Source organism: Polaribacter filamentus (genome assembly GCF_002943715.1).
GTDB lineage: Bacteria > Bacteroidota > Bacteroidia > Flavobacteriales > Flavobacteriaceae > Polaribacter > Polaribacter filamentus.
In genome coordinates this window covers 653,358-1,576,103 of sequence record NZ_MQUA01000013.1, presented here as the reverse complement: position 1 = coordinate 1,576,103, position 922,746 = coordinate 653,358, and the positions used below count along the sequence as shown (strand labels likewise).

Sequence of the window (922,746 nt, the reverse complement as noted above, 5' to 3'; positions counted from 1 at the left end):
TGTGCTATAGATTTGCCGATTTGGAAGAATATTAAAGACATTGTAAATATTCCAAGCATATATATTCCCTTTGTTTTAAATTGAGAAAGCGTATCTATTGAATTGTTCATACTAATTGATTCTATAATTTCAAAAGGAGACAAAAAGTAACTATAGATTCCTGTTTTAAAGTTGGTAAAGTAAACGCTAATATATATTATAGAAAATACGTTCCATGCAAGTAAAGCTGAGATATTGCTAATAAATTTAGTAAAAGATATTTTATATTGATTGTAGATTTGAGAAACATACGTTGAATGAATTAGGTTGTTTTTGCAGAACAAGTCTTTGTTAATTAGATTTTTGCTTACTTTGAATTTAAAATAATTATCAAGAGCAAAATAAAATAGGACTACAGGTGTTGCTATTATAATAAAAATGGCTACCGAAATAAAAATTAATAAAAAGTCATTTCCATATATTCCATCATTAATTGGGATGGCAAATCTTCCTTTATTTGGATTGCGAAAATATAGGTTACTGCAGTCATGATATTTTTAATTTGGTTCTTCCTAATTAATTTGGTTAAATCAAATATAGTTAAATAAATGTTAAAATAAATGTTTTAATATTTATTTAATTGAAGATTAGCGTATTGTGATTTATTAAATTTTATTCCTTATTTTGCTAGGAAAGCAGGATGATTTTAAATCTAGTCAGTTGTATAGATAAAAAGATCATAGTTAATTATTTACCATATCTGGAGTATATCCTAAATAAGTATCTATTTTTCTAATTAAAGAACCAATATCAATCAAAGTTTTATTTACTAAATCGATGAAATTTTCTTGTAAAATAAGTTTGGCTTTAACTGCATTAATTAACTCCAGTTTAGATGCTGGTTCTTTTAGTTTGTTTTGTGTAAATAAAGCTAAAGCTTTGTCAATAGTTTCTAAAGACGCTTCATTCGAAGAACTGCTTTTTTCGTGCATAGTAACTTGAGAATATTTATTTAAAACGTGATATATTTCTTTGTAAAAAAGATCATTAAGATAATTATCATTTGCCTCATAAAATAAATAGTAATATATAATTTTAACATTTAAAAATTTATCACTAATTAAATTAAATTGACCAGAATAAACAAGCTCTCTATAGGTTTTATGAATTTTAGAGAAATGATACGAAATAGTTAAATAATTTAATTTATCATGTAAACTACTTATATCAGAGAAACTATAATTTAAAGAAAAGTCTTTTATTATTGATTTGTAAATAGAAATTGATTCCTTACAATAAACGATCATCTCTTTTAATATCGTTTTTTAATATTCTAGATTTTCAACAATATTGTTTAAATACCATTTTTCTTTTTTAGTGTTTTCTTTTTCTTGATTCCATGCGTTAAATTGTAATACTAGTAAAATGCCTATCACCACCAAAGCTATTTCAGTTATTGCTTAAAATAAGTGTTTTTTTAAACTACTATCAAGCAGCAGTTTCTGTCTGATGTTTGAAGATACTAAAAAATATTAAAGTTTTAAAGATGAAATTTATATTGATGATTTATTGCACTTATAAAGTTTCAATCAGGTAAAATCAATTGAAAAAATTATATTTGTAGTGTTAAAATAAAACGATGACATTAATAAAATCGATATCAGGAATTAGAGGTACAATTGGAGGTAAAACTGCCGATAATTTAACACCAATAGATGCTGTGAAATTTGCATCCGCGTACGGGGCTTTTATAAAAAACAGAAATCCGAATAAAGAAAAAATAACAGTAGTGGTGGGCAGAGATGCTCGTATTTCTGGTAAAATGATCTCTAGTTTGGTGGCAAATACTTTGGTAGGATTAGGTATTAATGTAGTTGATTTAGGTCTTTCTACAACACCAACTGTAGAGGTTGCTGTTCCTTTAGAAAAAGCAGATGGTGGTATTATTTTAACAGCTTCGCACAATCCAAAACAATGGAATGCATTAAAATTATTAAACGAAAAAGGAGAGTTTTTAAATGGAGCAGAAGGTGAACAAATTCTTGTTTTGGCAGAAAGTGAAGATTTTGAGTTTGCAGATGTGGATAATTTAGGAACTTATACAAAAGATAATTCGTATTTAGAAAAGCATATTCAAGAAGTTTTAAATTTAGAATTGGTCGATGTTGATGCGATCAAAAAAGCAAAATTTAAAGTTGTTGTTGATGGTGTAAATTCTACAGGTGGAATTTTTATCCCTGCGTTATTAGAAAAATTAGGTGTAGAATGCATCGAGTTATATTGTACGCCCAATGGGCAATTTCCTCACAATCCAGAGCCTTTAAAAGAGCACTTAACAGATATTTCTGAATTAGTCGTGAAAGAAAAAGCAGATTTAGGAATTGTAGTGGATCCAGATGTAGACAGATTGGCTTTGGTTTCTGAAGACGGTTCTATGTTTGGAGAAGAATATACATTGGTTGCCTGTGCAGATTATGTTTTAGGACGTTTAAAAGGAGGGAACACTGTTTCTAATTTATCTTCTTCGAGAGCGCTAAGAGATGTTACTCAAAAACATGGCGGAACGTATACTGCAAGTGCCGTTGGTGAAGTGAATGTGGTTATCAAAATGAAAGAAACGAATACGGTAATTGGTGGTGAAGGAAATGGAGGAATCATTTATCCTGCTTCTCATTACGGGCGTGATTCTTTAGTGGGCGTTGCTTTATTTTTATCGCATTTAGCACATCAAAAAGTATCTTGTAAAACTTTGAGAGATTCGTATCCAAGTTATTTTATGAGTAAAAATAAAATTCAATTAACACCAGAAATAGATGTTGATAAAATTTTAGAAACAATGGCATCAACCTATAAAAACGAAGATGTAAATACAATTGATGGTGTAAAAATCGATTTTGCTGATGAATGGATTCATTTAAGAAAGTCGAATACAGAACCAATAATTAGAATTTATACAGAAGCTAAATCGCAAGATGCGGCAGATGCTTTGGCAATTCGATTTATAAATGAAATTAAAGAAATAATAGCTTAAATGTTTAAGAAAAAACTCTTGGTTTTACTTTTAATGGTTGTGTCATTATCTAATAATGCGCAAGAAAATCAAAAGAAAAAGGTTACTAATAAAGGTAAATTCTTTGCGTATTGGGGTTGGAATTGGGCAAGTTATTCCGATTCAAACATCCGTTTTAAAGGCGAGAATTATGATTTTACGTTGCAAGATGTAAAAGCACAAGATACGCCATCAGCATTTACTTTTAAAAAGTATTTTGGAATTACAAATTTGACCAAACCACAAACAAATGCAAGAATAGGTTATTTCTTTAAAGAAAATTATACGATTTCACTTGGTGTAGATCATATGAAATATGTTGTAAATAATGACCAATTTGTAGGTATTGACGGAACTATAGATATTGGAAATACTACATATGATGGTGTTTATAATGGTGAACAAATTCAGTTAACAGAAGACTTTTTGCGCTTAGAACATACAGATGGTTTAAATTATGTTAACATACAATTGTATCGTTTTGATGACGTTAGCAGTTGGTTTGGTGTAGATTCAGAGAGTTTTCAAATAAATATTACAGAAGGTTTTGGTGCTGGTATTTTGTATCCAAAAACGGATACTTCGCTTTTAGGTCTTGATAGACATGATGATTACCATATTTCTGGTTACGGACTTTCTGCCGGATTTGGATTGAATGTTACATTTTTAAAACATTTTTTTATTCAGGCGGATTTAAAAGGGGCTATATAAACATGCCAGATGTTAAAATAAGTACGAATGCTGCGGATAGTGCTTCTCAAGATTTTTTCTTTCTACAGAATAATATTTTAATTGGAGGTAAATTTAGATTATAATGAAAAATTTAGAGCAATATTTCGATCAATTTAGAGCTAACATTATAGGTGTAAATCAAACATTTACATCTCCTTATGGAATAAAGAATATCATCTACGCAGATTGGACAGCAAGTGGAAGATTGTACAGACCTATTGAAGAAAAAATCAGCAATGAATTAGGACCTTTTGTGGCAAATACACACACAGAAACGTCTACAACAGGGGCATCAATGACACTTGCCTATCACGAAGCTAGAAATATTATAAAACGTCATGTAAATGCAAATTCAAATGATGTTTTAATTACCACGGGTTCTGGCATGACAGCTGCGGTGAATAAATTTCAACGCATTTTAGGATTAAAAGTTGCTGAAAATTTAAAAGACTACACAGCTATTCCGGATGATTTAAAACCGATTGTTTTTGTATCTCATATGGAACATCATTCAAATCAAACTTCTTGGTTGGAAACCATTGCAGATGTAGAGGTTGTTCCTTGTAATGATGAAGGTTTGGTGTGTTTAGAAAGTTTTGAAAAATGCATTCAAAAGCACGAACATAGAAAAATAAAAATTGCTTCAATAACTTCTTGTTCTAATGTTACAGGTATAAAAACAGAGTATCATAAAGTTGCAAAATTAATTCATCAATATAATGGCTTGTGCTTTGTCGATTTTGCTTGCTGTGCGCCTTATGTTGCTATCAATATGCATCCAGAAATAGAAGAGGAATATTTAGATGCAATTTTCTTTTCTCCACATAAATTTTTAGGAGGACCAGGAAGTGCCGGAGTCTTGATTTTTAACAAGAAATTATACAAAAATACAGTGCCAGATAATCCAGGAGGCGGAACCGTGAGTTATACAAATCCTTGGGGACAACATGATTATTTTGATGATGTAGAAACACGAGAAGACGGTGGAACGCCCGCTTTTTTACAAACCATAAAGATTGCTTTCGCAATTCAGTTGAAAAACAAAATGGGTGTAGAAAACATCAGAAAAAGAGAAGATGAAATTAATGAGATTGTATTTAACACGTTAGAGAATTTAGATAATATAAAAATATTAGCTCCGAATCATAAAAAACGTCTTAGTATTTTTTCTTTCTATTTTGAAAAGTTTCATTTTAATTTGGTGGTAAAATTATTAAACGATCGTTTCGGAATTCAGACTAGAGGAGGATGTTCTTGTGCAGGAACCTACGGTCATTTTTTACTAAATGTAGATCAAGAAACTTCAAATAGAATAAAAGATGAAATTTCACATGGTTGTAATACACAAAAACCAGGATGGATTCGGTTGTCTTTGCATCCAACGGTAACAAATAACGAATTAGACTTTATTTGTAAATCGTTAAAAGAATTATCAGAAAATATTGAGGATTGGGCTAAAGAGTATAAGTACGATTCTTTAAAGAATGATTACGTTCATAATACTATAGAATCAATTGAAAAAGAATTAGTTGCTTCTTGGTTTATGGTTTAAAAGCTTTCACTTTTTGCCATTCTTCAAAACTGTTTCTGTGCTTAAATCTTTTATGAGACCATAAATAAAGAGCTGGTTGTTGTTTGATATTATTCTCTGTTAAACGAGTGTATTTATCTGTAATTTGATAATCTTCAAACTCTTTTGGAGTATCAGTTATCAACTGAAATTCTGTTTCATAATACCCTCTTTTAACTTTTCTAGTTATATAATTGATTACCACTAAATCAAATCTTTTAGCAAGCATTTCTGCGCCTGTATGCATCGGTACTTGAACACCAAAAAACTCATTCCAATAAAATGTTTTATGCAGTTGAGGAGATTGATCACTCAGTAAAATATACAAACCTTGCGTTTTTTCGGCAAAATTCTTTTGCATTCCTTTTACCGTTTCACTTGTTTTATAGCCTATAATTCCATATTTTTCTCTAGAACTTCGTATAACTTTTTCAAAATACGGATTTCCTAATTTGGTGTACGCACCACTTACATTTCCGTCTAAAACCAAAGGCAAACTAATAGACCATTCCCAATTTGCTTGGTGTGCAGCAACTAATGCAATGCTTCTGCCTTGCTTTGTGAAATTATTTACCAACTCAGGATTTTTATATGTATACCTTTTTGACATTTCTTTTTCTGATATAGAGAAGGCTTTTACACTTTCCATAATTAAATCAGTAAGATGTCTAAAAAAATCTTTCGCTATTTTTTTTCTTTCTTCTTCGGATTTTTTAGGAAAAGCCAGTTTTAGGTTTTCTAGAACTACTTTTTTTCTATAGCCAATTAAATTGTACATCAAGAAGAAAAAGAAATCTGATAGTGCATATAATACACGCATTGGCAATCTAGAAAGTAGATAGATAAAAGGGTAGGTAATAGCAAAAGCTAGAAATTGCATTCGGTTTTAGTTTAGATACAAATATCTGTATTTTAAATTAAAAGAAAGGACAAAAAACAAAGAGATTTTGTTATGTTTGTAAGATGATGCAAGGTTCAATTCCCATAGTTTTAATTATTATTATAGCCAATGTTTTGTTCTCAATGAAAGGCTTTGATAGTTATTCTTTTTAGATAAATATAAATTTCAAGTTGGTAGAGTTTTAGGAAAAGAAAAAATTAGAATGTTAACTTCTGGTTTTTTACATGTAGATTGGATGCATCTTGGTTTTAATATGTATGCTTTATATATATTTGGTGATATTGTTGCGACTATTTTAGGAACTACTAGTTTTTTAATTATCTATTTTGGAAGTCTATTAGCAGGTAATTTATATACCTTACAGTATCATAAAAACGAACCTTATTACAGCGCTGTAGGTGCTTCTGGAGCCGTTTCTGGAATTGTATATTCTTCTATTTTGTTATTTCCCGATATGCAATTGTTATTATTTTTTGCAATTCCGATTCCTGGGTATGTTTTTGGGGTAGGTTATTTATTATATTCTATTTACGGAATGAAAAAACAGGTAGGAAATATTGGGCATGCAGCTCATTTAGGAGGCACAATTGGTGGTTTTGTATTTACACTTTTACTAAATCCTATTTTGTTTACAACCAATAGTACATTTGTAATTGTGTTAGCGGTTCCAATTATTTTATTATTGCTTTTTGGTTATAAATTAAAGAGTCTGTAAAATAGAAAAGACTTTACAGTTTAGTAAAGTCTTCATTTTTATAGAAATATGAATTTTATTTACTTGCTATTTTATATAATTTTTACATCATAATTTTTATTTTTCCGTAAGTTTAGAGCAAAAAAAAGACCTTATTATTTCTAATAAAGTCTTTTGAGCGAAAGACCGGGTTCGAACCGGCGACATTCAGCTTGGAAGGCTGACGCTCTACCAACTGAGCTACTTTCGCTTGGTAAAGGCTGCAAATATAGTATCATTTTTGAGTTGTACAATGTTTTTTTAATCAAAAGTTAATAAAATTGCTACTGCTCATCTACGATTGAGGAACGATAGCGTTCAGTAGCTTTTTTTAGACTTTCTGAAAGAGATTTTAACCAGCTCATGTGATTGGCGATCAAATAAGCTTCTTGTAAACCGTGAAGCGTTTCTGTATCTAATTCTGTGTTTCCTTTTTTGATGTTTTCATCTCGTAAATTTGATAATTGCTTATATTTATCGAGTAACTTATCTTTTGCATCTTCAACGGTTTCATTCGCAATTTTTTTCTTTATTTCTGCGTGCTCTATAATATCCCATGATGCTTGTAGGTTGTTGGAAATTTTATTGATTAAAACGTTAAAATCAGAAGAAGCAGGTGTCGTTTTATGATTGATGATAAAATTACCGATGGAGGCAATAGCAGAAATCATTGTTTGGTTAAGCGTTACAATTTCATAAATCAATTCAAACTCTTTTTGTTTCGATTTCGGATCTTGTGTTAATCGTTGAAAAGATGCATTTAAATTACTGATAGCTAAAAAAGCATCTTTCCTTACTAAATTATAGGAAAGTTTGTGCATTGCTGGATCTTGATACAATTCTTGGGTTACTAAAAGATATTTTTTATTCATTTTTAAAGCGTTCAGCAGTATCTTTTTTAAATTATTTGCTTCCCAACTTGGCAGAATTAAGTAGTTGGCAACAACCGCAATCAAAGCTCCTACAATGGTATCGATAACGCGATACTGAATCACTTCAAAAGCATTCGGATTCATTAATGAATACACAAAGATGATGCTAATGGTAATTAACGCGGCAGCGGACTTATAATTTTGCTGAATCAATGAAAATGCTAAGATTAACGAAACAAAGGCCAGTACAGCATACACCACTAAATTTTGAGTAATGAACACAATACCAACGGCAATAAATGCACCGATGAGTGTACCGATGACGCGGTCTTTAGAGCGTTCTTTGGTTAAACCATAACTTGGTCGCATAATAACGATAATAGTTAGTAAAATCCAATACGTATTTTGGATGTCAAAAAGAAGACCTAACAGATATCCAAATACGATTGCAATGGTAAGGCGCAATGAATGTCTAAAAATGGTGGAATCTAAACTAAGGTTTTGAGTAAGCACATTTAATCTGTATTCTTGCAATGTTAAAAACTGACTCGAATCTTGCCTTTTTAAGGATACTTTAGAGGCATCTCGAACATTTGCCATTACCCGTCTAATAGCTCTTATTTCTTGCAGCAGTTGTTCTTGGTAATCGTACAGGTTTTTTAACACTAAAGCACCTTCTCGCGCTTCCGGTAATTTTACAGTATCGATGTAATTTGTAATAGATTCGTTTGCTTTTGATAATGCCTTTAATAGAATTTCTTTGTTTGGTATTTTATCATTTTGGATAAGTAATTCGGATAAAAGGATGAGATGGTTTCCCATGATTTTGTTCAACCTTTTCGAAGCTTTTAAAAACTCTTTACGTCCGCCAAAAATTCCATCAATCATTTTATAATCTAAATATTTTGCTTCTATCAGTTCAAAAATTCTGATAGAGGAAACAAAGATTAATAGTTGCTTTTCTTCATAACGTGATCGTCCAGAGCGCTTACGTGCAGTAAGTAGTGCTTCTCGAAGTGTTTCGTGCTTCTCGTTAATCTTATTTTGAAGAACGAAGGTTTGTTTCAGGAGTTCGTCACGTTTTGTTTTTTTTGTTAATAATTTAGCGCGTAATTTTAGATATTCACCAATAAAGAGAAGCGTATCTGACAAAAGTTGATTCTGATCTTTTTTAGGGGCAAGTTTTTGAAAAATAAAAGAGACCAACAAGTACCAAAGACCACCAATTCCCATTAATGCAACATGAACTAAAATATCATGTGCTGTTTCTTTTTGAATGGCAAAAGCTATTACCATTGCTAATAAGCCAGAAAAAGAAACCAAAGAGGCTCTAAAACCATATACCGAAATTAGCGACACAACAAACGAAATCACTGTAAGGACCAATATTAAAAGAGGTAAAAAAGGTTTTGAAAATAGGAGTATAGCGGTAATAACCATCGTTAAACCAATACTGATTAAAATGGCATTGACCTTACGTTTGATACTTCCCGGAATATCGCCTGGAGTATTTAAAACGGCCCCGACAACAACGGCTGGCGCATATTCAAAAAAGCCTAAAAAATACAGTAAAGCAAAGGGCACAGCAATTGCGACTCCAAGTCTGATTCCTCGATCAAAATTGGAACTTTTTAGAAATAATTCTAGTTGTTTGAGTTTTTCTTTCAAGCGGCTTACAATTTGACTGCAAAGTTAGGGTAATTGTATGAAAGTCTTCTTGTAAGCTTGCTTTAGTTGGTTTTAATTGCTGTGCTTAAAGCAATCTTACATCAGAAATAATGATATAAAAACCTTCTGTAAGCATACTTATTTATTGCGTTAAGTTATTGAATGGAGATAACTGAAAATTCGTCTTTTAAACATCTTTTACTTGCTGTTTTTTATTTTAGCATGCCTCAATAAAAATTTTATTCTATAAATATTAATACAATACTTTTAGAAATAAATGAATGAGAAGTGATGTGTTAATTTTAGTTCTTCCTTTAATATCTTGGATCACCAGCAATACTCATTTTTTTAGATTTTATCACGTTCATACTACAAAACCCAAAACGATTTGTAATTTTTCCATAACAGGCATAAACTCCCATTCCGTTAATTGGGTATACGTGAACCACATCAGTAAAATGAACAGCATCAAAATAATTGCCATCAGCATCAATAAAAGTACTTAAACGCATTAATTTTCCTTGTGATGTTTTATTGTGTCTTGTGGTAACTAATTGACCGTATAATAAAACATTCTGATTCGAAAAAACCTCCATTTCTTTTGCTTTTATATGCGGATGAAATGCTTCTGTAACTAATGAAAAATAATCATGAATTGTAAAACCTAACAACTCCATTTCATCATATACATTTTCTAACCAATGTGAATTTAATTTCGGAATTTCATAATTTTTATGTTGTAATTGAAAGAGTTTTACTTGTTGCTGTTCTTGTTCTTTTTTTGTTCCTTTTAATTTAAAAATGGCCTGCCAAAGCAATGCTGTTTTAGATTTATTGGTAAAACGAAACGCATTAATACGAATCAAAATAGTGAGTTGTTCAATACTAATTGCAATGCGATCTATAAAATCATCCAAAGAAAGAAATTGACCATACAATTGGCGTTCTGTTAAAAACCGTTGGATTAATAAATGTTCTATATTCTTTAAATATCCAAAACCAAGATAAATTGTTTTTCCGGTTACACTATTTGCATGATCACTTTTATTGATGCAAGGCAATTCTATAAGTGCGCCACACATTTTAGCTTCATGAATGTAATGTTCTGTAGAATAAAAACCACCACCATTATTTAAAACAGCGGTCATAAACTCAATAGGATAGTAGCATTTTAAAAACAAACTTTGGTAACTTTCTACAGCGTAGGATGCAGAATGTCCTTTTGCAAAAGCATACCCCGCAAAACTTTTAATCTGATTCCAAACCTCAAAAATTAAGTCGTCTTTATGACCTTTTTTTCTACAATTAGAAATAAATTTATCTTCAACTGCTTTAAATTCCTCAACAGAACGGTATTTTCCACTCATTCCTCTTCGTAAAACATCTGCTTCACCCAAGGTTAAATCTGCAAACTGATTCGCAACTTTCATTACATCTTCTTGATAGACCATTACGCCGTAGGTTTCTGGCATAATTTCTAATAAAATAGGATGCGCTTCTTTACGTTTTTCAGGAAAACGATGTCTTTTTATAAATTCATCTTTCATGCCCGACCCCGAAACTCCTGGTCTAATAATAGAACTTGCAGCGACCAAACCTAAATAGTCTTGCGTTTGTAATTTTTGCATCAATCCACGCATGGCAGGCGATTCTACATAATACGCACCAACAGCACCGCCCGTTTTTAACAGGTTATTAATATTTTTATCCTTTTTAAAAGTTTCAACATCCGTAATGTCAATTTCAGGAGCATCAGGATTATTTTCTTTAATGATTTCTAATGCATCTTTAATTTTAGCCAAACCACGTTGCCCTAAAATATCAAATTTAAAAACACCAATATCATCCGCAATATTCATATCAAATTGAACCGTAGCAAACCCTTTTGGAGGTAAATTGGTTGCAGAAAAATAATGAATTGGTTTGTTTAAAATTAAAATTCCAGCAGAATGCACACTCACATAATTAGGGAAACCTTCAATGAGTTTTCCGTATTTTAAAACCAATTTAGAAATAGCATCCAATTGTTCTAAAGGAATTCCTTTGCTTAATTTATCAATTTCTTCTTTTGGCAATCCAAAAACTTTCCCTAATTCTCTAACAACTGCTTTGTATTTAAAAGTAACATAGGTTGCTAATAGCGCCACATTATCAAAACGATCAAAAATATATTGAGTAACGGTATTTCTATCCTTCCAAGAAAAATCAATATCAAAATCTGGAGGAGAAGCTCTAAATGGATTAATAAAACGTTCAAAATATAAATCTAATTCAATTGGGTCAACATCCGTAATACCAATAATATAGGCAACAATACTATTTGCGCCACTTCCTCTACCTACATGAAAAAAATTGTTTTCTTTAGCGTATTTAATAATATCATAATTGATTAAAAAGAAGGAAACAAATTTTAAATCGATGATTACTTTCAATTCCTTTTCAAGTCGGTCATGTACTTTTTGCGTAGGATGTTGATATCGTTTGTGAATTTTATCAGTACACAATTGCAATAACATTTGGCAATCCTCTTCAAAGGTAGTGCAATAGACTTGCAAATTTTGATTTTCACGTTCACTGTCAAATCCAAAGTTAATAGTGCACGTTTGTAATAATGCTTTTGTATTTGCAATAATAAAAGGAAACTCGCTAAAAGATTCTTCTATTTTTATTGCAGCATGCATGCAATCTGTAGGTAAACACTCTTCTGTTGTTGGTAATTTGCTTAACAGCATGTTATTGCCAATTGCCCGCAATAACCGATGTGCATTAAAATCATTTTTATTGCGAATGGTCACTTGTTGCTGTATCACCAATTTATCTTCATATTTTTTTAGATGGGAGAAACGAAGTTTGTTAATTTCGGCAATAGAAATTCCAATAAATTCATTTTCAGCAAAAGAAGTCAAATTCAGTTCCAATACTTTTTCAAAAGGATAAATGATACACACATCTTCTAAATATGTTGGCCTATCTGGAATTGTTTTTTTTGCTTCTAAAAAAAAAGATAAGTATCTATTTATATTTTCAAAGCCAGTATTGCTTTTTGCAAGAGCTACAAATTGTTGCGTATTGCCATTTCTAAAATCAACCCCAACAATAGGTTTTATTCCCCGTTTTTTAGCCTGTTGCACAAAATTTAAACAAGCAGACGTATTGTTAATGTCTGTAAGTGCAATACTAGCAATACCGTTTTCTTTAGCAAGTTGTAGCAGTTCAATTTCAGAAAACGTACCATAACGCAAAGAATAATACGAATGACAATTTAGATACATAGACTATTGTTTTCGATGTGCTAATATTAAAGGCGGTTCTCCGTTAAAAGGATTGCTAAATCGGCCAATAGATTTTGCGCCCATCGCAGCAGCTCTCATTACACTCAATTCGCCATATTTATTTCTGATGGTATCCATAGCGTTGTAGAGATTTAGCATTTGTACATTATCATCAAAAAGATTAATTTGATAATTTCCACTCACAATATCAGAAACTTTTACACCCACCAATCGTATTAATAATCGTCTTTGATATAATTTTTCAAACAATTCTAACACTGTAGGAATAATAATATGATCTGCACTTGTGTACGGAATTTTTATCTGCTTACTATAAGTGTTAAAATCAGAATATCTAATTTTTACACTAATAGTTCCTGTTAATTTATCACCTTTTCTAAGTTGATATGCTAAATTTTCTGCCATTGCAAAAATGGTTTCTTTTAGTTTTTTCATATCAATAGTGTCTTTGTTAAACGTTCTTTCTGTAGATAAGGATTTGCGTTCATGAAAGGCAATAATTGGTGGATTATCAATTCCGTTTGCGCGTTTCCATATCGTTTTCCCGTTAGCACCCAAAACACTAATCATCATTTCTAAAGGCATTTCTTGAATTACTTTTACTTTATCAACTCCAAGATTTCGTAAAATTTGATAGGTTTTATCTCCTACGGATGGAATTTTTCGAATTGATAAAGGTGCTAAAAACGATTTTTCGAAACCTTCATCTATTAACAATTGATTGTTAGGTTTTGCTTCTCCAGTAGCTACTTTGGAAACTATTTTATTCTTTGACATCCCAAAAGAAATAGGAAGTCCGGTTTCTTTGATGATTTTCTGACGCAATTCAGAGGCATATTTATAGCTTCCAAAAAAAGTATCCATACCAGAAAGATCTGCATAAAATTCATCAATACTTGCTTTCTCAAAAACGGGTACTTTTTCTTTGATAATTTCGGTTACTAAGTTTGAGTATTTAGAATATGTACCTGTATTTCCTCGGATAATAATTGCTTCAGGGCACAGTCTTTTTGCAATTTTCATAGACATCCCAGAATGGATACCAAATCGTCTAGTTTCATAACTACAAGCAGCCACAACACCTCTGTCACCAGTTCCGCCAACTAACAACGGTTTTTTTTGCAACCTGCTATCAATCAATCTTTCGCAGGAAACAAAAAAAGTATCTAAATCGAGATGTAAAATATTTTTTTTCACACTGTAAAATTAGCTACAAATTCATACATTTGTTGCTCAATATTGTAGCATTATGAATAATTTATCAAAAAACATCAAACACTTAAGAATCCTTAAAAAGTTAACACAAGAATCTTTGGCGGAAGAACTATTGGTAACAAGATCAAGAATAAGTTCTTATGAAGAAAGCAGATCGTCACCTACCATTGATTTTTTAATTGATTTTTCTACGTATTTTAAAATTCCAATTGATATTATTATTAAAAATGATTTGACAAAAGCAAAAGATGTTTCCTTTATTGAAGTTGGTAATAAAAGAGTATTGTTTCCAATAACGGTGGATAGTGATAATGAAAATTTGATAGAAGTTGTGCCGGCAAAAGCGTCTGCAGGTTATTTATTAGGCTATGATGATCCAGAATATATAGAACAATTAGAAAAAATTAAACTTCCTTTTTTGCCAAAAGGAAAACACAGAGCATTTCCTATTAAAGGTGATTCGATGCTGCCAATGAAAGATGGTTCTTATTTAGTGGCAGAATTTGTGGAGGATATAAAGAATGCAAAAAGTGGTCAATCATACATTGTTGTTACAAAAGATGATGGAATGACTTACAAAAGGTTGTACAATCAAGTGGAGGAGAAGCAATCTTTTTTGTTAAAACCGGATAACTCTTCTTATCAATCGTATGAAGTTCCTGTTACAGAAGTATTAGAATTATGGAAATTTACATGCAGCATCAACACCCAAGAATATGAAGAACACGAATTAAAATTAAGCAGTATTATAAATATGTTTACTGACTTAGGAGTGGAGTTAGAGGCTTTGAAAAAATCATTAGTTTAAAGGTTTCTAATAAAAGAGTACTTTATTTTTCGTAAAAAACGAAGTATAAATTATCGTGAACATTTTTGTTAAATTAAGAGATAAAAAGGTTTTTCACTTTAGTTTTTCTTAATGAATTTTAAAGTTTTTAATTTGCCAGATTCATGAAATATTGATAACAGATATATTCCATTTGTTTTTGGTAACTGAAGATTCGTTAATTCAAGAATGGAACTTTCAACACTAATTAAAACTTTTTTATTGTAAAGTGTTTTACTTAATAGAGCTCTTATTGACAACTTACTTTTCCCTATCATTTTAACTGGAAACTTCACATTCAAATTTTTATCTATTGGGTTTGGATACAATTCAATATTTGGAGAATCAAAAATAGATTCACTAGAACTTTTTTTACCATTCCTCGATTTGGCTGAATTTGATGCAATAGGATGCCCATAAATAAATATTTCGTTTACCGCTGCAAATACACTTTGATACATAGAAAAACGTAAATATCTCGTTGAAATAGCTGTTGTATTTTTACTCCATGTATTGAAGTTGTCACAAGGATCTACAAATAAAGTAGTCCAATTTGATGCATCACCATATGCTACCGTAAAATCTTTTGTATTGTGCATATCATGCAAATTTATTTCTGATATATAATAGTCTTGTCCTAAATCAATAACTGCATGATACGAAGTCTCATTCATTACATAATCTGGTTTCCAAGAGTTACTTGTAGCGTGCTCTGCAGTTTCGATATTTAAATTTTGTTCGTCAAATAAAAATAATGGTGAGTTTACGCTGCCTCCTTGAACTAAATCTGTAATCATTTCTGGTTTGATGCTGATTTTTTGAGGAACTGGATCAAAATATTCAGGTCCGCTAGGTGCGCCCATATTGTGATATTCTATAGGGTTTGCAGTTGTAAGCGAATAATCATTAGTAGCTGGGCCTGTAAATTCAATTTCAGCAATACTTGTTAACGTGTTATTTGCAGTAGTAAAGTTATTCGAGTTGCCAGATTGGTTTAGAAAAATGTAATATCCGTATTATAAAAATTATTTTGAACAGTTACATAATTAATTTCGTTATAATTTTTTATGATTTGATTTCCATTGATAGTACTAAAATAATTTTGGTTGATGTTCATTTGAGCTATGCTATCAGTTATAGAACGGTTATCTACAAAAACCCCCAAATTTGAAGCCAAATAATTATTTGTAAATGTGCAATCACCTTTTCCGTATACAGCAATACTTGTTAAAGGAGTTTCTATAAGAATATTATTGAACACATTTACAACTGAGTTGTCACCAATTTGAAGTATACTAGTTTGATAGTTAATGTTAGCTAAACCTGTATTTAAGAGTGTGTTGTTATAAACTTCTACATCTTCAGCCATATTGGCAATTTGTATCGATTCTCTTAATGTATTTCGAACAATATTATTGTAAATTTTAACGTGTTTAAACTCCATTAGAAGATGAAAAGGGAATTCCATTATCTAAGGAATTATTTAAAACGTCTCCATTATTTAATATAGGCTACCCGTTGTGCATTATAAATAGTTAAAAAAAATTATTCATTTGACTATTAAAAGGCGTATATTTAATTGACAACCAATCGATTAAATACAATGAATAACTTTAGAGCAAATTACAATAAAATTTTAGAAGTCTTAGCCACAATTACAGAAAAGGAACAATTTTTACGTCAAAACAGGAAACCAAAACTAAAAGACATTGAATTAATCGCTATGAATTTAACAGCAGAATATATGGGTATAGACAGTGAGTGTCAGTTGTTTCGGGATATTCCAGAATATTTGTTTGCTAAAATAGAGCGATCAGTTTACAATAAGCGGAAGCGAAAATTATTTTTTGCCATTGAATTTATAAGAACTCAACTCTCCAATAAGTTCACGGAGTTTGAAAACTATTATGTGGTAGATAGTATGCCTTTGGAGATTGTAAAACTCTCAAGAAGCGGGAGAAGTAAAGTTTGTAAGGAGTACTTTTATTCAGCCCCAAATAGAGGTTATTGTGCTAGTCAAAACATGCATTATTATGGCTATAAAATACATGCTGTTTGTTCTATTGATGGCGTGTTTAAAAGTTTTGATATTAGCAAAGCTTCTGTACATGATATTCATTATTTAAAAGACATTAAAAATCAGTTTAATAACTGTGTGGTTTTAGGGGACAAAGGATACCTAAGTGCTGACTATCAGTTAGATTTATTTGAGAGTAAACAAATTAAATTAGAAGTTCCAATGCGTAAAAATCAACAGAATTACAAAAAACAAACGTATATTTTTAGGAAGAAAAGAAAACGAATTGAGACCTTGTTTTCTCAACTTTGTGACCAGTTTAAAATACGGAATAATTATGCGAAAACTTTTGAAGGTTTTAAGACAAGAATTCTCTCAAAATTAACAGCACTAACTATCATTCAATACATTAACAAATTTGTCTTTAACAGGAATATAAACAATTTAAAAGTCAATATTGTTTAAATGCACAACGGGTATAGGCTCTATTATAGTAAGTATTATTGGTGCTACGTTGTATTGTTTGTTTTGGTAGTTATTAATTTAATTATTAAGAAAACTAATAAGCTTACATTCTTTAAAAAACAATATAGATTAGATTCTCCATAATTTTTTTATTCTGATTGAGTATGTTAACACCTTCAAATAAGTAATATCATAAATTATGAGTTTTATAATATTTGCGGGGATTTTGTGGGGATATTATTTAAATAAAAAACCCTAACTAATTGATTTAAAATTAATAGGGCTTTTGTTTTGCGGATAAAGAGAGATTCTAACTTACCTCTAATTTTGATTGTCGGGAAAATATTGGGAAAATATATAAAAAATAAAACTCAACTAAATGATTAACAAATAGTTGAGTTTTTTAAAAGTGGAGTCGGAGAGAACAATTAGAATTTCAGTTATCTAGTGTTTATAACCGTTCTATAGATGTTATTTTTAGTGGTCACCGAATAGGTCTCGATTTGATATACTTTAACTTTTTAATAACAAGATTAATATCATATAGGTTGCATATTGATAAAATTGTATTATATGATTTGACAATCAAAATGAAGTATATCTAAATACTAGGAGGTCACAGGTTCAAATTCAGTTCCTGCTACTTAGGAGAACCTTCCACTTTTTTGGTTGCGGGTTTTATGTTTTTAGAATTTAATGGAACCTGTGTTGAATCTCCTTAAATATTTTTAATACGTTGTTAAACAATGGGTTGATTAGGAGTGTTTTTTGATAGTTCTAACTGATTTACAGTTACGCACATAATATATCAGTTTTAGGGAAAATAATAACCTTTAAAGATCTCTTTTTTTTAAGTTAAAATCTGGTTTTTTTTAGATATCTGATACTCAGATGGGACAAATTCCCTTCATCTCATAACACAAAAATATTAGGCGAATAAAAGCTCCTTTTTTTGATTGGTTTTTAGCTACTCGAAACTGCTGTTATTAATACGGCATCTTTAGTATTATTGATTAGTTGTACTAAATGTTCCCTTGTTGGAACTTCTTCTAAATCGACTTGACATTTTGAAATGTTTCGTTGAATGAAGTGTTTAAATCTATTCTATTTATACCTGTAGTTGTAAGATTATTTTGAATAACTAATATGTACTATTTAGTATAGATTAATATGTATTTTTTAGTATATATTAAAAATAATGTTTACATTTGTATGGGAGCTTATTTTAATCACCACAAAACAAATCAAATATCAAAAATTTTAAAGAATGAAAATAACAGCACAAGACGAGTACGGCTTAAGAATACTGGTACGTATTGCAAAGTGTAAGGTTCAGACTGGCTTGAGTATCCCTCAGCTTAGTGAAATGGAAGGGCTGTCACGTCCCAATGTTTCAAAATTAACTCGAATACTTCGTGTCGAGGGATTGATAAACAGTACCAAAGGACATGTTGGAGGATATGTACTTGCTAGACCTGCCGCCGATATTACGATTAACGATGCTTTGAAAGCTTTAGGTGGACGTTTGTTCGATGAAGATTTTTGTGCGAATCATGTGGGAGTGCTAAAACTGTGTACTAATTCTATCGATTGTTCTATTCGTTCACTTTGGTCAATGGTGCAGTCTTCTATTGATACGCTACTAGATAAGGTGACGCTAGCAGATTTATCGAATAGCGAAAAGGAAGCTAAGTTTACTTTTCAAGGTTTCCTTGAAGAAAATGCCAATTAAAAAAAAATAAAAACACATTATCAATAATCTAATATCTAAACAAAATGATAACAGTTTCAGAAAATGCAAAACAACATGCCTTAAGTTTAATAACAAACGAAAATAGCCCCGAAGGAACATTTATTCGTGTAGGTGTTGATGGTGGTGGTTGTTCAGGTCTTACCTACAAACTCGTGTTCGATACTATTATTACAGAAAGCGATAAGATTTTTGAAGATAAAGGAATAAAGATTGCCGTTGACAAAAAAAGCTTTTTGTATTTAATAGGCACAGAGCTGGATTATGTGGGAGGATTAAACGGAAAAGGCTTTGTATTTGTCAATCCAAACGCGAGTAGAACTTGTGGTTGTGGAGAATCGTTCGGCGTTTAAAAGAGTTTAAAGTTGTAAGGTTAATATTGTTTTGAGAAAATCTGACAACCTGAAAGCCCTTATAACAGTTAACATTATAAAAATATAATAAATGGCAATTATAATTACAGATGAATGCATTAATTGTGGCGCTTGTGAACCAGAATGTCCTAATAATGCCATCTACGAAGGAGGGGATGAATGGCGTTTTTCTGACGGAACATCTATAAAAGGAACTTTCACCTCAAAAAGCGGATTAACTGCCAATGCAAATGAACCGCAAGAACCTGTATCAGACGATGTTTATTATATCGTAGCTGATAAATGTACCGAGTGTGTTGGTTTTCATGATGAACCTCAATGTGCTGCCGTTTGCCCAGTAGACTGTTGTGTGGATGATGATAACTGGCGCGAAAGTGAGGAGGAATTAGTGATCAAGAAAGACACACTACATTTAGTGTAATACCAATACAAGATGAAAATAGTGCTATGCATAACATTGGGTTTATAGAGATGTATTGGATTTGTATGGAATAAATAAGTAGGTATAATAAATTAATCCAGATGATTATTGGAGTTTAAATTTATTAATGAATAACACATAGTAAAACTTAAATAAATAGTAAAACTTAAATAATATGAATGAGGTTATAGAAGAAAAAATCAGCGCGGAATACAAATACGGTTTTGTTACCGATATTGACGCTGACAATGCACCGAAAGGATTGAATGAAGATATTATTCGTTTTATTTCTGCCAAAAAAAATGAACCAGAATGGATGTTAGTATATCGATTGGAGGCATTCCGTCATTGGTTAACAATGGAGGAGCCAAACTGGGCTCATGTTTCTTACCAGAAGCCAGACTTTCAGGAAATCATTTATTACTCAGCTCCAAAACCAAAAAAAGTATTAAAAAGTCTCGATGAAGTTGATCCTGAATTATTAAAAACATTTCAAAAACTTGGGATCTCAATCTTAGAACAAGAGCGCCTTTCAGGAGTAGAAAGTAGAGTTGCAATTGATGTTATTGTGGACAGCGTTTCTGTAAAAACAACATTCAAAGAGACCTTAGCTGAAAAAGGAATTATTTTTTGTTCGTTTGGAGAAGCCATTCAAGAACATCCAGAATTAGTACAAAAATACATGAGTTCTGTTGTTCCTTCTAGCGATAACTTTTTTGCAGCATTGAACTCGGCTGTTTTTACCGATGGTTCGTTTTGTTATATTCCAAAAGGCGTTCGTTGTCCAATGGAACTTTCAACGTATTTCAGAATAGAAGCGGCAGGTACCGGTCAATTTGAGCGTACCTTGATTATTGCAGAAGAAGGTTCGCAGGTGAGTTATCTGGAAGGTTGTACAGCACCAATGCGTGATGAAAATCAATTGCACGCAGCCGTTGTTGAACTTGTGGCTCATAAAAATGCACAAATAAAATACAGCACTGTGCAAAACTGGTATCCTGGAGATAAAGAGGGTAAGGGAGGTGTTTTTAATTTTGTTACTAAACGTGGTATTTGTTTGGAAGAAAATGCTAAAATATCTTGGACTCAAGTAGAAACAGGTTCTGCAATTACGTGGAAATATCCATCGGTTATTTTAAAAGGTGACAATTCGATAGGTGAATTCTATTCTGTTGCAGTTACAAATAACTATCAGCAAGCCGATACAGGAACAAAAATGATTCATATCGGGAAAAACACTAAAAGCACGATCATCTCAAAAGGGATTTCGGCAGGATTTAGTAACAACAGTTATAGAGGGTTAGTGCGTATTGCAAAAGGCGCAGAAAATGCTCGTAATTTTTCGCAATGTGATAGTTTATTAATGGGTGATCAATGCGGTGCACATACATTTCCATACATCGAAATAAAAAATAATACCGCCGTTGTAGAGCACGAAGCAACAACTTCAAAAATTGGTGAAGACCAGCTGTTTTATTGTAAACAACGAGGTATCGATAATGAAAAAGCTATTGGTTTAATTGTAAACGGCTATTGCAAAGACGTATTAAGTCAGTTGCCAATGGAATTTGCTGTTGAAGCACAAAAACTGTTGGAAGTTTCCTTGGAAGGTTCCGTAGGATAAAAGTAAACAATCAAAATTTAAAAAATGTTATCAATAAAAAATCTACATGCGTCAATTGACGGAAAAGAAATTCTGAAGGGAATTAATTTAGAAATAAAAGTGGGAGAAGTACACGCTATTATGGGCCCTAATGGTTCGGGAAAAAGCACATTGGCAGCTGTTCTTGCAGGACGCTCGGAATATGACGTTACAGAAGGCGAAATAATCTATAACGGTAAAAACTTATTAGAACTAGAGGCGGAAGACAGAGCTAGAGAAGGGGTTTTTCTTGCGTTTCAATATCCTGTTGAAATTCCAGGGGTGAGTAATATTAATTTTTTAAAAACAGCTATTGGCGAAATTCTTGCTTACAAAGGTTTAGAGCCTATAAAAGCAAAAGATTTTTTAATGATGCTGAAAGAAAAACAAGAGTTAGTTGAGATAGACCGAGCACTTGTTAGACGCTCTATAAACGAAGGTTTTAGCGGTGGTGAGAAAAAGCGAAATGAGATATTTCAGATGGCAATGCTAGAACCCAAACTTTCCATTCTAGATGAAACCGATAGTGGGCTTGATATTGATGCGTTGCGCATTGTTGCCAACGGAGTAAATAAATTAAAATCGGAAGAAAACGCAACGATTATTATCACACATTATCAACGGTTGTTGGATTATATTATACCCGATTTTGTTCACATATTATACAACGGAAAAATTGTAAAATCAGGATTAAAAGAATTGGCATTAGAGCTGGAAGAAAAAGGATACGATTTTATTAAAGAGGAAGTAGAAGCCTAATTTATTTAACAAACAAAATGGAAACAGTTATTAATACTAGAACGATAAAAGATAAATTAATTTTTGAATTTGAGAACTCTAAATTATTTTTATTTGGCAGTACACAACTTCGTGATAATGCTATGGAAAGCTTTTACAAACAGGGCATTCCAACACGAAATCATGAAGAGTATAAATATATCCGTATGGATTTGATGCTGAAAGGGGAATTTGATTTCTCTACAAATAAAAATTGCAGTGATGCGCAAATTGAGCCCCTGAAATTTTTAAAAGATGCTTATGTTGTAGTTATCGAGAACGGTGTTTTTGTTGAAGGATCATCAAACGTGCAGAACCTTCCAAAAGGCTTAACAATATGTAGTTTAGTTGATGCAGAAAAAAGCAATTCACCTGTTTTTGAAAAACATTATGCACAATACGCAGATGTAAAAACGGATCCATTCATTGCGTTAAATACAGCAATGACTAAAGACGGTGCATTTATTCATATTGCAAAAAACGTAATAATTGAAAAACCGATACATGTCATTCACATTTCAACAACCTCGGTAAACACCATTATTCATCCGCGAAATTTAATCGTTATAGATGAAAATGCGCAAGCAAAAATTATCGAATCCTTTGAAACGGTTTCTGCTACGGCAAAAACAGTTAGCAACGCGCTAACAGAAATTGTAGTAGATAAGGACGCTATTGTTGATCACTATAAAATTCAGGATGAAAAGGAGTTGGGGTATTTAGTGAATACTACACAGGTAATTCAACAAAGACAAAGTGTGTTTTCCACTCATACCTATACGTTGAGTGGTTCGTTGGTTCGTAATAATTTAACAGTAGTGTTAGATGATGAACATATTGAATCGCACTTAAACGGATTGTATTTAACGGCAGGGAATCAAGTTGTAGACAACCATACTGTGGTAGATCACCGAAAGCCAAATTGCAACAGTAACGAGCTTTATAAAGGTATTATTGAAGGGAAATCTACAGCAACCTTCAATGGAAAAATATTTGTAAGAAAAGATGCACAAAAAACAAATGCGTTTCAATCAAACAAAAATATTTTATTGAGTCTAGCAGGAACAATCAATACAAAACCGCAATTAGAAATTTATGCCGATGACGTAAAATGTTCACATGGATCAACAACAGGTAAGTTAGATGAAGCAAAAATATTTTATCTACGCGCACGCGGTGTAGGTTTGGTAAATGCTAAGAAATTATTAATGCATGCATTTGCTTCGGAAGTTGTTAATACAATAAAAATAAAAGCTCTACGCGAATATGTTGAAGAAAAAATTTCCAAAACATTTGAATAATAAAAATAGAAACAAGCACAAAATATAATATTCTCAATATTCAAAAACTCCGACGGGATTTACCTATACTTTCCAAAAAAGTCAATAGCAAATCCCTTGTGTATTTGGATAGTGGGGCAACAGCCTAAACAAGTAACTGATGCTTTACAATACGAAAGAAGAAATTGATGTGCTGGTCAATGGCATATAGAAAGCAATTAAAATGTTAAGATGAGAATAGCCGATATTGAAAATGAAATAATAGAAGAGTTTGAGTTATTCGGTGACGACTGGGAAGGCAAGTATGAGCATTTGATTGATTTGGGGAATCATTTACCATTGATTGACAAGCAACACAAAACCGATGACAGATTAATAAAGGGCTGTCAGAGCAGAGTGTGGTTACACTCAGAATTGTATGACGAAAAAGTTGTTTTTACAGCCGACAGCGATGCAATTATAACGAAAGGAATTGTAGCAATTCTAATTCGTGTATTTTCTGGTCAAACTCCAGAAGAAATCTTGCAAGCTGATTTGAAATTTATTGATGATATTGGCTTAAAAGAATACTTATCACCAACTAGAGCAAATGGTTTAGTGAGTATGATTAAACAAATTAAAATGTATGCGATTGCTTTAAATTTATCACAAAATTCTTAAAATCATGTCAGAACAAACTATGGATATTGAAAAACTAGGCGAAAAAATTGTGCGCGTTTTGAAAACAATTTATGATCCAGAAATACCTGTTGATATTTACGAACTTGGTTTGATTTACGATGTGTTTGTAAATGAAGATTACGAGGTTAAAATATTAATGACTCTAACGTCTCCTAATTGTCCCGTAGCCGAATCATTGCCTCAAGAAGTCAATGAAAAAGTAAAGTCACTTAATCAGGTTAAAGATTCAGAAATAGAGCTAACTTTTGATCCGCCTTGGTCGAAAGATTTAATGAGCGAAGAGGCACAACTCGAATTAGGACTTATGTAAGATGGAAAAAGAAATAATTAATAGAGTCGCAAAAAGTGGTATCATTACCATCAACCTTGAAGAGTTTTACCCTCAGGGAAACCGTGTATTGTTTGATATAAAAGAGCACTTATTTCAAGGTTTAATATTGAAAGAAAAAGATTTCCGTGAGTTTATAAAAAATGAAGATTGGAGTGCATACACAGATAAATACGTTGCACTTATTTGTTCTGAAGATGCTATTGTTCCTACCTGGGCGTATATGTTATTGGCAACAAACTTAGCCCCTTTTGTAAAAAAAGTGGTGTTTGGTGATTTAGAAACACTTGAAACAGTTTTGTATAATGAGATACTAAATAAACTAAATATCAATGCTTATAAAGATGTCCGTATCGTTATAAAAGGTTGTGGCGATTTGCCTGTGCCTAAAGCGGCTTATGTTGAAATTACCAGACTTTTACGCCCTGTTGCAAAAAGTATTATGTACGGCGAAGCATGTTCAATGGTTCCTTTATACAAGCAGCCCAAAAAAAATTAAGTTTAGCGAAAAGAATAGGAAAAATAGAATACGAGTATCATGTAAACAAAACAGATAATCATCGATAACCGCCTAATAATTAAAATAAAGTTGGATTACAAAGCAACAATAACTGTCAGAAATATGGCCGTTTATAAAGTATATAAATATAAATATAAATATCCCGAAGCTATAGTAGTTGAATAAATGGTTTGAATAAAAAAACCATAAAACGGAAAATACAAACGTTATTGCAACTGGACTTGCAAACCATCTAATATTGGTATAAGAACGTATTGAGATGTGGAAAGAAGAGGACAGTTTATAAACAAAAGATCAAAAATTTTCCCTCTACCGATGCGGACATTCACAGAATAAACCGTGTTGCGATGGTTAGCATGAAAGTAATAACCTGCTGAATTACACAAGTAAAAAAGTGTCGGCGTAAATTTTATAAGCAATGAAACTACAAAACGTAAGTCAAAAATTGATTAGTTCTCATCTTATTTCTGGTGAGATGAATCCCGGAAGTGAAATCGGATTGAAAATTGATCAGGTATTATTACAAGATGCCACAGGTACATTGGTCATGCTGGAATTGGAAGCATTTAATTTAAATAAAATAAAACCAGAGGTCGCGGTACAATATGTAGATCATAATCTGCTTCAAACGGATTATAAGAATATGGATGATCATCTATTTCTACAGTCGGCAGCTGCACGATTTGGATACTGGTTCAGCAGATCAGGAAACGGAATTAGCCATGTAGTGCACATGGAGCGGTTTGGTAGACCGGGTAAAACGCTATTGGGTTCAGACAGCCATACTCCTGCCGGAGGAGGTATTGGAATGCTTGCAATCGGCACAGGAGGATTGGATGTAGCGATGGCTTCAGCAGGTGAACCGTATTTTGTTAAAATGCCAAAAGTGATGGGTATCAAACTCATTGGGAAGTTGCCCGATTGGGTAAGTGCTAAAGATATAATTTTAGAAATGCTTCGCAGGTATGATGTGACAGGAGGGCGTGGATATATCTTAGAATATTATGGACCTGGTCTGAAATCTCTGAGCGCATGGGATCGTCATGTTATCGCTAATATGGGTACAGAAACAGGAGCTACAACTTCGGTATTTCCTTCAGATGAAATCACTCATGAATTTCTTAGACAAGAAGGAAGGGAAGACGAGTGGATAAAATTGGAAGCCGATGAGGGAGCAACGTATGATCTTACTATTGAAATAGACCTAGCTACACTAGAACCTTTAATTGCACTTCCTGGCAGTCCAGGAAATGTTGTTCCAGTAAGAGAAGTTAGCGGATTAAAAATACAACAAGTTGTTATTGGCTCTTCTGCAAATCCCGGATTACGTGATTTTTGGATTGCCTCTCAAATTGTCAAAGGTCAAGTTGTTTCTCCTGATGTTTCTTTAGATATCAATCCTTCCTCTCGCCAAGTCTTAGAAAATTTAACAGAAATGGGTGCACTTGGACCGTTGATTGCTGCTGGCGCGCGCCTTCATCAATCGGGTTGTATGGGGTGTATTGGTATGGGACAGGCTCCTGCTACCAATACGATTAGTATCCGAACGATGCCACGCAATTTTCCGGGACGTTCAGGGACACTTGATGACCAAGTATACCTATGCAGTCCAGAAACGGCTATAGCTGCTGCGATTACTGGGAAAATAACAGATCCACGAGACCTCGAGTCTGTAATGAATTTTAGGTATCCAAAATGGGCAGCCCCAACACAAATCAAGATAAATAAAAAGCTGTTGATTGCTCCAAGTGAAATATCTCCGGAATTGGTGAAGGGACCAAACATTAAAACCCTTCCTGATTTTGAAGAACTTCCAGATGAACTGGAAATCCCTATCCTACTAAAAATGGGAGATGACATCTCAACAGATGGCATACTAAAAGCAGGTGCTGATGTTCTGCCTTTACGTTCAAATATTCCAGAGCTTAGTAAATATGCATATTATGCCATTGACCAAAGTTTCTATGAGCGCGCCATTCAAAACCAAAAAACACATACAGGATTTTGCATTATAGCAGGCGAAAATTACGCACAAGGCTCAAGTAGAGAGCACGCTGCACTATCTCCTCGGTATCTTGGACAAAAGTTTGCCATTGCCAAATCTTATGCTCGTATCGGTTGGCAGAACTTGATCAATTTTGGTATAATTCCTTTCGAATTCAAAAATACAAGCGACTGGGACAAACTGGAACAAGATGATGTTTTACGGATAGAAGGTCTGAGGATAGCCGTTAAAAACAGAGATTCAGTAACAGCATTTGTAGTTGGAAAAAATATTAAAATTCCACTTACTTACAATATCAGTGAGAGACAAGTTGAACATATCTTAAAAGGTGGCGTTATTAATTTTGTAAAGCAAAAATAATTTTTCGGCACAGTATTGTTAAATGAGACTTCTAAACATTAGATCTTTTTAGGAGAACGATAAAATAAATGGAAACAATGAAAGAACCGAGTATTGATGTAAAACATATCGCAACACTTACCGGACATAGTGGTTGTGTATATGCAATGGACACAGGTTTCTCTGAGCAAACTATTTTTACAGGGGGCAGTGATCGATATATTGCATTGTGGAATTTAGAAACATTACAAGCTGAAAAATTTTCAGCAGCTTTGCCCGCACCTATTTATACCATTTGTCACATTCCTGAAAAAAATATTTTACTCGCGGGAACAACTACCGGTGCCATTCATATTCTTGATTTAAATAAAAAAGAAGAAATCAAAATACTACAGCATCACAGAGGACCTGTTTTTGATATAAAATATTCATTAAAAACCAATTGCTTTTATACAGCTGGTGGCGATGGTAACTTTGCAGTATGTGACCTTGATACTTTGTCATTGCTTAAAATGAAAAAACTATCACAAAATAAAGTCCGCAGTATTGATTTTAATGACGCAACTTCAGAGGTTGCTGTTGCTTTAGGTGATTCCAATATTCTCATATTTGACCTGCATACATTGGAATATAAAAAAGATTTTATTGCACATCAACTTACAGAAAAAGCTGTGGGAGCAAATATTGTGCGATACAGCCCCGATGGTAAATTGCTTTTAACAGGAGGAAGAGACGCGCATTTAAAGATTTGGAAAGTAGGAGATTATGAATTAGTAAAATCAATTCCTGCCCATAACTGGGCTATTTATGATATCGTATTTAATCCTGATGCAACTTTATTTGCAACTGCCAGCCGTGATAAAACCGTCAAAATTTGGGATGCAAAAACGCACCAAATTTTAAAACGCATCACAAAAGAAAATTTTGAAGCACATACGCATTCTGTAAACAAATTAATTTGGAGTACGTATCATAACTATTTAGTTTCCGTAGGGGATGATAAAATGGTAATGATTAGGGAAGTTAATAGAAAATAACATATAAAAAGATGCCGAAATGAATATAACGAAGGAACAAGTTTTAGAAGCTTTAAAGAATGTAGAAGACCCTGATTTGAAAAAAGATTTGGTAACATTGGGTATGATAAAGGACTTAGAAGTAATTGGTAAAAATGTAGATTTTACCGTAGTGCTTACAACGCCTGCCTGCCCAATGAAAGAAATGATTCACAAGGCTTGTGTAAATGCAGTCTTGCATTATATAGATGAGGAAGCTATTGTAAATGTGAAAATGTCTTCTAATGTAACGGCACGTAAAAATAGTGGACCAATGTTGCCAAACGTAAAAAACATTATTGGGGTAGCATCTGGCAAAGGCGGTGTAGGGAAATCAACAGTGGCTTCCAACTTAGCTTTAGCTTTGGTGAAGTTAGGTGCATCGGTTGGTTTGGTTGATGCCGATATTTATGGTCCCTCACAAACTATTATGTTTGATGTAATGGATGCAACGCCTATGAGTAAAGAGATTGACGGTGTAAGTAAAATGATGCCCATAGAAAGTTTTGGTGTCAAATTATTATCTATCGGATTTTTTGTTGATACTGCCCAAGCCCTTGTATGGCGTGGGCCAATGGCATCAAAAGCGGTTGTTCAATTGTTTCAGGAAGCACATTGGGGGGAATTAGATTATATGATTATTGATTTACCTCCCGGAACCGGCGACATTCATTTATCGTTAGTTGGTGCCGTTCCTTTGAATGGAGTTGTAATTGTAAGCACTCCTCAATTTGTGGCTTTGGCAGATGCAAAAAAAGGAGTTGGAATGTTTCAGTTACCGTCAATAAATGTACCTGTTTTAGGCATTGTAGAAAACATGTCTTATTTCAGTCCGCCAGACGAGCCTGAGAAGCGATATTACATTTTTGGTAAGGACGGAGCGAAAAAACTTGCAGAAGAATTAGAAGTTCCATTATTAGGTGAAATACCACTGGTACAAAGTATCTGCGAAGCTGGTGATTCGGGAAAACCAGCTGTATTGGATTACAATACACCGCAAGCTACTGCCTATATGGAAATGGCGCGTAAGGTAGCACAACAAGTGTCAATACAAAATGCAAAAGAACCAATAGTTAAGGTGGCAGATGTTAAATGGTAAAATATCAAAATGGCGCTTGTTATTTCGCAAAAATCCAATTAACGGACTTATAAAATATAACTTGTATTCCGTTTTTAATATCGGGTCGAGCGAATTACTTATAAATACGAGTAAAAATAAAAAATTATATAGAGTTTATTAGGGTTCTCTTTAAAACCTTGAATTTTATTTTAATTCTTAAATAATACACCATGTATCCAGAACAATTAGTAATGCCAATGAAGGAAGAACTTACCTCTGTTGGTTTTGAAGACCTACAAAAGGCAACGGAAGTAGATGCTGCCGTTAACTCAAAAGGCACCGTGTTAGTAGTTGTTAATTCAGTTTGCGGGTGTGCTGCTGGTGCAGCACGTCCAGGAGTAAAACTTTCATTGCACGCAACTAAGCGCCCTAACCGTATTACAACTGTTTTTGCTGGCTTTGATAGCGAAGCCACTGAACAGGCGCGTAAACATTTTCTGCCTTTTCCTCCGTCATCCCCTTGTATAGGCTTATTCAAAGATGGAAAATTAGTCCATTTTGTAGAACGCCATCATATTGAAGGAAGGTCAGGAGAGCTAATTGCCGAGAACCTAAAGGCCGCTTATGAGGCTTATTGTTAATACAAAAAGGCGATATAAATGATAACCTTTAAAGAGATGCCATTGCACTCACGGGTATGGGTGTACCAATCGATCCGTGAGTTTTCTAAAAATGAAATTACGCAACTCAGAAATAAAACAGAAGGTTTTCTTTCTGAGTGGACTTCGCACGGGAAAACGATGAATGCTTGTATTGAAATCTTTCACAATCGTTTTATTATAGTATGTGTAGATGAAAAAACGACTTCAGCCAGCGGATGCGGAATTGACAAGTCAGTTAAATTCATTCAGCAGTTGGAATCCGACTTCGGCGGAAACACTTCTCTCCTTGATAGAATGAATGTTGCTTACAGAAAGAATATCCACCTGAATAACGAAGTCGGGCAGGGAGAAATTATTTCATGTCCTATTTCTGAGCTCAAAAATGCACTCACATTTCCAGAAATACAAAAAGGGATAACTGTATTTAATAACCTCGTAAATACTAAAGCAGCGTTTGAGCAAAATTGGGAAGTGCCCTTGGAAAAAAGTTGGCAATATGAAAAATACATATAAACATTTAAAAAACAGAATTGCTGTTAGAGGTCGTTTTTCTGGTTTGTAATTCATTTAAAATAAGGATATAAATGATTTCAATGTATTGCTTTTAGATAGATTAAAGCAGTATTAATTTCAACTGTTATCTTATCAGGTTGCTATCGCTCAATTAGAGCCATTCAATATTTTATTCCATTTGGGAAAATAGTTCAGTAAAGAAACAAAATAATGAAAAGTAGGATTGAACAATTGCAAGAATTTTTAAATGAGGATAGCAACGACTCTTTTCTGAGATATGCGTTAGCACTTGAATATGTGAGGGTCGAGAAAAATGATACTGCGAGAGATTGCTTTTTGAAATTGATAAAGGATGATGAAAATTATATAGCGACTTACTATCAATTGGGAAAATTATATGAGTCGCTGAATGACACAGAAAAAGCAGGAGAAATTTATAAAAAGGGAATTAAGATTGCCCAAAAAAGTGAGAATAAAAAAACGCTGTTAGAATTACAGGAAGCTTATAATATGCTCACAGAAATTGATGAAGATGACTTTTAATTGCCACCTCTGTTTATTAAACAGATAAGTTTAGCGTTTTATTCACTCCCGAAAGGGACTAAAAATATAGGTAAATATGGATGATTATTCAACGGAAGGTTCTTCTGTTCTTAAGGGTTTCAAAAGTAATGGGTCGAGCTTTATGTATGGCAGCAGCCAATCAGATGTATATGACTGGATGTCAGATATTGTTATGCCTCCTGATTATAAAGTTTCCAAGATTATAGAGATTAAATTTAAAGGATCCCGCAAGGAATTCTATCTTAATCATCAAAACATATATTTTAAAAATGGAGAATTGGCTGTTGTTGAGGGTACTCTAGGAGGTTATGATGTTGGGCATGTTTCCTTAACAGGTGAGCTAGTTAATATGCAACTCAGGAAAAAAAATGTGCGTACAAAGGAAGTAGTTAAAAAAATCTATCGCAGAGCCACTCCTGGTGATATAACTAAATGGAAGCTTGGCAAAGAGATGGAATTGGATACTTTGTATAAAGCACGTGTTCTAACTAATGCACTTGGCTTATCTATGAAACTAACCGATGTAGATTATCAGGGCGATACATCTAAAGCCACATTTTATTATACCGCCAAAGGGCGTGTTGATTATCGGGAGTTAATTAAAGACTTGTCCAAAGCCTTTCATATACGCATTGAAATGCGTCAAATCGGAATACGTGAGGAAGCCTCTCGCATTGGCGATATTGGTCCTTGTGGAAGTTATATATGCTGTCATACTTGGTCTACTAATTTTAAAACTGATTCTCCTTTTGAGACCCGTTATCAAAACATTTCCAAGTCGGAAGGCCGCAAATTTCAGTGCTACATCAACGATGAGACATTGAATAAAGACGGTAGCATATTGGATGAATTGAAGGATAAAACTCGAAAAAATAGTAAATCTTTAGTAGCCAAGCCTCTTTTTTACACAAACGTTGTAGGCCAGGACAGCATAACTCGTTTTGATAATAAAGAAAAGAAAGGTAAAAAAAATAACAAGAAAAAAATAACCATAAACCTCAATAATAAATCTAACACATTAAAAAAATAATCATGTCACAACATAAAATTAATTTACTTTGGGAAAATGAGTCAGAAGATTTTTCTTATAAAAAGGTGTAATCGTGCGTAAAGTTCCTAATTATAAGGCGGTATTGTTATTAAGGAATCTGCTACTCCAAATATCTTGGTAAAAAGGAATTTATAAACCTTGAAGAGGCTTTTTTCGCTTCATTGGTAAGTTGCCAGATGCCCATCTTTTTTGCTTTTGCGGCAATGAAAAAATACATCATAGAAATTTATGAAGATAATGCGGTAGTTGTGCTAGAAAAAAATCAAGAATGACAATAACAAAACTTTTTTTGAGGCCAAAAATAACATTTATAGTAGATAGAATTATATATAAAACGATAATAAATGAAATGCATCACCGTGAACTTAAAGAATGTTTTATTGTAAACGCGGTTTTAACTGAGATAATTATTGAACGAGTATTTTGATTACATATATTGAGGTCAATATATAAATACGTATTTTAGAATCAATAAACAGGGTGTATAACGGAGATATGTAAAGGACATAATCTGCTTGAGTTTGCTGGCCAGTTTAAAATAGACGAAAAGAGTAAAGGGTCTCTAGCACAAATGTTGAGGCAAAAAGATTATAGAGCTGTAAATATTTTTCCAAAACGTATAACTTTAATTTTTTAACCCATCTTAAATTTTATTTTCATGCAGATGTTTTGTATAGATAATCAGAGTCTTGATCCTTATTTTAACCAAGCGGTAGAGGAGTACTTCCTCAAAAATTTTGATGATAACATTTTCATGCTGTGGCGGAATGACAACGCTATTATTGTAGGTAAACATCAAAATACGCTTGCCGAGATAAACGTAAACCATGTAAAACATCGTGGGATAAAGGTCGTAAGACGCCTTACAGGTGGTGGAGCTGTTTTTCACGATTTGGGAAACATTAACTATACCTTTATAATGGGTTATGGCGAGGAAGGGGCAAAAGTAGATTTTAAAAAATATAATCAGCCTATTATTGATGTTTTAGCGGGATTGGGAGTAAAGGCTCATTTTTCTGGAAGAAATGATATCCTGATTGATGACCAGAAGTTTTCTGGTAATGCTGAACACATCTATCATAAAAAACAAAGAGTATTGCACCATGGTACTTTACTTTATGCTTCTGAAATTCAGGATATATCGGATGCCTTGAATGTAAATCCTTTAAAGTTTGAAGGGAAAGCTCGAAAGTCGGTAAGGAGTAGGGTGACAAATATTTCTAGCCATTTAAAAGACGATATTGGCATAGACCAGTTTCGCCAAAAGGTGATGCGCCACATTACTGAAATGTACCCTGATGCTATTCCTTACCAATTAACGGTAAAGGATAAAGCCGCTATTCAAAAACTAGCGGATGAAAAGTACAGCACCTGGTCATGGAACTATGGCTACTCTCCCAAGTATAGTTTAAAGAAAGGAGTAAAAACCGATGGAGGTCATGTGGAGGTGCACCTAAATGTGTATAAAGGGGTAATTATTGAACTCGATATTTTTGGTGATTTCTTCGTGAACCGCGACATAGACGAAGTAAAACAAGCCTTGATAGGAGTGGAGCACCAAGAGGAGGCCGTATTAGAGAAATTAAAGGAAATTAAGAGCAGCGAGTACTTCGATAATATTTCTGAGGAGGAGTTGGTCGTGTTGTTTTTTTAACGGTGAGTGTTACTTAAAAATGTAAGGTTGCTGAGCAACCTTTTTTTGTATTCTACTCAATAATTAAGACCGTTGCAAAAAGCGAACTTAATTAATTTTACTTTTTAGGGTTCCCTTTTTTCAGCTAAAACATCGATTATGCTATTTTTTTTCTAATTTAATTGAATAAATGCCTTTTTTAGAGCTCATTTTCCCTTAATCTTTACAATTAGACACAAATATCCCAGGACTTCAATATGAATTGTAGCACATTGCCTCCATCAAATTTTGTGTATGCATTTTTTCATCCTTATATGCCAACAACAAACCTAATAAAATTTATTGAGTTATACGCTTAAGCAATTTTATAAAGTGCTTATTATTAGGTATTTATTTTTATTAGTTGCTGTTTCAAGGTGAATCTCTATAATAGTTTAGGTTTTTAAATACAAAACAATACCTCAATCAGCTGATTATCAGTAAAAAAACTAAGTGTATAACTCAAAAAATTTAATCATAATGTAAATAGTATTTTAGAGTTAGTCAGTTAGTTGCCGTTATTTTGTATTCTGTTTTCCAGATAATTAGAATCGACTTTTCTTTAAAAATAAATAAACAGATTAATTGAAGTCTGTAATTATGGATTAAAATTTATGTAAACACTTTTAAACCAAATGAAATATTAATTAAACTATATTGCCTAAGCGTATAACTCAGTAGTTTTTTATCAAAACCATTTAAGTAATCTTATTCTAACTTGCATGGAGACCAAAAAATAGACCAGCAACTGGTTTGAGTTGAAAATAAGATTTAGTTTACAATAATCATGTAATTTATTTATAAAATAATATAACATTTAAGCATATACTAACTAGTATTTTTGAATCCGAATATAAAATATAAATCATATCGTAGAAATAATGCAAATTTACCTGAACTTCTAATTTAGAAAATAGCTAGTTCAAATTATTTTTCGCCTTCTAAACGGCTAAAAAAATACTTTGAACGTTATAAATTAAACCTAAAAAAGGTCAACCTATATAAGTATAATACAGTTTTGTAATTGAAAAAAGAAGTGGGTATTTTGCAAAGACTTTTTGCATAATAAGTTGAATTCTTCAGTCTGTAAAAAAGTGATAAAATGTGAAGTAATCAAAAGAGAACTATTTGCATAGTTAAAACTAATAGCTTGGTTTTTTTCTTAACTTTATCATCTTCGAAAAAAAAACTATAATTGAGAAACATAAACAGTTGCACAATTAGTGCGTATATATAGAAGTTTAAATGATTAACGAACAATACTATGGAGATTAGTGGAAAAACTAAAAGAAAACTTCTAAGTGAGTTGCAGGAATTACGGAAAGAGAATAAGGCTTTAAAAGATGCAAGCGATGATAGGTATAAAAAACTTGAAGCATTCATTAATTCTGTAAAACAATCGTCTCAATATGCACGGAGCCTAATAGAGGTATCACTCGACCCACTTGTTACTATTTCGCCTGAAGGGAAAATTACCGATGTAAACCAAGCATCAACAAAAGTAACTGGAGTGTCTAGAAATAAATTAATTGGCACTGATTTTTCGGATTACTTTACCGAACCAGATAAAGCCCGAGAAGCATATAAGCAGGTCTTTGAAAAAGGATTTGTTGCCGATTATCCACTTACGGTTTGTCATAAAAACGGAAAATTAACCGACGTATCATACAACGCATCCATTTATAAAGATGATAAAGGGAATGTTTTAGGTGTGTTTGCCGCGGCAAGAGATGTTACCGCATTAAAACAATCGTCTCAATATGCACGGAGCCTAATAGAGGTATCACTCGACCCACTTGTTACTATTTCGCCTGAAGGGAAAATTACCGATGTAAACCAAGCATCAACAAAAGTAACTGGAGTGTCTAGAAATAAATTAATTGGCACTGATTTTTCGGATTACTTTACCGAACCAGATAAAGCCCGAGAAGCATATAAGCAGGTCTTTGAAAAAGGATTTGTTGCCGATTATCCACTTACGGTTTGTCATAAAAACGGAAAATTAACCGACGTATCATACAACGCATCCATTTATAAAGATGATAAAGGGAATGTTTTAGGTGTGTTTGCCGCGGCAAGAGATGTTACCGCATTAAAACAATCGTCTCAATATGCACGGAGCCTAATAGAGGTATCACTCGACCCACTTGTTACTATTTCGCCTGAAGGGAAAATTACCGATGTAAACCAAGCATCAACAAAAGTAACTGGAGTGTCTAGAAATAAATTAATTGGCACTGATTTTTCGGATTACTTTACCGAACCAGATAAAGCCCGAGAAGCATATAAGCAGGTCTTTGAAAAAGGATTTGTTGCCGATTATCCACTTACGGTTTGTCATAAAAACGGAAAATTAACCGACGTATCATACAACGCATCCATTTATAAAGATGATAAAGGGAATGTTTTAGGTGTGTTTGCCGCGGCAAGAGATGTTACCGCATTAAAACAATCGTCTCAATATGCACGGAGCCTAATAGAGGTATCACTCGACCCACTTGTTACTATTTCGCCTGAAGGGAAAATTACCGATGTAAACCAAGCATCAACAAAAGTAACTGGAGTGTCTAGAAATAAATTAATTGGCACTGATTTTTCGGATTACTTTACCGAACCAGATAAAGCCCGAGAAGCATATAAGCAGGTCTTTGAAAAAGGATTTGTTGCCGATTATCCACTTACGGTTTGTCATAAAAACGGAAAATTAACCGACGTATCATACAACGCATCCATTTATAAAGACGATAAAGGGAAGGTTTTAGGCGTGTTTGCCGCCGCAAGAGATATTACCTCGGAAAAAACCAAAAAGTTAATTATTGCTAACAAAGAGCTGCTCTTTCAATTCGAAGAAAAGAGAAAACATGCAGAAGAGTTGCTTATAGCCAAAGAACAAGCGGAAGAAAGTGACCGTTTAAAATCTGCCTTCTTGTCTAACATGTCACACGAGATTCGTACGCCTATGAATGGCATTCTTGGTTTTTCAGACTTACTTAAAACACCTAATCTTTCCGGGAAAGAGCAAAAGCAGTACATTAACATTATCGAGAAAAGTGGTAAACGAATGCTTAATATTTTGAATGACATAGTGAGTGTTTCGAAAATTGAATCTGGGCTTATGGAGGTGAATATTCAGGAGGCAAATATTAATAACCAAATGGATTTTGTTTTTTCCTTCTTTAAGCCAGAGGTTGAAGAAAAAGGATTGCATTTTTTAATAAAAAAACCCTTGGTAGAAAAAGAGGCTATTATTCAATCAGACCCTGAAAAAATATATGGTATTATGACCAATCTTGTTAAAAATGCTCTTAAATTCACAAAGGAAGGAACTATAGAATTGGGATACACATTAAGGAATGTAAGTGGTCTTTCAGAATTGCTATTTTACGTAAAAGATTCAGGAATAGGGATACCCAACGACAGACAATTACCAATCTTTGACCGTTTTATACAAGCTGATATTGCGAGTAAAATGGCTTATCAGGGAGCAGGTTTAGGCTTGTCTATTTCTAAAGCCTATGTAGAGCTTCTTGGTGGAAATATTTGGGTAGAAAGCGAAGAAGGAAAAGGTTCTGTATTCTATTTCACACTGCCGTACCTGACGAACCCTAAGGAAAAAGAACTTATAGAAAATGATTAAAAACCCTAAAGTCTCTGGTTTAAAAATATTAATTGCGGAAGATGATGAAGTGTCTGCAATGCTTTTAACAATCAACGTTAAAGAATTCCAAGAACAAGTATTTAGAGCAAAAACAGGTATTGAAGCCATAGATATTTGCTACAAGAATCCTGATATTGATTTAATCTTGATGGATATTCAGATGCCAGGCTTAAATGGAGATGAAGCAGCCCGAAAAATTCGAGAATTTAACAAAGACGTTATTATAATTGCACAGACAGGTATAGCATTACCTACTAACAAAGAAAAACTAATTGAAGCAGGCTGCAACAACTACTTGGCTAAACCAGTTAATAGATTAGAATTAGTCACTTTAATAGAAAGCTATTTCAAAAAGTAGCTATAAATTTATTATATCGTGTAGTTTAATGAAAGTCAGTAGGTTAATAAGCTTAATCCTATTCAGATTGTACAAATTTTCTACAATCTATTTTTATCTACCAATGTAATTTGTGAACAAAGTACAGTTGAAGAATCTTGGATTCAACGTTGTAACGCAACAAAACGTTATTACTTTTTGATGTTACTAAGCTACTAATTTTAGTTCAATATTGATCATTTCAAGAGGTGTTTTATACCCAATAATTTTTCGTGGTCTATTATTAAGTTTTTCCTGAATAATTTGGAGTTGATTTTCGCTAATTTCATTAAAGTTTGTTCCTTTAGGTAGATACCTTCTTATGAGTCCATTTGTGTTTTCATTAGTACCTCTTTCCCAAGAAGAATATGGATGAGCAAAGTAAATTTTCATACCGGTATTTTCAGTAATTTTTTCATGTCTTGCCATTTCAATTCCATTGTCGTAAGTCATAGATTTTTTAAGATTATTGTTTAATTGATTTAACTTTTTAGAAAATTCTTTAGCCACTTCATCTGCTTTTTTAGAGTTTAATTTTACTATTATAGTAAATCTTATTTTGCGTTCAACAATGGTTCCAATAGCACTTTTATGATCTTTTCCAATGACTAAATCACCTTCCCAATGTCCAGCTTCAAGTCTAAGTTCAATATGTCCAGGTCTATTGTCAATACTGACTTGATTGACTATTTTACTTCCTCCACCACGTCTTTTTTTAGAGTGGTTTCTTGTTGTTTTTTTACGAACGAGCAGCTTGATTAGTTTTTTATTTAAACTAGCTTGTGGTCTTGTATAAATGTGTCTATATATTGCTTCGTGAGAAATAGCCATTATAGGATCATTCGGATACAATTCTTTAAGTCTCCCAGAAATTTGTTCAGGAGTCCAATTGGATAAAAGTCCTTTATATACAAAAAATCTTAACAGAGAATATGTACTTATTTTATCTCTATTCCTTTTGTTAGCGTACTCATCTTTTGCATTCCAATGTGCTAGTTCAGCATCATAAATATCATTATTATCTAGCACCCATTTATTGATTTCTCTGGAGATTGTAGAAGGTGCTCTATCAAGAGTTTTAGCAATGTATGTTTTGGTCTTTTTTTCGTTTAAAAGTGTCTGAATTTGGACTCTTTCTTTAAGGGTAAGTCGTCTGTGTTTTTTTACTATCATTTTACAAATCTATAAATTTAGATTTGTTGCGTTAAGTTATTGAATGGAAGTATTTTTTGTCTTATCCTATTATACGTTGACCTTTTTTAAGGTTAATAATTGCTTTTCAAATTTATACTTTATTGCCGGAACATTGATAAGTTTTTTAAAAATTTCCCTTCGGGTTTTAAAAACTTATCAACATTCCTACGGCGCTAAAGTAGTAACTTTAACTCGTTTATAATTTTTGTTTTCATGTTGATTGTATTGTAAATGAACTTCTTGTGGTTTTTTTAAATCTAAACTCCAATGCATTCTTTGGTTGTTGTAAAGTGCTACAGCTTCTTTCACCATTTTTTGAGCGATTTCTACAGATTTAATAGTGTTTTTTAATGCAAATTCGTACTTCAAAATACCATTTATTCGTTCTGCAATTGCGTTTTCATAAGGGTCATACTGTTGGGTTGTGCTTAATATAAATCCTTTATTTTGTGCATATTGTGAGTAATCTGGACAGCAATATTGGATTCCTCTGTCGGAATGATGAATGATGTTTTTGTGATTAAAAATGCAGTTTTTATGAGCCATACTTAATGCTTCTTTTACCATCGAAACTTTCATATTGTCTTGCAAGTTCCAGCCCATAATTTTACGAGAATACGCATCGGTTACAAGGGCTAAATAGGCGTGACCCGAATCGGTTTTAATGTAAGTAATATCGCTTACAAAGACTTGTTCGCTATGAGTTATTTTCAAGTCAGTCAATAAATTAGGCGATTTATAAAAGAAGTGTTTGGAGTCTGTTGTAATAAAATAACGCTTGGTTTTTTTAATCAGCATTCCTCTTAAGCGTAGTAAATCGTTTATGGCATCTCGCCCCATTTTGATATTGATTTCCATTAGTTTTGGTTCTAAATATTCGTACAGCTTTCTTGTTCCAGTTTTGGGTAGTGTTTTTCGGTATTCAAGCACTAAATTCAGCACTTTTTCTCTTGCCAATTCTTTTACTTTTTCCCTTTCAACACCTTGATAATAGGCTTGTTTTGTAATCCCGAGCGATTCGTAAATCCATTTTATTTTGAAAGCTTTTTCTTCTTTCTTTGAATTTCGTTTGCCAATCCCTCGGGCAAGTACTTTTTTGAGAGTTCCTCCCCCGTAACTTTCTCAAATTCAACAATTAATTCTTGTTGAAATTCTTTGATTCCTTCTAGATCCTCGATTCTTTCCTTGAGTTTTTTAATCTCATCATCTTTTGAAATAAAGGTTTTTTGATTGGAATAGTTGCTTAATTTTTTCATCCAGTAGTGTATTGTTGTTCGTGAAATATTGTACTTCTTAGAAGCAAAGTTAGCGGATATTTGACCATTATTGATTTGGTCAATGACAAAAAGTTTGTACTCGAAAGTAACTTTTTGATAGCTGTCTTTTCGACAGGCCTGATTTGTTGGTGTTTCCATAGTGTACTAAAAGTGTTTAATTTTTAGTCAACCTATTTTAGGACGATACATTTTTTAGCATTAAAGCTAACGTGCTTGTATATGGTTTGTTGCGTGTTTAAGCACCTAATTTAGTTAATAAAAACTGAATAGAAAATCCGCGAGGGTTTTCGTAAGTAGGCTGGAACTAGCAATAAATTATATACGGTGTTGCCATTAGTACTTTCAGCGTTATTATTGTCAGTTTATGATTTTAATCCACAAACGTTTCTCGTATAATATCTTTGCATTTCTGTATTTCAGATTTTGATAGTCGGTCAAACTTTTTTAGTATTCTCGATTTGTCAATTGTCCGAATTTGGTCGATTGCAATCATTCCTTTTTTGTCGTTATGCTTGACTTCGATTCTGGTCGGATACTTTTTCAAATTTGTTGTCATTGGCGCAACAACAATTGTCTTCAGAAACTTATTTATTTCATTTGGCGATATAATCACGCAAGGACGAGTTTTTTTAATTTCACTACCAATTGTCGGGTCAAGATTTACAAGTACTATTGAGTATTGCTTTAATTCCATTCCTCAAAGTTTTCATCCTCGAATACATCATTGAAAAGTAATCTGTCGTCATTATTCTCACGCATTTTTTCAAAGGCTTTTTCCCAATTTTTTCTTGGGCTATCAATTGGTTTTAGGATAATTTGTCCCTTTTCCAAAATCATTTCAACTTTGTCTTTTATATTGTACTTTTCCAAAATAGTCTTACTTAAACGCAGACCTTTTGAATTTCCGATTTGTATAATTGCTGTTTCCATAACTTTATTTTGTAATTACAAAGTTACTACATTTTATTCAATCCGCAAAGTTTTTTTCGTATTAATGGCAACGTTGTTGTGTAGGAAAAGTTGCAAGTTTAAGCACTAAATTTAGTAAATAAAACACAAACCAAGAAAATCCCCGAGGATTTTCGTAAGTAGGCTTTTACCAGCAATTTACCATACACGGTGTTGGCAAATCGTTTTTTAATTTTGGTAAGAAGTCAATTTTCCGTTTTCAAAATATAGATATCTGTTTTCATAAACCCATTGTTCGTGAACTCCCCAAGAGCCAACAGTTCTATTGATGTCTTTAGGACTTCCCAATGAGATTGTAGCCATTTCTCTATTCATTCCAATCCAGTAATGTCCTTCTTTTAGTTTATTATAAGTTTTCTGTCCATATTTTTTAATATAATTTTTTTCTAATTTAGCATATTCTGCTTTTTTTAATTTAAGATTACTTTCGTATTCTAATCTTTTAAGTTCTTTTTGTTCTTGCTTTTTTACTTTTATAAATTCATATATTTTTTCGTTCTTTTCAATCCATAATTCGTTCATATATCCACAAATTGAATCAGTGCAAACACCAAAATAGCCATCAAAATAATCCAATAAAGTCACTTGTTTTTTTTCTGTCAACTTGGTGATTATTTTTCCCATTACGTTAGACGATTTTTTTATATAAGCTCCTTTTCTTGCTGTAGAAACTAAAGATGAATCCGAAACCATTTTTTTGATTTCTTTAGATTTCAAGACGGCTATTTGAATGTTAACTTTTTTTAAAGAATCATTTAGCTTATTTATTTCAGAAGTCAAGTTTTGTTTTAACTTTTCCAAGTCTGAAATTCCGATTTCTTGAGAAAAAGCATTTAAAGAAGCTAAAAGTATAATTAAAGTAATAATTTTCATAAATCTTCAATTTTTCTAAATGTTTGCCAACGGTTTGTATATGGTTTGTTGCGTGTTTAAGCATCTAATTTAGTTAATAAAAACTGAATAGAAAATCCGCGAGGGTTTTCGTAAGTAAGCTAGAACTAGCAATGAATTATACACGGTGTTGGCAACAGTTATTCATTAATACGGTAGCTATAATTACTTAAATTTATTTATTACAATGGGCTTATATTGAGTGCCCATAGGTATTTGAGTGTTACCAATATGTACATGCGTAGAGGTAACCGAATCTATTTTAGATAAATTAACGATATAGGATTTTTGAATTTGGATAAAATTTTCTGGCAAAGTATTTAAGGCTTCTCCAATACTTTGTCTAGCCATTATTTTTTTATCGTTCACAAAATAGTACATATAATTTCCGTCTTTTTGAAGGTGATTAATGTCTACAATTTGCAATTGATGTGTTTCTAATCCACTCTTTACAAAAAGAGTAGGGGATGCTTCAAGATTGTTTGGTATAGTACTATTTTGCTGCTCTTGCTTATCGATTAGCTTGGTAATAGTTTTTGAAAAACGCTCCAAACTAATGGGTTTTAATAAATAATCGGTGGTGTTTACATCATAACTTTCTAGGGCATGTTCAGAATAAGCGGTTGTAAATACAATAGCCGTTTTTGGTGCTATCATTTTGGACAAAGATAAACCGCTTAAATGTGGCATATTTATATCTAGAAAAACCACATCTACTGTATTGGTATTAAGAAACTCCAATGCTTTTAAACCATTTCTAAAAGTTGCTACCAAGTCAAAACTTGCGAAATGTTTTAAATAAGAAGCGATTAATTCTAACGCTTTTGGCTCATCATCTACTATGATTACTTTCATCGGTTTCAATTTTTAATTCCACCTTATATTCAGATGTCTTGCTAATTTCTAAGCTATGTTTATTGGGATATGCTAATTCTAATCGATTGGTATTGGATGCGATTCCAAAGCCACCTTTTTCATGATTAGGAGTAAAGGAGGGGATCGAATTTTTTATACTAAAGTTTAATTTATCCTTATTGCTTATGTCTATATGTATGCTAATAAACGATTTTTCTTCGGGTTGCACGCCGTGTTTAAAGGCGTTTTCAATATAACATAATAAGATTCCAGGTTCAATGACTTGTTGGTCGTATTCTCCTTTAATAGTAAAAGTATAATCGATTTCATCTTCTTCAAATCGCAATAAATGCAATTCAGCAAAATTTTGAAGGAAGAGAATTTCTTGTGTGATAGGTACTTTTTCATTTTTAGTATCGTAAACTACATAACGCAATAAACCAGATAGTTTATCAATGCTCTTTGCAAGCTTTGGATTGTTCTTCTGATCGACCATCGCCAATAAGTTATTCATGGTATTGAATAAAAAATGAGGCTGTAATTGGGATTTTAAAAGCTTTAGCTCGGTTTGATTTTTCACCAATTCCAATTGCCTTTTGTCTCGTTCTATAGTAAACCAAACCTTAACAAACCCGTATCCTACGGCGATTGTTGTATAGAAAATAAATATGCCATACCATAGTGAGGGAAACCAAATAACATGGATGTAGCTTTTGAAAAATAAAAAAACAATCGCATTAAAAAGCCCTAAAAATAATAATGCAAACAGGGTAGATTTTATGAATAATGGAAGAATATTCGATCTCTTTTTTAATCCTTGTATTAAATAGACTTGGGCATAAAAATAAATGGCGAAAAAAGGCTGACCAATCATAAAGAAGCTAATTAGTGAATAGCTGTGTTCTATATTCCCAGTAATCACTCCTTCTCGAACTTCTACAAGATGTCCAGTGATGGAAAATGAATACACTATTAGCCATGAGCTAAATATCCAGAACAGAATATTGATAATTATTTCAACCCATTTTTTATTCATAAGGCTAAGATATATCTTTAAATCAATTCATTTTAAGATTTGGTAGCTAAGGGCTAAAATATGTTATGAAAGTCTATAAAAACAAGATATCCCTTTTTTTAAGGGTTTAGTAACCAATACTGGGAAGTATATAACTTTATAAATTTTAAAAGACTAAATGCTTGTTTCTTTGATGAATAATTTAAAATATATAGTAAAATGAAAATTACAAAATTAACCATCCTGCTTGCTTATTTAACTACAGGCACATTTATGGTAACTGCTCAGCAAAATGAGGATAAGCAAGCTATTGATAGAATATCAGCCTATTTACAGGAAAGTGAAAAAAATGGACTAACTGGAGCTGTTCTAATAGCAAGGGGTGATAAGGTTCTTTATAATGAAGCTTTTGGAATGGCAGATAAAGAAAAGAATGTTAGAAATACTACCAAAACAGTTTTTGACATTGGCTCAGTTTCTAAGCAATTTACTGCAACGGCAATTTTAAAATTAGAGGAACAAGGAAAATTAAAAGAGGAAGATCCAATTAGTAAGTTTTTTAAAAATTTACCAGAAGACAAAAAAAATATCACAATTCATCAATTATTAATTCATTCAGCAGGCATTACTCAGGGTATTGGTAATAGTGACTTTGATCATATTTCTGTTAATGATTATTTTAAACAATTGTTTGCAACAAAATTATTACATCAACCAGGTCAAAAGCACGAATATTCTAATGCAGGCTATAGTATTTTAGCAAGAATTATTGAATTGGTTTCTCGGCAATCTTATGAGTCATTTTTAAATGAGTATTTATTTCTACCTGCTGAAATGTATCATACAGGGTATCTGTTGCCAAAATGGGAAAACTGTATTCTAGCTAAAGGCTATAATTATCAAGTTATAAATACAGGAAGTATGGTATCACGTTACCAACAGGATGGTAAAGTATCTCGGGTATTACTTGGAAATGGAGGAATTAACTCTACTCAAGAAGATATGTTTAAATGGTATCTAGCCTTAAGGTCAAATAAAGTGCTATCCAAATCTGCCACAAAGAAGTTAACCACTCCCTATATTCTCGAATTTGAGGGAGAAACAAGTTATTATGCATACGGATGGGTAATTTTTAAAACTCCACGAGGAACAAATATGGTCGCTCATGATGGTAGCAATGCAACTTTCTTTTACGATTTTAGATGGTTTCCTGAGGAAGATATAGTGATTTTATACGCGACCTCTTCATTAACAGATAGTGTGTCTAGAATTGGGTGGTGGGTTGATAAAATGTTTTTTGATCCAACATATACCCCAAAAAACATTGAAGTAAATTTTGTAAGTACACTTTTAGACTTTGCATATCACTATAAAGGAGCACCCAACGAACTAGCATCTAGCATCAAAATGAAATTTGGTGATAAAATAGACAAACCCTTTTATTTGAGTAGATTGGGCGGAATACTTTCGAGAAATAATAAGCTTGATAAAGCCATAATAATCGCTGAATTAAACATTGAATTATTTCCTAATAATAGTAACATATGGGATAGTTTAGGTCAGATATATTATTCTAGTGGTAATAAAAAAAAGGCATTAAAGGCATATAAAAAAGCATTTGCACTGGATTCAGAAAATAGTTATGCAAAAGATATGGTTACAAAACTGGAATCTAAAAATAGATAAGAAAGCACAAATTCTATAATAATTATAGCTCCGGTTTGATTTCTATTCAATTTACGTTCAGCATTAATTGTTGCCAACGGTTTGTATATGGTTTGTTGCGTGTTTAAGCACCTAATTTAGCAAATAAAAACTAACTAGAAAGTCCGCGAGGACTTTCGTAAGTAAGCGAGAACTAGCCATTAATTATACACGGTGTTAGCACCAGTTTTTTATTTCATTAGTTGAATTATAATTCCAAATATTCCAATTATCAAACATAGAGGCGAAAATAATTTTGTGTCCAATTTCCCGAAATCAGTTTTCTTTATACTTTTGAAAAATCCGACATATTTAAATTCCCCAATTGCTCGAAAAATAAATATTATTGGTATTATCCAGCTTCCGTATTTCATAATCCATACAGGTAAATTGTATTCAAAAAGTTCAGATTTAAGAACATAAAAAATTCCGAATGCTGTTAATCCTATTCCAACGATTGCGGTATCAATTTTTTTCGGATTCAATACTCTTTCTCCACTTTCCTTTGTCGGCAACGATGCCTCAATACCAAATTTCCCTCCGAGAACCCAATAGAAATGAATCACTCCAAGTCCAATAAGTATTATGCTTAGTAAAATTGATAAAATCATAGTTTTCAGTTTGTTGCTTTCATATTGGTGCTAACGTGTTTGTATAAGCTTTGTTGTGTTGGTTTAGTAGTAAAGTTACTAAATAATTAGCAACCAATAAAGTCCTCGAGGACTTTCGTAAGTGAGCAAAAAGCCAGCAATAAATTTTATACGGTGTGTGTGCCCAGTATGGGCATCTTTAACTTATCGCAAGATAAGTTATTCATCTAGAGGGTGCAAGTCCCTTATGCACAGGAGTAACGTCTTGAAGCATTAGTAAGTCGCAAGGGTGGTAACTGCGAAGTTACATCTGAAGAAAGCGAGACTACAAAACTCGGTACTGACGAACAGAAATCGTATACAGAGGCATATTTACTTGGGTAAGCAAGCACATCATTGTAACGCCCAAAAGAGTAACAAAAGGGTAAGTATGTAGATACGGCAGGAATTGAGTGAAAGAAGATGCCATTACCTGGGGAGGTCTCTAGAGCCACGAGTTGGCTGTATAGAGAAGTCAGCAGAAGTCATAGTACTTACAGGAAACGAGGAGGGAAAAACCCTCACGGTCTCACAAGTAAGGAAGGACTGAACATTAAATTACGTTGTAATTCGACTAGGAGGCATTGCTAGCCTAGTCTTAGCTCAACAGGAGTAAACAAATTATTTAAAACTATGATTGCCCAAGTATTAGAAGCTACGAATCTTTATAAAGCAGCACGTCAAGTTATGCGCAATAAAGGAGCAAGCGGAATAGACAGTATGTCGCATCAAAAACTCCCTGAATACATTAGGGAAAATAGGTCAGAACTACTGCTATCCATTTGTAATAATAGCTATGTACCACAAGCAATTTTAGGAGTAACGATCCCTAAAGGAAATGGTAAAACCCGACTTTTAGGAATACCAACGGTAGTAGACAGATGGTTACAACAGGGGGTAAACCAACAATTAATGACTAAGTTCGAATACGAATTTGAAACCTTTAGTTACGGATTTCGCCCACAGAAGAACATCCAAAAGGCAGTACTACAAGCCCAGCGATACATCAATGATGGCTATCAGGATATTGTAGATATTGACTTAAAAGGATTCTTCGATGAAGTAGACCATTGCATCCTACTGCAACTTATTTACAACAAAGTACAATGCCGAACCACCTTGCGTTTAATCCGAAAATGGCTTAGAGTTCCCATTTCAATAAATGGAAAACTTTATAAACGCCGAAAAGGAATTCCACAAGGCAGTCCAATAAGTCCATTACTATCTAATATTATATTAGACGTTCTGGATAAAGAAATGCAAAAACAAGGGGTACGATATGTGCGTTATGCAGACGATTTTAGTATGTATGCTAAAAGCAAAAGCGAGGCAAAACGAATAGGAAATAGCATGTATTTGTTTCTTAGAGACAAATTAAAGCTCCCTATAAATGGTGCTAAAAGTGGTATACGCAGACCTGTAAATTTTAAATTGCTAGGACACGGTTTTGTGCCAATCTATAAGAAAGGCATAAAAGGGCAGTATCAACTAGTTGTAAAACAGGAAAGTTGGGAAAAGTTTAAGCGCAATCTTAAAAGTTTAACCAAGAAAACCAAACCAATGTCTTTACTAGAAAGACTCGAGCGACTAAATCAAGTTTGCAGGGGCTGGATGAATAATTACCGATTAACAAACATTTATGCTAAACTTAAAAAGTTGGATGAATGGTTGCGAAATAGGTTACGATATTGCATTTGGCATGATTGGAAAAAACTAGAAAGAAAACGTAAAAGCCTAATTCGATTAGGAATAGAAAACGGACAAGCGTATGCTTGGAGTAGAACAAGAATGGGAGGCTGGGCAGTAGCCCAAAGCCCTATACTTAAAACTACAATTACCCTTTCTATACTTAAAAGAAAAGGTTACAAACCCATGGTAGATTACATAAATAAGAAGCAAACTTCAATTTGGTGAACCGCCGTATACGAGACCCGTACGTACGGTGGTGTGAGAGGCGCACTGGCTACTTTTTGGTAGTCAGCCGTCTACTCGATTGTGCTTAGTATTTTATTTCTATTGAATTTTTAGGGTTTTTTAATTCACATCGATTCTTTTAAAAATCCAATTAGAAATTTCTTTTAAAGCCGTTGGAGAAAATGTTTGCTCTATTTTTCTATATTCATCCATATTTCCTGTCTCACACTCTTGAAAAAAGTGATTTAAATTTTCTAATTCTATTATTTCATAATCTTTATTACCGCCTTTTATCAATGCTTTTCTTATGCCTTCTTGATTTATTTTTGCATTTACTTGAGTATCTTTAGAACCATTTAATGACAATACTGGCATTTGCAATTTTTCAATTTCATCTGCTGGATTATATTGTAAAAAATAGCGTGACCATGGTTTTAAACTTGTTTTTAACTGACTTTCTATAAATAAATTGATCTTCTCTTCTGGAACATTTAAAGACGTTAGAATTGGTTTTATAAAAGCATTATAATGCGTCGTTAATTCATTTTTAATTTCTAAATCACTCTTATTAGAAGTTACAATTGCAATTGCTTTTCTTGTGTTTTTTTCATAAGCTATTTCATCTTTAACAGGAAATTGCCTTAATGTTTTAGATTGCATAACAGACAATTCAGTTCCAGATATTCCTGTAGACGCTAGCAACACCATAAAAGCAACATCTTTTGAGTTATTTGCTACTAATGGAGCTATAATACCACCTTCGCTATGACCAATCAAGCCAATGTTTTTTATGTCTACATCGTTTCTAGTTTTTAAATATGTAATTGCGCTCAATACATCTTTAGAAAAATCTTCTGTTGTAGCGTTTCCAAAATCACCTGTAGATTCTCCATGACCACGATCATCAAAACGCAATACTCCAATGCCTTGTTTTGTTAAATGGTCTGCCAACACTAAAAAAGGTTTGTGTCCCATAAAACTTTCATCTCTATCTTGTGGACCACTTCCGCTAATTAAAATTACCACTGGAAATTTTTCGTTTTTATTTGGTAATGTTAAAGTACCTGCCAACGATACCTTTGCTTCTATATTTTTAAAAACTACGTCTTCTTCATAATATGGATAAGGCTTTACAGGTTCTTGAGGTCTTCTTAAATCTTCTATTTTTATAGCTCCTTTTTTTAAATTTAAGGTCATTTCTAGTCCACCTTCTTTATAAGTGCCTTCAAATTGTTGCGATTCCTTATTAAAAATGCCCTTATAGTTCATTCCAACATTAGAACCATCAATTATTAACTTCCCGTCTATAAAAGTTGTTGTTGAAGGTTTTATACCAGAAACTCTAAAAGTAGGTACACTCATTGTACTTGAATATTTAGAATTCTCCTTTTCTATTTTAAAAACGAAGGTGATTAATTTCTCTCCTCTTTTGGCTTCTCCATTCCAATCTCCTGATATATCTTGAGAGAATGCGCTTACTATTGACATTGTAACTACAATTGCAAATACTATTATTGTTTTCATTTTAGTCAGTTTTTATCTTACCGAAAATTATTCGGCATTTAAATTTTTTGAAAATTAATGTTATTATTAGTGTTTCCTTGAGTGTTGAAGTTTGCTAGTAACTATCCTTCCTTTTCAAATTTTAATTATCAATGTTTAAAAAAAATAGCGTTACTAATCTCTGTAAGGAAATATTTTGTTTAGATGCTAATTATAGCATGTTTCCAGCTGCTTTAACTTCAGCATCTTTGTTACGTCCAATAATTGCACCTACTACCATTCCTCCTATTAAACCCAGTGAAATACCTAAAGAACCAAGATTAGATAAAATAGCAACACCACACATTAAACCGAATGATAATCCTAAACCACCATACAATTGAGTGTAATAGCCTTTGTTAGTTAGATAGAAAGTCTCCTTTAAATAGTTCTCAAATTTATTAAGTGTTTTTTTGAAGAATTTTTTCTGTTTTCAGGATTTGATTCTAATTGTAAACTATCCAATTCTGTTTCTATAGATTGAATTTCACCTTTTAAAAATTCTCTATTTTCTAATTCTGCTAGTGTATAAATAAATTTCTCGTAAATCTTAAGTTCAGATTTTTTAGTTGTTTCAGTTTTTAAACCTTCAAAAAAGTTAAGTGCGTTTTTTAGTGTCATAATTTTTTATTGTTTTCTTGGTTAGTGGTCCATATCAAAAATTATTACATGCAAAACCCGTTTTTTTTTTAAAGCGCTATAATTAGGTGTTTTAAGAGGTGCTTAACTCCTTAGACTTTCTATATCTGTCATTAATTCTTTTAGTTTTTTGAATACTCTTCCATAAACAATATTTAAATCCCATTTATAAATTCGAGCTCCAAAAAGGGCTAGTAAACCAATTATTACTAATGCTATAACGATTCCTATTACTGGAACTCCGAATATGAGATACGTGTCTGGAAAACCAAAAAGAATTTCACTTACAAGCCTTTCACCTAAAGGAACACCTTCTGCATCTTTAAACCAAAAGCCCAAAAGCATTGAAATAAATATAATAGGATACAAAAATCTTGAAATTTTCTTATTGATATCGACTTGTTTTATTATCCATTGATTAAATGCCTTTAAGTATTGATAACTACTTACACCCATATCTATTTTATCCAAATCGATTAATAACCTCTTATTAATAATAACAAGCACAGAAAGTGTGACAAAAAATATGACACCAGTTATTGGTATTCCGACAAAAAATGAGACCACTAAGAAAACAAATGAGAATGCAACAATTGCAATCAAATTTATTTTAAACATTCTTTTAAATTTATCAATAATATGAATTGATTTTTGGTTGTAAAGGTTGTTTACTTTTGGAGCCACTAATGCGTCGCTTTCAAGAAAACCTTCTTTCCATATATTTTCAATTGATTTTTCCATCTAATATTTTTTTTAATCTAATTTTAATTCTTTTAACGCGTACACCAATATTATTGGGGTTAGTTCCAATAATTTCAGCAATTTCCTTTTGCGATTTTTCTTCTAAATAAAGCATAATAACTGCTCTATCTATTTCTGACAGTTTTCTAATAGCATCGTATAATAAATTTAGAGATTCGTCTGAAAACGAGAAGTTGTCTTCGGTTTCTTCATCAGTTATAGAATCAGATACAAAATGTTGAACATTATTTTTCTTTTTCTTAAGTAAGGTTAAACAAACGTTTAATGAAATCCGATACACCCAAGTGCTCCATTGAGATTCTTCACGAAAGTTGTCTTTACTCCTCCAAATTTGTAAGCACACTTCTTGATAATAATCTTCAAAATCTTCTTGCGAGTTAGTATAAGCTCGACATAATTTGATGATTATTCCTGCAAACGGTAAAATGGATGTTTTATAAAAATCGCTACTCAATAGTATTGTTTTTATTAGTTAGTGGCGTAAATTAGAAATTATTACAGGCAAATCATATAATTGTAAATAAGAATATGCTTTGGAGATATATTAAGCACAACGTTGTTTTGTATGGAAAGTTGCGGTTTTGTGAACGAGGAATTTCCAACGGAAATTCAGAAGTTTGCAAAAAAGCAACAAGTTTTAGTTTAAACCAAATATAGCAATTTTTTATACAAGGTGTTGGGTTTAGTGCTTTATTCAATTTCTATTAATTCATAGAATTCAATTATTCCAGAAAGTTTTTCTTCCCAAATTTTAATTTCCATTGGAAAGTTGTTAGGGAAATATTTAGACAAGTTTATTACTGAATGAATTGGTAATTCAATTTGTTCAGTTACATACATTTCATAAATTGTATTTTCTAAATCGCTTTCTTTGTCCTTCTTTATTAAAGTCAATTTGTAACAGTCAAAACCCTTTATCTTTTTTCTGTCTTTTCGGTTTTTAATTATTTTATATTCATAATTTTCAGCAAAAAGGTCATATTTTTTATAATTAACTGATTTGGATTTGTTGTAAAAGTTTAAAATTCCACTATTTTTTTCTATCATTAAATAATCTCCAATCATTTTATTTTTTTGTTCAGTATGACGCCAAATGTAATTATTCTGAATTTCAATATAAATTTGTGTTTCCGGTGTTTGAGTTAGAAATTCATTCATTTGTATTTCTTTAAGTTTTATATTTATCAAAGAATCATTTCCATTTGGTTTATAATTAGTATTAATTAAAGAGTCCGTTTTTGATTTCAAATTAGATATTCCATTTTCGGAAGAAACTATTGATTTTTTAAAAACAAACTTTTTCGGTTGGCTATTTTGTCCGTAAGTCACGGAAATAAATAAATTTAAAATAAGTATTTTCCAAAACTTCATTATTATTCTAAATTTTCGTTTTGTATTAAACCCAACGTTGTTGTGTATTGAATGTTGCGGTTTTGTGAACGAGGAATTTCCAACGGAAATTCAGGAGTTTGCAAAAAAGCAACAACTTTTAGTTAAGCTAAATATAGCAATTTTTAATACACGGTGTTGGGCATAGTTTTTTATTCTTCTAAAACAAACTTGAATGGAATTAGAATTTTTATTCTAACTTTTTTTCCGTTTGCAATTTCTGCTGGTTTCCAATTTGGAATTTTTGATATTACTTCATATGTAGCAAAATCATAATTTTTTTCCAATTTTTCGACAATTTTTATATCAACTACTTTTCCAAGTGTGTCAATAATAAAAGTTGATTTAACTTTTCCTGCAATTTCCTTATAATCTCCTTTTGGTAATTCAAAATTTTTCTGAATAAAAACAGTCAGCGAGTCAAATCCGCCTGGAAATTCAGCCATTTTTCTTAAACTCGAAAATTTTATTTGTTCATTATTTTCTCCCAAAAGCTGATATTCCAAGTTAAGAGAATTTTTAAATTCCACCTTTTTAAATTCCGCTTGAGTTAGTTCCTTTTTTGTTTCAGTATTTTTTTCGTTTCTTTTTTTTCCAAATTCTTGCAAGAATTCAGAAGTAAAAAAGTAAATATAATTCCTATTATTCTATTCAATTTCGGATTTTTCTTAAATTATGCCCAACGTTGTTGTATATGGTTTGTTGCGTGTTTCAAGCAACTAATTTAGTAAATAATTACCGACAAAGAAAGCCGCGAGGACTTTCGTAAGTAGGCTAGAACTAGCAATAAATTATATACGGTGTTGTGCATAGTTTTTTTACTCTTCTTTTAATTCCTTCAAATCAATTTCTCTAAAATATCTATTCTCTTTATAGTTTTTTAAACAATATTCTAAATTAGTTTTCCCTAATCTTTTTTGGGTATTGTTTTCAACAGAAGCCTTAGCTATGAAATAACTGAATTCAAGTTGATTGTCTTTAAATTTCTTTTGACCTTGTTGAAAAAAAGCAATTCCCATTTCGGTATTTTTAAGATCATTAATATAGAAATCATAATAAGATTCCAAATTTGCATTTAGAATTCTATTTTCTAAATCGTCTTTACTGTTCATTATTTTATTTGCAAGATAATTAGCTTTTTCAAAATCACCAATTTGCTTATTATAAAAAAATAGAGTGTGAGTTTGTGTTGGATATCCATTTACTTTTAAATCGTATTCAATAATTTGATTGAGTGCTTTTTTATTTTTGGTATTTATACTCATTTGTATTAAAGAATAAAAATCAACTTCTTTAATTTGAGTTTCAATTCCATAGAGCTTTTTATTCTTTGAATGATAAAGTTTAAGATATTCTCTTATGTCAAAATTTTCTTTATTCGATTCTATATAGAAATCTTCAATGTTTCTGTATTCATTAAAGAGGAATTTTATGCCTTGTATCAAAGATATTGCTGGCATTTCATTATGGTTAGCATTAAATTCACTAATTTTTAAATTGTTATTAAAAACTTTGCCTTTTAAGTCTTTTGCAAATTCATTAAAATCATAATCTTTCGTGCCATAGCCAATAAATATATTTGTCTTTTTATTTGTGGTTAAATAAGGCTCTATTTTTCTTTTAAAATTTTCGGATTCTCCGCTCAATGAAAGTGAGATAATCCCATTAAATGCATTGTTTTTTTGAAATGGTAAACATATTACAAAGTGAGCTGTATTTGAGTGTCCTATAATTGAATTATATCCTGAAGTATTGTATTTTGTGTTTATGTAAGGAACAACATCTTCGAACAAGAAGTTTTTTAGTTTTTCAGAACCCTCCAAATAAATAGTTTCATCTCCATCTGAGTATTTACTAAAATTAGGTGTTGTTTCCTTATTTCTATTATTATGATAAATTCCAACAACTATTGATTGAGGAATGACATCTGTCGCAACATCATAATCATTCTCTATGGTTAGTTTGCTTAATTGGTCAACATATTTTGCTGTTAAATCAAAAAGACTATATCCGTCCAAAGTATAGATAACTGGATATTTTTTTGTGATATCGTAATTTTTAGGCAAAAATATTTTTATAATTCTATTTTCATTTGGAAAATATTCTGATTTTAATTCGACTATATTATATTCTAAAGAACTTATTTCGATTTTACTTTTCGTTTGACCAAAAGCAAATGATGTAATTAGCAAAAAACTAAAAATATTAATTATCAATTTCATATATGTATTCTGTAAAATTATGCACAACGTGGTTGTGTATTGAATGTTGCGGCTTTGTGAACGAGGAATTTCCTACGGAAATTCAAAAGTTTGCAAAGAAGCAACAAGTTTTAGTTTAGCCAAATATAGCAATATTTAATACACGGTGTTACCACACGTTTTTTTTCTTTTCCATAATTATTCCGTTGAACATATATTTTCCAATTGGTAATCGACTTGTATAATTTTCAAATTGTTTTTTTAAGTCAATTTCTTCGTTTATAATTTCAAATATTTTTCTTGCTTCAAAAACTTCTTTTGGTATTTCTACTGAATTTGTTTTGTAGTAATAGTCCAATTCCAATTCCCAGTATGACGCACTTTTATTAATTCCGTTTTTCAGCATATTGAAAGTAATTGTAGTTCCATCCAGTCCAACAATACAATCTGTAATTTCGCTACAGTCTTTCAAGTTTTCATACCCTCTATTCCTCAATTCTACCATTAATTTTTTTACCATTTTTTCAGGTATTCTTATTTTTTGGGTAATTTTTTCTTTTGTTCTTCTTTTCTGTTTGTTTTCCAGACAGAATGGATTAAATCACCTTCAAATTCGCCATTCCTAAGTTCAATTAATTCTAATCTTTGATATTCAGCAACCTCAATTCGATATATTTCTATATGTATAAGATTATCGAATTTGGTCAATTCATATTGAATTTCGGTTTTATTTTGTCCGAATACAGTCGTTCCGATTAGAATTAATGATGCTATGACGATTATTTTTTTCAAATGTGTGGTAACGTTTATGTATAAGATTAGTTGCGTGTTTTAAGCACTAAAGTTAGCAAATAAATCACAGATAGAAAGTCCGCGAGGACTTTCGTAAACAGGCTAGAAACTAGCAATTAATTTTATACGGTGTTGTACAACGTACTTACTTTTCCGTATCCATTAACCAAGGATAAGTAAATTCCGTTGCTTTTGTTAATTCCTTTTTTAATTTTTCTCGGTCTAATTCCAATTCAGAATATTCCGCTCGTTCATAGAGTAGGTTATAGGCTGATTGATGAAGTCCGTATTTCTTTAATGTATAAAAATCTGATTTCGCTTTTTCCGAATTTAGATTGTCGTTGTCAAATTCCATTTTCAATAAGTCAACCAAAGTGTCATTTACAAACTGATTTTCATAATTCAGTTGTTTTTTTCCGATTTTACAGAGTTAAATTCTCGTATTATTTTATAAACGATTGAGTCATTTTTCTCCGCTTTTCTGCGATTCCAAAATTCAGCGTAATATTTGCTTTGAATTTTAGGTTTGTTGTAGGTCAACTCTAAACTGTCCACTACATTCTTAAAATTCCGCTTTATGTAAATTCCTTGAATTAAGAAATGGTCTTCACTTTTAGAAATCAGGTTTTCGAGTTTTCCATATCCGAATTTTTTAAATGATTCGTGAACCATTTTAAGATTTTTTGGTTTTCTAATCCACGAACTTTTTGTCCAATCCGAGTGATTTAATCCGAAAAATGAAGTTTGATTTTCCACATAAAATTCCACTTCTTTTTTTTCTTTACTAACGCAAGAAACGAGTAATAAAATCAGAATATTTAATGTTAGCAGTTTGTTCATTCGTATGTTGTACAACGTTGTTGTATATGGTTTGTTGCGTGGTTTAAGCACCTAATTTAGCAAATAAAAACCGAATAGAAAATCCGCGAGGATTTTCGTAAGTAGGCTAGAACTAGCAATAAATTATATACGGTGTTGTAGCCAGTTTTTCTATCCGATTATTTTTTTCATTACCCATTCTACTGGTCCATTTTTTCTCTTTTTCAGCCAGTAAGTTGCAAACAATACACATAATAAACTAAAAGCTAGAGCATATGCTACTGAAAATTCTATTGGATAATTTCCCATTTTTTCTGGGTTAATTGCTTCAATAATTCCCATTCCTAAAATTACGTGAGCTACATAAAACGTTAGAGCTAATTGTCCCGTTTTATTTAGAGCTAAAATTACTTTGTTCGTTGAAAATCTTTTTCCGATTATGATACAAGCTGATATTATTGATATGGAAATTGCAATTCCATTAAACATATAAATTGGTAATGGTGGCATTGGGTTTGTTCCAATAATTTCTGACAATTCACTTGCAGTTTGTTGGCTTCCTTCTGATAAAAATGAAATGGTCAAGTATGATAAAATTTGAATTACAACAAAAGCAATTGAACTAACCCAAAATGCTTTTTTGATAAATCGGTCGCTTTTCAAATCCTGTTTACCAAACCAAAAGCCAAAAAGCATAAAAGCAGTCCAAGGAATTACTGGGTGAAAACCATTTAAGAATAGGTTTCTGAAAAAGCCATTAAATGTCCAAAAATCGAGATAATCTAAAGTGTCAAAATTCCAACCTGTTTCGTAATTCAAAAAGCCAAAAATTAATGGGTAAAGTAGTATTAATGCAATTGTTGAAATTAAAATTATTTTCTCATTGCTTGATAGTAAAAGTAAAATAACAAGCATATAAATACCATAAAAATGTAAAATGTCTGCTGGCCATATTACTATATATGAAAGTCCGACAATGAAAAGGAACAAGGCTCTTTTTGCAATTCTTATTCGGGCGGTTTTTAATTTTTGACTATCATTATTTCTCAATGCGGAATTTGTCATTAAAGCAAGTCCAACTCCTGCTAAAACCACAAAAGTTGCTGCTGCCTTTCCATCAAAAGCACTTGCAAATGATTTAACCCAACTCAATCCATTTTCGCCAAGTACGACTTTAAAATTAACGATTATCATTCCGATAACCGCTAATGCTCTTGCAATATCAATTCCGATTATTCTTTCTTTCACGATTTTTGTCTTATCCTATTATACGTTGACCTTTTTTAAGGTTAATAATTGCTTTTCAAATTTATACTTTATTGCCGGAACATTGATAAGTTTTTTAAAAATTTCCCTTCGGGTTTTAAAAACTTATCAACATTCCTACGGCGCTAAAGTAGTAACTTTAACTCGTTTATAATTTTTGTTTTCATGTTGATTGTATTGTAAATGAACTTCTTGTGGTTTTTTTAAATCTAAACTCCAATGCATTCTTTGGTTGTTGTAAAGTGCTACTGCTTCTTTCACCATTTTTTGAGCGATTTCTACAGATTTAATAGTGTTTTTTAATGCAAATTCGTACTTCAAAATACCATTTATTCGTTCTGCAATTGCGTTTTCATAAGGGTCATACTGTTGGGTTGTGCTTAATATAAATCCTTTATTTTGTGCATATTGTGAGTAATCTGGACAGCAATATTGGATTCCTCTGTCGGAATGATGAATGATGTTTTTGTGATTAAAAATGCAGTTTTTATGAGCCATACTTAATGCTTCTTTTACCATCGAAACTTTCATATTGTCTTGCAAGTTCCAGCCCATAATTTTACGAGAATACGCATCGGTTACAAGGGCTAAATAGGCGTGACCCGAATCGGTTTTAATGTAAGTAATATCGCTTACAAAGACTTGTTCGCTATGAGTTATTTTCAAGTCAGTCAATAAATTAGGCGATTTATAAAAGAAGTGTTTGGAGTCTGTTGTAATAAAATAACGCTTGGTTTTTTTAATCAGCATTCCTCTTAAGCGTAGTAAATCGTTTATGGCATCTCGCCCCATTTTGATATTGATTTCCATTAGTTTTGGTTCTAAATATTCGTACAGCTTTCTTGTTCCAGTTTTGGGTAGTGTTTTTCGGTATTCAAGCACTAAATTCAGCACTTTTTCTCTTGCCAATTCTTTTACTTTTTCCCTTTCAACACCTTGATAATAGGCTTGTTTTGTAATCCCGAGCGATTCGTAAATCCATTTTATTTTGAAAGCTTTTTCTTCTTTCTTTGAATTTCGTTTGCCAATCCCTCGGGCAAGTACTTTTTTGAGAGTTCCTCCCCCGTAACTTTCTCAAATTCAACAATTAATTCTTGTTGAAATTCTTTGATTCCTTCTAGATCCTCGATTCTTTCCTTGAGTTTTTTAATCTCATCATCTTTTGAAATAAAGGTTTTTTGATTGGAATAGTTGCTTAATTTTTTCATCCAGTAGTGTATTGTTGTTCGTGAAATATTGTACTTCTTAGAAGCAAAGTTAGCGGATATTTGACCATTATTGATTTGGTCAATGACAAAAAGTTTGTACTCGAAAGTAACTTTTTGATAGCTGTCTTTTCGACAGGCCTGATTTGTTGGTGTTTCCATAGTGTGCTAAAAGTGTTTAATTTTTAGTCAACCTATTTTAGGACGATACATTTTCTTAAATTGGCTACAACGTTGTTGTATATGGTTTGTTGCGTGTTTCAAGCAACTAATTTAGTAAATAATTACCAACCAAGAAAGTCCGCGAGGACTTTCGCAAGTAAGCAAAAAGCTAGCAATAAATTATATACGGTGTTGGCAAATCGTTATTTTTCAGATGCTGATTGTTTTATTAATTCCATACATTCCATATAAGTTTTCTCAAACGGAATTCCATTTTCAGGTTTATATTCACTTAACTTGATGTAAATATCTTTTCTTACATCTTTACATTTATTTAGATAAAAACTGTGTCCATCATCTTTTCCGAATTGTCTATAGGACAATAATTCTTGTAAAGGGTAAACAATTAGATGGTCAATTTCATCTTTTATTTGCGTATCGTTACAATTTTTACATAGCGATTTGTATTGATTTAATTCGCCAATATATTTGTCTAATAATTTGTCTGTAAAAAGATGTGAGGTTTCGTGATATAAAGTTCCTCGTCTGTTATTATCTAATTCCAGAATTTCGTTTGTAGTTGTTATACTATCTTTCTTTTCGCAGATGTTTCCTAACAATGTTGCTCTTTTTTTTGGATTGTAGTTATCATAAAAAGAAATGGCTTTATTATTAGAAGAATTGGTTAGTTCAACAAAAACCTCCATTTCTAAACCTTGTTCTTTCGATTGAAAAAAGTTTAAAACATAATCAAAAAGTTTTTCATCATTAACCTGCTTTTCGATTTTTTCGATAGCATTTCCGTAATATTTTTTGTTTTCACTAAAGAAAGTTTTAAAATTAGATATTTTATAAAAGTCAACCAAAAGTGGTTTTAATGAGTCTATTTCGCCTTTTGTAATTCCAAAACTTGAAAGTTCTTTTGAATAAATATTTTCAAATTCAAACGATTCACAATTTTCGTACATTAAACCTATTGTTGCAAAATCGAAATGTATGTTTGGTAATTCGTCAATGTATTTAATAAGTTGATGATTTTTAAATTCCTTAAAGTGATTATTTACACGTTTTGAATAGTCCGTATCGCAAGGAAGCATTTTTGGGTCAATATAGTCTTGAACTGCCAAATTAAAAGCAATTCTTAAAACTTCTATTCGGTCATCAACTTTGAATATGACTTTATTTGGTTCTCTTTTTTCAGAAATTGTATTCTCCTTTCGGTTATTTTCTTTACAAGCAAAAAGTGTGATTATAAAAAGTAGGCTGATTAATAATGATGTTTTCTTCATTGTTTTTTGTTACAAAGACTAGTCTTTTTCTTGTTTGTTACAGTTTTTTTTAATGTTTGCCAACGTTTATGTATAAGAATAGTGCGGTTTTGTGTGAGAGGATTTTCCGCAGGAAAATCAGATGTAACAAAAGCGCACGGACTCTTGATTAAGCAATAAACTAAGCATTATTTTTATACGGTGTTGCCATACGTTTTTATTTTTTCACACGTTTCAAATTCCGTATCGCATAGAATTCAAATCCGTTTATTGGTTTTATTTTCCGTCTTTTTATTCGGTAACTTATGGTCGAATTAATTTCAGTCCATTTTTTGTCCGATTTACTTTCTTTCTCCAGTCTTATATTCAGAATTAGAGTGTCGTTTTCAATTTTCCATTCTCCTTTTAATTCCGAGTAAATTATTTCGTGATAGTGATAGAATTTAGTCCGATGAAAAGTTCCGTTTTCGTAAAGTACTAAACTGTCAGAATCGACATAATTCCATTTAATGCCACTTCCAATTTTTGATTTAGTTTTTTCTTTTTTGAATACATATTCAGAGTGGATTTCCTGTGAAACCACAAAGTTGGTCAGAAGACCAAAAATCAATATTAGAACTGTTTTTCTCAAATGGATGGCAACGTGGTTGTGTATTGAATGTTGCGATTTTGTGAACGAGGAATTTCCAGCGGAAATTCAGTAGTTTGCAAAAAAGCAACAAGTTTTAGTTTAGCCAAATATAGCAATATTTAATACACGGTGTTGGCAACTGGCTTTCTTTACTTCCTTCTTTTCCTTAAATTAATTATTTCATTTTTTAAATCTAATTGCGCTCTGAATTTTAAGTCAGAATCTCGTTTTTCCTGTTTATATTCCTTTTCATATGTTTTTAAAAATTCAGATGTTGCAGTTATATTACTTTCAGGATATTCAAAACTACGAGTTAGTCCACAAGTATTTATTTCAATTTTATTTTCGTACGAATTTGCGTAAATCAACCACTTTCCTTTTCCGTCAATTGTTGGTCCACATTGATTGTCGTAAATTCCACTATATATTTTTCCAATTTCATCTCCGTTAAAAGATTCCACAACTCTAATTTCAAAAGTGTTTTTTTCAGAATCAATTTTCAAAACTTCTCCTATAAAAATACATTCAGAATTTTCAAATTCGTAATCTTGAACAGCTTTCAAACTTTTCGGAATAGAACAATTACAAGCAATTGCTTTTGTAGAAATTAAAGTTATAATCAGAAGTAATATGTTTAATTTATATTTCATTTTTTGCTTGTTGCCAACGGATTGGTATATGAAAAGTGTGTCTTTTGTGGAGACGAATTTTTCAGATGTAATTGTTTTTTAAAAGTAGGGGAGAACTCAAAGATAGCAAAATTTGACACATTTTTTATATACATTGTTGTCCTGACGTAATTATTCATCCTGTAATTTTTTCAGAAAGTTGAATAGAAGCTAAGAAGCTCTCAGGTAAAATGTACGAATGGTAGATAATATCTTGAATTCGAGGTCTTTTTTTAGACACAAACGAAATCAGAAAGTTGAATAGAAGCTAAGAAGTTCTCAGGTAAGATGTACGAATGGTAGCTAAGATCTAGAATTATAGGTTTTTTTAGACGTAAACCAAATCAGAAAGTTGAATAGAAGCTAAGAAGCCCTCAGGTAAAATGTACGAATGGTAGCTAATATCTTGAATCCGAGTTTTTTTTTAGACGCACACCAAATCAGAAAGTTGAATTGTAGTTAAAAAGTTCTCAGGTAAAATGTACAAATGGTAGATAATATGTTGAATTAAAAGCTTTTTATTTTATTCCCCATACGTGCTTTAACAAAGTTGAATTGAAACTATAATTATCTTAGATAAAAACTAAACATTCTTTGTAAGGATTATGCAGGACAACGTGTTTGTATAAGATTTGTGGCGTCTGGCGCAGCGTGCGGCTTGAAGCGGCGAAACCTTTATTATTATTTTTTGTTCCAAAAGTTCCGAGCCGCGTGCGAATCAGAAGGGCAAGCGAGTTCGTATTTATCGGAAGTACAATTTACTATTATTTGTTCAAATTATTCAATTATTGAAAATGTAAGCCATAAATTCTTATACGTTGTTACCCAACGTTCTTGCGATACTTGTTTTCAAGAATTTTCTTTCTCACCATTTCTAATTCTGAATGGTATTTATCATAATTAGGTGTACTCAATCCATTCGATACCATCTCAAGATTAATTACATCAATTTCTTTTAGAATTTTATCAAGTCTTTTATCAATTGCGGTTTGTTGTTTTAAATTTGATATTTGCTCTCCCTGTTCCTTGAAAAATCTTCTAAAACATTTCATTAAACTTTCTCCGTAAAATACACTTAACTTTTCGAATTCTGGTTTCACGAGTAACGCAAGTTCATAATCATTGATGACCTTGTCATAATACGTAGACTTATATTCATCAACTGCAATCTGCAAGTCGGTAATATATCTTTTGTTGTATGAAGCTTTTATGAAAACATCATAAATTTTTTCAACAAACTCAAAACGTGATTTAATTGTATCACTGTTTTTTGTATTATCAATGATATTCAGGCTTTCCAGTAATTGTATTCCTTGCCGCTGAATTTGTATTGGTTCGTAATTAAAATTTTTGATTTCCTCCTTCCTTTGTTCTTGTTGTTGATTTATAAATGGAATAAGTTTTTCAGCGTTTAATTGAAATGTATGTTCCGATGTATTTTCATCTATTGACTTAGTGGAAGTTTTTAAAATTTGTTCAGTCGTTAATTCATTGTGATTTTTACTGTTTAAAATTTTTAACACTGTCTCAGAATCATACTTCGTTTTGGAGGTAATTCCAAATTTAATGTCAATTTTGGTTAAAGCTTTAAAACAATTTCTACACACTCGATTTCCATCACTTAATTTTCCTCCTCCAAAATTTGGTTTGGTGAAGAAATTAAGTTTAGTTCTACATCCAATACAATTATTATTCATTGCTAATTTTTCTAATGTTGGGTAACGGTTTGTGTATGGTTAGTTGCGGTAAATCCGTTAGGATTTTCCGACGTACTCAAAAGTAATTAATTTCGAGAGAATTCCTGCGAAGGAATTCCGTAGCAATTAATTATACACTGTGTTGTAGCCAGTTTTTATTAATTTATATTTCCATTTAGATTCTAAAAATAATAGATAATTAGCTTTCTCTCTATATGACTCAATATTGGTTTTATATAGATTAAATTCGTTTTCAGATATTTTTTCGGAAAATTCAGTTGTGTAATTCCGTTTTATTAAATCAGCTTGTCGTCGTATTTTTTTTAAATATTCATCTTTGGTGTATATGAAAATAGTAATGTCAACATAAGGTAAAAAAGATGAGTGCATTGAGTGCAATCCATCAAAGATTAAGATGTCCGCAGGATTCATTTTCATAGAATCAAACCCCTTTTCTCCATCTTTATGGTTGTAGGGTTTAAATTCAATTGATTTTCCATTTTTTAACTCTATCAGATTGTTCAGAGCTTCTTTTTTATTGTAAGCTTCAATATCATAACCACTCAATCCTTTTTTGTTCCGAGTTTTTCTATCCATAAGATAGGAGTCCAAAGTCAAATGATTCGTTTTTAAATTCCGTTTGCTTAGCGATTCGGCAATTTTTTTTGACAGATATGATTTTCCTAAATCGGCTGCTCCACAAATAGAGACTGTAGTTTGATTGTCAATTTTCGGATAGGATATTATTTCATCACAAAGTTTATCTTCAATTAACATTTGTGTCTTCTCCTGAAATAGGTTGTCAATTTTTGTTATGAATTTTATGATCAAAAATAGTGTTTAGTAATCGGAACATTGATAACTTTTTTAAAAAATTCCCTCCGGGTTTTAAAAAAGTTACCAACATTCCTTACGTATTTAAAATAGATTTTTTCATTTTTCTATAAGATTTGTATTTGTGTTGTTGGTTTTTGTGAGCAAACTCGGGTGTTTTCAACTCTACTGAGTAATGTCTTCTATGGTTGTTATAAATTTCAATAGCCTGTTTGACCATTTTTTGAGCTGTTTTAAAGTTTGGAATCGTTTTCCCTAATCCAAATTCTTGTTTTAGAATTCCATTAATCCTTTCAGCTACAGCATTTTCGTATGGGCTTGAGTTTTGAGTTGTACTTAAAGTCATGTTTTTTGCTTTGGCAAAATCTGCAAAATCAGGACAGCAATATTGTATCCCTCTATCAGAGTGATGAATTGTGTTTTGATGTTTGTAAATTCGATTATTGCCAGCCATTTCCAGAGCATCTTTTACTAGTTTTACTTTCATATTTGTATCTATTTTATAGCCCATTACTTTTTTAGAATAGGCATCCGTAACCAGCGCTAAATAGGCATGTTGTGATGCTAATTTAATGTAGGTTATATCGCTTACAAATACTTGTTCTGCGTTTATAATTTCAAGGTTTACAGTTAAATCTTCTGATTTGTAAAAGCCATGATTAGAGTCAGTTGTAATATGATATTTTTTAGTTTTCTTAATCAATAAGCCATAGTTTCTCATTAAGGCGTAGAACTTGTCACGCCCCATTTTAATGCCGTTTTTGATTAAATCACCCTTGATATCCAAATATACTTTTGCACAACCATAACGAGGCTGTAAAAGCCTAATGGGCTTTATTAGCTCAAAGATAATAAGTGCTTGTTTTTGTTCTAATTCTTGTTTTTTGATTCTTTTGTAATAAGCCTGTCTGCTTATACCGAAGCATTGGTGGATCCATTTCTCTTTGAAAGGTCTTTCATTTTTTTCTCCACTTCTTTGTACAGTGCTTCGGGCAATAACTTTTTTGCGAATCCAAGATTTGTACTATTCTCAAAATCAGCGATTATCATTTGTTGAAAGTCTTTAACGAACTCGAGTTCTTCGACACGTTCTTTGAGTTTTTTAAGTTCTTGATTTTTACTCATTGTTTTAGAATTTTGTTCAAAGGAACGCAATTTTTTCATCCAATAGGTAATAGATGATCGAGAAATTCCATGCAATTTAGCTGCATAATTTACAGAAATCTGACCGTTTGTAATTTGGTCAATGATGGAAAGTTTGAGATCAAAACCAATTTTTTGATACTTCTTTTTTGGACAGGGGTGTTTTTTTGTTAGTGTCATAAGTTGCTAAAAGTGTTTAATTTTTTGTCAACCTATTTCAGGAATTGTCATTTTCTCAAATTGGCTACAACGTTTTTGTATATGGTTTGTTGCTTGTTTCAGCAACTAATTTAGTAAATAATTACCGACCAAGAAAGTCCGCGAGGACTTTCGTAAATAGGCTAGAACTAGCAATAAATTATATATGGTGTTGGCATTAGTATTTATTCAAAATTTGCTATGGACTCGGTAATTTTTGTAACTAAAAATTCAAATGCAATTTTATCTAATTTTTTTGTTTTTGATTTTACTATTTCGAGTTCTAGTTTTTCTTTCAGTTGCTCTAAAAACTGTTTTTCAGGATTTAAATCTGGGTAAACAGACTTTGTATAGCGACTTTTTAAATCAAAACCAAATTCTATTAATTCTGTATTTTTTGCTTTCTTGAATATTGACCAAAATTTGATAAAATTAAATTTAGAAAATATTGGCGAGTATCTTAATTGAGTATTTGGCTCATTTACTTTTTCTAAGAATGCTTTAAAGTCACTTTTAAATAGTTCAAATAGCGACTCTAGTTCTTCTTTTTCAGATTGCGCCTTTATTTTTTTATTTACTTCTATACAGTATTCACCTATCTCTTTTACATCTTCGTAAAATTCAATGCTAGCACTTATTGATAAATGAAAATGTAAACTAGGCTTATATTGAAATGTTCCTTTTTTTATTCCTTTTTTAAATCGTTTTTTAAGATTTTCTAAATTGTAGTTTAGTACATTATTAAACCGAGTTGCATAATGAAATATTGTTGGGTATTGTTCCAGTTTAAACTCAGCACTGTCAACATATTTAAGCATTTCACTTGTTAGCTTTCTGTATTCTGACATCGGTAAGTCTATACATTGCCAGTAAGATAGTTTACCTAAAACTTTCTCTCTTGTTGGAACTTTGTTGTCTTCAATTATATAAATTGATTTTATCTCACTTACCAAGTTACCTATATCAAATGATGAACTACCAGTTATATAGTTGAATATTGATTCAAAAAAACTTTTCTGCTTTTGATTATTTTCGTCAAGATACTTTCGCTTGTAAACTTCTTGGTAAGTTTCGATTTTTTCTTCTTTGGATTTTATTTTAAGGGACGGTTCATCGCTTAAAAAAGCTGATATATTAAATAAGCCTCCAACATATAAGTCCTTTACATCTCCAAAGAATTCTGGTTTTAAATCACCCATTTTATATTCGATTGAAATAGGCAATGTGAAATTTAGTATCAATTCAAATATTTCTTTTTCTAAAGGTTTTAGGTTTTCATCATTTTTTAGATATTCATTTAGTGAATTGAATATTATCTTAAAATGTTCTAAAAAGAATATTAGGTTTCTTAAGTTATTATTGTTTTGTTCAATTCTAGCAATGATATTCTTACCATACTCATTCAAGAAATTGAAATAATCTGGTAACTGTTCCTTATATTTTACATTAATAATTTGCTCATAAATTACTGGAACATTAGTGTTGAATTTTATTGAAACGCCGATAACTTTTTCTCTTAATACAGAATAAGTATCTTTATCTTTTTTCTCTCCTTCTTTTCTTAACTCGTCCTCATTTGCAATAATTATTACTTTGGTATTTGAGTTTTCAACAAGATTATTAATAAACCCGAATAATTCCTTAATCTGCAAATCATCACTTTTTCGGTCAATATCATCAAAGCATAGTAGTAATTTATTATAATTTATGACATCAGAAGAAGAAGTGTCTGCATCAGTTATATATTGCTCAATATCTAATCCTGAGAATACTTTTATTAATGATTTACCAATATCAGAAGCAATTTTTACTCCTTTATTTTTTAATAGTGGGAATAACTCTAGGAATATTTGTTTTTGGATTTCTTCAACACTTTTAATTCCGAAAAGGGAAATTAGCATCGGACGATATTTCTCCTCATTTTCAGAATTTGGAACTGAAGTTTTTCGGACTATTGGGAATAATTTATTTTTAAAATAATAAGTTTTTCCAATTCCATAGTCACCACTAATTATTACTGCATAATTAGTATCAATTTCTAAAAATTGTGTTATTCTTTTAGTTAGGTCTTCTGTCATTTTATATTAATGCCAACGGTTTTGTGTATGGTTAGTGGCGTGTTTAAGCAACTAAGTTAGCAAATAAAAACCGAATAGAAAATCCGCTAGGATTTTCGTAAGTAGGCGAGGACTAGCCATTAATTATACACGGTGTTGCCATTTCGTTGTTTTTTCAGAGTTCAATTTATTCTGCTAAATTCCATTTTCAGATTTTCAGCGTTTGAGTAAATGCAGTCAGCGTTTTATTCCGCAATATTTTCAATTCCGTTTGAGTTAGCAATTCCGTAACTTTCTAAATTCCGCATTCAGTTCGTTTTTAATTTTAGTCGTTGTAATAATTTTGTCCATTTAAGACCATATTTAAATAATAAGAAAATAATGAAAAGATATGCTCCGTAAATTGCCAAAATAACAATGCTAAATGTTCCAAAATTACCACTTAAAAACTCTTTAATACCTAACCACAAATGATTCGGATTTGATAAAATTTTATAAAGACTATATGTTGTAAAATAAGATGCAATTAATAAAAATGCAATTCCTGTGATTTTTTTAATCATATATTATTTTTCGGTTTTGAGCGTTTTCGGCCAATGAATGGCAACGTTGTTGTGTATGATTAGTTGCGTGTTTTAAGGACTAAAGTTAGTAAATAAAACACAGATAGAAAGTCCGCGAGGACTTTCGTAAATTGGCTAAAACCAAGCAATTAATTATACACGGTGTTGGCAACTGGCTTTTGTTTAAATTTATCATATATTCTAAAAAATTCGTCTACTGCTTTTTCTTCATCATTTTCACATTCTTTCAAAATTATATCTTTCCAACCGGCAGATGTTTCTTTCCAGTTATAGTGTTTTATTGTCCATTCGTTTAATCCTAAAAATATATTTTCCTCTTTTATATTATATATATCAAATGAATAATAAATTCCATCAAAAAAACTTTTCAATGTAGATATTCTTTTTTCTCCTATAAACATTGCTGTTCTTATTCGAAAATTTTCAGATTCTAATAAGTGTTTTAATTTAAGTTTTTCATTCAAATTTTTTTCCGATTTTTGCATTCAGTTCAGTTTTTTGGATTATTAGATATGCTAAACATAAAGATGAAATTAGAAATGGAATACTTGTCCAGAAAGCAATTTCATAAACAGAATTATAATTCCAATTTCCAGAAGTTAGAAAATAGACAGAAATCCACAAAAGAAGAATTCCAACAATTTCCAGAATTCGTTCGCACAATTTAGTTTTGAGAAATAAACTAATAATTAATAATATTTTTCCAATTAATGATATAAGTCCGATTGTCATAATTTTATTACTAAATTCTCCATTCAAAGTAAAACCATAATTCTCAATCAAATTTGGAATACTTGCAATATCTATAATTCCCATTATTCCAATTCCGTGACCAACTCCAAGAATTATAAACGAATGTAAAATTATTGTCAGTATTATTGAATTCCTTTTATTTTTCTTCAAGTTTTTATTTTTCAGCGTTCAGATTTGTGCTTGTTGCCAACGTATATGTGTATTAAAAGTTGCGATTTTGTGAACGAGGAATTTCCAGCGGAAATTCAGAAGTTAGCAAAAAAGCAACAAGTTTTAGTTTATGCTAAATTTAGCAATTTTTTATACACGGTGTTGTGTGTAGTTTTATTTTATTAATTTTAAAATTTCACTTTCTATAACTTCATTGTCAGGATTATAATCTTTAAAAGATTTTACAATAATTCCTTTTTGGTTTATTAAAAAACTATTAGGTATAGAAGATATGTTATATTGTCTTGAAATTGGGTCATTAAAACCTTTCAAATTTGAAATATTTACCCAAGTAATATTATCTTTTTTAGAGGCTTCTTTCCATTTTTCTTTAGCATCTTTTTTGTCTAAAGAATAGCTAATTATAACAAGATTTTCATCTTTAAATTTTTCATAAATTTTAGAAAATTCTTTTTGATTCTGTTCATGACAAGGCATACACCAAGAAGCCCAAAAATCTAACAATATAATTTTTCCTTTAAATTTTGATATTGCTATTTCTTTATTATTTAAATCACGTGCAGTAAAATTCTGAATATAATCACCAACTTTTAATTTATCCAACTTTTTTTGTTCAAAAAGAATTTCTCCATTTTTAGATGACTTTAAATTACTATCAAGTAAGTTGTAATATAATTCTAAACTATCATTTGATATTTGACTAGACAATCTTATTATGTTTTCTAATGAAATTTCATTATTTGGTTTTAGGTAGATGAAGTTTATTTGGTCAATTTCAATTAATTTTACTAGCTTTTTAAAAAGTGAATCACCTTTTCCTTTATTTTCAGGTAAAGCTAATTTTCTCTCAAATTCATCACCGTGTTTTTGCATAATATTACTAAATCCAGCCTGAATTTCATTTAGTTTTCCTCCTTTTACTTTTATTGTATCGAAGTATGTATTCTCCTTATTTAATAAACCATCAATAAAAACATCTTCATTTTCAAACCAGATTGTGATATAAGAAATTGTTCTTTTTAAAGAATCGCTAATAACTTTAATTTGATACTTTTTTGTTTTTTTACTTCTAAGGTTCTTAAATTCAAACGAATTATTAATTACTCTTATAGAATCTATTTTGAAGCTTTTTCCATCAGAATCAATACTGTCAAGTGTAATTGAAAATTCACCATTCATTCCTGTAAAATTTCCACTAATTGATTTTTCAATATTTTCGGTTTTACAAGACGAAATTGAAATCAAAATTATAAATATTAATGCTTTCACGATTTTTTTTTAACTGTTGCACAACGTTGTTGTGTATGATTAGTTGCGTGTTTTAAGCACTAAAGTTAGTAAATAAAACACAGATAGAAAGTCCGCGAGGACTTTCGTAAATTGGCTAAAACCGAGCAATTAATTATACACGGTGTTGGCAATAGTTATTTTTTTTCTAAAGTAAATTCCATAATATTCGATTCCGAACAATTCATAGGCACTGCTTTTCCTATTATAATTATTTTTCCCTCATTTTTAATTTTCCCATACAAACTCCAGCCACAACTATAAGAATCATATCGTGCCATATTCTCTCCATTTTCCTTCGGTACTGTTTGATATTTTACAACAGATGGAATTAAATTTCCATTAAACCCATTTTCATCTCCGTTAATATTTACAATTCCTGTAATTAAATTCTCGTCTTTCTTTTTTATGCTTATAGTTCCTCCAGTTTGACCATTTCGCGATTGAAAAAGACTCAATTCAATTTCTCCTCCCTTATTTTTTATATCGGTAAAAGTTCCTATATATTCTCCTGAATAATCTATACTAATTTTGCTTTTACTCTCTTTGTTTTTTTCAACACACGATTGAGTAAATATTGAAATTAATAGAATAAATAATATTTTTTCATAGTATAGAATTTTAATTATTCATTTGTTTTAATGTTGAATTTATGTTCGTCATTTTAATTATTGCCAACGTGTTTGTACAAGATTAGTTGCTTTGGTTAAGTAATAAAGTTAATAAATAATTACTGACAAAGAAAATTCGCGAGGATTTTCGCAAGTAACCAAAAAGCAAGCAATTAATTTTGTACGGTGTTGTAAAACGTTATTTTGTTAATGGTTTTCTTTCTATTTTACTATTTATAGTTGTTTCAAAAATCTCACAATTCTCTTTTGTTAAATGATTATTTATTATTAAATTTTTGAGTTATACGCTTAGCGTCTGTTTTATTTGATTTTGATATATTGGTTTACTTTCTACCATTCTATTAATCGTTTTATGAAATATGCTGGTTTTAAATTGAGAGCGATTAATTCTAAAACAAAACTCATCAAAGTATGCTTGAATATGCCATTTACTTACATGAGTTGGTATTGCTCTCAACCATGACTTAACTTGCATAATCACAATGTGTAATTGTTTGAAATTAGCACCATTATTACTATATATTTGGTCAATGTCATACATCTGTTTTAAAGGTTGGTAACCTCTCCATTTATCAGTTACTATTTTAGCAGATGTGCTTATATGCTCTTCAAATATCGGGGTTAATGATTTTGCAGAATAGTCTTTGATGGATCTGATATAAACTCTTTTAACTTTATTGCCATCTGTTAATTCTACTGCGATAACAGCCTTTTTCTTTTTCGTATCATAACTTCTTCCTTGTTTGCCTTCTTCTTTCCCTCCAACAGTAAATTCATCAACATGGATTAATTTCTCTAAAGGATATTTTTGACTGCTTTTCATTGCTTTACGCACTTTTTGCATGAAATACCACGCTGTTCCTTGGCGAATGCTAAAACGTTTTCCCATTTGAATACTTGAAATACTTTTACTACTTGTACTCATTTCAAAAACCACACAAAAGGCTTTTTGCAATCCAAATTTAACTTTATGAAATAAGGTGTTTGCAGTGGCGCTTTCTACGTGTTGACAGTTATAACAATGGTATCTATAATCTACTTTTTCACAGCCTTTGGTATGACCACATTTCATACAAGTAAATCCATCTTGCCATTTTATTTTGGCTAAATATGCTTTACACGCAGCATCATTTGGTAATTCTTTTATAAAGTTTAGTATATCTTGACCTTCAAATTGTTCCATATCTCTTGTTTTAAAGGTTATAATATATGGAAATTAAATGACTAACTCAATTAAATTTTTTATGTCTGAATTGACTTGATTTCCAAAAACAATTTCCTTTATGGATAAATTCAATGATTGAAGTAGTCCGTCGTTATTAGAATTTTCTTTTATTCGAAGAGGATTCCATGGATATATTAATCTCCATTCCGCCTCATATGACCAAGATTCATCTTTTAACGAGAACGCATTGAGCAATCCCTGTTCTCCGCTTAAGAATTCCTTGTTAACTTTACTTTTATATATAACTGGGAAAAAGCAATCGATTAGATTTTTTGTTTCGAATCCAATGCAAATTCCATTTTGTCCACCAGAATAGTTCGCCCACATTGGCCCAATGTTCCAATATTCGGAGAAACAAGATATTCGACACTTATTAAAATTTTCCGCAACTTTTTTAGATAGAGGTTCAATAGAAAATGAAACTCTAGGGTCTGGAGGAGGAAAACTATTTGCTGCTACATTTACATAGGACATTTCACAAGGGTCGTTCAAGTATCGTTTAGTTGAAAACCATAAAGCTCCCTCAGTTATTGTGTCTAAAATTCTATTTGTAAAACCGTTTTCACCATCATTTCCGAGTTCGAAATATTTGTATAAAATTGGTGGTGTAGAAAGATTTCTTTCAGTTCCTAACAAAAAAACTTGTTTATTTAAAGATAAATTTCTTTTGGATTCAAATACTTTTGGTTTATCTACTCTTAAATAATAATCACTCAATTTTTTAATGTTTTACAACGGTTTTGTGTATGATTAGTGGCGTGTTTAAGCACCTAATTTAGCAAATAAAAACCGAATAGAAAATCCGCGAGGATTTTCGTAAGCAGGCGAGGACTAGCCATTAATTATACACGTTGTTGTGCAACGTTTTTAATTATTCAACTCTTGATTCAGTCGTGCGTTTTCTTGTTCCAAAGTCCGCACTTGGGTTTCAAGGTCGAATAAACTCAATGACATACGTGATATTGTTTCAGATTGTTTTGATTGTAGTTCAATTATTGTTGTTAGGTTATTCTGTTTGGTATTCGATTCATAATTAATCCAAATAGCACATCCAATTTGAAAAATCATTATGAATATGGTGGCGATAATTAAATTACGAGATGTTTTGAATTGTTTTTCAGCTGTTTCGCCTTGCGTTGTTAGAAACCCTAATATTTCTCTAGTAACTTCATCAGGGTCTCGTAAATCCATAAATATTTCAGGATTTATTTTTGGCATTTCGTGTTTTGGAAAATTAAACATTAATTAAAAATTTATGTGTAAAGAAATAAAAGTATTTGTAAAGGAAAGTGATGTTTTTACTTGTCAAGAACTTTATCGAGAAGGTCGTGATAGTCAGATTCGGCTAACTTCCAAACCTTTTTCTCTAAATCGTGAACCTTATCGTAAAAGTTATCGTCTAAATCCGATTCTACTTTTCCTTTTAGTAATTCTTTTATTTCTAATTGCGTTTGTAATATGGTTCTAACATATCTTTGGTTTCGGTTTGAAATTTCGAGAATCCTTAATAAAGCGTTTCCAACGTTTACGTTAAACCCTTTCTCGTTTTTGTCATTAATAAAATCATCTATGTCCATAATCGTATTTCAAATGTTGCACAACGTGTTTTTATAAGATTTGTGCGACTGGGAAATCGGAGATTTTTCGGACGTAGCAAATCGTTTGTTGAATGTTTGTCGGTTCGTTATTTAGTTTAAATGTAAGCATAAATTTTATGAGTTGTTGGCAGCTGGTTTTATCAGAATTCTAATCGATAGAAAAAATTGTCAATCATTTCCCATATTATATCTTCATTTCCATTCATTCCAATCTCTCCATATGGTGATTTACAAATCATCCTCATAATTATCTCTTTTTTCATTTCTGATGAATCTAAATCATAAGTTATACTCATTGTTATTTCTGATATTGCAGGAGTTTTATCCTCAATGTTAATAATTTTAAATTCCTTGAGTATTTTATTTTGAATTTCACTCCTAATTTCTCCAGCTTCTTTGCCAATATTTATTTCACTATCTCCAATTCGATGCAATTGAATCGCAATCTTTCCATAATTTTTATTTAGCCAGTTGTTAGCAATATCATATGCTTGTTTCTCGGGACTAAATTTTTTAAAAGTTAATGGATTAAGATTTAAATCTTCTTTTTTTCTTGGTTTCCAGTCTTCCAATTCTTGCATAATCTTATTATGCTTTATTTTCCACTCATTATGCTCTATAATTGTTTTTTTAATATCTCTAAGACTTTCTTTTAGGGAAAGTTGTTTTTCCGGAGTAGGAGGGTTTTCTTTTTCCTTTTTTAATGCTCTTGCCCAATCATTAATAGCAAACAATGTTGCCCAACATTTTCCTACAACAAGTATATTATCAAACTTCAAATCTCTTCCGTGTAGAATTCCATTTCTATATGGTAAAAAGATTTCTTCAGTATTTGTTTTTTTCCTTGAAGTATTAAAAATATCTCTTATAGCCGTTAATCCACTACTATGAGCAGCAACACTATCCCAAGCAGTTAAATCAGTGTTTTCGGTAAAAAAGCCTTTGCTTTTACTAATATCATTTACAACTCCATCAATTATTATTAATAGTAGCGGTACACACGAGTAAAATCTTCTTTCTAAAGTGTCTTGATATGCTTTTTGGATTATGTCAAATCTAACAGAAAATTCTGGTAAAACTCTAAATCTGTTTTGCAACCATTTTATTTCACTTGAAGTGAAATGCTCTGACAATATTTTCTCTGCTTTTTCGATTTCCCCATTTTCGGCTAGCTCAACAGCTTTCTCCATTAATGGAGAATTCATTGATTCGTGAGAAATCCAACCGCGAGTTGAAAAATGTGAATTGAATTTGTCAGGAATAGTAGAAATATGTTCAATTTGTTTTTTTAAATCAGGAATTTTTAAAAAAACCTCATTTAATTTCTTATTTTTAAATCCAAAGAATGAAATGAATTTTACAATTTTTCGAATTGAATCTGCAGCTTGAACATTATTTCTAATCTCTGAGTATTGTGGTAAATCTGCTATTTTTTCTTTTTCTTTCATTCATTTTTTTACTTGCTGCCAACGTGTTTGTGTATGATTAGTTGCGTGGTTTAAGCACTAAAGTTAGCAAATAAAACACAGATGGAAAGTCCGCGAGGACTTTCGTAAATTGGCTAAAACCAAGCAATTAATTATACACGTTGTTACCAAACGTATTTTTTTGATATTACCAGCTTCGAAATCATTCCTCTTGATTAATATATTTTAACCCTTCGTACAAAGCTACTAATGGTACAGAGCGATGGTTTTCTTTTTCAAAATATTCTATTTCGACATTTTGAGGTTTATCCGATTTCTTTGTTATTAAAGTATAGAGAGAGTCGTGTCTTTGTTTATTCCTTTCGTAATTAGTCTCTCCTTGATTGGCAGTAGCTATATAAAGCTTTTTATCTAATGATATTGAAGAAATAGAATCAACCTTGTTTTTCATCATCTCCTCATTCCACCAAATACTTGGGTCTATAGAAATGTAAGCATTGAATACGCTATTTTTATCCATATAGGAATTTAGTACAAGTAGTCCTCCTAAAGAGTGTCCAACGAGAGTTCTAAACGGTTCTGTCTTATACTTTTTATCAATATAAGGTACTAGTTCTTTCTCAATGAAATTCAAAAAATTCCTTCCACCTCCCATATTATTAGGTCGTTTGGTCTTAATTTTTGTAACGGTAAAATCTCGTTCACGGTCAATATTCTCTATGGCTATAATAATACTTTCAGGCATTAAATTGTTTCGATTCCTATTGGAACTCATAAAATGTACTATTCCAGATGCTGTTTTAAAATGAGTATATCCATCTAATAATATGATAATTGGATATTTTTTATCAACTTCAGATGAATGATTGTATGAATCAGGAAGACTTATTAAACAAGTTCTTTTTTCATCTAAAATATTAGATTTAATAACAAACTTACTTCCTATTATAATATCTGTTTCACTCTGTCCCAATGTGGTTTGTACTCCTGAAATAAAAATATATAAAATTACAAATGTCAAATTTTTCATAGTTTGTGTCTTCTCCTGAAATAGGTTGTCAATTTTTGTTATGAATTTTATGATCAAAAATAGTGTTTAGTAATCGGAACATTGATAACTTTTTTAAAAAATTCCCTCCGGGTTTTAAAAAAGTTACCAACATTCCTTACGTATTTAAAATAGATTTTTTCATTTTTCTATAAGATTTGTATTTGTGTTGTTGGTTTTTGTGAGCAAACTCGGGTGTTTTCAACTCTACTGAGTAATGTCTTCTATGGTTGTTATAAATTTCAATAGCCTGTTTGACCATTTTTTGAGCTGTTTTAAAGTTTGGAATCGTTTTCCCTAATCCAAATTCTTGTTTTAGAATTCCATTAATCCTTTCAGCTACAGCATTTTCGTATGGGCTTGAGTTTTGAGTTGTACTTAAAGTCATGTTTTTTGCTTTGGCAAAATCTGCAAAATCAGGACAGCAATATTGTATCCCTCTATCAGAGTGATGAATTGTGTTTTGATGTTTGTAAATTCGATTATTGCCAGCCATTTCCAGAGCATCTTTTACTAGTTTTACTTTCATATTTGTATCTATTTTATAGCCCATTACTTTTTTAGAATAGGCATCCGTAACCAGCGCTAAATAGGCATGTTGTGATGCTAATTTAATGTAGGTTATATCGCTTACAAATACTTGTTCTGCGTTTATAATTTCAAGGTTTACAGTTAAATCTTCTGATTTGTAAAAGCCATGATTAGAGTCAGTTGTAATATGATATTTTTTAGTTTTCTTAATCAATAAGCCATAGTTTCTCATTAAGGCGTAGAACTTGTCACGCCCCATTTTAATGCCGTTTTTGATTAAATCACCCTTGATATCCAAATATACTTTTGCACAACCATAACGAGGCTGTAAAAGCCTAATGGGCTTTATTAGCTCAAAGATAATAAGTGCTTGTTTTTGTTCTAATTCTTGTTTTTTGATTCTTTTGTAATAAGCCTGTCTGCTTATACCGAAGCATTGGTGGATCCATTTCTCTTTGAAAGGTCTTTCATTTTTTTCTCCACTTCTTTGTACAGTGCTTCGGGCAATAACTTTTTTGCGAATCCAAGATTTGTACTATTCTCAAAATCAGCGATTATCATTTGTTGAAAGTCTTTAACGAACTCGAGTTCTTCGACACGTTCTTTGAGTTTTTTAAGTTCTTGATTTTTACTCATTGTTTTAGAATTTTGTTCAAAGGAACGCAATTTTTTCATCCAATAGGTAATAGATGATCGAGAAATTCCATGCAATTTAGCTGCATAATTTACAGAAATCTGACCGTTTGTAATTTGGTCAATGATGGAAAGTTTGAGATCAAAACCAATTTTTTGATACTTCTTTTTTGGACAGGGGTGTTTTTTTGTTAGTGTCATAAGTTGCTAAAAGTGTTTAATTTTTTGTCAACCTATTTCAGGAATTGTCATTTTCTCAAATGACGCACAACGTTGTTGTATATGGTTTGTTGCGTGTTTTAAGCACCTAATTTAGTAAATAATTACGGACAAAGAAAGTCCGCGAGGACTTTCGTAAGTAGGCTAGAAGCCAGCAATAAATTATATACGGTGTTGCCAGTAGTTTTATTTGGAATATCTCTCCACTTTCAAATGAATTCCAACTCCTACATTATATTTTTGTCTTTTTTTATTCCATTCAAGGTTTGTGTTATTCCTCCATACAAAAGGACCACTGAAAACAGTTGAAGAAAAGAAAATAGTTTTGTTTTCAATTTCAATATTTTCATTGTTCTCAAAATCAATCCATTCTATAGACACTAAAAAATCATTTTCAAATGATAAATATTGATTTGATAGATCAAACTTAATCATTCCTTTCTTTCTTACTTTTACAATATTATCAATTCCATTTGTTTTCAATAAATCAATTTTATTATTTGAAATATTATAAAAATTGATTCTAAAAGTTGCAGATTTATACCCCAATTCATCAATATTAAATTGAACGTTTTTAAATCATAAACTTTATTTTTTCTTACTTTAATTATTTTTCCGACTTCTGTCCCTAAACTTTTTGAAGTAAAAGAAAGCACAACATTGCCACTTTTTGTTTTAGTCCCAACAGTTTTTTCTTTAAATCTTCTTTTTTTATTAGAAATAACAATTTCCTCCAAGTTCTCAACTTTAGATTCGAGTTGAATTTTGTTTATTTTTAAAGGAATTCCGATTGTTTTTTTTTCAAAATTCAAATGCGAAAAAATTAAAGAATCATTTTTTTTGACAGATAAACTTTCAAAAGAAAAATTTCCTTTCATATTGCTAACTGTTCCAATAGATTTTCCTTTAACAGATATATTCACATAAGAAATTCCTTTTCCAGATTCGTCTATACATTTTCCTTTTATTTGAGAATAAGAAGTAAGGGAAAAAAGTAAACAAGAAAAGAATAGTGATTTATAAAGTATTTTCATTTTTTCATATATTTAATATGAAGGCGATTAAAGTTCATTTTTGTTACAATTTTGAATTTGTCGGATTCGGTTTTTAATTACTGGCAACGTGTTTGTGTATGGAAAGTTGCGTGGTTTAAGCAATGAATTTAGTAAATAAAACACGAACCAAGAAAATCCACGAGGATTTTCGTAAGTAGGCTTTTACCAGCAATTTTTTTTACACGGTGTGTGTGCCCAGTATGGGCATCTTTAACTTATCGCAAGATAAGTTATTCAACTAGAGGGTGCAAGTCCCTTATGCACAGGAGTAACGTCTTGAAGCATTAGTAAGTCGCAAGGGTGGTAACTGCGAAGTTACATCTGAAGAAAGCGAGACTACAAAACTCGGTACTGACGAACAGAAATCGTATACAGAGGCATATTTACTTGGGTAAGCAAGCACATCATTGTAACGCCCAAAAGAGTAACAAAAGGGTAAGTATGTAGATACGGCAGGAATTGAGTGAAAGAAGATGCCATTACCTGGGGAGGTCTCTAGAGCCACGAGTTGGCTGTATAGAGAAGTCAGCAGAAGTCATAGTACTTACAGGAAACGAGGAGGGGAAAACCCTCACGGTCTCACAAGTAAGGAAGGACTGAACATTAAATTACGTTGTAATTCGACTAGGAGGCGTTGCTAGCCTAGTCTTAGCTCAACAGGAGTAAACAAATTATTTAAAACTATGATTGCCCAAGTATTAGAAGCTACGAATCTTTATAAAGCAGCACGTCAAGTTATGCGCAATAAAGGAGCAAGCGGAATAGACAGTATGTCGCATCAAAAACTCCCTGAATACATTAGGGAAAATAGGTCAGAACTACTGCTATCCATTTGTAATAATAGCTATGTACCACAAGCAATTTTAGGAGTAACGATCCCTAAAGGAAATGGTAAAACCCGACTTTTAGGAATACCAACGGTAGTAGACAGATGGTTACAACAGGGGGTAAACCAACAATTAATGACTAAGTTCGAATACGAATTTGAAACCTTTAGTTACGGATTTCGCCCACAGAAGAACATCCAAAAGGCAGTACTACAAGCCCAGCGATACATCAATGATGGCTATCAGGATATTGTAGATATTGACTTAAAAGGATTCTTCGATGAAGTAGACCATTGCATCCTACTGCAACTTATTTACAACAAAGTACAATGCCGAACCACCTTGCGTTTAATCCGAAAATGGCTTAGAGTTCCCATTTCAATAAATGGAAAACTTTATAAACGCCGAAAAGGAATTCCACAAGGCAGTCCAATAAGTCCATTACTATCTAATATTATATTAGACGTTCTGGATAAAGAAATGCAAAAACAAGGGGTACGATATGTGCGTTATGCAGACGATTTTAGTATGTATGCTAAAAGCAAAAGCGAGGCAAAACGAATAGGAAATAGCATGTATTTGTTTCTTAGAGACAAATTAAAGCTCCCTATAAATGGTGCTAAAAGTGGTATACGCAGACCTGTAAATTTTAAATTGCTAGGACACGGTTTTGTGCCAATCTATAAGAAAGGCATAAAAGGGCAGTATCAACTAGTTGTAAAACAGGAAAGTTGGGAAAAGTTTAAGCGCAATCTTAAAAGTTTAACCAAGAAAACCAAACCAATGTCTTTACTAGAAAGACTCGAGCGACTAAATCAAGTTTGCAGGGGCTGGATGAATAATTACCGATTAACAAACATTTATGCTAAACTTAAAAAGTTGGATGAATGGTTGCGAAATAGGTTACGATATTGCATTTGGCATGATTGGAAAAAACTAGAAAGAAAACGTAAAAGCCTAATTCGATTAGGAATAGAAAACGGACAAGCGTATGCTTGGAGTAGAACAAGAATGGGAGGCTGGGCAGTAGCCCAAAGCCCTATACTTAAAACTACAATTACCCTTTCTATACTTAAAAGAAAAGGTTACAAACCCATGGTAGATTACATAAATAAGAAGCAAACTTCAATTTGGTGAACCGCCGTATACGAGACCCGTACGTACGGTGGTGTGAGAGGCGCACTGGCTACTTTTTGGTAGTCAGCCGTCTACTCGATTAGGCATAGTTATTTTATTATAAATTCCTTTACTATATCAAACATTGGTGTCGTTGCAAAACTCAATCTTTCTAATGGTGCAGATTTCACATGATGTTTAATTATTAGACTGCTTTTCAATAATCTTAACAATCCAAATAATATGAATTCGTCTGTATAATCTTCTGATATTTTAGAGAAAGAACTTGCTCCGAATACCTTATCTGTATTTATAGTATCAGCATCTTCTAATTCTAAATATTCTGATATTAGTTTAATTAACTTTATATCATTTTCAGTCAATCCTTCAATTATATTTAGTACATCTTCCGCATTCAAATTGTGTTTAAAATCTGAAATTAATGAGGATGTCAAAATTCCTGCGTAAACTTTTATCTTTTCTTTTAAACGTGTCCTAACTGCCAAATTTGATGATTGAAGAAAAAGGTCATAAAACTCTTCTGATTCCAGATACTTGTAGTCCAATTTATTCTCCTCAATGCTTTTTATTTGTTCTTCCAACTCATTGAGAAAAACAAAAACCTTTCATGAGATTTTTTTTGAATACCCGAAGTTAAAAGGATGTCTAACGTTCCGCCAACATATGGTATAGCATTTACTCCAGCACGTAATGATGTATTGTCAGAGTATTTCTTTAATAAATTCCCAATTTTAGTTTTGTTGCTCATTTAATTATGCCTAACGTTGTTTTGTATGGAAAGTTGCGGTTTTGTGAACGAGGAATTTCCAGCGGAAATTCAGAAGTTTGCAAAAAAGCAACAAACTATAATAAAGCTAAATGCAGCAATTTTTTATACAAGGTGTTGGCATTTCGTTATTCTTTCAGTTTAAATTTATTTGTTATGTTTCTATTCTCACTTCCATAAAAAGTAACATCAATAGAAATATTCCATTCCGTTTCAGATATTTTTTCTCCACTTATATTTCCTGTAGGTAAAATATCTTTATCTGGGTCATATTCAAAAAAGCATTCACACGATTTCGATAAAACAATTTTTGAATTAGTAGTTAATTCTTCATTCACAAAATTGAATTTATTAATACTGTTATTAATTTCAAAACGTATAAATTCAGAATATTCATCATCTATAACATCAACGTCTCCTTGAGTTGAGAACTGATATTCAAAAACCAAGTTATTTCCTTCTTTAATTTCTCCGTATTTTATATAAGTATTATCATTTGATACGATATTTAAATTTTTATTCTTAAAAAAACGATAAGTATAAAAATCACTATTATCATCTGACTCTGAACATGAGATGAAAATTAAACTTATTAAAATTATTTTAAATATTTTCATATGTTTTCAATTTTTAATGAATGCCAACGTTGTTGTACAAGATTTAGTTGCGTAGGTTAAGCAATAAAGTTAATAAATAATTACTGACTAAGAAAATCCGTGAGGATTTTCGTAAGTAAGCAATAAGCAAGCAATTAATTTTGTACGGTGTTGCCATTAGTTTTTTTATAAATGTATGATGATTCTCCTAATTTTAATTCCATTATTTTCTTTTTCATTTTTATTATTTCATATTTAAGAGTAATACCTTGTATAATTTCTTTTCTGTCAGAATGTGCTTTTAATGTTACTTCAATTTCATAATTTTTATTCGGAATAATGCTAAAAGGGTAATTTTCAGTACCCATTGATGAAAGCTGAATAAAATAATTAGATTCGGAAAAAGGAATTTTAATTTCAGTATTTCCATTAATTGATTTAATTTGTCCATTTGAGTCTGAAACACCTAAATTTTCAGTTATATGTTTTAAATATGAATGCGGAAAAGGATTTTTGTATTCATCTAATACTTTTACATTTAAAGTTATATTATCTTTTTTATTAGGTGTAGTCTTAATGATTTTATGCGAACTTGAATAGTATTTAGAATTAAATTCAGCACTTTGGTTTTTAAACTTTAAGTAAAGTATTTTGTCTTTTATTTCATAATAACCTTTTCCATATGATTCACTTACACAACCTCCTGATAAATACTGAAAAGTAAAATCTTTTTGGAAAATAATAATTGTATAATCGTCCCCATTTCCGCTTGAATATTCTCCTTTAATTTGAGAATTTATATTAAAACTAAATATAAAAATTAATAGAATGATTTTTTTCATTTCGTAAATTAATGGCAACGTTGTTGTATATGGTTTGTTGCGTGTTTCAAGCAACTAATTTAGTAAATAATTACTGACCAAGAAAGTCCGCGAGGACTTTCGTAAGTAGACGAGAAGCCAGCAATAAATTATATACGGTGTTGTGCGTAGGCTTTTATTGTTTCGTCCATTTTCTCTTTCGGATATTTCCATTTTAGCATTTTATTCGGTGAGCTATTTAGTCTACCATTTAAATCTCTAAAATTCATATTATCATAATCACCAAATTCATATTTCCAATCTTCAAGAAATAACAGACAATTATTTAGAGAACCATTCGTACTTCGGTCATTATTTGTTTCATACAATTTAGTTTCTCCTATTATTTTTTCAACCAATTCATATTCAATTATAATTCCGTCGTAGATTAATTGCGCATAAAAAGTTTCTTTGAAAATAGAAGATAAATTTTTCAAATCAGTTTTTTTTACATTTGGTAAAATCAGAAGATATTTGGTCAGTTTGTTAATTAACAACCAACATTTTTTATGACTTACATAAAATAGAGTAGAAGTCCAATCGCCTAAATATTCGTTTTCAATTTTGTCATTTTCACATATAAATTCTTTCGTAACTTTTTCCAGTTTTCGAGTTGTAAATATTTTAGTTTGGCTCATTAATTTCAGTATTTTACGTTCTGTTTGTCTTATCCTATTATACGTTGACCTTTTTTAAGGTTAATAATTGCTTTTCAAATTTATACTTTATTGCCGGAACATTGATAAGTTTTTTAAAAATTTCCCTTCGGGTTTTAAAAACTTATCAACATTCCTACGGCGCTAAAGTAGTAACTTTAACTCGTTTATAATTTTTGTTTTCATGTTGATTGTATTGTAAATGAACTTCTTGTGGTTTTTTTAAATCTAAACTCCAATGCATTCTTTGGTTGTTGTAAAGTGCTACAGCTTCTTTCACCATTTTTTGAGCGATTTCTACAGATTTAATAGTGTTTTTTAATGCAAATTCGTACTTCAAAATACCATTTATTCGTTCTGCAATTGCGTTTTCATAAGGGTCATACTGTTGGGTTGTGCTTAATATAAATCCTTTATTTTGTGCATATTGTGAGTAATCTGGACAGCAATATTGGATTCCTCTGTCGGAATGATGAATGATGTTTTTGTGATTAAAAATGCAGTTTTTATGAGCCATACTTAATGCTTCTTTTACCATCGAAACTTTCATATTGTCTTGCAAGTTCCAGCCCATAATTTTACGAGAATACGCATCGGTTACAAGGGCTAAATAGGCGTGACCCGAATCGGTTTTAATGTAAGTAATATCGCTTACAAAGACTTGTTCGCTATGAGTTATTTTCAAGTCAGTCAATAAATTAGGCGATTTATAAAAGAAGTGTTTGGAGTCTGTTGTAATAAAATAACGCTTGGTTTTTTTAATCAGCATTCCTCTTAAGCGTAGTAAATCGTTTATGGCATCTCGCCCCATTTTGATATTGATTTCCATTAGTTTTGGTTCTAAATATTCGTACAGCTTTCTTGTTCCAGTTTTGGGTAGTGTTTTTCGGTATTCAAGCACTAAATTCAGCACTTTTTCTCTTGCCAATTCTTTTACTTTTTCCCTTTCAACACCTTGATAATAGGCTTGTTTTGTAATCCCGAGCGATTCGTAAATCCATTTTATTTTGAAAGCTTTTTCTTCTTTCTTTGAATTTCGTTTGCCAATCCCTCGGGCAAGTACTTTTTTGAGAGTTCCTCCCCCGTAACTTTCTCAAATTCAACAATTAATTCTTGTTGAAATTCTTTGATTCCTTCTAGATCCTCGATTCTTTCCTTGAGTTTTTTAATCTCATCATCTTTTGAAATAAAGGTTTTTTGATTGGAATAGTTGCTTAATTTTTTCATCCAGTAGTGTATTGTTGTTCGTGAAATATTGTACTTCTTAGAAGCAAAGTTAGCGGATATTTGACCATTATTGATTTGGTCAATGACAAAAAGTTTGTACTCGAAAGTAACTTTTTGATAGCTGTCTTTTCGACAGGCCTGATTTGTTGGTGTTTCCATAGTGTACTAAAAGTGTTTAATTTTTAGTCAACCTATTTTAGGACGATACAGTTTTTCAGCTTACGCACAACGTTGTTGTATATGGTTTGTTGCGTGTTTTAAGCAACTAATTTAGTAAATATTTACCGACCAAGAAAGGCCGCGAGGACTTTCGCAAGTAGGCAAGAAGCAAGCAATAAATTATATACGGTGTTGTGTGTAGTTTTTTATTTTTCAAAAGTCATATAAGTAGTCGGATTTACTCCAACACTTGGATAGAGGTTTTCAATTTCAAATTTCGAGTTATTCATAATTTCAATTTCAAACTCTTGAGTTGTAGTATTGTACCAAGTCGGTGTTAATTTAATCACGTTTCCGATTATTTCATAATTAAATTCATCTTCGTTTGAGTTATTAGGTTCCGATTTGACTACTGTATTTCCGTTTATAAAATTCAATTGAGATCGTCCGCTTACAGGTGAAGTTTCTGAATAGATTCCACTTAACGTTAGAGGGCTATTATCGTCGTCATTATTACAAGAAGAGTAAATTCCGACTAAAAAGAGTAATGCGATTATTTTCAAATTTTTCATAATTCTATTTTTTTACTAGATGTTCAAATTTCGATTTGGTTGCGTTAAATTACACACAACGTGGTTGTGTATTGAATGTTGCGGCTTTGTGAACGAGGAATTTCCAAAGGAAATTCAGTAGTTTGCAAAGAAGCAACAAGTTTTAGTTTAGCCAAATATAGCAATATTTAATACACGGTGTTGGGCACAGCTGTATTTTTTTTCCATTTTTACATTTTTTCATTTCCCATTTTATTTTTTTCCGTTTAGAAAGAGAAAATTCTGTAATTGCATTATTCAAGTTTTACAAAATTCCGCAAACTTTTTAAATTCAGCGTTTGAGTAAGAATTCCGCAAGAGTGAGAATTCCTTTTTTTGCTCAATTCCGCAATATTGGTTTTTCAGAATTTGAGTGATTTCAATTTTATTTATTACTAAAATTTTTCCAATTCTTGTAAAATTCCATTCGCGTGAGATTTTTCCGTAATTTTTGTTTTTTATTAAAGAATTCAGTTGCTAAATTATTCAGAAATTCTAAATTTTAATTTGTTTAAAAATGTTCTGAATTTTGCTAATTTCCGCAGTTTTGCCCAACGGTTAGTATATGAAAAGTAGGCGATTACGAAGAACTAAACTTTCGGTTAAGTACAAACTTTGATACGAGCCAAAGGCATTGAATTCATTACTAATTCGCCTATTTTTTATATACATTGTTGTGCCTTCGTGCTTTTTATATTATCTCAATACATTCGAAAAAATCTCTCAAAATTGAACCGTGGTCGCCATTTGAAGGATTTGAATCATTGTCATGTAGTTCTATGTTCAAGTCATTACATAATCGTAATAGCTTGTTATAATCTTCTGTCGGATATTTCTCTTCTAAAGAAGTCGTAAATGTTCTTACACTCTTTCTTGATTTAATATCGTCTTCAAGCAGAAAATAATATTTCCGTTTAAAAATGTTTTCTAAAATTACTCTACAATCACCATCGTACTTTTCATTATAGGATTGGTTGTCATGAATTTCCTTTACTCGTTTGATTTTGGCAATTATTTTATCATCTGGGAATTCTTCATCTATATTGCAATAGTCTATTCTACTTGTATTAATACCATCAATTACTTTGTCAAAGTCGATTTTTAAAGTTTGAGTTGAAGAGTCGCTAAAGGACTTAAGATAAACATCCCTATAGAAAGTTTTTTCATGTGTTAGGATAATCTTCTGCAATGGCTTTTTTTCAACCCCTAAATTTTCATATTTAACATCAGCAAGTAATTGAATAGTATCCCTTTTCCTTTCTTCATCAAATGAAGAAAAGGGGTCATCAAACACTAAAATCTTTTTATCTAATCTTTCATCGTGCTTTAAAAGAGAAAGGAAAAAGGCAAATGCCAAAACACGCTTATCACTTTCGCTTAATGAATTTTTGAAGTTTGGAATGTCGTTATTTTCAGAATTAAGACTTACAAGGTGCTTATCATAGAACTTTATAGTGAATAGTCTTTCATCAGAACCTTTGAGCTTCTTTATTGGTTGTAAGTCGTCAATCATAAAGTTTGCCCCATTCGTTTTAAATAGTAATTGATTGATATTTTATGTAAACCAAAGACTTCTAATGAGTAATCTTCTAATTCCTTTCTTTTATTTTCCCTTTTAGTTCTCTTGTTGTTAAATGAACTATTTATTTGTTCAAACTCTTGGCATATGTCTTTAAAAGCTTTGCTAATTCTCTGCTTTTGCAATTCTAATTCATTGATTTCTGAAATGATTTGTGATTGACTTATCGTTTTACCATCCGTAGGAAAATATTTTTCAAGAACTCTTTCAATTTCGTCAATCAGGGTTTTAAGTGGCTGTTCAAATAATATACTATAGTCATTTGTAGGAGTAAAATACAAGTCTCGAAATTTACTTTCAAAGTCCTTTTTCAACGAATCAAACGCTAAGATTATCTGTTCAAAGAACTCTTGGGTTAATTTAGATTCAAGAGAATATTTTTCAAAGTCAGCTTTCAAAAGATTTATAGTGTTTTCGAAATTAGCTGAATCCAATTTTCTTTTTGTTTGTTGGACTTGTCTTTGCAGGAATTGATATTCGCCTTTAAAGAACTGCTCATAGGTTTCTAATAAGCTCAACTCTTTTGCATTTAGGTTTTGACCACAAAACACACAAGACTCCTTTTCTTCTTTTGTTAGGTCAAGTCCCTGTCTTAAAAAATCTTTGCTCGCATCCTTGTTTTTCCAATGTGTCGAAATATGGTGGTTAATTTCTTCAGGGTTGAAATTTATTCTACTAGTTAATATCTTATTGATATCTAAGCCTGTGAGGGAATTGAAAAAAGACAAATGTTTACGAATAGTTGTGGTAATTACTTCCTTGTTTTTAAGGCGTTGTAATTCTTCTTTTTTTGCTTTAATTTGGTAATCAAGGTTGTCTGTTTCAGGTATGGCACAAAATTTTTCAATTGTGATATTTCCATAATCTGAACTAGGCAAAAGCTTGTTAAAGTTATTAGTAAGCTTCCGTTTGTTTTCGGTTAATTCATTCAACTCCTTTTGAAGCTCTTGTATGTCAGAGTTTAATTCGATTCCTTTTTCGCCAATAATAATTTGATTTAAACTCTTTTGGTTGTCGAAGGTAATTTCTTCTCCCTGAAAAACATTCTCAGTAATAAATTGAGTGTCGAAAATTTGAATATTTGGATTTCCTTCCGTCCATCGATTGCTATTAAAATCAAGAATTGTTCTATTGGAGCCATCCGTGAATCGGATTTTTATATCTGGGTCTCCTGTTACTCCGAATGATTTTTTCCCTTCAATTATTTTTTTGTCACCTGTTTGAATCGACCTGAAAATAGCAGTAAGAGTGCTTTTGCCTAAGGTGTTTCGTCCGTAAATTATTGTATTGTCTTGGAATTGCGAACCTGCAGCTTGACAATCAACAAATTTTCCAACTCTTTTAATGTTTTGAATCGCTTCAATCTTATTCATTGATTTCCTTTTTGTCTTCTCCTGAAATAGGTTGTCAATTTTTGTTATGAATTTTATGATCAAAAATAGTGTTTAGTAATCGGAACATTGATAACTTTTTTAAAAAATTCCCTCCGGGTTTTAAAAAAGTTACCAACATTCCTTACGTATTTAAAATAGATTTTTTCATTTTTCTATAAGATTTGTATTTGTGTTGTTGGTTTTTGTGAGCAAACTCGGGTGTTTTCAACTCTACTGAGTAATGTCTTCTATGGTTGTTATAAATTTCAATAGCCTGTTTGACCATTTTTTGAGCTGTTTTAAAGTTTGGAATCGTTTTCCCTAATCCAAATTCTTGTTTTAGAATTCCATTAATCCTTTCAGCTACAGCATTTTCGTATGGGCTTGAGTTTTGAGTTGTACTTAAAGTCATGTTTTTTGCTTTGGCAAAATCTGCAAAATCAGGACAGCAATATTGTATCCCTCTATCAGAGTGATGAATTGTGTTTTGATGTTTGTAAATTCGATTATTGCCAGCCATTTCCAGAGCATCTTTTACTAGTTTTACTTTCATATTTGTATCTATTTTATAGCCCATTACTTTTTTAGAATAGGCATCCGTAACCAGCGCTAAATAGGCATGTTGTGATGCTAATTTAATGTAGGTTATATCGCTTACAAATACTTGTTCTGCGTTTATAATTTCAAGGTTTACAGTTAAATCTTCTGATTTGTAAAAGCCATGATTAGAGTCAGTTGTAATATGATATTTTTTAGTTTTCTTAATCAATAAGCCATAGTTTCTCATTAAGGCGTAGAACTTGTCACGCCCCATTTTAATGCCGTTTTTGATTAAATCACCCTTGATATCCAAATATACTTTTGCACAACCATAACGAGGCTGTAAAAGCCTAATGGGCTTTATTAGCTCAAAGATAATAAGTGCTTGTTTTTGTTCTAATTCTTGTTTTTTGATTCTTTTGTAATAAGCCTGTCTGCTTATACCGAAGCATTGGTGGATCCATTTCTCTTTGAAAGGTCTTTCATTTTTTTCTCCACTTCTTTGTACAGTGCTTCGGGCAATAACTTTTTTGCGAATCCAAGATTTGTACTATTCTCAAAATCAGCGATTATCATTTGTTGAAAGTCTTTAACGAACTCGAGTTCTTCGACACGTTCTTTGAGTTTTTTAAGTTCTTGATTTTTACTCATTGTTTTAGAATTTTGTTCAAAGGAACGCAATTTTTTCATCCAATAGGTAATAGATGATCGAGAAATTCCATGCAATTTAGCTGCATAATTTACAGAAATCTGACCGTTTGTAATTTGGTCAATGATGGAAAGTTTGAGATCAAAACCAATTTTTTGATACTTCTTTTTTGGACAGGGGTGTTTTTTTGTTAGTGTCATAAGTTGCTAAAAGTGTTTAATTTTTTGTCAACCTATTTCAGGAATTGTCATTTTTCTGCATGAGGCACAACGTTGTTGTGTATTGAAAGTTGCGGTTTTGTGAACGAGGAATTTCCAGCGGAAATTCAGAAGTTTGCAAAAGAGCAACAAGTTTTAGTTTATGTTAAATATAGCAATTTACCATACACGGTGTTAGGCAAAGTATTTATTCATTTGTTTCGTTAAATTTCCCAAATATTCTTTGACCATAATTTGTCTTTTGTATTTGCTGAGATAAAGTGTTATAAATCTCTTTAAAATCTTTTTCAGTCAATGTGTTTTCAATAGTGCAAAATGATGGCAATAAGGCTCCGACAGTTGTGTTAGAATTATTAGCGACATACTTTTTAAGTAAGCCAACTCTTTCGATTTGTAAAATTTTATTCAATTTTTTTCCTGTTTTCTTTCGATTTATTGAATCGTTAGATTCTAGATATTTATCATATTCCTCTTTTAATAAATCCCATTTTGAGTTTAGAACTTCATCTTTTTCAAGATATTCTTTCAGTATTTTATCTGACTGTGAACCTGAAACTTTAATACTATCATATTCAATAGAATTTCCTTCTATATGTATTTCAGAGTTTTCAATCATAAATTCAGTGAGTTTGCCTTTAGTAGATTTTCCATCTTTTATTAAGAGTTGGATAAAATATGGCTCTTTTACTTTTCCAGAGTACTCAAATTTATTATTAACAACAGAGATAGAGTCTCCTTCAATTCCACCATTCACAAATTTCAATACTAAAAGTTTACTATTGTTTAAGTTTTTAACATTTCCTTTGATTATGAATCCATCTAACTTTTTCTCTTGAGTATTACACCCAAATAACAATGTTGTTAAAACTAATACTGTAATAATTTTCATATTTTTTTTCATATTTTGCCTAACGTTTTGTGTATGGTTAGTTGCGTGGTTAAGCACCTAATTTAGCAAATAAATCACAGATAGAATATTCCGCAGGAATGTGCGTAAGTCGGCAGTGACCAAGCAATTAATTATACACGGTGTTGGCATTTCGTTATTTGTTTTCAAATTCTTCTGTCCTTTTTATTTGCTCTTCGAGATTCCATTCAAAGTCAAATCGATTTTTCAGGAATTCCGCGATTGGCTCAAGTCCAATTTCAGCTCGTCTTTTATCGATATTTACAGGGTCATAAACTGGCCATATATTAAAACTTTTTGTTTCTGGATAGTATTTCATTTGTCCACCATAGATTTGTAATTCACCTTTATCAGTTGCAATTCTATCTTCAGCACGAACCAGAAACCTTGGCTCTAATTTTTTGTCCAACACAGCTTGTTTCATTAAAGGAATATAATGTTCCCTTGTTTCTTGATCAGCATGTTGAAGAACATTGCAAATAGTTCTATTGCCTTGTTCTCCTATTTGTGTCAATTCAGGCCAATCAGATTTGTCAAGGATTTTTTTGATTTTTTTAATATTAAGAGTGTGATTTTTTCTATATTCTTTTTGATATAGTTCGGCTTCTTTAGATTCTGCTCCATAAATATTTATCAAAGAATCTCTTAACCTTATTGGTGTTTGTTCTTTTTCCCAAATAGTGTCTAAAACTGCAATAAGATTTTCAGTTCTATCAATACTTGTTATGGTTTTTTTTGATTTGTTCTTGTTTGTACAAGATATTGTTATTAGTAAAAAGAGTATAAATATAAATCTCATCTTTAATTCTATATTAGTTCATGTTTCTTAATGAATGCCAACGTTTTTGTATATGGTTTGTTGCGTGTTTCAAGCAACTAATTGAGTAAATATTTACCGACTAAGAAAGACCACGAGGACTTTCGTAAGTAAGCTAAAACTAGCAATAAATTATATACGGTGTGTGTGCCCAGTATGGGCATCTTTAACTTATCGCAAGATAAGTTATTCAACTAGAGGGTGCAAGTCCCTTATGCACAGGAGTAACGTCTTGAAGCATTAGTAAGTCGCAAGGGTGGTAACTGCGAAGTTACATCTGAAGAAAGCGAGACTACAAAACTCGGTACTGACGAACAGAAATCGTATACAGAGGCATATTTACTTGGGTAAGCAAGCACATCATTGTAACGCCCAAAAGAGTAACAAAAGGGTAAGTATGTAGATACGGCAGGAATTGAGTGAAAGAAGATGCCATTACCTGGGGAGGTCTCTAGAGCCACGAGTTGGCTGTATAGAGAAGTCAGCAGAAGTCATAGTACTTACAGGAAACGAGGAGGGAAAAACCCTCACGGTCTCACAAGTAAGGAAGGACTGAACATTAAATTACGTTGTAATTCGACTAGGAGGCATTGCTAGCCTAGTCTTAGCTCAACAGGAGTAAACAAATTATTTAAAACTATGATTGCCCAAGTATTAGAAGCTACGAATCTTTATAAAGCAGCACGTCAAGTTATGCGCAATAAAGGAGCAAGCGGAATAGACAGTATGTCGCATCAAAAACTCCCTGAATACATTAGGGAAAATAGGTCAGAACTACTGCTATCCATTTGTAATAATAGCTATGTACCACAAGCAATTTTAGGAGTAACGATCCCTAAAGGAAATGGTAAAACCCGACTTTTAGGAATACCAACGGTAGTAGACAGATGGTTACAACAGGGGGTAAACCAACAATTAATGACTAAGTTCGAATACGAATTTGAAACCTTTAGTTACGGATTTCGCCCACAGAAGAACATCCAAAAGGCAGTACTACAAGCCCAGCGATACATCAATGATGGCTATCAGGATATTGTAGATATTGACTTAAAAGGATTCTTCGATGAAGTAGACCATTGCATCCTACTGCAACTTATTTACAACAAAGTACAATGCCGAACCACCTTGCGTTTAATCCGAAAATGGCTTAGAGTTCCCATTTCAATAAATGGAAAACTTTATAAACGCCGAAAAGGAATTCCACAAGGCAGTCCAATAAGTCCATTACTATCTAATATTATATTAGACGTTCTGGATAAAGAAATGCAAAAACAAGGGGTACGATATGTGCGTTATGCAGACGATTTTAGTATGTATGCTAAAAGCAAAAGCGAGGCAAAACGAATAGGAAATAGCATGTATTTGTTTCTTAGAGACAAATTAAAGCTCCCTATAAATGGTGCTAAAAGTGGTATACGCAGACCTGTAAATTTTAAATTGCTAGGACACGGTTTTGTGCCAATCTATAAGAAAGGCATAAAAGGGCAGTATCAACTAGTTGTAAAACAGGAAAGTTGGGAAAAGTTTAAGCGCAATCTTAAAAGTTTAACCAAGAAAACCAAACCAATGTCTTTACTAGAAAGACTCGAGCGACTAAATCAAGTTTGCAGGGGCTGGATGAATAATTACCGATTAACAAACATTTATGCTAAACTTAAAAAGTTGGATGAATGGTTGCGAAATAGGTTACGATATTGCATTTGGCATGATTGGAAAAAACTAGAAAGAAAACGTAAAAGCCTAATTCGATTAGGAATAGAAAACGGACAAGCGTATGCTTGGAGTAGAACAAGAATGGGAGGCTGGGCAGTAGCCCAAAGCCCTATACTTAAAACTACAATTACCCTTTCTATACTTAAAAGAAAAGGTTACAAACCCATGGTAGATTACATAAATAAGAAGCAAACTTCAATTTGGTGAACCGCCGTATACGAGACCCGTACGTACGGTGGTGTGAGAGGCGCACTGGCTACTTTTTGGTAGTCAGCCGTCTACTCGATTAGCTACAGGGCTTTCTTTTTCCGCCCATTGTATAACCCGTTTTTTGTCTTGGTCCAAATTCAATTCGGACTATTTTACAACAGTTTACCTCAATTACATATTGAAAATATTCTATACTACCTCCACGACTTCCATAACAATTTTCAAATTCAAATTCACCTGGTAATGCTTTTTGTAATTTAGATAAGTCGTCTCCAACTTTGAATTTCGGAATTGTATTTTTTAATATGTCGTGTCTCACATATTGTGGTACGAAATTGTATGCAATGGAAGGGAATAATTTTGGAAAAGCGAACAAATAAATGAAAAGGAATAAAATCGGTAAAGTGAGAATCGGAATCAAGTGCATTTGTTTTAATTTGTTCCGTTTTTTATTCCAAATCAGATGAAAAGTCAGTCCAAAAATTAGTCCGCAAACAAATGCGTCTAAAAAGACTTCATAGAAATGGTCAGCCATTAAAAAACCCCAACCAACAAGAATTGTAAATCCAATTAGAGCATAAATTCCTGAAAGAAATGTAAATAGAGTTAAATTCAGTTTTTCAGTTAGTTTTATAATTCTCTTTTGTGGTATTAAAATAAAAAGACCATAAAAGATTAAAAGGAAAAAAGAAGCCCAAAATAAAACTACTCCAGTATCTCCTCCTGAAGCATTCTCATATCTTAAATTCGACCAAATTATATGAGTTATAATTAGGCCAATCCAACCTAATGTCAAAGATAAAAATGATGTTTTTTTGAAGTTCTTCATTCGCCTTGTAGCTAACGTTTATGTATATGGTTTGTTGCGTGTTTTAAGCAAATAATTTAGTAAATAATTACCAACCAAGAAAGTCCGCGAGGACTTTCGTAAGTAAGCAAGAAGCCAGCAATTAATTTTATACGGTGTTGGCTTTTAGTGCTTTTTTCATTTCGTGATTTTTTCTTGTATTTTTTTTAGTTAGTTTATTAGTTCTTGTAATCCAAATAGGATTCCTAAAATAACAAAATGAAGAGCCATTGAATATATTAACCCAAGTCTAATTCTTACGTAGCCAAAGGTAACCCCATAAACTACAAAAGGTAAAAGAATTACTGGTGCAAATATTAGATTGTCTTTATTAAAATTAGTTGACATAAAGTGGAATAATGCAAAAAGTATTGCTGAAGAATAAAAGATTATTCCAATATTACTATTCCAAAATTTCTTTATTCCTATTAGTTGATTTCTGATTATCCATAATATTAATCCAATAACTCCACTAATCATAGTACTATAAAAGTATGTTGATATTGAAAATAATAAATATGACGCAGGTTTCCAGAATAGAAAATTTACAAAATAAAAAATCAAACAACCAAAAATTAATGATACTGAGATGATAAAATAATTTAGTTTAAATTTTGTAAGAAATAATCTAAAAGCTGTTTCTTCAAGTAATGGAACTAATAAAATTGATGTAAATATAAAATACGATTTATAATCACTTCTGCTTTCCCTCATTATGTCTAGAAAAACCCTAACTTTATTTGTGGTTTCACCTACAAAATTTAATTCTTTTAGAATTTGAAAAGGTAAACTAGCTATAATTATCCCAACGTATGTAAGAATCAAAATTTTAAAAAGAATAATTATTTTTGTTTTTATTGATGCATTTTGAAGTTTGTCAAAACTTGGTTTTTTAAGAAATCTAAACAAATCTTGTCTTGTCGATGTTTTTTTCATTTATGTGGTTTCTTTCGCATTAAAGCCAACGTTTTTGTGTAAGGAAAGTTGCGTTTTTTAAGCAATAAAGTTAGCAAATAAATCACAGATAGAAAGTCCGCTAGGACTTTCGTAAATTGGCTTTTACCAGCAATTTTTTTTACACGGTGTTGCCCACAGTTTTTATTACGTTCAAATAGTCTTTTATTTCGTCTTTAATTCCATAATTAAATTTTGAACTTGACGGATGAGGCATTACAATAATTGGTAAGTTATAACTAAACTTTAAGAAGTGAATTTTTTCATTTCCATTTATTAAACTTCCATAATTGTCTTTTGGGAAATTATTCCATAATCGGTGTCCCCAGAAAAATATCAAATTCGGTTTTATTTCTTCAACAACCTCTGTAAGCGCATCAAAACTCTGTTTAAATTCCTCTTCCGATGGTGAAATTCTCGGGCCTTTCGTAGGTGCTTGAACATAATTATAAAAACTACTAGATTGCCAAAATTCAACCGTTTCTTTTATAGAAGATTTTTTTCCATTTAGCACATTACTAAATTTAGTAAATGTGTTCATCCAATTTGCGTAAGATTTTCCTGTTTTTTTATAATTCAGATATCCATTCACAACATTATTCGTTATCAGTTCAACTTTTTTATTTCCATCTAAATAATCAATAAAATCCGAACCATTCAAATAATGACTTTCGCCTAATATTAATATTTTAAAATCTTGTTTTTGATATTCTGTTCCGACAAATGGTTTAAATCTAATTGGTAGCATAAATTATGAGTTTTTACTGTTTTCTTTAATTGTGGGCAACGGTTTGTGTATGAAACGTAGCGTGTAAAAAGACGCTAACTTTTCGGATTTAGCACGAGCCGAATTTTTTATTTTTATGTTTAATTTTCTTTTCTAAATATAACCAAATAAAAAATTTGGTGTACTTTGTAAGTATGCAAAAACCTCTCGGAAAGCCTATAATAGCTATGTTTTATACACGTTGTTAGCCACTGGCTTTATTCCGCAAACTTGCTAGCGTTGGCGTTTAAGCTCTTTTAAATTTGTGAGGCACGAGCAAACTTTAAATGTGCTTGAACTTGCGTTGGCTTATCTTATTTTATCTAAAATCATTTTGAGAACTAAATATGCTTCTTTATATACATTCTGTGCACCTTTATTCGGCACAAGTTCTCCGTGAAATAAAACATTTCTTAATTGATATAAAATTTCGATAAGACCTTTTACTACATAAATCGAATAACAACTATTTGTTGGTTCTCTCCGTAAAACATAAGAATCACATTGATAATAATTAATTGGTGATTCATTTTTATTTGTTTCGAGTAAACTTTCAATCCGTATTGGTTTAAGCTCTTGGAACATTATTCTGATTTGTTCCTTTTTTGTATGGCTTAAACTTTGATAATCAGGAAATGATTGTAAATGAGTTATGTCGTATTCAGTATGCGTATAAACAAAAGTATTAGAGTTGTCTGATTTCTTCTTTAAAATTATTCTTATTTCCGATACTTGACCAAGATATTGTCCATCAGTTCGTTTTAGATAATATTTGTCTCTACCAAACTCTCTGTTATCAATTAAATCAACATTATTTTTCTCCTTGAGTGCATCTTCAAACCATATTCTTCCATCACGACCATCAATTTGGTTTTGTTGTAATTGATAGTATAAAGCGGATAAATTACTTTTAAATTCTTGACCTAATTGTGAGTTGGATTCCATTAAAGAGTTAATGCCTCTTTTAACTGTGTTATTTTGTGATTTTATTGCAGATATTTTCTGTCTATCAGAGTTTAATGTTGAAAAAGTACCATTATACCAAGCATTAAAAGGAATCCAAGCTTTAATGAAATGACCTATGTAATCAATATCAGATTGTTCAATCCACATTCTTATATTTTCTGTACTAGCCATTTGTGTTTAATTGATTGTTAATATATTTAAATGCTATTTGTTCATTTTCCTCAATCACAATTTCAACTGCTGTTTTAGCAACCTCTAATAAATGTTCACTTTGTTTCTTTAAAGAAAAACTTTGTTCTATTAAGTTTGCAATTTGTTGTTGTTTTCCAAAATCTATAATTGGAACAACAACATTTTCAATTTCTCCAACTCTCCAGTGTAAAATAATTGAGCCTCCAGCATCTCTTTCTGCTTGCATTTGTACAACTTTAGAGTTTAAGGCAAGTGTTAAATATTCAGGGATAATTTTACTCTTATCTTTTACTTTTAAATGTAAAATTGCACTAGATGTAATTCCATTATAATTTTTTCTTAAATGATAAGCAATTCCAACACTACCATCTTTTGAAAATAAAATCGTTCCTTTTTTTGGTTTTAAATCATTGATTTTATCTTGATTTTCTTTTATAAAATATTTTGAAATATATTTTTGAGGTTCTGATAAACCGTTTTTTGATAAATCTGCAACCCTCATAAATGGTAAACCATTTTCTACATAATTTTTCGAACCTGGTTCAATAGATTTGTCTATTTCAACAAGGTTTTCTAAAGTATCATACGGTTTGGTTTTTACTTTATTTACAACCTGCTCATATTTAAGTTGATAATATTCCGCATCTAATCTACCACTTGTAACAAAGCTATTTTTGAAACTTTTAATATTTACAGGGTCTTTACTCAGTATGAAACTTTGTAAACCTATTTCATCTAGAAGTATGTTTTCAGCTTGGCCATATGTTTGTTTAGACTCTTCTATTGAGTGCTCAGACTTTATTATTAATTCTTCAATTTTTGAAATGAATCTATCTTTAAGAATTGGTATTTCGAATTTTTCTATTTGAGATAAAAAAACGTGTTGTTGAACACTTCCTCTTTGTTCTCTTTTTAAGTAGTTTTGACCATACTTTGTTAATAGAAAAACATACAAATAATAAGAGCTAATGTTTTTATTAGGATGAATTTTAGCAATATCTTGATTTGAGTTTATTGGATATTTCCAATTCTTAGATGCAATTGCAACATCTCCAATTGTTCCAGACATAGACAATAAAACTGTTGATGGTTTTACTTCAGACTTCCAAAGAAGGTCATTAGCCTGTTTGTCAATATATATTGTATTTGAGAAATCAATTCTACCATTTTTCATATTAATTCCTCTGATAAATGGTATTCCTTCCTCTAGGTATGTAACGTGATTGTTTAAAGAATAAGCTCCAAATGATAGTATTGAATTTTCTAACTCAATTAGTGTTTTATAATTTTTATTTCTAATTAAATTTTCATCATTTAAATATACCCTTTTGAAAAAAGTGCTGTCAAATCTAAAGATGTCGCTACTATCTTTTACATATTGAAACATTACCTCACTAATTTCCAGCCCTTTTATTAACTCGTTATATTGAGTTTCGTTAAAAGGGCTTACTACTTTCCCACAAAAGACAGTTTTTCTTTTTTAGCAAATTCTAGAAAAGCTTCTGCAATTCCATCTTCTGTAATATTGTCGTGGTTAAATAAATCGTGTTTTACAATTAAATGTCCGTGAGTGTCTAATAAATATTCGTCTAGATTTTCTGGTGTAGTATCGTAATGGTCTATTGGTTCTGCTACATTGTCATTATTTGCATCTTTAAGTATCGTTCTTGCATTTGGAAAATCCTTTTTCTTAACAAAAATCTTTTCTCCACTATTATCTTTACTTGGTTCTTGTTGTGTTGCAAAGAAAATTGGGTAATCTTCTTTTTTTGGACACAACTTATCGTCCCATTTTTGTATAAAAAGTACAGATGTTTTTGTTCCTGTGTGAGGTTTAAATACGTTTCCGTGTAGTCCTACAACTCCTAAAATTCTGCATTTTTCCGCAATATAATCACGTATATTTTTATCAGAACTATTGTTGAATCTTCCTTGTGGTAAGACAACAGCCATTCGTCCACCAGGTTTTAAAAAGTCTAAATTACGCTCAATAAATAAAATATCTCTACCAACTTTAGTTTGGTATTTACCGTTTGGTTTTTTGCCTAATTCATATTTTGCTAAAATCCTACTTTCTTTAATATCTCCAGCAAATGGTGGGTTTGCCATTAAAACGTCAAATTCAAAATCTCTATTACTGTCTTTCGTTGTTCTTAATTTTCTTAATTTTTTCCAACCTTCATAATAAGTATCTTGCCAATCTTCATCCTCTGTTTTTTCATCCCAACGCTCGTAATCTAATGTATTTAAGTGTAAAACATTTGTTTGTCCGTCTCCTGCGATAAGGTTTAATGTTCTTGCAACACGAACAGCTTTTTCGTCAAAATCAATTGCAAAAACTTTGTTTTGCACATAGTCTGTACATTCAGTTGGTTTTTCTTCTGCTGTAAATAAATGGCTTTTTGGTATCCCCTTTTCTTTAAGAATTTGTTCCCAAACGTGAAAAATTGAGTGAACAGGAAAACCACAACTACCAGAAGATGTATCAATTACAGTTTCTTCTACTTGTGGATTCATCATTTTTACACACATATCAATTACATATCTTGGTGTAAAATATTGCCCTTTTTCTCCTTTACTACTTTTACTAATCAAATATTCAAATGCTTCATCTACTACATCAAGGTTTGAGTTAAATAATTTTACATCTTGCAAAGAAGAAACACAAACAGATAGGTGAGAAGGTGTTAGCATTAATTTACTGTCTTCTGTAAAAACGCCTTCCCATTTGTTTCTTGCATTATCAAAAACCTCTTGTATTTTTTCTTTTAGTTCGGTTTCCGTATCTCCATAATTTCTGAAACGTAAATGGCGAGTTTTGTTTCTGCCACTTTCCATTTCGTCATAGAGTTTTGTAAAAATTAGTTTGAAAAGTTCCTCGAAAACATCTACACCAGCATTAGCCAAAACTTCATCTTCCATTTCCAAAATCAAATCTTTAAGAGATTTTTTTTCGGTAACTAATTTGTCTTTTTTTACTAAATCGTCAATTGTCCAACGTTCTGTTAAAATATCAGATAATTTTTCGGTTGCACTTGGAATTGCAGATAAATCTTCAAAATAATTTGGGTCTTTTCTGTGATAAAAAGAAATTGAATCGCCATTACTCCAGACTCCAATTGGTGCTCCAGTTGCATTACAGTAGGATTTTAGTTGCTCTTTTCCGTCTTTTAATTTAGGTTTTTTAAGTTCAACCATTATATAGATTGAACGTGTATCTTGTTTGTCAAAAATCACAATGTCTGCACGTTTTTTTTCACGCCCAAAACTAACAGCATATTCAATTTCCATTCTGTCAAATGAATAACCATATTGTTCATTAAGAACCATTAAGTAGAGTTGTCTAATAGCTTCTTCTGGTTTTAATTGAATATCTTTTCTTCTAACTAAACAGTTAATAAAAGGCACTTCATTCCCACGAACTTCTTTCAGAAATATTGTGCTTTCTAATTTTTCAATTTGCTCAAGTGAAAATTGCGTTAGTTTGTAGTTACTGTCTCTTAATATTTCGGTTAGTTTCATCTATTTGATATTGTCTTTATGTTCTACTAATAATTCTTTTGCTTCTATATTTAAGATTTTAGCAATCTTGTACAAGTCTTCTAAGCTAGGTTGTCTTTTATTTTGAGCGTATGAGTGAACCATATTGTAACTCTTTCCCAACTGTTCAGCCAGCCAGATTTGTTTTATTCCTTTCTTTTCTAAAACCTCTTTTATTCGGTTCATTTTGAATTTTTTTAATTCAGTTACTAAAGTAGATAACATTTTCAATATACTCACTAAATGAGTATAAAAATTATCATTCCGTATGAGTGAGTGGTGGGTAAAGGCAAGCTCTTTTTATTTTTTGAGGCACGAAAAAAATAAAATGTGCTTGACTGTGCGTTGGCTTTTTAGAGCTTGTGGCTAACGTGGTTGTGTATTGAATGTTGCGGCTTTGTGAACGAGGAATTTCCAAAGGAAATTCAGTAGTTTGCAAAGAAGCAACAAGTTTTAGTTTAGCCAAATATAGCAATATTTAATACACGGTGTTGGGCACAGCTGTATTTTTTTTCCATTTTTACATTTTTTCATTTCCCATTTTATTTTTTTCCGTTTAGAAAGAGAAAATTCTGTAATTGCATTATTCAAGTTTTACAAAATTCCGCAAACTTTTTAAATTCAGCGTTTGAGTAAGAATTCCGCAAGAGTGAGAATTCCTTTTTTTGCTCAATTCCGCAATATTGGTTTTTCAGAATTTGAGTGATTTCAATTTTATTTATTACTAAAATTTTTCCAATTCTTGTAAAATTCCATTCGCGTGAGATTTTTCCGTAATTTTTGTTTTTTATTAAAGAATTCAGTTGCTAAATTATTCAGAAATTCTAAATTTTAATTTGTTTAAAAATGTTCTGAATTTTGCTAATTTGTCTTCTCCTGAAATAGGTTGTCAATTTTTGTTATGAATTTTATGATCAAAAATAGTGTTTAGTAATCGGAACATTGATAACTTTTTTAAAAAATTCCCTCCGGGTTTTAAAAAAGTTACCAACATTCCTTACGTATTTAAAATAGATTTTTTCATTTTTCTATAAGATTTGTATTTGTGTTGTTGGTTTTTGTGAGCAAACTCGGGTGTTTTCAACTCTACTGAGTAATGTCTTCTATGGTTGTTATAAATTTCAATAGCCTGTTTGACCATTTTTTGAGCTGTTTTAAAGTTTGGAATCGTTTTCCCTAATCCAAATTCTTGTTTTAGAATTCCATTAATCCTTTCAGCTACAGCATTTTCGTATGGGCTTGAGTTTTGAGTTGTACTTAAAGTCATGTTTTTTGCTTTGGCAAAATCTGCAAAATCAGGACAGCAATATTGTATCCCTCTATCAGAGTGATGAATTGTGTTTTGATGTTTGTAAATTCGATTATTGCCAGCCATTTCCAGAGCATCTTTTACTAGTTTTACTTTCATATTTGTATCTATTTTATAGCCCATTACTTTTTTAGAATAGGCATCCGTAACCAGCGCTAAATAGGCATGTTGTGATGCTAATTTAATGTAGGTTATATCGCTTACAAATACTTGTTCTGCGTTTATAATTTCAAGGTTTACAGTTAAATCTTCTGATTTGTAAAAGCCATGATTAGAGTCAGTTGTAATATGATATTTTTTAGTTTTCTTAATCAATAAGCCATAGTTTCTCATTAAGGCGTAGAACTTGTCACGCCCCATTTTAATGCCGTTTTTGATTAAATCACCCTTGATATCCAAATATACTTTTGCACAACCATAACGAGGCTGTAAAAGCCTAATGGGCTTTATTAGCTCAAAGATAATAAGTGCTTGTTTTTGTTCTAATTCTTGTTTTTTGATTCTTTTGTAATAAGCCTGTCTGCTTATACCGAAGCATTGGTGGATCCATTTCTCTTTGAAAGGTCTTTCATTTTTTTCTCCACTTCTTTGTACAGTGCTTCGGGCAATAACTTTTTTGCGAATCCAAGATTTGTACTATTCTCAAAATCAGCGATTATCATTTGTTGAAAGTCTTTAACGAACTCGAGTTCTTCGACACGTTCTTTGAGTTTTTTAAGTTCTTGATTTTTACTCATTGTTTTAGAATTTTGTTCAAAGGAACGCAATTTTTTCATCCAATAGGTAATAGATGATCGAGAAATTCCATGCAATTTAGCTGCATAATTTACAGAAATCTGACCGTTTGTAATTTGGTCAATGATGGAAAGTTTGAGATCAAAACCAATTTTTTGATACTTCTTTTTTGGACAGGGGTGTTTTTTTGTTAGTGTCATAAGTTGCTAAAAGTGTTTAATTTTTTGTCAACCTATTTCAGGAATTGTCAATTTCCGCAGTTTTGCCCAACGGTCTTGTATATGAAACGTAGCGTGTAAAAAGACACTAACTTTTCGGATTATGCACGAGCCGAATTTTTTAATTTTCTTTTTATCTTTATTTTACTAAAAGCCAAATTTAAAAATTTGGCGTTATTTGCAAATACATACGAACCTCTCGAAAAGCCTGTAATAGCTATGTTTTATATACGTTGTTGTGCAAAGTTATTATTCATCCTCATCTGTCGGTTTGTCAAATGATTTCTCTATTTCCGTCATTTCATTTAAAACATCAGTTGTTGAATATGAAATTATTACTTTTTGTTGCTTGTCCAGGATTAGCAAACCAATTCCAGCTATTATTGAAACACAAAATATTACCCAAGTTGTCGGCAAAACCCATTTGTCAAGATTTTCAGCCGAATTAAATGCAATTAATGAGAAAATCGCAGAACCAAATATTCCAAACGATATAGACGCTAAAATTTGAAACAGATTTTTGTTAGGTATAATTCCGTTTATTAGTCTTTTTAATCTAGACCAATCAGTTTCTTTTATAGGATAAACTCCTTCCTTTTTTGCTTTGTAGACTACGTAGTCTTGACTAAATTTAAAATCACTCATCTTGTCCTCCTTCTTTAATTTCTCCATCAGGATTTTTTGGGTCAACTAGACCTAATTGAATGGCGTTCATAAATTTAGTATTTCCACAACCAGCACAAGTCAAAGTAATTAGTGGTTTAATTGCTCCACTTCCTAAAACTGTTTTTCCTCCGTGAAATTCTCGTATTTCAAAAAGAGTGTCGTCAATCATCCAGTTATTAGTGGAACAGACATCACAAATTTTGTTTTTCCAAACTTGATTGAGTTTAGAAATTAATTTTTCTTGTTGTTCTTTATTTAGTTTCATTTTCGTTTTTTTCTAATTTTGCACAACGTGTTCGTATATGGTTTGTTGCGTGTTTCAAGCAACTAATTTAGTAAATAATTACGGACAAAGAAAGTCCGCGAGGACTTTCACAAGTTAGCTAAAAGCAAGCAATAAATTATATACGGTGTTGTGTGTAGGCTTTTATTCAACTATATTTTTCCTTTTTTTCCGAACTTTTCAATTCGTTTGTTGTTTTGTAATTTCCATTTTTATCTGACGAATGTATTTTGTAAGATTCCCTTTCTTGATTTTGTTCTTTTCTAATTTCATAGAATAAATTTAAGTTTCCATTCAAAAAGGTAATTCCAAATTCAAGCAATTCATTATTAGTATTTTCTAAACTTGGATTAATTCCTTTTTCATTTGGAAAGCTATATTCAGAAGCTTTCAATTTTGGTTCAATTTTTTGTTTCAGTTTCCATAGAGCGATAGAATTCCAATCATATTCATAAAAATCTTCGCTGTCTCCTTCTCCGAATACAATATTGTAGCAATAAGGATAATCTCTTGGATAAGTTGTACTCGTTATTTTCAGATATTGTTTATTTTTCCGATAAATTATTGTAGAAGAATATTCTTCAATTTCAATTCTGTGCTTTTCAAATCCGAATTTTTCAAATGTAGGAATTAGGATTTCTATGCATTTTTCAGAGAATAGTTTTTGTTCAGGTGAAGGTTTTTCGGTTTTTTCCGATTTAGCTTTTTCTTTTCCTTTTATAAAATCAAATATTCCCATTTTTATTAATTTGATGGATTTTTTTTCAGCTTACACACAACGTGTTGTGTATGATTAGTGGCGTTTTTAAGCACCTAATTTAGTAAATAAAAACCAAATAGAAAATCCCCAAGGATTTTCGTAAGTAGGCGAGAACCAGCCATTAATTATACACGGTGTTAGCTGTAGTTTTTTTCGTCTATTTTCATTAATTCCTGAATATGTTTTTTTGAAGCAAATCTATTTATTATTGCTTGTTGGTTATTAATTAATAAAAATGGAACGGCAATATTTCTTAAGTCTAAAATTTTACATTTTTTAGGTATTCTGAATTCTGTTTTTGTGTATCTATTGGTGTTTCGGGTCTTTTCATTCAGTTCTTTGAATTTCTCGAAATTATCTATGTCAATTCCATTGAAAGGTGAAGTTAAATATTCCCATCCCTCCATTTCTCCAACATATTTAATAGTTTTTTGATTAATAAAACTTAAAAGATGGATACCTCCATTCAAATGTGAATTACCTAAAACTAATCCACCATTAGTACCGTCAAAAACTAAATTTTTATTTTTCAGAATATTAAACTCTTGATTTGTGAATTGAAAAAATGGTTTAGAAAGATAATTCCATTTTCCGATATTCAATTCTTTGCAAAGTTCAATAAATTTAGTTCCATATTCAATTGGAGGATTGGTTGTCTCTAAAGGTTTTTCTTTTAAAATTTTAAATTTATATAAGAGTTTTTTCAGTTTCTTCAGTTTTTTAGTTTTTTAAAAGAGTTTGTTATGAAAGGAATATCTTCATAATCAGTATATTTTCTCCAGACAGCTGTTCTTTTATCAGAATTTGGTTCGGCTGAAAAAAGTTGTTTGTCAATTGGTTCTTTAAATCGGTCTTCAAGTTCTTTTATTATTTCTTCTATTGACTCTCCTAAATTATCAAAAGAGATTGCTACTGATAGGTTTTTTTGTTCATTCCCTTTGTATTTTGGAAAATAGACTGCATTCTTTGTTTTCCTTACTTCAAGTATTAATGTCTGAGTATTCATACAATACCTTAAACTTGTCTCAAATGAATTATTTTGAGAGATGTCAATTAAAAGTTCTGATATAGATTGTTTAGAGTGGTTTTTAAAAGGTAGATAGGCTTGACTTCCAATTATAAATGGAATTGATAACCCTGATTTCCCCTTATCTCTTTGTTCTTTTAGTAAAATTTTCCAATATTTCATCGATTCTAAATTACAGCTAACGTTGTTGTATATGGTTTGTTGCGTGTTTCAAGCAACTAATTTAGTTAATAATTACCGACCAAGAAAGTGCGCAAGGACTTTCGCAAGTAAGCAAGAAGCCAGCAATAAATTATATACGGTGTTGGCTGCTGTTTTTATTTCTTATTTTTTGAATTCAGGACGTTTAATCCATATTTTTTTCTCTGTATGACTAATTGTACACCCCCTTTTTATATTGAAACTTACTAGTAGTCCTTCATTATTTTTAATCAAGTGTGCAACATTACCCCATTTCATAAAAATTATTTCTTCTGAAAGTTGGTTCGATAATTTTTTAATTCTAGTTCTTAATATTAAACCCGGTTCAATTATAACTTCATATTCAGATAATTCATGAGGGAATTTATTTTCAACAACATTACCATTTTGATCGAGTACGTAATAAGCGATTATTCCTGGAGTAGGTTCATGTTCTACATGTAAAAATGCACCTTGTAAGTAATATCTAACTTTTTGTCCGGAAAACTCTTTTTCGTAAAAACCATTTTCTTTGATTGACTCAAAGTCCTCCGAATTTGCAAACATTGAATCAGTTGCCATTTGTTTATTAAGCCTTTCACCAGCTGTTTTTTCAGCTTGATTCTTCCATTCGTTCAGTGATTTTGTTGAATATAATCCGACATCAGTATCTATCAATTTCGAACATGATTGACATAACCATATTCCATTATTTATCGACTTTCTTTGTTCTGACGTTAAAGACGATTCATATCTAGGTCCGCCTTTTGAAGCTGCAGTTATATGAGCCGCTACTCCAATACTAGTAGTTTTAGCAGAATTACTATTTGGCCCAATTGTGACAATATTGCACTTTGGGTTTGAACAAGTAAATGCGACTCGTTTAGCTAAATTATCTTTGGTTTTTTGTATGAAATCGTCTCTCATTCTTTTTCTTTATTCATTTTTTTTTAATTGCTGCCAACGGGTTTGAATATGGCAAGTGCGGGTTTGAAGTCGAACTTTTCATAGCTTGTTATTTTTGTTTAAAAGTACTAAAATTTTCCTATCTACAAGAATTAAGCAATTTGCTATATGCGGGGTTGTAATTTAGCGGCTTTTGTTCCAATTATTCTATTTTGTTCAAATTTCATCTGTTTCAATTAGTTTTTACGTGTCAATTCTCAAATCGGTTGTGATTATAAAAATCGAATATATTTTCAGTTTGTTCTAATTTCTCTGTTTTAGTTTTCCGTTCTGAAAATCAATCTGTTCGATTCATTTCTCAATTCGGACATTTTGCTCAAAATCTGACCGTTTTATTTCTCAAATCTGTGCGATTCAATTCTCATTTTTTTTACGTTTCAAAAATCAAATCCGTTCTTAAAATCATTTTTTACGTTTCAATACTTTTTTTCGGCTCGTGTGTTAGTCAATCTTACAATTCAAACTTATAATGCTCAATAAGGATTTCAGACCTGAAATCCGGCATTAATTGCAACGATTTGAATAAACGCCTGTTTTAATGACGTTTATTTTTTGTTATATGCTTATTTCTTGTTTGATGCTATTTTAAAAAGTTCAGCAAATACAGAACTCAAATTGTTTTTTTCATTTCCTGAAGAATTAATTAAAATAATAATCACCACATCGCTTGGCATGAGATGCAACATAGTGGCTTGAATTCCATCTGAACCTCCTGTTCCACCGAAAAAGGCAATGCCTTTGTCCTTGGAAGAGTTTAATAGAAAAAGAACTTTTTGTGTATCACTACTCAGTAGTTCATGATTTCTTATTGCAGAGAAGAATAATGCTAAGTCATTGAGATTGGATGAAATCCCTCCAGCCGCCCAAGCCCAACTGTTGTATTGCTCGTATTCTTGGCTTAAATTAATGAATTGAGATCCGTTTACTTTTTGTATATCCTTCTTTTTTACTGCTGATTTTAGAATGGAAGAATTTGCTACAGCATAGCTATCAACAGGTTTTCTGCCCTGGCTATCATAGCCTTCTAAAAAAGTATCGTTCATTTTTAGAGGTGTGAATATGCGATTTTGATACTCCATATTCAACGTATTGTTAGTAATTCTTTCAATAATCATTCCTAGCAAAATATAATTTGTATTGGAATAGAGTTTTTTAGAAAAGGGTTCTAATGGCTTACTAACGGGTTTTTTATTTTCGATATAACGAAGTATCTCATTTGGACGCCAGGTTCTTGACATGCCTCCGTTTAGGTAGCATTCTTTCCAAAACCTATTGTTTTCTGTGAAACTATATATACCACTACTATGGCTTAGTAGATGAAGAATAGTAATTGTATTTACATTTGGTATTTTGGTTTGTGTTTCTGCATCTAGGTATTTTGAAATACTGTCTGTAAGCTTTACTTTATTTTCATCCACCAATTGTAAAATAACAATTGATGTAAAAATTTTTGATATGCTGGCCAAACGAAAAGTTTGATTAATATCTATTGGGATTGCATTTTCAATATTTCCGACCCCAGATTTGCCCCTCCATTCTTTTTCACCAGGAGATTGAACTATTGTAGTAATGCTTGGCAAGCCACTATCATGAGCTTTTTCAAGAATTTCTTGATACTTATCACCTTTTGACTGTGAATAAAGTGCATTAACAGATAACAGAGATGCTAAAAATAACAGGCACCAAATTTTATTCATAGCTGGTTGAGTAAGATTAATTTTGTTGTTATCATTTTTTTACGTTTCAATACTTTTTTTCGACTTGTGTGCTAGTCAATCTTACAATTCAAACTTATAATGCTCAATAAGAATTTCAGACCTGAAATCCGCCGTTAATTACAACGTTGTTGTATATGGTTTGTTGCGTGTTTCAAGCAACTAATTTAGTAAATAATTACCGACCAAGAAAGTCCGCTAGGACTTTCACAAGTAGGCAATAAGCCAGCAATAAATTATATACGGTGTTACCTGTAGGCTTATTTCAACTTTCTACTTGTTATTTTTTCAATTATATATTTTGATATTTTTGCTAAAATTAAAACGAATGCTGAAAATCCTAAAAACCAAGCAGTATTATAAATTCCATATTTAAAATCCTTGATTGGAATAAGTCCAGAAAAATGATAACCAAAAAAGATAATTACTAAAAAAATTCGAATGAGTCTTTTATTTAAACTCGGTTTTGTCAGCATTTCAAAGATTCCGATTGATAAAACAAACAGAAAAAGTGTGTCATAATGAATAACTAAATTTATGAGTCCATCAAGTTCAGGATTAGCTTTTCTCCATTCTTGAAGTCCATAATAATCTTTTAATGATAAAATCAATTGAATGAGAATAATAATTATTGAAAAAACAGGTTTGTAAATTTTCATATTATTCCTTTTGCTCATTTTCGTTATTAAAGCTCAATTTGATTCCAATAATAACCATTTGAATAATTCCGATTATCCAATAGGTTGGAAACCTTAAAAAAGTATAAACAACTTCAAAACTGTCCATCCATTCTCCGACAATTTGAAGTTCAATTATCATAGAAATAAATGGAAGGAAAAAACCAAATAAAAGTCCTCCTAAAAGACAACCTTTATTTATCTTAAAATTCGTTTTCCAATATTTGATGTTTAGGTAAATTAAAACTCCAATGATTAAATAGTCAAAATATCCAATTAGCATTTTGTATTCTGATTTTTGTAAATATTCATAATTTTAATTCCTAAATTTTGAAGTTAGCAAAATGTTCGTTTTAGCTTACAGGTAACGTTGTTGTATATGGTTTGTTGCGTGTTTTAAGCAACTAATTTAGTAAATAATTACAAACCAAGAAAGTCCGCGAGGGCTTTCGTAAGTAGGCTAGAAACTAGCAATAAATTATATACGGTGTTGTAACACGTTTTAATTTTTATTTATTTCAATCGCTATTTTCAAATTTTTGTCGTTCAACATTTTTTTAATTTTATTTACTTGTTCAATTTTAGCATTTGGATGTAAATGTATTTTAGTAATTAGGTGCTCGAGGTTGAGATTTAATCTCGTGAATTTTGCGCCATACAAATTGGCTGCATAAATAGCGCAACGAAATTCTTGTTCGTATTCAAACTCTCTTCGCTTGAAAAGTGATGGGAACCAGTAAGTCTCTTGATTAAAAAACGGTTCATCAAAATATCGGATATATTCATATATTAAAGGTAAAGTAGTACTAGTGAAAGATTTTCTTAATTGTCCTGTCGTAGTTTCTATAGCCACAGAATCTGAATTATCTTTTCCATATTCCTGCCACATAGTAGGATTTAAACTTTTGTTCAAATGCCAGCAACATACAAATCCATTCTTTCGATTTATTGATGTTCTCTCATTAAATAATTCCAACTGTTGTTCCATTTCCTCATCGTCAAGTCGGCTTTCACTAAGAATCGAATTTTTGCAGCTTTCTGGAGAAATGCCTTCCAAATTATCCGTAAACATATCAATTCTAGACATATACAATGCGGAAGTTTGAACTAAATCTTCGAATTTATATAAGTCCATATATCGCCAGATTTTATCATCTGGCTCAAATTTTCTAGGAGGAATATAACCTGAATTGATATTCTTAATTGGAGTTTTCTCATACGATTTTATCTTTTTATCCACGACCTTGATAACATATAAAATAATATGGGTTTTAAGTTTTTCGTAAAATTCATCGTTAATTACGTAATAAGGATATTGAACCAACTCATTGTCCTTATTTATCAAGACCATTACATAATAAAAGTTTGGTAGTTGCATTTAGTGTTCTGCCTTATTATTTTCGTGTCTTCTCCTGAAATAGGTTGTCAATTTTTGTTATGAATTTTATGATCAAAAATAGTGTTTAGTAATCGGAACATTGATAACTTTTTTAAAAAATTCCCTCCGGGTTTTAAAAAAGTTACCAACATTCCTTACGTATTTAAAATAGATTTTTTCATTTTTCTATAAGATTTGTATTTGTGTTGTTGGTTTTTGTGAGCAAACTCGGGTGTTTTCAACTCTACTGAGTAATGTCTTCTATGGTTGTTATAAATTTCAATAGCCTGTTTGACCATTTTTTGAGCTGTTTTAAAGTTTGGAATCGTTTTCCCTAATCCAAATTCTTGTTTTAGAATTCCATTAATCCTTTCAGCTACAGCATTTTCGTATGGGCTTGAGTTTTGAGTTGTACTTAAAGTCATGTTTTTTGCTTTGGCAAAATCTGCAAAATCAGGACAGCAATATTGTATCCCTCTATCAGAGTGATGAATTGTGTTTTGATGTTTGTAAATTCGATTATTGCCAGCCATTTCCAGAGCATCTTTTACTAGTTTTACTTTCATATTTGTATCTATTTTATAGCCCATTACTTTTTTAGAATAGGCATCCGTAACCAGCGCTAAATAGGCATGTTGTGATGCTAATTTAATGTAGGTTATATCGCTTACAAATACTTGTTCTGCGTTTATAATTTCAAGGTTTACAGTTAAATCTTCTGATTTGTAAAAGCCATGATTAGAGTCAGTTGTAATATGATATTTTTTAGTTTTCTTAATCAATAAGCCATAGTTTCTCATTAAGGCGTAGAACTTGTCACGCCCCATTTTAATGCCGTTTTTGATTAAATCACCCTTGATATCCAAATATACTTTTGCACAACCATAACGAGGCTGTAAAAGCCTAATGGGCTTTATTAGCTCAAAGATAATAAGTGCTTGTTTTTGTTCTAATTCTTGTTTTTTGATTCTTTTGTAATAAGCCTGTCTGCTTATACCGAAGCATTGGTGGATCCATTTCTCTTTGAAAGGTCTTTCATTTTTTTCTCCACTTCTTTGTACAGTGCTTCGGGCAATAACTTTTTTGCGAATCCAAGATTTGTACTATTCTCAAAATCAGCGATTATCATTTGTTGAAAGTCTTTAACGAACTCGAGTTCTTCGACACGTTCTTTGAGTTTTTTAAGTTCTTGATTTTTACTCATTGTTTTAGAATTTTGTTCAAAGGAACGCAATTTTTTCATCCAATAGGTAATAGATGATCGAGAAATTCCATGCAATTTAGCTGCATAATTTACAGAAATCTGACCGTTTGTAATTTGGTCAATGATGGAAAGTTTGAGATCAAAACCAATTTTTTGATACTTCTTTTTTGGACAGGGGTGTTTTTTTGTTAGTGTCATAAGTTGCTAAAAGTGTTTAATTTTTTGTCAACCTATTTCAGGAATTGTCATCGTTAACAATGTGTTACAACGTTGTTGTATATGGTTTGTTGCGTGTTTTAAGCAACTAATTTAGTAAATAATTACTGACCAGGAAAGTCCGCGAGGACTTTCGTAAGTAGGCTAGAACTAGCAATAAATTATATACGGTGTTGCCATTTCGTTGTTTTTTCAATTTATAATTATACTTTCATTAATTCGAATTGTTTTATTAAGCATCACAAGGAAGTTCTTGAAAATTATCCTCAAATATTTGTTCTTGTTCATTCCATATTGGTATATTGACTTGTTTAGTGCAAATTTCTTCTTCTATGCAACTGCTAAAAGATACAATTATTATAAAAATAAAATTTCGGATTAAAGTAAACTTTCCCAATTTTAAATCTTGTTTTCTAAAACTCATATTTTTTATAAATTAATATTTAATACTGCGGAAAATCTTATTATTGGTTCATTTTCACTTGTAGTTGAATTCCAAGATGTAGAAATACCTGCTTCTAAAAAGTTAAAATTATATAGAAAATCAACTGCAACTTCAGGAGTAACAATTCCTAAATATAACTTGCTGTCTTTGTCGGATGCAGAATTATAGACTAAATTATTTTCATTCATTTTTTCATGATAAATTAGAGTTAAATCTGTCGTTTTTTCTTGAAAAAATGGAATATATAATCCAGCTCTAATTATAAAATTATTGTTATTTAGAATAGTATAAAATCCGCTAATCCTTACTTGTTGAATTCCTGTTTTAGATAAAAAATTCTTTCTTTCTAATCCAGCAAGACTTAAAGAAAGACTAATAGGATCTATTTCATTAAATGAATTAAAGCTATAATAATCTATTCCTAAAAATAAACGAGAGTTTACTCTTCTTTGGAAAGAGATATTGTAATCTGAAAAAGTATTATTAAATAAATTAGAGCTTGGTTTAGATTGATTAAAAATAAGACTATTGTTATCTTTCAGTAAAAGTGTGCTAAACATATTTTTCTTTATACTGATTATATTTTTATATTTTAAACCCGTTGTGCATTATAAATAGTTAAAAAAAGTTATTCATTTGACTATTAAAAGTCGTATATTTAATTGACAATCAATCGATTAAATACGATGAATAACTTTAGAGCAAATTACGATAAAATTTTAGAAGTCTTAGCCACAATTACAGAAAAGGAACAATTTTTACGTCAAAACAGGAAACCAAAACTAAAAGACATTGAATTAATCGCTATGAATTTAACAGCAGAATATATGGGTATAGACAGTGAATGTCAGTTGTTTCGGGATATTCCAGAATATTTGTTTGCTAAAATAGAGCGATCAGTTTACAATAAACGGAAGCGAAAATTATTTTTTGCCATTGAATTTATAAGAACTCAACTCTCCAATAAGTTCACGGAGTTTGAAAACTATTATGTAGTAGATAGTATGCCTTTGGAGATTGTAAAACTCTCAAGAAGCGGGAGAAGTAAAGTTTGTAAAGAGTACTTTTATTCAGCCCCAAATAGAGGTTATTGTGCTAGTCAAAACATGCATTATTATGGCTATAAAATACATGCTGTTTGTTCTATTGATGGCGTGTTTAAAAGTTTTGATATTAGCAAAGCTTCTGTACATGATATTCATTATTTAAAAGACATTAAAAATCAGTTTAATAACTGTGTGGTTTTAGGGGACAAAGGATACCTAAGTGCGGACTATCAGTTAGATTTATTTGAGAGTAAACAAATTAAATTAGAAGTTCCAATGCGTAAAAATCAACAGAATTACAAAAAACAAACGTATATTTTTAGGAAGAAAAGAAAACGAATTGAGACCTTGTTTTCTCAACTTTGTGACCAGTTTAAAATACGGAATAATTATGCGAAAACTTTTGAAGGTTTTAAGACAAGAATTCTCTCAAAATTAACAGCACTAACTATCATTCAATACATTAACAAATTTGTTTTTAATAGGAATATAAACAATTTAAAAGTCAATATTGTTTAAATGCACAACGGGTATTTTAAGTCTTTGGATTGAGAGTAAATATTGTTTTTTGAAAAAAATAACACTAAAATAATTGATGTTAAAATTATACACTTTAGTTTTTCTAATTCTTTTAATTTCATTTTCGTTTTTTTTATATTCATAATTTTTGAAGTTCGTTGGTCAATGAATGGCAACGTGATTGTGTATGATTAGTGGCGTGTTTTAAGCACTAAGGTTAGCAAATAAATCACAGATAGAAAGTCCGCGAGGACTTTCGTAAGTAAGCTAAAACCAGCCATTAATTATACACGGTGTTGCCATTTCGTTGTTTTTATTCAGTTCTTACTTCTCTTTTCCGCTTGTTTTTTTAGACTATTTCGCGTGATAAATCCCATACATATACCAAAAAATAAAGCATTGAATATAAATCTCCAGATTCTAAAATCTTGTCCGTCGGTATAGTCAAACCCAGCCATAATTCCAGCATAAACAACTCCGCCAACGATTCCTCCTTTTATTATTGATTTAGTTTCTGTTTTCATAATTAATCATAAAATATTGTAGTCTGCAAACATTTTCAATCCCGATTGAGTGAGTAATTCCACAACTTTTAAATTCTGCGCATAGTTCAGTTTGTATCAACTGGTTTCAGTTCTGATTTATTTTTTATGTCTTTCTTCTGGTTTTCTGGTTAGCACAAAATATAAAACATACAACCAACTAAAAATACCGTGAAAAAATGCTAAAAGAACTGATTTATTTCTTTCCCAAGAAACCACCACAGCCAAAACACTTCCTAATCCAATTCCACTACTAATTGCTGTATTTCTTATTCCGTTGTTTCCAGAGTCTTGGCTAAAACATTCTAAAGTGAATATTAGTAAAAAAATCAAAGTCAGTTTTATTTTATTCATATTTTAAGATTTTGAGTGCGTTTCGCCAATGAATGGCAACGTGTTTGTGTAAGATTAGTTGCGTGTTTTAAGCACTAAAGTTAGTAAATAAATCACAGATAGAAAGTCCGCAAGGACTTTCGTAAATTGGCTAAAACCAGCAATTAATTTTACACGGTGTTGGCAGTAGTTTTTTATTTTATTTCCGTTGCTATTGCTTCCAATTTTTCGGTTAATTCAACAACCTCAATAATTGTGTCTCTATTTTTTGCGCTAAAATTTTCCATATCAGTAACTCGAATTGCTGTTCCTGCCATACAAACCATTAACATATTTGTACTTCCTGTACCAATTTCATTAAAATCAATGTCAGTTGAAATAACTGCATTTCCTCCTTGTCTCACACATTGTACTCTTAAATCTGCTTTACACAAATTCGTCGCTCTTTCTATTTTTCTGTTCGTAGTTTGTGAGCCAGAACCAAAAAAGTCATTAAAGGACCTTGATAATTCAGTCGCGAATCCTGTTCCAGATGTTGTTTGAGCAGAAACCATTTCTAAAACTTCATAATCCCAATTAACAGGTGAAGGACTTGTCATAACAGGAATATAATGTATTATTTGTTGAAGTCGTCTTTCAATATCTGTTTTTTCCTTTCTAAATGTATCTGCTATTTTCTTTAACAAAGGTTTTGAGCAATTTGTACAATATGCTCCTTTATCTTGTTTCAAATGTTTATTAATGAATTTTACTTTAGACTCAAGAAGTAAATCTGCACTAAAAAACCCATTCAATGATTTATTGCAATTCGGACAATTTTCGTAATTCATGTTTTATTATTTTTGAGTCTGTTTTTATTTAGGTAAATATTCTGGAAAAGCCCACCCTTGTGTAAGTCCTTCTAGCGTAATTGAATCTAAAATTTGTTGATTAATTTTATATTCTTTGATAATTTCATTTTCTCGTACTAATTGCCATTTTTCAATTAATTTTCCTCCTATCACTAAATCCTCTTGAGTACTACCTGCTTTTATTGGATGTATTTTATGCGCCATTTCGGAACCATATCTTTCAGCTAATATTATTTTCTTCCATATTTCTCGCCTTTTTTTATTCGATAACCCCAATATAGATTCTTTTTTTTGGGCAATAGAATTAAGTTGTATTTTATTTATTTTGAATTCAGGAATAGAATTATCATTCATATTTGTTTTTGAAATCATTGCAACCCATTGACCCATTCCTGAATTTGCTTTTTCTTTAGTTAAATAAGCGTAAACTGCTATTGTATTTGGTGTTTCGTGATGAGTAAACCCTGTTCTGTTTTTACGCTCATCGTAAAGTGTTTTTAAAAGAATTTTTAATTTATTTTCGGTTATGCTCTCTTTTTTTTCTAATAATATATCTGTTAAAATTTCAGTTTTTAAGGGTGTATCTGAAATTTCATTCTTAAGTATTGTATAAGTTAATAACGTGTTTGGTGATTTCAATTGTTTTTCAACAAATTTTTGTGCTGTATCATTTGGGTTTTTTTATTAAAATAGTTGTTTTTCTCTTTTTTTGAGTTGAATAAGGTGTTCTATACTTATTTTCTATATGATTATTGTAAATTAAAACTCCTCCAATGAACAGTCCAATTATTCCGAGTACTATTATTATTTTTTTTATTTTATAGAATTTCATTCTTAATTCAATTTTATGTTGATTCGTAATTACTGCCAACTTGGTTTTGTATGGTTTGTTGCGTGGTTAAGCAATAAAGTTAATAAATAAAACACTAACCAAGAAAATCCTCGAGGATTTTCGTAAGTAAGCGATTTGACAGCAATAAATTATACAAGGTGTTGGCAACTGTCTATTTTTTCAGATTATGGTTTTTCATTCCGCCAATTTTAAAGTGAATGAGTTTAAATTCAAAATATTATGAATAATTCAGATTTTATTTCTTCTATGATTCGTTTCGGTTGTCAAGTTCAGGGTTCTCTTCGAGAAAATCAGTCGCCTGTTTCTCAATATCCTCAAAATCGTCTATTGTCTTTAGCATGTATTGAGCGTGCAAAGATTCAACGTTTTTCAAAACTTTTTCGAAATCTAAATTTTGTGATTTTGCTAATAATCTTAATTGTGTGTATTGCAACGCTTTTGTCATTGCAATTTCGTTAGATAATTTTGAGATCATTCCAATTATTATTCCAGATTCTAATTTATTCGCCATTTTTCAGATTTTGAGTGAGTAATAGTTGCCAACGGTTAGTATAAGAGTAGTAGCGGATTTCAAGACTTAAACCTTTTGGACTATAACTAAGCTTTATACAGAGATATAAACTTTGAATTTAGTACTAAAACCGCTATTATTTTTATACATTGTTGGCAACTGACTTTTATCTATATTAAAGGTAAGGTAAAATATGTTTTTCAAAAATTATTTCTGGTTGTTGTGTTTTTCCATTTCTGTAATTTCCAGATGTAATAACAACAACTGTTTGTAAACAAGGAATTACAAAAATATATTGTCCTCCATTTCCTCTTGCTTCAATAGATTTTATGTTCTTTTCGTTAGCGTTATAAGTATTATGCCACCATAAATATCCATAACCGTTTTTATCAGTCACATTCTCTAAATTACGATAGTTTTTAAATGAGTTTTGAACCCATTTTCTAGATATAATACGTTTTGATTTCCATTTTCCTTTATTCAGATAAAGTTCTCCAAATTTCAACATATCTTTTGGAGTGAGGTACATTCCACCTCCAAAATATGGTTTATCTCTTAAATCCGTTTGAATAATGTAATTTGAAATTTCCAATTTTTGAAATAAAAACTTATCAATAAAAAATTCCAAAGGTTCAGAAACAATTGAATCCATAGCAACACCTAGCAAAGAGGGGTTTGCTGAACCATAATTAGCCTTAGTATTTGGCTTATGAATCATTGGAGCTTTTAGAATTGCTTCAATCCAATCAGGTGTTCTTTGGTAATTATCTTCTGTTGCAGAAGATTTTGGATTTGCATTGATGCCATAATCTATAGCATCTATTCCAGAACTCATTGTTAAAAGACTCTGAATATCAATTTTCGTTTTTAGACTGTCATTATAAGTTTGATATTTTTCAGGTAGAAAATCAAAAATAGATTGGTCAACATTTTTAAATAGTGACTTATCTTTAGCTAGACCAACAATTGCGGATGAAATACTTTTTGAAGCAGATTTCATATCGTGTGGAATATTTGCATTGTAACCATCAAAATAATTTTCATATATAATTTCTCCTTTTTTTGAAATCACAACAGAATGTGTATTAGGAAATGAATCCTTTGAAATAAGGTTTTCCATTTCAGTAAGTTTTAGAATGGAAGTGTTCCTGTTGTCATTTTTGAAACCACCAATTTCCCAATCGGTTATAGATTTTTTTAGTTCTATTTCTGTAAGTAAATTGTCTCCTAAAAGTATGCTTAATTGAATTTCATTTTTTTCTAGCTTTCCTTTAAACTGTAATCCAGTTTTAAAATCAATAAACGAAATCAAATTATTTTCTTTTTGAAAATTGTCACACCAAGTTCCTGTAAATCGGTTATCTCCAAAAATTGGATAAGCTTCATACTTATTTCCTTCTCCATTTTCAACACTTAAATTAAAATTTAATGATTTTAACTCATCTATCATTAATATATTCCAAGTACCTAAAAAAGAGTTATTGTCTGATTGTGTAAGTTTTAAGTGATAAAGAAGTATTCCAGACTTTATGAATCCGTTAATTTCTTTGCCATTTTTAGATAACATACCTTTAAAAGAATAATTTTCTGCAAATGGAATTTCTAACTGTTTATTATTCTTTGCTATAATTGGGTAATCAATAATTTTTTTGTTGTTAGAAATTTTAAATTTTGCATTTTCCTTCCCTAAATTTTCTATTTCAACTTTTAGATTGAATACTTTCGGATTTTCTAAAATTCCTTCCCAGCCACTTGTGTATTCTGCCATATCTTGGGCATAGGCTGAAAATGAAAAAAGAGTAGTAATTATTAATATCAAGTTTTTAATTCTCATTTTTAATTGATTTTGATGAATTACAAAGTTGATATTATTCTATTTACCAAAATTGTATATAATTAACATTAGGAAATATTTTTTAAAAATTTTGTTGGTGTTAAATTATAGATATGTTTAAAATTTGAAATAAAATGGCTTTGGTCATAAAAACCACATTGATAACAAATTTCAGTCATCGAAAACTTTTTTGAGGCAAGTAAATGAAACGCTTTATTTAATTTAATCAATCGAATGTAATTGCCAAGACTTGTTCCAAAATACCTATTGAACTCTCTCGATAAATGTATTGGATGGATTTCTAACTTAGAACTTAAACTTTTTAAAGAATAGTCTATTTTTTCCTCAATCAATAAATCTTTTAGTTGGTTTACCCAAATTGGTTTTTTTGAATTCCCTTTCTTTGATTCTTTTATAGTGTTGAATATATCAATCAAATTACTTTCAATACTTAGATTTGAATATTGGTCATTAATTTTAGTCTCAACAAATATATGGTTCATCAAGTTCTTTATAATTGGGTTCTTTAAATTGATGCTTCCTTCAAAATCTGTTATCTGAATATCGAAATTTGAAAACCAATTCTCGTTCAATTCAATGTGAAATCCTCTTGTAAATTCAGGAGGTTTTACATTGTAGTGTGAGTCTTGCCAATTGTGGAATAATAGGTTCCCAGGCTCTAAATAGTAGGATTCTTTTTTGTTAGACTCAAATAATTTCCCTTGAAGTAAATAAGTGAAATATGGATTTTCGTGATAATGCCAATCCACTTTGCTGTGTGTGTATTCTGTATCGGTAATTATTAGATTTTCAAAAGCCGATTTTTGGTAATGCGTTCCGTAAAACTCTCCTGTTTTTAGTTTATTCATTATGTTTCTTCAGCTTGTTGCCAACGGTATTGTATATGAAAAGTAGCGGATTCTTAAGCACTGACTTTTCGGTTAATAACTGACCTTTATTTTATTATTTAACTTTCGTTTAAACACCAAAACCGCTATTTTTTATATACTATGTTGTACGCAGTATTTCTAATTTTTTTTCCACCGAGTAATTCATTTCGTCCTCAAGTTTAGTACGGACAAAGTAATATATAAAATCAGGGATTAATGGGCTTAAAACTCTATTGTGATAAATTCTATCTTGAATTTTTCTTAATAATTCTTCATCAATTTCTGAATTGATATTTACATCTTTCAATTTTGATTCAATTAGGTTTCTCAAATGATTGAGATTGTCAATTGATTCCGTGTTAGAATTGATTTCTTTATATGCAAACATAAAAACAGGTATTGAAGGTAAAATAACCTCAATTAAAAATGTTTGTAAACTCAAATCATTAAATAATGATAATAAAAAAAGCGTAACTACGGTAAGAATTGACAAAACTAGAACAGTACTTTTATATCGTTTTCTAACAGAGTAATCGTAAGTTATATTTGTCCTTTGACAAAGTAAACTTCCAATGTTTGTTTTTACATCTTTAAGATTTAAAGAATACCAACTAGTTACTTTTTGAACTAGAGATTTATTTTTTCTTGCTTTTTTTGAGTTTCTTCTTATGGTTTCCTTATCTATAAAAAGTGAATTTAATGTTTCATTTGTTGGAATATCGAGAACTTCACAATCAAATTGTTCTTGAATTGATGCTGCTATGTTTTTTAATCTTTCTACAATTTTTTCTACAATTTTTTCGCCAATTGCAGCAAAGACAAGATATAAAGCAAAAATATAGCTTGATTGGTCTATTAGTTTTGGGTCTAATTTCACTATAATAGAAATGATTATTGGAAGCGGTACAGTTATAAAGATCAATAAACCTTGATAATTTTTCGCAACAGAATAAACAGTTTTTTGGGCAAGTAAATCATCAATATGATTATCTTGGTTTTGTCGTTTTAATATTTTTTTCCTTTATTAGCCATAAGTTGGGAAATCTGGTCCGAAAATTTCTCGCCATTTATTTATTGATTTTTGTTGGTCTTTTTCGTTTGTTTCTGCATATACTGCTTCTTTAGCTTTTTCGTAAGCCCAATCAGCTTTTTTAGATATTGCTGTTTTTTCTGAAAATGTAAATGTATTTAGGTCTCCTTGATAACCCTTTGGGTCATTTACTGTATTTAATATTGCAGAAGATAGGTAATATAAAAAATCTTTTATATCAAAATCTATCCATTGGCTCAATTCTGTTTTAGAATTAGCAAAATTGATAACTATATTTTCGAATAAGTACGAACCGATTGTATAAGTCGAATTCCTTCTATTCCAATATTTTAATATTCTTATTAGTTGTAATGTTCTTCCATCCTTGGTCTGATTTGCATCTGTAACTCTTTTTTGGTCGATTCTTGGGTCAGTTGGTTTCCAATCTCCGTTTCCGTCAGGAATTAAATACAAATCTATATCTGTGAAAAAGCAAGGAACAATATCAAAGACCCATTCATATGAATTAAGACTTAATGTAGCAGCTTCACCGCGACCATGAAGTTCAGCCGATTTGTATTGACCAATTTGTGATAAAGAGTTTTTTACTTTATTAACTACTCTTCTCGAATTTAAAATATCCGAGTCAGATAAATTCTTCAATCTTTGCCCAGCGTTAGGTGTGTTTATTTTATAGTGATTGGTACTGTATTTTGTATATGTCGCACCATTTGCAGTAAAGCAAAACATTAAATCTACATCATCTAATTCTCTAATTTTTGTTTTTCTTTGAAAAGAACCAAAATTGACGTGTTTGGATTCGTTTTTTAATGGAAAATCTAAATCCTCTTTTGAATCTAATCCATTTAATTGTGTGAACAACCAATCTCGGCTTGTGCGAGCTTTGTCAGTTCTATCTTTCAAAAGATTTACTATGTCGTTATTAAATTCGTTAAAAGCTGAATTTACTGATGTTGCCATTTGGTTTTTTTATATTGCGTACAACTTTGTTGTATATGGTTTGTTGCGTGTTCAAAGTAACTAATTTAGTAAATAATTACCGACCAAGAAAGTCCGCGAGGTCTTTCGTAAGTAAGCTAGAACTAGCAATAAATTATATACGGTGTTGTACACAGTTATTTTTCAATCAGATTCAACCGATTATTCAAGTCATTAAATGTTTTTGTGTTTTCAGGTTTTATATCGATATAATGTTCTAAAACTGTGGAAGAGTTTCTCATTTCAGATGGAGGAAATTTATTTAGTAACATTAAAAACGCTGTCAACGTAAGTTCTCCATAATTATAAATATACAATCCGTTGTCGAATTTTCCATTTAGTTCGAAGTAACTTCCTTTACGAATATTGACAATTAGGTAATGACCATTAATTACTATAAAATCAAATTGTAAATCTCTTTTGAATTGATTTTTCTCATAGAAATCAACAATTTTTTCTAGTAAAAGTTTGTCATTTTTATAAGTTTCAATTGCGAATATAATTGATGGTATTTTTTTTGCATTTGCTAAAGTTTCAGGACTGTGTTGTTTTCCGAGAACTTTTAGATTTAATACGCTTGTTCTTTTTCTTGTTAATCTTTTTACACTTGCTATTTGGTTTAAAGACCTTTCGATTTCTTTGTCTGAATTTAGTTTTGGTTTTACTTCAATAGCAGCATCAACACCATCTGCTAAAATTACTGAAAAATTTATTTCGTCAGAGGTAGTGTAAGGGTGACTTGGATTTAATAAGACGCAGTCGATAGACATACTACTCAAACCGTAACTATCTCTAATATTTCCTTTTGCTATTCTGTATGGGAAAGGGAAAAACTTTTTAAGAAATTTCGTTAATGCAATTTCTCTTCTATCAGAAACTTCTTGAGGTGTACCTTGACCTTCAATACTTGCCTTTTCAAAGAAGTGATTAATTTCTTTTGACTCTGCTTTTAAAAGTCGAATTAAGTTATCCATTTGGTCTTGTTATTGTGTACAACGTTGTTGTATATAGTTTGTTGCGTGTTTCAAGCACCTAATTTAGTAAATAAAACACAAACCAAGAAAGTCCGCGAGGACTTTCGTAAGTAGGCAAAAAGCCAGCAATAAATTATATACGGTGTTGGCAACTGGCTTTATTTTTCCAATTTATTGTTTCATAATAACATAAATTAATTCCTCATAATTCTCTGTTGAAAATCTCTCTATTATTTTTTTTTCTTCTATAGTTTCAATTTCTACTATTTTATTTTCATTTATTTCCTCAAAATCCTTTTTCGATATGATATCTCCATTCAAAACATAGATAATTCTTTTTTCAGGATTGTATTCTTCAATTTGATATATTGTTGATATAACCACTGCTCCGTTCTTTCCACTTTCTCCAAATATTTTTAAGGCATTTTCTTTCTCTAAATATTTTACATTAATAATATTATCTATTGATAATAGGTCGTTTTTAGAAGTGATAAATTCATATTTTTTAAGGTAACCATCAATGAGAATTAGTGGATTCTCATTTAACGATATTTCCTTCTTAATTGACTCAACGTAATTTTCTAAATCCGTTTTGTTAGAATTTTTATTATTACAAGAAACACTTATAAAAATTAGAATTATTATTAAGTAATTATTTATTTTCATCATTTTTCAGAGTTCAGATTTGCGCTTGTTGCCAACGTTGTTTTGTATGGAAAGTTGCGATTTTGTGAACGAGGAATTTCCAGCGGAAATTCAGAAGTTTGCAAAAAAAGCAACAAGTTTTAAATTATGCTAAATATAGCAATTTTTTATACAAGGTGTTGGCAGTAGTAATTATTTTTTCGGATTTATTTTTGGAATTTCTATGTTTCCAACTTTTATTATTAGACTATTTTTATCTTTTTTCAATTCGCTGAAAAATTCTCCGATTTCACCTTCATATGCTCTTTCACTCACAGAAAAGAGCAATAAACCTTTCGTTTCTTCAGTTTCAATATTTGTATATCTGTAAATATTTCGTTCAACTACCAATAATTTTTTTCCGTCTTTTGAACTTACGCTCATTAAAAAGTCAATTATTGTTTCTCCATCTTTTTCTAAAACTGAATAATTAATTATTGGATTCGTTTTTTTCGCATTTTCAAGTTCTTGAATTTTTTGATTTACTAAATCTTTCACTTTAAATTCTCCATTCAGAAAGTCGATTGTGACCATAGATTTAAATCTCTCAAGAGTTTGTTCTTTCGTTAAATATTCTTGTTTATAATAAACTTCATTCGGATGAGTGCTCCAAACTAATTCATAATTCTTGTTGTCAAATTTAATGATCTTTTCAGTTTCAAGATAATTTTCAACATTTTGAGAATTAACTCCAATTGATAAAAATAGTAATAAAGTTGCAATAATTATTTTATTCATTTTTCAGTATTTTTCTTTTAATTTCTGATTTCGGTTTTTTATTACTGCCAACGTGGTTTTGTATTGAAAGTTGCGGTTTTGTGAACGAGGAATTTCCAGCGGAAATTCAGAAGTTTGCAAAAGAGCAATAAGTTTTAGTTTATGCTAAATATAGCAATTTACCATACACGGTGTTGTAAAATGCGGGTTTAAATTTCCTATTTATTTTTTCAGTCTGATTAATTTTCTTTTTTGTAATAATTTTTGTTTCCAATTTTTTGGTTTTCTAAATTGCTAATTTGAGTAAATATTCCACAAATAAAATAATTCCGAAAGTTGCTCAATTCCGTAATTTTGGTTCTTCAGAGTTTGAGTTATGGAGTTTGTTAATTATTCAATCTTTTACACCTTCTTTACAATCTTCAATCGTTAACTTTCCTTCTTTAGAGTAATGGTGCCATATTCCAACTCTGATGCCTTTTTTAAAGTTTCCCTTGTTCATTAATTTACCGGTTCCGTAATAATAAACCCACAAGCCTTCGTATAAATCATTTTCTATATTCCCTTTCATTAAAATTTGTCCACTTTCATAAAAACCAATAAATATTGTTGACTTGACATTTTTAAAGTAAGAAATTGTATTCAAGTTCCCGTTTGGGTAAAATTGGGTTTTTAAACCATACATTTTATCTGTTTTATTATATAGAATTTCTCTTATGTCTCCATTTTTATAATAACTGATTTTTTCTTTAATATTATTATCACTACAAGATGAAGAAAAAACATTAAAGATATTATTAATATTAAATTAATAATTTTTATTCCCCCCATATTTGCTTGATTTTTTTTTAGGTTTAATTTCCTCTTTTGGACTAATTCTCAATTTTTTCTAACTTTAAAAGCAAAAAGTTTATTTAAAGAACTTTCGTTTTAGATTAACTTTTTCGCTAGTTTTTTACAACTGGTTATATGTAAACAAATATATTGGTTTTTGGTTAAATATCGCCGGATAATAAAAGTTTTCCCTTGTCATTATCGCGATTGTTAATTTTCTGTAAAGCCACGTCTAACGGATTTTGAATATCCATTAAATCCTTTCTTTTTACATGTGTATATATCATAGTAGTTTCAGGTTTCGCGTGCCCTAACAACGATTGAATGTATCTAATATCAACACCGTTTTCTAATAAATGGGTTGCATAACTGTGGCGCAATGTATGCGGAGTAACATTTTTCTTAATCTTTGCTTTTAAACAACTCCTTCTTAAAAATTGTCGCACGCTTTCGGCACTATATTTTCCGCCATTTTGCCCCTCAACAAAATAGATTTTTGGTTTATAAGAATTATAGTAGTTAGACAAAAGTGGTAAAAAACTATCCGCTAAACTTACATACCGATCTTTTCTACCCTTTCCGTTTTTTACAATAAGCTGTTTTCTTTCAATATAAAAATCGGCCAACTTCATGTTAATCAATTCGCTAATTCTTAATCCGCAAGAATATAATAAAGCAATAATAGCTCTATGTTTTAAATTTTGAGTGTTTTGTATAATAGATAAAACTTCTTCTTGAGATAAAACACTCGGCAGTTGTCTAGATCTTTTTGGTCGCTCTAAAACCAAATCATTGATTTTTGTTTGCGGATAAAACACAATAAACAACTTTAAGGCACTTACAAATTGACGTTGTGAACTAATCGAATAGTTACGTTCTATAAAAACTTTCTCTATAAAAAGCTCTACATCTCTGTTGGTAAGTTCTTCTAAAGCTTTCTTTGTGTAAAAATTAATGAAATCAGCAACAAAAAAGGTATACGTCTGCAAGGTGCTCGTACTATATCTCTTCCCCTTTAAATAAAGATAAAAATCATTCAAAAGTATTTTTTCACTAGCAGTTAAATTCCGTTTAAACAACTCCTTTTTAGGGAGTTTGTCAAAATTAACAGGGGTAATATCCTTAAAAATTTCAGTAACTAGTTGTATGTTTTCTTGTGTAAAATTAAGATACCAACTTTGCATAGATCTACTCCATCGAGCATCCTTTAACTTTTTTGTTAAATTGATAAGAGTATCATTAAATTCAAACTTTAAAAGTAACTTCAGTTCTTTTTTATGACTCTTTTGTTCTAAAAATATAGTAGGATATGGCACTTCTTTATCATTTTATAGCTCTTTAAAAGTAAAGGTTTTTTTTGAATTATAGATGTTTTAAGAATATTTTTTTAAAAGTGGACGTATTATCAAACATAAAAGGAGCTACTATTAAAAAGTTAGGCAGGCCTTAATAGTAAAAGGGAGTAACAATTGTTAGATAAAGACTTTTTTTTATGCTGATAATCTTGATTAAGTCATAAAAGTGATAAAGTCAGTTGGCAATTGCATTTTGCCTACTTTAGAAAACGCTGAAACCAATTTAAATCAATGTAAAAATTACCAATGATTTTTAAATATTCTATAAACGTATCAACAAAAATAAAAACAAGTGGCTAAACAGGCATGATTTTAGAAATTAGATAAAGAGGCATCTTTTTATGTTTAAGTACGCAATCCTTTTCATTTTTAGAGGAGTTTTTTTTTACTTTATAAACAGTTAAAAATCAGAAAGTTTAGCTGGTTTAAAACACCCCCTTTTCATAGATTTAAACTTGCTTTTTTAGCCTCAAAACAATTTATAGACTAAGTGTCTGGTTAAAATATTTTAGTTGGATAAACATTGTTCATATAAAAAGTAGAATTTAAGAAAAACAAAGAAAGTCTAGATTGCCATCCAAATATTTAGAAACCCATATAATTTTTAGGAGAGGTAAAATGTTAACTATTCAAAGGATACTTCATAGTTAAGTGGTGATTCAGTCAGGAAAGGCATCGTTAGTCCATATCAAGACCACACCACGGCCTTATCAAGTCTATAGTTTGGTCATATCTAATTCTTGTTAAGTTGATGTAAATCTTACTAAAAAGTAATAAAAATAGAAGCAAAGAAATTACTACCCTATAAAATAAATAGACATCGTATTTTAGTTTAGCTTAACTAATTGAAAACTAAATAGATATAAGTCTTTTTAACAGTTGGGGATAATATACTCAAAAGTTGCAATAGCAATAGAACACAATAAAACTGTACTTTTGATAGCTTAGTATAAATAGATTCATAAAAGTTACAAAAAATGGCAAAAACATTATTTGACAAAGTATGGGATTCACACGTTGTTCGTCAAGTTAAAGACGGACCTGATGTGTTTTTTATAGACCGTCATTTTATCCACGAAGTTACAAGTCCTGTTGCGTTTTTAGGATTAGAGAGTAGAGGAAACAGTGTTGTATATCCTGCGCGTACATTCGCAACTGCAGATCATAACACACCAACTATAAATCAACATTTACCGGTAGCAGACCCTTTGTCTGCAAATCAGTTAAATGCCTTAGAAAACAATGCTAAAAAGCACGGAATTACGCATTGGGGTTTAGGAGATAAAAACAACGGAATTGTACATGTTGTTGGTCCAGAAAACGGAATTACCTTACCTGGTGCAACTATTGTTTGTGGAGATTCGCACACATCAACACATGGTGCTTTTGGTGCTATTGCTTTTGGTATTGGTACATCAGAAGTAGAAATGGTGTTGTCTACACAATGTATTATGCAACAAAAACCTAAAAAAATGCGTATCAACGTAAACGGAAAATTAGGTTTGGGTGTAACGCCCAAAGATGTTGCTTTGTATATTATTGCAAAACAAACAACTTCTGGTGCAACCGGTTATTTTGTTGAATATGCTGGAGGTGTGTTTGAAGAAATGTCTATGGAAGGCAGAATGACGGTGTGTAATTTATCTATTGAGATGGGTGCACGTGGAGGTATGATTGCTCCGGATGCAAAGACATACGAGTATATGAAAGGGCGCGCTCAAACTCCTACAGGAGCTGCTTGGGACAAAGCCATGAAATATTGGGATACTTTATATACTGATAAAGAGGCAGAATTTGATGTAGAATTTAATTATGAAGCAGCAGATATCGAACCAATGATTACCTACGGAACAAATCCAGGAATGGGAATGGGTGTAACAAAATCGATTCCAACTGCTGAAAGTTTAGAAGGTGGAGTAGAAACTTACAGAAAATCATTAGGATATATGGCTTTTAACGAAGGCGATTCGATGATTGGTAAGGAAATTGACTTTGTTTTCTTAGGATCTTGTACAAACGGAAGAATAGAAGACTTTAGAGGGTTCTGTTCTATCGTAAAAGGAAGACAAAAGGCACCGAATGTTACCGCTTGGTTAGTTCCGGGTTCACATAAAGTAGTAGATCAAATAAAAGCAGAAGGGTTAGATAAAGTAATCACAGATGCAGGTTTTGTTTTAAGAGAACCAGGTTGTTCAGCCTGTTTAGCAATGAATGATGATAAAGTGCCATCAGGAAAATTATCGGTTTCAACATCCAACAGAAACTTTGAAGGAAGGCAAGGCCCAGGTTCTAGAACATTATTAGCATCACCTTTAGTTGCGGCAGCATCTGCTGTGCAAGGAGTTGTTACAGATCCTAGAACGCTAATGACTAGTTAGCAGTTTACAGTCGCAGTTTTTAGTAAACTGTAAATGAAATAATAATAAGATAATAACTGCCAACTGAAACTGGCAACTGAATACTTAATAAATGGCTTACGATAAATTTGGAGTATTAACAAGTACAGCATATCCATTACCAATAGAGAATGTAGATACAGATCAAATAATTCCTGCTCGTTTCTTAAAAGCAACAGAGCGTGTTGATTTTGATGTAAACTTTTTCCGTGATTGGAGATACAATTCAGACGGAACACCAAAAGCAGATTTTCCTTTAAACAAAGAGATTTATGCAGGCTCTAAGATTTTAATAGGAGGTAGAAACTTTGGTTCTGGTTCTTCTAGAGAGCACGCAGCATGGTCTGTGTACGATTTTGGATTGCGTTGCGTAATTTCATCAGCATTTGCAGATATCTTTAAAAATAACTGTTTAAATGTGGGCGTTTTACCGGTTCAGGTATCTCCTAAATTTGCAGATACATTGTTTGCAGCAATTATGGCAGATCCTAAAACAGAAATTAACGTTGATTTACCAAATCAGAAAGTTACGTTACTTTCAACTGGTGAATCGGAAACTTTTGAAATAAATACGTACAAAAAAGACAATATGTTAAACGGTTTTGATGATATTGATTACTTAAAAAACATCGAAAACGAAATTACCGCTTTTGCCAAAACAACACCATTTTAAAAATAACTTTTAAGGTTGATGTATGGCACGTAGAAAGATTGAAATAATGGATACGACACTGCGCGATGGTGAACAAACATCGGGCGTGTCGTTTTCGGTTTCTGAGAAATTAACAATAGCAAAATTACTTTTAGAAGAATTAAAAGTAGATCGTTTAGAAATTGCATCTGCCAGAGTTTCTGAAGGCGAATTAGAAGCTGTAAAGAAAATTACTTCTTGGGCATCAGAAAATAATTGCTTAGATAAAATTGAGGTATTAACCTTTGTTGATGGAGGAAAATCTATAGATTGGATGCTAGAATCTGGCGCGAAAGTTCAGAATTTATTAACCAAAGGTTCTTTAAATCACTTAACGCATCAGCTTAAAAAAACACCAGCACAACATTTTGAAGAGATCAAAGCTACGATAGAATTAGCGGCGAAACATAATATTAAAACAAATGTATATTTAGAAGATTGGTCTAACGGAATGCGTAATTCTAAAGCTTACGTTTTTGAATACTTAGATTTCTTAACTACTCAAAAAATAGAACGCGTTTTATTACCAGATACGCTAGGGATTTTAACTCCGGATGAAACCTTTAATTTTATCACTGAAGTTCGCCAGAAATACCCAAATTCTCATATCGATTTTCACGGTCATAATGATTACGATTTAGGAGTTGCCAATGTGATGGAAGCCATAAAGGCAGGTGCAAACGGCTTGCATTTAACCATAAATGGGATGGGAGAACGTGCAGGGAATGCGCCAATGGCTAGTGTTATTGCAGTAATTAATGATTTTCTAAAGGAGGTAAAAATTACTGTAAATGAGAAAGCACTTAATAAAGTTAGTAAGCTTGTAGAAACATTTTCGGGCTTTAGAATTCCTGTTAATAAACCAGTAGTAGGTGCAAATGTTTTTACACAAACTGCAGGAATTCATGCAGACGGAGATTCTAAAAACAACCTCTATTTTAATGATTTAATGCCAGAGCGTTTTGGTAGAAAACGTAAATATGCATTAGGAAAAACATCAGGAAAAGCAAATATCCAAAAGAATTTACAAGACTTAGGAATCAGTTTAAATGATGAGGAACTTAAGAAAGTTACACAAAGAATCATTGAGTTGGGAGACAAAAAAGAAGTGGTTTCTCAAGATGATTTACCGTACATAATTTCTGATGTTTTAGACAGTGATAGAATTGAAAAACGTGTTATTGTAGAGAATTATGTATTAGGTCATGCAAAAGGAATGAAACCATCAACGACTTTGCAATTAAGAGTGGAAGGCGTTATGTATGAAGCGCATGCTCAAGGAGATGGACAATTTGATGCTTTTATGAATGCTTTAAAAAAGCTGTATAAAATACATAGTAAAAGAAAAATTCCTAAGTTGATAGATTATGCAGTTAGAATTCCACCAGGCAGTAACTCGGATGCCTTGTGTGAAACGATTATTACTTGGAGAAGAGAAAAACACGAATTTATTACACGAGGCTTGGATTCAGATCAAACAGTATCTGCAATTAAAGCTGCAGAAAAAATGTTGAATATAATTTAGTGTGCAGTTGCGGTTTTCAGTCTTGGATTCGACTGAAAACATGTTGTCAGTTCGAGTGATTTTCGATTTTTTTTAAAAATTGTATCGAGAACATTTTAGTGAAAATAAAAAAATATTAAATAAATTACTAGCTATTTATTTAGCAAATAGCCAAAAGCAAAAAAACAATGAAATTAAAAATCGCAGTATTAGCAGGAGACGGAATTGGGCCTGAAGTGATAGATCAAGCAGTAAAAGTATCTGACGCAATAGCTAAAAAATTTAACCACGAAATTACTTGGAGACCCGCTTTAACGGGTGCGGCAGCAATTGATGCAGTTGGTGAACCGTATCCAGATGAAACTCATGAAATTTGTGCGTCTTCAGATGCTGTTTTATTTGGTGCAATTGGTCATCCAAGATATGATAATGATCCATTGGCAAAAGTTCGGCCGGAGCAAGGGTTATTGAAAATGCGTAAAAAGTTAGGTCTGTTTGCAAATGTGAGACCAACGTTTACGTTTCCTTCTTTGTTAGATAAATCACCCTTAAAAAGAGAGCGTATTGAAGGAACTGACTTGGTTTTTTTACGCGAATTAACTGGAGGAATTTACTTTGGTGAAAAGGGTAGAAGAGATGGTGGAGAAACTGCTTTTGACAATTGTGTATACACCAGAGCTGAGGTTATTCGCTTGGCTAAAAAAGGTTTTGAATTGGCAATGACACGTTCTAAAAAATTGTGTTGTGTAGATAAAGCAAATGTTTTAGAAACTTCAAGATTATGGAGAGAAACAGTACAAGCAATGGAAAAGGAGTATCCAGAAGTTACCGTTTCTTATGAGTTTGTAGATGCGGTTGCGATGCGTTTGGTGCAATGGCCAAATAGTTATGATGTATTAATTACAGAAAACTTGTTTGGTGATATTTTAACGGATGAAGCTTCTGTTATTTCTGGTTCTATGGGATTAATGCCAAGTGCGTCTTTAGGTTCTAATATTGGTTTATTCGAACCAATTCATGGTTCTTATCCGCAAGCAACTGGCTTAAATATTGCAAATCCTATGGCTACAATTTTATCAGCAGCAATGATGTTCGAAAACTTTGGATTAATGGACGAAGGAAAAGCTATTAGAGATGCTGTAAACGATGCTTTAAACAAAGGAATTGTTACAGAAGATATAGCCGATGGAGCAAAAGCTTACGGAACAAAAGAAGTAGGAAATTGGATTGCAGAAAATATCTAATACATACTAATTGTATCTATTTAAAAAAGCGCTCGATTTTGGGCGCTTTTTTCTGTTCTACATTAATTTAAAGAGGATTGTTCTTTTTAGTATAATTTCAAGAACACTCCGAACTTATTCGGGGCTAAACTATAAAGAGCTTAACTGCTCGAGAGATTTTTAGATTGCATCCCGCAGTAAAGAGGTTTTTATGGGGCGTCAAATTTTGGACAAGTGGCTATTATATCAATACTGTCGTTCAATATGCAAATGAAGAAGTTATAAATAAATATGTTCAAGGTCAAGGAAAAGGTTAGCAGTATCAAAAGATACACAAGTCACAGCTTAAATTGTTTTGATACCTCGTGCCCTTGGGTCGAGGTCAATGTCATTAAGTTAACGATTTAAATAACTGATATTCAGATAATTAAATTAGTTATATTCAAATTAATTTCGTATATTTAACTGATAATCAATTAGATGTAAGATGAAAAAAAACACCTATTTTTATTTTTAAAAAGATCGGTAAAGAAATTTTTAGTAGTCAACTTAAAAGAAAGCTTTAGAGTTTCAGAAAAAGATTTTACAAGAACAAGAAAACAATCCTTTTCTAAAACCTTATTACTTATGATGAATTTTTTAACAAAAAGCCTTTCTATAGAAATAGAAAACTTTGTAAATCATTTAAGACGAGACTGCGGTCTATTAAGTTTAAAATCTTTTACAAAAAGTGCTTTCGTGCAATGTCGTAAAAAAATACAACCAGGAGTTTTTAAAAAATTAAGTGAGATGCTCATTGATGAATTTTATACCGATAATGAACTAGGAATAAAATTATGGAATGGATTTAGAGTTTTAGCAGTTGACGGTTCTTCCATTACGCTTCCCTTTACAGATGAGTTGAAAGGTATTTACGGTCTTGTAAAAAATCAAACAGATACAGGCGTCGTTCAAGCAAGGGTTTCTGTACTCTATGATGTTTTAAATAAGTATGTTTTAGATAGTCAATTATCACCAAAAAAAGAGGGAGAAAGGGCCTTAGGATTGCTACATTTGGTAAAAACTAAAGCACGCGACTTGATTATTTATGACAGAGGATATCCCTCTTATGATTTTATAAATACGCATTGCATAAAAAACATCGATTATTTGATGCGAATTAAAACAAGTTTTAGTGGCGTTACTAAAACTTTTATAGCCAGTAATAAAACAAGTCAAATTGTAGAAATTTTCCCAAGTAAAAACGCTGTTGTATCTGATAAACAATATGATAGAAATACCCCGATAAAAGTGAGATTACTTCGTGTGAAATTACCCAGCGGAGAAACAGAATTATTAATCACCTCTTTATTAGATAGCAAGAAGTATCCTAATAAAATATTCAAGGAACTATATTTTAAAAGATGGGGTGTAGAAATTTTTTACGATGAATTGAAAAACAAATTAAAAGTAGCGCATTTTTCAGGCTATTCCAACCAAAGTATTTTACAAGACTTCAATGCAGCTATATTCATTAGTAACGTACAGACACTAATCGTCAGCGATTTAGAAGATTAAATAATAGAGCAAACAAAAAACAGAAAGTTAACTTATAAAATAAACACCAATTTATCTTATGGCTTTTTGAAGAATAAAATAGTATCCTTATTTTTCTCTAATACAGATATGGAAGCTATTGTGGAGCAAATTAAAATACTGTTCAAACAAGAACTAGTCCCTATAAGACCCAATAGATCTTATCAAAGAAATATAAGGAAATATGTTAGAAGAGAGAAACCGAAAGTTACTAAAAATCAGAAAGATAGCATATGAAAATCTCTTAACTTAATGACATTGGGGTCGAGGTAGTTCATTAAATTAAATTTTTCGTGCTTTAGATAAAGGAAATAATAAACGCTAAATTAGTAAAAAACTGAATATTCTCTACAAACAATAAAAACTCTCAAATTTGGAGAGTTTTTATTGTTTTTAAAAATAAAATAATCATTTTATATTCATTAATTCTAAAACAAAATTTGCAGTTGTCTGAACTAATAAGTTGTTATTTAGAAATTTATTTTTTATTATTCTTAAATGATTTATTTGGATATTCAGGAACTCCCGGAACTTCTCTAGGATCATCTTTAATTAATTTTTTTAATAAATTAATTGCTTTCTCTAGTTGTGCGTCTTTGCCGTTAAAAGTTTCATGCGGTAGATTATCTATAACAATATCCGGTTCAAAACCATGCCCTTCTATTCGCCATTTACCATCACCATACACTCCAAACATTGGCGCTCTCGCAAGGCCATTATCACTTAAAGTATTGGCGCTGTTTAACCAAATTTCACCACCCCAAGTTCGGGTTCCAATGGCGGTACCTAAATTAAGCCTTTTAAATCCATCAGCAAAAGCTTCACCATCAGAGTACGTATTTTCATTAACAAGAATTACAATGTGACCTGTAAATGCGTAAGGCATATTCGCATATTGTTGTCCAGATCTTCCCTTCCAATACATCCATGCTTTACGAAGTAATTTCTCTAGAATAAAGCTATCAATATTTCCGCCCCAGTTGTATCGAACATCAATAATTAATCCTTGTCTGTTAAAAACAGGATAAAACTCTCTATAAAATTGATTAATATCATCTTCGCCCATTGCTCTAAGATGTAAATAACCAATAGCGTCATCAGATTCTTTTTCTACATGTAATCTATTTCCATATTCCCAGTCTCCGTATCTTAACTTGAAAGAATTGGCAATAGGAATTACAATGATATCTTTTGAAGTTTTTCCGCTCTTTATACTTAATCGAACTTGTTTCCCGACTTGGTTTCTAATTAATTCGCCAATATCTAAAGCAGATAAAGCATTTTTACCATTTACATGTGTAATGATATCGCCTTCTTTTACATCTAAATAAGGGTCATCTAAAGGTGATTTTTCGTCAGGATAATCTGGGTCAACCTTATAAATATACTCAATTTTAAATCCAGCATTAGCCTCATCACGCACTAAAACGGCGCCAAGATTTGCCACCGGAATATTTTTAGGATCACTTCTTAAATCACCACCTCCAACATTGGTATGTAAGGCCGATAATTCGCCCACAAAACTTCCTATTAAATCAGAAAGTTCGTCTCTTGTTGTAATTCGAGATATTAAAGGTAGATATTTAGCATGCATTGCATCCCAATCTACACCGTGCATATTTTTATCATAAAAATAATCACGTTCCATTCTCCACGCATCGGTAAAAATTTGTTGCCAGTCTTCTATCGGATTTATTGCAAATTTCCAGCCACTTAAATCAATGCTATTTTTATCGCTAACAGTGATTTTTTCTGTTGCTGCTTTTGCCATGTAAAAACCTTTTCCTTTTGAGATAAGAATTTTTTCACCATCAGTAGTTAATTTATAGTTTTTAACATCTTCAAGAATTGTAGTTATACTAATATCTTTATTGGCTATTTTAATTACAGATAAATGAGTTTTTGCATTCAAACCGGTTTCTGATGAAAGCACATATAAAGCTGTCTTGTTGAGCGTTAAGCTTCTGTAATTCCCTGGACTCACTGGCACTTCTATGATTCTTTCTTTAATGCCTTCCGCATCAATTAAAACAGTTACCTCTTTTTTATCACAGTCTTTACATTCTTCTTTGGTGTATAACTCATCATTTGGTCTAAACGGAGATCTTGTACCTTTTTGCAACGCAACATGATATATTTTTTCACTTGCATCAAAATAAGGTTCTGGTTGTCTTGTTCCCCAAGGTCCATCAACGATTGTAGTAAAACTCCTATCGGATATAAAATAAAGAAAGGTACCATCTATACTCCATGCAGGACTCGTGCTATTTGCTCTATCCGTAGTTAAATCGAAACTTTTTTTAGACTCTACATTGTAAATTTTAATTTGAGCCATGGTATTTTCTGCAACTTGCACAAAAGACAACCATTTACTATCTGGCGACCAAGAGTAATCTCTAATACCTTCTTGGTTTGTAGAAATTTTAGCACTTTTACCAGTAGCAATGTTTAAAATAAATAAATGTTCATTCAAATCGCTGTAGGCCATAAATTTACCATCTGGCGAAGGATTTCCTTCATATCTTAAAATTGTTCCGTCTTTAGTGATTGATTTAGAGTCTCCCATACCGTCAGCAGACATTGTAATAAATTCAAATTCACCGCTTTCATCAGAAAGGGTAATAATTTCTTTTCCATCCGAAGAGAAAGCTGCATCTCTATAGCGAACGTTTGATTTATCAGAAAAAGAAATAGTTCTTCCAGTTTCTACAGGAACTACAAATACCTTACCTCTTGCGGTGATTACAATTTTAGATCCGTCTTTATTTGTGTTTACATTGCTAATATATTCTGATGGATTTTCATCCCATTTTTCTCTAAGTTGTTCATGATCAGAAACTAATTTAATGTCGATTTTATTTCCTGTATTTGAAGCCAAATTATGCAGCCATAAATCTGCACCTAATTGATACACAATATTTCCGTTTGATATATTTGCATAGCGCACATCAAATTTATCATGTTTCGTTATTTGCGTTAATTCGCTGCCATCTTCGTTCATCGACCAAACATTCATCATTCCGTCTCTATCCGTAATAAAATATATTTTATTTTGATACCACATTGGGTGATGACTTTCGCCAACATACGCTGTAGTTAACTTTACAGCTTCTTTGTCACCTTCTGTAAATCGCCATATTTGTCTAGCTGTACCACCTTTATATCGTTTTGTTACATTTCCGTGAAAAGCAGGCCTTACAAAATAAACGGTTTTACCATCTTTATTAAAACTAGCTTCACTTGCTTGATCTAGCGGAATGAAACTTTTTACTTTTGATGCTGTATTTATTTTTACTAGTTGATCATCCGGTTTTTTGTTATACGCCCAAGTAGCATAAACAATATCACCATTTGGCGCCCAAGTTGTTGCAACGGATGCATCACTTTCATACGTCCAACGAGTCGTTAAACCACCGTTTATCGGGATTGTATAAATTTCCATTGGACCCTCATAATTTGCCGAAAATAAAACGGTTTTTCCATCCGGAGAAATAAAAGGAAAACGTTCTTCTTCTAAATGTGTGGTTAACCTTCTTGCCAATCCGCCAGAGATAGAAACCGTCCAAAGATCTCCTTCTGCAGAAAAAACGACGGTATTATTGTGTACATCTGGATATCTGTAATAACCTTCAAAGCCTTGAGAATAGGTTGTTGGGCTTAGTAAAAAGGTAAAAATAAATAAATAGAGGAGTTTTTGAATGCTGATGTTTGGTTTTGTGATCATTTGGTTTGGTTATTTTAAAAGTAATTTTCAACTTAATACTTACTGAAATAAAACAAATTAATTTTGGCTATGTATTTTTATATCAGAAGTATCTTTTTATTTAACAAGTAGTTGCGTTAAATTTACAAAATAAAATCTAATAGTCTTTTTAGTTTATTTAGAAAATATGATTACAAAAAAAACTCTCGAATTTCGAGAGTTTTTATATAAAAAAAAGGTAAAATAGTTATTTTACATTCATTAATTCAACATCAAAGATTAAGGTTGCATTTGGCGGAATTGCACCACCAGCACCAGATTCTCCATACGCTAAATGAGAAGGAATCACAAAACGGGCCTTATCACCAACTTTTAACAATTGAATTCCTTCATCCCAACCAGCAATTACTTGGCCAACTCCAATTGCAAAATCAATTGGTTCTTTTCTTTTGTAAGATGAATCAAAAACTGTTCCGTCTAATAATTGACCTTTGTAATGTACAGAAACATTAGCACCTTTTGTAGCTTGTTTACCAGTACCTTTTTGTAAAATTTGGTAACGTAAACCACTTTTAGTTTCTTCGTAACCAGCAGCAACAGAATCTAATAAAGATTTTTGTTTCGCTTTTACTTCAGCCTCTCTTTTTTCTCTTGAACCTTCAAAAGTTCTAAAAGCTTCAATAGCATTAAAAGCCTCTGCATCTGCACCAACTCTAATGATTTCTACTTTCATAGCATCACCTTGGGCAACTGCATCTACAATATCTTGGCTGTCTATAACAGTTCCAAAAACAGTGTGTTTACCGTCTAACCATGGGGTAGGAACGTGGGTAATGTAAAACTGACTACCATTTGTTGCGGGTCCAGAATTAGCCATTGCTAACTTTCCTGGAGCATCGTGTTTTAAATCTGGATGAAATTCATCATCAAATTTATAACCAGGATTTCCTGTTCCTGTTCCTTGAGGGCATCCTCCTTGAACCATAAACTCAGGTATTACTCTATGGAATTTTAACCCATCATAATATGGAGTTCCTTGACTTTTTGCAGAGTTTTCTAAGTTTCCTTCAGCTAAAGCTACAAAGTTACCAACAGTTCCTGGCGCTTTTACGTGTTCTAATTGTACTAAAATTTCACCTTTAGGAGTAGTGAATTTCGCGAATATTCCGTTATTCATTGTCTTAATTATTTTACTATTAGTGTTCTCGAGCGCAGTCGAGATATTTTGTTATTACTATTAGTTCTTGACTGCGCTCGAACTGACATTTACTATAATCTTATAAAAAAGTAAGATTTTTTTTTATTGATTTGATTCTGAAACAAGTTCAGAATACTTTATTTTTTTGAATTTAAAATTGATAAACCATAGCTTAAACCAATATTTATGTTTGATGAATTTACGTTTCCAAAAGGAGACCACATTCGTCCGCCAGCAATATTTAATGATACATCTTTATTTATATGATAATTGATTCCTGCAGTTGGTCTAATTAAAACACCTTCTCCAGAATCTACTCTTCCGCCACCAGCAACACCTCCTGAAGCTTCTGCAAATAAAGAGATTTTATTATTTGCAAATGTATTCGATTTTACACCTAATCCTAAAATACCATGCGCATAACCGCCGGATTCTCCTTCGTACGCAAAAGATGCTTCAGCAGCTATATAGAATCTTCTATTGATGTCGTAAATAATTTTTGTAGAAATTAATTGTAAATCACTATTCGGAATTCCGAATTTTGCAACATCAAAATAGGATTGATTTTGAACTCCTAATTGAATTCCTTGTGTTTTTATTTCTGATGATTTTTCGTCAGTAAAAGGATGTTTTGTACCACCACTTAATCCATAATATTTTAAACTGAAACCAGCGGTGTACGCCTCAAAAGTACCGCCAATTGATCTATGATATCCACCGTGAGTACTTATACCAAATTTGTCTGTAAGCTTTATATCAAATCCTGCACTTGGATAGAATGTTAATCCGTTTTCCGGAAAAATTCTACCACCTGCAGCACCAATTCCTACTTTAGCAAAAAAGTTAACATGTTTGGTTTCTATAACGTTTTTTCCTACTCCAAAAAAAAGATCCATAAATCCTGCAACCAAACCACTATACATTGCATCTACATGTGCGTAGATAAAAGTGTCATCCGTTAAATAACGTTGATATTCAAAACCAACAATAGAAAGCGTATTTGTTAGAGGTTGGTATTGTGGATCTGTACTTGCATCCGATCTAGAATCTCCTGAAGGAAAGAAGTAATCAAAAGTTATTTGTTGCACACTTTTTACGGCTGGTTTTGTCCAAAATTCATCTTTTGATGTGTTGTTTATTGTAAATTTTTTTTGCGCAGCTGCATAAGAACTTGTTCTTAGCAAACTCGGAATTTCAACAAAAAAAGAGACATTATCACTCTTCTGAATTCCTGTAAAGAAGTTTACATAACCATATTGAACCCCAAAAGAATAACCATCCTTTTTGTATTGTAAGCCCGCATTTGGATAGATAATTCCACCTCCATTTACAAGTGAACGATATCCACCGCCACCGCCAAAGTGAATATTTGCATCAAAATAGACGTTTTTATATATGGGCGTATTTACGCCAAAATTAATACCTAATGTAAATAAACCACCTTGATCGCCAGTAATTGCGGTATGAAAACCAGCACCTGTATACAACCAATCTGTTATAGGAATGTTATAATTTAGACCAATAAAACCCATTGTTGGTTGTAAATTGTAGCTAACTTGCTGATGAGGTTGATGCACCAAAATATAATTTAAACGGATGCTATTATGTAATTCTTTTCCTTCAAGTTCCGATAAATTATATGTTTGTGAATAATTTTGTAAACTGATAAAAGTAAAAAATAAAAGCACTAAATTTTTCATGATTCCTAACCTTTAAATTCGCTTGTAAAGTGCAGTTTTACTGATGGGTATTTGCTCTGTGTCATTTGAATAGTAAACTCAGAATCCGCTAAAAAAACTAACTGACCTTCTTTGTCTTTTGCTAAATAGCGTTGTTTAACACGCTTAAATTCTTTGAATTCATCGTTTTTAATATCTTTTGGTTCTACCCAACACGCTTTGTGCACACTTAAATTTTCATACGTACATTTTGCACCATATTCGTGTTCTAATCTATATTGAATTACTTCGTATTGCAAAGCACCAACGGTACCAACCACTTTACGACCATTCATATCTAACGTAAATAATTGAGCAACACCTTCATCCATTAATTGATCTAAACCTTTAGCTAATTGCTTAGATTTCATTGGGTCTGCGTTGTTTACGTATCTAAAATGTTCTGGAGAGAAACTCGGAATTCCTTTAAAGTTAAGTATTTCACCTTCGGTTAAAGTATCTCCAATTTTAAAGTTTCCAGTATCGTGTAAACCAACAATATCTCCTGGAAAAGACTCTTCTACTATTTCTTTTTTCTCTGCAAAAAAGGCATTCGGACTAGAGAATTTTACTTTTTTACCATTTCTAACATGCAAGTATGGCGAATTTCTTCGAAAAACTCCGGATACAATTTTAACAAACGCTAGTCTGTCTCTGTGTTTAGGGTCCATATTTGCGTGAATTTTAAATACAAAACCAGTTAGTTCTTTTTCTTTAGAATCAACTAAACGTTCTTCCGCTTTTTTTGGTTGAGGTGAAGGAGCAATCTCTATAAATGCATCCAATAATTCTTTAACACCAAAGTTATTTAAAGCAGAACCAAAAAATACAGGTTGTAGTGCGCCATTAAGGTATTCAGTTCTATCAAATTCTGGATACACTTCCGTAATTAATTCGATGTCTTCGCGTAAAGTTCCCGCTGCTTTTTCTCCTATAATTTTGTCTAATTTAGGATTTGCTAAATCATCAAAAACAACTCCTTTAGAAATATTTTGTTTATTATCACCAGAAAAAAGATTTAATTTCTTTTCCCAAATATTATAGATTCCTTTAAAATCATAACCCATTCCAATAGGGAAGCTCATCGGCGTAACTCGTAAACCTAATTTTTGTTCCACTTCATCCAATAAATCAAAAGCATCTTTACCTTCTCTATCCAATTTATTGATAAAAACCAACATTGGTATTTTACGCATTCTACAAACTTCAACTAATTTTTCGGTTTGTGGTTCCACACCTTTTGCAACATCAATTACAACAATAACGCTATCTACAGCGGTTAAAGTTCTAAAAGTATCTTCTGCAAAATCCTTGTGACCAGGCGTATCTAGGATGTTTATTTTTTTATTTTTGTAGATGAAAGCCAATACAGAAGTAGCTACAGATATTCCACGTTGACGCTCAATTTCCATAAAATCGGAAGTTGCGCCTTTTTTTATTTTGTTATTTTTTACAGCACCAGCTTCCTGAATTGCGCCACCAAATAATAATAACTTTTCTGTTAAAGTAGTTTTACCAGCATCTGGATGCGAAATAATACCAAATGTTCTTCTACGTTCTATTTCTTTTAAAAAACTCATCTACAAAATTTGAGGTGCAAAGATAGGTTTTATTCTATAATTTTTTTCGAATACAAATGGATATAATAGCGCACATTTAGGTTGATTTCTTTTTTTTGTTTAGATTTGAAACATGAGGAAAATATTGGTTTTTATTGCCGTAGCCTTCTTCTTTGGATGTAGAGATTCTAAGAAGTCAAATAATATAAGTAATAATTCAATTGAAAACATTTCTTATTTAGTGGATTTAGAAGGAAATTCTTATAATAAAACAAAACTTAAAGGAAAAAAAGTATTGCTCAATTTTTGGGCGACTTGGTGTGGTCCTTGTATAAAAGAAATGCCAGATTTACTAGATGCTCAAAAAATATTAATCAAAGATAATTATGTTTTTTTATTGGTTTCTGATGAATCTCAAGAACAGATTTTAGAATTTAAAAAGCAAGCAAATTACGATTTTACGTTTCTGAAAGCAACAAAAACAAACGCTTCACTTGGTGTTTATGCTTTACCAACAACATACATTTATAACGAGAAAGGACAAAAAGTAGATAAAATTATAGGGTTTGTAAAATGGGATTCAGAAGAAATAATTACCAAGCTAAAAAATATTTAATAACAGCTAAAATTTAATTTATGAAAAGAATAAGTATAGTAGTCTGTATTGGTTTAGCAATATTTAGTTGTTCAAAGAAAGCATTGGTAATTAATGAAATTCCTTTTGAATTTGGAATTAATAACGCTGAACCAAACTTAGTTGAACAAGACGGAAAGTTATCTCTTTCTTGGGTGAATTCTATTAGAGGAGAAAAAGCAACTTTACTATACAGTCAATTAGAAAACGATACTTGGAAGAAACCAATTACTATTACATCTGGTTCTGATTGGTTTGTAAATTGGGCAGATTTTCCGGCAAATGCAACTAATGGAGATGTTTTATTAACAAGTCATTTACAAAAGTCAGCTTCAGGAACATACACCTATGATGTCGTTCTTAATCTTCGAAAATTGAACGGAGAAATCATCAAAGAAAACTTTTTATTAAATACAGATGGAATGCAAGCAGAGCACGGTTTTGTAAGTGTAATTCCGAATGAGAAAGATGGTTTTTTAATCACATGGTTAGACGGTAGAAATACGGTGAAGGAAATGAAAGAGAGTCATCATAAAGCGATGACGATAAGAGTAGCAGAAGTTTCTAGTGACGGAACCATTTTTAATGAAACGCAATTAGACGGTAGAACTTGCGACTGTTGTCAAACGTCAATTAGTATGACTAAAAACGGACCAATTATTGTTTTTAGGGATCGAAGTAAAAATGAAATTAGAGATATTTATTTTTCTCGAAGAATCAATAATAAATGGACAAAGCCAGCTGCTGTTTATAACGATAATTGGGAAATTAATGGTTGTCCTGTAAACGGACCTAAGATTGTTTCTAACGCAATAAATACTGCTGTTTCTTGGTTTACTGCAGCAAATGAACAACCAACAGTAAAAGTTTCTTTTCTTTTAGATACGGGTTCTTTTTTAGAGCCGATTATTTTAAATGATGTAGAAGCTTCAGGTAGAGTAGATATCGCTTTTATAAGCTTTGATGAAGTTTTAGTTAGTTATATGGAGTCTGATGCTAATGGCACATATTTGCGTTGTAAAAAAGTAAATAAAAATGGCAAAATATCTAAAGCAGTTACGGTTTCTCAAATTAATTCTGGAAGAAGCACAGGTGTTCCTCAATTAGAAATTTTAAAAAATGATGCGTATTTGGTTTGGACGATTTCTATTGATGAAAAAAATCAGTTAAAATCAGTGAGGTTTAATTTAGATGGTATGTAGTCGTGGTAAAGTATAATATCTTCTGGGTATACAAGTTTACTTAGTGTCGTTTAAATCTTTCTTCTAGTAATTGTTTTTAAAACCTCATTAGCTACTAATTTATTTTACTCAATAATTTCTATGGTCATATTGATGTCATCAATAGGCCATTCATCCTTGCCAACTCTTACTTTTGATATTTTATCCATGGTATCAAAACCAGAAATGACTTCGCCGAAAACGGTATGTTCATTGTCTAAATGATGGGCGCCGTTTCTATCATGAACCATATAAAATTCAAACGGACTTGATAATTTGGTAGGATTATTTTTCAATTCCCGCGCAGCTGCCAATGCGCCATATGTGTGTTTTCTGTTATCTCTAAATTCAGGTTGCATTAAATAATTCCCGTATTTTCTACGCTGTTTTTGCGTGTACATATTATCAGAATTACCTCCTTGAATAACAAAATTTTTGGCTACCCTATAAATTACTGTGGTGTTAAAATATTTAATTTTTGTTAAAAAAATAAAATTTGCTCGGTGTATTGGTACATCTTCAAATAAACGGATTTTTATATTTCCAAACCTAGTTTTTATAAGGACGTTTGTTTCTGGGTTTTGTTTGCCATATTCAGTTAAAAAAACCGCGGTATTTTGACTGTTTAAACTGTCCCATGGTTTTATGATTTCTTTTTCAAGTCCAACTTTTTTCTTAGTTTTTTTCTTTTTAATTTTGACAGAGTTTTCCTTCTCTTTTTTATGTTGATTGCATTGATAAAAGGAAATAATAGTTAGTAAGAATACTATTTTAAAGAAGATTTTCAATTTGTAAGATTTTAATTTTGAATCATCAAATATAAATCATCAAAATAAAACAATAGAAAAAACTGATGATTTTATTATAATTTTAAGTTTTTAACCTATCCGATTGCGTTATATTTGCAGACATGGAAGAACTACTGATTTTAGTTGATAAAAACGACAATCAAATCGGCACAATGCCTAAAATGGAAGCGCATGAAAAAGGCGTTTTACACAGAGCTTTTTCTGTGTTTATTTTTAATAAAAAGGGTGAATTAATGCTGCAACAAAGAGCAGCTCACAAATACCATTCACCATTGTTATGGACTAATACTTGCTGTTCTCATCAAAGAGACGGTGAGAATAATATTCAGGCAGGAGAAAGAAGATTGCAAGAAGAAATGGGCTTTACTATAAATTTAAATGAAGTTTTTTCATTTATTTATAAAGCACCTTTTGATAATGGTTTAACAGAACATGAATTTGACCATGTACTTATAGGTTATTTTGATGAGGAACCAAACATCAATAAAGAAGAAGTGGAAGATTATAAATGGATGTTGCTCGAAGACGTAAAAGTCGATATTGAGAATAATTCATCAGAATATACAGCATGGTTTAAAATAATATTTAAAGAATCATACCAGAAAATCAAGAATTTCAAAATTTAAGTTTCAAAAAAAAAAATCTAAATATGCCTAAAGTAACCGTTCATAGAAAAGCCCATTTTAATTCAGCGCACAGATTATACAGAAAAGATTGGTCTGATGAAAAAAACTTTGAAGTTTTTAATAAATGCAGCAACCCTAATTTTCATGGACATAATTACGAATTGATTGTTTCATTAACAGGAGATATTGATAAAGAAACTGGTTACGTGTATGATTTAGGTGTTTTAAGCAACTTAATTAAATTACAGATAGAAAATAGTTTTGATCATAAAAATTTAAATATAGAAGTAGAAGAATTTAAAAATTTAAATCCTACTGCAGAAAATATATCGGTAGTTATTTACAACAAACTAATAGAACATCTTCCTGATCATTTAGAGTTAGAAATTACCTTGTACGAAACTCCTAGAAATTTTGTAACTTATTCTGGTTAATATTCTTTATCAAAATAAGTTTTTACTCTTGGGCGGTTATTATTTTTATAAGCCGTCCAGACTTTTCTTAAAATAACTGAAATTATAATGGGTAAAACCATCAAAATTTAGATCTGTAGAAGTTTCTATATTTTCTTAACCAAGGTCCCATAAAATTCATTTCCGCAGAAAATACAATAGATACTTGGATTTCTGATTTTATTTCAGAAAGCCATTTTAGTATATCTTGAGCGTATTGAAAGCTTGTATTAATCTTTTCTGCATAAGCATCAATTAATAAACGATCTGTATGATTACTTATTTTTAAAACTTCGCTCTCTTTAAATTTACCAATATAGGCTTCAATTTTTATTGAATGAGACTCTTCTTCTGTAAGTAATTTCATAGTGGTTAACGTGCCTAAGTAAAAGTTAAAGGAACCAACTCTGTTAAAAAGAATTTGACCATCTTTTAAATAGTTTTCGCAATAATACCAAACATTTAAAGAAGCTTTTTCATCCCAATATTCATATTCTAAATTGTAAACATCAAATTTTTCTATTGCCTTTTTTCTAGATTGATTATAAGGGTGAATCGCTTCAACAAAAAACTTTCCACTTTCTCCAGAAGCACTTATTTTTTTAATATTATAATTCAACTTTGCTCCAGAGATAAAACTTGCTAAAACATTTTTTTTAGCTGCGTTCCCTAAAGAGAACCTTTTGTGCACTTTATTAAATTCATAAAGAATTAATGTATGAATATTGTTTTTTTACAAAATTCTAGAAGTTCTTTTTCTTGATTATAGCTACCTAAAATGTTATTGAATTCATATACATATAGTTTTCTTTGAAAACCATAAGAATTTAGAGCCTAAAAGGTTAAAACGAAGGATAAGAAATGGTTTAATATATATGTTTAGTTTTTACTGTATAAATAGTAACTGACAGATTTTTCCAGAATAGAGTAGGAGTGATAACTGAAACTATCTAAATTTATTTTCTTTTTTAAGTTGCTGTATAAACTATTCATTTTCTCAAAAAAATTATTTTCTGCATTGTCTAAACTATCGAGCTTTAGCCAGTATCCTAGTTTATCCATATCTGTAGAAAAAACAATTGAAGCTTTTATTTTGCTATTTGTGTTATATAGTTTTTCTAAGTTTTTCTTAGCAGACGAAAAACATAATTCAGGGCTTTTACCGCGCGCTTATATACTTAATCGATTACAATATTTATTAATTTGTAGTATTTTATTTTGTGTATAATAGCTGATGTATACATCAACTTTTACTACATGTTTTACTACATGTTTTTGATTCTTTGCTAGTAGTTTTAGTGCTTTTAAATTATCTAAAAAGTAATTAAACGAGCCTTCTCTAGTGCAGGAAATTTTATTTTCTTCTAAGTAATTAATACGGTAATAACCATCAATACCGGAAGCATTTTTAGACCAATATTCATATTATAAATATCAAATTTTTCTACGGATTTATTTCGGGTCGTATTATAAAGATCGATTCTGCTTGTAAAAGTTAATAGATTTATCAGACCAGAAGCACCAATATGTTTTATTTTATACTTGGTTTTAGCTTTAGATATAAATTGCGCTAAAATATTGGTTTTTCTCGGGTCGGTTAAAGAATACTGTTTGTCAACTTTGTTTAATTGATATAAAATTAACGTGTTAAAATTATTATTTTCCACAAAGTCTAGAAGCTTGTTTTCATTGTCTGAACTCCCCAGAATGCTGTTAAAATTATCTACACATAAAGTTCTCTGAAAGCTAAAAGTTTTCGTAAAAAAAAAGAAAAAATAAGAGTAGGATTATTTTTTTTTCAATTTTTAAAATATGGCTCTTTAGGGCATTCAAAGATAAATAAAATAGGATAAACAAAACATAAATTTAATCTTCGTCTTTAGTTTTATTATAACCTATAACTAATCGTACTGCAAGTCTTGCAAATAAGATGATTGCAATAACCATAACTATGTTAAATCCGTCCATATAAGGAAGATAATTAATTTTATTGAAGAAAACATCAAAATGTATAAATATTTCTAAAGCTGCTTGTTTTAAATTAGTAAAAAGAGATCTCTAGATTGTTTTTCTATACTGATTTAGTAGCGTTATTCAATTTGGATTTTATATTTTAATTGCAATAATTACGATGCAAAGTAATTAAAATAGCGAAACTATGTATCAATGAGTTATCCTAGTTTTCCATTACCATCTATATCTTTTCCAAGATGTTTTTCTAATATTAAGAGCGTATTTCTTAAAAGTATTTTAGTATCGTTAAGTTCTTTTTCTAAAATTAGAACCTTTGCTTCAAGATCATTTCCTTTTTCACTTTGTTCTTGTATTTCGCTTTACTGAATTAAATCCCAAAAAATTCCCATATATTTATAGTCGAGTTAGTTATACTTTCAAAGTTAATTATTTTTTTATTTAGAATAATTGTTTAGAAGAAGTATTAAATTCGCAGTAAAAAAGAATTTGTATGAAAATAAATCAGCTTATAAAATTTGAACCTATTTTAAAAGATAAAATTTGGGGAGGAGAAAAGTTAGCCTCTTTGTTAAACAAACAATCAAAAAGAAAAGATATCGGCGAAAGCTGGGAAATTTCTGATGTTGAGGGTGATACCTCAATGGTTACAAACGGCCATTTAAAAGGTAAAAATTTAAAAGAATTAATTTCTGAATTTAAATCTGATTTAGTAGGCGAAAAGATTTACACACATTTTGGAGATAAATTCCCGCTTTTAATTAAATTTATTGACGCAAAAGAAGCATTAAGTATACAACTGCATCCAAATGACACATTGGCAAAAGAGCGCCACAATTCTTTTGGTAAAACAGAAATGTGGTATGTAATGCAAGCAGATAAAAATGCTAATTTAATTGTTGGTTTTCAAAAAGAAGTTTCATCAGAAGACTATATAAAGCATTTAGATACTAAATCTTTATTAGATGTTTTAAATGTTGATGAAGTACAAAAAGGTGATGTTTATTTTATTCCAACAGGAAGAGTTCATGCAATTGGTGCAGGTGTTTTGTTGGCGGAAATTCAACAAACATCAGATATTACCTATAGAATTTATGATTGGGACAGACCAAATCCAGACGGAACTTTTAGAGATTTACATACAGAAGAAGCAATTGATGCCATCGATTATTCGGCAAAAGATTCTTACAAGACAATGTATTATAAAAAAGAAAATGCATCCTCAGAAATTGTTTCTTGTCAGTATTTTACAACCAATGTGTTGCCAATAAAAGGCGAGGTTTCTATCAATCATCAAGAAAAAGATAGTTTTGTAATTTACATGTGTGTAGAAGGTAGTGTAATTTTTCAATATGAAAATCAAACCGAAAAATTAAAAACGGGCGAAACTATTTTAGTGCCTGCTTGTATTAAAAACATAAAAATAATTGCTGATCAAGCATCAGAATTATTAGAAGTGTATATCAAATAACAGTTACAGATTTCATAAGATAAATTCTGTGATTACTTAATTTTAGATAAATGAAAATAATTGCCATGATTCCTGCGCGTTATAGTGCAACCCGTTTTCCTGGGAAGTTAATGAAAGATTTAGGAGGGAAACCTGTTATTTTAAGGACCTATGAAGCTGCATTAAACTCTAATTTGTTTGATGATGTATATATTGTTACAGATTCTGATATCATTTTTAAAACTATTGAAAATGTAGGAGGAAAAGCAATTATGAGTAAAAAAGAATATGAATGTGGTTCTGATAGAATTGCGGAAGCTGTGGTAGATATAGATGCAGATATTGTAATTAATGTGCAAGGAGATGAACCTTTTATAGATGAAGTTTCTCTTTCTAAATTAATCGATGTTTTTAAAAAAGACCCCGAAAAAGAAATTGATTTGGCTTCTCTAAAAGTGCAAATTACCAACAAAGAAGATATAGAAAACCCTAATAATGTAAAGGTAATTACTGATATTAATAATTTAGCTATTTATTTTTCTAGAAGTGTAATTCCTTTTCATAGAGATCAAAATATTGATGTAAAATATTACAAACATAAAGGTGTTTATGCCTTTAGAAAACAGGCTTTAATTGATTTTTATCATACGCCAATTACGCCTTTAGAAGCATCAGAAAAAATAGAAGCGATTAGATATCAGGAAATTGGTAAAAAAATTAAAATGGTAGAAACAGATGTTGAAGCTGTTGGAATTGATACTCCAGAAGATTTAGAAAAAGCGATAAAATATTTAAACAAATATGAATTCTAAAATTAAAGTAATTGCATTTGATGCAGATGATACTTTATGGGTAAATGAAACCTATTTTAGAGAGGCAGAAAAAGAGTTTGCACAAATTTTATCTGGGTATGAAACCCAAAATAAAATAGATCAAGAGCTTTTTAAAACCGAAATTAAGAATTTAGCGATTTATGGCTACGGAATTAAAGGTTTTGTTTTGTCTATGGTTGAATGTGCTTTGGAACTTTCTAATTATCAATTAGCGCAAAAATCGTTAGAAAAGATTTTAAATATTGGTAAAGAAATGTTAGAAAAACCAATTGAATTATTAGACGGAATTGAAGAAGTTTTACAATCTTTACAAGGTAAATACAAGTTAGTTGTGGCTACAAAAGGCGATTTGTTAGATCAAGAACGTAAGCTAGAAAAGTCGAATTTACTCAAGTATTTTCATCATATAGAAGTAATGAGTGATAAAAAAGAAAAAGATTACCAGAAATTGATACGGCATTTAGATATTCATCCATCAGAATTTTTAATGATTGGTAATTCTTTAAAATCGGACGTATTACCTTTAGTAGTAATTGGTTCATCAGCAATTCATGTTCCTTTTCATACAACTTGGGCACATGAAAACGTGCCAAAAGGAAGGGAATCTAAAACAAGTTATGTTACTGTTCTAAATATTAAGCAAGTATTGGCTTATTTATAATAAATACACTACTTTTGCATCGTTAAAATAAAATAAAATATGTCAAGTATAAAAAACTTAAAAAAAGATATCAATTACGTTTTGGGTGATGTTATAGAATATGCAATCGATGTTGCAGCTCTAAAAAATCAACAAAAAGAAGGTAATATAATTATTGATGAAGCTATTGAAACATTTGATGCTTTAATTGTTAGTGTAAACACCAAAAAAATCCAAAACAAAAAGGCTCATTTTAAAGCTATAAATGCAGATTTAGAAGTTAAAGCTAAAGGATTAGTAGAAAAAATTAATAGTTTATAAATTTAACAGTTTCTAAACAAAATTTTAAGACCAACATTTGTAATAAATGATGGTTTTTTTATTAAATTTGGTGAAATACTAAAACGATTTAGTTAACGTTTTAATATAAAACAACTTAATTTTTTAAAAATGGCCAGAGCAATGTTTGAGTACACAATAACTGTACTAAAGAAAGTGAGCTTTAATTCAGATTTATTTTGCAAAGAATTAGGAAAAGCTTTAAAGATGTTGTTACCTTATGAAATAGAAGAGTTAACAATTTGGTTAAAACAATTTACAGCAAACAAACCAGAATTGTTTGTTTGTATGCGATTAATAGAATAAAAAAAGGAAGCAAATTTTGCTTCCTTTTTTTATGTTTTTAAGATATTTGTTTTAATCTTTTTTATGTCTGTATTTTGACATCAATTTTCGGCCAAACTCCATTTCTGCAACATGGAGCTGTATAATCTTTTTGAACGAAATTACCTGTTTTACTTTTTTAACAAAATCTTTTTGAGATTCGTGTAATTGTTTGTCAATAGATAATTTTAGCATTAGTAACTTTTCTGCATCACTTTCATTTAAGGCTTCAACTTCATCACTATTTTTAAGAGATTTTTTTAGGTCAGATCTTTGTTTGCTAATTAATGCACGCTGTTCTTGGTCATAAGCATTGTAAATTGGCCAAAACTTTTGTGCTTCTTCTGGAGTCAAGTTTAGTTTCTCTGTTAAGTAAGATATTTTAAGCGCTTTAATTTTCTCTCTAGCGGCTTCATTGTGCTGCGCAGAAATAGAAAGCATACAAAAGAAGCTGATAAATATAAAGGTTATTAAATTTTTCATCATCTAAGTTTTTAGTTTATTTCATTAAATAAAGCAATATTATCTATAGAATTGATATATTCTTCTATAGTTTCATCCTTTATAGTTGTAAAATAGAAGTCATTTTCTTCTAAAAGATCATCTTCAAAAATGATACTAATATCATTTGTGTTTAGTGCATTAGAATCTAGCCAATATTCAATATCAGTGTCAGAAAGAGAATCTAAAGTAAGTTCTTTATTGGTGTTAAAAACAAAAGAATTTAAACCAATAAATAAAACAATAGAAGCGGCTGTAGCATATGGAATCAATTTTAAAATTCTGTCTTTAAAAGAAATAATTTTTGTTTCTTTTAAAGATAACGAAATCTTCGCTAAAACACTATCTTCTAACTTCTTAAAATAAGTATCAGAAACCTTAAACCCATTTTCTTTTGGAAGGTGTTCTTCGTATAATTTTGCGCCAATAACTTCTTCTAAATTATTAAAATAATCTAGAGGAGCAGAAAAACCAGTTTTTTTGCTAGTTTTTTTACTGATGTAATTGATACTATTTTTAATTTCTTTACCCATTATTACTTAGACCTTTAGTTTATAAAAAGGTTTAATTTGTTTCTGTTTTTATATAATTTTCAATTTTTTTAACAGCATGAAAATAAGAAGCTTTTAAAGCGCCTACAGAAGTTTCTAAAATCTCTGACATTTCGTTATATTTTATTTCATCAAAATATTTCATATTAAAAACTAGCTGTTGTTTTTGAGGCAAAGTTGCAATGGCTTTTTGTAAAATAAGCTGAATTTCGTCACCCGAAAAGTGTACATCACTTTCTAAAGTAGATGCTAATTGTTCATGATAATCAGAAATGTCAACATTTCTTTCTTTCGCTCGTTTATTGATAAAAGTAATAGATTCATTTGTAGCAATTCTGTACATCCAAGAATAGAGTTTACTTTGTTCGTTAAACTTATCTATATTTTTAAAGATTTTTATGAAAGTATTTTGCAAAACATCATCTGCGTCGTCATGAGAAATGACAATTTTACGAATATGCCAATACAAGCGCTCTTTATATTTCGAAATTAATATACGAAACGCTTTTTCTTTGGTTTTACCGTTTTTAAGTTCTGCTATAAAAGTAATTTCGTCAGTCAAAAAACTTGTTTTTAATTAGACAGAAAGATAGTGTAAAGGTTTAATTATGGTTGTTTTAAATATTATCTTGTGCCTTTAGCAGCTCTTGTTTTAGAGTAACCAAATAAACGTTTTTGTTTAATAGTGCCAGCAATTCCTTCTGGCAACATTTCTTCCCAGCCTTTTTCGCCATCGATAATCATTTTTAAAACAGTTCTTGAAAAGATGTCTAAGATATTTTTGTCAAAATCTTTTATGTCTAAAAGTTTTCCATTATTTTTAAAGAATTTGTATAATTCTTTCATTCTTGGATGTACTTTTAAGTTTTCGCTATTTATATATTCACCAGATGCTTCATCTAGATAAGGATACATATATACTTTAAGGTCTCTATAAAATAATTTACCAAAAGCCTCTAATATTCCACCACTTAAATCTCTATAATATTTTTCATCAAAAATTTGAATCAGGTTGTAAACGCCCATTGCCAAAGCCATTCTTTCTTTGGTGAATTCACTAAAATATTCTACTAATTTAAAATATTGTTGAAAGCTTGTAATCATTACATTTTGCCCTAAAGAGCATAATAATTCGGCTCTATCCAGAAAATCTCGCTCATTAATTTTCCCTTCATTGGTTAAATTACTCAGGGTAATTTCAAATATAATTTGAGTATTTTTTTCTTCGACTTTGTTTTCTGCAAAAAACATTTTTTTAGACAACTCAAACATATCCATATTTACTTTCGTAACGGGTCTAAAACTACCTCGTAAAGCTAATATGTTCTTTTTGTAAAGTACTTGTGCAGGTAATAAATTATTTCCATCAGGACCAAACATTACGGCATTGGTCATACCATTTTTCAGTAATTGTAAACTCATTAATCGGTTATCTACATACATAAAACGGGGACCCGAGAAATTAACCATATCAATTTCTATTTGATGATTGCCTAAGTTGTCATAAAAAGATTTTACTAATTCTTTAGGACTATCATTTAAATAAAAAGCACCATAAATGAGGTTTACACCCAAAGCGCCAAGAGTTTCTTGTTGCAAACGAGCATCCGTTTCTTTAAAACGTAAGTGTAAAACAATTTCATTATAACCTTCTAAAGGATCTAATTGAAAACGAATTCCTACCCAACCATGCCCTTTAAATTGCCTAGCAAAATCTATTGTTGTTACTGTATTTGCATAACTAAAAAATAATTTATCTGGATGTTTCTGTCGGCTTAATCGATCTTCAATTAAATCAATTTCATGACGTAACATTGTTTGTAAACGCGGTTGTGTTACATAACGTTTATCCTCCTCCATACCATAAATCGCATCAGAGAAATCTTTATCATAAGCACTCATAGCTTTTGCAATTGTACCAGAAGCAGCACCAGATCTAAAAAAATTACGCGCAGTTTCTTGTCCTGCTCCAATTTCGGCAAATGTTCCGTAAATATCTCTGTTTAAATTTATTCTTAATGCTTTACTTTTAATAGTTGGTACACTACTAATTTCTTGATCTCCTCTTAAAGAAATGGCCATATGTGAATGTTTTATGTCACAACAAATATAAGGAATAAGAACACTATCAGTCAATTTTTATCTTACATTTGTCTCAATGAAAAATGATAAAAAACTGTTAAAGGTTACTTTTTTGGGCACAGGTACTTCGCAAGGAATACCAATGATAGCTAGTAATGATCCTGTTTGTTTGTCTACGGACCAAAAAGACAAACGTTTACGGTCTTCCATTTTAATTTCTTGGAATGAAGTTTCATATGTAATTGATTGTGGCCCAGATTTTAGACAACAAATGTTACGAGAAAATGTACAATTAGTTAATGGTGTTTTGTTTACGCACGAGCATTCAGATCATACTGCTGGTATCGATGATTTGCGTCCTTATTGTTACAAAATAGGCGAGATGCCTATTTATTTAAATGAGAAGACATTGCAAAGTTTAGAACAGCGTTTCGAGTACATTTTTAGTAAAGAAAACAGGTATCCAGGAGCGCCAACTGTGCAACCAACTATTGTAAATAATTTACCTTTTTTTATTGAGGATGTTCAAGTTATTCCTATAGAAGTAATGCATGGTAATTTGCCTGTTGTAGCTTATAGAATTCAAGATTTTGCTTATTTAACGGATGTAAAGTCAATTAATAAATTAGAAAAAGAGAAACTAAAAAATCTTGACGTTTTGGTCGTAAATGCATTACGACAAGAGGCACACCCTACACATTTTAATTTAGAAGACGCATTAGATTTTGTTAAAGAAATTAAACCAAAAAAAACCTATTTTACACATATCAGTCACAAATTAGGATTTCACTCTAAAGTCTCTGAAACTTTACCAAAAAATGTGTTTTTAGCTTATGATGGTTTAAAAATAAGTGTTTAGATTTCTATAAAATGTTTTTTAATGAATATTCGTTTATGAGGCTATTTTTTTTGTATCAAATAGTTTACAAATAAAAATCTACAGTAAAAAATACAGAACAAAATAACGAATAAAAAAATCGTATTTTATTGTATTTTAGGTCTTTCCTTTTGTTATTTTATAGTCATTAATCGTCAATACTTTGGCCTACTAAAATAGAGAACTTCCAACCAGTATCGTCCGATTTAATTTTTCGAGTTTGTTTTAATAATATTCCAATAGTTTGCTCTTTAGGATCTGCGAAATATTGAGTATTAAAATAACCACCCCAACTAAATGTTCCGCTACTGCCATTTCCACCAAATCCTTCACCTTTATCACTCTGAACCATAAAGGCTAAGCCATAGAATTCTTTTGGATCTTTTCCCCATAATTCACCAATTTGATTAGACATTATCATGTCTATTGTTGTTCTGCTTAGTAATCTTATGCCATTTAATTCACCATTGTTCAAATACATTTGTAAAAATTTAGCATAGTCTTCAGCCGTGCTTGAAAGGCCAGCTCCACCAGAAAAAAATGTTCTAGCACCTTTAAGTGGGTAATTTGGATCATAAAATGTGGTCGGATAGTTTATCCATTTACCGTCTTCTTTAGTTTGCACCGAAACTAATCTGTCTTCTTTAGATTTTGGTAAATAAAAAGCAGTATTATTCATTTTAAGCGGTTCAAAAATGTGTGTTTGTAAATAAGTATCAAAAGTTTCACCTGATATTATTTCTATAAAATAACCAAGCACATCATAGCTTTCGCTGTACGTAAATTCATCGCCTGGATTATGATGAAGTGGAAGGGAGGCCAATTTTTTAATATTATCGGCAATACTAATTTTTTCTGTCGTGAATAAATCTACGATTCCAGCGTCCTTATATATTTTTTTAAATCGATCATCGCTGTCAATTACACCATAACCAATGCCTGAAGTATGTGTAAGAAGATGTCTAATGCTAATTTCTTTGTCAGCTGGTTTAGTGGTAAAACTTCCATCGGCTAATACAGAATCTAGAACTTGCGGGTTTTTAAATTCTGGAATATATTTTGAAATTGGGTCATCTAATTTAAATTTCCCTGTTTCCCACAACATCATTACGGCTGTTGCTGTGATTGCTTTTGATTGCGAAGCTAAACGGAAAATAGCATCTTTTTTTAGCGCTCGTTGCGTTTTGGCATCTGCTGTTCCAAAAGCTTTATGGTATATAATTTTACCGTTTCTTGCTACCAAAGCAACAACTCCAGGCAAGTTACCGTCTTTAATTGCCTGTAAACACATGCTATCAATTCTAGCCAATCTTTCTTCTGATACACCAACTTCTGATGCATCTCCATAAGTTAAGGCATGAGGATTTTGAATTGATTTTGTTTGTGCTTGTGACAAAAAACAACTTAATACTAAAATTATAATGAATAAAATTCGATGTGTGTGTTTTAATTTCATAGTTGTAGTATAAACTTTGACGAACGTCAAATTTGGTTAATTTATATTTTTATTTAATTTATTGCCAACACAGTACTTCTATATTATCACTAAAAATATTGAAGTCAGAATGAGACACTAACAAAGATTGTTTCATTTATATACTGATTTAAATCTCATAATTCTGATGTAAAGTCAATTTGAACATGAATCTAGTTATGCATTAGTGACTTATATCAGCATTTAGCAAATTTATATTTTTTGAATGAAAAACTTAAGAAAAATATTTTTTTTCACAAACGTGCTTCAACCCAAGCTTTGAAACTATAAAAGTTTTGCGGTGCGACTCCGTGACCCACTGGATATTCAGAATAGATATTTTGGAAGCCTAAATTATCTAAAAAGGGCTTGCTTTTTCTCGCCCATTCAACTGGTAAAACTTGATCTACAGAACCATGAGAGCAATAATAACTGGTTTGTATTTCTTTGGAGATTTCTTTTGGAAGTAATTCAGTGTTTATATAACCACTCAAAGCAATTACATTTTGAACCTTATTTGGGTAAAAAAAGCTTAAAGAATAGCTTAAAATAGCGCCCTGACTAAAACCTAGTAAAAAAGTTTTATCAGGATCTGTTTTATATTTCTGTTTTATTTCATCAATAAAAACAGCAATGATATCAAGAGAAGTTTGGGCTTGTTTTAAATCAGAAAATTTACCTTTTACATCATCAAAATTAATTGCATACCAAGCATAACCGCCGTAACCCATCTCGTAAGGAGCTTGTACGCTTATAATTAATAATTCATCGGGTAATTCTTCAGCAAAAGAAAATAAATCTTCTTTATTGCTTCCGTAGCCATGCAATAATATTAGTAAAGGCGGATTTTGTGTTTTATTTTTTGGTTCTCTAACTATATACTCTAAGCTCATAAATAATTCTATATCAGTAAATTAAAAATTTTGAAACCAATTTTGAAATTGTTGGCCAACATAGGGTACTAATTTTTCTTCGCCTTTTATAGCTCCTATAAAACCAATTACCCATAAAACAACTATTAAAATAAAAGCAACAAATCCTGCAGTTGCTCCTAAAAAATCATACACAATACCCGTTGTGCATTTAAACAATATTGACTTTTAAATTGTTTATATTCCTATTAAAAACAAATTTGTTAATGTATTGAATGATAGTTAGTGCTGTTAATTTTGAGAGAATTCTTGTCTTAAAACCTTCAAAAGTTTTCGCATAATTATTCCGTATTTTAAACTGGTCACAAAGTTGAGAAAACAAGGTCTCAATTCGTTTTCTTTTCTTCCTAAAAATATACGTTTGTTTTTTGTAATTCTGTTGATTTTTACGCATTGGAACTTCTAATTTAATTTGTTTACTCTCAAATAAATCTAACTGATAGTCCGCACTTAGGTATCCTTTGTCCCCTAAAACCACACAGTTATTAAACTGATTTTTAATGTCTTTTAAATAATGAATATCATGTACAGAAGCTTTGCTAATATCAAAACTTTTAAACACGCCATCAATAGAACAAACAGCATGTATTTTATAGCCATAATAATGCATGTTTTGACTAGCACAATAACCTCTATTTGGGGCTGAATAAAAGTACTCTTTACAAACTTTACTTCTCCCGCTTCTTGAGAGTTTTACAATCTCCAAAGGCATACTATCTACTACATAATAGTTTTCAAACTCCGTGAACTTATTGGAGAGTTGAGTTCTTATAAATTCAATGGCAAAAAATAATTTTCGCTTCCGTTTATTGTAAACTGATCGCTCTATTTTAGCAAACAAATATTCTGGAATATCCCGAAACAACTGACATTCACTGTCTATACCCATATATTCTGCTGTTAAATTCATAGCGATTAATTCAATGTCTTTTAGTTTTGGTTTCCTGTTTTGACGTAAAAATTGTTCCTTTTCTGTAATTGTGGCTAAGACTTCTAAAATTTTATCGTAATTTGCTCTAAAGTTATTCATCGTATTTAATCGATTGATTGTCAATTAAATATACGACTTTTAATAGTCAAATGAATAACTTTTTTTAACTATTTATAATGCACAACGGGTACACAATATATTTGTTGATCATCGATAAAAGAAAAATACCAATCATTTGTCTAATATGAAAACTAGTAAAAGAATTCTTTTTACTATTATTCATAAAAAAGGCAATAATAGTTCCAAAAATAGTAATGTAACTAATTATTGCTGCTGTTTTTCCTTCGTTAACCGTATGGTTTTCCATTGGTATTTAATTTATAATTAGTTGATTGTTGGCAAAAACACCATATACTTTTCCTTTTAATTTTTTGTTGATAAAGGCACTATTCTTAGAAGTTGATAAAATGTCTTTACTAGTAAAAATAGTTTCAATCTCTGGATTGAAAAGTGTAATATCTGCCAAATTTCCTTCTTGAATCGAATGATTTTCAATTCCGAAAATTGCTTTTGGTTTAGTCGTAAAACAACCGATGAAATCTGCTAAATCTAACACGGAATTTACCGCTCCAAATGCAGATTCTAATCCTATTACACCCTCTTTTGCTTCGCTAAATTCCACTTTTTTATGTTCAATATCAATAGGATTGTGATCTGATGTTATAATGTCAATAACGCCAGTTTCAACGCCTTTTTTTAATGCTTTTACGTCGTCTTTAGTTCTTAAAGGCGGATTTGTTTTAAAATTGCTATCAAAAGCATGTAATTCATCATCCGTTAAAACCAAATGATGCGCCGCAACGCTACACGTAACTCTCAATCCTTTCTTTTTGGCTTCTTTAATTAGGTTTACAGATTTTGCTGTAGAAATTGTCGGAATGTGTAATTTTCCTCCTGTATACTCTAATAAAAATAAATCTCTTGAAATTTGAATATGTTCTGCTAACGCAGGATTTCCTTTTAGTCCTAATTTTGTGCTGTTAATGCCTTCATTTGCAATTCCTTCTCCAGCAATTGAGTTGTTTTTTGGAAAACTTAACACCAAACCATCAAAATTTTGTGCATATAACAGTGCAATTTTCATCAAGTTGTCATTTTCGATGGATTTGTTGTAATCTCCAAAAGCGATCGCTCCAGATTGTTGCATGTCATACATTTCTGAAATTTCCAGTCCGTCGCTATCTTTTGTTAAGGCGGCAATTGGGTACAATTTTGTAGCAAAATTAAAAGCTTTGCTGATTAAAAACTCAACATCAGATTTAGAGTCTATTACCGGATTTGTGTTTGAGTTAACCGCAATTGAAGTAAATCCGCTTTTAGCGGCAACTTGCAAACCATGCTTTATAGTTTCTCTTTCTTCAAAACCAGGCTCTCCAAGAGAAACACTTGTGTCAAACCAGCCGCAAGAAACATATAAATTTTCAAGCTCTATAACTGTATAATTATCTTTACTTGGAATAGAATTGGCTATTTTTTCGAGCTTTCCATCACTAATTAAAATATCTTTTTTTTGGTAGTGATAAGGACTAGTGGCATCTATAATAGTTGCGTTTTTAAGAAGTGTACTCATGGTTTATAGAATTTTAAAATCAAAATTTCTAAGAGCAAAGATACAATTGCCAAGGACAAAAACCATTTCCAAAGCCAATGAACTTCATTATTTTCGTTCAAATTTTCAAAAATAGCTGATATAGAGGTAAAAATGCTTATGTTAACGTTGTTTTCTCTCAGAGAATTTAAGTCCATAAAATTGAGTAAACTTTCCTCTTTTGGAGTGTTAAAAGCAAGTGTTTGAATCGTGTCTTTTTTTCTTAGGATGTAATAAAAACCAGTATTGTAGGGTTGCTCTTTAATACTAATTGTCACCTTGTTTTGAAATGTTTGTTGATTAGGAATAAAGGAAGCTTCAGAATTTGATATGTTCAAAATTTCATCCTTTTCTAAATTCGTTTCAACATCAATTTTATTTTTAGCATCCAAATAATAATATAATTTAGAATGTTCGAAGCTCATTTTTCCGAAATTATAGAACACAGGCACGATTAAAGGCGAATTAAGGAAGTTGCTATTGTTTTTGTTAATGGCACTTGAAAACAAATAAATAGCATTTTCAGAGGCTTTAATTTGACTTATAAACGGTAAATTATTCTCGAAAGAAACAATTTTACTACTATTTTTTGATGAGATAGAATATTGGCTTTGTGTGTTTGGATATTGAAAATTACTTACTTTATTCTGAAATACATTTTTAAATAAAGGATGTTCATAATTTATAGTTGTGATTTTTAAAGTGTCAGAAACTTTAGATTCCATTTTTGAGTTACCAATCTTTTCAAGAAAATTATTATAGGATTCTATCTCGGAATTCTCATTGGGAATGACAACAATATTCCCTCCTTTATTAGAGAAATCTAAAATACTTTTTGATAAAGTTTCTGGTATTTCATTCAACTCATTTAAGACAATTAATTGCTGTTTTTGAATAGAATTATAATTCACATTTTGCAGGGAAGATTGAGTGAAATTAAACTCATCTTCCGTGTAGATTTTTGACAAGAAATCAGCCTCATTTCCGATACTTAATACGTTTACTTTTTTAGTGGAATTTAAACTAAAATAAAAAGTATTGTCAAAAGAGAAAGTGTCGCTAAAAGTAATTTGTATTTTGCCTAAAAAATTAGCTTGATTCTGGATAATAAAAGGCACCGTTTCTAAAGTGTCTTTTTTAATAGAGTAGGACTGTTTACTAATTAATTTTGTGTCGTTAAAAATGGCAATCGGAATATTTTTTTTGGCTTCACCTTGATTCTTGACGACAACATTTATAGTAAAATTATTGGTATTTCTATTGCTGATAAAAACGCTGTCTATAGAAATATTGGTTTTTGTGCTTGGCGTTAGTTTTATAGCCGAAAAAGTAGGTGTTACATTTGTAAACTTATCGTTATAATTATACTGATAATCAGATATTAATATATTTTCACTTAAAGTGTTCGTTTTATTTTTCGTAAGGTTGTTTATTTTTAAGAAAACGCTATTGAATTCTAGTTTTTTAGCAGTATTTTTAACTTTTAGTAACTCGTCTTTTAATTCGGAATAGGAAATATCTTTATAGAAATCAGTATTGGTTTGTAAAGAATACACCTCTTTTTTAGAAGCATTTTTAATAATTTCTTGTGCTGCTATTTGCAATAAATTTCCTTTCTCACCTTCTGTTTTAGTGCTTAAAGAATTGTCTAAATAAATATAAGTATGCTGATTTTTAGTTGTGTTTTTATTGCTAAAATAAGGTTGTGAGAAGGCAAATAGTATCGCAGAAAACAATAACATTCTCGTGCACAGAATTAACCATTTTTTTATACGAGAGCTCTTACGAGTTTCTTGCACTAATTTCTGCAAAAAAGCAACATTTGTAAAAGGGACTTTTACAAACTTCTGTAATTGAAAAAGATGCACTAAAATCGGTATAATTAATAGTGCTAAAAAGTATAATACTTCTGGGTTCTTAAATTGCATTCAATAATAAAATTAGTATTTAGCAGGTCCAATATTTTCTGAACTTTTTTTGATAAAAACACGTAAATCTTCGTTCGATTTTTCTAAATCTTCTTTACGTAAATACATCATATGTCCGCTTCTATATCCTTTAAAAGTCATTCTATTTCTCATTTTTCCACTAGGATCAATTTTTCCCATAGTGTATTTTGCAACAGAATATGTTGTCGCTCCATCATAATATCCAGACTGCACCAAGACTTGTAAATACGGATTTTGCGCCATTGCTTGTCGAAGATTTTCGCGAGCATCTTCGTTTTCGAAATCCCAATTACCAACAGGGCCAAACATATTGTATTTTACATCCGTTTTAAAATTTAAAATATTTTGAGTATAATAATTCACCGCTGGTGTAAAAGAATGCAACCAAGAGGTTAATTCTGGGCTATAATCCGGACTTGTTCCTATTTCTTCTCTATCAATTCCTAGATATCTGCTATCTAAGCGGCCAATGGTTTTTCCGCTTGTATCACGTAAAAGTTCTTTCCAGAAAAAACTTGGCTTCATTTCTAAATTTTGCTGCAATAAAACGCTTCTTTTGATTCCCGTAAAACGCGCCATTTTATCAGCAACACGATTTCGTTCTTCCGAAGTGATATTTCCTCCTTTTGAGATGGCAGGAAGTAATTCATTATAAGAAAATAGCTCTGCTTCTGGTAAAATTTCTTCTAAATCTTTTTGTTGTAAATCCGCTGGCAACATTTTATGATACCACGCAGTAGCAGTAAAATAAGGTAAATTCATTGCCAAATCTTCCGAAGCACCAGATCTTATAATTTTATAATCTGCAGGCGAAACCATTATTACGCCGTTTAAATACATCCATTGTCTGCTTTGCAATTCGTTTGCTAATTGCATTACACGGGTTCCGCCATAACTTTCACCAATAATATATTTTGGAGATAACCAACGATTATTTCGAGTCATAAAGGTTGTTAACCAATCTGCTAAGTATTTTGCATCCGCATTAACACCAAAGAAATATTTTTCATCTACTTTTTCGCCTTTTTCTACAACAGGACGCGAATACCCTGTATTTACAGGATTTATAAAAACAATATCCGAGACATCTAACACAGAGTATGGATTGTCTTGTATTCCATAAGGCTGGATAGGGTTTCCTTCATCATCAATTTTTAAAATCTTTGGACCAGTATAGGCAATGTGCATCCAAACCGATGCAGAACCAGGACCTCCATTAAAAGACATGATTAACGGTCTTTTGGAGGTGTCTTTAACGTCAGTTCTTTTATAATAGGTATAGTATAAAGAGGCAACAATTTTACCATTGGTGTTCCAAACTGGTTGCATTCCCGTTGTGGCTTTATAAGGAATCGTTTTACCTTTAATTACAACCGAGTTTAAAGTAACAATAGTGGTGTCTATTGGAATTCTGTTGTCTTGCGCAATTGCAGAAAAGCCAAGTAAAACAATACTAAAAATCAGATATTTTTTCATTTTGAAATAATTTTTAAAGGAGCAATTTATTACAATTAAAGCAATATATAAACAGTTGTTAACTTCTAATTAAAACTTTTCAAAAACAATCAAACCAAAAAGTATAAAAATGTTTTTAATATTGGTTTATATGCGGTTAATTACATTTTATATAATTAATACCTTTTAAAAATTCACATAAGATTCTTGAAACTCTGATGCTCATAAATGCTATAAAATTCCCAAAATATTGTTCTGTGTTTGTTTTATTCACTAATTTTGATAATAACAATCAATGTAGTCAAATCGATACCGTATCTTTAGGCTATATTGGGAAAACTATCTTTTAATAATATGGAGTTTCATAAAAAAATTATTGTTGTCGGCGGAGGATTTGCTGGATTAGAACTTATAAAACGTTTAGGTAATTCAAAAAAATACGATATCATTTTAGTTGACAGCAACAACTATAATTTTTTTGCACCATTAATATATCAAGTTTCTAGTGGTTTCATGGAGCCGTCAGCAATTAGCTATCCTTTTCGTAAAATTCTTCGCAATTTTAAAAACGTGCGCTTTAGACTCGGTTCTCTTGAAAAAGTAGTGCCCGATGAGAACAAAATAATTTTAAACAATGGAGAGTTGGCATATGATCTTCTAATCATGGCAACAGGTACAGAAACAAATTATTTTGGTAATAAAAATATCGAGGAAAAATGTTTACCCATGAAAACAATAAGTGACGCCTTGTCACTGCGAAATACCATTTTAACACGTTTAGATTTAGCAACAAGAATTGAGAATGTAGCTGAAAGAAAAAAATATTTAACTTTTGTAATTGCAGGCGCAGGGCCTACAGGTGTAGAACTTTCTGGAATTATAGCAGAGTTGAGTGGTTCGGTTATTATGAAAGATTATCCAGAATTAAAAGAAGAAGAACTTGGAGAAATTTATTTAGTCGACGGTCAAAAAGCGGTGTTGTCATCCATGTCATTGCATGCTCAGAAATATGCTGCTAAAAAGTTGACCAATTATGGTGTGCATCTTTTAATGGATACTTTTGTTGAAGATTTTGATGGTGAAAGTGTAAAGTTATCTAATGGAAAGAACATTGATACTAAAAATTTAATTTGGGCTGCAGGAGTGCAAGCCAAAGTATTTGAAGGTTTTCATCCAGATAGTTTTGGACAGGGTAAAAGATTAAAAACAAATCAAGTTAATAGGGTTTATTTATCTGAAAATATTTATGCTTTAGGAGATTGTGCTTTAATAGATGGGGATAAAAATTATCCTAACGGGCATCCGCAGATGGCGCAACCTGCAATACAACAGGCAAAAAACCTGGCATACAATTTATTGAAAAATCAAGGAGTATGGAAAAATTTTTACTACAAAGACAAAGGTTCATTAGCTATTATTGGAAGAAACAAAGCCGTATTAGATTTTCCAAACCAAAAATATGCTATGAGTGGCTTTTTATCTTGGCTAATTTGGATTTTCGTTCATATTATGGGACTTGTCAATTTCAAGAATAAATTAAGAGCTCTATATAACTGGTTGGGTTATTATATCTATAAAGACCAGTCTTTTAGAATGATTATAAAACCGAATAGCGAAATAAAATAAGAAAAATAAAATATAAAATTAATTTAGATGGCAGCATTTCTTATACTAATTATTGGTAGAGTCAAGGTTGCCATTTTTTTATTTTGCTACTTTTCATGTAAGTTATCAGTGGCGATAATTTAAATAAAAAATTTCAAAGGGTTTTTACTAAACTGTCTGTCTGAAGTCTTAATGGTTCAGCAGACACAGAGGTTCTTGATTGTTTAAAACTTTTCGAAAACTCCGAGTCCAAATAAAGCAAAATCGTATTTTACTGGATCTTTTTCGTCTAATTTTCGTAAGTTTTTGTCTAATTCAGAAAGTGCTTTCCAGTCATTCTGTGTTCTTAAAAGCAGTTTTAATCTTCTTGCAACATTGCCAGAATGAACATCCAAAGGGCAAGACAAGTTTGCAGGATTGTGTGTTTTCCAGATGCCAAAATCAACGCCGGCATTATCGTTTCTAACCATCCATCTTAGAAACATGTTTATGCGCTTCGCCGCCGAATTTTTTAACGGATCAGAAATATGTTTTTGAGTTCTTTGTTGATGTTCCACCTCAAAAAAGATGGTTTTAAATTGATGGATTGCTGTTTGATAAGTTGTTGTTTTGTCCTTAATAGCAAGTACATTCTCCAAGCCATCATGGTTTTGGTAAATATGTTGCAGCGATTTAATAAACTGTTTAAAATCGATATAATTAAAGGTTCTATGTACAAAGTTTTGGAATGTTTCTAAATCCTTTTGCTTATGATTTATGATAAAATCATAGGGGGAATTGTCTAGCAATTCCATCATTTTATAAGAATTTTTAATAATCATCGTTCTATTTCCCCAAGAAATAGTGGCAGTTAAAAAAGCAGCAATTTCAATATCCTCTTTTTTAGAGAATTGATGCGGAATTTGTATAGGATCAGACTCAATAAATTTAGGATTGTTGTATAGAATTACTTTTTCGTCTAAAAATTCTTTGAGCGCTGCTTGTTTCATCAAAAGTTAAATAATTTTGCCGTCAATCATAGTTAATTTTCTATCTGTCATTTCTGCAAGTTCTTCGTTGTGCGTTACCAACACAAATGTTTGACCGAATTCATCCCGAAGTTTAAAAAATAATTCATGTAAGTTTTTAGCAGATTCACTGTCAAGATTCCCGCTAGGTTCATCCGCTAAAATAACCGATGGATTATTTATCAATGCTCTTGCAACAGCAACTCTTTGCTGTTCTCCACCAGAAAGTTCATTGGGTTTGTGATGAATTCTGTGCGATAATCCTAAAAAGTCTAAAAGTTTTTTTGCTCTCGTTTCCGTTTCTTTCTTAGATTTCTTTCCGATAAACGCAGGAATACAAACGTTTTCTAAGGCAGAAAATTCAGGCAAAAGTTGGTGAAATTGAAAGATAAAACCAATATGTTTGTTTCTAAAGTTAGATAATTCTTTATCAGAAAGATTTTTAAGAGAGATATTATTTATTGATAACTCAAAATTTTGCTCTTTTAAAGGCTTGTCTAAAGTACCTAATATTTGGAGCAGTGTTGTCTTTCCTGCTCCAGATGGACCAACAATAGCAACGATTTCACCTTTTTTGATATGTAAATCAAGGCCTTTTAAAACTTGAACATCCCCATAATATTTATGGATATTTTTTGTTGTAATCATATAAAGTTTATCTAAGCACGAAAGTATAAAAAAACGGATATACTTTGTGAAGTATATCGGTTTATATTACAATTGGTGAGTTTTAAAATATTTTTTTATGTTATTATAATCAATAAAATAAACAAACCTTACAGAAAAAGTATGACTTTGAGATTGATCAAATAAATTGTTTAAGTTGTCATAGAAATTCAAGTTAGAATTTCTATCAGAATTAAAAATTGAGTTTCTATAAAATGCAATTAACTGACTTCCAGGTGCAAATTGCCAAATATAGTTTAAGTCTAAATTCCAGCTATTAAAGTTAACGTTATTTCCCGTGTACGTATTATTTAGATCTAAACCACCGTTATTATTTAGGTTGAAATAATCGTTATATTTTACAGAACTCCAATAATGTCTAAAACTTAACGATAATGAGGAGTTTGTGCTAAAACTATAGCTTCCAGAAATGGTATTCGTGTAGTCTTTTCGATCTCTCATGCCAAAAATAATGTTTGTATCATTCTGATTTACAAATCCTTGATCGTTATTTGTTTTGTTGAAGTTTAAATTATATCTTAAAGAAAGCTGATTTGTAAATCGATATCTAGGAGCAAAACTAAATCCATAACCTAATTTAGGATTATTGTTATAGTTTGTGAAGTGCCCGTTTACATTCAGCTCAAATTTATTTTGAGAGTTTGTAGAAATATAAAAATTCACATTTTTATTTTCTGGTTGTAAAAAATAAACTCCGCTTGTAGAACCTTGTCTTGGCTCAAAAAAATCTTTTTCTTGTGTTCCGTAGTTTAAATTAGCTCCATAAGAAAATCTACTTTTTGTTTGTGCGTTGTAATTGAAACCAGCATTATAACCTGTGTAAACGCCAGAGTAATGCTGATAATTAAATTGTTGATAAAAATTAAAGTTAGAATAGTTTAATGTTTTTGTAGGTTGTAAAGTTCTCCAACCAATACTGCTATAGATAGTTTGTTGATTGTTGCTAAAAAGGATGCCAAAATCATTAGGATTAAAATCTTTATTTTCAAAATTATAGCCAATTTCCCAACTTAAGCGACCAGAATTATAGCCAAGACTATTATCAAAAGTATAACCCGTATTTGGGTTGTTTAGATCATCAGAAATATTGCTCATTCTTACAGAACCATCTGCATTGTATTTACTGTCTTTTGTTTCTAAATGCCAATCTAAAGCAGTTACATTAGCATCTCTAAACCTACCATCTCTAGTTACATTTGTGTTAATAAGAGATATTGTTGAGTTTTGATTAAATTGTTGGTCTAAAACCAGAATATTATAATTTGTAAAAGGATTAATCACTTCTTCTCTAGTTTCGCCGGTAGTATTGTTTTTGATGGTTGCATTTGTTTTTTCTGTAATTGCATTAAAAAAGCCAATTCCTAATCCGCCCTTTGTTCTACCAGAAATTTTAACAGCATTCAACATGGTTACTCTATTTGGGTAATCTGTAATTTCTTCATCTGAAGTTAAAGAGTCATAAACGTTAAATTGATCTATTGGAGCGCTACCAATTCTTCTAGAATAAAAAAGATTTCCTATAGTAAAAAGTTCTGTTCCTTCTGTAAAAAATTGTCTTTGTTCTGTAAATTGTTGTTCAAACGGACCTAAATTTAGTTCAATATCATCAAAACCAACTTGACTAAAATCAGGAATTAAAGTCGCATCTAGCGTAAAATTATCTGTTAAACCATATTTTATATCCATACCAACACTCCAATTAGAATCTGTTTTACCTTCAAAAGAAGTTGTAGTAGCAGATGCATATGGATAAAAATTTAATCTTGTTGGTGGTTCAATATCTTTAAACCCTTCGATTAAACCATCATATTGCGTCCATCTCCCAATAGAATTATCAATATGCGTCCAAGTATGTTGTGCGTTTAATTTTTCTAATCTTCGGTGAAAATTAAATCCCCAAGATTGAATTGGTCTATTTGCAAAACGCAAAGCACCATAAGGAATTTTCATTTCAACATTCCAACCCTTATCATCCGTAGAAACAGCACTTTCCCAAACAGCACTCCAATTAAAATCTTCATTTCCGTTAGAAACTTTTGCATCTGCTTGATTTCCGGTAACTTGAACTAAAAATTCAAAAGGGTTTTGACCATCGTCATTAGGGTTTATGGTTACTAATAAGAAATCTGCAATGCTAAAATTATCCCTTACCGCAAATTCTTTTGGAATTCCTTCAGGATCAGGATCATTCATCTGACCAGAAATATAAATTGCATCATCATTATAAATAACTTTTACGACTGTTTGATATTCAGCAGAAACTAGTTTACCATTATCTGGTCTTAAAACCACAAAATCAGTCATTATTTCAGCATTTTTCCAAGCATCATCTTCTAAAATTCCATCTATTTTAGGAGCTTTACGAGCTCTTGTAGCTTTAGTTTTTTTCCTAATTTGATTGTTCTGTGCTGATATTTTAGTTGAAAATACGGCAACAAAGATTAGTAATACTAGCTTTTTAATCATCTTTTTTTTGGTTGATTGTTATCATACATACAATTTCAAACTTTTATAATTTAGAGCGATAAATTAAAATTACATATCTACATTACTAAAGACATCTCAAAATTTAAAGTGTTACAGATTGAGAGTGTTAATTATTTCTTAACAATGTTTTTATAAAACTGATTTGTCATTTATCCAAAGAAATAAGAGAAATGATTCGCTATTTTAAAGATGAAATTATTTTATTAAATAATGTGTAAACTTTTGCCTTTGAATTTGTATTTTTGAACGTTTTTAAAAGAGATACTGATGAATTTACACGAATATCAAGGAAAAGAAATTTTAAACAGTTTTGGAGTTAGAATTCAAAGAGGAATTGTAGCAAGTAGCCACAAAGAAGCTGTAGATGCTGCAAAACAGTTAACGGCAGAAACTGGTACAAGTTGGTACGTAGTTAAAGCCCAAGTTCACGCAGGTGGTCGTGGAAAAGGAGGTGGAGTTAAGTTGGCAAAAAACTTAGCAGAAGTAGAAAGAATCTCTAACGAGATTATTGGTATGATGTTAATTACGCCTCAAACTTCTGCAGAAGGTAAAAAAGTAAATCAGGTTTTAATTTGTGAGGATGTTTATTATCCTGGAGCTTCTGAACCAGAAGAATATTATATGTCTGTGCTATTAAATAGAGCTACAGGTAAAAATATGATTATGTATTCTACAGAAGGTGGAATGGATATCGAAACGGTGGCAGAACAAACTCCGCATTTAATTTTTACAGAAGAAATTGATCCTTTATTAGGAATTATGCCTTTTCAAGCTCGTAAAATAGCTTTTAATTTAGGCCTATCAGGAATGGCTTTTAAAGAAATGACAAAGTTTGTTATAAATTTATACAAAGCATACATTGGTTCAGATTCTTCAATGTTTGAGATTAACCCTGTGTTAAAAACTTCGGATGATAAAATTATGGCAGTTGACGCTAAAGTTTCTTTGGATGAAAATGCATTATTCAGACATAGAGATTATGCAGCAATGCGTGATTTACGTGAAGAAAACCCAATTGAAGTTGAAGCGAAAGCGGCTGGTTTAAACTATGTAGATTTAGACGGAAATGTTGGTTGTATGGTTAACGGTGCTGGTTTAGCAATGGGAACGATGGATTTAATTAAAGAATCTGGAGGAGAACCTGCTAACTTTTTAGACGTTGGTGGTACTGCGGATGCACAAAGAGTTGAAACTGCTTTTGGAATTATTTTAAAAGACCCGAATGTAAAAGCAATTTTAGTTAATATTTTTGGAGGTATTGTGCGTTGTGACAGAGTTGCACAAGGTGTTGTAGATGCTTATAGAAGTATGGGAGACAGAATTAATGTGCCAATCATTTGCAGATTGCAAGGTACGAATGCAAAAGAAGCAAAAGAGTTAATTGATAATTCTGGAATGAAAATTATTTCAGCAACAGAGTTTCAAGAAGCTGCGGATAAAGTACAAGAAGTTTTAGAAGCGTCTTAGTTTTTAGTTTATTTATATATTTAAAGAACGTCTTACTTTTGAAAGACGTTTTTTAATAAGGTAGTTTTTCGTCTTCCGTGAGTAGCAACCTTGCGATGAAGTTATTCTGATACTTAAGAATGATAAAAAACTATTTTACTTATAGAAATTTTATATAATGAATAAGATAAACGATCACAACACTTATAGCAAAACCAAAGGATACAGGATACTTTACTCAAGTCTTTAAAAATTAGTTTGGAAGAGTTTTTAACATTTTTCTTATTCAGAAGATCGTTGATTGCCATTTCGCGACCTGCTAAAACGCCAATAAACGTCCAAGTTGTGCTCATTGGTATCGAGTTGTAATTCCCTTAAATGAAAAGAATAATACCGTAACACAAATCAATTAAAGTTGCCGAACGGATGTTACCAGCATTCACCTTTTTGTTTACAATTTCCTGAATTTTACCACCTTTGCTTTTGAATATATATGCCATCATAGACAGGATTAAAGCAAGCGCCAATAACAACTCAGTTAGAGATAATTTTCTTGGTAAGAACACAAAGATATTTGCAAAATATTGAATTAGCCATTGAGACCGTAAGAAAGCAGTATAAACCCATTGCGCAACAACCCAAAACTTTATGTTTTTACCTGCCTCTAGATTGGCTATCGATTTTTTAGATTTAAAACTCTTTGCGATGATTAAGTTTATAAGAAATGCACAAATAACAGCGATTCCTTAGCCATAAACAGACTTGATAATCATCTTTTCAATGATCTGTTGGCTAGAAAAAATGCTAAGGATCATGAAAGTAGTACTTACAGGTATTCCGAAATGCGTTATTATCAGCAAATTAAGCGGCGCAATTAAATGCCACCACATTATTTTTTCAGGCAAAGGAATGTTTCATAATCTTTGGTAAGAAACATCACCATTGTGAAAATACCATCCATAAATTAGCGTAGCCGATAATATAACAGACCCAAATGTCCATAAAATAGCCCAATGTGTTTTTTTATTTGAGGTTAGGAATGTTCCGATCGTTTGAATCACATCATTCCCGATAACAGAGTAGACTGCGAATAAAAATCCAACATACATTATTAATACTTCCATACGGGTAATCGAATAATTTTTGGGATTAAAAGTAACTACTTTTTAATACACTCAATATTATATAATTGTCATTATTTATGCGTGTAAATTTTCGTTTTAATGATTTAAAAAGTAGTACACTGCAAAGCCTGCTAAATATCCTACGATCGCCAACCAGGAAATCCTTTTTAAATACCAAACAAAATTAATCTTTAGAATCCCCATAATAGCAACACCGGCAGCCGAGCCAATAATTAAGGCACTTCCTCCTGTACCTGCACAATAGGCAAGCATTTCCCAGAAAACATAATCTGGGGGGTATATATCCAACGAATACATACCCATAGCGCCCGCTACTAAAGGAACATTGTCTACTATTGAGGACAAGAGGCCTATGAAAATATTTGTCATGTAGATATTTTGAAAAGTTTCATTTAAAGTAACCGCTAATTGCTCTAAATGACCTGCCGTTTGCAGACTTGCCACAGCCAATAATATCCCTAGAAAGAATAATACACTGGGTGTATCTACTTTGCGTATAATGGTAGAAACGGAAAGTTTGTTTTTGTGTACTTCCGATTTTTTTCTGTGTAAAATTTCTGTAAGTACCCAAAGAACACCCAAACTAAATAGCATTCCCATAAAAGGAGGTAAGTGCGTAATGCTTTTAAAAACAGGAACAAATAATAAGCCTAATACACCAGCAGCTAAAACTAAATTACTTTCTTTTGACGAAATTGTATGAGAATCATCCGTAGCACTTTCAATGATTGCTGGTCTGTTTATACTCTTTTTACCCATAAAAGAAGCGATGACTAGCGGAACTAAAAGACAGACTAAACTTGGTAAGAAAACTTTAGATATAATATTAACAGCGGTTATTTGACCACCAATCCACAACATTATTGTGGTAACATCGCCTATTGGAGACCAAGCACCACCAGCATTGGCTGCAATAACGACCATCCCCGCAAAAAACCATAAATCTTCTTTGTCACTAATTATTTTTCTTAGCAAAGTAGCCATTACGATCGCAGTAGTTAAATTGTCTAATACAGATGAAAAAAAGAACGTGGTGATACAGATGATCCATAAGAGTTTAACCCGGTTTATCGTTTTTATCTTAGAAGTTATAATATCAAAACCATTGTGTGCATCAATGAGCTCGACGATTGTCATGGCTCCTAAAAGGAAGAATAGAATCTCAGCAATTTCGCCAATGTGATGTAGAATTTCTGTATTAATTGAATTCATATCTACATCGGCAGGGAAAAGAACATCTTTACCAAATATGACTAAAACCCAACAGATTACACCTGTTAGAATGGCTGTTGCGGCTTTATCTATTTTTATAGTATGCTCTAATGCTATAAAAAGATAGCCAACAACGAACGTAAGCGCAATTAATATGTACATTTCTATATTTTGTTTTAAATCTTATATAAAGATATTATAAAAATGGTTTACTAAACTATTTTTTATTAGTGCTGGACAAAAATAAAATACATGTACTTTTTCTTTCTAAATAGCAGGTTCTGCTGACGTTTAGATTTTGGTTACTAATGATAAAGAAGTGTTTGGATAGCATGCAATACTGCTAGTTTTAGTTATGGATTCCTTTTTTTTATGAAAATGACGACCTTATTATTGCAATTTATTTTTTGATGTTTTCTAGAATGAGTTTTTCTATATCCTTTAGTATATCCAAAGGGATATTACTTGTAATTTTTGATCACCTTACTTCTATGTTGGCGGTTCTATAGTGTTTAATAGATGATTTTCATCCACAGAAAGGTTGTTGTTTGGATGTTATTCACAAACTAATTTGATTGTATCGTTAGTATCACATCCGAAGTTATTTTAATTAGGTATAGACAAATTTCCGTCTAAACTAAAATAGATGATGTCTACGTTCTTTTGAAGAAAATAAACATCCCCTACTACTTTGGTGCTTAAAAACCAACCCTTTTACAGGGGTTTCTATTTGTTTTTAAAAATTAGGTTCACACAAAACCATTGCAATAACTATTCTACTTATTGGTTGCTATTTTTTTTAATATTAAAGTAGCTCGATGGTGTAATTAGTCTTTACTAATGGCTAACGTCCTACTGTTAGCTATCTTTAAACTTTGATATCAGTAACTTTGTTTAGTTTCATGATATTTCTTGGAGAATTATCACCATAATAATTTTCCTTTTTTGCTGATATATTAAAACCTAACTTTTTATAGATATGAATTGCTCCAAAATTATCTGGATGAACCGTTAAAAGAACACAATCTACACGGAATTTATTTAGTAACGCTTCGCATAACTGTGTACCTATACCGTGTCCTCGATAGGCTATTTTTGTAGCCACCGAAAGAACCCAGCCTTCGTTATTATCTGTGTTGATACCTCCAATTATGTAGCCTAAAATATCCTTGGTTTCATTTTCAGCGATAAGAAATAAATCAGAAAATAAATCATAATATTGTTTCAGCACAAACAGTGGATAATTCATTGGTTCGAATTCTTTTTTATCTATTTCAAAGATTTCTTGAATTTCGGTGATTTCTACTTTTCTAATTTTCACTTTCATTGCATTCAGATTGATGTTTTACGATTTAAAATTATGATTATACTACTTATGTAGCCCGTTTTTTCACAGTATCTCTAAGAAATTAGATCGGTTGCGTTTTAATTTTTTGCAATCAAAGTAATTCATTTCGTAGAAAATAAATTTGTAGAAAAACCAAATTAGGTGATGCATATATCCTTTTTTTTAAGAAAATAGGCATCACCTAGTATTTTGGTGCCAATAAAACCGACCTTTTTACGGTGGTTTCTATTTGTTTTTAAGAATTAAGCACGCACTGTGCCATCACCATAAATATAATATTTATTGGTAACCAATTTTTTTAATCCTAAAGGACCTCTATGGTGCAATTTGTCTGTACTAATTGCCAATTCAGCGCCAACGCCCAGTTGACCGCCATCTGTAAACCTTGTGGATGCGTTTTTATAAACCGCCGCACAATCTACTTGTTGCATAAAGTTGTTGGCATTGTCATCGTTTTTTGTCATAATCACTGCGGAGTGCCCGCCAGAGTGTTCATTAATTATTTCGATTACTTCGTTTAGATTATTTACAGCACCAATACAACATTTTAAAGCTAAAAATTCCTCTTTCCAAACATTAGCTTCCGGAATTAATGCTTCGTCTGTTAATATTTTTTTCACATCCTCATCCACCAAAATAGTTACGTTTCGTTCTTTTAGAACCGTTTGTAGCTGTACCAATTTGGTGTCATAATTAGCAATGTTTTTACTGATCAAAATTTTATCCAGTGCATTACACGCAGAAATCTTGTCCGTTTTACCATTTATAATTACAGACAAAGTTTTGTTCCAATCTGCGCTATCATCAATATATAAGAAGTTATTTCCTCTTCCGCTTATTAAAACCGCACATTTTGCATGCTCTTTTACAAAGTTGATTAAACGTTCGCCACCTCTTGGTACAATTAAATCTAATTGCTCGGTTGGGTTTTTTAAGAATGCTTGCGTTTCATCTCTGTTCATTTGCATTAGTTTGATATAATCTGTACTTAGGTTATTTTCGGTTAATGCTTTGTGCCACAGATCAACCAAAACTTTATTACTAAAGATGGCCTCTTTACCTCCTTTTAGCAAAATTCTATTATTGGCCTTAAAGGCTAAAACAGCTGCTTCAATGGTTACATCTGGTCTTGATTCATAAATAATCATGATGGTACCAAATGGCGCTGTTTTATTGGTTACTTGTAATCCGTTTTCTAAATTTTTATCACTAATAATTTGGTTTACGGGATCTTCTTGCGCTTTTACTTCGTTGATGGCTTTTATCATTCCATCAATTTTTTTATCTGTTAAAATTAAACGATCAAACATCGCTTGATCTTCTTTATGAAAAGCGTCTAAATCTTTTTTGTTTGCGGTTAATATGAGCTCTCGATTTTCATCAAGAATTTTAGTCATACTTTCTAGAACGTTATTTTTTATGTTTGTTTCTAATAATTTCATGGTGTAAATTTTAAAGTGCCACTTTTGTGCCAACGGACTTTCCGTCGATAATATCAATAATGGTGTTGTCTCTTTTACCGTTTGCAATATAGGTAGGAATGTTATTTGCAGCAGCTTCTTGCGCGTATTCTAATTTAGACCCCATTCCGCCACGACCTTCGCCAGGTTTTTTATTACTGTCTTTAATATAACGATCTAAATCTTCGGTAGGATTCACGTTCGTTATTAAAGCGCTATTTTCGGCTTCTGGATGTCCTGAATACAACCCGTCGATATCTGTTAAAATGATTAGTTTATCAGCATTCATTAATTGAGCAATTAAACTCGCCAACTCATCATTATCTGAAAACATAGACATGGTTACTGAAACGGCATCATCTTCGTTTGCAATAGGAATAACGCCTTCTGCCAATAAACCTTCACAACAATTAATCATGTTCTGTCTGTGAATACCGGGACTAAAATCTCTTTTTGTAGGCAACACCTGGGCACATTTCATTCCAAAATCATTAAAAATATTGTAATAATGACGCATCATTCTTGGTTGCCCAATAGCGGAGTATACCTGTCTTCTTTGCGTTTCATTTTGAATATTTGACTCGCCTAAAACTTCTTTACCAGCAATTACAGATCCAGAGGAAACTAAAATACAAATAATACCTCGTTCATAAAGTTCTGCAACTTGTTGCACTAAACGTCTTAAAACAGGTCTAACAATTCTGTTATCTCTGTTTGTCATTACATTTGTACCTACTTTAATTACTATTCTTTCTTTATACATTTTAATGTTCTTTACCTAATTCTACCGCTCTATTAAAAGCAGCAAAAGCAGCGTCTTTAATTAATTCGTTTACATTATTTTCTTTCATAGAATCTAGTGCTGCGCGGGTTGTACCTCCTTTAGATGCCACCTTTTCCATCCAAGAAGTTGGTGATAAGTTCGATTGATTAAAGAGCTCTACAGCCCCTATAAAAGTCTGACTTACTAAAACCGTAGAGTCATTTTTTGAAAAGCCCATTTTTAATGCAGCTTCCATCATACTTTGCATAAAGTAGAATACATACGCGGGTCCGCTTCCAGAAATACCTGTTGAAGCATCAATCAATTTTTCTGTGCTAACTTCCATCGATTTACCTGTAGTATCTAACAAGCTTTCAACGGTTAGTTTTTCTATTCTAGACACTTCTTCGGATGTAACATAAGAGGTTAAACCTTTACCAATTTTAGCTGGTAGATTAGGCATTGCTCTTACAATTTTTGATAAACCAGAGTATTTTTTGATGGTATCAATATTTACACCAGCCATAATAGATACAATTACCTGACCCGGTTTTGTAAAGGGTTTTAATGCTTTAAATAAATTTTCTGCGTGGTATGGTTTTACGGCAATAAATATGATGTCTGCTTTTGGTACACAGTCTTCTAATTCTTCAAAAGCATCAAAATGAGACATTTCATTGAGTTCTTCTAATTTTTCGGCTGATTTGTCTAAAACCATGATGTTTCTTTTCTTTAACAATTTTGATTTAGACATTCCTTGAGCATACGTTAGCCCCATGTTTCCTGCGCCAATTACTAAAATTTTCATTCTATTTTTATTAATTATTATTAATGTACTTATTTAATTTTATGTAAAGTCATTTGAATTTTGTTGGATGTAAATCCTTTTTTTTCAAATAAGTTAATTGCATTGTTTTCTTTATTAGTATTTAGTGTGATATTGCCATTGCAATATGGAATTGCCTTATCAATTAGTTGTGTTGCTACTCCTTTGTTTCTATGCTCTTTATGCACTGCTAAATAGGCTAGGAGATTTTCTGATTGATAGCCGCTCATTCCCGTTTTATTGATTACTATAGCACCAATAATGATATGCTTTTCTTCCATAATAAAAACATAATCGCCTAAACTTGGAATTTCTTTAGCTGCATATAACAGCGATTTTCGAACCGCACTTGCAGAGTCATCGGAATCTTCTAAATGTTGATGTAGAAATTTTGTAATTCTATTAATGTTTAAAAATGACATTCTTGTAAAGGCATCGAAAGTTTTAATAATCATTATTTTTATTAATTTTATTTATCTGAATTTGATAAAATGAATAGCCCAACAGCTTAAAATATCTTTGGATAAAAGATAAATTATTCAGTCAAAAAAAGAGTTAATACCTTTAGTAAGTAATTAAAGTAGTGGGTGAGGAGGTATGAATTTTTTAGATTGAATTCTAAAAACTAAAAAATTAAAGTTGAATATTCTAAAGTTACGCAGTTTATGTATGCTTACTTTCATACTGCAAATGTACGAAAATCGTTAGCCAATGGCAAGTTATAGAGCTGTTATCATTTATTATTATCATAATACTAGAGAGTAGCGTGTTTTTTTAGGGCACTGATAATTTTAGGCTATAATTAGTGTAGATTACAAAATTGAATACCTTTTTTTAAGTCGTTGACGCTCTTTATTAACGATTGAGGGTGAAAAACTTCAAAAATTTGAGGTATTCGATTAAATCCAGCATTTGCGATGTTATTTTTCAAAGTTTATAAACAACTAAAACTAATTTATAAACGCTCTCTCAATACCGCAATTTCATCACGTAGTTTTGCAGCCATAATAAAATCTAAACCTTTGGCAGCAGCTTCCATGTGTTTGCGTTTTTCACGGATGCGTTTTTCGATTTCTTCTTTTGGTAAATACTGTAAATCTTGCTCTGCAGCAACTTGTTTCGCATTGTCATAATGGTAACTAGAAACAGCGCTTCTAGATAAGGTATCATCAATTTTTTTATTGATTTGAGTAGGAGTGATGTTGTGTTCCGTATTATATGCAATCTGTTTTTCGCGTCTTCGATCTGTTTCATCAATGGTTTTTTGCATGCTATTGGTCATTTTATCAGCATATAAAATTGCCAAACCATTTACGTTTCTTGCCGCTCTACCAATTGTTTGGGTGATGGACCGATGACTTCTTAAAAAACCTTCTTTATCAGCATCTAAAATTGCCACTAAAGAAACTTCAGGTAAATCTAAACCTTCTCTTAAAAGATTCACTCCTATTAAAACATCAAATAAACCTTTACGCAAATCTTGCATAATTTCTACGCGCTCTAAAGTATCTACATCAGAATGAATGTATCGACAGCGAATATCAACACGGGTTAGATATTTTGTAAGTTCTTCTGCCATTCTCTTCGTAAGTGTAGTGACTAAAGTACGTTCGTTTTTTTCAACGCGAATCTGAATCTCTTCAATTAAATCATCAATCTGATTTAAACTTGGTCTAATTTCTATAATTGGATCTAATAATCCTGTGGGTCTAATTACTTGCTCTACAAAAACGCCTTCTGTTTTTTGCAATTCATAATCTGCCGGAGTTGCAGAAACAAAAATAGTTTGATTCTGAATTGCTTCAAACTCTTCAAACTTTAAAGGCCGATTGTCCATGGCGGCGGGCAAACGAAAACCATATTCTACCAAGTTTTCTTTTCGGCTTCTATCACCACCATACATGGCATGGGTTTGCGGAACGGTTACGTGGCTTTCGTCAATAATCGTTAAATAATCATCAGGAAAATAATCTAACAGACAGAAAGGTCTTGTGCCAGGTTCACGGCCGTCTAAATACCTAGAATAGTTTTCAATTCCGGAGCAATAACCTAATTCTCGAATCATTTCTAAATCGAATTCAGTTCTTTCTTTTAAACGTTTTGCTTCTAAATGTTTGCCAATTTCTTTAAAATAATCGACCTGTTTCATCATATCTTCTTGAATTTGATGAATAGCATTTTGTAATACATCTGGCGAAGTAACAAACAAATTTGCAGGATAAATAGTGAGGTCTTGAAAGCTTTCTATAACGGTGTTATTTTCTAAATCGAACGATTCTATCTCTTCAATTTCATCACCAAAAAAGTGAACGCGATATCCATGATCACCATAACTGGGATAAATAGTTACCACATCACCTTTTACTTTAAAGGTTCCGCTTTTAATTTCAACTTCGGTTCTAGAGTACAAACTTTGAACCAATTGATGTAAAAATTTTGTTCTGGAAATTTGTTGATTTACCTGGATAGGAATTATGTTTTTCTTGAATTCTACGGGGTTTCCAATTCCATATAAACAAGAAACAGAAGCTACAATTAAAACATCGCGTCTTCCAGAAAGTAGGGAAGAAGTTGCTCTAATTCGCAAGCGTTCAATATCATCATTGATGGATAAATCCTTTTCTATATAGGTTCCTGTAACCGGAATGTAGGCTTCTGGTTGATAATAATCGTAATATGAAACAAAATATTCTACGGCATTTTGAGGAAAAAATTGCTTAAATTCTGAGTATAATTGTGCCGCTAACGTTTTATTATGAGCTAAAACTAAGGTGGGTTTTTGAACTTCCTTTACAACATTCGCAACCGTAAATGTTTTTCCAGAGCCTGTTACACCTAATAGTGTTTGAAACTTTTCGCCCGATAAAATCCCTTCTGTAAGTTGTCTTATTGCCTCTGGCTGATCTCCTGTTGGAGAGAAATCTGATACTAACTTAAATTCCATTTTGCAAAAATACGGATACTAAAAGATTTTTAATTTTTTATCAAAGATTTATTATTACCTAACTAAAGAAAAATGTCCATTTTTCTTTAAGATATTGCCATTAACATCAATTAGAATTGCATTATACCAATAATCGTTTGAAGGAAGTCTTTTTCCATTAAAATTACCATCCCATCCATTATTTATTTTTTGATCAATGTTTTTAAGGATTTTACCATATTTATCAAAAATTTGAAGCCTAACTTCTTTGTAAAAACTATTATCTACGCTTAATATTTTCCAAAAAAGAAGAACATCCTTCTAAAGTGTTTAATTTACTTCCAAATGCAGAGATTGGTTTCTCTGTATTGAAATCTAATGCTGTATTTCGTCCAAAACACCAAAAGTTAGCTTTTTTTTGAGAAAGTACAGTTAATGTAAATATTAGTAGTAAAAAGTATTACAAATCTCTCCTTTTTAACAGTGCATAAGCCATGTAAATAAAGGCAAAAGTCCAGAAAGAAACAATTAAAATAGTTGTGAATTCAACAGCATAGCTTTTTGTGAAAGTTTCCCCCATTGTATTGGCAGCAGATCTTACAGCGCCTAATCTAGAAAAAGGTTCTTTTATTAAATTTGTCATAGATTCTAGCGGTAGAAATTGCATTACTGAGTCTACTTTGTCTCCTGTATTTTCAGCACTATTAAAATACCAATATAAATAACCCTTGAACATATTTTCTATAATCAACCATACAAACATAGCACCAACTGCAAATGCAGAGCGTTTTACAAGAATTCCTAAAAACAATCCAAAAGAGAAAAAGCCAACTAATTTTATAAAAAATGCGAATAAATAATCTAAATCAGAAAAAATAATTGCGACCTCATTATAATCAGAATACACCAATCCTAAAACTAAAGAAACAACAAAAACGAAAAGCGTAGAAACCAATGCAAAAGCAATGACAGTATAGAATTTTGACAAGATAAATTCCTTTTTGCTCAACCCATCAATTAAGTTTTGTTTTAAGGTTTTATAGCTGTATTCGTTGGACATCATTGAGACAATTACCAACAATAAAAAGAATTTTAAAATGGCTGCAACGTAAGTGTTAAAGTGCCATATATATGGGAAATTGAAAATTCCGGCATCTGCTAAATGCAATTTAAAATTACCGAATTGAAACTTTATGGCAGCGATTAATGCAATTGAAGTTAGTAAACCAAAGTAAATGATTGACAATATTTTACTAGCTTTATTGTATTTTAATTTATGAAATTCTATAGTTAGTAGTCTTAACATGACTTAATATTTTTAGTTGATTAATTGTTGTTGGTTAAATCTAAAAATTGTTGCTCTAAACTTGGTTTACGCTTTACCAAATGTGATAAAACAATTCCGTTTTTAAACAAATAAGTATTTATTTCTGCGGATGAGATAGAGCAATTTAAAGTAGCAATGAGTGTTTCATGATCTTTGGTAATTTTACCAATTGCTTCATGGTTTTCTAATAATTTAATTAATTCATCTTCTTTTTCATCAACTTTAAGTTCTAACAAACCGTTAGACGCAGTCATTTGATCAACGCGACCACTATATAATTTTATACCCTTTCTAATAACCACCACATGAGAACATACTTTTTCAACTTCATCTAACAGATGTGACGCTAATAAAATGGTAGTACCGTTTGCCGCAATGGTTTTTATAATTTGTCTAATTTCATGAATTCCTTGGGGATCTAAACCGTTTGTAGGTTCGTCTAAAATTAAAATTTCAGGATCATTTAACAACGCAGAAGCAATTGCTAAACGTTGTTTCATTCCTAAAGAAAACGTGCTAAATTTGCTGTGTCTTCTTTCAAAAAGATTTACAGTGGTTAATTTTTCGTCGATTTTTTCTGTGGATATTCCTTTTATTTTACAAATCAGCGCTAGATTCTGAGTTGCAGTCATATAAGGATAAAAATTTGGTCGCTCTATAATTGCACCAACTTTTTTTAAGGCTTCGTGAGTTGTTAATTTCCCATTAAACCAAGAAAACTCGCCAGAAGTTCTGTTTACAACATTTAAAATAATACCTAAAGTGGTAGATTTTCCGCTTCCGTTTGGACCTAAAATACCATATACATTTCCTTTTTGAATATCAAAAGAAAGGTTGTTTACAGCGTGAACGGCTCCGTATTTTTTATCGAGGTTTTTGAGAGATAAGATTGTTTCCAAAAAAATTGTTTTAGTCGGTTATAGCATTTAGACGACTAATTTACAATTTTGTTACTTAAAAAATGTTTAATTATTTTTTTGTAAAAAGCGTTTATTTGTTTAAAAGTGTAATGGTTTAATCGTGAAATAAAAATAAACGTTTATACAAGTATATGCACAATTAACAGATTACACGTTTTTCATTTACTCTTTTTTGTTAATATTCATTAAAATCGTAATCATCAAAATGCCCATAATTTTCATCTAAATCATCAATATCTTCCTCATCAAACTCATCATTTAAGTTTTCGGAAATAAATTCTTTTTTAGGTTCTTTTTCTGGAATTTCTCCAAAAGATAAAATTGTTTCTGGTAGATTTTCTTTTATTTCTGATGAAATTTCTACTACATCCACATAAAATGTCCACATTTTTAAGAAATCGTAAACATAAATAAGTTTACTGTTTTCTTCTGGTAAAATTTCTTTCACGAAACAAGTTTGCATAGAAATTTCTTCACCAGCCTCTGCCATGTTAAATAATGGAATTTCTTCACCTTGATTCCATTCGTCATCCGTTCTGTAAAAAGAGGCCATTTGTTGCCCTTCAAAACCAAAAGATGCGATAATTGTTGCGTGTAAACTTTCTAAACTAACACTCTCATCAACCAAAATAGTTCTAATAACATCTTCTTTGGTATCTAAAATAATTCGTATTTTATACATAAAATTTAATCAAAATATTAATACAAAAATACAAAAAAAATAATGCGTATTTTTAACCCTTTAAATTTGTTGTTAATGGATAAAATAAAAACCTTAGAAATTTTAAACAATCTTAATAAAAACACCTTAATGGAAACGCTACAAATTGAGTTTGTAGATGTTGGTATTGATTATGTTACAGCAAAAATGCCTGTAAATTCTAAGGTACATCAACCGTATGGAATTTTACATGGTGGCGCAACTGCTGCTTTAGCAGAAACCGTTGGTAGTTGTGCATCTGCACTTTTTGTGGATGTAAAAACAAAGATTGTAAAAGGAATTGAGTTAAGTATTAACCATGTAAAAAGTAAAAAGGAAGGTGTTGTTTATGGTATTGCAAAACCAATTCATCAAGGAAAAACAACGCATCTATGGGAAATTAAAATCGTAGATGAAGAAGATAATTTAATTTCTATTTGTAAACTTACCAATATTATTTTAGACAAAAAATAGTTTGGAAATTTTTAAAAAATTACTACTTTTCTACAAGAAAATAGACCTTTTGTAGTTTATAGAAAACCAAATTCAGAGTATGTTTCTGGTTTCTTTATGAATGTGGAAAGGCTGTTTTATACCGATGATTTTTCTGAATCTGGTTTTGTGTTTGCACCTTTTGATAATCAGCAAAAATCAATTTTATTTCCTTTAGAAACATCGGACTTTATTACAGAAAATATTTCTTTGGATGCTTTTATTGACGAAGAAAAAACTTTTTTTGCGGATGAAGCTGCCAAAGAAACTCATATTAAACTGGTTGAAAAAACAATTGAAGAAATCAAAAAAAATGATTTAAAGAAAGTGGTTGTTTCAAGAACTGAACAAGTTAAAATTGATGATTTTAATTTAGTAGTGATTTATCAGAAATTATTGCAGAATTATAAAAATGCTTTTGTGTATGTTTGGTTTCATCCAAAAATTGGTTTGTGGCTTGGGGCAACTCCGGAAACGCTTTTGGAAATTAAGGATTCAGTTTTTACAACGATGTCTTTAGCAGGAACTCAATTGTATAAAGATACCGAAAATATTGTTTGGAAAAGTAAAGAATTAAATGAACAACAACTAGTTACCGACTTTATAGAAAGTCAATTATCAGGCATTTCATCAAATTTAAAAATTGATAAAACAGAAACTGTAAAAGCAGGTAGTTTGTTGCATTTAAAAACGAAAGTTACGGGTGTTTTAAACGAAAAATCAAGCTTAAAAACGTTGGTTAGCGCATTGCATCCAACTCCGGCAGTTTGTGGTATGCCAAGAGAAAAGTCAAAAAAGTTTATTTTAGAAAACGAAAATTATAAAAGAAGTTTTTATACAGGTTTTTTAGGAGAACTAAACCTTCAAAGTTCAACGTTTAAAACCCCAAGTTCCTCTTTGTTTGTGAATTTAAGATGTATGAGCATCAACAAAAACAACGCATCTATATTTATTGGTGGCGGAATTACAAAAGACAGTAATGCTGCAAAAGAGTGGGAGGAAACCGTTTCAAAAAGCAACGTTATGAAACGTGTTTTATAAAAAAAATCGCAAACAATTAAGGTTGCGATTTCTTAAATATAAAATAAACTAGAATTAAAAATTGTTTATTTAGCTTTGTTTTTTATCAAACTAAATCAAATAGAAAAGGTTTTAGCCCCTAAATATCATCAAAAGAAATGTCTGTAAAACTATCTGTAGAGGTAGTTTCTTCCGTTTCAGTTTCTTCTTTCTTAAAATCTTTTTGATGACGTTCGCTAATTACTTCATTCCCTTTTTCGTTAAGAATGTAGTCTGTAGCTTTACCTAGCATTTCATGAAAATCTGTAAAATCTTCTTTATACAGGTAAATTTTGTGTTTCTGATAATGGAAAGTACCATCGTCATGCGTGAATTTTTTACTTTCTGTAACCGTTAAATAATAGTCATCTGCTTTTGTTGCTCTAACGTCAAAAAAATAGGTTCTTCTTCCTGCTCTTAATACCTGTGAAAAAATTTCTTCCTGTTCAACTCTCTCTGCCATATATTCTTTTAAATAGTTGTTATAAATTGTTTGTTATGCTTACAAATCTAATAAAATATTTTACGCAGCAATGTTAAAGATTAATTTTCTTTTTCTAAAAGTTGCTGTTCGTATAAATCTTTATAGTATCCGCCTGCTGTTATTAATTGATTGTGAGTTCCTTGTTGTATAATTTCGCCAGCATCTAGGACAATAATTTTATCCGCATTTTTTGCGGACGAAATTCTGTGACTAATAATAAAGGTTGTTTTATTTTTCGAAACTTTTTCTAAATTTGATAGTATTTTTTCTTCAGTTTCTGTGTCAACGGCTGATAAACAGTCATCAAAAATTAAAATTTTAGGATTTTTAATAATCGCTCTGGCAATAGAAACACGCTGTTTTTGTCCGCCAGATAAAGTTACGCCACGCTCACCAAGAATGGTTTTATATCCGCTTGTAAAGTCCATAATATTATCATGCACAACGGCATTTTTAGCCGCTTTTATAATTTCTTGTTCCGTTGCATCTTCTTTTCCGAATTTGATATTATTTTCAATTGTATCAGAAAATAAAAAAGGATCTTGAGGTACAAAGCCAATTTGACTTCTAACATCATATAAATTGGCTTCCTTAATTGGTTTATCATCCAATAAAATAACACCATTTTTAGTGTCATATAGCCTTGATAGTAATTCAATAATGGTAGATTTACCGGAGCCCGTTTTACCTAAAATAGCTATTGTCTCTCCAGAATTTACAGTAAAATTAATGTTTTTTAATGCCGTAATATTTGTGTCGTCATAGGTAAAAGTAACGTCCTTAAAAGTTACTTTACCAAAAATTTCTGTAGATAATTCATTTTCGTTTGTAATTTCTGGAGCCTGATTTAAAAACTCATTTATTCTTGCTTGTGATGCATCAGCTTGCTGAATCATAGAAGTTACCCAACCCACGATTGCCACTGGCCAAGTAAGATAATTTACATATAATAAAAATTGAAGAATGGTTCCGGCCTGAATCTCACCATTTATATATTGCAATCCACCAACATAAATAACGATGATATTACTAATTCCGATTAATAAAATTATAGAGGGATAAAACAGTGCATTTACCTTTTCTAAATGGATGTTTTTATCTTTGTTATCATCAGAAATTTCATCAAAATCCATGGTCATAGATTTTTCTATTCCGTAAGATTTTACAACATCAATTCCTGAAAAAAGTTCTTGTGTAAATGTGGTTAATTTGGATAAGTTTTGTTGCACAACCGTACTTCTTTTATGTATAATTTTACTAAGAAAAAATACAGAAAGAGAAAGTAAAGGAAAAGGTAATAATGTATATAAAGTTAGTTTTAAATCTATTTTAATCATTTCTGCAAAACAGACAACAAAAAGCACAACCATATTGGTAGTATACATTACAGTAGGGCCAACATACATTCTAACTTTTGTAACGTCTTCACTAATTCTATTCATTAAATCGCCAGTTCTATTCTTTTTATAAAAATTAAGCGATAATTTTTGATATTGCTGATAGATTTCGTTCTTTAAATCGAACTCGATTAAACGAGAAGTTACAATAATGGTTTGTCTCATTAAAAAAGTTAAAAAACCACTAAAAAGCGCAACACCCATAATGAGGAGTATATTTATGAAAAGCTCATGTTTTACATCTTCGATATTTGTCGTAATTCCGTTTAAATAATCTTCTACAATATTTAAAGAATCACCAACAAGTTTAGGAACTTTTAAAGCGATTATTTTAGAAATAACTGTGATTAAGATTCCTATTAAAAATCGCCATTTGTATTTATAAAAATATTTATTTAAATATTGTAATGCTTTCAAAGAAAATTGGATTAAAAAATAATCTACGAATATACGTGATTCAAAGCGAATCTTTTTCTTAAAAAAGTATTAAAAAGAGGGCTTATAAAACTTAAATAGTACTACTTTTGCCCCGAAATAAAAACGCAATTTATTTAAGTTCTTTACAATGATTAACAGAAGACATATTCGAGTTAAAGTAATGCAATCTGTATACGCAATGCAGCAATCTAGTAATGACGACATTATTAGAGAAGATAAATTTTTAAAACATAGTATTTTAAAAATGTTCGATTTGTACATTTTAAACATTCAGCTTTTAGTTGAAGTTCAAAAATTAGCGGCAAAAAGAATTGCGCTTTCCAAAAAGAAAATTCTTGTTACAAAAGAAGAATTAAATCCTAATACTAAATTTTTAGACAATAAAGTAATCAACACAATTGCAGAGAGCATTAGTGTTGAGAGTTATATTGAGATGAATAATCTTAGAAACTGGGATTTAGATACGGAGTATGTGAAAATTATTTTAGATGAATTACTTAAAAGTGATGTATATCAAATATACATAGCTACAGAAGAAAGCTCTTTTAAAATTGATAAGGCTTTTGTAGTTGATTTCTTCAAAGAGATTATTGCCCCTAATGAAAAGTTAGCAGAGTATTATGAAGACAAAATGATTTCTTGGGTAGATGATATTCCTTTTGTAAATACATGGGTTGTAAAATCTTTGAGCAAGTTTAAAGAAGTTGGAATTTTTGTAGTTGGTAGTTTGTATAAAGACAAAGATGATGAAGACTTTGTATCCGCATTATTCAAGAAAACAGTCTTAAAGCAAAAAACCTACGAAGAGGATATTGCAGAGAAAACTCCAAACTGGGAAACGGATAGAATTGCAGATGTAGACATGATTTTGATAAAAATGGCCATTACTGAGTTTATTAATTTTCCATCAATACCAACAAGAGTTACTATTAATGAGTACATAGAAATTTCTAAAGATTATTCTACCGAAAAAAGTAGTTATTTTATAAACGGAGTTTTAGATAAAATTTCAAAGGAATTTATAAATAATAAAAGAATAGTTAAAATAGGAAGAGGCTTGCTATAAATTATTGTTTTAGAAAATTAATTTAGTATTTTTACAAAAATTTTAAATATCATGAGAAAAATAACAATTTTATTTGCTTTTATTTTGTCAACAAGTTTTTTTACTTCTTGTAAAAATGGAGGTGATGCTGCTAAAAAAATAAACCAAGAAAATATTGATAACGCAAAATCTAGAGATTTAGAAATTGAAAAAGGAACAGCATCTATTTCTTTTGATAAATCAGAATATGATTTTGGTACTGTTAATGAAGGGGATATTGTAGAAACTGTTTTTAAAGTTACAAACACTGGTAAAACAGATTTAGTAATTACAAATGCACAAGCAACTTGTGGTTGTACAATTCCTGTTTGGCCAAAAGCACCAATTAAACCGGGAGAAACAGGCGATATAGAAGTGAAATTTAATACAAACGGTAAGCCAAACAGACAGCAAAAATCTGTTACTTTAACGACTAATACAGAATCTGGAAGAGAGATTTTAACGATTAAAGGAATGGTTACACCAAAAGCAAATCAATAATATGTTTTTAACTATAGGATTACAAATAGGTATGGAAAATTTAGCATCAATGTTACCTTTTGTCGCAATGATTGGGGTTTTATATTTTTTTATGATAAGACCACAAATGAATCGTCAAAAGAAAGAAAAATCTTTTCAGGCAGAGATTAAAAAAGGGTCAAAAATCGTTACCTCTAGCGGTATACATGGTAAAATAGTAGAAATAAATTCTACAGAAAACACTGTAACTATAGAAACTGGAGCAGGAAAAATTATGTTTGAACGTTCTGCAATTTCTATGGAGTTAAGTAAAAAATACCTAACACCAGCTGTTAAATAATACTACTTTATTAAGGTAATTAAAGTGAGCTTTTTCTTTTTAGTGAAAGCTCACTTTTTTGTTTTATATCTTTTTACTAGATTGCACTAAAAACAAGATTTAAGGTGAAAACTTCCAGAAAAATACCAAAAACATTTATAGGTTTTTAATAGCTTCTTTTATTATTTGGTTGTTAATAACCTTTTCTAAAGAGTATTCTGCTGTTATTTCATATCCTGTAGCTTATAAAAATATTCAACAAGATAAGTTGCTGCAAGAAGCACCAATTAAACAAATTGATATTGCCATAAAGGCATCAGGATTTAAACTTCTAGGTTCTAAGTTTACGAATAAAACAATCTATTTGGAATCGTCCATTTTACAACGAAAAAGTAATTCGAAGTTTTATTTATTAGTTAAAAATCAATTTACAAAAATTCAAAAACAATTGCATTCGGGAATTGAATTACAAGAAATTCTTCAAGATACTATTTACTTAAATTTAGGATTATTAACCTCAAAAAAAGTGGCTTTAAAACCAAATTTAGATATTAAATATCAAATTGGTTATGATCTTTTGGGCGATATAAAAGTGGTTCCAGATTCCATCGTTATTTCTGGTCCAGAAGACCAAATAAAAAAATTAGTACATCTTAATTTACAAAGAATTAAATTAAATAATTTAAAAGAAAATTTTTCTCAAAATACAAATATTATTCAGCCATCAAAATATAAAAACCTTAAGTTTACTACTTTAAAAGCAATCGTTTCTGGAAAGGTAGAAAGATTTACAGAAGGTAATTTAACCATTCCTTTTAAAATAAATAATCTTCCTGAAGGTGTTAATTTAACAACACTTTCTAAAAAAGTGGAAGTCGTTTTTGTTGTTGCTTTATCTAATTTCGCAAAAGTTTCTAAAACATCTTTTACGGTGGAATGTGATTTTAAAATATCAGAAAAAAATAATCTTTCTTATTTAATACCTAAAGTAATTACACAACCAGATTTTATAAAAAGCGTTAAAATTGTTCCCTTAAAAATAGATTTCTTAATTCAAAAATAACTTATGATCATTGGTTTAACAGGCGGTATTGGAAGTGGTAAAACCACAGTTACTAAATTCTTTTCGGAGTTTGAAGGTGTTGCGTTTTATATTGCAGATGCTGAAGCCAAAAATTTGATGAATTCGTCAGAAACTATTAAAGAAAAGCTGATAATTGAATTTGGAGAGAGCGTTTTTATTGATCAAAAATTGAATAAAAAATATATTTCTGAAATTGTATTTAAAGATGCTGAAAAATTAGCATCTCTAAATGCAATTGTACATCCGGAAGTGAAAAATCATTTTAAAATTTTTGTTGAAAACAATTTAGATAAAGCTTATATTGTCTATGAAAATGCTATTCTTTTTGAAAGTAAAAGCAACTTAGTTTGCGATTTTATCATTAGTGTATATGCTGATATAAATACAAGGATTAAACGAGTAACAGCAAGAGATACATCAACAAAAGAGGACGTATTTAATAGAATCCAAAATCAATGGAATGATGATAAAAAGTTGTTACAATCTAACTACATCATCAGTAATGAAGATCTTGACGAAACTAAAAAGCAAGTACATACTATTCATAATATTTTAACAGAAAAGTTTAAATACGTTTAAATATTTTTAGTGAACTTGTTAAAAAATTCTTAAAATTGCAGTAAATTGGTTAAATTTATTAAAAAATTGAATTTCAATTTTAGAATAGCTTAATTTTGAATAATGGGCAAAAAAATGTTTGTTCTTATCGTATTTTTAATGAGTGTTTCCCTAATAGGGATTATTTCTGTGCAGCTTTATTGGATTAATAATGCTGTAGAAAGTAGGAAAGAACAATTTAAAAATGACGTTCAAAAATCTTTAGGTAGCGTTGCCGAAAGGATTAATGAAAAAGAAAGAAGTCTTTTCGATAAAAAGTTTGAAGGTATTCTAGAAAGTGCTGTTTTAGCAAATAAGGCTCAAATTAAAAGTCTTTTTTTTCAAGAAATAGATACAACCAATCATCAAAAAATATCTTTTGGATCTACAATATTAGAAGAAAATATTGAAATTCCTGCAGAATTTTTAGGTAGTGATTCTATTATATTTAAAAGGGTTACCGGGAAAAAAGATTTTTTTCAATCAAGATTAATTAAAGGTCCAGATAATTTATTTTCGGCAGTGGATGAAAAAAGATATTCAAATATAAAAAGACTAACAAATATAGAAAATAGTCAGTTTGCGGAATATTTTAAAGACTACAATGTTATAAAACCGATACATCAAAGAGTTAGCAACAGAGAGCTAAATGAAACGATAAGAGACGAGTTAAAGAAAAGAAATATTAGTTTAGATTTTAAATATGGCGTTTACAGTAAAGACGGTTTAGCCACAAAATTAAAATCGGGTTATTACACGATTAATAAAAACGATAGTTATGCGTTTCCTTTATTTTTTGACGCACAAGATGATCCTGAATATTTACTGTTTGTAACGTTTCCAGAGAAAAACGATCATATCTTATCTGGTATTTCAAATATATTATTGCTTTCTATATTTTTTATTTTTATAATTATTGTTGCTTTTTCAAGCTCATTATATCAATTAATTCAACAGAAAAAAATATCAGAAATTAAAACAGATTTTATTAATAATATGACGCATGAGTTTAAAACACCCATCGCTACCATCAATTTAGCGTTAGATTCTATTAAGAATCCTAAGATTATAAATGATAATGAAAAGGTTTTGAGATATGTACAAATGATTCGTGATGAAAATAAAAGAATGCATACACAAGTAGAAAATGTGTTGCGTATTTCTGGGTTAGAAAAAATCAATTAGATATTAGTAAAGAAATAGTTGATATTCACGACATAATAGAAGATGCTATTAGTCATGTTAGTTTATTAATTAACGATAAAAATGGAGTTGTAGAAACATATTTTGAGGCCATTACTGCAGAAATTTCTGGAAATGAATTTCATTTAACAAATGTTATCGTTAATATGTTGGAGAATGCGATTAAATATTCTTCAGAAAAAAGCCCTAAAATTGATGTGTACACAGAAAGTACAAATAAGTTTTTTATCTTTAAGATAAAAGACAACGGAATTGGAATGACAAAAAGTGTTCAGAAACTCGTTTTTGATAAGTTTTATAGAGAACAAAAAGGAAATATACATGATGTAAAAGGCCATGGTTTAGGTTTAGCATATGTAAAAGAAATTGTGGAAAGACATCACGGAACAGTTTTTGTTGAAAGTGAAAAAGGAGCAGGAAGTATATTTACAGTAAAATTACCTTTAATTTAAAAGTATATAAAATGGGAAGTAAAAAGATTCTATTAGTAGAAGACGATCCGAATTTCGGAACCGTTTTAAAAGATTATTTAGCATTAAATGATTATAATGTTACACACGCAAAGGACGGTATAGAGGGTTTAATTATGTTTAAAAATAGCGATTATGACCTATGTATTTTAGACGTAATGATGCCAAGAAAAGATGGTTTTTCTTTAGCACAAGATATTAGGGGAACTAATAAAGAAGTACCAATTATTTTTTTAACTGCAAAAACATTAAAAGAAGATGTTTTAAAAGGGTATTCTGTTGGCGCGGATGATTATTTAAATAAACCGTTTGATTCTGAAGTATTATTGCATAAAATTAAAGCAATTTTACTGAGAAAAGAAAGTGATCAATCTAAAGAGTCAGAAGAATTTGAATTTAATATTGGTTCTCTTTTCTTTAACTCTAAATTGCGTCATTTATCTGCAGGGAAAGAAGGTGAACCAGTAAAGTTATCGCCTAAAGAAAGTAAATTATTACGGATGTTGGCAATTCATAAAAATGATTTGATGCCAAGAGAGCTTGCACTTACTAAAATTTGGAGAGATGATAACTACTTTACTTCTAGAAGTATGGATGTTTACATTGCAAAACTTAGAAAGTACATAAAAATTGATGAGAATGTTGAAATTTTAAACATTCATGGTGAAGGGTTTAGGCTGGTAGACAAGACTTAAAAATTAGTAATTTCCCAAAATATAACTCAACTTGTGTCTTTCAGGTTGAGTTTTTTTGTATTTTTATACTATGGCAGAATTTATTAAATTATATAACGACAACCCAAATCAAAAACAAATAGATCAGGTTGTTAAAATTTTAAAAAATGGAGGATTAATTATTTATCCTACAGACACTGTTTATGGTTTAGGGTGCGATATTACAAACACAAAAGCCCTAGAAAAGATAGCAAAGATAAAAGGTATCAAATTAGACAAAGCCAATTTCTCTTTTGTTTGTAATGATTTAAGCCATTTGTCAGATTATGTAAAGCAATTAGATTCACCAACTTTTAAGCTTTTAAAACGTGCCTTACCTGGACCTTATACTTTTATTTTACCAGGAAGTAACAACCTTCCAAAAGCCTTTAAAAACAAAAAAACAGTAGGTATTCGTATTCCTGATAATAATATAGCGAGAGCTTTAGTGATAAGTTTAGGAAATCCCATTGTGTCTACCTCTATAAGAGATGATGATGATGTTTTAGAATACACAACAGACCCAGAATTGATTTTTGAAAAATGGAACCATTTAGTTGATGTTGTTATTGATGGTGGTTATGGGGATAATTATGCCTCAACAATTATCGATTTAACAGATGGTTATCCAGTTGTAATTAGAGAAGGAAAAGGAAGTCTAGATATCCTTTAGGTTAAATATCCAAAAGTTCAAAGCAATAACGTTAATTTTTTTATCAGTTTGAGTAATTTTTGAACCGTTAAAAAATTGTGTTGAGAACCAGTTTAAAGTATTTTTTTTATTTTAAATCTTTAAACTTTTTTCTACCCAAAATAAAATACTGCCAAACAATGCTTGTGTGTAAATTATAATGAGGTTTTTTCTGTAATACTTTTCGTTTTTTTAAGAACTTATAAAAGTTTGTATAAAAACTAAAATGTGCTTTTAAGATTGCTAACGAATGTATGGGTCTTAGTTCTAACATAAATTTTAATCCGGCAATTCCGTCTAAAAGTAAACGCGAAAAAACCACAAAAAGAAACCATTTTTTAGGCACATTTTTTACCACATTTAACAAACTATTTCTAAAATTTAAAAATGTTTTTTGCGGATCAGTTTCTTTTAACGTAGCACCACCAACATGAAAGACTGTTGAATTTCCTACATATTTTACTCGATAACCAATATTTTGAGTTCTCCAGCACAAATCAATTTCTTCTTGATGTGCAAAATAATCCTCATCAAAACCATTTAATTGATGATACACTTTAGAGCGAATAAAAAAACAAGCACCAGATGCCCAAAATATTTCTGAAATATCATTAAACTGATTTCTGTCTTTTTCTATATCATTAAAAACTCGACCTCTGCAATAAGGATAGCCATATAAATCTATAAAACCTCCAGCAGCTCCTGCATATTCGAAATTTGTTTTGTCTTTAAAAGATAAAATTTTTGGTTGAATAATTGCTGTATTTTCATCAGTATTAAAAACAGATAAAATAGGGTTGAGCCAGTTTTGTGTAACTTCAACATCAGAATTTATTAAACAATAAATGTCTGCATTAATTTTTTGCAAAGCATCATTATAGCCTTTTGCATAACCACCATTTTCTGTATTTTTAACAATCTTTACAGAAGGAAAATGATGTTGTATATAAGAGATAGAAGTGTCTTCTGAGGCGTTATCAGCCACATAAATTTCAGCTTCATCTGAGCTAAATTTTACGATAGAGGGTAAAAACTGTTCTAACAATTTTTTTCCATTCCAATTTAATATAACAATTGCTGTTTTCAAGGTTGCAAACTTACATTTTAAAAATTAGTTTACTTATAAATTTATCCTAATAAAAAGCTGGAAATTAATTTTTATCTTATCCTTTTTAGGATGATGGTAAACTGTTCTATTTAAAACAGTTTTGACACTGATATGCAGATAAACTGGGTTTTAACTTATTGTAATTATAGAATTTATTTATAATCAGGAATTTCTTTTAAAAAAATATAGGTTTCATTTTCAAAATCCATTTTGCAATAAAAATGGTCTAAACCATTAGTTACAATTAAGAAATTAGCTTTTAATTTTAAATTATAACGTGCAATTTGATCAAAAGTGTCTTGTGTAATTTTGATTGATGGCGCTTTACATTCCACAATAATTTCTGGAGTACCTTCAGTGTTAAAAACCAAAATATCGGTTCTTTTTTTGCGATTATTAATAGTTAATTGCTTTTCTAAAGCAATTAATGAAGTTGGATAGTTTTTTTTATCAATCAAAAAATGCACAAAATGCTGACGAACCCATTCTTCCGGAGTTAAAACCATATATTTTTTTCTCAATTTATCAAAAATAAGCGTCTTATTTTCTTTACTTTTGAGCTTAAAATTATAATTTGGCAGATTGAGTTTTATCATCAATCAAAAGTAAGAAAATGAACGAGATAAGAAACATTGTTTCAGATATTAAAAACGGTAACATAAAACCTATCTATTTTTTAATGGGTGACGAGCCTTATTATATAGATAAGATTTCTGATTATATTGAAAAAAATATTTTGGATGAAGCAGAGAAAGGCTTTAATCAGCAAGTAATGTATGGAAGAGATTCCACGATCGAGGATATTGTATCTGCGGCAAAACGCTATCCTATGATGGCCGAAAGACAGGTTCTAATTGTAAAAGAAGCACAAGATTTAAGTAAAAATATAGAAAAATTAGTTTCGTATGCAGAAAATCCGCAACCAACAACGGTTTTGGTTTTAAATTACAAATACAAAAAGCTAGATAAACGTAAAAAATTGCATAAAGCTATTGCAAAATTTGGTTTAATTTATGAAAGTAAAAAGTTGTATGAAAATCAGGTTTCTGATTGGATACGCAGGGTTTTAAGTGGAAAAAAATATCAGATTGAGCCAAAAGCTTCACAAATGTTGGTGGAGTTTTTAGGAACTGATTTAAGCAAAATATCGAACGAGTTAGATAAATTAATGATCATTCTACCAAAAGAAACGGTTATTAATGATAAACATATTGAAGATAATATTGGTATTTCTAAAGATTTTAATAATTTCGAATTGCGCAAAGCAGTGGGAGAGAAGAACATTTTAAAAGCGAATAGAATTATTAATTATTTTTCTGAAAATCCGAAGAATAATCCAACAGTGATGACCATTTCTTTATTGAATAATTTTTTTACACAGCTCTTGCTTTTTCATGGTTTACAAGATAAATCTAAAAGCTCAGTGGCGAGAGCTTTGGGCGTAAATCCTTATTTTGTAGATGAATACTTTTTAGCTGGCAGAAATTATCCAATGCGTAAAGTTGCACAAGTAATTGCTTTTTTACGAGATGCAGATGTAAAGAGTAAAGGTGTAGGAGCAAATCAAACCCAAGAAGATATTTTAAAAGAATTATTATTTAAAATCTTACATTAAAATATTTTTTTGTTGTTGCTAATTTTGGTAAAATTCATCAATCAAACTGTTAGTTACTTCGAAAAATTCCAAAATTGTACAGTGATGCTTTTAATCAGGATAATTGTTGCATCCATAAGGTATAAGTGCACTATGTTTAATTTTACCTCGCCCTATTTTACCATAATTAATAGTGCTCTAAATTTTAGCGAAGGATACAATCTACCAATAAATACCTATTTAAGAAAGCTCGAAATTTCATAAAAAGAATCGTTATCCGTTCTAAAAAATAGGGTAGTTTGATGAAGTGTTTATTTAATGCTTTTTAAATTTACATCAATAAGATTGAAAATATATTTAAAAGTAATTTTCATTTATTTAACAACAATTTGTTTTGCCATACTCTAAAATATGTTCATCGCGTTTATTTGTTTGTTTGTTTGTTTGTTTGTTTGTTTGTTTGTTGAAATGAAATCAATATTTTTAATAAATAGATTCACTTCGGCTTCAGTACTATTCAGTTCCTGAAAAGCCATACTTTAATTAGGAACCCATCTTTCTTTGATTTCTTCTTCCATAATGAGTGTAACATTAGAACTTAGCCTAATAAATTAGTTAGCTTCATTTATAAAAAGTCAAGTATATTTAATGAAAAAGCCATAGGTGATTCAATAATCATAATTAGTGGTTTTACAATTAATTGAAAATTTAAGAAGTCTTTGTGTTCTATTTTTAAAGAAAAAATTCAAAAAACTGGTAGTCAGGGTATTAATTTAACAAAAAATGATTAATATTTTTTATGTAAGTAAAATTAGTTTCGTTAGGTTTCAAAAGATATTTTCAGCTTTTGTTTGTTTATCTTTACTACTTAAAAGGAAGTCAATATTCTTTATAAATTGATTCCTGTTATCAAATTTATAAAATGACACACTCCATGGATGAAGCTTGTGTTCTTTTATCTCCTCTTCAAAGACTGCCGTAATATTAGAGTGTCTTTTTTTTTAATTTTGTTGTATAAATTGTAAACTTCTTCTTTACCTTCAAGCAATTGGAAAAAACCTTGTTATGAAAATACAAACACTCTGTAATATTTTTTGAAGTGTTGTATTTACGGTGCTGTTAAAAGAATATTTGATATAACCTCTTCTGATGGTTCTACTTCTGAAATAAAGTAATAAATAAATTCAATTATCTTTTTCATAGGGAATAATTGTAATACTGTTGAGAAATCAACCCTTTTGTATACCATCAAGTAGCAAGAATATTTTTTTTTATTGCGAGTTTAAAGAATTTAAATTTATTTTATCAAAAAAAACTCCCATAAGAGGGAGTTGAATTATAATTAAGTTATCTATAAATTTTATCATGTAGAGATTGATACATTTTTAGAATTACTTCACGTTTCATTTTCATTGTTGGGGTTAAATGCCCAGCATCTAATGTCCATTCATCGGGTGTTAACTCAAAACATTTTATTTGTTCCCATTTCCCGAAATTTGAATTACAAATATCTACGGCATCTTGTATTTTTTGAAGAACTTTCGGGTTTTTAATTAACTCATCATTAGAAGTAAAAGAGATACTATGTTCTTTAGCCCAGCCCTTTAAAAACTCGAAATTTGGCTGAATAATAGCTGCTGGCATTTTCTCATTTTCACCAATAACCATTACTTGCTCGATAAACAATGATTGTTTTAATTCACCTTCTAATAAAGGCGGAATTACATATTTACCTCCAGAAGTTTTGAACATTTCTTTAGTTCTACCTGTAATTTTTAAGAAACCATCTTTGTCAAACTCTCCTTTATCACCTGTATAAAAATATCCGTCTTTAATAGCTTCTGCTGTTTTTTCTGGATCTTTATAATATCCTAGCATTATATTTGGTCCTTTTACTAAAATTTCACCACTTGCTTCAATTTTTACTTCTACCTGTTCAATAACTTTACCAACTGTACCAACTCTAAAACCTCCATTGTTAACATCGTTTACAGTAATTACAGGGGAAGTTTCTGTTAAGCCATAGCCCTCCATAATTGGCATTCCCGCAGCGGCAAACACACGTGTTAATCTTGGTTGTAAAGCCGCACTTCCAGAAACCATTAATTTTAGCTCACCTCCTAAAGCAGCCTGCCATTTAGAAAAAATAAGTTTACGTGCAATACCCAATTGTTTTTCATACCACCATCCGTTTGCACCATAAGGTTCGTATTTTAGACCTAGATTTAAAGCCCAAAAAAATAATTTCTTTTTAATTCCTGTTAAATCTTCGCCTTTTAAAACAATTTTATCATAGATTTTTTCATACAATCTAGGAACGGCAGTCATCACTTCTGGTTTTATTTCTTGTGCGTTTTCTGTTAATTTTTCAAGGGATTCTGCATAATAAATATCTACACCACAATATTGATATAAATATAAAATCATACGTTCAAAAATATGACAAACGGGTAAAAAACTTAAAGATTTAGAATTCCCGTAATCTAAAGGAACTCGTTTTTTAGAAGATAAAACATTAGAAACAATATTGTTATGGCTAAGCATTACGCCCTTCGGTCTTCCAGTTGTACCAGAGGTATAAATTAATGTAGCTAAATCTTCAGGTTTTACAGCATCTTTTCTTGCTTCAACTTCATGCTGATTGCTTTTATCCTCTCCCAAAGCTAAAACGTCTTTCCAACTTTTTTCTTCTTTTATATCATCAAAAGTAAAAACACCTATTAACTTTGTGTTATCTTTAATTTGATTTAATTTATCTAGAATTAAAGTATCAGAAACAAAACAATACGTAGCTTCAGAATGATTTAAAACATACTCATAATCTTCTTTACATATAGTTGGATAAATAGGCACCGTTTGTGCGCCAGTTTGCAAAATACCAATATCACAAATATTCCATTCAGTTCTATTTGAAGTTGAAATAATTGCAATTTTATCATTAGGTTTGATGCCTAGTTTTAGTAACCCTCTACTAAGTTGATTCGATTTATCCACATATTCTTGTGAAGAAATAGATTCCCATTTTCCGTTATATTTTGTTGAAAATGCTTTTTTAAGATTGTAAGTTTCTAATTGATAATACGGAAAATCAAATAATCTAGTAATTTCTATTGACATAAGGTTTTTTCTAATTTGTAAATGCCAAAGTAATAAATTTACTTGTATTTTACAAATACTTATTAAAAGACTTTATATTTTAGGAATTATATATTTTTTGATATAAATTTTTGTATTTTTCTTTGATTACGTTTCTTTTCATTTTCATTGTAGGAGTTAAGTGCCCAGATTCTATTGACCATTCGTCAGGTGTAATTTCAAACTTTTTAATTTGTTCCCATTTTCCAAATTTTTGATTATGAAAATCGACTTCTTTTTGAACCCGATTAATTAGTTTTTCATCAGAAGTAATATCTGTAATTATATGTTGATGTCGTTCTGCCCATTCTTTAATAAACTCAAAATTTAGCTGAATAAAAGCTGCTGGCATTTTTTCACTTTCTCCAATAACCATTACTTGTTCTATAAAACGAGATTGTTTTAAGGCACTTTCTAAGGCAGTAGGAGCAATGTATTTGCCGCCGGAAGTTTTAAATATTTCTTTTTTTCTATCTGTAATTTTTAAGAAACCTTCTGGATCAATTTGGCCAATATCACCGGTGTGCAAATATCCATTGATGATGGTTTTATTGGTCATCTCTTTATTTTTATAATAACCTAGCATTATATTGTCTCCTTTCATTAAAATTTCTCCATCCTCAGCAATTTTAATTTCAATACCTTCTAAAGGTTTGCCAACGGTACCAATTTTTAAACCATTATTTCTAAGATCATTTACAGATCCTCCAGGTGACGATTCTGTCATTCCATAACCTTCAAACACAGCAATTCCTGCCGCTGTAAAAACTCTTATTAAACGCTGTTGAAGAGGCGCACTTCCAGAAATCATAAATTGTAAATTACCGCCCAAAGCTTCTTGCCATTTTATAAAAATGAGTTTTCTGGCAATATTTAATTTAAAGTTATAAAAAGATCCATTTTTATTGTAAGGCTCATATTTTTCACCAACCGACAATGCCCAAAAGAATAATAGTTTTTTTATGCCTCTTAAATTGCTGCCTTTTGTTACAATTTTATCAAACATCTTTTCTAATAATCTTGGTACAACTGCTAAATAATGAGGTTTTACTTCTTGTATAGTATCACCAAGTTTGTCAATACTTTCTGCAAAATAAATTTCGAAACCCATATATAGATAGTAATAAGAGGCGCTTCTCTCAAAAATATGACAAATAGGCAAATAACTAATAATTCTATTGGCACCGCTTTTTAAATCTATTTTTTGAGCTGTTTTAAATACGGTAAAAACAATGTTTTTATGAGATAGCATAACACCTTTCGGAATTCCTGTTGTGCCAGAAGTGTAAATTATAGTTGCTAAATCTTCGGGTTTTACAGCATTTTTTAAAGCTGTTATTTTTGATTGGCGGTCTTCATTCTCGCCAATTTTTAGAAATGAACTCCAGCTATAATCTGTATGAATTTCATCCAAAGAAAAAACATTTTGTAATTGTGTTTTACTTGCTACGGATTTTACTTTTTGATACAAATTATCATCAGAAACAAAACAATACTTTGCATCCGAATGATTTAAAATATACTCATTATCTTTTTCTGATAGTGTTGCATATAAAGGCACATTTTGCGCGCCAATTTGTAAAATACCAATATCTAAAATATGCCAATTTGGATTATTGCTATCCGTAATTACTGCAATTTTATCGTTTGGTTGAACACCTAAAGCCAATAGAGAATTACTTACTTTATTGGCTTCCGAAATAAATTTCTCTGTAGAAATACTTTGCCAGTTATTATTTTTCTTGAAGTTAAAACATTTTTCCTGTGGAAAATTTTCTAATTGATGATAAGCAAAGTCAAAAATACGAGAAATATTGTTAGACATAGGTTTGGTTTAATTTAGTACAAGTTACTAAATTATTTAATTATAAAAAAAGGTTGACAAATTTATCAACCTTTTTAGAAAAATAATTTTACTACTGTTATCTTTTCTCTAATAAATATTTATCGAAGCTTTTTCCATTAATTTTTGTGTATTTAAAATCTATTTCATACTCAACTTTCATATTTGTAATATTAAAATCACCAGAAACATTCATGTATTTAATATTTAAATCCTTTTTAAATTGGGTGTTTTTAAAGGAAACGCCGTTATTAAATTTTGTGTATTTAAATATTGCAGAATCTTTAAAATCGGAACCAGAGAAACTTACATTTCTACTAAATTTAGCATATTTAAAAGTTGCAATTTCATCAAATTTGGTGTTTATAAAATTAATATCACTTTCAAATTTCGCATATTTAAAAGTACTATCATCAGTAAAAGAAGTACCATAAAAATTTGAATTTCTTTCAAAACGAGAATATTTGAACATTGCTTTTCTTTCGAAAACACAATTTTTAAAAATTACCTCTTCTTCAAAGTTTGCGATAAAGGTGTAGCCAGAATCTTCATCTGGTATATAGGCCAATACATCCTCTTTAAAAGTGCAGTTTACAAAAGATATTTTTACTTCGATTATTTTTTTTATTTCGTTTGTAGAGTTTCCACCGCCCCACCAGCTGCTTTTCTTTTTATTTGGTATTTTTTTTAGTGCTTCATCCATATACGTTAAATCTAAAACCCCGACAATGGTTGCATTTTGATAAGAAATTGATTTGCCATTCTTTATATCTTTTAAGATCTCTGCAGCTTCCACTGTCTTTTGTGCAAAAGAAAAAGTTGTTGTTAAAAGAAAGCAAACTATAAAAGTGTTTTTAATTTTCATTTCGGATATTTTAAGTTATTTTATATAAGGACAAGAATGAAAAGAGTTTGTGACATTTTTAAACAAGAAAAGAGCAGATTTAGATAATAAGCTTTTTGGGTTTATTAGTTATCTGTTTCCCAAAAACTAAAGTAATAATTAATAATCCATAAAATTAAATAACATTATTATAATTTTTATCATTATTGTCCGATAAAAAATAATCGTATGATTTTATTGGTCACAAAAATAGTTACAACTATGCCCTTTAGTGCATTTCGTTTTAGCTTCTAAAAACTTTTATCTTTGTTGAATGGGAAATCAAAGAACTAAAGGTGATACCGTTTCAAGATTAACAGTTCATATTTTATGGATCAACAAGTATAGACATAAAGTTTTGGTTGGAGATATTTAACAGCGCTGTAGAAAGTTAACAGTTATGAATACAAATTTGTTATTCAGAAGATATAGTTATAATGAAAGAATTTGTCTCAAAAGATCATATTCATATGCACATTGAATATCGTCCATAACAAGATATCAGTAGTATTGTTAAGAAGTTAGAAGGAAGAATATCTCGAAAAATTCAACAAGAATTTAAATTGTTAAAGTAACAATATTGGGGCAGACATTTTTGGAAAACGGATTTGGATGCTGGATTGCAGGCAATATTGCGGATAAAATGGTAAATGAATATTTAGAACATCATCGTAAATCAGACAATGATACGATCGATTTTATCCTTGAGTAGGCAATCTAGATTCCATACACCTGACATCAGTCAGATTTAAAAACCTATGGACTTCAAGTCCATAGTGGTTTAGTTAATGATAATGATTTTTTTAAAGTTTAGAGTAAAAGTTACTATTATTATTATTATTATTATTATTTTCTTAACGTTGAATTATATCAGATTTATTTTTAAAACATGGCTTTAATAGCTAATAATTCTGACGAATAAAATGCTAGGTTTACAATCTTTCAATAAACACGTTGTTTTAATACTATATTTAAAGTATACATAAAGTTTTAAAAAATGTCACAAATTAAAAAATAGGTTGTCTTTCATGTAGTTAAACAATCTTTTAAAACTAAACAGTCCTCATAAAAACTAATTTTAAAATAGATATAATGAAAATTAAATTGATTACTCTCTTGACTTCTTTACTATTTTTGAATGGTAATTTAAACGCACAAGAAACAATTAAACTAGAAACCAGTTTTAACAAAATCATTGTAAGTCCGCATATAGAAGCGATTTTTAAAAAAGGAAATACGGCTAGCATTGAAATTGTCGATATTTCTGTACCTGTCGAAAAGTTTACGTACGAATTAAACAAAGGAACACTTCAAGTTTATTTGGAAGGTGCTAAAACGTATACTAAAAGTAAAAAGATAGTTGTTAGAGATTTTGAAACGAAAGTTCCTTTATACAATGGTAGAGTAGTTAAAGTAATTATTACTTATGTTGATGTAAATACTTTTTCTTTAAGAGGAGAAGAGAAAATTACATTTCAAACTCCTTTAATTCAAGACGATTGTAAATTGTTGATTTATGGAAAATCAGAAGTGACCATTAACACCATTGAAGTGGATAATTTATCGGTTTCTATTTATGGTGAGAGTTTTCTAAAAATGGATAACGGAAGCATTAATAAACAAAAAATAACAGCTTACGGTGCAAGTAAAGTAATGGCTTCGGATGTTATTACAGATGAAACGAAACTAACCGCTTATGGAGACGGAATTTTTAAATTGAATGTTTCTAAAAAATTTAAAGTAACTTCTTATGGCGAAGTAACGGTACTTTACAAAGGGGATGCCATATTAAAAAAAGGAATTGTTATTGGTGAATCTACTATAAGAAAAGTGCAATAATTTAATAATTATTTGGGCGTTTAAACGGGCTTTCCGCACTCGCTTTTAAAAAAAAATAAAAAGAGCTCAAACAAAGCTTCCATCCCTAACGCAAAAAAAAATAAGCTTTTAGAATTTTCTAAAAGCTGATTTTTTTAGTACTAAATTTTGTTATTATTTTTCTCAATCCAAATTCTAGTATTTACAAAAGCTTCTAACCAAGGCGAAACTACATCTTTTCTTCCTGCAGGGTAATCTACCCAATTCCATTGAAACGTAGAATATTCAATATCTGGCATGGCTACTAAATGACGATTTAATGGGCGTTTACATATTTCAATTCTAGATATAGTAAGCTAGATAGAAAGTGGTTTGCTATTTTGTGGTTTCGGTATTGATTGTTTTTTTTACTTGGGTAAACAACCAATCATATAAGGCATCTTCATGAAATAAACGTTCTACATTGCCATGATTACCGCCTTTAATAACGGTAAGCGTAACGTCGGCATTGGGTTCGCATTTTTTAACAGCATCGTATATTTTTTGCGATTCTTTAAGTGGCACAATATAATCAGCATCACCATGTTGAATCCAAAGTGGAACAGTAGCCAATCTACAACCATCTTTTTCGTTTCCTCCACCACAAATAGCTACAGCTGCTGTCAATTTATCAGGATATTTTCCAGCAAAATGTAAAGTGCCATATGCGCCTAAACTCATACCACACAAATAAATACGTTGCGAATCGATAGGGTAGTGTTGTTTTAGATAGTCAATCAATTCTAATACTTTATCAGGATTCCAACTACCACTTGCTAATTGCGGCGCTACAACTATAGCTGGTATCTTTCTGCCTTTTTCTATTGCTCCTAATACTCCATAACGCTTTACTTTGTTTAAATCATTTCCTGAGAGGCTTTTACCGTGCAAAAACAATAACAGAGGTTGTTTTTCATTTTCTTGTGCTTTTGATATTTGAATCCAAAATGGATAGGTAGTTTTATTTTGCACTGTTACTAATTGAGAGTGACCAATAAACGTACTGAAAAAGAATACGACTGCATTGATATATGATGTTGTTTTCATTGATAACATGGGTGTTTTTATAAATGTAAAAGTATCATAATTTTTGAGTTAGGATATAGGGCATATTTTAAAATGCTCTTAAAATAAATTGTTGTCGCTAGTCCTGATTTAACAATTGTTATAGCTAAAGTTGTCAAACCTTGGTGATTTTTGTTTTATAAGGAGTTTTAAATAAAAAAAGCCACCCAATACGGATAGCTTTTTTATGTTTATGTTTATGTTTTTGTTTTTGTTTTCTTTTTATGAATGCTTTTCAATCCAAAGTCTCGCATTTACAAAAGCTTCTAACCAAGGTGAAACTTCGTCTTTTCTTCCTTTTGGATAGTTTGCCCAATTCCATTGAAAAGTAGAACGCTCAATATGTGGCATCGTAACTAAATGTCTTCCTGTTTTATCACATAAGATTGCGGTGTTAAAATCAGAGCCATTTGGATTGTTAGGATAGCTTTCATAACCGTATTTTGCAACAATATGGTAGTTTTCTTCCACTTCTGGTAAATTGAATTTTCCTTCTCCGTGCGAAATCCAAACTCCTAATTCAGTGCCTGCTAAACTAGCTAACATTACAGAATTGTTTTCTTGAATTTTTACAGATGTAAAAGAACTCTCGTGTTTATGAGAATCGTTGTGAACTAATTTTCCGTGTACTTTATGGTCTGGATTTATCAAATCTAATTCCATCCATAACTGCGCTCCATTACAAATTCCAACGGACAATGTATCTTCTCTTTTAAAGAAGTTTTTTAAGGCTTTTTTAGCTTTTGCATTGTATAAAAATGCGCCAGCCCAACCTTTAGCCGAACCTAAAACATCCGAGTTAGAAAAACCACCAACTGCACCAATAAATTGAATGTCCTCTAAGGTTTCACGACCAGAAATTAAATCGGTCATGTGTACATCTTTCACGTCAAAACCCGCCAAATACATCGCATTGGCCATTTCACGCTCTGAGTTAGAACCTTTTTCTCTGATAATGGCAGCTTTTGGTTTATCTTTTCCAATTACAGGAAGTTTCCCTGTAAAACTTTCTGGAAATTTATAGTTTAACGGCTGATTTTTATAATTGTCAAATCGGTCTTGTGCCAAACCATTTGCAGTCTGTTTTTGATCTAGTAAAAAAGAAGTTTTATACCAAACATCTCTCATTTCAGCAACATCAAAAGAGAACGCATCTTCATTATTCTTGATGTTTACTTTTCCTGAATTGTTTGCTTTTCCAATATTAAAAATTCAATATTATTTTCTGATAAAATAGTTTCTACCGATGTATCCGCCTGAAAAACAATTCCTGAATTTTCTGCAAATAATACTTTTATTATATCTTCTTCATTTAAAGCAGAAATAGTAAAATCTGCCCCTAAATTCACTTCAGCGAAACACATTTCTAATAGCGTTGTAATTAATCCACCAGAAGCCACATCATGACCAGAAACAATTTTATCCGCTTTAATTAAATCCTGAATTGTGTTAAACGTGTTTTTTACAAAAGCACTATTTTTAACATCCGGAGCTTCATTTCCAATCGCATTTAAAACTTGATGGAAAGAACTTCCTCCTAATTTAAACTCATCCTGAGAAATATTAATATAGTAGATGCTACCACCATCAATTTGTAAAACAGGTTCAATCACTTTAGAAATTTCAGTACAATTTCCTGCTGCAGAAATAATAACAGTTCCAGGAGAAATTACTTCATCATCTGCATATTTTTGTTTCATTGATAAAGAATCTTTTCCTGTAGGAACATTGATTCCTAAATCAATTGCAAATTCTGAAACTGCTTTTACAGCTTTGTACAAACGAGCATCTTCGCCTTCATTTTTACAAGGCCACATCCAATTTGCAGACAGCGAAACACTTTTTAAATTGTCTTTTAAAGGCGCCCAAATTAAGTTTGTTAATGATTCTGTAATTGCATTTCTACTTCCAGCGGCTGGGTCAATTAAACCCGCAATAGGAGCGTGGCCAATTGAAGTTGCAACGCCTTCTTTTCCGTTATAATCTAGTGCCATCACACCAACATTATTTAACGGAATTTGCAAAGAACCAACACATTGTTGTTTGGCAACTTTACCACCAACACATCTGTCTACTTTATTCGTTAACCAATCTTTACAAGCAACCGCTTCTAACTGCAAAACTTGCTCTAAATAGATTTTTAAATTCTTCGTTTTATAACGCGGATTTTTATAATTTCTGATGACAGTTTTGTCCGTCATAATCGTTTTTGGCGAAGAACCAAACATATCCTCTAAAGCTAAATCCATAGGTTTTTCACCGGTAGATTTAGACTCAAAAGTAAAACGATTATTTCCTGTAACTTCACCAACGGTATACATTGGCGAACGCTCACGATCTGCAATTTTTTGTAAAGTATCTATGTGCTTTTCGGCAATTACCAATCCCATTCTTTCTTGAGATTCGTTACCAATAATTTCTTTTGCTGATAAAGTAGGGTCACCAATTGGCAATGTATCTAAGTTTATTTTACCACCAGTATCTTCTACCAATTCTGATAAACAATTTAAATGTCCGCCAGCTCCATGATCATGAATAGAAACAATAAAGTTTTCTTCACTTTCTACCATTCCGCGAATCGCGTTTGCAGCACGTTTTTGCATTTCTGGATTAGAACGTTGCACTGCGTTTAATTCAATTCCGGATGCAAATTCTCCGGTATCTGAAGATGAAACAGCAGCGCCACCCATTCCGATTCTGTAATTTTCACCACCCAAAATTACAATTTTATCACCTTCTTTTGGTGTATCTTTTATAGCTTGGTCTGCTTTTCCGTATCCAATTCCACCAGCTTGCATAATCACTTTATCATAACCTAGTTTTCTAGCTTTAGAAGCACTTACAGCTGAATTTTCTTCGTGTTCAAAAGTTAAAACAGAACCAGTAATTAAAGGTTGACCAAATTTATTTCCAAAATCGGACGCGCCATTTGATGCTTTTATTAAAATATCCATCGGAGTTTGGTACAACCAATCTCTAGCTTCAAATTTATTTTCCCAATATCTTGTATTTTTCACTGTATCTATAGAAGCTTCTAAACGAGAATACGAAGTCATATAAACTGCCGTTCCTGCTAAAGGTAAAGAACCTTTTCCTCCAGCCAAACGATCTCTAATCTCTCCTCCAGAACCTGTTGCTGCTCCGTTAAAAGGCTCAACAGTTGTAGGGAAATTATGCGTTTCTGCTTTTAATGAAATTACCGATTCAAAATATGATGTTTGATAAAAATCTGGTTTGTCTGCTGTTTTTGGCGCAAACTGCTCCACTTTTGGACCTTTTACAAAAGCAACATTGTCTTTGTATGCCGATACTATATCGTTTGGGAATTGTTTGGCCGTTTCTTTTATCAACTTGAATAATGAAGTTGGCATTTCTTCTTCATCAATCACAAAAGTTCCGTTAAATATTTTATGACGACAGTGTTCTGAATTTACTTGGCTAAAACCAAAAACTTCAGAATCTGTTAATTTCCTTCCAATCTTAGAAGCAACACTTTCTAAATAGGCTACTTCTTCATCACTTAAAGACAGTCCTTCTTCTGCATTATAAGCAGCAATGTCATCAATATTTAAAATTGCTTCTGGCCTACTATCAATTGTAAATGATTCTTGGTGTAAACCTTTAAATTTCTCAGAAATCATTGGATCAAAAGTAGAAAAATCTTCTGAAACAGCTGTAAACTCTTCAATTCTGATAATATCTTTAATACCCATATTCTGAGTAATTTCAACTGCATTTGTACTCCAAGGAGTAATCATCGCTGCTCTTGGGCCAACAAAAAAAGCATCTAATGATGCTTCTTCTATTTTAGGTTGATTGGCAAATAGCCAAGTCAATTTAGATATTGTTGTGACAGTTAATTTTTTTGTGGTTTGAACAGCGTATACTTTACTGTCTATATTTCCAAAGAAATGAATCATTATTGTGTTTATTTGGGTATTGTTTTAAAAATGCAAATTTACTTTTTTCAATTTAATTCTGATGAATTATTTATATAGAAATAAAGCAGTTAGGCATGATGTTTTAAATATAAAAAAAAGACCGCCCTTGATAGACAGTCTTTTATATATTTAGATGTTTTTAATAAATTAGTTTTTAATTAATTTTTTAGAAGCAGTTGCATTATTGATGTTCATTTTTACAATATAAATGCCTTTTGCTAAATTTGAAATATCAATTAGATTATTATCTGCAGTTATTGTTGCTTTTTTTACAACTTTGCCTAATAAATTATAAATAATAATAGCTGTTTTTTCTGTTGAAGAAATAGATAACGTATTCCCATTTACAGGGTTTGGATACATTTTAATATTTTTTAAATTTTCATTTTTAATATTTAATGTTGAATAACAAGACCAGTTTAAATCGTCTATAATTACACGGTCTGCACCAGAAGCAGATTTTGCTATTTTTACAGTTATATTTCCAGTAATATTTATATTGGAAATTGTTGTTGTTTGAATTGTTTCATTATAAGGTAAAGTACCAACGACATTACCATTTACTAAAATATCTACTGTACCTGTGCCACCACTAAATGCTCTTTGTGTGGAAGCCGTTAAACTACCCAAACCATTTGCAATCGTAGAGGATGTCATAGAGCCTTCATTTGTTCTAAAATCTATAGCAACGGCTCTTCCGTTTATTACTTGATCTGTTCTTGTTCTAGTAGCATTCCATACTATATTATTTACCCCAGTCCAAGTTCTATCGGAATATGAACCACTATTGTCTGGCATTGTTTCAAAAGTTTCAAAAACACAAGAATCTCCACTACCCGAAGATGCCTCTAATGTTGTTGCATTTATTGATGTACTTAACGAAGAGGTGTTATTTGCTAAATCTGCAGCTAAAACAGAGAAAGAGTATGTTGTTTCTGATGCTAAATTAGCAACAGTTATAGTAGTTGCTGATGAATTTGTAGAAATATAATAGTTACCATCTACATAAATATTATAAGCAGTAACTCCAATATTATCATTAGATGCTGTCCAATTTAAATCTACAGTTGTTGCAGTAATATTAGAGGCAATAATATTTGTAGGTACTGTTGGTGCTTCTGTATCTGCATCAGGATTACTACCCCATCTATTGTTTGCTTGTGAGCCTCCCCAAATAGCAGTTGCTAAATACGGATTATCTATAAAAGGATTTCTGTTTCCTTGTGCATACGTGTTACTAGTATTTCCATGATAATTATTTCTGTTGTCTTCTATAGTAGAAACAGGATCTTGAGCATTCCATTCTAATAATAAGTTAATCATGTTAGGGTCTATAGAATTTGTTGTGCCTACAGATGCAAAAGAAGGTAAACATTGATTACCATACCTAATATACATGTACATAATAATTCTAGCGGCATCTCCTTTCCATTCATCACCAGGATACCAGTTACCGGATACAACACTTGCATTACCAGAACCTGATGTAAACTTTAAATTACCTCTATTTCCGTTCATTATTACATCCGATGGTCTTAAATTATGTGCTTCTGAATAAGGTGGCGAATTTATTCCTGAAGTCTCAAGTTTTGGATTTGCTAAAGAATTAGGAAATGTATGTTCTCTGTTCCAATCTGAACCTTGAGTACCACCGTTTAAATTTTTACTTCTAGATCTGTCTGTAATATAATTTCCATCATTATCATCATATCCATAAATAAGTAAAACATTGTTCACGTTTAAAGGATCTTCGTCTGTTATTTTACTTACATCCCATATTTCTTGATAGCTTAAGTATTTGGTGTGTTTAGCAATAGTTTTAACCGCTAAATCATCAAATAAACTTGTACCCGTTTTATTAAAATCTACACCATTATAATAGGCTTGTAGGTTAGTAGGAACTGTTAATTGACCAAAAGAAATTAAAGAAATAAATAAAGTTAATAAAAGTAGCGTTTTTTTCATTTTTTTTTACAAATAAAAAAACGATTCAATATTATGAATCGTTTTTTGTTAAAATATGATTTTTAGTTTTTAATTAATTTTTTGGTAATAAACTGCTTACCAGAATTAATTTTTAAAAGATACATTCCGGTTGTAAATTTTGAGATATCAATACTATTTTTATTTTTTGTAACTTCTGCTGATTGTATCAATTTGCCTAATACAGTGTATATTTGAATAGTTGCAGCTTCTGTTACACTAAAATAAATCCTATCTCCATTTGTTGGATTTGGAAACATTTTAAAAGCTTGAAAATCAGTATTTTTTGTACTTAAAGTTGATGTATGGCTTCCAATACCTTCAAAAGTATTTTCATCTAAAATATCCCATTCACTTACAGTAAATGTAGTATTAGGAACAGAAATATTTCTGTTTCTTCTGTAAGTCACATTTTCAATATGTTTAGATCTACTAGAAATATCACCAATAACATCTATTAAAATACCATTTTTAAATAATCCTATAGGATCATCTCCATTAAAATTCATAGGAGAACCATATTGAAATGGAGGTGAAGAATTACTTGGAGGTCCAAATAAATCTTTTTCAGCTAAAAGATGCGAGTTACTTGTATTTATATTTACTATTACAAATACATCCCCTGGAACAATACTACCGTTTCCTAAGTCAAAATCATCTACCCATAACCAACCAGTTGATGAAAATTTTTGAATTGAATAATCGGCTAAACTTATTGTAGAGGCTGATAGATTTACAATTTCTATAGCTTTATTATTACCACCTCCAGGAGTACTAGGTTCTACATATTCAGAAATAAATAACTCTGTCACACCATTAGATGTGCCATCTGTCGTTGTTGCATTTACAGTTGTACTTTTAGCAGATATATTAGTATCTACATCTTTTGCTGAAATTTGTACAGCATAAGTTGTAGAAGAGCTAAGAGCTGTAACTGTGTAAAAAAGATCAGTTGTAGAAGCATTTAAACTTCCATCTACATAAACGTCATAACCTGCAACTGCATTATTATCAGTAGAAGCAGACCAACTTACTTTAAAAGAAGAATCTGAAGCATTGCTAATAACAATATCAGCAGGTACAGTTGGTACTTCTGTATCTTGCAATGTTGTGCCGTTTATAGGCGTGCTCGCAGTAGAAAGGTTATTTATAATATCTCTTGCTCTCACAGTAAAACTATAGGTTGTATTTGTGTTTAAGTTAGAGATTGTTGTATTTGTACTTGAGTTTGAAGTTTGTGCTGTTAAAACATCATTAACATATATATTATACCCAGACACGTCAACATTATCAGTAGAAGCAGTCCACGAAACAGCAATTGATGTTAAAGCAATATTACTTAATGTTACATTTGTTGGAGTCGTAGGAGCTTCAGTATCACTACTTGTATAAAATCCCCATCGATCTTCTGCAGAGTTTCCTCCCCAAATTCTTGTTGCCAAATATGGGTTGTCTATAAAAGGATTTCTACTTCCTTGTGCAGCATTGTTAGAAGTGTTTTCATGATAGTTGTTTCTCGCTATTTCAATAGCTGAAACAGGATCTTCTACATTCCATTCTAGAAATAAATCAATCATTTCATCAGGCGTAAATTCCTTACTTCCAACACCAACTGCAGTTGGTAAACAAACCTCCCCGTAATGCATATACATATACATAATCATTCTTGCAGCATCGCCTTTCCAATCATCTCCAGGATACCAAGCATTTGTATTTGCCCCACTTAAACCTGGAAAAGTATCTGTAGAAAAATCAGAATTCCCAGTACCTCTTCCGTATTTTCTGTTGTTTCTTGCAGAATTACGACTTCTGTCTGCTGCTCTTAAATGATGAGCATCTGTCGCTGGCCCAGGTTCATCTGTGTTTAATATTGGGTTTGCCAAAGATTTAGGAAAAACATGTTCTCTGTTCCAAACAAAATCTTCTCCACTTCCATTGTCTTGCAAGTTTTTGTCTCTGGAAAGATCATTTGTAATATCTCCATCATTTCCACTTTCCCAACCATAAAATAAAATAACTTCACTAGTATTAGTCGAGTTTTCATCAGTTGCTCTCGTAGCATCCCAAACATCTGGTGCACCACTTGTATATTCTAGGGCAGTATGAGTTGCTATTATTTTTGCAGCTAATGCATTTTTAAGTTGAATTCCGGTTAATGTTAAATCTACATCACTATAATATATTTCTTGCGAAAAAGAAACAGTGTAAACAGTCATTGCAATTAAAAAGAGTAGTTTTTTTATCATGTTTTTTATTTGTAATTAAAAAATAGGGTACTTCCTTTTTCTTCAATTTTTACACTATATCAGCAATAAATATAGGGTTTTATTTTCTTTCCAAAAGTGCCATGTAAAATCCGTCGAAACCAGAAACATGCGCTAAAACTTTTTTATCTGATACAAATGTAAAATCTTTTCCGGATTCTGATGTTAAGAAAGTCTTAACTTGTTCTTGATTTTCTGACGGTAAAATAGAACAGGTTGCGTAGACCATTTTTCCGCCTGGTTTTACCATTTTAGAATATTGTTGTAAAACTTCTTGTTGTACTTTTTTTATATTTTCTATAAACTCAGGTTGTAATTTCCATTTAGAATCTGGATTTCTACGGATAACGCCTAAACCAGAACAGGGAGCGTCAATTAAAACTCTGTCTGCTTTTTCATGTAATTTTTTAATTACTTTTGTAGAATCTATTACACGCAAGTCTATATTATGAGCACCATTTCTACGAGCTCTAATTTTAAGTTTTTTAAGTTTACTTTCGTAAATATCCATGGCAATTATTTGCCCTTTATTTTCCATTAAAGCAGATAAATGTAAAGTTTTTCCACCTGCGCCAGCACAAGTATCAATTACTTTCATGCCTGGTTTTACATCTAAATATGCCGCAACTAGTTGTGATGAAGCATCTTGCACTTCAAACAAACCATTATGAAAAGCTTCTGATTTAAATACATTTGCTCTTTCTGGTAATAGTAATGCATCTGGATGATTCGGAACAAATTCGGTACTAATATCTTCTGCCTTTAATTTCTTTTGAAGAATTTCTTTAGAAATGTTTAAGGTATTTGTTCTTAAAATTACTTTTGCTTGCTCGTTTAAAGCCGCAATTTCTTTTGTCCAAACTTCTTCGCCTAATTCAGAAACACAAAGCTCATCCATCCAATCAGGAATAGATTCTCTGTATTTTCTGGTTCTTGATAATTCAGCAAAACGTCCTTTAATTCTTCGTTCTGGCACATCACCAACTTGGTTCCAATCTGGTAAAGCAATTCCTCTTAAAATACACCAAACAGAAAATAACCTCCAAATATTATCTCGATCATAAGGGACTTTTACTTCGGCAATTTCTGCATATAACCTATTCCACCGAACAATATCGTAAATCGTTTCAGCGACAAATTTACGGTCTCTTGCGCCCCAACGTTTATCTCTTTTTAAGGCTTTTTCAACGGCTTTATCTGCGTAAACACCTTCGTTAAATATATCTCGAATACTGTCTATAACAGCAAAAGTTAAGTTTCTGTGTAATCTCATTTTTTTAATTATAATAGTCTGCAAAGGTACATTAAATAAAAGGTATTTTGTATTTTCGTTTTTTATATCTTTTCAAATTGAATTTAAGCTATCCAATTACATATATAAACGGAATTAGTGTACAAAGAGCAGCGCTTTTGTGCACAGAATTGGGCATTAAATCGTGTAATGATTTGCTCAATTTTTTCCCTTTTAGATATATTGATAAAACTGCTTTTTACACCATAAATGATTTGCAGCCAAACTCATCCGAAGTACAAATTGTTGGTAAAATAACCAGTATTAAATCAGTTGCACAAAAAAGAGGGAGTAGGTTAGTGGCAATTTTTCAGGATGCTACAGGAACTATGGAATTGGTTTGGTTTAAAGGCCATAAATGGATTAAAGATTCCCTGAAGCCAAATGAACTGTATGTGGTTTATGGAAAACTGAATCATTATAATGGTAATTTTAGCATTCCGCATCCAGAAATGGAATTGGTTACAGAATTCAAAAAAAAGTTGCAATCTAAAATGCAACCGGTTTACCCATCCACAGAAAAATTAACGAATTCTGGCGTTTCTAATAAATTGATACGAATGTATATTCAGAATTTATTAACACAGTTTTTCGACGGAATTCAAGAAAGTTTATCACAAGAAATTATTGATGATTTTAAGTTGATGCATAAAAGAGATGCTTTTTTAAATGTGCATTTTCCTAAAAGTCAAGAAAATTTAGCCAAAGCAGAATACCGTTTAAAATTTGAAGAATTATTTTTTATTCAGTTGCAATTATTGCGCAAAAAACTCATCAACAAAACTAAAATAAAAGGATTTGTTTTTGAAAATGTAAGCGATAATTTCAATGATTTTTATAACAATCACTTGCCTTTCGATTTAACAAATGCTCAAAAAAGAGTGCTTAAAGAAATAAGAAAAGATGTGGGCTCTGGTGCGCACATGAACCGACTTTTGCAAGGTGATGTTGGCTCAGGAAAAACCATTGTTGCATTATTAACTATGCTTTTAGGGATTGATAATGGCTTTCAAGCTACTATAATGGCACCTACAGAAATTTTAGCGTCACAACATTTTAAAGCAATTTCTGAGTATTTAAAAAACACGAATCTTAAAGTAGATTTATTAACCGGTTCTGTAAAAATAAAAAAACGAAGAGAAATTCATAAAAATTTAGAAAACGGAACATTACATATTTTAATTGGTACGCATGCCTTGCTAGAAGATAAAGTACAATTCCAAAATTTAGGCGTTGCAATTATTGACGAGCAACATCGCTTTGGAGTTGCACAAAGATCTAAATTATGGTCTAAGGGTGGAGGATCCGTTTTAACGATTGCTAAAGAAATGGGAATTGAAGTACGCAATCGTTATGAAACTGCGCATCCATTAGTATATAAATTGTTGAAAGAATTGCAAAAAGAAAGAAAAAATCAGTCTGTACAAGCAGAAAAAAATCTTTGGGAGCAATTAAAAACAAATAAATTAGAATTTAAATTTAGAAGACAGCATATTATTGATGAATTTACGGTTGATTTTGCGTGTATTTCAAAACCTTTACTAGTTGAAATTGATGCAGAAAACGACAGTACTACAGAACTGCAAGAAGCAGATGTAATAAGAAATAAAATTTTTGAAGAATTTGGGTACAAAGTTATCAGATTTACAAGCGAAGAAGTTCTTGAAAATATAGAAAATGTAATCGAAAAAATTTCTCAAGAATTAAAAAACCTTCCCTTTAAAAAGGTTGAAGTTACTTCGCCACCACACATTTTAGTAATGACGGCAACACCAATTCCTAGAACCTTGGCAATGTCTGTATATGGCGATTTAGATATTTCTGTAATCGATGAATTGCCTCCTGGAAGAAAAGAAGTAAAAACGGTGCATCGATTTGATAGCAATCGATTGTCTGTTTTTAAATTTATGAAGGATGAAATTGCAAAAGGTAGACAAGTATATATTGTATATCCGTTAATTCAGGAATCAGAAACGATGGATTATAAAGATTTAATGGATGGTTATGAAAGTGTTTCACGCGAATTTCCAAATCCAAAATATCAAATAAGTATTGTTCACGGACAAATGAAACCTGCGGATAAAGAATTTGAAATGCAACGTTTTGTAAAAGGCGAAACTCAAATTATGGTAGCCACTACGGTTATTGAAGTTGGAGTAAATGTCCCAAATGCAAGTGTAATGATTATTGAGAGTTCAGAGCGATTTGGTTTAAGTCAATTGCATCAATTAAGAGGCAGAGTTGGTAGGGGTGCAGATCAAAGTTATTGTATTTTATTATCGAGTTATAAATTATCCGAAGAAGGTAAAACACGTTTAAAAACCATGGTAGAAACTTCTGACGGATTTAAAATTGCTGAGGTTGATTTAAAATTACGTGGACCAGGAAACTTAATGGGAACGCAGCAAAGTGGTATTTTAAATCTAAAAATTGCTGATATTGTAAAGGACACTAAAATTTTAGTTCATGCTAGAAATACTGCAATTTCATTATTACAAGAAGATTCTAACTTATCAAAACCAGAAAATGCGAATATTAAACAAACCTATCTAGAGGTTTCTAAAACTTCTAAAATTTGGAGTGAGATTAGTTAAATTAGTTTTTGGTTCGTGGTTCAATTTTATCTTGTTTCTTATTTCTTACCTTTTGTTTTTTGTTTTTTTAGTTTTTGGTTCGTGTTTCATGTTTCAATTTTATCCTGTTTCTTGATTCAATTTTTATCTTGTTTCGTTCTTACGAAAATTTGATCATCAATTTAGAACGAAAACCATACAATGTTGCCAAGGTAAATTATCGATGTTTTTTTCGAGTTTAAATCCAGCGGCCTTCATTTCTTTTACAGCTTGTTTTTCGCTCATTTTGTGAATTGTTTTAATGGGTACAGCATCATCTTCCGTTCTATATTCTATCAAATAAATTTTTCCGTTTTTCTTTAGAGATTTTTTGATGGATAAAATCATTTCTCTCGGAAAATTAAATTCGTGATACACATCTACCATTAAAACTTTATCAAATTTATTTTCTGGTAAGTTTACTGAAGTTGAATCACCTTGAATTACTTCAATATTTTTAAGTTTCTCAAAATTAGAGTTTAGTACAATAGCTTGTAGCATTTCTAGCTGAATATCAACAGCATATACTTTGCCTTCGCTAGCAATTGGAGCCATTTTAAAAACATGATAACCAGAACCAGCACCAATGTCAGCAATAAAATCTGTAGGCTGAATATCCATATTTTTAATTAATTTAGAAGTGTTTTCTTCTTTTTCTCTTTCAGCACGTTCTAACCAATCAATTCCTTCATACCCCATAACATAGGCAATTTCTCTACCTAAATACCATTTTCCAATGCCATTATAATCACCTTTTTTAAAAGTGTAAATTTCTTTTGGTTGATTTTTTTCTTGAGATAAAACACAAGAAGTCGAAATAAAAATGAAGAGTAAAAAGAATATATTTTTCATGATATAAAAATACGAATCAATTGAATTTTAAAGTGATAAAGAAATTATAAAATTTAGTAATTTGTTTTGAAAAAAAATGTTTTAACATCCACAATATAGTGTAATGAAAGTTGTTTCTATTTTTTCTTCAATTTTAAAATAACAACCAGGAACAGCTTCTTTTGGCTCAAACTTCGAGTTATTTTCTTTCCAAACATTTTCATTATTAGCCATTTTTTCAATTTCATAGATTTTCTCAATCCATGTCATTAAATCTGAACGTTTTATTTTTGGTATTTCTAATTCTATGGAAGTTCCACTTGCTTCTTTACAATCAAAGGTAGAATAGATAATAGTGTTATTAAATTTTTGTTTAAAGGCACATTATTTTGATGTTTCCCATTCAAAAAATTGTTTTTCAAATTTTTCAGATGTAATACTATAATTATTTTTGAGATAATTAAAAATGGGTTCTGTATTTTTTACTTTAGATATTTCTTCTGATAATTCTAAAACATTTGGTTCAATAAAGTTGAAGTTTTGAGCTACAACAAAGCTTGAAAAAGAGAATAAAATAAAGGTTAATACGATTTTTTTCATAATAAATATGGATTGATTAAATTTAGGAAAACTACAACTCCAACAAACGTTTAGCAGCATTAAAAGGTGTTGTTTTTCCGTTTTCTAAATCTTTAATTTCTTTTGCTAAAGCATTTTTAACTTTTGGATTTTGATAAAATCGATTTTTTAATTGCTGATTGATCGTAGAAAGTAACCAATACTTATTTTGCTCATTTCTTTTGATGTCGAAATATTTATTTTCTTTCGTTAAAGAAATATAATCAGTAATCATGGTATCAATTTTTTGAATCCCTAAATTCTGCAAAGCACTTGCTGTAAGAACTTTTGGTTGCCAAGTACTTTCTTTTATTGGGTATAAATGCAAAGCTCTGTTAAATTCAACTTTAGCAATATTTGCATTTTTTTGATTATCGCCATCGGCTTTGTTAATGACAATTGCATCTGCCATTTCTATAATTCCGCGTTTAATTCCTTGTAATTCATCGCCCGCGCCCGCTAATTTTAATAATAAAAAAAAATCAACCATAGAATGCACAACCGTTTCCGATTGCCCAACGCCAACAGTTTCAATAATTATCGTATCAAAACCAGCAGCTTCGCAAAGAATAATACTTTCGCGCGTTTTTTGTGCAACGCCACCTAAAGAAGATCCGGAAGGGGATGGTCTAATAAATGCATTTTTATCAGTTACTAATTCTTCCATTCTCGTTTTATCACCTAAAATAGAACCTTTGTTTACAGAACTACTTGGGTCTACCGCTAAAACGGCCACTTTTTTTCCTTGAGCCGTTAAGTGTTTTCCAAAAGATTCAATAAAAGTACTTTTTCCGACGCCAGGAACACCCGTAATTCCTATTCTCACAGAATTATTTGCGTGTGGCAAACAATGATCTAAAATTTCATTTGCTTTTTGCTGATGTTTCTCATTTGTGCTTTCTACCAGTGTAATTGCTCTGCTTAAAAATGCAATATTTCCTGCCAAAATATTGGATACAAAATCATCAACAGAATTCTGTTTTGCTCTGCTGATTTTTATTTTTTCTGCACTTGATTTACTAGTTGTTCCTGGTTGAGAAACACCTTCATTTTCATGTATTGCAGATTGTTTTTTATCCATTGTAAATATTGAAATGTAAATTTAGAAATAAATAATGAGATTTTTTGGTTTATCAATCTAATAGATTTCTACAAGTTTAATCTCATAAAACGGTTTATTAATTGAAAAACGACCATAAAATACTTCTTTGTAAATCTCTATGAAAATTCTCTGCGATTCTCTGGTACTATTTTTCATCCATTTTGGAACTCATTTAAATAAACAGTAACAAAATTAGGGTATTTTAAAATCAAGTACTTATAGAAGCTTCATTCTTTGCTAAATTTCTAACAAATTCCATTTCGATATTCTTTTTAAAGTTCCTATCTTTATCCGCTGTAAATAGTAACTTTTTTAATGGAACTCTACAAAGAAAATAAACTTAAAGTATACAACTCTCTTAGCAAACAAAAAGAGGATTTTAAAACCTTAACAGACGGATATGTAGGTATGTACGTTTGCGGACCTACAGTATACAGCAATGCACATTTGGGTAATGTAAGAACCTTTATGTTCTTTGATGTGTTGTATAGATATTTGTTGCATTTGGGGTATAAAGTGCGTTATGTACGTAATATTACGGATGCTGGGCATTTAGAAAACGATGCGGATGAAGGTGAAGACCGAATTTCAAAAAAAGCACGTTTAGAGCAAATTGAGCCAATGGAAGTTGTTCAGCGTTACACTGTTGACTTTCATGATGTGTTAAAAAACTACAACTTTTTACCACCAAGTATCGAGCCAACGGCAACTGGTCATATTGTAGAACAGATTGAAATGATTAAAGAAATCATTGAAAAAGGGTTTGGGTATGAAGTAAATGGCTCTGTATATTTTGATGTTTTAGAATATAATAAAAATAGTCATTACGGGATTCTGTCGGGCAGAAAAGTAGAAGATTTAATTCATAATACACGTTCTTTAGACGGTCAATCGGATAAGAAAAACCCACAAGATTTTGCGCTTTGGAAAAAAGCGGATGAAAGACATATTATGCGTTGGCCTTCGCCTTGGAGCGATGGCTTTCCTGGTTGGCATTTAGAATGTTCTGTAATGAGTACCAAGTATTTAGGAGAACAGTTTGATATTCATGGAGGCGGAATAGATTTAAAATTCCCACATCACGAATGTGAAATTGCACAATCTCAAACTTGCAGTGGCAAAACGCCCGTAAGTTATTGGATGCACACAAATATGCTGTTGTTAAACAGTCAGAAAATGGCGAAATCTACAGGAAATTTTATTCTACCAAATGAAATTTTATCTGGGAAAAATCACATCTTACCAAAAGCCTTTTCTGCAAGTGTGGTTCGTTTTTTTAACATGCAAGCCAATTATAGAAGTATTTTAGACTTTTCTGGGGAAGCTTTAGAAGCATCAGAAAAAGGACATGGAAAGTTGATGGAGGCTGTTAATTTTGTTGATAAAATAGAAGCGAGTAAAATATCCACTTTTGATGTTTTAAAATGGAAAAAAGATTGTTATTCCGCAATGAACGATGATTTTAACACCCCTATTTTGATAGCACATTTATTTGAAGCTGTAAAAGTGATCAATCAAATTAAAGAACAAAAAGCAAGTTTAACATCAGAAGATTTAGAAGAATTTAAAACAACAATAAAAGCATTTGTTTTTGATGTTTTAGGATTGATGAATGAAAATTATCAAGACAATTCAGAAAAAATAAATGGAGTAGTAGAGCTGCTGATCAAATTAAGAAAAGAAGCAAGAGAAAATAAAGATTGGACATTATCAGACCAAATTAGAGACGAATTAATTGAATTAGGCATTCAGTTAAAAGATGGGAAAGAAGGCACAACGTTTTCAATTAATTAAGAGATAATTACGAATTGTAAATTATGAATTACGAGTCTTTCAATTCTAGTAATTTCAATTTTTCATAGAAATTGTATCGAGAACTTTTAGAAATAAATAAAGTTTAATTTTTGAAAAAAATACTTTTATATCCATTTATATTGCTAGTTCGGTTTTATCAAACGGCAATTTCACCATTTACACCAGCAACTTGTAGATATAGTCCAACTTGTTCACATTATACAATCGAGGCTTTGCAAAAATATGGTTTATTTTCTGGTGGATGGATGGCTTTGAAAAGAATATTTAGTTGTCATCCATGGGGAGGAAGTGGTTACGATCCTGTGCAAGAAAAGAAAGATTAAAAAATAATGTCATTCACAATGACAAAAAAAGAATAAAAAAGTATGAATTTTTTAGCAATAGAATGGAATCCATCATTAGGAATTGACCTAGGATTTTTTGTAATACGATGGTACAGTTTAATGTTTGTGGCAGCATTTCTATTAGGTCTACATCTGATGAAAAAAATATATATTAAAGACGAAATTCCTGAAGAAAAGCTGGATACGTTGTTTATGTATGTATTTATTTCTATGCTTGTTGGTATGCGTTTAGGAGATGTGTTTTTCTATAGTTGGTCTTATTATCAAAACCATTTATTAGAAATTATTATTCCGTTTAAGCAAATTAACGGAAGCTGGAAGTTTACAGGTTTTACAGGATTTGCAAGTCATGGAGCTGCAATTTCAATTATTATGACGATGTATTTTTATTCGAAAAAGCACTTAAATAAGCCTTGGTTGTTTATTTTGGATAGATTGGCAATTATGGTTGCATTAGCAGGATTTTTTATTAGAACAGGAAATTTTTTTAATTCAGAAATATACGGAAAAGAAACAGGTTCTAATTTTGGAGTTATTTTTAAAGCAAACGGAGAGGATTTTGCAAGACATCCAACGCAATTATATGAAGCATTTAGTTATTTAGCGCTGTTTTTTGTACTTTGGTTTTTATATTGGAAAACCGATAAGAAAAAGCAAGTAGGTTTCTTATTTGGTTTGTTTATGGTTGTTTTATGGTCTTTACGTTTTATTATAGAATTTTTAAAAGTAGAACAAGCAGAAGGCAGAGAAGATGGTTTCTTTAATCTATTAAATACAGGTCAAGTATTAAGTATTCCTTTAATTTTAATTGGTCTTTGGTTGATGTTTAAAAAAACTAAAAAAGCAGTATAATTTTGATAGAAAAATTAAAAAAACGTTGGAATATTGATAACAATTTGTCAATTTTAGCGATTATATTGGTTTTTTCGATTAATGGCTCTTTTGCCACTTGGGTTGCAAAACCGATTACGCTTTTCTTCGGATTGTCTTTAGAAACAGTTTCACCTTTTATTTTTTGGCCATTAAGAATATTGCTAATATTTCCTATTTATCAATTGACGTTGCCAATTGTGGGTTGGTTTTTTGGGCAGTTTAAATTCTTTTGGGCTTTCGAGAAAAAGTTTTTAAGCAGATTAGGCCTAGGTTTTTTGTTTAAAGAATCTACAAAACCTCAATAATAGTTTCATCTTTATTATCCTCTTTATTGATGACATAGGTGTAAATCCACATAATTGTAAAAGTTGGAATTACGTCTAAAAAAGGAATTATTTCTTCTAAAAAACTGATAACACCCGCAACTTTACCTTTGTATCCTTTGTATATTTTTGTCATTATGTAACCAGAAATTGGCGCCCAAATTATATCAAACGGAATTACGGTAAAAAAGCCAATTATATCCAAGACAATACTTAAAATTAATTTTTTATATTTTTTATCCATCATTTTATTTGCTAATCATAAATCAAAAATTCTTGCCAAAAAATATTGTTTTGTATCCTAAAACTATATGTTTGCTAAAAGTAACGAATCAGAATGAATTTTAAAGACTTCACCCAAAAAATTGAAGAGTTAAAGAAGAAGGAATTAGGCGGTTTAGAGGCTCAATTTAAAATGGCTCCTAAACTTCGGTTACAATACGATCAAGAAAAAATAGCCGCTAATAAACCCCGAAAAGCGGCAGTTTTAGTCCTATTTTATCCAAATAAAGAAAATGAAACTTGTTTTCTATTAACGCAAAGAGCCAGTTATAAGGGCATACATTCCGCTCAAATTAGTTTCCCTGGCGGAAAAACAGAGAAATCTGATAAAAATTTAGAACAAACAGCTTTAAGAGAAACTTTAGAAGAAGTTGGCGTTTTGCCTTCATCCGTAAAAATTATAAGAGAATTAACAGATGTGTATATTCCGCCTAGTAATTTTTTAGCAACTCCGTTTTTAGGTTTTGTTGATGTACGGCCTAACTTTGTTTTAAATCACGAAGTTTCCCAAGAAATTGAAGTTTTAGTCAGTGATTTGTTAGCTGATGCGACTATGACAACTGTTACCTTGGATACTTCTTACATGAAAAAAACAGAAGTTCCTTGTTTTAAAATTAACGACCATTTTGTTTGGGGTGCAACTGGAATGATGCTTTCTGAAATTAAAGAACTCTTAAAATAAGAAGTTATTGAATTGTTTTTGTAATTTTGTTAAGTCAACCAAGAAAAAATATACAAATGCCCCTATTTAAAAGGAATCCTTTTGGACATTATTTATTTATAAAAAAGTGGATTATTCGCTTTTTTGGCGTTATTTCTCATAGTAGATATCGCAAGTTTAATAGTCTTCAAATAGAAGGTTCTAAAATATTAAGAGATTTACCAGATAGCGGAGTTTTGTTTATTTCTAATCATCAAACCTATTTTGCTGATGTTGCGGCGATGTTTCATGTGTTTAATGCTGCTTTAAAAGGTAGAGATGATTCTATTAAAAATATTGGCTACATATGGCAACCTAAATTAAATTTTTATTTTGTTGCTGCCGGTGAAACGATGAGAGCTGGTTTGTTGCCAAAAATATTTGCCTATGCGGGTTCTATTTCTATAGACAGAACCTGGAGGAGTGAAGGTAAAGATATAAACAGGCAAGTAAAAAATTCTGATATTTCTAATATTGGTAAAGCGATAGATGACGGTTGGGTTGTTACCTTTCCGCAAGGAACTACGACACCTTTTAAACCAATTAGAAGGGGAACAGCGCATATTATTAAAACTTTTAAACCAATTGTGGTGCCGATAGTTATTGATGGCTTTAGACGTTCTTTTGATAAAAAAGGGCTTCGGATTAAACGAAAAAACGTGCTACAGTCTATGGTTATTAAAGAACCTTTGGATATTGATTATGAGAATGATGATTTTGCTGATATTATTACAAAGATTGAATATGCAATTGAGCAACACCCTTCATTTTTGAAAGTATTGTCTGTAAAAGAGTTAGAAGAACTACGAAATGAAGAAGCGGAATTAAACGAACTGCGAAAATTTTGGAAATCTTAATTACAAAAGTATAAATTTTAACTTTTAAAAGAAAGCATCCATCTAATAAAAAAAATGGATGTTTTTTTGTTTAGTAAATGGTTTGTTTATGAAAAGTAGAAAACCATAATCTTTTTGTTTGTAATTAACTGCTATTTTTTTAATACTTTGTATATCAAGTTATTTATTTTCAAGCACTTTTAAGTTTTGGGTTTTTACTGTTTAATTTATGTTTAAGAATATATATTATACTGCCTAAAATTGAAAAAAAAATATAATTAATAGCCATAAAAAGAGTTCTAATTTTTTTCGTTTTTTAGAATGAGTACTATAGCATAAATAGTAATTGACAAATAGCTAATCACTAAAAATAGAACTCCAAATGGCCCGATAATTCCTGAGAAATAATTAATCTTTTTCTGTTTTTTAATTATTAAAAAGCACAACTTTTTTTTAACATTTAACGTCTTTACTCAACGTTTTAATGTTCTATAAACGTAGTTAGCTAATTTAGACTTTTTCACTTAAATTTTGGTAAATTTTTAACTGTGATTTTACACGGTTTTCATTTATTAAAACAAAGAAACCTCACAAATTTGTGAGGTTTCTTAGAATTATAAGATTTTACTAAAAGAAACTAATTTTTTATTTTCTCTTTAAATTGATCAAATTTATCAGCATCTTTTTTAGGCCAGCTGTTATTAGAAGTATCCACATCTGCAGTTTCCAAATCTGAATCTACAGTTATATTTGTAATTTCTTGAGTAGCGGCAAAAATTCTTTTTACAGAAGTATCATCTTTCATCCATATTTGAGCGGGGAACGTTTGTTTTTCTTTAGAGCCATCTGCATATGTTAACTCAACAATAAGCGGCATTACTAAACCTCCTGGCTTTTCGAATTCTACTTCATAAATAAAAGAAGGCACTTCTTTACCATTTGCATACGTATCCATTGCTTTCGCATTCGCTTCTTCTTTGTTATCCGTAATGTACACTAAGTCTCCCATTCCCTCAAAATATTGCTTGTATTGCTCTTTTAATTTTGCAACTCTTTCACTTGGCTTATCGGTTAAATATAAAGGTTTTACTTCTTTAATTCCTATATCAGTTACATCCGTGGTGTAAAACCATCCTCTAAAAAACCAATCTAAATCCATGCTAGAAGCATCTTCCATCGTTCTAAAAAAATCTTCTGGAGTTGGGTGTTTAAACATCCATCTTTGTGCATAGGTTCTAAAAGCATGATCGAATAATTCTGGTCCCATAATTGTCTGGCGCAGCATATATAAGCCAGCTGCTGGTTTAGAATATGCATTTGGCCCAAATTGTTTTACATAATCACCTTGAGACATAATAGGCGAGATGTTACTTTGGTCTCCGCCCATATATCGTGTAATTTCGTTTGTAGGGTTTGTAGCGAATAATTCTGGATCGTATGTTAATTCTGCTAAAATTTCTACGAATGAATTTAAGCCCTCATCCATCCAAGTCCATTGTCTTTCATCAGAATTTACAATCATCGGAAAGAAATTGTGACCAACTTCATGAATAATTACCCCTAACATTCCTTTTTTAGTTCTGTCAGAATAGGTTCCGTCTGCTTCTGGACGACCAAAGTTAAAACAAATCATTGGGTATTCCATTCCTTGTCTTTCAGAGTGAACAGAAATAGCTTTAGGATACGGATAATCAAACGTTAATTTAGAATATTCTACTAAAGTATGTGCAACTGCTCTTGTAGAATGCTCTTCCCATAAAGGATTACCTTCTTTTGGATATAAAGACACCGCCATTACTGTTTTACCATTTATACTTGTAGCCATTGCATCCCAAATATATTTCCTAGACGTTGCAAAAGCAAAATCTCTAACTTGTTCCGCTTTAAATTTCCAAGTTTTTGAAGTTGTAGCACGTCCTTTTTCTGCTATTTCAGCTTCTTGTTGTGTTACAATTAAAACAGGATCTTTAAATGATTTTCTAGCTTTTTCCCAACGGTTGCGTTGTTCTTTTGATAATACATCTTTTTCATTTTGTAAAACACCAGTTGCGTCTACAATATGATCTGCAGGTACCGTTAAGTTTACTTCATAATCTCCAAATTCTAAAGCAAATTCACTTCTACCCCAGAATTGCATGTTTTGCCATCCTTGTACGTTATCATATACACATAATCTTGGAAAAAATTGTGCAATTGTGTAATTATTGTTTCCATCAGGAAAAGATTCTAATCCAGAACGTCCACCATCTTTGTTGATGTCGTTGATTAAATAGTTCCATTTAATACTGAATTTAAAAGATTCACCAGGAGCTAATGCTTTTGGTAAATTAATACGCATCATGGTACTATTTATAAAATGAGATAATGGTTTACCATCACTTTCTACTTTTTCAATTTTAAAACCAAAACCTTTACTTTCTTTCATAAAAGAAGATTTAAATGTGTCTGGTGTTAAAAAAGCAGCAGCAGCATTAGAGGAAGCTAAAGGAGTTTTAGAATCATCTGCTCTCATGTTTTGGTCTAACTGTAACCATAAATACTCTAAATTATCTTTAGAATTATTATGATACGTAATATTTTCATCACCATAAATTTTGTTCGTACTTTCTTCTAAGCGAATATTCATCATATAATCAACTTTCTGTTGCGTATATTGATGACCAGGAGCGCCAGAAGCTGTATGTTGATCATTAGGAGTTGCCAAAACATCTTTCATTTGTCTGAATTTGTTCTGATCTGTGTGTCCTTGCTTCGTTTTCTTTGCTTCTTGTTTCTCTTGCGCAAAACTTGCCACAGCGACAAAGAATAAAGAAAATACTAATAAAGAAATTTTTTTCATTTGATTTGATTTGAATTTATAGTTGCACTAAATTAGCGATATCTCAGTAAATAGGTTAAAGAATGTTAAAATTTTAACAAACCTTTATCATAAAAAAAAGCAACCTAAATTTAGATTGCCTTTTCTGGGTTTTTACTTTAAAATCTTACCCTTTAATTTTGTTTTTAAACTGATCAAATTTATCGGTTTTATCTTGTGGCCAATTGTTGTTTGTAGTATCAACATCGGCGGTTTCTAAATCTGGATCTATCGCAATATTTTCTATTTCTTTGGATGAAGAAAATACTTTGGTTACTTCTTGGTCATTTAATCTCCAAATTTGTGCAGGATACGTTTTTCGTTCTTTTGTACCATCTTTATAGGTAAACTCAACAATAATAGGCATTACTAAACCACCTGGTTTGTTATACGTAATTTCATAATGGTATTTTTTATGTTTATCAGAAAAACCTAATCCTTCGGATGCGTCTTCTGTAAATACTACTTCTTCATCACCTTCTGTGGTATAGTATTTTTTAACACCTTTTAGGCCAATATCTGTTACATCCGTAGTGTAAAACCATCCTCTCCAAAACCAATCTAAATCTACGCCAGAAGCGTCTTCCATAGTTCTAAAGAAATCTTCAGGCGTTGGGTGTTTAAACATCCATCTTTGAGAATACGTTCTAAAAGCATGGTCAAATAATTCTTGACCCATCACCGTTTCACGTAAAATCCAAAGCGCTGTTGCAGGTTTTCCGTAGGCATTGTTACCAAAGCTATACACATTATCTCCTTTAGACATTATTGGAGCAATTTTAGATTGATCTCCATTCATATAATCTACAATGTTTTTTGGCAAGCCTCTGCTTAAAGGGTATCCTTTTTCATAATCCATCATCGCTAACATCTGTACATAAGAGTTTAAACCTTCGTCCATCCAAGTCCATTGTCTTTCATCAGAATTTACAATCATTGGGAAAAAGTTATGACCAACTTCATGAATGGTTACGCCAATCATTCTATATTTTGTTCTGTCGGTATACGTTCCGTCTGCTTCTGGTCTTCCTGGATTAAAACAAATCTGCGGATATTCCATACCCATTTGTCCGTCTACAGAAATCGCTTTATGGTATGGGTAATCGAACGTATATTTAGAATACGTTTTTAAAGTTTGTGCAACCGCTCTTGTAGAATGATCGCCATATAAAGGGTTTGCTTCTTTAGAATATAAAGAATAAGCCATCACCGTTTTGCCATTAATAGCTACTGCCATTGCATCCCAAATAAATTTTCTTGAAGTTGCAAAAGCATAGTCCCTTACGTTTTCTGCGAAAAATTTCCAAGTTTTTGTTTTTTTAGAATGTCCTTTTTCAATTTTTTCTGCTTCCTCTTGGGTTCTAATAATTACAGGATTGTCGAATGTTTTTCTGGCAGTTGCTAGTCTTTCTTGTTCTTTTTTTGATAAAACAGTACTCTCATTTTTTAAAACTCCAGTGGCACCTAACATGTGATCATCCGGAATTGTAATATTTACAGTATAGTCGCCAAATTCTAGGGCAAACTCACTTCTTCCCCAGAATTGTTCATTTTGCCAACCTTCCACATTATTATATACACATAACCTTGGAAAAAATTGTGCAATTACGTAGTTGTTATTTCCATCTTCAAAATGTTCAAATCCAGATCTTCCGCCTTGTGTTCTATGATTATTGATGTTATACCACCATTTAATATTAAATTTAAAGGTTGCGCCGGATGCTAATGGTTTTGGTAAATTAATGCGCATCATGGTTTGATTAATAGTGTATGATAAATTACTGCCATCAATATTTGTTACGCTCATAATTTTAAAACCACCATCAAAAGCTACTTCTGGAAAAGATTGATCAAATCTAGTTTTGCTTATTTTTTCCGGAATATTATCTGTTTGAATATCTGGAGTTTTAGAATCTGCAGCTCTCATATTTTGATCTAACTGCAACCATAAATACGCCAATTCATCGGCAGAATTATTATGATAGGTAATTGTTTCTGCACCTGTAATTTTTTGTTTTTCATCATCTAAAACAATGTCCATTACATAATCTACTTTCTGTTGTGTGTAGTTTTTTCCGGGAGCACCAGAGGCAGTTCTTTGATCATTAGGAGTTGCAAACTCGTCTTTTAACTGCTTAAATTTGTTTTGATTTGTGTGTCCTTGTTGTACTTCTTTTTTTTGAGCAAACGTGTTCGCTACAAATACAAGAGTTAAAAGGAGGATTCCAAGTTTCTTCATAAGTGTTTGATTTTGATTTGAATAAATATTAATATGTAAATTTTGCTGAATTCTCTTCTTTGGTTAAAAGCACACTTTTATGCTTTTCGCCAAGTTTACATTTTGTTAAATTTTGCTGTTGTGGAAAATGTTCAATTAGTATGTTATTCTCAACTTCAATAGTTTTAAATTGCTTGATATCCGCTATTTCTAAATAAAAATAGACTAAATCTCCATCATATTCTTTGCCGATAAACGTAAATTCTTTGGCAATCCCGTCTATTTTGAAATGTAACTTTTCCTTTAGATATCTTTTAAAATAGACTTCGTTATCTTTTAATTCTTTTTTAGTGGTAAGTTTTAAATCAATATCATAATCTTTATTTAAAGCCAATTCTATATCATCCATAAAAACATTAATAATAATTTGAACGGCTTTTGCTTCTGATTTATATTTAATTTGAGTTAAACTCAAATAATATTTGTGTGCTGAAAAAGATAAAAGTGGAATTATAAATAATAATAGGAATATGTATTTTGTTTTCATAAAATGATAAAAATCGATTATTGAGCCAAATTACTCATTTTTTATTTTATTGAACTCAATTGCTTTATTTTTCATGAAATTTATGAATTCAAATTTATTTTTAGAACGTTCAATTATAAAAGTAGAATCGCTTCTGCAAAAATATAAAAACCGATACTCATCTTCTTTACCAATCTTAAAATCAGTTCCTAAATTGAATTTATATTCGCTGTAAAGCTCTTCGACATCTTCATTATCTTCAATAATTTTCTTTTGATTCTTTAAGTTTTTTATGGTTCCATTAAGCGTATTTAAAATTAAATCTAAAGGAACCAGACCATTGCTAGTGCTTGCTGTATAAATTTTTCGATCAATAGGTTTTAGTTTTGGAATGCCAGCATTTGGCAAGCCAAGTGTAACTGCATTAATTTCGTTTTCTCCATTTTTTACTTGAGATACATCTAAAGCTAAAACTCCTAAAAGGTTATGTTTCTTCAATTCAAATTCATCAAGTTCATACGTTTTTAATTTTAAATTAATTTTAAAATTAAAGCTGACAAAACTGCGCTCACTAACTATAAATTCTTTTGTTTGATGTTGTATAGAACTGAAAACTATAGTATCACCTATTTTAGCATAGATTTTAAATTCTCCTTTTGTATTCGAATTTGTTCCTATTTTAGAACTTTTATTAAGAATGTTCGCATCTAGAACAGGACTAATAGAATCTATAAGAGTACCATAAATAGGTTTTGTTTTTTGGCTAAAAGTATTTAAAGAGATAAGGAAAAAGAGAAAAAAAAACTTTTTCATTCCTTAATAATTATCAGATAAGAAACGCTTTCTGTTCTTAATATTTTAATGATTTCTAGTAGTTTACCTTCTTTATGCATTTTTTCAATACCTAAAGGATTGCAATATTCTAAGAAATGAAAGTATTTTTCAATCGGAATTTTTAAATCATCAAAAAAGAATTTCTCGCCAAGTTCTGAAAGTATTTTAAATGGAAACGCTCTTTTTTGAGCTAATTCTCTTCGCAAAGCCCATAAACGCTCAGAATCTTTAAAAGGTATAGTAACAGATGCACCCGCACCAACAAATCTACTATTAGGATCTGTATTGTTTACTGGCGGTTTTGCTTTTATATTTCCATCAATTGTGAGGTCTTTTTGTTTGAAATTAATATTAGAAAAATCCATCACTTTACTTAATAAAGAATCTTTTTTATTGTTAGGAACGGCTTTTGTGTCAATACCCAATCGGCCACTTAAATCATGTCTTTTTAGCTCAAATGTATCCAAAGTATAAATATTTGAGTTTAGTAAAACTTGTATATTTTTCCCTTTAATAAGCTGTTTCGTTATAAAAATCATTTTAGGAATGTGCTGTACAGAGGAGACTTTTAAAGAATCTCCTTCCGAAACAAAAATCCGAAACAAGCCTTCATCATTAGAAAAAGTGCCTTGTTTTGTTTTTAGGTTGATGATATTAGCGTTTTTTACAATACCAAGAGAATCAGAAACTTTTCCGCTAATAATTTTATTTTTTTCTTGGGAAAAAGAGTGTATAATACTGATAAAAAAGAAAGATATACAAAGTATTTTTTTTATCATGGATGAATTTTAGCTTCTGACAAATTAAACAATTTTAATTCGTACTTTTCATAAACTTAGCTCTAAACTTCTGTTAAAATATTATTTTTTAGAAACTATAAGTGTATCAGCATTTATTTTCTGAGGAAAAGTTTTGCTTTCATCCATCAAAATTTTAGTAACTTTTATATTTTCATTTTTATTGAAATAGGTAACAATATTATTTTTGAAGCAGTAATTTAAAAACGGATTTATATGTTCTTCTTTAATATGTAAATCTGTTATAAAAAAGTCATCCGTAAAATATTTTCTAATTTTTGAAAGTCCATTGTCTTCTAGTGTAATCTTTTGTAATTCCTTTTTCCGCTTGTTATTTCCATTTAAAGAATTGAATAAATTATCTAAACTTATAACGCCGCCAGATCTAAATTTCATAACAGAAAGATCTTTATTTACAATGGTGTTTGCATACGGTAAATTGAGTGTTTTAGCATTTACAATTGGTGGAGGCATCATTTCTGGATCAACGTAAAAGATGCTTCTTGGTTTTTCTAAAGTAAATTCATTTAAAGAATATGTTTTTTCTTCTAATTCAATTTCTAGTTCTTTTGCAATATAGATTTCTGAGGTTATTGTAAAGTGTTTTTCTTTTAAATTTACATGTGTAAATTGCAAGCTATCACCAATATAAACTGGGATTTCAAACCAACCAGTATCATTTGTAATTGTTCCTTGGTTAGAATTTTTATTTAGAATATGAACATCAGAAATTGATGCATTGTCGAACAAAATTTTTCCATTTATAATTGTTCTGTTTTTTTGACTGTAGCCTATAATTGTAAAAAATAGCAATATAAGCAGTAGGTGATCTTTCATAAGGACAAAGAAAAGCGCAAGTATTCTTAAAATTCTACCAAAACAATTGTAAAATTTTGTTAAACAGAATTTGTAAATTCAATTTTATGATGATTTTAAGAACTTGTTTTTCTAAAAAAATATTTATTTTTGAAGTATGAAAAAATTAATTATTGCGAGTACATCGACTATTCACGGAAGTGGATATTTAGAATATTTATTACCAACATTAGCGGTGTTTTTTGCGGATGTAAAAGACCTTCTTTTTATTCCGTACGCGAGACCAGGCGGAATTTCATATATCGAGTACACTAAAAGTGCTCAAAAAGCTTTTGCTAAAATACAAATTGATGTAAAAGGAATTCACGAATTTAAAAATGCTAGAGAAGCAATTCAAAATGCAGAAGCTATTTTTATAGGTGGTGGAAATACGTTCGAGTTGGTAAATCAGTTGTATAAAAATGATGTAATTTCTATATTACAAATGGTTTTAGAGCGCGGAACGCCCTATTTAGGTACAAGTGCTGGAAGCAATATTTGCGGCGTTACTATGAAGAATACAAATGATATGCCCGTTGTCTATCCGCCAAGTTTTACCACTTTAGGAATGATTCCTTTTAATATAAATGCCCACTATTTAGATCCTCTTAAAGATTCAAAACACATGGGCGAAACTAGAGAAACTAGAATTAAAGAGTTTCATGTTTTTAATGAAACAACTGTTTTAGGCTTGCGCGAAGGAAGTTGGTTGGAAGTTTTAGGTGATACCATTTCTTTAAAAGGAACGGAAACTGCACGATTGTTTCAAAAAAATGAAATAGCGAAAGAGCTAGAACTTGGTGTTTTAACTATAAAATAGTACTTACCAATTAATTTTAGTAAGAATAGGGAAGTGGTCAGAATTTTTTTCTGAGAAAGAATTAAACTGATTAATAACTGCATTTTCATCCGTAAAAATAAAATCGATTCTCATAGGAAACCAATAATTAAATGTTTTTCCAAAACCACTTCCTGCCTCCAAGAAAGCATCTTTTTTATCTTTTGAAATTTGATTATAAACCCAAGAATAACAGGTGTTGTTAAAATCACCACCAACAATTTTTTTACCTTTAAAACCTTCTTCATGTGCTAAAAAAATTTTAGTTTGTTCTGCTTGTTTTTTAAAGCGTTCTTTTAATCTTGCTACTAATTTTTCAGAATTAGCTTGACCAAAATTTTCTTTACTTGTATTTAATTGTAGAGATTGTAAATGCAAGTTGTACACTCTAATCGTGTCTTTTTTTCTTATAACATCAGCAAAAATAATATTATTAGAAGTGTGTTCTAAATTTAAAGAACCCTTATTTATTATTGGAAATTTCGAGTAAATTGCCAACCCAATTTTATCTTGTTTATTTTTTGTCTTAATGTATTTATAAGGATAGTTAAATTGCTGCTTTTCTAAACTATAGTATTCTTGAAAAAGTATAATATCTGGTTCTTGCTCCGTTATAAAAGTCTTAATTTTTGCAGAAATATTATCATCTTCTGTCCATCTCCAATGGTTAAACATTCTCACGTTATAACTCATCACTTTTACATCATCATTTAATGAAGAATTATTTTCGGTCAATTTATAAAACGGCGTAGAAAAAAGCCCCCGATTGCTAAAATAATAGAAGATAATAAAAATTGTTTCTTGAGTTGAAGCAACCAATAAAGTGCAAAAGCTAAATTAATAATGATCAAAAAAGGAACAAATAAACTTAAAATCGCAAAAACAGGTATTGTTTTTGGAGAAATATAGGGCAACAAAAACGACAGCAAAAGCACGGTTGCCATGAGAGAGTTTACGATATAAACGATTTTATTAAGGATGGATAAGTTTTTCACTTAATTTTTTATTTTTTCCTTGTCTAAACAAGAATTCTTTTTCAGTTTTTGTTAACGTGTCATAGCCAGATTTACTTATTTTATCTAAAATAGCATCAATCTGTTGTTGCGTAAGATCTGTATTTTTTTCTGGATTTGTTGTTTTTTTTGTAGATTTATAAACTGTTTTTAAAGGTTTTTTTTTCGTTTTAAAAAGTGATGAAATTCCGTTAAATAAATCAATTTCTTTATTGTTGGCTATTGCTATATATAGAAAGCCAAAAAGACTTCCTCCTAAATGCGCAAAATGACCACCAGCATTGTTACCAACTAAAGCAATAATATCTAGAGCAAGCCAAAAAGCAGCTAAATACCACAGTTTTACAAAGCCAATAAATCGTAATTTTAACTGATAATTCGGCATGTAAGCAGCGATACCTATAAATATTGCAGAAATTCCTGCGGATGCGCCTACTAATAATGATGATTTCCCTTCAAATAAAGGAAAATAATTCTGACTAAAAATAAATAAAAGTCCGCCAAAAAAAGTTCCTAAAATATAGAAACTAAGCAATTGTTTTTCTGTAAAAAAAGCTACAAATAAATGACCAATAAAATGCAAAACGAGTACGTTCATTAAAATATGTAAAAAGTCTGCATGTAAAAATCCGTAGGTAATAATAGACCATGGTTTTTTTAATAAAGAACTATATTCATCATCCAAAGAAAACCACGCTACAATCCAATTTATTTCTCCTTTATACAACCCTTGTAAAACACTTATTAAAAGCGTTAAAACAAAGACAGCAATATTTATGTAGATTAATTTATCTACAATATTTCCATTAGAATAGCGATTTTTAAGATTGTCTATAAAACTCATTAGTTTACTTTAAATTGATTTTTTTTCCAATACCAAGCAATTAAAAATCCTATTAAAGCGCCACCAATATGTGCAAAATGGGCAACGTTTCCAACAGAGTATTTTGTCATTCCAAAAAATAAATCACCTAAGATCATTACAGGAATAAAATATTTTGCTGCAATAGGAACAGGGAAAAATATCAATGCTAATTTAGCATCTTTAAAGAACAACCCAAATGCAACTAAAACCCCGTAAATTGCTCCAGAAGCTCCAACGGCTGGCGTGTTGTATAAGGATGTTATTTGGTTAAATTGTTCTTGACTAATAGCACCTACAACGCGAGCATCATTGGTACTGCCACTTTTTAAAATGGAGAATACTTCAGCGTTATTTAAACCTGCATTTATAAAGAGTTCATAAAGGTTGTTAAACTGATAATAATTAACTAAAGTATAAATTAAACCCGCTCCTAAACCTGCAGAAAAATAGAAGAAAATAAATTTCTTTTTTCCCCACATTTGTTCCAAAGGCGTTCCAAAAGCCCATAAACCATACATATTAAATAAAATGTGTGCAAAACTACCGTGCATAAACATGTGCGTAACATATTGCCAAATTCCAAAATGCTCATTCATTGGAAAGTGCAAAGCCAGCATGTTGGTAAAATCTAATTGTAGCAATTGTGGTGCAAGAAATACAATTACATTTATAATAATTAGGTGTTTTATAGCGTCTGTTAGATTGTTCATTTTTAACTATTAAATAGGTTGTCTATCTCGTTTAAAGTGAGTGTTTTAAAGGTCGATTTTCCGAAGGGTGAAATAGAAGGTTCTTTGCAAGAAAATAGATTATTTACCAAACTTTCTTGTTCTTTTTCTGATAGTTGCGTTCCTGTTTTTATGCACAAGGTATTTGCAAATGATTTTGCCATTAAATCAAAATGACTAAAACTTGCATCTGGCACTTCCAAATTTATGTCGTTTAAAAGTTCTTCTAAAATGATGGTAATTTTACTTTCAGTAACAGAAACTGGAATACCTTTTATCGTTACACTGTCTTTTGTAAATTCATCAAACGAAAAACCAGCGTTTTCTAATTCAGTTTTTATCGTGTAAATCATTTCTATTTCTTGTGATGAAAAAGATATTTTTACAGGAAATAATAATTGCTGACTATTTGCTTCTTTTACAGTGATACTTTCTAAAAAATCTTCATACAAAATTCGCTGATGTGCTAAAGATTGATGAATTAAAACCACCCCAGATTTTATCAAACTCATGACATATTTACGCTGAATTTGAAATGTTTTTTGGGTTCTTGATTCTTGTTGATGTTCAAATAATTGAGACTGATTTCTTTCATCAGAAAAACCAGTAGAAGTGTATAAAGATTCCCAGCTTTGGGTGTTTTGTTCTTGTTTGTAAGGAAAAGTGATCTCTTTTTGTTTTGCTTCTCTAAAAGGATTAAAATCTGGATCTACAGTTATTTTTGGTACAGAACCGTTTACCGCGCTTTTATTTAAATGATACGAGGTATCTAAATTAGAATCTCTATTAAAATCTAACACAGGCGCTACGTTATATTGACCTAAACTGTGTTTTACAGTAGCTCTTAACATCGCATACAATGCCTTTTCATTATCAAACTTTATTTCTGTTTTTGTGGGATGAATGTTAATGTCAATTGTGTTTGCAGGTACCGTTAAATATAGAAAATAGGAGGGATGTGCGCCATATTCTAACAAACCATCAAAAGCATTTACAACCGCATGGTTTAAGTACGAACTTTTTATAAAACGATCATTTACAAAAAAGAATTGTTCCCCACGTTTTCTTTTGGAAAACTCAGGTTTTGCTACAAAACCTTCAATAGTCAGAATATCTGTATGTTCGCTAATTGGTACTAATTTTTCGTTCATTTTAGAACCAAAAATAGCTACAATTCGTTTTCTTAAATTACCTCCTTTTAAATGATAAACTTCATTGTTATTGTGATGCATTAAAAATGAAATTGTTGGATGCGCTAAAGCAACTCTTTGAAATTCATCAATAGAATGTCTGGTTTCTACTGTATCCGATTTTAGAAAATTTCTTCTTGCAGGAATGTTATAAAATAAGTTTTTTACAGCAATACTGGTTCCTGTTGAAGTAGAAACGAAATCTTGAGAAATTATTTTGCTTCCTTCAATTTTTATGGAAGTTCCTAATTCTTCATTTTCTTGTTTTGTTTTTAGCTCAACATGCGCAATTGCAGCGATAGAGGCCAAAGCTTCGCCTCTAAAACCTTTGGTGCATAAATTAAACAGATCTTCTGCTTTTTTAATTTTTGAGGTAGCATGTCTTTCAAAACACATTCTAGCATCTGTAGTGCTCATTCCTTTACCATCGTCGATAACCTGAATAAGTGTTTTACCAGCCTCTTTTAATAGTAAAGTGATGTTTGTTGCACCAGCATCAATAGCATTTTCTAACAATTCTTTTACCACAGAACCGGGTCTTTGAACTACCTCTCCTGCAGCAATTTGATTGGCTACATGATCTGGTAAAAGTTGAATGATATCTGACATTAGTTTGAATAGAATATAGACAAATCAAAATCTATGATGTACAAGAAAATAAGAACTAAAATTAAAATGATGTAGACTACCGTTTTGTTTGATCCTTTTTCTGCGTTTTTAAGTTCATTAATTGCGCTAGAAAATTTAGTTTTTAAACCTTTATTTTTTCCTGTGGTACTTCTAAATTGGTCTAGTTTGTGTTCTATTTTAAACGGGCTTCCATCTCCCTTATAATAGCGAGGTTGGTAATCAAATTTCTTATTTGTTCGTTTTAAAAATCCCATAATGATAAAAAATAATTGGTGATTATTGTTCTACAAAATAGCAATTACTATACCAATTTTAAGCAATTCAAATTTAAAGAATTAAAAGGGATTCATCAAGAAATGATGTTAAAAGTATTCTTAAAAAAAAAGAGCACGAATTTTTTGAATTTTCACGAATTAAAAAATAAAAAGATTTTAATTAGAGAACTATTTTAAAATAAAATCGCACTAACTAAAATGATTAAAGTCTTTTTTTTGTGTCAATTGATGTCTATAAAATTGAATTAAAAACCGATACTTCCAGCTTTTCTATCTATGTTTTTTAGAGCAGCCATTTTAATCGCAGCAACAGCACATTCTGTACCTTTATTACCTAATTTACCTCCAGATCTGTCTAAGGATTGCTGTTTTGTATTATCTGTTAATACACAGAAAATTACAGGTACATCATGTTTCACATTTAAATCTACAATGCCTTGCGTAACGCCTTCACAAACAAAATCGAAATGTTTTGTTTCTCCTTGAATTACATTTCCAATTGCAATAATTGCATCTACTTTTTGAGATTGAATCATTTTTTTACAACCATAAACCAATTCAAAACTACCAGGAACATCCCAAGAAATAATGTTATCTTTTGTTGCGCCACAATCTAATAAAGTTTCAATTGCGCCTTTTTTAAGGTTTTGTGTAATTTCTGGATTCCATTCAGAAACAACAATCCCAAATCGAAAATTCTTCGCATTTGGGATTGTTGCTTTATCGTAAATTGATAAATTAGTTGTTGCCATTTTGTTCAGTATTCAGTGAGAAGTATTCAGTGAACAGTATTCAGTCGGCTATTTACTGCCAGCTGCAACCGTTTTGCTGCATACTATTTTTTATTCAGCGTATTTAGCAGCGTTTATAAATTTATCAATATCTATACCTTGATCAGATTTTGAATACTTTTCTTTTATTTGCGTAAATAATTGTGCTGCTTTGTCGTATTCTTTTAAAGACATTGCAGTATGACCTGCTTTGTATAAAAATAATGGAGTTGTAAACTCATTTGATTTTTTGTTAGCTGCTTTTTCATAATATTCTAAAGCATCTTTAGGTTGATTGATATCAGAAAAGGCATCACCAATTGCTCCTAAAGAAACAGGACCTAGCATTTCGTCATCAGAATTAAATTTACTTAAAAATTCAATTCCTTTCTCATATTGTTTCATTTGTAAATAAGAAACTCCAGCATAATAGTTTGCTAAATTTCCTGCATCCGTTCCGCTAAAAGATTCAGCAATATCCAAAAAGCCATATTTACCATCTGCACCTTCTAAACCTAAATTTAGTAAAGAATCTATTCCTGAACCTGCAACTGCAGCTTCATCAAAATGTTTTCTTGGAAACGCTAATTCGTTAGAAGCTTCTAATTGATTTGGTTCAACTATATATTTGTTATAACCTAAAAAAGCTAGGAAAATAATCACAACACCTATTAAAGAATAAAATAAAGGTTTGCTATTTTTTTCGATCCACTGCTCAGATCTTGTAGCTGTTTCCTCTAAAGTATTAAATACTTCAGCAGTTTCAAACTTCGCATCGTCTAACTGATTTTGCTCGTTTTTATCTTTTCCTTTAAATCCTTTTTTCTTGTACGTTGCCATATTTCCTTAAAAATTAGTGGCGACAAAAATAGTTTTTTTAATTGGATTTTAAAAGAGGTTATTTCGCTAAATTTTCAATAATTTGCAATCCATTTTCAAACTTGTTTTTTATTCATGTATTTACAGAAAATTTCTTTAGTCAATTTTAAGAATATCGAATCGCAAACTTTTGATTTTCAGCAGAAAATAAATTGCTTTGTGGGTGATAATGGTGTCGGTAAAACCAATGTTTTAGACGCTATTTATTACTTGTCTTTTGCAAAAAGTTACTTTAATTCGGTCGCAATTCAGAATATAAAACACAATGAGCCTTTTTTTATGATTGAGGGCGAGTACATTTTAAACGACAGAACAGAGAAAATTGTCTGTAGTTTAAAACGTGGACAAAAGAAAGTGCTGAAAAGAAATGGTAAAAATTACGAGAAGTTTTCTGAGCATATAGGGCAAATTCCTTTGGTAATAATTTCGCCAGCGGATAGGGATTTGGTAACAGAAGGAAGTGATACCAGAAGAAAATTTATTGATGGTGTAATTTCTCAACAAAATAAAACGTATTTACAAGATTTAATTTTTTATAATAAGGTCTTGAGTCAGCGAAATGCATTGTTAAAATATTTTGCGGCAAATAGAACTTTCGATGCTTTAAATTTAAGCGTTTACAATGAGCAATTGGCAATTTACGGAACTAAAATTTATGAGGTACGAAAAGACTTTTTAGAAAAATTTATTCCTATTTTTAATGAAAAATATCAAATAATTTCAGGGGATAAAGAAAGTGTAAATCTTATCTATAAAAGTCAGTTGCAAGATTTTTCGATGTTAGAGGCTTTAAAAAAATCATTAGAAAAAGATAAAATTTTACAATACACAACATCCGGAATTCATAAAGACGACTTAAATTTTGAAATTGAAGAGTATCCTATAAAAAAGTTTGGTTCTCAAGGGCAGCAGAAATCGTATTTAATTGCTTTAAAATTGGCGCAATTTGAGTTTATTAAGCAACAATCAAATATAATCCCTATTCTATTGTTTGATGATATTTTTGACAAATTGGATGAAAATAGAGTTTTACAAATTATAGAATTGGTAAATAATGATGAATTTGGTCAGATATTTATTACTGACACACATTCCGAAAGAACAGAAAATATTGTAAAACAGAGTAATAAACCGTATAAGATTTTCAAATTATAGTTTCAAAGTTTCAATTTGAAAAAAAAGTATTAATTATTTAATTAGCGAAAGGCAAATAGCCAAAAGCAAAAAGCTACATAAAAATGGCAAAAAGAGAAAACGATTCATTTTCAATTCAGGATTTAATGCAAAGTTTTATCAAGGAAAATAACTTGACCAAAGGAATGCATAAAATTAAAGTAGAAGAAACTTGGACTAAAATGATGGGCCCCGGAATTGCAACGCACACTACTTCTGTAAAATTACAAAATAAAACATTAATCATTCAATTAAATTCATCCGTTTTACGTGAGGAATTAAGTTATGGAAAAGATAAAATAATAAAAATGATGAATGAAGAGTTGGGTGATGAGTTTGTTACTAAATTGATGTTGGTTTAGATTTTTCGCTAATGTTTTTGTACAAGATTAATTGCGGTTTTTAAGCATTAAAGTTAGTAAATAAATACCGACCAAGAAAGTCCGCGAGGACTTTCGTAAGTTGGCTAGAACTAGCAATTAGTTTCACATGGTGTTGTACTTTAGTTATTTAACGCTAGCCTTAAAAAATAATATCCAAAATAAAATTACATTTTTTTAATTTCTTCAGATATAAGTTGCTTCAATTCTTCAGAGGTTTTGATAATATTTTTCAATTTCCTGACCATCAAGTTACTGTGTATTTTTAACAAAATAGTGTACTGTTGATAGTAAAGATAGTGTTGAGATTGAGGATCAAAAATCCAAGGATGATTAGCTATTGCTTTTTCCGGATTTTGTTGGTATAAATGACTAAAGTTAAAAAAACCTTCGTAGTATTTTTCTTGTCGGTTTGAAACTGATTTTCCCATTTCTAAATTATAAAAAGATTCTCGCTTGCAGAGTTGATAGTATTCTTGAATTGAACTCACTAAACTATCTGACCCTATAGCATACAAGCTTCCCGTGTTTTTAAGTTCTTCAAATATGTTGGTGTTCAGATTAAATGGAGCGGTAAAATACCAAGGCTCACTAGTTATGAAATCTAAATCTTCAATAGTTATCCCTTTGTTTAAAATTCTCAAAACACTATCCGCAGATATATAGCGATTTTTAAAACCACCACTTATAGAATCCATAAGTATAGATCGATCTATATTTTGGTCTAATTCTTTTGAGAGTTTAACCAAAAACTGGTGATTTCTGTTCTTTTGATTTCTTTTTGAGTTCCAATTGCTTATCGCCAATGCAATCAAAATTCCTATAACAACAAGCACAATTTCACCAACTGCATATTTAAAATATTTTCCAGTATTCTTCTTCTCCATAAGGTCGTATCGTTTTTTTCTAAATACTTTTATCATTGTTTATTCCTTGGTTATAATGAAATACAACGTAATGATATAAAATTGTTTCAATGTTTTATATCCGCAGTTAGCGAAGCTACACTTTTCTATGTTTAGAAGCAAGCTAAATTATTTCCACAAAAAAACTCACAACTTTCGGTATGAGTTTTTCCTAAATATATTGTAAACTAAGCATTAAAAATCCTTAAAATTGCTCTCTTCCAGAAAAGTGAAAGTTTCCTTCAATTTGAGCATTCTCATCAGAATCAGAGCCATGTACAGCATTTTCTCCCATAGAAGTTGCGTATAATTTTCTAATTGTTCCTTCTGCAGCATCCGCAGGATTTGTAGCACCAATTAAAGTTCTAAAATCGTCTACAGCATTCTCTTTTTCTAAGATTGCAGCAACTACTGGTCCACGTGTCATGAATTCAACTAATTCTCCAAAAAACGGACGCTCATTATGCACAGCATAAAAAGTTTCAGCATCAGCTTTGGTCATTTGAGTTTTCTTTAAAGCTACAATTCTAAATCCTGCAGCATTTATTTTTTCTAATATTGCGCCAGTATGTCCGTTTTCGACAGCATCTGGTTTAAGCATTGTAAATGTTCTATTTGTTGCCATTCTGTTTTTTTAATTTTTTGCAAAAGTAGGTCTTTTATTATAAATAGCAAGCTATGGATAAACTTGATTGATTTCTTGTAGTATTATGTTGTCTTTACCTCTCATTTGCATGCGAACAGATTTGGTGTTAAAATTAAACGCTAACAAACCAAAGCTAATTTCAGAAACTACATTTTGAACTCTATATTTATTTGGTTCTGAAACAAAAGTAGCATAAGCGTGTGTTAATCCGCTAGACGTAAAATCGATTAAAGGATACTCTAAATTGTTTACGGTTGTTTTTGAAAATTCGGAAATATGTCGATCTCCCGATAACATAAAAATACCTTTTGCCTTACTTTTAACGATAGTGTTTTTAAGTTTTTCGACATCATTAGGGAAATTGCCCCAAGTTTCGAATCCGTGTTCAGAAGATAAAACTTGAATACTACTTACAATAATATTAAAATCTGCTGTAGAACCGTTTAGCTCATTTTCAAGCCAATTCCATTGCACAGTTCCTAAAACAGAACTGTTAGGATCTGTATTTGGTATATATCTCTTTTTTGATTCATCGGATGCTTTTATGAGTGCGGTTCTAAAATAACGAGTATCTAAAACAATCACTTTAATGGTTCCTTTTGCTGTTTTGAATTCTTTAGCAGTATAAACCCCTTCTTGTTTTCTGCGCGGACTTTTTTCATCCACCTTAAAAAAATCTAAAAATAATTTTTGCGCTTCGTCTTTTTTGGAGCATTCAATACCACTATCATTAAAACCGTAATCATGATCATCCCAAGTAGCCATCACAGGTAAATTTTCTACAAGTTCTAAATAACCCTTTTGTTTTTTTAGTCCTTCATAGTCTTTTTGCATTTTAGACATATCATCTGTATCAGAATAAATATTATCTCCTCCCCAAATCCATAAATCTGGGTTATTTTTTTTAATTTCTTTCCATAAAACATTTGGTTTATATTGTTTATTACAAGAGCCAAACGCAATTGTAAAATCAATTTTATTATTAGAAACTTCAACCTCTTTTTTAGGGAGTGTTTTGCAAGAATAGCAACTGAGCAGTAAAAGAACGCATACTAGTAGTGTCGTATTTTTCATGAATTTTTATAAGAATTTATAACAAAGGTATCATAAAATTTATTTTGAACAATGTTAATAAATTGTATATTCGCAACCTATGATTTTAAAAAAAATTGAAGAGTTAAAAACCTTTCTTGAAAAACCAAGAAGCATTGTAATCGTAGGACATAGAAATCCTGATGGAGATGCAATGGGTTCGACGCTGGCATTAAAACATTATTTGACTAAAAAAGGTCACAATGCAACCGTAGTTGTTCCTAACGAATATCCAGAATTTTTACATTGGTTACCAGGTTCTGACGGTACATATAGATTTGATTGGCAAAACAGCCAATCTCAAAAAGCCATAAATAATTCTGATATTATTTTTCTATTAGACTTTAATGCATTGCACAGAGTTGGTTCTGATATGCAACATACTTTGGAAAAATATCCAAATGATTTTGCCATGATCGATCATCATCAGCAACCAGATGGCGTAAAATATATGTTTTCTGATGTTGAAATTTGCTCAACAAGTCAAATGGTGTATCAATTTATTGAAATGAATACGGACTTAGATTTAATTGATGCTGATATTGCAACTTGTATTTATACAGGAATTATGACCGATACTGGCTCTTTTAGATTTAGATCGACAACCAGTACAACGCACAGAATTATTGCAGATTTAATTGATAAGGGCGCTCAAAATGATAGAATTCATAACAATGTATATGATTCAAATTCATACAACAGATTGTTGTTATTAGGACAGGCTTTAAGTAATTTGCAAATTTTACCAACTTATAAAACAGCATACATCACTTTAACTGATGAAGAAAAAAAACGTTTTGATTTTCAAAAAGGAGATACGGAAGGCATCGTAAATTATGCATTGTCTTTAAAAGGAATTATTTTTGCAGCCATTTTTATTGAAGATCTAGAGCAGGGAATTATAAAAATATCTTTTAGATCAAAAGGAAATTTTTCGGTAAATCAATTTTCTAGAAATCATTTTGAAGGTGGAGGGCATGATAATGCTGCGGGAGGAAAATCTAATGTATCATTAGCAGAATCAGTTACTAAATTTACAGCATTAGTTGCAACTTATAAATCTGAATTAGAAACCTCTTATGAAGAATAATTATTTATTTTTTTGATGCTATGTTGTTTTTCTTGTTCTAAGAGTATTCCAAGAAAACCTATCAATCCGAAGCCATCCACAACATTATATAAAGAAACTATTAAAAAAGCTATCTCTTTAAATAAGATTGAAGACGATAAAATTCTTCAACTGATAAAAAATGATTCGGCAAAAGTATATGTTCAATCTTCCCAAGGATTTTGGTATACATACATCCATAAAATAGAAGAAAATGCACCAATTCCAGAGAAAGGAAATGAAGTAATTTTTGAATATGAGATCAGAAATTTGAATGATTCTATACTATATAGCAAAGAAGATTTGGGAATTAAAAGTTATGTAGTTGATAAAGAGGATTTTATTTCTGGATTACAAAAAGGAATAAAGTTGATGAAAATAGGAGAAACCATTACATTTGTACTTCCTTCTTACAGCGCTTTTGGCATAACTGGAGATGGAAATAAAATAGGAATTAATCAATCAATAATTAGTACAGTAACATTAACAAACATTAAATAATAGAAAAATGAGAATATTAAAAGGTTTAGTAATTATGGCAGCAGTAGCGTCTTTGACTTCTTGTAAAGGGCAAAAAGCAGATGTAAAATCTTTAGAGACAGAAATTGATTCTGCGAGTTATGCTTTAGGGATGGATATGGCTATCAAAGTAAAAGCAAATTTTGATGAAGCAAGTACAGATTTATTTGTACAAGGGTACAGAAACGGAATGGATTCTACGAATCTATTAATTGCAGAAAAAGATTTAAATGCATTTTTAAGAGATTTCTTTCAAAAACAACAGGTAGCTAAGCAAAAAGAAGCACAAGAAAAATCGGCTAAAGATGCGGAAGCAAAATTTGCTGAGGTTAAAAAAGCAGGTGAAGATTTTTTAGCTGTAAATAAAACAAAAGAAGGCGTAGTAACTACAGACAGTGGTTTGCAATATGTTATTTTAAAATCAGGAACTGGAGAGCAAGCAGTACCAACTTCAAAAATTAAGATTCACTATCATGGAACAACTATTGATGGTCAAGTTTTTGATAGTTCTGTAGACAGAAAAGAACCTATGGAGTCTAATGCAAATCAATTTATACCTGGTTTTAACGAAGGTTTAGCTTTAATGAATTCAGGTGCAAAATATAGATTCTTTATTCCACAAGATTTAGCTTATGGAGCTCAACAAAGAGGCGAATTAATTAAACCATTTTCAGCTTTAATTTTTGAACTAGAGTTATTAGAGATTATAAAAGAGTAAATGAAAAACGGTATTTACATTTTTTTTGCTTTTGTTTTAATAACGGGGTGTACCTCTAAAAAATATAAAAACTTAATGGATGGTTTGTATGCAGAAATACAAACCAACAAAGGGAATATTCTTTTAGAGCTATATGCAGACGACGCACCAATGACTGTTGCTAATTTTATTTCTTTAGCAGAAGGAACTAATACGAAAGTTTTAGATTCTTTTAAAGGAAAAAAGTATTACGATGGATTAACTTTTCATAGAGTTGTACCAAACTTTATTATTCAAGGAGGAGATCCAACAGCAACAGGAACAGGTACTGCTGGTTATATGTTCGGAGACGAACTTACAAAAGACAAAGATGGTAAATTACTGCATGCTCATGATGATGCCGGAGTTTTATCTATGGCAAATAGTGGCCCAGAACGCAATGGAAGTCAGTTTTTTATTACCCACAAAGCGATCCCTCATTTAGATGGCAAGCATACTGTTTTTGGTAAAGCAATACTCAATAATACACAACTAAATACCTTAAAAAAGCAAATAAAAGGTACTGTAAAGCTTAAAAATGCTATTGATTCTTTAAGATTGGTAGTTGTAAATAAAATACAACAATCAGACACCATACTTGCTGTAAAAATAATTAGAATAGGAGCTAAAGCAATATCTTTTGATGCTGCTTTAGTTTTTGATAAAGAGCTAATTAAATATACGGAAAGTAAAAAGGATCGAGCACAAAGAGAAATGGAAGCAGACATTGCTAAATATGCTAAATATTTAGAAGATAAAGCTACATTTTCATCAAAAATGGATCAATCAAAAGCGGTTAAAACAGATTCTGGTTTGGGCATTTTAATGCTAAAGAAGAATCCGAAAGGGGAAAAAGTCGTTAATCATAAAGCGATTAAAACTGATTTCACCTTGTATATTGCTGATGGTACAAAAATCCAATCTACAGAAGATAATGGAGAGCCATTTGTGTTTCAGTTAAATGATGCTTCAAAACCAATGATAACTGGTTTTAAAGAAGGAGTTGCCACTTTAAAGAAAGGAGAAAAAGCAAGGCTTTTTATCCCTTACTATATTGGTTTTGGTGAAGCAAAATATGGGCCTTTTCCAGCTAAATCTGACCTAGTTTTTGAAGTAGAAATCTTAGAAATTGGAAAATAATTTGTTTGACTCAATAATACAAAAAGATAAAGAATTACTTATTTTCCTAAATAATTTAGGAAGTGAACAATGGGATTCATTTTGGTTGATAATTACCAACCAATTTAATTGGACCCCTTTGTTCCTTTTTATTATCTATCTAATATTTAAGTCTTTTGGATGGAAAAAAGGAGGTTTTATAATCGTATCGCTAATTATATTAGTAGCTTTTTCAGACCAATTTGTAAATCTAATTAAGGATTCTATGGAAAGATTAAGACCTAATAATGATCCTGAAATTCAGCATTTATTAAGGCATTTAAAAAATCCACAGAGTTTTAGTTTTATTTCAGGTCATGCCACAACATCTACTTTTTTCTCCATATTTATAATATTTTTATTAAGAGAAAAATACAAATACATTTATTTAATTTTATTCTTTCCTTTACTATTTGCGTATAGCAGATTGTATTTAGGTGTGCATTTTCCATTAGATATTTCTTTGGGAATTTTAACCGGTATTTTACTCGCAAATGGATATTATTTCCTTTTTAAAAAGATAGTTAAAAAACTATTTGTCTAGCTTTTTATTATTGAAATATAAATACTTTGTAGCATTGTAATATGCAGATAAAAGACTGTCCATTTCTTCAGCTTTCTTAGGATATTCGTCTTTCAAATCAATCAAAACTTTACTATTTAAATTGTACAAACTTTTTGTTTTAGTAATGTTTGTTCTGGAATAATACATGCTATCTTGCAACAAACCAACCGCAGGTTCTCCATTAATTTTTAAATATATAAATGAAGATGTTTTCATGCTACTTAAGAGATTGTTACCTAAAGTATAATTTGTATAATCCATTTTTAGCAAACTTAATACTGTTGGAAACATATCAATTAATTTTCCATTTTTAGTAATTTCTCTAGGTTTTACAAATTGTGGTGCATGAATTATAAAAGGAACATGTTGCAATTGAATATTTAAATCATATTCGTTTGTGTATTGATCTGTTCTATTCATAGCCGTATTATGATCGCCAAAAAATACAAAAACAGTATTATCATAATATCCAGATTTTTTCGCTCTTTCTAAAAACTTGCCAATATTAAAATCTAAATAACGCAAAGCATTTAATTGAGCAACAGATTTAAATCCTGATTTTTCCAATAATATATTAGAAATAGAATCCTCAGAAAAAGGAGTGAAGCTTTCTTTTTTATCCGGAACTGTAAAAGGCATATGATTAGATGCAGTTTGAATATAAGCGACAAATGGCTGGTTTTGGGCATGTAATTTTTTAAGCTCTTTGTCAGATTCACTAAATAATTCATAATCATCAATTCCCCAAACATCAGCTCTGTTTTCAGTACTATAACTTCCTTCTTCAAAGATTCTTAATCCTTTGATATTCGATTGAAAAATACCTCGAATATTTGCCCAGTTCGCACTTCCGCCTAAGAAATATAATTTTTCATAGCCATCAAATTGATCAAATAAAATACGTTGATCAATAATCATTGGGTTTCTAGAAGCCGTATTTACATCATCAATATCTGGCAAACCCGTAACACTTGCAAAAACACTTGCAGCGGTTCCAGATTTGTGAACGTAAAAGTTGGAAAAACTCAAACTCTCCTTAATTAAGGAATCGATATTGGGTGAACTGTTTATGGCGTTTCCATAATAACTTAACGGTTTTACACCTACAGATTCTAACATTACAAAAACAACATTTGGTTTGCTGCTTAAAGAGTCTGTAAAAACCACTTTTCTTTCAAAGGAAATGGAGTCTTTTGGTAATTGTAATTTTTTAGCAATTACGGGGTAATATTTTTTAAACTCATCCATATTTACAGCTTCACTTCTAAAAGCAAAACTATCAAAAAAGTATAAAACAGGATTTAAAGCAAACTGATTTACCTTATTATTTTTAGAGAAAAAAGCTTCACTCCATCGCAAAGGATAATGATTAAAACTGTTGTAAACACTGAAAGCTAATAGTAAAAAAGTAGCAATAAAATAGATAGCTTTTATCTTTTTAGAAATATGCTTTTGATTATTTTTGAATTTAGAATAAATAAATTTTGACAATTTGTAAATCAGAAAACCAAGAATTAAGAAACCAATCAATCCTTTAAAAACAGGGTAACTTTCCAACAAAACTTGTGATGAAATTTTTAAATCTTCCAAAAATCGTAGAGAAGCAGCATCTAATCTTATGGATAAATAGTCATAATATCCGAAGTCAATTGCGTAAAATACGGTTAGAATAATGTAGGTTAAAACGAGATAAATGTTTGCAAATTTTCTGTAAAAGGAATTGGTAAAAAAGCGTTTATTGACGATTAAAACTAAAAGGGATAAAGGAAAAATTGCAATAGCTGCTAGTTTAATATCAAAACGAAAACCTAACCAAAAAGCATTTTGTACTTCGGATGAGGTTGCGGTTTCTAATTCAGCAAAAAAAGAATAAAACAACATCCTAAAAATTGTATTAAAAACAATTAATAAAATGAAATTGGTGAAAATATATTTTATGTAATTAGGTGTTCTTTGTAACATTGCTTTTAATTAAAATACAAAGGTATTTATTTTGAACTTGGTAAAATCAATAATTATTAATTATGATTTCTTTGTTTTTACTACTTTAAAATTCATTAATTATTTTTACAGCTTTAAAAGGTAGGTTATATCTAAACGTATTTTTAATCTTACAGCAGTTAATTTTATCCAAAGTAATCATTTTTATGAGCATTAAAAAGGTGTGTGAAAAGCTTTTTTTATTTCAAAAATAAACCACAATTATTTTTTGCTTTACATTTTTAATAGATTGCCATGAGTACTTATTTGTAATTATTTTGATGTTTCAATTTCATAATAAAGGGATACTAAAAATCTGATTATCAGAATAAAAAACCTCATTTATTAAATTTTCAATAATCTTGGTAAGCACAATAAATTATAAACATTTTTAAATGGGATTTTGTGTTAATTAAGTTGATAAAAAACTTTAAATTTGCAGCATTAAAATGTTTAAAAAAACAAATGAAAATATCATATAATTGGTTACGACAATTTTTGCAAATTAGCGAGGAAGCTACCAAAATAGGTGAATTATTAACCGATTTAGGTTTAGAAGTAGAAGGTATCCAAACGAAAGAATCTATAAAAGGAAGTTTAAAAGGCGTCATAGTTGGTAAAGTTTTAACTAGCATACAACACCCAAATGCCGACAGATTGAAAATAACTACCGTCGATTTAGGTGATGGGAAACCTTTACAAATTGTTTGTGGTGCTACAAATGTTGCTGCTGGTCAAAAAGTACCTGTTGCTACCATTGGCACAACTTTATATGATAATAAAGGCGAAGGTTTTATAATTAAAAAAGGTAAAATTAGAGGAGAAGAAAGTCATGGAATGATTTGTGCCGAGGACGAATTAGGTATTGGAACGAGTCATGACGGAATTCTAGTTTTAGATGAAAATATAAAAGAAGGAACCACTGCAGCAGCAGTTTTTAAAATAGAAACAGATTACGTTTTTGAAATTGGTTTAACTCCAAACCGATCTGATGCGATGAGTCATTTTGGCGTTGCTAGAGATTTAAGAGCAGGATTAATTCAAAAAGGAAATAAATTAGAATTGATTTCTCCTTCTGTCAGTAATTTTCATGTGGATGAAAGAACGTTGCGTTTTGATGTAGAAGTTGAAAACAAAGAATTAGCACCTCGTTATTGTGGAATTTCAATTACAGATATTACTGTAAAAGATTCTCCAAAATGGATTCAAAATAGATTAAAAGCCATCGGAATTACGCCAAAAAATAATATTGTAGATATTACAAATTATGTGCTGCATGAGTTAGGGCAACCGTTACACGCGTTTGACGCTCAGAAAGTTAAAGGGAATAAAATTATTGTTAAAACGTTAAAAGAAGGCACTAAGTTTACAACTTTAGATGGAGTAGAAAGAACGCTTTCTGCAGACGATATTATGATTTGTGACGCAGATTCCAATCCCCTTTGTTTGGGAGGTGTTTTCGGCGGATTAAAATCTGGAGTAACAGAAAACACGACTGCTATCTTTTTAGAAAGTGCCTATTTTAACGCAGTTTCTATCAGAAAAACTGCAAAAAGACACGCTCTAAATACGGATGCTTCTTTTCGATTTGAACGCGGAATTGATATAAATAGCACAGAATATGCTTTAAAAAGGGCTGCTTTGTTAATTGAACAATATGCAGGAGGTAAATTGGCTTCGGATGTTTCTGATTTTTATCCTGTTAAAATTGAAGATTTTCAAGTATTCTTTTCTTATGAAAATGCGTATCGTTTAATTGGGCAAGAGATTGATAAAGAAACTATTAAGAATATTTTAGCTTCTTTAGAAATTAAAATTAATAGTGAAACAGAAAGCGGGTTAGGGTTAACAATTCCTTCTTACAGAGTTGATGTTCAGCGTGAAGCAGATATTATTGAAGAAATTTTACGTGTTTTTGGGTATAATAATATTGAGTTTTCTCATAAATTAAATACTTCAATTTCTTTTGATTCTAATACTGATATTAAGATTGAGAATGTTATTGCAAATCAATTAAGCTCCTTAGGGTTTAATGAAACAATGGCAAATTCTTTAACAAAAGCAGCATATACAAACTTAACAGAAAACTTACAGGAAGAGGCAAATGTTGTGATGTTAAATCCTTTAAGTACTGATTTAGGTGTCATGCGTCAGTCTTTGTTATTCAGTGGTTTAGAGTCTGTTTCTTACAATATAAATAGAAAGAATAATTCTTTAAAACTTTATGAATTTGGCAAAACATATCATAAGTACAATGACAAGTACCAAGAAGACAAACATCTAACACTTTTTGTAACTGGAAGTAGAACAAAAGAATCTTGGAGGACAGTGGCTAACATTTCTGATTTCTTTTATTTAAAAGGGGTAGTGACATCAGTTTTAAGTAGATTAGGCATTGAAAATTTAAAAACTTCACCAACTAAAGAGGATATTTTTTCGGAGGGGATCACTTTAAGTTTAGGTAAAATTAAATTAGTAGATTTTGGAGTTGTAAATCGTTCTATATTGAAGGAATTCGGAATTAAACAAGAAGTTTTATTTGCGGATTTTAATTGGGCAAATGTTTTAAAAGTATCAAGTAATAAAAATAGTAAAGTTTCAGAATTATCAAAATTTCAATCTGTTAAAAGAGATTTAGCCTTGTTGATTGATCGTAAAACTGAATTTAAGGAAGTATACAATTTAGCTTTTCAATCAGAAAGAAATTTATTAAAAGAAGTAGATTTATTTGATGTATATGAAGGGGATAAATTACCTGAAGGTAAAAAATCGTATGCAGTTAGTTTTGTTTTACAAGATGAAACTAGAACATTAGAAGACAAACAAATAGATGGAATAATGCAAAAGTTACAGCAAACTTTCGAGAAAAATTTAGGAGCCGTTCTAAGATAATAGTATTTAAATGTAACAATTAAACCTCATAAGTGTATAAATTAATCATAAGGCCAATTTTATTTCTTTTTGATCCAGAAAAGGTTCATTATTTTACATTCTCTTTAATTAGAATTTTATGTAAAATTCCTTTGGTTTCAAATATTTTTAGAACTTTATATCAAGTCAATGATAAAAAATTAGAACGTACTTTATTTGGATTGACTTTTAAAAATCCGGTGGGTTTAGCTGCAGGATTTGATAAAAATGCGGTTTTGTATAATGAATTGGCAAATTTTGGCTTTGGTTTTATAGAAATTGGCACCGTAACGCCGAAAGGTCAAGTTGGGAATCCGAAGAAAAGATTATTTCGTTTAAAAGAAGATCAAGGAATTATTAATAGAATGGGGTTTAATAATGAAGGTTTAGAGGTTGTCATTCAACAATTAAAAAAGAATAAAGGCAACGTTATTATTGGTGGAAATATTGGTAAAAATACGGAAACATCGCCAGAAAATTATACTACAGATTATCTTGAATGCTTTAAAGGTTTGCATCCATACGTAGATTATTTTGTGTTAAATGTAAGTTGTCCAAATGTAGGAAGTCATGCAAAATTAAATGACAAAGCGTATTTATTAGAGTTGATTTTCGCTTGTCAGAAATTAAATATTGAACTTTCTTTATCTGATGCATCAAAGTTGAAGCCCATTCTTCTTAAAATTGCTCCAGATTTAAATCATCAACAACTAGATGAAATTATAGAATTAGTTGCAGAAACTAAAATTGACGGAGTAATAGCTTCAAATACATCTACGAATAGAGTTAATTTAAAAGCATCTAAAGAACGTTTAGAAGAAATTGGTAATGGAGGTTTGAGCGGACAGCCAATTAAAAATCAGAGTACAGAAGTGATCAAATATTTAGCAGATAAATCTAACAAATCTTTCCCTATAATTGGAGTAGGCGGTATTCATTCAGAAAAAGATGCATTGGAAAAAATAAAAGCTGGTGCTGATTTAGTGCAAATTTATACTGGTTTTATTTATGAAGGCCCAGGTTTGATTAAAAAGATTAATAAAGAGATTCTAGCTACTTCATAGTTTTTTATTTAAATATAGGTGAGATTATATAAAGTTTTTAAAACAACCTATTTTATATAATTTATCATTAGTGTCCGATAAAACTACAAATTTTAATTAAACCCATTTTTGAGCCCAGTAAACACGTTCTATATTTTTCTTTTTGAGTTAGCAAGGTGTCTATTTAAAAAGTTGCAGTTGTATATCTGGAGGTTTTGATGTGAGTTCCCACCATTGTTTGTTTGGGTTTTCGAGAAATTTAAACAGATCAATGTAGGTCATCAGATGAAATCTCATCACAGAAACCATATTTGAATATGCCCATTTTCGTTTGATTTTTCTTTGTATCACAAGCATGATGAGTTGAATGATTAATGCTGACCATATCTGAATCTCTATTGCATTTTGATTATCTCCAAGAAAATATTTAAGGGGAAAGTTCTGCTTGAGTCTTTTAAACATCGTTTCAATCTGCCATCTGTGTTTGTATATATCTGCTACTTGGTCTGGAGATATTTCTGCATTATTGGTGATAAACTCATATACCTTTTCTTTTGTAGCATCCCAATAAGCAACTCTTCTTATTTGAATAGATTTATCGTCTTTTTCTATCAATATAAGTTCATCTTTTAGTATTGCATCACTTGTTTTGTCTGCTAAATCAAATTCTTTAATGCTTTTATAGACAGCATTGTCTTTTTGGCGAGTTACAAAGTAAATATCATTTAAAGTCCACTCTAAATATTGGAGATAATCATTGTATGCTTTATCAAAAACGACAAAAGAATCTTTCTCTAAATTTAACTCTTTTAAAAAAGTGTGGTCGTGAGTAGCAGCACTGCTAAAACGTATCAGACAAGGTACATCTTCCAAAGCATTTATCATTGTGTGCATCTTTATACCTCCTTTTTTCTTACCTGTAATAGGATTACGACCAACTCCTTTTAAAATATCACTAAATAGGCTGATTGTGGTAGAATCTACAATTTTTAAATTCTTTACAGGAGATTTTAATGGACTGCTGTCCGATAAAAATGGAGCGTAGCGTTTGTATAATTTTGAATAAATTGCTCCAAAGACTTCACTGGTTCTTTTCTTGTTAGCATCTGACAATGTACTTCGCTTAGGGAAATGTTTTAGATTTAAATGGCTGATACGCCCTTCACAAGCTAATAAAACGGTCGACAACTCTCTAAGTGAGGAAACTCCACTCATTGTGGCATAAAGCATCGTGACTAAATGGTCGTAGGTTTTAAACTTTTTGTAGTAGCGGTCACTGTTATAGATTTTGGCTGTCCGAGTAATATCTGCTTGTGGTATATATTTTAAAATCTGTTTAATTATTGGTGTTCCGCTAAAGTGTGTACTTTTGTTCATATCTCAATTTTGTGGTAAAAATCAAGATATAAATAAAGCAGGAAATCCAACTATGGAAATCCTGCTTTTAAAATTATTTATCGGACACTAATGATAATTAATTTGAAGACACATTTATTTTGGTTGGTGGTAAAGTAAAAATTTACAGTAATTAAATTCAGTAAAATCCATTACAGAACCAAATTTAAAACTCCAAAAAAGATAAGCTGACTAACAATAATTACGAAGCTAACTTTTGCATTTATTTTAGGGCGAAAAAAGTAAATTAAGCCATGAATAAAAATGCTCGTAATAAACCACATCAGGTAATTTTGTAAGGGAATAATTTCGTTCTCCCAATTCCAAAAATCTAATTTTATGGCAACCGGTTCGACTAAGAAATCTAGGGAAGTCATTAATACTGGGGGTACTAAAATAAGCCACAATGCTTTTTTTGTGAAGTATTGAACAACTCCATATGTGCTGAGTGCTAAAAACAACCAATTAACACCAATCATAATGGGGGTTTCAAAAATTTTGATTCCAAAAAGATCTCCATAAGCATAACTTCCAAATAAAACACCTGTAGTAACTCCGATTGCTTCCACTGAAAATCCGATAAGAAAAATAAGGAAAGAAAGGATTAAAAATTTGTTGCTATAATCTTCGTTTACTTTATAAAAAACTACTAATGTAAGTAATAAGTTAAAGGGGGTAAGTGGCAAAAATAAATCTCGATATTGCACGAAAGAAATGCCGAGTAACCCGAAAAAATAGAACAAAAGCAAAAGCCCAATCCATCGATTTTCTAAGGAGATTATTTTTGTCATTTTATAAATTTAGCAATGATTTTTGCTGATGAAAGCGCCAGTGGAATTCCCCCACCAGGATGTACACTTCCCCCACAGAAATAAATATTTTTGTATTCAGAAGAGAAGTTTTTATGCCGTAAAAATGCCGAAAAACGAGTATTACTTGATGTACCGTATAAAGAACCTTTAAAAGAATTTGTTTTATTCTGTATAAGTTGAGGGGTTAATTGTTCTTCAAATTCGATAAGTTTTTCAACGTTTTCGCCTAATACTCTGGAGATTTTAGATAAGATATTTTTTCTTGCAACTGCAATCATGTGGTCCCAATCTTGACCATAAACAGAAGGAACATTAATCATAACAAACCAATTTTCTTTTCCTTCTGGAGCATCTTTTTTAATATGTTTGCTTGTAATATTGATGTAAATAGTTGGATCTTCGTAAATAGTTTTGGAATCAAAAAGATGGTTAAATTCAGTTTTATAATCCTCAGTAAACAAAATATTATGGACATCTAAATCAGGGAACTCTTTGCCAATTCCCCAGTAAAAAATAAGAGCAGAGCTTGATCGTTCTTGTTTATCAACTGTTTCTAGTTTTTTTGCTGACGGAATTAATTTATCATATACAGTATGGATATCTGCATTGCAAACAATAATATCTCCTTCGTAATTTCCTGACTTTGTGACTACACTTTTTGCTAATTTATTGTCTGTTTCAATAGCCGTTACTTCTTCATTAAAATAAAATTTTACTCCGATTTCTTTCGCCAGTTTTACCAAACTATTTGTAATCTCGTGCATGCCACCTTTTGGCAAATAAGCGCCTAATCCAAATTCTAAATGAGGAATAATATTTAAAATACCAGGAGCTTTATATGGATTAGAACCGTTGTAAGTAGCATATCTATTGAATAATCGAATTGTTTTAGAATCTTTAAATGCTTTTTCATTCACTTGATTCATTGAACTAAAAATATTCAGAAAAGGAAGTTTAAAAATAGAAGCAAGTGTGGAGAGAGAGAGAAACGATTCTATTTTGTGCAGTGATTTGTTTAAAAATTGTTGTTCAGTAGCCTTATAAATAAATTGACTTTTTTCTAGATGTTTTTTTACATTCTCAGCAGAATCACAAGTTTTTTTTTCAATTTCATCCGCAAAAATTTGTATATCTGAATTTGCGGAAATACGTGTTCCGTCTTCATAAAAGTAATTACACAATATATCTAGTTTATCAAAATTGAAATAATCAGAAGGATTCTTGCCAGAAATTTCAAAAAGCTCGGTAACTAAATTAGGCATGGTAAAAAGAGAAGGGCCTGCATCAAACCTAAACCCATTTCCTTTAAGTTGTGTAAGTTTTCCGCCGGGGTAGGCGTTTTTTTCAAGAACCTGCACAACATAACCTTTGTTTTGCAGTCGAATTGCAGATGCAATTCCAGCAATTCCAGAACCAATAATAATGACTTTTTTCATTAAGCTGTAGCCTTTTTAAGTTCTTGTTTGAGGTATTTCCAAGGCACTATTAACATTCCAAAACATTCTCCATCTTCTTTTCCAATATGTTTGTGGTGAATTTTATGCGCTCTTCGAATGGCTCTTAAATAAGTGTTGTCACTATTTCTGAACCATTTTAACCTTTGGTGAATAAATACTTCGTGCACTAAAAAATAAGCAATTCCGTATGCTAAAATTCCAAAACCAATATACATAATCGTCCATTCGGCAAAAATAGAACCTAACATAATACACAACCAAGACGGAATTGCATAAATCAAGAAGAAAGCATCATTTTTTTCAAAAAAACGGGTTCTTTTTGGCATGTGATGATCTGAATGTAAATTCCATAAAAAGCCATGCATCACAAGCTTATGTGTAAACCAAGTCATGAACTCCATTGCCCAACAAGTAGTAAAAAGGATTAAAAAACCCATTAATATTTTATTTTAAAAAATTGTCAACATTAAATATTCTTTTTTTGCACATTTATCTATTATGACCATTCAGAAAGCAGTCAATATGAAAAAATAATATTTGCAAACAAGAATTATTTAAGTAAATATTAGTTTATTCTCTCTCTAGAATTTCAATTTATTAAACTACTTTACAAAGGTAATATATTTAAGAGTTAAGAACTTATTTTTGTTTAGGTTTTTAGTACTTGTGTCAAACAAAATTGTTTTAGTATTTGTTTTTAAGTTTGATGATAAAACAGATCAATTACTAAAACTAAGATTATAAAACTTTGAAAAAACGAAAGGAACAATAGATTTTGTTTCAATAGGATGTACAAAAAAGTGTATTTTTACTGTAATGATAGAAACTCTTTTATCTTTTGCATTCGCAACTTCTATTTTAGCAATCTCTCCAGGGCCAGATAATATATTTGTTTTAACACAAAGTATTGTAAATGGTAAAAAGTTTGGTTTAGCAACTGTTTTTGGGCTAATTTCAGGATGTTTAGTTCATACAACTTTGTTGGCCTTTGGAGTTTCAGCAATCATAAAGGAATCAGAAAATTTATTCTTTGCCATTAAATTATTTGGTTCATTTTACTTAATTTATTTAGCTTTTAAAGTCTATAAATCCGATGCATCAATTATTTTATCAGAAGATAATGTGGTAAAAAGAACTACTTTACAGTTGTTTAAACAAGGATTTATTATGAATGTTTTAAATCCGAAAGTGTCTATCTTCTTTTTAGCATTTTTTCCAGGCTTTTTGTTTTCTGGTAGTATTTCTACGGTACTTCAGTTTTATGTTTTAGGATTGTTGTTTATGTTAGTTTCACTTATCATTTTTTCTGGAATTGCTATTTTAGCAGGAGTGATATCCGCAAAAATTAAAGAAAATAAAAATATTGGTTTGTATCTAAAATGGACTCAAATAATTATTTTTGTGTTGATAGCAGTTTTTATTCTCATATAATATTATTTTTAGTTTAAAATAATAGTCTTTACTTTTTTAAATATATTTAATTGTCAAAATTCGTTTATAAAATAGGTTGTTTAAGGTGTTTTTTAGCGATTCAAATTTGTATTTTTGCAAACCATAATTAAAAATAAAAGTGAATATTACTCAGTATACATCAGAATTTAAATACAATTGGAAACTTGCAGCGCCTGTAATGTTGGGAATGTTGGGCCATACTTTTGTTGTTTTTATTGATAATATTATGGTTGGGCAATTAGGAACTGCAGAATTGGCAGCAGTTTCTTTAGGAAACAGTTTTATGTTTATTGCAATGTCTATAGGAATAGGGTTTTCTACAGCAATAACCCCTTTAATTGCAGAAGCAGACGCATCCGATAATATTAAACAAGCAAGATCTACGTATAAGAATGGATTGTTTTTATGCACTGGTTTGGGCATTGTATTGTTTCTAGGAATTTATTTTTCGAAACCATTAATGTATTTAATGAAACAGCCAAAAGAGGTAGTAGAATTGGCAATTCCGTATTTAGATTTGGTAGCATTTTCGTTAATTCCTTTAGTTATTTTCCAAGCTATAAAGCAATTTAGTGATGGAATGTCTATGACAAAATACCCAATGTATGCAGCTTTACTTGCTAACGTTATAAACATATTTTTAAATTACGTTTTAATATTTGGTAAGTTAGGATTTCCCGAAATGGGTATTGTTGGTGCAGCTTATGGTACACTTGTTTCTAGAATCGTTATGGTTTTTTATCTGTGGTTTTTGTTGCGTTACAAAAAGCGTTCTGCACAAATTGTAAAAGATATAAAATTCTTTGTTTTGGATATTTTAATGATAAAAAAGATTGTGAATTTAGGTTCTTTAAGTGCGATGCAAATGTTTTTTGAAGTAGCTATTTTTACATCAGCAATTTGGTTAAGTGGTTTATTAGGCAAAAATCCGCAAGCAGCAAATCAGATTGCATTAAATTTATCTTCCATGACATTTATGGTCGCTATGGGTTTAAGTGTTGCTTCTATGATTAGAGTTGGTAATCAAAAGGGGTTGCAAAATTTTAATGAATTACGAAGAATTGCATTTTCAATATTTCTTTTAGGATTGATTTTAGCGACGTTTTTTGCGATACTATTTTTTATTTTCCATAAAAGCTTGCCAACTATTTATGTTGATTTAAATGATAAGGTTAATTATACCGATAATATGGAAGTAATTTCTATTGCATCAAAATTACTAATTGCGGCTGCATTTTTTCAAATTTCAGATAGTATTCAAGTTGTTGTTTTGGGCGCTTTACGGGGCTTACAAGATGTTAAAATACCTACAATTCTTACCTTTATTTCTTATTGGGTGGTAGGTTTTCCTGTTTCTTACTTTCTAGGTAAAGAAGAAATGTATGGTAGTTTTGGTATTTGGCTTGGCCTATTAGCAGGATTAACAACGGCATCAATTTTATTATTTATTAGATTTAATTCGTTAACTTTAAAGTTAATAGAAGATAAACCTGAACAAGGCTCAAATTTCATTAATTTGCACAAATAAAAGAACACCTTTTTCGAAAACAGAGTAGTATAAAAAAAGCCAGAGATTCTAGAATTATAAAAGGTTGAAATTCGGGAATTTATGGCAAGAATAAAAAATAAATAAAATGGATTTACCTAAATTTTTACTAGCTGATAACAGCAACTTTCCTGAAGATATTTTTGTCTTACACACAGAGTTTCCACGTTTTTTAATCAATTTAAAAGACGACGAAGTAGAATGGTTCGAAGATTTAACTGGAGAAAATGAAGAAGATATTGCCACTGAGCTAGCTGATTTAATGAACAAAGCTGGTGAGTTTTATGATGAAGAAATGAAGCAGTACAATTAAAGCTCCTGAAAGCTACGAATAAATAACTAGTAATTCTTTTTATAAAACAAGCGTTTTGTCTAATATTTACTTAAATTTGTTAAACTAGATAAAAACAAACTTATGAAAATTGTATATTTTACGTTGACTTTTTTATTCTTATCACTAATATTTCCGAAAAATAATCAACCTGAAAATAAGCTGAATTTAAGTAAAGATTTTCAAGGAAAAGCTACTTATATTTCTAAAACTAAAATGGATTTAGGTAATTGGGGCGCAAAACTAACGGAAGTTCAAAAAAAGCAAATTGAAGCAAGAATGAAGAATAGGTTAGAAAAAACCTACACACTTACTTTTAATAATCAAGAATCTTTTTTTAAAGAGGATGACAAAATAGATGCTATTTCTGGTGCTACGGATTCTTGGGGTAAATATTTTACTCCTGGTGATCAGTATAAAAATTTAGTAACAGATACTCAAATTCAGAGCCAAGAGTTCTATGGTAAAGATTTTTTAGTAAAAGATAAATTACAGCCAATAGAATGGAAGTTAGGAGACGATACAAAAATGATAGGAAATTACGTGTGTTTTAAAGCCACTGCTATGATACCTGCAGAACAACTAACTTGGTACTCTTTTTCTTGGGACAAGTTAAATAATAGAGAAAAAAAAGAGAAAGATGATTCATTAGAAGATGCAATACCATATACCGCAATCGAAGCTTGGTATTCTACACAAATACCAGTAAATCATGGACCACAAGAATTCTGGGGACTTCCGGGTTTAATTTTAGAGGTAAGTTATGATAAAACTACTTTTCTTTGTTCTGAATTAGTTTTGAATACTTCGGGTAAAGTAACAATTGAAGCTCCATCAAAAGGAAAAGAGGTTAATAAGATGGCATATCAAGAAATTATTTCTAGTAAAATGAAAGAATTTCGTGAGATGAACGCGGGAAGACGCGGCAGGTAATTTATAGTTTCTGTTTAAAAAAAAATTACTTTATGAAGTTAAAAAAATAAAATTACTAAACTTATAACACCTGTGATTTTTCTGATTTTAAAACTTAAAAGTTTTTGATTCTAATTTTTTATTTCCTTTAATGAATTGTCTAGCTATATTCAAAGTATACCTCCACAGGTTATGGCCTGATTCATCAGCTGTATGGAAAGTTCTTCTTTTTCCGTGAAGAAATCAAGAAGGAAAACTACTTTATTAAAATGAAAAAACCTCACAAATGCGAGGTTTTAATATATGGAATAAGTAAAAACTTATTCTTCAGCTTCTTCTTTTAAAACTGCTTTATCAGCTACAATTCTTGTTTCTCTGTTTGCAACTTCCCAAGCTGTATGAAAAACTAAACGTGTTCTGTTTTGTAACAATTCGTAATTAATTTTGTCTGGTGTATCTGTAGGTCTGTGATAATCTGCATGTGTACCGTTAAAATAGAAAATAATAGGGATATTATTTTTTGCAAAGTTGTAATGATCAGATCTATAATAAAAACGATTAGGATCCTTTTCATCATTATATTTATAATCTAAATTAATATTCATGTATTTTTTGTTAACAGCTTCTGAGATGTTGTGCAACTCTGTACTTAATTTATCAGAACCAATTAAATACACATAATTTGGGTCATCTTTATGTCTTTCGTCAATTCTTCCAACCATATCAATATTTAAATCGCAAACTGTGTTTACTAGAGGAAATAAAGGATTTTCAGTATAATATTTAGAACCTAATAATCCTTTTTCTTCACCTGTAACATGTAAAAATAAAATAGAACGTTTAGGTCCTTTACCAGCTTCTGCTGCCATTTTAAAGGCTTCAGCAATCTCTAAAAGAGCAACAGTTCCCGAACCATCATCATCTGCGCCATTATATATTTCACCATCTTTTATACCTTCATGATCTAAATGTGCAGAAATTACTACAATTTCATCAGGTTTTTCTGTTCCTTTAATAAAAGCAACGACATTCTCTGAATCTTTTAAAGTTCCACCACGTGCATTTTTATTTAACCATTCTGCGGGTACTTCTTGAAAATAATCATTACCTCCAATTGCAGAAGCAATACCTTGATTCATATAAAAGGTTTTTAAATATTCAACTGCTTTTTTTTGTCCAGGCTCACCTGTATTTCTGCCTTCAAATTCATCGGAAGCATAAATAAATAAGTGAGTACCTAAGTCTTTGGCAGTAATAGAAGCAGCATATTTTGCAGCTTGATCTGCGTTAGCATCGTTTTCTTTTGACGCATCTTTACTAGAACCGCAGGCCATAAAAGCCAATGCACTAGCAGCATAGAGTATTTTTTTCATCGATTAAAAAGGTGTTTGATTTGATTTTACTATTATTTCAAAAGTAACAATAAGTTACTGTATCCTCAAAATTACTTTTTGTTAATGATAAACTGTTGTAAATTTCTGTTAAAATTAACAATTTCTTTAGGAAATAAATTATCGAAAGCATTTTTTTCAATCAATTCTGATGGAGTTCCCGTAAATATTTCATCATCCGTAAATAATATAATTTCATCAGCAAATTTGATTGATAAATTTACTTCATGTGACGACATAATAATTGTTTTGGATGTTTTTTCTACCAAACTTCTAAGTAATGAAAAAATTTTGATAGTGTGATGCATATCTAAATGTGCCGTTGGTTCATCTAAAATGATAATTTCTGTGTCTTGTGCCAGGGCTCTAGCAATTAAAACTCTTTGCAACTGACCATCACTCAATTCATAAAAGCGTTTGTCTTTTAAGTGATTTATTTCAGTTTCATCAATTGCCCAAGTTATTTTTTCTAAATCTATAGCAGATAATTTATCAATCCAATTTGTATACGGTTGTCTACCAAATGCAACGAGTTCAAAAACGGTTAATTGACTTTCTGGAAGTCTTTCTGTTAGAACCATGCTCAAACATGTTGCTAGTTCTTGATGTTTGTAGGATTCTGAATTTTTATTATTGATGAAAATCGAGCCACTTAAAGGCTTTTGGACTTTAGCAATAGTCCTTAATAAGGTCGATTTTCCAATTCCGTTTTTACCCAAAACAGTAACTAATTTCCCCTTTTCAATAGATAAGTTAATAGCGGAAGCTACAATATTTTGTGCTTTTTTAGATTGATAACCTATAGATAAGTTTTCGGTTTTAAGGACGGTATTTTTAGTATGTGGTTTAATCTTGTAATTTTTTATTTGTTTAACTTTTTTGGATCAACAGATTTTTTTCTCATTCTAATTTGAAATAATTTTTATAGCTCCGATACGCTGTAACTTTGATTCTTTTATCTATACAAATATCCTTTTTTTTCTCATCAACAACCAAATAACAACCGGTGCTCCAAAAAGGGATGTAATAGCGTTTATTGGTAGGGTAAATTCACTTGTTGGTAATTGTGCAATCGCATCACATATTAATAGCACAATGGCGCCAATAATTGCGGTTGACGGAATTAATATTTTATGATTAGAAGTAGAGAAAAGCATGCGTGCAATATGAGGAACAGCCAAACCTACGAAAGCAATTGGTCCAGAAAAAGCGGTAATTACACCGGTTAATAAACTGGTAATAGCTAAAATAATATTTCTACTTTTTTTGATATTGATTCCTAAACTTTTAGCATAATTTTCACCTAATAAAAAACTATTTAAAGGTTTGATGACCGAGACGGTTCCCGCAATTCCGATAAAATAAATGATTGCAAAAACACTAATTTCATTCCAACTTAAATTACCCAAACTGCCAAAACTCCAAAATAAATATTGCTGAATTTGAGCAGCTTCAGAAAAATAAGCCAAAACACTTATAACTGCTGATGTTAAGCTACCAAACATTAAACCAATAATTAAGATTGACATGGTATTTCTAACTTTATTAGCGGCAATAATAACGGCTGATAAAACTAAAAATGCACCCAAACTAGCTGCAATTGGCAAAGACCAATTAGAGATTGAGGCATTTAGTAAAAATCCTCCAAAAATAGATGAACCTAAAATTAATAAAGCAACTCCTAAACTTGCACCAGAGGAAATACCTAAAACAAAAGGTCCTGCCAAAGGATTTCTAAAAAGTGTTTGCATTAATAATCCGCAAATAGACAATCCAGAACCAACCAAAACAGCTGTAATTGCTTTTGGTAATCTAAAATTTAATATAATAGTTTCCCAACTTTCTTTTGCAGGAATCCCGCCGATTAACGTCGTAAAGATTTCTTTAAACGGAATTGAAACAGAGCCTAAACTAATGTTTATAAAAAACAAAACGATCAGTGAAGCTGATAAAAAAATAAATTGTTTTGAGTAGTTGGTCTGTTTCATAAATGAAGATTAGGTTGCTTGCATTCCAAACCTAATTTTAAGATTTCTTTAAAAATTGAACTAATTTCTGAATTGCAATTCCCCTATGAGAAATTTTATTTTTTTCTTCGGATGACATTTCGGCGAAAGAAGTGCTGTACCCTTCAGGTTTAAAGATAGGATCATATCCAAAACCTTTTTCTCCTTGTATTCTTGTTAAAATTTCCCCTTTACATATTCCCTCAAACAAATATTGGTTTTCATCAATATTAAGACAAATAGCAGTTCTAAATTGTGCTTTTCTGTTAGTTTTGTTTTCTAATTCTGATAATATTTTTTGGATGTTTTTTTCAGAATTGCTAGGTTCACCAGCAAAACGCGCAGAATAAACGCCAGGTTTTCCTTCTAAACCGTCAACTTCTAAACCAGTATCATCAGCAAAACAATTGTAACCAAATTTTTGTGTGATATAATTGGCTTTTAACTTTGCATTTCCGTCTAAAGTGGTTTCAGTTTCTTCAATTTCGTCAAAACAATTGATGTCTTTTAAACTCAATAATTCAATTGAGTTTGGTAACATTTCTTGAACTTCCGCAAGTTTGTTAAGATTGTTGGTTGCAAAAACGAGTTTCATTATTTCTTTGTTGTAAAATTTTAAAGATTCAAAGTTACAAAAGATAAGACACGAATTTTACAGATTTTTACGAATTAAAAAAATCAAAGGTATTTTTGGTTTTAAAATAAAGTTTAATCAATATTTAAATTTTTATAAAAAAAGGATGTAATATTTTTTCTTTAAAGGTTTTAAATCGGAAATGCTTAGAGCATTCATTGAGTTTTTTTAGGTATAGTATGTTTATATTGTGAGTTTTATAAATTATTTTTTGCTCGGCATTCTTTAGATAAACAATCTCAAAATATAAATTTTCTTAGAATTTAGAAGGTATTTAAAAAATAAAAGGAATGAGTAGAAAAAGAATTGCTAAAATATTTTGAACAAAAATTAAAAATAAACCTATCAATATTAGTTTTGATTAGAATATTAGTAAGGCTATTTAAGCTTTCCCAAAAGTTAAATACTTAACGTGATTTTGTGGTTATTCATGATGATAAGGTTCATTTTTTAAAATCGTAAAACCTCTGTAAAGTTGTTCAACAATAAAAAGACGTATCATTTGATGGGAAAAAGTCATTTTTGATAATGATATTTTTCCTTGAGATTTGTTGCAAACGGCATCAGAAAAACCATAAGGACCTCCAATTACCAAAACTAATTGTTTAATTCCTGAGTTCATTTTTTTTTGTAAATATTTAGAAAATTCAATAGAAGTGAAGTGTTTGCCTTTATCATCTAATAAAATCAATTCATCTGTATTTTGCAATTTTGATAAAATTAATTCACCTTCTTTTTCTTTTTGTTGTACTTCGCTTAAGTTCTTAACATTTTTAATATCAGGAATAATTTCTAAGTCAAACTTTATATAATGTTTTAAACGATTTTGATATTCATCAATTAATTTAATTAATTGTTTGTTGTCTGTTTTTCCAATTGTCAGTAGTTTAATTTTCATTTTTTCAGATCTGTTCGTGCGCAGTTGAGAATTAATTATTTTCTTGATTATAATAACTTTAAGCGCTACAAATTTATCAGTTTTTAAAACATAAATTCGCTATAACAGACTAAAAGTTCAAAATCATTGCTATTTTTACATCAGAATTAAAAAAATATGATATCAAAAGAACAATTTGACAACGAATTAGACCTCATTATAAAAAATGCCATTCGAGAAGATATTGGTGATGGAGATCATACATCACTTTCTTGTATTCCTGCAGATGCTGAAGGGAAAGCAAGATTATTGGTAAAAGACGAGGGAATAATTGCCGGTGTTGAATTTGCGAAACTAGTTTTTAAATATATTGACGCTGATTTACAAGTTGAAACTTTTATAAATGACGGAGAAAAAGTTAAATATGGCGATATTGTTTTTCATGTTTCTGGGAAATCGCAATCTATTTTAATGGCAGAAAGATTGGTTTTAAACGCGATGCAGAGAATGAGTGCAATTGCTACAAAAACTGCTTTTTTTGCTGATTTATTAAAAGGAACCAAAACAAAAGTGTTGGATACCAGAAAAACAACTCCAGGAATTAGAGCTTTAGAAAAATGGGCTGTAAAAATTGGAGGTGGAGAAAATCATAGATTTGCTTTGTACGATATGGTCATGATTAAGGATAATCACATCGATTTTGCAGGCGGAATTACAGCTGCAATTTCAAAAACTAAAGAGTATTTAGCAGAAAAAAATATAGATATTAAGATAATTGTAGAAGCAAGAAGTGTAGATGAAATTAAAGAAATTTTGTCTAATAAAGGTGTTTACAGAATTTTGATTGATAATTTTAATTACGAAGACACTAGAAAAGCGGTTGCTTTAATTGGTGATGCATGTTTAACAGAATCTTCGGGCGGAATTAACGAGGACACCATTAGAAAATATGCAGAATGTGGCGTTGATTTTATTTCATCGGGCGCATTAACACACTCTGTTTATAATATGGATTTGAGTTTAAAAGCATTATAAAATTAGAGATTTTAAAAGATAAAGTTCAAAATTTAAAGGGTATCACAATTAAATATTTAACATTAAATTTAAAATTTTGAACAAATAAAAGATGGATGATTATTTTGAAAGTGAAGAATTCTCAAAAATTGATTTTAGAAAAACAACAATCAACAAAGGAGAATACGATAATTGTACATTTATAAATTGTAATTTTGAGGGTATTCGTGCTTCAAATATTCAGTTTGTAGAATGCGTATTTATAGATTGTAATTTAAGTAATACTGCTGTAAAACACAACGCTTTTAAGGATGTATATTTTATAAATTGTAAATTATTGGGTGTGAAATTTAATGAATGTGATGCGTTTTTATTACAGCTTTCGTTTAAGGAATGTCAGTTAAATTTCTCATCATTTTATCAGTTAAAAATTCAGAAAACAAAATTCAGAAATTGTAATTTAGAAGCAGTAGATTTTACAGAAACTAATTTATCTGGTTCAATTATAGATAATTGTGACTTAAGGGAAGCTATTTTTGAAAACAGTAATTTGGAAAAGTCAGACTTTAGGACAGCGTTTAATTTTAATATCAATCCAGAGAAAAATAATTTAAAAGGAGCAAAGTTTAGCAAAGAAAATATTGCAGGGCTTTTATCAGCATATAAAATTAGTATAGAATGAAAAATGTAAAATTTTATGTATTAGTAGTGATTTTTGTTGTTTTTTCTTGTGAAAGCGAGCAGAAGAATATTTTGGTTTTTAGTTATTCTTTGCAAAATGATAGCATTCAAAAACTAAAGTTGAATATCAATAAAAAAGGTGATTTAAAGATTTTTAAATATCAATACTCCCAAGATTCTATTAAAAGTATAGATTTGAAATATAATCTTGATCGTGATTTTTTAATAACCGACATTGATACTTTTCTCGTTCAAAAAAACCCATACAAGTCTAAAAGCTTAGCGTTTAAAATGTATCAAACAAAAGAAGTTACAAGTCATAATAGAGCCTTAGTCTTTAATGAGAGTTATGGTCTTTTAGCAAGCTTGGCGGTTGGTGCAGACTTTATATTTTTAAAAGATTCCTTAGCCAATAATGATAAAAATGTGATTTTTAAAGAAATATTTTTAAATTTAAATAAAGTAAATATAGAATAACAGCATGCTAAAGTTCCAACGATGCATAGTCACAGGCTACTCTTTGTACTTTTGCAATTATAGTTAATTTTCTAACTTTTAAAAAAGATATGAAGACATTTAGAGATGTATTAGTCTGGCAAAATGTATGAGTTTTATTACGGAAATTTATACAGTCTCAAAAACCTTTTCCAAAAGAAGAAACTTTTGATTTAGCGTCTCAGTTAAGAAGATCTACTGTTTCTATTCCTAGTAATATTTCTGAAGGTTATGTAAGAGAAGGTTTGAATGATTATCTTTGTTTTTTGAATATTGCAATTGCGTCACTTTTGAATTAAAAGCTCAATTAGAAATTGCTTTTAATTTAGATTTTATTCAGAAAAATTTGATGAATTACATGAATTATCTAAAGAAATAGAAAGAATGTTATCAAGTTTTATAAGAAGTATTAAATCAAAATAAAATTAATTTTGAACCTTGCTACTCCATGTAATTTTGAAACTTTGCCCTTAATTAAATGACAAAAGAAATAGAAAAGAACCTCTCTAAAGTACCAATTTTAAATTTATTGGTAAAATTTGGGAAACAAATAAAAATACCAGGTTTAGAAGGAATGTCTTTGTACGACGTTCTAGAGATGTATGGTATTGGTATAATTAGAGGAGCATTAACATCGCGTGCTGGCGGAATTGCATTTAGTTTTTTTATGGCAATTTTTCCCTTTATGCTATTTATTTTAACGTTAATTCCATATATCCCAATAGAAGGTTTTCCCGAAGGTTTATTTTCATTTATCAAAGATGTTTTGCCACCGCAAACGTTCGAAGCTGTCGATTCTGTTTTAATTGATATTACAAATAATCAATATGGGGGTTTATTATCTTTCGGATTCTTAGGTTCTATCCTCTTAATGACAAACGGCATCAATGCTATTTTTGGTGGTTTTGAATACTCCTATCATGTAAGCGATAATCGTAACGTTTTTAAAGCCTATTTAATTTCATTAGCAGTTTCTTTATTAATCTCTTTATTTTTAATTATCACAATAACTTTAGTGATTTTATATCAAGTAGCATTAACAAAAATGAATGATAAAGGTTGGCTAAATACAGAAGATTTAAATCTGCTAAACTACGGTAAAAACATCCTGTTTTTAATTATGATTTTCACAACAGTCTCTTTGTTATTTAGGTATGGAACAAAACAAGTAAAACAAGTAAAATTCTTCTCCGCAGGAGCAATTCTAACGACTATTTTGTCTTTATTTACTTTTTATTTATTTGGAATTTATGTAGTTAAATTTGCACAATACAATCAGTTATATGGTTCAATTGGTACTTTATTAATCTTAATGTTATTTGTTTGGTTAAATGCAATTATTTTGTTACTTGGTTTTGAGTTAAACGCCTCATTGTTTATGTTAAAGCAATTAAATAAAACCGATTCTACTAAGTAATTTTACTCCTTTTTAACGATATTTGTGGCATAAATTGTCAAAAGCTAAGTATCATTTATCAATAAAAAATAGATTGGTAAATAAAAATAATTGATAAAAGAACACTGATAACTAATTTTTATGAAGCCCAGCATACCAAAAGGAACAAGAGATTTTTCGCCAACAGAAGTAGCAAATAGAACGTATATCATGAATGCGATTAAAGCTTCTTTTGAAACTTTCGGCTTTCAACCAATAGAAACTCCGAGTTTTGAAAATTCAGAAACTTTAATGGGTAAATATGGTGAAGAAGGTGATCGGCTTATTTTTAAAATTTTGAATTCTGGGGATTATTTAGCCAAGGCTGATGATAAATCGTTATCAGAAAAAGATAGTTTAAAAGTAACTTCTCAAATATCAGAAAAAGCATTGCGTTACGATTTAACGGTGCCTTTTGCAAGATATGTTGTGCAACATCAAAATGAAATTACGTTCCCTTTTAAAAGATATCAAGTGCAACCTGTTTGGAGAGCAGACAGACCACAAAAAGGACGTTTTAGAGAATTTTTTCAATGTGATGCAGATGTTGTTGGTAGTACATCTTTATGGCAAGAAGTAGAATTTATTCAATTATACGATACCGTTTTTAGTAAACTAGGTTTATCAAAGACAATTATTAAAATAAATAATAGAAAAATTTTATCAGGAATTGCAGAAGTTATCGGCGCGCAGGATAAATTAATCGATTTTACGGTTGCTTTAGATAAGTTAGATAAAATAGGGAAAGATGCCGTTGTAAAAGAAATGCTCTCAAAAGGAATTACGGAAGAAGCTATTGAAAAAGTACAACCGTTATTTAATTTTACGGGTTCAAATTTAGACAAATTAGCTTCTTTAGAAAGTATGTTGCAAACATCTGAAGAAGGAAAAAATGGAGTAGAAGAGTTGCATTTTGTAATACATGCAGTTGATTCTTTAGGTTTAGAATCGGCTAATTTAGAGGTTGATGTAACACTAGCAAGAGGTTTAAATTATTATACGGGTGCAATTTTTGAAGTATCAGCGCCAAAAGGTGTCAATATGGGCTCAATTGGCGGCGGTGGAAGATATGATGATTTAACAGGAATCTTTGGTTTGAAGGATGTTTCTGGAGTGGGAATTTCTTTTGGATTAGATAGAATTTATTTAGTTTTAGAAGAGCTAGGCTTGTTCAAAACGGTAGATAACCCAAAACCAAAAGTTGTTTTCTTAAATTTTGATGCAGCTACTGATCTACTTAAAATGAAAGCGTTAAAATTTTTAAGAGAAAATAATATAAAATCAGAGTTTTATCCTGATTTAGGTGAAAGTAACAAGCAACAAAAACGACAATGGAAATATGTTACTACTAGAGAAATTAAATTTGTAGTTTCTAGTGTAGAAAATGATGTTTTCACCTTAAAAAATATGATTTCAGGTGATCAAATTGATTGTTCGTTATCAGAATTAGTAGAAAAATTAAAATAGTCCTTTTAAATAAGTTTGGATAAGTTTCTACTGATAAGCCTTTTTTAAATTGGTATTTAAGTAGTTTTTAAAATTTTGTTAAATGCTCTTTTTGAGATTGTACTGTAATAACTCGCTGATTGAAGTATCAGTTAAATTTTAAAATAATTGGTTAAAATAGTATTCAATCAGTTATGAATAAAGAGCAAAAGCTTAATTGATTTTAAAAATGTTAAATTAGGCTTGTTGAAGTCTATTGAATAATAATTATAATTGATATAAAAATTAAAATAATACGATGCAAACACGTAAATTTGCACCTTAATAACGATTGAAATGTTTGAATTGAGCAGCAAAATGAATGACGAAAGAATTAATGAAATAGGAGAAAACCATGTGGGAACCTCGGCACAAAACCCGATAAGACCAGATGCTTTTGATATTTCTGATGAAGAAAAGATTAAAAAAATCGAAGAAAGTGTTAAAGATATTTTAAACACTTTAGGGATGGATTTAACAGATGATAGTTTACAAGGAACTCCAAAAAGAGTTGCAAAAGCGTTTGTAAATGAACTATTTATGGGATTGAATCCTAAGAATATGCCAAAACCATCAACTTTTGAAAATAACTACAGTTATGGCGAAATGTTGGTAGAAAAAAATATTGTTGTGTATTCTACTTGCGAACATCATTTATTGCCAATTATTGGTAGAGCGCATGTTGCTTATATTTCTGATGGAAAAGTAATTGGTTTATCAAAAATGAACAGAATTGTAGAGTATTTTTCTAAAAGACCACAAGTTCAAGAGCGGTTAACAATGCAAGTTGTGCAAGCAATGCAAGAAGCTTTGGGCACGCAAGATGTTGCTTGTGTAATTGATGCAAAACATTTGTGTGTAAATTCAAGAGGAATTAAAGATATCGAAAGTTCTACAATTACCGCAGAATTTGGTGGTAAATTCAAAGAAAAGGACACAAAAAGAGAGTTTTTAGATTACTTAAAAATGAATACTAAATTTGATTAAATTTTAAATTCTTAGTATTTATAAATCAATATAAATAGTAAAAATCCGTTAAGAAATTTCTTAACGGATTTTTAGTTTTTAAAGAATTTAATTGATCGAATAATTTTACTTTTTTTCGAAAAATTGTATCGAGAACTCTTTACTATTATGTCGATTAATTATTAACAATTACCCATTCTCCTTTTTCAATTAAAGGAATCGCTTGTTTAAATTTCACTTCTTTTTGTTCTCCACTTATTACCTGTTTAATGGTAACTTTTTCATTTCTACCAATTTTAGGCTGATCTCTTACAATAGTCTCAACAGGTTCTTGCGGTTGTTTTCTAGAGTTTTGAATAGCTTGTTCTGTAGAGTTTTGAACATCAGCTTTGGTGGTATTTAAACGTTCTCTTTTTTGGCTTCTAGCTTCAGAAATTTGTTTTCTATCTTGTGCAGGCAATTCACCTTTAAATAAGAAGGATAAAACTTCTTTATTAATTTCATCTACCGTTTTCTTAAACAATTCAAAAGCTTCAAATTTGTAAACTAACAAAGGATCTTTTTGCTCATAAGATGCATTTTGAACCGAATGTTTTAGTTCATCCATTTTACGTAAATGATCTTTCCAGTTTTCATCAATAATTGCTAACGTAATGTTCTTTTCAAAATCAGTTACTAGGCTTTTTCCTGCACTTTCATAAGCTTCTTTTAAGTTAGTTACAACTTGTAAAGATTTAGTACCGTCTGTAAAGGGAACTACAATTCGTTCATATTTATCGCCTTCATTTTCAAAAACATCCTTAATTACGGGGAAAGCTAAAACTGCATTTCTTTCAATTTTAGTTTTGTAATGTTTTGATACAATATCATATAATTTATCTGTTAACTCTCTTTCTGGTAATTTCTCAAATTCTTCTTTAGAAAAAGGAGAAGTCATAGAAGAAAAACGAATCAATTCAAACTCAAAATTTTGAAAATCTTTCACAGCCTTATTACTGCTGATGATAGATTCGCAGGTATCAAAAATCATATTTGCAATATCAACTTGCAAACGTTTTCCGTCTAAAGCGTTACGTCTTCTTTTGTAAACAAAAGAACGTTGCGCGTTCATGATATCATCATATTCTAATAAACGTTTTCTAATACCAAAGTTATTTTCTTCAACTTTCTTTTGCGCTCTTTCAATAGATTTTGTTATCATAGAATGCTGAATTACTTCACCTTCTTTTAAACCCATTCTATCCATCATTTTGGCAATTCTTTCAGAACCAAAAAGACGCATTAAATTGTCATCTAAACCTACATAAAACTGTGTTGACCCAACATCACCTTGTCTTCCTGCACGTCCCCTTAACTGCCTATCTACGCGTCTAGAATCATGTCTTTCTGTACCAATAATTGCTAAACCACCCGCTTTTTTAACATCTTCGGTAAGTTTAATATCGGTTCCACGTCCCGCCATGTTTGTCGCAATTGTAACAACGCCAGGTTTACCAGCTTCAGCAACAACATTCGCTTCACGTTTGTGTAATTTTGCATTTAAAATATTATGTGGAATTTTACGCATTTGTAACATTCTACCCAATAATTCTGATATTTCTACAGAAGTTGTACCCACTAAAACTGGTCGTTTCTGCTCAACTAATTTCACGATATCTTCAATGACTGCATTGTATTTTTCACGCGCAGTTTTATAAACTAAATCTTCTTGATCATCTCTCTGAATCGGTTTATTTGTAGGAATTTCTACAACGTCTAATTTGTAAATTTCCCATAACTCACCTGCTTCTGTAACCGCAGTTCCAGTCATCCCAGAAAGCTTTCTGTACATTCTAAAGTAATTCTGTAAAGTTACGGTTGCAAAAGTCTGAGTAGCATCTTCAATTTTTACATTTTCTTTAGCTTCAATTGCTTGATGTAATCCATCAGAATAACGACGACCATCCATGATACGTCCTGTTTGCTCATCAACAATCATTACTTTATTTTCCATCACAACATATTCAACATCTTTTTCAAAAACCGTATATGCCTTTAAAAGTTGATTCATGGTGTGAATACGCTCGCTTTTGATGCTGAAATCGTTGTAAAGTTCTTGTTTTTGAGACACTTTTTCTTCGGATGTAGTATCAGCCGTATCAATTTCTCCAATTTTTACACCAATATCTGGTAAAACAAAGAAATTATCATTTTCAGTTTTATCTGATAAATGAGCAATTCCTTTATCGGTTAAATCAATTTGATTGTTTTTTTCTTCAACAACGAACAATAAATCTTCATCAACTTCTGGCATCAACTTGTTGTTGTCTGCCATGTAATAATTTTCTGTTTTTTGTAAGATTTGTTTTATACCTTCTTGCGATAAATACTTAATTAATGCTTTATTTTTAGGTAAACCTCGGTAAACTCTTAACAATTGGAAACCACCATCTTTGATATTTCCGTCTGCAATTAATTTTTTAGCTCCTGCTAAAACGCTTATTAAATGTTTGCTTTGTATTGAAACGATATCTGCAACTAATGGTTTTAAATCGTTAAATTCATGTCTGTCTCCTTGAGGAACAGGTCCAGAAATTATTAACGGAGTTCTAGCATCATCAATTAAAACAGAGTCTACTTCATCGATAATTGCATAATTTGGAGGTCTTTGAACTAAATCGTCTTTAGAACTAGCCATATTATCACGTAAATAATCAAATCCGAATTCGTTATTGGTTCCGTATGTAATATCTGCGTTGTATGCTTTTCTACGAGCATCAGAATTTGGTTGATGGTAATCGATACAATCTGTAGATAAACCATGAAACTCAAAAATAGGTCCCATCCATGCTTTATCACGTTTTGCCAAATAATCATTTACGGTAACAAGGTGAACTCCATTTCCCGTTAATGCGTTTAAATAAACGGGTAACGTAGAAACCAATGTTTTTCCTTCTCCAGTCATCATTTCAGCAATTTTACCTTGATGTAAAACAGAACCACCAATTAACTGAACGTCATAAGGAATCATGTCCCAAACAACAGGCTTACCAGCAGCATCCCAGGAATTTGCCCAAAAAGCTTTGTCGCCTTCTAATGAAACATGATCTCTTTCTCCTGATAATTCTCTGTCAAATGGAGTTGCAGTAACCTCAATTTCTTTATTATTTACAAAACGTTTTTCAGTTTCTTTGATTACGGCAAATGCTTCTGGCATTATATTTAATAGGGTTTCCTCAGAAACCTTGTATGCTTCATCTTTTAAAGTATCAATTTCTGCATAAATATCTTCTTGTCTGTCAATATCAGCATTTTTAGCTTCTATTTCTAAAGCACTGATATTATCATCAAATATTTTTGTTGCAACTTTAATCTTATCTTTAAACTCTTGTGTCTTTGCCCTTAATTCATCGTGAGAAAGTTTAGAAATTTCTGCTTCAAACTTTCTTACTGCTTCTACAATTGGTTGTAAAATTTTTAAATCTTTTTGTTGTTTATCACCCACAAAAAGTTTTATAACTGAATTTAAAATGCTCATTGTACTTAAATGGTTTAGAAGCTAAAAATGATTAGCTTTATTATTTTACTGTAAATCAAGTTTTTAAAAGCTTGATAAATAAATATCTTTTTCTTCCTAAAAAGAAAACAAAAAAAAAAGCCCCTTTAGAGACTTTTTATATTTTAATTGTTTTATTTAATATTCATCCTCATTCCAAAGATAATCATCTTCGGTAGGATAATCTGGCCAAATTTCAACAATTGAATCATATGCATCACCTTCATCTTCCATATCTTGTAGGTTTTCTACTACCTCTAATGGAGAACCAGTTCTAATGGCATAATCTATTAACTCGTCTTTGGTCGCCGGCCAGGGCGCATCTGCTAAATAAGATGCTAATTCTAATGTCCAATACATTTCTTAATTGTTTAATTTTGTGCAAAAATAATTTTTTTACTCAATTACGCAAGTCTTTTTTAAGAAATATAACATTAATAAAAAAAGAACTTCATTATTTTTTCTCGGGAATCCACTTTATTTCCTCTATTAGTAAGTCTTTAGACAACTTTCGTGCCAACACAAAAAGAAAGTCAGAAAGGCGGTTTAAATATTTTAAAATGTCATTATTTAAAGTTTCATGGTCATTTAGTTCTACAGATAAACGTTCCGCTCGTCTGCAAACGCACCTTGCAATGTGACAAAATGACACAGCTTGATGTCCTCCAGGCAAAATAAAATGAGTCATTTGAGGAAGTTCTGCATCCATTTTATCAATTTCATTTTCTAAATAAAGGATAGAATTTTCGTCAACTTTAGGAATATTTAATCGCTCTTTTCCATTTTTTAGGGTTTCTTTATCTGGCGGAGTTGCCAACATACTTCCTAAAGTGAATAATTCATTCTGAATTTTCAATAAAGAATCTTTTATTGTAATGCTAATTTCTTGGTCTTTAATTAAACCAATATAAGAGTTTAATTCATCTACAGTTCCGTAACTATCTATGCGTAAATTGTATTTTTTTACTCGTGTACCACCAAATAATGAGGTGGTTCCTGTATCTCCAGTTTTTGTGTATATTTTCATTTTAATAAGTTTGAAAGTTTGTAAAGTAGCAAAGTTACAAAGTTTGAAAGTTGTAATGGGAAACGTTAGCAAAGTTTAACACTTAAACAATTACACGAATAAATAAGTAAATCTTTTAAACCCTAATATTAAAATGTTCTTTTACTTGTTCTTTTCTGAAGAATATCAATCCAAAATAAAATAAATCGATGGTAACTTTTGCCTCTTTACTTTTGATGATTTCTTGCCACCTTAAAGTTGTTTTTTTCTGTTGATGAATTCCGTGAATAATAAGAATATCTTTTGTTTTAAAGGTATTTAATTTTAATGATTGGATTTTCTCTATGGTTTTGAAATAAATGATTTTGTATTCTTTATCTTCGGATTTATTTGAGGATTTAACATCAAAATAAAGTTGATCAATCTTAAAATATGCTATAATTTTCGAGAATACTTTTTGTTCTTTTTTAGAAAGTTTTTTAAGTTCAGAATACTCACTAATACTATTATTTTTGATTTCTTTTGTATACAATCCTTTGGTAATAAAATTGTATACAAAAGGTGAATGCACTCCATGCTGATTTGTAGATCTTATAAGAAATTGGATGTATGAGATTGTTTTAAAAAGCATTAAAATATATTTCCTTTAATATAAACTTCGTCAATTAAATTAGAGCCAAAACTGTAGGGAATAAATCCGTACGAAGGTATTTCTTTAGTGATGATAAAATTTGCTAATTTTCCTTTTGTAATACTTCCTACTTCGTTGGACACATTCATAGCAAAAGCACCGTTAATTGTTGCGGCGTTTATAGCTTCTTCGGGCGTCATTTTCATTTTTATACATGCAGTTGCAATTACAAAATTCATATTTCCGGAAGGCGTAGATCCTGGGTTATAATCTGTTGCTAGTGCTAGCGGTAAATTAGCATCTATAATTTTACGCGCTGGTGTATACGGAATTCCCAAGAAAAAAGAACAGGAGGGAAGCGCAACAGGCATTGTTTCTGATGCTTTTAAATGTGTTAAATCTTCATCGGTTAAAACCTCTAAATGATCTACAGATAGTGCTTTGTGCTTTGTGGAAACGGCAATTCCGCCAATACTATTAAACTGATTTGCATGAACTTTAGCAATTAAATTATATTTTTTTGCAGCTGTTAAAATCCGATCAGTGTCATCCACAGAAAAATAACCAACTTCACAAAAAGTATCTACAAATTCAGCTAAATTTTCAGCAGCAATTTTGGGCAACATTTCCTCAATAATTAAATTGATGTACCCTTCTGTATTATTTTTAAATTCAGACGGAATTGCATGTGCTCCCAAAAAAGTTGCTTTGATAGGAATGGAATAATTTTCTTTAAGTTTTTTTATAACTCGTAACATTTTAAGTTCCGCATCCAACGTTAATCCATAACCAGATTTTATCTCAATGGCACCGGTTCCTAAAGCAATAACTTCTTCCAACCTTTTTGCAGATTGAGCGTATAAATCGCCCTCTGAAGTTGCTTGTAATTTTTTAGCTGAATTTAAAATTCCACCTCCATTATTGGCAATTTCTTCATAAGACAAACCATTAATTCTGTCTACAAACTCTTGCTCTCTATTACCAGCAAATACTATATGCGTATGAGAATCGCACCAAGTTGGTAAGATCATTTTTCCTGCACAATCTATCGTTTCACCCGAAGTACAAGTTGGTATTTCACGCATCAAACCAAAATCTTTAATAAAACCATCTTCAATCAATAAAAATGCATTTTTTAAAGTTGGTAAAACACCCATTTCTTTTCCAGAAACTTTCTGAATAGAAGCATCCCTAATTTGAATTAATTCTTTTATATTGGTGAATAATTTTGTCATAAAAAATGATTAAATTAATTTTAGCAAACATACATAAATCTATTGAGATGATTCCAGAAAACGAATACGCACCTTATTATAAACAATACATTATAGGTATTGAAGAAAATAAAAAATCGATTATTGATAATTTAATTGATTCTCAAAAAGAGTTTGAAAAAGTTTTAAAAAGTATCCCTTTAGAAAAGCAAAATTTCGCATATGCTGAAGGCAAGTGGACATTAAAAGAAGTGATTCAGCATGTTATTGATACTGAACGGGTTTTTAATTACAGAGCGATGTGTTTTGCTAGAAATGATAAGACATCTTTACCAGGCTTTGATCATGATCTTTTTGTGGAGAATGCGAATATGGGTGCCAGAGATTATACCGATTTGTTATACGAAATGGAAGTTTTAAGGAAAAGTACCATATTGCTTTTTAAAAGTTTTTCTGAGGAAGCTTTGTTAAGAATTGGCATTGGGTCTGGAAATAAAATGTCTGTTAGAGCATTGGGTTATTTATTTTCTGGACATCAAATGCATCATATAAATGTTATAAAAGAGCTCTATTTATAATGATTTCTAATAGCTTGTAATTGCGTAAAAGTACGCGTTTAAATTTTATTTTTTTGAATCTAAATAATTGAAATTGTGTAATTTTACACTTTAAATTTTTAAAATTAATTTGATATCTATATATTGAAAAAAGATTAGCACAAATGGTATTCCGTATGCAATCGATTTTAGCAATCCCGCACCAGGTGCAGATATCAATTCTTTAGGAGCAGAAAATTTTGAATGGATTTTAGAAAATGCTGCAAATATGGCAATTGAAAAAGCAAAACAATACAAAAAAGGGCAAATGAACCTTACTTGGGGATCTTTTTTTACAGATCAAATTGTTGCGAAAAAGCTAGCTGTAAAAAAGCATCAGTAAAAAAAGTAGTTGCTAAAAAAGAGGCCGTTAAAGCCATTCCTTTTAAAAAAACGAATGGTAAAAAAGTAGCAGTAAAAAAAGCACTGGCTAAAAAAACGGAAATAAAAACTAAAGCCACTAAAAAGTAAATTGTTTATCCTCATTATTAATTAAATAAACCTTTTCCCAATGAAATTTACATTAGGTATAGAAGAAGAATATCAAGTAATTGACCCTGTTACAAGGGAGCTAGTGTCTCATAATCAACATATTGTAATAAATGCATCCAAAGTTTTAAATGATCAGGTAAAAGCAGAAATGCATGAAGCTGTTGTGGAAGTTGGCACAAATATTTGTAATGACATTCAGGATGCAAGAGAGCAAATTACACATTTACGTAAATCAATTTCAACTTTTGCAGGCGATTTAGGATATAAAATTGGAGCTGCTGGTACGCATCCATTTTCTAAATGGGAAACACAAATGATTACTTCAAATCCTCGTTATCATGAAATTATTGATGAATTGCAAGACACCGCAAGATCAAACTTAATTTTTGGGTTGCATGTTCATGTGGGTATGGAAGATAAAAATATGGCGATGCATTTAGTAAATGCCATGCGTTATTTTTTACCACATTTATATGCTTTGTCTACAAATTCACCCTTTTGGGAAGGTAGAAATACAGGTTTTAAATCTTTTAGATCTAAAGTTTTTGATAAGTTTCCTAGAACAGGAATTCCGGGTGTTTTTGACAATTATGCCCAATATGAAAACTATGTAAACCTTTTAGTGAAGACTAAATGTATTGATAATCCTAAAAAAATATGGTGGGATATTCGTATTCACCCAGTTTTCCCTACGATAGAAGTACGAATTTGTGATGTTCCACTTACGGTAGATGAAACCATTTGTATTGCTGCATTAATTCAAGCTTTAGTTGCTAAATTACACAAACTTAGAACTCATAATTTAAACTTTATGATTTATCACAGAGCGCTAATTAATGAAAATAAATGGCGCGCTGGTCGGTACGGAATTGAAGGAAAAATGATTGATTTTGGTTTAGAAAAAGAAGTTGAAACAAAACTTTTGATGCGCGAATTTGTTGAATTTGTCGATGATGTTTTAGATGAATTAGGATCAAGAAAAGAAGTTGAATATGTTTTTGAAATATTAAAAAACGGAACAGGAGCAGACAGACAACTAAAAGTTTTTGAAGAAACAAAAGACTTAATTAAAGTAGTAGATTTTATTACAGAACAAACCATTTTAGGTTTATAATTAGTTGAATAAATGACGAAAGAAAAATTAAAATTAGCAATTTTAGACATGAACAACGATGAGCCTAATCAAGGTTTGCGTTGCATCAAAGAAATTGCTGATTTTTTTAACGATGAAGTAGATATTACGGTGTTTAATGTTAGGGCTAAACTAGAAATACCTGATACTTCTTTCGATATTTATATTTCAAGTGGTGGTCCTGGAAGTCCTTTAGAAGATGGGGTTTGGAGAAAGCCATACCTGGAATTAATGCAATATATTTGGAATTATAATTTTTCAAATTCTGAAGCTAAAAAGCACGTATTTTTTATCTGTTATTCTTTTCAAGTAATGTGTCATTATTTTCAGTTGGGAGAATTAAAACCTAGAAAAAGTACTTCTTTTGGTATTTTGCCAATTCATAAAACTAAAAAAGGAATTAAAGACCTACTTTTAGAAGGATTAAATGATCCTTTTTATGCTGTAGATTCTAGAGATTGGCAATTGGTACAACCAAGATTAAAAGTTTTTAAAGAACATGGTGCATCAATTTTAAGTTTAGAAAAAATTAGAACTCATGTAGAATTAGAACGTGCAATTATGGCGGTTCGTTTTTCTGATGAATTTGTTGGTACGCAGTTTCATCCAGAAGCAGATCCAATAAGTATGGAAGTTTATTTTTCTTTAGAAGAAACAAAACAAAAAATAGTTAGAAATTTTGGGGAGGCAAAATACAATCAAATGATGGAAAGAATGGATGATCCAGATAAAATTAGTATGACGTATGCTACTATTTTACCAAAATTTATTTCTTCAGCGATCAATAGTATTCAAGAAAATATACTTTCTTAATTTAAGATGATCGATAAAAATAGAAAACTTTATAATGAGCAGTTTACTGAGGAAAAATACCAAGTTTTTCTTCAAGATATCATTAATCAATTTCAATATGTACCTCAGTTCAAAATATCTGAAACTCCAGCTTTTATTCCAAAAGAGTTAAAAAACAAATTAATTGAAGCTTGTGGAGAAATTATGGCGACTATTAATCAGCCTAATTTTAAAGAATTAACAAATGGTGCTTTTTTTGACAAGAATCCAATTGTACCAAATGAAGACGAAAATGCAAAGTTTATTCAGTTAGATTTTGGTATTTGTAAAGATGAAAATGGTGATTTAGTTCCTAAATTAATTGAATTACAGGGTTTTCCTTCTTTATATTTCTTTCAAGAATTATTAGGAAGAAAATATCGTGAGCATTTTGGAAATGCAATTCCAGAAAATTATTCTCAGCATATAAACGGAATGACAAACCCAGATTATATTGAATTATTACGTCAAGAAATTGTTGGTGAAACAGATCCGAAGCAAGTAATATTATTAGAAATTGAACCAGAAAAACAAGCTACAGCTGTTGATTTTTATGCAACAGAAGCTAAATTAGGCATTAAGATTTTATGTATTTCTAAACTGATTAAAAAAGGAAAGGAACTTTTTTATTTAGATGATGAAGGCAAAGAAGTAAAAGTCTTAAAAATCTACAATCGAATTATTTTTGATGAGTTGTTTCAAAGAGATGATCTAAAAAGGGAATTCGATTTTTTAGATGAAGTTGATATCATTTGGATCGGCCATCCAAATTGGTTTTACAGAATTAGTAAATATACAATGCCTTTATTAAAAGGAGAATTTGTGCCAAAATCATTTTATTTAGATGAATTAATAGTGATTCCAGAAGACTTAGAAAATTATGTATTAAAACCATTGTATTCTTTTGCTGGCGCAGGAGTTCAAATACATGTAACGCGCAAGATGATTAATGATATTAAGAAGAAATCAAACTATTTATTACAAGAAAAAGTAGCGTACGCTCCAATTATAGAAACAATGGACGAACTTGCAAAATGTGAAATTAGAATGATGTTATTGCATAACTCTAAAACGAATAAAATAGAAATTGTTAGTAATTTAATGCGTTTGAGTAAAGGGGAAATGGTTGGGGTAAAATATAATAAAGATAAAACTTGGGTAGGAGCAAGCACTGGTTTTTTTGAGAGTTAATAAAAGTCATGCTTGTTGATTATAAGTTGTGAACTGCAAAATATAAAAACCTTGTAGTTTTATATTTATTTACAAAGATTTATCAGGAGCAGGAATACTTGCGTGAAATTCAGAAGCTATTCTTTGGGGATAAGTATCTAATAATTCTAAAACACGTTCACTAGAATCAGAAACTACAATTATACCAATATGTCATTTTTTATCCATTTTCCAAACAATTTCAGAGTCTGTAAAACTAAAAGTGTCAGGATTATCAAATCTGCTTAAATAAACCACAATTCCTGGATATTTATTATGGATAGTTGGTAATGTATAGGTTTGTTTTCTGATTTTTGCATTTTCAATTTTTGCCCATTTGTCCCAAAGATTTACACCAGAGGCATATTTAACCATTTCGCATTTCGGCCAAATTTACACCACCAACTCGAGAAGAAGTTTCTAAAAGAACAATTCGCCAGTTGCTTTAGTTTGAATAAACTCAGTATGCGAAGCGCCAGATAGCACCCCAAAAGCTTTCATTACATTAGCATTCATTTTTTGTAATCCTTTTTCAACATCAGAACCAATTTTAGAAGTTACAGATCTAAAAACACACCTACATGAGCAACATCAAAAGGCGTTGCTACATATTTACCAACTCGCGCAAATACTACTTTTCCGTTTACATTTAAACCAGCCGCATGAAAAAACTTTTTTTTAAAACAAAAAAAACCTCATTTTCATGAGGTTTCAATTATTTTAGTATTCAATTTTATCTTGTTTTTCAGACCATTTAATAAAAGGTTCTAAAGCAATTTCTCTACCAATTTGTTCAAAAGGAATACTTCTTTTTTCGTAAGGCAATGGAATTTCTTTATAAATAAATTCGTCATCAAAACCAATATCGGCGGCATCTTGCTGATTACTTCCATAGTACACTTTGTCTGGTCTTGCCCAATAAATTGCGCCTAAACACATGGGGCAAGGCTCGCAAGAAGTGTAAATGATACAGCCATCTAATTGAAAAGATGCTAAATTTTTACAAGCATCTCTAATTGCAGTAACTTCTGCGTGTGCAGTTGGGTCGTTTGTAGAAGTAACTTTGTTATTTCCGCTACCAATAATTTTACCGTCTTTTACAACAATACAACCAAAAGGTCCTCCTTCATTATTGCTCATTCCTTTTAAAGCTGCTTTTACAGCTTCACTCATAAATTCTTCGTGATTGTTCATGTTTTTTATTTTATGGTTTCTCGCAACGGCGCAAAGACGCAAAAGAAAAATAAGTTTTGCGAGTGCGACTGCGAACTGCAGACTAAAACACTGCTTACTTATTTAAGCCCTCCAATCATTTCTTCTGGTTTTACCCATTCGTCATATTGTTCTGGAGTTACATAGCCTAAACGTACCGCTTCTACTTTTAAAGTTGTTCCGTTTTCATGTGCTGTGTTTGCAATTTCAGCAGCTTTGTAATATCCAATTTTGGTATTTAAAGCAGTTACTAACATTAAAGAATTATTTAATAATTCTTTAATTCTTGTATAATTTGGTTCAATTCCTGCTGCACAATTTTCATCAAAAGAAACACAAGCATCTCCAATTAATTGAGCTGATTGTAAAACATTTGCAGCCATCATAGGTTTAAAAACGTTTAATTCATAATGGCCTTGAGTTCCGCCAATTGTTACCGCAACATCATTACCCATCACTTGTGCACAAACCATTGTTAGCGCTTCACACTGCGTAGGATTTACTTTACCCGGCATAATTGAAGAACCTGGTTCGTTTGCAGGAATCATGATTTCTCCAATTCCAGATCTAGGCCCAGAAGCCATCATTCTAATATCATTTGCAATTTTATTTAAAGAAACTGCTACTTGTTTTAAAGCACCATGAGTTTCTACAAAAGCATCGTGTGCTGCTAAAGCTTCAAATTTATTTTCTGCCGTAATAAAGGGTAAGCCAGTAAATTGTGCAATATATTTTGCCACTAAAACATCATAACCTACAGGTGTATTTAAACCTGTACCAACCGCAGTTCCTCCTAAAGCTAACTGACTTAAATGTTCTAAAGTATTTTTTAAAGCTTTAATTCCGAAGTTTAATTGTGCAACATAACCAGAAAACTCTTGGCCTAAAGTTAGCGGAGTCGCATCCATTAAATGTGTACGTCCAATTTTTACAACGTCTTTAAACGCTTCGGATTTTGCTTTTAAGGTATCTCTTAATTGCTCAATTCCCGGAATTGTATTTTCTATAATTTTTTTATAAGCTGCAATATGCATTCCTGTTGGAAATGTATCATTTGATGATTGTGATTTGTTTACATCATCATTTGGCTGAATAGTTTTTTCTCCTTCGCCGATAATTTTACCAGCAATTTCATGCGCTCGGTTTGCAATAACCTCATTAGCATTCATGTTAGATTGTGTACCAGAACCAGTTTGCCAAATTACTAACGGAAATTGATCATTGTGTTTGCCAGCTAAAATTTCATCACAAACTTGTGCAATTAAATCTCTTTTTTCGGATGTTAAAATACCTAACTCACAATTCGTATATGCAGCTGCTTTTTTAAGATATGCAAAACCATAAATTATTTCTAGAGGCATAGAAGCAGCAGGACCAATTTTAAAGTTATTTCTAGAGCGCTCAGTTTGTGCTCCCCAATATTTATCAGCAGGTACATTTACCTGTCCCATTGTGTCTTTTTCGATTCTATATTTTGTCATTATGAATGTAATTTTAGGAATACAAATTTACGAAAAGAAAGCCAAAAACGGTACTAACCAAAGTGAAAATTGTAATGTAAATTATCGTTTACTCAGCTCATTTATGTTAATATTTCTATAATTTGAATAAGATTGATGAAAAATAAATAAATTAAATAGTGAGATTTAAAATATATATTATTTTTGCTAGATAAAAATTATTACAAATACAAGCAAATGTTAGATTTTTCAGAATTTTCAGGATTAGTTTTATTCATGTTTATTTTTACGGCTGGTTTTTGGTTGTTAATTTTTTTATTAACTTTTGTAGTACCTTATTGGATCGGTGGTACAATTTGGGAAAACATGAAGCTGAAAAAAGAAGCAAAAAAAGCTACTGAAGAAAAGTAGTTTTTAAAAATATATTTACATTAAACTCATTCAATAAATTGAATGGGTTTTTTTGTTGATTTTATTGTAATAATGATTGAATTTAAAAATAGTCTAGTTTTATTTGTATTGAAATTAGTTTCTTGGATTTTAATGTATAAAATAGATAAAAATAGTACTTATTGGTCAAAAGATTACTTCCGTTTTCTGAAAAAGAAAACTTTGTAAAGACGTTGATTAAGATTAATGATTTTATGAAATACAAAAAACTCGTTCAAAAATTGAACGAGTTTTTTATAGGTTTGAGCAAGTGCGTTAAGGGTTGAAACATTTGTTTAAGCTCTTTTTTATGCTAAACTAAATTAGATGTTTTTTCGATGAACAAAATCGATAGCAAAGATTTACAGATGCTTAAATAAATTCAGTATTAGAAAAAGCGAGTGTTGAAAGCCTGTTAAAACGCCCAAAAACTATCCTTCATAATCTTCTCTACCACCATTACCTTCTCTGTTTTCTCTATTTGCTTTTTTCTTTTGATTAAAACGATATACTAAACTTACTCTAACTTGTGGTTCTCTCCATTGAAACTCTGAATATTGATCTAAAAAACCCGGTAGATTTGTAGTTCTTCTGCTAATTGCACCATTAAAAACATCGCTAAAATTTAAGCTTATAGATGCTTTTTCTTTTAGGATATCTTTACTAGCCGCAAGATCTATACTAAAAACTCCTTGGCTTTTTGTTTGCGCATTTCTATTTGGACCGCTATAATTTGAGTTAATTTGTAAATCGATTTTAGATGGCAATGTTATTTTTTGATTCAATCTTATAAAAAATGCAGTATTTTTAAAATCGAAACTTTGTGAAATATTTGTTGTTGGATTTGTATAATCTCCATCAGTTTTTACATTGAATAAGTTAAAATCGCTATTAATATTCCAAACTTTAAATGGTTTGTAATTTAAGGTAAACTCAAAACCAAATCTTTCTTCGGTAGATAAGTTTACAGGAAACCTTCTTGTTATTGGATCTCCGTTGTCTGTAATTTCACCTGTATCTTCTTGAATTCTTTCCCAATTATCATTACTAATATTGTAGTAAATAGAAGTACTTAAGGTGACCTTATCCCAACGTTTTAAATATCCTAAATCTATGGCGTCTGTAATTACAGGATTTAAATTTACGTTACCACTGTAAGTATTACTTTCACTAGATCTGCTTGGAAATGGATTTAAACTTCTTCCTCTTGGTCTTCTAATTCTTCTATTATATCCCAAAGTAAAACTATCACCACCTTTTAATTCGTAGCCAAGATTAATAGTAGGGAATAAGTTTCCATACGACCTTTCATCATTTGTAGTAGATGTTTGTTGTACAATTTCAATGGATGTATATTCGTAACGTAAACCTGCTAAAAGCGAAATATTATTAAATTTTTGACCATATTGAAAGTAAGCTGCATTTACAAATTCTTCGTAATTAAAAGAGTTGTTTAAACCAGCATCTGGTATTAATCCTCCATTAGGAAAAGTTTTTCTTTCTGCTAAATAAAAACTGTTAAAAATATCTCTATAATTACCTCTATAACCTGCTTCAAATTGAATATCTTTTCCAACTGGATGCACATAATCTATCTGCAGTAGACCACTATTTTCATCTTGATCTTCTAAAACCAACTCTAAATCATTCAAAAGATTTGCTTGTGTGTCTACTTCTGTAATATTATTTAATTTGTCTTCTGCTTCTGTAGAATATTGTAAATTGATAGATAATTTTTTTCCAGTATCATCAAAATTATTTACATAATCTAAAGTATATTGTATTCTTTGCTCGTCTTCACCTTCACTTTCTGTTCTATAGGTTGCTTCATTTATTGCTCCTTGTGCATTAAATCTTTCAATATTATTTGAATTTACATCATCATCATTTCCTTTACTAAATACTATATTCCCAATAATACTTGAGTTTTCAGTTAGATAATATTCTGCTCCAAAACTTGTAAATATGGATCTTCCTAAACGATCAAAATTTCTTTCTTCTACAACTTTTGCATTTTGTGCAGAAGAGGAAAGGTAATCAGAATCTGAAAATGCATTACCAGGAGTTTCATTATATCTGAAACCTGTATTTGTAAACAAGTTCCATTTTTCGGTTCTCCAGTTTGCATTAAAAGCATTACCAACGCTCGCAGGAACTCCTAAATCTAATTGTAAAGAACCATTAAAACCTATTAATTTATTTTTTCTAAGAATGATGTTTAAAATACCAGCTGTTCCTTCTGCATCATATCTTGCAGATGGAGAAGTAATAACTTCAACCCTTTCAATTGCTTCTGCAGGAATTTGTCTTAATGCTTCTGCACCATTCATACCTACTAAAGCACTTGGTCTACCATCAATTAAAATAGTTACGTTTTCATTTCCACGTAAACTAACAGCTCCTTCAACATCTACTTGAACAGAAGGTACGTTTCCTAAAACATCACTTGCATTACCACCTCTAATAGATAAATCTTTACCAATATTATATACTTTTTTATCTAAACGAATGTCTACTGTTGTTTTTTCTGCTATGACTACAATTTCATTTAAACTGCTTTGATCTTCAGTTAATTTTATAACTCCGAAGTCTTTATTTTTACTGATCTCTTGTGTTGGAAATTTTTTGCTTTTAAAGGATATATATTCTATGCTAATATCATAGGTTCCTTTTGGTGTTTGAACGGAAAAACTCCCAGTACCATCTGTAATTCCTCCTGTAATTTTTAGGGTTTTAAGATCTTTTAAAATGATTGTTGCGTATTCTAAAGGTTGATTTGATTTAGCATCAACAACTTTACCTGTTAAAGTATTAGTTTCATCGTCTTTTGAATTCTGTGAAAACAAAAAAGTAGCCGAAAATAGTAAATAAAAAAGTAATGTAATTTTTTTAGTCAAAACGAGTTATTTTTTATTAAGACTACAAATCTTATTAAAAGTTTAGTTTAATTTAGTTAAACAAAAGTTAAACAAATTATGAAAAGTAATTCTAAATAATTGTCAGGATATTTTCTGATGGTCTCCCAATCACCGCTTTATTTTTATTGATGATAATTGGTCGCTCAATTAACTTTGGATTCTGGAGCATCGCAATGATAATTTCTCTGTCTGATAACTCTTTTCCTTTATAATTCTCTTTCCAGATTTTTTCATTTTTGCGAACTAAATCGATAGGAGCGATATTTAATAATTGTACGATTTCTGTCAATTCTTTTTCTGATGGAATTGTATCTAAATATTTAACAACTTCAAATTCTTTTCTCGAATTTTCTAAAATCGCTAAACCTTGTCTAGATTTAGTACAACGTGGATTGTGGTATATTTTTATCATATTAGTTTCAAAGTTTCAAAGTTTCAAAGTTTCAAAGTTTCAAAGGGGAGATTTCTGAATCGCATAAAAAGCTCATTTCCGAATGACATCCGTTCTATTTTTTTAGTTTTGCTAACAACCAACAACCAACAACCAATTTCTAACTATTTTTCTGCCCATTCAACATTAAGTACGCTTTTAAAAATGAGCTGATATTTCCATCCATAACGGCATCTACATTTCCTGTTTCGTGCGCAGTTCTAACATCTTTCACCAACTTATAAGGATGCATTACGTAATTTCTAATCTGACTTCCCCACTCATTTTTCATTTTACCAGCTTCAATGTCATCTCTTGCGGCTTGCTGTTTTTGCAGCTCAATTTCATATAATTGTGACTTTAGCATTTGCAAAGCGGTCGCTCTATTTTCATGTTGTGAGCGTGAATTTGAACATGAAATCTGAATTCCGGATGGTTTGTGAGTCAGCTGAACTTTTGTTTCCACTTTGTTAACATTCTGACCTCCAGCACCACTAGAGCGCGCCGTAATAATTTCTATATCCGCAGGATTGATATCAATCTCAATAGAATCATCAGCAACAGGATACACATAAACAGACGCAAAACTTGTGTGGCGTTTTGCATTGGAATCAAAAGGAGAAATTCGTACCAATCTGTGAACGCCATTTTCACCTTTTAACCACCCAAAAGCATAATCGCCCTCAATTTCTACCGTAATTGTTTTTATTCCTACTGAATCTCCCGCTTGATAATTAAGCGTTTTTAACTTAAAACCTTGTTTTTCAGACCACATCGAGTACATTCTAAACAACATCTCTGCCCAATCACAACTTTCCGTTCCGCCTGCACCCGCAGTAATTTGAATAACTGCAGAAAGAGAATCTCCTTCTTCAGAAAGCATGTTTTTGAATTCAATATCTTCTAAAAATGAACTCACTTTTTCAAATTGTTCGTTCATTTCACCCTCTTCAACGTCGCCTTCTTTATAGAATTCAAATAAAACAATTGTGTCCTCATTTAAAGTGATGGCTTTTCTATAATCTTCCACCCATTTCTTTTTGAAACGCAATTCTTTCATAAAAACTTCTGCCTCTTTTGGATTGTTCCAAAAATCAGGATTGATCGTTTTTTCTTCTTCATTGGCAATTTCAATGAGCTTTTTATCAATCTCTAAATAAGATTTTAATTTCTCAATTCTTGCAGCTATATCTTTAAGTTGGTCTAGTGTAATCATAAGTTGTACAAAAATAAATTAATTTTTAGGATTTCAAGTTTTTAAAGCTGACAGATATTAAAAAAGGAGAACACAAAGATTCGCAGAGAAAACGCAAAGATTCACAGCGTGCTGTTACAAATTCTCTCTGAAATTTTTGAAAAACTTTGCGTAACTCCTTTAAATAACAAAAATTAAATGAATTTTTAGGTTTTAAAGTTTAAAACTGATGGATATTTTATAGATTTAACCAAAATATTTTTAAAATGAAAAAATCAATACTTTTATTAGTTTTTATTACTTTTTATTTCGACGGATTTTCTCAATTCTTCAATGAAAAAGCAGGTAAAACTCTCGAAAAAGGAATTACAAAATATGAAGGCTATTTTACTTTCTATTATGATGATAATAACGATAAAATCTTTCTTCAAATAGAAAAGTTAAATGCAGATTTTCTTTATGTACATTCATTATCCGAAGGAATTGGTTCTAATGATATCGGTTTAGATCGCGGTCAATTAGGCGACGGAGTTGTAGTTCATTTTAAAAAAGCTGGGAATAAAATTTTATTGATTCAGCCAAACCAAAATTTTAGAGCAATTACAGACAATATAGAAGAAATAAAATCGGTGAAAGAGGCATTCGCGAAATCAGTTTTACAGGGTTTTATCATCAAAGAAGAAAAAAACGGAATGTATTTAGTGGATGCAACAGATTTTTTGATGCGAGATGCCCACGGTGTTGCTTCAACTTTAGCAAATAATAATCAAGGAAATTATAGTTTAGATAAGAGTAAATCTGCTTTTAATATAGAAAGAACAAAGGCGTTTCCTAAAAATGTTGAGTTTGATATTATGCTTACTTTTAGTGGTTTACCAAAAGGATACAATATAAGAAGTGTAACTCCGGATGCAAGTTTGGTTACTGTTCATCAACATCATTCTTTTGTAGAATTGCCAGACGATAAATACAAGCCAAGAAAGTTCGATACACGTTCTGGGAGTTACGGAATGTCTTACTTAGATTATGCAACACCTGTAAACGAGCCAATTACAAAACGATTTATTTATAGACATCGACTAGAAAAAGTGAATCCTAATGAAACAGTTTCTGAAGCAAAAGAACCTATTATTTATTATTTAGATAGAGGAACTCCAGAGCCAATAAGAAGTGCTTTATTAGATGGTGGACGTTGGTGGAATCAAGCTTTTGAAGCTGCGGGTTATAAAAATGCTTTTCAAATGAAACTATTGCCAGAAGGTGCAGATCCTTTAGATGTTCGTTATAATATGGTGCAATGGGTGCACCGATCTACAAGAGGTTGGAGTTATGGCGGAAGTATTTCTGATCCAAGAACGGGCGAAATTATTAAAGGTCATGTAAGTTTAGGAAGTTTAAGAATCCGTCAAGATTTTTTAATAGCTCAAGCATTGCAGGCCCCTTATAGAAATAATTCTTCGGATGATGATTTTGCTTTGCAAATGGCATTGGCAAGAATAAGACAATTATCTGCACATGAAATCGGACATACTTTAGGTTTCGCTCATAACTTTGCAGCGAGTACCGTAAACAGAAGTTCTGTGATGGATTATCCGCATCCAAAGTTTACTTTAGAAGATGATAAAATTGATTTTTCTGATGCGTATGATACTAAAATTGGTGCTTGGGATAAGGTTATCGTAGCCTATTCTTATCAAGATTTTACTGATACTGAAAATGAAACGGAACAATTAAATAAAATTTTGCTGGATGCCTATGCAAGCGGATTAAAATATTTATCAGATTCGGATGCAAGATCAGAAGGAAGTGCAAGTATTTCTGCCCATTTGTGGGATAATGGAGACAATATTCAAGATGAATTAAACAATCTTTTAAAAATCAGAAGAACAGCAATTGATCATTTTTCTGTGGATAATATTAAAACGAATGAACCGTATTCTGTATTGGAAGATGTGTTTGTTCCTTTATATTTTTTACATCGTTTTCAAACGGAGGCTGCGGTAAAAATCATTGGAGGATTAGAGTATAATTATGCTGTAAAAGGCGGAAATCAAACTGTGGTAAAAAAAGTATCCGGGGAAATAGAAAGAAATGCGTTACAAGCAGTTTTAAAAACAATTGCTGTGGATGAAATTGCAATTCCGACAGAGAAATTAGCGCTTTTTCCGCCAAGAGCATTCGGTTATGAGAGAACTCGAGAATCTTTTAATAGTAAACTAGGAGTAGAGTTTGATGCTTTTTCAGCCGTAGAAACTGCCACTGAAATGACCTTGAATTTACTGTTAAATCCGCAAAGAGCATCAAGATTAATAGCACACAAAAGTTTAGACAAAAGTCAATTGGGATTAGAAGAGTTAATGGATGAACTGATTGTAAAAACAATCAAAAAAGAATACAAAGATTCCTATTATCAAGAATTACAAAACGTAATAAATAACCAAGTTTTAGAGCAATTATTTAATTTAGCTGCTGCTGAAAATCAGTATAAACAAGTAAATGCCATTGTGTTTTTTAAATTGGATGAAATAAAGTTAATTTTACAAAATAAAAAATCCGAAGGAATTCAGAAAATATATGGTGCTGCCATGATTAAAATGATTGAAGATTTTGAGAAAAATCCGACTTCTTTTAAAAAATCAGGGGCACCTCAAATTCCGGATGGTTCGCCAATTGGGAATTAATGATTACACAGAGATTCTTGATAAAATAAAGAGATTTACCATAGAAATAATGTTAGTAAAACTATTTGTTTTCTATGTGCATTTCCGTTTAACAGTGCTAATAATAGTTTATAAGAAATGATAATAGATTTAATTTCAGATACAGTTTCCAAACCAACAAAAGGAATGTTGGATGCAATGATGCATGCTAAAGTTGGTGATGACGTTTTTAAAAGTGATCCAACAACAAATGCTTTGCAAGAAAAAGCGGCTGCTATGTTCGGAATGGAAGATGCGTTGTTTTTTCCGTCCGGAACGATGGCAAATCAGACTGCTATAAAACTACATACGCAACCAGGCGATAAATTAATTTGCGATAAATATGCACACGTTTATAATTATGAAGGTGGTGGAGCGGCTTTTAATTCTGGTGTAACTTGCAAACTAATAGATGGCCATAGAGGAATGTTTACTTCAAAACAGTTGGAAGAAGCCGTTTCTGGACGATCTGATATTCACGTGCCTTATTCAAGATTGGTTTGTATTGAAAACACTACAAATAAAGGAGGAGGCGCTTGTTGGGATTTTTCTGAGCTAGAAAAAATTCAGAAAATATCAAAAGAAAACAACTTGGCTTTTCATTTAGATGGTGCTCGTTTATTTAACGCTTTGGTTGAAAAAAATGAAACTCCCAATCAATATGGACATTTGTTTGACACCATTTCTATTTGTTTATCAAAAGGTTTGGGAGCGCCAGTTGGTTCTATTTTATTAGGTTCTAAAGAGCATATCGCAAAAGCGTTAAGAATTAGAAAATTATTTGGAGGAGCCATGAGGCAGGTTGGTTTTTTAGCTGCAGCAGGAATTTACGCGCTAGATAACCATGTTGCACGCTTAGCAGATGATCATCAAAAAGCAAAAGAAATTGGTGTCGTTTTAGAATCTCTTTCTTATGTTACAAAAGCGGAAACAATAGAGACCAACATCGTTATTTTTTATGTGGATGAAGCAATCGGAGACGCAAATTTTATTAACAAAATGAAAGAAAAAAACATTTTGTTAACGCCAATGGGCGAAGGGAAAATTAGAATTGTTACGCATTTAGATTATACAAATGAAATGCACGAAACTCTTTTAAAAGAATTGAAAAATTTTTAAAATAAAAACGAACTATTGGCGAAAAAGCCAATCTATACACACTTTTATTTTTATCATACAAAACATCGTGTCTTATACCAAAAGGAAATTGTCCGCTATTTTAAGCAGTACCTGCCTACACAATGCAGGAAAATTTGTGTTAATCCTTCGAAAACGATCTGTTTGTTTGACAAAAGAGTATTTATATTCTCCAGAAAGTTGGATTCCTATATTAGGGATTTGATATAAAGAAATAATACTACCGCCATAAACATTGGTGGTGAAATCGCCAATTTCAATCTAAATATAGGTCAATCCTGTTCCTAAAGAAAAGCCATTTTGAAATTCATAAATAGCACTTGGAGTAATTTCAATAGTGGTTTGTGTGCCAAAACCTAAGGTGAAAGCACCTCCAAAACGAACGTTATTCCAAAAGTTAGATTTTTGTTTAGAAGTGATTGTAAGAGAGCACCCAAAAAATAAAAGAAGTAAAAAATTTCTCATAAAACACTTAATTTAAGTCGTCTAATTTAATTAATTCTTTATAATTTGTATTTAACTTTCTAAGTAATATCCCATATAATAATTTGTAAAATAACCAAAGAAATACTAAAACAACTAATAATACGATAATCTGGGTTATAATAGTTATGGTTAGAACTTGGCTAATATCCATCGTCAAATTCGTAGGATTCATATTTTTTAGTAATTTATCAGAATTAGAAAACATTGTGATATTCACAATAATGCTTATTAAAAAGACCATTGCTAAATTATAAATAACATAATATTTTACAGTTTTTCTAATTTCTAAAATACTTTTTATCAATCTTTTTGTATTATCAATGAGAGAAATTCTTTTGTAATTCTTGTAAAATAAAAAAAGAAAAGCTACAATTATGAAATAATGAAAAATCGTAAAAATATTGATAAAGTTCATCAAATTTAAATCGCTGTATATTTTATAAAAATCTTCGGGCATAAATAGATTTAAAGAAGACCAAAGTACAAACTCTAAAAGCGCAATAATAAAAATCCATTTTACTACGGATGACGATTTTGAGTGTGCTAATTTATATATTTCTAAAGCCGAAAACGTGTCAGTTTCTTCTGGTTGATTAATCCATGCTTTTTTATATTTGTCTAATAAATCCATATTTATGGGTTTAAAATATTTTTCAACTTTTCTTTTGCTCTGTTCATTTTTACTCTTGCATTTACTGATGATATACCTAAAGTATCAGCAATTTCTTTGTAAGGTTTGTCTTCTAAGTATAAAAAAATCAACGCTTTTTCAATGTCATTCAAATGATGAATTGCTTTATATAAAGCTGCCAATTGCCTTTCTTCCGTGTCATCGTAATCTGTTGCTTTAATTCTGTACGCAAAGTCACTAAAATCTTCTGTTTTTAAAGTTCTGGTAGATTTTCTATATAAAGAAATTGCAGTATTTAACGCAACTCTATACATCCAAGTACTAAATTTTGAATCACCTCGAAACTTTGAATAATTTTTCCAAAGCTGAATGGTAATCTCTTGAAATAAATCTTTGTGAGCGTGGTTATTCGTCGTATAAACTCTACAAATTTTATGCGCTATATTTTGATTTTTTTCAAAGTCTGATAAAATTTAGTTTCTAAGTCTTTTTGCACTCTAAATTCTATAGTTTAAATTATTAGTAGTGTAAAAGTATAAAATGTTACATTTTTCAAAAAATATTTTTGTAGTTAATTTAATTCATTAAATTTGTTGGACATTAAAAGAATAAAATTGAACAATATTAAACAAGATTTTACAATAAAGGACCTTGAGAATATTTCAGGAATTAAAGCACATACGATAAGAATATGGGAAAAACGCTATAATTTATTAGAACCTAAAAGAACTGAAACCAACATAAGGTATTATACTCCTGTAGATTTAACGAAACTTTTAAATATTGTTTTATTAAATAACAATAGCTTTAAGATTTCTAAAATTGCAGAAATGTCCGAAGAAGACATTACTTTGAAATCTAGAGAATTAGCATTTGAGACAGCCACGAGTGATGAAGCCATAAATACTTTTAAGTTATCTATGTTTCAATTTGATAAAATTCTTTTTAATAACTCTTATCATACTTTATTGCATAAAAAAACGTTTAGGGAAATCTTTAAAGATGTTTTTATTCCTTTTTTGGAACATATTGGTTTATTGTGGCATACAGAGACCTTATTGGTTGCACATGAGCATTTTATTTCAAATTTAATTGCACAAAAAATACAAATAAATACAGAAAAATTACAATATAATATTATTGATACAAATAAAACGTATGTGTTGTTTTTACCTGAAAATGAAATTCATGAATTAGGGCTATTATACTTGAATTATGAATTAGTTTTAAGGGGTTTTCACACCGTTTATTTGGGACAAAGTTTACCTTTAAATAATTTAAATTATTTTTTAAAGAGTGAAAGAGAAATTTGTTTTATCGCGGCGTTAACTATTCAGCCTTATGACGATAAAATTGAAGCTTATTTTACAGAGATTAATACAATTATGACCAATACTAAAAATCAATTTATTGCAACAGGAAGAAAGGTTGATAAAGTTAGGCATCTTAAATTAAATGCTAATATTCAATTGTATGATTCTATTCGTGATTTGTTAAAAGTCATATAAATTTGTACTCTTTCGCATATAGCTGTTCAATTAATATCTATATTTGTTAGACAAAATAAAAAATGAAGAAAAATATTCATATAATTGGTTCTGGTTTCTCAGCTTTATCTGCTTCTTGTTATTTAGCTAAGCAAGGTTATAACGTAACTGTTTTAGAGAAGAACGATACTTTAGGAGGCAGAGCAAGACAGTTTAAAAAGGATGGTTTCACTTTTGATTTAGGTCCTTCTTGGTATTGGATGCCAGATGTTTTTGAACGCTTTTTTGCAGACTTTGGCAAAAAACCGTCAGATTATTATACTTTGGATAAATTAAGTCCTGGTTACGAAGTATATTTTGGTGAGAGTTCTTCCTTAAAAATTTCTGATAATTTAGAGAACATTTATAAAATGTTTGAGGAAGAAGAAAAAGGAAGTGCAAAACATCTAAAAACATTTCTGGATTCAGCTAAATCAAATTATGATACGGCTATAAAGGATTTAGTTTATAAACCTGGTGTATCGCCATTAGAATTAGTAACTACAACCACTGTAGCTAGAGTTACTCAATTTTTTTCAACAATAAGAAAACAAGTTAGAAAAAATATAACGAGTCCGAAATTAATTAAAATTTTAGAATTTCCTGTATTATTTCTGGGTGCAAAACCTAGCAATACCCCAGCATTCTATAATTTTATGAATTATGCAGATTTTGGTCTTGGCACTTGGCATCCAAGAGGAGGAATGTATAAAGTTGTTGAAGGTATGGTTTCATTAGCAGAAAGTTTAGGTGTAAACTTTTTACTGAACGCTAATGTTGAGAAAATTAATACCGATGATGCTGATAATGTTATTGGGCTGCAAGTAAATGGAGAAAATATTGAAACAAGTTTAGTTTTAAGTGGTGCAGATTATCATCATACAGAAACTTTATTAGCTCAAAATTTAAGACAATATTCAGAAAATTATTGGGACAAAAAGACTTTTGCGCCCTCTTCGTTGTTATTTTATGTAGGTTTTGATAAAAAGATAGAAAATGTATGTCACCATACGTTATTTTTTGATACTGATTTTGACTTACATGCCAAAGAAATTTATGACAATCCACAATGGCCAACAGATCCACTTTTTTATGCTAACTTTACGTCCATAACAGATAAAACTTCTGCTCCGGAAGGAAAAGAAGCAGGCTTTTTCTTAATTCCGTTAGCTCCAGGAATTGAAGATACTGAAGCGCTAAGAGAAGAGTATTTTCATAAAATTATAGATAGATTTGAAAAATTAACAAATCAAAAGGTTAAAGAACATGTTTTGTTTAACAGATCGTTTTGTGTTAATGATTTTAAAGAAGAATATAATTCTTATAAAGGAAACGCTTACGGAATGGCAAATACACTTTTACAAACGGCCTTTTTAAGGCCTAAAATAAAGAGTAGTAAAGTGAAAAATTTGTTTTTTACTGGTCAATTAACAGTTCCTGGTCCAGGAGTTCCACCTGCATTGATTTCAGGTAAAATTGCATCAGAATTAATTATTAAAAATCAGAATTAGTATGAAGGAATTATTTGATAGAGTCTCTAATGATTTTAGTAAACTAGTTACAAAAAGCTATAGTACATCATTCTCTTTAGCGGTAAATATGTTGTCTACAAAAATTAGACAAGACATCTATAATATTTATGGTTTCGTTCGTTTTGCAGATGAAATTGTAGATACTTTTCATGAATACGATAAAAAGCAATTAATGGAACATTTTGAAAGGGATTATTATCTTTCAAAAGAGCTAGGTATTAGTTTAAATCCTATTTTAAACTCATTTCAGCAAACGGTTAGTAGATACAATATACCCGATACAATGGTGCAAGCTTTTTTAAAAAGTATGAAAGCCGACTTGTACAAAACTGAATATGAGACGAAAGCAGAGTATGACGAATATATTTACGGTTCTGCCGATGTTGTTGGTTTAATGTGTTTAAAAGTTTTTGTTGATGGTGATGATGTAAAGTATGAAGAATTAAAAGATGCTGCGATGCGCTTGGGTTCTGCTTTTCAGAAAGTAAACTTTCTAAGAGATTTAAAAGATGATTATGAAGTTTTAAATCGTTCTTATTTTCCGAATATAAATTTAGGGGAATTGGATGCTGCTTCAAAACAGATGATTATTGATGAAATTGAATCAGATTTTGATTTTGCATATAAAAACGGAATTCTTAAATTGCCTGTTGAAGCAAAATTTGGAGTCTATATGGCATACAGATATTACAGAAGGTTATTAAAGAAATTGAAATCTGTGCCATCAGAAAAAATTATGGATACTAGAATTCGAATTTCAGACCCAATGAAATTAAATTTATTGGCTAGAAGTTACGTAAAATATAAATTAAATATTATAAAATAATGTTTTTATTTATTACTCTTGGCGTTTTTTTACTGATGGAAGGAGTGTCTTGGTTTACGCATAAATATATAATGCATGGTTTTGGGTGGTATTTACATGAAGATCATCATCAGCCAAAATACCAAGGTTTTGAAAAAAATGATGCTTTCTTTGTTGTTTTTGCAATACCAAGTATGCTTTTAATTTATTTTGGATCAAATACAGAATATAATTATTTATTACACATAGGTTTTGGAATTTTATGTTATGGAGTTGCTTATTTTTTAGTGCATGATGTATTAATTCACCAACGTTTTAAATGGTTTAAAAATACGAATAACAATTATTTAAGAGGACTTAGAAAGGCACATAAAATTCATCACAAAAACATGGGCAAAGAAGATAGCCAATGTTTTGGAATGTTATTAGTACCTTTTAAATACTTTCAAAAACCTAAATTATAACTTTTTAATTATTCTAAAAACAAGACCTATTTGAATTAAATTAAATAGGTATTTTATTTTTATTAAATTTACTTCATTACAACTATAATGAACTATTACGACTACATAATTGTTGGTGGAGGTGCATCTGGTTTAATGATGGCTTATAGAATGTCAAAGGATACTTTTTTTGATGATAAGACGATATTGATATTAGATAAAGAAAAGAAAACCTTAAACGACAGAACTTGGTGTTATTGGGAGGATAAAAATGATGAATGGAATGATGTTGTAACTATTTCTTGGGATACGATTATTTTTAAAAGTGATGTTTATAAAACCGAACAGGCTATTACTCCTTATCAATATAAAATGATCCAAAGTAAAGATTTTTACCTTAAAATCTGGAATCATTTAGAACAGAAAACAAACGTTACTTTTCAGTCTAAAAATGTTACCAGTATTCGTCAACTTAAAGGCGAGGCAGAAGTAATAACAAGTAATCAAGTCTTTAAAACAAAGAAACTTATTAATAGTATTCTTTTTAATAATGAATATAGAAAACAAACTAAATATCCTGTTTTACAACAACATTTTGTAGGTTTTTTCATCAAAACTAAAGAAGATATTTTCGACGATAGCGCTGCAACCTTTATGGATTTTACAGTAGCTCAAAATGGAAATACCCGTTTTATGTATATTTTACCATACAAAAAAAATGAAGCTTTATTTGAATATACCTTATTTTCGGAAGATTTATTGAAGTACGATGAATATAAACTAGCAATAGAAGAATATTTAGAAAGTAAAAATATTACCGACTATGAAATTGTAGACAAAGAACAGGGTTCAATACCAATGACATGTTATAAATTTTGGGAACAAAATTCAGAAAATATTATTAATATAGGTACAGCTGGCGGTTGGTCTAAGGCAAGTACAGGATTTACTTTTAAAAATACTACTAAAAAAACAGCTAAACTTGTTGTATATTTAAAACAAAATAAATCTTTAGAGTGTTTTCATAAAATTAATAAATTTTGGTTTTACGACTTGCTTTTACTAGATATTTTACAAGAAAAAAATCATGTAGGTGCTGTTCTTTTCTCTGATTTATTTAAAAGAACTCCTTCTAAAAGAATACTAAAATTCTTAGATGAAGAAACTTCATTATTTGAGGATTTACAGGTTATTTTAAAAATGCCTCCTAAAAATTTTATTCGAGCTATATTTAAAAGGATTTTCTAATTATTATTTAGGATATTTCTCACGAATCTTATCCAAAGATAAATTATGAATACTACCAAGATGTGTATGCTGTTTTCCTAAATCTGGTTTGTAATTTTTTTTATAAATTGATTACTATTGTTTTGATAGTGTTTTCTGTAAGATATTCCTTCAATTACCAACTTCTTAATGTTAGCAACTCTACATATAGATTTATGTTTTTCATTATTCAAATTAATAATCCTTTTTTATAACCGTAAGGTTTTCTTTTTTTTGTCGTCTATAACATAGATAGTTTTACTTCGAATTAAAAAACAGCATTAAAAATAAATGAATTTTTTAAAAATCATAACATTATTTGCTATTACAATAACGTTCACGAACTGCGACAATTTTTTTGAATATAGCGTTTATGAAGCAAATGTAAAAACAGAACAAAAAAATACGACAGCTAAAAATTTAAAATTACTAGAGAAAATTAAAATAGAATCTCAAGATTTTAAATTCGCTTTTATTACAGATACGCATTATTTTTATGATAATCTTAGAACCGTAGTTGATGATATTAATAAAAGAGATGATATTTTATTTGTAATCTTTGGCGGTGACATTGCAGATCAAGCGCTTTTAAAGGAATATGAGATTTTTTATGATATAATGCTAAACCTTAACAAGCCGTATTTAACAGTTATCGGAAATCATGATTATAATTCAAATGGAAGTATTATTTACAAAGAAATGTTTGGCGATTATAATTACTCCTTTGAGTTTAATAACAACAAGTTTGTTCTTTTTGATGATATAATTTGGGAAAGCAATAAAGATCCAGATTTTGATTGGTTATCATCAGAATTAAGTGACGGAGTAACGTTTAACCAAGTATTTGCATTTGCACATATTCCTATTGTTGTTAGCAATAATCTATCTGCTAAGATGAAAGAAACATATAGGTCAATAATGATTGAAAACAATGTTTCACTTTCTGTACACGGGCATACTCACAGTTATTTTTACGAAGAAGGAGAAGTAAGTTATTTAATCGTACCTGCCCTTAAAAATCCTACATATGGTGTCATAAATGTCAAGGATGATACTTTTAATATTGAAATCATAGAATTATAAATTGAAATGAAAATTAAAAAAATATTTTCAGTATCCGTAATACTATTATTTTTCATCAAATTATACGCACAGGAACCTAATTTAGTAAAAGACAAATCTTGGTATGTGCCAGATTATGTAAAAGTTCAATTTGCAGGAAATATTGGTCTTGTTGCTGTTGGTGCAGGTTATCAGTTATTTAATAAAGTTTTGTATACTGAGTTGTTATATGGTTTTGTACCAGAATCAGTATCAAAATCAGATGAAATACATTTAATTACCATCAAGAATACATTTCCTGTTTTTAGAAAAGAACTTGGTAAGAACTTCACAATTTCTCCAATTGCAGGTTTTGCAACAACTTATGAAATAGGTACAAATTCATTTACCACGCTTCCTAGTATTTATCCTGAAGGATATTATGTTCCAAATGCTTTTCACTTTACATTTTTTGGTGGCGCTATGGTTCATAAAGATTTTAAGGATTCAAAAATGATAAAAGGAGCTGATTTTTATTTTGAAGTAGGCACTGTAGAAACTTATTTGTGGTATGTAATTACGTCAAAAGAAGTGAGTACTAGTGATGTCTTTAGTACAAGTATTGGTATCAATTTTTATTTCTAGAAAATAAATTATTGCTGATTATTAAAAGTTAAAAACCTTGTTTACAAAATGTAAGTGAGGCTTTTTAATTTTATGTAAGTAAAATATTAAACCTAATTATAGAGAACAATAATTAGTTTTTAGGATATTTCTCACGAATCTTATCCAAAGATAAATTATGAATACTTCCCACATGGGTATGTTGTTTTCCTACATCTGGTTTGTAAGTTCCTGTTTGTACTTGACCCCCAACTTTCTGATAGGCTTCTCTAAAGCTCATGCCTTCAATTACTAAATTATTGATGCTGTCAACCGTAAATAAATACTGATATTTTTCATCATTCAAATCGATATCTTTTACAATTACTTGCTGAATTGAATAATTAAAGATGTCTAAAATATCTTTTACGTCTTCAAAAGCATTGATAATATTTTCTTTTAATAATTGAAAATCTCTGTGATAACCCGTTGGTAAATTATTCGTAATCAGTACCATTTCTGTGTGTAAAGCCTGAATTTTATTACATTTTCCACGAATTAATTCAAAAACATCCGGATTTTTCTTGTGTGGCATAATACTACTTCCTGTTGTTAATTCGTCAGGAAAAGAAATGAAATTAAAATTCTGACTCATATATAAACAAACATCCATCGCAAAACGAGACATCGTATTACACAATCCGCCTAAAGCAGAAGCAATAGAGCGTTCACTTTTTCCTCTGCTTAATTGTGCTGCAACCACATTGTATTTTAAGGTATTAAAATTTAGTTCTTTAGTCGTTAATTCTCTATCGATAGGAAACGAGCTTCCATAACCGGCCGCAGATCCTAAAGGATTCTGATCTACAACTTTAGAAACTGCATTTAACATATAAACATCATCAATTAACAACTCTGCATAGGCAGAAAACCACAATCCAAATGATGAAGGCATCGCAACTTGTAAATGCGTATAACCGGGTAATAATGCTTCTTTGTGAGTTTCAGCTAAACCTAAAAGTGTGTCAAAAAGTGTTTTCGTTTTATCAGTTATTACTGATAAATTTTCCTTGTAATAAAGCTGAAGAGCAACTAAAACTTGATCATTTCTAGAACGAGCCGTATGAATTTTCTTACCAACTTCACCTAATTTATTCGTTAACTCCCATTCAATTTTAGAATGTACATCTTCAAATGATGCTTCGATAATGAAGGTTTTATTTTCAATATCAGCAGCTAATTCTTGCAAACCTCTTTTTAAATCTTTCAATTCATCCGCAGTAATAATGCCAATAGATCCCAGCATTATAGCATGTGCTAAAGAAGCTTGTACATCATATTTTGCAATATGCATATCAATTTTTCTGTCATTACCAACAGTAAATTTTTCTATTTGTTTATCTATTGAAAATCCTTTATCCCACAACTTCATAATTTCTATATTTTTTTGTCATTGCGAAGAATGAAGCAATCTTTCTTTTTTAAAGTGAGATAACTTCATCATATCTTCCTCGTTATGACGTTTTGTTACTTTTTAAACAATTACACGATTCAACAATTCTACGTATATAATAATTCCCTCTTCAATTTCTGCAAGATAGATAAATTCATCGGCAGAATGAGAACGAGTGCTGTCTCCAGGACCTAATTTTAAAGATTTGCACGTTAAAACTGCTTGATCAGATAATGTTGGCGAACCATAGGTTTCTCTGCCCATTGCAATTCCTGCTTTTACTAAGTCGTGATCTACAGGAATAGCAGAGGAGTTTAATCGTAAACTTCTGGGAGTTATTTTTGTACAAGGTGATTTTTCTTTCAAAATGTCTGCAATTTCCTGATTAGAATAGGCATCATTTACACGAACATCAACCACCAAATCTACATGAGCAGGCACCACATTGTGTTGAGAGCCAGCAGAAATTTGAGTTACCGTCATTTTTACATCACCTAAAGCATCCGAAGTTTTATCGAATTTAAAATCTTTAAACCATTGTAAAACTTCAATCGTATTATAAATTGAATTGTTAGTATTTGGATGCGCAGCATGGCTAGGAGTGCCTGCTACAACTGCATCAAAAACAACCAAACCTTTTTCTGCAACCGCTAAATTCATTAAAGTGGGCTCGCCAACAATGGCAACATCAATACGCGGAATAATTGGTAACATACTATTTAATCCATTTTTACCGCTATTTTCTTCTTCTGCGGATGCAACAATAACTAAATTATATTTTAGATTTTTTTGCGTGTAAAAGTTTGTAAAAGTGGCAATTAAAGAAACTAAACATCCACCAGCATCATTGCTTCCTAAGCCATATAATTTTCCTTCTTCTACAATCGCTTTAAAAGGGTCTTTTGTATACGCAGAATTTGGTTTTACGGTATCGTGATGTGAGTTTAACAATAATGTTGGTTTGCTATCATCAAAATACTTGTTGGTTGCCCAAATATTATTTTTTGTCCTTTTAAACGGAATTTCATTTTCCAAAAACCATCCTTCAATAAGTTTGGCAGTGTTTTCTTCTTCTTGAGAAAATGATTGTGTTTCAATCAAATTTTTTAAAAGAGAAATTGCGTTTTCTGATAATTTTTCGATTGTCATATTATAAAGTTATAGTTGTAAAATTATCGTTTTCTTTTGTCAACATCGAAGTGTTACCCATTTTTACTTGATGAACTCCATTTTTTAAAGCATCAAAACAATTTTCTAACTTTGGCAACATTCCGTTAGCAATAATGCCGTCATTCAATAATTCTAGATACTTTTTAGAATTGATTAATTTTATCACTGAATTCGTATCACTAAAATCTTGTAAAACTCCATTTAGTTCAAAACAGTAATAAATGGATGTTTCGTAGAGTTTGCTCATTCCGATTGCAACTTGACTTGAAATGGTATCGGCATTTGTGTTTAATAATTGTCCTTTTCCATCATGTGTAATTGCACAGAAAACGGGCGTAAAATCGGCCTGAAGTAGTTTATTAATAGAATTTGAAGCAACTTCCTTTACATCACCCACAAAACCAAAATCAACCTCCTTTACAGGTCTTTTATCAGATTTAATGCTGTTAATATCTGCACCTGTTAAGCCAATTGCGTTTGTGTTTATAGCTTGCAATTTAGCCACTATATTTTTGTTGACCAATCCTCCATAAACCATGGTAATTACCTCTAAAGTTTCAGCATCTGTAATTCGCCTGCCATTCACCATTTTCGACTCAATTCCTAATTTTGAAGCCATTGCAGTTGCACGTTTTCCACCTCCATGAACAAGAATTTTCTTTCCTTCTAAATTAGAAAACAATTTTAGAAAATCATGTAAAGAAGTTTCATCTTCAATAATGTTTCCGCCAATTTTTATGATTGATAGTTTTTCCATTTTTATTGTATTGTTATTGCTAGGAACGAAGCAATCTTTTTATTAAGTAACAGATTGCTTCGCACTTCGCAATGACGTTAGTTGTTTTCTAAAATCTTCTTCAAAACCAATTGAGCTGCAAAAGTTCTATTATTTGCTTGTTCAATAACTAAAGAACCATCAGAATCTAAAACAGCATCTTCTACAATCACATTTCTTCGAACAGGCAAACAATGCATAAATTTAGCAGTTCCAATTTTCTCTTTGGTAATCATCCAATTAGGATCTGTGTTTAGTACTTTTCCGTATTCATCATAAGAACTCCAGTTTTTTGTATACACAAAATCAGCATCTTTAAAAGCTTCTTCTTGATTGTATAAAATAGCTGTATTTTTTGTGATTTCTGAGTTTAAATTATATCCTTCAGGATTTGCAATTACAAACTCAACATCCATTTTTTGCATCGCTTGCACAAAACTATTTGCAACGGCGTGTGGCAACGCTTTTACATGTGGCGCCCAACTTAAAACAACTTTTGGTCTCTTTTTTGTACTGTTTTCAGAAATTGTAATAGCATCTGTTAAACCTTGTAAAGGATGCTCAGTTGCACTTTCCATACTTATAATCGGCACAGAAGCGAATTTCACAAAAGATTTTATAACATGTTCAGATTCGTCTTTTTCTTTGTCTGTTAAAGTTGGGAAAGCTCGCACTGCAATAACATCACAATATTGAGAAACTACAGCGGCAGCTTCTTTAATATGTTCTGCAGTAGTGCCATTCATGATGGTTCCATCTTCAAATTCAATTCCCCATGCATCACCAGAAACATTCATCACAATCGGATTCATTCCTAAATTTAAAGCTGCTTTCTGTGTACTTAACCGCGTACGTAAACTCGAATTAAAAAAAAGCAAACCTATGGTTTTATTTTTGCCTAATTCTATGTTTTTTAAAGGATTTGCTTTGATTTCTTTGATTTCTTCAATCCAAGAATTGATATCGTCAATATCGTTAATCGATGTGTAATGTTTCATTCTTATTATATTTTTATACCTGTAAAGTTTTCAGAAATTTGCTTGAAAAATTATTTGATTTTGGTAAAAGGTACTTTATTTTCAAAAGCATTTGTGATAAAATGATCTTCCAAACCGTTTACAATCCAAGTTTCTATGTTTGCTTTTTTACTTAAAGCTGCGGCCTCAATTTTAGATTGCATTCCTCCACTTCCATGCGTAGATTTTAAGTTTACAACTTCTTTTAATAAATCATCAAAATTAGTAACTTCTAAAATGGTTTTAGGATCGTCATTTTTAATAGATTCTTTTGTGTAAATTCCAAATGTATTCGTAGCAATTATTAACAAATCAACCTCTAATAAAGTCGCCGTTAAAGCAGCCAATTTATCATTATCACCAAACTGAATTTCATCCGTAGCAACGGTGTCATTTTCGTTGATAATCGGAATGTAATTATTCTGTACCAAAACATTGATGGTGTTTACAATATTGACTTTACTTTGTTCTCTTTCAAAATCTGAATAAGACAGTAAACATTGCGAAGTTAACAGACCATATTCTCTAAAAATTTCTTGATAAATTCTGATTAAATGTGGCTGGCCAATCGAAGCAAGGGCTTGTTTTACAAATACTTCTTCATGTTTGCTTTCTAATTTTACAAACTGTTTTGCAACAGCAATTGCGCCAGAACTTACAATAACAAATTCGCAGGTATCTTTTAGTTTTGCAATCTGATTTGCAATATCTTCAATTTTTCCTCTAGAAATATTATTCGTTTCTTTTGTGAGTGTATTTGAACCTACTTTTAGTAAAATGCGTTTCTTTTTTTGCATTGTATTTAATTCATGTTTTGCTTTCTAATTTTCAATTTATATTGTTCTCGAAGAGTCGCGAAAGCGCAAAGTTTTTTACTGCCAACTGCGACTGAAAACTATAAATTAAAATATTTAACTTCTGATTTGTCCATTTCCATGAACATACCATTTATTAGTTACCAAATGTTGCAAACCAATGGGTCCACGTTGGTGTAACTTATCTGTACTTATTGCCAATTCCCCGCCTAAACCTAACTGACCACCATCTGTAAAACGTGTGGAAGCGTTATGATATACAGCGGCATTATCTACATTTTCCATAAATACTTTTGCAATAGCATCATTTTTTGTGATGATTACAGATGAATGACCGCCAGAATAGTTGTTAATCATTTCAATGGCAGCTTCACTGGATAAAGTTTCTCCAAGTACCATTTTGTAATCTAAAAATTCTTCAGACCAAACATCGTTTGAGGAAATTTTTTCAAGTTGATGATTTTCTGATGTTCTTTCATCACCCAAAACCTGAATTTTAAATTCATTCAATTTTGATATTAATTTGTGAATGAATTCCTTTTTATTCGGAAGATTTTCATCAATCAAAACTTTATCGACAGCATTACAAGCAGATATTTTTGATTTTCCATTGAGGATAATAGCTATTGCAATGTCTAAATCTGCTTCTATATGAACATATACAAAATTATTTCCTCGACCGCTAATAATAACCGGACAAGTAGCGTGTTTCTTTACAAAAGCAATTAATTTTTCACCACCTCTTGGCACAATTAAATCTACTTTCTGAGTTGGTTTTTCTAAAAATACTTGAGTTTCTGTTCTGTTAAATTGTAAATATTCAACCCAATTTGACGAAGCATTATATTTTTCTATAGCTTTATGCCACAATTCAACAATCTTTAAATTTGAATTTAAAGATTCTTTTCCGCCTTTTAATAAAATTTTATTTCCTGATTTAAAAGCAATTCCTGCAGCTTCCACCGTAACATCTGGTCTAGATTCGTAGATAATTAAGATCGTGCCAAAGGATGCAGTTTTATTATATACTTGCATGCCGTTTTCATGCTTAAAACTGAAACGTTCAACACCAACAGGGTCTTCTTGTGAAGCTAAATGTTTAGCCGCCGCAATCATTTCATCAACTTTTGCATCATCAACTTTTAAGCGATCATACATAGAAATATCGGTACCTTTATAAGCCTCTAAATCCTTTTTGTTGATGTTGATAAGTGCTATTCTATTTTGCTCTAAAAGGGCTGCCATTGTTAGCAAAACATTATTTCTAGTTTCTATGGATAAAAGCGTGTTCATTTTTTTTAGTATTCAGTATTCAGTTGCAGTTTTTAGTAGATCTTTAACTTTAAGCTTTTGCGACGCTGCGAGATAAATAAACTTCGCGTCTTTTGCCGTTTAATTATTCATCCAAAGCATTTACCAAAGCTTCAAAAAACTGATTGATATGTTTTTTTTGAATGGTTAACGGAGGTAAAATTCTCAATACTTTTTTATTCGATGCTCCTCCAGTAAAAATATGATACTCGTAAATTAGTTTTTTTCTTAATTCGCTCACCTCAAAATCGAATTCTAAACCAAGCATTAATCCTTTTCCTTTAATCTTTTTAATTTGAGGAATGGTTTCTGCCATTTTAAAAAAGTATTCAGAAATTGTTTGAACATTATCGATTAAAAAATCATCATGAATTACATTTAAAACTGATAATCCTGCAGCACACGCCAAATGATTTCCGCCAAAAGTGGTCCCTAACATCCCGAATTTAGCTTCAATAGTTGGATGAATTAAAATTCCGCCAATAGGAAATCCGTTTCCCATTCCTTTTGCAATCGAAATAATATCCGGAGTGACATTGTAGTGCTGAAAAGCAAAAAACTTTCCAGAACGACCATAACCAGACTGAACTTCATCAGCAATAAAAAGCGTGTTATTTGCTTTACAAAGCACATCTACTTGCTCAAAGAATTCTTTCGTTGCTTGGTCTAAACCACCAACACCTTGAATAAACTCGATAATAATAGCACAAACATCTTCTTTTTCAAGTTCAGTTTTTACGCTTTCAATATCATTTAAATCAAGAATAGTAACTTTTTGTTGTGCGTTAATTGGCGCAATAATACTTTTACTATCAGTTACTGCAACAGCCGCAGAAGTTCGCCCGTGAAATCCGTTTTTAAAAGCAATGACTCTTGATTTTTCGGTTTTAAAAGAAGCTAATTTTAAAGCATTTTCATTTGCTTCTGCACCAGAATTACATAAAAAAAGTTCGTAGCCTTTACAACCAGAAACTGCTTCTAATCTGTCTGCTAATTCCTCTTGCAAAGGATTCTGAATGGCATTTGAATAAAAACCTAATTTTGCAACTTGATTCGTAATTGCTTCTACATATTTTGGATGTGCATGTCCGATAGAAATTACAGCATGACCTCCGTACAAATCTAAGTATTCTATTCCTTTTTCATCATAAACATATACATCTTTTGCTGAAACCGGGGTGATATTATATAGCGGATAAACGTTGAATAATGACATTTTTTTATTTTTTAATTTGATTGATTTTATCAAATGATTTATTAATTCCTTTAATTAAAGAAGAGCTTAAACCTTGGTGTTCCATTTCGTTTAAACCTTCTATAGTACAGCCTCCAGGAGTGGTAACTCTGTCTATTTCTGCCTCTGGATGATTGCCTGATTCTTTTAATAAACTGGCAGCTCCAAAACAAGTTTGCATTGCTAAAACATGTGCTTCATGCGCTTCAAAACCCAGCTGAATTGCGCCTTGCGTTGTTGCACGAATTAAGCGCATCCAAAAAGCAATTCCGCTAGCACAAATAACCGTTGCAGCTTGCAATTGTTCTTCGGGTATCTCCATAGTTTGTCCTAAACTATTAAAAATAGTTTTAGCCAATGCTATTTTTTCTTTCCCTTTTTCATTTGCAGAAATACAGGTCATCGATTGCCCAACCGATGCAGCCGTATTTGGCATTGAGCGAATAATAAATTGATCTTTACCAACAATAGCTTCAATTTTTGAAATAGAAAATCCGGTGATTACAGAAATTAACACATGATTTTTAGTTAGAAACGGTTTTAAATTTTCTAAAATATTTTCAAAATGTCTTGGTTGAACCGCAAAAATTAAAATATCAGCATTTGTAACAGCTTCTCCATTATCCGAAGTTAAAATTACTTCCTTAGAATCCTCAAAACTTTTGATAGAACTTGTATTTCTCTTTGCTAAATAAAGCGATTTTACAACTTTATTTTTCAAAAGACCTTTTGCGATCGATTGTCCTAAACTTCCGGCACCAATTATTGCTACTTTCATAATTTATTATTTTTGGGCGTTACCTAAAAGTCGCGCTTTACACTGTATCTTTTTTTTCGTTCCTCCAAAAAGGATGTCGCTTCAATCGCTAACGCGGGCTCGTAAATAATCAATAACCATTTTCTTACTATTATAATTACGAGGCAATCCTTTGGGAAATAAATCTTTGGCTATCGCCCTGCGATTAAAAATAATTCGCTTTTAAATTCAAACCTAACGTTTCTTCAAAGCCATACATTAAATTCATATTCTGAATTGCCTGACCAGAAGCTCCTTTTAATAAATTATCTATTGTACTAGTAATTAATAATTTATTAGTATGTTTTGCTAAATGAATCAAACATTTATTGGTGTTTACGACTTGTTTCATATGAATATCAACATCAGAAACAAACGTAAAAGCGGCGTCTTTATAATACTCTTTGTACATTTTTTTAGCAGCTTCAATTGAACCATCAAACTTTGTGTACGTAGTTGCAAAAATTCCTCTTGAAAAATTACCTCTATTCGGAACAAAATTAATTTCGGATTTAAAATCAGTTTGTAATTGATTTACAGTTTGATTAATTTCTCCTAGATGCTGATGATTAAATGCTTTATAATTAGAAAAATTATTATCTCTCCACGTAAAATGAGTCGTTTCAGATAAAGAAGTTCCTGCGCCAGTTGCACCAGTAACGGCATTAATATGAACATCATTTTGTAACAAACCATTTGCTGCTAAAGGTAAAATAGCCAATTGCAAAGCCGTTGCAAAACAACCCGGATTTGCAATATGTGTTGCTAATTTTATAGCTTCTTTATCCAATTCTGGTAAACCGTACACAAACTCCTTTCCTTCAAAATTTTTATCAGCAGTTAACCTAAAATCATTACTTAAATCAATGATTTTTGTGTTCTCAGAAAAAGGAGTTTTTGCTAAAAAAGCAGTCGAATTTCCATGACCTAAACATAAAAATAAAATATCCACTTCGGTATTGATTTCATTGGTGAAATTAATTTCTGTATCACCAATTAAATCCTGATGCACTTTATATAATTTGTTGCCACCATTCGAAGTGCTGTACACAAAATTAATGTTCGTTTCAGGATGATGTAACAATAATCTAATTAATTCTCCAGCTGTATAACCTGCGCCACCGATAATTCCTATTTCTAAATTCTTCATATTTAAAAAGTGTATATGTTTAATTGTTTAAACGGGTAAGTGTCAGTTACACGATTAAACAATTACACAATTCAACATTATTTATTTACTTGCTGGTATATTTTATTTTGATTTCCTAAAATTTTGATAAATCCTTTGGCATCATCCGCAGTCCAAGCCTTGTTTTCTTCGCCATACGTGCTAAATTCACTAGACATTAAATCGTGTTTAGAAACAATACCATCCAAAGAAAAATGATACGGTTTTAGAGTAACAATTACATCGCCTGAAACCATTTTTTGAGAGCTTTGTAAAAAAGCTTCCGTATCTCTCATTACGGGATCTAAATATTGACCTTCGTGCAAATGCATTCCGTAGAAACTAGACAAATATTCTTTGTGTTGCAATTGCCATTTTGTTAACGTGTGCTTTTCTAACAAATGATGTGCTTTTATGGTAATTAATGCAGCAGCAGCTTCAAAACCAACTCTTCCTTTTGTGCCAACAATGGTATCACCAACATGAATATCTCTACCAATTGCATATTTTGATGCAATATCGTTTAGTTTTTCAATATTGATTTCAGGTTTGTTTTCTGCACCATTAAAAGCAACAAATTCGCCATTTTTAAAAGTCAACGTTACTTTTTCTTCATCTTCTTTTACTAATTGAGAAGGATATGCTTCACTAGGTAAAGGAAGTTCTGACTTTAAAGTTTCAACACCTCCAACACTTGTTCCCCATAAACCTTTGTTTACAGAATATTTAGATTTCTCCCAAGACATGTCAATTCCTTCGGATTTTAAATACTCAATTTCCTCTTGTCGGGTTAATTTTTGGTCTCTAATTGGCGTGATAATTTTGATATTTGGCGCTAAGGTTTGAAAAATCATATCAAAACGTACTTGATCATTTCCTGCACCTGTGCTTCCGTGCGCAATATATTCTGCATCAATACTTTTTGCATATTCAACAATTTCAATAGCCTGAATAATTCTTTCTGCACTTACAGAAAGTGGATATGAATTATTTTTTAAAACATTACCAAAGATTAAATATTTTACAACTTTTTGATAAAAAGTGGTAACGGCATCAATATTTTTATACGTAGAAACACCCATTTTATAGGCATTACTTTCAATGTTTTTTATTTCTTCTTTAGAGAATCCGCCTGTGTTAACGCTAACTGCGTGCACTTCATATTCTTTTGATAAACTTACGGCACAATAAGAGGTGTCTAAACCTCCGCTATATGCAATTACTAATTTTTTCATTTTATTTATGCAAATTATTTATTTCAATTTTCTTATTTCAGCCTCAAAACACGGGTTTACAAAATACTTGTAACTTAACTCGTCTCTTAATTTGCCTAATTTTTCTAGTTCTTCAACTAATACTTTAGACATTTGAGCCAGGGTAATATGTGTCATACCTAACAATTGGTTATAATGATGCACTTTTGGAGTTTGTGCAATAGAAATCATAAAACTTTCTGTAAATAACTCTGTCATTCTGCTCATTAATAACAACCCGAGATTGTAATTTCTAAAATCACGATTTACCCATAGACAAGAGCGTTCAAAAACAGAATATCCTCTAACAAGATGCTCATGTGCAAAAATATGCCCATAAATTATATTGTCTTTTATCAATATAAAACAACCATTTTCTATACGTTTTCTTAATAAATCTAAACTTACATAAAATAAAGTAGGCAGTTCTTTAGATCTTTCAGAAATAATTTCTAATTTTTTTTCTGGCAATTTGTAGACAAGTTCTATTTCTATTCCCTCTTGCGCACAATACATTTCTGCCTTTTCTACAACAATTAAAAAATCTGTATTCAATAATATATCCATTTTATTTTATGTCTTTAAAAGACACAGTTTTATTCTATCTAAAAAATAGAAATTAATAACATTTATTTTTATAAAAACGAAAGATTGAAAGTGAATTACTTTCTAAAATTGAATAGCCCCTTAGGGACGCATTATAGGAAAATGCACAGCGACTGTTTTAGTTTGTTCTACTAAAACAAGAGAGATAAGAGATATGTTGTTTTCTGTTTTCACTGAATAACTACCTTAACTATTAACTCTAAATCGTCGGCGAAAGCCCCTTTCGTTAATACAAGCCGCGAAATTACAATTTATTGTGAATTAAACAACATTTATAACTCAAAAAAAATGTTTCAAGTATTATTATTATTATTATTATTACAAATTACAATTCATCCTTTAAAAATTACAATTCGGTATTCTTTACTTTTAAAATTTGTAGTTCTGTTGCAAATTTGTACTATAATTAATCATAAAAAATAAACAACATGAAATTTTTAGTAGCAAGTTTAGTAACAGCAGTTTTATTTATTTCTCACACAATAACTGCACAAGAAAATGTAAGTATTACCGCAACAGTTGTAAATGCAACCTCGGATGTGGGAAAAGTAAGTTTTGCTTTATATGATAAAGAGAACTTTAGAATGAAGCCTTTACAAGCCGTTTCATCAGAAATTAAAGAGGGAAAAAGTGTAGTAATTTTTACGGATATTCCAAGTGGTGAATATTCAATTATTTGTTTTCATGATAAAAATGAGAATAATAAAATGGATTTTGCTCCAAATGGTATGCCCTTAGAAAGTTACGGAGCTTCTAATAATGTGATGAACTTTGGACCACCAAAATATGAAGATGCAAAATTTGTGGTTACCAATATAAATGTATCTTTAGAGATTAAATTTTAGTAAAAAATAATATTGAATATGAATTCTAATAGCAGTGTAGCCAAAAGACAGTTTAAAGAAGGAGTAATCGTTAGTCTAAAAATTACGCTCATCTTTGCGTTATTATTCACATTAATTAATCAAAATTTTTCTTTAAAAGCTATTGGTTATACGCTCTTAATATCTGCAATGTATTCTTTTGGATTAGGGTTTATACAGGGCATTATTAATGATTCTTTAAGTAATAAATGGGATTGGATCGAGCATACGAACACTAGGATTTGGGCAGGTATTGTCACCACAGTCTTATATACAGTTCCTGCTGTTTTACTTATAGATTATGTGAATTTTATTGTAATTTCTGGTCATAATATAGATCGTTTTTTTACAGGAGCATATCTTTGGCAACACATTTTTTATATCATTCTCTCTTTTGGAGTCTCTGCATTTTTACATGCAAGAGGATTTATGATGCAATGGAAGAATTCTGTAAAACAAGAAAGTACAAAACAAGAAATTGTAGCCAAAACAGAAACAGCAAAGTTTGAATCTTTAAAGAATCAATTAGATCCGCATTTTCTATTTAATAGCTTAAATGTATTAACGAGTTTAATTGGTGAGAATCCTTTGCAAGCAGAAAGATTTACAACAAAATTATCTAAAGTTTACAGATATGTTTTAGAACAAAGAAATAAAGATTTAGTGCCAATTGAAGAAGAGTTAAAGTTTGCAAAAACCTATATGGAGTTGTTGGGAATGCGTTTTGAAGATGCTGTTAAATTTAATATTCCAGATTCAATCAGCAATGATGCATTAAAAATTGTACCACTTTCTTTACAGCTTTTGTTAGAGAATGCAGTAAAGCACAACGTCGTTTCGTCTTCGAAACCATTAACGATAAATATCTATGAAGAAGGTAATTATTTAATCATAGAAAACACCATTAACCCGAAAGAAGCAATCGGGAAAAGCACCAAGGTTGGTTTGCAAAATATTGCTGATAGGTATGGGTTAATTACAGATAAAGGTGTTAAAATAGCAAACAATAACAAAACATTTAAGGTGAGTTTACCTCTCTTATATAAAATGAATAATATGATGTATACAGACGATTTAGAGAACAGTAAATATGTAAGAGCAGTAGAAAAGGTAGAGAAATTAAAAGAATTTTATCAAAACTTGGCCTCTTATTGTATCGTAATTCCGTTTTTAATTTTCATCAATTTAAGGTTTTCACCTGGTTTTTATTGGTTTTGGTTTCCAATATTTGGATGGGGAATGGGGTTGGCTTTTCATTTCTTAGAAGTAAATAATTATAATATTTTCCTGGGAAAAACTGGGAAGATAGAAAGATTAAAGAAATAATGAAAGAGGATAAAAACTAGAAATAATATGGAACAAGAATTTACAACAGCGCAAAAATACGTACTAGCAAAAAAGCGAGTAGAAAAAATAAAGGGGTTTTACACACATCTAACTATTTACTGTTTTGTGATACCAATTATCATTTTTGCAAATCTAAAATTTGAACCACATTTTCATTGGTTTTGGTTTTCTTTACTTGGGTGGGGAATCGGTGTTATAGTTCATTGGTTATCTGTTTTTGGATTTAATTTATTAGGTTTCGGTAAAAACTGGGAAGACAGAAAGATTAAAAAATAATGGAAGAACAACCTAAAGAAATATAATAATTATGGATAATATGTTTAGACAAAAAGATAGTTTTATAAGGGCTAAAAAGAGAGTGAAAGCAATTAAAGGATTTTATATTCACCTATTTGTTTACATTTTAGTAAACATTTTTATAAGTGGAATTATCATATTTGGATTAATGAAAAGTGGTTATAGTTTTGAAGATGCTTTTTCTCATTTTGGAGTATATTCTACTTTGGTTTTCTGGGAATAGGAATGTTTTTTCACTGGTTAGGGGTTTTTGGATCTACCGTATTCTTTGGTAAAAATTGGGAGCGGAAGCAGCTAGAAAAATATATGGACAACACTAAATTTTAATAATGAAACCAGACAATTATTTACAAGAACAAAAGTACATTAGAGCTAAAAAAAGAGTAGAAGAATTAAAAGGATATTATTGGCATTTAGCTGTTTATATTGTTATAAATCTATTTTTAAGCGGTGCTCAAGTTGTAGACGGAATTTCTGAAGATAAATCCTTTATAGAAATATTTTCTGATCTTGGTATTTATGGAGTTTGGATTATGTGGGGAATCGGTTTGGTCTTTCACACACTAAAAGTTTTTGGATTTCCTTTTTTTATGGGAAAAAACTGGGAAGAGCGTAAAATAAAAGAATACATGAATAATAAAAGATAATTTATATGGAATCTACTATTAAAAAGAGCACCTATAAACAAGCAGAAAAAAGAGTAAAAAGAATTAGAGATTTTTACAATCATTTACAAATATTTGTAATTATAATGGCACCTATTTTATTATTTTCTAATGCTATAATTGGTTTTTTTGAAAGCTATATTGATAATGGAAATACTTTAGAATGGGTAAAAGTAAATATTTGGATAAATACATTATTGTGGTTTATTGGTGTCGCTATTCATGGTCTTTTTGTTTTTAAGGTTAACCTTATAGACAAATGGGAAAAGAACAAAGTAGCTGAATTTATGAATAGAAAGGATTAAAATGATGGAACAGAACACGCAATCAGAAAAATACGCAAGAGCTCAAAAGAGATTCACTGAAATTAAAAAGTTTTACAAACATTTAGCTTTTTATCTACTGATTAATTTTTTATTTATAGGGAGAAGAATATATAGCGACATTTCACACGGAGATTCTTTTTTAGAAGCATTTACAGACATCGATAACTATAATTTTTTCTTTTGGTGGGCGTCTTTTTAGTATTTCATGCGGCAAAAGTATTTGGTTTTCCAAACTTATTTAATAAAGATTGGGAAGAGAGAAAGGTTAAAGAGTATATGAATAAAAAGGATTTAAATTAGGATGACTGTAATTATTATAGAAGACGAAAAACCGGCAGCAAGAAGGCTTAACAGAATGTTACTAGCGCTCGGGATAGAAGCTAAAACAATGTTGCATTCTGTAGAAGAATCTTTAAACTGGTTACAGAACAACGAACATCCAGATTTAATATTTTTAGACATTCAGCTTTCTGATGGATTGTCTTTTGATATTTTTGAAGAAATTGAAGTAAAATCTGCCGTTATTTTTACAACGGCTTATGATGAATATGCGCTAAAAGCTTTTAAACTAAATAGTATCGATTATTTACTAAAACCTTTAGATGAAGATGAACTTAAAGTTGCGGTAGATAAGTTTAAAGAACATCAGCCAAAACAAACTGATATTCGTAAATTATTGGTGAATCCTGTGGATTGTAAATTCAAAAAAAGACTGACCATTAAAATCGGACAGCATATAAAAATCATTCATATAGACGAAATTGAATGTTTCTATAGTGAGCACAAATCTACGTATATTCATACCAAAGAAAACAGAAATTACCTCATAGATAATTCTTTAGAATATTGGCATGATCAATTAAATCCAGAACATTTTTTTAGAGTGAACCGTACTTTTATTGTGCATATAAATGCAATAAAAGACATCATTGCCTATTCTAATTCTCGTTTAAAATTAGTGTTACATTCTTATACCGAAACCGAAATAATTGTAAGTAGAGAGCGTGTTAAGTATTTTAAGAATTGGATTGATTGACGCAATCAATTTTTATATTCTAGTTTGTTTTTCAATTTTGGGGATAAAAGAAGACAATGCCTGCTCACTATATCAGTAAAAGCAATAAGTTTTTAAAATAGTTCCCAACAATCTTCTAATAATTTAAAATCCGTTAAACTCTAATTACTTCCTTCTTCACCTCAATAATTAACCTAACTTCGCACTTTCTTAAAAAGATACAATTGCTAACGTATTTGCAATTGAAAAACACACTACATGAATATTTATAAACAAATTGAAGCAGAAATTCAAGCTGCTTCTCATATCGTTATTACAGCACACAAATCTGCAGACGGAGATTCAATTGGTTCATCTTTAGGCTTGCTTTATTTTATAGAAAAGTTAGGTAAAAAAGCGGTTGTTTGTCATCCAGACAAAGCTCCTGATTTTTTAGGTTGGTTAGATACTTCGTCAATTATTTTAATGGATGAAAATCCTGGAGAAGTTACCTTACAAATCCAAAAAGCAGATTTAATTTTCTGTTTAGATTACAATGCAACCAATAGAGTAGGGCCAGAAATGCAAGTTTTGTTAGAAGAAGCAACTTGTAAAAAAATAATGATAGATCACCATTTAAATCCTGAGGAATTTTCTACAATAACGGTTTCTGAAACATCAGCCTCATCAACATCACAATTAATTGTAGATTTAATAGAGCAATCTGGACATTTAGATTTGTTAGATGAAAAAATAGGAACGCCTTTGTATTTAGGGATTTTAACAGATACAGGGAGTTTTAGATTCAATTCTGTAAAACCAAGAACGCACGAGGTTTTGGCTAAAATTTTAGCAGCTGGAGTAGAACATCATTTAATTCACGAAAAATTAAGCGATACTAATACAGAAACTCGTTTGCGTTTGCAAGGGTATGCAATGAGCGAAAAATTAGAAATTTTATACGATTATAATGTGGCTATTATTTCTTTATCAAAAGAAGAATTAGCAAAATATCAGTATAAGAAAGGAGATACAGATAGTTTAGCAAACTTGGTTTTATCAATAAAAGGAATGAAAGCTGCGATTGTATTTACAGAAAGAAACGGAATTATGAAAATTTCTTTCCGTTCTAAAGGTGCAGAAAATGCGGTAAATGTTTTAGCAAAAGAACATTTTAATGGGGGAGGTCATGCAAATGCTTCTGGCGGAATGAGTGATTTATCAGTTAGTGAAACTTTAGAAAAATTAAAAGTATTGATTCCTGAGTATTTTCCAAAAGGATAAGAATTGTATTTAAAAAATCATTAATATCTAATAAAAAACTAAAGACTGCTTCGGTTTAAGAAACAAGAAACAAGAAACAAGAAGGATGAGTTGTTTCTAACTATTTAATAATAGATGTAATTTAAAATAAAAAAGGTGCTGACTTTATCGTAAAGTCAGCACCTTTTTTTATGTACATAGAGTGTTAAAACCTATTCTTCTTTCTTTTTAGGTTCTCTTTTTTCGTCTTTAAGCGCTTGCATTAGCATCCATTCTATTTGTCCGTTTGTAGAACGAAACTCATCTGCAGCCCATTTTTCAATGGCTTTCATCATATCTTCATTTATGCGCAATGCAAAAGCTTTTTTCTTTGCCATGTTATTTCTTTACAAATTCAACAATGGTTTTTATTAGTTTTTCTGATATAGGAAAATCAGGAGAAAAATAAGAAGTCATATTGTCTTCCTCTTTTTCTATGTTTTTTAAAACATGATTCATATTTTTAATGATTACCAATTCTGCATTTGGTTTTGCATTTTTCAAGTTTTCTGCATCTTCAATTTTAACTTGTAAATCTTTATCTCCATTTATAATTAAAGTAGGAATCGTAATTTTTTTAATTTCTTCTGTAGGATTTATTTGCATCCATTCGTGTAAAAATTCTTGATTTTGTTTTGCAAAAATATTCATCAAAAACGGATTTACGGTTTCAATTTTTCCTTTTGCTTTTAAAGTGTCAAATTGTTTTTGAGCAGCTTCTCCTAAAGTAAGATTATTTTTACTAATTTGTTTAACAATTGTTTTATCAATCGTTTCTCCTGCACCTGCAAGAGAAATATATTTATCAATATTTTTTGAAGCTAACATAGCAATTAAAGAACCCTGGCTATGACCAACTAAAGTAATTTTTGTAAAACGGTTGTCTTTTTTAAAATGATTTACAATTAAATCAATATCTAAAGCAAAATCAGTAAATTTTGTATCTTTTAAATACGCACTATTATTTTTAGTAGCAGTTCTTTTATCAAAACTAAAAAAAGCAATATTTTCTTTATTTACAGCATCTCTAAACTGTTTAATATAGTTTGCGTTTACATTTTGTGCTGGTTGATTTCCGTTTCTATCTACTGGGCCAGAACCATGAACCCAAATAATTAAAGGCACTTTTTCCTGAGAATACGTTAGAGTTCCAGGAAGCTGAATTGCTTGATTGTTAATTGTAATTTCTTCGGATTTTATTTGTGCAAAAGAAATTATAATTCCGAAAACCGAAACGATTACATAAGAGATAATTCGTATCATACTATTTTATTTTGGTAGGTTTCTAAAACACTTTTTGCTTCGGTTTGTTTTTGTGTTCCTATTAATAATTTTTGCCCGTTTTTAAATTCAAGTTGAATTCCAATATCACCAGAAACATTCAGTGCTTTTCCTTTGCCTTTGTTTCCAAAAAAACCACTTCTAAAACCCCAACCACCAAATTCCGAAAGCGGAAGGTAAGTTCTCACTTTTGCAGCTTTTAGTTCTGACCAGTTAATAGTTTTTAAAGAAAAATGAATAGGAAAAAACTGATAATGAATCCCAATTTCATCAATTTTAGTTGTTAATTTAAACAGGAAAATTAGGATTGAAAAGCACAACATTACAAAGGTGAAAAACAGCAATCCTCCGTCAGACATTGGTTTATCTCCAAAAGGTTGATTTAAAAATAGTTGCTGTATAATTCCGTAAACGCCAAAACAAAGAGGTCCAATAAGAGCAATTATCAGAATAATAATCATCCAACTTTGCGTAAAACGTTGTTCTTCTTTAAATACTTTCATTATCTATTTTTATCTCTTTCAAAAACGACGCTTGTCCAAGTTTGGTTAATATTAACGACCTTCCAACCTTCTCGCGCATATTGATTTAACTCATCTTCAAAATTTTGCATCCTATTTCTAAAACCTAATTTTGGAGTAACTATTCTATATTCTTTCATCTTCTATTTATTTTTTCTATTTAGTGCGGGTATTCTGCTGTAAGGGAAATTATGAATGGATTTTAATGACTTAAAGTACCTGTATTTACAACAGGCGAAGCTTCTTTATCACCACATAAAATAACTAATAAATTGCTAACCATTGCAGCTTTTCGTTCATCATCAAGTTCAACAATTTGTCTTTTACTTAGTTCATTTAACGCCATTTCTACCATCTCCACAGCACCTTGTACAATTTTATGTCTTGCAGCTACAATTGCAGTTGCTTGTTGTCTTTTAAGCATGGCGCTTGCAATTTCTTGAGCGTATGCTAAATAACCAATTCTTGCTTCTAAAACTTCGATTCCTGCAATCGATAAACGTTCATCAATTTCTTTTTCTAAAGCTTCCGAAACTTCATTTACACTAGAACGCAACGTAATATCTTCATCAGAACCTTCATCAGCAAAATTATCATAAGGATACATACTTGCTAATTTTCTAACGGCAGCATCTGTTTGTACACGTACAAAATTCTCGTAATTATCAACATCAAAAGCCGCTTTATATGTGTTTGTAACCCTCCAAACTAAAATGGTAGAAATCATTATTGGATTTCCAAGTTTGTCATTTACTTTTAAACGTTCACTATCAAAATTGCTCGCTCTTAAAGAAATTGCTTTTTTTCCGTACAAAGGATTTGCCCAATACAAACCATTTTCTTTTATGGTTCCTACATATTTACCAAAAAGTAAAATTACTTTTGACGTATTCGGATTCACTAAAATAAAGCCAAAAAAACCAAAGAAACCTATGGCTGAGGCTAAAAGAAAAACAGGGGTTTCGCTAATTATAGACATTGTTATTCCGCCAAAGAATAAAAGTAAAACTACTAATAACATTAAATAACCATTTGCAGGTTTGATAATTTTTTCTGATTTCATCGATGTTTAGTTTAAATTGATATTATATTGATATCACGAAGATATAATATTATTTTTAATAATAACAAATTTTTACGTAATTTTTTTATACTTTAGCTGAAAATTAATTTCAAAATATTCAAATGAATTTCAAAATCCTTTTATTGATTCCTTTTCTTTTCTTTATGAAATCTTCTTCGGATGAAGCTGTGTTTTGGGGAAAAAACGGACATAGAGTTATCGGTAAAATAGCCGAAAAACATCTTACGAGAAAAACTAAAAAATGTGTTGATAAAATACTAAAAGGGCAAAGTTTAGCTTTTGTTTCCACGTTTGCAGATGAAATAAAATCTGATAGAAAATATAGTGAATATTATCCGATGCATTATGTAAATATGGATTTGGATCAAACGTACGAGCAGGCAGAAAAGAATCCAGAAGGAGATTTAGTAACAGGTATTCATAAATGTATTGCTATTTTAAAAGATAAAAATAGTACTGAAGAAGCGCAAAATTTTTATTTAAAAATGTTAATTCATTTTATTGGCGATTTACATCAACCGATGCATATTGGCCAAAAGGAAGATAAAGGTGGTAATAGTATACAAGTTCAGTGGTTTGGTAATGGTACAAACTTGCACAGTGTTTGGGATAGTAAAATGATTGATGATTGGGAAATGAGTTATGTAGAATTGGCTGAAAATGCAGACTATTTATCAAAAAAACAAATTGAAGCCATTGAAAAAGGTACTATTATTGAGTGGGTAAATGAAGTACATATAATTACAAAAGAAGTTTATAATTCAGTAAAAGTAGGAGAAAATTTAAAATATAATTATTCTTATGATCACTTCGGGACCGTAAGAACACAATTACAAAGAGGCGGAATTCGTTTGGCAAGATTGCTGAATGAAATTTATGATTAACTAGTTGTAAAATAGATTTTTAAAACCTCATAAACTAGTTTTATGAGGTTTTTTGGTTAATTAAGAGTTAATTAGTTTATCTGAATATTTAAAAATTAGTATTTTTATCAAATGATTAAAAAAGCGATTTTTATTCTTTTTATTTTTATGGGATTTTTTTCTTGTAAAAAAGAAATTGTTAAAGGAACGGGCACCCAAAAAGCTGTTCAAGTTTCATCAGTTAAATCATATAACTACAAGCAGTTAAAACCTTTTTTAGAAAAGAAGGATGGCAAAATTTATGTGATAAACTTTTGGGCAACTTGGTGTGCACCTTGTGTAAAAGAACTGCCTTATTTTGAGAAAATTAAACAAGAATATGCAAATAAAAATGTAGAAGTTTTGTTGGTAAGCTTAGATTTTCCGAAACAAGTGGAAAAGAAATTAATTCCTTTTATCAACAAGCACAAAATACAATCAGAAGTTGTTTTATTAGACGATGTTAATGAAGATGTTTGGATAAAAGAAATTGATGAAAGTTGGAGTGGCGCTTTACCTGCAACAATTATTTACAATAAAAATAACAGAAAGTTTTATGAGCAATCTTTTGATTATAAAACTTTAGAAAGTGAATTACTAGCATTTATTCAATAAAAAATTATGAAAATAATTAAAACATCTGCGGTAGTATCAATTTTTGTCTTTATTACCCTTGCTTTTACTATGAAAACGGATGCTGGCTATAAAGTAGGTGATAAAATAGAAGATTTTAAATTAAAGAATATAAATGGTAAAATGGTTTCTTTGTCAGATTATAAAACCGCTAAAGGATTTATTATCATTTTTACGTGTAATACGTGTCCATATTCGGTTGCAAATGAAGACAGAATTGTGGCTATAGATGGAAAGTATAAAACAAAAGGATATCCAGTAATTGCTATAAATCCGAATGATCCAAATGTTTCTAAAGGCGATGGTTTTGAGGATATGAAAGTTAGAGCGACAGAAAAAGGATTTACATTTCCGTATTTATTGGATGCTAAACAAGAGGTTTTTCCAAAATTTGGTGCATCTAAAACACCACATGTTTTTATTGTGACTAAATCAACTATGAAAGTTGAATATATTGGTGCAATCGACAATAGTTCTAGAAATGCAGATGCTGTTACAGAAAAATATGTAGAGAATGCGCTAGATTTTTTATTAGTAGGTAAAACGCCAGAAAAAACAGAAACAAGAGCAATTGGTTGCTCTATAAAAATTAATAAAAAATCTTAATATAAACTATTTTTTAGTTTTCAGAAAAACAGAAAATCCCAAGCTAAAACTTGGGATTTTTCTATTAATTTTAAATCGTATTGTTATCATAAAAAAAAACTAACTTTTTATAAATTTAGAGGTGTTTCCGCCCAATAAGTTAGCTACCTCTTGCAATTTGATTTATATCTCGAGGAACTGTATATTTAAGTGCACAAGAAACTATTGTTTGGCTAAGTTATCTTCTAAAGCTTAGAAATAAATAAAACTATTTCCGTTTCAAAAAATCTGAATATGAGTTTTGAGTAATTGCTTTTCCCAAAGAATCTAGTTTTGTAGTGTTTTTACCTGTTTCCAAAATTGGTTTTTCACTTGTATAATCATATAAAAAAAGCCCCTCTTTTGTAAGTGTTCCAAAGCCTTTATTAAACGTATAATGTGCAAATTGCTCATCCGAAGTATTAAAAATATTTTTGCTAAAAATAAAGTCTTTATTGTCTGCTTTTAATAGATCTAGTAAAGTGTAAGGAAAATCAACTTGACTTGCAATTGTATTAATTTCTTTGATGTTTTTATTTATAGCTCCGCCTAACCATAACATCGGAATTCTAAACTTTTTAGGAGAAAAATAAGGTGGTTTATGTTTTGGAGAACTATGGCCATGATCTGCCATAATAACAATTAACGTATTTTTATACCAATCCTGTTGTTTTGCAAATGCTATAAAATCGCCAATTACTTGATCTGTATAATGATGTGCGCTTCTAAAATTATTATCCTCAGTATCATTCCCAAATACATATTCGCCTTTTATTTCATAAGGTTCATGACTTGTTAAAGTAAGCGCAATTTTAAAAAAAGGTTCACTTTGTTTGGTTGATAAATCTTTTGCAAAACGCTTCATAAAAACATCATCATAAGCGCCCCATTTTGAATTCCAATCTTTTTTATCAAATTCACTTCCGTCAATAATATCTGTGATTCCTGCATTTCGTATGTAGGTATTCATATTACCAAAATTTAAATCTCCTCCATAATAAAACGAAGTTTTGTAGCCTAAATCTATCATTTTTTTCGGGAGCATAGGCAAACTTCTAGTTTTATTCGGCATGCGCATAATTCTCTTAAAAGGCAAAGGATAATAGCCACTTAAGATTGCTGGAATCCCTTTGTCTGTTCTGTCGCCGTTTGCATAGAAGTTGGTAAATAAAATACCTTCTTTAGACAGGTTGTTTAAATTAGGGGTAACATTTGGTTCGCCGCCTAAAGAACCTACAACTTTCGCACTTAAACTCTCCCAAAGTATTAAAATTACATTGGGTTTAGAGGTAGTTAAAATTGAATCAGTTCTATTTGAGTATAAGAGCTTATTTCTAGTTTTGTTGATGATATGTATGGCTGTTTCATCATCAAAATATTTGTACGGATTTTTACCATCAGTTTCGAAAGTAAGTGTGTTAAAAAAGTTCCAAATGAAATTGATAGCTGCATGATTTGCAAACATTTTATCAGAGAAATAGACATTACTTTGATTTACAGGAATTGTTTGAAATCCGCCTCTTACAGGAATTATCAAAGTTGCTGTGATTAATAAAAAAATCGGAATTTCTAACCAACTTCCAAAATTGAGTTTTTCATTATTTTTCTTATGAATTTTGTTGTAAAGTTTGATGAACAGAAATGTAGTTAACCACCAAGCGAACACCCCAAAAGCCAATTGAAATGTTGATGCCGATGAAACCATTAACAGTGGTGTGTTAAGGTAAGCTAGGAGCGAAGTGTCTAAGCGAATTCCCCAAGCTTGGTACAAACCTGCATCAATCATTAGCATTAAACTGATGAAAATAAGCACAGGAATTGTATACCATTTTATAATTTTAAAATGATTTTAGGGTTGATAAAAGTTGAGAAAATAATCAACAAAAAAGGTATAAAGGAAAGGTAAGCTGTAAAAGAAATATCTAATTGTAAACCATATAAAAATGTTTTTAAAATCGTATAAGTATCAAGTTCTTTTGTTTTTTCAAAATAATAAATAAGAAAAAATAGACGTGCAAAAACGAAATAAACAATCCAAAATAGAAAGTAATAAATATTGAATAAAAGTCTGTTTTTAAAGTATTTCACTGAATTAAAATATTTTTAAAGTTTATATTGATTTTTTTTAAACAATTTAAATTTGTGATAAAAACTTTTTATAGGTTTATTCTGTAACTTTTAAACGCGCTTTTGCTGTTACAGAAATATCCGCATACGTATTGTCTAAATATTTTAAATATCCAGTTATAGCAATCATTGCAGCATTGTCTGTGGTGTATACAAATTTAGGAATAAAAGTGGTCCAACCAAAATGTTTTTCGGCCAATTCCAGTCTTTTTCTAATTTCTGAATTTGCAGAAACTCCGCCAGCAATTGCAATCTGTTTTATTCCTGTTATTTTAACTGCTTTTTTTAATTTATCCATCAGAATTTCTGCAATTGTATATTGAATAGACGCACAAATATCATTTAAATTTTCTTCAATAAAATTAGGGTTTATTCGCACTTGTTTCTGAATAAAATATAAAATTCCAGTTTTTAATCCGCTAAAACTAAATTCTAAATCGCCTACTTTTGGTTTGGTAAATTGAAATGCTTTTTCGTTTCCTAATTGTGCGTATTTATCGATTAATGGTCCGCCAGGATACGGCAATCCTAAAATTTTCGCAGATTTATCAAAAGCTTCACCAACTGCATCATCCATCGTTTCGCCTAAAATTTCCATTTTAAAGTAATCAGAAACTTTTACAATTTGGGTATGTCCGCCGCTTATGGTTAAACAAATAAAAGGAAAAGTGGGTTTTTTACTGTTTTCATCAACAATAAAATGTGCTAAAATATGGGCTTGCATGTGATTTACATCAATTAAAGGAATTTGTAAACCCAAAGCCAACGATTTGGCAAAAGAAGTACCCACCAATAAAGAACCCATTAAACCAGGTCCTTTTGTAAATGCAATTGCAGACAGTTGTTCTTTTGTAATGTTAGCTTGTTCTAAAGCTTGTTGTACTACGGGCACAATGTTTTGTTGGTGCGCTCTTGAAGCCAATTCAGGAACAACTCCGCCATATTTTGAGTGTACTTCTTGGTTTGCAACTACGTTACTTAATACTTTTGCATCACAAATAACGGATGCACTCGTATCATCACAAGAAGATTCAATTCCTAAAATATAAACAGGTTTATTCATCAAAAGAAAGTTAAATTTTTACAAAACTAAGTATAATTTTAAGGATGCCTTATTTTTTTTAGGAATAGATATTTAATTCTTTGTTAAATTTGCACGTTCTTTGTAATAAGTGGCAACATTTTTGATTATAAATTATGTAGTTTTATAACTAATTTAAATAAAAACATCATCAAAAAAGTAGGAAAAAAAATAGTAAAATGGCTAGGGTACTTTGTGCTCTTTTTGCTATTGATTAGTATGATACTTTCTATACCTGCAATCCAAACCAAATTGGGGCATTATGCAACGAATAAAATCAATGAAGATTTTGGTATAAACTTAAATATTGAGAGAGTTGATTTTTCTTTTTTAGGAAGTGTGCAGTTAAAAGGTGTTCAAATTAGAGATCATCATAAAGACACGTTGATTTTTGCAAAAAATGTGAGTACCTCAATTTTAAATGTTAAAAGATTTTTAGATAATGAAGTTAATCTAAAAAGTATTTCTTTAGATGGTGTAGATTTTAAAATGAAAACTTACAAAGGCGAAGAAAACGATAATATGTCTATATTTATTGCATCTTTTGATACAGGAAAACCAAATGATTCTTTAAATCCGTTTATTTTAAGAACTTCTAATCTTTATCTTAATGATTTAAATTTTAAATTAATTAACGCTAATAGCATAGATTCTCTTATCTATGCTGTTAAAAATGCTGGTGGAAATTTGCAAAAATTAGCTATTGTAGGTTCTAATTTTTCATCAAACATAAGAGGTCTCTATTTTGTTGATAAATATGGTCTAGAAGTAACTAATTTAACTACAAATTTTGGATATTCAAAAACTGCAATGCGTTTTAAAAAAACCACATTGCAAACTAAAAATACGGATATAAAAGGCGATATTGATTTTAATTATAAAAGAAAAGATTTAGCTAATTTTAATGATAAAGTAAAAATTAAAGCGAAATTTAATGCAAGTAAAATAGCAGTGCAAGATGTTAAGAAATTTTACAGTGAATTAAGCGGAAATGATATTCTAGATTTTAATGGAAATTTAGAAGGCACAATTAACAGTTTTGATCTAAATAAACTTAAGCTATATTCGAAAGGAGGTATAAAAATTGAAGGAGATTTATCTTTTGTAAATGCGGTAAGTCAGGAAAGAGGTTTTGTTTTTGAAGGGAATTTGAATACTTTGTCCGCTACTTATCAAGAATTAAAAAATATTTTACCAAACGTTTTAGGGAATACCTTGCCATCAGAATTTAATAAATTGGGTGTGTTTGATTTAAAAGGATATATAAGAGTTACACCTGATCAAATACAAGCAGAAATTGAAATTAAATCTCAAATAGGTTCTGCGATTTCAGATTTGCAAATTACCAATATTGACAATATTGATTATGCTGTTTATGATGGTGTAATTCAACTTAAGGATTTTAATATTGGTGCTTTTTTTAGTGATCCTTTATTTGGAACCCTATCTTTAAAAGGTAAAGTTAAAGGAAGCGGATTTAAATTAGATAACATTAATACCGCTTTTAACGGAAAAATTTCTAAAATTAAATTTAAAGGATATCCCTATAAAAATATTGTTGCAAATGGGCAATATCAAAATAATAAATTTGATGGCGATATTACCATAAATGATGAAAATTTTAAAATGAATTTTAATGGTTTGGCAGATTTATCATCTGAGGTAAGAAAGTTCGATTTCAAAACAAATATTAGCTATTTAAATTTAAAAAAAACCAACCTTTTTGTAAGAGATAGCATTGCTGAATTGAAGGGAATTATTGAACTAGATATTGAAGGGAATACTTTTGATGATATTGTTGGTCAAGCAATTTTTAAAAATGTTTTTTATACCAATCAAAAAAAAGAATATCGTTTTGAAGAGTTTAAAATTTTATCCACAGTAAAAGAAAGTATTAAAAGAATTGATTTAGAATCTAAAGATATTGCCAATGGTTATTTAACAGGTAAATTTATTTTCTCTGAAGTTTCTATGTTAGCTCAAAATGCTTTGGGTAGTATTTACACCAATTATAAACCCTATAAAGTTGCACCAAATCAGTTTTTAGATTTTAATTTCACCTTATACAATCAAATTGTAAATGTGTTTTTTCCAGAAATTTTTATTGATGATAATACGAAGATTAAAGGCAAAATAGAATCTGACAAAAATCTATTAAAACTTACGCTTTCATCGCTAAGAATTGATGCGTATGGTAACGAACTAAAGGATATTCTGTTAAGGACAGATAATCAAAATCCTTTGTATAATTCTCATATTACGGCATCCGAAGTAAATACAAAATATTACAATATTTCTAAATTAAACTTGCTGAATTTAACGCAAAATGACACGCTTTTTTTTAAATCAGAGTTTAATGGAGGCATCAATAAGAATGAAAATTTCAATTTAGATTTTTATTACACGATAAACAAAGAAACCAAATCTGTAATTGGTTTTGAAAAATCAACTTTTGTTTTTAAAGACACTGCTTGGGATATTAATCCGAATGAAAAAAATACCGATAAAATCACCTTCGATTTAAAGAATGAAGAATTTAATTTTAGTCAGTTTGAATTCGTTTCTGGATTCCAAAAAATTGAGTTTACTGGAAACCTAAAAGGCGATTCTGAAAAAACATTACTAGCGGATTTTACCAATGTTAAATTGCAAAGTTTTCTGCCAGAAATAGACAGTTTATCTTTGCGAGGTCGAGTTTCTGGGAATCTAGATTTTATACAAAAAGGGAATGTTTATAGTCCGGAAGCGGTGCTTGTAATCAAAGATTTTCAAGTTAATAAATTTAAACAAGGAGATTTAGCAATAAATATTAGTGGAGATAATTCTTACGAAAAATATACTGTAGATTTATCAATAGATAATGAAAACGTAAAAAGTATTGCGGCAATAGGTTCTGTTGATTTTTCTAATTTAAGACCAATAATAGATTTAGAAGTTTTTTTAGAAGACTATGATTTAGAAGCTTTTAGTCCTTTGGGGCAAGATGTAATATCTTCTTTAAGAGGCAGTGTTTCTGGGAAGTTTAATTTAAGTGGATTTTTAGGAAATCCGGATATGGATGGAACTTTATACCTTAAAAATGCAGGTTTAAAATTCCCTTATTTAAATGTAGATTATGATTTTGAAGGGGAATCGACCATTTCATTATTTCAACAATCATTTAATTTAGATGATATTAAATTACTAGATACAAGATATAAAACGAGAGGTAAATTATTAGGAGAAATCTCTCATCAAAATTTTGATAAATGGGTTTTAGAATTAGAAGTTGATACTAATAATTTATTAGTTTTAGACACAAAAAACACCGAAGAGGCTGTGTATTATGGTACTGCTTTTATGGATGGAAATGCAAAAATTACGGGTTTGACAGATCAGTTAACTATAGATGTAAATGCTAAAACTAAAGCAGGTACTAAATTCGTGGTTCCTTTAAAAGATATTGAAACTGTAGATAATTTTAAGTTAATTCATTTTAAATCTGATGAAATTAAAGTAGAAGATAGACAAAGAAAATTAGCACAAGAGGCGGTTAAAGGGTTGTCTTTAAACATAGATATTGAAGTAACAAAAGATGCGGAAGCACAAGTGGTTATTGATGAAATAAATGGAAGTCAATTAACGGGTAGAGGCCAAGGAAATCTTCAAATTAGAATTGATACCAGAGGTAAATTTAACATGTTTGGAGATTATACCATAGATAGTGGTGTATATGATTTTAAATATGGAGGTTTTATTAGTAAACCTTTTTTAATACAAAAAGGAGGTACAGTTTCTTGGAGTGGAAACCCTTACGAAGCCAATTTAGATGTAACTGCAATTTATAAAGCGAAAGCAAATCCGGCAGTTTTACTAGAGAATTTTAATTCTAACAGAAAAGAACAAATTGATTTAGTTACAAGAATTTCGGGTGGTTTATTTAGTTCTAAACAAGAATTAGATATTCAATTAACAAACGTAGATCCAACGATTGCAAGTGAGTTGGAGTTTATTTTGAATGACAATAACATAAATGAGAAAACAACACAATTTATTTCATTATTGGCTTTTGGTACATTTAGAAATCCAGATAAGATTAATTTTGATGTAAATAATACACTTACAAACACTGCTTCTAGTGCAATTTCAGCAGCTTTTTCTAGTTTATTAAATAGCCCAGAAAGTAAGTTTCAATTGGGATTTGATTATCAGCAAGGAGAAAGAGGAAATGATATTGATCGATTAAATATTGATAATCAAGTAGATTTATCTGTAAGCACACAAGTGAGTGACAGAATAATTATTAATGGTAAAGTTGGTGTCCCTGTCGGTGCACAAACTCAATCTAGTGTTATTGGGGAAGTAAAGGTTGAAGTTTTATTAAATAAACAAGGTAATTTTAGAGGGACTATTTTTAACCGTCAAAATGAGATTCAATATTCTACAGAAGAAGAAGGGTATACACAAGGTGTAGGATTATCGTACCAAGTGAACTTCAATAAATTAGCAGATTTATTTATGAAATCACATTTTAAAAGTAAAGTCATAAAGAAACGTAAAAAAGTGATCGAAAAGGATACTTTAAAAATCAATAAACCCGAATTAATAAATTTTGAAGGTAATTAATTTTAAAGATTATATTTTTAAAATTACTGAAGTAAGAATGCGAAAAAGTTTGAGAGCTATTAACTCAAATTCCTTTTAAAATAAGGCTTTTAGACTAAAACGATTTCGTAATCTTTTTATTTTTAATCATTAAAAAGAAGTAATTTTGTGCTGTTAGAATATGGAGAAAATTAAGAAAATAGGAGTAATGACTTCTGGAGGGGATTCTCCAGGAATGAATGCTGCAATTAGGTCTGTGGCTAGAACTTGTGCCTTTTATGAAATAGAATGTGCGGGAATTTACCGTGGGTATGAAGGCATGATAGAGGGAGACTTTATTGAATTAAATGCACGTAGTGTAAAAGGAATTATTAATAAAGGAGGAACTTTTTTAAAATCGGCAAGATCTGTAGGTTTTAGAACGCCAGAAGGAAGACAAGAAGCTTACAATCAATTAAAAAAAGCAAATATAGATGCTTTGGTAGTTATTGGTGGAGATGGTAGTTTTACCGGTGCATTAATTTTTAATCAAGAATTTGGTTTCCCTGTTATGGGAATTCCTGGAACGATAGATAATGATATTGCAGGAACTTCGCATACTTTAGGGTATGATACGGCCCTAAATAATGCAGTAGAAGTAATTGATAAAATTAGAGATACTGCATCCTCACATAATAGATTATTTTTTATTGAAGTTATGGGGAGAGATGTTGGTCATATTGCCTTAAATGTTGGTATTGGAGCAGGAGCAGAAGAAATTTTAATCCCTGAAGAAGATTTAGGATTAGAACGTTTGTTAGAATCTTTAAAAAAAAGTAAAGAATCTGGTAAATCTTCTAGTATTGTAATTGTTGCTGAAGGAGACAAAACAGGTAAAAATGTTTTTGAATTAAAAGATTATGTAAATGAACATTTACCAGAATATGATGTTCGAGTTTCGGTTCTTGGGCACATGCAAAGAGGTGGGTCCCCATCTTGTTTTGATAGGGTTCTTGCGAGTAGAATGGGTGTTAAAGCTGTCGAAAGTTTATTAGATGGTAAATCTAATTTAATGGTAGGATTAATAAATGATAAAATTACTTTAACGCCTTTAGTAAAAGCAATAAAAGGTCAATCAAAAATAAATAAAGAATTAATAAGAGTATCAGACATAATGTCTACATAGAAAAAATTAAAATTAAAATAATGATAAAAATAGGAATAAACGGATTTGGAAGGATTGGAAGATTAGCATTCAGATCTGCAGTAAATAGAAAAAACGTTCAAGTAGTTGCAATCAATGATTTATTAGATGTAGATTATTTAGCTTATATGTTAAAATACGATTCAGTTCACGGAGCATTTGATGGAACTGTAGAAGTAAAAGATGGTAAATTAGTTGTGAATGGTAATGCAATTAGAATAACTGCAGAAAGAGATCCAGCTGATTTAAAGTGGAATGAAGTTGGAGCAGATTATGTAATAGAATCTACAGGATTTTTCTTAACAGAAGAAACTGCTGGAAAACATTTATTAGCTGGTGCTAAAAAAGTAGTTTTATCTGCACCTTCTAAAGATCATACACCAATGTTTGTGATGGGAGTAAACAATACAGAATTAAAAGCAGATCAAAAGATTTTTTCTAATGCATCTTGTACCACAAACTGTTTAGCGCCAATTACGAAAGTTTTAAACGATAATTTTGGTATTATTGAAGGTTTAATGACAACTGTACATGCTGCAACTGCAACTCAAAAAACAGTTGATGGTCCTTCTATGAAAGACTGGAGAGGCGGGCGTTCTGCAATTCACAATGTTATTCCTTCTTCTACTGGAGCTGCAAAAGCTGTAGGAAAAGTAATACCCGCAATGAATGGTAAGTTAACTGGTATGGCATTTAGAGTTCCTACAATGGATGTTTCTGTAGTAGATTTGACTGTGAGATTAGAAAAGCCAGCAACATATGCTCAAATCTGTGCAGCAATGAAAGCAGCATCAGAAAGCGGACCAATGAAAGGTGTTTTAGGATATACGGAAGATTTAGTAGTTTCTCAAGATTTTGTTGGTGATACTCGTACTTCTATTTTTGACGCTAATGCAGGTATTGCATTAAACGATAACTTCGTAAAAGTTGTTTCTTGGTATGATAATGAAATGGGATATTCAACAAAAATTGTTGATTTAATTGAATATGCTGCTACTTTATAGTAGAAGTAAATTTCATATAAAGTAAAACCTGATAGTTGAAAAGCTGTCAGGTTTTTTTATGTCTTGTAGAGAAAAGAGAAAAGAAACTAGAGAATAAAACACGGAGTTTTTACTGTGATTATCCAAGATTTTTTTAATTTTCGAAAACAGTATACTGCATGCTCAATGTTTCGTGTTGAATACTTGATATTGTATATTCAATACCTTATAATGTGTATTGTGTATTTTGGATTACGAACTGAATACAAAATGCTTCATGTTGATTATTTAATACTGCAGATGGCTCATTAAATAATGTATAACAGATAGTACATATTACTTACTAAATATTGCACACTGAATGCTACTTCACGGCAATCATACTAATTTCTACATTTACAAATTTTGGAAGATTTGCAACTTCTACAGTTTCTCTTGCCGGCGCAGTTTCTTCATTAAAGTAACTACCGTATACTTTATTTATGTCAGCAAACTGATTCATATCAGAAATAAAAATTGAAGCTTTTACAACATTTTCAAACGTCATATCAGCAGCGGCTAATACTTCTTTCATGTTGTTCATTACTTGCGTGGTTTCTGCTTGTATTGTATCTAAAACCAGCGCTCCAGTTTCAGGGTTTATTGCAATTTGACCAGAAGTATATAATGTGTTTCCGCTTAAAATTGCTTGATTATACGGTCCGATTGGAGCAGGTGCTTTTGTAGTTGTTATTATTTTCTTCATTTTATTTATGTTTCAAAGTTTCACAGGTTCAAGACGCAAGGGTCATAAGTTATAACGATGGATGTAAATGCTAGTCTTCAAATTCTTCATTTTTAAAAACCAAAAACCAAAAACCAAAATCTAACAGTTAAAAAAGTCTTCTATCTGGCGGTTTGTTTTTATCCCATTTTAAATCTGATAAAGTAGAAGATTTTACACCAATAAAGAAAGTGTAAGATGAAATTGATCCGAAGGGAACCCAATTAAAATTGAATTGCCAGCTATCTAAATCTCTAGAAAAGTTAAATCTTGAGAAAGAAAACGCACCGTTTTTAACATCATACCCAGAAGAATACCCAACTTTCCATTTTGGCGATAATTCTAAATCCCCACTAAAACCTACCGTATGCACTCCAACATTTCCGGGCACAACGCCATTGTTACTATAATTAGCAGAATACACTAAATTAATTGTCCAAGGAATTTTTGATTGATACAGTTCGGTTTTTGAAGTTTTATTTTTATCGTTGTTTTCTCTTCTTCCTTGATTGTTCGTAGGGTCAATATTCGCGCCCATCGTATCTGTAGGATTATTCGCGCCATTTCCGTTTTTATTGTCTTTCTGATCACCCTTTTTACTCTTATCAAAATCAGCACTAGAAATAGAGTAGTTTGCCGTTAAATTCGCGCTTTGTAGTCTAAAAATATTCGGATTAAATTTATTAATATTTCGACCTTTAGCATTTACCTGATACGGATCTAAAGAGCCATTAAAATTCAACGCTAATTTGTCTTTAAATAAGCGTGTTCCGGCAGAAAAACTAACGGGAGACCAACGTAAACTATCCGCAGCTATGTTGTAAGACGAACTAAAGTTTAAGTTATTTAAGAGCGTAATTTTTTCATCTTCCTCATCACTATCAGGATCTTTAGGTGCAACTTTTGCTTCTAAAACATTGTTTAAAGAAATACCAATAGAATTGCTTAATCCAGGAGAAGGTGCACCATAAATACCTTGATCAAAAACTGTATAGGGTAATAAATCTGTAGAAAGTGCACTTTGTTGTACTTCTTTAATATATTTATCTTTAAAATCAGGTCTGTAAGAATAAGAAACTGTTGGCCTAAAAGTATGTCTAATTGCTTTTAATCGTCCTTTTTTAAAGTTGAAGGTTCCGTAAATATTTGTAGAGAAACCAACACCCATATTATACTCTCGAAAGGTTTTAAAACCCCTTAAAGTATTCGTTACAACCACCTTGTCGATACTATCATATTCTTTGTTAATATAATCAAACTGCCAAGTTTCTTCATAATTTGCACTTGGTGATAATGTAAAATATTTAAATGCCTTAATATTTGTATTTGTACCTGTTTTGTGCTGCACACCAGATCTTGCTGATTTAAACATTTTACTGGTAAAAAATTCATCATCTGTAGTGTTAATTAAATACTGACCTTGCATATTGTAATTAAATCCTAATTTTTGAATTGGGTTCTTTTTAACGCCATCTTTGCCAGTAAAAGGATAAATTCTATTCATATTTACTGTTAATGACGGCAAAGTCATTGAAATACTTTCTGTGTTTGTGTTTTGTTGATGAGATGCCGTTACCGCCATATTAAAAGGAGTATCAACAAAAGTTTTACTATAATTTATGGAGGAGTTTAAGGTGTTGTTTTGGGTTTGAGAAACATTAAATTGATTTAAAGATTCTCTAAAAAAACGGCTACTTCCTAAATTTACGGAAGCTGTAAATCTTGAATTAGGGCTTGCTTTCGCATCTTGACTATGAGACCATCGAACATTAAAGTTATTGGCCTTACTATAATCATCAAAACCACGAATTCCGTTGATAATATTTTCAAAATTAAAACTAAAAAGCCCATTAAATCTGTAGCGTTTTCTATAGTTTGATGAAACTCTTGTACCCCAACTTCCATTGGAATAGACATCGCCTAAAACGGTTAAATCTGCATAATCGCTTAAAGCAAAATAATAGCCACCATTTTGAAAACCAATTCCTCTATTACTACTCCCAGTATCAAAAGCAGGAATTAGAAACCCAGAAACGCTGGTTTCTGTCATCGGGAAATATGCAAAAGGTAAAAATAAGGGTGTGGGTACATCCGCCAATACAAGATTGCTAATACCAACAATAATTTTCTTTCCAGGAACTAATTTTGCTTTATCCGTAGAAATATAATAATCAGGTATTTCTTTATCTGAAGTTGTAAATCGTATTTTTCTAATATAAACGGTTGAATCATTTACACGTTTTGTTTTTTCACCATAGGTAAACATTTCGCCTTGTTTGGTTTTTAAACCATAAATTAATGCACGTTTACTTTTAAAATTATAAATGATAGAATCTTGTTCAGATTCTTGGCCACCCTGCTTAAAAACAGGCCTTTGAACATAGCCTGTGCTATCTTTAATTCCTTTTGCAAAAAGTGAGTTTTTTTTGTAATCAATGACTATAATTCCGGCTTTTAGATCAATATCAGTGTAGGTTATATTAGCTTCATCATACAGCGTTACCGTTTTATCTTTTGCATTTTGTATGGTATACTCTTTAGCGATATGAACTATAATGTCTTCGAGAGTTTCTTTAGGTTTTAAAGAATCATTAGAAATTGTATCGTTCTTTTTGGAAAGTAGACTGTCTATTTTTGTGCTAAATAAAGAATCTTTTTTCTTTAAAAGCATCGTATCCTTTTTAATTAAAGGAATTTCTGTTTTTTGAGCAGACTTAATATCCTGAGCAACACTTATCTTTATAAAAAAGAAGCAGCAAAATAAAAGAATGTATGATAGGTTTGTTTGCAATGCTTAAAATACTATTTTTGTATGAAAGTAAAAGTATGTCCCAATAATTGGAACACCAAATTAATGTTGTCAAAATTAGTTAAATTTTATCGATGTATTTTTACAAATCCATAAATTTATTATCAAATTGAAAAAGCTGTTTAATATTTTAATTATCGCCACATTTTTAGTTGCTTCATCAACATTTATTTTTGCTCAAAAAAGCTACACTATTGTTTTAGATGCGGGTCATGGAGGAAAAGACCCTGGAAACCTAGGTAACGGTTTTAAGGAAAAAGATATTGCTTTAAAAGTAGCACGAATTATTGGTGAAGATTTAGAAAAGCATGCTTATATTAAGGTTTTATACACAAGAGATGAGGATGTTTTTATAGATCTTTGGAAAAGAGGTGACATTGCAAATACTGCAAAGGCAGATTTGTTTGTCTCTATTCATTGCGATTCTCACACATCAAGTGCATATGGTGCGGGAACTTTTGTTTTGGGTTTAAGAGGAAATAAAAAAAACTTAGAAATTGCAAAAAGAGAAAATGCAGTTATTCTTTTAGAGGATAATTACAAAGAAAAGTATGTAGGTTTTGATTCAAACTCAGCAGAATCTGTCATTGGATTGTCACTTTTGCAAGAAGAAAATTTAGATAAGAGTTTAGAAATAGCAAGTATAATTCAAAATAACTTTGCAAATAAATTAAAAAGACTAGACAGAAAAGTAAAACAAGACAATTTTCAAGTTTTAAGAGAAACGATTATGCCAAGTGTTTTAATTGAGTTAGGTTTTCTAACGAATAGAAGCGAAGGTGCATTTTTAGATTCTAACTCCGGACAAAAACAGATGGCAAATGCAATTGTACAGGCTATAGAAAGTTATGTAGATCATTTAAAATTAAATACAGTTAAAGCATCAAGCAGAAGTAAAGTAACTGCAAAAGAAGTTAAATCTGATTTTGTAACTAATACTGATATTGAATTTAAAGTTCAAATTGCATCCGGTAGAAATTTAATTTCAACAGAATCTCATAACTTTAAAGGATTAAAAGAAGTTCAAAGAGTTGAAGTTGGTCTTTATTATAAGTACTATTTCGGCAATACCGCTCAATATAAAGAAGTTGTAGAATCTTTAAAAACAGCAAAACAAAAAGGATTTGTATCCGCATTTATTGTTGCCTTTAAAAATGGAGAAAAAATTTCGATATCCGAGGCTAATAAAATGGAGTAGTTTTGGTAGCTTCAATCAAAAATTATCAGTAATTTTGTTTTTAAATTTCTATTCATGAGTAAAGAATTAAAAACAGGTGTTGTCCTGATCGTAATTATTGTCGCATTTATTTGGGGTTTTAATTTTCTAAAAGGACAAGATATTTTTCAGCCAAATAGTAGATTTTATCAAGTAGAATATCCAAATATAGCCGGTTTAACAGAGTCTAGTTTAGTAACTCTAAATGGATTAAAAGTAGGGAAAGTTGATGATATAGACTTTAATGAAAGTCCTGAAAAAATGGGTCAATTAATCGTTAAATTTTCTATGAACAACGACTTTAAATTTTCTAAAAATAGCATTGTTAAAATTTATTCACCAAACCCGTTATCGGGTTCAAATTTAGCTATAATTCCTAGTTATGAAGGTGCAAATGCAGTTTCTGGTGATTTTTTAAAAGGAGAAATAGAGTCTAGTTTATTTACATCAATTGGTGAGCGATTAGATCCTATTCAAGCTAAACTTGAAAAAGTGCTAGTTGGTGCAGACACACTTTTTCAAAGGATAAACCATGTTTTAGACCAAAAAACTTCTGAGAGTCTTAGAAGATCTGTTCATGAACTAGAACTTACAATGGTAGATTTTAGAACAACTTTAGGTTCTGTAAATTCTTTGATAGATGGAAGTGCTAAAGATTTTAAAGAATCTGTAAAGAATACAAAAAAAATCACCGCAAACTTATCTAAAGTAACGGACACTTTGGCCAACTCAAATATTGGTGAAATTATAAGGAAAGCAGAAATGACTTTATCCTCTGTGAATTCTTTATTAGAGGGGATGGATCAAGGAAAAGGAACTTTTGGTAAACTGGTGAATGACGAAACTTTGTATAATAATTTGGCAACAATGTCTAAAGAATTAGAAGAGTTGTTGCAAGAAATGAAGTTGAATCCTAAAAGATTTGTGCATTTTTCTTTATTTGGAAAACGGGCAAAACCATTTAACGAAGAAAATAATAAAGTTAACAAAACAACTCAATAAAAGTTGTTTTAAAATACAAATTAGATATTATGGAATACGTACCAAATCTGTTTTTTGCATTGGCATTAATTGCCGGTATTGGTTTTTTTGTGATGAATATTCGCAAATTATTTAGAAATATCAATTTAGGAAAAGATGTAAACAGATCAGATAAAAAACCTGAGCGGTTAAAAAATATGATGAAGATTGCTTTAGGGCAATCCAAAATGGTAAAAAGACCACTTTCTGGTTTTCTACATATTATTGTGTATGTAGGTTTTGTTATTATTAATATTGAAGTTTTAGAAATAATTATTGATGGTTTATTAGGAACTCATAGAATTTTTCTAGGCTTTTTAGGGAATGCTTTCTACGGATTTTTAATTGGTACTTTCGAAATTTTAGCAGCATTAGTTTTTGCGGCCGTTATCCTTTTCTGGACACGAAGAAATGTGTCAAACATTAAACGTTTTTTAAGCAAAGAAATGAAAGGTTGGCCTAAAAATGATGGAAATAACATTCTGTATTTTGAAATGGTTTTAATGACGTTGTTCTTAGTGATGAACGCTACAGATACTGCATTTCAAGAAGCCGGAATTGGGAATACCATTAGCCAGTTTATTGTTCCTTTATTTGATGGATTCTCTGCAGAGACAATACATATAATAGAAAGAACTAGCTGGTGGATTCATATTTTAGGAATTTTAATTTTCTTAAACTATCTGTATTACTCCAAACATTTACATATTTTATTAGCGTTCCCAAATACCTATTTCGCAAATTTAAATCCGAAGGGACAATTCACAAATTTAGAATCTGTTACCAACGAAGTTAAATTAATGATGGATCCAGATGCGGATCCTTATGCAGCTGCAGAAGAAGTGGCAGAAGAAACTGTGCCAGAAAAATTTGGTGCTTCTGATGTTGCTGATTTAAATTGGGTGCAATTATTAAATGCATATACCTGCACTGAATGTGGTAGATGTACATCCGCTTGTCCTGCAAGCCTTACAGGTAAAGAATTATCGCCAAGAAAAATCATGATGGATACGCGTGATCGATTAGAGGAAGTTGGTAGAAATATGGATATCAATAAAGGAGTTTTTGTTGATGATGGAAAGCAATTATTAAACGATTATATAACTCCAGAAGAATTATGGGCTTGTACAAGTTGTAACGCTTGTGTAGAAGAATGTCCTGTAAATATAGATCCATTGTCAATAATTATGGATATGAGAAGGTATTTAGTGATGGAAGAAAGTGCTGCACCACAAGAATTGAATATGATGATGACAAACATAGAGAATAATGGCGCTCCTTGGCAATACAATCAACAAGACAGGCTAAATTGGGCAAACGAAGAGTAGTTTCGTAGGGATTTTTTAAGATGTCGTTTTCAATAAACATCACTTAAATAGTACACATAAAATTTAAAACATTTGGAAGACTTTTTTACTAACAACTAAAAAATAAAGAAATGATAGTACCAACAATGGCAGAAATGATGGCTCAAGGCAAGCAACCAGAAGTGTTGTTTTGGGTTGGAGCAGCAGGAAGTTATGACGATAGAGCAAAGAAAATATCAAGGGCATTTGTTAAAATATTACATCAAGCAAATGTAGATTTTGCGGTTTTAGGAACCGAAGAATCATCTACAGGAGATGCAGCAAAAAGAGCAGGAAATGAGTTTTTGTTTCAAATGCAAGCGATGATGAATATTGAGGTGTTGAATGGTTATGAAGTTAAGAAAATTGTTACATGCGATCCTCATTCTTTTAATACTTTAAAAAATGAATATCCGAGTTTAGGAGGAAAATATGAAGTGTATCATCATACACAGTTTATACAAACCTTAATTAAAGAAGGTCGTTTAAAAATTAACGATACTACTTTAAAAGGTAAAAGAGTTACTTTTCACGATCCTTGTTATTTAGGACGAGGAAATGAAGTATATGAATCTCCAAGAGATTTAATTAAACGATTAGGTGTTAATTTAACAGAAATGAAGCGCAATAAATCTACCGCTTTATGTTGTGGAGCTGGAGGTGCACAAATGTTTAAAGATGCTGAAAGAGGAGATAAAGAAGTTAATGTTTTAAGAACAGAAGAAGCTCTAGAAACCAAGCCAGAAATTATCGCAACAGGCTGTCCTTATTGTAATACGATGATGACGGATGGTATTAAATTTAAAGAAAAGGAAGCTGAAGTTGTGGTAAAAGATATTGCGGAATTAATCGCAGAAGCAAATAACCTTTAAGAAATGAAAAATAGTACTACTTTATTATTTTTTTTCCTACTAGTTTTTTCTTGCACAAAAAAAGAAGTTAAAAAAGAGAAGCAAGAAGTTTTAGAACCTATTTTAAAAGATCCCATAGTGCAAATTGATTATGAAAGTAAAGAAGAAGTATCAAAGCTTGTTTTTACAGTTCAAATCGCGGCTTTAAGAAATTCAAATGAAAAATTTGCGAACATAGCTAATGTAAGTTTACATCAAGAAAATTCGTTAACAAAATATAGACTAGGAGCTTTTGAAACTTATAAAGAAGCGAGAGAATTTAGGTTAAAAATTAGTAACGAGTACAAAGGCGCATTTGTGCAAGCTTTAAAAAATAATGTTCCAATTTCTATCACAGAAGCTTTACAAAAATAGTTTTTATGACAGATATTTTTCAAAATAATACAGTTACTACTTTTCCTGATATCACAAAAGTTGAATTTATAAAAATAAACAAGAACTATTTAAAGGTAATTTTAATTAATTTCTTTTTGTTTTTTATTCTGTTTTTTGCAGGATTAGCGCTCGTGCATCAGTTTGTATTTCCGCAAGAAGTCAATGAATTTATAATTCCTATATATAGTGTATTTATAGCTATTTTTGGATTTATTATTTTGTATTTAATCTTAAGTTTTACAAAGAGAAAATATGCACTAAGAGAAAAAGATATTTCTTATAAATCGGGTTTGTTGGTTAAGAAGTTAACGACAGTTCCGTTTTCAAGAATTCAGCATGTAGAAACGGATGAAAAACCAATTTCAAGAATTTTTGGTTTATCATCTCTAAGTGTTTACACTGCGGGAGATAGCAGTGATGATTTGGTAATTAAAGGAATTACAAAAAAAAAGGCGTTAAAAATTAAGGAATTTATCACTACAAAAATTAATGAATAATTCTTTTGATTTTTCTAAATTTTCAAGACAATCACCAAAAGGTATTTTAGTTATTTATATAAACCTTATATATAAAGTAATTAGAGTAAGTTGGTTATTACTTTTTTTACTTTTTAAAGATTTCACTAAAGTATCATCTAAAATAGGAGCATCTTATATTTATTTAGGATTGGTGTTTCTTTTACTTTTCTTATTGGCTAGAGCATATTTAATCTATAAAAATTTTCAGTTTAAAATAGCCAATGAACATTTTATTTTAAAACAAGGAATTCTAAAAAAAACCAATACATCTGTCTCTTTTGATAGAATTCAGAACATCAATTTTAAACAGAATATTATTCAGCAAATTATTGGTGTATTTGAAGTTAGTATAGAAACTGCCGGTTCAAAAGATACCGAAATTGCAATTAAAGCATTGCCTTTATTAACCGCAGAGGCTTTAAAAGAAATGGTTTCAAAAAGTGTTGAATTTAACACAAAAGAAATCAATGATTCCGATAAAAAACCACTGGTTAGAATCGGAATAAGGGAGCTTTTAAAAGTAAGTCTTACCGAAAATCACCTCCAAAATTTAATGTTATTTTTAGCAATTGTTATTGGTTTTTTTCAGCAAATAGAACAAATTGTTGTTACTTTAGGAAGAACTGAAGTTTTAGATGGTTTTATAATTGAAAGTACAAATGCTTTTTCTGTAAGTTTTTTCTTTGTACTTATTTTGTTAATTTTTTTAACAATAATAGCTTTATTAAGTTCATTTGTTAAAGTGTTTTTAGTTCATTTTAATTTAACAGCTTATTTAAAAGAAGACGCTTTTGAAATTAATCAAGGCCTATTTACCAAAAAATCAATTGTTTTAAAAAAGCAAAAAATTCAAAATATTACAATTTCTACAAACCCTTTAAAACGATTAATTGGTATTTCTTTTATCACCTTTAAACAAGCGGTAAGCGGAAAAGAAAATGTTAAAAAAGATAAATTAATCCGAATTGTAGGCTGTAAAATAGCCCAAGTCGAAAGGATTAAAACAAGTCTATTTAATGTTACTCAATTAGAGTATGGAGAAAAAATTTACCTCAATTCTTATTACAAGCGTAGATTATTCATATTTTCATTTTTGTTTATAATTGCGTTATACTTAGTTTTGTACCTAATTTTTTCGCAGGTAGAAATTTTTTACACGGCTATCTTTGTTTTTCCTTTTAGTACATTTCTGATACTCAAAAAAGTAAAGAAACGCTTTTATAAAGTAACAGATACTATGTTATTAGTTGGCAGCGGCCTATTAGAAACGCACTTAACCTATTTAGAAATTTTTAAGGTTCAGAATATAAAAATGAAACAAACTATTTTTCAAAAGAGGAGTAATGTTGCAGATATTATTATGCAAACGGCTTCCGGGAAAATTAATATTCCGTGTATTCGTTTAGAGGATGTCATTAAAATTTATAACCATACTTTATATAAAGTAGAAACTAGCAAGACTTCATGGATGTAAAAAGTTTTATAAAAGCAGCACGTTTACGAACATTGCCTTTATCAGTCTCGGGAATTATTGTTGGAAGTTATTTAGGAAACGACTTTGATATTCTTACAGTTGATTCAAGTTTTAAAATAGATCAAAATGGTCCTGTTTGGATGACAACAATTTTCTGGCTAGCAATTCTAACCACAATTGGTTTTCAAGTATTATCTAACTTTGCTAACGATTATGGAGACGGAATAAAAGGTTCTGATAAAAACAGAACAGGAGAAGCAAGAATGGTTTCATCAGGAACAATTACTCCTAAACAAATGAAGTCAGCAATGATCATTACTACAATTATCACATTAATTATTGCTTTAGTTTTGATTTATGTTGCTTTTGGGAGTGAGAATTTCGGCTATTCTATCTTATTCTTCGGATTAGGAATTGCTTCAATTGCAGCGGCCATTAAATATACGGTAGGTAATTCAGCTTACGGATATAGTGGTTTTGGAGATGTTTTTGTATTTATTTTCTTCGGATTGTTAAGTGTTGTGGGCAGTTATTTCTTGTACACGAAATACATCAATTTTGAAATATTTTTACCGGCAATTTCTATAGGATTGTTAAGTACAGCAGTTTTAAATTTAAATAATTTAAGAGATCAAACAGAAGATAAAAAGAACAATAAAAAAACCTTAGTCGTTAAATTAGGAAATGAGAAAGCCAAAAAATATCATTATTTTTTAATTTTGGGAGCATTAGTTGTCGCTCTTATTTATGTTTTTTTAGATTTTACATCTGTTTACCAACTTGTCTTTTTAGTTGCTTTTATTCCGTTGATTAAAAATATGAAGACCGTTGCTCAAAATATAATTCCCGCTGAATTAGATAGTGAACTTAAAAAAGTAGCATTGGGTACTTTTTTGTTTGCCATCCTTTTTGGAATAGGACAAATTTTTTAAATATAACTTATGAAAACAATAAAAATAATTTTAGGAATTATAACGGCTTTTGTTGTTGTATTCTTGGCAACTGGTTTGTTGATAAAAGAAACCAGTTACACAACTCAAATTGATATAAATAAACCTATAGAAGAAGTTTTTGAAACATTTAGTAATTCAGAAAATATAAAAAAATGGATTCCAGAAATAAAGTCTTTTGAGGTAATTAACGAAACTATTGGAAAAACAGGAAGCAATTATAAAATTATTATTGATAATCAAGGTCAAGATATTGAGATGACTCAAAGAGTAATTGCGTATGTTAAAAATGAAAAAGTAACCTTATTTTTTGATGCTGAAAATATGTTAAAACGTGATGATTATATTTTTAAAGAAAAAAATGGAATTACAACAATCACATCAAATTCTAGTTGTCAAAGTGAATCGTATTTAATGGCGTGCATGTTTCCTTATTTTAAAGGAACTTTCCAAAAACAAGACCAATCGTATTTGAATAATTTGAAAACGTATATTGAGGAAAGAAAGCCTTCAATTGATAATTTTTAGTACTATTTTCACGCTATTTTAGTTGGAATGCTTTTTCTCCTTTTGGAGAAAAAAGATACCTAATTTAAAACTATTAATACTTTATAAATTGATAAAAGCCAGTTATAAAAGATATATTCTTAATTTTAAAAACCCTAGTGGAACATCGCGTGGGGTTTTAAAAACAAAAGAAACGTGGTTTATCATTTTAGAAGAAAATGGTAAAAACGGAATTGGAGAAACAGGATTATTCCGAGGTTTAAGTATCGATGATGTTCCTAATTACGAAGAAAAACTAAGTTGGGTTTGTAAGAATATCAACCTAGGTTTAGAAAATTTAGTATCAGAAGTTTTTAACTTTCCATCAATTCAATTCGCATTAGAACAAGCTTTTTTATCACTTAAAAGGGATGATAAGTTTGAGTTATTTCCATCAGAATTCACAAAAGGAAACGAAGCTATTGCCATAAATGGTTTGATTTGGATGGGCGAGAAGCAGTTTATGAAAGATCAAATAAAAGAAAAATTAAAAACAGGTTTTTCTTGCATCAAAATGAAAATTGGTGCCATTAATTTTGATGCGGAAATTGAGTTGCTAAAATCCATCAGAAAAGAATTCTCATCCAAAGAAATCGAATTAAGAGTGGATGCAAATGGAGCTTTTAACCCTAAGAATGCTTTAGAAAAATTAGAACGATTATCAGCATTAGAAATCCATTCTATTGAACAACCCATAAAACAAGGGCAAGTTCAAGAAATGGCTGCATTATGTGCTAATACGCCTTTGCCAATTGCGTTAGATGAAGAATTAATTGGAGTTTTTAAATCCGAAGAAAAAAAGGAATTATTACAAACAATACAACCGCAATTTATCATTTTAAAACCAAGTTTAATTGGGGGTTTTGCTGGCAGCCAAGAATGGATTAATTTAGCAAAAGAAAATAGTTGTGATTGGTGGATTACATCCGCACTAGAAAGTAATATTGGGCTCAATGCAATTGCACAATTTACCTATACTTTAAAAAGTAACTTGCCACAAGGTTTAGGAACTGGCGGTTTGTTTACAAATAATTTTGAGAGTCCTTTGCAGGTTAAAAACGGAACATTGACATACAATTCAGTGTTAAATTGGAACTTTAATTTAAAGTAATTAAATTTATACATAAAAAAATGAATTACATACAACAAGCTTATAAAGGAAATAATGAATGGTATCATTGGATATTTACTATTATTTTAGTTTTTATTGGATGGCAAATTTTAGGTGTAATTCCTTTAGTAATGACGGCTTTTGCGTCTACTGAAAATATGACTGAGTTTGCAAATGCTGCCGCAAATAATTTTATGACCTTAGGCATCAACAAAAATTTATTTTTATTTTTAATGCTTTTTATGTTTGCTGTAGGATTGGTTTTTTTACTAATTGGTATTAAATATATTCATAAAAGAACCATAACATCTTTAGTTACGAGTAGAAAAAAAATTGATTGGAAACGGTTTTTGTTTGGATTTTTAAGCTGGGGTATTTTAGTTGTGGTACTCTCTGTAATCGGTATTTATTTAGCTCCAGAAAATTATACGTTTAATTTTAACGCAAAACCATTTTTTATTTTAGTAGCAATTTCAATAGTATTTATTCCCTTGCAAACAAGTTTAGAGGAGTTGTTGTTTAGAGGTTATTTTATGCAAGGATTAGGGGTTTTAGCAAAAAATAAATGGGTTCCTTTAGTTATAACTTCGGTTTGTTTTGGCTTGTTACATGGTGCAAATCCTGAGGTTCAGAAATTAGGAAGCATACTCATGGTTTTTTATATTGGAACAGGGTTTTTCTATGGAATTACAACTTTAATGGATGAAGGTACAGAGTTAGCGCTTGGTTTACACGCAGCAAATAATATGATTGCAGCATTTTTAGTAACTACAGATTGGATGGTTTTTCAAACGGATGCTTTATTTATTGATACATCAGAACCTTCTGTAACTTGGGAAATGTTTATTCCGGTTTTTATTCTATATCCTTTAATTTTATGGATGTTTTCAAAAAAATATGGCTGGAAAAATTGGCTGGAAAAATTGACAGGGAATGTTAATGACCCAGTAAATTTAAAAGATAATTATAGCGTTTTAGATGAAATCGGAGCAGATTAAATTTCATAAAAGTTTTCAATTAAATGGATGTTCATTTACTTCTGTGGATGAAATATTAGCGCATACAAAAGGTTTTTCTGACGAAATTCATCACTTTTTAGAAAGTTGGTTTTCTTCGGATAAAAACATTACAGTACAAACTTCTGGTTCTACAGGAAAACCAAAACTTATTTTATTAAAAAAAGAATTTGTTTTAAATTCTGCAATTGCAACGGGTAAATACTTTGATTTACAAGAAAACACAACTGCTTTGTTATGTTTGCCAACTGCGTATATTGCCGGCAAATTAATGTTAATTAGGGCTCTTACTTTAGGCTGGCATTTAGATGTTATAGCACCAAATTCACATCCTTTAGAAAAAGTTGATAAGGAATATGATTTTTCCGCAATGGTACCTTTACAATTGGAAAATTCCATTTTTAAACTCTCTAAAATAAAAAAATTAATAGTTGGTGGCGGAGTAGTTTCAAAAGAGTTGAAAACTAAAATTAAAGATGTTTTTACTGTAATTTTTGCAACCTACGGGATGACAGAAACCATTACTCATATTGCAGTCAAAAAGTTAAATAATTTTTCATCATCGAAGGGTCGAATCACGAAACAATCATTTTATAAAACGTTACCAAATGTAACAATTTATATAGATGATAGAAATTGTTTGGTTATTAATGCGCCAAAAGTTTCCGATGAAATCATTTTTACAAATGATGTGGTTCAGTTGATTTCTGATACTGAATTTGAATGGTTAGGGCGCTTTGATACTGTTATTAATTCTGGCGGAATTAAATTACACCCAGAAGAAATAGAGGAGAAGCTATCAGAAATAATTACAAACCGTTTTTTTGTTGCAGGAATTCCTGATAAAAAATTAGGCGAAAAATTGATTTTAATTATTGAGTTAGATAGTTCTAAGAAACTTGATATTCAATTGTTTATAAAAAAAGAAGTTCAAAATTTAAAATCATTATCAAAATTTGAAATTCCGAAAGAAATTTATTGTTTAAGAAATTTTATAGAAACAGGTACAAAAAAAATCCAACGAAGAAAAACATTGGATTTATTAAAATTATAAGATTTAGAACTTTATTTAAACATCAATTCTAACGATAAGGGATCTATAAAACCATCCGCTAAAACATTGTTTTTTTCTTCAAATTCTCTAATAGTTTTTAAAGTTTGTTTCTATAAACACGGTCAACTTTTATTTTGAACTAAGGATACAACTAATGATTTTTATGTGAATATAGACAAGCGTTTAGTTAAAATTGACTTGTCTACTATTTATTTAATAGAAGTAAAAGGAGATTATGTCCATATAAAAACAGATGAAAAAAATTATGTTGTGCATTCAACGTTAAAGAAGATTGAAGAAAAACTACCAGATTCCTCTATTTTTAAAGATTCATTGCTCTTTTATTATTAATATTCATTAGTGTCCGATAAAACTACAAAATTTAATTAAACCCATTTTTGAGCCCAGTAAACACGTTCTATATTTTTCTTTTTGAGTTAGCAAGGTGTCTATTTAAAAAGTTGCAGTTGTATATCTGGAGGTTTTGATGTGAGTTCCCACCATTGTTTGTTTGGGTTTTCGAGAAATTTAAACAGATCAATGTAGGTCATCAGATGAAATCTCATCACAGAAACCATATTTGAATATGCCCATTTTCGTTTGATTTTTCTTTGTATCACAAGCATGATGAGTTGAATGATTAATGCTGACCATATCTGAATCTCTATTGCATTTTGATTATCTCCAAGAAAATATTTAAGGGGAAAGTTCTGCTTGAGTCTTTTAAACATCGTTTCAATCTGCCATCTGTGTTTGTATATATCTGCTACTTGGTCTGGAGATATTTCTGCATTATTGGTGATAAACTCATATACCTTTTCTTTTGTAGCATCCCAATAAGCAACTCTTCTTATTTGAATAGATTTATCGTCTTTTTCTATCAATATAAGTTCATCTTTTAGTATTGCATCACTTGTTTTGTCTGCTAAATCAAATTCTTTAATGCTTTTATAGACAGCATTGTCTTTTTGGCGAGTTACAAAGTAAATATCATTTAAAGTCCACTCTAAATATTGGAGATAATCATTGTATGCTTTATCAAAAACGACAAAAGAATCTTTCTCTAAATTTAACTCTTTTAAAAAAGTGTGGTCGTGAGTAGCAGCACTGCTAAAACGTATCAGACAAGGTACATCTTCCAAAGCATTTATCATTGTGTGCATCTTTATACCTCCTTTTTTCTTACCTGTAATAGGATTACGACCAACTCCTTTTAAAATATCACTAAATAGGCTGATTGTGGTAGAATCTACAATTTTTAAATTCTTTACAGGAGATTTTAATGGACTGCTGTCCGATAAAAATGGAGCGTAGCGTTTGTATAATTTTGAATAAATTGCTCCAAAGACTTCACTGGTTCTTTTCTTGTTAGCATCTGACAATGTACTTCGCTTAGGGAAATGTTTTAGATTTAAATGGCTGATACGCCCTTCACAAGCTAATAAAACGGTCGACAACTCTCTAAGTGAGGAAACTCCACTCATTGTGGCATAAAGCATCGTGACTAAATGGTCGTAGGTTTTAAACTTTTTGTAGTAGCGGTCACTGTTATAGATTTTGGCTGTCCGAGTAATATCTGCTTGTGGTATATATTTTAAAATCTGTTTAATTATTGGTGTTCCGCTAAAGTGTGTACTTTTGTTCATATCTCAATTTTGTGGTAAAAATCAAGATATAAATAAAGCAGGAAATCCAACTATGGAAATCCTGCTTTTAAAATTATTTATCGGACACTAATGATTAATATTAAAGAAATTATCGATATCCAAGATAATAGTGTTCTTATTAAAAAGGATGTAATTCCGGTTAGCAGGTCTAAAAGAACAGAATTAATGAAGCGCTCAGATTTACTTAAAATCTTCATCTAAGGCAATCAAGCCTTTTGTCGACAGTTAAATGGTATAGAACGAAAATAAATAAAATATTTTTAATTCGTTGCTAACTTTGTAAAAGTAGTTTGACACACTGAAAGAATTACTGCTAATTTTGATAAAAAGAGATATTACAACTTTACAAGCCAATGAATTTAAAAATAAGTAAAGTAGTTAATCAATTAGTTCAAATACCCTGTTATTTTAAATAAAGAGTAGCATTCAAATATAATTTCTTCCTGTCATTAATAAATAATTATGAACACTTAAAAGATTAATTAATGAACTCAGGAGTAATTATTGTTTTTTCAAATGATGAAAGTGAAATAAGTCGTTTTGATAAAAGATATTTATCAAGTATTAATACAAATAAAATTTGCTTTGTAAATAATGCAAGTTCAGATAATACTTTAAGCTTATTAAAAGATATTCAATTTAAATCAAAAAAGAGTATTTCTATATTAGATATAAAACACGATAAAGGTTTGAAATCTGCGATAAAATCGGGTGCTAGATTATTATCAAGTGAAACAGAATTTGATTTTATAGTGTACTTAAAATCCAACATGTTAGAATCTTTAATAGGTTTAACAGCATTTCTAAAAAACTTTCAAGAAAATAAACAAGATTATAAAGCTTTACCAACGAGATCTAACAGAAATGTATTATTTAATGTTTTTTCTATTAGCGAATTGCTAAATAAAGAATGAATTACTTAACAATTTTGAACCTTGAACAATCAATCTTTGAAATTAGATATCAAAATAAAGTTATTTACCATAAGAGGATAGTTCATTTAATGCAACTCAAAGATATTTGAGAGACTGGCGGCTATTCTTTCTTTTTAAAATACAAAGAAACCAAACTAAAAGTTCGGTTTCTTTGTATCAAAAATTAAAGTTTATAAATAAGGTATTTCAAGGAATATTAAAATCTAAAATCAAATCCTGCATAAGCTCCAAATGGATGTCCAGGTCTTAAACCTGCGGGTACTCTAGATACAGCATATGTAGTGTCTAATAAATTGATAATATTTGCAGTTAGCATAAAGTTTTTAGTCAAAAAATATTTACCAGATACATCTATTATAAAGTTTGAATCTACTCTTGCATTATCAGGGATACTTCCAGTTCCAGCTAAAGTTCTAAACTCTCCGTTAAATCTCGCGTTTAAATTAATTTCAAACGATTTGTGCTCTAAAGACACAGCGGCATTTAATTGATGTTTTGGTATATAAGGCAATTCATCCCCTGTGGCAACAACACCCCATAAACCATCAGAACTACCAAAACTATTTTGAAATTCAGTATTAGTAAAGGTATATCCGAAAGAAATAGGCCAAGAAAATCTGGCGTTTTCATTCGAAAAATTATAGTTTAAAAGGATTTCAATTCCGTTTACATTTACTTCACCTGCATTAAATTGGTCTAAAGAACCTGTTCCGCCGGTTGCAGCTAAATCACTACCTAAAAGGTTTGAATAATCGTTAAAGAAACCAACGAATTCACCTTGAAGTTTACCTAAATTAAAACGGGTACCTAATTCGTAGTTGATACTTTTTTCTGGCTCTTGACCTTCTTGATTCCCCGGAGGAGAAAAGCCTTTATGAACGCCACCAAATAAAGAAAAATCATTATTAAATTTATAATTTGCACCCATACCTGGTATAAATACACCAACCGAATTTTCTCTAGTGACTAAATTTACACCACTTCTTTTTATATCACTTTTACCAAAATCCGCTCTTGTTAACGTTATGTTTTCATATCTAACGCCAGGAGTAATTGTCCAATTATTATATTTTAATTTATACGTTATATAAGAAGCAAAAGCTTTTGCACTCGTTATTCTATTGGCATCTGTTCCCGGTAACCCGGCAGTTGTTAAAGATAAATTTCCAGTATTTGAAATGCTGTAATTATCTAACCATTGAAAACGATCTTCTTCATCATAATGATAACGAGCACCAATTTCTAGATCATGAAAAGAATCACCTTTATACCAATGATAATCTAGTTTTGTTTGGATACCTTGTGCCAAGTATTTTCTATTATTTGCTTTAATTCCGATGGCATCTGCATCAGAATTAACACTTCCATTAACAATATTAAAATGATTTGATAAAGTAGTAGGGTCCTCTAAAATAGCGGCAATAGATTGTTTATTACCGTTAAACGTAATATCATTTAGTTTGTACCAATTTCTTGCAAAATAATTTTGATAAGCTGTTGTCGTTATAACAGTATTTTTTGATACTTCTAATTTATGAGTAAACATGTACTGGGTATGATTTGTTGTCATTTTATCTTCATTAGAAGAGGCATATCTAGAAAACGGATTTTCATTAAAATCATTTTCTGATAACCCTAAATAGGTTTCATTACCAAGTTCATCCGCATATTGAAATTTAAACTCTACAGATTGCTTTAATGCTGCATTTGGAAATAAATTAACGGCAATTTTAGCCACTAAATCATTTTTATTGAAACCTGTATTTTTACCACTTGGTAAGGTTTTAAATCCGTCTGAACCGTAGTTTACATATTGCACCATGTAGCCAACTGTTTTATTTACACCACCAATTTTTGCATGTAATTGATTAGAATTAAAGCTACCATAACTCGCTCTAACTTGACCGCTAAATTCTGAGGGAATTTGAGCCGAAATCATATTAATAGCGCCACCAGTTGTAAAAGGACCAAATTGTATTTGACTGCTACCTTTTAAAATCTCTACGGCTTCCATTCTTGCTATTGTTGGAAAATAATAAGCAGAAGAAGCACTATAAGGAGCAGGGGAAATTAAAACGCCATCTTCCATTAAGGTTATTTTAGAACTTCTTTCTGGTGATGTACCTCTTAAACTAATATTTGGTCTTAAACCAAAGCCATCTTCTTCATAAATTGTAACTCCGGGTACTGTTCTTAATGCTCTATTAATGTCAGTAAAACCAAATTTTTGGATTTCTTTAGGTGACAAATAATAGGCAGAGCCTGTTCTGTTTTTTGCCATATATTTGTTACCAAAAATAGCGTTGCTTGAGATAAATATTTCATCCAATTTTTGTATAGAGTCTAAGGATTTATCTTTTTTATTCTTTTCTTGTGCACTTAAATTTAGCGTTAATAATAGTGTTAATGCAATAATACTCGATTTCATTTTATTTAGATTAATTAAGAACAGTCTCTTTTTTCAGGTGCAAATATACAATCCTATCAAACATTTACAAAGATTATTTAGCATAATTATAGACAATAATTTAATTATTTCAACAACTATTTTAACAAAACCGTGAAAATGTGAAAGAATATAAACCTGTAATTATTTCAAAAAAAATAAAACATTTTGAGAAGCTATATGAGGTTTCTTCTTTTTTAAAAATGCCTTAATAGAATAAGAATAGTAGAAATTTAGGAGTACTAAGAAAATATGAAAGTAAATATAATAGCATTATTCTATTTACTGTTAAAGTGGATAGGGTATTATTAAATGAAGTCTAATAGAAGCTAAAATAAATTTCAGCGTAAAAATTAAAGTGATACATTTTAGAATATTTTATTTTATTTCTTAAAGTATAAATTAGTAGTTATTTTCTAAAACGATTATCGCGTGCTCATAAAATAGTAACTTTCTACAAAAGAGAGGGTAAGTTGCTGTTTAGGATCAAAATAAAGTTTGGTCATTTATAAAACCTACATAGTTTCATTTTTATTTATTCAGATGAATTTAGATCACTTGTCTAGTAATTAAATTCCAGTAAAAGTCTTTTTTTGCATGTACAAGATATATTTATTGTTTTTTTTTTAATTACTTGTGTCAATAAAGTTTTGATTAATAGCGTTGTAGTGTAGGTGTTGTTTATTATTTTAATTTATTCTAAATAAAGATTGCAGAACTAAATATCAATAGTATATTTGCAATCAGAAAAACACACTATTTTTAATTAATCTAAATAAAATGAAAAAAATATTATTATCCTTATCAATTGTAGCGTTATTAATGTCTTGTAATAACAGTAACGAAGAAATTAATACGGTAGCTCCGGCAACTTATAATTTTGAAAGAAACGGCAGTTCTTCTGTAAGTTTTGACGGCCAAATAACTAGAATTAAGATGGCCGATGAGTTGGCAAAATCTTTATTAATGTCGTCTATAGAAACATTGGCTTCTTTGAACGGTAAATTTGATCACAATGCTGGAGAAAATAATTTTGAGAATGCAGATTTAAATCTGTCATCAAAAAATATTAGAAGTAAAGTTGCATCCTCTGCAGATTTCTTCCTTTCAAATACTACAGATGCAGCAGCAATAAAAGCAGATTTCGATTTTTGGATTTCAGCTCAGGTAAATGAAGTTTTTCCTAAATGGAATGAGGTAGCTTCTAAAGGAAATGCTGGTCAAATTCAACAAGCTGGTGGTGGTTCTGTACGATACGTTAATGCAAAAGGTTTAGAATATAATCAATTAATTACTAAAGGTTTAATTGGAGGTTTAATGGTAGATCAAATTTTAAACAACTATTTAAGTACTGCCGTTTTAGATGCAGGAACAAATATTACAGATAATGACGGAAATGTTTTATTAAGTGGTGAAAATTACACTTCTATGGAACATAAATGGGATGAAGCTTTTGGTTATTTGTATGGTAACGAGACAGATATAACCGCACCAACCTATGAGGCAGATAAGTTTTTAAATGAATATTTAGGTAGAGTAAAAACAAACTCAAATTTTACGGGTATAGATGTAGCTGTTTACAATGCTTTTAAATTAGGTCGAGCAGCAATTTCAGAAAAAGATTACATTACTAGAGATATGCAAGCAGAGATATTAAGAGAAAAAATTTCTACTGTTATTGCAGTAAGAGGAATTTATTATTTACAAATCGGTAAATTAAAATTAATATCAGATAAAGCAGCTGCTTTTCATGCTTTATCAGAAGCGTTAGGTTTTGTTTATAGCTTGCGGTTTACAAGGAAACCAAATTCTACAGAATCTTATTTTACAAAAGTAGAAGTAGATGGTTTTATGACAAAATTACTAGCTGGTGATGGCTTCTGGGATATTACAGAGACAACTTTAGATGAAGTTTCTAATGCGATTGCTTCCAAATTCAATTTTACAACAGAACAAGCAGGAATATAAATTATTGAAGGTATTTAGATAGCGAAAAATAATCATTACTGATTGCTTTTTGCTATTTTTACATCTTTTTTTAGAAAAATAAAAATAATATGTTTAGAAAATTTTCACTCTTTTTTGTATCAATAATTACACTTTCGGGTTGTTCTTCATCAGAAGAAAAAGCAGTAATTGCAGCAGATAGTTTTGATAGAAGTACACTATTGGAAAATATTGCAGATAATATAATTATTCCTGCTTATGAAGACTTTAGTATTAAAATGAGCGCATTAAAAACTTCGGGAGAAACTTTTACAACAACGACCACGCAAACTAATTTGGCAGCTTTAAGAGCTTCTTGGTTTGCTGCTTATAAAACTTGGCAGCACATAGAAATGTTTAATATTGGAAAAGCAGAAGAAATTCAGTTTTCATTTTACATGAATATTTATCCCTTAACGGTCAAAGATGTAGAAGATAATATTTCGAATGGAAATTATGATCTAAATAGCTTAAATAACCAAGATGCACAGGGCTTTCCTGCATTAGACTATTTACTATATGGTGTAGCAGATACAGACGCTACTATTTTAGAAAAATATTCTACAGGAGTAAATAAAGAGAATTATAAAAAATATATTACGGCGGTTTTAAATCAAATGAACACCCTAAGTATTCAGGTAGTTTTAGATTTTAAAGCACAAAGAAATACATTTGTTAACAATACTTCAAATACTTTAACAGGATCTGTTAATGAATTGATTAATGATTATATTTTTTATTATGAAAAACGAGTAAGAGCTGGTAAGTTTGGTATTCCTGCAGGAGTTTTTTCATCAAATCCTTTACCTGAAAAGGTTGAAGCATTTTATAAAAATGATATTTCTAAAGAATTATCATTGGAGGCTTTAACCGCTGTAGAAAATTTATTTGAAGGTAAACATTATACTACTGTAACTAAAGGTGTAAGTCTTAAAGACTATTTAATAAAGCTTAATAGAGCCGATATTGCAACTGCGATTTCTAGTCAATTTGAATCTGCAAAAGCAGAAGTTAACAAATTAAATAATAGTTTTTCCATACAAATTAATTCAGATAATACAGCAATGACAAAGTCTTACGACGAATTACAAAAAGCCGTAGTATTATTAAAAGTTGATATGTTGCAAGCTTTTAATGTAAGTGTCGATTATGTTGATGCTGATGGGGATTAGTCTTAAGATTATAAATTAAATAAATACCTGGTTTCTATCGAGAGATCAATAAAAATTAGGTTTTTTATGTTAATAGAAAAATAAAATATAACTTTAAAGAACAAACAAGTGCAGCTCCATTGGCAATATTTCGTTTGTTTTTTGGGTTAATGATGTTTGCAAGTATTATTCGTTTTTGGTTAAATGGTTGGATAGAAAAACTCTACTTAGAGCCAAAGTTCCATTTTTCGTATCTTGGCTTTAGTTGGATACAACCAATTGGGAATTACACGTATCTATTGTTTATTATTTGTGGTTTGTCAGCACTTTTTGTCGCTTTTGGATATAAATACAGAATTTCAATTATCACTTTTTTTCTATCATTTTTATACATAGAATTAATGGATAAAACTACGTATCTAAATCACTATTACTTTATATCTATTCTTAGTTTTTTGTTAATTTTTTTACCTGCAAATGCTTATTTTTCAGTTGATGCTTTTATCAGGAAAAAGCAATACAAGCAAATTCCAAAATGGACAATAGATAGTATAAAATTATTGTTAGTAATTATCTATTTTTATGCAGGTTTAGCGAAACTAAATTCAGATTGGTTGTTTAGAGCGATGCCTTTAAAAATTTGGTTGCCATCAAAATACGATATCCCTTTTATTGGAGAAAACCTGATGCAACAAAACTGGTTTCACTTTGCCATGAGTTGGTCTGGCATGTTATATGATTTGGCAATTCCGTTTTTATTGCTGTATAAGAGAACTCGTTTTGTTGCTTTTTTAATCGTAATTTTCTTTCATGTATTTACAAGAGTACTGTTTCCTATTGGGATGTTTCCTTATATAATGATTGTTTCTGCGCTTATTTTCTTTGATGCTAGCTTTCATAATAAAATTATAAACTTCATTAAGAAACATGTTCTAAAGTCTAAAAAAACTATTTTAATAGTCACTGATTTTCATTTTTCAAAGATTAAGAGAAAACTAGTTTTAGCAGTATTTGGTGTGTTTTTTGTAATTCAAATTTTAGTGCCTTGGCGCTATTTAGTTTATCCTGGAGAGTTGTTTTGGACAGAGGAAGGCTATCGTTTTTCATGGCGTGTAATGTTAATGGAAAAAGCAGGAAGCACTAATTTTAAAATTGTTGACCTTGAATCAGGTAAATACTTTAGAGTTAATAATACTGATTTTTTAACTTCATTTCAAGAAAAACAAATGAGTTATCAACCTGATTTTATTTTGGAATATGCACATTTTTTAGGAGATCATTTTACAAAACAAGGGCATAAAAATGTTGGCGTTTTTGCAGAGAGTTATGTAGCTTTGAACGGTAGATTAAGTACTGAATTTATTGATAAAAAAGTAGATTTATATCAACAAAAAGCATCTTTTAAACATAAAAAGTGGGTAGTCCCTTTTCAATCAGAAATAAAAATTAAAGGAATATAAATAATGAAATCAAGAATTTTAGTGCTCTTTTTACTCTCCTTACAATCCATTGTTTATAGTCAATATAAAATATCAGGAACAGTAGTTTCAGAGCTCAATAAACCGATAAATAAAGTTCAAATTTATAATGAAACGGGCAGTTTGTTAGGGCAAACAGGTATTTTAGGAAAGTTTAATTTTTCTACAGAAAAAGAGGCATTGCAATTAATTTTTTATGTTGAAGAGTATCAACTTAAAAACGTTTTTATTCAATTAAAAGATTTTGTAGATCTAAAAGTGACTTTAGAAACTTTTTCGCAAAATTTATCAGAAATTCAAATTATAGCAAGAAAAGAAAAAGTTTTTGAACTCAAGAGATTACAAGACGTAGAAGGAACCTCAATCTTTGCTGGTAAAAAGACAGAAGTTATTTTAGTAAATCAATCTACGGCAAATTTAGCAACTAATAATGCGCGTCAGATTTTTAATCAAATTGCAGGTTTAAATATTTATCAAAATGACGATGCAGGTTTGCAATTAAATATTGGCGGTAGAGGTTTAGATCCAAATAGAACGGCTAATTTTAATACGCGTCAAAACGGATATGATATTAGTGCAGATGTTTTAGGGTACCCAGAAAGTTATTATACACCCGCTGCCGAAAGTCTCGAGGAAATTCAGGTAATTAGAGGTGCAGCTTCACTACAATATGGCACCCAGTTTGGTGGTTTGGTAAATTTTGTCACTAAAAAACCAGCCAAAGAACAAGAAATAGTTTTTAGAAATACTGCGGGTAGTTTTGGTTTGTTTACCAATTTTACAAGTTTAAGTGATACGCAAGGAAAATTTAGTTATTATACGTTTGTAAATTATAAAAAAGGAGATGGATTTCGACCAAATTCTAATTTTGAATCTAAAAATGCTTTTCTACATTTCGGATATCAGATTAATGATAAAAGTAAACTTTCTTTAGAATTAACCGGTTTAGATTATTTGGCGCAGCAAGCTGGCGGATTAACAGATGCGATGTTTAATGAAAATCCGTATCAAAGCAATAGAAATCGGAATTGGTTTCAGGTAAAATGGTTTTTGTACAATCTAAAATGGGAGCATAAATTCTCTGATAAAACTAATTTTTCTTTTAGTTTCTTTGGATTGGATGCTTCTAGGGACGCTCTTGGTTTTAGAACAAATAGAGTAAATCAAGCAGATCCTAATTCTGAAAGAGATTTAATAAAAGGAACTTTCAAAAATTTTGGGTTTGAATCTAGATTGTTAAGCTCCTATAAAATATTCGATAAAAAAGCTACTTTTCTAATTGGTTCAAAGTTTTATAAGGCGAATAACACGAATATGCAAGGGCCGGGTTCTAGTGGCTCGGATGCAGATTTTGAAATGAGTTTAGATGAATACCCAAATTATCCGAGACAATCTGATAGTAAATTCCCTAATTTGAACCTTTCTTTATTTGGAGAAAATATTTTTTATATTAATGATAAACTTTCAATAACTCCTGGTTTTAGACTAGAATATATCAACACCAAAAGAGACGAAATTATAAAAGATATAGTTACCGATGCTGCTGGAAATGTAATCAATGATAATTTACGAGATGAAGAGGAAAGCAATGAAAGAAATTTTATACTTTTAGGAATTGGAACAAGTTATAAGTTCAATAATTTATTAGAATTTTATGGAAACATTTCTCAGAATTATCGATCTGTGACTTTTTCGGATATCAGTACAGCAAATCCAGCTTTTGAAATTTCACAAGATATTACCGATGAAAAAGGATTTACAATTGATGCAGGGCTTCGTGGAAATTATAAAAATTACTTTTCTTATGATGCCAATGTTTTTGGTGTTTTTTATAATGATAGAATTAATATTTATACACGCGCAGATGGGAAAGCAGAACGCGATAATATTGGAGATGCAAGAATTTTAGGAATTGAAAGTTTAATTGATTTTAATATGAAAAAATTCTTCAAGATGAATTCAAACTATGTTTTTAACTATTTTATAAATTCGTCTTTTATTACTTCAGAATACACCTCTTCTGATATAAACGGTGTTGTAGGAAATGAAGTAGAGTTTATTCCGAATATAAATATTAAGACAGGAATTAGGTTTGGTTATCAAAACTTTTTATCAAGCATTCAATACTCGTATTTATCAAGCCAGTTTTCTGACGCTACAAATGCAATAGGAGGCAGTATTAGTGGGGTAACAGGAGAAATTCCTGCATACAGTATTTTAGATTTTTCTACTTCTTATTCCTACAAGTTTGCAAAAATAGAAGCAGGTATAAATAATCTGTTAGATACTTCTTATTTTACAAGAAGAGCAACAGGGTATCCAGGACCAGGAATCATTCCTTCTGCACCAAGAAATTGGTATGCAGGTTTAGAATTGAAGTTCTAATTTAATCGCCATCATTATCTGTAAATGTAACTGTTATAGATAAAGCACTAGCAACATCTACTTTTATTAAAATAATTAAATCTTTAAGATGATTGTATAATTCGTCTACAATAAAATTATTGTTTTCAATGGCATTCTTTAAAGTAGTATTTGATAAGGAGGTGATATTATTTTCTATAGCTGAAAATGCAATGGCAATCGCGTCATTTATATTTTCATTATTGGTTATTGTACTTACATAAGTATCTAATCCTTCCGAACTTCCATAATAAAGAGTTTTTACAGCAGCTATATTTTCCTTGATAATTTCTAGAGATATTTCACTTTTATGTGCTTGTAATAATTCAGGGTTTATACCCGTAGAGTTTTCTAATCCAGCAGGTTCACCAACTTTAAAACGTATTATATTCTCTAATAAAAATTTACTTGATTTATTATTAAATTAATACTTCCGTTGATGTCTGTAGCTGTATTGTTGATAAATGAAGTACTATAATTTTCCCATTGTTCTTTTAAAGAAGAAGATTTTATAACTAAGTTGGCATTAAGAGCTAGGAGAAAATCAATTCTACGTTGATTAGAAAAAGAGCTTACGGTGGTTGATAAATCAGTATCAAATAACAAGTATTCAATAGCACTTAAGCCCCTAGCTTTTGTTGGTAATCCATTTATATCACTTTGATTCATAGTGTCTGTAGCAGCAATAAAGTTCTCTATTTTAGTTTCATTTGCTCCCCAACTATACAATGAAAAGTAGATGGCAGAAGTTTGAAGATCTCCTAAATTACCAACTTCTGTTTTAGAAAATGAAATAGCGGTATTTATCCATAATTTTTTTAAAATTGATACGTTTTCTTCATTTGTATTTTCGACGAAATTTGCAGAAGCTTCATTTAAGTTTTTTACATCTAAAATAAATTCAGTTACAGCAGGTATCATTAAATGGGTTACAAACTCTTGCTTATAATTTAAAACATCGAAAGCGTTGTTTTCTTCAGCATCATCTTTATTACAACTTGCGAGTAAAATACAAATAGCTAATAAAATAGAGGTTGTTATTTTTTTTTCATATTATAAAGAGTTGACAAAAGCAAGTACATTTTCTCTGTCTTGCTTTGTTTGTTTTTTGTACTTATTTTTTGATTCTTCAGCTTCACCACCATGCCATAAAATTGCTTCTTCTATATTTCTTGCCCTTCCATCATGTAATAAAAACGTATGACTATTTACTTCTTGTATCATACCAATACCCCACAAAGGTTGCGTTCTCCATTCATTTCCTGTCGCTAAAAAATCAGATCTATTATCTGCTAATTCAGCTCCCATATCATGTAATAAAAAGTCTGAAAAAGGTCTTATGGTAACATCTTCTAGAATTGGGTTAAAAGGATAATTATTAGAAGTTGTAAATACTTCTGTATGGCAAGTAGCGCATTTCATTTCTCTAAATAACTGTTTTCCCTTTAATACATTTTCATCTTCATAATTTCTTCTAATAGGCACAGATAATGAAGAGGCATAAATCATTACATTATCCAAAGACCTATCAGTAACTTCTGGATTTCCTCCGTTTAAAGCGTCTTTGCAATCTTGTTGAGGAGAAGGACAATTTTGTTCAGGGAATATAGAGGTTGTTAAGCCCATATCTCCACTAAAAGCATCCGCAACTTGTTGCCTTAAATTTGGTTGATTTGCTTTCCAGCCAAATCGTCCAACATCTCTTCGATTTAAAATATGATTCCATACATAATTTGCTTTTCCAGAAATTCCGTCTTTATTAGTATCAAACTCATCTTCATTTAATAATATATCATCAGTAGAAATGGCATCTACTAAACCCAAACCAATAACCTGCTGCCCAACTCTGGGAGATGTTAATATATTTTGTAGAGAGCCAAAATTTTCATTTTCTATACTGTAAATAGGTTTTTTTAGTTCGTAAGCATCACCATCACTAAAGGTTCCAGCAATAGTTTCATATCGAATACGCACACTAGCTTCAGAATAAACACCAAGATTTGCTCTATCTTGAATTTGGGTGCCATAACCAGTAACAGCATTTGGTCCTCCAAAAGTAGTAGTACCTTCCGTACTAATACGCATTAAAAAACCTGCGGAAAATCGGTCTCCATTTTGCAAAGGTAGGCCTCTACCATCTTTATTATGACAAGCACTGCAAGCCCTGGCGTTAAATGTTGGTCCCAGCCCGTCGCGGGCAGTTGTTGAAGCGGGTGAACTTACCCAATTTTGTTTAAACAAAGAATTACCAACAAAGAACAATAAGTCTGTATTAATTGGCAAACCAGGAACCGCTTGATCAAACGCATTAGCGCCTAATAGAGTAGTTGTTAACTTTCCTGCAGATAATTCTTCTCCTATTTCATAGGAGTTGTTTAAATCTATATAAGCCTCGTCTTTGTTACAAGAGATAATGCAATAAACAAGACACGATAAAATAAATATTTTTTTCATTTTTAAAACTGTAAAAACCAAACTATCTTTTTTTAAAAAAGACAGTTTGGTTGATTAATAATTTTTAATTAAAAAAAAAGCTCAACTACACACTTGGGTCTATGGTAGTTCCCGTAATTGTTTTACCAGCTTGCGCAAGCGCATCTCCTTGTTGTCTTAAAGTTAATACCGCAGACATAACAGGGTTGTTAAAATTATCTATTGTCTCTCCCATAATCTGATTGTCAAAATATTGAGCATTAGAAATTATAGTAACTTTAGTCATAACTTCTAGAGAAATAGTAGTTAAACTTGTCGCTTCTGTAGCATTTATTAATTGTAAAACAGTTATTAAAGAAGTACCAAATATTGTAGTACCGTCTATTCTTTTGTAAGTCCCGTTGATAATATTATGAATAGATTGTGCATTTAAAAATACGTCTCTATTTGTATTATCAGAAAAACAAGAATGCTCATCTTCCTGCGCTTGGTTCTCTACAGCTACAGCCATTCTTTCTCCTGCTAGTTCTCCTTTACTTAATTTTGCAGCACCTATTAGAATCATATTTATAGAAATGTCTGCAGTTTGTGCTAAAAATAATGGGCGGTATGCACCGCTTGGTTTCCATTGATCTACAACAGATTTTAAATCATCTACTAAAAGGGCTGTTACTACTTTTAAATAGGCTCCTCTTCTTATTGAATTTGTAGCAGTTGTATAATCTGTAAAGGCTCTTTGACCAGTCATTTTTGCAGAAGGCGCCGTATTGTCTTGACCCCATAAAAGAAACTCTATCGCATGAAAACCAATGGTAACATTCGATTCGTTATCACTGTAACCAGAAATATCTTTAAGAGTGTTTTTTGTTAATGTTGGATATTCGCTTTCATTATTTATAATATTTTGTCTAACGTCAGACAAATCTTGTCCACCAGTGCCATCTGAAACATAATCTATTAATGCTTCATCTAAAGGCCATGCATTAATATAACCTTCAGGTTCACCATCTGCACCATCAATAGGACCGTCATAAAAACGGTAAGCTTCGGTTTGACCATAAGGCTCTCTAGATGCTAGCCAAGCGTCTTTGGCAGCTTGAAAGTTATTTTCATTTGGTGTTGTTACAAAAATGTCTACTGCAGTTTTTAATTCGTTTACTTTAGTCATAGCATCTTCATAACTGGCTAAAACAATGCTAGCATAGTTTTCTACAAATTCTTTCTTTTTAATGTCAATGGCAGCTGTAGGGTTAATAGGGCCTTCGTTATCAGAACAAGCCATGCCTATAATTGTAAGGCTGGTTAATACTAGTAATGTTTTAATAGTTTTTTCATTTTAATTTATTTAGATTAATTATAAATAATAGTTAATTAATGCGCAAATTTACAACCTAATTTATGTAAATCAATTTTTATTTAGAATAAATAAAAATAATAAAATTAACCAACTGAAATACAGTTATTTAATTTAACTAAAAGTACTATCTAGTGATACATAATTGCTTTTGTTCGTACTTTAGATCACAATCTATAGTCCTAAAATAAAAGTTTATGATTGTTTAGTTTGTCAGATAAAATAATAAATAAACACTTCGACTGCCAAATTTTCTTCATATTAAAAAATAGTTACCTTGCTATATATTATAACGATATAAGATGTTTTTAAGGAGATTGGTTTTTAGGATACTCTTGTTTGTTTTCTAATATATGGAAGGATATCGATACATAATTTTGCCTTTTTGATTAAGGGGCGGACGTACTTTAAATATTTTAGATATGTTCAACAGTGAATTGGTTTTTTTGAGTAGGATAAGTATAGATTTGCTAGTATCAATAAAAAACAGCTGATTTGTCTGCATATGAAAAAGCAGTCAAAAAATATTTAAAGTATCAAGAAGTACAGATGCGTAAAAATATTCACGTTTTATAGTTAATGTTATTTGATACCTTGTGCTCTTGAAACGAGGTCGTTATAAAGTACTTGTTTCATGAATTCTTATTATTTCTTATATTTAAACGAAAATAAATAATTCAATATTAAATCAATAAAATATTGTAAATTTGTAGGCAATTATACCTTAATTGCAACATGATAGCACATAACAACAAAATTTTAGGAGAAGGCTTAACATACGACGACGTCTTACTTGTTCCAGCTTTTTCTAAAGTACTTCCAAGAGAAGTAAATATTCAAACAAAATTTAGTAGAAATATTACAATAAACGTACCCATCGTTTCGGCAGCTATGGATACCGTTACAGAATCTGCTTTGGCAATTGCGATGGCAAGAGAAGGCGGAATCGGAGTGTTACATAAAAACATGTCTATAGAGCAACAAGCTCAAGAAGTTAGAAAAGTAAAACGGGCAGAAAGCGGAATGATCTTAGATCCTGTAACTTTGCCTTTAACGGCAGTTGTTTCGGATGCTAAACAAAACATGAAAGAACACGGAATTGGAGGCATACCAATTGTTGATAAAGACGGGATTTTAAAAGGAATCGTAACCAATAGAGATTTACGTTTTGAACATGATGGCACTAGACCAATTGTAGAGGTAATGACAAGTGAAAACTTGGTAACTGCGGCAGTTGGAACATCCTTATTAGATGCAGAAAAAATTCTTCAAAATTATAAAATAGAAAAACTTTTAATTGTTGATAAAGATTACAAACTAAAAGGATTAATTACTTTTAGAGATATTACTAAGGTTACTCAAAAACCAATTGCAAACAAAGATTCTTTTGGTAGATTAAGAGTGGCAGCCGCTTTAGGTGTAACCAGTGACGCTGTTGATAGAGCAGAAGCATTAGTAAACGCTGGTGTAGATGCAGTTGTTATCGATACGGCTCACGGTCATACAGAAGGTGTTGTCAATGTTTTAAGAGCTATTAAGGCTAAATTTCCAAATTTAGATGTAGTTGTTGGTAATATAGCAACTCCAGAAGCTGCACAATTTTTAGTTGATGCAGGTGCAGATGCTATAAAAGTTGGTATTGGTCCGGGTTCTATTTGTACAACTAGAATTGTTGCAGGTGTTGGATTTCCTCAATTTTCTGCAGTTTTAGAGGTTGCAGAAGCTATTAAAGGAAGTGGAGTTCCTGTGATTGCAGATGGAGGAATTCGTTATACAGGTGACATACCAAAAGCAATTGCTGCTGGTGCAGATACAGTAATGTTAGGGTCTTTATTGGCAGGTACAAAAGAATCTCCAGGAGAAACAATTATTTACGAAGGAAGAAAATTTAAATCTTACCGAGGAATGGGGTCTATTGAAGCGATGAAACAAGGCTCAAAAGATCGTTATTTCCAAGATGTAGAAGATGATATTAAAAAATTAGTTCCGGAAGGAATTGTAGGGCGTGTGCCATATAAAGGAGAATTGTTTGAAAGCATTCACCAATTTATAGGAGGTTTGCGCGCTGGAATGGGATATTGCGGCGCAAAAGATATTGAAACGCTAAAAGAAACTGGTAAATTTATTAGAATTACCGCAAGCGGAATTAATGAAAGCCATCCTCATGATGTGGTAATTACTAAAGAATCACCAAATTATAGCAGGAGGTAAGTATTTTGTTTCAAATATATTTTAAAAAAAAACCAAGCAATTTAGCTTGGTTTTTTTTAGGATTAGTTAACTTTAATACTGATTTCACATCTGTTTTAATCAATAGAATTCGCCTAGGCTCTGCCCTGAGTGTAGCGTAAATACCGTAAATAGTATCGTTTATATACTAGTGTATCTTGTAATTATTCAGGTTTATAAACTTCAAGTTCAATTTCTATCATAAATCCTGGTAATGCCAATTCATTCACTCCAAGCCAAGAACCTGTCGGAAATTGTTTTGTGTAAATGTAATTTCGATATTCTGCATTTTCAAGAAATAGTTGCATGTTTGTAGTGAAAATATTTTCTACAATTACATCATCAAATGTACACCCAAAATGTTTTAAGACCTTATCTAAATCTGCATAACAGTTTTTCATTTGTTGTGGGAAATCTCCTATTGCAATTGGGATTCCCTTATTATCCATACTTACAGCTCCAGAAATTTTAATCTCATTTCCAATTTTCACTGCGTGCGAATATCCGTATGCTTTTTCAACTTCAGGACGAAGTGAAAAATATTCGGGTTTTTCTGTTTCAATAATTAGTTGTTCAATTTTTTTGGTTTTTCATTTTCTTTTTGTTGGCAACTCTGAAACACAAATGTTAATAAAAAAAGAACTATAATTAAGGATAATTTTTTAGTTAAATTATTTTGCTTTTTCATAAGGTATAATTTTTTTGCCTCCTTTTTTCGGTTTTCAGCGTTCCCGTTTTTATTCTGAATGTATTTTAAAGGTATTTTGAATAGGTGAAGTTTATAAAAGTTAAATTTTATGGTACTTAAATATATTCAATATATTAAGCTAAGTTAAGTAAAAAAAATCAAACAAACTCTTCAATAGTTTCAATAATAATAGTACATCCTATTATTAATTCTTCATCAGAAATAGTTAACGGAGGGGTAATTCGCATTGCTTTTCCTTCAAATAATAAGAAGAATAAAATCAATCCTTTTTCCAAACATCTTAGAATAATTTTTGCTGCTAATTCAGGTGATTCAACAAGAGCAATTAACATCAATCCTTTTCCTCTAATTTCTTTTATTGATGAATGTTGTAAGTGTTTTCTGATAATTTTTTCTTTTCGTAAACTTTCTGAAAGTAAGTCCTTATCTAGAATTTCTTTTACTGTTGCATTTGCAGCAGCAGCAATAACAGGATGACCTGCAAAAGTAGAAATATGCCCTAATTTAGGATTATCTTGCAACAAACGCATGTGCTCAAAAGATGCAATAAAAGCACCAATTGGCATTCCGCCACCCAAACCTTTTCCAGCAATGATAATATCCGGAACAACATTGTAATTTTCAAATCCCCAAAACGTACCCGTTCTTCCTATTCCGGATTGTATTTCATCCAAAATCAACAAAGCACCAACTTCTTGGCAACGTTGTTTTACTTTTGTTAAATAACCGTTTATGGGTTCTATAAATCCTGCGCCTCCTTGAATCGTTTCTAAAATTACAGCGGCAGTTTTGTGCGTTATTTTTTGCAAACAAAAGTCGCAATTAAAAGCAATAAATTTAATACCCGGAATTAAAGGTCTAAATGCAGCATTTTGTTTTTCAACTCCAGAAACACTCATGGCACCTTGTGTATTTCCATGATAAGAGTTTTTTGCAGCAATAATTTCTGCTCTGTTTGTAACTCTTTTTGCTAGTTTTAAAGCCCCTTCTGTTGCCTCTGTACCTGAGTTTGTAATATATACGGATGTTAATTTCCCTGGTAATGTTGATGCTAATAACTTGCACAAATCCACTTGTGGTTCTTGAATAAATTCACCATAAACCATTACGTGAGTATATTTATCCACTTGATTTTTAATAGCTTCAGAAACTTTTGGATGATTATGACCCAAACTATTTGCGGATACTCCGGCTACAAAATCTAAATATTTTTTTCCGTGAATATCATAAATATAACTTCCTTTTGCGTGAGAAACTTCAATAGAAAGTGGGTGAGGAGAGGTTTGTGCTTGGTATTTAAAAAAATCTGATTTCATGTTATTGTTATTTAACTGAAACAGTTAATTCATTTCTTTGTTAAACTTTTTATTTTCGATGGATTTCTCATCAAGAATTGCTGCCGATTTTTTTAAACCACCTTTCTTTATAGGAGCTTTTTTTTCATCAGTATCTTTAATAAAAATATCTTCCATTTTTTTGGGCTGCTCACTTTCTCGCCAAATAAAATCTTTTAACTTTTTTACATCTTCTGGCAACATAGATGGCGGATAGGTTTTTCCTTCTGAAGCTGTTAAATATTTTATAGATTCTACGATTCCGTTTTCAAAAGTGAATTCAATATTGCTAGAAATTTCTTTTGTAATAGTCTCAATAATATTGGTTTCTTCATTTCTATTATAATAAACAGATTCTGCATTTCCTTTTACCAAGAGCGATTTTAACTTGTTGTCTTCAAATCTACCAAACATATTTCTACCCTTAATTTGATTGAAATCGTCTATGGATAATGAATCTTTAGAAATTATAAATGCATTATTAAATACTTTTAAAGAGTCTAGTTTTTCTGTGTCAACATTCGATTTTAGGTAAATAGTATCACCAGTAATTTGATTTTTATCAGACCAAATAACAGGATTTCTATACATTTTAGTTAAACCAGTTGCTTGATTTGTGTGAATAGAATCGCACTTTCCTTGCAAATCGGATTTAAATATTTTTACATTATGATAGGTTCTAACAATACGTTTTTTCGTTTTACCAGTAACCAACAAAGTATCACCATGAATAAACATAGAATCCTTTTCTATAATTGAAATTGCCACCGCTTTTTTGATGATAAAAAGTGAATCTTTTAACTCAAAAATTTCAGCATAATTCCCTTTGGTAATAAAATTCTGAATCGTGTCAATTACGCGAATATTATTGGTAGCAGATGCAAAACCTTTTTTCTTATCGTAATACAAACTATCGCCTTCAACAGTTCTTTCTTTTAGATAGAGTTTTGCGTTTTTTACAAAGTAAGAAATATCTGTCTTTGTGTTATAAAATCCTTTTTCGCAATAAATTTTATTGTTATTTTTTGTATTTGTAATGGTTGATGGTCCCCATAAATATGTAAAACCAGTTTCTGTGTAATAGTCTAAATGATCAGATACTAAATTGTGCTCAGGATTTACGATGGTTACTCTTGTAGTGGCAATAAATTTTTTATTTTCTAAGTAGTAATTTCCTACTTTACTTTTTAATGTATTTGTAGCATCTTTAATGGTAGCGTACGTTTTGTAATATAACTTTTGATTTATTCTATCAAACTGTAAAGTATCTGTGGTTAAAGTCATCGTTGGGTCTTTCAAAACTACATTTCCCCAAGAAAGTGCTTGCTTAGAATTTGCATCATAATCAGCATAATCACTAGTTTGCGTAATGGTATCACCTTGTTTTATAAAAACGTTACCAATGGCTTTAAAAAAGTTTTCTTTTTGATAATACAACGCTCGCTGACATGTTAAATCGATACCTTCATGGTTCATCTTAACATTACCTAAAAGCATCGTTGCTCCTGGATATTTTTCTTCATCCGCTTCTTGTTGTTCAGCATAATATTCAATTTTTCTTTTTTCTTGAGAAAAAGAAATTGATGTAAAAATGATCAGTAATAAAAAAAAGAATCTTTTCAAGATATTTTATTTGAAGCAAAAATAATGAAAAGAATATTGTTGATTACTAAAGAAAAGTGAAAGTTCGTTTTATTTGTTAATCCTTCTAATTTAAGCTGTTTAAACCTCTAATTAATTTATTAAATTGATGATTTTTTATAAAATGATATTTATTAGCTAATTTGAGTTTTACATCTTGTAATTTTACCAATAAATAAAATGATGAAGCTTTTTTTTTGATTTATCAATAGAAGAAATGAAATCTTATGGTTACAAAATTGTAGATTTAATTGTGAGCTATTATGAGCATATAGAAAGTAAAAAACCAGTAAGTGCAGCTTCTAGGAAAGAAATGGATACTATTTTTTTACAAGAAGCTCCAGAAAAAGGTATGCCCTCGGATAATGTTTTAGACTTTGCAATGGAAAATGTTATGCCAAATAGTAATATTTCTATTCATCCAAAAGCATTTTCTTTTGCACCAGGACCAAGTAATTTTATTGGTACTATGGCATATTCTTTAGCCACTGGTTTTAATATTTTTCTGGAGGATGGATCGTTTCTCCGGCTGCTGCAGAATTAGAAATTGTTGCGTTAAATTGGGTATTAAAAATGGTTAGTTTACCAGTAACAAAAGGGGGCGGATCTAAAATGTATGGAAAGCGTTCTTTAGAAGTTTTAAAACGAGGAGAAAGTGATTTAAATAATTCGAGGACTTGGGTAATGATTACTTTTAAGCGAACTCTACAAACATCAAAATAAATGATTTAGTTTTAATTAGAAAAAGTATCTTTTATAATTTATTAAAGGTGTTTTTTTTGATTCTTTCAAGTTATTTAGTGATAATGTCCATGTATTTCAAAAGCAAATAATAATAAATTGCAACCAATTGAAAATTAGTTAAAAATTAAATAATGAAAAACATACATTCATTTCACATTCCTTTTTTGGGAATTGGTTTCACAATAGATTCACCTTTAAAAGTAGTACACTGCAAAATTGATTCTGTTATTTCTCTGGTTGATAATATTTTAGTAGAAAAAATGCGCAAAATTTACAGTGAAAAGTTGAAGTTACTTGTGGAGAAATAAAAGATAAAGTTGAAGATTTTAGAGCAAAGAGAATTACTTCTTACTAAATTTATTACATGAGTAAATGGAGCAAAAATTTAAGTAAATGAACCTCGAGGCAGAGCCATCGAGTTAGTTCATTACGCTTAAAGAAAATACAAAGGATTCTGAAAAACAATATTTTATTTATAAAAATAGACCAGGAAGTTCATGCTCAAATAGATTTATCGCTTTAAATACAGAATTTAAAGAATCAGATTTATGCACAGCTTATTTATGCACAGCTTAAAGAGAATATCAATACTTATAATTAAAAGAGTTGGACAGCTTAGAACTCTGTGGCGAAGAAAAGGAAAGAAGATACAATCAAATTACATAGAAGTTGTGTATTTGTTTAGGTATAAGCACGTCTACTCTAATTTCAAATAACATAAGTACAAAGAAAACAGGTATAGCATTTTCTGTTTGTCAAGGAGCAAATATGGCATATTTTGATAAAGTTATGAGTTTATAAAATACTATAGATCATATTTATGGCAGAGATACAATGATATCAAGAACATATAGGCCAAATATATTGTCTCTTTATAGTTTGTATTCACAAGAAAAAGTGGACGATGTAAAAACTACTTTTGATAATAAAAAATTACGAGATCTTTCAAAATTTAAAAATAATTTAGAGGAAGTAATTCGGTATTACAATGATTTATTTATAGCATATAAACTGTCTTTTGTTGAGCATAAAGAAGCAATTTTACATGCATTACAAATGGAACAAAATAAATTAAATTTGATCGGCATAGAAATATAAAGTTTTTAAAAATAAATATTCAACACAAAAAAAGCATCCTTCATTATTTGAAAGATGCTTTTATATTTATAAAATTTATTGTTAATTATCTAGAAATCGTTTGTTTTCTATCTGGACCAACAGAAACTATTTTTATAGGAACTCCAGTTTCTTTTTCTATAAAAGCAACATAGTCTAGTAACTGTTTTGGTAATTGATCAGCAGAAGTCATTTTTGTTAAATCCTCTTTCCAACCTTTAAATTCGGTATAATTCACAGAAACATTTTCTGGTTCTATATTATAAGGAAAATGTGCAATTTCTTTTCCTTTGTAGTTGTAAGAAGTACAAACTTTTAAGGTTTCAAAACCAGAAAGGACATCTCCTTTCATCATCATTAATTGCGTAACTCCGTTTACATCAACAGCATATTTTAAAGCAACTAAATCTAACCAACCACATCTTCTCGGTCTGCCAGTAGTTGCGCCAAATTCATTCCCAATTCTTGCCATTTCTTCGCCATCTTTATCAAATAATTCAGTAGGAAATGGGCCGGAACCAACTCTAGTTGTGTACGCTTTAAATATACCAAAAACATCACCAATTCTATTTGGAGCAACTCCTAAACCGGTACAAGCACCAGCTGCAGTTGTATTTGATGAAGTTACAAAAGGGTATGTTCCAAAATCAATATCCAATAAAGAACCTTGCGCGCCTTCTGCTAAGATTGTTTTCTTATTTTTGATTGCTTGATTTAAATACTCTTCACTATCAATAAATTCTAAAGTTCTTAATTTATCAATTCCTTTAATAAACTCTGCCTCTAATTCTTTTAAATTATATTCAATCTGAACATCAAAAAATTCTAACATTTTAATATGTTTTGCTGTTAAAGCATCATATTTTTCTTTCCAATTTTCTAGTTCTAAATCACCAACACGCATTCCATTTCTACCAGTTTTATCCATATAAGTTGGACCAATTCCTTTTAATGTAGAACCAATTTTAGCTTTTCCTTTTGATGTTTCTGAAGCGGCATCTAACAATCTATGAGTTGGTAAAATTAAATGCGCTTTTCTAGAAATTAATAATCTTTTTGTATAATCTATGTTGTGTTTGTCTAAATTTTCAAGCTCTTTTTTAAAAATTACTGGATCAATAACAACTCCGTTACCTACAACATTTAAAGCAGTTTTATGAAAAATTCCTGAAGGAATTGTGTGTAAAACATGTTTAAATCCGTCAAAAATTAAAGTATGCCCAGCATTTGGCCCTCCTTGAAAACGCGCAATGATGTCGTAATTTTTGGTAAGAACGTCTACAATCTTACCTTTACCTTCGTCTCCCCATTGCAATCCTAGTAATAAATCTACAGCCATTAGTTGTGTTAATTTGTTGTTTGTCTTTTTTGTATTGTTATTTGTTACTCTTTTTTCTTTTTAGTTCCGTAAAAATATAATGAATGATTTTGAATATCAATATCAAAAATTTCTTCAATTGTTTTTTTGATAACTTGAATTCTTGGATCACAAAATTCTTTGACTTCACCAGAATCTGTAAAAATTACGTGATCATGGTTTTTATCAAAATAACTTTTTTCATATCGTGCCATCGATTGCCCATCAAACTGATGTTTTCTAACTAGATTACAATCTAACAATAAATCTATGGTATTATAAAGTGTAGCTCTGCTAACTCTATAATTTTTATTTTTCATTTTAATATATAAAGATTCTATATCAAAATGTTCCTTGGCATCATAGATTTCTTGAAGTATCGCATAACGCTCAGGTGTTTTTCTGTGCTTATGCTCTTGTAAATACGAGGTAAATACTTTTTTAACTACTTCTTGGTTGTCAAGAGAATTACTCATGGTTTTATTTTTACTATAACACAAACTTACAGCTATTTCTTAATAAAAATAACCTTTTTTAGAAATGATATTTACAAACTATTAACACGTTCTATTTTTTTAACTCCTTCCACTTTCTGAATTTTTTTTATCAGTTTATTTAACTGAGATGCATTTTTTACACTTAATGATATTTTTCCGTCAAAAAAACCTTCATCGGCAGCAATATTAATACTGTTAATAAAAACGCCCAGATTATTAGAAATGATTCGCGTTACATTGTTAACTATGCCTTTATTGTCGATACCTGCAATATGTAAAATTGCTTTAAAATCTTGCTTTGTAGAATCAATCCATTTTGCCAACATAATTCTGTAAGCATAATTTGATTGCAAGGAAATTGAGTTTGGGCAGTTTTTTTTATGAACTTTAATACCATCATTAATCGTTACAAATCCAAAAACTTTGTCACCTGCTATAGGATTGCAACATTTAGAAAGTTTATAATCAAGCTTTTCTTCTTCTTTACCAAAGACTAAAGCGTCATATTTATGAGTAACTTCATCAACGGTTTCTGGTATCTCTTTAGGAGTACTACTTCTTCTTAATTTAGATTTAAAAAAGTTTACAAAAGCTCCATTTCTTTGAGCTACAAATGCTTTTAACTGTGTATTATCAATAGCGCCATTTCCAAGTCTATAAAATAAATCAAAACTAGTTCTTAACTTAAAATAAGACACTAATTCATTTACTACTAGATCGTTAAAAGTAATTTTTAAATGACGTAATTTACGCATTAATACCGCTTTTCCTTCTTCTGCTACTTGCTTTTCGTCGTCTTTTAAAGCAACTCTAATTTTTGTTTTTGCTCTAGCGGTAATTACAAAATCTAACCATCTAGAATTTGGTTTGTTTGCAGCACTTGTTATTACTTCTATTTGATCTCCACTTTTTAAAGTATGACTTAACGGAACTAATTTTCCGTTTACTTTTGCGCCTCTACACTTTAAACCAACATCCGTATGAATTGAAAATGCAAAGTCTAAGGCAGACGCATCCTTTGGAAGTGATTTTAACTCCCCTTTTGGCGTAAAAACATAAATTTCTTTTGAGTATAAATTCAGTTTAAAATCCTCAACAAAATCAACAGCGTTTAAACTCTGATTCTCTAAAGTTTCTTTTAATTTATTTAACCAATTTTCTAAACCACTCTCTTTTTCATCACCTTGTTTGTATTTAAAATGAGCTGCATAGCCTTTCTCGGCAATTTCATTCATTCTTTCAGAACGAATTTGAACCTCTACCCATTCAGCATCCGGACCAACAACAGTAATGTGCAAAGCTTCATAACCCGTAGATTTTGGCTGTGAAATCCAATCGCGTAAACGAGCAGGATTTGGCTTAAAATAATCTGTTACAATTGTATAAATTTTCCAAGCATCAAATTTATCATCATTAGAAGACGGATAATAAATAATCCGAATTGCATATTTATCATATACTTCTTCAAAAGTTACATTCTGATTGCGCATTTTTCTTCGGATAGAATAAATAGACTTAAATCTACCTTTTATCTCATAAGAAAAATTCTCTTTGTCTAGCCCACTTTTAATCGTGTTGGTAAAACGTTCTAAATAATTTTTTTGATCTTCTTTACTCTCTTTTATTTTATCAATAATTTCTTCAAAAACTTCTGGTTCTGTGTATTTTAAACCTAAATCTTCAAGCTCTGCTTTTATGTTATATAAACCTAATCTGTGCGCTAAAGGGGCGTAAATATATAAGGTTTCTGAGGCAATTTTTAGTTGTTTGTCTGACGGCATTGCATCCATCGTTTGCATATTGTGCAACCTGTCTGCAATTTTTATTAAAATAACTCTAACATCATCATGTAAAGTTAAGAGCATTTTTCTAAAATTTTCAGCCTGAATTGATGCATCCTGTTCTTTATTCAAACGCGAAATTTTGGTCAAACCAAGTACAATTCTTGCAATGGTTGTTCCAAAAAGTTCTTCAATATCTTCTACAGTATATTTCGTATCTTCTACAACATCATGCAATAAAGCAGCAGCTATAGAAACGGCTCCTAAACCAATTTCTTTCGCCACAATTTTTGCAACGGCAATTGGGTGATAAATATAAGGTTCGCCAGTTTTTCTGCGTTGAGAAGAATGCGCTTCCACAGCAATATCAAAAGCTTTTCGGATGAGTTCTTTATCTTCTTTTGATAAAATTTCATACGTGCCTTTTAGCAAATCTTTATAACGATGTGCAATCTCTTTATTTTCTTCTTCTACGGTTACTGTATACTCCATAAACTTAGGGACTAAAGTTTTTATTTCTAAAGTGAAGTTAGGAATAAGAAATTGAACAACCAAAAATTAAGGATTCTAAATTTGATTAAAAAAAGTTGCGTATTTCACAGGGTTTCTCAGATCCGAAATTGAGTCCAATTAATCTGAGTAATCCGTGTCAAAACCTTTTTTTGCAATTCATATCCAAACTATTTTTCTAGATTTTCAATTCTTTCCAACAAAGTTGGATGTGAATAATGCATAAAAACATACGCTTTATGCGGCGTTAAATTACTCAAGCTATTTTTTGATAATTTTTTTAGAGATGTAATTAAAGGTTTTGCAGCAAAAGTTTCTTTGGCAAAATTATCTGCCTGATATTCAAAAACTCTAGACAAATAATTCATTAGCAAACCTGTAATTTCAGATATTGGCGAATATAAAATTCCGAATGCAATTAAGCCAATATGAATACTAGGAATGGAAACACCTAATGCCTCTGATAAAATAGAAGAATTGATAAATAAAGATAAAATAAATAAGGTAAAACCTGTTATTAAGATGGAAGAAGCTAAATTAAAAATGATATATTTTCTTTTATAATGGCCAACTTCATGTGCTAAAACAGCCACAATTTCATCAGTTTCTAAGTCGTTAATTAAAGTATCAAAAAGTGTAATTCTTTTTTGGGAACCAAATCCAGAGAAATAAGCATTTGCTTTTGTAGATCTTTTAGAACCATCAATTACAAAAATATTATTGATTGTAAAACCAACCTTTTTTGCATATTTTTCTATGGCAGTTTTTAACTCTCCATCTTCTAAAGGAGTTTGTTTATTGAATAAAGGCACAATTAGTTTAGCATAAAATAGATTAATAAACAAAGAGAAAACGGCGACTAAAACCCAAGCATAGATCCAAAAATTTTCTCCAGAAATTTGATAAAACCAAATGATTAGCGATAAAATTGTGCCCCCTAAAAGAATGCTCATCAACCAATTTTTCATTTTATCGAGCCAAAATATGTTTTTTGTTGATTTGTTAAAACCAAATTTTTCTTCAATTACAAATGTTTGATAATAAGAAAACGGAGTTGTTACTACATCTGAACCAAACATAATTATACCAAAGAAAATTAGTGCTACTAAAATAGGATTATCTGTAAATGTTCTTGCAAAATTATCAACGTATTTAAATCCATCTAAAAAAAAGAAAGCCAATGTTAAAATGATTGAAAACGTAGACGTTAAATTTGAAAATTTAGCATTGGTTTTTTTATAAGATTGAGATTTTATATATTCATTTTTATCATAAACATCAGCTAATTTTTCTGAAATTTTATCATTAAAATGGTTAGAATTTAACGTGTCTAAAATTTTATCAACGATAAAACTAATTATGATAATTGCAATAAAAATATGGAATAGAGTAGTGGAGTTCATTTTAATTTATAAAGTTTATTGAATAACTAAAAAAATGTTAAGCTTTAAAAGTTGGTGTATAAAGAACAACAAAGTTGGAACGTTTTTTTTATTCCAGCTTTGTGCTTGTCTTTAAAAATTTTATAATTTTATTTATTGTGAAAGCATCAGTATCATATTATCAAAAACTTGTTTCTGAATTTCGCGATCTTTTTCGGTAATAGTATCTCTACCATCTAATCTAGTTACAACATGAAGTTTAGAATCGATCATTTGTATTGCAATCTTTGATCCATCATTATTTTTAAGACCTTTATATAATAACACTGCACTAACAGCATCAGCAACATCATCTTTTGTGGATTTATAAACTTTCAATTGGGTGTTTTGAGGTAAATTAAATCCTTCTTGAAGGTCTTTGCGTACTTTATTTGTTAAGTTCAATAATTCTTTTAATGTTTCTTGTGGTTTAAAACGATAGTAATATTTATCTTCTGTAGTTGTATTTGTAGATTCAAAATAACCTAGCATTGGCCCAACTAAACCTATAAGTGTAAGTGATTTATCCGAAGGAATAACTATTGGATCGATTAGAAAAATATGCTTCATTCCATTATCCGCTATTTTATTTGTCTTAATTAAATCTAACATTAAAGCACATGCTGTAGATGAACCTGCAAAATTAATATTTGTATATCCTTTAGTTTTTAGGGCATTATATTCGGTCATAATTGGTTCTTGCCAATCTTGCCATGTAGAATTTTTAAACGATTCATAGGTGCGACCATGACCTCCTAAAAGTACTTGCGAAATTAAAATAGTTGCATTTAAATCGCTATAATTGCGAAATTCATCCCACTCAAAAGTGCTTGCAGAATACCCATGAACAGCAATTACAACGGGTGTGTTTTTTTGATTAGTACTAGGATTATCAATAGCTTTAGATACCAAGTAATTTTCTAGATTATAGAGTGATGCATCAAAAATCTGATCTCCATCTAACATTGTTGCATTGTCAATTTCTGGCTCGTTAGAGCAGCTAGCTACTATCAGTAAAAAAACAGCTGAACATTTTAAAAATATATTTTTAGTTTTCATTTTGGTTATTTTTTGAATATGTTGTAGAAAATACTCATTTGATAAAAAACAGGAAATAAAGTTCCTGGTCCAGATGCACCCTTTCCACTATTTAAATTATAGCCAGCACTTAAATGAAGTGTAATTGGCGCATTAAATTTATAAGACAAACCCGTATCTATTGATAGAAGCAACGCTGTATTAGGCAATTCATCAAAAATCTCTGATTCATAATCAGCATAAAAAAAGCCAGTATTTAAACGTGTAAAAGGTTGCAGTTTTTTTTCATTTCTAAAGAAGTATCCTACATTTAATAAGAAATTATCTTGCTTTATAGCATTTGTACCCACGGCACTTCCAAGTCTTGTAGATACATAACTTAATCCAAAATGAATATGTTCGTTTCCAATTTTAGGACTTGTAAAATCTAAAGCCAATCCGTTTTCCCAATATAATTTTTGAGCTTTTTGCAATCTCACACCAACTTTTAAATCTTTGATCCATTTTTTTTCTGAATCATAATTTTGTGCTTTTAGATATAAAAAGGAGGCTGTAAAAAGTAACGATAATAAAAGTTTTTTCTTCAAATCAATTTTTTTTCTCTTCACAGCAATATTTTTTTAGATTCATTAAAATTATTTTTGGCTTTTTTACCAACGCTTCGAAAAGTACAACCTTTTGATCTAAAATAGTGCTATATTCTTTTTGTAAATTGGGTTTAGGGCTATTATAATTAAAATTAATAATTTTATTTAGAATGAAAACAGCAATAGATTATAATAGCATTTAGTGTAATTATGTAAAATCATTTTCCCAAAAGTAATCGAAACAAATAGGACAAATTGTATAGCCATAATTGTATGGAATTTTTTAAAAATAGTACCTTTTACTTTGTTTTATTGTGCAAAATTAATCCACTTTGTGTTTTCATAAATTAATTTTAAATCTTCTGAAAGTCCGTAAATTGAATGTTTTCCATTTTCTAATGTTTCAAAATCAATTCGATTTAATTTTGAGGGAAAATTTTCCATATATCTTCTTATTTATACTATTACATATTTTTTTTAGAGTTTTAATAAAGTAGTTTTTACAACTTAATTTAGAAGTTAGCGATAATATGTTTTTAAGTTAAGGAGCAAACTAAATTAATCGAAACCACTTTTTTATTTTTTTATTTTTTTACTAGCGTACATTGCCGCACCAATAATACCTGCATTATTTCTAAATTCTGCAACTTTCACTTTCACATCTGAGGTTAAATATTCTTTAAATCCATCATATCTTTTGCTAATTCCACCACCTAAAATAATTAAATTAGGAGAAAAAACTACTTTGGCATAATTCAATAAAACATCAAAACGCAAAGCCCAGTTTTTTAGTGTTAAACCTTCTTTTTTTCTAACAAAATCAGAAGTAAAATATTCAATAATTTTTCCATCAGAATGCAGCATTTTTCCAATTTCTAAATTGGGAATTAACTTTCCGTTATAAAATAATCCGGAGCCAATTCCTGTTCCTATGGTAATTACAATAACAACTCCTTTTTCATTTTTTCCTGCTCCTAAACTTACTTCGGCTAAACCTGCTAAATCAGCATCGTTGCTAACGTAAAATGGTATTTTACATTCTTTTTTAAATAATTTATCAACTTTTACATTTAGCCATTTTTCACTTAAATTACCAGAGTGAATGCATTTACCGTCAACAATCGTAGTAGGGAAACTGCAGCCCACAGCTTTCGTCCATTTAAAATGGGTTATCATTTGTTTTACAACTTTTGCCACAGCTTCTGGGGTTGCCGGTTTTGGAGTATCAATTCTGTGTCTTTCAGAAAGTAATTCTCCTGTTTTTGTATCAACAACAGCCGCTTTAATTCCTGTTCCACCAATATCAATTCCTAGTATTTTCATTTCTTATAATTTAAAATCTCGTTGTCTTTTCGCTTCGAAAACAACAATTGCAGCAGCTACAGAAACATTCATAGAATCTATTTTTCCTTGCATGGGTATGTTTATATTCTGAGTTGCATTTTCTCGCCAAATTTCTGATAAACCTGTTGCTTCTGTTCCAACTACAATAGCTGCAGAATTTGTATAGTTTTCTTTATGATATTCATTTGAATTCTGTAAAGTTGCCGCAAATATATTGATGTTTTTTTCTTTCAAAAAAGCAATCATTTCTTCGGATGAACCAACCGCAATTTGATTCGTAAAAATACAACCTACACTTGAGCGAATAATATTTGAGTTGTACAAATCACTTTTAGGATTTGCAATAAAAACAGCATCTACATTTGCCGCATCCGCAGTTCTTAAAATTGCGCCCATATTGCCTGGTTTTTCGATACTTTCAGTAACTAAAATTAAAGGTTTTTCGTTTTTAAAATGAATGTTCTTTAAGGAAAAATCCTTTGCTTTTGTAACTGCAATAATCCCCTCGGTAGAATCTCGATACGCCAATTTTTGATACACTTCTTTTGAGATTTCAATTCTGTCAATATTTTCATTAAAAAGATGTAAAACTTCATTTTCTGAAATTAAATCAGCATAAAACAAGATCGAATCAAAGGCATATTCAGCAGCAATTGCTAATGATATTTCCCGTTTACCTTCAATAATAAACAAGCCTTGTTTTCTTCGTTCACGAGCTTTTTCTTGAAGTTTTAGCAAGTTTTTTATATAAGAATTTTGAATGCTAGTAATTTCCTTCATAGCTACAAATATACCTATTACTAGGTATTGTTTTATATACATCTAATGATAATCTTTGCCTAACATTAATTTGTGCTCTTGTTATTAATTCTTTGAAAAAGAAAAAGTAACATTTAAAAGAGAAAGAATTTTTAAGTTTACAGTATTATTGGTAACTATTTTAACCAAAAAGGCTCGCAATTTGCGAGCCTTTTTTCTTATCAAACCATTATATTAGTGTTAGTTAAATTCTAGCTTTTACTTGGTTTTATATTTGTTAGCATAGCGTTTCCAAAGTTTTGTTTGATGCGTTTCTAAGCTAATTTTTCTTCCTTGTATAAAAGCATCCGTTAAAATATTTGTTCTCATATCTAAAGCATCTCCTTCAGAAATAAATAACGTTGCGTCTTTACCAACTTCTAAGGTTCCAACAAAATCATCTATTCCTAGAATCTTTGCTGTATTTGATGTTAACAGCTGTAAAGCAACTTCTTTATCCAAACCAAAAGCAGCAAATGTACCCGCATAAAAAGGTAGATTTCTAGTATTCATTCGTTCCATTTGTCCTTCCATTCCTAAACTTACTAAAACACCTTTATCGGTTAAAACTTTTGCAATTGTATAGGTATAATCATATGCATCATCTTCCTGATTTGGGTTTCTATGAGGTCTGTCTAATATTACAGGAACATTATTTTTTACTAACAAATCTGAAATTTTATCAGCTTCCAGTCCATGAACAATTACAATATTTTCGATACCTACTTCTTTAGAAATCGTTATGGCATCTGTAATTTCTCTTTGTCCGTTTACATGAATAAAAAGTTTTTGAGAGCCATTAAATAAACCTTTTGTTGCTTCATAAGGCAAATGTATCTTCGTTTTTTCGCTTGCTAAATAATTTTTCGCATTTGAAAAATACCTCTTTATATTGTCAATATTTTCCGTATATTTTTCGTCAACTTTTAAGGCTGGGTCTTCTCCTAACCACCATCTTCCGCTTTTAAAACTTCCTGGCCATTCCATATGAATTGCATCATCAATTTTAATAGCTGCGTCTTCCCAGTTCCAAGCATCTAATTGTACAATTGATGAAGTTCCAGAAATTATACCGCCTCTTGGTACTATTTGTGCCATTAAAACGCCATTTGGTCTCATAGATTCAATAATCTTACTTTCCGCATTATAAGCGATTAAACTTCTAATATGTGGATTGTTAGCACCTATTTCGTCTTCATCATCACTCGCTTTTACTGCATCAATTTCTACCAAACCTAAGGTTGCATTAGCAGCAATAAATCCAGGATATACATGTTTACCGTTTGCGTTTATAACCGTTCCTCTTCTTGCAATTTTTACGCTTGTATTTCCTACAAAAACAATTTTCCCTTCGCTAAACATAATCAAAGAATTTTTTATGATTTGTCCGTTTCCTAAATGTGCAGTTGCTCCTTCAATCGAATAATCAGAACTTTGTTTATCTGCGGGAGTTTGCTGTGCTGTGATGTTTCCTGCTAAAAAGAAAAACATCAAACTATATATTATTTTTTTCATCATTTTTAGTTTTTAAGTTCTTCTAAAGTATCACATTGAAAGTTGATGTCTTCTCTTTTCTTAGGTGCTTGTGTTTTACCACCACTCAATTTTTCTTTCAACATCATGGTAACTAATTTACTTTTTTCTTGAGTGATTGCCTCACGTTTTTTGATGTCTTCATTTCTGTCAAAAAACACTTTGCCTTCAATAATTGTTTTTTCAGCTTTTGCGTAAATAGACATTGGATGATCGCTCCATAAAACGACATCTGCATCTTTGCCTACTTTTATGCTTCCAACTCGGTTATCGATATGTAATAATTTTGCAGGATTTATAGTAACCATTTTCCAAGCTTCTAATTCAGACATTCCACCATATTTTACAGTTTTCGCTGCTTCTTGATTTAACCTTCTAGACATTTCTCTGTCATCAGAATTGATGGCAACCGTAACACCTGCATTGTGCATAATTGCTGCATTATACGGAATAGCGTCAATAACTTCGTATTTATACGCCCACCAATCAGAAAATGTAGAGCCTCCAACGCCATGTGCTGCCATTTTATCAGCAACTTTATAACCTTCTAAAATATGTGTAAAAGTGTTGATATTAAAATTGAATTTCTCAGCAACTTTCATTAACATATTAATTTCTGATTGCACATAAGAATGACAAGAAATAAAACGTTCACCGTTTAGAATTTCTACCAAAGTTTCCATTTCAGCATCTTTTCTATATGGTTTTCCACTTTTCACTAGTGCTTCATATTCTTGAGCTCTAGTAAAATAATCTGTAAATAGTTGTTCAACACCCATTCTTGTTTGAGGAAAACGTATGCCGTTAGAGCTTCTAGACTGTTTTACATTTTCGCCCAAAGCAAATTTTATAAATTTTGGAGAATTATCATAAATCATATTTTCTGCATTTTCTCCCCATTTTAATTTGATAATTGCCGAGCGACCCCCAATTGGATTTGCAGAACCATGTAGAATTTGAGCAGTAGTTGTTCCACCAGAAATATTTCTATAAATATTAATGTCATTAGGATCTATAACATCTTCAATGGTAACTTCTGCCGATGAATTTTGTGCACCTTCATTAATGGATGATGCTGCAATATGTGAGTGTTCATCAATAATTCCGGCAGTTAAATGTTTGCCTGTTCCATCAATTTCTGCAGCTCCTTTTGAACTTAAGTTTTTACCAATTTTGGAGATTTTACCGTCTTTCAGCAAAACGTCTGTGTTTTCTAAAATTCCGTCTTTTTCACTAGTCCAAACAGTAACATTTTTAATGAGAAGCGTTTCTGTTTTAGGTTGCGTAAAGTTTCCAAAACCAATATTAGGATAACTAACAGGTAACACTAAAATTTCTTTTTCATCAGATTCATCGTTAGCATCTTCGTTTGTTTTTTCTTTTGATTTTTCTTCTACTTTCGTTTCTGATTTTGTTTCACCCTCTTTTTTAACTTGAATACTTGCAGACCAAGAAGATTTTTTTCCTTCCGCATCAAAAGCATCACCTTGCATTGCGTTGGCATCATTTATGACTTTACCTAACATTCTTGTAAAATTATCATCGTCATTTAAAGTAATAGAAATCCAACCATCACTATAAGAGAATTTAGATTTAAGTTTTTTATCACCTAATTTAATAGCGCCAGTTTGTTTTGCTCCTTTTCCTGTAATAGCTAAATCGTAATTTACATTATTAACATATAACATATAATTACCAGTAATATCTTTAATGTTAATGTCATTAATTACATTTTTACCACCTTGAACCCAGTTTTCAAAAATTATTGTTTTAGCATCAAAAACATCACCAGAAGTAATTATAAAATTAGCATAACTTCCTGTTTTTAAATTTCCTATAGAATTATTTCCAATAATAGATGCAGGAATTGTAGTTAAAGCAGCCAATGCTTTTTCTTTGTCAAAACCATATTTTATGGCTTTTTGTAAATTTTTATGAAACGATTTTACATCTTTTAACTTGTATGTTGTCAACGCAAAATTTACATTATTTTTAGCAAGCACACTTAAATTGGATGGTTCTTGATTCCATTTACGCATATCTCTTAAAGAAATATATTGCGTTAATAAAGGATCTGAAACATCATACGCATCGCTAAAATTAATCGGAATTATAAAAGTTGCATTTGTAGATTTAATGTCATTAATTCTTTCAAATTCTTCTCCGCTTCCAACAATTGTATATTGAATTCCAAATTCATCACCCACTTTATCAGCTCTTACAGCATCTAAAACATTATCGGTTTCAAAAATCTGAATTAAATTTTTATTTCTATTTAAAGCTTCTAAGGCTAAATCTTTATTTTTCATATTTCCTTTCGCATACCAATCTGCATCATTATAAACTTGACGCAGTAAAGCCATCGCGCCCATTAATGAACTTGGATATGCTTGGCTAGATTTATTACTTTTAGAAAAAGATAAATATTGTGCAGATTTTGTATCTAAAACTCTGTAAGCATTAGTGGAATTAGGATTTAAAGCAACCAATAAGCCACTTCCACGAATAATTCCGTCTTGTAAATGCGTATTTACCACTCCAAAACCAGCGTCAATAAAACTCTTTGCTTGTTTGGCATCAAATTTAAAATCATCTAAAGAATTTGTTTCTGGTCTAATATGATCGTTCCAATAATACCCTTCGCGTTCAGCCTCATATTGGCTGCCTCTAGAACCGCCGGACTGTCTTTTTGGTTTTTCTATTCCGAAATCTGAATAAATATCAATAAAAGAAGGATAGATTGTTTTGCCTTCTAAATCGATTGTTTTTGTGCCTTTCGGAATCTTTACCGATGCACTAGCACTAATTACTTTACCATCTTTAATAAGCAAAGTCCCTTTTTTAATAACCTCACTTGGCGTTACATAAATTGTCGCATTTGTAAATGCAAAAGTGGTACTCTCGGTTGTTTTTACTCCAGCATCCGTAGGAAAATAATCTTGTGCATTCGTGACAGAAAGCGACAAGAAAAAGAGTAAGAAGAATAGTTTTTTCATGTAGTCTGATTTTATTTTGAATTTTAGCTCAATTTATAGCTACGCTTTTTTATAAAAGTTAAATATTAATATTTTAACAATAATTTAAGAAATCTAAATTTCCTTTGAAGTTTCGAAGTAAGAAATTAATAAGTCAACAACGTAATTATAAGACTGCACACCTTTGTCTTGCTTGTTGGCCTTTAAGTAGGCATTGTAACCTTTTTTAACGAGTGGTTCAAACGGATTTTCATATTGCTTCCAGAACTCATTACTTGCGTTAAAATCTTTGAGAACTCCTTTATTTACCAATTGTATGAGCTCTTTCGATTTATTGCTGTCACGTTTTCTCATTTCCGAAAAACAATACACAAAAGCCATTCTATAACTTGCATATTTAAAATATACATTGTCATTATAATTGGAAGCTAAAAAGCCTACAAAATTAGCTTCATTTTCTGCAGCAAAACCTATTTGATGCGCCATTTCATGACAGGTGGTTGTTGGATAACTCGTTTTAGGAATTCTATCATTTACTTGCGCTTCACCGGTTAAAGGATTCAAATAACCAGAAGTCCCGTTATAGGTTTGCAATAAACTCATTAAAGAGCTTTTTACTGATGGATATTTATATTTTAACTGAGGAAAATCTTCGGATAAATTTTTATAACCAGCAACTGCCATTGTGTACATTTCTTTTTGCGGATATGGATTTTCTACAAGTAAAGAGTCATTTTTTGTAATTTCTAAATGGTAATAATTAAGCTTCGTTATGATATGTTCTGTAACTTTCTGAAGTTCTTCTGTAGTATATTTCTGCGGATGATAATTCAAGTTTTTAGCCAAAGGTTCTCTGTAGTAATTCAATCCCCAGAAAAGATAAAAGCAAAAGTAAATGACTGATAAAATTGCCGTAAAATGAATCATTTTAGGAATAAAATTTTTGAATTGCGTTTTTATCAAACGATATAAAAACCGGATTAAAATAAATAGTCCAAAACCCAAAAGCAAATCACCCACAGAAAAAGGAATCCAACCTAAAGCAATCCTAAAGAAGGAGGAAACGAAAGGGTACATTCCGTTTGAATAATACCGTTCTATAAATGCAGGATTGTTTGCTACAACTTGCATTAAAAGAAGTTGAATTGGCAATAGAATTGCGATTATTATATGTGATTTATTCCATTTCATTTGTGTAAAAATAGGGATTCAAATTAGAAGTTGACTGTTTATTAACATGATAATAACATTTTTGTTTACAATAAATGTTTACAAATTAAAGTTACTAATTACAAAGCACATTGAACCTAAAAAAGTACATTTGTAACTATGGAGAAAACGAACCCTTTAGTAGGTACAAAAATAGATAAATCGAGAATTATTAGTCTTGAAAAAGGGAAGATTCCGCCACAAGCAGTAGAATTAGAAGAAGCTGTTTTAGGGGCAATGATGATTGATAGAAAGGGAATTGATGATGTTATTGATGTCTTAAGTTCGGATGCTTTTTATGATTCCAAACACCAAGAAATATATGCAGCAATTTATGAATTATTTCAAAATTCTGAACCTATAGATCTTTTAACTGTATCAAATTTGTTAAAAAAGAATGGGAAGTTAGACTTTATTGGTGGTGATTTCGCCTTAATTCGTTTAACTCAAAAAGTAGCTTCTTCTGCGCATATTGAGTTCCATGCTAGAATCATTTTACAAAAATACATTCAGCGTAAATTAATCTCAATTTCATCAGAAATTATAGAAAACGCATATGATGATGGTACTGACGTTTTTGAATTATTAGACGACGCAGAAGCAAAACTTTTTGAAGTTACACAGGGAAACTTAAAAAAGAGTTCAGAAGATGCAGGTTCACTGGTAAAGCAAGCTTTAAAAAAGATTCAAGAAATTGGTAATTCAGAAGGAATGTCTGGATTAGAAACAGGTTTCACCAAATTAGATGCACTAACTTCTGGTTGGCAACCATCCGATTTAGTAATTATTGCTGCACGGCCTGGTATGGGGAAAACAGCATTTGTAATTTCGATGGCAAAAAACATGGCTATAGATTTTGGTCATGGTGTTGCGGTGTTTTCATTAGAGATGTCCTCTGTACAGTTGATTACACGTATGATTTCTTCAGAAACGGGTTTAACATCAGAAAAACTAAGAAAAGGAAATTTGCAACCTCACGAATGGGAACAATTAAATGTAAAAGTTAAGAAATTATCTAATGCACCTATTTTTATTGATGATACACCATCTCTTTCTGTTTTCGATTTACGTGCAAAAGCAAGACGTTTGGTTTCGCAACATGGTGTTAAAATTATTGTAATTGATTATTTACAATTAATGACTGCAGGAGGAAAAGCAGGAGGAAATCGTGAACAAGAAATCTCAATGATTTCCAGAAATTTAAAAGCATTAGCAAAAGAATTAGCAGTTCCTGTCATTGCACTTTCACAATTATCTCGTGCTGTAGAAACGCGTGGAGGAAGCAAAAGACCTTTACTTTCTGATTTACGTGAATCTGGAGCAATTGAGCAAGATGCAGATATTGTATCGTTTATTTTTAGACCAGAATATTACGGAATGACAGAATGGGATGATGATGAACACACGCCGTGTGAAGGACAAGGGGAATTTATTGTAGCAAAACACAGAAATGGTGGCTTGGATAATATTCGTTTAAAATTTACCGGTCATTTAGCAAAATTCTCTGATTTAGAAGAGAGTTTTAGTTCTGAATTCCAGTCTTCTATGAATGCGGATGTGTCTCCAGATCATAGAATTGAGCCAAAAGATGCTTTTGGTGATGATGACATAGATGATGTTCCCTTTTAATTTCATATTTTTAAGAAATGAATGAATTAGAGAAAAAAGTTGAAAAATGGATATTAAAAAATGGATATCCATTTGAAATGAAGGTTGCACAAGCTTTTAAAAGTGAAGGTTTTCATGTGTCTCAATCAATACTTTATAAAGATAACGATTTAAATAAATATAGAGAAATTGACATAATTGCCCATACTAATAAATTTGTTAATGGAGTTTGGATTAATTTGACATATGTTGTTGAGTGTAAGAAAAGTACAGACAAACCTTGGGTGGTTTTTAAAAACAAAGACCTTTTTAATCTACAATCAAATAGATATAGAATTTTAGGAAGTAAAAATTTGGATAAATTAATTTCAAAAATACCTGAAGAAAAAAGAAAGACGAAAATCTTAAATTTATTTTTCCTTCAATTTCAGAATGTGGGTATAATGTGGTAACAGCTTTTAATGAGTCTAAAGATTTGGCTTATTTTGCATCAAAAAGTTTACTTAATGCATGTAATTATTTGGTTGAAAAATCAAATAATAGTAAATTGAAATTTTGTAATATTTATATTCCTGTAATTATTATAGAAGGAATTCTATATGAATCTTTTTTAAAAAATAATGGAACTCTTAGTTTATCAAAGGTTAATTATTCAACAATTGCAAACACAAAATCATTTGATGATAGTGCTTCAAGTATTCTAACGATTGCTTCTTCTTTAAAATTAAATAACTTTATAAAGGAGTTAAGAAATAATAATGATACATTTTTTGATAAGTTTATTGAATTATTATAATAATTATTTTTTTTGAATGAAAAAACTCATAACAATTCTTACATTTCTATTATTATCAAACTCAATTTGGGCATCCTTTATTTACGTGCCTATGAATGATAGGAATCAAAAAAATCATTTAAAAGCATACGGAATTGTTTTCTACGCTTTAGAAGCTGGCATAAAATCGAAATGGTTATTAAACTATGATGGCGGTGCGTTTTTAATAGAAAACAATAAATTGATAGAAAACGAATGTAAAATTAGAGGTGTTTCGTACCAAATAATTTCGGACGCAAAAGCACAAATTATATTAGAAGAAATTTCTTCGCCTTCGTCAAATCAAGATGCTGTAACTTTAGAGAAAGCACCAAAAATTGCGGTGTATTCTCCAAAAGATAAAATGCCTTGGGATGATGCTGTAACGATGGTTTTAACCTACGCAGAAATTCCTTTTGATGTTATTTATGACAAAGAAGTGTTAGAAGATAAACTTTTATTATATGAATGGTTGCATTTACATCATGAAGATTTTACGGGGCAATATGGTAAATTTTATGGCGCTTTTAGAACGGCGCCTTGGTATATAGAGGCAAAGCTAGCATCAGAAAAACAAGCCAAAGAATTGGGTTTTTCTAAAGTATCCGAAGAAAAATTAGCGGTGGCTAAAAAAATTAGAGATTATGTGATTGGCGGCGGTTTTATGTTTGCGATGTGTTCTGCAACAGATAGTTTTGATATTGCTTTATCTGCAGAAGGAGTGGATATTGTAGAAGCAATGTTTGATGGTGATGCAACAGAACCTAATTATCAATCAAAAATAAATTATAATAAAACGTTCGCTTTTAAAGATTTTGATTTAGTTAGAAGTCCAACAACCTACGAGTTTTCTTCCATTGATATGACAAGTAAACGTACTATACCTAAAACTTCAGATTATTTTTCATTGATAGAATTTTCTGCAAAATGGGATCCTGTACCAACGATGTTAACACAGAATCATACTACTTTAGTAAAAGGTTTTATGGGACAAACTACTTCTTTTGATATAGAAACTGTAAAAACGAATGTGTTGGTTTTAGGAGAAAATAGAACGAACAGAGAAGCCCGCTATATCCACGGAACAAAAGGAAAAGGAATGTTTACATTTTATGGAGGTCATGATCCAGAAGATTATACGCACAGAGTTGGTGATCCAAAAACGGAATTAGATTTACATCCTACTTCGCCAGGATATCGTTTAATACTTAATAATGTTTTGTTTCCAGCTGCTAAGAAAAAGAAGCAGAAAACGTAGGTTTATGCCCCAAATTAAAAAAATAAGTAATTAAAAAAAATAGCTTTAACTTTTTATTACTTTAATTAAATGAATACTGTTAATAATTATCTAATAAATAATAAATTAATTCTATTCAAGTTCAATCACTTTTGTATTTTTGCCATCAAATTAAAACAACAAAATGCCGACAACACAAAAATTACAAGATTTTACACAACAAGTACGTAGAGATATTTTAAGAATGGTACATGCAGTAAATTCTGGTCATCCAGGAGGTTCATTGGGATGTGCTGAGTTTATTACTTGTTTGTATCAAGAAGTAATGGAGTATTCCACAGATTTTACAATGGATGGGAAAAAAGAAGATTTATTTTTTCTTTCAAACGGACATATTTCTCCTGTTTTTTATAGTGTTTTGGCGCACAGCGGATTTTTTCCTGTATCAGAATTGGCAACTTTTAGATTGTTAGATTCACGTTTACAAGGACATCCAACAACACATGAAGGTTTACCTGGAGTAAGAATTGCTTCTGGTTCTTTAGGGCAAGGAATGTCTGTAGCTTTGGGGGCTGCACAAGCTAAAAAGTTAAATGGAGATTCTAAATTAGTATACACTTTACATGGTGATGGCGAGTTGCAAGAAGGTCAAAACTGGGAAGCAATTATGTATGCATCTGGCAAAAAAGTTGATAATTTAATTGCTACAATCGATTTAAATGGAAAACAAATTGATGGTTCTACGGAAGAAGTTTTACCAATGGGAAGTATCAAAGCAAAATTTGAAGCTTTTGGTTGGGATGTTTTAGAAGTTAAAAAAGGAAACGATATTGAAGCTATTTTAGCTGGTTTGGCAAAAGCAAAATCATTAACAGGAAAAGGAAAACCAGTTTGTATTTTATTATATACAGAAATGGGTAATGGTGTAGATTTTATGATGCATACTCACGCTTGGCACGGTAAAGCACCAAGTGATGCACAATTAGAAAATGCATTAGCTCAAAACCCTATAACCTTAGGAGATTATTAATACGAATTAGGAAATTATTAATACTAAACTTATTTTAGTATCTTTTTATATAAACCTACAATTTCTATTGTAGGTTTTTTTTGTGAATTTCTTTAGAACGAAACTGTAAGATTACCTTTATCTTTACAACTAAGAGATAAAGTTTCTAAATTTAATCTGTCAATTAAAATATGAAGATCGGAATTGTTTGTTATCCCACCTTTGGTGGAAGTGGAGTAGTAGCTACTGAATTAGGAATGGCTTTGGCTGATAATGGTCATGAAGTTCATTTTATTACGTATAATCAGCCAGTTCGTTTAGATTTTTTATCGCATAAATTGCATTTCCACAGAGTTATCATTGAAGAATATCCGTTGTTTCAATACCAACCTTATGAGCTAGCGTTATCTAGTAAAATGGTTGAAGTTGTTGAGAAATATCAGTTAGAAGTTTTGCACGTGCATTACGCAATACCGCATGCCTATGCCGCATATATGGCAAAACAGATGTTGCTAGAAAAAGGAATTCATATTAAAGTAGTCACTACCTTGCATGGCACGGATATTACACTTGTTGGTAGTCATCCAACATATAAAACTGCCGTAGAATTTAGTATTAATAATTCTGATGTAGTAACTGCGGTTTCTAATAATCTAAAGCGAACTACAAATCAGCTTTTTAAAATCAAAAAAGACATTCAAGTTGTTTACAATTTTATTGATATTGAAAAATATAGTAAAGCAGAAGAACAAGAATGTAAAAGAGATGCATTAGCCGAACCAAATGAAAGAATTTTAACCCATATTAGTAACTTTAGACCTGTAAAAAGAGTTGAAGATGTAATCAAAGTTTTTTATGAAGTTCAAAAAGAAATTCCTTCTAAATTACTAATGATTGGTGAAGGTCCTGAAAGAGAAAAAGCAGAAATTTTGGCTAAAAAATTGGGAATAAAAGACAACGTATTTTTTTTAGGTAATAGCACAGAAATTGTTAAAATTTTATGCTATTCTGATGTGTTTTTATTGCCCTCTCAAACAGAAAGTTTTGGTTTAGCGGCTTTGGAAGCTATGGCTGCAAAAACGGCAATTATATCAACAAATACAGGTGGTTTACCCGAAGTAAATATACATGGAGAAACTGGTTATTTAAGTAATTTAGGTGACATAGCGGATATGGCTAAGAATGCAATTTCAATTTTAAAGGAGGATGCTGTTTTAGAACGTTTTAAGCAAAATGCTAAAGAACACACCAAACGATTTTCTATAAAAAATATCTTACCCGTTTATGAAGATATTTATAAATCCTGTTATAAAAATAAAGTATAAGAAAAAAGCTCAAAATTATTAATTTTGAGCTTTTTTTTATTTCTTACAACTTTATTCTTCTAATTTTCTGCTTAAATTTATTTTCCAAAAAGGTCACCTAACATTCCGACAATTTCGCCAGATTGTTTTTTATAGTCTCCTAAAAACATTCCTGCAACATCATCAATAATACTTTAATCACTATCTAAATCTAACATTTGTTTTAGAAAATTTCGCTCATTTTTAGGATCACTTCCTACTAACAAACCAACTAAAAGACTACGTAAAACTCTAGAGTTACTGCTATTTTGTTCCTTTTTGTTTATTTCCTAATATAGAACTTAAAATTTCTGCACCATCTTGATTCACAGATTTATCAACGCCACCAGCAAATAAACTAACAAGATAGTCTAAAATACTTCCATCATGTTTTTCTAATAAAGAGCCCATTAATTTTTCAGTACCTTCTGGTGTTGCAGCATTTCTTTCCATCGCTTTCATTAAAACGGGTAAAGCTATCGTTAAAATACTACTCGTTTTGTTAGGATTTGTATTCGCAGAACCAGCTAATAATGATATGATTGATTTTCCTAGATAACTATTTAAGATGTCTGAAATTCCAGTCATTTTCAACTTTTAGTAATTATTACAAAAGTTTTCTACTTTTTTGACACAATATATGAACAAAGTCACACTCAATTTTAATTTTTTTTTTACCTTTCAAAATATTTAAAATTTAAATCGACTACATGAAAAATATGGCATTACATTGGAAAATTTTAATAGGTATGGTTACCGGCATCCTTTTTGGATTAGGAATGATAAGTGTAGATGGTGGTGCTGTATTTGTTTCTAATTGGATCAATCCCTTTGGAAATATTTTCGTAAAACTATTAAAATTAATTGCCGTTCCTTTAATTATTGCTTCTTTAGTAAAAGGAATATCAGATTTAAAAGACATTTCTAAATTTAAAAATATAGGTTTAAGAACCATCTCTATTTATATAGGAACTACTGTAATTGCCATTACAATTGGATTATTACTTGTAAATTTAGTGAAACCTGGAGACGGAATATCTGAAGAAACAATTAATAAACTTACAGAAACCTATGCAAATAGTGGAGGCGTACAATCTAAATTACAAGAAGCTTCTAACCAAAAAAACACCGGACCTTTACAGTTTTTAGAAGATATGGTTCCAGACAATGCTTTGCAAGCTATGAGTGATAATACGTCTATGTTACAAGTAATATTCTTTACTATTTTCCTAGGGATTTCTATGTTGTTAATTGGCGAAAAAAGATCGAAACCTTTAAAAGACTTCTTTGATTCTTTAAACGAGGTAGTTTTAAAAATGGTCGATTTAATTATGCTTTCTGCTCCTTATGCAGTTTTTGCATTGTTATCAAATGTGGTGGTCTCCTCGGATGATCCAGATTTATTATTAGCATTATTAAAATATGCTTTAACTGTGGTTACAGGATTATTAATAATGATTTCTTTTTATATGGTTTTAATCAGCATTTTCACAAAAAAGAATCCGCTTTGGTTTTTAAAGCAATTAAGTCCGGCGCAATTATTGGCGTTTTCTACGAGCTCAAGTGCAGCAACTTTGCCGGTAACAATGGAAAGAGTTGAAGAACATATTGGTGTAGATAAAGAAGTTTCTAGTTTTGTTTTACCAGTTGGAGCAACTATTAATATGGATGGAACTTCTTTATATCAAGCAGTTGCAGCTGTTTTTATTGCACAAGCTTTAAATTTCGATTTAACATTTGCGGATCAGTTAACAATTGTTTTAACGGCATTGTTAGCATCAATTGGTTCTGCAGCAGTTCCTGGTGCAGGAATGGTAATGTTGGTAATTGTTTTAGAATCTATAGGATTTCCTGCTGATAAATTAGCAATTGGTTTAGCTTTAATTTTTGCTGTCGATAGACCTTTAGATATGTGTAGAACCGTAATTAATGTCACGGGAGACGCAACAGTTGCTGCTTTGGTCGCTAAATCTGTAGGTAAATTACACGATAATCCATTACCTAAAAATTGGGATGATAATTATGATGAAGTAAAATAAATGGTTTTAAAAATCAATAAACCGGTAGTTTCTGTTGAATGGTTGTTTAGAAATTTAGACAGCCAAAATCTTATTATTTTTGATGCTACAATTCCAAAAGTAACTGCTAAAAAAGAGGTTTCTTCGGATGAAAAACAGCAAATAAAAGATGCTATCTTTTTTGATATCCAAAAAACATTTTCTGACGAAAATGCGCCTTTTTCGAATACAGTTTTATCAGCAAAGGCTTTTGAAGAAAAAGCGCAACAAATAGGAATCAGCAAAGATAGCTGCATTGTTGTGTATGATGATTTGGGCATTTATTCTTCGCCAAGAGTTTGGTGGATGTTTCAATTGATGGGTTTTACAAATATTGCTGTTTTAGATGGCGGATTTCCTGCTTGGAGTTCTAAAAATTATCCCACAGAAAAACCTACAAATCATCAGCCTAAAAAAGGAGATTTTATCGCTAACTATCAATCAGAAAAAATAAAATATACTGCAGATGTACTTTCTTCTATTGAAAGTGACTCATTTTTAATTGTTGATGTGCGCTCAAAAGGCCGTTTTTTAGGAACCGAACTAGAACCTAGAAAAGATGTAAAAGGAGGACGAATTCCCAATTCTGTGAGTTTGCCTTATTCAGAAATTGTTGAAAATAATTTTATGAAATCAGAAAAAGATTTAAGAAGCGTTTTTAATAAAATCAACCCAAAAAATAAAGATTTTATTTTTTCTTGTGGATCCGGAATTACCGCTTCCGTTTTAGCTTTTGGAGCAGAAATTGCAGGTATAAAAAACCACTCAGTTTATGATGGCTCTTGGACGGAGTGGGGAAGTACAGAAGGATTACCAATAGAAAAATAAGATGAAAAAATTAGATTGGACTAGAAAAGAATTTGAAGCTTATGTGCTTTTGTATGCTGCACATTGCAATTTTTTTGAATCAAAAGAAGAGCAAGAATATATATATTCTAAAGTAGATAAAAAAACGTTTCATAGAATTCATACAGAAGTTGTTGTCGATTCAGATGAAACTAATTTGAATAAAATTCAACAATATCTATCAGATAATAATTTACATCAAGAAGAAAAAGACGAATTAATTAGACATATAAAAATGGTCTTTTTTGCGGATGGTTCTGTCGATGTTTTAGAAAAAAAAGTATTTAGTATTTTAAATAAAATTATAGAGTGATACTTTTAAATTTTGTTAAAGTTCTGTTTTAACTTTAATATTATTATATTATTTCTTTTAATAAACTAAAATCATCAATAACAAAATCAGCATTTTCTAAAGTTTGATCTTTAGCCATCTTATTTCTGTAGCCAAAAACAAAAATACCAGCATCATTTGCAGCTTTTATTCCGTTGTCAGAATCTTCAATAACAATACAATTTTTTTTGGGAGTATTTCCTAAAACGGCAGCTTTTTCAAAAATTTCTGGATGCGGTTTAGAGGCAGTTAATTCTGCGCCACTAATTTTTGCAGAAAAATATTGGTTCAAATTAAATCTGTTAAAAACTCTATCAATATTAACCATGGCAGAAGAGGATGCTAAAATTAAGGTAAAACCTTTGTTATAGCAATATTTTATGAGTTCTTCAACGCCATTTACTAAATGCAAAGTAGGGTCGTTTTCAAAGAAACTTACATAGCGTTTTCTTTTATTAAGAACCAACTCTTCAGGGTTTAAATCTAAGTTAAAGTGTGTTACTAATCTCTGAAAAGCATTTATAGTAGAAGAACCTGTAAGTGTTTTGTAAAGATCATCAGAAACATCTGCGCCAATAGAAATAAACGTTTCATAATAGGCTTTTTTATGAATTTCTTCAGAGTCTATTATAACGCCATCCATATCAAAAATAACGCATTTTATTTCTTTTGGTAAAGTCATTTTAGATGAATAATTTTAGGGTACCCATAATATTTTCAACAATTATATAAAGAATTGTGCAAACAAATATCTCCAATATTAAAACCGAAAGAACCCTTTTAAAGGTTGAAGGGTTTTTCATTTTTTTTTACTGCTTTATACAAACCAAAAACAAAATAAAGCCACTATTATGTTTAAAAATTAATGATTGTTGATAATATAAAAATTAGAGGAGTTAAATTGATAACTTAATATTCCAATAAAAACAAATAATGATAAAATAATAATGGGTAGCTTAATTTTAAAATATGTGTTAATCTTAAATTTTTTAATGGGGGAAGGGGGCTTTTAATTTAAAAATTTAGCTTTCAATTCAGGCGTTGGAATCATACAACTTTCTTTTTTACCAAACCATTTGTATCTGTTTTTGGCAATATAATCATAAAAATAATCTCTAATCGGTGTTGGTAAAATTTCGAAAACTTGGGTTAAAACCCAAAATCCTCCAAAATCTTTCATAATTTTTAATGCTGCTGTAGATTTAATATCATAAGCTACACCAGGTTCGTACAATATGATGGAATCAATTTTAGAAACATCTATTTTTAAATAAGTTATAATGTCTTGTCCGCTTTTAGATTGCAAAGCAACAAATATAAAATGATCTTTTTTATCATATTTTATGACTTTTAACACTGCATCATTGCACAAATTGCAAATGCCATCAAAAAGAATTATTTTTTTATTTTTTGGAATATCAACCATTTAGATAAAGTTAAACGTTAAGATTGTAAAAGTACTTTATCTTTCTTTAAAAATCGTGTAACATTTTTTTATTTCAAACGTCTTACTTGTGTATTGCGATATTACTACTTGCTTTTAACAAAAATTTAGTAAGGGCTATCAGGAGCAATAAGTAATTTTGTAAAAAAGTATCCAACTTAATGATTAAAATAGAAAAAATGCACAAATCTTATCCTATTGGAAAAGATTCTCTACATGTTTTAAAAGGTATTGATTTACATATTAAAGAAGGCGAATTTGTCGCTATTATGGGGTCTTCTGGCTCAGGGAAATCGACACTTTTAAATATTGTTGGTTTATTAGATATTCATGATGAAGGTAACTACTATTTAAATGGGAGTTAATTAAAGATATGAATGAAAAAAAAGCAGCCATTTTACGAAATAAATTTTTAGGATTTGTTTTTCAATCTTTTAATTTAATATCATACAAAACTGCTTTAGAAAATGTTGCATTGCCTTTATATTATAAAGGAATAAACAGAAAAGAAAGATTAGAAATTGCCATGGATTATTTAGATAAAGTTGGTTTAAAAGAATGGGCCAATCATTTACCTAACGAACTTTCTGGGGTCAAAAACAACGGGTTGCAATTGCAAGAGCATTGGTTACAAAACCAAAAGTTGTTTTGGCAGATGAGCCAACAGGAGCTTTAGATTCTACAACTTCAGACTCTGTAATGAACTTATTAAAAGATATTAATAAAGAAGGAATGACCGTTTTTGTAATTACTCATGAGGAGGAAATAGCAGAACAAACTAAAAGAATTGTACGTTTAAAAGATGGTGTAATTATTAGTGATGAATTAACATCAACAGGAAAAGCAAAAGCAGTTTAATATGTTTGATTTAGATCGTTGGAGAGAAATTTTTCAAAGCATAAATAAAAACAGGTTACGATCTGTAATGTCTGGATTTACCGTTGCTTTTGCAATTTTACTTTTTACACTTTTATTTGGTATTGTAAGTGGTTTAAGTAACTCGTTTACAAGTGCTTTTGCGGATGATGCACAGAACTCAATGCAGGTTAGAGTTCGAGAAACTACGAAACCTTTTAAAGGATTGCAAACAGGTAGAGCCATTCAATTAAGGAATGATGACTATAATTTTGTTAAGGAAACTTATGAAAGTAAAATTCAATATCAATCTGCAAGAATCTATAAAAACTTTACTTTAAAGTATAAAAACGAAGCAAATAGCTATAATGTGAGGGCTGTAAATCCAGATCATCAATTTTTAGAAAAAACAATTATAGAGGAAGGTCGCTATTTAAATGAAAGAGATTTAAACGAAAAATCTAAAGTAATTGTTATTGGCCGTTTGATAAAAGAGGATTTGTTTGGCGAAAAACCAGCACTTGGTAAAAGACTAAACGTAAATGGAAGTTCCTATTTAATAATTGGTATTTTTTCGGATGAAGGAGGAGATAATGAAGAAAGATTGGCATACATCCCTGTAACGACAGCGCAAAGTATTTATGGCAATAATGATTATATAAGTCAAATTAATTTAGGATACAATCCAAATTTAAGTTTAGATGCAGCAATTGCATTCGGAAATAAAATGGAGCGTGATTTGCGTGAAAAATTAAATATTCATCCAGATGATCAAAGTGCGCTTTCTGTTAGAAATATGGCAGAAGCAAACAAAGGTATTGGTATGTTTATGGGAGCTTTGTATGCAATCGTAATACTAGTGGGTTCGGGAACTTTAGTAGCAGGAATTATAGGAATTAGCAACATTATGATTTTTGTAATTAAAGAACGAACTAAGGAATTCGGAATTAGAAAAGCGTTGGGAGCAACACCTTCATCTATAATTGGTATGGTTGTGCAAGAATCCGTTTTAATAACCACCATTGCAGGTTATTTAGGATTATCGTTAGGTACCTATATTTTAAGTTTAATAGGCAATAGTTTAGAAAAAGATTATTTTATTAAAGACCCAAGTGTAAGTCCAGGAATTGTAATAGCAGCAACGGTAGTTTTAATTTTATCAGGATTAATTGCAGGCTATGTGCCAGCAAAAAGAGCAGCAAATATTAAACCAATTGAAGCATTAAGAGCAGACTAACTATGAACTTTTTATTTGAAGCAGATACTTGGCAAGAAATTTACGGAAGCATTCGTAAAAACAAAATAAGAACCGTAATTACAATTATTGGTGTTTTATGGGGTATTTTCTTGTTAGTTGTTCTTTTAGGCGCTGCAAGAGGAATGGAAAATGGCTTCAAAAAAATATTTGGAGATTTTGCAACCAACAGCGTTTTTGTTTGGACGCAAGCGACAGACACCCCTTTTAAAGGATTTCAAGAAGGAAGAACATTTAATTTAAAAACCAAAGATATTGAGGCTTTAAAATCTGAATATTCTAACCAGATTAAACTTTTAGCACCAAGAAATCAAACAAATAATTTAATTATTCGTGATTTTAAATCTGCTAATTATCAGGTTAGTGGTGATTATCCTGTGTTAGATAAAATTCAAAAAAAGAGTCTAATTTATGGACGCTTTTTGAATGAAAATGATATGTTATCAACGGCAAAAGTTACCGTGATATCAGAAGAGATGTATAAATTTTTATTTGATAGAAATGAAATACCAATTGGGGAATACATCAAAATAAACAGTATTAATTACAAAGTTATAGGTGTTTATGGGCCTTCAAATGCTATAGATTTAGATGGTGATACCGCGTATATTCCGTTTACAACATTTAAAAGAGTATATAACACTGCCAATAATATAGATTGGATGGTAATTACCGCTAACGAGGGAATTGATATAGAACAAATGGAAAAAGATGTGCTTTTAACTTTGAAAAATTTGCACAATGTACATCCAGAAGATAAAAGAGCATTTGGTTCCTTTAATTTAGGAACACGAATAGCAAAATTTACGGGCTTTTTAACCGGCATGCAGTTTCTCACTTGGTTCGTGGGTATCGCTACTTTAGTTGCAGGAGTTTTTGCCATTGGAAACATCCTTTTAATTACCGTAAAAGAACGCACGAAAGAAATAGGAATTAGAAGAGCTTTAGGTGCCACACCAAAAGATATTCGTCAGCAAATTATATTAGAATCTGTTTTTTTAACAACAATTGCTGGTATGCTGGGTATTATTTTTGGAGGTTTTGTTTTATTTTTGATTGATTGGAAATTTGGCCAAGGAGAAGATGCAACCCTTATAAACCCTACAGTAAATATACCAATTATTATGATCGCATTTGCCACATTAATTGTGTTAGGAACCTTAATAGGCCTAATTCCTGCACACATGGCAACAGTAGTAAAACCAATAGAAGCATTAAGAGAAGAATAAAATAAATTAACAAATTATGAGTAAAAGATCAAAAATTATTTTAATAATTATAGTAGCACTGTTTATAGTGGCATTAATTTGGTTCGGTAAAAAGAACTCGAAAAACGTTGTTGACTTCGAAACGGAAACACCTTTCAGAACTACAATTGTTAAAAAAACAGTAGCAACCGGTAAAGTTATTCCCTTGGAAGAAATTGAAATTAAACCTCAAATTACGGGAATAATTGATAAAATTATGTTGCTAGAAGGCGCGCAAGTGAATAAAGGCGATTTAATTGCAACTGTTAGAGTGGTGCCAAATGAGCAATCTTTAATTAGCGCAAAGGGTAGAGTAGACAATATTAAAATTAGTTTAAATAATGCCGAAGTTTCTTACAAAAGAAACAAAGGTTTATTTGAAAAAGGCGTTATTTCTAGAGCAGAATTTGAAAATATTGAACTTACTTACAAACAAGGAATACAAGATTTAAAGAATGCACAAAATGATTATCAAATTATTAAAATAGGGTCTTCGGGTTCTGGTGCTTCTGCAAATACCAATATTATTGCTCAAATGTCTGGTATAATTTTAGAAATTCCTGTTAAAGAAGGGGATCAAGTTATACAGTCTAACAATTTTAATGCGGGAACCACAATTGCTTCTATTGCTGATATGAGTAAAATGATTTTTGAAGGAAAGGTAGATGAGTCCGAGGTTGGTAAATTAGTGAAAGGTACCGATATTGAGGTGTCTATTGGTGCAATTGAAGGCGTAAAATTCCCTGCGAAACTTAACTTTATTGCTCCAAAAGGAACAGAAGAAGGAGGGGCTGTTCAGTTTAAAATTAAAGCAGATCTTTCTTTAGATACTAAATATTTTATTAGAGCGGGCTATAGTGCAAATGCGGATATTGTTTTAGAGGAAAAAGACAATGTTTTAGCGATTAAAGAAGCCCTTCTAAAGTTTGATAAAAAAACAGAAGATCCTTACGTAGAAATACTAATGCCCGACGGTAATTTTGAAAAGAAAACTGTGAAATTAGGTACTTCGGATGGTGTAAATGTAGAAGTTTTAGGAGGTGTTACCAAAGATGATAAAATCAAAATTTGGAACAAAGCTTCTAAAGACGATGAGAAAAAAGTGAAATAATTATAGAAATTAATATAATTTAAAAAGAGGAACTTAAATTTTTAAGTTCCTCTTTTCCATTAGTGTAATTTAGGTTTTTGAAATAGGAATAAGATGTGATTTATTTTGATGCAAGAGCCAAGAGATAAAAGAGAATAGGCAAAAAATTTGTTTTCTATGTGCGGATATGTTTATTTTTTTTTAATTTTCAAGAAACAAAAGACAAGACAATTGAAGTAAATACATGGTTGAAGTTATGTTTAGAGAAGCAAGCTAGAATTCAAAACTCTTAACTTTGAAAGCACTACCACCACACTAAAAACAACTTATTAATTTCTCCATTTGATTTTTTTATCCAACAAAGTGGCGAAAATTCTCTTTCTAAATATTCATAGGATTTTTCCTTAAACTGATGAAAATTCTCCCAGTTTACATTTTTATGAGGAATAATTAACCAATCCTTTTTATTTGGGATGAAAAACTTACAATCTTTAAATTGTTCTAATTCTTTTTTGTTGATGTAAAAGCCGCCGATACACTCTTGATTTAGTTTAATTAAAACAATGTTTTCTTCTGATAACGGAACAAACAATTGTGCTTTAAAATATACTTGTTGTTCAATTTTATCAACATCTAAATCAATAGTTTTTAAATATTCTAAACATTCCGCAGAGTAGAGAAGAGGCAACTGTTTTTCTTTCAATTTCGTTAATTTTTCTACTAAAGAATCTTTTCTATTTGGACCGATAAAGTGAGCTATTTCAGTTTCTCCAACTGAAGGATCGTACAAATAAAACTTATAAATAATTTCTAAATGAATTGGTTTTTCATCCTTTAAAATAATACAATCTAATTCTCCTAAAGTAATTTTTTCTCTCTGAATTTGAACATTCTCACTTATAACCGAAATGCTTTCTTCTTGCTGTAATTGATAGGAAATAAACCGTTCAATGTATTTACCTAACCGTAATTTTTCATCAATTTCAATATTTATTTTTGAGGATACAGCAATAATTTCAAACGCATGTAATTCATAAACGGTTTTGCCTTTCCACAAACAATTTGTCTGTAAAAAACCGTCATATCTTTTCTGAATTATTTTTGTTTTTTGATGCATAGAATGTGAGAAGCTTATTGCACGAATTTACGCAAATAAAAATGCTCTTCTCTAATTTTTATTCTTGAATTAGTGACTGTATTTTTATAGAATAATTCGTAAATTGAAATTTTAAAAATTCAACTAAATGCAATTCGAAAAATCGACATTTACATACCTGCAAGATTTACAAAAAAACAATAATAGAGATTGGTTCGCAGAGAACAAACCTACCTATCTTAAGGCGCAAAAAAATGCAAAAGATGTTTTTGCCGCAATACACATTAAATTACAAATGCATGATGAAATAGAGAAATCGAAAATGATGCGTATTTATAGAGATGTTCGTTTTTCTAATGATAAAACACCTTACAAAGCTCATTTTGCAAACTCTTATTCAAGATTAGGTTCCTCTCTAAGAGGAGGCTATTTTCTTAGAATAAGACCAGGAGAGTCTTTTTTAGCTGGTGGATTTTGGGAACCGAGCAAAGAAGATTTATTCAGAATTAGAAAAGAAATAGAACAAGATGCCTCAGAAATTAAAGGTATTTTAGAAGCAAAAGAATATAAAAAGCAGTTTGGCGGACAATTTGAAAGTTTTAGCGAATTAAAAACAGCACCAAGGGGTTTTGATAAAGAACATCCAGATGTCGATTTACTTCGTAAAAAGGGATTTATATCAAGTAAGAGTTTTACTGATGAACAAGTTTTATCAGAAAACTTTATTGATGAAGTAGATAAAAGTTATGCAGCTTTGCGTCCGTTTTTTAATCTATTTAGCGATATTTTAACGACTAACTTAAATGGGGAATCTTTGGTTTAGGTTTATTATAAAGCGCTTCAATTGGGGTTCCTAAAGTTAAAAAATTTTGACGAATGTTAGAGAATAAACATCCTTATTTTTTATTTTTCCTTAAAAACTTAAACCAATTTATTTAAGATTCTTATCAACCTCACGTTTTAAAATCCAAATTGTAATAATTGTAGAAAGCACATCCGCAATAGGAAAAGACCACCAAATACCGTTTATCCCATAATATTTAGGTAAAATATACGCTAACGGAATTAAAAAAATACCTTGTTTTAAAAGTGTTAAAAATAATGCAGGCATCGCTTTCCCGGCTGCCTGAAAATAAGCAGAACCAATTAATTGCATCGTAACAATAGGAGTTACTAAAAATACAATCAACATTGCATTCGGAGTTTCCGCTAGCAAAGAGGAGTCATTGGTGAAAACCCAAATAATTTCTTCTTTAAAAATTACAATTCCTATAAAAATAATAGTTCCTAAAATAGAACCAAACCAAATGGCCTTTTTAATCGTTTCTTTTACTCTGGCATTATTTTTTGCACCAATATTAAAACCAGCAACGGGCAAAAAACCTTGTGAAACTCCTAAAACAGGAGAAAGAGAAAACATCATTACTCTGTTTATAATTCCGAAAATTGAGATGGAAATTTCGCCGCCATATTTGAAAAGTGAGTAGTTTAAAACAATCATTAAAATAGGCTAAGTTCTAAAAAGCATATTGTTTATAGCTATTTCTTTGAATTGTATCCAGACTTGATTAGAAGCTAATGCAATACTAGCAAGTGTTGCCATTTTATTGGTCTTATTCTTTATTTTTTCTAGTACCAAAAACCAGTTTAAATAATTTTGCAGATATTTAGTTGCTACACCATTAAAGGATTCCATAAATTTCCTCAATCTCATATCCATATTATTCACATTCTGAACATGATATATTTTATCAACTGTTTTCTGTCCTTTTGATGCGTTGAACTTCTTATGAATAATTGTATTAGATTTTGCAAAGGCAGCATAACTTCTATGACTGTCACTGCAAAGTACTGTTGCTTTATCGAGCTTACCTTGATACACCTTGTTTAGGTCTTTTTTACTAATTCGTCCTGTTGTAACCACTTCAAAATCCTTATTTCCAGAACGATCGCAGGTAGCAATTACGGCTACTTTTTCATTAGATATACCTGCTTTGCTAGCTTTTTCTCCTCGTTTCTTAGGTTTTCTTTCTAAAGTACGATTCCCTTTTTCTGAAATTGGAAAAAACAAATCATCACTCTCTACAATACCTTCAAATTCGGATACTGAAACGCTAGAAAATGAGGTTAATAATTTATGACGCCAATCAAATGAGGTCTGAATTGAGATTCCTGTTTCCTTTGCACTTTTTCTAATACTATAGCCCGATAGTAAACAATAAAGATACTTGTTAATCTTGTCTTTCTTTTTTAATGCAAACCAAAATTTCCCTGTCGTTTCACTAAAGTTTTTACCACAACCATTACACAAATAGCGTTGTACGCCTTTTAATGTACCGTTTGCACGTATGCGTTCGCTTTTACAATGAGGACAAGTAACTGCTTTTCGTTCTTTATCTTCTTCTAAATGTGAACCCGATGTTGATAAAGACAGTAAAGAGTTTACAATATCTTGTTGGATAATTAAGCTACTGCTCAAAAAATAATCTCTAAAATCAGATGGTATCATAAATGTTCTTTTTTGCTAAGATAACACATATTTAATTTAGAACTTAGCCTTAAAATACTAATTGCACCTTGTCTAACAATAGAAACTCCGCCCAATTTTATGATTTCATCTACAATTTTAAAATCTAATTTAAAGTTTTTTGGTATTATTTTTAATTCACTTTTAGAAGATAAAAAGAAGTATAAAATGTACAATCCGCAGCTTGCAAAAGAAATAGAAGTCGCTAATCCTGCGCCCCACATTCCCCAATTGAACAATTTTATAAACACAACATCTAAAACAACATTTAAAACTGCGGGAATCATCATTGCATACATAGCAAATTTTGGTTTTCCTTCTGCTCTAATTGTTGGATTTCCCATCATCGCGAAAGCTAAAAAAGGAACACCATAAATTACCACACTAAAATATTCGGAAGCAATAGGTAAAATAAGTCCTTTTGCTCCAAATAAATTCAAAATAGGAACACTAAAAATAGTACCTAATACTACAAAAAGTAAGGCTAATATAACGGTTAGTGAAATCTGATTTCCAAAAGTTAAAAATGCTTTTTCAGGTTTACTTGCTCCTAAAGCTCTTGATATTATAGAACTTCCACCAATTCCAATTCCCATTCCTATAGAAGAAATTAAGAATACAATTGGTAAAACAACGGTAATTGCCGCGATTGCTAAAACCCCAATCCATTGTCCTACAAAAATGGTATCAACAATCATATTTAAGGACATTACAAGAATTCCGATAGTAGCAGGAACTGCTTGTTTTATCAATAATTTGCCAATATTTTCTGTACCTAATTCGTTTACTAGTTTATTCATAAAAGTTCTGCAAAGAAACAGCTTATTAATTATTTTTTTTAAAATGAAACATCAATAATTGTTATAGAACTATTAAAATTTTTATTTTTGCTAAAATTGATAAATATGGACAACGTTTTTGAATTTAAAATCAATGTAACAACCGCAGATATTGATGATTTAAATCATGTAAATAATGTGGTATACGTAAAATGGATGGATGAAGTTGCCTTTCATCATTGGGCATTCTTAACTAAAGAAATTCCTTTACCAGAATATATTTGGGTAGTGGCAAGGCATGAAATTGATTATAAAGGGCAAGCGCTTTTGGGAGATGAACTTGTTGCAAAAACTTGGGTAGGAGAGACCAAAGGTTTTACTTCAATGCGGTTAATTGAATTTTATAAGGATGATGTTTTGTTAGCAAAATCAAAAACAACTTGGGCAATGTTAGACGCAGAAACCTATAAACCTACTCGAATTAGAGAAAATGTTTTAAAAGTATTATCGCCTCAAAAATGATCAAAATTCAAATCAATATTTTTATCCTAGATTTTATAATGGTGATCTTTAAAAATTACATTTTTTTAATCTGTGCAAATTCGTGAAATTTGTGTCATTAAACTTTAATAAAAGTATCTTTGCACAAAATTAAGAAACAATGTCAACATTTTCTGCATTAGGAATTCGCAAAGAATATATACAATCAATTAAAGAATTAGGGATTTCTACACCTTCAGAAATTCAAGAAAAAACGATCCCAATTTTATTGCAATCTGAAACCGATTTTATTGGTTTGGCGCAAACAGGAACTGGAAAAACAGCTGCTTTCGGCTTGCCAGTTTTACATCACATTAATACAAACGAAGGAAATATTCAAGCATTAATTTTATCACCTACAAGAGAATTAGTGCAACAAATTAAGAAGCAGCTTTTTAAGTTTACAAAATATAATGAAGATAAAATTTTTATTGAAGCTGTTTTTGGTGGAGAAAAAATTGATCGTCAAATAGGTAATTTAAAAAGAACAACCCATATTATTGTAGCAACTCCGGGAAGATTAATCGATTTAATAGAGCGTGGAAGTATTGATATTAGTCATGTAAAGACAGTTATTTTAGATGAAGCTGATGAAATGCTAAGCATGGGTTTTAAGCAAGATTTAAATAGAATTTTAAAATTTACGACAGAATCTAATAGAAAAACTTGGTTGTTTTCTGCTACAATGCCAGAAGAAATCAAAAAAATTATAAAAACATATATGGATGCAAATGCATCAAGAGTTGAAATTAATAGAAATTCTTTGGTAAATGCAAACATCAGACATCAATTTGTAAAAACAACCATAAAAGATAAACCGGCAGATATTATTTCGTATTTAGTAAAAAGAGAAGCAAGTAGAGGCATCATTTTCTGCAGAACAAAAGCGGGAGCTCAAAATTTAGCAGCTCATTTAATTGAGGAAGGTTTTTCTGCTGCTGCCTTAGAGGGCGATATGCAACAAAAAGAACGCGATAAAGTAATGCGTGCTTTTAAAAATGAAAGCTTGCAATATTTAATTTCTACGGATGTTTCTGCACGTGGAATTGATGTGAGCGGATTAGAATTTGTAATTCATCATCAATTACCAGAACAATTGGAATATTATACGCATAGAAGTGGTAGAACTGCCAGAGCAGGAAAAACAGGAACTTCTTTAGCTTTTATTTTACCATATGAATTGGAGCGCATTCATGAAATTCAAAACGAATTAAATATTAAATTTACTGAAGTTACTGTGTAGTATGAGTGTTATTTATGTTATTGATATTTTAGGAACTTTTGCTTTCGCTGTAAGTGGTGCTTTGGTAGCCTTAGATAAAAAATTTGATATGTTTGGCGTACTCATCATTGCTTTTGTGACCGCTGTTGGAGGAGGAATGTTGCGTGATGTTTTAATTGATGCACACCCAATAAATTGGATTGGGAATTTAGATTATTTATATACCATCTTTATTGCGGTCGTTTTTACGTTTCTTTTTAAAAGTAAAATAGCACACTTAAGTAAAACCATGTTTTTGTTTGATACTATTGGTATTAGTGTTTTTACATTATTAGGTTTAGAAAAAGGATTGTCATTTAATTTGCATCCTATTATTGCAATAATAATGGGCGTAATTTCCGCCGTTTTTGGTGGTGTTTTACGTGATGTATTAACGAATAAAGTTCCCTTAATTTTTGAAAAAGAAATTTATGCTTCCGCTTGTTTGGCTGGTGGAATTATCTATTTAATTCTAAATTATTTTAATGTTGAAGAAAATATAAACTTTATAATTTCTGCCGCTGTAGTTGCAATTATTAGAGTAATCGTTGTAAGATTTCATTTAGAACTGCCTAAGATTAAAGACGATATTTTTGGTAAAGCATAAAAAAAAATGAAGGGCTGCTTCACTTTTTTTTATGCTTAAATTTTAAGATTTTAATTTACATCTTTTAATAATTCTTTTATAGATCTTAATAATTGTTGGTCTATTCCGTTGTCTATTTGGCCAGGCATATTTTTTACTCTTATCATTGGTTCTGTTTGATTGTTTTCCATCCATTCACCTGCTTTATTTTTTGCACTTATAGGCACAACTCCCCAATAAGAACCATTTGGCAAACTTTCCCAACCGGCAAAACTACAGGTACCGGGAACCGGCATCCCTACCGTTTTACCAATTTTTAAATCAGTATAGCCAGAAGCATAACAATGTCCATCCGAATACATACTTTCATTAAAAATAGAAAGAGTTGGTTTTGTAAAACGTGAAGTAGGTTCACCGCCTACAACTTTCGCTTCTGTTGCATACGTAATAAAAGGAACTCCTGTAAAAAACATTGCTAAATCAGCTACTAAATCTCCCCCGCCATTAAAGCGAGTATCTACAATTACGCCTTTTTTATCTGAATACTTCCCCATCATATCTTGGTAGATACTTCTGTAAGGGGCATCACTCATTCCGGGAATATGTACATAACCTAACTGCCCGTTACTTAAACTATCCACTTCTTTTTCATTAATTTTTATCCATCTCGTATATAAAAGACGATTTTCTTCTCCCAAAGAAATCGGTTTAATCGTAATTGTTTGCTCTTTGTTAGTTTTGGGATTTAGAACATCTAGAAGCATAAACGCATCTGTTTTTCTATTCAAATATTTAGAAACATCTTGATTTTTAGCTATTAAAACGCCATCAATTTTTTTGATGATACTTCCGGGTTGGATATCAAATTTAGCTTTATCCAATGGACCTCTAGAAATAACTTCTTCGATTAAAATTCCGTCATCCTTAAAATTATAATCCATAAAAATACCCAAAGAGGCTGTTGCATCTCCATTTGAAACGTTCGTTCCTCTAAAACCAGCGCCAGCATGAGAGACATTTAATTCTCCTAACATTTCAGATAATAATTCAGAAAACTCATATTCATTTCCAACATGTGGTATGTATTTTTGATATTCTTTTTTCATGTTCTCCCAATTGATCCCATGAAAATCTGAATGATAGAAAATTGCATTTGTACGCAACCAAACATGATCGAACATTGCTTGAATTTCGGCATTTTCATCAAATTCAATTTCACTTTTAATTTCTACCGGTTTACTTTCACTTTTATCAGGATTTAATTTTGTTATTTTACCACTACTTAAAAGATACAAATTATCCATTTTTTTATCCCATTCTAAACTTCCTGATGATGAATTTAATTTCATGACCATTTTAGTTTCTTTGGTTCTTAAATTGGTGCTCCATAAGTTTGATTTTTCTTCAAAACTTGCTAAATAATACAATAAATCCCCTTTTTTAGAAAGTACCGCATCGCCTAAATCAGAAGAATGAATGGTTAACCTTTTTGTTCGGTCTTTCATCTGTTCCCAATCGAATTCTAAAGGTGTTACAGTCTTTTTTTCTTCCTCTTTATCTTTATCCTCTTCTTTTTTATCTCCTTTCTTTGACTTTTTTGTATCCTTTTTTCTTTCTCTTTTTCTTTTTTTCTTCTTCTTTAATGGCTTCCATTAATTTGAAATCTTCATCGCTCAAATCAAATTCATCCCAAGCATCTTGCGTAAAAAACATACCATACACGTCATTTTGAGTTGTACCGCTAGTTGCGTATGATTTTAATCCGTTTTTGTTGCTAAACCAGATCATTTGTTTACCGTCATTTACCCATTTTGGTTGCCCATCATAATATCCACTTTCATTTAAGTTTACTCGTTTAGAACCATCTGCAGCCATTAGTAAAACTTCACTATTGCTTAATGTTTTTCCCCAATCGACCAACAACCACTTACTATCTGGGCTCCATGTAAAGTATTTATCACCATCACGCATGTGAAATAAATCTTTTGGAGTTAATAAGATAGTTTCTTTTTTTGATGCTATATCCATCACTTTTAGCGTTCTTCTGCCTTCAATAAAGGCTATCTTTTTTCCGTCAGGTGAATATTGCGCCAAATAATTGTCAACTTTATTTTCTAGTATTGGTTCTTCTTTTAATAATGTGGATGCATAAAAGAAAGGTTCTTCGGATCTTACTTTTTCGGTTTTGTACACGCTCCATTTTCCATTGCGTTCACTGCTATAAACAACAGATTTTCCTTCTGGACCCCAAGAAACAAAACGCTCGTTTTCGGGAGTATTTGTGAGTCTTTTTGTGAATGATTTATCCACAGAAGTCACAAAAACTTCACCTCTTGCTATAAATGCAATTTCATTTCCGTTTGGTGAAACAGCCATTTCATTAATTCCGCCATTTACAGAAATAAACTTTTCTGAATTTTCTTTATCCTGTGTAATAATGTTTACATCAACTTTTTTAGGTGCAGTACCTTTGGTCATTGTGTACAATTCGCCGTCATATCCAAAAGAAATAACTCCATTACCCATGCTAAGAAAACGAATAGGGTGTATCGTAAAATTAGTTAATTGTTGATCTTGCATCGGGTTCTCTAATGAAAGTTCATGAACATTAAAAGTCCCACTTCTTTCACTTAAATAATACATGCTTTTTTCGTCTTCACTAAAAACAGGTTGTCTATCCTCCGCATTATTAGTGGTAATCATTGTATGCGCTTTTGTTTTGGTGCTATACAGCCAAATATCTCTTGTGATGGCCGATGTGTGATGTTTTCTCCATTCATTTTCGCCGCCTTTTTTATCCTGATATAACATCTTTGCTCCGTCTTTTGAAAACTGTACATACTCAGCAGGAATTGTTAAGAGTTGGCGAACTCTGCCAGATATAACAGGAACACTGTATAACTCAGACTGAGAACCATGAGGGTATTGTCGATGGTTTGCGACATCTTGTCTTAATGCTCCAAAAACAACTTCTGTATCGTTTTTAAAAAATGAATACGGATGTTCGTCGTTTGAATGGAAGGTTACTCTAGTTGCATTTCCACCATTTGAATTCATTACAAAAACATCAAAATTTCCAAATCTATCGGATGCAAAAGCAAGTTTAGAGCCATCTTTACTCCAAACAGCTTCATAATCGTGCGCACTATGAAATGTTAACTGTTGCGCATTTCCACCATTTACATTTACTTTATACAAATCTCCTTTATACGTAAATGCAATTTGTTTTCCATCCGGAGAAATGGAAGAATGTCTCATCCATTTTGGAGTATTCTGGGACAACATTGAAAATGAAAGCAACGTAAAAAAATAAAAAAGTAGTTTCATATTTAGATAATTTTTGACTAAATTAAGCATTTGAAATGAAATATTAATTTGTAAAATAAAAAACATGAAACCATTAGTTTTTGAAAATTTTTCGGAGTTTAAGTTGATGATCGATAAGCAATTACCAACAGGGAGTTGGTACACGATTTCTCAGCAAATGATTAATGATTTTGCAAATGCAACTTTAGATAAACAATGGATTCATGTTGATGAAAAGAGAGCAGCCAAGGAGAGTCCTTTTAAAAGTACCGTGGCGCACGGATTTATGTCGGTTTCAATGATTTCTAAATTATTAGAAGAATTATTTTCTATTAAAAGTGTAAAAATGGGCTTAAATTACGGATTAAATAAAGTTCGTTTTCCGAATCCTGTTCTAGTAAATAGTGAGTTAAGAATGCATACGATTGTAAAAGAAATTGAAGATTTAGCGAACAACGGAATTAAAGTTACCTTCTCTTGCACAATAGAAATAAAAGGACAGAAAAAACCCGCCTGTGTTGCAGAGTTTTTAGCCGCTTTATTTGAATAGTAGCGCAATAGAAAATAAGTTTGATTTCTGTAGAAAGTAATTTGAGGACTTTTCACAAAAAGTATTTACTAAGATAAAATTCCGTCATCTGCACATTTCTTTGTAAACCAATACAGAAAAACGCAGTCACATTTGAAAAAGTCATCTATTTGCGGTTATTATTTTATTCAGAAATAGAAATCACAGCTGCTTTAAACAAATCGGCTTTCGATTGAAAGAATGAATTTTCTAATACAATTGCTTTTAGCTTTGTTTCTATCAATTTAGATTCCCGATAATTCACTAAAAACAAAGAGCTTTCGCCTAAGAAAAACTTACGTTCCTCAGCCTTTAATAAGGTGTTATAATCTTTAACGATATTTGTTAAAAAATCGCTCTGTATTGCGAAGGAAGACAATTCTTGTTGTAAAGCATCCACCTTATTTTTTATGATAACTTTAGTTGCTTCATTTTCATAAGTTGCCTCTTGTAATTTAATTTTAGCAAGTTTAAAATCTCCCCTTTCTTTTCTTAAAAATAGGGGTAATTTAAAGTTGATTCCTGCTTGATAATTATCAACATTTAAAGAATTAGAGACTCTTGGAGTCTGCGTTAAAAAATTATATTGAACATCTAATTGTGGCAATAAGTTGTTCATTTTAAGTTCTCTATCAATATTTAAACTTTGAATTTTAAATTCTAAAGATTTTATCTTCGGATGGTTATTAATATCAAAATCAGCGATGTTAAACAATGCAATATTAAAAGTTACATCGATTGAATTTAGCGTTTCTATATTTGGTATAATATGATCTTGCAATTCAACAGGTGTATTATCATTTAACCATAAAAAATTAGAAATTTCTAAAGAAGCTTTTACTAATTTTATTCGTGCTTTTTCTAAATATAGTTTTCTTTCATTTAATGTAATCCCGGCCTCTAAGGTATCAATTGCCGGTTTATCTCCTTCTATAAAAGCTCTTTTTGTTCCCTTAAAACGGATTTCTGCATTTCCTAAAAAATCTTGATATACTGCTTTTTCATTATAGGTTTGTAGCCAATTAAAATAGGTCAAAGAAGCGTTGTATAAAATTTCATTGACCAATAGTTGCTGATCTTCTTTTGCCTGATCTAAAAAGAATTTGGCCTGTTTTAAAGATGCCATTCTTTGGTTGATTAAAAAACCCTTTAATAAAGAAGCAGAAACGCCAACAGCATACAAACCATCGGTTGGCAAGGTTGCTTCAGGATTTAAAAAAATACCCTCATTATTTTCAAAATTAGCTTTAAATTCCAAACCATAATATGTAGGTATTTTAAAAGCACCATTTAATTGGTTGTAATATTCCTTTTCTTTGAATTCTTTTTTATCAAAATCAACCTCAATTTTTGGATCGAAAGCACCTCTCGCTTTTAATAATTTTGCTTCACTAGCATTCATGATAAGATTTGCCTGTTTTACAACTGGATGATAGGCTTTAACGTAGCCTAAATACTCCGATAAGGTCATCACAGATTCCACCTTTTCTTGCGATGAAAGCTTAGCAAACAGTAATAAAAAAAGAATTAAAATATATTTTTTCATTTTTTAATAATCTAAATATGGATTCCTTTTTATTTCTTTTTTGAATCTGATTTTGCTTTTTCTGGCTGATAATAGTTGGGAGGGAAGCTGTTTAGTTGTCTCCATAATTCATACCAAATAGGCACATCTTCTAGCAGCGCGATGGTTCTTGCGCCAGAACCCACTCTAACTTCTGGCCATGTATGATCTTCGCTATCAGGAGATAAAAGAACTCTATATTTTCCATTATCACTAATAAATCTTTCAATAGCAATAACTTTGGCACCATACGTTCCATAAGAAACATTGGGCCATCCAGAAAACACAATTGCTGGCCAACCATCAAACTGTACACGTACTTTTTCATTAATATGTAAAAGCGGTAAATCGATAGGTCTTACAAAAGTTTCTACAGCCAAATCGTATTTTGAAGGCATAATACCCACTAAATCGTCACCTTCTTTAAAAGTACCACCAATTCCGCCTTTGATTGCTTTGTTGATATACCCATTTTGCGGAGCAGTGATGTATAAAAGACTGTTTCTAATTTTATAATTACTATTGTTGTTTTCTAATTTAGAAACCTGCACTTTGGCATCAAATCCGCTAGATTGCGCTGTGAATTTATCACTTTGTGCTTTAGAAATTTTATCTGCGTAAGTAGCACTTACCGTAGAAATTTCGACTTTTGAGTTGATAATTTCATTTTTAGCAGCTAATAATTTATTTTCTTGGGATATTAATTTTGCTTGTGTTTCTTGCAGTTTTAATCCTTTTTCTTCCACATCTTTAACAGCCATTAATCCTTCATTCTGCAAAGTTTGAGTTCGGTTAAATTGGCTTTCTGCAATTTTTATATTTGTTTTTGCCGCTTCAAAATCAATACTATCACTTTTTGCTTTTAATTTAGATTGTAAAAGTTTATTCTTAGCTTGTTCTAACTTTAATTTCATTTCTTCATTTAATGCTATAATTTGTCTATTTAAAGCATCTTCTTTAAATTGATAAGAATCTACTGAAGAAGTTTTTGCATTAATTTGCTCGTTGGTTCTTTCAATTAATTTGGTATCAAAATAATCACTTTTAATTTCAGAAATTCTTAAAATAGTATCTCCTTTTTTAACAAGGTCACCTTCTCTCACAAACCATTGCTCTATTCTACCAGGAATTTGCGATTGTATCGTTTGTGGTCTTTGCCCTGGTGTTAATGTGGTTACCAAACCATTGCTGGTTATATTTTGAGTCCAAGGTAAAAAAAGTACTATTAAAACAAGAAAAGCAAACGCCAATAAAAATTTATTAAAAGACTTGTAATAGCGCTTACTAAAAATTAATTTTCCAGATTTAAACTGATTTAAATCTACTATTTTATTTAACTCATTGTTAGAAATATTTAACATCGATTTTTTAATTTATAGATTTAATTTTACCCTTTTCCAAAGTAATTATTTGAGTACATTTCGATTTCCAACTTTTTTTACTGCTTGTTACAATCAATGACCAAGGTCTTTTTGAGTCTGTTAAATAATTTATGATTTCTAAGGTTTCTTTTAAATTAAATTGATCTAACGGATCTTCTAAAATCATTATTTTTGGCTGCTTAATAATAGCTCTAGCTAAAATTATTTTTTTAGAAATCGTATAAGACATTTGTTTTCCTTCAGGATTTAAAATAGTTTCTAAACCATTTCGCTGTTCTTTTAGAAACGAACTTAAACCAACAATTTTTAATGCTTCAAAAATTACATCATCATTTACATCTTTATTACCAAAAACTAAATTATCTCTAATACTTCCTTCAAAAGGAGTCTCTTCAGACATCGATAAACCTAATTGAGATCTATAATGGTTAAGATGTACGCTTTTTAGTGATAAATTATTAACATAAATAATACCAGAAGTAGGTTCTATTACCCCAGAAATTAAGCGTATTAAACTAGATTTACCAGCACCACTTTCTCCTACAATTAGAATTCTACTTTTTGCATTAATCTTTAATGATATATTTTTGATAATTGGTTTTTCTCTGTTTTCCACACGATATGAAACAGCATCTAGTTCTACAATTAAATCTTCTTTAAAAATAGGTCTTTCGCCTTCTTGTGATTCTAATTCTTTGTCTACAACTTGTCCTAATTTTTCTATAGACGTTAATACATCATAAAAAGATTCTAGACCTATAATTAACTTTTCTACGGATGCAATTACTAAAAGAATAATGATTTCTGCCGCAACAAATTGCCCAATATTCATTTCTTGATTTAAAACTAAGGCACCTCCAATTAATAAGAGACTAGCAGTTACAATAACTTTAAAGCCAATCATTTGCATAAATTGTAAAATCAATACTTTAAAATGATTTTCTCTTGCTTCTAAGTACTTACTTACTAAATCATCATTTTTAGTTACTGCTAAATTGGTGTTTCCAGAAAGTTTAAAACTAACTACTGTTCTTGCAATTTCTTGAATCCAATGCGCAACTTTATATTTTATTTGAGATTCTAGTAAACTAGTTTCTAATCCTTTTTGAGCGGTGAATTTAAAAACAATATATATCAATAATAATAAGAGAATACCAAAAATGATAAAAAATGGATGGTAAAATGATAATAAAATTAATGAAAAAATGATTTGTAATAATGCAGTAGGAACATCAATTAAGATTTTTGATAATCCTTTTTGAATTGTAAGTGTATCAAAAAAACGATTGGCCAATTCCGGGGGTAATAATTGCGCAATTCATTCATTTTAATTTTTGGAAAACGGTAACTCAATTCAAAAGAAGCTCTTGTAAAAATTCGCTGTTGTAAGGTTTCTATAATTCTTAATTGCATTAATTGCAATGCACCAGTAAACATAACGCCAATAGTAACTAAAATAACTAAAACTATCCATGAGGTTGATATTTGCGCACCTTGAATTAGGTTTATAATTGCCTGTATTCCAAGAGGTAGGGATAAAGATACAATTCCGCCAAAAATAGCATAATAGAAAATCTGTAAAATGTCTCTTTTTTCTAATTTTAATAACCCTACTAGACGTTTCCAAGGAGTTATTTGTTTGTTTTCCATAATTATTTTAAAGTATTGTTAACTAAATATATAAAAAATTTAGTTGGTGTTTCTTCATTTTTATAATTTGTAATTGAAGGAAAATGTTCGCCCAAAAAATGTTGATGCAAACTACCTTCTATAATTGTACTCGCTAAACTTAAACCATATTTAAAATTGGGGTTAACTGCAAGTATCATTTCTTCTAATCTTCTAATTAAACGCTTATAAATTTTAAAATAGCCCTCTTTATTTTCAGAATCTACTTCTTTCGTTAATATGGCTTTAGAACTTTCGTTTACAATAATTTTATATAACAATGTTTCATTAATATGAGAAAAATTACTATCTTCATGTATCGTTCGAGTAACAATTGTAATCGCTTTTTCTAACTTTTCTTCCGGATTTGCAATACTAAATGTTTCAATTACCAATTGATATTCTATCCAAGCCCAATACCAAGAAGACAAATATAAAAGTAACTTGTGTTTGTTTTCAAAATATCTATAAATAGAGCTCTCATTAGAACTTATTTTGATTCCTAATTTTTTAAACGTAAAACTTTCAAAACCTATTTCGCAGATTAAGATAATACCTTGTTCAATTATTTTTTTTCCTAATTCTGAGGTTTCTGGGTCTTTGATAAAAATTTTCTCGGGTACAGAAATCTTTAAAGCAGATAACAAGTCTTTCATTTTAAAATCATTTTGGACACAAATATAATAGTAATACTATTATACTGAGATAATAAAACCATTATTTAAAGTTTTTTTAACATAATTTATAAGAAATTAAGAAAAATATCTTTTTAAAATATTATCTTTGTATCCAATAAGACAGAATACACTTCACACATTAAACAAGTTAAAAAAAGTTTGATTTTGAATTTCGGTTAAGTATTTTATCTTACCAGAATATTAATTTAAAATAGTAGTATATATTAATGGCAAAATCGCAGCAAACATTTAGTAAAAGTGAAAAAGAAAAGAAACGTTTAAAAAAACGTTTAGATAAGCAAAAGAAAATGGACGCAAGAAAGGCGGACAGAGATGAACACGGATCAACGGGAATACAATTTGCATATGTAGATCATAATGGAAATTTATCAGATTCACCCCCAGATCCAGATTTAAAAATAGTGTATGAGTTAGAAGACATTCAAATTTCTGTCACTAAAAAAGAAGATTTACCCGAAGAAGACCCAGTAAGAAAAGGAAAAGTTTCGTTTTTCGACTCTTCTAAAGGCTTTGGATTTATTATAGATTTAGAAAATAACGAAAAATATTTTACACATATTAGCGGTATCATTGATGAAATTATCGAAAACGATAAAGTTTCTTTTGAATTAGAAAAAGGAATGCGTGGTTTAAATGCTGTAAAAGTTAAGAAAATTTAATTCTTTATACACACATAATAAAAAAATCCTTCTATATCTATTTAGAAGGATTTTTTTTATGCTTTTTTACAAATTATGAAGAAGTAGTTTGCTGAAGAATAAAATTGAAACGTACAATAAAATTTCTGACTGTAATGATATTAAAATTTATTCCTCTCCAATAAAAGACTCAAGATGACTGCGTTTTAGAACCAAGAACCAAAATTTGATTGGAACTACCTTACAAACTGCTTTAACTTAAAATAAAATTAGCTACTTTATATTGATGAAATTAATTCGAAAAAAGCAAGGTGCCATGTAAGAAAATTCTAAAATATTTTATTTTAAGAGGGTTCATCAATTTATCAGCTGTTAAAATTACAACACAAATCAAAAATAAAACTACTAAAAAAGGATGTTTCTCGAAAAGCTCTTTTTATAGTACTAACCTAATAAAAAGAAACAAAAAGTAATAAATACATTGTTGAGATGTTTATTTTTGAGATTAATTAATAAATAATTAAAACTTATTTAATTTTTTAGCTAAACAGCTGATTAATTTAGTTGAATTAATTTATAACTTAGAGAAAACCAAGTTTAATGAAATTTAAAAAATATCTATTTTTATTAATAACACTTATTGCAAGTCAGTTTATAACAGCTCAATTAACCGGAAAAATTATTGAAGCTAATGAAGGCTATCCTTTACAATATGCAACTATAGCTTTGTATAAAACAAATAATAAAGTACTCGTAACTGGTGTTGTAACTAATTTTGAGGGTCTATTTTCTATTGAAGATATAAAATCAGGTAATTATTATATAGAAGCTTCCTTTATTGGGTATCAAATAAAGACAATTAAGGAAATTACTATTAATAAAAAAGGAGAGAAAAAAGATGTAGGAACACTAACATTGGTTTTAGGTTCTGGAAATCAGTTAAATGAAATTGTTGTAAAATCAGAAAAAAGTGCGGTTTTACATAAAATTGACCGACAAGTTTTTGATACAAAAAAATACCAAAGTACTGTTGGTGGAAACGCTGTAGATGTTGTTAAAAATTTACCTTCTGTAACCGTTGATGGTTTAGGAGAAATTAGTGTAAGAGGTAGTAAAGGTTTTTCGGTTTTAATAAACGGAAAACCAACGCAAGGTGATGCAAGTGCAATTTTAGCACAATTGCCTGCTAATGCTTTAGAAAGTATCGAGTTAATTACAGCACCTTCTGCAAAATATGATCCCGAAGGAAAAGGTGGTATTATAAATATTATTACTAAAAAAGGAGCAATTAACGGAACCTTTGCCCAAGTGAATATTAGAGGAGGTTTTCCTGCAATTGAAGATTATGATACAAAAGTAGCTGCAAAAAGATACGGAATTGATGCAACTATTAACAAAAGAACAGATCATTTTAACATCTCTGCAGGCGCAAATTACCAAAGAAATGATCTATCGGGTAGAAGAGAGGGTGAAATGTTTATTGTAAATACACCAGAAAATAAAACTACTTTTTTACCTTCAGATGGTGAGCGTAGTTTTGATGAAGTTACCTATAATGGGAGATTTACTGTAGATTATACACCAAATGAATCGGATACCTATTCGGTAGCTTTTTTTGCAGGAAAACGTAACAAAGAACGTTTAGCCGATATTGTGTATACTGATAATCATGCTATTTCGCCAATTGATAGTGATAATCGTCAATATACATTTGCTTATTACAACCACAATCTAAGAATTAGAAAAGGAGATTTTGCTTTAGGTAGCTTTGAGTATGCGCACAAGTTTGATAATAAGTCAAAAATTTCTACTTCAATCTTATATGAATATACTTTTTTAGGAGGACCAACAGAGAACGACAATTTAGGGTTTCCTCGTGCTACTATTGTGTATCAAAAAGAATACAATACCAATGATAATCCTTTATACGGAACCCGTTTTAATTTAGATTATCAATGGAAACCTTTCTCATTCGGTACTTTAGAAACAGGTTATCAATTTAGAGATTTAGATCATACAGGTAAATTTGTGTATGAAAGAGATGGCACTCAGGTTCCTGAATTTTCTAGCGATGTAAGCTTAAAAAGAAGCATTCATTCTGGTTATGCACAAGTTACAGGTTCTAAAAGTAAATGGGAATATGCTGCTGGTATTCGGTTAGAGGCTATGGATAGAAAATATAAAGAGGCTTTAAAAAGTGAAAACGCAGAAAACGTGTTTGAGTATGATTTTGTGAAATTATTTCCTTCAGCGTCTTTACAATATAAAATTGATGATAAAACAAATATAAAAACGGCTTATAGTAAAAGAGTTGAACGCACAGCTACTTTTATGATGAATAGTTTTGCAGAACGAGAGCATTCAGAAGTTTTTGAACAAGGAGACAACACGTTGTTGCCAGAATTCATAGATTTAGCTGAATTAGGAATTACTAAAAGATTAGAAGGAGGAAACGCTTTGTATGCAACTGCTTATTTTAGACATGTAGATAATGTTATTAATCGCGTAAATACATTGGCTTATGAAAAAAGTGGTGTAATAATAGACAGTATAATTAATAGAGTATATTCTAATGTTGGTATAAGCAACGCTATTGGTTTGGAAGTTGGAGCTACTCTTAAACCAACTAAAAACTGGTCGAATACATTAGGGGTAAATGTGTATAAGTATGCAATTGATGGGGTTTTAAACTTTAAACATAGAGATGGTGTTGAAAGAAGTTATGATATTGATTCTAAAGCAACTATTTACTCCTTTAATGTAAATTCTACGTATAATTTCTGGAAAAATGCTTCAGTGCAATTTACTTTTAATTATTTGTCTGATAGAAATACAGCTATGGGTGCAGATTCTCGTTTTTACTCACCAAACTTATCCTTTATAAAGAAGTTTATGGATGATAAATTAACAGCTACTTTGCAATGGCAGAATATAGATATGGGCTTGTTTAATACCAACGAACAACGCATCACAACATCAAGTCCAAATCAATTCTATACAAGTACAAATTATGTATATGAAGTTGATATGGTTACCTTAAACCTTTCATATACTTTTAATGCTGCTAAAAATAAATCGAAATTTATTGATAGTGAATTCGGAAAGAGAGAGTTTTAGAGCACAACTTTTAGAAATAAAACAAACCCTTTAATTTTAAAATTAAAGGGTTTGTTTCTAGTTTATTTATAATTTTTTTATTGGTTTAATAAAAACACTAAGAATTATAAAACGCCATACTTTCAATAATTAATTCATCAGATACTTTACAATCTAATTTAAAATCTTCAAAATCTTTTAAAAGCACAAAGTTTACTTGACCGTTAACGTTTTTCTTGTCGTGTTTCAATAAATCCATAATGGCTGTAAAGTCTTCTTTTAAGAGATTCGTTTTTGTATAAATGGATACAACAACTTCTTTAACTTCAGCTACTTTTTTAGCAGGAAAATCTAATAATTTTGATGACATATAGCACTCGCAAACCATTCCAATGGCAATCGCTTCGCCGTGGGTTAAGTTTTCTTTGTCTTCGGATTCTAGGTAAAAAGATTCAATTGCATGCCCTAAAGTATGTCCAAAATTAAGAATCTTACGCAAGCCTTTTTCTTTTGGATCTTGTAAAACAACTTCGTTTTTTATCTCTATGGATCTATATATTAAATCGCTGATTTTCAAATTTTTGTTGCTTCTTATTTCATTAAACAGTTTCACATCATACGTAATACCATATTTAATAATTTCTGCTGTACCAGATTTAATTTCTCGTTCTTCAACAGTTTCTAAATACGTAGTATCTACTAAAACCATTTCAGGGTTTGCAAACAATCCAATCTGATTTTTCAACACGCCTAAATCTACACCTGTTTTTCCGCCAACTGAGGCATCAACCATAGACAATAATGTTGTTGGTATGTTTACAAAATCAATTCCGCGTTTAAAGCAAGAAGCCACAAAACCGCCTAAATCTGTAATAACTCCGCCGCCTAAAGTAATTAATATACTTTTTCTATCTCCGCCTAATTCTGTAATTGCGTTCCAAACTCCAATACAAGTTTCAATATTTTTATTGATTTCTCCGGATTCAATTTCTATAACTTCAATTCTTTTATTCGTAGATAAATTAGGAATAAATTTAGGATAACAGTGCTCAATAGTGTTTTCATCCACTAAAATAAAAATGGTTGAGTAGTTTTTTTTAGCAATCAAATTAGAAAGTTCTAGGTAACTTTTAGCATGAAAATGAACCGGATATGTTGCTGCTTGTATGGTTTTCATCTGTTAATTTATTGGGTTACAAATTAAACAGAAATAATTGAATTATACACCCTTATCGACTATATTTGTTCTCATTTAAAAATCAATTTTATGAAACTTTTTGACAACACAAAAGTTGCTTTTGCTTTAAAAACGGATTCACAATTAGAACGTGCATATTTTCTTTTTAGAATGATACAAAACCAGCCCATGGTAAAAATAGGCAGCGCAGTTACAAACTTTGCTTTAAAGGTACACTTACCCATAGAAGGTTTAGTTCGTTCCACTGTTTTTGATCATTTCTGTGGCGGAGTTAATGAGGAGGATTGTTTGCCAATTATAGATAATATGTTCCATAATGGTAATGTGCATAGTGTTTTAGATTATTCGGTAGAGGGTAAAGATAAAGAAGTAAGTTTTGATGGTGCTTTAGAAAAGATTTTAAAAATTCTTAGCTTTTGTGAAGAAAAAAAATCAATTCCGTTTGCTGTTTTTAAACCAACAGGATTTGGGCGATTTGCTTTGTACGAAAAAGTATCTGCAGGAAAATTATTAACGGATGATGAGCAAGCAGAGTGGAAAAGAATCGTTGCGAGGTATCATAAAGTTTGTCAAGCAGCTGTAGAAAAAGATGTTCCTTTATTAATTGATGGAGAAGAAAGCTGGATGCAACTATCTGCGGATGTCTTGATTGAAGAATTAATGGAAACATATAATAAAGAAAAAGCCATTGTTTTTAATACACTTCAAATGTACAGACATGACAGAATGGAGTATTTAAAAGCGTTGCATGAAAAAGCAAAAGCGAAAGGATTTCATATTGGTATGAAAGTTGTTCGAGGTGCTTATATGGAAAAAGAAAGAGCTAGAGCTGAAGAAAAAGGGTATCCTTCGCCTATTTGTAAAAATAAAGAGGCAACAGACAAAAATTATGACGCTGCCACAAGATATATGATGGAAAATCCTAAAATGGCATTGTTTGTTGGCACACACAACGAAGACAGCTCTTATTTAGTGATGGATTTGGCAAAAAAATACGATATCAAAAAAAATAATAGTAATCTTTGGTTTGGTCAGTTATTTGGCATGAGTGATAACATAAGTTACAATTTGGCAAATGAAGGTTATAATGTAGCAAAATATTTACCATTTGGACCTGTAAGAGATGTAATGCCTTATTTAATTAGACGAGCAGAAGAAAATACATCAGTAGCAGGACAAACAAGTCGAGAATTGAACCTCTTAAAAACAGAACGTAAACGTAGAAAATTATAATGCCTAAAGTACCTACAGTAGAAGATATTAAAATTCTATTAAGAAAAATAAAGAAAGCTTATTGCAAGAATTAAGACAAAGCAAAGAAGCGATGCGCTTAATTAAAAAATCAACTCGCACAACTTTAACCGATTTAGAAAAAGAAAAAATTAAAATTCAGTTAATAGATATTTGTAAATCGATCCCTGCTTTAACCATTTTTTTACTTCCGGGCGGCACTTTATTACTACCTATATTAATAAAATTAATTCCAGATATCTTACCATCAGCTTTTAGAGATCAAAATGACAATCTGCGTCTACCGGCATCAAAATAGGTGTGGTTACGCTATTTACTCTAGATTTATTGATAAATAATAAGGTAGAATAGTAACGGTTATTTGAACCTTTACTATCGCTACTTTAATGACCTACTAATCTTTAGAAAATCAACAAAGACAAGTATTTTTATTTACTTATAGTTTATAAATACGATTTTCTATAAAAAAGAATGTTAATGATTATTTTAGAGATACCAGAATAATTGAAAATAAATAAAAGCTCCCTTGGTATTAACTATTATGCATTTAACATAGGTTCTATAGTGTTTAAAACACGGCTTTCTCCTCGAATAATTAAACAATAATTTTCATTTTTTAGCTCATTTAAATAGTTGTTAACCTCTTCAACATCAATTCCCAGCCCTTTAAATATTCCTAAAAGACCCGTTGGTAATGAAGCGAGCTCTCTTTTATCAATTTTATTAAGGAATGTTGGGGTTAAATGACCTGCAATAAATAAGGAGCCAATCTCAGGATTATGAAAATAACCAAATTGAAATTGCTTTCCTAATAGAGCACTTAATTGCTGTTTTATATCGGCTATTATTTTTTTAATTTCTTTTTTAGTAATTCCCTTTTCGGTAGTAAGTTGACCCAAGATTGATAGCTGAAGTGGCACATTGTTTTTCTTAGCAATAGTGCTTAATATTGTCGCTATTTTGGGTAAGTCAGAATATGTTCTTATAAGGAATCGTTTTTGTGGTGCTTTATGTTCTTTAAAAGACATGCTTTAAATATTAGTTTAGTTCTAAATTACTGCTAAATTAATAGAAACATTCCTTTTCTTCAATGACCAGGGTCAATCAATCTAGTTTTATCTAAAAAGAGCAATATCTTTACGACCATCAATTTTATGTTTTTCTTGATTTTAGTCACATATTTCTCAAGTTTTGAATGGCAGAAGTCCGCATGGCACAAAAGCGTTCTAAATTCGTGCGATGCCATAGAACAAATCGTGAGTTTAATTCGTTAAGTTCCGGTTCTTTTTTTAAAGCTTTTATAGCATCTCTTTCATTTTTTTTTGTGTTGTGATATCGCGGTATAAGAATAAGACACTTGAAATAATGGTATGCTCAACAACAATCGTTTTTAAAATATTTTTTTTTTAGTTTTGTTTTTTGTTTTTTAGAAAAGATTGCGATTTCATCAGCAGTTGTATCTTCAAAAATCATTTTATCTAATCCTAATTTTATAATAGCTTCAACTTCTATAAGCAGTATTTCAAAATTTGGGGTAAAACAATAATAAATTCATTAGGGAAATTCTCAGCAATTTCCGAGGATAAGGATTTATTAACAATAGCTTTTTTTGGCCTCTTGAGTTTCCTGTATTTGATTTTAGAGACTTAAATTCGAAGCTACCAGTTTTTGAACTCTAGTGCTTAGTTCATTGGTTCTACTGGCTACTTCTCTCTTCTCTCTCTTCTCTCCTCTCTCTCTTCTCTCCTCTCTCTCTCTCTCTCTAATTATTTAGAATAGCTTTTTAATTTGGCTTGACGAATTAATTTGGCTTGACGAATGTTTAGTCTTTTTCTATTTTTTTTCGCTTCGAAATATCAATTAAAAAAGCTATTACAACTTGTTTTTGCTTAATTATTATTAGCGTTAAACTTATTTCTAATGGGAATTGAGAGCCGTCTCTTTTTAGTCACCATAACTTTAGGTTATTAGCCATCCTTTGGGCCTTTGGATTTAATATATATCCTTCTCTATGATTTTTTTTGAATTTATTTGAATTTATTTGGAATAAGTTTTTCTACATTATTGGCTAAGAGTCCACCTTCATTATAACCAAAGAGTTCTTCACTGCTGGGTTGGCTTTCATAAGGATGCCATCTGCTTTAACAACTAAAATGCCTTCTACAGATGATTTAAAAATGTCTTAAAAAAATGCTAGACATTGTATTCCTTTATCCATTATTATAATTATATAAACTTAGGTTTCTTAAAATGTAGACTATTTAAAATGGCATAAGTAATGTTATTTATTTGATTTTTCATAATTTAGAAATACTGCTCTAGGTCAATTTAATTTACAGTTTATTTCTGTGATTTCTGATTTTTTATTACTCCTTATTTAGCTGAGAAAACTTTGTAAAATATCCATTTTTTGGATAAAACAGATCCAAACTGACACAGGTCATGCTTCATTATTAAACCTTTCTATAGATTTGTTCCAGATACAATGTTAATTATCCAATAATTGTAAAATTCAATAATCATGTCTAATGAAATTATTCCAGTAAAAGAAATCTATTCGAATGGCGCTTGGCCTAAAAATATATCAATAATGAAAGGTTTAATTTGTAATGGGTCAGGAAAGATTTTATATACGGATGTATCAAAAGCCAAAAATGAAAAGCCAACAGATGCTGCTGTAAAAATAGTTAAGACCACAATATGCGGAACAGAATTGGACATATTACAAGGTAAAACACCTAGTGTAAAGCCTGGAACTATCCTTTGTTATGAAGGTGTTGGGATAATAGAGGAAGTAGGAACTAGTGTTGGTCATTTTAAAAAAGACAATTTTCCCCAATTGGACTTAGAATTAGTATATCGTTTTGGAGAGCAAGAACAATTCTACATAGCAGAAAGATATAATAGTATAAAATCCACATTAATAAGGAATGAAAAAATTATTTATGAATTGCAAAAAATCAATGACGTAAATTTTGGTAAAGTAGAGAACAATAATTGAAAATAAATAGCTTAACAAGAGTTTGGCCTTACTAATTAGATATAGCACTACACATTAACTACACTGAATATTAACTTTAAAAACAAAAATTATGGGAGCAATACAAAACAAAAGAAAATTTAAAATAAAAAAGAAACAAACTTTCCCAACAAATCCAACAGGGAATCCAAAAATGGATAATAAAGAGTTCGAAATAAATAGAAAAACTATTAAAGAAAATAGAACAAAGGAGTAATTGATAAAAAATAGTTACCTCCTTTTAAATTAAAAAAAACGCTTACAATTATGAAAATAAGAGCACAATTAAAGGTAGAAATGAATACAATACTGTAAAATTAAATATTGACATTATTGCTAAAAGAATAAGAGTTTTTGGTCTGAAACCATCTATGAGTATGACCGAGATTTTAGCCATATCTGAGATAAAAAAAGTGAAAACAGATGAAATAACAGCAATAGGTATGACCACAGAAGTGTTAAAAGGTTTTGATATTTTACACAACAAAATGTTTGATTTAGTAAATGCAGCTCTTAATGCCGGCGATAATGTTACCGAAAAGATTGTAACTGACTTAATGAGGTATCTCGAAAAAAGAAATTGGATGTTTACAGCTTAAAGTAAATAAATTTTGTTGCGTGGTTAACGAATAGTGACTTTCTCCAAAATCCTTTATTACGCGCACGCAATGACCATTGTAAACAATTTTTATATTAATAGTTTTAATTTCAATACAAAAGAGTTATGTCAAAAAATATATCCGATCAAATAGTAGAAATGCTTGTAGAGATTGGTGTTAAACGAGTTTATGCTGTAATTGGGGATAGTCGTAATCTGGTAAATGATTCAATTCGAAGAAGATGGCAGACTCCAATGGATACATGTAAGGCACGAGGAAGCTGGGGCTTATGTGACTTTCATAGAAGCGGAGTTAAGTGGTACTGGTCTATTCATCCTTTTAATAATAGTCTCGATTCTAGCATTAATTTTTATTTAAAAACACTCAACTTGACCTAGGTCATTACAAGAAGTAACTCCTATCCATAAATTTGAACTTATTAATAATCGTTTAATAAGTAATACAAGATAAATGGAACAACAGAAATAAAAGAACAGAGTACCTAAAAAAAATATTTAAAATAATTAACTGGAATAAAGTGAAAGCCATAATGATTTAATTTTTTAAAAATTTTACGAACGAACGAGGTGCACAATCACGTACAGATGATATTCTTAATCTGGACACAAGAAATTTCATAGCAAATAATGACATCGAAGAGGCTGCATGCACCAGTAACAGAATACCTGAATCATCCGATTCATTGGCAAAGATTTATGTAGGTCGTGATAAAATCTAGCAATTGATATTGAAATCGGCGAATAAACAGACGGCATATATTGGTAGAAAGATACTGAATTTTCGATTTAAACGTATCAATTATGTTAGGAAGTTTGGGATCCTGTTTATGAGGGCATGAAAAGTGAACGTTTATGTATCCGTGATAATTTTCGCTCAGAAGGTCAGAGAGAAGCCACACGTATTAATGTTGAGAAGGCGCGGAAACTTAAAAACATACAATCCTGAGGATACTGAAATGATCAAAGGTAAGGCAGATGCAAACCAGGCCTTGATTTATGCGAAAGCTTATGATAAGTCAATTCAATCGAAAATCCTTTATGGCTATCTGAAATCAAGGAGAACATTTGAGAAGACTTTTGATGGAAAAACATCCATTTTCATTTCAACAGATTGCGAATTGTATAAGAGCCTAAAAAAGATGGAACGACGTTCTATGAAAAAATAGATAGATGACCGCATTTTGTTAAACTATAAAGTCAAATGAAACTAATTAAAAACAAGAACTAGTGAAACAAGGAAAAGAGGATTTTAAGTTTGTAAAAAACGAGAAGGATAAAACACAAAACTATCTGTTACAAAAAGATAAATTGACAAAAGTTGGTTTCTATATTATTGTAATTGTAATTGTTGTTTCCTTTATAGTATTCGTTATAACTTCTGCCGACTTATTTTAAAATAGTAAATAATGCTATAAAAAAAGACGGTTACTATAATCGTATGATTGAGATTAATTTCTTAGAGGAAAAAATAATAGATTTTGATTAGCACTTTTATATTTGCGGACCGCCACCCTTTGTGGAGGCTATTTAAAGCATTTACCAGTTCAGGTACTGAATCTAGTGCTGTAGTGTTTGAAAAAAGTAGATTGCACAGTAGATTGGACTTATAAGGGAAAGTTGGACAAAAAGTTAAGACTATTTCGTAGGGAGATTCTGGCTATACTGGTCGGTCATTTTTATTTCATATAAATTTTAGATATAAATAAATAACACTTTAAATATCACAATAATGAAAGCAATATACACAGCAGAAGCAACTGCAACAGGTGGTCGAAATAGCTACGTAAAAAGTAATAATGATATTTTGGACCTGCAAGTAAGATTGCCTAGAGCAATGGGCGGAGCAAGTGACGATTATCCAAATCCTGAAATGCTTTTTGCAGCAGGTTATTCAGCTTGTTTCGATAGTGCCTTAAACTTAGTTATTTCTCAAGGCGCAATTAAGTAAAAACATGAAAGAAGAAGAATTCAAAGTACTAGCAAAACAGAGAATAGATGAAGTATCTGCGAAAATCAATGAGTTGAAAGCAAAAGAAGAGTCTTTACAGGGCGATGCCATATCAAAATATGAGGAATCTCTAAAAGAATTAGAGTTAAAAAAAGCTGCTCTTGAGGCAAAATATATCGAACTGGAAAATGCATCAGAAGAGAAATGGGATGAAGCGGAAAATGCGTTTTCATCAGCTTCTGAATCTTTTAAAGAAGGATGGAATAAAATAATTTCCTTGTTTTCAATTGTATTCGTTTTATTTTTCTTCGCCTCTTGTGGATTGTTTGATAAAGAAAATAAAAACAACGGGTGAAGACTTAAAGGAAGAAGTAAGTGATGCGGTAGATATATCAAAAGATTATACTGTTGAACAATGGGACAAGATGAATACAGAAATTGATGAAAAGATGCAAAAAGTCAGCAATGAATATAATGAGCAGAATGAAGAGTTTAAAGATAAATTTAAAGTTAAGAAAGCTGAACTTAACAAACAAAAAGAGCAATTACAGGACAAAATAAAAGAGTTAAATGAAGCTGTCGATGATAAAAAAGAAGCTTTAAAACAGGAAGTAAATGAGATTAAAACTTCATTAGATCAAAGTTTAACAACCTTTCAAAAAGAAATGGATGTAAAAAGTAATAGTTTAAAATAATGATATTAGAAAAATGACAAATTTAAATAAACAAGAGATTCAGGACAGAATGAAAGAAATTGATGTTTTGTGGATTCTAGAAGGTAAATTCATTCATAGAGAAATTATTTTCAAGGATTTTGTCGAAGCATTTTCGTTTATGACAGCAGTTGCAATGATAGCTGAAAAGTCAGACCATCATCCAAATTGGAAGAATGTATACAACAACGTGACTATTAGTCTTAACACTCATGATGCAGACGGTCTCACAAAAAAGGATTTCCAATTGGCAAAAGGTATTGATCAGATACTAAAAAATTATTGACAATAAAACCTATAATCGATAGCTTCCACTGGGACGCCAATGCTCATAGCCAAGTTAAACTAACTAAATAAATATTATGATATTCACCAATACTGATAAAGAGATAACACTAATTTATAATTCTGATGAACACATAGGCCGGCAAATTCTGGCTTATGCGCAAACTGAAACCATACCTATTCGTGACATAGATCTGAAGCATATGAAATTAACTACTACACATTGGGCAGAATTGGCTTCTAAGATGAAAGTTAATGTTCGAGACTTAGTGAACACGGAACATCCTAACTTTTCTCAAAAGTACGGACGGTTAAATCAATTATCAGATGAAGATTGGTTAGATCTATTGATAAATAATAAAGACATATTGAAGGCACCTATTGTTATGAAAGGTGATAAAATAATAATGATGAATAACCCACAGGATATGCTTTATTTCGTTAAATAAAGCCACTAACATTAGCTTCATATCTCGATTCTGATAGTGCTCTTTACAATGGTATAACCTTAAACCATTATAACAAATTTGAATAACCATCTAAGTAAAAAAAATGTCAAAAAATATATCCGATCAAATAGTAGAAATGCTTGTAGAAGCCGGTGTTAAGAGAATTTATGCAATAACAGGTGACAGTCTGAATCCAGTTAATGATGCCGTACGAAGAGATGGAAGACTCCAATGGATACATGTAAGACATGAGGAAGCAGGGGCTTACGCTGCTTCCATGGAAGCAGAGTTGAACGGCATAGGTTGTTGTATGGGAAGCAGTGGTCCAGGGCATATTCATTTGGTCAACGGACTATATGACGCCAACAAGGCTGGAAATCCTGTTATTGCCATTGCTTCAACCATTCCTACTGAAAAAATGGGATTGGAAAACTTTCAAGAGACGAAACCTGAATATCTGTTTCAAGACTGCTCCAAATACGTTTTTCAAGCAAATACACCCAAACAAGCCATAAATGGATTGCAAACTGCTATTCAACATGCTATAAGCATGAAGGGGGTTGCTGTTTTAGCACTCCCAGGTGATGTAGCGTCAGCTAAGCTAGAATCTGTGCATACATCTAATAATAATTTTTATACGGAGCCAAGAATAACCCCAAGTCATGAACATCTTCAGGAACTAGCAAGCATCATCAATAATCATGAAAAGGTGGTGCTGTTCTGCGGTCATGGTTGTCGTTTTGCCGTGGATGAAGTCATGCTATTGGCAAAAACTCTTAAATCGCCTTTGGGATATAGTTTTAGAGGAAAAATATTTTTTGAACGCAAAGAAAATCCTTATGCTGTCGGATTAAATGGACTTTTGGGTAATAAATCTGGCTTTGAAGCCATGCATCAGGCAGATGTTCTTTTGATGTTGGGTACAGATTTTCCTTATAGTGAGTTCCTTCCTGAAAAAAGTAAAATTATCCAAGTTGATACTAAACCTGAAAGATTAGGGCGCAGAGCGAAAGTAGATTTTGGGTATTGTGGTGATATTAAATCAACGTTGCAAGATCTAATGCCCCTCATTCAAGCAAAAACTTCAACTGATTTTCTTGACAAAATGCGTTCATTACATCAAGAAATTGAAGAAATATATGATAGCTATGTGGAAGAAAAGGGATCTGAAAAAAACATTCATCCAGAATATGTTGCCTATTTGGTTGATAAATTAGCAGATGATGATGCTATATTTACTGTTGATACAGGCATGAGTGCCGTTTGGGCTGCACGTTATTTAAAGGCTGGAAAAAACCGTTATCTCACAGGATCGTTTAATCATGGGTCAATGGCGAATGCTATGCCAATGGCTATTGGAGCAGGATTGTCACATCCCGACCGGCAAGTGATCGCTTTTTGTGGAGACGGTGGTATCTCCATGCTTTTGGGTGATTTGATGACGATTAGCCAATATCAAATTCCTGTTAAAATTATCATTTTTAATAATCGTTCTCTGGGTATGGTAAAGCTTGAAATGCGGGTAGAAGGCTATATGGATTGGCAGACTGATATGGTAAATCCTGATTTTGTAAAATTAGCAGAATCAATGAACATTTCAGCATGGGAGGCTAAGGAATCCCAAGATGTGGAAGAAGCGCTCTCAAATGGATTCAAGCATGAGGGGCCAGCAATTATAAATATTTTTACAGATCCCAATGCCTTGGCCATGCCACCTTCCCTCAATCTTGACCAAGTAAAAGGTTTTGCACAATCCATGGGAAGAATGATGGTCAATGGAAAATTTGCTGAAATAGTAGATACGACCAAGAGTGAACTAAAATACTTACGAGAATTAATTTAAACCATTATGAAGCAAGCTATTAAATTTACAATAATTGCCTTCCTGATTTTTGCCGTACTTATATGTGCATTTGTATGGCCTTTACCTGGTTTTATTGGTCTTGTAATCTTACTCGTGACGCTTGGGTTCTATGATCTATTTCAGAAAAAACACACGATACTAAGAAACTTTCCTGTAATTGGTCATATGCGATACTTATTAGAAATGATTGGTCCTGAGCTTCATCAATATTTTGTCGAGTCCGGTACAGATGGTAAACCCATTGATAAGAACCACCGCACCTATATCTATGAACGCGCCAAAGAACAAACCCAAACACATCCATTTGGTACCGAACTTAATGTAGATGCTGATGATTATAAATGGATGCAGCACAGCATCTATCCTGCAAGGAAAATGGAAACAGCACCACGCGTTGACATTGGCGGGAAAGATTGCCAACAACCCTACAGTGCCAGCCTTTTTAATATTTCAGCAATGAGTTTTGGAGCTTTGAGCAAAAATGCCGTAATGGCTTTAAATATGGGTGCAAAAGCAGGTGACTTTTTCCACGACACAGGTGAAGGAGGCATATCAAAATATCATTTACGGGGAGGAGATTTGGTTTGGGAAATCGGCACTGGTTATTTTGGTTGTCGAGCATCGGATGGAAAATTTGACGCAGAAAAATTCAAAGAAAAGGCCAATTGGGAGCAAGTAAAAATGATTGAAATCAAAATTTCACAAGGTGCAAAACCCGGACATGGAGGTGTCCTTCCTGCAGCTAAAAATAATGAGGAAATTGCTGAAATTAGAGGTATTCAACCACATATTGATATCATTTCACCTCCTGGTCATTCAGCCTTTAGAAATGCTGAAGGATTATTGCAATTTGTGAAGCAATTAAGACAATTATCTAACGGAAAACCAGTAGGCTTTAAACTTGCTGTAGGAAGCAAACAAGAGTTTATTGAAATATGTAAAAAAATAGTAGAGACAGGTATAAAACCGGATTTCATAACTGTGGATGGTGCCGAAGGAGGCACGGGAGCTGCTCCCATTGATTTCTCAAACTATGTAGGTATGCCTTGGGAAGATGCACTGATTTTTGTAGTGGATACACTCAATGAATACAACCTAAAAAAGAAATAAAAGTCATTACCGCCACCAAGATTTTTACGGCTTTTGATATTTTTAAAGCCCTTTGCATTGGGGCAGATGTCTGCAATTCCGCTAGAGGAATGATGCTCGCTTTGGGTTGTATTCAAGCGCTGAAATGCAATACCAATGAATGCCCTACAGGCGTAACTACGAATAACCCGAAACTTGTGAGAGGTTTGGTGGTCTCTGAAAAATGGAAAAGAGTGAAGAATTACCACAAAAACATATTGCAAGATTTTTTGGAATTATTGGCCGCATCGGGCTGTAATTCACCAGAAGAAATGAATAGGAGTTTAATTTTTAAAAAGGTGAATAAACAATGGCTTTCCTATGCTGAAGCGATATATCTAAAAAAGCAAAAATATTAATGACTAAAATCAAACCAAAATAGTATGATTGAAGAACTAAAAACTTTTAAAGAAAAAAATTAATGAAGGGCATTAGAAGGTGAATGTTCTAGTAAAACTTGACGAAATGAAAATTATTCAGAGTAGTACAAAGGTATTTATGAAAGACATGACATGGGTGCTAAGAAATTACAAATAAATGGGCAATCTTACCATTGTAGCACATTCCAAAATTCTAAAAGAACTAGTGCCAATAGATAATTTTTTCTTTGAAAGGATGCAAAAAGGATATGAAGATCAATACTTTGATTTTTCACAAATTCACAAAGCAATCGAGTTTATAAGCAGGAAAGAAAAAAACGGATAACTACTAAAAGTAGCTCAATGCTTAAAGGATCTGTTGCTCTTGGGACTAGTCTTATAATTGTTGCCGGAATATTTGTTCGATTAAGTCAATTAGTTGAATTATTAGGAACACGGTTTTTAGATTGGAAAGAAGATGAATTTTAAAAAGAATAGAGTATAAAACCGCTAAAAACAAACACATAGCTAGAAGCGAGAAAAGGTTAAACCACACGCATAAAGAAAATGAACAACGCATATAGAAAACGAGCACAAAGTGATTTAGCAAAATAGAAGTCAAAATAAAAATAAGATGAAACAACATATTGTAAAAATACAATCAGTAGAAAAGGTAACTCATGATGTATTGAAAATTGTTACTGAAAAACCTAAAAAGTACGCCTTCGTACCTGGTCAAGCCACGGACGTTTCCATAAATAAAAATGGTTGGAAGGATAAGAAAAACCCTTACACTTTCACTTGTCTACCAGAGGATAATTATCTTGAATTTATTATTAAAATTTATCCCTCGCATAAAAGTATGACAAACGAATTATCTCATCTAAAAATAAACGATGAGTTAATTTTACACCAGGTTTTTGGAGCAATCAGTTACAAAGATGAAGGTATATTTATTGCTGGAGGTGCAGGATTTACTCCATTTATTTCAATTTTTAGAGACCTTGATTCAAAAAATGAAATAGGGAATAATAAACTCATTTTCGCAAATAAAACCAAGAAAGACATCATACTCGAAAAAGAATTTAAAGCATTATTAGGCACTAATTTCATTAATATTTTATCAGATGAAAAAGTGGAAGGATATCCTAATGGACATATAACCAAAGATATCATTCATGCTAACAGCATCGGAATAAATAAACTGTTTTATCTCTGCGGCTCTCCGCCAATGATGGAAGCAATTGAAAAACAATTAGCAGATTTGAACGTAGATAAAAAATCAATTATAACAGAAACATTTTAGATAACTCAATAAATAAAATACACATGAACACAAACAGACTATCAAAAACTATTGCAGCAGCATTGAATGCACAAATGACAAAAGAAGCGCATGCTTCGCAAATATATTTGTCTTATGCTGCTTGGGCCGATAAACGGGGATTTAGTGGTATCGCCAATTTTCTTTTCAGACATGCACAGGAAGAACGGAACCACATGATGAAAATATTGGAATATATTTTAAAAAGAGGTGCTGAAGTGGAGGTGTCAGCTATTCCCGCCCCACCAAAAAATCCGGTAAGTATAAACAACTGCTTTGAAAAAGTATTCGAGCACGAAGTAGATAATACAAATGCCGTTTACAAACTGGTAAAAATGAGCCATGATCAAGAAGATTGGGCTACATGGAATTTTATGCAATGGTTCGTTAAGGAACAAGTGGAAGAAGAAACGCTTGCCATGAATTTATTGGATAAAATGAAAATAGCAGGAGGTGAAAATATGAACAGCAATGCTTTATATTTATTTGACAAAGAGATGGAAGAAACACCAGATGAGGTGATACTTGCACAGGAGGTAACAGCAGAGAATCCCTAAATTTTTACAGATTTTCTGATAAAATGCACTATTTGAGTGCAACGCACCTATCCAAACAATTTAAACAAATTTCAGGGTTAACTCCTACTTTTTACAAATCTCTTCCTAAAAGAGAACGGATTAATTTAGAGGATTTGTAAAATTCTAAAAAGCTAATCGTACAATAATGATTTCTAATTGTGTAAAACAACCCAACCTATAATTCCCCAACTTGGATAAAGTTTCTCGAAAGGTATTTAACAATATTTGACTCAGAAATAAGTCTCAAAATTGAAGCATGCTTTTGAAAATTCTTTCAAAATAGTAAAGGAATATTTCCTCATACTAAATAATTAAAAACACAAACAATATGTCCATTCAAACAGTTAATCCAAATACAAATAAAGTAGTAAAGTCGTTCGAAGAAATGACTGAGAAGACCGTTGACGCCAAGGTAGCGAAAGCTCAAATAGCTTTTGCTGACTGGAAAGAAACGAGCTATCAGCAAAGGGCTGATCTGCTTCATAAAGTAGCCACCCTTATGCGAGCTAAAAAAACAGCACTAGCAAAAACCATTACATTAGAAATGGGCAAACTCCTTGCCCAAGCAGAAGGAGAAATCGATTTGAGTGCTAATATTCTTGATTATTATGCAGATAATGGAGAAGTGTTTCTTGCCGATAAAGTACTCGACCCAGAATATGGATCGGCGATAATTCGTAACAGTCCCATTGGCTCCTTATTAGGTGTAATGCCTTGGAATTTCCCTTTCTATCAAGTAGTGCGATTTGCAGCACCTAATATTATGGTAGGTAATACTATTTTACTTAAACACGCCTCCAATGTTCCACAATGTGCTGCTGCCATTGAAGAACTCTTTGAAGAAGCAGAGGCTCCTAAAGGATTGTATACGAATCTATTCATCTCAGGCAAACGTGCATCAGCATTGGTTTCTGATAAAAGGATAAAAGGCGTTTCCTTAACAGGAAGTGAGGAAGCCGGTGCAAGTGTTGCTATCGAAGCAGGAAAACACTTAAAGAAAGTGGTATTAGAACTGGGTGGCAACGATGCGTTCATTATATTGGAAGATGCTGATATGGCAAAAATAGTAGAATGGGCAGTTGTAGGAAGGATGAATAATAATGGTCAAAGTTGTATTGCTTCTAAGCGGTTTATTGCAGTGGAAGCAATAGCCGATGAGTTTATTCAAAAGTTTAAGGATGCATTATCAAAATTGAAATTAGGGAATCCGATGGATCCTGATACTCAATTAGGTCCCTTAAGTAGTGAAGGAGCAGCCGAGCATCTGGCAGATCAGGTCAATCGTTCAGTTGAAGGAGGGGCAAAAGTGCTACTAGGCGGTAAACGCGCAGATCGTAAAGGAGCCTTTATGGAACCTACCATTCTTACCGATTTGAAGCCAGATATTGCTGCTTATCATGAAGAATTATTTGGCCCCGTTGCTTCCTTTTATGTGGTAAAAGACGAACAGGCTGCTATTGATCTGGCGAATGATTCTAATTTTGGTTTGGGAGGTTCCATATTCACACAAGATATTGAACGTGGAAAAAGAATAGCTGACCAAATAGATTCGGGCATGTTATTCATTAATCATCCTACCTGGACACAAGCCGATTTTCCTTTTGGTGGAACAAAACAATCAGGTTTTGGCCGTGAACTATCTGAGTTAGGGATTCACGAGTTTGTGAATAAGAAACTGATTCGAGTAAGCGGACTGAATGATCCGTTTTAATAGGCACAGCAATAATAATAATAATAATAATAAAACCATTAGTAACAATGCTTCATTACGATGTAAACCATTGAAGCAGATTGTTGTTACTATTACATAATTAATAACAAAAAATATCATTATGAATTTAAAACACTTATTTTTTTCAGTTATCACTTTGAGCCTAATTGCTTGTGGACCTAAAGTAAATACTACTAAGACCACAGGTAAGGATTTGGGTACTTACAAAACGTTTGCGTATCTGCCAAATAGCAATTTTGAGGATTTGGATAAGGGATACGGCAACAATAATATCGGAACGACTGTTATTGAAACCGTCAATACCAACATGCAGCAATTAGGATACACGTTAGACCGAACCAAACCAGATTTATTAGTACTATTAAGCACCTCAACAGATTTGGATACGAACGTAACAAAAGAACCTGTTTATGCAACTTACCCCAATTATTATGGAAGTTCATATGGTGTGAGCCCATATTATCAAAATTATTATTATAATGGCTATTCTGACTATAACCGATTGATTGGTTATGATACAGATGTTAATACTTATAAGGAAGGCACTTTGAGATTGAGTTTAGTGGATAGCGAGACAAAAAATATTGTTTGGAAAGGCACAGCCTCCAACAGTATTTATAAAAGCGAAAATGAATCTAAAGCTATTGCAAAATTTGTGGATGATATGTTCGCTAAATTCCCGAAAAATCGCTAATCCAACAGACTTCTTCTTTGGAAATAATAGATTCATTAAATAGAAATACGAAAACAAATAATTAATACTAAAATCAATATTATGAAAACTAAATTTTTTACAACCATCACTATCGTGGCAACATTTATTTTCAGTTCAAGCGTTTTTGCGCAGGTGGATGGCCCTATCCTTAGCGGAGTAGACAACACCAGCGAGTATAAAACAATCGAGTTAATAAATATGGACAAAGATCTCTCGACCTTTGCAAACTTACTGACGCTTTCTGGGCTCAACCTCTCTTTGGCACTTACCACAGAACCCCACACACTGTTCGTTCCTACCAATCAAGCTTTTTCCAAAATGTCCATAAAACGGTTTGTGGAATTGACCAATCCAAAAAACAAGACAGAACTGACCAAATTTATGAATGATCATTTTTTAACAAAAAAATATACTAGTCGTGAGTTTAAGAATGCAGATGTCATCAGTACAGGGAATAATACTAAGATTCAAATTTACCAGGACGATTATTATTTGTCTTTTGGAGGGGCAAAAGTTCTACAAGCAGATATCAAATCAAAAAACGGAATGATTTTTATAGTAGATGGCTTTATAGAACCTTCCCGTTATTAGGAGCAATTCTAGTCCTTAATCGTTCAGCAATTTGTGGCTGTCATTGAAGAGCTCTTCTTTGGAAATAATAGATTTTTTAAAAACAAATACGAAAACAAATAATTAATAATAAAAACAATATTATGAAAACTAATTTCTTTATAATTATCACTATCGTGGCAACATTTATTTTCAGTTCAAGCGTTTTTGCGCAGGTGGATGGCCCCATCCTTAGCGGAGTAGACAACACCAGCGAGTATAAAACAATCGAGTTAATAAATATGGACAAAGATCTCTCGACCTTTGCAAACTTGCTGACGCTTTCTGGGCTCAACCTCTCTTTGGCGCTTACCACAGACCCCCACACACTGTTCGTTCCTACCAATCAAGCTTTTTCCAAAATGTCCATAAAACGGTTTGTGGAATTGACCAATCCAAAAAACAAGACAGAACTGACCAAATTTATGAATGATCATTTTTTAACAAAAAAATATACCAGTCGTGAGTTTAAGAATGCAGATGTCATCAGTACAGGGAATAATACTAAGATTCAAATTTACCAGGACGATTATTATTTGTCTTTTGGAGGGGCAAAAGTTCTTCAAGCAGATGTCAAATCAAAAAACGGAATGATTTTTATAGTAGATGGCTTTATAGAACCTTCCCGTTATTAGGAGCAATTCAAGTCCTACATCGTTCCATAATGTGCGGCTGCCATTGAAGAACTCTTTGAAGAAGCAGAAGCGCCTGAAGGATTGTATACCAATCTATTCATCTCTGGAAAAAATGCATCAGCATTGGTTTTGAATACGAAGAATTATTTGGCACGGTAGCATCCATTTATGTGGTGAAAGACGAACAAGCTGCCATTTACTTGGCTAATGATTCTGATTTTGTTTTGGGCAGTTCTGTATTTACACAAGACATCGAACGTGGAAAAAGAATAGCAAATCAAATAGATACAGGTATGGTATTTATTAATCATCCTACTTGGACACAGGCAGTCCTTCCTTTTGGAGGAACAAACCGCTCGGACTTTGGTCGTGAACTATCAGCGTTAGGGGTTCAGGAATTTGTGAATAAGAAACATATTCGTGCAAGTAAGCTCAACGATCCTTTTTAATTGTTTAATTAATAACTGATGTTACGCAGAATTATAAAAACTTTAAAAAAAACAAAATTATGTTTCGTTTTGAACATGTAGAACATCAAAAAGGTAGTTTATATGTTCGCTAAATAGACAAAATAGAATTTCGTTTTATCGAAAACACTATTGCATAACATCAGTTAATAAAACATAAAATCATGGAAAAAGAAGTCAACACCTCACTAACACAAAATATTTTTAGAATACTATTAGCACTATTTATGGTCTTTGCCGGCATTAGTCATCTTACTTTTAATAGAATTGATTTCCAAGCTCAAGTGCCAGATTGGGTTCCATTAAGCAAAGATTTAGTGGTCATATTATCGGGTGTTGTTGAAATAGCGCTAGGCCTGATTTTACTTTTTTGGAAAAAGCAACGCGTAACTATTGGATGGGCTTTGGCCATATTCTTTATCCTGGTTTTTCCGGGTAATGTGGCCCAATACCTTGATGGAAAAGATGCTTTTGGAGCTTTAAACTCTGATACAGCGCGATTAATCCGACTTTTATTTCAACCTGTTCTCATCGCTTGGGCGCTTTCGTCTTCCGGCGCATGGCGGTCATGGAGAAATTCTAAAAAGTAAATAGCACGCATAATAAAAAATTAATTTAAACTCAAATAATATGAAAGCTTTACAAATAGTAAAATACGGTGACCTTAAAGAAAGTTTAGCCATTGTTGAAATCGAAAAACCATCGGTGAAGCCAAACGATATTCTTGTAGCAGTCAAAGCAGCCTCCATAAACCCTATTGATTATAAAATAGTAGAAGGAAAGCTGAAAGACATGCTAACCTTAAACCTACCAGTTACTGTTGGTTACGACGTAAGTGGCATTGTGGTTGAAAAAGGTTCTGATTTTCTCAATTTCGAAATTGGTGATGAAGTATATGCCAGAGCACCACAGGAACAAATGGGCACTATAGCAGAATTTGTAGCAGTAAATAAGGAACTGGTTTCTTTAAAACCAGAAAACATATCTTTTGAACAAGCATCTGGATTACCATTAACAGGACTAACAGCAATCCAAGCTTTAGAAAAAGTTGGAATTAAAGAAGGCGACAGAATACTTATTCATGCTGGTTCCGGTGGCGTAGGGAGTTTTGCTATTCAGTTTGCGAAGGCGAAAGGGGCGATAGTTTATACCACCACCAGTGGCAAAAATGCAGACTGGGTTAAAGCGTTGGGAGCCGATCGTGTGATTGATTATAAAACGGAGAATTATAACGAAGTAGTTACTAATTTAGACATTGTTTTCGATACATTGGGAGGTAATTACACCTTCGATGCTTTTAGAATTATAAAAGAAGGTGGAAAAGTTACCACCATAGTAGGTCCTCCAGACGAGGAAACCGCAACGCAAATGGGTATGACCAATTATAAGCTACCTGAAAAACTATCAAAATTGATTGAAGAGAAATCAGCTGTTTATAAATATACTTGGATGCAACCTAATGCAAAGCAACTCAATGATATTAAAACGATGGTTGAAGAGGGAACGATAAAACCAATAGTAGATTTCATATATTCTTTCGAAGATGGAATCAAGGCCTTTGAATATCTGGCAACTGGAAGAGCAAAAGGAAAGGTTATCATAACGCTTACTTAATTCTCCAAGAATGGAGATAAGAAGTGTAGTATTTATTTAAAAGAAACAAACATGAGTGAAATAAAAAATGTATTAGTGGCAGGTGCCAACGGAACCACCGGGAGAATCATCATCGATTTATTAAAAAAATCAGAGACCTATCAGCCTATTGCGATGGTCAGAAAACAAGATCAAAAAGACCATTTTGAAAAACAGGGCGTATCTGTGGTACTTGCTGATTTAGAAGAAGATTTAAGCCAGGCTGTAAAAAATGCAGATAAAGTAATTTTTGCGGCCGGATCAAAAGGTGAAAATATAATAGATGTAGATCAGGAAGGAGCAAAAAGGTTAATCGATGCAGCTAAGGAGGCTGGACTTGAGAAGTTTGTGATGTTGAGTTCCATGGGAGCAGACGAACCAGCAGTTAGTAATGATCTTGAAGATTATTTGAGAGCAAAGCAAAATGCAGATGATTATCTAAAAGCAAGCACTTTGAATTATAGTATTGTTAGACCTGGTGCGCTAACAGATGACGATGGAACGGGTAAAATCGAGTTAAAAGAAAAGTTAGAAAAACGAGGAAGCATTGCAAGAGCAGATGTGGCTAAAACATTGGTAGAAGTATTGGATGACAAGCTAAAGAAAAATAAGGTTTTTGAAATTCTTGCAGGTGACACTCACATTGAAAAGGCCGTTCGTTCCTAAGAAGTAATAATTTTAAACGAAGCTATTCACTGAAAACTTATGTCTTATTTTTTAGTTATAGTTAATTCTAGTTATTAAAAATTAACTATAATCTTAAGATTACACTAGTTTTAATTTTTAAAATAAATATTTATTAGCTACGAAGTGTTATTTGATATCATACACAAATGCACGATATTTAAGCAAGGCTACAAACACAGCACCACCCAATGCATTGCCAATAAGTGACACGCTTTGAAATGCACCATAAGCGCTCCATGTTATTTTTGGCGAACTAATCAATCCCGAAAACACCTCAACATTCCCAACAATACTATGATGTAAGCCTGCGAAAGCCAATACAGCTGTAATCATAAAAATAATAACGATGCGACTTAAGGTGTCTTTTGAGGCCGCTACCAACCACGATAAGAGTCCCATTAGCCAACCGGCTAGGATGGAACTTGCTAATATCACCCCAATAGGATATTGGCTAACGTGAACTGCAATGGCTTCAATACTTTGTAAACTAAATATTTCGAGTTTCGGACCAATCCAAACCAGGATGAATGCCATTAAACAACCGCCAACAAGATTTCCTACAATAACCAAAGACCAAAGTTTTAATAAGCTACGCACTGTTCGTTTTTTGTTTAATACAGGCAAGGTTAATAAAGATGTTTGTTCTGTAAAGAGAATCGATTGGCCCAAAATCACCATGATAAATCCTATAGGATAGACAAAGGACATTAATTTAAAAATAGTTTCCTCTTCTACTTTTCCGAAAAGAAAACCATACAAAGTACAAAGCAACAAATAACTAAACCCGATTTCAAGTCCTGCCGTTAGAGAACTTAAAAGAATACTCACAGGTTGTTTATCATACGTTTCCTGCCCCTCAATTATTTGTTGTTTGAGAATTTCTCCGTGTGACTTCGGACTGTCGCTTTCAGATTCTACAGACTTTTCCAGTTTTTTATCTATATTCTTTTGATCCTCTGCTTTTTCTTTTTGGTCAGCTTTCATTTGATTCTTTGTTAAGTTATATCATAATAATTAATTGTTAGGTCACTGCCTATTTACGGACATTGCTTAAACCAGTTCATTCCTCCTTTCTCGCAGACTTTTTTCGATTTTTATTTGCTAAATTAGTTCTTTAAACACGAACCACTTGAACTGGCGGCGACAACTATTAAAATCAAGAAATTTTTATTAGGCATTTTATAAAAAATGACCTTGGCAAAAACGAACTAAGGAAAATAATAAGCAAAACTAAACCAGTCATAAACACTTTACCTGCATTGCATCTGTGGCAATTACGAACCTGCAATTAATGGGTTTTTAATACAATTAAATTGACGCTTCATCATATCCACTCTTAAGCTTCCAATACAGATGAATTTCAAAATACAACCAATTATTTTTTGAAAACTATAAATTATGGCACAGGGAGAAACATACCCAAAATCATTTTCCCATATCGGAATTACAGTAACGGATATTACCAAAGCGGTTCAATTTTATTCAGCTTTGATTGGCTGGTATATCATCATGCAGCCATCCAAGGTGAAAAGAGAAAAAGATACTGCCATCGGGTAAATGTGTATCGATGTATTTGGAGATGATTGGGAAACATTTTAAATGGCTCATATGTCCATATCGGATGGTATTGGCATCGAATCGAGTTGTTTTCATTCCCAAATGGGTTGAAAAAAGTTTCTGAATTCTCAATCATCAAATTTATTGGTTTTTCTATTAAATATTAAGTCACAAAGGTTGGCTATTTAATCTTATTTACTGATGACCCAGGTCATTTTACATGTCTTATGAGTCACTTAATTTTGAAGTATTAAAATAAATATTAATATGTAACACCTTCATGCAATAATAAGAATAATGAAATTAAAAGTGCAAGCAAAAAAATTAGGTGGAAAAATAAGTATGAAAAGCACAGTAAATCAAGGGACAAAATTTACAATAGAGTTAATTCCATAATTCAGCCCAAAGAAATGAATAAATAGGAAACATAAAAATGCTTTATAGTTTTTAAAACAAAAAGATCATGATAATTCAAATAAATACCGGTAAAAATATAGCTGGAGACGAGAGACTTGAAAGTTATTTGAATATAATAATAAAAGATGAGTTATCTCATTTTAGCGATAATATAACAAGAATTGAAGTGCATCTTGCAGACGAAAATAGTCAAAAAAATGGAGAGGACGACAAACGTTGTATGATTGAAGCGAGGATTGAAAACAGACAACCCATTGCTGTTACCAGCCATGCTAATACTGCAAAAATAGCGGTGAATGATGCGCTTGAAAAATTAAAGGCTTTATTAGAAACTATAGAAGGGCGCTTAGAGAATTATTAAACTTAAAAATATGGAAAAGGGAGCATACTTAGAAAAATTAGATTATGAATATGAATCTCATTCATACGAAGAAGATCAACCACAAATACAACAATCAGGGTTGTTAGAATAATTTTGACTTTTACCAGCCAAATGCGAGTTATTATTTCACCAAAAATTCCATTGGGAAATAGGGCATTGTGCCTGCAAACAATGCGAAAATGGCTGATCTAATATTAAAGACTTCATTTGAATCCATAGAAGGGTGTCTAAAGAATTATAAAATATTAAACTCTGGAACATGAAAAATACAAAAGCAACGATTAACTTATAATTTGTGATGAAAAGCTTGTCTATAAAAATTTTAAAACATGAATAAAGTAATCATTTTGAACAAACGTCCACACGGAAAACCGGCACTGAGTGATTTTGAAATTACCAATGAAGAGATTCCTCTTGCCAAAGACGGTGCCATTCTATTAAAAACAGTTTATGTCTCAGTCGACCCCTATTTGCGAGGCAGGATGAATGATGCTAAACCATACGTTCCCCCATTTGAATTAGACAAACCCATACAATCGGGAATCATAGCCGAAGTGATAGAAAGCAAACAGGAAAATTTCAAAAAAGGGGATTTTGTTTCTGGTAATTTAGAATGGAAGGAATATCAAACCTCGGAGGGAAAAGGTTTACATAAAGTAAATCAAAATGAAGCTAAATTATCAAGCTATCTTGGGATTTTAGGAATGACCGGACTTACCGCTTATTTGGGTTTAACGGAAATAGGATTGCCGAAAAAAGGCGAAACACTTATAGTGTCTGGAGCGGGTGGAGCTGTTGGAACAGTCGCGGGACAGGTTGGAAAATTGCTAGGCTGTAAAGTGGTTGGAATTACGGGTTCAGATGAAAAAGTTGACCTACTTACATCAAAGTTCAATTTTGATCACGCCGTAAATTATAAAACAACACCTAATTTAAAAGAGGCTGTCAAAAGTGCCTGCCCAAAAGGGGTAGATATTTACTTTGACAATGTAGGCGGGGAGATTTCAGATGCTGTTTTAGCTAATATCAATAAGTACGCTCGATTGCCGGTTTGTGGTGCTATATCACTTTATAATAAAACAGAGGTTCCGATAGGACCTAGATTGCAACCTATTATCCTCACTAAAAGCGTTACTATACGTGGGTTCATTATCGGTGATTTAGCAGAAAAATTTCCAGCGGCTACCAAACAGCTAACGGCTTGGCTGAAAGCCGATAAACTAACCTTTAGCGAAACCATTGTTGAAGGGTTTGACAACATTCCGCAGGCATTTATTGCTTTGTTTGAAGGAAAAAATAAAGGAAAAATGATTGTGAAAATTTAATATTAACTCAATATAAAACTTAATAATATGGAATGATTAATGGTATTGAAATCCCACAGCGCATTGAGAAATACAGAAGAAAAAACAGATGAAGTGATACCCGCACAAAAGATAACAGCAGAGAATCCCTATATATTTAAATATAAAAACCCGTTGTGCATTATAAATAGTTAAAAAAAGTTATTCATTTGACTATTAAAAGTCGTATATTTAATTGACAATCAATCGATTAAATACGATGAATAACTTTAGAGCAAATTACGATAAAATTTTAGAAGTCTTAGCCACAATTACAGAAAAGGAACAATTTTTACGTCAAAACAGGAAACCAAAACTAAAAGACATTGAATTAATCGCTATGAATTTAACAGCAGAATATATGGGTATAGACAGTGAATGTCAGTTGTTTCGGGATATTCCAGAATATTTGTTTGCTAAAATAGAGCGATCAGTTTACAATAAACGGAAGCGAAAATTATTTTTTGCCATTGAATTTATAAGAACTCAACTCTCCAATAAGTTCACGGAGTTTGAAAACTATTATGTAGTAGATAGTATGCCTTTGGAGATTGTAAAACTCTCAAGAAGCGGGAGAAGTAAAGTTTGTAAAGAGTACTTTTATTCAGCCCCAAATAGAGGTTATTGTGCTAGTCAAAACATGCATTATTATGGCTATAAAATACATGCTGTTTGTTCTATTGATGGCGTGTTTAAAAGTTTTGATATTAGCAAAGCTTCTGTACATGATATTCATTATTTAAAAGACATTAAAAATCAGTTTAATAACTGTGTGGTTTTAGGGGACAAAGGATACCTAAGTGCGGACTATCAGTTAGATTTATTTGAGAGTAAACAAATTAAATTAGAAGTTCCAATGCGTAAAAATCAACAGAATTACAAAAAACAAACGTATATTTTTAGGAAGAAAAGAAAACGAATTGAGACCTTGTTTTCTCAACTTTGTGACCAGTTTAAAATACGGAATAATTATGCGAAAACTTTTGAAGGTTTTAAGACAAGAATTCTCTCAAAATTAACAGCACTAACTATCATTCAATACATTAACAAATTTGTTTTTAATAGGAATATAAACAATTTAAAAGTCAATATTGTTTAAATGCACAACGGGTATATAAAATTATTCAACTTCTATAATTTTTAAAAAGAATATCACAGTTGAAGAATTTAATGTTATTCTAAAAACATTCACTTCTTTATTTCTTAAAATAATAAAACAAAATGTTTGAAAAAATGTAATTATAAATTTAAAAACAAATAGAATGAAACGAAAAATTAAAAGTCTTATTGGGTACACCATACAGGCCACAGATGGAGAAATAGGCAAAGTAAAAGAGTTTTACTTTGACGATATAACTTGGACGATACGTTATTTAATTGTTGAGACAGGAAGCTGGCTCTTTGGTAAGAAAATATTACTGTCACCGCAAGCTTTGCTTAAACCAGATTGGGAGAAGCACACTTTTGCTGCAAACCTTACCATGGCTGAGATAAAGGACAGTCCAGAAATTGATACGGATAAGCCTATATCTCGTCAGCATGAAATGGACTTATATGGGTATTATCCCTGGGGAAATTATTATTGGGGCAGCGGCATGGATATTGGAGGCATGGGTATGCCATATGCTTCGTCTATAGATCAAGTAGCACAAAAAGAAGCAGATAAATCAGTTGATGATAACTCGAATGAGGATACTCATTTAAGAAGTACAGAAGAGGTAATTGGTTATAACATTAAAGCAACCGACGGAGAAATTGGTGATGTAGAAGGTTTCATAATCAATGATCACACTTGGTCAATTGTTTTTATGGAAGTTAATACTGGTAATTGGTTTCCTGGCAAAAAAGTGTTGGTAGCTCCAGAATGGATTAAGCAAATAAACTGGAAAACTTCTTTGGTGCTTGTAAATGCTTCTGAAGATCAGGTGAAAAATAGTCCGGAATATGCTCCAAGCCAGGAACTAAGTAATTCTTATGAAGCCGATCTTCATAAATATTATGGATTTAATACGCACAAGTAAAATTGTGATTCTCATTTTAAAACAACATTAAAAATTAAAAATTATGAAAATATTAATGGTACTTACATCCCACAGTGAATTGGGAAATACGGGAGAAAAAACGGGTTTTTGGATAGAAGAATTTACAAGCCCTTATTATGTTTTAGCAGATGCTGGAGCTGAAATAACGATTGCGTCTCCAAAAGGAGGTCAACCACCAGTTGATCCAAAAAGCGAATTAAAAGACGCGCAAACTCCGTCAACAGAAAGGTTTTTTAAAGACTTTGAAGTAATTGATAAAGTAGCGCATTCACTAAAACTTAGCATTATAAAGGAAGCGGATTATGATGCTGTTTTTTATCCAGGAGGACACGGCCCATTATGGGATTTGGCTACTGATAAAAACTCTATTCAATTAATCGAAGCATTTTACAATCATCAAAAACCAATCGCTTTTTTATGCCATTCGCCAGCGGCTTTGGTTAATGTAAAAGCGAAAAATGGAGAATCACTGGTAAAAGGTAAAGCGGTAACAGGTTTTTCAAATACGGAAGAAGAAGCCGTTAAATTAACGAAAGTAGTACCTTTTTTACTGGAAGATGAACTCACAAAACGTGGTGCACATTACTCTAAAGGAGATGATTGGGCGTCGTATGTAAAACAAGACGGGTTATTAATTACAGGTCAGAATCCGGGCTCTTCTGAGGCAGTAGCGAAATTGATTTTAGAAACTATTAGAAGGAAAAAATAGAATCTTCAATATTAATTTTAAAACTATTAAAAATGAAAAGATCACTAATTACTTCAATATTTATATCAATTAGAATAGTACTGTTTACAGCATGAGAAATCAATTAATGCAAGATGGACGGATATGGCACACATCGTTGAGGAATGGCATAGAGAATGTATTTTATACCAATTCTTATCATTTTAGTAATCCTATATTTTTTAAGAATTAAAAGAAGAAAATGAAAGACGAAATCAGAGTAGCAATTGTGACTGGAAGCATTGGAGTGATAAGCGCAACCTTTATTCCTAAAAGAGCAACCCATTAAATAAAAGTAAATTTAGAATAGCGCAATGATAAAGAACATACAAGAGCAAGTGGCAGAACCAATACAAACGGTAGTGCAAAAGTTAGATAACTGGCTTGATACCTTCATCAACATGCTTCCAAATATGGCAGGGACCTTGTTATTATTAGTAATTTTTCTTTTACTTGCCAGATATGGAAGTAAACCGTTTAGAAAACTTTTCTACAAAGCATCAAATAACGAAGCAATGGGACATTTGTTTTCCACTGTTGTTTATGGCACAATCCTAAGTATTGGACTTTTTATTATCCTTGGTGTTCTTGGGTTACATAAGGCTTTAACCTCAATACTAGCAGGAATTGGTGTGATCGGTTTGGCATTGGGTTTTACTTTTCATGATTTCGCTGCAAATTTTGTTTCGGGTATTATCTTGGCTTTTAGGAGACCTTTTAAAATTGGGGAAATCATAGCGGTAAAGGATATAATGGGTAAAGTAACCAGAACTTGCTTGCGCGATACGGCTATCGAGACTTTTCAAGGTCAAGAAGTTTACATTCCAAATAAATAATTTTTACAGAATGCCTTTTACAATTTTACTTTCTTAGAAAAAAGGCGGATTGACTTAAGTGTAGGAGTTTCTTACGCAGATGATCTTGAGAAGGTCTAAGATGTGGTTCTAAGCGCAATTAAAAATTTGAAAGGGGTTATAGAAAAGGATATGATAATTTTTGACTAAGCTAAATTCGACTCTAGTTCGATTAATTTTAATATTCGATTTTGGATCGAATTCCTTAGAGAACTCGGCTACTTGGCAATGAGAAGCAAAGCAATCAAAGCTATTAAGAAAGCATTTGATGAACAAGATATCACGATTCCTTTTCCAATTCGAACATTGGACTTTGGAATTAAAGGTGGGTAAAAACGCTCACAAATGGAATTGAATACGAAAGAATTACAAAAAAATAAATACAAAATAGTTTAATATATCTGTAACTCTGTTTTTTACTCTTCAGCTTCTAAAATTTTAGGATTCATTTAAAATGAAAACAGAAGGTAAAAGAATTTCTATGAAAAACAATTTTATACAGAGCATCACACTTATCGTGTAAGGATTTCTTATGCGAATGATAAGGGTTGAAAATTTTTTAAAATGATAAGAGAACAAACTAAAAAATTGGTAAAGAGAGTTTTGAGTCCCTTCGAGCGATTCTTAAAAAGACAGTCATCGAGCGGAATACTATTGATAATAGCGGCGATTATTGCTATGGTATGGAGCAACTCATCGTATGCAGATATGTATTTCGGTATTTGGGATACTGAGTTCACTTTAGGGCACGGTGTGTTTCAAGTATCGGAACCTTTGAAACTCTGGATAAATGATGGCCTCATGGCTTTATTCTTTTTTGTTGTTGGTTTGGAAATAAAACGCGAAGTAATGGCCGGGGAATTATCGACAGTTAAGGATTTAGTCTTGCCTTTGACTGCTGCCGTTGGGGGAATGATAGTTCCTGCAATTATCTTTCTGTTAGTAGTAGGAAATACTGAAGGTGGGAATGGCTGGGGCATACCAATGGCCACCGATATCGCCTTTAGTTTGGGTGTCCTAAGTCTTCTGGGGTCTAAAGTACCAATAGGTCTAAAGGTATTTCTTACTGCCCTTGCCATCATAGATGATATTGGGGCAATTCTGATTATCGCATTTTTTTATAGTCACGAAATCCAATGGGTGTATCTTCAGGTCGCAGCTGGTTTATTTTTGGTGTTACTGATTTTCAATTATTTTTACCTGCGCGCTGTTGCACTATATATCTTGGTTGGCTTATTTGTATGGTTTTGCTTTCTGAAATCTGGGGTGCACCCAACTGTGGCCGGGGTGCTCGTGGCTTTAACAATTCCAGCAAGAAGAAAAATAAAAATGAACAATTTTTTAGAGCAAGCTAAATCTAGCTTGATGAAATTCAAAAATGCCAAATGGCCAAATTCAAAAATTTTGTTGGGAAAAGAACAAATTTCAGCAGTTGACTGCATCGTAGAAAGTGCGAAAAAAGTACAATCGCCTGTTCAGAAGTTAGAGAATTCGTTGAGTAATTTCACTGCCAATCTAGTAATGCCAATATTCGCACTAGCGAATGCATCTGTTGTCATTGTAGCAGCTGAGTTTAATTTGTTGGACAGAGTGACTTTGGGCGTAGGACTTGGTTTATTGCTAGGAAAGGCTCTAGGAGTTAGTTTGTTTTCCTGGTTAAGTATTCGTTTGGGATGGGCACAATTGCCTTCAGGCGTTAGTTGGGCTCAAATTGTAGGAGTTGGTTTTTTGGCAGGAATAGGTTTTACTATGTCCTTGTTTATCTCCAATTTAGCCTATACTGATGCCGAAGTGATTAACGCTTCTAAAATCGGAATAGTAATAGGCTCGATAATAGCAGGAATGATAGGTTTTGTAATCCTGAAAATTATTTTTTTAAAAATGAAAAAAACCTAAAAATCTAAAAGTAGGTCTTTTTCACAATTTCTGTATGATGATAATTATTTGATAATAAATAATTTAACACAGGTTTGGCAGCGTTTATTAGTCATACTATTCATATTTCATTAGATTGAAAGATAACCTTAAAAACAAAAATCATGGGAATAATAAACGACAAAAAAAATTTAAAATATCAAAGAAACAAACTTTTCCTACAAACCCAACAGGAAATCCAAAAATGGATAACAAAAAGTTTGAAATAAAAAGAGATACTATTAAGAATAGTAAAACAAAGGAATAATTGGGTAAAATGAAAATAATTATATCATTTGAACTTGAGAATTTTAAAGACCACCTTACATAAAACTGTTTGGTGGTTTATTTTATTACATAAATTTATCAAATACTACAAAGGCTGTTAAATCATCTATCACAATAACTGCAGTTATAAACATTCCTAAAATACAATCAATTCCTTTAATAATAATAATAAGACCATCAATAGGGATTTCTGCACTTTGTAAAACTGTTGTAAGTATAATTACTCCAACTCCGGGAATGGTTGGTTTTCTTAAAGTAGCAGCTACAACAGTAAATATAATTAATAGAAGGCTCATTATTGACAACTCAACTCCATAAACTTGAGCCATAAATAAAGTGGTTACGCATTGAAACAGTGGTGTTCCATCCATATTGATTATGAATCCAACTGGAATTATAAAATCACTACTAACTGATTTTATAGGAAACTCCTAATTTTTCATCTGCCGTTTTCATAGAAAGTGGTATAACAGCTGCTGAACTGGCAGTAGAAAATGCCAATAGTTGGGGTTTTTTTATCGCTTTTAAAAATTTAAAGGGTTTCTTTTGGTAACAGCCAAAACTAAATATTTAGTTTGATAAACCCTTTTCTAATAAAGTTTTTAGGAATTTTTTAAATAACACCTTCCTATTTCGAAATAATTTTATCGAGATAAAGTAGACCATTTTATTTTACGCTTTATCTGTTTGTCAGGTAGTTAGAATCAATGGTTGTCTGTTAGCTCTAAGAGTAAAACGGTCATGTATTTTTTATCGGACAACAATGAAAACCAATAGAAACTAATTTTTTAATTTTAAGGAGATTAAAAATATTTACGTATAATTAGTGTAAATCACTTCTAAATAATTACTTTTGCACAAAATTTAAGAATACATAAATGCAACCAATTAGAAATATCGCTATTATAGCCCATGTCGATCACGGTAAGACAACCTTAGTAGATAAAATTATAGATCAAGCTAAAATCTTAGACGACCGTAAAGAACGTACCGATTTATTGTTAGATAATAATGATTTAGAGCGTGAAAGAGGAATTACGATTCTTTCTAAAAACGTTTCTATCCAATATAAAGGAACAAAAATCAATGTAATTGATACTCCTGGTCACGCCGATTTTGGTGGTGAAGTAGAGCGTGTATTAAAAATGGCTGATGGTGTTTTATTATTGGTTGATGCATTCGAAGGTCCAATGCCACAAACTCGTTTTGTATTAGGTAAGGCTTTAGGCTTAGGTTTAACTCCTATTGTTGTTGTAAATAAAGTAGACAAAGAAAACTGTACTCCTGATATCGTTCATGAAAAAGTTTTCGATTTAATGTTTGCATTAGAAGCAACTGAAGAGCAATTAGATTTTGCAACTGTGTACGGTTCTGCAAAAAATAATTGGATGAGTACAGATTGGAGAAACCAAACAGACAATATTATTCCTTTATTAGATGCAGTATTAGAATCTATACCTGCAACGAAATACAACGAAGGGACACCACAAATGCAAATAACTTCTTTAGACTTTTCTGCTTTTACTGGTAGAATTGCTATTGGACGTGTATTTCGTGGAGATTTAGAAGTTGGCAAAGAATACATGTTATGCAAGGCGGATGGTTCTACTAAAAAAGTAAGAATTAAAGAATTACACGTATTCGAAGGAATGGGTAAAGTTCAAGTAGAAAAAGTACCTTGTGGTGATATTTGTGCAATTACAGGTTTAGAAGGATTTGAAATTGGTGATACAATTGCAGATTTAGAAAACCCAGAAGCATTGCCAAGAACAGAAATAGACCAACCTACAATGAGTATGTTGTTTACCATTAACAATTCTCCTTTCTTTGGTAAAGAAGGTAAATTTGTTACTTCGCGTCACATTCGTGACCGTTTGTTTAAAGAATTAGAAAAAAACTTAGCACTAAAAGTTGAAACTACTGATAGTGAAGATAAATTTAACGTTTTCGGACGTGGAGTTTTACACTTGTCTGTTTTAATAGAAACAATGCGCAGAGAAGGATATGAATTACAGGTAGGTAGACCACAGGTAATTTTAAAGGAAATTGATGGTAAGAAACATGAACCAATGGAAACATTGTCTATTGATGTGCCAGAAGATATGGCCTCTAGAGCAATTAATTTAGTATCTCTTAGAAAAGGAGATATGTTAATTATGGAACCTAAAGGGGATTTACAACACTTAGAATTTTCAATTCCTTCTAGAGGACTGATTGGTTTAAGAAACAGAATTTTAACAGCTACAGCAGGTACTGCAATTATTAACCACAGATTTAGTGAATATGGTCCTTACAAAGGAGATTTTACTGAAGAAGTAAAAGGAGCAATCGTTTCTTCTGCAGCAGGTAAAGCAACAGCGTATGCATTAAATCGTTTACAAGATAGAGGACGTTTCTTTATTGATATAAACCAAGAGATTTATATTGGCCAAGTAATTGGAGAAAATAGTAAATCTGATGAGATGGCTGTAAACTTAATTAAAGGAAAGCAATTAACAAACATGCGTAAATCTGGAACAGATGAAGCGATGAAAATTGCGCCAAAAGTAGATTTCTCTTTAGAGGAAAATATGGAATACATTAAAGCAGATGAGTATTTAGAAGTTACTCCATTAAGTTTACGTATGCGTAAAATTGTTTTTAAAGCTTAATTATTTATAGAAAATAAATTTCTCTAAATAATAGGTACTACAAAAAAAGCTCAAGTTATAACTTGAGCTTTTTTTTTATGTCTTTTAATACAAATTATTTTTATTCTTTCAATGCATCAATTTCTTCAATCATTTTTATAGCTTCTGCTCTTGGGGGATATTTTTTTGATACTATAAACCCAACAAGTATTGCTGCGATAAAAGAAGGAGCAAGCACATCAAGTGCCACAAAATATGGCCCAATATCGGTCATTTCTTTAAATATAAAATTGAAAATAATTACAGACATAAACCCAGAAATCATAGAGGCAATAGCTCCTTTCTCTGAATATCCTTTCCAAAAAAGTGAGAGAATAATTACAGGACAGAAAGTGGCAGCAATACCAGACCAGCCAAAAAGTATAACCCAGAATATTTGTCGATCAGGGGATACATAGTTGATAATCATAGCAATTATCAACGCTACAAAAGCCATAATCACTGTAGAAATTCTAGATATTTTAGTTAAACTTTCATCTATTATGTTGGGTTTAAATATTTTCTGATAAAAATCTCGTGTAATAGCACTAGAGGCTAATATTAATAAAGAATCTATTGTAGACATGATTGCTGATAACACAATGGCCACAAAAATAGCCACTAAAATTGTAGGTAAAAATTCTTCGGTAATCATGCTCAACACATTTTCACCACTATTTCCTAAAATAACTTCAGGATCTTGACCTTCTTTCGTGAAATAGATGCGGGCAAAAATCCCAATGGTGACCGCTGAGGCATCCGTAAGTAAAGTAAAAGCAGTTGCCACCCATTTTCCTTTATCGATCTCTTTTTCATTTTTTATAGACATAAACCGAACATATACTTGGGGAGAACCTAAAAAACCTAAACCAATCATAGAAAATCCTAAAATTGTAAAAAGGTTCATCCAACCGTCGTTACTCCTACCCATTATTTGGGTTAGCGTAGGGTCAATAGCGTTCAATCCGGCAGTAATACCTGCCCCTTGATCCATAGAAAACCAAACGACTATGGGTAGTAAAACCAACCCCAAAAACATAAGTAATCCCTGAAATAAATCTGACCAAACTGCCGCCACAAAACCGCCAATAAAGATATAGGCAAGCACAATAAAAAATCCTATCAATGCGCCTATTTTGTAATCTATTCCTAGCATCGATTTAAAGGCAACACCGGTCACATCTATTTGTGAAGCCACATATATTACAATAAAGATTACGAGAATTGCAGCTGCAATAATTCGAAGTGTGTGCGTTGAAGACTTAAAATGACTGCTTAAATAATCAGGAATCGTAATTGCTCCGTAGGCATCAGATCTTTTTTTGAAACGTTTTGCCATAAATTGCCACGAAACAAACACACCAAGTAATTCGCCCACTACAACCCAATAACCAGAATATCCTGCCATTGCGCCCATTCCTGTTAATCCTATTAATAACCAGCCAGATTCTCCTGTGGCTCTTGCAGAGAAAGCAACCGCCCAAAAGCCCATCTTTTTTCCACCAACATAATAGTCGCTCATGCTTTTTATCCGTCGGGAAGCTAAAATTCCGATTAAAAATAAAATGCCAACATAAACAGCTAATACAGCTATTTTGATCATAAAATTTGGGTCTTGCATATTAATTCATTTTGAGGTTAGTTTGTGAACCACTTTTCATCTAATAAAACTTAAAAAAGGAAGAGAGATTAAGTTTTTAAAATGTTTAAAATAGTTAAAAAATTAGGAAAAAGGATGATTTCTAAAGTAAATCCTTTATAAATTGCTGAAAACAGACTTTAAAAAGGTAAAATTTCCTATATTTGTGAAATTGGTATTATTTAATTAATCCGAATAATTTAGTTAGATTTAGGGAATGACCTTGGATTTGTGCATTAAATGAACAAAAAAAGAGAGATATTATTTTGAACACTAACGAAAACAGCACCACTGCACCTCAAACCTTAGACGACCTAATAGTAGCGCTATCAGAAGGGGAGAGGGCAACCTACAATCACATTATACATTCCGTAAAATTTTCTTCAAACCCTTTTGAAAAGTATGTTTCGTGGTCCGACGAATGTTATACTCGAAATTGCATCTTTGATAGCGAGAAATTTGAATTAATCTTAATTTGCTGGTGCGAAGGGCAGGGCACACCAATTCACGATCACAACGGAGAAGAATGTTGGGTAAAGGTTCTTGAAGGCGAATTTAAAGAAACGATTTACAAAGAAAATGAAAACGGAGCTTTAACTATTGTAAAAACATCCACTTCAACACTGAATCAGGTTACTTACATGAAAGATTTTATGGGCTTTCATTCCTTAGAAAACCTATCTAATAAAAAAAGCATGTCACTTCACCTGTATGCAAAACCCATTCGTGCATGCAGAATATTCGATGAAGAATCAAACACTTTTGTACACAAAGAACTAGAGTACGACACCATTGCGTCCTAATAAGTTAAAAGAAAAAGTATGTCTACTATAAATAACGATCTAGTATTATTTAATGAACTTGTTGAAGTTTTAATTAACGAAGAGGAGAAAAATCCCGTGGCAAAAAGAATTGATTCTAGTTCATTATATGAGACCATTGATCTTTCGCTAAAGGAAGGGGCAATGATTGATACTAATTTTAAGTCTTTATTGAAAGAAGTGCTTATATCAACTCCAAAAACGGCAACCAATTTATTTTTTAATCAACTTTTTGGAGGTAGACAAAGCAAAGCAATTTTAGGAGATTTATTAGCTGTTATGCTAAACAATAGCATGTACACCTATAAGGTAGCCGGCCCACAGGTTGGCATTGAACAAGAAATTATTAGACAATCCTGTAAGCTAATTGGGTATGGACCCAATAGTAATGGTACTTTTCCAACGGGTGGTTCTATGAGTAATTATATGGCGTTGCTAATGGGGCGTGACGCCAAAGATCCTTCTTGTAGGTTAGACGGCATGTCGAAACCGCTGATTATTTATACTTCTAAAGAATCTCATTATTCAAATGCTAAGAATGCTAGTTTTGCAGGAATCGGGAGAAATAATATCCGGTATATTAAATCGGATTCTAAAGGAAGAATGCTTCCAAATAAATTAGAAGAGCAAATTTTAAAAGACATTAAAAATGGCGGAATTCCTACCTACGTAAATGCAACTGCTGGAACAACCGTTTTAGGCGCTTTTGATCCAATTGATAAAATTGCTGACATCACAGAAAAGTATAACATATGGCTTCATGTAGACGGCGCATATTGTGGAAGTGTCATTTTTAGCGAGAAATATAAACATTTGGTAAAAGGAGTAGCAAGATCGAACTCTTTTAGTTACAATGCACATAAAATGTTAGGAACCCCTTTAACTTGCTCTATTATCTTAGTGAATGATAAAAAACACTTACACGATTCGTTTAGCAATGATGCCGATTATTTATATCAAACAGATGGCGACGATTTTAACTTAGGTAAAACTTCTTTTCAATGTGGCAGAAGAAATGATGCCTTAAAGTTTTGGACGCTCTGGAAATCTATTGGTACAGATGGTTTAAAGCAGATAGTGGAACAACAATTTTATTTGGCAGATGTGGCTTTAGCCTATATTAGAAGCAATCCTAAGTATACGTTATATAGTTATGATGATTCAATTTCGGTGTGTTTTAATTATAAAAATGTAGATCCAATGGCGCTTTGTACGGCTTTGTATGAACATCAAATTACCGTGGTTGGTTTTGGTTCCTTTGAAGAAGATACCTTTATTAGATTGGTAACCATAAATGCAAATAACGAAAAGCAAGACATCTTGAGTTTCTTTACAGTTTTAGAAGACTTTGTTGAGAAAACACCAAGTTTATTAAAAACAGAAGCGATGAGTGTTTAAACTGATAACATCCTTTATACGATCATCAAAACTACACGCTAAAAAAAAGGCAATTTTAATTCATAAACTAAAAGCTCAAAAATATTCTTGGAATTTTAATATGAACACCTTTTGTCTATTTTGAATTCTACTACGCGCTAGGTTGCCTGTTCGAGTGATCACGCTCTTGGTCGTGATTATGTCTAAAACCAATTTAACAACTAAAATAAGTATTATCTATAGTACATCTTAAAGTCATGGGCGAAGCACTTAATAAAACTTTATTAAAAGTATTAAATATTACAAAATCACTTTTAATAAAAGGAAAGGAAATTGATATTAAAAGCGATGGTGCATTTGATAAAAAGATAAAAATTTCATATTAATTATCAACCGTATTTAAAGTTGAAAAAAATCACAAACGAGTATTGATGTTTATAAAGAAGGTAGGTTTTCATTGGTTAATTTATACAAGACATCTAAATGCAATCCCACCAAAAAGTTGCATTAATCAATGTAAAAGTGATGATTATAAGCACATATCCTCAGTAACTTTACTTTCTAATTTCTCAAAATCATAGAGATTCTTATCTAATAAATGCGATGGAAATACATTCTGCAAAGCATTCATCATAATGGCATTTCTATTTGGGAATTCTGTTTCCCAATCAGTAAGCATTTGCTTTACATTATTACGTTGTAAATTCTCTTGAGAACCACATAAATTACAAGGGATAATAGGGAAATCCATAAAATCAGCATATTCCTCGATATCACCTTCTTTACAAAAAGCCAAAGGTCTTAACACCACTAAATCGCCTGCATCGTTTTTAAATTTAGGTGGCATGGTTTCTAGTTTTCCAGAAAAAAAGAAGTTTAAGAAGAAAGTTTCTAAAATATCGTTTCTATGATGTCCCAAAGCCAACTTATTACAACCTAAATCCTTGGCAGCTTCATACAAAGTGCCTCTTCGTAAACGCGAACACAAACTACAGGTAGTTTTGCCTTCGGGTGTTTTTTCCATAACAATTTTGTAAGTATTCTTCTCTATTATTTTGTAATTAACGCCTAGTTTGGTTAAATAAGTAGGCAACACTTCCACAGGAAAACCAGGTTGTTTTTGATCTAAGTTTACAGCAATGATATCAAAGGAAATAGGCGCTACTTTTTTAAAATATAGCAACATATTTAGCATTGCATAACTATCTTTTCCGCCAGACAGGCAGACCATAATCTTGTCACCTTCGGCAATCATGCTATATTGCTGAATGGCTTCTGCCACAGAGCGCTGTAATTTCTTTGTAACTTGTTTTAGGTCTTCCATGAAGGCAAAAATAAGAGTTTGCAGAGGAAAATGGAAAAATAATTGACAAAAAAAACAGAAGTAGTTTTGAGTTGTTTTGCATCTGAAGTTATTCCTTTCATCTCCCTATTACGTATTAAATTTCAAAAAAAAATCAATACTAAGAAAAGAACTATATTAACACCTGATACATTATTTGAATTAGCACTTTCATAGATACTTTTAGACAGAAATCATCCAATAAAAGCAACTGTAATTATAGAAATATGAAGTATAATAATTCCGTTTGATAAAAATATATTTTCATTAAAACTTTTTAGTTCATCTTGAATGTACCATAACAATTCGTTCGCTAAAAAAGTTATTATGGTAAGATTAAATAGGGTGTTTTGAAGTACCAATACTTATAGGTTTATTAAAATTAAATTTGTGTTTTCCCAGTTAGGCATGATTCCGAAAAAAATGAAGATAAAAATAAAGTAAGCAAATAAAATAAATACTTTATCTCTTTTAACTAAATAAAAACCAATTTTAAGTAAGGTTCTTAAAAATTTAGAAAACCAAAACAAGTAAATAATATAAGAGACGCTTTTTTGATTATCAACAATCGTTATCAAGGTAAAAAGGGTCATAAAAAACAAAGAAATACAATCTGATATCAATACTGATTGTAGTTTCATTTTAATAAAAATTTTTTTTTATCAAATTTTTTTTTAATAGTATTAAATAGGGCAGATGCCATATTTTAAAAAAAGAGTAAAAAAAGAGTTTTAAACATATACTTATTGTTTAAATGCACAACGGGTTATACTTATAGATGATCAAAGTAGGAGGTCTTATTAGCTTATATCTCATTAATAGGAATATTTCCCTCATTTTCTCTATATAAGCATCATAGTTATTTGCAGTATTTATTTCTTGCACAAGATTGGTTACTATTTTGTCTTTTCCGCAACCTATCTAAGAATTTCAATTGCTTATATGATCTCTTTATTAGTCTTCTTTTTAATTCTATTGGCATAAAGGCTAGTATTTTGTAACTTTTAGTAAGCTGTTGCTCTGTATCTCTTTTATTATAAGCATAAAGCGATAAAATAAAAAAAGTTTTAATTTTAAACAAATGTTAAGAAATTGATAAATATTATTATTTGTAATAATTTTATAAAGTTCAATTGGTTTTTACAAAATAAAATTCAGATATTTGCAAAGAAATAAACAAGAAATGACTTTTATTCAATTTTATCATCATCATTTTTATAATTGCAATCAGGCGATTTAAAAATGTATTGAATAAAAGCAAAATATTTATAAACCCGTTTGAGCAAATCAAACGGGTTTTTTCAATTTTAAAACCTATTTGCTCAGGCATAAAACAAATCAAAAAATGAGTAATTTAAGAATTGCAGTACAAAAAGCAGGAAGATTAAATGAAGATTCCATGAATCTTCTAAAAGACATCGGAATTTCTATTGACAACGGAAAAGATCAATTAAAAGCGTCTGCAAGAAACTTTCCTGTAGAAGTTTTTTATCTAAGAAATGGCGATATCCCTCAGTATTTAAGAGACGGAGTAGTAGATGCAGCCATTATTGGTGAAAATATTTTAATTGAAAAAGGAGACGATTTGGAGTTTGTAGAACGTTTAGGATTCTCTAAATGTAAAGTTTCAATTGCAGTGCCAAAAGAATCAGATGCCAATTGTTTAAAAGATTTAGCAGGAAAAAGAATTGCAACATCGTATCCGGAAACGGTTAAAAAGTTTTTAAAAGCACAAAATATAGATGCCGAATTGCACATTATTACGGGTTCTGTAGAAATAGCGCCAAATATTGGTTTAGCAGACGGAATTTGCGATATCGTTTCTAGTGGTTCTACACTTTTTAAAAACGGATTAAAGGAGATTGAAGTTTTATTAGAATCGGAAGCTGTTTTAGCGGTTTCCTCTAAAATTTCTGATGAAAGAAGAGTTATTTTACAGAAAATTCAATTCAGAATTCAGTCTGTTTTAAGAGGAAGAAACGCTAAATATGTATTGCTAAATGCCCCAAATGATAAACTAGAGAGTATTTTAGCATTGTTACCAGGTATGAGAAGTCCAACAGTTTTGCCATTGGCAGAAAAAGGGTGGAGTTCTGTGCATACCGTAATTACCAAAAATGAATTTTGGGAAATTATTGAAGATTTAAAAGCAAAAGGAGCAGAAGGTATTTTAGTGTGTCCTATTGAAAAAATGGTATTTTAAGTATGAAAACAATTATAAATCCACTCAAAAAAGACTGGAAAAAAATAGTAGAACGACCTACAAAAACGGTTGATGATATTGAAAAAACCGTCAATCAAATTTTTGACGACGTTAAAAGAAATGGTGATGCAGCAATCAATAAATACACACAACTATTTGATGGTGTTTCTTTAGAAAGCAACTTGGTTTCTTCGGATGAAATTCAAGATGCAATTTTGTTAGTTTCTGAGGAGTTAAAAGGGGCTATTAAATTAGCAAAAGAGAATGTTACTAATTTTCATATTGCACAAAAAACAGAAAAAGTAAGTATAGAAACTACAAAAGGTGTTTTTTGCTGGCAAGAAAAAAGACCAATTCAGAAAGTTGGTTTGTATATTCCTGGCGGAACAGCACCTTTATTTTCAACAGTTTTAATGTTGGCAGTTCCTGCTCAGATTGCAGGTTGTAAAGAAATAGTATTGTGTTCGCCACCAAATAAAGAAGGTAAAATACACCCAGCAATTTTATACACTGCGCAATTATGCGGTGTTACAAAAATCATTAAAGTTGGGGGAATTCAAGCGATTGCAGGTTTTACCTTTGGAACAGAAAGCATTCCGCAAGTATATAAAATATTTGGCCCTGGAAATCAGTTTGTAACTGTTGCAAAACAATTGGCAACTAAATTTGGCGTCGCGATTGATATGCCAGCAGGTCCGAGTGAATTATTAGTTGTTGCCGATGATTCTGCGAATGCAAGTTATGTAGCATCCGATTTATTAAGCCAGGCAGAACATGGCGCAGACAGTCAAGTTATTTTGGTGTCAACATCCAAAGAATTGATTCAGCAAGTATCCGAAGAAATAGAAAAACAACTTTTAGAGTTGCCTAGAGTTGATATTGCGCAAAAAGCAATACACAATTCGAAATCCATATTTGTAGAGAATGACGCAATTGCGTTAGAATTGATTAACGAATACGGTCCAGAACATTTTATTGTGTGTACAAATGATACTGATTTTTATGTGAACAATATAGAAAATGCAGGTTCTGTTTTTATTGGAAATTATACGCCAGAAAGTGCAGGAGATTATGCTTCAGGAACTAATCATACCTTGCCAACAAACGGATTTAGCAAAGCGTATTCGGGTGTTAATTTAGATAGTTTTACCAAAAGTATTACGTTTCAAAAAATAACAAAAGAAGGGATAAAAAAAATAGGAAATGCAATTGAGTTAATGGCGGCAGCAGAAGGTTTGCAAGCACATAAAAATGCAGTTTCAATTCGTTTAAAAGATTTAAAATAATATACTAAATATTTAGACTGATTTTGTCAAAGTTTTATTGAATATGAAGAATTTTAACATCAACAACCTAATTAGAGAAAATATTAAATCTCTAAAACCATATTCGTCTGCAAGAGATGAATACAAAGACGCAACTACTGCCGAAATGATTTTCTTAGATGCGAATGAAAATCCGTTTGAAAATGGTGTAAACAGGTATCCAGATCCGCAGCAAAATAGCGTAAAAGATGTTTTATCAAAAATTAAAAATATTGATAAAAAGAACATCCTTCTGGGCAATGGAAGTGATGAAGTTTTAGATTTAATTTTTAGAGCTTTTTGCGAACCAAAAGAAGATAACGTGGTTACGTTGCCGCCAACCTACGGAATGTATTCAGTTTTGGCTAATTTAAATAATATAGAAAACAGAAAAGTTTTATTAAATACCGACTTTCAGCCAGAAGTAGCTGCTATTTTAAATGTAGTGGATGCAAATTCGAAAATTTTATTTTTATGCTCGCCAAACAATCCTTCGGGAAATAGTTTTACAGCAGAAAAAGTAGACTATTTATTGACCAATTTTAAAGGTTTAGTAGTCATCGATGAAGCGTATATCGATTTTTCTGAACAAGAAAGTTGGTTAAAAAGAATGGAAGAATTCCCTAATTTAGTGATTACACAAACGCTTTCTAAAGCATACGGAATGGCAGGAATTCGTTTAGGAGTTTGCTATGCATCCGCAGAAATAATTCAAATTTTAAACAATATTAAACCGCCTTATAACATAAATCAGTTAACGCAACTAAGAGCAATTAACAGACTTCAAAATTTGAAGGAAGTTGAGAATGAAATCTCGCAATTAATTAGTGAAAGAAATCATCTTAAAAAAGAATTAGAATTTTGTGTAGATTTTATTGAAAAAGTGTACCCAACAGACAGTAATTTTATACTGATTAAAGTTGATGATGCTGCAAAACGTTACAAGCAATTAATTGAATATGGTGTTGTAATTAGAAACCGTACAAATGAACCTTTGTGCGAAAACTGTTTGCGAATTAGTGTGGGTATTTCTGAAGAAAATGAGAAGTTATTAAGAACTTTAAAAGAGATACAATAGTATAATATAGACGCTGAATTAAGTTTAGCGTTGATTCACAAGTTTATCATGAAAAAAGTATTATTTATAGACAGAGATGGCACTTTAGTATTAGAGCCCCCAGTAGATTATCAATTAGATAGTTTAGAAAAGTTAGAATTTTACCCGAAAGTATTTCAATACATGGCAAAAATTGCTTTAGAATTGGACTACGAATTGGTGATGGTTACAAATCAGGATGGATTAGGAACCGCTTCTTTTCCCGAAGATACTTTTTGGCCAGCACAGAATAAAGTAATGACTGCCTTTCAAAAAGAAGGTGTTATTTTTACGGATGTTTTTATTGATAAAACGTTTCCGCATGAAAATGCTGAAACTAGAAAACCAAGAACAGGTTTGTTAACCAAGTATTTTTCTGAGGAATATGATTTAGAAAATTCTTTTGTTTTAGGAGATCGAATTACAGATATGGAGTTGGCGAAGAATCTAGGAGCAAAAGGTATTTATTTATCCGAAGATCCAGAATTAGGTGCTGATGAAATAGAAACTTCAAAACAAGAAATTTTGGATTGTATTGCCTTAACAAGTAACGATTGGTCTCAAATTTATGAGTTTTTAAAGTTAAAAGACAGAGTTGCAGAAATCACTAGAAATACCAATGAAACAAAGATTTACATTAAAGTAAATTTAGACGGTTCTGGTAAAAATGATATTCATACAGGGTTATCTTTTTTCGACCATATGTTAGACCAAATTGGTAAACATGGAAATATGGATTTAACCATAAAAGTAGATGGTGATTTAGAAGTTGACGAGCATCATACTATAGAAGATACGATGATTGCTTTTGGCGAATTATTTAACAAAGCGCTGGGAAATAAATTGGGTATTGAACGTTATGGTTTTTGTTTGCCAATGGATGATTGTTTAGCCCAAGTTGCAGTAGATTTTGGTGGTAGAAACTGGTTAGAATGGGATGCTGACTTTAAACGAGAAAAAATAGGAGATATGCCTACAGAAATGTTTTATCATTTGTTTAAATCGTTTACAGATAGTGCAAAATGTAATTTAAATATTAAAGCTGAAGGAACAAACGAGCATCATAAAATAGAAGGTATTTTTAAAGCTTTTGCAAAAGCAATGAAAATGGCGGTGAAAAGAGATGTAAATAAAATGTTTTTACCAAGTACAAAAGGAGTTTTATAATTAGTTGTTAGTTTCTGGTTGTTGGTTGATAGAACAAACCAACAACCAACAACCAACAACCAACAACCAAAGTAATGAAATTAATAATTATAAATTACGGAGCAGGTAATATTAAAAGCATTCAGTTTGCCTTTAAGCGTTTAGGAGTTGATGCTATCTTGTCAAATAATATTGATGAAATTAGAACTGCGGATAAAGTTATTTTTCCAGGAGTTGGTGAGGCGAGTACAGCCATGAAGATGTTGCAAGAAAGCGGATTGGATAAAGTTATTCCGACGCTAAAACAGCCTGTTTTGGGAATTTGTTTGGGAATGCAATTAATGTGCAACTCATCTGAAGAAGGAGATACAAAAGGATTAGGGATTTTTAATGTGAATGTAAAGAAATTTTCTAAAGTGGTAAAAGTTCCGCAAATGGGTTGGAATGTTATTTATGATTTAAAATCAGACTTATTTACCGGAATTAAAGAAAAAGAATTTATGTATTTGGTACATAGTTTTTATGCAGAAAATTGTGAAGAAGCAATTGCAACCACAGATTATGAAATTGAATACGCATCTGCTTTGCAAAAAGATAATTTTTACGGAGTGCAATTTCATCCAGAGAAGAGTGGAGTGGAAGGATCAAAAATTCTAGAGAATTTTTTGAATCTATAATTCCATTCTGAACTTGTTTCAGAATCTGTTAATTTAAATGATTTGAAAAGTAAACTATTATTGTTACATATTATCAAATAAGAATAAAACGGTTCTGTACATTGTTGCTGCAAAAGATTTAGTAGAAAGAATTAAAGTTCATAAGTCTGGAAAAGGTGCTAATTTCACGAAAAAGTATAGTGTCTTTGAACTCGTCTATTTTGAATTACATAGTGATAATAAATCAGCAAGAAAAAGAGAGAAACAATTAAAGAATTGGCATAAAGAGTGGAAATGGAATTTAGTAAAGAAATTTAACCCAGATTTAATTACGTTAGAAATTAAAAACAGACCCTGAAACAAGTTCAGGGTTGATTAACAAATGAATCAATGAGAATAATACCAGCCATAGATATTATAGACGGAAAATGTGTTCGTTTAACAAAAGGCGATTACAATACAAAGAAAATCTATAATGAAAATCCATTAGAAGTTGCCAAAGAATTTGAAGCTGCAGGTATCGAATATTTGCACGTGGTAGATTTAGATGGCGCAAAAGCCAGTCAGATTATCAACTATAAATTATTGGAACAAATTGCGTCTAAAACTAGTTTAAAGATTGATTTTGGTGGTGGTTTAAAATCTGATAAGGATTTAGAAATTGCTTTTAATTCAGGAGCAAATCAGGTGACTGGCGGAAGTATTGCTGTAAAAAATAGTGAAATTTTTGAAAGTTGGATTGAAAAATATGGTTCAGATAAAATTATTTTAGGAGCTGATTTTTATCCGGATGCATCAGGAGGGAAGATTGCAACGAACGGTTGGCAAGAAGAAAGTACTTTAGAGTTGATTCCTTTTATTTCTGATTATCAGCAAAAAGGAATTCAATATGTAATTTGTACCGATATTTCTAAAGATGGCATGTTACAAGGACCAAGTTTTGATATGTATCAGCAGATTTTGAATTCAACTGAAATGTCAGTTCAAGTGCAGTCGAGAACTAATAATAACCTTTCGACTGCACTCAAGGAGACTTCTAATTTAAAACTAATCGCTTCTGGAGGAATTTCAACATTTGATGAACTGCCTAAATTAGCAACATTAGGTTGTGAAGGTGTTATTATTGGAAAAGCGATTTATGAAAATAGAATTAGCTTAAAGCAATTGGAGAAATTTATACTAAATAACTAAATGTCATTGCGAATGAAATGAAGCAATCTGTTAATTAAAATAGAGATTGCTTCGTACCTCGCAATGACGAAGACAGAAAAAAATGTTAACAAAAAGAATAATACCTTGTTTAGATATTAAAAATGGAAGAACTGTAAAAGGTATCAATTTCGTTAATTTAATTGATGCTGGAGATCCTGTGATTTTGGCAAAACAATATGCAGATTTAGGCGCAGATGAATTGGTTTTTTTAGATATTTCTGCAACTTTAGAAGGCAGAAAAACCATGTTAGAAATGGTTTTAAAAGTTGCTGAACAAGTAAATATTCCCTTTACGGTTGGTGGTGGAATATCTTCTATTGAAGATGTTGATGCACTTTTAAAATGTGGTGCTGATAAAGTTTCGATAAATTCATCCGCAGTAAAAAGACCCGATTTGGTAAACGAATTGGCAGATAAATTTGGGAGTCAATGTGTTGTGGTTGCTATCGATGCAAAACAAATTAATGGCGAATGGTTTGTACATTTGGCAGGAGGAACGATTCCTACAAAAATCAATTTATTTGATTGGGCAAAACAAGTAGAAAAACGTGGCGCGGGAGAAATCTTATTTACGTCCATGAATAATGATGGGACAAAAGCTGGTTTTGCAAATGAAGCGTTGGCTAAATTATCATCAGAATTAAATATTCCAATTATAGCGTCTGGTGGAGCAGGAACGGTGCAACATTTTATAGATACTTTTACAGTAGGGAAATCGGATGCAGCCTTAGCAGCAAGTGTTTTCCATTTTGGGGAAATTGCGATTTTAGAATTAAAGGAAGCATTGAAGAAAAAGAATATTCCAGTAAGAATCTAAATCTTTTAAAATAGAAAAATGAAAGATTTACAAATTAGAAAATACGAAGATAGATATCATCAACAGTTTAAAGAAATCTCTTTAGACTGGTTGCATAAGTATAATTTATATGAAAAAGCTGATGATGATTTATTAGACAACCCTAACGAGTATATAGAAAAAGGGAGTTTAATTTTTTTGGCGCATTTAAATGATAAAATTGTAGGTACAATTAGTTTAATTCCTATTGATAAATATAAGTACGAAATATTAAAATTAGGTGTTGCTGAAGGTCATAAAGGTTTAGGAATAGGAGCGAAATTAATGCAAGTTTGTATTGACATTTGTATTGAGAAAAAGGTAAAAACAATTACATTAGAATCTAGTAGTCGATTAAAGAGTGCTTTAAAATTATACGAAAAATTAGGGTTTATACATATAGAAGTAATAGATGCTCATTTCGAATCTGCAGATGTAAAAATGGAGTTAAAATTAAGATAATGAATATAGATTTCAATAAAAATAGAGACGGATTAGTACCTGCTGTAATTCAAGATGCAACAACAAAAAATGTATTGATGTTGGGATATATGAATCAAGAAGCACTCACAAAAACAGAAGAAACAAAATTAGTTACTTTCTTTTCAAGAACTAAAAATAGGCTCTGGACTAAGGGTGAAGAAAGCGGAAATGTGTTGCATTTAGTAAGTATGAAGCTAGACTGCGATAATGACACGTTATTGATTCAAGTGAACCCAAATGGACCAACATGTCATAAAGGAACTGATACTTGTTGGGAAGAAGAAAATAAACAGAATTATGGTTTCTTTTCTACTTTAGAAAGTGTTATTACAGAAAGAGTTGCAAATAAAGACACTCAAAAATCGTATGTGGCGAGTCTGTTTGAAAAGGGAATTAATAAAATAGCTCAGAAAGTAGGTGAGGAGGCTGTTGAAACCGTTATCGAGGCGATGGATAACAATGATGAATTATTTTTATATGAATCTGCAGATTTGTTATTTCATTATTTAATGTTGTTACAAGCAAAAGGCTTTACTTTAAAAGATATTGAAGCTGAATTAAAAGGTAGACACAAATAGTGTATTTATAGAAAAAAAATCTCACAATTTTTTATGAGGTTTTTAGATTAAAAAGACCACTAAAAATCTAATAATTATTCATTAAAATTACTTTTAAATTCAAATATTTTTTTGAATTCTTTTTCTAAACCAATTAAATGGGTAATACCAGCAATAATTACTTTTTTTATTTTTTTTGATGTAATAACTTATTTAGCACTGTTTTTGCCATTCTCATATTTCTTTCTTCAAAATATAAAACAATTATAAATTTTATTAAACAGAAAATATAAAGAGTACTTTTACAATAATTAATACAATTCAATTGAAAAATTCTAAAGTACTTATAATCTTCGCCTTTATTGCTATTTATGTAATTTGGGGTTCTACCTATTTATTTAATAAAATAGCGGTTACAGAATTATCACCGTTTTTCTTAGCCTCTATTCGTTTTTTAACAGCCGGTTTTTTAATACTGATTATTGCAAAAGTGCTTAAAAAGTCGCTAGTAATTTCGAAGAAGCAATTGCTAAACACTCTAATATCTGGATTTTTATTTTTAGTGTACGGAAATGGTGTTTTTGTTTGGGCTTTAAAATATGTAGATTCTGGTTTTGCTTCACTATTAGCATCAACGCAACCGCTTTTTGTATTGTTATTATTGCGTTTAATAGATCAAAAAAAAATGCAAAAAAAATCGATAATTGGGGTTTTATTAGGTGTATTTGGGATGTATTTATTAGTAAGTCAAACAGAAATTGCGGTTTCTAAAGAAAGTCTTCTAGGAATATTTATGATCTTTACTTGTGTTTTAAGTTGGAGTTATGGCAGCGTATTTGTATCCAAGGCAGATTTACCAAAAAACTTTTTCGTAAGCACCGGGTATCAAATGATTACAGCAGGAATTGTGCTGATTATTGCCAGTTTAGGATTTGATGAAGCTTGGCTAGCACCAACATCATGGAGTTTTAAAGTACAAGGTTCTATGCTATTTCTTATTACTTTTGGAAGTATTCTTGCTTTTACATCTTTCAATTATTTATTGAAATCAGTTTCACCAGAAAAAGTATCAACATCTGCCTATGTAAACCCTATAATTGCCATGTTTTTAGGGTGGTATTTTCTGAATGAAGAATTTACAACACAATCTATAGTTGCATCTGTAGTTTTATTAACAGGTGTCTATTTTATTACTTCAAGAAAAAGGCAGGTATAATCAAAAAGGAACTGTTTTCTAGAAGTTGTTTTTAAAAGATTAGGATTATTTTTATACTATTTAATTTTAAGCATCATTAAGTTCTTATTGATGTTGATCTTTAAGTAGGTTTTAATAAAAGATGCTTTTCGTTTTTAATTGGTGAAAAAGTTCTAAAAAATAGAAATTGATAATGATATAAACATTATTTTCTTATTTTTATGCTCTCAATTTAAAATCAGGAATGAAAAAATATAAAATAGCAGTAATTCAGTTAAACTTAAACGATGTTGCCAAAAACAACTTAGAGAAATGTTTACATTGGGTTAAAAAAGCTGCAGAAAAAGGTGCAGAAGTTATTAGTTTACCAGAATTATATAGCAGTCATTATTTTTGTCAAAGTGAAAACGTAGATAATTTTGCGCTAGCAGAACCTTTATATAGCGGTTCTTTTATCGCTTTTAGTGCTTTAGCGAAAGAGCTTGGTGTTGTAATTATTGTTCCTTTTTTCGAAAAAAGAATGGCCGGTATTTACCATAATAGTGCTTATATTATTGATACGGACGGAACAGAAGCCGGTTTATATAGAAAAATGCACATTCCGGATGATCCTCATTTTTACGAGAAATTCTATTTCACTCCAGGTGATTTAGGTTTTATAAACTCACCAACAAAAAAAGGAAATATTGGCACTTTAATTTGTTGGGATCAATGGTATCCCGAAGCTGCAAGGCTTACTGCATTAAAAGGATCCGAAGTGTTGTTTTATCCAACAGCAATTGGTTGGCATCCCCAAGAAAAAGAGCAATATGGTGTAAATCAATACAATGCTTGGATGAATGTAATGAAAGGACATGCTGTTGCGAACGGAATATATGTTGCTGCCGCAAACCGAATTGGTTTAGAAAAATACTTACCAGATACTGCGGGTATCGAATTTTGGGGAGCTTCATTTATTGCAGGTCCTCAAGGAGAAATATTAGCACAAGCGTCTCATGATAAAGAAGAAATATTAATTGCTGAAGTAGATTTGGATTTACAAGAAAATGTGCGTCAAAATTGGCCGTTTTTTAGAGACAGGCGAATTGATGCATTTGGAGATATTACTAAAAGAGCCATAGACTAATGAGAAGATTTCCAGCAGAATGGGAAAATCAACAAGGTATATTGCTTTGTTTTCCTGATAATGGTAGCGATTGGCCAGGAAAATACAGTGCTGTGCAATGGGCTTTTATAGAGTTTATCGAAAAGGTTTCTTTGTATGAAGAAGTTTTTTTAGTGGTTGCTAATGAGAAATTAAAGGTCAAGGTTACAGAGATGATGATACAGGGGAATATCAACCTTAAAAAAGTATCTTTTATTCTTCAAAAAACCAACAGAAGTTGGATGCGAGATTCAGGGCCTATTATTGTAAAAAATAACAACAAAAGAGAAGCATTACAGTTTAAATTTAATGGATGGGCAAAATATGCGAATCATAAATTAGATAAAAATGTACCCAAAAAAGTGGCAGGCTTTTTAAACATTCCATTAACGCAAGTTACGTATAAAGGAAAACCTGTTGTGATGGAAGGTGGCGCTTTAGAGGTCAACGGAAAAGGAACCTTAATTACTACAGAAGAATGTTTATTACACCCAACAATTCAGGTAAGAAATCAAGGTTTTCTCAAAGTGGATTACGAAGCTGTTTTTAAAGAATATTTAGGAATTACAAATATTATTTGGTTAGGCAATGGCGTTGTTGGCGATGATACGCATGGTCATATTGACGATTTGTGCCGTTTTGTAAACGAAAATACTGTAGTCACCGTAATTGAAGCCGATAAAAAAAGTGCCAACTATAAACCTTTGCAAGACAATTTAAAAATACTACAAAATTCAACTTTAGAAAATGGTGAAAAATTAAAAATAATACCTTTACCAATGCCTAAAGAAATTATTTTCGAGGAACTGTGTTTACCCGCTAGTTATGCTAATTTTTTAATCTTAAATAAATGTATTTTAGTACCAACTTTTAATGATGCAAATGATCGAGTTGCCTTAAATATTCTTTCTGATTGTTTTCCTAGTAGAGAAATCATAGGGATAAGTGCCATCGATTTAATTTGGGGATTTGGAACTTTACATTGTTTAAGTCAGCAAATACCAAACTAAAATTAGGCTTAAATTCTTAAATACCCTTTGTGTCATTATTTGTATGGTTCTTGTATAGGGCTTTAATTGTCGATTTTTGGTAATAATTAGTATTTTTGAAAAAAAAATTTCCCGATGAAAATCAATTATACTTTAATAATTATCATTTTTTTAATCTATTTACAACTCAATAGTCAAGAAATGCCAATTGATTTTACAGATTCTGCTGATACCTTTATTACTTTTGATGGTGCTGGTTTTTCAACAATAAATGACCCAAAAGATTTGGGCAATAAAGTTGGTAAATTTTTCAATAATGTTGCAAACGCTAGTCAAGGTTTTTATATAGATGTTGCAGTTAATTTAGATATTCAACAAAAAATAACCTTAGATTTTTATTCTTTTGATCCAAATTCTCATAATATCCTTTTAAAACTAGAAAGTGCCACGAATACGAATGTTGAAGTTAAAGAAACATTTACGGTTCCTTCGCCTTCGAATTGGAAAACCATTAGTTTCGATTTTTCTAATGCTAAAAATAGCGCAAATGGTGCAAATATAAATGCAACGGGAACTTATACTAGACTTTTTGTAATTATTGATGACGCTTCTAAAACTCCTGGAACTTATTTAATAGATGATATTACAGACGGAACAGCACCAACAAATCCAAATACGTTAGATGTTATTTACACCGATTTAGTTTGGTCTGATGAGTTTGATGGAAATGGCGCTATTGACGGTACAAAATGGTTTCAACAAACAATAGGTCCAAATGGAGGTAAATGGTATAATGGCGAATTGCAACATTATACAGATCGCACTGAAAATGCTAATGTTACTGATGGATACTTGAATATTGTTGCTAAAAAAGAAGATTTTACACAAAACGGGGTTGCTTTAAATTATACTTCTGCAAGATTAACCTCTAAATATGCATTTACACATGGCAGAGTAGATGTGCGCGCAAAACTTCCTTTTGGAAACGGAATTTGGACTGCTATTTGGACTTTAGGTAAAAACGTGAATGAACCAGGATCTTATTGGTATGAGCAAGGTTTTGGAACGAAAAATTGGCCAAGTTGTGGTGAAATCGATATTATGGAACATGGCTTACATGCAACAAATAATGTTTCAAGTGCTTTGCATACACCTTCTAGTTTTGGAAATACAGTGAATACTTCTACAAAAACACTTACTAATGTGGCAGAAAATTTTCATATTTATTCTATGAATTGGTCTCCAAATCAAATTACGTTTATGATTGATGGTATTGGTTATTATACCTATAAACCATCTACAAAAAATGATGCAACTTGGCCCTTTGACAAGGAGCAATTTTTGTTGTTAAATATTGCTGTGGGGGTTATTCTAGCACTCCAGACGCTAATTTCACAGAAAGTAGTATGGTTATAGATTATGTAAAAATATATCAAAAATAATCCTTTAAGCGTTACCGATGCTTTTGAGATACGTTTTCTGTTTACCCGAATCCTTTTTCAGATTTCATTGCGATTAGAACAAATAAAATGATCCAAAAAGTGCTACTATAAAATACTTTAGGTCAATTAGTAATCGATAAAAGCACTGCTACTAAACACCTAAACACAAAGTAATTAACTGCTGGATTATATCTTTTGAAAATTTATGCTGATAATTAAGCAGTTACAAAGAAAATTATAATTGGTACCTAAATAGCACCGTTTTAAAATTTATGATATCGCTGAAACGCATAAGGTTTAAGCAAAATTGATAAATAAATGATTTTAGAGTGATTTTAAATTCACCTGTTATTACTAAATTTAATTAGCAAAAAAAAATGCTCACAAGAATATAAAAAGTCTTGTGAGCATTTTTTTAATATCTAAACTTCAATTATTATTTTTTAAGCTTAATCGGTTTTAACTGAATAAAACCAAAAGAATTTAATACTATTATAATTAAATAAGTAACGTCAACTTCGTGCCATTTTACCCCAAAATTAGCGCTACTTGAGTATTTATGGTGATTATTATGATATCCTTCGCCCATCATTAAAAAATCAAAGGGAAATAGATTTTTACTAGTATTTTTCATTTTAAAATTTGCATACCCATAAATATGTGCAAACCAGTTAATGATTACGCCATGAATTGGTGCCATTAAAAAGGTTATTGGTAATAATAACCATTGCCACCAAGCGTTTACAAAAAAAGCAAAGAATAATACGTATTCTGTAATCCAAAGTATGCGAGAAAGTTTTGAGCCAGCAAATGCATCAAATGATTTCCATTGGGGTACATTTTTAGTAAAACGTTCATCAACAGCAATGCGCTGTGTATTAATATCCTGATAAATATTTTTTGTTTTCCACATCATCGCAAACATATTTGGATCGTGAGATGGTGAGTGAGGATCTTTTTCAGTATCCGTATATGCGTGATGCATTCTATGCATAATTCCGTAACCATATGCGCTTAAATAACTAGAACCTTGAAAAATCCAAGTTAGAATAAAAGTAATTTTTTCCATAGTTTTCGACATTGTAAACACCTGATGTGCTGCATATCGATGCAAAAAGAAAGATTGAAAAAACAAACCTCCATACCATAGAACTAGAACAAAAATAACAATAACCATACGTTTTTTTTACAAAGATAATTGGATGTTAGCTTGTAAACAATGAACCTAAATCAATTAAATACGTTTTCTTATTCTACTTAAAGCCTGCGCGGTTACACCTATATAAGAGCTAATATATTTTAGTGGAATTACTTTCAAGAGCTCTGGACGCTCTTTAAATAATCTCAAATAACGTTCTTTTGCTGATAAATTTAAAAGATTTTGCTCTCTTTTAGATTTTATCAAAAACAAACGTTCTGCAGTTAAACGGCCAATTAAATTACCTATTTGCGTTGTTTTATAAACTTCTTGTAAATCGGCATAGGTTATACTTACAATCGTAGTTTCGGTAAGTGATTGCAGTTGGTATGCGGATGGTTTTTGAGTTAAAAAAGAATCGTAAGCACTTATAAACTGATTTTCAAAGCTAAATCCAAAAGTAGTTTCTTTGTCTGGATCTTCGTTAGGAATAAATAAACGAACGACACCCGATTCAATAAATGAAATATGATTTTCTATCTCATTAAGTTTTAAAAAAATAGTTTTTTTCTGAAATACGCGACGCTTTAATTTGGAGTTGAAGAAATCCCAATCAAATTTAGAAATGGTTGCTATTTGATCTAAATATTCTTTTATCTGTTCCAAATTGTTTCTGAAAATAGTTTTATCAAAGATACGGATTCAGACTGCCTTTACGGATGTTAATATAGATATAAAATCGCGCTTTTTTCTAATTATCAATATTCTAAATTCACAGGAATCATTTGTTCATTTACCAAGAACCTTATTAGTACCTTTGCAAAAAAATTATTTGATGTCAAAATCGTTTTCAGAGTTAGGGATTCATAAACAATTGCAATATAGTTTAGCTAAGTTAGAAATTTCTGTTCCTACAGATATTCAGACAAAGACAATTCCTGTTGTATTAAATCAAAAAGAGGATTTGGTTGTTTTAGCAAAAACAGGAACGGGTAAAACGGCTGCTTTTGGATTGCCTTTGCTGCAATTAGTTGATTTAGAAAACACTCAAATTCAGACGTTAATATTAGCGCCAACGAGAGAATTAGGGCATCAGATTTATGATAATTTAGTTTCTTATTCAACAGAAATTCCAGAAATATCTATTGCTTCTATTTGTGGCGGAATACCCATAAAACCGCAAATAGAACGCTTAAAATCAACGACTCATATTGTAATTGCAACTCCAGGTCGTTTGGTAGATTTAGTAAAACGTGATGCCATCAATATTAAAGAAATCAAGTATTTCGTTTTGGATGAAGCCGATGAAATGGTCACTGCTTTAAAAGAAGAGGTAGATGCTATTATCAAAGAAATTCCGAAATCAAGAAGAACGTTGTTGTTTACGGCTACAATGCCAGGAACGATCAAACAATTAGTTCAAAATTACATGGCGAAACAGGTAATTCATATTGAAGCGGATATGGGAACTGTTGGTCATCAGGGAATTGATCATCAATATGTTGTTGTAAAACCGATTGAGAAATTAGAGGTCTTACTTCATTTTTTAAGTTCTAAGGATGGGAAACGCGGAATTATATTTTGTAAAACGAAAGCTGCAGTTAATAAACTAGCAAAAAATCTAGCCATTAATAAATTCTCTTCTGGGGCTATTCATGGTAGTTTAACGCAAGGAATTCGTGATCGAATTATGGGGCAATTTAGAGAAGGTAACATTAATATTTTAGTAGCTACGGATTTAGCTGCTCGTGGAATTGACGTAAAAGAAATAGAATATGTGGTAAATTATCATTTACCAGACACGTATGATACGTATGTTCATAGAAGCGGACGTACAGCAAGAGCAGGAGCAAAGGGGCTTTCTTTAAGTATTATTCAAGATGATGAAGTGCAAGATATTCCTGAATTTGAAAAAGTATTAGGCATTCAATTTCATCAATTTAAAAAAGCCGATTCAAAAAGTATTGAAGAAAACAATGGTTTGTTGTGGGCCAAAAAAATATTTAAAACGAGGCCGAATCACGACGTTTCTCAAGATTTTAAAGCACAAATAAAAACAATATTTCATCATTTAACAAAAGAGGAATTAGTTGATAAAATATTGGCAAATTACTTAGCACAAATGGCTTCTACAAAAACAAAACCGGAAGCACCTAAAAAGAAAAAAAAGAAATAACGAAATCTGTTAATTAGTATTAAAAGTTAAATTGTCTGTTAAAAGGTAGTGTAAGACTATTGATACATTTAATTACTGATTTACGTCTAATAGAACAAAATAATTATGGCAAATAACATTAAGAATCAAGAGGATATATTAGCAAAATTAAATATTACTGCTTTAAATTCGATGCAAGAAGAGGCCGTTTCTGTCATAGAAACAACTACAAATACCATTTTATTATCGCCAACAGGAACTGGAAAGACACTTGCTTTTTGTTTGCCATTGATTGATTCTTTAGATCCAGAATCAAATGAAATTCAGGCGTTAATATTGGTGCCATCCAGAGAATTAGCGATACAAATTGAACAAGTTATCCGTACAATGGGTTCTGGTTACAAAGTGAATGCAGTTTATGGTGGCCGACCAATGTCTAAAGATAAAATTGAATTAAAACACATACCTGCAATTTTAATAGGAACCCCGGGTAGAATTGCAGACCATTTTGCCAATGATCGTTTTTCTAAAGATTATATTAAAACCTTGATTTTAGATGAGTTTGACAAGTCTTTAGAAGTAGGTTTTGAATATGAAATGAGAGGAATTATTAATCAATTGCCTGCTTTAAATAAACGCATCTTAACTTCTGCTACTCAAGGTGTTGAAATTCCTGAATTTGTTAAATTAGACAAGCCAACAATCATTAATTATTTAAAAGAAAAGAGAACGTCGCAATTGGCTATTAAAACAGTAATTGCTCCTGAAAAAAATAAATTAACAACTTTGTTGGATCTAATTCAGCATATTGGGAATGATCCCGGAATTGTTTTCTGTAATTTAAAAGACAGTATTGAAAAAGTAAGTGCTTCTTTAGATCGTAATAATATTAGTCATGCTTGTTTTTCAGGCGGAATGGAGCAAAAAGATAGAGAGCGTTCTTTAATTAAATTTAGAAACGGAACCTGTCAATTATTAATTGCGACCGATTTAGCTTCTAGAGGAATAGATATCGTTGAAATTAAATATATTATTCATTTTGAATTGCCGCAGCATGAAGAAGATTTTATTCATAGAAATGGAAGAACGGCAAGAATAAATGAAAAAGGAACGGCTTATATTTTAAAATGGGAAAAAGAAACTTCGCCAGATTTTATTAAAAATTCAAAAGGTGAAAACATTTCTAAAAAGGCAAAATTAGAACCTCAATATTGGGAAACGTTATTTATTTCTGGCGGAAGAAAAGATAAAATTTCAAAAGGGGATATCGCTGGTTTATTTATAAAACAAGGCGGTTTGACTAAAGACCAATTAGGTACGATTGAATTAAAACCCGATTGTGCGTTTGTTGCAATTCCACGAGCACTTGCTAATGGTTTGGTAGAAAAATTAAATAATACGCGATTAAAAAAGAAAAAAGTCCGAGTTACTGTTTTATAGTAATTGTTTTTTAATAGATTTTTTTTAAGTAATAATGCCAATTTCTATGAAATAGAAAAAGGCATGGAATCTGTTATAAAAGAATATTTTGCATACTCAAATGATTATCAGTTTTGCGCAGTGGGGTTTTATATTTTTAATACTCATAAAATTATGAGAACTACAATTTTAAAAACAACTGGATGCAAGCAACTTGACTTGCAATCAGTCCACTATTATTTTTTTACATCAAAAGAAATCGGTTTAACTGTGCTGCATTAAAAATTACGAATTCATTTTACAGCATCTATATCTTGGTTATAAAATCTTAAAAAATAAAGCATCTTTTTGAACACAATACACATCAAGTTTTACCATTTAATAAGTTTATGGTAAGATTGATAAAGTCCTTTCTCTTTTCAAGCTTACTAATTGCATTTTCTGAGCTATATGGTCCATTGACTGCAATTACTTTGCTAATATTTCATGGATTTATTCCTTTTACAATGCCTCTTTAATTTTAACAGGATTGGGTCCAGTAGATGAAATGCCTTCAGATAGCGTGAAACTATTCGCTTCATTTTATGCGGTATTTAGCGGAATTGCTTTTTTAAGCACAGTAGCCGTTATTTTTGAGCCCATTGCCCAAAGATTATTACACATTTTACACATAAACGAAGATGAAAATTAATATACCAAAAATAATTATTATTGGCGCCGGGTTTGGCAGCTTATCGCTAGCAAAAGCACTAAAGGACTAAAATGCAGATGTTCTTTTAATGGATCAAAATAACTATTATAATTTTCAACCGTTAATGTATCAAATTGCTACAGGTGGTTTAGAACCGGATAGCATTGCATACCCAATAAGATGAATTTTTAAAGGTTATAAAAATGTAACTTTTAGAATGGCCAAAATGAATGCTTTAAATACCGTTGAGAACGAAATAGAAAACTTCAATAGGTGTATTTCCATTTGATTATTTAATCATTGCCACAGGTAGTGAAACTAATTATTTTAATTTTAAAATCAATTTTGGATGCTTTAAATCTTAAGAGTTTTATTTTTTAAAATTTAGAAAAGGCATTAATTAACCAAAAGGACCAATCTCTTGAAGAAATATTGAACATTGCCATAGTTGCTTTAGGACAAGCAGGAATTGAATTAGCAGAGGCACTCGCAGAAATGAAACGCCTCATAATTCCTAAAGATTTTCCGTTTTAGATATTTCAAAAATGGAAATTAATTTAGATGAAGCTTCACCAAAAGTATCATCAGTAACTTCTGAAAATGCTTCTCTTAAAAGTTATGAGTACCTAAATGAATAAGAAATTAATGTAAATCTAAACGTAAAAGTTGTAAGTTATGACGAAACTTATTTAACACTCGCGGATGAAACACCCTTTAAAACAGACACTGTAATTTGGACGGCAGGCGTCAAAGGAAACCCAATTAATGGATTGACAGAAGAGACTTTTGTTGGTAATAGAATTGTTATTAATGAGTTTAATCAGGTTTTAAATACCCGTTCAATTTTTGCAATTAGGGATGTGGCGAGTTATATTTCAAAAGAAAACCCAAAAGGATTTCCAATGTTAGCGACCGTTGAACAGCAATATGGAAAACAGTTACCAAATAATAGTATCAATCTAATAAAAGAAAAAGCATTACAATCTTTTGCATATAAAGACAAAGGTACAATGGCAACAACAGACCGAAGAAAGCCGGTTGTGAACCTGACGAATTGGTAATTTCAAGGGACTTTTGCATGGTTAGTTTGGATGTTTATTCACACTATGTCATTGATAGGTTTTAGAAATAAAGCGATTGTTTTTTTAGATTGGATGAATAATTATTTTATATATGGTAGGCCTTTAGGATTAATTATAAGACCTTATAATAGAAAATAAATACTGATACTATTTGTTGATTTTTTACTTTTTAAGGGATCTTTTTGGACGCATAATTTTAGTCGTTATCATTTATAATTCCAGGTTTATAGATTTTATGAAGTATTTGGGTTGTAATCAAATTGGCAGTTTTTCTACTATTTTAGATGATACTATTTATTTTTATGTAGAGAAGGATCCGCATAAAATAAAATAATTAAGAAGAATTAAGAGAACTATTTTACTACACTCATTTGATAAAAAGAGCCATCAAAAATTACTTTTCTGATAAAAATAAAAGCCTCTTTAAAATCTTCTGAAGGTAGATTTAAAATATTATGACCTTTATTTTTATATCCATAAAACATAAAACTTTTGTGAAGACTTTCTAGTTTTTCAACTATATTTTTAGAACCATCCATTACAAAATATCCCTTATCTAATGGAGAGCAAGAGCGATGTGCTCCCTGATAATAAGGTATAACTTTATCTTCTGTTCCGTGATAAAACACACCAGGTACTGCATTTGATTTGTTTATTAAAGTACTATTTAAAATAGCACCTGAAATGGAAATTATTCCAGCAATAGAAATGTTTTTATACCTTTTAGAGCGTTTGCCTAATAACTGTTTGTTGTAGGCGATATTTAGCAATGTTTCTGCGCCTGCACTTGTGCCAAATAAAATAATTTTTTTAGGATCAATTTTAAAGTTACCCCTTAAAATATAGGATATTGCCTCCAATACGTCTTCTTCTGCATTTGAGTATATTTTTAAAGCTTCATTAAAAGGTAAATTACAGTTAAAAATTGTCTTTTTATCTAAAAGTCTATAATCTACAGATGCCACCACAAATCCTTTTTTTGCAATTCCATTAGCCAATGATATAAGGGATTTATCATTTCTGGCTCCTGTTTTAAATCCTCCTCCATGAATGATAATAAATAAAGGTCTTTTTTTAAAATCATCATTAATTGGTTGATACAGATCTAATTTTAAACTGTCTATTTTTTTTATGGCAAACGTATATGTTTTTGAACTTACTGTATCAAATACAGCATCCACATATCTAGTTTGAGAAATTATGAATTGACAATTGAAGATTAAAATCAGTAAAAATAGGACCTTTAATTGCCTTTTATTTTTTAAATATTTCATAAAATTAAATAATTAAAAGAACTTCTCTTGCTCTTCTACATAATTGGCAGAACTTTTAAATCCTTTGATGCTTGGTGTCGCCAGCGCAAAACCAAAAAACAATGCATTTGTAATACTGCCATTTGTAGGGGTTTTAAAGTTTGTAATTAGGACTTCGAGTCCGTTATTGAAAATAAAGTAAATACAAAATAAGCATAAAATAACTAAAGAGGTTAAATGAAAAATAAATATAAAAATTATCGGAATTACTACCCATGAACTGCTTAGGTATTTTATAGCCTCACTGGTAGATATTACCGCCGTTGCCACGTAAGATAAACCAGTTAGTGATGCGGCAAAAGAGGCGGTAAATTTTTTAGTAGTATTTAACAGCGCATTATAAGCACCCCCATTTAAAGGCAAAGCACTCAACACTTCTCCGTAAATTTTTCTAAATAAAAATAAGATAAAAGAAACCGATAATAAAGAAATCCAAGCATATTGTACTGCATAAACAATGGCTAAAGCAGAAACATACAAGCAAGAAGAACTAATATCATTGCCACAAATTGCGGTAGCAGCTAACTGGTTTAGTTTCTTCTTCATCATTTTAAAATTAGATAACAAAGATAATTATAAATTATGCTATCATTAATTGTATACCTAAATTTAAAGTGAATTATTTAGCTCCGTTTTTACATGAAAACATTTATCAGTTCTATATCAAACAGAGAATAGTAGGAATCAGAAAAAGTACTAGGTAAAAGCATTAGGAAATCAATATTTGATCTTATTCTAAGCGAATTTCCTAATTTTAATTTAAAAACTGTCATTTCTATTTCTGAGTTAAATCAATACCGTCAGAAATACATTGCCCTGTATTTATTGAATGAAGTAGGGGAGTTAAGTAACTTAAAAGAAGACGTGCTAATAACTCTTATAATCAAGAAACACTTTCTGCTGAAATTAATACAAAATCAGAGAATTCTAAATTTACTTTAGGACAGCGTTTAGCAGATAAAATTACGTCTTTTGGTGGGCGTTGGAAATTTATTATGATGTTCGGAGTATTTATTTTTTGAGTTATACGCTTAGCGTCTGTTTTATTTGATTTTGATATATTGGTTTACTTTCTACCATTCTATTAATCGTTTTATGAAATATGCTGGTTTTAAATTGAGATCGATTAATTCTAAAACAAAACTCATCAAAGTATGCTTGAATATGCCATTTACTTACATGGGTTGGTATTGCTCTCAACCATGACTTAACTTGCATAATCACAATGTGTAATTGTTTGAAATTAGCACCATTATTACTATATATTTGGTCAATGTCATACATCTCTTTTAAAGGTTGGTAACCTCTCCATTTATCAGTTACTATTTTAGCAGATGTACTTATATGCTCTTCAAATATCGGGGTTAATGATTTTGCAGAATAGTCTTTGATGGATCTGATATAAACTCTTTTAACTTTATTGCCATCTGTTAATTCTACTGCGATAACAGCCTTTTTCTTTTTCGTATCATAACTTCTTCCTTGTTTGCCTTCTTCTTTCCCTCCAACAGTAAATTCATCAACATGGATTAATTTCTCTAAAGGATATTTTTGACTGCTTTTCATTGCTTTACGCACTTTTTGCATGAAATACCACGCTGTTCCTTGGCGAATGCTAAAACGTTTTCCCATTTGAATACTTGAAATACTTTTACTACTTGTACTCATTTCAAAAACCACACAAAAGGCTTTTTGCAATCCAAATTTAACTTTATGAAATAAGGTGTTTGCAGTGGCGCTTTCTACGTGTTGACAGTTATAACAATGGTATCTATAATCTACTTTTTCACAGCCTTTGGTATGACCACATTTCATACAAGTAAATCCATCTTGCCATTTTATTTTGGCTAAATACGCTTTACACGCAGCATCATTTGGTAATTCTTTTATAAAGTTTAGTATATCTTGACCTTCAAATTGTTCCATATCTCTTGTTTTAAAGGTTATAATATACGGAAATTAAATGACTAACTCAATTATTTTTATTTGGATATTTTTAAACATTTTTTTGATAAACAAAGGTTTTGATACGTATCCTTTTATCTTATTAAACCTTATTCTGTCTTGTTTAGCCGCGTTGCAAGCGCCTTTTATTATGATGAGCCAAGGCAGACAAGAAGAAAAAGACAGAGATCGCGCAAAGCAAGATTATATAGTGAACCTTAAATCGGAATTAGAAATAAGGATGCTTCACGAATAAATAGATCATTTAATTATTCATCAGCAACAAGAACTGTTAAACATTCAAAAGGTTCAGATAGAGATGATGAAAGATATCATGAAACAACTAAGTACAAAATAATAATAGAAATACAATCGATTTAGTTCTTTCAGGTGCAGGCGCAAGAGCGCAAGCCCATATAGGCGAGCTTCAATCATTAAATAAACAAGATTAGAAAAATTTACTAGCGTCTCAAAGAAACTAAGAGAAAGTACGGGTAAGACCTTTTGGTGATATTTCTAATTCTGGTGCTGCAATTCCAGTTCCAAAAAAAAACTACGAAGAGCTATTACAGAAGGTTTGGTTGAAAGTTTTAAAAGTTGGTAAAAGCAATTAATAACTATAAACAAATCTTATTATTTGGCCATTTGGGTGGATTAATCTACTATAGAAAATTGCCAAGTTGTTTATATAACAGATATTTTTTAAACTTTTATAATATTACTTTTTACCGTCCAGAAAAACAAGGAAAAAGGTCTACTCAGAATCATGGAAAACTAAAAAAAGAGTTATACAATTTGGATTGGATTTATGCTTTGGAAAAAAAATTATTTTACCAATGAAGATTTCGAATTAGAAGAAAATTCTTCTACCCCATTAAAAGAGCATAAATCAAGTTAAAAATGGTATTAGAGAAAGCTAAAAGAAAATCATAGAAACTGCACTAATGAATTTGACCGAACGACTTATTATACTAAAAAAGGTGCTAATTGGATTGGTACAAGAAAGTCGAGTGATTATATCCGTATTATTCGCTCGCTCTTTTAATAATATTTTCAGGAATTGCTTTTTTCGCTTTGGCACCCATTTTTTTTAATTTTTCAACACTACTAATTAGATTTCCTCTTCCGTCAAAAAGTTTATTCATCGCATTTGAATATTCTTTTTTACTTTCATCAATTCTTTTACCAATACTAATTAAATCACTTAAAAGACTTTGAAATTTATCATATAAAGCTCCGGCTTGTCTTGCTATTTCAATCGCATTCTTTTGCTGCTTTTCGTTATTCCACATAGAATCGATAGTGCGTAAAGTTGCTAATAAAGTCGTTGGCGTGACAATAACAATATTTTTTTCGAAAGCTTTGTTGTATAAATGATTATCAGCATTAATTGCAACTGCAAAAGCGGGTTCAATAGGAATAAAAAGCAATACAAAATCTGGCGATTCTATTTTGTAAATATCTTCATATTTCTTTTCTGATAATTGATCTACATGTCGTTTCAAAGAAACAACATGTTCCTTTAAAAATTGTGCTTTTAAAGTTTCATCATCTGCATTTACATATTGCTCATAAGCGGTTAAAGAAACTTTAGAATCTACAATCATTTTTTTATCATCTGGCAAATGAATAACAACATCTGGTAAAATTCTTTTGCCATCATCACTAGTGAAGCTTTGCTGCACATAATACTCTCTATTTTTCTCTAAACCAGATTTTTCTAAAACTCTTTCTAGAACTAATTCGCCCCAATTCCCTTGTGTTTTATTATCACCTTTTAATGCTTTTGTGAGGTTAATGGTTTCCTTGCTCATTTGCAAATTCATCTCTTTTAAACCTATAATTTGCTGACGTAAAGCGGCATGATAATCGATACTTTCTTTATGAGTTTTATCTACTTTGTCTTCAAAAATTTTTATTTTTTCTTGAAGCGGATTTAAAATTATTTTTAAGTTTTGTTTGTTTTGTTCTGTAAATTTAGTTGATTTTTCTTCTAAAATTTTGTTGGCGAGCACTTCAAAATCATTTGTAAACTTTTCCTGTAATTTCTCTACTTCCGCTTTATGTTCATCCAACTTTAGTTGTAAATTTTTATTTTCTGATTCTTGCCTAGAACTTATCGTAATTAATTGTTCTTTTTCTTGCTGATTGTTTTTCAACTCCTTTTGAAGTTCTATATAATTATCTTCAACCATATCTTTAGATTGCAGCAATAAAGCAACGCGTTCTTCTAGTGTAGATTTCTCTTTTTCTACAGTGGTTTTCTCTCTTTCTAAATTTAATTTGGTTAAAAGATTGCCAATAAGAAATCCTACAAAGCTAAATATCAGTGCAATTAACAAGTAAATAATCAAATTGTTCATCATATCAAATTAAGTGCTTAAATTTATCACTTTTAAAACAGACAATGAAAGCAATTGCAAGATTTATATTATACACCATTTTAGGTTGGAAGCTAGATGGCGATTTCAATAAAGATATAAAAAAATATGTTGTTATTGCGGCTCCACACACAAGTTGGCAAGATTTTCCTATTGCTATTTTAGCAAGAACGAGTTCTGGAATTATGGTGAATTTTATAGGTAAAGATTCTCTTTTTAATGGTCCTTTTGGATTTTTCTTTAAGGCTTTAGGTGGCACCCCAGTTGATAGGAGTAAGAGCAATAATTTGGTAGATGCCATAATTCAGATTTTTAATGCTAAAGACGAATTTAGACTGGGTTTATCACCAGAAGGAACTCGCAAAAAGGTTGATAAATGGAAAACTGGTTTTTATTATATAGCCAAAGGTGCCAATGTGCCTATTGTGATGGCAACCTTAGATTTTGAGAAAAAACAAGTACAACTTTCTGACCCTTATTATACCACAGATGATAAGGAAAAAGATTTTGAGGTTTTTTATGCTTTTTACCACAATGTTAAAGGTAAAAACCCAGATCAATTTTAAGAGGGGTTTTAAATCTCTTTCAATTTCATTATACCTTGTATTTATTAGCAACTTTGCTTGCAATTCCTATAATTACTTCTATTGCTTTTATCATAGATTCAACCGGAACGTACTCAAACCGTCCGTGAAAATTATGTCCGCCAGCAAAAATATTAGGACACGGCAACCCTTTGTAAGAAAGCTGAGAGCCGTCTGTGCCGCCTCTAATTGGTTTTATTAACGGTGTAATGCCTATATCTTTCATTACCTCTTCTACAAGGGCTACAATATGCATCACAGGAGCCACTTTTTCCTTCATATTAAAATATTGATTCTTTATTTCTACCTTAATTACATCTTGCTGTAAACGTTCGTTAAAATCAAACGCAATCTTTTGCATTAAGTATTTTCTTTTTTCAAACAAATCTAAATCGTGATCTCTAATAATATATTCTAAAATCGTTTCCTCTACATTTCCGTTCATGTCGTGTAAATGGAAAAAACCTTGGTAATCACTCGTTTTTTCTGGAACTTCGTTGGCAGGCAGTGCTCCAATAAATTCAGTTGCAATTAGCATGGAATTGATCATTTTTCCTTTTGCATACCCAGGATGTACAATTTTACCTGTAATAGTAACTTTGGCGCTTGCGGCATTAAAATTCTCGTATTCTAGTTCCCCAATTTGACTGCCATCCATGGTGTATGCCCATTTTGCGCCAAACTTTTCTACATTAAATAAATGTGCACCTTTGCCAACTTCTTCATCAGGTGTAAAGCAAATTCTAATTTTACCGTGTTTAATTGTTGGGTTTTTGATTAGATATTCCATTGCCGAAACAATTTCTGTAACCCCGGCTTTATCATCTGCGCCTAAAAGCGTTGTTCCGTCTGTGGTAATAATTGTCTGACCTATATATTGTAATAAATCTTCGAAATAATTGGGAGATAAAACAATGTTTTTCTCTTTGTTTAGAATGATGTCTTTTCCGTCATAATTTTCTATTATTTGAGGATTTACATTTTTCCCTGTAAAATCTGGACTCGTATCAATATGTGAAATAAAGCCAATCGTTGGCACTTCATAGTCCAAATTACTTTGTAAAGTAGCCATGATGTAACAATTTTCATCCAACTCAACATCTTGTAACCCAATTTGATTGAGTTCTTTTTCTAAGATTTTGGCTAAATTCCATTGTTTTTTTGAACTCGGAAAAGTAGGGTTGTTAGGATCTGACTCCGTATCAATGGTTACATATTTTATAAAACGAGCTATAATGTGTTGTTTATTAATCATTATTATGGATGAATTTTAATGTTTTCTATTAATGAAAAAAAAGAACAGAACCTTTAGTTATCCAACGAATCGCCATAGATTTCTGTTTTTGAAAGGATGAAATTTTGAGCATTTACTTTTATAAAACTTGGATTCAATTTTTATAGTTGCCAACGACCTTGATAAAATACATTTTAACTTTTGTTGGTGGTAGTTATTTTATTAATTCTTCAAAAGCGTATTTTTTGAGTATTTCGTGGCCTCCTTCGAATAATGTTAGTTTGACATTATTCGTTTCCTTACGAAGTATTACTTCTCTTCCTGAAATTTGTCCAAATTCACCTAGCGGTTTTCTGAATTCAAGGAGTGCTAATTTTTCGGTATCTGAAACATACTTAGTACTATCAGGCACACTGAGATCCCTAAGTAATTTATTATAGAAGTTAATGGAATGGGTAATAGGAATAACACCATTCCCAATCATGCCGTCATATATTCCTGTTGATATTTCTAATGTTGAATAATTCAACTTATCAATAGGTGTTTTCCAGAATATTGGTGATTTCTGCTTCGCAATTTCCTCATTTAAAACGTCACCTTCAGATTGGGTGCAAGCAAGAATTTGAGGAGCATATTCAAGTTTGAGGATTTTAGTTTCTTCATGCCATTGTATCAAATCCACCAAAGGAACCCAGGATGAGAATTTTTTAATTTTATGTTTCGATTTCATAAACATTGCTAAAGTTGCATATCCGCCTCCACTCATTCCAATTACATAAATTCTTGATGTATCTACGTTTGCATTTTCTATAGCAAAATCTATTGACGCATCAATGTCTGATATTACCATTTCACCGCAACAAGCATCTTTCGTATTGTTGGCACCTCTAAAATTTGGATGGATATAGTTGTAGTCCTTTTCAAATGAAAAATCATTTATTGAATCGTACTGAGTGTAAGTGGCACTCCATGTGTGAAGACTAACTACTAAAGGTTGTGGGTCAAGCGATTTAGTTTTGTAAAAATATGCGGATTGCAGCGTTTCATCTATGGGAGATTTAATTTCCACAATATTAAATTCATCACTCCATTTTGGAGCTTCTTTGATTTCAACATTTTGGTCTTCTTTGTTCAGGAAATTTGGTAATATATCAAACTGATTTTCAATAATTACCCCGACACCTAGAGATATTATAATGATTAGCAAGGAAGTCTTATTCATAATTTTATTTTATTCGGATTACCGCCAAGGATTTTCGGCTTGCAGAAGTTGCGAACTTCGTGACCTTATAATTTTCTACTAAGATAGAATTTCTTGCGAAAGAAATTTATCAATCTTGCAAAATTCTCGCAATTTCTGCAAACTGCTGTTAGCGGATAGCACTTTTATTTATTCAAATATTCGATGTTTAAATAAATCTTTCATTTTTTCAAAATTTTGTTTTGGGTTTTTGCAAATGTATATTCTCTGATGCAGTTCTTCTTCGTTGTCTAAGTATGGATTATAAATACTTTTGACAAGAGTTACTTTTCCAAAATAAGGATTGAAAAACTCGCCAACTTGATAACTTAATGCAATTACAGTATTTGGCATTTCTCCACTTGGTGTCCAACTATAATAATTTCTGTGATAGGAGAATGCTTTTGGCAAGTTGTATTCTTACCCAAATAGATTAACTGCTCCTGTTTGAGCATAATGTTTGCCCCAAATTTTACAATTTTGCTTTTCATTTTCTGGCAAACTATCAAAAACTTTTTTTAATTCACTCATTGTTTTTTTCTATTTTTATTGAGTATAATATTCGTCATATTTTACACCATCAATATCTTTCTTTTCAAATTTGTAAATGGAATGCAAATAATGATTGAAAATATATAAACCGGCATTTCGAATGAAATTAATATAGAACCTGAAAATAAAAGAAATATTATAGGAAACAAAACCATTAATGATTTTGAATTACTTTTTGTTCCCAAAATATTCCTGCAAAGGGCAAGATTGTTAAAATGATTGGAAAAAAATAATATGATTTTCCTTTACTAAATAGCAATAAAAGAAACGAAAGCATAATTGAAAATGCTAAAGGTTTATAAAGTTCGATTTTATTAGATTTGAATAGAAAAAATATAGCAGGAAAAACCAAAATAAGCGAAATTGGATTGGAAGCAAGAATTAAATTTTTCAAATTATCAATTCTCGAAATTTTATCTAGTTGCGTTTCGTATAAGCTACTAAACATTTGAAATACAGGAAAATTATTTGTGTATTGCCAATAAATATTTGGCAGAATTATTGTAAAAGTAAGCACTATAAGTAATCCAATATTTTGTTTTAATTTAGTTTAATTCAATATCCATATTTGGATGCTAAGGTTTATTGGGCCTACAGCTATACGTTTTCATGCCTTGCGATTTTACGGACTAAAGAAGCCTAAACCTTTTGGTTAAGAACTGACTTCAAAAGCACAAAAACCAAAATAGCGCAAAACCTATGTTAGTGGTTCATTCTTTATTAGACAGTTTATTTATTAAATCTGCTGTGTTAACTAAAATGTTATCTATATCATGCCCTTTTTATTCGTCAAGTTGATTGTTTACCATTTCAAATTTGGAGATTATGCTGTCTAATTTTGCTCTTTGCTTATTTATTTGCTTTGGTCTTAAATAGAACCAATTAAATAAAATCCATATAAAAGTAATACCATAAGTTACTATTCCCCAAATTGTTTTCATTCGGGATGTATATTCATACATGTATAGACCAATCCCTATTGAAAGTAAAATGAAATACAAATTCAATATGGTTGTTTCCATAAATTTTTGCTTGGATTTAATTGCTATTAAATTTTTTAAATAATCACTATTACTTTGTGAGTTCTTGTAATTTTTAAAAAGAGAATAGCTTTTGTTATAAGCTAAAAGAAAAATTACCATTGCTAAAATGATTAATATAATTCCAATTTTTGTTGTGATTAATTGTGGTTGATAATATATCCAAATGCAGATTATAAATATAGAGTGAGTAAATAATAATAGGTTTGTAAATACTAATTTTTTAAAATTAGATTGTTTCATTTTTTTAATATCAGCTATTAAATTTTCCGGATTAGGTGCAACGGATGTTTGCTTAGCCCACAAGTCTTTAAAATTAATATTATCGTTCATTACTAGTAAATTTCTGGTTTAATTTTTCTTTTATTCTGTGAATCTTTACTCGTATGTTGGCTTCTGATAGCCCAACGATACTTGCTATTTCGGCTTGTTTTATTTCTTCAAGTTCCAGTGAAATAATGATACGGTCAATTTCCGGAAGTTCAGCAATACATTTGTATAAAAACTGAATTTGAGGTTCAATATTAGGTTGCTTCTCTTCTGTTAAATTTAATGGTAATTGTCCTTTTGGAAAACGATTTTGTTTTTCAATTTGTCTCAAGCAGTTATTGGAAGCAATTCTAAAAATCCAAGTTCCTATGCTGGATTCGTTTCTAAATTTAGGAAGTTGTTCCCAAACACTTAAAAAGGTTTCCTGTGTAAGGTCTTGTGCAAGGGCATGATCGTTTACATACCCCATGCACAAGCGAAATATCTTTTGCCAATAGCTTTTATATATTTCTTCAAACACCTGCATTTATCGTTTGATTAATTTTATTTTAGACGCTAAGCTAAAGATTAAAATTAGAACAATACCTACTGCAATATTTTTTGTTGCTATTCCAACTGCGGCCCCAATAATGATTCCTTGCTTAGTTGGTATAAAATAGTTTAATTTTTTCATTGTAATTAATTTAAAAAGTTATTTAATTGGTTCAAATACCATTCTTTGTCATCATACATTATAAAATGTAACCCCTTGGTTGAATACTCTAAATTGGCATTTTTTAGGTTTTTGTATTGTTCTTCTATAGCTGGTTTTATAGTTTTAAAAGAGTCTTCCAATAAAATTAAGGATGGACATTTTATATTTTCTATTTTTTGTCTTAAATCGGTATTTGTGAAATCGCAATACATTTCTGCAAATGTTTTTCTGTCTGAATTTACACTCCAACCAATAACCAATTCTTGTTTTGAAGTTTCAGCAACAAGTCTGGAAATAGAATTTGTTTGTATTTGATAAAATTGCTCTTGTGTTAGTGCAGTCATTTGATTTACAAGTTGAGAACAATCTGGGTTTTCAATAGCTTTAAAAGCTGGATTTGAAAGTGCTTGTAAACAAGGTAGTGCATCAACGACTACAATTTTTTTAATAAGATCAGGATAATCTGAGGCAATTGCTAATGCCAAACCACCACCCATACTATGACCGATTATAATTGGTTTTTCAATTTTATTTTCTTTAATGTAATTGACAATACTAGTTTCCCAATTTGTGAATGTTGCATTTGGTTGTGGTTTTACTTCTGCAAAACCCGCCATAGTCAAGGTGTAACAAGTGAAATCTTTTTCGTAAGTTAATTTTGTTTCGTTCCAGACTTCTCCAGAACTTGCAAAACCAGGAATAAAAATGATGGATTGTTTTCCTTTTCCGCTAATTTTAACATCAAAGGGATAGGACTTGGTTTGTGCAAAAACCATTGAACTTATAAATGTAAATACAAATGGTAAGAGTAAGAATTTGATTTTTTTCATCTTGATTATTTTTTTGTGTTCGTCTTTTAGATACGAGGATACCTAAAATGTTACAGTCTTATAAAAAATAATTTCAAAACGCTCTAAAATGGCTATTCGGTAGATCTTGGATTCAATGAATGAATAGTTTCATACGTAAAGTCACCTTTTTTTCCTTTATAAACAATATCAACAGATGGTTTATCTAAAAGTGTAATTTCTTTTAATTTTATTTTGATTAAACCTTTCGCTAATTTTTCTTATTCTTGTTGAATCATAAAGGCATCATCAAAAGTAATTTTATTTTTGATAAAAGTAACATGAATCAAAACAGTTTCTGTCAATTGTTTTGTGGTGTTTGCTGCAAAATGGAAGATTATACTTCATCTTGATATAAATTGATTTTCCAATTTTTGGGAAGCTGTAAAGAAAACAAGTTTTTTACATCATCAACTTTTTCTAGATTTTTATATGCTGTAGTTAAACAATTAAAATCTTTGCTAATTTCTGACTGTTTTGCGCAAGAAAAAAGTAGGAGTGAAGCTATTAAAAGAACACTATATGTTATTTTGGACACGGGTTTCATAGATTTATACGGATGATTGTTCATTTAAATTTTACGGATTATACTTTATTGAGTTTAAAATCATTTAGGACATGGAGAGGTTATAAAAGAATACAATGTCCGTTTTTGACACAGATTTACACGGATGATTTTCATTTAAAATTCAGGAATTGATACAACCTAAAATATCATTATAGATAAGTATGAAAAAGAAACTTTGCACCTTTGTGAGAAAAATCTCACAACTTACTCTAAAACCAACTTACCAATTTTTTGATTGCCACTTAACCAAGCCATATGTTCATTTACAAATTGAATGGCATAAAACGTATCGGTAGAAACTTCTTTCCAAGAAACGCCACCATCATTCGAAAAAGAAACACCAGTTACGCCAACTGCAAAAACTTCTTGCCCGTTTGTGTTTGGTACATATTGCACACAACTTTTATAATTAGGATTTTTATTATCTGCAACTAAAGTCCACGTTTTACCACCATTTTTCGTAATCGCTTTATTTGCTTTGTTTTCTTCTGGTTTAGAGTAATCGCCACCAATTATAATTCCGTTATTTTTATCGGCAAAATCAATAGAATAAATTCCTTGAGATGCTGTTCCGTGAATTATTGGCGTATCAAAAATTTGCCATGTTTTCCCAAAATCATCCGACTTTAAAACACGTGCTTTTGCTCCTCCAGAAGCAATCCAGGCTGTACTTCCTAAAGTTTTTATGTTGGTATTACTTGCAGCGAAAAAAGCTTCACCCTTTTCAAATTTGGGTAAATCTTCACACGAAATTTTACTCCAAGAATTCCCACCATCCGAAGTTAAAATTATGGACGCACAATCTTCTGTTGGATCGCCAACTGCAATTCCGTGAAAACCATCATCAAAAAATTGAATTGCATCATAAAAAGTTTTTTCATGATTCTCTTCATATACCAATTCAATTTTATCTGCTGTCTTTTTATATCCTAGTTCAGTTTTAATTTTAGATATTTTATACAATAAAGCGGGATTTTCAATTGAAAGCGCAAAAAAAGCATCCCCATTTTTGGCTAAACTTCTAAAATGTGGAATAATAGAATCTTGAAAAGTAATATATTTTACAGACCAAGATTGTCCTCCATTGTAAGTGTAACCAAAATCACCTTTAGAACCTGCATAATAGACCGTTTTTGCATCGATTACTTGAATAGCCCTAATGCTTGTGTTTTTAATTTTAAGTTCATTTATTTTAATATTTTTTGAAGTTTTTTGTTTTGAACACGATATAATCAATAGGAATGTGAAAATTAGTACTGATATTCTTTTCATTTTTAATATTTTTATACTACTAAGTTAAACAAATCATTTGTAGTTCATGAAAAAAGCATTGGTAATTTCTGGTGGAGGAAGTAAAGGAGCATTTGCAGGCGGTGTTGCCCAATACTTAATGAAAAAAGAAAACAGATCGTACGATTTGTTTGTAGGCACATCTACAGGTAGTTTAATGGTTTCTCATTTGGCTTTGGGAATGCTTGATGAGTTGCAACATTTATATACGAATGTAAATCAAGAAACTATTTTTAGCAATAATCCTTTTAGAATTAAAATTGTTGCTGGCGAAAAAGTAATTAGTATTCGACATTTAAATACCTTATGGAATTTCTTAAATGGAAGAAAAACTTTTGGAGAAAGCAAAAATTTACGCACTTTAATTAAAAATAACATCACTGAAAAGATGTATGAAGAAATTAGAAAAAGCAACAAAGAAGTTGTGGTAACGGTTTCTAATTTAACTACAAATCAAATTGAATATAAATCTAGTAATGATTGTACATACGAAGATTTTGCAGATTGGATTTGGGGATCTTGTAATTATGTACCTTTTATGAGTTTGTTAGAAAAAAATCATTGTCAATATGCAGATGGTGGTTTTGGATCTTTAGTACCAATTAGGGAGGCAATTTTAAGAGGAGCAACAGAAATTGATGCTATTATTTTAGAGACGGAAGTTACACAAACAAATAGAGTACCTTCTAAAAATCCTTTTACATTATTGTTTGATGTGTTTGATTTTATGCTAACACACGTAGAAAGGCATAATATCACTATTGGTAAATTGGCTGCAAACAATAAAAATGTAAAATTAAATTTATATTATACCCAACGGTATTAACCACAAATTCTTTAATTTTTGATAAAAAATTAATGCATACCTGGTGGAAATCTGGTTACAGATATGCGAAGTCAAAAAGAGAGGTTTTAATGAGCGAATTTAGACCAGATATTTTAACAGATAAAGAAGCCGTAGAAGGAATTGATGATGTTGAGAAAATAGATTTGTAGTTTTACATCTCTATTTCTTTAAATCCATAAACATATTGTCTTTTGCAGGTGTGGCTAATTTAGAATTGAATATTTCATTAAAATCAAAGGTCTTACTTTCATTATTACTCGATTTTGCACCAGTAGTTATATAAACTAAAGTTCTGTCTAATAAAGGGTCAGAGCGCTCGCCAAGTACCCCTAAATTATTGTAATCTTCACCTAATTCTACTCCTGGTAAAGTTATTCCAGGTACAATTCCGTTTGGATAATTTTTATTATCTTTATTACTAATCTCAAAAACCAAAGGTTGCATTGCATATCTATGATTTGGGTTTAAATTGTTTCCGGTTCTTTGTAAATTATCAGAATCATACAACGTAATAGAACCCACTTGTTTTCCTCTAGTTGTTTTACCAACTACTTTTACATCGATATAAGAACTTAAAGAATTTATAACCAATTCTGATGCAGAAGCTGTGCTATAAGTGGCTATAAAATATACTCTATCTAAACCCAAACTGTTAAGGTTTTCTTTCAAAATTACGGTTCCGTTAACATCTGTATTGCTAATTTCATCGGTAAAATTATTTATAAAACTATTAGCAGAAAATGCATTTCTAATTTTATCATTCCAAACTTCTTGCGAATATAATTGTCCTGTAAATTGTCCGGTAATCATACCTCCCAAATAGGTTGCAGTGCGCACAGAACCACCTCCATTATAGCGTAAATCTATAATTAATTCAGTAATATTTTCTGATTTTAAATTCGCAAAAGCAGCATTTAATTGTCCATCATAATTTCTTGCAAATTGATTGTATAATAGGTATCCAATTTTTTTTGTCCCTTCGGTAAAAACTTTGGTTATTGCAATTGGGTTTTCTTGAATTTCAATTTTTGATAACGAAACGGATGTAGTATTGGAAACGGGATTTCCATCATTATAATCAGCAAAACCTACTATATAATTTGATGTATCACTAAATAATAACGCTTGATAATTATCAATTGTTAATTGAGAGCCATTGATATTGTTGAAAAGCATGCCTCTAGAAACAGCCTTTGTAGCCGCATCAGAATTCGGGATAACATAACGTACATAGCCATAGACATTATTAGAACCGTTTTTATATTGAACTAAGCCAAACTCCATTCCGTTACTAACATTAATTCCTTGAAAGGAATTTTCTAGCGCAATATAATCTTCAACAATCCATGAAAAACGGTCTGTAGGTTTGTTTAATAAACTTTCAAAAACGGCTTCGGGTGAAGAATATCCTCTAAAATAAAAGTGTAAATCTTCTGAATTCACGAATTTATCATCCGCTAAATCTGGTACCTCTTTTTGCCATAAATAATAGACATTTAAACCATTCCATATAAATTGGTGGAGTTTGTCATTTATGGTGGATTCGATTGAATATGACTTTTGTTTTTCACAAGAAGTACATAAAAGAACAATTGCTAAAACACTACTTATAAAGATTTTCTTCATTCTTAAAGGGTATTAGGTAAATTTTGATTAATAAAAATGCCTTTGTCAATTTCTCTCTGACGACTGATACTGTTGAATAAGTACTCGAAATTACTAGGATTACAAATTGAATTTGCACCCGAGCTTCCTGTTGAAATATAAGTTAAAACTCGATTTAAAATAGGATCTGATGCTTCTCCTAAAACGCCTAAATTTAACAAATCTTCATTTTGACACAATATAATGTTTGGCTCAAATCCGTTGCTGTAGGTTTGATCGTTTTTATTTAAAAAACTTAGCACGATAGGTTGTAAAGCAACTGTATGTGTCGTATTTCTTAAAGGAAAATCATAATCAATTGAATGGTATAAAGAAATAGAACCCGTATTATTCCCAGCTGTTTTGTTACCTATTATATGCACATTTATATAAGGTTTTAAACTGTTTATTAATAACTCAACCGCTGATGAACCCGAAAAATTAGTTCCGTTTAAAATGATATATACGTCCTTTAAATTTAAACCATTAATTGGTGTAGTTGCATTTAAGTTATCTGGAAATTTAGTCAATAAGGAATCTGGTTGATTTGCTAAAAACCAAGGTTGTGCTTTTGAATTCCATTCTTCTTTTATTAAAACTTCATCTGTGAATTGACCAGAAATCATAGCAGCAATTTGTGAGATACTTTTAACAAAACTTCCACCGCCAATATTGTATCTTAAATCGATAATTAATTCGGTAACATTTTGATTTTTAAGACTTAAAAAAGTATTATTTAAATCATTCATATAACTAGAAGAAAAATCATTATTGTAAGCTACATATCCAATTTTATCTGAACCCTTAGTAATTATTTTCTCTAAAAAAGTAGGAGTATAGTAGTAGTTTTGTTTTTCTAAGGGTACTATTTTAGCATTTGGAATACTTGCTGTTCCGTTAAAACTTGCCATTTGTAAGGTGAAATTATCTGATCCGTTTACCAGTAAATCAAGATAATTTGTTTTTGTAAGTTGTATTCCTTCAACTGCGTGAAAAAATTCACCTCTTGTAATGTTTTTGTTTGCTGCATCAGAATTTGGTAAAATATGAGTTACATACCCTAAAACATTTTCTGTATTATTTGGTTCTGCTATAATTCCGAATTCCAACCCATTTGCAAAAGCAGTTCTTAACTCGCTAGTATGTATCGTGTTGTAATCTTCAGTTAAACTTGATTTTACATCGGAAGAAATTAATAAACTTGAAAACAACGAATTATAATCCGGAAAAGTACTCAAATAAGTGTTTAATTGTTGATCAGAATTAAAGCGGGTATCGGCTAAATCAGTTATTTCATGTTGGTACAAATAGTAAGCGTTTAAACCTTTCCAAACAAAATCGTGTACAACCAAATCTTGAGGTACTTCATATTCTTTAGAGCAGCTTGCAAAAATTGTAATGAATATTGATAGGTAAATAATTTTTAAAAAACTCCTCATGTAAGTAAATATTATTTGTAGTAAATTTAACGCAATTTAAACATATTTAGTATTTTTTTAAAATATCGTTGTAACAAAATAATTTATGCATCGTCTTCATTATGTACACCTGCTATAAGAGATGAAAAAATAGCAGACAAACAGATAAAAAAAATGAACCAATCAGACTTCCTTAGAGTTGTTTTACCTTTTAAAGATAAGGTCTTTAGATTAGCAAAAAGATTATTAGTTTCTACAGAAGAAGCTGAAGATGCTACTCAAGAGTTGTTTTTTAAATTGTGGAAAAGTAAGGACAAAATAGCTGATTATAATAATGTTGAAGCATTTGCAATGACCATGACAAAGAATTATTGTTATGATCGTTTAAAAAGCAAACAAGCAGGTAATTTAACATTAGTACACAATAATTATAAAGAAAAAGATACACCTTTAGACAAACAATTGGAATATCAAGATAGTGTAAACCAAGTACATTTATTGATAGAAAAATTGCCAGAACAACAAAAAATTATTATTCAACTTAGAGATGTAGAAGAATATGATTTTGATGAAATCTGTAAAATGGTAGATATGAAACCTACCGCAGTAAGGGTTGCATTATCTAGAGCAAGAAAAACAATAAGAGAAGAATTAACTAAAAAACACAACTATGGAGTTAGCTAACATAGAAAAATTAGTAGAAAAATATTTAAATGCAGAAACTACTTTGCAAGAAGAAACAACCTTGAAAAACTATTTCACAGAAGGTTCTGTTGCACCACATTTGCAAGAGTATGCGTATATGTTTACTTATTTTGCTACTGTAAAAGATGAAACCTACACAAAAACCATTGCGTTAGAACCTCAGAAATCTAAAAGAAGAAACTACAAATGGTTATCTGTAGCAGCATCAATAGTGCTATTGTTTAGTGTGTTTATTGGTAAACAAGAATATGAAAGATACCAAGCATTAAAACAATTTGAACAAATAAGTAAAGGATTAAGATTGCTTTCTCAAAACCTAAAAAAAGGAGAACAAGCAGTGGCAACTTTATATACTTATGAAAACACTGTAAATAAAATATTAAAATAAAACCAAGTAAAGAATAGTAAAACCAAGTAAGCACAGAAATTATGAAAAAAATAATAGTATTAATAGCATTAATAGTTGCGCCACTAGTAACGAATGCACAGTCTTTTTTTGATACTTTAGAAGACACAGAAGGGGTTGATATGGTAGTTGTTACCAAAGACGCTTTTGAGTTAATCTCTAAATTTAAAAATGTAAAAATTGATGACAATGAAGGCATGAAAGTCTTTAAAATGATTCAAGAATTAAAAGAATTTAAAATGTTTTCTACTGATAATGCATCGGTTGCAGACAAAATGGAAAGGATGGTTAATACCGCAATAAAAACACAAAACTTAACACAATTAATGCGTATCAAACAAGATGATTCTCGCATTAAGATCTATGTAAAATCAACAAAAAACAAAGATTATGTAAGTGAAGTTTTAATGTTTATTAAAGGTTTGAGTAAGAAAACAAACCAAGCATCCGAAGCGGTGATTGTTTCTTTAACCGGCAATATAGACATTAACAAAATGTCTGAATTAGCAGACACTTTTGTAAAAGAGGGTAACAAAAAATAAAACCAAGATTAGAAAGTCAGGTGATTACAAACCTGACTTTCCATTAATTAAAACATACAAAATGAAAAAAATAACCACACTATTTTCTTTCGTCTTTTTAGTACTATTTGTGAGTTCTTGTAAAAACGAAAAATCATTACAAAGTTACTTAGTAGATACTAGCGGAAAAGAAGGTTTTTTTACAGGAGATTTACCTGTAGGTTCTTTAATTACGGCGAAAGCAGCTGTTTCTGATGAAGTAAAAGAAACAATGAAAAGTATCAAAAAAATTAATGTTGCTTTTTTACAAAAAACAGCAGATAACACCGTTGCTTATGAAGCAGAAAAAACTACTCTGAAAAATATTTTCACAAATAAAGAGTATAAGAGCTTAGGAGCCGTAAAAGCAAAAGGTATGAATGTAAGCGTTTATTACACAGGTAATACAGAGTCTTTAGATGAAGTGATTGCTTTTATGTATAGCAAAGATTTAGGCGTAGGAGTAGCAAGATTATTAGGCGAGAATATGAATCCTGCAAAAGTAATTGAAATGCTGAATAGCATAAAAATGGATGGAGATAATTTAAAAAATTTAGGTAGTATTTTTACCGGAAAATAATACTTTTTTAAAAGAAATTTACAAGTTGGAAGTAGAGAGTTGAACTCTTTAACTTCCAACTTTCTTTTTTTTTTAAAGAAAACAGTAACTTCTAACTGCGTGCTTATTTTAACGGCTAATTAACAGCTACTGTCATCAGATTTCTTATTTTTGAGTTTTTATAGAACGTTTTATGAAATATCAGAAAATAGTAGTTTTTTGTTTTGTATTGATAAGTTTATTGTCTCAAGCGCAAAGTAAAGTGTATCAATCAGAAAGAGAAAAAATTCACGATTTAGTGCATACAAAATTAAATGTCGATTTTAATTTTGAAAACAAAACGATGAATGGTGAAGCTTGGATTACTGCAAAACCACATTTCTACAGCACAAATTTTATCACTTTAGATGCAAAAGCAATGCTAATTCATCAAGTTTCAATGAATAACACTGCTTTAAAATACACCTATGAAGATGGTTTAAATTTGATTATTAGCTTACCAAAAACCTATCAAAGAGAAGAAGAATTTACTATATATATAAAATATACAGCACAACCAGAAAAGGTATATCAAAAGGGAAGTGTTGCAATTACAAGCGCCAAAGGATTGTATTTTATAAATGCAGATGGATCAGAAAAAAACAAACCGACTCAAATCTGGACGCAAGGAGAAACCGAAGCAAGTAGCTGTTGGTTTCCAACAATTGATGCTCCAAATCAAAAAACATCTCAAGAAATTTATATGACCGTTCCGGATAAGTTTGTAACACTTTCTAACGGGGCACTTATCAGTCAAACAAAAAAGGGAAATAACAGAACAGATTACTGGAAATTTGATCAAAAACATGCACCGTATTTGTTTTTTATGGGAATTGGTGAATATGAAATCATTAAAGATTCCTACAAAAATATTCCTGTAAATTATTATGTAGAAAAAGAATTTGCGCCGTATGCAAAAGATATTTTCGGATTAACGCCTGAAATGATGGGGTTCTTTTCTGAGAAATTAGGTGTAGAATATCCTTGGAATAAATACAGTCAGATTGTTGGTAGAGATTATGTTTCTGGCGCAATGGAAAATACAACAGCTGTAATGCATGGCGAACAAGCCTATCAAAAACCGGGACAATTAATTGATGAAAACGTGCAAGAGAATACGATTGCACACGAACTTTTTCATCATTGGTTTGGCGATTTGGTAACCGCAGAAAGTTGGTCTAATTTAACGTTAAACGAATCTTTTGCCAATTATAGCGAGTATTTATGGAGAGAATATAAATACGGAAAAATAAATGCGGAAATGCATTTATTTGAGAACGTAGATGCCTATTTGAACGGACAAAGTGACAGTAAGGATTTGGTGCGTTATACCTATGACGATAAAGAAGATATGTTCGATTTGGTTAGCTACAATAAAGGTGGCGCTATTTTGCACATGTTGCGCACGTATTTAGGTGATGAAGCTTTTTTCTTGGGATTAAAACAGTATTTAAATATCTACAAATACCAAGCTGCAGAGGTAGATCAGTTAAGATTGATCTTTGAAAGCTTAACAGGCAAAGACTTGAATTGGTTTTTTAATCAATGGTATTTTGGAGCTGGACATCCAAATATTGAAATTTCTTACGATTACAATACCTTACGTAAAACGGTGACTGTAAATGTGGTTCAATTACAAACAGCTGCTTTTAAATTCCCTTTTGTTATTGATGTTTTCGAAGGAACAAAAAGAACGAGACATACTGTTTTTGTGGATGCAAGAGATGCTTCGTTTACGTTTCCGTATACAAAACAACCAAATTTAATTCAGGTAAATGCAGATAGATCTTTGGTTTGCGAAATAAATGAAAACAAAGTTTTAAGCGATTATATTTTTCAGTTAAAATATGCTGATAATTATGCGCATAGACGAGAAGCTTTCTTAATTATCGCCAAAAAACAAGAGGATAAAGACGCTTTCAACGCTGTAGTTTACGCTTTGGACGATACCTCTTATAAAATCAGAATTTTAGCTTTGCAACAAATCGATTTAATCAATAAGTTCTCTAAGAAAGATGTGATTCAAAAAATTATGGATATTGCCAATACGGATTCAAAAACATTGGTGCAAGCTGAAGCAATTAATACGTTAGGTAAATTAACAGACCCTGCATTAAAACCAATTTTTGAAAAAGGATTGCAAAGCAAATCGTATTCGGTGTTGGGTAAATCCTTAGTTTCTTTGTATTATGTTGATAAACCGTCTGCAATTGCTAAATCTAAACAATTACCAGATGAAGTTCGTAAAATTTTGGCAACCCCGTTAACAAGAATTTTTATTGAAGAAAATGACGAATCAGAATTACCGTTTGTAGCAAAAAGTGTGTTGTCTGGAATGTATTTAACCGGCGATGACGCAACAAAAGTATTGTTTCAAAAAGCATTTAAACAAATTTCTGAGACCAACAATTCTGAGGCCATTCAAAATCTAGTGGATGATATGATTGAAAAAGGAAATCAGTATAAAGGCTTTAATTTTGATAAAGTGGTCATTAATTTAATGCGAGATATGATCAAGGAGCAACAGAAAGCGAACAAACCAAACAGAGAAAGAAATATAGATATTATTAAAACTGCTATGGCGAGATTATTATAGGTTTTACTTAGTTATATCGATATCATTTTAAAAAGTTTTACAAATAATATAATTCATAATGTCTTTCTGAACCGGCATAAAGCAGGTTTAGAAAGACATTATTTTGTTGGTGACTTTCTAAACAATGAATAGGTATTTATAGTTGTAATCACTTCTGTTTAATCCTAAAATCATAAATATACTTCGTTTTTAACAATTGAGTCTTTTACATACTGTTTGCAGACATTAGTAGTAACTGAAATAAAAAATAGGCTTTGAGCGAAGTTCGGTTTTTACATTTAGAAAATCCACAAAGAAAAAACCCTTTTTTAAATCAAGGTTTTCCTAAAAAAAAAATGTCTGTTTTTTAAATAATTTACAGAAATAAACACTTCCAATAATTAGCTCTGAATTCAATTCCTAAACTTAAAATTATGGATCAGTCTCATTTCTTCTTTATCAATTGTCAATTTAAATAACTCTTTATTATAAAAGTTTACAGTCATAAATTTTCAAGTTTAAGTCAAATCGATTATTTTTAACAAAATAAAATTTCTACATGAAAAAACTATTAGTATTTCTTTTACTACTCACAAACTTTGTTGCTTTCTCTCAAGATACCAAGCGTGAAAATGTTAATGGAAAAGTTATTGTTGAAGGCAATGATATCGGAGGTATAGCAATTTATAATCCGGCATCAAGTATTGGTACCGTTACAAATGAAAATGGGGAGTTTATAATTGCAGTGGCTTTAAATGACTTGTTAGAAATTAGAGGTTTAGAGTATCAAAACTTTGATGTTAAGATTAATGAATCTATACTAGAATCAAAGAAGATACACATTTTTTTAATTGAAGAAATTAATAAATTAGACGAGATAATTGTAATAACAACAAAAAAGCTTAGTGGTAATCTTTCGACAGATCTTAATAAGGTAAATACCTTTAACCAAAAGCTTGATGCTATTTATTTTAGTATAAAAAATGATGATAGCTATAAAAACATTAGCGATTCCAGAAATCAAGTTAGAAAAAAAGTAATTCCGTCAGAAACTCAAACAATTACTGATGGATTAAATATTGTAAACCTAGTAGATCAGCTATTGATTCCGCTTTTTAGATCTAAAGTAAATAATAAAGAAGCACTAGGAATGCCAGAAGTTCCAGCAAAATTTGTTAGACACTATTTGGGTTCTAATTTCTTGATTCAGAATTTTAATATTCCAGCGCATCGAGTAGAAGAGTTTATTAGATATGTAGAAGACGATACGTTTGATTTTAACTTGTTAAACTATGGTAATGAAATAGAATTCCTTGAGTTGATTAATAAAAAAGTAAAATATTTCTAAAACCCAAAAAGTAATTTTTATCTTATATAGTCACATTGATGTAATTTGTTGTTGTCTAAGATTAAATGGCTTTTTAAATCGATAATAATCACACATAAAAATAAATAAAGCTTAGTAAGAGTAACTTATAGTTGTTTTTAGTCCAGCTAGGATTTTTCATTGAGAAAGTAAATCAGGGAAAACCTTTTTTTTTCAAAGAATCTTTTGAATACCAAACACTTTTTCAAGTTAACAACAAAAACCAACCAAATTTTTACTCACTTTTCATAATTCAGATAGTATCTTTACACTTTATTTATTTTTATGTCTATAAACACGCTTTTAATAACGCCTCCTTTTACACAATTAAATACAGCCTATCCTGCCACTCCATACATCAAAGGTTTTTTAGATTCTAAAGGTGTACAAACAACTCAAATGGATTTAAGTATCGAGTTATTTACGGCTGTTTTTACCAAAGAGTTTATCGACGCAATTTTTAAACAAGCAGCAATGCTAGGCAATAAAGAGTTGCCTTTGGTTTGGAATCAAAAGGAAGAATACATCAATAAAGTAGATTCTGTCATGAATTATTTACGTGTTCAAGAGGTTACCGCCGCGTATCAAATTGTACATAAAGATTATTTACCTCATGGCCATCGACGCATAAAATTAAATAAAGATTTAACAACCGAGTTTGGAAAATTAGGGATTTTAGACAAAGCAAAACACATCGCAACGCTGTTTGTAGAAGAATTGGGCGATTTTATAAATGCTAACGTCGATGAGTTTTTCTCTTTTACGCGCTATGCAGAACAGCTGGCAAGAGCAGCCTCTAGTTTTGATACCATTGATGACTATTTGCAATATGAAACCACCTTGGTAGAAGATGAAATGTTGTACTTGTTGGATGAGAAAATTAAGCAAGATAAATATGATTTAATCTGTTTTACAGTTCCGTTTCCTGGCAATTTATTTGCTGCTTTGCGATGTGCGCAGTTCATTAAAAAACAATATCCTACGCTTAAAATAGCAATGGGCGGTGGCTATTGCAATACAGAACTTAGACGTTTATCAGATCCAAGAATTTTTAATTTTGTCGATTTTATTACTTTGGATGATGGAGAAGGTCCGTTGTTAAAAATAACGGAGTTTTTAGATGGTAAAATAGGTGAGGAGTCTTTAGAGAGAACTTATATCTGCAGAGATAACAAAGTGCTATATGCTAATAAATTTCCAAACACCATTTTTCATCATAAAAATTTACCAGCACCAAGTTATATTGGTTTGCCAACAGATAAGTATTTGTCTTTTTTGGATGTGATGAATCCGATGCACAGAATGTGGTCTGACGGAAAATGGAATAAGCTCACTATTTCTCACGGCTGTTATTGGAAAAAATGTTCTTTTTGTGATGTTAATTTAGATTACATCAGCAATTATGAAAATACGACCGCAGATGATTTGGTGAATAAAGTTGAAAAAATAATATCAGAAACGGATATTACAGGTTTTCATTTTGTGGATGAAGCTGCGCCACCAAAAATGCTAAGAGCTTTGGCTAACAAATTAATAGAACGAAAGGTGTATATTACTTGGTGGACGAATATTCGTTTCGAAAAAACCTTTACGGCTGAATTGTGTTCTTTATTATCTAAATCTGGATGTATTGCTGTTACTGGTGGTTTAGAAGTTGCTTCGGATAGATTGCTGGAGAAAATGAAAAAAGGAGTTGATATTGCACAAGTAGCTAGAGTAACCAAAGCTTTTTCTGATGAAAACATTATGGTTCATGCTTATTTAATGTTTGGTTTTCCAACAGAAACAGCACAAGAAACCATCGATTCTTTGGAAGTTGTTCGTCAGTTATTTCAAAGTAATTGCATCCAATCTGCTTTTTGGCATCAGTTTGCATGCACAAGTCATAGTCCGGTTGGTAAAAATCCTGATGAATTTCAAATTAAGATTACAGGACCAGAATTTAAAGGTTTTGCAGAGAATGATTTGTACCACGAAGATCCAACAGGAGCAGAGCATCACCTATATAGTGAAGGCTTAAATACTGCCTTAAATAATTATTTGAACTACAAAGGATTTGAGATTCCTTTACACAAGTATTTCGACTTTAAAGTTCCTAAAATAACCTTAGAAAGTGATTTGATAAAAGGATTTTTGAAAGTTTAGAGTGCCCTTATTTTTTTATTTTATTACACCAAGAATATCTTATTAATTAGTAATGGTTTTCATTTTAGAACAAGCCAAGGGTAATTGCAACAAAGTAAAACTATCAATAATTTGCTGAACTAAAATTGTTTGCGAAAATCCAAAATGTAAAACAAACAATCCAGCAACACTTGTCCAAAATGAGGTTTTATATATTTTTTTAAATAAAAGTTCATAGGACAAAAAAAGTGATTTCTCACCTGATAATTATAAATATTTAACTGTTTTTTTTAAAGCTTTTCGGAGAAACAATCTCAGCAATTAAACCCTTATAATTTGTAATGAAATTAGGTTGTAAAATTTGTGATTTTCACTCAGAAAGTTAACTAAATCAAACCAACTTTTTTAATGAAAAGCATCTTCTTCACAAAACATACTTTTCAAAAATACCATGCAATTCTTTTTCAGGACTTTCACACAATCCAGAATGCGTTTTAGAACTCTGAATAATAGTGCTTCTGCAAGCTGCAAGCCATCTAAATCTGTCTGATATTTCTAATTCGCCAATTTTACCAGCAGCAGCTGTTCCGTCGCAAATCAATTTCCAAGCATTTAAATACTGGCTTAAACGCTCCAATTCAATTTCTGATGCAAAAGCTTTTAATTTATTTGGGTTGATTTCAAATTTAATATCCAAGAACTTTTTACGTTTCGAAAATAGAATTACGCCGATATTAAAGAATTCTTCGCGTTCTACTTTTGGCACAAGTCTTATGATTGCATACTCAAAGGTAACTTTATCTTGCATCTGCGGCTTCTTTAACTAATTTATCTATCAGTAACAATTTGGTGTTTAAAAAAGAAATATAGGCAGCTCTCATTTCATTGGGATTTAAAAAATCACCTTCACTCAATAACCAATCTTCCGGAATATTCGCAATAATTTCATTTATTACATCCGCATTTATGAGTTGTTTTATTTCTAATGAAGCTTCTTTTAAAGAAGTTGCTTTCGATAAAAGCACATGGTCTTTTATCAGCGGGAAGGTTCTTGTTAAATGGTTTTCCCAAGTTTCCCAATTGTGATGAAAGTACAAGCTTGCACCATTGTCAATAATCCAAAGTTCTTTGTTCCAATTTAGTAAATTGGTGTTTTTAGCGGTTCTGTCAATATTGCTAATCAAACTATCTAAAAGTACCACTTTCGAAGCAGTTAAAGAATCAATATCGGAAACCAAAGGATCGTAGGTGATGGCACTGGATAAAAAATGCAAACCCAAGTTTAAGCCAACACTGAATTTTAGCAAATCCTGAATTTCTTCATCAGGTTCTGTTTTGCTAAAAGAATCATCAAGATTCATAAAGACGAGCTCCGGAACCTTTAAATTCATGGCTCTTGCCAGTTCGCCACCAATAAATTCTGATATCAAGGCTTTCTTACCTTGTCCGGCACCTCTAAATTTTAGCACATATAAAAACCCGTCATCCGCTTTTACGATGGCCGGTAAAGAACCGCCTTCTCTAAGAGGTTGTAAGTATTGAGTAACATTTACGGTTCGAATATCAATTTTATTCATAAGTACTAAAATATGCTATTTAAATAAGTTCTTTGCCAAAACGGAAACTTCATTTTTATTTCGTTTATCACTAAACTTCAAACTTTCTTCATCTAACTATTTTTGATATTCCTCGAAAGTTCCATCCGTATAAAAAACAACAATTCTTTGAATTCGTTTTCCATCATTTGAGGTGTCTGCAAATAAAGTTGAAGAAGCAGTTAGGTTATCAGTTTCTTCATTTTTAGGGAAAAAACCTTTTCCGTTTAGCAACCAATGAATATCTACATCCTTAAACTCTGAGGTTATTTTTAAAATAAAATCCAAACTTGGTTTGTTCCTTCCAGACAAAATATGAGAGATGCTTGAACGCTGAACGCCTATTCTATCTGCGAATAAAGAAGCCGTTAAATCATGAAGATCCATCACTTTTTTAATCCTAGTTGTAAATTCTAAACTGTTTATCATTGTAACCTCTTATTGTATTACAAATGTAAATTAAACTTTGTAAACAGCAAAATGGATTAAATAGATTGTTCATAAATAGGTGCTTTAGAGATAAACCTATACTTTAATTAATATGTATAATATACTAATAAATAGAATTTTATAGGCATTATAAATTGATATAAATTCACCTAAAGTGTTTGCCTGTTGTTTACAATGTTTTAGAAACGGTTTCGGTTTACAAAAGTAAATAAAATCTATAACAATCAAATTTACAATTGTAATATTGATATAATTTACAATTGTAATATTGTAATTGGTAACTTATTTTCAAAGTTGTAAATTTGCATTTCTAAACAGGATAAACCCGTGCAAATTTTATCATTAGTAGTACTAAAGAAAATTTTTAAAAACCAAAAAGAAACTAGCCTTTTTGGTAAATGGATTACTTTCAAGAATATCGAAAAGCTATTTTTAAAACATCAAGAAGTATTTGAAATTACGCAACTAGGTCTTTCTGAACAACAAAGAACTATCTATAAGTTAAAAATAGGATCAGGAAAAAAGAGAATTCTATTGTGGTCGCAAATGCACGGAAATGAAAGTACTGGCACAAAAGCTTTGTTTGATATTTTTAATTGCTTTTCTAATTGTAACGAACAAGAGTTTAAAACAATTTTAAAAGAATGTACACTTGTTTTTATTCCGATGTTAAATCCCGATGGATCTCAAGTGTATACCAGAGTCAATGCAAATAACATCGATTTAAATAGAGATGCCGTTGATAGAGTTGCTAAGGAAAGCAATCTTTTAAGAAACTTTTTAGAGGAATTTGATCCGCAGTTTTGCTTTAATTTACACGATCAAAGAACTATTTTCGGAGTAGAAGGCACCAAAAACCCAGCAACTATTTCTTTTTTAGCACCATCAGAAGATGAAACTAGAACATTAACAAATGGTAGAAAGCAAACAATGAACGTTATTGTTGCTATGAATTCATTGTTGCAAACCATTATTCCTAATTTTATAGGCAGATATACGGATGAATTTTATCCGACGGCTACTGGAGATAATTTCCAAAAATTAGGGTATAATACTATTTTAATTGAATCTGGTCATTATCCTGATGATTATAATAGAGAAGCTTCTAGAGAATATACGTTTTATTCAATCTTGCAAGGATTACATCATATTGCAACAGCAGTAAATTTTGATGCTTATGGGCCTTATTTTAACATACCTAATAATGATAAAATCTTTTATGACGTTATTCATCGTTTTTCAGACGCCAAAAAAGAGGTTGCGTTTCAATATAAAGACGAAATTAAAAATGGAAAATTACTTTCAAAATTACAGAAAGTAGATGAAAATGACTTAAAAATGAAATTTGGACACCACGAAATCGTTTTCGAGAGTGTTAATAATTAAATATTTCTTATATTATTTTGAATTTAATTAAATTAAATTCATAAATTTGTATTATTAATTGAATAATACACAAAAATGAAAAAATTTACCTTAGATGAAATTGATCATCAAATCTTAGACGTTTTAATAGAGAATGCAAGAACTCCTTTTACGGATATTGCGAAACAGTTATTAGTGTCTGCAGGAACTATTCATGTTCGTGTTAAAAAAATGGAGGATGAAGGAATTATTCAAGGTTCTACATTGACCTTAAACTACGAAAAAATGGGCTATTCTTTTATAGCGCATGTAGGAGTTTTCTTAGAAAAAACCTCTTTGACACAATCTGTGATAGAAAATTTAAGAAAAATAGAAAATGTCACAGTTGCCTATGTTACTGCCGGTAAATATAATATTTTCTGTAAAGTAAGAGCAAGAGGGACCAATGATGCTAAGGATATTATTTATAGAATTGATGATATTCCTGGTGTAAATAGAACAGAAACGATGATTGCTTTAGAAGAGAGTATCAACGATAAAAAAAGAATGATGCACGCAATTTTTGCTGATTTATAAACGCATATTTTATAACTTTTTTAAAAAATCCTTATCATTAAAAATGATAAGGATTTTTTTATGGAATCATATTCTTAATCTGTATGTTTGTTCTAAATTATGAAATATATAATTTATGAACCCTTTAATTGATTATAATATAAAGTACGAGCTCGATAAGGCACTGTTCCTTAGTTTGTATAAGAAAATGCTAAAACCGCGGTTAATTGAAGAAAAAATGCTCATTCTATTGCGTCAAGGAAAAATTTCTAAATGGTTTTCTGGTATTGGACAAGAGGCAATTTCTATAGGTGTAACAGCCGCGCTAGAAAATGACGAATATATTTTGCCAATGCATAGAAATCTAGGCGTTTTTACTTCGAGAGAAATTCCTTTGTATCGATTATTTTCTCAATGGCAAGGAAAAATGAATGGCTTTACAAAAGGCAGAGAACGAAGTTTTCATTTTGGAACCCAAGAATATAATATTGTAGGAATGATTTCGCATTTAGGTCCGCAATTGGGCATTGCAGACGGAATTGCACTTGCCAATAAACTGAAGAACAACAACAAAATTTGTGCTGTTTTTACAGGTGAAGGCGGCACAAGTGAAGGTGATTTTCATGAAGCATTAAATGTAGCTTCTGTTTGGAGTTTACCTGTGTTATTTTGTGTTGAAAATAATGGTTACGGCCTGTCAACGCCAACATCCGAACAATTTAATTGCAAGGATATTGCCGATAAAGGAATTGGTTACGGAATGGAAAGTCATATTATAGACGGTAACAATATTCTTGAAGTATATACAAAAGTGAATGAAATAGCAAAAAGTGTTCGCCAAAATCCGAGGCCTATATTATTGGAGTTTAAAACTTTTAGAATGCGCGGACATGAAGAAGCGAGCGGTACAAAATATGTTCCTCAAGATTTAATGGATTTTTGGGCAGCAAAAGATCCTTTAGAAAATTATAAAGAGTTTTTAAAACAAAAAGAGATACTTACGGAAGAAATTGAAGTTTCTTATAAAAAAGAAATTATTCATGAAATTAACGAGCATCTTCAAATTGCTTTTGATGAAGAAAAAATTATTGCAAACCTAGAAACTGAACTCAATGATGTTTATAAATCTTTTGAACATGAAGAAGTGCAGCCTTCATCTCAAAAAAAGAATATTCGTTTTGTTGATGCGATTGCTGAAGGATTAAAAGAAGCGATGCAAAAACATGAAGATTTGGTAATTATGGGTCAGGATATTGCAGAATATGGCGGCGCTTTTAAAATTACAGATGGTTTTTTAGACGCTTTTGGTAAAGAAAGAGTTAGAAATACACCAATTTGTGAATCTGTCATTGTTTCTGCTGCGTATGGTTTATCAGTAAACGGAATAAAATCGATTGTAGAAATGCAGTTTGCAGATTTTGTTTCTACAGGTTTTAATCCGATTGTAAATTTACTGGCAAAATCTCATTATAGATGGTCGCAAATTGCGGATGTTGTGATACGAATGCCTTGTGGAGCAGGAGTAGGAGCTGGGCCTTTTCACAGTCAAACAAATGAAGCTTGGTTTACAAAAACACCTGGTTTAAAAGTAATATATCCTGCATTTCCTCAAGATGCAAAAGGATTGATGATCAGTGCTATTAACGACCCAAATCCGGTGTTATTTTTTGAACATAAAGGATTGTATAGATCTGTTTATCAAGAAGTTTCTGAAGGTTACTTTACAACAGAAATTGGTAAAGCAGCACTTTTAAAAGAAGGAAATCAGTTAACAATTATAAGTTATGGAGCTGCAATTCATTGGGTTTTAGATGCTTTAGAAAATTTATCAGAAATAGCTGTGGACGTAATTGATTTAAGAACTTTGCAACCTTTGGATGTTGAAACGATTTACGCATCCGTTAAAAAAACAGGAAAAGCACTAATAGTTCAAGAAGATTCTATGTTTGGCGGAATTGCAAGTGACATATCTGCTTTAATCAATGAAAATTGTTTTGAATTTTTAGATGCTCCTATTAAAAGGGTAGCTAGCTTAGAGACACCAATTCCTTTTCAACCTGATCTAGAAAAACAATATCTAGGAAAATCAAACTTAACAAAAGCAATACAAGATTTACATAATTATTAAGTATATTTAGCAACAGAAAAAAACATAGCAGACATGAATAACAAACAAATCATATTTAAAAAACGTCCTTCTGGTGTTCCAGATGCAGCTACTTGGCAACTAGAAAATAATTCTGTTCCTGAATTACAAGAAGGAGAAATTTTGGTGCAACAGCATTATATTTCTTTAGATCCTGCAATGCGTGGTTGGATGAATGATTCAAAATCATACATTCCTCCGGTTGCCATTGACGATGTAATGAGAGCTGGTTCTATTGGAAAAGTAATTAAAAATAATGGAAATCCTAAATTCGAAATTGGAGATTGTGTTACAAGTTGGGGCGGTGTGCAACAATTTGCCATTACAAACGGCGATGGTTGGTATAAAGTAGACACACGTTTAGCGCCAATGCAAATGTATATTGGTACTTTAGGTATGCCCGGAATGACTGCTTATTTCGGAATTACAGAAGTTGGTAAAATTAAAGAAGGAGATATTGTATTGGTTTCTGGAGCTGCAGGTGCAGTTGGAAGTGTTGTTGGACAAATTGCAAAAATTAAAGGCTGTACCGTAATCGGGATTGCAGGCGGAAAAGATAAGTGCGATTATTTAATCAACGAGTTAGGTTTTGATGATGCTATTGATTATAAATCAGAAAATATTTATACTGCTTTAAAGAAAAAATGCCCAAACGGAGTTGATGTGTTTTTTGATAATGTTGGTGGTTTAATTTTGGACGCAGCTTTAAGCAAGTTAAGAATGCACGCAAGAGTTGTTATTTGTGGCGCAATTTCTCAATACAATAACAAGTCTAAAATTGATGGACCAAGTAATTATTTATCTCTTTTAGTTACACGCTCTACCATGCAAGGAATGGTGGTGATGGATTATACCAAAAATTTTGGTGAAGCTGCAAAACAAATGGGAATTTGGATGAAAGAAGGCAAACTAAAATCTAGAGAAGATATTTACGAGGGAATTGAAAACTTTCATGAAACGTATAACAGATTATTTTCTGGTGATAAAAACGGAAAATTAGTTTTAAAAGTAATAGAAGAATAAAAGTGGAGTTAGAGCATTTTTTTCAGTGTCCTCATTGTTGGGAAGAAATTTCAATGATATTAGATTCGAGCGTTAGACATCAAACATATATTGAAGATTGCGAAGTTTGTTGCAATCCTATAGAAGTGTCGCCTAGATTTGAAAGTGGTGAACTTATTGGATTTGATTCTCAGTCTATAGAGCAATAATAAGAGCGGATATTACGCAGAGATACACAGCATTTTACATAGAGATTCACGGAGGTTTTTTTAAAAATTTCTCAGTGAATCTCTTTTTTTTTTGCTGAACGAATCTCTGTGTAATCGTATTTTAATCCAATGGATTTTCCCAAGAAAAAGCTTCGAATGAAGCAGTCCAGTCTTTTGGAAAAGAAGCTTTTAAAATTAATTGTTCTGAAGAAAAAGGATGTGTAAACTCTAATTTCCCTGCATGTAAAAAAAGATTTTTCCAACCAAAATTCTCCTCAAACATGAGGTCGTGATTTTTATCACCATACTTAGCGTCGCCAATTAAAGGATGACTTATTTTATTGGTATGCACTCTTAATTGATGCATTCTTCCTGTTTTTGGCGATAATTCTACCAAACTATAACGCGAAGAATCATACGGTTTTACCGGAATATTTAATGTTACTTTCTCTAGGGTTTTTAAATAAGTTAAGGCTTCTTTGTGAACATTTGCATCACGTCCTTTAACAGGAGTATCTATTGTTTTTTCGTCTGGAGAAAATCCGCGGACAATGCCGTAATAGGTTTTTTGAATTTCGCTTTTTGTAAATAATTCTTGAAACTTTGAAACGAATTCCTTTTGTTTTGCGAGTAAAATAATTCCTGATGTTTTTCTATCTAATCTATGAATAGGGTAGACTTTTAAACCTTTATCGTGCTCTATAATTTGTAAAAGAGAATCTTCATCAGCAACATTTCTAGAATGAAAAGCATGATGCACTAAAACGTTATTAGGCTTGTTTACACAAAGAAGATATTCATCTTCAAAAATTATCTTTAAGTTCATTTTTATTAATTATTAAAAATAGATTATGCAGGTTTTGAAACTATACTTTCTTCTTTTCCGTAAATTTTAGAAATGCAATTAATGTTAAAGAAAGAAATCCACAGACAAAAAAACCAATAAAAAGAGGTAAGGCCCTGTCGTTTATAAAACTACCTATAAATGTAGCTATAGGTACCGCCATAATTGTAGAACCAAAACCGTTAATTGCGGCTCCAACGCCGGCAATATGACCAATCGACTCCATGGCTAACGCTCTTGTATTTCCAAATAGAAAACCAATAGAAAAGAATTGGATTCCAAAAAATAGAAGTAAAATATAAATGCTAGGATTGCTTTCTCCAGAAAAAAGTAAAATGTAAAAAAAAGGAGCAATCGTAAATACAACGGTAAAAATTGACACCAATTTATACATCCCAAGCCGTACTACTAGATTTCCATTTAAAAAAGTTGCCAAACCAATGCTTATTGCTAAGCCTGAAAAAATAAATGGAAACTCTTCTTTTAAATCATACTGTTGCTCAAATATTATTTGGCTAGCACTTAAATACACCATAAAGGAACCCGTAATAAAACCAGAAAATAAGGTAAAAATCACAGCATTTTTATGTTTAATAAATTCTTTTGCCCCGTCTATAAATAGCGAGAATTTAAACTTCTTTTTATTTTCTGGTTTTAAAGTTTCTGGTTGACGTTTCCAAAACCAAATCATTACAAAAAAACCAAATACTAATTGACTGTAAAAAATAGATCGCCAACCGTACGCATCTAACATCAATTTACCCAATGCAGGTGCAATAACGGGTACAAGAATAAAAATTACAACAATAAAAGACATCACCTTTGCCATGTAATTACCACTAAAACGATCTCTAACCATTGCGATACTTATGGTTCTTGGCGCAGAAAGACCAATACCTTGCAAAAGTCGACCAACAATCATCATTTCTAGACTGCTTGCAAAAACACAGATAAGACTTGCGAGGGCAAAAACAATGAAACCGACATAAATTACTGGTTTTCTGCCAAAACTATCGGACAAAGGACCAGAAATTAGTTGTCCAAATCCTAATCCTAAAAAAATCATTGTAATGAATAACTGATTATTCTTAAGGTCTACGATGTGTATTGATTTGCTAATATCTGAAATTGCAGGTAATAAAGCGTCTATAGATAATGCTACTAATGACATTAAAGATGCCATGATGATAATAAATTCTAACTCTGTTTTTTGTCTAATTTTCACGGTACAAAAGTACCTTTATTTAAACTCTAAAGGAGTTTGAAACTCTTAAAATATATTAAAAACTTTATGAAATTCACAAGAATTATTCAAGACCAATTTGATTTATAATGCTTTCATTTCCAATTCCTTTAGGATTTTCTCCCCACTTGTTTGAATTGCTTTCTCCTTCTGTAACTAATAAAACAAGCAACCAAATCCACCCTATGATAGGAATAAATATTAATAAATAATACCATCCGCTTTTACCTACATCATGAAGTCTTCTCACTGCTACTGCTAAACTGGGAATAAATACCAAAAGCGAGTATACTACCGAAATAAGGCTAAAAAAAGTTGTTCCAAATATAAAATCTAATGATCCTAAAGACCAGGAAATAATTAAATTCACCAAAGTAAACATCCAATATTCTTTTCGTCTTGCTCTTCCACTAAAATCTAAATAGTGCTCTTTTAATACTTTTAAATACCAATTCATTTTTTTTGTTTTGTTGATAAATGCTAAAATATAAAAAAATATTTAAAAAAGACCTCTCGATTTTAATTCTAAATATTTGTTAATCGTATCGCCAGTTAAATCGGCTGGTTTTGTTAATACAGATTGAATTCCGTATTTTTTTAGCTCGGATACAATTTGTTTCTTTTCATACATAAACTTTTCAGCAATAATACTATCGTATACTTCTTGAATCGTTTCTGCTTTTGCATTTGTTAAAATATCCAATTCCGTATTTTTAAAAAAGACCACCAATACTAAATGATTTTTAGCCAATGCGCGTAGATAAGGAAGCTGTCTGTTTAAAGCATCAATAGTTTCAAAATTGGTAAATAAGATCAGTAAACTTCTATGCGTAATTTTTCTTTTAACGACTGCGTATAAAGTGCTGAAGTCTGATTCTGAAAAGTTTGTTTTAATAGTATGCAAAGCTTCTGATATCAGCCTCATTTGTGAGTTTCTTCGTTCTGCAACTACCCAATCTTCTAGTTTTGTAGAGAAAGACAGCATGCCCGCTTTGTCTTGTTTTCTTAGGATGATATTACTAATTGCCAACGTTGCATTTACGGCATAATCTAACAAACTCAACCCATTAAATTGCATTTGCATCGCGCGTCCTTTATCAATAATAGCGTATACAGATTGCGATTTTTCTTCCACATACTGATTCACCATTAAATGATTCCGTTTTGCGGATGCTTTCCAATTTAAAGTTCTTACATCATCCCCAGAAACATATTCTTTAATTTGTTCAAACTCTAAAGAATGACCAATTCGCCTTACTTTTTTTGTTCCGTAAGAAATGGTCGAATTGTTAAATGCCTTGATATTAAAATCGCGTAACTTTAAAAAAGAAGGATAGCATTTTAGCGCTTTTTCTTCTCCCAGCCTATATTTTTTAGTAGCTAATTGTAACGGAGAACTGGCATACACATTAATGCTACCAAAAAGATAGATACCTCTTACTTTTGGAGTTAGATTATAATGAATGGTTTTTTCTTGATTTGTTTGTAATTGTTGGTGAAAGAAAAAGTCTCTTTTTTGAAACTGATACGGCAGTTCCTCAATCAATGACAAATGCGCTACAAATGGATACTTGTTTTTAAGTTCTAAAGTGATCTTGTTTTCATCACCGTTGGATAGTCTTTCTGGCAAATTACGTTCAATCTGTATGGCATTTTTAGTTTTGTATAGTAAAAATACATCCACAATTGTTAAAACAGTTAGTACCAATAACAAGACTTTTGAAACCTCAAAAAAGATAGGCGCAAAGAAGCCCACAATGAATAATATCGCTATGGTCGCTATTGCATAGAAAAATCTATTGTTTATAAATAAGGTGTTGTAAAAGTCTTTCAATGTTTGTTGTGTAAGTGTGTTATTGTTGTCATTGAGAGGCACGAAGCAATCTCTAGCTTATAAGAACGAAACAATAAACGGATTGCTTCGTTCCTCGCAATGACTTTTGCTTATCTCGGAATCTCTACAGCCTCAATAATTTGTTCTATAATTTGTTTACTGGTTAAACCTTCCATTTCTCTTTCTGGGGTTACAATAACCCTGTGTTGTAAAACCGGAATTGTAGCTCTTTTAATGTCTTCGGGTGTTACAAAATCACGTCCTTCAATCGCTGCGAATGCTTTTGATGCCGATAAAATAGCAATACTTGCTCTGGGCGACGCACCTAAATATAAAAAGGAATTCGTCCTTGTATTCACAACAATATTCGCAATGTATTTTAATAAATTTTGTTCAATCTTAATTTGTTTTACGAGCGCTCTGAATTCAATGATTTTAAAACCATCAAGTACCGTTTCTATCTTGCTGTCTTTGGTCGTGTTTTCCAAGGCTTGCTCTCTAATTATAATTTCAAGTTCCTCATCCGCAGTAGGGTAATCAACGACTATTTTAAACAGAAAACGGTCTAATTGTGCTTCTGGCAATCTGTACGTTCCTTCTTGTTCTATGGGGTTTTGAGTTGCCAAAACGATAAAAGGCTCCACCATTGTATAGGTAAAACCATCTATCGTTACTTGCTTTTCTTCCATTACTTCAAACAAAGCCGCTTGTGTTTTTGCAGGCGCTCTATTAATTTCATCAATTAGAATCATGCTAGAGAATATAGGTCCTTGTTTAAACTCGAACTGAGAAGTTTGTACATTAAAAATAGAGGTGCCTAAAATATCCGAAGGCATTAAATCTGGGGTAAACTGAATTCTACTAAAACCTACATTTATAGTTCTAGAAAGTAGTTTTGCTGTGATGGTTTTTGCCACTCCAGGAACGCCTTCAATTAAAACATGACCGTTGGCAAGAAGTGATACTAACAGTAGATCCATCATTTCTGTTTGCCCGACAATTACCTTTTGCAATTGCTGTTTTATCTTAAAAACACTTTCTTGTAATTCAGATAAATCTATTCTATTTTCAAAGGATAAGTGCTCTGTATTTGTTTCGTTATTTGGTGTTTCCATGTGCTTGTTTATTAAAGAATTTTTCAATCATTTTATGAAGGATAAGTAGTTCTTCCTTAGAACATTCGGACCTTTTATATAAAGTGATAATTGTATTTATTAAATAGTTGGTATTTTCGATTTCATTGCCTGATTTAGCAGCTAAATGCTGAATGAATTCCTTGTTTAAATTGCTGGTATTTAGCAAGTATTTTGTTCTTACCTTTTCTAAGAAAAAGGCTATTTTTTTATCTGCTACATTCTTGTGATCCTCCTCTTTTAAATACAAACTAGCAATGGTTTGTGTAAATGCTACTGTGGTATTTTCTAAGGGATGGATAATGGGAATTGCGCGTTGTTTTCTGCGCGCATTGAACAACATAAATAACAAAACACCCCAAAAGAAACGTACAAAAACCAAGTTAAGGTTTTATGTTGTAAAAAGAACTTGAAGATCGACGTGTTGTCTTTGTCTGAATCATCTGCATATTTACTGCTTTTTATCTGTGAATCCCAATAAACGGTGTTTTCTGGCAGGTAAGAAAATATATTCTCTACATACTTTTCTTTGTCTTTTAATAGGTAATAATTAGTAAAAATTATTGGATTTGTATGCAGATAAATAGCGCCTTTTCCGTGATAGACTTTGATAAAGTTCGGCACTTTCTCGCCATCAATCTTTGTGGTTCCTAAAACAATGGTTGTATTTTCATTATAAGTAACCACATAATTTCTGCGGATGTTTCTATCAAAAGTATACGGTTGATTTTCAAAAGAGGCATTCTCTAAATAGAATTCGCCTTTTAACGCTTTTAAATTTTCAACTCCAAACACCTCTTTGTCTAAATTGTTCGTTTTAAATCCTAACTGCTCTCTAAGCTCATCAGAAAAATAATTGAGTGCCAAAAAGGCGTTATTTCCTTCCCAAACCTCAGACAATAGGGTGTTTACGCCATCCTCTGTAAGTTTACTTGCATTACTTTTTATACATATATAATTAAATAACTGGTCTGTAGCATTGTCATTGGCGTCATATATATAGTCGTAAAAGTTCTCTTTTAAGTACACAATTTCTTGTTCTTTAAAAAGCTTATCCGCCTCATTATAAACAATATACGTCCCGAAAGGGCTTTTCTCTTTTTCCCTAAAATTCTCATCCCAATTGGTTTTTTTACAACAAGTTAGCTGCAAAATTATCCCCAGAAAAAGCATTCCTTTTAGTATGTGTAGTGAAGTTTTCACAGAATGGCGTTTAAAAAGGATTGATACTTGTTTTGTGCCGCCTTAAAGTGCTGTTCATCCAAGGGGAATTCTCCATACCATACATACGTATAGATGTAGGAAAGGTAGGAAAACTGACTTTTTAACGCCTTGTTTTCTATCTCAAAAAGATATTCTGAATTTGTTTTATCTTTATGATAGTCAATGATTCTTTTGGTTGATAAGCCTTTTAAAGACGATAAATAATAATATCGAATCGCTAATCTAAATTCCTTTTGATCAATAGATTGCTTTAATAAAGTTTCTAAATCTATTTCATCAAGGTCTTCATCTTCATAAATTAATTTCTCTTTTTTTCTTTTGGATGTTTGGTTGGCTTTCCAAAATTGCAAATCAAACCCTAACACTAGTTTTAAGATGATAAAGATGAGAATTCCGGCTAATACATAAGGAAAAATCTGACTCATAAAGAACACCAACGCGTTTATAATCCCTAAATTAATAGGAGCGGAGTTGCTTTTTTTCTCTGGAGTATTCTCTTTGTATTGGAAGTCTTTGTCTGAATATTTGTCTTTTAAGTTGGATGAAAATTCTTTTTCTTTACTAATATTCGTATTTTTAGTATAAACGATGGTCGCTGCTTTTTCTTCGATAATAGTATTGATATCTTCTTGTGCATGCACAAAAATACTCATCAATAAAAGGAGGGAAGCGATACCTTTTTTCATTTATCTCAATCCGTGTTTTTTAGCAACTACAAATGGCATCACCAAATAATAGTAACTAATGGTTAGTAGACTAAATATAATAATAGCAAAACAAAAAATAGTGGGCATTGTATTGGAATAGCGTGTAATATATCCTTCTAAAAAAGCCGCTATAATTGTAAACGGAATCGTACTTATAAAAATATAAAAAGCATCTCTCATTCCGATTTTAAAAGACTGAAAACGCTTTAATGTCCCAGGAAATAAAATACTTGCCCCAATAATGTAGCCTGCGGCGGCTTCAATAATCATCCCAAATATTTCGTAGGTTCCGTGAATCCAAATGCCTTTTAAACTATCAAACAAACTGTTATACTGATAAAAAAAAGCCTGAAAGACTGCCACCATAATGGCGTTGTACACAACATAAAAACCGGTGCCGATGCCTAAAAATAAGCCTGATAAAAACATACTCAAGCCCACTCTCTGGTTGTTGTCATAAATACCAATAAAGGTGCCCCAGTTGCTACCACTTTTGTAAATAGCCATCGCATCGCCACTTTCTATGTTCTCTAAGGTCTGGTCTACATAGGAATTCCCTAATATTTGACGTGCAAAAGACTCGTCATTAAAAGTAGAAAGCAATCCTATAAAGAAACAAATGAAAAAGAAAATAAACGAAATGTAAAAGTATTTTCGGTATTTGTAAGAGAGTAGTGGCACTTTATCTAAAAAGAAGGCTACAAACACATTTTGATCACTTCTTTTTGAGTCATATATCTTATGAAAACTAGTTTTCGCTAACTTATTTAAATAGCTAGTAACCTTGCTTTTAGGGTAGTATGTTTGCGCATATACCAAATCGTTCATAATTTTAATATGCAGGTTGGCAACGTCATCCGGACTTTTTTTCTCTTTATTTGAAAAACCTAGTTCGAATTCAAGCCATTTTTCTTTATTTTGCTTTATAAAAGCGACCTCTCTCATATAAGGCTAATTTACCACTTGCATGAAAACACTCCAAATAAAAACGGCACAAAATGTAAATATAAAATTTACAGTGGCTACAGTATTTCAAAGGCTATTTGCTTTTGTAATTGATTACCTTGTAAAATTTGCCTATTTGTATTTTGCCAATAGATTGTTTGGTTTTAGTATGTTAGATTCCTCGTTAAACGGCGATGGTTGGACTATCAAAGCGGTAGAAGTCTTATTTTTAGTTCCGATTACGTTTTATTCTTTGTACTCAGAAATTTTAATGGATGGACAAACCATAGGCAAGCGCTTGTTACATTTAAAAGTAATCAATGTAGATGGATTTAAACCGTCAATTACAGATTATATCATGCGCTGGTTTTTAAGAATTGTAGATTTTAACTTGTTTCTATTATTGTTTGTGTATGTTGCTTCTTTGGGTTTAAATGACCAGTATACCTTGTTAGTTGTTCTTTTTCTATTTGGTAAATTGGTGGGTTTCTTTCTGATTTTATGTACGAATAAGAATCAACGTTTTGGAGATATCATTGCAAATACTATTGTTATTTATTTAAAAGATACTGTTAAATTCTCTGAAACCATTTTAGAGGATATTAAAGAGAATTATATACCAACGTATGCAAATGTGATTAAATTATCTGATAACGACATGCGCATTATTAAAGAGACGTATAAAACAGCCGCGAAACAAAATGATTATAAAACACTTATTAAGCTTCGTTCTAAAATATTAGAAGTTACAGATATCAAATCGATTCATAAAAGCGATTTAGAATTTATAGATACTGTTTTAAAGGATTATAATTATTATACACAAAGTATGTAGGGTGTTGGTTTTGAAATATGTTTAGTACAAATCTTATTTTCTTAAATGAATACCTCAGATGAATTGAAGGAGTAACAAAGATTGGTTCTATTTGGAGTGTGAAATATTCTATTTTACATAATATAAATTATAGTACATTTATGTAGTAATTTCTGTATAGCCGTATTTCAGGCTATTTAATCATAATATCAGATATAATGTCTTTAGACTTATATCGATAGATATTATGTTAAAAGAAATTACGGCTAATTAACTTCTAGCTTTTAAATGATAACTATAATTCTCTATTATGTAAAATATCCCAGAAAGTCTTGTAAGCACTATAAATATTCGTTTGGGGGTGTTTTACAATTCGTCAACAAGTATTCATTAAACTTGTTTATAAATCTCATATTTAGAAAAACTAAAGATAATTCTTCAAATACGTTATTATAAGAAAATTTAGAATTATAAATCTGTAGCTATAATTCGACATTATGTAAAATTGCCGCTCGCAAACGCTCGATTGCTTTTTAAAAATAATTATGCTACGCAGTAATTTTTTTAAACACAATTATCCATCGCTTGCCACCGCCAAAAAAAAGCTAACCTTTTAGAATTCTTTAAAATTTGTAAATTCAATTAAAATATTGCTGTATTTTTTTTCTAAATACATTTTTGTAAACTTCCCACAAGAGTATAAAATTTAAGAAAAATAAATTTCTATACACTTGTTCTAATATAGAGTTTGTATAATACTTTTTGGTTTTTAGAATTTAATAAAATTTAGAATTGGAAATAGAATTGTTAGTATTAAGAGTTAATTATTATCTTTTTTCTTGATAAAAAAAGAAACAAAAAAATCAAGGCTCACATATAAATTTGGAAACAATTACGGCTCAATCACTATATTTTAGAATAAATTCTAACTGATTAAGTTTATTTTGAAAAGGTTTTAACCTTGTGATTATCAATAGTATTTATTGCTAACTCTCTAAAATATTACGCTCATTCGCCTATTGTTTTTCCAAATTTATATTAGGCCGTTTGCCAACGCTTCATCTGGGTAAAAACGTACTAGTTCTATTTTACATAATAATTATAAAACTAAATTTTTAGTTTATCTATAATTTATACTATTTCACTGGAAATTGTAATTGAATGGTAAACAAAATGTTTCATCATAATACCATCCAATTCTTTTTCATCGTTTAACCAAATTTGGCGAACGTTTTGAAAAATATTTTTATCCAATGGAATATTAGCGTTCGGATTATGATAGACTGTTAAACTTTCATTCCAGTCTTCAGTAGATTTTCCTTTTTCTATTTGATGAGCAAATTCCTTAGCTTTTGCATTTGGTTTATTATCATCGAATTTGTAACCAGAACGTATCATTATTAGTTCCTTTTCAGACAAGCTGTGTTCATATCCCATTCTATTGAATTTATGTAAATCACAATTGTTAGAAAAAATTATTGCACTAATGTTTTCAGTATCTGGATGTGAAAAAAAGTTTGAAGGGATTTTTTTCTCTTTATGGATATGCTCTACAACTGTCTCATCTTTAATATGTAGAAGCTCATCATCTGTTTCTTCTGTTATTACTTTTATACCATATAGATATTCAGTTATTTTTGAAGGTGGTAGAAATTTTGAAATGTAGTTGTGAGATGGTGTTATGGCGAATACCAATGGTTTATTTTGAACCCAATCCAATTCCCAGTATTTTTTATTTAATTTAGAAAATAGAACACTCCCAAGTCTTATTGAGTAATAATCTGTTATTTTTTTCTGAATTTCTAAATCTTCTTCTTTTACAGATTTTTTTATAAACTCTTCAGTGTATTCTTCATCAATTTTTTCTGCCGATAAACTTGCCTCGATAAAAAAATCACAATCACCTTTCTTAACGTGAAAGTCTGGTCTGTCTACATCATCTATAAATTTGAATTTGTTTTCAAATAGAAATATGAACAAATAGATTTCCCAAAGTCGACCATCAAAACCAGTACTTTGAAAATCCTTAATAAAATTCCCATCTTTATCATCAAACAATACACATATATTATCAATAATGTTCTTAGCTGGGTCGAATAGAGAACTTTCTGTTAGTAGTTTAAACTTTCTGTTTAATTTTTCTTCTGAAACTAATGGTTTAAGACCGTTGCAAGGAAGTACCTAATAAAAAGCACAAAAATAACACGTAATTATTTATGTTAAATATATGATTGTAAGTATATTAAGTTGTAAATTTAGTGTATGAAAATACAAAAACAACCAACTTTAGCCGATAGCATTTGTGATTTACGAGCAAGAAAAATTAAAAAGACATTTTTCACCCAAATAAACACCCTTATCGATTGGGATACGATCTCTATCCTAATAAATAATGATTATTTAAAAGGAAAAAGTGCCACTGGCAAGCCTTCTTATGATGGGACATTACTTTTTAAAATGTGTCTTTTACAAAGTTGGTATGGTTTAAGCGATTATGAAGTTGAAGACCGAATAAATGACAGTCTTTCCTTTAGTTATTTTTGTGGGATGACCATTGAACAGGTTGCTCCAGATCATAGTACTTTAAGTAGGTTTAGAACCGCATTAACCAAAACACAAACCTTCGAAAAATTATTTACCTCCATAAACAAACAGCTAGAAGCACATAATATCATTGTAAAAACAGGTTTAATAATAGACGCTAGTGTAATAGATACGCCACTTAGACCAAAAGGAAAAACAAATTTTAAGGTAACCGAAGACCGCTTTGCAGACCAAGTAGAAGTACACAAAGAATATCCAGATAGTGTCGATAAAGAGGGTACTTGGTTAAAGAAAAGAGGAAAGTACCATTTTGGGTTTAAAAAGCATCATGTAACGGATAACGAAGGACTTGTTCTAGGAGTACTAACCACAACTGCCAGCAAAAATGAGATTGCAAATTTGGAGGAAGTTCTAGAAACTGTAAATGTGGTATTACCAAAAGACATCCCTCTAAAGGCAGATAAAGGGTACCAATCAAAGAAAAATGTTGCGATTTTAAAGAAGCGTAATTTAAAGAATCATATCCTTAAAAAGGCGGTAAAAAATAAACCGTTAACAAAATGGGAAACTAGATTCAATAAATTAATAGGAAAAACAAGGTTTAAAGTAGAACGTACTTTTGGAGGAATAAAATTATGGTTTAAAGGTGGAATTGCAAGATACAGAGGGATGAAAAAAATGCATACACAAAATTTGATGGAGGCAATGTGCTACAATTTATATCGAAGTCCAGGGATATTTGCGTCTAATTGTAAAAATTAAGGAAAAATGAAGCCTAAAAAAGGCATTTACTCACTTAAAATAGAAAAAAAATAGCATAATCGATGTTTTAGCTAAAAAAAAGGGAACTCTAAAAAGTAAAATTAATTAAGTTCGCTTTTTGCAACGGTCTTGGTTTATATATTTCGTACATCTTGGTTAGTATTGTGGTCAACTATTGATTATCGATATATTTGAGTATTTCCAATTAAACAATCAACTCCTTCCCTCCCATTTGGTTTTGGTGTAAATTTTAAATCAAAATTGTATAATTGAAATTCCACAAATTCTATCATAAAATATTACAAGTATTCTTGGATTATTTGCATATGTAATTCGTGAGAAAATTCACCTTTTTCATAATCCGAAATTATATTATCAATATCTTCAATAGTCTTGCTATATGCTATGTTTAATTTAGTATCAGGAAAAGAATCTTCAACGATTAGCTTAATAAAATCAAAAAGATGGTTTAACATAATTACTCTTGTTTTCCTGAATTTCAGAGCTCTTAAAGTAGAATAGTAGTTTGAAAACTTATCTCGTGATGAAAATTGTTCTCTATGATGCCAAGATATTTTACGTGTGAGTTTCCTTAGAATAATATCTAGTTTGTCTCTATGCTTCATTCCATCATAACCTTTTACTTTACTTAAATTTGAGGAATTCATAATTGAGAACATAGGGTCTTTCGAATCTATTTTTACCATTTGTTCTAAAATATATTTAAAATCTTTACTAGAGCAAATTTCTTCAGGAAATTCAAGTATAAAACACTTAGCTTTAGGAATAAATACTTTGGTTTTATAATTAATTTCCTTTGCTATATTAGCCGGAATAATTTGAATTACATTTTTTCTTTTAATGATAACTTCTCCTCTAACGACTTTTAAACAAATTAAATTACCATCTTCATATATTTTTTCTATAATACAATTTCCATTGTGTACTAATTTACTTGATATAGTTTCTAACAACTCTAATACAGCATCATTTAAATTCAATCTATTTCCCCAATTATTTCTATATCGAAATGTGGTTATTTTGTTTGATAAAAAATCAACTACTTCATCTTGTATTTTAGATTCTAAAGAAATTGTTAAGAATTTCTCTTTAATAGAATATTTAGAAAACGATAAATCCTGTATAAACATAGAAGAATTATGCTTTAAGAGAAAATCACTTCTTGGAGTATCAAAATCTAAAGATATTTGGTCAGTTTTACTTTTTTCCATATTTATCTTCTATTATTCTATTTATATCAAAAAATATTGACCTTCTTCCATTTTCTTCTATTTCTAAAGCTCCTTCTTTAGCATCTAAAAAAGTAAATAAATACATTTCTAAAAATATCTCTTCATAGTTGTCATCAGTATGTATTCCGTCATCTACATATCTTCGAATTATACTGTTTATATAATCTGTTGCATTAATTTTTTTATCTTCGATTACTTTTGATAATCGCTTTTTTCTATTAAAATTATCTGAAAAATTAATGCCAGTTCCAAGCTTATGATTCGTATAGAAGTTATAGGATGATATTATTAATTTTATTTGATTCTCATCCATTTTTATTTCATCCCAACATTTAGTTATTTCTAACCAAAATGATGAATTATATAGTTCAGAATAAATATAGCCAAGTCCAGATAACTGCATTAATTCTATATGCACTTGATATATTATTTCTAAGTGATGATGATATCTATCTTTATATCTATCGTGGTAAAGTGTATAAAAAGAGGCTAGTGAACTTCTTAAGAAACCGGGAAATATCTTTTTAAATTTCTCTACATCATTTTCAATAAAAGATTTATTTATCTCGCTAGAGATTATAGAAAATGATTTAGCAAAAATATCTGGACTGTTTTCATCCCATTTCAAAGTGTATATATCTTTCATAGTCTCCGATATCTCTAAAATGAATACTTCTTCCAATTTGTCAAGCTCTAAATAAGCATCTTTTGAATTTAACTTTGTCCAAGTGTGTGTTCCTTTGTGCAAGTTATTTGAATCAAATTCTTCAATAATTTTACTTATTCTTGGTATTCTGAATTTTATTTTATCAATTAATTCTAAAGCACATTGACAAGTAAATGCAACAGCTAAATGATTGTTATTTTCCTTACAAGTTTCTAAAAGAGGTAATACAAATGATTTTATCTGCTCAATTGTTTTATTAAAGTTCTTCTCTACTAAAATTAAATATTCAGCTGTGATATGTTGTGTAATATACCATACAGGAGTAATTTGTTGATTTTCTACAAGTTTCTCATTTTTAATATAATTAAAATATTCTTCGAAGAAAGAATTGAGTTTATATGGCAAGCTCAATTTATATAACGAAGATTTTTCATTCCAATCTATTTTAGTAATCTCAGCATTAAAAGCAGTTATATTAAGAGCTTCTACTGAATTAAAAAAACTTAAATGATAATCCCTGATACTTGAAGAAATCATTGTTTCGATTAAGATTAAATTATTCTCAGAATTTCCATAGGTATTCTTCTCTTTATGGATTAATGACCCTTTAGTTATAGATAAATTTTCTAAAAGTAATTTGTTAGCTAAATCATATTCAAATGAATACCCAAAATATTGTAAGGCTCTAGTTGATTTATTTAAATACTTATATCTTATTTCTTGATTTTCTAGTAAGCTAACTTTCTTACCTATTTCACTGTAAATAGTAAAGATTTGTTCTTCAAACCAAAAGTTATTTGAAACTTCGTTAGTTACGAAATATGATCTATTGCTAATAGATAATTCTCGATTATGCATATCAGTTTCAAAATATGATTTGTGTTCTCTTTTATTTTTAAACCATTTACTTTTTAAAGGGATGTTATTTTTTTTATTTAGATAAAACTCCAAAAGGCCTAAAGTTTGAGTGATTGTGTTTAGAAAGGATCTTTCATTAATAGAAACACCCTCAATACTTATAACATTTAATAATCGTAAAATTTCAAGGTCTTTCTCTACTTGTCTTCTAAAAAAAAGTTGAAAATTAGAATTATTCCAATATGCACTATGAATTGTAACGTTTTTTATATTATCAACTATCTGTTTATTAGCAATTTTAGCCAATGTGTCAGGTTCAAAAAGGCTATATACTCCAGAACCAATTTTTAATAAGTTAAATAGGCTTATAAGACTTAGGATTGCCAAAAATGTAAGAATCAAATTCCCAGGATAAAATCCAAATGTTACAAATAGAAAAACGCAGACAGAATATGCTGTTAAGAAAGCTAATCTTCTTAAATAGTTTTGTGTTATTGGCTCTAAAAACAACAAATTTCTAATACTAGAATTAACTTTTGCATATCCAGAACTCGCTATTGTCGCTAAAATTGGGTAAAACAAAGCCAGTAAAACACCAGAAATACTAGCTAATAGAGAAATAAACCCATTAACAGCATCTTTACTTTCTGGATAATTAGGTTTAGGGATTATATCGATTATAAGTCTTAACCAATCTGGAAAACTATCAACGTATTTTAAATATGTGTTTTGAGAAAAAAACTCTATAAGATATAAGAGAATAACAAAAAAGAATGCTATTATTATATTCTTGATAATTTCAAAAAGATAAACTTTTCTAACTGATAGCCTTTCTTTTTCTAAGAGGTATTTATTCTTAGCTTTGAATTTAAAAACATTAAATTTTAAATTAATATTTTTAAATATCTGTTTTGTTTTCCATAGTAATTTATAATCGTAGATTTTATGGTTATTCAATGTATAAGGTTAAAGTTGTTCTCTCAAATATACAGAATTTTAACAAGTACAGATTTACGGAATTCCGTATTTAATTAAAATTTATAGATAATAATCCCATTCCATACACATTCCCACTTCGCTCCTATCGTCACTTCGGGCAAAGAGTATTTCATTACATTTTTAAAGAAACTTTTGGAAAGAAAAAAATAAAAGAAAGTTTGAGCTAAGAACTTCGCTTTTTACCAAAGCAAAGTAACATAACGCAGAACATTATAATACAAATTCACTTCGTAAATTGGATAGCTATAATTCTCTATTATGTAAAATATCCCAGAAAGCTCTGAACATTCAATTAACATTTGTTTGGGGGTGTTTTACAATTCGTCAACAAGTATTCATTAAACTTGTTTATAAATCCCATATTTAGAAAAACTAAAGATAATTCTTCAAATACGTTATTATAAGAAACTTCAGAACTATAAATTTGTAACTATAATTAGTCGTTATGTAAAATTGCCGCTCGCAAACGCTCGATTGCTTTTTAAAAATAATTATCCTGTCGCAGTAATTTTTTTAAACACAATTATCCATCGCTTACCAACGCCAAAAAAAAGCTAACCTTTTAGATTCGTTTTAAACTTTACGTTGGCGAGGATATTCTCGTTAAATTTTTTTCCACGAGCTTTTCGTTAGATTGCCACAAGAGTATAAAATTTCCCAACCGCTAAATCCTTTCTTAAATTTCTATACACTTGTTATATCTATAGCTCCGATTAAACTTCTTTTTCATATTTCATTATCTTTTGTATTGAAACAAAAGAAACAAAAATTCAAGACTGCATATAATTTTGGAAAGAATTACGGTTCGTTACGCTATATTTTAGGAAACAGGCTAACTTTTTTAAGACTGCTCTTAGAGGTATTTAAAATTATAACTCTTAAGGGTATCTATTACTAGACCCCTAAAATATGGACGCTCCACTCACCTATTGTTTTTACCAAAATTAGTATGAGGTCAAGTTAAACTTCATTGACTAATTTTTTAATTGTTAAGTGCCAGTATTGCTAATTTAATTGCAGTTTTTCGTGGGCGATTGCAAGTGCAATTCGATAGTACAGCAACAAAAATATCTTTTCTAGGAATATATAGCGAAAATGTAAGATACCCTGAAACAGCACCACCATGTAATATTACTTTATTATTTTTTATATTGTTTATATCCCAACCATATCCATATCCCGTTAACTCCCCATTATTCAATTTGTATGAGCTATGTGCCTTATCTAAAGTTGATTTAGATACAATTTTGTCATTAAATATTGCGTTATTCCATTTATACAAATCATCTACTGTTGATATTAATGATCCTGCAGCATATGGATTAGACATATCTATAAAGTTAGCGTTTTTGTACCTCCCTTCCTGTTTTTGGTATCCTTTTGCACGGTTTTTTACTAAATCTGAAGTTGATTCATAAAAAGAATTATTCATCCCTAAAGGTTTGAAAAAATTCTCATCGATATATTCCGAATATTTCTTTCCCGACACAATCTCAATGATGTATCCCAAAAGAATATACCCTGAATTATTATATTTAAATTTTTCTCCTGGAATAAAATCCATAGGCTCATTTTTAAAGAAATCAACCTTTTCTTTTGGAGTAAAATGCCTTTTTCTCAATTCAGCCGTCCAAGTTTTCATACTTGTTAAATTTTTGATGCCAGATGTGTGGGTAAGTAAATGTTCAATTGTTATACTATGCCCTTGTGTTGGGTAATCCTTAATGTATTTGGTAATATCATCTTGTAAATCAAGTTTTCCATCTTCCATTAGCTTTAGAATTGCGGAAGCTGTAAATTGCTTAGTGATTGAGCCAATTCTTAAAATGTTTTCTGGAGTCATTTTAACATCTAATTCCATATCAGCCATTCCAAATGCTTTTCTGTACAATACTTCACCGTCTTTAACTACTATAGCGATTCCTCCTGATCCGTTTTCCTCAAAAACATCTGACATTAAACTATCTGCTGCATTATTTATTTTTTGGGCACTTGCTAGAAATGAAACAATTAAAGCAAGTATTGTGAATTTTATTTTTATCATCTTAATTTTATTTAGTTTTATACTTAATATTTTATTTCAAATTTTAATTGTTTTCCTTTTTCCTTAACTTTTAGGTCCAACCCTGTTCCAACAGCGAGTCCAAATCCAAATCCTATGGGTAGTCCTATTCCAATAAAAGCCATATTACCCATAATAACTCCAATCGCTATTCCTATTGGAACACCCAAAGCACCAATTCCAAAGGCTAACCATTTATTTCTATAATAATTTTTTGTAACTAATTTAAGTTCATTCTTTAGAAGTTTTAGAATTTTTGATTGCTCACTTTTTAATTGTTTTCCTAACTTTTTATCAAAGTCGGATAATGAATTCATTGTATCGATAGCATTATTTAAAGAATGTTTAATTTCAATATTTAATACCATATCTCTTAATTCAGATATGAGTTCTTGAAATTGAAGATATTTCTTATTCAATCTACTTTTTTGAGCTAAATCTGGTCTTTTATTTAAATATTTAATTTTCATTTGTTGTCAGTTTATTCAATGAGAAATGCAGGTTATTGATTTTAATTTATCAAAATTAAAACATAGACATAGTGTTCAATATAATATGAGCAATAATTACAGGCCATAAATTCCTGCCAAACTTCACATATGCAATTCCCATAATAATACCAATTAATGCTACTGTAACAGAACGTTCAGAAAAATCATACGAATGTCTAAATCCCCAAATACAAGCCTGAATAGCAATTGCAATTGCTGTTTTAAATCGTAAGTTCCCCATTAAGCCTTCTAACCAAGTAATAAGAAATGCACGTTCTAACAATTCTTCTAAAGCAGATTGTATCCACACAAAAAATAAAACGATACTAAAATTGATATAATTTACATCTTTAACTGAAGCGTGTAAACCTGTATTTTCATTTGGAGTTGTACTATTAAAAAAAGAAAATGAATCTGCAATAAATTTAAATGTAAGAATGGTAATAATTATAGTTATAAATATGATTCCTGATTTTAAAAGTGTTTTGGGTATACTTTTGGGTTTTCGCAATCCAATAGATTTCCAAGTAATTCCTCTTCTTCTCATTTGCAAAGTTGCTAGAACTAAAGTAGTCCCAGAATACAAAAAACCTGTGACTAGATAATGTGTATTTGGTATAGAGGTTTCTCTAATCAAAAACATAATGGCTATGTAAATGATTAAATCGAATGCAAAATGTATTGGCTTATTTATTTTAATACTTTCTTCCATAATTAATGGCGTTTAATTATATTTTCAGCAAACTTATCTTCAATATTATAAAGTTGAAAAAAAATATGACTAACTGTGCTGTTTTCATTTTATAAACACAATTAAAACGCACAACATATAGTTGAACATTAAAACAATATTGTTTGTGTCAATAAAAGAGGTGTTTGTCATTTCATATTTTTATATCATAATATTTACGTATTATTGGTTGATATGAAACAATGGATTGCACTTAATTTTAATATTCTATATTTATTACAGCGATGTTAGAATCTCAAAAAAACATATGGTTAATTATTGTATTTTCAGAGTTTATTGTGTTTTTACTGGTATATATTTACTTAAAATTTAGAAACAGAAATAATATTAATGAAGATGAAAATATCATTAAAAAATGGGGGTTGCTACGTTTTTGTTTTCGAATGTTTTTTATTGCAGTTACTGTACTTTTAGTAGTTACCGTTATAAAGGAATACAGCTTTATAGAAGACATTTTAGATCCTTCTTATTTTATTCTCTTATTTGTATTTTTAATAGATCTTTTAATCCATCATATTAACACTACAGTCCGATTAAAAAATGAGCAAACACAAGCAGAATTATTGCATTTAAGAAGTCAGTTAAATCCACATTTCTTTTTTAATACGCTAAATAACCTATATGGATTGACCATAAAAAACTCTAAGCAAGCTCCTGAAGTAATTTTAAAACTATCTGAAATGATGCGTTATACCATTTATCAAGGTGAAAAAAGCAGTGTTACCATAAAAAATGAAATAACGTATTTAGAAAACTACATAGAGTTACACAAAATAAGATATAAAAAGTCCGTTTTAATCACTTTTAATCAGGATATTGATAAAACTTTAACCATTGCACCTTTGTTGTTTATTAATCTCTTAGAAAATGCTTTTAAGCATGGCGTAGAAACTTTAGAGGAAGATGCTTTCATCAAAATTAATTTAACTAACGATGCTAAAATCATCTATTTTTCTATTGAAAATAATTTTGATGAAACAAAGAAAAACCAACCTAAAGGTATTGGACTAACAAATTTAAAAAGAAGGTTATCTTTACTTTATCCAAAAAAACATACACTAGAATTCACACGTCAAAGCAATATTTATAATGTGACATTAACAATTTCTCTATGAACACATATATTATCATTGATGATGAGCCAATAGCGCATGAAATTATAGAAGAATATTGTAATATGCTGCCTCATTTAAAATTAGAAAAAAACTGCTATAACGCCAAGGAAGCGATACTTTTTTTAAATGAAAACACGATAGATTTCATGTTTTTAGATATCAATATGCCTAAATTAAGTGGCTTAGATTTTTTGAGAACATTAACCAATCCACCAAAAGTAATTATAACCACTGCTTATGAAGAATTTGCTTTAGAAGGGTTTGATTTAAGCGTAAACGATTATCTGTTAAAGCCTTTTAGTTTTGATCGTTTAATGAAAGCCATTAATAAAGTAATTACTAATGATAATCATTCGCCTAAAAAGGAAGGTATTACAGAAGTAGATTCCAGTTCCAGAAAACAGAAATTCTTTGTAAAAGGAGATAAAAAGCATTATTATATTGATGCTAATGAAATTCTATTTATTGAAGCTTATGGTAATTATACTAAATTGTTTTTAAAAAATGAAATGATTATAAGTAATGAGAAAATTTCTTATTATGAAATTTTTTTAAAATCTAAAAACTTCATAAGAACACATAAATCTTTTATTGTTCCATTGGATAAAATAAGACTTATTGAAGGTAATAGGATTCAAATAGAAAATCATAGTATTCCAATAGGACTTACGTATAAAAGTACTATTAGTAAACTATATAATAATTAATCCCATTCCATACACATTCCCACTTCACTCCTATCGTCGCTTCGGGCAAAGCGTATTCCATTACATTTTTAAATAAACTTTTTAGAAGAAAAAAATTAAAAAAAAATTGATATAATAACTTCGCTTTTACCAAAGCAAAGTTACATAACGCAGAACATTATAGTACAAATGTATTGTTTAGTTAATAAGAGTGGTTTATCCATTTGATAGCTATAATGTAGTATTATGTAAAATATCCCAGAAGCATTCGTTTTCATTAGAATAATTGGAACTTTGGTCATTAAACTAATAAGCGGTTTGCTTCGCAGCGTTTAAAAAACATTTGTATCTATAATTAGTCGTTATGTAAAATAGCCGCTACCAAGCGCTCGATTGTTTTATAAAATCAAATTGCTCTGGCAATTTATTTTACACACAATTATCCAACGCTTGCCACCGCCAAAATAAAAGCTAACTTTTTTCATCTTAATAAAAATCGCGTATTCGATAAAATGTACGTAATAAAAAATTTTAGACGATTATCGTAAGCTTGCCACAAGAGCATAAATTTTAAGAAATCGAGTTTTTACGAGATTCACGAACACCATTAAAATTTTTGCAAATAATTAAATAAGTGAGTAAAAATAAAATTCTATGCACTTGTTATATTTAGAACTTCAATTAATCATTTTTTCGTGTTTCATAATCTTTTGTCTTGAAACAAAAGAAACAAAAATTCAAGGCTGCATATAATTTTGGAAACAATTAACGGCTCATTCGCTATATTTTAGACTATTTGGCGTTAAGAAAATGTACGGTGTACATTTTTAACAAAATACGATTTGAAGTTGTATTTCATTCGAATCATCCACAGGATAATTCTCTTGAAATAGCCTATTATTTTAGCCAAAAGTTCTATGAGGTCTTTTCAGTAATATTAAATTTTATCCAACACAGCTTTCCTGTAAGATTTCCCAATTGGTAATTTGGTATCATTTTGAAGTACAATTTGGTTTCCATCAATTAACTTCAACTCATTAAAGTTTATTACAAATGACTTATGAATCCTCATAAAGCTATTTGGAAGTTTTTCTAAAAAATCAGAAAGTGTTTGAGATGTTAAAATCATTTTATCTGTAAAAATTTTGATAAAATTCCCATAGGCTTCAATATGACAAATTTCTTCAAAATTGATTTTAATAATTTTCTTGTCGCTTTTTACAAATATTGATTTTGAAATCTCTTCTTTTACACCTTCAGTTGTTTCTAGTTTTATAACAGGTTTATGCTGCACTTTATTTACTGCCTGTAAAAAGCGTTCTAAAGAAAACGGTTTTAACAAATAATCGGTTACAGACAATTCAAATCCTTCAACAGCAAATTCAGGATATGCCGTTGTAATAATTACATTTTGCTTTTGTTGCATAGTTTTTAACAAACTTAAACCAGAAAGCTTTGGCATATTAATGTCTAGAAATAAAATATCAACTGGTTTTTCTTGCAAAACCTCCATTACTTCAAAAGCATTTTTACAAGAAGCTATCAATTCTAAATTTGGAATTTCTTCAATATAATTTTCTAGAATTTGACGCGCAATTGGCTCATCGTCTGCTATAATGCATTGTAGGTTTTTCATATTATAAATTAAGAATTAATTCAACAATATAAGAATCATTATTCTTATTTATAGTTAACTTATGTTTCTCTGGATACATTAAGGCTAAACGTTTTTTAGCATTTTGTAAACCAATACCACTTTTCCCTTTTTCTAAATCATTATTATCTTTTGAATTTAGAGTTTCAATAGTGTTTTTACTTGTAAAAAATAATTTATCATCTTGCTCTTTAATTGTAACAATCACTTCTTTTTTTTCTTTATTAAACCCTAAGTGTTTAAAAGCATTCTCAACAAAAACAATAAGTAACATTGGTGCTATTTTTTTTGATGATAAATTGCCTGATTTTTCTAATTGAATTGTTGTTGTATCTTCTAATCTTATTTTTTCTAAAAAAATATAATTCTCTAAATAAATAATTTCTTTTTCCAACGAAACAAACGTTTCTTTTGTTTCATATAAACTATACCGTAATAAATCGGATAGTTTTAACATTAAATTGGGTAGTTTATCAGATTTTATAACAGATAAACCATACAAATTATTTAATGTATTAAATAAAAAATGCGGATTTAATTGTGCTTTCAACAACTTTAATTCGGCTTCTTTTTCTTGTTGACGTCTTGTAAAACTGTCTTTTGCCAATTTTATAGAGGAGGCAAAAACTAAAGCCAAAATCATTATTCCAAAGAAATTAACAAACATTCTCAATTCAAAAGCTTGCTCGGTAAATATATTAACAAGTATTACAGAAATTATAGTAAAAAGTATTGTGTTTAAAACAAAAAACAGAAAAAATAAGAGGTGCTTATTTCTAAAGTAAGGAAGAATTAAAAGGTTGTTTATATATACTGCTGGCGCTAATAAAAGTATAATAAATAAAGCAGCTACTACTCTATCTCCATTAGATATTGTAGTTAATAATATCAAAAAAAAGAAAACCCATATAAAGAGGTTTTGAATAATCTTATTATCTATCCAAGAATCTAATTTCGACATTTTTAATGGTTTTATTAATCTACTCAAAAGTAGTAATTCATCAAGAATCTACCATTTTTTACTGACGAAAACTGCTTATTGATATGTAAACAACTCTTTTTTACTGATAACAAGGGTTTTTAGCCTTTGTCATTTTAAGAAACACGCTTGTCATTCTTTTTTTATAGTAGTGAATAATTGTAAGAGTTTTGAATCAAACTTTAAAGCAAATTAAATTATGAAAACTCTACAACACATTACAATCGTACTTTTATTACTTATTCAAAGTGTATCATTTGCACAAGAAAACAAACTAGATATTATTAAGCAAAAATTTGACCCTTTGTTAAAAGAACAAAATAAAGGTATTGCAATTCTTATCAAAAAAGACAATCAAATAAAAACATTAAGTCTAGGTAATTTTAATTTAAATGAAAACCATGTTTTTAATATAGGTAGTGCCACCAAAACCTTTACTGCAATTCTATTTCTTCAAGAACTAGAAAAAGGACATTTAAAATTAACCGATAGTATAGGAACTTACCTATCACCAATTACTAATGTTGATGGTAAATTAACCATTGAAGCCTTATTAACACATGAAAGTGGTTTAGATGAAATCATTGGAAAAAATCTACAAGAAATTTTCTACGCTAAAAAGTATTCATTGTACAATGAATACTTATTAAATCAAGTTGAAAAGAACAATCCAAAAATGATTGGAAAATTTGATTATTGCAATACTAATTACTTCATTTTAGGAAAAATTATTGAAAAAGTTACTGATCAAAGTTATTTTGATTTATTGAGAGAACGCATCATCATTCCTTTAAAAATGAATAACACCTATCCTTATGTGCATAAAAATTTACCAAATTTAGCTACACCATTTCATGAAGGAAAAGATGTAACAGCTTATTTAGACTATCGTTACTTTGCAAATATTGCTTATGCGGCTGGTAGTATTGCCTCTACGTTAACTGATATGGAACTATTTTATAGATCTCTTTTTGAAACGGAAACGCTTCTAAAAAAAGAAACAGTAAAACTAATGTTAACATCTGGTAATGAAACTTACGGTTACGGAATTTTTAAAGAACAGTACAATGGAAAAAAATATTATGAACACGGCGGAAATAATATAGGCTACTCTTTTAGAAATACATATAATCTGGAAACTAAAAATTTATTTTTATCATTTACAAATTCTCATAGAATGCCTTTAGGAAAATCGTTAAAAAATGATTTGCTTTCTTATTTAAACAATGAAGACATTGAAGGATTTAATGCCGTTAGTATTTCTGATTTTAAAGAAATAACAGGTAAATATTTATTAAAAGAAGCAAACTTAATTTTTGAAATAACACAAGAAAAGGACAAACTATTTTTAATCGTAGAAGCGCAAGGCGTAAAAAGTGAATTGACTCAAAAAAATGAAACAACGCTTATTGATACAGTCGTTGGAGCAACTTTAACTAAAATAGAAGGCTCTACCGATAGTTTAGCATTTAGCCAAAATGGGTTTACAACTACCATCGATAAAATTAAAGCTAAAAACTAAACTTATGAAACTAGATATTCAAAATGTATCTAAACGATACAATAGAAACAAATATGGGTTAAAAGACTTCTTTATCACCATAGAAAAAGGCATATTAGGTTTGTTAGGTCCAAACGGTGCTGGAAAATCTACTTTATTAAAAATGATAGCTACTGTTAGCAAACCCACAGATGGAATCATTTCATTAAATAAAAACAACATTGCTAAAGACCCTAATTATATGCGAAAGCAATTAGGTTTTTTACCACAAGATTTTGGTGTATATCCAAACTTGAATGCCTACGAGTTTTTAGAGTATATGGCAGCAATGAAGGGTGTTGGTGGAAATAATTTGAAACCCAGAATTACACAATTGCTAGAAGGCTTAAACCTAATTGATGCTGCAAAAAAACCAATAGGTAGTTATTCTGGAGGAATGAAACAACGTGTTGGTATTGCACAAGTATTATTAAACAGTCCAAAAATTATAATTTTTGATGAGCCAACTGTTGGTTTAGACCCAGAAGAACGTGTACGTTTTCGAAATTTAATTTCTGACTTAGCAAATGATTCTATTGTTATTCTCTCTTCACACATCGTTTCAGATATCGACACTATTGCTGATAAAGTGGCAATAATGAAAAATGGCGAATTACTTTCTCATGGAAATCAAGAAGAAATTATACTCCAAATAAAAGATAAAGTGTTTGAAACCATAATTTCAAAAGAACAACTAACATCCTTTAAAACTTCTAAAATAGTAGTTAGTACTTCTCGTAAAAAAAGTCAATTATTAGTGAGATATATTGCTGATAAGCCTGTTGAAAATTCAAATAAAAAAGAAGCGAATTTGGAAGATGCATATTTATACTTAACAAAAATCAATTAAGTCTTTTCTCAATAAAATTTTAAATTATGAAATCATTTATTACTATTATAAAATTAGACTATTTACAACGTACAAGAAGTTATACTTTTTTAGTTACATTATGTGCCAGTTTAGCAATTGCATATACATTTGTACCTGAGCCTAATGCTACCTATTCAACAATTAGAATTGCAGATTATGTTGGGTATTATAATTCGGCTTGGTTTGGCTATGTTACAGCAATTATGACGAGTATTTTTTTATCGCTTATTGGTTTTTATTTAGTTAATAGTAGTATTAAAACAGATATAGATACTAAAGTAGGTCAAATTATAGCTGCTACTAAAATTAATAACTTCAAGTATTTGTTTTCTAAAATAATAAGTAATTTTTTACTCTTGCTGACAATCATTTTAGTAGTTTTTATAATGAGTATTATACTCTTTTTTCTATACAATGATGATTATGCATTAGAGATATTTCAATTTATAAAACCTTATGCACTCATCACAATTCCTGCTATGTTTTTAATTTCAATTTTTGCTGTCGTTTTTGAAATGTTTTTAGGAAAATATTCAGTAGTACAAAATGTCATTTTCTTCTTTATCTTTTGCTCTCTAATGTTGTTTTCGCCTAAAACAGAAACTCAATTTTCGTTTGATATATTTGGAAGCAAAATTGTAATGCATCAATTAGAAGAAAGCGTTCAAAAAATCACAAACACAAACGAAAGTACTGATTTGGCAATTGGTTATGTTCTAGGAAATGTCGAAAAGGCTAATAAATTTCAATTTGATGGAATAGATTTTCCAATTTCATTTATAATAAGTCGTTTTATTTGGATTGTTTTAGGCATACTTCTAATATTTATCGTTTCTCCTTTCTTTCATAGATTTAATATAAAAGAACGCACTTATGCTAAGAAAGAATCTAGTATTAATAATCTACAAAGTATTGTAAATGATATTAGTTTGTTAAGTTTACCTAAGGCTCAAATAAATTATAACATCTTTCCTTTATTAAGAACCGAATTTTTATTACTCTTTAGAAAAGGGAAAAGATGGCTTTGGTTTATAAATATTGTTGTTATGATATTACTTGCTATTCTTCCTTTAAAAATAGCACATCAAATAGTATTACCCATTCTATGGTTTTTACAGGTTAGTCGATTATCAGTATTAACAACAAAAGAGCTGGATTATAATGTTCAGTATTTTGTTTTCACATCAAATAAACCTATTAGTAGATTGTTGTTTGCGCAGATAGTTTCTGGCATTCTTTTAGTGCTACTATTGGCATTTCCTTTACTAATTCGTTTAGGTATATCATATAATTTCGTAGCAGTAGTCTCAGTACTATTAGGCGGTGTTTTTATTACTCTATTTGCAGCAACATTAGGTATCTTATCAAAAGGAAAAAAACTTTTTGAGGTACTGTTTTTTATAATTACATACGCAAATATTAACGGAATCATTTTTGCAGATTATTTTGGAGGCTACATTCATAATTCATTCTATTTAATTCGGCTTGCTATCCTTATTTTGCTTTTAGGTAGTATAAGTGCTTTTATGAAGAAATATGAACTAGACAAATAATCGGTATTTTTCCATTTCATACACATTCCCACTTCACTCCTATCGTCGTTTCGGGCAAAGCGTATTCCATTAACATTGTAGAAGAAACTTTTTAGAATAAATTTTTTAAAGAACCTGTAGTAATAACTTTCGCTTTTATCCAAAGCTCAAGTTACATAACGCAGAACATTATAGTACATTTTATGCAAAAAAGTATTTTATTATTAATACACAATTATCCATCGCTTAGCAGCGACAAAATAAAAGACCCCATTTTAGCTAAGTTTAAAAAATCGCGTATTCGATAAAATGTACGTAATAAAAAAATTTACGCGATTCCCGTGCATTGCTTCAAGAGTATAAAATTTAAGAATTATAAATTACATTCTAGAAAGAACATTTAATAAATTTTATTTCTAGATAACTTTAAAGTATCTTACCAAAATAAGAGCTAAAATCTTTATTTAATTTATAATTAATAGATTTTAAAACAAGGTATATGAACGTTGTATAATAAGGTTTGAGTTTATAACTTTCGCTAGTAAAAGGTTTTATTATCCAGTGATATTTAACCAATAACACATACTTTTGTTATTATATAACCAGTTGTGTTTAATGCAAAACGAACATTCAGAATAATATGAAAATTTGGAAAATATTAATTTTAAGTTTATCAATTTCCGTGATTTATGGGCAAAATGAACAATCTGAAAAATTAGGAATCGGATTTGCTATTGCTGAAAATCCTTATTTTTATGAAGATATGTCACATCCGAAAGATATCTTCTCAAATAGTGAATTAACGAACGAAATTCAGACAACTAAAATATTTCCGTTTTTCTACAAACCTGATTATGGACTTTATCATTTTATCTGTCTTGAAAAAAATAGTAAATATTTCAAAATACTAATTAACGATTCGGAAATTGGATTTATTCCAAATAATGGAAAATATATTTTTAAAACCTGGGAAACAATATTAATGTCTGCTTCAGTTGAACGAATTGACAAACAAAATTTAATTAGAAATAGTCCAAAAGGAACAGATGAAAATACAATTACGAACAATTGTGAATACGAAACTCTGAAAGTGACAGATATAATTGAACGAAATGGAGAATTCTGGCTTGAAATTACTTTTGCGGAAAATTGCGAAGCTTATCCAACTGAAAACACTAAACTAAAAACTGGATGGATTAAATGGAGAAATTCGGAAATTTTATTAGTCCGAATTCAATTACTATGTTAGAAAGCACTAAACACAACACCGTATATAATTTATTGCTGGCTTTTTGCTTACTTATGAAAGTCCTCACGGACTTTCTTGGTCGGTAATTATTTACTAAATTAGTTGCTTGAAACACGCAACAAACCATATACAACAACGTTGCCATTCATTGGCGGAACGAACCCAAATCGAAAACAAAAACATATGAATAAAAGAAATTTTTTATCAATAATTATAATAATCGCAAGTATTTTAAGTATTCTAAATATAGATTTTTCGAATATATCGGAATCAAAACCATTTTGGTCGCTGATTTTATCTTCTATTGTTATTATAGCAACATTAATTTCAATTTTCAACAATAAAAAGGAAAATAACAAAAAACTGAATTGAGTAAAGCAAAACTGAATTATATCATGAGTTCAAAACTCATTAAAATTTTAATCTCATTCTGAATTTGCTTACTCAAGCAGAATTGAAAAATATTACGAAATAAACTCTGAATGAATTTACTCAAGTAAAACAAATCGAAAAAAAAACATAAAATGAAAAAGTATAGTAAAATGATTTTAATAATAATTGTTGGGCTTTTTTTAATGGAAATATGCTACTATTTTTTTAAAGGAACTTTTTCTCCATTTACTTCAAATTAACATCGATATTTACTGAGAATACAAGAATTTAATCAAATACTTGAAATTGTAAAATAAATTTGACGGATAATTTGAATTCTGAAAAAACAACGAAATGGCAACACCGTATATAATTTATTGCTAGTTCTAGCCTACTTGCGAATGTCCTCGCGGACTTTCTTGGTCGGTAATTATTTACTAAATTAGTTGCTTGAAACACGCAACAAACCATATACAACAACGTTGGCAAACATTAAAAAAAACTGTAACAAACAAGAAAAAGACTAGTCTTTGTAACAAAAAACAATAAAGAAAACATCATTATTAATCAGCCTACTTTTTATAATCACACTTTTTGCTTGTAAAGAAAATAACCGAAAGGAGAATACAATTTCTGAAAAAAGAGAACCAAATAAAGTCATATTCAAAGTTGATGACCGAATAGAAGTTTTAAGAATTGCTTTTAATTTGGCAGTTCAAGACTATATTGACCCAAAAATGCTTCCTTGCGATACGGACTATTCAAAACGTGTAAATAATCACTTTAAGGAATTTAAAAATCATCAACTTATTAAATACATTGACGAATTACCAAACATACATTTCGATTTTGCAACAATAGGTTTAATGTACGAAAATTGTGAATCGTTTGAATTTGAAAATATTTATTCAAAAGAACTTTCAAGTTTTGGAATTACAAAAGGCGAAATAGACTCATTAAAACCACTTTTGGTTGACTTTTATAAAATATCTAATTTTAAAACTTTCTTTAGTGAAAACAAAAAATATTACGGAAATGCTATCGAAAAAATCGAAAAGCAGGTTAATGATGAAAAACTTTTTGATTATGTTTTAAACTTTTTTCAATCGAAAGAACAAGGTTTAGAAATGGAGGTTTTTGTTGAACTAACCAATTCTTCTAATAATAAAGCCATTTCTTTTTATGATAACTACAATCCAAAAAAAAGAGCAACATTGTTAGGAAACATCTGCGAAAAGAAAGATAGTATAACAACTACAAACGAAATTCTGGAATTAGATAATAACAGACGAGGAACTTTATATCACGAAACCTCACATCTTTTTACAGACAAATTATTAGACAAATATATTGGCGAATTAAATCAATACAAATCGCTATGTAAAAATTGTAACGATACGCAAATAAAAGATGAAATTGACCATCTAATTGTTTACCCTTTACAAGAATTATTGTCCTATAGACAATTCGGAAAAGATGATGGACACAGTTTTTATCTAAATAAATGTAAAGATGTAAGAAAAGATATTTACATCAAGTTAAGTGAATATAAACCTGAAAATGGAATTCCGTTTGAGAAAACTTATATGGAATGTATGGAATTAATAAAACAATCAGCATCTGAAAAATAACGATTTGCCAACACCGTATATAATTTATTGCTAGCTTTTTGCTTACTTGCGAAAGTCCTCGCGGACTTTCTTGGTTGGTAATTATTTACTAAATTAGTTGCTTGAAAAACGCAACAAACCATATACAACAACGTTGGCAACAATTAAAAAACCAACAGAGAAGTATAGAAAGTTGTTTGAATTAAAACGACAAAATGGAATATAAGGATATAGAAGTGGATTCTAAACTTGAAAAGTATTTAGAAAAAAGTATAGAAAATATGGAAAAAGAGTTTTCAATTAAGCACTTTAAAAAAATGCTCATTGAAAAAATTAGTGGTCATCCGAAATTACACTATGACGAAAAATATCTTATGTTAGACAAGTATATAACTCATAAATTTGCTAAGAGTATTTTATTTGACTAGTAGTACTATCATTTACAAGAGTTCTAGTGATTAATTTAACATAAGCAGGAAGGACTACTTTTGAAAAACATTTGAATATATCTAATTCAGTGTTTCTTGAATATGGTGAAAGTTCTTCTATAAGTTCCTTAAACTGATTGCTATTTTGAATTAAAGTATAGGAATAATTTGCATTACTTAATGAAATAGGAGTATCTTTTATAAAACTAAAAGAAAATAGAAAATCATATTTTTCACTGTAATAAATATCACCTATAGCTCTGAATTTTTGATAATCTCTACGAGTTTTACAGAATAAAGAGATTTCTTCTTTGGCATTAAATATTTCAGACATAGTTTGAATTTTTAGCTAAATTAGTAAAATGAAAATAGAAACAAAGAAAAAATAAAATGAATAATCAAATTGGCATTGGAATTCTTGTTGGGTTGACTGTAACATCAACAATTTATATTTTACAATCAAATTACTTTACAAAAGTTCAGAAAGTAATTTTAGGAATATTATTTATTTTTCCACCTGCTCAATGGATTTTAGCAATTACAGTTGGTATTTGGAATAGTTATAATAATGCAACTGTAGGTTTTAGAATAGACCAAAACGAAAAGCAAATTGCCGAACTTCAAAATTTCAAAGATAAAGGTATATTGTCAAAAGAGGAATTTAAGGAAAAATCAAAAGCAATAAAACGAAAAAATAATAAAGAAATTTTAATAAACACAAAAGAATATAAATCTCTAAAGAAACTGAATGAATCAGGAATATTAACAGATAAAGAATTTAAACAAAAAATAAAATTACTAAAAAACAGTAAGGCGGAATTTGAAGAAGATAATAACTCTTATGAAGTTTACATTGGAATGTTTATATTATTAATAGTTGTAATATTTATTGTAGGTGGAATTTTAGAGGCAGTAGGTTTGTTAAAATAAATATGAATATGAAAATACTAATAATACTAATCCCAATTATAATACTTTTAGTAAGCACAATAAAATTAGTACAGTTTGAATATTGGTATTACAAACAAATTAATTACAGTTCGGATAGAGAGTTTTATAAACGGAAAAACAAAATAATAAAAGAGACAGAACTATTGAAAGCCAAGATATTCGATAAGCCCAAAGTGAATGGTGTAAAGCCTTTTTATAGTTTTCTAATTCGGATTTGTAACCTCCTTTAGAGAGGAAAATAATACCTTCAAAAGAAATCCTAATTTGATTATCTTGCATTAAGATTAAGTTTTGTTCTTTTAAGTATTGACAAGCAATTTTCAAAGAGTTTTCGTTATCTAAATTATAGTTTGTCACAAATATTGATTTTTTAAGATTAGTGAGAAATTCATAATAATCTTTCTGAAACTTATAGCCAGAAACCTCTTGGTGTAACTGATTAAAATTAAGGCAATAGTTTTGTGATTTTTTAAGAGATTTTAGAATATCATCCAGGTAAGTTATTTCTTTATTTTTCATATAAACTAATTGAGTTATACGCTTAGCGTCTGTTTTATTTGATTTTGATATATTGGTTTACTTTCTACCATTCTATTAATCGTTTTATGAAATATGCTGGTTTTAAATTGAGATCGATTAATTCTAAAACAAAACTCATCAAAGTATGCTTGAATATGCCATTTACTTACATGGGTTGGTATTGCTCTCAACCATGACTTAACTTGCATAATCACAATGTGTAATTGTTTGAAATTAGCACCATTATTACTATATATTTGGTCAATGTCATACATCTCTTTTAAAGGTTGGTAACCTCTCCATTTATCAGTTACTATTTTAGCAGATGTACTTATATGCTCTTCAAATATCGGGGTTAATGATTTTGCAGAATAGTCTTTGATGGATCTGATATAAACTCTTTTAACTTTATTGCCATCTGTTAATTCTACTGCGATAACAGCCTTTTTCTTTTTCGTATCATAACTTCTTCCTTGTTTGCCTTCTTCTTTCCCTCCAACAGTAAATTCATCAACATGGATTAATTTCTCTAAAGGATATTTTTGACTGCTTTTCATTGCTTTACGCACTTTTTGCATGAAATACCACGCTGTTCCTTGGCGAATGCTAAAACGTTTTCCCATTTGAATACTTGAAATACTTTTACTACTTGTACTCATTTCAAAAACCACACAAAAGGCTTTTTGCAATCCAAATTTAACTTTATGAAATAAGGTGTTTGCAGTGGCGCTTTCTACGTGTTGACAGTTATAACAATGGTATCTATAATCTACTTTTTCACAGCCTTTGGTATGACCACATTTCATACAAGTAAATCCATCTTGCCATTTTATTTTGGCTAAATACGCTTTACACGCAGCATCATTTGGTAATTCTTTTATAAAGTTTAGTATATCTTGACCTTCAAATTGTTCCATATCTCTTGTTTTAAAGGTTATAATATACGGAAATTAAATGACTAACTCAATAAACTAATATAGAAAAAAGAATTATATTCACATCGGAAAACAAAGGAAAAAATAACTGTAGCCAATCGAGTAGACGGCTGACTACCAAAAAGTAGCCAGTGCGCCTCTCACACCACCGTACGTACGGGTCTCGTATACGGCGGTTCACCAAATTGAAGTTTGCTTCTTATTTATGTAATCTACCATGGGTTTGTAACCTTTTCTTTTAAGTATAGAAAGGGTAATTGTAGTTTTAAGTATAGGGCTTTGGGCTACTGCCCAGCCTCCCATTCTTGTTCTACTCCAAGCATACGCTTGTCCGTTTTCTATTCCTAATCGAATTAGGCTTTTACGTTTTCTTTCTAGTTTTTTCCAATCATGCCAAATGCAATATCGTAACCTATTTCGCAACCATTCATCCAACTTTTTAAGTTTAGCATAAATGTTTGTTAATCGGTAATTATTCATCCAGCCCCTGCAAACTTGATTTAGTCGCTCGAGTCTTTCTAGTAAAGACATTGGTTTGGTTTTCTTGGTTAAACTTTTAAGATTGCGCTTAAACTTTTCCCAACTTTCCTGTTTTACAACTAGTTGATACTGCCCTTTTATGCCTTTCTTATAGATTGGCACAAAACCGTGTCCTAGCAATTTAAAATTTACAGGTCTGCGTATACCACTTTTAGCACCATTTATAGGGAGCTTTAATTTGTCTCTAAGAAACAAATACATGCTATTTCCTATTCGTTTTGCCTCGCTTTTGCTTTTAGCATACATACTAAAATCGTCTGCATAACGCACATATCGTACCCCTTGTTTTTGCATTTCTTTATCCAGAACGTCTAATATAATATTAGATAGTAATGGACTTATTGGACTGCCTTGTGGAATTCCTTTTCGGCGTTTATAAAGTTTTCCATTTATTGAAATGGGAACTCTAAGCCATTTTCGGATTAAACGCAAGGTGGTTCGGCATTGTACTTTGTTGTAAATAAGTTGCAGTAGGATGCAATGGTCTACTTCATCGAAGAATCCTTTTAAGTCAATATCTACAATATCCTGATAGCCATCATTGATGTATCGCTGGGCTTGTAGTACTGCCTTTTGGATGTTCTTCTGTGGGCGAAATCCGTAACTAAAGGTTTCAAATTCGTATTCGAACTTAGTCATTAATTGTTGGTTTACCCCCTGTTGTAACCATCTGTCTACTACCGTTGGTATTCCTAAAAGTCGGGTTTTACCATTTCCTTTAGGGATCGTTACTCCTAAAATTGCTTGTGGTACATAGCTATTATTACAAATGGATAGCAGTAGTTCTGACCTATTTTCCCTAATGTATTCAGGGAGTTTTTGATGCGACATACTGTCTATTCCGCTTGCTCCTTTATTGCGCATAACTTGACGTGCTGCTTTATAAAGATTCGTAGCTTCTAATACTTGGGCAATCATAGTTTTAAATAATTTGTTTACTCCTGTTGAGCTAAGACTAGGCTAGCAATGCCTCCTAGTCGAATTACAACGTAATTTAATGTTCAGTCCTTCCTTACTTGTGAGACCGTGAGGGTTTTTCCCTCCTCGTTTCCTGTAAGTACTATGACTTCTGCTGACTTCTCTATACAGCCAACTCGTGGCTCTAGAGACCTCCCCAGGTAATGGCATCTTCTTTCACTCAATTCCTGCCGTATCTACATACTTACCCTTTTGTTACTCTTTTGGGCGTTACAATGATGTGCTTGCTTACCCAAGTAAATATGCCTCTGTATACGATTTCTGTTCGTCAGTACCGAGTTTTGTAGTCTCGCTTTCTTCAGATGTAACTTCGCAGTTACCACCCTTGCGACTTACTAATGCTTCAAGACGTTACTCCTGTGCATAAGGGACTTGCACCCTCTAGTTGAATAACTTATCTTGCGATAAGTTAAAGATGCCCATACTGGGCACACACACCGTATAATAAAAATAAAGGTCAAATTGCTTGCCTAAACAAAAAGCAAATTTAAAAACAATCACAACAACCGAGGTAACTGATTTTCAATCCTTTACTTTTAATATACAACAACGTTACCTACCATATGAGAAAACTGATTTTCATAATATTAATTTTAGTCGGAAATATAACTTTCGGACAAGAATCAAATGCGAAATGGAACAAACTCGATAAATCCATAACGCTTAAAAGTTATGTGGAAAATCAAGCATATGAATATTTGGAATTTAACGCTGAAAAGAAGGATTCGATTTCTGAAAGAGGAGTAAAAATATCTCACGAAGGAGTCAATACAGAAATAATTGTTCGTGATTTAATGACTGTAAAAAATCCTTTGATAATTATTAATCAATATCCTTTAGAGAAACTAAATGTTTTGGAATTTATCACTTTAGAGTATATTGAAAAAATAGACTTACATAAACCGACTGACAAAATATGTGAATATTATGGTTCACAAGGAAAATATGGACTGATAATCATTGTGATGGACAAACGGAAATGGAGAAAACTGAAAAGGAAATACGGTAGGTAACACCGTGTATAATTAATTGCTTTGGTCAATACTTATTTGGAAAATTCCTTCGGAATTTTCTCTGGTTCGTATTTGTTTACTAATTTAGTTGCTTAATCGCGCAACTAACCATACACCAAACGTTGCCCACAATATGAAAAAACTGCTCACGATAATATTTAGTTTGACAATTAGTCTTTGTTTTTCGCAAACAAAAGAACAACTGACTGACTCTATAGTTAAAGTTAATAGAGTGGAATCTGATTGTGTCGGATATGGCTGTGTGGTAAGTCCACAATACACAAGATTTCAAAAATTAAAGAAAAAATTATCCGACAAAGAACTAATCGAATTATCAAAACACAAGAACCCAACACTTCGGACTTACGCTTCGATTGAACTCATTCAGTCTCAAAAAGGAAACGTTCCTGAATTACTATCAACTGAATTACGGAAAAATGAAATGGTTGAGACTTTCGAGGGTTGTATAATGGACGTCGAACCTGTTTCATCAATCATTTATCACGAATATTGGAATAAAATCAGAATAGAAGCGTCTCGAAAAATTAAAGGCAATAATTATGAACAGGATTTAGCAATGCAAAAGGCACTTGCTACTGACTTGACAATGGAAAAATTGGATAGCATAATTATCTATTCAGAAAAAGAAGTTTATTGGCTACTTTATGACAGAACTTTTGAGAATAGAAAACATAAAAAAAGCTATTTACCACGAATTGAGGAATTGGCTTTTAATAAGAATAATTCATATGCATTTGATTATTTAAGAAAATACTACTCGTCTGAATACTCGCAGGAATTGGAAAACTATTTGAAAACTGACTTTCCGAAAGCTAAATTTCAAACCGAAAATGAAGTATTCTATTTGCACTCATTTATAGAAACATTATTGGAAAGTAAAAAAGAAAAATTTAAAAAGATTGCGATAGATAAATTAAGAACAGATGACGTTTGGAAAGACCGAAAAGGTTGGTTTAATACGACTTTAAAAAAATACGGAATTGAACTCTGAAAATAAAATACTGTGGGCAACACCGTATATAATTTATTGCTGGCTTTTTGCCTACTTACGAAAGTCCTCGCGGACTTTCTTTGTCCGTAATTATTTACTAAATTAGTTGCTTGAAACACGCAACAAACCATATACAACAACGTTGTAACCAATACAAATAACCAACTTCTAAAGCATATTTCATGGCTTTTTTTATTGAAAACAAAGAATTATTTAAACTACAGCCAGAAAAAGGAAATGGACTTAGAAAGTGTCAATTAGGTGCAGTTTGGGCTTTAAAAAGCCATTTCACGACATCATCAAATGAAATAGCCTCTTTAATCAGTATGCCAACTGGTTCTGGGAAAACTGCTTTAATGATGGCTACTTGTTTTGAATTAAATCTAAAAAAAACACTAATAGTAGTACCTTCAAAAATACTTCGTAGGCAAATAGCTGAACAATTCAAAACTTTACAAGTATTGAAAAATGCTAACTGCTTACCAAATGAAATTGATGGTGTAAAAGTTTTCGAAGTTACAAAACGCAAAAAGACACGTGAACAATGGGAAGAAATATTAAACGAGCATGACGTTATTGTTGCTCATCCCAATAGTATTTCCCCATATTATAAAGACATTGAGCCAATTCCGGTAGATTTAATAGATGCGGTCCTAGTAGATGAAGCTCATCATGAACCAGCAGAATCTTGGAGAAAACTAAACGATTTTTATTCTGAAATAAAAAGAGTCTTTTTTACCGCAACACCCTTTAGACGCGATAGAAAAAGAATGAAAGCTAAATTGATATATCATTATTCAATTGATAAAGCTCTAGAAGATAATATAATGAGAGAAGTTAATTTTGTTGGAGAAAAAATTGGCATCCTAAACACAAATGAAGCTTTAATGAAATCAGCTTTTGATGTATTTCAAAGAGAAAAGGAATTAAATCCGAATGCTTCAATCTTAATCAGAACTGATAGAATTGAGGATTCTGTTATATTAACAGATCTCTATAATAAAAATGGTTTTAATGTAGATTTTATTCACTCAAAACGTTCAGCTAATATTAATTCTCTACTCGTCACAAAGGTTAAAAATAATGAGTTAGATGGTTTAGTTTGTGTTGGAATTGCCAGTGAAGGGTTAGATATTCCAAATTTAAAAGTTGCAGTTTTACATGCAACACCACGTTCTATTCCTTATACAATTCAATTTCTTGGCCGAATCTCTAGACAACCTGACGGTCAAGTAGGTAATGCTACACTTATTGCCAATAAAGATGAAGTCAAAGGTGAAGTCTATAAACTATATAAATCAGATGAAACCTGGGGAAAACTAATTCCACAGTTAATTGACGAACAAATGCAAAGAGCTAGACATTATAGGTCTAGTCAAGCAAAAGAACTTGATTTTCAAATGCCAGAACTCAATGTTTTTTTCAGTGCTTTGGTATATGAAACAACAGATGATTTTGAATTTGAAAATGTTGACGAAATCAATGCAAAAGCCCCTTTTGAGATTCTAAGAATAGAACAGCAAAATGATGATTCACCATTAGTGATTGTTACTGCCTATCATAAACCTTTAGATTGGGCAAATGGTGAAATTTATATAGAGGACTTTTTAGATGTCCATCTATTATATCATCATTCAGATAGTAATCTTTTATTTGAGCTTACAACTAGTGAAAAGGCTCTTGCCTCATTCAAAAAAGAACTTATTAAATCTGACTTAAGAAGATTACCACACAACAGGCTTTATAAAACATTATCTCAATTTCGACAAAGTGATTATATTATGGTTGGTATGAAAAATGCTGTTTCTCAAGGAGCATCTCAGCCATCATATAAAACTGTAATTGGAAGCGGAGTTCAAGCTTCGGTAAGAGCAAGCGAAGGAAGAGTTTTTAGTACAGGTCATGCATTATTAAAATTAGGTCCAAAAACAACTTGGGGAATAGCTACCAAAAACGGACGTATTTGGGCAATGAAAAGAGGGACATCCGAAGAGTTCAAAAATTGGTGTGATTCATTAGTGGACTTAATTCAAGAGGGGCCAGTAATAACTAATTTACCTGGACTTTCATTTTTAGCTAGTTCTGAACCAATTAGCAATATTGAAGATTTCCCAATAGCTATAATTCCAAACGATTTATTCTTCCGCTCCTATTCAACAATTATTCATATAAATGATATTGACCCAATAAGAAACTGTATTCCAGAAATAACCCCATTAAACTTAGATCCAGATAATAATTTATTAGAATGTAAAATTCTAATAAATGAATTTGAATTTGATTTAGTAATGAATCTATCTGAAGATAAAATTTGGACAATAATTACGGAAAATGATATTCGAGTTAGAGCTGACAAAAGTGAAACTGACATCATTGAAAAATCACTTGAAGAAATACTTAATGAGTATTATCCTTCTTTAATTATGCCTACTGGTTCAGTAATTGAAGGCAGAAATAAAATAACTCCAAATAGAAATATGGAAAACTTACCTTCTCGTATTTGGAAAGTGAAAGATTGGAGCGATTGTAATATTTGTGCTGAAAGATATATTCAAGTTCCTATAGCAGGTGCTCTTCCTGTAATTAACAAAACAATTGAATTGATTAGACCCGATTTTGAAATTAATAGTGATGTTTTAATACTTGATGATGGTGCTAATGAAATTGCAGATTTAATTTGGTTTCAACAAAGCACTAAACAAGTACATTTCATCCATTGTAAAGCTTCACATGGAGAAAATCCAGGTCGTAGGAAAGCTGACTGCGATATTCTCTTTACTCAAGCAATGCGAAGTATTCACTGGGTATCTTCTGTTTCATTAATAGATAGACTTAAAGAACGAATCCAAGGTAATTCAGAATTATTATTAACAAATCAAGCTACTTGGGAAACGTTAGCGGATAACTTCAAAATTAATAATTGGAGTTATAATATAATTTTACCACAACCAGGTTTTGATATACAACAAGTTTCAGTCCGAGATAGAAATAATAACAACATATATGAATTAGCTATTCCTATGTATGAAAGAATTTTAGGCAGTATGGCAGAATTAGAAATTTGGGGGTCATAAAAGTACTGGCTACAACAATGTATATAAAAAATAGCGGAGCAAGTGCTAAAACGAAAGATAAATAATAAAATAAAGATTAGTAATAATCTGAAAAGTTGGTGCTTAAAACCGCAACTTCTCTTATACTAGAACGTTAGGCAACATTATGAAACATGTATCGTCCTAAAATAGGTTGACTAAAAATTAAACACTTTTAGCACACTATGGAAACACCAACAAATCAGGCCTGTCGAAAAGACAGCTATCAAAAAGTTACTTTCGAGTACAAACTTTTTGTCATTGACCAAATCAATAATGGTCAAATATCCGCTAACTTTGCTTCTAAGAAGTACAATATTTCACGAACAACAATACACTACTGGATGAAAAAATTAAGCAACTATTCCAATCAAAAAACCTTTATTTCAAAAGATGATGAGATTAAAAAACTCAAGGAAAGAATCGAGGATCTAGAAGGAATCAAAGAATTTCAACAAGAATTAATTGTTGAATTTGAGAAAGTTACGGGGGAGGAACTCTCAAAAAAGTACTTGCCCGAGGGATTGGCAAACGAAATTCAAAGAAAGAAGAAAAAGCTTTCAAAATAAAATGGATTTACGAATCGCTCGGGATTACAAAACAAGCCTATTATCAAGGTGTTGAAAGGGAAAAAGTAAAAGAATTGGCAAGAGAAAAAGTGCTGAATTTAGTGCTTGAATACCGAAAAACACTACCCAAAACTGGAACAAGAAAGCTGTACGAATATTTAGAACCAAAACTAATGGAAATCAATATCAAAATGGGGCGAGATGCCATAAACGATTTACTACGCTTAAGAGGAATGCTGATTAAAAAAACCAAGCGTTATTTTATTACAACAGACTCCAAACACTTCTTTTATAAATCGCCTAATTTATTGACTGACTTGAAAATAACTCATAGCGAACAAGTCTTTGTAAGCGATATTACTTACATTAAAACCGATTCGGGTCACGCCTATTTAGCCCTTGTAACCGATGCGTATTCTCGTAAAATTATGGGCTGGAACTTGCAAGACAATATGAAAGTTTCGATGGTAAAAGAAGCATTAAGTATGGCTCATAAAAACTGCATTTTTAATCACAAAAACATCATTCATCATTCCGACAGAGGAATCCAATATTGCTGTCCAGATTACTCACAATATGCACAAAATAAAGGATTTATATTAAGCACAACCCAACAGTATGACCCTTATGAAAACGCAATTGCAGAACGAATAAATGGTATTTTGAAGTACGAATTTGCATTAAAAAACACTATTAAATCTGTAGAAATCGCTCAAAAAATGGTGAAAGAAGCAGTAGCACTTTACAACAACCAAAGAATGCATTGGAGTTTAGATTTAAAAAAACCACAAGAAGTTCATTTACAATACAATCAACATGAAAACAAAAATTATAAACGAGTTAAAGTTACTACTTTAGCGCCGTAGGAATGTTGATAAGTTTTTAAAACCCGAAGGGAAATTTTTAAAAAACTTATCAATGTTCCGGCAATAAAGTATAAATTTGAAAAGCAATTATTAACCTTAAAAAAGGTCAACGTATAATAGGATAAGACAGATAAATGAATCATACTAGATTATGAATGAACTAAAGGATTATTTCAATGCCATATCAACACTCAATGAATCAACTTGGAATAAAATATTTCCTTTTTTTAAAGAAGATAAACTTTTAAAAAACGAATACTTTGCTAAAGAGAATAAAACTGCTCGTCAAATGGCTTTTTTAAAAACAGGAGTGGTAAGAGCGTTTTTCATAAATCAAGAAGGTAAAGATTATAATAAACAATTTTTTGTTGGGCAAAGCATCATTGGGGCTTACACTTCATTGTTGACTGGAAATTTAAACTTAATTGCTCAACAGGCTTTGACGGACTGTGTTATTTATACTTGTGATTATGCATCATTGGCAAAACTTTATGACGAATGCCCTGATTTAGAAAGGTTTGCAAGAAAAATAGCGGAGTATTATTTTTTAGAAAAAGAAAAGAAAGAAATTGAAATAGTATTACTTGATGCATCTCAAAGATACGTCCTCTTCAAAAAAGAATTTCCAACCCTTGAACAACTTATTACTCAATTTCATATTGCGTCATATTTAGGTATCTCTGCCACACAATTAAGTAGGATTAGAAGACAGTTTCCATCCAATTAATCCGAAATTCATTTCTTTACATATGTAAATGAATTTTCATTTACTTCATCGTTGCTTTGCATTATAATAATTAAAAACAATATAATGAAAACAGTAAAAATGATTTTTGTGGCATCAACTTTATCTATGTTAATGCTTAGTTCTTGTGCTCTTAAACCTTTGGCTTATCAGCCTGAAACAACTCCAGCCTTTGAGGGCACAACACAACTCAATGATAAGTTAGTAAGCAGTGATAAAATTCAATTAGATGGTTGGTTTGGACCAGAAGATATCTTGTTTGATGGTTTTGGTAATCTTTATACAGGTGTACATAACGAAGATTTTAGTGATGGTAGAATTTTGAAAATATATCCATCAGGCAAGATTGAAGAATTTTATAATTCAGGTTCTTGGGTCGCAGGAATACATTTCGATAAAGAGCAAAACCTGATAGCCTTAAGTCACAAACAAGGTTTAATTAGTATAAATACAATGAAGGAAGTCAAAATTTTGGCGGCAACAGATGAAAATGGAAAACCATTTTTTATTCCTAACGGACTCGATATAGCTGATAATGGAATGATGTATTTCAGCAATACATCAGAAATCTCATCATACACAATAAAATACGGTAGAAAAATTATTATGGAAATGAAACCTCTAGGTGGTTTATATAGCTATAATCCAGAAACGGAGGAAATAAAAACACTTATTGAAGGTACCTATTTTGGTAATGGTGTTGTGATTTCAAAAGACCAAAACTATCTGCTGATGGTTGAAACAACCAAATACAGAGTTATTAAATATTGGTTATCAGGAACAAAAGCAGGGCAAACTGAAATATTCATTGACAATCTTCCTGGTTTTCCCAATGGGATTTCAATCAGGGAAGACGGTAGCTATTGGTTAGGATTTTCAACGAAGAGAAATGAGGCCTTAGATAAAATACATTCTAAAAAAGTAATGAAAAAATTTATATATAGTTTGCCAGAATTTATGCAACCAAAAGCAGAGACTTTCGGAATGATAATGAACGTTTCAGAGGAAGGTGAAATTATAGAATCTCTTTTTGATACCAATGGGAAAGTTTTACCAGAAGCAGGGGCTGTAAAAGAATTTAATGGACATTTATATATTGGTGGTGATGTGCTTCCTTATGTTGGAAAATACAAGTTATCTACAAGTAAATAATTATAAACCTATGATAAAACTAGGCGACACAATTGTCAACATTCGTACGGGACAAAAAATGACATTTTTGAAAACCTGGTAGAAACAAACGGTACACAACTCAAGATTGAATGCATTAGCCCTGTCACACCAGCAAGAGAAAAAATAGAATATCTAGTAAATCGTAGCTTTAAAAACGCTACTTTCCATATAGGCCAAGTTGTGCGTTATACGGGAAAGCAAAATTAACAATACAAAAATGGGAAAGCCGATAACCATCGAAAATAAGCAACAAATAAATATCATTATGAAAAAAACAATATTCATATTCTTCTTTTTTGCTTCTATTAGCAATGTGTATTCACAGTTTGAAAAAATAGAAACATTCCAGAAAAATCTTATTGAAGATGAAATTACTGCAAGTAATGTTGCTTTAGTTTTTAAAGATAGTGAAATACTATACCATCATATAGAAAATTCCAAGAATCCTAATGCAAAAGCAATAGACAACAATACTATATTTCCAATATGGTCAATGTCAAAACCGATTACCATTGTAGCGATGATGATACTGCATGAAAAAGGGTTAATTAATTTTGAAGATAAAGTATCTAAATATATTCCAGAATTTGAAAATCTTAAATGTAAAGGAGACGACGGAATTTACAAATGCAAGAAAGATTTGACTTTATTTCATTTAATGACACATAGATCTGGATACAAATATTATGATAAACCAGAATTCTTTACAAGTACTTTAAAATACGATAACCTAAAAGACTTTGCTTCAGATGTTGCAAATCACCCTGTAGAGTTTGAGCCTGGTTCAAAGTATGAATATGGTATTAATATGTTATTAATATGGCAATACTTGGAAGAGTAGCGGAAGTTGTGTCAAAGAAAAATTTTTATGAATTTTTAAAATTTGAAATTTTTGATCCCCTTGGAATGAATGAAACAAAATTTCATTTAACAGAAAGTGATCGAGAAAATTTTCAACCACTGTATATTAACAATGAAACTATTAAGGGTTTTACGAATGAGCTTGACGAGCTAACCTATGACATCAACAATAAAGCATATTTTGGTGGCGAAGGTTTAGTTTCTACATTAAATGACTATTCAAGTTTTTGCCAGATGTTATTAAATGGAGGAATATTTAAAGGGCAAAAAATAATATCACAAGAAAGTATCGATATGATGACAAAGCCCTATTCAAAAGATGATGACAACGGTTTTGAGATAGGTTTTTCTTTTTTTGTATTAACAGATCCAGATCGTGACGGAACAAATTCACCAAAAGGCATCTTTGGATGGTCTGGTTATCATAATACTCATTTTTGGATTGATTTAGAGAATGATTTGTATGGTGTATTTATGACTCGAGCAAGAGACTTCTCTTTTGAAATTTCAAAAGATTTTAGAAGAGCAGTTTATAGTTCATTAAAAAGTGAAAAATAATATCGTTTACGGTAAAAGAACTGGTGCTGCAAATATTTATGGTTCAAATTAAATTAGAAGTACAAACGCACAACAAAGTACTGTGGTAAAAAACAAGTAAAATCTCATTAATTTTTCACTAAAGTACTTCTGTAGGTGTCTTCATATATTAATCCTGATTTTGCTATGGCAAATGCCTTTTTTAGTAGCTTATTACAAACTGCAATTAAAGCTAATTTTTTACGCTTACCTTTTGCGACTATTCTATCATAAATTGCCTTACACCCTTTATTATATACGACCCTTTCGAAGGAATTTCAATTGAAAGAAATTGTATTGTAATTAATCATTTTGGAGGAAGTCGGCAAAAATGGAAGTACACTCATAGATTTAGATTTCAAAGCGGAGAATTTCAATTAATCGGAGCCACTGTCAATTTTGGTTCACCTTGTGATTATTTCTCCAATTTTGACTATAATCTCTCAAATGGTAAGATACATTACGAAAAAGAAACCGAGGATTGTGCGCATGAAAGTTCAAAAATAGAGAAAGAAGAAATGATTATAAAATTGGAAACTCTGCCGACAATGAATCGTTTTTATCCCGGAAATAACGAATTGAAATTTCCGAAATCTGAAACGACTATCTATTATTAAATTAAAATACTGCTTGCAACAAAGAAATGAGTTAAAAAACAAGATTAACCTTTCAACTTTGAAATCATTGATTCGTTGTTATAAGCACAATCATTATTCAAATGCTCTTGAAGAAATGATTTAATCTGCTTTAGTGAGGTTATCTTATTTTGTACTTCAACAATTTTATTACTAATAAATAACTTTCTCTTATTTGAGTCCATTTCATCATTAACTAATGCCTCCATCACTCCTTTGCATTCTTTTAATTTCAGGCCAATTCTTTGCATCTCTTTAATCATATGAATACGAAACACATTCTCAATTCCATAATTTTTATAATTATTATACTCATGAGGTCTTGTTACGTCGTTTAACAGCCCTAGCCTTTCATACAACCGAATTGCATCCCTTGAAACACCTGTTCTTTCTGCTATTTCACCTATTTTCATAAAAGTAATTGAATTTTTACTAGACCGTTGACCATAGTCCATGGTTTATATTTGTCGAAGATAAATAATTAATAAGAAACAATTAAAGCGCAAGCATCATGAAAATCACAAAAAAAACAATGGTATCAGAAATTCTAAAAGAACATGGAGATATAGCAGGCATTATGGAAATATTTGGAGTAAAAAGAGTGGGTGGATATGGTTTTAGAAAATTAATAACTAGATTCATAAGTGTGAGAACAGCCGCTTTCGTCCACCGCGTAAAACTTAAGGAATTTATAGGAATGGTAGAAAATGCCATAGCAAAAAAAAATAATTAGAATACATACTGTTTATTTTTGATTGCTTTTTACACTATTTTTCCAATCCATCAAAAATCCTTTCGAAAGTATATTCAAATTTAATGTAGTGAACGATATCTATTAAATTGCATCTGTATAGCTTAAAAGAGAGACGCTCCACGCACCTATTCTGTTGGAGTTAAATTTCAATGATGCCAAGTTTCTCCTCGAATTATAAAATAATAACACGTGCGCTAAACAAAAAAGCAAGGCTGCATACGCAAGCTCGTAAGAAAAGGTCTTGAAGACCTTTTTAGAATTGGATGGCTTGCCGCGCTGGAGAAACAATTAACGGCTCATTCGCTATATTTTAGACTATTTGGTGTTAAGAGAATGTCCTGTGGACATTATTAGCTGAATACGATTTGAATAATATTTTACTTACATGTTGTATCCAAGCCAAATCATCCACCGGATAATTCTATTGAAATAGCCTATTGTTTTAGACAAAATTTTATGAAGTCGGGTTTTCCATCCTATCATAAGTAGACTTACAAATAGTAAACGTTAAAAATATGTTAAATAAATACAGACTTGTCTGTTTGTAATAAAAACTATATATATTTGTACCATGAAAAAACAAGGAGTAAAAGAACGCATTATTGAAACGGCTTCAGATTTGTTTTACAATAACGGTTATAACCAAACTGGTATTAACCAAATTATTGCTGAAGCAGGAGTAGCAAAAGCAAGCATGTATCAGCATTTTAGATCAAAAGAAGATATTGCAGTTGCTTATTTAAAGCAGCGACATATTAATTGGATGGGTAGTCTACAAGATTTTGTTTCTTCTAAAAAAACGAATAAAGAAAAAGTAATAGCCAGTTTCGATTATTTAGAAAGTTGGTTGAGCTCTGTAAACTATAGAGGTTGTGGGTTTCAAAATATTATATGTGACCTTCCTCAAGACCAACACAAAATTAAAGATCAAGTTCTATTGCATAAAACGGATGTAAAAAAATTGATTGACATTTTATTACATGAGGATTCAAACCAAGAAGATTTGGCTAATGAAATATTAGTATTGTTAGAAGGTGCAATTATTTTATCTCAAATTCAAAAAAACAGTTGGCCTATTAAAGCTGCAAAGCGTGCTGCTATAAAGTTGTTAGACTAAATCTAATTTCTCTTTTTAAATAAAAAAACAGACTTGTCTGTATATTACATATAATTATGAAAAAAATAATTCCTCCTTTTACAAAGCAAACAGCAATAGCTAAAGTACAAGCAGCAGAATATGCCTGGAATAGTAAAGATCCCGAAAGAGTATCCTTGGCTTATACGAAAGATTCGCAATGGAGAAATAGAGATCAGTTTTTTACTGGTAGAGCTGCAATAGCAAAATTTTTATCAAACAAATGGAACAAAGAACTACACTATGCATTAAAAAAATACTTATGGTCATTCACAGATAATAGAATTTCTGTGCGCTTTGAGTATGAATGGCAAGCTGCAGATTCTGGTCAATGGAATCGTACCCATGGAAATGAGCACTGGGAGTTTGATGAAGATGGTTTAATGCAAATTAGAGATATGAGTGCTAACGATATTGAAATAAACGAAGGAGATAGAAAATTTAAATAACAGAAAACATGAGAACATTAAATAGTAACCAAATTACAAGAAATATAAATAAGTTTTAAAACAATAAAAATCAAAAAATTATGAAAACACAAATTTTAAAATCAGCATTTACCCTATTAGTTGTAATAGGATGGAATTCAAACGTATTTGCACAATTACCAGATCCAGGATTTGAAATAGATAGAACAACAGCCATTGTAATAACTGATCCACAAAACGATTTTTTAAGTCCCGATGGGGTAACTTGGGGTGTAGTTGGTGAAAGTGTAACTGCTAATAATACCGTTGAAAACTTAGAAACCTTATTTCAATTAGCAGAAGCTAACGGAATTAAAGTATTTATTTCTCCTCATTACTATTATAAACATGATCATTCTTGGAAATTTGAAGGTGCCTTAGAAACTTTAATGCATAAAATAACAATGTTTGATCGTGGAGATCAACTATCTACAGAAGGTTTTGATGGTTCTGGTGCGGATTTTTTAGAACGATATAAAAAATATATTGATAAAGATTTTGTAACAGTTGTTGGTCCTCATAAAGTTTTTGGTCCTGAACAAAATGATTTGAGCCTACAATTAAGAAAGCAAAAAATAGACAAGGTAATTCTTGCAGGAATGTCAGGGAATTTATGTGTAGAATCTCATTTGAGAGAATTACTAGAGGATGGATTTGAAGTGTCAGTAGTTGGAGATGCAACAGCATCTGCAATAATTCCTGGATATGATGGGAATGCAGCGGCACAAACAAATTTTAGATTTATTGCAAGTCACGTTTATACGACAAAAGAATTAAAAGAGGAATTACAAAAATAATTAATAACAAAAATGAAAAAACTTAATTTAGAACCTAAAACATCAGAAACGACCAATCCGATAACAAGTGCAATATTGGATGAAGCAAAAAAAGCAATGGGGTTTGTACCAAATATGTATGCCGGAATGGCCAACAATACAGCACTGCTAGATTCTTATATACATTCATATAAAACCTTTCGCCAAAATTCAGGTTTTAATTCCGTAGAACAAGAAATTATTTTCTTGTCTGTAGCGTATGAAAATGAATGTGATTATTGTATGGCAGCTCATAGTTTTGTTGCCGACAAAGCTTCAAAAGTTCCTACTGAGATTACAGATGCAATTCGGTCAAATGGAATCATTAATAATGTAAAATTGAAAGCTTTGAGCACGTTCACAAGAATAGTAACAAAAAATAGAGGGCATGTTACTAATCAAGAAATAGCCGATTTATTAAACGTTGGCTATGATGAAAGTCACGTATTAGGCGTTATAACAGGTGTGGGAGTAAAAACCTTTAGCAATTATTTTAATCACATTGCAGAAACACCCCTCGATGATGTTTTTAAGTCTAGAGTGTGGTCAAGAAATTAGTACAAACAATTAAATAATAAATACAAAAAAATGAAAACAATGAAATCAATTTTAGGAGCTTCACTTTTAGTAGTGCTAGCTATGGGAATCTTATCTTTTAAATCAATCGAAAACGAGCCCGTTGCTTTAAAAGAAGTAACAGCAAAAACAACTTATAATACTGTTAAAGTTAATGGAGTGGATATTTTTTATCGTGAGGCAGGAGATATAAACAAACCCACTATTTTATTATTACATGGTTATCCAACATCATCTCATATGTTTCGTAATCTTATAACAGACTTGTCTGTTCAATATCATGTATTAGCTCCTGATTACCCAGGATTTGGAAGAAGTGATCAACCTAAAATAGCAGATTTTGATTATACATTTGACAATATGTCAATGATTGTTGAAGGATTTTTAAAGGAATTGAATGTAAATAAATACAGCATTTATTTAATGGATTATGGAGCACCTATCGGATTTAGAATTGCTGCAAAATATCCTGAGAAAATAGAGTCGTTGATCATTCAGAATGGAAATGCTTATGATGAAGGTCTAAAAGATTTCTGGATTCCTATTAAGAAATATTGGAATGATTATACGCTTGAGAATGGAAAACCATTAGAAGGATTTCATTCTCCAGAAGGATTGAAATGGCAATATACGCATGGAGTGCAAGATGTAGATAAAATAAGTCCTGATAACTGGAGTATTGATTTGCAACACTTGACAAGAGAAGAAAATAACGAAATTCAATTGGCGATGTTTTATGATTATAGAACCAATGTTCCTTTATATCCTCAATGGCAACAATACTTTAGAGACCACCAACCACCAACATTAATTGTATGGGGAAAAAATGACTATATATTTCCTGCTGATGGAGCACATCCTTATAAAAGAGATTTGAAAAATGTAGAAACTCATTTACTAGATACAGGACATTTTGCTTTGGAAGAAAAAGGAGCTGAAATTGCTGATTATATTTTAGAATTCTTGAAAAAGAATAATATAAAATAGATTTTAAGTTAATCTGTGTGGTAGCAAATTCAAAATCGAATTGCTGCCAGACAAATAAATAAAAATCATGAAAACATCAACGAAACAAACCGAAGGGAATTCTCAAACAAGATTTGAGAAACTGGTAACTTCAAAAAGAATCATCTGGAATAGAAAAAGACACTATTCTTATCTAACTCAATATAAATTTAACAACTAAACGGCAGAAACTATGAATACGACAACAAAAACAATCAATTGGCAAAAAGCCATTATAGCAGGAATCTTAGGAACAATATTATTTGATATCGTAGGATTATTATTAACAGGAAAATGGTGGGATATTCCAGGCTTACTTGGAGCGAAAACAGGATTAGGATTTGCATATGGATTAGGAGCTCATTATGGAAATGGAGTTCTATTAGCAGTTCTTTTTGCAGGAATAGCCCCTTCACTTTGGGGGCCAAAATGGTTAAGACCAATGATTTTTATTACAGCTCAAATGATTGCGTTGGTATGGTTATTTATGTTGCCATTATTAGGCGCTGGAGTAGCAGGACTTGATGCGTCACCAATGATGCCAGTAATTACATTTTTACGACACATAGCTTACGCTATTCCTTTAATATTTTTAATTCAGTACGACATTAAAGCAATTATAAGTAAATAAAAACATGGAGTATTAGGAAGCTAAATATTTCTAATACTCCTAAATTTCAATAAGAATGGGACGTCCAGCAAAAAAGCCAAAACCTTACGAAATGGTTTTTACATCGAAATAAGAAATAAAAATTCAAATGCGGTTGTAAAAATTAGAAGAGGTAATAAGCACCAAATGTTATTTGCTGCCAAGAACTATGAACGAAATAAAAAGGTTATCCTGTTAGGTGAGATTAAAACGGGAAACTCATAAACCAATAAAACATAAATAAATAAAAAAAACGATGAATACTATTAAGACAAAGACTTTAGAACCAAAAACAATTGAAAACTCAGATTCAATATCTAGTAAAATTCTAAAAACAGCGCAAAAAGAAATGGGAATGATTCCCAACATGTATGCAGGTATGGCAAATAACACAGCTTTATTAGAGGGTTATTTTTATGCATACAATTCATTTAGGGCAAATTCAGGATTTTCATCTAGAGAGCAAGAAGTTATCTTCCTTTCTGTGGCTTATGAAAATGATTGTGATTATTGTATGGCTGCGCATAGTTTTGTTGCAGACAATTGGAGTAAAGTACCTGTTGAAGTAACAAATGCTATTAGAAGTAATTCAGAAATCCCGAATGAAAAGCTGAAAGCATTGAGTGTATTTTCAAGACAGATGACAGTAAAAAGAGGACTTCCTTCTGAAGATGATATTAATAATTTTCTAAGTGCTGGTTATACTGAAGAAAACATTTTAGGAGTAATTTCTGGCATAGGTGTTAAAACCATGAGTAATTATTTTAATCATGTGTATAAAACACCAGTAGATGATGCTTTTTCTAGTAGAGTTTGGATAAAGCCAAATTAATAAAAAGGAAAAGATAAAAAAACTTAATTAATTACAAGGATCATGAAATTAAAATTTTTATTATTTCTATTATCGGTTATCATTTTAAATAGTTGTAAAAACGTTAGCAATCCAAATATAACTGATGTATCAAGAATTACCAATAATCAAACTCTGATAGACTCTTTGATGAAGGTATCCTATGAACGTGGTGTTTTTAATGGAAATATCCTCGTAGCAAAGAACAATAAAATAATATATCAAAATGAGTTTGGATATTCAGATGGCTCAAAATCAAAAGAGCTTAATCCAAACTCAATATTTAACCTTGGATCTATAGGAAAAGAATTCAACGCTGTCGCTATAATGATGCTAAAAGAAAAAGGATTACTTAATCTAGAGGATAAAATTTCGAAATTTGAAATGCATCTTCCAGAATGGTCAAATACGATAAGTATTAATCATCTTCTTCAGTATACTAGTGGATTGCCAAGAGTGAATTGGAGGAATGTTAAAAATGAGAAAGACATTTTTGTTGATTTAAGTAAGATAAAACAGTTGAAATTTAAACCTGGTTCTGGTTATACTTATAGTATTAACAATATTATTCTTCAAAGAAAAATTATTGAAAAAGTATCAGGAATGAGTTTCATTGATTTTGTACAGTCAAACATTCTTAGTCCAAGTAATATGAAAGATGCTCTTATTGACCCAAGAAGTGATAACCCTCAATTGGCAACACCATTTAATAATGATTTCATTAATGATAAGCCAATGGATATTGAAATCACAGGTTGGGTTCATCCTACTGTAAATGATATGTACAATTGGATTGTAAGTTTACATTCTGGAAAGTTAATTTCTGAAGAATCTTTAAATCAATTATTCAATTCGTTCTCTGAAAGTAGCGAAGCAGCACTAGGAGGTGGAAAATTTAAAAACAATAAGTTACTTATTCATCAACATCAAGGGTCATCTTTCAACTACGAATCTTTTATCCATTATAATGCAAAAGAAGATTTGGTAATCGTTTTAATGACTAACAATAAAAATTTTAAACTACGGGAAATTGCTGAATCCATTGAAAATATTTCGAAAGGAAATTCCTTTTTAATACCTCAAAAGTCTGTTTATCTTACGATAAGACAAAAATGCTATGATGATGTAAATGAAGGGATACAATTATATAAAACCTTAAAAAAGAACTATCCAGACACGTATAATTTTTCAAATGAAACTGAATTAAATCGAGTAGGTTATAAATTAGTTGAGAAAAATCAGATCGAAGACGCAATTGAAATCTTTACATTGAATGCACATCTTTTCCCCAAAAGTAGTAACGCATTTGACAGTCTAGCGGAAGCCTATGGATTGTTTGGAATGACTTCTGAATCCCTAAAAAATTATAAAATTTCGCTAAGACTCAATCCGAATAATACAAATGCAAAAAAACAAATAGAAAGGCTTAAAGAGAGTTTGAAAAATTAAAAGAGAATAAATAACATGGCTAAAAACTTTGCAGAAATAGCATTTACAGATGCGGTAAAAAAATTACAGGAGAAGTACGGTAGTCGTAAAAACTATGAGCGCATGGAAAAATTTAGTGTGATTGATGGATTGACTGATAATGAGATGACATTCATTGAAAACCGAGACAGTTTTTATTTGGCCTCCATAGGAGTCAAAGAATTTCCATACATACAACATCGCGGAGGCCCAAAGGGATTCTTAAAAGTACTAGATACAAAACGCCTTGGTTTTATTGATTTTATAGGAAATAGACAATACGTTTCTGTGGGTAATATGGCAACCAATAATAATGTGTCTCTTATTATGATTGATTACCCTTCTAGATCACGGTTAAAAATATTCGCAAAAGCGGAGACTGTTGCGCTTGATGATAATTCTGAATTATTTAAAACATTAAATCTAGACAACTACAAGTTTCGCCCAGAACGTATGATGGTGTTTCATATCGAAGCCTATGATTGGAACTGTCCTCAGCATATTAAACAACGATTTACATTAGAAGAAATTGATGAGATAACAAAACCTTTACGAAATAAAATAAAGGAGTTGGAAGAGAAACTTCATAACTAATTAAAACAACAAATTATGAAAACTTTAAAACGAATACTAAAATACATTTTGATTCTAACTATATCATTAGCTATTTGGACTTTTATTATAGTAACAGGAACATTAAAAGGATGGTGGCATACACCCATCTCTCAAAGTAATACCGGTGATGGATTCATTGAAGCTGTTAAACAAAAAACACAAAATGAATTTGTTGGTAATTTTGCGGTGGTAACCCTAGAGAATGGTAAAATCTCAAATGAATATTATACTTCAAAAGGAGCAGCAGTTAATAGAAATACCGTTTTTCAATTAGCTTCTTTAAGCAAATGGATTTCCGCCTATGGAGTTATGAAACTTGTTGAAGAAGGTAAGTTAGACTTAGATATGCCGATAAATAAATATTTAACTAGGTGGCGTTTGCCAGAAAATGGATTTAATAATGATAGTGTAACCGTTAGAAGGCTATTAAGTCATACGGCAGGTCTAACAGATCAATTAGGATATTCAGGTTTTGATCATATTGAAGATGCGCAAAGTCTCGAGGAATCGTTAACAAAAGCAAGTGATGGCGATGAAGGAATATCTGGAGAGGTTAAAGTTGGTTTAGAGCCTGGTACAGAATTTAAATATTCTGGAGGCGGGTACACTTTACTTCAATTAATTGTTGAAGAAGTTAGTGGTCAGTCATTTTCAGAGTATATGAGGAGTTCTGTTTTCTTACCGTTAGGGATGGGGAACACGAGTTACCAGTGGGAGGATATTTCAAACAATCATTTAGCCGAATTTTACAATGCTGATGGTTCTGTGGCGAAGCATTACCGATACACATCATTGGCTGCTACTTCATTATACTCCTCTATTTCAGATTTGCAAATATTCTTTAATGCAAATCTAAATAATACCACCAATTTAGTTTTAAGCAAAGAAACGATTAAAAGCATGAGAGAACCGCAAGCCTCTACCATGGGTATGGATATTTGGGGTTTGGGAACTATTCTATATGCCAAAAAAGATGGAGATTATATAATAGGACATGACGGCAAAAGTACACCGCCAATAAATACAGCTATTAGGCTAAATCCAATAACTGGAAACGGGATTATAGTGTTGGAAACCGGAAATACACTTTTGGCCTCTTCAATAGCGAGTGAGTGGGTTTATTGGTCTGAAGGTAAAATAGATTTGGTTCTTTTTACAATGAAGAAAGATTCAATGGTCTCAACAATTTTAATAGGATGGTTAGTCATAATAATTCTGCAAATTATTATTGGTGTAATGAGATATTATAAAAGAAAAAAAATTAGACATATAAAATGAAAAATGATAAAAACAAAACAGCTATAATTATTGGAGGTACAAGTGGTATCGGATTGGCAACTGCTAAAGCCTTATTGAGTGACGGAGTAATAGTGCATATTGTTGGTAGAAATATTGATAAAGTTGAGGACCTAAATAATTTAATCAAACATCGAGTCGATATTAAAGATGGTGATCAGGTAGCTAAATTTATCTCAGATATTGAGACACTAGAATCTATTGATTATTTAGTTAACGCTTCTGGAATATTTCTACCAAAATCATTTTTAGAGCATACCATTGAAGATTATAATTCTTACTTAGACTTAAATCGTGGCTTCTTTTTTATAACACAAGCTATCGCTAAGAAAATGAAAAAGGCTAATGAAGGCTCCATAGTAAACGTTGGTTCTATGTGGGCAAAACAAGCTGTAAAAGCAACGCCATCTTCTGCATATTCAATGCAAAAAGCAGGCTTACATTCTTTAACTCAGCATTTGGCTATGGAATTGGCCGACTTTAATATTAGAGTGAATGCTGTTTCGCCTGCTGTAGTTAATACACCCGTTTATCATGGCGTATTTGGAGGAAGAGATGAAGCTGAAAAAGCTTTGGAAGGATTTCACACTTTTCACCCTATAGGTAGAAATGGAACACCCGAAGATATTACAAATAGTATTTTGTTTTTGTTGTCTGATAAAGCATCATGGATTACAGGTGCAATTTGGGACATAGATGGAGGTGTAATGGCGGGAAGAAATTAATTTCTATAAAAAATAATTTAAACGATCATGGTATGAACACAACAGAAGCAATTCAAAAAAGACGGTCTATACGTCATTATGACCCAGCATTTAATATTTCTGAAAAAGACATTAGAGAACTTATTGCGTTAGCAATGCTTTCAGCAACCTCCTATAACATTCAACATTGGAAGTTTGTTGTTATTACAGATCCAAAGCTTCGAGAAGCAATAAGAGCAGCATCATTTGACCAATCACAAGTAACAGATGCTTCATCTTTAATTCTTGTATGTACAGACATCAAGGCTTGGGAAAAGGATATGCCAAGGAAATGGAAAGATGCACCTAAAGAGGTTAGCGATTTTATGGTAGCTAGATCAAAAGTGTTTTATGAAAGCAAAGACCAATTACAACGTGATGAAGCCATTAGATCCGCATCGTTTGCTGCACAAACATTAGTGCTATCCGCGATTTCTAAAGGCTATGAGACTGGTATTATGATAGGTTTTGAACCAGAAAAGGTTGCCAAACTTATCAATCTGCCTAATAATTTTATCATTTCAAATTTTGTAGTCATCGGAAAAGGAATTGAAGAACCATTTTTACGAGGAGGACAGTTACCAATTGAAGAGGTCTTAATTAAGGATAGATTTTAAGGAATGTAAATGTACAGGCTAATTTATAAAAATTTAATCCGAGTGTATATAAATAAACTTTAAAGATTATGAATAGAAGGTTACTAGGAAATATCTTAATTATAACATTTTTAATTCTTTCAGTATCAGGGATATTAATGTATTTTATACCCTTTGAAAGGAGTGTGGCGTCAATGCATACTTTTTTTGCTTTACTTTTTATATTGGGAATGGTATTCCATATTAGAAATAACAAAAAACCACTAACAAATTACATAAGTGGTGAAAAACAAAAATCGTTTAAAAAATTTCAAAGTCTATTTATTTTTCTAATTATTTTGTTAGTTTCTATAGGTGTTTATTTTGACGCTCCAATTTTAAGTTCTGTTTATAATTTGGGAAATGAAATTAGAAATAATCAAATAGGTAAGTCAGAGGAAACTTTTGATTATCAAATTATTGAATTGGATAAAAAGATAGGTAGTCATAAAATTAACATCGAATTAAAAAAAGGTGAAGGTTTTCAATACCCTTTGTTTGCTGTTTGGGTAGAAGATTCCATTGGTAATTATATAGAAACTTTATATATATCAAGAGTAATCTCTTCAAGCACATTTGATTATGGAACAAAGATTGGTAAAAAATGGGCGGCAGCCATTAAAAGAAGGCCAGAAGCAGTTCCATATTGGTCTCATAAACGTGGTATAAAAGCTTCGGATGGTCTTTACGTACCGCTTAATAATTCTCCAGATTTGGATGCTGTTTCTGGAGCGACTCCAACAAGTAATTTTATTTTAAAATCTAAAAGTAGCTTTGAAAGTTCAACTAATTATAAAATATTACTCGAGGTAAATCAATCATATGATTGGAACGAATATTATACGAACCATAAATTCCCCAATGATTTAATTTACTCGGGAACTGGTCAAGTAGGACAACCTTCGTTAATTTATTCGGTTGAAATTAATTCTGATGAATTTAAATCAACATCTCATTATATAATGAAATTGATTGGACATGGACATTGTTTTGACCCCTATAAAACAAGAGTATTCTTTTAAATTTCGATTATTAATTAAGCGGTTAATTTTTTCATTATAATTAGGTTTTTATCAGCATTCCATTTTTCCATTGGTGTTATTCGTCCCAACAAGCCGTGTAGCCTTCTATTGTTATAAAATTTCACATACCGTTTTAGTATCTGTTCTATTTCTCCAAAATATTGATAGTCGAACCTTTTAAAAACTTCTTTTTTTAATATTCCGTGATAGGCTTCTATATGTGCATTTTCCTCTGGTGTTGCAATGTGTGTAAATTCTTGTTGTACTCCTATTAAGCCTAAATATTCACGTACATTTTTTGCTATAAATTGGCTTCCATTATCACTTCTAATGACTACATTATTAGGGTAATCATAATTTTCAAATAACTCAGAAAGTAGCGCTATAACCTGATTTTGTTTAATATTAAAGGAAAAATAGTCTTTTAATATTCTACGTGTGTGAACGTCTATAATTGAGAGTAAATAAGCATTCTTTCCTACACTTGGGATCCAAACCATCTTTATATCCATCTCCAAGCATTCTAAAGGTCTAGAAGTGTAAACCTTTCTAAACTTTACAAACTTGCGTCCAGAACCACTTCTGTCTATCCTATTATCAAGCTTCAATAGACCTTCTTCTTTCATAATTCTATATAGCTTTTTATGATTGATAGTGTAACCATCTCTACTTAAATAGCTGGTCATTAGTCGATATCCACAATCTATAAATTCGTGTTTTAAAATCTCCTTTACAGCCGCAACTACAACATTTTGTAATACAAACCCTTTAGTCTTGTGAAAAGTCTCTGTAGAAGGCTTATTTCCTTTTTTACCCCCACTAGGCACTCTATAATAACTACTCGCTACAATACCTACCATCTTTATGATCTCTGATTTACTGCACTTGTATTTTTTATAAGTTGTATCTACTAAATCTTTCTTGGATCGGACGTCCCAAACTTTTTTTTTAAAAGCTCACGTTGCACTTCAAGCTCGATTTCTCTGTCGCTCAACAATTTTCTTAACACTCTATTCTCTTCTTCAGCTGCTTTAAGTTCTTTACTTTTAGTGTTATAGGTGACTTTTAAACCTGCTTCACCTTTGTGTTCAAACTTCTTTTTCCAACTGTAGAAAGTGCCAGTACTCACGCTGTATTTTCGGCAAGTTTCAATAATTCCTATTTCTTCTGAAATAGATAGTATTTCTAACTTCTGTGCTAAGGTCCATTTCTTGTATTTCATATCTCAAATATATTAGTTTTGAAATTTAAAATATCACTCCGAACTTATTGGGGGCTAAAATAGACATCATTCAGGAAAAAACGGAGAATTGTATACAGATTTAAGGAATATAACAACAGCTAGGAAGATTGCTGAAAGAGTAATATTAACTTTAGAATAAATCTATAAATGATAAATTTTGATAATTATACCATAAGACCATTAGAAATTAATGACTTAGTAAAATACTTTGATTTGGTTGGCAGTATCTCATAAACTGTGTAAGTTTCAAAATCTCAGGATTATATAATCCTAAGATTTTTTTATTAACTTATAACTTTAAACACAGTAATTATGAAACCAGAAGAAATTTTAAATGATGATTTTTTAAAACAATTTGAAAATGGAGCTGCTCTTACTAGTTTTTTAGAACAACTTCAAAAACGCGGAATAGAAAAGATTTTAGAGGGCGAATTAGACGCTCATTTAGACTATGAAAAACACCAAAAACGAGTTGCTAATAATGCTCGAAATGGATACTCTAAAAAACGTTTAAAAACTACTTTAGGAGAAACCCAAATAGAAGTTCCTCGTGATCGTGAAAACAGCTTCAATCCCATGCTTATAAAAAAACGCCAAAGCAGCGTTGAAGGATTAGAAAATATTATCGTTTCATTATACGCAAAAGGAATGAGTGTTAGTGATATTGAATCGCAAATACACGAAATGTATAACTTTGATATTTCTACATCGACCATTTCAAGAATAACCGATAAAATAACTGGAGATATCATTGCCTGGAGAAATAGACCTCTAGAAGAACTCTATTTAATTGTTTGGATGGACGGTATTGTTTTTAAGGTCAGAGAGAACTCAAAAATCATTAACAAAACGGTGTACATTGCAGTAGGCTTGCGCACTGATGGTAAAAAGGAAGTGTTAGGACTATGGCTAGGGAAAACCGAATCTTCCGCATTTTGGATGGGTGTTTTAACCGATATTAAGGCACGAGGAACACAAGACATCCTTATTACTGCAACCGATAATTTAAATGGATTTACAGACACTATAAAGACTATGTTCCCCAATGCTGTAACTCAAATATGTGTCGTTCATCAAATTAGAAACACGATGCGATATGTTGTTTGGAAAGATAAAAAAGCATTTGTAAACGACATGAAACAAATCTATACAGCACCCACAAAAGAGGCTGCAAAAGCGGCGTTAGAAGACTTTAAAATCAAATGGAATTCGCTCTCAATTTAAAACCAGCATATTTCATAAAACGATTAATAGAATGGTAGAAAGTAAACCAATATATCAAAATCAAATAAAACAGATGCTAAGCGTATAACTCAATCTTTTTTATTCAATTCTTTGATTATTGCTTTCAACATTTTTGGAACAATTAATTTATGGAAAGGTCGAATAGGTAGAAAATATAGTCTTCCAAACCAATTATTAAATTTAACAGTTGTGGATATTGTAACTTCTTTTTTTATTGGTTGAGTATTTAAGTTTTCTGTTAACAAAGAAATCCTAAAATTCAAGTGTTTATCATCTTCTCCCAGTATCACTTCATTTTCAGTTTTATTAAATACTTTAAAGAGACCTAATCGTTCATTTGGTTCACATTTGAAATTGTTTAATTGTTGTTGCCTGTTATTTATCTTATTACCAGTTTTAAGTCCAAAAATAGTTACAATTTTGTTTCTAAGAACAAATAATATACCAACCCATTTTGGTCCAGAAGCAAAGAAGGCTTTTACTATATCAGTAGAATGAATTTTATTTTCCTTATCGATTAGAACTCCTTTATAACTGTCAGAATAATCATACTCTTTATGATTTGTATTTAATATTGAATTTTCAGGAAATTCAGTTTTAAGAATTTTCATTATTCTCTTATTTAGTTAATTATATGAAGATTATAAGGTATGACAGAACATAACAAATCAAGGTTATTAATATTCCGATGAAAGGAATTTTAAACCAATACTTTTTTGCTAACCAAACATAAAAACCAATTGTTAGAATATTAAATAGAAAGAAGAAGTGGTCGGATTGAAAAAGAGTAAAATATTCTAAAGCCAAATAAAAGTTTATAATTCCAATAAACATTGCTCCACTACTATGACTGGCATTAAATCCTATCCACGCTTTCCATATTGTGGTTTCTTTTGTAAGATTCAGGTGAGATGATTTCATTTCATCAATTACATTTTTATTTCTTGAAGAAAACTTATCAGAAAAAAAGTGTGTAAGAGATGTAAGGTTCCAAGAATTACAAGAATTGATGACCCAAATTCCCAAAGATATTTTGCATACATAATATTATTTATTTAAAAATGATTTCTCGTTCTTTCGTTTTTCCAAATGACCGCTAACGTTTGGTATATGAAAAGTAGGCGATTTATAAGCACAAAACTTTCAGTTAAGCACTTACTTTGACACGAGCTAGAATGAATTAATTAACTACTATTCCGTCTATTTTTTATATACATTGTTAGCCTCTGTTAATTTTTTCTTTAGTGCCTCAATTCTTTCTTTATAGGAATCATCTCCACTTATTTCATATGCTTTAGTTACAAATTTTATAGCCTTATCATTATCCCCATTTCTTTCATAATAATCGGCCATAGAATCGTAGCTATTTGGGCTATTTGGGTAATACTCAATGGTAAGTTCAAAAAACATCTTAGCTCTTTCCATTTGATCCATATCCATACTCATGTAACCCTGCATATTTATTAAGAATTCGGGAAAAGGAGGTACTGCGTAGCCGAAATGCGTTTCAAGTTTATGTTGTCGATACCTAACAATCTTATTAATTTCATCTGCAGTGGTAGTTGGCATATTATATTTGTCAACATTTTCCATCTGGTACCATTCAAAAACAGAAATTAAACCATCCATAATGGAAGGAAAGGAAATAGTACCATGTAAATCTCTTGGATAAAACTTCCATTCAAAAGCTAATTGATTTTGCTTGTTTTGATTCAATATTTCAGAAAAAGCAATATTAGATCGTGAAAATATGGTAAAGTCTGTTGTGTCTTTTTTTATTTCATTTAAGGGCATCCCTGAACCTCCCAGAGACATAAATAATGACTTCCCTTTGTAATCAGCACTTAAAACTTTATCTTTTGCTTCCTTAATTAATCGTTGATTATCCCAATCCAAACTAGGATCAATCGCCAAATAATTGGAAAACAACTCTGGGTGATGAATTAGTGTGTAAATAGTAAATAAGCCTCCATAAGAGTGACCAATTAACGTTCTAAAATTAGTAACAGGATATTTATTTTCTATAAAAGGAATCAGTTCTGTCTCAATGAATTTACTAAAATTAGCAGCTTCTCCGTTTTCTTGTTTAAAAGGACTTCCATACATCTCAGTTACTTTTGAAGTTGTTAAGTCACGCATTCTGTTTTTATCGTTTGAAATGCCAACAATAACCATTTCGGGTGCAAAGCCACCACTATAATAGTTTTGTACATCATTCACTGTAGGGAGAAATACTTCACCATCTAAAACAAAAACTACTGGGTATTTTATGTTTTCATCGGGTTTGAAATCCGCAGGGAGTTGTACATAAATTTTTCTAGTTTCTTTTAGCGTATTAGAGTAAAGACTATCAATAGCACCTACTTTTTGTAAAAACTGTTGGTTTTGATTTGTTTGTGAGTTTGCAAATTGTTGTAAGAAGATAAAAAGTCCTGTAATTAATACTGTTTTAATGCTATTTTTCATTTGTTTGTGTTTAATTGTTAGTTAACTGCATTATGATTTTGTTTCAAGAATACAAATAATATAAACGTCATGTTGTTAAAGTCCGTCCACAAATTGCCGGAATGAACTCATAAATAATTCCTGCTCTTCTATATATCCTTCATGAGCGCTATTTTCGAGGATTACCATTTCTTTGTTTGTAAATTCAGGGCCACCAATGCTATTAAATGCATCAAATCCCATTTCAATAGTGTTTACTCCATCGTGTCTGCCCCAAATAATTAATGTAGGAATTTTAATTTTGGCCATTTGCGCACTTAGATTTAATTCCAATATGTTAAAGCGCTCAGCAAGATATTGTCCATTAAAGAATATTGCCAGCGAAAGGTATGAATTCATAACTCCCGCGGCGCTTACCTCAGGGCCTTGCACTACTTGATCTGGATCGTAGCGATAAGCATTTGTATTAACCAGATAGTCGTCATATTTAAAATAGTTGTCAACTATTGTCATATCGGGAACTGTTGCACACCAGTCACGTGCTTCCGTCCAATAGTCAACATTTACACCACTATCTATTTGTTCCTGCGCGTAATTCTTTACAAATACTACAGATTTTGGAAGTCCCTCAACCAAGTTATGCCCACTATCCATGTCGATAAATCCGGCCACTTTATCCTGAAAATTGCCGGTACTCAAATATGCGCTTCCCAGTGCACCGCCCCAGCTTATTCCATACAAAACAATTTTAGGATAGTTATGACGCACATTAATCGCATCTATTACAAGATCAAGATCATCTACAAATTGCTCAACAGTAAATGTACTCCGATCTGGATTACCTTGAGATAGCCCTGATGCACGCTGATCCCAATAGGCAAAGGCATAATCATTCTCCAACTCTTTCGCTACCGGAAGAAAAGATGATAGCGAAGCATTACCGCCGGGTCCGCCATGCACAAAAAGGATAAAGACATTCGATTCGATATTTCCTTTTATATAAACGGGCATTTCCGCTCCTGCATTTTTAACGAAGAAATGATCTCCAACATAGAAATTTTCTTTTTCACAAGAGCTGATGAAAAATACTGTTGATAGAACAAATATTAAAACAAGATATCTCATAATAGTTATTTTTTGAATTTATAGGTAAATCCCACTTTTGCTGCTACATGTGGTATAAAAGTATGATTAACAGCTGATTGCAAATAAGCTTCAGCTCCAATATGAATACTAAACGGTAAATTAGCTTTCCGGCTTCTATCCCAACCTAGCAATACCGAAAAAGTGGGCATAAAATGAGCGTGGCCCCAGTTAGGCGCTTTTTCTACACCTCCATCTGCTGACCTTTGATAAATCTTTCCGGCTGGAAATGAGTGCATGTATCCCGCGCCTAAATTTAAATCTACGAACATGTATGAAATAGGAAACCTTGTTCCAATAGAAGTTTTAGCAAATAGTGCCGTATTATTCCATCGATGCCAATAGCCCCCTAATTCTGTATCCCAATGAACGGTCACCCAATTTTTAGATGATAGTGTATAATCAATCCCAAGACTTATGCCCGGATGCAATACCAATTCACCAAAGTAATCGAATTTAACAGCAACTCTTTCATTATGTATTATTCGTGAGAATAGGCCTTCCCGGTTGGTATTTTTATCCATCCTTTGCTGCGCCATTATCTGGCTTTGACATTGTCCCAGTGCGATCATGAAAAATGTTACAAAAATCTTTTTTATCATTTTTTTATGGTTTATTCTAATAATCATGTGTATGACTATTTACTCAAGAGAGAAGGTTTTGGTAATAACCGCCTCAAATTTTCATTAGTAAATTAGTTGCTTGACGAAATTCATAACTTTCAATGTTGCTTAAAATCTTCTTCTTCTAAATTATTGCTAATTCTTAAGTAAAGATTTTTTATCAAATTTAATTCTGTTTCTCAAATTGACTTCTTATACCATCTTCTTTATTGTCAAGGCTGCCGCAAAAGTTTCATTATTTTTAAATTGATCAAAATAGCCATCTAACAATTGAGTCTTTAGGTGCTCTTGAGTTAACTTAGCAACCTCTGGAAACACATAATAATCATTCATTAATTTTGAGAGACTTTGAATTACGTTTTCTTTATATTCCTTGGTAAATGTTTTATCCTGTGCTATGGATAAACTCATATTAAAAACAAATACTATAAACAGTATAGATAATCGGGTATTAACTTTCATTTTTATCATTTAGTTCTTGGTTTTGTTTCTCCTGAACACAAGGCATTGTGTTAAGTATAATTGATAGTAATAAGTTTTTTAATGTTTTCATTTGAGGTTTGATAAAATTTTATTCAAGGTAATGTCAAGCTGAATTAATTCTTCTTCTGTAATCCCTGAAAATGCTTTTTTTCTATTGGCCACTATCACAGGCTCCAGTTTGTTTAATACATCTTTTCCTTTGGGAGTAATTTCTATTTTAAATCTCCTGCGATCTTCATTATTCATTGATCTTTTGAGGAATTGTTTATTAACCATGAGGTCAATCATCCGGGTTAGTGAAGCATTATCCTTAAAAACCAATTCCGCTATTTCTTTTTGGTTTAATTCAGGGAAAGAATTAAGATATTGCAGGATTAATTTTTGATCAATGGTGATATCATCAACCACTTTTAAAAAATTATGATTTGCGAATTTTCTATAACTTTTTATGGTTTTTTCAATGGTATAAAAAACTGTTTTAGATGGAATCTTCATATTTATATATTTGATGCAAATATAATTGATGTATCAAATAAAAAAATATTTCTTTCTTTTTTTAAATTTTCATCAGGATTATTTAATTTACGAGTTGACAACATGTTTGCGTAAGATTTGTGCAACTGGAAAATCGGAGATTTTTTGGTTGTAGCAAATCGTTTGTTAAATGTTTGTTAGTTCATTATTTAATTTAAATCTAAGCCTAAATTTAATGAGGTATTGGTTGCTGGCTTTTATTACTCCGCTTTCGGTTTATACTCTCCGCTTTAAAATTTATGGAACCATCTTTTAATATTAATCCCTTATTAGATATTGTTATTTTTAAATCTTGCATCCCACCATTTTGATGCCCATTGATGAAAAATTCATTTTTACTTATTGGAATTAAATATACCTTGTCAATAGGATTTGTTTTAACGGAATCATCCATAAACATTCCTTGTATTTTATGGTCAGGATTTATACTTAATACAATTCCGATATCAACTGTTTCAAAATGAAATCTGATATGAACATTTTTAACTTCATCTCCTTCAATTTTATAAATATTGTAGGACATAAATTTACCGGCATTTTGTAAAAAATTAGACCACATTCCTTTTAATTGGCCTAATCCATGCCAACCCATCATAAGTGCCTTTATAAGCAGATAAAAGATGATCCGTATTGTCCAAATATGCCACAACCCAATTCAAACTTTTAGGAGCATTTTTCTCAAAAGTCTGAGAAAGAGCTTTGAATTCGGTTTTAATAAGTGAGTGCTCCATTTTACCTAAGGAAAGAAATATTTGATTGGTTAATTTTTCATTCTTAATTAAGAAATCGCTTAAAGCTGTTGGCAACTGAGGAGAATAGTGAACAGAGGGACTTAGAACTATATAGGAAGAAAAAGATTCAGGGTATTGCATAAATAATTGTAAAACAAATAATCCTGAGAGTGAATGACCAATGATAAATCGACCACTGTTAGTTCTGTAATTATTTTCAATATATACGAGTGCTTCCTCTCTTATAAACTTTGAGTAATTTTGAGCTTGTTGGCTTAACTCCAGACTGTCATCCTCCTTAAATGGGAAATTATCATCACTGTAGTTTCCGTTATGAGGAAGTCCCACAACGATCATGTCTTCTAATCCATACCTAGAGGCTTGAATATCAAAGATACTACTCGCCCAAGTAAAATTATCCTGATTATTTAGTGTAATCAAAACAGGATAATTTTTTAATGAGTCTTTGTAATAACTCTCAGGAAGGCGAATCATCACCTCTCTTGTTTCATTCAACGCCTTTGATTCTAATTTTATAATCTTTATACCGTGGTTCGCAAATGCAGTGAAGGAGTTAAAAACTATAAAGGCAATAATTACATTTCTAATCATATTCAATTACTTTCTATTCATAAATAAATCAGCCATGTTTTAAATTGTGGATAACTCTGTTCTAGATTCATATCATATACGTCTTAAATTAACAAAGTTGTTAATTTAATGCTTCGCAGCAAATTCCGCTAGTTCTCTTGTAATCTTGGTTGGTGAATTACAATCACAGTTATTTAGCGCAATAACATAAATATCTTCATTAGGTAGATACACACCCATTGATTTGAATCCAAAAATAGAACCACCATGTTCAAAAGTTCGAATATTATTTATGGTTTTAATATGCCAGCCATAACCATAGTCGATATGCTCTCCATTATTCAATGTATAATTTGTAAATGCTTTTTCCGTAGTCTCTTTAATAATTAAAAGGTTGTTTTTTATTGCTTCTTGCCACTTAAACATATCATCCACTGTAGACATTAAAGAACCTGAAGAATATGGTAATGTGAAACTAATTTCTCGGCTATTCATATAACCTTCTTTATTTTGATATCCTGACGCTCTATTTTTAATTACCTTTTTATGGCTTGCATATTGCGAAGATGTCATCTCTAATTTTTTAAAAATTTGTTCTTCTACAAAATTAGCATAACTCTGCCCGGTTATTGTTTCAATGATATAGCCTAAAATTATATATCCTGAATTGTTATATTTGAACTGTTCCCCTGGAATAAAATCAATAGGCTCATTTTTGAAAAAATTAATTAATTCTGAAGGAGTTAAATCTTTTTTTGATATATCATTGAGTCCTTGTGTTCTTGTGAAGTCTCTTATTCCAGAAGTATGAGTCAATAAGTGGTGTATTGTTATCTTATGTCCATTAGTAGGATAGTCAGGAATAAACTTGGTTATTTCGTCATCCAAATTCAGTTTTCCTTTTTCTACAAGTATTAAGATCGATATTGCAGTAAATTGTTTTGTCATCGATCCTATCTCGAAAACATCATCAGGTTTCATTCTAACATTTAACTCAAGATTTGAAAGGCCGAATGCTTTTTTATAAATAATTTTACCTTTTTTGGCGATTAAAAAAGTAGTGCCAGGTACATTTGGTGGATATTTTTCCTGCAATAAACTATCAATCTTGGATTCGAAATTTTGTGAGTAAATTAGAGATTGCGAATTAAGAGATAAAACAGTAATTACGATTAATAGAGACTTTAAATAAATTGCTTTTTTCATTTTTTATAATTTAATTTCCAACAAAATAACAGTCCTTTTTAATTGTTACAAAATGAATGTCACCAACGCCCCATTTTAGTACATTAAAGCAGTCAATACCTAATTTATTACCAAATTCTAAAGACATGAGCCGTTTGTGACAAATAGGAAGCCTTCATGCCAAAAATTATAATTGAAATTTATAAACCCTTATATTTGTGAGCTATGGGCATAACAAAACATATAAAAGTTGGAATTATTGAGGCCTTATTAATGGTTTTATTATTCAGTGTTTTTATTTATCCAAGATTACAGGATATGGGAGATTATGTGTTTATATACCCTTTTAACCTTAAGGATGGTAGTATATATTGGGCACTTTTCTTTTCAATATTATTTGGTGGGCTGCTATTTTTTCTAAATATATACTATGCTATTCCTAAATACCTTAAAAATAAACAGGTTCATAAATACATTTTGAGTATTATACTATTGTTTTTCGGATTACTAGGAATCGAATTACTTACAAAATTTCTACTACAAGCAATTTATAATTTACCAGAAAATTTTGAAACGTTATATGGAGCAAATTATGATAATGTTCCTATGAGGAGAAGTCTTAAAATTCCTCATGTAATAAGAAACCTAGTGTTTTTAGTATTATCCTTTGGTTATCGATATGTTAAAGATTGGAAACAGCTTATGGAAGAACGCACCCGACAGCAAACTATTTTAGCAGAAAAATGGAAAGTAGAGCTCAATTATTTAAAATCTCAAGTAAATCCACATTTTTTATTCAATAATTTAAATAACATATATGCCATTACGAAACGGAATAATGACACAGAAGCTTCGGAAGCCTTAACCAGACTCTCCAGTCTAACTCGTTTTATGCTCTATGACAGTAGTTCGAAATACATTCCTATTGCTAAGGAAATTAAGTATATCCAGGATTATATTGAAATGCAACAATTACGTTTTGCAGATGAGGAAGTAATTGTAAACTTAAAACTGGAAGGTGATATAGAGCATACAAATATTAGTCCTTTAATGTTAATCCCTTTTGTTGAGAATGCTTTTAAATATGGTGTTAAAATACATCAAAACAGTATTATTAGAATAGAAATTAATATCATGAATGGTAGTTTGTTTTTTAAGGTGCGAAACAAAATTCAGCAGAGTAAAAATAATCATGTATATTCAGGGATAGGAATTGCAAATGTTAAAAAAAGATTGGAACTTGTGTACGCAAATAGTTTTGAGCTCAACATAAATAATGATGAGAATTACTTTGAAGTACAGCTACGAATAGATAATTTATGATTGTAAATTGTGTTATAATTGATGATGAGCCAGCAGCCATAGAAGTATTAGCAGATTTTGCTGATAGAACTCCAAATTTATCCCTTTTGAGTACTTTTCGAAATCCATTACAAGCTTTGAGCTTTTTAAGAGATACTAAGGTTGATCTTATTTTCTTGGATATTAATATGCCTGAACTCAATGGTATGGAATTATTAAAAGTATTGATTCATCCACCACTAATTATTTTCACTACAGCTTATACTGAATATGCAATAGAAAGTTATGAAAAAAATGCAGTGGACTATTTACTAAAACCAGTTACTTTCGAGCGTTTTCTTATCGCGGTTAATAAGGCACAAGGTCGTTTAATGAATAAGAATCCTATGGTCATTGACACAACTCAAACTTCAAGTGCAAATGAAGAAATTATCTACCTTAAAAGTGGGCCAAAAACACATCGTATAGTACTTAATGACGTTCGCTATTTGGAAAAAGACGGCCATTATATTAGCTTTTACTTAAGCGACAAAAAAGTGGTTGCACGTTTAAGTATGAAAGATGTTTTTGAAGTAATCTCAAAAGCAAAATTCATTCAGGTGCACAAGTCGTATATAGTTTCAATCGCCTATATAAAAATTATTGAAAGACATCAAATAAAAATAGAAGATTCTTTTATCCCCATTGGCAAAACCTATCGAAAAGCGGTTCATGAGTTTTTTAAATCCGATTTTTATAACTAATTAATCTTTCTCAATTTCTTGATAGAATTATAAAAACCGTTAAATCTCAACCAAAACCTTTCACATAAAAAGATTCCAAAACTAATTGTCTTGAAACCTTTAGTCTATTCTTAAAAACAAAAAAGCCTTAATAACTTAATGTTAAGACCTGTTTTGCTCCCCTTCTTGACAAAAGCTGCAGCTGGAATTCCATCATCCAATACTCAATTATAAGAAAATTAAGGAGTTAACTTTTTATCATTCTAAAAGATGATCAACATTTCGCAAATTTACGTTTATTGAATGTGTGATTTTTTATAATAAACACTCTAAGTATAAATCTAAATTATCTTGAAGACATGCATACTTTTGCTCTTCTAATGGATAATAATTCTTCTACATCTCTATAGCTAAGACTAAACCTTAATTTAAAATAAACCGCTTGTAATAAGATTGCTTTGGGGAAACAGTGACCTTTGAACATATTTTTTTAAGGAAAGAGGGTTGTTTTGATTTTTACTTTCACAGATGAGACAGAACCTAATATATACCGTTTATAATTTTTATTGTCTAGATAAACTCCTAAATAATCTTAATTAATTTTTAACTCACTTACAGATTCAAAAAGTTCCGTGATTATGTGTTGTTGATTACTTGGTGTAACTTCTCTAAAATAACCGATCAGTTCTTTACTTGTTGTATAGTTATTTGTATGCGTTTTTAATTTTCCATCTATGGTGTTCCAATCTTCAAGAAACCGTTTTAACGCTAGATTCACTTGGTCTTCGCCTATTGCCTCTTGTAAGGCGAACATATTTATAGCACCTTTTGCATAATAAATATAGTCTTGATTATCCACTAATGCTAGCGTTGGTTCTACTCCAGATTCTCTGCGCTTGCCTTCTTCGTATTTCTCTAATTGCAACTCTAAAAATTGCTGAACCTTTTCTTTTGGATAGTGCTCTTTTAAAACCATCATTGCTGCATATTGAGAGAGTGTCTCTAAAATAAGATGTCGCCCTTTTACATTTGCTGCGGCTACTTGCATACCAAACCATTGGTGTGCAATTTCGTGTGCAGTCACATAAAATGCCATATCTACATCTGTTTCATCATCAATATCTAAAACAAACCCTATAGACTCCGAGAATGGAATAGTTCCTGGAAATGATTGTGCAAATTGTGCATACCGCGGAAACTCCATAATACGTAACTGTTCATATTGATACGGACTAAAATGCGTACTGTAATAATCTAACGACACTTTCATAGACCTCATCATTCTATCTATGTTATACTCATGACCTTTATGATAGTAAATTTCGAGAGCTACTTGCTTTGAGATAGCATCGGATTTTGAAATCCATGTGTCTTTTTTTAATTCATATCGCGCTGAAACCATCGCATAAAAATTAACGATAGGCTGCTTCATTTTATAATGATAATAACTGCGGTTATTCTCCGTCCATTGTTTTATTAAGTCCCCTGGAGCTATCGCTGTTTGGTCTATTTCCGTCCCAATGACCATCTCAAAATTAATACCATCAGAATCACCACCAGATCTTGCATTTTGCAGTTCATTCACCTCTTCTCTATTAGCTCTATTTTTTCTTTTAGCTAATTGAAATTCTATACGTTTCTTTTTATCTTGAAGCTCATACTTTTTAGTATATCCTAAAGTTGGAAAGTTTTCGTTATTGAAAAAAGTCCCGTTTTCTACAATAGCCGTGTTAGACCCTGACGCCAGGAATCCTTTAGTTGTATACGTTTGTTTGAAACTCATTTTAATGGAATCACCTGGTTTTAAAAGGGTTTTTAGTTTGTGAATGGTATAATAATATGTACTGTATTCGCTATTTATTGTAGCTCCACCATCAAAAGAAACATCGTTTATAACCACATTGTCTTCTATTATTTTTTGAATATGCACCTCATTAATAGTAGCTTCATTTGTGTTTTTTAAAATGTAATAGCCTTCCGCAGAATAATCTCTTGATGATGGATACAACTCAACATTTAAATTAACACTAACAATTTTTGGTTGTGGTATATATTCAAATTTCTTTAATGCTTTTTCATAGCCAACTCTAAATGCTGTAGTTTCAGAATTAGTCCAGTGCTTATTTAAAACATTAGTGTTGTAAAAAATGAAACTCCCAAGCAAAATAAATAGCGTCATAATAACAATTCCAAAGATAAAGAGTGGTTTGCTTATTCTTTGTTTACTGATTTTTAGACGTTTTATGAGATTAGTTTCTGTGCCTCTTACTATAAAAAGTGAACCAATAATAAGTAATAGTATCCCAAAGAGAAACCAATAGGATTTAACGAATAAATAGGGCTTCAAAAAGTGACCATAGCCATTCATGTCAGAATATATTCCTAGAGAACGTCCACCAAAAAAATACAAATCGTGATCGAACCCAAATACACCCAAGGTAATGATCGAAATAAATAAAATAATGACCACCATAATACCCACAAACTTGTGGTTTACCAAAGCTTGAACAAAGAATGCTACAAAAGTGAGTACTGCCAAAGACGGTAATATTTCAAGAAAAAATCCAGAGAAATATACCGAAAATTCGTAGTTATAATAACCACTTAGCGTCTGAAAAAGAACTCCAGAACTAATCAAAGCGAGCATTAACAACACATAAATAAGATTAAGCCCAATGTATTTGCCTGCGAGGTTTATAAAACTTGACATTGCTGAAGCATCGTAAATCAAGTTTAATTTGGCGCCTCGTTCTTTCCAAACCAATTCGCCAGAGTAAAACACCAAGATGATGATGAAAAAATATATTGATGTTTCTTGTAGTTCTTCTACAATAAAATAGGTTGCAGGAAAACTGTCCACTCCATATACGGTTCCCAGGTTTACCGAATTTATAAGAATGATGATCATCCCACAAATAACAATACCCCAGAATGGCGGCTGCTTGCAAATACTTACAAAGTAAAACCAAGAAAACTGTTTTAATTGTGTCCATTTAGAGCGCATACCATATTGCTTTTTAGCAACTGGGATCGCTATAGCACTAGCATCGTTAACAGATTGAATATTTGCTGCTTGCACTTGTTTTCTCTTAGATCGCTTGTTTTTAACCACATTAAAGTTGAATTTTTTATAGCCATACAACAACCCTACTATCCCTAGAGAAGCCCAAAACAATTTGTTATACATAAGCGCTCCTCCAAAAAATGGAATGCTTTCTGTCCCCTTTTCTAGCACAGACCAAGACTTTGTAACAAAAGTTGTTGTTGTTAATGAAAATGGATCCAAAATGGCTTGCCAAAATTCGTTTGTAATCGCTTTGGTTAACATAAAGACCACAAACAAAATGATGCCTTGTGTATATACTACCACTAGATTTCTACTTAATGCACCCGTGACAAAAAATAGAGATGCTCCAAAAAATAAGGTTGGTAAGGTTACCATTAAAAAAGTCTTTACATAAACTAGTGCATTAAAATCTAATAAATCGTTTGGATTATGCCAAGGCATACATTCGCCTAACATCGTTCCGAATAATACACCAGAAAATACGAATAGCAAAACAGTAAACGAACCTAAAAAACGACCCAATAAATAATCCTTTTTCTTGATTGTTGTAGAAAAAATAAGTGATTCAATTTCATATTCAAAATCTCTTAATACAGAAACGCCCATAATCATGGAGGCTAAAATCATAAATACGCCAGTAATTGCTCCCATTGTTTTTGCAATTACAAATGGCGAATTTTTTTTCATAACTCCAAAATCGAAACCTTGAAAAACAAAATCGACACCAACAATAGAAAAGAGAAAAAGAAATAAAAAGAAAACATACGTGTCTGGTCGCTTAATGCGATATTGTATTTCGAACTTAAAAATGTTATACCACATGACTAATTTGATTTAAGGTTTGTATTGCTAAATATTTGCGAGAAATACACATCTTCTAAACTAGTATTAACACCTATGAAACCATCACCTGGATCATTATCGCTTACAATGTGAATCGTTGGCTTTCCAAGAAATAATTTTTCACTGATGACTTGATAGTTTTGTTTATAACCATTTAATTCGGGCTTTTCAATTGTTTTTTTATAGACCTTGCCTTTTAAGTCTTCCATTATTTGTATTGGATTTCCTTTTAAACAAACTTGACCTTGATTGATAATAGCCATATTAGTGCAGAGTTCTTTAACATCATCTACAATATGCGTAGATAGTATCACTACGGTCTGTTCTCCTAATTCACTTAACACATTATAAAAGCGATTTCGCTCTACAGGATCTAATCCTGCAGTTGGTTCATCCACAATAAGTAGTTTTGGGTTATTCAATAAAGCTTGCGCGATACCAAAACGTTGTTTCATTCCACCAGAATAGCCTTTAAGATTTTGTTTTCTTACTTCATATAAGTTGGTTTTTTGTAAAAGTGCTTTCACTAATTCTTGACGCTCGCTTTTATTCGAGATTCCCTTTAGTACTGCAAAATGATTTAGCAATACTTCAGCAGATATTTTAGGGTATAAACCAAATTGCTGTGGTAGATAGCCTAATACCTGCCGCAACTCGTTTTTTTGTTTTAACACATCTATGTCTCCGAGAAAGACAGATCCACTGTCTGCTTCTTGTAGTGTCGAGAGGGTTCTCATAAGTGTCGATTTCCCAGCACCATTTGGTCCTAGTAAACCAAACATACCTGTTGGTATCTCTAATGAAATGTTTTGTAATGCTTTAATTCCATTTGAATATGTCTTTGATAAATTATTTATTGTAAGATTCATCGTGTTCGTTTTTTATTGTTAGTTAATTTGGATTGTTTCTATATGTTTTGTAGGAATTGTTGAACCCAATCAGAAATAATATGATCCTTATTTAAATAAAGGAGTGTTATTCCTACGGTATCATATATTCCATGAACTAACACAAGTAATAGTAAGTTATTCCTGTTTTTATTAAATATCATTGCAATACAGAAAGCCCACAAAAATGAAGACACCATTCCAATAGTTCCTTGATAACCGTGAGATACGCCAAAATAGATTGAAGTAGTAATTGCAGAGAGTAACCAAGCCTTATTGTTATTACCTAATAACTCTGCTAATGCTTTCATATAATAACCACGAAATAGAAACTCTTCGCCAAACGCAGCAAACACCCACACTATGATCATTAAAGCTATATAACCTCCAAGATTACCTCTTACATCATCTAAAGATGACAAATCATATTCACCAAGAAACATTTTTAATATGGGGTCCAATAGTATGTCAAAACCAATAATAAGTAGTATCGTTATTAGCAAACTCTTTAAAACTGTTTTCCAGCTAATTTTTTTTCCAATCCCGAATTTTGACCAATCAAAATTACTTCCCCATAAAATTAGAAAGGCAATACCTAGTCCGAAAAAAAAGACGAAGTTTCTATCAATAAACCCAAATATTGGCGCAATGAGCATTATTAAAACGACTACATAGGGTTTGTTTAAATAATTGTGTATTTTAGTTTTCATTTCTGTTGCTTTTTTTAATTGATTAGTATTATTTATTCACTTCAGTTTCTAATGGTAATTCTTTACCCAAAAGGTTCCCTCTACTAAAAGAACCATTTTGCCACAATAGCAATTCTCCCATTGTTCCACTTTTCATATTGGCATCTATCACTATTACCCTGCCGTCATAGTGCATTTCAATGTGCTTATGTGTGGTATGACCAACGACAATATTTGAGATATTAAAATGGTTTAACAACGCATCTATTTGTAAATCTGTAGCCAATTCCCCTTGAAAATAACCTCTATAGTAGATTGGACCGTTTTGCCTATGCAGAAAGTTTCCAACTTCATTACGTTTTTCAGCCATTTCACTTTCTACTAATTGTAATTTGAATGCATTATTTATGTCTTCTATAGACAAGCCTTTCGTTACTAGATCAGGATGTAATCCGCCGTGTGTAAATAGAATGTCATTTACTTTTACTAAGACTGGACGGGTGCGTAACCAATCTCCTAGAACAGTGCCTTTATTAAAAAGAGTGTTGAAAGGTTTTTCTAAAATCTTACCAATTTCAGTGTATTTTGGGTGTACCGAACGCAAATTTCCATTGAGCACCATAACATCATGATTTCCAAGCAGCACATGTAACTTCCCTCCTTTTTCTTCCGCTTGTTTTTCTAAATCATATAAAAACCACAACACTTCGGTAACCTGTGGACCTCTATCAAACATATCTCCTGCAACCACAAAATGCCCGTTTCCAAAACTCCATTTCTCCTGATTATCAATAACACCATTATTTTTTAGGAGTTTCATAAATGTGTCATATTGACCGTGAATATCGCTTACAGCTCCAATTTTGAAATTTCCATTATACACGAGTTGTTTAACTTCCTTGGGAGTGTTATTCCATAGTTTGGCTTTCACACCATTGTATTCAATACTTTGAGAATCTTTGGATCTGATTTTCTGGGTGTGTATTTCGCCCTTATTTACCCAAGTTGCAGTACGACCTGTTTCTGTTTGCATTACATAAGGACCATCACTAACGCCTTCGTATGGAATATTAAGAACTTCTAGAATCTCCTTAATATTCTCTTCCTTTGCTAAATCTACGGCAGAATAATCCTCTTTAAGAGGTATACTAGGATCGGCACCACCATCCATTAATAATTTTAGTATCTCTGCATTCCTTCCTTTAATAGCAAATACAATCGCTGATTGCTTCTCCTTACTAATAAAATTCACATTAGCCTTATACCCAATAAGTTCCTGAACCATCGCAGAGTTTTGATATGCAGTAGCATACATCAGAGGTGTTAAATCATCAGTTACTAAATTAGGATTAGCACCATTTTCAAGTAAATACTTCGCCACTTTATATGTTCTGTCTTTTTTAATGGCGTAAATAAGCAAAGTTTGTCCTTCTCCATAAAGGGAATCTATCGCATTGCCTTTTGATAAAAAAGTTTTAACAGCTTGCACATTTCCAAGGGCGATCTCTTGTTGAATGTTAATTTTATCGCCATTCGATGATTTGGTAAAACGTTTGCTTAGCTGTTCCTGTGTTAATTCTCTGGCCATATAAATCACTAATTGCTTGCCGCTTTGTGAACTCCAAGTGCCTGTTATTCCCGTTTCTGAAATTAAACCTGAAAAACTGCCCTGAGAATGAATAGAGAAACTAAGAGTCGTTTCGGTAACCTTAAGATCTTGCATAGGAATTGTCGCTGCTCCTTTTGAAGCAGGTCCCATGAAGCCAATAAGGGTTCTTTCTTCCGTGGTTTCGAAACGCCACATAATTCCAATGGACTTATTCTCATTAATTACTAAATTACCTTCCCATTTACCTTCTATAGGTATGCTGATTTTTTCGTTTTGAGCTAATTCTTGTGGAGAGGTGTTTGAATTAATAACAAATAGTGTTATAAGTGAACACATAAAATTAATTAGTTGTGACATTTTAATAGGTTTTAAATGGTTAATGAGTTTTAAACTATTCCTTTTTTTGATTGATAGAGACAAAAGTATCAAGTACTTACATGTCTAAAAAAGATTTGGGATATATAGCAGTTAGCGAGTGACACACATACGGTTAAATGTTATAAGAGCATTATATAACGACACAATAGACGTTTATCCCTCGTTACAGACAGTTTATCAACTTATTTGTATGAAGGGATTTATTTCATTAATATTGACCTATGAATTACAAAATATCAGATAAAAAAAAGAAAACCATAAAGCGCATTTATAAAATAGCGCTAGTCTTTATTGGTATTATCATCGTTATTTTTAATGATACTTTTGGCAAACTAGAAGGGTTTGTAGAGTTTATTGCATTTTATTTCATAGTTCTATTTATCACTATTTCATATTGGTTATTTAAACAAATCAAATCGATTATTCGATTAAAAAATGAAAAGGCTCAAACAGAACTCATGCACTTAAAAAGTCAGGTAAATCCTCACTTTTTTTTTAATATGCTTAATAACCTTTATGGTTTGGTAGCTAAAGATTCTAAAAAAGCACAAGAGCTTATTTTGAAACTATCAGATATGATGCGTTACAGTATCTATGAAGGGCAAAAAGAAACGGTGTTACTTTCTGAAGAAATCACCTATTTACAAAACTATATTGAGTTACATAAAATGCGTTATCATAAAACTATAGATGTTCAATTTAAAATAGATATAAAAGAAAATGATTTTCAAATAATGCCACTTCTTTTTATCATCCTTTTAGAAAATGCATTTAAGCATGGTGTAGAAAATTTGAGGAACAATGCATATGTTCATATAGATATGAAAACAGAAAACAATCAAATAAATTTTGATATAGAAAACAATTTTGATAATACCATTATTAATGAACAAGGAGGTATTGGTATGAATAACCTAAGACGTAGGTTAGAATTGGTGTACCCAAAAAGTCATACCTTAACCATAACAAAAACGGATACTGTTTATAAAGCCCAATTGAATATTAGAAAATTATGATCAAGTACCTTATTATAGATGATGAACCTATTGCTCACGATATCATAAAAGGGTATTGTGACATGCTACCAAACATGAAGTTTATGGCAGATTGCTATGATGCTATTGAAGCTTTAGACTATTTGAACAAACAGCCTGTAGATCTTATTTTTTTAGATCTAAACATGCCTAAGTTAAAAGGTTTTGAGTTTTTAAAAACCTTAGCGTCTCCTCCAAAGGTAATTGTAACAACGGCTTATAATGAGTTTGCAATTGAAGGTTATGAGCTTAATGTTGTAGACTATTTATTAAAACCCTTTAGTTTTGAACGCTTTTTAAGTGCTGTAAATAAAGTAACTGCTTCTACTCCACAATTAAAACAAGTGCGTGTCGAAAATGAACAAGCATCTGCAAATCAGCTGTTTTTAAAACAGAATAACAGCCATATACAAGTTGATGTAAATACCATCTTATATATTGAAGCTTCTGGAAATTATACAAAAGTTGTTACTACACTCGATACAATTACTATAAGAGAAAAAATATCTACTACTTTAGAAATGCTCCCAAAAGAGAAGTTTCTTCAAGTTCACAAATCTTTTGTAATTGCTACAAAACATATTAATAGAATTGATGGAAATAGAATATACATTGAAGACCATACAATTCCAATTGGTAAATTATATAAAGCCAATCTTATTCAATTATTGAAGTAAGTTACTATTTTTCTAATAGTTGCTATCGGGGTTCTGTCGGGTTCTGCATCTGTTGAAGATAAATATAAAAGTTTGGAATAATTCAGTTATTTAAGAAGCCAGTGAGATAAATGATTTGTAGGTTGATCTTTTTCGGTTGCATCTTCTAAGACCGTTGCAAAAAGCGAACTTAATTATTTTTACTTTTTAGAGTTCCCTTTTTTTTAGCTAAAACATCGATTATGCTATTTTTTTTCTATTTTAAGTGAGTAAATGCCTTTTTTAGGCTTCATTTTTCCTTAATTTTTACAATTAGACGCAAATATCCCTGGACTTCGATATAAATTGTAGCATATTGCCTCCATCAAATTTTGTGTATGCATTTTTTTCATCCCTCTATATCTTGCAATTCCACCTTTAAACCATAATTTTATTCCTCCAAAAGTACGTTCTACTTTAAACCTTGTTTTTCCTATTAATTTATTGAATCTAGTTTCCCATTTTGTTAACGGTTTATTTTTTACCGCCTTTTTAAGGATATGATTCTTTAAATTACGCTTCTTTAAAATCGCAACATTTTTCTTTGATTGGTACCCTTTATCAGCCTTTAGAGGGATGCCTTTTGGTAATGCTACATTTACAGTTTCTAGAACTTCCTCCAAATTTGCAATCTCATTTTTGCTGGCAGTTGTGGTTAGTACTCCTAGAACAAGTCCTTCGTTATCCGTTACATGATGCTTTTTAAACCCAAAATGGTACTTTCCTCTTTTCTTTAACCAAGTACCCTCTTTATCGACACTATCTGGATATTCTTTGTGTACTTCTACTTGGTCTGCACAGCGGTCTTCGGTTACCTTAAAATTTGTTTTTCCTTTTGGTCTAAGTGGCGTATCTATTACACTAGCGTCTATTATTAAACCTGTTTTTACAATGATATTATGTGCTTCTAGCTGTTTGTTTATGGAGGTAAATAATTTTTCGAAGGTTTGTGTTTTGGTTAATGCGGTTCTAAACCTACTTAAAGTACTATGATCTGGAGCAACCTGTTCAATGGTCATCCCACAAAAATAACTAAAGGAAAGACTGTCATTTATTCGGTCTTCAACTTCATAATCGCTTAAACCATACCAACTTTGTAAAAGACACATTTTAAAAAGTAATGTCCCATCATAAGAAGGCTTGCCAGTGGCACTTTTTCCTTTTAAATAATCATTATTTATTAGGATAGAGATCGTATCCCAATCGATAAGGGTGTTTATTTGGGTGAAAAATGTCTTTTTAATTTTTCTTGCTCGTAAATCGCAAATGCTATCGGCTAAAGTTGGTTGTTTTTGTATTTTCATACACTAAATTTACAACTTAATATACTTACAATCAAATATTTAACATAAATAATTACGTGTTATTTTTGTGCTTTTTATTAGGTACTTCCTTGCAACGGTCTTCTTCTATGAAAAATTCTAAAATTTAAATTTAAGAGTTGCAGGCGCCCCATTCACTCCAGAGATTGTCTCTATCTCTATGCCTGTAAGGTTTTAGAAAATTCTAAAAACAAACAAAAGATCATTTCTAATCTCTTGTTCACTCTTGCTCCCCTTCTTGGCAGAAGCTGCAGCTGGAATTCAATAATTCAATACACAATTATAAGAAATTTAGGAGTTAACTTTTTATCATTCTAAAAGAGGACTAACATTTCGTAAATTTACCGTTACTTGAATGTGTGATTTTTATAATAGTTATTCTCTAAGTACAAGTCTAAATTACTTTGAAGACATAGATTTTTTGTTGATGATTTATAGTTAAAATATAAACTAAACTTTTAGGCGATTAATATTGCTATAACTTAGTAATATTATCTACCAAATTCTCATCAGATCTTGTTCCATAAGGGTCAATTGCAATATATTTAGGTAATTCTTTTACAATAACCTTAAAATTAATTTCATTTTTATTTACCAACAATGGTTTTAAATATAAAATAGATGATTCATCTGTTACATTTTCCGGATGTTTTCCAAATACTCCAATTGTAATTGGCTCATTAATAGCAATTCCTTTTATTTCTCCACTTGCGAGTGTTTCCAGACGTTTTGCTTTTATTTGAACCGTTACCTCGTAAGTGCCGTTTTCCAATTCTTTATAAGAGCTTTGTGTAATTCCTAAATCATAAGTTATAACGCGTTTAAACCAATCATTTATTAATTTATGTTGCTCCTTTGGGCTAACTTTATAAATCTCTTCTAATAATTCCAAAGAATTGGCTTCTAATTTATCATTATTCCTATGTCTATCTGTAATCGTTTTTAAAACCTGATTTACTTTTTTCTCTCCAATTAAATCTTTTAATGCCATCATAACTGTAAAAGCTTTTCCATATGAAATATAACCCTGACCCTGAATCATATATACAGGAGGCTCAACAGAATTAGCAAAAGATCTTCCTGAAAAATAGATACTTCGAGCTCTTTCACTTAATTGAAATAACACGCCTTTTCCATACATTTTCTCTAAAACAACAGCCTCTGTATATTGTGTAAAACCTTCAACAAAAAGGGACCCACCAGCAACAATTTTTGGAGATAGAATATGTCCCCACCATTGATGGGCAACTTCATGAATGGTTCTTTTGGCAGCCAAATTAAAAGAAGCTTTATCCCTTAAATCTGTTAAATATAACCTATCTTCTACCATACTAATCATCCCTGGATGCGCAAATCCACCAAAAGACCAGTGGCTTGGAACTTCAGCAACACGAATATGATTGAAAGGATATGCGCCAAAATTTTCAGAACAATATGCTAATGTCTGCTTTATACTTTCTTCAACTATTTCAATATTAAAATCATGTTTTGCATCATAATATTGTTCTATTTGAATCCCTTCAAAAGAAGATAACTTTGTTGAATATCTTGCAGAAAAATATCCAAGCATTGGTAAAACTTTTGAACTTGATTTGTAATGATAATAGTTTCTATTATCATTATGCCATTTATTCACCAATTTTCCTGAGGCTAAGGCTATTTGATCTTGTTGCGTAGAAATTATTGTTTCATAATTTACCCTACCTATTTTTTCATCTTTTAGTGCAATATGTGCGTCCGTTTGGTCGTCAACTTCTTTTTTTGGTAATCCATGTTTTTGACGTTCAAAATTATTTGAAATTTCTATTGCGCTCCTATATCCTAAATAAGGTTCAAAATCACGATGGGTAATATATGTTCCGTTTTTAACAATTGATTGGTTTGCTTCATAACGCTTCTTCTCTTTAAAAATTTCAAACGAAAAATTCACTTTCTCATTAGGTTCTACAGGCTTCTCAAATTGAAAAACATAGGTTCCGTAAATTGAATCATACTTAATTAATATTGCTCTTTCAATGGCTATTTTACGCAATGGAATTCGTTCTGTAACAATCATTTGTGTTATTGGATTATTTCCTTTGTGCATTAAAACATAATCTCCTTTTAACGTGTATATTTCTTCGTTTGGGAAAATTGCCATTTCTGTTTTTATAGCTATTGGGTATAGTTTTTCAAGGCCATCATATTTTTTATAAGTACGTTCATAGTTTTCTCTAAAATCTAATTGGTCATTTTGAGTTAGGTATTCAGAAACTATATTTGTGTTATAATAAACTGTTGCGCCAGAAGAAATAAATACAATAATAAATATAGAGGCAACCATGATTTGTCCTTTCTTCCAATTGGTAGTTAGTCTATTTATTTGATGCTTTAAGTTAGAAGTTACACCTCTTTGCCATACTTTAAATGATAATAAGGTTAATAAAACACCGAAAGCTATCCAATAAATGGATAAATGATTATAAAGTTTACTACTTCCAGAAAAACCATTCATGTTGCTATAATTAACGCTAGGCATATTGCCTAAACTCAATAACGGATGTTCCAACCCTATTAATGAAGCTTTTAAAGTTAAGAGTACAATCAAGCCAAAAATCCCCATTCCTAAATATTTATTTTTGGCAAAACTATGTACAAACATTGCAATCATACTGAATACTGCAAATTGGATTCCATAATGATAAAATACAGAGAGATACAGATTAAATTCAAAATTATGATATCCCAATGCTAATTGAAAACCAATGGCTATTGCTATTCCTGAAAGAATCATTAGAATTGGCAACAATAATAAGCTTATAAATTTTGAAAAGAAAAATATATTGTTTGATATGGGTGTTGCATCTATAATGATATGAAAATTATAACTACGCTCTCTCCAAATCAATTCGGCACTATAAAAAACAACAAGAATTAAACCAAATATGGTTAATGGATCTACAATTAACTCAATTAATAAATTTGTAAACGGATACCTACTTGTATTATATTCTCCGCCATTAAATAGGTTGGCATAAAATTCAGAAAAAACAATAAAAATCCACATCAACATTACGGCAATAAATGGCAAACTTTTAAATATTCCATTTAATTCAATCTTTAATAAAGATATAAAAGCTTTCGTATTTGATTTTAAAGAGTTGTTAGCAACTTTAGGCATATATGGTATTATTTCATTATTTATATGCTTAAGTTTTGATGTCTTTTTTACTTTTTGACTCATTTTTCTAAAAGAAAAAGTTATATATGTTGCACCCAAAATTCCTAAGGAAAAAAGCATCCAGATTGCTCTATTCCACATAAATAATCCTGAGAAAGAAATTAGCGCTGTATTTTTTTGAAATGGTGTCCAATATTGGGTTTGTTCAAAAAATGCTGCAATCCCAAAAGGATCTGCAATTGAAGCCATCGCCATACTTTCTGGTGAAGCTGGAACTGCCTGGGCCAATAGTGGTGAGTTCATAAAAATAGAACTAATTATATAAATCATATAAATAAATACCGCACTTACATAAGTTGCCGTGTTATTTTTAGTTAAGGTACTTACGGAAAAAATAAATGCAGAACAGATAAAAATATTAGGAATTACCATATATAACCAAGGTTGTATATAAGCCATCAGGTTAAATGAAGCAACTCTTCCGGGGTCTAAATCAGAAAATGTAACACCCAATGCATACCCAATTAAATATGGTGAAAAGGCTAAAACACTAAATAGAAACACCCCTAAAAAGCGGCTCCAAAAAAATTGATGCTTTTTTATAGACGAACTGTAAATCAAACTCTCCATATGATGTTGCTTATCTCTAAGTACTCCCGTTATTACAAAAAACATGATAATAAAAACACCCCTAATGTAAATAAACTAGTATTTAAAAAAACCTGGTAATTAGAATTAAAATTCACATTTGCTGGTGCAAAGCCCTGACCTCCAACAAAAAAACCTAAAGAGAGAAATAGAAATACAAATAATGGAAATGCTCGTTGTTTTAACTGATAAAAGACTTCGAAACCTAATAATTGCTTAAACATAATTTATGAGTTTAATTTATTTTTAAATAATGTAGTAAAATAGAAATCTTCTAAATTTGCTGTAATCAATTCAAAACCTTCTTCTGGTCTGGCATTTGAAAGCACTCTAATCTGTGTTTTACCAGCAACTAATTTGGTGGAAATAACATCAAAAGTACTTTTATAAGCTTGTAAATCTTTTTTAGAAATTATCTTACTCCAAATTTTCCCCTCCAGAGTGTTCACTAATTCGGCTGGGTTTCCTTGTATAATGATTTTTCCATTAGATAGAATTGCCATTTCTTGGCATAAATCCCTTACATCTTCAACAATATGTGTAGATAGAATAACAATTACGTTCTCTCCTATTTCACTTAACAAGTTTAAAAAACGATTACTTTCTTCCGGATCTAATCCTGCAGTTGGTTCGTCAACAATAATCAATTTTGGATTCGCTAATAATGCTTGTGCAATTCCGAAACGCTGACGCATTCCGCCAGAAAATGTATAAACTGCTTTTTTTCGATGCTGATACAAATTAACCTGTTGTAATAAAGCTGTCACTTGTTCTTTGCGATCTTTTTTATGAATAACACCTTTTAAAACTGCCAAATGATTTAACAATTTTTCTGCAGAAATTTTGGGATACACACCAAACTCTTGTGGCAAGTACCCTAATTGTTTACGAACTTCTTGAGGGTTGGCTATAATATCTTGCTCATTAAAAAAACACTCCCGGTTGATGGCTCTTGCAAAGAAGCAATAGTTCGCATCAAAGAAGATTTCCCTGCTCCGTTTGCTCCTAACAAACCAAACATTCCGTTTGTAATTTCTAAGTTGATTCCGTTTAATGCCTTTACTCCGTTTGGATATGTTTTGGTAAGGTCTTTTATTGTTAATGTATTCATTTGTTTTGCTAATTTTAAGTACACTGCAAATATGTTAGGTTTTACATCCTCCTTAAATTAAAGTTGATGTACCCTACTCTTTTTACTATAGAAAAGGTGTTATCTTTAGTGAACATCTATTGAACATAAAAAGAAGTGTGTTCAACCAAATTTTGATAGTGTATATCAATAATGTTGCGAGAACTACATAACAATAGTAATTTTGAAGTATGATTCAGTTTTTAAAAAAATACAAAGCTTTTTTATTTGGGTTTATAATTATAGTTCCAATATTCTATTTGTTAGATTATCTTGGGTATATTCTTCTTCCAGAAAACAGTTCTTATGAAATTGTTATTTACTCCATTATTTGGGGTACAATAATTGCATTGCTATTTCATCATTATAATTATTTAAAGAAGAAAAGGAAAACGGTATTAAGAGTAGTTGGTTTAATTGTACTCTTTTTTACTGCATTATTTATTGATGGGTATATGAAAATGCCAGACAATCCAATAACACTTAGTTTATTAATGGTGTTTTGGTTTGGTTTGGCCTATATTTTAATTCCAGCATTTATCATAAAATACTGGAAGTTAATTGCGCTGTTCTTTGGACCAATATTCCTTTACTTCATCTATTTAAGATTATTTTCTGGTGATTTAGAAGCTTATTTAAAAATTAAAGAAGATTTCCCCTTTTTCATTTTCATTTTACCAATTCCGATATTGTTTTTTGTTTGGGTATTTGAGCAATGGAAATGGGTTCAGAATTTAAAAGCAGAAAAATCTAAGACCGAATTATCATTATTAAGAACACAAATAAATCCACACTTTTTCTTTAATACATTAAACAACTTGTATGCATTAACAGTTAAAAACTCTAAGCAAGCACCAGATGTGATTTTGAAATTATCTGATATGATGCGATACACTATTTATGAAGGTGAAAAAGAAACAGTGAAAATTGGAGATGAAATTGAATACCTAAAAAATTATATTGAACTTCATAAAATTCGTTATAGGAAAACGGTAGAGATTACATTTAAGCACCAAATAGACACAGGTTTAACAGTAGCGCCTTTACTCTTTATCATTCTATTAGAGAATGCATTTAAACACGGAATTGAAACACTTACAGAAAATGCATTTATTCATATGAATTTATATGAAGATACTCATTATATCCATTTTGATATTGAGAATAACTTTGATCCGAAAGAAATATCAGAATCAAACGGAATTGGACTACAAAACTTAAAAAGAAGATTATCTTTATTGTATAAAGACAGACATGAATTACACGTTGACAAAACAAAGAACACGTATAAAACAACTTTAAAAATTTCTAAACATGCTTAAATATATAATCATAGATGATGAGCCTTTAGCACACGAAATTATTGAAGAATTTTGTAGTATGTTGCCTCATTTACAATTAGAAAAAAATTGTTACAATGCTATTGAAGCGATGCAGTTTTTAAATGAAAATACAGTTGATTTTATGTTTTTAGACATAAACATGCCAAAATTAAGAGGGTTAGATTTTTTAAAAACATTGACAAAACCACCAAAAACAATTATTACAACAGCTTATAAAGAAAATGCTTTAGAAGGTTTTGAGTTAAATGTGGTTGATTATATACTAAAACCATTTAGTTTTGATCGTTTGGTGAAAGCTGTAAATAAAGTTTCAGATTCACAAACTACAAAAACCATCATTAAAGAAATTTCTAGCACAACAGATATTTCAACTCGATTCTTTGTAAAAGGCGATAAAAAACATCATCAAATTGATTTGAATGACCTGTTATATATAGAAGCCTACGGAAACTATACCAAACTGTTTTTAAAGGATGAGATGATTGTGAGCCATGAAAAAATATCCCACTATGAAAATTTATTAAATAATTCTAACTTTTTGCGAGTTCATAAATCTTTTATTGTTGTTATTGATAAAATAAAATTCATAGAGGGTAATCGTATTTTAATCAACGAGCATAAAATTCCAATTGGTCAAACATACAAAAGCAGTATTAATAAACTATATGGCGGTTAATAACCATTCCACACACATTATGCTTCCCTCCTGCGTCGTCGCATAAAAAGTGTTCTATTAACATTGCAGAAGAAACTTTTGAGAATACATTCTTTCAAGAAACTTTAGTAGCCAAAGCGCCAGCTGGCTCATTCACTAAAAAGGGCTACCAGACCTTTTCTTAACGTTCTGTCCTGCTTTTAACCAAAACAAAGTAACATCACGCAGCACATTATAGTACATTTTTTAATTAGGGATTATCCAGTGGCTGATTCATAATTAAAAGCTATTTAGAACAATCTTTATATATATTGCTGTATAGCTATAATTCTATATTATGTAAAATATCCCACAGTCAGTTGTTTTCATAACAAACCTTAGTAATTGGGTCATTAAATATTCGTGTTTTTAATTCTCGTTTAATTTTAATATTCCGTACAATACTTCATCATTTATTAAATACGTGATTCTAAAGAAACTGCAAAAACTTGAAAATGAGATTCTAAACCTGAATAGGTTTCTAGCGCAATTGGTGCGCATTAATTTGAGCCATGAACTACTAGTATTAGCCATTTTGAGCCATCTCCTGTTATGATTATGTTTGTTTTACCAAAAGTGGTGTCAATTTCTTGATAACGATAATTGATATTTAATTCCTCTAGTTTTTGATTATAAAGGTTTAAAATTTCAGCTTTTCCTGTTTCAAATTTATATAGTGATTCCATTTTTTAGTAATAAAATTAATCTTGATGTGATTTACTATAGATTACTGGCATCTGCCCTTTCCATTTAGTCCATAAGTTATCGTCAGTAATTAAACTAGCCATAAAGTGACCAACATTTATACGACTAACTTTACCAGCATTAAAAATAGCGCTTTTAGTTGGTGAAGAGTGTATCTCATATTTGGTTACTTCTTCCTCATTTATTAAGCCATCTGGTCTCACAGCAACCCATTCAATAGACTTATTGTTTTGACCAATTTGAGTTCGTAAATAATCTGCGGCTTTTTCATTATCCACATGAGGTGGCAATAACAAACGAAGCAACCTAATAACACATTTTTGAGCAATTGATATGGGTTCTTTTAAATCGCGATTACGATTTCCTGTGGTATTCATTAACACAAACTTTATAGGAACTTGTTGATTATTTGATTGTATGGCATTGCATAATCGTCGCATCGCATCTGTTACCAATTTTCTAGGTTGTCCGTAAATACCTTTCCAAGTTAAATTATGGCCTAGGCAGGAAGCAACTGCATGACACTCTTTTACCATAGCACTCATTTCCGTAGCATTCAATTCTAATAAGCTTGCAGATATAATTTGCAGATTTGAATTGGTTTTCCATGCCTCTGGTAGTTTTTCAGGTGAACGTACAATTACTTTTACTATATGTTTTTCAATTAGAAGTTGTTCTACTAATTTAGTTCCTGTTGCACCACTTGCTCCTACTACTAAAACTATCATTCTTTATTTTTTTTGATTAAATTATATGTCTTTTAGACGTTTTAATAATACAACTGTTACACTTATTTATAGTTTATGATTATTTAAATTCTTTTTAAAATCCAGTTAGAAATTTCTTTTAAAGCAGTTGGAGAAAATGTTTGCTCATATTTGTTTTTGTGCGCGCTAATATGTTTGCAAGATACTAGTTGCGGCTTTGTGAGGGAAAATTTTTCGAAGGAAAATCAGACTTAAAAAAATGTGACAACCTTTGGATACCTGCTATTTTGGAAATTTTCCTAGAAGTTTTACATTCATAAATAGATTATTCCTTTTTTAATTTTTCAATTGCTTGCTTAGTATTTTCGCTATTTGGGTTTAATCTTAACGATTTTTCATAATTCTCCAATGCCTTATTTTTGTCATTTACGAACAAATATGCTTCACCTAGGCTATCAAAAGCATTAAATGAATTAGGATAATTTAAAGTGTTTAATTTAAAAAATTGAATTGCTAATTCTCTGCTATCCTCATTTCGAAGATGACTATAAGCAATATTATTTATAATTGATTCAGGAGGTAAAAATTTTCCACCATATTTCTTTTTGTAGTATGCTTTAATTTGATCTATAGATTTGGTTTGAATGTCCTTTAAAAAATAGTCCTTGTAAATAAATTTCAGACCATTATATAGGCTTAACAAAGGTGACGTACTATGGTTTTCTTCTTCTAAATATTGAATTCTAATATTGGAATACGATATTCCTTTACTCATTAGTTTAGAATAAAATGTGTCGTGGCTATTTCTATTTAACTCAAAAATATGAGTTGCTCCAGAAAAATTCTCGTATTTATTTGCAGATGACAAATAGAAATAATTGTTTTCTATTTTTTTAATATTGATGTTATCAATCTCTTTTACAATATATTGATTATCCCACCAAAAACTTGGGTCGATAGCTATGTACCCTCCGAACAAAGTGCGAGACGAAAGATAGGATGTAGCAACTAACAAGCCACCAAATGATTGCCCGACCATAACATTGAAAGAATTTGTTCTATACTTATTGTCTATTTCTACTAATAGCTCCTTTTCAATAAAATCCAAAAACAATTTACTTGCACCACTGGTTTTTAAATAATTTTCGTCTTTGTTCCCATTAAGACTAATTATAGAATTAGTGGGTGTATAGTCCTTTACTCTATCCACTTTTAATAATCCAATAATTATCATCTCTGGCACTTGTTCATTGTTTGACATTTCTCCAATAATACCTGTAAATAAATTAAAGTAATACCCTCCATCTATAATGACAATTACAGGATAGGTTTGTGTACCTTCACTATTATAAGAATCAGGTAGATTAACAATATATGTCCTTTCTGTGTTTAATATTTTTGACGCTATTTTGTATTTAGTCCCTATGGTAATTTCTTTCCCTACTTGACTAAAAGTTTCAAGCTGAAAAAAAACAGAAAAGGCAACTAGTAGTATGTATCTTTTTTTGATTGAGATTTTCATTATTCTAATTTTAAAATTTATTTCACAAGAATCACTTAGTTATTTTTCTTGGCACTTAATTGTTCAATTATCTTTTTAGCATTCGCATTTTTTGGGTTTAACCTCAAAGATTCTTTGTAGTTTTTTAGTGCTTTTTCTTTATCACCAGATCCCATATATACCTCTCCTAAACTATCAAATGCATTTGATGATGTTGGGTAGTTAGAGACATTCAATTTAAAAAACGGCAATGCTTTCTTAATATCATTCTTTAAATGATAATAACCAATAGCATTGATTTCGTTTTCTGGAGGTAAAAATTCTCCATTGTAATATGTTTTGTAATAAGTTATGATTTCTTCAAGTGTACTCTCTTGTGCATTTTTCATTTTTAACCCTTTATAAATGAATTGCATTCCTTGGTACAAACTAATCAAAGCAACGGTCCAATGATTCTCTTCTTTAAAATATTCAAACGCAACTTGGTTGGGTGAAAATCCTTTGTTTTTTAAAGTCGTATTAAAGTTTTCTTGACTGTTTATATTTGTCGTAAATACATGCGGAATTCTATCAAAGTTTTCAAACTTATCTGCAGTAGAAACATATATTCTTTTGTCTTTGATCTGATTTAAATCTGTATTTTCTAATTGTTTTATCAAATATTGATTGTCCCACCAAAAACTTGGATCCATAGAAACAAAGGCATTAAATGAGGTTTCTTTTGATAAAAAGGCAGATCCAACCAACAAGCCTCCATGAGAAATACCAACCAAGGTTTTAAATGCAGATGTTCTATAAGTCTTCTCAATTTTAGGTAATAATTCTTCTTCCATAAATTTTAGGAATTCTGCACTTCCTCCACTTGTTTTATGATTATCAACAGCACTAGATCCATTTAAATTTGTCAAGTAGTTTGTAGGAGTATAATCTCTAACGCGATCTACATTGGTAATTGCTACAATAATCATTTCAGGAATCTGTCTTCCTTCAGTCATCTGTTTTAAAATACCAGAATGTGAATGATAGCTTATTTCTCCGTCTAACAAAACCAAAATTGGATACTTCGCTTTACTTGTTTTATAAGAACTTGGTAGTTCTAAAATGTAGCTTCTATCTTCTTTTAAAATTTTAGAATGAATTTTATAGGTATTCCCTATTGAATATGGCGTTGCGTTTTGGCCAAATGCATTGTACTGCAAGAATATCAAAAAGACAATAAGCACTTTTGTAATTATAGGTAGAACTCTCATGGTGTTTGTGTTTATAAGCTATTCCAATTTTTAAATTTTACTGATTGTCGACTTGAAACTTCTAATGTTTCACCAGTGGTTAGTGTAATTTGTAACGTATTGTTAAAATGTGGGTGAATTTCTTTTATGTAGTGTGTATTGATAATTTGACTTCTATTAATTCTAAAAAACACTTTCGGATCTAATTTTTCTGCCAGCAGATTTAAAGAACGTTTAATCATTGCTTTTTGATTGCTAAAATACAAACGCGCATAATTATCTAAAGATTCAATAAAGTAAATTTCTGTAAGCGGAATAAAATGACATTTCTCTCCGTCTTTTATAAAAATCTTTTGATGCATTGGTAAAATGGCGGTCTTCAATTGTGCCTTTTCTTCCAATTCGAGTTTTACTTTTTCTATAGTTTTTGCAAAGCGTTCATCACGTAATGGCTTCACCAAATAGTCTAACGCATTTAATTCAAAAGCCTTTACCGCATATTGATCGTACGCCGTTGTAAAAACAACTTCTGGCACTGTTGTTAGCTCTTCTAAGAGATCGAATCCCGATTTACCTGGCATATAAATGTCTAAAAAAATAATATCAGGAATCGTCTCTTCTATCATTACTTTAGCTTCATCTACATGACTTGCTTCGCCAATAATTTCAAACTCAGGATAACGTTTCAACGCACGTTTCATCTCTTCTCTTGCCAAACGCTCGTCATCTATGATTATAGTTCTAAATGTTTTCATCGTGCTTAATTGGAAGTGTTATTATTGCTCCTACTGTTTCTTTATTTAATGTTGTTAAACTAAAAGTTGCTTTTCCATTGTATTGAATTGCCAAACGTTCTTTTAAATTTTTCAATCCTAGTCCTGATGCTTCTTTAGTATCAGTTAATGTACCTGGATTTTTAACAATAATCTTTATTGTAGTACTATTTTTTTCTATGGTAAGATGAACAATTCCGCCATTAATTTTGGTGTCAATGCCATGCTTAATAGCATTCTCTACCAATAATTGAATACTTAAAGTAGGGATTTTAAAATTGTTTAGCGTTTCGTCAACTGTTATTTCTAACTGCAAACGTTCTTCAAAACGCATTTTCTCTAATTCTATATAATCCTTTACTAAAGATACCTCTTCTTTTACACTAATTAAGTCTTTGTCTTTCTCGTAGAGAGATGAACGCAACAAATCTGATAGTAAATCAATGGCTCTTCTTGCAGCGTTAGGGTTTTCGATTACTAATGACTTAATAGAATTTAAGGAGTTGAATAAGAAATGTGGATTTAATTGAGCAGATAAATTATCTAACTGGGCTTGTTTTGTTATTAAGGACAATTTAACATTCTCCTTTGCTGTTATAACTTCTTTCTGATAATAATGATACAAGTGATACGCCAATATCCAAATTGACATTAATCGCAGTCCAGTAAGTAATATAGGGTCCCAGTACATAATAGATTCTAATAATTTTTTATCCTCGCCTGCAATCAATGTCCAGTAAGCATGCCATTTTAAATTATTTATTAACATATATAATACCGCTAATAAAAGTATGGTAGGCACTAAACGGATTAGTAATTGTTTTATGGGGAAACTACTCCATTTTGCTTTTAAGGCAAATTGTCTATACATATGTGTTAAAAATATTCCTATAGAAATGTCCAATATATAATTTAACAACGTATAAATAATGCCGTAATTATCCCTTATATATACTGTATATGCCCAATAAATAGAAACTAGACTCCATCCTATTAATTGACATTTCCAATAAATAGATATACGAGTATAACTATTATTTTTTCTTTTGATATCCATTCTTAGGCAAAGCAACGAAATACTTTTAAATAGTGAAAGGAAAAGTACAGGAACGTAAGATAAGAGGTTTAAGTGTTTTTTATAAAAACTATATTCCATTCCACACATAGTATGCTTCCCTCCTACGTCGTCGCATAAAAAGTGTTCCATTAACATTGCAGAAGAAACTTTTAGAATTATTTTTTTTAAGAAACTTTAGTAGCCAAAGCGCCAGCTGGCTCATTCACTAAAAAGGTCTACTAGACCTTTTCTTAACGCGCTGCCCTGCTTTTAAACAAAGTCCAAGTTACATAACGCAGAATATTAAAGCACATTTTTAATTAGGGATTAACTAGTGGATGATTCATAATTAAAAGCTATCTAGAACAAAGTTTATTTGTAAATATAATGTCTTTAGACTTATATCTACAATAATTATGTTAAAAGAAATTACATGTTATACCTTAAAATTTTAATAAACCAATCTTTTAATACTGATTTAGAATCGCATTTTGAGTACTATGTAGGTACTAAAATAGTTTAAAAGATGCTCTTGGATTGCCAGCTGAACATAAAATAAACAATTATGGCACTAAAAATTCACCAGACCAATCCTGATCAATTTTAGAAAATAACACTCTTATATGATTTGGTCGCTTTAAACGCAAATACTCAATGGAAGTAGGAATAATTTTAACTGGACAAAAATAATTTTCTTCTGAAGTATATGCTATTGTATCAGGATTATTAATTAGAGTTCCTGGAGCTATTTTTGTAGTATAATCCTTTCTAGAAGCTTCTTGTACAGTATGCCAATAGGTTGCAATTTGTTCTTTGTCTGTAATTAACTCGGCTGTACCGGAAACACGCAATTGCAGTAGTTTTTTAGGATCGTAAAACAGGGCACTACACGATGAATTCTGTTGAAGATCTTCTATTTTTTGAGTCCTTTTATCCGTATAAAAAACGAAGCTTAAGTCTGTTAATGTTTTACGCAGCACCACCGTGCGTTGACGTGGTTCGCCGTTTTCTATTGTAGCAAGCGTAAAATAACGAAACGGATGGCGCTTTTTAGCATGTCCGTTTATAAGTTCTATCCTGGCTTCTTCTAAGAATTGATTTTTCAATGGTATTGCTTTTAATTCATAGTAAAAATACTTATAAAATACTGGAGTTAAAAGATCTTATCAGCATTAAATCAATAATACAATCTAAAATCAAGTAGTTTACAGATTTCGTAATATTTTTGGTGCAATTCTTCAACAACATCTAACATATTTTCATCTTCTTTAAATAAATTAAAGAATGCGATATCAAGATTTGAGCTAGTAATTCCATTACATTCATTTCCATAACCAGATACCCCTTTTGCGCCAGTGATGTCTAAAAAATATTGTGCTTCTTCTTCGTCTAAATCTAAAATTTTTGCATTAGAAAAATGTAAAATTTTTCCATCTAATCTTCCTTCAAAAATTTCTGCAATTTCTTGCAAACTATAGTAATAATCGTTTAAACAAATAGTATTTGCTTCCCCTTTAAAAACCAAGTAGATGATTTCATAGTCTTTAAAATGATGATCATCTAAAATCAATGCATTTAAACTAGATTCTAAACCTTCAATAGTATCGCAAGTTTTATAAATACTGGCTACACCATATTGTAAGGCCAATTCTTCTAATTTTTTTTGTGCTTCCGAAACCTCGTCTGTTTCTATATCATCAACGGCTTCTAAACAGTAAATGAATTTATCTGTATCTATAAATTGTCCTTGTGGTAATTCGGGGATTTTCGCTAACAAATTTCAATATTTTTGGAAAGTATATAATACACAAAAATAATAGTTCTCTTTTGATTTTTTAGTTACTAAATGTTAAAATATAGAAACTAAAAGTTATTTAAAAAGCCTAAATCTCACATCGCAATTAACTTCAAATAGAGAATTTGGAAAAAAAAATACAAGAAAACTTTTGTAATCCCTACGATTTCGAAAAAAATAATCTTTAAAACAAAATGAAACAGGTACAAAGTAAAAAGTGAGCTAAAATGGCTCAATCAGAAATAAGTTAAATTTTTTATCCAGTCATTCCTGTAACAAAAACATCAATAAACTTTTTTATTTTTAAGATAATTCTTTCACCAATTTCTCTCGCTTTTAAAATGCTTGGTCTATTTTCTAAACATTTAAAAACATCTTGCCTAATGGGTTCTTGACCATTATACACATAACTTTCTATTAAAGAATTGAATTGTTATTGATGTACATTTTCTTCATCACAAAATACATTATTAACAGCTACTTTTAGATGCTACCCAATGCCCATTTGTAAATTATAAGTCACCAAAAATTGTTATTCTATAAATTTTATAAAACAATTATTTTACCAAATCTGATTAAAATATGCCTTCGATATTGCATACATATATATCCCAACCCAAAACCCAAAATTACAACTCTAAAAAACGACTATAAGTTCTTTAAATGTGGTATTTTCTAAGACGTTCAGCAAACTATCACCAAATAAAAAAAATGATAAAAAGAAAATCAATTTTTACTTAGGTATAATTTAGTGCTAGATGGGCTAATATCCAAAGAACAAATGGAACTTAATATATTTGAATTTATTAACTTCCCTATAGATTAAGCTGAACTTGCTCGATCGTACTGAAAATAAATACGAAACCTGACCTAGGTCATTTTAGGAGGCACTATATAGATCTATCTTTGATTTTGTTGAGAATAACTAATACTGCGAGTTTTATTTGTAAATCCAATTTATGTATTTACATTCTTACTTTATCAAAACCTTAACAGTAATTCGAAGCTTAAGCAACAAAAGGCTAGCTTCAAAATTAACAATTAAAAACAAATATATTATGAACATTGTAGAAACTGCCGTTAATCACGGCTCATTTAAAACTTTAGTAACAGCCGTAAAAGCCGCCGATCTTGTTGATACTTTAAGCTCTGAAGGCCCCTTAACCGTATTTGCTCCAATAGACGACGCATTTGGTAAATTGCCTGAAGGGACCGTAGAAACACTCGTGAAATCAGAGAACAAGAAACAATTGACCTCTATTTTGACGTACCACGTCCTTGTGGGCAAAATTATGTCGACCGATCTATCCGATGGTATGAAAGCCGAAACGGTAAACGGCAAAGAAGTAACGGTTCATTTAAAAGAAGGAAAGGTTTTTATCAATGACGCGGAAGTAGTTGTTGCTGATGTAGAAACAGATAATGGAATTATACATGTCGTCAATAAGGTGATAATGCCAGCCTAAATAAATGGCAAATAATTTGAACGAGAAACCTGCTTATTGCAGTTTTTTTTAACAAATATTAACTTCCCGACAAATTAAGCTGAACTTGCTCGACCGGTACGAATATATATATATATTCAGAGGTATTCCAACCTTTACCATTACGAGCTAGTTTCTTAGCAAGTATTCACATCTTGAAAATTGGCTAGGAAATATTAAGCGAATCAGTTTGTGACTAGGGAACAAATTTTCAAAAAAACTTGAATCAATTCAGTATACTTTTACAGGTCAACTGAATATAAATTGAATCGATACTTATTTAAACGAAGGTCACGGGTAGTCAGGTTGTAGAAATAACTGTAACGAGGTAAGTATTTTCCATCCGTTCGTGCTTACAAAAAACTCTACGTCTTTGCTTAATGCAGAGATCATTCATACTACAATAGAACAAGTATTGATCAATTTTTGATTCTAAAAAAAATGAAAAGTACCAACAACAATAACTTTTAGCAGTTATTGTTGCTTAACGAATACTGCGGGTTTTATTTACATATCCAGTCAAGTAGTTTTAAATCATTATTAATTTGGGCTCTTAAATCCTTAAACAAATGATAGTATTTTATAATAGTTTCTATATTTTTCTCAGTCGCTTTTTGTAGCGACTTCTGTGTTAATTTACCATTTTCGAAAATATTCCAATTATTCAAAATTTCTCTAATTTCTCTAATTTCTTCTATTGTTTTATTGCTTTTACGTTCCTAAATAATAGGATTAATAATTTTCATTTTTTCTTTGAAAGTTAATTTCTTATTAGGGTTAAATAGAAATCGTTTCTGCTTATTTAAAAAAGTTTACAATCTTTATTATTATAAATTTTCATTAGTGTCCGATAAATAATTTTAAAAGCAGGATTTCCATAGTTGGATTTCCTGCTTTATTTATATCTTGATTTTTACCACAAAATTGAGATATGAACAAAAGTACACACTTTAGCGGAACACCAATAATTAAACAGATTTTAAAATATATACCACAAGCAGATATTACTCGGACAGCCAAAATCTATAACAGTGACCGCTACTACAAAAAGTTTAAAACCTACGACCATTTAGTCACGATGCTTTATGCCACAATGAGTGGAGTTTCCTCACTTAGAGAGTTGTCGACCGTTTTATTAGCTTGTGAAGGGCGTATCAGCCATTTAAATCTAAAACATTTCCCTAAGCGAAGTACATTGTCAGATGCTAACAAGAAAAGAACCAGTGAAGTCTTTGGAGCAATTTATTCAAAATTATACAAACGCTACGCTCCATTTTTATCGGACAGCAGTCCATTAAAATCTCCTGTAAAGAATTTAAAAATTGTAGATTCTACCACAATCAGCCTATTTAGTGATATTTTAAAAGGAGTTGGTCGTAATCCTATTACAGGTAAGAAAAAAGGAGGTATAAAGATGCACACAATGATAAATGCTTTGGAAGATGTACCTTGTCTGATACGTTTTAGCAGTGCTGCTACTCACGACCACACTTTTTTAAAAGAGTTAAATTTAGAGAAAGATTCTTTTGTCGTTTTTGATAAAGCATACAATGATTATCTCCAATATTTAGAGTGGACTTTAAATGATATTTACTTTGTAACTCGCCAAAAAGACAATGCTGTCTATAAAAGCATTAAAGAATTTGATTTAGCAGACAAAACAAGTGATGCAATACTAAAAGATGAACTTATATTGATAGAAAAAGACGATAAATCTATTCAAATAAGAAGAGTTGCTTATTGGGATGCTACAAAAGAAAAGGTATATGAGTTTATCACCAATAATGCAGAAATATCTCCAGACCAAGTAGCAGATATATACAAACACAGATGGCAGATTGAAACGATGTTTAAAAGACTCAAGCAGAACTTTCCCCTTAAATATTTTCTTGGAGATAATCAAAATGCAATAGAGATTCAGATATGGTCAGCATTAATCATTCAACTCATCATGCTTGTGATACAAAGAAAAATCAAACGAAAATGGGCATATTCAAATATGGTTTCTGTGATGAGATTTCATCTGATGACCTACATTGATCTGTTTAAATTTCTCGAAAACCCAAACAAACAATGGTGGGAACTCACATCAAAACCTCCAGATATACAACTGCAACTTTTTAAATAGACACCTTGCTAACTCAAAAAGAAAAATATAGAACGTGTTTACTGGGCTCAAAAATGGGTTTAATTAAAATTTGTAGTTTTATCGGACACTAATGATAAATTTTATCAATTATGGCTTATACTTCTTCGTCTTTTAAGGGCTTTACGCAATGCTTAACATTTATGCTTCCAACTAGCCTTTTAAAATCATTATCAGACATTTTTAAGTTTACAGATTTTATTTAATTTGCAATACTTGAAATAACATTATTTCTATTTCCATTTGTTATAGTTTTTGGTATAAAAAAACGCTGCTATTTCTTCTTTATCGTTTTCAAAATATAAATACTTCTTGCATTTACAATCATAATCATCACTAACTTGTTTGGTATTAATACCAGAATTTAATAGTTCTATTATCATAACTTTAAATTCATTATCATACTTTTTTGCCATAAGTTAAATATAAAGTTTATAAGCTCATAAAAACCGCCACAGCAAAGGTAGACACTCCAGGCCTTCTATAAAAGAGGTAAAGCACGAGAAAACGAACAACTAAACGATGAGAAAACTATTATAATGATTTAAGATTATCCTAAAGTAGTTGGCAAAGAACTGGCGGAATTAAGCCCTATTCAGAACTTAAACAAGCTGTTATAATTTGCTCGTTCCTAAGCTTAAAAACTACGTGACAACAACGAATTCTAATCATCAATTTAGAAAATATAAAAACCCAATTAAAGACCAAGTACCCAATAGACCAGAACAGCTATGGGTAACCGATATAACCTATAAAAAAACAGATAAAGGGCATAATTGTTTAGCAATCGTTACAGACGCTTATTCTAAACAAATTATGGGGCATAAAATCGATAACAACATGAAGAACATCACTTTGTACTGAAGTGTTGGCTATAACCATTAAAAACAGGAAATATCTTAATGAAAAACAAATACATCATTCCGATACGGGTTTTTAATATTGTAATTCGAAATATACAGCCTTTGCTGAACAAAATGGAATATTAATGAGTATGACAGAGCTATGAGTATAACTGAACAATACGATCCATACTAAAATGCGATTGTAGAAAAAATTAAATAGAACTTTAAAATACGAATAAGGACTTAGACTTTATTAAAAACACCTACATTGTTCAGCAAATAACAAAACAAGCAGTACATATTTACAATAATTTAAGAACCCATTTTAGCCTAGATTTAAGAGAACCTATCGAAGTCCATTTGAATCCGAATATAGCATATAAATCATATTGCAAAAATAATGTAGATTAACTGAACTTCTAATTTAGAAAATAGCTAGTTCTAATTATTTTTTGCCGTCTAAACGGCTAAAAAAAATACTTTGAACGGTATAAATTAAACCTAAAAAAGTTCAACCTATATCAGTATAATACAATGACGCAAGACGAAATCATAAAAAGCATGGTGCAATCAAGCTTAAAATACAGTTTTCTGTAGTATAGCTATCAGCAATAATTTTACTTAGAAAAGATTCTCCATTCATATTTATCACGTGTGATTGAGACGGAAGTGCATTGCAAAGAACAGCATGTAGTGAAGAATACGTACAAATTGTTATCAAAACCCGGAGGAGTTATAACTTGGAGTCTCAATCAAGAATTGAACTAAATACGTGTCAATACATTGAAACAGTAATTGGTTTTTTTTTCAGTCGTGATTATTTACTTATTCACTTTTCATTGTAAAGCCAATTTTTATAGTTACTTGCCAATGTTCTATGTTTCCATCCTTTATGGATCCCCTTGATTCAATAACTTCGAACCAGCGTAAATTTTGAATAGAGCTAGAGGCACTTTTCAAAGCTTGTTTTACGGCGTCATCGCTTGATATCTCTGAAGACCCAACGATTTCAATTTTTTTATAGATATTATTTTCCATGATATATAAATTTAAATAGTAAGTTATATTCCCAATATACAAAAAGACAATGACTTAATACTCTTTTTTTGCGAATTTAATATACTAGGCTCGGATATAAATTCCGGAAGTCAAGGTCCTCTCTTTTAAGAACAGATGAGGGTTTCATAGGTCCAGAAATTATTATAATCATGAAGTAATATAATTTTCAAAGATTGACAATAGAGAGTAAAGTCTTTCTTTGGAATTAATGTCTTATCTGAAGAAAAAAATAGGCAACACATAATAACTAAGCATATGGCGCGCCTATAGGCCAACGCTATATGCTTTGTTGACTGATCCATTGCGAGGAATAAGGGGTAAAATGACAGTTTGGGTTTAGGTTTTTAAAGGAGAGTGACTGGGTAAAGGATGCTGTTTTCAACATTTCTATTTTATAGGTGCAATTTTTTATGCGTTTTTTGAATTTTTAGTCCTCTTAGATAGCATTTTAATCAATATTTTTAAAGTTTAGGCACTGGTGTCCAGTAAGGGCACATTGCCATTTCTTTACTGTTTGTATTTCAATGTTTTACGTCTTGCTATTTTTTTATACTCTTTTGGAGGGCCTCTACTATCGAATGTTAACAACGTGATTAAGAGTCCTTTTTTACAACTTGGGCAGCAACGATGTACCGATTTTTCTACCAAGACATACGCGTCTATCACCTCTAAATCTTTATTGGCTAATTGAAGCTGGAGTTGTGGTAGCTTTTCCCTTTTCCAACTGCTACTTAAAAAACCTTAGTGCCGTATTCTTTTAAATCCTTTAGGTAAAATATGATTTTGAAAGCGCTTAATAAAATCTTTTGTAGACAATGTCTGTGTTGTCTTTTTTCCTTGATTACGATACTCTTTCATGCTAAAAGTCACCGTTTTGTTTTGTGTATCATTAGCCAATATTCTATAATTATTTATGGCTATCTTATGTGCATAACGTAATAGATATTCAATCATATGTTCCGGTTTTCCAAAAGGATCTTTGGCACAGACGACCCAATTATTAGAAAATAATTTGTAATACAATGATTTGGGTATCTAAGGTAATTGTTTGCGGAGTTTGGTAACAAACACACCTCTAAATTTTATACTTAATGCTTGTACGCTAAACAAAAAATTAGCCTTGCTCTTTCCTTTTTTCCAATACCCTGCACTGGTAACTCCGCCTTTAGGCACGATGTAATGCAGATGAGGATGTACACTTAAATTTTGTCCCAAGGTATCGAACACCGCTATCATGACCATTTTGGCCCCTAATTCTTTTGGGTTATTCCCAAAACAAGAAATGGTTTGCCAAACGCTATCAAATAAAATTTTATAGAGCTCCTTGGGATGCGCAAGGGCGATAGCATTCAAATGATCGGGCAATTTAAAGACCACCTGAAAGTAAGGGACCGCTAGCAACTCTTTTTTTCTTGTCCCACCCATTGCTGTTGTTTATGTCCTTGGCATGTTGGGCAATGACGATTACGATCGGAATAACCACCAAGGGCTTTAGTACTAAATTTTCTGATCGCGTGTAAGGTTCTTAAATGTCAACTCGTATTGGCTAATTCTTTTAGTTAATCTACTTCAAGATTCAACACATCGGCTACGTTATGTTTTGGATACATTACTCAGTATATAAAGTATCTAAAGGACTTAATTTTATAGAGCTTCCTGTATCGGCTAAATGCAGATAAACCATGGAGGTTTTTATATGCGCATGCCCCAAAAGTTCTTTTAAACTCATAATATTTAAGCCATCTTAAATGATGCGTTGTGTTCTATTTAACCCTAGTAAATGTCTATTCATCTTGACAAAAATTTATTTAAACGGTTTTAATTACATATACAGCGCAGAAAATGTAATTTTTAAAATACGACTAAAAAAATAAAACCCTTTGTATGGACTATTTATTATACCTATTAGCCTAAATTTGTATTGTTGTGTTTATTACATAGATCTTTAGAAAAGTTAGGCTTGCCATAGAATTGAAATTATATACTTGCTAAAACCACGTAGTATGTTAAAGAAGTTAATAAAACAAAATAATATAACAATTCACGGAACCGGTAGCAAAGTTATGTTCTTTGTTCACGGATTTGGATGTGATCAAAATATGTGGAGATTTATTACGCCTCATTTCGAAGACACCTACAAAATAGTTCTTATAGACCTTGTTGGCTCTGGAAAATCTGATGAAAATGCATATAATTTTGACAAATACAATTCGCTTGAAGGGTATGCAGATGATATAATTAATATTTGTGATGCTCTAAATTTACAAGACGTTTGTATTGTTGCGCATTCTGTGAGCGCTATGATAGCGACCCTTGCAGCTGTAAAAAGACCAGAGCTCTTTAAAAAATTAATTATGATTGGACCATCTCCCCGGTATATTAATGATGCTGCTTATATTGGTGGGTTTTCTCAGAAAAATATTGACGAGCTTTTAGAAACTTTAGATTATAATTACTTAGGCTGGTCTAGTGCCATGGCGCCTATTATTATGGATAATCTTGACAGGCCAGAGTTAGCGGCAGAATTAGAAGCAAGTTTTTGTCAAAATAACCCAGAAATAGCAGCCCATTTCGCAAAAGTCACCTTTTTAGGAGACAACAGAAATGACCTTAAAAAACTTTCTACGGATACACTAATCATTCAATCTAAAATAGATGCTATTGCTTCCATTGAAGTAGGACAATTTGTAAATAACAACATCCCTAACAGCAAATTTGTTGTATTGGAAACAATTGGACATTGCCCCCATCTCAGTGCTCCCCTTAAAACAAGTGAGGCAATGAAAAACTATTTAATATAGGTTTAAAAACCAACAGAATTAATGGATTATAATATAGATTATCAAGAATTTTATAACAGCTTTCCTAGTGGTTTTTTTTGTTCCTTGCCCGATGGTACAATCATTGATGCCAATAAGAATTTTTTAGAACTCACCAACTATTCGAAAAAAGAAGTCATTGGTAAAAAAAAGTTCTCAGATTTTCTTTCTCTCGGAGGAAAAATATATTTTGAAAATATCTTTGCGCCCTCTTTAAAGTTAAGTGGCACTATAAAAGAGGTGAATTTAAATTTTATAAAAAAAGGGGTACTAGCTTCCCTGTCTTAGTAAACTCTATAGAAATAAAAGATATTTTAGGAACCCATTTATATACACATTCTATACTATTTAATATTGCCCAAAGAAAAAAATACGAGCAAGAACTTTTAAAGTCCAAAAAAAATGCAAATGAGCTTTCTAATAAATTAATAGCGGTCAATAAAGAATTACAAAGTAACACTGAATTAATTTCAAAACAAAAATTACAACTAGAGGAATTTAACAACCATTTAAAAATAAAAATAGACAGCTTTCTAGTTTTACACATATTGCATCTCATAACTTAAGAGCACCTGTTAATAATCTATTGGTATTAAAGAATTTCTATAAAGAAACTACAGATTTAGATGATAAAGAGATGCTCTTCTCTAAATTTGAAATCGTTATTGATCGTCTTAATGAAACATTGAATGAATTAATCGAGACTGTAAAAATACAAGAAAATAGAGATATCGTGCATGATGATGTCAGTTTTGACGCTGTTTTTACTAAGACACTAGCAATTTTAGATATTCAAATATTGGATTCAAAAGCAGTAGTAACCTCTAACTTTTCTGAAGCTCCTACTATTAAATACCCAAAACTGTATATGGAAAGCATCCTCTTAAATCTGCTATCTAACTCCATTAGATATCGTGCACCTGATCGCATAGCACAGATTCACTTCCGCACAGAAATTATAAACAATGAGATCTTACTTATTGCAACAGATAATGGATTGGGAATCGATTTAAAAAATATGGGCATCAACTTTTTGGACTTAATAAAACATTTCATAGACACCCCAATTCTAAAGGAGTTGGTCTTTTTATGACTAAAACTCAAATAGAGGCAGTAGGCGGCTCTGTAACTGTAGAAAGTGAAGTAGACAAAGGAACTACTTTTAAAATAATTTTAAAAAAACACAAATAATGGCAAAAAAACGCCCTCTAATAGCTATCATCGATGATGATAGAGTCTATCATTTTATATTAAGTAGCATTATCAACAAAAATAAGTTAGCGGATAGTATTCTTAGTTTTATGGATGGAGAAGAAGCTATTCAATATCTTACCAATAACAAAACTGAGAATGAAAAGATACCAGATATCGTTTTCCTAGATATGAATATGCCAATCATGGATGGATGGTTGTTTCTAGAAGAATATGAACGTATAAAAAAAGATATAACAAAAAAGACCGTCATCTTTATGATAAGCTCTTCGGTTGACCCGCTTGATATTGAAAGAGCAGGTAATATAATTGAAATTACCGACTATATCGTCAAACCAATAAAATTATCGGAAGTGAAAAAAATTTTTAAAAAATACGAAATCTTCTCATAAAGTTTTCCTTGTATAACAGCACATAAAAAAAAATAGATCTACGTTTTTAGGTTATGAGTCAAAACTGTAATAAGATAACATAAATTAAATAGTCTTTTAGTCCAAAAAATCGCAATTTTAGTTCAACGGCATCTATTTAATTCTTTTCGCACAAATTATGCTTCCCTCCTACGTTGTCGCATAAAAATGTTTTATGAACATAGTAGCAGAAACCAAAGATCCTTAATTTAGAACTAGTTTATATGCTTTTCTGATGTTAAAACACCTTCAAAAACAGCGGTACCAGGTATTCTTAAAACAGTAAGATTTAGAAGAATTGTGGGTAATGCAGTTTACAATAAGTTTAAAGATTATTTAATTTTATCGCTAAATAGGTAACTTGTGGGGAGAGCAGGATTCGAACCTGCGAAGACGTAGTCAGCGGAGTTACAGTCCGCCCTCGTTGGCCGCTTGAGTATCTCCCCTTTAATTTAGAAATTCAATGAACATGCAAATTACCTTCGTAATTTATTGTTTTTTTTTAAGCTAATGATAGCCAGAAACCATAATTTACTGATTAAAAATCAGCTGCCCTAACCTATTAAACTACACCGTATTTTGATGTAAAAAACAACCCATTTTTGCTAAACGATTGCGAATATACAATGTTTTCATATATGTATTAAAAATACTATATTTTTTTTCAGTTTTAGTTTAAATAGCGTCACTTGTACACTACTTTTTTTATCAAAACAACTGGGATTCATGCGTACACTAAAAAATGCTAACCTTATTTTTCTTTCTACCTTTTTTCTATTTCTATAGGACAGCTTGATTACTTTGTATACTTACTTCTTGTTTTTTTTAGAATAACGAGTAGTTTTATATCTTTTTTAAATGATTAAAGACAGCAATGGTTAAAGGAATAAACATAAATCCACCAATAATAAAGACGATAAATGCTTTTTGTAAGCCAACAGCCTCAGCTAAATACCCAATTAAGGGCGGCCCTAAAAACATACCAACGGTAGCATAAGTTCCTACGATTGAAATAACGATTCCCGTGGAATATTTCTTTGCTTTACCCGCCAAGATAAACGTCATAGGAAAAAGACCTGAAACACCTATCCCAACCAAACAAAATCCAACAAGTGCAGGCCAGAATTGAGGAAAAACTATGGCAATGGAAATTCCGCTCATGATTAAAATGGCACTTAAAAAATACAATTTTTCCATCCCAAAATAATCGATTAGCTTGTCTATCGTTAATCTATAAATAGACATACAGATCATAAACAATACATATCCATACGTAAAAACTTCTTCTTTAACTACATCTCTAAAGTAAACACCATTCCAATCATACATTCCGCCTTCACAAATAGCCGCGAAAAACAGCATCAACCCTAAAAGCATAATGTATTTGTTAGGCTTTTCTAATCTGAATTTATTTCCTCCTATAGCCTTATCATTTTTTATTAAATACGGATACGCAATAAAAATAGTGATGAAAATAAAAATAGCGATCATTAAAAAATGTGCTTGGATAGAAATATCTAGTTGTAACATTAAAGTTGTAAATAAAACCCCTAGTAGGCCACCAATACTCCATAAACCATGAAAAGAGCCCACAATACGTTTTTCAAATTTCTCTTGCAAAAAAATAGATTGGGTATTTATAGCGATATTTAGGATTCTAATACTTACCGCAAACAGAAATAGCGCTAAAATAAGTACAAGTAAACTGGTAGCAAACCCAATTAGCATCAATGATATTGCATAGAATACAAAAGCGAATTGTTGCGGTATTCTACTATCATATTTTGAGACCAACCAGCCAGAAAGCGGAATGCCAATAATAGCACTTGCAGGCATTATCATTAACATATTACCTAGTTGCTCGTCACTAAAATTAAAATTGTCCTTTATTGTCGGAATTCGGGATGCCCAAGAAGAAAAACAGATACCTGATATTAAAAAATAAGTTGAAAGCGAAATACGTTGTAAATTTCTTTCTTGCATTTGTAAAAATATTTGGATGCAAAAATACTTCTTTTGACTTACTGAAAGGCTTTTTAAATTTAATTTTATGCTAGGCTATCATTAGTGTCCGATAAAACTACAAATTTTAATTAAACCCATTTTTGAGCCCAGTAAACACGTTCTATATTTTTCTTTTTGAGTTAGCAAGGTGTCTATTTAAAAAGTTGCAGTTGTATATCTGGAGGTTTTGATGTGAGTTCCCACCATTGTTTGTTTGGGTTTTCGAGAAATTTAAACAGATCAATGTAGGTCATCAGATGAAATCTCATCACAGAAACCATATTTGAATATGCCCATTTTCGTTTGATTTTTCTTTGTATCACAAGCATGATGAGTTGAATGATTAATGCTGACCATATCTGAATCTCTATTGCATTTTGATTATCTCCAAGAAAATATTTAAGGGGAAAGTTCTGCTTGAGTCTTTTAAACATCGTTTCAATCTGCCATCTGTGTTTGTATATATCTGCTACTTGGTCTGGAGATATTTCTGCATTATTGGTGATAAACTCATATACCTTTTCTTTTGTAGCATCCCAATAAGCAACTCTTCTTATTTGAATAGATTTATCGTCTTTTTCTATCAATATAAGTTCATCTTTTAGTATTGCATCACTTGTTTTGTCTGCTAAATCAAATTCTTTAATGCTTTTATAGACAGCATTGTCTTTTTGGCGAGTTACAAAGTAAATATCATTTAAAGTCCACTCTAAATATTGGAGATAATCATTGTATGCTTTATCAAAAACGACAAAAGAATCTTTCTCTAAATTTAACTCTTTTAAAAAAGTGTGGTCGTGAGTAGCAGCACTGCTAAAACGTATCAGACAAGGTACATCTTCCAAAGCATTTATCATTGTGTGCATCTTTATACCTCCTTTTTTCTTACCTGTAATAGGATTACGACCAACTCCTTTTAAAATATCACTAAATAGGCTGATTGTGGTAGAATCTACAATTTTTAAATTCTTTACAGGAGATTTTAATGGACTGCTGTCCGATAAAAATGGAGCGTAGCGTTTGTATAATTTTGAATAAATTGCTCCAAAGACTTCACTGGTTCTTTTCTTGTTAGCATCTGACAATGTACTTCGCTTAGGGAAATGTTTTAGATTTAAATGGCTGATACGCCCTTCACAAGCTAATAAAACGGTCGACAACTCTCTAAGTGAGGAAACTCCACTCATTGTGGCATAAAGCATCGTGACTAAATGGTCGTAGGTTTTAAACTTTTTGTAGTAGCGGTCACTGTTATAGATTTTGGCTGTCCGAGTAATATCTGCTTGTGGTATATATTTTAAAATCTGTTTAATTATTGGTGTTCCGCTAAAGTGTGTACTTTTGTTCATATCTCAATTTTGTGGTAAAAATCAAGATATAAATAAAGCAGGAAATCCAACTATGGAAATCCTGCTTTTAAAATTATTTATCGGACACTAATGCTAGGCTATATAAGTAGTCCTTTGGATACAAAATGCATCCATAAAAAAACTGATAGTATTAATTAAAAGCCTTTCATTATTTTTATCATAGCTGCTTAAAGACATTATGCTTCCCTCCTACATTGTTGAATAAATTTGTTTCATTAACATTGCAGAAGAAACTTTTGAAATACTATTTTTTAAGAAACTGTAGTATTAAAGCACATATCAATGAAAGTTCTATACCTACTATAAAAATTTTTTAAAGTCTCGTTTTGGGGTGTTTTTATAGGATCCAATAATCAAATTTAATATCAAATTTGATTGTATAGTATCGATGCCTATTTAAAATTAAAACAGCTCTCCTGTGTGCTTTGAGGTTTTAAATATATAATCTACTCCTTGCATCCTTTTTGCTCTATATAACCAATAGAAAAAAGTAGGTTTTCTGGGTTTTTCTAAATGAATAGCCGATAATTTATAGGCAGGAATTGCTGGATGCGCATGATGCGCTTCGTGAAGGTTAAAATTAAACAAGAAATACTTCGCTAAGATTTCATGCACATAAAAACTTCTTGTGTATTTAACTTGCTCTAAATAGGTTATAGGTTTCACTTGCTTATTATTAGAAATCGGAATTTCAATATGACCATGTTGTGTCATAATAACCAGCTCTTTCCACAATAAGCTAATGACAAATGCCAAACTAAAAATCTGTACTATAAATTCCCAAAAGAAGTAAAAAAGTACTGCGTACAATACCACGTACATACCTATTTGTGTTTTAACTTTTTGATATTTTTTTGGAGTTAAAAAACGTTTAATCTTAAACAAGTTCCAGTAATTACTTAATTTATAACTTAGGTAAAACAACGGAATCCCTAATTTCCATGCAATATTTATAATGCTATTTTTTGTCGTTGAGGAACTCGGACTTACCGTAGATTCTGTAGTAGGATCTTTGTCTCGCCAACCTGTCCATCGATGATGTAAATTATGCATTTGCTGCCAAGAGTAATATGGAATAAACGACAAGAAACCAAATAAATGGCCCATTAAAGTATTTATTGATCGTGTTTTAAAAAAACTTAAATGCCCACATTCATGGACTAATATAAATGTTTGAAGAAAGAAAAATGACAACAATAATTGCCCTATCCAATATAAAATCCCTTCATATTCGATAGACAGTACTACTCCGGAAACGAACAGCATTACTGGAGTTAATAAACTTAAAAAGGCAAGATCGTTTCTTGCTTTTAAACTAGATGAAATAGCTTTAGATTCGCTCATGTTACCAAATTAATTTTCTATTTTTTCACAAACAACGGTCTGCATAGAAAGGTTTAAATATTTTTGAAACCACAGCATAGGCGTTAGTATCAATTGCCCTAAAAAATAAGGAAAAATAATACGATTCAAATTTAAGTTCTTTCCAATGGTTTTAAAATAGGATCCTGCAAAGATATAAAAATACGGAGGAAATGCGCCATAAGGTAAATAAGTAGTCACCTTAAATCCATTCTTTTCCATCATACTAATAAATGCTTTTTTATCATACAAAACCGTATGTTGTGGAGCTTGAACACCTGGCCATTTTTTACCAAATAGTTTAAAGGTAAAACTATCTAGTCTTGGCACTTCTATAATGAGCTTCCCTCCTTTTTTCAATACTTTCTTTGCCATTTGTAGCGATTTATTAGGATCATAACAATGCTCTAAAAAATGCCACATCGTTACCACATCATACCTGTTTTCTGCTATATTTTGTTCATAAAATAAGCCTTCATAAAATTCAATTTTATTGAAATCTGGGTATTCTAGTCCTTCTTTAAAATCTACACCACTTATTTGAACATCGTGTTTTTTGTTGATGTGTAATAAAAAAGTACCCACAGCACACCCCACATCAAGAACTTCTGTTTGCTTATTGAGAACAACATGTTTAGCAACAATCTTTTCCTTATCTCTATCATGTTTATTCATGGTCCACTCATACAAAGGTGTTAATATGCCCCAGTTTTTCTTTTTACGATGGGCAATATATTCTCCGTCATAAAATTCTTTAATTTGATCTAAAGCAATCCTTGGGTTTTGATACACCATCTCACAATTACTGCATTTTACATATTGGAATTCGCCTTCCTTACCTGTTAAATCTTCTTCGCCTTTCAAGAAAAAAGAATATTGGTCGCTGTTACAAGAATAGCAATTAACGGTTTCAAATTGATACCGATCTGGATTATTGAATTCTTTTAAAAATGGACTGTTCATATTATAAATGTGTTAGTATAAAAAATGTTATTGGAAAAAATACGATTGCAAAATAGGGAACGATACGGTTGTTTCTCATCAAATAAATAATAAGCAATGGCAATAAACTAAATAGAATATAGCTATAATTCAGCCAAGGTTTAAAAAGGAATAGACTGCAACAGAAAAGAAAAAGCATGGGTTGCCAAATGGAATTTGAATTTACTTTTACACGATCAAAACTATCAAAACCAGCCATTAATAAAAAGGAAGCAATAAGAACCTCTACTTTAACTTCATGCCATGAAATCATTGACACACAATAAAGTAGCATAGGGTATTTTACTAACGGAATTAATTTTAACACCAATACGTGTTTCCCAAACATATAGTACAAAGCCAATGAACTTATGAAAAGTAAAAATAGTGTGAAGTAAATTTTTGAATACATCAACCCAACAGTTAGTAAATAAACACCAATACTGATTGCTGTTATCTTTTTAAAGGATTTGAAGTTAGCGGGAATCAAATAGGTTCTTTCTGGATGCTCTTTTCGGTCTATATTTACCGAAAAAGCATCGTCTAAAATTCTAAATACAATAAAAGAAATCACTAAAAGCAACATCGAAAACAGCCATGTTTCTGCAGCATCTTCAGGAGATAAAACGAGCATAGACATCAGCAGTGTTAGCCCTATAAGTTGAATAGGGTGAATTCTAATTTTTATATAGGCTATTAAAACAGCGATCATAACAATTTAATTTTACCAAGATCTCCGTCTAAGATAACCTCATCGTTGTCTTTTAATATTTCTGTAATATTTGGTATTCCTATGACAGCCGGAATTCCAAATTCTCTTGCTACTATTGCTCCGTGAGATAAAGCGCCTCCCCGCTCAACAATAAGTCCGCCAATTAATGGAAATACCATTGCCCATCCAGGATCTGTTTGTTTGGTTACTAAAATATCTCCTTTGTTCAGTTTTCCACTTTCTAATACAGACTTTAATACCTTTACGGCTGCTTTGATCTTTCCACCGCTTACTGCTAAACCATTAAACTCTGTAAAGTCTCCATTATAAACAATCGCTGCCTTTACAGATGTTGGTCTTTCACCAAAAGTCGTTGTAAAATTGGCTGGATATTCATTCTCTGAATCCTTATTAAATCGTAAACGTCGTTCTATAATGAGCTCTTTAAGGTCTTTTGAAAACATGGAAGAAGAAGACAGCAATTCGCCAATCTCTTTATAACTCAAGTAGAATAAATCGTCTGCACTCGTAATTTTCTGTTCTTCTACAAATTGAGCACCCATCTTTTTAACAATCGTTTTAAAATGATAATACATTTCTGCTTGTTTGTAGCGTACTCTTTCTCTGCTCGCTATTGCTTGCTTGCACAATTTTGCACTTAGGTAAAGTACCCCTACTTCTACCATAGAAACCGGAATAAATATCGATCTTTTTTGTATGATTTTCCATGCAAAACTGCGCATGGCAGCTTTTCTTTCGCTATCTTTAAGTGCAATTGCTGCGCGTGGGTCTTGCGCATCTTGCGCCATATAGACTTGCAGTAATTCTATAAACTTGGTAGGCTCTTCAATATAATTTGTACTAAAAAACATGAGTTCGCCAGAACATCGAAATCCCCATTTTTTAAGATAGGCATCCAAGTTTTCCTTAAGTTGAGAATAACTAGGGTTTTCTTGAATTTCTTGGTATACCTCTTTAGAGGAATGCGCATTAAAGAAAGATTTTATTTCACTGTTTTTATGTATTTCTTGAACAATATCATACGTGTCATTTAAGGGCTCGCTGCTCATTAAACCCGGAATTGCTTGCACCAAATTATTGTGCATCCCGATACTTTTTTCGCCATAAAACGTCTTCGTTATTTCTCCTAAAACCTTATAGTGAATCATCGAGAAGAAATCAGCCAAACTAGCACGATACCATTGATGAAACCTCAGGTCTAAAAAGGTATAAAATAAAGATGCTACTGGAAGATTTTGTTCCTTTTTATTCGCTTGTAAAGCAAAGTCATCCACCATCTTCTCGATGCTCTTCACATTTTTTTCTAAAGAAAAGTTTAATCGAATTAAACGAAAAACAAAACGAACTATAGAAGTAGCTTTAGAAGTAGCTACTTGTGCGACATCTTTTTCTGAATACCCAACAAATTTATTAAATGCATCCTTGAAATATACTTGTAATGGAGATGAAGAAATAATATTATGAATACTGGTCATGTTATAATACAGTCTGTTGCTCCAAATACCAACGGTATTGCTAAAATCATACTCCAATGCACGCAGACTCTTTTTATTGATTTGTAATAAACCCGCAAGGTTTTTAAAATAATGATAATACGAATCTCGAGCAATTGAATACAATAATGGAGACATCGGAGTTGGGTAATTCTCGTTTAAATTTGTGTTGGTCCAATGGACTTTCTTTTTTTGTAAAACAGTAATAGGCCTTGCTTGCACAAAAAATATATGTTCTCCTTTAGATACCCACTCAATATCTATATGGTAGCTATAATTCTCTTTTAAAGTGGTTGCTAAACGAATTAATTCAACTGCATTAAAAGGAAGCTTCTCCTTAGGTGTTTCCGTAAAATTAACGGTAAAGTTTTTAGGGGTTACTTTCCCTGAAACTAATTGCTCACCGGCCCCTTTTACATATTCTGTGTAAATCTCGTCAACATTGTAAGGCGATGAGGTAAAGGTAACTCCGGCATAATCTGCTTCCACAAACTCCTGAAGTACCACACCCATTTCTACAAGTTTTTTTCCTGATAGTTTTTCATAGGCAAGTACTCTATCATTATGCAAGCCATCCCAACACTGAAGGATCGCTTGTAATGCTGCTTCCATGTTGTTTTGAACTACAAAAGAATCTAACTGACCCGCAAATGAAAAACTATCAGAATCTTCGCCAATAGCAGAGCTTCTAATAATGATTTTTTGAGAATTCAACCCAACTAAACAACTTTCTAAAGATTGTTTAAAACCATCCGGAAAATTCTTTTCTATCGTATATAACTCCAGTACTTTTTTAGAAATTGCATATCCATTTGGTACAGAAAATCCATATTCAAAAAGCGCTGAAAGACTTGCCGCTTTGGCGCCCACCAAATCAGTAGACAACTTTTCTTTAAGAGCGTGTATATACATCAAAATTTCTTTTTTATTTTGATGACTACTAAAAGCTGACTGATGCTTACATGTATCACTAAACCAACAAAAAATAGGACTAGAATGGTCTTAAACGAGAAGTTTGTTGCTAAAAAGTAAAATGTTAAAACTCCAATTAATGAGTCTGCTTTGTCTGTAAAGTATTGCACATATTTGTACTTTTTTGATTGGGCTCCAGTAGCGATCCCTAACCTTCTTTTTATAAAGGAATTCGGTAATTCTGCTAAAATATAAGCAAGTCCTAGTCCGAAGCCAACAAATGCATCATAGGCTACTGATATTGTAAAAGGGCCAAAACAATAACTACTTAGCAAGGCGAATACTCCCGTTAGCATTGGCAGTACAATGACTCCTCTATACGTTTTAGTCTCTCCAAACATTTTTCTTGAAATGGGAAAAGCGACACTTTTACACCAATTGCGTTTTACAATGATCATATGCAGCACATTACCAAGAACTAAAGGGATAAAAAACAAATGGATATGGATATAAAAGTCTCTCATCTAAGTTGTTTTTTTAAGCAGATCCAATATTTTAAAAGACGTGGCAAATACCCTTTCAATAAATGGATAATTCATTAAAATGCTTCCCGTTAAATAAAAATTAACTCTTGAAACTAAAAATGCCTGCCCTCCTAGTTTAAGATCATACAAATAATCAGACCAACTATAGTCTTGATTATTTAATGATTGCACTTGCTTAAAATGATGTTTCAATACATCTATTGCATCAGAACTCTCAAAATTAGGCGTAAGCGTAAAGGCTAACAACTCAAAAATATCGCGCTGCGGAATGCCGTAGGTCGCTAATTCCCAATCATAAATACAAGGATCACCATTGGCTCTAATAGCAATATTTCTTGGATTAAAATCATTGTGAATTAAGGTCAATTTACTTTTAGGCTGATATCCATTAGTGCTCCAATCATTTATAAAACTTGTTAATTCATCAAAACGATCATCTGCAATTAAATAATCATAATCCTTTCTGTTCAAAGCCACAAAAGCTGTGTAAAGCTCCAGCACTTTTTCAATATCAAAAGGCGCTATGGATAGAATTTTATTGGTTTCATAGGTAAAATTGGTGTGCACCAGATGAATACTATCTATGGTTTTTTTGATGATTGGAAGCGTCCATTTTTCTGGAGTGGATTCAGAATTAATTAGCAACATATTTTCTGAAGCCAATCGCTCCATAAGAATCAGATAAATTTCTCTTTCACTATCTTTTTTAGTACCATATACAATTGGCATAAAAGGATATCCAATATGTTGCAATGCTTCATACACGGCTATTTCTTTGGTGTGATTGTCTTTGTATTCTAATACCTCATAATGTTTTGCTAGAATATCTGCTAAACCAACACTCACATTACTCGCCATAAAATGCAAGCCATCTAAAACCTCCTTGCCAAGTGCTTTGCTTTTTAATAAAAGAGGATGTTTTTTACCATCAATGTCATGTAAATCCGCCTGAATAAAGCCAATCGCTTTTTTAGTAATCTTCTTTGTTAAATCTGTAAGAATTCCGTTTTCTACCTCTATTTCATTATTAAAACTCACACTGCTAATTTCTGCATGGAAATAGGGAACGTGTGTTTTTATAAAATCTGCATCTACTTCAGATCTCAGCAACCATTTTACAGGCTTATTTCTCCCTAATTTTTGATGTGCTCGTGCAAATTGACCACTCACAATAGCTGCCAACGTTGAAATTTCTATGGACAATGCAAAACCTGCAATTAATTTGGCAAAACGCTCTATTTTCCCTGCTCCTTTGCAGCCCATCAATTCTAATATTTTAGAAGGCACTGGTAAATGCGTACCGCCACCAACAGTCCCTACCACTAAGTTAGGAAGCACAAGTGACAGATATAATCCTTCATCGGTAAGTTCTATTTGTAAAATACCAATAGAAGATTCATGAATACATGCCAAATCTTGACCTGTAGAAGCATAAATGCCTGCAATGGCATTTGCTACATTCACATTATGACCAACCATACCATCTAAGCGGCTAATAGAAAGCGAGTGAGTATAAGAACTAAACATTTCTTTGGCATTTGTTCTCAATGTTTTTTCAATTACTTCGTTTGTTAAAAAACACTCACTAATTACATGACAACCTCTACCATTTTGCATAGCATAAAAAGAAACTTTTTTGTCTGATGCACCATTTCCTTCAATTACAAAATTTAATATTTCTATAGACGTTGCCAACTCAAAGTTTTCTTCAATCCATAAGCACGCATTCCAGGTGCAGGAAGTAGTCATATTTTGCCCTGATGCATCACTGGTAGAATACACAAATTTTAGATGCACAATTTTGCCAAGAATAACACTTGCAATTTCAAGCAATTCAGCATGATTACTATGCATTTGTGCTTGGTCTTTTATTTTTTTGAAATTACTTTTAATCCATTCGTCAAAAGCTACGGACTCAGACAACCGTTTAAAAGTATACATAGGGGTTCTTACCATTTTCTGATGCACAATATGCGCTTCAAATCCGCCACTTTCACTTATTGCTTTTGCGCCTCTGTTTAGACTAGCAACCAATGCACCTTCTGTGGTAGCTATAGCACTATGCACCAATTCTGTTTTATTATTCTTATCAATAAATAAAAGCGGTCCTATTAACCCTAAAGGAATTTCTACAGTGCCTATAAAACTTTCAATATTGTTTTGTATTTGAGATAATGCAATGGATTCAGACTTTACAACCTTACTAATATCTTTAGATAAGGTCTCTAAATAATTCATTCTTAAGTCAAAAGCGGTTTGATTCATTAATCCTCTACCAGCTGCTTGTTGATATTTTATTTTCATGTAGTTTTATTAGTTGGATTTAATTCGTTGAATCGTTTTACAAACAAATTACGAACCTCATTAATATGCGTATCAAGATTTTCTAGCGTCCACTCTTTTGTTGAAATTTCTTGCATTAGCTCAATTTTAAGCGTTCCTTTTTTAGCATATTTAAACGCAGTCATATTATTTTCTTCAGGAACATAAATAAACATGGGAACAATAGGAATCTTAGCTTCTAAAGCCATATGATAGATACCCCGATTAAAAGGCGCAATGCCATGAAAATGAGGATGTACCCCTTCGGAAGAAGCTGCTATCGAGTAGTTGGTTTCTTTTAAAAATGTAGTCGTCTTCTTAAAAAACTGTAATCTTCTTTTAGAATGTTTTTTTTGAGGTATATAAAAGGTTCCGGTAGCTAAAGCAGAAATCACTAAAGGAATATAAATCAATGTTTTTTCAGAAAGAAGAAACCGAACATTTTGAAGCCCTAGTGCCGTTAAAAGATAAATATCTTGTTCTGCATTATGATTAAACGTATACAATACTTGATGTTTTGGAAATTTATCTAAAGGCGGATAACAACCGCGGAAGCCAATAACCCATAAAATAAAGCGAGAGGCTGGTTTAATAATATAGGTTACACATCGGTTTCTTAGCTTGCCATAACTTATAAGAACGAATACCAAAGCAACACCGCCAGTAAGTAAAGTAATAGAGAAGGCAATTATCCATCTACAAATGGTAATTATAATTTTCATTTTCTTAAGCAATTTGGGTATCAGCTAATTTATTAAATAGGATATCATTTTTATTACCTCCAAAAATACAACTATTTATTACAAAGCCTGACGAAGACTTTTTTGCCGAATTTTAAAATGAAAAATAATTTTTAAATAACAACCAAATTCTATAAATTGTTTTCATGTTTTGGTTTGTAATACACTACGCTTGTTTCTAATATAGTATTAGTATACAAATTGTTGTATAGTACAATTAGTAGTAAACCACTGTTTAAAAAAGGCTTAAAGAAACCCACAAGCACAAGTATTAAAAACCAAGACTTGCTGCTAATTATCATACAATCAACGATAACTTAAAAGAGCATTGTCTCTTGTAATCTGAATGAAATTAGTATAAAAAAACGTACTCTGATTAGATAAAATATTTTACAACTACAAAAAATTAGGTTGTTAATAGTTTGTCTTGTTAGCGTTTACAGTGCAAATTCCCTTTTAAAAACGGTAGTATAGTTTATGTATAGTTAATTTAGTTGAAAAAAATATTTTAATACGTTAAATTTGTTTGATAGAATTTTTACCCACAATGGGTTCACCTATAAATTAAACAGGAGACAGATGCAAAAAAAAAATATTTCAAGAACATTAAAGGGAGCATTTTATTGGGACTTTTTATATTTAGCACCTATAATTTAACAGCACAAGACGTAAGAATAAATGAAGTAGTTTCTTCTAATTCTATGTATACAGATGAAGATGGAGACACTCCCGACTGGTTAGAAATTCATAATTTTGGAACGGAAGATGTTTTAATTAATGGTTGGACTTTATCTGATGATATAAATAACCTTTCAAAGTGGAAATTTCCAAATTACACATTATCGGCAAATGAATACTTACTCTTATGGGCTTCAGATAAAGATAGATCTTCCATTAGCTATCCTAGAACACTGGTTAATCAAGGAGATGAATTTAAGTACTTAATTCCAACTTCGCAGCCTGATGGGAATTGGAATGGTTTAAATTTTGATGATTCAAATTGGACTTCAGGTTCTTCTGGATTTGGATATGCTGATGGAGACGATGCCACCATTATTCCAAATGGTACGCAATCTATATACCTTAGAAAAACATTTGTCATTAGTAACCTCGCTACTATTTCTTCATTAATTTTAGATATGGATTATGATGATGCTTTTGTTGCCTACATAAATGAAAATGAAGTTGCTAGAGCTAATATTACTGGTACACCACCCGCATATAATTCAGGTACGATTACGGATCGTGAGGCTCAAATATATTCAGGAGGAAGACCTGAAAGGTTTATGATTACAGATTTTAATTCAATTTTAAATGAAGGTGAAAATATCTTAACCATTCAAGCACACAATATCAGTGCAGGTTCGTCTGATTTTACACTAATACCTTTCTTATCGGCTATTTTTTCAACTCCAAACAATTCTGGTATTGCACCACCTGCTATTTTAGGGCTAAAGAAGAATAATCTACATACAAATTTTAAAATATCGGCGAGTTCAGAAATAGTACGTTTAACAAATGCTTCGGGTGTGACTTTGAGTCAGATAACTGCAGAGAATCTTCCTGAGAACACCTCTGTAGGGATTTCTAAAACTTCTGGAGCAATTGTAAGTTATATAGAGACTACGCCTGGTTTAGAGAATTCTACCCAAGAATATTTAGGAAGTGTTCAGAGTCAAGTTGTTTTTTCTAACCAAGGCGGCCTAATTGATGCACCTATAAGCTTACGTTTATCTGGCAATACTTCAGAGGAGGTAATACGATATACAATTAATGAAAATAACCCCACAGAAACCTCTGCTTTATATACCGGCCCTATCCAAATTAATGAGGACACTACTGTGCGAGCACAAATATTTTTAGATACGTATATACCCTCTTCGGTAACTACTAAAACATATATTTTAAATACAAGTAATCTAACATTTACAGACAGTAACTTGCCTATTGTTATTATCAATACTGAAAATGGTGCAGAGATTCCTGATGAGCCAAAAATACTTGGGACTATGAAAATAATTCAAAGACCCAATGGGGAACGAAACTTTGTGAGCGATGCTAGCAACGAAGCGTTTTTAAATTACTCTGGTACTATTGGCATTGAAACGCGAGGTTCCTCCTCACAAGCATTACCAAAAAAACCCTACGGAATTGATACCTTAAAAGATGACGGTATAACCGATAAAAATGTAGAATTATTAGGTATGCCAAAAGAAAATGACTGGATTTTAAACTCTTTTGCTTTTGATGATAGTATGATGCGGGATTATATTAGCTATACTATGGCACGACAAATGGGCCAATATGCCGTAAATTTAAAATATTGTGAGGTTATACTCAATGGTGATTACATAGGCTTGTATGCACTTTCGGAAAAAATAAAAGTGGATGGAGATCGTGTAAATATTGCAAAACTAGCTGATGATGAAAATTCATATCCAGAGGTAACAGGTGGATATTTGATGCAAACTGATAGACCTAGCGATGAAGACCCGGAGGCTTGGTACAATAACGGCGCGGGCTATATACACGAGAAACCAAACGCAGATGATATTACACCAACACAAGCTGCCTATATTGAAACCGTCTTTAGAGCGCTAGATCAAACGGCTGGGAATGCTGATATTAGAAAAGGCTACCCGGCTGTTATTGATGTGCCTTCATTTGTAGATTATATGTTGGTTGCAGAAATTGCATCCAATGTAGATGCGTATGCATTGAGTACTTATTACCATAAAGATAGAGGTGGTAAATTAAGAGCAGGACCAGTTTGGGATTATAATTTAACCTTTGGAAATGATTTATTTGACTGGGGTTATGACCGCAGTTTTACCGATGTATGGCAGTATCAGTATAGTAATGTAGGTGCTAATTTTTGGGGTGATCTCTTTGAAGATGCTACCTTTAAATGTTATGCATCAAAACGTTTTAATGAAGTTACAGCTACTGGAGGGCCTTTAAATTACGACTACATTGTTGGTTTAATTGACACTACGGTAGCATATATTGCTGAAGCTGTGGTTCGCGAAAACCAACGTTGGAATACGATAGAAGATTTTTCATCAGAAATAGCCACAATGAAAACTTGGTTACAAGAACGAATTGTATGGATGAAAAACAATCTGGGTCAATTCTCTAGTTGTAGTGCCGTGGCAACCCCTTCTTTGGTGATTACAAAAATTCATTACAATCCGCAAGAAACCACTGAATTTCCAGAAAGTGACGACCAAGAATTCATAGAAATCAAGAATACAGGAAGCACCTCTGTTGCGCTTACAGGCATCTACCTTATAAAACTGGGTGTCTCGTATCAATTTCCACAAAATGCAACGCTTGCAGGGGGTGCATCTGTTTATTTGGCAGGAAATGCAACTGTTTTTGAGCAGAAATACGGCTTTGCTCCTTTTGATACCTTTCTAAGAGATTTATCAAATAAGAGCCATCATTTAGTATTGGCAGACGCTTTTGGAAACCTAATTGATCACGTTGAATATGCAGATGGCGCACCTTGGCCAGAAGAAGCAGACGGTGGTGGGTTTTATTTAGAGTTGATAAATGTGCTTGCGGATAATAGTATCGCTAGTAATTGGAAAGCGAGTGCTGATGGTGTTTTAAGCACTACTGATTTTAATACGCTTCCGGTTGATTTTAGCGTATATCCAAATCCTACAGCAGCTGAATTGCACATCAACGCAGCACGCATCTTAGAGAAAATTGAGATTTATAACCTTCTTGGTCAACAAATAAAAACCGTTCAAGTCAATTTAAAATCCGTAGCACTTAATATTTCTGATCTTAAAAAGGGCATGTATCTTTTAAACTTGAAGTTTATCGATGGCACGCGTGCTACTACTAAGATTTTTAAAAAATAAGTATAGGCAATACTGTGTAAGAAACCGTGCAATTCATCCGCATGCATAGCAAGGTTTACCCCTAACGTTTGCCTCTCCCGTTTGCTTTGTAAGCAGATTGGGGTGTTGTTTTTGATGCTCCTTTTGATGGTTATTTTAATGGTTATTTTAATGCAACTCCTTGATAATTTCTACAAATAATTCAAAAGAGCGTATTCTGTCTTTGCCATCATAAATATTGGTTACTGCAATTAATTCATCCGCATTTGTTTGCGCTATAAACTCTTTTACCTGTTGCTTTACCGTGACTTTGCTCCCAATAAAAGAAAACTTTAGCATTTGATGTACTTGCGGATTTTGTAAAATCTCTTTAAACTCGGTAGTCATGGCCGTTGGTGGTTGTACAGAATCTCGTTTCCCAGTAAATATGCCCACAATCATGCGTATTAAAGAGGTTGATAAACGCTGCGCCTCTTCATCCGTATCTGCTACAATGATATTTACGCCTGCCATTACATAGGGTTTTTCTAAGTCGTTGGAGGGTTGAAACTCCTTGCGGTAAATTTTTAATGCTTCGAATAAATGCGTGGTTGCAAAGTGACTTGCAAATGCATACGGGATTCCTTTTTTTGCTGCTAAATGTGCGCTATCCGTACTAGAACCCAACAAATAAATTGGCACCTCTACCCCTTCTGCTACCGTAGCACGAACACGAGCGCTGGCATTGTTAGCAGAAAAGTATTGTTGAATTTTATCCAATTCCGTAGGAAAAGACTGTGCCGCTTGCATAAAATCAGCACGAATGGCTTGTGCTGTTTCTCTATCCGTTCCTGGTGCTCTGCCGAGGCCTAAATCAATTCGGTTAGGATACAAAGAAGCCAACGTACCAAATTGTTCTGCCACAATTAGAGGGGAATGATTTGGTAGCATAATGCCGCCAGAACCTATGCGCAGTGTTTTTGTGCCCGCAGCAACATAGCCTATTAATATAGCCGTTGCGCTACTGCCAATATTTGTGGCATTATGGTGCTCTGCTAACCAATAGCGTGTATACCCAAAAGCTTCGGCATGTTGCGCCAATGTTAAGGCATTTGTATAAGTTTGTTGCAGTGTATGGTCTTTAGAAACTAAGGCAAGATCTAATATAGAATATTTTATGGTTGGCGTTTTCATAAATGGCTGTATGTGCTGTAAAATTAGGAAAGATTTACTTTAAATAGTGCATTCACATGCAGTAGTCGCATTTTTATTTAAAAGCTTACTCTTTATTCCTTTTTTTTGGGCACTTGTTTTCAAAAAAGCACTACTCTTTTTACTACAATGCATTGCGCTTTTAATAGGAATGCAGCGCATAAAGAATGTACACACTTTGCAGACATTCTAAAAAAAAGGCACAAAATATTGGCAAAACAACCCCATAGCCTTCCGTTTAGTTTGTTACCAGTTTTCTCCCAAAAAACATCTATTTTTTAAAAATACAGCACTCCGTTTCCCGAACAAGACTCGAACAATACTCGAACAAACCCACTAAAAACAACGTTTATGTCAGTAAAGGTCAGTAGAGGTCATCTTGTTTCAAGAAGATGCAAAAGGTACCATTAAAGGGCAATAGCGTTTACAAATAATCAATTGGTTTCAATAGGCGTCAGCTCGTGTCAAGGGGTTGTTTAGAAGTAATTTAGGTTTTAGATTCGTAGTCTATTAATCTAAATAATTTTATTGAGTTATACGCTTAGCGTCTGTTTTATTTGATTTTGATATATTGGTTTACTTTCTACCATTCTATTAATCGTTTTATGAAATATGCTGGTTTTAAATTGAGAGCGATTAATTCTAAAACAAAACTCATCAAAGTATGCTTGAATATGCCATTTACTTACATGAGTTGGTATTGCTCTCAACCATGACTTAACTTGCATAATCACAATGTGTAATTGTTTGAAATTAGCACCATTATTACTATATATTTGGTCAATGTCATACATCTGTTTTAAAGGTTGGTAACCTCTCCATTTATCAGTTACTATTTTAGCAGATGTGCTTATATGCTCTTCAAATATCGGGGTTAATGATTTTGCAGAATAGTCTTTGATGGATCTGATATAAACTCTTTTAACTTTATTGCCATCTGTTAATTCTACTGCGATAACAGCCTTTTTCTTTTTCGTATCATAACTTCTTCCTTGTTTGCCTTCTTCTTTCCCTCCAACAGTAAATTCATCAACATGGATTAATTTCTCTAAAGGATATTTTTGACTGCTTTTCATTGCTTTACGCACTTTTTGCATGAAATACCACGCTGTTCCTTGGCGAATGCTAAAACGTTTTCCCATTTGAATACTTGAAATACTTTTACTACTTGTACTCATTTCAAAAACCACACAAAAGGCTTTTTGCAATCCAAATTTAACTTTATGAAATAAGGTGTTTGCAGTGGCGCTTTCTACGTGTTGACAGTTATAACAATGGTATCTATAATCTACTTTTTCACAGCCTTTGGTATGACCACATTTCATACAAGTAAATCCATCTTGCCATTTTATTTTGGCTAAATATGCTTTACACGCAGCATCATTTGGTAATTCTTTTATAAAGTTTAGTATATCTTGACCTTCAAATTGTTCCATATCTCTTGTTTTAAAGGTTATAATATATGGAAATTAAATGACTAACTCAATAATTTTAATTATGGCAACATTTGAGAAAGGCATACTTGGCGGATTTTCTGGCAAAGTGGGCAACGTAGTAGGTGCGCGATGGCGCGGAAAAAATATAATGCGTAGTGTACCACAACGTGGTAATTATACGCCTACAGAAAAACAGGAAGAACAACGGCTAAAGTTTAAAACTGTAATTGGTTTTTTAAATCCCATTGTAGATGTGTTAAATCTTTATTTTGGCAAACCGCAGGGCGATAAATCTCGCTCTAATTTAGCCACTTCCTATCATCTTAAAAACGCAGTGGTAAGCATCCCTGGGGGTATGGAAATGGACTATGCAAAAGTATTAATTAGCAAAGGCGATTTAAGAGGGTTAGATAACGGAACCCTAGCTGCTGCTGCAGGGCAAACGCTAAATTTTGGTTGGCAAGACAATAGCGGCCAAGGGAAAGCTACAGCAACGGATACGTTTATGGTAGTGGTCTATGAACCTGAACTAAATTTGTTTTATACCAATTTAGACGCTGCTACCAGAGATGCTACCACGGCAACGATAACTTTACCCGATTTTATGGCAGGTTCTGAGGTACAAGTTTGGGCTTCTTTTAATAAGGCAGAAGCCAATTTTGCAGCCATAAGTACGTATATGGGTGCAGTTACAGTGCTGTAAAAGCAGCACGTTGTAAAAACGTACGCTGTAAACAGGCTATTTAGGGCGTGTTATTGTGTAACATAAAAAATGTTATGCGATAACACGCTTTTTTTGTGCGCTGATTTGTGGCTTAACTAATTTAAAAAAAGGAGGTGGTAGCAATCTGTTAGCGGTATCCTCTTTTACATTTCTTATAGCCCTGTTTATAAGAAACGTATTTAATAAGCATTTTGGATACATGGGGCTATGCCCTATTTTAGTACTAGGAATGTGCTGTTTTTTACGCAATCTATACATGGTACTGCGACTCACGTTTAAATATGCCATGGCTTCCTCGGTAGTAAGCCATATTTCTTTTTCTAATAAATAATCATCAAATTGTAAATGGGGAGTTTGTTGCCCTGTTGGTGGCTGTTTTTTTTTTCATAAAAGCTTATATTTTTTGTACTATACATCTCTAAAATTGAGTTGAATGTCTAACAAGGTAGTTGTTTTTATTTTATAATAGCTTGTTTAGTAAAAATACCTCATCGTAAAAACCTTTGTGCGTGCACACTTTATGGCTTTTTGTGATAGTATTTTAGAGGTTTAGTATTGTTGGCTTATTGGGGTACCACCCTACCGGATTCTAAGAAAAAAGAGTGCAAGCATGTACTGATCTCCTTACAATAATAAAAGAAAACAACTAAAAATAAATCTTATTTTTAGGTAACTTTTAAATATCTTAGCAAAAAAAGAAGCTAAATCTTGATTTAATTTTTAATTAATAGATTTTAAAACAAGGTATATAAACACGATATAAGCAGGTTTTAGTAGATAGCATTTAATAGTAAAAGGTTTTATTATCCGGTGATATTTAACCAATAACACAAGCTTTTGTTATTATATAACCAGTTGTGGCGCATTAAAAACGAAATCCATAAATGACAGGAAAATTTAGGAAAGAAGAAATATCTATTCAAAAAATCGGGAAACAAAGATTTTGGATTGGAATAATTTCAGGTTTATTTTCTGCAATTGTAATTTCATTAACGTTTAATTATTTCCGAGAATTATTTAGGTTTTTCACCACTTTATCTGCTGATTTATTCATTTTAGAAAAATCTGAATTACTTTTTTATAATTACTTTTTTTCGTCACTTGCAACCGTTTTAGGTCTTTCAGTTACGATTGCAATTTGGATGACAAATAATAATCATAAAAGGAAAAAAGACAAAATTTATAAACAATTATCTAGAACAAATATTTTCTTTACTTTTTGGCTAATTTTAATGATGATTGCTCGATTTGGTTCAATTGTTCCTTTCATTTTATATGGAATGCCAGGTTATGATAATCAACTAAATTTATTCGAACAATATTGGCTTTTATTTGTTTTAATTCCAATTGTAGTTTTTGCACAAAATTGGTTTATAGTTAGGCTAATTTATCGTTCAGAAAAATGGATATTATTTTCATTCGTAATTTGTTTTGTAATAACTTTTACATTAAAAACTACAACATCTGTGAATCAAGAGATACTAAATAATGTCTATTATAAAAAATTTGAATCAGATTTTAATTACGTTGACCAACAAATAAATAAAGCCAAAGTTGTGTACGGAATTGAATTTAACGAAAATACAATTAAGACCTTAAAAAAATGGCATACTGAAAGTTCATTCAAGCAAGTGATTAGTTTGAAGTCAGCCTTTTCAAAAGATAAAAAAGTATCTTTAGATACAATCATTCTTCAAAAAATTGCGATTAAGAACTTTAAAGAAAACGGCAAGTACTTTAATAGAAATTCAATTGATAATTGGCGTTATGCTTTCCCAAAAGATATTTTAAGACAACTTGAATTTTATGATGTCAACTCAAATGAATCAAAGGAGCTTTTAGAAATCATAAAGGAACAAATTGACCTTGTTAACACACCAGAAATTGACTGGAAAGAATATGACAAGCATACTGATACTGAAATAAGAAAAAGTTTTGGAATCAAATATAATGTTCCAAAACAATTAAATGAGCAATTAGAAAAAGTACGAGAAAGTTTAATGAATGACAAGAAATATTACGAAATTTCTAAAGATTTACCTGAATTAAAACAAAGAGATGAATAACAATAACGTGCCACAACACCGTGTATTAAATATTGCTATATTTGGCTAAACTAAAACTTGTTGCTTCTTTGCAAACTACCGAATTTCCGTTGGAAATTCCTCGTTCACAAAACCGCAACATTCAATACACAACCACGTTGTGGTTAATTAAAAACGAAAATCAGAAATATGAACAATATTGGAATAAGAATGAATACAATAGGAAGAATATTCTTGTTTATAATATGTTATCTTATAATAGTTGGAATATTTCAATATGTTGGAAGTTTAATTGCTGGATTTGACTTCACAAACTTAGAATACGAAGAGACTTCAAAACAACTTTTAATAGTTGGATTTTTTGATTTATTTGGCACTTTTTTAGTGATTTGGCTTTTTATGAAGTTTGTAGAAAAAAAGGAATTTATTACACTTGGATTTCAAACTAAAAATAGATTTAATGAATTTATTTTTGGAATTATACTTGGTCTTACAATAATGTTAATTGGATACTTATTATTAATTTACTTGAAAGAAATATTTTTCTTAAATGTAAATTTTGACTTTAAGGAATTGATAATATCGATAATACTTTTTACAATTGTTGCAATTGTTGAGGAAACACTTTTACGTGGTTATGTTTTAAGAAACCTAATGAGTTCGTTTAATAAATATACTGCTTTAATCGCTTCGTCAATTCTGTTTTCTGTTATGCACAGTTTTAATCCGAATATTGACTTATTTTCTCTGTTTAACTTATTTTTAGCTGGAATAGTTCTCGGCTTATCATACATACACACAAAAAATTTATGGTTTCCAATTGCAATACATTTAAGTTGGAATTTATTTCAAACACTTTTTGGTTTTAATGTAAGTGGTAAAGATACTTACTCAATTATTGAATTTAAAATAAAAGAAGGGAATTTAATTAACGGTGGAGCTTTCGGATTTGAAGGTTCATATTTATCAATTATTGCTGAAATAATAACTATACTAGGAATTGGGATATATTACAATAGAAAAAAACTAACCACAACACCGTGTAAAAAAAAATTGCTGGTAAAAGCCTGCTTACGAAAATCCTCGCGGATTTTCTTGGTTCATGTTTTATTTACTAATTTCATTGCTTAAACCACGCAACTTTCCTTACACCAAAACGTTAGGCAACATAACATTTGACTGAACAACAAAAATGAAGGAAATAAGAGAAAAAGTAATAAAAGAATTCAGACGAAGAAAATATGCTGAATCTACAATTAGAGGTTATTCAAGTACTCTATTTAGACTTTTTGATTTCTACTCTGCACATCTTCCAACCGAAATTACGAATATACAAGTAACAAGTTACGCAAGGTCATTAATAAATCAGAAAAAATCTCATACAACGTTACGAACTTTGGTTTTTGTATGTAAAATATTTTTCGACCATATGCACGACAAAAAACATGGAATTTATAAATTTAAATTACCTGAAACACCTGAAAGGTCTGCTGATTTTTTCGAGCAATCTGATATTTTAGAATTAATTGACCGTAAAGAAAATTTAAAGCATAAAATTATTTTTCTACTAATGTATTCTTGTGGTTTAGAGGCTAACGAATTATTAGAAATTCAAGTTAAAGATATTATTTCTAAAGTTGAAAATCCGTTTATAATTCTACACGATAGTAAAGGGAATGAAAAGAGAAAAGCATATTTATCAAAAAGAGTTATTCCATTGTTATCAGACTATTACAAAGAATTCAAACCAGAGTCATTTTTCATATATAGTCAAAAGGACAAGACTAAAAAATACTCTTATACAAGTGTTAGTAAATTATTGAAAGCTTCAGTAAAAGAAATGGAACTAAATCCTGCTTTAACAACTAGAGCATTTAAATATTCTTACATTAAACATTTAAATCAATTAGGAATCCCATTAATTATAATTTTAGAAAATTTAAAAATCAAGGAATTTAATTCTCATTTTCAATATTCAAAATTAATCCACGAAGAACAAAAAATTAATTTTACGCCTTACGACAAATTAATTACTACAACTGAAAAAACTGAAAGCTTTGATGATTTAGAATCTTTAGTTTTCAAATTGAAAGATTTAGACGAAATGGATTACCTAATGGAAGGAATAGATTGTTTTAGAAATGGAAGTTTAAGAGCTGGAGTTATTTTTATTTGGTCATCAGCTATAAAGAATATTAGAAAACAAATTTTAGACATAGATACTCTAAAAAATATAAACGAAGAATTGAATAGACTTGACTCTAGATCGAAAAAAATAAAAAACATTGATAGTTTTGAATATATCAAAGACGAAACAACAATACATTTAGCAGAAAAAATAGGAGTTTTTAGTAAATTTGAAAAAAATGAATTAATAAATAATTGTCTAGGTTTGAGAAATAAATGTGGACATCCTTCTAACTATAAACCAGAGATTCAAAGAGTAAAATCGTTTGTAGAAGAAGTATTGAATATGATATATAAAAAAAACGTTGCCTAACACCGTGTAGTAAAAATTGCTATATTTAGCTAAACTAAAGCTTGTTGCTTTTTTGCAAACTTCTGAATTTCCTACGGAAATTCCTCGTTCACAAAACCGCAACTTTCAATACACAACAACGTTGTAAAACATTAAAAAAACGAATGAACAGAATTTTAACATTTATATTTTTAACATTTATTTGCTCAACTTCTGTTGGACAAACAGCAAAAGAATTTAATGAAAAAGCCAAAAAGTTTATCGAAACTCAAGAATTTGATAAAGCTATTCCACTATTAAAAAAAGGAGCGGAATTAGGAAATGCTGAATCACAATATAATTTAGGTTATTGTTACAGAGCAGGAACTGGAATTGAACAAAATACTGAAAAAGGAATTTATTGGTTTTCAAAATCAGCTGAACAAGGTTTTAATGACGGACTTTATCAAATGATGATGGCTTATGGAAATGGTGATGGTGTAGAACAAAATTTTAATAAAGCATTTGAATACGGAATGAAATGCGCTGAAAATGGAGATGGAACTTGTATGTGGAATGTAATTAATTGTTATTATTCTGGAATGGGAGTTGAAAAAGATATGACTGAAATGCTAAAATGGTCAACTAAACTTGGAAAACTTGAAAATCCAGAAAATTTAACAAAAAGTGGAAATATAACTTCAGTTAGATTACAACTTGCTCAAATGTATAGTGAAGGAAAAGACTTTAAACAAGATTTTTTTAAAAGCTATTTATGGTATTTAATTTATAACGAGTTTAAGAAAGACTTTTCTTACATAAAACAAGGACAAATAGTCAAAGAAATTGAAGAATTGGAAAAGAATCTAACAGTTGAACAAAAAGAAAATGGACAAAAAGAAGCTGAAAAATTATTAGGCAGAAAACTGAAAAATATGGAGAATTTATACAAAGCGGAATTATAAAACGTTTTACAACACCGTGTATAATTAATGGCTGGTTTTCGCCTACTTACGAAAATTCTCGCGGATTTTCTATTCAGTAATTATTTACTAAATTAGGTGCTTAAACACGCCACTAATCATACACAACCACGTTGGCTGCAACCCTGAAAATAGAATTCAAATCAAATAACAATTAAAATTAAATATATGTTTGTAAAAGCAATTGAAGAAGTCGGAAAATTCACAAGACCGATACACACAATTTCAAGGAATTACAAAGAAAAAACTGTTAGTCCTGGAGCAGCAACACTTTTTTTTGTAAACGAATTAGGTTGTGCAATAACCTGTAAACATGTGGTTGACTTAATTGGCAATCGTGCTAATATCAATTCTCACTACAATAATTTTATAAAAGAAAAAGCAACAATCGGAAAGAACAACAAATTCAATAAACGAATGAAGGATTTGGAAGCAAAATATAATTTCAAATCAGACATTTTAGTTCAATTATATGAAGAATTCATTGGATGTACAACAGAATTAAATTTTAATTACCGTTGGATAAATCATCCAAAATATGATTTATCAATTTTAATTATAGATGACTTTAAAAATCCAGCGTATCAATCTTATGCCACTTTTCTTAAAGACACTTCCGTTTTAAAGCAAGGAAAATATTTGTGCCGACTTGGTTATCCATTTCCTGAATTTACGAACTTTGAATATAATGAAATAGATGATAATATTGAGTGGACGAATACTGGGGTAAGTGGAACTCCTCGCTTTCCAATTGAAGGAATGCTAACAAGGCATTTAATTGATGAAGGTAAAGTTTTTGGAATTGAATTAAGTACACCCGGATTAAAAGGGCAAAGTGGTGGTCCTTTGTTTAACGAGCAAGGACTAATATGTGGTATGCAAAGCATGACAAATCATTTGCATTTGGGCTTTGATATGAAAAACTTTGAATACAAAACTGGAGGGAAGTCAATAAAGATAACCAATCAGCCATTTTTACATGTTGGACATTGTATTCATGCGGACATTATCAAAGAGTTTTTGACAGATAACAAAATCAAATTCTATGAAAAATAAAAAAAATTAAGATAGATACATTATTGAAAAGTAAAGGCAGCAGCCAACACCGTATATAATTTATTGCTAGTTCTAGCCTACTTACGAAAATCCTAGCGGATTTTCTATTCAGTTTTTATTTACTAAATTAGGTGCTTAAATCACGCAACAAACCATATACAAACACGTTGGCAACAAGCAAAGACAAACATCTATGAGAAAAATATTATTTGGAATAATAACATTAATAGCAGTTTCCTGTAATGAAAAACCGCAAGAACAATTTTCATTAATTGGAACTACAAAAGGAATTAAAAACGGAACATACCTTTATTTGGAAAAGATTTCAAATGAAAAAGTAATTGATTCAGTAAAAGTTGAAAATAACTCTTTTAGTTTTCAAACTAAATTATCTCAAACCCCTTTGCGAGTATTATTAAAAACAAAAGACATTTCTCATTACCGATTTTTATGGCTTGAAAACAATAAAATGGAATTTGACGGAACTGAATCTGATTTCAGAAATGCAAATGTTAAAGGTTCAATAACTGAAAATTTAAGCCAAACTTTAAATAGAGAAACTGATACACTTTATAAAAATGAAAGGCTAATAAAAGAAATGAAATTTGTAAAAAACAATCCAAAAAGCATTGTTAGTGCAAATATTCTATTTTTAAATTCTAGAACTTGGGGAAAAGAAAAAACAGAAGAACTTTTTGAACAATTTTCAACAGATAATAAAAAATCAGAATACGGAAAAAGTATTTCAAAATATATTAAATTTAATAAAAACCCAAAGGTTGGAGAGAAGTATTTAGACTTTGAAATGGAAGATGCGAATGGAGAAATGAAAAAACTTTCTGACTTCAATAATAAATTAGTACTATTGGAATTTTGGGCTTCAAGTTGTGGACCTTGTCGGCAAGAAAACCCTAACTTGGTAAAAACATACGAAGAATATAAACTAAAAGGTTTTGAAATACTTGGTGTGTCTCTAGATATTAAAAAAGCACATTGGTTAAAAGCAATTGAAAAAGATAAATTACCTTGGTTACAAGTAAGCGATTTAAAAGGGAGAGACAATTTGGCTCTACTGACATATGGAATTAATGGAATTCCAGATAACTTTTTGATTGACAAAAGTGGAATAATAATTGGTCGTAATTTAAGTGGAGAAAAACTGAATGAAAAATTAGCGGAAATACTAAATTAATGCCAGTTGCCAACACCGTGTATTAAATATTGCTATATTTGGCTAAACTAAAACTTGTTGCTTCTTTGCAAACTACTGAATTTCCGTTGGAAATTCCTCGTTCACAAAGCCGCAACATTCAATACACAACCACGTTGCCAGTAATATTAATACCGCAACTCCCAAATAAAAAACTATTTTCTTGTCATATTTTCTTAAAGTCTGTCACTAACTATAATAGAGACCCTAAAAAACAATAATTTAAACTTTAAGAAAATGAAAAATACAAAAAAATTAAATCAAACTCTAACAAGAAACCTCATTATAAGCAGTATAATTTGGGCTTCAGTAATACTAGCCTGTTCTTTGAAATCGGGAAGTTCTAATAAGGAAATAATTTATATTCTTATTTCTGGGTTTTTTGTTGAATTTCTCCGAATATCTTCATCTAACAAATCCTTAAAAAAATACTATGAAGAGGAAAATAATTAAGATGGTAAAATTAACACATATTGTTTACGAAATATAAGACTAGTGAAAAATCGTTTAAAATTCTGTTAAAGATTGAACACAAATAAATTTATACTTTAATAAAAGATAAAGAATATGAAATACAGAATAATTTGGAAGTAGATTTTGATCAGATACTTAAGAAAAACAAGCATAAAATATTTAGGCTTTGCAGAATTTATGCTGTTGCTCCAATTGAACCTCAAGACTTATTTCAAGAAGTTGTTTTTCAAATTTGGAAATCTCTGGACAATTTCAAAGGTAAATCGGCTATAGATACATGGGTGTATAAAGTTGCTATTAATGTTTGTCTACGTTCAAAAATGAAATTTGATAAAAGTAATAACAAAACTGAAAGGTTTGATTCTATTCATTTTACACCTCTAGAAAAGGAAGTTAATGCTTCAGAACTAGAAAAATTCGAATACTTGAAAGAATGTATTGCTACCTTAAATGAATCTGACACGCCACTTATTGTACTTTATTTAGATGATTTATCATATAAAGAAATATCATTAATTACTGGATTGTCAGAGAATCACATTGCCGTAAAAATGAAAAGAATTCGAAAAAAACTATTTGAATGCATCAATCCAAAAATTAAATAAAATGCTAGAACAAGAGTTAAAAATATTTGGAATAATTCTTCCCAAACAGCACAAATATCAATTGAAACAAATCAGTTAATAATAGAACTGAGTTCAAAAGTAAATGATATGCAAAAAAAGATTCGAATTAGAGATATCAGAGAAATTTCTGCTTCAGTAATTGGCATAATTATTTTTAGTTATTTACTCTATGAAATCCCATTTCCAGTTACCAAAATAGCATGTGCTTTTTCAATTATTTGGTTTGTATTTGTTATTTATAAATTTAGAAAATCAAAAAAACAGAACACAACAAACAATTTGTCTTTGTCAATGACAGATCAACTTGCGCAGCAAGAAGTAACTATGCAACAGCAAGCAGTTTTGTTAGGTTCAAGTGCTTATTGGTATGCAATACCTCCTTTTATTATAAATTTTATTTTTATAGTTGGTTTAAAAAACCCTTTTGATTTTCATTGGACAAATAGTATTGCCGAAAGTATACTTCCACTAACTGTTAATTTTAAAACAGGAACATTAATAGGATTGGCTTTCTTTTACGCTTTTATTATTTGGATTAATAAAAGAGTGGTAACAAAAGATATAAACCCTCTTTTAAAAAGTATTAAAACAATGCAGCAGCAATTAAGTAATGAATAAAACTACTGGCAACAACGTGTATAATTAATTGCTTGGTCTGTGTGTACTCGGAAAATCCTACGAATTTCCCTCTGGTTCGTATTCTTTTGTTAACTTAGTTCTTGCCAACGCAACTAACCATACACGAACACGTTGTATGTCATTAAAACCGAACTAACACTAAATGAAATTACGAACAAAAAAACCAGCATTGATTCTTATAGATATTCAAAAAGCCTTTTTAGACGAAGAATATTGGGGAGGAAATAGAAACAATAAAAATGCAGAAATAGTTTGTGGAAAAATTCTAAATAAATGGAGAAAATTAAATTTGCCTTTATTTCACGTAAGACACAGTTCTACGAATTTAAAATCTAAATTAAACCAATCGAATGTAGGATTCGAATTTAACGAAAATGTCTTGCCTATTGAAAATGAACTGATAATTACAAAAGAAGTGAATAGTGCTTTTATCGACACAGACTTAAAAGAGCAAATAGATAAATTGAATATAAACACATTAGTTATAATTGGTATAACAACTAATCATTGTGTATCGACAACAACTAGAATGGCAGGAAATTTCGGTTATGAAACCTATCTAATTTCAGATGCAACTGCTACATTCGACCGAATTGGAATTAACGGAGAAAAGTATGATTCTGAAACTATACATTTGACAGCACTTGCCAATTTAAATGATGAATTCGCAACTGTTTGGAATTTTGAAAAATTAATGAGTGAAATATAAATAACGCCATACAACACCGTGTATAATTAATGGCTAGTACTCGCCTACTCACAAAAATCCTAGCGGATTTTACATTTGGTTTGTATTTACTAAATTAGGTGCTTGAACACGCCACTAATCATACACAAGACCGTTGTAAAACATTTAAGAAAAACGAATGAACAAACATTTAGCCTCTATATTTCTGACTTTAATTTGCTTGACCGCATTCGGCCAAAACGCATCGGAATTAAATGAACAATCGAAAAAACTTATAGAAACTCAAGAATTTGACAAAGCTGTTCCGATTCTAAAACAAGCAGCGGAATTGGGAAATGCGGAATCTCAATATAATTTAGGTTATTGTTATCAAGCTGGAATTGGTGTTGAGCAAAATTCCGAAAAAGCGATTGAATGGTATTCTAAATCAGCCGAAAAAGGTTGGAATGATGGTCTGTACGCAATGATGATGGCTTACGGAAGTGGAAATGGAGTCCAACAAGATTTCAATAAAGCATTTTCATTTGCTCTAAAATGTGCAGAAAACGGAGACGGAACTTGTATGTTCAATGTTATCAATTGTTACAAAGAAGGAATGGGAACCGATAAAGACATTGATAAAATGTTGGAATGGGCAATCCGTCTTGGAAAACTTCAGAACCCAGAAAATTTACAGAAAAGCGGATACATAACATCTTCCAGGTTAAACCTTGCTTATATGTATAGAGATGGAACAGATGTTGAACAAGACAATTTTATAAGCTATCAATGGTTCTTGATTTTCAACGAATTTAAAAGAGACTTTTCATACATTCAACAAGAACAGATTGTTAAGGAAATTCAAGAATTAGAAAACAAACTGACAACCGAACAAAAAGCAAACGGACAAAAAGAAGCCGAAAAAATATTAGGTCGACCGCTGAAAAATATGGAAAACCTATATAAAGCGGAATTATAAAAACGTTTTACAACAATGGCTATAATTAATACGGGTTTTATTGCCTAACCCAAAGGTTAGAGCTTTTAACCAAGTCCGCCAAATATTTTGATTTGGCTTTAGAACAAAAAAGATAAAACAAAATAAAAAGTTTTGGCTAAATGCTTAATCGGAAATTCAGTGTTTTTAATTCCCGTACTAACCATAGCCGAGACGTTGTAAACAATACCGAAAAAAAACTGAACAAAAAATGAAATATGCTGAATTTAATATTGAAAACCACAAAATAGAATTTATGAATTCTGTATTCGGAATTGAAAAAGTTTTATTAGATGGAAAAACTGTTTCTGAAAAATTCTCTTTTTCTGGAATTAAGCACAAGCTAAACCTCAATTCTGAAAATTTTATTCTGAAATCGAAATACAAACAATTCGATAAAAGAGAAATAGAATTGGAATTAGTTAAAAACGGAAAGACAATTGAAAAACAAACCGTTCAAGCCGATAAAAAACAAAGAATTTACTGGATGTTAATTGGAACTGGATTAGGAATTGGAGCGTATGAACTCTTGAATTTGATAATTGAAAGTTTGAATTAATAATTGCGAATGAAAAAGTACTGTTTACAACACCGTGTATTAAATATTGCTATATTTGGCTAGACTAAAACTTATTGCTTCTTTGCAAACTACTGAATTTCCGTTGGAAATTCCTCGTTCACAAAGCCGCAACATTCAATACACAACCACGTTGCCCAACATAAAAACCAAGTATGAATATAATGAAAGAATTTGAAAATGAATTTGGTCTAAATTGGGAAAATATTTATCATTGTAGAGAGGATATTCGACAATTATTTTTTGCAGAAAAATCATTGATTGGAAATTCGGAGAAATTTATTCAAGAACTTAAACTTGAATTAAAAAAAGATATTGAAAATGATGAAACTCTGAATAAAGAATCTGAAGGTGAATATGCTGAACACGAAAAAGCACAATGTTACTACTATTATTATCACCCAAGAGAAATTGGAATCTCTCAATTAATTCAAAATCATCGGAAAGGTGCTATTCTTTCAATTTATTCACTAATTGAAGGACAATTGAAGAATATTTGCACACAAATTCAGAAAGAGTTTGAGTTTAAGATAAAGTTAAACGACTTGAATGGAAATGACTATATAAATAAATATTGGATTTTCTTAACAAAAGTTTTCTGTATAGAAACATCTAACATTGAGAAGTATTATACACCAATAAAACAAAGAAAATATATCAGAAATAAGATTGCTCATAACAATTCAATAATTGATGAAAATAGATTTGAATTTGTAAACCAATTAGAAGGAATTAAATTAAATCAAGAAGGTAATAATAAAATAATTGAAATTAATGATTATGTTTTTATTGAAAATTTAATTTTAATGAGTCAAGATTTTTTTGAAAATTTAATATTGACAATTAATAAAAAATATTCGGAATTAAAATAAAACGTTGGGCAACACCGTGTATTAAAAATTGCTAAATTTAGCTAAAACTAAAACTTATTGCTTTTTTGCAAACTTCTGAATTTCCGCTGGAAATTCCTCGTTCACAAAACCGCAACTTTCAATACACAACCACGTTGTATGTAATTAAAAAAAATGTTAGAAATTATAGACAAAAATTTAGAAACTGAAAATATTTGGTTGAATAAATATATACCCTACGATGATTATATTTATTATTTAAAAAACGGAAAATTAAATCTTAATTTTTCCAAAATGACTTTATTTGATGATGTCTTAGAAGGTTGGAGTTATAATAATTCTAATTTCACAATGGCTTGGTTAAATAATATAACGTTTATGAAACGTGTGAAAAATGATGGAGGAACTATAGAATACGGAAGAGGATTTGTTCATCATATCGAAGGAGAACGTGATTCGAAAAAATTTGAACAAGAATTCAAAACTCACATTGAAACTATAAAAAAACATCATTGTTCCTGTTGGTTCACTACAACTGAATTTAATACCGAACAAAGGTATATGTACAATATATACGGAAAATCTAGAACTGGATTAGCGATTCTAATTTCCATAAAATGGCAAGAAATAATTTCGTTTTTAGAAAAAGATGTTAGAAATTTTACTTGTGGTTTTATTGACTATCAAAAAGAGAGTAATAAAAATCCATTATTTAGAAAACACGAGAGCTACTCTCATGAAAAAGAATTTAGAATTATTACTAAAGACTTTGATAATGAAAATTATTACGAGTATTTCTTAGATGCCGATTTAAAAAAACACATTACATTTAGCGAGCCACCTAAAGGAGAAATATATAACTCAATAAAAGAATCTTTAAATGAAAAAGATGAATTAAAATATTCGAATTTACCAATTCAGTGGAAATTGGATGAAATAATCGAGCTATTATAAATAACTACATACAACACCTTGTATAAAAAATTGCTGTATTTGGTTTAAACTAAAACTTGTTGCTCTTTTGCAAACTTCTGAATTTTCACTGGAAATTCCTCGTTTACAAAATCGCAACTTTCCATACAAAACAACGTTGTGGCGCATTAAAAACGAAATCCATAAATGACAGGAAAATTTAGGAAAGAAGAAATATCTATTCAAAAAATCGGGAAACAAAGATTTTGGATTGGAATAATTTCAGGTTTATTTTCTGCAATTGTAATTTCATTAACGTTTAATTATTTCCGAGAATTATTTAGGTTTTTCACCACTTTATCTGCTGATTTATTCATTTTAGAAAAATCTGAATTACTTTTTTATAATTACTTTTTTTCGTCACTTGCAACCGTTTTAGGTCTTTCAGTTACGATTGCAATTTGGATGACAAATAATAATCATAAAAGGAAAAAAGACAAAATTTATAAACAATTATCTAGAACAAATATTTTCTTTACTTTTTGGCTAATTTTAATGATGATTGCTCGATTTGGTTCAATTGTTCCTTTCATTTTATATGGAATGCCAGGTTATGATAATCAACTAAATTTATTCGAACAATATTGGCTTTTATTTGTTTTAATTCCAATTGTAGTTTTTGCACAAAATTGGTTTATAGTTAGGCTAATTTATCGTTCAGAAAAATGGATATTATTTTCATTCGTAATTTGTTTTGTAATAACTTTTACATTAAAAACTACAACATCTGTGAATCAAGAGATACTAAATAATGTCTATTATAAAAAATTTGAATCAGATTTTAATTACGTTGACCAACAAATAAATAAAGCCAAAGTTGTGTACGGAATTGAATTTAACGAAAATACAATTAAGACCTTAAAAAAATGGCATACTGAAAGTTCATTCAAGCAAGTGATTAGTTTGAAGTCAGCCTTTTCAAAAGATAAAAAAGTATCTTTAGATACAATCATTCTTCAAAAAATTGCGATTAAGAACTTTAAAGAAAACGGCAAGTACTTTAATAGAAATTCAATTGATAATTGGCGTTATGCTTTCCCAAAAGATATTTTAAGACAACTTGAATTTTATGATGTCAACTCAAATGAATCAAAGGAGCTTTTAGAAATCATAAAGGAACAAATTGACCTTGTTAACACACCAGAAATTGACTGGAAAGAATATGACAAGCATACTGATACTGAAATAAGAAAAAGTTTTGGAATCAAATATAATGTTCCAAAACAATTAAATGAGCAATTAGAAAAAGTACGAGAAAGTTTAATGAATGACAAGAAATATTACGAAATTTCTAAAGATTTACCTGAATTAAAACAAAGAGATGAATAACAATAACGTGCCACAACACCGTGTATTAAATATTGCTATATTTGGCTAAACTAAAACTTGTTGCTTCTTTGCAAACTACCGAATTTCCGTTGGAAATTCCTCGTTCACAAAACCGCAACATTCAATACACAACCACGTTGTAACACATTTGAAAAATGACATTCTACCTAATAATTTTACTGATTTTTATTCTAATCATAATTGGATTGATATTTTGGGTTTACCGAATATTTAAAGCATACAAAACAGGAAATCGAAAATCCTTTATTATTCAAACTTCAATTCTAAGTGTGATAGTAATTTTTGTTTCTTGGCAATTACAAATATTCCCATTATCAAAAAACTTTTATATTAAAGAAAGGTCTGAAGAATTGACTGGAAAATCCTTTTGGAGTTGGGAAGAATATGATTACGGAGAAATAGGTGTGCGTGGAGAAGGTTACTCGCTAGACATTTATAAATTTAACGATGAAATGGCGGACTATTTTACAAACCCACCTGAAGATTTCGTTCAAAACTTTCCGCCAAATGAACTCAGTGACATAAAATGGACTGAAACGCCAGTGAAACGAACTGATATTGAAACGCTTGAATTTGTGACGCCAACTTATGGAGGTTGGAAAGGAGAAATTGTAGAACGACAAGACTTCATCAGAACTGTAGCAAACGAAAAAGGTGGATTTTATGCCTATAAAAAAACTGGTGGAACTGACTTTTATTTAATATCACCAAAACGAAAATTGATTATAATTATTAATCATGATATGTAAAAACGTGCTACAATCGAGTAGACGGCTGACTACCAAAAAGTAGCCAGTGCGCCTCTCACACCACCGTACGTACGGGTCTCGTATACGGCGGTTCACCAAATTGAAGTTTGCTTCTTATTTATGTAATCTACCATGGGTTTGTAACCTTTTCTTTTAAGTATAGAAAGGGTAATTGTAGTTTTAAGTATAGGGCTTTGGGCTACTGCCCAGCCTCCCATTCTTGTTCTACTCCAAGCATACGCTTGTCCGTTTTCTATTCCTAATCGAATTAGGCTTTTACGTTTTCTTTCTAGTTTTTTCCAATCATGCCAAATGCAATATCGTAACCTATTTCGCAACCATTCATCCAACTTTTTAAGTTTAGCATAAATGTTTGTTAATCGGTAATTATTCATCCAGCCCCTGCAAACTTGATTTAGTCGCTCGAGTCTTTCTAGTAAAGACATTGGTTTGGTTTTCTTGGTTAAACTTTTAAGATTGCGCTTAAACTTTTCCCAACTTTCCTGTTTTACAACTAGTTGATACTGCCCTTTTATGCCTTTCTTATAGATTGGCACAAAACCGTGTCCTAGCAATTTAAAATTTACAGGTCTGCGTATACCACTTTTAGCACCATTTATAGGGAGCTTTAATTTGTCTCTAAGAAACAAATACATGCTATTTCCTATTCGTTTTGCCTCGCTTTTGCTTTTAGCATACATACTAAAATCGTCTGCATAACGCACATATCGTACCCCTTGTTTTTGCATTTCTTTATCCAGAACGTCTAATATAATATTAGATAGTAATGGACTTATTGGACTGCCTTGTGGAATTCCTTTTCGGCGTTTATAAAGTTTTCCATTTATTGAAATGGGAACTCTAAGCCATTTTCGGATTAAACGCAAGGTGGTTCGGCATTGTACTTTGTTGTAAATAAGTTGCAGTAGGATGCAATGGTCTACTTCATCGAAGAATCCTTTTAAGTCAATATCTACAATATCCTGATAGCCATCATTGATGTATCGCTGGGCTTGTAGTACTGCCTTTTGGATGTTCTTCTGTGGGCGAAATCCGTAACTAAAGGTTTCAAATTCGTATTCGAACTTAGTCATTAATTGTTGGTTTACCCCCTGTTGTAACCATCTGTCTACTACCGTTGGTATTCCTAAAAGTCGGGTTTTACCATTTCCTTTAGGGATCGTTACTCCTAAAATTGCTTGTGGTACATAGCTATTATTACAAATGGATAGCAGTAGTTCTGACCTATTTTCCCTAATGTATTCAGGGAGTTTTTGATGCGACATACTGTCTATTCCGCTTGCTCCTTTATTGCGCATAACTTGACGTGCTGCTTTATAAAGATTCGTAGCTTCTAATACTTGGGCAATCATAGTTTTAAATAATTTGTTTACTCCTGTTGAGCTAAGACTAGGCTAGCAACGCCTCCTAGTCGAATTACAACGTAATTTAATGTTCAGTCCTTCCTTACTTGTGAGACCGTGAGGGTTTTCCCTCCTCGTTTCCTGTAAGTACTATGACTTCTGCTGACTTCTCTATACAGCCAACTCGTGGCTCTAGAGACCTCCCCAGGTAATGGCATCTTCTTTCACTCAATTCCTGCCGTATCTACATACTTACCCTTTTGTTACTCTTTTGGGCGTTACAATGATGTGCTTGCTTACCCAAGTAAATATGCCTCTGTATACGATTTCTGTTCGTCAGTACCGAGTTTTGTAGTCTCGCTTTCTTCAGATGTAACTTCGCAGTTACCACCCTTGCGACTTACTAATGCTTCAAGACGTTACTCCTGTGCATAAGGGACTTGCACCCTCTAGTTGAATAACTTATCTTGCGATAAGTTAAAGATGCCCATACTGGGCACACACAACGCATAACCAAAATTGCTAAATAGAGGAATATAGAATGATTCTAACAAACAAAAACCATAAATTTAACCAACGAATAATTGTGGTTGCCAAAACGCAACTTTAGTTATACAATACCGTTAGGCACAACTTATGAAAATGTATCGTCCTAAAATAGGTTGACTAAAAATTAAACACTTTTAGCACACTATGGAAACACCAACAAATCAGGCCTGTCGAAAAGACAGCTATCAAAAAGTTACTTTCGAGTACAAACTTTTTGTCATTGACCAAATCAATAATGGTCAAATATCCGCTAACTTTGCTTCGAAGAAGTACAATATTTCACGAACAACAATACACTACTGGATGAAAAAATTAAGCAACTATTCCAATCAAAAAACCTTTATTTCAAAAGATGATGAGATTAAAAAACTCAAGGAAAGAATCGAGGATCTAGAAGGAATCAAAGAATTTCAACAAGAATTAATTGTTGAATTTGAGAAAGTTACGGGGGAGGAACTCTCAAAAAAGTACTTGCCCGAGGGATTGGCAAACGAAATTCAAAGAAAGAAGAAAAAGCTTTCAAAATAAAATGGATTTACGAATCGCTCGGGATTACAAAACAAGCCTATTATCAAGGTGTTGAAAGGGAAAAAGTAAAAGAATTGGCAAGAGAAAAAGTGCTGAATTTAGTGCTTGAATACCGAAAAACACTACCCAAAACTGGAACAAGAAAGCTGTACGAATATTTAGAACCAAAACTAATGGAAATCAATATCAAAATGGGGCGAGATGCCATAAACGATTTACTACGCTTAAGAGGAATGCTGATTAAAAAAACCAAGCGTTATTTTATTACAACAGACTCCAAACACTTCTTTTATAAATCGCCTAATTTATTGACTGACTTGAAAATAACTCATAGCGAACAAGTCTTTGTAAGCGATATTACTTACATTAAAACCGATTCGGGTCACGCCTATTTAGCCCTTGTAACCGATGCGTATTCTCGTAAAATTATGGGCTGGAACTTGCAAGACAATATGAAAGTTTCGATGGTAAAAGAAGCATTAAGTATGGCTCATAAAAACTGCATTTTTAATCACAAAAACATCATTCATCATTCCGACAGAGGAATCCAATATTGCTGTCCAGATTACTCACAATATGCACAAAATAAAGGATTTATATTAAGCACAACCCAACAATATGACCCTTATGAAAACGCAATTGCAGAACGAATAAATGGTATTTTGAAGTACGAATTTGCATTAAAAAACACTATTAAATCTGTAGAAATCGCTCAAAAAATGGTGAAAGAAGCTGTAGCACTTTACAACAACCAAAGAATGCATTGGAGTTTAGATTTAAAAAAACCACAAGAAGTTCATTTACAATACAATCAACATGAAAACAAAAATTATAAACGAGTTAAAGTTACTACTTTAGCGCCGTAGGAATGTTGATAAGTTTTTAAAACCCGAAGGGGAATTTTTAAAAAACTTATCAATGTTCCGGCAATAAAGTATAAATTTAAAAAGCAATTATTAACCTTAAAAAAGGTCAACGTATAATAGGATAAGACAAAATACCATGAAAAAGTTCAATATTATATTACTGACTTCTACTTTAGTTCATTTATCCTTGTTTGCACAAACCCATACAAAGATTATTGACATGCATATTCACTCCTACACTGAAAGTGAATTTGAAGGAAAAGAACCAGACCAAGATTATTACGGTAATAAAGGTTCAAAAAATGCAGAATCACACCGTTTAGAAACATTTGCTGCATTTGAAAAATTTAATATCGTTAAGGCAATGGTAAGTGGTAATCCTGAAAGTGTTGAGAATTGGGTAACAAAAGATAGTAATCAACGTATCATAAGAGGTATTTTAATGTATACACCAGATGATTATGACATGGATTCTGTAAAATTTGAACAAATGGTGAAAGATAATAAAATTGAAGTTTTCGGAGAAACCGCGCCTTATTACGGTGGGACAACGTTAAGTGATTCTATTTGGCAGCCTTACTTACAAATTTGTGAAAAATATGATATTCCTGTGGCTGTACACATGGGGGGGGAGATCCTGGTGGAACATATTCTTGGTCACCAAAAGCAAGATTAAAATTAGGTGATCCATATACAATTGAAGATGTTTTGGTGAAATATCCTAAACTTCGAATTTATATGATGCATGCTGGTGGAGAAGATTGGCCAGAGCATGCTCTTAGGCTCATGGCCTATTATCCACAACTCTATACAGATCTTGCAGTAATGTTATGGGTAGAACCTAATACACAACGCTATATTAAAGAATTTATCAAAAACGCAAAAGAAGCTGGTTATCTAAATCGAGTAATGTTTGGCTCTGATCAAATGAAATTTCCATATGCTATTGAAAAATCAATTAATTTCCTAAAAAGTCTTGATTTCTTGACAGATAAAGAGAAAGAAGATATTTTTTATAATAATGCAGCAATATTTTTAAAATTGAAAGAATAACTGTGCCTAACACCGTATAAAAATAATTGCGGTTTAGTGCTAAAACAAAGGTAGTTGCGTGTTTGCTACATCTGATTTTCCTGCGGAAAATCCTCGCACGCAAACCCGCAACTATTCTTATACATAAACGTTGTGTTTAATACAAATTACTGACAATTCCTGAAATAGGTTGACAAAAAATTAAACACTTTTAGCAACTTATGACACTAACAAAAAAACACCCCTGTCCAAAAAAGAAGTATCAAAAAATTGGTTTTGATCTCAAACTTTCCATCATTGACCAAATTACAAACGGTCAGATTTCTGTAAATTATGCAGCTAAATTGCATGGAATTTCTCGATCATCTATTACCTATTGGATGAAAAAATTGCGTTCCTTTGAACAAAATTCTAAAACAATGAGTAAAAATCAAGAACTTAAAAAACTCAAAGAACGTGTCGAAGAACTCGAGTTCGTTAAAGACTTTCAACAAATGATAATCGCTGATTTTGAGAATAGTACAAATCTTGGATTCGCAAAAAAGTTATTGCCCGAAGCACTGTACAAAGAAGTGGAGAAAAAAATGAAAGACCTTTCAAAGAGAAATGGATCCACCAATGCTTCGGTATAAGCAGACAGGCTTATTACAAAAGAATCAAAAAACAAGAATTAGAACAAAAACAAGCACTTATTATCTTTGAGCTAATAAAGCCCATTAGGCTTTTACAGCCTCGTTATGGTTGTGCAAAAGTATATTTGGATATCAAGGGTGATTTAATCAAAAACGGCATTAAAATGGGGCGTGACAAGTTCTACGCCTTAATGAGAAACTATGGCTTATTGATTAAGAAAACTAAAAAATATCATATTACAACTGACTCTAATCATGGCTTTTACAAATCAGAAGATTTAACTGTAAACCTTGAAATTATAAACGCAGAACAAGTATTTGTAAGCGATATAACCTACATTAAATTAGCATCACAACATGCCTATTTAGCGCTGGTTACGGATGCCTATTCTAAAAAAGTAATGGGCTATAAAATAGATACAAATATGAAAGTAAAACTAGTAAAAGATGCTCTGGAAATGGCTGGCAATAATCGAATTTACAAACATCAAAACACAATTCATCACTCTGATAGAGGGATACAATATTGCTGTCCTGATTTTGCAGATTTTGCCAAAGCAAAAAACATGACTTTAAGTACAACTCAAAACTCAAGCCCATACGAAAATGCTGTAGCTGAAAGGATTAATGGAATTCTAAAACAAGAATTTGGATTAGGGAAAACGATTCCAAACTTTAAAACAGCTCAAAAAATGGTCAAACAGGCTATTGAAATTTATAACAACCATAGAAGACATTACTCAGTAGAGTTGAAAACACCCGAGTTTGCTCACAAAAACCAACAACACAAATACAAATCTTATAGAAAAATGAAAAAATCTATTTTAAATACGTAAGGAATGTTGGTAACTTTTTTAAAACCCGGAGGGAATTTTTTAAAAAAGTTATCAATGTTCCGATTACTAAACACTATTTTTGATCATAAAATTCATAACAAAAATTGACAACCTATTTCAGGAGAAGACAAACAGAACGTAAAATACTGAAATTAATGAGCCAAACTAAAATATTTACAACTCGAAAACTGGAAAAAGTTACGAAAGAATTTATATGTGAAAATGACAAAATTGAAAACGAATATTTAGGCGATTGGACTTCTACTCTATTTTATGTAAGTCATAAAAAATGTTGGTTGTTAATTAACAAACTGACCAAATATCTTCTGATTTTACCAAATGTAAAAAAAACTGATTTGAAAAATTTATCTTCTATTTTCAAAGAAACTTTTTATGCGCAATTAATCTACGACGGAATTATAATTGAATATGAATTGGTTGAAAAAATAATAGGAGAAACTAAATTGTATGAAACAAATAATGACCGAAGTACGAATGGTTCTCTAAATAATTGTCTGTTATTTCTTGAAGATTGGAAATATGAATTTGGTGATTATGATAATATGAATTTTAGAGATTTAAATGGTAGACTAAATAGCTCACCGAATAAAATGCTAAAATGGAAATATCCGAAAGAGAAAATGGACGAAACAATAAAAGCCTACGCACAACACCGTATATAATTTATTGCTGGCTTCTCGTCTACTTACGAAAGTCCTCGCGGACTTTCTTGGTCAGTAATTATTTACTAAATTAGTTGCTTGAAACACGCAACAAACCATATACAACAACGTTGTAAACAATACCGAAAAAAAACTGAACAAAAAATGAAATATGCTGAATTTAATATTGAAAACCACAAAATAGAATTTATGAATTCTGTATTCGGAATTGAAAAAGTTTTATTAGATGGAAAAACTGTTTCTGAAAAATTCTCTTTTTCTGGAATTAAGCACAAGCTAAACCTGAATTCTGAAAATTTTATTCTGAAATCGAAATACAAACAATTCGATAAAAGAGAAATAGAATTGGAATTAGTTAAAAACGGAAAGACAATTGAAAAACAAATCGTTCAAGCCGATAAAAAACAAAGAATTTACTGGATGTTAATTGGAACTGGATTAGGAATTGGAGCGTATGAACTCTTGAATTTGATAATTGAAAGTCTGAATTAATAATTGCGAATGAAAAAGTACTGTTTACAACACCGTGTATTAAATATTGCTATATTTGGCTAGACTAAAACTTATTGCTTCTTTGCAAACTACTGAATTTCCGTTGGAAATTCCTCGTTCACAAAGCCGCAACATTCAATACACAACCACGTTGGGCATAATTTAAACGAAATGAAAAAAGTATTAATAATATTATTAATTGGAATTTCCAATATTACATTTTCACAAACGATGACAGGAATTGATTCTGTTTCTTATGTAATGTGTGATTACTTAAAAAATTTGGAAATTAAAAATGATACACTGAAAATAAACACTTTATACGAAAAGCAACTTTATCCATATTTAGGAAAATTTGAGCAATCACAAACTCAAAAAATCGGACAACAAGTTTATTATAGACTTCAAAGAAATTGTGTGGAATTCCGAAATTTATTAGACAGATTGGAACCGCCAAAAGAAGCAGTGACGAGAATAACGGAAAAGCCAAAACCTGAAATTTCGAAAAAGCAACTCAAGGAATTTAAAAATGAAAAGGAATTTTATTATTTCGAAGTTGCTGGAGATACAACAAGAGTAAAAATGGAAAAAGGAAAATGGACGGACTCATTTTCTAATAATACATTTTCAAAACTGACTTATAATTGGATTAACGAAACCGAATTTGAATTAGTCTTTGTGGAAAGTAACAATGAAACAAGGTCAAATTTTAGTGTAAAAGGAGATAAATATATTTATCAGATTTTATCAAAAGAAGATGGATATTATCAAATGACATTAAATATTCCTAGACAAGAAACTTTTGAGAAATTTAAAATGTATTACGAATAAAAAACTATGCCCAACACCGTGTAAAAAAAATTGCTGGTAAAAGCCAATTTATGAAAGTCCTCGCGGACTTTCTACCCGTGTTTTATTTGCTAACTTTAGTGCTTAAATTACGCAACTTTTCTTACACAACAACGTTGTAAAAAACTGGCGGAAAAGTTACTTCCATTCAATAACTTAACGCAACAAATCTAAATTTATAGATTTGTAAAATGATAGTAAAAAAACACAGACGACTTACCCTTAAAGAAAGAGTCCAAATTCAGACACTTTTAAACGAAAAAAAGACCAAAACATACATTGCTAAAACTCTTGATAGAGCACCTTCTACAATCTCCAGAGAAATCAATAAATGGGTGCTAGATAATAATGATATTTATGATGCTGAACTAGCACATTGGAATGCAAAAGATGAGTACGCTAACAAAAGGAATAGAGATAAAATAAGTACATATTCTCTGTTAAGATTTTTTGTATATAAAGGACTTTTATCCAATTGGACTCCTGAACAAATTTCTGGGAGACTTAAAGAATTGTATCCGAATGATCCTATAATGGCTATTTCTCACGAAGCAATATATAGACACATTTATACAAGACCACAAGCTAGTTTAAATAAAAAACTAATCAAGCTGCTCGTTCGTAAAAAAACAACAAGAAACCCCTCTAAAAAAAGACGTGGTGGAGGAAGTAAAATAGTCAATCAAGTCAGTATTGACAATAGACCTGGACATATTGAACTTAGACTTGAAGCTGGACATTGGGAAGGTGATTTAGTCATTGGAAAAGATCATAAAAGTGCTATTGGAACCATTGTTGAACGCAAAACAAGATTTACTATAATAGTAAAATTAAACTCTAAAAAAGCAGATGAAGTGGCTAAAGAATTTTCTAAAAAGTTAAATCAATTAAACAATAATCTTAAAAAATCTATGACGTATGACAATGGAATTGAAATGGCAAGACATGAAAAAATTACTGAAAATACCGGTATGAAAATTTACTTTGCTCATCCATATTCTTCTTGGGAAAGAGGTACTAATGAAAACACAAATGGACTCATAAGAAGGTATCTACCTAAAGGAACAAACTTTAATGAAATTAGCGAAAATCAACTCCAAATTATACAAGATAAACTTAACAATAGACCACGAAAAATTATTGGGTATAAAACACCTCTTGAAATGATCAATATTGAACTAAAATTAGTAGCTTAGTAACATCAAAAAGTAATAACAATTTGTTGCATTACAACGTTGAATCCAAGAAACCCAATAAAAATTTAAACTATGGACGAGGAAAGAAAAGATAAACTTCACGCTCTTCAACGTACGTTAGACAAAATATACTTTTCTAAATCCTTTAAATCACCATATGATAAAAGGGAAAAACGGTTTGCTCACAAACTATTAGACTTTGAAAAAAATGAATATATCTTAAAAGACCAAGAAACACTTGGAGTATCGTTAAATGGCAAAAGACAATTAAAAGCAATATTCCTTGAAGACCAAAGACAAATAGAAAAACTGATAGTTCAACAATTTGGTATTGAAGATAATCCAATTAAAAATAAAGTAAGAGAAGCCTCTTTTCACGGATTTGAAATTGAACGACTTTACTTTTTTTTAAAAGGTATTAAAGAAACTGATTTTCCTAATGAGAGTAAATTTAATGTCAAAGATTCTGATTTGGCTCAAATGCTTTTAAATAAAAATCAAGCTGGGAAACTTATCGAAGATAATTTAGAGCTACTTCAGGATGCTCTAAATAATAATGTAACAACTAAAGATTTAATAAATTTTGGATACAGGAAAACACAGTTAGAAATATTTGACAAACTACAATCAGATACTGAATTCTTTGAAAAATTTAAAAGTAAATTAGAAGATGAATCTAACAAAAAAGTTAGTAATGAACTTGTGTGGCAAAAGTTTTTCGAAAAAAATACTTGGATTTTAGGCTATGAATTAGATTACATTTTTAATTCCGAATTAAATTCAAAAAAACTTGAACAAGTTACTTCTGGCTCAAACTTTAATTCGGGTGGAAAAAGGACTGATGCTTTATTTAAATCTTTAGGAGCTATTAATTCTCTTTGCTTTTGTGAATTAAAGTTAAATAGTGATTCACTATTAAAACCTGTAAAGAATGCATACCGAGGAGAATCTTGGCAAATTTCTGACTCTCTTGCTGGAGCAATTGCTCAAGTTCAACGTACAGTTCATAAAGCTATTAAAGACTTTTCTACAAAAACAGAAATAAAAGACGGACAAGATAATTTAACCGGAGAAACATTGTATTTATACAATCCAAAGGCTTTTATTTTAATTGGAAATCTAAATGAGTTTATTATTGATGGAAAATTAATGAAACAAAATTCTCATCATTCGAAATGTTTAGGAAAAATCTAAAAAACATTGAAATAGTCACTTACGATGAATTATACGAAAGAGCGTATTATATTTGTCATAATAAAGAATAAAAAAGGCAGCACATAACACCGTATAAAAATAATTGCGGTTTAGTGCTTAATCAAAGGTCGTTGCGTGTTTGTAACGTCTGATTTTCCTTCGGAAAATCCTCGCATACAAACCCGCAACTATTCTTATACATAAACGTTGGCAACAAGCAAAAAATGAATAATACAGATAAAAAAGCAATAAAGTCTTTAAATAGGCATAAAGAAAAACTGAAAAATCCATCTGACTTTGATAGTAGTTGGGTATCTAAATTATCTGACTTATTACTGAAATATTTAGGAGCTGAATCTTTATTATACAATTCTGCAAAAAAATGGTATTCATTTGCAAGTCGTGGAAATATTTCACATATGAACGATTGCTTGAAAATATTAGAAAACTCTATTGAGTTTATTGAAGACAATGGAGTTAAAAAAGATAGCTCTTTTTGGCGGACTTTAGAAAACACTAATAAATCTGTAATTGTTACCATTTTAATTTTTATTATTAATATTATTTTTTGGTCTGGATATTTAGTGTCTGACTATAAAAAAACTAAAGCTGATTATGATTTAGTTATAGAAAACATCCAACTAAAAGATAGCTTATTTTCCATCCGAAAAACCTTTAAAATACCCGACAATAAATCCAATCCCGATACAACTACCAATGAAAATGGAAGTTATAATAAAAAAGATTGAGTCTGAATAAAGCCAGTTGCCAACACCGTGTAAAAAAAATTTCTTAATTATTGTAATCATTATTATTTCCGTTTATTAAATTACATTATCTTTAAATCGGAAAATTACGTTTCTAAATACGCAACTTTCCTTACACAACCACGTTGGCTGTAATAACACGAAAAAGATAAAAATGACACCAAAACAAGTAGAAAGAATAAAGAATAAAATCACGAAAATAAAACGTGCGCTTTCTGCTGATAAAAAACGTTGGGGAGGATATTATGATGATAGTCGAGGACTTCGCTATTTACCACCAGAATTATATTTGAAAATAAACGATTATTCAGGAGCTTTAAGATATTACAACTGGTTCGAAAAAAACTTTCCAGATGACTGCGGATTTCCAATTTTTCTGTTTGAATGGACAATTACCCTTTTTAAAACTAAACGGATTAAACAAGCTGAGAAAAAGGCTATGGAGACATTTTACTCTAACACGTATTTGATTGACAAATTTTTAAACAAAGAATTGCTTGACTTTGATAAATCTGAGAATTCAAATTGGGAATATTCGAGTTTAGCTGAACAATTGATTTATTCAAAAGACCAAAACGAGTTAATCGATTTTGCTGACTGGTTAGAGAATTTTATTACTACTGAAAAATTTTATGCTTTTGCCAATAAATTCATCGAAATTGAAAGTGTTTTAAAAACAGAACCGATTGGAGAGAAAAGAACAAAACTTGTTAAAGAAAAATATAAACTGATAGAAAATATTAACGATTAAAAACTACAGCCAACACCTCATATAATTTATGCTTACATTTGAACTAGTACAAACGACAAACATTCAACAAACAATTTGCTACGTCCGAAAAATCTCCGATTTTCCAGTCGCACAAATCATATAAAAACTCGTTGTGCTTCATTAAAAACCAACCGAAAATTGAACAAGATTACAGATAAATATACCGAAACATTTAACACTTGGAATAAGGTCGCAAATTTGTATGAAGACAAGTTTATGAATTTAGATTTATACAACACTACTTATGATATATTCTGTAATTTAATAGAAACTGAAAAACCTAACATATTGGAACTCGGATGTGGACCAGGAAATATCACTAAATATCTCATTTCAAAAAAACCTGATTTTAATATTTTGGGACTTGATGTTTCACCAAATATGATTGAATTGGCAAATAAAAACAACCCAACAGCCAATTTTGAAGTTATGGACGTTAGGTTTATTGAAAAAATAGAAAGAAAATTTGATGCTATTGTTTGTGGATTTATAATACCCTATTTATCAAAAAAAGATAGAAAAGAATTAATCGAAAATTGCGCAAAATTATTAACCGAAAAAGGAATATTATATCTCAGTTTCGTAGAAGGGAAGTATGAGCACTCTAAATACCAGACGGGAAGTAATGGAAGTAGAATGTTTTTCTATTATCACGAACTAAACAAAATAAAATCTGAATTAATTGAAAATGATTTCCAAATACTGAATAATGAAGATGTCGAATATAAAAAGCAAAATGGAATAGAAATTCATACAGTTTTAATAGCAAAACAAAATAAACGAAAGCACAATCGAGTAGACGGCTGACTACCAAAAAGTAGCCAGTGCGCCTCTCACACCACCGTACGTACGGGTCTCGTATACGGCGGTTCACCAAATTGAAGTTTGCTTCTTATTTATGTAATCTACCATGGGTTTGTAACCTTTTCTTTTAAGTATAGAAAGGGTAATTGTAGTTTTAAGTATAGGGCTTTGGGCTACTGCCCAGCCTCCCATTCTTGTTCTACTCCAAGCATACGCTTGTCCGTTTTCTATTCCTAATCGAATTAGGCTTTTACGTTTTCTTTCTAGTTTTTTCCAATCATGCCAAATGCAATATCGTAACCTATTTCGCAACCATTCATCCAACTTTTTAAGTTTAGCATAAATGTTTGTTAATCGGTAATTATTCATCCAGCCCCTGCAAACTTGATTTAGTCGCTCGAGTCTTTCTAGTAAAGACATTGGTTTGGTTTTCTTGGTTAAACTTTTAAGATTGCGCTTAAACTTTTCCCAACTTTCCTGTTTTACAACTAGTTGATACTGCCCTTTTATGCCTTTCTTATAGATTGGCACAAAACCGTGTCCTAGCAATTTAAAATTTACAGGTCTGCGTATACCACTTTTAGCACCATTTATAGGGAGCTTTAATTTGTCTCTAAGAAACAAATACATGCTATTTCCTATTCGTTTTGCCTCGCTTTTGCTTTTAGCATACATACTAAAATCGTCTGCATAACGCACATATCGTACCCCTTGTTTTTGCATTTCTTTATCCAGAACGTCTAATATAATATTAGATAGTAATGGACTTATTGGACTGCCTTGTGGAATTCCTTTTCGGCGTTTATAAAGTTTTCCATTTATTGAAATGGGAACTCTAAGCCATTTTCGGATTAAACGCAAGGTGGTTCGGCATTGTACTTTGTTGTAAATAAGTTGCAGTAGGATGCAATGGTCTACTTCATCGAAGAATCCTTTTAAGTCAATATCTACAATATCCTGATAGCCATCATTGATGTATCGCTGGGCTTGTAGTACTGCCTTTTGGATGTTCTTCTGTGGGCGAAATCCGTAACTAAAGGTTTCAAATTCGTATTCGAACTTAGTCATTAATTGTTGGTTTACCCCCTGTTGTAACCATCTGTCTACTACCGTTGGTATTCCTAAAAGTCGGGTTTTACCATTTCCTTTAGGGATCGTTACTCCTAAAATTGCTTGTGGTACATAGCTATTATTACAAATGGATAGCAGTAGTTCTGACCTATTTTCCCTAATGTATTCAGGGAGTTTTTGATGCGACATACTGTCTATTCCGCTTGCTCCTTTATTGCGCATAACTTGACGTGCTGCTTTATAAAGATTCGTAGCTTCTAATACTTGGGCAATCATAGTTTTAAATAATTTGTTTACTCCTGTTGAGCTAAGACTAGGCTAGCAACGCCTCCTAGTCGAATTACAACGTAATTTAATGTTCAGTCCTTCCTTACTTGTGAGACCGTGAGGGTTTTCCCCTCCTCGTTTCCTGTAAGTACTATGACTTCTGCTGACTTCTCTATACAGCCAACTCGTGGCTCTAGAGACCTCCCCAGGTAATGGCATCTTCTTTCACTCAATTCCTGCCGTATCTACATACTTACCCTTTTGTTACTCTTTTGGGCGTTACAATGATGTGCTTGCTTACCCAAGTAAATATGCCTCTGTATACGATTTCTGTTCGTCAGTACCGAGTTTTGTAGTCTCGCTTTCTTCAGATGTAACTTCGCAGTTACCACCCTTGCGACTTACTAATGCTTCAAGACGTTACTCCTGTGCATAAGGGACTTGCACCCTCTAGTTGAATAACTTATCTTGCGATAAGTTAAAGATGCCCATACTGGGCACACACAATATGTATAGTTAATGGCTACATAGTGCTAAATTTGAAGTTCATTCTTTTAATAAAGCTCTGTTATAAACTTAAAATTTTGGTTCTTTAAAACGCCACTAACCATACACAAACCGTTGTGCCTCATTAAAAAATATGACAATTCCTGAAATAGGTTGACAAAAAATTAAACACTTTTAGCAACTTATGACACTAACAAAAAAACACCCCTGTCCAAAAAAGAAGTATCAAAAAATTGGTTTTGATCTCAAACTTTCCATCATTGACCAAATTACAAACGGTCAGATTTCTGTAAATTATGCAGCTAAATTGCATGGAATTTCTCGATCATCTATTACCTATTGGATGAAAAAATTGCGTTCCTTTGAACAAAATTCTAAAACAATGAGTAAAAATCAAGAACTTAAAAAACTCAAAGAACGTGTCGAAGAACTCGAGTTCGTTAAAGACTTTCAACAAATGATAATCGCTGATTTTGAGAATAGTACAAATCTTGGATTCGCAAAAAAGTTATTGCCCGAAGCACTGTACAAAGAAGTGGAGAAAAAAATGAAAGACCTTTCAAAGAGAAATGGATCCACCAATGCTTCGGTATAAGCAGACAGGCTTATTACAAAAGAATCAAAAAACAAGAATTAGAACAAAAACAAGCACTTATTATCTTTGAGCTAATAAAGCCCATTAGGCTTTTACAGCCTCGTTATGGTTGTGCAAAAGTATATTTGGATATCAAGGGTGATTTAATCAAAAACGGCATTAAAATGGGGCGTGACAAGTTCTACGCCTTAATGAGAAACTATGGCTTATTGATTAAGAAAACTAAAAAATATCATATTACAACTGACTCTAATCATGGCTTTTACAAATCAGAAGATTTAACTGTAAACCTTGAAATTATAAACGCAGAACAAGTATTTGTAAGCGATATAACCTACATTAAATTAGCATCACAACATGCCTATTTAGCGCTGGTTACGGATGCCTATTCTAAAAAAGTAATGGGCTATAAAATAGATACAAATATGAAAGTAAAACTAGTAAAAGATGCTCTGGAAATGGCTGGCAATAATCGAATTTACAAACATCAAAACACAATTCATCACTCTGATAGAGGGATACAATATTGCTGTCCTGATTTTGCAGATTTTGCCAAAGCAAAAAACATGACTTTAAGTACAACTCAAAACTCAAGCCCATACGAAAATGCTGTAGCTGAAAGGATTAATGGAATTCTAAAACAAGAATTTGGATTAGGGAAAACGATTCCAAACTTTAAAACAGCTCAAAAAATGGTCAAACAGGCTATTGAAATTTATAACAACCATAGAAGACATTACTCAGTAGAGTTGAAAACACCCGAGTTTGCTCACAAAAACCAACAACACAAATACAAATCTTATAGAAAAATGAAAAAATCTATTTTAAATACGTAAGGAATGTTGGTAACTTTTTTAAAACCCGGAGGGAATTTTTTAAAAAAGTTATCAATGTTCCGGCAATAAAGTATAAATTTGAAAAGCAATTATTAACCTTAAAAAAGGTCAACGTATAATAGGATAAGACACACTCAAAATAAATGAAAAAATTAGTTATAACATTAATCTTAAATATTCTTGTTAGCTCAATGTATTGTCAAACAAATGATTCTATTTTAAGAAAATTGACCGAAGAACTTGAGAATATATGTTCAAGAGAATATATTAATGGATTCTCTGTGGCTATTGTAAATCAAGATGGCATTCTATATGAAAAAGGGTTTGGGTATTCTAACATTAAAGCAAACAAGAAATACACTAATAATACAATTCAAAACATTGCTTCTATTTCCAAAACTTTTATTGGCATTGCATTACTTAAAGCTCAAGAGCTTGGGAAACTAAATTTAGACGACCCCATAAATAAACACTTATCGTTTAATGTAAATAATCCGTATTTTCCCAATGAGCAAATTACAATACGACAATTGGCAACTCACACCTCTAGTATTAAAGACCCTTCTAGATATGAGAAGAATGGATATATTTTGAAAGAAAATGATAATGGGGTAGCCAAAGTAAATAGTAATTTTCGCTCACCTGATGAAAAAATGGTCCTAGATGAATTTTTAAAGAATATTTTAAGTGAAGATGGAAAATGGCATAAGAAAAATAATTTTTTAAAGACAAAGCCGGGAGCAATATTTGAGTATTCAAATATTGCCGCAGGATTAGCCGCCTTGGTAATAGAAAAGGCAACCAATCAATCATTTAACGAATTTACCAACGAGCATATTCTTACACCTTTAGGAATGTCCAATTCTGGTTGGTCATTTACTGAAGTAGATTTTTCAAAACATTCTAAATTATACAAAGACAAAGAAACCGAATTAGCTTTTTATCAATTGGTTAATTATCCTGATGGTGGTTTAATTACTTCTTCTACTGATTTAGGGAAATACTTAACCGAATTAATTGCAGGTAATAATGGTAATGGTAGCATCTTAAATAAGCAAAGTTATGAGGAACTATTTAGACCACAACTGACTGATAAAAATTATAATAAAAGAAATGAAAGTGCTTATAATGACGAATATAATATGGGTGTTTTTATGGGTATTTCAGCGCAAGGACAAATAGGTCATACTGGTGGAGACCCAGGAGTCGCAACCCATATGTTTTTCAACACTGAAACTAAAATCGGAAAACTTTTGATTGTCAATACCGACCTTAAAAAAGAAGGAATAAAAGAATTTATAGACATATGGAAAAAATTAGAAGAATATGAAACTAAATTATAAGCCAGCTGGTAACAATGGCTATAATTAATAAGGGTTTAGTGCTTAATCCAAAGTTTAGTGCTTTTAACCAAGGCCGCCAAATCTTTTAGATTACCCGATAGGGAAATATGAAATAAATTTGGCTTTATAAATGAAAAAATAAAACAAAATAAAAAGGTTTGGCTAAGTGCTTAATCGAAAGGACAGTTCCTTTTGATCCCGCACTAACCATAGCCCAGCCGTTGTAGCCAATTAGAAAAACGATAAATGAAGAAAAGAATAATCGGAATTGATGTTGCAAGAGCCTTGGCAGTTATCGGAATGATAATTGTAAATTTTAAAGTTGTTTTTGGTGAAAATGGACTTAGTTGGGTAAAATCTTTTGCAAGTGTTTTTGACGGAAAAGCGGCTGCAACTTTTGTTGTTTTGGCAGGTGTTGGACTTGCATTAATGACAAATTCTGCTATTAAAAATAAAGACCTAGACAAATTAAAAATTGTACGGGGAAGAATACTAAAAAGAGCACTGTTTTTGTTTATTGTCGGTATTTCATACATAGCAATTTGGCCAGCAGATATTCTTCATTTCTATGGTATTTATATGGCAATTACGATTCTATTATTGACCAGTAAAGAAAGAACCCTGATAGCTACCGCAATTACCTTAATCGTTGCTTTCCCAATACTAATGACATTTTGGAACTACGAAACTGGATGGGACTTTAACACCTTAGACTATCAAGACTTTTGGACTGCCAAAGGGTTTATGAGAAATCTCTTTTTCAATGGTTTTCACCCTGTAATTCCTTGGACTGCTTTTATGTTGTTTGGTTATTGGTTTGGAAAACGGGATTTACACAATGATAAATTCATAAAGAAAACATTTTGGATTAGTTCAATCATTTTTGTTTCTATCCAAGCTCTTTCGTATTTATCTATTTCTTTTTTATCAGAAGGAAACCAAGAAACAGCAAAGGAATTAACGGAAATACTTGGAACCAATCCAATGCCACCACTACCAATTTATATGTTCAATGGTAGTGCAATTGCCTTCGCAATAATTTCAGCTTGTATAATAATTGCTAAACGGTTTGAAAACAATAAAATAATTGACGCCTTAAACAAAACAGGACAATTAGCATTGACCTTTTATGTGGCACACGTAATTATCGGAATGGGAATTATTGAAGCAATTAATCCAGCGAAAATGGGAAATTATTCTGTTGAATTTTCTGTAGTTTATGCATTGGTATTTAGTTTATTATGTATCGTATTTGCAGTTATTTGGAGAAAGTATAAAACTTCTGGACCTTTAGAATGGATTATGCGAAAGGTTACGGATTAAAAAAACTGGCTACAATCGATGTAGACGGCTGACTGCCAAAAAGTAGCCAGTGCGCCTCTCACACCAACGTACATAGGGAAAACAAATTTCTACCCTTCGGAACAAATGTCCATCAGGACATTTAACCCTCGTGCACATATACGGCGGTTCACCAAATTGAAATTTGTATCTTGTTTATGTAATCTACCTTGGGTTTGTAACCTTTTCTTTTAAGCCTTGAAAGTGTACTTGTAGTTTTAAGTATAGGGCTTTGGGCAACAAAGAACTGAGTTAAAAAACAAACAATTTCTATGGTAAATTTAGACATTAGCTCTATGGCATTGTTGAAGTAGATAAGATCTCGTACTAAAATATGCGGTGAGCAACCTTGTGTTTGTGAAGTAAAACTACCAAAGGAATGTGAGATTTACGGAAACCTACCTTCTACTTGCAAGAATAAAGTTAGCGTAAAATTAAAAAATGGTAAAGAATTAACCATTCAACATACTACCCAGACTCTGTTTTGGGATGCAAGTGGTAAGCCAATAACTTCTAAAGATTTTCTAAATAATCTAATGGGAGATATACCTAGTTTATTTAAAAATGAAGCGGAATTACGAGAATTGTGGAGTAATCCAATGACAAGAAAAACGTTGCTCGAAAAATTAGAGGCTGCAGGTTAAGGTGCTAAAGAATTAAATGCACTTCGTAAATTGGTGGCTGCAGAAAATAGCGACTTGTTTGATGTGTTGGAGTATGTTTTTAACAGCGAAATAAAGCCTTTAACACGGTCAGAACGTGTGGCTGCTGCTGAAGCAACTATTTTTACATTGATGAATGAAAAACAGAAAGCGTTTATTGCATTTGTATTAAGCAAATATATTGAAACTGGTGTAGGCGAATTAGACCAAAATAAGCTCCCTGTTTTATTGTCGAGTATGTTTCATTCGCAACAACATGGCATTGCAGAACTAGGCGGTGATGTAATAAAGATTAGAAACTTATTTATTAAATTTCAGCAGTATTTATATAAGACAGCGTAAAAGCCATTGCAAGTTATTAAGTAAAAACTTACTAATAGACCCTGTAAAATTATTAGTCATAAAACACCAATTGAAATGATTACTATTGAACTTAAATTAGTAGTTTGGTAACATCAAAAATTAATAACGTTTTGTTGCGTTACAACGTTGAATACAAGTCTAAATAAAATATTATGAAAACATTCAAATTGAAACTCCAAATTATTTTTTGGTTCATACTCGTAGGAATTATTACTTCATGCACTCCCAATGAATCTGGTGACAATCGACCTAACATAATTTACATTATGGTAGATGATATGGGATATGCTGATCTCAGTATTTATGGCCGAACTGAATATCAAACTCCTGTTTTAGATGCTTTCATCAATGAAGGCATGAAATTTACAAATGCATACGCTGGTGCACCAGTTTGTACTCCAACTCGTGTTGCGCTCATGACAGGAAGATATCCGGCGAGGAATGAAATCGGTTTACGTGAACCATTGAGAATGAATGCTGATGATATTAATATGGGGCTATCCCCAAGTATTCCTACCCTTTCATCCATGATTAAAGAAAGTGGTTATGAAACTGCATTATTCGGTAAATGGCATCTTGGAGCAGTTCCCGATTTTTTCCCTAGTAAGCATGGCTTTGATCAGTTCTTTGGTATCTCGGGTGGTGCTGCCGATTACATAGACCATAAATCTTTCAATAACGAACTTATTCTATATGAAAATGATCTACCTATTGAGAAAGAAGGCTATTTGACAGACCTTATTACGGATTATACTGTTGATTTTATTTCCAAGAAACATGACAAACCATTTTTTATAAGCCTGCAATACACTTCTCCTCATTGGCCCTGGCAGTTGCCTGGAGATGATCCCTATCCAGATAATGTTAGTCATTTAAGCGGTGGATCACCGGAAATATTTGCCGGAATGGTTAAAAATCTAGATACCAATATTGGGAGAGTACTTAAAGCGATAGAAGTGGCAGGTTTAAAAAAGTCAACTCTGATTATATTCACTAGTGATCATGGTGGTGTTCAATATTCAGACATGGGTCCATTTCAAGGTCAGAAATTGACCTTGTATGAAGGGGGCCTTAGGGTACCAGCAGCCGTTCGATGGCCTGATGTAATTACCGCAGGTTCGGTGAGTAGTCAGCCCGTTATAACTATGGATTGGACTGTAACAATGTTAGCTGCTAGCAAAGCCAAAATTCCAGACAACCTTCTATTTGATGGCATTAATTTGATGTCTTATCTGGAAGATTTTAAAAAATTAACCCCTCGTAAATTTTATTGGAGAATTACAAATCGAAAGAGACAAAATGCCTATTTAGATGACACGCTGAAATATTTAAAAACAGCAGAGGGAGAATTTCTCTTTGATATTTCAAATGACCCTGGGGAAACAATTAATTTAAAGGATATTAATACTGAAAAATTTACTCAATTGAAATCAGATTTTCAACTACTGGATAATCAAATGCTCGAACCTTTTGTCTTGCCTTTGGAACCGATTGACTAGCTAAAAAGCCTACAGCAAAAGATAAAAACGCATTTTATCAAAACCGTTGTAAAACATTTGAAAAAACAATATTATGGAAATACAAAAAACAATAGACATTCTAACTGAAATCAGAAAAAATACTGATAATCCTAAAAACAAAAAGTATTCTGAAAAATTCATTCGACTATTAACTGAAATTCGTTTCATGAATAACATCAAGCCAAAAGCAGAAATACTAGATTCTGCACTAAAATTAATTAGGCAAAACTTCGAAATTGAAAAAGATAATATTGTAGTTAAAAAAGAATTAAATAACTTTATCAAGTTTTTGAAAGCGGAATTTTCATTCACAATTCCTTGGTATTATACACAGATAGGTGCTTTAATTGGCTTAATGGTAACTGTCTTTTTTGGACTTTTATCACTTTTAGTTGGACTTTTGGTCGGCGGAATCATTGGATATTTCTTGGATGAAAAAGCACGAAAAGAAGGAAAAAAATTAAAAACGGAATTAAGCGAATTTATTTGCTAATAAAATACAACCTACAACACCTTGTATAATTTATTGCTAGTAATTGTACACTTACAAAAACACTCACGGATTTTCCTAGTTGGTTTTGTATTTGCTAACTTTAGTGCTTAAAACACGCCACTGATCATACAAAAACACTTTGCACAATTTGAAATGACAATGAAAATGCTGATATTGACAGTTATTACTGAAGCTTCATTAATTTCAATCTAAACCATCAAAAAAAATCAATTATGAATCGTTTATTTTTATTATTCTTTATTATCTCTTTTGTAAGCTGTAAAAAGGAAAAAAATAGTACTAATGAAGAACAACGCTGGCAACAACATGCTAAAAATACTGAAATTATAAGAGATGATTTTGGTGTGCCACACATCTATGGGAAAACGGATGCCGATGCAGTTTTTGGATTGTTATATGCGCAATGCGAAGACGATTTTAACCGTGTTGAACGCAATTATATTTGGGCCCTTGGTAGACTTGCTGAAGTAGATGGCGAAGCATCTTTGTACAGTGACTTGCGCGCCAACCTATACATGACCAAAAAAGAAGCTATTAAAAACTATAACAATAGCCCTAAATGGCTTCAAGAGTTATGTGTTGCTTTTGCCGATGGAGTTAATTTTTACCTAAAAACGCATCCTGAAGTACAACCCAAATTAATCACTCATTTTGAGCCTTGGATGCCAATGTATTTTAGTGAAGGTTCTATAGGAGGCGATATTGAAAGAGTTTCTACCAATAAAATTAAAGCTTTTTATGATAAAACGAATGATAACCGAGTAGCTATTAATGATGGCTTGATTAGGTTGAATGATGATGAGCCAAGAGGTTCCAACGGATTTGCAATTTCCGGAGCTAAAACAAAATCAGGTAATGCTATGTTGCTTATTAATCCGCATACATCGTTCTTCTTTCGGGGCGAAGTACACGTAGTAAGTGAAGAGGGTTTAAATGCATATGGCGCAGTAACTTGGGGGCAATTTTTTGTTTATCAAGGATTTAACGAAAAAACAGGTTGGATGCATACCTCTACGGGAACAGATATTATTGATGAATTTGAAGAAACGATCGTTAAAAAGGGTTCCAGAACATCCTATAAATACGGTGATGAATTACGTCCTCTAGATTCTACGGAAGTTACTTTAAAGTATAAATCTGCAACTGGATTTGAAGAAAAAACATTTATAACTTATAGATCACATCATGGCCCTATTACACATGCCAATAATGGTAAGTGGGTTTCAACTGCATTAATGTGGAGTCCGGTGAAAGCCTTGGAACAATCTTTTACAAGAACAAAAAAATCGAATCATAAAGAGTTTTATGAAATGATGGATATTAGAACCAATTCTTCTAATAACACAGTATACGCTGATGCAGACGGCACGATTGCTTACTATCATGGTAACTTTATTCCAAAGAGAAATGAAAAATTTGATTACAGACAACCGGTAGATGGCAGTAATCCTGAAACCGATTGGAACGGGTTACATCCTTTGGAAGATAATATATTGGTATTGAATCCGCCAAATGGTTGGATACAAAATTGTAATTCCACACCATTTACAAGCGCTGCTGAATACAGCCCAAAGCGGGAAGATTATCCAAAATACATGACCTCTTTCCCAGAGAATTTTAGAGGCATACACGCTATTCCATTATTGACAAAAGCCGAAGATTTAACACTAGATACTTTAATTGAATTAGCGTACGACACCTATTTGCCTGGAGCCGATCTATTAATTAGTGGTTTGTTGGATGCAGCGCAAAAAACGCCCATTAAGACGCAAGAGGCTAAAGAAGCCATTGCTTTATTAAAGAATTGGGATTTTAGGGTATCTGAAAGTTCTGTTGGCATGACGCTGACACAGTTTTATGTAAACGCATATTTCAAGTCAGGTAAAATTCTTAATAGACAAATACCATTATTAGAAGTATTTGATTATATGAGCAAAACAGCTTTACCAGCAGAACGCTTGGAGGTATTTCAAATTGCTTTAGACAATTTAGAAGTAGATTTTGGCACATGGCAAACACCTTGGGGAGCATTCAATAGATATCAAAGAAACGATGGTGAGGTTGTTCAAAAATTTAATGATGCAAAACCAAGTCTTCCTATCGGAATGGTTTCAAGTTTTTGGGGAGCTTTAGCCTCATTCGGCACCAGTTTTGGAGAGCACACTAAACGACAATACGGCACTTCTGGAAATAGCTTTGTAGCTGTTGTGGAGTTTGGTGATAAAGTAAAGGCTAAAACGATGTTAGTTGGCGGTCAAAGTGGAAATCCAAATTCGCCACATTTTGATGACCAAACACAGCGTTATGCAAAGGGTTTATTTAAAGATGTGGCATTTTATAGGTCAGACGTTGAAAAACGAGCTAAAGCCACCTATCATCCAGGTGACAAACAACAATAACTTATAATAAAAAGGAATACTATCAACTGAATAAAAACCTGCTATAACATACTTATAATTTATTGCTAGTACTCCCCTACTTTTGAAAATCCTTGCGGTTTTTCTAATTGATTTGTATTTGGTAAATTAGGTGCTTAAAACACGCAACTAATCATATACTAGCCATTAGGCTTGATTAATCTCATTTAAAAGCAGATACTAATCAATAAATATTTTAACTTGCTGATCCTGCAGAGAAAGAAGTAAATTAACTATTTAAAAAATATACCCGATTATTTTTCACTTCTAACAGAAAATCTAAAAGGAAGTTAAGGTCTAAACAGGAAAAATCAAAGTCTCTCTTATATTACTATTTTCTTAAGCTTATTCCAAATCGTTTTTACTTGAAAAAATATGGTTAATTTATGAGATTGCTGTAAGCCTTAGATTTATTACAAGAACTCCAGATGTAAAGAATAAAATCATTAGCTTACGGGATAACCAAAAGAAGCAAAATCTAAAAATGAATATCACTGAAAAATATATAAACGTAAGAAATCAAACTGTTGCTTTTTGCAGTCATTTGAAACCCGAAGATTATGTCATTCAGTTGGTGAAATTTGCGAGTCCTGCAAAATGGCATTTAGCGCACACCACTTGGTTTTTCGAAACCTTTATTTTAATGCCTAATGCAACAAACTACAACGTTTTTAATACAAATTTTAACTTTCTTTTTAATAGTTATTATAATACAGTTGGCGACAGAATTTTACAAGCCAACCGTGGCAATATGTCGCGTCCAAGTATAGATGAAATTTATGCTTACCGAAATTATGTAGATGAAAAAATGCAAATTTTCCTAAAAACCACAGACGATAAAAAGATACTCGATTTGGTAACATTAGGGCTAAATCACGAACAACAACATCAAGAATTATTAATTACGGATGTAAAATATATGTTGGGACACAATCCATTTTTCCCTGTTTTTCATAACGATTATAACCTTGTTAAAGACACCAATTCGACAAACGAAAGCATAAAAATAACAGAAGGTCTATATAAGATTGGCTATCAAGGAAATGATTTTTGTTACGATAATGAGTTGGGCGCTCATAAAGTGTATGTTCCTAATTTTGAAATAAACAAGTATTTAGTAACCAATGGTGAATACTTCGAATTTATGGAAGCAGGCGGATATTCAGATTTCAATTTATGGCTGGATGATGGTTGGAATTGGGTACATAAAAACCAAATAAACTCGCCAATGTATTGGCACAAAATAAAGGACGAATGGCATTATTATACACTAGCAGGATTACAAAAAGTAAATAAAAATGCTATTCTTAGCCATATTAATTATTACGAAGCCAATGCTTTTGCCGAATGGAAAGGAATGCGATTACCAACAGAATTTGAATGGGAAATAGCTTCACTACAATTTAACTGGGGCAAACGTTGGGAATGGACAAACAGTGCTTACTTGCCTTACCCAGAATTCAAAAAAGAAAATGGTGCGGTTGGCGAATACAACGGAAAGTTTATGATAAACAAAATGATACTTCGTGGTGCTTCGGTGGCCACATCAAAAAATCATAGTAGAAATACGTATCGCAATTTTTTTAACCCTTCGGAGAGATGGCAATATACCGGAATTAGATTAATCAAATAACATGAACGAAAATTTTAAAAATGAAGTTCACAAAGGATTGTCGTCAAACCCTAAATCGCTTCCGTCAAAATATTTTTATGATAAAAAAGGAGACGCCCTTTTTGTAGAAATAATGAATTTACCCGAATATTATTTAACTCGTAGCGAATTAGAGATTTTTCAAAATAAAACCCAAGAGTTAATTGATTCCATTGGTGTACAAACAGATTCCTATTTCGAATTGATAGAACTAGGTGCTGGAGATGGCACCAAAACCAAAGAATTATTACGTGAATTAGACAAGCAGAATTATAATTTCGACTACTTCCCTATCGATATTTCGTCTAATGCATTGAAGCTTTTAGAACAAGACTTAAACACGCAGATTCCTAATCTGCGTGTACAAACTCGACAAGGGGATTATTTCGAAGTCTTGGCTTCCTTAAAAAATAGTAAACAACCAAAAGTAGTATTATTTTTAGGGTCGAATATTGGGAACATGCAGGACCAAATGGCTTTCAAGTTTATTTACAATCTTGGCGCTAATTTACAACCTGGTGACAAAATTTTATTAGGCGTAGATTTGATTAAAGCAAAAGAAATTGTACTACCTGCTTATAACGACAAAAAAGGAATTACAGCAAAATTTAATCTAAATCTTTTGGATAGAATAAATAAAGAATTAGGCGCAAACTTTAACCTCAATCATTTTGAGCACCAACCAGAATACACAGAAAAAGAAGGAATTGCCAAAAGTTGTATTGTTAGCACAACAAATCAAACTGTAGAAATTAATGCCACAGGAAACTCCTATACATTTGCCGAAGGGGAAAAAATACACACCGAAATTTCAAGAAAATACAACGACCAATTGATTGAAAATATAATTGCCAATACCAACTTTAGTATACAAACTAAAATACTGGATAGCAAAGCTTACTTTGCTGATTATATTCTAAAAAGGGATTAATAAATGGCATATATCCTGTAAAATCTTAAAGCCCAGTATAAAAAGTTATATTGGATAAAATCGAAATAATTCAAACATTATGAATGAAAAATTTAAAGACTTAAAAGCGATTTATGTAAATTGTACATTAAAAAATCACCTATAAAGAGCCATACTTCAAAACTAATTGAAGTTTCCAAATCTATCATGGCAAAAGAAAATGTTTCGGTAGAAGAAATTAGGCTAATTGATCATGATGTAGCGACTGGTGTTTATCCAGATATGAAAGAACATGGGTGGGAAGTAGATGAATGGCCAGCACTTTTTGAGAGCATATTTGCAGCAGACATCCTTATTGTAGGTACTCCAATTTGGTTAGGAGAGAAATCATCTATTGCTCAAAAATTAATTGAAAGGTTATATGGAATGAGTGGGCAAACAAATAAAAAAGGACAGTATAGCTTTTATGGTAAAGTAGGTGGTTGCATGGTAACAGGAAACGAAGATGGCATTAAACATTGTGCCATGGGGATATTATACTCCTTACAGCATGTAGGATATTCTATACCACCACAGGCAGATTGCGGCTGGATAGGAACGGTTGGTCCAGGGCCAAGTTATGGTGACACAGAGTGGAACGGAGAAAAATTAAAAACCCCTGTTGGTTATGATTCAGATTTCACCAATAGAAATACTACTTTTATGACTTACAATTTACTGCATTTAGCTGCCATGTTAAAAAAACAAGATGGTTATCCAAGCTACGGGAATTCTAGAGAAGAATGGGACGATGGAACAAGATGGAATTTTGATAATCCAGAATATCGCTAAAAAGCAGGTAATTTATTTACAGATTATTTTCTCTTAAAACGACATAATGAAAAAAATTAAGTTTGGTGTGTTAGGGTTAGGAAGTCGTTCTACCCTTTTTTTTATAAAAGAGTTGAACAGACATTACAATCAAAAAACAGGTGGATATAGCACCTGTCCTTTCCTACTATTAAATACCAATTTTGATACAATCAATTCGCTTTTACCTCACACATCGCAGGAATTAGACAACCTTATACAAAAGCGTTTAAATGAATTAGAACAAATGGATATCATACATATGTTGATACCAAACATTACGCTGCATGAAACCATTGACCGTTTAGTGATTGAGAAAAGTGTTATTCATCCCATTCATTTAGCGGTCTCAAAAATCAAACAACACAATTGGAATAAAATCGTATTATTTGGGTCCTTATACACGATGAAATCAGACTATATTTCTTCCATTTTTAATGCCAATGGAATAGAAATAGAACTTCCAACACAAAAAGATATGCTGCTCATAGATGAAGTTCGAAAACAAATTTATGCAAATAAAGAAACAGATGAATTAATTACAAAATTTTATTTACTGATAAAAAAATATACAGAGAAAAACCCAGTTGTATTGGCTTGCACAGAGTTATCTATTTTTAATCCTATAAATAACAAAAACCTTTTAGATATGGCACAGGTACAAATAGTTGAAGCGGTTAAAACAGTTTAATGAGTTATTAAATAATAAAAACATTAAAATAACCATAACTTCAGCAAGCAAAAAATTAGGTGCTTCAATTGCACAACATTTAATTCAAGAAATTGGAAATGAAAATGTAATAGGAATTGCACGTACTCCTGAACGAGCGCAAGACTTAGGCTTAGAAATAAGAAGAGGCGATTATAATAGTCGTAAAGATTTTGATTTGGCATTGCAAGACATAGATAGAGTATTGTAAGTTTCTGGTATGGACGAACCACCAAAAAGAAGGCGAAATAAAAAACTGTGTGGGCGAATGAAAATGTACTTATACTAGTCGTCAATAAGTAGAGTGCGCTTACACTAAAATGTTGGTGGAAGAAAAACATAACGAACAAACTTATAATTTAGTCGGTGAAGCAGTTACTAAGCACAACATCCTGTGTAATTAATTGCTAAGCTATGAAGGCCAATTTTTAAATTTGACGCATTTAGGAATAGAACGTTAAAGTTTAAGCCGCATCAGAAAAAAATCTTTAAATAAACAATCTCGGGGCAAGCGCACAAGGTATGCTTTCAAAAAAATATTATGATTTTGAGGCAAGGATTGAGGCATTAAACCTTCGACTAGGAATTAAACTACTGCTATCTTATTTGGATTTGTGCACAATTTTAGCTAACTTTAGAACATATGGATAAAACAATAGAAAAAGCATTAAAACTAGCAGAAAAATTACAAAGCAACAAAACAACTAACGCAAAAAACCCTTTTGCAGACCGGCTTAAAATTATTATTGAGGTTCCTGAGTCCAAACATTTTTTAATGAAAATGATGGATGTTTCCTTCCGGTCAAAAAATTACAAAAGAATTGCCGATCATGTAATTCATTTGCTAAAAACACATAAAAATTATGAGCCTTTATTTACTACTATAGAGAACCTATTATTAAAGACTTTTACCGTAGTTGGTAAAATAGCACCTTCTTTTAGTGTGCCTATTATGCTAAAAAAAATTCAAACTACTTCAAGCGATGTTGTGTTTTTTATCAATAGCAACAAATTTAAAAAACACGCTCAATCAAGAAAAGAACAAAAAATTACTTTAAATATAAATCTTATTGGTGAAGCATTGATTGGTGAAGATGAAGCACAAAAAAGAATTTTGGGTTATTTGACGCTATTAAATAGAAAAGATGTGAATTACATTTCTATTAAAATTTCTACCATCCTTTCTCAAATTTCTTCGTTAGCACACGAAGACACCGTTGATAAACTATCTACCAGATTAGCCATGTTTTATGATGAAATCTTAAAGATTGAAAAAGAAACAGGGGTTCAGAAATTTGTAAACCTAGATATGGAGGAATATAAAGATTTAGAAATTACATTTGATGTGTTTATTAAAACCTTATCCTTACCAGCATACAAAAACATTAGAGCAGGAATTGTTTTACAAGCTTACATTCCAGAAATGATTCACTATTATCGTAAATTATATGCTTGGGCAAATAAAAGAGTGAATAACGGAGGTTCTTCAATAAAGGTAAGATTGGTTAAAGGTGCCAATATGGAAATGGAGATGACAGAAGCTTCTATTGAAGATTGGCCATTAGCAACCTACAACTCTAAACTAGAAACGGATGCCAATTACAAGAAAATATTAACGGAAATGCTTACACCACAATCTGCAAGGGTAGTGCATGTTGGAGTGGCATCTCATAATATTTTCGATATTTCTTTTGCATTACAATTGGTTAAACAAAATCAACTAGAAGACTGTGTTGATTTTGAAATGTTAGAAGGTATGGCCAACCAAACCGTAGATAATTTATTGGCAGAAAAAGTTAACTTATTATTATACACGCCAACTGTAAAAGAAAACCAATACAATGCTGCCATTGCTTATTTAGTTAGAAGATTGGATGAAGGCACGCAAGCAGGAAACTTTTTAAAAGAAGGCTACGATTTACAAGTAGGTTCTGAAAAATGGGATATTTTAAAAGACGAGTTTTTAAAATCTATTTCTTTAATGAAAGACTTAGATACATTTCCTAATAGAAAACAGGATAGAAACAATGAAGTCCCTGAAATTATGGAAGAATTCCACAATGTACCGAATACGGATTGGAACTTGCCGCAAAACATTGCCTGGGCCCATAAAATTAAAACGGATTGGGAAACTCCTGAAAATATTATAGGAACTACTATTCCTGTTGTTGGAGAATTAGATAATATCGAAAGATACACCATAAAAGTAAATAATTGGTCTGGTACACCACCTTGGGATTATGAAATGGCTGTTAAAGAAGATTATCAAAAAGCAGTCGATAGCACAACTGAGTGGCAAAATTTTGATGCAGAAAAAAGAGCACATCTATTAAAAAGAGCCGCTGTAGAGATTGAAAAAAGTAGAGCTAATTTAATTGGAGTTGGAGTTGCAGAACTTGGTAAAACAGTAAAAGAGGTAGATGTTGAAGTTTCTGAAGCGATTGATTTTGCTAATTTTTATGCAGAGAGCAGTTTAGAGATAGCGAAAGAATTTACGAGTGATGACATAGGTATTAATTTGGTCTTGTCTCCTTGGAACTTTCCTATTGCCATTCCTATTGGTGGCGTTTTAGCGTCTTTAGCCGCAGGAAAAAAAGTGATTTTAAAACCATCTACCAATGCATCTGCTTGTGCTTATTTAACCTGTAAATGTTTATGGGAAGCAGGAATCCCTAAAGATGCTTTGTACTTTTTACCTTGTGAAGAAGCTATTCTTGATGATTTTTTAAGTTCAGGTAATGTTTTTGATGCTGTCATTTTAACAGGAGGTACAGAAACGGCTCTTTTCTTATTAGAAAGAAATCCTCAATTGAATTTATATGCTGAAACAGGAGGGAAAAATGCCACCATTGTAACAAGTTTGGCAGACAAAGAACAGGCTGCCTTAAATATTGTACAATCTTCTTTTGGTAATGCAGGTCAAAAATGTTCTGCTACTTCTTTGTTAATATTAACCGAAGATGTTTTCAACAACAACGAATTTAAAGCCTTATTAAAAGATGCTACAAAAAGTAAAGTTTTTGGAAACCCTTGGGATTACGCCACAGAGATTGGTCCTTTAGCTGTGCAGCTGTCAGAAAAACTAAAACATGTCATTCAGAACACTCCAGACCATCAATGGTTGGTAAAACCAAAGTTAAACGGTAATCACATGTTAACGCCTGGAATTATTTGGGATGTAACTACAGCCGATTACCCGTATCAAAATGAATTATTTGGACCCATTTTATGCGTTGTAAAAGCCAAAGACTTAAAAGATGCTGTTCGTATTGCAAACAATGTTGATTATGGCCTAACCACTGGTTTAGAGTCTTTAGACGATAACGAAATTGAGTATTGGAACACACATATAGAAGCAGGTAATAAATACGTAAACAGATCTACCACAGGAGCTATTGTACAAAGACAACCTTTTGGAGGCATTAAAGCTTCCTGTTTTGGTTTTGGAATGAAGGCTGGTGGAATTAATTATGTACTTCAATTTACCAACATTAAATCTAAAACCACGGATTGGAAAGAAGACTATCAAAAATGGTACGATGAATTGTTTAGTAAAAAAATAGATTATGTAAATCGACGTGGGCAATCTAACATTTGTAGCTACAATACCTACAAAGAAATTTTACTTTTATATGATGTACATACACCTCAAAAACATATTGACAAGGTAGAATATATCGCTGAATTCTTAAACATTCCGTTAATTAAAGATACTTGTGGTAATGCATTAAAGCATTATCCTAAAGACTTTACTTGTGTTAGAGCTTTGGGTGTTTTGTCGGATCACTTTTTAATTAGATGTCATCAAAGTGCAATTCACGTTTACAATTACGAACCTAGAAATAGTGGCCGTATTGAATTGCTAAATTATTTAATTGAACAAAGTTATTCTCACAACTATCACCGGTATGGCAATTTAATGGGAGTTGAGTACAACCCAGATGAGAAACCTAAATTTTATTAAATCTAAAAAGAGGTACATAATTTTTGATAATCAATGATAAAATTCTTTAGACAAATTCGTCAAAATTGACTTATGTAAAACAAAACTAGAAGGTGTTTTACATATGCTATTGGCGAAATTGCTCTGTTGGTTGTAAGAATTTTAATAGTATTATGGTTGAATGATCTAAATTTTAAAAACCAACAAAGAATTGAAGAAATCAATTCACTTAAAGGACTTAAAAAAGATTTTCAAGCAGACATTATTGATTTTAAATCAAATATTTGGGCTTACAAGAATATTAGTTGGTCAGTTGATTTTGTATTAAAGAGACTAAAAAGTTCAGCTGTTTATAATGACTCAATAGATTCTTATTTTTCAGGCACTGTAAGATGGCCCCGTTCAATCATCAACCAAAATTTATTCGATGTTTTAAAATATAAAGGTTTGGATCTTATTTCTAATGATTCGCTAAGAAATAAAATTTTAACTTTTCATGGTCAAGTTTACACCTCTATTAAAACATAGAAAGACCAATTTAATGGATATATTTCGATGAAATAGTAAAAAGATATGATAAAGTTGAGCCTTAGACATATGGTAAAGATCATAAATTTCAGTTTGGCGTTATGAAACCAATTAATTATAATGCTCTTAAAACAGACACTTTATATTTGTCTTTGCTTCGAACTATGAAAAGAGACGCAGAATACCTTTTGTATGGTTATTATGCTACCATACTTAAAGATTTAGAAAACCTATTGATTAATATTGATAATGAATTGGCAAATCTAGAATAATATACTAAATATTATAGTTAAGGAATTGCCTATTATGATATTAAATTAGAAAACGAAAGCACAATACCGTGTATAATTAATTGCTTTGGCAAGTGATTATTTGAGAAATTCCTTCGTAATTTTCTTGGGTTCGTATTTGTTTACAAAATTAGTTGCTTAACTACGCAACGAACTGTACAATAGGCATTCGCTTCATTATAACCAGTAATAAAATTCTTTAGAAAAACACATCAAAACTTATTTTAAAAATGAATAATATAAGATTGTATGAATTTTTCTTGTAATAATAAAAAATAATTATCTTCGCTATTTTATTCAATTAATTACTAACTTAAAGACAGGATGTTTAATAGTACTAATAGTTATTCAAAGTACTTAGTTGCATTTGTGACCTGACTTTTAACAGCCTTTAGTATGACCACCTTTACTACAATTAAAACCATTACACCATTTAATTTTTGATAAATATGCCTTACAAGCATCATCAGTCTGCAATTCTTTTATAAATCTTAGTATATCTTGACCTTCAAATTGTATTCTATCTCTTATATTAAAGAGTATAATAACCGGAAATTAAATGACTAACTCAAAAAAATAATAAGATGCTTCGAAATGATTTTTAGTTTTATTCTTAACTTTTTATACGGGTAAAGTTAGGAATTTAAAACGCTTCTGTTGCATTTCCGTTTTAAGTAAATAGGATATATAACGGGGCCAGTTCTCTAACTTATACTTATTCCACATGAAATATCCGTGAGCGTTTTTTTCAACGGAGAAAATTATTCTACTACTACAAACTCTCCTTGAACGACATTATTGCAGGGTGATAGTTCTTCTTTTTCACATCCTGAAAACAAAAAAAGAGTTACTACTACTCCAATTATTCTGAGACTTTTATTAATTATTATTTTCATAGTTATTTTGATTTTAAAGTTATATTGATAAGCTTTAGTTCTTCTCCTATCGAAACGATATAAGAGTCAATTTCAAGATCGGTGAAAAGAGCCTCTCCATTTGTGATTTTTTTGGCTATAATTGTTTTACCATTACTATTAATTGCTACTGTTGCCCCTTCTTGACTAGAGACTACTTTTATAGCTCCACCTGCATAGCAAACAGCATCTTTTTTATAGAAAACAGTTGGAATACTGATTTGGTTTAAAGTAACCACATAATTGGTCAGAATTGATTCATCTTCAGACAGAACTTCGTATGTTATTGCAGAAGAAAAATTATCTGCAATCTCATTCGATTTTTGTTCAATGTTGTTTTTAAACAATCTCCCCCCCTTACTTAACGTGAATACAGGTTTTAGGTCAGTTAGACTGTAATTATTATATAAGGTAATGTCAACCTTATTACTAGTAATTACTGAGGAGACAGTTTTAATGTCCGCAAAATCAAACATCAGAATTTTGGCCGTGTTATTAAGGGCAGGTTCTGCAATGCTGTAGGATTGAAATAAGTTTCCTTTGTGCTCGTTTAATGCAAAGACAATTTGTTTGGTTACTGTGGTAATTTTATCAGTTGCGCTATCATATAGTTTAAATGATATAGCTTCTCCCTGCGTATTTGAAAATACTGTGAGGTAGGCATAGTAATTTTTTTCACTAGCAACATAAGTGATGCCGCTTATTCCTCGGCAAGAAGAGCCAACAAAAGCTGCGACCTTATCATTTGGATTAATTAATTGTTTTCCGTTTGCATTCAATTTTGCTAGAAAGGTCATCGTATACTGATAGGTATTCTCATTTACAGACCAACTAGGAGTTTGCGCAATTAAGTTATTAGAGAAAAGTAATACCAGTATAAAGCAAAATGCTATTTTTTTCATAAAAAAAAGATTTTATTCCGGAAAAGGATACTTGAAAAATCGCTTTTCCGGAATTATTATTTTAGTTTTTTATTATTTTTTCTATCATTATTTTGCCACCAATATGTAATTTAAGGAGATAAACACCAGAAGGTATCGTAGGACTTATTTTAAATACTGCAGCATCAGAATTGATTTTAAAAGTATCCTCGAATATAATTTGACTAAGCATATTGTAAATTAGTACTTTTGCATCTCCTCTTTCTTTGGTTTCAATTGCAATTTCTAGATCATGATAAAAAGGATTAGGGGATACGCTTATTTTTTCTCCGAATAAATCAATTAGAATAGGATTAGAAATGCTACCTAGGATGGCATCTGTAGAAAAACTGATCGTTTTGCTCGTCGGTTGTGCGCTCTTCCCTTTTCCAACGAAGGCTGTCAGTGTTTCTGGTTGATTACCGTAAATAGTTATAAAAGCCAAATTCGCACCTTCAATATTTTGAGTGGTAGTAATTCCTCTTAATTGGCCAATCTCATTGTAAAAAAAGAGCGTATCAAAACCTTCGGGTATTTTTGCAATTGCACTCATAGTACTAGGAAATTGCGCGAATTGGCTTGACAACACCTCATTTTCTATACGGCTTGCTAGTCCAGTCTTTTGAGTACTCGTTTTTGCACTTGAGCTGTTCAAATATTCTGGATAATTAAATCGTTGAGCTATATTTGTTTTTAGCATATAGCCTTCGCCCGATTTTAAATAGGACAAAGATCCTTTCCACCCAATAGCAGGACTGTATATGGCAAATAAGGATTGGGACTTTATAAAATCACCATCACTAGCATCAAGATTAGCTAAAGCATCCGAAACAGTTACATTTCTTGAAACTACAAAGGGAAGCCAATTCCAATTTTGGTTTAAGTCAAAAAACCATGTATTTAAATCCACAGGAACACCTTTGATGTTTAATTTTTGTGCCACTGACAGTTTTATTTTATACATTTTATTTTTCGAAATACCGCCGCTACTAGATACGGTGCCAGACCATCCATTTCTAGCTGGATTGACAGTATCAAGCTGATAGACATCAAGTAATGCCGGAGCATTTGACTGTATTAAATCCGAAGTATTTAGAGTGAGGGAGTTTGTAAGCGCATTTAAATTCCCGAATCGTGCATCAGTTACGTTAAAAGACGTCCATGTCCAGCCTTGGTTAAAGAAAAGTTGCTGGCCCGTTATTTCGGTATTGTTAAAAATAGCGGGACTGGTATAAGTTCCAATAACTTCATCTGCCAGATAAGGGATCGTTAATTCGCTGTTTAAAGATGCTTCTTTTAATTTTCCCTCGGAAGCATCCCAAATATAAAATGAAATATTTTCTTCGCTAACTTTATTACTATAAACCGTCAGATATACAAAGTATTCCTTAAAACTTGGGTCATATATAACACTTGCTTTTCCGCGAACTTCACCGTTAACCGCAGCCACCACCTTGTCGTATAGATCATCCGTAAAAAAATCACCTAATTTTACTTTTCCGATGATACTCATTGATTGGCTATACCTACTTGGATCAAGTTCCAATATATGTTCTTTCTCCAATACTCTTAGTTCTAGTTGTATTTTCTCATTATAATCATAATCAGTGTCTAGAGATAAAATAGTACTATAATCACCAATTGCCAGATCACGGTCAACTGTTACCGTTAATGTCATGTTAGAGTTAGGCGCAATGGTACCTGAATTTGTGGATGAAGTTAGCCAGTTTGGAAAATCAACGGTGTAAGGTTGCGGTGTTCCGCCTCGATTGATTATGGTAATATCAAATGAGAGGTTTTCATTAGTCCTTTTTATTAAATGCACCACATCAGTATGTCCTTCCACAAACCATTTTACGGGACTTTTATTAATTAGGACGCTCCAGGTAACTGGTGATTCTTGACGATTATCTGCCATGTCATTAAGACTAGCAACCGTAATGTAAGCTACTTTTCCTTCTATTGTTGACCATTTTGTGGGTTGTGGATTTAGTACTATTTGATCACCATTTATTACTGCATTGACAGCAATGGATTCTGTAGGACGGAATTTCTTAATAGCTGGGGTTTCATCAGAAAAAGCAGGTGGTTGACCATTTAATAAAGCATAACTGCTTCTTTTTTGGATAGTGCTAAAGGGATAATAATAGCTAGGCCCATCAGCAGTTGGTTGTTCAGGTTTATTAAATGTGGTGTATAATAGCAATCCCGTACTGTTATAATCGAGTTCGTGGTATCGATCTGCTTTTATTTGATCTGCATTTCGGGCAGTTTCCCAAAAACACAATTCGTCTAGTAAACCCACATAATGTTGGTCTATGCTTAAAGGACTGATTTGACCGCGGGCACCAACGAATATTTTACTGGAATTAAATCCTCCTAAAGCAGTACTTGCAAAAAATGCTACCTGATTTCCATCAATATACAGCATGATAGATCCATTTCTGGTTAAGCTGAATGCAACATGATGCCAGCTGTCATTATTTACTTTAACAGTTCCAAACCGAAATGTTGTTGCTTCTGCTTGTAGTTCCAAGTTACCGTTAGCATTCAGATTTATTGCCCATTTATTTCTATATCCATTACTTTGTATGGAATCAGTGGCATCTCCTTTACCATTAGAAAATAATGTTGCAGGGCCAGTTTGATTGGTTTTCATCCAAAAGGAAAGTGTAGCATCCATTTCTTTAGAAATAATTACCCTTGAAGCGCTATCGAGAGTTAGGTAATTTGTCCCATCAAAATTGTAGGCTGTACCCTTGGGGCTGATGTCCCAATTGGTATTGGCAATAACTAGATGTTTGTTTCGTGCCAAATCATTGGCAATTAACCCATTTCCTTCGTTTATAGGCCAGTATCCTAAAAGATCTGTTTCGTTACCGTTTAAAACGCTATTCATATTCGCTACTGCAGCTTCTCTTGATATACTGCGTTTCCAGAAACGGAGATCGTGAAGATTTCCTTTGAAAGTGTTTCCTCCTAATACGATCGAATTCGAATTGGTGAAGTTTAACTGATTATTAACCGGTTTAATTTCTTTTTCTATGTCATTTTCAATGATTCTCAATTGATTTGCCCTAGCATCATAGGAAAGTGCATAATGGTTGAAATTACCGTCTTTGGTGATTGTTGTGTTAAAGCTCTGACCGCCAATAGTGTATCTTAAATTACTATCTATCAATTCAATTTTAATTCCATTACTTTGGTTTAATAGGGTAGATGTTCCAGAAGGACTTGAGTTTTTTAACCAAAATTCGATACTAAAATCGCCAGATGTAATCGCCGGTTTATTAATGGTGGCGGTATTACTTGCACCATTAAAAGCTAGAGAAACTTCATGCTCAACGGGGCTTTGGCTTTTTTGGACTAAAAATTCAAATCTTGTGACAGTACCATTTGTTTTAACCGGTTCGCTAAATCGTAGTGTTAAATCATCTCCCAAACCTAAAATACCGTTATTTGGTGTTGGTGTGCCAAAAAGTACAGGAGAAGTGAGGTCTACTTTCCCTTCTATAATGTCAGATATAAAGCTAGTTGCATTGTTGCAACTAGTGCGAGCTCTTAGTTCATAACTTCCGTTAGCTAATCCTAATAATGCAATGTCCCATAGATAATTTAATTCGTTAGCTACTATCAATTCTATATTAGTATCTCCTCCGCTAAATGCAGTGTCGTAATCGACTTGAGTTTTATAATAAGTTCTTAAACCAATCCAATTAGGTGTGCCTTTAAATCTATATTCTAAATTAATCTTTTGGAAACTGGCAAAACTAGTATTATAGTCGCCCAGTTTTATATTTAAAGGTCTTGTAATATCTCCATCGTAGGCAGTGTTTCTATTGAGTAGCCAGTTGTTTGATGGTGCCATAATAGCTACTGGAGAACAAGCAGGTACAAAAGTTGCCGATACGAGTACACTATCTGTAACATTTTCATCGCAATCAGATTCTAGAATTACTTTTATGTCTTGGTAGTCAAACTGATCTTGTTTTACTTTCTTAAGTGTCATCGTATACGATACCGGTGCTCCTCCAGCAGGAATAGTTACAAAAGTTCCGTTAGGCTCTATATTGATTGCTGCATTATATGGGTTGGTAGCTTGGTCTACATAAAGTTTGAAAGTTACATCTTTATTAGCAGTGCTTGTATTACGGAGACTAAGTACAAATTCCGCATTTCTACCATCAAATATTCCAGCAACATCTGCTGCTGCTACTGTTATTTCTGGTCTTTCTAAAGCAAGAGTTGCGGCGGTTAAAGCCACACGATTTGCTTCCGGTAGCTCAATAATGCTAACTAATGGATTAGTAGCATTGGGATGTGTTGGGTTATAAAAATAAGACAACTCTTCTCCCTCATAAGGGCATGAAGTTTGCCCCCCTTTAGTAATAAAAATAGGGCCGTTACCATCAAAAGCATTAATTACATCAATACTCAATATGTTATTAGGATCATTGTCTTTTAAGGTATAACTAATGTTTGTAGTTTCTTCACTGTCATCCGAACTTGAACTAGAGATGCCGGCACCAATTGAGGTGTTAGATTCCATCATAACACCAGCACCCCATATTTCTGCACCTAATGTTTGAGCTATAGAAGCATCCATTTGTACTTCATAAGAGAATGAATTGGAGCTAATACGTCCGGTTTGAAAGGCTTTTGTAAATTCTCCAACTCCAGCATCAATGGACATATTTTCAAAAAAGGTTTTATTTAATAAGTCCTTAAGCTGCTGGTCAGAAGCTGATAATATTCTAGTGACTGGATCTCTTAGATTTTCTACTATAGCATTTAATGACGATTTCAACCTGTCTTTGTCGGTAAGTGCTTGATATTTTGCTAATTCATTATTCAAAATCACTTTCCTCCAAAGATTTATGGAAGCGTTGTACTGTAGTTTAGTAAGCACGCCTCCTTGATTTTCAACAAGTGTGCCAGAGTCTATTTGGTCGATGAATTCTAAATATTTTGGGATAATTTCAGTTAAAATGTTTCGTTGAGAATAGATAAATAATGTTTTTTCAGGAGATTCGGTAAAGTAAACTGCACTTCTAAGGTTGGGATATAATGTTTCAGATGATAAACTTTGCCCCTCCATATAGGTTACATCAATAGGAATTGAATTAGCTGTTTTTGAAACAGTCAATTCATTGTAAGTTCCATAAAATTGATTGGCTGAAGTTCCAACGTACAAGTCAGCATCACCACCAATCCAGTCGGGATCATCACTTGTACTTATCGTTTGACTAAAAGAATAAGTATTTGTAACACTTTTTCCATTTGATGAGGATTGGGTAACAGAAGTACCAATACTTGCATCATTGACTGTTTCTTGTATATTAACAGGGCCAGTTAATCCACCTCCTGTAATTAATTGCATCCCTAACGAAACTGTAACGTTTGTCTCAGAACCGCTATTTGCAATGGCTGAGTATTCTTTTGTCAAACTAAAAGTAGATCCTTTCTCTATGGTAGCAGAACTATTAGATCCTGGTGGATCACGTAATACAAAATCAACCAAATCAGGTCCAGCGGTTACAAACGTTTGTGAACCATCTGAAACTCCACCCAATAAAAGCCCTTCATTTTTATAATCTGTTAACGGATAATCAACTCCATTAGATCTGTATATTAAATTAATGGTGCGCTTAAAGCCTGTAGCCTCGTCTGTATTGGGAGTTCCTCCTCTAAAACTATAGGTCAATTTACTTGGGTCTGTAGCAGAAACTGTTATCTTTTCACTGTTTTCTAAAGCCAAATTATTAGTGACAATTAAAGTGCCTCCTTCAACAGGAACCATGTCAATAACAGGTGAAGTAAGACTGGTGTCATAGTTTTTATAGTATTCCTGACCTTGAACTTGAATGCTATAATCGCTAAATTGAGTGTAAATTGGAGGGTTTTGTAGTGCCGATATCGTGTAGGTAATTTTTTCAGAAATTATTGTACGATCATAGGTTTGACTTAAAACTCTTTGCGTAGGGTTTGCGATATGTGTAAATTTCAACACTTCTTGATACGGTTGTCCAATTTTGATGGAATCTCCTTGAGTAAATCTTGGGTATATTAAAGGATTTATGGCTTTAAAATTAATGGTTCTGTCGGCATCTAAAATAGGTCTGTTATCTGGGTTTAGACCGCTAGTAAATGTTAAATCATTTTGAGACAGTATGTAATCTAATGGCAATAGAGCTTTACGGTATTCTCCTGTTTCGCTATCGGTTAAAAATGTAGTTTGATATTCTGGTGTAACACTACTTGCTCCAGTTGGCAAGTGACCAAGGATTAATTTTGCTTGTCCAATATTGTTTTCAGAAGTATAAATTATAGATTGGCTTGCGCCGTTTGTATCTTCATACGAATAGGTTTTTCTTCCATCGTAACCAAAACCAATCTCTTTATCAGCTTGTGCGGTTCCACCCACAACTCTACCAACTACCATCACCTTTGTGTTATCAATAAAGGTAATGTACTCATCACTATCTTCAAAAAAGTCTTTAAAGGTGTTGGTATATGTCATTAGTCCATTTACTAAAGTACTAGCCTTTGCAGGGTATCGTCCTTCAAAATCAAAAGTATGTCCGCTTTTGGCTATGCTAATGGCGTGTCTACCTATAGGTACTTCTATAGTAAATTCGCCATTAATATCCGTTTTAATAGGCTCATTATTGGCGCCAATTACTAGCATATTATCAATGCTTACAAAAGCTCCTGGAACAGGTATTTGCGCATATCTCTGTAGTTGTGTAATTTGCCCTGAAGCATCTCTGTTTGCCCAATATTCTCCTTTTTGATATTTTCGGTTACCCAGAATATAAGCATTATAAGCTTCATCATCCCGAATATCTCCTGTTATTGGAGCATCAGAAGTGGTCGGGAAAACATCTCTACTATCATAAACAGCCCTTCCCTTAAATACAAAAGAAGAATTATCTATAAAGTCTACTTTATTGACTACTGTAGATCCTACGCCTAAAAAGGCCAATTGTTGGTTGGGGTTGAATTTATGCTGCCCTAGTGAAGGTACAATAGTAAAAGAATCGCCATTACCGCTATAAGGTACTGCTGAAATCACATAATTGCCAAACTCATCTGTTACACCTAAAACACCTAATTGACTACTTGTTGGGATATTATTTGCGGCGTTGTCAAATGTTGGTGTTTGTGCAGCAGTTAATAACGAATTGCTCAGTTTAGCATTATTACCATTGAAATTAAAACCGGTACGTGCCAAATCATAAGCGTAATCGCCAATATTTTCGTTAGCACGAATGTAGGTGTTTAAAAAAGCTTCATTACCGTTTAAATAACGACGGTAATCGCGTCGAATTTGAGCAGGAGTTAAAGCAGTTTCCCAAACTCTAAACTCATCTATGTGTTGTGAAATTCCTCCTCCCATTTTAAAATGAGACCATGTTTGAGGTTGCCCAGTTGCTGTAGTATTTAACTTAACGGGTCTATTATTAATGTCAATTCTTAATGGAGGTAATCCTTTTAGGGCAAGAATACTGTTCATTTTATTTTTATAAGCAGCATCAATTAAGCGGCCGTTAATGTAAAAATCTACAGCTTCATTGTCTCTAATTACCGCACTAAAATGAGTAAAAGCAGTGTTCATGTTGTCTATGGGCACTAAAATGTCATTCCCATTATTATCTATTTCGCCACTTGGGTAATAACCAAAAATAGCAATGTATGCGCCTCCTACATTGGTCATTATATATTGGCCTTTATTAGTCCATATGCTAAAAGATAAAGATTCATTAGCATTACTTTCTAATTTGTAGATAACAAGATGTTTGTCCCATGTCGATAAATCTTGTTCTGATTTTACCCATGCTTGTAAAGTGATAGAATCTTTAAGGCTATTGTGTAAACTCGGTACAGAAATGTAACCATTTGCGGGTACTTTTAAAGAACTTCCGAATTTTAATGAGCTACCTGTAGGGTTTGCCACCACTTTTACATCTTTTACCGGAATACCACCAATAAAACTTACATTACCAGTAATAACACCTGTAGGGTTTCTGTAACCTATGCCTGTAATGTAAGTGGTATATAAAATTTCTAAACCATCCACTTCAACCCCTTTTGCCGCTATTTTATAACGATATAATTTGCCACCTTCAATAGTAGTATCTACAAAGATTCCTGCATCTGCGGCTAGTGTTTTTAATGATTTACCCCAATTTGGATTTTGGCTATCTATATCTTCTGTTCTAAAGACCGATATACTCACAATTTTCTCGCGGTTCTGTTTTACATCCCAATTAACCTCAATTCTATCACTAAAATAACCTTTGGATACCGTAAAAGCATCTTCCGAAAAAGTGTTGTATCGATAACGGATGCCCCATGGAAAACCTAAATCTGTGGTATAATTTTGTGTTGGGTTACTGCCATGAGGGGCATTAATTACACCCATGAAGGGCATTCCTACTTGTAAACCTACGCTTTGGATGGTAAATGTTTTATTTACGCCATTTACGGCTTGTGTTAGGGTAAGGTTAAGGTTCTCTTTTTGAGAAGCTGCGGCACCAATTACGGTGGCAACCCCTTTTTGTTCTTGAGCAAATAAATTGCTAAAGCTTACTAATATTAAGCAGAGTAAAATAATATATTTCTTCATTTTGATAATTTATTGGGATAATAAAAAATAGGGTAAAACCTAGTAGAATTATATTTTGATAATATAGTTTACTCCGTAGTTAATGGGACGTGTTTCTGTACCACCAGTTGCAGCTGAGTTGCCGTTTATATTATGGGCATGGGCACCATTGGCACTTGTTGGTAAGGTTTTATTATTAGGGTTTGCATTAGCATCTTTAACCGTACCATTAGTATAAGTGCCTCCATTGCCGTTATAATCATCATTTGTAAAAGCTGTGGTATGGATATGTTCCCCCATAGTATTGGTGTTTAAATTCACTGCATGCAAATGGCTTGCGATAACATCCTGCTGCACTGCTTTTAAAGCTGGCCCAACTTTACCGCTTGCTGCTGTACCTGTGCCACGCAAAAACATTCCATTTAAGTTCGGTGTAGTTGTACCACCTAATAGGGCTTTTAATTTGGCGTTCATAACGTTGTCATTAAAAACAGTTCCGTCACAAAGCAACCATCCGTTTGGTGCTATAGTTCCTATAAAAGGAATGATAGAACCGGTTGGTACTCCGTTTTGAGCAAAAATGGCATACGGAACAGCCTGTAATTTTTCATTAGAGAAAACCACGCTGCCTTTAGCTACTTTTAAATAAGCAGATTGAGTGCTGATTTGGTTATATTGTGATTGGTCAATATCCAAAACATAAGAGAATACCCCAAAATTATCAGTTTTAACATTGGCTGTTCTGGTTACAATTAATTGTTCGCTATTACCTGAACCTAAATAATAAACTGTAAATATCAATGCCAGTTGATCAATATTTGCAATAGCAGCATTTGTTTCATCACGGGCAATTCCTTGAATAGACATTCCTGATGAGATTACATTTGTTTGAGAATTGACATTTGTAGTTGAAAAAATAGCGGTAAAAGCGAAGAGAATTAGATAGATGTTTTTCATGTGAGAAATTAAGTTTAATTTTGTTCAACAAAGAACGAAAAAAAGAAAACAAAAAAACAAAAACCTATCTTAAGGAAACATATATTTGCCACATATTTTGAATATTTGACACATGTTTCTAGATCTATTATCGCTACTCGTCGGTTTTTTATGTCTTTTTATTGCAGTTTTTATGATTTGTAATCCAAGCAAGCATCATAAAACAAATGTCTATTTTATAGTTATTTTATTTGTTGTGGGGTTTCAGCGTTTAATCTATGCCATTGAAGTTTTAGGACTTGTAGAAGAAACTTATAGTCCTTTAAAAAAGGTGTTGTCAATCGGCTTTTATTTTGTTCCGATTTATTATTTATTTTTTAGAAGATTGATTCATCGTAATGCTAAACTTAAAAATGAGTTGTTACATTTTATTTTACCAACCGTTTGGATTTTAAAAAGTATACTGTTTGTTGATTTTAGAATAGGTAGCGTTCTCTTCCTGTTCTACTCGGTCTTTTATTTCGTATTCATTCTTATTATGGTTAAGAATTTTATTTACAGAAAAAGATTCTCTATGCTTGATAAAGTTGAGTATCGGGCAGTCAAGAGTTGGTTGTTTTTGATGGTTAGTTTAGTTTTTTTATCAATAGTCTTTGCGAATTACTTTTTGTTTAGCGAATCAAATTCTCAAATGAATTTAAATTCTGCTTATCGGTGTAGCTCCATATTTTGGTTTGTAATCCTGATGTACATGTTTAAAAACCCAATTATGATATTTGGAGAACACTATTTGTTGAAAAACATACGTTTAAATGAGTCAACAGAATTTTTAGTTTGGAGTAGAAAGCTTTTAAAGCCAATGGAAGAAAAAGACAAAGTAGTTTATAATACTATTGCAAAGAGAATTGATTTCATTATTTCGGATATTCAAATCCTTCAGAAATCTCTGCCTATGTTGACTACGACAACTTTTACCACGAGTACTTTGTCTAAAGAATTAATAATGCCAAAACGTCATTTAGAGTTTGTTTTTAAGTACTATTGTCATTATTCCATTAATGATTTTAGTAATCTGGTAAAGGTTAACTATGCCGTATCACTTATTGATGGAGGTTATCTAGACAATTATACAGTAGCCTCTTTAGGAGAAAAATGTTTGTTTAATTCAAGATTTACGTTTTCGAAAAACTTTAAAAAATTTATAGGGATTTCGGTGATTGATTATAGAAATGGTACTGTTAAATCAAAGCTGTTTTCCGCAAGAGCTGTTGTCTAATGAATTTTAAAAAAGTCGGTAGGAATTGTAATGAAATGGCATGCAATGAGAAATTAAATAATAATAAATAACAAATAACACGATAGCCAATACTGTATGAATTAATTGCTCGTTTTAGCTTACTTACGAAAATCCTCGCGGACTTTCTTGGTTGGTAATTATTTGCTAAATTAGTTGCTTGAAACACGCAACAAACCATATACAACAAAGTTACCCACAATATGAAGAAACCTACTTCCATTCAATAACTTAACGCAACAAATCTAAAAATGAATAATATAAGATTGTATGAATTTTTCTTGTAATAATAAAAAATAATTATATTCGTTATTTTATTCAAGTAATTACTAACTTAAATATAGGATGTTTAATAGTACTAATAGTTATTCAAAGTACTTAGTTGCATTTGTAGCTTTTGCATTTACTTTAATTAAGGGTGTTGACTTTATTGAGCTAAAATTAGGGATAGAAATAAACTACCACCCATATTTTTTATTAGTATTAATCATAACTTTTTTTTTGGTCTTATCTTTGTTAGGAAAAATAAAAAAACCACAAATTTAAATTCAATTGAAAAACCTAAAAAGAAATGGACTTTATATCTTAATATATATGTTACCATAGTTCTGGGAATATTATTTGTATATTATTTTCAAAAAGGACAAACTGATGAGGAATTATTAAACGAAAAACTTCCTGAAATTGTTAATGCTTATGATAATAATGAATTGGGTATCGTCTTTGCCGAAACAAAAAAATTACTAGATGTGGGGAATACAAACCCAGTTATTAGAAGCTATTACGACAAAGTAACCATGCCTGTTTCAATTTTTTCTGAACCAAAAGATGTTGAAGTTTCATTTAAGCAAACAAATGATTCAACGAATCATTGGTATTTTTTTTAGAAAAGACTCCTTTAAACAATATTAGAGTGCCAAATGAGAGACTTGAGTATAAATTTAAAACACAAGAATCTTCTTATACCGAATTTGTACATCCATACAATTTAAGTAACAACCTGAATACTTTTATATTACCAAAACAGGGTGTCCTTATAAAAGATCATGTGATGTTTTTGGGGGCAAAAAGGCGTTAAATTATTCAGGGATTGACCATTTACCTGAAATTAAGATAGGACCATATAGTATGTCGAAGTTTGAAGTAACCAATAAATACTTTAAGTAATTTATTGATTATTAGGGTTATATCATACCAGGATTTTGGGATTTCCCATATAATCTTGGTAGTAAACAATTAACTTTTAAAGAAACTATTAAAACTTTTTTAGATAAATACGGTCAGTTAGGGCCGGTTGATTGGTCTTATGGAAGTTATCAAGTAGGACAAGAAAATTTTCCTGTTACGGGAATTTCATGGTTTGAAGCACGCGCCTATTCAAAATATAAAAAGCTAAGTTTACCCAACCTTTATCAATGGGCTAACGCTGCCAGACTAGGATCGGCTTCATCTTTTGTACCCAATAGTAATTTCTCCAAAAATCAATTAGTAGAGGTAGGATCTATGGATAGCCAAAATGCAAATCTATTATATGACATTGCTGGTAATGCCAGAGAATGGATTATCAATTCTGCTGAAGAAACACACAGTAAAAAGGGTATTCTTGGAGGGGGCTTTAAAGACGACCCTTACTACTTTAATGATTACTTTGGGCAAAATGTATTAGATAGGAGTGAATCAAATGGCATGAGGCTCGTGAAAAATTTAGAAAATTATTCTATAATTAATTTTTCGACAGAGTCAGTTATTTCTATTGCTACGCGAGATTTCATGAACGAAGCAACTGTTTCTGATGATGTTTTTGAAATATTTAAAGAACAATTTAACTATGCTGATAAACCCTTAAATGCAAAAGTAACAACTGAAAAAATAAGTTCTGAAACAATTAAAGCTGATCGCTATGAAATAACTTCACCTTACGAAAAAAACGGTATGTTGCCTGGCTATATTTTTTATGATAGCGCATACACTAAACCCTTAAAACCGATCATTTTCTTCCCTGGTTCAAACGCGATACATCTTACAAATGTAGATTATATGATTAAGGAGAATTTAAATAATTTTAGGTATTTAGTGAGTGAAGGGTATGCATTGTTTTTACCAATTTACTTGAGCACATATGAACGGGTAGACGAATTAAAAAGTGATTATCCAAATGAATCGAACTCCTACAAAGAACATGTGATTAAATGGGGACAAGAGTATAAGCGCACTATTGATTATATTGTTACTAGAAAAGATATGGATTCATCTAATCTAACCTATTTTGGTCTTAGTTGGGGAGGATATATGGCTAATACATTATTAGCTATTGATGATCGGGTGAAAAGTACTACATTATATCTCGCTGGTTTATCTTTTCAAAAAAATAAAAAGGAAGTAGAGGCTTATCACTACACTCCAAGCATCACTATGCCTATTTTAATGCTTAATGGTGAGTTTGATCAATTTTTTCCGCTTGAAACATCTCAAATTCCAATGTTTAAATTATTAGAGACAAAAGACGAAGATGAAAAATATTATGTTTCGAAAACTGGACATTATGTGCCTAAACATATATTAATTAAAAAACACTTGGCATGGTTAAAAAAACACGAGAATTAACCAAAGCACAACAAAGAACTGAGTTAAAAAACAAACAATTTATCCGTTAAATTTATATAGTAATTCTCTAACATTGTTAAAGTAGAATAAATCTCCTTTGTTTGTTTTATTGCCAATACAACCAGCTATACTTACCACTATCTATTTTTTAACCCCTAGCCTATTTTAATACTCAAAATTTTAACCAAAAAAAGGTTAATTTATTTTAAGACAATACAAATAGTTCTTAAAAATCTTTTTGATACTTTGTAAAAAAGTGAGTACATTAATATATTGTTTAAAAATTGCTAATCACATACATAGATACTACAACTAAAAAGTACTGTTATCTCTTCTTTTTAAGGTGTTATAGGTTGTTTTAGAGAGTATACGACTAGTTGTGCTTAATTATGAAAAACTGCTAACCAATGATAAAATTCTTTAGAAATAAACGATACGACCTTATGGAGAATAACAAAACAGGCAAGTATTTTAAATATGCAATTGGTGAGGTTATACTTGTAGTTATTGGAATTCTCATTGCATTACAGATAAACAATGCTAATGAACATCTTAAATCAGAGAATATAAAACAAAATTATTACATTCAAATAGCTGCAGACCTTGACAAGGAAGTAGAAAACATTAATGACCGAGTAATTTTTTAGATACTTGCATCACTACTTCAGATCGATATTTTGAGACCGTAGAAACATCTAATTTAGCTCCTAATAAATTAGTAAAAGAGCTTTCTAAAGTTGATCTAAGTTTTCGCTACTTGGCTTTTAATACCAATACGATTCAAACATTAGAGTCTACAGGAGACATGAAATTAATGCCCGCAAAAATTCGTAATTCATTCATAAAACTTAAACGAAATCAGGAACGAACTTTTAGAGTTGCGGAAGGGAATTATGAAATTTTTTTGAATGCTTTAGTAAAAGGAGAACAATTAGGTTTTAAAAGAATACTTAATAGAAAAACATCACTAGGTGTTGAAAATAATATTCCTGAAATTATTTTAACCATTGAAGGAGGACTTATTATAAAAAATTTCACATATAAGATAATGAAAGATTCGCTCTTGGAAATGTTAAATAAAATAAACAAAATAAAAGAACTGATTGCTCTAGATTTACAATATGAATAATAAAAACAGGACAAATTACAAAGAAAAAAAAAGTTTTTTTGGGGTGAAATTGTTGCTCGTAAATTAATTAACGAGGTGCCACTAAAAGTTTTATACTTTCAAAGACACACGGACCTAATATTAAGGGTTACCTTTGTTATAACGAACCAAGAAAATAATGATCAAATTCGTTAGATGATCGAAACTTAATTTTATAAAACAACATCAAATATCTACTAGATATTTACTTGAAATAGGCCATAGCGGAAAAAACAGCAACCAAAAATATGATTAGTATTTTTAGAAAAAAACGTCAGGATCTTATGGAAAAAAACTCACTTGTCAAACAGGCAGATAACACTGGTAAGTATTTAAAATATGCAATTGGAGAAATTGCTCTTGTGGTAATTGGAATTTTGATCGCTTTGTCGATAAATAACTGGAATGAATCAAGAAAAGATCAGCTTTTAGAAATAGATATTTTAAAAGAAATAAGAAATGCATTAAAAGATGATTTAAAAGATGCACAAGACAATTTAAGCGTTCATAGAGAAAAATTAACGAGTCAAAATATAGTTATTGATTGGATGGAAAATGATCAACACTTTGCAGATTCCCTCTCTCTTCATTTTGAGACAATTGAATATGGTACTTTTTTTGAATTCTACGAAGGGCCATATAAAACATTGAATCAAACAGGAATGCGCATTATTAAAAATGATTCACTACGAAATCAAATTTCCAAATTATATGACCAAGTCTATGAAAGTTACAATGTGTTTAATAGGGCGTATTCTCAAAGAATTGATGAAAATAAAAAATTAAATCCAATATATTTTAATGAGTGGTCAAACAATGAGGGCAAAATGGAACCATTAAACAGTGCTAATTTAAAATTAGACAACCGGTATCTCTATCTTTTAAAATCAAGCAAAAATTTTAATAGTGTTTTAGTGTCTATAAAAATTCCACAGGTTATTTCAGAAATAAATACTACCATGCAAATGATTAACAATGAATTGGAGGCGAGAAATTAATACCGAAAACACCAAAAAGAACTGAGTTAAAAAACAAACAATTTCTTCGTTAAATTTAGACAGTTATTCTCTGGCATTGTTAAAGTGGCGCACAGCTACTTTGGTTAATTTAGTTAAAATACAACCAGCTATACTTAGTACTATCTGTTTTTTAACCCTAGCCCATTTTTATGCTGAAACTTTTAACCAAAAAAAAGTTAATTTATTATAGGATAAGACACCTTCGTTCTTAAAAATCCTTTTGATATTTTCTAAAAAAGTGACTATATTAGCACTCTATTTAAAAATTACTGATCATATACATAGATATTACAACTAAAAAATATTGTTATCTCTTCTTTTTGAAGTATTGTTGGTTGTATTAGATAGTATATGACTGGTTGTGACTCATTATAACGAACCAATAAAAAATGATAAAATTCTTTAGAAAAAAACGATACGACCTTATGGAGAATATAAAACAGGCAAGTACCTCAAGTATGCAATTGGTGAGATTATACTTGTTGTAATTGGAATTTTGATTGCACTTTGGATAAATGATAAAAACCAAGAGTACACTAATGTTAAAATAGCAAGAACGTATTTAGTGGACTTTAAAAGAGATCTCGAAGTAGATATTAATACCCTCGATGACATGATATTTGCGAATGAATGGAGGATACGGGGCGCTGATTCCATTTTCATAGTGTCAAAGAAAGAAAGAAAGAAAGAAAGAAAGAAAGAAAGATTGTCAAAGAAAGAGACGGATCTCTTTCCTGATTGGTTAGGTCGTTTGACAAGTGAAACTTATTACATTGCTCAAAAAACAACGATTCGACAGTTAGAAACGTTTAACAGCAGTCGTTTGATAATATCTAAAACATTGAAAGATCAATTATTTTCTTATTAAACAGATAACGTTACAAATGAAAATAGTATGGAAAAGAGTGTTCAAGTATATCAGCATAACTACTTAACTAAAGATCTCTTTAATGTATTAAAGAAAGATAATCAAATTTCGATGTCAACAAATATAGTTGATCAAAAATTAGCGAACGGTTTTGAACTAGAAACTGCGATAAAATTAAAGAGAGGCCTCACTAATGCTCAAAATTATTCTTATCGCAAATTAAAGGGAAAAGCTGAAGATCTTATCAAGTTGATAAATTTAGAAATTGAATAAAATAACGAAAGGCTAACTTAAGACGTATATAATTTATTGCTAGTAATGGCTTACTTACGAAAATCTTAGCGGATTTTCCTAGTTGGTTCTGTATTTGCTAACTTTAGTGCTTAAAACACGCAACAAATCAGATATAAACACGTTAGCTGCAAGCTGATAGAAACTAATAAACACAAAAGATAATAAATGGAAAAATTAAAAGGAAAAGTAATAATCATAACAGGTTCTTCAAGAGGTATTGGATTGACCGTTGCCAAAACTCTTGCTAAAAATGGTGCAAAAGTGGTGGTTAATTATTCAGGTAGTGAAGAAACAGCCAAAAGTGTAGTAAATGAAATTTTACAAAGTGGTGGCCAAGCTATTGCTATCAAAGCTGACGTTAGCAAATCGGAAGACGTAAAAAAATTATTTCAAAAAACCATTGAAAAGTTTGAAAAAATTGATGTATTGATAAACAATGCTGGAATTGCAATTTATAAATTGATCAAAGACACAACGGACGAAGATTTTGATAGAATTTTTGATATCAATGTAAAAGGAGTGTTCAACACAATGAGAGAGGCATCTACACTTTTAGCAGATAATGGAAGGATAATAAATTTTTCGAGTTCTGTAACACGACTAATGTTACCGACTTATGGAACATATTCCGCAACTAAAGCTGCAGTTGAACAGCTAACTAGAGTGTTTGCGAAAGAAGTAGGAACTAAAGGAATTACAGTAAATTCTATATCACCAGGTCCAGTTAATACGGAACTTTTCAAACAAGGGAAAAATGAGGAGGTTATCAACCGTTTGGCTTCAATGTCTGCTTTTAATCGAATTGGCGAACCTGAAGACATTGCAAAAATCATCTTATTTCTTGTAGATGATGATTCAAAATGGATAACAGGTCAAAATATCGGAGCAAATGGCGGATTTGCTTAACTAATAAAGCCAGCAGCGAATATTATATATAAAAAATAGCGGATTAAGTGCTAAAACAAAAGATAAATAAAAAGAATAAAGGTCAGTCATAATCCGAAAATTAGTTTTTAAAATTTCGTAACTTTCCTTAACACAATAACTTTAAATGTAATAAAAATTAGGATGGATAATTGCAAAAAATGTAATAAAAATTTTGAATTTTGGAATGTATATAAAAGTTATTGGAAAGGAAAATGGACTGTAAAATGTTCGAATTGCGGAACTGAACATGACCATAAGATTATGAATAAATTACTATTGGGTGCGGTAATATTCGTCCCAGTTATCATTTACACTTTAATAAGCTTTAACTATCAACCAAATAATATTTTAATTGCCGTAATTATGTATACTGTAATTTACATATTCGCAGGGTTCGTCGTTTCTCTTATTACAACTAGATTATTCAAATTTAAATTAATTGAAAACGAAACTAAAAACGACATCTAACAAAGAACTGAGTTTTAAAAAAAACAATTTCTACGTGAAATTTGGATAATAGTTTTTCTGTCATTGTTGAAATAGCATACATCTTCTTTAGTCGATTTATTACCAATATAACAAGCAATAATTTTTTACCCCTAGCCTATTTTAATACTGAAACTTTTAACCAAAAGAAGGTTAATGTATCATACGAAAAAACAAATAGTTCTTAAAAAACCTGTTGATACTTTGTAAAAAAATGACTATATTTAAAATTATATAAAAATAGCTACTACTATAAATGAATACTGCAACTAAAAAGTTCTGTTATCCCCTCTTTTTGAAGTATTAAAGGTTGTTTGAGAAACTATATACCTAGTTGTAAGCAATTAAAACTGAAGTCTAATCATATCCGAGAATTAACTCTGCCTGGAAGAAAAAAATAAAAGATTAAAAAAATATAATTGACTATAAACGGAGTTTTTTTGATAAAGAAGTCAAAATTGCAAGTGTTCAGTACTCCTAAAAAATTTAATGCGTGAAATATTAAAATTAAATTAAAATGAAAAAAATTAATTTCATCGTTAGAACTATCTTAACAATAGTTTTCTTCTCTTCAGTAATTTACAGTTGTTCAGAAGATGGTAATCAACTTGCTGATTCTACGAATTCAGTTTATAATATTAAAACAATTGATAATTATCAAAACAAAGGTGGTAAAACAACTAAGTGAATTAAAGGTAAAAGAAATAGTTGTAAGCACTAATGATGAAGAAAAAAGTTTTTGCAATTTTAAAGTTGAAGCAATACAAATCTATAATTTAAAAGAAGAAGCTTTAAAATTTAGCACCAAAGGAAGCGGAAATAGTTGTGTTTTAACGATAGATAAAGAGCAAATTAATTTTTCTGGAGATACAGAAGATATTCCAGAAATGCGTACTTAAAAAAATATTGATAAAGTTTTTGTGTGTATGAATGTACCTTACACAATGACTATATAAATTGCTGACGGAGTTTGAGCTTTTAAACAGAAAAAAGTATATCTTTATAGTTATAGAGAAACTGAAGGTTTAAGTGATATTGAAAAGTTTAAAAAGATTGTAAACAAAAAAACACTGATATTGAGGAAATTCAATAGAATTGGTACCCAAACAGAAAATAATTATTAATTAAAAATAGATATTAAATATGAAGAATTTAAAACTGAATAATTTTAAAACAGGAATCTTAATTTGCTGTCTGGCATTATTCTCTTGTGCAGAAAATGCAGAAAAAAAAGCAATTGCTAATTTATCTGCAAAAAGCGATAGTACTGTTTCTGGAACCTTAACTTTTACAGAAATAAATGGTAAAGTAATGATGAAAGCAACCATAAAAGGATTAACTCCTGGAGGAACAAACGCTATTCATATTCACGAAAATGGAGATTGTTCATCTGATGATGGAACATCTGCTGGAGGACACTGGAATCCATCAGGTCACGATCATGGAAAATGGAAAGAAGGAGATTTTCATAGTGGAGATATTGGAAATTTAGAAGCAGATGAAAATGGAGTTGCAACCATTGAAAAAGAAAGCGACTTTTGGGCTATAAATGGGGATGATGAAACTAAAAATATTGTTGGTAAAGGAATTATAGTGCATGCAGGAGTTGATGATTTTAAATCTCAACCTTCTGGAGCAGCGGGTGCAAGAATTGCTTGTGGCGTAATTGAAGTAGAATAATTTTACTAAAAATATAAGTTATAGAAAGCCACTAATTTTTTAGTGGCTTTCTATTTTTATTTATTTTATGTTAAAAAATTATAAATTAACTAACTGTTGACTCACATAAATTTTTAGTGATTTACAAGCGCTACTTTCCATATATGTGCTCGTTGTAGCACATTTGAGGAAAAATCCGAACTAAAACCAATAAACACGTCAAAACTGACAAATATAATTATAAAAAGAGCTTATGAATGGACTAATTTAATGAGGAATTTTGGAGTTTATCTTGAAGACAAAAAGGTTGGAACTGTTGCGAATGGCGAAACTACTGAATACGAAGTTAAAACTGGAAAGTACAAATTAAACTCAAAAATTGATTAGTGTGGGAGTCGAACTATTGAATTTGAAATCAAAGAAAATGAAACAAAGACAATAGAATTATCTGGATTCAAATACGGAACTCTGATTTTGCCTATAATGTTAGTAATTTTACTAATCTATGTTGTTGCTAAAACTGAATTTAATACTGATTTAGATTTTTTATGGATTTTTGGAATTATATTATTTTGTTACCCTTTGTATTATATGACTTTTGGAAAGAAGGAATACTTAAGAATAACTGAAACAAAATAAAAACGTGCTACAACACCGTGTATTAAATATTGTTATATTTAGCAAAACTAAAAGTTATTGCATTTTTGCAAACTACTGAATTTCCTTTGGAAATTCCTCGTTTACAAAAATACAACATTCAATACACAAAACCGTTAGGCGGAATGTAACAGAACTACTAACTCTTCGTCTTCCATTAACAAACCAATCAGAAAACCCAAATGCAAGAACGTTTAACGGAACGAAAAAAAACTTGGAATACAATCTTTATTTTCCTAGCAGTAGTTACAGTTATTAGTTCTCTATTCTATTATGCCATAGTTAATTTATATCCTTCACGAATATATATTGGAGGTTTAATGTGGTGTCCGGCAATAGCCACAATAATAACATTAAAAATAAAAGGACGCTCTATTTCTTCTCTAAATTGGAATTGGGGAAATTGGAAATATATTCAATTGTCTTATTTCATTCCAGCTATATATGGCTTAATAACTTATATATTAATCTGGATTTTCGGATTTGGAGGTTTCGCTAATAAAAAAGTGATTTCTGATTGGGCTAAAGAACTTGGATTAGTTGGAATAGGAACTCTAAATACAACATCTTCAATAATTATAGCTGTAATATTATTAGGAACGGTTGAAGTGATAAGAGCATCAGCAACGACTTTAGGAGAAGAAATTGGATGGAGAGGTTTCCTTATCTATGAATTAAAAAAGGTTCTTTCTTATACTGGTGTATCGGTTTTTAGTGGAATAATTTGGGCGTCCTGGCATTGGCCATTAATTGTATATTATGGCGAAAATGTAATCTTGGAATTGACTACATTTTATGTTGTTATTGTGTCGATGTCATTTATTATGACTTACTACACTTTTAAATCTAAAAGTCTATGGCCAGCAGTAATTTTTCACTCAGTAAGCAATGTGTATATTCAAAAAATATTACCTGAATTAATAATTAAAAATGAAGGATCAGCACATTGGCTTGGCGAAAACGGAATTATGTTTGCAATTGTGACTTGTGTTTTTGGGATCTATTTTTGGAGAAAAGCAATTAAAGAAAAATTGTAAATAAAAAACACAGCGCCCAGCAAGTACTGTGGTAAAAAACAAGTAAAATCTCATTAATTTTTCACTAAAGTACTTCTATAGGTGTCATCATATATTAATCCTGATTTTGCTATTGCAAATGCCTGTTTTAATAGCTTATTACAAACTGCAATTAAAGCTAATTTTTTACGCTTACCTTTTGCGACTATTCTATCATAAATTGCCTTACACCCTTTATTATATTTATAGGCATTAAAGCGGCACATAAATAATAAATTTCGCAGCTTTTGATTTCCTATTTTACTAATTCGTGCTCGACCATTTACACTAGATCCACTTTGCCTAATTATAGGAGTTAATCCTGCATAACTACATAACTCACTGCCACTTTTAAAGCGATCGAATCCATCAGTTAAAACCACTAACATTAAGGATGTTTTCTTTCCTATTCCTGGAATGCTTTTCAAACGTGTTAAAACATCTTTGTGCACTTCATTTACCAACAACAAAAGCTTTTCTTCTATAGTATCTATTTCTTTTTTGAGTTGTCTTAAACTCCTTTTTAAGGAAGTAACAACTAATTTACTAGGGTGCCCTAAAACAACTTCTCCATGTAATTTATTCTTAAGCATAGTGCTCTGCTTTGTATATATAGAGAGTAATCTAGTCATTTGAAGACATTCTAATTGATGTTTTGAGTTTCCTTGCCAAAGCTTTAAATCTGCTTGTTTTGTGTATTCACAAATAAGTTTAGAGTCACTTTTATCTGTCTTTATTTTAGATAGTTTCATCTGAATAAAACGTTTTAACGACAATGGATTTTCTACGGATAATACAACGCTATTCTCCTGTAAATAATACGCTAATTGATAATGATAATAACCCGTAGCTTCCATCACACAATGACTATTAAAATCCAAGAGTTTTTTAAAATAGGTGTAATCTAGTTTTTTCGGTGCTTTCGAATCGCTTGGTTGCAAGGCGGTATTCTTGTTATAAAAAAATAAAGAGATTACAGGCACGTACTGATCCGCTTTTAATAATGAGAGAAAACAACTAAAAATAAATCTTATTTTTAAATAACTTTTAAAAATCTTAGCAAAAACAAAAGCTAAAATCCTCATTTAATTTATAATTATTGGATTTAAAACAACGTATATAAACTTTATATAATCAGGTTTGATTAGATGGCGTTCGCTAATAAAGTATTTTATTATCTGCGATATTTAACCAAAAAATAATATATTTGTTTACGTATAACCAGTTGGCTGTAATTTCAGCCTTTAAATTACAATAATAACTAATAAAAAGGATTTATGAAAAAAAGACTATCATTTGGAATTTTAATATTTTTAAGTTTATTTATCTTCTCTTGCTCGAATGATGAAAATACAAACAGTAGTGGATTAACTGAATCGCCTGAAGCAATTATACAGTTTGACAATAGTAATTTTGGAATTTATAAAGGCGTGTTTATTGGTTCAAGTGGAATTGTTGTAATAAATGTAAACAACGAAGGTAAGGTGTCTGCCACAATGATAATCGATGGAACAACTTATATTTTTACAACAAGTGAAGTTACTCAAGAAAATCAGCAAACTGTAATTAATTTTACAAGTGGAAATGATAGCTTCACATTTTCAGTTTCATCAAACGGAACAAATCCAGAAATCTCTAATTTAACGATTGCAGGACATCCTAATGCGAATATTATTCTTGTAAAAGAAACATCAGTCATTTTGACTGAATTATTTGAAGGTTCATATGCTGGTATTGGTAATAGTACAGATGCAGGCACTTTTAACGCAATAGTAGCAGGAAATAAAATGGCAGTTCTTGCTTATAGCAATACGAATAATGCGTATTTTACAATAGATGGTACAATTAATAATAATTCTATTTCTGGAGTTACTTCCACTGGAACTAATGTAAATGGAACTCTTAATGGTAATAATATGATTGGCACTTGGAACGATAGTCAGTCTAATGAAAACGGAAATTGGTCGGGAAAAAGAACTTATTAAGGAGAAATACAAACTACAGCCAACAAAGTATATAAAAATTTGCTAGTTTTAGCTAAACCAAAGTTAGTTGCGTATTTGCTTGCATCTGATTTTCCTTCGGAAAATCCTCGCAAACAAACACGCAACTTTCATTATACGTAAACCTTGGCGGTAATCCGAATAAAATAAAATTATGAATAAGACTTCCTTGATAATCATTATAATATCTCTAGGTGTCGGGGTAATTATTGAAAATCAGTTTGATATATTACCGAATTTCCTGAACAAAGAAGAACAAAATATTGAAATCAAAGAAGCTCCGAAATGGAGTGATGAATTTAATATTGTGGAAATTAAATCTCCCATAGATGAAACGCTGCAATCCGCATATTTTTACAAAACTAAATCGCTTGACCCACAACCTTTAATAGTTAGTCTTCACACATGGAGTGCCACTTACACTCAGTACGATTCAATAAATGATTTTTCATTTGAAAAGGACTACAACTATATCCATCCAAATTTTAGAGGTGCCAACAATACGAAAGATGCTTGTTGCGGTGAAATGGTAATATCAGACATTGATGCGTCAATAGATTTTGCTATAGAAAATGCAAACGTAGATACATCAAGAATTTATGTAATTGGAATGAGTGGAGGCGGATATGCAACTTTAGCAATGTTTATGAAATCGAAACATAAAATTAAAAAATTCTCGTCCTGGGTTCCTTTGGTGGATTTGATACAATGGCATGAAGAAACTAAAATCCTCAAACTTGAATATGCTGCTCAAATTCTTGCTTGCACCCAATCTGAAGGTGACGTTTTAAATGAGGAAATTGCGAAGCAGAAATCACCAATATTCTGGAAAACACCTATTGATAAGTTGAATTATTCAACATTAGAAATATCAACAGGAATATATGACGGCATGATTGGGAATGGTGTTATTCCTATTACCCATTCCATTAACTTCTATAATAAATTACTTAGGGATCTCAGTGTGCCTGATAGTACTAAGTATGTTTCAGATACCGAAAAATTAGCACTCCTTGAATTCAGAAAACCGCTAGGTGAATTTGGACAAATTTCAGGAAGAGAAGTAATACTTCGTAAGGAAACGAATAATTTCAAACTAACATTATTCGAAGGAGGCCACGAAATACTCAAAAAATACGCTTTTGAAGAATTAATAAAATAACTACCACCAACAAAAGTTAAAAGGCATTAAAACGTATTTTATTAAGGTCGTTGTAAACAATTATGACCCGTCCTGAATAAAGGCTATATAATTTTAAACATTATGTACAGAAATGACAAAGTAATTAGACGTTACAGTGAACCTTTTAAATTAGAAAATTATAGGCTTTCTTTAACCAATAAAAATAATGGCTAACAAAGGTTGTATGCTATTAGGGTTTTGGACTTAATTTAAAGTTGGTGTTGTGTTCATGAGATCAATGCTTAAACGAAAGTGTAGGTTTCTTTGAGCAGCCAAACAAAAAATTAGATAAAAAACTTACTGAAAAGTTAGAAGAAATAGGAAACATTAAAATAAATATAACATGTTTAAATTAATTAAAATTAGTTCACTTTTAACTTTTGCGATTCTATTGAATAGCTCTGTGTCTCTGAAAATAAAGAGGTACATTCTACCACTAAAAATCTATTAGAGGACACACCAAAAGTAAGTACAACGCAAAAGTATATTTATTCCATGGATGAATCTTGGAAGCATTGCTATGATAAATTCAAAGGTCAGGGGAAAATTGTAATGCTTAATTCACTGAAGTTTAAACCTACTGCAGACTATACGGGAATAGAGGTTTCGAATATTCAAAAAGATAAAACAGGAAAAGAAACCTATCAATACTATCTAAAACAAGTTCGAAACAATATTGAAAAAACGAAAGTTGGAAGCATATTATATTATGGTGAAAGCCAAAACTTCTTAATTGGGCCGCAGAATGAAAAATGGGATGCAGTATTATTAATCGAGTATGACTCGATGGACGACTTTGCGAATGTTATTGAGAGTGAGGCTCATCAAAAAATTAAAGGACACAGAAAAGCTTCTTTAGAAGACTCAAGGATATTACCTGCTTCAAATTTTAACATTCAAGAGGTAGAAAAATAAAATATTGATACCGATGCTTATAACGTATCATGGTAAAGTTTTTTAATTGCCTTATGCCAAAGGATTATCATACAAACACGCTACCAATAATTAAACAAAACGAAATAATAAAATTTTCCACAAGCTTTAATCAATTTATGAATTTTCTCAAACTCATATTCTTCTGGCTGATCATCACAATAGCCTGTTCTTGTAATTTTAAGCAAAAACCTTCTAATGGTGATTACCAAGAATTTGATGATTTTTTTCAAAATTAGTTACTTGAAACGCGCAACAAACCGTATGCAGATACCTTGGGCATAGTTTGAACGAAATGAAAAAAATACTGATAATTTTATTAATAGGAATTTCTTATACAGGATTTTCACAAACAATGACAGAAATTGATGCTGTTTCTTATGTAATGTGTGAATATTTGAAAATTGAGAATGATACGCTAAAAATAAACTCATTATATGAAAAACAACTTTATCCATATCTTGGAAAAAATTGAGCAATCAAAAACTCAAAAAGGTTAGACAACAAATTTATTATTGACTCCAAAGGAATTGTGTGGAATTTCGAATTTATTAGACACAGATTAAAACCGCCAAAAGAAACAGTTACGAGAATAACAGAAAAAAAAAATCTGAAATTTCTAAAAAGCAACTCAAGGAATTTAAAAACCAAAGAGAATTTTATTATTTCGAAGTTGCTGGAGATGCGACAAAAGTAATAATGGAAAAAGGAAACTGGACAGACTCATTTTCTGATAAGACATTTTCTAAACTGACTTATAATTGGATTAACGAAACAGAATTTGAATTAGTCTTTTTAAACAGGCATAACCAAAACCCTTTTTATCTTCGTTTAAAACAGCAGCAACAGCTTATTTGGCGTTTTCTTCGGCAGCATCATGAATTGTTGCTTACTACAATTATGTCGTTGACTATATTCGGAATATCACCAATGACATACCCAACAGAATCGGCTTCATTAAAAGCAGGAATAATAACGTTTATTATGGACATTGGTTTTTTAGATTTCAGTGCAAAAGTACAACAGTTTTAAATGTAATTAGTTTGCACTCTTTTCTAAATCCATTGGTTGATATTCTTCCTGCTGTGCAGGAACAATGTGTTTATCAAAATACCAAGATGACCATTTTTCGAGCGTCAAAAAAATAGCTACACCTAAAATTACAGTAATAATAGCAACTAGAATAAGATTTTTACGTTTACGTTTTGGGTTAATAGAACATTGGTTTTGTTTTTTTCTAAAAAGATAAATACCATAAGCACCAATTAGCACTGCAGCACCTCTTAAAATCCATGAACCTAATCCAACCGAACCATCTTCAGCATAAAAGAAATCAGCAAACGAAATGGCATAAATTCCACCCATTAATCCAAACATAAATAATACCGCAGGAGCAACACAACATAAAATACCAGCAATACCAGCTGATGCTGCAAATTTAAAAGCCCATTTAAAAATATTAGGCTCTTTTTCTTGTAATTGATTTGCGTTTTGTTCCATTAGGTTTAATTTTGTGTTTCAGGTATGTATTAGACGCTAAAAAAATATTTCCTTTCGTGTATAAAGTTAAAAATTCCTTAAGACCGAATATTTGTTTTGTAATACTTTTGTAATTCTTCTGCTGAAGCACCAAACCACTTTTTACTATAAATAGTCCAAAATGATATGGTAACCGCCAAACACCATTTTTTTTGTAGCATCGTGCTGATGTTTTTAACCTCTTATTAATAACTGTAAACTCATTACGTTTGTAAAGTTCGTTCATTAAAATATTTTCTTCATAATTAATATAGTTTTCGTTCTAACCACCAACATCAACGAATAAATATTTGTTAATAAATAGGCTTTGGTCGCCACAGCGACAAGCTCTCCATCGGAATTGTGTAAACCAGCCAGCTAACCTCAACTACCAATGATTATGGTCAAATTGCATTCTAAAACATCCTGCAAAATGATTTTTTTCGACTTCATTTATAATGTATTGATCAAAGTTTTTTGGCGGAACAGAATCTGAATGTAAAAATAGAGTATGTTACATTATAGAAAGTAACAATGAAACAAGGTCAAATTTTGGTATAAAATGAGATAAATATATTTATCAGATTTTATCAAAAGAAGATGGATTTTATCTAATGACAGTAAATATTCCTGGACAAGAAACTTTTGAGAAATTTAAAATGTATTACAAATAAAAAACTATGCCCAACAAAGAACTTAGTTAAAAAACAAACAATTTATCCGTTAAATTTATATAGTAATTCTCTAACATTGTTAAAGTAGAATAAATCTCCATTGTTTGTTTTATTGCCAATACAACAAACTATAATTAGTACTATCTATTTTTAACCCTACCCTATTTTAATACTGAAACTTTAACCAAAAAAAGGTTAATTTATTTTAGGATAAGAAAATAGTTCTTAAAAATATTTTTAATACTTTGTAAAAAAGTGACTACATTTCCATAATCTAACAAATTAGCTACTACTATAAATTAGTACTACAGCTTAAAAGCATTGATATCCCTACTTTTTGACTTATTATAGGTTGTTTTATAAACTAGTATGACTAATTGTGCTTCATTATGACAAACCACTAACCATTGATAAAATTATTTAGAAAAATACGATACGACCTAATGAAAAAAATAAAACAGGAAAGTACTTTAAATATGCCTTTGGTGAAATTGTACTTGTGGTTATTGGGATATTAATTGCATTGAGTATTAATAATTGGAATGAAAACAGGAAAGAAGGTGTTAACTAAACTAAGATATTGAAGACACTACAAGACGAGTTCTTACAAAATAGAATTACTATAGACTCAACACTAAAGTTACTAAACACTACTGCAGCTGGATTGAGTTTTGTATTAAATAACATTCAGGTACAAGCCCACAAAAAAGTTAGCAAACATAGCAAACAAACCAAACAGAAAATATGAAAATACGATACAACCTTATGGAAAAAAACAAAACAGGCAATTACTTTAAGTATGTAATTGGTGAAATTTTACTTGTTGTTATTGGAATTTTGATTGCTTTGAGTATAAATAATTGGAATACTAATAAGCAAGAAACGAAGGAACTTCAAAATTACCTGAAAAATATAAAAAACAATTTGCATGCTGATCTTATAGGTATAAAAGAGATTAGCGTATTCAGAGATTCATCTTCTGCATATTCTCGAAATTACTTAAGATTAGCACGAAAGGATGAGATCTATATTAATGATTTAATTATGATTAATAATTCGGATTATAATGTATTCAAAGATGAATTTTTTAAACCCCATAAAAGCGGCTTTGAAACACTAAAAAATTCAGGATATATTGGAAAGTTAAACGGTACTAAAATAGAAGCAAAATTAAACGAATATTATTATATAATAGATAAGATTAATGAAGAAGAAGAAAGTCTTAATAATACAGTTGAGTCTTTAGAAATAATTGCACATAGTGACAATAATAAACTTCGATTAATCGAAATTTGCCAAGATATTACAAAAGTTGAAGCAAATTTTAACACGCCTAAAAAGGAAATAATGAAACTATTAAATCATCCTAGTTGGAAAGGGGCAAATTTAAGAAATAGTGACACTAGTAATTTGCACCAATTTTATACACAAATTGAGAAGCTGGCTAATGACTTAATTTCACATATAGATAATACTATAAAAAATCATAATTGAAATTAGAGAAAATGAGAATATGTGCAACTGATTATAGTGGTAATAAAGAGTGTTTATATATTAAATAATTAAAAGGTAGCTGCTAAGCCGAAAGTATCAACAAGCCTGTTACTTTTTAAACAAGACCCTTAGCAGCTATATATAGTTCATCCAAAAACTTAGAAACAATGAAAAGAATACATTTACTAGTCGCTTTACTTTTATGCTTTAACTATCTAGGGTTCACGCAGCAGTTAGAATCTTATGATTATTTAAAGTCTAATAGGGAAATGATTCAATACGGGGTTCAAGCAATTCTCACCTGTAACGGGCTTTTCACCTCTAACAGAACTCTTGAGCAGATTTATGATGAGGAACTCAAATATTTAAAGCAACCTATCGGAACTGCGCAAGGTGGCGACTATATGATAGATTGGGATAGAAAAACGGTTACCATCGGTTCTACCGAAAATACTCCGGTGATGCGCGCAGTATTCAGAGAAGGAATTGGCTGTATCATTCTAGCACCAGACCAATCATTTGAGATAATTGACGATCTTCCTATACAAAGCCTTCCTGCACTTCCTGGCGATCCGGCTACTATACCTTGGCCTAAAGGTGATTTGGTAAATAAACAAAAGCTACCAAAGTATATCGATGCAGATTTATTGACTGGAGCTTCAAAATGGTCCTTTGAAAGGGAATCTCCTGAGCAAGTCACGCTCAGTTTGGTTGTTGTTCACAAAGGTGAGATCATTCATGAAAGGTATGCAGAAGGTATTGACATGTTCACCAAAACACGAACATGGTCTACAGCCAAGAGTATTGCCGCAACCTTGATAGGTATGCTGGTAGATCAAGGAAAAATGGAACTAGATACACCACTGGGAATTGAATGGCTCCCTAAGGAAGCAACTTCTGAAAATGATCCTCGTGCAAATATTACATTAAGAAACTTATTAAATATGTCTAGTGGTCTTTATACGGTAGATAGTCGCGGTATGGAAAATGCAAATGGGTCTGGGCTTTCTTATTGGGCAGGAGCAAGCTCATTAAACGGAGCAAGAAATAGAGGGCTCATCAGAAAACCAGGCAGTTTTTGGGACTATGAGAACTATGATACAATTCTAGCTTTGTTGGCGATGAAAAATGCCCTAGGTGACAATAAAACCTATATTGAATATCCAAGGAAAGCGTTATTTGATAAAATTGGAATGAGAAATACTTTCGCTAGCACCGACAGATTTGGCGATTTTATTTTTAGCAGTCAGGTATATACTAACGCCAGAGATCTTGCCCGATTTGGTTTGCTTTATGAACAAAATGGGGTTTGGAATGGAGAAAGGATCCTCACCAAAAAATGGATAGACTTTGTGAGAACACCTGCACCATCTACCGCAGAGCGTGGCAATTTTTATGGAGGACAATGGTGGCTAGTTCCAGATGATCGCAATGACGTACCCAAAGACGCCTATTTTACCGCTGGAAATCGGGGACAATATGTTATTGTAATTCCTTCACATAATTTGGTAATTGTAAGAAGGGGTCTTGATTATGGCAAGCAAGGGTTCAATATATTGGACCTAACAAGGGAAATATTGAAAGCATTCCCTATTGATTATAAAACTGCAAATGATTAAGGGAAGTGGATTTAAAGATTAGTATATCTAAGAGTATGCCCTCTACAAAACTGTCATGATCTCTCACAATAAAATGGAATGTCCAGCTATTGTATGCTCATAAAATATTATGAACCCCTACTCGACTGTCACAACAAATAAAGCCTTCAATTTGAAGTTATCAAACATTTTTAAATTTAATAAAACGCAGCATTATGGCAGTAGATCTAAGAATGAAAATTCTACTAGTTGAAAGATATAGATAACCGCTTAAAGAAGACATAAGCGCAATACGCACAAGAGTACATGTGTAAGATTCAATAATTCATTACTTAAATGACTTTTAATATAAAAAGTATAATAACCAGTTATTTGAACATAAAAATAACTGGATTTACAAACGGAAAAGAAGAAGCTTTACAATTAACATCTGTAGTGCCATTTTTGGTAGAAGATATGTTAAAAAGTAATGGCGGAATTTACTCTAAAATAGCAGATTGGAATCCTTATGCTGTTGAAGACGGTTTATTAATAACTGGACAAAATCCTGCACCTTCCGAATGGATGTACTAATTTAGCTTACAGTTAGAGTTAAGAATAAAGCCTTAATTTTAATTTATGAAACAACAAAGAAAAATTTATGATTCAGTTTTTAAACGAAAAGCTGTTGAATTAAGTCAATAAAGGTCAAACATTTCAGAATTGGCTAGAGAACTAGGAATTAGAGTTACTCTGCTATATAAGTGACGTAAAGAACAAGAAGAATTTGGAGAAGAAAGTTTTACTGGAAAAGGAAATCTAAAATTATCTCCAGAACAAGAAAAGATTCATCAGTTGTAAAAAAAGCAATAGGTATTTTTTCCAAGAGTGATCGATGAAATACATTTTTATTAAAAATCATCTGCAAGTATTTCCGATTGAAAAGATGTGTAAATTTTTAGAAGTAAGTTCCAGTAGTTATTACAAATGAAAAGCTAAACCTATCTCAAATAGAGTGCTTAAAATGAATCTTATAAAAGAAAAAATAACATTCATTTATTTTTCATCAAAGCAGCGTTATGGAAGTCCTAGAATTACAATAGAATTGACTTCTTTAGGGTATCAAATATCTAGAATTACAGTCGCAAAATATATGAGAGAACTTGGATTAAGAAGTAAACTTTGTAAGAAATTTAAAGTTACAACCAATTCGAAACACAATTATTTAGTTGTAGAAAATATTTTAAACAGAGAGTTCACTGTTGCTAGTCCATCAAAAGTTTAGGTTTCTGATATCACTTATATTCAAACTAAAACAGGATTTTTATATCTCACCTCCATCATTGATTTATATGATAGAAAGATGATTGGATGGCCTTTAATCCATGGTATGAGCACTGAAGAAACAAGTTTGGCTGCTTGGAGAATGGCTATTAAAAATAGAGCTGTTCAAAAAGGTTTAATTTTTCATTCGGACAGAGAGGTTCAATATGCTAGTAAAAAATTTGCTAACACTATTGAATCATATCGCGTTAAAAGAAGTATGAGTAGAGAAGGGAATTACTGGAACAACGAAGTAGCAGAAAGCTTTTTTAAATCCATGAAAACAGAATTGGTCTATGGAAATAAACTCATCTCTAAAGAACAAATGAAACTTGAAATCTTTGAATACATCTAAATTTGGTTCAACAAAAAAAGAAGGCACTCGGCACTTAATTATATGAATATAGAGGAATTTAACAATCAAAAAAAGAAATATAAAAATGTAGCTTAACTCTTTCTGTAATTTTTGTTTGCATATCCAGCCATAAGATTTACACCCTATAAAATTAATTGAGTTATATACTTAGTTTTTTTACTGATAATCAGCTGATTGAGGTATTGTTTTGTTTTTAAAACCTAAACTATTACAGAGATTCACCTTGAAACAACAACTAATAAAAATTAACACCTAATAATAAGTACTTTATAAAATTGCTTAAGCGTATAACTCAAAAGATTAATTTCTTAGTTTAAGCTTATCTTAAAAACTCTAGTTGACTTCTATCTGTGATTTATTTTAGGGCTTAACTATAGAAATTATTCTTTTACAGCTACTTTGGCCGTGCTTAAAAACCAGTACTTTATTCGATTTTTTTTCTTTTATTAATACTCTATTCATTGTCTGTTTGTTCATTCGCACAGCTTAAAAAAGTCAATAAATTGGCATTCTTTTTAAAGAAAGGAACCAACCTAGTGTTCCAAGAGGTAACATCTTTATCATATAGCTCTTGAAGTTGATTTACTCAAAAAAAACATGCAAATGACTCCGGCAGAATTTAAAAAACTTTACAAACCTTCAAGTTATAATAACTAATTGATTAATAAATTTTTAAGTGTATTCAAAGTAGCTTTCCTATAAATGAAGACACTTTTTTGTCTGACATTATAGGACGGTGTATTAATATGTTTAAGTCAAAATATATTTGCCACATCAATCAAAATAACGAACAACAAATTAATATGAAAACAATATTTAAAAACCTGAAATTAGGTGTCAGGGGGATTACCATTAAAGGTCTATTACATATTATTAGCCTACATATATTAACCAAAAGTATTTACTTTGAAGTATATTTTTAGTTCATTAGTAATAATTAACACCTTATATGACAACAATAAACCCAATAAAATTTGATCATAATGTAAATAGTTTTTTATCAAAACCATTTAACTAATCTTATTCTAATTTGCATGGAGACCTAAAATAGACCAGCAACTGGTTTGAGTTGAAAATAAGATTTAGTTTACAATAATCATGTAACCTATTTATAAAATAATATAACATTTAAGCATATACTGTCTAGTATTTTTGAATAAAATAGTTGAAATTTTATATAGATAAAAATTAAAGCTCAATTTAAAATATAAACGTATTCTGAACAATTATTTTTTTAATTCAAAAAAAGAAATTGTGTATACCGTTTGTCTATAGAAATTGTTGTTTCAGCGAAAAGAAAGCCGTTTTGGTTTTTATAATAAATATATTTAATCAGTATACAGATGTAATTGTATCTCTAGTAATTTTTAAAAAAGAGGATGTACTTTATTTAGATGGAATTTACCGATCAATAAAAAAAACAGTACGTTTTATAGGTGGTAAATAATTGTTTAAACCACAATTTTGAAAAAAAACAGACTATTATGACTAAAATATTAATTGTAGATAACACACTGGAGGAGAGAGAAGATGTTTACAATACTCTCTTACTTGAAGGGTATCAAGTTTTTCAGGCTGAAAATGGAAGTGTTGGTTTTAAAAAGGCATTGAAAGAGAATCCAGACCTTATTATTTCAGAAGTTGTTTTACCCGAACTTACAGGGTTAGAGATGCTTAAAAAACTTAATAAAGAAACAACAACAAATATTCCTTTAATTTTTCTTTCTAAAAAAAATAAAAAAGAAGATGTTAGAAATGGAATGAATGCTGGGGCAGAAAATTATCTGGAAAAGCCTTTTGATAAAAAAGAGTTGATTACAGTTGTTAAAAGAATTATAAACAAACAACAATTAACAAAAAATAGGATCCAAAAAGTAGCAGAAAAAGATAATTACTTCCAAAAAGAAGCCGGTAGAATAAGTAAAATAGGCTACTGGACCTATGATAAGCAATCAAATACAAGAACTTGGTCTAAGGCGGTTCTCGATATTTTTGGAATTAACCAAGAAGAAATTCCATCATATGATATCATGCTTAATTGCTTTAACAAAGACTCAAGAACAAAACACAATAAAGCAGTTATAAACCTTGCTAAGAATGGAGAGTCTTATGATATGGAATTTGAGATCAAAAATTTAAAAAATGAAAAGCGTTGGATACAAGATATAGGAGAACCCATATACAATTCTAAAAATCAAATTATTGGTCATAGAGGTATCATTCGCGATATTACGGTATTAAAAAAGAATCAAGATGCATTAAACCAATCAAATGAACGATTTGAAATGGTCGCTCTTGCCAACAATCATGCTGTTTGGGATTGGAATATCTTAGACGGAAAAATTTATAGGAACAAGACCGGTTTTAATCAAGTATTTGGCATGGATTCTAAAAGGCTAGTGGAAGAAACTTATCATGCAGGTGCATACATTCATCCAGATGATCAAAAAAGAATCGGAAAGGAATTAAAAATATTAATAGCATCTCTTGATGTAAATAACTTTTCATTAGAGTATCGCACACCAGGTATTGACGGTAAATTCATGCATATAAGTGACAATGGATATATTGTACGTAATAACAAGGGCAGAGCTATAAGAATGATTGGAGCTGCAAAGAATATTACCAAAAGAAAAAAAGCGGAACAATTAATGACTGATGAAAAAGAGATCATGGAGAAAATTGCCGCCAATGTACCTCTAAAAAGCATACTTAAAGCCATTGCATTTGCTATTGAAAAACAGATCGATAATTCAATCTGCTCCATTCTTTTGATGGATTTAGATGGAATTCATTTAAGACATGGTGCTGCACCCAATTTACCAAAAGACTATAACCTTGCTATAGACGGAGTTGCTATAGGAGAAAATACAGGGTCATGCGGAACTGCAGCTTATAAAAAAAAGGCAGTTTTTGTTTCAGATATTGCTACGGATCCGCTTTGGGAAAATTATAAAAAACTAGCATTATCCCATGGATTAAAAGCGTGTTGGTCACTCCCTATTATTTCAAAAAAAGAAGATATCGTATTGGGAACTTTTGCAATTTACTACACTGCAATTACAATACCTAATCCATTAGACATCGAATTATTAAAACGAGTGTCTAATTACATGAGAATTGCAATTGAAAAAAATACATCAACCAACAAATTAATTAAGAGTGAAACAAAATACCGTAAATTATTTGAACGAAATCTTGCTGGCACCTACCAAACAACAATTGACGGTAAAATTTTGAGAGCGAATACTACTTTTGCCAACATCGTTGGGTATAAAACTTCAGAAAAACTTCTGAAACAAAATGCAAATACCTTTTATTTTTCCAAGGAAGAACGAGAAGTCTTTTTAAAAGATATAAAGAAAAAGAAAAAACTGATTAACCGGGAAAAAATTCTGAAGCACAAAAACGGCTCCATAGTTTATTTACTAGAGAACTGTTATTTGCACAAAGACCCATTATTGGGTGAAGATATTATTGAAGGTGTAATGATTGATATTACCGAACGTAAAAAGGTTGAAAAATCATTACAAAAGTCTTTCTCTAATATTGAAGCAATCTTAGAATCGACTGCTGACGGTATTTTAGTAGTTGATGAAGTTGGCAATATAGAACGCTACAATAAAAAATTTTTAGAACTATGGAGTATTCCAGAAGAGGTAATGCTTTCATTGGATGAGAACACAGGACTTGACTACATTGTACATCAGTTGGCAAACCCACAAAAAATGCTAGCCAAAGTAAAAGAACTATATGAGAATCCAGAAGCGATAAGCTCTGATATTATTGAATTAAAAGACGGCCGTGTATTTGAAAGGTATTCGCAACCAAACGTTATGAATGGGGTTAATAGAGGGCGTGTATGGAGTTTTCGAAATATTACCGAACGAATAAACGCAGAGAAAGAAAAACAACAATTGTTTGCTTTAATTGAAACCAGTCAAGATATTATAGCTTTTGGAGATGTGAATGGAAACCCAACATATATGAACAAAGCCGCAAGAAAACATCTAGGCATTGATGATGAAAAAATGCCTTCTAACTTAAAGGTCCATGACTTTTTTGATTCTAAAGAAATTAAATTTATAACAGAGGATATTTCAGAGTATCTAAAGAAAGAAGGAAGATGGGAAGGTGAAACGCACATAGTAAATATTAAAACTAAGGAGAAGATCCCAGTACACATGTCTGCTTTCGTAATCAGAGATAATATTACCGGAAAAGCGATTGGTTTGGGTAATGTAAGTAGGGATATTACCGAACGACAAAATATTGAAAAATCATTAGAAGAGTCTTTCTCGAATATTGAAGCAATCTTAGCAGCAACTGCTGATGGTATTTTAGTGGTTGACCTTTTAGGAAATGTTATCAGCTATAATGAGAAATTTCGAGAATTATGGGACTTACCTGCAACGGTTTTAAATAATAACCAAAAAGGTTTAGGAAGACTTGATCTCATTGTAAATAAGTTGGTACATCCAGAAGTATTTATTGCAAAATTAACCGAATTATATGCAAATCCCGAAACGACTAACACTGATATTATTGAATTAAAAGACGGCCGTGTAATTGAAAGGTATTCGAACCCAAAGTTTATTAACGGAGTTCATAGTGGTCTTGTAATGAGTTTTCGAAATATTACCGAACGAATAAACACAGAGAAAGAAAAACAACAATTGTTTACTTTAATTGAAACCAGTGAAGATTTTATCGCTTTTGGAGATATGAATGGAAACCCAACATTTATGAACAAAGCTGCAAGAGAACATTTAGGTATTGATGATAACAAAATGCTTTCAAACTTAAAGATCGATGACTTTTTTGATTCGAAAGAAATTAAATTTATAAAAGACGGTATTTTAGAAGAAAAGGGTAGTATGAAAAAGGAAGGACGATGGGAAGGTGAAACGCACATAGTAAATATTAAAAATAAGAAGAAGACCCGCGTACACATGTCTGCTTTCGTAATCAGAGATAATATTACCGGAGAAGCGATTGGTTTGGGTAATGTAAGTAGGGATCTTACAGAGATAGAAAAAATTAATAAGAAACTAGTAAAAGCCAATGAAAAAGCAGAAGAACTGGCGGGTTTCAAAGATCAGTTTTTAGCAAATATGAGTCACGAGATACGCACACCTCTTGGTATTATCATAGGCTTTACTAAAATATTACTCCGTAACGCTGCTGATGAGAACCAAAAGGATCAGTTGACCGCCATTAAAACTTCTGGTGACACCTTATTAGTCGTGATCAATGATATTTTAGATTTATCCAAAATAGAAGCGGGTAAAATGACACTTGAGAAAACCGAATTAAAAGTACCTGATTTAATCAATACCGTTCTTAATAATTTTAAATTACAATTGGAAGAAAAAGAACAAACATTAAAAACGGACTATGATAAGTGCCTTCCAAAATGGTTACTTGGTGATCCCGTTCGCATCAATCAGATATTATTTAACCTTATCGGCAATGCAATAAAGTTTACCCCATCTGGAGGTTTTATTGGTGTAAAGTTAAATTTATTAAAACAAGATAAAGAAAGAGTATTCATTGAAATTATTGTGTCTGATTCGGGTATTGGTATCCCGAAAGATAAAATAGATAAAATCTTCAACCAATATAGCCAAAGCAACGAGTATACTACTCGAGAATATGGGGGCTCGGGGTTAGGGCTAAATATAGTTAAACAATTAATAGATTTGATGCAGGGAACTATTTTGGTAAAAAGTAGCTTGGGTAATGGCAGCACATTTACTATTACCATTCCATTATTAAAAACTTATACAATAGAAAATAAAACTAAAAAGATTGTTTCTAATGATGAAAAATTAGAACCCTTAAAAAATATAAAAATATTGATCGTTGACGATATGCTTATAAATCAATTTTTAGCAAAAACCATTATAGAACATCTAGGATTTAAATCTGATATCGCAGATAACGGGGAAATTGCCATAGCACTATTAGAAAAAAATGATTACGATATCATCCTAATGGATTTACAAATGCCTAAAATGAATGGATGGGAAACATGCATACATATCCGTAACAAAATGCGGGGCCAAAAATCTAGAACTCCAATCATTGCTCTTTCAGCTGATGTATCAAAAAGAGATATAGATAGATGCAAAGAGGTAGGTATGGATGATTATGTATCTAAACCAATAAATGAAACAGAATTACTAGAAAAGATCACTCGTTTGGTAACAAGAAAAAACGATAAAATAATTGAGTATCAACAAGAAGCAACAAAAATTTGCAACTTAAAGTATTTAAAAGACCATTTAAACAACAAGCCAGTATATATCACGGAGATGTTACAGATGATTTTGAAAGAAATACCCGTAATTATTGAACAGGCTAATAAGTCTATAGCTGCTGGCGATTGGAAAGGCTTACACCGCAAAATGCATTCGATAAAACCAACACTTATTTTAATGGGGTTGCCAAAAGCGATTATAGCGATTTCTAAACAAATTGAAGAAAACGCTGAGAAGGAGGAACATTTAGATGTAGTGTATGCACAATTTATAAAGCTAGAAAAGGCATTAGAAAAGGCATACACAGAGTTAGAAGTAGAATTAAACACTATAAAAAGTTAATATTTTGAAAATTTATATAAAACATATGGTAAGTAATCGCTGTAAATTGGCGGTGAAACAAAAGCTTATAAATTTAGGTCTTCATTTTAGTATTGTTGATTTAGGAGAAGTAGATGTCATGGAAAACATCACTACCAAAATGCGAGCGCTATTGAGTATTGAATTAAACAGCATAGGTTTTGAGTTGATTGACGACAAAAAAACAATACTGATTGAACAAATAAAACGCACAATTATTGAAAGTATCGACCATAAAGAGGGGCTCATTAAAATAAACTTTTCTAATTATTTAAGTGAAAAATTAAATTACGATTATAAATACCTCGCAAATTTATTCTCTGAAGTTCAGGGTACTACCATTGAGCAGACTCTAATTATTCATAAAATAGAAAAAGTAAAAGAGTTAATTACATATGGAGAACTAAGCATTTCAGATATTTCAAGGTATCTAAATTACAGCAGCGTGCCACATTTATCTGCTCAATTTAAAAAAGTTGTTGGCATTTCACCTTCTCAGTTTTTAAAATTAAAGAACATCAGAAGAAAGCCGCTCGAAGAACTTGGAAAATCAGCCAAGAGCCCATCATTGAAAAGCCTAAGTAAAATAACAAGCGAAAATAAACTAAAACTTTTCTTGGTTGAAGACAACCCTGTTTTTTTAAGAATGTTAGAGTTACAGTTTCTTGAACTTGGTAATTTTGAAGTAGAAACATTTACCACAGGTGAACTTTGTATTAAAAATTTAGTACACAATCCAGATATCATCATTTTAGATTACCATCTAAATAGCATTGTTGAAAATGCAATGACAGGTATTGAAACCATGGATAAGATAAATTCTTTGAATGCTAGTTTTCCTATTATCATGCTATCTTCTCAAGATAAAATTGAGGTTGCAGTAGACTGCCTGCACCATAAAGCAGTTGATTATGTGGTGAAAAATGAAACGGCCTTTCTGCGCTTACAGAAAACTATTACGACCATTTTAAGTTATCAAAAAATGGAGAAAAAATTGAGCTGGTTTGAAAACAGAATGTAGTAGGGCATAATTACATAAGCTGCAAGTAGAATTATATAACAATACAAGTTAAAAAGGTCAGTACGTTTGCAACCCTTATTTTAAGTAGTTTAAGATAAAATATTAACAAGCTTTTTTAAAATAATAAAAAACAATACATATGAATAATTTAAAAATTTTAGTAATAACCGCTTTAATCTTTTTCATCGGTACTTTGTTCACTAATGCACAGACTACTGAAATATTAAGCCTTAACGCTAATGTAGTTCAAGCTAGACTTGTGAAACCACTAGTGCTTTCAGCCAACGGTACTGCTTTAAATTTTGGAAGTATCGTTCTAAAAACTACTGTGGGAGGTACCGTTATACTAGAACCGACAAGCCAGTCAGCACACACAACAACCTTTAGTGATGCCGCCAATTTATCTACTATTGGTTTAGCTGGTGGAACAACATTAAGATCTACTATACCATTATTTACTGTTACATCGGAAATACTTTTAGCCTATAAAATAACAATACCAGATGATGCTACTGTTGTAGTTACAGATGCTGTTTCAAATACAACGATGACAGTAACGGCTTTTAAATACTTACACAGTAAACTAGCTGGCCTATATACCTCTGGAACAACTGCTAGCAAATCGTGGGCATCAGCTGACGGAAGTGATACATTTGCATTAGGAGCAACATTAACCATAGCTGGTAGCCAAGCCGCTGGAATTTATACTGGAACATATGCTATAAGCGTTCAATACGACTAAATAAAATCATTTATATATTTTCTACCTTTAAAAAATTCTTTTTATGAATAGTAAAATATTATTTTTAATCCTGTTTATAACAGTAAATTTTCAAGTTAAAGTTTACGCACAAGGTAATTTATTAATAACTCCTACACGATTAGTTTTTGAGGAAAACAATATTAAAGAAGTAATTAACCTGGTAAATTCTGGAAATGAGATAGAAACATATGTTGTATCATTTGTTGAACGCCGTATGAATGAAGACGGTACTTTTACAGTAGTTACCGAACCAGACCCGGACCAGAATTTTGCAAAACCATACCTTAGAATTTATCCACGGACAGTTACATTGGCACCAGGAGAAGGTCAGGTAGTGATGCTGCAACGTATAAGAGATAGAAACTTACAAACAGGCGAATACCGATCACACCTATATTTTAGATCTACCACCGATTATACCGCCCTAGGACAAACACTAAACGATTCTATAACCGGAGTTAGCGTTAACTTAACACCCATATATGGTTTGACTATTCCAGTTATATTTAATACAGGTAAAGTAACTTCTACAGTAACTCTAAGTGACCTTAAACTGGAAAGTCAAAAAGACATCAATCTCATTAATTTTACCATAAATAGAGCAGGTAACAGCTCTGTTTATGGTGACTTCACTGTTGAATATTTGCCATTAAAAGGAGAACCTATTACAATTGGAGTCATAAAAGGAGTTGCTGTTTACACCACTATTAACCGGCGCTTTATGTCTATTAATGTGATTAAACCACCTTTAATAAATTTTATAGAAGGAAGTCTAAAAATAACTTATAAATCCCGACCAGAAGCGAAAAAAACTACAGTTTTTGCAGAATCAACTTTAAAACTATAAATTAACTTTGTATGAAATCATTATATAAATATGACACCTATATCAAGTTATTATTTTTAGTAGCCCTTTGTTATACAAAAAAAACTTCTGGCCAGCCGCCTGTATTGCCACAAAGAGCTATCACAGTATATGCGTCACAAAATCTTAATTTCGGCCTATTTTATGACAGCGATGGCTCTGGAGGAAGTGTTACCTTAGATTCGCAAGGAAACAGAACCGTTACTGGCACTATAAATACATTGCCTAGTTATCCAGGAACACCTGCGCTATTTGAAATTAAATTATGTCAAGGAAGAGCTATAACCATCAGTTACCAGCCCACAAGTATTTTAACAGCCGCTAACGGAGATGAAATTATATTAGAAATTGGCCCCACACAAAAAGGGGGCAATGGAGCCGTATTTGCCACTGAAAACAACTGTAACTTTATTACAATATTGCGTGTTGGAGGGACACTTATAATACCTCCAAACACGAAAGCAGGGATCTTTTCAGGGGATTTTGAAATTTCTTTTGATCAACAATAATGAACACATTAAGCGTACATAATACAAAAAAAATGATAGCCTATTAGGTATCATATCAAAGTGTTTTGTAATGTTTTTTTTTTCGCGCTTTCGACCAGCGCACAAGATAAAAAAGAAAATCAGATAGATTTCGATACAACGTACAACGAAGTCTTAATAACTATCTATATAGACGGTTATAATTTTGAAACAAATGTGCTTATTTCGCAATCTGATCAAATTTATTTAAATGCGGAAGCTCTCTTTAAGGTACTTAAAATCAAATGTCTTCCTGAGCTAAATACTTTAGTTGGGTTTCTTGAAAATGAGAAGAACATATACATCATAAATTTTGAAAACAAACGAATTACAATTGGTGGTAAATCTATCGATATTTCAAATGGCATTTTAGAACAGTTTGATGTAAAATATATAGAAGCATCCCTATTATTTGAAGCATTTGGATTGAACATCATCTTTAATCCTAGATCGCTAACGGCAAAGTTAGAAGCAGATTTTGAACTGCCATTCCTAAAGGAATTGCGGTATAAAAGAGCCCGCGAGAACATATCACAACTCCAAGGAAAGCCAACTATTGTAGATACCATCATTCCAAGAACCTATAACTTATTTAAATTAGGCACTTTAGATTGGGGGTTATCTTCTATTCAGTCTGTAAATAATACGAGTAATACAAGTATGGCTATAGCACTTGGCACTGAATTATTATTTGGAGAAGCCAACTTTAGTATGGATTACAACCCTGAAAATAAATTTGACATTAAGAATATTAAATATGGGTGGCGTTGGGTGAACAATGATCATAAAATTATTAAACAAGCGAATATAGGGCCAATTTTGGGCCAAGTTTTTCGCCCACAGGTGGAAAAGTAATTGGAGCATCCATTAATAACTCCCCACTACAGTGCGCACAGCAAGTGGATCTTATACGGTTACTGATACTACAGAGCCTAATTGGACTGTAGAACTTTATATAAATGATATTTTAATAGATTTTACGCAAGCAGATGCCGCAGGTTTGTATGTATTTAAAGTACCTATTGTATATGGGTATACCGTCATAAAATTAAAGTTTTATGGCCCTCTCGGTGAGGAGCGTACAGAAGAACGCATCAAAAACACACCCTACAGTTTTATGCAAGAAAAAATTTAAACTATTCATTAACCTCAGGTATTGTGAAGGATTCACTCAATAGTCGCTTTGCTAGAATCGGTTTAAATTATGGCCTAACGCGAAGTTTAACTGTTGCGGCAGGTGCAGAATATTTGTCAAGTAATTTTAACAAACCCTTTATACCTTTTGCAATGGTTGCTTACCAACCCTATTCTAGCATGGTTTTAAACTTCGAATACATTTATCAGAATAAATTGAAAGGCTTACTTAATTTTAATATAACGAAAGAGGCTTTTTTAGAGGTGAATTACACAAAAAACATCGAAGAGAATATTAATAGAGTTTCTCTTGAGTTAGAAAATTTTGAAGTTGATTTTTCAACGCCGTTTCATATCAAATCTTATAATGGCTTTACAAAATTAAAGTTTCAAACTACAAAATATGCATCTTTTAGCTACAATCAATTTAATTGGACGGTTTCTAGTTATATTAAAAAATTAAAATTTAATTGGGATTCATTTATCAATTGGGCTAGTGAAAACACTCCAGAAATGTACTCTAATTTGGGGCTAGGTTACCGTTTAAAAAATGGTTTAGTATTGACTTCTTCCACAAACTATAATGTCAACCTAAATGAATTTAATAGTCTTGCAATAAATCTACAAATGAGAGTATTTAAAATAAATTTAAGAGCAAGCTTTCAAAAAAATATACAAGATAAAAGCAACACTGCTACTTTAAGCGCCAATTATTCTTTACCTTTTGCACGTGCAGGAATTTCCAGCTCTTACGATGAAAGTGGCTTAAGTTTTACAGAAAATGCGCAAGGCAGCATGGTTTTTAGTATAGATAATGGCATTCTACATACTGGAAATAATTCAGCAATTGGAAAAGGAGGGCTCTTATTACACCCCTTTCTTGATTTAAATGATAATGGCAAATTAGACAGGGGAGAAAAGAGAGTTTTAGTATCTTCTGTTAAAATTCAAGGTGCTAATGCAGTAATCAGTAAAAAAGATTCTATTGTTAGAATTTTTGATTTGAATGCTTTTGTAAATTATACAATTGAATTTTCAGATACCAATTTAGATAATATTGGCTGGAGGTTTAAGCACAAAACCTATAGAATTCTTGTAGACCCTAGCCAATACAAGCGGGTATTTATTCCTATAACTTCTGTTGGAGAAATAAGTGGAACTGTGTATCTAAGAAAAAGCAAAAGTATACAAGGCCAAGGCCGTGTTACCCTTCATATTTTTGATAAGAAAGGAGTGAAAATAGCGGAGACGTTAAGCGAATTTGATGGGTATTTTAGCTACTTAGGCCTAAAACCCGGAAAATATACTGTTCGGGTAGATGAAACGCAATTAAAAAACTTAAACTATAATTCACTTCCGGCAGCCCATCAGGTAACTATTAAGATTTCAGAGTACGGCGATATCATCGATGGCATTGATTTTACATTGAGCGCAAAAGCACCTAAAAAACCTTAAAGAATAACCGTATTTAAATGAACAGATACTTTTTTAGCATATTTGAGAATTAACATACAGCTAGAAAAACATTATAACAATGCGATAAGTAGTTTAATAAAGCTAGTTAAACCCATTAAAATACTGTATCTTGATAAGATATTATTAAGTTTTAAATTACTGATTTAAAAATTATTACATAAAAAAACTAACACCTTTTAAAACATAAAATAATGAACTCAAAACTAAACCTTATCGCAGCAGCTTTTATTTCAGTATTGTGCAGCAGTAATACCATACTTGCTCAATCTATGGGTATTAGTAGTGAAGCTATTACCCCAGACCCTTCTTCTATACTAGAAATGAGAACAACAGACAAAGGCATCCTAATACCTAGGATGACAACTGTAGAAAGAGACGCTATCACTGCAGCTGCTACTGGACTAATGATCTATAATAACGAAACTAACCAGTACAATTTTTATAACGGAAGTGCTTGGGTGTTTTGGGGCAGTGCCGCTTACCTTTCTGCAACATCTGGCGAAACACTTTCTACGATTTCTACTGCAGATGTTGTAATATCAGACATGACAAAAACAGCATTAGAAGCAGGTACATATTCTGTTCTTTTTAATGGACAAGTAAGCATACCAGCAGCTGATTATACAACTGGTTTTAGCACTGCAGATGCGGCTGCAGACTTAAATTTAATTTATACCGATATTATGGCAATACCTGTAACCGGTACCCATGCACTTACTTTTGGTAGTGGCGAAACGCTTCTTCCTGGGGTGTATAATGTAGCCGGCGCGGCATCAATTGCCGGCACCCTTACGCTAGATGGCAATAATGAAATAAACCCGCTATTTATAATTAGAGCCAATGCAGGAGCATTTAATACAGCGGCTAGTGTTGATGTAATTTTAACAAACGGAGCAACCTCAGAAAATGTTTTTTGGATTGCCGATGGAGCAATTGGTCTCGGTGCTGGTACAAAGATCTCAGGAACCTTATTTTCTAATGGTGCTGCTGTTGCAGGGGGCTCTTCCATAGTAAACGGACGATTATTAACTAAATTAGGAGCAATTTCTTTCGGACAAGGTGCACTTACGGTGCCAACAGGTAATAGCATCATAGATTTTAGGAGCTTATCTAATTTCATAATATTTACCAGTTCAGGTGGAGTTGCCAATACTGGTGCTTCCGTATATAATGGAGATATTGGAACAGGCGGAGGAGCCATCACAGGCTTTCAAACTGCAACTGTTAATGGAACAATATTTGAATCAGGATCAACTACGGTTGTTACCCCCGTTAATCATATGGCTACTTTTAGCCTTTATAAAAATGACGTATTAATTCCTTATTCCAGCAGAACAAGAACACATTTAAACAATCCTTCAGACATTTCTTTACAGAGCCTTTCTGCAGTTGGAGTGGGTGACACAATAGATGTGAGATGGAAAATTGATGAACAACCTTCTGATGGTATCGAAATAAGTGTTCTTAATAGAATTTTAACATTGATTAAGGTAGGAAACTAACCAAACGGTACTCGTTTAAAATATAAAAGAAAATTCAGCATGAAAAATTTCACGCAATATAAAATTTTAGGAAGTAACGGGCATTTCATTCTTTTGGTCCTATTCTTTTTAATCCAAATACTAGAAACGCAGGCACAATACATTTCCAATAACGGAACTTATATTTCTATTACAAACGGAACTGTCGTTGGAATGGATAGCATTACTAATTACAATAGTGCAACACTTGTAAATAATGGAACCTTAACAATTATTACGGTTAACAATACGGCAACAATTGAAAATAATGAAACCCTAGCTACTGCTACCATAAATAACTCCGGAACATTTCAAAACACAAAAATGTTAACGGCAACTACCGTTATCAATTCTGGAACTTTTGAAAATTTGGATATCTTTTCTGCTCCTACTGTTAACAATTCTGGAACTTTTGCAAATGGTGGATCCTTTACTGCTACTGACGTAAACAATACCCTAACCTTTGAAAATACAGGAACCTTAAATACTAATGCGTTTATCAACGAAGGAAATACCCTCGGAGATGGAACTTATAATATTTTAGATAATTTTACAAGCTCAGGAACCTTTTTAAGTGAAGCAGGTGCTGTAAATATGAATGGCACATCGGCACAAATAATGACCATGGCAGCTACTACTTTTAATAACCTCACCATAAACAATGCAGCAAGTGTTACATTAATTTCAACGCAAACTATTATTACAAATACCCTAACGATTAATGCAGGGAAAGTCTTTAAAATTGAAGCGGATAAAAACTTGACAGTAACGGGTACTATTATAAATAATGCAGATACCAGTGGTCTTATTTTAAAGTCTAATGCTTCTGGAACGGCTTCTCTACTTCATAACACCATCAATGTACCGGTAACCGTGCAGCGTTATATTAGTGGTACTGCAGAAGACTGGCACTTTCTTTCCGCACCCGTTTCAAATCAAGATATAAGCGGTAGTTGGAACCCTTCTGGTACTTATGGAAATGGAACTGGATATGATTTGTATATTTTTAATGAACCGACCCCTTGTTGGACGTATCAATTGAACACCACTGTGGCACCAACTTGGCCGTCTATTCATCCTACGGCTAACTTTGTTACAGGCCGGGGTTATTTATATTCAACTCAAGCCGCGAACCCAACGAAAGAATTCATTGGATTATTAAATAATGGATCTATAAGTTATCCAATTACAAACGAAAGCCCAGATCTTGTAGTACAAGGGTTTAATTTAATAGGAAATCCTTATCCTTCTTCTATTGATTGGAAATCAATAACAGGTTGGACACGTACGAACTTAGTATCCTCTGGAGGAGGTTATGATATGTGGATATGGAATCAGGAGTCCAACAATTATGGTGTATATAACTCAATTGGAGATATTGGCACGAATGGTGTAACGCAACATATTGCCCCAGCACAAGGATACTTTGTTAGAGCAGTGAGTAACGGAAATATTAATCTTTCTAATGCCGTGCGCATTAACACAGGTGCAAGTAATTGGTTAAAAGGAACAGATTCTGGAATCAATAGCTTAAAAATTAGAATTACTTCGAAGGAAGCACATGGTTATGATGAAGTTTTGCTTCAATTTGGATACCCAAAAAATGAAGCTGGGGCGTTAAAACTATTCAGTCAAAATGAAGCAGCACCTTCGGCTTACTTATATGATTCAAGGAAAGATTTATCCGTGCGATATTTAACAGATACCAACGAAAACTCAAACGTTCCGTTGTACTTTAAGGCTGGGAAAGATGGCGGTTATTATCTTAGTTTTGATACGGTTTTTGGAGCTTTTGATGTGCTTTTATTAGAGGATAAAAAAAACAATAGCATCACTGATTTAAATGTGAACGCTAAGTATGAATTTAATGGGGCTGTAAAAGATGATGCAAATCGATTTGTAGTGCACTTTAAAGACAGAATTATAGAAACTGAAGACCTACCTGCCACCATTTACTATGATGGAAATGAAATAAATGTTGACTTAACGATGGTAAATGAGCAAACAGATATTAAGATATATGATATGCTTGGAAAAGTGGTTTTAGAGAAGAAAAAGGAGGGTAAAATGATTCATCGTTTCAAAATAAACTCAAAAAGTGCAGTCTATATTGTAGTAGCAAATAGCAATGGAAAATATACCAGTCGAGTACTTTTAGTTTATTAAAACTGCATAGTAAGACTTTACTCTCTTTAATATAAAGGAGCTTGAAGGTGTTATTTATTAATGCTGGAATTATGAAAGTTATTTATTAAATTGAATAACACCTTGCGGAGTTTCTCTAATATACTTAGCTTAAAAAATAAAATGTCAAAAATGTAAATATCATCTAGATTTAAAGCAAATAGAAAAGGTATTCCACGATTAATTTATAAAAGTAGCGCTTATGATTGCTACAATTGCAACTCTGCTTACCTTTTTATACCATCTCTTAATTTTAGTATTACTATTAAGTCCTAAAAACCATTTACTTATATGCTAAACCAATTTAGTTTAACTATTTTGTTGTACACTCATTTTAGAGAGCCTTAAAAACATTGAAACTAATTTCAGGTTGAATATACTTACAAAACAACATAGAAGTAGTAAAATTTCTTATGGTACTATAATTTGATAACTTTTTAATCATAAATACTAATACTCCACTCTTTATATCCAAGCGCTAAACTTTTCGATTTGAAATAGCTCGAAGCACTGCGAACTTTTAGTTTATTAAAGCTGCTAAGCATGGATTTAGTATAAAACCATTTAACTTTTAATATAATTTGATTATTTTATTTGTAAGAAAACCTTTAAAGCATTCATTTTACCTTTCTGTGTTTTATATAAACTTCCCGAACAAATATAAAAAAGCACTAAAACCATGATTTAATTAATTTTTTTTGTTAAAATTTCTACAAGTTATATAATTATATAATTAAGTTATATAATTATTGGATATAACATATTTTAGACATACTTTTAAAACTTATTTGAAAGTATGAAAAAAATAAACTTTTGATAATTGCACTATTTATTGGTTTTATAATGAATACAAATGGGCAACATGCTATTAAAGTTACTGGTACCGCTAGTGCAAGACTTATTTCTGCATTATCAATTAATGCAGACAAAGCAATGAGTTTTGGGAATCTTCTCGTTTCATCAACTGAAGCTGCCACAGTTAAATTGAGGCCTACTGATAGTCTTCGAGAATTCAGCAGTGAAACCGCCGTTTCGGGGATTAACGGAAGTGACAATATGAGTGTTGCTGGAATATTTACCGTTCAAGGTGAGCCAAATACCAACTACAAAGTATCATTGCCAGACAGCTCCATAGAAATAAACACAACGGCAACCGGTTCAAACAAAACGATGACTGTTAATAATTTTACTTTAAGTTTTGATAATACAAATGTCGCTTCTGATTTGACGCAACAACTTTCAAATGATGGTATTAACAGATTTACAGTTGGAGCTACATTAAATATTGGAGCCTCACAAACAATGGGCGATTATATTGGTAGTTACAACATCGTTATTAATTATGAATAATAACGAACCGATAATTTCTTAACTAAACCACTATGGACTTGAAGTTCACAGGTTTTTAAATCTGACTAAAGTCAGGTGTATGGAATCTAGATTGCCTACTCAAGGATAAAATTGATCGTATCATTGCCTGATTTACGATGATGTTCTAACTATTCATTTACCATTTTATCCCTAATATTGCCTGTACTCCAACATCTAAATCCGATTGCCCAAAAATGTCTGCCCAAATATTGTTTCTTTAACAATGGAAATTCTTGTTGAATTTTTAGAGATACTCTTCTTTTTAAATTCTTAACAATACTGCTGATATCTTGTGATGGACGATATTCAATGTACATATGAATATGATCTTTTGAGACAACTCCTTTCAATATAACGATATCTTCTGAATCACAAATTTGTATTAATAACTATTAACTTTCTAAAATGTTGTTGAATATACCCAACCAAAACTTTATATCTATACATAGTGCTCAAAACAATATGAACTGTTAATCTTGAAACGGTATGACCTTTAGTTCTTTGATTTCCCATTCAACAAAGATAAAAGGTTTTAGAAGCTAAAGCAATATGCACTAAAGTGCATAGTTTTAACTATTTTTGTGACCAATAAACTAAATTTGACTGAACTGAAAATTTAATGCTAAAAGTAAAAAGTTTTTCTGATTTTTTTTGGCCTCTTAAACTGCTAAAGAAAAAAATCGGAAATAACTTTTGGTGAAAATTGAAAATTAACCAAAAAAAGTCAACTTATTTAGGACAAGACAAATAGAATTATGAAAAAATATTTTCTTTTATTAGTGTTCTGTACTTATTCTCTTCTTTCATTTGGACAGCTCAAAGGAAGTCAAGAAATTGATAGTATTTTTAAAGAATGGAGTAAACGGAATGTACCAGGTGATGCCATTGGTATTATTAAGAACGGGAAGTTAATTTACTCAAAAGAATATAGCATTGCTGCCTTGGAACACAACATAAAAATAGCGCCATCGTCTGTTTTTAATATTTGTGTAGTATCACAACAATTCGTTGCTTTCAGCATTTTACTACTAGAAGAACAAGGAAAATTAAACCTTGACGATACCGTCCAAAAACACCTACTTGATTTTCCCAAATATGGAGCACCACTTACGATTCGGCATTTAATATCCCACATAGATGGCATAAGAGACATGAAAGAGTTTCTCCATTCAATAACTTAACGCTAACCAATGATAAAACTCTTTAGAAAAAAACGATACAACCTCATGGAGAAAAAAAATAACGGAAAATATTTTAAATATGCAATTGGCGAAATCGTGCTTGTTGTTATTGGAATTTTAATTGCTCTTTCTATTAACAATTGGAATACGAATAGACTTAACAATCAAGTAGAAAAAATGATTCTTAATAATCTAAAGAAAGACCCAATGTTAGAATTAGACAATTTAGACAGTCACAAAAAAATGCAAAATATTTGGATAAATAGTGGAATTGAAATTCTTAAAAACTATGACAGTAATGATGGCTTTCTAGTAGACGAAAAGTTGCTGGCCTCCATGAATGATTTAATGATTAGAAGTGCTTTTCTTCCAATTAAACCTACCTATCAAACCATTGAAAATACTGGTAAAATAGACCTTATAAATAACAGAAATCTTAAAGAAGAAATTTTAATCTATTATAAGAATATATCTTGGTTTAGTAAAAACACAACAGATAATAATACTTACTTAGTAGACCAATTAGTAAATAATAAGTTAATCGAACTTACTTTTTTTCAAACAAATTCTTTTAGTAAAGAGATGAGAGAAGAATGGACAGTATTTGATATTAAAAACTATAAATTACAAAAAACAAATAGATTTGTTGAGCAAATTCAGAAAGAATTGAATAACTTAGATAAATCTCTAAATCTAATAAATGTAGTTAGTTTTAGAATGTTTCTAGCTAATATACAGATAGATTTTGCTAAAAAATCAGAAAGTGATACAAGAAACTTGATAAAAAGTTTAGAAGTTGAATTGAATAAATAATATTAACAAACACACAACACTATATATAATTTATCGCATACTTACGAAAGTCCACGCAGACTTTCTTGGTAGGTAATTTATTACTAGTTTAGTGGCTTTAAACACGTAACAAACCATAAACAAATACGTTGGCAAATATTGTAGGGAAATCCTTGTGCTTTATTACACTTAACGCTAAATAATGATAAAAATCTTTAGAAAAATACGATACGACTTTATGGAAAAAAACAATACTAAAAAATATTTTAAATATGCAATTGGCGAAATCGTGCTTGTTGTTATTGGAATTTTAATTGCTCTTTCTATTAACAATTGGAATGAGAGTAGAAAGGTCCAAAAAGGAATAAGAACTGGGTTAATAGAATTAAAATCAGCTTTAGAGGATGACTTTTCCATATTAGAAAATCTCATAAGTGATGTTGAAATCTCAGACAAAGCTGGAAAACAGCTTTTGAATGATTTAAATAAATCCCCAGATTCAATAGATTTAGTTCAATTATTCTTTAACATTTTCACCTCACAAATGATAGTAACATTCGGTAGTTCAAGTAACTCGTATGAAAGCTTAGTCAATAATGGCAACATTGATTTAATAAGAGATAATTTGTTGAAAAGACGATTAGGCGCTTATTATAATAGATTTAATTGGGCATCAACCTATGAAAAGGGCCCAATGATAAAAAGTTATGAAGAGTATATCTCTTATGCACACAACTTTACTCAGCCTAATGCTTTACGTTTAGCTTACGAAGCAAACTTACCAAACGTAGATTCCTTAAAAATTAAATCTTTAAAAGAGTTAGGCGGTCAAAGTTTAATAAATACTGCTCAACTTGACAATGTGTCAAACTTTATGGTTGTTGTAGATAGACTGCAAACAAATAGATATATTCAATTAGCATTTTATAAGAGAAAAAAGATACGGTTGAAAAACTTATCAACCTCACAAGAATAGAAATAGAATTACATTGAATTTAACTAAAAATATTTTCAATTAATCTTCGCATTCGGTAGAAATATAAATAACGAAAGCACAACAACGTTTATAATTAATGTCTAGTGCAGGCTTACTTGCGAAAACCTTCGCAGATTTTCTTTGTAAGTAATTATTTACTAAATTTATTGTTTGAACCCAAAAAAAACTATAAACAAAGCAGTTTTAGCTGTTTGCTATGATGGTCCAGGGGTCAAGGATATTACAGTATTTTTGGTATCATAAATACTACCTGCACCCGATAAAAAAATATAATGAGATCTATTATTAAAAAACAATTACATATACTAACGTGACTGCAACTTAGAGAATAGTTCTAAAAATCTTTTTGATACTCTGTAAAAAAGTTACTACACTGGTAAACTGTTTAAAAATAACTATTACTATACCCGTTGTGCATTTAAACAATATTGACTTTTAAATTGTTTATATTCCTATTAAAAACAAATTTGTTAATGTATTGAATGATAGTTAGTGCTGTTAATTTTGAGAGAATTCTTGTCTTAAAACCTTCAAAAGTTTTCGCATAATTATTCCGTATTTTAAACTGGTCACAAAGTTGAGAAAACAAGGTCTCAATTCGTTTTCTTTTCTTCCTAAAAATATACGTTTGTTTTTTGTAATTCTGTTGATTTTTACGCATTGGAACTTCTAATTTAATTTGTTTACTCTCAAATAAATCTAACTGATAGTCCGCACTTAGGTATCCTTTGTCCCCTAAAACCACACAGTTATTAAACTGATTTTTAATGTCTTTTAAATAATGAATATCATGTACAGAAGCTTTGCTAATATCAAAACTTTTAAACACGCCATCAATAGAACAAACAGCATGTATTTTATAGCCATAATAATGCATGTTTTGACTAGCACAATAACCTCTATTTGGGGCTGAATAAAAGTACTCTTTACAAACTTTACTTCTCCCGCTTCTTGAGAGTTTTACAATCTCCAAAGGCATACTATCTACTACATAATAGTTTTCAAACTCCGTGAACTTATTGGAGAGTTGAGTTCTTATAAATTCAATGGCAAAAAATAATTTTCGCTTCCGTTTATTGTAAACTGATCGCTCTATTTTAGCAAACAAATATTCTGGAATATCCCGAAACAACTGACATTCACTGTCTATACCCATATATTCTGCTGTTAAATTCATAGCGATTAATTCAATGTCTTTTAGTTTTGGTTTCCTGTTTTGACGTAAAAATTGTTCCTTTTCTGTAATTGTGGCTAAGACTTCTAAAATTTTATCGTAATTTGCTCTAAAGTTATTCATCGTATTTAATCGATTGATTGTCAATTAAATATACGACTTTTAATAGTCAAATGAATAACTTTTTTTAACTATTTATAATGCACAACGGGTATTACTATAAATGATACTACAACTTAAAAATATCATTATCTCTTTTTTTTTGATGTGTTGTAGGTTGTTTTATAAACTATATTGAGGGTTGGCATTCATTATTAGTAATCTAGTTATCCATTTTATTAATCTACCTTTCGAAAAACCAACCAATCTTCAATTACAAAATTCTTTAGAAAAATACGATACAACCTTATGGAAAAAAATAAAACAAGAAAGTATTTGAAATATGCCATCGGAGAAATTTTACTAGTTGTTATTCTTATTATCATTGCCCTGCAGCTTAATCATTTGAATAAGAACATACTACAATACATAATATTGCTGCAGCAAAATGAAGAAATTAGATCAATTACAATTAGTTGGTTTTATTAGCAATTGATTACTTTTATCAAAAACTAAAAATAAATTTAAAATGGGCAAGATTGTTTTATTCTTTTTTATTTCATTCATTTCTTATGAGCAATCGGAAGATCCTGATCTAAAAACTTTAAAAGAAAGAGAAAAAGTTGTAGAAGAGTCATTGACAGAGAAAGTAATAAAAATAAACGATCAGTTTTATATGATACAGACATTTGGTGGAGTTGCCGGTAACATTGGCGTTTTTGTTTCCGATGACGGAATAATACTGATAGACGATCAATGGGAAGTTATTGAAGAATTAATTCTAGAAACGATACAATCTGTTAGTCCAAAAGAAATAAAATTTATAATTAACACTCATTTTCATCACGATCATATTGATGGGAACAAGGCTTTTGGCAAAAAAGGAATTCCAATAATTTCGCATATAAACGTCAGAAAAAGACTTCATCAAAAGCAGGAATTATATCCAATGGGTGGAGAAATAATATTCCAAGATATATACCCAAAAGAAGGAATTCCAACAATAACCTACTCTTCATCAATGAGTATTTTTAAGAGCGATGAAGAAATTCAACTATATAATTTTGGTTTTGGTCATACAGATGGAGACACTCTTGTTTTTTTTAAGGTTAGTAACATTATGCATACGGGAGATTCCTTTGTCACTTATGGATATCCATTTATAGATTTAAATAATGGAGGAAGTTTTAAAGGATTTTTAAAGGATTTTTAAAGATGTTAAACCAAATCATCATACTTGTGGACGAAAATACAATTATTATGCCGGGACACGGACCAATTAGCAATATTAATGATGTTAAAAAACTTAGAAATGTAATAGAAGAGCATTATAAGATCACTGTCAATGGCTATAAGAATGGTTTATCCATTAATGAGATATTAAGTCAAATTACTACAATCCTAAAATCTGATGCTGGTATCACAAAAAAAGACTTTGTCCAAAATATTATTCATGACTTAAAAATGAACTAAACCATAGGTATATTTAGCAAATTCTGCACCTTTTCAATAAGAATTTGATACTAAAGGTTTAAAAGGAAAATATAATAAAGTATCCGACTACTTTTCTGATTTTATTTTTGCGCATATAGTGGATTAGAAATTACCGAAACGAGAACAGAAACTATGGATTGGAAAAGTGGTGAATTTATTCTTACTGATTTGACAGAAATCATTGGAATTTTATTAGTTCTGACTTTACCAATATACTTTTTATTGAGGAAAAATATTATGCAAACAGCGACCTAAAAAATAAAAAAACTGAATGAGTTAGGATATTGTACTTTTAAATTCAAAACAGAAAATAAAATCAGTTTCAGAATTGGATGAAACCCAGCTCGAACCGATTTATTTTACTGCAATTTTGGAAAACTCCTTTGACCTAATTAAAAAAGATGATAATCCGAGAGAAATAACCGGAACCAATTTTACAGTTGATTTTTTTGTGCATAATGAACCTGTGAGCAAAACAATGTTAGGTTTATAGGTCTAATTTAGTTTTTTTTTAAATGCTAAATTAGGCTATTTGAAAATAATTTCTTTCTTCTCGCCTACTTATAAAATTCTTCTATGGTTTTTATTTGGTTTTTATTTGCTAAATTATTTATAAACCACTTAATTAACCATACACACCAAGTTGTATGCCATTTGAGAACACGATAGAAAAGTAGTTCAATCACTACAAAATAAATTAATCGAAAAGTATTCTTTCACAGCGCGTAAGGTCAAAAAAAGACAATTTGTTATACAGCCTGGCTTTATCGCTAAATATCGAATTTTTAGCTGCCCAAAGTACATTTAAGACATATGTTATGGATAAGAATGGTAAAGAACAAATTATATCGCTTGCTATGTATGGATGGTAGATTTCAGATCCTAATAGTTTCATCTATCACCAACCTGCGACAATGTTTGTAGAAGCATTGGAAGGCAGTCTAATTTTATATTTGGATTTTGAAAACGAACAAATACTAAAAGCCCATTCCCATAGATTCGAAACCTTTTTTAGAACTGTTGTAGAAAGAGGTCTTGCTTTTATGCAACGCAGATTAATAGATAGTTTAACACTCACTGTCGAAGAAAGGCATGAACAATTCACTGAAAAATATCCTGAGTTTTTACAGCGTATTTCAAAATTTCCTGTTTGCTTGGCCCTCCGGGACCACAACTTGATAATAAAAAAAAGGACATTAATAAAGCCGCCGTAATAAATAAAAATTGTTTCATAATTTATTTTTAAATTCAGTTAATATTACTGTTAGTTATCTTATAATAATTCTTTTTTATTTTGATTAAATTCTTCCTGGTTAATAATACCTTGGTCAAGCATTGTTTTATATTTGAGTATTTCATCTGCAGATGATACTGTATTGTTTGTGTTGTTTTTAGCAATCTGTTCTGCTACAAAATCGCTAAAGGCCTTTCCAGAAACCTTTTGAGTATGAACAGAAATGTATTTTTGGCATTCTTTTTTAATTTCTTTAGCTTTTGATAAAAAAGAAGATAGAAATGCATCAAAAGAGATGCTTAATTTTATTTAATTATTGAAGTATTTGACATCTGAAGGTTTACTTATAGAATTTAAAAATGATTTTCTGAATACAACACCTGAAGATTTTCTTTCAAAAAATCAATCAAATAAAAAAACTAAAAATCAAATAAAAGGCTCTCACTCTTTTGACCTTGATTTAAAAATAACTGGAAAAACCTTTGGTGGAAATGCAATAATATATCCCAAAAATTTTTATCTAGAAATTGTAAGATTTCAACCACTTCAAGTTCAAATAAGTCCTGATTTAGAAAATTTAATAGATAGCGATTTTTTAACTACGGCAGACAAATCATTTGAGATTAGTAGAGTTCAACCAAAACTGTCTTTCATAGCACTCGCACTTTCATTTTTATCACTGGGATTTTCATGGTATATCTCATATAACCCTAAAAACAATGAAACAAAACTATCAGAACATCAGCTGCATAGTATTATAAATTCAATAAATAGCATTGAAAAAAAATAGTTCCATCTGAACGTCTTTCATTTAATTTAAAGAGCAGTATGCATAAGGACTCTATTAGCGAAAAAAAGTAAATATCACTTCTAGAAAAAACAATTAAAACTTACTAAGTACAAAAAGTTCTCGTGGACTTTCTATATGCGATTTATTTACTAAATTAGACGCTTAAACAACGCAACAACTCATATACAAGCACGATAGCGACAATATAGAAACTACATTTATGGAGAAAATAGCAATACAAAGAATTCAATCATTAGACCTATTGAAAGGTATAGTGATGGTGATCATGGCTCTAGATCACACGAGGGATTATTTTCATTATGATGCCTTTTTCTATAAATCTAGTGATCCTCTTCAAACAGACGCTTTTATTTATTTCACACGATGGATCACTCATTTTTGTGCTCCTGCATTTTGCTTATTAGCTGGTGTTTCGGCCTATTTGGTGGGCATGCGAAAATCCAAGAAAGAGTTGTCCATTTTTTTATTAAAACGTGGTATTTGGCTCGTACTTGTTGAAGTGGTCATTGTTAATTTTGGATGGTTTTTCAATATCCATTTTGGGTCAATACCACTTGGGATAATCTGGTCGCTTGGTATCAGTATGCTTTTTCTAGCAGCGATGATACACCTGCCATTTAAATCAATTTTGTGGTGTAGCCTACTCATCATTTTCGGTCATAATTTATTAGACAACATACATTTTGAAGATAATCTTTTATGGGCGATTCTTCACGAACAGAGTCGTTTTACTATTTTAGGTGGCAGAAAATTGTTAACAGCGTATCCAATCATCCCTTGGGTGGGGGTAATGTCACTTGGCTATTATTTCGGTTCTTTTTACCAAAAAACAATTGAGCCCATCAAGCGGCAAAAATTATTTACATTGATTGGGATTGGGGCGATTGTTCTTTTCGTTGTTGTTCGGGGAATTAATTCCTATGGAAACCCGAATCATTGGCAAAGTTACGATACAATACTTCAAACACTGTTTTCGTTCTTTAACCCTCGTAAATACCCCCCTTCACTCACCTTCTTACTGATGACACTGGGAATTACGTTCCTCTTTTTGGGAAATTCAGAAAAGTTGAAAGGAAGACTCGTTAATATCTTTAGAGTTTTCGGGAAAGTACCCTTTTTCTATTACATTCTGCACATATACTTAATTCACTTATCCGCAATGCTTTTGGCGCAACTAACAGGTTTTGGCTGGAAAGTGATGCTTTTAAAAAGATGGGTAACTGGCGTACCTGAATTGGATGGTTATGGTCTTCATTTAAGTTGGGTCTATGTTGTTTGGATAGGAATTGTGATTTCGCTTTATCCATTGTGTAAGCGATTTGGTCAATATAAACTAGATCATAAAGAAAAATGGTGGTTGGGATATTTATAGAAATCATATTATTGCCAAAACCGTGTGAAATTAATTGCTAGTTCTAACATACTTACTAAAATCCTAACGGACTTTCTATTCGGTTTTTATTTACTAAGTTAATAGCTTGAAACACTCAACAAAAAATACACAAAAAAGTTATCTTTGAAAATTATGAAAGACTTAAAAATAATTTATTTGATTGGGATGCTCTTTTTTATGGGCTGTTCAAATAGCGGAAATGAAAATAGTACAACCGAACCTAAAGAAGTCTCATCATTTTGGGGGATGAAATACCGTGTTGACACCGAGATATCTTATGGTGACAGCCCGGAGCAGAAATTGGATGTCTATAGTCAAGGCCAAAGGATTGGCGAACCAGATTACTGGCTTCCTGATACCATAAATCATCCAACTTTGATTTACTTCCATGGCGGTGGTTGGGTTGGTGGTGCAAAAGAGCGTGCAACGCTTGAGTTGATTCCTTACCTAGAGCGAGGCTGGAATATTGTAAATATAGAATACCGAAAGGGTGAAAATACTGCCCCTCAAGCTGTGGATGATGCTATGTGTGCAATCTCTTGGGTAGCTAAAAATGCGTCTAGTTATAACATTGATCTAGAAAATATTGTCATCTCAGGAGGGTCTGCTGGAGGTCACTTGGCACTAATTACCGGCTTGCTCAATACAATTACCGATAGCCATGATTGTTATGTTGGTAATCAATTGAAAATAAAGGCAATTGTCAATTGGTTCGGTGTTACAGATATTGCAAAAGTTGAGAATTACTTAAGGACCAAAAAACCTGAGTGGAACTACGCAGGGTCCTGGATAGACGGTCTTGATCGGGTAGATAATATATCTGCATCATATTCTCCTGTGAAAAATATAACATCTAAAACACCTCCGATCATTACTATACACGGAGAGTTAGATGCAGTTGTGCCATTTGATCAAGCTGTTACATTTCATGACCTGTTGAATGAGGTTGGAATAAAGAACGAATTGGTTTCTGATCCAAAAGGAAAACATGCAGGATTTAGTGAAAAACAATTCAAACATATATACTCTAGAATATTCAATTTTTTAGATGAAGTAATTGAATAGAAAATATGAGAATACTATACATTTTTGCGCTTATATTGATTTCGAGTTGTACAAAATCAAAAAGTTTAACTTGTGTTGATTTTAAAATCGGAACATTTAAAGCAGAATCTACTAACTATAAAATGCCTGCTTTAATTATAAAACGATTTGAAAAAACTCAAAAAGAAACAGCTGTTGGTTTTCCAACGACAGAAGCAACAATCGAATGGAAGTCAGAATGCAATTTTGAATTGAATTATTTAAATAACTCTCCAGATGTGAAAGGGGAAAAAATTAGTGTTAAAATACTCAAAATAGAAGGACGAAAAGCCATCTGTGCTGGTACTGTTGGAGGTCGGTCAGGACATATTTTGAATTTTGAATTGGAAAAGCAAAAATAGCAACATTTACTAAAAACATATATAATTTATCGCTAGCTCCAGCCTACTTGCAAAAATCCACACGGATTTTATTGGTTCCTTTTTTATTTAGTAACTTTAAAACTTAAACGAGGCAACTTTTTTTAATGAAACGCTACTAAAAACTTATATCACTTCGCGAACTAGACGGAAAATTTTCTGTTTATGAAGATAAATTAGAGTGAAGTAATTTTTCTAACTTTGATAATAGAATTATTTTAAATAATATGCAATTTAAAAGTATCGAGACCGTTGCAAGGAAGTGCCTAATAAAAAGCACAAAAATAACACGTTATTATTTATGTTAAATATTTGATTGTAAGTATATTAATCTGTAAATTTAGTGTATGAAAATACAAAAACAACCAACTTTAGCCGATAGCATTTGTGATTTACGAGCAAGAAAAATTAAAAAGACATTTTTCACCCAAATAAACACCCTTATCGATTGGGATACGATCTCTATCCTAATAAATAATGATTATTTAAAAGGAAAAAGTGCCACTGGCAAGCCTTCTTATGATGGGACATTACTTTTTAAAATGTGTCTTTTACAAAGTTGGTATGGTTTAAGCGATTATGAAGTTGAAGACCGAATAAATGACAGTCTTTCCTTTAGTTATTTTTGTGGGATGACCATTGAACAGGTTGCTCCAGATCATAGTACTTTAAGTAGGTTTAGAACCGCATTAACCAAAACACAAACCTTCGAAAAATTATTTACCTCCATAAACAAACAGCTAGAAGCACATAATATCATTGTAAAAACAGGTTTAATAATAGACGCTAGTGTAATAGATACGCCACTTAGACCAAAAGGAAAAACAAATTTTAAGGTAACCGAAGACCGCTGTGCAGACCAAGTAGAAGTACACAAAGAATATCCAGATAGTGTCGATAAAGAGGGTACTTGGTTAAAGAAAAGAGGAAAGTACCATTTTGGGTTTAAAAAGCATCATGTAACGGATAACGAAGGACTTGTTCTAGGAGTACTAACCACAACTGCGAGCAAAAATGAGATTGCAAATTTGGAGGAAGTTCTAGAAACTGTAAATGTAGCATTACCAAAAGACATCCCTCTAAAGGCAGATAAAGGGTACCAATCAAAGAAAAATGTTGCGATTTTAAAGAAGCGTAATTTAAAGAATCATATCCTTAAAAAGGCGGTAAAAAATAAACCGTTAACAAAATGGGAAACTAGATTCAATAAATTAATAGGAAAAACAAGGTTTAAAGTAGAACGTACTTTTGGAGGAATAAAATTATGGTTTAAAGGTGGAATTGCAAGATACAGAGGGATGAAAAAAATGCATACACAAAATTTGATGGAGGCAATGTGCTATAATTTATATCGAAGTCCAGGGATATTTGCGTCTAATTGTAAAAATTAAGGAAAAATGAAGCCTAAAAAAGGCATTTACTCACTTAAAATAGAAAAAAAATAGCATAATCGATGTTGTAGCTAAAAAAAAGGGAACTCTAAAAAGTAAAAATAATTAAGTTCGCTTTTTGCAACGGTCTTGTATCGTTGATAATGAACATTTTAATTTAAGGTTTTTGTTAAGTGCTTATATCGAAACTCAAAAAACACTAAAAAAACTTGGCTAAATACTTTCAGAAGAAATAAACAATAAATAACGAAAGGCTAACAAAGGATAAAATATTATTAAACTTTAAACTACAGGTATATCTTCTTCTTTTAATTGAGCTATTTCTAAACCTCGTACATTGGTAAACTTACATTTATAGATGAATACTCCACCCCTTTCAGTAGCATAGATAATCGAATTATATATAAATCCATACAATTATTGTGTAAGTATTTGACTTGGAATGAATATTGCTGAGGTTTAAGAATAGTGTTTTTTGAAATGATTGATTATCTTTGAAAAAAATAATTATGAAAAAAGGATTAAAAAAATATGTTGTTAAATATACTCTTGAATTTTTTGTTATTGTTTTAAGTATCTCTTTTTCATTTTGGATTAATGAATGGAATAGTTTAAGGAATAATAAGGCATTGGAAAGAGCATATTTAAGAGACATTAATACTGAATTTAAAGATAATAAAATTCAGCTTGTTAAGCGTTTAAGATTTATGAACAAGACTTACAATATTGGCAAAAATTTTATAAAAAATTTTCCAATAACCGATCAAAATACTGATTCCATATTTGAAGGTATATTTGGGAAACCACCATATTTATCCAGTGTAGTTTCATTTGACCCTTCTAGTAGCAGTATAAAATCTCTAATTAACTCACCTTCGTTTAGTAATATTAGCAATCTAAAATTAAAAAAGTATATTGTCGAATGGAGTGATTTAGTATTGGATTATAAGGAAGAGGAAGAAGCGTCAAATCAAGTTTCAAAAGAAATAATACAATTCCATAAAAATACCGCGTCATTGAACTATCAGTTTAAAGGCCTAATATCAAAAGAGGATAAAATTAAACTAGAAAAGTTGGTCTATTGGAAGACAAATACATTAGCCATTATTGTAGATTCCACGAGTTTCCCTATGGAGCTAGAAAGTACCAAAGTTATGGCATCAATAAATGCTATTATAGCACTTACCGAACCAAATACATTAAGTAGAAATTAATTATGATCAAATTCTTTCGAAAAATAAGGTAATACCTTTTGGAGAAAAAGAATACTGGAAAATATTTTAAATATGCTCTTGGTGAAATCGTACTTGTTGTTATTGGAATTTTAATGGCTCTTCAGATCAATAATTGGAAGTAGAGTGAGAGGACCAAAAAGGAATAAGAACTGGTTTAATTGAGTTAAAATCAGCGTTGGATGATGGCTTTTCCGCATTAGAATCTCTAATCAGTGACGTTGAAATCCTAGACAAAGCGGAGAAACAGCTTTTGAAACAATTATTACAGTCGTTCTACAAGGTGCTATTTTTGGATTTAGCCATTCTTATGATTTTTCCGCAAGGTCAATAAGTGCAGGAATTATAGGTTTAATTATGGGAATAGCATAAGTAAAATTTGGACGAAATTTATGGCATTAATAATCGCTCATTGTATACTTAACAAAATGTCGATGATTGATAGAGTATAATGCCAACAAATAAAAAACGACACTGCAACACTGCATAAAATTAATTGCTAGTTTTAGCTCAGCCAATATTAATTGCTTTGCTTGCATGCTTTTGATTTTCCTTCGAAAAATCCTCGCGCACCAGCTAACAACTTTCCAAATATGTAACATTTATTCACAAGCTCTGAAGAGCTAATTTGAATTCAATGATAAGCATTCTAATCCTAACAATTGCCTTTTCTGTCAATGCCAAAGTGGGTAGGTATGTTTATTAACAATATAAAAAACCAATACGAACACCTTCGTGAAAAAGATTTTAAAGAAAAGTATATATGGATTTAAAAAGAATAGACATTAAGAACCTGAGTAATAACCAAAATTACTACCAACCAGCTGCAAAAAGATTCTCTTTACAAAGTTTACTAATTTCAATGGTACTATTAAATTGAATTTATTACGTTTTTAAACATTCAAAAAGGGAAATTATAACAATTTTATTCCTCATCCAAATCTTCATCATAACCGGGCAACTCTAGAGCTTTTACAGATTGAATTGCATTTCCGGCAATTCCTTTTATAGAGCCATACATATCAATTGTATTGGTCACCACCTTCTCAATTTGTTTTTCTCTTTGTTTCCAAATTCTCTGCATAGACCTTTTTTCACTGTCTAAATCAGATTTCATTTGCGTAAATCCTTCCACAATTGCTTCAATTTGCATTCTAAAAGTATTGCTCGTTAAATAATCATAGAGCAAGTCCATTTTATCGCCTTTATTTTCTTGCGTACTAATGGCGTTATTTACTTGTAAAATTCCTTCTCTTAAAACAGCACACAGCCCTTTAAACTCCTCATAATTACAGATCCAAATTCCATCTTTTAAGCCCATTCTATCCATGTCAGAAGGCATCACTTCGGTAACTAAAACGCCAATATTTGCGCCTTTATCCCTAATATCAGCTTTAAATTTCTCAATCCAAGTTGGCTGAAAATCTTTGGTTCTTTTGCTTTCGTAATAAATAGTCCCGCAATTTTGTTCCGTTCTAGAATGTACAATCTGGATGCAATCTCCTCCTCTAGCTCCTTTTTTAATTTCTTCGATGGTATCTAGAGGGAATTTTGATATCAACCACTCCTCTATTGCCAATTCTTGCACTTCTCCTTGCAATTGCATGGAACCTTGCTCCTGCTTACGTTTCATTTCTTCGGTAAGCTTTTTCTGATCTTCTAATTGTTTTTGCATTTCTTTAAAACGCAATTCATTTTTATCTTCTTCAGCTTTTTTAATTTTCTCTTTTTCTATTGATAAAATCTCATTTAGCTTTTTCTGAGATTCTGCCTCTACCGAATCTTTTAATTCGCTTTTTTCTCTTTTTAGCTTTTCAATCTCTGCTTTCGATCGACTTAATTCTTTAACCTGTTCAGACTTTTCGTTTAATTCCTTTTGCAAGGCTTCAAATTGTTCTGATTGTTCTTCTTTTAATTTGTGCTTTAATATCGCCTCTATTTCTTTTTTACCTTCTTTTAACTGTTTTTCCAAACGATCTTGAAAAAGCTCATTTTCCTTCTTTTTCTTCTGTTCAAAATCTAGTTTTTCTTGTTTTAATTTCTCCTGTTCAACTTCATACTTCTTCTTTTCTTGGGCAATTTGAGACTGGTATTTTTGTTTGATTTCTTCTTCTAATTGATGAGATAAAATATCTTGAACATCGATGGAGGTTCCGCAATTTGGACACTTTATTTGGTTTTCGTTTTTCATTTGGTTTTTTTAATTATAATAACTGCTTATTTTTTAAATGTATGAATACTTCAGCAGAATCTGATAAAATCCGTAGATGAATTTAGCAGATGTTTTGACAAAAATAGTGCCTTTTCTTTTTTCTAGGGATGAAAAGTAACAAAAATATGGACGGATTTTATTTCTATTGAATTCTTCGCGATGCTCACTATTTATCCCTTCCTTATTTTCCATGGATGAATATTGAATTGCTAAAGATATTTCTACTCCTTGCATCCCAGGAAAAACAAAAGCGGGCATAGAAAAACAGGTACATCAATTAAGTTGTATATTTGCCTTCTTTAAACAGAATATTACAAAACAATCATCTCTTTAATTTCTATGCCTTTTAAAAAATTACATTCCGATATCCATGAGATGCTCGAGTTTCTTGAAATAACAACTCCTACTCCTTTTCAGATCGCCAGCATACCAGTTATAAAAAGTGGTGCTAATATTTATTGTGTTGCTCCAGAAGGAAGCGGAAAAACAACGACGCTGATACTTACTACGTTGCAAAAATTAAAATGTGAAGCAATTGGCACCGCACCAAGAGCTATTATTTTAGTTGAAGACAGAAATAAAGCAGCTGAATTGTATGATGCCTTTACAAAATATATTAGACACCATGAATTACGTCTTTATAATTGTGATGAAAAATTGCATATTGATGTTATAAAATCAGAAATTTTTGAAGGTGTAGACATTCTTATTTCGACGCCTAAAATCTTAAACAAATTGTTTTTATTAGAAGGTGTAAATACCACCCAACTGCAAATATTTAGCATGGATGATGGGGCTTTTTTAGAACAAAAAACTGCGCACAACGCTATGATGTTAATGACGCAAAGTATTCAAAAATGTCAATTTGTAATATATTCAGAAAAAATGCATCCCTTTCTAAAACGCTTTGAGAGCTATTTTATGAAACATGCTAAAATAATTTCTGTTAAAGGAGCTTAAAAGCAGCCTTTCTCAAAAAGCGAATTCTCTCAAAAAAACGATTACAAGATGATACCAAAACTACATTATATTTCTCAAGGCAGCACTCCAGAAGAACATCTAGAAAATATTCAAAAAGCGTGTTCGGCAGGTGCAGAATTAGTGGAATTACATTTACAGAAAGTATCAGAAAAACAACATTTAAAATTGGCGAAGGAAGCGAGAGAAATGACGGCTCATTTTCAAACTCGTTTGCTTATATTTAACAATTATAAAATAGCTAAAACAGTAAAAGCAGATGGTGTGCATTTAGCGCAAACAGACTTGGCAACCAAAGCTAGAATTCATATCTACACGTGGCAAATTATTGGTGCAACAGCAAATACATTGCAAGATTGCGAAACATTGTTAAATGAACAAGTCGATTATATTCGATTGGCTCCTTTTAGAAGTGCAGAAACTAAAGAAAATATGCCTACTGTCTTGGGTTTAAATGGATATACTGCCATTGTAGAAGCGTTAAAAACGGATACTCCGATTATAGGCGCTGGCGGAATTACCACAGAAGATGTTGCAGCTATTTTGGCAACCGGAATTTCTGGAGTTGCTATTTCTACAGAAATTACAAGTAATTTTGATAGTGTAAAGTTGTTTAACCAACTATTAAAAGCATCATCTGTAGACGAACAACGCCACACATTTTAAGAATATACTAGCACTATTTTATAAATGATAAAAAAACAGTTAACTTTAAACAAAAAATTTGGATTTACTAACCGTAATTACCTGGTTCTCAAGTTTAGCATTTATATATTTTGGAATGAATTGCTTTTATTCTGATTTTATAATTGCGGAATTTATTAGATATGATTTACCAAGCTACAGAAAATTAACAGGAATTCTTCAGCTACTCGGTTCAACAGGCTTGTTAATCGGACTCTATTTTAGTCCGATATTATTGCTCTTAGCGTCTATAGGTTTGTGCTTGTTAATGCTGGCTGGTTTTATTTTACGATTAAAAATTAATGATAATTTTATTCAGTCCTCACCCTCTTTTATTTTTGCAGCTTTAAATTTATTTATTGCGATTAAAACCTATTATAAGTACTTTTAAAGGGAACCAGACGCAATGATTAGATTCATTACTATAAATAAAAAGGCTGGAAACGACTTGTACCAAACATCTTTTACGATGATATGCATTAGTATTGACCCTGCTAATAAAGCCGATAAGCCTAAACTACCTATTAAAGTTAGCATCTCAAACTGAATAGAAGCCATTAAAATAATCGCTAAACTTACTTTTAAAAAGCCTATCACATAGCAAAAGTTTTTTGAAAAACCATATACTTTAAACTCTTCAACAATGGTTTTAGCATCTCCACCTCGCCATCTTGTTGGTTTATTTTGTTGAAGTAACCAAACATTTAAAATACTGATTCCGACAGTTATTTTGAATGCAATAATTATATAGTTCATTAGTTCCATTGATATCTGTTTTTAGTTTATTTAAGTAGTACGAATTTATAAAAAATAATCCAACGATAGCTTTAAAATAAAACTACTTTGAAATTAAGATAAAATGAAGTTGCTACAAAATAAGTTTCTGTCGTTTTATCTTAATCAAAAAGAACTACACTTCTTTAAAATAAAAACCTTTCGACTTTTGCTTTTAGGGCGCTCAATCGAAAGGTTAAAGGAGATTACTTTACTTTTATAAAGGATGTAAAATCCTGTTTTATTTAAGTGATTTCATGTCAATTACAAATCTGTATGTAACGTCATTTTTAAGAATACGATCATAAGCAGTGTTGATGTTTTGCATGTCAATCAATTCAATATCACTAGTAATGTTATGTTTTCCGCAGAAATCTAACATCTCTTGTGTTTCTTTAATTCCGCCTATCAAAGAACCAGCAATGCGCTTACGTCCCATAATGATGTTTCCTCCAGAAAACGGCTCCAAAGGTTCTATTGCACCCACTAAAACCATTGTTGCATCAATTTTAAGCAATCCTAAATAAGGATCCATTTCATGACCAACCGGAATGGTATTTAAAATAAAGTCGAAACTACCTTGGTGTTTTTTCATTTCTACTTGATCTTTAGAAACCAAAACTTCATGTGCACCTAATCTTTTTGCATCTTTTCCTTTTTCTGGGGAGGTGGTAATCATTACTACATGAGCACCCAACGCATTTGCAAATTTAACGCCCATATGCCCTAATCCGCCTAAACCGATGACACCTACTTTATCTCCTTTTTTCACTTTCCAATGCGTTAATGGCGACCAAGTTGTAACACCAGCGCATAACAAAGGTGCGGTTGCTGCCTCGTCTAAATTTCCTGGAATACGCAATACAAATTTTTCATCAACCACTACGGATGTAGAATAGCCTCCATATGTCTGTTTCCCTTCGAGATGTTTATCTGGACTGTTATATGTAAATGTTGCTCCGTTTTCACAAAATTGTTCTAGATCTTGCTGGCAAGAAGAACAAGTTTGGCAGGAATCTACCATACAACCTACACCAACCAAATCGCCTATTTTGTGGGTGCTAACGTTTGCACCAACCTCTAAAACGCGACCAATAATTTCATGCCCAGGAACCACAGGATAGGATGCTCCTTTCCAATCGTTTCTCGCCATATGTATGTCACTGTGACACACACCGCAATACGTAATATCAATTTTTATGTCATCTTTACCTGTTGCTCTTCTTTCTATATCTAACGGTTTTAAATCTTCTGTAGATGCAGTTGCTCCAAATGCTTTTACTATTGTATTTGTCATATTTATGCGCTTTTTAAAGTAATTTTTAATTCAATCTCAGTGTTTAATACTTTTGAAATCGGACAAACCTCTTTCGCTTTGTGTGCTATTTGCTGAAATTGTTCTGCATCAATATTCGGTACATCTCCTTCTAAATGTAAGGTGATTTTTGTAATTGCTCCGTCTTCAAAAGTAACAACTGCATCTACATACAAGGTAGTTGCGGTGAAGTTACTTTCATTTAATAAGAAACTTAATTGCATTGCAAAACAACCTGCATGTGCTGCTCCAATTAACTCTTCTGGATTTGTTCCTTTTTCGCCATCTTCAAATCGAGTGTGAAACGAATATTGTGTTCTATCTAATACTTTACTTCCTGTCGTGATGCTTCCTTTTCCGTCTTTTCCACTACCGGTCCATGCTGCATTTGCTTTTCTTGTAAATTTCATACTGTGTGTTTTTAAATTAAATTAGTATTTATTTTGAAGCCTTGGGATAGTCTGTATATCCTTTTGCTCCTGTTGTGTAAAACGTATCTTGATCCCAATCGGCTAATTCCAAATTGTTTTCAAAACGTTCTACTAAATCTGGATTAGAGATGAAAGGCTTGCCATAAGCCACTAAATCTGCTAAACCATCCTCAATTATTTTATTCCCTTTTTCTTGATCAAACGCGGTGTTAATCATTAATGTACCATTATATAAAGGACGAAAATGTTTTGCAATTTCTGAAACCGCAAACGGTATTTCTGAAACATCCGTAAACGGTTCCGATAAATGTATGTAGGCCAAACTATAATCGTTTAATTTTTTGATAATGTATTCAAAAGTCGGAATTGTATCTTCATCCATCGTCATTCCAAATAAACCATTTAAAGAAGGATTGAAACGTGCTCCTATTTTCTCTTGCGGAATTACTTCTTTTATCGCATCTAAAACTTCAAAAAAGAAACGGGCTTTATTTTCTGTACTTCCGCCGTAAGCATCTGTTCTTTTATTTGAAGATCCATTAAAAAACTGATGAAATAAATAGCCGTTCGAAGAATGTATTTCTACGCCATCAAAACTTGCTTTTACTGCGTTTACAGCAGCATTTTTAAAATCTTGAATGGTTGTTTTTATATCTTCAATCGTCATTTCTTTGGGTGTAACAGTATCTTTAAATCCTCCTGAAGTAAATGATTTTTCTTCTGGATTTAAAGCGGAAGCCGATAGTGGTAATTCGCCGTTATGAAAGTCCGGGTGCGACATTCTACCCACATGCCATAATTGGATAAATATTTTTCCTCCTGCATCATGCACACGTTTGGTTACTTTTTTCCAACCTGCTACTTGTTCATCAGAATAAATACCTGCAGTATAAATGTAACCGATCGCTTGCTTGGATACTTGCGCACCTTCTGTAATAATTAAACCTGCGGAAGCACGCTGTTCGTAATATAAACCGTGTAATTCATCTGTAGGCACATTGCCTTCGTTATCTGCTCTACTGCGCGTCATCGGTGCCATGATAATGCGGTTTTTTAAAGTTATATTTTTAGTATTGGGTGTTAATAAATTTTGCTTGCTCATGTAGATTTATATAAGTTTTAATTAAAACAAATTTACGATATGAACTCAACAATCTCATTGACCTAGATCAATTAAGACCAATTTAACTTTTTCCTAACCCTGCTTAAGTTTTCTGGAGTAACACCTAAGTAATTTGCGATATCATAATTAGCAACTCTATCTTCTATATTTGGATAGGAGGTGCAGAATTCGAGATATCGTTCTTGCGTATTTTTTTCTAATGTTGATAAAATACGTTTCCGTTGTGCAATAAATGCATGAGTTGTTAAAACTCTAAAGTAGCGTTCAAAAACAGGAGCCTCTTCATAAATTTTATGAAGACTATCATAACTTATGCATAATAACTGCGAATCTTCAATCGCTTCAATATATAATTTTGAAGATATTTGATTGTAAAACGCATCAAAGTCGCCCACCCACCAATTCTCTATCGCAAACTGAATGATATGTTTACTGCCTTTATCATCCATATAATAAGCCCTTAAACACCCTTTTACTACAAAATGTTCGTGTTTTACATGCGTACCTGGCTTTAGTAAAAACTGACCTTTGCCAACAGAGATTTCATTTAAAACAGCATTGAATACTTGTAAATCCTTTTTAGTTGCTTTGATATGATTAATGATGTGTTTTGTTATCGATGGATGCATAGTACAAAGGTGCTAAAATGTTTGATAAATTACACTACTAAATTACAGGAATCTATAGAAATATAACTCATTAAAGCACCCTATTTACATCCGAGAATACCTACTTTTGCAGTCTATTATAAGACGAGGTTATCTAGCCTGATAACCTTTGTAGTAAAAACCATCAACTTATGAATATTGAACACTTGTTATACGATTATTTACTGACTACCGGAATGGGAATTTTAGCAGCCAAATATTTAAACATGATTGTTTTAGTAATAGTGTTACTTATTTCAGCCGTCTTTATAGATTTTATAATTCGGAAAATTATTGTGCAATTATTTACACAATTTGCATCTAGAACTAAAACCAATTTCGATAATTTATTGGTGCAAAACAAAGCGCCACGAAATATTGCCCATATTATTCCCTTACTTATTGTTTTACAGCTTACTCCGTCTGTGTTTATTGACTTTACCTATTTCGGAAATATTATTCAAAAAGGTTTGCAGGTATTTACGATTATCCTTTTTCTTTGGGTTGCTCGAAGCTTGCTAAACACTCTTAAAGATTACTTTAAATCTTTACCTCGTTTAAATGATAAGCCCATAGACAGTTACATACAGGTATTTATGATATTTGCTTGGGTGGTTGGTGTTTTGTCCGCATTTGCCATTATTACCGGTATAGAATTTATTAAATTCATTACTACTATTGGTGCTGCTTCTGCTGTTATTATTTTAATTTTTAAGGATATTATTCTAGGTTTTGTTGCTAGTATTCAGGTTTCTATTAATGATATGGTACGAATTGGTGATTGGATTACGTTTGAAAAATATGGTGCTGATGGCGATGTTACGGAAATTAATCTATCAACCGTAAAAGTTCAAAACTTTGATAAAACAATCACTACAATTCCTACGTATGCTTTAATTTCGGATTCGTTTAAGAACTGGAGAGGAATGGAAAGTTCGGAAGGAAGACGCATAAAAAGGTCCTTAAGTATTAAGTTAGATAGCATTCATTATTTATCTAAAAATGAATTAAATAGCCTAAAAAAAATACAATTGATTTCGACTTATCTGCAAACTCGCCAATCTGATATTGACACCTACAATAAGAATAATACAATCAATAAAGAATTACTTTTAAATGGCCGAAACCTTACGAACATAGGTGTGTTTAGAAAGTATGTTGAAACCTACATAGAAAATCATTCTGGCACTAATAAAGAAATGATGATTATGGTGCGTCAATTAGCCCCAGGCACTCAAGGAATTCCTTTAGAAATCTATGCTTTTAGCAGCGATAAACGCTGGAAGAACTATGAATACATAATGGCCGATATTTTTGATCATATCATTGCCGCTGTTCCGTATTTCAATTTAGAACTTTTCGAATTGCCAAGTAATTCAAGTTTTTCAAGTTTAAAAGAATAAGCAAACTAACCGTTGTTTATTTTGAGTTAGAATATTTGTAAGAGTTATTTTTTTATAAAAAATTATATCTAGAACCTAATTAACAGCTAAAATTATTATTCTCGTTACAAATTTTACTCATTTCATTCTTAAACCCACTCTTAATGAACAGCATTTTCCAGAATGTACAACAAGTAAGTAAACTGATTTTTTTTTAAATAATCTACAATTAGATAAAGAAAAACTAATATCGTTAAAGCGCTTGACGTCCTAATTATAACCTGAACTTATTCCGTTTTATGGAGCTCTCGGCTTAAAAAAGTATATACAAAAGTTAATTCTTCTATATAACTATTATACTGACTAGCTCCATAATGCCCCTCATTTTCTTGGGTCCATAATAAAATAGGGTTCGTTTGTTGGAGCCCATTTTGTAATTTAGCAGCAAATTTATAAGAGTGATTAGGGGGCACTCTTGAATCATTTGTTCCTGTAATAATTAATGTTGAAGGATAATTTATACTTTCTTTTAAATTGTGAAGTGGAGAATACGAAAGCATATTTTTAAATTCTACTTCATTTTTGACTGTTCCAAATTCACTGGTATTTGTATAATGCGCACCTGCTTCTGTTTTTTCAAAACGTAACACATCTAAAACACCTACATTTATTACAGCAGCGCCAAATAAATCTGGTCTTTCAATCATTGCACCGGCCGTTATCAATCCTCCATGAGAACTTCCTATGATCCCTATTTTTTTAGGTCTAGTGTATCCTTCGGTAATTAAAAAATCCGCTGCTTTTGTAAAATCTAAAATACCGTTTCTTTTCTTTAAATTTCTTCCTTCTTGCCACCAATCATAACCAAACTCTCCGCCACCTCTCACGTGAACATAGGCAAATGCACCACCGTTCTCGATAAAAGAAATAACACCAGGATTAAAGGATGGTTGTGCAATAACACCATAACCACCATATGTATTTAGTAAAAAGGGAGTGCTTCCGTTTTTGGGCAAAGAATCTTTGTAAACAATAAAAACAGGTACTTGTACGCCATCATGAGACGCAAATGTTGTTCTCATAAATTTATATTTAGAAGAATCAAACGCCACTGCTTTTTGACCTAAATACGTAAACTTGTAAGTGGTTAAATCTAACTTACAAGTTACAGATGGAATCGTGTATGAAGATAATTTAAATGTCAATTCTTTTTTTTCTTCATCATAATATAAGCCACTTACGGCTAACCCTTCCGGTGTAACAACTTCACCGAGGACGAACCCTTTTAAATCCGTTACAGTTAGTAATGATGAGTTTTCTAATTGAAATGATGACACTATTTTGTTGTCAGCAAACACAGCATTAGTAAAAATAGCTCCTTTGTATGAAGGTGTTAATAATGCCCATTTTTCAGGTTCGTTCAAGGGGAAGTTAATAACGTATTTTTTGTTATTAATTTTTGTACTTGCAAAAACGGTGTCATTTTTAAAGTAATGAACATCGATATCGTAATTAATATCTTTAAAAATTGATGTAAACTGTTTTAGATCTAGTTGCGGTCTTAAATAATAGTAACTATAGTTATTTTTAGAATTATCCGATTTTTTAAGAATGAACAAACTTTGTTTCCCAACACCATACAGACTCAAATATTCGTCTTTAGTGTCTACATTAAAAATTGAAGCATCTTCTGTTTGCTCTGTACCTAATTTGTGATACTTTAATACAGGAAAACTTCTACTTACTTTCTCTGTATTGTATTTATTTTTTACATAGAAAAAACCTTGACCATACCAATTAATTTGTGGTGCAACTACTTCTGTTAATACCTCTTTAAAGAAATGTCTTTTTTTAATTCCTACTATTTTAATTTCTTTCCAATCACTTCCATTTCTGTTGTATTGATAGGCTAAAAAATGGTCACCATAAGAAGGATTTAAATTCGTGAAAATGATGCGGTCTTTTTTAGAAATAGCATTTGGTGTTATTAATTGCTGATAGCTAGATTTATTTCCTTTTTTATAATAAATACTTGCTTGAGAATTTCTACCCGGATACATTAATTTGTAATAATATTCTTGGTTTTTTTTATTTTCAATAAAGTTGTTATACTCCATTTCACTCCAAATAAAAGATTTCATGTTTGCCTTAGCCCCATTTGTATTCGCTAGTTTATTTAAGTATTTTAAAGCCACTTTATTTTGTGCTGACACCCAATCTACAACCTCAGAATTTTCTGTGTGTTCTAACCATTGATAATTGTTTGTAATTTCTATAGAATGGTAAGTATTTACTATGGGTTCCTTTTTGGTTAACGGATAATTAACTTGTCCTGTAATAACAAAACTCCATATTAAAAACACGAACAGTAACAATTTTTTGTACATCATTTATTTTTACTTTTCAATAATAATTTTTAAGAGTCAAAAGTAGCTGTAAAATGAAGAGTTTACAATAAATAGGTAGTTTTTATATTGATTTTTAATAGGAAATTCTACTTTTCTAAAACTTAGTATATTTTGTAAAAAAATATTAAAACGACAACTATTCTAATTCTAAAATAACTTTAAAAAGTATATTCGCGCCATGTGGATGTATTTAGGCTTATTGGCTGCACTTTTTTTAGGAGTACATAATTTAGTAAAAAACGTGCAGTAAAAGGTAATGAAGTGTTCCCTGTTCTTTTAGGCACTATTTCTAGGGGATTTTTATTTGTTGCAATATTTTATGGACTCGCTATTTTTTATCCTGATTATGCGCTAGAAAATGGTTATAATTTTCAGCAATTTTCTTGGAAAATACATGGTTTTATTTTTATAAAATCTGCAATAATGGCTGCTTCTTGGATTTTAGCCTATCAGGCTTTAAAGCATTTAACAATTACTATTGTTACTCCAATTCGCTCTGCTGGGCCTTTTTTTACCCTTATTGGGGCTATTGTTATTTATAAGGAAAGTCCTAATTAATATCAATGGATGGGCTTTTTCTTTATTACTTTTTCGGTGATTTTGTATTCTAGAATAGGAAAACAAGAAGGCATTAATTTTAAACGTAATAAATGGATTTTTGCTATTATTGGCGCTACCTTCTTAGGTGCTTCTAGTGGTTTGTATGATAAATTTTTAATTCAGAATTTAAGTTTAAATCCACAAACCTTACAATTTTGGTTTTGCTTATATACTATACTTATTTTATTGGTTATCTTAACTATTAACTGGTTTCCATATGCAGAAAAACGAAAAGCATTTAAATTTAGATGGTCTATTATAGCGGTGGGGGTTTTATTGCAGGCTGCAGATTATTTCTACTTTAAAGCTTTGCAAGATCCTGATGCACTTATTATGTTGTTGTCTGCTATAAAACGAAGTCAGATTTTAATTGCAGTTGTTGTTGGTGGACTTCTCTTTAAAGAAAAAAATAAACGTAAGAAATTAATTCCCTTATTTGGAATAATGATAGGAGTTTTTCTGATTTTGTACTCTTAATAATTTTATTATTCATAATCTAATCGTCTAATATATTTTTACTTTACATCTAATCCGTAATTTAAATTTACAACTATCAATTTTGTTTATTAAAGAATATATAAATGTTTATCCAAAAAAGAATGAACATTCATTTTTGTTATATATTTGCATCAGGATAAAAGCAATATGGCAACACTTCAAAAAAGTATCGATAAACGGAATGCACTTGTAAAAGCAACAATTGAGTTGGTAAACAATAATGGTTTCCACGCTACACCAATGAGTAAAATTGCAAAAATGGCGAACGTTTCTCCAGCTACTATTTATTTGTATTTCGAAAATAAACAGGACTTAGTAAATAAAACTTATATTGAAGTAAAAGCAGCATATACAAAATATGCTTTTGAAAGTTATAATGTAACAATGCCAGTTGAGGCTGGGTTCGAATTGATTTGGAATCGCATTGCAGATTTCAAACTAAATGAGTGTGAAAACGCCATGTTTTTAGCGCAGTGCGATAATACACCAATTATTGATGAAGCCAGCAGACAAGAAGGAATCAAACATTTGCAACCACTACTCGACCTATGGGCTCGTGGTAAAAAAGAAGGTATTGTAAAACCAATGTCCGATTATATTTTGTACGCGTATGCTATTAATCCGTTGTCATTTTTAATGATGTCTCAAAAACGAGGAGCATTTACTTTGGATAAAACACATTTAAAAGAAGCCTATCAATTGGCTTGGAACAGTATAAAAGTTTTTAAATAATATGAAAAAGACAGCTATAATATTAGGAGCATCAGGTTTAACAGGTACTATTTTACTTCATAAATTAATTGAAGATAAAAGATACGAAAGTATAAAATTGTTTTCGCGTTCTAAAATTGAAAAATTGCCAAATAAAGTAACCCAATTTATAGGTAATTTACTAGAATTAGAGAAATTTAAGGTTGATTTTACTGCAGATGAAGTGTTTTGCTGCATTGGTACAACTGCAAAAAAAACACCTGACAAAAAACGTTACAAACAAATTGATTACGGTATTCCGGTAACTGCAGCAAAACTTGCTAAAGAAAATAATATTGAGACATTTTTAGTGATTTCTTCAATGGGAGCGAATAAAAGAAGTACCATATTCTATAATAAAACAAAGGGTGAAATGGAATATGCTGTGTTACAACAACGCATAAAAAACAGCTTTATTTTAAGACCTTCTTTGATTAGCGGAGAGCGAAAAGAACAAAGAATAGGTGAAAAAATAGCCTTGGTAGTTTTTAAACTAATGCAACCCCTACTTATCGGAAATTTAAAACAGTACAAAACAATAGACGCCGAAAATATTGCGAAAGCGATGCTTTATTTGGCAAATAAGAAAATGAATGCCGAAGTCATCATTACTTCAAACCAGATATTAAAATTATCCAAAAAATAATTAAAATAAAATTGATTTAAATGGAATTATTAGACAAATTAAACTGGAGATACGCTGCAAAAGCGATGAATGGTAAAAAAGTATCAGAAGATAAAATAGAACGTATTTTAGAAGCTGCACGTTTGGCGCCAACATCTAGCGGATTGCAACCTTTCGAGATTTTTGTAGTTAAAAATCAAGCTATTAAAGAAGAAATTAGACCAGTTGCCTGGAATCAATCTGTGGTTACAGACTGCTCTCACCTACTCGTTTTTGCTGCTTGGGACACGTACACAGAAGATAGAATTAACCACATGTTCGATTTAACTAACGAAATCCGTGGCTTTAAAAACGAAGGTTGGGAAAACTACCGTCAAATGTTATTAGGCTCGTATCCTCAAAAAGATGCCGAAGAGAATTTTAATCATGCGGCTAAACAAGCATATATTGCTTTTTCTCAAGCAATTACTGCAGCAGCTTATGAAAATGTAGATTCAACTCCGTTAGAAGGTTTTGATGCGAATGCAGTAGACAAAATTTTAGGATTACGTGAAAAAGGATTGCGTAGCGCTGTTTTATTACCATTAGGTTACAGACAAGAGGATAAAGATTGGCTGGTAAACTTAGTAAAAGTTAGAAAACCTATGGCAGAATTAGTGACCGTAATTGAATAGTGAATCCGTTTTAAGTGAACCGATTAAAAAGAAAAGAAGATGAACAATTTTGAATTTAAAAATCCGACTAAAATTATATTTGGAAAGGATTCTATTAAAAAATTAGAAAATGAAATCCCTAAAGATGCCAAAGTTTTACTATTGTATGGTGGCGGAAGTATCAAGAAAAACGGAATTTACGACCAAGTAAAAAAAGCATTAGCGAAAGTTAATATTGTTGAATTTGGCGGTATCCCTGCGAATCCTGAATATGCTTTGTTGATGGATGCTTTAAAGGTAATTAAAGATGAGAAAATAACTTATTTATTAGCCGTTGGTGGAGGTTCTGTAATAGACGGAACAAAATTTTTATCCTCTGCAGCTTTATTTGAAGGTGAGACTCCTTGGGATATTTTATCAAAAAATATTAGAACCGAGAAAGGAATGCCTTTTGGAACGGTTTTAACGTTACCAGCAACAGGTTCTGAAATGAATTCTGGTGCGGTAATTACAAGAAAAGAAACCAAAGAGAAATTGTCAATGGGTGGTCCAGGGCTGTTTCCTGAATTTTCTATTTTAGATCCGCAAGTAATTGCTTCTATTCCGCAGCATCAATTGGCAAACGGATTAATGGATGCTTTTACGCATGTTTTAGAGCAATATATGACGTATCCGACGGAAGCTTTATTACAAGACCGTTTTGCAGAAAGTATTTTACAAACCATTATTAAGGTTGCTCCGAAAGTATTAAAAGATCCAACAGATTACAAAGCGGCTTCTAACTTTATGTGGAGTTGTACGATGGCTTTAAATGGATTAATTCAGAAAGGAGTCCCAACAGATTGGGCAGTTCACGCAATGGGTCATGAGTTAACGGCTTTATTTGGGATTGATCACGCACGAACGCTAGCAGTAATTGCACCAAGCCATTATAAGTTCAATTTTGAAGCTAAGAAAGAAAAATTAGCGCAATATGCAGCACGTGTTTGGAATATTACGGATGGAAACACTGATGATAAAGCATATGCTGCAATTGAAAAAACAGTTGCTTTTTTCCACGAATTAGACATCGATACCAAATTATCTGATTATACAAAGGATTACGAAGGAACGGCCGAAAAAATAGCACAACGTTTTACAGATCGTGGTTGGTTAGGATTAGGCGAGCATCAATCGTTATCACCAGATAAAGTAGAGAAAATTGTAAAAATGGCGTACTAAATAGCACTATGAAAATAATAAAATCAATCCTTTTAGCACTAACAATTATTACAGCCTCAAGTTGTAAAAACAATAAAACACGAGTATCTTCTGAAAACGTTTCAGAAGAAATAACAACAATTTTAAAAAGTAAAAAAATGAACATATTATTTGTAGTAACATCTCATGATAAATTAGGAGATACAGGAAAAAAAACAGGATTTTGGGTAGAAGAATTTGCAAATCCATATTATAACTTATTAGACAAAGGCGCAACAATTACAATTGCAACTCCAAAAGGAGGCGCTGCACCAATTGATCCAAGTAGTGATACTCCAGATGCTGCAACAGCAGATACAGAGCGTTTCAATAAAGATGCGGATGCAAAAGCTAAAATTGCAAATACACATAAATTATCAGACATGAATCCTGATGATTTTGATGCTGTCTTTTATCCAGGAGGACACGGACCTTTATGGGATTTAGCAAACGATAAAACGTCGATTGCTTTAATTGAAAAGTTTAATAATCAGGCAAAACCAATTGCTTTTGTATGTCATGCACCAGCTGCTTTGCAGAGTGTAAAAAATGCCGATGGAACACCATTAGTAAAAGGTAAAAAAGTAACCGGATTTACAAATACAGAAGAAGCTGCTGTTGGTCTTACAAAGATCGTTCCTTTTTTAGTGGAAGATATGTTAAGTAAAAATGGCGGTATCTATTCTAAAAAAGAAGATTGGGCAGCGTACGCTATTCAGGATGGTAATTTAATTACTGGTCAGAATCCAGCTTCTTCTGAACTAGTTGCAGAAAAATTATTAGCAAGTTTAAAATAAAATTTATTTTTATTTTATTAAAAAAAGGTTGTCTTACAAAGACAACCTTTTTTGTTGGTTATTATTTTCCCATTGTGAAGAATGAGGCACTCTTTTAATAGTTTATATTTCCTGTTATAAGATTTTTATTTATGCTTTATTAAAATGACAATTGAATAGTTACGATGTCTTTCTGAGCTTGTTGAAAAATAATTGATTTATTGTTATAGCTTCTAAGTTTTATTTTTTTTTCACTGACCATTCGATAGCTACACTCAATACTTTCAATAAAATATACTTTCATTTGAGTAATGCTCGAGATAAATTCAAATAAATAAACCTTCCTGAGACCCGCAGGAATCTAGATTTATTTTATTTTTCTTACATTCTACAAGATATTGCACTGTCGCGCACTAACCGTTAAATTCTATAAATGCATAGCCGCTTCATGCCTCTTAAGTTTTTACTAGAATAAAAATAGGTCGGTTAAAAAAAAAAGATTAAGACAATAATTTAAAAGTAATCTTAATTCCTTGTATGATCATACCGGTACCAATTATTGCAATAATTAATCCCATAATTTTCCCTATTACTGAAATTACATTATTACCAACGGTTTTAACGATAAGATCGCTTAATCTAAAAGTAAAATAAGTTAATAAACTCATAGATCCAAAAATAGCAATTACTAAGAAAATTTGTAAAGGAGCTGCATTAGATACAAAATTCATAGCCGTTACAATCGTTCCCGGGCCTGCTAAAATAGGTATTGCTAATGGTGATACTGCAATATCTTCATGTACATTGACATTTTTAATACTTTTCATATTAGATTGTTTTGACTGTAACATTTCAAAACCAATAAAAAAATTAAAATACCCCCTGTTATTTTAAATGCAGGAATACTAATATTAAATAATTCAAAAATATATTTACCTAAAAGAATAAATACAGTAACAATTGTAAACGCAATTAAGTTGGATTTTTTATTAATAGCTCTTTTTGTTTTTTTTTCTAAGCCTTGTGTCAACGAAACAAAAACAGTCATGTTTGATATCGGGTTCGTTATAGCAAAAAAACCTGTAAATACGGTAATCGAGAATGTTAGTAGGTTATCCATATAATGCGAAATTTTAAAAGTGAAAGAACTTAAATTACTTTCTTATTACCTATACCCGTTGTGCATTTAAACAATATTGACTTTTAAATTGTTTATATTCCTATTAAAAACAAATTTGTTAATGTATTGAATGATAGTTAGTGCTGTTAATTTTGAGAGAATTCTTGTCTTAAAACCTTCAAAAGTTTTCGCATAATTATTCCGTATTTTAAACTGGTCACAAAGTTGAGAAAACAAGGTCTCAATTCGTTTTCTTTTCTTCCTAAAAATATACGTTTGTTTTTTGTAATTCTGTTGATTTTTACGCATTGGAACTTCTAATTTAATTTGTTTACTCTCAAATAAATCTAACTGATAGTCCGCACTTAGGTATCCTTTGTCCCCTAAAACCACACAGTTATTAAACTGATTTTTAATGTCTTTTAAATAATGAATATCATGTACAGAAGCTTTGCTAATATCAAAACTTTTAAACACGCCATCAATAGAACAAACAGCATGTATTTTATAGCCATAATAATGCATGTTTTGACTAGCACAATAACCTCTATTTGGGGCTGAATAAAAGTACTCTTTACAAACTTTACTTCTCCCGCTTCTTGAGAGTTTTACAATCTCCAAAGGCATACTATCTACTACATAATAGTTTTCAAACTCCGTGAACTTATTGGAGAGTTGAGTTCTTATAAATTCAATGGCAAAAAATAATTTTCGCTTCCGTTTATTGTAAACTGATCGCTCTATTTTAGCAAACAAATATTCTGGAATATCCCGAAACAACTGACATTCACTGTCTATACCCATATATTCTGCTGTTAAATTCATAGCGATTAATTCAATGTCTTTTAGTTTTGGTTTCCTGTTTTGACGTAAAAATTGTTCCTTTTCTGTAATTGTGGCTAAGACTTCTAAAATTTTATCGTAATTTGCTCTAAAGTTATTCATCGTATTTAATCGATTGATTGTCAATTAAATATACGACTTTTAATAGTCAAATGAATAACTTTTTTTAACTATTTATAATGCACAACGGGTTACCTATATATTTTTGTTTTTTTTTGAATCATTAGATTCTTAGTTTATTTTAAACTATATACTATTATTAAATAGGTGTATTCATTTTTATTTTCCATTGCCCTTTTGACTACTTTTAAGGTAAATTCATAGAAACAAACTTAACTACCGGCCGCTGCGATGAACTCACATCGGTCATGAGTGGATTGCCTTGCAGATAGGTACCTATTTTGTAGGCTACCTCTTTAATACTTCCTCTCAATTTTATTTCTAGAGGGAATAAATATCCTAAACTAGAATGTAACCTTTTAATATCATGCCAATTAATGTATTCATCAAGAGCATTTAATAATTGGATGTATGATATGAATTTACAAGTTCTACAATCATTACTCTAAATTGATTACCGTACTTTTTTATCATAAGTCAAATATTAAATTTAAGAGCTTACTAAATATAGACACGCCGGTAAAACTTACCAATCTCAGGTAACTAAGCTCTGAATTCCGTGTTTTTAAGCATGAAAACTAGTTCTTGCAGCTTTATTAGGATACAATTATCCTTCTTTTCTTAGAACCTCTAATGGCGGACTTTTTAAAACACCTCTAATATTGCTCAAACCAATGAGTAACACCAAAAGCGTAATACCTGGTAGAAATACTAAAAACGGAACGACAGAGGGGATAAATGGTTCTTTAAATACTAACGTCGCTAATAATTGACTGCTTACAAGCGATAATAAGATACCAACCAAACTGCCCAACATCCCTAAATAGACATATTCAAGTGCTGTAATTTGCAGAATTTGTTTGCTCTTAGCGCCTAATGTTCTAAGCAACACACTTTCTTTTATGCGTTGATACTTACTGTTTCTAACAGATCCTATTAAAACAATAAGTCCTGTAAGGATACTAAAGAACGCCATAAAGTTAATGATCCATGATATTTTACCTAAAATATCTTCAACGATAGTAAAGATTTGTCTTAAATCTAAAATCGAGATATTTGGAAATTTCTTTACTAAATCTCTTTGTAAATCCGCAGAACTAGCATCGTTAGGCACATAGGTAGTAAGCACATTAAATTGCGGTGCATTTTCTAAAACGCCCGCCGGAAAAACAATAGAAAAATTCAATTGTAAATTTGCCCAATTCACTTTACGAATACTTCCAACAGAGGTTTCCATTAAAACTCCTTGAACATTAAATACTACTATATCGCCAATCTTTAAACTGGCATCTTTAGCAATATTATCAGCAATAGAAATTAAAATGGGTTCGTCTTGTTTTATTTCTTGTACCCAAGTTCCTGCTACTATTTCTTCGGATGCAATTAATTCAGCGCGAAATGTAGTTCTAAACTCGTGGTTTAAAATCCAACTATTGGTGGTTGCTGTAGAATCTTGACGAATATCATTGACCAACCGATCTTTAATACGATGCATTCGCATGGTTACAATTGGTATATTATCAATAACTTCTAAACCTTTTGGTAGTATTGTATTTACAACAGCTTCTTTTTGATCTCTTTGCACATCCATTAAAATAATATTCGCATCTTTTGTTTTATTTTCTATGGATGTTTTTGCCAATAAAATATCTTTGGTAAAATATAAAGTACTAATTAAAAAAGTTCCCAATCCTATGGCTAAAATCAACACCATTGTTTGATTATTTGGGCGGTATAAATTTAACAAACTTTGTCGTTTTGTAAAACCCCAACTAGAAGGAAAATACTTTTTGATAGCTTTCATAAATAGACTTGAAACTCCAGCCATAATAGCAAAAGTAATCAAAATACCAACCGTAAATAGCAAGCCGTTAAAAGCATCTTTTAGCAACCAAAACGCAAATAAAAAGATAAAAAGGATGATGGCTGCAAAAGTAAATAGTCGTGCTTTTCTTGGTTTTACCAAATTTTCATCTGTGCCTCTTAATACTTCTAAGGGCGACACATACCAAGTGCCTAATAAAGGCAATAATGCAAATAAAACCGACATTAAAACACCCAGCGTTACGCCCATGATTAAAGGAGTTGCTGAGATGGTTATTTGAACATCAAAAGGTAAAAACCCTTTTAAAATATACGGAAATGCATATTGTAACCCAATGCCGATAGCAGAACCTAAAATACCGCCAATCAATCCGATGCCTAAAATTTGCAATAAGTAAATTAAAAATGTTTGTTTTCTGGTAGCTCCAAGGCATTTTAAAACAGCTACGTTTTTTAGTTTTTCTTTGATGTAAATATGCACAGAACTTGCAATACCAATACAACCCAATAAAAGCGCAATGAATGCTGATAAATTTAAAAATCTACCCACGTTATCATATTGTCTGCCTAAACGAGCACTCGTGCTAGTGTGAGTATCGAGATCCGCATTTTCAGCATCTAAAATAGGATCTAATTTTTTATCCAATAACTCCAAATCCATGTTAGGCGGCGCAACAAAAAAATACTGATATTCTTTTCTACTTCCTATTTGTAGTAATTCAGTTTCGTCTATAAATCGAAAAGGAATTAACACAGTTGGTGCAACTGAACTAGAAATAGCGGTTGTACCTGGTATCGATTTTAATGCTCCAATAATGGGGAATTTTAGCTTGCCTAACTTAATAGAATCTCCTGGTTTTAAATTGTATTGTAACAATAAAGTTGCATCAACCAAAGCACCTCCTAATTTTTGATAGGTTGCTGCTGCATCTGCTGGTGCTGTATCTAAGCTTCCGTAAAAAGGAAAAGCACCTTCTATAGCGCGCACTTTTACTAATTTTGTTCCTTCAGTTTTCGGAAACGCTGCCATGGATACAAAATTAACTTCAGATGCAGCTGCTCCTAAAGAATCTATAATTGCTAGCACTTTTTTGGAAGGAAGTTGTTTGCTGTCAATTATAAAATCCGCACCCATTAAACCTTTCGACTGATTTTTAATATTGTCTTTTAAATTCTCACTAAATAATTGAATGGAAACCACCGCTGCAATTCCTAAAATAATAGACGCCATAAATAATAGCAATCTAGAAATACTTGCTTTTCCATCTCGCCAAGCCATTTTAAACAGCCATTTTATGGGAGTTTTTGAGGTTAATTTACTCATGAAACGGCCAATGTTTTTTCATTAGACATGATCTTCCCTCCTTTTAATCTAAGTATCTGCTGTGTTCTGTTTGCCAACTCTAAATCGTGTGTAATAATTACCAAAGTAGTCCCTGCTTCTTTATTTAATTGAAAAAGCAATTGAATTACTTTTTCACCAGTTTCTTCATCTAAATTTCCAGTAGGTTCATCCGCAAATAAAATAGAAGGTTTGTTAGAAAAGGCTCTTGCCAATGCCACTCGCTGTTGCTCACCACCAGATAATTGTGAAGGATAATGATGTACACGATCGGATAGACCTACTTTTTCTAAAAGTTCTAAACCAACTTTAGCGGCATTTTTTTCACCTTGCAATTCTAAAGGAACAATCACATTTTCTAATGCGGTAAGTGTAGGCAGCAATTGAAAATTTTGAAATATAAAGCCCACTTCTTTATTACGCAATAATGCGCGTTCATCTTCATTTAAGTCTTGTAAATTACTTCCGCACAATTCGATACTTCCTGCACTTGGGTGATCTAGACCAGCACACAAGCCCAATAAAGTGGTTTTTCCGCTACCCGAAGGTCCTACAATAGAGAAAATACTTCCCTTTTCAATATCAAAAGAAATATCGCTTAAAACTGTTAATTTTTTTGAACCGCTGGTATATGTTTTTTCTAGTTCGTGAATCTTTAATATCTTTGTGCTCATATTCATTTCATATAATTTTACTAAAAAATGCTAAAACTGAAAAATAAACAATTGGAACTAAACTTTAGAGATCGTGACTTTAATATTTTCTTAAAGTTATGTTATTTTTCATTAGTTATCATGCTGCTTTCTTGTGGATCGGACTCGGCTAAAAAAGCAGATAAAACAAAAACTGTACCCATTAAAACAGAAATTAAGAGCACTGCAAAAAGCACTACAAAAAAGATATTATTTTTTGGTGATAGTTTAACAGCTGGTTATGGTTTAGAGGATGTAAAAGATGCTTTTCCTGCATGCATTCAATCTAAAATTGATTCGCTTTCGCTAAATTATATTGTTTTAAATGCTGGTTTAAGCGGTGAAACAACCGCTGGAGGAAAAAGCAGGATAAACTGGGTATTAAACAATAAAAATATTGATATTTTCATATTAGAACTAGGAGCAAATGACGGTTTACGAGGCATTCCTTTAAAAGAAACTAGAAAAAATCTACAAGCTATTATTGATGCTGTAACACAAAAAAATCCGACGATAAAAATAGTCTTAACAGGTATGCAACTTCCGCCAAATATGGGAATCGATTATACTACAGAGTTTAAAACTATTTTTCCTGAATTGGCAAAAAAGAATGGATTGGAATTAGTTCCGTTTTTATTAAAAAATGTTGGTGGTATTTCTGCATTAAATCAAGCGGATGGTATACACCCAACTATGGAAGGGCATAAAATACTTGCAAATAATGTTTGGGTTATTTTAGAGCCAATGATTACTTTGTAACTTTTCGTCTTTGCGAAATTACGAGGCTTTTTTGCCGAAGTAATCTGTTTAATACGTGTTCCAATCATAAGATTACTTTGTACTTTCTCCTCGCAATGATGGTAACAACTACCCATAAAAAAACCGAACATTGCTGTTCGGTTTCAATTCATAAAGTATAAAAAACTACACCATTAAAGCTGCAATCTTTTTGTACGTACCATTTTCTAACAATGCTCTAATTGCAGAAAAGGCAGTAATTGTTTCGTCTATATCTTGTTGTGTATGAGTAGCTGTTGGTATCAATCTTAAAATGATTAATCCCTTAGGTATTACTGGATACACTACAATAGAACAGAAAATTCCATGATTTTCACGCAAATCATTTACCATTGCCATTGCTTCTGGGATATCGCCTTTTAAAAATACAGGAGTTATACAAGTTTGCGTCGTTCCTAAATCGAAACCAGCTTCTATTAAACCAGATTGTAATGCATTTGTGTTTTCCCACAATTTCGCTTTTAATTCTGGCATTGTACGCAACATATCTAAACGTTTTAAAGCACCTTTTACCATTGCCATTGGCAACGATTTTGCAAACGTTTGAGAACGCATATTGTATTGTAAATACTGAATTACATCTTTATTACCTGCTAAAAAGGCACCAATACCTGCCATCGATTTTGCAAAAGTTGCAAAATATACATCAATCTCATCTTGCACGCCTTGTTCAAAACCAGTTCCTCTACCGTCTTTACCTAAGGTCCCAAAACCATGTGCATCATCTACTAAAAATCTAAAATTATATTCTTTTTTAAAGGCGATAATTTCTTTTAAACGCCCTTGCTCACCGCGCATTCCAAAAACACCTTCGGAAATTACTAAAATTCCGCCACCTGTTTTTTCTGCCATTCTTTTAGCACGCTTAATGTTTTTTTCAAAACTCTCCATATCGTTGTGCCTATAAACAAAGCGTTTTCCTGCATGTAAACGAACACCATCTATAATACATGCATGAGTATCCATATCATATACAATAATATCGTGTTTTGTTACCAATGCGTCTATTGCAGACATAATACCTTGGTATCCAAAATTTAATAAGTACGCTTTTTCTTTATCTACAAATTGAGCACATTCTCTTTCTAATTGCTCATGAAAAGGTGTATGTCCTGACATCATTCTAGCCCCCATTGGGTATGCCAATCCGTGCTCTTTTGCAGCGGCACCGTCAACTTTTAACACCTCTGGATGGTTTGCAAGACCTAAATAATCATTAATACTCCAAGTGATTACTTTCTTGCCATTAAAAGACATTCTATTAGAAATTGGACCTTCTAGTTTGGGAAACACATAATAGCCTTCTGCTTTATCTGCCCATTTACCTAAAGGCCCTTTATCTTCAACTATTCTTTCAAATAAATCTTTCGTCATTTTTCTATTTTTAATACCTACTACAAATTAACCGTTTTTTTTACAATTATTCAAATAGTTAGCTTTTAATATTTTACAGGAACCCTTGTTTTTTCATCCAAGAATCACTGTAGATTTTGTTCATATATCTAGACCCATGATCCGGGAAAATGAGCACAACAAAGCTATCATCATCAAACATGCCTAAAGTATTATATTGCCTGGTTGCCTGCAATACTGCTCCTGAAGTATATCCCGGAAAAATACCTTCCCTTCTTACAATTTCTCTTGATGCTAAAGCGGCTTCTTTATCAGTAACTTTTTCGTAAACATCTATAATATCGAAATCGGTAGCAGTCGGAATTAAATTCTTACCCAAACCTTCAATTTTATAAGGCTTTATTTCTTTAGGATCTAACTTGCCCGTTTCATGGTATTTTTTTAACACAGAACCAACAGCGTCTACACCTAGTATTTTAATATTCGGATTTTTTCTTTTAAATATTTACCTGTTCCAGAAATTGTACCACCAGTGCCACTTGCCACTACTAAATGTGTAATTTTACCTTCGGTTTGTTTCCAAATTTCTGGGCCAGTAGTTCTGTAATGTGCATCGCCATTTAACTCATTAAAATATTGGTTGATATACACCGATTTCTTAGTTTCTTTATGAATCCTTTTAGCAACTTCATAATAAGATCTTGGATCATCTGGAGCCACATTTGCAGGACAGATATGTACTTCTGCGCCCATTGATTTTAACATATCTATTTTATCTATAGACGATTTATCGCTCACTGCTAAAATACATTTATAGCCTTTTACAATACTAATCATTGCCAAACTAAAGCCTGTATTACCAGAAGTAGTTTCTACAATTGTAAATCCTTTTTTTAAAATTCCTTTTTTTTCTGCATCTTCAATAATATGCAATGCAATTCTATCTTTTGCAGAATGTCCGGGATTAAACGCTTCTAATTTCGCAAAGTAAGAGCCTTTTAAATCTTTAGTGATAGTGTGTAATTTAACGAGTGGTGTTTCGCCAACTAATTTTAAAATATTCTCGGTAATACCCATGTTTCTTGTCATCCTTACTTTTTAAAAAGTAAAACGTCATTACGAGTAATTTAGCTATTATTTAGAGCTAAAAGAAGTACTCTTCATTATAGCGCTTTTGCTTCATTACTTCCTGAAGCATATATTCTTAATTTAGTTCAGGAAGTTTAGCATCATCGCAATGATGTTTATTTTTCAATCGAGGGCAAAAATACGCATCCTTATTGAATTATAAAATTCATTTTAAGGCTTAATTGTTCCTCCTTCTAATTTATTTTCCAAAGCTAATAAAAAAGTGAACTCTTCAGCCGTTTCTTTTAAGGCCTCAAAACGTCCAGAAGCACCACCATGACCAGCTTCCATGTCTGTGTGTAAAAGCAATAAATTAGTATCTGTTTTTAACTCTCGAAGTTTCGCCACCCATTTGGCAGGTTCCCAATATTGTACTTGAGAATCGTGAAAACCTGTAATAATTAACATATTTGGGTATGCATGTGCCCCAACTTGGTCGTAAGGTGAATATGATTTTATATAATCATACGCTTCTTTGTTATTTGGGTTTCCCCATTCGTCATATTCTCCTGTTGTTAAAGGAATCGTGTCATCTAACATGGTAGAAACTACATCCACAAAAGGAACAGCAGCGATAATACCATTGTACAATTCTGGATTCATATTTACAACAGCACCCATTAATAAACCTCCTGCAGATCCCCCCATTGCGTATAAATGTTTTGCTGATGTATATTTATGCTCGATTAAGTATTTAGAACAATCTATAAAATCTGTAAACGTGTTTTTCTTTTTAAACATTTTACCATCTTCATACCATTCTCTGCCTAAGTATTGACTTCCTCTAATATGCGCCAAAGCAAATACAAAACCTCTGTCTAATAAACTTAAACGCGTGGTAGAAAAACTATCGGATACTGTATGCCCATAAGAACCATAGGCATATTGTAATAAAGGAGAGTTTTCATTTAGGGTTGTATCTTTATGATATACTAAAGAAATAGCGACTTTCTTACCATCTCTTGCAGTAACCCAAACCCGTTCGCTTAAATAATTTTCTTTTTTAAACTTTCCGCCAAGAACCTCTTGTTCTTTTTTAACATCATTTGTTCTATCTTTCATGTTAAAATCGATGACAGAACTTGGTGTTGTAAAAGAATTATACGAATATCTTATAATATCTGTATCGAATTCGGGATTTCCAAAAACACCAGCAGCATAGGTTTCTTCATTAAAATGCAAATAATAATCTTCTTTTTTATCCCAACGTTTAATACGAATTTTATTCAAGCCATTTGTGCGTTCTTCTAAAACTAAATAGTCTTTAAAAATCGAAAAATCTTCTAGCAAGGTTTCTTGTCTGTGCGGAATTACATCTACCCAGTTTTCCTTCGTTGGTTTAGAAATTGGCGTTTTCATCAATTTAAAATTGGTGGCGCCGTCTTTATTGGTTAATATGTAAAAATGCTCTTTGTATTGAGAAATATCATATTCCAACTCTTTTTCTCGGGCTTGTATCAATTTAAATGTACCTGTTGGATTATTGGCATCTAAAAATTGTGATTCTGAAGAAAGTGTACTAGAAGAGCCAATAATTATATACTCGTCCGATTTTGTTTTGGTTACGTATGTGCTAAAAGTAGGGTCTTTTTCATGAAAAATTTCTACATCCTCAGAAGCAGGCGTTCCTAAAACATGTCTAAATACGGTTGAACTTCTTAATGTCTCTGGATTTTTCTTGGTATAAAAAATAGTTTTATTATCATTTGCCCAAACAGAACCACCATTTGTATTATCAATAATATCTTTATAAACCTTTCCTGTTTCTAAGTTTTTAATGCGCAAAAAATACTGTCTTCTACTAACGGTATCTGTTGCATACACCGCCATTTTGTTATCCGGAGAAACATTTAAACCGCCTAATTGAAAATATTCGTAGTCTTTTGCTTCAATATTTACATCAAACAAAATTTCTTCTTTTGCCTCTAAAGTTCCTTTTTTTCTGCTGTAAATAGGATATTGACTCCCAATTTCATAGCGTGAAATATAAAAATAACCATTGTCTTTATAAGGTACCGAAGAATCATCTTCTTTAATTCTACCTTTCATTTCTTGAAACAACTCTTCCTGAAACTTCTTGGTATAAGCTGTTACTTTATCAAAATAGACATTTTCTGCTTCTAAATAATCAACAACTTTTTTAGTTTGTTCATCTTTTACAATGGCATTCTTTTGAATATCAGTTAAACGCATCCAAAAGTAATTGTCAATTCTTACATCTCCATGCTTTTCTAGTTTTGTTAGCTGTTTGTCAGCTATAGGATAATTAGCATCTGTACTCTTCATATCTTTTGTATCATTTTTACAAGCGGTTGCAAAAATAAGGCTAATTATTATTGTGAGTATACATATCTTTCTCAATTTTTATTGTTTTAATTCTACTAATAATTTACTAATTTTACCGTATAGTTAAATACTAAAAATAAAAAATATGTTTGGAGACTTATCAGGAATGATGAATAAATTAAAAGAAGCACAACAGAAGGTTGAAGAAACAAAAACACGTTTAAATTCGGTTTTAGTGGATGAAAGTTCTGCGGATAAAAAAATTAAAGTGACGTTAACCGCGAATAGAGAAATAAAAGCCATTTCTATTGATGAATCGCTACTAACTGATAAAGAAGAATTGGAAGATTATTTAATCCTGACTTTAAATAAAGCGATCGAAAAAGCCTCTAAAATTAATGACAACGAAATGGCGATTGCTGCAAAAAGTGGCATGCCAAACATACCAGGAATGGATATGTTTAATTAAGTGAAACGCTTTTGTTTCTATTAGGTTTTACATATAAAATTAGTTCTTAATAAAATTCCGATGAAAAATAGGAATTATTTGAACTAACAGCGTGCAAAGCACTTTGAAATTAACATAACTAAAGCATTTAAAAATTTTGAATTTAGAAGATTACATGTTGCCTTGTTTAAACAAAAAACTTTTTGGGTTAGATTGTTTGGGTTGTGGTTTTCAAAGGTCTTTATTACATGTTATAAAAGGTGATTTTGTAGCTGCTTTTAATATATACCCCGCAATTTATACCTTAGTTTTAATGGCTATTTTTTTTATACTAAATTTAAAGTTCAAGTTTAAAAGCGGTAAAAAAATTATTATTATTTTCGCAATTATTAATGTTTTGATAATAATTACCAGCTATTTTATCAAAATGAAACCTATATTTACAACTTAAATAAAAAATTAAAATGGAAAAACAAACATTACCAAATGCAACCATCTCTTTAGTATTAGGAATTTTCTCTTTAGTAACCTGCATCTGTTATGGTGTTTTAGGCTTGCCTTTGGGTATTGCCGCTTTTGTGTTGGGAAACAAAGCTTTAAAAGTATATGAAGAAAACCCTGAAAATTATACAAGCTCAAAAAATGCAAGTGCTGGTAAAATATTAGGAATCATAGGTATTATTTTAAACCTACTTTTTATACTTGTAATTATTTGGGCAATCTCAAAAATTGGATGGGAAAACTTACAAGATCCTGAGGTTATGCAACAAAGAATGAATGAGTTAATGGGGCAATAAACGTTAGAAATCAAGATAAAACTTAAATGCAATTCAGTAAAGAATTGCATTTTTTTTGTTTTAATACTATATATTTACTTAAAATAAAGAAGGTTTATTCCCTGTAAATGATAACTTTATATTCACAAAATTGCTTTAACTATGATGTCTTCAATCGAAAAAGAAAATAAATAATAAGTGTAATTTAATCATATTAAAACGAATACGAATCAGCAATACAAACAAAGTAACTTTTTAAAATGGCTGCTTTTTCATCATTTAAAGACAACAATTTAACGAAAATTAAATACTTGTTTATCAGATAATAAATATCTTTGTACTGCTTATCATTCACAACAAAAAAATGAATAAAAAAGAAAAAAACAGAGAAGTTTAATATTCAAAATTGTTAAATGGTTTAGCATAACTTTCCTCGTAATTTTAATTGCATTTACTAGCATTCCGTTTTTATTTAAAGATAAAATTATAGAAATGATTTCTTCTTCCATAAACAAAAACATAAATGCAACCGTAACTTTTAAAGAAACCAACTTAAGTTTTTTTAAGAATTTTCCTTTAGCGAGTTTAACAGTAAAGGATGTTATTTTAGCTAACAAAGCGCCTTTTATTGGTGATACCTTATTTAGCACTAAGGAGTTAAGCATGAGCATGAAAATTACTGAACTCTTTAAAAAACCAGAAGAAGCAATTGAACTAAAAAGTTTTTCTTCTAAAAACGGAAAAATAAACATCATCTTTAATAAAGACGATCTTGGAAATTATGATATTGCTCTAAAAAAAGAAACTGCAAATGCAGATGAAACTGCTTTTTTTTCTTTAAATATTCAAGACTATCAATTCGAAAACATGCGTTTTATGTATTTGGATAGAAGTTCTAATATGAAAATGAAATTAGATAGTATTTATCATTATGGAAAAGGAAATTTCGGCCAAGAAATTTTAAATTTAGACACAAAAACTACCGCAAAACTTTCTTTTGATTATGAAAATACCAATTATTTTAACAATGTAGACGTCTCTTTAAATGCCATTTTAGGAATGGATTTAAAAAATAACAAATTCACTTTTAAAGAAAACAAAGGCTTTATAAATCAATTGCCATTAGAATTTAGTGGTTTTGTTCAATTAGTTAATGAAACTCAGGTTTATGATATTAACTTTAAAACGCCGACTTCCGATTTTAAAAACTTGTTAGCGCTTTTACCAAAGCAATATTCAGGTGATTTAAAAGCGATTAAAACAGCAGGTAATTTCGATGTAAACGGCGTTATAAAAGGGGTTTTATCTGACGATAGAATTCCTTCTTTTGATATTTCTTTTGTATCAAAAAATGCCATGTTTAAGTATGATAATTTACCAAAATCTGTACAAAATATTCATATTGATTCAAGAATTATAAATAAAACAGGTGATGTAAAAGATACCTACGTAAATTTAAATCAGTTAACTTTTACAATAGATAAAGATGTTTTTGCTGCAAATGGTACAATTGCAGCTATTACAACAAATGCAAAAATAAACCTTGCGGTAAAAGGGGCTATTAATTTAGCAAATATTGGTAAAGTATATCCTGTGCAAATTCAGCAAGAATTAGCAGGAATTTTAAATGCTGATATTGCCACCAATTTTGACATGAATTCTGTTGAAAAAGGAAACTATCAAAACATAAAAAATGCAGGTCAATTAAAAGTAACCGATTTTAAGTACGATGGCAAAGATGTTGTAAAACCTTTTTACATCAAAAAAACAGCCATCACCTTTAATACAAACACCATTACATTAAATGAATTTGATGCGAAAACAGGAGATTCAGATATTTCTATTACAGGCAACCTAGAGAACTTTTACGGTTTTATATTTAAAGATCAAGAGTTAAAAGGAAACTTCAATTTGAATTCAAACACTTTTAAAGTATCCGATTTTGTAGCTGCAGATGAAACGACTGATAAAAAAGAGGATGTAAATGCTATTAAGATTCCTGCTTTTTTAGATTGTAAATTCAATGCTACCGCGAATACAGTGGTTTATGATAACATCAACTTAAAAAACGTTTCGGGTACTATTTATATCAAAGACGAAACCGTAAAACTTCAAAATTTAAAAACAGATATTTTTGGCGGAAATATTAGTTTTACGGGTAAAGTTTCTACAAAAGGCGATACTTCTAGTTTTAGTATGGATTTGAATTTAAAAGAATTAGATATCGCAGCGTCTTTTGAAACTTTAGATATGTTAAAAGCCATCGCGCCTATTGCCAAAACAATTGATGGTAAAATAAATTCTACCATCAATGTTGCTGGAAATTTAAATGATGATTTTACGCCAAATTTAAAAACGATTACAGGTAATTTATTAGGGCAATTGTTAAATACAAAAATAAATGCTAGCAACTCTAAAGCTTTAAGTTTACTTGGAGATAAAGTAGCGTTTTTAGATGTTAATAAAATAAATTTAGATAAAATAACGGGGTATTTCGCTTTCGAAAAAGGTGTTGTAACTGTAAAACCTATTCCTTTAAAATACCAAGATATAGGTATTTTAATTGGTGGAAAACACGGTTTTGATAATACCATAAATTATGATATTAAATTTGATGTTCCTGTAAAATATCTAGGAACTGAGGTTACCGACTTAATTGCAAAATTATCACCAAAAGACGCTGAAAAGATTACAACTATTCCTGTAAAAGCAAATTTAAATGGAAGTTTTAGCAGTCCTAGTTTTTCAACAAATATAAAAGATGCTACTTCTAGCTTTATTAAAAACGTAGTAGAACAACAAAAGCAACGTTTAATCAATACTGGTAAGGACAAACTGATTAATTTAATTGGCGGCGATACTAAAAAAGATTCTACAAACTCCAAAGACAAGTTAATCAATTTAATCACTGGTGATAAAAAAGATTCAACAAAAACAACGAAAGAAGACAAGGTAAAAGATGCGATAAAAGGTTTGTTTAAAAAGAAAAAGGATAATAAATAAGTTGGATAAAAAAAATGAGCTACTTAAAAAGTCATTATAACTCTAATTATTAGATTGAGCTTGTCCAAAGCGATAGTATTTATCTGTATTTAAAAGATTTCGACAAGCTCAATATGGTATTTCTTTAACCTTTCTTAACAGTTTTTATTATGACGCTTATTTATTACAAAAAAGCACCACTTATCATAGAAACGACAATTAGCATCACATACAAAGACATGGTTATAATTGTAAAAACACCAATAAATTTATAATGAGATTTTAAAACTTGAAATGAATCTGCTAAAGTTTCATCATTCTTTGTAGCCAATGCTTTCTTCATTTTGGTAGAAAATTGCATTAAATAATACACCGGAAAAAAGTAGAGTACCGCCAATAATAAGTACAAAATTGTCATTGCCATACCTAGATCAAAAGGAACGAGTTTTGCTTGCGGAATTGCACTAAAAATGACGCTAGAAAAAATAGCTAGAATTACTAAAAAGCCTATTCCTACAAAACCAATAATTGATAAAAAAAACGCCCATTTTGCGGTTTCTTTTAAAAAGGATTTTGCCTTAGAGTTTAAGGTTAATTGCTCTAATTGTGTAATCGGATTTCCTATCATAGTCAATTTTATTAATATATTTTTCAAAAATAAACAAAAAAATAGCCAGGAGCTTGTAAAGTACAAGTTTCTGGCTAAAATAATTTAGATACCACTAAATTTTATTTCTTAAATTCAGTAATCGTTTTCTTAATAATGGCAACACACTCTCTTAATTGCGCTTCTGTCATCACCAAAGGTGGCGCAAAACGAATAATATTTCCATGTGTTGGTTTTGCTAACAAACCATTGTCTCTTAGTTTCATGCAGATATCCCAAGCGGTAGAACTATCTTCAGTATCATTTATTAAAATTGCATTTAACAAACCTTTACCTCTAACGGATTTCACCAAGGTATTCGTTTCTGCAAAAGCAGCTAATTCCTTTCTAAAAATGATTCCTAATTGGTATGCGTTTTCAGCTAAATTTTCTTCTCTAACAACCTCTAAAGCAGCCATTGCAACAGCGGCGGCAATTGGGTTTCCGCCAAATGTAGAACCATGATTTCCCGGTTTAATAACATTCATAACAGCATCATTTGCCAGTACAGCAGAAACTGGATAAGCGCCACCACTTAAAGCTTTTCCAAGAATTAAAATATCTGGTTTTACTTCTGGTGTTCCTGAACAATTTTTATCCTCACAAGCACAATTCCCGCAAGTTGCTAATAAACGCCCTGTTCTTGCAATCCCTGTTTGCACTTCATCAGCAATAAATAATACATTGTATTCTTGGCACATTTTTTTCGCTTCCGCTAAATAATTTTCAGAAGGAACATAAACACCTGCTTCACCTTGAATTGGTTCTACTAAAAAACCCGCAATATTATTGCTATTCTCCAAAGCTTCCTGCAAAGCTTGTAAATTATCATATTCAATTTTTATAAATCCTTTTGTATACGGACCAAAATTTTTCTTGGCAATTGGATCATTCGAAAACGAAATAATAGTAGTTGTTCGTCCATGAAAATTATTTTCACAAACAATAATTTCTGCTTTATTTTCTGGAATTCCTTTTACCTCATATCCCCATTTTCTGCATAATTTCAAAGCAGTTTCCACAGCCTCAGCTCCAGTATTCATTGGTAAAATTTTATCAAAACCAAAGTATTCCGCAGCAAATTTCTCGTATTTTCCAAGCATATCATTATGAAATGCTCTTGAAGTTAACGACAACGTTTTTGCTTGATGCGTCATTGCATCCACAATTTTAGGATGACAATGCCCTTGATTTACAGCAGAATATGCTGATAAAAAATCATAATATTTCTTTCCTTCAACATCCCAAACATGCACGCCTTCTCCTCTACTCAAAACCACAGGAAGTGGATGATAGTTGTGCGCACCATATTTGTTCTCTAATTCGATTGCTTCTTGCGAAGTAAGTTTGTCTAAAACAGCCATTTTATATAATTTAAAGTTTAATGTTTTTAGCTTTACCTAAAAACAATATTTAAAAACACAACTTATGCCTTCAAAAAATTAATAATTAAACTCGCTAAGCGAGTAAAATAACCATTCCTGTTCTACCTTTATCCTTTCAGTAAAAACTGAAAATTCAGCGTGGGAAAGAAATCATCCCCGGATATCTGCAAATTACTAAATAATAATCTCATATTATCATGATTAAAAAAAAATATTCTTTAATTTTGTTAATCTTCCTTAAATTAACAATAATTATGAGAAAAATCATATTTTGTTTTGCTTTTATTACTTCTGTTTCTTTTTTAATATTCAGTTTTGCAGAAAAAAAAGACACTTTAACTAAAGTTTCACAAACTCCTTCAATTGAAAAAGGGAAAAAACTTTTTAAGAAAAATGCATGTACCGCTTGTCATCAAGAACAAATAAAAATTGTTGGGCCCACTGTAAAAGATATTGCTGCGAAATACAAAGCTGAAAAAGGGAATTTAATAACTTTTTTTCAAGGGAAAAGTAAGCCAATTGTTGACAAAGATGCTGGTCAAATAGCAATTATGAATGCAAGTTTAGGTATTACAAAACGTATGAAAGCAGAAGATTTAAAAGCAATTTCAAATTATATAATGAGTATTAAATAATACTCATCTAAAAAATTAAGAGTTTATTTTTTATTGATAATTAATTATAGTTCAAAGGCGAATAAAAGCGATAAAGGTCAACTTATTTTTTTATAGAAGGTATTATTTTGCATTTAAAAGATCTCAATGATTTTAAAATCATTGAGATCTTTTAAATTTCCTAAAAACAATAAACCTCTCCTTTTCTTTTCCTAATTTTGCAATCCATTAAACAATAAAGAATGCCACGTAGAGAACGAAATAATTTTGTAAAGAAAAATCAAATTTTAGATTTAAGAATTGAAGATTACGCTTTTGGTGGCAAGGGAATTGCCAGAATAAAATCTGAAGACGGTAGTTTTGTTGTTTTTGTTCCGAATACCTTACCAGGACAATTGGTGAAAGCTCAGATTCAAAAATCTAGCAAGAAATATGCAGAAGCCAAACTAATTGATGTTTTAGAAGCGTCAGAAAATGAAGTAGAAGTTCCGTTTCAAGACATTCCTGGCGCACCTTACATTCAATTACCGATAGAATTACAACATCAGTATAAAAAAGAAAGCACTTTATCTTTATTTAAAAGAATAGGGAAAGTTGAAAATATCGAAGATTTATTTGACGAATTAATCGCTTCTCCAAACGTATTTCATTATCGAAATAAAATGGAATATGGTTTTTCTGCTATTGGTTATGACAGAATTAATAAAACCGATAAAGACGAATTTACGCTAGGTTTTAAAAGACGTGGCGTTTGGTGGATGGGAGATAATTTAGAAAAAGACTCTGGTTTGTTTGATAAACAAATGGAAGACAATCTTATAAAAATTAGAAAATACTGCATTGAAACAGGATTAGAACCTTGGCACGGACCACAAAAAACAGGTTTTTTTAGGTATTTTGTGGTTAGAAAATCTTTTAAAACGAATGAATTATTATTCAATTTAGTGACCACATCGCCTGAATTACCAAATTTTGATTTACAAAAATTTGCAAACTTTTTGATTGAATTATTTGGAGAAAGAGTTGCTGGATTGTTGCACACTATTAACGACGAAACTGGCGATAGAACAATTGCAACTAGTGGAAGCATTGATTTAATTTACGGAAAAGATAAAATTGTAGAAGAATTGCTAGGATTAAATTTTGAAATCAGCATGAAAAGCTTTTTTCAAACAAATCCTAAATGTGCAGAAAAACTGTATGCTAAAGTAGTTGAATATGTTTTAGAGGATAAAACAAAAGTAGACAATACGGTTGTAATGGATTTATTTTGCGGAACAGGAACTATTGGTCAAATAGTTGCTTCTAGGAGTGAAAACGCAAAAATAGTTGGGGTAGATATTGTTGCGTCAGCAATTAAAGATGCACAAAAAAATGCCAAAAGAAACAATATTGAAGGTTTAGAGTTTTATGCTGCGGATGTTGGTAAATTCTTAACTGCGCATCCTGAATTTGAAAACAAGATAAAAACCATTATTTTAGATCCTGCCAGAGCAGGAATTGCGCCAAAAACATTGCAAAAAATCATCAATTTAAATGCAGACAGAATGGTGTATGTTTCGTGCAATCCTGCAACGCAAGCAAGAGATACAGAGTTGTTAGCAGAAGCTGGTTATCAACTTAAAAAAATAAGTTTGGTAGATCAATTTCCTCATACTTCTCATATTGAGACTGTTGTTTTGTTTGAAAAATAAAAGGAAAGATAAGAGGAGAAATAAAGCTTAATTATAATCAACCTTTATTTCTCTTCTTTCTTTATGCAATCTATAATCTTTAAAAGTATTGTTAATGTCTAACTTAACAATATTAGAATGAGATTTAACATTCAATAAAAATTCATTTTTAATTGTAAATGATTTTATATTTTCTCTATATTTAGATAAATAACATATCACTTTTGTATGATGTTTAACAGATTTTATTTCTAAAACTTGAGGTATTAATTTTTTACCATCAAACTCCCAACTAGTTGTTTTATGTAAATAATTACTAAAATCTTCTTTAGAAACATGTAAGCTTTTAGACTCCCCAAACTTAATAAAGTTTTCTTCATCAAAATCAATTTCAAGCATCAATACATGCCCTCTTTTTATAACATTAAAAGTAGCTGAAATAGATTCATGGAAATTATTTGTGTTACATATATTTAGTAATGCAAAACATGTAAATATTAAAATCCTCATTTTACAATAATTTTAATTGTTCCCAATAATTTTCCTTCTCTTGTAATACTCAATACATATACCCCTGCATCAGTTATGTTATTTATTTCCAAAACTCCAGTACCTGTTTTTTCAAGAACGAGTTGTCCTATTATCGAAAATAATTGAACTTGATATTTTTCTAAACTAGTAGATATTACAGAAAAATTACCATCATTAGGGTTTGAATTTATATAATAACCCAAATCTTTCAATTCTAAATCTTGTGTACTTAATGTCGCTCCACAACTTTCATCAAAACTGGTTAAAGGGTTATCTGTAGCCAAAGGATTAATATTTGGATTGGAATCATCACAATCATAACTGCTTACAAAACCATCTCCATCTGCATCTAGTTCATTTAAAGCTTGTGCACTGCCTATAAAACTATCATTAAAAGTACCTTTCATGCATCTAGATATTTGAGGGAAATCTTGAGTAACAACATAATAATATTCAAAAGTTTCTTCTCCTTGAGCCGTATTTAAAGTTACAGAAGCTTCAATACCATTGCATTCGTCCAAATCTCCTTTACCTGCTAGATAGCCAAAATCGGCTATATATTTTCCAGAATAAGGGCCACAAGGAGCGCTAATTCCATCTCCAGGTCTTAAACCACTTTTTAATTGAAAACTTGGAAACATTTCTTTTATATTGCCTTCTTTATCAGGCCCAAAACGATACAAAATTGGGAAACCGTCTGATGCCCAACCTACTTGTAAAATTTCTGTAGGTGGCGAGTTAAGTGTAGAAATACCTGATTGCAATTCTTCTACATATGCAAACATATTTCCATGATAATGATAGCCTGAGTTTGGGTTTACATGAGCAGATGCACAATCTAAATTCACAAAACCCATTCCTTCACCAATATTAGTTGTTGGTTCAAAAACCCAATCCCAATTATACTCTCCAGTATTTTTATCTTCAAAAATAAAAGGAGTAGCAGGTGCTGGCATCATATATACACCATTTAAAGAAATTCCAAACAAGTTCAAAGGTCTTCCATTGGTTCTTGTTAAAGATGTAGTTTGTTCTGATAATTGTGGCTTTAAATCAAATTTATAGACTTTATAATAGGGTTCTACAGTTCTATCTTCTACAAAACAAAAGTTATGATTTGGATAATTATTAGAGTACACAACTCTTTCATTTCCTTCTACAAATTCGTAGTAAACACTTGGATGTGAAGCAGTTTCACAACATGCAGAATTAGCATAACTTAAAACATCAACATCGTTACAATTATTATTACAATCATCAATAATAGCTTCATTACCATTTTTTATTCCATCACTGCAAGACCAATCATTTCTAATTATTTGAGCCTCTTCCTGTAACATGTTTTTTATAGTTTCTTGTTCTTCAGTTAAGTTTCCAATTAAATTAGCTTCTTCTTTTATGTCTGCTATAATATTATAAAACTCCTGATTTCCATTTTCATTTTCTATTAACTTATAAGTATCGTTTCTAGTAGCCCAAAATTCTACATCATCGTTTTCGTAATCTGTATAATTTATTTTTTTGATATTTGGTTTTCAAATGATAATGCCGGTTTTAGACTTAAACTATTTTCTGTTCCTCCCAATAATTGCACTCCGGCCAATTCTAAAATTGTAGCATGTAAATCTGTTGCTTGAACTAGACTTGCTTCTACTGCATTTACTCTTTGAACAGATTTACCTGTAATTATTAATGGCACACGAATTCCACCTTCATACATAGATGCTTTTACATGTCCAGTTGGCCAATAATTATTTGCCATTCCTGGTGTACCATTGTCTCCTATAAAAATAATTACTGTATTTTCTAATGTTTCAGTATCCATACTTTTTAAGAGTCTATCTATTTCATAATCTAAATTCTCTATCATAGCTAAATAGGTATTTCTAGTATTCGTTGGTGATGTTGTGTACGTTCCACTTGGTGGAATTTGAAAAGGAGCATGAGGTGCTACATGAGCTAACCATAAAAACCAAGGTTTTGTTTGATTGTCTATCCACGATATTGCGCTGTTTGTTAAATGAGTTGTTGCGTATTCAGTTATTTGTTCTTCATTTCCATCAGAATTTACTTTTGTCCAATCATAATAATTATCTACTTGGCTAGTAAAAACACCTTCATAGTAAGGTACACCAGAATCTTTTGGATGACTATAATTATTAGCATCATTGCCTCCAATATGCCATTTACCAATAAGACCCATGCTATAATCTGTTATACTTTGCTCTTTTATTTTAGTAAATAATGACGTGTGGCTAGTATCTAGGATTAAAGGAGGTCTCATAACTCCTGTTTTAATACCGTATTTACCACTAATTATTGCAGCACGCGTTGGCGAACATTGAGGAGCTGACCAACAGTTAGTAAAAGAAAGTCCTTTTTTTCTAAAGGAATCTAATGTTGGCGTAATAGGTAAATCGCTATTTATTCCAAAACCAGGAGTTGAATCAATCCCCAAATCATCTGCCATTATTAACAATATATTTGGTGATTGTTGTTGACTAAAACATGTGGCTTTAAAGAAAAATAGTAATAGAATTGTTTTTAAAATTCTCATTTAAATTTATTATTATTTGTTGAAATATATTTAAGCCAACTAACGTTTAGTTAGATATTTAAAAGATTAGACCTAATATTATGATAATAGTTTAATTATAAGCATATTTATTTTTTAATTCCTAAAGGTTTTAGAATAATTTTCTAATTATAATAAACAAGAAACAGGAAATAATTTTGTAATCATTTAATTATATTTGTAATATATTTAAAAACTTATTTAATAGTTAAATATTAATTTGTTAAAAATTTGATGATGAAAAAACTTACAGAATTCGAAATAGAATTAAGATTAGAGTCTTTACAAGATTGGGAATATTATGATGATGCTTTGCACACAGATTTAGAATTTGGCAACTTTAAAGATTGTATGTCTGCGATGAACAGAATTGCTTTTGAATGTGAGGCGTTAAATCATCATCCAGAATGGACAAATGTGTATAATACATTAGATATTACGCTAAAAACACATGATGCTCAAGGTGTTACAGAATTAGATTTTGCATTGGCAGAAGCTATTAATAAAATTGTAGAAGTTGAATAAATTAATTGAGAGACTTTAATAATTTCATTACTAAATCTAAGAAATTGAAAAAAACAGCATTACTTTTTACGCTATTTGTTATCATACTTACTGCTTGCGAAAAAGATGATTTTTGTGTTAAAAACCCTATTACCCCCAATTTGGTTTTACGTTTTTATGACACAAATAATAGAGAAACTTTAAAAAGTGTGAGCTCTTTTTATGTTTGGGCAGAAGGCAAGGACACTATTTTTAATAATGTAAGCATAGACTCTCTATACATTCCGTTAAATAGTTTGGCGAATGAAACTATTTATAATTTTTCTACGGGAAACGTTGTAAATCAGTTTACTATAAAATATATCCCAAAAGAAGAATATGTTTCTCGCTCTTGCGGATTTAGAGTACTCTTTAATGAAGTAACTTTTGAATCTAGCAATACTTGGATTTCAGAATTTACGCCAGAAACATTAACATCCATAGACAATCAAAATTCAGCACATGTACAAATATTTCACTAGCATTTTCTTCTTTTTTGTTTGTGTTGAAGCATTTTCTCAAGTGAACGAAACTCCAATTAAAGAAACAACGAAAGACACGATTATTTATAAATCATCTTACGGAATTCGTTTAGGAGCAGATATTAGCAAACCAGTATTAGCTGCCATTAGCAATTCTTTCAGTGGCTTTGAAATTGTTGGAGATTACAGAATTTCTAAACGATTTTATGTTGCTGCAGAACTAGGATATGAGGAACAAACTAATCAAGAAGATTATACAAACTCAACAGCAAAAGGAAGTTACGCAAGACTTGGTTTTAACTACAATGCTTATGAAAATTGGTTAGATATGAATAACGAAATTTTTGTAGGTTATCGCTATGGTTTTAGTCTTTTTGATCAGACTTTAAATAGTTATACACCCAATGTAAATAGCACTTATTTTCCTGCAAATTCTATAAATACTCCGGTCGCTGCATCGAGTTTAAATGCGCATTGGTCTGAGTTTTTATTCGGATTAAAGGTAGAAACTTTTAAAAATTTATTTTTAGGTGCAAGTGTTTCTTACAAAGTATTAATGAGTACCAAAGAACCGGAAAATTTTAAGACTTTATATGCTCCTGGTTTTAATAGAATCTTTGAGAGTAGCACAGGTTTTGGGTTTAACTATACCGTTAGTTACTTAATTCCTTTTAAGAAAAAATAGAAATCAGCCTTTTGTTGCTTATTTTTTAGTAAATTTATCCCTCTTTTTAAACTATATATTATGAATAAAATACCTAGTGTAAATTTAGCTGACTTTTTATCTGGAGATCAAACAAGGAAACAAAAGTTTATAGATGAAATTGGTCATGCATACGAAAATATAGGTTTTGTGGCTTTAAGAGGCCATTTTTTAGATACTGAATTAGTAGAGAGTCTATACTCAGAGATTAAAAACTTTTTTGATTTACCCACAGAAATAAAAGAAAAATATGAAATCCCTGGGATTGGGGGCAAAGAGGATATGTTTCTTTTGGAAAAGAATCTGCAAAAGGAAAAAAAGAAGGCGATTTAAAAGAGTTTTGGCATTTTGGTCAATATGTTGACAAAGATTCTAAATATGCGCAAGAATATCCTGTAAATGTTTCCGTAGAAGAACTACCAAAATTTAACGAAGTTGGTAAAGAAACCTACAAAATGTTAGAGAAAACAGCTAAATATGTACTGCGTTCATTGGCTTTACATTTAGGTTTAGAAGAACCGTATTTTGATAATTACATTAAAAACGGAAATAGTATTCTACGACCTATTCATTATCCACCAATAAAAACAGAACCGAAAGGTGCGGAAAGAGCAGCTGCTCATGGAGATATTAATTTAATTACTTTGTTAATGGGTGCGCAAGGAAAAGGATTGCAAGTTCAAAATCATAAAGGAGATTGGATTGATGCAGTTGCAGAACCCGATGAATTAATGATAAATGTGGGGGATATGCTTTCTAGACATAGCAATAACAAACTAAAATCTACGATTCATAGAGTTACAAATCCACCAAAAGAAATGTGGGGAACATCTAGATATTCAATTCCGTTTTTTATGCATCCAATTTCTGATATGAAACTAGATGTTTTAGAAAATTGTATCGATGAAAATAATCCAAAACAATTTGATGATATTACATCTGGTGAGTTTTTAGATGAACGTTTACGTGAATTAGGATTGAAAAAATAAGTAGTCAGTTTGCAGTGGTAGTTTGCAGTAATAAGCTGACTGGTATCTGCTTCTGAAAACTGTAAACTAAAAAAATGAATTTCAAAGATCAACTAAAAAACTTATTTCCAGAACATAAGGAGTCTATTGAGCCTGCTGTTGAAAAATCAACTATTTGGTTGCAAGAAGAGCCTATAATTTGTAAGTACGAAAAGCGTAAAGGAAAACCAATTACTGTTTTAGAGGGCTACACTGGAGCGACAGAAGATTTTAAAATGCTGGCAAAAGAAATAAAAACGAAGCTTTCCGTTGGGGGTAGCTTTAAAGAAGATAAAATTATAATTCAAGGTGATTATAGAGATAAAATAATGACAATGCTAAAAGAAAAAGGTTTTAATGTAAAAAGAGTTGGCGGCTAGTTAATTCTAATTGAATATAATAAAACAATTTTATAAACGTTTTGTAAAAATTATGGGGGCATCAATATTACATATTACCAATGGGGATATTACTACAAATTATCTCAAAAAATTAAATTATTCCGGAAGCTTTATTACTTGGAGAGAAATGCTTTCTGAAGGGAAAACTACTTCAGATATTGGGAGCGAAACTTTCTGGAAAAATAGGTTTGAATTTTTAAAATCGTCCTATAATATCAGTAAAAAAAATTTATCGATTATACATTAAAAGAGTATAGAAACCTTTGCAAACATAAAGACCAAGATGAAATTGTTTTGTGGTTTGAAAACGATTTATATTGTCAAATTAACATGCTTGCTGTAATTAGTTGGTTAAAACGTTATAGACATGGGTATCAAATTACCTTGGTTTGTAGTGGCAAAATAAAAGGTTCAACTAAAATGCTTGGGCTATCTCAATTAAAGGAAGAGGAAGTTCATAAACATTTTACAAACAGAGTTACACTAAAACAAGATGATATTGAGTACGCAGATTATATTTGGCAATTGTATTGTTCAGATTCTCCTTTGCGTTTAGAAAGTGTGTATAAGTTCAATCCAATGTCGCCATTTCAATACTTGGCAACTGCGATAGAAGCACATTTACAACGTTTTCCATCCATTGAAAATGGATTAAATAAAATTGAAAACACGATTTTAGAAACCGCTCAAAATCATAATTTTAAATCCAAAAAAGAATTGGTTCAACAACTTATAAATGATGAAAAAGTGTATGGTTTTGGAGATTTGCAGTACGAATATAATATCAATACCATTAGTAAATTATTTTCTTCTTTTGATCCTGTAAAGACTTCTGATAAAGGAAAACAAGTTTTAGAAAATCAATTAAATTTTTATGGTCAAATAAGAAATGATATTTCCTATCTTGGAGGCTCAAAAAAATACAGTTTTTTATATCAAAATGAAACTAAAAAACTACTACAAATTACATCTTAAATGAGCATTAAACAATCTGAATTAATCTTAAATCCTGATGGAAGTATTTATCATCTAAATTTAAAACCAGAAAATATTGCTACAAATATTATTTTTGTTGGTGATCAAGATCGAGTTGATAAAATTTCTAAGTATTTTGATTCTATTGAATTCACCACTCAAAAACGTGAATTTAAAACCACCACTGGTACTTTAAAAAACAAACGATTTTCTGTAATTTCTACAGGAATTGGTCCTGATAACATCGATATTGTTTTAAATGAATTAGATGCATTAGTGAATATTGATTTAGAAACTAGAAAGCCAAAGGAGAAACTTACAAAACTAAATATTGTTAGAATTGGTACTTCGGGTTCTTTGCAAAAAGATATTCCTATCGATTCGATTGTCTTAAGTTCTCATGCTTTGGATTTAAATGGGTTGCTTCACTCCTATCAAGTGGATAAAATTTCGCATCCAGAAATTGAAAATGCATTTATAAAGCATACAAATTGGAGCAGTAAAAAATCACATCCTTTGGTTATTTCAAACTCTAAAGAGTTAGCTGTAAAACTAGCATCCGAAAAAATACATCAAGGAATTACGGCAACTGCTGGCGGATTTTATGGTCCTCAAGGAAGAGTTTTAAGATTAGCTTTGCAAGATGACGATTTAAATCATAAAATTGATAGCTTTCATTTTAACGGAAATAGGATAACTAATTTAGAGATGGAAACATCTGCCATTTATGGTTTGTCTAAATTATTAGGACACAATGCCATTTCTATGAATGCCATCATTGCAAACAGAGCGGATGGTTCTTTTAGTGAAAATCCGGGTAAAATTGTATCCGATTTAATCAAATATACACTTGAAAAATTAGTTGAGTAAAAAATGACCACCCTAAAAGTTGGTGGTGTTCCAGAACATTTTAATTACCCCTGGTACATCACTCTAAAAAATAAAGAGTACAATAAGCACGATATTAATTTACGTTGGCAAGATTTTCCTGGTGGAACTGGGCAAATGTGCAAGGCTTTAAGAAAGGGTGAAGTTGATATTGCTATTGTTTTAACAGAAGGAATTATTAAAGATATTGCAGAAGGAAATCCTTCTAAAATCATTCAAACGTATGTAAACTCTCCTTTAATTTGGGGAATTCATGTCTCTACAAATTCTACCTTTAAAAATATAAAAAACTTAGAAAACACCACAATTGCCATTAGTCGATTTGGTTCAGGATCTCATTTAATGGCAATTGTAAATGCAAATAACCAAAATTGGGATGTTAAAAAATTAAAATTTAAAGTTGTTGGTGATTTACAGGGCGCAATAGATGCGCTCTCAAATGGTGAGGCTGATTATTTTATGTGGGAACATTTTACGACAAAACCTTTAGTTGATAATGGTACTTTTAGAAGAATTGAAGACTGCCTTACACCTTGGCCATGTTTTGTGGTTGCCGTTAGAAACGAGGTTTTAGAAAATAATTTTGAGGAAGTTAAAAAAGTTTTAGACATTATAAATAGCGAATCTAAAGGCTTTAAAAATATTGATAACATTGATAAAATCTTGGCCAAAAGATATAAACAACAGATAGATGACATTCAAAAATGGCTAAAAATCACTGAATGGAATCATGGAAAACCAATTACCAAAAATTTAATTACCCGCATTCAAAATAAAATGGTAAAGTTCAACGTTATTGAAGAGAAGAAAAACTCAGGTAGTTTCATAAAAAACATGTACATTTAAATCGTAAAAAAAGAATCAATGAAAAAAGCACTATTTATTGTAGTTTGTATTTTAGGAATTAGTTGTTTTTCATCGTGTAGAAGCACAAGTTCTTCTTGTGGTTTAGCAGACAATGCAACAAATGAAACAACATTACTGCAAATAGATTTATTATAAATTTAATTGTTTCTTAGTGTCAAATTCAATGAACCCTCTTTTTAGCAGATTTTTTATTTTGGTCATTACCATTCAATCGGCTTCGCTCCTATTTCTTTTAAGAATGTATTCGTTTTTGAAAAATGTTTACTTCCAAACCAACCTCTCCAAGCTCCTAAAGGCGATGGATGCATAGCTAGAAAAACTTTATGCTTGTTTGTATTGATTAATTTTATTTTACTTTCTGCAAATTTTCCCCAAAGTAAGAAAACAACATTTTCTTTTTGATCAGAAATTTCATTAATTATCGCATCTGTAAATGTTTCCCATCCTTTTTTCTGATGGCTTCCAGCTTCGTGTGCTCTTACCGTTAATGTTGCATTTAGCAATAAAACTCCTTGTTTTGCCCATTTTTCTAGATTTCCAGTTTGCGGAATTTCTTGATTTAAATCTGTAGAAATTTCTTTAAAAATATTTTTTAAAGAAGGTGGATATTTTATTTCATCCTTCACAGAAAAACACAAACCATTTGCTTGGTTCTCGTCGTGATAGGGATCTTGACCAATAATAACAACCTTTAAATCATCAAAAGAACAAAAATCAAAAGCAGCGAATATGTCTTCTTCTTTTGGATAACACTTATGCTTCTCGTATTCTAATTTCACAAAACTTGTGAGTTCTTTGAAATAAGCCTTTTTAAACTCATTTTTTAAAATATTTTTCCAACAATCAGCTATTTTTAGGTTCATAGTTTATTATTTTTGCATTTAAATCAAAGATACTATTTTGAGTAAAAACATATCAGACAAAACATTACAAGATTTAGAATTTTCAACGGTTTTACAACACGTTTCACAATTTTGTTTAACGGGTCTGGGCAAAGAAAAAGTTTTAGAGATCAAACCAATTCATAATAAAAAGGAGTTAATTAAGGAACTCTTTTTAGTTGATGAATATTTAACTTCTTTTACAAGCGAAAATAGAATTCCGAATCATAATTTTGATAATATTATAGAAAGTGTAAAACGGTTGGCTATAGAAAATAGTTTTATAGAAACCGAAGCTTTTTTAAAGATAGCAACAACCTCAATCACGGTAAACGAACTAATTAAGTTTTTTAAAAAGTTTCAAATTCAATTTCCAACTTTTTATAAACTTTCTAGTCAAATTGAGTTTACCACTTATATTGATGACGAAATCAAGAAAATAATTGATATTTCTGGTGAAGTAAAAAACAATGCATCATCCGTATTAAAACAGGTTCGAAAAGATATCAATAATGTTCGCGGAAAAATTGGTGCAAGTTTTACAAGTGCCTTATCTAAATCAATTTCTGCAGGATATTTAGATGATATAAAAGAAACGGTTGTTGATAATCAAAGAGTTTTAGCCGTTTCTGCGATGCATAGAAGAAAAGTTGCTGGTAGTTTATTAGGTGCTTCTAAGTCTGGAAATATCGTTTATATTGCTCCGCAAGCTACACTTTCATACAGTAGAGAATATCAGAATTTAATATATGAAGAAAAGCAGGAAATTGTAAAGATCTTGCGTGCTTTATCAAACACGATACGTCCTTTTGTATTCTTATTAAAAGAGTATATAGACTTTTTAATTCATACAGATGCCATTGGAGCAAAAGGAAAATATGCACAAGAGATGAATGCTATTTTACCAAAAATATCTAAAGAAAAAAAGATATTTTTCAAAAATGCGTATCATCCCATTTTATGGAAAAAAAATAAAAATCAAAATTTACACACCGTTGCACAAACTATTGAACTTAATGAAAAACAGCAAATTATTGTTATTTCTGGTCCTAATGCTGGTGGAAAAAGTATTACCTTAAAAACGATCGGTTTACTGCAAATTATGTTTCAAAGTGGACTTTTAATTCCTGTAGATGAACGAAGCGAAACCTATATTTTTGATGCTATTTTAACGGATATTGGCGATAATCAATCTATTGAAAATCAATTAAGTACATATAGTTATCGTTTAAAAAATATGCGTAATTTTTTACGCATATGTAATGAAAACACCTTGTTTTTAATTGATGAATTTGGAACAGGTTCTGATCCTGATTTAGGAGGTGCTTTAGCAGAAATTTTCTTGGAAGAGTTTTATGAGAAAAAAGCATTCGGAATTATAACGACTCACTACTCAAACTTAAAAGTTTTAGCAAACGAATTAGAAAATGTAACCAATGCTAATATGCAATTTGATGAGCGTTCTTTAGAACCGCTGTACCGATTGTTTGTTGGGCAAGCGGGTAGTTCCTTTACTTTTGAAGTGGCGCAGAAAAACGGAATTCCCTTTAGTATCATCAACAAAGCAAAAAAACGAGTAGAAACTGAAAAAATACGTTTAGACAAAACAATTTCGAACCTACAAAAAGAGCGAAATAGACTTCAAAAAAATTCTGAAAGCTTAGAAAGTCAAAAAAGAAAAGGCCAAGAACACCTAAACAATTTGCAAGAAAAAGAAGAACGTATTCAAGATAAATTATCTGGTTTTCAAGAATTATATGATAAAAATCAAAAAATGCTTTCTTTAGGTAGAAAGACAAATGAGTTATTAAATAAATACTTTCAAACTAATAATAAGAAGGAATTAACTACCAATTTCAATAAGTGGGTAAGTGATGAAAAAGTAAAACATTTAAAGAAAACGCCAGAAATACCTACTACAAAATCTCAAAAACAACAAGCTAAAATTGTAGAGAAACAACTGCAACAAGTAATCCAAAAAGTAGAAAAAGAAGTTTTAGATAAAGTTGTTGAAGTTAGGCAAGAGAAAAAAGAGGAAGCTGCTAAAATTGCCAAGGAGAAATCTGAATACAACTATCAAATAAATGATAAAGTTAGGATTATAGACTCTAATTCGGTTGGTACAATTGATAAAATAGACAAGAAAAGCGTAACCATTAATTACGGTTTCTTTACTACAAAAACGTCTGTTAATAAATTGGAGTTGGTTGAAAAAGCTAAAAAATAACTTACTATTTTTATCACTTTAATAAAATTTCTTAATTTTAGTTAAATACTGTTAAGATTGTATTAAAATGCCTTTTATCTGAAACCTTTTTTAAACTTAGGCGTCTTTCTCATATATACATTTAAATAAAATACTTATTATGAGAAACTTAAAAACGATTGTCACAATTTTAGCTATTAGTTTAGTAACAACATTTTCAACCACTGCATCCGAAAAAGAGCCCTCAAAAATTGCTCAAAAACTTAGAACAGAAATTGTTTCTATGTTGGGGAGTGAAATTACTTTAGAGTTAAAAACATCCGCTACTGCAGAGATTTCATTTATGATAAATAATGAGAATGAGATAGTAATTATTTCTATTGATTCTAAAATTGATGAACTAAAATATATTATAAAAAGTAAATTAAACTACAAAAAAGTAACAGTAAAAGGAATTGAAAAAGAAGAAATTTATATCATCCCTTTAAGAATAAATAACAAATAATTTTACAACGGTTGGTTAGTTGTGGCCCAATATTAGTTTAAAAACTATGTTGGGCTTTTTTTACATAAAAAAAAATCCTGAATTTCTTCAGGAGTTTTTTTTATGTAAAAATAAATGCTTTTTAAGCATTTTGTTTTTTAATCAAATTTAAAGCAGAACCTTCATTATACCATTCAATTTGTCCTTGATTGTAAGTATGATTTGCCATAATTAAATCTTTACTTCCGTCTATATGAACAGCTTCTATAGTTAAAGGTTTGTTAGGAGCAAATTCATTTAAATCGATAAAGTTAAACGTATCATCTTCTTGAATTAAGTCATAATCAGCTTCATTAGCAAAAGTTAAACCTAACATTCCTTGCTTTTTAAGGTTTGTTTCATGGATTCTAGCAAAAGATTTTACTAAAACAGCAGCAACACCTAAATGGCGAGGCTCCATAGCAGCATGTTCTCTAGAAGAACCTTCACCGTAATTATGATCTCCAACTACAATGGTTTTAATTCCTGCAGCTTTATATGCTCTCGCCGTATTTGGCACGGCATCAAACTCACCATCTAACTGACTTTTCACAAAGTTAGTCTTCATGCTATACGCATTTACAGCTCCAATTAAACAGTTATTAGAAATATTATCTAAATGCCCTCTATAACGCAACCATGGTCCCGCCATAGAAATATGATCTGTTGTACATTTTCCATGCGCTTTTATTAATAATTTAGCTCCTGAAATATCATTTCCAATTGGTGCAAATGGCTCTAATAATTGCAATCTTTCTGAAGTTTCATCAACATTAATTACAACGCCACTTCCATCTTCTTTTGGTGCTAAATAACCATCGTCTTTTACTTCAAAACCTTTTGGAGGTAATTCCCATCCAGTAGGCTCGTCTAACATTACTTCTTCTCCATTTTTGTTGATTAGTTTATCCTTCATCGGATTAAAATCTAATCTTCCAGCAATGGTAATTGCAGCAACCATTTCTGGTGATGCCACAAATGCATGTGTATTTGGGTTACCATCTGCACGTTTTGCAAAGTTTCTATTAAATGAATGAATTATTGAATTCTTTGGCGCATTTTTAGGATCTTCATAACGCGCCCATTGACCGATACAAGGTCCACAAGCATTCGTGAATATAGTTGCACCTAGCGCTTCAAATGTTCCTAAAATACCATCTCTTTCGGTTGTATATCTTACTTTTTCTGAACCAGGATTAATTCCAAATTCAGCTTTGATACCTAAACCTTTATCAATAGCTTGTTGTGCAATAGAAGATGCTCTAGATAAATCTTCGTAAGATGAATTTGTACAAGAACCAATTAAACCCCATTCAACTTTCAAAGGCCAATCGTTTTTATTCGCAATAGTAGTCATATCTGAACCTACTTTTGTTGATAAATCTGGCGTAAATGGTCCATTTAATAAAGGACTTAATTCTGATAGATTAATTTCAATTACTTGATCAAAATATTCCTCTGGATTTGCATATACTTCAGCATCACCTGTTAAATGCTCTTTTACTTTATTTGCAGCATCAGCAACATCGCTCCTATCTGTAGCACGCAAATAACGTTCCATAGACTCATCATAACCAAAAGTAGAAGTGGTTGCACCAATTTCTGCTCCCATATTACAAATAGTCCCTTTACCAGTACAAGACATCCCTGTAGCTCCTTCGCCAAAATATTCTACAATAGCTCCTGTTCCTCCTTTAGCAGAAACGATCCCAGCTACTTTTAAAATTACATCTTTTGGTGCAGTCCAACCAGAAAGTTTTCCTGTTAACTTTACACCTATTAATTTTGGAAACTTTAATTCCCAAGCCATTCCTGCCATTACATCAACAGCATCTGCTCCACCAACACCAATAGCAACCATACCTAATCCTCCAGCATTTACTGTATGAGAATCTGTACCAATCATCATTCCTCCTGGAAATGCATAATTTTCTAAAACAACTTGGTGTATAATTCCTGCTCCTGGTTTCCAGAAACCTAATCCGTATTTATTAGAAACAGACTCTAAAAAATTAAAAACTTCATTACTTGTATTTAAAGCAGTTTGTAAATCTGAAGATGCTCCGTTTTTAGCTTGAATTAAGTGATCACAATGTGTTGTAGTAGGCACTGCAACTTTTGTTTTACCAGCTTGCATAAATTGTAATAATGCCATTTGTGCAGTTGCATCTTGAAGTGCAATTCTGTCTGGAGCAAAATCTACATAGTCTTTCCCTCTAATAAATGCCTTTTCAGGAGTTCCGCCCCATAAGTGAGAATATAAAATTTTCTCAGCAAGCGTTAAAGGTTTACCTGTAATTTTACGAGCAGCATCTACACGTTCTGACATAGTAGCATAAACTTGCTTAATCATTTCAATATCGAAAGCCATATTATGAATTAGTTTTAAAATTTGAATGTAATAACAAATCTACAGAAATATTATCAATTTTAAACTATAAATAATAGATTGCAATAATTAATGAATAAAGAAAAGTGATTCTTAAAATCACTAAGATAAATTTAATAAAAAGTGGTTATTTTAAGTTTTTTATGCGAATTTGATAAAAAAAATAAAAAAAGCAGACTTGTAAGCCGAATTCTGTACCTTTAAACAAGGTTCTTATCATTTATCTAGTTCTAAAATTACTCTTAGAATCTATCTGCCTACCCTTTAGAATCGGGCGAGTAGCCCTCAATCTCTAATATACATGGCATTGCACCTCATAGAGTTTACCTGGTTTCACTACAGCCGAACTGTACTTGCTTTCTGTTGCACTTGTCCTCAACTTGCGCTGGACGGATGTTATCCGCTATGATTACTCTTTGGTGTCCGGACTTTCCTCCACACCTGAGTGTGGCGATAAGATAAGTCTGCTTATTTTATTAAGAAAAGAACTTTATTTTATAAAAAACCCACTCAAAATAAAATTTTGAGTGGGAAAAATTGCTATGAAAAAGAAAAAGTGTTATCGATTTCTCAACAACATCCCAAATATATGTTAAAATGTTTTATAAAAAAACAAATAGGATAAAATATCTATTATCTTTTTATAATTTTAATATTTATTTACGAAAACATGTCTTTAACCTTCTCAAAAAATGATTTATCCGATGTATTTGGATTTGGTATAAAATTCTCATTATCAACCATTTTTTCGAAAAACTCTATTTGTTCTTTATTTAATTCTTGCGGAGTCCAAACATTGGTATGAATTAAGAAATCTCCTGTTCCATAGCGTTCTATGCTTGGTAAACCTTTTCCTTTTAATCTTAAAATTTTGCCAGACTGTGTGCCTGCATCAATTTTAATTTTCACTTTTCCTGAAACTGTGTCAACCTCTTTGCTTGTTCCTAAAACTGCTTCAGAAAAATTAATATATAAATCATAATGAATATTAGTACCTTCTCTTTTTAAAGTGTCATGTGGCACTTCTTCAATTAAAACTAATAAATCACCCGAAATAGAATTATTTCCCGGAGCATCATTTCCTTTTCCGCCAACTTTTAATTGCACACCTTCGGTTACACCTGCAGGTATATTAATTGAAACGGTTTCTTCTTTTAAAATTAAACCTTGATCATCTGCACCACTTGGTTTGCTGCTTATTATTTCACCAGCTCCAGAACAAGTACCACAAGTAGTTGCGGTTTGCATTCTACCTAAAATAGTATTTGTAACACGCATTTGCTGACCAGAACCATTACAAGTTGTACATGTTTTATATTTTACACCATCGGCTTGCACTTTTCTACGAACTTTAACCCTCTTCTCTACTCCTTTTGCAATTTCTTCTAAAGTAAGTTTTACACGTATGCGCATATTGCTTCCTTTAACTCTGGCTTGTCTTTGGCCTCCCCCACCGAATCCGCCAAAACCGCCACCAAAACCGCCTCCGCCGTTCCCAAAAATATCTCCAAACTGGCTAAAAATATCGTCCATATTCATTCCGCCACCACCAAAGCCTCCGCCTCCTTGTGGTCCTTCAAAGCCTGCATGACCATATTGATCATAACGAGCCCTTTTATTTTCATCGCTCAGAACTTCGTACGCTTCTGCTGCCTTTTTAAAATTATCTTCAGCAGTTTTATCATCAGGATTTTTATCTGGATGATATTTGATTGCCATTTTTCTATATCCTTTCTTTATTTCTGCTTGAGAAGCAGATTTAGAAATTGCTAATACTTCGTAAAAGTCTTGTTTTGCCATATTATTTAGTTTGCAGTTTTCAGTCTTCAGTTTGCAGTCAGTATATTACTGTCAACTGCTACTATGAACTGTATTACTAATTTACTGTCCGATAATCACTTTTGGATATCGTATAATTTTAGTTCCTAATTGATAGCCATTTTCTACACAATCAATTATTTTTCCTTTCAAATCTTCTGTTGGAGCGGGAATTTGTGTAATTGCCTCGTGAAATTCAGCATTAAAAACATCACCTTTTATGATTTCTATTTTTGATAACCCTTTTTGCTCCAAAGTATTATACAATTTTTGATAAATCAATAAAACTCCTTCTCTTAATTCTTCTGTTGCTGCATTCTCTTCGGTATGTGTCAAAGCACGTTCAAAATCGTCCACAACTGGCAGTAAAGATGTCATTAATTCCTGTCCAGCAGTTTTAAACAGCTCCACTCTTTCTTTCGAAGTTCTTTTTTTATAGTTTTCGAACTCTGCAAAAAGACGTAAAAACTTGTCTTTTTCTGCCTGAATTATTTCATCCGAAGTTAGTTCCTCTTTAACAAGTTCTACTTCAACTTCTTGATTTTTTTCAACTTGAATAACTTCTTGCTCGTTTGCTATTTGCTCTTCTTTTATATCTTCTTTTGTACTCATTTCTTTGTAATCGTTAAATTCTAAAACATTTATTTGCAAAAACGTTGCCAACAAAAAAATAGTGTCAAACTGACACTATTTTTTTTTATTCTAAAAAGCTGAAACAAGTTCAATATTAATCTTCTATTCTTTCAATTTTAGCTCCAATAGATTTTAATCGGGCTTCAATATTTTCATAACCTCTATCTATTTGTTCAATATTATTGATAATGCTTGTTCCTTTTGCAGACAAGGCTGCTATCAGTAAAGAAATACCTGCTCTAATATCTGGTGAAGTCATTTTAGTTGCTTTTAATTTTGATTGATGATCTAATCCAATCACGGTTGCTCTGTGAGGATCGCACAAAATAACTTTTGCCCCCATATCAATTAATTTATCAACAAAAAACAAACGGCTTTCAAACATTTTTTGATGTATTAAAACCGTCCCTTTTGCTTGTGTAGCAATTACTAAAACAATACTCAATAAATCTGGCGTAAAACCAGGCCAAGGAGCATCGGCAACTGTTAAAATAGATCCATCTATATAATTTTGAATTTCATATGATTCTTGAGCAGGAATATAAATATCATCATCTCTTTTTTCAAATTTAATTCCTAATTTACGAAACACATTCGGAATTTGTCCAAGGTTTTCCCAGCTTACATCTTTTATTGTTAACTCAGACTGTGTCATCACTGCCACACCAATCCAAGAACCAATTTCAATCATATCTGGCAAAACAGTATGCACACAGCCTCCTAAATATTTTACACCTTCAATAGTTAACAAATTAGAACCAACTCCTGTAATTTTTGCGCCCATAGAATTCAACATTTTACATAATTGTTGAATATATGGCTCACAAGCTGCATTGTAAATTTCTGTAATTCCTGTTGCCATGGCAGCTGCCATTAAAATATTAGCAGTACCTGTTACAGAAGCTTCATCTAAAAGCATTTTTGCTCCAATTAATTCCTTTGCTTCTACGCCATAAAAGTGTTCTTCTGTGTTGTATCTAAATTTTGCGCCAAGTTTAATAAAACCTTCGAAGTGCGTATCTAATCTTCTTCTACCTATTTTATCTCCTCCTGGACGCGGAATGTATCCTTTTCCAAAACGCGCTAATAGTGGACCCACTATCATAATAGAACCTCGTAAAGAACTTCCATCTTTTTTAAAATCTTCGGATTCTAAATAGGATAAATTGACTTCATCAGCCTGAAAAGAATAAGAATTTTTACTTAACTTTTCTACTTTAACACCTAATTCTCCTAAAATAAAAATTAGTTTATTTACATCTATTATATCTGGAACATTGTTTATTACTACTTTTTCTGGAGTTAATAAAACGGCACAAAGTATTTGTAAAACTTCGTTTTTTGCTCCTTGCGGAGTTATTGTTCCACTTAATTTATGTCCGCCTTCAATTTTAAATGATGCCATTCTTTTATTGTCTTTTTCTGTTTTTATTTTGATTGTTATGTGGCTTTTTGTAAGTTGTTTTGGTGGTATTTTGTCCTTGCGAATTTCTTTTCTTTAATAAATCTTTCGTTTCAGAAAGATCTTCTTCAGAATTTCTTAAATCTAAATTACCATCAGATAAATCTAATAAATGCTTAAAAATAACGTCATCATCAACCGTATCTTTATTCCAATTTAAATAGCATTTTTTCATGTGATTTGCAATTGAAAAAACCAATGCTTCTCTCATATCACCTTCTTCCCAACTTAAAGCGACATCAATCATGGTTTGAATATTTTTACCATAATAACGATATTTAGAAGTCGATTTTGGATACGCTAATGGTTCTGGCTTTTCTTGCAATTCCTCTTTAGAAGGTTGCGGATAAGGAGATTTTGCATCCAATTTAAAATCAGACATAATATATAACTGATCCCAAAGTTTGTGTTTAAAGTCTGGAACATCACGTAAATGAGGTTGTAAATTACCCATAACATCTACTATCGCTTTAGCCATTTCATTGCGTTCTTCTATGCTTTCTAATGCGATACAATGATTTACTAATTTTTGAACATGTCTTCCATATTCTGGAATTATCATTAATGGTCTTTCTGAATTGTATTCTAAATCGAATGTCATTTATTTATTTTTTTGTGAAGTAACTTAATTTTCAAATATCATTTAGAAAACTATAATTTTGGTTTCGTTTTTGCAAAACCTGACAAGTTTGCCCTTTTCTAAATTTAACGTTGCAAATTAATTAATTATTATCAATTATGAATTACTTATTAAATATAATTTGTAAATTATTAACCAATCACTCTTAATTTTGCAAATTGTAGTAATAATTTCTTTTTACCAACGGTTCCGAATTTAATTTCCGCCTTTTTATTTGGACCACTTCCTTCTAAAGAAAGCACTTCTCCTGTACCAAACCTATTGTGTTCTACAATATTACCAACAACTACATTTTCATCAAATAAATTAGTTTTTGCCGAAGTTTGTGAAACTTTTTTCATATTCTTCGGAATCACAATTTCTTTCTTTTTTACCAAATCACGATCCATTTTTTTACGCTGAATTGGCTTTTGGAAACGAATTCCTTTAGGAGCATCGTCAAAAATACTTTTATCAACAAAATTATTTATTATTGGATTTATCGCTTTGGGCGTAAGATACTGTAAATATTGATCATCAATCTCCTCTAAAAATCTACTAGGCTCAGCATCCACTAATTTTCCCCATCTATAACGGGTTTGTGCATAGGTTAAATAGGCCACTTTTTCTGCTCTTGTAAGTGCTACATAAAATAGTCTTCGCTCCTCCTCTAACTCACTTCGAGTGTTCATGCTCATTGCTGATGGGAATAAATTCTCCTCTAAACCAACAATATAAACGTACATATATTCCAATCCTTTAGATTGATGAATGGTCATTAAAGACACGCTTGGTTTATCATCATCTTTGTTTGCATCAAAATCTGTGGCCAAAGCAACATCCTCTAAAAACGTTGTCAAAGACGCTTCTTCTCCTTGTTCAATTTTATCCGTAATAAAATCTTTAATTCCGTTTAAAAGTTCCTGAACATTTTCTACTTTACTGACACTTTCTGGTGTTCCTTCTTTTTCTAAATCTTTAATTAATTGTGCCTGTTTTACAACAATTTCTGCAATTTCGAAAGCATTTTTTGTTTGTGATTCAATTTGCAAACGCAACATCATATTCATAAAATTCTGGAGTTTATTTTTAGTTCCAGAATTGATACTAATATCAATTTTATCAATATATCTTACAATTTCAAAAATTGATTTTTTATAATGATTTGCAGCTATTGTTAGTTTATCTATGGTAGTTGCACCAATCCCTCTTGCAGGATAATTGATTATTCTTTTAAACGCTTCTTCATCATTTGGATTGATTAAAATTCGCAAATACGATAAAATATCTTTGATTTCTTTACGCTGATAAAAAGAAATTCCTCCATAAATTTTATAATCAATTCCTTTTTTCCGCAACGCGTCTTCAATCGCTCTAGATTGCGAATTTGTTCTGTATAAAATGCAAAAACTATCTGATGTTAACTGATGATTAATTTGGTTCTCCCAAATTGATTGCGCTACAAAACGACCTTCTTCTCCGTCAGAAATGGTGCGCATTACGTTTATAGCATCGCCATCATCATTACTGGTCCAAACTTCTTTATCTAACTTTGTTTTATTTCGTGCAATCACTGAGTTTGCAGCGTTTACAATATTTTTTGTAGAACGGTAATTTTGTTCTAATTTAAAGGTCTTAACATCCGGATAATCCTTTTGAAAGTTTAAAATATTCTGAATATTTGCACCTCTAAAACTATAAATACTTTGAGAATCATCACCAACCACGCAAATATTCTCAAACTTATCTGCCAAAGATCTTACAATAATATATTGCGAATGATTTGTATCTTGATACTCATCGACCATAATGTATTTAAATCGAGACTGATATTTTGCTAAAACTTCTGGAAAACGCGCAAGTAATTCGTTGGTTCTCAATAACAAATCGTCAAAATCCATAGCACCAGATTTAAAACATCTGTCTACATATTCTTTATAAATATCACCAACTTTTGGTCTGCTTGCATGCAAATCTGCCTCTTGCAAATCAGAATTATTAAAATACGCTCTTACCGTAATTAAACTATTTTTAAAGGATGAAATTCGGCCTAAAATTTGTTTGGCTTTGTAACGCTCTTTATCCAAATTCATTTCTTTAATAATGGCTGTTATTAAGCGAACTGAATCTTGTGTATCGTAAATTGTAAAGTTTGATGGAAAGCCCAATTTATCTGCTTCGGAACGTAAAATTCTTGCAAAAACGGAGTGAAAAGTTCCCATCCATAAATTTTTTGCCTCACTTGCACCAACAACTCCAGCAATTCTTGCTTTCATCTCTTTAGCAGCCTTGTTGGTAAATGTTAATGAGAGAATATTAAAAGAATCTACACCTTGTTGCATTAAATGCGCAATTCTGTAAGTTAAAACTCGTGTCTTTCCAGAACCTGCACCAGCAATGATAATCATTGGTCCATCTTTCTGAATTACAGCTTGTTTCTGCGCTTCATTTAAAGTATTTAAATATGTATTCAATAGTTATGTTTTGAAAGAATTTGAAAGTGTGAATTTAGCCAAACTATTCCTTTCTATAAAAGAAGATGACTAATTTTTATTCACAAGTTATTCATAAATATAAGATGTTTTTATCTGCTTAAAGATAGATAAATTAATATATCTACTTAAAAGCAGATATATTAAAATATCTGCTTACAGGTAGATAATTTTGTATTTTAAAGGAATAAATTATATATTAGCTGAAAATTATAACTCATAATGACCAGTATTTTAACAGGTGATATTATCAACTCTAGAAAGAATGATGACAATTTTTGGTTAAAAACCCTAAAAGAAACGTTAGATACTTTTGGCGAATCTCCAAAGTATTGGCAGATTTACAGAGGTGATAGTTTTCAATTAGAAATAGAAAATTGTGAAAATGCCTTTTATGCTGCTCTGAAATTAAAGTCTTATTTAAAGTCTACAGAAAATATTGATGTTAGAATTGGCATCGGAATTGGTAAAAAAGAGTTTAATGTTGATAAAATTACAGAATCGAATGGCGAAGCGTTTATCAATTCTGGTTTTGCTTTTGATAACTATTTAAAAAAACAAACAATAGCCATAAAAACACCTTGGCAAGAACTCGATGAAGAATTTAATATCGCATTTGACCTTGCCTTATTAACAATGGATTCTTGGACAAAAAATTCTGCGGAAGTTTTTAAACTTTCTCTAACATCAGAAGACCGTACCCAAAAAGAAATAGCAGCTATTTTAGGAATTACACAAGGTAGCGTTAGCGAGCGCTACAAAAGAGCTGGTTTTGAATCAATTATAAAACTAGAAAAACGCTTTAGAAAATTAATTCAGCAAAAAACGAACAAATAAAGGATGATCCTATTTTTAAAATTTTTATTGGCACATATTTTAGGAGATTTTGTTTTTCAGCCTGAAAAATGGGTAAAAGGCAAGGAAGAAAAGAAAGTAAAATCGGTAAAATTATACTTCCATATTGGTGTTCATGCTGTTTTATTATTGTTCTTGCTAAAATTTAATTTACAAAAGTATTGGTTAGGTTTTTTATTGATTATTACTTCTCATTATATCATAGATCTGCTAAAACTATATCTTCAAAAGAAGCATACTAAACGAATTTGGTTTTTTATAGATCAAATACTGCATGTTTTAGTATTGTTCTTAGCAAGCGCTTTATATGTTGTTTTTAGCCTATCATTGAAAAATATATTTACTGATAAAATACTGCTATTACTCATTTTCATACTCCTAGTAACTTCTGTATCCGCAATTATCATCAAAATAGTTATTACACAATGGAATCCTGAAACTAAAAAGGAAAACGACGATTCTCTTGCCAAAGCAGGACGATATATTGGTGTTTTAGAACGTCTATTTGTTTTCGCTTTTGTTGTTACAAGTCATTGGGAAGCTATTGGTTTCTTGTTGGCTGCAAAATCTGTTTTTAGATTTGGAGATTTAACATCATCCAAAGACAGAAAACTAACAGAATATATTTTAATAGGAACTTTATTAAGTTTTGGGATTGCTATCTTTTTAGGAGTTCTATATTTGTATTTCTTAACTATATTGTAATTAAATGGAAGATCAATTATTAGAAAGTATTGCATATATATTGCCTGCTGTTGTTACAGGAGCTGTTGCTTATTACATGTTTAACGGATTTATAAAACATCAAGATTCTGAAAAGAAACTAGAACTTTTAGCACAAAAAAAGAAAGATTCTTTGCCAATAAAATTACAAGCTTGTGAGCGAATGTTGTTGTTTTGTGAGCGAATTAATCCTGTAAAAATGTTGTTGCGAATTAAACCCCTTTCTGATGAAACAGCTGCGTATTTACAGCTTTTACTAGCGAATATAGAACAAGAATTTGAACATAATTTAGTACAGCAAATTTATTTATCTAATGAGACTTGGTTAGCTGTAGTTGCTGCAAAAAGTGCCATTATAAATAAATTAAAACAAGTTGCTGAAAACTCAAATTCTGCCAATGATTTAAGACAAAATGTTTTAATCGATTATACTAAAAACTTGCCACCAACAGAAACAGCCATTTCATTTATTAAGAATGAAGTCCGAAAATTATTATAAAAAAAGGCTTCAATAACTGAAGCCTTTTTTTTCTTTTAGCAAGTTTACCTCTTTAAAACGCTAATCTTACGCCTACTTTGTAATTTCTACCTCTTGTAGAGTAGCCAAAAATATCATTATAATCTTCATTTAAAATATTAGTAACTGCTCCAAAAATGGTTACTGTATCTCCTAATAATTTATAATTAGTCATAAAGTCCAAAACGGTGTAATTTTCTAAAATAACATCTTCTCCTGCAGTTCCAAAAGAACCATATCTATCAAAAATTGTTCTTTCACCTACATTTCTATATGTTAAATTAAAAAAAGCCTTTTCAAAAGGTGTAATATCAAGTCCAGCAACAAATTTATTTGCAGGAATATAATCATTAAAATCTTCGAAAACATCTCTATCAATATAAGTATAAGAAGCATTTAAAGCTAGGTATGAAATTGGAGTTATTCTTGTATTTACTTCAAAACCGTTTGCATCAGAAGAACCATTTCCGTATTTAAAAGTGTTGTTGTCGTATATTATTGCATCGGTTTCTTTTCTATTGAAATAAACCACATCTAATTGCAGCCAATCTTTATAGGTTGTATCAAAACCTGCTTCAAAAGTTTCGTTCGTTTCAGGATTTAAATCTATATTTCCAGAAAAACCGTCGTATAATTGATACAAACTTGGTGCTATAAATGCGGTGCTGTAAGATGTTAATAATTTAACTGTAGCAGCATCATTTTTTAAAATATTGTAAGCAACATTTCCATCATACACAAACTGGTTTCCATACACATTATGCATATTCAAGCGTCCACCAACGTTTACACTTAAACCATAATCAGAAATATAAACTAAACTTGCGTAAGGATCTAACGTATTAAAATTTGCAACATCTTTATCTATTGTTGCAAAAGGTGTAACTGTATTATTATGATGTTCTTGATAATTGATACCTGCAATTAATTGAAATTGAGAAGAAAACTCATATTTATTTACCAAATCTAAATTTAAACTTCTTCCTTCAAATTGATAATTATCTAACGTATTTGAAAAAGGATTAAATTGATTTAATGTTCTATTAACACTATTTATAGAAGCCAAAACATAAACCTGACCTTTAGTATACGAAAATTTAGGCTTAATTCCGAATCTTAGTTGTTCTTGATTTCCGCTATTTACATCACTATCTGAAAAAGCACCAGCATCAAAATCATAATCAAATTCATCATAATTTAAAAAAGTTTCAATATTTAATTGATCACTAACTTTATAACCCAATTTCAGTAGTCCGTTTTTCGAATAAAAAGCATCATTTTCAAAAACTGATTTTGTTTTACTTTTTGCAGATGACATGCCGTCAACGCCAGTTAAACTAAAAGACGCTAAAAAATTAAAATCTCCTAAAGTACCATTAATGTTTACATTCTGGTTTAGGTCAGACAAACCACTTTCTGATGCAGCCGCGGTGTTATTTGTACCAACACTTGTTTCAAATGAGCCAGAAATAGTGTCGTTTGATGCCTTTTTTAAAATGATATTGATAACTGCCGTTGCAGCACCAGAACCATATAAAGTTGAAGAACCTCCTTTTAAAATCTCAATACTTTCAATTTGATTTACGGCAACTAAACGTAAATCGAATTCTTGATTAATTGCAGATTGATCGGTTACAGGAACTCCGTCAATTAAAACTAAAACTTGGCGACTTCTTCCTCCTCTAACATTAATACTTCTTGGTTCTGTTGGGTTTGTATTTACACCTCTAACTTCTATACCAGCTATAGTATTTAAAATTTCAATAACAGATTTACCTGCATTTTGCTGTAATTGTTTTTGAGTAATTGTATTAATTACTTTACCGGTATTTTCTTTTTTAAGGCTAAATTTTGTTGCAGTAACAACAACTTCTTCTAAGGTTTCTATTTTCTCTTTCTTATCTTGAGAAAATAAATTTTGGTTGACAAAACTACATGCCAATACACTAACAATTAATAATTGTTTTTTCATTTTTAATAAATTTGATTTACAATAAATCAGGCAAATTTTGTGCACAGTATTTTAGTACATAAACTTTTATCCCGAAAGTTTTTATTTCGTGATTTACGGCAGGTCTCCTGACTTGCGTCTTGTAACAAACCTTCCCATTTATCAAAAAACAGTGGTTAAAGAATTAGTTACAAGCTTTATAGCTTACAGTTGCGGGTACAGTTCTGGATTTAAACCAGATTCCCTTTTAATTTGATGAAAAATGTTTTCTGCATCAAAACCTAAAATCACTGCAAATATATATTAGTTATTATAAACAATCTAATTAAATCGCTTTCAAATTTATACCTTTATGCCTTACTTTTATTTAAAAAAAATGAGAATAGAAAATGAATTAAAATTAGGTTTTAAAGATGTTATGATTCGTCCAAAACGGTCTACTTTAAAATCGCGTTCGCAAGTAACTTTAGAAAGAGAATTTAAGTTTTTACATAGTACAATTACTTGGACGGGAATACCAATTATGTCAGCAAATATGGATACTGTTGGTACTTTTGAAATGGCAAAAGCATTCTCAAAATACAATCTATTTACAGCAATTCATAAACATTATTCTTTGGAAGAATGGAGAGGTTTTGTGTCAAATGTATCAGAAAATATTTTAAAAAACATTGCAGTAAGCACAGGAACGGGAAAAAAAGATTCTGAAAAAGTGAATCAGATTTTAACTGAATTTCCACAAATAAATTTCATTTGTGTAGATGTTGCCAATGGTTATTCGGAACATTTTGTAGATTTTGTGCAGAAAACGCGCAAAAATCATCCTAATAAAGTAATAATAGCAGGCAATGTGGTTACTGGCGAAATGGTGGAAGAATTATTATTAGCTGGTGCAGATATTATAAAAGTTGGCATTGGGCCTGGTTCTGTTTGCACTACAAGAATTAAAACGGGCGTTGGATATCCACAACTTTCTGCAATTATAGAATGTGCAGATGCTGCTCACGGAATGGGAGGACAAATTATTTCTGATGGTGGCTGCAAAACTCCAGGTGATATTGCAAAAGCGTTTGGAGGAAGTGCCGATTTTGTAATGTTAGGCGGAATGTTAGCGGGTCACGAAGAAAGTGGTGGTGATTTAATTGAGAAAAACGGTGAGAAATTTAAAGCTTTCTACGGAATGAGTCCTGAAACAGCTATGAATAAGCATGTTGGCGGCGTTGCCAATTATAGAGCATCCGAAGGGAAAACAGTTGAAGTTCCTTTTAGAGGAAATATAGATGACACTATGATTGATATTTTAGGAGGATTGAGATCTACGTGCACCTATGTTGGCGCTAGCAAATTAAAAGAATTAACAAAAAGAACTACATTTATTAGAGTTCAAGAACAAGAAAATCAAATTTATAATTAATGAAAAAATTAAAAATTGGAGTTCTTTTTTTATTGCTGATCATTTCCTTTTCTTGTAAAAAAGAAGTTGAGAATGATGCTAAAAAAACACAAATAGAAAGTAGTATTAAATATGCTAAAGGTTTCGATATTGTGAATAAAAATGGCATTAAAAAACTAATTATAAAAGCTGCGTATCAAAATTCTGATAAAGTTTTTGAATACATCATTAAAAGTAAAAAGGATCAAAAAGAGAATACTAAAAATACCATCTTCACTCCTATTCAAAAAATTGTAGTTACTTCAACAACTCATATTCCGATGGTTGAATTATTGAATGAGGAAAAAGCTATAATTGGATTTCCATATTCAAAATATGTTTCATCAGAAAAAACAAGACTATTAATAGATGCGGATAAAATTGCTGAAATCGGTAAAGAAGGTGCTTTAAACACGGAGATTTTATTAAACCTACAACCAGAATTAATTGTTGGTTACAGTGTTTCTACTGCGGATAAATCGCTAACAACTTTAGAAAAAGCAGGAATAAATGTAATTTATAATGGCGACTGGCTAGAAGAAACTCCTTTAGGAAGAGCAGAATGGATAAAATTTTTCGGTGTTTTATTTGATAAAGAAAAACTAGCTGATAGTATCTTTAAAGCGATTGAAACGAATTATTTAGAGGCTAAAAATATCGCTTTAAAAGCAACCAGAAAACCAACAATTTTATCTGGTGCTATTATGAGTAAAGACATTTGGAATTTACCTGCTGGCGACAGTTTTGTTGCGCAATTTTTAAAAGATGCTAATCTTAGGTATTTATGGCAAGAATCCGAAGGAAAAGGAAGTTTATCCTTAAGTTTTGAAAGTGTTTTTGATAAAGGTAGAAATGCTGATTTTTGGATTGCTCCTGGTTATTTTTCTTCCAAAGAACAATTATTGAATAGTAATAAAATATACACCGAATTTAATGCCTTTAAGAATGATAATATTTATACGCCAACAACTAAAAAAGGAAAAACAGGTGGTGTTATTTATTACGAATTAGCACCCACAAGACCCGATTTAGTTTTAAAAGATATGATTAAAATTACAAACCCTGATTTGTTACCAAATTACGAACTAACATTTTTTGAGAGAATGAAATAATATTATATGAAATTATAAAAAATAAAAAAGATCTAGGCAAGGCACCTTACATCTGCAGATGTAAGGTGCCTTGCTAAAAATAGCTATAAATTCACAAAAGGGGATTAAATATAAAAATTATCATTAGAATATAAAACAAATCCTTAATTATTCTTGAAGTCTTTTTAAATTCAAAATTTATAATGTGTAATTCTATTTCCAAATTCAAAAATAAAACAAAAATTTATTATTACTGCTGTTGTTGCTGTTGCAAATATTTCGTTTAAAAGTTAAAAGCAGCAATTGAATGAATTTTTGTGGTATCAAAAACAGGAACAGAAACATCTGCTTGCGTAATTAATAATGGTATTTCGGTACATCCTAAAATAATCCCTTCTGCCCCATTTTTAATTAATTTATGTATAATTTTTAAATATTTTTCTTTGGATGTTGGGTTAAGAATTCCAACCGCAAGTTCATCATAAATAATGTCATGAATTACCTCTCGATCTTCTAAATTTGGAATGATAGTTTCCATACCCGATGACTTTAAAACATCCGTAAAAAATGTTTTTTCCATGGTATATTTTGTTCCTAATAAAGCTACCTTTTTAAGTTTCTTTTTACTAATTTCTTTGGATGTTGCATCGGCAATATGAATTACAGGAATTTTAACGACATCCCTAACGGCATCAATACACAAATGCATGGTATTTGCACAAATTAGAATACAACTTGCACCAGCATTCTCTAAACTTTTTCCAGCATCGGCCATCATTTCGTCTAACAAATCCCATCTATTTTCTTTCTGAAGTTTCGCTATTTTTCCGAAATCGAAAGAATTTATAATTACTTCTGCTGAATGACTTTTCCCTAAACTATCTGCGTTTAATTGATTTAAAATTCGATAATATAAAATAGTAGCTTCTGGAGTAATACCAAAATAGTTTTTTAATGCCGTATATTTTCATTATATTACGTTATGGGAAGAATAGCAAGTTTAGATATTTCAGAATCACTAATTGAGCTTAAAGAACTAGTGTCAAAGCAAACAACATTAAAAGGGGAAAAGCGAGTAAAATCTTTAATTTATATAAAGACAAAAAAGTTTAAAACTCGACAAGAAGTGTCAGCTTCTGTAGGAGTTGACATCAGAACATTAGAAAGATGGGTAGAAACCTATAAATTATTTGGAATTGATCAAATGATTAGTGATAAGCCAAAAAATAAACAATCAAAAATTATTACTTCTGAAATTCATTTAGGTTTATCGCAAAGAGTTAATGACCCTCTCAACCCTTTTTTAGGATATTGGGATGCGCAAATATGGGTAAATGAAACCTATGGGATTGAGATAAAATATCAACGTATTCGAGAGTATTTAAAGCAACATTTTAAAACAAAACTTAAAAGCCCGCGAAAATCTCATTACAAAAAAAATGTAGAGGCTGAAAAAGCCTTTTTAAAAACTACCTAATACGCTAAACAACATTAGATTAAGTCTAAATAAAAATAAATACAAAGAGGTAAATCTATATTTTCAAGACGAAGCTAGATTTGGAATGATGAATCATTTAGGAAAATATTTAACAGCTAGTGGAGTCAAACCAATAGTTACTTATCAGCATATTTTCAAAACAACTTATCTATATGGAAGTTATTCCCCAATCAATGGAGATTGTTTTGTATGGGAAATTAATGGTGTTGATACTAAAATATTCGAAGCCTATCTTAAAGAATTCTCTTTATATAAGCCTAAGGAATATAAAATTGTGGTGATCGATAACGCAGGTTTTCATTCAACAAAGAATATCGAAATACCTGAAAATATTCATTTATTAAGAATCCCCCCTTATAATCCAGAGTTAAATCCTTGTGAACAAGTTTGGCAATACATTAAAAATAGATTTAAAAATCAACGCTTTGAAAAAATGGAAAACCTTAAAGAATGGCTACATAAAACCGTCACGAAAATGGATAGTGAAACGATTAAATCTATAACTGGAAATCATCATTTTCTAAATGCATTTAATGCGGCATTTATTAACTAAATTGGTATAATTCCGCCAATTAAACCTATTTTTTTCATACTTTTTGTAATTTTTCTAGATGATTTTCTCTTAAATAAAGATACAACGGAAACGTAAATGCAATCGCAATTAAAAATGTTAACGGAATTAAAACCCACCAAAACTTTATTTTTAATTTGATGGCATCCGGAATGTAAAAAGCAAAAAACGTAAGCACCACAACCGTTAAATCTGCACCAAAAGATTTACCTGCAAAACTGGACTGCGCATCTTTAAAAAAATTGGTTAAAGTAGGATCTTCCGCTGTTTGAAAATATTGAATATTATAATACCAAGTATAACAAATGCCTAAAACTGTCAATGCTAAATACAGGTGTTTGAGTTTCATGTGAGTTTATAAATAATTAATAATCAATTTTTTAATGCATAATCATTTAGATTAATTAATTTCTTTAAAATACTATCATTCCATATTTCTTGAGTTTCAGTTTTTTTTGAAAAGTCAGTTTCAATATCGTATTTATTTTGAAACATCAAATATTCTCTAAATAAAAATTGGTGAATTCTTCTATAATCTTCTTCTTTTACAATTTTATTTTTTGATTTTACTAATACTATTTCTTTTCTCATTTTCCTTGCATATAATTCTGCAATATCAAAATGTAATTGCTCGTGAATTAAAACCTCTGAATTTTCTGTTTCTGTCCATGATTTATTTTTATAAAATTTACTTAAAACTTTATAATCGTATTTTTTGTTTTTATTTCTAAATGGTTTTATTTCAATGCTAGCTGCAGTTTGTGCTACTCCAATATTTTTAGTTTTTTCTATACTCTTAAAATCTTTCCAATTTAATTTCCTTTCAATTGTCCATATCAGATAATCTTCAGTTTCTTTGTTGTTTTGCGAATAAAAAAGACCATTTATACTTAATAATAGTGCTATTAGAAATTGTTTATTTTTCATAAATTAATTAGATTTAGTTTTAAAACAACTTCGTCTGATTTTCATCATCAATTCTTTTCTGCTCAGCTTTCTTTTTTGCTATAGATTTTTGCAAAGCCATTTTAGCCTTTTCCTCTGCAGAAAGTTCTTCTAAAATTGGTTTATAAGGTTCGGTATTTTCAATATATAATTTATCTACAATTACTTCCTCGTCTACAACTTCTACTTCCTCTACTTTTTCTTCTTCAGGTTCCTCAAAAGGTAAAGACTCTAATAAACTAACTAGTTTTATTTTCTCCGTAGAAAACTGATTCCCAAGTGCTTTTATTCCTTTTACAGCAATAAATTCCTCTAAATTTACAATTTCATTTTCTATATTTCTTTTAGAAAACTGAACTTCTGCGATAGGTCTGTAATCTGTTGCAATAATTTCTAAATGCGATTTTGAATGCTCAGAAATAAAAATTTCTTCTTTTTCGGTAGTTTCAATCAGAAAGCGTTTTATATAATAACGTTCTTTTTCTCCGTCAAAATAAATAGCAGAAATTGGTTTAGTAGGTTTCCATTTTTCTAAAACAATCATATCATCTTCAAAATGCATTGCCAAGTCTGGTTTCACCGCTTTTACTTTTCCACTTTGTGTGATGATTAATAGTTTATCTTCCGCTTTAAATTCGCCCAGCAACTCACCTCTTTCATCCACATTTAAACGCTGAACAGTATCATCAAACCAAATTTTTCTTGGTTTTAGAGTAGAAACTCCTTCAAATTTAAAATCGACACTTCTAACGTTATATTTTGTAATTCTATTTCCACGAACCGCTCTTCCTTTCACTGCTAAATCAGCAAAATCAATATCCCATTTCAGTTTTTTAACACTACCAACAGAACGTAAATTTATAGTAACAATTTCTGCTTCACCATTATAGTTTGCAGAAAAATAATGCACTAAAGAACCTTTACTTCCATTGGTTAAATCGTATTCTTTATCGCGCGTAACAGAAGTAACGTTAAATCGTTTCATATAACTTGCTCCTTTTGCACCATCGCGATATATAAAATTATAAACAGTTCGTCGGTCTTTCTTTTTAAAGACGGCAACATGAATAATATCTTTACCTACAAATGTTTTAGAATCAATTTTTGAAACTGACATCACACCATCTTTTCTGAAAATGATAATATCATCAATATCAGAACAATCTGTTACAAATTCATCTTTTTTGAGTGATGTTCCAATAAAACCCTCCTCTCTATTTACGTATAATTTAGCGTTGTTCATTGCCACTTTTGAGGCAACAATGTCATCAAAAATTCTAATTTCAGTTTGGCGCTCTTTGCCTTTTCCGTATTTCTCTTTTAAGTTCTTAAAGTAATCAATTGCAAAAACAATTAAATTAGCCAAATGATGCTTTACGCCAGCAATTTTATCTTCTAAACTTTCTATATGTTGTTTTGCTTTATCAATATCAAATTTTGATATTTTCTTAATTCTAATTTCTGTTAAACGAACAATATCTTCTTCTGTAATTGGCCTTTTTAAATGTTTGATGTGCGGTTGTAAACCTTTATCAATAGCAATAATTACGCCTTCCCATGTTTCTTCTTCTTCAATATCTCGATAAATTCTATTTTCAATAAAAATACGTTCTAAAGAAGCAAAATGCCATTGTTCTTCTAATTCATGTAATTGAATTTCTAATTCTTTTTTAAGCAATTCAACCGTTAAATCTGTTGAATGTTTTAACATTTCTGAAACTCCGATAAAAACCGGTTTGTTATTTTCTATAGTGCACGATAATGGTGAAATGGAATTTTCACAAATCGTAAACGCGTATAAGGCATCAATCGTTTTATCCGGAGAAACATTTGGTGGCAAATGCACTAAAATTTCTACTTCTGCAGCGGTATTATCTTCAATCTTTTTTATCTTGATTTTCCCCTTGTCATTGGCTTTTATAATACTATCGATCAATGATGTAGTTGTTGTGCCAAACGGAATTTCATAAATAACTAAGGTCTTTTTATCAAGTTGAGAAATTTTAGCACGAACCCTAACTTTTCCGCCTCGTTTACCATCATTATAATTGGTAAAATCTGCAATTCCGCCAGTGATAAAATCGGGTACAATTTTAAAACTCTTTCCTTTTAAATACTTGATAGAAGCATCAATTAATTCAATAAAATTATGCGGTAAAATTTTTGTTGATAAACCAACTGCAATTCCTTCTGCACCTTGCGCTAGTAATAACGGGAATTTTACAGGTAAATCTATTGGTTCTTTTCTTCTACCATCGTAAGACGATTTCCATTCTGTGGTTTTCGGATTAAAAACAACTTCTAAGGCAAATTTTGATAAGCGAGCCTCAATATAACGAGAAGCAGCTGCACGATCTCCTGTTAAAATATTACCCCAGTTTCCTTGCATATCAATTAACAATTCTTTCTGACCAATTTGCACCATTGCATCTGCAATAGAAGCATCTCCGTGCGGATGATATTGCATGGTATGCCCAACAATATTCGCTACTTTATTGTAACGACCATCGTCTAAATCTTTCATAGAATGCATAATTCTACGCTGTACTGGTTTTAATCCGTCTTCTAAAGACGGAACGGCTCTTTCTAAAATTACGTACGAAGCATATTCTAAAAACCACTCTTTGTACATTCCTGTAACTTTGGTAATGGTTTCTTCTACAGCATCAACTTGCTCATTTACTGCATCAGGTTGATTTTCATTTTTTTGTAATTCTTCTTCGTTTTCGTTTATTTCTTCACTCATTCTTTTTAAACGTTTAATTGTTTAATCGTTTAACTGTGTATTTTTTTATTTGGGCGTTCCCTAAAAAGGTCGGGCTTTACGTTGCAATCTTTTTTATGAAAAATAAAAAAGGATTTCCACTTCAATCCCTAACGCAGGCATACTTGCTAACTATTAGCTTTAACCCTTATCTTTTTTATACCCAATTTTTATTCTTTCTGTTTTATTCTCTTTTTTATTAATCAGTTCATCTAAATAAGAAAACACCAATTCTATATTTTTACTTTGGTTGGTTACTTTCTTCTTTATTTCTTCAATTTCTAATCGTAAACTCAAATTATCAGCTAATAATGCTCGCATTTTTGTAAAAATTCTAATAATTTTAATATTTACAGCAATTGCCCTATCGCTGTTTAAAACACTCGATAACATTGCAACTCCTTGTTCTGTGAAAACTAAAGGCAGATATCTGCTTCCTCCCCAACTTGAGGTCGCAAATTGCGACCTCAAGTTTTCATACTCGTTTTTAGTTAATTCAAACATAAAATCTTCTGGAAAACGATTTAAATTTCTTTTGACTTGTTCTTTTAATCTTTTCGTTTCTACTTGATATAATTCTGCTAAATGGCTATCTAACATTACTTTTTGATTGCGAATCAAATAGATTTTATTAGTAATTATTTCATCAGGAATTAGTAATTTTTCTTCTTTCTTTTTCATTTTTTAAATAATGAAGGTGCCAAATTGGCTCCTCCAGTTTTTATAGGGTTTAATTGGAGGTTAAAATTTGTAATGTCCAATTTTTCTTAAACTACTCAAAATTCATCCAAAGAAAAAAATATAGAATCGATTACGCTTCCTCAATTACATCCAACTCAACTACTAAGTTTTTAATAATAAACTTCTGTCTGTCAGGAGTGTTTTTTCCCATGTAAAATTCTAACATTTGTTCAATAGACATTTCTTTATCTAACATTACTGGATCTAAGCGAATATCATCACCAATAAAATGCACAAATTCGTTTGGCGAAATTTCACCCAAACCTTTAAATCGAGTTATTTCTGCTTTTCCTCTAAGCTTTTCTACTGCCGCTCTTCGTTCTTCTTCCGAGTAACAATAAATAGTTTCTTTTTTATCACGGACTCTAAATAAAGGCGTATCTAAAATATATAAATGTCCGTCCTTAATCAATTCTGGAAAAAACTGTAAAAAAAACGTAATTAATAACAATCTAATGTGCATTCCGTCAACATCTGCATCGGTAGCAATTACAATGTTATTATAGCGCAATTCTTCCAAACCATCTTCTATATTTAAAGCAGCTTGCAATAAATTAAATTCCTCATTTTCGTACACAATTTTTTTACTTAATCCGTAAGAATTTAAAGGCTTTCCTTTTAAACTAAAAACGGCTTGTGTGTTTACATTTCGAGACTTTGTGATAGAACCAGAAGCAGAATCTCCCTCGGTAATAAACAAGGTGCTTTCTAAATAATTTTCATGTTTAATATCGCCTAAATGGACTCTACAATCTCGTAATTTTTTATTGTGTAAATTTGCTTTTTTGGCTCTGTCTTTTGCTAGTTTTCTAATGCCAGAAAGCTCTTTTCGTTCTCTTTCTGCCTGTACAATTTTCTTTAAAAGGAAATCTGCAACATCACTATTTCTATGTAAAAAGTTATCTAACTTTGTTTTTAGAAAATCACTAATATAGGTTCTAACAGTTGGCAGTTTACCGCCCATTTCTGTGGATCCTAACTTTGTTTTCGTCTGACTTTCAAAAATAGGTTCCATTACTTTAATGGCAATCGCAGAAATAATTGATTTTCTTACATCCGAAGCTTCAAAAGCTTTACCATAAAAATCACGAATTGTTTTTACAATTACTTCTCTAAAAGCTGCTTGATGTGTTCCTCCTTGCGTTGTGTGTTGCCCGTTTACAAAAGAATAATATTCTTCTGAATATTGAGTTTTACTATGCGTTATTGCAACCTCGATATCTTCTCCTTTTAAGTGAATTATTGGGTACAACATATCATCTAAATTGTTGTTGTCTTCCAATAAATCTTTTAATCCGTTTTCAGAAAAATATTTTTCTCCGTTAAAAATAATAGTCAAACCCGGATTTAAATACACATAATACTTTAACATTTTAGAAACATATTCGTTTCTAAATTTGTATTTTTTAAAAATTGCTTCATCCGGAATAAAAGAAACTTTAGTTCCTTTTCTACGAGACGTTTCTTCTAAAAAATCTTGACTTATTAAATTTCCTTGGCTAAACTCTGCTGATGCAGACTTACCATCTCTGGTTGATTCTACTCTAAAAAAATCGGATAATGCATTTACAGCTTTAGTACCTACACCGTTTAAACCTACCGATTTTTTAAATGCTTTTGAATCGTATTTACCACCAGTGTTCATTTTAGAAACCACGTCAACAACCTTCCCCAAAGGGATTCCTCTACCAAAATCTCTTACCGTAACTTTACTTCCTTGGATAGAAATTTCGATAGTTTTACCAGCACCCATCACATATTCGTCAATAGAATTATCTAAAACTTCCTTTACAAGAATGTAAATTCCGTCATCCGCAGAAGAACCATCACCTAGTTTTCCAATATACATTCCTGGACGCATTCTAATGTGCTCTTTCCAGTCTAATGATCTAATATTATCTTCTGTATATTTTGTTTCTTGAGTCATAAAAATTGGCACTGTGGTTAGGGTTGTAGTGGTGCTAAATTAAGATTTTACAAGGTAAAATAAAATGTCTTTATTAATTAGTTATCAACAGGATTTCAACGGTTGAAAATCAGTTTTATTAACGCAAAAATCACAATAAAAAACAATTTGTTGTATTTTTAAACAAATCATACTTTATTAAACATTTGTATTACTTTTGAGGCCAGATATAAAATAAAGATCACGGTGGAAAAAGTACAACTTTTAGAATTAGCGAACAAATATGGCAGTCCTTTGTACGTTTACGATACAGACAAAATTGAATCTCAATACAATAGGCTAACAGATGCTTTTAGCAGTGTTAAAAGTTTAAAACTGAATTATGCTGTAAAAGCACTTTCAAATATTAACATTTTAAAGTTCTTTAAGAATTTAGGCGCTGGTTTAGATACAGTTTCCATTCAAGAAGTTCAGTTGAGTTTAACTACAGGCATTGATCCTAAAAAAATAATTTATACACCAAACGGCGTTTCTTTAACAGAAATTGAAGAAGTTGCGAAATTGGGTGTTCAAATTAATATTGATAATCTTTCTATTTTAGAATTATTTGGACAAAAACATCCTGAAATTCCAGTTTGTGTGCGTATCAATCCACATATTATGGCAGGTGGTAATTCTAAAATCTCTGTGGGTCATATCGATTCAAAATTCGGGATTTCAATACATCAAGTTCCGCACATCAAACGTGTTGTAGAAAATACCGGTATGAATATTAACGGAATTCATATGCACACAGGTTCTGATATTTTAGATATTGACACTTTTTTACGTGCTACAGAAATTTTGTTTGATGTTGCTAAACAATTTAAAAATATTGATTTTATTGATTTTGGAAGCGGATTTAAAGTTCCTTATAAAGAAGGAGATATTTCTACGGATATTGAGCAATTAGGTTTGCAATTATCAGAAAGATTTAATGAATTTTGTATTGAATATGGCAAAGAAATTACACTTATGTTCGAACCTGGTAAATTTTTAGTTTCTCAAGCGGGTTCATTTTTAGCAAAAGTAAATGTTGTAAAACAAACAACTTCTACTGTTTTTGCACATGTAGATTCTGGTTTTAATCACTTGGTTAGACCTATGATGTACGATTCTTATCATCATATTACAAACATCTCAAACCCAACAGGAAGAGATCGATATTATTCTGTTGTTGGTTATATTTGTGAAACTGACACTTTTGCATCAAACAGAAGAATTGCAGAAATTTCTGAAGAAGATGTTTTGTGTTTTCATAATGCTGGAGCGTATTGTTTTTCGATGGCATCGAACTATAACTCACGCTATTTACCTGCAGAAGTAATGTTTCATGACGGCAAAGATTATTTAATTAGAAAAAGACAAACTTTAACAGATATTCTTAACAATCAAGAAATTATTGATTTTTCTGCTAGGAAAAACCAACAAAAAAAGTAGAAAGTTTAGTTTAATAATTTTATCAGATAAAAGTTATTTAAGCTTTTTATCTTCTGTTTTAATACAAAATCTCAAATTTATTTTGGGATTTTTATTTTATAATATATCACCTAATAAAGGAAAAGTATATTTCTTTTTTAGTGGATTTTTAATTAAATTTACTTGGTAAAAAAAACGTCATTTTGAAAATATTAGCAATCGGTAAAAATTACGCAACAAATTTAGAAGATAAAAATGTTGGTAAAACAGGAAATCAAATTATTTTCTCTAAACCAGCATCAAGCTTAGCTATTAATTGTAATGTTGAATACCCAAGTTTTACAAAACAGTTATGGTACGAAATTGAGTTGGTTATTAAAATTGGAAAAGAAGGAAAAAATATTTCAGTAGAAAATGCAACTTCTTATATTTCTGAAATTGCAGCAGGAATTGATTATACAGCAAAAGATATTTTTAACGAATCTAGAGAAAATAAAGGTCCTTGGGAATTATCAAAAGGTTTTGATGGCGCTGCACCTATTTCTAGTTTCAAATCGGTTTCAAATTTCCCGAATTTAGATAATGTTAATTTCGATTTAAAAATTAACGGAGAACAAAAGCAAGCAGGAAATACAGCTTTTATGGTTTATAATTTTGCAGAAATTATTGCATTTATATCAAAATACATGACGTTACAACCTGGCGATTTAATCTTTACAGGAACTCCTGCAACTGGTGCTGGTGAAATTCATAAAGGAGATCGATTACAACTTTCGATTGAGGGCGAATTAATGTTAGATTTTAAAATGATTTAAACGGATGAAAATTAAACTTTCTACTTTAAAAGAGGTTCCAAGAATTTTGAAAATAATTGAAGATGCCAAAACATATTTGGCAGCACAAAATATTGATCAATGGCAAAATGGATATCCAAATGCAGCACAAATAGAGAATGATATTTTAAATGGGGAGAGTTTTGTTGTTATTAATGATGAAAATCAGATAATGGCAACTTCGATGTTTTCCACAAACAAAGAACCTACATACAAAATTATTGAAGGAAATTGGATTATTAATGAGGATGAAATTTACGGAGTAATTCACAGAATGGCTATCAAAAAAGAGTTTAGAAAATTTGGATTAGCAACATTGTTATTTGATGAATTTCATTTGCAATTAGTGGAAAAAAACATCAAAAGTTTAAAGATTGATACGCATGAAGATAATCTTGGAATGCAATCTTTAATTAAAAAATTAGGATATACGTATTGCGGAATTATTTACACCAATTACGGTGATAAAAGACTGGCTTTTGAGAAAGTAATTTTATAATTAATCTAACAGATGTCAGTTAGAGCGGAATCGATAATTCTTTAAACCACTCAACTGGAGTTCATGATAGAAACGGCAATTATCTTAAAAATTCAGAAGAAAAAAACAAAATAAAAGTATATTTACAACCTCATAAAAATCAATTTATGAGGTTTTTCTATTCCGTTAAATTCAATTAAAAAAATGCAGTTACTTTCTTTTATAATTCAGCAAACAAAACTTTCATCAAAATCTGTAGAAAATACGATTTCATTGTTAAACGAAGCTTGTACAATTCCCTTTATATCAAGATATAGAAAAGAAATGACAGGTAATTTAGACGAAGTTGAAATTGGCGATATTCTAAAATACAAAGAGATTTTTGAAGTTTTAGAAAAACGTAAAAAAGCAATTTTAAAAGCATTAGAAGAACAAGAAGTTTTAACAGTAGATTTAGAACAAAAAGTAAACAATTCTCAAGATTTAATTACTTTAGAAGATTTGTATTTACCTTTTAAGAAAAAGAGTAAAACCAAAGCAGAAACTGCACGTTTAAAAGGTTTAGAACTGTTGGCAAAAATGATGATGAGTCAACGAGTACAAAATTTAGAAGCTACAGCCTCAAAATACATTTCTAAGGAAGTTGAAACGGTTGAAGTTGCGCTAGAAGGCGCTCGTTTTATAATCGCCGAGTGGATAAACGAACGCACAGATATTAGAAACAATATTAGACAACAAATAGAGCGTTTTGCGACAATTTCATCTAAAGTTATAAAGGCTAAAATTGATGATGAAAAAGCACAAAAATTTAAAGATTATTTTGATTGGAATGAATCTTTAAAAAATATTCCTTCACATCGTTTTTTAGCCATCTTAAGAGCCCAAAAAGAAGGTTTTATTCGCGTTAAAATAGAAATTGATTCAGAAAAAGCCATTCAAAAAATGGAAGATAAAATTATAAGAACTTCAAATGAATGTTCATCAGAACTTCAATTAGCGATTCAGGATGCTTTTAAACGACTTTTATTTCCTTCTTTATCAAATGAAGCGCTATCGATTGCAAAAGAAAAAGCCGATGAAGATGCAATTACTGTTTTTTCTAAAAACCTGAAACAATTGCTTTTAGGAGCTCCTTTAGGTGAAAAAAGAATTTTAGCAATCGATCCTGGGTTTAAATCTGGTTGTAAAATTGTGTGTTTAAATGCGCAAGGAGATTTAGAACATAATGAAACAATTTATCCGCATGCGCCCCAAAATAATTTAATTGAGGCAATCAAGAAAATTAGTTTTTTAGTGGACGCTCATAAAATTGAGGCAATTGCAATTGGAAACGGAACGGCTTCTAGAGAAACGGAGCAATTTGTTAAAAAAATTCAATTTAAAAATCAAGTAGATATTTTTGTGGTGAGCGAAGCTGGCGCGTCCATATATTCTGCTTCAAAAATTGCGAGAGACGAATTTCCAACGTTTGATGTTACCGTTCGTGGATCAATTTCTATAGGTAGAAGATTACAAGATCCTTTGGCTGAGTTAGTGAAAATTGATGCGAAATCGATTGGAGTTGGCCAATATCAGCACGATGTTGATCAACCAAAATTAAAAAAATCGTTGGATACGGTTGTTGAAAGTTGTGTAAATACCATCGGAATTAACATTAACACGGCAAGCGAATCTTTGCTAAGTTATGTATCCGGAATTGGGCCAAAAATTGCGCAAAACATCATAATTTACAGAAATGAAAATGGTTCTTTTACATCAAGAACTGCTATAAAAAAAGTACCAAGTTTAGGCGCAAAAGCTTTTGAACAAGCTGCTGGTTTTTTGAGAATTAAAAATGCTAAAAATCCGCTAGATGATTCTGCTGTGCATCCAGAAAATTATGCTTTGGTTGATAAAATAGCGAAAGACAATAAAAAAAATGTAGCTGATTTTATTGGGAACAAAGAATTGCTTACTAAAATTCCGCTAAAAAATTACATTTCTGCAACGGTTGGTTTGCCAACTTTAGAAGACATTATTAAGGAATTAGAAAAACCTGGCGCAGATCCAAGAGCAAAAGCAAAAATGTTTTCTTTTGATGCAACTATAAAAATAATTGCTGATTTGAGAATTGGTCAACTTTTACCCGGAATAGTAAATAACATTACCAATTTTGGTTGTTTTGTTGATATCGGAATAAAAGAAAGTGGCTTAATTCACGTTTCTAATTTATCGGATACTTTTGTAAAAGATGTAAGTGCAATTGTTAATTTACAGCAACAAATTATTGTTAAAGTGCTAGAAGTTGATGCTGTAAGAAAGAGAATTCAATTGGCTTTGGTGAAGTAGTACAAAATTTTATTATCTTTATAAAAAAATAAAAATGGATATTCAATCTAAAAAAATAGAATTCATAAAAGATATTTTAGAAATTGATTCTCCAGAATTACTTACTAAATTTATACATTTTATTAAAGATGAAGAAAATCTTATATCTAATGTTAATGAAGTTGAAAGTGGTTATAATTCAATATTTACTTCTAAAAAAATAGAAAATTAAATTTTATAAATGATTTCATCAATTTAGAAAATGAGGAAACAATTAGAAAATTAGAAAATTTACTTTGGAAAAACAATGATTTCTGGAATGAATTAAGTCTTTCTCAACGTGAAGAAATTGAAAAAGCAGATTTAGAAATTTTAAATAATGAAACATCAGATTATGAAACTTTTATGTCTTCTCATAGAAAATGAGTCGTTCTATTATAATATCTAAAACAGCTAAAAATAAACTTAATACCCTTTTTATTTACTTACTTGAAAAATGGAATTTAAATGTAAAGTTAGATTTTATTAAAAAATTAGATAAAAGTATAAATCTTATAAAGATACATCCTGAAAGTTTTCCTATATCAAATAAGAAAAAAGAACTATATAAATGTGTAATCACAAAACAAACCACATTATTTTACAGATTCAATTCTAAAAGAATTGTAATTGTTACTATTTTCGATACAAGACAAAATACTAAGAAGTTAGAAAAAGATTTGTAAAAAATCTTAATTATTTCCCTATTTTCGAATTCACAAAAAACATAAATGAAAGTCTGTATTGCCGAGAAACCAAGTGTAGCAAGAGAAATCGCTAACATTCTAGGAGCCAACACAAAACGTGATGGTTACTACGAGGGAAACGGCTATGCGGTAACGTATACATTCGGACATTTATGCACACTTTTAGAACCTAAAGACTACAAACCACATTGGAAAAGTTGGGATTTAAACAATTTACCAATGTTACCAGAACGTTTTGATACGAAAGTTACAGGCGATTCAGGAATTAAAAAACAATTTAATATTGTAAAATCTTTATTCGAAAAAGCAACTGTTGTTATTAATTGTGGGGATGCAGGAACAGAAGGAGAACTCATTCAACGTTGGGTAATTAATCAAGCGGGTTATAAAGGAAAAGTACAACGTTTATGGATTTCATCACTTACAGAAGAAGCCATTAAAGAAGGGTTTAATAATTTAAAACCTTCAGAAAAGTACGATAACTTGTATTATGCAGGGTACTCTAGAGCAATTGGAGATTGGTTGTTAGGTTTAAACGCAACACGTTTATATACCATAAAATTTGGTGGATACAAACAAGTTTTATCAGTTGGTAGAGTGCAAACTCCTACGCTTGCAATGTTGGTGAATCGTTTTGTGGAAATTCAGAATTTTAAACCAGAACCGTACTGGGAATTGCAAACAACCTATAGAAATACACTTTTTAATTACGAAGAGGGTCGGTTTTTAAAAGAAGAAGATGGTCGAGTTTTAGCTGATAAAGTAAAAGAATCTGATTTCGAAATAGTTTCTGTTATCAAAAAGAAAGGAAAAGATTATGCTCCAAAACTGTTTGATTTAACGGGATTACAAGTATATTGTAATAATAAATTTTCGTTTTCTGCGGATGATACTTTGAAAATTGTACAGAAATTGTATGAGATGAAAGTAGTTACCTACCCGAGAGTTGATACTACTTTTTTACCGAATGATGTGTATCCAAAAATTGCAGGAATTTTATCTAAATTAACAAATTACAGCGAATTAACACAACCACTTTTAGGAAAAAAAATAAAGAAAACGAGTCGTGTTTTTGATGATAAAAAAGTAACAGATCACCATGCAATAATTCCGACAGGAATGCAGGCACATTTGCAATACAATCAGCAACAAGTGTATGATATTATAACCAGAAGATTTATTGGTGCTTTTTATCCAGATTCTGATGTTTCTAATACTGCGGTTATTGGGAAAGCTGCAGAAGTTCCTTTTAAGACAACGGGAAAAGAAATTATAACGAAAGGTTGGCGAGTTGCTTTCGAAACGGAAGAAAGTAAGATTAAAAAAGAATTAAATGAGGCGCAAACTTTGCCATCCTTTGTAAAAGCAGAAAAAGGACCGCACGAGCCTTCGTTTTTACAAAAAGAGACAAAACCACCTAGAAATTTTACAGAAGCTAGTTTATTACGCGCCATGGAAACTGCAGGGAAGCAAGTTGATGATGATGAAATGCGTGAGTTAATGAAAGAAAACGGAATTGGAAGACCTTCTACAAGAGCTAGTATTATTGAGACTTTATTCAGAAGAAAATATATTGAGCGACAAAAAAAACTGGTAATTCCTACGCAAACAGGCATTGACTTGATCAATATTATTGATAACGAACTTTTAAAATCTGCTGAATTAACAGGACGTTGGGAAAAACGTTTAAAAGAAATAGAAAGAGGAGAGTTTAACGCTGGAACTTTTATCAACAACATGAAAAAAATGGTGGATGAATTGGTTTATGAAGTGCGTTCAAATACTTCTACGAAAAGAATTTCTTCAAACACTATTGTCAATGCTAGTAAAACAAAGCAATCTGTTAACCCAAAAACTCAAACCAAAAAAACAAAATCAAAAGAAGTTGCTGATAAAACCTGTCCGAAGTGTAAAAAAGGAAGGTTATTAAAAGGATCTTCAGCTTTTGGTTGTTCTGAGTATAAAGTTGGTTGTGATTTTAAAATTCTGTTTGAAATTTACGGCAAAAAAGTTTCTGAGAACCAGTTAATACGATTGATTGATAAAGGCTGTACCACGAACTTAAAAGGTTTTAAATGGAATGCAGGTTCTGTTGAAGGATTAATTCGTTTTGATGATGATTTTAATTTAAAATTAGAGCCAAAACAAAAAGTCATTTTAAGTACACCAAAAGAAGCTATTCTTCAACCAGAAAAAATAAGCTGTCCTAAATGTAAAAAAGGGGCGATTATAAGAGGATCAACTGCTTATGGATGTTCCGATTATAAAACTGGATGTGATTTTCGATTTACGTTCGAAAACCTTAAAAAAATTGCAAACGGTAAACCATTAACAAAAGAATTTGTCATTAAAACTCTCAATGGTTAATTTATTTTTTATCTTGGTAAAAATTAAATAAATGTCGATTTTTTCTCACTAAGAAGTTACGATTTTATAAAAAAACTTTACATTAAATGAATTTCACAAATCCGCTCATATATGGTGTTCCTTGTTTTTTAGGGCTTATTTTACTTGAACTAACTTATAGCAAGCATCAGAAAAAAGAAGAAAAGAGAAGTCTTTATAAATGGAAAGATTTAGCGTCAAGTCTTACAATGGGTGTTGGTTCTGCAATTTTGGCACCTTTAACAAAAACCATCGCTGCTATTGTACTTTTTAGTTTTGTTTATGACTTGTTTAACCCAATTATAGACGGTGTTCGTATGAATATTATGGGTTATGAATCTTTTGGATATGCTTGGTATGTTTGGATTTTATGTCAATTATTAGATGATTTTAGCTATTATTGGTTTCACAGACAGAACCATAATGTGCGTTTTCTTTGGGCTGCTCACATTGTGCATCACTCTTCGGATAATTTTAACTTAGGTACCGCAGTTAGAAATGGTTGGTTTACCATTTTATACAAACCGTTTTTTTATATGTGGATTGTCGCCATTGGTTTCCCTCCAGAAATGTTGGTGGTTTGTTTAGGTATTGAAGCTTTATGGCAGTTTCAATTGCATTCTGTATATATTCCTAAATTAGGAATTATCGAAAAAGTGTTTAATACACATACAATGCATCAAGTTCATCATGCCCAAAACTTTGAATATATGGATAAAAATCATGGAGGTTTTTTAAATATTTTTGATAAGATATTCGGAACTTGGAAAGAACTTGACGAAGAAATAGAAATAAAATATGGCGTAAGTCATCCGCCTAATTCTTACAATCCAATCACCATATTAACACATGAATATAAAGATATTTGGACTGATTTGAAGAAGTCGACTAAATGGCAACATAAGTTTATGTATGCATTTGGACCTCCTGGTTGGAGTCATGATGGAAGTACACTTACTATTAAACAACAACGAAAATTATTGATAAAATAGTAGCTCGTAAATTACAAGCACGAAATTTTAAAAACCTTTTTTCTCTTTAGTCATAATTTTAATCCAATTAGTTTTATCCATAATTAGCCATTTTAATCATATTGATTTAATGAGTAAGATGAAAGCTAGTAACCCTGAACTACATGGATTAATAAATATTAATACAACTTATGAAACGTTCTTTCTGTTTATTTTAATTATTGGAATTTATGAAGTTCTAACAAAACCAAGTTAGCTTAAAAATTCGATTAGAATATTATTGATTTGTATCATAGTTGGAATATCGTTCTCAGATTTAATTCCTGTAAATAATTTATATTCCGCAGTATATAATACAGTTTGGTTTTTTGCAACAGCGGCCTTTATTCTTATTTTAATTAAGATTCTATATTATTTTGAGCATAAAAGTCAAAATTATAAAATCCGTTTTTAATTTATAAATAAAGCTGGCAAACAATCTTAGCCCTGATTGAAACGACATCCTTTTTTTATTTTCTATAAAAAAAGATATAGTTGAAAGCAGGAAAAAGCTTCAAAAAAACTATTTAATCATCGTTTTTAAATATAAATTCTCTACTTTTTCTCTTGCCCAAGGTGTAGTTCGTAAAAACTTTAAACTCGATTTATAGGTAGGATTATTTTTAAACGCGTTAATATTTATAATATTTCCCAATTCTTCCCAACCATATTCTAGATATAACTCTTCTAACATCGTTGCTAATTTTATTCCGTGAAGCGGATTATTCGGCTGTTCTGTGCTCATTATTTATCTAAGTTTGGCAAAACAAAATCTTCTAAAACAGATTTTTTAGCCATCATTTTTTCTATTTCAATTGTAGTTCTTGGAGCTTCTCCCGATAAATTAACAGGTCCGTTTTTAGTAACTAAAATATCATCTTCAATTCTAATTCCTATTCCCCAATATTTTTTATCACAATTACTTCCATCAGGAATGTAAATTCCAGGTTCCATCGTAACCACCATATTTTCTTCAAAATTTCCATAATTTCCTGGATCATGAACATCTAAGCCAATATGATGCGAAGTTCCATGAGGAAAATAAGGATGCACTTCATCCGCAGACTTTATAATTCCTAATTTAAATAACCCTTCGTTAATTATTTTTATGGCAGCTAAATTTGGTGCTTTCATGCTCGTACCAATTGTATACAAAGCAATACCCGCTTCTTGCGCCTCGTAAACCAAATCATAAATTTCTTTTTGTGCTGTAGTAAATTTTCCACTAGCAGGAATTGTACGCGTTACATCCGCAGTAAACCCTCTGTATTCTGCCCCTAAATCCATCAAAACCATATCATTACCTACTTTGGTTTGATTATTTTCTATATAATGTAAAATACAACCATTGTTTCCAGCACCAACGATAGACGGATATCCTTCATACTCAGCGCCATATTTTTTGTATACAAATTCATGAATTCCTTGCAACTCAGATTCAGACATATGCGGCTTCATTGCTTTCATAACCTCTATTTGACCTACTGCAGAAATACGCACCGCTTTGGTTAAAAGTTTCAATTCTTCGGCAGTTTTCACTTCACGCATTGTCGCTAGATTGGCCGCTAAAAAAGTGATATCAATATTTGTTTTTGGTTTTAGAGCCAACGTAATTTTTTGTTTTATTTCCTTTTTTAAATCGCCTGTTGTAGCGGATTTGTATTCTTTAATTAATTTATCATCCTTAATTTCTTCATAATCACCTTCAATTCTAGTGATCGTTTGAATCACATTTGCACTGCTTTCAATGGGTGCATTTGCAATATTATTGTACACATATTCTTTTACTCCGGATAAATAAATACTTGGATCATAGCCTGCGTTTGTTTTAAAACCTTTTACCAAATCAAAGATATCTGCTGCATCGCCTAAATTTCTATAATCATCATTAAATTTTTCGATAAAAACTTTATCAAAAGCCTTAAAATCAATATTTGATTTTAAAAACCCTTCTGCATTCATAGCTGTTTTAAAACCTAACTCGCTTGTAGCCCCTTCAGTTCCTAATCTTTTTCCGTTCCATTGTTCAGCTCTTTTATCACGCTTTTGCACATATAAAATTTCATTATAAGAATCCCCTTTTTCATTTGTTTGATTTTCAGAAAACAGTACTAAAACCGCATTCGGCTCTCTGTACCCTGTTAAATAATAGAAATTTGGGTCTTGATGAAAGATATAATCAACATCATTTGCTCTATTTCTAACCGGATTTGCAAATACAACGGTTACTGAATTAGCAGGCATTTTAGAACGTAAAATATCGCGTCTTTCTTTATGAAACTCTTTTGATAAATAATCTGTTGGTATTTGCGAAAATCCGTTTACGGAAAATGCGATAAAAGCGATTAATAAAAATTTAAATTCCTTCATTTTATAGGTTTATTGGTAGTTTTTTCAAATGTAACATTATTTATTTTTGAATAAAAAATATTAACAAAATATTAGTGAAGGTTTATTGCTGTTTTTTCAATATTTTAGCTAAAATTTAAAGAAATCAATAAATGAAAAATATTGCATTGCATTCAATTCACGAAAACTTAGGAGCAAAAATGGTGTCTTTTGCAGGTTTTAATATGCCTGTTCAGTACGAAGGCGTAACCGCAGAACATCTTACTGTTAGAGAATCTTTGGGTGTTTTTGATGTAAGTCATATGGGAGAATTTTTAGTAAAAGGCGAAAATGCTTTGGCATTAATTCAAAAAGTAACTTCTAATGATGCTTCTAAACTAGAAATTGGTGATGCACAATATAGTTGTTTCCCAAATGAAGAAAACGGAATTGTAGATGATTTAATTTGTTATAAAATTAAAGAAAATTCGTATCTATTAGTCGTTAATGCTGGGAATATTGAGAAAGATTGGAATTGGATTTCTAAATACAATGAAGAATTTAAAGCTGATTTAAAAAATCTTTCTGATGAGTATTCTTTATTGGCTATTCAAGGACCAAAAGCTGTGGAAGCGATGCAATCGCTGTCTTCTATCGATTTAGCAGCTATTTCTTTTTATAAATTTAAAGTAGGTGATTTTGCGGGCATTGACAATGTAATTATTTCTGCAACTGGCTATACAGGTTCTGGCGGATTTGAAATTTATTGTAAAAATGCTGATGTTATACAAATCTGGAATAAAGTTTTTGAGGCTGGCGCAGATTTTGGTATTAAACCAATTGGTTTAGCGGCAAGAGATACGTTGCGTTTAGAAATGGGATATTGTTTATATGGAAATGATATTGATGATACCACATCGCCAATTGAAGCTGGTTTAGGTTGGATTACAAAATTTACAAAAGATTTTGTAAATAGTGAAGCTTTGGCAAAACAAAAAGAAGAAAAACCATCGCGTAAATTAGTTGCTTTTGAGTTGGATGAAAGAGGAATTCCAAGACACGGTTACGACATCGTAGACGGAAACGGAAACGTTATTGGAAACGTAACATCAGGAACAATGAGTCCTTGTTTGCAAAAAGGAATCGGAATGGGATATGTGCCAACCTTATTCTCTAAATTAGGAACACAAATTCATATTCAAGTTCGTAAAAATGCAATTCCCGCAACGGTTATAAAATTGCCTTTTTATAAAGGATAAAACTTTAGCAATAAATTACTATAAAACCTCATTTTCAAATCTTTGGAAATGAGGTTTCTTTGTTTAAAAACCTTATTTTTGTTTTAGGAAACAGAGGTGAAATAAAACCTTATTAAAAACAAAAAAAATGAGCTTTTTAAAGGCAGAATGGAGAAAATTAGCTTTTGCAAATTACGAAGTTGATCCCAGTCTTTTAGAGGCATACGTGCCGCCCGGAACTGAACTCGATTTATATGAAGGTAAATGCTTTGTTAGCTTAATTGGTTTTCTATTTTTGAATACAAAAATAGTAGGAATCAGAATTCCATTTCATGGAAAAGTAGAAGAAGTAAACCTTCGATTTTATGTAAGACGATTTGAAAACAATACTTGGAAACGCGGTGCTGTTTTTATAAAAGAAATTGTGTCTAAACCTGCGCTAACTTTTGTTGCGAACACTATCTACAAAGAACATTATGAAACCATGCCAATGAAATATACTTGGGAAGAAAATACTTTAAATAGAAGTGTTGCTTATCATTGGAGAAAGAATAAAATTTGGCAATCTTTTAAAATTACCGCAGCGCTGGAAACTATAAAAATTGAAGAAAATGGTGAAACAGAATTTATTACAGAACATTATTGGGGATATGCAAAAGTTAATGACACGATTACCAACGAATATCAAGTTACACATCCAAGATGGGAACAATATAAAGTAGAAAGTTCTGAAATAATAGTAGATTTCGAATTGGTGTATGGCAAAGATTTTAAATTTTTAAACCATATAAAACCAACCTCGATTATGCTTATTGAAGGTTCAAAAATAACTATTGAAGGCAAGAGAACTATCAAAAAATAAACTTTATAGATGCATTAAAAATTAATATACTGTTTTCTAAAACAGAATGATTTTAGCATCGAATTATACGGTGTAAAACGGCACATCTCAAACCATAGAGAAGGCCGTTTTTAATTTTAAAAGGGCTATTTTTACTAGTTGAAATAAATGCAAAATATACGTATGAATTGCTTGTTAACTGGTGGATCTGGAATTGTTGGAAGGCATATTATATTTGAATGGTTGCACAAAGCAATCGTTGAAAAAACAGTAGATCATCTTTTTGTAATTATAAGAAATACTGAAAAATCTGCACAACAACGTTTAGTCGCTATTTTACAAGATGTATCTAGACCAGACTTTTTAAATAAATTTACCTTAGAGGATTGTTTAGAAAAAGTAACGGTAATTTCTAGTGATTTATCAGCAATCAATAAAAGCACTTTAGAAAGGTATAATTTCGACACGGTTATTCATTGTGCTGGTTCTACAAGTTTATTAAACACAAGCGATTCTAAAGATAAAGTTCACACTCAAAATTTTTTAGTAACCAAGCAACTTTTAAACGAGTTGCCAACGTATGTAAACCGTTTCATCTATATCAGTACAGCATATTCTTTTGGAATTCAGAATAAAAAAGTGGATGATACTATTGAAAACTATAAGGTTGCTCATTTTAGAAATCCGTATGAGCAATCTAAATATGAGAGTGAATTGTATGTGAAAGAGACGTGTAAACTAAAAAATATAGATTCTCAGGTTTTAAGACCAAGTATTATTTGTGGTCGTCTACTTGATTCACCGTTATATGAAATACCAAAATTTGATGTATTCTACTCTTGGGCTATATTTCTAGATAAATATGCGACCAAATCCAAAGAAAACTTTAGAATTTGGATAGATGAGGAAAGTGGATTGAATATTGTTCCGGTAGATTTTGTTTCTAAAGCGATTTTGTATGCTTTTTTAAATCGGACTATAAAAGAACTTAATATTGTAAATCCGCGTCAAATATTGCACAAAGAATATGTGGGTGCTGTTTTAGAATCTTTTGATATTGATTTGTATGAATATGTCACAGAAAAGCCCGATAACTTAAATGCTTTTGAAGTTTTATATTACAAAAGTCTTGGCGGCCTTTTTGAAAAATATGTATCCGTTCCAGATTTACAGTTTAAACCCGATTTAATTTTAAAATTAATAAATCAGTTAGATCTAAATACCACCTTGGGAGTTCACGAGAATTTTATGAATTTAATTAATTTTTCAGTCCAAAAAAAGTTCAAAAAGAGTTATTAAATAACTAAAATTAAAGCTGATTATCCTGAATCGTTTTTAAAAAATAACTTTTAGTAAAAATAATTTATTCTAGACAAGAATACTAGAAAATGCACTAATCCTTCTCTGCCTGTGTAACTTCAAAAAATGTTGGAGAAGATTCGGTTATACTTCCCATTCCCTTTTTATTAATTTTAAAAGTAACATCTTTTGTTGTAGTAAATAATAGAACAGATAAAAAAGACTTTTTTAGATGTGGTTTCAATACAGAAAAGGCAGCTTCTAAGGTTAGTGTCTCTTCTATATCCTCAGTTTCTTTGGATCTGTAGCGAAGTTTTAGTAAAACCTTAAATCCGTCATCCGAATAAATTGGTCTCAAAAAAAGATTTTTTAAATCTGGTTTACCAATAGTTTTTGCCATTGTTAACTTTGCAAAACGTTTTTCTTGAACACTTTCTTTTACTTGATCCCAGAAAAGGATAAAAACTTCTTGATATGACATAAACTAAAGATTAAGGATGATGTATTTTAAGAAATCAAAAGTAATACTATTAATTCACTTATCTAAAAAATGGTTCACAAACAACTGCTGAAATACATCAAAAACCTTTATAAAACATCCTTTTAAATAATCCGAAAAAAGAAATCTAATACAATGTCAAATTGTGTCAATGTACCTTTAAGATAAAATAAAATAATACCTTTACCAATAAATTTTCACTGCGCTTTGCGGTGTTGCTGTTCATAAATTTACCAATCGATCAAAAACTATCCAAAATAATGCAAACAACTACACTTAGCAACGAAAGTATACTACCACTCACCTGCTCTAGATCTGGATCTTGCTGTTTTGGAAAAGCTGTGATGTTGAATCCTTGGGAATTGTTGCGTTTTAGTGTAGCGAAAAAAATTACTCCGAGAGAATTTCGAGACTTGTACACTGAGTTTGGTGGTACCCGATTAATTTTTGATGGAAAGTCTGATAAAAAAGGACAAAAAGCATGCAGTCAGTATATTGATAATTTTGGATGCAGTTTTCATCAAGGCCGCCCATTAGCGTGTCGTTTATATCCGTTAGGACGAAAAATACAATTTGACAAAGCGCATTATATTTATGAAGGATCTATATTTCCTTGTTTAACTGATTGTGCAGAAGTTTTAGAATTACCAAAACTTAGTGTTGGTGAATATCTAAAAGGACAAGAAGCAGATCTGTTTGAAAAGGCACAAGATGAATATTTAATGGTTATGCAAAACATCGCTGATATTGCTTTTGAGTTATTGTTAGATTCTGACTTAGCTGCATCCGGAGATACAAAAACGCTTGCAGCATGGAGAGAAATGGGTAACGAACTTCCTGGAGTTTTATCAGAAAGAATAGGAAGCGAATGGATAGATTGCTTAATGATACCAGCAATTACGGATGAAATTGAGAACCCTATTGCTTTTGCCCATCAACACAATGAATTGTTATTATTAAAAGCTCAAGAAAAATTTGGAAACGTAGAATCAATTCAAGAACTTCATGAAGCTTCTGTTTTAATAATGGGCGTTGCGTTGCATTTAGCAAGAAGCTTAGGTGCGGATTCAAAAGAAATTTCTAATCATTTTATAGAAACTGCAAAAAGCCATGGCGCTCAAGAATAATATTTTTTAGCCACTAAAATTTATTTCATTATTCTTTCAAGAAATTAATTCTGTCTAAATCGTTCGCCGTTGCTTTTGCAAAAGCCTCCTGAAGCATAAACACATAAGGCTGATTTCCTTTTTTTGTTTTATTTCTTTTTAAATTATCCATTGGGATATTAATCGCGGTGTCATAAATTTTCATTATTAATCACTTCTTGCATATTTTTGACGCTACTACAAGAAATCAGTACAAAAGTAAATACTGTGAAAAGTAAAAATTTCTTCATAATTAATGAGGTTTTAAGCTACAATTACAAAGAGTATTCCAAATGTTATTTTTTTAACAATACTTATATTGACACAAGCTGGATCTTTAACCTTTATCTAAACATTAAATCTAAAATGCATTACATCGCCGTCTTTAACCACATATTCCTTACCTTCTACTCTCATTTTACCCGCTTCCTTAACTTTTGCTTCAGAACCGTATAAAACGTAATCTTCGTACGCAATTGTCTCTACTCTAATAAAACCTTTTTCAAAATCGGTATGAATAACTCCAGCAGCTTGCGGACCAGTTGCTCCAATAGGAATTGTCCAAGCTCTTACTTCTTTTACACCAGCAGTAAAATACGTTTGTAGGTTTAATAATTTATATGCAGAACGAACTAATCTCGCAACACCAGCTTCTTCTAAGCCAATATCTGCCAAAAACATTTGTCTTTCTTCGTAATCTTCTAATTCAGTGATATCTGCCTCTGTACCAACTGCTAATACAATTACTTCGGCATTTTCGTCTTTAACTGCTTCCTTAACTCTATCAACATAACTGTTTCCAGAAACTGCTGATGCTTCATCCACATTACAAACATATAATACTGGTTTTGCAGTAATAAATTGCATTGTTTTTACAATTTCCATTTCTTTTTCTGTAAACTCAATCGCTCTTACAGAAATCGCTTTTAACAAAGTTTCTTCAACTTTTAATAGAACAACTAATTCGGCTTGCGCTTCTTTATTACCTGTTTTTGCTGTTCTTTTTACTTTTTCTAATCTTTTTTCAACAGTTTCTAAATCCTTTAACTGCAGCTCGATATCAATCGTTTCTTTATCTCTTATAGGATCAATAGAATTATCAACATGAATAATATTATCATTATCAAAACAACGTAAAACGTGCAAAAGAGCGTCCGTTTCACGGATATTTGCTAAAAACTGATTTCCTAAACCTTCGCCTTTACTTGCTCCTTTTACAAGGCCTGCAATATCAACAATCTCTACTGTTGCTGTTTGCACTCTATCTGGCTTTACCAATTCTTCTAACTTTTTTAAGCGTGCGTCCGGCACATTTACAACACCTAAATTAGGCTCAATTGTACAAAAAGGAAAGTTTGCACTTTGCGCTTTTGCATTTGATAAACAATTAAATAAGGTCGATTTTCCTACGTTTGGTAATCCTACAATTCCGGCTTTCATTATTTCTTTAGATATTTTAGATAAAAGGTGCAAGAACCAAAGGCTGATTTTTGCGATGCAAATATATATTTTTTAAAAATAAAAATTCCGAATTTTTCCTCGGAATTTTTTGGTTGAATTTAATTGTTAATAAAAGTTTTAACTCTATTAAGAATCATGCATAAAACGCTGTTTTTCTAACAACACCTCATCTGTTTCTACATGTTCATCATCTGGTATACAACAATCTACAGGGCAAACCGCTGCACATTGTGGTTCGTCATGAAAACCTTTACATTCTGTGCACTTGTCTGCAACGATATAGTAAATTTCATCAGAAACTGGTTCTTGAACTTCGTCTGCATTTGCAGATTTTCCGTTTGGCAAAACCACTTTACCCTTTAATTTTGTTCCATCAGAATATTTCCAATCATCTGCTCCTTCATAAATTGCTGTGTTTGGACATTCTGGTTCGCATGCCCCACAATTTATACATTCATCTGTTATAATAATTGCCATAATTTTCTCTTCTGTTTTTGTACCTTTGCAAATGCAAAAATAAAGCCAAAATCATAGACAACCAAAATAAATGATTACTATTCAAAAGAGAATTACTGCATTCGTAAAATTAGGTGACTTTTTAAGTCAGTTTTCTGTAAATAATACAACTAAAAGAGATGATATTGAACACAATGAAATCTTTTTTGATGGTTTTTTACATCAGATAAAATTAGCTCAAGAAAAGAATTCCTGGTTCACAAAAGACAATATTTTATTTTCAGTAGAAAGTTGGTCTAAATCATTAAATAACAATTATTTAATAGCATTTACAAAAAGTATTAATTTAAATATAAAATCACCTAAAAAAGTAGCCATTATAATGGCTGGAAACATACCTTTGGTTGGTTTTCATGATTTTTTATCTGTTTTGATTTCTGGTCATTCGGTGATGGTTAAACAATCAACTAGCGATAAACACTTATTGCCGTTTTTAGCAAAATATTTAGAGCATGTTGAGGACGGTTTTAAAGGAAAAATAACTTTTACAGAAGAAAAACTATCCAATTTTGATGCAGTAATCGCTACAGGAAGTAATAATACGGCCCGTTATTTCGAATATTATTTTAAAGATAAGCCAAATATCATCCGAAAAAGTAGAAATTCTGTGGCAGTAATCACTGGAAAAGAAACTGAAGAAGATTTTATAAATTTATCTGATGATGTTTTTCAATATTTTGGTTTAGGATGCAGAAGTGTTTCTAAATTATTTGTTCCTAAAGGATTTGATTTCGATGCTTTTTTTACAGGAATGTACGCTAAAAAAGACATGATTAACAATGCAAAATATGCTAATAATTATGATTATAACAAAGCTGTTTATTTAATGAGTTTGTTTGACTTGTTAGAAAACGGTTTTTTAATGATCAAGGAAGATGAAAGTTACTCCTCACCTATTGCTACTATTTTCTATGAATATTATGAAAATGAAATTGATTTAAAAATAAAATTACATCAAGATAGAGAAAAAATACAGTGCATTGTTTCGAAAGATTTTATAGAGAATGAAGTTGCATTTGGACAAACGCAGCATCCTAAGTTAACAGATTATGCAGATGGCGTAAATACACTTGAATTTTTATCAACAATCTAATAGAATGGTTTTTGGTTGTTTGTTTTGGGTAACAGGCAAATTCAAATATTAATAAAAAGTACAATTATACCTTTTCAACTAGAATAATAAAATTAAGAAAAAATGAAAAAACATAATTTTAGCGCTGGCCCTTGTATTTTACCTGAAGATGTGCTTAAAAAAGCATCGGAAGCGGTACTTAATTTTAATGGTGATAATTTATCATTGTTAGAAATTTCACACAGAAGCAAGCCTTTTGTAGATGTAATGGAAAAAGCTAGATCTTTAGCTTTAGAACTTTTAGGATTAGAAAATAAAGGATACAAAGCATTGTTTTTGCAAGGTGGCGCAAGCTTAGAGTTTTTAATGGTTGCGTATAATTTACTACAGAAAAAAGCAGCCTATTTAAACACGGGAACTTGGGCAGACAATGCCATTAAAGAAGCGAAAGCTTTTGGAGAAGTACTTGTAGTTGGCTCGTCTAAAGACAAAGGTTTTAACTATATTCCTAAAGGATATTCAATTCCTGAAGATGTAGATTATTTTCATTGTACAAGTAACAACACCATTGTTGGTACCCAAATGAAAACGTTTCCTAAAACGAATGTTTCTTTGGTTTGTGATATGAGTTCAGATATTTTTTCTCGTCAGTTAGATTTCGAAAAATTCGATTTAATTTATGCTGGTGCTCAAAAAAATATGGGTCCGGCAGGAACTACTTTAATTATCGTAAAAGAAGAGATTTTAGGAAAAGTAGAAAGACACATTCCTACAATGTTAGATTACCAAGTGCATATCGATAAAGATAGTATGGCAAATACGCCGTCTGTTTTTGCAGTTTATGTTTCTATGCTAACTTTACAATGGTTAAAAGATTTAGGCGGAATTCCTTTTATTGAAGAAGTAAATAACAAAAAAGCAGCACTTTTATATACAGAAATTGATAGAAATTCGCTTTTTAAAGGAGTTGTTGCAAAAGAAGATAGAAGTACCATGAATGCTACTTTTGTTTTAACCGATGAAAATCTTACGGCGACGTTTGATAAAATGTGCAAACAAGCAGGAATTAATGGCATAGATGGCCACAGAAGTGTTGGTGGTTATAGAGCAAGTATGTACAATGCATTGCCGCTTTATAGTGTGCAGGTTTTGGTGGATGTAATGCAAGAACTTGAAAGAACAATTTAAAAATTAGAAATGTCATTCAGAATGAAATCAAGCAATCTTTTTGATGAGATTGCCGCATAGTTTTAATTCTCGAAATGACAAACATAAAAGATCAGAATGAAAATATTAGCAAACGATGGAATTTCTAAAAGCGGAATTGAAGCTTTAGAAAAAGAAGGATTTGAAGTGATTACAATAAAAGTTGCTCAGAATCAATTAGAAAATTATATTAATGAACATCAAATTGATGCCATTTTAGTAAAAAGTACAACGCAAGTAAGGCAAGAATTAATTGAAGCTTGTCCAAGTTTAAAGTTAATTGGTTGCGGCGGAATTGGTTTAGATAATATTGATATTGAATATGCAGAAGATAACGGTTTACATGTTATAAATACGCCTGCAGCTTCCGCTAGTTCTGTTGCAGAATTGGTTTTTGCACATTTATTTGGGATGGTACGTTTTTTACATTCATCCAACAGAGAAATGCCCTTAGAAGGAGATTCTCGTTTTAATGATTTAAAAGACGCCTATTCTCAAGGAGTTGAGTTAAGAGGAAAAACCTTAGGAATTATTGGCTTTGGTAAAATTGGCCAAGAAGTTGCAAAAATTGCGATCGGTTTAGGAATGCATGTTTTAGCTACGGATGAAGAAATTACAAGTGCTCCCATAATTTTAGAATTTTTTAATGGTCAAAAAACAACTTTTACAATCGAAACGGTTGCGAAAGAAAAGCTTTTAAAAGAATCTGATTTTATTTCGTTACACGTTCCTGCTCAAGATGATTATGTGATCACAAAAGAAGAAATTAACAAGATGAAAGATGGTGTTGGTATTATAAATACTGCTACAGGTGGAATTTTACATGAAGTTGATTTGGTTTTTGCAATAGAAAGCGGCAAAGTACAGTTTGCTGGTTTAGACGTTTTTGAAACAGAACCAACACCTGCTGTTCAATTATTAATGAATCCAGAGATATCATTAACTCCGCATATTGGTGCAGAAACAAAAGAAGCACAAGAGAGAACTGGATTGGAATTAGCACAACAAATCATTCAACTATTAAGCTAATTTATGGCAATTGTAAAACCTTTTAAAGCAGTAAGAGCAACGAGAGATAAAGTAGCGATGGTTTCGTCTAAATCATATGAAATTTATACGCCAGCAATGCTGGATTCTAAATTGACTTTTAATCCGTATACTTTTTTACATGTAATTAATCCTGGTTATAAATATCATAAACAAGATATTAGCGGAGAATTGCGTTTTAAATTGGTGCACAATCGGTATTTAGAATTTAAAGAAAATGAAATTTTTAAGCAAGATAAAGTACCTGCATTTTATATTTATCAGAAAATAACAGCTACAAAATCTTTTTGCGGAATAATTGCTGCAACTTCGGTTGCCGATTATCACAATAATGTTATTAAAAAGCACGAAGGAACCCTAAAGCAAAGAGAATTATTATTTGAAAACTATTTAAAAAATACAGGTTTTAATGCAGAACCGGTATTACTAACCTATCCTGATAATGAAGTAATTGCTTCCATAATTAAAAAATACAAGGAACAAAGAGCAGAATACGAATTTTCTACCACCGATAAAGATTCGCATTTACTATGGGTTGTTGACGATGAACTGGACATTGAAAAAATAACATTAGCTTTTAAAGAAATTGATACCTTATATATTGCGGATGGTCATCATAGATCTACTTCTTCTTGTTTATTATCAGAAAGATTGGCAAAAGAAAATCCGAATCATACAGGAAACGAGGAGTATAACTTTTTTATGAGTTATTTGTTGCCAGAAAGTGAACTGAGTATCTATGAATTTAATCGATTTATAAAAGATTTAAACGGCTTAAGTCCACATGAATTTTTAATAGAATTAGATACTTTTTTTAGAATTGAAAACAGGAATCAAGAGTTTTATAAACCTAAAGAAAAGCATCATTTTAGCATGTATTTAGATGGTGAATTTTATGCACTATATTTGCGAAAATCTCTCTATAATTTTACAGATGCTTTAAGCAAACTAGACGCTCAAATTTTGTACACAACGGTTTTAAAACCAATATTAGGGATCGATGATATCCGAAATGATTCTAAGATTGTGTATTCTCAAAATAAATCTGATGGTTTAGAATTGAAAACTAAAGTAGATTCTGGTCTTTTTAAAGTTTCTTTCGGAATGTTGCCAACTAGCATTAGCGAACTAAAAGAAATTGTAGATGCAGATTTATTAATGCCACCAAAAACAACCTATATCGAACCAAAATTAAGAAGTGCATTAACTATTTATGAATTTTGACACTTTGTGTCGTTCTGAATTTAGTTTTAAAATTTAGTTAAAAACAGTATAATCAATGAATATTAAAGAAAACTTAAAAGAGATATTAGATTCAATTCCTAAAAACGTTGCACTAGTTGCGGTTTCTAAAACCAAACCTATTGCAGATTTACAAGAAGCGTACGATGCTGGTCAACGTATTTTTGGTGAGAATAAAATTCAAGAAATGGTTGATAAATATGATACTTTACCAAAAGACATTAAATGGCAAATGATTGGTCATTTACAAAGTAATAAAGTGAAATATATGGCTCATTTTGTTGATTTAATTCACGGAGTTGATAAATTAAAAACATTAGTAGAAATTAACAAACAAGCTAAGAAACACGATAGAGTTATCAATTGTTTGATACAGGCAAGGATAGCAAAAGAAGATACTAAGTTTGGTTTATCATTTAAGGAAATTGAAGCTATTTTGTCATCAGAAAAAACAGCAGAATTAAAAAATATTAATATTGTTGGTTTTATGGGAATGGCTACTTTTACTGATGATACAGCACAATTATCAGAAGAGTTTTCATCACTTGAAACATTTTTTAAAACACAGAAAGAGAAAAATACCACTGAAAACTGTAATATAGAGGTTTTATCAATGGGAATGAGTGGTGATTATCTGCTTGCAATAGAAAATGGAAGTACTATGATACGAGTTGGGAGTTCTATTTTTGGCAGTAGAAATTATAATGAGTAAATTTATCAAAAAAAAAAAAAGAAATTGTACGCTATATTAGACATAGAAACCACTGGGGGAAAATTTAATGAAGAAGGCATTACTGAAATTGCCATCTATAAATTTGATGGCCATAGAGTTGTAGACCAGTTTATATCGCTGGTAAATCCTGAAAAGAAAATTCAAGCATTTGTTGTAAAACTTACGGGTATAAATAATGAGATGCTTAGAAATGCTCCTAAATTTTTTGAAGCGGCAAAAAGAATTGTAGAAATAACCAAAGACTGCATATTAGTTGCACATAATACCTCTTTTGATTACCGAATTTTACAAACAGAATTTGAAAGATTGGGCTTCGATTTTCGAAGAAATACGCTGTGTACTGTAGAATTAAGTCAGCAACTAATATTAGATCAACCTTCTTATAGTTTAGGAAAACTAACAAGATCACTTGGAATTCCGATGACTGAAAGACACAGAGCTTCTGGCGACGCTTTAGCCACTGTGCAACTTTTTAAACTTTTACTGGAAAAAGATACAGAAAAAACGATTATACAAGAATCTATAAAGTATTTTGACAGAAGGTTAGAAAAAGAAAAACTGAAAAATTTAATAGATTCCATTCCGAATATTTTGGGTGTTTTCTACATTCATAATGCAAAAGGAAAAGTTATTTACATCGGAAAAGGAAAAAGTATAAAAACTGAGATTAACAAGTTATTTTTAAAAATTACAAAAAGGGCTGTAAAGATACAAGAAAGAGCCAATACCGTGTCTTTTGACAGAGCTGGTAATGAGTTGTTTACGCGCCTTAAATATTATATAGAACTAGAAAAGTTAACACCTAAATTCAATTTTAAAAAGAAATTTAAAATCACTTTAGATAATTTTAATAATGACAATTTTATTATTGTTGATAAAGGCAGAGAAGTTGAAGAAAATGCTATTATTTTAATTGAAGATAATATTGTTTTTGGTTATGGATATACAAATTTAGCACTTCAAGAAAAGGATTTAAGCGTTTTAAAATCGGTTTTAACAGTCATAGAAAATAAAGAGGTTGCTAAACATCTGATAAAAAATTATTTGAATAAAAATTCTGTAAAAAAATAGTACGATTTTAAATAAGAAAAATATTTTTCCCTCTACTTTTAATGCTATCATCGATAAGTTTATGGCAAACAAACAAAACATCTAAAATTAGGCAAACCCCTTTAGATGAATTAAAAATTACAGTTTACGACAAAGATTCTACTGCAACCGCTGTCGCTTTATATGAACATGCAAATTTATATACTGATGTATCTTACAATTATGATACAAGAACAAACTTCTATTTTAGAATTAAAATTCGGGATAAAGCTACCTTTTAATTTGGCCACCATTTCAATAAATTTATATTAAAAAATGAATTTTAAATCTTAAAGCAACCACATATAATTTAACAGAAATAGGTAACGTAAATAAAACTAATGATTTGGTCATTTTCTATGCTAGTCGTGGAAATAATGATAAAGTAATAGAATAAGGCTATTGATTGCCTTCGGATGCAAATATGGAGTTTTAAGGAAATGTAATTTTAAACACAAGTATTATTTCTTAAATTAGATCAATTAACTTAAAACACGCGCTATTAATTGCTAATGCCTGTTTTAGTGGTAGTATTTTAACGCAAAGTAGAAAAAATAAAGACGCCACTTAGGCAATGCAAATGAAATATGCTTTACTAAATAGAAAAGCAATTACCAGCGGTGCTTTAACAACAGTCCCTAATGAAAGTGTATTTATGAAATATTTACTTAAAAGGTTAAAAGAACGTACAGAACAATACTTATCTGCTGGTCCACTATTTAATATGATTGAAGACCCCGTAATTAACAAAACCAAAATAGGTAATCAACCAAAATATGCACCCATAAGAAGAACTAAAGGTGAAGGTGGAGATTTTATTTTTATAAAAATAAAATAACATATCCATTTATTTTAATATTTTAATCTTAATTAATCTAAGGATCAGTAGCTTTTAATTTTACAATTTCAGAAAAAGGATGTGAAAGCATACGAAAAACTATACAATCTTTTTTGTAGTAGTATTTCTGGTGTTGTAAATAAATTGTTAAAAATGATGATGTTACGCAAGAAATTACCTGAGATGTTTTTATAAAAGCATGGAATAATGCAGAAATTTACCCGCCAGAAAAAGGGCATTTTGTATTTGGAGACTAAACATAGCAAGGAATTCAGCAATTGAATACACACGCCCTAATAAACTTAAAGAATCAAAACAAAACCCAGAAATATTAACAGAAGTAAAATCCATAGAAAATGCAATTTTACAACTAACAGCGGCCGCTAAAAAAGATGCTACTTATTCTTTTGATGATATTAAAGCTCAATTAACTGTTAAGGAGACTAAAGTAATTTCAATTACGAAACCAAAAACAAATTGGCTACAATATTCTTATTGGGCTGCTACTTTTTTAATTGGAAGAGTTTTAATGTATACACTTTTACAAAACAACCAAATAAAAGATCAGGTTCCTACCGAAAAACAACAAATAGAAGAAAAAATAGACAAAACATCCAACAATTTAGCAGATACAGAAAAACTGATTGAAATCTTCAGAGATAAAGATATTATTTCAGTTCCATTAGCAGGACAACAAGTATCGCCAAATTCGTATGCAAAAGTGTATTGGGATAAAAAAACAAATAGCATATACCTAGATGCCAAAGGATTACCAAAACCACCAAAAGGAAAAGTATACCAAGTTTGGTCTTTAACACTGACCCCTTTAACACCTACCAGTTTAGGAACCTTAGATACTTATACCGCGCATGCTAATAAGATTTTTACAATTACAAATGTAAATCAATCTGAAGCTTTTGGAATTACATTAGAGCCTGCAGGTGGAAGCTTCCTATCCTAACCTGGAACAATTGTATACTTTGGGAACTGTAGCTTCTTAAATTTTAAAACAACATTTTAGCGCACTTTTATGCGTAAAACATTTTTTTAAGCTAAATTAGTTTTTTTAAAAAAAATATACAATCAATTTACATAATCTTCTTTTAATTATAATCCTTGTTGATTCTGGTTTTTGTAGCTGTATTTTGAGATTCAAAATTGAATTTCTACTTTAAATAAATTACTATAAAATGTAAATTCAAATTAATTTTTGTAGTATCTTTCAACTATAAAATAAGAATCTAATCAAACAAAACTTAAGTTATAAACCAAGTTTAAATAATAGTAAGTCATCATTATAAAAAGCTTTAATCAATTCTATTGCAACAGATATAGGTTCAATTATTACATAGAAAATAACAGTGTATTTAAAAATTAGATTAACAAAGTTTGTTGTTTTATCAATTTAAATTTAGAAGAAAATTTAAACCATATATAAATCTGTTTCATTTCTATTGCACGAAATAAGTAAAAAACAGCCTTCATATTTTATGAAGAAAACTTAAAATTTAAAAAATTTATGAAAATCGCTATCTTATCAGCAAACCCCAATCTTTACTCAACAAGAAGACTTGTGGAAGCAGGTAAAAAGAAAGGACACGAAATGATTATTATTGATCATACAAAATGTGACCTTGTTATTGAGAAAAAAAAACCGATGGTAATTTATAAAGGAGAGGAAGTACTGGGTTTAGATGGTGTAATACCGCGTATTGGTGCTTCTGTTACTTTTTTCGGAACCGCAGTTGTTAGACAGTTTGAAATGATGAAAGTCTTTACAGCAACAGAATCACAAGCTTTGGTTAGGTCTAGAGATAAACTTAGAAGTTTACAAATTTTATCGAGAGCAGGTCTTGGTTTACCAAAAACAGTCTTTAGTAATTACTCTAAAAATGTAGGTAATATTATTGATAGAGTTGATGGCGCCCCCTTAGTTATAAAACTACTAGAGGGTACGCAAGGTCTTGGCGTTGTTCTTGCTGATAACAGAAATTCGGCTGAATCTATCTTAGAAGCATTTAATGGTTTAAAAGCCAGAGTTATTGTACAAGAGTTTATAAAAGAAGCGAAAGGTGCCGATTTACGTGTTTTTATTATCGACGGAGTTGTGGTTGGCGCTATGAAAAGACAAGGAAAAGAAGGTGAGTTTAGATCTAATTTGCACAGAGGCGGAACAGCAGAAATTGTGACTTTAACAGATGAAGAAGAAAATGCAGCACTAAAAGCTGCAAAAGTTATGGGTTTAGGAATTGCGGGTGTTGATATGTTACAATCTGATAGAGGTCCATTAATTTTAGAGGTAAACTCATCTCCTGGATTAGAAGGTATTGAATCTGCTACGGATAAAGATATTGCAACACAAATTATTAAATATGTAGAAAGAAATGCAGACAACTAATTTTAACTAAAAATAACTTCTCTTTCTTAATTCGTATTTAAAGAGCATAATAGTGCGTTACAAATATTTGTAACGTACTATTTTATTTTAGATAAATATTTTTCTACCTCCTCTAAGTTTCCTAATTCTAAATGAACATCAATTAAAATATATTGGGTTTGTTGTAATTTCTCTCAGTTATATTCCGCTTTTGTAAAAACTCCTAGTGCTTCTTTAAAACGGTGTTGAGATATATAGTTTTTCGCTAAACTTATTAAATAACCAATCACTATTAAAATTAGTTTTTTCACTAGCCGCTAATATATTTTTTCCTGCTTCTTTTAATTGATTAATACCACTCGTTAATTGAAATATCTGTGAATTGGCAGAAGCCATTTTTAAGTTATATGAATATTGATTTGGAATTTTTGCCAACTTGTTTTTCCAAAAGTTTAATTCTTCCTTTGCAATTTGTAATACTTTATTTTGATCGATTTCTAAATAAACTTGATATTCATTAGCGTCTGTAATTTGTTTAGTTTCTTATTTATTGCAACTATTTGTGATAGCAAAAGTTACAAATAAAAAAAATAGTTGGTTATTTTTCATGATTTATAGTTTTAAGTTTAATGATTTTTTAAAAGAACTGGAGCACATAAAATACGCCAGTTTGCTTTTTAAGGAGTTTATTTTTGGGAAATTATATATCTAGATCTTACCAAGCATTCGCTAAGTATGGAAAAGAAGTTAAAAATGTTTTGTCATTAGAATCTGCACGATCATCAGAAAAAATAGCATTTTCAGTAAAATCTTCTCCTCCAAAAATTAGTAATAACTCAACTGTAATTAAATCGTCTGCTAGTGCTCGCTTGTTCCTCTTGTTGCAGGAGCATCGATATGATCTGCTGCAATTGTAATTAAACCGATAATCGCTAAGAAAATGGTTCTGCTAAAATTTTACTTTTTTTCATTGTGTGAGTTTTAAGTTATCTTTAATTGAATCTCACACATACATAAGAGAAGAATTGAAGTACGGTTTTAAAAAAAATGATTATTTTTAATTTATTTTTAAAACCCCTATGAATAAAGAGAAAAATGAGATGAAATATTTATAAATCCAGTTAATATTTGTAATATTGTAAAAGAAAAAACGATTCAAATTGGATAAGGGAGATAAAAAACCATCTTGGAAAGAACGTATTCATGAAGTTATTTATGAAGCAGATACTAAAGAGGGCAAGTTGTTTGATGTTATATTATTAATTGCCATTTTAGCAAGTGTACTCTTAGTAATGCTAGAAAGCGTTAAGAGCTTTGATGAAAAATATCATGATTTTTTAAATATTAGTGAATGGATAATTACAATTCTATTCTCTTTTGAGTATGTTTTAAGAGTAATTTCCATAAAAAAACCATTTAAATATATCTTCAGCTTTTATGGTATTATAGATTTGCTATCTACTTTACCAAAGTATTTATCGTTTTTTATTGTTGGTTCTCATCATTTAGCCGCATTAAGAGCTTTGCGCCTTTTGCGCGTTTTTAGAATATTAAAGCTCTCCAGATATGTAGGTGCGTCTAATAAATTATTAATAGCGTTAAGAGCTAGCAGGGCAAAAATTGCTGTATTTCTGTTTTTTGTGATTATAGTATGTATAATTTTAGGTACTATTATGTACATGATTGAAGGCGAAGAAAATGGCTATAAAGATATACCAACAAGTGTTTATTGGGCAATTGTAACTTTAACAACCGTTGGTTTTGGAGACATTGCTCCACAAACGGCCTTAGGACAATTAATTGCAAGTGCAATTATGATTTTAGGTTACGGTATTATTGCAATTCCAACTGGAATTGTAAGTTCAGAAATGACAAAAACAACCAGCGAGATAGATACCAACACACAATCTTGTAAAAGTTGTTTAAAAGACAATCACAAAGAAAATGCCGAATTTTGTTACAATTGTGGAAGTAAATTATAAAGAATGATTTCTAAAAATTATTTAATTACTATTGTTGGTCCAACGGCAATTGGCAAAACAGCCTTAAGTATTCAATTAGCAAATTATTTTAAAGCTGAGATTATCTCTTGCGATTCAAGACAGTTTTACAAAGAAATGACAATTGGCACAGCTGTTCCTAATACTGATGAATTAGCATCCGCAGTCCATCATTTTGTGCAAAACAGAAGTATTTTTGATGATTATAATGTAGGTTCTTTTGAAAGAGATGCACTCTCTAAGTTGGATGAATTGTTTCAAAAAAATCCAGTTCAAATTATGGTTGGCGGAAGTGGATTGTATGTTGATGCTGTTTTAAAAGGATTGGATTATTTTCCTGATGTTGATCCTAAAATAAGAGAAGCATTAACCAACCAATTGCAAGAAAAAGGAATAGAAACACTGCAAGAAAAGTTAAAAGAATTAGACCCAGAAACCTATCATTCAATTGCAATTGATAATCCTCATAGAATTATGAGAGCTTTAGAAATTTGTATTGGTGCAGAAATGCCCTACTCTACTTTTAAAAATAAACCAAAAACTCCAAGAAACTTTTCATCTATTAAAATTGGTTTAAATGCCGAAAGAGAAGTCATTTATAACCGAATTAATAAAAGAGTTGATAATATGTTGGCAAATGGCTTATTAGAAGAAGCTGAAAAATTGTATCCAAATAAAGACTTAAATGCCTTACAAACTGTAGGATATAGAGAGCTGTTTTCTTTTTTTGATGGTGAATTTACGCAAGAATTTGCGATTTCTGAAATCAAAAAAAATACAAGACGTTTTGCAAAAAGACAAGGCACTTGGTTTAAAAAAGATGAAGAAACTTTGTGGTTTGATTATCAAACGAATATCAACGAAATAATAACTAAAATTTCTGATAAAATTAACGATATTTAATAGTTCTAAATTTTTGCAATTCAACAACTTTTATATCTTTGCGTAACTAAATACAAATTATGAAATCAAAAATTACAATTCTGTTTATCGCTTTTATTAGCGCATTATCTATAGCGCAAACAAAAGTTGGTACTATTAACAGCGAATACATTATAGGTATTATGCCAGAAGCTAAAATTGTTATGGAAAAAACCCAAGATTATGGCTCAAAATTAGATTCTTCTTTTTCAATTAAAGCAAAAGAATATGAAGATAAAGTGGCTGATTTTAGAAAAAATGAAGCTGAATATGGCGAATTAATGAAAAAAACATTAATTAAAGAAATTACAATAATGGAGGAAGAACTGAAGAAATTTCAAGATAATGGAAATAAATTAATGCAATTAAGACAAAACGAATTAATGCGTCCATTATATAATCTATTAAACTCCACAATAGAAGCAATTGCAAAAGAAAATAAGTACACCCAGATTTTAACAACTACCGGGAATCAATTTGCCTATATTGATGAAAAATTTGATATTACACAATTAGTAATGGATAAATTAGGTGTTAAAGAACCAGAAATAAAAGAATAATTTACATTCAAATAGAATTCTAAAACCTCTTTTTTTGTGAGGTTTTTTTTTGTAAAAAAAATTTAACTTGAATGATGTTTAATTTAAAAATAGTAATTTAGCTTGATTAGGTGTGATACGTTTAATATATAGATACTCGTTAGAACTAAGCATTTCCCTTTTGGCTATAACATACAAATTTAAATTTTAAATTTGTGCTAATCTGAAAAAGTGAAATAGGTAAGAGTTGAGTTGTACAACACTAAAAAAAACAGCAATAAAATATAGAAACCAAAAAACAAATAATAGCATGGCAAAAAGTAACGACGCAAGGAAAAATGTTAAAAAGGAAGCGACTAAAACTCCTAAAGAAAAGAAAGCTGCAAAACAAGTAAAGAAATCTAGAAAAGAATAATTTTAGTTTTAAATTAAAAAAAGCTACAAATTTAGAAAATGTAATTAATACATCGTTTTCAAATTTGTAGCTTTTAATTTAAAGTTTGTTGTGGTATTTAACGATTTCCTTTTTTCAATAAATAAGGAAATCTCTTTTTAAATTTATTTAATCTTGGTACAGAAACAGCTTTCACATACCCTTGATTAGGATTTCTCTTTTCAAAATCTTGATGATATTCTTCAGCTTCATAGAACTTAGAAAGCTTTGTAACTTCCGTTGCTATTTTTCCATTATAAACTTCTTTATTTAATTTTGAAATTGTATTTTCAATAATACCTTTTTCTTTACTATTTTCATAAAAAGCTATAGATCTATACTGTGTGCCATAATCTGGCTTTTGACCATTTACAGTTGTTGGATCATGAGACCCAAAAAACACCTTTACTAGCGTTTCAAAACTCACTTTTTCAGGATTATAATAAACTGCAACAGCTTCTGCATGTCCTGTTTTTCCTGTTCCGATGGATTCGTACGTAGGATTTTTAGTAAATCCACCTGCATAACCAGAAACTGCTTCCTCTACACCGGCTACACTTTCAAAAATAGCTTCCACACACCAAAAACAGCCACTTGCAAAATAGGCAACTTTAGTTTCTTTAGTGGGAGTATAAGTTGATTTAGAAACTTCCTCTTTCTTGGAAAAACCCAAGCACGAAATTAAAAGTAAAACGATACTAAAAGTAAAAACTGATTTTATAATTTTCATGTTCTGTTTTTTATTCTGTTTTTTATTCTGATTTTTATTCTGATTTTATTTATTTTAATAAAATTTACACCAAAGAAATTACCATGTATTCTTCAGCACAAATTTCGGAACTTTTAATTCGATAAAAAAACGAATTACAATAATAGTCGAATCAATTTAGAACTTCATACAATTTGTTTACAACTTTAGCATTTTATTAAGAAACCGAGTTGTAAAATAAAACGTAGATACTTACTTTTGTTACTCAAACTTTTAAAAAAATAAATGGAGCATTTTATAGTTTCTGCGCGTAAATATCGTCCTCAAAATTTCGAGGATGTTGTTGGGCAACAAGCCATTACAAATACGTTAGAGAACGCTATAAAAAATAATCATTTAGCGCAAGCTTTACTATTTACAGGTCCAAGAGGAGTTGGAAAAACATCTTGTGCTAGAATTTTGGCAAAGAAAATAAATCAACAAGGCGTTGAAATTATTGAAAATGAAGATTTCGCTTTCAATATTTTTGAATTGGATGCGGCATCTAACAATTCTGTAGATGATATTAGAAGTTTAACAGACCAAGTGCGCATTCCGCCACAAACAGGAAAGTATAAAGTATATATTATTGATGAAGTACACATGCTTTCTCAATCTGCTTTTAATGCGTTTTTAAAGACTTTAGAAGAACCACCTGCACACGCTATTTTTATTTTAGCAACTACAGAAAAACATAAAATTATTCCTACAATTTTATCTCGTTGTCAAATTTTTGATTTCAAAAGGATTGGTGTTTTAGATGCTAAAAATTATCTAAAAATCATTTGCGAAAAAGAAAATATTACTGCAGAAGATGATGCTTTGCACATTATTGCTCAAAAAGCAGATGGCGCGATGCGCGATGCTTTATCAATTTTTGATAGAGTTGTAAGTTTTTCTGGAAATAATTTAACTCGAGAAGCAGTAACAGAAAACCTAAACGTTTTAGATTACGATTCTTATTTTAATATGACGGATTTATTGTTAACGAACAAAATTCCGGGTGTATTAAATGCTTTCAATACTATTTTAGCAAAAGGTTTTGAAGGACATCATTTTATAAATGGTTTGGCAAGTCATTTTAGAGATTTATTAGTTGCCAAAGACAAAGCAACCATAGAATTACTAGAGGTTGGTGATACTGCTAAAAAGAAATATTTAGACCAAGCTACAAAAGCCAGTATTCCTTTTTTATTGCAAGCTATTAACAAAGCAAATGATTGCGATTTAAGCTATAGAGCTAGTAAAAATCAGCGATTGCTTGTTGAGTTATCTTTAATGCAAATTGCCTCTATCACTTTTGATGGAGAAAAAAAAAAACCAGCTAACTACATAATTCCTGCTACATTTTTTCAAGCGCTTTCTCCTGCTGTAAATGAAATTGCAAAACCAATTCAAAAAACTATAATTGCTCAGTCGCAAAAAGTTGAAGAACCAAAAACTGAGATAAGAAAACCTATTTTAAATTCTGCTATAAAACGTACTTCCTCTCTCTCTCTAAAAAGCATTCATCAGAAAAAAGAAGAAAAAAAGACTGTTATTGAGGAAAACTTTGACAATCACCCTAAAGATCTTTTTACAGAAGAAGAATTGCAACTATTTTGGGAAGAGTATGTTAATTTACTTCGTAAAAAAGGAGAAAATAGTATGGCTTCGATCGTAGCCACGGATATTCCAAAATTAGAAGATAATTTTAAAGTTTCATTTACGGTACCAAATAAATTGATGGAAGATCAGTTTAGAAAAGGAAGACCAAAATTATTAAATTTTTTACGTGAAAAAGCAAATAATTACGGAATTACCATTCATGTAAAACTGAATGAAAGCGTTGAAAAAAAGTTTGCATATACTCCTTTAGAAAAATTCAATAAAATGAAGGAAAAGAATCCGCTATTAGAAAAATTGCGCCAAGCTTTTGAGTTAGATATGTAACATTTTAAGGATTTAACTACAAATAGTTATACTCTCTTTTTAAAATTGGCTTTATGAATTATATTTTAGGAGTTCTATTTATACTAATCGTACTCTTTTTAAGAAATAACTTCTTGAAAAAGAAAAGATTAAGAAAAACTAGAAAAAAATTAGGAGAAAATTGGGGTAAACGAGTTAAGAAAGATTATTATAATTTCTTTGTAATTGGTAAATATTTCAATAACAATTCTCATAAAGAAAAAGCGTATCATATTTTATCAGAAAAAAATAATATTGATTTTGATCTTGATGACATTTTCAAATTTATTGATAGAACCTCCTCTAAAATTGGTCAGTAATATTTGTACTTTAAACTAAGGACTATTGGTTCTCTTGAAGATTTATTAAAGTTCAATTCGTTAACTTCTATTTTTCAAAAAGACAAAGCATTAAGTATTTCTTGTCAGCTAGAATTAGCGAAATTAAATAACAATAATTCTTATTATTTAGAAGAATTAATTAACGACAAACAATTAGAAAAACCAAAATATATTTGGTTCATTCGGTCTTTAACTTTTTTAGCAGTAGCTTCAATACTGGTAGTTTTCTTTTATCCGGTAATTGGCCTTTTATTGATTCCTATTTTAGCTATAAATATGGTTTTTCACTATAAAAACAAGCATAGTGTCGCTTATTATTTAAATGGTGTAAATCAATTATCTAGAGGTTTAAAAGTAAGTAAAAATTTAAGTTCTAATTCCGAAATAGCAGCTCATTTTAAAGATACCTCCTTTATAAAAAAGATAAAATCTATTAAATTTAAATCAGAATTTATTGCTTTTGAAAAAAATATTAGCAATGAGTTTTTATTTGCATTTTGGTTTTTATTTGAACTCATAAAAATCTTATTTAATGTTGAATACTTAGTGTTTTATAGTTTTTTAAATTCTATTTCTAAAGAAAGACAAAGTATCGAAAATATGTTTCTTTTTATTGGCGAAATTGATGCTGCAATTTCGACAGCTTCTTTAAAATCTAGCAACTTAAAAATATGTACACCAACTTTTAATAATACTAACGAGTTGAATGTGGAAGAAATTTATCATCCATTAATAGCAGATTGTATATCAAACAATGTTCATTTAGCCGAAAAAAGCATGTTGCTAACAGGTTCTAATATGTCTGGGAAAACAACTTTTATTAGAATAATTGCTGTGAATAGTATTTTGGCACAAACACTACATTTTTGTTTTGCTGATGTGTATTCGGCGCCTTTTTATAAAGTATACTCATCGATTAGAATTACAGATGATTTATTAGAGAATACTAGTTATTATCTACAAGAAGTGCTTACCGTTAAAGAATTAATTGATGCTTCAAATGATAAAAACCCTTGTTTATTTGTATTAGATGAAATCTTTAAAGGCACGAATACTGTAGAAAGAATTTCTGGCGGAAAAGCCATTTTATCCTATTTAAATAAAAAACAACACACTGTTTTTGTATCAACGCATGATATTGAATTAACTGAGTTATTACAAAAAGAAGAGTATGAATTGTTTCATTTTAGTGAACACATAGAAAACAATGAACTTTTTTTTGATCATAAAATTAAAATGGGAAAATTACAAACTAGAAATGCTATTAAGATTTTAGAACTGTATAAATATCCATCAGAAATAATTGTTGATGCTAAAAATATAGAAACTACTTATTATTCTTGAAAAACTAACCTTTTCCCTAAATAATACAATATACATTCTTCTTTATCTTTCTTCATTTTTTCAAATTCTGCAATCAAATATAATCCTTCTCCTTTTCCAATAAATAAAGGAATTGATTTTTCCTCGACAGCGAATAAACCTAATATTTTTTTGTATTCGTTTACTGAAGTGATTTTAACTTCATTAATATATGGATTTTCTCGGTACGCTTCACTTAAATTTATAAAATCATCATTAGGTGTAAAAAACCTTTCTCTTTCCTTTTTTGTAGCAATCTGGGCTTCCATAGAAGAGGCAATTTTATAAGAACCATGTTCGCCAAAATCTTTAGAAAAACTATTTAAAGTATGGCTATTAATAGAATCGTTGGCAGTTAAGGCTATTAAATATCCAACATCATTTAACTCAATATTATCAGTTAAGTTTTCATCGTAAATATTTTGATTAAACGCTTCTAAACCATCTTCTATCGCTTGTTCTATAAACCTTTTATTAGTATCAATAAGCACTACTCTTTTACCTTTATCCTTTAAAAACCTTGCAATTAATCTTGATGGTTTAGAAGCACCCACAATTAAAATCCCATTAGAAGTTTTTAGAAATACGCCAACCATTTTAGCAAATAATCTCGCTGTAGTTGCGTTTAAAACTACAGTTCCAAGAACAATCATAAAAACCAAAGGAGTAATGTATTCTGCCCCTTCTACGCCTTCTTTTAATAATTTACTTCCAAATAAAGAAGCAATTCCTGCTGCCACAATTCCCCTAGGTCCAACCCAACTAATAAATAATTTTTCATTTAATTTTAAGTTAGAATTGGTGGTACTTGCAAAAACCGCCAAAGGTCTAATTATAAAAACGACGATGGCAAATAATGCCGCTGTTTTCCATGTATAAAGCAACATTAAATCCTCTATATTAATATTTGCAGCTAATAAGATAAATAACATGGAAATTAACAAAACACTCAAAGATTCTTTAAAATAAAGTAGTTCCTTAAGATTTTTGAGCTTACTGTTTCCTAAAACCATCCCCATAACAACAACAGCTAAAAGACCTGATTCATGTGCAAATACGTCTGATGCCACAAATACTAATAACACGGCTGATAAAGAAACAACGTTTAATAAATAATGCGGAATTAATTTTTTATTGATAGCATAGGCCAATGCGTGCGCAAATGTAAATCCAAAAGTAGTACCAAATAATAAGATCTTTCCGAATTCTATTAAAGCGGTTTTCGTAAATCCTCCATCGCCCCCAACACTAATAAACTCGAAAACCAATACTGCCACTAATGCGCCTATTGGATCAATTAAAATTCCTTCCCATTTTAAAACGGTTGAAAGGTCCTTTTTTAAAGGAATATTTCTTAAAATTGGTGTAATTACAGTTGGCCCAGTAACAATTATTAATCCTGAAAAAAGAAAAGACATTTCCCAGCCCAATTCAAAAATATAATGTGCTACAATTCCGGCACAAAAAAATGTAATAGCAGATCCTAAAGTAATTAATTTCGTTATTACAGGGCCAACGTTTTTAATTTCGTCTCTTTTTAGGGTTAAACCTCCTTCAAAAAGGATCACACTTATTGCTAATGAAACAAAATAATACAAGTTTTCTCCAGGAAATAATCCTTTTTCACCATTCCAAATAGGTTCTATCCACTTAGAGCCATCTCCGCTTAAATATGCAGCAGCAATTGGCCCAACTAATAAACCAATTAAAATTAGAGGTAAAATTGCCGGAATTTTAAATTTCCAAGCAACCCATTGCGCCAATATTCCTAAAATTATAATTCCTGCTAATTCTAACATAGTTACTAATGTGTGTTTAAGCGTAAATTTAAGAATGTTTTCTTCATCTCAAAAATTAAAATCATAGTTTTTTTCTTTCTTGAAAAGTTTCCTATATTGCGCTAATATCCAAATTTTAGAGACTTTACCGTTGCACAAAATAAACAAAATACTTATTGGTATTGCCTTTTCCCCTAACTTAAAACCGAATATTTTTGAAGCTGTAAGATTAGCTAATATGTTTGATGCTGAGTTAGTAGGCGTTCACGTTGGGGAAAAAACTGATCAAAAAATTACTGATTTAAATATCCTTTTAAAAGAAGCTGATACTTTAAAAAAAGGATTTAAAACTATTTGGCAAGAAGGAAAACCCGTAGATGTTATTTTACAAACTTGCACAAAAGAAAATATAGATTTATTAATTCTTGGTGCGCTACAACAAGAAAATTTATTAAAATACTATGTAGGCTCTATAGCTAGAAAAATTACTAGAAAAGCACCGTGTTCTGTGCTTTTATTAATTAAACCGTCTGTGAAGCGATTGAAGTGCACTCACATAGTAGTTAATGGCTTAAAAGATCATAAAACCGAGGGAACAATAAGAACTTCTTTTTTAATTGCTAAAGCATTAGATTGTAAAAAAATTACGATTGTAGAAGAAATTAAACAAGAAGAATTACATGTTACTGTGAATGATGATAAGTCTTTAAGAAGAGCAAATATTGCTAAAGAACGAATTACAACAAGAGAAAATAGACGTTTGCAAAATATTTTAAAAGACATTGATTGTTCAAATTTTTCTATAAAAATGCAAAGTATTTTTGGGAAAAGAGGGTATTCTATAGGACATTATGCGAAAGTAAAAAGAGCTGATTTATTAGTAATGAATGCGCCAGTTAAATCAGGTCTTTTAGACAGAATTTTCCCACATGACATTGAATATATTTTATCAGAATTACCAACAGACGTTTTAATAGTAAGATAAATGAAAAAGAAAAGTACTTTTAAAACATTTGTCTCTGAAATACCTAAAAACTTATTTGCAGGTTTTGTGGTCTCTTTAATAGCGCTTCCGTTAGGTTTAGGATTGGCTTTGGCTTCTGGCGCACCTCCAATTTCTGGAGTTATTGCTGCCATTGTTGGCGGAATTGTAGTTTCTTTCATTGGTGGCTCTAATGTTACAATAACAGGTCCAGGAAACGGTTTAGTAGTAGTTATACTCGCAGCAATTACAACGCTCGGAAATGGAAACATGCAGCAAGGTTTTTTGTATACATTAGCTGCTATTGTAATTTCTGGTGTGCTTTTAATTATTCTCGGTTTTTTAAAAATGGGGTCTTTGGGTGATTACTTTCCCTCATCTGCCATACAAGGAATGTTGGCGGCAATAGGAATAGGGATTTTTGCGAAACAAATTCACGTAATGTTAGGCAATACTGAAGCAAATGGAAGTATTATTGAGTTGCTTTTACAAGTTCCTAAAGGAATTATCAACCTATTAAAAACGGATAATTTGAGCATGTTTTATGCTGGGTTAGTGGGAATTATAAGTTTGTTGATTATGGTTTTCTACAGTAAAATTAGAAACCGATATTTTCAACTAATCCCGGCGCCCATGTGGATTGTCGTTTTAAGTGTGGGTTTGTTCTATTATTTTGAAGTTTTTACAACGGTAGAATATCCTATTGATAAAAGTCTTTTAATTAATTTACCAGATGATATTTTATCAAATTTTGCTTTTCCTAATTTTAGTAAAATATATGAAATGAACTTTATAAATGCAGTTATTGGCATTACCTTAATTTCGAGTATTGAAAGTTTATTAAGCATTAAAGCTGTTGATAAATTAGATCCTTTTAAAAGGCGTTCTAATGTAAATAAAGATATTAGAGCCTTAGGTTTAGCTACTGTTATTAGTGGTTTTTTAGGCGGATTAAATGTAGTTACAGTGATTGCAAGAAGTTCTGTAAATGTAAATAATAAGGGTTCTAATAAATCATCCAATTTTTTTCATGCACTATTTTTAGTAGCTTTTATTTTATTGTTTGCAACAGAATTACGCAAAATTCCATTGCCTGCTTTAGCGGCCATATTAGTTTATACAGGCTATAAATTAGCTTCCCCAGAAAACATAAGAAAAGTTTTTAAAGTTGGTAAAGAGCAACTAATTATTTTCTTAATTACATTGCTTACCACCATAGCAACAAGTTTAATTACCGGTATTTTAATGGGTATTTTAGCGACCCTAATCATACATATAATCATTAATAGAAATGCCAAATTATTTTTTAAAAATATATTAAAACCAAACGTTTTAATGTTTAAAGAAGATGGTAAATACTATGTGAGTGTCAAGAATTTTTCTAGTTTTTTAAACTATACAAAACTGAAATCAAAATTAAATCAGATTCCAGAAACCGAAGAAGCCATTATCGATTTTTCTATGTGCGATTTTGTAGATCATTCAGTTATGGAAAACATCCATAATTATACACAAACTTTTGCAAGAAAAGGTGGGCATTTTGAGGTTATTGGTTTGGATGATTCCAAATCGATAAGCAATCATCCTTTTGCGTTGCGGAAAATTTTACATCAGAAAACAAAATCATTTAAAAAAGTTTTAACAAAGAGGCAAAAATCCATAGAAAAAATCAGCAGAGAAATGCATTGGAAATACGATGCTTTTTCTGCTCAAGAAGTAGAAGAATTGCCTACATTTGGTTACTTTAAAACACGTGAAATAAATAAAGTTTCTAATGTACTTTCTAATGAAGATTGCACTATTTTTGACATTCAATTCTCTGAAGGAGCACTAATTGCAAAACAAGTAATTAAAGCAACCATGTTGCATATTCATCCTAAAAATGAAATTCCTGATTTTACGTTAGATCAAGAAGGAATCTTTGAATATATTTTACATTTTGCTGGTTATAAAGATATTGATATTGATGCACATCCAGATTTTAGCAAACGTTTTTATTTAGCTGGAAAAAATGAAGAAAAAATTAGAGCATTTTTTAAAGATGAGTTAATTTTGTTCTTTGAAAGCAACAAACAATACCATATAGAAGCTTCTAAAAACGGACTTTTAATTATAGGAAAGGAGCGTTTTGCAAGTGTTAAAGAAATGAAAGCAATCGCCTATTTTGGTATGGCTTTGCAAAAAATAATATAATTTTTATGTTAGGATTACAATTTGAAACAAGAACTTCTTGGGCAGAAATCGCGAAAGATAATTTGCAACAAATACTTACAGACCATGCATTTTTAGAGCAAAAGGCAGCTTCAAATGCAGTTTCTATTATCATTAATTATTCTGAAGAAACTGAGCTTGTGAAAGAAATGAGCAACATTGCTATTGAAGAAATGCAACATTTTAAAATGGTGCACTTATTAATGGTAAAACGAGGAATGGTTTTAGGTCGAGAGCAAAAAAACGATTACGCAATTCGGCTGCAAAAATTCTTCAATAAAACAAAAGACAGAACAGATGCTTTAATTCAGCGTTTGTTGGTTGCTGCCCTTATTGAAGCTAGAAGTTGTGAACGCTTTAAAGTGTTTTCGGAAAATATGGAAGATGAAGAATTGTCTAAATTCTACAATAATTTAATGATTTCAGAAGCTAGCCATTATACTACTTTTTTAAAGTTTGCTAGAGAATATCAAGACAGAGAAATTGTTGATAAAAAATGGAATGCTTTAGTCGCTTTTGAAGCAGAAATGATGAAAGAACGTGGTTCTGAAGCTAAAATCCATGGATAATTTGCTGTTTGGAAAAATTAAAATTCTATTAATCATGCGCTTTTTCTTTGCAGCTCTATAACTCCGTAACTTTGAAACTAATAATCTTTATAACTTTGAAACTAAAAAATGTTTAGTAAAGAAGAAGCTGCAAAATTACGTAAAGAATTCTGGACAAGTTTTGGGAAATCTTTTCCAAGAAAATGGTTATTATATAACACCAAAATAAAAGGATTCACTTTTAAATTTGTAGCGGATAAAAAGAAAGCAATGGTTTGTTTAGACATTGAACATCCTGATGAAATTGCGAATGAATTGTTGTATGATCAAATGCTTTCTTTAAAGGTTTTGTTGGAAATAGAAATTCCTGAAATTATTTTTAATGAAGCGTACGAATTAGAAAGTGGTAAAATTATTAGAAGAATTTATGTACCTTTTGATGATACGTTTAACATCCATAATAAAAATACTTGGCGTAATTGTTATGAGTTTTATGTTGATGAAATGTCTAAACTCGAACTTTTCTTCTACGAATACGAAGATTTTATTAATCAAGCAATTTAATTGTTAGAATGCTAAAAGTTTATAAATAAGCTCGCGTTAAGGATTGAAGCATTTGTTTGAGCTCTCACGCTTTTTTGCGTGAAGCGAGTGCGGAAAGCCTGACCTAAAAGGTAACGCCCAAAATCTAAGTAGAATTTTATTTCAAAAAAAAATCGCCTTAAAAAAAGACGATTTTAGATTCAAATAACAATACTCTTTTCTCTATTTTATTATTTTAATTGAAAGTGGATAATTTGGAAGCTCATTATTACTCGCTTTTATTGCATTTATAATCGGGAAAATTAGGTAGAAAAAACCAATTGCAATTAATCCTAAAATTCCTAAGCCTAAAAGAAGAATTAACGGAATACAAATTAAAATGTAAATAAACATTGAAATTCTAAAGTTTAAAATTGCTTTACCATGTTCATCCATGCCAATTACATCGTCTTTTTTAGTAAGCCATAAAACTAAGGGAACTATAAAACCACCAATTCCTGTTACAAAATCTAATAACTGACTTAAATGTGTAAGCACTAAAAGTTGTTTGTCTTCTTTCATGTTTTTATTTAAAATTTGGCTGTATATCAATAAGACGCCTTATTAGTTGTTTTGTTACAGAAAACTAATTTTATTATATTATTTGTTATATTTTGACTAAAAACAGCTATATCTTTATGCCGAAACCTTAACGTATGTTAAAAGACTTCACCTTTTCAAATATTTATTATTTCAAAACTTTATTCGATAGAAAATAACAACGACTTCAATTAGGAATTCGGAAATAAATTTCCTGCAAAAATAAAAATTAAGCAAGCTTTTTATAAAGAAAATATTAATATTCCTTTCCCTATGAGAACTTTAGAATTTGTTCCAAATCTAAGTCTAAACATTATTAAGTAATAAAATACCTCACTTTTTCATTAAAACAAGCTTGATACAATTTGTATCGGACTTTTTTTATTTCCTCTAAAAATCTTATGTATTTTTGCACTATGATTAAAAACGATACTATTATTGCCTTAGCTACTCCGTCTGGAGTTGGAGCAATTTCTGTAATTAGACTTTCTGGCGAAAAAGCTATTGATATTGTAGCTGCTTTTTTTAAATCTATTAAAAAGGAAAAGACTTTAAGAAATCAGAAGTCACACACCATTCATTTGGGACATATTATTAATAATGGACTTATTTTGGATGAAGTTTTGGTTTCTATTTTTAAAAATCCGAGGTCTTATACGGGGGAAAATGTTGTGGAAATTTCGTGTCATGGATCAAGCTTTATTCAGCAAGAAATTATACAATTATTTCTACAAAATGATTGCAGAATGGCTGATAATGGTGAGTTTACTATGCGTGCTTTTTTAAATGGAAAAATGGATTTATCGCAAGCGGAAGCTGTTGCAGATGTTATTGCATCAAATTCTGCTGCGAGTCATCAAATGGCAATTCAGCAAATGCGTGGTGGAATCACCAATGAATTGAAAGAATTACGTGCACAATTATTAGATTTTGCGGCTTTAATTGAATTGGAACTAGATTTTTCTGGAGAAGATGTTGAGTTTGCAGACAGAACAAAATTTAAAGAATTAGTAGCAAAAATCACCTTTGTTTTAAAACGTTTAATAGATTCTTTTTCTTTTGGAAATGCTATGAAAAACGGAATTCCGGTTGCTATTATAGGCGAGCCAAATGTTGGAAAATCAACGTTACTAAACACACTTTTAAACGAAGATAAGGCTATTGTTTCCGAAATTGCAGGCACTACAAGAGATGCTATTGAAGATGAAATTATTATTGATGGCGTAGCTTTTCGTTTTATTGATACTGCAGGAATTAGAGAAACCATAGATATTATAGAAAGTATCGGAATTAAAAAGGCCTATGAAAAAGCAGACAATGCGCAATTAATTATTTTTATTATAGACCCAAAAAAGGAGAAAAAAGAAAAAAGAAAAGAAGCTATTGAAATTATAAAAACTCGTTTTCCAAATAAAAGATTATTAGTTATTGCTAATAAGGTTGATTTACTTTCTATTGATGAAACTATTACATTACAATCAGAAATTGAAAATTTAATTTTGTTGTCCGCAAAAAATAAAACAGGTATTGACGCTTTAAAACAAGAACTAACTTCTTTGGTTAATATTGGAGCTTTAAGTAATAATGAAACCATTGTTACCAATTCTCGTCATTTTGAGGCGTTGAATAATGCTTTAATCGCTATTTCTTCTGTGCAAGAAGGAATTGATTTAGAAATATCTACTGATTTATTTTCTATAGATATTAGAGAATGTTTGCGCCATTTAGGCGCTATTACTGGAGATTATGATGTGGACAAAGATATTCTAGGACATATTTTTAGTAATTTTTGTATTGGGAAGTAATAACCTGTTTTTGAAAAATTAATTACACTTTATGAAATTTAAATTTTATTGTTTACTACTATTAATATGTAGTCTATTTACATCCTGCACTAATGAAGATGATTCTTTTGATTTAAACACAAGGTTTTATTCTGATGTAAATAAATCAGCTTCAGAAAGCGATTTATTAGGAACTTGGGCAATATTTAATCTAGAATTTAATAGAGAAATTGTATCTGTTCCTATTATTTATGAAGATTGCGGACGAGATTACTTAATGTTTTTAGAAAATGGAATTTATAAAGAATATGTTTACCAAAGCAGTGATTGTAGCTATATTTCCAATACTTATAGCTGGAGTTTAAATGATGGTATCATTATTTTATCAAATCAATTTAATGAAACAGAAGAATTAGCAGTTATTAAATTAACGAACAACGAACTTATTTTTAAAACTAGATTTGATCTTGATGAAGATAGTAACTTAGATATTTTAACAGCATTTCTAAACCCCTATACTCCTATTGAATTAGATTTAATTTCAGATACTTTTGCACGAAACCAATATTTGGAATTTAGAAATATTATAAGTTATAATTGGGATACTTATAACGGGTCTCAAGAGTTTATCGCCTATGAAATTTATAGAAGCTCTGGTACAAATTGTTCTAAAAATAATACTATTTTAATTGAAACAATTACAAATGTAAATAACACAATTTTCACAGATCTTTTACCTCCAAATGAAGAACGTTTGTGTTATTTTCTTCGGATAAAAATAAAAGATAAAATTTTAGGTGAAAGCGATTTACAAACTTTAGACACGTATACTTTAGAAACAACACCTGTAAATTTAAACAAACCACAAATACTCAATAATACGATACATTTAAATTGGGATAAAAGCGAAATGCCTTACTTTTCGCATTATGAAATTTCATACTCAAATTACGCTCCAAATATTACAGGTTATGGTGAGCAAAACTTTCCTGTTATCAAAATTACGGATAAAAATGTAACAAGTTTTATAGACGAAAATCCTCCATATTTCGAAAACCCTTTTTATAAAATTAATGTATATGATATTTTTAGCAATAAAACCTATGATAGCTATGATGACATTACTGTAGCTTGGAAAATTGAATACAAGAAGGATGAAATTATTAATATAAATAGCATTTATTCTTATGTTATTGATCCTAATAAACCAATTGTTTATTTTTTTGGATATAAAACTGACGAATCGAATTCATTAAAAATTTACAAATTTAATTATGAAACAAATACTGTAGAAACCATTTCTGATATTTTGCCAAATGCATATTCAAGTTTGCCAATTAACATTTTTAATGCTACTTATGGAGAAGAAATTTTTCTAGAATTTAACGGAAAATTACAAGTTTACAATGCAAATACATTAAAACATAAATACAACTTAACTCCAACTAATAGTAGCACAATTCACGATTTTTTGTATACATCATCTGGCTTTTGGGTTTTTACTGATAGTAACAATATTTATGTGTATCAAAGAACTGATGACAACTTAACTTTAATTGATAAAAAACCACATTTTTCTGATTTTCAATCAAGTTATAATTATACCATTTTCGAAATTAAAAATAATCAGCTTTTAGTAGGTCATAAAAATGAAGAGAACAGTATTATTTATACTATAAATACAAACGGAATTTTATCCGAAGTAAAAACGGTTCCTGTTTCTATAAGTGAAAATGGTAAAAGCAATTCACATTATAATGGTGCAGATAATTTTATTATTAACTTGGATGAAAAACAATTATTTTCTATTGATAATTTTTCTGCTTTGCCATCTTTTAATCAACCTAATTTTGCATCCGGAGTTAGTATTGATGGAAAAAATATTTATGGTTCAAATAATAATCTAAACTGGTCTTTAAATGACGATGGTCAACAAAAAAAAGAGGCAATTATTTATAATAGAAGCACTCAGCAAATTCAAACTTTTACGACCAAAGGATACCCACATATTATTTTTGAAAATTATAAAGGCGAAGTGGTTTCTATTTCAAGCGGAATGAAAAGAGAAAGCCTAAAAAATAATATTAATAATAAAGCTGATTTGTTTCTAGAAATTATTAAATAAGCCTAATTTATTTATACTAAAGCCTTAAAAAAAATGAAACCCAAAGATCTAATAGGTAAATTTTCGATAATAGGAAGCAATCAAGATGCAGACGAAAATTCTTATAATGGAACGCTTTCTTTAACTTTGGATGAAAATGAGAGAATTATCGCAAAGTGGCTCATCAACAATACACAAGAACAGTACGGAACAGGCTTTTTTAAAAATAATATTCTTGTTATCAACTTTAATTACAAAGGTTTTGAAGATAAAACTTACAAAGGTGTTGTTATTTATAAATGCTTAAATAAAAATGTTTTAGAAGGTTTTTGGTCCGAAGAATTTGGAAATCCTAAATATTTAGGAGCGGAAAATTGTTTTAGAATAACAGACAAAACTGAGCTTCTAAATTAAACCTTATGTACAATATTAGATAGTTTTAATTTAATGAAAAGCTAATAATTACTTGGATTCAATGTTGTAAGGCGATAAACGTTTTTAACTTTATTCAGTATTATTTAAGTTCAAATTTAGCCAGCCTTATCTTTTTGTCTTTTTAAATATATGTTATAAACTAAGCCTAATAAGATTAAAAATATACCTAATAAAGTCCAAAGATTGTAAATTTCACCAAACCAAGAAGCACCAATTATAATCATAAATATAACTTCTAAATATTTTAGTGGAGCTATAACATTTGTTTCATATAATTGAAACGCTTTGGTCATATATAATTGACCAACATAACCAAAAATGCCCAAACTTAATAGAAGAATCCATTCATTTAGAGTAGGATTTCTCCAATTATTAATCGACATTATTCCACCAAAAACAAAAGCCATCACCATAAAATAATTTATAATAATTAATGGATTTTCTTTATCACCTATTTTACGAATAATTACAAAAATGAGGCCTAAAGAAATTGCCGAACAAAGAATAAATAAAAGACCAATTGAATTGACTTCAACTCCAAATCCTTTAATAATTAAAACACCAATAAAGGCAACAATAAAAAGAAACCATTGCATCAATTTAATTTTTTCTTTTAAAAAAATTAGTGCAAAAATAGCTGCAAATATGGGTGAAGTATATCTTAAGGAAACCGCGGTACCAATTGCCAAATAATTTAAAGATTGGAAAAAACAGGTTAATGAAATGACACCGGCAAGACCTCTAAGCGCCAATAATTTTTTATGAGTTCCTAAAAACGGAATTTTATATTTTATAATTAAAGGAACTGTAAAAGCCAGCGTACCAATAGATCTAAAAAATACAATTTGATACACATTAAAAACATTTAAATATTTTACAACAGTATTCATTAGCGAAAATGCTAAAACACTAAATATCATATAAAAAATCGCCTTGTTTTGTTTCATAAAAAAATTAATTTAAATAAAAGACCCAAATAAATTACCTTGGTTGGCTTTGGTAATGAAACTTTTACGGCAATGTTAACAACAAATATTTCTCGAATTAATCAACATAGTGATGAAATTGGAAAAAAAGCTACGTAAACTTTTATAGTACACGCAAAAAATAGCTCTTTTAAACAAAACTTGAATAAGATAATTTTAAACGCTGAATTCATTATTAGAGATTCATCAAATAAAAAAAACCAGTGATCTTCAATTCACTGGTTTTATTATTTTATAAATAATCGGTAAATTATTTTATACCGATTAAATTTTATTTTTACATTACAAATAATCTTCGAGAGCTCATCATTTCTGAAACCCTATCCGCAATATTTTCTAAAGCAGCATCATTTGTAGCATTTGTAATTGCTTCGTCAATAAAATTAACCACGGCTGCCATATCTTCTACCTTTAAACCACGAGTAGTGATTGCAGGAGTTCCAACACGAATTCCAGAAGTTACAAAAGGGCTTTTATCATCAAAAGGAACCATATTTTTATTTACAGTAATATCTGCTTTTCCAAGAGCAATTTCAGCATCTTTTCCAGAAATATTTTTGTTACGCAAATCAATTAACATACAATGATTGTCTGTTCCTCCAGAAATAAGATTATATCCTTTAGCAACAAATTCTTTAGCCATAGCCGCCGCATTTTCTTTAACCTGAATTTGATATTCTAAAAACTCATCTGTCAATGCTTCACCAAAAGCAATTGCTTTTGCAGCGATAACATGCTCTAAAGGTCCTCCCTGATTTCCTGGGAAAACAGCAGTATTAATTAAAGTTGACATCATTTTAGGTTTTCCACTTTTTAAAGTTTCTCCAAAAGGATTTTCAAAATCTTTACCAATCATGATAATTCCCCCTCTTGGCCCACGTAATGTTTTGTGCGTAGTTGAAGTAACAATATGGCAGTGAGGTAAAGGATCGTTTAAAATACCTTTAGCTATTAAACCTGCAGGATGAGAAATATCTGCCAATAAAATAGCACCAACACTGTCTGCAATTACTCTAAAACGCTCAAAATCCATATCTCTAGAATATGCAGAAGCACCCGCAATTATTAATTTTGGTTGTTCTTTTGTTGCAATTTCTTGTATTTTATCATAATTTAAAACACCAGTCTCCTTCTCTACACCATAAAATGATGGTGAATATAATTTACCAGAAAAATTTACAGGAGAACCATGCGTTAAGTGTCCTCCATGAGATAAATCAAATCCTAAAATTTTATCTCCCGGATTTAAACAAGCTGCAAAAACAGCTGTATTTGCTTGTGAACCAGAATGTGGCTGGACATTTACATATTCTGCACCAAACAATTCTTTAGCTCGATCAATTGCAATTTGCTCTATAATATCTACAATCTCACAACCTCCATAATATCTTTTTCCCGGATATCCTTCAGCATATTTATTCGTTAAAATAGAACCTTGAGCTCTCATTACTTGATCGCTCACAAAATTTTCTGAAGCAATTAATTCTAATCCGTTTAATTGTCTTTCTTTTTCCTCTTCAATAAGGTCAAAAATTTGATTATCTAGTTGCATTTTTATCAATTTAATAGAAGTATCAAAAGTAACAAAAAACAATCCGTTAATAAAGAAGTTTTACTAATTATTTGTGTCTTTTAGGGATAATTATGATTTTGAAAATAAAGTCTTGTTAAAAATACATTTTTCATGTTTATTTTGTTTCAAAATGACCAAAAATTATGTAGGTTTGATGAAATTAAAAAATTTACAATAATGATTATAACAGCAAATAATCCTAATAGAAAATCTTGGCTAAAAGTAAAGGAAGAATCAGATTTTCCAATTCAAAATATTCCTTTTGGTGTTTTTATTACAAGAGACGATATTATTACCATTGGTAGTAGAATTGGCGATTTTGCTATAGATTTAGGTGCTTTTCATCAATTAGGATATTTTGAAGGAATTCCCTTAACTGAGGATATCTTTTTACAAGACAATTTAAATGATTTTATTGCCGATGGTCGTAAAACGTGGCGATTGGTAAGAAATAGAATTGCAGAAGTTTTTGATGTTAAAAACGGAAGTTTAAGAGATAACGCTGTTCATAAAGAGAAAATAATCTTTAGAATGGATGAGGTAGAAATGTTATTACCCGTTGCTGTTGGTGATTATACAGATTTTTATGCGAGTAAAGAACATGCTACAAATGTAGGTTCGTTATTTAGAGATCCAGAAAATGCATTGTTACCAAATTGGTTACATGTTCCTGTTGGGTATCATGGTAGAAGTTCTTCTATTGTGCCGTCTGGAACAAAAATAAGAAGACCTTACGGACAAACAAAACCTCTTGAAGGAAGTAATACTCCTGAATTTGGACCAACAAAATTATTAGATTTTGAACTTGAAATGGCCTTTATTACTACAGATGCAAATGTTTTAGGCGAAAGAATTCCTATTGAAGAAACAGAAGAATATATTTTTGGATTGGTACAATTTAACGATTGGTCGGCAAGAGATATTCAAGCTTGGGAATATGTGCCTTTAGGTCCGTTTTTAGGTAAAAACTTTGCTTCAACAATTTCTCCATGGATTGTAACTTTAGATGCTTTAGAGCCTTTTAGGGTAGAAAGTCCGAAACAAGTTCATGAGCCTTTACCTTATTTAAAACAAAAAGGAAAGGGAAGTTATGATATTCATTTACAGGTAGGAATCAAGCCAGAAAATGGTGAAGAAACTGTGGTTGCAAAATCTAACTTTAAATATATGTATTGGACGATGTCACAGCAATTAGCGCATCATACTGTTAATGGTTGTCCTGTAGAAGCTGGTGATATGATGGGCTCTGGAACTATTTCTGGACCAACAAAAGACAGTTATGGTTCAATGTTAGAATTAACTTGGAAAGGAGCAAATCCTATAAAACTAAAAGACGGCACAACTCGTAAGTTTATAAACGATAATGATACTGTAATTATGCGTGCACATTGCAAAAACAGTAAAGTTCGCATAGGATTTGGCGAATGTGTCGGTATGGTTTTACCTGCTAAATAATTCAAAAAAAATAGTTCAATACTATTTAAAACCTCACCTTAAAAGTGAGGTTTTTTTTATATAATTTTATTATAATTATTGGTTATTTTTGTAACCAGATTAAAAAGGAAAATGATGAAAAATATAGAAAACATTGAACTTCATTATTTAACGCTAGACGATTATAAAGAGTTAAAAGAAGCGATGATTCAGGTATATGCCAGTATGCCAAATTCTTATTGGAAAGAAAATCAAATTAAATCATTAATAGATAAATTCTCTGAAGGACAAGTAGTCATAAAAATAAATGGAGACTTAGCTGGTTGTGCACTTTCTATTATTTTAGATTATGACAAATTTGATGACGAACATACTTATGAAGACATTACAGGGAATTTCACTTTTGACACACATGATTCAGAAGGTGATGTTTTATATGGAATAGATGTTTTTATCAAAAAAGAATATAGAGGCTTGCGCCTTGGTAGAAGATTATACGATTATAGAAAAGAATTAACTGAAAAATTAAATTTAAGAGGTATTGCTTTTGGTGGCAGAATTCCTAACTATCATAAATATGCAGCCACTTTAACACCAAAACAATATATCGAAAAAGTTAAACGTAAAGAAATTCATGATCCAGTTTTAAACTTTCAAATTTCAAATGATTTTCATCCCTCTAAAATTTTAAATGGATATTTAGAAGGTGATGGTAATTCAGGTGAATTTGCAGTATTACTAGAGTGGGATAATATTTATTATCAGAAAAAATCGAAGAAAGCCGCTACGAAAAAGACAGTAGTTCGTTTAGGTTTAATTCAATGGCAAATGCGTTTGTACAAAGATTTAGAGGAATTAATGGAACATGCAGAATTTTTTGTGGATTCGGTTTCTGCGTATCGTGCAGATTTTGCCCTATTTCCAGAATTTTTTAACGCACCTTTAATGGCTGACTATAATCATTTACCAGAATCGAAAGCCATCAGAGAATTAGCTAAATACACACCAAAAATAGTTCAAAAATTTTCTGAATTAGCAATTAGTTATAATATTAACATTATTACTGGTAGTATGCCAGAAGTAAGAAATGAACTGCTCTATAATGTTGGTTATATTTGTAAAAGAGACGGGACAAAGGAACGTTATGAAAAATTACATGTTACCCCAGATGAAGCAAAAATTTGGGGAATGCAAGGTGGAACAGAATTAAGAACTTTTGATACAGATTGCGGTAAAATTGGTGTTTTAATTTGTTATGATTCAGAGTTCCCTGAATTAAGTAGATTGTTAGCTGATGAAGGAATGGATATTTTATTTGTACCTTTTTTAACGGATACACAAAATGGATATTCTAGAGTACGTTTTTGCGCACAAGCAAGAGCGATAGAAAACGAATGTTATGTTGCGATTGCTGGTAGTGTTGGTAATTTACCAAAAGTAAATAATATGGATATTCAGTATGCACAATCCATGGTTTTTACGCCTTGTGATTTTTCTTTTCCTGCAAACGGAATTAAGGCAGAAGCAACTACAAATACAGAAATGATTTTAATTGCTGATGTTGATTTAGATATGCTAAAAGATTTAAATAAATTTGGTAGCGTTAGAAACTTAAACGATCGAAGAAAAGATATTTTTGAATTAAAGAAAAAATAGAAATTATATATTTTTATAAAACTAAAAAAGCTCCAAATTAAATTTGGAACTTTTTTATACAATCTATTTTTCAATCTTCATCTTCCTCTATATCCTCTAAATCTATATCATCAGTATCATCAAAAGAATCTTCGTCCTCCGCATAATCTTCCATAGTCTGTTCTAGACGATCACTAATTTTTACTAAATAAATAGTTTCTTCCGTTCTAACTTCTATAGCTTTTACAGTTTCTCCTTTCGAATTTTTAAAAGAAATAACATCACTATAATCATATCCATCAGGATATTTTTCTACTAACATGTCTAAAATATCAGTGGTTAGTTTCGCGTATTCAACAATAACTCTATTCATAATAATTACATTTCTAATAAATAAGCGAATATAAGAGGCGCTACAATTGTAGCATCACTTTCTATAATAAATTTTGGTGTATCAATATCCAACTTACCCCAAGTAATTTTCTCATTTGGCACAGCACCAGAATAAGAACCGTAACTTGTTGTAGAATCAGAAATTTGACAGAAATAGCTCCAAAAAGGTGTTTCTGGTCTTTCCATATCTTGGTACAACATTGGCACCACACAAATAGGGAAATCACCTGCAATTCCTCCTCCTATTTGAAAGAAACCAATTCCGTTTTTAGAATTGTTGGTGTACCAGTCTGCTAAGAAAGTCATGTACTCAATTCCTGATTTTACAGTACTTGCTTTCAACTCACCTTTTAAAACATAGGATGCAAAAATATTACCCATTGTAGAATCTTCCCAACCTGGACAGATAATTGGTAGGTTTTTTTCCGCTGCAGCATACATCCAAGAATCTTTAATATCTATTTCATAATGTTGCTCTAAAACTCCGGACAACAATAGTTTATACATATATTCATGCGGTAAATAACGTTCTCCAGCTGCTTCTGCATCTTTCCAAATTTTCACTATATGTTTTTGAATTCTTCTAAATGCTTCTTCTTCAGGAATACAAGTATCTGTAACTCTGTTTAGACCTTTCTCTAACAAATCCCACTCATCCTGCGGAGTTAAATCCCTGTAATTTGGAACTCGTTTGTAATGAGAATGTGCTACTAAATTCATAACATCTTCTTCTAAATTCGCTCCTGTACAAGAAATAATTTGCACTTTATCTTTACGAATCATTTCAGCAAAAATCTTTCCTAGCTCAGCCGTACTCATAGCACCTGCTAAAGAAACTAGCATTTTTGAACCTTTATTTAATTGCGCTTCATAACCCTTAGCTGCATCAACTAAAGCTGCTGCATTAAAATGAAGAAAATATTTTTCAATAAAATCTGTTATTGGTTTCTGATTAATAGTCATCTTCATCATTTTTAAATTTAGCTAACTTACCAAAAGGGTTTTTATCTTCATCACCCTCTTCGCTAATATTATATGTATCACCTTTAGAAGCAAACTTATAACTTAGCATTTTATAAAAAGTTTAGCTGCTATAAAATCTGAAGATTTATCGTCTTTATTTGGGCATAGCTCTACCATATCAAAGCCTACAACATTCCTTTCGGTAAAAACACGCTTTAAAAACTCTAATGTTTCATAATAAAACAATCCTCCTGGTTCTGGAGTTCCTGTAGAAGGTAATAATGAAGGATCCATTGCATCTAAATCAAAAGTAATAAAAACATTACTTGTTAATTGATCTACAACATCGTCCATCCAATCTTCATTTACAGCCATATCATGTGCAAAAAACACTTTATCTGTATTCATTACTCTTTTTTCCGATACATCCATACTTCTAATACCAACTTGAACTAAGTTTACATTTTGGCTTGCTTCATACATAGAGCAAGCATGGTTGTATTTTGAGCCTAAATATTCCTTTCTTAAATCTGCATGCGCATCAATTTGTAATACTGTTAGATTATTAAAACATTCGTTAAATGCTCTAACTGTGCCAATAGAAATTGAGTGTTCTCCACCAAAAAGAGCAACAAATTTATTTTTGTTGAGATACTTTTTAGTTATTTTATGCACAGCATCAACCATCGCTTCTGGTGATGAATTTTCTGTAACAGTTTCTGCTAAAAAGATACCTTCTTTGTACACTTCAGAATCTGTTTCAATGTCATATAATTCCATGTTTTCTGATGCATCTAAGAATGCTTGAGGACCTTTATCCGCACCTTTTTGCCATGTACTTGTTCCATCATAAGGAACAGGAATTATAACGATTTTTGATGTTGCTAGGTTTCCATGCTCTTGTGAAATTCCTGCATAATTTTTAGTTGTATTCATTTTAAATTTTGAGAATTAAAAGTACTACTTTTTTTTATTTTATAAATCAATTTTTATTAATAGCCCAGAATTGAAAGTAGTTCACTACTTTTTTGTTGCTCTTTAAATATTTTTGTTACTAAGTTCCCATCTTCATCTCTATCAATTATTAAATGCTTTGGATGTGGAATTAAGCAATGCTGTAAACCTCCAAAACCTCCTATTGATTCTTGATACGCTCCTGTATTAAAAAAACCTATAAAAAGGGGTTTATCTTTTTCATAAACAGGTAAATAAATACCATTAATGTGTTGTTCTGAATTATAGTAATCATCACTATCGCATGTTAAACCGCCTAATAAAACTCGCTCATATCTCAGGTTCCATTTATTAATTGCCAACATTACAAAACGTTTATTAATTGCCCACGAATCTGGTAAAGTTGTTATAAATGATGAGTTAATCATATTCCAACGTTCTCTATCATTTTGTTTTTTCTGATATAAAACTTCATAAATTGCTGCTCCCGATTCACCAACTGTAAAACTCCCAAATTCTGTAAAAATATGCGGTACTTCTACTTCCGCATTATCACAAGCCTGTTTAATTTGATTTATGATTTCATCCACCATATATTCATAATCAAAATCAAAAGCTAATGAATTTTTAATTGGAAATCCGCCACCAATGTTTAAACTATCTAAAGTTGGACATACTTTTTTAAGATTGATATAAACATTTAAACATTTCATTAATTCGTTCCAATAATACGAATTATCTTTTATACCCGTATTAATAAAAAAATGTAAAATTTTTAATTCTACCTGCTCATTATTTGCAATTTCACGCTCATAAAAAGAAACAATATTTTTATAACCAATACCTAATCTAGAAGTATAAAACTCAAATTTAGGCTCTTCTTCGGATGCAATTCGAATACCAACTTTAAACTTTTTTTTCGTTTCTAATTTAATCAAATCGATTTCTTCGTAATTGTCTATAATTGGTATACAATTTTTATGCCCGGAATTAATTAAAGCTCCAATATTTTTGATGTATTGATCACGCTTAAATCCGTTACAAATTACATAGGTACTATCTTTTATTTTTCCTTCTTTTTTTAGACTATTCACAATATCAATATCAAATGCAGATGAAGTTTCTATATGAATATCATTCTTCAAGGCCTCGTTTAAAACATGTTTAAAATGAGAACTTTTTGTACAATAACTATAAAAGTAATCTCCTTTATAGTCGTGTTTTTCCATACTATTTTGGAACCACTTTTTTGCTTTATTAATATTTTCTGATATTTTAGGCAAATATGTAAATTTTAATGGAGCACCATATTCCGCTGTTAATTCCATTAAATTGATACCATGCCAAAATAATTTATTGTTTTCTGTTTTAAATTCTTCTTGTGGAAAGTAGAACGTTTGTTCTATTAAATCTATGTATTTAGTATTCACTTTATTTTTTATATAATTAATAATAAAACCAACTAAACAAAATCTTTTAAAAATTGTTTAGTATATAAATTGTATTTTTATACTAAAGTGTTATCACTGTAAAATTTTCAAGTAAACAACATGCAACTTAGAAAAAAGCTGCAATTGGGTTAAAAAAGTACGAGGAGATAACTGAATTTTTTCGTTACATTTCCAAAATGTTTTGTATCTCTCATTCTCCAAAAAAGAGTTACTTCCGAAATAAGGAAAACTTATGATTTTGCTCATTACAAGTTCATAAATATAAATTATTTTTTAATACAAAAACAAAATTTCAAAAAAGTACTTTTTTTTCACCATTCAATTTCTCTATTAAAACCTCAGTATTCATTAGGCCTCTGGCGGGTGTCCAAATATATCTTCAAATATTTCATCAAAATTTGTTCGTAGATGTGCATTTAATTTCTTTCTATAATCGTCTTTTAGCCAAGTTACAAAATTATGCGTGCTTTTAGAAATACATTTTGCATATCTATTAATTCTATCATCAATCTCATCTCCTAGCATTTTAGCCAAGATTAAAGCATCAAAGACGTCCTCACTATTTTCTACGCACATTATTGCATGGTGCTCTATAGATTTCTCTAAAACTCTTTTTGATGATTCACCAGCTTTCACCGTATCAATATATACTTTTTTCATATCGAAATAAGTGTCTTTAGATTTTGCAAACTCTGTTTTAACATCCGCAGGTAATTCGTATCTAAAAGTACTTTCTATATCTTCATCAGAAAGAATAGCATCTAAATAATAATCCGGAGATCTAAACATTTTTTGCCAATCTAAATCTGCGCCCCAGGCACCAAATCTGTGAAAATTATTTCCTAAATCTACAACTTCAAATGTATTTTTATCTCCATAAATACGAGAACCACGACCAATCATTTGGTAATACAACGTTAATGATTTTGTTGCCCTATTTAAGATAATAGCTTCAATACTTGGTTCATCAAAACCTGTTGTTAAAATACTTACAGAGGTAAGCACTGCATTTGGTGTTTTATGAAACCATTTTAAAATAAACTCGCGTTCTTTTTTGGTATTTGTATTGTCTAAATGGGCAATTGCGTATCCTGCTTTTTTAAATGCATGATACACCTGGATTGATGTATTAATTCCATTATTAAAAATTAATGTTTTCTTGCCTTTTGCAGTTTCTTCGTAGGCAGAAACTAATTTAGAAAGCATGTCTGTATTTGTATATAAATCTTCAGAAGATTTTACTGTATAATCTCCATTTGCTCCAACTTCTAAAGAAGTTAAACCTACATTATACGAGTATAAATTTGCACTAGCTAAGTAATCGCTCTCAATTAAATGCTGAATAGATTCACCAACAAATAACTCTTGATAATTTCCATACATTGGTAATTTAGTATTAGAACTTAAAGGAGTTGCGGTAACACCTAGTATAAAAGCATCATCAAAAAACTTGAATATTTTTGTAAATGAATTATAATGCGCCTCATCAACGATCACTAAACCGATGTCAGAAATATCAACTTTTTCGTCATTTAACCTATTTTTCAAGGTTTCAACCATCGCTACAAAACAACTAAAATTGTCTTGATCAGCTAAAAGTGCAGTTGAATTAATGATTTTGTTTTTTACACCAAATTCATTCAACATTTTAGATGTTTGTTTGCTTAGCTCAATTCTGTGAGTTAACACTAAAACTTTCTTTTTAAAAGTCTCTATATAACGTCTAACAATTTCAGAAAAAATTACCGTTTTTCCACCTCCGGTGGGCAATTGATATAACAAGTGATAATCTTGAGGTGCATCTTCAAATCTCTTAAAAATCTCTTCAAGAGCATCTTGCTGATAGCCATATAATTCTTTACCTATAATTTTTTTCGACGTGTTTATTTCTTCCAAAGGAATATATATTTAGTTACAAAAATAAGACTTATAATAGCTTTATCACAATTATACTATATAAATCTTGCTAAATTCATGGTAGTAATATCATAATGAGAAGCATCAAAGACAGAAACTTCATTTTTTATGACAAGTAATTGAGGGGATTGGTGGACCACTTGAAAAGTATATCCTACTTCATCAGAGATATTTCTGTACTGAAGTAAATCAAGATAATATACTTTTAAATACTGATGTTCTTCTGTAAATAAGTTTTCAAATCGCTTGAGAACCATACTACTAATTCCGCAACTTGTAGAATGTTTAAAAATAAACACGGATTCTGTTTTAGATTGTTGTTTAATTTCTTCCAATTGTTCTAAGGAACTTAAAGGAGTCCAATTTAAATATGACTTCTTTTCTGGTTTTGAATCCTTATCACCCTTAGCATCAAATATGTAATTAAATATACCCATTCTATATTTTTTGTTCTTTGTTGGTGCAAATATAGTGAATTTTAATCAGTCATAAAGTCAGTGTGATCAAGGTTTTAGTAGACAATATGACTTATTTATTAGCATTCCTGTTGATGGTATTAAAATTGTAGTAAATTTATAAAAAATAGAAAATGAACTTAAATAATTATACAACCAAATCCCAAGAGACCATACAAATGGCGCAACAGATTGCGCAAGGTTTTGGTCATAATCAAATAGAAAATGAACATATTTTTAAGGCGTTAAGTCAAGTTGATGAAAATGTATTGCCTTTTTTATTAAAGAAATTAAACATAAATATCACTGTTATTAATCAAATATTAGACAAGCAATTAGAGCGTTTTCCTAAAGTTACTGGCGCAGAATTAATGGTATCGAGAGAAGCAAATAAAACCTTGAATGAGGCATCTATTATTGCCAAAAACATGAAGGATGATTTTGTTTCGATTGAGCATTTAATTTTAGCAATTTTTAAATCGAAAAGTAATATTGCCCAAGTTTTAAAAGATCAAGGAGTTACAGAAAAACATTTAAAAGCTGCTATTGACGAGCTTAGAAAAGGAGAGAATGTAACTTCTCAAAGTCAGGAAGAAACCTATAATTCCTTAAATAAATATGCTAAAAATTTAAATGAATTAGCAGAAAATGGCAAATTAGACCCTGTAATTGGTAGAGATGAAGAAATTAGACGATTGTTACAGATTTTATCAAGAAGAACAAAAAATAATCCAATTTTAGTTGGTGAACCAGGAACAGGAAAAACTGCAATTGCAGAAGGTTTAGCGCACAGAATTGTAGACGGCGATGTACCAGAAAACTTAAAAAATAAATTGATTTTTTCGTTGGATATGGGTGCGTTAATTGCTGGCGCAAAGTATAAAGGAGAATTTGAAGAACGTTTAAAATCTGTAATTAAAGAAGTAACAAATTCTGATGGTGATATTGTTCTTTTTATTGATGAAATTCATACGTTAGTTGGTGCTGGAGGTGGACAAGGTGCAATGGATGCAGCTAATATTCTGAAGCCTGCATTAGCTCGTGGAGAACTGCGTGCAATTGGTGCAACAACTTTAGATGAATATCAAAAATATTTTGAAAAAGACAAAGCTTTAGAGCGTCGTTTTCAGAAAGTAATTGTAAATGAACCAGATACAGAAAGTGCTATTTCAATTTTAAGAGGAATTAAAGAAAAATATGAAACACATCATAAAGTACGAATTAAAGATGAAGCAATTATTGGTGCAGTAGAATTATCTCAACGTTATATTACCAATCGTTTTTTACCTGATAAAGCCATTGATTTAATGGATGAAGCGATGGCAAAATTACGTATGGAAATCAATTCTAAACCAGAAGAATTAGATGTCTTGGATAGAAAGGTGATGCAATTAGAAATCGAAATTGAAGCCATTAAACGTGAAAAAGACGAATCAAAATTAAAATCATTACGTTCTGATTTAGCAAACCTGAAAGAAGAGCGCAATGAAATGAACGCCAAATGGAAATCAGAAAAAGAAATTGTCGATAATATTCAGAATGCAAAAGCTGCGATTGAAGATTTTAAAATTGAAGCAGAAAAGGCAGAGCGTGAAGGAGATTATGGTAAAGTTGCTGAAATTAGATATGGCAAAATTAAAGAAGCTCAAAAAGATTTAGAACGCTTTCAAAAAGTATTGCACGAAAATCAGTCTGAAAAATCTTTAATAAAAGAGGAAGTAACATATGAAGATATTGCAGAAATCGTTGCAAAATGGACTGGAATTCCGGTTACAAAAATGATTCAATCAGATCGTGAAAAATTATTAAAATTAGAATTGCAACTGCATAAAAGAGTTGTTGGCCAAGAAGAAGCAATTATTGCAGTTTCTGATGCTGTTAGACGTTCTAGAGCAGGTTTGCAAAATCCTAATAAACCCGTAGGAAGCTTCTTATTTTTAGGAACAACCGGAGTTGGAAAAACAGAGTTAGCAAAAGCATTGGCTGAATATCTTTTTGATGATGAAAATGCAATGACTAGAATTGATATGAGTGAATATCAAGAAAAACATTCTGTAAGTAGATTAATTGGTGCACCTCCTGGTTATGTTGGTTATGATGAAGGCGGACAATTAACAGAAGCTGTTAGAAGAAGACCTTATTCGGTGGTACTTTTAGATGAAATCGAAAAAGCGCATCCAGATACTTTTAATATTCTTTTACAAGTTTTAGATGAAGGAAGATTGACTGATAATAAAGGCAGAGTTGCCGATTTTAAAAATACAATTATTATCATGACTTCAAATATAGGAAGTCAAATAATTCAGGAAAAATTTAGTCATCCAAAAGCAGATTTAGAGTCTGTTACAGAATTAGCTAAAATTGATGTTTTAGCCTTGTTAAAACAATCGGTTAGACCAGAATTCTTAAATAGAATTGATGATGTAATTATGTTTACGCCTATAAATAAAAAGGATATTTTTAAGATTGTAAAACTTCAAATAGATTATTTAAAGAAAATGATTGGCAAACAAGACATTACTTTAGACGCTACAGATGAAGCAATTACGTATTTATCTAAAAAAGGGTATCAGCCGGAATTTGGAGCAAGACCTGTAAAAAGAGTGATTCAGAAAGAAGTTTTAAATCAACTTTCTAAAGAAATTTTATCTGGAAAAATAACAACAGATAGTATTATTTTACTGGATGCTTTTGATGATCAATTAGTTTTTAGAAATCAATCTGATTTCGTTGAAAATTAAATGACACATAATTAAGTTTGGTTCGTTTGTAAAAGTGGTATTTGAAAAAATATCACTTTTACTTTTTTAGTATATTCGTATAAATATTATCATCATGAAAAAGCATCTTCTTTTATTATTTATCGTTTTAATTTCTTGCACTTCTAATATTAAAAAAGAAGAAACAACTGCAACAACTACCTATTATTTTATTCGTCACTCAGAAAAAGTTAGAACTGACACCTCTAATAAAAACCCAAATTTGAATGAAGTAGGTTTAGAAAGGGCTAAGAAATGGGCAGAATATTTTAAAAACATTCATTTAGATGCTGTGTATTCTACAAATTATAATAGAACAATGCAAACATCAAAACCAACTGCAGAAAGCAAAAAATTAGCGATTATAAATTATAAGCCAAGAAATATGTATGATTCCATATTTCAAAAAAATACCGAAGGAAAAACAGTTTTAGTAGTTGGTCATAGCAATACAACACCTGCTTTTGTAAACAAAATTTTAGGAGAAAAAAAATATAAAGATATTGACGATAATGACAATTCTAGCTTATTTATCATCACCATTACAAAGGAAGGAAAAACGAGTAAGGTCGAAAAAGTTGATTAATCTAAAATAGTTACTTCAATATCCTCTAAAACAATTTCTGATATTTTTTTAAGCTGATTATTTTCAAAAGCTTTATCAAGATCTACTAAAAAAATTGATGGATTTGTTGTTTTGTAATTATGATAATCTACAAAACGAATTCCGCCTTTTTTGCATTGCTCTTTTAAAACTCTAAAGCGTTTACCACCGCCATTTGTATGATAAGAATAGGCTAAATAATCAATTAAAAAATCCTTTTTACCAACCCAATAAATAAAGACATCTTCAAAATCTTCTCCTCCTCCATTTTCAGAAAAGGTAACTTCAATTTTATAGTATTCTTCTCCTTTTATAATTGAGGATGGCAAGCGCTTTTTTATAACAGCTTTGTCATTTAATCCATAAGGCAACACGGAAAAATAGTGAACTGAATTTACAGAGTTTGAATACTTATTTGCCATTGAATCTAGAACAACCAACTCATTTGCGTTTATTTCTCTTTTAAAGCCATTATTACTAACGATATCTGATATCGTTCCAAAATTCTCTTTTCTTTGGTTTCTTATTAAAACAAATTCACCGCTGGTTCGTCTAATAGCAATATATTCTGTATTCCTAAACTTAAATTTAATTTGAGCATTACCCACTTTATAAGAACCGGAAGCCACAATTGTTTTATCAATAATTTGTTGAGCCGTTAACTTTGTATTAGAAAGTTTAAAGGAAATTAAAAAACAACTAAAAATACAGATAAATATCTCATTGAGTTTTCTTTGTTTTAGTCAGAAAATTGATTTCAAAATTACATTTATTTCGCCAAAGTAAAAATGTATCTTTGTTAAAATTTTTTAAACAAAAACCAGTCAATGACTGTTCAGAAGAAAATAAATATTAAAAATAAAAAAGCACGTTTCGAATTTGAAATTCTAGACAAATATGTTGCTGGAATTCAATTAACCGGAACTGAAATAAAGTCTATTCGGTTAAGTCAAGCTAGAATTACAGAAAGTTTTTGTGAATTTAACGATCGCGGAGAATTGTTTATCGTTAATATGTACATTCAAGAATATATGTTTGGGCATCAATTTAATCACAAACCAAAAAGTGAACGTAGACTATTAATGCACAAGCGCGAATTAAGAAGCCTTAAAAAAGATGTTGAAGCAAAAGGAAATACAATTGTTCCGTTGCGTCTGTTTTTGAATGATAAAGGTTTTGCGAAATTAGAAATTGCTTTAGCCAAAGGAAAGCAAACGCACGATAAGCGAGAAGTGATAAAAGACAGAGATAACAAGCGAGATTTATCTAGAATTAAGAAAAATTTTAACGCATAATAATTTTTGATGTTAAGAGAAAAACTTAAAAATTACAATCTTATTTTAGCTTCTGCTTCTCCGAGAAGACAACAGTTTTTCAAGGATTTAGACATTGATTTTACAATTCAATTAAAAGAAGTTGATGAAATTTATCCGCAAGAATTAAAACGAAGTGAAATTACCGATTATTTAGCTGATTTAAAATCAAAAGCATTTACAAATTTATCAGAAAAAGACCTATTAATTACTTCGGATACTATTGTTTGGCTGGAAAATAAGGCGCTAGGAAAACCTAAAGATGCAGAAGATGCTTTTAAAATGTTAAGAGCTTTATCTGGCAAAAAACATGAAGTAATTACATCTATCAGTATAAAAAAAAAGCGTTCTCAAAAGATTGTTAACGACACCACCATTGTTTCTTTCAAAGAAATTACGGATGAAGAAATTAAGTATTACATCAAAAATTACAATGCTTTAGACAAAGCTGGGGCATACGGAATTCAAGAATGGATAGGATTTGTAGCCATTGAAAAAATAGAAGGAAGTTATTTTAATGTAGTTGGTTTGCCGGTTCACAAACTCTACGAAGAATTAATGAAGTTATAAATTTATTTGATTATAATCCTAAAATAATCTATCGATTAATATTATTAATTATCACAGATTTTAGAAAATTCCGTTAAAAGCTGTGCTAGATCGCAAGTATAAATAAGTTCCGCTCTTCCAATAATATTAATTCTTAAAATTTGTATATAAAAACTCAAATTTTAATATTAAAGTGTCATTTTTTCTAAACTTTCTCACATTCTGTTAAAAAGTCTTTTTTCTATTCTCGCTTTTCATTTCTTTAAAGAGAAATAAAAGTTTATTTTTACGCAAAATTTCACAACACAACACAAATTATAATGAAAAAATACACGTACACAGAAAAAAAAGACACACGTTCTGGCTTTGGTGATGGTTTAACTGAATTAGGTAGAACAAATCCAAACGTAGTTGCTTTATGTGCCGATTTAATTGGTTCTTTAAAAATGGATCAATTTATTAAAGAAAATCCAGATCGATTTTTCCAAATTGGTATTGCAGAAGCTAATATGATTGGTATTGCTGCTGGTTTAACAATTGGAGGTAAAATTCCGTTTACGGGAACATTTGCCAATTTTTCTACTGGACGTGTGTACGATCAAATTCGTCAATCTGTTGCGTATTCTGGTAAAAACGTAAAAATTTGTGCGTCTCACGCAGGTGTTACTTTAGGTGAAGATGGCGCAACACATCAAATATTAGAAGATATTGGCTTGATGAAAATGTTGCCAGGAATGACCGTTATAAATCCGTGTGATTATAATCAAACGAAAGCAGCAACCATTGCAATTGCAGATTTTGATGGGCCAGTATATTTACGTTTTGGTCGTCCAGCAGTTCCTGTATTTATGCCTACGGATGAAAAATTTGTAATCGGAAAAGGAATTCAGTTAACAGAAGGAACAGATGTAACCATTGTTGCAACCGGTCATTTAGTTTGGGAATCTTTACAAGCTGCAGAGCAATTAGAAGCGGAAGGGATTTCTGTGGAAGTAATAAATATTCATACAATTAAACCATTAGATGAAGAAATCATCTTAAAATCCGTTGCTAAAACAGGCTGTATTGTTACTGCCGAAGAACATAATAAATTTGGCGGTTTAGGTGAAAGTGTTTCCAGAACACTTGCCTTAAATAATCCTACTCCACAAGAATTCGTTGCAACGAACGATACTTTTGGAGAATCTGGAACTCCAGCACAATTAATGGCTAAATACGGTTTAAACGCTGCTGCAGTAGTTAAAGCTGTTAAAAAAGTAATTTCTAGAAAAAAATAACGTTTTACTTTTGAAAACGCGGATACTATCAACTTAATAAAAAAAATGAAAAAAGTAATTTTAGTAATTTGTTTGGCTTTTGGGTTAACTCAAAATTCAAATGCACAAGTAAATTTTGGTATTAAGGGTGGTGTAAATTATAACAATACGGGTAAAGAATCATTTAAAGACGCAACTAATGATATTGCAGATGGTGCAAATGCCAAAATAGGATTTCACGCAGGTGTATGGTTTAGAGGAAATATTTATGTTTTAGGTTTATATATAAGGCCAGAAATCGTTTATACCGAAGTGAAAACTGAATATTTATATAAAAATAGTTCTACAGATTATGATTTTAAAAAATTGGATGTTCCTGTTTTATTAGGTAAAAAAGTTTTTGGTTTTGGAAATGTTTTTATTGGCCCTTCGTTTCAATATATTTTAGATGATCAATTTAATTTTTCTGAACTAACTACTGACGAATTTGACAAATTTTCTGTTGGATTACAAATGGGATTTGGAATTGAATTTGGAAGTTTAGGTATTGATGTTCGTTGGGAAAGAGGGCTATCTAATTCCGAAACAAAATTTGTAGGCAATAGTTCGAGTGTTACTATTGATAATAGAACCAATCAAATTATTTTTGGTATATCATTAGAATTATAAGTAAACTATTTTTTATATAAACTTAAAATGCTCTTGATTTCTCAAGAGCATTTTTTATATAAATTAATAACTATTTATTTTTTTACTTTTATTAAAGGATTTAAATAATCCGCTAAAGTTGGATTGCTTGGATCACTAAAATCATTCGCAGGATTTCCATCTCCATTTGCATCTTCATTAATCGTTAAAACACCGTCTGCATCATCATCAGCGTCAAAATAATTTGGGGATCCATCTAAATCTGTATCATCATTTCTTGGATCTCCATCACCATCTGGATCTTCATTACTAGATGCTACTCCGTCATTATCGTGGTCAGTTCCTTGTATTAGATCATATAAATCTATATAAAACAATAAACATTCATTACCTAAAATAGAAGAACTCCCTGTTTTTCCGTATGCCAAACCAGATGGAATAAACAAAATTCCTTTACCCCCATTTTCATATGTAATAGGTCCATTATTTGTAGTATTATTGCCACCTTTAAAATTTGTAAATCCAAATGTCCAACCTCTTATTACACTATTAAGCGTAAACCAAATGCCATTGCTTTTATCAAAAGAAGCACTAATACTATCTGTATTTACAATTCTTTGTCCGTTATATTTAACGTAAACAGAATCCATAACCGTAGGATTTCCTTTATCTACAGTAGCACTTCCCTCTCTATTAGTATAATAATATAACGTATAATCTATATCATTATTTTTAACATCCATAGATTTCAATTTAGAATCATCAAAAAGAGCTGTTTCTCCAGAAACTAAATCTTTTATATCTTCTCCCGTATTATCATAATAATGATTCTTTAGAAACTGCACTAGAGTATCATTATCCATTAAAGCTTGCGCTTCATAGTCAAAATCATCAACTATTGCAATATTTGCGTTATCACATGAAGAAATAATAGTTGTAAAAATTATGAATGCTACTATATTTTTTATTTTTATCATTTAACCTTTAAATTTGAGTGCGCAATTTACCATTTTTATACCTTTGTAAAAAGACAAACGTAATTTTTTAACTTTTTTTATGAGAATTGATAAATATTTATGGTGCATTCGAGTTTTTAAAACTAGAAGCATAGCAACAACAGCCAGTAAAAAGGGGCAAGTTAAGATTGAAAACAAGAGCATAAAACCCTCTAAAGAAGTCTTTGGTAATGAATTGATTTTAGTGAGAAAAAATCAAATTAATTATCAAATAAAAGTTTTAGATTTACCCGAAAGTAGAGTTGGTGCAAAATTGGTGTCTCTTTATATGAAAGACGTTACGCCAAAAGAAGAGTTTGAAAAAACAGAACTTTTAAAATATTCTAAAGATTATTACCGTAAAAAAGGTGCAGGAAGACCTACTAAAAAAGACAGAAGAGATATAGAAGGATATCAAGAAGATACAGAAGAAAGCTTATGACAACAGAAAATAATATTATTTTAAATACAGTTCAAATTAATCAGAAGATTAAAAGAATTGCATATCAAATTTATGAAAGCAATACCGATGAAAAAGAAGTTATTATTGCTGGTATTGTTGGTAATGGATATATTTTTGCTGAAAAGTTAGTAGAAACGCTCAAGGAAATTTCTACTTTAAAAGTAACTATTTGCAAGGTAAATATGAACAAGAAAAAACCTTTAAATTCTATCTCTACCTCTATAACTGTTGCTGATTATAAAAATAAATCAATAGTTTTAGTTGATGATGTTCTAAACTCTGGTACCACTTTAATTTACGGAGTGAAACACTTTTTAGATGTACCTTTAAAAAGATTTAAAACAGCTGTATTGGTGAATAGAAATCATAAAAAATATCCAGTAAAAGCAGATTTTAAAGGAGTTTCTTTATCAACCTCTATAAAAGAACATGTGCAAATAGATTTTTTAGGCAAAGAAGCAAAAGCCTATTTAATTTAGTAATTTTACTAATTCTTTAACAACTTCTTTTTTCGATTTCCGATCAATTTTTATCATCATTTTAGCCTGATCATAAAAAAAACGTCTTTCGAAAAGGTGTTTTGCAACAAATTCAGGAATTTTATCCTCACTTAAAGAAGCTATTAAAGGTCTTGTGCTTTTCTTTTTTATCAACCTTTTTACTAAAGTTGGAATAGTGCCTTGTAAATAGATAGAAATTGTCTCATTTTTATTAATTTCTTCCATGTTATTTGCGTAACAAGGAGTCCCCCCGCCTAAAGAAAGTATGAAATCGTCCTTTTTTAAGAGTATTTCTTTCAAATATTTGTTCTCAATTAACCTAAAGTAAATTTCACCTTTTGCCTTAAAAATGTCTGAAATAGCCATATTTTCTTTTTCAATAATGTAATCATCTAGATCTATAAAACTCATAGACAACTTTTTAGAAAGTTTTTCACCAATACTAGATTTACCGGAAGCCATATATCCTAACAAGACAATTTTCATTATTTAAAATTTTTAACAAATATCGATAAAATTTATTCAATTTTATATTTCTAATTTAAATGATAGGTAGTATATTTGCACCCTAATTAAAATTGACCTGGTAGCTCAGTTGGTAGAGCATCTCCCTTTTAAGGAGATGGTCCTGGGTTCGAGCCCCAGCCCGGTCACCATAAAAAAGTTAAGCAACCATTGCTTAACTTTTTTATTTTAAAAAGCGCACGTGGCGAAATTGGTAGACGCGCAGCCTTGAGGGGGCTGTATTCGCAAGGATGTGGAAGTTCGAATCTTCTCGTGCGCACTTTTTAATAATTATTTTTACTTCTTCACAAAATATTAACTTTTCTATACAGTTTTATACTTAATTTCGCAGGTATGCAAAGAAACCTATTCATTTTGTGCTTATTAATCAGTTTAAGCGCATTTTCTCAAAAAGACAGTATTCGCTCCACAATTTTAAAAGGTCAAATTATACATGCTGAAAATAAACGTGTCTTGAGTGCCGCTCACGTTTTAAATTTAAATGCAGTTGTGGGTACAATTACTGATGATAAAGGCTTTTTTGAATTACCAACAAAGACCAATGATACAATTCTAGTTTCTTATTTAGGATTTTCATCCATTAAACTAAAAATCACAAATGACCTACTAAAAGGTAATGAATTAGAAATTGCACTTTATGAAAAACCAGAAGAAATTAAAGAAATAATTATTAAATCTACCCAATTAATAGGTGTTTTAGAAGTAGATGTAAAGCTTGTACCTAAAGACAAATTTACTAGAATTCATATTAATGGTTTGCCGCAAACGTATGAAGTAGGTAAGCCACAAAGCAAAAACTATTCCTCTCCTATTGCTGCATTATTTCAACCAGTAGATTTCTTGTACAGCCTTTTTGGAAAGAAACCTAAACAACTTAAAAAGCTTCAAAAACTAAAAAACGAAGATAATTTACGCAAAATGTTAGCCGGTAATTTTGACAGAGAAGTAATAATGGAATATTTAGAAATGGATAGACAAGAATTAACAGATTTACTTGCAGACTGCAGCTACTCAGAATATTTTATTAAAAAAGCTTCTGACCTGCAAATGATTGAAGCTGTTTTAGATTGTTATGAAAACCACAAGGCGTTTAAAAAGGGTAAAATAGAACGCAATAAAATTCCTGTAAAAAACTAATCCTAATACGTTTTAAAATAGCAAAAATTAATACTCATTCAAGTAATTAAACTATTAAAAAATATTCAATTTAAACCCTTTTAAAGCATTTTCACTCATAAATAGTAGTCATTACTTTATAAAAAGTGTTTAACAACAGTTTAAAAACAAACACTCGTAGTTATTTATAAACTAAAGAATAAAAAAAATCCAGCTTTAAGCTGGATTTATAATTTATTAAAAGTTTAAAAAACTTCTTATTGATTTCCAAGTATAATTGGCATTCCAGACTTCCCTGAACCAATAACGATCACTTTACTATTTGTAGATTTAGCAAGTTCTAAAGTAGCTCCAATACCTTTTTCTTGTAAAATCTTATCTGTTAAAGATTCACTTAAAATCTTGTTGGCTACAGCTTTACCTTCTGCATCAATTTTTTGTCTTTTAGCTTCTTTCTCTGCTTTTGCAATTCTAAATTCATATTCTAAAGACTCTTGCTCTTGCTTCAATTTCGTTTCAATTGCTGTTCTAATTGTAGTTGGCAATTTAACATCTTCAACCAAAACTCGTGTAACTAACAAATATTGTTCTTTTAAAACTATTTGAATTTCATCTAAAATCTCTTGCTCAATTACATCTCTTTTACTTGAATATAATTGTTCTGGTGTATAACGACCAACTACACTTCTTGCTGCTGCGTTAATTGCAGGATCTAATAATTCGCGTTCAAAATCTTCCCCTTTAGTTTTTATTAGTAGACCTAAGTTTTTAAACTCTGGCTCGTACCAAATTGTACCATTTACTTTAACTTCTAATCCGTTAACAGAAAGTACATTCATTTCATCAGAAATAGATTGCTGACGTACTTTTAAAATAATCATTCTATTCCAAGGAGCTACAACATGAAACCCTTCACTATAGGTTTTCTCTGTATTTATACCATTCCCTAAAGACTCAAAAATAACACCTCCTTCTCCAGGACCAATTGTAACGGTTGATTTTGAAAATAAAATTATTAATGCTACTACTAATACAACTATGAATATTCCTCCTTTTGGGAATTTAAGTTCCATTTGATTATTTGCCATTTTTATTTGTTTTTAAATTTATCAAATTTACGCTATAAGTTCTTTAAACACAATCTATATAGTAACAATCTTCTGAAACTTCTATTTCTAGGGTAATGTGCTCGAAATGAAAATCATCATGTAAAACTTTTCTAATTTCTTTTTTAACTTGATCTGCTTTTTGCCAAGAAATATTCTTATCAACCATTAATAAATGGACAGTTAAAATATTATATTCACCATCCATAGTCCATAAATGGCAATCATGTAAGCTTTTAATTTCTTTATTTTCAAGAATTTTAGTTTTAATTTCATCTACAGAAACCGCCATTGGTGTTCCTTGTAAAATAATTCTGATGCTTTCTTTGGCATTTTTAAAAACATTAAATAAAATATATAAAGCAATTAATAATGATAAAATAGGATCTAATATCGGCACATCCCAAAATTGCATAATAATACTTGCAATTAAAACGGCAACCCAACCTAAAACGTCTTCTAACATGTGCAAAGAAACAACTCGCTCATTAATTGATATTCCTTTTTGAAGTTTTAAAACAGCAGCTCCATTTACTATAATTCCTAAAATAGCAAACCACATCATTCCTTTTGCGTCTGATTCTTCTGGATTTATAATTCTAGGAATTGCTTTTAAAATGATAAAAATAGATCCTATTAATAGAATTACTGAATTGATTAAAGCACCTAAAAGTGCAAATCTTTTAAAACCATAAGAATACTTTTTTGTTGCTTTTTTGGTGGATATTTTTTGAAAATACCAAGCCATTCCTAAACTTAAACTATCACCTAAATCATGAATTGCATCAGATGTTATTGCCAAACTATTTGTGTAAACTCCACCAATAAACTCAATAATAGTAAAGAATAAATTCAGAAAAAAAGCAACTTTTATATTTTCTGTTGATGAACTATGATGATGTGTATGGCTGTGTCCCATTTTATTTTTTATAATAGACTTCTATCTAAATTAAAAAAGGCATATTAATCTTCATTTAATCGATCTTTTACAAATTCAATTTCTGTTTTTCCATGCTTTTTAGGGTTTCCATCTTCATCCAAAGAAACCATTACAATCTTTTCAATATCAATTATTATTTTTCTGGTTAATTTATTTCTAACACTACATGTTAATGTAATAGAAGAGTTTCCGAATTTTACAACATCAATTCCTATTTCAATAATATCTCCTTGTTTTGCTGAACTCACAAAATCTATTTCAGACATATATTTGGTTACTGTTCTTGGAATTTCTAGCTGAATAATGGCATAAATAGCAACTTCTTCGTCTATTAACTGTAAAAGTCTACCACCAAATAAAGTTCCATTCGGATTTAAATCTTCTGGTTTTACCCATTTTCTTGTGTGAAATCTCATATCCTTTTATTTATTTATTAAATTATTAAATTTTTCCATGATATTTTCTGATAAACCATTCTGCCGTAAATAAACCAATTATAAAAAATAAAATCCATTTCCAATCAATTAAAATTTGTTGTTTTATGGATAATTTTTGCACCGTATAGAAAGACTCATTTTCTAAAAGTTCTTTTGTTAAATCAGCCATTTGATTTTTATAATAAACCTTCCCTCCAGTTTTTGCTGCTAATTGTTGTAACTTCGATTCATTGGCGTTTGTAAACTGTTCCTCAATTTGATACTCAGTAATTTTAAAACGTCCATTAGTTTTAATATCCAACCCTAAAACTTCCACTTTATAAGAATAATCTCCAGAAGTTAAATTCTCAATTTCAATCTGATAAGAATTATTTATTAATGAAAACGGAATTTTTGTTACTTCTTTGGTTTCTGAATTTGTAATTGCAATTTCTAAAGCTGCTCTCGCATCAAATTGATAATTTTTATCCGTATAAAATGCGGATATATGTATGGTTGAATTTGCAGGATAAATTGTGTTTGCATTTACTTCTAAACGATCTCTCTTTTTGTTGGATGCCAAGTATTGTACTAAACTTCCTGTAAATTTATCAAACTCTTCAAACGAATTTGAATTTAAAAAACTTACCGCTCTCCATTTCCAAATGCCTTCTCCAAACAAAACTGCCGATCTTTGATTGTTTACATCAAAAGTTGTAAATAAAGGTTGATTCGTTTGAATGCCGTTTACATTTTGATACAATAAAGTTTGATGCTCTTTAGAAATTAAAACTTCTCCGAACTTATCTTTTAAAGGCGGAAAATTATCAAAGCCAATATCTTCTTGTAAAAAAGTTAAAAAAGAATCATCATAAATTGCTCCATAATTTTCTGTTTGATTAATGGCATTTTTTGTAAAACCTAATTGTTGTTTATTGATGAAATTCCAATCAGTATCTGCCCCAGAAATCAATAAATAATTACTATTCTGCTGTTTTAATTCAGAAATAATTGAAGTAAACTTATTGTTTAATTGATAAAATATAACTAGCTGGTAATCTTGTATATTACCTTTAAATTTATCAACTAAAAGAACATCAACAGAACGTTGCTTATTGCTTTCTATCGATTTCTTTAAAGCACCAATATCTGGGTGTAAAACGGAACTTAATATCAATACTTTTGTTTGTTCATTGATGACTTCTACCGAAAAAATTTCGCTATTATTCTTCGTGTTTTTTTCGTTTTTTAATGTATTTATAGAAGCTGTATAATATTGTAAACCTTCTTTTGTAGAAGTTAAATTTGCTGTAATTGTTGCCGATTTTTTATCCGAAGAAAAAGAAACATTTTCTCGATAAACCGTTTTTCCGTCATTAAAAATTGAAAATTGTGTATTTATTGTTTCTGTGCCTTCAAAGTTTAAAATCACCTCAACAGGAAATTTATTCTGCAAATAACTGTATTTATTTACATTTAATTGCGCAATTTTAAGATCCACATATTTTATAGTATCACCAACTATAATTGGATAAATTGGCCGCTTCGAATTTAAAAACTCATACGCCTCACCAATGGTTTGGTTTCCATCCGTAATTAAAATAATAGGCGCAATTTTATCTTTTTGAAATTCATTAACTTTAGTGATTGCTTCGGTAATATTTGTTTCATTTTCTATAAAAGAAAGGCTATCTAAAACTTCTAAGTTTCTACCAAATGCAAATTCATTTAAAAAAATTTAGTGGTTAAGTCTCTATTATTCTGTAAACTTGAAACAATATCAGTTACATTTTTACCTTCCTTAAAAAAAGAAACTGATTTAGAATTATCAACTAAAACAGAAAGTGTTGGTTTTTCATTTTCAATTTCCATTTTTTCAATTGTAGGGTTTATCAACAATAAAAGCAACAAAAATAAACTCATTGTTTTTAAAACAAAGAGTAAACCAGTAACTTTTAGTTTGTTTTTTACTTTGTAATAATATTGAAAATATGCTACTAAAAGTCCCAGCAATAGAGAGAATAGGATATATAAAATAGTGGTTGTTTGCAATACTTTTATTTTATTGGAAAGATATACATATCATTGATAAAAGAAAAACCTGTAACGTTAATTTGTTACAGGTTTGTGATTTTTATATTTTATTAGTTTCCCGACTTGCTATAGATCACAAATCCTTTTTTACTAATTAATGAAACCGCCGCTTATTATGTTAACATACCCCCGTCAACAGAAAGTGTTTGCCCTGTAATATAAGAACTCATATCCGAAGCTAAAAACACACATGCATTTGCAATATCTTCTGGTGTTCCTCCTCTTTTTAGAGGAATTCCATCTCTCCAACTTTGCACAGTTGTTGCATCTAATTTGTCCGTCATTTCTGTTTCAATAAACCCTGGAGCAATCACGTTACTTCTAATATTTCTTGATCCTAGCTCTAAAGCTACAGACTTAGAAAATCCAACAATACCAGCTTTTGACGCTGCATAATTTGTTTGACCTGCATTCCCTTTTAACCCAACAACAGAGCTCATATTTATAATTGAGCCTGCTCTTTGTTTCATCATTGGTCTAATAACCGCTTTTGTTAAATTAAAAACCGATTTTAAATTTACTTCTACTACTTGATCAAAATCTTGTTCGGACATACGCATTAACAAATTGTCTTTAGTAATCCCTGCGTTGTTTACTAAAATATCAATTGAACCAAAATCTTCTAAAACATTTTTAGCTAATTCTTGCGCTGCATCAAAATTTGCAGCGTTTGATTGATATCCTTTAGCATTTACTCCAAAAGCCTTTAATTCTAATTCTAAAGCGTTTGCAGCATCTACAGAAGAACTGTAGGTAAAAGCAACATTTGCTCCGTGTTTTGCAAATTCCATTGCAATTCCTCTTCCAATTCCTCGCGTTGCTCCTGTAATTATTGCTGATTTATTTTCTAGTAGTTTCATGTTTTATTATTTAGTTGTTTGTATCAAACTCAAACTGACAATGATCAAATATAAAAAAGAAATTCCCGTTTACACGGGAATTTATACTTCATTCTCTTCTAAAAGAATGATTATTTTAAAACTTTCGCAACCATTTCACCAATCTTTGCTGGAGAACTTACTACGTGAATTCCGTTTTCTGCTAAAATTTTCATTTTTGCTTGTGCAGTATCATCTTCTCCACCAACAATCGCTCCGGCATGTCCCATTGTTCTTCCTGCAGGTGCAGTTTGACCAGCGATAAAACCAACCACTGGTTTTCTATTACCATCCGCTTTAATCCATTGTGCAGCTTCAGCTTCTAAATTTCCGCCAATTTCACCAATCATAACGATTGCCTCAGTTTCTGGGTCATTCATTAACAATTCAACAGCTTCTTTAGTCGTTGTTCCAATAATAGGATCTCCTCCAATACCAATTGCAGTAGAAATTCCGAATCCTTGTTTTACAACTTGATCTGCAGCTTCATACGTTAAAGTACCCGATTTAGAGACAATACCAACTCTCCCTTTTTTAAAGATAAAACCTGGCATAATACCAACTTTAGCTTCACCCGGGGTAATTACACCTGGACAGTTAGGACCAATTAACCTAGTATCTTTATTTGCAATATATGCTTTTACTTTTACCATATCTGCAGTAGGAATTCCTTCTGTAATACAGATAATTACTTTGATTCCTGCATCTGCAGATTCCATAATTGCATCCGCAGCAAAAGCTGGTGGTACAAAAATAATTGAGGTGTCTGCTCCTACTTTTTCCACAGATTCTAAAACTGTATTAAAAACTGGTTTCCCTAAGTGTTCTTGACCTCCTTTCCCAGGAGTAACTCCTCCAACAACATTAGTTCCGTAATCAATCATTTGACCAGCGTGAAAAGTACCTTCACTACCTGTAAAACCTTGAACAATAATTTTTGAATTCTTATTTACTAAAACACTCATAGTTCATTATTTAGTCCATTGCTTTTAAATTTTTCCAAAAGGAAAACGAAATGGAATTTGATTTAATTTATGCTGCAAAAATAGCTATTTGTTGGTTTTTAAAAAAACAAAATAAATACTTTATTTATGATTTTTTTCGCTCCTTTAAAAACTGTTTTATTTCGGCCATTTCTTTTAATTTTTCTCTTGATTCTGATATAGGTGTTCCAAAATAGGACTTTCCTCCAGCCACCGATTTTGTTACTCCTGTTTGCCCTAAAATAATTGCACCTTTACCAATTGTAATTCCACTGTTTGTGCCAACTTGCCCCCAAATGGTAACTTCATCTTCAATAATTACACAACCTGCAATTCCAGTTTGTGACGCTATTAAACATTTTTCGCCAATAATAGTATCGTGTCCAACATGAACTTGATTGTCTATTTTTGTCCCTTTTTTAATGGTTGTATCTCCACTAACACCTCGATCAATCGTACAAGAAGCTCCTAAATCTACATTATCTTCAAGTACAACTCTTCCTCCAGAAATTAATTTATCATACCCTTCTGGTCTTTTTTTGTAATAAAAAGCGTCAGCACCTAAAACTGTATTTGCATGAATAGTTACATTATTACCAATAATTGTTTGATCATAAATAGTAACATTTGGATGAATTACACAATTTTTACCAATTTTTACATTATTACCAACAAAAACATTGGGTTGAATAACGGTTCCTTCGCCTATAGTTGCGCTTTCAGAAATGCTTTCTTTGGATGCAATAAAAGGATTAAAATACTTGGTTATTTTATTAAAATCACGAAAAGGATCATCAGAAATTAACAAAGCTTTTCCTTCTGGACAAGTTACTTTTTTATTGATTAAAATTGTAGTTGCAGCAGAATTTAATGCTTTTTCATAATATTTTGGATGATCAACAAAAACCATATCACCTTTTTCTACAACATGAATTTCGTTAATTCCTAAAATCTCGAAATTAGCATCACCTACAAACTCTATGTTTAAGAGAGATGCAATATTTTGTAATGATTGTGGTTTCTTAAATTTCATTTATTGACTGCCAACTGAAGACTGATTACTATTTTTATTCTTTAATTCTTTCTTGATACGTACCTTTTGCAGTTTCTATCTTAATTTTATCACCTTCATTAATAAATAGAGGAACATTTACCGATGCACCAGTTTCTACAGTTGCTGGCTTTGTTGCATTCGTCGCTGTATTACCTTTAACTCCTGGTTCTGCATGTATAACCTCAAGAATTACACTTAAAGGCATTTCTACCGAAAGCGGCATGTTGTCTTCTGAGTTGATAATTATAGTAACGATTTCTCCTTCTTTCATTAATTGAGGAGTATCTAAAGCTGCTTCTAATAAACGGATCTGCGTGTAATCCACCTCATTCATAAAATGATAAAACTCCCCATCATGATATAAAAACTGAAATTTATGTGTCTCAACTCTTACGTCATCAATTTTTCTTCCTGCCGGAAATGTATTATCAATTACTTTCCCATTTGTAACACTTTTTAATTTTGTTCTTACAAAGGCTGGACCTTTACCCGGTTTTACATGTAAAAATTCTATAATTTTAAAGATATCGTTATTGTATCTAATACACAAACCGTTTCTAATGTCTGATGTTGTTGCCATTTTTATTCTTTAAGGCTTTCCGTTTTTAGCAGTATGCTTTTAGTGAAAAGCTATTATTTTTTTTAGTTAACTAACTTAAATAAATTGTATTAATTTACGTTAAAATATCCTTTCATGATTCCTCTATGAGAATCTTTTATAAATTGTATAATTTCATCACGTTCTGGAGTTGCTTCCATTTCTGCCTCAATAATATCAATTGCTTGTGTGTAATTATAATTTTTTTGGAATAATATTCTGTAAATATTTTGAATTTCTGTTATTTTATCGGTTGTATAACCTCTTCTTCTTAGTCCTACTGAATTAATACCAACATAAGATAAAGGCTCTCTAGCCGCTTTTACGTAAGGTGGTACATCTTTTCTCACCAAAGAACCACCAGTTACAAATGCGTGTTTGCCAACTGACGCAAATTGATGCACAGCTACCATACCTGCTAAAACAACGTTATCGCCAATAGTTACATGACCTGCCAACGTAGTATTGTTAGAAAAAACACAGTTATTACCCACATAACAATCGTGTGCAATATGACAATATGCCATTATCAAACAATTATTTCCCACTGTAGTTTTCATTCTGTCTTTTGTACCTCTATTGATTGTTACACACTCGCGTATAGTAACATTATCGCCAATTTCTACCGTAGTTTCCTCATCATCAAATTTTAAGTCTTGTGGAATTGCAGAAATCACAGAACCCGGAAAAATTCTACAGTTTTTACCAATTCTTGCCCCTTCCATAATGGTAACATTAGAACCAATCCAAGTTCCAGAACCAATTATTACATTGTTATGAATGGTTGTAAAAGGTTCTATTACTACATTTCTTGCAATTTTTGCTTGGGGATGTACGTAAGCAAGTGGTTGATTCATAGTTATTTAATTTTAGAAATTTGCGCCATTAATTCAGCTTCAGCAACTAATTTACCATTTGCATATGCATAGGCTTGCATATGACAGATTCCTCTTCTTATTGGTGTAATTAAGTCTGCTTTAAAAATTAATGTATCACCTGGTAAAACTTTTTGTTTGAATTTAACATTGTCCATTTTCATAAAGTACGTTAAATAATTTTCTGGATCAGGCACTGTGCTTAAAACTAAAATACCACCACATTGTGCCATGGCTTCTACTATTAAAACTCCTGGCATTACTGGCGAACCTGGAAAGTGACCTACAAAAAAACCTTCATTCATTGTTACATTTTTCATACCAACAACATGTTTGTCTGAAAGCTCTATAACTCTATCAACCAATAAGAAAGGTGGTCTATGAGGAAGAATATCCATAATTTGATGAATATCTAATAAAGGGGGTAGGTTTAAATCGTATTGTGGAACGTAATTTCTTTTTTCTGCTTTTATAATTTTGGAAAGCATTTTTGCAAATTGCGTATTTACTAAATGTCCTGGTTTATTTGCAATAACTTTACCTCTAATACGGGTACCCACTAGAGCTAAGTCTCCAATAACATCTAATAATTTATGACGAGCAGCTTCATTTGCCCAATGCAAAGTTAAGTTGTCTAAAATTCCATTTGGTTTTACTGCTATATTATCTTTTTAAATGCTTTTTTTAACTTTATCATTGTACTTGCAGATAATTCTTTATCCACATATACAATTGCATTATTTAAATCTCCTCCTTTAATTAAATCGTTTTCTAATAACATTTCAATTTCATGTAAAAAACTAAAAGTTCTAGCGTCTGCAATTTCTTTTTTAAAGTCAGACATTGTGTCTAAAGTAGCATTCTGTGTACCTAAAATTTTGGTTCCAAAATCTACCATGGTAGTTACCTGATACTCATCCGAAGGCATTAAAATAATTTCACTTCCGGTAACTTCATCCTTATAAGAAATTATTTCTTTAACAATATACTCTTCGATATTTGCATCTTGTTCTTCTATACCTGCTTTTTCCAAAGCTTCTATAAAATATTTAGAAGAACCGTCCATTATTGGAGGTTCTGACGCATCTATTTCTATTAATAAATTATCAATATCTAAACCAACCGCTGCTGCTAAAACATGTTCGGATGTTTGAATCTGAACTCCATTTTTTTCAAGATTTGTTCCTCTTTGGGTGTTTACAACATATTCTGCATTTGCCTCTATTATTGGTGAACCTTCTAAATCTATTCTTACAAATGCAAATCCATGATTTATAGGAGCAGGTTTTAATGTCATTACTACTTTATTCCCCGTGTGCAAACCAACACCTAATAAGGTAATTTCTGATTTTATAGTTTTTTGTTTCTTACTCATGTTTTATTGATTTTGGGCATTCAATTCTTTTTCCATTTTATCAATTGATGCTGCAATCTTGGGTAAATTTCTAAAATAAACGTAGGATTTACTGTAATCTGAATACTTCATTGCTGGTGTTCCTTGTACTTTTTCGCCATTTTTCAAGTTTTTGTTAATGCCCGATTGACCTTGAATCTTTACATTGTTACCAATTATTAAATGACCCGCAAAACCAACTTGACCTCCAATCATACAGTTTTCTCCAATTTTAGTTGATCCTGCGACTCCTGTTTGAGCAGCAATTACGGTGTTTTTACCAACTTCTACATTGTGCGCAATTTGTATTTGATTGTCTAACTTTACACCATGTCTTATAATTGTAGATCCTAAAGTGGCCCTATCTATGGTACATGAAGAACCAATATCTACATAATCTTCGATAATTACGTTTCCTATTTGCGGGATTGCCCTGTACTCCCCTTCTCCATCTGGCGCATATCCAAATCCATCTGAACCAATTATACAACCAGAATGAATTTTACAATGATTCCCAATTTTAGTTTCAGAATATACTTTAACACCAGCAAAAAGAATACAATTGTCTCCAATAACAGTATTATCGCCAATATAACAATTAGGATAAATTTTAACATTATCGCCAATAGAAACATTTTCTCCTATATAAGAAAAAGCTCCTAAATATTCATTTTTACCCATTTTTGCTGAATCTGCAATAAAATGTGGCGCTTCTCTACCCGTTTTATTATTTTTTACTTCGTTATAAAATTCTAAAATTTTTGAAAATGATTTGTAGGCATTTTCTACTTTTATTAGGGTTGTAAAAATTTCTTTCTCTAGTTCAAAGGTTTTGTTTACAATTGTTATTGAAGCATTTGTTGTATACAAATACGGATGGTACTTCGGGTTAGATAAAAAAGTTAACGAACCTTTTTCCCCATCTTCTATTTTAGATAATTTAGAGACTTCCTCATTAGGATTGCCAATTACTTCTCCTTCTAAAATATCTGCTATTTGTTGTGCTGTAAATTTCATCAAATGCAAAAGTATAAAAATTAAAGCTATCTGTCTAATATCATTTTACTTTGGATAACAAATAAAGTGTTTTACAACCGGTTTTGTTAACGCCAGTATATTTAATTGATCAGAAGCTTTTGCAATATCCTTTAATTTCCCCTTTTTATTTAGAATATAAATAGGCATTTCAGTATTATAAGCTTGATTTTTAATTTCTTGTGAAAAAACAAAATAATTAGTTTCTTCTTCCGAGAAGCCTAATTCCTTAGAAAACTTACTTCTTTTTTTGTTAATTTGCGCTTCGCTAAAAGCATCCATCTGCAATTCAATTCTCAATAATTTTCTATCAACAATCATTTTAGATAATACAGATAAAATTTTATCTTGATGATTTGTCCATTCTTTTATGGCGGATAAAACATCATAATCATCTAATTTAGAAAACATTTCCAACGTTTCATCTGTGAAATTTTGCTGATTAATTTGAGTATACAAAAAGTATTTTAACGATGAACTCGCAAACAATATTTCGCCTTTTCCTGCCAGTTCTTTCGCTCTTTTTAATACATTTACCAGCATGTTTTCTGCAACTAAACCTGTTTTATGCAAATATACTTGCCAATACATTAATCTTCTTGCGATTAAAAACTTCTCTACAGAATAAATTCCTTTTTGTTCAATTACTAATTCTTCATTTTTAACATTCATCATTACAATTAATCTGTCTGATGAAATATTGCCTTCTGTTACTCCTGTATAAAAACTATCTCTTCTTAAATAATCTAATCGATCAATATCTAATTGACTTGATATTAACTGACATAAAAATTTACGAGGGTATTTTCCTTCAAAAATTTTGATTGCTAAACTTAACTCCCCATCAAATTCTTGATTTAGCTTTTTCATGAATTTTAGAGAAATTTCTTCATGCGAAATTTCGCTAACAATACTATGTTCTAATGCATGCGAAAAAGCTCCGTGCCCCATATCGTGCAATAGAATTGCAATGCACAATCCATTTTCTTCTTCTTCGGATATTTCAACTTGTTTAAAACGTAAAACTCTTACCGCTTTTTGCATTAAATGCATACAACCAATTGCATGATGAAAACGTGTGTGATTTGCACCTGGATATACTAAATTAGAAAAGCCCATTTGTGCAATTCTTCTTAAACGCTGAAAATAAGGGTGTTCTATAATATCAAAAATTAACGAATTTGGAATTTGAATAAATCCGTAAATAGGATCATTTAAAATCTTTAATTTGTTGGGTGTTTTTTTCTTCAAATGCTGCGTTTTATCAATCGTATGCAAAATACGACTTAATGACACGAATTTGCAAACTTTTGATTTTGGATTTTTTAAATTATCTGTAAATTGATTACAAAGCTAGAATTGGCAATATTTTATCATTATAAAGCATCAAAAAAAATAACAATACCGTATTTTTAACGTTAGAAATTAAAAACGAACTATGAGCAACATACAAATTTTATGGGTTGATGATGAAATTGAATTATTAAAACCTCACATTCTTTTTCTTGAACTTAAAAATTATAAAGTTACGACCTGTACAAATGGTGCTGATGCAATCGATTTAGTTGATGAAAATAATTTTGATATTGTTTTTTTGGATGAAAATATGCCTGGCTTATCAGGTTTGGATACACTTGCAGAAATCAAGCAGAAGCAGACAAATTTACCTGTTGTTATGATTACTAAAAGTGAAGAGGAATATATTATGGAAGAAGCGATTGGTTCTAAAATTGCTGATTATTTAATAAAACCTGTAAATCCGAATCAGATTTTATTAAGCTTAAAAAAAAACTTAGACCATTCTAGATTGGTTTCAGAAAAAACAACTTCTAATTATCAGCAAGAATTTAGAAAAATCACAATGGATTTAGCAATGGTAAATAGCTATCAAGATTGGATTGAACTCTATAAAAAATTGGTTCATTGGGAATTAGAACTAGAAAACATTAGTGATTCTGGTATGTTGGGTATCTTAGAAAGTCAGAAACAAGAAGCTAATAATCAGTTTTTTAAATTCATTAAAAAAAATTACGAAGATTTTTTAACGGCACATGATAAACCTACATTTTCACATACCTTATTTAAAGACTATGTTGTTCCACAGTTAAGCAAAGACCAAGGTGTTTTATGGGTTATAATTGATAATTTGCGTTATGATCAATACCGGGTTTTAGAACCTTTGATTAATAATTATTATAAAAAAGAGCAAGAATATTCGTATTTCTCTATTTTACCAACGGCAACACAATATGCTAGGAATGCCATTTTTTCTGGTTTGATGCCTTCAGAAATGGAAAAACGTCATCCAAATTTTTGGAAAAATGATACAGATGAAGGCGGAATGAATTTATTTGAGAATGAATTTTTAACTGCTCAAATAAAACGATTAAGTTTAGATATTAAACACGAATATTATAAAATAACTACTTTAAAAGGTGGTAAAGAATTAGCCGATAATTTTAACGGAACAAAGCAAAACGATTTAACCGCTGTTGTTTATAATTTTGTTGATATGCTTTCACATTCTAAAACAGAAATGGAAGTTATTAAAGAGCTAGCCGGTGATGATAAGGCTTACAGAAGTTTAACGTTAAGTTGGTTTAAAAACTCACCGTTGTTCGAAATTATTCAAAAAGCGCAGCAATTAGGTCAGAAATTAGTTATTACCACAGACCACGGAACGATTAATTGTAAAAATCCTACAAAGGTAATTGGCGATAAAAATATCAGTTCAAATTTACGTTATAAAACAGGTAGAAGTTTAAGCTATGAAGAAAAAGACGTCTATGCTGTTAGAAACCCTAAAGACATATTTTTGCCTACCGCTGCTATGAATAGTCCATTTATTTTCGCAAAAGAGGACTTATTTTTTGCGTATCCAAATAACTTTAATCACTTTGTAAAATATTATAGAAACACTTATCAACATGGAGGGGTTTCATTGGAAGAAGTAATTATTCCTTGCGCTGTTTATAGTCCGAAGTAAATTAGTTGGCAGTATTTAGTTAAATTTTTTAGTGGAGGTTTACAGTAGCTGCTAAAACAAGTGAAAAAATATTTCCACTAAAATAAAAAGTCTTTCTATTTTTGCTAAATGAACAAAAACTATTCTTTAGAAAATTTATCTGAAGTTGCAACTGAGCTTATTTCATCCGCAAAAAACAAAACATTATTGTTTTATGGGCAAATGGGAGTTGGAAAAACGACTCTGATTAAAGAAATCTGTAAGCAATTAGGTGTTTTAGATACGATCTCCTCTCCTACTTTTTCGTTGGTAAATGAATATGAAACATCAAAAAGCGAAAAAGTTTTCCATTTTGATTTCTACAGGATTGCGCAAGAAGAAGAAGCACTAGATATGGGAATTGAAGAATATTTTGACAATAATGATTGGTGTTTAATTGAATGGCCAGAAAATATAGAAAATTTATTACCTTTAGATGCTGTAGAAATTCATCTTTCAATTTTAGAGAATCAAAATCGCAACATTCAAATAAAATAACCAAACCATGAGTCAGTTTTCTCCTTTTAGTAAAGAAGAGTTATTACCACAAGCAGAAATGCTAGAAATAAAAAAGCAAAAAGGAGAACTTTTTATAGGCTTACCTAAAGAAACTCATTTGGGCGAAAAAAGGGTTTGCTTAACACCAGATGCAGTTACGGCACTAACATCACATGGTCATAGAATTGTTATAGAAACAGGTGCTGGCGATGGCTCAAATTATACCGATAAAGAATATTCTGAGGCTGGTGCAAAAATTTCTTACGATGTCAAAGAAGCTTTTAAATGCAAAATTGTATTAAAAGTTGCCCCACCAACAGAAGAAGAAATCGAATATATAAATCCGCAAACAATTTTAATTTCTTCACTTCAATTAAAAACACAAACCAAAAAATATTTTGAAAATTTAGCAAAAAAAAGAATTACTGCGGTAGCTTTTGATTTTATAAAAGATGAACAAGAAACCTTCCCAATTGTAAAATCTTTGAGCGAAATTGCAGGAACTGCTTCTGTGTTAATTGCTGGTGAATTAATGAGCGGCGTTAATAAAGGAAATGGGCTGTTATTTGGCAATATTAGTGGCGTTCCGCCAACAAGCGTTGTTATTTTTGGAGCAGGAACTGTTGGAGAATATGCTGCTAGAACTGCTATAGGATTAGGAGCTAGGGTAAAAGTTTTTGATAACTCTATTACTAAACTTCGTAAGCTTCAACATTCTTTACCTGCCCCTATTTATACATCTACAATACAGCCAAAATCAATTGCAAAAGCATTGATGAGATGCGATGTCGCTATTGGTGCAATTAGGGGTAGAAATAGATCGCCAATTATTGCTACAGAAACAATGATTGAACAAATGAAAGAAGGTGCTATTATTGTGGATGTAAGTATAGATAGAGGCGGTTGCTTTGAAACATCTAATGTAACCAACCACAATATACCTACTTTTGTGAAACATGGTGTAATTCATTATTGTGTGCCTAACATTCCCGCGCGTTATGCAAGAACTGCTACTTTATCTATAAGTAATATTTTTACGCCTTATTTATTAAATATTGCGGAAGAGGGCGGCTTTGAAAATGCTGTACGTTATGATAAAAGCCTCAGAAATGGGATGTATTATTATCATGGGGTTTTAACAAATAAAACAGTTGCCGACTGGTTTGACTTGCCATTTAGAGATATTAATTTGTTGATTTTATAAAAAAGAAAAAACCTATAGTACATCTTCAAAATTTTTATCACTTTCATTAATTACTAAAAATTCGAGATTTAATTATTTAGTTGAACCCCCGAAAAACTAACTCTAATGAATATTGTCGATAAGACAAAAGATTCGTTCGGTAAGTATTTTAATCAGTAGAATTCCCCGAAGTTTGCGTCGGGGAATTCTACTGATTAAAGATTTAGAAAAGAACCCAGAAGCGATTATCCGTGTATACGATCGGTTTGGTCTTTTAGTTACTCAATTTAAAGCACTGGAGCAAGGTTGGAAAGGCTTTTATAAAAATAGAAAAAAGTCATTGCCAAATTCTTATTGGTTTAAAGTAAACTTTTTATTTAAAGAAGCGTTAAGAGATTTTCACGCGTATTTTTCTCTCGAAAGAAATTAACAAATTTAAGATGTCTTCTATAAAATTCAATTATTTTTGTGACTCATAATTTAAGGATGTTAATAAAAAGAATAGGATATTTTTTAATAGGAGTTTCAATCAGTTCTGTAGGCGTTTACTTTTTTTGGCAAAAGAAAAAAGCAACTTTCGATTACGGCATGGATTCAAGAACTCTAAAAAGTATCAGAATTAAAAAAAGAGTATTTTCTGACGATGCAAAGCGCGTAATGCTAAATTCTGATATTGATTCAACTAAAATTTCTACTATTTTATATACTGGTGATGTAGATTTTAATAAAAGTAAACCAAGAAAAAAACCTTGTGCAGAATATTATATTAATGGAAACAGAGATTTAGAAAATGTAAGTTTATACGTTTCTAGATGTGATTCTATTTCTACGATTGAAAAAATAATTATTGAATAACTATTCGTTTAAAAGTTTAGATTCGTAAAATTTTCTTCAATTACATCACTATTTTTAATAGAATTTTTTAACCAATCAAAGTACAATTCTTCTTTTTCTTCTTTTGATAATTGCCAATCAATATCAGACATTCTTAATTTTGTAGTTACATCTTGTAAAATAATTGCCGCAGCTACAGAAATATTTAGGCTTTCTGTAAAACCAACCATTGGTATATTTAAAAACCCATCTGCATTTTCTTTTACAAAATCAGAAATTCCTTCTGTTTCTTCACCAAATACGAATGCCGTTTTTTTACTGATGTCAAAATCTTTTAATAAACAAGAATCATTATGTGGACTGGTTGCTATAATTTGATACCCTTCTTCTCTTAAATTATCAAAACAAATTCGTGTGTTATTTCCGTCTGATTTATAGCGTTTCGAAGTAATCCATTTTTGAGAACCTTTTGCTACATATTTAGAAATTCTGTTAATATACTTATTTTCAACAGTATGTAAATCTTGAACTCCAAAAATATCACAAGTTCTTAAAACTGCACTTGCATTGTGTGGCTGACTAATATCCTCCAAAACAACTGTAAAGTGACAAGTTCTATCAGCTATCACTTTTTTATATAAGGTTTTCCTTTTATCTGTTAAATAACTTTCAAAAAGATTTAATAATTCTTTATCAATCATAGTAACAAACATATAATTATTATTTTTACCTTCATAGAAAGAATTTAAAATACATTAAAATTGATTAAAAAATTAGTTGTCTTAACGGGCGCAGGAATATCCGCTGAAAGCGGAATACATACTTTTAGAGATTCCGATGGTTTGTGGGAAGGACATGATGTTATGCAAGTTGCTACTCCAGAAGGATTTGAAGCAAATCCAAAATTAGTTTTAGATTTTTACAATGAACGAAGAAAACAACTGTTAGAACTTCATCCAAATAAATCACATTACAATTTAGTAGATTTAGAAAAAAACTTTGATGTTGACATTATTACCCAGAATGTTGATGATTTACATGAAAGAGCTGGCAGTTCTAATATTACACATTTACATGGAGAACTCTTAAAAGTGAGAAGTTCTGTTGATGAATCAATAATTTTAGATTGGAATAAGGATTTAGTTTTAGGCGATTTTTGCAGTAAAAAGAGTCAATTAAGACCTCATATTGTTTGGTTTGGAGAAATGGTGACTATGTTAGATAAAGCAGTTGAAATTACTAAGAAAGCAGATGTTTTGGCAATTATAGGTGCCTCAATGCAAGTGTATCCTGCGGCAAGTTTAATAGATTATATAAAACCAAATACTCCAATTTATTTTGTGGATCCAAAACCTTCTATTTCTGAAAGTAATTTTAAAAATCTTACAATTATAGCGAATGTTGCTAGTTTAGGCACCCAGAAACTAAAAAAGTTACTAAATAATTAGTAACTCTTTTTTTTAAAAAAAAATTATCCCTGAATTAGATAGACCAAAATTTAGAAACTATAATAGATCTAAACGTTTCATTAACTCTGGCCTATTAGAACGACTTACAGGTACAACGTCATTTTTAATTAAGACGCTGTTGTCTTCTATATCTATTATTTTCTTAACATTTATAATATATGAACGATGCACTTTTAAAAATAAAGAATCTGGTAATTTTTCTTCTATTTTTTTTAAGGTAGAATGCACCACATAATTTTTACCCTCTGTTTTAATATTTATATAATCTCCTTTCGCTTCAATTAAATAGATGCTTGATAAATCAATTTTTATTAACCTCCTATCTATGTTCACATAAAAGTCGTTTTTAACCTTATAGCCTTTTGTACTAATAGTTTTAGCTTTACTAAGTTGCAGTTTTTCGGCCTTTAATACTGCTTTTTCAAAGCGATGTAATTCTATTGGTTTTAACAAATAATCTACAATAAAATCGTATTCAAAAGCTTCTATCGCAAACTTAGGATCTGAAGTGGTGAAGATTATTTTAGGTGGATCTTTTAATGTTTTTATAAAATCTAAGCCAGTAAAATTTGGCATGTGAATATCTAAAAAGATAAGATCTACACGATTTTCGTTCAAAAATTTAATTGCTTCAATAGCATTCGTAAATTCTTGTAAGATATTTAATGATTCTATTTGATTACAAAGAGTTCTAACTATAACTCTCGCCATCTTTTCATCATCAATAATAATACAATTCATAGCCTTAAATTGTTTTTAAATATTTAGAAATTGCTGTTAAAATTTCATCAAAATCTTGCTCTTCTTTTAAATTTAAAATATTTTGACGAAGATTATGTTCAAAATTATTAGCCTTTTTGTAACTCTTTTCGAGTCCTAAAATACTGAATTTATGCTTAATTCGATGAACATTATCTTTAATTTTTTTAAAATCTTTATTTTTTAAACTTTTATAGTACGCTACTTTTTCGCCTGGAAACTCATTTTTAATGACTTCTATCAAGGTATTCTTAATAGAATCATCTCCCCTAGCCAGCTGCTCTATATATAACAAATTTGGTTTTTCCATATTTATTTTAATAATGTAAAATAGAAAGTAGTTTCTTCATTCTGTTTAGATTTTAACCAAATTTCTCCTAGATGTGTTTCTACAGTTTTCTTTACTATTGATAAACCAATACCAGTAGAATTAAAATCGTTGTCTAATTTTTGAAATGCTATAAATATTTTATCAAAATACTGTTTTTCTATGCCTTTACCGATATCTGTAATAAAAAATTGCCAATATTTATCGTTACTCAAAAAGTTAATCTCTACAAGGCCATCGCTCTTTTTGTCATTAAACTTTATAGCATTATCAATAAGGTTATAAAATAAAAGCTTCACTCTATACTGATCTCCTTTTATGATAGGTAACGTATTTGGAATTAAAATCCTTACTTCATCTGGATTATTAATGGTTCATAAAATGTTATCCATCAAAACATTTAAATCTAAATTATAAAGTGTTTTTTCTGCTTTACCAATGGTTGAGTATTCTAAAATACCTCCTAATTAATGTATCCATTTTCTCTATATTTTCTCTAATTAAATTTACAACTTCATTTCCAGCTTTACCCAAAGCATCTAAATAATCTTCCTTCATCCAACTGGTTAAGGGCATCGATACTTTGCAAAGGGAACTTTAAGTCAAGAGAGACCATGTGCGCATATTCATTTAATTCTTCATTCTGACGCTATAAATTTAATACAAGTTTGTCTTTTTCTTTATTTATTTCAATGATTTCTTTCATTTGATTTTCAATAAATTCAACTAATTCCAAGAAATATTGACCAACTAATTTAGGACCAACTTTTTAAGACATAAAACTTTAGTGTATTTATAACACTATTAAGTTTGGTTATAATTTATTTTTGTGCTTCTGATTCCTCTCTTAATTGTTTGTTAGAGCTAAAAAGTTCTTCAGAACTTATAGGCGCTGCCCTTCGAAGCATAACAAACTGGTCGTCTAAAGTAGTGTAAGATTTATTTATGGCATCTAAAAATTCGTGCATATCTTTATTACACTGAAAGCCTTTAGGTAAAAATTTTCTTATTTGTCTTTTTAAAAGTGGATTAATTATTCACTAATTAGGGTAATAACTATTGATTGATTATGCAGTTGACGATTCATTTCTGCGTTAAAAGGCGCAATTTCTCCAAAGGCAAAAAACCTCAAATTGTGGTATCTTTACCAACTTCTTCTTCTTCTTCTTCTTCTTCTTCTTCTTCTTCTTCTCTTTGATCTAGTACTAATTTCCTTCCAATGCAACTAATTAAAATAGCAAGTTCCGGTTTATTTTTTCTGAGTTCTATAGCTTGTGTTGCGCAAATTTCTGCAGCGTTTACGATATTGTCTGCATTTGTAACTGTTAAGTTTACAAGTAATCGATCACAATTTCAACAAAGCATCCTTCCTAAAACAATACAGAGAATGGCAATAGCTAAACCGATTTATCAAAGTTACATAAAACAGACGCTAAGCGTATTACTCAAAATATTTTTATCTTGTAATATTAATCTGTTCCCAAACACAAAAAGTAAAGTCACTTTTAAAGTACGTTTTTTGCTTAAAAATTTAAATTTTTTAGTTCCAGTTTTTTATAAATTGTACGGTTCTCATTTTTCTGTTCTTCGAGGGATTAAATAAATTTTAAAGCTACCTTTTTAGTTTTAGCCAATTTATTTGGGAAGGTATAGCTAACTTGAGTAAAATCTTCTTTTGTTTTTTCTATATTGATAATGAACTATGAGTTAAACTATTTAAAAAAGTATTCATAAAAACGATACTAAAATAGCACTGTGAATCTCAAATTTTAATGCCATTATTAAAAAATTAAAACCTTCTTCAAAAGTAATTGTTGGAATTTTAAATTTAATTGAAATTTCTCTTATTTTTAAATAGATATTATTTTCTATAGATAGAATTCTAGCTATTAGATCGTTGTTAAATTTAATAAAACCAGAATGGTTCTTTTTAAAAACTGCCTTATAAATACTTTTAATAGTTCATGAATAAATTATCATTTGGAATCCATAAAATATCACTTAAATTTTAAAGTAAAATTAGCTTTTCAGAGAAGCGATAAGTACAATTAATTAGATGAAGGAACTTTTAAATCTTAACAAGATTTAGAAATAATTCTAATACTTATTTCTAGACAAGATTATTCTTGAACTAACTTTAAAAATTTAGTGGATAAAACTACTTTTATTTAAGCCTGAATTAACTCATTAACGCTCCAATAAGACAAAACTACTTCTATCTTTTTAAGGTAATCTTCATACTTTAAGGGTTTTAAAATATAACCAGAGATACCTGTTATATAGCATTCTAATAAATCTTTTTGATTACTA

Annotated in this window: 864 protein-coding genes, 4 tRNA genes, 1 other RNA gene, 37 pseudogenes and 1 riboswitch (1 of these 907 cut by a window edge); of the genes and pseudogenes, 468 read left to right on the top strand and 438 right to left on the bottom strand. The window is 30.9% G+C overall.

Going from position 1 to position 922,746, the window contains the following annotated elements:
• Positions 1-722: 722 nt before the first annotated feature.
• Together BST83_RS09495 and BST83_RS21460 are read right to left on the bottom strand one after the other, a co-directional pair.
• Complete coding sequence (locus BST83_RS09495) at positions 723-1,286, bottom strand: hypothetical protein (RefSeq protein WP_104809577.1); 564 nt, start codon at positions 1,284-1,286, stop codon at positions 723-725.
• A gap of 18 nt (positions 1,287-1,304) precedes the next feature.
• The gene (locus BST83_RS21460; protein ID WP_367889158.1) at positions 1,305-1,418 is read right to left on the bottom strand and encodes a hypothetical protein; all 114 of its coding nucleotides are present in this window, start codon (positions 1,416-1,418) and stop codon (positions 1,305-1,307) included.
• Positions 1,419-1,618: 200 nt separating this feature from the next.
• On the opposite strand from BST83_RS21460, the gene glmM reads away from it, so the two are divergent.
• From glmM to BST83_RS09480, 3 genes are all read left to right on the top strand, one after another.
• On the top strand, positions 1,619-3,010 hold the full coding sequence (glmM, locus tag BST83_RS09490) for a phosphoglucosamine mutase (protein WP_104809576.1): 1,392 nt from the start codon (positions 1,619-1,621) through the stop codon (positions 3,008-3,010).
• Positions 3,011-3,739 carry a hypothetical protein gene (locus BST83_RS09485; protein WP_367889157.1) on the top strand — a complete coding sequence of 243 codons (729 nt, stop codon included), beginning with the start codon at positions 3,011-3,013 and terminating at the stop codon, positions 3,737-3,739.
• A 103-nt stretch (positions 3,740-3,842) separates the two neighbouring features.
• A complete protein-coding gene (locus tag BST83_RS09480; protein WP_104809575.1) occupies positions 3,843-5,312 on the top strand; it encodes an aminotransferase class V-fold PLP-dependent enzyme in 1,470 nt (489 codons plus the stop codon).
• On the opposite strand, the gene BST83_RS09475 is transcribed toward BST83_RS09480, so the two are convergent.
• Complete coding sequence (locus tag BST83_RS09475; RefSeq protein ID WP_104809574.1) at positions 5,302-6,210, bottom strand: lysophospholipid acyltransferase family protein; 909 nt, start codon at positions 6,208-6,210, stop codon at positions 5,302-5,304. The genes BST83_RS09480 and BST83_RS09475 overlap by 11 nt on opposite strands.
• Positions 6,211-6,433: 223 nt before the next feature.
• On the opposite strand from BST83_RS09475, the gene BST83_RS09470 reads away from it, so the two are divergent.
• Positions 6,434-6,946 carry a rhomboid family intramembrane serine protease gene (locus tag BST83_RS09470; RefSeq protein ID WP_367889156.1) on the top strand — a complete coding sequence of 171 codons (513 nt, stop codon included), beginning with the start codon at positions 6,434-6,436 and terminating at the stop codon, positions 6,944-6,946.
• A 156-nt stretch (positions 6,947-7,102) separates the two neighbouring features.
• Here BST83_RS09470 and BST83_RS09465 read toward each other — a convergent pair.
• The 4 genes from BST83_RS09465 to dinB form a co-directional block, all read right to left on the bottom strand.
• Positions 7,103-7,175, bottom strand: a tRNA-Gly gene (locus BST83_RS09465).
• A 73-nt stretch (positions 7,176-7,248) separates the two neighbouring features.
• Positions 7,249-9,504 (bottom strand): FUSC family protein, encoded by a 2,256-nt coding sequence (locus BST83_RS09460; protein ID WP_104809573.1) that lies wholly within the window; start codon positions 9,502-9,504, stop codon positions 7,249-7,251.
• Between the two features lie 314 nt (positions 9,505-9,818).
• Entirely contained in the window at positions 9,819-12,776 is a 2,958-nt protein-coding gene (locus tag BST83_RS09455) for a DNA polymerase III subunit alpha (protein ID WP_104809572.1), read from the bottom strand.
• Between the two features lie 3 nt (positions 12,777-12,779).
• On the bottom strand, positions 12,780-13,994 hold the full coding sequence (gene dinB / locus BST83_RS09450) for a DNA polymerase IV (RefSeq protein ID WP_104809571.1): 1,215 nt from the start codon (positions 13,992-13,994) through the stop codon (positions 12,780-12,782).
• 52 nt (positions 13,995-14,046) lie between these two features.
• On the opposite strand from dinB, the gene BST83_RS09445 reads away from it, so the two are divergent.
• Positions 14,047-14,820, top strand: coding sequence for an XRE family transcriptional regulator (locus BST83_RS09445; protein WP_104809570.1), 774 nt, complete (start codon positions 14,047-14,049; stop codon positions 14,818-14,820).
• A gap of 98 nt (positions 14,821-14,918) precedes the next feature.
• On the opposite strand, the gene BST83_RS09440 is transcribed toward BST83_RS09445, so the two are convergent.
• Positions 14,919-15,701 (bottom strand): T9SS type A sorting domain-containing protein, encoded by a 783-nt coding sequence (locus tag BST83_RS09440; protein ID WP_104809569.1) that lies wholly within the window; start codon positions 15,699-15,701, stop codon positions 14,919-14,921.
• A gap of 131 nt (positions 15,702-15,832) precedes the next feature.
• Positions 15,833-16,282: a hypothetical protein gene (locus BST83_RS09435; RefSeq protein WP_104809568.1), complete on the bottom strand. Its 450-nt coding sequence runs from the start codon at positions 16,280-16,282 to the stop codon at positions 15,833-15,835.
• Positions 16,283-16,441: 159 nt separating this feature from the next.
• On the opposite strand from BST83_RS09435, the gene BST83_RS09430 reads away from it, so the two are divergent.
• The 20 genes from BST83_RS09430 to BST83_RS09325 all read left to right on the top strand — a co-directional run bounded on the left by BST83_RS09430 (position 16,442) and on the right by BST83_RS09325 (position 38,030).
• Positions 16,442-17,320, top strand: a complete 879-nt coding sequence (locus tag BST83_RS09430; protein ID WP_104808617.1) for an IS982 family transposase — start codon at positions 16,442-16,444, stop codon at positions 17,318-17,320.
• A 1,267-nt stretch (positions 17,321-18,587) separates the two neighbouring features.
• Entirely contained in the window at positions 18,588-19,052 is a 465-nt protein-coding gene (locus BST83_RS09425; protein ID WP_104809567.1) for an Rrf2 family transcriptional regulator, read from the top strand.
• 44 nt (positions 19,053-19,096) lie between these two features.
• A complete protein-coding gene (locus BST83_RS09420) occupies positions 19,097-19,423 on the top strand; it encodes a HesB/IscA family protein (protein ID WP_104809566.1) in 327 nt (108 codons plus the stop codon).
• Between the two features lie 91 nt (positions 19,424-19,514).
• A complete protein-coding gene (locus tag BST83_RS09415) occupies positions 19,515-19,865 on the top strand; it encodes a 4Fe-4S binding protein (protein WP_104809565.1) in 351 nt (116 codons plus the stop codon).
• A 175-nt stretch (positions 19,866-20,040) separates the two neighbouring features.
• Positions 20,041-21,489, top strand: a complete 1,449-nt coding sequence (gene sufB, locus BST83_RS09410) for a Fe-S cluster assembly protein SufB (protein ID WP_104809564.1) — start codon at positions 20,041-20,043, stop codon at positions 21,487-21,489.
• Positions 21,490-21,513: 24 nt separating this feature from the next.
• Entirely contained in the window at positions 21,514-22,266 is a 753-nt protein-coding gene (gene sufC, locus BST83_RS09405; protein ID WP_104809563.1) for a Fe-S cluster assembly ATPase SufC, read from the top strand.
• Between the two features lie 17 nt (positions 22,267-22,283).
• A complete protein-coding gene (gene sufD, locus BST83_RS09400; protein WP_104809562.1) occupies positions 22,284-23,585 on the top strand; it encodes a Fe-S cluster assembly protein SufD in 1,302 nt (433 codons plus the stop codon).
• Positions 23,586-23,795: 210 nt separating this feature from the next.
• On the top strand, positions 23,796-24,224 hold the full coding sequence (locus BST83_RS09395) for a SufE family protein (RefSeq protein ID WP_104809561.1): 429 nt from the start codon (positions 23,796-23,798) through the stop codon (positions 24,222-24,224).
• 4 nt (positions 24,225-24,228) lie between these two features.
• Complete coding sequence (locus BST83_RS09390) at positions 24,229-24,555, top strand: iron-sulfur cluster assembly protein (protein ID WP_104809560.1); 327 nt, start codon at positions 24,229-24,231, stop codon at positions 24,553-24,555.
• A gap of 1 nt (position 24,556) precedes the next feature.
• The gene (locus BST83_RS09385; RefSeq protein WP_104809559.1) at positions 24,557-25,072 is read left to right on the top strand and encodes a DUF2480 family protein; all 516 of its coding nucleotides are present in this window, start codon (positions 24,557-24,559) and stop codon (positions 25,070-25,072) included.
• Positions 25,073-25,511: 439 nt separating this feature from the next.
• The gene (locus tag BST83_RS09380; protein WP_104809558.1) at positions 25,512-27,458 is read left to right on the top strand and encodes an aconitate hydratase; all 1,947 of its coding nucleotides are present in this window, start codon (positions 25,512-25,514) and stop codon (positions 27,456-27,458) included.
• 68 nt (positions 27,459-27,526) lie between these two features.
• Positions 27,527-28,474, top strand: a complete 948-nt coding sequence (locus tag BST83_RS09375; protein WP_104809557.1) for a WD40 repeat domain-containing protein — start codon at positions 27,527-27,529, stop codon at positions 28,472-28,474.
• Between the two features lie 19 nt (positions 28,475-28,493).
• A complete protein-coding gene (locus BST83_RS09370) occupies positions 28,494-29,591 on the top strand; it encodes an Mrp/NBP35 family ATP-binding protein (protein WP_104809556.1) in 1,098 nt (365 codons plus the stop codon).
• 191 nt (positions 29,592-29,782) lie between these two features.
• Positions 29,783-30,193 (top strand): BrxA/BrxB family bacilliredoxin, encoded by a 411-nt coding sequence (locus tag BST83_RS09365; protein ID WP_104809555.1) that lies wholly within the window; start codon positions 29,783-29,785, stop codon positions 30,191-30,193.
• Between the two features lie 18 nt (positions 30,194-30,211).
• Positions 30,212-30,727 (top strand): ABC transporter ATPase, encoded by a 516-nt coding sequence (locus BST83_RS09360; RefSeq protein WP_104809554.1) that lies wholly within the window; start codon positions 30,212-30,214, stop codon positions 30,725-30,727.
• A gap of 210 nt (positions 30,728-30,937) precedes the next feature.
• Positions 30,938-31,270 carry a tetratricopeptide repeat protein gene (locus tag BST83_RS09355; protein WP_104809553.1) on the top strand — a complete coding sequence of 111 codons (333 nt, stop codon included), beginning with the start codon at positions 30,938-30,940 and terminating at the stop codon, positions 31,268-31,270.
• A gap of 76 nt (positions 31,271-31,346) precedes the next feature.
• Positions 31,347-32,321: a PSP1 domain-containing protein gene (locus BST83_RS09350; RefSeq protein WP_104809552.1), complete on the top strand. Its 975-nt coding sequence runs from the start codon at positions 31,347-31,349 to the stop codon at positions 32,319-32,321.
• 685 nt (positions 32,322-33,006) lie between these two features.
• Positions 33,007-33,996: a lipoate--protein ligase gene (gene lplA / locus BST83_RS09345; protein ID WP_104810834.1), complete on the top strand. Its 990-nt coding sequence runs from the start codon at positions 33,007-33,009 to the stop codon at positions 33,994-33,996.
• 1,282 nt (positions 33,997-35,278) lie between these two features.
• Complete coding sequence (locus BST83_RS20135) at positions 35,279-37,651, top strand: PAS domain-containing protein (protein WP_205853570.1); 2,373 nt, start codon at positions 35,279-35,281, stop codon at positions 37,649-37,651.
• Positions 37,644-38,030 carry a response regulator gene (locus BST83_RS09325; RefSeq protein ID WP_104809551.1) on the top strand — a complete coding sequence of 129 codons (387 nt, stop codon included), beginning with the start codon at positions 37,644-37,646 and terminating at the stop codon, positions 38,028-38,030. The genes BST83_RS20135 and BST83_RS09325 overlap by 8 nt, the downstream gene beginning before the upstream one ends.
• A 186-nt stretch (positions 38,031-38,216) precedes the next feature.
• Here the strand turns inward: BST83_RS09325 and BST83_RS09320 are convergent, their stop codons facing one another.
• The 8 genes from BST83_RS09320 to BST83_RS09285 form a co-directional block, all read right to left on the bottom strand.
• On the bottom strand, positions 38,217-39,221 hold the full coding sequence (locus tag BST83_RS09320) for an IS30 family transposase (protein ID WP_104809550.1): 1,005 nt from the start codon (positions 39,219-39,221) through the stop codon (positions 38,217-38,219).
• 186 nt (positions 39,222-39,407) lie between these two features.
• The gene (locus tag BST83_RS09315; RefSeq protein WP_240614813.1) at positions 39,408-40,250 is read right to left on the bottom strand and encodes an IS3 family transposase; all 843 of its coding nucleotides are present in this window, start codon (positions 40,248-40,250) and stop codon (positions 39,408-39,410) included.
• Positions 40,251-40,273: 23 nt separating this feature from the next.
• Complete coding sequence (locus BST83_RS09310; protein ID WP_104809046.1) at positions 40,274-40,657, bottom strand: helix-turn-helix domain-containing protein; 384 nt, start codon at positions 40,655-40,657, stop codon at positions 40,274-40,276.
• A gap of 232 nt (positions 40,658-40,889) precedes the next feature.
• Positions 40,890-41,213 carry a type II toxin-antitoxin system PemK/MazF family toxin gene (locus BST83_RS09305; protein WP_104809549.1) on the bottom strand — a complete coding sequence of 108 codons (324 nt, stop codon included), beginning with the start codon at positions 41,211-41,213 and terminating at the stop codon, positions 40,890-40,892.
• Positions 41,204-41,449: an AbrB/MazE/SpoVT family DNA-binding domain-containing protein gene (locus tag BST83_RS09300; protein ID WP_104809548.1), complete on the bottom strand. Its 246-nt coding sequence runs from the start codon at positions 41,447-41,449 to the stop codon at positions 41,204-41,206. Before BST83_RS09300 ends, BST83_RS09305 begins: the two co-directional genes overlap by 10 nt.
• A 207-nt stretch (positions 41,450-41,656) precedes the next feature.
• Positions 41,657-42,361 (bottom strand): hypothetical protein, encoded by a 705-nt coding sequence (locus tag BST83_RS09295; RefSeq protein ID WP_104809547.1) that lies wholly within the window; start codon positions 42,359-42,361, stop codon positions 41,657-41,659.
• 183 nt (positions 42,362-42,544) lie between these two features.
• Entirely contained in the window at positions 42,545-43,234 is a 690-nt protein-coding gene (locus tag BST83_RS09290) for a LytR/AlgR family response regulator transcription factor (RefSeq protein ID WP_104809546.1), read from the bottom strand.
• Entirely contained in the window at positions 43,212-44,270 is a 1,059-nt protein-coding gene (locus BST83_RS09285) for a sensor histidine kinase (RefSeq protein ID WP_104809545.1), read from the bottom strand. Before BST83_RS09285 ends, BST83_RS09290 begins: the two co-directional genes overlap by 23 nt.
• Positions 44,271-44,468: 198 nt before the next feature.
• Here BST83_RS09285 and BST83_RS09280 point away from each other — a divergent pair, with 198 nt between their 5' ends.
• Positions 44,469-45,935 (top strand): serine hydrolase domain-containing protein, encoded by a 1,467-nt coding sequence (locus BST83_RS09280; protein ID WP_104809544.1) that lies wholly within the window; start codon positions 44,469-44,471, stop codon positions 45,933-45,935.
• A gap of 209 nt (positions 45,936-46,144) precedes the next feature.
• On the opposite strand, the gene BST83_RS09275 is transcribed toward BST83_RS09280, so the two are convergent.
• The gene (locus BST83_RS09275) at positions 46,145-46,564 is read right to left on the bottom strand and encodes a DUF3995 domain-containing protein (protein WP_104809543.1); all 420 of its coding nucleotides are present in this window, start codon (positions 46,562-46,564) and stop codon (positions 46,145-46,147) included.
• A 651-nt stretch (positions 46,565-47,215) separates the two neighbouring features.
• Between BST83_RS09275 and ltrA (BST83_RS09270) the strand changes: the two genes are divergently transcribed.
• Complete coding sequence (gene ltrA / locus BST83_RS09270) at positions 47,216-48,496, top strand: group II intron reverse transcriptase/maturase (RefSeq protein WP_104808356.1); 1,281 nt, start codon at positions 47,216-47,218, stop codon at positions 48,494-48,496.
• A gap of 120 nt (positions 48,497-48,616) precedes the next feature.
• Here ltrA (BST83_RS09270) and BST83_RS09265 read toward each other — a convergent pair whose 3' ends face one another.
• The 38 genes from BST83_RS09265 to BST83_RS09085 all read right to left on the bottom strand — a co-directional run bounded on the left by BST83_RS09265 (position 48,617) and on the right by BST83_RS09085 (position 78,911).
• Positions 48,617-50,020 carry an alpha/beta hydrolase family protein gene (locus BST83_RS09265; RefSeq protein WP_104809542.1) on the bottom strand — a complete coding sequence of 468 codons (1,404 nt, stop codon included), beginning with the start codon at positions 50,018-50,020 and terminating at the stop codon, positions 48,617-48,619.
• Between the two features lie 190 nt (positions 50,021-50,210).
• A complete protein-coding gene (locus BST83_RS21150) occupies positions 50,211-50,345 on the bottom strand; it encodes a hypothetical protein (RefSeq protein WP_302849450.1) in 135 nt (44 codons plus the stop codon).
• A gap of 74 nt (positions 50,346-50,419) precedes the next feature.
• Complete coding sequence (locus BST83_RS09260; protein ID WP_104809541.1) at positions 50,420-50,659, bottom strand: hypothetical protein; 240 nt, start codon at positions 50,657-50,659, stop codon at positions 50,420-50,422.
• A gap of 102 nt (positions 50,660-50,761) precedes the next feature.
• Positions 50,762-51,418, bottom strand: a complete 657-nt coding sequence (locus tag BST83_RS09255; RefSeq protein WP_104809540.1) for a hypothetical protein — start codon at positions 51,416-51,418, stop codon at positions 50,762-50,764.
• Complete coding sequence (locus BST83_RS09250) at positions 51,402-51,893, bottom strand: RNA polymerase sigma factor (protein WP_104809539.1); 492 nt, start codon at positions 51,891-51,893, stop codon at positions 51,402-51,404. The genes BST83_RS09255 and BST83_RS09250 overlap by 17 nt, the downstream gene beginning before the upstream one ends.
• A gap of 236 nt (positions 51,894-52,129) precedes the next feature.
• On the bottom strand, positions 52,130-52,810 hold the full coding sequence (locus tag BST83_RS09245; RefSeq protein ID WP_104809538.1) for a hypothetical protein: 681 nt from the start codon (positions 52,808-52,810) through the stop codon (positions 52,130-52,132).
• A gap of 170 nt (positions 52,811-52,980) precedes the next feature.
• A complete protein-coding gene (locus BST83_RS09240) occupies positions 52,981-53,436 on the bottom strand; it encodes an energy transducer TonB (RefSeq protein WP_104809537.1) in 456 nt (151 codons plus the stop codon).
• A gap of 210 nt (positions 53,437-53,646) precedes the next feature.
• The gene (locus BST83_RS09235) at positions 53,647-55,050 is read right to left on the bottom strand and encodes an alpha/beta hydrolase (protein ID WP_104809536.1); all 1,404 of its coding nucleotides are present in this window, start codon (positions 55,048-55,050) and stop codon (positions 53,647-53,649) included.
• 148 nt (positions 55,051-55,198) lie between these two features.
• Positions 55,199-55,549 carry a hypothetical protein gene (locus BST83_RS09230; RefSeq protein ID WP_104809535.1) on the bottom strand — a complete coding sequence of 117 codons (351 nt, stop codon included), beginning with the start codon at positions 55,547-55,549 and terminating at the stop codon, positions 55,199-55,201.
• Between the two features lie 14 nt (positions 55,550-55,563).
• Positions 55,564-55,821 (bottom strand): hypothetical protein, encoded by a 258-nt coding sequence (locus BST83_RS09225; protein ID WP_104809534.1) that lies wholly within the window; start codon positions 55,819-55,821, stop codon positions 55,564-55,566.
• A gap of 145 nt (positions 55,822-55,966) precedes the next feature.
• Positions 55,967-56,176, bottom strand: coding sequence for a hypothetical protein (locus BST83_RS09220; protein ID WP_104809533.1), 210 nt, complete (start codon positions 56,174-56,176; stop codon positions 55,967-55,969).
• Between the two features lie 47 nt (positions 56,177-56,223).
• Positions 56,224-56,661: a hypothetical protein gene (locus BST83_RS09215; RefSeq protein ID WP_104809532.1), complete on the bottom strand. Its 438-nt coding sequence runs from the start codon at positions 56,659-56,661 to the stop codon at positions 56,224-56,226.
• Between the two features lie 150 nt (positions 56,662-56,811).
• Positions 56,812-57,888 carry a DUF418 domain-containing protein gene (locus tag BST83_RS09210; RefSeq protein WP_104809531.1) on the bottom strand — a complete coding sequence of 359 codons (1,077 nt, stop codon included), beginning with the start codon at positions 57,886-57,888 and terminating at the stop codon, positions 56,812-56,814.
• Between the two features lie 135 nt (positions 57,889-58,023).
• On the bottom strand, positions 58,024-58,866 hold the full coding sequence (locus BST83_RS09205; protein WP_240614813.1) for an IS3 family transposase: 843 nt from the start codon (positions 58,864-58,866) through the stop codon (positions 58,024-58,026).
• 23 nt (positions 58,867-58,889) lie between these two features.
• A complete protein-coding gene (locus BST83_RS09200) occupies positions 58,890-59,273 on the bottom strand; it encodes a helix-turn-helix domain-containing protein (RefSeq protein ID WP_104809046.1) in 384 nt (127 codons plus the stop codon).
• A gap of 203 nt (positions 59,274-59,476) precedes the next feature.
• Positions 59,477-60,562: a DUF4932 domain-containing protein gene (locus BST83_RS09195; protein ID WP_104809133.1), complete on the bottom strand. Its 1,086-nt coding sequence runs from the start codon at positions 60,560-60,562 to the stop codon at positions 59,477-59,479.
• Positions 60,563-60,758: 196 nt separating this feature from the next.
• The gene (locus BST83_RS09190; protein ID WP_104809530.1) at positions 60,759-61,151 is read right to left on the bottom strand and encodes a hypothetical protein; all 393 of its coding nucleotides are present in this window, start codon (positions 61,149-61,151) and stop codon (positions 60,759-60,761) included.
• Between the two features lie 170 nt (positions 61,152-61,321).
• Positions 61,322-61,822: a hypothetical protein gene (locus BST83_RS09185; RefSeq protein ID WP_104809529.1), complete on the bottom strand. Its 501-nt coding sequence runs from the start codon at positions 61,820-61,822 to the stop codon at positions 61,322-61,324.
• A gap of 839 nt (positions 61,823-62,661) precedes the next feature.
• Positions 62,662-63,537 carry a hypothetical protein gene (locus tag BST83_RS09180; RefSeq protein ID WP_104809528.1) on the bottom strand — a complete coding sequence of 292 codons (876 nt, stop codon included), beginning with the start codon at positions 63,535-63,537 and terminating at the stop codon, positions 62,662-62,664.
• A 126-nt stretch (positions 63,538-63,663) separates the two neighbouring features.
• Positions 63,664-64,314, bottom strand: a complete 651-nt coding sequence (locus BST83_RS09175; RefSeq protein ID WP_146092142.1) for a uridine kinase family protein — start codon at positions 64,312-64,314, stop codon at positions 63,664-63,666.
• 133 nt (positions 64,315-64,447) lie between these two features.
• Positions 64,448-65,287, bottom strand: coding sequence for an IS3 family transposase (locus BST83_RS09170; protein WP_240614811.1), 840 nt, complete (start codon positions 65,285-65,287; stop codon positions 64,448-64,450).
• Positions 65,284-65,694 (bottom strand): helix-turn-helix domain-containing protein, encoded by a 411-nt coding sequence (locus tag BST83_RS09165; protein WP_104809035.1) that lies wholly within the window; start codon positions 65,692-65,694, stop codon positions 65,284-65,286. Before BST83_RS09165 ends, BST83_RS09170 begins: the two co-directional genes overlap by 4 nt.
• A gap of 203 nt (positions 65,695-65,897) precedes the next feature.
• Complete coding sequence (locus BST83_RS09160) at positions 65,898-67,790, bottom strand: hypothetical protein (RefSeq protein WP_104809526.1); 1,893 nt, start codon at positions 67,788-67,790, stop codon at positions 65,898-65,900.
• A 287-nt stretch (positions 67,791-68,077) separates the two neighbouring features.
• Positions 68,078-68,332: a hypothetical protein gene (locus tag BST83_RS09155; RefSeq protein ID WP_104809525.1), complete on the bottom strand. Its 255-nt coding sequence runs from the start codon at positions 68,330-68,332 to the stop codon at positions 68,078-68,080.
• Between the two features lie 149 nt (positions 68,333-68,481).
• Complete coding sequence (locus BST83_RS09150) at positions 68,482-68,838, bottom strand: hypothetical protein (RefSeq protein WP_104809524.1); 357 nt, start codon at positions 68,836-68,838, stop codon at positions 68,482-68,484.
• Entirely contained in the window at positions 68,810-69,256 is a 447-nt protein-coding gene (locus BST83_RS09145) for a hypothetical protein (protein ID WP_104809523.1), read from the bottom strand. The genes BST83_RS09150 and BST83_RS09145 overlap by 29 nt, the downstream gene beginning before the upstream one ends.
• Before the next feature lie 174 nt (positions 69,257-69,430).
• Positions 69,431-70,546, bottom strand: coding sequence for a peroxiredoxin family protein (locus tag BST83_RS09140; RefSeq protein ID WP_104809522.1), 1,116 nt, complete (start codon positions 70,544-70,546; stop codon positions 69,431-69,433).
• A gap of 155 nt (positions 70,547-70,701) precedes the next feature.
• On the bottom strand, positions 70,702-71,022 hold the full coding sequence (locus BST83_RS09135) for a hypothetical protein (RefSeq protein WP_104809521.1): 321 nt from the start codon (positions 71,020-71,022) through the stop codon (positions 70,702-70,704).
• A 454-nt stretch (positions 71,023-71,476) separates the two neighbouring features.
• Entirely contained in the window at positions 71,477-72,379 is a 903-nt protein-coding gene (locus BST83_RS09130) for an IS1595 family transposase (RefSeq protein ID WP_104808150.1), read from the bottom strand.
• Between the two features lie 33 nt (positions 72,380-72,412).
• A complete protein-coding gene (locus BST83_RS09125) occupies positions 72,413-73,138 on the bottom strand; it encodes a DUF2971 domain-containing protein (RefSeq protein WP_104809520.1) in 726 nt (241 codons plus the stop codon).
• A gap of 150 nt (positions 73,139-73,288) precedes the next feature.
• The gene (locus BST83_RS09120; protein ID WP_170062766.1) at positions 73,289-73,639 is read right to left on the bottom strand and encodes a hypothetical protein; all 351 of its coding nucleotides are present in this window, start codon (positions 73,637-73,639) and stop codon (positions 73,289-73,291) included.
• Between the two features lie 80 nt (positions 73,640-73,719).
• Positions 73,720-73,998: a hypothetical protein gene (locus BST83_RS09115; RefSeq protein WP_104809518.1), complete on the bottom strand. Its 279-nt coding sequence runs from the start codon at positions 73,996-73,998 to the stop codon at positions 73,720-73,722.
• Positions 73,999-74,159: 161 nt separating this feature from the next.
• Positions 74,160-75,467: a hypothetical protein gene (locus BST83_RS09110; protein WP_104809517.1), complete on the bottom strand. Its 1,308-nt coding sequence runs from the start codon at positions 75,465-75,467 to the stop codon at positions 74,160-74,162.
• A gap of 181 nt (positions 75,468-75,648) precedes the next feature.
• Entirely contained in the window at positions 75,649-76,476 is an 828-nt protein-coding gene (locus BST83_RS09105) for an alpha/beta hydrolase (protein WP_104810832.1), read from the bottom strand.
• 136 nt (positions 76,477-76,612) lie between these two features.
• Complete coding sequence (locus BST83_RS09100; RefSeq protein ID WP_240614811.1) at positions 76,613-77,452, bottom strand: IS3 family transposase; 840 nt, start codon at positions 77,450-77,452, stop codon at positions 76,613-76,615.
• Entirely contained in the window at positions 77,449-77,859 is a 411-nt protein-coding gene (locus tag BST83_RS09095) for a helix-turn-helix domain-containing protein (protein WP_104809035.1), read from the bottom strand. The genes BST83_RS09100 and BST83_RS09095 overlap by 4 nt, the downstream gene beginning before the upstream one ends.
• A 204-nt stretch (positions 77,860-78,063) precedes the next feature.
• Positions 78,064-78,360, bottom strand: coding sequence for a hypothetical protein (locus BST83_RS09090; RefSeq protein ID WP_240614710.1), 297 nt, complete (start codon positions 78,358-78,360; stop codon positions 78,064-78,066).
• Positions 78,357-78,911, bottom strand: a complete 555-nt coding sequence (locus tag BST83_RS09085; RefSeq protein ID WP_104809516.1) for a carboxypeptidase-like regulatory domain-containing protein — start codon at positions 78,909-78,911, stop codon at positions 78,357-78,359. Before BST83_RS09085 ends, BST83_RS09090 begins: the two co-directional genes overlap by 4 nt.
• A 704-nt stretch (positions 78,912-79,615) precedes the next feature.
• Here BST83_RS09085 and ltrA (BST83_RS09080) point away from each other — a divergent pair.
• On the top strand, positions 79,616-80,896 hold the full coding sequence (gene ltrA / locus BST83_RS09080; RefSeq protein WP_104808356.1) for a group II intron reverse transcriptase/maturase: 1,281 nt from the start codon (positions 79,616-79,618) through the stop codon (positions 80,894-80,896).
• An 89-nt stretch (positions 80,897-80,985) separates the two neighbouring features.
• On the opposite strand, the gene BST83_RS09075 is transcribed toward ltrA (BST83_RS09080), so the two are convergent.
• From BST83_RS09075 to BST83_RS09010, 14 genes are all read right to left on the bottom strand, one after another.
• Positions 80,986-81,441: a hypothetical protein gene (locus tag BST83_RS09075; RefSeq protein ID WP_205853569.1), complete on the bottom strand. Its 456-nt coding sequence runs from the start codon at positions 81,439-81,441 to the stop codon at positions 80,986-80,988.
• Between the two features lie 20 nt (positions 81,442-81,461).
• Positions 81,462-81,644, bottom strand: coding sequence for a hypothetical protein (locus BST83_RS09070; protein WP_104809514.1), 183 nt, complete (start codon positions 81,642-81,644; stop codon positions 81,462-81,464).
• Positions 81,645-81,790: 146 nt separating this feature from the next.
• Positions 81,791-82,279, bottom strand: coding sequence for a hypothetical protein (locus BST83_RS09065; RefSeq protein WP_104809513.1), 489 nt, complete (start codon positions 82,277-82,279; stop codon positions 81,791-81,793).
• Between the two features lie 134 nt (positions 82,280-82,413).
• Positions 82,414-83,100 (bottom strand): hypothetical protein, encoded by a 687-nt coding sequence (locus BST83_RS09060; RefSeq protein WP_146092140.1) that lies wholly within the window; start codon positions 83,098-83,100, stop codon positions 82,414-82,416.
• A 128-nt stretch (positions 83,101-83,228) separates the two neighbouring features.
• A complete protein-coding gene (locus tag BST83_RS09055; protein WP_104809511.1) occupies positions 83,229-83,756 on the bottom strand; it encodes a DUF6933 domain-containing protein in 528 nt (175 codons plus the stop codon).
• A gap of 154 nt (positions 83,757-83,910) precedes the next feature.
• A complete protein-coding gene (locus BST83_RS09050) occupies positions 83,911-84,753 on the bottom strand; it encodes an IS3 family transposase (RefSeq protein ID WP_240614813.1) in 843 nt (280 codons plus the stop codon).
• Positions 84,754-84,776: 23 nt separating this feature from the next.
• Positions 84,777-85,160 (bottom strand): helix-turn-helix domain-containing protein, encoded by a 384-nt coding sequence (locus tag BST83_RS09045; RefSeq protein WP_104809046.1) that lies wholly within the window; start codon positions 85,158-85,160, stop codon positions 84,777-84,779.
• A 206-nt stretch (positions 85,161-85,366) separates the two neighbouring features.
• Positions 85,367-85,732, bottom strand: coding sequence for a hypothetical protein (locus tag BST83_RS09040; protein ID WP_104809510.1), 366 nt, complete (start codon positions 85,730-85,732; stop codon positions 85,367-85,369).
• A gap of 709 nt (positions 85,733-86,441) precedes the next feature.
• Positions 86,442-87,263: an AAA family ATPase gene (locus tag BST83_RS09035; RefSeq protein ID WP_104809509.1), complete on the bottom strand. Its 822-nt coding sequence runs from the start codon at positions 87,261-87,263 to the stop codon at positions 86,442-86,444.
• Positions 87,260-88,702, bottom strand: a complete 1,443-nt coding sequence (locus BST83_RS09030; RefSeq protein WP_104809508.1) for an AAA family ATPase — start codon at positions 88,700-88,702, stop codon at positions 87,260-87,262. The genes BST83_RS09035 and BST83_RS09030 overlap by 4 nt, the downstream gene beginning before the upstream one ends.
• 142 nt (positions 88,703-88,844) lie before the next feature.
• Positions 88,845-89,684 carry an IS3 family transposase gene (locus tag BST83_RS09025; RefSeq protein WP_240614811.1) on the bottom strand — a complete coding sequence of 280 codons (840 nt, stop codon included), beginning with the start codon at positions 89,682-89,684 and terminating at the stop codon, positions 88,845-88,847.
• Positions 89,681-90,091: a helix-turn-helix domain-containing protein gene (locus BST83_RS09020; protein ID WP_104809035.1), complete on the bottom strand. Its 411-nt coding sequence runs from the start codon at positions 90,089-90,091 to the stop codon at positions 89,681-89,683. The genes BST83_RS09025 and BST83_RS09020 overlap by 4 nt, the downstream gene beginning before the upstream one ends.
• Positions 90,092-90,296: 205 nt before the next feature.
• Positions 90,297-90,998 (bottom strand): DUF4369 domain-containing protein, encoded by a 702-nt coding sequence (locus BST83_RS09015; RefSeq protein ID WP_170062765.1) that lies wholly within the window; start codon positions 90,996-90,998, stop codon positions 90,297-90,299.
• 154 nt (positions 90,999-91,152) lie between these two features.
• Positions 91,153-91,815 (bottom strand): DUF6624 domain-containing protein, encoded by a 663-nt coding sequence (locus BST83_RS09010; protein ID WP_104809506.1) that lies wholly within the window; start codon positions 91,813-91,815, stop codon positions 91,153-91,155.
• A gap of 657 nt (positions 91,816-92,472) precedes the next feature.
• Between BST83_RS09010 and ltrA (BST83_RS09005) the strand changes: the two genes are divergently transcribed.
• Positions 92,473-93,753: a group II intron reverse transcriptase/maturase gene (gene ltrA, locus BST83_RS09005; RefSeq protein ID WP_104808356.1), complete on the top strand. Its 1,281-nt coding sequence runs from the start codon at positions 92,473-92,475 to the stop codon at positions 93,751-93,753.
• 79 nt (positions 93,754-93,832) lie between these two features.
• On the opposite strand, the gene BST83_RS09000 is transcribed toward ltrA (BST83_RS09005), so the two are convergent.
• The 23 genes from BST83_RS09000 to BST83_RS08885 form a co-directional block, all read right to left on the bottom strand.
• Positions 93,833-94,585, bottom strand: coding sequence for a hypothetical protein (locus BST83_RS09000; RefSeq protein ID WP_146092138.1), 753 nt, complete (start codon positions 94,583-94,585; stop codon positions 93,833-93,835).
• A 189-nt stretch (positions 94,586-94,774) separates the two neighbouring features.
• Complete coding sequence (locus tag BST83_RS08995) at positions 94,775-95,539, bottom strand: CPBP family glutamic-type intramembrane protease (protein WP_104809504.1); 765 nt, start codon at positions 95,537-95,539, stop codon at positions 94,775-94,777.
• 139 nt (positions 95,540-95,678) lie between these two features.
• A complete protein-coding gene (locus tag BST83_RS08990) occupies positions 95,679-96,305 on the bottom strand; it encodes a uracil-DNA glycosylase family protein (RefSeq protein WP_104809503.1) in 627 nt (208 codons plus the stop codon).
• Between the two features lie 327 nt (positions 96,306-96,632).
• A complete protein-coding gene (locus tag BST83_RS08985) occupies positions 96,633-97,460 on the bottom strand; it encodes a hypothetical protein (protein ID WP_104809502.1) in 828 nt (275 codons plus the stop codon).
• Positions 97,453-98,868 carry a restriction endonuclease subunit S gene (locus tag BST83_RS08980; RefSeq protein WP_104809501.1) on the bottom strand — a complete coding sequence of 472 codons (1,416 nt, stop codon included), beginning with the start codon at positions 98,866-98,868 and terminating at the stop codon, positions 97,453-97,455. Before BST83_RS08980 ends, BST83_RS08985 begins: the two co-directional genes overlap by 8 nt.
• A gap of 62 nt (positions 98,869-98,930) precedes the next feature.
• Complete coding sequence (locus BST83_RS08975; RefSeq protein WP_104809500.1) at positions 98,931-101,003, bottom strand: type I restriction-modification system subunit M; 2,073 nt, start codon at positions 101,001-101,003, stop codon at positions 98,931-98,933.
• Complete coding sequence (locus tag BST83_RS08970; protein ID WP_104810830.1) at positions 101,004-101,207, bottom strand: helix-turn-helix domain-containing protein; 204 nt, start codon at positions 101,205-101,207, stop codon at positions 101,004-101,006.
• Positions 101,208-102,018: 811 nt separating this feature from the next.
• A complete protein-coding gene (locus BST83_RS08960) occupies positions 102,019-102,858 on the bottom strand; it encodes an IS3 family transposase (protein ID WP_240614811.1) in 840 nt (279 codons plus the stop codon).
• On the bottom strand, positions 102,855-103,265 hold the full coding sequence (locus tag BST83_RS08955; RefSeq protein WP_104809035.1) for a helix-turn-helix domain-containing protein: 411 nt from the start codon (positions 103,263-103,265) through the stop codon (positions 102,855-102,857). Before BST83_RS08955 ends, BST83_RS08960 begins: the two co-directional genes overlap by 4 nt.
• 267 nt (positions 103,266-103,532) lie before the next feature.
• Positions 103,533-103,955, bottom strand: coding sequence for a hypothetical protein (locus tag BST83_RS08950; RefSeq protein WP_104809498.1), 423 nt, complete (start codon positions 103,953-103,955; stop codon positions 103,533-103,535).
• A complete protein-coding gene (locus BST83_RS08945; RefSeq protein ID WP_104809497.1) occupies positions 103,921-104,214 on the bottom strand; it encodes a hypothetical protein in 294 nt (97 codons plus the stop codon). Before BST83_RS08945 ends, BST83_RS08950 begins: the two co-directional genes overlap by 35 nt.
• A gap of 166 nt (positions 104,215-104,380) precedes the next feature.
• A complete protein-coding gene (locus tag BST83_RS08940; RefSeq protein ID WP_104809496.1) occupies positions 104,381-104,971 on the bottom strand; it encodes a hypothetical protein in 591 nt (196 codons plus the stop codon).
• Between the two features lie 158 nt (positions 104,972-105,129).
• Positions 105,130-105,594, bottom strand: coding sequence for a hypothetical protein (locus BST83_RS08935; protein ID WP_104809495.1), 465 nt, complete (start codon positions 105,592-105,594; stop codon positions 105,130-105,132).
• Between the two features lie 110 nt (positions 105,595-105,704).
• A complete protein-coding gene (locus BST83_RS08930; protein WP_104809494.1) occupies positions 105,705-106,181 on the bottom strand; it encodes a hypothetical protein in 477 nt (158 codons plus the stop codon).
• 162 nt (positions 106,182-106,343) lie between these two features.
• Complete coding sequence (locus tag BST83_RS08925) at positions 106,344-107,126, bottom strand: hypothetical protein (protein ID WP_104809493.1); 783 nt, start codon at positions 107,124-107,126, stop codon at positions 106,344-106,346.
• Positions 107,127-107,728: 602 nt separating this feature from the next.
• On the bottom strand, positions 107,729-108,862 hold the full coding sequence (locus BST83_RS08920; protein ID WP_104809492.1) for a serine hydrolase domain-containing protein: 1,134 nt from the start codon (positions 108,860-108,862) through the stop codon (positions 107,729-107,731).
• Between the two features lie 278 nt (positions 108,863-109,140).
• Positions 109,141-109,539, bottom strand: a complete 399-nt coding sequence (locus tag BST83_RS08915; protein ID WP_104809491.1) for a hypothetical protein — start codon at positions 109,537-109,539, stop codon at positions 109,141-109,143.
• Between the two features lies 1 nt (position 109,540).
• Positions 109,541-109,840 carry a hypothetical protein gene (locus BST83_RS08910; RefSeq protein ID WP_104809490.1) on the bottom strand — a complete coding sequence of 100 codons (300 nt, stop codon included), beginning with the start codon at positions 109,838-109,840 and terminating at the stop codon, positions 109,541-109,543.
• Positions 109,841-110,059: 219 nt separating this feature from the next.
• Positions 110,060-110,935 (bottom strand): hypothetical protein, encoded by an 876-nt coding sequence (locus BST83_RS08905; protein ID WP_104809489.1) that lies wholly within the window; start codon positions 110,933-110,935, stop codon positions 110,060-110,062.
• 155 nt (positions 110,936-111,090) lie between these two features.
• Complete coding sequence (locus BST83_RS08900) at positions 111,091-111,930, bottom strand: IS3 family transposase (protein ID WP_240614811.1); 840 nt, start codon at positions 111,928-111,930, stop codon at positions 111,091-111,093.
• Positions 111,927-112,337 carry a helix-turn-helix domain-containing protein gene (locus BST83_RS08895; protein ID WP_104809035.1) on the bottom strand — a complete coding sequence of 137 codons (411 nt, stop codon included), beginning with the start codon at positions 112,335-112,337 and terminating at the stop codon, positions 111,927-111,929. The genes BST83_RS08900 and BST83_RS08895 overlap by 4 nt, the downstream gene beginning before the upstream one ends.
• Positions 112,338-112,587: 250 nt before the next feature.
• Positions 112,588-112,779, bottom strand: coding sequence for a hypothetical protein (locus BST83_RS08890; protein ID WP_104809488.1), 192 nt, complete (start codon positions 112,777-112,779; stop codon positions 112,588-112,590).
• Positions 112,780-112,784: 5 nt separating this feature from the next.
• A complete protein-coding gene (locus BST83_RS08885) occupies positions 112,785-113,360 on the bottom strand; it encodes a hypothetical protein (protein WP_104809487.1) in 576 nt (191 codons plus the stop codon).
• A gap of 126 nt (positions 113,361-113,486) precedes the next feature.
• Here BST83_RS08885 and BST83_RS08880 point away from each other — a divergent pair, with 126 nt between their 5' ends.
• Positions 113,487-114,365, top strand: a complete 879-nt coding sequence (locus tag BST83_RS08880) for an IS982 family transposase (protein WP_104808411.1) — start codon at positions 113,487-113,489, stop codon at positions 114,363-114,365.
• A 317-nt stretch (positions 114,366-114,682) separates the two neighbouring features.
• On the opposite strand, the gene BST83_RS08875 is transcribed toward BST83_RS08880, so the two are convergent.
• The 14 genes from BST83_RS08875 to xerA form a co-directional block, all read right to left on the bottom strand.
• On the bottom strand, positions 114,683-114,889 hold the full coding sequence (locus BST83_RS08875) for a hypothetical protein (RefSeq protein WP_104809486.1): 207 nt from the start codon (positions 114,887-114,889) through the stop codon (positions 114,683-114,685).
• Between the two features lie 117 nt (positions 114,890-115,006).
• Positions 115,007-115,261, bottom strand: coding sequence for a hypothetical protein (locus BST83_RS08870; protein WP_104809485.1), 255 nt, complete (start codon positions 115,259-115,261; stop codon positions 115,007-115,009).
• A 173-nt stretch (positions 115,262-115,434) separates the two neighbouring features.
• Positions 115,435-116,070: a heavy metal-binding domain-containing protein gene (locus BST83_RS08865; protein WP_104809484.1), complete on the bottom strand. Its 636-nt coding sequence runs from the start codon at positions 116,068-116,070 to the stop codon at positions 115,435-115,437.
• Between the two features lie 24 nt (positions 116,071-116,094).
• On the bottom strand, positions 116,095-116,730 hold the full coding sequence (locus BST83_RS08860; protein WP_104809483.1) for a hypothetical protein: 636 nt from the start codon (positions 116,728-116,730) through the stop codon (positions 116,095-116,097).
• A 458-nt stretch (positions 116,731-117,188) separates the two neighbouring features.
• Positions 117,189-117,455: a hypothetical protein gene (locus BST83_RS08850; protein ID WP_104809481.1), complete on the bottom strand. Its 267-nt coding sequence runs from the start codon at positions 117,453-117,455 to the stop codon at positions 117,189-117,191.
• 175 nt (positions 117,456-117,630) lie between these two features.
• Entirely contained in the window at positions 117,631-119,289 is a 1,659-nt protein-coding gene (locus BST83_RS08845; protein WP_104809480.1) for a serine hydrolase domain-containing protein, read from the bottom strand.
• Positions 119,290-119,357: 68 nt separating this feature from the next.
• Complete coding sequence (locus tag BST83_RS08840) at positions 119,358-120,158, bottom strand: helix-turn-helix domain-containing protein (protein ID WP_104809479.1); 801 nt, start codon at positions 120,156-120,158, stop codon at positions 119,358-119,360.
• A 139-nt stretch (positions 120,159-120,297) separates the two neighbouring features.
• Complete coding sequence (locus BST83_RS08835) at positions 120,298-121,191, bottom strand: S-4TM family putative pore-forming effector (protein WP_170062805.1); 894 nt, start codon at positions 121,189-121,191, stop codon at positions 120,298-120,300.
• Positions 121,192-121,203: 12 nt separating this feature from the next.
• Positions 121,204-122,190 (bottom strand): nucleotidyltransferase, encoded by a 987-nt coding sequence (locus BST83_RS08830; protein WP_104809477.1) that lies wholly within the window; start codon positions 122,188-122,190, stop codon positions 121,204-121,206.
• A gap of 155 nt (positions 122,191-122,345) precedes the next feature.
• Positions 122,346-123,182 (bottom strand): DUF6602 domain-containing protein, encoded by an 837-nt coding sequence (locus BST83_RS08820; RefSeq protein WP_104809476.1) that lies wholly within the window; start codon positions 123,180-123,182, stop codon positions 122,346-122,348.
• 171 nt (positions 123,183-123,353) lie between these two features.
• Positions 123,354-123,851, bottom strand: a complete 498-nt coding sequence (locus BST83_RS08815) for a hypothetical protein (RefSeq protein WP_146092137.1) — start codon at positions 123,849-123,851, stop codon at positions 123,354-123,356.
• A 168-nt stretch (positions 123,852-124,019) separates the two neighbouring features.
• Positions 124,020-124,604, bottom strand: coding sequence for an HI_0983 family protein (locus BST83_RS08810; protein ID WP_104809474.1), 585 nt, complete (start codon positions 124,602-124,604; stop codon positions 124,020-124,022).
• A gap of 373 nt (positions 124,605-124,977) precedes the next feature.
• Positions 124,978-125,268 (bottom strand): toxin-antitoxin system YwqK family antitoxin, encoded by a 291-nt coding sequence (locus BST83_RS08805; RefSeq protein ID WP_104809473.1) that lies wholly within the window; start codon positions 125,266-125,268, stop codon positions 124,978-124,980.
• A gap of 310 nt (positions 125,269-125,578) precedes the next feature.
• Positions 125,579-126,733, bottom strand: coding sequence for a site-specific tyrosine recombinase/integron integrase (xerA, locus tag BST83_RS08800; RefSeq protein ID WP_240614709.1), 1,155 nt, complete (start codon positions 126,731-126,733; stop codon positions 125,579-125,581).
• A gap of 1,016 nt (positions 126,734-127,749) precedes the next feature.
• Here xerA and leuC point away from each other — a divergent pair.
• The 6 genes and pseudogenes from leuC to BST83_RS08770 form a co-directional block, all read left to right on the top strand.
• A complete protein-coding gene (gene leuC, locus BST83_RS08795) occupies positions 127,750-129,150 on the top strand; it encodes a 3-isopropylmalate dehydratase large subunit (protein WP_104809472.1) in 1,401 nt (466 codons plus the stop codon).
• 91 nt (positions 129,151-129,241) lie between these two features.
• Positions 129,242-129,841 (top strand): 3-isopropylmalate dehydratase small subunit, encoded by a 600-nt coding sequence (gene leuD, locus BST83_RS08790; RefSeq protein WP_104809471.1) that lies wholly within the window; start codon positions 129,242-129,244, stop codon positions 129,839-129,841.
• 22 nt (positions 129,842-129,863) lie between these two features.
• Positions 129,864-131,384, top strand: coding sequence for a hydroxymethylglutaryl-CoA lyase-like TIM-barrel protein (locus tag BST83_RS08785; RefSeq protein ID WP_104809470.1), 1,521 nt, complete (start codon positions 129,864-129,866; stop codon positions 131,382-131,384).
• Between the two features lie 167 nt (positions 131,385-131,551).
• Positions 131,552-132,607, top strand: coding sequence for a 3-isopropylmalate dehydrogenase (leuB, locus tag BST83_RS08780; protein WP_104809469.1), 1,056 nt, complete (start codon positions 131,552-131,554; stop codon positions 132,605-132,607).
• Between the two features lie 131 nt (positions 132,608-132,738).
• Positions 132,739-132,903: a transposase gene (locus tag BST83_RS08775; protein ID WP_104809468.1), complete on the top strand. Its 165-nt coding sequence runs from the start codon at positions 132,739-132,741 to the stop codon at positions 132,901-132,903.
• 244 nt (positions 132,904-133,147) lie between these two features.
• Positions 133,148-134,143, top strand: a pseudogene (locus BST83_RS08770) (IS4 family transposase); the annotation flags it as partial.
• A 496-nt stretch (positions 134,144-134,639) separates the two neighbouring features.
• On the opposite strand, the gene BST83_RS08765 reads toward BST83_RS08770, so the two are convergent.
• The 4 genes from BST83_RS08765 to BST83_RS08750 all read right to left on the bottom strand — a co-directional run bounded on the left by BST83_RS08765 (position 134,640) and on the right by BST83_RS08750 (position 142,360).
• Positions 134,640-137,885 carry a S41 family peptidase gene (locus BST83_RS08765; protein ID WP_104809466.1) on the bottom strand — a complete coding sequence of 1,082 codons (3,246 nt, stop codon included), beginning with the start codon at positions 137,883-137,885 and terminating at the stop codon, positions 134,640-134,642.
• 226 nt (positions 137,886-138,111) lie between these two features.
• A complete protein-coding gene (locus BST83_RS08760; protein WP_104809465.1) occupies positions 138,112-139,041 on the bottom strand; it encodes a peptidylprolyl isomerase in 930 nt (309 codons plus the stop codon).
• A gap of 158 nt (positions 139,042-139,199) precedes the next feature.
• Complete coding sequence (locus BST83_RS08755) at positions 139,200-140,762, bottom strand: hypothetical protein (RefSeq protein WP_104809464.1); 1,563 nt, start codon at positions 140,760-140,762, stop codon at positions 139,200-139,202.
• Between the two features lie 5 nt (positions 140,763-140,767).
• Positions 140,768-142,360: a peptide chain release factor 3 gene (locus BST83_RS08750; protein ID WP_104809463.1), complete on the bottom strand. Its 1,593-nt coding sequence runs from the start codon at positions 142,358-142,360 to the stop codon at positions 140,768-140,770.
• A gap of 112 nt (positions 142,361-142,472) precedes the next feature.
• Here BST83_RS08750 and BST83_RS08745 point away from each other — a divergent pair, with 112 nt between their 5' ends.
• Together BST83_RS08745 and BST83_RS08740 are read left to right on the top strand one after the other, a co-directional pair.
• A complete protein-coding gene (locus tag BST83_RS08745) occupies positions 142,473-142,955 on the top strand; it encodes a TlpA family protein disulfide reductase (RefSeq protein WP_104809462.1) in 483 nt (160 codons plus the stop codon).
• 20 nt (positions 142,956-142,975) lie between these two features.
• Positions 142,976-144,175, top strand: a complete 1,200-nt coding sequence (locus BST83_RS08740; protein ID WP_104809461.1) for a sialidase — start codon at positions 142,976-142,978, stop codon at positions 144,173-144,175.
• A gap of 104 nt (positions 144,176-144,279) precedes the next feature.
• Here BST83_RS08740 and BST83_RS08735 read toward each other — a convergent pair whose 3' ends face one another.
• The gene (locus BST83_RS08735; RefSeq protein ID WP_104809460.1) at positions 144,280-144,981 is read right to left on the bottom strand and encodes a peptidylprolyl isomerase; all 702 of its coding nucleotides are present in this window, start codon (positions 144,979-144,981) and stop codon (positions 144,280-144,282) included.
• Between the two features lie 122 nt (positions 144,982-145,103).
• Between BST83_RS08735 and idi the strand changes: the two genes are divergently transcribed.
• Both idi and BST83_RS08725 read left to right on the top strand, forming a co-directional pair.
• On the top strand, positions 145,104-145,628 hold the full coding sequence (gene idi, locus BST83_RS08730; RefSeq protein WP_104809459.1) for an isopentenyl-diphosphate Delta-isomerase: 525 nt from the start codon (positions 145,104-145,106) through the stop codon (positions 145,626-145,628).
• 23 nt (positions 145,629-145,651) lie between these two features.
• Entirely contained in the window at positions 145,652-146,062 is a 411-nt protein-coding gene (locus BST83_RS08725) for a 6-pyruvoyl trahydropterin synthase family protein (RefSeq protein WP_104809458.1), read from the top strand.
• Positions 146,063-146,162: 100 nt separating this feature from the next.
• On the opposite strand, the gene BST83_RS08720 is transcribed toward BST83_RS08725, so the two are convergent.
• Positions 146,163-146,771 carry a hypothetical protein gene (locus tag BST83_RS08720; protein WP_104809457.1) on the bottom strand — a complete coding sequence of 203 codons (609 nt, stop codon included), beginning with the start codon at positions 146,769-146,771 and terminating at the stop codon, positions 146,163-146,165.
• A 673-nt stretch (positions 146,772-147,444) separates the two neighbouring features.
• On the bottom strand, positions 147,445-147,747 hold the full coding sequence (locus BST83_RS08715; protein WP_104809456.1) for a hypothetical protein: 303 nt from the start codon (positions 147,745-147,747) through the stop codon (positions 147,445-147,447).
• 797 nt (positions 147,748-148,544) lie between these two features.
• Between BST83_RS08715 and BST83_RS08710 the strand changes: the two genes are divergently transcribed.
• The 5 genes from BST83_RS08710 to BST83_RS08690 all read left to right on the top strand — a co-directional run bounded on the left by BST83_RS08710 (position 148,545) and on the right by BST83_RS08690 (position 151,619).
• Positions 148,545-149,522: a type I phosphomannose isomerase catalytic subunit gene (locus tag BST83_RS08710; protein WP_104809455.1), complete on the top strand. Its 978-nt coding sequence runs from the start codon at positions 148,545-148,547 to the stop codon at positions 149,520-149,522.
• 50 nt (positions 149,523-149,572) lie between these two features.
• Complete coding sequence (gene kdsB, locus BST83_RS08705) at positions 149,573-150,313, top strand: 3-deoxy-manno-octulosonate cytidylyltransferase (RefSeq protein WP_104809454.1); 741 nt, start codon at positions 149,573-149,575, stop codon at positions 150,311-150,313.
• A complete protein-coding gene (locus BST83_RS08700) occupies positions 150,303-150,995 on the top strand; it encodes an HAD family hydrolase (RefSeq protein ID WP_104809453.1) in 693 nt (230 codons plus the stop codon). Before kdsB ends, BST83_RS08700 begins: the two co-directional genes overlap by 11 nt.
• Positions 150,996-151,034: 39 nt before the next feature.
• Positions 151,035-151,295 carry a hypothetical protein gene (locus tag BST83_RS08695; protein WP_104809452.1) on the top strand — a complete coding sequence of 87 codons (261 nt, stop codon included), beginning with the start codon at positions 151,035-151,037 and terminating at the stop codon, positions 151,293-151,295.
• 129 nt (positions 151,296-151,424) lie between these two features.
• Complete coding sequence (locus BST83_RS08690) at positions 151,425-151,619, top strand: hypothetical protein (protein WP_104809451.1); 195 nt, start codon at positions 151,425-151,427, stop codon at positions 151,617-151,619.
• A gap of 51 nt (positions 151,620-151,670) precedes the next feature.
• Here the strand turns inward: BST83_RS08690 and BST83_RS08685 are convergent, their stop codons facing one another.
• The 4 genes from BST83_RS08685 to BST83_RS08670 form a co-directional block, all read right to left on the bottom strand.
• Positions 151,671-152,120: a hypothetical protein gene (locus tag BST83_RS08685; RefSeq protein WP_146092136.1), complete on the bottom strand. Its 450-nt coding sequence runs from the start codon at positions 152,118-152,120 to the stop codon at positions 151,671-151,673.
• Between the two features lie 11 nt (positions 152,121-152,131).
• Positions 152,132-152,671, bottom strand: coding sequence for a hypothetical protein (locus tag BST83_RS08680; RefSeq protein ID WP_104809449.1), 540 nt, complete (start codon positions 152,669-152,671; stop codon positions 152,132-152,134).
• Between the two features lie 31 nt (positions 152,672-152,702).
• A complete protein-coding gene (locus BST83_RS08675) occupies positions 152,703-153,251 on the bottom strand; it encodes an RNA polymerase sigma factor (RefSeq protein WP_104809448.1) in 549 nt (182 codons plus the stop codon).
• A gap of 62 nt (positions 153,252-153,313) precedes the next feature.
• On the bottom strand, positions 153,314-154,771 hold the full coding sequence (locus BST83_RS08670; RefSeq protein WP_104809447.1) for a nicotinate-nucleotide adenylyltransferase: 1,458 nt from the start codon (positions 154,769-154,771) through the stop codon (positions 153,314-153,316).
• A 76-nt stretch (positions 154,772-154,847) separates the two neighbouring features.
• On the opposite strand from BST83_RS08670, the gene BST83_RS08665 reads away from it, so the two are divergent.
• Entirely contained in the window at positions 154,848-155,630 is a 783-nt protein-coding gene (locus tag BST83_RS08665; RefSeq protein ID WP_104809446.1) for an MBL fold metallo-hydrolase, read from the top strand.
• A 166-nt stretch (positions 155,631-155,796) separates the two neighbouring features.
• Here the strand turns inward: BST83_RS08665 and BST83_RS08660 are convergent, their stop codons facing one another.
• The 8 genes from BST83_RS08660 to BST83_RS08630 all read right to left on the bottom strand — a co-directional run bounded on the left by BST83_RS08660 (position 155,797) and on the right by BST83_RS08630 (position 164,058).
• Complete coding sequence (locus BST83_RS08660; protein ID WP_104809445.1) at positions 155,797-157,104, bottom strand: serine hydrolase domain-containing protein; 1,308 nt, start codon at positions 157,102-157,104, stop codon at positions 155,797-155,799.
• A gap of 272 nt (positions 157,105-157,376) precedes the next feature.
• Positions 157,377-158,015 carry an alpha/beta hydrolase gene (locus tag BST83_RS08655; RefSeq protein WP_104809444.1) on the bottom strand — a complete coding sequence of 213 codons (639 nt, stop codon included), beginning with the start codon at positions 158,013-158,015 and terminating at the stop codon, positions 157,377-157,379.
• 21 nt (positions 158,016-158,036) lie between these two features.
• On the bottom strand, positions 158,037-158,213 hold the full coding sequence (locus BST83_RS19870) for a hypothetical protein (RefSeq protein ID WP_170062763.1): 177 nt from the start codon (positions 158,211-158,213) through the stop codon (positions 158,037-158,039).
• Positions 158,206-159,084: an IS982 family transposase gene (locus BST83_RS08650; RefSeq protein WP_104808411.1), complete on the bottom strand. Its 879-nt coding sequence runs from the start codon at positions 159,082-159,084 to the stop codon at positions 158,206-158,208. The genes BST83_RS19870 and BST83_RS08650 overlap by 8 nt, the downstream gene beginning before the upstream one ends.
• A gap of 64 nt (positions 159,085-159,148) precedes the next feature.
• Positions 159,149-159,352: a hypothetical protein gene (locus BST83_RS08645; RefSeq protein WP_104809443.1), complete on the bottom strand. Its 204-nt coding sequence runs from the start codon at positions 159,350-159,352 to the stop codon at positions 159,149-159,151.
• Positions 159,353-159,358: 6 nt separating this feature from the next.
• Entirely contained in the window at positions 159,359-160,615 is a 1,257-nt protein-coding gene (locus BST83_RS08640; protein ID WP_104809442.1) for a dihydroorotase, read from the bottom strand.
• Positions 160,612-162,561, bottom strand: coding sequence for a BatA domain-containing protein (locus BST83_RS08635; protein WP_104809441.1), 1,950 nt, complete (start codon positions 162,559-162,561; stop codon positions 160,612-160,614). The genes BST83_RS08640 and BST83_RS08635 overlap by 4 nt, the downstream gene beginning before the upstream one ends.
• Positions 162,562-162,573: 12 nt before the next feature.
• Positions 162,574-164,058 carry a S10 family peptidase gene (locus BST83_RS08630; RefSeq protein WP_104809440.1) on the bottom strand — a complete coding sequence of 495 codons (1,485 nt, stop codon included), beginning with the start codon at positions 164,056-164,058 and terminating at the stop codon, positions 162,574-162,576.
• Between the two features lie 333 nt (positions 164,059-164,391).
• On the opposite strand from BST83_RS08630, the gene BST83_RS08625 reads away from it, so the two are divergent.
• The gene (locus BST83_RS08625) at positions 164,392-165,663 is read left to right on the top strand and encodes an NAD(P)/FAD-dependent oxidoreductase (protein ID WP_104809439.1); all 1,272 of its coding nucleotides are present in this window, start codon (positions 164,392-164,394) and stop codon (positions 165,661-165,663) included.
• Positions 165,664-165,866: 203 nt separating this feature from the next.
• Here BST83_RS08625 and BST83_RS08620 read toward each other — a convergent pair whose 3' ends face one another.
• From BST83_RS08620 to BST83_RS08610, 3 genes are all read right to left on the bottom strand, one after another.
• A complete protein-coding gene (locus tag BST83_RS08620; RefSeq protein WP_104809438.1) occupies positions 165,867-166,631 on the bottom strand; it encodes a TIGR02757 family protein in 765 nt (254 codons plus the stop codon).
• 6 nt (positions 166,632-166,637) lie between these two features.
• Positions 166,638-167,297 (bottom strand): ABC transporter ATP-binding protein, encoded by a 660-nt coding sequence (locus BST83_RS08615; protein ID WP_104809437.1) that lies wholly within the window; start codon positions 167,295-167,297, stop codon positions 166,638-166,640.
• Between the two features lie 66 nt (positions 167,298-167,363).
• A complete protein-coding gene (locus BST83_RS08610; RefSeq protein WP_104809436.1) occupies positions 167,364-169,802 on the bottom strand; it encodes a DUF5916 domain-containing protein in 2,439 nt (812 codons plus the stop codon).
• A 288-nt stretch (positions 169,803-170,090) separates the two neighbouring features.
• Between BST83_RS08610 and sucC the strand changes: the two genes are divergently transcribed.
• Positions 170,091-171,290: an ADP-forming succinate--CoA ligase subunit beta gene (gene sucC, locus BST83_RS08605; RefSeq protein WP_104809435.1), complete on the top strand. Its 1,200-nt coding sequence runs from the start codon at positions 170,091-170,093 to the stop codon at positions 171,288-171,290.
• A gap of 353 nt (positions 171,291-171,643) precedes the next feature.
• Here the strand turns inward: sucC and BST83_RS19610 are convergent, their stop codons facing one another.
• The 12 genes from BST83_RS19610 to BST83_RS08545 form a co-directional block, all read right to left on the bottom strand.
• On the bottom strand, positions 171,644-171,835 hold the full coding sequence (locus tag BST83_RS19610; RefSeq protein ID WP_146092135.1) for a hypothetical protein: 192 nt from the start codon (positions 171,833-171,835) through the stop codon (positions 171,644-171,646).
• 654 nt (positions 171,836-172,489) lie between these two features.
• Positions 172,490-173,788: a sodium:proton antiporter NhaD gene (gene nhaD, locus BST83_RS08595; protein ID WP_104809433.1), complete on the bottom strand. Its 1,299-nt coding sequence runs from the start codon at positions 173,786-173,788 to the stop codon at positions 172,490-172,492.
• 706 nt (positions 173,789-174,494) lie between these two features.
• Positions 174,495-174,953, bottom strand: a complete 459-nt coding sequence (locus tag BST83_RS08590; protein WP_104809432.1) for a GNAT family N-acetyltransferase — start codon at positions 174,951-174,953, stop codon at positions 174,495-174,497.
• Between the two features lie 263 nt (positions 174,954-175,216).
• Entirely contained in the window at positions 175,217-176,416 is a 1,200-nt protein-coding gene (locus tag BST83_RS08585; protein WP_104809431.1) for a glutamate-5-semialdehyde dehydrogenase, read from the bottom strand.
• 10 nt (positions 176,417-176,426) lie between these two features.
• Entirely contained in the window at positions 176,427-177,197 is a 771-nt protein-coding gene (gene proB, locus BST83_RS08580) for a glutamate 5-kinase (RefSeq protein WP_104809430.1), read from the bottom strand.
• Between the two features lies 1 nt (position 177,198).
• The gene (gene proC / locus BST83_RS08575; protein WP_104809429.1) at positions 177,199-178,005 is read right to left on the bottom strand and encodes a pyrroline-5-carboxylate reductase; all 807 of its coding nucleotides are present in this window, start codon (positions 178,003-178,005) and stop codon (positions 177,199-177,201) included.
• 29 nt (positions 178,006-178,034) lie between these two features.
• Positions 178,035-178,478 (bottom strand): GNAT family N-acetyltransferase, encoded by a 444-nt coding sequence (locus tag BST83_RS08570; RefSeq protein WP_104809428.1) that lies wholly within the window; start codon positions 178,476-178,478, stop codon positions 178,035-178,037.
• Between the two features lie 500 nt (positions 178,479-178,978).
• Positions 178,979-180,967, bottom strand: a complete 1,989-nt coding sequence (gene uvrB, locus BST83_RS08565; protein ID WP_104809427.1) for an excinuclease ABC subunit UvrB — start codon at positions 180,965-180,967, stop codon at positions 178,979-178,981.
• A gap of 54 nt (positions 180,968-181,021) precedes the next feature.
• Complete coding sequence (locus BST83_RS21455; RefSeq protein ID WP_104810828.1) at positions 181,022-181,243, bottom strand: T9SS type B sorting domain-containing protein; 222 nt, start codon at positions 181,241-181,243, stop codon at positions 181,022-181,024.
• A gap of 163 nt (positions 181,244-181,406) precedes the next feature.
• Complete coding sequence (locus BST83_RS08555; RefSeq protein WP_104809426.1) at positions 181,407-182,252, bottom strand: ABC transporter permease; 846 nt, start codon at positions 182,250-182,252, stop codon at positions 181,407-181,409.
• A gap of 20 nt (positions 182,253-182,272) precedes the next feature.
• A complete protein-coding gene (locus BST83_RS08550; protein WP_104809425.1) occupies positions 182,273-183,172 on the bottom strand; it encodes an ABC transporter ATP-binding protein in 900 nt (299 codons plus the stop codon).
• A 196-nt stretch (positions 183,173-183,368) separates the two neighbouring features.
• Complete coding sequence (locus BST83_RS08545) at positions 183,369-183,875, bottom strand: IS1096 element passenger TnpR family protein (RefSeq protein WP_104809424.1); 507 nt, start codon at positions 183,873-183,875, stop codon at positions 183,369-183,371.
• 75 nt (positions 183,876-183,950) lie between these two features.
• Here BST83_RS08545 and BST83_RS08540 point away from each other — a divergent pair, with 75 nt between their 5' ends.
• Together BST83_RS08540 and BST83_RS08535 are read left to right on the top strand one after the other, a co-directional pair.
• A complete protein-coding gene (locus BST83_RS08540) occupies positions 183,951-184,367 on the top strand; it encodes a PaaI family thioesterase (RefSeq protein WP_104809423.1) in 417 nt (138 codons plus the stop codon).
• 96 nt (positions 184,368-184,463) lie between these two features.
• Complete coding sequence (locus tag BST83_RS08535) at positions 184,464-185,426, top strand: chorismate-binding protein (RefSeq protein ID WP_104809422.1); 963 nt, start codon at positions 184,464-184,466, stop codon at positions 185,424-185,426.
• Positions 185,427-185,544: 118 nt separating this feature from the next.
• On the opposite strand, the gene BST83_RS08530 is transcribed toward BST83_RS08535, so the two are convergent.
• Together BST83_RS08530 and BST83_RS08525 are read right to left on the bottom strand one after the other, a co-directional pair.
• Complete coding sequence (locus BST83_RS08530) at positions 185,545-185,907, bottom strand: PUR family DNA/RNA-binding protein (protein ID WP_104809421.1); 363 nt, start codon at positions 185,905-185,907, stop codon at positions 185,545-185,547.
• 80 nt (positions 185,908-185,987) lie between these two features.
• On the bottom strand, positions 185,988-187,742 hold the full coding sequence (locus BST83_RS08525; RefSeq protein WP_104809420.1) for an ABC transporter ATP-binding protein: 1,755 nt from the start codon (positions 187,740-187,742) through the stop codon (positions 185,988-185,990).
• 148 nt (positions 187,743-187,890) lie between these two features.
• On the opposite strand from BST83_RS08525, the gene nusB reads away from it, so the two are divergent.
• The 9 genes from nusB to BST83_RS08485 all read left to right on the top strand — a co-directional run bounded on the left by nusB (position 187,891) and on the right by BST83_RS08485 (position 194,386).
• A complete protein-coding gene (nusB, locus tag BST83_RS08520; RefSeq protein ID WP_104809419.1) occupies positions 187,891-188,829 on the top strand; it encodes a transcription antitermination factor NusB in 939 nt (312 codons plus the stop codon).
• Between the two features lie 51 nt (positions 188,830-188,880).
• Positions 188,881-189,348 (top strand): DUF1573 domain-containing protein, encoded by a 468-nt coding sequence (locus tag BST83_RS08515; RefSeq protein WP_104809418.1) that lies wholly within the window; start codon positions 188,881-188,883, stop codon positions 189,346-189,348.
• Between the two features lies 1 nt (position 189,349).
• The gene (yajC, locus tag BST83_RS08510) at positions 189,350-189,667 is read left to right on the top strand and encodes a preprotein translocase subunit YajC (RefSeq protein WP_104809417.1); all 318 of its coding nucleotides are present in this window, start codon (positions 189,350-189,352) and stop codon (positions 189,665-189,667) included.
• Positions 189,668-189,836: 169 nt separating this feature from the next.
• Positions 189,837-190,709, top strand: coding sequence for a CdaR family protein (locus BST83_RS08505; RefSeq protein ID WP_240614708.1), 873 nt, complete (start codon positions 189,837-189,839; stop codon positions 190,707-190,709).
• A gap of 3 nt (positions 190,710-190,712) precedes the next feature.
• A complete protein-coding gene (gene coaE, locus BST83_RS08500) occupies positions 190,713-191,309 on the top strand; it encodes a dephospho-CoA kinase (protein ID WP_104809416.1) in 597 nt (198 codons plus the stop codon).
• A 114-nt stretch (positions 191,310-191,423) separates the two neighbouring features.
• Positions 191,424-192,512 (top strand): sensor histidine kinase, encoded by a 1,089-nt coding sequence (locus BST83_RS08495; protein ID WP_367889155.1) that lies wholly within the window; start codon positions 191,424-191,426, stop codon positions 192,510-192,512.
• A 164-nt stretch (positions 192,513-192,676) separates the two neighbouring features.
• Positions 192,677-192,982 (top strand): sensor histidine kinase, encoded by a 306-nt coding sequence (locus BST83_RS21450; RefSeq protein ID WP_367889154.1) that lies wholly within the window; start codon positions 192,677-192,679, stop codon positions 192,980-192,982.
• An 11-nt stretch (positions 192,983-192,993) separates the two neighbouring features.
• Positions 192,994-193,695: a response regulator transcription factor gene (locus BST83_RS08490; protein ID WP_104809415.1), complete on the top strand. Its 702-nt coding sequence runs from the start codon at positions 192,994-192,996 to the stop codon at positions 193,693-193,695.
• Positions 193,696-193,765: 70 nt separating this feature from the next.
• Positions 193,766-194,386 carry an L-threonylcarbamoyladenylate synthase gene (locus BST83_RS08485; protein ID WP_104809414.1) on the top strand — a complete coding sequence of 207 codons (621 nt, stop codon included), beginning with the start codon at positions 193,766-193,768 and terminating at the stop codon, positions 194,384-194,386.
• Positions 194,387-194,492: 106 nt separating this feature from the next.
• Here the strand turns inward: BST83_RS08485 and BST83_RS08480 are convergent, their stop codons facing one another.
• On the bottom strand, positions 194,493-195,491 hold the full coding sequence (locus BST83_RS08480) for a glycosyltransferase family 2 protein (RefSeq protein WP_104809413.1): 999 nt from the start codon (positions 195,489-195,491) through the stop codon (positions 194,493-194,495).
• Between the two features lie 173 nt (positions 195,492-195,664).
• A complete protein-coding gene (locus BST83_RS08475) occupies positions 195,665-196,108 on the bottom strand; it encodes a type I restriction enzyme HsdR N-terminal domain-containing protein (protein WP_104809412.1) in 444 nt (147 codons plus the stop codon).
• A gap of 17 nt (positions 196,109-196,125) precedes the next feature.
• Between BST83_RS08475 and holA the strand changes: the two genes are divergently transcribed.
• Positions 196,126-197,127: a DNA polymerase III subunit delta gene (holA, locus tag BST83_RS08470; protein WP_104809411.1), complete on the top strand. Its 1,002-nt coding sequence runs from the start codon at positions 196,126-196,128 to the stop codon at positions 197,125-197,127.
• 1,326 nt (positions 197,128-198,453) lie between these two features.
• Here the strand turns inward: holA and BST83_RS08465 are convergent.
• From BST83_RS08465 to BST83_RS08455, 3 genes are all read right to left on the bottom strand, one after another.
• Complete coding sequence (locus BST83_RS08465; protein WP_104809410.1) at positions 198,454-200,223, bottom strand: AMP-dependent synthetase/ligase; 1,770 nt, start codon at positions 200,221-200,223, stop codon at positions 198,454-198,456.
• 79 nt (positions 200,224-200,302) lie between these two features.
• The gene (locus tag BST83_RS08460; protein ID WP_104809409.1) at positions 200,303-202,066 is read right to left on the bottom strand and encodes an AMP-dependent synthetase/ligase; all 1,764 of its coding nucleotides are present in this window, start codon (positions 202,064-202,066) and stop codon (positions 200,303-200,305) included.
• A 97-nt stretch (positions 202,067-202,163) separates the two neighbouring features.
• Positions 202,164-202,949, bottom strand: a complete 786-nt coding sequence (locus BST83_RS08455; RefSeq protein WP_104809408.1) for a pentapeptide repeat-containing protein — start codon at positions 202,947-202,949, stop codon at positions 202,164-202,166.
• 292 nt (positions 202,950-203,241) lie between these two features.
• On the opposite strand from BST83_RS08455, the pseudogene tnpA (BST83_RS08450) reads away from it, so the two are divergent.
• Together tnpA (BST83_RS08450) and BST83_RS08445 are read left to right on the top strand one after the other, a co-directional pair.
• Positions 203,242-203,679 (top strand): annotated as a pseudogene (tnpA, locus tag BST83_RS08450) (IS200/IS605 family transposase).
• 380 nt (positions 203,680-204,059) lie between these two features.
• Positions 204,060-204,806, top strand: coding sequence for a GIN domain-containing protein (locus tag BST83_RS08445; RefSeq protein ID WP_104809407.1), 747 nt, complete (start codon positions 204,060-204,062; stop codon positions 204,804-204,806).
• Positions 204,807-204,946: 140 nt separating this feature from the next.
• Here BST83_RS08445 and BST83_RS19605 read toward each other — a convergent pair whose 3' ends face one another.
• From BST83_RS19605 to BST83_RS08420, 6 genes and pseudogenes are all read right to left on the bottom strand, one after another.
• Entirely contained in the window at positions 204,947-205,084 is a 138-nt protein-coding gene (locus BST83_RS19605) for a hypothetical protein (RefSeq protein ID WP_146092134.1), read from the bottom strand.
• Between the two features lie 76 nt (positions 205,085-205,160).
• A complete protein-coding gene (locus BST83_RS08440; protein WP_104809406.1) occupies positions 205,161-205,871 on the bottom strand; it encodes a carboxylesterase family protein in 711 nt (236 codons plus the stop codon).
• 240 nt (positions 205,872-206,111) lie between these two features.
• Positions 206,112-209,809: pseudogene (gene purL / locus BST83_RS08435) on the bottom strand (phosphoribosylformylglycinamidine synthase).
• 168 nt (positions 209,810-209,977) lie between these two features.
• The gene (locus tag BST83_RS08430) at positions 209,978-211,795 is read right to left on the bottom strand and encodes an endonuclease (protein ID WP_104809405.1); all 1,818 of its coding nucleotides are present in this window, start codon (positions 211,793-211,795) and stop codon (positions 209,978-209,980) included.
• A gap of 62 nt (positions 211,796-211,857) precedes the next feature.
• Positions 211,858-214,059 (bottom strand): endonuclease, encoded by a 2,202-nt coding sequence (locus tag BST83_RS08425; RefSeq protein WP_104809404.1) that lies wholly within the window; start codon positions 214,057-214,059, stop codon positions 211,858-211,860.
• A gap of 79 nt (positions 214,060-214,138) precedes the next feature.
• The gene (locus tag BST83_RS08420) at positions 214,139-215,350 is read right to left on the bottom strand and encodes an RsmB/NOP family class I SAM-dependent RNA methyltransferase (RefSeq protein WP_104809403.1); all 1,212 of its coding nucleotides are present in this window, start codon (positions 215,348-215,350) and stop codon (positions 214,139-214,141) included.
• A gap of 77 nt (positions 215,351-215,427) precedes the next feature.
• Between BST83_RS08420 and BST83_RS08415 the strand changes: the two genes are divergently transcribed.
• The gene (locus tag BST83_RS08415; protein ID WP_104809402.1) at positions 215,428-217,962 is read left to right on the top strand and encodes a DUF559 domain-containing protein; all 2,535 of its coding nucleotides are present in this window, start codon (positions 215,428-215,430) and stop codon (positions 217,960-217,962) included.
• Positions 217,963-218,118: 156 nt separating this feature from the next.
• Here the strand turns inward: BST83_RS08415 and BST83_RS08410 are convergent, their stop codons facing one another.
• The 4 genes from BST83_RS08410 to meaB all read right to left on the bottom strand — a co-directional run bounded on the left by BST83_RS08410 (position 218,119) and on the right by meaB (position 220,510).
• A complete protein-coding gene (locus tag BST83_RS08410; protein ID WP_104809401.1) occupies positions 218,119-218,832 on the bottom strand; it encodes a class I SAM-dependent methyltransferase in 714 nt (237 codons plus the stop codon).
• Positions 218,833-218,913: 81 nt separating this feature from the next.
• Positions 218,914-219,081 carry a hypothetical protein gene (locus tag BST83_RS19865; RefSeq protein WP_170062762.1) on the bottom strand — a complete coding sequence of 56 codons (168 nt, stop codon included), beginning with the start codon at positions 219,079-219,081 and terminating at the stop codon, positions 218,914-218,916.
• 114 nt (positions 219,082-219,195) lie between these two features.
• On the bottom strand, positions 219,196-219,411 hold the full coding sequence (locus tag BST83_RS08405; RefSeq protein WP_104809400.1) for a hypothetical protein: 216 nt from the start codon (positions 219,409-219,411) through the stop codon (positions 219,196-219,198).
• Positions 219,412-219,442: 31 nt separating this feature from the next.
• Positions 219,443-220,510 carry a methylmalonyl Co-A mutase-associated GTPase MeaB gene (gene meaB / locus BST83_RS08400; protein WP_104809399.1) on the bottom strand — a complete coding sequence of 356 codons (1,068 nt, stop codon included), beginning with the start codon at positions 220,508-220,510 and terminating at the stop codon, positions 219,443-219,445.
• A gap of 336 nt (positions 220,511-220,846) precedes the next feature.
• On the opposite strand from meaB, the gene cysS reads away from it, so the two are divergent.
• The 4 genes from cysS to BST83_RS08380 all read left to right on the top strand — a co-directional run bounded on the left by cysS (position 220,847) and on the right by BST83_RS08380 (position 223,868).
• Positions 220,847-222,325, top strand: a complete 1,479-nt coding sequence (cysS, locus tag BST83_RS08395; RefSeq protein ID WP_104809398.1) for a cysteine--tRNA ligase — start codon at positions 220,847-220,849, stop codon at positions 222,323-222,325.
• Between the two features lie 110 nt (positions 222,326-222,435).
• The gene (gene yidD, locus BST83_RS08390; RefSeq protein ID WP_104809397.1) at positions 222,436-222,669 is read left to right on the top strand and encodes a membrane protein insertion efficiency factor YidD; all 234 of its coding nucleotides are present in this window, start codon (positions 222,436-222,438) and stop codon (positions 222,667-222,669) included.
• A gap of 42 nt (positions 222,670-222,711) precedes the next feature.
• The gene (gene lgt, locus BST83_RS08385) at positions 222,712-223,542 is read left to right on the top strand and encodes a prolipoprotein diacylglyceryl transferase (protein WP_104809396.1); all 831 of its coding nucleotides are present in this window, start codon (positions 222,712-222,714) and stop codon (positions 223,540-223,542) included.
• Positions 223,543-223,547: 5 nt separating this feature from the next.
• Positions 223,548-223,868 (top strand): DUF6787 family protein, encoded by a 321-nt coding sequence (locus BST83_RS08380; protein ID WP_104810827.1) that lies wholly within the window; start codon positions 223,548-223,550, stop codon positions 223,866-223,868.
• Here BST83_RS08380 and BST83_RS08375 read toward each other — a convergent pair.
• Positions 223,852-224,133, bottom strand: a complete 282-nt coding sequence (locus BST83_RS08375) for a hypothetical protein (RefSeq protein ID WP_437438452.1) — start codon at positions 224,131-224,133, stop codon at positions 223,852-223,854. The genes BST83_RS08380 and BST83_RS08375 overlap by 17 nt on opposite strands.
• Positions 224,134-224,223: 90 nt before the next feature.
• Between BST83_RS08375 and BST83_RS08370 the strand changes: the two genes are divergently transcribed.
• Both BST83_RS08370 and BST83_RS08365 read left to right on the top strand, forming a co-directional pair.
• Positions 224,224-224,850, top strand: a complete 627-nt coding sequence (locus tag BST83_RS08370) for an NUDIX hydrolase (RefSeq protein WP_104809394.1) — start codon at positions 224,224-224,226, stop codon at positions 224,848-224,850.
• Positions 224,851-224,906: 56 nt separating this feature from the next.
• On the top strand, positions 224,907-225,725 hold the full coding sequence (locus BST83_RS08365) for a lysophospholipid acyltransferase family protein (protein ID WP_104809393.1): 819 nt from the start codon (positions 224,907-224,909) through the stop codon (positions 225,723-225,725).
• A gap of 616 nt (positions 225,726-226,341) precedes the next feature.
• Here BST83_RS08365 and BST83_RS08360 read toward each other — a convergent pair.
• The 6 genes from BST83_RS08360 to BST83_RS08335 all read right to left on the bottom strand — a co-directional run bounded on the left by BST83_RS08360 (position 226,342) and on the right by BST83_RS08335 (position 233,773).
• On the bottom strand, positions 226,342-228,543 hold the full coding sequence (locus BST83_RS08360; RefSeq protein WP_104809392.1) for a M1 family metallopeptidase: 2,202 nt from the start codon (positions 228,541-228,543) through the stop codon (positions 226,342-226,344).
• 145 nt (positions 228,544-228,688) lie between these two features.
• Positions 228,689-230,800, bottom strand: a complete 2,112-nt coding sequence (locus BST83_RS08355) for a M1 family metallopeptidase (protein WP_104809391.1) — start codon at positions 230,798-230,800, stop codon at positions 228,689-228,691.
• 28 nt (positions 230,801-230,828) lie between these two features.
• Positions 230,829-231,326: a DUF6702 family protein gene (locus BST83_RS08350; RefSeq protein WP_104809390.1), complete on the bottom strand. Its 498-nt coding sequence runs from the start codon at positions 231,324-231,326 to the stop codon at positions 230,829-230,831.
• Positions 231,327-231,356: 30 nt separating this feature from the next.
• Positions 231,357-232,118 (bottom strand): carboxypeptidase-like regulatory domain-containing protein, encoded by a 762-nt coding sequence (locus BST83_RS08345; RefSeq protein WP_104809389.1) that lies wholly within the window; start codon positions 232,116-232,118, stop codon positions 231,357-231,359.
• The gene (locus BST83_RS08340) at positions 232,115-232,918 is read right to left on the bottom strand and encodes a peptidase associated/transthyretin-like domain-containing protein (protein ID WP_104809388.1); all 804 of its coding nucleotides are present in this window, start codon (positions 232,916-232,918) and stop codon (positions 232,115-232,117) included. Before BST83_RS08340 ends, BST83_RS08345 begins: the two co-directional genes overlap by 4 nt.
• Positions 232,919-232,999: 81 nt before the next feature.
• Positions 233,000-233,773 carry a carboxypeptidase-like regulatory domain-containing protein gene (locus tag BST83_RS08335; protein ID WP_104809387.1) on the bottom strand — a complete coding sequence of 258 codons (774 nt, stop codon included), beginning with the start codon at positions 233,771-233,773 and terminating at the stop codon, positions 233,000-233,002.
• A 136-nt stretch (positions 233,774-233,909) separates the two neighbouring features.
• On the opposite strand from BST83_RS08335, the gene pepE reads away from it, so the two are divergent.
• A complete protein-coding gene (pepE, locus tag BST83_RS08330; RefSeq protein WP_104809386.1) occupies positions 233,910-234,611 on the top strand; it encodes a dipeptidase PepE in 702 nt (233 codons plus the stop codon).
• Between the two features lie 3 nt (positions 234,612-234,614).
• Here the strand turns inward: pepE and BST83_RS08325 are convergent, their stop codons facing one another.
• The 8 genes from BST83_RS08325 to BST83_RS08290 form a co-directional block, all read right to left on the bottom strand.
• Positions 234,615-235,364: an endonuclease/exonuclease/phosphatase family protein gene (locus BST83_RS08325; protein WP_240614705.1), complete on the bottom strand. Its 750-nt coding sequence runs from the start codon at positions 235,362-235,364 to the stop codon at positions 234,615-234,617.
• Positions 235,361-235,573, bottom strand: coding sequence for a hypothetical protein (locus tag BST83_RS21760; protein WP_496559619.1), 213 nt, complete (start codon positions 235,571-235,573; stop codon positions 235,361-235,363). The genes BST83_RS08325 and BST83_RS21760 overlap by 4 nt, the downstream gene beginning before the upstream one ends.
• 28 nt (positions 235,574-235,601) lie before the next feature.
• The gene (locus BST83_RS08320) at positions 235,602-236,486 is read right to left on the bottom strand and encodes a rhomboid family intramembrane serine protease (RefSeq protein ID WP_104809385.1); all 885 of its coding nucleotides are present in this window, start codon (positions 236,484-236,486) and stop codon (positions 235,602-235,604) included.
• Positions 236,486-237,217, bottom strand: a complete 732-nt coding sequence (locus BST83_RS08315) for a rhomboid family intramembrane serine protease (RefSeq protein ID WP_104809384.1) — start codon at positions 237,215-237,217, stop codon at positions 236,486-236,488. Before BST83_RS08315 ends, BST83_RS08320 begins: the two co-directional genes overlap by 1 nt.
• A gap of 2 nt (positions 237,218-237,219) precedes the next feature.
• Entirely contained in the window at positions 237,220-239,034 is a 1,815-nt protein-coding gene (mutL, locus tag BST83_RS08310; protein WP_104809383.1) for a DNA mismatch repair endonuclease MutL, read from the bottom strand.
• On the bottom strand, positions 239,034-239,309 hold the full coding sequence (locus BST83_RS08305) for a riboflavin synthase subunit beta (protein ID WP_104809382.1): 276 nt from the start codon (positions 239,307-239,309) through the stop codon (positions 239,034-239,036). The genes mutL and BST83_RS08305 overlap by 1 nt, the downstream gene beginning before the upstream one ends.
• Positions 239,310-239,575: 266 nt before the next feature.
• Positions 239,576-240,082: a 6,7-dimethyl-8-ribityllumazine synthase gene (ribH, locus tag BST83_RS08295; RefSeq protein ID WP_104809380.1), complete on the bottom strand. Its 507-nt coding sequence runs from the start codon at positions 240,080-240,082 to the stop codon at positions 239,576-239,578.
• Positions 240,083-240,172: 90 nt separating this feature from the next.
• On the bottom strand, positions 240,173-240,940 hold the full coding sequence (locus BST83_RS08290) for a tetratricopeptide repeat protein (RefSeq protein WP_104809379.1): 768 nt from the start codon (positions 240,938-240,940) through the stop codon (positions 240,173-240,175).
• Between the two features lie 114 nt (positions 240,941-241,054).
• On the opposite strand from BST83_RS08290, the gene recF reads away from it, so the two are divergent.
• On the top strand, positions 241,055-242,134 hold the full coding sequence (recF, locus tag BST83_RS08285; protein WP_104809378.1) for a DNA replication/repair protein RecF: 1,080 nt from the start codon (positions 241,055-241,057) through the stop codon (positions 242,132-242,134).
• 83 nt (positions 242,135-242,217) lie between these two features.
• A complete protein-coding gene (locus BST83_RS08280) occupies positions 242,218-242,514 on the top strand; it encodes a DciA family protein (RefSeq protein ID WP_104809377.1) in 297 nt (98 codons plus the stop codon).
• Positions 242,515-242,699: 185 nt separating this feature from the next.
• On the opposite strand, the gene BST83_RS08275 is transcribed toward BST83_RS08280, so the two are convergent.
• The 3 genes from BST83_RS08275 to BST83_RS08265 form a co-directional block, all read right to left on the bottom strand.
• A complete protein-coding gene (locus tag BST83_RS08275) occupies positions 242,700-243,419 on the bottom strand; it encodes a DUF6090 family protein (protein ID WP_146092133.1) in 720 nt (239 codons plus the stop codon).
• Positions 243,420-243,642: 223 nt separating this feature from the next.
• Complete coding sequence (locus BST83_RS08270; RefSeq protein ID WP_104809375.1) at positions 243,643-244,062, bottom strand: nucleoside-diphosphate kinase; 420 nt, start codon at positions 244,060-244,062, stop codon at positions 243,643-243,645.
• 51 nt (positions 244,063-244,113) lie between these two features.
• Positions 244,114-245,157, bottom strand: coding sequence for an alkaline phosphatase D family protein (locus tag BST83_RS08265; protein WP_104809374.1), 1,044 nt, complete (start codon positions 245,155-245,157; stop codon positions 244,114-244,116).
• A gap of 79 nt (positions 245,158-245,236) precedes the next feature.
• Here BST83_RS08265 and BST83_RS08260 point away from each other — a divergent pair, with 79 nt between their 5' ends.
• Genes BST83_RS08260 through BST83_RS08240 form a run of 5 tightly spaced genes read left to right on the top strand, consistent with a single transcriptional unit; the run spans position 245,237 to position 249,240 of the window.
• Positions 245,237-246,265 (top strand): DHH family phosphoesterase, encoded by a 1,029-nt coding sequence (locus BST83_RS08260; RefSeq protein ID WP_104809373.1) that lies wholly within the window; start codon positions 245,237-245,239, stop codon positions 246,263-246,265.
• 15 nt (positions 246,266-246,280) lie between these two features.
• Positions 246,281-246,784 carry a gliding motility-associated peptidyl-prolyl isomerase GldI gene (gene gldI, locus BST83_RS08255; protein WP_104809372.1) on the top strand — a complete coding sequence of 168 codons (504 nt, stop codon included), beginning with the start codon at positions 246,281-246,283 and terminating at the stop codon, positions 246,782-246,784.
• 7 nt (positions 246,785-246,791) lie between these two features.
• Positions 246,792-247,520: an FKBP-type peptidyl-prolyl cis-trans isomerase gene (locus BST83_RS08250; RefSeq protein WP_104809371.1), complete on the top strand. Its 729-nt coding sequence runs from the start codon at positions 246,792-246,794 to the stop codon at positions 247,518-247,520.
• Complete coding sequence (locus BST83_RS08245) at positions 247,521-248,678, top strand: peptidylprolyl isomerase (RefSeq protein WP_104809370.1); 1,158 nt, start codon at positions 247,521-247,523, stop codon at positions 248,676-248,678.
• 1 nt (position 248,679) lies between these two features.
• Positions 248,680-249,240 carry a phosphatase PAP2 family protein gene (locus BST83_RS08240; protein WP_104810826.1) on the top strand — a complete coding sequence of 187 codons (561 nt, stop codon included), beginning with the start codon at positions 248,680-248,682 and terminating at the stop codon, positions 249,238-249,240.
• On the opposite strand, the gene BST83_RS08235 is transcribed toward BST83_RS08240, so the two are convergent.
• Positions 249,229-251,223: an LTA synthase family protein gene (locus BST83_RS08235; protein ID WP_104809369.1), complete on the bottom strand. Its 1,995-nt coding sequence runs from the start codon at positions 251,221-251,223 to the stop codon at positions 249,229-249,231. The genes BST83_RS08240 and BST83_RS08235 overlap by 12 nt on opposite strands.
• 483 nt (positions 251,224-251,706) lie before the next feature.
• Here BST83_RS08235 and pheT point away from each other — a divergent pair, with 483 nt between their 5' ends.
• Positions 251,707-254,133 (top strand): phenylalanine--tRNA ligase subunit beta, encoded by a 2,427-nt coding sequence (gene pheT / locus BST83_RS08230; protein WP_104810825.1) that lies wholly within the window; start codon positions 251,707-251,709, stop codon positions 254,131-254,133.
• Positions 254,134-254,165: 32 nt separating this feature from the next.
• Positions 254,166-255,215, top strand: coding sequence for a quinone-dependent dihydroorotate dehydrogenase (locus tag BST83_RS08225; RefSeq protein ID WP_104809368.1), 1,050 nt, complete (start codon positions 254,166-254,168; stop codon positions 255,213-255,215).
• Between the two features lie 159 nt (positions 255,216-255,374).
• Here BST83_RS08225 and BST83_RS08220 read toward each other — a convergent pair whose 3' ends face one another.
• The 4 genes from BST83_RS08220 to BST83_RS08205 all read right to left on the bottom strand — a co-directional run bounded on the left by BST83_RS08220 (position 255,375) and on the right by BST83_RS08205 (position 259,295).
• Positions 255,375-256,571, bottom strand: a complete 1,197-nt coding sequence (locus BST83_RS08220; protein WP_104808119.1) for an IS4 family transposase — start codon at positions 256,569-256,571, stop codon at positions 255,375-255,377.
• A 170-nt stretch (positions 256,572-256,741) separates the two neighbouring features.
• A complete protein-coding gene (locus tag BST83_RS08215; protein WP_104809367.1) occupies positions 256,742-257,380 on the bottom strand; it encodes a carotenoid biosynthesis protein in 639 nt (212 codons plus the stop codon).
• On the bottom strand, positions 257,377-258,837 hold the full coding sequence (gene crtD, locus BST83_RS08210; protein WP_104809366.1) for a 1-hydroxycarotenoid 3,4-desaturase CrtD: 1,461 nt from the start codon (positions 258,835-258,837) through the stop codon (positions 257,377-257,379). Before crtD ends, BST83_RS08215 begins: the two co-directional genes overlap by 4 nt.
• Complete coding sequence (locus BST83_RS08205) at positions 258,837-259,295, bottom strand: sterol desaturase family protein (protein ID WP_104809365.1); 459 nt, start codon at positions 259,293-259,295, stop codon at positions 258,837-258,839. Before BST83_RS08205 ends, crtD begins: the two co-directional genes overlap by 1 nt.
• Before the next feature lie 379 nt (positions 259,296-259,674).
• Here BST83_RS08205 and BST83_RS08200 point away from each other — a divergent pair, with 379 nt between their 5' ends.
• From BST83_RS08200 to BST83_RS08185, 4 genes are all read left to right on the top strand, one after another.
• Positions 259,675-260,289, top strand: coding sequence for a LysE family translocator (locus BST83_RS08200; protein WP_104809364.1), 615 nt, complete (start codon positions 259,675-259,677; stop codon positions 260,287-260,289).
• Between the two features lie 139 nt (positions 260,290-260,428).
• The gene (locus BST83_RS08195) at positions 260,429-261,838 is read left to right on the top strand and encodes an MATE family efflux transporter (protein WP_104809363.1); all 1,410 of its coding nucleotides are present in this window, start codon (positions 260,429-260,431) and stop codon (positions 261,836-261,838) included.
• Positions 261,839-261,944: 106 nt separating this feature from the next.
• Positions 261,945-262,169, top strand: a complete 225-nt coding sequence (locus tag BST83_RS08190; protein WP_104809362.1) for a DUF8828 family protein — start codon at positions 261,945-261,947, stop codon at positions 262,167-262,169.
• A gap of 102 nt (positions 262,170-262,271) precedes the next feature.
• Positions 262,272-263,120: a GLPGLI family protein gene (locus BST83_RS08185; protein ID WP_104809361.1), complete on the top strand. Its 849-nt coding sequence runs from the start codon at positions 262,272-262,274 to the stop codon at positions 263,118-263,120.
• A 299-nt stretch (positions 263,121-263,419) separates the two neighbouring features.
• Here BST83_RS08185 and BST83_RS08180 read toward each other — a convergent pair whose 3' ends face one another.
• The 5 genes from BST83_RS08180 to rlmH all read right to left on the bottom strand — a co-directional run bounded on the left by BST83_RS08180 (position 263,420) and on the right by rlmH (position 268,028).
• A complete protein-coding gene (locus BST83_RS08180) occupies positions 263,420-264,472 on the bottom strand; it encodes a M28 family metallopeptidase (RefSeq protein ID WP_104809360.1) in 1,053 nt (350 codons plus the stop codon).
• Positions 264,473-264,543: 71 nt separating this feature from the next.
• A complete protein-coding gene (locus BST83_RS08175; RefSeq protein WP_367889192.1) occupies positions 264,544-265,248 on the bottom strand; it encodes an ABC transporter ATP-binding protein in 705 nt (234 codons plus the stop codon).
• Between the two features lie 201 nt (positions 265,249-265,449).
• Positions 265,450-266,478: a FecCD family ABC transporter permease gene (locus BST83_RS08170; RefSeq protein ID WP_104809358.1), complete on the bottom strand. Its 1,029-nt coding sequence runs from the start codon at positions 266,476-266,478 to the stop codon at positions 265,450-265,452.
• A 37-nt stretch (positions 266,479-266,515) separates the two neighbouring features.
• Positions 266,516-267,091 carry a non-canonical purine NTP diphosphatase gene (locus tag BST83_RS08165; RefSeq protein ID WP_104809357.1) on the bottom strand — a complete coding sequence of 192 codons (576 nt, stop codon included), beginning with the start codon at positions 267,089-267,091 and terminating at the stop codon, positions 266,516-266,518.
• Between the two features lie 463 nt (positions 267,092-267,554).
• Positions 267,555-268,028, bottom strand: a complete 474-nt coding sequence (rlmH, locus tag BST83_RS08160; protein ID WP_104809356.1) for a 23S rRNA (pseudouridine(1915)-N(3))-methyltransferase RlmH — start codon at positions 268,026-268,028, stop codon at positions 267,555-267,557.
• 156 nt (positions 268,029-268,184) lie between these two features.
• Between rlmH and nadC the strand changes: the two genes are divergently transcribed.
• The 7 genes from nadC to folE all read left to right on the top strand — a co-directional run bounded on the left by nadC (position 268,185) and on the right by folE (position 274,104).
• On the top strand, positions 268,185-269,042 hold the full coding sequence (gene nadC / locus BST83_RS08155; RefSeq protein WP_104809355.1) for a carboxylating nicotinate-nucleotide diphosphorylase: 858 nt from the start codon (positions 268,185-268,187) through the stop codon (positions 269,040-269,042).
• A gap of 91 nt (positions 269,043-269,133) precedes the next feature.
• Entirely contained in the window at positions 269,134-269,703 is a 570-nt protein-coding gene (locus BST83_RS08150) for a pentapeptide repeat-containing protein (protein WP_104809354.1), read from the top strand.
• A complete protein-coding gene (locus tag BST83_RS08145; RefSeq protein ID WP_104809353.1) occupies positions 269,700-270,179 on the top strand; it encodes a hypothetical protein in 480 nt (159 codons plus the stop codon). Before BST83_RS08150 ends, BST83_RS08145 begins: the two co-directional genes overlap by 4 nt.
• A gap of 149 nt (positions 270,180-270,328) precedes the next feature.
• Complete coding sequence (locus BST83_RS20640) at positions 270,329-270,496, top strand: four helix bundle protein (protein WP_240614819.1); 168 nt, start codon at positions 270,329-270,331, stop codon at positions 270,494-270,496.
• A gap of 179 nt (positions 270,497-270,675) precedes the next feature.
• Positions 270,676-271,614 (top strand): YihY/virulence factor BrkB family protein, encoded by a 939-nt coding sequence (locus tag BST83_RS08135; RefSeq protein ID WP_104809352.1) that lies wholly within the window; start codon positions 270,676-270,678, stop codon positions 271,612-271,614.
• A 120-nt stretch (positions 271,615-271,734) separates the two neighbouring features.
• Positions 271,735-273,099 (top strand): histidine--tRNA ligase, encoded by a 1,365-nt coding sequence (hisS, locus tag BST83_RS08130; protein WP_104809351.1) that lies wholly within the window; start codon positions 271,735-271,737, stop codon positions 273,097-273,099.
• 336 nt (positions 273,100-273,435) lie between these two features.
• On the top strand, positions 273,436-274,104 hold the full coding sequence (gene folE, locus BST83_RS08125; RefSeq protein WP_240614704.1) for a GTP cyclohydrolase I FolE: 669 nt from the start codon (positions 273,436-273,438) through the stop codon (positions 274,102-274,104).
• Positions 274,105-274,258: 154 nt separating this feature from the next.
• Here folE and secA read toward each other — a convergent pair whose 3' ends face one another.
• From secA to hutI, 5 genes are all read right to left on the bottom strand, one after another.
• Positions 274,259-277,600 (bottom strand): preprotein translocase subunit SecA, encoded by a 3,342-nt coding sequence (secA, locus tag BST83_RS08120; protein ID WP_104809349.1) that lies wholly within the window; start codon positions 277,598-277,600, stop codon positions 274,259-274,261.
• Between the two features lie 156 nt (positions 277,601-277,756).
• Positions 277,757-277,978 carry a DUF2795 domain-containing protein gene (locus tag BST83_RS08115; protein ID WP_091892486.1) on the bottom strand — a complete coding sequence of 74 codons (222 nt, stop codon included), beginning with the start codon at positions 277,976-277,978 and terminating at the stop codon, positions 277,757-277,759.
• 94 nt (positions 277,979-278,072) lie between these two features.
• Positions 278,073-278,645 carry a cob(I)yrinic acid a,c-diamide adenosyltransferase gene (locus BST83_RS08110; RefSeq protein WP_104809348.1) on the bottom strand — a complete coding sequence of 191 codons (573 nt, stop codon included), beginning with the start codon at positions 278,643-278,645 and terminating at the stop codon, positions 278,073-278,075.
• Positions 278,646-278,760: 115 nt separating this feature from the next.
• A complete protein-coding gene (locus tag BST83_RS08105) occupies positions 278,761-279,255 on the bottom strand; it encodes a hypothetical protein (RefSeq protein WP_104809347.1) in 495 nt (164 codons plus the stop codon).
• The gene (gene hutI / locus BST83_RS08100; protein WP_104809346.1) at positions 279,255-280,490 is read right to left on the bottom strand and encodes an imidazolonepropionase; all 1,236 of its coding nucleotides are present in this window, start codon (positions 280,488-280,490) and stop codon (positions 279,255-279,257) included. The genes BST83_RS08105 and hutI overlap by 1 nt, the downstream gene beginning before the upstream one ends.
• A 5-nt stretch (positions 280,491-280,495) precedes the next feature.
• On the opposite strand from hutI, the gene BST83_RS08095 reads away from it, so the two are divergent.
• From BST83_RS08095 to BST83_RS08075, 4 genes are all read left to right on the top strand, one after another.
• Positions 280,496-281,047, top strand: coding sequence for a DinB family protein (locus BST83_RS08095; protein ID WP_240614703.1), 552 nt, complete (start codon positions 280,496-280,498; stop codon positions 281,045-281,047).
• A gap of 529 nt (positions 281,048-281,576) precedes the next feature.
• Positions 281,577-282,671: a carboxylate-amine ligase gene (locus BST83_RS08085; RefSeq protein ID WP_104809345.1), complete on the top strand. Its 1,095-nt coding sequence runs from the start codon at positions 281,577-281,579 to the stop codon at positions 282,669-282,671.
• A 12-nt stretch (positions 282,672-282,683) separates the two neighbouring features.
• Entirely contained in the window at positions 282,684-283,502 is an 819-nt protein-coding gene (locus BST83_RS08080; protein WP_104809344.1) for a type 1 glutamine amidotransferase, read from the top strand.
• 6 nt (positions 283,503-283,508) lie between these two features.
• A complete protein-coding gene (locus BST83_RS08075) occupies positions 283,509-284,711 on the top strand; it encodes a hypothetical protein (protein WP_104809343.1) in 1,203 nt (400 codons plus the stop codon).
• Positions 284,712-284,903: 192 nt separating this feature from the next.
• On the opposite strand, the gene BST83_RS08070 is transcribed toward BST83_RS08075, so the two are convergent.
• The 3 genes from BST83_RS08070 to fumC form a co-directional block, all read right to left on the bottom strand.
• Positions 284,904-285,104, bottom strand: coding sequence for a hypothetical protein (locus BST83_RS08070; protein ID WP_104809342.1), 201 nt, complete (start codon positions 285,102-285,104; stop codon positions 284,904-284,906).
• 345 nt (positions 285,105-285,449) lie between these two features.
• Positions 285,450-285,923: a nucleoside deaminase gene (locus tag BST83_RS08065; RefSeq protein WP_104809341.1), complete on the bottom strand. Its 474-nt coding sequence runs from the start codon at positions 285,921-285,923 to the stop codon at positions 285,450-285,452.
• 98 nt (positions 285,924-286,021) lie between these two features.
• Entirely contained in the window at positions 286,022-287,422 is a 1,401-nt protein-coding gene (gene fumC / locus BST83_RS08060; RefSeq protein ID WP_104809340.1) for a class II fumarate hydratase, read from the bottom strand.
• A gap of 216 nt (positions 287,423-287,638) precedes the next feature.
• Here fumC and BST83_RS19860 point away from each other — a divergent pair, with 216 nt between their 5' ends.
• On the top strand, positions 287,639-287,812 hold the full coding sequence (locus tag BST83_RS19860) for a hypothetical protein (protein WP_170062761.1): 174 nt from the start codon (positions 287,639-287,641) through the stop codon (positions 287,810-287,812).
• 449 nt (positions 287,813-288,261) lie between these two features.
• Here the strand turns inward: BST83_RS19860 and BST83_RS08055 are convergent, their stop codons facing one another.
• The 3 genes from BST83_RS08055 to prfB form a co-directional block, all read right to left on the bottom strand.
• On the bottom strand, positions 288,262-290,727 hold the full coding sequence (locus tag BST83_RS08055; protein WP_104809339.1) for a TonB-dependent receptor: 2,466 nt from the start codon (positions 290,725-290,727) through the stop codon (positions 288,262-288,264).
• A gap of 91 nt (positions 290,728-290,818) precedes the next feature.
• Positions 290,819-291,160: an arsenate reductase (glutaredoxin) gene (arsC, locus tag BST83_RS08050; protein WP_104809338.1), complete on the bottom strand. Its 342-nt coding sequence runs from the start codon at positions 291,158-291,160 to the stop codon at positions 290,819-290,821.
• 139 nt (positions 291,161-291,299) lie between these two features.
• On the bottom strand, positions 291,300-292,394 hold the full coding sequence (prfB, locus tag BST83_RS08045; protein WP_104809337.1) for a peptide chain release factor 2: 1,095 nt from the start codon (positions 292,392-292,394) through the stop codon (positions 291,300-291,302).
• A gap of 245 nt (positions 292,395-292,639) precedes the next feature.
• On the opposite strand from prfB, the gene BST83_RS08040 reads away from it, so the two are divergent.
• Together BST83_RS08040 and BST83_RS08035 are read left to right on the top strand one after the other, a co-directional pair.
• Positions 292,640-295,054, top strand: coding sequence for a zinc-dependent metalloprotease (locus BST83_RS08040; RefSeq protein WP_104809336.1), 2,415 nt, complete (start codon positions 292,640-292,642; stop codon positions 295,052-295,054).
• A gap of 117 nt (positions 295,055-295,171) precedes the next feature.
• Positions 295,172-296,191, top strand: coding sequence for a threonine aldolase family protein (locus BST83_RS08035; protein WP_104809335.1), 1,020 nt, complete (start codon positions 295,172-295,174; stop codon positions 296,189-296,191).
• Positions 296,192-296,470: 279 nt separating this feature from the next.
• On the opposite strand, the gene BST83_RS08030 is transcribed toward BST83_RS08035, so the two are convergent.
• The 3 genes and pseudogenes from BST83_RS08030 to BST83_RS08020 form a co-directional block, all read right to left on the bottom strand.
• Positions 296,471-296,674: a hypothetical protein gene (locus tag BST83_RS08030; RefSeq protein WP_104809334.1), complete on the bottom strand. Its 204-nt coding sequence runs from the start codon at positions 296,672-296,674 to the stop codon at positions 296,471-296,473.
• A 7-nt stretch (positions 296,675-296,681) separates the two neighbouring features.
• A complete protein-coding gene (locus BST83_RS08025; protein WP_104809333.1) occupies positions 296,682-297,326 on the bottom strand; it encodes a DUF8845 family protein in 645 nt (214 codons plus the stop codon).
• 2 nt (positions 297,327-297,328) lie between these two features.
• Positions 297,329-297,822, bottom strand: a pseudogene (locus BST83_RS08020) (RNA polymerase sigma factor).
• 118 nt (positions 297,823-297,940) lie between these two features.
• Here BST83_RS08020 and BST83_RS08015 point away from each other — a divergent pair.
• From BST83_RS08015 to BST83_RS07985, 7 genes are all read left to right on the top strand, one after another.
• On the top strand, positions 297,941-298,834 hold the full coding sequence (locus BST83_RS08015) for a MerR family transcriptional regulator (protein ID WP_240614702.1): 894 nt from the start codon (positions 297,941-297,943) through the stop codon (positions 298,832-298,834).
• 62 nt (positions 298,835-298,896) lie between these two features.
• Positions 298,897-300,363: a bifunctional phytoene desaturase/3,4-desaturase gene (gene crtID / locus BST83_RS08010; protein ID WP_104809330.1), complete on the top strand. Its 1,467-nt coding sequence runs from the start codon at positions 298,897-298,899 to the stop codon at positions 300,361-300,363.
• 1 nt (position 300,364) lies between these two features.
• A complete protein-coding gene (locus BST83_RS08005) occupies positions 300,365-301,210 on the top strand; it encodes a phytoene/squalene synthase family protein (RefSeq protein WP_104809329.1) in 846 nt (281 codons plus the stop codon).
• Complete coding sequence (locus BST83_RS08000) at positions 301,210-301,653, top strand: sterol desaturase family protein (protein ID WP_104809328.1); 444 nt, start codon at positions 301,210-301,212, stop codon at positions 301,651-301,653. The genes BST83_RS08005 and BST83_RS08000 overlap by 1 nt, the downstream gene beginning before the upstream one ends.
• Before the next feature lie 87 nt (positions 301,654-301,740).
• A complete protein-coding gene (locus BST83_RS07995; RefSeq protein ID WP_170062760.1) occupies positions 301,741-302,880 on the top strand; it encodes a lycopene cyclase family protein in 1,140 nt (379 codons plus the stop codon).
• 309 nt (positions 302,881-303,189) lie between these two features.
• Positions 303,190-303,981, top strand: a complete 792-nt coding sequence (locus BST83_RS07990; RefSeq protein ID WP_104809326.1) for a metallophosphoesterase family protein — start codon at positions 303,190-303,192, stop codon at positions 303,979-303,981.
• Between the two features lie 6 nt (positions 303,982-303,987).
• Entirely contained in the window at positions 303,988-304,584 is a 597-nt protein-coding gene (locus tag BST83_RS07985) for a hypothetical protein (RefSeq protein WP_104809325.1), read from the top strand.
• A 112-nt stretch (positions 304,585-304,696) separates the two neighbouring features.
• Here the strand turns inward: BST83_RS07985 and argH are convergent, their stop codons facing one another.
• The 11 genes from argH to BST83_RS07930 form a co-directional block, all read right to left on the bottom strand.
• The gene (argH, locus tag BST83_RS07980; RefSeq protein ID WP_104809324.1) at positions 304,697-305,974 is read right to left on the bottom strand and encodes an argininosuccinate lyase; all 1,278 of its coding nucleotides are present in this window, start codon (positions 305,972-305,974) and stop codon (positions 304,697-304,699) included.
• Positions 305,975-306,076: 102 nt separating this feature from the next.
• Positions 306,077-307,144 carry a M20 family metallo-hydrolase gene (locus BST83_RS07975; RefSeq protein ID WP_104809323.1) on the bottom strand — a complete coding sequence of 356 codons (1,068 nt, stop codon included), beginning with the start codon at positions 307,142-307,144 and terminating at the stop codon, positions 306,077-306,079.
• A 1-nt stretch (position 307,145) separates the two neighbouring features.
• Entirely contained in the window at positions 307,146-307,922 is a 777-nt protein-coding gene (gene argB / locus BST83_RS07970) for an acetylglutamate kinase (RefSeq protein ID WP_104809322.1), read from the bottom strand.
• A 77-nt stretch (positions 307,923-307,999) separates the two neighbouring features.
• The gene (locus tag BST83_RS07965) at positions 308,000-308,938 is read right to left on the bottom strand and encodes an N-acetylornithine carbamoyltransferase (protein WP_104809321.1); all 939 of its coding nucleotides are present in this window, start codon (positions 308,936-308,938) and stop codon (positions 308,000-308,002) included.
• Positions 308,939-308,988: 50 nt separating this feature from the next.
• Complete coding sequence (gene proB / locus BST83_RS07960; RefSeq protein WP_104809320.1) at positions 308,989-309,753, bottom strand: glutamate 5-kinase; 765 nt, start codon at positions 309,751-309,753, stop codon at positions 308,989-308,991.
• Between the two features lie 114 nt (positions 309,754-309,867).
• Positions 309,868-311,064 (bottom strand): glutamate-5-semialdehyde dehydrogenase, encoded by a 1,197-nt coding sequence (locus BST83_RS07955; RefSeq protein ID WP_104809319.1) that lies wholly within the window; start codon positions 311,062-311,064, stop codon positions 309,868-309,870.
• A gap of 103 nt (positions 311,065-311,167) precedes the next feature.
• Positions 311,168-312,298: an aspartate aminotransferase family protein gene (locus tag BST83_RS07950; protein ID WP_104810823.1), complete on the bottom strand. Its 1,131-nt coding sequence runs from the start codon at positions 312,296-312,298 to the stop codon at positions 311,168-311,170.
• A 4-nt stretch (positions 312,299-312,302) separates the two neighbouring features.
• On the bottom strand, positions 312,303-313,094 hold the full coding sequence (proC, locus tag BST83_RS07945; protein ID WP_104809318.1) for a pyrroline-5-carboxylate reductase: 792 nt from the start codon (positions 313,092-313,094) through the stop codon (positions 312,303-312,305).
• Between the two features lie 184 nt (positions 313,095-313,278).
• On the bottom strand, positions 313,279-314,262 hold the full coding sequence (gene argC / locus BST83_RS07940) for an N-acetyl-gamma-glutamyl-phosphate reductase (protein ID WP_104809317.1): 984 nt from the start codon (positions 314,260-314,262) through the stop codon (positions 313,279-313,281).
• A 77-nt stretch (positions 314,263-314,339) separates the two neighbouring features.
• Positions 314,340-315,515 carry an argininosuccinate synthase gene (locus BST83_RS07935; RefSeq protein WP_104809316.1) on the bottom strand — a complete coding sequence of 392 codons (1,176 nt, stop codon included), beginning with the start codon at positions 315,513-315,515 and terminating at the stop codon, positions 314,340-314,342.
• 18 nt (positions 315,516-315,533) lie between these two features.
• Complete coding sequence (locus BST83_RS07930) at positions 315,534-316,100, bottom strand: hypothetical protein (protein WP_104809315.1); 567 nt, start codon at positions 316,098-316,100, stop codon at positions 315,534-315,536.
• 467 nt (positions 316,101-316,567) lie between these two features.
• On the opposite strand from BST83_RS07930, the gene BST83_RS07925 reads away from it, so the two are divergent.
• The 10 genes and pseudogenes from BST83_RS07925 to BST83_RS07885 all read left to right on the top strand — a co-directional run bounded on the left by BST83_RS07925 (position 316,568) and on the right by BST83_RS07885 (position 321,915).
• Entirely contained in the window at positions 316,568-316,984 is a 417-nt protein-coding gene (locus BST83_RS07925) for a DUF2141 domain-containing protein (protein ID WP_104809314.1), read from the top strand.
• A gap of 18 nt (positions 316,985-317,002) precedes the next feature.
• Positions 317,003-318,328: a histidine kinase gene (locus BST83_RS07920; protein WP_367889153.1), complete on the top strand. Its 1,326-nt coding sequence runs from the start codon at positions 317,003-317,005 to the stop codon at positions 318,326-318,328.
• Between the two features lie 27 nt (positions 318,329-318,355).
• Positions 318,356-318,625, top strand: coding sequence for a 2TM domain-containing protein (locus BST83_RS07915; protein ID WP_104809313.1), 270 nt, complete (start codon positions 318,356-318,358; stop codon positions 318,623-318,625).
• A 31-nt stretch (positions 318,626-318,656) separates the two neighbouring features.
• Positions 318,657-318,973: pseudogene (locus BST83_RS07910) on the top strand (2TM domain-containing protein).
• 2 nt (positions 318,974-318,975) lie between these two features.
• On the top strand, positions 318,976-319,293 hold the full coding sequence (locus BST83_RS07905) for a 2TM domain-containing protein (protein ID WP_104809312.1): 318 nt from the start codon (positions 318,976-318,978) through the stop codon (positions 319,291-319,293).
• Positions 319,294-319,298: 5 nt separating this feature from the next.
• On the top strand, positions 319,299-319,616 hold the full coding sequence (locus BST83_RS07900) for a 2TM domain-containing protein (protein ID WP_104809311.1): 318 nt from the start codon (positions 319,299-319,301) through the stop codon (positions 319,614-319,616).
• Position 319,617: 1 nt separating this feature from the next.
• On the top strand, positions 319,618-319,836 hold the full coding sequence (locus BST83_RS07895) for a 2TM domain-containing protein (protein ID WP_240614701.1): 219 nt from the start codon (positions 319,618-319,620) through the stop codon (positions 319,834-319,836).
• Entirely contained in the window at positions 319,821-319,937 is a 117-nt protein-coding gene (locus BST83_RS20635; protein ID WP_240614700.1) for a 2TM domain-containing protein, read from the top strand. The genes BST83_RS07895 and BST83_RS20635 overlap by 16 nt, the downstream gene beginning before the upstream one ends.
• A 1-nt stretch (position 319,938) precedes the next feature.
• The gene (locus BST83_RS07890; RefSeq protein WP_104809310.1) at positions 319,939-320,673 is read left to right on the top strand and encodes a LytR/AlgR family response regulator transcription factor; all 735 of its coding nucleotides are present in this window, start codon (positions 319,939-319,941) and stop codon (positions 320,671-320,673) included.
• A 237-nt stretch (positions 320,674-320,910) separates the two neighbouring features.
• Positions 320,911-321,915: a DHH family phosphoesterase gene (locus BST83_RS07885; protein ID WP_104809309.1), complete on the top strand. Its 1,005-nt coding sequence runs from the start codon at positions 320,911-320,913 to the stop codon at positions 321,913-321,915.
• Between the two features lie 191 nt (positions 321,916-322,106).
• On the opposite strand, the gene BST83_RS07880 is transcribed toward BST83_RS07885, so the two are convergent.
• The 5 genes from BST83_RS07880 to BST83_RS07860 all read right to left on the bottom strand — a co-directional run bounded on the left by BST83_RS07880 (position 322,107) and on the right by BST83_RS07860 (position 324,798).
• A complete protein-coding gene (locus tag BST83_RS07880) occupies positions 322,107-322,271 on the bottom strand; it encodes a type II toxin-antitoxin system antitoxin (protein ID WP_104809308.1) in 165 nt (54 codons plus the stop codon).
• Between the two features lies 1 nt (position 322,272).
• Positions 322,273-323,196, bottom strand: coding sequence for an alpha/beta hydrolase (locus tag BST83_RS07875; RefSeq protein ID WP_104809307.1), 924 nt, complete (start codon positions 323,194-323,196; stop codon positions 322,273-322,275).
• Positions 323,193-323,717: a hypothetical protein gene (locus BST83_RS07870; protein WP_104809306.1), complete on the bottom strand. Its 525-nt coding sequence runs from the start codon at positions 323,715-323,717 to the stop codon at positions 323,193-323,195. The genes BST83_RS07875 and BST83_RS07870 overlap by 4 nt, the downstream gene beginning before the upstream one ends.
• Positions 323,717-323,875, bottom strand: coding sequence for a DUF4177 domain-containing protein (locus BST83_RS07865; protein WP_104809305.1), 159 nt, complete (start codon positions 323,873-323,875; stop codon positions 323,717-323,719). Before BST83_RS07865 ends, BST83_RS07870 begins: the two co-directional genes overlap by 1 nt.
• A 62-nt stretch (positions 323,876-323,937) precedes the next feature.
• Complete coding sequence (locus BST83_RS07860) at positions 323,938-324,798, bottom strand: SPFH domain-containing protein (protein WP_104809304.1); 861 nt, start codon at positions 324,796-324,798, stop codon at positions 323,938-323,940.
• A gap of 122 nt (positions 324,799-324,920) precedes the next feature.
• Between BST83_RS07860 and BST83_RS07855 the strand changes: the two genes are divergently transcribed.
• The 3 genes from BST83_RS07855 (at position 324,921) to BST83_RS07845 (ending at position 326,960) form a co-directional block, all read left to right on the top strand.
• Positions 324,921-325,703 (top strand): S1/P1 nuclease, encoded by a 783-nt coding sequence (locus tag BST83_RS07855; RefSeq protein ID WP_104809303.1) that lies wholly within the window; start codon positions 324,921-324,923, stop codon positions 325,701-325,703.
• 111 nt (positions 325,704-325,814) lie between these two features.
• Positions 325,815-326,336 carry a TlpA family protein disulfide reductase gene (locus tag BST83_RS07850; RefSeq protein WP_367889152.1) on the top strand — a complete coding sequence of 174 codons (522 nt, stop codon included), beginning with the start codon at positions 325,815-325,817 and terminating at the stop codon, positions 326,334-326,336.
• Between the two features lie 6 nt (positions 326,337-326,342).
• Positions 326,343-326,960 carry a thioredoxin family protein gene (locus BST83_RS07845; RefSeq protein WP_104809302.1) on the top strand — a complete coding sequence of 206 codons (618 nt, stop codon included), beginning with the start codon at positions 326,343-326,345 and terminating at the stop codon, positions 326,958-326,960.
• A 247-nt stretch (positions 326,961-327,207) separates the two neighbouring features.
• Here BST83_RS07845 and BST83_RS07840 read toward each other — a convergent pair whose 3' ends face one another.
• Complete coding sequence (locus BST83_RS07840) at positions 327,208-328,764, bottom strand: LTA synthase family protein (RefSeq protein WP_240614699.1); 1,557 nt, start codon at positions 328,762-328,764, stop codon at positions 327,208-327,210.
• 378 nt (positions 328,765-329,142) lie between these two features.
• Positions 329,143-330,168 (bottom strand): tRNA (adenosine(37)-N6)-threonylcarbamoyltransferase complex transferase subunit TsaD, encoded by a 1,026-nt coding sequence (gene tsaD, locus BST83_RS07835; RefSeq protein WP_104809300.1) that lies wholly within the window; start codon positions 330,166-330,168, stop codon positions 329,143-329,145.
• A gap of 237 nt (positions 330,169-330,405) precedes the next feature.
• On the opposite strand from tsaD, the gene BST83_RS07830 reads away from it, so the two are divergent.
• The 3 genes from BST83_RS07830 to gap all read left to right on the top strand — a co-directional run bounded on the left by BST83_RS07830 (position 330,406) and on the right by gap (position 336,957).
• Positions 330,406-334,791: a translocation/assembly module TamB domain-containing protein gene (locus BST83_RS07830; RefSeq protein WP_104809299.1), complete on the top strand. Its 4,386-nt coding sequence runs from the start codon at positions 330,406-330,408 to the stop codon at positions 334,789-334,791.
• A 160-nt stretch (positions 334,792-334,951) separates the two neighbouring features.
• Entirely contained in the window at positions 334,952-335,935 is a 984-nt protein-coding gene (pfkA, locus tag BST83_RS07825) for a 6-phosphofructokinase (protein ID WP_104809298.1), read from the top strand.
• A gap of 20 nt (positions 335,936-335,955) precedes the next feature.
• The gene (gene gap / locus BST83_RS07820) at positions 335,956-336,957 is read left to right on the top strand and encodes a type I glyceraldehyde-3-phosphate dehydrogenase (protein WP_104809297.1); all 1,002 of its coding nucleotides are present in this window, start codon (positions 335,956-335,958) and stop codon (positions 336,955-336,957) included.
• Between the two features lie 343 nt (positions 336,958-337,300).
• On the opposite strand, the gene BST83_RS07815 is transcribed toward gap, so the two are convergent.
• Positions 337,301-337,681: a Rid family detoxifying hydrolase gene (locus BST83_RS07815; protein WP_104809296.1), complete on the bottom strand. Its 381-nt coding sequence runs from the start codon at positions 337,679-337,681 to the stop codon at positions 337,301-337,303.
• Between the two features lie 127 nt (positions 337,682-337,808).
• Complete coding sequence (locus BST83_RS07810) at positions 337,809-340,370, bottom strand: putative LPS assembly protein LptD (RefSeq protein ID WP_104810821.1); 2,562 nt, start codon at positions 340,368-340,370, stop codon at positions 337,809-337,811.
• Between the two features lie 238 nt (positions 340,371-340,608).
• On the opposite strand from BST83_RS07810, the gene BST83_RS07805 reads away from it, so the two are divergent.
• The 13 genes and pseudogenes from BST83_RS07805 to BST83_RS07745 form a co-directional block, all read left to right on the top strand.
• Positions 340,609-341,706 (top strand): N-acetylmuramoyl-L-alanine amidase family protein, encoded by a 1,098-nt coding sequence (locus BST83_RS07805; RefSeq protein ID WP_437438460.1) that lies wholly within the window; start codon positions 340,609-340,611, stop codon positions 341,704-341,706.
• 54 nt (positions 341,707-341,760) lie between these two features.
• A complete protein-coding gene (locus BST83_RS07800) occupies positions 341,761-342,726 on the top strand; it encodes an MlaD family protein (RefSeq protein ID WP_104809294.1) in 966 nt (321 codons plus the stop codon).
• Positions 342,727-342,755: 29 nt separating this feature from the next.
• Complete coding sequence (locus BST83_RS07795; protein ID WP_104809293.1) at positions 342,756-344,072, top strand: 4Fe-4S dicluster domain-containing protein; 1,317 nt, start codon at positions 342,756-342,758, stop codon at positions 344,070-344,072.
• A gap of 110 nt (positions 344,073-344,182) precedes the next feature.
• On the top strand, positions 344,183-344,962 hold the full coding sequence (locus tag BST83_RS07790; protein WP_104809292.1) for a (Fe-S)-binding protein: 780 nt from the start codon (positions 344,183-344,185) through the stop codon (positions 344,960-344,962).
• Between the two features lie 3 nt (positions 344,963-344,965).
• Entirely contained in the window at positions 344,966-345,355 is a 390-nt protein-coding gene (locus BST83_RS07785; RefSeq protein WP_104809291.1) for an SPOR domain-containing protein, read from the top strand.
• A 5-nt stretch (positions 345,356-345,360) separates the two neighbouring features.
• Positions 345,361-345,873 (top strand): PH domain-containing protein, encoded by a 513-nt coding sequence (locus BST83_RS07780; RefSeq protein WP_104809290.1) that lies wholly within the window; start codon positions 345,361-345,363, stop codon positions 345,871-345,873.
• Positions 345,866-347,368 carry a PH domain-containing protein gene (locus BST83_RS07775; protein ID WP_104809289.1) on the top strand — a complete coding sequence of 501 codons (1,503 nt, stop codon included), beginning with the start codon at positions 345,866-345,868 and terminating at the stop codon, positions 347,366-347,368. Before BST83_RS07780 ends, BST83_RS07775 begins: the two co-directional genes overlap by 8 nt.
• Positions 347,359-348,300, top strand: a complete 942-nt coding sequence (gene menA, locus BST83_RS07770; RefSeq protein ID WP_104809288.1) for a 1,4-dihydroxy-2-naphthoate octaprenyltransferase — start codon at positions 347,359-347,361, stop codon at positions 348,298-348,300. The genes BST83_RS07775 and menA overlap by 10 nt, the downstream gene beginning before the upstream one ends.
• Positions 348,301-348,309: 9 nt before the next feature.
• On the top strand, positions 348,310-348,846 hold the full coding sequence (locus BST83_RS07765; RefSeq protein WP_104809287.1) for an SRPBCC family protein: 537 nt from the start codon (positions 348,310-348,312) through the stop codon (positions 348,844-348,846).
• Between the two features lie 88 nt (positions 348,847-348,934).
• Positions 348,935-349,975, top strand: coding sequence for an o-succinylbenzoate synthase (locus BST83_RS07760; RefSeq protein ID WP_104809286.1), 1,041 nt, complete (start codon positions 348,935-348,937; stop codon positions 349,973-349,975).
• Between the two features lie 20 nt (positions 349,976-349,995).
• Positions 349,996-350,973 (top strand): CPBP family intramembrane glutamic endopeptidase, encoded by a 978-nt coding sequence (locus tag BST83_RS07755; RefSeq protein WP_104809285.1) that lies wholly within the window; start codon positions 349,996-349,998, stop codon positions 350,971-350,973.
• On the top strand, positions 350,954-352,045 hold the full coding sequence (locus tag BST83_RS07750; protein ID WP_104809284.1) for an AMP-binding protein: 1,092 nt from the start codon (positions 350,954-350,956) through the stop codon (positions 352,043-352,045). Before BST83_RS07755 ends, BST83_RS07750 begins: the two co-directional genes overlap by 20 nt.
• Positions 352,046-352,198: 153 nt before the next feature.
• Positions 352,199-352,400: pseudogene (locus BST83_RS07745) on the top strand (LytR/AlgR family response regulator transcription factor); the annotation flags it as partial.
• A gap of 94 nt (positions 352,401-352,494) precedes the next feature.
• Here the strand turns inward: BST83_RS07745 and BST83_RS07740 are convergent.
• Positions 352,495-353,691 carry an IS4 family transposase gene (locus tag BST83_RS07740; protein ID WP_104808119.1) on the bottom strand — a complete coding sequence of 399 codons (1,197 nt, stop codon included), beginning with the start codon at positions 353,689-353,691 and terminating at the stop codon, positions 352,495-352,497.
• A gap of 506 nt (positions 353,692-354,197) precedes the next feature.
• On the opposite strand from BST83_RS07740, the gene BST83_RS07730 reads away from it, so the two are divergent.
• Positions 354,198-354,626 carry a glycosyltransferase family A protein gene (locus tag BST83_RS07730; RefSeq protein ID WP_104809283.1) on the top strand — a complete coding sequence of 143 codons (429 nt, stop codon included), beginning with the start codon at positions 354,198-354,200 and terminating at the stop codon, positions 354,624-354,626.
• Between the two features lie 217 nt (positions 354,627-354,843).
• Here BST83_RS07730 and BST83_RS07725 read toward each other — a convergent pair whose 3' ends face one another.
• Positions 354,844-357,075 carry a TonB-dependent receptor family protein gene (locus BST83_RS07725; protein ID WP_104809282.1) on the bottom strand — a complete coding sequence of 744 codons (2,232 nt, stop codon included), beginning with the start codon at positions 357,073-357,075 and terminating at the stop codon, positions 354,844-354,846.
• 798 nt (positions 357,076-357,873) lie between these two features.
• Between BST83_RS07725 and BST83_RS07720 the strand changes: the two genes are divergently transcribed.
• From BST83_RS07720 to BST83_RS07705, 4 genes are all read left to right on the top strand, one after another.
• The gene (locus BST83_RS07720) at positions 357,874-359,061 is read left to right on the top strand and encodes a DUF4856 domain-containing protein (protein WP_104809281.1); all 1,188 of its coding nucleotides are present in this window, start codon (positions 357,874-357,876) and stop codon (positions 359,059-359,061) included.
• A gap of 89 nt (positions 359,062-359,150) precedes the next feature.
• The gene (locus BST83_RS07715; protein WP_104809280.1) at positions 359,151-360,251 is read left to right on the top strand and encodes an imelysin family protein; all 1,101 of its coding nucleotides are present in this window, start codon (positions 359,151-359,153) and stop codon (positions 360,249-360,251) included.
• A gap of 149 nt (positions 360,252-360,400) precedes the next feature.
• Positions 360,401-361,690: an HTTM domain-containing protein gene (locus BST83_RS07710; protein WP_240614818.1), complete on the top strand. Its 1,290-nt coding sequence runs from the start codon at positions 360,401-360,403 to the stop codon at positions 361,688-361,690.
• 3 nt (positions 361,691-361,693) lie between these two features.
• Positions 361,694-364,093, top strand: coding sequence for a TonB-dependent receptor family protein (locus BST83_RS07705; protein WP_104809278.1), 2,400 nt, complete (start codon positions 361,694-361,696; stop codon positions 364,091-364,093).
• 1 nt (position 364,094) lies between these two features.
• Here BST83_RS07705 and BST83_RS21445 read toward each other — a convergent pair whose 3' ends face one another.
• From BST83_RS21445 to BST83_RS07690, 4 genes are all read right to left on the bottom strand, one after another.
• Positions 364,095-364,448: a hypothetical protein gene (locus tag BST83_RS21445; RefSeq protein ID WP_367889191.1), complete on the bottom strand. Its 354-nt coding sequence runs from the start codon at positions 364,446-364,448 to the stop codon at positions 364,095-364,097.
• 56 nt (positions 364,449-364,504) lie between these two features.
• A complete protein-coding gene (locus tag BST83_RS20625) occupies positions 364,505-365,032 on the bottom strand; it encodes an imelysin family protein (RefSeq protein WP_240614698.1) in 528 nt (175 codons plus the stop codon).
• Positions 365,033-365,164: 132 nt separating this feature from the next.
• The gene (locus BST83_RS07695; RefSeq protein WP_104809277.1) at positions 365,165-366,565 is read right to left on the bottom strand and encodes a di-heme oxidoreductase family protein; all 1,401 of its coding nucleotides are present in this window, start codon (positions 366,563-366,565) and stop codon (positions 365,165-365,167) included.
• 85 nt (positions 366,566-366,650) lie between these two features.
• Complete coding sequence (locus BST83_RS07690) at positions 366,651-367,826, bottom strand: imelysin family protein (RefSeq protein WP_104809276.1); 1,176 nt, start codon at positions 367,824-367,826, stop codon at positions 366,651-366,653.
• A gap of 807 nt (positions 367,827-368,633) precedes the next feature.
• On the opposite strand from BST83_RS07690, the gene guaB reads away from it, so the two are divergent.
• Entirely contained in the window at positions 368,634-370,109 is a 1,476-nt protein-coding gene (gene guaB / locus BST83_RS07685) for an IMP dehydrogenase (RefSeq protein ID WP_104809275.1), read from the top strand.
• A gap of 182 nt (positions 370,110-370,291) precedes the next feature.
• On the opposite strand, the gene BST83_RS07680 is transcribed toward guaB, so the two are convergent.
• The 3 genes from BST83_RS07680 to BST83_RS07670 all read right to left on the bottom strand — a co-directional run bounded on the left by BST83_RS07680 (position 370,292) and on the right by BST83_RS07670 (position 373,793).
• Positions 370,292-370,618 (bottom strand): RidA family protein, encoded by a 327-nt coding sequence (locus tag BST83_RS07680; protein ID WP_240614697.1) that lies wholly within the window; start codon positions 370,616-370,618, stop codon positions 370,292-370,294.
• A gap of 355 nt (positions 370,619-370,973) precedes the next feature.
• Positions 370,974-372,152 (bottom strand): aspartate aminotransferase family protein, encoded by a 1,179-nt coding sequence (locus BST83_RS07675; protein ID WP_104809273.1) that lies wholly within the window; start codon positions 372,150-372,152, stop codon positions 370,974-370,976.
• Positions 372,153-372,176: 24 nt separating this feature from the next.
• On the bottom strand, positions 372,177-373,793 hold the full coding sequence (locus BST83_RS07670; RefSeq protein ID WP_240614696.1) for an OstA-like protein: 1,617 nt from the start codon (positions 373,791-373,793) through the stop codon (positions 372,177-372,179).
• Positions 373,794-374,028: 235 nt separating this feature from the next.
• Between BST83_RS07670 and BST83_RS07665 the strand changes: the two genes are divergently transcribed.
• From BST83_RS07665 to BST83_RS07660, 3 genes are all read left to right on the top strand, one after another.
• Positions 374,029-374,355 carry a hypothetical protein gene (locus BST83_RS07665; RefSeq protein WP_104809272.1) on the top strand — a complete coding sequence of 109 codons (327 nt, stop codon included), beginning with the start codon at positions 374,029-374,031 and terminating at the stop codon, positions 374,353-374,355.
• Positions 374,356-374,384: 29 nt separating this feature from the next.
• A complete protein-coding gene (locus BST83_RS19855; protein WP_170062759.1) occupies positions 374,385-374,534 on the top strand; it encodes a hypothetical protein in 150 nt (49 codons plus the stop codon).
• Between the two features lie 855 nt (positions 374,535-375,389).
• Positions 375,390-375,653, top strand: coding sequence for a hypothetical protein (locus BST83_RS07660; RefSeq protein ID WP_146092132.1), 264 nt, complete (start codon positions 375,390-375,392; stop codon positions 375,651-375,653).
• An 85-nt stretch (positions 375,654-375,738) separates the two neighbouring features.
• Here BST83_RS07660 and BST83_RS07655 read toward each other — a convergent pair whose 3' ends face one another.
• From BST83_RS07655 to BST83_RS07605, 12 genes are all read right to left on the bottom strand, one after another.
• On the bottom strand, positions 375,739-377,010 hold the full coding sequence (locus BST83_RS07655; protein WP_104809270.1) for an adenylosuccinate synthase: 1,272 nt from the start codon (positions 377,008-377,010) through the stop codon (positions 375,739-375,741).
• A gap of 44 nt (positions 377,011-377,054) precedes the next feature.
• Positions 377,055-377,504 (bottom strand): Fur family transcriptional regulator, encoded by a 450-nt coding sequence (locus BST83_RS07650; protein WP_104809269.1) that lies wholly within the window; start codon positions 377,502-377,504, stop codon positions 377,055-377,057.
• Between the two features lie 71 nt (positions 377,505-377,575).
• On the bottom strand, positions 377,576-379,798 hold the full coding sequence (locus BST83_RS07645; RefSeq protein ID WP_104810819.1) for a RelA/SpoT family protein: 2,223 nt from the start codon (positions 379,796-379,798) through the stop codon (positions 377,576-377,578).
• A 188-nt stretch (positions 379,799-379,986) separates the two neighbouring features.
• Complete coding sequence (locus BST83_RS07640) at positions 379,987-381,219, bottom strand: M48 family metallopeptidase (protein ID WP_104809268.1); 1,233 nt, start codon at positions 381,217-381,219, stop codon at positions 379,987-379,989.
• Positions 381,220-381,351: 132 nt separating this feature from the next.
• Positions 381,352-382,296 carry an alpha/beta hydrolase gene (locus tag BST83_RS07635; RefSeq protein ID WP_104809267.1) on the bottom strand — a complete coding sequence of 315 codons (945 nt, stop codon included), beginning with the start codon at positions 382,294-382,296 and terminating at the stop codon, positions 381,352-381,354.
• Positions 382,297-382,301: 5 nt separating this feature from the next.
• A complete protein-coding gene (locus BST83_RS07630) occupies positions 382,302-382,883 on the bottom strand; it encodes a hypothetical protein (RefSeq protein WP_104809266.1) in 582 nt (193 codons plus the stop codon).
• A gap of 288 nt (positions 382,884-383,171) precedes the next feature.
• Entirely contained in the window at positions 383,172-383,306 is a 135-nt protein-coding gene (locus tag BST83_RS21145) for a hypothetical protein (RefSeq protein ID WP_302849448.1), read from the bottom strand.
• A gap of 132 nt (positions 383,307-383,438) precedes the next feature.
• Positions 383,439-384,185 carry a polyphosphate--glucose phosphotransferase gene (ppgK, locus tag BST83_RS07625; protein ID WP_104809265.1) on the bottom strand — a complete coding sequence of 249 codons (747 nt, stop codon included), beginning with the start codon at positions 384,183-384,185 and terminating at the stop codon, positions 383,439-383,441.
• Positions 384,186-384,188: 3 nt separating this feature from the next.
• Complete coding sequence (locus tag BST83_RS07620; RefSeq protein WP_104809264.1) at positions 384,189-384,986, bottom strand: TrmH family RNA methyltransferase; 798 nt, start codon at positions 384,984-384,986, stop codon at positions 384,189-384,191.
• Between the two features lie 237 nt (positions 384,987-385,223).
• Positions 385,224-386,519, bottom strand: coding sequence for an amidohydrolase family protein (locus BST83_RS07615; protein ID WP_104810818.1), 1,296 nt, complete (start codon positions 386,517-386,519; stop codon positions 385,224-385,226).
• A gap of 5 nt (positions 386,520-386,524) precedes the next feature.
• Positions 386,525-389,533: an amidohydrolase family protein gene (locus BST83_RS07610; protein WP_205853567.1), complete on the bottom strand. Its 3,009-nt coding sequence runs from the start codon at positions 389,531-389,533 to the stop codon at positions 386,525-386,527.
• Positions 389,534-389,626: 93 nt separating this feature from the next.
• Positions 389,627-390,703, bottom strand: a complete 1,077-nt coding sequence (locus tag BST83_RS07605; RefSeq protein ID WP_104809262.1) for a DUF3810 domain-containing protein — start codon at positions 390,701-390,703, stop codon at positions 389,627-389,629.
• A 138-nt stretch (positions 390,704-390,841) separates the two neighbouring features.
• Between BST83_RS07605 and dnaB the strand changes: the two genes are divergently transcribed.
• The 6 genes from dnaB (at position 390,842) to bshA (ending at position 396,714) form a co-directional block, all read left to right on the top strand.
• Positions 390,842-392,350 carry a replicative DNA helicase gene (gene dnaB, locus BST83_RS07600; RefSeq protein WP_104809261.1) on the top strand — a complete coding sequence of 503 codons (1,509 nt, stop codon included), beginning with the start codon at positions 390,842-390,844 and terminating at the stop codon, positions 392,348-392,350.
• A 17-nt stretch (positions 392,351-392,367) separates the two neighbouring features.
• Positions 392,368-392,781, top strand: coding sequence for a hypothetical protein (locus BST83_RS07595; protein ID WP_104809260.1), 414 nt, complete (start codon positions 392,368-392,370; stop codon positions 392,779-392,781).
• On the top strand, positions 392,775-393,125 hold the full coding sequence (locus BST83_RS07590; protein ID WP_104809259.1) for a hypothetical protein: 351 nt from the start codon (positions 392,775-392,777) through the stop codon (positions 393,123-393,125). The genes BST83_RS07595 and BST83_RS07590 overlap by 7 nt, the downstream gene beginning before the upstream one ends.
• A gap of 16 nt (positions 393,126-393,141) precedes the next feature.
• Positions 393,142-394,401, top strand: a complete 1,260-nt coding sequence (locus BST83_RS07585) for an asparagine synthetase B (RefSeq protein ID WP_240614695.1) — start codon at positions 393,142-393,144, stop codon at positions 394,399-394,401.
• Between the two features lie 163 nt (positions 394,402-394,564).
• Positions 394,565-395,410: a transketolase gene (locus BST83_RS07580; protein WP_104809257.1), complete on the top strand. Its 846-nt coding sequence runs from the start codon at positions 394,565-394,567 to the stop codon at positions 395,408-395,410.
• Between the two features lie 170 nt (positions 395,411-395,580).
• Positions 395,581-396,714, top strand: a complete 1,134-nt coding sequence (gene bshA, locus BST83_RS07575; protein ID WP_104809256.1) for an N-acetyl-alpha-D-glucosaminyl L-malate synthase BshA — start codon at positions 395,581-395,583, stop codon at positions 396,712-396,714.
• A 282-nt stretch (positions 396,715-396,996) separates the two neighbouring features.
• On the opposite strand, the gene BST83_RS21440 is transcribed toward bshA, so the two are convergent.
• On the bottom strand, positions 396,997-397,320 hold the full coding sequence (locus tag BST83_RS21440) for a DUF937 domain-containing protein (RefSeq protein ID WP_367889150.1): 324 nt from the start codon (positions 397,318-397,320) through the stop codon (positions 396,997-396,999).
• 122 nt (positions 397,321-397,442) lie between these two features.
• Between BST83_RS21440 and BST83_RS07565 the strand changes: the two genes are divergently transcribed.
• From BST83_RS07565 to BST83_RS07555, 3 genes are read left to right on the top strand one after another with little or no spacing between them, the layout of a single operon-like run.
• On the top strand, positions 397,443-398,771 hold the full coding sequence (locus BST83_RS07565; protein WP_104809255.1) for a dicarboxylate/amino acid:cation symporter: 1,329 nt from the start codon (positions 397,443-397,445) through the stop codon (positions 398,769-398,771).
• Entirely contained in the window at positions 398,772-399,617 is an 846-nt protein-coding gene (locus BST83_RS07560) for a sulfurtransferase (protein ID WP_104809254.1), read from the top strand. It abuts the gene before it with no gap.
• A gap of 1 nt (position 399,618) precedes the next feature.
• Positions 399,619-399,948, top strand: coding sequence for a hypothetical protein (locus tag BST83_RS07555; RefSeq protein ID WP_104809253.1), 330 nt, complete (start codon positions 399,619-399,621; stop codon positions 399,946-399,948).
• A 43-nt stretch (positions 399,949-399,991) separates the two neighbouring features.
• On the opposite strand, the gene BST83_RS07550 is transcribed toward BST83_RS07555, so the two are convergent.
• Together BST83_RS07550 and BST83_RS07545 are read right to left on the bottom strand one after the other, a co-directional pair.
• On the bottom strand, positions 399,992-400,648 hold the full coding sequence (locus BST83_RS07550) for an HAD family hydrolase (protein WP_104809252.1): 657 nt from the start codon (positions 400,646-400,648) through the stop codon (positions 399,992-399,994).
• Between the two features lie 327 nt (positions 400,649-400,975).
• Positions 400,976-401,392, bottom strand: coding sequence for a thiol-disulfide oxidoreductase DCC family protein (locus tag BST83_RS07545; protein ID WP_104809251.1), 417 nt, complete (start codon positions 401,390-401,392; stop codon positions 400,976-400,978).
• A gap of 179 nt (positions 401,393-401,571) precedes the next feature.
• On the opposite strand from BST83_RS07545, the pseudogene BST83_RS07540 reads away from it, so the two are divergent.
• From BST83_RS07540 to BST83_RS07525, 4 genes and pseudogenes are all read left to right on the top strand, one after another.
• A pseudogene (locus BST83_RS07540) lies at positions 401,572-402,268 on the top strand (ABC transporter ATP-binding protein).
• A gap of 1 nt (position 402,269) precedes the next feature.
• Positions 402,270-403,502 carry an ABC transporter permease gene (locus tag BST83_RS07535; protein WP_104809250.1) on the top strand — a complete coding sequence of 411 codons (1,233 nt, stop codon included), beginning with the start codon at positions 402,270-402,272 and terminating at the stop codon, positions 403,500-403,502.
• 2 nt (positions 403,503-403,504) lie between these two features.
• Positions 403,505-404,749 (top strand): ABC transporter permease, encoded by a 1,245-nt coding sequence (locus tag BST83_RS07530; protein WP_104809249.1) that lies wholly within the window; start codon positions 403,505-403,507, stop codon positions 404,747-404,749.
• Positions 404,750-404,765: 16 nt separating this feature from the next.
• Positions 404,766-405,878, top strand: coding sequence for an efflux RND transporter periplasmic adaptor subunit (locus BST83_RS07525; RefSeq protein WP_104809248.1), 1,113 nt, complete (start codon positions 404,766-404,768; stop codon positions 405,876-405,878).
• 283 nt (positions 405,879-406,161) lie between these two features.
• Here the strand turns inward: BST83_RS07525 and BST83_RS07520 are convergent, their stop codons facing one another.
• Positions 406,162-406,974 carry a DUF1853 family protein gene (locus BST83_RS07520; protein ID WP_104809247.1) on the bottom strand — a complete coding sequence of 271 codons (813 nt, stop codon included), beginning with the start codon at positions 406,972-406,974 and terminating at the stop codon, positions 406,162-406,164.
• A 127-nt stretch (positions 406,975-407,101) separates the two neighbouring features.
• Between BST83_RS07520 and BST83_RS07515 the strand changes: the two genes are divergently transcribed.
• Positions 407,102-407,776: a DUF2461 domain-containing protein gene (locus BST83_RS07515; RefSeq protein WP_104809246.1), complete on the top strand. Its 675-nt coding sequence runs from the start codon at positions 407,102-407,104 to the stop codon at positions 407,774-407,776.
• Positions 407,777-407,884: 108 nt separating this feature from the next.
• Here the strand turns inward: BST83_RS07515 and BST83_RS07510 are convergent, their stop codons facing one another.
• Genes BST83_RS07510 through BST83_RS07500 form a run of 3 tightly spaced genes read right to left on the bottom strand, consistent with a single transcriptional unit; the run spans position 407,885 to position 410,280 of the window.
• On the bottom strand, positions 407,885-408,454 hold the full coding sequence (locus BST83_RS07510; protein ID WP_240614694.1) for an MATE family efflux transporter: 570 nt from the start codon (positions 408,452-408,454) through the stop codon (positions 407,885-407,887).
• Between the two features lie 9 nt (positions 408,455-408,463).
• The gene (locus BST83_RS07505) at positions 408,464-409,462 is read right to left on the bottom strand and encodes an IS1595 family transposase (RefSeq protein WP_104809245.1); all 999 of its coding nucleotides are present in this window, start codon (positions 409,460-409,462) and stop codon (positions 408,464-408,466) included.
• Entirely contained in the window at positions 409,459-410,280 is an 822-nt protein-coding gene (locus BST83_RS07500) for an MATE family efflux transporter (protein WP_367889149.1), read from the bottom strand. The genes BST83_RS07505 and BST83_RS07500 overlap by 4 nt, the downstream gene beginning before the upstream one ends.
• Before the next feature lie 105 nt (positions 410,281-410,385).
• On the opposite strand from BST83_RS07500, the gene BST83_RS07495 reads away from it, so the two are divergent.
• From BST83_RS07495 to BST83_RS07485, 3 genes are all read left to right on the top strand, one after another.
• A complete protein-coding gene (locus tag BST83_RS07495) occupies positions 410,386-410,781 on the top strand; it encodes an acyl-CoA thioesterase (RefSeq protein WP_104809244.1) in 396 nt (131 codons plus the stop codon).
• 139 nt (positions 410,782-410,920) lie between these two features.
• Positions 410,921-412,042 (top strand): DEAD/DEAH box helicase, encoded by a 1,122-nt coding sequence (locus tag BST83_RS07490; protein ID WP_104809243.1) that lies wholly within the window; start codon positions 410,921-410,923, stop codon positions 412,040-412,042.
• A gap of 1 nt (position 412,043) precedes the next feature.
• On the top strand, positions 412,044-412,667 hold the full coding sequence (locus BST83_RS07485) for a trimeric intracellular cation channel family protein (protein ID WP_104809242.1): 624 nt from the start codon (positions 412,044-412,046) through the stop codon (positions 412,665-412,667).
• 50 nt (positions 412,668-412,717) lie between these two features.
• On the opposite strand, the gene BST83_RS20620 is transcribed toward BST83_RS07485, so the two are convergent.
• Both BST83_RS20620 and BST83_RS20615 read right to left on the bottom strand, forming a co-directional pair.
• Positions 412,718-414,151 carry a S41 family peptidase gene (locus BST83_RS20620; protein WP_240614693.1) on the bottom strand — a complete coding sequence of 478 codons (1,434 nt, stop codon included), beginning with the start codon at positions 414,149-414,151 and terminating at the stop codon, positions 412,718-412,720.
• Positions 414,152-414,221: 70 nt separating this feature from the next.
• Positions 414,222-415,973 carry a S41 family peptidase gene (locus BST83_RS20615; RefSeq protein ID WP_240614692.1) on the bottom strand — a complete coding sequence of 584 codons (1,752 nt, stop codon included), beginning with the start codon at positions 415,971-415,973 and terminating at the stop codon, positions 414,222-414,224.
• A gap of 64 nt (positions 415,974-416,037) precedes the next feature.
• On the opposite strand from BST83_RS20615, the gene BST83_RS07475 reads away from it, so the two are divergent.
• The gene (locus BST83_RS07475) at positions 416,038-416,502 is read left to right on the top strand and encodes a MaoC family dehydratase (protein ID WP_104809241.1); all 465 of its coding nucleotides are present in this window, start codon (positions 416,038-416,040) and stop codon (positions 416,500-416,502) included.
• Positions 416,503-416,665: 163 nt separating this feature from the next.
• On the opposite strand, the gene BST83_RS07470 is transcribed toward BST83_RS07475, so the two are convergent.
• From BST83_RS07470 to BST83_RS07455, 4 genes and pseudogenes are all read right to left on the bottom strand, one after another.
• Positions 416,666-418,066 (bottom strand): TolC family protein, encoded by a 1,401-nt coding sequence (locus BST83_RS07470; protein ID WP_205853566.1) that lies wholly within the window; start codon positions 418,064-418,066, stop codon positions 416,666-416,668.
• A 29-nt stretch (positions 418,067-418,095) separates the two neighbouring features.
• Positions 418,096-419,445, bottom strand: coding sequence for an HlyD family secretion protein (locus BST83_RS07465; protein ID WP_104809240.1), 1,350 nt, complete (start codon positions 419,443-419,445; stop codon positions 418,096-418,098).
• 7 nt (positions 419,446-419,452) lie between these two features.
• Positions 419,453-421,116 (bottom strand): annotated as a pseudogene (locus BST83_RS07460) (peptidase domain-containing ABC transporter).
• A gap of 2 nt (positions 421,117-421,118) precedes the next feature.
• Complete coding sequence (locus BST83_RS07455) at positions 421,119-421,790, bottom strand: TetR/AcrR family transcriptional regulator (protein WP_104809239.1); 672 nt, start codon at positions 421,788-421,790, stop codon at positions 421,119-421,121.
• Between the two features lie 248 nt (positions 421,791-422,038).
• Between BST83_RS07455 and BST83_RS07450 the strand changes: the two genes are divergently transcribed.
• Positions 422,039-422,491, top strand: a complete 453-nt coding sequence (locus BST83_RS07450; protein ID WP_104809238.1) for a cold-shock protein — start codon at positions 422,039-422,041, stop codon at positions 422,489-422,491.
• 579 nt (positions 422,492-423,070) lie between these two features.
• Positions 423,071-425,587, top strand: a complete 2,517-nt coding sequence (locus BST83_RS07445) for a TonB-dependent receptor (RefSeq protein ID WP_104809237.1) — start codon at positions 423,071-423,073, stop codon at positions 425,585-425,587.
• A 97-nt stretch (positions 425,588-425,684) separates the two neighbouring features.
• On the opposite strand, the gene aroB is transcribed toward BST83_RS07445, so the two are convergent.
• Entirely contained in the window at positions 425,685-426,743 is a 1,059-nt protein-coding gene (gene aroB / locus BST83_RS07440; RefSeq protein WP_104809236.1) for a 3-dehydroquinate synthase, read from the bottom strand.
• A gap of 90 nt (positions 426,744-426,833) precedes the next feature.
• On the opposite strand from aroB, the gene BST83_RS07435 reads away from it, so the two are divergent.
• Together BST83_RS07435 and BST83_RS07430 are read left to right on the top strand one after the other, a co-directional pair.
• Positions 426,834-427,997, top strand: coding sequence for a proline dehydrogenase family protein (locus BST83_RS07435; protein ID WP_104809235.1), 1,164 nt, complete (start codon positions 426,834-426,836; stop codon positions 427,995-427,997).
• A gap of 61 nt (positions 427,998-428,058) precedes the next feature.
• On the top strand, positions 428,059-428,313 hold the full coding sequence (locus BST83_RS07430; RefSeq protein WP_240614691.1) for an LETM1 domain-containing protein: 255 nt from the start codon (positions 428,059-428,061) through the stop codon (positions 428,311-428,313).
• 241 nt (positions 428,314-428,554) lie between these two features.
• Here the strand turns inward: BST83_RS07430 and BST83_RS07425 are convergent, their stop codons facing one another.
• A complete protein-coding gene (locus BST83_RS07425; RefSeq protein ID WP_104809234.1) occupies positions 428,555-429,043 on the bottom strand; it encodes a hypothetical protein in 489 nt (162 codons plus the stop codon).
• Positions 429,044-429,837: 794 nt separating this feature from the next.
• Positions 429,838-429,948 (bottom strand): annotated as a pseudogene (locus tag BST83_RS21435) (hypothetical protein); the annotation flags it as partial.
• Between the two features lie 588 nt (positions 429,949-430,536).
• On the opposite strand from BST83_RS21435, the gene BST83_RS07415 reads away from it, so the two are divergent.
• The 24 genes and pseudogenes from BST83_RS07415 (at position 430,537) to BST83_RS07315 (ending at position 446,757) form a co-directional block, all read left to right on the top strand.
• Positions 430,537-431,016 carry an alcohol dehydrogenase catalytic domain-containing protein gene (locus BST83_RS07415; RefSeq protein WP_104809233.1) on the top strand — a complete coding sequence of 160 codons (480 nt, stop codon included), beginning with the start codon at positions 430,537-430,539 and terminating at the stop codon, positions 431,014-431,016.
• Between the two features lie 91 nt (positions 431,017-431,107).
• The gene (locus BST83_RS19850; protein ID WP_170062758.1) at positions 431,108-431,251 is read left to right on the top strand and encodes a hypothetical protein; all 144 of its coding nucleotides are present in this window, start codon (positions 431,108-431,110) and stop codon (positions 431,249-431,251) included.
• A gap of 28 nt (positions 431,252-431,279) precedes the next feature.
• On the top strand, positions 431,280-431,633 hold the full coding sequence (locus BST83_RS20610) for a ferritin-like domain-containing protein (RefSeq protein ID WP_104809232.1): 354 nt from the start codon (positions 431,280-431,282) through the stop codon (positions 431,631-431,633).
• 125 nt (positions 431,634-431,758) lie between these two features.
• Positions 431,759-431,960 (top strand): annotated as a pseudogene (locus BST83_RS20605) (thiamine pyrophosphate-binding protein); the annotation flags it as partial.
• Between the two features lie 920 nt (positions 431,961-432,880).
• Positions 432,881-433,048 (top strand): hypothetical protein, encoded by a 168-nt coding sequence (locus BST83_RS19845; RefSeq protein ID WP_170062757.1) that lies wholly within the window; start codon positions 432,881-432,883, stop codon positions 433,046-433,048.
• Positions 433,049-433,382: 334 nt separating this feature from the next.
• A pseudogene (locus BST83_RS07395) lies at positions 433,383-433,598 on the top strand (OsmC family protein); the annotation flags it as partial.
• Between the two features lie 7 nt (positions 433,599-433,605).
• Positions 433,606-433,956, top strand: a complete 351-nt coding sequence (locus BST83_RS07390) for a sll1863 family stress response protein (RefSeq protein ID WP_104809231.1) — start codon at positions 433,606-433,608, stop codon at positions 433,954-433,956.
• Positions 433,928-434,296: a hypothetical protein gene (locus tag BST83_RS07385; RefSeq protein ID WP_104809230.1), complete on the top strand. Its 369-nt coding sequence runs from the start codon at positions 433,928-433,930 to the stop codon at positions 434,294-434,296. The genes BST83_RS07390 and BST83_RS07385 overlap by 29 nt, the downstream gene beginning before the upstream one ends.
• Positions 434,297-434,309: 13 nt before the next feature.
• Complete coding sequence (locus BST83_RS07380; protein WP_104809229.1) at positions 434,310-434,600, top strand: 4a-hydroxytetrahydrobiopterin dehydratase; 291 nt, start codon at positions 434,310-434,312, stop codon at positions 434,598-434,600.
• Positions 434,601-434,676: 76 nt separating this feature from the next.
• Entirely contained in the window at positions 434,677-435,048 is a 372-nt protein-coding gene (locus BST83_RS07375) for an arsenate reductase family protein (protein ID WP_104809228.1), read from the top strand.
• Positions 435,049-435,151: 103 nt separating this feature from the next.
• Positions 435,152-436,891: a thiamine pyrophosphate-dependent enzyme gene (locus tag BST83_RS07370; RefSeq protein WP_104809227.1), complete on the top strand. Its 1,740-nt coding sequence runs from the start codon at positions 435,152-435,154 to the stop codon at positions 436,889-436,891.
• Positions 436,892-436,897: 6 nt separating this feature from the next.
• Positions 436,898-438,399, top strand: a pseudogene (locus BST83_RS07365) (FMN-binding glutamate synthase family protein).
• A 178-nt stretch (positions 438,400-438,577) separates the two neighbouring features.
• On the top strand, positions 438,578-438,745 hold the full coding sequence (locus BST83_RS19840; RefSeq protein ID WP_170062756.1) for a hypothetical protein: 168 nt from the start codon (positions 438,578-438,580) through the stop codon (positions 438,743-438,745).
• Positions 438,746-438,762: 17 nt separating this feature from the next.
• Positions 438,763-438,888 carry a hypothetical protein gene (locus tag BST83_RS21140; RefSeq protein WP_302849447.1) on the top strand — a complete coding sequence of 42 codons (126 nt, stop codon included), beginning with the start codon at positions 438,763-438,765 and terminating at the stop codon, positions 438,886-438,888.
• 145 nt (positions 438,889-439,033) lie between these two features.
• Positions 439,034-439,705, top strand: coding sequence for an FAD-binding oxidoreductase (locus tag BST83_RS07360; RefSeq protein ID WP_104809226.1), 672 nt, complete (start codon positions 439,034-439,036; stop codon positions 439,703-439,705).
• Positions 439,706-439,728: 23 nt separating this feature from the next.
• Positions 439,729-440,280, top strand: a complete 552-nt coding sequence (locus BST83_RS07355; RefSeq protein ID WP_104809225.1) for a ferritin — start codon at positions 439,729-439,731, stop codon at positions 440,278-440,280.
• 349 nt (positions 440,281-440,629) lie between these two features.
• Positions 440,630-442,012: an NAD-dependent succinate-semialdehyde dehydrogenase gene (locus BST83_RS07350; protein WP_104809224.1), complete on the top strand. Its 1,383-nt coding sequence runs from the start codon at positions 440,630-440,632 to the stop codon at positions 442,010-442,012.
• Positions 442,013-442,133: 121 nt separating this feature from the next.
• Positions 442,134-442,727 carry a DUF4136 domain-containing protein gene (locus tag BST83_RS07345; protein ID WP_104809223.1) on the top strand — a complete coding sequence of 198 codons (594 nt, stop codon included), beginning with the start codon at positions 442,134-442,136 and terminating at the stop codon, positions 442,725-442,727.
• Between the two features lie 81 nt (positions 442,728-442,808).
• Positions 442,809-443,339: a fasciclin domain-containing protein gene (locus tag BST83_RS07340; RefSeq protein WP_104809222.1), complete on the top strand. Its 531-nt coding sequence runs from the start codon at positions 442,809-442,811 to the stop codon at positions 443,337-443,339.
• Positions 443,340-443,461: 122 nt separating this feature from the next.
• Positions 443,462-443,992 (top strand): fasciclin domain-containing protein, encoded by a 531-nt coding sequence (locus tag BST83_RS07335; protein WP_104809221.1) that lies wholly within the window; start codon positions 443,462-443,464, stop codon positions 443,990-443,992.
• A gap of 80 nt (positions 443,993-444,072) precedes the next feature.
• The gene (locus BST83_RS07330) at positions 444,073-444,441 is read left to right on the top strand and encodes an aldehyde dehydrogenase family protein (protein WP_104809220.1); all 369 of its coding nucleotides are present in this window, start codon (positions 444,073-444,075) and stop codon (positions 444,439-444,441) included.
• Positions 444,442-444,623: 182 nt separating this feature from the next.
• Complete coding sequence (locus tag BST83_RS07325; RefSeq protein ID WP_104809219.1) at positions 444,624-445,049, top strand: DoxX family protein; 426 nt, start codon at positions 444,624-444,626, stop codon at positions 445,047-445,049.
• Positions 445,050-445,089: 40 nt separating this feature from the next.
• Complete coding sequence (locus BST83_RS07320) at positions 445,090-446,073, top strand: NADP-dependent oxidoreductase (protein WP_104809218.1); 984 nt, start codon at positions 445,090-445,092, stop codon at positions 446,071-446,073.
• A 51-nt stretch (positions 446,074-446,124) separates the two neighbouring features.
• Positions 446,125-446,757 (top strand): SDR family oxidoreductase, encoded by a 633-nt coding sequence (locus tag BST83_RS07315; RefSeq protein ID WP_104809217.1) that lies wholly within the window; start codon positions 446,125-446,127, stop codon positions 446,755-446,757.
• 147 nt (positions 446,758-446,904) lie between these two features.
• Here the strand turns inward: BST83_RS07315 and BST83_RS07310 are convergent, their stop codons facing one another.
• Positions 446,905-447,762 carry a formate/nitrite transporter family protein gene (locus tag BST83_RS07310; protein ID WP_104809216.1) on the bottom strand — a complete coding sequence of 286 codons (858 nt, stop codon included), beginning with the start codon at positions 447,760-447,762 and terminating at the stop codon, positions 446,905-446,907.
• 414 nt (positions 447,763-448,176) lie between these two features.
• On the opposite strand from BST83_RS07310, the pseudogene BST83_RS07305 reads away from it, so the two are divergent.
• The 10 genes and pseudogenes from BST83_RS07305 to nhaA form a co-directional block, all read left to right on the top strand.
• A pseudogene (locus BST83_RS07305) lies at positions 448,177-448,466 on the top strand (VOC family protein); the annotation flags it as partial.
• A 332-nt stretch (positions 448,467-448,798) separates the two neighbouring features.
• Positions 448,799-449,113, top strand: coding sequence for an HPF/RaiA family ribosome-associated protein (locus BST83_RS07300; protein ID WP_104809215.1), 315 nt, complete (start codon positions 448,799-448,801; stop codon positions 449,111-449,113).
• A gap of 350 nt (positions 449,114-449,463) precedes the next feature.
• Positions 449,464-450,459, top strand: a complete 996-nt coding sequence (locus BST83_RS07295; protein WP_104809214.1) for an NADP-dependent oxidoreductase — start codon at positions 449,464-449,466, stop codon at positions 450,457-450,459.
• 238 nt (positions 450,460-450,697) lie between these two features.
• Entirely contained in the window at positions 450,698-451,576 is an 879-nt protein-coding gene (locus BST83_RS07290) for an IS982 family transposase (protein WP_104808411.1), read from the top strand.
• A 163-nt stretch (positions 451,577-451,739) separates the two neighbouring features.
• Positions 451,740-451,889 (top strand): annotated as a pseudogene (locus BST83_RS21430) (PRC-barrel domain-containing protein); the annotation flags it as partial.
• A gap of 69 nt (positions 451,890-451,958) precedes the next feature.
• On the top strand, positions 451,959-452,498 hold the full coding sequence (locus BST83_RS07285) for a PRC-barrel domain-containing protein (protein WP_240614688.1): 540 nt from the start codon (positions 451,959-451,961) through the stop codon (positions 452,496-452,498).
• Between the two features lie 43 nt (positions 452,499-452,541).
• Positions 452,542-453,228, top strand: coding sequence for a type 1 glutamine amidotransferase domain-containing protein (locus BST83_RS07280; protein ID WP_104809212.1), 687 nt, complete (start codon positions 452,542-452,544; stop codon positions 453,226-453,228).
• Between the two features lie 332 nt (positions 453,229-453,560).
• The gene (locus BST83_RS20595) at positions 453,561-454,082 is read left to right on the top strand and encodes a mechanosensitive ion channel domain-containing protein (RefSeq protein WP_240614687.1); all 522 of its coding nucleotides are present in this window, start codon (positions 453,561-453,563) and stop codon (positions 454,080-454,082) included.
• A 183-nt stretch (positions 454,083-454,265) separates the two neighbouring features.
• Positions 454,266-454,433: pseudogene (locus BST83_RS21425) on the top strand (mechanosensitive ion channel family protein); the annotation flags it as partial.
• Between the two features lie 231 nt (positions 454,434-454,664).
• A complete protein-coding gene (gene nhaA, locus BST83_RS07270; RefSeq protein WP_104809211.1) occupies positions 454,665-455,996 on the top strand; it encodes a Na+/H+ antiporter NhaA in 1,332 nt (443 codons plus the stop codon).
• A gap of 371 nt (positions 455,997-456,367) precedes the next feature.
• Here nhaA and BST83_RS07265 read toward each other — a convergent pair whose 3' ends face one another.
• Complete coding sequence (locus BST83_RS07265; protein ID WP_254712444.1) at positions 456,368-456,673, bottom strand: cation:dicarboxylate symporter family transporter; 306 nt, start codon at positions 456,671-456,673, stop codon at positions 456,368-456,370.
• Positions 456,674-456,710: 37 nt separating this feature from the next.
• Positions 456,711-456,803 carry a cation:dicarboxylate symporter family transporter gene (locus tag BST83_RS21070; protein WP_254712443.1) on the bottom strand — a complete coding sequence of 31 codons (93 nt, stop codon included), beginning with the start codon at positions 456,801-456,803 and terminating at the stop codon, positions 456,711-456,713.
• 377 nt (positions 456,804-457,180) lie between these two features.
• Here BST83_RS21070 and typA point away from each other — a divergent pair, with 377 nt between their 5' ends.
• Positions 457,181-458,953 carry a translational GTPase TypA gene (gene typA / locus BST83_RS07260; protein WP_104809210.1) on the top strand — a complete coding sequence of 591 codons (1,773 nt, stop codon included), beginning with the start codon at positions 457,181-457,183 and terminating at the stop codon, positions 458,951-458,953.
• Between the two features lie 100 nt (positions 458,954-459,053).
• Here the strand turns inward: typA and BST83_RS07255 are convergent, their stop codons facing one another.
• Complete coding sequence (locus tag BST83_RS07255) at positions 459,054-460,592, bottom strand: sodium/proline symporter (protein ID WP_104809209.1); 1,539 nt, start codon at positions 460,590-460,592, stop codon at positions 459,054-459,056.
• Positions 460,593-460,876: 284 nt separating this feature from the next.
• Between BST83_RS07255 and BST83_RS07250 the strand changes: the two genes are divergently transcribed.
• The 3 genes from BST83_RS07250 (at position 460,877) to BST83_RS21135 (ending at position 463,194) form a co-directional block, all read left to right on the top strand.
• Complete coding sequence (locus BST83_RS07250) at positions 460,877-461,413, top strand: cysteine dioxygenase (RefSeq protein ID WP_104809208.1); 537 nt, start codon at positions 460,877-460,879, stop codon at positions 461,411-461,413.
• Positions 461,414-461,431: 18 nt separating this feature from the next.
• Positions 461,432-462,829 carry a pyridoxal phosphate-dependent decarboxylase family protein gene (locus tag BST83_RS07245; RefSeq protein WP_104809207.1) on the top strand — a complete coding sequence of 466 codons (1,398 nt, stop codon included), beginning with the start codon at positions 461,432-461,434 and terminating at the stop codon, positions 462,827-462,829.
• Positions 462,830-463,065: 236 nt separating this feature from the next.
• Positions 463,066-463,194 carry a hypothetical protein gene (locus BST83_RS21135; protein ID WP_302849446.1) on the top strand — a complete coding sequence of 43 codons (129 nt, stop codon included), beginning with the start codon at positions 463,066-463,068 and terminating at the stop codon, positions 463,192-463,194.
• Between the two features lie 143 nt (positions 463,195-463,337).
• On the opposite strand, the gene ttcA is transcribed toward BST83_RS21135, so the two are convergent.
• Complete coding sequence (gene ttcA, locus BST83_RS07240) at positions 463,338-464,132, bottom strand: tRNA 2-thiocytidine(32) synthetase TtcA (protein WP_104809206.1); 795 nt, start codon at positions 464,130-464,132, stop codon at positions 463,338-463,340.
• Between the two features lie 1,363 nt (positions 464,133-465,495).
• On the opposite strand from ttcA, the gene hisG reads away from it, so the two are divergent.
• The 14 genes and pseudogenes from hisG to BST83_RS07160 all read left to right on the top strand — a co-directional run bounded on the left by hisG (position 465,496) and on the right by BST83_RS07160 (position 478,386).
• Positions 465,496-466,353: an ATP phosphoribosyltransferase gene (hisG, locus tag BST83_RS07225; protein WP_104809203.1), complete on the top strand. Its 858-nt coding sequence runs from the start codon at positions 465,496-465,498 to the stop codon at positions 466,351-466,353.
• A gap of 2 nt (positions 466,354-466,355) precedes the next feature.
• Positions 466,356-467,639, top strand: a complete 1,284-nt coding sequence (gene hisD / locus BST83_RS07220) for a histidinol dehydrogenase (protein ID WP_104809202.1) — start codon at positions 466,356-466,358, stop codon at positions 467,637-467,639.
• Between the two features lie 43 nt (positions 467,640-467,682).
• The gene (gene hisC, locus BST83_RS07215) at positions 467,683-468,735 is read left to right on the top strand and encodes a histidinol-phosphate transaminase (RefSeq protein WP_104809201.1); all 1,053 of its coding nucleotides are present in this window, start codon (positions 467,683-467,685) and stop codon (positions 468,733-468,735) included.
• 48 nt (positions 468,736-468,783) lie between these two features.
• A complete protein-coding gene (hisB, locus tag BST83_RS07210; RefSeq protein WP_104809200.1) occupies positions 468,784-469,920 on the top strand; it encodes a bifunctional histidinol-phosphatase/imidazoleglycerol-phosphate dehydratase HisB in 1,137 nt (378 codons plus the stop codon).
• Between the two features lie 74 nt (positions 469,921-469,994).
• Positions 469,995-470,576, top strand: a complete 582-nt coding sequence (hisH, locus tag BST83_RS07205; protein ID WP_104809199.1) for an imidazole glycerol phosphate synthase subunit HisH — start codon at positions 469,995-469,997, stop codon at positions 470,574-470,576.
• 64 nt (positions 470,577-470,640) lie between these two features.
• A pseudogene (locus BST83_RS07200) lies at positions 470,641-470,913 on the top strand (GIY-YIG nuclease family protein); the annotation flags it as partial.
• Positions 470,914-470,945: 32 nt separating this feature from the next.
• Positions 470,946-471,746, top strand: a complete 801-nt coding sequence (locus BST83_RS07195) for a 1-(5-phosphoribosyl)-5-[(5-phosphoribosylamino)methylideneamino]imidazole-4-carboxamide isomerase (RefSeq protein ID WP_104809198.1) — start codon at positions 470,946-470,948, stop codon at positions 471,744-471,746.
• Positions 471,747-471,828: 82 nt separating this feature from the next.
• Positions 471,829-472,584, top strand: a complete 756-nt coding sequence (gene hisF / locus BST83_RS07190; protein ID WP_104809197.1) for an imidazole glycerol phosphate synthase subunit HisF — start codon at positions 471,829-471,831, stop codon at positions 472,582-472,584.
• An 18-nt stretch (positions 472,585-472,602) separates the two neighbouring features.
• A complete protein-coding gene (locus BST83_RS07185; RefSeq protein ID WP_104809196.1) occupies positions 472,603-473,064 on the top strand; it encodes a GNAT family N-acetyltransferase in 462 nt (153 codons plus the stop codon).
• The gene (hisIE, locus tag BST83_RS07180; protein ID WP_104809195.1) at positions 473,064-473,663 is read left to right on the top strand and encodes a bifunctional phosphoribosyl-AMP cyclohydrolase/phosphoribosyl-ATP diphosphatase HisIE; all 600 of its coding nucleotides are present in this window, start codon (positions 473,064-473,066) and stop codon (positions 473,661-473,663) included. The genes BST83_RS07185 and hisIE overlap by 1 nt, the downstream gene beginning before the upstream one ends.
• Before the next feature lie 298 nt (positions 473,664-473,961).
• On the top strand, positions 473,962-474,858 hold the full coding sequence (locus BST83_RS07175) for an EamA family transporter (protein ID WP_104809194.1): 897 nt from the start codon (positions 473,962-473,964) through the stop codon (positions 474,856-474,858).
• 223 nt (positions 474,859-475,081) lie between these two features.
• Positions 475,082-475,963, top strand: a complete 882-nt coding sequence (locus tag BST83_RS07170) for a carbon-nitrogen hydrolase (protein WP_104809193.1) — start codon at positions 475,082-475,084, stop codon at positions 475,961-475,963.
• The gene (locus tag BST83_RS07165; RefSeq protein ID WP_104809192.1) at positions 475,963-476,991 is read left to right on the top strand and encodes an agmatine deiminase family protein; all 1,029 of its coding nucleotides are present in this window, start codon (positions 475,963-475,965) and stop codon (positions 476,989-476,991) included. Before BST83_RS07170 ends, BST83_RS07165 begins: the two co-directional genes overlap by 1 nt.
• Before the next feature lie 114 nt (positions 476,992-477,105).
• Positions 477,106-478,386 (top strand): glycoside hydrolase family 16 protein, encoded by a 1,281-nt coding sequence (locus BST83_RS07160; RefSeq protein ID WP_240614686.1) that lies wholly within the window; start codon positions 477,106-477,108, stop codon positions 478,384-478,386.
• Between the two features lie 462 nt (positions 478,387-478,848).
• Here the strand turns inward: BST83_RS07160 and BST83_RS07155 are convergent, their stop codons facing one another.
• Complete coding sequence (locus tag BST83_RS07155; protein WP_104809191.1) at positions 478,849-479,589, bottom strand: acyl-CoA desaturase; 741 nt, start codon at positions 479,587-479,589, stop codon at positions 478,849-478,851.
• Positions 479,590-479,646: 57 nt separating this feature from the next.
• Positions 479,647-480,216 (bottom strand): Crp/Fnr family transcriptional regulator, encoded by a 570-nt coding sequence (locus BST83_RS07150; RefSeq protein WP_104809190.1) that lies wholly within the window; start codon positions 480,214-480,216, stop codon positions 479,647-479,649.
• Positions 480,217-480,385: 169 nt separating this feature from the next.
• Between BST83_RS07150 and BST83_RS07145 the strand changes: the two genes are divergently transcribed.
• From BST83_RS07145 to BST83_RS20590, 4 genes are all read left to right on the top strand, one after another.
• Complete coding sequence (locus tag BST83_RS07145; RefSeq protein ID WP_104809189.1) at positions 480,386-481,726, top strand: DEAD/DEAH box helicase; 1,341 nt, start codon at positions 480,386-480,388, stop codon at positions 481,724-481,726.
• Between the two features lie 105 nt (positions 481,727-481,831).
• Complete coding sequence (locus BST83_RS07140) at positions 481,832-483,145, top strand: DEAD/DEAH box helicase (RefSeq protein WP_104809188.1); 1,314 nt, start codon at positions 481,832-481,834, stop codon at positions 483,143-483,145.
• Positions 483,146-483,653: 508 nt separating this feature from the next.
• On the top strand, positions 483,654-483,815 hold the full coding sequence (locus BST83_RS20130; protein ID WP_205853524.1) for a hypothetical protein: 162 nt from the start codon (positions 483,654-483,656) through the stop codon (positions 483,813-483,815).
• Between the two features lie 641 nt (positions 483,816-484,456).
• Complete coding sequence (locus BST83_RS20590) at positions 484,457-484,876, top strand: FAD-dependent oxidoreductase (protein WP_240614575.1); 420 nt, start codon at positions 484,457-484,459, stop codon at positions 484,874-484,876.
• 374 nt (positions 484,877-485,250) lie between these two features.
• On the opposite strand, the gene BST83_RS07120 is transcribed toward BST83_RS20590, so the two are convergent.
• The 3 genes from BST83_RS07120 to BST83_RS07110 form a co-directional block, all read right to left on the bottom strand.
• Positions 485,251-486,171 carry an alpha/beta hydrolase fold domain-containing protein gene (locus BST83_RS07120; RefSeq protein ID WP_104809187.1) on the bottom strand — a complete coding sequence of 307 codons (921 nt, stop codon included), beginning with the start codon at positions 486,169-486,171 and terminating at the stop codon, positions 485,251-485,253.
• A 12-nt stretch (positions 486,172-486,183) separates the two neighbouring features.
• The gene (locus tag BST83_RS07115; protein WP_240614685.1) at positions 486,184-486,759 is read right to left on the bottom strand and encodes an amino acid permease; all 576 of its coding nucleotides are present in this window, start codon (positions 486,757-486,759) and stop codon (positions 486,184-486,186) included.
• 474 nt (positions 486,760-487,233) lie between these two features.
• Positions 487,234-488,136: an IS1595 family transposase gene (locus BST83_RS07110; RefSeq protein ID WP_104808686.1), complete on the bottom strand. Its 903-nt coding sequence runs from the start codon at positions 488,134-488,136 to the stop codon at positions 487,234-487,236.
• A 52-nt stretch (positions 488,137-488,188) separates the two neighbouring features.
• On the opposite strand from BST83_RS07110, the pseudogene BST83_RS07105 reads away from it, so the two are divergent.
• A pseudogene (locus BST83_RS07105) lies at positions 488,189-488,512 on the top strand (DUF1003 domain-containing protein); the annotation flags it as partial.
• Between the two features lie 667 nt (positions 488,513-489,179).
• Here the strand turns inward: BST83_RS07105 and BST83_RS07095 are convergent.
• Positions 489,180-490,517: a DNA recombination protein RmuC gene (locus BST83_RS07095; protein WP_104809184.1), complete on the bottom strand. Its 1,338-nt coding sequence runs from the start codon at positions 490,515-490,517 to the stop codon at positions 489,180-489,182.
• A 44-nt stretch (positions 490,518-490,561) separates the two neighbouring features.
• On the opposite strand from BST83_RS07095, the gene BST83_RS07090 reads away from it, so the two are divergent.
• The gene (locus BST83_RS07090; RefSeq protein WP_104809183.1) at positions 490,562-491,101 is read left to right on the top strand and encodes a 1-acyl-sn-glycerol-3-phosphate acyltransferase; all 540 of its coding nucleotides are present in this window, start codon (positions 490,562-490,564) and stop codon (positions 491,099-491,101) included.
• 28 nt (positions 491,102-491,129) lie between these two features.
• Here BST83_RS07090 and pepT read toward each other — a convergent pair whose 3' ends face one another.
• The 9 genes from pepT to BST83_RS07045 all read right to left on the bottom strand — a co-directional run bounded on the left by pepT (position 491,130) and on the right by BST83_RS07045 (position 498,837).
• Positions 491,130-492,374, bottom strand: coding sequence for a peptidase T (gene pepT, locus BST83_RS07085; protein WP_104809182.1), 1,245 nt, complete (start codon positions 492,372-492,374; stop codon positions 491,130-491,132).
• Positions 492,375-492,567: 193 nt separating this feature from the next.
• The gene (locus BST83_RS07080; RefSeq protein WP_104809181.1) at positions 492,568-493,575 is read right to left on the bottom strand and encodes an alpha/beta hydrolase family protein; all 1,008 of its coding nucleotides are present in this window, start codon (positions 493,573-493,575) and stop codon (positions 492,568-492,570) included.
• 168 nt (positions 493,576-493,743) lie between these two features.
• Entirely contained in the window at positions 493,744-494,004 is a 261-nt protein-coding gene (locus BST83_RS07075) for a hypothetical protein (RefSeq protein ID WP_104809180.1), read from the bottom strand.
• Positions 494,005-494,927: 923 nt separating this feature from the next.
• On the bottom strand, positions 494,928-495,518 hold the full coding sequence (locus BST83_RS07065) for a hypothetical protein (protein WP_104809178.1): 591 nt from the start codon (positions 495,516-495,518) through the stop codon (positions 494,928-494,930).
• Positions 495,508-495,981, bottom strand: coding sequence for an RNA polymerase sigma factor (locus BST83_RS07060; protein ID WP_104809177.1), 474 nt, complete (start codon positions 495,979-495,981; stop codon positions 495,508-495,510). The genes BST83_RS07065 and BST83_RS07060 overlap by 11 nt, the downstream gene beginning before the upstream one ends.
• The gene (locus tag BST83_RS19835; RefSeq protein ID WP_170062755.1) at positions 495,982-496,128 is read right to left on the bottom strand and encodes a glycine zipper domain-containing protein; all 147 of its coding nucleotides are present in this window, start codon (positions 496,126-496,128) and stop codon (positions 495,982-495,984) included.
• Positions 496,129-496,133: 5 nt separating this feature from the next.
• Positions 496,134-496,979: an alpha/beta fold hydrolase gene (locus tag BST83_RS07055; RefSeq protein WP_104809176.1), complete on the bottom strand. Its 846-nt coding sequence runs from the start codon at positions 496,977-496,979 to the stop codon at positions 496,134-496,136.
• Between the two features lie 355 nt (positions 496,980-497,334).
• The gene (locus BST83_RS07050; RefSeq protein ID WP_104809175.1) at positions 497,335-497,568 is read right to left on the bottom strand and encodes a hypothetical protein; all 234 of its coding nucleotides are present in this window, start codon (positions 497,566-497,568) and stop codon (positions 497,335-497,337) included.
• Between the two features lie 201 nt (positions 497,569-497,769).
• Complete coding sequence (locus tag BST83_RS07045; protein ID WP_104809174.1) at positions 497,770-498,837, bottom strand: WD40/YVTN/BNR-like repeat-containing protein; 1,068 nt, start codon at positions 498,835-498,837, stop codon at positions 497,770-497,772.
• Between the two features lie 46 nt (positions 498,838-498,883).
• Between BST83_RS07045 and BST83_RS07040 the strand changes: the two are divergent.
• Positions 498,884-499,851: pseudogene (locus tag BST83_RS07040) on the top strand (patatin-like phospholipase family protein).
• Positions 499,852-499,861: 10 nt separating this feature from the next.
• Here the strand turns inward: BST83_RS07040 and BST83_RS07035 are convergent.
• Both BST83_RS07035 and BST83_RS07030 read right to left on the bottom strand, forming a co-directional pair.
• Positions 499,862-501,328 (bottom strand): GFO_1087 family putative carboxy terminal peptidase, encoded by a 1,467-nt coding sequence (locus tag BST83_RS07035; protein WP_104809173.1) that lies wholly within the window; start codon positions 501,326-501,328, stop codon positions 499,862-499,864.
• A gap of 2 nt (positions 501,329-501,330) precedes the next feature.
• Complete coding sequence (locus BST83_RS07030; RefSeq protein ID WP_104809172.1) at positions 501,331-502,785, bottom strand: S41 family peptidase; 1,455 nt, start codon at positions 502,783-502,785, stop codon at positions 501,331-501,333.
• Between the two features lie 153 nt (positions 502,786-502,938).
• Between BST83_RS07030 and BST83_RS07025 the strand changes: the two genes are divergently transcribed.
• The 7 genes from BST83_RS07025 (at position 502,939) to BST83_RS06995 (ending at position 511,119) form a co-directional block, all read left to right on the top strand.
• On the top strand, positions 502,939-503,448 hold the full coding sequence (locus tag BST83_RS07025) for a GFO_1088 family ECF-type sigma factor (RefSeq protein ID WP_104809171.1): 510 nt from the start codon (positions 502,939-502,941) through the stop codon (positions 503,446-503,448).
• Entirely contained in the window at positions 503,435-503,857 is a 423-nt protein-coding gene (locus BST83_RS07020) for a PG0215 family putative anti-sigma factor (protein ID WP_104809170.1), read from the top strand. Before BST83_RS07025 ends, BST83_RS07020 begins: the two co-directional genes overlap by 14 nt.
• A gap of 41 nt (positions 503,858-503,898) precedes the next feature.
• Entirely contained in the window at positions 503,899-504,417 is a 519-nt protein-coding gene (locus BST83_RS07015) for a GFO_1090 family protein (protein ID WP_104809169.1), read from the top strand.
• Positions 504,418-504,478: 61 nt separating this feature from the next.
• A complete protein-coding gene (locus BST83_RS07010) occupies positions 504,479-505,015 on the top strand; it encodes a GFO_1091 family lipoprotein (protein WP_104809168.1) in 537 nt (178 codons plus the stop codon).
• 172 nt (positions 505,016-505,187) lie between these two features.
• Positions 505,188-507,629, top strand: a complete 2,442-nt coding sequence (locus BST83_RS07005) for a M1 family metallopeptidase (RefSeq protein ID WP_104809167.1) — start codon at positions 505,188-505,190, stop codon at positions 507,627-507,629.
• 538 nt (positions 507,630-508,167) lie between these two features.
• Entirely contained in the window at positions 508,168-508,956 is a 789-nt protein-coding gene (locus BST83_RS07000; RefSeq protein ID WP_104809166.1) for a carboxypeptidase-like regulatory domain-containing protein, read from the top strand.
• Between the two features lie 303 nt (positions 508,957-509,259).
• Positions 509,260-511,119, top strand: coding sequence for a B12-binding domain-containing radical SAM protein (locus BST83_RS06995; protein WP_104809165.1), 1,860 nt, complete (start codon positions 509,260-509,262; stop codon positions 511,117-511,119).
• 403 nt (positions 511,120-511,522) lie between these two features.
• Here the strand turns inward: BST83_RS06995 and BST83_RS06985 are convergent, their stop codons facing one another.
• The 3 genes from BST83_RS06985 to BST83_RS06975 form a co-directional block, all read right to left on the bottom strand.
• Positions 511,523-511,906, bottom strand: a complete 384-nt coding sequence (locus BST83_RS06985) for a DUF3037 domain-containing protein (RefSeq protein WP_104809163.1) — start codon at positions 511,904-511,906, stop codon at positions 511,523-511,525.
• Complete coding sequence (locus BST83_RS06980) at positions 511,896-512,675, bottom strand: HipA family kinase (RefSeq protein WP_104809162.1); 780 nt, start codon at positions 512,673-512,675, stop codon at positions 511,896-511,898. The genes BST83_RS06985 and BST83_RS06980 overlap by 11 nt, the downstream gene beginning before the upstream one ends.
• Positions 512,676-512,771: 96 nt before the next feature.
• Complete coding sequence (locus BST83_RS06975; RefSeq protein ID WP_104809161.1) at positions 512,772-513,122, bottom strand: helix-turn-helix domain-containing protein; 351 nt, start codon at positions 513,120-513,122, stop codon at positions 512,772-512,774.
• Between the two features lie 348 nt (positions 513,123-513,470).
• Here BST83_RS06975 and BST83_RS06970 point away from each other — a divergent pair, with 348 nt between their 5' ends.
• From BST83_RS06970 to BST83_RS06950, 5 genes are all read left to right on the top strand, one after another.
• On the top strand, positions 513,471-514,529 hold the full coding sequence (locus BST83_RS06970; RefSeq protein ID WP_104809160.1) for a M14 family zinc carboxypeptidase: 1,059 nt from the start codon (positions 513,471-513,473) through the stop codon (positions 514,527-514,529).
• A 75-nt stretch (positions 514,530-514,604) separates the two neighbouring features.
• Positions 514,605-515,084, top strand: a complete 480-nt coding sequence (locus tag BST83_RS06965; RefSeq protein ID WP_104809159.1) for an Lrp/AsnC family transcriptional regulator — start codon at positions 514,605-514,607, stop codon at positions 515,082-515,084.
• A 115-nt stretch (positions 515,085-515,199) separates the two neighbouring features.
• The gene (locus BST83_RS06960; protein WP_104809158.1) at positions 515,200-517,191 is read left to right on the top strand and encodes an alpha-ketoacid dehydrogenase subunit alpha/beta; all 1,992 of its coding nucleotides are present in this window, start codon (positions 515,200-515,202) and stop codon (positions 517,189-517,191) included.
• A gap of 33 nt (positions 517,192-517,224) precedes the next feature.
• Positions 517,225-518,232 (top strand): NADP-dependent oxidoreductase, encoded by a 1,008-nt coding sequence (locus BST83_RS06955; protein WP_104809157.1) that lies wholly within the window; start codon positions 517,225-517,227, stop codon positions 518,230-518,232.
• Positions 518,233-518,234: 2 nt separating this feature from the next.
• Positions 518,235-518,420 (top strand): CPXCG motif-containing cysteine-rich protein, encoded by a 186-nt coding sequence (locus BST83_RS06950; protein ID WP_240614684.1) that lies wholly within the window; start codon positions 518,235-518,237, stop codon positions 518,418-518,420.
• Between the two features lie 121 nt (positions 518,421-518,541).
• Here the strand turns inward: BST83_RS06950 and BST83_RS06945 are convergent, their stop codons facing one another.
• From BST83_RS06945 to BST83_RS06910, 9 genes are all read right to left on the bottom strand, one after another.
• Entirely contained in the window at positions 518,542-519,246 is a 705-nt protein-coding gene (locus tag BST83_RS06945; protein ID WP_104809156.1) for a pseudouridine synthase, read from the bottom strand.
• 40 nt (positions 519,247-519,286) lie between these two features.
• Positions 519,287-520,489, bottom strand: coding sequence for a multidrug effflux MFS transporter (locus tag BST83_RS06940; protein ID WP_104809155.1), 1,203 nt, complete (start codon positions 520,487-520,489; stop codon positions 519,287-519,289).
• Between the two features lie 82 nt (positions 520,490-520,571).
• The gene (locus BST83_RS06935; RefSeq protein WP_104809154.1) at positions 520,572-520,964 is read right to left on the bottom strand and encodes a DUF805 domain-containing protein; all 393 of its coding nucleotides are present in this window, start codon (positions 520,962-520,964) and stop codon (positions 520,572-520,574) included.
• A gap of 42 nt (positions 520,965-521,006) precedes the next feature.
• A complete protein-coding gene (locus tag BST83_RS06930; RefSeq protein WP_205853565.1) occupies positions 521,007-522,341 on the bottom strand; it encodes a DUF58 domain-containing protein in 1,335 nt (444 codons plus the stop codon).
• Positions 522,342-522,451: 110 nt separating this feature from the next.
• Positions 522,452-523,456, bottom strand: a complete 1,005-nt coding sequence (locus tag BST83_RS06925; protein ID WP_104809152.1) for an AAA family ATPase — start codon at positions 523,454-523,456, stop codon at positions 522,452-522,454.
• The gene (locus BST83_RS20585) at positions 523,440-523,724 is read right to left on the bottom strand and encodes a DUF4350 family protein (protein WP_240614683.1); all 285 of its coding nucleotides are present in this window, start codon (positions 523,722-523,724) and stop codon (positions 523,440-523,442) included. The genes BST83_RS06925 and BST83_RS20585 overlap by 17 nt, the downstream gene beginning before the upstream one ends.
• Before the next feature lie 38 nt (positions 523,725-523,762).
• Positions 523,763-524,677 (bottom strand): DUF4350 domain-containing protein, encoded by a 915-nt coding sequence (locus tag BST83_RS06920; RefSeq protein WP_240614682.1) that lies wholly within the window; start codon positions 524,675-524,677, stop codon positions 523,763-523,765.
• Positions 524,674-525,384, bottom strand: a complete 711-nt coding sequence (locus BST83_RS06915) for a DUF4129 domain-containing protein (protein WP_104809151.1) — start codon at positions 525,382-525,384, stop codon at positions 524,674-524,676. Before BST83_RS06915 ends, BST83_RS06920 begins: the two co-directional genes overlap by 4 nt.
• Entirely contained in the window at positions 525,385-526,350 is a 966-nt protein-coding gene (locus tag BST83_RS06910) for a stage II sporulation protein M (protein WP_104809150.1), read from the bottom strand. It lies immediately after the preceding gene.
• Positions 526,351-526,372: 22 nt separating this feature from the next.
• Between BST83_RS06910 and BST83_RS06905 the strand changes: the two genes are divergently transcribed.
• Positions 526,373-527,185 carry an RDD family protein gene (locus BST83_RS06905; RefSeq protein WP_104809149.1) on the top strand — a complete coding sequence of 271 codons (813 nt, stop codon included), beginning with the start codon at positions 526,373-526,375 and terminating at the stop codon, positions 527,183-527,185.
• A gap of 1,110 nt (positions 527,186-528,295) precedes the next feature.
• Here the strand turns inward: BST83_RS06905 and BST83_RS06900 are convergent.
• The gene (locus BST83_RS06900) at positions 528,296-529,222 is read right to left on the bottom strand and encodes a hypothetical protein (protein WP_104809148.1); all 927 of its coding nucleotides are present in this window, start codon (positions 529,220-529,222) and stop codon (positions 528,296-528,298) included.
• Positions 529,223-529,426: 204 nt separating this feature from the next.
• Between BST83_RS06900 and BST83_RS06895 the strand changes: the two genes are divergently transcribed.
• Positions 529,427-530,470: an IS5 family transposase gene (locus BST83_RS06895; RefSeq protein WP_104809147.1), complete on the top strand. Its 1,044-nt coding sequence runs from the start codon at positions 529,427-529,429 to the stop codon at positions 530,468-530,470.
• Between the two features lie 299 nt (positions 530,471-530,769).
• Here the strand turns inward: BST83_RS06895 and BST83_RS06890 are convergent, their stop codons facing one another.
• The 5 genes from BST83_RS06890 to BST83_RS06870 form a co-directional block, all read right to left on the bottom strand.
• Entirely contained in the window at positions 530,770-531,702 is a 933-nt protein-coding gene (locus BST83_RS06890; protein WP_104809146.1) for a hypothetical protein, read from the bottom strand.
• Complete coding sequence (locus BST83_RS06885; protein ID WP_104809145.1) at positions 531,689-534,205, bottom strand: hypothetical protein; 2,517 nt, start codon at positions 534,203-534,205, stop codon at positions 531,689-531,691. Before BST83_RS06885 ends, BST83_RS06890 begins: the two co-directional genes overlap by 14 nt.
• Positions 534,206-535,229: 1,024 nt before the next feature.
• Positions 535,230-536,291, bottom strand: a complete 1,062-nt coding sequence (locus BST83_RS06880; protein WP_104809144.1) for a serine hydrolase domain-containing protein — start codon at positions 536,289-536,291, stop codon at positions 535,230-535,232.
• Positions 536,292-536,314: 23 nt separating this feature from the next.
• Positions 536,315-536,779, bottom strand: a complete 465-nt coding sequence (locus BST83_RS06875) for a hypothetical protein (RefSeq protein ID WP_104809143.1) — start codon at positions 536,777-536,779, stop codon at positions 536,315-536,317.
• A 55-nt stretch (positions 536,780-536,834) separates the two neighbouring features.
• Positions 536,835-537,512 (bottom strand): CPBP family intramembrane glutamic endopeptidase, encoded by a 678-nt coding sequence (locus BST83_RS06870; protein WP_104809142.1) that lies wholly within the window; start codon positions 537,510-537,512, stop codon positions 536,835-536,837.
• Between the two features lie 263 nt (positions 537,513-537,775).
• On the opposite strand from BST83_RS06870, the gene BST83_RS06865 reads away from it, so the two are divergent.
• Together BST83_RS06865 and BST83_RS06860 are read left to right on the top strand one after the other, a co-directional pair.
• Positions 537,776-538,666 carry a sensor histidine kinase gene (locus BST83_RS06865; protein ID WP_104809141.1) on the top strand — a complete coding sequence of 297 codons (891 nt, stop codon included), beginning with the start codon at positions 537,776-537,778 and terminating at the stop codon, positions 538,664-538,666.
• Complete coding sequence (locus BST83_RS06860) at positions 538,663-539,373, top strand: LytR/AlgR family response regulator transcription factor (RefSeq protein WP_104809140.1); 711 nt, start codon at positions 538,663-538,665, stop codon at positions 539,371-539,373. Before BST83_RS06865 ends, BST83_RS06860 begins: the two co-directional genes overlap by 4 nt.
• Before the next feature lie 916 nt (positions 539,374-540,289).
• Here the strand turns inward: BST83_RS06860 and BST83_RS06855 are convergent.
• Positions 540,290-540,988: a LytR/AlgR family response regulator transcription factor gene (locus tag BST83_RS06855; protein WP_104809139.1), complete on the bottom strand. Its 699-nt coding sequence runs from the start codon at positions 540,986-540,988 to the stop codon at positions 540,290-540,292.
• Between the two features lies 1 nt (position 540,989).
• Positions 540,990-541,967, bottom strand: coding sequence for a sensor histidine kinase (locus BST83_RS06850; protein WP_104809138.1), 978 nt, complete (start codon positions 541,965-541,967; stop codon positions 540,990-540,992).
• 217 nt (positions 541,968-542,184) lie between these two features.
• On the opposite strand from BST83_RS06850, the gene BST83_RS06845 reads away from it, so the two are divergent.
• The 6 genes from BST83_RS06845 (at position 542,185) to BST83_RS06815 (ending at position 549,587) form a co-directional block, all read left to right on the top strand.
• Positions 542,185-543,507 carry a serine hydrolase domain-containing protein gene (locus tag BST83_RS06845; protein ID WP_104809137.1) on the top strand — a complete coding sequence of 441 codons (1,323 nt, stop codon included), beginning with the start codon at positions 542,185-542,187 and terminating at the stop codon, positions 543,505-543,507.
• Positions 543,508-543,511: 4 nt separating this feature from the next.
• Positions 543,512-544,375 (top strand): ABC transporter ATP-binding protein, encoded by an 864-nt coding sequence (locus tag BST83_RS06840; RefSeq protein ID WP_104810812.1) that lies wholly within the window; start codon positions 543,512-543,514, stop codon positions 544,373-544,375.
• 26 nt (positions 544,376-544,401) lie between these two features.
• Complete coding sequence (locus BST83_RS06835) at positions 544,402-545,949, top strand: hypothetical protein (protein ID WP_104809136.1); 1,548 nt, start codon at positions 544,402-544,404, stop codon at positions 545,947-545,949.
• A 619-nt stretch (positions 545,950-546,568) separates the two neighbouring features.
• Complete coding sequence (locus BST83_RS06830) at positions 546,569-547,177, top strand: hypothetical protein (RefSeq protein WP_104809135.1); 609 nt, start codon at positions 546,569-546,571, stop codon at positions 547,175-547,177.
• A gap of 1,079 nt (positions 547,178-548,256) precedes the next feature.
• Complete coding sequence (locus BST83_RS06820; RefSeq protein ID WP_240614681.1) at positions 548,257-549,180, top strand: DUF4932 domain-containing protein; 924 nt, start codon at positions 548,257-548,259, stop codon at positions 549,178-549,180.
• Between the two features lie 194 nt (positions 549,181-549,374).
• A complete protein-coding gene (locus tag BST83_RS06815) occupies positions 549,375-549,587 on the top strand; it encodes a hypothetical protein (protein WP_104809132.1) in 213 nt (70 codons plus the stop codon).
• Here the strand turns inward: BST83_RS06815 and BST83_RS06810 are convergent.
• Entirely contained in the window at positions 549,565-549,921 is a 357-nt protein-coding gene (locus BST83_RS06810) for a hypothetical protein (protein WP_104809131.1), read from the bottom strand. The genes BST83_RS06815 and BST83_RS06810 overlap by 23 nt on opposite strands.
• Positions 549,922-549,977: 56 nt before the next feature.
• Here BST83_RS06810 and BST83_RS06805 point away from each other — a divergent pair, with 56 nt between their 5' ends.
• Positions 549,978-550,517 (top strand): hypothetical protein, encoded by a 540-nt coding sequence (locus BST83_RS06805; protein WP_104809130.1) that lies wholly within the window; start codon positions 549,978-549,980, stop codon positions 550,515-550,517.
• 99 nt (positions 550,518-550,616) lie between these two features.
• Here the strand turns inward: BST83_RS06805 and BST83_RS06800 are convergent, their stop codons facing one another.
• From BST83_RS06800 to ltrA (BST83_RS06790), 3 genes are all read right to left on the bottom strand, one after another.
• Entirely contained in the window at positions 550,617-551,057 is a 441-nt protein-coding gene (locus tag BST83_RS06800) for a hypothetical protein (RefSeq protein WP_104809129.1), read from the bottom strand.
• 14 nt (positions 551,058-551,071) lie between these two features.
• Positions 551,072-551,974, bottom strand: coding sequence for an IS1595 family transposase (locus BST83_RS06795; RefSeq protein WP_104808686.1), 903 nt, complete (start codon positions 551,972-551,974; stop codon positions 551,072-551,074).
• Between the two features lie 195 nt (positions 551,975-552,169).
• Entirely contained in the window at positions 552,170-553,450 is a 1,281-nt protein-coding gene (gene ltrA / locus BST83_RS06790; protein WP_104808356.1) for a group II intron reverse transcriptase/maturase, read from the bottom strand.
• A 623-nt stretch (positions 553,451-554,073) separates the two neighbouring features.
• On the opposite strand from ltrA (BST83_RS06790), the gene BST83_RS06785 reads away from it, so the two are divergent.
• The 9 genes from BST83_RS06785 to BST83_RS21060 all read left to right on the top strand — a co-directional run bounded on the left by BST83_RS06785 (position 554,074) and on the right by BST83_RS21060 (position 563,399).
• The gene (locus BST83_RS06785; protein WP_104809128.1) at positions 554,074-554,523 is read left to right on the top strand and encodes a hypothetical protein; all 450 of its coding nucleotides are present in this window, start codon (positions 554,074-554,076) and stop codon (positions 554,521-554,523) included.
• A gap of 232 nt (positions 554,524-554,755) precedes the next feature.
• Positions 554,756-555,535: a hypothetical protein gene (locus BST83_RS06780; RefSeq protein ID WP_146092131.1), complete on the top strand. Its 780-nt coding sequence runs from the start codon at positions 554,756-554,758 to the stop codon at positions 555,533-555,535.
• Between the two features lie 182 nt (positions 555,536-555,717).
• Complete coding sequence (locus tag BST83_RS06775) at positions 555,718-558,609, top strand: DEAD/DEAH box helicase (protein ID WP_104809126.1); 2,892 nt, start codon at positions 555,718-555,720, stop codon at positions 558,607-558,609.
• A gap of 203 nt (positions 558,610-558,812) precedes the next feature.
• Complete coding sequence (locus BST83_RS06770; RefSeq protein WP_104809046.1) at positions 558,813-559,196, top strand: helix-turn-helix domain-containing protein; 384 nt, start codon at positions 558,813-558,815, stop codon at positions 559,194-559,196.
• Positions 559,151-560,062, top strand: a complete 912-nt coding sequence (locus BST83_RS06765; protein WP_104809045.1) for an IS3 family transposase — start codon at positions 559,151-559,153, stop codon at positions 560,060-560,062. Before BST83_RS06770 ends, BST83_RS06765 begins: the two co-directional genes overlap by 46 nt.
• A gap of 151 nt (positions 560,063-560,213) precedes the next feature.
• Positions 560,214-560,789, top strand: a complete 576-nt coding sequence (locus BST83_RS06760; protein WP_104809125.1) for a Crp/Fnr family transcriptional regulator — start codon at positions 560,214-560,216, stop codon at positions 560,787-560,789.
• Positions 560,790-560,873: 84 nt separating this feature from the next.
• Positions 560,874-561,959 carry an SMP-30/gluconolactonase/LRE family protein gene (locus BST83_RS06755; RefSeq protein ID WP_104809124.1) on the top strand — a complete coding sequence of 362 codons (1,086 nt, stop codon included), beginning with the start codon at positions 560,874-560,876 and terminating at the stop codon, positions 561,957-561,959.
• 238 nt (positions 561,960-562,197) lie between these two features.
• Entirely contained in the window at positions 562,198-562,821 is a 624-nt protein-coding gene (locus BST83_RS21065; RefSeq protein WP_104809123.1) for a serine hydrolase domain-containing protein, read from the top strand.
• A complete protein-coding gene (locus BST83_RS21060; RefSeq protein WP_104809122.1) occupies positions 562,800-563,399 on the top strand; it encodes a serine hydrolase domain-containing protein in 600 nt (199 codons plus the stop codon). The genes BST83_RS21065 and BST83_RS21060 overlap by 22 nt, the downstream gene beginning before the upstream one ends.
• Positions 563,400-563,506: 107 nt before the next feature.
• On the opposite strand, the pseudogene BST83_RS20575 reads toward BST83_RS21060, so the two are convergent.
• Together BST83_RS20575 and BST83_RS06735 are read right to left on the bottom strand one after the other, a co-directional pair.
• Positions 563,507-563,692 (bottom strand): annotated as a pseudogene (locus BST83_RS20575) (IS110 family transposase); the annotation flags it as partial.
• A 386-nt stretch (positions 563,693-564,078) separates the two neighbouring features.
• Complete coding sequence (locus BST83_RS06735) at positions 564,079-564,465, bottom strand: MerR family transcriptional regulator (RefSeq protein ID WP_170062754.1); 387 nt, start codon at positions 564,463-564,465, stop codon at positions 564,079-564,081.
• A 98-nt stretch (positions 564,466-564,563) separates the two neighbouring features.
• Here BST83_RS06735 and BST83_RS06730 point away from each other — a divergent pair, with 98 nt between their 5' ends.
• From BST83_RS06730 to BST83_RS06660, 14 genes are all read left to right on the top strand, one after another.
• Positions 564,564-564,785 (top strand): DUF1858 domain-containing protein, encoded by a 222-nt coding sequence (locus tag BST83_RS06730; protein WP_104809120.1) that lies wholly within the window; start codon positions 564,564-564,566, stop codon positions 564,783-564,785.
• 592 nt (positions 564,786-565,377) lie between these two features.
• Complete coding sequence (locus BST83_RS06725; RefSeq protein WP_104809119.1) at positions 565,378-565,923, top strand: TetR/AcrR family transcriptional regulator; 546 nt, start codon at positions 565,378-565,380, stop codon at positions 565,921-565,923.
• Positions 565,924-565,979: 56 nt separating this feature from the next.
• Positions 565,980-566,390, top strand: a complete 411-nt coding sequence (locus BST83_RS06720; RefSeq protein WP_104809118.1) for a nuclear transport factor 2 family protein — start codon at positions 565,980-565,982, stop codon at positions 566,388-566,390.
• Between the two features lie 80 nt (positions 566,391-566,470).
• Positions 566,471-567,205, top strand: coding sequence for an isochorismatase family protein (locus BST83_RS06715; RefSeq protein WP_205853564.1), 735 nt, complete (start codon positions 566,471-566,473; stop codon positions 567,203-567,205).
• 12 nt (positions 567,206-567,217) lie between these two features.
• Positions 567,218-567,781, top strand: coding sequence for a carboxymuconolactone decarboxylase family protein (locus tag BST83_RS06710; RefSeq protein ID WP_104809117.1), 564 nt, complete (start codon positions 567,218-567,220; stop codon positions 567,779-567,781).
• Between the two features lie 39 nt (positions 567,782-567,820).
• Entirely contained in the window at positions 567,821-568,786 is a 966-nt protein-coding gene (locus BST83_RS06705) for an alpha/beta fold hydrolase (protein ID WP_240614680.1), read from the top strand.
• Between the two features lie 211 nt (positions 568,787-568,997).
• Entirely contained in the window at positions 568,998-569,435 is a 438-nt protein-coding gene (locus BST83_RS06700) for a hypothetical protein (RefSeq protein ID WP_104809115.1), read from the top strand.
• A 274-nt stretch (positions 569,436-569,709) separates the two neighbouring features.
• Complete coding sequence (locus BST83_RS06690; protein ID WP_104809114.1) at positions 569,710-570,285, top strand: carboxymuconolactone decarboxylase family protein; 576 nt, start codon at positions 569,710-569,712, stop codon at positions 570,283-570,285.
• A gap of 168 nt (positions 570,286-570,453) precedes the next feature.
• The gene (locus tag BST83_RS06685) at positions 570,454-571,752 is read left to right on the top strand and encodes a serine hydrolase domain-containing protein (RefSeq protein WP_170062753.1); all 1,299 of its coding nucleotides are present in this window, start codon (positions 570,454-570,456) and stop codon (positions 571,750-571,752) included.
• Between the two features lie 15 nt (positions 571,753-571,767).
• Entirely contained in the window at positions 571,768-572,364 is a 597-nt protein-coding gene (locus tag BST83_RS06680) for a pyridoxamine 5'-phosphate oxidase family protein (RefSeq protein WP_104809112.1), read from the top strand.
• Positions 572,365-572,379: 15 nt separating this feature from the next.
• A complete protein-coding gene (locus tag BST83_RS06675) occupies positions 572,380-573,663 on the top strand; it encodes a serine hydrolase domain-containing protein (RefSeq protein ID WP_104809111.1) in 1,284 nt (427 codons plus the stop codon).
• The gene (locus BST83_RS06670; protein WP_104809110.1) at positions 573,660-574,406 is read left to right on the top strand and encodes an SDR family NAD(P)-dependent oxidoreductase; all 747 of its coding nucleotides are present in this window, start codon (positions 573,660-573,662) and stop codon (positions 574,404-574,406) included. Before BST83_RS06675 ends, BST83_RS06670 begins: the two co-directional genes overlap by 4 nt.
• 32 nt (positions 574,407-574,438) lie before the next feature.
• Positions 574,439-575,041, top strand: coding sequence for a nitroreductase family protein (locus BST83_RS06665; RefSeq protein ID WP_104809109.1), 603 nt, complete (start codon positions 574,439-574,441; stop codon positions 575,039-575,041).
• 68 nt (positions 575,042-575,109) lie between these two features.
• Positions 575,110-576,081, top strand: coding sequence for a DUF4405 domain-containing protein (locus BST83_RS06660; RefSeq protein WP_104809108.1), 972 nt, complete (start codon positions 575,110-575,112; stop codon positions 576,079-576,081).
• Between the two features lie 14 nt (positions 576,082-576,095).
• On the opposite strand, the pseudogene BST83_RS06655 reads toward BST83_RS06660, so the two are convergent.
• Both BST83_RS06655 and BST83_RS06650 read right to left on the bottom strand, forming a co-directional pair.
• Positions 576,096-576,953: pseudogene (locus tag BST83_RS06655) on the bottom strand (IS3 family transposase); the annotation flags it as partial.
• Between the two features lie 38 nt (positions 576,954-576,991).
• Entirely contained in the window at positions 576,992-577,303 is a 312-nt protein-coding gene (locus BST83_RS06650; RefSeq protein WP_104809106.1) for a transposase, read from the bottom strand.
• A 333-nt stretch (positions 577,304-577,636) separates the two neighbouring features.
• Here BST83_RS06650 and BST83_RS06645 point away from each other — a divergent pair.
• Together BST83_RS06645 and BST83_RS06640 are read left to right on the top strand one after the other, a co-directional pair.
• Positions 577,637-578,536, top strand: a pseudogene (locus BST83_RS06645) (IS256 family transposase); the annotation flags it as partial.
• Positions 578,535-578,636: pseudogene (locus tag BST83_RS06640) on the top strand (IS1595 family transposase); the annotation flags it as partial. The pseudogenes BST83_RS06645 and BST83_RS06640, both read left to right, overlap by 2 nt.
• 1 nt (position 578,637) lies before the next feature.
• Here BST83_RS06640 and BST83_RS06635 read toward each other — a convergent pair.
• The 10 genes from BST83_RS06635 to BST83_RS06590 form a co-directional block, all read right to left on the bottom strand.
• Complete coding sequence (locus tag BST83_RS06635; protein WP_104809105.1) at positions 578,638-579,180, bottom strand: DUF2867 domain-containing protein; 543 nt, start codon at positions 579,178-579,180, stop codon at positions 578,638-578,640.
• A gap of 19 nt (positions 579,181-579,199) precedes the next feature.
• The gene (locus tag BST83_RS21700; RefSeq protein WP_104809104.1) at positions 579,200-579,595 is read right to left on the bottom strand and encodes an LIC_13387 family protein; all 396 of its coding nucleotides are present in this window, start codon (positions 579,593-579,595) and stop codon (positions 579,200-579,202) included.
• A gap of 174 nt (positions 579,596-579,769) precedes the next feature.
• On the bottom strand, positions 579,770-581,035 hold the full coding sequence (locus tag BST83_RS06625; RefSeq protein ID WP_104809103.1) for an alpha/beta hydrolase-fold protein: 1,266 nt from the start codon (positions 581,033-581,035) through the stop codon (positions 579,770-579,772).
• Positions 581,036-581,110: 75 nt separating this feature from the next.
• A complete protein-coding gene (locus BST83_RS06620) occupies positions 581,111-582,139 on the bottom strand; it encodes an alpha/beta fold hydrolase (protein WP_104809102.1) in 1,029 nt (342 codons plus the stop codon).
• A gap of 5 nt (positions 582,140-582,144) precedes the next feature.
• Positions 582,145-582,696 carry a hypothetical protein gene (locus tag BST83_RS06615; RefSeq protein WP_146092130.1) on the bottom strand — a complete coding sequence of 184 codons (552 nt, stop codon included), beginning with the start codon at positions 582,694-582,696 and terminating at the stop codon, positions 582,145-582,147.
• A gap of 276 nt (positions 582,697-582,972) precedes the next feature.
• Complete coding sequence (locus BST83_RS06610) at positions 582,973-583,191, bottom strand: hypothetical protein (protein ID WP_146092129.1); 219 nt, start codon at positions 583,189-583,191, stop codon at positions 582,973-582,975.
• A gap of 138 nt (positions 583,192-583,329) precedes the next feature.
• Positions 583,330-583,758: a MarR family winged helix-turn-helix transcriptional regulator gene (locus BST83_RS06605; RefSeq protein ID WP_104809099.1), complete on the bottom strand. Its 429-nt coding sequence runs from the start codon at positions 583,756-583,758 to the stop codon at positions 583,330-583,332.
• 211 nt (positions 583,759-583,969) lie between these two features.
• A complete protein-coding gene (locus BST83_RS06600) occupies positions 583,970-584,392 on the bottom strand; it encodes a hypothetical protein (protein WP_170062752.1) in 423 nt (140 codons plus the stop codon).
• A complete protein-coding gene (locus tag BST83_RS06595; RefSeq protein WP_104809097.1) occupies positions 584,346-585,140 on the bottom strand; it encodes an alpha/beta hydrolase in 795 nt (264 codons plus the stop codon). Before BST83_RS06595 ends, BST83_RS06600 begins: the two co-directional genes overlap by 47 nt.
• 105 nt (positions 585,141-585,245) lie before the next feature.
• Positions 585,246-586,325: a serine hydrolase domain-containing protein gene (locus BST83_RS06590; protein WP_104809096.1), complete on the bottom strand. Its 1,080-nt coding sequence runs from the start codon at positions 586,323-586,325 to the stop codon at positions 585,246-585,248.
• Positions 586,326-586,529: 204 nt separating this feature from the next.
• On the opposite strand from BST83_RS06590, the gene BST83_RS06585 reads away from it, so the two are divergent.
• Together BST83_RS06585 and BST83_RS06580 are read left to right on the top strand one after the other, a co-directional pair.
• Entirely contained in the window at positions 586,530-587,627 is a 1,098-nt protein-coding gene (locus BST83_RS06585; RefSeq protein WP_104809095.1) for a sensor histidine kinase, read from the top strand.
• Entirely contained in the window at positions 587,624-588,349 is a 726-nt protein-coding gene (locus tag BST83_RS06580) for a LytR/AlgR family response regulator transcription factor (protein WP_104809094.1), read from the top strand. The genes BST83_RS06585 and BST83_RS06580 overlap by 4 nt, the downstream gene beginning before the upstream one ends.
• A gap of 571 nt (positions 588,350-588,920) precedes the next feature.
• Here the strand turns inward: BST83_RS06580 and BST83_RS06570 are convergent.
• Genes BST83_RS06570 through BST83_RS06555 form a run of 4 tightly spaced genes read right to left on the bottom strand, consistent with a single transcriptional unit; the run spans position 588,921 to position 595,780 of the window.
• Positions 588,921-592,217, bottom strand: a complete 3,297-nt coding sequence (locus BST83_RS06570) for an ABC transporter permease/M1 family aminopeptidase (RefSeq protein WP_104809093.1) — start codon at positions 592,215-592,217, stop codon at positions 588,921-588,923.
• Between the two features lie 2 nt (positions 592,218-592,219).
• A complete protein-coding gene (locus tag BST83_RS06565) occupies positions 592,220-593,107 on the bottom strand; it encodes an ABC transporter ATP-binding protein (protein WP_104809092.1) in 888 nt (295 codons plus the stop codon).
• A 38-nt stretch (positions 593,108-593,145) separates the two neighbouring features.
• Complete coding sequence (locus BST83_RS06560) at positions 593,146-593,835, bottom strand: CPBP family intramembrane glutamic endopeptidase (RefSeq protein ID WP_104809091.1); 690 nt, start codon at positions 593,833-593,835, stop codon at positions 593,146-593,148.
• 28 nt (positions 593,836-593,863) lie between these two features.
• The gene (locus tag BST83_RS06555) at positions 593,864-595,780 is read right to left on the bottom strand and encodes an ankyrin repeat domain-containing protein (RefSeq protein WP_104809090.1); all 1,917 of its coding nucleotides are present in this window, start codon (positions 595,778-595,780) and stop codon (positions 593,864-593,866) included.
• A gap of 242 nt (positions 595,781-596,022) precedes the next feature.
• Between BST83_RS06555 and BST83_RS06550 the strand changes: the two genes are divergently transcribed.
• Entirely contained in the window at positions 596,023-596,817 is a 795-nt protein-coding gene (locus BST83_RS06550; protein ID WP_104809089.1) for a sensor histidine kinase, read from the top strand.
• Positions 596,814-597,512 carry a LytR/AlgR family response regulator transcription factor gene (locus BST83_RS06545; RefSeq protein WP_104809088.1) on the top strand — a complete coding sequence of 233 codons (699 nt, stop codon included), beginning with the start codon at positions 596,814-596,816 and terminating at the stop codon, positions 597,510-597,512. Before BST83_RS06550 ends, BST83_RS06545 begins: the two co-directional genes overlap by 4 nt.
• Before the next feature lie 278 nt (positions 597,513-597,790).
• On the opposite strand, the gene BST83_RS06540 is transcribed toward BST83_RS06545, so the two are convergent.
• The 3 genes and pseudogenes from BST83_RS06540 to BST83_RS06530 all read right to left on the bottom strand — a co-directional run bounded on the left by BST83_RS06540 (position 597,791) and on the right by BST83_RS06530 (position 603,771).
• Positions 597,791-598,834, bottom strand: coding sequence for an IS5 family transposase (locus BST83_RS06540; protein ID WP_104808384.1), 1,044 nt, complete (start codon positions 598,832-598,834; stop codon positions 597,791-597,793).
• Between the two features lie 493 nt (positions 598,835-599,327).
• Positions 599,328-602,687, bottom strand: a complete 3,360-nt coding sequence (locus BST83_RS06535; RefSeq protein WP_240614679.1) for an ABC transporter permease/M1 family aminopeptidase — start codon at positions 602,685-602,687, stop codon at positions 599,328-599,330.
• A gap of 200 nt (positions 602,688-602,887) precedes the next feature.
• Positions 602,888-603,771 (bottom strand): annotated as a pseudogene (locus BST83_RS06530) (ABC transporter ATP-binding protein).
• Between the two features lie 209 nt (positions 603,772-603,980).
• Here BST83_RS06530 and BST83_RS06525 point away from each other — a divergent pair.
• Positions 603,981-605,111 (top strand): sensor histidine kinase, encoded by a 1,131-nt coding sequence (locus BST83_RS06525; protein ID WP_104809087.1) that lies wholly within the window; start codon positions 603,981-603,983, stop codon positions 605,109-605,111.
• Positions 605,104-605,808, top strand: coding sequence for a LytR/AlgR family response regulator transcription factor (locus tag BST83_RS06520; protein ID WP_104809086.1), 705 nt, complete (start codon positions 605,104-605,106; stop codon positions 605,806-605,808). Before BST83_RS06525 ends, BST83_RS06520 begins: the two co-directional genes overlap by 8 nt.
• Before the next feature lie 518 nt (positions 605,809-606,326).
• On the opposite strand, the gene BST83_RS06515 is transcribed toward BST83_RS06520, so the two are convergent.
• From BST83_RS06515 to BST83_RS19830, 9 genes are all read right to left on the bottom strand, one after another.
• Positions 606,327-606,512, bottom strand: a complete 186-nt coding sequence (locus BST83_RS06515; RefSeq protein WP_104809085.1) for a hypothetical protein — start codon at positions 606,510-606,512, stop codon at positions 606,327-606,329.
• A 15-nt stretch (positions 606,513-606,527) separates the two neighbouring features.
• Entirely contained in the window at positions 606,528-607,259 is a 732-nt protein-coding gene (locus BST83_RS06510; RefSeq protein WP_104809084.1) for an NAD(P)-dependent oxidoreductase, read from the bottom strand.
• A 304-nt stretch (positions 607,260-607,563) separates the two neighbouring features.
• The gene (locus tag BST83_RS06505) at positions 607,564-608,760 is read right to left on the bottom strand and encodes an alpha/beta hydrolase-fold protein (protein WP_104809083.1); all 1,197 of its coding nucleotides are present in this window, start codon (positions 608,758-608,760) and stop codon (positions 607,564-607,566) included.
• 35 nt (positions 608,761-608,795) lie between these two features.
• A complete protein-coding gene (locus BST83_RS06500; protein ID WP_104809082.1) occupies positions 608,796-609,989 on the bottom strand; it encodes an alpha/beta hydrolase-fold protein in 1,194 nt (397 codons plus the stop codon).
• A gap of 11 nt (positions 609,990-610,000) precedes the next feature.
• The gene (locus BST83_RS06495; RefSeq protein ID WP_104809081.1) at positions 610,001-610,723 is read right to left on the bottom strand and encodes a LytR/AlgR family response regulator transcription factor; all 723 of its coding nucleotides are present in this window, start codon (positions 610,721-610,723) and stop codon (positions 610,001-610,003) included.
• The gene (locus tag BST83_RS06490; protein ID WP_104809080.1) at positions 610,710-611,798 is read right to left on the bottom strand and encodes a sensor histidine kinase; all 1,089 of its coding nucleotides are present in this window, start codon (positions 611,796-611,798) and stop codon (positions 610,710-610,712) included. Before BST83_RS06490 ends, BST83_RS06495 begins: the two co-directional genes overlap by 14 nt.
• Positions 611,799-612,361: 563 nt before the next feature.
• A complete protein-coding gene (locus BST83_RS06485) occupies positions 612,362-612,904 on the bottom strand; it encodes a pyridoxamine 5'-phosphate oxidase family protein (protein WP_104809079.1) in 543 nt (180 codons plus the stop codon).
• A 71-nt stretch (positions 612,905-612,975) separates the two neighbouring features.
• Complete coding sequence (locus BST83_RS06480) at positions 612,976-613,575, bottom strand: DUF6642 family protein (protein ID WP_104809078.1); 600 nt, start codon at positions 613,573-613,575, stop codon at positions 612,976-612,978.
• A gap of 274 nt (positions 613,576-613,849) precedes the next feature.
• Positions 613,850-613,999 carry a hypothetical protein gene (locus BST83_RS19830; RefSeq protein WP_170062751.1) on the bottom strand — a complete coding sequence of 50 codons (150 nt, stop codon included), beginning with the start codon at positions 613,997-613,999 and terminating at the stop codon, positions 613,850-613,852.
• A 652-nt stretch (positions 614,000-614,651) separates the two neighbouring features.
• Here BST83_RS19830 and BST83_RS06475 point away from each other — a divergent pair.
• Both BST83_RS06475 and BST83_RS06470 read left to right on the top strand, forming a co-directional pair.
• Positions 614,652-615,059, top strand: coding sequence for a fasciclin domain-containing protein (locus BST83_RS06475; RefSeq protein ID WP_104810809.1), 408 nt, complete (start codon positions 614,652-614,654; stop codon positions 615,057-615,059).
• Between the two features lie 949 nt (positions 615,060-616,008).
• The gene (locus BST83_RS06470; protein WP_104808119.1) at positions 616,009-617,205 is read left to right on the top strand and encodes an IS4 family transposase; all 1,197 of its coding nucleotides are present in this window, start codon (positions 616,009-616,011) and stop codon (positions 617,203-617,205) included.
• Between the two features lie 251 nt (positions 617,206-617,456).
• Here the strand turns inward: BST83_RS06470 and BST83_RS06465 are convergent, their stop codons facing one another.
• Complete coding sequence (locus BST83_RS06465) at positions 617,457-617,639, bottom strand: hypothetical protein (RefSeq protein WP_104809077.1); 183 nt, start codon at positions 617,637-617,639, stop codon at positions 617,457-617,459.
• Between the two features lie 232 nt (positions 617,640-617,871).
• Between BST83_RS06465 and BST83_RS06460 the strand changes: the two genes are divergently transcribed.
• On the top strand, positions 617,872-618,087 hold the full coding sequence (locus tag BST83_RS06460) for a hypothetical protein (RefSeq protein ID WP_104809076.1): 216 nt from the start codon (positions 617,872-617,874) through the stop codon (positions 618,085-618,087).
• 806 nt (positions 618,088-618,893) lie between these two features.
• Here the strand turns inward: BST83_RS06460 and BST83_RS06455 are convergent.
• Positions 618,894-619,106: a dodecin gene (locus BST83_RS06455; RefSeq protein ID WP_104809075.1), complete on the bottom strand. Its 213-nt coding sequence runs from the start codon at positions 619,104-619,106 to the stop codon at positions 618,894-618,896.
• A 528-nt stretch (positions 619,107-619,634) separates the two neighbouring features.
• A pseudogene (locus tag BST83_RS06450) lies at positions 619,635-620,737 on the bottom strand (IS91 family transposase).
• A 393-nt stretch (positions 620,738-621,130) separates the two neighbouring features.
• Here BST83_RS06450 and BST83_RS06445 point away from each other — a divergent pair.
• The 5 genes from BST83_RS06445 to BST83_RS06435 all read left to right on the top strand — a co-directional run bounded on the left by BST83_RS06445 (position 621,131) and on the right by BST83_RS06435 (position 623,550).
• Entirely contained in the window at positions 621,131-621,928 is a 798-nt protein-coding gene (locus tag BST83_RS06445) for an alpha/beta fold hydrolase (RefSeq protein ID WP_104809074.1), read from the top strand.
• A 21-nt stretch (positions 621,929-621,949) separates the two neighbouring features.
• On the top strand, positions 621,950-622,234 hold the full coding sequence (locus BST83_RS20570) for a PAS domain-containing protein (RefSeq protein ID WP_240614678.1): 285 nt from the start codon (positions 621,950-621,952) through the stop codon (positions 622,232-622,234).
• A gap of 298 nt (positions 622,235-622,532) precedes the next feature.
• A complete protein-coding gene (locus BST83_RS20565; RefSeq protein ID WP_240614677.1) occupies positions 622,533-623,039 on the top strand; it encodes a phytochrome family protein in 507 nt (168 codons plus the stop codon).
• Complete coding sequence (locus BST83_RS21420; RefSeq protein ID WP_367889148.1) at positions 623,036-623,137, top strand: hypothetical protein; 102 nt, start codon at positions 623,036-623,038, stop codon at positions 623,135-623,137. Before BST83_RS20565 ends, BST83_RS21420 begins: the two co-directional genes overlap by 4 nt.
• Positions 623,137-623,550 carry a response regulator gene (locus BST83_RS06435; protein ID WP_104809073.1) on the top strand — a complete coding sequence of 138 codons (414 nt, stop codon included), beginning with the start codon at positions 623,137-623,139 and terminating at the stop codon, positions 623,548-623,550. The genes BST83_RS21420 and BST83_RS06435 overlap by 1 nt, the downstream gene beginning before the upstream one ends.
• A gap of 382 nt (positions 623,551-623,932) precedes the next feature.
• On the opposite strand, the gene BST83_RS06430 is transcribed toward BST83_RS06435, so the two are convergent.
• The 10 genes from BST83_RS06430 to BST83_RS06385 form a co-directional block, all read right to left on the bottom strand.
• Positions 623,933-624,014: transfer RNA gene (locus BST83_RS06430), tRNA-Tyr, on the bottom strand.
• Between the two features lie 397 nt (positions 624,015-624,411).
• Positions 624,412-625,551, bottom strand: a complete 1,140-nt coding sequence (locus BST83_RS06425) for an MFS transporter (protein ID WP_104809072.1) — start codon at positions 625,549-625,551, stop codon at positions 624,412-624,414.
• 173 nt (positions 625,552-625,724) lie between these two features.
• Positions 625,725-626,921: an IS4 family transposase gene (locus BST83_RS06420; RefSeq protein WP_104808119.1), complete on the bottom strand. Its 1,197-nt coding sequence runs from the start codon at positions 626,919-626,921 to the stop codon at positions 625,725-625,727.
• Between the two features lie 423 nt (positions 626,922-627,344).
• Positions 627,345-628,286: a fatty acid desaturase family protein gene (locus BST83_RS06415; protein WP_104809071.1), complete on the bottom strand. Its 942-nt coding sequence runs from the start codon at positions 628,284-628,286 to the stop codon at positions 627,345-627,347.
• A 9-nt stretch (positions 628,287-628,295) separates the two neighbouring features.
• Positions 628,296-629,267 (bottom strand): class I SAM-dependent methyltransferase, encoded by a 972-nt coding sequence (locus BST83_RS06410; protein WP_104809070.1) that lies wholly within the window; start codon positions 629,265-629,267, stop codon positions 628,296-628,298.
• Position 629,268: 1 nt separating this feature from the next.
• Positions 629,269-629,997 (bottom strand): hypothetical protein, encoded by a 729-nt coding sequence (locus tag BST83_RS06405; protein WP_104809069.1) that lies wholly within the window; start codon positions 629,995-629,997, stop codon positions 629,269-629,271.
• Positions 629,994-632,423, bottom strand: a complete 2,430-nt coding sequence (locus BST83_RS06400; RefSeq protein ID WP_104809068.1) for a PEP/pyruvate-binding domain-containing protein — start codon at positions 632,421-632,423, stop codon at positions 629,994-629,996. The genes BST83_RS06405 and BST83_RS06400 overlap by 4 nt, the downstream gene beginning before the upstream one ends.
• Positions 632,423-632,947, bottom strand: a complete 525-nt coding sequence (locus BST83_RS06395; RefSeq protein ID WP_104809067.1) for a CDP-archaeol synthase — start codon at positions 632,945-632,947, stop codon at positions 632,423-632,425. Before BST83_RS06395 ends, BST83_RS06400 begins: the two co-directional genes overlap by 1 nt.
• On the bottom strand, positions 632,948-635,272 hold the full coding sequence (locus BST83_RS06390; RefSeq protein ID WP_104809066.1) for a hydroxymethylglutaryl-coenzyme A reductase family protein: 2,325 nt from the start codon (positions 635,270-635,272) through the stop codon (positions 632,948-632,950).
• Positions 635,269-636,012 carry a lysophospholipid acyltransferase family protein gene (locus BST83_RS06385; protein ID WP_104809065.1) on the bottom strand — a complete coding sequence of 248 codons (744 nt, stop codon included), beginning with the start codon at positions 636,010-636,012 and terminating at the stop codon, positions 635,269-635,271. The genes BST83_RS06390 and BST83_RS06385 overlap by 4 nt, the downstream gene beginning before the upstream one ends.
• Before the next feature lie 641 nt (positions 636,013-636,653).
• Here BST83_RS06385 and BST83_RS06380 point away from each other — a divergent pair.
• Entirely contained in the window at positions 636,654-639,902 is a 3,249-nt protein-coding gene (locus BST83_RS06380; RefSeq protein WP_104809064.1) for a CotH kinase family protein, read from the top strand.
• A gap of 147 nt (positions 639,903-640,049) precedes the next feature.
• On the opposite strand, the gene BST83_RS06375 is transcribed toward BST83_RS06380, so the two are convergent.
• The gene (locus tag BST83_RS06375) at positions 640,050-641,054 is read right to left on the bottom strand and encodes an LLM class flavin-dependent oxidoreductase (protein ID WP_104809063.1); all 1,005 of its coding nucleotides are present in this window, start codon (positions 641,052-641,054) and stop codon (positions 640,050-640,052) included.
• A 551-nt stretch (positions 641,055-641,605) separates the two neighbouring features.
• Positions 641,606-642,508 carry an IS1595 family transposase gene (locus BST83_RS06370; protein WP_104808150.1) on the bottom strand — a complete coding sequence of 301 codons (903 nt, stop codon included), beginning with the start codon at positions 642,506-642,508 and terminating at the stop codon, positions 641,606-641,608.
• 61 nt (positions 642,509-642,569) lie between these two features.
• Between BST83_RS06370 and BST83_RS06365 the strand changes: the two genes are divergently transcribed.
• Positions 642,570-643,211 (top strand): DUF6266 family protein, encoded by a 642-nt coding sequence (locus BST83_RS06365; protein ID WP_146092126.1) that lies wholly within the window; start codon positions 642,570-642,572, stop codon positions 643,209-643,211.
• A 72-nt stretch (positions 643,212-643,283) separates the two neighbouring features.
• On the opposite strand, the gene BST83_RS21415 is transcribed toward BST83_RS06365, so the two are convergent.
• Positions 643,284-643,544 (bottom strand): helix-turn-helix domain-containing protein, encoded by a 261-nt coding sequence (locus tag BST83_RS21415; protein WP_367889190.1) that lies wholly within the window; start codon positions 643,542-643,544, stop codon positions 643,284-643,286.
• 572 nt (positions 643,545-644,116) lie between these two features.
• Between BST83_RS21415 and BST83_RS06355 the strand changes: the two genes are divergently transcribed.
• From BST83_RS06355 to BST83_RS06280, 15 genes are all read left to right on the top strand, one after another.
• Positions 644,117-645,298, top strand: coding sequence for an MFS transporter (locus BST83_RS06355; protein ID WP_104809048.1), 1,182 nt, complete (start codon positions 644,117-644,119; stop codon positions 645,296-645,298).
• Positions 645,299-645,466: 168 nt separating this feature from the next.
• Complete coding sequence (locus tag BST83_RS06350; protein ID WP_240614676.1) at positions 645,467-646,408, top strand: CPBP family intramembrane glutamic endopeptidase; 942 nt, start codon at positions 645,467-645,469, stop codon at positions 646,406-646,408.
• Between the two features lie 61 nt (positions 646,409-646,469).
• Positions 646,470-647,777, top strand: coding sequence for a tyrosine-type recombinase/integrase (locus tag BST83_RS06345; protein WP_104809060.1), 1,308 nt, complete (start codon positions 646,470-646,472; stop codon positions 647,775-647,777).
• 143 nt (positions 647,778-647,920) lie between these two features.
• Complete coding sequence (locus BST83_RS06340; RefSeq protein WP_104809059.1) at positions 647,921-648,700, top strand: tetratricopeptide repeat protein; 780 nt, start codon at positions 647,921-647,923, stop codon at positions 648,698-648,700.
• A 186-nt stretch (positions 648,701-648,886) separates the two neighbouring features.
• A complete protein-coding gene (locus tag BST83_RS06335; protein WP_104809058.1) occupies positions 648,887-649,774 on the top strand; it encodes a trypsin-like peptidase domain-containing protein in 888 nt (295 codons plus the stop codon).
• Between the two features lie 193 nt (positions 649,775-649,967).
• The gene (locus tag BST83_RS06330) at positions 649,968-650,966 is read left to right on the top strand and encodes a TlpA disulfide reductase family protein (protein ID WP_104809057.1); all 999 of its coding nucleotides are present in this window, start codon (positions 649,968-649,970) and stop codon (positions 650,964-650,966) included.
• 602 nt (positions 650,967-651,568) lie between these two features.
• The gene (locus BST83_RS06320) at positions 651,569-652,063 is read left to right on the top strand and encodes an RNA polymerase sigma factor (RefSeq protein WP_240614675.1); all 495 of its coding nucleotides are present in this window, start codon (positions 651,569-651,571) and stop codon (positions 652,061-652,063) included.
• Between the two features lie 108 nt (positions 652,064-652,171).
• The gene (locus BST83_RS06315) at positions 652,172-652,702 is read left to right on the top strand and encodes a hypothetical protein (protein ID WP_240614674.1); all 531 of its coding nucleotides are present in this window, start codon (positions 652,172-652,174) and stop codon (positions 652,700-652,702) included.
• 163 nt (positions 652,703-652,865) lie between these two features.
• On the top strand, positions 652,866-653,432 hold the full coding sequence (locus tag BST83_RS06310) for a cysteine hydrolase family protein (protein WP_104809053.1): 567 nt from the start codon (positions 652,866-652,868) through the stop codon (positions 653,430-653,432).
• A 157-nt stretch (positions 653,433-653,589) separates the two neighbouring features.
• On the top strand, positions 653,590-654,369 hold the full coding sequence (locus BST83_RS06305; protein WP_104809052.1) for a tetratricopeptide repeat protein: 780 nt from the start codon (positions 653,590-653,592) through the stop codon (positions 654,367-654,369).
• 229 nt (positions 654,370-654,598) lie between these two features.
• Positions 654,599-654,946 carry a hypothetical protein gene (locus tag BST83_RS06300; RefSeq protein WP_104809051.1) on the top strand — a complete coding sequence of 116 codons (348 nt, stop codon included), beginning with the start codon at positions 654,599-654,601 and terminating at the stop codon, positions 654,944-654,946.
• A gap of 173 nt (positions 654,947-655,119) precedes the next feature.
• Positions 655,120-655,836: a hypothetical protein gene (locus BST83_RS06295; RefSeq protein WP_146092125.1), complete on the top strand. Its 717-nt coding sequence runs from the start codon at positions 655,120-655,122 to the stop codon at positions 655,834-655,836.
• A 153-nt stretch (positions 655,837-655,989) separates the two neighbouring features.
• A complete protein-coding gene (locus tag BST83_RS06290) occupies positions 655,990-656,769 on the top strand; it encodes a hypothetical protein (protein WP_104809049.1) in 780 nt (259 codons plus the stop codon).
• Between the two features lie 165 nt (positions 656,770-656,934).
• Entirely contained in the window at positions 656,935-658,116 is a 1,182-nt protein-coding gene (locus tag BST83_RS06285; protein WP_104809048.1) for an MFS transporter, read from the top strand.
• A gap of 290 nt (positions 658,117-658,406) precedes the next feature.
• Entirely contained in the window at positions 658,407-658,886 is a 480-nt protein-coding gene (locus tag BST83_RS06280) for a hypothetical protein (protein ID WP_146092124.1), read from the top strand.
• A gap of 92 nt (positions 658,887-658,978) precedes the next feature.
• On the opposite strand, the gene ltrA (BST83_RS06275) is transcribed toward BST83_RS06280, so the two are convergent.
• Positions 658,979-660,259 (bottom strand): group II intron reverse transcriptase/maturase, encoded by a 1,281-nt coding sequence (ltrA, locus tag BST83_RS06275; RefSeq protein WP_104808356.1) that lies wholly within the window; start codon positions 660,257-660,259, stop codon positions 658,979-658,981.
• A 684-nt stretch (positions 660,260-660,943) separates the two neighbouring features.
• On the opposite strand from ltrA (BST83_RS06275), the gene BST83_RS06270 reads away from it, so the two are divergent.
• The 14 genes from BST83_RS06270 (at position 660,944) to BST83_RS06205 (ending at position 671,453) form a co-directional block, all read left to right on the top strand.
• Positions 660,944-661,327, top strand: a complete 384-nt coding sequence (locus tag BST83_RS06270) for a helix-turn-helix domain-containing protein (RefSeq protein WP_104809046.1) — start codon at positions 660,944-660,946, stop codon at positions 661,325-661,327.
• On the top strand, positions 661,282-662,193 hold the full coding sequence (locus tag BST83_RS06265) for an IS3 family transposase (RefSeq protein ID WP_104809045.1): 912 nt from the start codon (positions 661,282-661,284) through the stop codon (positions 662,191-662,193). The genes BST83_RS06270 and BST83_RS06265 overlap by 46 nt, the downstream gene beginning before the upstream one ends.
• A gap of 136 nt (positions 662,194-662,329) precedes the next feature.
• Positions 662,330-662,869, top strand: a complete 540-nt coding sequence (locus BST83_RS06260) for an amidohydrolase family protein (protein WP_146092123.1) — start codon at positions 662,330-662,332, stop codon at positions 662,867-662,869.
• 35 nt (positions 662,870-662,904) lie between these two features.
• On the top strand, positions 662,905-663,246 hold the full coding sequence (locus BST83_RS06255) for an amidohydrolase family protein (protein ID WP_146092122.1): 342 nt from the start codon (positions 662,905-662,907) through the stop codon (positions 663,244-663,246).
• Positions 663,247-663,446: 200 nt separating this feature from the next.
• Complete coding sequence (locus tag BST83_RS06250) at positions 663,447-663,857, top strand: helix-turn-helix domain-containing protein (RefSeq protein WP_104809035.1); 411 nt, start codon at positions 663,447-663,449, stop codon at positions 663,855-663,857.
• Complete coding sequence (locus BST83_RS06245; protein WP_104809034.1) at positions 663,758-664,693, top strand: IS3 family transposase; 936 nt, start codon at positions 663,758-663,760, stop codon at positions 664,691-664,693. Before BST83_RS06250 ends, BST83_RS06245 begins: the two co-directional genes overlap by 100 nt.
• 155 nt (positions 664,694-664,848) lie before the next feature.
• A complete protein-coding gene (locus tag BST83_RS06240) occupies positions 664,849-665,376 on the top strand; it encodes a DUF6933 domain-containing protein (protein WP_104809511.1) in 528 nt (175 codons plus the stop codon).
• 144 nt (positions 665,377-665,520) lie between these two features.
• Entirely contained in the window at positions 665,521-665,868 is a 348-nt protein-coding gene (locus BST83_RS06235; RefSeq protein ID WP_104809041.1) for a hypothetical protein, read from the top strand.
• A 171-nt stretch (positions 665,869-666,039) separates the two neighbouring features.
• Entirely contained in the window at positions 666,040-666,699 is a 660-nt protein-coding gene (locus tag BST83_RS06230; protein WP_104809040.1) for a hypothetical protein, read from the top strand.
• A 209-nt stretch (positions 666,700-666,908) separates the two neighbouring features.
• Entirely contained in the window at positions 666,909-667,913 is a 1,005-nt protein-coding gene (locus BST83_RS06225; RefSeq protein WP_104809039.1) for an IS30 family transposase, read from the top strand.
• Between the two features lie 72 nt (positions 667,914-667,985).
• Positions 667,986-669,107, top strand: a complete 1,122-nt coding sequence (locus tag BST83_RS06220) for a Shedu anti-phage system protein SduA domain-containing protein (RefSeq protein ID WP_104809038.1) — start codon at positions 667,986-667,988, stop codon at positions 669,105-669,107.
• Positions 669,108-669,331: 224 nt separating this feature from the next.
• On the top strand, positions 669,332-669,856 hold the full coding sequence (locus BST83_RS06215) for a hypothetical protein (RefSeq protein WP_104809037.1): 525 nt from the start codon (positions 669,332-669,334) through the stop codon (positions 669,854-669,856).
• Between the two features lie 172 nt (positions 669,857-670,028).
• Entirely contained in the window at positions 670,029-670,625 is a 597-nt protein-coding gene (locus BST83_RS06210) for a hypothetical protein (RefSeq protein ID WP_104809036.1), read from the top strand.
• 159 nt (positions 670,626-670,784) lie between these two features.
• Positions 670,785-671,453, top strand: coding sequence for a class I SAM-dependent methyltransferase (locus BST83_RS06205; protein WP_240614673.1), 669 nt, complete (start codon positions 670,785-670,787; stop codon positions 671,451-671,453).
• Between the two features lie 63 nt (positions 671,454-671,516).
• Here BST83_RS06205 and ltrA (BST83_RS06200) read toward each other — a convergent pair whose 3' ends face one another.
• The gene (gene ltrA / locus BST83_RS06200) at positions 671,517-672,797 is read right to left on the bottom strand and encodes a group II intron reverse transcriptase/maturase (RefSeq protein WP_104808356.1); all 1,281 of its coding nucleotides are present in this window, start codon (positions 672,795-672,797) and stop codon (positions 671,517-671,519) included.
• Between the two features lie 682 nt (positions 672,798-673,479).
• Between ltrA (BST83_RS06200) and BST83_RS06195 the strand changes: the two genes are divergently transcribed.
• The 15 genes and pseudogenes from BST83_RS06195 (at position 673,480) to BST83_RS06125 (ending at position 691,476) form a co-directional block, all read left to right on the top strand.
• Positions 673,480-673,890: a helix-turn-helix domain-containing protein gene (locus BST83_RS06195; protein WP_104809035.1), complete on the top strand. Its 411-nt coding sequence runs from the start codon at positions 673,480-673,482 to the stop codon at positions 673,888-673,890.
• A complete protein-coding gene (locus BST83_RS06190; RefSeq protein WP_104809034.1) occupies positions 673,791-674,726 on the top strand; it encodes an IS3 family transposase in 936 nt (311 codons plus the stop codon). The genes BST83_RS06195 and BST83_RS06190 overlap by 100 nt, the downstream gene beginning before the upstream one ends.
• A gap of 143 nt (positions 674,727-674,869) precedes the next feature.
• Positions 674,870-676,069 (top strand): serine hydrolase domain-containing protein, encoded by a 1,200-nt coding sequence (locus BST83_RS06185; protein WP_104809033.1) that lies wholly within the window; start codon positions 674,870-674,872, stop codon positions 676,067-676,069.
• Positions 676,070-676,315: 246 nt separating this feature from the next.
• Positions 676,316-677,392, top strand: coding sequence for a DUF418 domain-containing protein (locus BST83_RS06180; protein WP_104809032.1), 1,077 nt, complete (start codon positions 676,316-676,318; stop codon positions 677,390-677,392).
• Between the two features lie 692 nt (positions 677,393-678,084).
• Entirely contained in the window at positions 678,085-678,414 is a 330-nt protein-coding gene (locus BST83_RS06175; protein WP_104809031.1) for a type I restriction-modification enzyme R subunit C-terminal domain-containing protein, read from the top strand.
• A 173-nt stretch (positions 678,415-678,587) separates the two neighbouring features.
• Positions 678,588-679,934: a sulfatase-like hydrolase/transferase gene (locus tag BST83_RS06170; protein ID WP_104809030.1), complete on the top strand. Its 1,347-nt coding sequence runs from the start codon at positions 678,588-678,590 to the stop codon at positions 679,932-679,934.
• A 73-nt stretch (positions 679,935-680,007) separates the two neighbouring features.
• Positions 680,008-680,448 (top strand): hypothetical protein, encoded by a 441-nt coding sequence (locus tag BST83_RS06165; RefSeq protein WP_104809029.1) that lies wholly within the window; start codon positions 680,008-680,010, stop codon positions 680,446-680,448.
• 233 nt (positions 680,449-680,681) lie between these two features.
• Positions 680,682-682,868 (top strand): acylase, encoded by a 2,187-nt coding sequence (locus tag BST83_RS06160; RefSeq protein WP_104809028.1) that lies wholly within the window; start codon positions 680,682-680,684, stop codon positions 682,866-682,868.
• Between the two features lie 502 nt (positions 682,869-683,370).
• The gene (gene egtB / locus BST83_RS06155) at positions 683,371-684,519 is read left to right on the top strand and encodes an ergothioneine biosynthesis protein EgtB (RefSeq protein WP_104809027.1); all 1,149 of its coding nucleotides are present in this window, start codon (positions 683,371-683,373) and stop codon (positions 684,517-684,519) included.
• 1 nt (position 684,520) lies between these two features.
• The gene (egtD, locus tag BST83_RS06150) at positions 684,521-685,468 is read left to right on the top strand and encodes an L-histidine N(alpha)-methyltransferase (protein ID WP_104809026.1); all 948 of its coding nucleotides are present in this window, start codon (positions 684,521-684,523) and stop codon (positions 685,466-685,468) included.
• Between the two features lie 79 nt (positions 685,469-685,547).
• Positions 685,548-686,278, top strand: a pseudogene (locus tag BST83_RS06145) (flavodoxin family protein).
• Positions 686,279-686,324: 46 nt separating this feature from the next.
• The gene (locus BST83_RS06140) at positions 686,325-686,987 is read left to right on the top strand and encodes an aspartate/glutamate racemase family protein (protein ID WP_104809025.1); all 663 of its coding nucleotides are present in this window, start codon (positions 686,325-686,327) and stop codon (positions 686,985-686,987) included.
• Positions 686,965-687,216, top strand: coding sequence for an SDR family oxidoreductase (locus BST83_RS06135; protein WP_104809024.1), 252 nt, complete (start codon positions 686,965-686,967; stop codon positions 687,214-687,216). The genes BST83_RS06140 and BST83_RS06135 overlap by 23 nt, the downstream gene beginning before the upstream one ends.
• Positions 687,217-687,648: 432 nt before the next feature.
• On the top strand, positions 687,649-690,969 hold the full coding sequence (locus BST83_RS06130; RefSeq protein ID WP_104809023.1) for a proline dehydrogenase family protein: 3,321 nt from the start codon (positions 687,649-687,651) through the stop codon (positions 690,967-690,969).
• Positions 690,970-691,125: 156 nt separating this feature from the next.
• Positions 691,126-691,476 (top strand): hypothetical protein, encoded by a 351-nt coding sequence (locus tag BST83_RS06125; protein WP_205853561.1) that lies wholly within the window; start codon positions 691,126-691,128, stop codon positions 691,474-691,476.
• Positions 691,477-692,150: 674 nt separating this feature from the next.
• On the opposite strand, the pseudogene BST83_RS06120 reads toward BST83_RS06125, so the two are convergent.
• The 4 genes and pseudogenes from BST83_RS06120 to BST83_RS06105 all read right to left on the bottom strand — a co-directional run.
• Positions 692,151-692,285 (bottom strand): annotated as a pseudogene (locus BST83_RS06120) (IS1595 family transposase); the annotation flags it as partial.
• Between the two features lie 379 nt (positions 692,286-692,664).
• Positions 692,665-693,582 (bottom strand): SGBP N-terminal domain-containing protein, encoded by a 918-nt coding sequence (locus BST83_RS06115; RefSeq protein ID WP_104808041.1) that lies wholly within the window; start codon positions 693,580-693,582, stop codon positions 692,665-692,667.
• Positions 693,583-693,643: 61 nt separating this feature from the next.
• Positions 693,644-702,229 carry a LamG-like jellyroll fold domain-containing protein gene (locus tag BST83_RS06110; RefSeq protein ID WP_104809021.1) on the bottom strand — a complete coding sequence of 2,862 codons (8,586 nt, stop codon included), beginning with the start codon at positions 702,227-702,229 and terminating at the stop codon, positions 693,644-693,646.
• Positions 702,230-702,277: 48 nt separating this feature from the next.
• Positions 702,278-703,165, bottom strand: a complete 888-nt coding sequence (locus BST83_RS06105) for a tail fiber protein (protein WP_104809020.1) — start codon at positions 703,163-703,165, stop codon at positions 702,278-702,280.
• 748 nt (positions 703,166-703,913) lie between these two features.
• Between BST83_RS06105 and BST83_RS20125 the strand changes: the two genes are divergently transcribed.
• The 12 genes from BST83_RS20125 to BST83_RS06040 all read left to right on the top strand — a co-directional run bounded on the left by BST83_RS20125 (position 703,914) and on the right by BST83_RS06040 (position 715,136).
• Positions 703,914-704,420, top strand: a complete 507-nt coding sequence (locus tag BST83_RS20125) for a helix-turn-helix domain-containing protein (RefSeq protein WP_146092121.1) — start codon at positions 703,914-703,916, stop codon at positions 704,418-704,420.
• A 1,206-nt stretch (positions 704,421-705,626) separates the two neighbouring features.
• On the top strand, positions 705,627-707,042 hold the full coding sequence (locus BST83_RS06085) for an SUMF1/EgtB/PvdO family nonheme iron enzyme (protein WP_104809016.1): 1,416 nt from the start codon (positions 705,627-705,629) through the stop codon (positions 707,040-707,042).
• A 443-nt stretch (positions 707,043-707,485) separates the two neighbouring features.
• A complete protein-coding gene (locus tag BST83_RS06080) occupies positions 707,486-707,689 on the top strand; it encodes a hypothetical protein (RefSeq protein WP_146092119.1) in 204 nt (67 codons plus the stop codon).
• Positions 707,690-707,799: 110 nt separating this feature from the next.
• Positions 707,800-708,171, top strand: a complete 372-nt coding sequence (locus BST83_RS06075) for a hypothetical protein (protein ID WP_104809014.1) — start codon at positions 707,800-707,802, stop codon at positions 708,169-708,171.
• A gap of 266 nt (positions 708,172-708,437) precedes the next feature.
• On the top strand, positions 708,438-709,187 hold the full coding sequence (locus BST83_RS06070) for a DUF6090 family protein (RefSeq protein WP_104809013.1): 750 nt from the start codon (positions 708,438-708,440) through the stop codon (positions 709,185-709,187).
• Between the two features lie 517 nt (positions 709,188-709,704).
• A complete protein-coding gene (locus BST83_RS19820; protein WP_170062716.1) occupies positions 709,705-710,076 on the top strand; it encodes a hypothetical protein in 372 nt (123 codons plus the stop codon).
• Positions 710,077-710,103: 27 nt separating this feature from the next.
• Entirely contained in the window at positions 710,104-710,349 is a 246-nt protein-coding gene (locus BST83_RS06065; protein ID WP_104809012.1) for a hypothetical protein, read from the top strand.
• A 186-nt stretch (positions 710,350-710,535) separates the two neighbouring features.
• Complete coding sequence (locus tag BST83_RS06060) at positions 710,536-711,276, top strand: SDR family oxidoreductase (RefSeq protein ID WP_104809011.1); 741 nt, start codon at positions 710,536-710,538, stop codon at positions 711,274-711,276.
• Positions 711,277-711,438: 162 nt separating this feature from the next.
• On the top strand, positions 711,439-711,765 hold the full coding sequence (locus tag BST83_RS21410; protein ID WP_104809010.1) for a TIGR04104 family putative zinc finger protein: 327 nt from the start codon (positions 711,439-711,441) through the stop codon (positions 711,763-711,765).
• A 665-nt stretch (positions 711,766-712,430) separates the two neighbouring features.
• Positions 712,431-712,682: a hypothetical protein gene (locus BST83_RS06050; RefSeq protein WP_146092118.1), complete on the top strand. Its 252-nt coding sequence runs from the start codon at positions 712,431-712,433 to the stop codon at positions 712,680-712,682.
• A 244-nt stretch (positions 712,683-712,926) separates the two neighbouring features.
• Positions 712,927-713,463, top strand: a complete 537-nt coding sequence (locus BST83_RS06045; RefSeq protein ID WP_104809008.1) for a superoxide dismutase family protein — start codon at positions 712,927-712,929, stop codon at positions 713,461-713,463.
• An 818-nt stretch (positions 713,464-714,281) separates the two neighbouring features.
• Positions 714,282-715,136 (top strand): CPBP family intramembrane glutamic endopeptidase, encoded by an 855-nt coding sequence (locus BST83_RS06040; protein WP_104809007.1) that lies wholly within the window; start codon positions 714,282-714,284, stop codon positions 715,134-715,136.
• Between the two features lie 53 nt (positions 715,137-715,189).
• Here BST83_RS06040 and BST83_RS06035 read toward each other — a convergent pair whose 3' ends face one another.
• Positions 715,190-716,095, bottom strand: a complete 906-nt coding sequence (locus tag BST83_RS06035) for an IS110 family RNA-guided transposase (RefSeq protein WP_240614809.1) — start codon at positions 716,093-716,095, stop codon at positions 715,190-715,192.
• Between the two features lie 336 nt (positions 716,096-716,431).
• Here BST83_RS06035 and BST83_RS06030 point away from each other — a divergent pair, with 336 nt between their 5' ends.
• From BST83_RS06030 to BST83_RS21405, 5 genes are all read left to right on the top strand, one after another.
• Positions 716,432-717,139, top strand: a complete 708-nt coding sequence (locus BST83_RS06030; protein WP_104809006.1) for a hypothetical protein — start codon at positions 716,432-716,434, stop codon at positions 717,137-717,139.
• 172 nt (positions 717,140-717,311) lie between these two features.
• On the top strand, positions 717,312-718,319 hold the full coding sequence (locus BST83_RS06025) for an alpha/beta hydrolase family protein (RefSeq protein WP_104809005.1): 1,008 nt from the start codon (positions 717,312-717,314) through the stop codon (positions 718,317-718,319).
• Positions 718,320-718,835: 516 nt separating this feature from the next.
• A complete protein-coding gene (locus BST83_RS06020) occupies positions 718,836-719,255 on the top strand; it encodes a DUF1330 domain-containing protein (protein ID WP_104809004.1) in 420 nt (139 codons plus the stop codon).
• A 313-nt stretch (positions 719,256-719,568) separates the two neighbouring features.
• Positions 719,569-719,748 (top strand): hypothetical protein, encoded by a 180-nt coding sequence (locus BST83_RS06015; protein ID WP_104809003.1) that lies wholly within the window; start codon positions 719,569-719,571, stop codon positions 719,746-719,748.
• Between the two features lie 224 nt (positions 719,749-719,972).
• The gene (locus tag BST83_RS21405; RefSeq protein ID WP_104809002.1) at positions 719,973-720,305 is read left to right on the top strand and encodes a hypothetical protein; all 333 of its coding nucleotides are present in this window, start codon (positions 719,973-719,975) and stop codon (positions 720,303-720,305) included.
• 6 nt (positions 720,306-720,311) lie between these two features.
• Here BST83_RS21405 and BST83_RS06005 read toward each other — a convergent pair whose 3' ends face one another.
• Both BST83_RS06005 and BST83_RS21400 read right to left on the bottom strand, forming a co-directional pair.
• Positions 720,312-720,773, bottom strand: coding sequence for a hypothetical protein (locus tag BST83_RS06005; protein ID WP_104809001.1), 462 nt, complete (start codon positions 720,771-720,773; stop codon positions 720,312-720,314).
• 77 nt (positions 720,774-720,850) lie between these two features.
• Positions 720,851-720,973: a hypothetical protein gene (locus BST83_RS21400; protein WP_367889147.1), complete on the bottom strand. Its 123-nt coding sequence runs from the start codon at positions 720,971-720,973 to the stop codon at positions 720,851-720,853.
• A gap of 899 nt (positions 720,974-721,872) precedes the next feature.
• Here BST83_RS21400 and BST83_RS20550 point away from each other — a divergent pair.
• The 17 genes and pseudogenes from BST83_RS20550 to BST83_RS05925 form a co-directional block, all read left to right on the top strand.
• A pseudogene (locus tag BST83_RS20550) lies at positions 721,873-722,021 on the top strand (DUF6090 family protein); the annotation flags it as partial.
• A gap of 209 nt (positions 722,022-722,230) precedes the next feature.
• The gene (locus BST83_RS05995) at positions 722,231-722,959 is read left to right on the top strand and encodes a DUF6090 family protein (RefSeq protein ID WP_146092117.1); all 729 of its coding nucleotides are present in this window, start codon (positions 722,231-722,233) and stop codon (positions 722,957-722,959) included.
• Positions 722,960-723,126: 167 nt separating this feature from the next.
• Entirely contained in the window at positions 723,127-724,578 is a 1,452-nt protein-coding gene (locus BST83_RS05990; protein WP_104808998.1) for a serine hydrolase domain-containing protein, read from the top strand.
• Positions 724,579-724,938: 360 nt separating this feature from the next.
• Positions 724,939-725,130: pseudogene (locus tag BST83_RS05985) on the top strand (type 1 glutamine amidotransferase domain-containing protein); the annotation flags it as partial.
• A 430-nt stretch (positions 725,131-725,560) separates the two neighbouring features.
• Positions 725,561-725,821, top strand: coding sequence for an IS3 family transposase (locus tag BST83_RS20545; protein ID WP_240614672.1), 261 nt, complete (start codon positions 725,561-725,563; stop codon positions 725,819-725,821).
• Positions 725,822-725,830: 9 nt separating this feature from the next.
• Positions 725,831-726,214, top strand: a complete 384-nt coding sequence (locus BST83_RS20540) for a DDE-type integrase/transposase/recombinase (RefSeq protein WP_367889189.1) — start codon at positions 725,831-725,833, stop codon at positions 726,212-726,214.
• A gap of 1,505 nt (positions 726,215-727,719) precedes the next feature.
• A complete protein-coding gene (locus BST83_RS05975) occupies positions 727,720-732,840 on the top strand; it encodes a PAS domain S-box protein (protein ID WP_104808997.1) in 5,121 nt (1,706 codons plus the stop codon).
• 4 nt (positions 732,841-732,844) lie between these two features.
• Entirely contained in the window at positions 732,845-733,879 is a 1,035-nt protein-coding gene (locus BST83_RS21395) for a response regulator (RefSeq protein WP_367889146.1), read from the top strand.
• A gap of 259 nt (positions 733,880-734,138) precedes the next feature.
• Positions 734,139-734,621 (top strand): DUF4402 domain-containing protein, encoded by a 483-nt coding sequence (locus tag BST83_RS05965; RefSeq protein WP_170062748.1) that lies wholly within the window; start codon positions 734,139-734,141, stop codon positions 734,619-734,621.
• A 43-nt stretch (positions 734,622-734,664) separates the two neighbouring features.
• Positions 734,665-735,489, top strand: coding sequence for a fimbrial biogenesis chaperone (locus BST83_RS05960; RefSeq protein ID WP_104808994.1), 825 nt, complete (start codon positions 734,665-734,667; stop codon positions 735,487-735,489).
• Positions 735,490-735,500: 11 nt separating this feature from the next.
• Positions 735,501-736,016 (top strand): DUF4402 domain-containing protein, encoded by a 516-nt coding sequence (locus BST83_RS05955; RefSeq protein ID WP_104808993.1) that lies wholly within the window; start codon positions 735,501-735,503, stop codon positions 736,014-736,016.
• Between the two features lie 60 nt (positions 736,017-736,076).
• Complete coding sequence (locus BST83_RS05950) at positions 736,077-736,889, top strand: hypothetical protein (protein WP_104808992.1); 813 nt, start codon at positions 736,077-736,079, stop codon at positions 736,887-736,889.
• A 31-nt stretch (positions 736,890-736,920) separates the two neighbouring features.
• Entirely contained in the window at positions 736,921-737,169 is a 249-nt protein-coding gene (locus BST83_RS05945) for a hypothetical protein (RefSeq protein ID WP_104808991.1), read from the top strand.
• A gap of 23 nt (positions 737,170-737,192) precedes the next feature.
• Positions 737,193-738,623 (top strand): carboxypeptidase-like regulatory domain-containing protein, encoded by a 1,431-nt coding sequence (locus tag BST83_RS05940; RefSeq protein ID WP_104808990.1) that lies wholly within the window; start codon positions 737,193-737,195, stop codon positions 738,621-738,623.
• A gap of 212 nt (positions 738,624-738,835) precedes the next feature.
• A complete protein-coding gene (locus tag BST83_RS05935; RefSeq protein ID WP_104808989.1) occupies positions 738,836-740,146 on the top strand; it encodes an ice-binding family protein in 1,311 nt (436 codons plus the stop codon).
• Positions 740,147-740,185: 39 nt separating this feature from the next.
• Positions 740,186-742,330 carry a DUF8693 domain-containing protein gene (locus tag BST83_RS05930; RefSeq protein ID WP_104808988.1) on the top strand — a complete coding sequence of 715 codons (2,145 nt, stop codon included), beginning with the start codon at positions 740,186-740,188 and terminating at the stop codon, positions 742,328-742,330.
• Between the two features lie 831 nt (positions 742,331-743,161).
• On the top strand, positions 743,162-743,698 hold the full coding sequence (locus BST83_RS05925; RefSeq protein ID WP_104808987.1) for a DUF4402 domain-containing protein: 537 nt from the start codon (positions 743,162-743,164) through the stop codon (positions 743,696-743,698).
• A gap of 149 nt (positions 743,699-743,847) precedes the next feature.
• On the opposite strand, the pseudogene tnpA (BST83_RS05920) reads toward BST83_RS05925, so the two are convergent.
• Positions 743,848-744,232, bottom strand: a pseudogene (tnpA, locus tag BST83_RS05920) (IS200/IS605 family transposase).
• Positions 744,233-744,474: 242 nt separating this feature from the next.
• On the opposite strand from tnpA (BST83_RS05920), the gene BST83_RS05915 reads away from it, so the two are divergent.
• The 3 genes from BST83_RS05915 (at position 744,475) to BST83_RS05905 (ending at position 746,668) form a co-directional block, all read left to right on the top strand.
• Positions 744,475-744,900, top strand: coding sequence for a serine hydrolase domain-containing protein (locus BST83_RS05915; RefSeq protein WP_104808986.1), 426 nt, complete (start codon positions 744,475-744,477; stop codon positions 744,898-744,900).
• A 45-nt stretch (positions 744,901-744,945) separates the two neighbouring features.
• Positions 744,946-745,713 (top strand): DUF6090 family protein, encoded by a 768-nt coding sequence (locus BST83_RS05910; protein WP_104808985.1) that lies wholly within the window; start codon positions 744,946-744,948, stop codon positions 745,711-745,713.
• Between the two features lie 217 nt (positions 745,714-745,930).
• Complete coding sequence (locus BST83_RS05905; RefSeq protein ID WP_104808984.1) at positions 745,931-746,668, top strand: DUF6090 family protein; 738 nt, start codon at positions 745,931-745,933, stop codon at positions 746,666-746,668.
• Positions 746,669-747,107: 439 nt separating this feature from the next.
• On the opposite strand, the gene BST83_RS05900 is transcribed toward BST83_RS05905, so the two are convergent.
• Positions 747,108-747,986: an IS982 family transposase gene (locus tag BST83_RS05900; RefSeq protein WP_104808411.1), complete on the bottom strand. Its 879-nt coding sequence runs from the start codon at positions 747,984-747,986 to the stop codon at positions 747,108-747,110.
• Positions 747,987-748,491: 505 nt separating this feature from the next.
• Between BST83_RS05900 and BST83_RS05890 the strand changes: the two genes are divergently transcribed.
• The 3 genes from BST83_RS05890 to BST83_RS05880 all read left to right on the top strand — a co-directional run bounded on the left by BST83_RS05890 (position 748,492) and on the right by BST83_RS05880 (position 750,670).
• Entirely contained in the window at positions 748,492-749,175 is a 684-nt protein-coding gene (locus BST83_RS05890; RefSeq protein ID WP_104808982.1) for an MBL fold metallo-hydrolase, read from the top strand.
• A gap of 2 nt (positions 749,176-749,177) precedes the next feature.
• A complete protein-coding gene (locus tag BST83_RS05885) occupies positions 749,178-749,435 on the top strand; it encodes a hypothetical protein (RefSeq protein WP_104808981.1) in 258 nt (85 codons plus the stop codon).
• 935 nt (positions 749,436-750,370) lie between these two features.
• Positions 750,371-750,670 carry a cyclic nucleotide-binding domain-containing protein gene (locus tag BST83_RS05880; RefSeq protein ID WP_104808980.1) on the top strand — a complete coding sequence of 100 codons (300 nt, stop codon included), beginning with the start codon at positions 750,371-750,373 and terminating at the stop codon, positions 750,668-750,670.
• Between the two features lie 59 nt (positions 750,671-750,729).
• Here BST83_RS05880 and BST83_RS20525 read toward each other — a convergent pair whose 3' ends face one another.
• Entirely contained in the window at positions 750,730-750,810 is an 81-nt protein-coding gene (locus tag BST83_RS20525) for an SHOCT domain-containing protein (protein WP_302849476.1), read from the bottom strand.
• Between the two features lie 205 nt (positions 750,811-751,015).
• Between BST83_RS20525 and BST83_RS05870 the strand changes: the two genes are divergently transcribed.
• The 6 genes from BST83_RS05870 to BST83_RS05845 all read left to right on the top strand — a co-directional run bounded on the left by BST83_RS05870 (position 751,016) and on the right by BST83_RS05845 (position 756,962).
• Positions 751,016-751,480, top strand: a complete 465-nt coding sequence (locus BST83_RS05870) for a hypothetical protein (RefSeq protein ID WP_104808979.1) — start codon at positions 751,016-751,018, stop codon at positions 751,478-751,480.
• Positions 751,481-751,700: 220 nt separating this feature from the next.
• A complete protein-coding gene (locus tag BST83_RS05865) occupies positions 751,701-752,873 on the top strand; it encodes an acetyltransferase domain-containing protein (RefSeq protein ID WP_104808978.1) in 1,173 nt (390 codons plus the stop codon).
• A gap of 153 nt (positions 752,874-753,026) precedes the next feature.
• Positions 753,027-753,959: an alpha/beta hydrolase gene (locus tag BST83_RS05860; RefSeq protein WP_104808977.1), complete on the top strand. Its 933-nt coding sequence runs from the start codon at positions 753,027-753,029 to the stop codon at positions 753,957-753,959.
• A gap of 122 nt (positions 753,960-754,081) precedes the next feature.
• A complete protein-coding gene (locus BST83_RS05855; RefSeq protein WP_205853560.1) occupies positions 754,082-754,339 on the top strand; it encodes a hypothetical protein in 258 nt (85 codons plus the stop codon).
• A gap of 365 nt (positions 754,340-754,704) precedes the next feature.
• Entirely contained in the window at positions 754,705-755,748 is a 1,044-nt protein-coding gene (locus BST83_RS05850; RefSeq protein ID WP_104808844.1) for an IS5 family transposase, read from the top strand.
• A 509-nt stretch (positions 755,749-756,257) separates the two neighbouring features.
• Complete coding sequence (locus tag BST83_RS05845; protein WP_104808975.1) at positions 756,258-756,962, top strand: hypothetical protein; 705 nt, start codon at positions 756,258-756,260, stop codon at positions 756,960-756,962.
• A 943-nt stretch (positions 756,963-757,905) separates the two neighbouring features.
• Here BST83_RS05845 and BST83_RS05840 read toward each other — a convergent pair.
• Positions 757,906-759,171: a DUF2130 domain-containing protein gene (locus BST83_RS05840; RefSeq protein ID WP_104808974.1), complete on the bottom strand. Its 1,266-nt coding sequence runs from the start codon at positions 759,169-759,171 to the stop codon at positions 757,906-757,908.
• Positions 759,172-759,567: 396 nt separating this feature from the next.
• Here BST83_RS05840 and BST83_RS05830 point away from each other — a divergent pair, with 396 nt between their 5' ends.
• From BST83_RS05830 to BST83_RS05820, 3 genes are read left to right on the top strand one after another with little or no spacing between them, the layout of a single operon-like run.
• Positions 759,568-760,152, top strand: a complete 585-nt coding sequence (locus BST83_RS05830) for a DEAD/DEAH box helicase (protein ID WP_240614671.1) — start codon at positions 759,568-759,570, stop codon at positions 760,150-760,152.
• A 48-nt stretch (positions 760,153-760,200) separates the two neighbouring features.
• Positions 760,201-760,836: a thiamine phosphate synthase gene (locus BST83_RS05825; protein ID WP_104808971.1), complete on the top strand. Its 636-nt coding sequence runs from the start codon at positions 760,201-760,203 to the stop codon at positions 760,834-760,836.
• Between the two features lie 58 nt (positions 760,837-760,894).
• Complete coding sequence (locus BST83_RS05820; RefSeq protein WP_104808970.1) at positions 760,895-761,245, top strand: DoxX family protein; 351 nt, start codon at positions 760,895-760,897, stop codon at positions 761,243-761,245.
• On the opposite strand, the gene BST83_RS05815 is transcribed toward BST83_RS05820, so the two are convergent.
• The 5 genes from BST83_RS05815 to BST83_RS05795 form a co-directional block, all read right to left on the bottom strand.
• Positions 761,242-761,619 (bottom strand): DoxX family protein, encoded by a 378-nt coding sequence (locus BST83_RS05815; protein WP_104808969.1) that lies wholly within the window; start codon positions 761,617-761,619, stop codon positions 761,242-761,244. The genes BST83_RS05820 and BST83_RS05815 overlap by 4 nt on opposite strands.
• Positions 761,620-761,869: 250 nt before the next feature.
• On the bottom strand, positions 761,870-762,925 hold the full coding sequence (locus BST83_RS05810; RefSeq protein ID WP_104808968.1) for an NAD(P)-dependent alcohol dehydrogenase: 1,056 nt from the start codon (positions 762,923-762,925) through the stop codon (positions 761,870-761,872).
• A gap of 2 nt (positions 762,926-762,927) precedes the next feature.
• Entirely contained in the window at positions 762,928-763,353 is a 426-nt protein-coding gene (locus tag BST83_RS05805) for an OsmC family protein (RefSeq protein ID WP_104808967.1), read from the bottom strand.
• Between the two features lie 28 nt (positions 763,354-763,381).
• Positions 763,382-764,476: an alkene reductase gene (locus tag BST83_RS05800; protein WP_104808966.1), complete on the bottom strand. Its 1,095-nt coding sequence runs from the start codon at positions 764,474-764,476 to the stop codon at positions 763,382-763,384.
• Between the two features lie 71 nt (positions 764,477-764,547).
• On the bottom strand, positions 764,548-765,126 hold the full coding sequence (locus BST83_RS05795) for a Crp/Fnr family transcriptional regulator (RefSeq protein WP_104808965.1): 579 nt from the start codon (positions 765,124-765,126) through the stop codon (positions 764,548-764,550).
• A 170-nt stretch (positions 765,127-765,296) separates the two neighbouring features.
• Between BST83_RS05795 and BST83_RS05790 the strand changes: the two genes are divergently transcribed.
• Positions 765,297-766,547, top strand: a complete 1,251-nt coding sequence (locus tag BST83_RS05790; RefSeq protein WP_104808964.1) for a mechanosensitive ion channel family protein — start codon at positions 765,297-765,299, stop codon at positions 766,545-766,547.
• Positions 766,548-766,813: 266 nt separating this feature from the next.
• Here the strand turns inward: BST83_RS05790 and BST83_RS05785 are convergent, their stop codons facing one another.
• Positions 766,814-768,916, bottom strand: a complete 2,103-nt coding sequence (locus BST83_RS05785) for a prolyl oligopeptidase family serine peptidase (RefSeq protein ID WP_104808963.1) — start codon at positions 768,914-768,916, stop codon at positions 766,814-766,816.
• A gap of 196 nt (positions 768,917-769,112) precedes the next feature.
• Between BST83_RS05785 and BST83_RS05780 the strand changes: the two are divergent.
• The 6 genes and pseudogenes from BST83_RS05780 (at position 769,113) to BST83_RS05755 (ending at position 774,096) form a co-directional block, all read left to right on the top strand.
• Positions 769,113-770,011, top strand: a pseudogene (locus BST83_RS05780) (EamA family transporter).
• Positions 770,012-770,179: 168 nt separating this feature from the next.
• Positions 770,180-770,764 carry a TetR/AcrR family transcriptional regulator gene (locus tag BST83_RS05775; protein WP_104808962.1) on the top strand — a complete coding sequence of 195 codons (585 nt, stop codon included), beginning with the start codon at positions 770,180-770,182 and terminating at the stop codon, positions 770,762-770,764.
• A 1-nt stretch (position 770,765) separates the two neighbouring features.
• Positions 770,766-771,428, top strand: coding sequence for an NAD-dependent epimerase/dehydratase family protein (locus tag BST83_RS05770; RefSeq protein WP_104808961.1), 663 nt, complete (start codon positions 770,766-770,768; stop codon positions 771,426-771,428).
• A 20-nt stretch (positions 771,429-771,448) separates the two neighbouring features.
• Positions 771,449-772,081: an NAD(P)H-dependent oxidoreductase gene (locus BST83_RS05765; protein WP_104808960.1), complete on the top strand. Its 633-nt coding sequence runs from the start codon at positions 771,449-771,451 to the stop codon at positions 772,079-772,081.
• 39 nt (positions 772,082-772,120) lie between these two features.
• Positions 772,121-773,281 (top strand): iron-containing alcohol dehydrogenase, encoded by a 1,161-nt coding sequence (locus tag BST83_RS05760; protein WP_104808959.1) that lies wholly within the window; start codon positions 772,121-772,123, stop codon positions 773,279-773,281.
• Between the two features lie 8 nt (positions 773,282-773,289).
• Entirely contained in the window at positions 773,290-774,096 is an 807-nt protein-coding gene (locus tag BST83_RS05755) for a type 1 glutamine amidotransferase domain-containing protein (protein WP_205853559.1), read from the top strand.
• A gap of 479 nt (positions 774,097-774,575) precedes the next feature.
• Here BST83_RS05755 and BST83_RS05750 read toward each other — a convergent pair.
• The 4 genes and pseudogenes from BST83_RS05750 to BST83_RS05735 form a co-directional block, all read right to left on the bottom strand.
• Positions 774,576-775,195: pseudogene (locus tag BST83_RS05750) on the bottom strand (MarC family protein).
• Between the two features lie 66 nt (positions 775,196-775,261).
• On the bottom strand, positions 775,262-776,140 hold the full coding sequence (locus BST83_RS05745; protein ID WP_104808411.1) for an IS982 family transposase: 879 nt from the start codon (positions 776,138-776,140) through the stop codon (positions 775,262-775,264).
• A gap of 625 nt (positions 776,141-776,765) precedes the next feature.
• Positions 776,766-779,261, bottom strand: coding sequence for an ABC transporter permease (locus BST83_RS05740; RefSeq protein ID WP_104810805.1), 2,496 nt, complete (start codon positions 779,259-779,261; stop codon positions 776,766-776,768).
• A gap of 41 nt (positions 779,262-779,302) precedes the next feature.
• Positions 779,303-779,998: an ABC transporter ATP-binding protein gene (locus BST83_RS05735; protein WP_104808958.1), complete on the bottom strand. Its 696-nt coding sequence runs from the start codon at positions 779,996-779,998 to the stop codon at positions 779,303-779,305.
• 27 nt (positions 779,999-780,025) lie between these two features.
• On the opposite strand from BST83_RS05735, the gene BST83_RS05730 reads away from it, so the two are divergent.
• Positions 780,026-780,775 carry an arylesterase gene (locus BST83_RS05730; RefSeq protein ID WP_104808957.1) on the top strand — a complete coding sequence of 250 codons (750 nt, stop codon included), beginning with the start codon at positions 780,026-780,028 and terminating at the stop codon, positions 780,773-780,775.
• Between the two features lie 165 nt (positions 780,776-780,940).
• Here BST83_RS05730 and capB read toward each other — a convergent pair whose 3' ends face one another.
• The 3 genes and pseudogenes from capB to BST83_RS05715 form a co-directional block, all read right to left on the bottom strand.
• Entirely contained in the window at positions 780,941-782,188 is a 1,248-nt protein-coding gene (gene capB / locus BST83_RS05725) for a cysteate-C-fatty acyltransferase (protein ID WP_104808956.1), read from the bottom strand.
• Between the two features lie 73 nt (positions 782,189-782,261).
• Positions 782,262-783,256: pseudogene (gene capA / locus BST83_RS05720) on the bottom strand (cysteate synthase).
• Positions 783,257-783,466: 210 nt separating this feature from the next.
• Complete coding sequence (locus BST83_RS05715) at positions 783,467-785,581, bottom strand: S9 family peptidase (RefSeq protein WP_104808955.1); 2,115 nt, start codon at positions 785,579-785,581, stop codon at positions 783,467-783,469.
• Positions 785,582-785,726: 145 nt separating this feature from the next.
• Between BST83_RS05715 and BST83_RS05710 the strand changes: the two genes are divergently transcribed.
• From BST83_RS05710 to BST83_RS05695, 4 genes are all read left to right on the top strand, one after another.
• Complete coding sequence (locus BST83_RS05710; RefSeq protein ID WP_104808954.1) at positions 785,727-786,050, top strand: YbaB/EbfC family nucleoid-associated protein; 324 nt, start codon at positions 785,727-785,729, stop codon at positions 786,048-786,050.
• Between the two features lie 154 nt (positions 786,051-786,204).
• Positions 786,205-786,480 (top strand): DUF2752 domain-containing protein, encoded by a 276-nt coding sequence (locus BST83_RS05705; RefSeq protein ID WP_104810804.1) that lies wholly within the window; start codon positions 786,205-786,207, stop codon positions 786,478-786,480.
• A gap of 13 nt (positions 786,481-786,493) precedes the next feature.
• On the top strand, positions 786,494-786,826 hold the full coding sequence (locus BST83_RS05700; RefSeq protein ID WP_104808953.1) for a CCC motif membrane protein: 333 nt from the start codon (positions 786,494-786,496) through the stop codon (positions 786,824-786,826).
• A gap of 471 nt (positions 786,827-787,297) precedes the next feature.
• Positions 787,298-789,808, top strand: a complete 2,511-nt coding sequence (locus BST83_RS05695) for an AsmA-like C-terminal region-containing protein (protein WP_205853558.1) — start codon at positions 787,298-787,300, stop codon at positions 789,806-789,808.
• Between the two features lie 163 nt (positions 789,809-789,971).
• Here BST83_RS05695 and BST83_RS05690 read toward each other — a convergent pair whose 3' ends face one another.
• Both BST83_RS05690 and rocD read right to left on the bottom strand, forming a co-directional pair.
• A complete protein-coding gene (locus BST83_RS05690; protein ID WP_104808951.1) occupies positions 789,972-790,415 on the bottom strand; it encodes a DUF5362 family protein in 444 nt (147 codons plus the stop codon).
• 101 nt (positions 790,416-790,516) lie between these two features.
• Positions 790,517-791,797, bottom strand: a complete 1,281-nt coding sequence (gene rocD / locus BST83_RS05685) for an ornithine--oxo-acid transaminase (protein ID WP_104808950.1) — start codon at positions 791,795-791,797, stop codon at positions 790,517-790,519.
• Between the two features lie 275 nt (positions 791,798-792,072).
• Between rocD and BST83_RS05680 the strand changes: the two genes are divergently transcribed.
• Together BST83_RS05680 and rlmD are read left to right on the top strand one after the other, a co-directional pair.
• Positions 792,073-792,453 carry a c-type cytochrome gene (locus BST83_RS05680; RefSeq protein ID WP_170062746.1) on the top strand — a complete coding sequence of 127 codons (381 nt, stop codon included), beginning with the start codon at positions 792,073-792,075 and terminating at the stop codon, positions 792,451-792,453.
• 221 nt (positions 792,454-792,674) lie between these two features.
• Positions 792,675-794,126, top strand: coding sequence for a 23S rRNA (uracil(1939)-C(5))-methyltransferase RlmD (gene rlmD / locus BST83_RS05675; protein ID WP_104808948.1), 1,452 nt, complete (start codon positions 792,675-792,677; stop codon positions 794,124-794,126).
• A gap of 27 nt (positions 794,127-794,153) precedes the next feature.
• On the opposite strand, the gene BST83_RS05670 is transcribed toward rlmD, so the two are convergent.
• The 3 genes from BST83_RS05670 to BST83_RS05660 all read right to left on the bottom strand — a co-directional run bounded on the left by BST83_RS05670 (position 794,154) and on the right by BST83_RS05660 (position 797,193).
• Positions 794,154-794,615: a hypothetical protein gene (locus BST83_RS05670; RefSeq protein WP_170062745.1), complete on the bottom strand. Its 462-nt coding sequence runs from the start codon at positions 794,613-794,615 to the stop codon at positions 794,154-794,156.
• Complete coding sequence (locus BST83_RS05665) at positions 794,612-795,976, bottom strand: YHYH protein (RefSeq protein ID WP_104808946.1); 1,365 nt, start codon at positions 795,974-795,976, stop codon at positions 794,612-794,614. The genes BST83_RS05670 and BST83_RS05665 overlap by 4 nt, the downstream gene beginning before the upstream one ends.
• A 173-nt stretch (positions 795,977-796,149) precedes the next feature.
• Positions 796,150-797,193: a sulfatase-like hydrolase/transferase gene (locus tag BST83_RS05660; RefSeq protein ID WP_104808945.1), complete on the bottom strand. Its 1,044-nt coding sequence runs from the start codon at positions 797,191-797,193 to the stop codon at positions 796,150-796,152.
• Between the two features lie 255 nt (positions 797,194-797,448).
• On the opposite strand from BST83_RS05660, the gene BST83_RS05655 reads away from it, so the two are divergent.
• From BST83_RS05655 to BST83_RS19815, 10 genes and pseudogenes are all read left to right on the top strand, one after another.
• Positions 797,449-797,736 carry a 4a-hydroxytetrahydrobiopterin dehydratase gene (locus BST83_RS05655; RefSeq protein ID WP_104808944.1) on the top strand — a complete coding sequence of 96 codons (288 nt, stop codon included), beginning with the start codon at positions 797,449-797,451 and terminating at the stop codon, positions 797,734-797,736.
• A 44-nt stretch (positions 797,737-797,780) separates the two neighbouring features.
• On the top strand, positions 797,781-798,236 hold the full coding sequence (locus tag BST83_RS05650; RefSeq protein WP_104810803.1) for a DUF6452 family protein: 456 nt from the start codon (positions 797,781-797,783) through the stop codon (positions 798,234-798,236).
• The gene (locus BST83_RS05645) at positions 798,217-798,921 is read left to right on the top strand and encodes a DUF6048 family protein (RefSeq protein WP_104808943.1); all 705 of its coding nucleotides are present in this window, start codon (positions 798,217-798,219) and stop codon (positions 798,919-798,921) included. The genes BST83_RS05650 and BST83_RS05645 overlap by 20 nt, the downstream gene beginning before the upstream one ends.
• 60 nt (positions 798,922-798,981) lie before the next feature.
• Positions 798,982-799,928: pseudogene (locus BST83_RS05640) on the top strand (isopenicillin N synthase family dioxygenase).
• A 74-nt stretch (positions 799,929-800,002) separates the two neighbouring features.
• Positions 800,003-800,326, top strand: coding sequence for a translation initiation factor (locus BST83_RS05635; protein ID WP_104808942.1), 324 nt, complete (start codon positions 800,003-800,005; stop codon positions 800,324-800,326).
• Positions 800,327-800,378: 52 nt separating this feature from the next.
• Entirely contained in the window at positions 800,379-800,594 is a 216-nt protein-coding gene (locus tag BST83_RS21390; RefSeq protein WP_367889145.1) for a hypothetical protein, read from the top strand.
• 83 nt (positions 800,595-800,677) lie between these two features.
• On the top strand, positions 800,678-801,322 hold the full coding sequence (locus tag BST83_RS05630; protein ID WP_367889144.1) for a hypothetical protein: 645 nt from the start codon (positions 800,678-800,680) through the stop codon (positions 801,320-801,322).
• On the top strand, positions 801,323-802,192 hold the full coding sequence (locus BST83_RS05625; protein WP_104808941.1) for a nucleoside phosphorylase: 870 nt from the start codon (positions 801,323-801,325) through the stop codon (positions 802,190-802,192).
• A 3-nt stretch (positions 802,193-802,195) separates the two neighbouring features.
• Positions 802,196-803,056, top strand: coding sequence for a substrate-binding domain-containing protein (locus tag BST83_RS05620; RefSeq protein ID WP_104808940.1), 861 nt, complete (start codon positions 802,196-802,198; stop codon positions 803,054-803,056).
• 18 nt (positions 803,057-803,074) lie between these two features.
• A complete protein-coding gene (locus tag BST83_RS19815) occupies positions 803,075-803,212 on the top strand; it encodes a hypothetical protein (RefSeq protein WP_170062744.1) in 138 nt (45 codons plus the stop codon).
• A 65-nt stretch (positions 803,213-803,277) separates the two neighbouring features.
• On the opposite strand, the gene BST83_RS05615 is transcribed toward BST83_RS19815, so the two are convergent.
• Positions 803,278-803,940 (bottom strand): uracil-DNA glycosylase, encoded by a 663-nt coding sequence (locus BST83_RS05615; RefSeq protein ID WP_104808939.1) that lies wholly within the window; start codon positions 803,938-803,940, stop codon positions 803,278-803,280.
• Between the two features lie 37 nt (positions 803,941-803,977).
• On the opposite strand from BST83_RS05615, the gene BST83_RS05610 reads away from it, so the two are divergent.
• Positions 803,978-806,185, top strand: a complete 2,208-nt coding sequence (locus BST83_RS05610) for an endonuclease MutS2 (RefSeq protein ID WP_104808938.1) — start codon at positions 803,978-803,980, stop codon at positions 806,183-806,185.
• Positions 806,186-806,324: 139 nt separating this feature from the next.
• Entirely contained in the window at positions 806,325-806,669 is a 345-nt protein-coding gene (locus BST83_RS05605) for a hypothetical protein (RefSeq protein WP_104808937.1), read from the top strand.
• 121 nt (positions 806,670-806,790) lie between these two features.
• Here the strand turns inward: BST83_RS05605 and BST83_RS05600 are convergent, their stop codons facing one another.
• The 7 genes from BST83_RS05600 to BST83_RS05570 form a co-directional block, all read right to left on the bottom strand.
• Entirely contained in the window at positions 806,791-809,058 is a 2,268-nt protein-coding gene (locus BST83_RS05600) for an aconitate hydratase (RefSeq protein ID WP_104808936.1), read from the bottom strand.
• Positions 809,059-809,241: 183 nt separating this feature from the next.
• Positions 809,242-809,547, bottom strand: an RNA gene (gene rnpB, locus BST83_RS05595) — RNase P RNA component class A.
• 189 nt (positions 809,548-809,736) lie between these two features.
• Positions 809,737-810,876 carry a molecular chaperone DnaJ gene (gene dnaJ, locus BST83_RS05590; RefSeq protein ID WP_104808935.1) on the bottom strand — a complete coding sequence of 380 codons (1,140 nt, stop codon included), beginning with the start codon at positions 810,874-810,876 and terminating at the stop codon, positions 809,737-809,739.
• An 81-nt stretch (positions 810,877-810,957) separates the two neighbouring features.
• Positions 810,958-811,506: a nucleotide exchange factor GrpE gene (locus BST83_RS05585; RefSeq protein ID WP_104810802.1), complete on the bottom strand. Its 549-nt coding sequence runs from the start codon at positions 811,504-811,506 to the stop codon at positions 810,958-810,960.
• Between the two features lie 115 nt (positions 811,507-811,621).
• Positions 811,622-812,932, bottom strand: coding sequence for a UDP-N-acetylglucosamine 1-carboxyvinyltransferase (murA, locus tag BST83_RS05580; RefSeq protein WP_104808934.1), 1,311 nt, complete (start codon positions 812,930-812,932; stop codon positions 811,622-811,624).
• Between the two features lie 4 nt (positions 812,933-812,936).
• The gene (locus BST83_RS05575) at positions 812,937-813,590 is read right to left on the bottom strand and encodes a DUF4290 domain-containing protein (RefSeq protein ID WP_104808933.1); all 654 of its coding nucleotides are present in this window, start codon (positions 813,588-813,590) and stop codon (positions 812,937-812,939) included.
• 170 nt (positions 813,591-813,760) lie between these two features.
• A complete protein-coding gene (locus tag BST83_RS05570) occupies positions 813,761-816,082 on the bottom strand; it encodes an ATP-dependent helicase (RefSeq protein WP_104808932.1) in 2,322 nt (773 codons plus the stop codon).
• Positions 816,083-816,322: 240 nt separating this feature from the next.
• Between BST83_RS05570 and BST83_RS05565 the strand changes: the two genes are divergently transcribed.
• From BST83_RS05565 to BST83_RS05555, 3 genes are read left to right on the top strand one after another with little or no spacing between them, the layout of a single operon-like run.
• Positions 816,323-816,937 carry a SatD family protein gene (locus BST83_RS05565; RefSeq protein WP_104808931.1) on the top strand — a complete coding sequence of 205 codons (615 nt, stop codon included), beginning with the start codon at positions 816,323-816,325 and terminating at the stop codon, positions 816,935-816,937.
• Positions 816,938-816,964: 27 nt separating this feature from the next.
• A complete protein-coding gene (locus BST83_RS05560) occupies positions 816,965-817,660 on the top strand; it encodes a DUF3307 domain-containing protein (RefSeq protein WP_437438451.1) in 696 nt (231 codons plus the stop codon).
• A gap of 4 nt (positions 817,661-817,664) precedes the next feature.
• Positions 817,665-818,177: a DUF7935 family protein gene (locus BST83_RS05555; protein WP_104808929.1), complete on the top strand. Its 513-nt coding sequence runs from the start codon at positions 817,665-817,667 to the stop codon at positions 818,175-818,177.
• 52 nt (positions 818,178-818,229) lie between these two features.
• Here BST83_RS05555 and BST83_RS05550 read toward each other — a convergent pair whose 3' ends face one another.
• Entirely contained in the window at positions 818,230-820,167 is a 1,938-nt protein-coding gene (locus tag BST83_RS05550; RefSeq protein WP_104808928.1) for a TonB-dependent receptor plug domain-containing protein, read from the bottom strand.
• 80 nt (positions 820,168-820,247) lie between these two features.
• Positions 820,248-820,446: riboswitch (cobalamin riboswitch) on the bottom strand.
• 76 nt (positions 820,447-820,522) lie between these two features.
• On the opposite strand from BST83_RS05550, the gene BST83_RS05545 reads away from it, so the two are divergent.
• A complete protein-coding gene (locus BST83_RS05545) occupies positions 820,523-821,560 on the top strand; it encodes a GMP reductase (RefSeq protein WP_104810801.1) in 1,038 nt (345 codons plus the stop codon).
• The gene (locus BST83_RS05540) at positions 821,560-822,690 is read left to right on the top strand and encodes an ABC transporter substrate-binding protein (RefSeq protein WP_104808927.1); all 1,131 of its coding nucleotides are present in this window, start codon (positions 821,560-821,562) and stop codon (positions 822,688-822,690) included. The genes BST83_RS05545 and BST83_RS05540 overlap by 1 nt, the downstream gene beginning before the upstream one ends.
• A 262-nt stretch (positions 822,691-822,952) precedes the next feature.
• Here BST83_RS05540 and BST83_RS05535 read toward each other — a convergent pair whose 3' ends face one another.
• Positions 822,953-823,606, bottom strand: a complete 654-nt coding sequence (locus tag BST83_RS05535) for an aspartate/glutamate racemase family protein (protein ID WP_104808926.1) — start codon at positions 823,604-823,606, stop codon at positions 822,953-822,955.
• Between the two features lie 45 nt (positions 823,607-823,651).
• On the opposite strand from BST83_RS05535, the gene BST83_RS05530 reads away from it, so the two are divergent.
• Positions 823,652-824,146 carry a winged helix-turn-helix domain-containing protein gene (locus tag BST83_RS05530; RefSeq protein ID WP_104808925.1) on the top strand — a complete coding sequence of 165 codons (495 nt, stop codon included), beginning with the start codon at positions 823,652-823,654 and terminating at the stop codon, positions 824,144-824,146.
• A 13-nt stretch (positions 824,147-824,159) separates the two neighbouring features.
• Entirely contained in the window at positions 824,160-824,720 is a 561-nt protein-coding gene (locus BST83_RS05525; RefSeq protein ID WP_104808084.1) for an IS630 family transposase, read from the top strand.
• 34 nt (positions 824,721-824,754) lie between these two features.
• Here BST83_RS05525 and BST83_RS05520 read toward each other — a convergent pair whose 3' ends face one another.
• The 5 genes from BST83_RS05520 to BST83_RS05500 form a co-directional block, all read right to left on the bottom strand.
• Complete coding sequence (locus BST83_RS05520; protein ID WP_104808924.1) at positions 824,755-825,087, bottom strand: DUF2834 domain-containing protein; 333 nt, start codon at positions 825,085-825,087, stop codon at positions 824,755-824,757.
• A gap of 23 nt (positions 825,088-825,110) precedes the next feature.
• Complete coding sequence (locus BST83_RS05515) at positions 825,111-825,665, bottom strand: hypothetical protein (RefSeq protein ID WP_104808923.1); 555 nt, start codon at positions 825,663-825,665, stop codon at positions 825,111-825,113.
• A 19-nt stretch (positions 825,666-825,684) separates the two neighbouring features.
• Positions 825,685-828,429: a DNA gyrase/topoisomerase IV subunit A gene (locus tag BST83_RS05510; RefSeq protein WP_104808922.1), complete on the bottom strand. Its 2,745-nt coding sequence runs from the start codon at positions 828,427-828,429 to the stop codon at positions 825,685-825,687.
• A 159-nt stretch (positions 828,430-828,588) separates the two neighbouring features.
• Positions 828,589-829,128 carry an ORF6N domain-containing protein gene (locus BST83_RS05505; RefSeq protein ID WP_104808921.1) on the bottom strand — a complete coding sequence of 180 codons (540 nt, stop codon included), beginning with the start codon at positions 829,126-829,128 and terminating at the stop codon, positions 828,589-828,591.
• Between the two features lie 130 nt (positions 829,129-829,258).
• Positions 829,259-831,115 (bottom strand): DNA topoisomerase IV subunit B, encoded by a 1,857-nt coding sequence (locus tag BST83_RS05500; RefSeq protein ID WP_104808920.1) that lies wholly within the window; start codon positions 831,113-831,115, stop codon positions 829,259-829,261.
• A 213-nt stretch (positions 831,116-831,328) separates the two neighbouring features.
• On the opposite strand from BST83_RS05500, the gene lysA reads away from it, so the two are divergent.
• From lysA to BST83_RS05465, 8 genes are all read left to right on the top strand, one after another.
• Positions 831,329-832,573, top strand: coding sequence for a diaminopimelate decarboxylase (gene lysA / locus BST83_RS05495; protein WP_302849475.1), 1,245 nt, complete (start codon positions 831,329-831,331; stop codon positions 832,571-832,573).
• A gap of 182 nt (positions 832,574-832,755) precedes the next feature.
• Positions 832,756-833,367, top strand: a complete 612-nt coding sequence (locus BST83_RS05490) for a fumarylacetoacetate hydrolase family protein (RefSeq protein ID WP_104808918.1) — start codon at positions 832,756-832,758, stop codon at positions 833,365-833,367.
• A 4-nt stretch (positions 833,368-833,371) separates the two neighbouring features.
• Complete coding sequence (locus tag BST83_RS05485; RefSeq protein ID WP_104808917.1) at positions 833,372-833,884, top strand: GNAT family N-acetyltransferase; 513 nt, start codon at positions 833,372-833,374, stop codon at positions 833,882-833,884.
• Positions 833,885-834,067: 183 nt separating this feature from the next.
• Positions 834,068-836,191, top strand: coding sequence for a Tex family protein (locus tag BST83_RS05480; RefSeq protein ID WP_104808916.1), 2,124 nt, complete (start codon positions 834,068-834,070; stop codon positions 836,189-836,191).
• Between the two features lie 34 nt (positions 836,192-836,225).
• A complete protein-coding gene (locus BST83_RS19810; RefSeq protein WP_170062743.1) occupies positions 836,226-836,402 on the top strand; it encodes a hypothetical protein in 177 nt (58 codons plus the stop codon).
• Positions 836,403-836,592: 190 nt separating this feature from the next.
• Complete coding sequence (locus BST83_RS05475; RefSeq protein ID WP_104808915.1) at positions 836,593-836,895, top strand: type II toxin-antitoxin system RelE/ParE family toxin; 303 nt, start codon at positions 836,593-836,595, stop codon at positions 836,893-836,895.
• Between the two features lie 45 nt (positions 836,896-836,940).
• On the top strand, positions 836,941-839,283 hold the full coding sequence (locus BST83_RS05470) for a type IA DNA topoisomerase (protein ID WP_104808914.1): 2,343 nt from the start codon (positions 836,941-836,943) through the stop codon (positions 839,281-839,283).
• 86 nt (positions 839,284-839,369) lie between these two features.
• Positions 839,370-840,293 (top strand): sterol desaturase family protein, encoded by a 924-nt coding sequence (locus tag BST83_RS05465; RefSeq protein WP_104808913.1) that lies wholly within the window; start codon positions 839,370-839,372, stop codon positions 840,291-840,293.
• 541 nt (positions 840,294-840,834) lie between these two features.
• Here the strand turns inward: BST83_RS05465 and BST83_RS05460 are convergent.
• Positions 840,835-841,056 (bottom strand): VF530 family protein, encoded by a 222-nt coding sequence (locus tag BST83_RS05460; protein ID WP_104808912.1) that lies wholly within the window; start codon positions 841,054-841,056, stop codon positions 840,835-840,837.
• Positions 841,056-842,681, bottom strand: coding sequence for an aminopeptidase P N-terminal domain-containing protein (locus BST83_RS05455; protein WP_104808911.1), 1,626 nt, complete (start codon positions 842,679-842,681; stop codon positions 841,056-841,058). Before BST83_RS05455 ends, BST83_RS05460 begins: the two co-directional genes overlap by 1 nt.
• A gap of 131 nt (positions 842,682-842,812) precedes the next feature.
• Here BST83_RS05455 and gcvT point away from each other — a divergent pair, with 131 nt between their 5' ends.
• From gcvT to BST83_RS05440, 3 genes are all read left to right on the top strand, one after another.
• On the top strand, positions 842,813-843,898 hold the full coding sequence (gene gcvT / locus BST83_RS05450) for a glycine cleavage system aminomethyltransferase GcvT (protein ID WP_104808910.1): 1,086 nt from the start codon (positions 842,813-842,815) through the stop codon (positions 843,896-843,898).
• Between the two features lie 127 nt (positions 843,899-844,025).
• Entirely contained in the window at positions 844,026-844,739 is a 714-nt protein-coding gene (locus BST83_RS05445; protein WP_104808909.1) for a YqjF family protein, read from the top strand.
• 162 nt (positions 844,740-844,901) lie between these two features.
• Positions 844,902-846,017, top strand: coding sequence for an SDR family oxidoreductase (locus BST83_RS05440; protein ID WP_104808908.1), 1,116 nt, complete (start codon positions 844,902-844,904; stop codon positions 846,015-846,017).
• Between the two features lie 94 nt (positions 846,018-846,111).
• Here the strand turns inward: BST83_RS05440 and BST83_RS05435 are convergent, their stop codons facing one another.
• Positions 846,112-846,498, bottom strand: a complete 387-nt coding sequence (locus tag BST83_RS05435; RefSeq protein ID WP_104808907.1) for a hypothetical protein — start codon at positions 846,496-846,498, stop codon at positions 846,112-846,114.
• 278 nt (positions 846,499-846,776) lie between these two features.
• Here BST83_RS05435 and BST83_RS05430 point away from each other — a divergent pair, with 278 nt between their 5' ends.
• The gene (locus BST83_RS05430; RefSeq protein ID WP_104808906.1) at positions 846,777-847,643 is read left to right on the top strand and encodes a YkgJ family cysteine cluster protein; all 867 of its coding nucleotides are present in this window, start codon (positions 846,777-846,779) and stop codon (positions 847,641-847,643) included.
• A gap of 28 nt (positions 847,644-847,671) precedes the next feature.
• On the opposite strand, the gene BST83_RS05425 is transcribed toward BST83_RS05430, so the two are convergent.
• From BST83_RS05425 to BST83_RS05415, 3 genes are all read right to left on the bottom strand, one after another.
• Positions 847,672-847,827 carry a hypothetical protein gene (locus BST83_RS05425; protein WP_205853556.1) on the bottom strand — a complete coding sequence of 52 codons (156 nt, stop codon included), beginning with the start codon at positions 847,825-847,827 and terminating at the stop codon, positions 847,672-847,674.
• 182 nt (positions 847,828-848,009) lie between these two features.
• On the bottom strand, positions 848,010-849,101 hold the full coding sequence (ychF, locus tag BST83_RS05420) for a redox-regulated ATPase YchF (protein WP_104810800.1): 1,092 nt from the start codon (positions 849,099-849,101) through the stop codon (positions 848,010-848,012).
• A gap of 147 nt (positions 849,102-849,248) precedes the next feature.
• Positions 849,249-849,599, bottom strand: coding sequence for a 4Fe-4S dicluster domain-containing protein (locus BST83_RS05415; protein ID WP_104808905.1), 351 nt, complete (start codon positions 849,597-849,599; stop codon positions 849,249-849,251).
• Positions 849,600-849,669: 70 nt separating this feature from the next.
• Between BST83_RS05415 and BST83_RS05410 the strand changes: the two genes are divergently transcribed.
• From BST83_RS05410 to rimK, 10 genes are all read left to right on the top strand, one after another.
• Entirely contained in the window at positions 849,670-850,731 is a 1,062-nt protein-coding gene (locus tag BST83_RS05410) for an acyl-CoA reductase (protein ID WP_104808904.1), read from the top strand.
• A gap of 102 nt (positions 850,732-850,833) precedes the next feature.
• A complete protein-coding gene (gene serC / locus BST83_RS05405) occupies positions 850,834-851,898 on the top strand; it encodes a 3-phosphoserine/phosphohydroxythreonine transaminase (RefSeq protein WP_104808903.1) in 1,065 nt (354 codons plus the stop codon).
• Positions 851,899-851,994: 96 nt separating this feature from the next.
• Positions 851,995-852,945, top strand: coding sequence for a D-2-hydroxyacid dehydrogenase (locus tag BST83_RS05400; RefSeq protein ID WP_104808902.1), 951 nt, complete (start codon positions 851,995-851,997; stop codon positions 852,943-852,945).
• A gap of 3 nt (positions 852,946-852,948) precedes the next feature.
• The gene (locus BST83_RS05395) at positions 852,949-854,187 is read left to right on the top strand and encodes a DUF1015 domain-containing protein (protein WP_104808901.1); all 1,239 of its coding nucleotides are present in this window, start codon (positions 852,949-852,951) and stop codon (positions 854,185-854,187) included.
• Between the two features lie 55 nt (positions 854,188-854,242).
• Positions 854,243-854,917 carry a YggS family pyridoxal phosphate-dependent enzyme gene (locus BST83_RS05390; RefSeq protein WP_104808900.1) on the top strand — a complete coding sequence of 225 codons (675 nt, stop codon included), beginning with the start codon at positions 854,243-854,245 and terminating at the stop codon, positions 854,915-854,917.
• A 24-nt stretch (positions 854,918-854,941) separates the two neighbouring features.
• Positions 854,942-856,009 (top strand): exonuclease domain-containing protein, encoded by a 1,068-nt coding sequence (locus BST83_RS05385; protein WP_104808899.1) that lies wholly within the window; start codon positions 854,942-854,944, stop codon positions 856,007-856,009.
• A 41-nt stretch (positions 856,010-856,050) separates the two neighbouring features.
• The gene (locus BST83_RS05380; RefSeq protein WP_104808898.1) at positions 856,051-856,269 is read left to right on the top strand and encodes a hypothetical protein; all 219 of its coding nucleotides are present in this window, start codon (positions 856,051-856,053) and stop codon (positions 856,267-856,269) included.
• A 338-nt stretch (positions 856,270-856,607) separates the two neighbouring features.
• Complete coding sequence (locus BST83_RS05375) at positions 856,608-856,865, top strand: hypothetical protein (protein ID WP_146092115.1); 258 nt, start codon at positions 856,608-856,610, stop codon at positions 856,863-856,865.
• A gap of 529 nt (positions 856,866-857,394) precedes the next feature.
• Complete coding sequence (locus tag BST83_RS20515; protein ID WP_170062715.1) at positions 857,395-857,826, top strand: anti-sigma factor; 432 nt, start codon at positions 857,395-857,397, stop codon at positions 857,824-857,826.
• Between the two features lie 558 nt (positions 857,827-858,384).
• Positions 858,385-859,263, top strand: a complete 879-nt coding sequence (gene rimK / locus BST83_RS05365; RefSeq protein WP_104808896.1) for a 30S ribosomal protein S6--L-glutamate ligase — start codon at positions 858,385-858,387, stop codon at positions 859,261-859,263.
• 213 nt (positions 859,264-859,476) lie between these two features.
• Here the strand turns inward: rimK and BST83_RS05360 are convergent, their stop codons facing one another.
• Both BST83_RS05360 and BST83_RS21695 read right to left on the bottom strand, forming a co-directional pair.
• Entirely contained in the window at positions 859,477-859,677 is a 201-nt protein-coding gene (locus BST83_RS05360) for a hypothetical protein (RefSeq protein ID WP_104808895.1), read from the bottom strand.
• A gap of 280 nt (positions 859,678-859,957) precedes the next feature.
• Positions 859,958-860,110, bottom strand: a pseudogene (locus tag BST83_RS21695) (DUF4331 family protein); the annotation flags it as partial.
• A 292-nt stretch (positions 860,111-860,402) separates the two neighbouring features.
• Here BST83_RS21695 and BST83_RS05350 point away from each other — a divergent pair.
• Genes BST83_RS05350 through BST83_RS05340 form a run of 3 tightly spaced genes read left to right on the top strand, consistent with a single transcriptional unit; the run spans position 860,403 to position 862,723 of the window.
• Positions 860,403-861,224, top strand: coding sequence for an ion transporter (locus tag BST83_RS05350; protein ID WP_104808894.1), 822 nt, complete (start codon positions 860,403-860,405; stop codon positions 861,222-861,224).
• A 3-nt stretch (positions 861,225-861,227) separates the two neighbouring features.
• Positions 861,228-862,145 (top strand): tRNA (adenosine(37)-N6)-dimethylallyltransferase MiaA, encoded by a 918-nt coding sequence (miaA, locus tag BST83_RS05345; protein WP_104808893.1) that lies wholly within the window; start codon positions 861,228-861,230, stop codon positions 862,143-862,145.
• Between the two features lie 59 nt (positions 862,146-862,204).
• Complete coding sequence (locus BST83_RS05340) at positions 862,205-862,723, top strand: OmpH/Skp family outer membrane protein (RefSeq protein WP_205853555.1); 519 nt, start codon at positions 862,205-862,207, stop codon at positions 862,721-862,723.
• Positions 862,724-863,214: 491 nt separating this feature from the next.
• On the opposite strand, the gene msrA is transcribed toward BST83_RS05340, so the two are convergent.
• The gene (gene msrA, locus BST83_RS05335) at positions 863,215-863,865 is read right to left on the bottom strand and encodes a peptide-methionine (S)-S-oxide reductase MsrA (protein ID WP_104808891.1); all 651 of its coding nucleotides are present in this window, start codon (positions 863,863-863,865) and stop codon (positions 863,215-863,217) included.
• A gap of 264 nt (positions 863,866-864,129) precedes the next feature.
• On the opposite strand from msrA, the gene dnaX reads away from it, so the two are divergent.
• Genes dnaX through BST83_RS05325 form a run of 3 tightly spaced genes read left to right on the top strand, consistent with a single transcriptional unit; the run spans position 864,130 to position 867,518 of the window.
• Positions 864,130-865,815, top strand: a complete 1,686-nt coding sequence (gene dnaX / locus BST83_RS05330; RefSeq protein ID WP_104808890.1) for a DNA polymerase III subunit gamma/tau — start codon at positions 864,130-864,132, stop codon at positions 865,813-865,815.
• A gap of 53 nt (positions 865,816-865,868) precedes the next feature.
• The gene (locus BST83_RS20505) at positions 865,869-866,153 is read left to right on the top strand and encodes a hypothetical protein (RefSeq protein ID WP_240614670.1); all 285 of its coding nucleotides are present in this window, start codon (positions 865,869-865,871) and stop codon (positions 866,151-866,153) included.
• Between the two features lie 3 nt (positions 866,154-866,156).
• Positions 866,157-867,518: a MutS-related protein gene (locus BST83_RS05325; RefSeq protein ID WP_240614669.1), complete on the top strand. Its 1,362-nt coding sequence runs from the start codon at positions 866,157-866,159 to the stop codon at positions 867,516-867,518.
• Here BST83_RS05325 and BST83_RS05320 read toward each other — a convergent pair.
• Complete coding sequence (locus tag BST83_RS05320) at positions 867,509-869,335, bottom strand: cation:proton antiporter (protein ID WP_104808889.1); 1,827 nt, start codon at positions 869,333-869,335, stop codon at positions 867,509-867,511. The two genes, BST83_RS05325 and BST83_RS05320, sit on opposite strands and share 10 nt — an antisense overlap.
• Positions 869,336-869,465: 130 nt before the next feature.
• Here BST83_RS05320 and BST83_RS05315 point away from each other — a divergent pair, with 130 nt between their 5' ends.
• The 4 genes from BST83_RS05315 to BST83_RS05300 all read left to right on the top strand — a co-directional run bounded on the left by BST83_RS05315 (position 869,466) and on the right by BST83_RS05300 (position 873,619).
• Positions 869,466-870,299, top strand: a complete 834-nt coding sequence (locus tag BST83_RS05315; RefSeq protein ID WP_104810799.1) for a universal stress protein — start codon at positions 869,466-869,468, stop codon at positions 870,297-870,299.
• Entirely contained in the window at positions 870,300-872,489 is a 2,190-nt protein-coding gene (locus tag BST83_RS05310) for a SulP family inorganic anion transporter (protein ID WP_104808888.1), read from the top strand.
• A 5-nt stretch (positions 872,490-872,494) separates the two neighbouring features.
• Entirely contained in the window at positions 872,495-873,076 is a 582-nt protein-coding gene (locus tag BST83_RS05305; RefSeq protein WP_104808887.1) for a MiaE family protein, read from the top strand.
• Positions 873,077-873,184: 108 nt separating this feature from the next.
• Complete coding sequence (locus BST83_RS05300) at positions 873,185-873,619, top strand: DUF4268 domain-containing protein (RefSeq protein WP_104808886.1); 435 nt, start codon at positions 873,185-873,187, stop codon at positions 873,617-873,619.
• A gap of 201 nt (positions 873,620-873,820) precedes the next feature.
• On the opposite strand, the gene BST83_RS05295 is transcribed toward BST83_RS05300, so the two are convergent.
• On the bottom strand, positions 873,821-874,159 hold the full coding sequence (locus BST83_RS05295) for a DUF4870 domain-containing protein (RefSeq protein WP_104808885.1): 339 nt from the start codon (positions 874,157-874,159) through the stop codon (positions 873,821-873,823).
• Between the two features lie 434 nt (positions 874,160-874,593).
• Between BST83_RS05295 and mnmE the strand changes: the two genes are divergently transcribed.
• Genes mnmE through BST83_RS05275 form a run of 3 tightly spaced genes read left to right on the top strand, consistent with a single transcriptional unit; the run spans position 874,594 to position 878,479 of the window.
• A complete protein-coding gene (mnmE, locus tag BST83_RS05285) occupies positions 874,594-875,982 on the top strand; it encodes a tRNA uridine-5-carboxymethylaminomethyl(34) synthesis GTPase MnmE (protein ID WP_104808884.1) in 1,389 nt (462 codons plus the stop codon).
• 31 nt (positions 875,983-876,013) lie between these two features.
• Positions 876,014-878,086: a fibronectin type III domain-containing protein gene (locus BST83_RS05280; RefSeq protein WP_104808883.1), complete on the top strand. Its 2,073-nt coding sequence runs from the start codon at positions 876,014-876,016 to the stop codon at positions 878,084-878,086.
• Between the two features lie 33 nt (positions 878,087-878,119).
• Positions 878,120-878,479, top strand: a complete 360-nt coding sequence (locus BST83_RS05275; RefSeq protein ID WP_104808882.1) for a hypothetical protein — start codon at positions 878,120-878,122, stop codon at positions 878,477-878,479.
• 116 nt (positions 878,480-878,595) lie between these two features.
• Here the strand turns inward: BST83_RS05275 and BST83_RS05270 are convergent, their stop codons facing one another.
• Positions 878,596-879,447 carry a DMT family transporter gene (locus BST83_RS05270; protein WP_240614668.1) on the bottom strand — a complete coding sequence of 284 codons (852 nt, stop codon included), beginning with the start codon at positions 879,445-879,447 and terminating at the stop codon, positions 878,596-878,598.
• A gap of 316 nt (positions 879,448-879,763) precedes the next feature.
• Entirely contained in the window at positions 879,764-881,038 is a 1,275-nt protein-coding gene (gene glyA / locus BST83_RS05265; RefSeq protein ID WP_104810797.1) for a serine hydroxymethyltransferase, read from the bottom strand.
• Positions 881,039-881,236: 198 nt separating this feature from the next.
• On the opposite strand from glyA, the gene fahA reads away from it, so the two are divergent.
• The gene (gene fahA, locus BST83_RS05260; protein WP_104810796.1) at positions 881,237-882,514 is read left to right on the top strand and encodes a fumarylacetoacetase; all 1,278 of its coding nucleotides are present in this window, start codon (positions 881,237-881,239) and stop codon (positions 882,512-882,514) included.
• A gap of 111 nt (positions 882,515-882,625) precedes the next feature.
• Positions 882,626-884,149 (top strand): carbon-nitrogen hydrolase family protein, encoded by a 1,524-nt coding sequence (locus tag BST83_RS05255; RefSeq protein WP_104808881.1) that lies wholly within the window; start codon positions 882,626-882,628, stop codon positions 884,147-884,149.
• Positions 884,150-884,219: 70 nt separating this feature from the next.
• Here the strand turns inward: BST83_RS05255 and BST83_RS05250 are convergent, their stop codons facing one another.
• From BST83_RS05250 to ytxJ, 6 genes and pseudogenes are all read right to left on the bottom strand, one after another.
• Positions 884,220-884,501 carry a hypothetical protein gene (locus BST83_RS05250; RefSeq protein WP_104808880.1) on the bottom strand — a complete coding sequence of 94 codons (282 nt, stop codon included), beginning with the start codon at positions 884,499-884,501 and terminating at the stop codon, positions 884,220-884,222.
• Between the two features lie 5 nt (positions 884,502-884,506).
• On the bottom strand, positions 884,507-885,484 hold the full coding sequence (locus tag BST83_RS05245) for a deoxyhypusine synthase family protein (RefSeq protein WP_104808879.1): 978 nt from the start codon (positions 885,482-885,484) through the stop codon (positions 884,507-884,509).
• Positions 885,474-886,420, bottom strand: a pseudogene (speB, locus tag BST83_RS05240) (agmatinase). Before speB ends, BST83_RS05245 begins: the two are co-directional and overlap by 11 nt.
• Before the next feature lie 56 nt (positions 886,421-886,476).
• Positions 886,477-887,868 carry a type III PLP-dependent enzyme domain-containing protein gene (locus tag BST83_RS05235; RefSeq protein WP_104808878.1) on the bottom strand — a complete coding sequence of 464 codons (1,392 nt, stop codon included), beginning with the start codon at positions 887,866-887,868 and terminating at the stop codon, positions 886,477-886,479.
• Positions 887,869-888,237: 369 nt separating this feature from the next.
• Positions 888,238-889,785 (bottom strand): DEAD/DEAH box helicase, encoded by a 1,548-nt coding sequence (locus tag BST83_RS05230; RefSeq protein ID WP_104808877.1) that lies wholly within the window; start codon positions 889,783-889,785, stop codon positions 888,238-888,240.
• A 56-nt stretch (positions 889,786-889,841) separates the two neighbouring features.
• Positions 889,842-890,243, bottom strand: coding sequence for a bacillithiol system redox-active protein YtxJ (ytxJ, locus tag BST83_RS05225; RefSeq protein WP_104808876.1), 402 nt, complete (start codon positions 890,241-890,243; stop codon positions 889,842-889,844).
• 152 nt (positions 890,244-890,395) lie between these two features.
• Between ytxJ and clpB the strand changes: the two genes are divergently transcribed.
• Together clpB and BST83_RS05215 are read left to right on the top strand one after the other, a co-directional pair.
• The gene (gene clpB / locus BST83_RS05220) at positions 890,396-893,002 is read left to right on the top strand and encodes an ATP-dependent chaperone ClpB (RefSeq protein ID WP_104808875.1); all 2,607 of its coding nucleotides are present in this window, start codon (positions 890,396-890,398) and stop codon (positions 893,000-893,002) included.
• A gap of 94 nt (positions 893,003-893,096) precedes the next feature.
• Positions 893,097-893,606, top strand: coding sequence for a phosphoglycerate mutase family protein (locus tag BST83_RS05215; RefSeq protein ID WP_104808874.1), 510 nt, complete (start codon positions 893,097-893,099; stop codon positions 893,604-893,606).
• Here BST83_RS05215 and BST83_RS05210 read toward each other — a convergent pair.
• Positions 893,603-894,313 carry a DUF6503 family protein gene (locus tag BST83_RS05210; protein WP_437438459.1) on the bottom strand — a complete coding sequence of 237 codons (711 nt, stop codon included), beginning with the start codon at positions 894,311-894,313 and terminating at the stop codon, positions 893,603-893,605. The two genes, BST83_RS05215 and BST83_RS05210, sit on opposite strands and share 4 nt — an antisense overlap.
• 138 nt (positions 894,314-894,451) lie before the next feature.
• On the opposite strand from BST83_RS05210, the gene smpB reads away from it, so the two are divergent.
• The 4 genes from smpB to BST83_RS05190 all read left to right on the top strand — a co-directional run bounded on the left by smpB (position 894,452) and on the right by BST83_RS05190 (position 897,411).
• The gene (gene smpB / locus BST83_RS05205; protein WP_104808872.1) at positions 894,452-894,919 is read left to right on the top strand and encodes an SsrA-binding protein SmpB; all 468 of its coding nucleotides are present in this window, start codon (positions 894,452-894,454) and stop codon (positions 894,917-894,919) included.
• Between the two features lie 9 nt (positions 894,920-894,928).
• Entirely contained in the window at positions 894,929-895,507 is a 579-nt protein-coding gene (locus BST83_RS05200; RefSeq protein ID WP_104808871.1) for a Maf-like protein, read from the top strand.
• A gap of 299 nt (positions 895,508-895,806) precedes the next feature.
• Positions 895,807-896,763 carry a transketolase family protein gene (locus tag BST83_RS05195; RefSeq protein ID WP_104808870.1) on the top strand — a complete coding sequence of 319 codons (957 nt, stop codon included), beginning with the start codon at positions 895,807-895,809 and terminating at the stop codon, positions 896,761-896,763.
• 45 nt (positions 896,764-896,808) lie between these two features.
• Complete coding sequence (locus tag BST83_RS05190; RefSeq protein ID WP_104808869.1) at positions 896,809-897,411, top strand: porin family protein; 603 nt, start codon at positions 896,809-896,811, stop codon at positions 897,409-897,411.
• A 74-nt stretch (positions 897,412-897,485) separates the two neighbouring features.
• On the opposite strand, the gene BST83_RS05185 is transcribed toward BST83_RS05190, so the two are convergent.
• Positions 897,486-898,367: an FKBP-type peptidyl-prolyl cis-trans isomerase gene (locus BST83_RS05185; protein WP_104808868.1), complete on the bottom strand. Its 882-nt coding sequence runs from the start codon at positions 898,365-898,367 to the stop codon at positions 897,486-897,488.
• A gap of 79 nt (positions 898,368-898,446) precedes the next feature.
• Between BST83_RS05185 and BST83_RS05180 the strand changes: the two genes are divergently transcribed.
• Entirely contained in the window at positions 898,447-898,827 is a 381-nt protein-coding gene (locus tag BST83_RS05180) for an RNA-binding S4 domain-containing protein (RefSeq protein WP_104808867.1), read from the top strand.
• Positions 898,824-899,327 carry a phosphoribosyltransferase family protein gene (locus BST83_RS05175; RefSeq protein WP_104808866.1) on the top strand — a complete coding sequence of 168 codons (504 nt, stop codon included), beginning with the start codon at positions 898,824-898,826 and terminating at the stop codon, positions 899,325-899,327. The genes BST83_RS05180 and BST83_RS05175 overlap by 4 nt, the downstream gene beginning before the upstream one ends.
• Here the strand turns inward: BST83_RS05175 and BST83_RS05170 are convergent.
• A complete protein-coding gene (locus BST83_RS05170) occupies positions 899,319-899,834 on the bottom strand; it encodes a shikimate kinase (protein ID WP_104808865.1) in 516 nt (171 codons plus the stop codon). The genes BST83_RS05175 and BST83_RS05170 overlap by 9 nt on opposite strands.
• A 94-nt stretch (positions 899,835-899,928) precedes the next feature.
• Here BST83_RS05170 and BST83_RS05165 point away from each other — a divergent pair.
• From BST83_RS05165 to BST83_RS05155, 3 genes are all read left to right on the top strand, one after another.
• Positions 899,929-900,004 (top strand) — tRNA-Lys (locus BST83_RS05165).
• 44 nt (positions 900,005-900,048) lie between these two features.
• A tRNA-Leu gene (locus BST83_RS05160) sits at positions 900,049-900,132 on the top strand.
• Positions 900,133-900,206: 74 nt separating this feature from the next.
• A complete protein-coding gene (locus BST83_RS05155; RefSeq protein WP_104808864.1) occupies positions 900,207-901,010 on the top strand; it encodes a carboxypeptidase-like regulatory domain-containing protein in 804 nt (267 codons plus the stop codon).
• Positions 901,011-901,246: 236 nt separating this feature from the next.
• Here BST83_RS05155 and BST83_RS05150 read toward each other — a convergent pair whose 3' ends face one another.
• From BST83_RS05150 to BST83_RS05095, 13 genes and pseudogenes are all read right to left on the bottom strand, one after another.
• On the bottom strand, positions 901,247-902,077 hold the full coding sequence (locus BST83_RS05150; protein WP_104808863.1) for a prohibitin family protein: 831 nt from the start codon (positions 902,075-902,077) through the stop codon (positions 901,247-901,249).
• A 43-nt stretch (positions 902,078-902,120) separates the two neighbouring features.
• Positions 902,121-903,014, bottom strand: coding sequence for a cation diffusion facilitator family transporter (locus BST83_RS05145; protein ID WP_104808862.1), 894 nt, complete (start codon positions 903,012-903,014; stop codon positions 902,121-902,123).
• 44 nt (positions 903,015-903,058) lie between these two features.
• Complete coding sequence (locus BST83_RS05140; RefSeq protein ID WP_104808861.1) at positions 903,059-903,451, bottom strand: acyl-CoA thioesterase; 393 nt, start codon at positions 903,449-903,451, stop codon at positions 903,059-903,061.
• Positions 903,452-903,476: 25 nt separating this feature from the next.
• Positions 903,477-904,952 (bottom strand): VWA domain-containing protein, encoded by a 1,476-nt coding sequence (locus BST83_RS05135; protein ID WP_240614666.1) that lies wholly within the window; start codon positions 904,950-904,952, stop codon positions 903,477-903,479.
• Positions 904,953-905,179: 227 nt separating this feature from the next.
• Positions 905,180-905,374, bottom strand: a complete 195-nt coding sequence (locus BST83_RS20500; RefSeq protein ID WP_240614665.1) for a hypothetical protein — start codon at positions 905,372-905,374, stop codon at positions 905,180-905,182.
• A 284-nt stretch (positions 905,375-905,658) separates the two neighbouring features.
• Positions 905,659-906,405, bottom strand: coding sequence for a 3-oxoacyl-[acyl-carrier-protein] reductase (gene fabG, locus BST83_RS05130; RefSeq protein ID WP_104808860.1), 747 nt, complete (start codon positions 906,403-906,405; stop codon positions 905,659-905,661).
• Positions 906,406-906,515: 110 nt separating this feature from the next.
• Positions 906,516-907,388, bottom strand: a complete 873-nt coding sequence (gene sucD, locus BST83_RS05125; protein ID WP_104808859.1) for a succinate--CoA ligase subunit alpha — start codon at positions 907,386-907,388, stop codon at positions 906,516-906,518.
• A gap of 124 nt (positions 907,389-907,512) precedes the next feature.
• The gene (locus tag BST83_RS05120) at positions 907,513-908,439 is read right to left on the bottom strand and encodes a UDP-3-O-(3-hydroxymyristoyl)glucosamine N-acyltransferase (RefSeq protein ID WP_104808858.1); all 927 of its coding nucleotides are present in this window, start codon (positions 908,437-908,439) and stop codon (positions 907,513-907,515) included.
• Between the two features lie 34 nt (positions 908,440-908,473).
• Positions 908,474-909,040, bottom strand: coding sequence for an elongation factor P (gene efp / locus BST83_RS05115; protein WP_104808857.1), 567 nt, complete (start codon positions 909,038-909,040; stop codon positions 908,474-908,476).
• Between the two features lie 89 nt (positions 909,041-909,129).
• On the bottom strand, positions 909,130-909,915 hold the full coding sequence (gene lpxA / locus BST83_RS05110) for an acyl-ACP--UDP-N-acetylglucosamine O-acyltransferase (RefSeq protein ID WP_104808856.1): 786 nt from the start codon (positions 909,913-909,915) through the stop codon (positions 909,130-909,132).
• Positions 909,916-909,917: 2 nt separating this feature from the next.
• A pseudogene (locus BST83_RS05105) lies at positions 909,918-911,308 on the bottom strand (bifunctional UDP-3-O-[3-hydroxymyristoyl] N-acetylglucosamine deacetylase/3-hydroxyacyl-ACP dehydratase).
• Positions 911,309-911,311: 3 nt separating this feature from the next.
• Entirely contained in the window at positions 911,312-912,343 is a 1,032-nt protein-coding gene (lpxD, locus tag BST83_RS05100; protein ID WP_104808855.1) for a UDP-3-O-(3-hydroxymyristoyl)glucosamine N-acyltransferase, read from the bottom strand.
• 45 nt (positions 912,344-912,388) lie between these two features.
• Positions 912,389-913,612, bottom strand: a complete 1,224-nt coding sequence (locus BST83_RS05095) for an HD domain-containing protein (protein ID WP_170062742.1) — start codon at positions 913,610-913,612, stop codon at positions 912,389-912,391.
• 187 nt (positions 913,613-913,799) lie between these two features.
• On the opposite strand from BST83_RS05095, the gene porX reads away from it, so the two are divergent.
• From porX to BST83_RS05070, 5 genes are all read left to right on the top strand, one after another.
• The gene (porX, locus tag BST83_RS05090) at positions 913,800-915,347 is read left to right on the top strand and encodes a T9SS response regulator signal transducer PorX (protein WP_104808854.1); all 1,548 of its coding nucleotides are present in this window, start codon (positions 913,800-913,802) and stop codon (positions 915,345-915,347) included.
• Positions 915,348-915,455: 108 nt separating this feature from the next.
• A complete protein-coding gene (gene tsaE, locus BST83_RS05085; protein ID WP_104808853.1) occupies positions 915,456-915,863 on the top strand; it encodes a tRNA (adenosine(37)-N6)-threonylcarbamoyltransferase complex ATPase subunit type 1 TsaE in 408 nt (135 codons plus the stop codon).
• Between the two features lie 7 nt (positions 915,864-915,870).
• Complete coding sequence (locus BST83_RS05080; protein WP_104808852.1) at positions 915,871-917,067, top strand: alanine dehydrogenase; 1,197 nt, start codon at positions 915,871-915,873, stop codon at positions 917,065-917,067.
• Between the two features lie 172 nt (positions 917,068-917,239).
• Entirely contained in the window at positions 917,240-917,476 is a 237-nt protein-coding gene (locus tag BST83_RS05075; RefSeq protein ID WP_170062741.1) for a T9SS type B sorting domain-containing protein, read from the top strand.
• Positions 917,477-917,532: 56 nt separating this feature from the next.
• Positions 917,533-917,901: a DUF4258 domain-containing protein gene (locus BST83_RS05070; protein ID WP_104808850.1), complete on the top strand. Its 369-nt coding sequence runs from the start codon at positions 917,533-917,535 to the stop codon at positions 917,899-917,901.
• 8 nt (positions 917,902-917,909) lie between these two features.
• Here the strand turns inward: BST83_RS05070 and BST83_RS05065 are convergent, their stop codons facing one another.
• Complete coding sequence (locus BST83_RS05065; RefSeq protein WP_240614664.1) at positions 917,910-918,593, bottom strand: TrmH family RNA methyltransferase; 684 nt, start codon at positions 918,591-918,593, stop codon at positions 917,910-917,912.
• A gap of 51 nt (positions 918,594-918,644) precedes the next feature.
• Here BST83_RS05065 and BST83_RS05060 point away from each other — a divergent pair, with 51 nt between their 5' ends.
• On the top strand, positions 918,645-919,328 hold the full coding sequence (locus BST83_RS05060) for an SIR2 family NAD-dependent protein deacylase (RefSeq protein WP_104810794.1): 684 nt from the start codon (positions 918,645-918,647) through the stop codon (positions 919,326-919,328).
• A gap of 57 nt (positions 919,329-919,385) precedes the next feature.
• Here the strand turns inward: BST83_RS05060 and BST83_RS05055 are convergent, their stop codons facing one another.
• The 6 genes from BST83_RS05055 to BST83_RS21385 form a co-directional block, all read right to left on the bottom strand.
• Positions 919,386-920,090 carry a LytR/AlgR family response regulator transcription factor gene (locus BST83_RS05055; RefSeq protein WP_104808848.1) on the bottom strand — a complete coding sequence of 235 codons (705 nt, stop codon included), beginning with the start codon at positions 920,088-920,090 and terminating at the stop codon, positions 919,386-919,388.
• Positions 920,091-920,094: 4 nt separating this feature from the next.
• Positions 920,095-920,418, bottom strand: coding sequence for an Hpt domain-containing protein (locus BST83_RS05050; RefSeq protein ID WP_104808847.1), 324 nt, complete (start codon positions 920,416-920,418; stop codon positions 920,095-920,097).
• A 2-nt stretch (positions 920,419-920,420) separates the two neighbouring features.
• Positions 920,421-920,756 (bottom strand): sensor histidine kinase, encoded by a 336-nt coding sequence (locus BST83_RS20495; protein ID WP_302849474.1) that lies wholly within the window; start codon positions 920,754-920,756, stop codon positions 920,421-920,423.
• 112 nt (positions 920,757-920,868) lie between these two features.
• Positions 920,869-921,012 (bottom strand): hypothetical protein, encoded by a 144-nt coding sequence (locus BST83_RS20490; protein WP_240614662.1) that lies wholly within the window; start codon positions 921,010-921,012, stop codon positions 920,869-920,871.
• A 245-nt stretch (positions 921,013-921,257) separates the two neighbouring features.
• Complete coding sequence (locus BST83_RS20485) at positions 921,258-921,404, bottom strand: hypothetical protein (protein ID WP_240614661.1); 147 nt, start codon at positions 921,402-921,404, stop codon at positions 921,258-921,260.
• A gap of 160 nt (positions 921,405-921,564) precedes the next feature.
• Positions 921,565-921,723 carry a hypothetical protein gene (locus tag BST83_RS21385; protein WP_367889187.1) on the bottom strand — a complete coding sequence of 53 codons (159 nt, stop codon included), beginning with the start codon at positions 921,721-921,723 and terminating at the stop codon, positions 921,565-921,567.
• A 43-nt stretch (positions 921,724-921,766) separates the two neighbouring features.
• Between BST83_RS21385 and BST83_RS20480 the strand changes: the two are divergent.
• Positions 921,767-921,877: pseudogene (locus BST83_RS20480) on the top strand (IS1595 family transposase); the annotation flags it as partial.
• 727 nt (positions 921,878-922,604) lie between these two features.
• Here BST83_RS20480 and BST83_RS05035 read toward each other — a convergent pair.
• Positions 922,605-922,746 carry the 3' portion of a response regulator gene (locus BST83_RS05035; RefSeq protein WP_104808846.1) on the bottom strand. It continues 272 nt past the right edge of the window, so 142 of the gene's 414 nt are visible here — the last part of the coding sequence; its start codon lies beyond the right edge, outside the window; its stop codon occupies positions 922,605-922,607.

Bases quoted from the DNA above. Each gene is read 5' to 3' on its own strand.
- BST83_RS08660 (WP_104809445.1), bottom strand. From the start codon at position 157,104: ATGAAATTAAAACACACACATCGAATTTTATTCATTATAATTTTAGTA.
- BST83_RS20620 (WP_240614693.1), bottom strand. From the start codon at position 414,151: ATGAAAGACCGAACAAAAAGGTTAACCATTCATTCTTCTGATTTAGGC.
- BST83_RS06455 (WP_104809075.1), bottom strand. From the start codon at position 619,106: ATGGAAAATAATATCTATAAAAAAATTGAAATCGTTGGGTCTTCAGAG.
- BST83_RS08250 (WP_104809371.1), top strand. From the start codon at position 246,792: ATGAGAATATTAAAAGGTTTAGTAATTATGGCAGCAGTAGCGTCTTTG.
- hisD (WP_104809202.1), top strand. From the start codon at position 466,356: ATGAAAACAATTATAAATCCACTCAAAAAAGACTGGAAAAAAATAGTA.
- BST83_RS07520 (WP_104809247.1), bottom strand. From the start codon at position 406,974: ATGCATCAAAAAACAAAAATAATTCAGAAAAGATATGACGGTTTTTTA.
- BST83_RS07010 (WP_104809168.1), top strand. From the start codon at position 504,479: ATGAAAAAAATAACCACACTATTTTCTTTCGTCTTTTTAGTACTATTT.
- BST83_RS05630 (WP_367889144.1), top strand. From the start codon at position 800,678: ATGCTTGCTGTAATTAGTTGGTTAAAACGTTATAGACATGGGTATCAA.
- BST83_RS07775 (WP_104809289.1), top strand. From the start codon at position 345,866: ATGAATAATTCTTTTGATTTTTCTAAATTTTCAAGACAATCACCAAAA.
- BST83_RS05200 (WP_104808871.1), top strand. From the start codon at position 894,929: ATGTTAAGAGAAAAACTTAAAAATTACAATCTTATTTTAGCTTCTGCT.
- glmM (WP_104809576.1), top strand. From the start codon at position 1,619: ATGACATTAATAAAATCGATATCAGGAATTAGAGGTACAATTGGAGGT.
- BST83_RS05860 (WP_104808977.1), top strand. From the start codon at position 753,027: ATGAAAGACTTAAAAATAATTTATTTGATTGGGATGCTCTTTTTTATG.
- BST83_RS05730 (WP_104808957.1), top strand. From the start codon at position 780,026: ATGCTAAAACTGAAAAATAAACAATTGGAACTAAACTTTAGAGATCGT.
- BST83_RS07610 (WP_205853567.1), bottom strand. From the start codon at position 389,533: ATGAAAAAACTATTCTTCTTACTCTTTTTCTTGTCGCTTTCTGTCACG.
- BST83_RS06720 (WP_104809118.1), top strand. From the start codon at position 565,980: ATGAAAAAAATAATTCCTCCTTTTACAAAGCAAACAGCAATAGCTAAA.
- BST83_RS07650 (WP_104809269.1), bottom strand. From the start codon at position 377,504: ATGAGTAATTCTCTTGACAACCAAGAAGTAGTTAAAAAAGTATTTACC.
- BST83_RS08315 (WP_104809384.1), bottom strand. From the start codon at position 237,217: ATGAACAATCTAACAGACGCTATAAAACACCTAATTATTATAAATGTA.
- BST83_RS07995 (WP_170062760.1), top strand. From the start codon at position 301,741: ATGAACTATTACGACTACATAATTGTTGGTGGAGGTGCATCTGGTTTA.
- serC (WP_104808903.1), top strand. From the start codon at position 850,834: ATGAAAAAACATAATTTTAGCGCTGGCCCTTGTATTTTACCTGAAGAT.
- BST83_RS05455 (WP_104808911.1), bottom strand. From the start codon at position 842,681: ATGAAGGAATTTAAATTTTTATTAATCGCTTTTATCGCATTTTCCGTA.
- BST83_RS06955 (WP_104809157.1), top strand. From the start codon at position 517,225: ATGAATAACAAACAAATCATATTTAAAAAACGTCCTTCTGGTGTTCCA.
- BST83_RS19865 (WP_170062762.1), bottom strand. From the start codon at position 219,081: ATGACATGGATTGAGAAAATCTATGAAATTGAAAAAATGGCTAATAAT.
- BST83_RS07495 (WP_104809244.1), top strand. From the start codon at position 410,386: ATGGACAACGTTTTTGAATTTAAAATCAATGTAACAACCGCAGATATT.
- BST83_RS08625 (WP_104809439.1), top strand. From the start codon at position 164,392: ATGGAGTTTCATAAAAAAATTATTGTTGTCGGCGGAGGATTTGCTGGA.
- BST83_RS07055 (WP_104809176.1), bottom strand. From the start codon at position 496,979: ATGAAAAAAATCAAATTCTTACTCTTACCATTTGTATTTACATTTATA.
- BST83_RS07955 (WP_104809319.1), bottom strand. From the start codon at position 311,064: ATGAACACGCTTTTATCCATAGAAACTAGAAATAATGTTTTGCTAACA.
- BST83_RS05520 (WP_104808924.1), bottom strand. From the start codon at position 825,087: ATGAAACTCAAACACCTGTATTTAGCATTGACAGTTTTAGGCATTTGT.
- BST83_RS07025 (WP_104809171.1), top strand. From the start codon at position 502,939: ATGAACCAATCAGACTTCCTTAGAGTTGTTTTACCTTTTAAAGATAAG.
- leuD (WP_104809471.1), top strand. From the start codon at position 129,242: ATGGCTTACGATAAATTTGGAGTATTAACAAGTACAGCATATCCATTA.
- BST83_RS08970 (WP_104810830.1), bottom strand. From the start codon at position 101,207: ATGAACCGAATAAAAGAGGTTTTAGAAAAGAAAGGAATAAAACAAATC.
- BST83_RS05755 (WP_205853559.1), top strand. From the start codon at position 773,290: ATGAAAATAATAAAATCAATCCTTTTAGCACTAACAATTATTACAGCC.
- BST83_RS06725 (WP_104809119.1), top strand. From the start codon at position 565,378: ATGAAAAAACAAGGAGTAAAAGAACGCATTATTGAAACGGCTTCAGAT.
- BST83_RS06945 (WP_104809156.1), bottom strand. From the start codon at position 519,246: ATGAACTTAAAGATAATTTTTGAAGATGAATATCTTCTTTGTGTAAAC.
- BST83_RS07050 (WP_104809175.1), bottom strand. From the start codon at position 497,568: ATGAACAATCATCCGTATAAATCTATGAAACCCGTGTCCAAAATAACA.
- BST83_RS07695 (WP_104809277.1), bottom strand. From the start codon at position 366,565: ATGAAAAAAATATTTATTTTATCGTGTCTTGTTTATTGCATTATCTCT.
- BST83_RS09220 (WP_104809533.1), bottom strand. From the start codon at position 56,176: ATGGAATTTGACAACGACAATCTAAATTCGGAAAAAGCGAAATCAGAT.
- BST83_RS06285 (WP_104809048.1), top strand. From the start codon at position 656,935: ATGACAGGAAAATTTAGGAAAGAAGAAATATCTATTCAAAAAATCGGG.
- hisS (WP_104809351.1), top strand. From the start codon at position 271,735: ATGAAGCCCAGCATACCAAAAGGAACAAGAGATTTTTCGCCAACAGAA.
- BST83_RS09355 (WP_104809553.1), top strand. From the start codon at position 30,938: ATGAAAAGTAGGATTGAACAATTGCAAGAATTTTTAAATGAGGATAGC.
- BST83_RS09120 (WP_170062766.1), bottom strand. From the start codon at position 73,639: ATGCCAAAAATAAATCCTGAAATATTTATGGATTTACGAGACCCTGAT.
- BST83_RS05195 (WP_104808870.1), top strand. From the start codon at position 895,807: ATGAAAAAATACACGTACACAGAAAAAAAAGACACACGTTCTGGCTTT.
- BST83_RS20135 (WP_205853570.1), top strand. From the start codon at position 35,279: ATGGAGATTAGTGGAAAAACTAAAAGAAAACTTCTAAGTGAGTTGCAG.
- BST83_RS07935 (WP_104809316.1), bottom strand. From the start codon at position 315,515: ATGAAAAAATTAGTAATTGCATATAGCGGAGGTTTAGACACCTCTTAT.
- BST83_RS06535 (WP_240614679.1), bottom strand. From the start codon at position 602,687: ATGTTTTTTGTAATAACGGGAGTACTTAGAGATAAGCAACATCATATG.
- BST83_RS08940 (WP_104809496.1), bottom strand. From the start codon at position 104,971: ATGGGAATATTTGATTTTATAAAAGGAAAAGAAAAAGCTAAATCGGAA.
- BST83_RS06220 (WP_104809038.1), top strand. From the start codon at position 667,986: ATGGACGAGGAAAGAAAAGATAAACTTCACGCTCTTCAACGTACGTTA.
- BST83_RS08620 (WP_104809438.1), bottom strand. From the start codon at position 166,631: ATGAAACAAGCAGCGCTCAAAGAATTTTTAGACGAAAAAGTAATTCTA.
- BST83_RS09095 (WP_104809035.1), bottom strand. From the start codon at position 77,859: ATGACACTAACAAAAAAACACCCCTGTCCAAAAAAGAAGTATCAAAAA.
- BST83_RS05890 (WP_104808982.1), top strand. From the start codon at position 748,492: ATGGGCAAGATTGTTTTATTCTTTTTTATTTCATTCATTTCTTATGAG.
- BST83_RS09285 (WP_104809545.1), bottom strand. From the start codon at position 44,270: ATGAATAAAAAATGGGTTGAAATAATTATCAATATTCTGTTCTGGATA.
- BST83_RS08365 (WP_104809393.1), top strand. From the start codon at position 224,907: ATGCCCCTATTTAAAAGGAATCCTTTTGGACATTATTTATTTATAAAA.
- BST83_RS06550 (WP_104809089.1), top strand. From the start codon at position 596,023: ATGAATTACAAAATATCAGATAAAAAAAAGAAAACCATAAAGCGCATT.
- BST83_RS06795 (WP_104808686.1), bottom strand. From the start codon at position 551,974: ATGGAACAATTTGAAGGTCAAGATATACTAAACTTTATAAAAGAATTA.
- BST83_RS07545 (WP_104809251.1), bottom strand. From the start codon at position 401,392: ATGGTTGATATTCCAAAAAATAAAAAAATAATTCTTTTTGATGGCATT.
- BST83_RS05185 (WP_104808868.1), bottom strand. From the start codon at position 898,367: ATGATAAAAATAAAAAATATAGTAGCATTCATAATTTTTACAACTATT.
- glyA (WP_104810797.1), bottom strand. From the start codon at position 881,038: ATGCAACTAGATAATCAAATTTTTGACCTTATTGAAGAGGAAAAAGAA.
- BST83_RS07990 (WP_104809326.1), top strand. From the start codon at position 303,190: ATGAATTTTTTAAAAATCATAACATTATTTGCTATTACAATAACGTTC.
- BST83_RS09175 (WP_146092142.1), bottom strand. From the start codon at position 64,314: ATGTTAATTGAAGATAAACTTTGTGATGAAATAATATCCTATCCGAAA.
- hisF (WP_104809197.1), top strand. From the start codon at position 471,829: ATGTTAACAAAAAGAATAATACCTTGTTTAGATATTAAAAATGGAAGA.
- BST83_RS06610 (WP_146092129.1), bottom strand. From the start codon at position 583,191: ATGAGTTTATCCATAGCACAGGATAAAACATTTACCAAGGAATATAAA.
- BST83_RS07905 (WP_104809312.1), top strand. From the start codon at position 318,976: ATGAAACCAGACAATTATTTACAAGAACAAAAGTACATTAGAGCTAAA.
- BST83_RS06625 (WP_104809103.1), bottom strand. From the start codon at position 581,035: ATGAAAAATAGCATTAAAACAGTATTAATTACAGGACTTTTTATCTTC.
- BST83_RS08420 (WP_104809403.1), bottom strand. From the start codon at position 215,350: ATGAGATTACACAGAAACTTAACTTTTGCTGTTATAGACAGTATTCGA.
- BST83_RS06605 (WP_104809099.1), bottom strand. From the start codon at position 583,758: ATGAAGATTCCATCTAAAACAGTTTTTTATACCATTGAAAAAACCATA.
- proB (WP_104809320.1), bottom strand. From the start codon at position 309,753: ATGCAAAAAAAGAAACGCATTTTACTAAAAGTAGGTTCAAATACACTC.
- BST83_RS07285 (WP_240614688.1), top strand. From the start codon at position 451,959: ATGGCTGAGATAAAGGACAGTCCAGAAATTGATACGGATAAGCCTATA.
- BST83_RS08135 (WP_104809352.1), top strand. From the start codon at position 270,676: ATGACAAAAGAAATAGAAAAGAACCTCTCTAAAGTACCAATTTTAAAT.
- BST83_RS09200 (WP_104809046.1), bottom strand. From the start codon at position 59,273: ATGGAAACACCAACAAATCAGGCCTGTCGAAAAGACAGCTATCAAAAA.
- BST83_RS08845 (WP_104809480.1), bottom strand. From the start codon at position 119,289: ATGAGAATTAAAAACTTGATATTAATAATTACTACTCTTTTTTCATTT.
- BST83_RS21450 (WP_367889154.1), top strand. From the start codon at position 192,677: ATGTTGGAGAATGCGATTAAATATTCTTCAGAAAAAAGCCCTAAAATT.
- BST83_RS05215 (WP_104808874.1), top strand. From the start codon at position 893,097: ATGAAAAAGCATCTTCTTTTATTATTTATCGTTTTAATTTCTTGCACT.
- leuC (WP_104809472.1), top strand. From the start codon at position 127,750: ATGGCAAAAACATTATTTGACAAAGTATGGGATTCACACGTTGTTCGT.
- BST83_RS19835 (WP_170062755.1), bottom strand. From the start codon at position 496,128: ATGAAAAAATTAAACTATTTTATACCAACTAAGCAAGGAATCATTATT.
- BST83_RS08815 (WP_146092137.1), bottom strand. From the start codon at position 123,851: ATGATGAAAATAAATAATTACTTAATAATAATTCTAATTTTTATAAGT.
- rimK (WP_104808896.1), top strand. From the start codon at position 858,385: ATGAAAATCGCTATCTTATCAGCAAACCCCAATCTTTACTCAACAAGA.
- BST83_RS07445 (WP_104809237.1), top strand. From the start codon at position 423,071: ATGAAATTTAAAAAATATCTATTTTTATTAATAACACTTATTGCAAGT.
- sucD (WP_104808859.1), bottom strand. From the start codon at position 907,388: ATGAGTGTTTTAGTAAATAAGAATTCAAAAATTATTGTTCAAGGTTTT.
- BST83_RS05305 (WP_104808887.1), top strand. From the start codon at position 872,495: ATGTTAGGATTACAATTTGAAACAAGAACTTCTTGGGCAGAAATCGCG.
- BST83_RS07860 (WP_104809304.1), bottom strand. From the start codon at position 324,798: ATGAAATCAGAAAAAATTATCAAACCTGCAAATGGTTATTTAATGTTA.
- BST83_RS19840 (WP_170062756.1), top strand. From the start codon at position 438,578: ATGGGCAATCTTACCATTGTAGCACATTCCAAAATTCTAAAAGAACTA.
- BST83_RS07635 (WP_104809267.1), bottom strand. From the start codon at position 382,296: ATGAAAACTAAAAATATATTTTTAAAATGTTCAGCTGTTTTTTTACTG.
- BST83_RS06105 (WP_104809020.1), bottom strand. From the start codon at position 703,165: ATGAAAAACATCTATCTAATTCTCTTCGCTTTTACCGCTATTTTTTCA.
- BST83_RS09420 (WP_104809566.1), top strand. From the start codon at position 19,097: ATGATAACAGTTTCAGAAAATGCAAAACAACATGCCTTAAGTTTAATA.
- BST83_RS05510 (WP_104808922.1), bottom strand. From the start codon at position 828,429: ATGAGTGAAGAAATAAACGAAAACGAAGAAGAATTACAAAAAAATGAA.
- hisB (WP_104809200.1), top strand. From the start codon at position 468,784: ATGAAAAAAGTATTATTTATAGACAGAGATGGCACTTTAGTATTAGAG.
- BST83_RS05830 (WP_240614671.1), top strand. From the start codon at position 759,568: ATGCTCGAGTTTCTTGAAATAACAACTCCTACTCCTTTTCAGATCGCC.
- BST83_RS07530 (WP_104809249.1), top strand. From the start codon at position 403,505: ATGAACTTTTTATTTGAAGCAGATACTTGGCAAGAAATTTACGGAAGC.
- BST83_RS06995 (WP_104809165.1), top strand. From the start codon at position 509,260: ATGTCTATAAACACGCTTTTAATAACGCCTCCTTTTACACAATTAAAT.
- ltrA (WP_104808356.1), bottom strand. From the start codon at position 553,450: ATGATTGCCCAAGTATTAGAAGCTACGAATCTTTATAAAGCAGCACGT.
- BST83_RS20570 (WP_240614678.1), top strand. From the start codon at position 621,950: ATGGATTATAATATAGATTATCAAGAATTTTATAACAGCTTTCCTAGT.
- BST83_RS21410 (WP_104809010.1), top strand. From the start codon at position 711,439: ATGGATAATTGCAAAAAATGTAATAAAAATTTTGAATTTTGGAATGTA.
- BST83_RS07490 (WP_104809243.1), top strand. From the start codon at position 410,921: ATGTCAACATTTTCTGCATTAGGAATTCGCAAAGAATATATACAATCA.
- BST83_RS05425 (WP_205853556.1), bottom strand. From the start codon at position 847,827: ATGAAAATTTATGACACCGCGATTAATATCCCAATGGATAATTTAAAA.
- BST83_RS06635 (WP_104809105.1), bottom strand. From the start codon at position 579,180: ATGAAAATTCTTAAAACTGAATTTCCTGAAAATTCAATATTAAATACA.
- ppgK (WP_104809265.1), bottom strand. From the start codon at position 384,185: ATGAAAATACTAGGAATTGATATTGGTGGAACAGGAATTAAAGCGGCT.
- BST83_RS06570 (WP_104809093.1), bottom strand. From the start codon at position 592,217: ATGTGGTATAACATTTTTAAGTTCGAAATACAATATCGCATTAAGCGA.
- BST83_RS08585 (WP_104809431.1), bottom strand. From the start codon at position 176,416: ATGAAATTATTAGAAACAAACATAAAAAATAACGTTCTAGAAAGTATG.
- holA (WP_104809411.1), top strand. From the start codon at position 196,126: ATGAACGAGATAAGAAACATTGTTTCAGATATTAAAAACGGTAACATA.
- BST83_RS09370 (WP_104809556.1), top strand. From the start codon at position 28,494: ATGAATATAACGAAGGAACAAGTTTTAGAAGCTTTAAAGAATGTAGAA.
- BST83_RS09110 (WP_104809517.1), bottom strand. From the start codon at position 75,467: ATGAAAGAAAAAGAAAAAATAGCAGATTTACCACAATACTCAGAGATT.
- BST83_RS06385 (WP_104809065.1), bottom strand. From the start codon at position 636,012: ATGAAAATTATAATTACCATTTGTAGATGGATAATTGCCTTCTCTATT.
- BST83_RS05245 (WP_104808879.1), bottom strand. From the start codon at position 885,484: ATGACTATTAATCAGAAACCAATAACAGATTTTATTGAAAAATATTTT.
- BST83_RS08930 (WP_104809494.1), bottom strand. From the start codon at position 106,181: ATGAAATATTGGAAAATTTTACTAAAAGAACAAAGAGATAAGGGGAAA.
- BST83_RS05485 (WP_104808917.1), top strand. From the start codon at position 833,372: ATGAAAATTAAACTTTCTACTTTAAAAGAGGTTCCAAGAATTTTGAAA.
- BST83_RS20615 (WP_240614692.1), bottom strand. From the start codon at position 415,973: ATGAAACTACTTTTTTATTTTTTTACGTTGCTTTCATTTTCAATGTTG.
- BST83_RS05795 (WP_104808965.1), bottom strand. From the start codon at position 765,126: ATGCATCCATCGATAACAAAACACATCATTAATCATATCAAAGCAACT.
- BST83_RS05555 (WP_104808929.1), top strand. From the start codon at position 817,665: ATGGAAGATCAATTATTAGAAAGTATTGCATATATATTGCCTGCTGTT.
- BST83_RS06505 (WP_104809083.1), bottom strand. From the start codon at position 608,760: ATGAAAATCTCAATCAAAAAAAGATACATACTACTAGTTGCCTTTTCT.
- BST83_RS08545 (WP_104809424.1), bottom strand. From the start codon at position 183,875: ATGTATAAAATACGAATTATTTTAGATACCAAAGAAGATGTTATTAGA.
- BST83_RS05760 (WP_104808959.1), top strand. From the start codon at position 772,121: ATGAACAATTTTGAATTTAAAAATCCGACTAAAATTATATTTGGAAAG.
- BST83_RS07790 (WP_104809292.1), top strand. From the start codon at position 344,183: ATGATAGTACCAACAATGGCAGAAATGATGGCTCAAGGCAAGCAACCA.
- BST83_RS07000 (WP_104809166.1), top strand. From the start codon at position 508,168: ATGAAAAAACTATTAGTATTTCTTTTACTACTCACAAACTTTGTTGCT.
- cysS (WP_104809398.1), top strand. From the start codon at position 220,847: ATGGAACTCTACAAAGAAAATAAACTTAAAGTATACAACTCTCTTAGC.
- BST83_RS06675 (WP_104809111.1), top strand. From the start codon at position 572,380: ATGAAAACTTTAAAACGAATACTAAAATACATTTTGATTCTAACTATA.
- BST83_RS07705 (WP_104809278.1), top strand. From the start codon at position 361,694: ATGAAATCAAGAATTTTAGTGCTCTTTTTACTCTCCTTACAATCCATT.
- BST83_RS05605 (WP_104808937.1), top strand. From the start codon at position 806,325: ATGAGAAACTTAAAAACGATTGTCACAATTTTAGCTATTAGTTTAGTA.
- BST83_RS07675 (WP_104809273.1), bottom strand. From the start codon at position 372,152: ATGAAATCAGATTTTTTTAAATACCAAGCACAAACCTCTCCTCACCCA.
- murA (WP_104808934.1), bottom strand. From the start codon at position 812,932: ATGGCATCATTTAAAATTGAAGGCGGACATAAATTAAGTGGAACAATA.
- BST83_RS06935 (WP_104809154.1), bottom strand. From the start codon at position 520,964: ATGAATTGGTATTTAAAAGTATTAAAAGAGCACTATTTAGATTTTAGT.
- BST83_RS05620 (WP_104808940.1), top strand. From the start codon at position 802,196: ATGACCACCCTAAAAGTTGGTGGTGTTCCAGAACATTTTAATTACCCC.
- BST83_RS06980 (WP_104809162.1), bottom strand. From the start codon at position 512,675: ATGAATAAAATTGATATTCGAACCGTAAATGTTACTCAATACTTACAA.
- BST83_RS05670 (WP_170062745.1), bottom strand. From the start codon at position 794,615: ATGAGGATTTTAATATTTACATGTTTTGCATTACTAAATATATGTAAC.
- BST83_RS07865 (WP_104809305.1), bottom strand. From the start codon at position 323,875: ATGAAAGAATATAGAATAGTTACTCCAAAATTAGGTTTTAGAAATAGG.
- BST83_RS05050 (WP_104808847.1), bottom strand. From the start codon at position 920,418: ATGGAAAAACCAAATTTGTTATATATAGAGCAGCTGGCTAGGGGAGAT.
- BST83_RS09480 (WP_104809575.1), top strand. From the start codon at position 3,843: ATGAAAAATTTAGAGCAATATTTCGATCAATTTAGAGCTAACATTATA.
- BST83_RS07885 (WP_104809309.1), top strand. From the start codon at position 320,911: ATGAATATTTATAAACAAATTGAAGCAGAAATTCAAGCTGCTTCTCAT.
- BST83_RS05250 (WP_104808880.1), bottom strand. From the start codon at position 884,501: ATGAATAGAGTTATTGTTGAATACGCGAAACTAACCACTGATATTTTA.
- ribH (WP_104809380.1), bottom strand. From the start codon at position 240,082: ATGGCAACAACTAATTTATCAATTTACGATAAAGCAACAATCCCAAAT.
- BST83_RS08695 (WP_104809452.1), top strand. From the start codon at position 151,035: ATGTCAAGTATAAAAAACTTAAAAAAAGATATCAATTACGTTTTGGGT.
- BST83_RS05545 (WP_104810801.1), top strand. From the start codon at position 820,523: ATGAGAATAGAAAATGAATTAAAATTAGGTTTTAAAGATGTTATGATT.
- tsaE (WP_104808853.1), top strand. From the start codon at position 915,456: ATGAACAAAAACTATTCTTTAGAAAATTTATCTGAAGTTGCAACTGAG.
- BST83_RS08655 (WP_104809444.1), bottom strand. From the start codon at position 158,015: ATGAGCTTAGAGTATATAGTTAGAGAACCAAAAAATAAAACACAAAAT.
- BST83_RS19855 (WP_170062759.1), top strand. From the start codon at position 374,385: ATGGTTAGTTTACCAGTAACAAAAGGGGGCGGATCTAAAATGTATGGA.
- rlmD (WP_104808948.1), top strand. From the start codon at position 792,675: ATGCCACGTAGAGAACGAAATAATTTTGTAAAGAAAAATCAAATTTTA.
- BST83_RS07895 (WP_240614701.1), top strand. From the start codon at position 319,618: ATGATGGAACAGAACACGCAATCAGAAAAATACGCAAGAGCTCAAAAG.
- BST83_RS05700 (WP_104808953.1), top strand. From the start codon at position 786,494: ATGGAAAAACAAACATTACCAAATGCAACCATCTCTTTAGTATTAGGA.
- BST83_RS08590 (WP_104809432.1), bottom strand. From the start codon at position 174,953: ATGAAAGTGAAAATTAGAAAAGTAGAAATCACCGAAATTCAAGAAATC.
- BST83_RS06375 (WP_104809063.1), bottom strand. From the start codon at position 641,054: ATGAAAACGCCAACCATAAAATATTCTATATTAGATCTTGCCTTAGTT.
- BST83_RS07310 (WP_104809216.1), bottom strand. From the start codon at position 447,762: ATGAAAGCTGACCAAAAAGAAAAAGCAGAGGATCAAAAGAATATAGAT.
- BST83_RS08035 (WP_104809335.1), top strand. From the start codon at position 295,172: ATGATAATAGATTTAATTTCAGATACAGTTTCCAAACCAACAAAAGGA.
- BST83_RS09445 (WP_104809570.1), top strand. From the start codon at position 14,047: ATGAATAATTTATCAAAAAACATCAAACACTTAAGAATCCTTAAAAAG.
- BST83_RS06755 (WP_104809124.1), top strand. From the start codon at position 560,874: ATGAAAACAGTAAAAATGATTTTTGTGGCATCAACTTTATCTATGTTA.
- BST83_RS05705 (WP_104810804.1), top strand. From the start codon at position 786,205: ATGTTGCCTTGTTTAAACAAAAAACTTTTTGGGTTAGATTGTTTGGGT.
- BST83_RS06345 (WP_104809060.1), top strand. From the start codon at position 646,470: ATGAAGGAAATAAGAGAAAAAGTAATAAAAGAATTCAGACGAAGAAAA.
- rlmH (WP_104809356.1), bottom strand. From the start codon at position 268,028: ATGAAAATTAAACTACTGACAATTGGAAAAACAGACAACAAACAATTA.
- BST83_RS21140 (WP_302849447.1), top strand. From the start codon at position 438,763: ATGCTTAAAGGATCTGTTGCTCTTGGGACTAGTCTTATAATTGTTGCC.
- BST83_RS07290 (WP_104808411.1), top strand. From the start codon at position 450,698: ATGAATAACTTTAGAGCAAATTACGATAAAATTTTAGAAGTCTTAGCC.
- BST83_RS07165 (WP_104809192.1), top strand. From the start codon at position 475,963: ATGAGAAGATTTCCAGCAGAATGGGAAAATCAACAAGGTATATTGCTT.
- BST83_RS06290 (WP_104809049.1), top strand. From the start codon at position 655,990: ATGTTAGAAATTATAGACAAAAATTTAGAAACTGAAAATATTTGGTTG.
- BST83_RS09305 (WP_104809549.1), bottom strand. From the start codon at position 41,213: ATGGAATTAAAGCAATACTCAATAGTACTTGTAAATCTTGACCCGACA.
- BST83_RS06685 (WP_170062753.1), top strand. From the start codon at position 570,454: ATGAAGGTATCCTATGAACGTGGTGTTTTTAATGGAAATATCCTCGTA.
- BST83_RS07505 (WP_104809245.1), bottom strand. From the start codon at position 409,462: ATGATACCATCTGATTTTAGAGATTATTTTTTGAGCAGTAGCTTAATT.
- BST83_RS09275 (WP_104809543.1), bottom strand. From the start codon at position 46,564: ATGATTTTATCAATTTTACTAAGCATAATACTTATTGGACTTGGAGTG.
- BST83_RS07890 (WP_104809310.1), top strand. From the start codon at position 319,939: ATGACTGTAATTATTATAGAAGACGAAAAACCGGCAGCAAGAAGGCTT.
- BST83_RS07120 (WP_104809187.1), bottom strand. From the start codon at position 486,171: ATGAAATATTTAAAAAATAAAAGGCAATTAAAGGTCCTATTTTTACTG.
- BST83_RS06910 (WP_104809150.1), bottom strand. From the start codon at position 526,350: ATGAGAGAGGTCGCTTTTATAAAGCAAAATAAAGAAAAATGGCTTGAA.
- BST83_RS19810 (WP_170062743.1), top strand. From the start codon at position 836,226: ATGGATATTCAATCTAAAAAAATAGAATTCATAAAAGATATTTTAGAA.
- BST83_RS05055 (WP_104808848.1), bottom strand. From the start codon at position 920,090: ATGAATTGTATTATTATTGATGATGAAAAGATGGCGAGAGTTATAGTT.
- lpxD (WP_104808855.1), bottom strand. From the start codon at position 912,343: ATGAAATTTACAGCACAACAAATAGCAGATATTTTAGAAGGAGAAGTA.
- BST83_RS05855 (WP_205853560.1), top strand. From the start codon at position 754,082: ATGCCTGCTTTAATTATAAAACGATTTGAAAAAACTCAAAAAGAAACA.
- BST83_RS06890 (WP_104809146.1), bottom strand. From the start codon at position 531,702: ATGGAAAAAAGTAAAACTGACCAAATATCTTTAGATTTTGATACTCCA.
- BST83_RS07265 (WP_254712444.1), bottom strand. From the start codon at position 456,673: ATGGATGGAACACCACTGTTTCAATGCGTAACCACTTTATTTATGGCT.
- BST83_RS05475 (WP_104808915.1), top strand. From the start codon at position 836,593: ATGAGTCGTTCTATTATAATATCTAAAACAGCTAAAAATAAACTTAAT.
- BST83_RS06025 (WP_104809005.1), top strand. From the start codon at position 717,312: ATGAATAAGACTTCCTTGATAATCATTATAATATCTCTAGGTGTCGGG.
- BST83_RS05800 (WP_104808966.1), bottom strand. From the start codon at position 764,476: ATGAGCAAGCAAAATTTATTAACACCCAATACTAAAAATATAACTTTA.
- BST83_RS08115 (WP_091892486.1), bottom strand. From the start codon at position 277,978: ATGTATTGGACATTAGAATTAGCATCTTATTTAGCAGATGCGCCCTGG.
- BST83_RS06215 (WP_104809037.1), top strand. From the start codon at position 669,332: ATGAATAATACAGATAAAAAAGCAATAAAGTCTTTAAATAGGCATAAA.
- mnmE (WP_104808884.1), top strand. From the start codon at position 874,594: ATGATTAAAAACGATACTATTATTGCCTTAGCTACTCCGTCTGGAGTT.
- BST83_RS08700 (WP_104809453.1), top strand. From the start codon at position 150,303: ATGAATTCTAAAATTAAAGTAATTGCATTTGATGCAGATGATACTTTA.
- BST83_RS05770 (WP_104808961.1), top strand. From the start codon at position 770,766: ATGAAAAAGACAGCTATAATATTAGGAGCATCAGGTTTAACAGGTACT.
- BST83_RS06350 (WP_240614676.1), top strand. From the start codon at position 645,467: ATGAACAATATTGGAATAAGAATGAATACAATAGGAAGAATATTCTTG.
- BST83_RS06115 (WP_104808041.1), bottom strand. From the start codon at position 693,582: ATGAAAAAAATAGCATTTTGCTTTATACTGGTATTACTTTTCTCTAAT.
- hisH (WP_104809199.1), top strand. From the start codon at position 469,995: ATGAAATTAATAATTATAAATTACGGAGCAGGTAATATTAAAAGCATT.
- BST83_RS06805 (WP_104809130.1), top strand. From the start codon at position 549,978: ATGAATAATCAAATTGGCATTGGAATTCTTGTTGGGTTGACTGTAACA.
- BST83_RS07555 (WP_104809253.1), top strand. From the start codon at position 399,619: ATGAAAAAATTAGATTGGACTAGAAAAGAATTTGAAGCTTATGTGCTT.
- BST83_RS09325 (WP_104809551.1), top strand. From the start codon at position 37,644: ATGATTAAAAACCCTAAAGTCTCTGGTTTAAAAATATTAATTGCGGAA.
- BST83_RS05500 (WP_104808920.1), bottom strand. From the start codon at position 831,115: ATGACTCAAGAAACAAAATATACAGAAGATAATATTAGATCATTAGAC.
- BST83_RS08850 (WP_104809481.1), bottom strand. From the start codon at position 117,455: ATGGCGAATAAATTAGAATCTGGAATAATAATTGGAATGATCTCAAAA.
- BST83_RS07020 (WP_104809170.1), top strand. From the start codon at position 503,435: ATGGAGTTAGCTAACATAGAAAAATTAGTAGAAAAATATTTAAATGCA.
- BST83_RS08440 (WP_104809406.1), bottom strand. From the start codon at position 205,871: ATGAAAACAACATCATATATCAATGCAGTCGTATTCTTTTTCAGTACG.
- BST83_RS21390 (WP_367889145.1), top strand. From the start codon at position 800,379: ATGGGGGCATCAATATTACATATTACCAATGGGGATATTACTACAAAT.
- BST83_RS08270 (WP_104809375.1), bottom strand. From the start codon at position 244,062: ATGGCAACAAATAGAACATTTACAATGCTTAAACCAGATGCTGTCGAA.
- ttcA (WP_104809206.1), bottom strand. From the start codon at position 464,132: ATGGAAGACCTAAAACAAGTTACAAAGAAATTACAGCGCTCTGTGGCA.
- BST83_RS08345 (WP_104809389.1), bottom strand. From the start codon at position 232,118: ATGAAAAAGTTTTTTTTTCTCTTTTTCCTTATCTCTTTAAATACTTTT.
- BST83_RS07450 (WP_104809238.1), top strand. From the start codon at position 422,039: ATGGCAAAATCGCAGCAAACATTTAGTAAAAGTGAAAAAGAAAAGAAA.
- BST83_RS07280 (WP_104809212.1), top strand. From the start codon at position 452,542: ATGAAAATATTAATGGTACTTACATCCCACAGTGAATTGGGAAATACG.
- BST83_RS05255 (WP_104808881.1), top strand. From the start codon at position 882,626: ATGATGAAAAATATAGAAAACATTGAACTTCATTATTTAACGCTAGAC.
- BST83_RS05960 (WP_104808994.1), top strand. From the start codon at position 734,665: ATGAATAGTAAAATATTATTTTTAATCCTGTTTATAACAGTAAATTTT.
- BST83_RS21440 (WP_367889150.1), bottom strand. From the start codon at position 397,320: ATGACTGGAATTTCAGACATCTTAAATAGTTATCTAGGAAAATCAATC.
- BST83_RS05600 (WP_104808936.1), bottom strand. From the start codon at position 809,058: ATGGCTTTCGATATTGAAATGATTAAGCAAGTTTATGCTACTATGTCA.
- BST83_RS07300 (WP_104809215.1), top strand. From the start codon at position 448,799: ATGATAATTCAAATAAATACCGGTAAAAATATAGCTGGAGACGAGAGA.
- dnaX (WP_104808890.1), top strand. From the start codon at position 864,130: ATGGAGCATTTTATAGTTTCTGCGCGTAAATATCGTCCTCAAAATTTC.
- BST83_RS08535 (WP_104809422.1), top strand. From the start codon at position 184,464: ATGAATGTGGAAAGGCTGTTTTATACCGATGATTTTTCTGAATCTGGT.
- BST83_RS06195 (WP_104809035.1), top strand. From the start codon at position 673,480: ATGACACTAACAAAAAAACACCCCTGTCCAAAAAAGAAGTATCAAAAA.
- BST83_RS20490 (WP_240614662.1), bottom strand. From the start codon at position 921,012: ATGCCCTTAACCAGTTGGATGAAGGAAGATTATTTAGATGCTTTGGGT.
- BST83_RS07015 (WP_104809169.1), top strand. From the start codon at position 503,899: ATGAAAAAAATAATAGTATTAATAGCATTAATAGTTGCGCCACTAGTA.
- BST83_RS05955 (WP_104808993.1), top strand. From the start codon at position 735,501: ATGAAATCATTATATAAATATGACACCTATATCAAGTTATTATTTTTA.
- BST83_RS07605 (WP_104809262.1), bottom strand. From the start codon at position 390,703: ATGAAATGGAATAAATCACATATAATAATCGCAATTCTATTGCCAATT.
- BST83_RS05460 (WP_104808912.1), bottom strand. From the start codon at position 841,056: ATGAGCACAGAACAGCCGAATAATCCGCTTCACGGAATAAAATTAGCA.
- BST83_RS05470 (WP_104808914.1), top strand. From the start codon at position 836,941: ATGAAAGTCTGTATTGCCGAGAAACCAAGTGTAGCAAGAGAAATCGCT.
- BST83_RS09485 (WP_367889157.1), top strand. From the start codon at position 3,011: ATGTTTAAGAAAAAACTCTTGGTTTTACTTTTAATGGTTGTGTCATTA.
- miaA (WP_104808893.1), top strand. From the start codon at position 861,228: ATGATTTCTAAAAATTATTTAATTACTATTGTTGGTCCAACGGCAATT.
- BST83_RS06735 (WP_170062754.1), bottom strand. From the start codon at position 564,465: ATGAAAATAGGTGAAATAGCAGAAAGAACAGGTGTTTCAAGGGATGCA.
- BST83_RS09440 (WP_104809569.1), bottom strand. From the start codon at position 15,701: ATGGGCGCACCTAGCGGACCTGAATATTTTGATCCAGTTCCTCAAAAA.
- sufD (WP_104809562.1), top strand. From the start codon at position 22,284: ATGGAAACAGTTATTAATACTAGAACGATAAAAGATAAATTAATTTTT.
- BST83_RS06815 (WP_104809132.1), top strand. From the start codon at position 549,375: ATGGAATATAAGGATATAGAAGTGGATTCTAAACTTGAAAAGTATTTA.
- BST83_RS06400 (WP_104809068.1), bottom strand. From the start codon at position 632,423: ATGTATATACACGCTCTTAAAGAAAAGTTGTCTACTGATTTGGTGGGC.
- BST83_RS07535 (WP_104809250.1), top strand. From the start codon at position 402,270: ATGTTTGATTTAGATCGTTGGAGAGAAATTTTTCAAAGCATAAATAAA.
- BST83_RS09000 (WP_146092138.1), bottom strand. From the start codon at position 94,585: ATGAAGAACTTCAAAAAAACATCATTTTTATCTTTGACATTAGGTTGG.
- meaB (WP_104809399.1), bottom strand. From the start codon at position 220,510: ATGGATAAAAAACAATCTGCAATACATGAAAATGAAGGTGTTTCTCAA.
- BST83_RS06165 (WP_104809029.1), top strand. From the start codon at position 680,008: ATGGAAATACAAAAAACAATAGACATTCTAACTGAAATCAGAAAAAAT.
- leuB (WP_104809469.1), top strand. From the start codon at position 131,552: ATGAAATTAAAAATCGCAGTATTAGCAGGAGACGGAATTGGGCCTGAA.
- BST83_RS08690 (WP_104809451.1), top strand. From the start codon at position 151,425: ATGGCCAGAGCAATGTTTGAGTACACAATAACTGTACTAAAGAAAGTG.
- BST83_RS06300 (WP_104809051.1), top strand. From the start codon at position 654,599: ATGAAATATGCTGAATTTAATATTGAAAACCACAAAATAGAATTTATG.
- BST83_RS06020 (WP_104809004.1), top strand. From the start codon at position 718,836: ATGGATGAATCTTGGAAGCATTGCTATGATAAATTCAAAGGTCAGGGG.
- BST83_RS20500 (WP_240614665.1), bottom strand. From the start codon at position 905,374: ATGAGTTTATTTTTGTTGCTTTTATTGTTGATAAACCCTACAATTGAA.
- BST83_RS06365 (WP_146092126.1), top strand. From the start codon at position 642,570: ATGGCAACATTTGAGAAAGGCATACTTGGCGGATTTTCTGGCAAAGTG.
- BST83_RS06715 (WP_205853564.1), top strand. From the start codon at position 566,471: ATGAAAACACAAATTTTAAAATCAGCATTTACCCTATTAGTTGTAATA.
- BST83_RS08570 (WP_104809428.1), bottom strand. From the start codon at position 178,478: ATGATTATTAAAACTTTCGATGCCTTTACAAGAATGTCATTTTTAAAC.
- BST83_RS06595 (WP_104809097.1), bottom strand. From the start codon at position 585,140: ATGATTAGAAATGTAATTATTGCCTTTATAGTTTTTAACTCCTTCACT.
- BST83_RS08810 (WP_104809474.1), bottom strand. From the start codon at position 124,604: ATGAATAAAATAATTATTGCAACTTTATTACTATTTTTATCAATTGGA.
- BST83_RS08370 (WP_104809394.1), top strand. From the start codon at position 224,224: ATGAATTTTAAAGACTTCACCCAAAAAATTGAAGAGTTAAAGAAGAAG.
- BST83_RS05930 (WP_104808988.1), top strand. From the start codon at position 740,186: ATGAAAAATTTCACGCAATATAAAATTTTAGGAAGTAACGGGCATTTC.
- BST83_RS08990 (WP_104809503.1), bottom strand. From the start codon at position 96,305: ATGCTACCAATTAGATTTAAACCATTTGTCGGAACAGAATATCAAAAA.
- BST83_RS06690 (WP_104809114.1), top strand. From the start codon at position 569,710: ATGAATACTATTAAGACAAAGACTTTAGAACCAAAAACAATTGAAAAC.
- BST83_RS07525 (WP_104809248.1), top strand. From the start codon at position 404,766: ATGAGTAAAAGATCAAAAATTATTTTAATAATTATAGTAGCACTGTTT.
- BST83_RS07375 (WP_104809228.1), top strand. From the start codon at position 434,677: ATGATATTCACCAATACTGATAAAGAGATAACACTAATTTATAATTCT.
- BST83_RS09300 (WP_104809548.1), bottom strand. From the start codon at position 41,449: ATGGAAACAGCAATTATACAAATCGGAAATTCAAAAGGTCTGCGTTTA.
- BST83_RS05825 (WP_104808971.1), top strand. From the start codon at position 760,201: ATGATACCAAAACTACATTATATTTCTCAAGGCAGCACTCCAGAAGAA.
- BST83_RS05140 (WP_104808861.1), bottom strand. From the start codon at position 903,451: ATGAGATTTCACACAAGAAAATGGGTAAAACCAGAAGATTTAAATCCG.
- BST83_RS07340 (WP_104809222.1), top strand. From the start codon at position 442,809: ATGAAAACTAAATTTTTTACAACCATCACTATCGTGGCAACATTTATT.
- BST83_RS05935 (WP_104808989.1), top strand. From the start codon at position 738,836: ATGAACTCAAAACTAAACCTTATCGCAGCAGCTTTTATTTCAGTATTG.
- BST83_RS06080 (WP_146092119.1), top strand. From the start codon at position 707,486: ATGGAGAATAACAAAACAGGCAAGTATTTTAAATATGCAATTGGTGAG.
- BST83_RS09230 (WP_104809535.1), bottom strand. From the start codon at position 55,549: ATGGTAAAAAAATTAATGGTAGAATTGAGGAATAGAGGGTATGAAAAC.
- BST83_RS07915 (WP_104809313.1), top strand. From the start codon at position 318,356: ATGGAACAAGAATTTACAACAGCGCAAAAATACGTACTAGCAAAAAAG.
- BST83_RS08265 (WP_104809374.1), bottom strand. From the start codon at position 245,157: ATGAAAAATACGACACTACTAGTATGCGTTCTTTTACTGCTCAGTTGC.
- BST83_RS05710 (WP_104808954.1), top strand. From the start codon at position 785,727: ATGTTTGGAGACTTATCAGGAATGATGAATAAATTAAAAGAAGCACAA.
- BST83_RS08425 (WP_104809404.1), bottom strand. From the start codon at position 214,059: ATGATAAAAAAACTACTCTTTTTAATTGCAATGACTGTTTACACTGTT.
- argH (WP_104809324.1), bottom strand. From the start codon at position 305,974: ATGAAGTTGTGGGATAAAGGATTTTCAATAGATAAACAAATAGAAAAA.
- BST83_RS09130 (WP_104808150.1), bottom strand. From the start codon at position 72,379: ATGGAACAATTTGAAGGTCAAGATATACTAAACTTTATAAAAGAATTA.
- BST83_RS06445 (WP_104809074.1), top strand. From the start codon at position 621,131: ATGTTAAAGAAGTTAATAAAACAAAATAATATAACAATTCACGGAACC.
- BST83_RS20485 (WP_240614661.1), bottom strand. From the start codon at position 921,404: ATGCACGAATTTTTAGATGCCATAAATAAATCTTACACTACTTTAGAC.
- sufC (WP_104809563.1), top strand. From the start codon at position 21,514: ATGTTATCAATAAAAAATCTACATGCGTCAATTGACGGAAAAGAAATT.
- BST83_RS06515 (WP_104809085.1), bottom strand. From the start codon at position 606,512: ATGGAATCACTATATAAATTTGAAACAGGAAAAGCTGAAATTTTAAAC.
- BST83_RS06405 (WP_104809069.1), bottom strand. From the start codon at position 629,997: ATGATCGCTGTTTTAATAGCCTATATAAAAATTAGAATTCACCCTATT.
- BST83_RS05170 (WP_104808865.1), bottom strand. From the start codon at position 899,834: ATGAAAATTGTCTTGTTAGGATATATGGCTTCCGGTAAATCTAGTATT.
- BST83_RS07875 (WP_104809307.1), bottom strand. From the start codon at position 323,196: ATGATACGAATTATCTCTTATGTAATCGTTTCGGTTTTCGGAATTATA.
- efp (WP_104808857.1), bottom strand. From the start codon at position 909,040: ATGGCAACAACATCAGACATTAGAAACGGTTTGTGTATTAGATACAAT.
- BST83_RS09320 (WP_104809550.1), bottom strand. From the start codon at position 39,221: ATGATAGTAAAAAAACACAGACGACTTACCCTTAAAGAAAGAGTCCAA.
- ltrA (WP_104808356.1), top strand. From the start codon at position 47,216: ATGATTGCCCAAGTATTAGAAGCTACGAATCTTTATAAAGCAGCACGT.
- BST83_RS07170 (WP_104809193.1), top strand. From the start codon at position 475,082: ATGAAAAAATATAAAATAGCAGTAATTCAGTTAAACTTAAACGATGTT.
- crtD (WP_104809366.1), bottom strand. From the start codon at position 258,837: ATGAAAAAAGTCATTATTATTGGTTCTGGAATTGCTGGAATTGCATCT.
- BST83_RS06600 (WP_170062752.1), bottom strand. From the start codon at position 584,392: ATGATGGGTTGGCATGGATTAGGCCAATTAAAAGGAATGTGGTCTAAT.
- BST83_RS05615 (WP_104808939.1), bottom strand. From the start codon at position 803,940: ATGAACCTAAAAATAGCTGATTGTTGGAAAAATATTTTAAAAAATGAG.
- BST83_RS06110 (WP_104809021.1), bottom strand. From the start codon at position 702,229: ATGAAGAAATATATTATTTTACTCTGCTTAATATTAGTAAGCTTTAGC.
- BST83_RS08920 (WP_104809492.1), bottom strand. From the start codon at position 108,862: ATGAATAAAATTTGGTGCCTGTTATTTTTAGCATCTCTGTTATCTGTT.
- BST83_RS09280 (WP_104809544.1), top strand. From the start codon at position 44,469: ATGAAAATTACAAAATTAACCATCCTGCTTGCTTATTTAACTACAGGC.
- BST83_RS07660 (WP_146092132.1), top strand. From the start codon at position 375,390: ATGATATCAAGAACATATAGGCCAAATATATTGTCTCTTTATAGTTTG.
- BST83_RS05745 (WP_104808411.1), bottom strand. From the start codon at position 776,140: ATGAATAACTTTAGAGCAAATTACGATAAAATTTTAGAAGTCTTAGCC.
- BST83_RS08040 (WP_104809336.1), top strand. From the start codon at position 292,640: ATGAAAAAATCAATACTTTTATTAGTTTTTATTACTTTTTATTTCGAC.
- BST83_RS09295 (WP_104809547.1), bottom strand. From the start codon at position 42,361: ATGAAAATTATTACTTTAATTATACTTTTAGCTTCTTTAAATGCTTTT.
- BST83_RS05390 (WP_104808900.1), top strand. From the start codon at position 854,243: ATGAATATTAAAGAAAACTTAAAAGAGATATTAGATTCAATTCCTAAA.
- BST83_RS05400 (WP_104808902.1), top strand. From the start codon at position 851,995: ATGAAAATATTAGCAAACGATGGAATTTCTAAAAGCGGAATTGAAGCT.
- hisG (WP_104809203.1), top strand. From the start codon at position 465,496: ATGAGTAATTTAAGAATTGCAGTACAAAAAGCAGGAAGATTAAATGAA.
- BST83_RS05175 (WP_104808866.1), top strand. From the start codon at position 898,824: ATGACAACAGAAAATAATATTATTTTAAATACAGTTCAAATTAATCAG.
- BST83_RS07435 (WP_104809235.1), top strand. From the start codon at position 426,834: ATGAAACTTTTTGACAACACAAAAGTTGCTTTTGCTTTAAAAACGGAT.
- pepE (WP_104809386.1), top strand. From the start codon at position 233,910: ATGAAAAAATTAATTATTGCGAGTACATCGACTATTCACGGAAGTGGA.
- BST83_RS09045 (WP_104809046.1), bottom strand. From the start codon at position 85,160: ATGGAAACACCAACAAATCAGGCCTGTCGAAAAGACAGCTATCAAAAA.
- BST83_RS08305 (WP_104809382.1), bottom strand. From the start codon at position 239,309: ATGGGATTTTTAAAACGAACAAATAAGAAATTTGATTACCAACCTCGC.
- BST83_RS09055 (WP_104809511.1), bottom strand. From the start codon at position 83,756: ATGAGCCAAACTAAAATATTTACAACTCGAAAACTGGAAAAAGTTACG.
- BST83_RS06760 (WP_104809125.1), top strand. From the start codon at position 560,214: ATGAATGAACTAAAGGATTATTTCAATGCCATATCAACACTCAATGAA.
- BST83_RS05150 (WP_104808863.1), bottom strand. From the start codon at position 902,077: ATGGCAAATAATCAAATGGAACTTAAATTCCCAAAAGGAGGAATATTC.
- BST83_RS05120 (WP_104808858.1), bottom strand. From the start codon at position 908,439: ATGAAATTTAAGAAACCACAATCATTACAAAATATTGCATCTCTCTTA.
- BST83_RS08880 (WP_104808411.1), top strand. From the start codon at position 113,487: ATGAATAACTTTAGAGCAAATTACGATAAAATTTTAGAAGTCTTAGCC.
- BST83_RS06830 (WP_104809135.1), top strand. From the start codon at position 546,569: ATGAAAATTTGGAAAATATTAATTTTAAGTTTATCAATTTCCGTGATT.
- BST83_RS08540 (WP_104809423.1), top strand. From the start codon at position 183,951: ATGGATAAAATAAAAACCTTAGAAATTTTAAACAATCTTAATAAAAAC.
- BST83_RS09475 (WP_104809574.1), bottom strand. From the start codon at position 6,210: ATGCAATTTCTAGCTTTTGCTATTACCTACCCTTTTATCTATCTACTT.
- BST83_RS08685 (WP_146092136.1), bottom strand. From the start codon at position 152,120: ATGAAAAATTTAATAACCTTTATATTTATCAGCTTCTTTTGTATGCTT.
- BST83_RS06845 (WP_104809137.1), top strand. From the start codon at position 542,185: ATGAAAACTCTACAACACATTACAATCGTACTTTTATTACTTATTCAA.
- BST83_RS08895 (WP_104809035.1), bottom strand. From the start codon at position 112,337: ATGACACTAACAAAAAAACACCCCTGTCCAAAAAAGAAGTATCAAAAA.
- BST83_RS07415 (WP_104809233.1), top strand. From the start codon at position 430,537: ATGTCTAATGAAATTATTCCAGTAAAAGAAATCTATTCGAATGGCGCT.
- BST83_RS07780 (WP_104809290.1), top strand. From the start codon at position 345,361: ATGACAGATATTTTTCAAAATAATACAGTTACTACTTTTCCTGATATC.
- BST83_RS08360 (WP_104809392.1), bottom strand. From the start codon at position 228,543: ATGAAAAAAATTTCTTTATTAGTATTTTCTTTATTCTTTGTCGCTGTG.
- BST83_RS07640 (WP_104809268.1), bottom strand. From the start codon at position 381,219: ATGAACTCCACTACTCTATTCCATATTTTTATTGCAATTATCATAATT.
- BST83_RS06580 (WP_104809094.1), top strand. From the start codon at position 587,624: ATGATTGTAAATTGTGTTATAATTGATGATGAGCCAGCAGCCATAGAA.
- BST83_RS05775 (WP_104808962.1), top strand. From the start codon at position 770,180: ATGGCAACACTTCAAAAAAGTATCGATAAACGGAATGCACTTGTAAAA.
- BST83_RS08645 (WP_104809443.1), bottom strand. From the start codon at position 159,352: ATGGAAAACCATACGGTTAACGAAGGAAAAACAGCAGCAATAATTAGT.
- BST83_RS08455 (WP_104809408.1), bottom strand. From the start codon at position 202,949: ATGAAAATTAAAAACACTTTTATAGTTTGCTTTCTTTTAACAACAACT.
- BST83_RS08350 (WP_104809390.1), bottom strand. From the start codon at position 231,326: ATGAAAACAAAATACATATTCCTATTATTATTTATAATTCCACTTTTA.
- BST83_RS05065 (WP_240614664.1), bottom strand. From the start codon at position 918,593: ATGTTTGTTACTATGATTGATAAAGAATTATTAAATCTTTTTGAAAGT.
- msrA (WP_104808891.1), bottom strand. From the start codon at position 863,865: ATGAAAATTATAAAATCAGTTTTTACTTTTAGTATCGTTTTACTTTTA.
- BST83_RS06710 (WP_104809117.1), top strand. From the start codon at position 567,218: ATGAAAAAACTTAATTTAGAACCTAAAACATCAGAAACGACCAATCCG.
- BST83_RS07155 (WP_104809191.1), bottom strand. From the start codon at position 479,589: ATGGTTATTGTTATTTTTGTTCTAGTTCTATGGTATGGAGGTTTGTTT.
- BST83_RS07750 (WP_104809284.1), top strand. From the start codon at position 350,954: ATGAAATCGGAGCAGATTAAATTTCATAAAAGTTTTCAATTAAATGGA.
- BST83_RS06520 (WP_104809086.1), top strand. From the start codon at position 605,104: ATGCTTAAATATATAATCATAGATGATGAGCCTTTAGCACACGAAATT.
- BST83_RS07110 (WP_104808686.1), bottom strand. From the start codon at position 488,136: ATGGAACAATTTGAAGGTCAAGATATACTAAACTTTATAAAAGAATTA.
- BST83_RS08280 (WP_104809377.1), top strand. From the start codon at position 242,218: ATGGCAAAAAGAGAAAACGATTCATTTTCAATTCAGGATTTAATGCAA.
- BST83_RS07455 (WP_104809239.1), bottom strand. From the start codon at position 421,790: ATGAAAGACTTGTTATCTGCTTTAAAGATTTCTGTACCCGAGAAAATT.
- proC (WP_104809429.1), bottom strand. From the start codon at position 178,005: ATGAAAATTTTAGTAATTGGCGCAGGAAACATGGGGCTAACGTATGCT.
- BST83_RS21405 (WP_104809002.1), top strand. From the start codon at position 719,973: ATGGAAAAAGGAAACTGGACAGACTCATTTTCTGATAAGACATTTTCT.
- BST83_RS08615 (WP_104809437.1), bottom strand. From the start codon at position 167,297: ATGATTACAACAAAAAATATCCATAAATATTATGGGGATGTTCAAGTT.
- BST83_RS05680 (WP_170062746.1), top strand. From the start codon at position 792,073: ATGAGAAAAATCATATTTTGTTTTGCTTTTATTACTTCTGTTTCTTTT.
- BST83_RS09290 (WP_104809546.1), bottom strand. From the start codon at position 43,234: ATGAAAGTAATCATAGTAGATGATGAGCCAAAAGCGTTAGAATTAATC.
- BST83_RS09310 (WP_104809046.1), bottom strand. From the start codon at position 40,657: ATGGAAACACCAACAAATCAGGCCTGTCGAAAAGACAGCTATCAAAAA.
- BST83_RS07160 (WP_240614686.1), top strand. From the start codon at position 477,106: ATGAAAATCAATTATACTTTAATAATTATCATTTTTTTAATCTATTTA.
- BST83_RS09265 (WP_104809542.1), bottom strand. From the start codon at position 50,020: ATGAAAACAATAATAGTATTTGCAATTGTAGTTACAATGTCAATAGTA.
- BST83_RS05410 (WP_104808904.1), top strand. From the start codon at position 849,670: ATGATTACTATTCAAAAGAGAATTACTGCATTCGTAAAATTAGGTGAC.
- BST83_RS06070 (WP_104809013.1), top strand. From the start codon at position 708,438: ATGATTAGTATTTTTAGAAAAAAACGTCAGGATCTTATGGAAAAAAAC.
- BST83_RS09180 (WP_104809528.1), bottom strand. From the start codon at position 63,537: ATGAATAATAATTGTATTGGATGTAGAACTAAACTTAATTTCTTCACC.
- BST83_RS06895 (WP_104809147.1), top strand. From the start codon at position 529,427: ATGAAAATACAAAAACAACCAACTTTAGCCGATAGCATTTGTGATTTA.
- BST83_RS06855 (WP_104809139.1), bottom strand. From the start codon at position 540,988: ATGAAAAACCTACAATGCATTATAGCAGACGATGAGCCAATTGCGCGT.
- BST83_RS07550 (WP_104809252.1), bottom strand. From the start codon at position 400,648: ATGACTTTACCAAAAGAAATAAAATGCGTTATTTTTGATATGGATGGC.
- BST83_RS09155 (WP_104809525.1), bottom strand. From the start codon at position 68,332: ATGATTAAAAAAATCACAGGAATTGCATTTTTATTAATTGCATCTTAT.
- BST83_RS05585 (WP_104810802.1), bottom strand. From the start codon at position 811,506: ATGAGTACAAAAGAAGATATAAAAGAAGAGCAAATAGCAAACGAGCAA.
- BST83_RS09105 (WP_104810832.1), bottom strand. From the start codon at position 76,476: ATGAAAAATTTGACATTTGTAATTTTATATATTTTTATTTCAGGAGTA.
- BST83_RS05665 (WP_104808946.1), bottom strand. From the start codon at position 795,976: ATGTTACAGGAAGAGGCTCAAATAATTAGAAATGATTGGTCTTGCAGT.
- BST83_RS07880 (WP_104809308.1), bottom strand. From the start codon at position 322,271: ATGGCAAAGAAAAAAGCTTTTGCATTGCGCATAAATGAAGATATGATG.
- ytxJ (WP_104808876.1), bottom strand. From the start codon at position 890,243: ATGGGTATATTTAATTACATATTTGATGCTAAGGGTGATAAGGATTCA.
- BST83_RS21145 (WP_302849448.1), bottom strand. From the start codon at position 383,306: ATGGAAAATTTTCCCTCAAAATTAAATCGAATTGATTTTGAAACATTA.
- BST83_RS06470 (WP_104808119.1), top strand. From the start codon at position 616,009: ATGAACAAAAGTACACACTTTAGCGGAACACCAATAATTAAACAGATT.
- BST83_RS06185 (WP_104809033.1), top strand. From the start codon at position 674,870: ATGAAAAAATTAGTTATAACATTAATCTTAAATATTCTTGTTAGCTCA.
- BST83_RS06705 (WP_240614680.1), top strand. From the start codon at position 567,821: ATGAAATCAATTTTAGGAGCTTCACTTTTAGTAGTGCTAGCTATGGGA.
- gcvT (WP_104808910.1), top strand. From the start codon at position 842,813: ATGAAAAATATTGCATTGCATTCAATTCACGAAAACTTAGGAGCAAAA.
- BST83_RS08030 (WP_104809334.1), bottom strand. From the start codon at position 296,674: ATGAGAAATTTTTTACTTCTTTTATTTTTTGGGTGCTCTCTTACAATC.
- BST83_RS05995 (WP_146092117.1), top strand. From the start codon at position 722,231: ATGGAAAAAAACAAAACAGGCAATTACTTTAAGTATGTAATTGGTGAA.
- BST83_RS08670 (WP_104809447.1), bottom strand. From the start codon at position 154,771: ATGGCCATTTCTTTAAGAGGAGATCAAGAAATTAGTAGTGTACCAACT.
- capB (WP_104808956.1), bottom strand. From the start codon at position 782,188: ATGACGAAAGATTTATTTGAAAGAATAGTTGAAGATAAAGGGCCTTTA.
- BST83_RS05915 (WP_104808986.1), top strand. From the start codon at position 744,475: ATGAAAAAATATTTTCTTTTATTAGTGTTCTGTACTTATTCTCTTCTT.
- BST83_RS09380 (WP_104809558.1), top strand. From the start codon at position 25,512: ATGAAACTACAAAACGTAAGTCAAAAATTGATTAGTTCTCATCTTATT.
- BST83_RS20545 (WP_240614672.1), top strand. From the start codon at position 725,561: ATGAATCTTATAAAAGAAAAAATAACATTCATTTATTTTTCATCAAAG.
- BST83_RS08755 (WP_104809464.1), bottom strand. From the start codon at position 140,762: ATGAAAAATTTAGTGCTTTTATTTTTTACTTTTATCAGTTTACAAAAT.
- BST83_RS08555 (WP_104809426.1), bottom strand. From the start codon at position 182,252: ATGTTAAGACTACTAACTATAGAATTTCATAAATTAAAATACAATAAA.
- BST83_RS07370 (WP_104809227.1), top strand. From the start codon at position 435,152: ATGTCAAAAAATATATCCGATCAAATAGTAGAAATGCTTGTAGAAGCC.
- nhaA (WP_104809211.1), top strand. From the start codon at position 454,665: ATGATAAGAGAACAAACTAAAAAATTGGTAAAGAGAGTTTTGAGTCCC.
- BST83_RS06180 (WP_104809032.1), top strand. From the start codon at position 676,316: ATGAAGAAAAGAATAATCGGAATTGATGTTGCAAGAGCCTTGGCAGTT.
- BST83_RS06985 (WP_104809163.1), bottom strand. From the start codon at position 511,906: ATGCAAGATAAAGTTACCTTTGAGTATGCAATCATAAGACTTGTGCCA.
- BST83_RS08185 (WP_104809361.1), top strand. From the start codon at position 262,272: ATGAAAATTGTATATTTTACGTTGACTTTTTTATTCTTATCACTAATA.
- BST83_RS09150 (WP_104809524.1), bottom strand. From the start codon at position 68,838: ATGCAAAAATCGGAAAAAAATTTGAATGAAAAACTTAAATTAAAACAC.
- BST83_RS05435 (WP_104808907.1), bottom strand. From the start codon at position 846,498: ATGTCATATCAAGAAGTTTTTATCCTTTTCTGGGATCAAGTAAAAGAA.
- BST83_RS06860 (WP_104809140.1), top strand. From the start codon at position 538,663: ATGAACACATATATTATCATTGATGATGAGCCAATAGCGCATGAAATT.
- typA (WP_104809210.1), top strand. From the start codon at position 457,181: ATGCAACCAATTAGAAATATCGCTATTATAGCCCATGTCGATCACGGT.
- BST83_RS08665 (WP_104809446.1), top strand. From the start codon at position 154,848: ATGAAAAATGATAAAAAACTGTTAAAGGTTACTTTTTTGGGCACAGGT.
- BST83_RS08980 (WP_104809501.1), bottom strand. From the start codon at position 98,868: ATGTTTCAATATGTAAAAGATAGTAGCGACATCTTTAGATTTGACAGC.
- BST83_RS08075 (WP_104809343.1), top strand. From the start codon at position 283,509: ATGATCGATAAAAATAGAAAACTTTATAATGAGCAGTTTACTGAGGAA.
- BST83_RS05080 (WP_104808852.1), top strand. From the start codon at position 915,871: ATGAGTCAGTTTTCTCCTTTTAGTAAAGAAGAGTTATTACCACAAGCA.
- mutL (WP_104809383.1), bottom strand. From the start codon at position 239,034: ATGTCAGATATCATTCAACTTTTACCAGATCATGTAGCCAATCAAATT.
- BST83_RS06315 (WP_240614674.1), top strand. From the start codon at position 652,172: ATGCAAAAAAAGATTCGAATTAGAGATATCAGAGAAATTTCTGCTTCA.
- BST83_RS07515 (WP_104809246.1), top strand. From the start codon at position 407,102: ATGCAATTCGAAAAATCGACATTTACATACCTGCAAGATTTACAAAAA.
- BST83_RS07710 (WP_240614818.1), top strand. From the start codon at position 360,401: ATGATGTTTGCAAGTATTATTCGTTTTTGGTTAAATGGTTGGATAGAA.
- lgt (WP_104809396.1), top strand. From the start codon at position 222,712: ATGAATTTTTTAGCAATAGAATGGAATCCATCATTAGGAATTGACCTA.
- sufB (WP_104809564.1), top strand. From the start codon at position 20,041: ATGAATGAGGTTATAGAAGAAAAAATCAGCGCGGAATACAAATACGGT.
- BST83_RS05565 (WP_104808931.1), top strand. From the start codon at position 816,323: ATGACCAGTATTTTAACAGGTGATATTATCAACTCTAGAAAGAATGAT.
- BST83_RS07245 (WP_104809207.1), top strand. From the start codon at position 461,432: ATGTCTACTATAAATAACGATCTAGTATTATTTAATGAACTTGTTGAA.
- BST83_RS09160 (WP_104809526.1), bottom strand. From the start codon at position 67,790: ATGACAGAAGACCTAACTAAAAGAATAACACAATTTTTAGAAATTGAT.
- BST83_RS08995 (WP_104809504.1), bottom strand. From the start codon at position 95,539: ATGAAAAAAACATCGACAAGACAAGATTTGTTTAGATTTCTTAAAAAA.
- BST83_RS06395 (WP_104809067.1), bottom strand. From the start codon at position 632,947: ATGAGAGACTTTTATATCCATATCCATTTGTTTTTTATCCCTTTAGTT.
- BST83_RS08785 (WP_104809470.1), top strand. From the start codon at position 129,864: ATGGCACGTAGAAAGATTGAAATAATGGATACGACACTGCGCGATGGT.
- BST83_RS06560 (WP_104809091.1), bottom strand. From the start codon at position 593,835: ATGAAAACTAAAATACACAATTATTTAAACAAACCCTATGTAGTCGTT.
- BST83_RS08885 (WP_104809487.1), bottom strand. From the start codon at position 113,360: ATGTTTAGCACACTTTTACTGAAAGATAACAATAGTCTTATTTTTAAT.
- BST83_RS20515 (WP_170062715.1), top strand. From the start codon at position 857,395: ATGTATACACTTTTACAAAACAACCAAATAAAAGATCAGGTTCCTACC.
- BST83_RS07655 (WP_104809270.1), bottom strand. From the start codon at position 377,010: ATGGCTGTAGATTTATTACTAGGATTGCAATGGGGAGACGAAGGTAAA.
- BST83_RS06565 (WP_104809092.1), bottom strand. From the start codon at position 593,107: ATGAATCTTACAATAAATAATTTATCAAAGACATATTCAAATGGAATT.
- BST83_RS06060 (WP_104809011.1), top strand. From the start codon at position 710,536: ATGGAAAAATTAAAAGGAAAAGTAATAATCATAACAGGTTCTTCAAGA.
- BST83_RS08375 (WP_437438452.1), bottom strand. From the start codon at position 224,133: ATGATGGATAAAAAATATAAAAAATTAATTTTAAGTATTGTCTTGGAT.
- BST83_RS21150 (WP_302849450.1), bottom strand. From the start codon at position 50,345: ATGTGTGGTGTTGCTATTTTATCTAATCTTGGTTCTTTAGGTATTTCA.
- BST83_RS07475 (WP_104809241.1), top strand. From the start codon at position 416,038: ATGAAACCATTAGTTTTTGAAAATTTTTCGGAGTTTAAGTTGATGATC.
- BST83_RS05465 (WP_104808913.1), top strand. From the start codon at position 839,370: ATGAATTTCACAAATCCGCTCATATATGGTGTTCCTTGTTTTTTAGGG.
- BST83_RS20595 (WP_240614687.1), top strand. From the start codon at position 453,561: ATGATAAAGAACATACAAGAGCAAGTGGCAGAACCAATACAAACGGTA.
- BST83_RS06770 (WP_104809046.1), top strand. From the start codon at position 558,813: ATGGAAACACCAACAAATCAGGCCTGTCGAAAAGACAGCTATCAAAAA.
- nhaD (WP_104809433.1), bottom strand. From the start codon at position 173,788: ATGTACATATTAATTGCGCTTACGTTCGTTGTTGGCTATCTTTTTATA.
- BST83_RS06905 (WP_104809149.1), top strand. From the start codon at position 526,373: ATGAAAACACTCCAAATAAAAACGGCACAAAATGTAAATATAAAATTT.
- BST83_RS08080 (WP_104809344.1), top strand. From the start codon at position 282,684: ATGACGAAAGAAAAATTAAAATTAGCAATTTTAGACATGAACAACGAT.
- BST83_RS05180 (WP_104808867.1), top strand. From the start codon at position 898,447: ATGAGAATTGATAAATATTTATGGTGCATTCGAGTTTTTAAAACTAGA.
- arsC (WP_104809338.1), bottom strand. From the start codon at position 291,160: ATGATAAAAATATACCACAATCCACGTTGTACTAAATCTAGACAAGGT.
- BST83_RS06305 (WP_104809052.1), top strand. From the start codon at position 653,590: ATGAACAAACATTTAGCCTCTATATTTCTGACTTTAATTTGCTTGACC.
- BST83_RS07510 (WP_240614694.1), bottom strand. From the start codon at position 408,454: ATGATTGTTTTAAACTACTCACTTTTCAAATATGGCGGCGAAATTTCC.
- BST83_RS05655 (WP_104808944.1), top strand. From the start codon at position 797,449: ATGAAAAAACTTACAGAATTCGAAATAGAATTAAGATTAGAGTCTTTA.
- fumC (WP_104809340.1), bottom strand. From the start codon at position 287,422: ATGACAAAATATAGAATCGAAAAAGACACAATGGGACAGGTAAATGTA.
- BST83_RS05480 (WP_104808916.1), top strand. From the start codon at position 834,068: ATGCAGTTACTTTCTTTTATAATTCAGCAAACAAAACTTTCATCAAAA.
- BST83_RS08865 (WP_104809484.1), bottom strand. From the start codon at position 116,070: ATGAATTACGAAAATTGTCCGAATTGCAATAAATCATTGAATGGGTTT.
- BST83_RS08760 (WP_104809465.1), bottom strand. From the start codon at position 139,041: ATGAATAACGGAATATTCGCGAAATTCACTACTCCTAAAGGTGAAATT.
- BST83_RS08065 (WP_104809341.1), bottom strand. From the start codon at position 285,923: ATGAACAATCACGAAGAATTTATGAGTGAAGCTGTAAAAGCAGCTTTA.
- BST83_RS09115 (WP_104809518.1), bottom strand. From the start codon at position 73,998: ATGGACATAGATGATTTTATTAATGACAAAAACGAGAAAGGGTTTAAC.
- BST83_RS20625 (WP_240614698.1), bottom strand. From the start codon at position 365,032: ATGATACCTGCTGTAACTGAATTTATTTTAGATGTAAAAAACTTAAAT.
- BST83_RS08750 (WP_104809463.1), bottom strand. From the start codon at position 142,360: ATGAGTTTTTTAAAAGAAATAGAACGTAGAAGAACATTTGGTATTATT.
- BST83_RS08215 (WP_104809367.1), bottom strand. From the start codon at position 257,380: ATGACAAAAATAATCTCCTTAGAAAATCGATGGATTGGGCTTTTGCTT.
- BST83_RS08475 (WP_104809412.1), bottom strand. From the start codon at position 196,108: ATGATAAAACTCAATCTGCCAAATTATAATTTTAAGCTCAAAAGTAAA.
- BST83_RS08490 (WP_104809415.1), top strand. From the start codon at position 192,994: ATGGGAAGTAAAAAGATTCTATTAGTAGAAGACGATCCGAATTTCGGA.
- BST83_RS05785 (WP_104808963.1), bottom strand. From the start codon at position 768,916: ATGATGTACAAAAAATTGTTACTGTTCGTGTTTTTAATATGGAGTTTT.
- BST83_RS07115 (WP_240614685.1), bottom strand. From the start codon at position 486,759: ATGATGAAGAAGAAACTAAACCAGTTAGCTGCTACCGCAATTTGTGGC.
- BST83_RS08890 (WP_104809488.1), bottom strand. From the start codon at position 112,779: ATGAGTTTTAGAAAACAAGATTTAAAATTGGGAAAGTTTACTTTAATC.
- BST83_RS06330 (WP_104809057.1), top strand. From the start codon at position 649,968: ATGAGAAAAATATTATTTGGAATAATAACATTAATAGCAGTTTCCTGT.
- BST83_RS07830 (WP_104809299.1), top strand. From the start codon at position 330,406: ATGATACTTTCTATACCTGCAATCCAAACCAAATTGGGGCATTATGCA.
- BST83_RS08320 (WP_104809385.1), bottom strand. From the start codon at position 236,486: ATGAGTTTTATAGACAATCTTAAAAATCGCTATTCTAATGGAAATATT.
- BST83_RS07920 (WP_367889153.1), top strand. From the start codon at position 317,003: ATGAATTCTAATAGCAGTGTAGCCAAAAGACAGTTTAAAGAAGGAGTA.
- yajC (WP_104809417.1), top strand. From the start codon at position 189,350: ATGTTTTTAACTATAGGATTACAAATAGGTATGGAAAATTTAGCATCA.
- BST83_RS08220 (WP_104808119.1), bottom strand. From the start codon at position 256,571: ATGAACAAAAGTACACACTTTAGCGGAACACCAATAATTAAACAGATT.
- BST83_RS05415 (WP_104808905.1), bottom strand. From the start codon at position 849,599: ATGGCAATTATTATAACAGATGAATGTATAAATTGTGGGGCATGCGAA.
- BST83_RS07140 (WP_104809188.1), top strand. From the start codon at position 481,832: ATGGCAAATAACATTAAGAATCAAGAGGATATATTAGCAAAATTAAAT.
- egtB (WP_104809027.1), top strand. From the start codon at position 683,371: ATGAATATCACTGAAAAATATATAAACGTAAGAAATCAAACTGTTGCT.
- BST83_RS06965 (WP_104809159.1), top strand. From the start codon at position 514,605: ATGAAAAAATTTACCTTAGATGAAATTGATCATCAAATCTTAGACGTT.
- BST83_RS05790 (WP_104808964.1), top strand. From the start codon at position 765,297: ATGAATATTGAACACTTGTTATACGATTATTTACTGACTACCGGAATG.
- BST83_RS07755 (WP_104809285.1), top strand. From the start codon at position 349,996: ATGAATTACATACAACAAGCTTATAAAGGAAATAATGAATGGTATCAT.
- bshA (WP_104809256.1), top strand. From the start codon at position 395,581: ATGAAGATCGGAATTGTTTGTTATCCCACCTTTGGTGGAAGTGGAGTA.
- BST83_RS08190 (WP_104809362.1), top strand. From the start codon at position 261,945: ATGGATTTACCTAAATTTTTACTAGCTGATAACAGCAACTTTCCTGAA.
- BST83_RS07950 (WP_104810823.1), bottom strand. From the start codon at position 312,298: ATGTCATTATTCAACGTTTATCCGCTATATAATATCACCCCGGTTTCA.
- BST83_RS07060 (WP_104809177.1), bottom strand. From the start codon at position 495,981: ATGCAGGTGTTTGAAGAAATATATAAAAGCTATTGGCAAAAGATATTT.
- BST83_RS08945 (WP_104809497.1), bottom strand. From the start codon at position 104,214: ATGAAACTAAATAAAGAACAACAAGAAAAATTAATTTCTAAACTCAAT.
- BST83_RS05550 (WP_104808928.1), bottom strand. From the start codon at position 820,167: ATGAAAAAACAATTATTAATTGTTAGTGTATTGGCATGTAGTTTTGTC.
- BST83_RS06840 (WP_104810812.1), top strand. From the start codon at position 543,512: ATGAAACTAGATATTCAAAATGTATCTAAACGATACAATAGAAACAAA.
- BST83_RS08630 (WP_104809440.1), bottom strand. From the start codon at position 164,058: ATGAAAAAATATCTGATTTTTAGTATTGTTTTACTTGGCTTTTCTGCA.
- BST83_RS06335 (WP_104809058.1), top strand. From the start codon at position 648,887: ATGTTTGTAAAAGCAATTGAAGAAGTCGGAAAATTCACAAGACCGATA.
- BST83_RS07145 (WP_104809189.1), top strand. From the start codon at position 480,386: ATGTCAAAATCGTTTTCAGAGTTAGGGATTCATAAACAATTGCAATAT.
- BST83_RS07715 (WP_104809280.1), top strand. From the start codon at position 359,151: ATGTTTAGAAAATTTTCACTCTTTTTTGTATCAATAATTACACTTTCG.
- BST83_RS09020 (WP_104809035.1), bottom strand. From the start codon at position 90,091: ATGACACTAACAAAAAAACACCCCTGTCCAAAAAAGAAGTATCAAAAA.
- BST83_RS06700 (WP_104809115.1), top strand. From the start codon at position 568,998: ATGAATACGACAACAAAAACAATCAATTGGCAAAAAGCCATTATAGCA.
- BST83_RS08840 (WP_104809479.1), bottom strand. From the start codon at position 120,158: ATGAATAAACTAAAAACAGGAGAGTTTTACGGAACGCATTACCAAAAA.
- BST83_RS07195 (WP_104809198.1), top strand. From the start codon at position 470,946: ATGAGAATAATACCAGCCATAGATATTATAGACGGAAAATGTGTTCGT.
- BST83_RS05885 (WP_104808981.1), top strand. From the start codon at position 749,178: ATGTTAAACCAAATCATCATACTTGTGGACGAAAATACAATTATTATG.
- argC (WP_104809317.1), bottom strand. From the start codon at position 314,262: ATGAAGAATTTAGAAATAGGAATTATCGGTGGCGCAGGTTATACAGCT.
- BST83_RS08495 (WP_367889155.1), top strand. From the start codon at position 191,424: ATGTTTGTTCTTATCGTATTTTTAATGAGTGTTTCCCTAATAGGGATT.
- BST83_RS07255 (WP_104809209.1), bottom strand. From the start codon at position 460,592: ATGCAAGACCCAAATTTTATGATCAAAATAGCTGTATTAGCTGTTTAT.
- BST83_RS09010 (WP_104809506.1), bottom strand. From the start codon at position 91,815: ATGAGATTTATATTTATACTCTTTTTACTAATAACAATATCTTGTACA.
- BST83_RS08805 (WP_104809473.1), bottom strand. From the start codon at position 125,268: ATGTATGGTTTAAAAACCCAATTTTACCCAAACGGGAACTTGAATACA.
- BST83_RS05735 (WP_104808958.1), bottom strand. From the start codon at position 779,998: ATGAGCACAAAGATATTAAAGATTCACGAACTAGAAAAAACATATACC.
- BST83_RS06210 (WP_104809036.1), top strand. From the start codon at position 670,029: ATGACACCAAAACAAGTAGAAAGAATAAAGAATAAAATCACGAAAATA.
- BST83_RS07720 (WP_104809281.1), top strand. From the start codon at position 357,874: ATGAAAAAAATATTATTATCCTTATCAATTGTAGCGTTATTAATGTCT.
- BST83_RS07855 (WP_104809303.1), top strand. From the start codon at position 324,921: ATGAATTTCAAAATCCTTTTATTGATTCCTTTTCTTTTCTTTATGAAA.
- BST83_RS05320 (WP_104808889.1), bottom strand. From the start codon at position 869,335: ATGTTAGAATTAGCAGGAATTATAATTTTAGGAATATTGGCGCAATGG.
- BST83_RS05715 (WP_104808955.1), bottom strand. From the start codon at position 785,581: ATGAAGAGTACAGATGCTAATTATCCTATAGCTGACAAACAGCTAACA.
- BST83_RS06310 (WP_104809053.1), top strand. From the start codon at position 652,866: ATGAAATTACGAACAAAAAAACCAGCATTGATTCTTATAGATATTCAA.
- BST83_RS05880 (WP_104808980.1), top strand. From the start codon at position 750,371: ATGTTTGTAGAAGCATTGGAAGGCAGTCTAATTTTATATTTGGATTTT.
- BST83_RS06370 (WP_104808150.1), bottom strand. From the start codon at position 642,508: ATGGAACAATTTGAAGGTCAAGATATACTAAACTTTATAAAAGAATTA.
- BST83_RS07500 (WP_367889149.1), bottom strand. From the start codon at position 410,280: ATGAATAAACTAGTAAACGAATTAGGTACAGAAAATATTGGCAAATTA.
- BST83_RS08170 (WP_104809358.1), bottom strand. From the start codon at position 266,478: ATGAAACAGACCAACTACTCAAAACAATTTATTTTTTTATCAGCTTCA.
- BST83_RS08975 (WP_104809500.1), bottom strand. From the start codon at position 101,003: ATGAAACTAACCGAAATATTAAGAGACAGTAACTACAAACTAACGCAA.
- dnaJ (WP_104808935.1), bottom strand. From the start codon at position 810,876: ATGGCAAAACAAGACTTTTACGAAGTATTAGCAATTTCTAAATCTGCT.
- BST83_RS05660 (WP_104808945.1), bottom strand. From the start codon at position 797,193: ATGAGAATTTTAAAAACAATTCTATTACTATTTTTCTTTAAAGCCACA.
- BST83_RS06435 (WP_104809073.1), top strand. From the start codon at position 623,137: ATGGCAAAAAAACGCCCTCTAATAGCTATCATCGATGATGATAGAGTC.
- proC (WP_104809318.1), bottom strand. From the start codon at position 313,094: ATGAAAGTAGCAATAATTGGTGCCGGAAGTTTAGGACAATCGATCGCA.
- BST83_RS08205 (WP_104809365.1), bottom strand. From the start codon at position 259,295: ATGGGTTTTTTAATCCTTTTTACTACTTGTTGGGCAATGGAGTTCATG.
- BST83_RS08260 (WP_104809373.1), top strand. From the start codon at position 245,237: ATGATTTTAAAAAAAATTGAAGAGTTAAAAACCTTTCTTGAAAAACCA.
- BST83_RS08150 (WP_104809354.1), top strand. From the start codon at position 269,134: ATGGATGATTATTTTGAAAGTGAAGAATTCTCAAAAATTGATTTTAGA.
- BST83_RS07345 (WP_104809223.1), top strand. From the start codon at position 442,134: ATGAATTTAAAACACTTATTTTTTTCAGTTATCACTTTGAGCCTAATT.
- hisC (WP_104809201.1), top strand. From the start codon at position 467,683: ATGAAGAATTTTAACATCAACAACCTAATTAGAGAAAATATTAAATCT.
- BST83_RS07645 (WP_104810819.1), bottom strand. From the start codon at position 379,798: ATGGAGTATACAGTAACCGTAGAAGAAGAAAATAAAGAGATTGCACAT.
- BST83_RS19850 (WP_170062758.1), top strand. From the start codon at position 431,108: ATGGGAGCAATACAAAACAAAAGAAAATTTAAAATAAAAAAGAAACAA.
- BST83_RS08680 (WP_104809449.1), bottom strand. From the start codon at position 152,671: ATGGGTAAAGAAATTAAAAATAGTATCAATTACATCAGTAAAAAAACT.
- BST83_RS06875 (WP_104809143.1), bottom strand. From the start codon at position 536,779: ATGAAAATTAAATATTTAAATAAAAGACCAGATTTAGCTCAAAAAAGT.
- BST83_RS08875 (WP_104809486.1), bottom strand. From the start codon at position 114,889: ATGAAAACAGAAACTAAATCAATAATAAAAGGAGGAATCGTTGGCGGA.
- BST83_RS07005 (WP_104809167.1), top strand. From the start codon at position 505,188: ATGAAATATCAGAAAATAGTAGTTTTTTGTTTTGTATTGATAAGTTTA.
- BST83_RS06915 (WP_104809151.1), bottom strand. From the start codon at position 525,384: ATGAAAAAAGGTATCGCTTCCCTCCTTTTATTGATGAGTATTTTTGTG.
- BST83_RS20505 (WP_240614670.1), top strand. From the start codon at position 865,869: ATGAATTATATTTTAGGAGTTCTATTTATACTAATCGTACTCTTTTTA.
- BST83_RS07580 (WP_104809257.1), top strand. From the start codon at position 394,565: ATGCCGACAACACAAAAATTACAAGATTTTACACAACAAGTACGTAGA.
- BST83_RS20125 (WP_146092121.1), top strand. From the start codon at position 703,914: ATGATATTTGGAGAACACTATTTGTTGAAAAACATACGTTTAAATGAG.
- BST83_RS07035 (WP_104809173.1), bottom strand. From the start codon at position 501,328: ATGAAGAAAATCTTTATAAGTAGTGTTTTAGCAATTGTTCTTTTATGT.
- BST83_RS09365 (WP_104809555.1), top strand. From the start codon at position 29,783: ATGTATCCAGAACAATTAGTAATGCCAATGAAGGAAGAACTTACCTCT.
- BST83_RS06490 (WP_104809080.1), bottom strand. From the start codon at position 611,798: ATGGATATCAAAAGAAAAAATAATAGTTATACTCGTATATCTATTTAT.
- BST83_RS07900 (WP_104809311.1), top strand. From the start codon at position 319,299: ATGGAATCTACTATTAAAAAGAGCACCTATAAACAAGCAGAAAAAAGA.
- BST83_RS07090 (WP_104809183.1), top strand. From the start codon at position 490,562: ATGAAAGCAATTGCAAGATTTATATTATACACCATTTTAGGTTGGAAG.
- coaE (WP_104809416.1), top strand. From the start codon at position 190,713: ATGATCATTGGTTTAACAGGCGGTATTGGAAGTGGTAAAACCACAGTT.
- tsaD (WP_104809300.1), bottom strand. From the start codon at position 330,168: ATGAATAAACCTGTTTATATTTTAGGAATTGAATCTTCTTGTGATGAT.
- BST83_RS08105 (WP_104809347.1), bottom strand. From the start codon at position 279,255: ATGCTTTTTAAAACAATCTCATACATCCAATTTCTTATAAGATCTACA.
- BST83_RS06065 (WP_104809012.1), top strand. From the start codon at position 710,104: ATGGAAAAGAGTGTTCAAGTATATCAGCATAACTACTTAACTAAAGAT.
- pheT (WP_104810825.1), top strand. From the start codon at position 251,707: ATGAAAATATCATATAATTGGTTACGACAATTTTTGCAAATTAGCGAG.
- BST83_RS08745 (WP_104809462.1), top strand. From the start codon at position 142,473: ATGAGGAAAATATTGGTTTTTATTGCCGTAGCCTTCTTCTTTGGATGT.
- BST83_RS06925 (WP_104809152.1), bottom strand. From the start codon at position 523,456: ATGGAAACACCAAATAACGAAACAAATACAGAGCACTTATCCTTTGAA.
- BST83_RS08095 (WP_240614703.1), top strand. From the start codon at position 280,496: ATGATTAAATTAATTTTAGCAAACATACATAAATCTATTGAGATGATT.
- BST83_RS06650 (WP_104809106.1), bottom strand. From the start codon at position 577,303: ATGAAATACAAGAAATGGACCTTAGCACAGAAGTTAGAAATACTATCT.
- BST83_RS07295 (WP_104809214.1), top strand. From the start codon at position 449,464: ATGAATAAAGTAATCATTTTGAACAAACGTCCACACGGAAAACCGGCA.
- nusB (WP_104809419.1), top strand. From the start codon at position 187,891: ATGATTAACAGAAGACATATTCGAGTTAAAGTAATGCAATCTGTATAC.
- BST83_RS05295 (WP_104808885.1), bottom strand. From the start codon at position 874,159: ATGAAAGAAGACAAACAACTTTTAGTGCTTACACATTTAAGTCAGTTA.
- BST83_RS09360 (WP_104809554.1), top strand. From the start codon at position 30,212: ATGATAACCTTTAAAGAGATGCCATTGCACTCACGGGTATGGGTGTAC.
- BST83_RS08485 (WP_104809414.1), top strand. From the start codon at position 193,766: ATGGCAGAATTTATTAAATTATATAACGACAACCCAAATCAAAAACAA.
- BST83_RS06420 (WP_104808119.1), bottom strand. From the start codon at position 626,921: ATGAACAAAAGTACACACTTTAGCGGAACACCAATAATTAAACAGATT.
- BST83_RS06355 (WP_104809048.1), top strand. From the start codon at position 644,117: ATGACAGGAAAATTTAGGAAAGAAGAAATATCTATTCAAAAAATCGGG.
- lplA (WP_104810834.1), top strand. From the start codon at position 33,007: ATGTTTTGTATAGATAATCAGAGTCTTGATCCTTATTTTAACCAAGCG.
- BST83_RS07560 (WP_104809254.1), top strand. From the start codon at position 398,772: ATGGTTTTAAAAATCAATAAACCGGTAGTTTCTGTTGAATGGTTGTTT.
- BST83_RS06525 (WP_104809087.1), top strand. From the start codon at position 603,981: ATGATTCAGTTTTTAAAAAAATACAAAGCTTTTTTATTTGGGTTTATA.
- BST83_RS05445 (WP_104808909.1), top strand. From the start codon at position 844,026: ATGAGCTTTTTAAAGGCAGAATGGAGAAAATTAGCTTTTGCAAATTAC.
- BST83_RS08820 (WP_104809476.1), bottom strand. From the start codon at position 123,182: ATGGATAACTTAATTCGACTTTTAAAAGCAGAGTCAAAAGAAATTAAT.
- BST83_RS07840 (WP_240614699.1), bottom strand. From the start codon at position 328,764: ATGATTGATGCAGGTTTGTACCAAGCTTGGGGAATTCGCTTAGACACT.
- BST83_RS06225 (WP_104809039.1), top strand. From the start codon at position 666,909: ATGATAGTAAAAAAACACAGACGACTTACCCTTAAAGAAAGAGTCCAA.
- BST83_RS05145 (WP_104808862.1), bottom strand. From the start codon at position 903,014: ATGGGACACAGCCATACACATCATCATAGTTCATCAACAGAAAATATA.
- BST83_RS21420 (WP_367889148.1), top strand. From the start codon at position 623,036: ATGACTAAAACTCAAATAGAGGCAGTAGGCGGCTCTGTAACTGTAGAA.
- BST83_RS05575 (WP_104808933.1), bottom strand. From the start codon at position 813,590: ATGACATTCGATTTAGAATACAATTCAGAAAGACCATTAATGATAATT.
- BST83_RS07485 (WP_104809242.1), top strand. From the start codon at position 412,044: ATGAGTGTTATTTATGTTATTGATATTTTAGGAACTTTTGCTTTCGCT.
- BST83_RS06615 (WP_146092130.1), bottom strand. From the start codon at position 582,696: ATGGCGCAGCAAAGGATGGATAAAAATACCAACCGGGAAGGCCTATTC.
- BST83_RS09035 (WP_104809509.1), bottom strand. From the start codon at position 87,263: ATGATTGACGACTTACAACCAATAAAGAAGCTCAAAGGTTCTGATGAA.
- BST83_RS07740 (WP_104808119.1), bottom strand. From the start codon at position 353,691: ATGAACAAAAGTACACACTTTAGCGGAACACCAATAATTAAACAGATT.
- BST83_RS05805 (WP_104808967.1), bottom strand. From the start codon at position 763,353: ATGAAATTTACAAGAAAAGCAAATGCAGCATGGACCGGTAGTGGAAAA.
- BST83_RS07815 (WP_104809296.1), bottom strand. From the start codon at position 337,681: ATGAAGAAAATAATAACAACTACAAAAGCACCTGCTCCAATCGGACCG.
- BST83_RS07185 (WP_104809196.1), top strand. From the start codon at position 472,603: ATGAAAGATTTACAAATTAGAAAATACGAAGATAGATATCATCAACAG.
- BST83_RS21065 (WP_104809123.1), top strand. From the start codon at position 562,198: ATGGGAAAGCCGATAACCATCGAAAATAAGCAACAAATAAATATCATT.
- BST83_RS05850 (WP_104808844.1), top strand. From the start codon at position 754,705: ATGAAAATACAAAAACAACCAACTTTAGCCGATAGCATTTGTGATTTA.
- BST83_RS09245 (WP_104809538.1), bottom strand. From the start codon at position 52,810: ATGAAGTTTTGGAAAATACTTATTTTAAATTTATTTATTTCCGTGACT.
- BST83_RS09455 (WP_104809572.1), bottom strand. From the start codon at position 12,776: ATGTATCTAAATTGTCATTCGTATTATTCTTTGCGTTATGGTACGTTT.
- BST83_RS09425 (WP_104809567.1), top strand. From the start codon at position 18,588: ATGAAAATAACAGCACAAGACGAGTACGGCTTAAGAATACTGGTACGT.
- secA (WP_104809349.1), bottom strand. From the start codon at position 277,600: ATGAGCATTTTAAATTCAGTTATAAAACTTTTTGTGGGTGATAAACAA.
- kdsB (WP_104809454.1), top strand. From the start codon at position 149,573: ATGAAAATAATTGCCATGATTCCTGCGCGTTATAGTGCAACCCGTTTT.
- BST83_RS08910 (WP_104809490.1), bottom strand. From the start codon at position 109,840: ATGCTAATTGGATATTTTGACTATTTAATCATTGGAGTTTTAATTTAC.
- BST83_RS09430 (WP_104808617.1), top strand. From the start codon at position 16,442: ATGAATAACTTTAGAGCAAATTACAATAAAATTTTAGAAGTCTTAGCC.
- BST83_RS09385 (WP_104809559.1), top strand. From the start codon at position 24,557: ATGGAAAAAGAAATAATTAATAGAGTCGCAAAAAGTGGTATCATTACC.
- BST83_RS09070 (WP_104809514.1), bottom strand. From the start codon at position 81,644: ATGAGCAACAAAACTAAAATTGGGAATTTATTAAAGAAATACTCTGAC.
- BST83_RS06975 (WP_104809161.1), bottom strand. From the start codon at position 513,122: ATGATAAACAGTTTAGAATTTACAACTAGGATTAAAAAAGTGATGGAT.
- BST83_RS08085 (WP_104809345.1), top strand. From the start codon at position 281,577: ATGAAATTTACATTAGGTATAGAAGAAGAATATCAAGTAATTGACCCT.
- BST83_RS06545 (WP_104809088.1), top strand. From the start codon at position 596,814: ATGATCAAGTACCTTATTATAGATGATGAACCTATTGCTCACGATATC.
- BST83_RS06500 (WP_104809082.1), bottom strand. From the start codon at position 609,989: ATGAGAGTTCTACCTATAATTACAAAAGTGCTTATTGTCTTTTTGATA.
- smpB (WP_104808872.1), top strand. From the start codon at position 894,452: ATGACTGTTCAGAAGAAAATAAATATTAAAAATAAAAAAGCACGTTTC.
- BST83_RS09195 (WP_104809133.1), bottom strand. From the start codon at position 60,562: ATGAAGAAAACATCATTATTAATCAGCCTACTTTTTATAATCACACTT.
- BST83_RS07320 (WP_104809218.1), top strand. From the start codon at position 445,090: ATGAAAGCTTTACAAATAGTAAAATACGGTGACCTTAAAGAAAGTTTA.
- BST83_RS07335 (WP_104809221.1), top strand. From the start codon at position 443,462: ATGAAAACTAATTTCTTTATAATTATCACTATCGTGGCAACATTTATT.
- BST83_RS06850 (WP_104809138.1), bottom strand. From the start codon at position 541,967: ATGTCGAAATTAGATTCTTGGATAGATAATAAGATTATTCAAAACCTC.
- folE (WP_240614704.1), top strand. From the start codon at position 273,436: ATGAATGACGAAAGAATTAATGAAATAGGAGAAAACCATGTGGGAACC.
- BST83_RS07850 (WP_367889152.1), top strand. From the start codon at position 325,815: ATGATTAAAAAAGCGATTTTTATTCTTTTTATTTTTATGGGATTTTTT.
- BST83_RS08070 (WP_104809342.1), bottom strand. From the start codon at position 285,104: ATGGTTAAATATGCCTCTGGTGTAAATCTTTGGGACAAATGGGCAAAA.
- BST83_RS06465 (WP_104809077.1), bottom strand. From the start codon at position 617,639: ATGGCAAAAAAGTATGATAATGAATTTAAAGTTATGATAATAGAACTA.
- menA (WP_104809288.1), top strand. From the start codon at position 347,359: ATGGATGTAAAAAGTTTTATAAAAGCAGCACGTTTACGAACATTGCCT.
- BST83_RS05395 (WP_104808901.1), top strand. From the start codon at position 852,949: ATGGCAATTGTAAAACCTTTTAAAGCAGTAAGAGCAACGAGAGATAAA.
- BST83_RS08955 (WP_104809035.1), bottom strand. From the start codon at position 103,265: ATGACACTAACAAAAAAACACCCCTGTCCAAAAAAGAAGTATCAAAAA.
- BST83_RS06390 (WP_104809066.1), bottom strand. From the start codon at position 635,272: ATGAAAATAAAATATCAACAAGCAGCTGGTAGAGGATTAATGAATCAA.
- BST83_RS08005 (WP_104809329.1), top strand. From the start codon at position 300,365: ATGAAGGAATTATTTGATAGAGTCTCTAATGATTTTAGTAAACTAGTT.
- BST83_RS06495 (WP_104809081.1), bottom strand. From the start codon at position 610,723: ATGAAAACATTTAGAACTATAATCATAGATGACGAGCGTTTGGCAAGA.
- BST83_RS06140 (WP_104809025.1), top strand. From the start codon at position 686,325: ATGAAAAAAATTAAGTTTGGTGTGTTAGGGTTAGGAAGTCGTTCTACC.
- BST83_RS21760 (WP_496559619.1), bottom strand. From the start codon at position 235,573: ATGGCAACCGTGCTTTTGCTGTCGTTTTTGTTGCCCTATATTTCTCCA.
- BST83_RS08915 (WP_104809491.1), bottom strand. From the start codon at position 109,539: ATGAAAATTTACAAACCTGTTTTTTCAATAATTATTATTCTCATTCAA.
- BST83_RS07785 (WP_104809291.1), top strand. From the start codon at position 344,966: ATGAAAAATAGTACTACTTTATTATTTTTTTTCCTACTAGTTTTTTCT.
- BST83_RS05815 (WP_104808969.1), bottom strand. From the start codon at position 761,619: ATGGAACTAATGAACTATATAATTATTGCATTCAAAATAACTGTCGGA.
- porX (WP_104808854.1), top strand. From the start codon at position 913,800: ATGAGCAACATACAAATTTTATGGGTTGATGATGAAATTGAATTATTA.
- BST83_RS08340 (WP_104809388.1), bottom strand. From the start codon at position 232,918: ATGATAAAAAAAATACTTTGTATATCTTTCTTTTTTATCAGTATTATA.
- BST83_RS07470 (WP_205853566.1), bottom strand. From the start codon at position 418,066: ATGAAAAAATATATTTTAATTCTTTTTTTATTACTGTTTGCTAAGCTT.
- BST83_RS07355 (WP_104809225.1), top strand. From the start codon at position 439,729: ATGAACACAAACAGACTATCAAAAACTATTGCAGCAGCATTGAATGCA.
- BST83_RS07665 (WP_104809272.1), top strand. From the start codon at position 374,029: ATGAAATCTTATGGTTACAAAATTGTAGATTTAATTGTGAGCTATTAT.
- BST83_RS19605 (WP_146092134.1), bottom strand. From the start codon at position 205,084: ATGCCAGATATTGAATATTCTACGTTTCAATGGAATTGGGTAGATTAC.
- ltrA (WP_104808356.1), bottom strand. From the start codon at position 660,259: ATGATTGCCCAAGTATTAGAAGCTACGAATCTTTATAAAGCAGCACGT.
- BST83_RS06410 (WP_104809070.1), bottom strand. From the start codon at position 629,267: ATGAACAGTCCATTTTTAAAAGAATTCAATAATCCAGATCGGTATCAA.
- prfB (WP_104809337.1), bottom strand. From the start codon at position 292,394: ATGATTACACTAGACCAACTTAAAGATATAGCTGCAAGAATTGAGAAA.
- BST83_RS05070 (WP_104808850.1), top strand. From the start codon at position 917,533: ATGTTAATAAAAAGAATAGGATATTTTTTAATAGGAGTTTCAATCAGT.
- dnaB (WP_104809261.1), top strand. From the start codon at position 390,842: ATGGAGAAAACGAACCCTTTAGTAGGTACAAAAATAGATAAATCGAGA.
- BST83_RS07975 (WP_104809323.1), bottom strand. From the start codon at position 307,144: ATGACAATCGAAAAATTATCAGAAAACGCAATTTCTCTTTTAAAAAAT.
- BST83_RS07800 (WP_104809294.1), top strand. From the start codon at position 341,761: ATGAGTAAAGAATTAAAAACAGGTGTTGTCCTGATCGTAATTATTGTC.
- BST83_RS08740 (WP_104809461.1), top strand. From the start codon at position 142,976: ATGAAAAGAATAAGTATAGTAGTCTGTATTGGTTTAGCAATATTTAGT.
- BST83_RS08235 (WP_104809369.1), bottom strand. From the start codon at position 251,223: ATGTTACAAAGAACACCTAATTACATAAAATATATTTTCACCAATTTC.
- BST83_RS06960 (WP_104809158.1), top strand. From the start codon at position 515,200: ATGAACCCTTTAATTGATTATAATATAAAGTACGAGCTCGATAAGGCA.
- BST83_RS06270 (WP_104809046.1), top strand. From the start codon at position 660,944: ATGGAAACACCAACAAATCAGGCCTGTCGAAAAGACAGCTATCAAAAA.
- BST83_RS06250 (WP_104809035.1), top strand. From the start codon at position 663,447: ATGACACTAACAAAAAAACACCCCTGTCCAAAAAAGAAGTATCAAAAA.
- BST83_RS07095 (WP_104809184.1), bottom strand. From the start codon at position 490,517: ATGAACAATTTGATTATTTACTTGTTAATTGCACTGATATTTAGCTTT.
- BST83_RS05625 (WP_104808941.1), top strand. From the start codon at position 801,323: ATGAGCATTAAACAATCTGAATTAATCTTAAATCCTGATGGAAGTATT.
- BST83_RS09015 (WP_170062765.1), bottom strand. From the start codon at position 90,998: ATGAAAATTATTACAGTATTAGTTTTAACAACATTGTTATTTGGGTGT.
- BST83_RS07845 (WP_104809302.1), top strand. From the start codon at position 326,343: ATGAAAATAATTAAAACATCTGCGGTAGTATCAATTTTTGTCTTTATT.
- BST83_RS09165 (WP_104809035.1), bottom strand. From the start codon at position 65,694: ATGACACTAACAAAAAAACACCCCTGTCCAAAAAAGAAGTATCAAAAA.
- BST83_RS06510 (WP_104809084.1), bottom strand. From the start codon at position 607,259: ATGATAGTTTTAGTAGTAGGAGCAAGTGGTGCAACAGGAACTAAATTA.
- BST83_RS08410 (WP_104809401.1), bottom strand. From the start codon at position 218,832: ATGAAAAATATATTCTTTTTACTCTTCATTTTTATTTCGACTTCTTGT.
- BST83_RS08110 (WP_104809348.1), bottom strand. From the start codon at position 278,645: ATGAAAATATACACAAAAACTGGAGATACAGGAACCACCTCATTATTT.
- BST83_RS05690 (WP_104808951.1), bottom strand. From the start codon at position 790,415: ATGATAGGAAATCCGATTACACAATTAGAGCAATTAACCTTAAACTCT.
- BST83_RS05975 (WP_104808997.1), top strand. From the start codon at position 727,720: ATGACTAAAATATTAATTGTAGATAACACACTGGAGGAGAGAGAAGAT.
- BST83_RS08905 (WP_104809489.1), bottom strand. From the start codon at position 110,935: ATGCAACTACCAAACTTTTATTATGTAATGGTCTTGATAAATAAGGAC.
- BST83_RS09390 (WP_104809560.1), top strand. From the start codon at position 24,229: ATGTCAGAACAAACTATGGATATTGAAAAACTAGGCGAAAAAATTGTG.
- BST83_RS08635 (WP_104809441.1), bottom strand. From the start codon at position 162,561: ATGCAATTTAAGAACCCAGAAGTATTATACTTTTTAGCACTATTAATT.
- BST83_RS06295 (WP_146092125.1), top strand. From the start codon at position 655,120: ATGAATATAATGAAAGAATTTGAAAATGAATTTGGTCTAAATTGGGAA.
- BST83_RS19860 (WP_170062761.1), top strand. From the start codon at position 287,639: ATGTTAGATTTTTCAGAATTTTCAGGATTAGTTTTATTCATGTTTATT.
- BST83_RS05740 (WP_104810805.1), bottom strand. From the start codon at position 779,261: ATGGCTTGGCGAGATGGAAAAGCAAGTATTTCTAGATTGCTATTATTT.
- BST83_RS05645 (WP_104808943.1), top strand. From the start codon at position 798,217: ATGTACAAATATTTCACTAGCATTTTCTTCTTTTTTGTTTGTGTTGAA.
- BST83_RS06160 (WP_104809028.1), top strand. From the start codon at position 680,682: ATGAATCGTTTATTTTTATTATTCTTTATTATCTCTTTTGTAAGCTGT.
- BST83_RS07465 (WP_104809240.1), bottom strand. From the start codon at position 419,445: ATGTTAAATATTTCTAACAATGAGTTAAATAAAATAGTAGATTTAAAT.
- sucC (WP_104809435.1), top strand. From the start codon at position 170,091: ATGAATTTACACGAATATCAAGGAAAAGAAATTTTAAACAGTTTTGGA.
- BST83_RS08000 (WP_104809328.1), top strand. From the start codon at position 301,210: ATGTTTTTATTTATTACTCTTGGCGTTTTTTTACTGATGGAAGGAGTG.
- BST83_RS09415 (WP_104809565.1), top strand. From the start codon at position 19,515: ATGGCAATTATAATTACAGATGAATGCATTAATTGTGGCGCTTGTGAA.
- BST83_RS06235 (WP_104809041.1), top strand. From the start codon at position 665,521: ATGAAATATGCTGAATTTAATATTGAAAACCACAAAATAGAATTTATG.
- BST83_RS06680 (WP_104809112.1), top strand. From the start codon at position 571,768: ATGGCTAAAAACTTTGCAGAAATAGCATTTACAGATGCGGTAAAAAAA.
- BST83_RS07615 (WP_104810818.1), bottom strand. From the start codon at position 386,519: ATGAAAAAAATAATATATAGTTTGATGTTTTTCTTTTTAGCAGGAAAC.
- BST83_RS08165 (WP_104809357.1), bottom strand. From the start codon at position 267,091: ATGAAACTCGTTTTTGCAACCAACAATCTTAACAAACTTGCGGAAGTT.
- BST83_RS06475 (WP_104810809.1), top strand. From the start codon at position 614,652: ATGAACATTGTAGAAACTGCCGTTAATCACGGCTCATTTAAAACTTTA.
- BST83_RS06880 (WP_104809144.1), bottom strand. From the start codon at position 536,291: ATGATAAAAATAAAATTCACAATACTTGCTTTAATTGTTTCATTTCTA.
- BST83_RS07325 (WP_104809219.1), top strand. From the start codon at position 444,624: ATGGAAAAAGAAGTCAACACCTCACTAACACAAAATATTTTTAGAATA.
- BST83_RS08245 (WP_104809370.1), top strand. From the start codon at position 247,521: ATGAAAAACGGTATTTACATTTTTTTTGCTTTTGTTTTAATAACGGGG.
- BST83_RS08610 (WP_104809436.1), bottom strand. From the start codon at position 169,802: ATGATTAAAAAGCTAGTATTACTAATCTTTGTTGCCGTATTTTCAACT.
- BST83_RS08650 (WP_104808411.1), bottom strand. From the start codon at position 159,084: ATGAATAACTTTAGAGCAAATTACGATAAAATTTTAGAAGTCTTAGCC.
- BST83_RS09085 (WP_104809516.1), bottom strand. From the start codon at position 78,911: ATGAAAATACTTTATAAATCACTATTCTTTTCTTGTTTACTTTTTTCC.
- BST83_RS07585 (WP_240614695.1), top strand. From the start codon at position 393,142: ATGAAAAAACTCATAACAATTCTTACATTTCTATTATTATCAAACTCA.
- BST83_RS07725 (WP_104809282.1), bottom strand. From the start codon at position 357,075: ATGAAATCGAGTATTATTGCATTAACACTATTATTAACGCTAAATTTA.
- proB (WP_104809430.1), bottom strand. From the start codon at position 177,197: ATGTATAAAGAAAGAATAGTAATTAAAGTAGGTACAAATGTAATGACA.
- BST83_RS07030 (WP_104809172.1), bottom strand. From the start codon at position 502,785: ATGAGGAGTTTTTTAAAAATTATTTACCTATCAATATTCATTACAATT.
- BST83_RS06865 (WP_104809141.1), top strand. From the start codon at position 537,776: ATGTTAGAATCTCAAAAAAACATATGGTTAATTATTGTATTTTCAGAG.
- gldI (WP_104809372.1), top strand. From the start codon at position 246,281: ATGCTATGTTGTTTTTCTTGTTCTAAGAGTATTCCAAGAAAACCTATC.
- BST83_RS05515 (WP_104808923.1), bottom strand. From the start codon at position 825,665: ATGAAAAATAAACAATTTCTAATAGCACTATTATTAAGTATAAATGGT.
- BST83_RS07380 (WP_104809229.1), top strand. From the start codon at position 434,310: ATGACAAATTTAAATAAACAAGAGATTCAGGACAGAATGAAAGAAATT.
- BST83_RS09215 (WP_104809532.1), bottom strand. From the start codon at position 56,661: ATGAACAAACTGCTAACATTAAATATTCTGATTTTATTACTCGTTTCT.
- BST83_RS08460 (WP_104809409.1), bottom strand. From the start codon at position 202,066: ATGTCTAACAATATTTCTCGTATTTTTGACTTTGCTTATCATCAATTA.
- BST83_RS05505 (WP_104808921.1), bottom strand. From the start codon at position 829,128: ATGAAAAAGAAAGAAGAAAAATTACTAATTCCTGATGAAATAATTACT.
- BST83_RS08465 (WP_104809410.1), bottom strand. From the start codon at position 200,223: ATGTCAATAGAAATTACTAGATTATTTGATTTTCCGTATTATCAATTA.
- BST83_RS05695 (WP_205853558.1), top strand. From the start codon at position 787,298: ATGATTTCTTCTTCCATAAACAAAAACATAAATGCAACCGTAACTTTT.
- BST83_RS05765 (WP_104808960.1), top strand. From the start codon at position 771,449: ATGGAATTATTAGACAAATTAAACTGGAGATACGCTGCAAAAGCGATG.
- BST83_RS07315 (WP_104809217.1), top strand. From the start codon at position 446,125: ATGAGTGAAATAAAAAATGTATTAGTGGCAGGTGCCAACGGAACCACC.
- rocD (WP_104808950.1), bottom strand. From the start codon at position 791,797: ATGGCTGTTTTAGACAAACTTACTTCGCAAGAAGCAATCGAATTAGAG.
- argB (WP_104809322.1), bottom strand. From the start codon at position 307,922: ATGGAAAAACTATCAATCATAAAAATTGGCGGAAACATTATTGAAGAT.
- BST83_RS07795 (WP_104809293.1), top strand. From the start codon at position 342,756: ATGGAATACGTACCAAATCTGTTTTTTGCATTGGCATTAATTGCCGGT.
- BST83_RS05905 (WP_104808984.1), top strand. From the start codon at position 745,931: ATGGAAAAAAACAATACTAAAAAATATTTTAAATATGCAATTGGCGAA.
- BST83_RS19815 (WP_170062744.1), top strand. From the start codon at position 803,075: ATGAAAAAAGCACTATTTATTGTAGTTTGTATTTTAGGAATTAGTTGT.
- BST83_RS06660 (WP_104809108.1), top strand. From the start codon at position 575,110: ATGAATAGAAGGTTACTAGGAAATATCTTAATTATAACATTTTTAATT.
- BST83_RS05900 (WP_104808411.1), bottom strand. From the start codon at position 747,986: ATGAATAACTTTAGAGCAAATTACGATAAAATTTTAGAAGTCTTAGCC.
- BST83_RS08275 (WP_146092133.1), bottom strand. From the start codon at position 243,419: ATGGAGAAGAAGAATACTGGAAAATATTTTAAATATGCAGTTGGTGAA.
- BST83_RS06045 (WP_104809008.1), top strand. From the start codon at position 712,927: ATGAAGAATTTAAAACTGAATAATTTTAAAACAGGAATCTTAATTTGC.
- BST83_RS09185 (WP_104809529.1), bottom strand. From the start codon at position 61,822: ATGAAATATAAATTAAACATATTACTTCTGATTATAACTTTAATTTCT.
- BST83_RS05310 (WP_104808888.1), top strand. From the start codon at position 870,300: ATGAAAAAGAAAAGTACTTTTAAAACATTTGTCTCTGAAATACCTAAA.
- BST83_RS08765 (WP_104809466.1), bottom strand. From the start codon at position 137,885: ATGATCACAAAACCAAACATCAGCATTCAAAAACTCCTCTATTTATTT.
- BST83_RS05840 (WP_104808974.1), bottom strand. From the start codon at position 759,171: ATGAAAAACGAAAACCAAATAAAGTGTCCAAATTGCGGAACCTCCATC.
- BST83_RS08725 (WP_104809458.1), top strand. From the start codon at position 145,652: ATGCCTAAAGTAACCGTTCATAGAAAAGCCCATTTTAATTCAGCGCAC.
- uvrB (WP_104809427.1), bottom strand. From the start codon at position 180,967: ATGGAATTTAAGTTAGTATCAGATTTCTCTCCAACAGGAGATCAGCCA.
- BST83_RS07690 (WP_104809276.1), bottom strand. From the start codon at position 367,826: ATGGCTTGTTCTGATAACGAAGGCCCTATTAACCCTACAGCTGCCATT.
- BST83_RS07565 (WP_104809255.1), top strand. From the start codon at position 397,443: ATGAAAAATATGGCATTACATTGGAAAATTTTAATAGGTATGGTTACC.
- BST83_RS09040 (WP_104809510.1), bottom strand. From the start codon at position 85,732: ATGAAAAATTTGAAAATAATCGCATTACTCTTTTTAGTCGGAATTTAC.
- BST83_RS09060 (WP_146092140.1), bottom strand. From the start codon at position 83,100: ATGAAAAAAATCATTCTATTAATTTTTATATTTAGTTTTAATATAAAT.
- BST83_RS08925 (WP_104809493.1), bottom strand. From the start codon at position 107,126: ATGAGAGACGATTTCATACAAAAAACCAAAGATAATTTAGCTAAACGA.
- BST83_RS09395 (WP_104809561.1), top strand. From the start codon at position 23,796: ATGAGAATAGCCGATATTGAAAATGAAATAATAGAAGAGTTTGAGTTA.
- BST83_RS08870 (WP_104809485.1), bottom strand. From the start codon at position 115,261: ATGAATAAAATAAAACTGACTTTGATTTTTTTACTAATATTCACTTTA.
- ltrA (WP_104808356.1), top strand. From the start codon at position 92,473: ATGATTGCCCAAGTATTAGAAGCTACGAATCTTTATAAAGCAGCACGT.
- BST83_RS07045 (WP_104809174.1), bottom strand. From the start codon at position 498,837: ATGAAAAGAATATCAGTACTAATTTTCACATTCCTATTGATTATATCG.
- BST83_RS07810 (WP_104810821.1), bottom strand. From the start codon at position 340,370: ATGCTTTTAAAGAAAAAAGATTCTTTATTTAGCACAAAAATAGACAGT.
- BST83_RS06665 (WP_104809109.1), top strand. From the start codon at position 574,439: ATGAACACAACAGAAGCAATTCAAAAAAGACGGTCTATACGTCATTAT.
- BST83_RS05990 (WP_104808998.1), top strand. From the start codon at position 723,127: ATGAAAAGAATACATTTACTAGTCGCTTTACTTTTATGCTTTAACTAT.
- BST83_RS06585 (WP_104809095.1), top strand. From the start codon at position 586,530: ATGGGCATAACAAAACATATAAAAGTTGGAATTATTGAGGCCTTATTA.
- BST83_RS05440 (WP_104808908.1), top strand. From the start codon at position 844,902: ATGAATTGCTTGTTAACTGGTGGATCTGGAATTGTTGGAAGGCATATT.
- BST83_RS05190 (WP_104808869.1), top strand. From the start codon at position 896,809: ATGAAAAAAGTAATTTTAGTAATTTGTTTGGCTTTTGGGTTAACTCAA.
- BST83_RS06170 (WP_104809030.1), top strand. From the start codon at position 678,588: ATGAAAACATTCAAATTGAAACTCCAAATTATTTTTTGGTTCATACTC.
- BST83_RS05430 (WP_104808906.1), top strand. From the start codon at position 846,777: ATGCAAACAACTACACTTAGCAACGAAAGTATACTACCACTCACCTGC.
- BST83_RS08985 (WP_104809502.1), bottom strand. From the start codon at position 97,460: ATGGCTAGTACAGAAAATATAAGAATGTGGATTGAACAATCTGATATT.
- ltrA (WP_104808356.1), bottom strand. From the start codon at position 672,797: ATGATTGCCCAAGTATTAGAAGCTACGAATCTTTATAAAGCAGCACGT.
- hutI (WP_104809346.1), bottom strand. From the start codon at position 280,490: ATGACAAAATTATTCACCAATATAAAAGAATTAATTCAAATTAGGGAT.
- BST83_RS06340 (WP_104809059.1), top strand. From the start codon at position 647,921: ATGAACAGAATTTTAACATTTATATTTTTAACATTTATTTGCTCAACT.
- BST83_RS05280 (WP_104808883.1), top strand. From the start codon at position 876,014: ATGAAATTTAAATTTTATTGTTTACTACTATTAATATGTAGTCTATTT.
- BST83_RS07350 (WP_104809224.1), top strand. From the start codon at position 440,630: ATGTCCATTCAAACAGTTAATCCAAATACAAATAAAGTAGTAAAGTCG.
- BST83_RS06005 (WP_104809001.1), bottom strand. From the start codon at position 720,773: ATGGAACAAAACGCAAATCAATTACAAGAAAAAGAGCCTAATATTTTT.
- BST83_RS05530 (WP_104808925.1), top strand. From the start codon at position 823,652: ATGGGAAGAATAGCAAGTTTAGATATTTCAGAATCACTAATTGAGCTT.
- BST83_RS08290 (WP_104809379.1), bottom strand. From the start codon at position 240,940: ATGGCAACGTACAAGAAAAAAGGATTTAAAGGAAAAGATAAAAACGAG.
- BST83_RS06015 (WP_104809003.1), top strand. From the start codon at position 719,569: ATGAAAAAAATACTGATAATTTTATTAATAGGAATTTCTTATACAGGA.
- BST83_RS07065 (WP_104809178.1), bottom strand. From the start codon at position 495,518: ATGAACGATAATATTAATTTTAAAGACTTGTGGGCTAAGCAAACATCC.
- recF (WP_104809378.1), top strand. From the start codon at position 241,055: ATGTATTTACAGAAAATTTCTTTAGTCAATTTTAAGAATATCGAATCG.
- BST83_RS06415 (WP_104809071.1), bottom strand. From the start codon at position 628,286: ATGAGCGAATCTAAAGCTATTTCATCTAGTTTAAAAGCAAGAAACGAT.
- BST83_RS08355 (WP_104809391.1), bottom strand. From the start codon at position 230,800: ATGAAGAAACTTGGAATCCTCCTTTTAACTCTTGTATTTGTAGCGAAC.
- BST83_RS06730 (WP_104809120.1), top strand. From the start codon at position 564,564: ATGAAAATCACAAAAAAAACAATGGTATCAGAAATTCTAAAAGAACAT.
- fabG (WP_104808860.1), bottom strand. From the start codon at position 906,405: ATGAAACTACTAGAAAATAAATCAGCAATAATTACAGGAGCAACGCGA.
- pepT (WP_104809182.1), bottom strand. From the start codon at position 492,374: ATGATTAATAAACAACACATTATAGCTCGTTTTATAAAATATGTAACC.
- BST83_RS06425 (WP_104809072.1), bottom strand. From the start codon at position 625,551: ATGCAAGAAAGAAATTTACAACGTATTTCGCTTTCAACTTATTTTTTA.
- BST83_RS06870 (WP_104809142.1), bottom strand. From the start codon at position 537,512: ATGGAAGAAAGTATTAAAATAAATAAGCCAATACATTTTGCATTCGAT.
- BST83_RS21060 (WP_104809122.1), top strand. From the start codon at position 562,800: ATGGCAATACTTGGAAGAGTAGCGGAAGTTGTGTCAAAGAAAAATTTT.
- crtID (WP_104809330.1), top strand. From the start codon at position 298,897: ATGAAGAAAAATATTCATATAATTGGTTCTGGTTTCTCAGCTTTATCT.
- BST83_RS05635 (WP_104808942.1), top strand. From the start codon at position 800,003: ATGAATTTCAAAGATCAACTAAAAAACTTATTTCCAGAACATAAGGAG.
- egtD (WP_104809026.1), top strand. From the start codon at position 684,521: ATGAACGAAAATTTTAAAAATGAAGTTCACAAAGGATTGTCGTCAAAC.
- BST83_RS09260 (WP_104809541.1), bottom strand. From the start codon at position 50,659: ATGACACTAAAAAACGCACTTAACTTTTTTGAAGGTTTAAAAACTGAA.
- BST83_RS06030 (WP_104809006.1), top strand. From the start codon at position 716,432: ATGAAAAAAAGACTATCATTTGGAATTTTAATATTTTTAAGTTTATTT.
- BST83_RS08180 (WP_104809360.1), bottom strand. From the start codon at position 264,472: ATGAAAAAAATACTCTATGCTGCTAGTGCATTGGCTTTTATGGCCTGC.
- ychF (WP_104810800.1), bottom strand. From the start codon at position 849,101: ATGAAAGCCGGAATTGTAGGATTACCAAACGTAGGAAAATCGACCTTA.
- BST83_RS06040 (WP_104809007.1), top strand. From the start codon at position 714,282: ATGCAAGAACGTTTAACGGAACGAAAAAAAACTTGGAATACAATCTTT.
- BST83_RS08200 (WP_104809364.1), top strand. From the start codon at position 259,675: ATGATAGAAACTCTTTTATCTTTTGCATTCGCAACTTCTATTTTAGCA.
- BST83_RS21135 (WP_302849446.1), top strand. From the start codon at position 463,066: ATGGGCGAAGCACTTAATAAAACTTTATTAAAAGTATTAAATATTACA.
- BST83_RS06670 (WP_104809110.1), top strand. From the start codon at position 573,660: ATGAAAAATGATAAAAACAAAACAGCTATAATTATTGGAGGTACAAGT.
- BST83_RS08445 (WP_104809407.1), top strand. From the start codon at position 204,060: ATGAAAATTAAATTGATTACTCTCTTGACTTCTTTACTATTTTTGAAT.
- BST83_RS09065 (WP_104809513.1), bottom strand. From the start codon at position 82,279: ATGAAAATATTTAAAATAATTTTAATAAGTTTAATTTTCATCTCATGT.
- clpB (WP_104808875.1), top strand. From the start codon at position 890,396: ATGAACTTAAATAATTATACAACCAAATCCCAAGAGACCATACAAATG.
- BST83_RS07360 (WP_104809226.1), top strand. From the start codon at position 439,034: ATGAAACAACATATTGTAAAAATACAATCAGTAGAAAAGGTAACTCAT.
- BST83_RS06540 (WP_104808384.1), bottom strand. From the start codon at position 598,834: ATGAAAATACAAAAACAACCAACTTTAGCCGATAGCATTTGCGATTTA.
- BST83_RS05340 (WP_205853555.1), top strand. From the start codon at position 862,205: ATGAAATCAAAAATTACAATTCTGTTTATCGCTTTTATTAGCGCATTA.
- BST83_RS07425 (WP_104809234.1), bottom strand. From the start codon at position 429,043: ATGTCTTTTAAAGAACATAAAGCACCACAAAAACGATTCCTTATAAGA.
- BST83_RS09255 (WP_104809540.1), bottom strand. From the start codon at position 51,418: ATGGAAAAATCAATTGAAAATATATGGAAAGAAGGTTTTCTTGAAAGC.
- BST83_RS06260 (WP_146092123.1), top strand. From the start codon at position 662,330: ATGAAAAAGTTCAATATTATATTACTGACTTCTACTTTAGTTCATTTA.
- BST83_RS21400 (WP_367889147.1), bottom strand. From the start codon at position 720,973: ATGCTACAAAAAAAATGGTGTTTGGCGGTTACCATATCATTTTGGACT.
- BST83_RS08530 (WP_104809421.1), bottom strand. From the start codon at position 185,907: ATGGCAGAGAGAGTTGAACAGGAAGAAATTTTTTCACAGGTATTAAGA.
- BST83_RS08640 (WP_104809442.1), bottom strand. From the start codon at position 160,615: ATGAGTACACTTCTTAAAAACGCAACTATTATAGATGCCACTAGTCCT.
- BST83_RS07390 (WP_104809231.1), top strand. From the start codon at position 433,606: ATGAAAGAAGAAGAATTCAAAGTACTAGCAAAACAGAGAATAGATGAA.
- BST83_RS07595 (WP_104809260.1), top strand. From the start codon at position 392,368: ATGAATGAATTAGAGAAAAAAGTTGAAAAATGGATATTAAAAAATGGA.
- lpxA (WP_104808856.1), bottom strand. From the start codon at position 909,915: ATGAATCAACCACTTGCTTACGTACATCCCCAAGCAAAAATTGCAAGA.
- BST83_RS08830 (WP_104809477.1), bottom strand. From the start codon at position 122,190: ATGGCAACATCAGTAAATTCAGCTTTTAACGAATTTAATAACGACATA.
- BST83_RS08430 (WP_104809405.1), bottom strand. From the start codon at position 211,795: ATGAAAAAAACGCTACTTTTATTAACTTTATTTATTTCTTTAATTTCT.
- BST83_RS08335 (WP_104809387.1), bottom strand. From the start codon at position 233,773: ATGAAAGATCACCTACTGCTTATATTGCTATTTTTTACAATTATAGGC.
- BST83_RS09470 (WP_367889156.1), top strand. From the start codon at position 6,434: ATGTTAACTTCTGGTTTTTTACATGTAGATTGGATGCATCTTGGTTTT.
- BST83_RS05270 (WP_240614668.1), bottom strand. From the start codon at position 879,447: ATGAAACAAAACAAGGCGATTTTTTATATGATATTTAGTGTTTTAGCA.
- BST83_RS09030 (WP_104809508.1), bottom strand. From the start codon at position 88,702: ATGAATAAGATTGAAGCGATTCAAAACATTAAAAGAGTTGGAAAATTT.
- BST83_RS07620 (WP_104809264.1), bottom strand. From the start codon at position 384,986: ATGAAGGAAATTACTAGCATTCAAAATTCTTATATAAAAAACTTGCTA.
- BST83_RS08950 (WP_104809498.1), bottom strand. From the start codon at position 103,955: ATGGAGAAATTAAAGAAGGAGGACAAGATGAGTGATTTTAAATTTAGT.
- BST83_RS09235 (WP_104809536.1), bottom strand. From the start codon at position 55,050: ATGAAATTGATAATTAATATTTTTAGTTTTTTGCTAATTACATCATTT.
- BST83_RS09435 (WP_104809568.1), bottom strand. From the start codon at position 16,282: ATGGAGTTTAAACACGTTAAAATTTACAATAATATTGTTCGAAATACA.
- BST83_RS05375 (WP_146092115.1), top strand. From the start codon at position 856,608: ATGAAATATGCTTTACTAAATAGAAAAGCAATTACCAGCGGTGCTTTA.
- BST83_RS08145 (WP_104809353.1), top strand. From the start codon at position 269,700: ATGAAAAATGTAAAATTTTATGTATTAGTAGTGATTTTTGTTGTTTTT.
- BST83_RS05300 (WP_104808886.1), top strand. From the start codon at position 873,185: ATGTTTAGTAAAGAAGAAGCTGCAAAATTACGTAAAGAATTCTGGACA.
- BST83_RS06800 (WP_104809129.1), bottom strand. From the start codon at position 551,057: ATGAAAAATAAAGAAATAACTTACCTGGATGATATTCTAAAATCTCTT.
- BST83_RS07765 (WP_104809287.1), top strand. From the start codon at position 348,310: ATGAAAACAATAAAAATAATTTTAGGAATTATAACGGCTTTTGTTGTT.
- BST83_RS09350 (WP_104809552.1), top strand. From the start codon at position 31,347: ATGGATGATTATTCAACGGAAGGTTCTTCTGTTCTTAAGGGTTTCAAA.
- BST83_RS05380 (WP_104808898.1), top strand. From the start codon at position 856,051: ATGCTATCATCGATAAGTTTATGGCAAACAAACAAAACATCTAAAATT.
- BST83_RS07870 (WP_104809306.1), bottom strand. From the start codon at position 323,717: ATGAAAGTATTTAAAGAAGAACAACGTTTTACGCAAAGTTGGATGATT.
- BST83_RS07965 (WP_104809321.1), bottom strand. From the start codon at position 308,938: ATGAAACATTACACATCGATTAACGATATTGACGATATCAATTCTTGG.
- ltrA (WP_104808356.1), top strand. From the start codon at position 79,616: ATGATTGCCCAAGTATTAGAAGCTACGAATCTTTATAAAGCAGCACGT.
- idi (WP_104809459.1), top strand. From the start codon at position 145,104: ATGGAAGAACTACTGATTTTAGTTGATAAAAACGACAATCAAATCGGC.
- BST83_RS09495 (WP_104809577.1), bottom strand. From the start codon at position 1,286: ATGATCGTTTATTGTAAGGAATCAATTTCTATTTACAAATCAATAATA.
- BST83_RS07730 (WP_104809283.1), top strand. From the start codon at position 354,198: ATGAACTCAGGAGTAATTATTGTTTTTTCAAATGATGAAAGTGAAATA.
- BST83_RS08025 (WP_104809333.1), bottom strand. From the start codon at position 297,326: ATGGATTTATTAGACAAATATAAAAAAGCATGGATTAATCAACCAGAA.
- BST83_RS06230 (WP_104809040.1), top strand. From the start codon at position 666,040: ATGAAAAAAGTATTAATAATATTATTAATTGGAATTTCCAATATTACA.
- BST83_RS07080 (WP_104809181.1), bottom strand. From the start codon at position 493,575: ATGAATAAGACTTCCTTGCTAATCATTATAATATCTCTAGGTGTCGGG.
- nadC (WP_104809355.1), top strand. From the start codon at position 268,185: ATGATATCAAAAGAACAATTTGACAACGAATTAGACCTCATTATAAAA.
- BST83_RS06810 (WP_104809131.1), bottom strand. From the start codon at position 549,921: ATGTCTGAAATATTTAATGCCAAAGAAGAAATCTCTTTATTCTGTAAA.
- BST83_RS05155 (WP_104808864.1), top strand. From the start codon at position 900,207: ATGCAAAGAAACCTATTCATTTTGTGCTTATTAATCAGTTTAAGCGCA.
- BST83_RS07925 (WP_104809314.1), top strand. From the start codon at position 316,568: ATGAAATTTTTAGTAGCAAGTTTAGTAACAGCAGTTTTATTTATTTCT.
- BST83_RS07930 (WP_104809315.1), bottom strand. From the start codon at position 316,100: ATGGATATATTATTGAATACAGATTTTTTAATTGTTGTAGAAAAGGCA.
- BST83_RS09375 (WP_104809557.1), top strand. From the start codon at position 27,527: ATGGAAACAATGAAAGAACCGAGTATTGATGTAAAACATATCGCAACA.
- BST83_RS06130 (WP_104809023.1), top strand. From the start codon at position 687,649: ATGGATAAAACAATAGAAAAAGCATTAAAACTAGCAGAAAAATTACAA.
- gap (WP_104809297.1), top strand. From the start codon at position 335,956: ATGATAAAAATAGGAATAAACGGATTTGGAAGGATTGGAAGATTAGCA.
- BST83_RS08710 (WP_104809455.1), top strand. From the start codon at position 148,545: ATGAAAATAAATCAGCTTATAAAATTTGAACCTATTTTAAAAGATAAA.
- pfkA (WP_104809298.1), top strand. From the start codon at position 334,952: ATGGAGAAAATTAAGAAAATAGGAGTAATGACTTCTGGAGGGGATTCT.
- BST83_RS06775 (WP_104809126.1), top strand. From the start codon at position 555,718: ATGGCTTTTTTTATTGAAAACAAAGAATTATTTAAACTACAGCCAGAA.
- BST83_RS08405 (WP_104809400.1), bottom strand. From the start codon at position 219,411: ATGAAAAAAATCGTATTAACCTTTATTTTATTCTCTTTTTCAAGCTTT.
- BST83_RS06835 (WP_104809136.1), top strand. From the start codon at position 544,402: ATGAAATCATTTATTACTATTATAAAATTAGACTATTTACAACGTACA.
- BST83_RS07985 (WP_104809325.1), top strand. From the start codon at position 303,988: ATGAAAATTAAAAAAATATTTTCAGTATCCGTAATACTATTATTTTTC.
- BST83_RS05275 (WP_104808882.1), top strand. From the start codon at position 878,120: ATGAAACCCAAAGATCTAATAGGTAAATTTTCGATAATAGGAAGCAAT.
- BST83_RS05845 (WP_104808975.1), top strand. From the start codon at position 756,258: ATGAAAAAAGGATTAAAAAAATATGTTGTTAAATATACTCTTGAATTT.
- hisIE (WP_104809195.1), top strand. From the start codon at position 473,064: ATGAATATAGATTTCAATAAAAATAGAGACGGATTAGTACCTGCTGTA.
- BST83_RS05865 (WP_104808978.1), top strand. From the start codon at position 751,701: ATGGAGAAAATAGCAATACAAAGAATTCAATCATTAGACCTATTGAAA.
- BST83_RS05540 (WP_104808927.1), top strand. From the start codon at position 821,560: ATGAAAAAATTAAAAATTGGAGTTCTTTTTTTATTGCTGATCATTTCC.
- BST83_RS06590 (WP_104809096.1), bottom strand. From the start codon at position 586,325: ATGAAAAAAGCAATTTATTTAAAGTCTCTATTAATCGTAATTACTGTT.
- BST83_RS05810 (WP_104808968.1), bottom strand. From the start codon at position 762,925: ATGACAAATACAATAGTAAAAGCATTTGGAGCAACTGCATCTACAGAA.
- guaB (WP_104809275.1), top strand. From the start codon at position 368,634: ATGATAGCACATAACAACAAAATTTTAGGAGAAGGCTTAACATACGAC.
- BST83_RS06620 (WP_104809102.1), bottom strand. From the start codon at position 582,139: ATGAGATATCTTGTTTTAATATTTGTTCTATCAACAGTATTTTTCATC.
- BST83_RS06240 (WP_104809511.1), top strand. From the start codon at position 664,849: ATGAGCCAAACTAAAATATTTACAACTCGAAAACTGGAAAAAGTTACG.
- fahA (WP_104810796.1), top strand. From the start codon at position 881,237: ATGATTATAACAGCAAATAATCCTAATAGAAAATCTTGGCTAAAAGTA.
- BST83_RS05910 (WP_104808985.1), top strand. From the start codon at position 744,946: ATGGAGAAAAAAAATAACGGAAAATATTTTAAATATGCAATTGGCGAA.
- aroB (WP_104809236.1), bottom strand. From the start codon at position 426,743: ATGAAAACCATACAAGCAGCAACATATCCGGTTCATTTTCATGCTAAA.
- BST83_RS06555 (WP_104809090.1), bottom strand. From the start codon at position 595,780: ATGTCACAACTAATTAATTTTATGTGTTCACTTATAACACTATTTGTT.
- BST83_RS06785 (WP_104809128.1), top strand. From the start codon at position 554,074: ATGAGAAAACTGATTTTCATAATATTAATTTTAGTCGGAAATATAACT.
- BST83_RS08515 (WP_104809418.1), top strand. From the start codon at position 188,881: ATGAGAAAAATAACAATTTTATTTGCTTTTATTTTGTCAACAAGTTTT.